This window comes from Sulfurospirillum barnesii SES-3, from assembly GCF_000265295.1.
GTDB classification, from domain to species: domain Bacteria; phylum Campylobacterota; class Campylobacteria; order Campylobacterales; family Sulfurospirillaceae; genus Sulfurospirillum; species Sulfurospirillum barnesii.
The window spans coordinates 1-922,746 of record NC_018002.1 but is presented as its reverse complement, the minus strand read 5'-3'; the positions used below and the strand labels follow the sequence as shown (position 1 = coordinate 922,746).

Genomic DNA, 922,746 nt, shown 5'->3' with positions numbered 1-922,746 from the left:
ACACCTATGCCAATGAGGTCACACAGGTGATTTTAAATATTCTTAAAAATGCGGAAGATGTTATTAAAGAGCGTTCTATTCAAAATCCACATATTTATATTACCATTAAGCAAGAGGATGCTTGGCAGTGTATTTATATTGAAGATAATGCTGGAGGCATGAGCCCTGAAGTCTTAGAGCATATGTTTGAACCTTATTTTTCTACTAAAAGTGAAAAAAATGGATCTGGCTTAGGGCTTTATATGTCAAAAATTATTATTGAAGAGCATTGCAAAGGTAAAATTCTTGCAAATAATGGTAGTATGGGAGCACAATTTATCATCAAACTTGATGGAGAGTCTCACCAATGAATCTCAATGAGCTCATTCAACGTACCGCATCTTTACACGTTTTGTATGTTGAAGATGACCTTGTGTTGCGGGAAAACACCGTTGCCCTTTTAAACGATCTTTTTGACCATATTGATGAGGCAAATAATGGCATTGATGCTCTGGAAAAATACAAAGCATCCCCAATGGCTTACGATATAGTCATCACAGATCTTAATATGCCCCATATGAACGGCATTGAGCTGATCAAGCAAATTAAACTTCTCAATTCAAAGCAAGTGATTATTATTGTCTCAGCCCATAATGAAACCGAGTATTTTTTAGAGAGTATTCGCAATAATGTGAATGGTTACATTTTAAAACCCATTGATTTTGACCAACTCATTGAAACACTTTTTACGGCAAGTACCCTCGTAGAAGAGCGTAAAAATGAGTCCTTGTGTCAAACACAGCTTAATCAAAAGCTCTTTAAACAACACAAAATTATGCAAGATTTTCTAACGATTGACCCCTTAACCCAGCTGCATAATGCCTCAGTCTTGTACGATTTTTTAGAGCAGTATGAGTCCCAACACCCGCTGACACTTATGCTTTATAATATCGATGATTTTAGTTTGATAAACCAAATGTATGGCAGTGCCTTTGCCGATGAAGTGCTCAAAAAAGTGGCTGAATATCTAAGCTATAACCTCTCCGAAGAAGCACACCTTTACCGTTACAACTCCGATGAATTTGTCATCGTCTTCAATCCAAGCCTGAACGACCCCAACGCATTTGCCATTCAAGTACAAGCCTTTTTCAGAGAAACACCTGTGTGTGAGAATGATGATGAAAGCCCTACTTACCTCACCCTCTCATGTGGCATTGCCACATCTACGCATGCATCTGTACTGCTTTCTAACGCAAGAACAGCATTAAGAGAAGCTCGTTTAAAAGGGCTCCCCAATCAAATCAGCATTTACAACACGGAAAATACATCCATTCAAAAATCACAATCAGACACGCTGTGGATTCAAAAATTACGCAGTGCGCTTGAAGCAGACCGTTTAATTCCATATTTTCAACCCATTGTGGATACCAAAACCCTCACCATTGAAAAGTACGAATGCCTCGCACGCATTGAAGATAAAGATGACATTATTCCCCCTGCTTATTTTTTAGAAGCCGCACGTCGTAGTGGACTGATGAGCAGTATCACCCGTATGATGATCCATAAAGTCTTTAAAACATTCTCAGGAACAAAGATTCATTTTTCTATCAACCTTACCAGTGAAGACCTGCTTTCAGATTCGTTTCTTGATTTTGTATTGGCAAAACAACATTATTTTAGTATTGACCCTGCGTGTGTGACGTTTGAAATTTTGGAAAATATTATTTTAAGCGATACCGATACCCATACGCTTGCAAACCTAAAGCGCATCAAAGAGATGGGGTACCATTTAGCGCTTGATGATTTTGGGAGTGATCGATCAAATCTCAACCGCCTACAAGCCTTAGGTATTGACCTTTTGAAAATTGATGGGCAATTTATTAAAGGCATTGCAAATAATTTTAAAAGCCAAAGCATTGTTGAGTCCATTACCGAAATGGCGCATAAAATGAACATCAAGGTTGTTGCGGAGTATGTATCAAGTGATGAGGAGCTTAAAATGGTTCAAAAACTAGGCATTGATTATGCGCAAGGCTACTTTCTTGGAATTCCTGAAAATCATCTCTTAAAGATGATTCATTCGTAATTTATAGCCCCTGTTTTTTAAATTGATAATGCTCTCATCATACCCCAATTTATCTCGTAAACGCTTCACCAAAGCTCGCAGTGTTGAGCTATTGACCTCCTCGCTCTTCCAGACTGCGTGACACAAATGTTCATTGCGGACAAATTGATTGACATGTTTGGCTAAGAGAGAGAGTAAAAGCTCTTCTTTTGCGGTTAACTCTTGCAAAACACCCTTTACATGTAACGTATGTTCTTGCCTATCAAAGACAACACCCTCGCTTAAAACAAGCCGATGATGAGAGCAATCATGATTGTGTTCTTTACGTAAAAGTGCGGTGACTTTAAAAAAAGTATTGATAAGATGTTGGCTATCAAAGGGTTTGGTTAAAAAACTAAAAATACCAAGCTCAATGCTTTTTAGAAAATAGTCCACCTCTTTATACGCAGAGATGACAAGCACCATTTGAGAAGGATTTTTTTTCTTGATTTTTTCAATAAATGCTAAACCGTTTTGTGCAGGCAATTCAATATCGCTGACCACAACATCAAAACGCTTTTTTTCATAATACGTATAAGCATTTTCTGCAGAGTCACACGAGATAATTTCATCGAAAAAATCACTCAAAAATGCCTCTAATTCTGTGCGCAAAGCACTGTCATCTTCAATGAGCAATAAACTTAAAGGCTGATGCATCTCTCATCCTTATTTTTATCTTCAAAAAGTATAGCAAATTCCTTGACAAATACTACACAAAAAGGTTAATCCCGCTTATAGGAATAGATGGTTATAATGGCGTTTTTATTTAACATTTTAAAGGTTTCATTCATGAGTAAACTCAAAACATACGACTACACCAAAGAGCAACTCTTAGCGTTTCAATATGCCATCATTAAAACCGAAAAAGGCGATATTGTCATTAAACTAAACCCTGAAGAGACACCCATTGCTGTAGCAAACTTTGCGACCCTTGCCAACGATAAATTCTACGATGGGCTTATTTTCCACCGTGTGATTAAAAATTTTATGGCACAAGGCGGATGTCCAAGCGGTAGAGGTACAGGAGGTCCTGGCTGGAATATTGCGTGCGAATGCCGTGGTCAAAAAAGTAAACACAAACGAGGAAGTCTCTCGATGGCACACGCAGGTCCCAACACAGGTGGAAGCCAATTTTTTATCTGCTTTGTAGACTGCCCTCACTTAGATGGCGTTCACACCGTTTTTGGTGCAATTGATAAAGAGGATAAAGAGAGCTTTAAAGTGCTTGACAGCATCACTCAAGACGATAAAATGCTCACCATCGAAATCAAAGACACACTCTAATCGTGCCTTACATGTAAAGCTTCCATGCTTTACATGTAAACCCTCTTTTACCCACTTCTGCTATAATTTCCTCTTTTGTTTCACGTTACTTTCACAAAGGATTTTTATGATGATTGCACGCATTAACACCCTTTTCCCCTTATGGGCACTGCTTTTTTCCATTCTGGCGTACAGTGTACCTGAGCACATTGTGCCGTACAAGGCCTATATCACCCCCTTGTTGGTCGCCATTATGTTTTTTATGGGTGTCACCTTACGTTTAGAAGATTTTGCACGTGTTTTGAAAAAACCAAAACCGATTATTTTAACCATACTCTTGCAATTTACCATCATGCCTCTTGCAGCTCTCTTGCTTTCCAAAGCCTTAGGGTTTTCAACAGAGCTACTCATTGGAATGGTACTCGTAGGAGCGGTATCAGGTGGTACGGCGTCCAATGTCATTACCTATTTAGCCAAAGGTGATGTAGCCCTTTCCATTACGATGACCATCACATCAACCTTGCTTTCTATTGTGGCAACACCTTTTTTAAGCCTTTTGTATGTGGGGCAGACGGTTCCTGTCCCAGCAAGCGATATGCTCATTAGCATTTTGCAACTGGTTTTAGCACCTGTGTTTGTAGGAGTGATTGTAAACTATTTTCTTCATCGCTTCATTAAACGCTATGAGCCCTATTTGGCGACACTTTCAATGCTAGCCATTGTCTTGATTATCGCCATTGTCGTTGCACTTAATCAAGGAAGAATTGCTAGTATTGGGCTCATGGTCATTGTGGGAATTATGTTACATAACCTTACAGGACTCTTTAGTGGCTATTGGATAGCACGCTTTATGGGATTTGAGCATAAAATTTGTAAAACCATTGCCATTGAAGTGGGGATGCAAAATTCAGGACTTGCGGTTGCTCTTGCTATGAAATATTTTACCCCTCTTAGTGCGTTACCTGGTGCAATTTTTAGTGTTTGGCACAATATTTCAGGGGCTCTGCTTGCGGGGTATTGGTCTCGCCAAAAATAGTTTTAAGCTCTAAATGCGTGTAGCGTTTTGCAGACGCTACACATTGGTAGAGAGTTTACCAACCACTTTTCCTAAGACTTTCACATCATCTGCTTGCATCACTTCAGGGGTATACGCTTCGTTGTCTGAAACCAAAGCAACCGTACCATTGGCATGCACGTGCAAACGTTTAATAAAAAGCCCCGCAGGGGTTGAAACCACATAAATGCCTGCTTTTCGAGCATTGGTATACTCTTTGTGAATAAAAACAACATCACCGCTAAAAAGGGTTGGTTCCATGGAATCGCCTAAAACATTAATCGCTTGAATATGCTTAATCATCCCAAGCCCACCTAGTTTTTGAACAATTTCTTCATCCAAGTACATCATTTCACCTTCTTCTTCCTCATTCAAAGCACCACCACCTGCTGAGGCGTAAATGTCTTTAAAATAATGCACCCTTGCAAATTTATCGGTCTGGGCTTGTAGGCTCTCAACAAATTGGTCAAATAAAAGCCAATTAATCGAAATTTTACGTTTCGCACAAAACTCTAAAATCTCTTTATAAGGAAGTTTTGCACGATTTTTCATGGTGGCCAAAGTGAGTTGATTGATGCCTAAGGCTTCAGCAACATCTTTATCAAACACTTTTCGCTCGCCCAGCTCTTCGGAGAGAATATCTTTAATTTTATGGAAGACACTTAAAATATCTGGCATTTTTTCTCCTAATATTTCATTTTGAAATAAAATTATAGCATAAATAATTTTTTTATTACAATATGGAAAATTTAAAACAGAGGTGCGCCATGAAAAGTTTAATTTGTACCCTAAGTGAAACGAAAAAAGCCTACGATGAATTCATGAGTCGTTTTGAGCAAAAAATGCTCATCATAAGCAATAAAATTTTCTAAGTTTATACGAGCAAAGAAGCGCTTTAGCGCTTCTTTTGTGTCGCCTTTTGAAAGTAAAACCAAATCAGTCCAAGAATTGAGAGAAGAATGAGGGGTGCCATAAACGTATTGTCCGAAAAATATGCGGCAATGCGCATTAAAAGCTCACCTGCTAAATAACTACCTAATCCTAAAATAAATGCCCATAAAAAAGCTGAAATGGTGTTGAGCGTATGAAATTTCACTTGTGAATATTTGGTTAATCCAATCGTAAGAGGCACCAGTGTTTTAAGCCCATAAATAAACTTTTGGAAAAAAATAATTTTATCACCATACTTTTTCATTAAAAGATGGCTCAGCGCTAATTTTCTGCGGTGCGCTTTGATGTAGGGCATAAATGCTTTTTTATTGTAGCGCCCCATGTAAAATAAAAAGGCACTTCCAATGACATTAGCAGTACCTGCAACGACAATAGAGGTACTCAAATCCATTTTTCCTGCGTAAGAGAGGACACCCGCTGCAATAATAGCAACCATGCCACCCCCAAACGAGTAGAAAAATAAAATAATATATCCATAGGTGATTAATGCGTTAAAAATATCTTCCACAACAATCCTTAATGAGTCAACTGCTGGATACTTTTTAGAAACTCTTCTATCGCATACGATGAAAGCAAGCCATCTGATTGTACAATCTGCTCTGGCATCACATTATTGCCATACAGTTCGATGTTTTTATCGTAATCATGATTCATCACGGAACCATCAAACGAAACACCCACAAACGCCCCTTGTGTTTTGGTGTACGTATACACTTCTGAAGAAAAATCAACTTCGCTTCCTCTTCCAATACTATCCCCCGCAGGTCCAGCTGCTACAGAAGCATCGACCCCTAGTGTCATTTTATTGTTGGCAAGTTTTTGGACGATGTCACGGCTTTTAAAGAGCATCAAAATATCTTTTTTCTCTACCCCAATTTGAAATCCAAGCCCTGCACCCCCTAATTTTACAAAAAATGGATGGCTCCATGAACCATCACTTTGACGCACCACCATAACCCCGTTGCCTGTTTTTCCCCCTAGAAAGAAACTAATCTCTATCGTAGCAGGAAAGATGGCAATCGCTTGTGTACTGGAGAGCACCCGTGGTGGGATGTTGACTTTAGAGTCACGTATCATATTTTTAAGCACATTGGAGGCATCCAATAATTGCTCTTCTGCTGAACCATAAAGGCCTGACAGCATCATCATACTTAATAAAAAACTCATTCCTATTTTTTTCATTTTCTTTCTCCTTCTTTACGATAAACGTTTATAGTTAAAAAATGCGCCTTCTTCACGCATTAACTGCTCGTGTGTTCCTGATTCTAAAATTTTACCTTTATCCAGCACATAAATATAATCCGCCTTTTTAATGGTACTTAACCTGTGGGCAATAATAATGGTCGTTTTACTTTCCAAATACGCTTCAAGGGCACCAAAAAGCTTTGCCTCTGTGTGAACATCTAAAGCGGATGTTGATTCATCTAAAACCACAATATTAGGATTTTGCAATACCATCCGTGCGATACTTAAGCGTTGCCTTTGCCCTCCTGAGAGTTTAAGACCATGCTTCCCAATCTGTGTATCTAGTCCGAAAGGAAGCTCTTCAATAAAGCTCTCTAACTGGGCAATGTGCAAGGCTTTTTGAACCAACGCCTTATCCGTTTTTTCATCAATCATCAAATTCTGGGCTAACGAGGCATTAAAAAGTTGAGGATTTTGCAAAACCAGAAAAACATGGTCTCGCACCACATCCAAACCAATCTCTTGTGTTGAAATCCCATCAATTAAAATATCACCCTGAGTAAGAGGATAAAGCCCTACCAATAAATGCGCCAATGTTGTCTTTCCACTGCCACTTGCACCAATAATGGCAATTTTAGCTCCCCGAGGGATTGACATATTAATGTCCTCTAAAATTTGCTTGCTATCATCATAGCTAAAACTAACGCCTTTTAGCTCAATAGCATTGGTCTTATTTTGCGCAAAAGGGTTCTTTACATGTAACCCTTTTTCTTCTGCTTTTAATGATAAAATTTCGTTAATTCTATCCAATGCTTTTTGCGCATTATGATACGAATATTGGATATTTAAAATATCTTGAATGGAGGGCATCATCACCCAAAGGTAGCCAAAAATTGCCAACATCGAACCAATACTCAAATCACTGTAGGCAACCACAAAAATACTCGCCGCTCTAAAAAGCTCAAAACCTGAGAGAAAAATCAAAAAAGAGAGTCGGTTTGCACCATCGCTTTTATAGCCAAAAATAATGGAACGCTCTTTAATACGCCGTGCACTCTCTTGTACCCTATCAAAAAAGAGTTTTTCTTTATTGGTCGCTCGAATTTGAACAAACATCTCCAGTGCTTCTAAGAGAGATTCTTGAAAAAGCTCAAACGCACTGTTTTGCTCTTTTTTAAGCTTTGCTACCTTTTTAGCCATTTTAGTCGTAAGAAGAATGACGATAGGATTTAAAATTAAAATAAAAAGTGCCAGTTGCCAATGAATCATCAAAAGCACCGCACCAACCCCTATGATACTTAATAAGGAAATAATTAAACGGCTAACAAAAACGCCTAGAAAATTATCAATCGTTTCAATATCCGTCACCATCAATGAAGCGACTTTACCCGAACCAAAAAACTCAAACTGATTCATAGCCACCTTGCTTAGATGTGCTAAAACATGCTCACGCATTTTAAAGGCAATGTTTTTAGAAACAATGGTAAAAAGTTTTGTTTGCATATAATTGAGTAAAAAGAAACAAACTCTTAAAGCAATGACGATGACCAATACAATCATAATATAAACATAAGCAGGGCTTGCTTGTCCAAAAAGTGCATCAATATGTGTGGTTAAAAAACCGCTCTGCTTTAGCAAGACTTCATCAACAAGCATTGGCATAAGCAAAGGGACAGGAGTGTGAATCATCACAGCAAAGAGTGCGATCATATTGGCAAGAATCAACTCTTTTTGATACTGTTTTATGGCATGAAAGAGGGTTTTAAAGGTGTAGTGTGTGTGCATTAAATTTCCATCAAAAAAGCAGTCATGTAGAGGGATAACCCTCTACATGTAAAAACAATTAGCGTGCAAAATCAATAGCACGAAGCTCTCGAATGACATTTACCTTGATTTCACCAGGATATTGTACTTTACTCTCAATCTCCTGAGCAATCTCTTTGGCAAGCAAGACGGCTTCATCATCATTGATAAGCTTAGCATTCGCAATCACGCGAATCTCTCGACCTGCATTAATGGCATACACTTGTTTAATACCTGGCTTGCTTTTCGCAATATCTTCAATATCTTGAACCCGTTTTAAAAAGCTCTCTAAAACCTCTCGACGAGCTCCTGGACGAGCAGCTGAGAGTGTATCAGCAGCACACACAGCAGCAGATTCAACAGAGGTTGGCTCTTCATGCCCATGGTGCGCATAAATAGCGTTAATAACCACATCATGTTCTTTGTATCGACGGCAAATTTCTGCCCCCAAATCAACGTGACTCCCCGCTGTTTCATGCGTCAAGGCTTTACCAATATCATGTAAAATACCTGCTCGTCTGGCTAAAAGGACATCGCCTCCTGTTTCAGCCGCAATAATGCCTGCAAGATGCGCCACTTCCAAAGAGTGTCCCAGTGCATTTTGACCATAACTGGCACGAAATTTTAGACGACCAATCAACTTCACAAGCTCTGGATGAACCTTAGTCAGCCCCAAATCAATAACGATATTCTCACCCTCTTCCATTAAACTATGGTCAAACTCATCTTTAACTTTCTCATAAATTCCCTCAATGCGTGCTGGCTGAATTCTTCCATCTTGCACCAAAAGCTCAATGACTTTGGTTGCAATCGCACGACGGTAAAGGTTAAAGCTACTTAAAATAATGGCATTTGGCGTATCGTCAATAATAATATCAACGCCCAAAAGCATCTCTAAGGTCTTAATGTTTCGACCCTCTTTCCCGATAATACGACCCTTAAGCTCATCATCTTTAATATTGACCACATTAATCAAACGCTCAGCAGCAAACTCACCTGCAAAACGAGTTGTCGCCTGTGCTAAAATGTAGTTAACACGGCGTTTAATATCCTGTTTGGCTTCTTCTTCTAAACGTCTTACCGTATGGGCAATTTCCGCACGTGATTGCTCTTCTACTTTGGCTAAAACAATCTCTTTGGCTTCATTTTGTGTTAAACCAGAAGAGCGTTCAAGCACTAAAAGCGCCTCGTCCACTTTTGCACGATACATCTCTTGCAGATTTCTACCCTCTTCAAATAAGGAATTAGCACTGTTTTGTATGGTTTGAATCTCTTCACGCTCTTTGGTGATTTTCTTCAACTCATCCTTATATCCACGCTCTTTTTTCTCAAGCTCAAGCATCTTCTCTGAATGCTCTTTTTTAAGAGCAATCGTCCTGTCTTCGTATTTACGCTTGGCTTCAAGCTCCGCTTCTTTAATTTTAATATTGCTGTTACTTAAGACCAACTCTGCTTCATGCTCAATGGCTTTGGCTTTGGCTTTGGCTTGTGCTATATGAATTTCATAGTTGGCAACTTCCATCTTTTTTGCGATAAAAAACCCCGCAACGCCGCTCACTACGGCGGCTCCTCCAACGGCTAATGACTCTAGAACCATTTTTCCCTCTTTTAATAATAGTTTTATTTGGGGTTAAATAAATATCTGCTCCAATATCGTGCGCTTCAGACAAATGAGTTGGTGTCATGCAAAACTCCTTTTGAACAAAGGCTACTGGAGGTTTTGGTTTGAGTGATGCAAAAAAACGATCATACATCCCTTTTCCAAAACCAATTCTCTTAAGTGCCCCATCAACCCCAATGACAGGCACTATGGCAAAATCAATTTTTGGTTTAACAGCCAAAGAGTTTTTAGGCTCTTTAATGTTAAATCTTTTTTTTTCTAAAGGCAATCTCCATTCTACCATCTTGAAACTAATACCTTCCATAAATGGAACATAGACCTTCAGTTTTTTACGTCTACATGTAGCGATAAGTCCGTTTGTAGAGACTTCTATAGGCAATGAAACATAGAGTAAAAGTGAGCGAACTTTTGTGTGACAAATCAAATCAAAAAGCATACGTTGCATCTTTTTATCACGTGCATAAGCAGGAGGAAGAGAGGCTAATTTTTCCCTAGCAAATGCCCGAAATTCTGATTTTGTTTCAAACTTAATTTTTTTCATTGTTGTCATTTTAAGCCTTCTTTGAATACAATCATACTTATTTTACTATAAAAAAGGATTATAATGAAGTTTTGGCTCACACTGTTTGTCTCATGCTCCATCCTCTTTTTTCAAGGATGTTCTTCCGACAAAAAAAGAAAAGATGAAGATAAAAATATGAGCTCACCTCAAACACTTAAACGTGAGAAAATAACACTTCAAGACGTTTATGGAAAGAGTATTCAAGCCAATCCCACAGAAAAAGGATTTACCTTTTCAGGTTTTGAAAATAAAGTTGTTTTAGTCAATTTTTTTACCACGTGGTGCCCACCATGCAAAGCTGAAATTCCACACCTCATTAATCTTCAAGAAAAATACAAAGAGCATTTTGTCATCATTAGTGTTCTTTTAGAAGAGAATAAATCCAATGAAGAAATTCAAAGTTTTATCAAATTTAATGCGATTAATTACATCATTACCAATGGTCCTGAAAACTTCGAATTTGCAAAAAATGTGGGTGGCGTTAAAAATATTCCTTTTATGTTTCTTTATGATAGAAATGGCAACTATTCGACGCATTATGTTGGTGCAATTCCTGAAGAGATGATTGATGCTGACATTAAAAAAGTGCTCTAATGTTTAGTTTTATTAAAAAAGGACTGGGTAAAACCTTAGGGGCTATTAAAGAGATTTTGCCTGAAAAGGTTGAAAAAATTGACAAAACCCTTTTAGAAGAGATTCTGATTGAATCAGATATTCCTTACGAATTGGTTGAGGAAATTATTTATTACTTGCCTCCCTCCCAAATGCTTGTGCGTTCTGATGTTAAACGTGTCCTTCAATCGTACTTTATGTATGAAAATGCGCCTATCCTTTCATCACAAAAACCATTTGTTGAGCTTATTATTGGTGTTAATGGAGCAGGAAAAACCACAACGATTGCCAAACTGGCACAGACCTATAAAAAAGAGCATCAAAGTGTCCTTTTAGGTGCTGCAGATACCTTTAGAGCAGCAGCGATTGAGCAACTAAAAAGCTGGGCTGAAAAAATTGATGTGGGTATCATTTATACCCAACAAGGGCATGATCCCTCTGCGGTTGCTTACGATACGATTAGTTCAGCTGTCGCTAAAAAAATTGACCATGTGATTATTGACACCGCAGGACGATTGCACAATCAAGTCAATCTCTCCAATGAATTGAAAAAAATTGTCCGCATTTGCGATAAAGCGCTCAGTGGAGCACCGCATCGTAAGATTCTTATCTTAGATGGCACACAAGGAAGCTCTGCGATTAATCAAGCCAAAGCCTTTCATGAAATGATAAACATTGATGGCATTATTATTACCAAACTGGATGGCACCGCGAAAGGTGGTTCACTTTTTGGCATTGCAAAAGCTTTACAACTGCCTATTTTGTATGTGGGTGTCGGTGAAGGACGCGATGATTTAATCGTTTTTAATGCTGATGATTATATTGATACCATACTAGATTCCATTTTTACCAACGTCAATGGCTAAAAAACAGATTTTATTTGAGTGTCAAGCCTGTGGACACCAAAGTGCTAAATGGCTTGGAAAATGCCCAAATTGTGGTGCATGGGATGAATATATAGAGCTTTCACAAAACCAAATTGAGGTTTTAAAAGAGATTAATTCTAAGCCCTCATCGACGCAGGGTAGCGCAATTCCTATTACGGAAGTGAGTTTTGAACAGATTGAGCGTTTCAGCTCAGGAGATACAGAATTAGACCTCGTTTTAGGTGGAGGTATTGTTCAAGGTAGCCTTACGCTGATTGGTGGAAGCCCAGGGGTAGGTAAATCAACCTTGCTTCTTAAGATTGCGGGTAATTTGGCTCGTGAGGGGAAAAAAGTTCTTTATGTAAGTGGCGAAGAGTCCTCTAGCCAAATCAAAATGCGTGCAAACCGTGTCGATAGCAATTATCCCAACCTTTATCTCCTCTCTGAAATCAGACTTGATACCATCTTTAAAGAGCTAGAAAAACATGCCTTTGAAGTCCTTATTATTGACTCTATTCAAACCATTTACAGTGAAAAAATTGCCTCAGCTCCTGGAAGTGTCTCACAGGTAAGAGAGATTACGTTTGAACTCATGCGTTTTGGTAAAGAAAAAAACATCGCTACCTTTATCATTGGGCACATTACCAAAGAAGGCTCTATTGCAGGGCCTCGCGTGCTTGAACACATGGTCGATACGGTGCTTTATTTTGAAGGAGACTCTTCAAGAGAACTTCGTCTGCTTCGTGGCTTTAAAAACCGTTTTGGAACTACCAGCGAAGTGGGCATTTTTGAAATGACAAAAGTAGGACTGGTAAGTGCAAAAGATATTTCTAAAAAGTTTTTTACCCGTGGCAAAGCACAAGCAGGCTCGGCTATTACGGTTTTAATGGAAGGAAGTCGTCCTATTGTGTTGGAAGTACAAGCATTGGTGAGTGATAGTGGCTATCCTAACCCAAAACGTAGTGCTACAGGATATGAACTCAACCGTCTTACCATGCTTTTAGCACTTCTTGAGCGAAAACTTGATCTTCCTTTTAACCAATACGATGTTTTTATCAACATTGCAGGAGGCATTAAAATTAGCGAAACATCGGCTGATTTAGCGATTATTGCTGCCATTATTAGCTCGTACCGAAATCGTCCTATTAGCAAAGATACGGTGTTTATTGGTGAAGTCTCTTTGATTGGGGATGTACGAGATATTTTCAATCTTGATTTACGCCTTAAAGAGGCAAAATCACAGCAGTTTGAAAAAGCCGTTGTTCCCTCACTGCCTCTTGAAACAATTCATGACTTAAAATGCTATGCTATTGATGAAGTCTCCAAATTAATTGAATGGATGTAAATTTTTCAACCAATTGAACGATATACACCCAAATAGACTATTTACATGTAAAAGGATAACAAATGGCTGGTAAAAAACCTGAAGAAAATGATGGAACAGTAGAAAAAAAACCAAAAGGGAATATGGTTCTTATCATTGTCATCGTTCTTTTGGTTGTTGTGTTGATTGGTGGTGGTGCTGCGGCATTTTTAATGCTCAGTGGTGGTCATGAAGAAGAAGTAACAACAGCTGCACCACAAACACAATCAACTTCTACCGAGAAAAAAAAGACACCCAAGCGTTCAACGGATCATTTGGTGATTGGTCCTATGTACCCTATGGCACAGTTTGTTGTGAATTTGCTTAGTGAAAGCGGTAACCGCTTTTTAAAAGTAGCCATTGATTTAGAACTCAGTGATGCAAAATTACAACCCGAAATTGACCATAAAAAATCTTTGATTCGTGATATTATCATTCGTACTTTTTCATCAAAAACCTTTGAAGAGATTAGCACCATAAAAGGTAAAGATAAACTCAAAGATGAAGTGCTCGATAAAATTAATGAAAACCTCTCCGATGGCTACATTAAAAATATCTATTTTACAGATTTTGTCGTTCAATGATTGGTGTTGATATTGTCAGCATTGAGCGTATTTCTAAACTCAAAGAGCGCTTTGGAGACAAGGCGCTTTTAAAATTTTTATCTCCACAAGAACTTACTTTAGTTAAAAGCGATGCCACGGCAGCTGGATTTTATGCAGCCAAAGAAGCCATTTCTAAAGCTTTAGGCATTGGCATTAGCGAAACGTGTGGATTTATGGATATACAGCTCTATAAAGATGCAAAGAATGCACCTTCGTTTACCCTTTCACGCCATTTAATTGAAACCTATGGCATTACAGATATGGCACTTTCTATCACGCACGATCATGGTTTTGCTATTGCTGTTGCAGTCATTGAAGGTCAAAAAAAAGCACAAAAACTTTGGCATTAATACCGACCTAATCTTAAAGTGTGCGTTACGCTTTTTCTTTTCGAAAACAGGCCATCTTAAAACGTTCGCCCATAAAGGAAGGATCTATCAGTGTTTTAATACGATTCATTTCTTGCTCATAGACCTTTGGCGATACCTTGTCGGCAAAAAGCTCTAAAAGTTCAATGAGTCCAAAATCAACCAAAGCTTTCATCTGTGTACTGTACGCACAAAGCCTCATACCAGAGCTTTCAAATGCTTGAAAAAGATGGCTAAAAGTGACATCATACGTTATATCGCTCTTTTGAAACAGGGCATCAAAAAGGAGTGGTTCTCGAAGTTTTTCCTCTACCAAATTGGTTAATCCAAAAAAAGGATAGGTTTGATGTTTGGCATAGACTCTCAGAGAAAAATCTCCTCTTGCTTCTTTATCCCCATAATCAAACGTGATAAATTCAAAACGCTCTGCGCTCTTTGCCATAGCCTTTGCAAAAGATTCATAACCTAAACAAAGCTCTCCTTTGCTCACACCATACGCTTCTGCTTTTTTACATGTAAACGAATCCATAGCGGCAAAAAACGCTTTTCCCTCTTCGATAAAAAGCATCTCATTTCCATAAATCACTTCACACGTAAACGCATCAAAAATCTCATTGGCAACAAAAAAAGCTTCTTTACATGTAAGCTCTTCTAAGTTCTTTACATGTAAAAGCTCTATTGCATCCCCAAACGCCTCTTCAAAATACTTTTTTTGCATGATTTGATTGGCAGAGAATGGCTCAACAATAACGAACGTCAATGTTTTGAGCCATTCAGGTTTGAGGGTATAGATAAACTGAATCATATCGGCTAACAAATACCCTTTATGCGCACCAATTTCAACCACATACGTCTTTGATGTTAAAAATCCCTCTTCAATGCTTGAAAGAAGACGTTTTGCAATGCTTCCACCAAAGAACATACTCGTACTCACAGCGGTGTAAAAATCGCCCTCTTTTCCGATGGTTCGCATATTGCTGTAGTAGCCCTCTTTTCCATAGAGCCACTCATGCATATAGTCACTAAATTTCAAAGCTTAGCCAAGCGTTTTACACGCACTTTCTAAACGCTTAAAGCCCTCATTCATCTCCTCTTTAGAGATAGTAAGTGGAGGAAGAAAACGGAGGGTATTGTTCCCTGCTTTTAAGACCAAAACACCATTTTCAAAAGCCTTTTTAACGATAGAAGCTAAAATATCCCCATTTGCACAACGAATTCCACGCATTAAGCCCAAGCCCTCAACGCTCTCAAATAACAAAGGAAACGCCTGTGCTAAAGCTTTGAGTTTAGCATCAAAATAAATGAGTGCTTCATCTAGCATACCACTTTGCTTGTACTCATCTAAAATCGTCAAAGCTTCAAGCCCTGCTCGGGTTGAGAGAAAATTACCTCCAAAGGTGCTGCCATGATCACCCGCTTCAAAAATATCTTTGTGTTTGGTGACTACCGCACCAATAGGCACACCGCCTGCTAAACCTTTGGCAAGGGTGATAATATCAGGCTCAATCTCATACAAAGAGGTGGCTAAAAACTCACCGCTTCTAAAAATACCTGTTTGCACTTCATCAATGATGAGTAAAATTTCTCTCTCTTTTAAAAAAGCAGCTAAGGCTTGAATTTCCGCTTTTGGAAATGCTTTTACACCACCCTCGCCTTGAACCAATTCTATCATCACCGCTACGGTTTCATCATCAATGCTGTGGTATAAATCAGCAATGGCTTTGGTATAGGAGAATCCTTCAGGATAAGGAGCAAAAGCACTTTGTTGAAACTTCTCTTGACCCGTAGCCTTTACCGTTGTAATGGTTCTTCCATGAAAAGAGTGCTCTAAGGTTAAGACTTTATAGCGTTTTTTAGCAAATTTTTTTTCACCGTATTTACGGGCTAATTTAATGGCTCCCTCATTGGCTTCAGCCCCTGAATTGCCAAAGAAAACAGCGACATCAAAACCTGTGAGTTCATTGATTTTTTTGGCGAGTTTGGCTTGTGGCTCAATCAAATAAATATTCGAGGTATGTATTAGATTTCGAGCTTGATCGCTAATTGCATCGGCCAATCGTTGATTGCCATGTCCCACACTCACCACACCAATACCACTGGTAAAATCAATATAATCCCTGCCCTTATCATCAAAAAGAGTGGCATTCACACCGTGTTTAAAATTGACATAATTACGTGCATACGTTTGCAACACATACTCTTTATCCATACATTCAAAATCCATTGATTACTCCTTCAAAAATGCAATTATAGCGAAAAAAGATTTACCCAATTTTAGGTAAATTCCACTGTTTATAGTAGGCCAAAAGCCTCAAGCCAACACCAAAAACAAAGACAGCCATCAAGGGCAAATAGCCACTCACATCCCATTGTGCAAACAAGTATAAAATAAGCCCTACCAACAGGGAAACCGTACCATAAAACTCACTGGTCAAAAGTAAAGGAACACGGTTAAGTAAAATATCGCGTACCACGCCTCCGCCCACAGCAGTAATGAGCGCTAACAAAATCACACCAAAAACGTTAAAGTCTGCTTGTAAGCCAATCAATGCTCCTGAGATAGAAAAAGAGACCAGACCCAAGGTGTCACTCACAATAAAATAGAACTTTTTTTCAATCTCATCTTTTTTGTGCAATTTTAAAACAATGCTAAAAAAGACAACCCCTAAAACCAATAAGGTTGGCATTAAATTGGTAAAGGTATACGGCGCTCTATCGGAGAGCATATCTCGCACCAAACCACCCCCAAGAGCTGTTAAAAATGAGGCAATAAAAACGCCAAGCAAATCAAGTTTTTCTTTGACTGCTACATAAAAACCACTGAGCGCAAATGCCAATGTGCCAATAATTTCAGCCACCATTAACTCAATCATTCCATTCCTTTTTTTGCATCTAAATAACGCTCCAAAATCACTTTTGCTGCAATAGAATCAATTCTACCATCTCGTTTTTGCGTAATAATGCCTTGCATCATCTCTTTGGCTTCATTGCTTGAGCCGTACTCATCTTGATAGACTATCTCACCCTCAAAGCTTAGTAAACTCACAAAGTGTTTAATACGCCGCTCCATCTCTTCACTGCTACTGCCACCTTTTGGAAGTCCTACAACCAAAAACTCGATGCTCCACTCTTTTAAAAAAGTATCCACATCACGTGCGGCTTGATCACGATTTTTACGTAAAATTGCTTCTTGAGGATTAACAATACCCTCCATCAAACATAAAGCCACACCTATACGCTTCAATCCGATATCAATACTGGCTATTTTTTTCATGCACACTCTTTACATGTAAAGATTAAAGCACGGATGTTAGCATCTTAAGGCTAAGCACCATAAGAAGGACTGCAAAGATTTTTTTGAGTTTTGAAACAGGTAAGCTGTGTGCCATTTTAGCACCTAAGGGCGCTATAAAATAACTCGGCATAGAAATCAGAATCACTGCGGGAAGATAAACAAACCCTAGCATCATGCTCTGCCCATTAGAAGCATGCAATACACCATTCACGATATACCCTAAGGTTCCTGCAATAGAGAGGGGGAATCCTATAGCAGCAGAAGTCGCAATGGCTTTTTTCACATCCACATTTTGCCAAATTAAATACGGTACGGTTAAAGAGCCACCCCCAATGGAGACCAATGCTGAAATCATCCCAATAAACGAGCCTGCACCAAACAAAGAAGCAGGTGTTGAAAGTTCACGGGTGGGTTTTGGTTTTTTATCGATTGCCATTTGAATGGAGACGTATGCCATGAAGAGTGCAAAGAAAATGGCTAAATGCGCAGATTTTAAGGAAGAGGCAAGAAAGGTTGCGAGAAAAGTTCCAATAATCACTCCTCCTGCCATATATTTTACGACACCCCACAATACCGCACCTTTTTTATGATGTGCTCTCATACTGGCAAAAGAGGTCACCACAATAGACGCCATAGAGGTTCCAAGTGCCATATGCACAACATGCTCAACAGGAATACCTTGCGCTAAAAAAATGGATGTAAGCACAGGCACCATAATGCCTCCACCACCAATGCCTAAAAGTCCTGCCATAAAGCCAACCACGCACCCTAAAACTAAAAAAGCAACGACCCATTCAAAACCCATTTTATACTCCTATGTGCATTTAATGCGACCATTATCAATGGTAATTTTTCCTAAACATTCGTACTCAAATACTTTGTTTGCAAACTTTTCTACAGCCTCATGGTATAAGGGTTGATTACTGCAATACGCTAAAAATTCATCGTTACATGTAAACGTGTTTAAACCCAATTTCATCACAAAAGCATCTATATCATACAGTGGTGTTGCTAAGCCTTTTGCAAGCAACATAGAGGTTCCCTCAGACTCGCCTAAACGATGCGGTAGCACGTAAATGGGTTTGTTCATTTTTAAAGCAAATTCTACACTGTGCATACTGCCACTTTTTGGATCGGCTTGCGTTACAATGAGCGCATCTCCAAGGGCGACTACTAACTCATTTCGTTTGGGAAAATTCCATTTAGTAGAGGGTTTTCCTGCTTCAAATTGGCTCAAAACCAATCCCTCATTTTCGATACTTTCAATCATTTTTGCATGCAAAGCAGGATAGCGAATGTCAAGCCCTGTACCTGCGACCATAATGGTATTACTAAAGCCAGCCCCTTGGTGTGCAATGGCATCTACCCCCTGTGCACCGCCACTGACAATGCATACCCCAGCGACAGAGAGTTTACGTGCTAAAAGCTGCGTAAACAGTTTTGTGTATGAGATGGGATGGCGTGTTCCAACTATCGAAATCTTAGGACGTTGCAATAAAGAAAGATTTCCCTTATAGTACAAGGCATCAGGATAGGCTTTCATGCTCTGTAATTCAGGAACAAGAAAGTCTACCTCCTTAATCATTATAGTTCTTTAAGATAGACCAATTCCACGCCCTCTAGCAGTGCTTTTGAGTCTCTTAATACCTCTAATGTATTTTTGTGTGGATGACCAATAGCAATGGCATAACCATTTTTTTTAGCTTTGGTAACGGCCTCTTTGAGCTGCGTTATGATGGCATGTTTTTCTAAAGAATTATCCAAAAAAACATCCCGAGAATATAAAAACATATCATACTTTTTTGTCACTTCAGGGGCTTTTGAATTACCAATGGTACGGCTATCAACGAAAACAAGTTCATGGGCTTTCATCACCTTAATCAAACGATCCATCGCCTGATAATCTGCTGTAAAGTACCCACCTGTATGATTATTATAATAAACAATATGCGGGAACCATGCCTTAATGCGCTTAATTCTTTGCTCAATCACTTCAAGAGAATCGGTGGTATTGAGGGTATCTTCCTCAGGCCTAGAATAATACTTCGCCTCTAAAGGAAGATGCACCATTGCAAAGGGAAACTCATGCGACAAGCGTACCGTTTCAGGATGACGTTTGGTAGGTGGGAAAAAAGCAGGTGTGACTTTATAGGGAATCTCTTTCATCATACGTACTTGCCATGGGAAAGAGACATCATCAATGATAATGGCTAGTTTAGGTATCGTTCCTGCTGGGTATTTTTTACGAATGACTTCGTTTGGTTTATACGTATGCCCACTCTCTTTAAGGCTCTCTTGATACTCATGTACCTCAGAGAGCTCACTCGTTTTAGAAGGATGCTCCTCAGGAACAAGAGCCGTGGTATTATGCTCTTCATAAACCCTAGGCTCAATAGGGAGTGTCACTTCTGGAAGAACTTCTGTTGGTACTTCCAAAGGAGCAACTGTTACATTGTTTTGTGCGACAGGAGGTAAAGAAGCTTGACGTTCTTTTTCATCTTCAAGCATTTTTTTCATCTTAGACATCAAAGCATCGGTAGATACAGTATTTTGCGCTTGTATTTGTTGTAGAGCTTTTGTATGGGTCGATGCATTATAGAAATACCAATAGCCACTTAATGCAACCACAAGTAAGGTAATAAATAGCATAAACCAAATACTATAGCGTTTAAGATGTGACACTTCTGTGTGTTTGTGTTGAGTTACGGTAGGTTTACTCTGTTTTTTCTTTGTTTTTTTGACCATAAATGCGTATCACTACTTTCCTAAAATCACTTCAACTTCAAGGAGTTCAAGATTTTGATTATTGTGTGAGGTAATCTTTACATCTTCAACTTTGGTATATTTTTTAATGACATTAATCAAATCATTGCGTAAATCATCCAAATAGGGTAACTTACAACTTGCTCTCTCATGAGAGAGCATAATGGTTAATCGATTTTTGGCCACATCTGCAGTGCTTTTTTTCTTTCCAAAAAAAGTATCAAAGAGGCTCATTTGAAGATTCCTTTCAGTGTAGAGAGAAAGCCTTTTTTTGACTTTATATCTAAAAATTCTACCTCTTCACCTAAAATACGACGAGCAATATTACGATACGCTTCTGCTGAGAGTGATTTCTCTTTTGTCACAATAGGCGTTCCTGTATTGGTAGAAGTGATAATATCTTCATCATCTGGCACAATACCAATGAGTGGAAGCGCTAAAATACTTAACACATCTTCAACACTGAGCATATTTCCTGCTTCAACCATCTCTGGTTTAATACGGTTAATAATAATGTGTTTTTCAACCTCTTGTCCATTTTTAGCACGCTCACTCTTCGCATCAATAATACCAATAACCCTATCGGCATCACGCACAGAACTCACATCAGGTGTTGAGACAATGAGGGCTCGGTCTGCTAAGAAAATAGAGTGCTCAAAACCACTTTCAATACCTGCTGGAGAATCTAACATAACAATATCAAAACTCTCTTTGAGCGTCTCAATTAAGGCTTTGACTTTCTCTTTATTTAAAATATCTTTATCTTTGGTTTGACTCGCAGGTAAAAAGTAGAGTGATTTGGATTTTTTGTCATTAATTAAGGCTTGCGCTAAATTACAACGCCCCTCCATCACATCAACCACATCGTATACAATACGATTTTCAAGACCTAAAATCATATCAAGATTTCTAAGCCCTATATCAAAATCAATAGCAACAACTTTTTGTCCTAAATTTGCAAGTCCAACAGCTAGGTTTGCAGTCGTCGTTGATTTTCCAACGCCACCTTTACCTGATGTGACCGTGATAACTATACCCATGTAACCTCTTTTATATTTCTACGATTTAATGACACGTATGACGACACGAAAGAAGCAAAGACTTCTTTCGTATGCCACGTTATAGATTTAGTTTTTATCTTTATTGATGATTTTTTTAGAGGTGATCCACGGCATCATTGCACGTAATTTTTCACCTGTTTTATTGAGTAAACTTCTCTCTGTTTTTGCACGCTCAGCATTCATACGAGTATAACCTGCTTTTCGCTCTAAAATAAAATCTTTTGCAAAACGACCATCTTGAATCTCAGCCAAAATCTCTTTCATCGCCGCTTTTGACTCCGCATTAATCACACGTTTTCCGCTCACATAATCACCGTACTCGGCTGTATTTGAGATAGAATAACGCATATCAGCAATACCGCCTTGGTACATCAAATCAACGATGAGTTTAAGCTCATGCAAACACTCAAAGTATGCCATTTCAGGCTCATAACCCGCTTCGACCAATGTTTGAAAACCAGCCTCTACCAGTGCTGTTGCACCACCACAAAGAACAGCTTGCTCACCAAAAAGATCGGTCTCAGTCTCGTCTTTGAAGGTTGTCTCGATAATACCTGTACGTCCACCACCAATAGCAGATGCATAGCTAAGGGCTAAGGCTTTTGCTTTACCTGTAGCGTCTTGATCAATTGCGATAAGATCAGGAATACCGCCACCGTTTACAAACTCACTTCTTACGGTGTGCCCTGGTGCTTTAGGAGCAACCATAATACAATCCACACCTTTTGGAGTAATAATTTGACCATAATGAATGTTAAAACCATGACCAAATGCAATGGCTTTTCCCTCAGTTAAGTTTGGCTTAATTTCAGCAGCAAATACATCGCCTTGCATCTCATCTGGCAATAAAATCATAATCACATCAGCGTATTTTGTTGCTTCAGCAACGCTCATTACTTTAAAGCCTTTTGCTTCTGCTTTTGCCCATGAACTACCATCTTTTCGAAGACCAACAACAACTTCAACACCACTGTCACGAAGATTTTCAGCGTGTGCGTGCCCTTGAGAACCAAAACCAATCATCGCTACTTTTTTTGAGCGAATAATGCTTATATCACAATCTTTGTCGTAGAAGACGGTTATTGCCATTTGTCAATCCTTACATGTAAATATGAAATAGCGCCATTGTACAAAAGAGTTACTTAAAAACGTTACATGTAAAAGTGTAAAGCAAACTATAAACCAACACGAGATAGAATAGAGCTAATAACAAATTAGTAGGAAAAAACCATGGATGAAAACATTTTAAAAAAAATTAAATCACTTCCGCCTCTTGATGACACGGTTTTAAAAATCCAACGTATTTGTGTCGATAAAAACAGCTCTTTAAATGATCTTGTCAAAGTGGTTGAAAGTGACCCAATGCTTACGGCTAATATTTTAAAATCTTCAAATTCTCCACTGTATGGCTTTAGCAGGGAAATTAAAAATATTGCACATGCTGTCTCCTTATTTGGAATGGCAACGGTCCGTGGCTTTGCGCTCTCAAGTGCTATTAAGCAAAATATTAAAATTAACCTAGATCCCTATAATATTGGTAACAACGACTTTTTAGAAATCAGTACCCTACAAAGTACCTTTATGTTTAAATGGTACTCTAAAGTCAACAAGTCCATGCTTGACATTCTCCAACCTGCAGCTTTCATGATGGAAGTAGGTAAAATTATTATTGCGCACGAACTGGCTGAACAAAATAAAGAGAGTGCTTTTAAACATGCTCTTATGCACATTAAAACACCTGAGGAACTCTCTGCTTTAGAGAAAGAGTCTGTAGGTTTTTCAAATGAAGAAGTAACCGCTAAAATTTTTGAACAATGGAACTTAGAGGGAGAGCTGGTTGAATCTATTAAATTTTCAAACGAACCATTCCTTGCAGATGAATCCATTCAACCCTATGCCGCTGCCCTTAATGTTGTCAAACAAAGCATTAATATTTTTGGGCATTTTCGAGAAGATTTTGTAGAAAAAGCCCTCATGCTTTTACACGAATACCACCTAGAACGAGAACCTTTTATAGAAACCATTGAGCAATTTGAGCAGTGAAGAATTTCCTTTTAAGCCTTAATGAGGGGATAGCAAAAGAAGATGTCCCTTCCGTTTTTTTACCCCATTTTAATGCCCTCTTAGCCCTAAAAGCCATCGTTTTAAAACATGCTCTTTACGTTTTTGAAGAGAACTATTTTGCAGGAAAGCTAGATGTCTCTTTTAGTGGTACGGGGTATCTTACGCCTCTTCTTTCAACTACAAGTAAAGATATTGTTGTGGAAGCTTCAGGACTGCATGGAGGTATGCGAGGTGATGTCGTTGTAGCCAAACGCATTCCCAATAAAAAAAGCCGTCGTGCCAAAGCTATTGTGGTCTACATTGCAAGCAGAGCGTTTGCGAAGAGTATTGTGTATACCAAAATGAGCAAAGGGAAAGTGGTTGGGTTAAATATCAAAAATGAATCCATTTTTGATATTACGGCTAGCCAAAAATCACTCAAACAACTTCCCTTAGGCACGGTGCTTAAAATTGACAATCTTAGCAACACCATTGAAGAGGTTTTAGGCACACTGGATGATGCACGTATCGATGAAAAAATCTCTCTAGCCCTCTTTGATAAAAAAGAGTTTTTTAGCAATGAAGCCGAAATAGAAGCAAAAAGTCATGGGGATTATGTTGACAAAAGTTACTACCCACAGCGTGTTGACTTAAGCCATCTTCCTTTTTGTACCATTGATCCTGTGGATGCCAAAGATTTTGACGATGCTATTTATTTTGATGTGGAAAACCACATTTTATATGTTGCTATTGCGGATGTTAGTGAATACGTTTATCCCATGGGGCACATTGATAAAGAAGCCGTTGAGAGAGGGTTTTCCATCTATTTTCCGCACAAATCCATTCCGATGCTGCCTCGTGCCTTAAGTGAAAATATCTGTTCGTTAAAACCTAATGTTGACCGTCTTGCGTATACCTTTAAAATCACTCTCGATCCGCTTACATGTAAACCTCTAAAAGAAGAGCTTTTTGAGAGCATTATTCACTCAGCCAAACGCTACACGTATGAAACCATTGATCTCTTTTTAAAAGGCAATATTGAAGAAGCTGATGCAGCGGATCATACCATTTTAGCCTACCTCTTACCCTTACATGCACTCACACAAAAGCTAAGAGATATTCGACTTGAAAATGCCTTTTCATTTCGCTCCTCAGAAGTCAGAATGCGTGTGGATGAAGCGCAAAATCTCCTTGCAACCACCATTGAAGAGGAGACTCCCTCGCACGGACTTATTGAAGATTGTATGCTTCTTGCCAATAAAGCAGCGGCTAAAAAACTCGGCTTTGGCATTTTTCGAACCCATGAAAGTCCCTCATTTGAACGCATGGAAGCTCTTTTAAACGATTTAGCACTGATTGGAATTCATGTGAAACTACGTGTGGATCTTCCTAAAATGATTCAAGAAATTCAACAAAAAGCAGATGCACTGAATCTTCGAGAAGAGGTCGATAAACTGATTATTAAAAGTCAAAAAAAAGCCATTTATGAACCTGAAAACAAAGGGCATTTTGGTTTGGGTTTTGACATGTATACTCATTTTACCTCTCCAATTCGTCGTTACAGTGACCTTACTTTGCACCGTCTTTTAAAAGCTAAGATGGCAAACGATGAGAAAAAACTGGCTTTTTTACTGAAAGATATTGATCCACTGTGCGAAAAAATAAGCCTATTGGAACGTGAAAGCGACAAGGTTGCGTGGGATTATATGGATCGTAAATTTGCCCGTTATATGGCGTTACATGTAGGCGATAATTTCAAAGCCATTGTGGTGGAAACGGAGCAAAATCCTATTGCAAAGCTTGATGATACACTAAAAGGTGCTCGTATCTTTTTACTGGATAGCGATGTGCATTTACTTCAACGCATTGAAGTAAAAATCGTTGAAAGCAACATTGCAACAGCACGTATTTATGCACGTGTTAGCAGGAGTTTAGATGTATAAACGAGAGTTTGAGGCAACGCTCAAAACAGGGAACACACCAAAATCTACCTTTTTATATGGTGCGTGTAGCTATCAAAACAACGCTCTTTGTGAACAACTTCTCTCTTTGCTTCAAGCAAACAATGATGAAAAAGTGATGATGTATTATGATGAGTATCATTTTTCCACCGCTAAAAATTTTCTCTCTCAGTCCTCTCTTTTTGGTGATCGAAATATTTTAATTATCAAAAGTGATAAAACTATTCCCGCAAAAGAACTCGAAACGCTGGTTGAGCTCTGTGCAAAAAATGACTCAAGCTATTTTATTTACCAATATTTTGGTGAAGATAAAAAAGCCACACCCCTCACAAAATGCTTTGATAAAAAAACACAAGCTGCCTTTGTTCGCCTTTTTAAGGCTGAATTTAATGAAGCCATGCAACTGTTACAAAATCATGCACGTTTGGTTGGTCTTAACATTGATCGCTATGCCCTTCAACATCTCTACATGATTCACATGGAAGAGCTCTCCTTGTGTATCAATGAGTGTGAGAAGCTCTTAGTGTTAAATAAAGAGATACACATTAAAGATATTGATGCACTGGTTTATGGCTTAGGTAATGTATCTATGGAACATTTTCTTACAAAACTGTTAGAAAAAAAAGATATTAAAGAGGAGTTTGAGCGTCTCATTGAAGGAGATGGGATGGAAGAAATTCGAATGATTAATGCCATTGAAGCCCATGTGGTTCAACTCTTTTTATTTCATGCCTACATTAAGTTGCATGGAAGTTTTGATGCCAAAGCTATTTTGGGCTACCCTCTTCCCCCACACATTGCGGCACAGCGTTCACAGCACTCTATTAAAATTGATGTGTACACCTACAAGCTTCTTTTAACCCTCTTAAGTGAAGCAGAATACCGTCTTAAAAAAACAAGCAACCTGGATAAAGCAAGTTATCTTCTTTCAACCTTAATAAAACTTCAAAGTTATTTATAGTATAATCCTGCCCTATTCTAAAAATCCTTACTCAAATACGAATCTATTTGGGTGAAATCCAGAAGGAGAAATTATGCGACATTATGAGTTGCTTGTTGTAGTAAAACCTACACTAACTGTAGAAGAACTACAAGCAAAACTAACCTATCTAAAAGAAATTTTAGAGAAAAATGGTGCAGTTATTACTGCGACATTAGAGATGGGAACACGTAAACTTGCGTATCAAATCGATAAATTTGAACGTGGCACTTACGTAGTATTCTACTTTACTGCCCCTACCGCTGCTATTGCTGAAGTTGAAAGACTTATCAGAATTACAGAAGAGTTTATCCGCTTTATGACGGTAAAATTTGAAAATCAAAAAGAACTTAGATTTTGGAACAAGCAAGTTGAAAAAATCACTAAAAAAAGTGATGCACCAGCCCCTGTTGTTGAAGCTAAAGAGATTGTAGAAGAAACTGTTAGCACTGAAGCCTAATTAAGGAGCCACTATGTTCAATAGAGTCGTTATGCTTGGCAACCTCACACGTGATTGTGAACTTCGGTATCTGCCTAATGGTGGTGCAGTTTGCACAACAGGTCTTGCAACCAATCGAAAGTTTAAAAAACAAGATGGTAGTCAAGGTGAAGAAGTCTGTTTTATAGATATTACGTTTTTTGGACGTACCGCAGAAATTGCCAATCAATACCTAAGCCGTGGTAAAAAAGTATTGGTTGAGGGTCGTTTAAAACTCGATCAATGGACAGACCAAAGTGGTGCAAAACGAAGCAAACACTCCATTACCGTAGAAACCCTTCAAATGATTGATTCACGTGGAGGACAAGAGAGTGGTGGTTCAGATATGGGTGGTAGCTATGGGGATACTTCATCGCCTGTAGGCTACAATCCAAATCAACAAAAATCAGCACCCTATCCAAAACAATCGGCTCCTGAATACAGTGGTCATGACATTCCAGACATCGATATTAACGATGATGAAATACCATTTTAGTGACAATTAGGCCTTGTCTAAGTGTTGTTATAAAAATAAGTAAAGGATAAAAAATGGCAGAGAAAAGAAAATTTGCACGTAAATACTGCAAATACTGTGAAGCAAAAGTAGAATACATTGACTATAAAGACGCAAAAATTTTGAGACACTCCCTTTCAGAGAGATACAAAATTATGCCACGTCGTTTGACAGGTAACTGCAAAAGACATCAAGAGATGGTAGAACTAGCAATCAAACGTGCACGTGCGACGGCAGTGATTCCTTACATCATTGACACACAAAAAGTTGTAGCGGTTCCTTTCGAGCAATTGCAACAATAGTCTTTACATGTAAAGCTAGATGGGTTACCATCTAGCTTCTCTCTTTTTATTTTACTAACGCAAACTCCAAAACTTCTTCAATTCTTGAAACAGGAATAATCGTCATCTTTTCTTTCACTTCATCAGGAATCTCATCCAAATCTTTCTCATAGTTTTTCTTTGGAATCAATGCTGTTTTAATTTTCGCTTTATACGCTGCAATGAGTTTCTCTTTCAATCCGCCAATAGGTAAAACTTTACCTGTTAAGGTAAGCTCACCCGTCATAGCCACGTCACTTTTAACTTTTTTATTGCAAAGAATTGATGCAATCGCCGTTGCCATGGTAATACCCGCACTAGGACCGTCTTTTGGCGTAGCACCCTCAGGTACGTGAATATGCAAATCATAGCGTCTGTAAACATCGCTTGGCTCTATTTTTCGAGCACTCTCTTCTTTATCAAGCCCTGTGGTAGGAATAATAGAAAGTGGCACATTGATTTTTTGATTATCAATCAAGACTTTAACAACGCTCAAAGCAATTTTGGCAGACTCTTTCATAACATCACCCAAAGAACCTGTAATTTGAATGCCCCCTTTACCTTGAATACGAATCGCTTCAACTTTGAGAACATCACCACCAACACTTGTCCATGCCAGTCCATTAACGATGCCCACACTGTTCTCTTTATCAACTTCATCAATCTCAAAAACCGTCTTTGGTAAGTACTCTTTAAGATTTGTATTGCTGATATTGAGCTTTTCTAAGGAGGTATCCATTAAGAGTTGTTTTGCTACTTTTCGTAAAATATCGGCAATCCTACGACGTAAATTTCGAACACCTGACTCTCTGGTATAGTTTGAAATAATCAATTGCAATGTCGGTTTCGAAATAGAAACTTCACTGTTTTTCAAACCGTGTTTTTTCAATTCTTGAGGAATCAAATATTTTTTTGCTATCTCATACTTCTCTTGTGGCGTATAGGAACTGACGAAAATAAACTCCATTCTATCTCGAAGCGGTGCAGGTATGGAGCCCACTTCATTTGCCGTTGCAATAAAAATAACCTTGCTCAAATCAATGTTGAAATTAAGATAATAATCTCTAAATTTGTTATTTTGCTCAGGGTCTAACACTTCTAAAAGTACCGCTGTTGGGTCACCTCTAAAACTACGAGCGACTTTATCGATTTCATCAAGTACGACCACAGGATTCATCTCTCCTGCTTCAATGATGCCTTGCACAATGCGTCCTGGCATGGCACCTATGTAGGTACGTCTATGCCCTCTTAATTCATTCACATCTTCTAAACCACCTAAGGCGATACGGACAAGCTTACGTTTCAAAGCTTTGGCAATAGAGTTTGCTAAAGAGGTTTTACCAACCCCTGGAGGGCCTGAAAAACACAAAATAGCCCCATTGGCAGCTTTTTCACCAATACCACGCTTATCTAAAAGTTCGCGCACCGCAAAATACTCTTCAATGCGCTCTTTGGGTTTTTCAAGTGAATAGTGATCTTTGTCTAGTTGGGATTTTACCTCTAAAACATCAAGGGCTTTTTTTGAGAGCTTACCGTAAGGAATCTCAATCACCCAATCCAAATAGCTCTGAATCAAATTAGCATCAGCAGAATCTGGGTGCATACGTGAGAGCTTATCGATTTGTTTTTTAATCTCTTTATAGGCATCTTCTTCCATATGATCTTTTTTTGCTTCAAGCTTTTTACGGTACTCTTCAATCTCTTCTTCTCGCTGGTTATCTGTTCCTAGCTCTTTTTGAATCTGTTTGAGTTGTTCTTTTAAAAAATACTCTTTATTCACCTTTTCAATTTGTGAATGTACTTTGGTTTTAATCTCTTTTTTAAGCCTACTTGATTCAATCTCTTCAATCACATAATCAATCAACTTTAATAAATGCGCTTCATCATTGGTTTCAGTAAACAAAGAAAATGCTTGCTCTTTTTTTAAGCGCATGCTGCTTGCAACAAGATCACAAATACGATGTACATCATTGTTCTCTTCAATGGTTTTAATTAAATCAGGAGGAAATTGCCCACCCAAAGAGCCTAAAAGCGTTACTTTTTCTCTCAGCACTGAAAGCGTTGCCTCAATTTTAATGGCATCGGCTGGTTGGGTACGAAGCACATCAACCTTTGCACGAAGAGGCGCTGTTGAGAGTTCTTTTAAAATCGTTCCTTTTTGCATACCTTGAAACAATATTTTTACCCGTCCATCGGGCAAATCAACTTTGCGCATGATAGAGCCAATGACACCTGCAGGATAGATGGCATTAAAATCACGTCTGTGCTCATCCCCTACTTTTGCGGTACAAACCATCACTAAAGAGTTATGATCTAATGCTTCATTGGCAGCTTTAATATTTTCTTCATCGGCTAAAAAAAGAGGGGAAATCATAAAAGGATATAAAAAAAGATTATCTTCCACAATAATAGGAATATCTGTAGGAAATGCCGTGTAATCACTTAATTTCATCTTTGTCTCCGTTATAGTATTATTTAATTATTTTACATGTAAGCGCATAAGAGCTAGGCTCTTATGCAAGGGTTAGATTTTATAGTAAAGAAGAAAATAAAATTGTATGCTTACTGCTTTTCAAACCATGAACGATACCAAGGTATGGTAGGCTCAACAATTTTTGCTTCTTTGACCGAAGAAGTATTCAGTTTTTCTTCATAAATTTTTGCCACTTCAGGCTTATCAATACGGGTATAAAGCGAATGAATATTTTCATTTAAAAAGTATTCACCCATTTGTAAGCGAACCAATATGCTCTGTGCTAAAGGCGCAAATTTTGAATTTGGATACCGTACTAAAAACTCTTTGGTTTGCGTAATTGTATCTAACAATAATTGCTGATTGCGATTGGGATTGGGAAATGCCTCGTAGTTTGCTTTAATTTTCATGTAGCGTACATGATCAGCATTTTCTTTATTGCCATAACGTCTTAAATATTCATCGAGGTAAAAATTTGCAAGAATATACTCTTCATCTTGGGAATGTGCATTGGCTAACATAAGCATGGCTTCAGGCAAAAGAGGTGATTCTACATGTTCACTCGCTAAAGAGGTATACATCGAATCTGCTTTTTCCAAATCTTGACTCTTAATTTCTTTGGCTATTTGCTCATACCAGTAGATCGCTGGCATATTAAACACTTCTTTGTCTTTAGAAGCACAACCACTCATAAACGCTACTAATGAGGTTGCAATAAGAACATTTGCTATCTTCATACCTGCTATCCTTTATGTTGAAAAGAAATATTGTATCTTCTTTTTTGTTATCTTAAAATTAAAGCGTTTCTTTTATCACTTTGCCCTATTTTTTCCCTCTGTTTTGAGACATTTAATTGACAACATGCTACAATGAAATGCAAATATTGTTTAAAGGAATTGCGTATGATTTTTTCTGTTAAAGCACCCATCCCAGGATTTGAAGCCATCCAAGAAGTTGAACTTGAGAAAATTGATGAATTTTTTCTTAAATTCATTTCAAAATCAGACACAACAACCTTTACCTTAATCAATCCATTGATGCTTCGCCCCTATGAATTTGAAATTCCTGAGTATTTTCGAACACTTTTAGAGATTAATGAAACGTCCAATGTGCTTATTCTTAACATCATGATTATTGCCACCCCTATTGAAACATCAACCATTAATTTTATCGCCCCACTGGTCTTTAATGTGGACAACAAAAGTGTCGCACAAGTCATCCTTGATGCCAACCAATACCCACACTTTGGGTTAATGGAAAGTATTTCACGCTATTTAAATAAGGCGTAAGCTTTTTAATTTTTACATGTAACGCTGTATTAAACATGCAAATTGAGGAATAAACAATGAAAAACTATTTAAGAATGCTCTTTTTCTTCACGATAGCTATCTTTGGCTACTCTTCATTGTATGGGGCAGACCCTTTGTGCCAAAATGTTTTTAGTAATGCTGTCTCTACCACCAGCGGCAATCTTAATGCTAATGGTTCAGCACTCTTGTACAACACTGAATACAATTTGAATAAACTCTCTGTTGGAACCATAACAGGTGTCACAAAGATATGCCAAGGGGGAACAGCTACATGTATAGCAACCAGTAGAGCTTCTACGATGACATTACCTTCCTCTCCTTCAGCTGGTAGTACATCACATTTAACCATAAATTCTGGTAACGTACAATCGTATAGTGCGGATACATCGGTTAGAAGCGCTAACATTAGTGGAACGTTAAATTTAAATGGTGAGATATATTTCAATGTTAAACGAAATAATGTTATGGGAGATTTTACATTAAATTCTACAGGTATTTTAAATATCAATGGAAATGTTACTATTTATGCACAAAATTTTATTTTTGATGGAATTATTAATATCAATTCAGGAAGCCTCACGGTTATTAGTAATGGTAATATAACTTTCAATGCGAATGCAAAAACCAATACCAACGGGGCAAATGATAAAATCGTTATTCTAGCATCAGGGACAGCTGCAATTAATTCTTCTGTAAATGCTATCATTTATACCTCTGGTAGTGCGACTATTAATGGAGCAGGTGTTATCCACGGTGCGATTACGTCTTCTTCAATTATGCTCAATGGCACAGTCTATTTTGATGCTTCGGCTATCAATTCAGCACTTATTCCAGGATGCGATAAAGCAACCCTTCATACGGGAGAAAGAGAATTTCTACTTCGCAATCCAATTACCACACGCAATATTAAAGGTAACATGAAAGTTATTGGAAACACGGTTTTGTGCGTGAAAAATAATAGCGGGCAATGTATTAATTACACAGGAAACTCAAGCAATGCTCAATTAAATCTACAATACATTGATGTTGATGGAATTCAACGTACCTTTAATAACTCTTCACAAGCCCAACTTAGCATTCCTACCTCAGCAACCATCAAATGGGCTGGGCTTTACACGCAAGGGTATTTAAAGTCTGTGACCAATACCAACACTATCAATACTATTTTACAAGAAGCAAGCTATATCACCCTTCCATCACTAGGGACTCTAGCATCTAAACCTGAGGTGATTGATATTTATCCAAATACTTCAGGATATACAACCTATGGGTATACCTATAATACCTATGCACCGATTTCAAGCTTAATAGGAAAAAAAGGCTCAGAAATTAATGGTTGGGTGACAGGCGCTAATATTAAAGCGTATGAAGGGGATGATGATAATTCATATTGGTGGTCTAGTGGTAGTGGTTTAGGTAATTTTGGCGCATGGGTTTTAGTGGTTGTCTATGAAGATACCAGTGAAACACTCAAAAATATCTCTGTTTTTGATGGGTATAAATACGTTGCAAAAGAAGATGGCCATAACAATGTCACCATTGTCCCCTCAGGCTTTTTAACCCCAACCAGCGGTGATGTGAAATCAACGATCTCCTTATTTGTAGGAGAAGGCGATAAAAATATTGATGGAGATCAGCTCTATGTCAATAATGTAGCTATTAATAACACCAATGCCTTTTATTCAACCATTAACGGATTTACTGCAAATCCTAGTTACAGTAATACTCAAGGCATTGACATTCAAAACCATAACATTGGAAAAGATGGCGATACCTCGCATCCACAAATTATTGGTAATGGAGCCACTAGCGCTTCCATTACCCTGACTTCCGATCAAGATACTTATTTTCCTAGTATGGTTGCGTTTACCACAGAACTCTATGAACCTCGGGTCTGTTATGCAGAAGCGTATTACAATGCCGATGGCAATGAAACCATTACCAAAGCCAATAAAGATGATGTGATTTTGGTTAAATCGTGGATAGCCAATATGAAAAAAGATGCCAGTGATGGTAACTTAGAAACAGCGCAAAAAGTTGAAATTACCGTAGAGCACGATAAAGAAAATCTTGAATACCAACGTGAATCTACAGCCATTAAAAATATAGGACAAACTCTCTACGAAGTAAAAACCGATGCGCCCCTAGATGATACAGCAACATACATTGCAGAGACCAACACGTCAACATGGCGTGTTGGTGTAGGTGCTAGTGGTACAGATGGTGGCTATCTACGCCCGAATACAGACAATGACCCCGAAAATAAAGTCTATATCTCCTATAAAACAAAATTACTGCAATCAGGCGATATTACGATTGCAAACATCTACAAAGTTTCTTATGAAAATTCAGGCATGGGGCTTCGCATTGGCGATGAATCCCCTGTCAATATTGGTATATGCAGTGACTTTAACACCTCTCTTGTCGTACAAGCCCCTCTGGGTATTTTTAATGCTGTCAATCAAAACTTCTCAGGTAGCACCAATTCTAAAGTGAGTACCAGCAGCGATAATGCACTTTACACACAAATAGCAGGGCAAAACTTTAATGTTTCTATCTTAGCCCTCGAATCTGACAAGACAACATTAAAAGCTTATACGGGTGATGTGAATGTAACGTTAATTACGACACCCCATTACCTTGCTTCAGAGACAGAAGAAGCAAAACAAATTAAATGCAATAATGCCACCTCTTTGACATCTCCACATACGGTCAGATTTGCCAATGAAGATAAAAAAATTGAAACCTTTAATTTTTCTACGGCATATCCATCGGTTGCATTTAAAATGGCATACACTGAAAACAATGCAACAAAGTATATCTGCTCTCGTGATAGCTTTGCCATTCGTCCTGCAACGTATTCATTAAGTACCAACAATAATCATCTTATTGGTGGCAAAGCGTATACCTTGACAGCCAAAGCGTTAAAGGCGGATTTAAATGTAACAACAAATTACAACCAAAGCATTACGACCACATCAACCGATAAAAATGCAACCATTGATTTAAATATCCCCACAGGATGCGCTCTTGATGCAAACAGTACACGCATGGTCCTCTCATTTATCAATGGCACGGCAACACATTCTACCTTTACCTACAATAATATTGGAGATGTTAATGTCACCATCGTAGACAATGAGTGGACAGCCATCGATCAAAACGACAATAAAGATTGTATAGAGAACAATGCGACAACCGTTCCAAATGGTTCAGGTAAAGTTGGATGTGTCATTAAAAATACCCAACCTTTCACCTTTAGCCCAAAAAAATTCACAAACGAATTAGCCTTACAAAATTTCAACACTACCTTTACCTATCTCTCTAATGATGGAAATATGAGTGCAAAACTTTTTCTAACAACCACTGCTCTCTTAGAAGACAATACAACAGCGAGCAACTACACAGCTGATTGTTTTGCGGAAGATATTAATTACACCATTCAGCTCAATGGTAGCACGCAAGATAAACGCAATCGTATTCGCTATTTTCAAAAAGACACCACAACGTCTAAATTAGAAAATAATGCTACGACAGCAAGGGCAACATTTAGCACAAGAGAAGGTAATTTTACCAATGGAATTGCATCAAACTTAGAGATGTTGTTTAATTTTGATAGAAATATTTCAAGCCCTGATGAGCCTTTTCGCGTAGCAAAAAATGATTTTAATATTACCAGTGTTGTCGATACTAACGGAACAAGTGGCTCTGACTTTAACCGAAGTACTGACCAAAACGCCACTTTTTACTATGGTCGGGTCTACTCAACTGATTATACTAAGAGCAGCCCAATTCCAACAACCATTCGTTATGAAGTCTATTGTACGCAAAATTGCGGAAATTTCAATTTAACACAACAAAGCCCAACGTCCATTCGTTGGTATCAAAATCCTTTACATGTAACGACAGATGGAAATGTTAGCATGTTTACGTCTGCTACAACAGGAACAAAAGCAACAAGCATTTCAAATTCAACAACCAGCACGATTACCAGTGGAAAAGACACAACACATCAACTGAGCAATAATAATGCCCCGTATACCGACCGTATCCAAATGCAACCCTCTTCTTGGCTTTTGCATAACCCTTATAACCCTAATGCCTCAAGCAATGATTTCATGGTTGAATTTATAAAAAGTGGCGATTGGGCAGGTTCAGGAAGTGTGGATAGAAATGCCTCGTCTCATAAAGAAGGTGCTGTTACAAACGATCAAAACATAACACGAAGCCACAGAAAGATGAACTGGTAAGTATGAAAAAAGCAATGGCTATGATAGAACTTGTTTTTGCTATTGTCATCATGGGCATTGCCGTGATGAGTTTACCACTGATTTTGACACAGGTTCAAAATAGCAATAGCTTTGCCTTACGTCAAGAAGTCATTTTATCTCTTAAAACAAAATTATCCTATATTATGGCGTACCCTTGGGATGAAAACACCTACGATAGTGAGTCCAATATGGAAAGGTTTTTAGACATTCCTAATTCCAATGTTACCGATGCTGATTTTAATAGAAGTGGCTTACGACGAAAGGGACATGTGCTAGCCGATGGAAGAAGACGCTTTAGGGATGATGTCAATGAATCTACCACTAAAATAGATTTTGGTACGGTTGGTATTCCTTTAGACATTGATGATTTTGATGGGATAACTCCCGAAACAAAAAATATAACGAACCTCGATGATTTTATTTTCAATGTCACGCTAGCTACACATGTCTTTTACATATCGGATCGTCCATCCAGTGGAAATTATGAAACCAATCAATCAATTGATTTTATATTTAATACCACTAATCCTTCGCAAAACAGAACCAATATTAAAATGATTAAAGTGAGTGCAACCGCCAATGGTCTAGAAAATCCCATCTCAATGTACGCTTTTTCCTCTAATATTGGACAAAGCAAGGTAGCGAAAAGAACATGGTAAGCAAAAAAGCCTTTACGATGATAGAATTGGTGATGGTCATTGTTATTTTAGGTATTGTAGCCAGTATAGGCTCTGATATTGTGCTCTCTTTGTACAATAATTACCTTCGCTCACGGACAATTAACACCTTAGAAAGTAAAACGGAAATTGTGTTAGAACAGATTGCAAAGCGCCTGCAGTATCGCATTAAAGATAGCACCATAGCTCGAAAAGCCGATGGAAGTTATAGAGCACTCGCAGGAAGCGATTCGACTTATTCGATTATAGAATGGATAAGCTATAGCAATGAAAGCCTTTTATCCAATCCTCCAGGATGGAGTGGATTTATAGACTTAAATGATGGCAATACAACACGACCAAATCTTAAAACACACGATAGCAATCTCTCCTTTGCATCCGAGACGATGAGTGCCTTAACCGATGGTGATATAAATTTAACGGTGGAGGGGAAAGAAGCGGCTCTTATTTTTAGAACTCCTTATAATGCTGAAAATTTTGGTTGGGGAAATGGTAATGTTAATACACTTGGCGTTGCCACTCTAAGAGTAACAAAGAACAACACTGATGATGACATACTAATCATTAATGCTACAGATGTTCCAAATGATATTTATGAACATTATGTTTTAGCCCATTCTGCTTATGCTATTGTTCCAGAAGGAAATATCACAGGAACCGATTTTAATTTAACACTTCATTATAACTATCAGCCATGGATAGCTGCTAGAAATAATTATGCGTTAGGAAGTACTGCAACACTTGCCGAACATGTAAGCCTCTTCCAATTTAAACAAGATGACACGCTCATTCGTTTAAAGCTCTGTATCCATGACAACAATGAAACAGGAACAGGTGATCGCATTGCTATTTGTAAAGAGAAGGTTGTGTACTAATGCGCAGAGGATTTTCACTTATTACTGCTATTGTTTTTATAGTACTTATTGCAACCTTAAGTGCTTTGGCACTCTCTTTTTCTTCTTTGAGTGTAAAGCAAACAAGTGACACGTATTTGAGAGAACAAGCCGAACTGTTAGTCCAAAGTGCTACTGAATACGCACTACTAGCGATTTCTGGACATGAAATTAATGCAAGCAATGGTTGTTTAAATACGATCAATGCACAATTTCCCAATGCAAATACCCCACTTTTTGATATTAATATCTCCATTTACTACCTAGGTATGGGGTTACCATTAACAAATGATCCAAACCCTTGCCAAAGATTCAGTGATACCGATATTGCGACTACGGATTCTAATGTCACCGTTATCATTGATACAATTGTTTCTACCGCAAACGACATCTCCACAGAGCCCATTCGGTTGCATCGTCGTACGATTCAAAAGCCTTAAATTTAGGCGTTACAAGCCTCTTTTGCTTTAAGGTTTCATTTGTTATACTTGTTCCATCAACCCCTAAATTAGGGGCAGGAAAAGGAGATAAGATGAACACGAGTATCGTAGGTAAACAATTTGATTTGACTGAGCCCATTAAGGCTTATATTGATGGAGCGATTAATGCTCTTGGCAAATACAATTTGGATATTATCTCTGTGCGAACGGTGGTCTCAGCAGATGAAAAAAATGGCAAAAAAGGCTTTAGTGTTGAATTTGCTATTAACATGGCGCATAAAAATACCGTTGTGATCCAACAAAAAGACAAAGATGTCTATGCTGCGGTTGATTTAGCGATTGAGAGAGCGAAAAAAGTCCTCCGTCGTCACCACGACAAACTTAACAGTCAGAAAAAAGTGGAAGAAACACTTGAAGTGGTTGAAAACAGTGAGGGAAGTGATGATGAAATCGTTCCAATGCGTCCTGATTACTTCAAACCCATGGAAGTGGAAGATGCTATGAATGAACTTAAAGAATCTGATAAACAATTTATCGTTTTCCATGACATGGAAGACAAATTTAGAGTCATGTATAAAAAAACAGACGGACGTTTTGGTCTCTATTAGGAACGTGTCGTGAGGGAACTTTATGTTCCCTCAACCCTGCTTTTTGCCTCTTTTAATATTGCTTCATCGCTGCTTATATCAAACCAGACCAATTTTTTACCACTTTGAATCACACCACCTACCACATCTCCGCCTTGACGATACTCCAAATCAAGCTCTGCAATTTCAAAACCATCCAATGTTTGAGAAAACTTCTCTAAACGCTCACTTTTGGCAAGATTCGTGTAAAGATAACAATAACCCTTCAGTCCATTACGGCTGACCCTTCCTCTGAGTTGATGCAAACTCGCAAGCCCTAGACGCTCAGCCCCCACAATCACAATCGTAGAAAGTCTTGGCAGTGAAATGCCCACCTCCACCACCGTGGTAGAAATCAGCAGATTGCCTTTTTCTTTGAAAGTATCTAAAATTGCCTCTTTGTTTTTATCTTTACCGTACGTGACATAAACACCCTCAAAATGCTTTTCCCAAAAACCACGTCCCTCTTCGATGGATTGGTAGTTGATGACCTCACTCTCCTCTACCAACGGGTAGACAATAATGCACTGATGCTTTTTTGCAATTTCATCTTGTATATGCCCAATCAGCGCTTTAAAATCCTGCTTAGCAATTACTGTTGTGGTAATGTCTTTTGGAAAAGGAAGCATTTTAATAAAGGAAAAATCAACCAATGACGATTGAATCATGCTGAGTGTCCTAGGAATCGGTGTGGCTGAGAACTGAATATAATGCGGATGCCATGCTTTTTTAGAGACCAATGTTGCAAGCAATGAGCGTTGTTTGGTGCCAAAACGGTGCTGTTCATCCACCATCACAAGTGCACATTGAGGAAGCTCTTTATACAACAAAGCATGAGTTCCAATCATAAAATCAAACGCCTCCAAATCTTCTTTAACATCTGTTTCTTGCGTCACTAAAATCGTCTTTACATGTAAAGGCAAAAATTTCTGCGCTTCTTCAAAAAGCTGACGTGCTAAAACCGTTGTAGGAGCCATAAGCACTGCTTTTTTAGGGTATGCCATCATCACAGAACTTAAAATCACCATGGTTTTTCCGCATCCAACATCGCCCATCACCACACGTTTTGTGGCATTTTCACCCAAAAAATCATGTTTAATTTCACCAATAACTTTTTGCTGGTCTTGGGTAAGAGAAAAAGGAAGCGAGGCGATAAAAGGCGTTTCATCACCATCAAGCTTCGCACACGAAGGAAAGCTCACTTTTTTGCGTGAGAGTTTTTTGAGGTAATTGTAAATCTCTGCAAATTTTAAACACTTTTGTATCTGAGGTGAATATCCCTCTTTTTCAAAGGAACTCACCTCTTTTGGAGTAGGAAAATGCAAGCTTAAAAGACTCTTCGCTTCGTTTACATGTAAGCCCTCGTTTAAGAGAGATTCAAGGCTTAGATGGCGTTTCATCAGCTCTAAAACGGTTTTATTTTGAAGCGGAGTTTTGTACTTTGGAATGAGTTGGTTAATCTGTGTAATATTGCGGGGTTGGAGCATCTGTAAACGCCCATTTTTATAGCTTATTTTTCCGCTTATATAAGCTTCAACACCTTGTTTAAAAAGCGCTTTTTGATAGGGTTTTGGCGCAAAAATCACCCCATCAAATTGCATATTCCATGCCTCGCAAAAAAGAAGCATCTGCAACACTTTGGGGCTTTGTTTGATGGAAAGTATCGTTACATGTAAGGTATTATTCTGCTCCAAAAGCGGCACAGAGGAAAGGTAGGTATTGTCATACGAATGGGGCAAAAGCAGCGCTAAATCAAGCAGGGTTTCAACCCCTAGCTTGTTTAAACGCTCCGCTTCTACCGTGTCACCTTCACTTTTTATCACGCTTTGTCACTATGGAAAAGCTAAGAGCGGTGATTTCGTCGTGTTTTTTAATAAATTGATTGAGTTCTTCAAGGCTTAGCGCTTCAATTTTCTCAAGCTGTTTTTTAGAATGTCCTAGCTCATACCCATTGTAATACTCAAAAAAGGCACGAGAGAGTCTTTGGGAGAGTGTTTCATTACGCAAAGGCTCGCTACCTAATAAAAAGCGTTTGGCTTGGGCTAACTCTTCAGCACTCACGCCCTCTTCCACGAAACGCTTAATTTCAGCGGCTACAATTTTTTTTGCTTCGTCTAAATTCTCATTTTTAGTTTGAAGATGCCCTGTAAAACTGCTGTGCGATTTTCCAATGGACGTTCTGCTGTAACTAGAATACGCCAGTCCCCTCTTCACACGAATCTCTTCCATCAAACGGCTTCCAAAACCGCTCTCTCCTAAAATAAAACTTGCCACTTTGGCTTTATACGCCTCAACATCGCCACTTTTCATATAAAAAGGTGCTCCAAAATAGATATAGGCTTGTTCGCTCTCTTTATCAATGATAAGCTCTTTTGCATTTTTATTGGCATCAAAATACGGTAGGTTTTTAACTTTTCCATGGCTCATGTCTAAAAGCAATGGCATCAAAAGTTTTTTTAACTCCTCAAGCTCAATATCGCCCCCTGCAACAATAATCAAGTTTTCCAAATTCAAACGCTCTTTGTAAAAATGCTCCACATCTTTGAGTTTTAAGGCTTTAATGCTTTTTGCATCACCGCTGTAAGCGTGTGCAAAAGGGGTGTTTTCAAAAATAAGCTTTTGAAGATTGAGGTTTGCGATGTAATCAAAATCGCTCTCTTTGCTTGAGAGCATTCCTAGGGTCAGACGCTTGATTTTTTCAAAACTCTCTTTTGAAAAATTGGGGCTTTTCATTAATTTATGCAGCATCTCAACACCATAAGAAAATTGCTCTTTTAAGGCTGAGACTTCAAAAACAAGCGTTTCAACACCCGCATGCGCTCCTAAGGAAATAGCTCGAAACTCCAACGCTTCTGCAAAAGCAGTTGCGCCCATCTCTTTGGTTCCCTCGCCCAACATGCCTGCTGTAAACTTTGCAATACCAGCGTTGCTGCCATCTTCCATACTGCCGGCATTTTTCACGACCAATTGTACTGAAACCAAAGGTAAGGAGCTCTCTTTTTCAAACACCACAGGGATATTCACACCCCTCACATTTATTTGACTTACTTCTTGTGCCACACCTACTCCTTGTAAAAAAATCATTATCACTAACCATAAATGTTTCATGCGAACCTCTCCAAAATGGTGTAGGCAGTATCTCTTTTGGCAGGAAGAGAACCTATATCCTTGATGAGCGTAATCATCTCCGCTTGATTCATTGAATTGGCTGCACCTGCAGCTTTTACCACATTTTCTTCCATCATCGTACTGCCCAAATCATTGGCACCAAACAGTAGGGCTAACTGCCCAATGTAACTGCCTTGTGTCACCCATGAACTTTGAATGTTTTTAAAGTTATCTAAGTACAAACGGCTCACCGCTAAAAGCCTTAAGTAGCGATTGGCGGATTGTTTTTTAATCTCAGGGTGCTCTTCTTTAAGCTTTGTAAAGGCACTTTGAAAACTCCACATAATAAACGCCCGAAAGCCCTCTGTCTCGTCTTGAAGAGTACGAATTTTTTCCCAATGCGCTACAATTTCTTCATCACTCTCCACGGTTCCAAACATCATGGTAGCGGTGGATTTCATCCCGATTTGATGTGCGGCTTTATGCACATCAAGCCATGCTTGACTGCTCAATTTTTTAGGCGCAATAATATCTCGCACCCTATCGCTTAGTATCTCAGCGCCTGCACCAGGAATGCTAAAGAGTCCTTTTTTTTGAAGGCGCACGAGAACTTCTTTATAACTGATTTTAGAAATTTTAGCAATGTAGTCAATCTCAATAGAAGAAAAGCCATGAATCGTAACCGTAGGATAATTGGTACTAATCCACGCCACCAAATCCTCATACCACTCAATTTTTAGCTTAGGATGCACTCCACCTTGAAATAAAATTTGCGTTCCACCAATCGCCAAAAGTTCTTCTATTTTCGCACCAATCTCTTCGTAAGAGAGCACATATGCCTCGTTTTCATCGTTTGCATGACGGTAAAAGGCACAAAATTTACAATCCACCCAACACACATTGGTGTAGTTAATGTTTCTATCCACCACAAACGTCGTAATGTTTTCAGGATGAAGTTCCATCTTACGCTCATACGCCATTTTCCCTAAAGTATTCAAATCCACCTCACGAATGAGATGCAATGCTTCTTCATTACTTATTCGTTTCATTTTCACCCTTTTTCCCCATTACTGCACCCATAAAACTACTTAGAGGAACCAGACTCAGCCCTGTAAAAAAGGCAATGGCGTCTAAAGCGTTATGGCGTATTAAAAAAAGAACCACTAAAAATAAAAAACCATACCCCATCATACGATAAAGCGAAAAGGCACTCTTATAGCTGCGTGCAAAATTTTTAAAACTTATCTTGATATTCGATGGGGCTTTTGTGTGCTCTTCTGGACTTTGTTCATCCTCTTCATCGTCCCTATCGTCATCTTCTTCGTGATACAAATGCTCAAACCTATCTTTTGGAATATCCCCTGTATCAAGAGAATTTTGAACCATTTTTTGATACGAATAAAAGGAGGCAAAAGTAATGATGAGCGAACACACAAAGGCTAATTGGCTATTGAGTAACCAATCTCCTCCCATAAAAAGGGAAAGCACGACAACCCCAACATCTCCTAAAAGATAAACACGTAAAAGCTTAAGGGCGGTTTGTTTCATCATTCTTTGTTTGCTTTTGGTATTTTTTATAACGCACATCCTCTTTTAATTCATCAAAAGATTGGACATTTTTTTTATACGCTTTGTAGATGTTTAAAATCGCACCACCCACACCCCAAAAAACGCCTAGCCAAAAGAGCCATTCATACCCAAACCAATCACGCATTAACCATCCTAAGCCAATCCCCATTAAAATGGCAACGACCATAGAAACACCTAAGGAGAGATTATCTGCTCCTTCGATTAATTTACCGTATTTTGGTTTTTCACTCATGCCATCTCTTTAAAGACTTTAGCAGCTGCTTCAAGGCATTCATCGATCATTTCATCGTCCATAGCATCACAAATAAAACCTGTCTCAAACTGTGAACATGCAAAGTAAAACCCTTCTTGAAGCATTCCTTGGTGAAAGGCTGCAAAGCGTTTGGTGTCAGATCTTAAGGCATCCTCAAAATTTTTCACAGGCGCATCATTAAAGAAAAAGCCAAACATCGAACCAATGGAGTCCACTTGAAGTGCAATGCCTGCTTTTTGGGCTTCTTCACTCAAACCCTTAACCAATCGTTTCGCTTTTTTCTCTAACCTTACGTATAACTCTTCATCCTCTAAAATTTGTTCTAAAGAAGCAAGCCCCGCTGCCATTGCGACAGGGTTTCCACTCAGCGTTCCTGCTTGATACACAGGACCATCAGGAGAGAGTTTATCCATAATTTCAACACGTCCACCAAAGGCACCCACAGGCATACCCCCACCAATCACCTTACCAAACGTGACCAAATCAGGAACGGTTTTATAGACCCCTTGTGCACCTTTTAAAGAAGCTCTAAAGCCACTCATGACTTCATCAAAAATCAAAAGCGCACCGTGTTCATCACACACGCTACGTAGTTCTTCCAAAAAGGCAGCGTCTGCTGGAACAAAACCCATATTTCCAGCAATAGGCTCAATGATGACACACGCAATATTGGAAGAACTTTCAAAACATTTTTTGACACTCTCAATATCATTGTATTTTGCAAGGAGAGTATGCTTGGTCACATCCGAGGGAACCCCTGGAGAACTTGGGTTTCCAAACGTCACCGCACCACTGCCTGCTTGAACCAGTAAAGAGTCACTATGCCCATGATAGCATCCCTCAAATTTTACAATATCATCTTTACATGTAAAGCCTCGCGCAAGACGAATCGCACTCATCACCGCTTCGGTTCCACTGCTAACAAAACGTACTTTATCGATGCATGCATACAAGCCACAAATGATACCTGCTAATTTCGTTTCAGATTTGGTAGGTGCACCAAAACTAAGACCCTTTTTAACCGCTTTAATCACTGCTTTTTCAATCACTTTGTTGGTATGCCCAAAGATAAGAGGTCCCCAACTTTGCACAAAATCCACATACGCATTGCCATCGACATCGACCAGATACGCACCTTTACCTTTTTTAATAAACAAAGGCGTTCCACCCACGCTTTTAAACGCACGGACAGGTGAATCAACGCCTCCTGGAATGACATTTCGTGCTTTTTCGTAGGCTTTTATACTTTTGTCATACTGCATTTTCTATCCTCAATTTTTTTGAAATTTTACTCAATGTTTCTAAATAAACTACTTTTTCACTTCACTAGAAACGTAATAATACAAGCTATCAATCTCTTGCCATGTTAAAAAATACGTTGGCATCACCTTGTGCTGTGTGGTTAGGGCATGAAAAAAACGCTCTTTGGAAAGGTTGGTGATAGTAGGGGCTTCGAGTCTTACTTTTTTATTTTTATGCATGTACTCAGCAATAATACTGCCCTCACCTTTTTCGCCATGACACTTGTTACATCCAATACCTCGTGGGTTAGAATAGAGCATTTTGGCATACTCCATTTTACTAATAAAATCTTCACCCAAAAGATGTGTCCAAGAGAGAAAAAAAAGCAAAGAGCCTATAAGAAGATACCTCATTGTAAATACGTTGACCTCATTGATAATATAAGAGCATTATGGTATCCAAAGAGAGCTAAAAATCTTTACATGTAAAAGATAAAAAACTAAAGTGTTAGCAATGCATACCCATAGGATTGTGTTTCAATGCTCTTTTCGGAAAGTTTTGTACGCAAGCGCTTCACCAATGAACGAATACCCGAAAGGCTTACCTCATCTCCTTCCCATACGTACTGCTCAATCGCATCTATTGTGACAAGTTTATTGGGAGTTTTGGCTAAAAGCCTCATAAAACGAGACTCTTTGGGTGTTAATTTCACAACATTTTTCTTTGCGTCATACAAAAGTTCCTCTTGTAATTCATAAGAAAATCCATCGGCTAATAACATAAGTTCCAAACCAGAACACAAAAGTTCTATTTTACGCTCCAATTCGTACATGTAAAAAGGTTTCTTTAAAAAATCATTGCACCCCATGCCGTACGCTTTTTGAATCGTTTCAAGTTCAATGTTTGCACTGATAATAATAGCAGGCGTCTTTTTCTCCCGTGAGCGTATCTCTTTGAGCAATTCTAGCCCATTCACATTGGGAACATTGATATCTAAAATAAAACAGTCATACCCATTGGCACTGTGAAACAAAGCCTCCTCACCCTCTTCAAACCAATCAATTTTATACCCTTTTTCTTCTAGCATCTCTTGAATAATCTCTGCCAAACTAACATTATCTTCTAAAAGTAATATCTTCACAAACATCCCTCCTCTTGTGAACGTGGAAGCATGATTAAAACCTGTGTTCCCTTTTCTAAAGGCTCAATGCTGATTTTTCCATGCATTTTATTCTCAATGATGAGCTTTGCCATATAAAGCCCAAAACCATCCCCTTTTTCTTTCGTGGTAAAAAAAGGTTTAAAGAGATTTTTTTCACTATCCAACGCAATGCCTATGCCATCATCTTCAATGCTCAGTCCTATAGCATCGTCTAATTCGTAGAGCATGATTTTAATCACACCTCGCTTTTCGTGCGTGCTTTTTCGAGCTTCTAAAATCGCATCTTTGGCATTATTGATAATGTTTAAGATGACCTGTTTAAATTCGTTGGGATAGCCAAAAAGAGTGTGTCCTTTATGCAACGCATTTTTATAGACAAGAGTAATAGTATTGTATTTCATCGAATAAGAAAGAATATCCAACACCTCTTTAAGCCCTTTATCAATGCAAAACAAACTGGGCTTGGTTGAGGGGCGAATAAAGTCTCTAAAGCCATCAATGGTATCACTCATATAAATTGTTTGCGTCATGATGACATCGTAAAAATTTTGAATCTCTTGATGCGTGAGTTTCCCTTTTTGGTCATAATAGTGCATTTTATGCGCAACAGCAGAAAGCTCAACAAGAGGCACTTTCCATTGATGAACAATAGCAGAGAGCATCTCTCCAATTTCTGCAAGTTTAGATTGCTGAATGATAAATTGCTTATTGATTTCAAGCTGTTTTTTCTCCGTCATATCTGTGATAATAGTAACAATGCCTCCGTTTTTTCCATCCTCATCCAAAAAGAGTTTGCTTTTAGCCATAAACACGTTTTCATTGCGCATAAACTCTATCTCACCCAATGCAAAAAGTGCTTCTTTCTTTGGCATATCACACAAAATCGTAAACACATCATCAATATTTCGCCCCACAATACGCTCGTACGACCAGCCTACCATATCGCAAAACGATTGATTGCACCCTTTAATCAAACCTTGCCTATCTATCCAAAAGATAGAACTTCGAATATTGTTCAAAAGAACCTGTTCACGGTAACTCTGCGCAATAAGCCTTTTTTCAATTTTATGGCGTTGATAAATGTTAAAAAGAGCAATCACTAAAAAAAAGAGAATAAAAGGAAACAGTACAAACGCATACTCGACCACTTTTCGATGCTTATCAAAAAAACTTTGAGGCAAATGAATCATGGTAGAGCCCTTTGGAAGTTTAGACAAAGGTATCTGGTATTTTTGCGCCACTTCATAATCAAACATCCACTCAGAGGGAACAACAATGGGTTTTGAAGTATCAATGACAGTGTGTTGTAAAATTTCCAAAGCCCTCTTTGCAGCATGACTTCCTTGCGTATACCCACGCAATAAATAGCCCCCAATCACCCCTTTTGAAAGGTGCGAATCACTCACCGAAAAAAGAGGCACAGGGGCAGATTTAAGTAAATCATTCACCTTATAATAAGGAATGTACCTGTCTAGGGCATCACGAAACAAACTACCAAATAAAATGGCACTCTTTTTAGGAAGTTTGTCTAAATCTTCTTTAATCTGTGAAATGTTGCCATCGCAATTAAAGGTTGTTTTGATACCTTTTTCTTCTAACGCTTTTGCTTCACGTTCATAAATGTGATTGACCAATAGCGATGCGCCACTTCTATCGTTAATAATATACAGATGCTCTAACTCAGGCAATAAAGAGAGAATAAAATCGATATTTCTTTTAATCTCTTTACTCTCTAAAATAAGACTAATCTCTGCATCTAAAATTTTTTGAATATCAAGACCAGGGTCTCGTTTATCAATACCACAAAAAACGAAGGGAGTGTTTTTAAATAAGGTCTCTTTATGTGTGAAAACAAAATTGACCGCATCGTTATCTGCAGCAATAATGACATCAAAGGTTTGATGTTTTAACTTCGTTGCAAAAAGTTCATACAAATGCTGCAAATACTCTTTGTCTTCATTTTTTTTTGTATCCATATATTCTGTGGTAAGTTCATAATTTTGATAGGGTTTAAAAACATCCTCAACCCCTTTGGATATATCATCGCTCCACATAAGCCCTTTGTTATAAGACTGGAGCAACAAAATATGCTTACTTGAAGCATGCAGAAAAAGAGATGTTCCAAAAATTAAGAGCAAAATCGCTCTAAAAATTAACACAATCCAACCTTTTTGAGTGCATTATAACCAAAATAATTCTCACACATTCCCTCTTTTTTTTGACACCTTTTTGACACCTTATTTTTATATTATTTTTTTCATATACTATTTTTACACAAGGAGAAACCATGCATTCAATCAGTCGGCGACAGTTTTTGCAATGGAGTAGTGCTCTAGGAGGAAGCGTAGCAACCGCCACCCTTCTTCCCTTACCTTCGATGGCAGAAAGTAAACCCTCCCTCCCTTCTAAAACCTATGACCATGTGAAATGGGCAGGATGTACCATTAATTGTGGGAGTAAATGTCCTGTGCGTGTTTTTGTTAAAAACGGAAAAATTGACCACATCGAATCGGACAATACAGGCGATGATGTCTATGGCTCGCACCAAATTAGAGCCTGTTTACGAGGGCGTTCTAACCGTTTTCGTGTCTACAACCCCAACCGCTTACTCTATCCTCTAAAGCGTGTTGGTAAAAGAGGTGAGGGAAAATTTGTTCGTATTTCATGGGATGAAGCGCTTGAGAGTATCGCTACAAAAATGAAAGAAATCAAAGAAAAATATGGCAATGAAGCCATCTTAATTCCTTATGCCACAGGAACGACAGGGGCGATTATGAACCGCTGTACGAGTGGTCCTTGGATGCGTCTTTTTTCGCAATTTGGAGGCTACCTCAATTACCACAACTCTTACTCCACAGGTCAAATTGCCAATGGTCTTAAACACTTTTACGGTACGCATGTGGGCAGTGATATTATGCAAATTGAACATGCCAAATTGGTCGTCATGTTTGGAAACAATCCTGTTGAAACCCGTATGAGTGGTGGTGGAACAGGCTATGCCTACAAAGTAGCACTCGAGAAAAGTGGGGCAAAAATTATTCACATTGACCCTAGGTACTCTGACAGTTTGGTTGGAGCCTGTGATCAGTGGATTCCGATTGTGCCAGGAACGGATGGGGCTTTGGTTGCGGCTATGGCGTATGTCATGATCAGCGAAAACCTACACGATGAAGCCTTTTTGAAAAAATACTGTATCGGATTTAGCGCTGACACACTTCCAGAAGGTGCGCCTAAAAACGGCTCGTATGAAGATTATGTGATGGGCAAAGGGGACGATGGCATTGCAAAAACGCCTGCATGGGCTGAAACTATTACCCAAATTCCTGCACAGACGATTATCGATTTAGCCAGAGAAATAGCCACCACAAAACCCTGCTACATTGCTCAAGGCTGGGGCGCACAACGTCACTCCAATGGCGAACAAGCCGCGCGTGCCATTGCCATGCTTGCCATTATGAGTGGAAACATTGGTATTGAGGGAACCAGTACAGGCGGAAGAGAACACTCTTCAGGATGGGTTGAGCCTGCGCATTTGCCGTTTAAAAATCCTATAAAAGACTCGGTTCCTTGCTTTTTGTGGACGGATGCTATTGTTCGAGGTAAAGAGATGAAAGATATTACCGATGGGATTCGCAACACCCAACAACTCAAACAAAATGTCAAATTCATCTTAAACACAGGAGGCAACTGTCTGTTAAATCAGCACAGTGATATTCATGCGACCTCTAAAATCTTAGAAGATGAGAGTTTATGCGAGTTTATCGTGGATGTCAATGTCACACGCACTTCAAGTAACAGCTTTGCAGACATCATCCTACCCGATGCCACACCGCTTGAACAAGAGGATTTTGTGCGCTCTAGTGCGGGCTACTCCAACGACATGCCTTACATCATCTATTCTCAAAAGGCGATTGAGCCTGTGGGTGAATGTATGAGTGTTTATGATATGTGTACCAAACTGGCGGAAAAACTAGGTGGAGAATCGTTCAAACAGAGCTTTACAGAAGGACGTACTCAAGTAGAATGGCTTGAGCATCTTTGGAATCTTAAATTTAAAGACAAAGAGAACATGCCAAGCTTTGCACAGATGAAAGAGATGGGACTGTATCGACTACCACAGGTCAAAAAATCGTTTATTGCTCATGAAAAATTTATTCAAAATCCAGAAGAGAATCCTCTTAAAACCCCTACAGGGAAAATTGAGATTTACAGCACCACGTTAGCTAAAATGGCACAAACATGGATTTTAAAAGAGGGTCAAAAAATTACGCCACTTCCTGAATTTACAGAAGCCAAAGAAGGACCGCTTGATCCGCTTCGCAAAACATACCCTCTTCAACTCTTTGGCTACCACTACAAAGGGAGAACCCACTCAAGTTTTTGGGAGAGTGCTGCCATTCGAGAAATCAATCCAAATGAGCTTTGGATGAATCCGATTGATGCGAAAGAAAGAGGCATTCAAACGGGGGATGATGTTTTGGTGTTTAATGGCTATGGAAAAATCTTACTCAAAGCCAAAGTGACTCCAAAAATCATGCCTCATGTTACCACTTGCCCACAGGGTGGATGGTATAAAAATAAAAATGGCATTGATGTGGGAGGATGCATTAACACCCTGACCAACCTAGAGCCAACAGCAATTGCTAAAGCCAATCCTCAACATTCTATCTTAGTTGAAATTGAAAAATACAGAGGGTAAAGGAGAAAAAATGGAAAAAAATAGACATTTTGGATTTTATCTGGATCAAACCCGTTGTGTTGGTTGTCGTACCTGTCAGCTGGCATGTAAAGATTATAAAGATACACCCATAGGTGTGAGTTATAGACGTGTTTTTGAGTATGAAGGAGGAAGTTGGACAAAGAAAAAAGGAGATTTTTTTGAACCCTTTAATGTTTTTGCCTACTTTAGCTCCATTTCTTGCAACCATTGTGATGACCCTGCGTGTACGAAAGTGTGTCCCACTGGGGCGATGCACAGAAGCGATTATGGCATTATCAGCGTGGATGAGAGTAAATGCATCGGCTGTAAATCGTGTGCGATGGCATGCCCGTATGGTGCGCCTCAGTTTAATGAACAAAGCGGTCACATGAACAAATGCAACGGCTGTATGGAGCGTTTGGATGAGGGCTTAAAGCCTATCTGTGTTGAAGCGTGTCCTTTTCGTGCCATTGAAGCGGGTGCTATCAGTGAACTGCGTGAGAAGCATGGGCATGAAGCAAGCATTGCACCTTTACCTCGTTATGAACTCACCCGTCCAAATTTGTGCATTAAACCTGAAAAAAATGCACGCCATTCAGGTAAAGGAGATGGCACCTTTCATCTTCCTCAAAACCATTCGGAGGTCAGCTATGACATTGTCTAATCTTATTGTAAGCGAATTACCGCTGGTTATTTTTACGGTGATGGCACAAGCAAGTGTTGGTTTTTCTCTCATATATGCGCTACATTACACCCAACACACCGCTTTAGAGCATGCCTACTTTAGCAAACTCTTTTTGGTCTTCATGGGACTGAGTGTTGTTGCCTCTTTGTTTCACCTAGGAGACCCGTTTCATGCGCCTTATATGATGGTACATCTTTTCCAAAGCACTACGATTGCATGGCTTCCTTTGGAAATTTTAGGCGTAGGAAGTGTGATGGCATTGGCATTTTTATACCTTTTAAAAAAGATACCCTCCCTCCTCTATGCGTTACCTTTTTTTGGTATCTTAACCCTTTTTGCGATGAGCGGTATCTATGGTTCTATGTCTAACACCCTTCCAACATGGGATTTTGGATTAACCTTTTTTCTTTTTGCCTCCTCGGCTCTTGTATTGGGAGGCGTTTGTTACCGTCTTTTTTGTGCCAATGATGCCCATAAAATCAATCAAGCCTTTTTTATAAGCCTCCTTGGATTTATCTTTTTTGCCATGAGCTTAGTGCTTTATACCATTCACATTGGCTCTGTGAGAATTGAGGGCATTGAAAATGTGTTTGAGATGATGCATGGATACTACGGCTTTTTTACAGGCGGAGGATTGCTTCTTATGGGTCTAGGATTAGCACTGATATTTTATAACGATAGTGTCAAAACACGCTTTACATGTAAAGGACAAATTGCCACTTCTTTTGCCCTATGTATGGTCGGTTTAGCCTTGACACGTATTGCTTTTTATGGGTTGATTACCAACCATCTTTTCTTAGGATAATCCCATGAAAGAGATAGAAGCGCTCAGCATGGCACTGCGTATTTTTGCACAGTTTTTAAGCGATGCTCCTAGCCAAACAACATGGCAATCCATGAAAGAGCAAGAAATTTTAAAGGAGTGGTTTATCCACTCCAACAGCGATTTACATCTTAAAGGCGTATCGCTTTGGCTTCAAGCGCACGAAAGAGAATCTTACGAAGCGGTTGCGTCTGATTTTACACGTTTGTTTTTGTGTGATGAAGTATCGCTCAAAGCGCCTCCGTATGCCTCTTTTTATTTAGACCAAAGCGGGGAAATGTACACGAGGGAGAGCGATACTGTTTTAGCGCTTTACAAACAGTTTTCATTTCATACGAAGCTATTGCAAACAGAACCAGCCGATCATGGTGCGATTGAACTTGAATTTTTAGCGCTTTTGGTGCAAAACTATGAGAGAGATGGTGCATTTGAGCCTGTGCTCAAAGCCTTTCTAAGCACACATGTCGCTCCTTGGATTTATGCGCATGCCCGTGACATTCAAAGCAATGCAAATAGCGCTTTTTATCAAGGGTTGGGGTGCTTATTGCCTGTGTGTATTGACGCTTTAATGCACACCTTTACACTGCAAGCAGAGCCTCGAAAAATCTACAAAACAGCCTCCTAAACCCTTTTACATGTAAAGATTTTCTTTACATGTAAAACCCTCTTGAAACTCCCCTACTAGGAAAGATTAATAGTAAAAAGATATAATTGCCAAAAATAACATTGTTTCTAAACAATATGAATTAAAGGATGTTTGAATGCAAATCCTTGATGGTAAAGCACTCTCAGATACAATCAAAATTGAACTCAAAAAACAAAGCGACGTCTTAGGATTAAGCGGTATCACCCCAGGTCTTGCGGTGATTTTAGTCGGTGATGACGCCGCAAGCCAAACCTATGTCAAAATGAAAGAAAAAGCATGTGATAGTGCGGGCATTTACTCCATTATTCACAAAATGCCCAGCACCATTTCGCAAGAAAAAATTTTAGAAACCATCACGATGATTAACACTAACCCAAACATTGATGGCGTTTTGGTGCAACTTCCCCTTCCAAAACACATTGATACCACAAAAATCATTGAGGCGATTGACCCTAAAAAAGATGTCGATGGCTTTCATCCTTTTAATGTGGGTCGTTTAGTCGCAGGACTGGATGGCTTTGTTCCTTGCACCCCTCTAGGAGTCATGCGTCTGCTTTCTCATTACACCATTGATGTCAAAGGTTTAGATGCGTGCGTGGTAGGTGCTAGTAACATTGTGGGAAAACCGATGATGAACTTGCTTTTAAATGCAGGTGCAACGGTCGATATTTGCCATATTTTTACCAAAGATTTAAAAGAACATACCAAAAAAGCTGACCTTGTTATCGTGGGCGTGGGTAAACAAAATCTTATCACCGAAGATATGGTCAAAGAAGGGGCGATTGTCATAGATATTGGCATTAACAAAACCGCTGAAGGACGTATTGTTGGGGATGTTGATTATGAAAATGTCGCACCTAAATGCACTTATATTACGCCTGTTCCAGGGGGTGTGGGACCTATGACCATTGCGATGCTGTTGGAAAACACCATCAAAGCCGCACACAATCGCTTAGTATAGGATACGCATGAAAAATTTACTGAACCGTTTTTATCACTTTTCCAATAGCTGGACAGGTACTATTATTATTGTTTTATTCGTCATTTTTTTTGTTGCTCAAGCTTTTGTGATTCCGAGTGGTTCGATGAAAAGAACCTTGCTCATTGGCGACCACCTTTTTGTTAAAAAATTCTCTTATGGCATTGCAACGCCACACCTTCCATGGCTTGAAATTCCCGTATTGCCTGATTTTAATGGCAATGGTCATCTTATAGAAGGGAACAGACCTAAACGTGGGGATATTGTGGTTTTTCGTTATCCAAAAGATGAAAAAGTACACTATGTTAAACGTTGCGTTGCCACTGAAAATGATGAAATTTTGTATCAAGAAAAAAACCTCTATATTCACTTTGCAGAAGGCAATGAGTACATTAAAGCCACGTATCCTGCTGAAAAGGTTGTGAGCATTGCTGGAAAATTGTGGGTTAACAACCCCTATATGGAACAATTCCATGGGATTGGGTACGATGAGAATGTAGCATTATTTGAACAAATGACCTTGCATCTTGGTGCCAATCAATTGGCGATGAAACCAGCCCTTGTAGATGAATTACCCCTTGTATCAGGTTTACCTTTCAATGCATTTTATACCAAAGTGGAAAAAGATCATTTTTTTATGATGGGTGATAATCGTGACCACTCCAATGACAGCCGTTTTTGGGGTAGTGTTCCCTACAGTCTTATTGTCGGAAAGCCATGGTTTATCTATTTTTCATGGGATGATGACTATAAAATAAGATGGAATCGTCTGGGGCGTTTTATTGATTCCATGCAACATGATGAGCGTTTTTTCTAATGAATACGCTTTCGCTCCTTGAAATAACCGCTACCATTTTAGCCTTAATGGTAGCCATTATTGGGCATGAAATTATGCACGGCTATGTTGCATACCGTTACGGCGACAACACCGCTCGTTCTCAAGGACGTCTGAGCATTAATCCTTTGGTTCACGTTGATTTAGTGGGCACCATCATTGTTCCTGCTGTGCTTTTTTTTAGCGGTGCCCCTTTTATGTTTGGATGGGCAAAACCTGTGCCTATTTTCATCCCTACTGTCATTCGAAACGGTGGCTATAAAGCAGCCATTCATGTCTCTTTAGCAGGCATTGCCTATAACTTCACCTTAGCCCTTGGAGCAGCCTTACTTCTTAATGTTTTTCAAGGTGAAATTAACGACTATTTTAGTTATTTTTTCCTCTATTTCTTGACACAAACACTTATCTACAATGTTGTTTTAGGTATTTTCAATCTCTACCCTATTCCACCACTGGATGGTTCACATGCCATCACCTATCTTGCTATGATTTTAAGATGGGATAGCGTGGTTCGTTTTTATGATTCTATTGAGCGTTATGGCATGGTTATTTTGATTCTTTTCATTGCGACACCCCTTTCAACATACTTTTTTATGCCAATTCGTTACGTGATTCGCTGGTTATATTAGACGGTGGCTAAAGAAGCCTCTTTTTTTGGAATTTATAATAATCCTTGTGCTATAATCTCCTATAATTCGCAACTTAAAGGACATTCTTGAAGTTTTTTATCGCAACGGATCATGCAGGATTTTCCATTAAATCTAATGTCATCGCAATGCTTGAACACTTAGGTCATGAAGTTATTGATTTAGGACCTTTCAGTAATGAAAGAGTCGATTACACCGATTTTGCACATAGGCTCTGTATCGAAGTGTTAAACCATGAAAAGACTCAAGGTATTCTTATTTGTGGCTCAGGCATTGGAATGAGTTTAGCAGCCAATAAGCACATAGGTATTCGAGCAACACTATGCCATGATGCCTATACCGCACAGATGGCACGGGCGCACAATGATGCCAATGTCCTTTGTTTTGGAGAGCGTATTGTTGGTCTTGGTGTGGTTGAGTCTATGTTAGAAGCATGGTGCAAAACCTCATTTGAGGGTGGTAGACATGCCCTACGTGTTTCGAAAATAGAGTTATAACTATGGCACTTGAATGGGTTTTAACAACGGTACTTTTTTCTGCGTGTGTCTATTTGCTTGTAATGGTTTTTTACTTTAAAACCTTGCTCCGCAAAGAGAAACGAAGCAATATTGTTGTCAAACAGACCCTGAGTGATGCTGAAATTGTCATCCGAAAATATCAAGTCCAATTGCAACGCTCTCTTGGTAATATTGATATACTCACCGATGAGCTTAAAAAAGTAAAAAATGATCTTAAATCGCTTCGTACACGCAACAGTCAATACCGTATGGAAGGCGATAAACTTCGCCAACATATTAAAGAGTTGGAAGGAAAGATTGAGGCATTGTTATAATGAGCATTGAGAGCCTTTCCTTTGGTGCTTTTACACTTTTACTTGCATTTTTTCTTCTTCTCAAAATTTTTATTTTTAAATCTTAAAGGCTAACCATGACACACTTAAATGAGACGGATAAAGCATACCTCCTCAATTCCATTCGAGACATTGAAGATTTTCCAAAACCTGGCATTATTTTTAAAGACATTACGACACTTTTAGGTGATGAAAAAGCCTTTAATTTTCTTCTGGATCACTTAAGTACACGTTATGAAAATCAAGAGATTGACTACATTGCAGGAATAGAAAGCCGTGGTTTTATTTTTGGAGCGGCTCTTGCTGCACGCCTTCGTAAGCGTTTTGTTCCCATTCGAAAACCAGGTAAACTTCCCTATACGACCATCAGTGAAAAATACTCACTGGAATATGGCGTAGATGAAGTTGCCATTCATATTGATGCTTTTTCAAGTTTGGGAACACATAAACCAAAGGTCTTACTCATTGATGACTTAATCGCAACAGGGGGTACAGCCACAGCAGCGGTAAAGCTTATCAATAAAGCGGGTGCACACTGTATTGAAGCATGTTTTATTATCAATCTTACCTTCCTCCAAGGGGATTTGGATATTAAAAAAACAACACCTGTTTATTCTGTCTTAGAGGTTTGATCATGTATATTCCTAAAGCTTCAAAATTTGACCCTGATCACAATGGACACTTTGGTATTTTTGGTGGGCGTTACGTTCCTGAAACGCTTATGCCTGTTTTATTAGAACTTGAAAGAGAGTACCAAAACCTTCGTTTTAATGAACACTTCTGGTCTGAAGTCGATGGATACCTCAAAGAGTATGTGGGTCGTCCCTCTTCTTTGTATTTTGCAAAAAATATTTCACAAGAGATTGGTGCAAAAGTCTATTTGAAACGTGAAGATTTAAACCATACAGGTGCCCACAAAATTAATAACACCATTGCACAAGGCTTAATCGCAAAAAAAATGGGTAAAAAGCGTGTTATTGCAGAAACAGGAGCAGGACAACATGGCGTTGCAACTGCTACCGTTGCAGCACTTTTAGGTCTTGAATGTGAAATTTTTATGGGTGAAAAAGATGTGGAGCGGCAAGAGCTCAATGTCTTTCGCATGAAACTTATGGGTGCTAAAGTGCATGCAGTTAAAAGTGGTAGTCGCACATTAAAAGATGCGATGAATGACGCTATTCGCTACTGGGTCACACACGCACGTGATACGTTTTATATTATTGGAACCGTTGCAGGACCGCATCCCTACCCCATGATGGTACGTGATTTTCAAGCGGTCATTGGCTATGAAGCCAAAGCACAAATTTTAGTCAAAGAAAAGCGTCTCCCTGATTATGTGATTGCGTGTATTGGTGGAGGCAGCAATGCCATGGGAATCTTCAACCACTTTCTAGGTGAAGAAGGGGTGAGATGTATTGGCATTGAGGCGGGAGGTCTTGGCATAGATACGGATAAGCATGGCTGTTCTCTGGCAAAAGGAAGCCCTGGTGTGCTTCACGGACAGATGAGCTATTTATTGCAAGATGACGAGGGGCAAGTTTTAGAAGCACACTCTATTTCTGCAGGGCTTGACTATCCTGGTATTGGGCCAGAACACGCTTACTTAAAAGAATTAGGTGCAGCAACCTATGACAATATTACCGATAAAGAAGCCTTAGATGCGTTTGTCTGGTTAAGTCGTAAAGAAGGCATTATTCCTGCATTTGAAAGTGCTCATGCTATTGCATATTTAAAGAAAATGGCAAAAGAAGAGATTAAAAACAAAATTATTATCGTCAATCTCTCAGGGCGTGGCGATAAAGATATGGTACAAGCAAAATCCCTTCTCGAAATAGGATAACACGCATGAAAGAGCTTTTTAATAAACACTCAGGAAAGTTTTTTGCCCTTTTTATGACACTTTTACTTTCAACTTTGGGTTATTTTCTCTATTTTGCACCTGTGCAAGGGTTGGAAAATAAATTTATCTATTTGATGAAAGAGCATGGTTATATTATTCTTTTTTTCTGGGGTATGCTTGAGGGAGAGATGGGGCTTGTGATGGCTGGTCTTTTAACTCATACAGGCGATATGAATCTTTTTATAGCAATTTTTGTCGCAGGCTTAGGTGGTTTTGCAGGAGATCAGGTCTATTTTTATATTGGTCGTTTTAATAAAGCATGGGTTCACAAAAAACTTCATGGACAACGCCGTAAACTTGCCCTTGCGCATCTTTTGCTGAAACGTCATGGTTGGCCTATTATTTTTCTTCAACGCTATTTGTATGGTCTTAGAACTGTGATTCCTATTTCAATAGGACTGACACGTTACAGTGGCAAAATGTTCGCCTTTATCAACCTTATGTCGGCATGGGTGTGGGCATCCATTACCATTATTCCTACATGGTATTTTGGAGAAGAAATTTTAATTGTTATTCATTGGGCAAAAGAGCATTGGTACCTTGCTCTACCCTTAGCCGCTATTATTGGAGGAGGTATCTCCTATTATTTTCATACCGTTACCGATAAAAAATTGAAGGAAAAACATGAAATTTGAAATTGTAAATCAACCCTTATATGAAACAAAAGCAGACATTAAAGTCGTGTTTGTCGTGAAAAAGAATGTCTCACATGCATGGATTAAAGACAAAGAAGATTTAGAGCTTTTAGGCTTTAAAGGGGAGAGTGAAGAGACACTTTTGATTCCAAACAGTCGTACCCTTTATGTGGGATGTGACTCTTTAGAGGGTGATGATATTCGTCTTGCTTCAGCAAAAGCATTGGATGCGCTTCAAAAAACAGCTTTTAAAACACTCAGCATTGGTACCTATTCAGAACAATGCCCTAAAATGAGCTTGATGGCGCTTATTGAGGGGTTTATACTTGGAAGCTACCGTTTTGAAACCTACAAAAGCAAAAAAGAGCCATCTTTGTGTGAAAAAGTCATCATCTGTTTGGATGATTATAGCAACACCAACCTCTCCATGCAAACAGCACAAGAAGCGCTAAAGATAGCAACTGCTATCGCAGAAGCAACCAATTTTGCCAAAGAAATTGTCAATACAACACCGCATGACATGACCCCCATTGCGCTTGCAGAGGTTGCCAAAACACTTAGTTCTCTTCCAAACGTTACATGTAAAGTAATGGATGAGCATTTTCTAAAAGAACAAGGCATGAATGCCTTTTTAGCCGTCAATCGTGCAAGTATCCATCCTCCACGCTTAATTCACCTAAGCTATATGCCAAAAGAGTCCAAAAAACGTCTTGTTTATGTAGGCAAAGGATTAACGTATGATAGTGGTGGACTTAGCCTAAAGCCTAGTGAACATATGGTGACCATGAAAGCAGATAAAAGCGGTGGTGCAGCGGTTATGGCTATTTTTAAAGCAGCCGCTACGCTGGAACTACCTTATGAAATTCATGCGATTGTAGGCGCGACTGAAAATATGATTGGAGGCGATGCCTACAAACCCGATGATGTTTTAGTGGCAAAAAATGGCAAAACCATAGAAGTACGTAACACCGATGCTGAGGGTCGCTTGGTCTTGGCGGATTGTTTATGCTATGCGCAAGAGCTCAAACCTGATTTACTCGTAGATATGGCAACGCTTACGGGTGCATGCGTGGTAGCCCTTGGTGAATACACCGCAGGCATCATGGGTCACAGCAGTGAACTAAAACACTCCATGCAAAAAGCAGCCAGTAAAAGCGGTGAGCTTAGCGGTACGCTTCCCTTTAACAAATACCTCAAAAAATTGCTTAAAAGCTCTGTGGCTGATATGTCAAATATTAGCTCTAGCCGTTATGGTGGGGCTATTACTGCAGGTCTCTTTTTAGATAATTTTATCGAAGAAGAGAACAAAGAGAAGTGGTTACATCTTGATATTGCAGGACCTGCGTATATCGAAAAAGCATGGGGCTATAATCAATGCGGTGCCAGTGGTGCTGGTGTTAGAATGAATGTGTATTGGATGCTTGAAGACAGCAAAGATGTAAAGTGAACTTTATGAAACCAAAGATTGTTTTGATTGGGGCTTCCACGGGAGGTCCTGGTCATTTAAAAAAAATTTTAGCCTCTATTCCTGCTTCCTTTCACGCAAGTATTATTATTGCGCAACATATGAACAGTATGTTTATTCCTAGTTTTATCAGCCAATTTCAAAATGAACTCCCTCTTGTCGTACACGGTGTTGATAAAAAGATGAGCCTTCATCCCTCAACAATTTACATTTGCCCACAAAATTGCCATCTCTTAAGAGGTGATTTAACCCCAAAAATCGAACCTATTCTTGAGGGAGAAACCCCGTACAATCCTAGCATTGATACCCTTTTCTCTTCTGCGCTTGAATGCCTAAGGGATTCGGAGATTATGGCAGTCTTGCTTACAGGAATTGGGCATGATGGTGCCAATGGACTGAGTGAATTGCAAAAACAAGGTGCACATTGTATTGCAGAGAGTGAAGAAAGTGCTATAGTGTACGGTATGCCAAAGCGTGCGGTTGAAATTAATTCACATATTACCGTTATGCCTTTACATCAAATTATTGATGCCATTAAACTATTTGGAGCGTCTTAAATGTGGTTTTGGAACAGAAAAAAAGAGCCTGACATATCGCTCACACAGAACAATCAACCGCCACAAGAGTTCAACCCTTTTGGGCTTCAAGATGTTTTACACTACATTAAACGAGAAATTGGTGTAGACCTTTTCTCTAAAAACAGTGTTATTGAAACCAAACTTAGACTTTTTTGTGAACGTAAAGAGATTTACAGTTTTAGAAAACTCTTTGAGGCATTGCAATACGACACAAAACTTCGACAAGAATTAATAGACTTAGTCACGGTGAATGAGACCTATTTTTATCGAGAAGAGTCACAACTCGAACTTGCTGTTGAATTTGCTATGAAGATTCCTAGTGTCAAAATCCTTTGTGCACCCTGCGCTACAGGTGAGGAAGTCTACTCATTAAGCATGATGCTACAAGAGAAAAAAATCGCACCACATTCTTTTAGCATTACAGGCATTGATATTAACTCTGAAGCCATTGAAAAAGCACAACGTGCACTCTTTTCTGAGCGTTCTTTACACAAATTAGATGCGCAGTTAAAAGAAAAATATTTTTTAAGAGAAGATCGCTTTTACAGCGCTAAAAAAGAGTACTTTACGTCTATCTCTTTTCGCAAGGTCAATATTTTTGAAGGTGATTTTCTCTCTTTAGGAAGCTTTGATATTATCTTCTCTCGCAACATGCTCATCTATTTTGATGATGCTTTTAGACTGAAAACCATCGAGCGTTTTGCTTCGTTGCTCAAACCTGAGGGAAAACTCTTTTTAGGGCATGCGGATATTATTCCTGAAAATCATTATTTTACAAAACACACCCATCACAGACTTTCGTACTATGTTAAAAATTCTTAAAGCAAGGTCATTGGTATGAATCCTTCCGTACTTATCCTTCCAGGGTATCAAAACTCTGATGAAAAACACTGGCAAAGCCATTGGGAAAAAGCACATCCTGATTTTTACCGTGTGATGCAAAAGGATTGGCAAGAGCCTAATGCTACAGAGTGGGCAGAAAATCTCGAAGCGACACTCAAACAGTGTCAATCTCCTGTGGTGCTTGTTGCGCACAGTTTGGCGTGTTTGGTGGTCGCACAGTGGGCAAGTCAAGCCCATACGCCCATCAAAGGCGCTTTACTCGTCGCCCCACCCAATCCACAAGAGCCTCTTTTTCCAAAATCTGCTCACGGTTTTGAAAAGACACCCCTAAACGCTTTTAATTTTCCATCCATCATTTTGGCCAGCACCAATGATCCTTATGCGACCTTTCCGTATGTTCAACGCCTAGCCAAAGCGTGGGGAAGTAAACTGGTTGATTTGGGAAAACGTGGCCATATCAACAGTGAGAGTGATTTGGGGATGTGGGATGAAGGGTATGATTATTTAGAGACGTTAATTCATATCAAATAAAGAGGCTTAAAGCCTCTTCTTAACAGCCACACCCTTGCCCACCTGTCTTTACCATTGCAATGGTATCTTCTTGATTAGGGACTAAACACAAAAATTCATAATCTTCATCGCCAATCACATGATAAGAGTGTGCAACACCCGCTGGAATAAAAAGAATGTCATCTTTTTGCGCAATAAAACTCTCATCGCCCATTCTCACTCTGGCTTTTCCTTTAAGGACATACTGCTCATGCTCTACCGTGTTGGTGTGAAACGGCATAAAGCCCTCTTTTTTAATGACAAATTTACGCATCGCAAAATGAGGAGCTGTTTGGGAAGAGATAAGCATTTGCATGCTCGCACCCTCACCTGCTTGAAGCGGTGTACTGGGGATTTCATGGAGTGATTGTTTCATTTTTTACCTTTACATGTAAGATTAACGAATCTGTGACTTTAATGCTTCTAACCTTGCAATTCTATCTTCCGTTGAAGGATGGGTAGAAAAAAGCGAAGCAAAAGAGATATTTTTCCCTGCAAAGGGGTTGATAATAAACATATGTGCACTCTGTGTCGTTGCCTCTTGCACCATACCTCGTTTGTTGTAGGTAGAGAGTTTTGAAAGAGCACTTTGTAACCATTCAGGATGGCGTGTCAAACGTGCGGCGCCCTCATCTGCCATGTACTCACGGTTTCGGCTAATCGCCATTTGAATCACCGCAGCCGCTAAAGGCAATACCAACGATAAAACCAACATTAAAATAGGATTGGGGCGATTGTCTCTACCGCCTCCAAACATAGCACCCCATTGAAGCATATTGGCAATCATGGCTATCGCACCTGCAATGGTTGCAGCAATCGTTCCGACTAAAATATCATAATGCCTCACATGGCTTAACTCATGTGCCAAAACTGCTTCCACCTCATTTTCATCCAAAAGTTGCAATAAACCCTCTGTCACAGCAACAGCGGCATTTTGAGGATTGCGCCCTGTGGCAAAAGCGTTGGGAGTGCCATCTGGGATAATATAAACCTTGGGCATAGGAATATTTGCTCTGTTGGCTAGCTTTTGAACAATTTCAAAGAGCCCCTTCGCTTCTCTTGGACTCACTTCCACAGCATGATAATGACGAAGCACAAGGGTATCGGAGTAAAAATAACTCACAAAATTCATCACCCCTGCCATCACAAGTGCTATAAGCATGCCTTGAGTCCCTCCCATAATACCACCAACCCAAACAAACAACAGTGTCATAAGCGTTAATAATACAATGGTTTTTACAACTTCCATCTTTCTTCCTTTATCAAAATAGTGGCTTTATTTTAGCAAAAATTGGTAAATGATTTTTTTACATGTAAAGGTGTTGTGCTATAATGCCCACACATTTTCAAAAGGACACTCCGTGCGTTTACCTCGTGGCTTTGGCAAAAAAGGCTACTTTTCATTATCCGCCATTCAAGCTTCCGTGAGTGAAGTCAAAACCCAACGCCAACACGCACGCCTCCTTCATACCACACGCCTTTTCTGCGGCGAAAATGAAAAAGAACTGCACGAAGATGACCCACCACCTCTTCTTCTTTCTCTTTTTTCAGCCCTTTTTCACTACCGCCCTCGTGTGTGTCGATGCAGTCGTTTGTTTGCAAAGCGCGCCCACTCAGCCATAAAACACGCCCAAAAACGCCGTAAATGTAACTGCTCTTGCCGCTATTTTAGCTTTCGTCGAACGGGTATTCATCCTCCACTTCTTTTATCTTCATAACACAAATACTAAATTCAAAAATAAAGATAATAAGGAATAAAAAGATGTTAAAAACCTATGTGACAGGCTTTCCACGTATTGGAGAGAAGCGTGAGTTAAAATTTGCTCTTGAAGCTTACTGGGCGGGGAAAAGTGACCTTAACGCACTCAAAGAAGTTGCTAAAGAGCTTCGAGCACGCCACTTTAGCTATCAAAAAGCGCACGGCATTGATGTGATTTCGTGCAATGATTTTAGTTACTATGATTTGATGTTAGATACCATCACCCTTTTAGGAGCTATTCCTGAGCGATTTGTGGGCATTGAAGATGCAACCACACGCTATTTTGCAATGGCAAGGGGCGATGAGAGTCGCTCTGCGATGGAGATGACCAAATGGTTTAACACAAACTACCACTACATTGTCCCAGAACTTCACGCACAGACCCGTTTTAGTGTCGATACCAGCAAAATTATCGAAGAGTTCAATGAAGCCAAAGCGCTGGGCATTACGCCAAAGATTAATCTTATTGGACCCATTACCTTTTTAGCGCTCTCTAAAACCATCGATAACACGGATGCCTTTGTGCTTTTTGATGCCCTTTTAGAAGCCTATGCAAGCGTACTTAAGAGCATTGAGCTGCTAGGAGAAGGCATTATTGTTCAGTTTGATGAGCCTTTGTTTGCCAAAAGCTTAGAGCCAAAATTTTACACGCTTCTTAAAATTGCGTATGAAAAACTAGGCAGGGTTTCACCCAACCTCAACATCGCTGTCGTGAGCTATTTTGATAAAGCCAATGAAGCCGTTGAGGTCTTAGGGAAGTGCCCTATTTGGGGAATTGGACTTGATTTTGTGTATGGAGAGGAAAACCTTGAAGCGCTTTTACATGTAAACGACAAAGTGCTCATTGCTGGACTCATTGATGGACGCAATGTCTGGAAAAACAATACCTCCAAATCCTACGCACTTTTGGAAAAAATCACCTCTGTGATTGGCGAAGAGAGGCTGATTTTAAGCACTTCATGCTCTCTACTTCATGTGCCCTATTCCACCACGTTTGAGCAAAAACTCCCTTTACATGTAAAAGAAAAGCTGAGCTTTGCACTTGAAAAATTAGCGGAGCTTCAAACGCTTCAAACACTCTGGGCAAGCAAAGAAAAACCAACGCAAAACGTAGCGTTAGAGAAGCCAACCATTCAAGCGCACACCAACCACTTTGCGAAGCGCTCACCCTATGGTATCCGTGCGCTTATTCAAGAAAAAGCACTCAACCTTCCGCTTTTTCCAACCACCACCATTGGCTCGTTCCCCCAAACCAAAGAGACACGAACGCTTCGTTTGGCTTATAAAAAAGGTGAAATGACTCAAGAATCCTATGAAAACGCTTTAAAAGAGCTCATTAAAGAATGTGTGGCGTTTCAAGAGAAGATAGGTCTTGATGTGTTGGTGCATGGCGAATTTGAGCGCAACGATATGGTCGAGTACTTTGGGGAACTCCTTGAGGGTTTTGCGTTTAGCGAAAACGGATGGGTTCAAAGCTATGGAAGCAGATGTGTCAAGCCTCCTCTTTTACACGGCAATGTCAAACGACGAAAGCCTTTAAGTGTCGAGTGGAGTGTCTATGCGCAAAGCTTGACCGATAAACCTATGAAAGGGATGCTCACAGGACCTGTGACCATTTTGAACTGGTCGTTTGTGCGGAATGATATTCCTAAAAGTGAGGTGGCGTACGAGGTTGCCAGTGCGATTGCTGAGGAAGTCGATGAGCTTCAGCGCCATGATATTAAAATCATTCAAGTCGATGAGGCGGCGTTTAAAGAGGGGTATCCTCTGCGCAATGAAAAAATCAAAGCGTACGAAAAATGGGCGGTGGAGAGCTTTAAAGCCTCGGTGTGCAGTGCGTGGGATCAGACGCAAATTCACACCCATATGTGTTACAGCAACTTCAATGACATCATTGAGACGATTGAGGCGATGGATGCTGATGTTATTACCATTGAGACATCACGCAGTGGCAATAAACTCTTAAAAGTCTTCCAAAAAGCCCACTACAAAGCGCAAATTGGACCAGGCGTGTATGACATTCATTCCCCTCGTGTGCCCAGCGTGGAGGAGATGAGCGAACAGATTAAGGCGTTTTTAGAGGTACTTCCTAAAGAGCAGTTGTGGATAAATCCTGATTGTGGACTTAAAACTAGAGGCTGGAGTGAAACCAAAGCCGCCCTTGCTAACATGATACAAGCGGTGAAACGCTTCCGATAGAGTGTTTTCACGAGGGGATTTTCCTCTCGTGATTTTTGGTTTTACATGTAAACCTACAATTTTCCAATATTCTGCAACTTCACATACATCATCGCACTCATCAACGCATCGTTTAAAGCGTCGTGTTTACCAAAAATGGGCAGTCCTAGCTCTTTCATCATCACATCAAAGCGCAGGTCGATGACCCCATCAGGGATGCGTTTGATTTTTTTGTCGTGATAGAGTCCTGAGAGTTCGATTTGGGGATTGGGTAGGTGAATGTTCAGCCACGGTTTAAGGTATTTGTTAATCATCGCAACGTCAAATTCGAGGTAGTACCCCACCAATGGGCGTGCGCCTATAAAGTGTAAAAACTGCGCAATCGCTTCACGAGGAGAGAGGGCATTTTGCAGGTCGATATTGCGAATTTGATGAATCTTAATGCTACACTCCCCGACTTCACACTGAGGTTTGAGAAAAAGCTCAAACTTCTCAGACATTAAGATGGTATTGCCTCTTACTTTCACCGCACCGATAGAGAGAATCTCATCTTTTTTAGGATTGAGTCCTGTGGTTTCGGTGTCAAAAACGACAACCTCATCCTCTGGTGCTTCATCAAATAAAAAGCGAAAACGCTCGTCGTTTAATTTTTGGGCGTTGCGTTTAGCAAAAAAAGAGGCAAACATTAGCTGACCATCGAGAGTTTAAAGTGGTGGGTGAGAAACTTTTTAAATTTATTGACAATTTTAAAGCTGTCTTTTAAAAGTTCCAACTCCAACTCATTGAGGTGCTCAAGGTTTACGTGATTGCCAAAGCCTCGTTGCAATTGCTCTTTGAGACGCAGGTTTAAAAAGGTATCGAGCGCTTCAATGAGTGCTCCTGAAAAGTCACTCTCCAACACGCCTATGTGTGCTAGCTTTTTGATGCGTCCAACGGTATCACCAACCTCAATTTTCTGCTCTAAGGCTAAACTGCGAATACCATGCACTATGGGGAAAATGCCCCCTTTTTTGACATCAATTTTATTCTCTTTGGCAATGAGATTGGCAAAAAAACCTATGGGTGTCTCAAACGCCAATACAGGCATTGCAAAGTGCGCCATAAAGGTTGTTTGCGCTTCAACATGCCTTAAAAGCTCCGCTTTAAGCTCACTAAGCATCGAAGCATCTCCCGCAATGGTGTGCGCATCAAAAAAGATGGCTACGTGCATCACATCTTCCATACTAGGCGCATCAAACCAGCGTTCTATCTCTTTATGATAAGCACTTTTGTGTTTGCACCAGTAGGGATTGGAGACCATAATGTTTCCCTCACACGGCGGATACCCAAAATCAATGAGTGTCTCACTCAAACGCTTCATATAAGGCTCATACAGACTCACATCCATCCCATTCTCAATAATCAAAGCATTGTCTTGGTCGGTTTTTAAGAGTTGCTCCTTACGCCCTTCACTGCCCATGACCACCAAACACGCCTTGGACGCCAAATGCTCAGGAAGGATCATGGAGTAGAGTTTTTCATACACTTTGGCATTGAGCTCCGAGATAAGCTTTGCGATATAATCGACCTTTGTTCCTTTTACATGTAACTTGGTAATAATATGTATAAAATCCCCACTCGCCTCTTTAAGCTCCTCAATGCTCCCTGCTTTTTTAATTTTCACTGCCACTAAATAGGAGTGGTTGGCAAAGTAGCTCAGCAAATCAAGCTGCTCTAAAATCCCTATAATCTTCCCATGCTCCATCACCACCAGACGTTTAATGGCATGTTTGGTAAAGCTAAGCAATGCGTTAAAGAGATAATCACTCGCCTCAATGCCAATGAGCGGATAAAGCGCAATCGCCCCAATGGAAGCGTGTTTATCATACCCGTTAAAGAGCACATGTTTGCGAATCACGCTATCGGTCACGATGCCATACCCCTCCTCTAAGCGCACCACAATGCAACTGCTCTTTTTCGCCTCCATTTCACGAAGCGCCTCCATGATGGAGCACTCCTTCTCCACAATGGTAGGCGTGTGCAAGTAACACTCCCGAACCAACGCCATCATAAAGCCTGAGAGCTCGGTGGTGTATTCTCGTTGTTTAGCGGAGTGTATTTTGTTGGCAAGATCTTGAATAAAGTAAGCTTTAAAGGCTTCATTGCTATCGAGTAATGCCAAAAAAGAGGCTTTGTCCAACTCGTAGCAAATGAGCTCTTCTAAGACTTTAAACTGCTTAGCACTCTGTCCATAAATGAGAGCATCGGCATCAAAACTGTTAGATTTGCTGTACACCTTTAAGAGTTCATCTTCGCTAAACTCTCCTACCTCGCCTTTGAGAATAATGTACAAAAAAGAAGCCGTTTTACTAGGCGAGATGAGAATTTCATCTTTTTTATAATAGGCAATATTCATCGCACGGGTGGCTTTACTCAGCTCATTTTTGCTTAAAAGCTCAAAAGGATAAATGGAGCGTACAAACGCCTCTAAATCGTGCATGCTCATGCGAAATCCTTTTTACATGTAAAGATGATTTATTGTAACGTGCAAAGAGGTAAAAGGATTTTACATGTAAAGATTTTTTAGATGCTTCTTAGTCAAATGTGGCATAATTGCACACAAAAAAAGGAATTCTTTTGCACCCAACCCTTGAGGCATTTTTAGCCAACATTACCGCACTTCACCAGTTAGAACCCAAAAACCTTCCCAATGACGTAGTAGATGTCATGGTACGTATGAGCCCAGAGGAGCTTTACAAAACCTGCACACAACTGTGCGTATTGTTGCACAACATTCCTAGCCATAACGCACCCATTACCCTGAGTGAAACGGAAATCTCCTCTTTAGCAGAAGCCTACCTTAAAGGTATTGTCCAACGCTTTTCAAAGCCCTAAAAGCGCTCTTGAACAAAAAGAGAGTACAATGTGCCCCACATTTTCTTTAAAGAAGTTTTATGAATCAATCCAAAACAGACCCTATTGGACTTTTGTTTTTACTGATTGCCATGCTTACCTGGGCAAGCTCTTTTATTGCGCTTAAAGCGGCTATTGGTCCTCTAGGGCCTATGAGCGTTGTTTTTGGTCGTATGGTCATTGCCAGTTTATGTTTTGTCTATTTTATCAAACAGTTCAGAGCACTCTCTTTTACACGCCATGACGTCAAATACCTCTTGCTACTCACCCTCTTTGAACCTTGCTTTTATTTCATTTTTGAAGCCAAAGCCTTGCAACTTACCACCGCATCGCAAGCGGGCATGATTACCTCCATGATGCCGTTAATGACTGCTATTGCGGCCAGTTTTGTACTGAAAGAACATTTGAGTAAACGTATTGTGATTGGTTCTGTTTTAGCCGTTGCAGGTGCCATTTGGCTAAGCCTTGGAGCGCAGAGCAGCCAAAGTGCTTCCAACCCACTTTTGGGCAATTTTTTAGAATTTTGTGCGATGGTGTGTGGGACATGGTATGCCATTTCCGTGCGCTACTTGAGTCAAAAATTCTCAGCCCTCTTTTTAACCGCTATTCAAGCCTTTGCTGGAGCCATTTTCTTCTTTCCCTTAGCCCTATGGGAATACTTTACCATGCCTATGAACTTAAATCTAGAAGTCTTTGCATGGATTTGCTACTTAGGTATTGTTGTAACCCTTGGAGGCTATGGCATGTTTAATTTAGCACTCAGTCGTATTGAAGCCTCAAAAGCTTCGGTCTTTGTCAATCTCATACCTGTTTTTACCGTTTTATTGGCGTACATTTTCTTAAACGAGCGCTTAAGTGAAACCGAAATGTTGGCATGTTTTGTTATTTTTGGAGGAATTATTATCTCTCAATTGCCCTCATTAAGCAAAAGAGGCAAAGCGGATTAATCCTTACATGTAAACTTACATGTAAGGATTAAAGATTATACAAATACGACACATGCCTCGGTTGCGCCGTGTGCACCAATCACCAAAGATTGTTCAATATCCGCCGTTTTAGAAGGTCCGCTGATAAAAAGCCCAAAAATATCTTTGCTTTCAAAATGGATTCGTTCATACGCTTCATGCATACTATGCACCACTTCACCCTTTGGAACAATAATCATCAACTTTTGAGCGATAAAATAAAGCGCACGGTGCCTTGCATCCGACTCCATAATCCACACCGCTCCATTTTCCGCCACCGCAAACTCCCCTTGAATAATCGCCAAATCTACATCTTTAAGCGTATGCGGATCATCCGTTGCGTTAAGCTCTTTTGTGCCATTGATTCCAGCAACGGTTGAGACAATCACAGGGGCATCTTTATAATGCTCCTCAATGTAGCCATTTACCGCACTTAACGCTTCCAAATGAACCGCATTGCCTCCCACACTAGCAAGCGTTGTTGCAAACTTTCCATCCAAATCTTCATACGTTGTATGAGGAATATTTACCTCTGGTAGCGTTGTGTTGTGCTCTATTTTTGCCTCTTTAATGGCTTTTAAAATTGCTTCACGTGAACTCATTTGATACCCTTTTTCGCTTTGTAAAGTTCTTTAAAACTGTTCTTAGGAAACGGCGGCAACTCTCTGGCTTTTCCCCATACATTAAACTTAGAATAGAGCAGCACCCGAGGCAAAATCGGAACCATTTTACGTGCCAGAAAACCCGCAAAATCCATCAGTTTTGGACGGCACATCAACCATGTGGCTATTTTTAAAGCATTGTATTTAACAGGGCTTAAATACCCAGCATCCACAACATCTTGACGCTTTAAATAGAGTTGTTGGTGCAAATCGACCTTCACAGGACAAACGTTCGTGCATGAGGCACACAAAGAGCAGGCAAACGGTAAGCTGTAGTATTTTTTCAAATCACGGCTGGGCGCTAATGTTGAGCCAATAGGTCCTGGAATGGTATACCCATAGCTATAACCTCCACTCCTTCGATAAATAGGACACGTATTTAAACATGCACCGCATCGAATGCATTGAAGTGATTTAATGTAGCGTTTATCAGCAAGAATTTTCGTTCGACCGTTATCCACAATCACCACATGCATTTCACCACCCTCAACCGCACCGTGGTAATGCGTGGTATAGGTTGTTACAGGTTGCCCTGTAGCGCTGCGTGCTAAAAGACGTGTAAAAATACTCAAATCTTCCAATCGAGGAATAATTTTTTCAATCCCCATACACGCAATATGCAGTTTAGGCAAACTAGCCCCCAAATCGGCATTGCCTTCATTGGTACACACCACAATGCCCCCTGTTTGCGCAATCGCAAAATTCACACCTGTCATAGAGGCATCCGCACCTACAAATTTTTCACGCAAATGCGCTCGTGCGGCACGGGTAAGATAGGTCGGATCGGCGTTGCCTTTTTCTGTCTTTAAAAACTTCTCAAACGTGGTACCCACATCCTCTTTTTTAAGATGGATAGCAGGTAAAACAATATGCGATGGGGGTTCTTTTCGCAATTGCACAATACGCTCCCCCAAATCCGTATCAACCACTTCAATGCCATGCTCTTCTAAGTAAGGATTTAGATGGCACTCCTCTGTCAGCATGGATTTACTTTTTACAATCATTTTAGCATTATGGGAGCGTAGCAAATCCAACACAATTTCATTATGTTCTTTCGCATCTTTTGCCCAATGCACACGAATTCCACGGGCTTGTGCATTTTTTTCAAACGCTTCTAAATAACTATCTAAATGACTTAATGTGTGGCTTTTAATGGCATCTGCAGTCGCACGAAGGGCTTCCCACTCTTCTAAACTTTTGGCTTGATTGTCACGTTTGAGGCGCACAAACCAAAGGGCTTTATCGTGCCATTTCATACGCTCTACGTTGCTTGCAAATTTTTCGGCAAGTTCTGGATGATTGATACTCATTGCACATCTCCTGCTAAAATTTGAACAATATGGATGGTTTTTAATGGCATTTTTTCTCGATCAATTAAGCCTTGCATGTGCATCAAACACGACAAATCAATGCCTGTAATATACTCACTGCCTGCATCCAAATGATCTTGCAAGCGTGCCCTTCCCATCGCCGCACTCATCGCCTCTTCACTCACGGCAAACGTACCACCAAAGCCACAGCACTCATCTTTACGGCTTAATTCCGTAAACGCAATACCCTCAACCTTGCTCAGAATCGCTTTGATTTTTGAGAATTCAGGCACATTTTGTTCACTCATGCTTGCCATACCAAGACCTCTGTGTGAATGGCAGGTATTGTGAATGCCCACTTTATATGGAAATTTTGCTTTCAGTGAAGTTGGCTTAATGACATCGTGTAAAAATTCGACAAGCTCATAGGTATGTGAACGCATTCGCTCAAACCCCTCGCGTCCTTCTAAAAACTGTGCATAGTTATGGCGCACCATACTCACACAACTTCCACTAGGAGCCACAATATAATCGTACTTTTTAAAAATAGTAAAAAAACGCTCCGCTAAGAGAGCAGCCTCTTTTGCGCATCCTGTATTGGCTTGCGCTTGACCACAACACGTCTGCTCTAGGGGATACTCTACATCCAAACCTAAATCTTCTAATACCTTAAGCGTTGCCATACAGGCTTCTGGGTAGAGTTCATTCATAAAACAGGGGATAAACAAGCCTATTTTCATGGGGACTTCCTTCATCTAATTTTTGATTTATCATAACAATTCATAGGCATAAATAGAGACTATTTGTTATGTGCCCAAGATATTTTTTAAAAAAATTTCAATAAGTAACACTCCACAAAACAATGCAATCATAATAGCTAAGAGGTGCGATTTTTTCATTCTTCAACCTTACTTAGACGTAAAAACTAACTTCACTGCTAACGCTGTAAAAACAGTACCCGCAAGATAATTAAGAATTCTTTCGCCATAGGGTGTTTTCGAAAACCATGCGCCTAGCTTTCCTGCCAAAAGAGATACCAGTGTAAAAACGCTGAGTGCACATAGCATAAACAGTGCCCCTAAACTAAAAATTTGAACCGTCACACTTCCTAATGCAGGATTGGTAAATTGAGGTAAAAAAGCAAGGAAAAAGATAGAAACTTTAGGGTTGGTAATGTTCATCAAAATACCCCGTCGATACAAGGCACTCAAGGCTAAAGGTGTTTTATCGAGGTTTAATTTACTTCTTGAAGCATCACGAAAAGCCATCCACGCAAGGTAGAGCAAATAGCCAGCTCCAAAGAGTTTTAAGAGCGTAAACGCCAGTTCAGAGCTTTGAAAAATAACAGCAACCCCAAGGGCAACAGCGGTTGTATGAAACACTAATCCACTGCACAATCCTAAAGCAATAACCATACCTGAACGACTCCCTTTACTCATGGATTGGGTAAGAACAAAAAGAATATCAGGACCAGGGGCTAAGGCTAAAAGTGTTGAAGCACCTATAAACATGAGTACGGTTTGTAACTCTAACATATGCGTTTTCCTTTTACATGTAAAGATGTAAAAGTGTAACCCAAAATGACTTAGATTAGCCGCCTAATTGCATAATACGTGCGGATAAATCAAGAATCTGCATCATCAGTGCGTTTTTTTCACCCTCATTTTCTGCTTTTGGAAGACGTGTTTGCAATACTTTCAAACGCTTTTTCAGACTATCGACTAAACTATCACTACTTTGCTGGGATGTGGAAGCTTTGAGTTTAGAGAGACTTGAGGGAGCTAAAGAGATGCCACCTTGTGCTTCGCTACTTCCTTGAAGCGTTGATTGGGTTTGCACTGAGATAGGAGGTGTGATCGAAAAATCCAAATGCGACATCCATCCTGTTTTGCCATCTTCAAAAAGCACCACACTGCTTTGTTTCAACTGAGCATTCAGTGTTTCATCGTTTTTATAGCTAAAAGAAGAATGAACACTGTTCAGTAAGAGCGCTCCTACCCTCGCCTCACTAAGACTGATGAGTTTATCTTCTAAGGCACTTTTTTGCCAGATTTTAAGCTTTGAAAAAATTTCATCGTTGGCATCTATCCAACCGTTACCATCATCATCGTAGGCGGATAAATCCAAAAAACCATTGCCACTTTGTGTTCCAAAAAGCTCACTTCCATCGTCAATGACACCATTTTCGTTACGATCCAACGCTAAAAATCCACTCCCTTGCGCTAAGGCAGAAATTTCATCGCTTATGCCATCACTGTTTAAGTCAAATTGAAACTTCTTCTCTTTATCCACCTCAACCAGACCACCCTTAAGATTAATCACCAAAGGATCAACCATTTGGGCAAGACTTTGACGTATCTCAACACGGTAGCTGTCATAGCGAGAAAGTTCAGTTTGCAATGAGAGCGCAATACTTTGCCCCTCTTGTGTTTTCACTAAACCTACCGCATTTAACGAGAGCTTTTCAGACTCACTCACTTGCGACAAACGGACAATTTCATCTTGATTAATACGTTCATGAACGAGGCTTGACGAGTCCGCCTGATACGTCTGTGTTAACAAAACACTCGATGATGCAATACGCATAGTACCCTCTTTTATGTCAATCTCTTTGAACATAAAATCGGATATTTTCTAAATCAATTTATCAAAACCTATTAAAAGTTTAAACCGCTCAATCACCATTGAAATCAACAAACACACTCCCAAAAGAACGAGAAAAATAAGAAGTGGGCTGTAAAAGCCATAAATAAAATCAGGGAAATAGTAGTAGTAAATAAAGGTATGAAATAAAAAGATATTAAAGGAGTGAACCCCTATAAACTCAAGCGCTTTTTTACCCCATGAAAAGAAAAGTGAAAATTTGGTTGTCCAGATAATCAGTAAAATCCCAAAAAATGTATCGGCACGCACGCTATCAAAAAGCCATCCATGTTGCCTATACCATGCCATGAAAAGGGTAGCTACTAAAAGTATGAAAAAGCCCACTACGCCTCTTTTTTGAAACCATTCAAATAGGATTACAAGGCCGTTTCTTTGAGAGAGAAACACCCCCACAGCAAAAGGAAAAATCCAATCGTTCACCAAAGGGATAGGAACAAAAAGAAGTGCAGCACAAAAAGCCAAAAACCACCACCCAAAACGAGCACTTAAAAAATTGACCAATGGGAAAATTGCGTAAAGCACAATAATGAGGCTCATAAACCACCATGTCGCATTGTAGCCATAACTCACCCACGTAAACATATGAAACCCTAACATCTGAATCATAAAACCCTCAAAAGAGTGTTCTCCGTACACACTCAATAACGTTCTACCCATAAACCATGCACCAAAGGGAACAAACAACAGTGCAATGAGCCAATAATTCATATAGAGCTTAAGAAGCCTTCGTTTATAAAAAACGCCTAACTCCATCCCTCTTTTTTTAATCGATTCTGCCAAACCATAGCCACTTAACACCACGTAAATACCCACACACACCTTAGCCAACAAAGCCGTTTGAAAAACAAGCCATCCACTCTCAGGTTTCTCATAAAAAAGATGATGCCACAAAATGAGCATCAGTGCCATGCCCTTACTGGCATTGGTAATAGAAATGTCAAATTTTTCTAACACGGTTATCGCCTTGTATCAAAATGTAAATAGACTATCTTACTCGAAAAAAGCTTATTATGCTACAATTTTGCCTTTATTAGGAGTGTTTTTTGCTAGAAAGTATGCAAACGTATGAGCCTTTAATGGATCAACAACTTGTCATTTCATTATTTCAACACATTCATCCTCTTTGGTTTTATGGAATAATAGCTATCACTTTTTTTCTTATCATTACAATTTCACTGTGGAACTTTATGTTACGACGCAAGGTTGAACGTGTCATAAAACTGAATCTTGAAAATCAAAAAATTATTCTTCAACACGCCAAACAAGCCGCACTTGGTACACTCATTGGTAATATTTCACACCAATGGAGGGAACCTCTTTCCAACCTAAGCAGCATTAATCTCATGATGATGGCATATTTGGAGCACAATCAAACCATTGATAAAGCATTGTGGTATGAAAAACTAAAAAGCGTTGAAAATACATTGGATTTTATGTCTCAAACCATGCAAAATTTTTTAGAGTTTTACAAACCCTCTTCACAGTATGATACCTTTAATGTCTCCCAATCCATTTACCAAACCCTTAGTATTATTGAGACCCATATTCTTGCGGATAATGTTCATATAGAGGTACAAGGGGATATGAACGTTGAAATTTATGGGATTAAAAATGAATTTATGCAAGTTTGGCTTAATATTATTAACAATGCTTTGCAAGCATTTCACCCTGAACGTGTAGAAAAACGTAAAATTATCATTACGTTATCTCAAGAAAAAATTACTTTTTGTGACAACGCTAGAGGAAAAATAGCAGAAAATGCTCTTACAAAAGGACTCGGGCTTTCTATGTGTCAAACCATTCTAGAAAAATACGCTCAAAAACTCTTAATTTGTAACACCAAAGAGGGCGTGTGTGTCACCATTTTACGAAAGACCTAAGCGATACCCTGCTTCATTGACGGTTTGAATAAACTGCTTTCCTACCTTTTTTCGAAAACGCATTACAAAATTTAGCAGAGCTTGTTCACTCACATCATCAAAATTCCAAAGCGTTTCATACATCATCGTTTTGCTTACCACACGGTTTTGATGCTCTATTAAAAGCTCAACAAACGCTGTTTCTTTCTTATTTAAATCTATTTTATAACCCTCATTGGTAAATAAAATACGATTGTGTTTATCAAAAGCATACCCATTTTTTAACACAAGATGATTACTCGCACTTAGGCTTATAGAGCAGCGATTAAGGGTCTCAATCAACTCTTTGTATTTGACAGGTTTGAGCAAATATGCCATTAAATTCAGGGGAATTGCTCGAAGTAAGAACTCTTCATTTTTGTTCCCACTTAAGACAATTATAGGTATGGTTGTATTGGTATGGCGCACGGTCTCTATAAAGCTTAGAGCATTTTCATGGTGCACCTTAATATCAGAAATAATAATATCTATTTTTTGTGTTTGCAGTGTATTGTAGGCGATTTCTAGGGTATTGCAATGAAATATTTTATGTACAAAAAGCTCTAAAAGTGCCATAAAATTTTGGGCGAATTCTTCGTTGTCTTCTAGGAAGAGAATGTGCTTTTCTTTGAGAGTGTATATCATTAATGTCCACTTTTTTTGGTTTGCATTATACGCACTTTTAACTTTAATGTAAGCTAATATATCTCATCTATATCTCATTTCAAAAAAAATGAGTGGGATTTGTCTGTGATAAATGCACCGTATAATGAAGCAAGTAAGTCAATATTTTAGCTAGGAGGATCAGTGTGATTACCTTTCTTTGTTCCCTTGTTATCCTTTTTTTAGGATACGCTATTTATGGTAAATTTGTTGAGAAAACATTTGGAATGGACCCTCATCGTCCCACACCTGCCATCACGCAAGCAGACGGTGTTGATTTTGTTCCCATGGCAACATGGAAAGTTTATCTTATCCAGTTTCTTAACATTGCAGGACTTGGACCTATTTTTGGACCGATTATGGGTGCTTTGTATGGACCAGCTGCTTTTTTATGGATTGTTTTAGGTGCCATTTTTGCAGGTGGCGTGCATGATTATATGTCAGGTATGATGTCTGTTCGCAATAAAGGTAAAAGTATTGCAGAATTAGCAGGTGATTATTTGGGTGAAAGTAGCCGTTATGCCATGCTATTTGTCAGTGTCGTGCTTCTTTTATTTGTAGGGGTTGTTTTCATTGTAGGGCCTGCTGCACTTTTAGCTAACCTTACCTTTCAAACAGGAGGTGAGGGTGTTTTTGCTGGCACAATGTTTGCCGATAAAACATTTTGGATTGTCTTAATTTTTGCCTACTACTTTGTTTCAACCATCTTTCCTGTCGATAAAATTATTGGACGTATTTACCCCTTCTTTGGTGGTGTTTTAATGTTTATGGCCTTTGGTGTCGCTGGAGCTATGATATACCATGGTCTTGCAATCCCTGAGATTACAGAAATGGGAAATTATAGCCATCCACAAGGCACGCCTATTTGGCCAGCACTCTTTTTTACCATTAGTTGTGGCGCACTCAGTGGTTTTCATGCAACCCAATCCCCTCTTATGGCACGTACCCTGAAAAATGAAAATCTTGGTCGTAAAGTTTTTTATGGGGCTATGATTTCTGAAGCAGTGATTGCTATGATTTGGGCAGCTGTTGGCATGGCATTTTTCCCCAATGGCATTGCAGGACTTAGTGATGTCCTTGCAAAGGGTGGACCAGGTCTGGTGGTCAATGAAGTTACCGTGGGTTATCTTGGTATCTTAGGTGGTTTACTAGCTATCTTAGGTGTTATTGTAGCTCCTATTACTTCAGGGGATACTGCATTTCGTGCCATTCGTTTAACCATTGCAGATCGTTTCAATATTTCTCAAGCAAAAATCACCAATCGTCTAACGATTTCTTTGCCTATTTTCATTGTTGCGTTTTTCATTACGCAAGTTGGATTTGCTGCCATTTGGAAATACTTCACCTTCTCCAATCAAATGCTCTCCGCTTTTGCGCTTTGGACAGCTACAGCGTATTTGATTAAACACGGAAGAAATTTTTGGATGACTGCCCTTCCAGGCACGTTTATTACAGCCAGTTTAGTTGGGTATTTGCTAACGGCGAAAGAGTTTCCTTTTGGCTTAAGTCATGATGTTGCCATAAACAGTGGATTAGTAACTGCAACGGTGATTATGATTTATCTGGTGCGCTTAGGCATTGTACAAAAACGTAAATTTGCCAATGCCGTATAAACCTTTACGCTACGAGGGTATCCTCGTAGCACACTTCTTTACATGTAAATATATTTCATGACCAGTTTTATTGCTTTTAAGAGTTCATTTGAGGGTAGCATTCGAAGTAAAGAACCCTTGAAGATTCAAGGAGAGATCAAAGGAGATATTTTTTGCGATACCTCTGTTTGGATTGAATCAAAAGGGTATGTCTTCGGAGAAATTCACGCAAAAGAGGTCATTGTTCAAGGAATCTGCGAGGGGAATATTTTTTGTGAAAACCTTATCATTAAAACCTATGGCTCTTTTAAAGGAAATGTAAAAAGCACATGGCTTAGCATGGAAACAAAGGCTCGCTTTGAGGGTCAACGTACTCTTTGCATGACCGAAGATAAAACATCCCAAAAGCAGCGAAAACCCATAGAGCCTTTTGATACAGAAACGGTTCTACTCTAAGCGTTGATACAATGCTTTGATGTTCTCTTCAATTGCATCTTCTTTATACACCGCACTAATCACAGAGTACATTGCCACATCATGGGCATGCAAATGGACAATATTTTCTTGATTAATCCCACCAATCGCGCAAATGGGTATTTTTAAATGGGCTTTGGCCTCTTTTAAAAGGCTGTGTTCTACAACAGTACTGTTGGGCTTTGTAGGCGATGCAAAAAAAGAACCAAAAGCAACATAATCCGCACCTAACGCTTCGTAATGTAACGCTCTTTGAACATCACCATAACACGAAACACCTATAATTTTATCACGTCCCAATAGCGCACGTGCTTCTTCATAACTCACATCATCCATGCCTACATGTAAACCATCCGCATTGATTTCATGGGCAATTTCCAACCTATCATTGACAATAAAAAGTGCTTCATAATAATCACACAGGGCTTGAAGCCTAATACACTGCTTTAAAGCCTCTTCATCGCTGGCATATTTATTGCGGTATTGAATCATACAAACACCGCTTTTTAAAACACGCTCCATTTGTTCCAAAAGAGTATCATCGGGTGTTAACGTAGCATCGGTGAGGACGTAAAGTCCTTTAAGAAGGGATTTGTCTAGCATGAACCTCTCGCTTTATTTTTGCAAAGATTGTACAGACTCAAAGCTTAAAACGCCCAAGCACAAAAGAGATGCTTGAGCGAAGTAAAGAGTGCGTTAAGACTTAAATTTACCGAGCTCATTGTTGAGATTTTCGGTCATGACATGTAAATGCTCAGAGGCTTGTGAGACATTATCAATGCTTCCCACATTCTCTTTAGAAATCACATTGATTTTTTCTATTTCATCGACAATGGTTTTAATCTTAGAAGCGGTGTCAATAAAGTCATTGACCGTATGGTGAGAATCATCAATGGTTTTATGAATAATATCAGCCACACTGTTCATACCATCTTGCAGTTCAATAGAGATAGAAGCTAGCGCATTCACCTCTTGTGCATTTGTGGTAATATCGGTATTGGCATCCATAATAGATTGCACCACCACATTAATGGTCGCATCAATCTCCACTAAGCTCTTTTGGGTTCGCTCAGCTAGTTTTCGTACTTCATCGGCTACCACCGCAAAACCACGTCCATGCTCTCCTGCTCGTGCGGCTTCAATGGCAGCATTTAGGGCTAGAAGATTGGTCTGATCGGCAATATCTCGAATAATGCCTAAAACATCTTTGACTTCATTAGCATTGTGGCTTACTGTATTAAGACGCTCTGCTAAGTTTTGCTCTTTAAGCGCAGTCGCTTGCATGGTATGTTCTAGGTGTTCCACTTTACTTTTAACATCAGAGATGTCTTTTTGGGTATCAGAGAGTGCTTGTTGAGAGGCTTTGGCTTTAAGCACAGAGGTTTCAATACTTTTTACCAAAGCAATGCCCTCTTCTTTGGTATGTTCTACAATACGAGATTCTGCATCCACGTTTCGTACCACTTCTGAAGCCGTACGAGAGAGCTCTTCTGAGATAGAAGCATTTTCATTACTGATGGTTTTTGATTTTTTAACAATCTCATGGAGTTTTTCAATAAACTTATTGATATTACGAGAGACTTGTGCAAACTCATCATTGGCTGTAGCTGAGAGTCTTTGTCTTAAATCTCCCTCTGAACTGGAAAGCTCTTCTACCACACTGTTAAGATTATCTAGGGGTTTGAGCAAGGTTTTAATCAAAATTACCATAATCCCTATGGAGAGAATGAGCATGATGATACCTACAATGATAAGCTCACTCATTTGTTTATTTAAAAAGGCATAAGCGACTTCTTCATCAAACGTAATGGCAGGAACCCATCCGCCTGTCTCTTTAGAGACTTTAAACGCAATAATTTTTACCTTACCATTTTTAGTATATTCCACTAAACCTGTATCTTTTCCTGCTAATTTTTGAGCAAGTTCTGCATTTACACTCTTAAGCTCTTTGCCTAAGAACTCTTTATTTGGATGGGCAATAAAAACCCCTTGTGTATCAAAAAGTGTTCCATAACCGCCATTAAAATTCACATCAGCAGTAGCCTTAATCAGTACATCCAATGCAATATCTAAAATGACACCCCCTAAAAACTTTCCTTCTTTCATAATGGGAGCCATAATGGAAACAATAAGTTTATTGGTCGTAGCATCTACATACGCATCAGTCACACCTACCTTTTGAGTGCTTTTAAGCGTTTTGTACCATCCACGTACCCGAGGATCATACCCTTTTGGCATAGCCGTTCCAGAACCTGTGTACGCAACACCATCTTCCAACCCAATGGTTGTATCAAAACCACCCAATGATTTGGTCGTCTCTTGTAAAATAGCAATCACGCTTGTTCTTTCCATGGTATGAACATCACTTAAATAACGCCCTGCACTTTCAACACCACTTTTTTTACCAGCTACCCACGCATCAATATAATCGGTTAATCCACGTGCTGCCATTTTAAGGCTCTCTTCTACTTGTATGACACTGTTCTTCTTGGTATCTACGTAACTAATAAAACTAAAAATAGTCAAACTTAAAAACATTAAAACCGAGATGGTCATAATCACCTTTGCCTTAAAAGACATATTAACTCCTTATCCTCATAATTTCTTACCCTAAGTATATCGACATAACGTTATAAATGTGTTGCATCAGATGAGCATTTTGTTACCACTTCGCAATAAAGTTTCATTAAAATAGTTTAACTATCTCACTGGAGTCTTTTATGCCTTTTTCGCTTCCTCTTCTTTTAAAACAACTGAGCATCAAACACCGTTTTTACTTAGGATTTTTTACTATTTTTATCGCATTCCTTATTATGGGAGTGATTTATATGCTGCATTACAGACACAATCAAAACTTTTTTGATACCCAAATTCACCAATCCAAAATACTCAATGAAAACCTGAAAAAAAACACCCTCGTCAACGCTCAAACCATCGAAGCTTTTTCCACACTGGAAACTCAAGCCAAAGGCATTTCAACCCTTTACAATGACCTCTCAACACTTAGAACCCTAAGAGATGAACTGACAACACTCAATTTTAAACCCTCCCAACAACGAAAAATGGAACGTATCATTCAAGAATTGGGGGCATGGCAAAATAGTAGCGCAGGAAAACATCCTTTTATTGCTCCTTATGCCATGCAATTTACCATTTTGACCCAACGGCTAAGCAGTGAGGCAAACGAAGATGTGGTACGTGATATTAATCTGGTTATTGAAGATATTACAGGTAAAATCATTGATGAAGCATTAAAAGTAAACGATAAAACACACACAAGTATGCGTGAATTAAAAGAGAATATAAGCTACTTAAACACCCATCTTGAACAAGATACACACACCCTTGAAAAGAGCCATCATGCGCTTGAAAACCTTCAGCAAACCAATGAAGAAGGAACCTTTTACCTCGCTCTTGCTTCTATCTTTTTTGTAGCAACCCTTTTGTTTCTGCTATATGCCATCCGCTTGATTGTTATGGAAACCCTGAACATGGGCGAACACTTTCAAAAACTTATTCATGACCCACGTTACATTGATTTTCGCCATAAAATCATTATTCCCCCTGCCAATAAAGATGAATTAGATGGTATTGCCCGTGTCATTGGTACGGTTTTTTTACATGTAGAACAAACCATTCTTCATATTCGTGATATTTCAAACCATTCACATACTTCTGCACAAAGTTTGCAACATACATCGCAAACACTGCTTAGCACGATTCACGAACAAGAAAGCAGTATTGAAAATATGACAACACCTATACAAACTCTTCAACATACCCTAAGCCAATCCGAAGGGGTGAGTGAGCAAACCAAAGAGACTTTGGAGCAAAACATACAGGTGATGGAGCATTTTATGCGTGATTTATCAAGCCTTCATGATGATGTGACACAAAGCCAAAATGAACAACATGCCATTCATACTGAAATGCAAAAACTAACACAGCATGTGGCACAAATGCAAACGGTTTTTAATTTGATTGATGAAATAGCTGATCAAACCAATCTTTTAGCTTTAAATGCTGCCATTGAAGCCGCACGTGCGGGAGAGCATGGACGAGGTTTTGCCGTAGTAGCGGATGAAGTGCGAAAGCTGGCTGAGCGAACCCACGAAAGTTTGGGAAATATTGATGTGATTGCAAAAGAGATTATTGAGGGAGTTGGGCACAACACCCAAAGATTAAACCACATGAGTGTACTTATGGTTGATACAGGTAAGCGTATGGCTTCCTTAGAGCAGATTGCTGTTCAGACACAAAAAGAAATTACGCACTCTCTTGGCACCGCCAATGAAGCCTTAAGTCTTTCACACACCGTATCACACAATGTTAATACACTTATTGCGCAAATGCAAGACACGCTAAAACTTAGTGTCACCAACAAAGATAAAGGTCAAATGGTCGCAAACGTTTCTGAAGAGCTTTTTGAAATCTCACACACCCTCAATAACCTGCTCTCAAAATTTTTACATGTAAAGCATTCTTAATTGCTAAGGGTAGCATCTCTTTGCCTTTTATAAGGCTTAGAGAGAAGTGAAGTGATAGACTCTTGAGCTTTGCCCAAGAGTCGTGTAAAAGTAGGAACTAAAACTTACCTTTTTCCTTAAGCTTTTTATACCACGCATTGTGAAGAAACTTAACTTCTTCTTCTTCGACATACCCTGTAATAATACTATGCACTGCCCCTTTAATGGCAAACATAGACATATAGACATGGGTAATAAAGAGGGCGACAACCGCAAAGCCCATCACATTATGCACAATAGCGGCAACTCTTAGAAGGTCTATTTGAGAAAGACCTGTGAGGTTATGCAACATCTCCATTTTAAAATCTAAGAAGAACATCATTGCCCCACTTAGAATCATGGTAATGCCACCAAGTATTGCCACCCAGTACCACATCTTTTGACCTGCGTTAAATTGGGTAGCATTAATCACTTGTTTCTCTTTAGAGAGGTATCCTCCTAAAATCATAAACCATTTGACATCTTCAAGGTTAAAGAGTGCCTCTTTCAGCCACATGAGTGCCATAGGAATGACCACAATCGCAAAGGGAATGGTAAAGATACCATGAAGGTTTTTTGCCATTCGAACGAGTGTTCCTCCACCAAAGAAATCACCAAAAACGATAATAAAGCCTGTTGGAACGAGTACCAAAAAGCTTACTGCTGCAATTTGGTGAACGGTTCGATGAAACAGGTTAAAGGCATAATGTTTTTTCTCACTGTGTGGGAAGACTTTAGGGCCTACCAGTTTATAGTGTAAGAAGAAGACACTTGGTACACCAATGAGGACAGCTAGAAATATCCATGCAAAGTATTTGCCTTGAAGCAAGGTAAAGAGTGCTCCTAATTTCAAGGTCTCTTCTTGTCCGTACCCTAGGATATTTTGTATGCGCATCTCACCCCAGATTTGGCTATCCGTAGCCATTGCCACGGATGCCAAAGCCAGAGTCGCAATGAACATATAAATGACTTTTTTCATTGCGAATCCTTTCATTGGTTTTTATACGCCTTATCCCATCCATAAGGTGCATTAGCCCCTTTACCTCGTGTTGCGACACGTGCTCTAAAGACATTCGCAACCGATTGGGCATCGCCTACAAGTAAGGCTTTGGTGGAACACATGGCTGCACACACAGGTACTTTGCCCTCTGCGATTCTATTTTGACCATAGAGATGTCGCTCTTTTTCAGAGTTAGTCTCTAAAGGACCACCTGCACACATGGTACATTTATCCATTGCCCCTTTAGCACCAAAGGCGCCATCACGAGGAAATTGTGGTGCACCAAATGGACATGCGTACAAGCAGTATCCACAGCCTATACATGTCTCTTTATCATGAAGAACGATTCCATCTTCTCGGATATAAAAACAATCCACTGGGCATACTTGCTCACATGGAGCGTCTGTACAGTGCATACATGCAATCGATGTACTCATTTCCTTACCAGGTATTCCTTCATTGATTGTGACAACTTTTCGTCTACTGATACCAACGGGTAGCTCATGTGCTTCCGCACATGCGACGCTACAGCCATCACACTCGATACATCTGCTCTCATCGCAGTAAAATTTCATTCTTGCGTATTCCATCATCCACCCCCTACGCTTTTTCTACGCGGCATAAGCCGCCTTTGGTTTCAGGAATCTGAGTAATGATGTCATAGCCATAGTTGGTAACGGTATTGACACTCTCTCCGCTTGCATACGGTTTTGTTCCCGCTGGGAAATTACCCGTTCTGTCTGTTCCTTGGAAATATCCTGCAAAGTGAAACGGCATAAAGACCATATCAGGTAACACTGTATATGAGTATTTTGCTTTCACTTTAATTTTTGTACCCTCAGGTGAATGTACCCACATCATTCCACCGTTTCGAATGCCATGTTTTAGCGCTAAATCAGGGTGAATGTCACAGAACATCTCAGGGGTTAAAGCTGCAATGTACTTAGAAGCACGGTTTTCGATACCCGCACCGTTCATCGTCACAAGTCGTCCTGTGACCATGTTGATTGGGAAATCTTTGGCATAATCTTGCGCACTTTGAACAGAGATATACTTCGTCATAACACGGAAGTGATTTGCTTTATCTGGATATGCTGGGTATTTTTGTGCCAAATCGGTTCGTGGTGAGTGCAATGGCTCTCTGTGCATTGGGATATGATCTGGGAAGTTCCAAACAATTGCTCTTGCTTTTGCATTTCCATACGGACAAACACCCGCTTCGAGGCACTTTTGAACCAAAATACCGCTGTTATCAACTTTCCAGTTTGCACCACATGCCGCTTTTTCTGCTTCAGTAAGCGTAATGCCAAGCACTTTTTCGATGTTCTCTTTGGTGATCTCAGGATACCCTGTCTCAATTTTTGAGCCTTTAGGGAAAGAGCCCTTTTCAGCTAAAAGGTTGACACCATCTTTTTCTAAACCAAAGTTATTTCTAAAGCCCATACCACCCTCAGCAACAGTAATGCTGGTATCGTAAAGGTTTGGAGAACCGCCGTGTGTTTTCGTCCAACAAGGCCATGGAAGTCCGTAGTATTCACCTTTCATTGGTCCCATACCCGCACCTGTAACTTCATCAAACATATGCCAGTTGTCGGTATGTTTTTTAACTCTCTCCGCTGTCCATCCCGTTAAACCGATGGTTTTGATGATACGTGCAATTTCATTGGTCGCATCTTCTGGCCATACAAACTCTTTTTTATTTGGAATCATCTCTAATTTGCCATCTTTGGTCTCTTGCATCAACATACCCTTGGTATATTGCTCATAAAAACCTAGACGCTTTGCAAGCTCAAACATAATGTCTTGATCGGCTTTGCTCTCATAAAGAGGCTCGACGACTTTATAACGCCATTGCGCACTTCTATTGGTTGCAACAACCAAACCACTGGTCTCAAACTGCGTTGCTGCTGGAAGAATGAAGACGTTGTCTTTTTTATCGGTTAAGATAGCCGCTTCGTTGACAAATGGATCGGCTAAAACAAGGAGATCTAAATTATCAAGACCTTCTTTGATTTTGGCCTGTTGCGCCACAGAGGTAATACCATTACCCATAACAACAAGGGCTTTTAAAGGGGTACCTGCATTTTCAATTTTTTCATCAGACTTAACATTTTGAACACCAGCCCACCAACGTGCCAGTGAAAAGCCATTTTTTTCCATCCATGAAGCATCTTTAAACTGAGAAACGAGGTAATCATACTCTACACCCCACTGTTTAGCGAAGTATTTCCAAGAGCCTGCTGCTAGACCATAGTAGCCTGGAAGTGAGTCTGCCAAACATCCCATATCGGTTGCACCTTGAACATTGTCGTGTCCACGAAGAATGTTGGTACCTCCACCTGCTTTTCCCATATTACCAAGAGCAAGTTGAAGAATTGGTGCCATACGAGTATTACTGGTTCCAATGCTATGTTGGGTTAGACCCATAGCCCAAATAAGAGTTCCTGGGCGATTTTTTGAATATAAGGTTGTAATTTGAATCAATTTTTCAGCAGGAACGCCTGTGACATCGGCAACCACTTCTGGTGTCCATTTTTTTGCCTCTTCACGAATTTTATCCATTCCAAAAACACGTGCATCAATATACTCTTTGTCATCCCAACCATTTTGGAAAATAATATTGAGCATACCATACATAAACGGAATATCAGTTCCTGGGCGAATTTGTGCAAAAATATCTGCTTTTGCTGCTGTTTTAGTAAAACGTGGATCAATAACAATAAGTTGAGAGTTATTTCTCTCTTTTGCTTTTAAAAAGTGTTGAAAACCAACAGGGTGGTTTACGGCAGGATTTGCGCCAAAAATAATAATTGCTTTAGACTTTTGAATATCTCCAAGAGAATTCGTCATAGCACCGTATCCAAATGTATTCGCTACACCAGCGACTGTGGAAGAGTGTCAGATTCTTGCTTGATGGTCTGTGTTATTAGTACCAAAAAAAGCTGCAAATTTTCTAAAGTAGTAGGCTTGCTCATTACTCATTTTCGCTGAACCTAAAAATTGAACAGCGTCTGCGCCATCTTTTTTCTTAAGGTCTGCTAGTTTGGTTGCAATGCGGTTAAGCGCATCGTCCCATGAAAGACGTTTCCATTGACCGTTCTCTTTGACCATTGGGTATTTAAGGCGTACTTCTGATCTGACCATATCGATCATATCAGCACCCTTACAGCAGTGTCCACCAAGGCTGATTGGGTGGTCTTGAGCAACTTCTTGACGAACCCATACACCGTTTTGAACTTCTGCAATTACACCACATCCCACAGAACATGACGTACAGATAGTTTTAACTTTTTTGCTTCCAGGAAATGGGTTTTTCACCTCTTCCTCTGTTGCGGCTCTCGTTACTTTTTCACTTGAAAAACCAGAAGTTGCGCCAAATACGCTAGCAACCGCTGCCATTTTAAGGAAAGAACGACGACCCACAGTCGTGCTTAGAGCACGGATGGTATCATTTTGCATGATGTGTGCCTCCTAGTTTATAGAGCAGATTTGTAATAATCTTCCCATGCTTGTGTTTTTGTGTAGGTAATCTCTTTCTTTTTCGATTTGCCTACAACAACGCCATTGGATCCCTTTGTAACGGATGAACTCGCTTGCAAGCTTGCAACGCCAACGGCAGTTACAGCACCTGCAAGAGCAGCTTTTTTAACAAAGCCACGTCTGCTTTCATTCATACAATGCTCCTTGTATAAATTAATCCCTTAAAACTTAAGAGATTGCCCCAAAAAAGAATTTTTTTTCGGGCAATCTCTTTGGATTGCCTTAGACTTCTACTGCTTTTTTGGCTTTATCTGCCTCTTTTTTAGCTTTGTTTTCAGCCCTACGTCTGGCTTCTGCCCCTGAGAGTATCTCTAAAGGTTGTGGTTTTTGAGTGCGTTCAACCTCTTTTAAAGGTGGTTTTGCTACTTCAAAATACATACGCTCAAATGCAATAAAAGCATTAAGAACAATGGCAACAGACTGATACATTTTTGCCATAGGATGCTCATACACTTTTACAATAAACTCATCAATGAACGGGTTGACAACCTCTGTAAAAAGACAATGCTGAAGCGTCTCGTACTCTTTTTGATCGTGCATAATTAATTCAATTAATTCATGCATAAACGTAAAAATAAATCCCACACTGTCTTCATTTTCTTTAAAATGTTTCTCATCACGTCTGATTTTTGTTTTGGCTAAAAAGTTTTTAACCTCTAATTGCTTCTTACCACTTTCAACACCCTCATCATAATACGAAGCCGTATTGCGCACCACTTTATAAGAAGGATTGTGAAAAAGATCATCGTATTCTTGAGTAAATGCCTCTTCGCCACCTTGGGCTAAAAAAAGTTGAATCTCCTTCAGTGCTTCGCCTGAATTCTCATCAATAGGATTTTGAGCCATGATGCTTAAGGCTTCTTCTAACCCCTTGTAACGCTCTGGACTGGTGGTGAAGACAAACATCTTACTCAAAAAACCATAGTAGAGTGAACGGGCTTTATTAACCGATTCTTTATTTATCATTGATTTATTCCTTAATTTCCTAAAGTCAATAAAAGTAGACCAAAAGAGTCCTATTTACCTTCTGAAAGACAAAAAGCTTGAAAACAAGGGATAAGCACGACTTTAGCGTGAAAGTATTGCCCCTTTTTTTATGCTTCTTTCTCTCGTTCAGTAAACAAACTTTTACCGATTTAGGAAAATGTACCATAGGTAAGCTTAGGTAAAAAATGTGTTTATAAAGTAATAAAAAAACTTAAATATAGCTTAAATATGCAAATTAAGCATATTGCTCAGAGGATAAAAGCAGATGGCGAAGTATACCTAATAATAGTTAAAATCACGTCCGATTAAGAAAAAATTCTTTACATGTAATCATTTTTGAATATGGTTCTCACTTAAGCATTCTCTAATTTGAGTTACTCTAATATATGAGCAATTGTTCATATGAACACTTATCTAAATAAGGGAGCTGTTATGGGTGATGAATTTTGCAGTTGTGACATTTTGCATGAAAACCTCATTGAAATTGTGAAGAAAAAAATGCCTCAAGAAGAGAAACTGTACGATTTGGCGGAACTTTTTAAGGTCTTTGGTGATACCACACGGGTTAAAATTATCTCCGCTCTTTTTGAAGCAGAACTCTGCGTGTGCGATATTGCCGAGCTTTTAGGCATGAGTCAATCTGCCATTTCGCATCAATTGCGTGTGCTTCGTCAAGCACGGCTTGTCAAACACCGCAAAGAGGGAAAAGTTGTTTTTTACTCTCTCGATGATGACCACATTAAAAGTATTTTTAATCAAGGACTAGAACATATATTAGAACCACGAGGATTTGACCATGCAGTTTTCTAAAGAACCCCAAAGTTGTGCCACAACACAGGAGAGTTGTTGTTCAAGATGCCAACCTATTGTTGCGGTACATCAGCACGATGCCCACGAGCATCACCATGACCACGGTGCTCACGAGCATGAGCATCATCACCACCATGAACACACCGATGAAAGCCTTAAAGAGATGCTAAGCTCATCACAATTTTATGCCTTTTGTGTGGGGGCTGTTTTATTTGTTTTTGCCCTTTTTATGGATGAGAGTCACCCATGGATGCTGGCAACTTACATCGCTAGTTTTCTTTTAGTCGGAGGTGAAATTCTCTACGCCGCACTTCGGAATCTTTTTAGAGGAAAACTCTTTGATGAAAACTTTTTAATGGGACTCGCCACGGTGGGTGCTTTTAGTATCGGCGAGTATCCTGAGGGTGTTTCGGTTATGCTTTTCTTCCGTATTGGTGAGTTTTTTCAAGATTTGGCAGTAGCCCGCTCACGCAAATCCATTACCAAACTGATGGATATTCGCCCTGATTTTGCCACCCTTTATACCGAAGATGGGGAGAAAAGAGTTGAGCCTAATGAGGTCACATTGGGAAGTCGTATTTTGATTAAACCAGGGGAAAAAATTCCTTTGGATGGGATCATTATAGAGGGGTTTTCTACACTCGACACCTCAGCCCTTACAGGAGAGTCTCTTCCCAAAGAGGTGAGCAAAAACGATGAAGTGCTCTCAGGAAGTATCAATAAAACAGGTCTTTTAAGAGTTGAGACGACCAAACTTTTTGCAGATTCTACGGTTTCCAAAATTCTTGATTTGGTACAAAATGCTAGCAGTAAAAAGGCTAAAACAGAGCAATTCATCACCCATTTTGCGAAATACTACACCCCCTTTGTTGTAATTTCAGCCGCATTGCTTGCTTTTGTCCCACCGCTTCTGATTGAAGGGGCTGTGTTTAGCGAGTGGTTTAGACGCTCTTTGGTCTTTTTGGTTGTCTCATGCCCTTGCGCATTAGTGGTTTCTATTCCTTTAAGCTTTTTTGGAGGCATTGGGGGTGCATCACGCAATGGTATTTTGGTCAAAGGTGGAAACTTTCTTGAAGCACTCAACGGGGTTGATACTGTAGTCTTTGATAAAACAGGAACGCTCACCAAAGGTATTTTTAGTGTCACACAGATTAAAGCGTATGCAGGGCATCGTGAAGAAGAGGTGCTTCGACTTGCAGCCCTTGCGGAGATGCACTCTAACCATCCCATCGCACTTTCCATTAAACGTGCGTACAATCAACCGCTTAATGCTCTCATCAACACCTACGAAGAGCTCGCAGGCTATGGGGTGAGAGCTGTGATTGAGGGTAAAAACGTCTTGGTCGGAAATGATAAACTTTTAAAAGAACAAGGTATTGCCCATGAGCAGGCAAACACATCGCACAACAGTGTGGTTTATGTTGCCTTAGAAGATCAGTTCATAGGGTATCTACTTATTGAGGATGCGCCCAAAGAGGAGAGTAAAGAGGCGATTTTAGCGCTTCATGCCCTTGGCATTAAAGAAATTATTATGCTCACAGGAGATACCAAAGAAACGGCACATGCTGTGGCAAACACACTGGGTATCGCACACGTAGAAGCGGAACTCTTACCGCATCAAAAAGTTGAAAAACTCGAAGAGATTATGGCGAGAAAAACAGGCAAAGGCAAAACCGTTTTTGTGGGTGATGGCATTAACGATGCCCCTGTTTTAGCACGTGCAGACATTGGCATTGCCATGGGAGGCGTTGGCTCAGATGCCGCCATTGAAGCGGCTGATGTGGTCATTATGACCGATGAAATCACCAAAGTGGCTACGGCTCTTAAAATTGCCAAAAAAACCCATGCCATTGTTTGGCAAAATATCATCTTTGCACTTGGGGTTAAAGGTGCAATCCTCATTATGGGTGCCTTTGGTGTTGCTACCATGTGGGAAGCGGTTTTTGGGGATGTGGGTGTTGCTTTGATTGCTGTTTTAAATGCTACACGGGTTCTCACCCACAAATAATGCTTGAAACGCTCTTAACTTGAAGAGCGTTTTTTCCTTACATGTAAAAACAAAATTCATTTTAGAGTACACTATACAAACTCTTTTACAAAGGATGCGTATGAATGTACAAACCGATGAAACCTTACAGATGCGTTACGACACTGAGACACAAACACTGGTCATTACGACACCAAAAGGCTTAAGCATTGCGCTAAATGATGCCACAGGAAGCATTACCCTAGAGCACTCTCCACACACCAAACTTACGTTAAACGATAAAGGGATTTGCTTGGAAGGAGACAGCATTGAGATTCACGCCATTGCAGAACTTTCCCTTAAAACCTCAGGTCTCATGCGCCTTAATGGTGCGATGATCACGCTTAATTAAGGAGCATGTATGCCACTTGCTGCACGCATAACGGATTTTCACACCTGCCCAATGGTCACACCCGCCATTCCGCCCGTACCTCACGTCGGAGGTCCTATCATTGGACCTGGTGTGGCTACGGTACTCATTGGCAAACTGCCTGCTGCAGTGGTAGGTGACCAGTGTGTTTGCGTAGGACCTCCTGATAGAATTATTCAAGGTTCGTCTACTGTTTTTATTGGAGGCAAACCCGCAGCACGCATGGGGGATGTAACCGAACATGGTGGGGTAATTGCCCTAGGATACCCAACGGTTCTCATTGGAGGGTAGCCACCTTTTTTTAGTTACATGTAAAGCATTAAATGCCTTAAATGCTTTACATGTAACGCTGATTAAAAAATAGGCAATAAAATGTCTATAGGCTCTCTTTGTCTGCTTAATTTTGTGCTAAACTGCTTTCATTACATTTGAGTAAAAGGGCAAAGGTACACAGCCATGGTCGAGTCTCACAGTCCCCTCTACGATGCTTTTAAAGGCATATTAAACACCATTGATCCCCAACGGGTTCAAGAGCTTCTCTCCTACATGAACACGGAGGCGATTAACTTCAATTTATTCAAAAACAACGCCTTTATTGAGCGTAAGTTTCCTTTTGACATTATTCCTCGGATTGTATCGCCTGAAGAGTTTTCCTATCTTGAAAAAGGGATTCAACAGCGTATTTGTGCTCTCAATCTTTTTCTCGAAGATATTTACGGAGCACAAAAGATTTTGAAAAATGGTGTGATTCCTAGCGAATTTGTCTTCTCCTCTAAGGCTTATTTGCCCGCTTTTGCCAACACACCTGTTTCGAAAAATATTCGTGTACACATCAGCGGTATTGATTTGGTTAAAAACAGCGTGGGTGATGGCTGGGTGGTGCTTGAGGATAATTTACGAGTGCCTAGTGGGGTGAGTTATCCGCTCTCTTTGCGTATGCTTACCCGTAAAGTCTTTCCTGAATTTTTTGAAAAACTTCCTATTCGCAGTGTGCACAATTATCCTAAAATGCTTGAAAAGGCAATGAGTTATGTCAACACAGGAGGCATTAACGTCATTTTAACCCCAGGTCGCTATAACTCGGCCTTTTATGAACATTCGTATCTTGCCAAAGAGAGCGGAGCGGTTCTGGCGAATGGGGAAGATTTGGTGGTGGAAAAAGATAAACTCTACCTCAAGACTTACAGTGGTAAAAAAGCCCGTGTGGGAGCGCTTTATCGAAGATTGGACGATGAAGCACTTGATCCTATTGAGTTTAATCCTGATTCGTTAATTGGCGTTCCTAACATTACACAAATCTACCGTATGGGCAATGTAGCACTCATGAACAGCATTGGAAATGGCATTGCTGATGATAAGGGTATTTACTACTTTGTTCCTGAGATGATTCGCTACTACCTCAAAGAAGAGCCCATTTTACAAAATGCCCCAACCTATTTGGCGTTTTTTGAGAAAGACCGCCAGTACATCTTACAAAATATGCGTAACCTTGTCATTAAAGATGTTGCAGAAGCAGGAGGCTATGGCGTTCTTTTTGGTTCATTATTGAGTAAACCTGAGCGAGAAAAACTTAAAGATGCAATTTGTGCAGAGCCTAGGCGTTTTATTGCTCAAGAGATTATTGAGTTTTATGACATTGAGTGTTTGGACGATACAGGGGCGTTTTCACCTCGCAAAGCAGATTTACGTATGTTTTCCATTTACGGTGAAGAGATTTTTGTTTGGCCAGGAGGGCTGACCCGTTTTGCGATGGATCCTTCAAGCTACATTGTCAATTCTTCACAAGGTGGTGGTTTTAAAGACACATGGGTCTTAAAGGAGAGCAGATGATTCTAATATCCCCACAAAGAGCGGAGTATCTTTATTGGATGGGGCGTTACATTCAACGAGCAGAGAGCATGACACGTCTTGTGATAAGCTTATTTGACAAAATTTTAGATGAAGATTTTGATGATGCAAAAAAGGTGTATTCAAATTTAGGCATCACCCTAACCTATGACTCCTCACAAGCATTTTTACGCCAAAGTGTTTTTGATGTGGAATACGCAAGTCTTTTGTCCGTTATTAGCGCAGCACGGGAGAATGCCATTTTGACACGCCCTAACCTCTCGCACCGTATGTTTAGCCGTATTAACGCACTCTATCTTGCTTACCAAAAAGCCAAAGAGGAACGTACGGTTTCACTCTATTGGTTAGAAAGCACCTTGCAAGAATTGGATGCCATTTGGGGAAATTTGGAACTCTCTTTAGTCGAATCCAAAGAGGTACCCTTAATTCAATTGGGTAAAGTCATTGAGCGAATGGATCTTAATATTCGTATTTACGATAGTATGGAAGCAGCGGTTTTAGACCTTGAAAAGCTCAATAGCATTGCGCATAAAATTCGTCCAAATTCCAAACCCATAGGGCTATCGTCCAGTCAAAAACAAAAACTATTACACAAAATAAATTCAGTTTATGGAACACTAGCTTATGTCACAGAGAGTTAATTTTTCTTATGCATTTTCCCTTCACTTCAAAGAAGCCATACGCAAACACGCCTTTTGTTTGCGTATGCTTCCTTTAAACAATGCCATGCAAACACTTTTGCAGTGGAAATTATTGATTAATGAGAATGAAGTGCCTTTTTATCGCACCAAAGATGGCTTTGGCAATGATGTGCTCTTTGGTACCATTGAAAAATCGCATCGCCAGTTTGAAGCAAAACTCAGTGGCAGTGTTGCGTTTCATGGAAGTTACCAATACACCGACAATGATAACGCATCTTTGTACCTTCACCCCACAACACTCACACCCTTTTCAAGCTTTTCTCGTGAGTATTTGGATGCCCTCATGCTTCCGCTCTCCGCACTCAGTCTGGCTAAAATGCTCAATCAAACCATTTTTCAGAACTTTGAGTATGAAGCAGGTATTTCAACGACCTCTTGTGATGCCAATGCGCTTCTTTTGCGTCATAAAGGGGTATGCCAAGACTTTAGCCATTTGTTAATAACGCTCTTACGCCTTAAGGGGATTCCTGCACGGTATGTGGCGGGATTTATTGATGGAGAGGGAGAGAGTCATGCGTGGGTTGAAGCGTTTATTGATGGGTATTGGAGAGGGTTTGATCCCACACATGGCATTATGCTTGAGCACCAATCTTACATCAAAATTGCGCACGGCAGAGACTTTATGGACTGCCGTTTAAACCGTGGTGTCTTTATAGGGAAAAGCCAACAATCTTTACATGTAAATGTCAGCGTTGGAAGGGATGAGCAATGATAGAAGAGTTTTTTAGCGTTAAACTTCCTGTGGATGAGAGCTTAAAACTAAGACGTAACCGTTTTCATCCTCATGATATTAACACCTCAACCAAACGTATTTCTATTATTACAGGAACACACGGCGATGAGCTTGAGGGTCAGTATGTGTGTTATTTGCTCACAAAGTGGCTAAGAGAAAATCCAGATAAAATCAAGGGCATTATCGATATTTATCCCTCAATGAATCCAATGGGAATTGATAGCATTAGCCGCAATTTTCCTTTTTATGATGTTGACCTCAACCGTACATTTCCAGGGCATACAGCAGATTTTTTACCTGCACAAGTTGCCAATGCCATTACCCAAAGTGTCAAAGGAAGTGACTTTGCTATTGATATTCATGCCAGCAATATTTTTTTAAAAGAGCTTCCACAAGTACGCATCAGTCGTTCCAATGCGGATACCCTCGTCCCCTTAGCAGAAAAGTTGGGCATTGAGTTTATTTGGGTACACGATGCAGTCACCGTTTTAGAATCAACCTTTTCACATACCCTCAACACCTTAGGGACAAAAACCCTTGTGGTGGAGATGGGCGTTGGTATGCGTATTAGTAAAACGTATGGGGAAAACCTTAGCCATGGCATTTTAAATCTAATGGCACATGCTGACATTATTGATCTACCTGAGCATCCCATACAAGCGTCTATCTCCAATCATCATTCACATGTTCATTTTATTAATGCCTCAGAAGCAGGGATTTTTATTCCTACCTTAGAGCATAATGTGCTGGTAAAAAAAGGTGAAATATTGGGTGAAATTATCGACCCTTTGGAGGGTGTGGTGAAAGAGCGTTTATTAAGCCCGTGCGATGGATTGTTATTTACGATTCGGGAGTATCCTGTGGTGTATGAGGGCTCCTTATTAGCACGTATTTTAGAAAATCATTTTGAGGAGAATGCATGAGAGAAGAGGTTTTATGTGAACTAACCTCCCTAAGCCGTGAGCCTTTGCGTATTAAAGGCTTTCGCTTTGGCACACCCCATGCAAAACCTTCGTGTGTCATCGTAGGTCCCTTAAGTGGCACGGCCATTGATCAACTGTGGGTTGCTTCACGCATGGTGCGTTTTTTACGTCAAAAAGAGCTTGAAAACCCTGCTTTTATTCAAGGAGAAATTCTCATTGTTCCTGCGGTAAATCCCTATTCTTTTAATATGGGAAAATCATTTTGGACACTTGATAATACCGATATTGACACGATGTTTCCTGGTTATGATAAAGGCGAAACCACACAAAGAATTGCCGCAAAACTCTTTGAGAAAATCAACCATTTTGATACAGCCATACTCCTAGAAGCCCGTAAAGACAGAAGCGAGTGTATTCCCTATGTTAAAGTGCTCACAACAGGTTATGAAAAGGTGGAAATGGCACGTGCTTTTGGGCTTGAATTTATTTATCATAAAGAGCCAACCCCTAGTGATACGGTCTCATTACCCTACAATTGGCAGATTTGGAATACGCAAGCTTTTTCCATTGTTTCAGGTAAAAAAGGTACCCTTCGCAAGTTAGAATCTGCTAAAGTCTTTGATGCGCTGATTCGTTTTTTAAGTCAAAAAGGGTTAATCAACTATAAAACATTTGAGGGTGCAACAGGCAATATTATTACCAATAAGAACATTCACGTCATTAAAAGCACTGCAGCAGGGCTTTTTGATGCCTTAGCCTCTATTGGTGATTATGTCATACATGGACAACCCATTGCTCGGGTTTATCATTCGTTGGATGGCTCTTTATTGCAAACCATTCTTGCGCCATCGGAGGGAGTTATTTCATGCAAATACGATTATCCGCTCATTTTCCAAAATGCGGTGGCATTTCGTATTATTAGTCTAAATTCCTAAACAAAAAGTTTACATGTAAACCTTCTAACCCTCAAGGGTTGCGAGTATCCGCAATCCCTCAGGCGTCAAAAAAGAGCGTAAACTCCCCTCAATACGCCTAATTCCCCCAGTAATGGCATAGGCGTCCATAGGCGCACCCATGCTCTCTAAAAAGGGATGCCAAAACTGTAAAAAGAGCAAAATGGTATCGCTTAAATGCTGTATCATATTGTCTAGGGGTAGATGCATCCACCCTTTGGTGTGAAAATCAAGCAACATCGTTTCAATGCGTTTTTTATAAGCAAGATTGTCTGTTTTGAACCGCTCTTTGAGTTTTTCATCACGTGAGAGTAAAAAAAGAAACTCCTTATAGAAAAAACGATACTCCCACGAAATAAGCGCAAATTGCTTGTGCTGTTCATTTAAGGAATGCAGCGTTTGGGGTATAAATGAGGTATCTGGGAAAAGCTTTTGATGCATCTGTTCATACAAAGCAAAAATAATCTCTTCACGGTTTTTATAGTGGTAGTGTAAATTACCAGGGCTTATGCCCATTGCTGAAGCGATATGATTGGTCGTGGCAGCTTGCGTGTTTGAGGTGTTGAACAACGCTAAAGCTGTTTCTAAAATACGTTCTTTTGTTGACATGTTTATTTCTCCGCAGGCATTGTAGCAAAAGGCTTGTTATTTTCATAAAAATGCACTCGCTTTGGTTTCCACCTCCTAAAAACGGTGTTAAGCATTCCTTTTGAGAGATTTTAAAAAAAAGACACCCTACTTCATAGGCAAGGAGTCGTGGCATCATCACACAACTCCTTAAAAAGAAGAAAGAAACCTCTTTCTTGATTATTGGCGTACACCTTGCACATCAATGATAAGTTTGACGGTTTCATCAACAACAACACCCCCTGCTTCAAGTGCTTTATTCCATGTTAATCCAAAATCTTGACGGTTAATTTTACCCTCTAACACAAAGGCTGTTCGCATCTTTCCTGCGGGGTCTTTCACCTCACCACCCATCTCTAAGCTCAAAACAACGGGCTTTGTCACTCCTTTGATACTCAAATCACCATAGACTTTAGTGCCTTCTTGTTTGGTAAATTTAAAGGTAATTTCAGGATGTTTTGTGACATCGAAAAAATCAGCAGAACGTAAGTGCTTATCTCTGTCTTGATTGTCTGTATCAATAGAACTTGCTTGAATCACCCCATCAATAGCGCTAAATGTGCCATTGGCAAAATCAAAAGTGCCTTTAAACGTGTTAAAGTTTCCACTGACATTGCTGATCATCATGTGTTTGACTTTAAACCCTACGGTTGAATGGGCTGTATCAACCGTGTAAAGAGCCGCTGAGGCAATGCTAGAGCTTAGTGCAAGCGCTGTAAACGCCTTAAGTACGAATGTAAATTTCATGGTATATCCTTTTTTAGTGTAATTGCACTAAAACTATAACAAGGACGTACTTAAGGCATTATTAGAGTAATTACTCTAATAATAAACCATAGAACACCTTAAGGTTGTGGGTACCTACACACACTATTTTTCAAAAATAGCATTGGTAATTTGTACCGTTGAAATCGCATTTTGTGGAGAGCCATCAATGAGCTTATCTGAATAGGTCAAATAAATGAGTGTGTTGCGTTTTGCATCGTAAAAGCGTACCACTTGAATATGCTTAAACAACAGTGAGGTTGACTCTTTAAACACACGCTCGCCATCTCTTTTTTTCGAGGCAACATCAGGAGGAAGGGTGATAACACCCGTTTGCCTACACGCAATCGAAGCATCCGATGTGTCTTCTGCAACCCCAAATGTTCCCTTGAGTCCTCCCGTTTTTGCACGTGAGAGATGGCACGAGACTCCTTCTATTTTTGGGTCATCAAACGCTTCAATAACAATTTTATGGTTCGCCCCAATGAGTTTAAACGCTGTATCAACAGAGCCAATTTCATCCCCCAGCACAGACGATGCCAAACCCATCACCACCAAACATATAAACCCTTTGTTTTTATGAAATGTCATCATTGTTCTCCCTTTTGATTAGCACATGGTGTAAAGAGTATTTTTAGTCAAATTTTACGCTAATGTCAAGAGGCAATAATCTAAACGCTAAAAAAGCTTTACATGTAAAACATTTCATTTTGATTGGGCTTTGTTTTGAGTACAATAAGCATAAACAAAGGAGTCTGCAATGAAGCGTTGTGGCTGGGTCAAACTCAGTGATAAAATCTATGTGGCATACCATGATGAAGAGTGGGGAAAACCCTTGCACAGTGAGCGTGCTTTGTTCGAGCTTTTCTGCCTAGAGACCCAAGCAGCAGGGCTTAGTTGGCTCACTGTTTTAAAAAAGCGTGAAGGGTATCGTAACGCTTTTGCACATTTTGTGCTTGAAAAAGTGGCACGTTTTGGAGAGATGGATGTAGCGCGCATCTTGGAGGAAGGCTTGGTGATCAAAAGTCGTCCCAAAATCGAAGCCATTATCTACAATGCAAGGCTTTTTGAAACCATCATCAAAGAGTTTGGCTCCATCGATAGCTACTTTTGGCGCTATGTTGAGGGGAAACCCATTGTCAATGCTATTGCGGATTATAAAACCGCCCCTTGCACCTCAAACATTTCCGATGCGATCACTAAAGATTTGAAAAAGCGAGGCTTTAAATTTGTCGGCTCAACCACCATCTACGCCTTTATGCAAGCGTGTGGCATGGTCAACGACCATGAAGATAGCTGTGGGTGCAAGTAGTAAGTGAAGTAGGGAATTTGGCGAACCCCTCAGCTATTAAATTCTACGGGTTCACTGTTTTCAATGAAAAAAGTTAAAAGTTTAGCCCCCTAAAATTTCTAAAATTTTTAAAAGACACCTATTATGAGCACATACTTCCACCAATGAGCGAAGAGAGTGACCATGAGTCCACTTTTTTAGAACATATTGAGAAAATTAAAGAGTGGATTTTGAGATGAAGTGAAGGGGGATATGTTTGAAATTGTACTACATTTGTGGTACAATTTTATAAAAAAGGAGATGCGATGAGAACAGGAACCAGTGTTCGTATTGATGAAGAGACAAAGATTATTGCTTCAGAAGTGTTAAAACAGTATGGTCTGAGCCTGAGTGAAGGCATCAACCTTTTTTGTAGGCAAGTTGCGATGACGTATTCGATTCCCTTTGAATTAAAAGTACCAACAGAACGCATGAAAAAAGCACTCAAAGAGCTAGAAAAAAGGGAAGGAAAATCCTTTGATTCCATCGAAGCACTCAAAGCTGATCTTGAGTCATGACATACGCTATCTTTCGTACCTCTTCTTTCAAAAAAGCCTACAAAAAGCTCGCTTCGCCTGAGCAAGAACTTGTTTTAATGATTGTTTTAAAACTTGCTAACGGTGAAAATTTGGATGAAAAATACAAAGATCATTTTCTAATAGGCAATTACAAAGGATGCAGGGAGTGTCACATTAAACCCGACTTACTGCTCATCTACAAAATCAATAACGATGAAGTGGAATTGGTTTTGGTAGAGGTTGGTAAGCATTCTAAATTGTTTAAATAAGAAGTTAAAAGTTTAGCCCCTAAAAAGAGGTGATGGGGTAAAATGGACAGGTATTTTTTAAACTATATCCATCATTTAGACTTCGAATAAAAAGAGACATACCTACAAGTACTCTTCACTTCACAGTTTAAACTTTAAAATGTTAATATTCACCCCATGAAAATAGATGAAAAAATACAAAAAACAATAGAAGAACTTAAAGAACAATACTTTGCAGATGACAGACCATGGGTGGTTACATACTCAGGAGGAAAAGATTCTACTACCGTCTTGCATCTAGTAATTAGTATGATCCAAATGCTTCATAATGAAGGCAAAGACCATAAACATGTTTATGTAGTATCATCTGATACAACAGTTGAAATGCCTATCATTGAGAACTATACAAATACACGACTTAATCAAATTAAAAAATTTGCAGATGAAACTGATTTAAAATTATCATGCCATAAATTAGAGCCAAAGATGGAAGAGTCTTTTTGGACTTTGATGTTAGGTCTTGGCTACCCTGCCCCTACAAGTTCATTTCGATGGTGTACTGAAAGATTGAAGATTAACCCCGCAACCGAATTTCTAAAAGGATTAGTCAATAAGCATCAGTCCATCCTTATGCTACTTGGTGTTAGAGCAGATGAATCTCAAGCAAGAGCAGCTTCGATAGAAGGAAGAGTGTTAAATCATAGAGGTCTATCTGTACATGACTCTATACCTAATGCTTATGTGCTATCTCCTATCAAATATTGGTCAAATGAAGAAGTATGGACATATCTAGGACAAAACCCTTTCCCATGGGGTGATCACTCCTATATGATGAGTTTATATGATAAAGGTAGTGGAGAAGGAGACTGCAATATTGCTCTAAACCCAGACTCGCCATCTTGCGGAAAAACACGATTTGGTTGTTGGGTTTGTACTGTAGTGGAAAAAGACCGCTCAATGGAAGGTATGTTGAGAAATGGTGAAGAGTGGATGTTACCACTTTGGGAGTATAGAGAAAAGCTGTACAACTATAGAAATGACCCTGAAAAAAGAGATACAAGAAGAAGAGACGGTTCAACTGGTGCTGGACCATTTTTGCCTGTAGTTCGTAGAGAACTTTTAGAAGATTTATTGCAAGTAGAGAAGCAAGTCAATATAAACTATCATTCAATGAAAAAAAACGCTATGGATTATAATCCACATGAAAAAATAGAACTTATTAAAGACGATGAAATTATGCTTATTCAAAAAAACTGGAATAAGGATGGCGACATATCCAATAATGCGTATCGAATAGCCCAAAAATTCACTCGCCTAAATGATCAAGCCATTACAACTGATTTGAGAGAAGAGCTAGAAACATTTGCAGAAGAAAATTTCAATATAGACCTATTTGAACGAATATATGAGATAGAAGCCTACAGAAAAAACATCTCTAATAGATATGCTATTGTCAATGATATTGAGAAAAAAGTTGTTGATTTTTATAAAGGTGAATTCCGTGAAACTAACTAATATTGTCATCAATAATCTCTTTTCATACAATGGAGTTAGCACTATTTCATTCGACAATATTACTTGCATCATTGGAACAAACGGTTTTGGAAAAACTTCAATTTTAAATTCTATTAAGCTGTGTTTAGGTCAGTCAGACATCGATGTAAAATCTATTTTAAATAATAATGCAACTGAAAAGAAATGTTCAGTTACCTTGAATTTTGATGAATTTAGCATCAAAAGAAGTTGGATTTTTGCGCCCAAACTTGAAGAATCCTTGAGTATTGTTTTCACAGATAGTAATAAGATTGAAGATATAGAAGCAGAGCATTTCATCAAAAATAAAATCCCTGATTTTTTAGTTGATTTTCTTTTTTACGATGGAGAAGTAGGCAATAATTTATTACTACTCTCAAATACAAAATTAAAAAATATATTTGATTTTATTTTTGATTTAGACTTATTAGTCAATACCCAAAAAGATTCTCTTGAAGTTGCAAAAAAACTTTTGGAAAAAAACAATGATGAAGAAAGTGCAAATCTCATTGACTTAGAAAATCAAAGATTAACTTTCTTAGAAACTATTTCTGTACAAAGAGAAGAGTTAAAAGAAAAAACAAAAGAAGTCAAAGCTCTAGCAATGAATCTTCAAAAGTTAAATACCCAAATAAAAAATAGAAATAAAAAGGTCAAACTCCTTCACGATGAATTAGAACTTTTGCAAGCAGACCTCGATAAAAAATCAAACAAACTAAAAGAGCTTATCCTCTGGCAAATGCCTCTTCTCTTAAATCAAAATTTGCTTAATAAAATGCAAAAACGAACTTCTAGTGCTTTAAAAATAGAAGATGAATCTCTTTTCGTCAATAAATTTTATAAATTTACCCAAGAGATCAACTCTCCTCTGGATGAAAATAAAGTATTAGAGTTATTTAAATCACTAATGATTAATGAGTCAAATCAAATAGACCTTACACTTTCTCCACGCGACTTTAAAAAACTTATTGAAAAGATGAAAGACCTAAGGCTCTCTATAAAACAACTTGAAGAAAAGATCAAGCTTGCACAAGATTCTGCTATGGAGCAAGAAATCATGCGCTCTTTAGTTGAAACACAAAAAGAGCAAGAAGAACGCTTAAACAATCTGGAAAAATCCTTGACTGAGTTAGAAGAAAGTATTGAACAAAACACGCTAGAAGCAAAAGAGATCAATCGAACACTTACACAAAGCTTTAAAGCCAATCAAGAAAAATATGCGTTTATCAAAGGTTATGAAGAGCTGCGGATTATCGCTCAAATAAGTACAAAAGTTTATAATCAAAAATTAGAAAAAAACCTTGTACTTTTCAATCAAAAGTTACAAGACAATACCACTAAATTTTTAAAACAATATGAGCATATCAAAGCAATATATATCGATAATTCTCATCGAATCATTATTAGCGATGGCAAAGAAATACTTAGTACAGAACTACTCTCAGCTGGGCAAAAGCAAGTCCTCAATTTTCTAATTATTAAAACTATTTTGGATTTCAAAGAGTTCACATCATTCATCATGATCGATACTCCTTTTGGAAGGCTTTCTAATAAAAACAAAGAGTTGCTTTTGCATACATGCTATTTGTCATTTGATACTCTCATCTTGCTACTTACAGACAGTGAATTTGATTTTGTCAAAACACAAAATCTTAAATACAAAACGTACCAAATAGAACGAGATACATTAGGCTCCAAGATAGAGGAAATAGCATGATAAGAACAACCCAAGATATAGAAAACTACATTTACCCTCTATCAAAGATGCTAAATCTAGAAAATGAACCTAAATGGGTCATTTTACGCTTTATGATCAATATATCTTTATCGCTCGAACAACCTTATGAAGAAGAAAAAATAGAAAGTTTTGATGGGAAAGAGTATCGACTAGAACAAATCACGGGTGAAGGGAAAGGAAGCGAAGACTTCACAAAACTTTTTTGGGATATGATAGAAGTATTTGATGACAAGACTATCACTTCAAAAAGACAGTTAGAAGAAAATCTCCAAAAACACATCATTAGGGGCTATCTCATCCTTAAAACTTCACTCAAGCACGATAGCAATATATTTGAGTTTTTAGGGCAAGATTTTTAAATGCTTGATTTTTGCACTATAATATTATAAAAGTTAACGGAGATTCCCAATGACAAAACAAGAAATTCTTTTAACTCTTTCCAAGCAAAGACCTTACCTTGAAAAAGAGTTTGAGGTAAGTAAAATTGGTCTTTTTGGTAGCTATGCAAAAGATAAACAAACGGATGAGAGTGATATAGATTTTTATGTAGAATTTAAAAGAAAAACTTTTGATAATCTTGCAGGGCTATGGGTCTATCTCGAAGAGCTGTATCATAAAAAAATAGACATCATCCACAGGCACAAAAACAACAACCCTGTCATCATCTCAAACATTCAAAAAGAGGTCATCTATGGATAAGGCAAATATCTCTGAACTTATCCATTTTATACTTCAAAGTATTCACCTTATAAAAGAAAGATTTGCACCCATCAACTCAAGTGATGACTTTTTGGCTAACAATGACGGGCTTATGAGACTTGACGCCATATCTATGAGGCTTCAGTCCATCGGCGAAGCTCTCAAAAATATAGACAAAAAAGAAAGAGATTTTTTACTTCAAGTGGCAGATAAAACCTACTGGAGCAAAATCATCAAAACACGAGAAATCCTCACCCACCATTACATAGACATAGATGCCGAAACCATCTATGACATCTGCAGTGAAAAACTTGATGAACTTGAAGATAACATTTTGAAGTTGCAAAGTAAACTTTAAGATTTTAATAGTCTTTTGCCTCTTTACTTTTTGTCAATATCTTTGAAAAAATCTTTATTAAAATTATCATTTATGATAACATGTTTTGCCAACTCAGTTAAAGTTTGACTTCTTTCTATAATCCTATTTTTACCCCAAGATAAATTATTTGTTTCAGTCAAAAAATCTATTTCCTTGTCCTTAATTACTATTTTTTTGTCTAAGTTATTTAAGATAACATCGCTATCATTTTTGTATCTTTCTTTAAAATTATTGTCATCAATATCTGCGTATTTGCTATCTTTATCTATTAATATATTGCCAATATAATTGGCATATTTATTACAATTATCCTCATCGATTTCATCATATTGAAATTCTGATGAATACTCTTGAGGCATGATTTGAAATAAGTTAAAATAATTAGGTAGTTTATTACCACCAACATGAAATTCTAATATGCTTAACAAGAGTCTTGTTAATGGTTTTTTTCTCCACAAATTGGTACTTGAAACGACTTCATCAAAAGTATCTTTTTTCTTTGAAATAAGCCCATTAATATAACTATTTGCGATTACTAAAGTATCTTGTATATCTTTACCTTTATTTATAATTTCATAACATAAATTAGGAATTACTACACTCAATTCTTTACTTTGTCCTGTTACCAAATAAACTAAGCCTAATTTAACTACTATCAATAGTATGTCATTTTTATAATTTAAATATTCATCATCAAATCGTTTATAAAATGACAAAACTATCAAATATCCCAATTTAAAATTCATTACGTTTAAATATTGAGCAATTGAATCATTTCGTTTAAGTTTTCCATATTCAGTTGCTATTTTTATTAGATGCTCTAATAATTCAATAGATTTAGTAAAATCACTTTGCTGGATTGATTTAAATTGTTTGAAAATTTTTCCATTGCTAGAATGTGTTTTTGTATCTTTTGCATCTCCAATAATGGTTAAATATTGCTCTAAAAAATCTCTTGGAAGAATTTTTGCTTTTGAACTATTAATATTAGTTACTGTTGTTAGAAATAGTTTCCATTTTTCAGTTAGTTGATTATATTCACTTTCAGTTGACGTTCTAAAAAAATAATTCTTTAATAAGTCTTGAGGTTCTAAAGCAATTCCGCTATCATTGAGTTTTTCAAAAATAAAAAAACCTGTCTCTATGGAAATAGTTTTTGTTACTACTAACCAAGTGCTATTTAAAAGTTGTAATGTAAAATCTGTTAATTCATTGTCGTCAAAGATTTCTATTTTCTCCTTGATGATAAAGACGAGATTGATTAACTTTTCTGAATCTTCATTATTTGTTATGATTTTTTTAAGGTCTATCTTATCTGTTATTTTTGTTTCAATTAAAAAATTTATTGTTTTTTGAAAATCTGTTGATAACGCATCTGAACGTTCTAAAATATATTTTTCTTCAACATTCATAGTGCTTAAATTTAAAGTTTTTATTTTTAATATTTTAGATATATCATTGATTAAATGTTCCGAAACATCTTTTTTATTTTCAAATTGTCTATCTTGAAACTTCAATAGTTGAACAATTGAGGCTAAAATTAAAACAATCGTAGTAAGCCTTTGTTGCCCATCAATGACTTCAAGTGATTTTTTACTTCTTTCATCACCTAAAATAGACTGTTGAGAAAGAACTACTCCACCAATAAAATAAGGTTTATATCCTTGTTCTGTTTTTTTATTCACTTGTTCAAAAATATCGTCAATTAATTTTTCAACTTGTTCTTGGTCCCAATCATATTTTCTTTGATAAGGTGGTATAAAATAATTCTTGCCCCTATCGTTTTCGTCAGTTTCATTTTTTAATAATTGTCGTATTGTATAAGTATCAGTTTTAAATGTTTCCATATAGCTTTCCTGTTTTAAAATTTATTTCAAATTTTTGATAATTTTTCATTACTTCTTTCAATGTTTCTTCAAAAGTTGTTTTCGTATAAGTAATGAGTATATTTTGATAGTCTTCCTCATCTTTAAACCATTTTGAATAAATTTTATATTTTTTATATTGTTCATCTTGTTTCACACTAGCAAAAATAAAAAAATATATCAAGGTTAAAATTCTTTTCGCATATTGGATGTCAGTTTTAAATAAAACTTCATATTCATTTAATATTTCATCAATTGATTTTTGAAATGTTTTATGATCACTAGATTTTTTTAGTTCTGATAGATACTCTTTAACATAAATATCTATATTTATTAAATTCTTTAATTCATCATACACTTCAAAGAAATCATCATGGTTTATTATAGTTTCTTCTAAGTCAACTGAAATTTGTTGTATTGATTTCTTTACATCTTGCATAATAGTAGTTTTTAACATATTGATTGTTTTAGCATTTCTATTAAACCAAGTATTTAGTTGCTGTATCTCAATTTGTTCACTTTGCCCTCTCATTTCTTTATGTTGTAATTGAAAAGACTCTAAAGCATTAGCAAATTCTTTTTTTTGTATAAATACACCATATACTAGCCATAAAAACAAAACAGGTGCAAAAAAACCAGCTAAATAATCTCCCCATACATTAATTTCAGTATCTGTTGTTGTTTTAGTTGAAGCGATGAAAAGAATAATCATAAACCATAGTATGGAAAAAAAGGATAACCAGTGGATTGCTTCAAACTTATAAGGGAGCTCTTTTTTTGTGTGTATTTCATAAAAAATCATACATAAAAAGACTAAGCACGAAAGACTGATAATGATTAAAATGGGTAATCCTATAATCATAATCTCTAACTTCACTTTATTTTTGGGTTAACATATTGATTAATATTACTAATGTATTTTTCAGTCTCTTTGATATGCTCTTCTGTAGCTAATCCAAGATAAATAAGTTTAATAAGTTCAGGTTTGGAGGTTTCCCAATTTTTTAAAGTCTTTGGGTCAATATTAATGCGTTCTGCTAGCTCTTTTTTAGTCATTTTTATATTTCCTATACAAAATACTTGACATAACGGAAATTATTTACTATAATTTTCAAAATAAAAGGAATATTTTCCATAAAATGATTTATATTGACATAATGGAAAAAGATGTCTACATCGAATATTCGAACAATGAGTTCGAATACTTATCTTTTACCAAAGCAAAGAAAATTATCTTAAAAAAACTACCTACAACTTTGCCTTATAACTGCGTAGATAAAGAAAAAAGCGTGGCTTTTCTAAACTCTCTTCTCAACAAATACAAAATTATAAATGACATACTAATATTAAAATAAATTCCTGTGTGGATTATTACAGAAAGAAGATTATAGTTTAATGAATGTTCTCGTATCGACTAAAGTATTTTGTGTTTGGGTTGATTAGAGATTTGTGAAGTTTGAGTGGTGTCAAGAGGGGGACTCGAACCCCCGACCTCCGGCTTATGAGACCAGCGCTCTAACCAGCTGAGCTACCTTGACATGGTTAAAAGAGGTTGGCATTATATAGTCACAAAACTTATACTTAGGTTAATTTTGGCTATTGTGCTTTTTTTTGTTACAAAACTAAAAAACATTGAGCATATAAGACTAAAGTTTAAGGCTTTTTTTCTTGACTTTTCTTGCATTTTCATGTAAAATTCTGTCACTCGAAACAAACGAGTGCTAAAATTTTAGTCAAAAGGACGAACATATGACTTTCAAACCACTTGGTAAACGTGTGCTTCTTGAAAGAATCGAAGAAGCGACAACAACAGCAACAGGTATTATCATCCCTGACAATGCCAAAGAAAAACCTCTTAGCGGTATTGTTAGAGCTATCAGTCCTAAAGTTGAAGAAAAGGGACTTGTTAAACTTGGCGATAAAGTTGTATTTGGCAAATATGCAGGTACTGAGCTAACACTAGATGGCAAAGTCTATCTTGTGATGAACCTTGATGACATTCTAGGTGTTTTATAATTTAATTTAAGCAAAATCAGGAGAAAAATATGGCAAAAGATATTCAGTTTTCAGACAACGCACGCAATGCCCTTTATGAGGGTGTTAAAAAACTAAACGACGCAGTAAAAGTAACCATGGGACCACGTGGTCGCAATGTGTTGATTCAAAAAAGCTTTGGCGCTCCTAGCATCACTAAAGACGGTGTTTCTGTGGCAAAAGAAGTTGAGCTTAAAGATACCGTTGAAAATATGGGTGCACAGCTTGTAAAAGAAGTGGCATCAAAAACAGCCGATCAAGCAGGTGATGGCACAACAACTGCAACCGTTTTAGCACATGCTATTTTTAAAGAAGGTCTTAGAAACATCACCGCAGGTGCAAATCCTATCGAAGTGAAACGTGGTATGGACAAAGCGGCTGAAGCGATTATCGCTGAGCTTAAAAGCATGGCAAAAGCGGTTAAAGATAAAAAAGAGATCGCACAAGTTGCCACCATTTCTGCCAACTCTGACACCGTCATTGGTGAGTTGATTGCTGAAGCGATGGAAAAAGTGGGCAAAGATGGCGTTATTACGGTTGAAGAAGCTAAGGGTATTCAAGATGAGTTAGACGTGGTTGAGGGTATGCAGTTTGACCGTGGTTACCTTTCTCCCTATTTTGTGACGAACCCTGAGAAAATGCAAACCATTTTAGAGCACCCATTTATTTTATTATTCGATAAAAAAATCTCTAACCTTAAAGATTTACTCCCCGTTCTTGAACAAGTTCAAAAAACAGGTAAACCATTGTTACTTATCGCTGAAGACATTGACGGTGAAGCGCTTGCAACTCTTGTTGTCAACAAACTAAGAGGTGTTTTAAACATCGCAGCGGTAAAAGCACCAGGTTTTGGCGATAGAAGAAAAGCGATGCTTGAAGACATTGCTATCATCAGTGGTGGTGAAGTCATCAGTGAAGAGCTAGGCCGTACACTAGAGAGCGCAACACTGGCTGATCTTGGTCAAGCAGCTCGCATCGTGATTGATAAAGACAACACAACCATCGTCAATGGCAATGGTGAAAAAGCAAGAATTGATGCACGTGTTGGACAAATCAAAGCGCAAATTGCTGAGACAAGCAGTGATTATGATAAAGAAAAACTTCAAGAGCGTTTAGCAAAACTCAGCGGTGGTGTTGCGGTCATTAAAGTGGGCGCTTCAACAGAAACTGAGATGAAAGAGAAAAAAGATAGAGTAGATGACGCACTCTCAGCAACCAAAGCAGCGGTTGAAGAAGGTATTGTTGTGGGTGGCGGTTCTGCATTCTTGCTTGCAAACGCAAAAATCAAACTAAACCTTAGTGGCGATGAAGCGATTGGTGCGGAAATCGTTACACGTGCTCTTAAAGCTCCATTGAAACAAATTGCCGAAAATGCAGGCTTTGATGCAGGTGTTGTCGCAAACAATGTTCTTACAAGCACTAAAGCAAACTATGGCTTTAACGCTTCAACAGGTGAGTATGTGGATATGTTTGAAGCGGGCATCGTTGATCCTGTTAAAGTTTCACGTATCGCACTTCAAAATGCGGTTTCAGTCGCAAGTCTCCTTTTAACAACAGAAGCGACTATCAGCAACGCAAAAGAGGACAAAGCTCCTGCAATGCCAGATATGAGTGGCATGGGCGGAATGGGAGGCATGGGCGGAATGATGTAATTCATTCCCTCCTGCTTTACATGTAAAGCCATTTCGGTGGCTTTACGCTTGCACACACCATGAAAAAAATCCTCCTATTTTTACTTATTGTTCGCACACTTTTTGCTCAAAACACACTGGTTGATGCCCTTTTAGATGGCAACTTAACCCATAAAATCAATGCAACCTATGATGAGGGCATAGAAGATGCAAATCCCTACTCTGCCTCACGTACCCAAACCATACTGTTTCACTACCAAAGTGCGCCCATGGGGGGCTTAAAACTGGAACTTGCTACGCAATCGTTTAACACACAAACCGCTTTTAGTAACAATGAAAACGCCATCTATTATACAAAAGCACTCTATGAGGGGTATGCTTCTTCTTTGAACTACAAACTCAGCGCCAATTACTATGCAGATACGTATAAAGAGACACAAAAAGAGAGTGAATTTTCGATGGTCAATGCCTTTGGAGCTAAGGCGGAAATTAACTATGAAAATTTTGGAAGTTATGTGGCGTACTCGAAGGTTTCAGATGGCAAACGAGATGCTAATGGAAATTTAGATAGCAAAGATATGCTTCTACCAACCTCCTCTGTTTTAAGCTCAAACAATTACGCACCAAACACACAAGCCTATGCGCTTGATATGAATTATGCTCTGCGAAAAGATGTGCGCTTAGGGTCTCGGTATGTTTTTGCCAATGACACCCAAAACACACTCTCTTACACAGGTATTTACAGCTCTTTTAAACTCAATGAAATTGCTAAAAATACCCATATCGACATTGCTTATGATAAAACCAATATAGACAAACAAGAGAATCAATTTAGCATTAATTTTATGAAAAAATTTTAAAATCCCAACTCTTCATCCACAAGAATAATGGTAGTTCGCCCCACTTCATCCCCTGTGATATAGCTAAACTTCTGACCAATATTGTCCATAGTGTACCGAGGAGGTTTTCCCATACTGATGGCAACATTGTTCATACGCTCAATATTTTTAGGACTTGCCACTTCACGAATGCGTTGAAAGCCCTCTTCAATGTTCTCAACCAGCTTATTTTTCCCTGCAATAATCAACACTTTTTTAGGACCAAAAATTTGTGCTGCGACACGATTTCCACTGCCATCGGCATTTACTAATTCACCTTTTTTGGTCAAGGCATTGGTACTGCAAATGTATAAATCAGCCAAAAGCCCTTGCCTTCTTCGTTCCACATTTTCTTCCATGCTAATGCCTGATTCGTATTGATTAAAAAGCGTGACATCTGTGCGTGAAGTAACATACGCATACAACCCAATTTCCTTCACGCTAGTAGAACCACCAAAACCAATGCGCATGTGCGGTTTAATAAAACTTATTGCCACACGAAGCGCCTCTTCTTTATTAGGAACACAAATTAACTCAAAACCGTGTTCTTGGTAGACCTTTTTTAACGCTTCCATCTCTTTCTCCTTTGTTTTTGCAAAATCATACTCTTATTTTTAAAAAGGTATAATTAGAGAAATCAATCATATACTTAAGAAGGAATAAAACCCTATGGGAAGAGCGTTTGAATACCGAAAAGCCGCTAAAATGAAGCGTTGGGGAAATATGTCCCGTGTATTTCCTAGACTTGGTCGTGCCATTATGATGGCAGCAAAAGAGGGAGGCGGAGACCCTGAGAGTAATGCAAAACTTCGTACTGCCATTCTCAACGCCAAAGCGGAAAATATGCCCAAAGACAATATCGATGCGGCAATTAAACGAGCGCTTGGTAAAGATGCCCAAACGCTTAGTGAAATTACGTATGAAGGCAAAGGACCGCACGGCTCACTCTTTTTTGTAGAGTGCGCTACGGATAACAACACCCGAACCGTTGCGAACATCAAAAGTGCGTTTAAAAAATCAGGTGCGGAGATGCTTAACAATGGCTCTTTGGATTTTATGTTCTCACGCAAAGCCGTCTTTGAATTTGCAAAAACTCCTGACATGGACATTGAAGCGCTTGAATTAGAGCTTATTGATGCAGGTCTTGAAGAGATTGAAGAAGAAGAAGGTGTGGTGCTGGTTTATGCAGACTACACTAACTTTGGAAGTTTGAGTGCGGCATTTGATAGCCTTGGCATTACCCTAACCAAAGCTACCTTAGAGCGCATTGCCAACACCCCACTCTCTTTTAGCGAAGAGCAAATGGTGGACATTGAAAAAGTCATCGAAAAAATTGAAGACGATGATGATGTACAAGCAGTCTACACCAACATTGCCTAATGCATTTGAGGGCTTTACATGTAAAGCCCTACTCCTTTAAATGATCGAAAAAATCCCGAATATCTACGTCTAAAACATTTGCAATTTTACACAGATGCTCAATATTGAATTTTTTACGCTGAATGCCTAGTTCTGCTTTGGCGTAAAATGCTGCGGATGAATGTCCAATAGCAAGCGCCATTTCTAACTGACTCTTTCCTCTTTTTTCCCTCAATAGCTTTACATTATGGCGTATTTGAGCATGTATTTCTTCCACATCGTATTGACACATAATCCTCTGCTCTTTCAAAAAAACCGCCCAAGAGAGGTGACTTTTTTGTGAGTTTACTTTGATAACACATTCGCTTCAATGTCCTATAGGACTTTGCAGTATTTTTTTTATTAACTTACAATGCTCAAAATATTAATTTTTTATTAATTGTTGTTCTTAAAAAATCACTGAAGTACAGAGGAAAACCGTTCTGATAAATAACATTTTAGCAAATTATTAGGTTTATTATTTTACTACATAGAACACTAGATTTAAGCAAAATATAATGGAATACGCTTGCAGTTTTAACGTCAACTTCCACATTATCCATTTTATTTAAAAATCCTTAAGACTATAGGTTTAAAATTTCAAAGGAGTTCATATGAGTCTATCCAAACAGTTGATGACAATGCTAGGCATTGCCATTTTAGGTATTTTTGCCATTTTTAGCATTGGTTTGAGTAAAATGGATAAGGTTTATGAAGAGACAAATACCTGCAATGTCGATTCATTACCGAGTATTTTGATTATAAACGAAATTATGGAAGAGTATTATTATCTTAGAGTATATGCTTTTGAGTTTTTATCGGCAAGCGATCAAAAAACAATGGATGAATCAACCGCAATGATCAAAGAGAAAAGAGACTCAATAGAGAAAAAAATTGCGTCCTATTATAACCATATCTCCAATGATAAAGACAAAGAACTCATCGATAAAGACAAAGAGATATTAAGGCAATACAATGCCCTCCTTGATCAATTTATGGAACTTTCCAAAGCCAATAAAAAAGAAGAAGCACAAACGCTTGCATTTGCAAAAAGACCTTTTTTAGCTACCGTAGGAGGTACCTTACGAGAACATATGGATTTTAATAAACAATTAGCTGAACACGAAGCACAAAAAGCAATGGAAGAAAAAAACACTGCAACCTATGAAATGATTGGCTTATCTCTGTTCGCTGCCTTTGCCATGATCATCATCGGTATCATGATTCGCAACAATATCATGCAAGGAGTCTCCTTAATTCGTGATAGCATCAGTGGTTTCGTGCAAAACAAAGAGCTTAAATTTAGAATCACGTATGGTAAAAACAATGAGATTCAAGAGATCGTCAATAGCTTTAATGCTTTAGTCGATACCTTAGAGGTCATCATTGATGATGTGAAGCGCTCTTCCAATGAAAACGCTTCGGTTTCCCATGAACTTTCTACCACCAGTATGCAAATCGGACGCAATGCGGAACACAGTACGATTATTGTCAATAACACCATTGAAGAGATTGTTACTATTAAGAAGTTTGTTCAAGAGACCGCTATTCTCTCCGAAGAGATGAAAAAGAGCATTGCACTCGCTGGTGATAAATTAGAATCGGCAAAAAAAGAGGTCATCATGCTTAAAGATGAAGTAGAACTTGCGAGTGAAGCTGAAACGGCTTTAGCTTCTCAATTAGAACAGATGAGCAAAGATGCAGAACAGGTTAAACAAATCTTGACTGTTATCTCTGATATTGCCGATCAAACGAACTTACTCGCCCTTAATGCCGCCATTGAAGCAGCCAGAGCAGGAGATCATGGACGTGGCTTTGCGGTTGTTGCCGATGAAGTGAGAAAGTTAGCAGAACGTACGCAAACCTCTTTAACCGAGATTAATGCGACCATTAATATCATTGTTCAATCCATCGTCAACTCATCCGATAAGATGACTAAAAATGCTCAAAACATTAAACGATTGGCTGGAGTTTCAACAACGGTAGAAGAGACCATCATCAGTACCACGTCGGTAATGGATGAGAGTGTAAAATCGGTGACAACTAGTGCGAATAACTCCAATCAAATCGCAAAAGATACCGATAAGATCGTCGATCTTGTCACCAACATCAATTCCATTACCTCTGAGAATGCCAGAAGTGTAGAGGAGATCGCAAGTGCCGCTGATCATCTCTCAAAGCTAGCAGAAAATCTCAATATGAAATTAGGGCAGTTTCAGTAAACGAAATAATCTTTACGTGTAAAGAAGGAAAACCTCTCTTTACATGTAAAGCTCTTCTTTTTTTATACTGCGTTTTCATCATGAATAATTTCTTTAAAAAACTCATAAATATCTACATCTAACACCTCCGCTATTTTACATAAGTGTTCTATATTAAACTTCTTATTTTGAATGCCCAATTCTGCCTTTGCATAAAAACCAGCAGAAGAATGCCCAATGGCTAACGCCATCTCAAGCTGACTCTTAGATTGTATTTCTCGCAAGCGTTTTATGTTATAGCGAATGCGTACATGTATCGTCTCGATGTCATAAATATACATTAAAACATACCCCCGTTCTCTTTTCATAATAAAAAATAAGACCATAACCTATTAGCATATAACGATAGATGCAAAACGTCAAAGTCCTCTGGGGCATTGACGTTTAAATTGCTTTCATGTATAATTCTTAGCTTTATTAGATTTTTATTAAAAAGGGCATACATGTTATCAACCATTCGGGCTAAACTTATTTTTCTGCTTCTCTTGTTTTTACTGACAACAGGAAGCCTCACCTTTTTACTTATTAGCAATACGTCCCATGCAAAAAAAGCTGCAATGACAATTGATACGATAGGCGAAATACGTTCACTCAGTGCTATGCTTGGTACTTACACAAGGGGTTATCAACTTTTTTATGATGTGAAAAGTTATGATGGCTATTTTAAAACACATGATCTTTTGCTCAATCGTATAAAGAGTTTAAAAAGCTATCTTAGCGATGAAAATCAAGTCTTGCTCTTGGAAAACATTACACAAGAAATTTTGAACTATAAAAAAGCCAATGAGGGTCGTTTTGTTATTATTAAAGAGCATACGTATACCATCCATCAGCCAGACTTTGTCTCAACACCCCATGGAAATACACTTAAAAAATTGAGTGATGAAGGGGCTACACACTATTTTAAACTTCAAGAAATGATTGATGATTTAACCAATAAAGTCGAAGAAACAGAGTTTGAAGCACTGGAAAGTGCAAAAACACTAGGCATTGTGAGTTCTGTTCTTTTAACGATTATTGTTAGTTTATTATTCTTTTTTATTATTCATAAAATTCAAAAATCCATTCAAAAAGCCTCTGATGGATGTAGTTACATAGCACAGCACAAAGATTTACACTACAAAATCAAAACCGATGATGAAGATGAAATCGCCCATATGATGAATATTTTCAATGCACTCTTAGACCAACTCTCACAAGCCATTCATGGTGCAAAACAAAGTGCCCATGAAAATGCCGCCGTTTCAGAAGAGTTGTCAAGCACCTCCTTGCATATTGGACGAAGCACTGAACAGTCTGCAAGAGAAATTGAAGAAACCACACAAGCCACAGAATCTGTGGTTGCTATTTTAGAACTCAGTGCACAAAGTTCTTCTACCTCAGGTACACTCATCGAATCTGTCTCAAACGAGCTTACCAATGCCTCCACAGAAGTGCTTTCAGTCTCGAGTGATCTTAAAAATGTGGTTGTGCAGCAAACAGAACTTTCGGCACGATTGGAGCATTTGGATCAAGATGTTCAACAAGTAAAACAAGTTCTATCAGTCATTGCTGACATTGCAGAACAGACCAATCTTTTAGCGCTCAATGCCGCCATAGAAGCCGCACGTGCGGGGGAACATGGACGAGGATTTGCTGTGGTTGCCGATGAAGTACGTAAACTTGCAGAACGCACACAAAAAAGCTTAATTGAGAGTAATGCAACCGTAGCAGTGATTGTCCAATCGGTCAGCACCGCTTCTGAAATTATGCGTCTGAGTGCCAAAGATATTGAGCATTTGGGTGATCGTGCACAAAACACCCAAACACTTATGCTTCAAACCGTTACAAACATGAGTAATGCTAAAGCAATTGTTATTAAAACTGCCAATGAAGCCAATTTAGGGCGTGAACAAGCGTTGAAGGTGATTGAGCGTATTCGAAGCATTAGCACCATTTCACACTCGAATGCTCGTAGCGTAGAAGAGATAGCAGGTGCAGCCGAACACCTTGCAAAGCTTTCTGAAAATTTAAGCCTTACCCTCTCACAATTCAAAACCACCTAAACAACTTTGGGAGCTTTACATGTAAAGCTCCTTTTTATTTCTGTGATGATGAAGCTAACTGTATACCAAGCCCTGCAAAGGTCAGCGCAAAACCACGTCGTAGCCATGTTTGTACACGATGTGATTCTATAACACTGTGGCGAAAGCCATGTGCCAAAAGACCGTAAATCACAAAAACAATAAATGTCATCAGCATAAATACGACACTCAAAACCACCATATCACCCAGTGGTGATGTTGTTTCAGGAGAGACAAATTGCGGTAAAAATGCCAAAAAGAAAATGGTCAATTTTGGATTGAGAATATTCAGCAAAAACGCCTTAATCGCCAAAGAGAGCGCACTCGAATGCGAAGAGATCGCCTGCGCTTCAAAACCACTTTTGTCCTTCCATGTCATGTACGCTAGATAGAACAGGTACAAAACACCCACAATTTTTAAGACTTCAAACGCCAGCGCACTCGTGTGCATAATGGCAGCAAGCCCAAAAACCGTTGCCAAAAGATGCGGCACAATCCCTGCGGTGCATCCAAGAGCGGCATACACACTGGCTTTTCGACCTTGCGCCAATCCTGTTGAGATGGTAAACAGCACACCCGTACCAGGAATCAGCACCACAATCAAAGAGGTAATCAGAAATTCAATGCTTATCATAACGGTAACTCCTGCTTAAAATGATTGGTTTAGTGTACCACAAGACCTATTTTCTTTACCTCAAAATCTTTACATGTAAAGATCTCAAAGCTTGCACATTTGGCGAAAGACGTTAAAAATCTCTTCCGCATTGACCTCAATGCCCTTTTCATCGCACAATTTTTGAACTTCCAAAGCAATTTGCGTTTGCATTTCTTTGGTCGTCTCAATGCCATAAAATTCCTTCAGTACATACGCCACGCCACTTTTACCCGACTGCGAATTAATGCGCACCACATCACGGTAATCCCGCTTAATGTCCTTTGGGTCGATCACGAGGTACGGCACGTGCCAATAGCCATCTAAGCTCACCTTCTGGTACTCCATACCCTTCTTTATAGCGTCTTGATGCGTCCCAGAAAAAGCTGTGTAGATCATAGAGCCCACATAAGGGTGACGGGGAGGAATACTGCTGTGCGTCAACGTGATGATCTCCTGCAAAATCGTATCGATGTTATAGATGTCTAACATCGGATCAATCCCTTGCGAATAGAGGTTAAACGCCATCGTAATCAAGTCAACATTGCCCGCTCTCTCACCATTCCCCATCAAAGTGCCCTCAACTCTTTGCGCCCCTGCTAACATTGCCATCTCCGCACTGGCTACGGCTGTGCCTCTGTCATTGTGTGGGTGAACGCTTAAAATAACGGCGTCACGTTCTAACATCTGTTTGCTCATCCACTCGATTCTATCGGCATAGATATTGGGCGTGCAGGCTTCTAAGGTGTTGGGCAAATTAATCACCATCGGCGCATTTTTACTTGGCATCCACTCGCTGATAACCGCATTTACCACATCACGTGCGAACGCCAACTCCGTTTGTGAAAAGCTCTCGGGTGAGTACTGAAACATCACATCGCCTTTAAATTTTGCCGCCTCTTCTTTGATGATGCGTGTACCCTCAACCGCTAAAGCAATAATCTCCACTTTACTTTTGTCAAACACAATTTTGCGCTGATTATCCGCCGTTGGATTGTAAAGGTGCATCGTTACTTTTTTAGCCCCGCTCATCGCTTGAAAGGTTCTTTTGATGTGTTTTTCGATGGAAGGCATCAAAACCGCAACCCTCACATCATCAGGGATTAAATTCTGCTCGATTAACATACGACAAAAGTCAAAATCCGTTTGCGAAGCACTCGGGTACGCAATCTCGATCTCTTTAAATCCCATCTCCACCAATTTTTGAAAATACGCCAATTTTTTGGTCGCATTCATCGGTTCAACAAGGGCTTGATTGCCATCCCTCAAGTCCGTGCTCACCCAAATAGGCGCTTGTGTGATAATGTTGCTTGCCCACTCACGGTGAGCTAAAGGTACCAACGGGTACGGTTTGTATTTTTTAAATGTTTGTGTAGTTTGCATAGAAATATCCTTGTTTTACAATAAAATTTTGCAAGAGCTCAAAGCACCAAGGGTGCGTGGGCACTCTGCCGAAGAGAACACAGTGTTAACGTAGTTTTTAAAGCTTTGCTTTAAAAGCGTGTTAAAGAACTCTAATAAAAAATTGTGCTAATTAGGTAGAGGTATCCTCAGGGCTAAAAAGCCAATTTAAACAATGAACAGTGAAAAATAAAAGGGGTTAAAAGTTATCGGAGCTTTTTTAGGAGGACGACGAGGAGTGATGCGTTAGAAAATTGCGCAATGCTCTGAGGTTGGTGTATGGTTTGATGGGTGATAAAAGTTTCCATCTTGTTCTCCTTTTGAAAAATTTGTAACGCAAAGTATAGCACAGGTTTTTCCCAATTGTAAAGGGTGGGCGCTTTACATGTAAAACGCCCTTGAAGGGTTACGCTTTGAAAAGCTGGTAGATAGCACTAAAGTCCTCATCGCCCTTTCCCATCATTTTCATTTTGGAGAAAAGCTCTTTAGTGACACTTGCGGTGTAAAGCGGACGATTTAAACTGTACGCCAAGTCTTGCAGACAATGCAAATCTTTAGTGATAGCCGCCGTGCTAAAATGCGGACTAAAGTCTTCATCGATGAGCTTTTGCGTTTTAGCCGCAAGCACGAGTGACTTTCCGCCCCCTGCTCCTAAAATCTCTAAAAGCTCTTTTTTATCAATCCCGCACGCTTCACCAAGAGCCGTACACTCCGCAATCGTCGCCATGAATGAGCCAAGGCATAGGTTATTGATAAGCTTCATCTTTGCCGCAAATCCAGCTTCTTTCAAATGAAAAATCGTGGAGGCAAACTTCTCTAATAGAGGCTTACATGTAAGAAAAACGCTCTGGCGTCCTGCACAAACAGCGGTGAGTTCGCCTTTGCTCGCAGGTACAACACTTCCAAGTACGGGTGATTCAAGGTAGTCACCGCCTTTGGCTTCCACCATGGTGTGAAACTCTATGACATCGGTGAAATGGTTGGTCGTAAGGTCGATGATGGTTTTACCTTTGAGGTTTGCACTTAAAAGCCCATTCTCCATCATTAAAACATTGCGTACGCCATCCGAGTCAAACAGACACATGAGCACTGTGTCGCACTTCTCCAAGAGCGCTTTGGGTGAGCTTTCACACACAAACCCTTTGGCTTCCGCTTTCGCCTTTGTTCGATTCCATACCAAAACCTCTTCACCCATGCTTGCTAAACGCTTTGCGATAGCTGTTCCTAAATTGCCTAATCCTATAAAACCGATTGCCATTCTTGACTCCTTTGCATTATTTTTTAGAATTATAGTCTAAATTAGACAAATTATCTTTAAATTCGTGTTATAATTTTGCCATGAAAAAAGTACTCAAACCCTACATCGCCTTGTGCGACGCCATAGCCAAACTCTTTTACCCCAATGTCGAAGTCGTCATGCACGATTTGGAAGCGAAAAAACTCATTCACATTGTCAATGCCTTCTCCAAACGCCGCGTCGGTGATGTGATGCTGAGTGAGCTCAAAGATTTCAACAGCATCAAAGAGAACTGGGTTGGACCGTATGATAAAACCAGCAGTGAGGGCAAACGCCTCAAAGCGGTGAGCATCATCGTGCGAGACGTGGAGGAAAAGCCCATTGGAATGATCTGCATCAACTACAACACAGAGCCCATCGAAACGCTCTTCGAGTCGCTCAAAGGCTTTTTACATGTAAACGACTCTGAGCCTAAACCTGCGGTACTTTTTTCACAAAGTTGGAGAGAACACACCGATGAGACGATAGAAAAATACTTAAGCGCTAAAAACATCGCCCTATCGGGTCTTTCAAGCGACGATAAAAAAGAGTTGGTCATTTTTTTAGAACGTGAAGGCATCTTCGCCATTCGCAATGTCGTAGGGTATATCTGCTCGGTTTTAAATGTCTCAAAGGCTACGATTTATAATTGGTTGAAGGTGGTGAGAGCTTAAAACGCAATTTTATACAATCCAAAAAATAGACTCTTTTTTATAATACTCCTTGAAAATCAATAGGAGTTCATCATGAAAACAGACACACAATTTTTTGAAGCATTTGAACACGGTACGCTTTTAGTAGAGGGGAAAAGTGTTCATCTAGGAAAACTTGACTGGTGGAATCACCCAAAATTTGAAGGTGTGGCATTAAAGCATCTTGTCACTTCTGCTCAAAGCGAAGGGGCGTTTAGCTTTCATCTAGTACGCATCGCTCCGCATAAAGCCATCCAAACGCATGTCCATGAAAATGAGTTAGAGACACATGAAGTCATCGGTGGCAGTGGGTACTGTATCAAAGAGGGTTCTACATTTTCTTATGCAACAGGAACCATGAGCATTTTTCCTAAAAAGACAGAACACTCCATCCATGCAGATGAAAAGGGTTTATATCTTTTAGCGAAGTTTTTTCCCGCTCTTTGCTAACGCATCCAAATCAAGACACGCTGCTTTATAAGACGAGGGAGAAATTTGAAAAAGTTTTTTAAAATGCCTTATAAAGTGGCTTTGGTCATAAAATCCTGCACTCAAACCCACATCGGTCATCGACGTACTGTTTTCTATCAAACCTTTCGCTTTTCGTACACGATTTTGAATGTGAAATTTATGCGGTGTCATCCCGACATTTTCATCAAACTTGCGTATAAAATGGTATTTGCTCAGAGCACTATACCGTGATAAATGTTCACCATCAATCTGAACTTCTGGGTACTCTTCTAAAAAGGTTTTAATTCTATCAAGCGTGCGGTGTTTTTCATGCATAGAATCACAATGCGCATACACCCCACGCAATATATCATCAAAAAGCGCACCATGGCTCTCTTCTAAGTATTCCATCTCCTCTAAAATACGTGCATACCGACCAACAATCACTTGTGCTTCAAGCAGTTCATAAGATTTTAAAAAATTCCTTTTTAGACTTAAGACTATCATATCATACACTTCTAAACTTTCTATTTCATGGACATCATAAGGATTGATGGTAAAAGACATATCTTTTTTATACACCTTTTTTTCACCATTAGAACAAAGAGAAAGTGCGCCATTTTGAACAATACCTATGGTATAACTGGAGATATGATTGTGTCTGGGATATGAAAAAATCGCCTCTTTTAAAACAATAAATTCTAAATCAGCATATGCCGTTTTACAATAATAGATCATTTAGCTTTCCTGACGCATAGTATGGAAAATATTTTCTAAAAACTGATAATACGTAGCATACCCTTGGGCATCATAATGTGCAGACAACGGATTCATAAAGCCATGTAAATACGCTGTTTTCAAACAGGTGATGTTCGCATGTTTTACAAGCTTTGTTATCACCTCATCTACGTCAAAGTGTTTTTCATATTGTGGAAATATCAGTGTGCACGGCACAAGCACGTTAGCATCTAAGCAATGACGAATCTGAGAGGAGTAAAACCCAAAAAAGTGTTTTATTTTGGCGTTTTCACATCCATCAAGCGCTTTCCAAAACGCCGATGCACCCATGCTAAAACCAATTATTACCACCTCTTCGTTTGAACATGCATCCAGAGCTTGCATGCACGCTTTGGCATAGCTTTCAAGTCCACACAATTGGTTAAATGACTTATAGGCTTGCTCTTCATCGTGAAAATTCATCTGCTTTGCATCGTAAGGATCAAGAATATGTATCACCTCACCCAAAGACTCAAAACGGTGCTTGAGTGTTTCTATGGCTTTTGTGTAACCAAAAATGTCGGTGGCTAAAAGAATGTGTGGCATCTTATTTCTTTGTTATATTTACATCCACTATAATTTTTCCATCCGTTGGAAATGTGATAATTTGGCTACCTTTATCATTTAAAAAAGCAATTTTGTTATTATCGTAAGCTATTAATACGCCTTTTGCTACTTCTTGATTATCTTTATTCAAAATTTGGATGCAAGTATTTGCTTGGCTATTTTCAGGTACGTAACAACCGTGTTCTCGATATTCATTTATCTTTTTAGCTGCCATTTTTTCACCTACTGACTGTGGTCCAACATACAGATATAATGCAAACATTAAAACCAAAGTTAGAACATATATAAACAATGTAAAAAGATAAACTCCCGCAAATGTCGTCGTCAATAATTGTATAAAAAATTGTATTTTTGTAGATGAAAAAAATTTTTCTAAAAATGGAAATTTTACCAATATAGATTTTTCATTTTTCGGGCGTAATGCAAGAAAAACCATTATCCCTATTACAAACGTTGCACTTATTATTATAGACAATAGATTACGCTTTAAAATCTCCATGAGAGCTGAAAATCCGTATAAAACAGCACCATATGAATAAAAATAAATATCTTGCGTGGATATAGGGAAGAAGTCACTACTCAATCCAAAACTGTACATATAGGTATCATAATAAGCTTTCCCCATAATATATGCAATGATTGTTAAGCCAAGCCCAACAATCGTTAAAATTGTTTGCAAAGAAGGCTTATTTTGATTTGATCTTGAGTTTAAGATTTTATTGTCTTTTATTTCTTTCTCTTCCATGCTTTTTACCCCAACTTCCATATCTTAAACCGTCGATTTTTAATGGTCGTAGCACACAGCCCATCAAACGCTTTATCAGCGTATTCTCTGGCTATGGCGACGTAGGAGAATTTTTCTAAGATGTCGATTTTACCGATAACATTTGCTTCCAAACCTAAGTCTTTGGTCAGCGTTCCTAAGATGTCACCAGCACGCATTTTGTGCTTTTTGCCTGCGTCAATGCAAAGCGTGATATAGAGGGCTTTTTTGGGTTTTGTTTGGGTTGGATTTAAGTCGCCAATGCTTTTACATGTAAAGGCAAAATTCGCCTCTGTAAGCTCTTCAAAAAAGCTCTCTTCTCGTGGTGTGACAAAACTTACTGCCATGCCTTCTTTGTCCATGCGTCCTGTTCGACCAATGCGATGGGTGTAGATTTCCATCGTTTGAGGGAGTTCGTAGTTGATGACCATCTCGACATCTTTGACGTCCAGCCCACGAGAGGCAAGGTCTGTAGCAACTAAGATTTGCGCACTTCCGTTGGCAAAAAGTAAGAGGTGTTCGTCACGGTCGATTTGCTCTAAATCGCCATGCAAAGAGAGTGCGTCAAAGCCTTCATCTAACAGATAGCCTTGAAGTTCCGCCACGCCTATTTTGGTTTTGCAAAAGATGATGACCGACTTGGCATCGCTTTGCAGTAAAACGCCTTTGAGTGCTTTTTCTTTTTCACTTGCCTCTACCTTATAGCAGACTTGTGTGATATTGGGTGACGTGTGCGCTTCTTCTTCGATGCTTACATGTAAAGCGTCATTTTGCACTTCCTTGCACATACGCTCAATCTCTTTGGGAAAAGTAGCGGAGAAGAGCAAGGTTTGACGCTTACTTGGCATTTTGGCGATAATCTTCTCGATGTCTTCGTAAAAGCCCATGTCAAGCATACGATCGGCTTCATCAAGAACGAGTGTTTTGATATGCGAAAAGTCAATGGTTTTTTCTTGCAAATGTTGCAAAATGCGCCCTGGAGTTCCTACTACGATGTGCGCACCATGCTCGAGGTTGATGCACTGAGGCACAAAACGAGTCCCGCCACAGAGCGTGACAATTTTAATATTATGGGTAAATTGCGCCAAACGTCGTAATTCATTGCTGACTTGTTCGGCAAGCTCTCGTGTGGGACACAGCACCACTGATTGGATGCGCATGGAGTTTACATGTAAGCTCAAAAGCAAAGGTAGTCCAAATGCAGCGGTCTTTCCACTGCCTGTTTTGGCTTGTGCAACAACGTCACGTCCCTCTAAAGCAAGAGGCAATGAGGCTTCTTGAATGGGTGTCATACGCTGATAGCCTAGACGTTCTAGTGTTTCTAACATGGATGGATGGTGAATCAGATGATTAAATGGGTGAGGTGTATGTGTTTTCATGGTGAAAATATATCACATTTTTTTATAAAAACCTTACATTCATTTGGTATAATCATTTCTTAAATCTACTTCATACATGAAAGAGTGCTATGCAACGTTATCCAAAATTTAAAAGTTCTATTGCGTCTCGCCTTTTTGGCGTTTTTGCGTCAAAAGAGTTCCCAACTTCTGTGCAAACCATTATTAACAAAAGTTATGTTTCCATGATGCGTGTGGATTTGGGTGAATTTGAAGAGGCAGACCACTACAAAAGTTTGAACAAACTTTTTACACGTCCCTTTAAAACCAAACGCCTTTTTAGTATGAATGAACAAACACTGATTTCTCCTTGCGATAGCCTTATCAGTGCGTATGGAAAAATTGAACATTCCCTTGCCCTTCAAATTAAAGGCTTTACCTACAGTGTTCGTGAACTTTTAGGTGATTATATTGCTAAAAAAGAGAAAGACCGCCTTGAGGGTGGTGATTTTGTAAACTTTTACCTCTCGCCTCGTGATTACCATCGTTACCACGTTCCTCTTGAAATGCGTGTGGCTAAGGCAGTGCATATTCCAGGTAAACTCTACCCTGTCAATTTTAAGTGGCTTCGAAAAATTGAAGGACTTTTTGTGGAAAATGAGCGTGTCGTTTTAGAGTGCTACACCAAAGAAAATCAACTTTTTTACATGGTTTTTGTAGGGGCATTAAATGTTGGTAAAATGGCATTTAACTTTGATAAAACCATCCAAACCAATGCCAAAGGAAACCTTCAACAGTGCTATAGCTATGACAATCTTTGGCTTAAAAAAGGTGAAGAGTTAGGCATGTTTGAGATGGGCTCAACCATCGTCATGCTCTTTGAAAAAGAATCCATTTCCCTTGAACTAGAAAGCGTTTCGCACGTTAAATTTGGACAAACATTAGGAGCATTACGTGGAAAGAGCACACATTGCAACACTGAGGCAATTGAGCAAGGAGATGCGTCTTTTATACATTGAGCATGATGAACATGCTAAAGAGAGTGCCACACACCTCTTTTCAAAATTTTTTGACCATGTAATAATGGCGCAAGATGGCAAGGAGGGACTCAGTCTTTACCTACGCCACCACAGCACCATTGACTTAATTATTACCACCTTAAATCTTCCGTTTATGCATGGTGTGGAGCTTATTGAGAAGATTCGCAAGCACAATCCAGATATAGCTATTATTGTCCTATCTGAATTGCATGAAGCGCACCATTTTCCTAAAACGGTTGATTGTGGGGTGGATGGCTACCTCTTTAAACCTTTAAGCCTTAGCCAATTTGGTGCGACTCTGGGAAAACTCCTTGAGAAAATGAGTCTAAAAAAAGAACACGCAAAAAAAAGCCTCTTGCTCCAACAATATGAAAACATCACCAACCTTAGTGCCATTATCTCCAAAAGTGACCCGCAAGGGCGCATCACCTATGTTAATGAGCAATTTTGCCGTATTTCTGGCTACAGCGAAGAAGAATTGCTTGGCAAAAATCATAATATTATTCGTCACCCTGATGTGCCTAAAAGCACCTTTGAAGAGTTGTGGCATACCATTAAAGAGGAGAAAAAAACATGGCAGGGCATTGTTAAAAATCGCAACAAGAATGGTGAAAGTTATTATGTGAAAACAACCATTCAGCCGATTTTAAATGCACACGGTGACATCGAAGAGTATATTTCCTTGCGCCATGATGTTACTGCGATTATGAGCGATAAAAAACAGCTCTTTGATTTTTTAGAAGCCAATAAACTCTCCGTCTTAATTCTGGTACAAATTGAAGATTATGCGATTTTGGAAAAATTTTACAACAAAAGCAGTGTGGAAAAAATAGAAAGCGCTTTTTACAAAGCCCTCTTATACCTTATGCCTTCCATGTGTGGCTTTCAAAAAGTCTATTTTTTGGAAAATGGGCTCTATGCTTTTGTGATAGATAGACGCACATGTCAAGCCACCAGAGAAGAACTGTATGAGACCCTAGAGCGCTTTCTTGCCAATGTCAAAGAGTATGTTGTTCGAATCGATGGCATTGAATATGACATCTCCGTGGTGTGCAGTTACACCTATGGGGTTTTTAAGATTTTTGAAGATGCTAAGATTGGTATTGACCATGCAATGGCTAGCAAAAAGCCCATTGTCTATGCCGATGGGCTCAATGACATCGAATACGACAATGCTCTGCGCAATATTGAAACGCTCTATATGATTAAAACGGCTATTGATAACCAAAAAATTATCTCCTATTTTCAGCCTATTATTAACAACCAAACCCAAGAAATCGAAAAATACGAATCGCTTGTGCGCCTCGTCAATGAAGAGGGAAAACTTCTCTCCCCTGCTTGTTTTTTAGATGTTGCCAAAAAAGGACGCTACTCCAATAAAATCACTAAAATTGTGCTCAACAACTCTTTTGAAGCACTGCATAAAGTTCCTAATGCTTCCATTTCTATTAATCTTTCCATGCAAGATATTGAGCAAGAGAGCATTCTTGAGCATATTCACTCCCTTTTGCAAATCTACAAAAAGCACGCTCCTCGGCTTATTTTTGAGATTTTAGAGAGTGAAAATATGAAAGATATAAACGCTATTAAACGCTTTATCCAGGATGTGAAAGCACAAGGGGTTAAAATTGCGATTGATGACTTTGGAACAGGCTATTCCAATTTTGAGCGCTTGCTCTTTTTTGAACCTGATATTTTAAAAATTGATGGTAGCTTAATCAAGAACATCCACACCAATGAAGTGAACCAGAATATTGTCGAAACAATCATTTTATTTGCCAAAAAACAAAAACTCTCAACCGTTGCGGAGTATGTCGAAAATGAAATTATCTACAAAATGGTACGTGATATGGGAATTGATTATTCGCAAGGGTATTATTTTGGAAAACCTAAACACTTATAGCATCTTGAGTTTACATGTAAAGGTTCCTCAGAAAATTCAGATATGTTAATATTTTTTTAAGAAATTACATTATGTAGAAATCTCCTTAAAAGTTTAAACTTCTAGGATACTTACCCTTTAAGGAGCGTTCAAAATGGAGATATTAAAGATTGCAGTCGCCCTACTCACCATAGTGGCAGTCGTCTATTTTTTAGTCAAAAAATACGACACAAAACTCGTACTTTTGGTTGCAGGTGTTTTTATGGCATGTTTTGCCCTAGCGCCGATGAAAGCGTTTGAATCCTTTTCAAAAGTGATGGTCTCAGGTGGGCTCATTCAAGCGATTTGTTCGGTTCTAGGTTTTGCCGCTGTGCTTAAAATGACAGGATGCGACAAACATTTAGTCGCCCTGCTTGGTAACGTCTTAAAACGTGCAGGCATTTTTCTGGTTCCAGTAGCAACCCTACTGACCTTTGCCATTAACATCGCCCTTCCCTCAGCAGCAGGCTGTGCGGCGGCAGTGGGTGCGATTTTTATTCCTTTATTGATTCACTCAGGCGTACGTCCTGCTATGGCTGCAGCTGCTGTGTTTAGTGGAACGTATGGTAGTATGCTAAGCCCAGGGCTTTCGCACAACCCTTTTGTGGCGGATTTGGCAAAAGTGACGGTATTGGATGTTATCAATACCCACAAATTTGCGACGATTAGCAGTATTGTTGTAGCATCCATTGCCATTGGACTCTTAGCCATTTATCTTAAAGAGCACAAAGGGTATGTTTCTGAAGATAAAGACTTCCACATTGATACCAGCTTCAAAATTAACCCTCTTTTTGCGCTTGTGAACATCATTCCATTGGCAATTTTGGTGGTTGGTTTTACAGGATGGGTGCCTATGCTTAAAATGGGTGTGCCTGAAGCGATGCTTATTGGTGCTTTTTTAGCGGTCATCATCACACGTACCAACCCCACAAAAGTTTCAGAAGGTTTCTTTAATGGTATGGGTGGAGCGTATGGACAAATCTTTGGTATTATCATCGCTGCTACTGTTTTTGTTTCAGGACTTCAAGCCTTAGGTGCGGTTGATGCTTTTATTTCCGTTTTAATTTCCAATCCTAGCATGGCATCCATTGGCGCAACCGTTGGACCTTTTTTACTGGCTGTGGTGACAGGTTCAGGCGATGCTGCAGCCTTTGCGTTTAACAAAGCCGTCACGCCATTTGCGGTGGAGTTTGGAACAACGATAGAGCGTATGGGCTCTTTAGCCGCCCTTAGTGGTGCTATTGGTCGCACGATGTCACCGCTTGCAGGCGCTGCCATTATTTGTGCGGGCTTTGCGAAAGTCTCTACCCTTGATATGGTTAAACGTACCGCTTTAGGTATGATTTTAGCTCTTACAACTGCCTATTTTATGCTCGCATTTTAAGGAGTAGTGATGATAAATGCAACACGTCTCAGTGAGGAGATAAAGACCATTAGCCGTTTTGGAGCCCTCCCTCAAGGAGGCATTACCCGTTTGGCTTTCTCCAAAGAGGAAGCCCACGCACGTGAGTATGTCAAAACACTCATGCAAGCCGTGGGTATGACTATTCGTGAAGATGCCATTGGCAATATTTTTGGGCGTATTGAGGGGGAACTTCCCCTGCCTGCCGTTGCCATTGGCTCTCACTTAGATAGCGTTCCTTTGGGTGGCTGTTTTGATGGCACGCTAGGGGTGATGTGCGGTCTTGAAGCCATTCGTGCCATTAAAGAGCAGAAAATTTCTCATAAACGTCCGTTTGAGCTCATTATTTTCTCCTGCGAAGAGTCTAGCCGTTTTAACATGGCAACCGTGGGAAGCAAAGTCATGGCAGGCAAACTCTCCACAGAGGCGCTTGAAAACCTGAAAGACAAAGAGGGAATCAGCCTTTATGAAGCAGCTAAGGAGTTTGGATGTGCGGTTGAGACGATGGACAATGCCACACTTCCTCCAGATACCTTTTATGCCTACTTAGAATTGCACATAGAACAAGGCCCTGTGTTGGAGAACAAAAATATTCCTGTGGGCATTGTCACAGGCATTGCTGCCCCCATTCGCTACGCCTTAACCCTGCAAGGCAGAGCTGACCACTCAGGGGCAACACCCATGAACATGCGCGCTGACGCACTTGCGTGTGCGGCGGAAATTATTTTACATGTAGAAAATGTTGCCAAAGAAAAAGCGGGTGAAACCACCGTAGCAACGGTAGGCTTTGCCAATGCAACTCCTGGTGTGCTGAATGTCATTCCAGGCAGTGTGAGTTTGGGTATTGATATTCGAGATATTGACCATGCAAATCTTGAAAAAGCAGCCTTATTGATTGAAAAAGGTATCGAAAAAATTACGCACGATAGGGGTCTGATTTATACCCTCAAAGTGCTCACCCATGACATACCTGTAAGCCTCGATAAAAAAATCATAGAAACCCTTGAAAATGAAGCAAAAAAACTTCACATTCCAACCCTAAAACTTCCAAGCGGAGCAGGACACGATGCGATGCATATGCCTTATGTTTCAACGCATACAGGGATGGTCTTTGTGCCGTGCAAAGAGGGCATTAGCCACAATATCGCTGAAGAAGTGAATATGGATGATGTTATGTACGCTACAGAAGTGATTACTAAAACCCTCATTACCTTAGCAAACGAAGGATAAAAAATGGATAGCATTGCACAAAGAGCAAAAAGTTTAGAAAAAGAACTGATAGAGACACGTCGATTTTTTCACCAACACCCTGAAACGGGCTGGTTTACCTTTTTTACCACCGTCAAAATTATTGAAAAACTCAAAAGTTATGGGTACACACTTAAGATGGGACGAGACATTATGGTGGCAGATGCAAGGCAAGGAGTAGGCTCAAAAGAAGCACTGGATGAAGCACTGCTTCGTGCCAAAAAACTGCTCTGTCCTGAAGAGTATGCTCTCTTAAATGTCATGGAAGATGGGCTCACAGGCGTGGTAGCAGAGCTTGACACAGGGCGTCCTGGCCCTTGCGTGGCATTTCGCTTTGACATTGATGCCGTGGATGTTACCGAGAGCAAAGATTTAGCCCACCGCCCGTTTAAAGAGGGATTTCGTGCGGACATTGATGGGATTGCGCATACATGTGGGCATGATGGGCACATTACCATCGGTTTAGGGCTCGCCAAACTCATTAGCGAACACAAAGAGGATTTTAAAGGAGTGTTTCGCTTTATTTTCCAAACGGCTGAGGAGGGAACCAGAGGTGCGGTTGCTATGGAAAAAGCGGGCATTTTAAAGGGAGTCGATTATCTTTTGGGCGCACACATAGGCTTTCAGTCTAAAAAAAGCGGAGGTCTTATTTGCGGAGTTAATAACTTCCTCGCCACTTCCAAATTTGATGTGACGTTTCATGGCACATCTGCCCATGCAGCAGGCGCACCGGAAGAGGGAGCAAACGCGCTTTTAGCTGCCGCAGAAGCCGCCCTTTTAATGCATGGCATTACCCGCCACAGTCAGGGTATTACCCGTGTGAATGTGGGCGTTTTAAGAGCAGGTGAAGGACGCAATGTCATTGCACCCAATGCCTTTATGGCGTGTGAAACCAGAGGCGTGACCACAGAACTCAATGCCTTTATGAAAGAAAAATGCATGAACATCCTAGAGGGAGTCTCAAAAATTCACTCAGTGGGTTACCGTGTAAAAGATGTCGGAGGAACCAGTGGTGGCGATAGTTCAGCGTTTATTACCGAACTTTATGAAAAAGTGGCTCTTGAATCACCGTTCATTGAAAAGGATGCCATCGTGAAAACCTGCGATTTTGGGGCATGCGAAGACTTTGCACATTTTATGCAAGCGGTACAAAATCAAGGGGGACAAAGCGGTTATATGATGATAGGTGCAAAACTTGAAGCAGGACACCATAACCAATGTTTTGACTTTGATGAGAGCTGTTTGGTGACAGGCGTTGATCTCTTTTTACGCTCAGCCTACATGCTTAGCGCCAAATAAACCATGCAGAGGCATTCTCCTCTGCATATCTTTACATGTAAAAAGAATTTACCTGCTTGATCGGGTTGTTTTTATGCAAAGATTCAACCCAGAGTCACTAAAATTGCGTTATATTGTTTATTATGTTCTTAAGGTTTTTGATGCGACATTACGCTTTTTTCTATGCTTTTTATCTCTTCTTATTTTTTAGTCATACTCTGATGGCGCAGGAGGAAAAACGTGTGCTCATTATTGACTCGTATCCTAAAAATTTTAAATGGAGCAATGATATTATCCTAGGCATCAAAGATGTTTTAGCAAAGTCTGACATGGATGCGGATGTTATCTATATGAGTGGGAAAGCAGCCAAAAGCAAAGAGGATTACACCACGCTTCGCAATCTTTTAGAGATCAAACTCAAACATACCCATTATGATTTGATTATTCCTGTGGACAAACATGCCTATACTTTTTTACTGCACCACTACTATGACTTTTTTGTGAACGAGCGTATTTTATTTTCCAGTATGGAGTTTTTTTCCTACGAAGATGCGCTCAAACAAGGACTTGCCAATAAAATTTCAGGGGTCATTAAAGAAAGAGCGATTGAGGATAATGTTAATATTATTTTAACCATGATCCCTTCCCTCAAAAAGCTCTATATTTTAAACGAAAAAAATCCAGAAGATAAAACCAATATTTCCATCAAAAACACCCTTGATGCCATGCGTTTAAACTGCGAGGTTGAGTACATTGGGGATTTGAGCCTGCAAGAGATGAGAGAGAAGTTTTCTATCTTTACGCCCGATGAAACCATTTTGTTTATCCCTTTTTACGGGGGCAATTACGACCAATTTTATAAAAATTATAAAATCGCTTATACGATTGATCTGTTTGAAATTCCTGTCTTTGCCACGGACTCTTTTTTTATCACCCGAGGTATTGTGGGTGGCAAGTCCATTTTAACCTACAAATTAGGAGAAACCACGGGCAATTTAGCACGAGACATTCTACGCAATCCCACCGCTTCCAATAAAATCATCACCGATAAAAACCACGAATACATTTTTAACCATGAAAAAATCAACAAATTCAAACTAGAGCCTTTTTTGCTCACACAATCTTTGCGTTTTGTCAACACGCCTGTGCGCTTTTTAGACAAACATAAAAAATATGTGGATGCCATTTTACTCATTTTACCCCTACTCATTTTGCTTATTTTAGCGCTGATTCACAACATTTACATGCGTATTAAAGATGAGAAAAAGTACCGTGAAAGTGAACTTCAAAAGAACAAACATCAACAATTCATCATCCAACAATCTAAACTGGCTGAAATTGGGGATATTTTTTCCTCCATTGCCCATCAGTGGAAAAATCCACTCGTTGAGATCACCGCTTTGGTGCAAAAACACGCCTTTAGTGTAGGCAGTGCCTTTGATGAAAAAAACGATAAATACATCCATGACATTATGGTACAAGTACGCTACATGACCGATACCATCAACAGTTTTCAAGCCTTTATTATGCCCTCCACGACCAAAACGGTTTTTGATGTCAATGAGGCGATTGAGACCATGATGGGCATTATTTCGCATACGATTAAATACAACTATATTGATGTTACCATCGATATTAGCCATGCAACCAATTTAAGCGTGCTGGGCTATAAAAATGAGTTTATGCAAACCCTGCTCAACATTGTCAATAACGCTAAAGAGCAAATTGTGCATCAAAGAGAGGCCAAAAAAATCAAACGAGGCTTAATTGCTATTGTGGTTTACAACCATGCGCACACTGTTATTATCGAAATCAGTGATAACGCAGGAGGCATACCTGAGGAAAAACTGCCTTATATTTTTGATGCGTACTACACCACTAAAGAGCATGGGCATGGTATTGGTCTTTATATGTCAAAAATTATTTTGGAAAATAAAATGAATGGAACCATCAAAGCAGACAATACCCCAATGGGGGCACGCTTTAGCATTACCTTAGGAAACGTGGTATGAAACTTTTACTCCTTGAAGACAATGCATCGCTGTGCGATGTGATTAGCGATGTACTCACCCAACACGGGTATGATGTGAGAGTCTTTAACGATGGGGAGAGGGCACTTGAAGAGATTAACAAAGGATACCACTGTTTTATCATCGACATCAACGTCCCTTCCCTTGATGGTATTAGCATTTTAGAGTCCATTCGTCTGTTCAATAAAGAAGTCCCTGTCATTATCATCAGCTCCAATCACGATTTGGAAAAGATTCAAACCTCCTATGAGATAGGCTGTAATGACTACTTGAAAAAACCTTTTTTTATTTACGAGCTGGTGCATAAAATTAAAAAACTGTGTCACGTTGAGAGTTCAACCATTGAATTATGGCAAGGATATATCTATGATTTTAAAAACCAACGCCTCTTCAATCCCCAAAAAGAGGAGATTTTTCTAGGTAGAAAAGAGTATCTTTTTTTAGATTTATTCATCAAAGACACCACCCGAACCGTTCCTTTTTTCGAGATTGATGAATACGTTTGGCAAGGGGAAGAGACCACTATTTTTAATATTCGAGCACTGGTGAAACGCTTACGCTCCAAACTGCCTGAGGGGGCTATTAAAACCATTAAAGAAGTGGGGTATCGTTTGGACGGATTAAAAGATTCGTGAGCTTTTTTCAACGCTCACAAATCTTTACATGTAACGCTTTATCATCTTAATGGTGAGCTCATCGAGCTTCGTTCCTCGCTCAAGAAGCTTTTCTATCAACACTTTTTTACGCTCTTCTGAGAGGTTTTGCCCTGCTTTCAGTTTGAACGAAATGGCAGATGGCATGAGTTTATACACACCAAGCGTTGAGAGCATTTTTTGATACATTGCATTTTTGGCATCAATCATATCGTAGCCACCCTCAGGTTGGAGCTTTTGCATCAGTGCATTGAGCGCTTCTGCTTTTTCATCCATGCAGGGTACCCATTCAATTTTACCCTCTAAAATAAGAGAAAGGAAAAATTGCGTAGCAGGACAGGCAGAACGTGTGTTACTAAAGTGAGAAGGGATGAGCGACAAAGGTTTAACAACGCTAAAGGAAGCGTTAGCATTGGCATGGATGAGCTCTACTTTTCGACCTTCATCCGCTCCGTGATAGTAAAGGGCTTCCTTGTGCCAGACAAAATTAAGAGGCACACCATAAGGCAGATTATCTACGCTCAAAGAGAGAATACCATACTCACACGATTGGAGTATCTCATCACGAAGCGTTTTCTCTTCACAACTAAATTCTAAACGTCGCATATTTTAACTCTCCATAAAACTGTAGTATCATGAGGGCAAAACAATACCATAAAAGTAAATTAAAAAAAAGTAACCCTTTCAATGAACCTTGTTTCTCTTTTCTTAAGGCTTTACATGTAAAGCCTTTTTTTAATTTCTCTGCAATGCAAACTTCCTATAATACGCCATAAAAAAATAATTAAAAGGAATGGCATTGATAACTAAAATAGATATGAATTCACCTGAATTTATGGCAGAATTAGAGAAAACAGAAGCATTTACCGACAAAGTGTGTGCACAATTTGGCTTTGCCTACACGCCTTTAGATGATGTTAAAGAGTCTATTCAGCAAGGATTAACCCGCAATAAACTCATTTATGGCAAACGCTACTGCCCCTGTTTTATGGTCATTGGCGCAACCAAAGAGGAACAAATCAAAGCAGGAAATCGTCTCTGCCCCTGTACCCCCGCACTCACAGAGGAGATTCCTAACGAAGGAAAATGCCACTGTACCATTTTTTGCACCCCTGAACATGCCAAAGAGCTTGCGCAAGAAGAAAATGTTGAAGAAGTCGCTCACACCCACGCACGAGGCTTAAGCCAAGAAGAGTGTGCGCTCTTAATGAAAAAAGAGCAACTCGATGGCGATGAACTCGAAGCGTTATTGGAAGCTAGGGGTCAAGGAAGTGTGAATTTTCTTCTGGTCGATACCAGAGAGTGGATGGAGTGGGTAGGAAACCGTATCAAAGGAACCGATGTGCTTATTCCAACAACAAGCTTTCACAACGCCCTCTCCCAATTGAATGGCAAAGAAGAAACACCGCTTATTTTGTACTGCTACAGTGGAAGCCGAAGTGCGTATTGCCAACGGATTTTAAAACACATGGGCTTTAAAACCGTCCTCAATCTTGAGTATGGCATTATGGCATTTTATGGAGAGTGTGAAAGCGGAGAGTAACTAGACTTCTTGCAAAACTCATTTTGCAAGAAGGAAAAGCACCAAAGGTGCGTGGGCATTCCGCCGAGGAAAACTCAGCGTTAGCGTAGCCTTTAGAGCTTTGCTTTAAAGGCGTGTTAAGAGTTCTGTAAGAACCCTAATAAAAAAGAGTGAAGCTACTTTGTCGCTTCACTCAAGGCTTCAATGCTGAGCTCTTTTTTATTGCCTTTGGCATCATAATCAAGCCCCTTGAGCACTTCGCCCTCTTTAAATTCAATGCTACGCATCAACTTTCCGCTAGGGCTGTAGAGCTTGGCAATGCCATTGGCTTTGTTTTTTGAAAAAGGGGTTTCTCCTTGCAAGGTACCTGAGGGGTAGTAGAACTTTGCAAGACCGTTGGCTTCGTCATTTTTAAAATAAATTTCCGTTTGAACCACACCCGATTCGTAATATTCTCTCTTTAAACCCTCAATTTTATCGTTTACAAAAGGGGTTTCGCTACGAAGGCGTCCTGATTCGTAAAAGGTTTTTCCCATGCCCTCTCGTAAACCATTTTTAAAAGGGGTTTGGCTTTTGACTTGTCCTGATTCGTAAAAAAATTGTCCCACACCATTGGCAGGTTTTTTGGTTTTTGACTCAAGCAATAGTCCATCTTCACGAACATCTAACTCTTCAACACTGTAATACCGCTCTGAGGCATAAAGCATGAGCGCCGAACACAAAAGGCTGAGTATCCATTTCATCACACGCACTCCAAAAAAAGTTTACATGTAAGCATTGTACATGTAAACTTCAAATATTCATTAAACGTTAAATCTAAAGTGCATTACATCGCCATCTTGAACGACGTATTCTTTGCCCTCTAAGCGCATTTTACCTGCTTCTTTTGAGCCTGCCTCACCTTTGTAAGCAATAAAATCATCATAGCCAATGACCTCTGCTCGAATAAAGCCTTTTTCAAAGTCGTTGTGAATCACAGAAGCGGCTTTTGGCGCTTTCCAACCTTTGACAATTGTCCATGCACGCACCTCTTTGATGCCTGCTGTAAAATAAGAAGCCAGTCCTAGTTTTTCAAACGCTAAGCGAATAATCTGTTTTAAGCCAGATTCTTCAATGCCAAGCTCCTTTAAAAACTCCTCCGCCTCTTCCTCTTCAAGGGCGACCATCTCTTCTTCCACTTTGGCGCACAAAACCACCACATCCGCACCGACCACTTTAGCATGCGCTTTGAGTGCTTTGACGTGTTCATTCTCTTCTAACAGTCCTGCTTCATCGACATTGGCACCGTAAATGATGGTTTTATTGGAGAGAAAACGTAGCTCTTTATCTAAAGCTTGAAAATTTTCATCGTCTTTTTTAGCAAAAGTGCTCACAGGCTTGATTTCATCTAAATGCGCACGTAGTTCTGTGGCAACTTCTGCTAGGGCTTGCGCACCCTTTTCAAGTTTAGCCTGACGTTTGAGGCGGTCTAGTTTTTTATCGAGTTGTTGCACGTCTGCAAAAATAAGCTCACTCTCGATAATTTCAATGTCACGAAGGGGATTAATGCTGTTTTCAACGTGAGTAATGTTTTCATCTTCAAAACAACGCACCATATGCAAAATGACTTCAACTTCACGGATGTTAGAGAGAAACTGATTGCCAAGACCCTCTCCTGCACTCGCACCCTTTACCAAACCTGCAATATCCACAAAATCAACCGTGGAGTGCTGAATACGCTCAGGATTGACAATTTTTGCAAGCTCGTCAAGTCTTGCATCTGGAACAGGAACAACTGCTTTATTTGGTTCAATCGTACAAAACGGATAATTCGCAGATTCTGCATTTTGCGCTTTGGTGAGCGCATTAAACGTGGTGGACTTTCCTACGTTTGGAAGCCCTACAATACCAACACCTAAACCCATAAATACCCTTTAATTTTTTAGGGGTATTGTACCGCTTATGCGCTTAATGTATCTTCTTTTATTCTTTATCCCTAAGTTTTCCTACTTGATATATAGCCTATATTCGGCTATAATTTCAAAAAAACAGGAGGCTTTTATGCAAGAAACTGAAGCCTTTAGGCTGTTAAATATCCCTAGAAGTACCCTTAAGGAGTGGAGTAAACCTCAACACGCAAAACATAAGCTGTACCTGCTGATCAAAAACACAGATACAAAACGTGCCCTTCAAGCCATAACGCAAAGCATTCCTGCTTCTCTTTTAACACGGCTCAATCGCAATATCAAAGAGGAAGAACAGTTCAAAAATGATGAAATCTTTAAACTCTTTTCTAAAAAAAGTTACGCCAAACTTACCATGAGGGAACGTGTTGCTTTTGCGAAAGTGGTACGAGAAGTAGATACCTACGAACTCCTCCAAGAGTTTTATGCTCATAAAATTACAACACAAAAAGCATTCTTGCACCTTTTTCATGGCTCACCCTTTGCAAAGCTTGATGCCTTTTCTTCATTTGAAGAGATATTAACACACGAGATAGCACATGTATGACTTTTCCAAACAAGCGCATATGTTAGGACTCACTCTTGATGCACTAAAATCCATTGGCATTGACAAAGAGGCTAGTTTGGGTGGTGGTACGGCACTGAGTGCCTATTATTGGGAGCATCGTTATTCAACGGATATTGATATATTTATCAACAATGCGAATACTTTGAATGACATACGTACCTATTTTGCATCGTTACATGTAAACTATGACATTCGATTTCCTGGGCATTATGTAGAAATCCATCTAAGCTCAACTGAAAAAATACAATTTTTTGAAACATCACCACGCACTAAAGCACCTTGTGTTTGCACAGAGTTGTGGGGATTTCAAAATATTTACATCGAAAGTGTAGAGGAAATTCTTGCTAAAAAGATACGTTTTAGAGGGGAAAAAGGCAATACCCGTGATATTTTTGATATAGCCCTAGGCATTTCTAAACACCCTTCCTTTATTGAAGAGGCTCTGAGGTGCGAAGCTTTTTCATACGACCATCTTGATGGTTTCAAAAAAGCACTCAAAAGTATTGTTTCATCAAAAGACTTGATGCAAATCTATGAAATGGAAATAGCCTTTATCAACCCTGCACCACTGTATCAAAATCTAGCATTCACTGCACCTAAAATGCTACTGGAAAAATTATCTTAAACAATCAAATGTTATTTCAGTCCTTATGCGCTTAATGTATCTTCTTTTTAAGGTCGCCTCGGTAGACAATATCTTCAATTTTGACGTTTTCATCATTCAAAACAGAAGGCACAGCATCGGCATTTTGGAGCTTTTCTCTCTCTAAGTCTAGTTCATCTTCACTGTATGCCATCATCATCGTGGCACTAATGACATGCGGTGTGGCTTCGATTTTTTTGAGTTTTTTCATCTCTTCATCGATGTTTTCACCCTCAATGGTGAGTACAATTTTTCCTGTATTTTCATCGCTAAAATGATAATCACAAAAGTCACTGGCATCAAAAAGTTCAATCAAGGCTTTTACATGTAAAGGTTTTGCTTGTACAACAATGCTGGATATATTCATGGGAGTCTCCAAATCATAATAAATTTATCATCGCTAGAACTGACTAGCTCTTTTTCTGAGGCAAAAAGAATGGTATTTAACGTACTTTTCTGCCCTTTTAGAGTGTGCGTTTTGCTTTTAGTCGCAAGGTTAAAAAGAACAATGTCATTTTCCTGATTAAACGCAAACGCTGCATACGTAAGAGAAGGAGAAATAGCTCCTGCATAAATTAAAAAGGGGGCATCAAAACGTATATGAGAAGCATCACTTAAGGTGTAAATCACCCCTCGTCTATCTTGTCCCGCACACAAAATTTTCTCTTGTTTAAAGTCTACCTTATAGACATTATCAACATTTGCGCCTTTAAGTACCTTAATCATTTTACCGCTATTAACATCATTAATGGTAATTTCACCCGATTCACCCGAACTCGCCACCATACTTCGACTCTCATTGAGTGCAAAATCACTAAAATGAGAAGGGTTGAGTTGCGTTTGATACAAAGCTTTATTTTTTGCACTATCCCATAAGATGAGCTCATTACTCAAAAGTGCCACTAAAATGCGATTTTTATCGACAAATTTTGCTTTGGCAATCATCATATTTGCCTTAGAATCAATCAACACTCGAGGCTTACCCTCTTCAACGACGTAAAGCTCTCTTGCGCCACTGCTCGCTTGTACTACTGCCAAATAGTGGTTTTCAAATTTATCGACTGAGAAAATCTTAGGAGCAACCTCATCGCCTGTAAAATCTTTTATTTTGGGAAAAAGAATTCTGTTTTGAAGCGAAGCATTTTTAAGGTGATACACATCAATACTCCCTGCACTCGTCCCTGCTAAAAGTTCATCCCCTTTAATCTCAATCTGGTAGACAATACCACTGGCTTCTATGGTGTAAAAGGGTGCAAGTTCTGCTCCAAAAAGGGCTCCTATAAAAAGAAAGAAAGCACCAAAATACTTCATGACTCCTCCTTTTGATACAAGTGTATTGCATTACTAGGACACAGCTTTGTGCACCTATCGCATCCATTGCACAGTGCCTCATTGATGTGTGGACGAAACAGCCCTAAAAACGAAATAGCTCTTACATCACATGCATCCAAACAACTCTGACACATATTATGGTGCCATGCCATACAGGCTAATATATCAATTTTAGCTTTTACATGTAAGCCCTCTGAATCCTTACATGTAAAAGAAGATGTTGCACGATGTTTTTCTGCGTCCTTCTTACCAAAAAGAGAGGTAAAGACCTCTCTTCTGCCACGCTCTTGCATGACTACTTCACGCCCTCATTAAGGGTATCAAGAAGGTTTGAGCGTGCCACACCCTCTTTGGAACGATACTCTGGTTCAAACTCATTTTTGACCAAAGGCTGATTGTTCGATTGCGGTGCATGGCATGCATTACAGTTATAACGAGCTTGACTCATCTCTGTTAAAACTTTTTGTGTACGCATATCAAAGAAATGCGATTTTGGAATCGGTGTAGCATTCACTGCTTCTGCCACTTCTGGAAGGTGACACCCTGTACACGCATTACTCTCTTTTGTCATATCCAACATACCCTCAACATCATGAGGAATCATTGGAGGAGCATTTTCAAAAGAGCGCTCAAATACTTTAGACTCACCTGCAGCGACACTTGAGTAGGCTGTTGATTCAGCTACTACTGTTTTTTCACTGTATAGGTCCACCTTTCTAAGCCCTAACTCTTCCTCTTTATACGATTGTGACACGGCACATCCTGAGGCAACTAAAATACCTAATAAAGAGGCTAATATTAATGTTTTTCTACTCATCATTCTTTTCTCCTACATTTGTGTTAATGTAATTTCTTACACCAAAAAAGAGCGCATGACTCTCACACACCTCAACACATCTGCCACAATTGGTACACTCTCCTGAGACAATCGTTCCACTGCTTTTTGAAACAATGCCCAATACATGCTTCTCAGGACATACTTCTTTACATTTCATACATGAAGTACATACGGTATGGTCGTGTTTAACACGTACCAAACTCAAGCGCCCAACCAGAGAGTAAAAGCCTCCCAAAGGACAGATATGCCCGCACCAGCCATGCTTTATGGCAAACAGATCAAATAAAAAGATACAAAGTAACGCTGCGCCACCCATGCCCATACCAAAAATAATACCACGATGAAGCATTCCTATGGGACTTACCAGCTCAAAAGCACTCACACCCATCACAAATGAGAGTATCAAGCTCAAGGCTAAGACATAGTAACGCACATTGCGACTGAGCCAAATTTTTCGTTCAACACTTTTATCGAGTAAGAAAAATTTTCGTGTCCAATTCGCAGCATCAGTAATAATATTCATAGGACAAACCCATGAGCAAAACGCACGTCCGCCAACAACCATATAAAAAAGCAAAATCACTAAAGCGCCTAAAAGAACATCAATGCCGACCAGCGCACCTGCTGCGAACATTTGAAGAATCGCAAACGGATCAGCCAAAGGCAGTGTTCCCATCACCAAAGAAGAGCTTAGATTTCCACTTAAGAACATAAAGCCATAAGCATTCGCTGCCACATAAAGGCTCAAAATGCTTAGTTGCACCACACGTCTTGCAAGCGTAAACCGATGCGTTCGAATCCATGTTTTCATTTGAACACCTCCTCGTCCGCATTGAGATAATCTTGAGCGCTTTTTTCACTGCGCTTTGTGCGTGTTGTTACATCTGAACTTTGTGTCTCTAAGCGTTTTTCATCTGAGGTATCCCAACCTTTAATGTAATGCCCTCCAATAGCCCCCTTAGCAATCTCTAAAGGCAACACATGAATCGCCGCTTTTTCTGTGACACAGGCATGTTCACAAAGACCACATCCTGTACACATGGTGCTGTTGACGATAGGAACCAAATACGCATGTTTTCCCGTACGCTCATTACGGCGATACTCTAAAACAATTGCACTATCCATCACAGGACAGGCTCTATAACACGCATCGCATTGAATTCCCCAAAAAGCAATACACGATTCAACATCCACCACAGCTAACCCCATACGAGCTTTGGTAATATCAAGCTCATTCACCCCTTCTATAACACGAGAAACACGACTCTTTTCAAGTGCTCCTGTGGGACACACAGGCACACAAGGAATATCCGTACACATATAACACGGAATGTTTCTGGGTGTAAAAAATGGCGTTCCTAAAGGTTTATTATCACCAGGTTTGGCAAGGCTAAGCGTATCGTAAGGACACGCTTCCACACATTGCCCACACTTAATACATAAACGTAAAAAATCCATCTCACCAACAGCTGCTGGTGGGCGAAGAATCAGTGGGGTTGCTTTTGCTTCAGCGATATACCCACTCCATACCATACCCCCCAGTGCAGAAAATCCAACGCTTTGTGCCATTAGTGTCAAGAACTTTCGTCTGGCTGTGATGTGTTGTGTTTCATGATTGCTCACAAACGCTCCTTTATATCACGCATTAATAACGTATCTATTAGGCTTTATAGAGCTTAACAGCACATTTTTTATAATCGGTCTGTTTTGAAATCGGGCACGTTGCATCAAGGCAGACTTTATTAATCATAACCTTCTCATCAAACCATGGAACAAACACCAATCCACGAGGCGTTCTATTACGTCCTCTGGTTTCAACACGGGCTTTACATGAACCTCGACGACTCTCTAACCAAATCATATCGCCTTGTTTAAACCCTTTTGCTTTTGCATCTTCTGGGTGCATGTAGCAAAGCGCTTCAGGAACGGCACGGTAAAGTTCAGGTACCCTCATGGTCATCGTACCACTATGCCAGTGCTCTAACACACGTCCTGTACATAGCCATGTATCGTACTCACGATCTGGCATTTCACATGGATCCATGTACGGTCTAAAGAAGATTTTTGCTTTATTTTTAAGTGAATAAGTCTCTTCTGTGGTTGGTTTTACTAAGTTACCTTTTTTAAGGGCTTTTGCAAAATCACCATAGAAAGCAAAATCACCATTGCCTGCTTTTGCAGCATACGGGTCGTATTTTGCATTAAAACGCCATTGGGTCTCTTTACCATCCACAACAGGCCATTTTAAACCTCTTACTTTATGATACGTATCAAAGTCTGCAAGGTCATGTCCATGTCCTAATCCAAACTGACGGTACTCTTCCCAAATCGATTTTTGAATAAAGAAGCCATAACCCGTCCACTCTTTGCCATCACTGCCCATGACTTTTCGAGCATCACCAAAGACTTCACTGTTATCGAACCCTTTACCAATGGCATCATCTGCTTTAAATTGTTTTGCAAATGGTGTGGCAAAAAGAACATCATACATGGTGTCAGTCTCTTTGTAGCCCATTGCTTTTGCCGCTTCAATGACGTTTGGTAACTTGCCACCTTTAATCGGTTGCTCACCCCACACGTCTTTAATCGTAAAGCGTTTTGAAAGTTCAACCCACTGCCATGTATCGCTCATCGCATCGCCAACAGGTAAGACTTGCTGTCTCCAGTGTTGTGTTCTTCGCTCGGCATTACCGTAAGAGCCCCATTTTTCATAAATCATTGCTGAGGGAAGAATAAGGTCAGATACTTTGGCAGAAATCCCAGGATACGCATCGGAACAAACAATAAAGTTATCGAGCTCTCGTGCTGCTTTAATCCAGTGATTGGCATTGGCAGTATCTTGGTAAGGATTACAGACGTTTACCCATGCAAATTTGATTTTTCCACTCTCAATTTGACGGTGAATGTTCATAATGTGTTGGTAACCCATTGGGTTGAGTGTGCCAGCAGGTAGCTTCCAAATTTTTTCACTCACTTCTCTATGTTTGGGAATGGAAACATCCATATCTGCGGGGAGTCGGTGTGTAAAGGTACCTACTTCACGTGCAGTTCCACATGCACTTGGCTGTCCTGTAAGAGAAAACGCTCCATCACCTGGTTTGGCTTGTTTGCCTAAAAGGAAGTGAACCATGTAGGACTGCTCATTAACCCATGTGCCTCTTTGGTGCTGGTTAAAGCCCATTGTCCAGAAACTAACGACTTTTCTATTTTTTTCAATATAAAGATTGGCAAGTTCTTGAAGTTTAACTTTGAAATCTTCTAGTTTTTCATCGGGATTACCTTTAGAAATCTTTGCGACATACTCCAGCGTATAAGGCTCTAAAGCTTTTTTGAAATCTTCAAAGCTAATTTCCCAATGTGCACCAGCTGCATCTGCTTTGTCCATTTTCATAACATCGCCTGCTTTGACACCTAAGTGTGCAAGACCTGGAGCTTCTTTTTCAGAAATGACTTTGGCATCTTCTTTTTTAATGACTTCAAGTTCTTTTGCAGAATAGCCTAATTTTTTAGCCTCAGCCTCGGTTCGCATACCATAACCAATGTTCGCAAAACCTGTTGTAAAAATGGTATTTTTCTTAACAAAATCCCAATCAATCGCTTCTGGATGATTGTAGACAATCTCACGAGCGATATAGTTCCAAATTGCCAAATCGGTACTTGGAGAGAAGATGATTTCAAGGTCCGCAAGGTCAGAACAGCGGTGGGTATAGGTTGAGAGGTTAACGATTTTGACACGATCAGGTGAGGTAAGTTTTCTATCACTCACACGTGACCATAAAATCGGGTGCATCTCTGCCATATTAGCGCCCCATGTAATGATAGTATCGGTAATTTCAATATCATCATAACACCCTGCTGGCTCATCAATACCAAAGGTTTGCATAAAGCCTGCAACCGCTGAAGCCATACAGTGACGTGCATTAGGATCAATTCCGTTGGCACGAAAACCAGCCTTCATCATCTTAGCAGCCGCATACCCTTCTTGAATGGTGTACTGACCTGAACCAAACACACCAATCGCCTCTGGCCCACCCACTTTAAGTGCTGCTTTGATGTGTTTTTCCATCTCATCAAACGCACGCTTCCATGAAACAGGTTTAAACTGACCTTTTTTGTCAAACTCACCTTTATCGTTCATACGAAGAAGGGGTTGTTTTAATCTGTCCGCACCGTACATAATTTTGGCGTTAAAATAGCCTTTGATACAGTTAAGTCCACGATTGACGGGAGCGGCTGGATCACCTTTGACAGCGACAATTTTACCCTCTTTGGTCGCCACCATAATACCACAACCGGTACCACAGAAACGGCACACAGATTTGTCCCATCGCCAATTAGCTTCCGCTTGCTCACCAGCAGCCTTAAGCTCAGCGGGTACACCAATACCCACCGCAGCCGCAGCACTAGCAGCGGCAGTTGTTTTTAGAAAGTCTCTTCTTGAAAGCGACATATCGATACCTCCTGATTTGAGTTACGAGGAGATTCTATCACTTAGCAAAAATCCAATCTATGACTTAAGTCAATAATTTAGTTTAGAAATTTTAATTTTTTAAGGATTTTTAGGTTACATGTAAAAGAGAGATGTAACGTTATGTGCAAGAATTCTATGGGGTTGTGGCAGATAAAAAAGTAGCCTTTCACTTTCTATATTTTCATTATAAACGCCTAAACATTAAACGACACAATGACCATTTAACACTTTTTTCTTCCGATTAAACGACACTATGTTCAAATAACGCCAAATATATTTTTAAATGTACATTGATATTAGAAAAATTTTAGTGCTTTTGACTATAAAACGGTGAAAAAAATCGCATTTTAAAGCATTTTAATTCAATAAACGAACATTTTTTATGTTCGTTTATCTAAGAATAACAGACTGATTGATATATAATGTTCGTTGAATAAATAGTTAAGTTTTATCTTAAGAGGAAACATGGAAAAAGAATATAGAAATAATGTGTCAGTAAAACCTGTTCTAATGTATCGAGAGGATATATTAGAATTGTGTGCACTAATTGAAATTCAGTCCAACGAAGAAAAAAATATAGAAATCGAATATAAAAACAATGAAGAAAGTATAAAAATAACTGATATTGAATCATTAAATTTGATTTCGGATATTCCTCCTACAGACTATATGAGCCTTAAAATTCTCGTATGGAAGGAACGGAATATTGTATCAGGTTTATCAGTAAGCTTTAACCACAATAATATAAGTTACCAATTACACTCAAAAAATGAGACATGGTTCTTAGGAACCAACTCAAAGTTAAGAAAATTCTTTAAAGCCAAAAGACCTTGGTATTCACCAATTCAAAGGTTTTCACTTTTTTTATCTCCTATTGCAGTAATTACTAGCTTTCAACATTCAATAGACTTGATAAAAAGTGATAAAAGGGGAGCGTTAGAAATTCTGTGTCAATCAGGTAGTATTTCAAAGACACAAGGATTGAACGATGGAATTTCAGATAGACACAGAGGCAATATTACAACAGATTCGTGAGGGTAAAGCCCTTGGTGGGAAAGATGGAGCACTGGCTCCATTGATTAAACAACTGACAGAAGCAGCGCTTCAAGCAGAGATAGAATCCCATCTCACACAGGATTTAGTAAAAAACCGTAAAAATGGCAGTAGCTCTAAAACAATGAAGAGTGAAGTAGGCAGTTTTGAACTGGATGTCCCACGAGATAGAGCAGGCACATTCGAGCCTCAAATTGTAAAGAAAAATCAGACCCATATGTCAGATCAAATAGAACAAAAGATACTCTCACTCTATGCCCTTGGCAACAGTTATAGCCAAATAGCAGATCATATAGAAGAGATTTATGGAGTGGGCTTCTCTAAAGCCACGATAAGTGCAGTAACCGATAAAATCCTACCCATGCTACAAGAATGGCGAGTTCGTCCCTTGGAAGAGCTCTATCCCTTTATATTTTTAGATGCCATTCACTATAAAGTCAAAGATGAAGGACGTTATATCTCTAAAGCCTTTTATACCGTACTAGGTGTTAGAACCGATGGTAAAAAAGAGATACTCGGTCTTTATTTAGGTGAAAGTGAAGGAGCAAAGTTCTGGTTACAAGTGCTCACAGATCTGCAAAACCGTGGAGTGAAAGATATATTGATTGCCTCAGTCGATGGACTTAAAGGATTTCCTGAAGCCATCACTTCAGTATTTCCCAATACAGAAGTTCAGCTGTGTATCGTCCATCAAATACGCAATTCCCTCAGGTTTATAGGCTCAATCAATCAAAAGCAATTTGCTAGTGAACTTAAAGCAGTCTATCAAGCATTTTCCAAAGAAGAAGCTGAAAATGAACTGGATAAACTGGAAGAAAAATGGGGTAAAAAATACCCTATTGTTTTTCAATCTTGGCGTAACAAATGGGAGAATCTCTCAGTGTACTTTCAGTATCCAGAAGATATTAGACGTGTTATTTATACCACCAATATTATTGAATCCGTTCATCGCCAATTTAGAACCCTCACAAAGACTAAAGGGGCTTTTCCAAATGATGATAGCTTACTCAAATTATTGTTTATGGGAATCAAAAATGCAGAAAAAAAATGGACAATGCCTATACGAAATTGGAGTCTAACCCTCTCACAACTCTCAATTTATTTTGAGGGCAGACTCAACAAGGCTTTAAATTTATGATACAATTTTAGGAGCTACTTGGTGCTGACACAGATTTTTGAACACTCCCGATAAAAGTATTGAAGGTATATTTTGGTTTGCTATGACTGTAACTCTTGTAGTTATATCAATCTTGATTTTTTTCCAAAAAATATTTCCATATGTCTGGATTAGTTTGTCTGGTAAAAATGATAGAACATTTTCATATGAAAAATGGACTTTTATTATTTCAGTAATAGCACTCGTTGTGGGAGTGTTCAAAAATCTGTGTCAGCACCAAGTAGTTCCTAAAATTGTATCATAAATTTAAAGCCTTGTTGAGTCTACCCTCGAAATAAATTGAGAGTTGTGAGAGGGTTAGACTCCAATTTCGTATAGGCATTGTCCATTTTTTTTCTGCATTTTTAATACCCATAAAAAGAAGTTTGAGTAAGCTATCATCATTTGGAAAAGCCCCTTTAGTCTTTGTCAATGTTCTAAACTGGCGATGAACGGATTCAATAATATTGGTGGTATAAATAACACGTCTAATATCTTCAGGGTACTGAAAATACAGTGAGAGGTTATCCCATTTGTTGCGCCATGATTGAAAAACAATAGGGTATTTTTTACCCCATTTTTCTTCCAGTTTATCCAGTTCATTTTCAGCTTCTTCTTTGGAAAATGCTTGATAGACTGCTTTAAGTTCACTAGCAAATTGCTTTTGATTGATTGAGCCTATAAACCTGAGGGAATTGCGTATTTGATGGACGATACACAGCTGAACTTCTGTATTGGGAAATACTGAGTTAATCGCTTCAGGAAATCCTTTAAGTCCATCGACTGAGGCAATCAATATATCTTTCACTCCACGGTTTTGCAGATCTGTGAGCACTTGTAACCAGAACTTTGCTCCTTCACTTTCACCTAAATAAAGACCTAATATCTCTTTTTTACCATCGGTTTTAACACCAAGCACGGTATAAAATGCTTTGGAAATATATTTGCCTTCATCTTTCACTTTATAGTGAATGGCATCTAAGAATATAAAGGGATACAGCTCTTCCAAGGGGCGAACGCGCCACTCTTGTAACATGGGTAGGATTTTATCGGTTACGGCGCTTATGGTGGCTTTAGAGAAGCCTACACCGTATATTTCTTCAATAAGGTCAACTATTTGGCTATAACTGTTGCCAAGGGCATAGAGTGAGAGTATCTTTTGCTCTATTTGATCCGACATATGGGTTTGATTTTTCTTCACGATTTGAGGCTCGAATCTACCAGTTCGATCTCTTGGAACATCGAGTTCGAAGTTACCTACTTCACTCTTCATTGTTTTAGAGCTAAATCCATTTTTACGATTCTTTTGCAAATCTTGGGTAAGGTGCGATTCTATCTCTGCTTGAAGTGCTGCTTCTGTTAGTTGTTTAATAAGAGGAGCCAGTGCTCCATCTTTCCCTCCAAGGGCTTTGCCCTCACGTATGTGCTGTAATATTGCCTCTGTGTCTATCTGAAATTCCATCGTTCAATCCTTGTGTATTTGAAATACTACCTGATTGACACAGAATTTCTAACGCTCCCCTCGTTGTGGCAATTGTAAGCGGTTTAGTTCTGCCAATATTTAAAACCTAACAAAACCTTGGAATTAATGGGGATGGTTTCCACCTTTCACCTCCCTTAAATCTTAAGAATTTTTTCATTTCAAGCTACCTTTTTTTATCTAGCTTTATGAACCTATTCATCTCAAATTTAGAAATTTAGGGGGGCAGAGCTAAACTTTTAACTTTTAACTTTTAACTTTTAACTTTTAACTTTTAACTTTTAACTTTTAACTTTTAACTTTTAACTTTTAACTTTTAACTTTTAGCCATTCGCCATTCGCCCTTTTAACCCTTGTACAATAATCATTTCAATATACGACTGACACCGAATATCTAGCTTATTGGCTTCTACTTTAACCTCTTCTTTCCCATCGACAAAGATACGCAGAGAGCTTGTTTTATCATAAAACAAAAATGAACGCCAAAGTATTACTTAAATTTAATAAATAATAAACATTAATTTATATAATATTTTATTTAATTTCGTATGATTTAAAAATACTAAAAGGAAATTAATGTTCTCAATTCACCAAAAAAAATGCCTTTTCTCCTGTGTTGCCGCATCCCTGCTCTGCTCTAATTTTGCCTCAGCGCAAACCCTTGAAGCGGTAAGCATTGAGGCTGAAAAACTCATCACCCCTACCAAACAAGCCAATGAAAGCGTTTATACAGGCAGTGAAGTCACCTCTAAAGGGATTGAGCTTCAAGGGGTGAAAGCGAGTACGAGTGTGTATGAAGCCATCAGTGTTTTACCTGGGGTCAATGTTGAAAATGTGGATAGCAGTGGACTGGCGGTAGAGCAAAGCAGTGTGCGTATGCGAGGGGTGAGAAGCTCTATGGGGGCTTTGAGTGTTGAGGGCATTCCTAACTATGGTGGCAACCCCATAGGCCCACGGGATTATCTGTATGATATGGAAAATATGGACTCTGTATCGGTGTACAAAGGTGGCGTTCCCTCTGATATTGGAGCGGGGGTTGGTTCTCGTGGAGGAGCCATTACCTTGCATCCTAAATGGGCGCAAAAAGAGTTTGGGTTTGAAGTAGCCCAAAGTCTAGGAAGTCATGACTATACCAAAAGTTACTTCAGGATGGACAGTGGCACGATCAATGAAAGTGGCACACGTTTTTCAGGCGCACTCTCCTATGCGCAAGCAGATAAATGGCGAGGGGAAGGAGAGTTAGGCCCTAGAATCAATGGCAATGTCTCGTTAGTTCAACCCTTAGGCGATAAGGCAACCCTAAAACTTTGGTACAACCACAACGACCAAGAACAGTACCTTTACCGACCTCTTAGTTACGCTCAAATTTCTGGTGGCAATTTAAGCCGTAACTATAAAAATGACTACAACAGCAATCTCACAGGTGTTCCTGCTCAGGATATTTACTACTACAAAAACAACAAAGGGAGCTATAAAAACGATGACCTTTTCGCTGTGATCAATTACGAGATTGATGATACCTTTGAGCTGATTTTTAAGCCCTACTATGCTCTTGAAGATAGCGTCATTTCACAAGGAGTTACCAGCGGTGGCGGGCGGATTCAAGAGCGTGTTCGTGACATTGAACGTTATGGCATGATTAGTGAAGTCGATGCAAAATTAGAGCACTTTAAAATGGCGTTGGGGTATCACTACGAAAGCTCTGCTATGGATATTTCTACCAAAAACTACACCACCGCAGGGGCGTATGCAGGTATGGGCGTTGTGGCGACCACGGGCGATACGTATATTCACAGTCCCTATGCGAAAATTTCAGGTGATGAGGGGGATTTTCATTGGCAAGCGGGCTTAAAGTATTTTCGTTTTGAGGATTCTAAATCACTGGGCTATCGCAGTGGAGCAGCCCCTGCGTATGATTTGATTCGTACACCTGATTTGGACAGGGAAGCTAAGAGTCATGCCCTTTGGCTTCCAACACTAGGTGTGTCATACGATGTGGATGCCTCATGGCAAGCCTATGCCAATTATGGCAAAAACTTTATTCGACCCTATTCCTACATGCCTCTTGTGAATTATTATCAGAACAATCGTGCGAAATTTCAAGCGATTGGCATGAATGCGCAAGATCTATTTGATGGGTATGGTATTGAAGAGTCTCACAATTTTGATGTGGGTGTGCGCTTTAAAGGCGAGATGCTAGAAATTGCACCGACACTTTTTTATGGTAAACATAAAAACCTTTTAACCACCATCATCAATCCCTTAGATGCAACGCTCAGTTACCAACAAAATGTGGGCAAAGCGACCAGCTATGGAATTGAGACGGAGATTAATTTTTTTATGAACGACAGCACCACTCTTTTTATCAACCCAACGTATACAGATTTTACGTATGATGAAGATATTATCGGGATGAAAACCAAAGGGAAACAGTTGGTCGATACCCCAAAATGGATGGCACGCAGTGGCATAATCTATAAAATAGGCAATTTTGAATTGGTGCCCATGGTTCGCTTTTTAGGTGAGCGCTATGGCAATGCCACCAACACCGAAAAGGTCGAAGAAGCATGGTTGGCGGATTTTAAAGCCATCTACACACAGAAAAATTTCTACGAAAAATCGACCCTGAAAGTTAGCCTTGAACTGGATAATATTTTTAATAAAGAGTACATCTCTGTGATTAATGCGAGTGATTATGAAACAGGTACAACCACTTACAGCCAAGGCGCTCCACGCTCTGTCATGCTCAGCGTTGGACTCAAATTTTAAGGGGTGAAAAAGATGGAAGAGATAAAACTCATTGTTGATTATGCTATTTTTGGTATTTTGGGGCTGATGAGCCTTTTAGCGCTTACCTATGCGCTTGAGCGATGGTTTTTTTATCGCCGTATCAATGTCACGACGTATACGGTGATGGAAATACTGGAAAATGACCTTACCAAAAACCTCACAGCACTCTCCATCATCAGCTCAAATGCTCCGTATATTGGGCTTTTAGGAACGGTTGTTGGCATTATGATCACCTTTTATGACATGGGACAAGCAGGCGAGATAGAGAGCAATGTGATTTTGATAGGACTCTCTTTGGCACTTAAAGCAACCGCTTTGGGGCTTGTTGTCGCCATCCCCTCTTTAATGGCGTATAGTGCGTGTTTACGTAAATGCGATGTCTTGATGGGGCATTGGAAAGCACATCAACATGCGGCTTAAGCGTCCTGAGGGGATGAATATTATCCCCTTCATTGATATTATGCTGGTTTTACTCACCATTGTGTTAAGTGTCTCAACCTTTATGGCACATCGCTCTTTGGTTTTGGATATTCCAAAAACCGATACCAACGAAGCGCTGACACAAAAGCGCTCGCATGAGGTGGTCATTGACGCACAGGGTCTGCTTTACTGGGATGAGAAACCTTTAGCGTTGGAAGCATTGTATGAAAACTTGAACACACTTTCAAAAGAAGATGAACTCATTTTAAAAGCCGATACCAAAGCTACTTTTGGTGTTTTCATCGAGGTGGTGGATGCGCTGAAACGCATCCATCATCCGCATATAAATATTGTGGTACAGAAAAAATAAGATGCGTTTTTGCTCCTTTTTTGCCCTCTCACTTTTTTTACATGTAAGCCTTTTTGCTCTTTTACATCAGATACACCTACCCACAAAAACCATGCAAAGCAAGCCACACTCACTGGCTTTGGATATTCAAACCATTCACATTGCCCCACCGCCTTCTTCGCCACAAGCAGTATCCCAAAAACCTCAAACCTCACCAACAACCATCGAGCCTAAAGTAGCTCCAAAACCTCGTACAAAACCTCAGCGTATCTTGCAACCTAGAACAACACAAACAGCCCCAAAACCAGCTCAAACGGACGTATCAACCCAACTTCTTAGCACAACACCAGAAGCGTTACATGTAAAGGCTGAAAAGAGTACGGAAGTTACGCTATACACCGCTATACAAGCAGCCATTGCCCACCACAAGCGCTACCCAAAACGGGCTCAACGTGAAGGAATGGAGGGTGAGATTATCGTCTCTTTTTTATGGTCACCATACGGTTTATCTGAGTTAAAAATTATTAAACCTTCTAAACATTCCCTTTTAAATGAATATATTTTTGAACTCATCACCACCGCTTCAAAAGAGTTTCCACCTAGCAATGCATCGGTAGAAATAGTGCTTCCAGTTAGATTTAATTTACTATAATAACCTAAGAATTAAGGAGAGATAAGATGACTATTTTACAAACATTAACAGAACATGCAAGAGCCTATGCTGTACAAAACAGTGTAAAAATTGATGATTTTGGGGTTAGTGCGACGATGATTTATGTAAGGGTTTCCAACGAAGAGCGAAAAGCTTTAGGTGTAACATTGGTTCCGCATGGAGAGGGAAACTTTGGGGCATTGCAAGGCACAAATATTGAAGATATTTTTGAATATTCAAAAGCATTTCATCCACTGCAACGAGCGTTTGCTTTAGCCCTCATCAATGCTCTTGGACAACACGCCATAGAGTCAAAAAAGGCGTTTGAATTTTGCGAAAATGGAACACGCTCCGTATTGGTCGAGAAAATTTTAGATTTCACAAAAGTGGGCGATGAAGTTGTGTTTGTGGGGAATTTAGCCCCTGTGGTTGCCAAACTCAAAGAGCATGGACGAAAGCCAATTGTTTTTTGTCGCCAAAAACAACACTATGCCGAAGCAATTTACAGCGATATTTTTGAGTACGAAGCGATACAAACCGCACCCATTGCTATCATCACGGGCGCAACACTGATTGGCTCAACGCTTGATGCACTCCTTGCATTAAGCCCAAAAGATTCTATTCGCATTTTGGCTGGTTTTTCAGCAGGAGCACACCCATCATGGTTTGAAAAAACAGGGATAACACACCTTACGTCCATGAAATTGAACAGTGGCTACAAAGAGGCTTTATTGAAAAACAATTGGGAAGAGGTTTTTTCATACCCCAGTTACTTTCATGCACTCAAGCCTTAGTCTTTTAAAAGGCTAAGGCTTTTGGATAAGGATGAGTTCCTTTTTTGGTTTTATACACCAATATCTTCATTCCAAAGTTGGGGATGCTTTTGGATAAATGCTTCCATCAGTTCACGACATTTTGGCTCGTTAAGTACGCTCACATCTACGCCTCGTGAGCGTACATACGCTTCAGGTCCGCAAAATGTTTGGTTTTCCCCAATCACTACTTTTGGTATGCCATAAAGCAAAATCGCACCACTGCACATATCACACGGTGATAAGGTAGAATACAAGGTTGCTCTTTGATAATCCACAGCACTCAAGCGTCCTGCATTTTCCAAACAGTCCATCTCCGCATGCAAGACCGCACTGCCTTTTTGAACCCTTTGGTTGTGCCCTCGCCCTACGATTTTCCCATCTATGACCAAAACAGAACCTATTGGTATTCCACCCTCATCCAAACCTTTTTGGGCTTCTTGCATGGCTGCTTCTAAAAATTTATCCATTTTTTCCACCTTTTATTGTTTCCATGGCGTTACATGTAAAGCACATCGTGCACAAAAACGTAACCTAACTGCTTTTACACACGCTTAGTTTTTCGCCAAGGGCATTCGAAAGAGAACTCAGTCGTGTAATTTTTTCTTCCATGCGTTGCATGGTTTCAAGATTGCTCTGTGCGTCCTTGTCCATATGGGACATTTTCTCAGAAGCAGAGGTACCATTTTTTTGAAGCGCACGATAACCTAGCTGTGCTTCATTCATCGCCTCAATGGCTTGACGCATCGCTTCGGATGCCTTTTCAATCAACACTTCTGAACTCTCAGAGGTTTGAGCAAGGGTGATAATGCCCTTTGAGGAAGCAATGGTTTTATCGGCAATATCGCCGATGGATTGAACAATAACCTCCGTGGTGGCTCGAATTTCTGTCAAACTTGATTGTGTTTTCTCCGCTAGCTTTCGCACCTCATCTGCGACCACCGCAAAGCCTCGTCCATTTTCACCCGCCCTTGCCGCTTCAATGGCGGCATTGAGGGCTAAAAGATTGGTCTGGTCGGCAATATCGCCAATAATGCCTAAAATAGAGCGAATTTGTGTTGCATCTTTTTCTAAAGCGTGAAGGTTTTGTGAAATGGCTTCTCCATTTGCCGCACTCTCCTTCGCATTTTCAGCAACACTATGAATACTCTCTTTGGTCATCTCCAGCTCTTCATCGGCTTTTTTCAATGAGGTGACAACCTCATGCGTGCTTTGAGACATTGTATTGAGTTGATTGCCAATGTCACCCATAAACGCAAGATTTTGTTGTACCAACGCTTTACTGTTCACCACTTTTACCATCACGGCATTGGCATCTTGCACGGTTTCGAAAGAGAGCGCAACATTTTCTTTTGAAACATCAACCGCTTGAAAAATAACCGTGCGAATGGTGCTAAGAAAGTTCTTTAACGCCTCAGATAAACGAGCAATTTCATCGTTTCCAATATGCTTAAACGCCGTTGTCAAATCAAGGGTTTGAGAAAGCGTTACAACTTGCAGGGTTAACGTACTTAAGCGCTCTGATATACGTGCTGAAATCCACCACGCAATTACACCCGCCACAAAAAACACCCCTAAAAAGATAAAAATACTTTGAAGCAAGAGCGCATTTAAGTCAGCCCTAATGGCATCGGTTTTTACATCAGCACCGACCATATAAAGTTTGCCTCCCACGGAGCGGTTTATCTGTACGTAAGAGCGAAAATTGCCATAGGCATCGGTCGTATCCTCGTAAAAGCGATTGTTTTCTTTAAATCCATTTTGAATGCCCTCACTGGCTTCATACTCTTTATAAAAAGGATCATAAGCGTTTTTTTTCAGCTCTTCAACACTGGCACTGCTCACAAGCGTATAGATTTTATTGCCCTCTTTGACCATCAGATAAATATATTCTACGCCATTTTCGTGCGCATATGCACTGAGTTGTTTAACAAGCGTTTCATGTTCTTTAGGCTCAAGAGGCTTTGTTGTGTCATACCTATCCACAAAATCATTGCCTAAATAGAGTGCGGCGGCTTGTGCAGCAACTTTGAGTTTTTCATTGACATGGGAAATGTAGAGATTTTTTTGTGCGGTATAGATAAAAACCATAAACAAAAAACTCGTAATACTCACGGTAAAAAGGGTGGCAGCCATGATTTTAGCACGCAAACTACTCTGAAACATTTTAAACCTTTCGTGATTTTTCACAGACGTCTTTTGAAAACAAGAAGCCTTAGTACCCAAATAAGGTATATAGTAATTATTTATTCATTAATTCTCACTAAAAAGAATGGCTAATGTACAGAGAAAAAGCGCTCAAATGCGTTACATGTAACGCTAAAATGCTTCTTGCACCAAAGCGAAACAGCATCTCTTGCCTTAAATTAATATAAAATATTTATCATCTATTTATTATAGATTTCCTATAACATACTTAGAAATTTATATTATTAGGGGGTATACTATGAATGTCTACGAATATGCCATGAAGGTTGAGAAAGATGGCGAGAAGTACTACCGAGATTTGGCGAGTAAGACCGATGATGTTGGCTTAAAATCCATCTTAACCATGCTTGCAGAAGAAGAAGTAAAGCACTACATTGTGTTTGATAAAATGAACAAAAAAGAAGCAATGCCAACCCAAGCCAGTGTTGATGTTTTCAAAAGTGCGAAAACCATTTTTGAAAAACTGCGTGAAGAAAATAAAGCCTGTACCTTTAGTGATGACCAAATTGATTTTTATAAAAGTGCCCTGCGCTCAGAAGAAAACAGTTATAAATTTTACGTTGAAAAAGCATCCATGCTTGAAGATGAAGAGCAAAAGGCTATTTTTATGCGTATTGCAGAAGAAGAGCGACAGCATATGGTACTTTTAGAAAACCTGATTGAATATATCTCCTTTCCTCAGCGTTGGTTGGAAAATGCGGAGTTTAATCAGATGGATGGTGGAAAAACCATTTTTGGACAAACCATTCATTAAAAAGTTCTTTACATGTAAAAGACTTTTTTTACATGTAAAGGCACTAAAGAACCCTTGTATTTAAAACTTTGGAGTATAATCCTCCTTTTATTTTGAGTGAGGATTTTCATGTTAAAAGGTATATTGACACTGTTAGTGTTTCAGTTTATCGGTGAGTGTTTGGTGAAGCTTTTTGAGTTCAAGATTCCTGGGGCGATTATCGGGATGATTTTACTGCTTCTTTTCTTAATGGTTAAAAAGAGCAGTTTTCATGCGCTTGATAACTCTGTTTTTTGGTTACTGCGTTATTTGCCTCTGTTTATTTTTCCCTCAGCGGTGGGCATTATGACCCAATTTGATACCCTACGAGATGAAGCATTTGCTATTACCTGTTCGTTGATTGTCTCAACATTTATTGCATTGGGGTTGAGTGCAAAACTCATGGATATACTCATTACTAAACACGAGCAACGCCATGAACACTGAAGCCCTCTTTCTTTATGTTTCATCTACCCCGTTAACGTGGCTGATTGTAACCATTGGCGCTTATAAGATAGGCATGTTTATCTATGAAAAAACAGGCAAACGTCCCCTTTTTCAGCCCATCATCATTGCCTTATTATTAATTTTACCTGTTTTGGTACACAGCGATATTCCCTATCAAACGTACTTTTCTTCCTTGAATTTTTTACACTTTTTTCTAGGACCTGCAACCGTAGCACTGGCCTTGCCTTTGTATAAAAATCTCAAACACATTCAAGCTTATTTTGTGCCGATACTCATCACGCTTGTGGCAGGAGGCGTTTTTGCGATTATCAGTGCTGTGTTTATTTTATGGGTATTGGGCGCTTCGCATACGACCATGCTTTCCATGAGCACCAAATCCATTACTGCACCTATTGGTATTATTATTGCACAAGATATTGGAGCGGTGGTTTCCCTCTCTATTGCCTTTATTACCTTTACAGGATTGCTCAGTGTTTTGTTTCGCAATAGTGCTTTTAAACTCTTTCGTATTAAAAGTGATGCAGCAAAAGGATTTGCTTTAGGACTTATTGCTCACGCATTAGGAACGTCTAGTGCGGTAGAAATCAGTGAGAAAGCGGCTGCTTTTGGTGCGCTTGCAATGGGATTTAGTGGGGTTTTAATGGCTATTTTACTCCCACTTGCTGTGCATTTTCTCTAAGAATGTTACATGTACGTGTATATTGAGAGCATCAATGAAAGAAGACCCTTACCACACTTCCTACCTCGGTAAGGGTTCCCAAGCCAAATCAGGAGAGTTTATGATGTTGTTTCGGAAGCTTGCGCCTCTAGTGTTATAAGCTGTGCTTGATACGATGCAAGAAGTGTTTGCTTACCCTGTACATCTTTCATACTTTCTTCATCACTACTGGATTGTGACGCTGCAATCTCTTTTTGAAGTGCGGCTATTTTTTTCTCTAACACTTCAATTTGTGCTTCTAATGTATTGCTACTGCTTGCAGTAGCAGATGTAGCGCCCGTGCCCCCACTTTGGCTACTTTGTGTCGTACTCTCTTCTGAAGTTGTTGCACTTGCAGCACTACTTAATGCTAAGGCTTGCGCTTCTTCTGAAATTTCAACACGATCAACAGGCATACTTGATGATGATACCTGCGTAGTCTCATCTTCTTTAGAATCAACCCCAGCAGACACATTGCCTTGCACTGTTTGTCCTAAAGAAACCTGTGTTTCATAGGATACTGAACCAATGGTATTCATCTCCATCTCCTTACAAAAATTGCCCCGTAGTTATATCGGATAAAATGCGAAAAACTAAACGTTACATCTGCTATAAAACACTCAAGAATATAACGCACGCTTTTAAATAAATACTAAGAAGCTTCTATTTTTACAACGCTAAAATTCATGCGAGTACTATTTTATAAACTTATAGTTCTCTTTTTTTCTCCTCATAAAGCTAATTCCGATATATTGCATATAAATACGATTTTTTCCTCTTTCTTTCCTTCTGTTTTATGGATAAGATACTAGGGTAAAATAATACATAATGCCTATATCCGTCATACCAAAGCGGGAAGGTTGCCATTAAGGAGTTAGCAATGAAAATATCAACCCGTATCTTGATAGCGCTTGTGCTATCGCTCTTACTTTTAGGAGGTTCTATTATAGGCATTGCTTATGCCAATACCAAAAAGAATGCTTCTATGTTCATCGAGGAATACCGAAAAAATTCTTATATGTTTTACGAAAAAGAGCTCAAACATCTTGTTGAAGTGGTCAACAGTTCCGCTCAGGCTTTTTACAAAGAGCTTAAAGCGCAAGGGTTTGGGGACGATGAAATACAAAAACGTCTGGTTGAAAAACTTGATGCCCTCAAGTTTGATGACCCCTCAGGCTATGTGATTGTCAACAGTGTTGAGGGCATTGCCATTTTGCAACCTGCCAATAAATCGTTGCATGGAAAAAATATTATTGATATTAAAGATAAAAATGGCAACTTATTTTTACAAAACATGATTGTCTCTGCTAAAAAAGGTGGTGGTATTGTTGCCTATGACTTCCCCAAAGTCAAAGATGGCCCAGCTCTTAGAAAGTTTGCCTATTCTTTAGAATTTAAACCCTACAATTGGGTTATCACCGTGGGTGTGTTTGTAGACAATGTAGAAGAAGAGGTTAAAAAACTAGAGATTCAAATTGCCGATGAATTGGCTTCAGAAATGCGCTCATTTTTCTTGATTTCTGCACTTTTAGTGCTTCTTAGCATCCTAGGTACTACCTTTATTATTCGTAAAAACATCTCGAATCCTTTAAATGAACTTGTGCTTAAAGCAGATGACCTCTCCAGTGGTGATGGCGATTTGACCCGTAGCCTTGCGATTGTTGGCAACGATGAGATTGCGCAAGCGAGTAAAAGTATCAACCGTTTTATTGAGAAGGTGCGCATCCTCATCAGTGAGGCCAAAAACCTCTCCCATGAAAACTCTTCTGTCTCCCATGAGCTCTCTTCAACCTCTCTAGGCGTTGGGCGTGCGGTGGAAACCTCCATGAAAATTGTGAGCACGACCACAGACAAAGCCAATACCCTTAAAGAAGTCATGAAATCAGGTACGAAAGAGGCAAAAGAAGGCAAAGAAGAACTCACCAAAGCCAACCACTTCTTAAAAGAAGCAAACAGCGCTATTTTGAACCTTACAAAAGATATTCAAACCAGTGTGGCAACTGAAATTGAACTCGCACATGCTATCCAACAACTAAGCTCCGATGCTTCTCAGGTGAAAGACATCTTAATCGTCATTGGGGACATTGCGGATCAAACCAATCTTTTAGCCCTCAATGCTGCCATTGAAGCCGCACGGGCGGGAGAACATGGTCGTGGATTTGCCGTGGTTGCAGATGAAGTACGAAAGTTAGCCGAGCGAACCCAAAAAAGTTTACAAGAGATTAATGCCACAATTAATGTGATTGTGCAAGCCATTGCAAATAGCAGTGATCAGATGACCGCTAACTCTAAAAAAGTCGAATCCCTTGCTAGTACGGCTAGCGAAGTTGAGTCAAAAATAAACAATATGTTTCACGTCATGAGCAATGCCGCCAATGTCTCTGATAAAACGGCAGAAAACTACCTTAAAACCAGTGATGATATTGAGCATATGATTAGCGATGTTTCGCAAATAAATGAGATCTCTTCCCAAAATGCCAGAAGTGTTCAAGAGATAGCCAGTGCGGCAGAACACCTCAGCCGTATGACTGAGACCCTCAACCTCAAACTCTCCGAGTTTAGAACCTAAAAAAGCCTTTACATGTAAAGAGAGCTGAGCCTCTCTTTACCCCTTTTATCAAAGCTTCTTTTGACGCTTTTTTTTCCATTGATGCTTCAAAAGACCATACACCGTAATCATAATCCAAAATACTTCAATTAAAAATGAGCCTAAATTAAAATGAAAAAAGAGCGAAATAATCAGTAAAATTGCACCTATTAGATTTAAATATTGAAATTTGAGTGAATCATTTTTCACACGGTCTGATTGCAGTAAAAAGTAAGCATACACAACCATCGCCATTCCCACAGTACCAATGGCATGATACATATCCATAAAAACCCCCTTCTCACATAAAAAAGGGGTATTTTAGCTTCTTTTATTCGTGTGTAGGCTTTACATGTAACATTAAATCTTTTTTTTCTCGTGTTGCGTTTGACTGTTTTCCACCATTGCATTGAGGCTTTTTTTGAGTTTTTGAAGCATTTTGTTGACATGAATGAGATTTTCAGCCGATTGAATGGCAATATCTTCGGTTGCGTTTACATTTTTATCGAAGGTTTTTTTCTCTTGCTCATCAATGCCCATCTCATCAATGGCATCTTCCACATCCAAAGCAATTTGCTGAAGCTGAGAAACCGCACTCTCTGCTTTTTTAAGGGCTTCTTCGCTCTCTTGCATGGCTTGATTCACCTTGTAAACAAACTGAGAAATGTGCGAGGATGCCTCTTTGAGCTCATCTTCGCTGTGGGAGGAGAGATTGACACTTTGTTTGGTAAGAACACTTAAATCGCTTTGCGCTAACTCTTTGGCTTTTTGAACAAAATGCTCTAAATGCTCGATAATTTCCCTGCTCATCACAAACGCATACAGCATAATAATCATTCCCACCAAAAGTGCAATGTACTGAAATTTTAAGAAGGTGTCATTTTTATGTTCGCTGTGGTCTGTATAGAGCCAAACCGCTTCATCCATGGCATTGAGAAGCTGAATATTTTTTTCATAAATAAATGCCAAATGTTTGTTAATCTGTGCCTCTTTGGCTAACAACTGTTCAAGAAAAACAGTGTACGCTTCCCAATAAGCATAATTCTCTTTGACAATGCTATACACCTCAGGGGCATTTTTCACCGCAGGGTCATCTAAAAAGCTTTGAATGGTTTTTTCATACAGTGCTTTAGCATCGGCATACACAAGCAAATCTTGCCCATTGGCAGTACTTAAGTAACGACTCACATAGAGTCCCATACGCTGAGAGAGCATGCGTTGGCGACCTGAGAGGTCAATGTGAATATTGCTTAAGTTGGCATGCACCATGCGTTGTACCACAGTATCGGAAAGAACCAGCAATTTCTCAATGCGTCCTGCTAACACATCCATATCAGGACGTACCGCTTCAATGTCACTTTTAAACCCCTCAACATGAAGACGAAACGGCTTCCAATACTCCATGACTTCTTCAAGTTTTGTTTTTATTTTCTCATTTTGAGGCGCATAAATCCCTGTGGCTTCATTGCCATAAAGTAAATCATTCAAGCTATTTTCAAACAAATTGACCGCAGTATTGAGCTCTCGAAAGTCATTGGAATGACGATGCGCAATAAAAAACGCCTCTTTGCTCATCTTTTGAGAAAGCATGCGCTGTTTACCCGCAATGTTAATAATATACGAATCTTTTTTGCTCATCTGATTCATCATCACCGTTAGAGAAATAATAAAAATGATAATAAAAGAGAGCAGACTCCCTGCTAAACGCATTTTCATGCTAATCGTGGTTGGTTTTATCATCGCTTATGCCTATTCATAAATGTCTTTGAGTTCTTGAATATTCAAAACCTCAACACTGTTTTTTTCAATCGCTATTGTACCATTACGGGTGAGTTTATTAAGAATGCGAGAAAGCGTTTCGGGTTGAATGTGTAGCATATAGGCGATTTCATGTTTTTTGAGTTTGTTAAACGTCTCAAGCTCATTGACCAACATATGCGCTACTTTAGCCGTACCATCAAACACCACATCCCGACTGATAATACACTGCATCTGCTGAATCATCAAAAAAGACTCTTCTAAAATCTTTTGCATCAAACGCTGATTAGAATAAATCATCTCCCGAAAAGGAGTACTTTTAATGTGCAAAACAAGACTGTCTTCCAAAAATTCTGCATTGGCATAACAACTGATAAAAAAGCTATCAATGAGTTTAGAGACATTAAAAATCAGTGAGTGTGAGTAAAGTTTATAAAGAAAAATCTCATTATCGAAGCGGTCTACCTTATAAAATTTGACCGATCCTGAAATAATATAAAAAATAGCATCTTTGCTGTCTTTCTCATAAAAGAGCACATCACCACCTTTATGGGAATGCACCGTACAAAAAGAGGCTATGGTTGCAATATCCTCTTTTTGCAACGATTGAAACAGTGGCAATGAAGCAATAAGATCTAAGTGCTCACGTGACATTGTTACGCCTTATCCACTAATGGCTAAACGTAGCGTTTTCAACAATCATCTTATAAAAATAGCCTGAGCCAAAATCTTTATCAATAGCGACAACACCTTTTGCCGTGACAATATCGCCTACCTTTGGAAGCTCTTTTGAGGTAAACACAATGCGCCCAACCTCACTCCCCTCACCTGTTCCATCTTGAATGTGAATCCAATTTCGCCCTATAATATTTTGTGAAGCTTTGACCACCTTGCCACGAATAGCAATCTCTTTGCCCGCTAGTGTTGGGCGTTTTTGCAAGGCCTCTTGAATGCTCAGTGTTCCTTTTTGCTGATAGGGAGATTGCTCAACCTTGTTTTGAATTAGCTCTACATTACCCTTGTTTGAAACATCGGTGCGGTGTTGCAGATTTGAGGCAAAGACCAGTTCATCAAAGCTGCGATTGAGTGCTTTACTTTTGAAGTTTTTTGCACGCATTTCCTCTTCAAAACGCACTTCCATCCCTTTGACAATCTCTATTCCCTCCACCGCAATCCAATACGTTTTTCCTGCTTCTTCAATCTCAAGGTACGTATACCCTCCGCCTTGAATCCCCTCTTTAATCACACCCTCGTGAATGATGCCTGCATGCAAGGCAACGCTACAGGCAAGGCTTGCACACAGCAGTTTAAATCGTCTCATGGTTGTTCCTTTTGTTGTTTGTTTTTATAAGAAAGTATCATCAATCCTAACATTACACCACCACACACATAGACCCAAGTGGGAATAGGCAGAGGATCACCTGTGGCGTACGAGTGCATCCCTGCTAGATAAAAATTAACCCCAAAATAGGTCATCAAAATAGCACTAAATCCCACAACACTCAAAATGGCAAACAGATACTCTGAGTAGAGCTTGCCCATAAGCCTTACATGTAAAATGATCGTATACACCAAAATGCTAATATACGCCCATGTCTCCTTAGGATCCCATCCCCAATAACGCCCCCACGACTCATTCGCCCAAATAGCGCCTAAAAAATTACCGATAACTAAAAGAGAAAGCCCTAAAATCAGGCAGATTTCATTGATTGCGGTGATGTTAGAAATCGCCATTTTAATGCGCTCTGAGGTTTTACATGTAAACAAAATCAAGGTAAAAACGCCCAGTGCACACGCAAGCGCAAAAAAACCATAACTCGCCGTAATAATTGAGACATGAAGGCTGAGCCAAAAAGATTTTAAAACAGGCACAAGATTGGTAATCTCAGGGTCAATGTTTCCCAAATGTGCCACAAACATAAAAATGCCTGCCATCAGCACAGAGCCAGCAAGGGCAAAAAGAGAGTGGCGCATAAAGAGCATACAAAACAACAAACACGACCATGCAATGTAAATCATCGACTCATAGGTATCGCTCATGGGAGCATGAGAGCTTACATACCACCGCAAAACCAATCCCAACGTGTGGAGGATAAAGAGTAAAAACACTCCATAAAACAGAGGTTTTGTTCGTTTACATGTAACAATCTGTGGCGCAAAAACCTGCCCAAATGCAACAAGCAATAAGAGACTACTCACCACAACATAGGCTAAGGTTAAACGCTCAAAAATCTTCATCTGATTGTAGAAAATCTCTACCTTTACATGCGTTTTTGAGGGCATAATCAAAGCACCATGCTTCTCTTGAAACGCCTCAAATGTTTTTACATGTAAAGAGGCTTTTTCATAGTTTCGCTCAAACAAAGCATTGGCAAAACGTACCGAAGCCTCTTGCACCTCTTTGAGTTCTTCACCCTTTTCTTTCATAATGAGCTGTTCAAACGCCACCCACGTATGGTTCTCATCACCTATCACAGGGAAGAGTTTAAACAACACCCCTTGATACATCATAAACGCAATGCTAAGCCTCTCATCGACTTTAATGACATCATTTTCAAAAGTGCCTCTTTGGCTGGGTTTTAGCGCTAAGGCTTTGTGCAACGCCTCTTCAAGTTTGTAGCGATGCCCCTCAAAAAAGTCCTCAAAACGAAGCAATTTTTGTGTGGGTGAAACACCAACAAACTCCCTAAGTTTTGGTGTTTTTGTTTGAATCATCGGCAAGGTTTTCCACAAACTAGGATGCGAGAGCATCCCTAAGGCAATTTGCGTCGGGTTCATGTCATACAACGTACTTTTACCGCTGAGTTTATAGAGCACTTCTTGGCTGAGCGTATCAAAAGGTTTCATACGTCCCATACGTGATTGCACAACCAGTTTTCCAAAATCCGCTGCCACTTCGACACTCTTAGTGCGATGCTCATCCAAATAGGTCTGAACATACTCGCTATGAGAAAAAAGCGGCGTGTGTGACATGAGCAAAAAAAGCAAGATAAAAGAGCTGTTTTTGAGCTGTTCTATGCGTTTTCTAAAGCGTGATTTTTTATCAAAAAGGTTGAGAATAAGCCCTAAAAAAAGCAGTGCGTAACCCACATACGTGACTTCCACCCCAGGGTCTTTGCTAAGAGAGAGAATGGTTCCTTTTTCATCAGGGTCATAAAAAGTTTGAAAAAATTTGTACCCTTTGTAGCTTAGCGTATGGTTCATGTAAATTTTCGCATCAAAACTTACATTGCCATCTATAATACGCACATCGCTGGTATACGAAGAGGGAGCTTTGCTTCCATAATAACGCTCTACTTCAAAATCTTTTAAATGCACAAAAAAAGGTAAGGTAATTTCTCTATTTTTATCACTCGAAAAAAAGGTGTTAACACTCGTGTTTTCACGAATTTTCATGACACCCTCTACCCCAAAATAACGGCTCAATCCTGAGCCAATCAAAATAAAAATAAACGCCCCATGAAAGAGAAAACGGCTTACATGTAACACCATTTTACTCGCATACATCACCCATGCCAAATGAAGTGCGGCCAAACACAACAGTGCTTCATACCACAGCGCATCATAGACATAAGACCTTGCAAACGCTGTGCCAAAATCGTTTTCTAAAAAGGTCGCAACCGCTGCACCTAGGGCTAAAGCGATGAGCAAAAACAGCATGGTTTTATACGAATGCAACATGTTAAGCAACACCATAAAATCCTTTATATAATACGAAAACAACCTATGGTCTACGTCACTTTAGTATAACATAAAGACGAAGGGGAAATGCATCCCCTTCCTGAAAGTCTTACTTTTTATTCCATGACGATTTGCCATCGTTAATGGTATCAGCATCTTTGTACATACTTGGGTGCAACCTACCTTTTGCAACCGCCTCTTGTTTCCACGCTTGTTCTAGCGTTTGTTTAAATTTCATTTTTTCAGCAGATAAGGCAGCCATATCGACTTTGACTAATTTTTGAGCCTTTGCTTTGGTATCAAAATCAGGTGCACTGTAATCCATCACACCGTGTTTTGCTAAAATCCTCACCAACAAAAGACGTGCACTTTGTGCGTCTTCATTGGCAGCGGATAATAAACGAAGGGTCTCTTCAGGTGCATGGAAGTAGTTACCGTGCGCTGCAATTGCCATGTCACCTTTAAACTGTCCATGACGAATGAGTCTACGCACTTCTTTTAGCTCCTCATCACTCGCACCCACTTCCATTGCTTTTCCTGTCTCAAGGTGGGCTTTTGCGATGTTGTCAAAGGCAATTTTGTTTAAGAACTCTTTGCGCTCGTATTTTTGATGCACGATGCCTCTTAACTTTGACTCACTCTCTCTGTGGCAGTTCATACATGTTCTGTCCATCTCATTGAGTGGGTTTTCAAGCACTTGATGATCAGAATACTTCACTGAACCCTCTTGTGTATACGGCATATGACAATCCGCACACGAGACACCTTTTTGACCATGAATACCTGTTTTCCAAAACTCATAATCAGGATGTTGCGCCTTTAGCATGGGTGTTTTTGAAATGTTATGCGTCCAATCAGAAAAACCAATTTCATCGTAATACTTAATCATGCCCTCGGTACCTGAATTTCCCTCTTTACCAATGCCATTTGCCCACGGATACGTTACCACCATTGCTGTTTTATCCACACCTTTGGCATCTTTCCATTCGGTTTTTTTGAAATAATACTCTACGTGGCATTGCGCACAGACCAAAGAGCGTTTTTCTTGATGGGTTGATTCTTCAAAAGGTTTAAGTCCTGCTGCAACTAAGGCACGATTGAGTTGTGGTACGGTTGCTTTAAGCTCTGCTGTTTTATCATCATGGCAGTTCGCACAACCAATGGAATTGACCACTTGAGAGCCATACTTTGCCCACTTACCTGTAAAATACTCCAACTCACCGTCTTCTTCAATCAGACGAGGCACATCAGGCGATTTACATGTCCAACACGCCGTTGGCAAAGGCCCTGTTTTTTCATCCACAGGAGCACCCGTTCGAAGACTATTGACATTGTCCTGCACCGCATAATAGTGCCCACGTGGAGAGTTATAATCTTTTGAAAACGCATACCCACCCCACGCAATGACTAAGGCTGGATCTTTTTCAAGCATATCTGTGAAACTATCGTACTCTTTTGTTTTTTTCCATGAGTCAAACTGACGGGGGTAATATTTTGCCCACTCTTCACTTTTGGCTTTATTGGCAATGCCCGCTTCACTGGGTGCTTTTGCAAGCTCCACACGCTGTTTTTCTCTTTCATTGATGTTACTCGCTAAAAGCGCCATCGCACCAATGGCTACCAATGAGCCAACCAATAACACTTTAAATTTATTCATTTTCTCTCCTTTTCTATATTCTTACACGTTTCAAAAGCAAAGCTCTTGAAACGACGCTAGCCGCTGAGGCGCTAAAGCTTGCCTCGTTGAGGCAGAGTTACTTCACTTCTTTAACGCCTAAGGCATTAGGTGTTGTGGTAAGACCTCTTACTTTTCCATGCGGTACACCCTTATGACACTCCCAACATCGTCTGCCCGTTGCAACACTTGGGTCATCATAGTGATGATTGACATCGGCGTTGCTCACCATTTGAGAGCTTAAACTTGCATGACACGCAATACAATTGTCCTGAACTCTTTGTGCACCATTGTCACTGATTTGAATCGCATTTTTGTACGTATTAAAGGTAAATGCCACACTGTGGTTGTACCCATCAATGGCTTTTGCGATGTACTTGTTTACCATGTTATCCCGTGGTAAGTGACAATCAATACAGGTGGCCCGCTCAGCATGCGAACTGTGTTGCCATGTCGCATACTGCGTGTTCATGACGTGACAGTTGATACACGCTTTTGGATCACTGGAGAGATACGACAGCGCTTTGGATGCGTTCACCATGTAGGCAAAAAAACCAATGGCGACCACAAACGCACACAATGCTGCGTATTTTAGGAAATTACTCTTTTTCACATTTCCTCCTTTATTCTTTTCGTTAACTTTTCATCTTTACATGTAAAAGCAACAACGCCCAACCCATTATCCTTTAGCTCATCCTCTTGTAAGACCAACAAACCTCCTCAACATTAATTTTAAATTAAATTAAAATATAAGACTAAGAATAGAGTGATTGTATAAAGAATAGAAGAAAAAAGCCTTGACTTATATCAAGCTTCTTAAGAAAAAATCAGATACCATTTTTCTCTTACTTTGTATCAAAGCGAAGATGCATTCAAAGGCACACATGATGGTAACTTGCAATCCTTTAGATATTTTGTCCAATAAAAAAGTCTTATGCGTTGAAGATGAAGCGATTATTTTGAGTAATATTATGGAGTCTTTAGAGCTTTTTTTTGGAAAAGTCGTAGGCGTCAAAGATGGACGTGAGGCACTGGATGAAGCATTGGGCAATCTCTACGATGTTTTGATGCTTGATATTTCCATTCCCTACATCGATGGATTGGATGTGGTTAAAAAAATTCGTCAGGTTAATAAAAAAATTCCTATTATCATCCTCTCTGCACACAGCGAACAAGAGTACCTTTGGCGTGCGGTGGAGCTTAAGATTACACGCTACCTTTGCAAACCTTACGATAAAAATAGCCTCATAAAAGCCCTTGAAGATGTTGCCCTAGAACTGGTAGAGCATCAACCCTGTGTGCAGATTATGCCCTCTTGTGTGTATGATTATTGCCGTAAAACCATTACCGCCAATGAGCAGATACTGCATCTTTCAAAAAGTGAGAGCCGTTTGCTGGAATATTTTCTCAAACGTCCCAATCAGACCATTACATACGAGCAACTTTTTGAGTACATGTGGGAGTTTGAACAACCAAGCAAAGAGGCTTTAAAATCTATTGTGAAAGAGTTACGTAAAAAAATCCACAGCGATTTTATTAAAAATCTGTACGGCGTAGGGTATTTGTGTGAAATTCAAATTTAAAATCGTTGTAGCACTGTTTGTTTTACTCTATACGATTATCACCCTTTTGTTTTTCAATTTCTATCGAGAGCTTGCCCTTAAAGATGCGAAACAAGAAGCTATAATTGTGCTAGATACCATGAATGCCATTCGAGATTATGTCTCCATTGTACAACGTCCTCTGATAGAAGAGCTCAAAGAAAAAAAGATGTTGGTGCACGATTTTTTTGACCCACGCTTGCTTTCATCGACCTACATTGCTCGCTCCATTTATGAGATTCAGCGGATGAAAAAGAACATCAACTATGACTACAAACTCATTGCCTATAATCCGCTTAATCCTGCTCATGAGGGCAATGATTTTGAACATGAGATTTTAGATGATTTTAAAGAGGGGCTTTACGATGAGTATGCGCATATTATTACAGAAAACAAAACACCCTATTTTTTTGTAGGACTTCCTATTCGCAACTCTCATCCCTCATGCCTAGAGTGTCATGTCGCAAACAGCGCACCCAAACGGATGGTAGAGCAGTACCATGTCATTCCTGATTTTGATTCTAAGGTGGGTGATGTGATTGCGATGATTACCTTTAAAATACCTGTTTTAAGCATCTTAACCTACCATGTCAAAGAGTTTATTGTGGGTGGTGCGGTGATGTTTATTGTTTTTGTCCTGTTTATTCTCTTTTTGTACAAAATTTATCAAGGGGAATTAAAGCTTCAAGAGAAGACCAAAATGCTCATGATGAGCCAAAACAGACTTGCTTCCATGGGAGAGATGATTGGCAATATTTCTCACCAATGGCGACAACCCTTAGCACAAGTAAGTGCCATCTTAATCAATCTTGAACTGCACAGTGAAAAAGACAAACTCACCAAAGAAAAGCTTTCACAAAAAATAGAAGAAGCCAATGAACAACTTCGTTTCATGTCCCATACCATTGATGATTTCAAAAACTTTTTTGCCCCTCAAAAAGCAAAACAAGCGTTTAGTGCACACGAGATTATCCATCAAGCAAAACGCTTGCTCAGTGCTTCTTTTGAAAAAGATGCCATAGAAGTGCACATTCACATTCAAGAAAACTTTACCATCCTAGGCTACGCCAATGAAATTGTCCAAGTGCTCTTAAATATTATGAACAACGCAAAAGAGGCATTTATAGCGAACAATACGGCTTTACGTCTTATCAAAATTGTCGCCTTTGTTGAAGAATCTACCCCAAAAATCACCATTGCCAATAATGCTGGATGTATTGATAATGCTCTTATAGAGACCATTTTTGACCCTTATGTGAGTACCAAAGAGTCTAGCAGTGGGTTAGGATTGTACATGAGTCAAATGATTGTTCAAAAAAATGGCGCACGTTTACATGTAAACAATCTGCAAGATGGCGTTATCTTTACAATTATTTTTAATCCAATAATTTAACATAAATTTAATACTTCCCCCTTTTCCCCCCTTTTTTAGTGTTACCATTTCCTTCGAAGCAAGCGCATGCGTGTGCTTTAGTTGCGTTATAACACTTCAAGAACTCCACGCTTAGAGGTTACAAACGCAATTTAGGTTGAATGTTTCAAAGGAGGGAACATGAGAAAATGGGACAAAGTGTTACTTGGTTTATTCATGTGCACAAGCTTTTGTGCCATCGGTGCGACGAGCGCTGGGGCTATGGAAGGCATGCAGATGAGTCAAGAGGCCAGAGAAGTCATTGCGCATCCTAAGGGGACAAAGGAAAGCAGAGGCGTTATCTCCTTGCAAGACTATATTGTTGAAGAGAAGGCGATGTATGACTGGCTCTTCAAAAACCATCCTATTTTTACCAAATACGGTGGCAAAACAGTGGGCAAACTGGTTGTCAACGATCGTGGTAAAGAGTGGCTTGAAGAGGGACATGGCTATGAGATGTCCAAAGCCTCTAAACGAAGTGATGGTGAGGGCTTTAGCTCTATGATGTATCGGGTTGCACGGGCTTCAACCTTGCAATATCCGAATAAATTTATAGGGCCTGAGAAGTGTGGCGAGTGTCACCCTGCGCAATATGAGACTTGGAGCAGGTCACGACACTCATCCACAATCCGTTTTCCAGGCGAACACCCTGAGGTGAATAATAAATTAAATGAGCCTGTCTTTGACAAAGACACCGCATCTATTTTACCTCAAGGTATTACACCTGATGTCATCTATTGTACTATAGGTCACATTAGAACTAAATTTGGCTTCTTTGATGCGTGGTTACTACGTGGAACGTACCATGTTGAAGGAGGTATGCTTAAAAATGGCACAGGTCAAATCGTAGCAGGTGGTAATCAATGGCAACGCACATGGGCGTATAATTTATCTCCTGAAGTGGCGAAGAAAATCAAAAAATGGGTACCTGACTTTCCTGTCACGCTTGAAGAGTATGGTGACAATGGTGGCTATGTAAGAGGTCTTGCTTCCTATGCGGCTAAGTACAAAAAATCGATGTCGTTTCAAGCCTCAACATCGTATTGTGAAGTCTGCCATCCGTGGAAGTTTGATTTTAAAAATCAAGGCGAATTTTTTGCAGCCTTAGGCAATGCCAAAGAGCTTCAAAAACACACCATTTCCAAAGGTATTTCATGCGAAGAGTGTCATGGTGCAGGTGGTCACTTAGAAGGAGGTTCTGGTCTTTTAATCTCCAATTGTGAACGCTGTCATCAACGCTTCTCCTACAGTCCTGATTTAGCCAGAAGTAACCCACTCAATGTCGGTAAACCTGATTTGGCATTTAGTTCAAAATTCAAATCAATGGGACCTGGATGTGGTACTGAGGGTGCACAAACTTATTTTTCAGCACACTATGATAAAGGAATGCGCTGTGCAACCTGCCATGATCCACACGATGTTACGGGTGATTTAACAGGCGAAAAAGATGTGAAAGGGATGAATTACAATCCTAATCAAGGCTATTTAAGTTCATTTTACAGCAAACCTAAACTGAAAAAACAGTGTGCGGATTGTCATAAAGAACAAGCCTATATTCATGCAAAATCAGACACACACAGCAAAAACAGTTGTGCAACCTGCCATATGCCATTCTTGATGAGTTGTGAAAACTTCTATGCTATCCAATTTCAAGATCAAGCAGGTTTTGATACCCAACGCCGTTCTCACATTTGGAAAATCGAAGTCGATCCAAAAATGAAAACAATGGTAGCTAGCGCTGCAGCAACAGGTCCTCGTGATACAAAAGATTGGCATTTTGAGCGCAACAAAGAGGGACGAAATTATGTTGACTTGATGTGGGCATGTGCACGTACCACCTGGGCAGATAAAGACCAAGCCGATGCCAAAGGGTGCCACAGTCCTGTTAACTCTGAACTCAAAGAGACCCTTCATTTCAAAGACCAAAAACAAGTCTATAACGAAGTCATGGGATGGCAAACACCTGTAAAAGATCAATTTACTCAGGTGAAAGTGGGCATTCAAGGGCTTTATTCTTTACTCGAAGTGAAAAAATTAGCGCCTTCGGATAAAGCACGGGTGTATGAGTTGATTGAAAAAGCCCAAGTAACTGTTGATTTAGTGGAGAAAGACGGTTCATGGGGTGTGCATGGTTTCAAATACACCAAACAACGCTTAGATGCTGCGGTTGAATATATTAACGAAGCCCAACGCATTATGAAGAAAAATCTCTAAAAACAAGGTGTCGCATAGGCGATGAACAGATTGGGCTAAGCACTTAGTTTAGCCCATGATTTTTATGGTAAAGGCATGATAATGTGTGGTAAAAAAATCTCTATTGGGTTATTTGTATCTCTTTGTTTTGTAGCACAGGGATTTGCAGTCGAACTCAAAACAAATGTACAAAAAGAGTCTTACAGTATAGGTGCATCTACAGGTGCTTATATTTCTAATCAACTTTTTGAGCAAAATGAATTTGGTATCAAAGCAGATATTGATGCACTGATTGATGGCTTTGTGGATGCCTTAAAGAAAAAGCAAAAACTCAGTGATGAAGAGATTATCACCCATCTTAACAATCGAGCAGAGGGTTTAAATAAAATCAGCCAAGAGAGATTTAGCCAACAACTCAATGCCAATTTAGATGCGGGCAAAAAATACCTTGCGAACAACGCTAAAAATAAGAAAGTCATCACCACCAAATCGGGTCTTCAATACGAAAAAATTGCCGAAGGTAAAGGGGTTAAACCCAAACCAGAGAGCATTGTGTTGATTCATTACAAAGGAAGCTTACTCGATGGAACACTCTTTGATAACACCTATGAGCGTAAACAACCTGCCCATCTTTCCATGATTAATGTGATTGATGGCTTGCAAGAGGGGTTAATGCTGATGAGTGAGGGCGAAAAAGCAAAAATAGTCATTCCCAGTGAACTGGCCTATGGCAACGCAGATGTGCAAGCCATTCCAGCAGGTTCCACGGTTATTTTTGAAGTAGAACTCATCAAAGTGTTAAAACCTGGTGAATTAAATAACAGTGCAAAAGCACTCAGTGAAGAGACAAAAAAAGAGATGTCAGAGACCAAACAACCGCTTAAAAAACTGTAGAAGTTCATAGTCACACAAAAAGGGGAGACGAGAATGGAACAAACCAATACACGAAGGAATTTTTTAAAATATTTAGGAGCAAGTTCTCTTGTTTTGGGTACTGTTGGGCACGGTAGTCAAACGCAAGAGGAAGAAAGTTCTCCTAAAAAACCACACTATGGCATGATATTTGATCAAAACAAATGTGTGGGATGTACAGAATGTGAGGTGGCGTGTCGTACCACCAATGCGGTTCCTAAAACGCAAGCAAGACTCTATGTTCAAAATAAGACAAACCCTGCTACACCCATGGAAAAACGCTACACCCGTGTTTCATGTCAACAATGTGTGGACGCACCTTGTGTCAACGTCTGTCCCACAAATGCCTGTTACAAGGATGAAAAAACGGGCATTGTCACCATGAATACAAAGGATTGTATTGCATGCAAATATTGCATTGTTGCCTGTCCGTATGATGTGCGTTTTATCAACCACGAAACCAAATCCGCAGAAAATTGCAATTTTTGCTTTAATACCAATTTTGCCAAAAATGAAGAACCCGCATGTGTACAAGCGTGTAAATATAAAGCCTTGGTCTTTGGTGATTTAAACGATGAGGCATCGTATATCAACCAGCTTTTACATGTAAAAGATGCGGTGCGTATGAAGCCCTCGTTTGGGACACAACCGAGCCTTCGCTACATTCCTATTGTTAAGACAGGAGTTTAATGATGAATGAATCCATAGAATTTAATGTAGGCTTTTCACACGGTGTAGAATGGGGCTGGCCTATTGGTGTGTATTTGCTACTGGCTGGTATTTCAGGAGGTGCGCTGATGATCGCTTTAGCGCTTCGATATTATAAAAATCAAACGCAAGAGACGCCTTTGTTAAAAGCTGCCTCACTTGTCTCCTTTGTCACCATTGCACTGGGAATGATTTTTCTAGTGGGTGATTTGGAAAAACCGCTTTACTTTTGGAAAATTCTCATCAACTACAATTTTACATCGGTGATGTCTATTGGTGTGTTGGCATTGTGTCTGTACATACCTCTCACCTTTTTAATTGTTGTGTTGGTGTTTGAGGCATGGATAAAAGAGCATTTAGGACACACACCCCTTTCAAAGCTCTTTTTTCTCTTTGCACTCTTGAGACCTTTGCGCCCATTGATTCATCTTTTGGCGTTTATTTTTGCGTTGGTGGTGTGTGCGTATACAGGCTTTCTTATCTCGGTTTTGGTGCGCTTTCCTCTCTTAAATACCGCCATTTTACCTGCGTTGTTTGTGATCTCAGGACTCTCTGCAGGAACAGCATTTTCAAGCATCATTGCGTCGTATTACTTTCAAGCAGAGCCACACCACGGTGATATGAAAACCCTTCACACCGTAGAATGGCCCGTTATGGCGATAGAAATGTTGTTGCTGTTTATGCTTTTTGTTTCATTGATCGTGGGCACAAACGTCGATAAACACGCAGCGGCTGCTTTTTTTGAGGGCGCATATCCTCCTTTGTTTTGGATCGGTGTTGTAGGTGTTGGATTTGGCGTGCCTTTGGTACTCAATTTTTTACTCGGAAAAACGGTGGCACATAGCCGTATAAGCTTTTATCTCAGTGGTATAGCAAGTGTTTTAGGTGTTTTATCGTTACGCCTATTTATTTTATATGCTGGACAGACGTTTAGCGCTTAAGGGGTTTTGATGCAGGGTTTAAGAGAGATGGTACGTCGTTTTTGTTCGTACACAATGGTGCTAATTTTACTGGCTATTTTGGGTATAGGTGGGGCAATTGCCACCTTTATTGAGAGCGCATACGATACGCAAACCGCTAAAATACTCATCTACGATGCAAGGTGGTATGAAGCGGTCATGGTGCTTTCAACCCTAAGCCTAATAGGATTAATCTATAAAACACGTATGTGGAAACGCATGGGCTCTTTTTTAATCCATCTCTCGTTTATTGTCATTCTTATAGGTGCTGGGCTTACCCGTTATTTTGGCTATGAGGGGATTATTCATATTCGAGAGGGGCAACATGAAAAGGAGATGATAACCGTCGTACCTTATCTACACATTCAAACCCACGAAACATCGTTTGAACACCCACTGGTTTTAGGGCAATTAGGAAAAAATGATTTTTCTTTTTTACATGTAATCCATGGAAAACCCTTGAATATCACCTATAAAGACTACCACTACAAAGGGAAGGGAGAACGTGCAAACCTAGAAGTGTATGTGACATATGGAAGCCAAATGCGCACCCTGCTTCTTAAAGGAGGTGCGGGATGGGTTGAAGAGCCCGTTATTGCCTCCTTTGAAGGCTTAGAGCTTGCTTTAACATGGGGCTCAAAAGTCATGGATTTGCCCTTTTCACTTGCACTTCGTGACTTTGAACTAAAACGCTATGCAGGCTCCATGAGTCCCTCTTCCTACAGCAGTGACATTGAGGTCTTAGACGCAAACCACAACACACTTTTTGCGTACCAAATTTTTATGAATCACCCTTTGCACTATGCAGGCTATACCTTTTTTCAATCTTCCTATGATTTGGATGAGCAAGGAACGGTGCTAGAAATCAACAAAGACCCTGGAAAATGGCCAACCTATGCAGGCTATTTTCTATTAACCCTAGGCTTTCTTAGCAATTTTTTCACACAAGGAAGCCGCTTTTTAAAATTAAGAGCCTATCTCAAAAATGTTCAACTTCTGTGGCTTTTACTCTGTTTTTCGTTATGTGGCATAGATGCCAAAGCCAATACGACCCTGTATTTAGAGCACTTAGCACACAACAGTGCGGTGCATGCTAAAGAAGACCTCAGTAGCCTCTTGATACAAGATATGCAAGGGCGCATCAAACCGTTTAGCACCGAAGCGCTGGATATTGTGCATAAGCTTACCTCTGAAAGCTCTTTATACCATCTAAGTGCAGAACAAATAATTTTAGGGATGAGCGCACAGCCTCAAATGTGGCAAGAGATTCCTTTGGTAAAACTCAATAACGCACACATTAAAGAACTGCTTAATCTTCCTCCTACGCAAACTTTTGTCTCGTTTTCTCAGGTTTTTGATGCCAATGGAGCGTATAAATTAGCGCATGCCATCAATGAAGCCAATCAAAAACCACAATCAAAGCGAGGAACGTTTGAAAATGACCTCATCAAATTTGATGAAAAACTCAATATTGCCTACCTTACCTTTAAGGGGGTATTGTTTAAATTTATTCCACTACCTAACGATAAAAATCATACATGGCTCACTCCCAATGATGCCTTGCAACATCCGCTCATCTCTGTAGAGATAAAAAATGCAATTAGCACCTATTTCTCAGGATTGCAAGAGGGCATTAATCGCAATGAATGGACAAAAGCCTCACAGGCACTTTACACACTTAAAAGCCACCAAAAACTCTATGCGCAAGAGGTTATTCCCTCTCAAGCACGCATTCAAGCAGAGCTCTTATACAACCGCTTAGCCCTCTTTCAAAAACTCATTGGGGTCTATTTTACGCTTGGTTTTGCCGCCTTTTTTCTTGCCTTGTTTTCTTTGTTTACCCAAAAACAGTTTAAGCACGTAGAGACCATTCTCATCGCTGCTTTTAGCCTAGGACTGCTTATGCATACCTTTGCTTTAGGGCTTCGCTGGTATGTTTCAGGGCATGCACCCTGGAGTGATTCGTATGAATCTATGGTTTATATTGGCTGGTCTGCTGCCTTTGCGGGGCTTGTTGTTTTTAGGCGTTCCATGCTCTCACTGTGTGCTGCTTCCATTTTTGCGGGCATTATGATGCTGGTCTCTCACATGAGCTTTGTCAACCCTCAAATGACCAATTTAGTCCCTGTCTTAAAATCGTATTGGCTGAGTATTCACGTCTCTGTGATTACAGCGAGTTATGGTTTTTTAGGCTTAGGAGCACTGCTTGGTCTTTTAAGCCTTATGCTGATGGCATGTAAAACAAAAAGCAATGAAAATGTTTTAAATGAGCAGATTCGAACCCTCTATGCCATCAATGAAATCAGCCTTATCATCGGACTTTCCATGCTTGCTATTGGAAACTTTTTTGGTGGTATTTGGGCGAATGAGTCATGGGGAAGGTATTGGGGATGGGATCCAAAAGAGACATGGTCGTATGTTTCTATTATTGTCTATGCCTTTATTTTGCATATGCGCTTTGTTCCCAAAATTTACTCCGTATTTTCGTTTTCCCTTGCCTCTGTTTTTGGATTTAGTTCCATTATTATGACCTATTTTGGTGTTAATTTTTACCTCACAGGCATGCACTCATACGCCGCAACAGGAGAGAGTCCGAGTATTCCTATGGGGGTTTATTATGCCATTGGCGTTCTTGTCGCACTCAGCCTTATTGCGTATAGAGGTCGCCGTGTACGAGCGATTTAATGCATTACATGTAAAAAAATAAAGGAGTTTCTATGAAAATATACCATCTTGCTCTCTGCTTGAGTCTGAGTCTTTTATCGGCGCATGCAGGCTTTATTAAAGAAGGGCTTGAAGCCAAAGAAAAGGGTGACCATCAAAAGTTGGTCGAGATTTACGATAAAGCGTGCAAAGAGGGAAAGGCTACAGGGTGTTACAACCTAGGCGTTGTCTATCAAGAAGGTACTGGCAATGTGGCTAAAGATCTCAACAAAGCACGTGAACTCTACGAAAAAGCGTGTGAGCAAAACTTTAGTTCTGCATGCTACAACCTAGGCTTAATGTACGTTGAGGGGCAAGGGGTTCAAAGCGATTTAGCCAAAGCGAAGAATTTGTATGAAAAAGCCTGCAATGACAATGATGATGTTGCGTGCAACAGTTTAGGGCTTTTGTATGCCAATGGCGCAGGTGTTAAGCAGGATTATCAAAAAGCCAGCGAGCTCTATCAAAAAGCGTGCCAAAGTGAAAACCTGTACGCATGTAACAATTTAGGCTTTTTGTATACCAACGGTAGAGGCGTCATGCAAGACGATAAAAAAGCCAGCGAGTTGTATCAAAAAGCGTGTGATGGCACGATTGGCGTTGCGTGCAATAACCTAGGATTATTGTATGCCACAGGAAAGGGAGTGCTTTTAGACTTTAACAAAGCCAGCGAGTTGTATCAAAAAGCATGTTCTGCTGGTTATACGCAAGGATGCAATGATTTAGCCATTTTATACGCTGAGGGTAAGGGCGTTAGCAAGGATGAGCAAAAAGCCTACGAACTTTTTGAGCAAAGTTGCAAACAAGGGCTTCAAGTAGGATGCGACAATGTGCGTATCTTAAAATCTCCTCATACTCATTAATTTACATGTAAAGGATAAACGATGTTCAAAAAAATTATTATGCTCTTTGCTCTGTGCATCAATCTAAGTTTTGCCGCAGAGATGTTCCAAACTGTTCCTGAGGATAAAGCCGTACTCATTCAAAGCGGCGATGCCAAACGCTACTGCCCCAACTGTGGTATGGATTTGGTCAAGTTTCAAAAAACAAGCCATGCACACAAAGACCACCAATACTGCTCCATTCACTGCTTGGTGGAAGATACCAAAGGGGTGTTTCCCAAAGATGCCAAAGTGATTGATACGCAAAATCTAGGCTTTATTGAGGCAAATAGCGCCTTTTATGTCGTAGGAAGTTCCAAACCAGGCACCATGACCATGAACAGCCAATACGCCTTTGCACATGAAGCCGATGCGAAAGCTTTTCAAGCAGAAAATGGCGGACAAATCATGCGCTTTGAAGAAGCCTATGCCATCGCTAAAGAAGATTTTGCAAAAGATCTTGCCATGCTGAAAAACAAACGAGAACAAACCGTTTATGGCATGGGTGAAAAACTCTATACCAACGGCTGTGAAAAGGTTGATGCGTCTGCTTTTTCAACCGTTGCCAATCTTAAAGTAGGACTCAAAAAAGTCTGCCGACTCGAATCAGAAGCCCAATACCAAATGGTTGCGCTGTATCTTTGGGATCATAAAGAAGTAACAACTAAGGTTGAGGATGAAAAAATCATCGTTCCAAAAGATGCCAAATGCCCCGTATGTGGCATGTTTGTTGCCAAATATCCCCAATGGGTAGCGCTGATTGAGACCCCTGAGAAAAATATCTATTTTGATGGGGTTAAAGATATGATGAAATACATTTTTTCACAAAAAAAGAACTTCGAAAATATCTATGTCAGTGATTATTACACGTTGAAGAAAATCAGTGCAGCCAAAGCCTTTTATGTCATTGGCTCAAACGTCTATGGACCAATGGGAACAGAGCTGATTCCTTTTGTAAGCGAAAGTGATGCCACTGCATTTATGAAAGATCATAGTGGAAAACGTATCTTGCGCTTTCAAGACATTAGTGAAAAAACACTCAAAAGCCTATGAAAACCTTACGTCTAGTAGCCCTTATCTTTGGGCTACTCTACAGCGCATTGTTCGTGCATTATGTGAGTTTTGATACACACACCAAAACCAAAGAGCTTGAAGCCCTTGCTTCACGTATGCGTCATGTTGAACTTTCACTCAGCTTCAAAGAGCCCGCTTACAAAGGATTTGTCTATGTTCCATAAAAACCTCATCCAATACGCCGTTATCTTACTTTTTAAAGACAAGGCAGATCATCTCTTTAGCTTTATTATTTTCACGTTTATTGTTACCTTACTTAGTGGTGTTCTTTTTATCAGTGATGCTATACAGAGTGATTTAAAAGAGGCCTCACTGTTTCAACCTGATATTGTCGTAGAAAACACCCTAGCAGGCAGAGCCTATAAACTAATGGAAGAAGACAAAGAAGCCATCGAATCGCTCACAGGTGTCACCGCAGTAGATGGTGTGGTTGATGGGTATTACTATTTTGCACAAGGGCGTGTTTGGTTTCATATTATCGGAGATTCTAGCCTCTCTTTAGGACAGATGCGTGTGGGCTCAGGTGTACAAAAAGCCATTCACGCATGGCATTACGATGATGTGTTTAATTTCTTTACCCTCAAAGGTAAAATCACCCTCAAAATTGAACAGATTGAATCCAAAGCAAGCGATATTCTCTGTAACGATGTTATGTACATGCACCCTGCAAATGCCAGAGCCGTTTTAGATTTAAATCTTCATGAATATTCCAAACTCTATGTAACGGTTCCAAACCCCAATGAAGTCGGTGAATTGGCACTCAAAATTGTTGAAACCCTGCCCAGTGTTAAAGCCACATCAAAAGAGGAGATGATGGCACATTACCAACACCTTTTTTATTATAAAGGAGGATTGTTTATGATTTTGTATCTTGTGTGTCTGGTCTCTTTTCTTATTTTGCTCAAAAACCAAATTAGCCTCGTGTATGGTGAAAAGAAAAAAGAGATAGCTATTTTGCGTAGTATTGGTTATGGTATTAAAGATATTATTGCGATTAAATTCATCCAAAACAGTGTGGTATCCCTAGGTGCTTTTTTATCGGGTGTGTTCATTGCTTATGCCTATGTCTTTGTCTTTCAAGCACCCCTACTTCGCTCTATTTTCTTAGGAACAGAGCTTGAACATAACGTAGAATTTACCCCTGTTATTGATATGCACATGCTCTTTTTACTCTTTCTCTTTAGTGTCATTCCCTTTTTGGCGTGTGTTATTCTTCCCTCATGGAAAATTGCCATTGCCGATATGAGTGAGGCGGTACGATGAAACAGATGATTCTCAAAAATGTCAACAAAATCTATAATGCCTCCAAAGAAAATGCCTTTTATGCGCTTAAACAAATAGATATGGAAATTGAAAAAGGTGAAATTGTGATTTTAAAAGGGGTGAGCGGAAGCGGAAAAAGTACCCTTTTATCCCTTATGGGAGGGCTTAGCAAGCCAAGTTCTGGCGATATTGTTGTGGAGGAGGAGAATATTGCCAAATTGCCTGATATTTTAAGTTCACACTATCGCCATGAAAAGGTTGGGTTTATTTTTCAATCCTTTAATCTCTTAAACGGTTTAACGGTTGAGCAAAATGTGATCGCCCCTTTGATGCTTAAGAAGCTTAGCCCTACACAGATGAATGAAAAAGTAAACTATGCCCTTGAAATCGCCAATATATCCCATAAAAAAAGCCAATGCGTTGCCAATTTAAGCGGTGGAGAAAAACAACGCTGTGCCATTGCCCGTGCCATGGTGATGAATCCTCCTATTATTTTAGCCGATGAACCAACCGCTAATTTAGACACACAAAACAGTCGTATGTTTATAGAGATTTTAGACACCTTTAAAGCAATGGGGAAAACCGTTGTGATTGCGACACACGATATTTTATTTGAAGAGGCACACTCCATTGATAGATACATTCACATGAAAGATGGAGAAATAATTGCATGAGTATCTTTTTATCCAATGAAATTCTTGTTTTCTTGCTCGTAGAGGTTGTGGTACTTCTTTTAATGATTCTTGCACAAAGCAATATTGTCCTTATTTTACGTCACTGGGACTTTGAGAGCAGTAGCGCTTTGCAATACCACCTAGAGAAGAAAAATTATCTGATTAACACCATCTTATACTTTAGTGTTGTGGTCAAAATCATCCTTTTTCTGTTTTTCATTTTATCCCTAAACTCTCTTGCAGGCGTTGTTCCAGGTGCGATGTGTTCCGCAGGAGTGGTAGGAGCAAATGCCTATGGCAATCGTTTATTGTTTTTAAAACTGATGCTTATTTTTGGGCTAGGGCTTTGGGTTCTTGTCAATACGCTTGATTTAAAAGCACCCAATTTTCCCTACTTAAAGTCCAAATATTGGCTTTTTAGCTTTTTATTTGCCATGCTTTGCGGTGAATTTATTTTAGAGATTGTCTACTTTAGCACTATTCCCCTAGATGTTCCTGTTTTTTGTTGCTCCGTGGTGTTTCAATCCCCCAAACTTCCCTTTGGATACACGCAAGAGTTTTTGGTGGTTTTATACTATGTGCTTCTTGGGGTCATTCTTACACTCAATGGGTTAAAACAAAAAACAGCAACACTCTTGTGCAATTTTTTATTTCTCTTTGTTGGATATTATGCGATTACCTACTTTTTTGGGCTCTATATTTACGAAATGCCAAATCACAAATGCCCTTATTGCATGCTCCAAAAAGAGTATTACTATGTGGGTTATTTTATTTGGGGATTTCTTTTTTTAGGCATTTTCTTTGGCATGATGCCCGCATTGATTGAACGGATTACCCACTGCAACGCAGACAAACTGTTAAAGTACTCTAGTTTCTTTTTGTTGCTCTCTGCTCTTCTTTGTAGCTTCTATTTTGTGCGTTATTACGCTCTTACAGGAGTACTCTTATGATAAAAACGTTCCTTGCTACTTTATTTTTAGGCGGAATTGGTTTATGTATGATTCTCTTTAGTGATGTTGAAGAATCACGCATCTTTGTCGTGCCGAACAATACCAAAAAAGAGCCCCTTGAAATTGTCCTCGAAAGATATTACTGCTCTCAAGACAAAGTGCCCATTTTAGAGCTGTTCAATACCGCACAAGCTATTAAGCCCAATGGGGACACTTACTTTTTTAATGACATTGGAAGCTTTTTTTTATGGGTTGAAAAACAAAACGATAAAAAAGCGTTAACACTGTGGGTTTATGCTACCGATACAGAGCGTTATGTGAGCGCACAAAGCGCATGGTATTCTCGTGTAGAAATAACACCCATGGGATACGGTTTTAGCCCTTATGAATTTCACATCTATGATACTTCTGATTACTATTTTGATGAGGTCTACACCTTTGCCATACGTGGAGAGACCCTATGGAATCCAATGGTACGCCATCTTTTGGTAGAGAATAAGCTCTAAACCTTTGACGTACCCTTGTGCGACTAAAAGCTATCGTTTAACGCAATAATAACAAAGGTTTGGTGGTTTTAAAAATCATCTTGGAAGTAAAACTTCCAAACAAAGCATCACGAATACGACTGTGACTAAAAGCACCCATGGCGATTAAGTCTATTTCATTTTTATCTTGATAGGAGAGTAAACTCTCTACCGCCTCGCCGCCTTGCAAAGAGATGGATTGAACCGTATGGATGTGAGGTTTGCTAAACAAAGCACACGCTTCACGAAGCAGTGCTAAAGAGGCTTCTCTGTTTTTACCCACATGAATCAGATGACGCTCCACTTCACCCAATAAAGGCTCTTGCGTGACTATCTCTAAGGCTTTTTTTGATGAGGGTGAGCCATCATAGGCGATTAAAATCTTTTTAGGTTCATGGAACGCTTCGTTCACCAATAAAATAGGCACATTTAACGTGCGAATCAACTCTTCCACTTGCGAACCAATGGAGTGCACATTGCCTTCATGGTCCCTGCCACGAAGCCCTAAAATCAACAGGCGAATCTCCTCTTTGTGTGGCTCTATCGTTTCGTAGAGTTCCCCGTGTTTTTGCACGATTTTAACCTCATGTGCTTCTTGTGTTAAAGCACGCTCTTTAAGATTTAAGAGCATTGTTTTACCCTTAATGATAGCTTTTTTACTCTCACCTTGCTCTTCATCAATTAAGCTCTCCAGCAAATCATCTCTGGCACCCAGTCCTATGTTGCCTGAAAGGTCGGTTTGAGCGCTTACATGTAAATGTTCCACCACGTTTAAGAGTTCCAGCGGAAGATGCAATGTTTTGGAAAAAAATGCCCCAAAATCACACACAGCTTCACTTAAAGCCGAACCATCCACACATGCCATAATTTTTTTAGCTCCTGACATCTTAGTGCCCTCCCATCATTTTTTCTATCTCTTCAGGTTTGTCGTGTATGCCAAAACGGTCAATAATCGTCTGGTTTGCCTCGTTTAAGCCTATCACTTCCACCTCTGCACCCTCACGTCGAAACTTGATGACCACTTTATCCAGAGCACTCACCCCTGTAATATCCCAAAAATGCGCCCTACTTAAATCAATCACGACCTTATCGACCACCTCTTTAAAATCAAAGGAATTAATAAAGCGTTCGGCGGAGTTAAAGAAAACTTGCCCCACCACTTTATAGGAGACCGCACTACTGCGCTCATCGCTCAAACGATCGACATACATAAAGTGGCTGATTTTGTTGGCAAAGAAGAGCGAGGCTAGAAGCACGCCTGTTAAAACGCCATAGGCTAAATTGTGCGTCCACACCACCACGACAACGGTGGAAAGCATGACGATGTTGGTGGAGAGTGGAAGCGTTTTTAAGCGTTTAATCGAACCCCAATCAAACGTTCCTATCGAGACCATAATCATAATCGCCACTAAGGCTGCCATAGGGATGAGGCTGAGCCACTGGCTTAAAAAGACCACCATGATGAGCAACATCACGCCCGCAAAGAGGGTGGAGAGTCTGCCTCGTCCGCCTGATTTGATGTTGATGACCGACTGCCCTATCATCGCACAGCCTGCCATCCCTCCAAAAAATCCAGCCACGATGTTCGCCACACCCTGCCCTTTACACTCACGGTTTTTATCGCTTTTGGTATCGGTGAGCTCATCAACAATGGTAGCCGTCATCAAAGATTCCAAAAGCCCGACCACAGCAAGGGCGGCAGCGTATGGGAAGATAATCTGTAAGGTTTCAAAACTAAGTGGAATATTGGGGATTAAAAACAGCGGAAGCGTATCAGGAAGGGTTCCCATATCGCCGATGGTGCGCACATCCCACCCTAGCATCAAACTTGCAAGGGTAATGACAACAATGGTAACTAAAGGTGAAGGAATAAGCTTACCCACCAAAGGCAAGAGTGGAAATCCGTAGATAATGCCAAGCCCTGCGACCACAAAGGCATAGGTGTGCCATGAAACATTACTCAGTTCAGGCAATTGCGCCATAAAAATCAAAATCGCCAACGCATTCACAAAACCTACCACGACCGAGCGAGAGACAAAACTCATGAGAGAACCCAATTTCAAATACCCAGCGCTTATTTGCAAAACGCCTGTTAAAACCGTAGCGGCAAGCAGATACTCTAGCCCGTGTTGCTTTACCAGTGTGACCATCAAAAGCGCCATAGCACCCGTGGCAGCTGAAATCATGCCAGAGCGACCGCCCACAAAGGCAATCACCACGGCAATACAAAACGAGGCATACAGCCCCACTTTAGGATCAACCCCTGCGATAATCGAAAAGGCAATCGCCTCGGGAATCAGTGCTAAGGCTACGACGACTCCTGAGAGCATATCGCCTTTGATATTGCCAAACCACTCTTTTTTTAATGTTAGTAACAAATGCATATCCTTATTTTTTATAATTTTTTAAATAAATGGAGCGGGTGACGGGGCTCGAACCCGCGACTTTCAGCTTGGGAAGCTAACACTCTACCACTGAGCTACACCCGCAAATGAAGTAATAAAAATGAAGGTGGCAATTATAGCATAATTTCTAAAGCACCCTTATTCACGATATGCAAGGCATGTTTCTCATCCATTTCAATCAAACCCGATGCTTTAAATTTGGAGAGTGTACGGGAGAGTGTCTCGGGTGTAAGGTTGAGCAAGGATGCAATCTGCGTGTTTTTAAGCGTATCAAACAGTTCAGAATTTTCTAAAATAAACTTTGCCACTTTTGCATCTGCCGTTAAAATCACCTCTTTTTGAATCACATCAATGAGGATTTTATGCTTTGCAATAAGGCTTTTAATAATCTCAAAAGAGATGTCAGGATTTTTAAAAAAATCTTTTTCTAAGGCTTTATAATCAATACGTAACACTTCACTCTGGCTCATAAACTCTGCTGTAGCAGGATAGGGAATGTTCTCAAAATTGGCAAGTTCTGCGACCAATCCTCCAGGGTAAAACTCATGAAGGAAAATCTGCTGTCCTTTATGATTGGTCTTATAGACTTTAAGCGTACCTTGAAGCAACACATAAAGATACACAGGTGCATCGCCCTCGTAAAAGAGAATCTCTTTGGCGTTGTACTTTTTGATGACTGAAATCTTCTTAAGCTTTTCAAACTGCGCATCGTTTAATTTTGAAAAAATCGCAATATTTTTAAGACGCTCCATACCAAAATCCTTCAAAAAGAGTTCTGCATGGTAGCGTATTGTTTTTAAGAAAGGCTTTACATGTAAAGCCTAATACACCCATCCCTTTCTCACTAAGTTGTCTGCTCTCTTATGTGCCATTTTCGTTTTGCATGGTGGCATTTATTTCTGTGTATCATTAAGTGTTGACACATCACACCTTTGTAGGTACGTGTTGCGCATGGGGTATTCTTTCTTATAATTTTTTATAAAAAATCATAATAAAAAAAAATGAAGAAAAAATGAAGAATGGGTAAAATTAAAAAATTGCCATTAAATGATGCATCATTGGTTGGGTCACACTCGATACATAGTCCGCTCTACCAAGGTTTTAATTTTTTAAAAATGTATTAACTGAGCTATAAGTGCTTCTTTTTTATCGTTAAAAGGGCTCTTTTTTTGAAAGAGAACACCCGCAACTTTGTAATAGTCCTTGTGAAAAAAAGCGCAATGCTCAGTCGCCAATCTCTCTCTGTACTCCTTTATTTTAGGCTCACTTGAGTAGACACCATAAGACATATTTATCATCAAAAAATCAGCGACACGGTACCCTAAAGAATGGGCATAGTTTATAAGCTCAATCGGATTTGAATACGATGCTATAAGCATCATCACATTTGGTATGTCTACATGTAAAATCTCTTTGCTTATCGTACACCCCTTTTCACCACCCCACAAATGAGGGAGTAACATATCGCTTGAGAGATAAGGAATATAAGGGGGATTTGCAATAACAACCTCGGCTTTAGGAAGTTTGGCATCAAAAAAAGATTGATTTTTGACTCTATATTTTTCACAAAAATGTATTTTTGTTATATTTTCTAGGAGCATCTCGTAAGCCTTTGCGCTGTATTCAAACCCATACACAAAACCATCAAAATGGCAACGGGTCATAGCCTCAATAACGGGCATCCCATCACCTGATCCAAACTCCACGATGGTCTTGAAATTGTAAGCGTTTTTGAACACCAACTCTTCTAAACACTTTTGATAAAAAAGGCTCTCTTCCGTACATTCAAAAACCTCATTCTCCATACGGTTGAAACTCCTTATTCTTTGCTATAAGCGTGGTGGCAAGCATATTGCTCATCACATTTAAAACCGTAAGCAAGGGGTCAATAATAGGATTCATTAAAAGCATTATCGCAATAGCTGTTTCTACAGGTAATCCCAAAGGAGTAAGGACAATGGCAATAGAGATAACCGTAATTGCTGCTGGTGTCCCAGCTGTTGCTATGCCTGCTAAAATCGAGCTGAAAATAACAAATGCAATTTGTGCAAAGCTCAGTTCCAATGCATATACTTGTGCTAAGTATATGCCCATAATCGAAAAAACCGTCATAGTTCCAAATCGCCCAAGGATAATACCAATAGGCACAATCAACGCTACCTTTTCTTCATCATAACGCATCTCTTTTGTCAGTGAATGAAGAATGGATGGTATCGTAGCTAAACCATTTGCCGTAACCAGTGCCACAAGTAAGGGTTCCCTTAAAGCTTTTAAGGTTTGAAGCGTTGTTAAATGCGAAGTCCGAAAATTAATAACCATAAAGCCCATAATAATCCCTACAAGGCAAATACCCAGAATCATCACCAAAAGCCCTGCTACTGCAAATAAAAAATCACTTCCTGTCGAACTAATACTTTTTGCCAATAATGAGCAAAGAGCAAAAGGCAAAAGGTACATCAAGCCCATAACAACTTTTGAAAATGCTTCAAATATAGAATCAAAAAAATCCACAGCAGTTTTGGCTTTTTGAACACCAATAACTCCCAGTGACAACCCTAGGATGATGGAAAATATAAGCACTTGAATACTATTTCCCTCGACCAGTGCTTCGAAAATATTCTTTGGGACGAGTTGAATAAAAAAATTCACCATATCCTGTGAAGTATCAGCAACACCTGTGCCATAAAGAGAAATCTCTTCATAGGTACTGTTTTGAAGTATCACGCTTGTGTTTGAGCTGTGTATCATAAGCTCACCAAGACCATCTTCAGTGGTATTTTTTATTTCGCCAGGGGTGAAAAGAAGTGTCACCAAAACACCACTTGTAGTTATCATCAAAAAACCAAAGCCAAATACCACAAGCATTTTTGATAAATACTTTGAAAAATCATCGGTGGACAAGAGTTTAAAAACACAAACTGTAATTGCAGATATTAAAATAGGAAAAACACACAGTTGCAAAATAGTAAGGTAAATTTCACCAACAGGAGCAATCAACAAAGAAATATCTTTACTTGCAATGCCTATCCAAATACCAAATAGCGTGCCAATGACAATAGCATAAGGAGTCCTCAAAAAAAGGAATATTTTTTTTCCTAAAGAAACACCGTTTTTCATGGAAGCTCTTTTCTGTATTTTTCTAACAAACTGTCTGGTGTCACTTTCTCTTTTCCTGCAAGATACAAATTGAGCCATTGGAGAAGGTGCATGTTTTGTTGATTGACCGCCATGGCAATGGGGTCTGCCTTATCTTTAACAATAATAGCTTTGCCTTTTAATGCTAAATTTGGCTGTTGTTGAATAAGTTTTTTTATCTCAACCTCATCATAATAAGCACAATCAGCTTCACCACGGATAACAGCATCAATCACCTCTTCCCATTCTACAAAAGTGACTATTTGTGCATGTGAAAAGGTATTTTTAACGTAAGTTTCATAAGCCGTGTCTCGTCTGGTTGCTATAATAATTTCAGAGCTGGCTAGCTTTTCTTTCCACTGGTTTTTATGTTGATTTTTTAATTTTGCCATGGACATACGGTTGAAAAAAATGCCGTGATTTAGAACCACATAAGGTGTGCTAAACATCACGTTTGTTGCACGCTGTAAAGTAGCACTCAATTCGGATATTGCCACATCAACCGTCCCCTCCACAACCATATTAACTAAGCCACTAAAGGTGGTTGCTTCTCTATTGAAAATGACCTTTACCCCAAGCTCTTTTCCTATCTCTAGCGCCATATCAATATCATAACCCGTCAGTTGCCCTTCTTTGTTTTTCATAAAAAAGGGATAAATATCTTGATAATACACTCCAACTTCTATGTAACCACTTTTGATAATCTCATGTAATCCTCTGGGCGCTTTGGCAAACATCGTTGTAACAAGAAACAGAAAAATTAAAAAAAACCTCATTCATAATACCCTTTTAACATGTAAATAAAAAACTACTCTAACACACTAAGCTAAAATAAGCGTCTTACTCTTTTGCATTTAATCTAAAGCCCGTAATTCGCACGGTTTAAGCTCTTGTATATCAATCTTAAAAGGTCTTGCACAACAAACACTCATTACCACACTCTCCACAATCAAGGTTTTATAGTACCATGTGTTATGATCAAAAAGAGCAAAATCTGGCATAACAACCACATCCGTAAAAGGTTCACGCAGTCCAGTTCCAGCTGCTTTAAAAACAGCTTCTTTCGTACACCACAGCCTTAAAAACTCCTCAGATGAACCCTTAATCTTATCCTTCTCTTCCCTTGATAAATAGTGGCTAAAATCATTAACATCAATGTGCCTTAATAACTCTGCATCAACACCTGTGGGCTGATTTTTACATGTACTTACCGCTACAGCTTTTGTTGTATGACTCAAGCTAAAAAAAGGCATTTTATCTATAAAAGGCTTTCCTGCATCCGTTTTTCTAATCTTAGCAATAATGTCTCTTTTTTTGCCCAATGCACATGCAAGTAAGAGCCTAACAGCTGCATGATTTATTTTTGATTCGTCCTTCCTAAAGTGGGTGCATCTTTTCCTGTTGCATTCAGGCATAAGAGACACCCACGGGTTAGCTTCGCCATACGCATCAAAAAGGCAATACCGTAGTAAGACAGTTTCAAGGTGCATGACTTAATCGGTTCTGCTTTTCTTCTCTCCTGATGCAAGGAGCAAGATAATCCCAAGAAGAGGTGTCAGCAAAAGTGATGCAAAAAAATAGCCCCAAAATCCCAACTTCTTGTTCAGACCAAATACCCCTATTGCAAGGCAAAGAAAAATATAAAGAAATAAGCTCATCGTTATTTCTTTGCAGAGGCTTCTTTTGCGACTGTTTTGCCTATATTAAACTCTTCTTTAAAATACTCTCTTACCGCACCAGGATCAAAACTTAAAAATGTTCCACCTGATTCAAAATGTTGGACAAACACTCTACCTACGGCATACGTTGAAGCACCAGCAACCATAGACATTCCAAGAGCGCCCACCGTTTGACCTACAAGTGGTATGCCCTTAAGAATACTAGCAATGGGCATTCCCAATCCAGCAGGAACAGCTCCACCGACAAGAGATCCTATCAGATTTTTTGCCATCTCTTTTTTGAATGTCACACCATAATATTGCGCCAATGTTGAGAGCATATCCACTTGAACACTTGTCACACCAATAAAATCTATGAGAGGAATAGGTACAAGCCCTACACCCATAGCACCGTACACATGACGCTTGACAATCTCGTCAGTTTTTTGTTTTCTCTCATCGAAACTTACCGTTTCAAAAACGGATCCTTCTACCACTTTTTCTTCTTTTACTTCTGTTGCCATCTTCGTCTCCTTTAAGAGTGTAATTGCTATTTATAGTAAGATAAATAGCAATTACTTTAATGTGTTTAAAATACTTCTTATAATCTCAATATTTTTTTCGAAGTATTCACCAAAAAGCATCTCCATGTGTTTTCCATCTCCTTGAAAGATTTCAAAATGCGTTGTAAGCTCACCCCATGCATCTTGTGAGATTTTCATTGGGGCATTGGCAGCACTTTTTTCAGCCTTTATAAGATAAATTGGAGCACTAATAAGATCTTGTTCACGTCTTGAATCAATGAATCTGTCGTAGTGTTCAATTCTTGCTAGAATCTCCTCTTTATCTAAGTCGCTTCCTTGTGTTTTTTCAAGAATGCTCAAATACTCCCTTGCTCCCCTTTGGTATGCTTCATCACTTTGTTCAAAAAGCTCAAGTCGTCGAAAGTTGTCCAAAAAGATAAGTGCTCTAATCCTTCTGCCTCTTTTTTCAAGAACCTTCGCTGTTTCATAGGCTAAATTGCCCCCCACAGAATACCCTAGTAAAATCAGTTCACCTTCTGGCTGAACGGACTCTGTCATATCTGCAAACAACTCTGGGGGATTCTTCGACTGAATATAATTCAAAGCATAAACCGCATAACCACTCAAAGCCGTTGCTACCCCAGCGTAAACATTTCCCATAACTGTCCCTGGTGGAAAACAGATAATCTTTCGTTCACCTTTTTGCCTCAAAACAAGGATATTATCCTCCTTTGTTGGCTTATTCTTTTGGTGAATTTTTTGCTCAAGGTATTGAGCCATAGTGGCAATTGTTTTATTTTCAAACAACTCCGAAAAAGAAAGACTTATGCCTAAGCTCTTTTCTAATTTTTCATGAATGGAAAGAGATGCAATCGAATCTCCACCTAAATCTTCGTAATCCTCATAAATATCAATTGTTTCATATCCAAGTTCACCCGCCCAGATAGTACCAATATCTATTTGCATGTGCGTAAATGATTCTGCACCTGTTAGTTCAACGCTCTTACTCATCTTCGTTTTTGCAGAAGCAACGAGTGAGCTTTTTAACACTGAGGCTTCTTCTAGTAAAGGTCTCAGTGGCGCATGACTTTTGCCAACAGCAACATATCCCCCCGCAGGAAGAATATCCAGTATCCTAGATGCTTCTTTTAAGTTTATAGCTTCATAATCATCCCCCTTGCTAGTAAGTCCAATTGCCATGCCAACTTCACTCCATCGTGGCCAACCCACGGAAAGAATTTTTTCAGGCATATCTTCTGCCAAAGAATCCATAAAAGCATTTGCAGCACAATAGCCTGCTTGACCAGGTGCCGATGTCAAGCCAGAAAGCGATGAGAAGAGCAGAAAAAAACCAGTATCTTGAAACATCTCAAGCACGTTAAGTGTTCCTCTGACCTTTGGTAACACTGTTCTTAAAAAAGCGTTTAAATCATTTTTGATAAAAAACCTCTCTGTAGCAGAACCTGCGGCATGAAAAATCCCATCAAAATGACCAAATTGTTCTTTAAGGCGTGCAAGATCACGCTCCAAAGAGACATCTCCTTTAAAAATTGTCACTGAACAATGGTTGTTTTTTACTTTTTGTATCTTTTCTATAATATCCGCAGATATGCCTTTTAACTCAGAGAGATAATTCCACTCATCTTGTGGTGCAAATCCACTACGGGACATCAAAACGAATGCACAATCAACTTTTTTAGACACATATTCTGCAGTAAAAAGACCTAATCCACCAAGTCCCCCTGTAATAAGATATTGACCACCGTTTTTTAACTCCAACCCTTGCCCTATACCACACTCTTCAATCTCCAACCTCTGGAGAGTCCCATTAGAAACCCTAAATCTAAATCCTTGAAAATGAAACACATCAAAAAGATTAATGCTCTCTTCATACGTTTCAACAAATCGGAATCTTGCACAAGGATGTTCAAATTCAAAGGTTCGACCCATCGCCGCCATAGCACCATGAAGCAAGTGTGTCCTCTCATCTGCTGAGATAATAAGCTCTATCTTACCTTCCATTTTTGAAAGAGAGCACAAAAAGTCAAAAAGAGTACGCAATGTTTTTTCAGGCTTGTTGAGAGTATTTACTTTGTATACAATGCGTACAGATGCTACTGAATAAATTTGCTTGAGTCTTTCTTGAAAGAGGGGCTTTTCAGCATCACTTTCCTCAAATACAAAAACATCTTCGAACACTTTTGGAGCAATCTTCCCTAAAGAATTCCATACTTTTTTGTGCAGATACCCCTCACTCGTAGAAAGTCTTAGCGTATAATCATCAATCACAACGCATGGTTCACCATTGTTATCCGTAATAACAATGCTCAAGACCACATACTTATCGCTCTTTTCTTTAAGTTTGGCAAAAGAGAGACATGCTGTACCCAAAGGCTTAAAAAACTCTATTCGACCAAACGATGCGGGGATACCATTTTTAGCCTCAGGATGAAAATTCAGTGCGGCATCTGCCATAGGCGGGTAAAATAAAAAGGCTCCTGAAAAGCTCCTATCATCCCTAGGAACTTGTAAAATAGAAGCTGCTGACTCACCCCTTTTGCCTGCATACTCAATGCAGTTCCATTTATCGCTTACAACAACACCACCCATTTGGTTTGCAAATCTCTCTTTTGAGAAATATTTTTCAGGGTATCTGTTTTCAATATCTGTTTCTTTGGATTTTAAAGGCAAAGATTTTCCCTTATGCATCCTCCACTGAGCACACACTTTCCAGCTACCCCCTATGTTCTGCATAAGCGAACACTCTTCAGCGTCTTGGGTCGTTGAGACATGAATAACCACCTCGGAGCTACCCTCTTTGGGTATCTCCAAAAAAGTAAGAAGCTTTAATGCTTCAATGCGATACTCCAAATGACCATAGTGCTTTTCTGCAGCATCAAAAATTTGATCTATAATCCCACTAGCAGGCATAACGCATTTATCACCAACGCTATGTTCACCCACCAGTGAATCTGATGTAAAAGAGATAAACGATCTAAAAACCGTAAAAACACCTGTTGTAACCCTATCCGTACCTGAAAGACTAAAACGTACCTCCTTTTGATGAGAAAACCATCTACGAGTAGCTTCAAAAGCATAGACAGGCAAGTGTAACTTTGATGTATAAGCATCTTTAAAAACACCATCAAACGATGGTTCTGCCCCTTTTACATACAGTGCGAGTGCGGACTCAAAATCACCTTGCTTCAAGGCGTTTTTCATTGCATGCCCTATTTCTTTGGCTTTTTCAACGCTCAGCGCACCTTCTTTAAGATTGCGCACATCCTTGACAATACTGTGTACCCCTTGAAAAACATCGCACGGCTCTTTAGTAGTAAGCTTTTGAAGTTTTTCTAAGAGTTCTTCAGATGTATTAAAAACAAAAGCCACACGCACTTCATAGTGCCCTCTTCCATGAAGAAGCGTTGCTGAAATATCAGCAGGATGATAAGCATTAAGCTTTGATTTTGCCCATTTTTGGATAAGCATATCAAGGGATATTTCTGTTTTTGCCGAAAGCGCAAAAATATAAGGGGGAAGCGGTCTGGGTAATTGTTTTTTTTGTGGTGCATTCTGAAGCACCATATGCACATTGGTTCCACTAAGCCCAAATGCACTAACGCCTGCTGTAATGATGGGACTTTGGAGTGGAACATTTACCCCTGTAGCGTAGACGGGTGAGCCATTAAAATCAACTGCTGGATGAGGCTCATTAAAGTGAACAGTCGCAGGATAGATTCTATTTTTAACAGAAAGAACGGCTTTAATAAACCCCACGATTCCTGCGGCATTATCCGTATGACCAACGTTTGATTTGACAGAGCCAACCGTACAAAATGCTTTTTTGTCAGTGTATCTTCTAAAGGCTGCATTCAATGCTTCTATCTCTATGGCGTCGCCTATTTTTGTTGCTGTTCCATGGGCTTCTATAAAATTAATTTCCTCAGGCTTTATCTGCGCATTGCGCCATGCTGACGTGATGAGTTCTGTTTGCGCCTTTGCATCAGGGGCTGTAATGTTTACAGAAAAACCATTATGATTCAATGATCCTGCTTTGATAACGGCATAAATGTCATCCCCATCGCTCAGTGCTCGCTCCAAAGATTTAAGGACAACAGCCGCCGCAGCTTCTCCGCCTCCCGTTCCGCTAGCCTCTTTATCGAATGCTCTTGTACGTCCATCTTTAGAGGCTATCTCTACGCCTGAATACGCAAAGGGTTTAAGAATGAGCTTTGAAGCAACAGCAAAAGCAGCCGAATATTCACCCGAAGCAACAGCACGATAAGCATAAAAAATAGCGGCAAGGGAAGAGGAACAAGCCGTGTCAACAACCGTTGCGCCACCTTTAAGATTCATAAAATGAGCAATTCTAGCGGCACTCATGGAAGGGGTTAAGAGTTCAAGAAGTGTGTTGACATCGCTCATGTCTTTAAGAGCATTCTCATACACAAAAAAGCTTCCCATGCCACCAGCAAACACAACGGTTTTTGTTCCACTAAGAGCATCACCCCCTAAGCCAGCATCTTCTGCCGCTTCAACAGCACACTGAAGCAGAATCTTCTCTTGTGGATCCATAAGCTCAGCTTTGTGCGGTGGAATTTTGAAAAATCTGTTGTCAAACCTATCGTGTTCTTCAATGTAAGCAAGCTCTGCAAATTCTTGAGAAGATGTCTCAGCAAACACTTCTGTGTCTTTCATCCTCTGCCATGAAGGTTTTTTAACAAATTCTCTTTGACGCAGCAGCGCATCAAAAAAATCTTCTGGCCCCACGATGTCTCCTACACGTATACCAATACCCACAACAGCCACATCTCCTTTTAAAGCTTCGCTTTTGATTTCAATATCTGGCTTTATGGCATTTTTAAGGTCAAGTTTTTTTTTCATGAGGCTGCCTGTATAATCATGATAAACGTCTCCATTATCTTAACAGCTTCATTGCTGTCTATTTTTTCAGAAAAATACCCCTCAACAAAACCGTTTTGCATCACAAAAACAATACCATTTTGAGCGACGTACTCCTCTGCTAAAATTTCACTATCACATAACACTAAGGGGATACATCCTTCTCGTGGTCGTATGCTTTTTGAATCCTCTAAATTGTCCGCACATCTTTTTATAAGCGCATCTATATCTTCAACCCCACGAAGATTGACACGGCAAAGATAGCAAATACCTTTTTTAATAACAGCACTCACCCCGTCTTCTATGCCATAAAGCTCGAACATAAGGTACATCGCATAAGCCGATGCCTGAGGAATACTCAACGTTACATGTAATGCCGATGAAAGCCTTGTATTGCCTTTTGCCTCACGACTAAGGGCATGAGAGGGGAGTGTGATTCCCTCTATCAAAGTATCTGTCATAGAATATACTTTAATGGCTTCGGCTTGAGCTTCAATACTGCTTTTGGAAAAAAGACCTGCTAGGGTAAAAACATCTGGATAGGCCTTATTCAGCCTACTGTAAAGTTGAACCAGCAAAACAGAATTTCCTCCAGCATCAAAGAATGTATCTTCCATGCCAAAACCAGAATGACCCAGAAGGTCGTGCCATAAGGATGCAATTTCGAGATGAAGTCCTTCGGGTTGAACTGGTTGTTTTTCGTTAAAGACAAGCTCTGCTAAGAGTGCCTTTTTATCTATTTTGCCACCTGCACTGAGTGGCATTTTATCTATTTTCTTAAAGACTGCAGGCAAGGCATAAGAAGGCACAAAGTAAGCGACATGTTTTTTAACCTCTTCTGGGTCTGCTGTTCCTGTGTAAAAGGCTGCCATCTCATCCAAAGTGCCTTGTTTGAAAACTGCAATACTAGCCAAGGCAACACCTGGTGCTAAAAGAATGCAATGTTCTATCTCCTCTGGCTCAATACGATACCCTCTTATTTTAAGCTGAGTATCTTTTCTCCCCGCAATTTCTATCTCGCCAAAACGGTTATAGCGACCTATATCGCCTGTTGCATAGACACGTTCATTCTCAAAATATGTAAACCGATTTTTTGTCTCGTTACTGTATCCTGCCCCCACACATGCCCCACCAAGATGGATTTCCCCATAAACACCTTCGCAACAAAGGTTCATATGCGTATCAAGCACATAAGCATTGCTGTTAAGGCAGGGGTGACCTATGGGGAGAATATGAGGGTATTCTCGTGTTGCCTCTATCTTTAGTCTCACAGACTCAACGGTGCATTCACTAGGACCATAACAATTGAAAACCTCTACGTTTGGATGGGCATGCATAAATCGTTTTATCACAGAAAACTGAACAGCTTCAGAGCCTATGAGCAGTTTTTTAACATAGGGTAATGGCGTTTCACAAAGCCCTACTTCCATAAGCATCAGTAAAAGAGAGGGCGATATATCCAGCAGATGAATCTGCTCTTTTTTAATGAACTCAAGAAGTAAAAAAGGGTCATACAGCGTTGTATCGTCTGGCATACAAAGGGTGTGTCCGCAAGAAAGGGCCGCACAAACTTGCTTAATCGAAACGTCAAAAGCACCTGAGACAGCACACAATTCACGTAAAGTTTTATCGCTTTGTTTGTAGATTTCTATATCGGTTGCAAAAACAAGGTTTTCTAGGTTTTCCCTTGTGATGAGCACTCCCTTTGGCTCCCCTGTTGTGCCAGAAGTAAAAATGCAATATGCCATCGTAGAAAAAGAATCTGGCACAAACGCCACAGGCGCTACATCATCGATCCTACGTGTGATATTTTGAATAACAAAGGGAACTTCCGTGGATGCATATACCCTTTTAATATGGGCAGTTTTTACAATTTTAGCAAACCTTTTTTCAGGCAGTTCAGCAGACATAAAAACATAACTTGCACCACTCATCATAATCCCAAGCATTCCTGCTACTAAGTTTTCATCCCTTTTACATGTAAGACCTACAAAATCACCTTTTTCGATACCAGCGCTTTGAATATCAGCAGCGATGGCAATGGCTTTTTGCGCAATATCTGCATAGCTAAACCGACCCAAAGGCGTTACCACTGCCTCTTTGTAAGGAAACTTCTGGGCTTGTTCAAGAAAACAGTGGATAAAGCTTTTTTGAGGAAGATTTCTGCGCAACCCTTTTGAAACCTGCGCTAAGAAGTTCGTTTCTTCAGGGGTTATACAACGTATATCCAAGAGCATAGTGCTGGGTTGACGCAGCGCATTTTTAAGATAATTTTCATAGTGCCGAGCAAAACGTAGGGCACTTTCTTTCGTAAATAAAGAGGTGTTGTACTCAATGTCAAGACGAATATTACCACCCATTTGACTGATAAAAAATGTCATATCAAAATGTGAATTAGAGCTCTCAAGCCCTCTTGCTTTAAGCGTAAAATCGTGTGCTTGCATTGTCTCTTCAACCGTATCTTGAAGCAAGAGCATAACATCAAAAAGAGGCTGATGGTCTGTTCTTCTAGCAAGTTCAAGTTCATTAACAAGCCTATCAAAGGGGTATAGTTGATGATCATGCCCTTCGGTGATGGCTGTTTTTGTTCTGGCTACTAGGGTTAAAAAGTTTTCTGTAGGACTAAAGGTTACCCTAAGTGGGAGCGTGTTTATGAAAATGCCACATGTTTTTTGAATATCAGGATGAATCCGCCCTGAGACAGGAGAACCAATTACAATATCTGTTGAGCTTGAATAGGTATGCAACACCCCATAAAGTGCTGCAAGAAAGAGTGTAAAAGGTGTTGTATCAAGGGTCGCTGCCTTATGCGAAATAGCATCCCAACGCAATTCAAAATCTCTGTGAATGGATGCACCTTTGAAACTAAGCATCGAACCTCGTGAAAAATCTATCGGCAATTCCAACTCAGGAGGCATATGCTTAAAGCGCTCAAGCCAATAAGCTCTATCCGACCTCGCAAGCTCTTGATACTCTTCACTCTCTAACCATGTGGCATAAGAGGCGTAAGAAACATTTGTTGGTGAAAGCTCGGGCACTTCTCTTTTTTTCACCGCTTCGTAGGCTTGAAGCAATTCGTTCATCAACACTTGAAGCGACCAACCGTCTGAAATGATGTGATGAATCACGAAGCTCAATGTTTTTTTGGTTCCATCAGTCAATATCTTCAACCTGAAAAGGGGCGCATCGTATAAATTGAAAGGTTCATCAATCTCATGCAAGAGTGCCTCAGTGAGGTTTTTGGTGACGATTTCTTGAACTTCAAACATGCACTCACTTTTGATGTGGCACACAGCCCTTTCTTCTTCATAATAGGTTCTTAAAATATCATGCCGTGAGAGAATAAGCTTAAGAGCACTGTTTAGCGCACCTACATCCACCTCTCCTTCAATGTCCATGAGAAGAGGCATATTATAAGCAGAAGAGCTACCTTGCATTGCGCAAAACACCCAAATACGTCTTTCCGATGGACTTAACGCTCTGGTATGTGGCAATGCAAGATTTGCGATTTTTTTCTCTTTATTGCCGCTCCTTTTGTCCAGAATAGAAGCAATACCCTTAAGCGTTGGGTCTGCAAAAAACTCCCTTAACCCAATGCGCACACCAAAGAGAGTGAACAGTTTGCTCATGACCTTAATCGCATGCAAAGAATGCCCACCTAAATCAAAAAAGTTTGTATCCGTTTCAAAGTGATCTATCTCAAGAATTTCTGACCACACACGAGAAACATTCTGCTCTGTTTCACTTAGCGGAAGTTGGAGCTCTTTTGTAGAAGAAGGTATTTTTTTAAATGCCCCTTTGAGTGCTTTTTTGTCTATTTTCCCACTAACATTAAGAGGAAATTCTTTTACATGTATAAAAAATGAGGGAATCATATAAGGAGGTAATTTTTCCAAAAGTGCCTTTTTAATATACGCAACATCAACTACATTTTTTGCAGTGTAATACGCTACAAGGCTTTTGCTTTCACCTTCGTCGTGAACATCAATGGATGTGGCATCTATAAAAGAAAGCCCCTCCATCACACGTGCTACCTCTTCTGGCTCAATGCGATAACCCCTAAGCTTAATCTGTGCATCTTTTCTTCCTAAAAACACAAGGTTACCATCAGCATTAATTTTCCCCATATCCCCCGTTAGATACATTTTCTGCCCCTCAAAAAAGAGGTCTTTTTGAAATGTTTGCTGCGTTAGTTCTGGATTATTAAGGTATCCCCTAGTAACACCTGCTCCTCCTACACATATCTGCCCCACAGAACCAAGCGGAAGGGGGTTGAGGTTATCATCCAAAATATAAATATGTGCATTATCAATTGCTTTTCCTATGGGAACAGCGCCCCCACAATAGTCTTTGGGGATTTCGTACCAACTTGCGCACACTGATATTTCTGTGGGTCCGTATGCGTTGATGACACGACAGAGGTTTTTGTAAAAAAGAACATCTTTTTCTATGGGTGATTCACCTGCGGTTATTAAGCTTTTAAGATAAAAAAATTCAGGGAACCCTAATGAACTCAGATAAGAAGGAGGCAATGTTGCTACTGTAACCTTTTCTTTGTTCATAAAATCTATAAACTCAGCAGGACTTAGAATTGTCTGCTTTGGCACGATCTTTAAGGATGCGCCACTAAGGAGCGCCATCCCAATCTCTGACAAGGAGGCATCAAATCCTAAAGAAGCAAATTGGAGAACATTGGCATGCTTACCACCCTCCCATTGACTTGCTTGTGACAACACCGTATTGACTATTCCTTGATGCGGTACAACAACCCCTTTAGGACGACCTGTTGTTCCAGAAGTGTATATGATATAAGCATCATCTTCAGCATTTAAACTCTCTATGGGTGCAAAAAAGCCTGAAACTAGAGTATCGGGTATATAGACGCAAACCTCTGCTTCAAGAGGAGCTGAACTGATAATTAGCTTTGCTGCACAATCATTTACCATGTAATTGATACGATCTTTAGGAAGGGACGTATCGGCTGGAACATACACACACCCCATTTTAAAAAGGGCAAGTATCACCACTGGCACAATGTGAGTACGCTCAAGAACACAAACAACCCTGTCACCTTTTTGTAGCCCAAAATCGTCTCTTAGTTTTTTGGCGATGCCTGAAGAGAAGCCATCTAATTCAACGTATGTAAGAGTAGTGTCTTTGTATTTTACGGCTTCTTTAGCGCCATACTGCATACATGTCTGTGCAAAGATTTCTTCAAATCGCTTTTTAGGAAAGTTAATTTTTTCTCCAAAAACCCCACACCTCACTCTTTCAGGCATAATTCTAAGCTCTTTAAGAGGCTTATCTTCCATCATTGCAACATCTAAAAAAAGGGTTTCAAACCCTCTAACCATCTGTTCTGCCTCTTCTGGAGGAATAACATACGGATTGTAATTAAAAAAAAGATTCACATCGCCATCGTCAAACTCATCTACTTCAACGGAAAAGGATTCTTCCCTCGCTTTTGTATCAAGTATTTGCATGCGCATAAGAGTTTTTCCAAACTTCTTATCATAGGAAAGTTTACGGTACACAAATGTTATATCAAAAATGTTACCATAAAACCCCTCTTTGCTACGGCAATCCTTTATTATCTGACCAAGAGGGTAACGCTGATGCCGATAACACTCCCTAAGTTCACGGCTTATACCAAGCGCTAGATCCATAAAACTCATACCCTCTTCCATTTTAATACGAAGGGGTATCATACCCATAAACATACCCGAAGTGTTTCTAAATTTTTTATTATTGCGATTAAGAATGGGCATGCCAATAACAATATCGTTGCGGTTTTTTGTTCTATACAAATACGTATAAAGAACGGCAAGAAGAAAATGAAAGGAGGTAAAACTATTTTCGCTACAAATCCTGAGCATATCGTTGTAACACAATCTGCTAAGTGTTAATGTCATTCTTTCCGTTTTTAATGCTTCTTGCTCACAAAGTCCATCTTTTGAACCTGAAAAAGAAATAGGTTCAGGTAGAGTCTTAAACTTCTCCATCCAAAATGCTGCATCTTTTAAAAAGGTTTCGGAATGGAGATATGCGTTGTCATCTTCAACAAAATCAACGTATCTGTGCCTTTCTTTTACTGGCAACTCTTGCTTATAAAACAAAGCTGTATAAATTTCAGATAAAGTTTCTGCAAAAAGAGCATGACCAAATGCGTCGTTCATAATATGATGCAGTTTGGTGTACCAAATATAAAGCTCTTCATTCACTTTGAGTAGCATATCTGCTGCAAGGGGGTATGCATTGATGGGTATGGGATGAGAAAAATCTTCAAGAATGAACTCAACACCTGCCCTGTATGAATCAACGGAAGTGGAAAAATCCTTAAAATATACCCCATATGGTTCATGTGGAGAGCTTTGTACAATTTTCCCATGCCTTGTCTCTATTTTGGAAAGAAATACATCGTGAAGGGTCAGTGTAATGGCATGGGCTTTTTTAAATATCTCAACATCAATCCGACCACTTAAGAGAGCAAAGCCACCCATAGTATATTTTGTGGTTTCACTATACAAAAGGGAGTCAATATATATAGCCTCTTGTGGTGATGAAAGTGCGTATATATTAAGCATCTGTTCCCCTCATTATCAATCATCTACATTGTAATCGGGCTCAAGAGAACGTACCATTACACCTTTGCCATTTTCAACTTTCATAAGGTAAAACGGTCTTTCACGAACCTCTCCTTTGGATGTAAAGCTATACGTCCCATTGACACCAACATGGTGCATGATGTATTTGAAGTAATAAACCAAATTCAGGGGATCTATGGACTTGGTACGTTCTATTGCTTCTGCCAACATTTTGATTGAATCGTATCCCGTTGCGGCATACACATCAGGTTCCATACCGTACTTCTTTTTAAAGGTGTTATAAAATTTAACATTATTAGAGTCATTAGAGTGTGGATCATAGTATGTGTAGAACATTGCTCCTTCCGCAGCTTTGGGAGCAATTTCCATCAGTGAATCTATAGATGTTGCGGCTGCAACAAAAGGGAGTGTTACACCCATATCTCTCATATCACTAAGGAATTTCCACGCCCATGGTTCATAACCAGCAACAAACACAACATCACAATTTTCACCTCTTAAGTCATAGATGATCTTATGAAACTTTTTATCCCATCTAAAATACGAATCTGAGCGGCATATTCTCATATCCATAAAATCCAAATAATTTTTAAAATTAAACGCAATGTCTTGCCCGTAGGAGTCTTCTTGCGTGATATGATAAACCATTTTATAACCCTCTTTACTCAGAGCCAAAACCATTTTCTTAGCAAGCATGTCTGTATTCATGCTTGTTCTCACAAAATAATTAAAGTTATGTTCTGAAAGAAAAGAACCAAGGGCTCCCGTATTGATATAAAACAGTTTTGCTCGCTCGTAACTAATGGATGTTTTGGCAACGGTATTGCTGTCATAATGTCCCATCACGGCGAACATATCAGGTGTTTCTACGAACTCTTTAGCAATTTTTATCGCTTTTTTCTGATCTGATGCGGTGTCTTTGTATACGATATTGAACTTTCTGCCGTGAATGCCTTTTTCATTAATTTCCTCAACCGCCAGCTCAATCCCCTCTTTGAAAAGATTGTTCGTTGTAGAAAAAGGCCATACGACACCAACCTTCAAATCTGTTACTAATCCATCTTTTAAGGTTTTTGTTCGTAATTCGCCAAAATGATAGGAGGTTTTGGGAATACTAAGGTATATCACAACACCGAACACGGTAATCACACTGAGAAAAAATTTCATCATATGAAACCTATTGACCCAAAATAAGAGGGAGCCCTTTTTCACCAGCCCCAATAACAACAACCTTAGCATTATTGGACGTAGCAAGCTCCCTTGTTGCAACAATCCCCTGCCAGTCAAGAATTTTTTGGTCTATACTTTTTTCAATAATGGTATTGTAACTAGAGATTCCCACAGCCTCTACTTTTTTACGTTCTGCCTCTTTTCCAGCCACATCAAGCCTAAATTCATACTCCTCAGAGAGTTGTTGTTGTGCTAATTTGGATTCAATAGCATCTGATATTTTTACGGGAAGACTTATTCGTTCTATTGGAACATAATCTAGATCAATAAAACGAGATTCGAGCCTTGTTTTGGAAAGGGCTGAAATCCTTGCCTGAATCAGTTTTTGCGCCGTATAAATATCTTCTGGTCGATTTTGTCCAATAACTGTTCTAATGACAGAACGTACCTCAGGAAAAATAATGGTTGAGGGGTAATCTGGTCCCACTCTTTGGTGCAACATAGGAAGCAGCGAATAATTAGGAAAATAGATAACAGCATATTCAATTTCTATCGTAAGACCATTGACGGTCAGTACGCGAATGGTATCGCTAATCTTTTGCTTTCTAATGCTATAAATATACATTTTATCAAAAGGCCAGATGATGTGTAGTCCTTCATCGTAGGTTTTTTCTACTACGGTACCACCACCAAATCGTCGCCACAAAACACCTTGTTCACCTGGTTTTATAGAAATGAACATCATCTCAAAATAAAAAACGAAAAGAGATGCTATGATAAATAGCAGTATCACAAAATAAGGCTTTTGTTCTTTTAAATATTTTTTTATTCTGCCACCTATTTTTTTTGGTTGCAGCACGTGTGTCTCTTCGTTCATATTTCACTCCGATTTGATCTTATCTCTGTGATTTTTCCATAATCCATTCCAAGCACCCTGTCAGCCTCACCAAAATACCTATCATCATGAGAAACAGCAATGACTGTTTTGCCTCTCTTTTTAAGCTCAGGTACCAAAGTATGGTAAAAATATTTTCTAAAATGGGGGTCCTGATCTGCCGCCCATTCATCAAACATATAAATTTCTTTATCTTCGAGGTACGTAACAATAAGAGCGAGCCTTTTTCGTTGGCCCGTAGAAAGATTTATATTTGTGAAGGCTCCATTTTTATAGTCGGTTTTGTGGTCTATTTCCATGAGTTTAAGCAGTTTGGTAACCTGTTCTGGGTCAGTTTTGCTGAGTCCATAAAGTTTTTTGAACAAATGAAATTCGGAGAAAATGACCGAAAAGAGTTCCCTATAGCTTTGAGAATTTTCTTTAGTAACAACTATATTATCCAACAAAATACGCCCCTTGTTGGGGAAATAGAGTGCTGTCATTAGCTTCATCAGCGTTGTTTTACCACTACCATTGCCACCAACAATAAAAAGTACTTCTCCTTTATTAATGCTAAAACTAAAAGGACCTGCAGAGAAAGAGTGTGCTCCATCAGGTGTATTGTAAGAAAATTCAACATTTTCAAACTGAATACTCCCAAATGCAGCCGCATCTTTAATCTCTTCATCCGCACAAATGTCGCTTCCTTGAACAAGTGTATCGATGCGCTCTTCTAGCGTATAGATATTATTGACCGAAAGACCAACTTGTGACAAAATAGGAATCTGCATCACTGTATTTGTGAGGGGACCAATAAGAAATAAAATGGCCGTTACAACCTTGACAATGTTCTCTTCAAAGTTGGAAGCAAGTACAGGCAAAATAAAAACAATTGTTCCAATCAAAATATAAAAAAATGTTTCAGAGAAAACATAATTGTTGGCATATTCAAGCATGACATTCGTTCGTGTCCGCCTTACACCCCCAGATTTTTGATAAAAATAGTCTCTGACATCTTTGCTTTTTTTGCGGTTCATCTTCAGCTCTTTAAAGCCATTGAGAACATCGGTAATAGTGCTAAAAAGCTCGTCTTCTTCTTGTGAAGATTCATGCAGATGCTGTTCTAGCACTTTTCTGTTTCGAAGATAGATAAAAGTGGCAAAAAGAATCATAGCCGCACTTATCAAAAATGCCTGAAAAGAGATAAATGAAATATAAAGTACGGTAAAAACGACCATAAATGCAGACTGTGCTGCCATGAAGATAGAACGCATATTCTGTGAAATGGAAGCGGTTTCTCTGCTTATTCGTGTGTATACATCAGAATCCCCAATTTCCTCAAGGGTTCTTAGATCGCACATCAAAATTTTGTCAACCAGACGGGTTCGTACTTTATCGACTGCTTCTTCTATAATCTCGCTTGAGTTATACATCAAATAACGTAGAGAGTATATAAAAAGGCCTATACACAAAGCAAAAATAAAAAAGTATTTTGTTTCAGGGTTTTTTAAAAACTCGGGCGTTATTGACGCATTTACAATAGCAAGAAGAAGCGCATTTGAAATGCCTGAGAGCACTATTATAACAATCAGTTTTTGATTAACACCTCTTGATTCTTTTTGAAGAAATTGAATCGAACTATTGTTGAAATAATTTTTCAAAATATTATATCTTTGCTTGTTCGGATTGGGCACTTTGTCCCTGTTCGAACTTTTCAGCTACTTCCATACCTCGTTCAAAGGACTCTTTATAATAGTTTCTTACTTTTTCAGGATCAAAGGTAAGGAAAGTTCCACCCGATTCATAGTGCTGAATAAATACTTTTCCTAAAGCATATCCGCTAGCTCCAGAAAATATAGACATTGACAAACCACTCAACACAGGACCTACAACAGGAACCATTTTTAAAAGGCTGCCTAAAGAACCTTTTGAAAGCTGGTTTGGGACAACGGAGCCTAAAAGTGCAGCAATAATAGACTTGCCCTTATGTTCTGAAAATTCCATATCATAGCACTTTGATATATCAGAGAGCATTTTAAGCTGAATACCAGTAACAGCTGCTAGATCAACAAACGGAACAGGAATAAGCCCTGCACCCATCGACCACCACATGTAGTTCTTAACAATTTTTAAAGCATGTTCTTCTCTGTCCACAAAAACCATCCTTCTAGGAATATTTCATATATTAAGCATTTCATTACAATGCAAACATACTAACCCAAATCCGTCCAGTTTCCCATAAAAACATCTTCTGAAGAAACTATACTATTTTATTTTCAAAAATCATAATGGAAAAAAATGAAGAAAAAATGAAGAGCACTTAAAATAAATAATTAATGGCATAAAATGAAAAGAGTTTTATGTTACCATTCCCCCATGAAAAATCTTGAAAATCTCTCCATTTTATACGTAGAAGATGAAGAAGGAACGAGAAACAACCTTCGTTACTATTTGGAAAATAGTTTCAAAAAAGTTTTCGTTGCGACCACAGGGGAAGAAGGACTCATGCTCTTCCAAAATGAACCTACAATTGATGTGGTTATGAGTGATATTCATATGCCAAAGATGGATGGGCTTGAGATGATTCGAAAAATCAAACAGATCAACCCAAACGTTGCCTGCTTGCTCACCACTGCCTATAATGATCAAGAATATTTGCTTGAAGCGATTGAATTGGGTGTGTTTAGTTATGTGCTTAAACCTGTTGATGTGACACTTTTGTTTGAAAAACTACGCCTTGCATGTGAGAGACTTTATGAGCAAAAACAGCTCTCTTTTTTATCTGCAAAAATGAGTGCTATCACATCGCTTGACATGGTTCATTTTTCCAAAGCCTTGGATGCGGCTTTAGATGAGTTAGCATCCAAAGATAAAAAAGTCACCCTTTGCAATCTATTTCATTATGATTTTAACACCAAAAAGATTTTAGCAGAAGAGCACTCCATTACATTAAGCAATCAAGAAATCGAACTGCTTGAATATCTCATCACCCACAAAAATGAGATTGTCCCTTATGCAACGCTCATGCACCATCTCTCCACCCAAAACCCCTCCTTGGAGCTTGTGCGCACCATCGTCAAATCCATCCGAAAAAAAACAACCAAAGGTATTATCATTAACCTCTCAGGTGTTGGTTATAAGATTGGTATGCATGTTTAAATCCAGACTCTTTTTAAAAGCCATGCTTGCTGTTTTGGGCATTATTATTCTCTACACTTTGGCGATTTATGTGTTTATTCTTCCAAAAATGCACCATGTCACACGAAAACTAGAAGAAAAAAATGCGCACGAAGTGCTCTCAAAAGTCGTGCTCCTTGCGCAAAATACCCATAGAGATGTGACGATGTATGAGGCGTTAGCACTCCAACAGCACAAAGACAAACTAACCAATGCGGTCAATATGGTCATCTCTCTTTTGCAAGCAAAACATGAAGCATCTTCCACGCAAAATCTCTCACAAGAAGCCATCCAAAACAATCAAAAAGAAGTCTTGCAACTCATTTCAAAACTACGCCATAGTGGGGATGGCTATTTTTACATTAGCACGTATAACAATGTCTTGGTCTCTCATCCTTACATGAACAGTATGGACATGAGTAACATGGGTGATATGAGAGGTAAGGCAATCATTCCAGACATTCACGCGATTATTGATGAATATGGAGAGGGCTTTTACAGGTATTTTTGGAAAAAAAATCCCGAAGATAGCATTGGGCATGAAAAGTTGGTTTTTATTAAAGATTTTTCTCCGTGGGAAATGGTGGTGATGTCAGGTGCGTATATCGATGATATTCAAGCAGAGATTGATAAACGAAAAGCAACGCTGATGCTTCAACTCAGCGAAATTGTCCAAAAAACACGCATCGGCAAAACAGGCTATCTTTTTCTTTTTGACGCAAACGGTACGATGCTGATTAATCCTAACAAAGAGATTGAAGGGCACACGTTTAAAACCATCAAAAATCCTGCTACGGGAAAATTAATCTTTGATGAGTTAATAGAAAAAGCCACCACGACAAAAGAACTGATTTATCAGTGGAACAAACCTGATGACCTTGAGCATTATAGTTACGATAAAATTGCATGGATAGAACAAATCCCTGAACTTGGCTGGTACGTTGTCTCGTCTGCGTATCTTGAAGAATTTGATACCGCTTCTAAAGAGATTAAGTATGTGACATCGCTTTTGGCATTAGCGCTTTTAGGCTTTTTTGGTCTGTATAGTTTTTTTGTTTTTAAAAATCTTCTCACCCCTGCCATCAATGTTTCCAAATATGCCGTTATGGGAGAAATGATAGCCACCATTGCGCACCAGTGGAAGCAACCTTTGAATGAATTAGGGCTTGTTTTGCAAAAATTTGAGTTTGCTTACCATAAAAATCTTCTGACACACGAATTGCTTGAAAAAGAGACGAAGGCTGCTCGTACGTTAATCGCAAAAATGGCGGATACGATTGATATTTTTAAAAACTTTTTTAGTCTAAAAAACAATACACACACGTTTGATGTCGTAACATCCATTGAACATATGATTCGCTTGATGGAAAAAACCCTCAAACTCGATGATATTGTAATGATCCATCAGATGCAAAGCACCCACACACTAGAGAGTTATCAAGGAGAGTTTGAACATGTTATTCTTAATATCTTGATGAACGCCAAAGATGTTCTAAACGATCAAAAAAATGGCGAAAAAATCATTCTTATTAAAACCCATCAAAGCGATAAAGCGTTTAGCATCACCATTCAAGATAACGGTGGTGGGGTGCCTGAGAAAATTATCCATCGTATTTTCAACCCACATTTTAGCACCAAAAAAGAGGGAGCTGGCATTGGGCTTTACATTGCAAAGCAGATTATTCATGAACATATTGGAGGGAAACTAACCGTCGAAAATCGATATTTTCACTTTGAACAAGAGGAATATTTTGGAGCGTGTTTTACCATCGTGTGTACCATTTAACATCTCTAAAAAACTACAAAACACGTTACATGTAAAACCATTATCCTGCGAATATCGTCTTTACAATACTTTTGAGCGCTAACGCAGAGAGCAATAATTTTAAGAGAAACATCAACGTTTTACTCTCTAGTTTATGCCTCAGTTTTGTTCCCGCATAAGAGCCTAAAACAGAGCCAATCATCATCACAAAAATCAGCCCCGCATAATCAAAAAAAACAAACCCAAAGTAGATAAATACCACGGATTTTAAGAGATGTGTTATGCTCATCAACAGTGCGGATGTGGCAACCACTTTATTGGCATCGTTAAAGTCTTTGAGTAATTTTGCAATTGCCAGTTGCCCTGTTGTTCCAACGACAACCGAGAGCCCTGTTTGCAAAAAGCCAATCAAATAATAGTTTTCATACTTCATTATCTTTGCATTAAACCATGGAGACCATAACGATACTAAAATATAAACACCTATCAATAAAGGAATAGAAGAGAGGGTTATTTGGTTTAGTAACAACGTAAAAACACTCACGCCAAGAAGAGAGCCTATAAAAAATTTAGGAACAACTTCTAGTTGAACATCCTTCCATCCAAAGTAAGTTCGTGAGACATTACTGGCGATTTGCGTCAAGCCATGCACAGGAATGAGTGCATTGGTAGGCAAGAAATGTGGCAAAATGGCGATTAACAGCAAACCTCCACCCACGCCAATCACCCCAGTAATGAGTGACGTGCAAAAACTAATCAGTCCAAACCACATCACTTCCATTCTTTATTCCTTTAGAGCGCACTTTTTTTATTGAAATTGTAAAAGCTTACTGTTTAATGTCTCCGCCAAACGGGACAGGTGGTCAGCAGCAGAGGCTATCTCCTCAACACTTCTTGCATTATGCGAAGTCAGGGTATTAATGTTGGCAACCCTATCAACAATTTTATCCGTATCGGTTGCTATTTTTTGAGAATGTTGCGTACTCTCACTCACCGCTACAATACTCTTTTGCATGACCTCAGACGTATCTACGATGGTACTTTCCACGGCATTAGAGACCACTAAAAGGTGCTGAATATTTTTGGCATTTTGACTCATTTGCGAAGAGGCATTCACGATGGACTGAACGATAACATTAATCGTCGCATTAATCTCTGTGAGTGATGTTTGGGTACGCTCCGCCAATTTTCGCACCTCATCAGCAACCACAGCAAAGCCTCTGCCATGCTCACCCGCACGTGCTGCTTCAATGGCAGCATTGAGTGCTAAAAGATTGGTTTGGTCTGCAATCTCAGAGATAACGGTTAAAATTTGTTTCACTTGTTCAGCATCCTGACTCATCTGCTCCAATTGTCCTGCTAAAGTAGTTTCTGCGAGCGTTGCCCTATCCACTTCGTGACGCAAAGCCATCATCTCCTCTTTGGCACAATTGAGCTTATAGCCAGCATCCCCAATCTCCTCTTTCATCGATTCAGAGAGTTTAGCTGTCTGCTGGACAAACCGTTTAACAGTTTCTATCTCAGAAATAGCCTCCTCAACAATTCGTGAACTCTGCTCTGCATTTTTGCCGATTTCCATACTTGTGGTACTGAGTTCATGGGAGACAGAGGCATTTTCATTGGATGCATGTTTAGCATCTGTAATCGTATGTTCTAAGGTGATAATCAAATCATTAAAACTCTCAACAATCTCTTTGATTTCATTGTTTTTTGCATAGTCAATTCTAAATTTTAGGTTTTTATCCTTGACAAAATGGCTAATACTATTGTGAATAAGATAAACGCCTTGCATAATATTTTTATAAATAAGATAACTGAGCATCGTAGTTAAAATGACAACCAAAAGAATAATGCCTATCATCTGCAAACGTGCATGGTATTTGGTCTCTTGCGCTAAAAGAGCATTATTTTCCGAAGCTGTTTTATTATACGTCATCTGCTCATCAATGGTATCGGTTAAATTACGTGACATCTTTCTATTTTTAAGCATAAAGTTTTTGGCTTCTGCTTTTTTATCTTCTCGTGAGAGTTGCAAGACTTTATCTGCCATTGCGATGTAAATGGCATAAAGTTGTTTCTCTTTTTCATAAATCTCTTTATCTTTATCATCGCTTGCAAAGAGTGCGTAGTTTTTTAAATTGGTTTCAAACTCTCTTCGGTAGGTAGCGTATCGCTCATCCAATACTTTTATCTCTTCTTTATTACTGACTTCCGTTCCTATATGTTCCCACAATAAAAGTCTGATACGATAAAACCCTCGTTGCATATCATCAAGCAGTAATACACTGGGCAGTGTTGTCTGTTGACACGATGTTGTGGTTGTATAAATCTGATCCATTTTCATAAGACTGATACCAAAGATAATGGAAGCGCCTAAAATTGCAGAGATGAGCATTACAAGCAGTTGTCTTGAGAGAGTCATGGGTGTCCTTTCACCATAAATATCAAAGGAGAAAGAGGTAACACACGGTTACCTCTTATCAAGCATTATCCTAATTTACTCGCATCAATCACGTTATGATCAAGACCCAATTTTTTAGCAGGAATGCCTAGTGCAAGTCCCACTAATTGAGAGAGGTGCAATACAGGTAAACGCACATTGGATTTGGCGATATCTTGCGCATCTTCTTGATAAATATCAAGTTGCATTTGACACAATGGGCACGGTGTTACCACACAGTGTGCTTCACTTTTAGCCGCACTGTTGACGATGCCACTGGTCATTTTCATCGCAGACTTCTCCGCAGGATAAACCGCATGAAAACCACAACAATTTAAACGCTTTTCAAAAGGAACAACCTGTGCGCCTAAGGCTTTGACCACTGTCTCAAAACTAGTTGGAGTGGTCGAACTCTCAAATCCCAAATCTTTTGCAGGTCTAATGCTATGGCAACCATAAAATACTGCGACTTTTAGGTTTGAGAGTGGCTTTTTCACTTTGCTTTTTAACTCTTCCACATTTTGCGCTAAGAGCCATAAAAGGCTTGTTACTTCGCTTGTTCCTTTGTATTGCATATTGCCCTGTGCCAAAAAGGTATTGATACGCTCTTTTTGACCACCATCTAACTCCGCTTTGGCACGACGCAACATCAATAAACAGGTACTGCATGTGGTGAGCACAGGCAAATTCATCTTTTCTGCCAACGCTAGGTTTCTCGCATTCGCTACTAAAGTTGCTAGAGGGTCAACTTTTTGTGCTTGTGAAGCACCACAACAACTCCATCCATTAATTTCTTTAAGCGTAATGCCCAGCGCTGGGGCTATCGCTTCAATCGACATTTTTGATTCAATCGCAGCTTGTGAAAGCACGCATCCAGGGAAAAAAGCAAATTCTTTTTGCATACCTTACTCCTTTGTTGCAGCTTTGGCTGCTTTAATCATTTTTACTAAATCTTTATGTCCTTCGATGGTATGTCCACCAAAGATTTCCAGCGGGTTCATTTTTCCAGCACGCATCAACGTAATAGCCATCCCTGTTCTTGCAACCGTGCTCACACCCTCGGTTCTGAGTGCCAAATAGATTTCATTTAAGCGACCAGAGCCTTCAACGAGGTCGGTATGAAACGCTTTAGCGTGTGCTGGTCCTAAACCACTGGTGAGTCCTTTTTTGATGGCAAGAACGGTTAAACCTGCAATATCATCGGCTGAGCTGATGTGTTTGGGGCAACGGCTAATACACTCTTGACAATGCACACAATTCCATAAACCATTGGCAACCGCAGGCTTTACATGAATCATCGGATCTTTAGAGCGTGAATCATTGGCAACTTTCCATGCTCTAGTGTAGACGAAAGGCTCCATGTAGTCACTTCTATCCGCAGAGAGTTTGTTACACTCAGAAGCACAGCTTCCACACAAGATACAATCCCACTGCTTCTCGATGCGGTCATACTCTTCTTGATTTTGACGACATCCCTCTTTTTCTGAAAATTCCGATTTTGCGACCAAACCTGGTTTAACTTTACGAAGATTCTCAATGGCTGGCTCCCAATCCACCGCTAAATCTGAAATGACCGTAAAATTTGCCAAAGGAGAGATTCTAAAAGTCTCCATATCTTTATACTCTTCAAACAACTCTGTCATTTTGGTATCACACGCAAGATAAGAGTGTCCATTGACACGCACAGAACACGCCCCACAAATCGCCATACGACACGATGCTGTAAAATTAAGGGTAATGTCTTGCGTTTGTTTAATTAAAAGCAAGACACCTAAAAGTGTTAAGGCCTCAATATCTTTTTTCTCTACGGTATAGGTTTGTTGATAATTTCTTTTGCCATCAAAGCGATCAATGATAAATTTCATTAGTATTTCCTCTCTTCAATTTTAAACTGACCCACCACAACATCTTTCCAAGCTAAGTGCATTTTACCGCTCTCATCCATTGTGACCATCGTGTGTTTTAAGAAATTGGCATCATCACGTTTTAAGTAATCCTCACGGTAATGAGACCCACGTGATTCCTTGCGCGCTGTCGCACCCATCAGTGCAGCACGAGAGGCAAGCAACAAGTTACCAAGCTCGATATACTCTGTATAGGCTGTGTTGAAAATTGGGTTGGCATTGGGGATACGAAGCGCTTCATAACGTGCTTGAAATTCAGCATGTTTATCCGCAAGTGCAAGCAATTTAGACTCGGTTCTAAAGATACCCATGTTATACCAGTTGGCAGCGCCCATCTCTTCACGAAGCGCATACATGTCGTTCACATTGCCTTTGCCTGAACCTGTAATCTCTTTAAAATGGCTAATCCATTTTAATGTTAAATCTTTGAGGCGTTTTCCAGACCCAAAATCTGCTTTACTTGCGTACTCTGCGGCATTAATACCTGCAATTTTTCCTGTGACATTGGTATCGCACAGTGAGTTACCACCCAAACGATTTGCACCATGAATAGAAACACATGAGGCTTCACCTGCGGCAAAAAGACCAGGCGCTGTTGTTGCCATCGTATCAATGCTGGTAACGTGAATACCACCCATAGAGTAGTGTGCCGTTGGACGGATAGGAATAGGCTGTTTCACAAGGTCTATATTTTCAAACAAGAGCCCGACATGGCGAATTTGTGGTAAGTTTCTCATGATTTTTTCTTCGCCAAGATGCGTTACATCAAGAAGAACATACGCTTCCATGTCATGCCCAAAACCACGTCCTTCACGAATCTCTGTTTCAATGGAGCGGGAGACAATGTCACGAGGAGCTAGTTCCATTTTGTTAGGCACATAACGTTTCATCAAACGCTCACCTTGATTGTTGAGCAAGATGCCACCCTCGCCACGTGCGGCTTCGGTAATAAGTGCTCCACCATGGCAAACACCTGTTGGGTGGAATTGAAGCATCTCAGGGTCTTTAAACGCTAAACCTGCACGCAAGACTGCTGCTGCACCATCGCCTGTTGCGATATACGGTGTTGAGGTACGATTCCAAAACACACGGGTATACCCGCCTGTGGCTAAAACGACCGATTTGGCACGCACAGGAGCAATATCACCTGTTCTAATATTGCGAAGCACCACACCCTCACAATTTCCATTCTCGATACTTAACTCGAGCATCTGATGTTCCATCAAAAACTTAACCCCGTTTTTAAGTGCATCGTCCAAACAGGTGTGTGTTAAAATCTGTCCTGTTTTATCTTTGGCGAAATTACAGCGAATTTTAGAAGCACCGCCTGCATAACGTCTATCCACTTGACCTTTTGCATTTCGAGAAAATGGCATACCTATATAATCCAGTTCATGAATTGCTTCACTGGCATACGTTGCAAATTTAAGAGCGCTATCTTGATCAACTAGATAATCTCCTCCTTTAACCGTATCTTTAGCGTGCAATTCAAATGAATCACCCTCACTAAAATCAATGACCCCGTTAATACCACCCTCTGCCATACTGGTTGCACTTCGTGTAGGCATCACCTTGCTCACGACCACAACACTTAGCTTTGGATTTTTCTTTCGTGCGGCAACCGCAGCTCGAAGACCCGCAGCCCCTGAGCCAATAATTAATACATCACAGGTTGGAATACCTGATGTATTGGTTGAAGGTGAAGAAGCCGCAAATGCTTTTTCAACGCCCGTTGTACTTGCAGCCAAAGCACCCATGGTAATACAGGCTGACTGCAGAAATTCCCTTCTGGTAAACTGCTCACTCATAAGATTTCCTCTCAATGGTTTTATAAATCTAAAATTATATTTTCAAGATACATTTTAAATTTAATGACAGCAAAATACTAATACACTTTTATTCATAAGTCAAAGTAGATTTTTGATATCTTCTCATAGGTTTTTCCTATAATAAAATATCTTCTAAAAATATGCTAATAAAGGGGTTTTAAATGAGTTTAAAGCAGATAGAATGTGTGGTCATGGTTGCAAAATTAAAAAGCTTTACCAAGGCGGCACATAAACTTAAAATGGCACAACCTTCTCTAAGCCAAAGCATTAATACCGTAGAAAAGCAGTTGGGTGTTCCCCTCTTTGATCGCACCACAACACCCATCAGTTTAACCCATGCTGGAGAAGTTTACCTGACAAAAGCCAATGCCATCATAGAACTTTACAATGATTTAAACATACAAATGCGGGATGTCACAGGCTTTGAAAATGGAAAATTACGGCTGGGATTTTCACAGACAGGGTATCATTTTATTCCCAATGCTCTCTCTTTGTTTTATAAAAAATTTCCCAATGCGGACATTAAAGTCTCTCAAGTCTTTTCCACACTCAAACTTGAAAAAATGCTCCTTGATGGAGACATTGACATTGCAACCCTTATTTTGCCTCTGAGTTCCACGGAGTTAAATTATAAAATCTTGAAGGAAGAGCAAGCACTTTTGGCATTGCCTATCACGCATCCTCTGGCGCAAAAAGCCAAAAAAAGAGCCAAAGGTTACCCACTGATTGCTCTGAGTGACCTCAAAAATGAGAAATTTATTTTGCCTAAAGAGAGCCAGCGAAGCAGACCTATTTACGATAAAATCTTTAAAAAAGCAGGTTTTGAGCCACACATTATGTGTGAAACAGAGACGTTTGATATTGCCAATTCCATTGTCGTTTCAGGCATTGGTGCGTGTTTTACCTTGCCTCAATTTATCAAAGAAGATAAAGCCGATAAACTCATGCTCTTTAACATTGATGAGCCACTACTTCAAAGAACAGCCGTCTTGGCCTATCGAAAAGATAAACGTCTCTCACGCATTGCAAATGAATTTTTATCCATGGCAAAAAGTCTCTAAGCCTTAGACTTTATGTTCATTACATTATCTCTTAATGTACCACATGATAAAATACAAACTATCAGAGTTTTACATCAAAGGTTTTAAGAACATGAGCGAGAGTAAAGATTTTTTACGTGTAAAAGTTGAAGAGGACTTAAAATCAGGCAAATATCAAACCATTGTAACGAGATTTCCTCCCGAGCCTAATGGCTTTCCACACATTGGACATGCTAAGTCTATTTGTATCAATTTTGGCATTGCACGTGATTATGAGGGGCATTGTAACCTCCGCATGGACGATACCAACCCTACCACCGAAGATACCAAATACGTTGAAGCGCTTAAAGATGCGGTGACATGGCTTGGGTTTAAGTGGGATGGTGAGGTTCGTTATGCGTCTGATTATTTTCCTAAGATTTACGACTACGCCGTACAACTGGTTAAAATGGGCAAAGCTTACGTCGATAGCCTAAACGAAGAAGAGATACGTGAGTACAGAGGCAGTGTCACAGAAGCGGGACGTAGAAGCGTTTATGCGAGTCGCAGCATTGAAGAGAACCTAGAGCTTTTGGAGCGCATGAGACAAGGCGAATTTAAAGACGGTGAGCATGTCTTACGTGCTAAAATTGATATGAGTGCGGCAAATATGAAGATGCGTGACCCACTTTTGTACCGCATTCGCCATGCCCACCATTTTAGAACGGGCGATACATGGTGCATCTACCCAATGTACGACTTTGCGCACTGTTTGTCCGACTACATTGAGGGCATTACCCACTCCATCTGTACGCTTGAATTTGAAAATAACCGTGATATTTACGACTGGGTTTTAGATGCACTGGAGCTCACTCCTCCTCGTCCGTATCAACACGAATTTGCACGCCTTGGCATCAACTACACGGTGATGAGCAAGCGCAAACTGCTAGAACTTGTTAAGGACAATTACGTAAACGGTTGGGATGACCCACGACTTCCAACGATTGCTGGCTACAAACGCAGAGGCTACACGCCTGAGTCTATCATCAACTTTTGTGATCAAATTGGCATCGCCAAAGCCAACTCGATGGTCGATGTCGCACAACTGGAATTTTGCATCCGAGATGATTTAAACCAAAAAGTGCCTCGTGTGATGTGTGTGTTAGACCCGCTTAAAGTCACCATTGAAAATTACGAGGGGGAAGAGGAGATAGAAGCCTCTTATTACCCACACGATGTTCCCAAAGAGGGTTCTCGTACACTCCCTTTTACCAAAGAGCTTTACATTGAACGAGACGATTTTATGGAACATCCAATGGAAGGTTACAATCGCTTTACGCCCACACAAGCCGTGCGCCTCAAACATGCTTACATTCTTACATGTAAAGAGATTATCAAAGATGAAAAAGGCGCTGTTATCGAGCTCAAAGCGACCTACCACCCCGATTCTAAAAGTGGGGCTGACACCAGTGGTATTAAAACCAAAAGTGCGATTCATTGGGTGAGTGCCAAACATGCTAAAGAAGTAGAAGTCAGACTCTATGAGCGTTTATACAGAGTTGATGCACCCGATGGGCTTGAAGATTTAAACCCAGATTCTTTACATGTAAACACCCATGCCTTGATTGAGCCTGCGGTGATTAGCGAAAAAATTGATGTTAGATTCCAATTTGAAAGGCAAGGGTATTTTTATGCTGACCCTATCGACTACACCGATGCCAAACCTGTCTTTAATAAAATTGTAGGGCTTAAAGATTCATGGGCTAAAAAAGCAGAAGCACCAAAGCACACTCCTAAAATAGAAGCTAAAAAAGCACATATTGAGGGTGATGTCGCTCCGATGAATGAAGATGAGTTAGCTCGTTTTGAGCGCTACACCAAAAGTGGACTTAACGCTGAAATCGCCAATACCTTAGCTCGTGATGAAAAACTCTCTGCATTTTATGACGCGACCCTTTTACATGTAAACAGTCCTGTAAGCAGTGCCAATATCGTTGCTAACGAAGTTGCCAGAGAGCTTAAAAAAGAGCTACCGCTTAGATTTACCGCTCAAGATGTGGCGGAACTGGTAAAGATGCTTGATGAAGGCGTCATCTCTTCTAAAATCGCCAAAGAAGTTTTTGAAGTGATGGTTCAAACAGGCGAAAAACCTCTTAGCATCGTTGAGAGCAAAGGACTTAAACAAATCAGCGACCCTGCTGTGATTGAGCCTCTTATTGATGACATCATGGCAAAGAACCCTGAAAATGTCGCCAAATACAAAGCGGGCAATACCAATCTTTTTGGCTTTTTTGTAGGACAAGTTTTAAAGCTAAGTGGTGGCAAAGCCAATCCGAGCATCGTGAATGAACTCATTTCAAAGAAGCTTAACCATGGTTAGATTTTCAGTTGCGCCTACCCATGATATTTTGGTGAGTGAGCTTCGCATCGCTCTTTTGAGTGCTCTTTATGCCCAGCAAAAAAACCTACCGTTGATTGTACGCATGGAAGATGGCAAACGAAGCGAGGAGATGGAGAGAAGAGAGGATGAACTTTTAGAAATTTTATCGCTTTTTGGTATCTCATATAGCCAACTCTACTACCAAAGCAATAATTTTAAGTACCATCTCCAATTTGCCTCCACGCTGTTGGATAGAAAAAAAGCCTTTATCTGTTTTTGCGCTGAAGATAAAGCTTCACCCTATGATGGAGCCTGTGAGCCTTTAAGTAATGAAGAGATTTTAAACAATCCTAGCCCTTTTGTGATTCGCATGAAACCCTCTTCCACAACGAGCGATAGCTTTACCATCATGCAAAGAGACAAATACCCAACTGCCATTTTTGCTAGGGCGTGTGATGATATGCTTCAAGGTGTCAGTACCCTCATTCGTGAAGAGTCACACAAGGAAGATGCCTCCAAAGAGAGTCTGGTAAGAGAAGCATTGGGCTACGAAGAAGCTTTAAACTATCTTTACGTTCCAAACCTTGAAAACGCTGAGAGATGGAGCGTGAAAGCACTTTTGGATGAAGGATTTATGCCAGAGGCGATTGCTCGGTATCTTTTAGCACTTGGTACAGAATGGCAACGTTGCGAAGAGCAAACCAACACGCCTGTGGCGTTTGAGAAAGAAGCACTGCGCCAAATGAACAGAGCGTGCATTCAAAATCTCAGTGATATGGAGCTTTCAAAACGCCTAGGCTATGCCTGTGAGAACATTGGAAAACTGGCAAAACTGTACACCAACACGCTAAATACCACTGCGGAGATAAAGGTCAAAATAGACGCTATTTTTTCGAAAAAAGAGCCTTTATGTGGGTTTGAAACGGAGAGTAAAACGCTTCAAAAACTCATTTTAGAAGCGCCTTATTTTGAAAGTTATGATGCTTTTGAAGCCTATTTGGCAGAAAAAAGTGCTTTAAAAGCTGAAGCATTTTTCACACCGCTTTACGTTTTATTTATGGGAGAAAAGAGTGGTTTAGCCCTTGCTCAAACCTACCCTTTTCTTAAAAATTATCTTAAGGAGATTGTTCGATGATTGTTTTAGCAACCCTGATTGAGGCATTTGCCACTATCTTACATACGTTAATTAATATATATATTTGGGTGGTGATTATTGCAGCACTGATTACCTTTGTACGACCTGATCCGTACAATCCCATTGTGCAGATTCTCTTTCGTTTAACCAACCCTGTTTATGCTTTTATTCGTAAATTCGTTCCAACGCTGATTGGTGGAGTCGATTTAGCCCCGTTAATTGTCATTTTAGTCCTTCAATTTGTTGACTTATTTGCGGTTAAACTCTTATTTGCCCTTGCCAATGCGCTGTAAATTTCTCATTGGCACGCTTTTTTGCCTTTTAGCCTTTAGCCCATTGTTTGCCAACGAAGGGGTGGATTTTTCATTTTTTAAAGACAAACCCCAATCCTTAGCAAAAGATTTTTACATGTACGAATACCTCCAAAAAGAGAGCACGACACCTGAGGAAGCCAAAGCGCTGTTTGGCATGGTTCACACCATGAATCTTCGTTTTTTCCATCTTTTTGCTAAAAAAATGGATAACCCTGAATTTAAAAAAATCTCACAGTGTATTGACCTTGATATTACCAGCCTCATGAAAGAAGATGATGCGTGTTTGAATATTGGTATTAACGCTGCAAAACTGACCTCTTTACCCAAAACACAGCTCAAACTCATTAAACCCCGTTTAACACACAACAAAGAACTTCAAAAACTCATTCCTATCATGGAGAGTGAGAACGTCTATGAAAGTGCGCTCAACAGTGACATAGAGACATTTTTAAACCTCTACAACGGTAGTATTACAGCCTATAAACTTGCCAATTTCAATCAGCACATCCTTCCAAAAGAGCATTTGGACAGACTTTCAAATCACCCACGCTTTAACCAATTGGTTTACAATACCGTTCAAAACGATAAACTAGACAAAGTCCAACAATCACTCTTACATGTAAATCCCTCGTTACATGTAAACGCTAAATCCCTTTTTTATTTGGGACTCAATGCCCTCAAATACCATGAGAAAAATAAAGCACTTGCCTTTTTTGAACACGCCATCGAAAGAGCAAAGAAGCAAGAAGAAAAAGACAAAGCCCTCTTTTGGCAATACCTTACAAGCTATAATGCCCAATACCTACAAAAACTTGCAAAAAGCAGTGATATTAACCTCTACTCTTTATTTGCTTTTGAAACACTGGGTGTGCCTTTAAAAAATATTCTTTCTCCTAAACTTGAGGGAACCCATCCTAGCTTTGATGTAAGTGACCCTTTTGCATGGGTCAAAGAGATGAATAAAGCCTCACGGATGAATCACGACGAGGTGGAAGCGTTTGCACAAAGCTTTAAATACGCCAATACCTTACCGCACTATTGTTACTTAATGGAGCGAGCGACACGCTACAGCAAACACTATTACCCTATTCCTTATCCTGAAGAAATCGCAGATTATTCCATTCATCGACAAGCACTTATGCTAGCGATTGCTCGTCAAGAGAGTCGTTTTTTACCCTCTGTCGTCTCAACCTCTTATGCGCTGGGGATGATGCAATTTATGCCTTTTGTCGCACGAGATATTGCACAAAAAGAGAAACTTGCCTCTTTTGATATTCGAGCTATGTTTCACCCGCATATTGCCTATCTTTTTGGGAATATTCATCTTAATTTTTTAGAACGAAACCTCATGCATCCCCTTTTTGTCGCTTACGCTTACAATGGAGGACTTGGTTTTACCAAACGCCACCTGCAAGCAGGCGCTTTTTCACAAGGAGCGTATGAGCCTTTTTGGAGTATGGAGACGATGATTAACGAAGAGAGCCGTGAATACGGTAAAAAAGTGCTGGCAAATTATGTCGTGTATCGCCATTTATTAGGCGATGATGTTTCGATTAATAATCTTTTCGAAATCCTACTGAAACCCTCTTTGAGTGATCGGTTTCGAAACTAAGTTCCATCTTGATGGTTGAGGTGTAAGGTGCTTCAACCAACACGTAATCCGTCCATGCGTTTGAAGAAGAAACAAGTGTGAGTAAGGGATTGTCTTTTTCCAGAGGTGTTACACGCACCTCTTCTGTTTTACCATTGACCTCAAAAGCACGGAGCGTTGTTTTTACAAAACTCTCTTCCCCTGTTGCTCGATACGTTCCTACGATAAATTGCTCATGATTTTGGGTAACAAGCGGATGATTTAAAGGGTTCAAATAAGTAATGGTTACAAATGTTCGAGAAGTTTTAGAGTGTATAATTTCAACTTTTTTGCTGTGTGTCATACCATAATCAAGCACTTTTTCACTTGCATTATCTGCCAATTTTGAAGCACATCCACTGATTAAAAACATCAAACACACGCCCATAATATACCGCATAAAAACTCCCCTATTTTTTAACATCAACTCTTTTAAACTCATCAAAAGCTAAATCTTTTTTTGTTATAATCTTTTGTATTTCTATGATAATAACATAAAAAGCAGGAAAAAATGAAATCCTTAGCCGTTGCCTTTACTGGACCCTCAGATAGCGGAAAAACGACCCTTATTCTTAAAGTTGCTAGCCTTTTAAAAGAGCATTATTCCCTTGCTATCATCAAAAATGACCCTAGCGATAAAGCACACTTTGATGTAGAGGGTAAAGACAGTTGGAGATTTTCACAAACAGGTGCTGAAGTGGTCGTAACATCGCCCACACGTACCACGCTCTTTTCAAAACGCCAAAAAAGTTTGGATGAGATTATTGACATGCTCGGTGATTTTGACTTTTTATTGGTCGAGGGACTTAAAAATCTTCCTCTGCCTCGTATTGCTATTTTTCGCAATAAACTCAATGAAGATTATTTTGAGTGTTCTGATGCAATTGCAGTGGATGAGAGTGTGTGTTTAAGTGATTATGTTATTCCTGAACACATTGCTATTTTAGACCTTAATAACCCTGAGCACGTGGTGGCTTGGATAGAAAAAAATGCTAAGAAAGTGAAATAAAATGACCGAAATTTATGAAGCGATAAAGCGTTCTGCCAAACGGATTAAAGAGGCAATTGAGTTTGATGATACAGGCTATTCTGAAAATATTAACGCCACAGGCGATACCCAACTGAAACTGGATATTAAAAGTGATCAAATCATTGAAGAAGAGTTTGCCAAAGTTGCCTCTATTAAAGAGATTATTAGCGAAGAAAAGGAAGAGAAAACACCTTTACATGTAGAGGGGATTTACGGTGTCGGATACGACCCACTCGATGGCTCAAGCCTGATTGATGTTAATCTTAGTGTTGGCTCAATCTTTGGTATTTACGAAGGTGGCTACGCAGGTGCTAACCTTAAGGCGGCTGTTTACGTGGTCTATGGCCCTCGTGTAGAATTGGTGATTGCAGAGCAAGATGTGAAAATGTACCGCATGAATAAAAGCGGTGAGTTTGTGTTTATTAAAACCATTGAACTCAAAGAAAAAGGCAAACTCAATGCGCCTGGTTCAACGCAAATGTGTTGGGAGCCTAAACATAAAGCCTTAATGGATGCGATTTTTGCCGATGGCTATCGTTTGCGCTACTCGGGAGGCATGGTACCTGATTTGCATCAGATTCTTTTAAAAGGTGGTGGACTCTTCTCTTATCCTGCAACTTCAGATGTGCCCAAAGGAAAGCTTCGCATGATTTTTGAAGTCTTCCCTTTTGCTTTTGTCTACGAAAAAGCAGGGGGAGAAGCCATTGATGGGCAAAGAAGAATTTTAGAGCTTAGCCCCTCACACCCTCACGATACCACACCCTGCTTTTTTGGCTCCAAAGCAGAGATAGAACGTGTTAAGAAGTGCTATGAATAATAACGCAAGCGATGTTTTTGAACAAAATCTGCAAGAAAAAAAAAGACTCTTGCAAGCATGTCAAACTGAAAAAGAGTTAACCTCGTGCAGTGAGTGTGAGAAAATGTTTGAGTGTGAAACCCGCAAAGCTTACGTCAAAGCTGTGTATGAAAGCATGGCAAAAGGTGAAGGTGGCGGTTTTGAGTTTTGACACCATCAATTAATAGAATTAATCAACAAGAATTAGGAAAAACAATGTCCCAAAAAGCCTATATTACTACCCCAATTTACTATGTTAACGATGTTCCGCATATCGGACATGCGTATACGACGATTATCGCTGACACGATGGCACGTTACTACCGCCTTAAAGGCTATGAAACATTTTTCTTAACAGGAACCGATGAACACGGTCAAAAAATCGAAGAAGCTGCAAAAATGCGAGGCAAAAGCCCACAAGCTTACGCCGATGAAATCAGCGGAAAGTTTCGTGCCCTTTGGGATGAGTTTGAGATTAGCTACGATAAGTTTATTCGTACCACAGACGCTGAACATAAAACAGGCGTGCAAAAAGCGTTTCAAGTCATGTTTGACAAAGGCGACATCTACAAAGGTGAGTACGAGGGGCACTACTGTGTCAGTTGCGAGACATTTTTTACGGACACTCAACTGGTTGATGAAGACAAATGCCCTGATTGTGGAAAATTAACACGCCTTGTGAAAGAAGAGAGCTACTTTTTCAAACTCTCAAAATATCAAGAAGACCTCATTAAATGGTACAACAGCGATGAAAAATGTGTCCTTCCTAAAGGCAAAAAAAACGAAGTGATTAGCTTTGTGAAACAAGGGCTTCGTGACCTCTCCATTACTCGTACCAGTTTTGATTGGGGTGTGAAACTCCCCTCTTCCATGAACGATGATAAACACGTCATGTACGTCTGGCTCGATGCTCTTTTAAACTACACTACCGCTTTAGGCTATGGAGGGGATGAGAAACATATGGAATTTTGGCCCGCAACCATGCACCTTGTGGGTAAAGATATTTTACGCTTTCATGCCATCTACTGGCCAGCCTTTTTGATGAGCCTTGGCTTAGCACTTCCTAAACACGTTGCGGCTCATGGTTGGTGGACGAGAAATGGTGAGAAAATGAGTAAAAGCAAGGGCAATGTGGTCAATCCAAAAGAGGTTGCTGATGCGTATGGGCTAGAAAACTTTAGATACTTTATGCTTAGAGAAGTTCCTTTTGGACAAGACGGTGACTTTAGCCAAAAAGCGCTGATGGATCGTATTAACTCTGATCTTGGCAATGAGCTGGGTAATCTTTTAAACCGTATCATTGGTATGAGTGGTAAATACAGCAATGGTGTCATTAACTCTAAAGATGTCACTACCTTTCATGAGAGTGAATTAAACGCAGTGGATGAGATTTTAAAAAATGTCGAAAATAACCTCTTAGAGCTTCAAACCAACCGCTACCTTGAAGAGCTTTGGAAAGCGCTTAGCATCGCCAATCAAGCCATTACGGTGCATGAGCCATGGGTCAAAATCAAAGAGGGAAAAACGGAGCAAGCCTTAGCCCTTGTGGCATTGGTGTCTAATATTTTAGCACGTGTGAGCATTCTCTTACACCCTATTATGCCTAAAACAACTTCGACCATTGCCAAAGCCCTTGGATTTGAAATCACGACAGCAAACTATGATAAATTGGTTGTGCGAAAAAGCTTTTTAGAGGAATTTACCATTGAAAAAGTGCCTCCTCTTTTTCCTCGTATTGAAGAAGAGCTTATGGCACACTCTGAACCTGCACCCACAGAAGTAGCCCCTGTAAAGAACTCCAAAAAAGAGGCAAAAATCGAGTCCATCATTACCATTGAGCAATTTTTTGAAACCTCACTTAAAATTGGAACCATTGTAGAAGCTAGTATTTTAGAAGGAAGTGATAGGCTTTTAAAACTCAGTGTTGATTTAGGGGAAGGAAAACTTCGTCAGATTGTCGCAGGAATTCGTGAATATTATAGCCCTGAAACACTAATGAATACACAAGTATGTGTCGTAGCCAACCTTAAACCTGCCACCATTAAAGGACTCCTCTCCGAGGGCATGTTATTGGCGGCAAAAGATAAAGAGGGGCTCTGCCTTATTCGTCCTGAGAGTCCACGTAAAAATGGCGCTTCTATTGGATGAAAATAGAGAACTTTGTACGCATCATTGATGGGAAGCTAAGCACCACGCCTCCCATTGATGCGTTTGGGAGTATCTGCTTTGAACCCTCTCGTGTTTTGCATGGTGATCTCTTTATTGACACCACTGCTTCACGAAAGATGATTCATCAAGCCCTTGAAAAAGGGGCTTATGCTGTAGTGAGTATTTTGCCTTTTATGAACGAAGATGAGGAGTGTGCATGGATAGAAGTCTCTACTATTGAACAGACACTTATTAAATTACTGCGTTATACCATTACCCAAAAATCGCTCAATTTGCTACTCCTCTCTCCCGTTCAAGAATCTTTACTGGAGATGATTCAAACGACACCCAAAGCAGTGAAACGCCTCAAAGGGGACCTTGTACACATTACAAAAACCATCTTGTTAGCAAAAGAAGAGGAGTCTTTTTTTCTTAGCAATGCATTATTAGTAGATAAAATAGCACCTGTTGCACAACGCCTTGAGACCCATTTACATGTAAAGCCTACCCTCGTATCAAAAGGTCTTTTTTTGAGCTCTTTTACCTACAAAGAGCGCTTTTATACGGAACAAAAAATTCCCTCTATATTTGTGGAAGCCTTTTTGTGCTTGCTCGACTTTTGTGATGAAAATGCCATTGCTTATACGCTTGAACACCTCAATTTTTGCGAACACTTTTATCCCCAATACATTAGCCAAAATTTTTCTAAAAAAGAGTTTGGCACAAGTGAAAAGGTTTTAATTTTTGAACCGACATTTGAACTCCTTCCCTCCCTCTTAAATGCGATTCAAAAAGCCCATCACAACCCTTCTGTAGCGCTTTGTTTACCTGAATCCTTGCACTATAATTTTCCTTTTGAGGGAGACAGACTCTGGTATAAAGAGCCCTCACTTCTTTTAAATGAATTAAAAACAAGACGCTTTACCTATGCATTGATTATTGGTGAGAGAGAACTTTTTGATTCTCTTTTATTTAAAAACACCACGACCCAGCTCAGTCTATTTTAAAAGGAGAAGAGATGCTAGTCATTGAAAATGAATCCAATATATCGTTACATGTAACGCTTTTACAACGTATTGTAGAAGACTTCACACAAAAAGAGGTTGAACTGATACTGATTGATAGTCACAGCATGCATGCACTTAATCGTGAACATAGAAGCGTGGATAAAACCACCGATGTGTTAAGCTTTCCTGTGGATGATTTCCCCCATGCACCACTTGGTTCCATTGTCATTAATTATGAGTTGGCGGCACAAAAAGCTAAAGAATTGGGACATTTGAGCGAAGAAGAAATTACCCTTTTGTTTATTCATGGTTTTTTACATCTTTTAGGCTATGACCACGAAAAAGACACAGGAGAGATGCGAGAAAAAGAAGCTTTTTTGATTGCACACTATCACCTGCCTCAAAGCCTCATTGTCCGTACCGAAGGGGTGTAAACGCTTTACATGTAAAGCTTATTTTTTACCCTCTTTAGCTTCAGGAATTGTAATGTAGCCCATCTCATACAACTTATCATAGATTTTAGCAGCAATTGGTCCACCTTCGCTTCCTCCATGCCCTCCGTGTTCGACTAAGACCGTAACAACATATTGAGGGTTATCATGCGGGGCATAGGTCGTAAGCCATGCGTGCGAGCGATGATAGTACTCCATATCTTCTTCACGCATTCGTTTTTTATCCGTTTGAGAAATTCCAACCACCTGTGCGGTTCCCGTTTTAGCGGCAATCTTAAATGGTGCGTTATGTTTAAGGTGATTGAGTGCCGTTCCACCAGGAACATTTGCAACTTCATACATACCATCACGTGTAACTTTTAAAAAACGTTTTTCCTCTGGTGTCACAATGTTGGGATCAGCAGGAAAGTCAATTTTAACATCATTGACTTTGTGTAAAAAATGCGGTGTCACTCCATTTCCTGTGGCTAAAAAAGCGGTGTATTTAGCAATTTGCATAGGGGTAACCAAAAAATACCCCTGCCCTATTGAGCTGATTAAGGTTTCACCTTGTGACCACCCTTTGCCAAAACGCTCTTTTTTCCATTCACGACTGGGCACAATACCGACAAACTCACGTGGTAAATCCACCCCCGTTTTTTGCCCAAAACCCACTTTTTTTAAAAAAGGCGCAATATTATCAATGCCCACTTTCAAACTGGTTTTATAAAAATAATCATCACAGCTTCGCTGAATGGCTTTAATGTAACTCACCATACCATGCCCATCTTTTTTCCAATCACGAAATAACCGACCACCAAGCTCCATAACACCTGTACTTTCAATGATTGTCTGCGGCGTAATAATACCAGTATTTAAAATTGCCATACCAACACCCATTTTAATGACAGAACCAGGAGGGTACAAACCGTTGACCAGCTTATTTGTAAAGGGATGTTTTAAATCATTAGCAAGGCGTGACCACTCCTCTTGAGAAATGCCTCCCACAAAGGTATTGAGGTCATACTCAGGAAAACTAGCTGCTGCTAAAATTTCACCGTTCTTTGCATTCATGACAATGACTGCCCCGCTGGGTTCATCAAAAACCGTCTCAAGATAGCGTTGTAGTTCAAGATCTAAGCTTAAGACTAAATCATTACTTTGGGGTAAGGTTTTACTCACCTCTTCAATCTCTTGATTCAGAGCAGTAACCTTTGTCTTTTTTTCTCCTTTAACCCCTTGTAAAACAGCATTGTAATACTTCTCAATACCTGTTTTTCCTGAAAATCCAACCAACTTTGCAATCTCATCTTCGGCGACATCTTGCGTATTTGATTTACCAACATAACCAATGATATGTGAGGCTAACGCACCATGCGGATAGTGCCGTTTGGAGGTAATTTTAATACTGGTATACTCTCTTTGCGCAATTTTGGCAAAATGAGGAATCATCTTGTCATACGGTACAAAATCAATAACATTCACATAATCATGGTTGTACGATGAATCCGCTTTTAAATAGGTCTTTGTTAGACTCTCTACACTGTATTCAGGCATTAAAGAGGAGAGAAAAGCAATTTCATTCTCAAGCAATTCACGCTTTGATTTTACGCTCATGCGAGGCGTAATACCAATGGCAAAACCCAGACGATTAATAGAAAGTGGATTTAAATTCCGATCCAAAATAACACCACGAAGTGGCGCCAATTCGTCCACCTTAATAGCATTTTGCTTGGCTATCTCTTCATAATAGGCATTTGATTTAATGCTAATGTAATAAACCCTAATCAACAAGGCGATACACACAAAAAAAACAATGCTTAAGACAATTTTGATTCTCACCGAACAATCCTAAAAAGCATAAACGAAAGAATTGAATCAACCGCTATATAGTAGAAATAATAGCTTGAAAAATACGGAAAGGTTTCATTATCCAAATACGCTAAAAACATATTCAGAAGATAATGTCCTAAATAGGCAATACTTACGTAGACAGCTAAAATACAATTATTACATGTAAAGGTTACTTGCACTTTATGCACAACAAACTGATACACAAACACAAATAAAATGACATAAGAAAAAAGATAAAACCCTTTGTTTACGTCATACAAAAACAAATAGGTAAATCCTAAAAGTAAAGGAATCGCATTTTTTTCACGATCGTGCGCATGAAGCAGCAAATAACAAAAAACAACCCCCACAAATGAGGGGATAAGCGGGTATAACGCAGAGAGACTATGCCCCAATAATAACCATAATGAGAGCCAAAAGAGTGTTAAATGGTTTTGATAAGTGCTATTTCGTCGCATACTGGAAAATGTTTACATTTAATACAATCAGCCCATATTTTATGAGGAGGCAGTTTTTCTTTTGGAATTTCACAAAAGCCTAAGGATTCAAAGAAAGCTCTTTGATAGGTCAGTGTAAAAGCAGTTTTTACCCCCAAGGATTCACCCTCTTTTAAAAGTGCGTGAATGATTCCTTTGCCAATGCCTTGACCACGGAATCCCTCTTTGACAACAAGGCTTCGAATCTCTGCTAAATCGTCTGCATGGAAATGTAAAGCTCCAAATCCAACAATAGCCTCTCCTTCTTTCGCAAGAATATAAGAGCGAATATTTGTTGCCATTTCATCGGAACTTCGAAAGAGAATAATACCCTTTTCCACTTCAGGTCTTACCACCTCTTGCATCGCAATAATATCACTGAGTTTTGCTTTGGTATATTCAATCATTTTCCACTCCAAAGAGCATTTCAAAAATGGCATGTAATGCCTTATCTATCCCTTTTTTATTACTGCTAGAGACCAATAACGCATCAGGATAATGTTTTTTAATCACACTCACATCACTTTGCTTGAGTTTATCGGATTTGGTAAAAATACGCAAAATTTTCTGATCAGGACGTATCAGTTTTTCCAAGTAAGCATGCACATCATGGTCACTTTCCAAAAAAGGATGGCGTGAATCAATCAAATGGACAAAAACACGAATCGAGACACGTTTTTCAATATAGCGTGTCAAATTCCTCTGCCACTCCTCTTTCATACTGCGTGAAACTCTCGCATATCCAAATCCTGGAAGATCGACAAATTGCACGTTAAATGTTTTATCTTCTTGTGTAAATAAAACATTAAAAAAGTTAATGAGTCTCGTTTTACCAGGAGTAGAAGAGCTCTTTGCTAAACCTTTTTTATTGGTAAACGCATTAATGATAGAGCTTTTCCCCACATTGCTACGCCCAATGAAAGCAACTTCACTAATGCCCTCAGGCGTTGTCTCTTCTAAAGAAGAAGCTGATTTTACAAAGAAGGCATCTTTAACCTTAATCACTCTTTTTTATCCTCAACTTTGAAGATAAATTTAACAGGCTCCCCGCCCTTACCATCAACACTATAATGCCCACTGTTTTGATCCACACGGACATAATCACCATACACTTTTTTATCGGTATCTATCTCATGTAAAAAGGCTTTTTTCTCTAAAATATAGAGGCTTTTTTGAGGTTCATAGGTCATCTTCTCTGCCTCACCATAATACTTTTTCTGATTCATGATTAAATTTGCTTTTGCATTGCCTATAGCGATATAACGAATGGGTTGTTTCTTATCGTCAAACTCAACAGTGATATGATTTGCTGTAATCTTATCACTCTCTTTGGTTACCTTAACATGCCCCTCAAAAATACTTACTTTTTTCTTTTCGTCTGCAAAAAATTTATCGGCAACAATTTCTACTTGCGCAGCACAAAGAAAACTTGCACACATCAGCCATATCACAACGCTTTGTTTCATCTATTTTTTCCCTACATTTTGAATAAAAGAGTGTATATTTGTGGCGCTTATTGTGCCCTCTTTCATCTGATAAACAAATGAATCTCCTAATGTTTTGCTCTGTTTTTGTATAAATACAAAGGGTTTCTGACTGCTTAATGTTTCACTCTTCAGGTTATAAAAAATATCCTCACCCTCTAAAGAGACTCCATCATCCCTGATATAGTGCGAATTGGTCTTAAAATGCATCACACTCTCTTTTAAAATACCCTCATCACTGCGTAAAAGACCTCTTAATCCCTCTTTTGTTTTATGCCCTGCATGGATGGTATACAGCTTATCAAAATCTTTATAGCGGGCAACACGTTGTGATTGAACAACGCTCTCAATACTTCCTTCTTTAATTTGATAATTTTGCGCATTAAAAAGCTCTATTTCAGGGATGAGTGTGCCATCTTGCGCAATCGTACGAATCGTATAAGGCTCTTTGAAAATTAAAAAGAGCATCAATGCCCCAAAAAGGAATGTTGTGTAAAGTAAAATTCTTACAGCCAAAGGTTTACGAATGCCTCACTTAATTTCTCTTTTTCAACCACACAATCAATCATTTCACGCACAGCACCTTTTCCGCCTGTACGAGTAAGCACCACATCAACCTCATTTTGAATGTGAGGAAGTGCATCCGCTGGAGCAAAAGAGAATTCCACTGCTCGCAAAAGAGCAAGGTCATTCAAATCATCCCCAATCGCAGCTACATTATCAAAACCAAGCCCTTCTTTTTCTAAAATAGATTCTAAAACTGCTTTTTTATCTTTGACATCTTGATACAAATAGGTAATACCCAACTCTTTCGCACGACGCTCCACCACACGTGAACTTCGCCCCGTGATAATTGCACTTTTACGACCTAATTTATGCCACGATACAATACCAAAACCATCTTTGACGTTAAATGTCTTAAACTCTTCACTGTCACTATTACCATAGGTGATACCACCATCGGTTAAACACCCATCCACATCAAACACTAAAAGTTCTATCACAACACACCCTTTGTGCTAGGGATGCCTGCGCGTTCATTTTTAATTAAAGAACGTCTTAATGCGACTGCAAATGCTTTAAATGTTGCTTCCAACACATGGTGTTTATTTCTCCCACGAAGGGCTACAATATGGGCAGTAATTCCAGCATTATGCATTAAAGCTCTAAAAAATTCTTCAGCCAATTCCACGTCAAACTCACCTACTTTGCCATCCATCTCAACTTCATAAACAAGGTACGGACGGTTACTCAAATCCAAAGCGCATTCCACAGCGGCTTCATCCATCACCACCACAGCATTGCCATAACGCTCAACACTTAGAATGGGATAAATAGCCTCACGCAACGCTTGCCCTAAGACAATGCCCACATCTTCGACGCTATGGTGAAAATCAATATGTGTATCGCCTTTACATGTAAGACTCAAATCAATCCATGCATGCTTCGCAAAAGCTTCTAGCATATGGTCAAAAAACCCTATCCCTGTCGCAATAGACGATTGACCCGTTCCTTCAAGATTTAAACTAACGCAAATGCTTGTCTCTTTAGTAACTCTTTCTATGCTGTGTACCATTTTTTCCTATTCCCTTACAATAAACGAGCCTTTAAAGAGCCCTTTTGCTATAAAATCAGAGGCTTCATCTTCACTCTCAAAACCTTTAAGCCATACACGGTATATTGGTTCATTTTCAAAAACACCCTCTTTAATAATAGCATTGTAGCGATTATTAACATTCATATTGCTTTGCGCAAAACGGGTTGCTCCCGCTTTATTTCTAAAGGCTCCAATTTGAATCAAATAGTCTGATTCAACAACGCTTTGTTTTGGTGCACCTACAGGCGAAACAACGCCTGAGAAGCCAATGACTTCTAAACCAACAGGACCTGTTCCTTGTGCCACTAAATCCAACCGTGTCGCTGCCATGTAAGAGAGGTCAATAATGCGTGTTCCCACAAAAGGACCTCTATCATTCACACGTACCACAACGCTTTGATTGCTTTTAAGATTGGTAACTTTAAGCATGGTATTCATTGGAAGCGTTTTGTGTGCAGCTGTCATATCGTGCATATTATAAATTTCACCATTAGACGTTTTTTTCCCATGAAAATCTTTTCCATACCAACTGGCAACACCACTAAAATAATCCCCTACACTGACCATCGTAGGCGTATAGGTTTTCCCATTAATCGTATAAGGACGCATCGTCGCTCGATGCATATTGGGTGAATCAATAATTTTCCCAGACTCACCGTATCCTGAAGTTTTATTATTCGAGGAGGGAAAATACGAAGATTTAGAAGAACATCCAACAAAAAAAAAGAGTGCTACACAGAAGCAACAAACGCTACTAATTCTTTGGAATAACAAGGCGCTCCCCCGCTTTCACCAATGCATTTTGCTTTTTATTTGCTTTTAACAACGTTGCAACAGACATATCGTATTTTTTTGCAACCGTTTGTAGTGTATCGCCCATTTTAACAACATAGACCCTTTCACGGCTTACATTTTCTGAGGCTGAAACAGGGGCTGCTTTTCCAAAGGGAACCACCAGTGTCGTATTGGGTTTAAGTGCTGCTTGTTTTAAATGATTTAACTCCATTAAAGCATTAGCACTCATGCCATAATGTTGCGCAATTTTATGTAAAGCATCGCCTTTTTTCGTTGTATAAATGGCATATTTTTCAGGCTCTTTAGTATGGTCGAAATTTTGGCTAAAAGCAACTTGGCGGTCCTGTGGAATGTAGATGTACGACTGTGAACCCATGGGAGGAGTGAAGGTATATTTTAAATGGGAATTGTATGCTTTTAGTTCTTTTGAACCAATACCAATGCTTTCAGAAACATCTTTGAGTGACGTTCCATTTTTAACATTCACTTTAATAAAAGTCGTATTATTGGCACGATTGAGTAAATACTCCGAGTCATTATCAAGCATAAAGCCTGTGCTATTTGAGATAACGCTCATCATCAAGATTTTACGAATATAAAGCCTGCTCTCTTTAGGTAAATATTTTTGATTTTCATCCAAAAGCACACTAATATCATCACTTCCAGCTTTGGCAATCGCCTTACTGACGGTTCCTTCTCCACAATTATATGCCAGTGCCGCTAAGTACCACTTGCCAAACATTGAATGCAATCGTTTTAGATAGGCAATGGCGGCTTCTGTTGATTTAATAGGATCTCTTCGTTCATCAATGTATGTATTTTCAACCAAACCATACCGCTTAGCCGTTGCTGGAATAAACTGCCAAATACCTGATGCCTTAGCAGAAGAAGAGGAGTAAGGATCAAAACTAGATTCAGTCATAGCAAGGTATAAAAATTCTGCTGGAACATCAGCTTCTTGCATCATTTTTTGCAAAACAGGAATAAATTTATCACCATTTTCTAAGGTTTTTAAAAAGTGTTTTGTTTTATAAATTTCAACATCTTCTTTCATAGAAATAAAAATGGAATCTTTTAAAAAGGTGTTGGGAAGGTCAAAATTTTTAAGAGCGATGAGTTGTTTTTCGTAGTTATTGTCCGTATTTAAAAACGCATGGAGACTCTGAAATAAGAAAAAAAGGGTTAGAATAACCTTAAACATGCCTCTCCTTTATCATTGGATTTAGCTTAGATTGTATCTAATTTTATCTTTTCTAAAGCTTTAAAGAGTTTCAAGGCATTTTTTGTGGTCATTGTGTGAACTTCTGTGACACTCATACCTAAAAGTTCCGCCATCTTTTGCGCAACCAATAAAGTATATTCAGGAACATTACGTTGCCCTCGATAAGGCATAGGTGTCAAATAAGGAGCATCCGTTTCTAAGACTATTTTATCCATAGGAATCAAAGGCAAAACCTCAACCAACTGCTTTGCATTTTTAAATGTCAATACACCACCAATACCAAAATAAAACCCTTTATTGGCCAAGTCAAGTAGGTGTTTAGAGGCATTATAACAATGAAGAACTCCTCCCACAACCGATGCCTCTTCTTCTAATAATATACGTTTGCTGTCTTCATTTGCATCTCTAATATGTACAATAAGAGGCTTTTTGAACATTTTTGCAAGCCTGATATGTTTGGCAAAAATTTCGTGTTGTTCTTTTTTCTCCAATGCTTTTTCTACAGTGTCTTCTGGTAAGCGATAATAATCCAATCCACACTCACCTACGGCAATACATTTTTCATCTTTTAAAAAATCTTTTAACCGCTCTTCGTTATATTCGTGATGATGATACGGATGTATGCCTGCTGCAAAAAAAATGTGTTCATACCGATGGGCTAATGCTTGTGCTTTTTCTAAATCATGAATGCTCGCCCCTGGAATAACAATACCACGAACCCCTTCTTTGTAAGCTGTTCCAATAACCTCGTCTACATCATTGTTAAAACATTCATCATCTAAATGGCAGTGCGTATCAATCACCATCATTACGCAACCTCTATCCTATTTTTTCCATTCTTTTTCGCTAAATAAAGCCCTCTATCCGCTTGATTAATCATCTCTTCCACACTTTCTAAATCACCAAACGTAACCCCAATAGAGACACTCACACCCAACGTATCACCCTCTTTTGTTTTAATTTGAATGGTGGAAATCACACTTTTGAGTTTAAGAAAAAATTCCAAGGCTTTCTTTTGCTCCATATTTTTGAGAACCAAACAAAATTCATCCCCACCAATACGGGCAAGGAAGTGGTCATGCACAAGATACTCTTTGAATTTTTTAGCAAGTTCAACAATCACCGTATCCCCAACACGATGCCCTAATGTGTCATTAATGTGTTTAAAATTATCCACATCAATAAGCCCTAACGCAAAAGGCTCATTGCGTTTTTTTGCCTCATTAAAATACTCATGCATCGCATCAAAAAAATAACGACGATTTGCCAGTCCACTTAAAAAGTCATTTTGTGCCATATCTTGAATTTTGGCAATATATTCCAATGAATCCAAAGAGTTGTTAATGCGACACGCAATCTCTTCTCTGGTAAAAGGTTTGTTAATAAAATCATTAGCCCCAATTTTTAAAAACTTTGCAGAAATAAGCTCTGTATTTGTTCCTGTCATTGCGATAATAGAAATCTCATTTTTACTGTACTTCTTTCGTACTTCTTTGGTTAGTTCAACACCATTAATCACAGGCATTTGGAAATCTGTTAAAATCAATTTAATATCAGGGTTATCTTCTAAAAAAACCAACGCTTCTTCTCCATGTGCTGCTACAATTACTTTAAACATTTGATGGTGCAAAAGTGATTTTATCTGAGAACGTGTTGCCATTGAATCATCAACTACCATAACTTTTATATCACGGTTTTTATGCAATCTCTCAATAAGAGTAAAAATGTAATTGACATCATCAATATTGCCTTTATAGACATAATCAATCACTTCTTTTTTCAAAATTGCCTCACGCACCTCTTTATCAATAGAGCCTGTAAGAACAATGGAGGGAATCTTATGTGATAAGACCATATCGACAACTTCACCATTAGGGGCATCGGGTAAATTTAAATCCAAAAGAGCTAAAAAATAATCATTGCTTTTTTCAATCAATGCCTCTGCTTCAGCATAAGTGTATGCAGCATCCACATCAAAAGCAAGGCTTGATTCCATCTTTTTAACGATAAGTTTTGAAAGCGCTTTATTGTCTTCAACAATTAAAATTTTCTCTTTTGCCATTACACCCTACCCTGCTGAAAGTTATATTAATAGGCGTAGATTGTAGCATAAGAAAGATTAGGATTTATAAAAAGAGGAAAGGTGGCTGTGAACGTATCACAACCACACTTTAAAATTTATTTTGCGATAAAAAGAGGATCTGTTGCACCTAAAACATACATACCAATGAGTCCTAAAATACCAGCAAAAAGGCAGTAATATGCTGTTGGAATAGCCGTTTTACGTAAGGTCTCACCCTCTTGTCCCAAAAGTCCAACGGTTGCAGATGCTGCAACAACGTTGTGGATAGCCACCATATTACCCGCAGCTGCACCTACGGCTTGAAGCGCAACCATCAACGCAGTAGAAACACCAATACCCTCAGCCACACCAAATTGGTATTGAGCCAACATCATATTAGAAACCGTATTACTTCCTGCGATAAACGCACCAATCGCACCTACAAATGGAGCAAAAACAGGATAGATGCTACCAACGGTTGTTGAAACGTATTGCGCCATAACAATGGGCATAGAAGCAAAACCTGCACCATTTACACCAGAGTTAATTAAAATACGAACCAATGGAACGGTAAAAATAAGCACGAAACCAGCACCCAAAAGCACTTTGGTTGACTCACCAATTGCTGCACTCATCTCTTTGGCTTTCATGCCATGTAGAAAATAGGTCAATAAAACAACAAAAACAATAATACCGCCAGGCAAATAAAGAGGCTCAATAGAACCACTAATTCCTTTTTCACCTAAAATATTTACAAACGCAACTTTAAAAGAGAGTAAGAATTTTTTGAGTTCAGGGCTCACACGGGTCAATACTAAAATACCCGCAACCATAACATACGGTAACCATGCTACCAAAAGTGACATTTTTTTTGTTTTTTCAGTTAATGTATCTAACCTAATTTCGATTTGACCAATCCAATGGGCTGGCCATTCACTTGCTGGTGGAAAATCCCAAGATTGCTTAGGCACTAAGAATCCACTTTTTGCACCCATAACAACAATAGGAAGCCCTACAAGTGCACCAATAATAGAAGGAAATTCAGGTCCAAGTATAATACCTGTCATCGCATAAGGGATTACAAAAGCCAAACCACCAAAAATAGCGAAGGGAACGGCAGCCAAGCCTTCAGACCATGAAGCGTTTTTTCCAAAAAAACGCGTAAGCATCATGACCATAAAAGAGGGGATTAAGACACCTACAATCGCATGTGTTATCGCAACATTTGTCACTACTGTTTGCAAATACACATCCCAACTAGAACCTACTTCACCTAAACGAGTTGTAATGCCTGCTTTATCAAGCCCACTATTGACACCAATAAGAATTGGCGTTCCAACAGCACCAAAAGTAACAGGTGTGCTTTGAACCATCATACCAAGCATTACCGCTGCTGCTGCAGGAAAACCTAGGGCTACCATCAAAGGAGCAGCAATCGCAGCAGGCGTTCCAAAACCAGACGCACCTTCGATAAAAGCACCAAACAACCAACAGACAATAATGAGTTGGATTCGTCTATCGGCACTAACACCGTTAAAACCGTTACGAATAACGGCTACGGCACCTGAATGCTTCAATGTATTTAAAAGCAAAATTGCTCCAAAAATAATCCACAATACCGCAATCGTAATCACCACGCCTTGCAATGTTGAAGCAAGAACTCTGTTAAAAGAAACCTCCCACACGAATAAAGCAATCAGTGCGGTCATAACATAAACAATTGGCATCGCTGTTTTTGCTTTCATACGTAACCCTACGAGAAGAATACCTGAGGCAATAATTGGCAGTGCTGCAAACAATGCTTGCATTCCTAAACCCATACAAAACTCCTTTTAAAGATTTGACTAAATGAGTATACATTTATTCTAATAAGAGTCTATGAGATTTATACGAAGAAAGGACGATAAAACCTAAAATAAATAAAAAATGTGTATATCTGTTACATCAAAAGAGAAGAAACAAAATTCTTCCCTTTGATATGTTACATATTGTTACTAACTAGCAATGATTTAGCAAAAGAGAGGGCTTCTTCGCTTACACTTTCACCGCTGACCATGCGTGCTAATTCACGAATTCGCTCCTCCGCTTTTAATGGATGAACATGGCTTACATGTAAAGCATCTTTACTCACTAAAAAGTGCTGGTCTGCACATGAAGAGAGTTGGGGTTGATGCGAAATAGCAAAAATTTGGTATGTTTGCGAGAGTGTTTTTAAAACATTAGCAACACTCATTGACTCTTTACCGCTTAAATTGGCATCAATTTCATCCAAAATTAAAACACCACCATCTGCCAGTAAAAAAGCATTGTGCGTTGCTAAAAAAGCCAAACGTACACGGTTATATTCACCCGAACTTATTTTTTTTAAATCCACTTTTCCTAGATTTACATGTAAGACATCATACCCAAGCTCTTGTACGCCACTCTTTGCCAGTTCAAGCGTAAGTGGAGGCATATACAGTTGTGAAAGGTAGTGATTTAAATGCTCTTCTAACAAACCTAAGTAAGCATGACGTACCTTTGAAATAGCCTCACTCTGTTTCTGCACCTCTGTGCTAAGAGTAGCGACTTTTTTCGCCAATTGCTCTTTTTCAAAGGCACTGTTTTCATAGCGTGCAAGTTCTTCTACTTTTTTTTGTCTTTGTGCCAATGCTTCTTCTATGGAACCGTAACGCTTTTTAAGTTGGGCAATTTTTTCAATGCGATCAAGCAGTGATTCCACATCAATCTCATCCAAAGCTTCAAATGTTTCATTTTGTTTTTCAAAAATAAGCCTTAGTTCATTCATGCACGCATCAAAAAAGCTTCCATCTACTTCCATTAAGGTCAGAACTTCATTCACACTGCTCTCACTCTTGAAAATTTCACCCGCTTTTTGCATAGCCTGTTCTATTTTCTCTTTTTTTGAGAGTGATTTTTTAAAACGCACCAACGCTTCATCTTCGCCAATTTTTGGAGCAATTTCATCAATTTTGGCAATTTCAAAACGTGCAAACTCTTTTAAGTCTTCTAGTTTTTTCTCTTCTTCTTCAATGCTTTCTAATGCCTCTTTAAACGTTGTATACTCTGAAAAAAGTGCGCTAAAGGCATACACTGCCTCCCTATGGTGTGGGTTTTTACTCGCACATACCCCATCAAGAAGCGTCAAAAGACGGCTGTTTTCAAACTCATTATTGTCTTTTACGGATAAATAATTGACACATGTGCGAGAAAGTTCTAACATCGTTTTTTTTGAAACCGTTTGTGCATTGATAAAATAGCGAGCATTTTTTGCTTTGAGCGCTTTAAAAATATTGGGGCTCTCTTCTTCGATACCAAACGCTTCTAAGCCTAATGTTTTATCAATCGTCGCTTCGAGTATATCTGCATGTACGTCACCATGCCCAAACAAAGACAAAAGTGCCTGCATTAAAACCGATTTTCCAGCCCCACTAGGTCCTGTAAAGACGACCAAACCCTTGTCAAATTCCATCTGACACGCTGCAAACGAAAGGTGATTTTTGATTAACAAACGCTCTATCACACATGCCCCCAATGCAATTTCTTTTTTAATACATCAAAATAGTCTCTATCCAAACTGTGAATTAACCGTGCGCCCTCTTTAGCACTGCGCACACACACTCGTTCAATCTCATTCATATTATACGTATCTTGACCATCGATAACAATCACGGTATCTCCATCGCTTTCAAAAGAAATCTCAAAATCGACAGGCAAAACAAGGGGTCTTTGAGAAAGAGAATGCGGACAAATGGGTGTTAAAATTAAAGCTTCTGTGAGTGGATAAACCACAGGGCCACCTGCTGAGAGATTGTAGGCCGTTGAGCCTGTTGGTGTTGAGACAATCAGCCCATCGCCATAATACGAATTAAACAATTTACCATCAACATACGCTTTAATCGTGCTCATATGGGATATTTTAGAACGCGATAAAACAATGTCATTAAAGGCAACTATCTTTTCTATTTTACCTTTTACATGTAAAGAAATTTCGAGCATCATTCGTATATCAATACGGTAATGACCTAAAAAAAGTTCCTCTATAAACTGTCTAATTTCATCGGTTTGAATATCGGTTAAAAATCCTAATTGTCCCGCATAAATACCAAGGACTGGCTTATGGTATGCAAAGCTTTTTCGACACAAAGCGATGAGGCTTCCATCCCCTCCAAGCGAGATAAGAAAATCACTCTCTTCGCACATTTGCTCAAAAGAAACACCCTTGTAACCTAACATCTGAGCACTCGTTTGCTCTATCAATAAAGCAACACCTTGCAACTGCAATGCTGACTTTATTTCCTCTACATAAGGCATCAGTGTTGTATCATTTGGCTTGCACACCAATCCTACGGTTTTAATCTGTGTTAAAAGATGAGTATGGTTCGTTATTTTCATGATTTGATTCTATCGTGTCTTTTATTAATCAACGATTATGCTATAATTCACGCTCATTATAAGCACCTTTCGTGCTTTTATCACAAGGGAGAACCACCATGAAATACCTCTTTCTTATAACACTTTCACTGATACTTTTTAGTGGGTGTGCCTATAAAAATGAACCGTTAATGCTTAAATCCTACCAATCCGAATACAAAGGGCCTTCATTGCGCAACAATAAGACCATCTATGTGCGTTTTGTCAAAGATTTACGTGTCAAAAAAAATGTTATTGGTTATGTTGATCAAAAAGGCGGCGATGCTATTTACTTCTTCAGCAATGAAAATTTTGCAGACAAGTACACAGAAGGTTTAGGTTATGCGCTTAATCTAGCGGGATTTAACACGGATGCGAGTAAAACAGAAGCCTCTTTAGTGGTTGAAATTTCCATTAGAGATATTGAATTAGTCTATAACGATAAAAATTTCGATGCAAATCTTAAAGGTGAAATTGAAATTGAAGTTGTTGCACGCAAAGGCGATGAAGTCATTACCCAAAACTTCCGTCAAAAAGGAAGTAAATGGATAGCACCTTCTTACAGTTCTAAAGATTTAGAACCGTTTTTATACTCACTTTTTTCAGACAGTATTGACCAAATTGTCACACGATTAACACGTATGTAATCTATTTAAGAGGCATCTTTGCCTCTTAAAACCCTAAGATACCTCTATCCCCACTCTTTTTAACATTGGTTTTATAAATAAACTAAAGAAAAGCTACGTTTAGCTATACTCATTCTTTAAAAAACGACAACCAAAGGGTTCATTTAGCCCTTACTTAGGAATAAGCATTGAGAAGTCATTATTGTACAGATTTAGATGTCGCTAACATTGGCGAAAGTGTAGAAGTGTGTGGGTGGGCAAACAGCCACAGGGATCATGGTGGGGTTATTTTTATTGACCTTCGTGACAAATCAGGCCTTGTACAACTGGTGTGCGACCCAGCGGATAGTACCAAAGCGCATGAGGTTGCTTCATCGGTAAGAGATGAGTTTGTATTAAAAGCCAAAGGTCGTGTGCGAGCTCGTGGTGAAGGGCTTGAAAACCCACGCCTTAAAACAGGTAAAATTGAAATTGTAGTCGATGAGCTGATTGTTGAAAATGCCAGCGAAACGGTTCCTTTTGTTATTGGCGATAACAATGTGGGTGAAGATGTCCGTCTAAAATACCGCTACCTAGACCTTCGTAACGCCAAAGCCTATGAAATCTTTAAACTTAGAAGTAAAGCTACTGTTGCGGTAAGAAACTCTTTGGATGCACAAGGCTTTTTAGAGGTTGAAACACCCATTTTGACCAAATCAACCCCAGAGGGTGCTCGTGATTATCTTGTTCCTAGCCGTGTGCATAATGGTGAGTTTTATGCCCTTCCCCAATCCCCTCAGCTTTTCAAACAACTTTTAATGTGTGCGGGTTTTGATCGTTATTTTCAAGTAGCAAAATGTTTTCGTGATGAAGACTTACGGGCTGATCGCCAACCTGAATTTACACAAATTGATATTGAGATGAGCTTTTGTGATCAAGAAGATGTCATGAAAGTCACCGAAAATCTTTTGCGTGATGTTTTTAAAGCATGTGGTCATGAGATAAGCATTCCTTTTAATCGTATTCGTTTTAAAGAAGCGATGGAAAAATATGGCTCAGATAAACCAGACCTTCGTTATGACCTTTCTATGATTGATGTGATGGACATTTTTGCGAACTGTAAAAATGAAATTTTTAGCAACATTGCTAAAGATACCAAGAAAAACCGCATTAAAGCGCTTAAAGTCCCTAATGGCGATAACATCTTCTCAAAACGTCAAATGCAAAGTTTTGAAGAGTATGTTCGTAAATTTGGCGCACAAGGCTTAGGCTATTTTCAAATGAAAGAAGATGGTCTCAAAGGTCCTTTAACCAAGTTCTTTGATGAAGCTGATTTGCAAAAAATTGTGGATGCAGCAGATTTACATGTAGGCGATGCTATTTTCTTTGGTGCAGGAGAGAAAAAGGTTGTTTTAGACTATATGGGACGCTTCCGTATCTTTTTAGCAGAACAGATGAACATTATTCCTAAGGATGTATTTGAATTTGTTTGGGTGGTTGATTTTGAGATGTTTGAAGTTGAAAATGGCAAAGTCAAAGCCCTTCACCATCCCTTTACCATGCCGCGCGACATCGACAACACCCCCATTGATGAGATGGAATCTATTGCCTATGACATCGTCTTAAACGGTGTGGAACTGGGTGGTGGAAGTATTAGGATTCATAAAAAAGAGATTCAACAAAAAGTCTTTAAACTCTTAGGCATTGAGGACGAAGAGGCGCACGAGAAATTCGAGTTTTTACTCGATGCTCTTAAATACGGTGCACCACCACACGGCGGTTTGGCAATTGGTTTAGATAGGCTTATGATGCTTATTACCAAAAGTGAAAGCATTCGTGATGTTATTGCTTTCCCTAAAACGCAAAAAGCACAATGCTTACTCACCCGTGCCCCAAGCGAAGTGGAGAATGACCAGCTTCGAGATTTAGGTATTAGACTTCGAGAAAAATCAAAATAAGGGAGAAACTCTATGAAAAAACTGTTTTTAATTATTGGTGCACCAGGAAGTGGTAAAACAACCGATGCAAGTTTAATTGCTGAAAAAAATAGCGATAGTATTGCGCATTACTCAACAGGTGAATTGCTTCGTGATGAAGTGGCAAGTGGTAGTGAGCTCGGTAAAACGATTGATTCGTTTGTCAGTGCTGGCAATCTTGTACCTTTGGATATTGTTATCAACACCATTGTAGGTGCTATTAAAAACAGTCCTAAAGATGTTATTCTCATTGATGGTTTTCCTCGCTCAGACGAGCAGATGAAGGCTTTAGATGCTATTCTTGCACATGAAACAACCGTTCAACTCGTTTCTGTTATTGAAGTTGAAGTCAGTGAACAAGTGGCATGTGATCGCGTTTTAGGACGGGCACGTGGAGCGGACGATAATGTTCAAGTCTTCAACAACCGCATGAAAGTCTACACAGAGCCTTTAGCAGACATTCAAGCTTTTTATGGAGCAAAAAATCTTCTTCATAAAATTAATGGCGAGCGTAGCATTGAAGAGATTGTCTCTGAGATGGAAGCTTTCGTTAAAGGTCATATTTAGATGCACAACTTCTACTCTGTTATCATTGGCACGGAACTGCTCAATGGTCGCAGAGTAGATAAACATTTTACTTTCATTAACCAAGAACTACGTGAGCGTGGACTTTTACATGTAGGAAACTTCATCATCGAAGATTCCCCTTTCTTAATTCAAAACTGTTTTAATATGATTTTACAAGACCCTAAAAGCGTGATGTTCTGTTTTGGAGGCATCGGCGCAACACCTGATGATTTGACACGAGCAATTGCCAGTGAAGTCTTTACGGGGCAGGAATTATCTTTACATGTAAAAGCAAAAGAGCTCATTGAATCTCAATTTGGGAAAGAGGCATATCCTCATCGTATTACTATGGCGATGCTCCCACCAGAGGCAGATCTCTTAACCAATGTTATTAACAATGTTCCTGGTTTTAGCCTTTTTAATCGCTTCTTTTTTACCCCAGGATTTCCCTCTATGGCATGGCCAATGGTACAAGACGCACTTACCAAACACTTTCCTTCTCAAGAAAAACTTCTCAGTGATTCTTTTATTGTAGAATCCCCAGAAAATGATTTAATAGAGATTATGCAGGCCCTTCCCCCAGAGCTTCATTTTTCATCTTTACCTCGTTTTGTGGGGGAAAAACGTCTCGTTGAAATTTATTTAGCGCATCCTAATAAAGCTATACTTAATCAATGGTCTTCCTTTTTCAAAAAAGAAGCCCTCGCAAAAGGTAAAATCATTAAGGATTGTTGCTAAAATATTGATCTAAACCATTGCTAATCCCATCAACAAGCATCTTTTGATATTGAGGGTTGTGCATATTGGTGGATTCTTCAGGATTGGTGATATAGCCAACTTCAATAAGAACAGAAGGCATGGTCGCACCCACAAGCACCCAAAAAGGAGCTTCTCTCACCCCTCCATCTTCCACAGCATAACGCTTTTTGACACTGTTGAGCATGTGCGATTGTATATCAATGGCTGCTTTATTAGAGAGAATAATTTTTTCTCGATTAAAGACATTTAAAAAAGTCTCTTTTGAGTAATAATTCATCTCTTCAATATCCGATTTATTTTCCAGTGCAGCCACATTTTTTGAGCGTTCAGAACGATCTGGAGAGAGAAAAAATGTCTCTAATCCTTTCATTGAAAGCTGTTTAGCTTCCGTGGGCGCAGCATTGGCATGGAGTGAGATAAACAAATCGGCATTTTTATCATTGGCAACTTTTGTTCTATCACGAAGGTTAATAAAAACATCTTTTTGGCGGGTATAAAAAACCTTATAACCACGACTTTTCAACTCTTTTCCCAATGCTAATGCTATCTCTAACATTAAATGCTTTTCCATCTTCTTTTTATAGCCAATTGCCCCTGGATCTTTTCCACCATGCCCCGCATCTATGACAATGGTTTTATTACGATTTAGCGAAGAAGAACTCTGCACTGTTTTCGAAACGACAGGCATACTCTCTTTTTCTGGAGGTAGAACATGACTTTTTTGTGATGTACTTTCTATTTGAGGTTTATTTTTACTTATATTTGGCTCTTTTTCTAAAGAGATAACTACCTTTGACTCTAGTGTACTCACATAGGTTTCAAAGGATTTTGGTGCATCTAAGACAATACGAAGGAGATCATTATTGTACTGACTGATGCGTATATGTTTTAATTTTTGAGGCGTTTGTATATTTAGGGGGGCATTTAAAATCACCGCAGGAATATCAATCACTTTTTTATAACTATCTGAACTTTTAAGCACAAAAATTTTAATACTTTGCTCAGAAATAGGGGAGCCAAAATGCAAAACAATTTCTTCATCATTACTCTCAATGCTTTGTAAAACATTTTTACCTTTATAACTTTTAGGAAGGTTTTGAGTTGATGCATTATTTGGTGAAGAAGAGAGTGCTTTCCCCTTGTTTGATGGTGTTGGGAAGGCTGATTTTTCAGATACACCATCACGTTTGTTTGTATCTGTATAGGTTTGACTTCGAGATGATGAGGCATTTTGTTTCTCTAACGTTGCTAATTCAGACGCATATTTAGAGCTATCATAATTTAATCGTTTTGAAGCTTCAATAAGAAGCGAGAGTGTCTCTTTTTTAAGAGCATCATCTCCATTCATAACCGATTGGATATACAAAGCTTTTAATCCATGAAAAATGCGCAACGCATCATCACGATTTGCTTGTTTTAACTGTACAGTGTATTGCTCTAATTGCTGCATGGGATTTGGCGCTCCAAAGAGCACCATCGTTGTCAGCAAAAAAAGAAAAAAGAGTCTAATGCGTTTCCCCATGAACCAACTTTGCCATAAGTTCTTTAACACTTATAATTTCATTTAGCTTATAGCCATTAGCCCCTGTAAAGAAAAGTCCTGTTTCAACCTTTCCCATATATGCATCACTCAAGCGATCTGCAATACAATACCCAACCGCTTTCGCTTCTTGTCCACGATGACAAGGGCTTACACAATTGCTAATACAGCGAATGGCAGGCCCTTCTCTTTTTTCAACCATATCTATTAAATTCGTTTTTACACCTCGGGCAGGATAGCCCACAGGAGATTTAAAGAGTTGAATGTCTTCTTTTTGCGCTTTAAGCAGTACTTCTTTAAAATTTTTATCTGCATCGCATTCATGCGTACCAATAAAACGTGTCCCCATTTGAACACCCCTAGCACCTAAGGCAAACATTTTTAAAATATCATTATGATCCCAAACGCCCCCTGCTGCAATCAAAGGAAAATCACCCCACGCTTTCATCTCTTCTAAGATAGGTTCAATCAGGTTTTCTAACTGATATTCTTCTTGAGAGCACTGTTCATACGTAAAACCTTGATGTCCTCCACTTAAAGGACCTTCTACAACAATGGCATCAGGTAAGCGATTATAGCGTTGAGTCCAACGCTTACAGATAATTTTTAAAGCCTTAGCAGACGAGACAATGGGTACAAGAGCAACATCTGGATAATTGGCTGTAAATTCAGGCATATTGGTTGGCAAACCAGCCCCTGTAATAATAACATCCACACCCGCTTCACATGAATCTTTAATCACTCTTTCATAATCGTTAATAGCGTATAAAATATTCATACCCAAAGGCTTTGAGCCACAAATTTTACGTGCATTTCTTACAATAGCATTCAAACCCTCTTTTGAATAAAAATTCTCTGTCTCAAAAGGACGTGTATTAATATTTTTTTTACTGTAGTGGCGCTCATCATAATAGCCCGTTCCAACAGAGCTGATGACACCAAGTCCACCTTCCAGACTGACCGTTCCAGCAAGTCTGTCCCAACTAATTCCTAGTCCCATACCACCTTGAACAATAGGGTGCTCAATAGTATATTTTCCGATTTTAAGAGCGTGTAATGACATTATTGCACCTTTAACTTAGCAAATTTACGTTTGCCTACTTGAAGAATATACTCACCACCATTAAGTTGTAGCTGTTCATCGTCCACTTTTTCTTGATTGAGTTTTACGCCACCTTGCTTAATATCACGTCTTGCTTGGGATGTAGACTCTTCTAATCCACAATCCACCAATGCCTTCGCAATCCAAACAGGTGCTTTACATGTAAAGCTTTCTAGCTCGTTAGGAATCTCATTGTGTGCATGCACGCGGTTAAACTCTGCTTGCGCATGAAGGGCTGCTTCTTTTCCATGATAACGCGCAACCATTTCCATAGCTATCATCTCTTTAGCATGTTTAGGATGAACCCTTCCCTCTTCAACATCTTTTTTAAGCATCGTAATTTCTTCTAAACTTTTGGCACTTAAAAGTTCATAATAACGCCACATTAAACTATCTGAAATGCTCAGCATTTTACCGAACATATCCGATGGTTCATCTGTTACCCCAATGTAGTTTCCCAAAGATTTGCTCATTTTATTGACGCCATCTAAGCCTTCTAGTAAAGGCATCATTATCACGGCTTGCTCTTTACCAATGCTATAGGCACGTTGTAAATGACGCCCCATTAAAAGGTTAAATTTTTGATCCGTTCCACCCATTTCAATGTCACATTTCATCGCAACACTATCATAACCTTGAAGTAAGGGATACAAAAATTCACTAATGGAAATAGGCATCTGTGATTTGTAGCGTTTTTCAAAATCTTCTCTCTCTAACATACGTGCAACATTAAAGGTGGTGGTTAGTTCAACCAGCCCTGCCGCGCCCAACGCTTCAATCCATGTTGAATTAAACATAACCACTGTTTTTTCTGGGTCTAGTATTTTAAATACTTGTTCTTTATAGGTTTCAGCATTCGCTAAAACAACCTCTCGTGTCAATTTTTTACGGGTTTCATTCTTCCCCGTAGGATCACCTATCATGCCTGTAAAATCACCAATTAAAAACTGAACAATGGCACCGTATTTTTGAAGCAATGCCATTTTTTGAAGCAAGACGGTATGTCCTAAATGTAAATCAGGTGCGGTTGGATCAAAACCTGCTTTAACTAAAAATGTTTGACCTTTTTCCAAATAATTTTTAACCAATGCCTCAATGCGTTCTTCATCAATAATCTCACTTATGCCTCGTTTAATTTCACTCAACGCATTTTTAAGTTTTATCTCCATGGGTCGTTCCATTTCCTTCTACAATTATTTATACGCATCATTAACTGAGACGAACTCAATCACACGATACTTTCCTTTTAGATTATCTCTTACAGCACTGATATTTTTATCGGGTAATTCAAGGATCATTTCAAAATAATCCGCATGTCCCTCATCTTCAGATTTTCCAAGTTCTATCGTCACAAGGTTAATCTGCATTTTAGCCAAATAAGCTAAAAATGAGGCTAAAGAGCCCTTTTTATTATCAAGGCTTATAATGAGTTTATAGCGATCAGGAGCTTCTCGTGTCCATTTAACAAAGACCATTGGTTCATCAGCTTCCATAAGTGATGCGGCACGTTCACACAATTTGTGATGCACAAAAATATCATTTCCCTTTTTAAATCCTACAATATCATCGCCTCTTTTTGGATGACAACAGTAGTCAAAATAGACATTTGCTATCGTGTGATTGGAATAGATAACGATATTTTCAAATTTTTGTTTTTTAATGCGATAACGATCCTTTTTTAACAAAGGAAAAAGCAAAGTATCTTGAAGTGCATATAGTTTTAAAGTATTGGCAATATCTTGTAAATAAATAGAGTCCGTCGCTACTTTAAAGATTTTTTTAATTGCATGTTCTTGTTCTACCCATGAAACAATTTTCGTTTCTGCCACGCTAAACACATGGGCTAAAATTTTAAGTGCTACTTTATGGTTAATCTCTTTAATCTTTTGACGACAATGAAATTGAATTGTTGTTTTTGCTTTGCCTGTTTTAACACTATTTACCCACGTACAGCGATATTTTGGCTCTTTTGAAGTAACAATACGCACAATATCACCATTTTTTAGCTCCGTTAAAAGGGGAACTTTTTGTTTGTTAATATACGCCTCATCAGCATAATTTCCAACCTCTGTATGTACTTCATACGCAAAATCCAGAACCGTTGCACCACGAGGAAGTGTAAAAATATCACCTTTAGGAGAGAACACTGCAATATCTTCACTGTAGAGATTGTCTTTGGCAATGGCATAAAAATCTTCAATATTGTCAATTTCTTCATTTTGTGTATTTAAATCATTAAGCCAATCTAATTTAGGATTTAAACCCCCTGATTTATATTTCCAGTGTGCAGCAACACCATATTCTGCCGTTTTATTCATATCATTGCTTCTAATTTGTGACTCAATAATCGATTTGTCATCAAAAACTGTTGTGTGAATCGTCTGATACCCATTTTCTTTAGGAATCGCAATATAATCTTTAAAACGTGAAATAAGAGGTCTAAAATGTTGATGCACAATACCCAAAGCTCGGTAACAATCAATAGGTGTTCGAACAATAATACGAATCGCTAAAAGATCCAGTACTTCTTCAATACTTACCCCTTTGCGTTGCATTTTCAGATAAATAGAATAGTAATGTTTTACACGCTTCTGGATGGTAAAATCCGTTTCAATAAAGCCCTCTTTAAGCATGTAATTTTTAATTTTAGAAATAAAGTGATTGAGGCGGAGTTGTAATTGCCGACCATGCTCTGTGATATACGTATCAATTTTATGATATTCGTTGGGCATCACATAGCGAAAACTCAAGTCTTCCAGAAGATTTTTAATCGATGAAATACCTAAACGATGGGCAATGGGTGCATACACCACCAATGTTTCTTCTGCAATACGCTTTTGTTTTACGGTATCAAGAGCAGCAAGGGTTAACATATTATGCAGTCTATCACATAATTTGACCACCAAAACACGAACATCCCGAATAGATGCAATAAGCATTTTTCGAAAAGTTAATGCCGAAGCAACCAATTTGTCATTCGAATAGGAGGGGATTAGTTCAACATCTCTGATTTCAACAATTTTGGTTAATCCATCCACCAAATGCCCTACTTCTTCACCAAAAAGAGCCCTTACTTCTTCAGCAGAACAAGAGGTATCTTCGACAACATCATGCAGTAATCCAGCAACAATCATCGATTCATCACCCCCTAAATAAGCCACAAAAACACATACCAAGAGGAGATGAACGACATATTCTTCACCACTTTTACGGTATTGACCTTGATGTTTTGTGATCGTAAAAGCAACAGCTTTTTCAATATTGGGGGTTGGTTTAATATATTTGTATAAGAGTTCAACCGCATCATCAGAGCGTTTACACTCTTTTACAATTTCAACTAACTCTTCCAAAGTGACGACTTAATTATCAGTAATAGAATCTAATCTAATTTTACCTTCTGCAATTTCCAACAATGCAATATCAGTAAATTTTTGCTTATTTTTATCCGCTTTTATAAGTGGCTCAGCCCCATTAGAGAGTTGGTCTGCTCTTTTAGAAACCATCATCACCAATCTGTAACGATCTTGTCCCACAAGTTCTAAAGCTCTTGCTGTAATTTCTTCTGTTCTTTGCATTTTTTATCCTTATTTATTTCTAACAATAGAGCAATTTTCTAAATTACCCTCAATAATTTTGAGTAAGTTACCTTTTTCAAACATGTTACAGACAACAATAGGCAAATTATTATCTTTTGCAAGTGCGATTGAGGTATCATCCATCACTTTAATATTATCATCCATGGCTCTTTCATAAGTTAACTCATGTAACTTTTGTGCATCTAAAAACTTATTAGGGTCTCTATCATACACACCATCTACTTTTGTCGCTTTGATAATCATATCAGCGCCAATTTCAATGGCACGAAGTGTAGCCGCTGTATCGGTTGTAAAGAAAGGATTACCTGTGCCTGCTGCAAATATAACAATCCTGCTCTTTTCTAAATGGCGCTGCGCACGTCTTACGATAAATGTTTCACAAATAGCTTCCATTTTAATTGCACTTTGAACACGCACTTCCATTCCTACATGTTCCAACGCTTCTTGCATCGCAATACTGTTAATAACGGTTGAGAGCATTCCCATATAATCACCGCTGGTACGCTTAATAATACCATCTTTCGCAGCACTCACCCCTCGAATGATATTTCCTCCACCAATCACAATCCCTACTTCGATTCCTTGAACCACTAAGGACTTAATTTCATCAGCAATAAATTTTAAAATAGACGTATCAATTCCAAATCCATTATTACCAGAGAGTGCTTCACCAGAGAACTTAACTAAAACTCTTTTTCTCTTCTGCATTGTATATAAACCTTTCATTTTAGGCATAGAAAACTTCTATATTTTACACAAAAAGACCTAAAAACTTACTTTGCAATCATCTCTAATGGATCAATGTGGAAGTTCTTCTGGGTGACTTCAAAGGTAAGGTCATTGTCAACACGACCAATAACATACCCTTTTTTAATTTTTTGTCCCACTTCAATGGTCGGGGCAATTTTTGAGAGATGGGCATAAATCGTATGAATTTCATCACTGTTTTCAATAATGACGACTTTTTGCATCGAAGCCGTATCTTTGGCAAACACCACTTTTCCACTTAAGACACTTTTAACAACAGCATCAGGAGTTCGAGACGATAAAACCACAGATTCATTAAAAATTTTAATGTTATAAATCGGATCAATATAATCACCAAATCGACGCTTCACACTGTAAGCCTCTAAAGGAGCAATGGTTTTTTCCCCTACATATTTTTTTACATTACTGTTTTGATACGATGAACCAATTTGTCGAATATTTGATTTTCCTGCAACACCTGCTTCGGGTGTTTTTTGTTTTTTCGCATTTTGTTCGGCTAAGCGTTTTGACTCTTCTTGCACTTTAATAATCTGTAACTTTTCAAGTGTTGCCCTAATCTCTTCACGCTCTTTTGCAATAGTATCGAGCTGTCTTTTATACTCTTCTTTTTTACGATTCAATGCAACAATAGAGCTCTCTTTCTTTTTTTCTAAAACAATCAGTTCATCTTTTTTATTTTTTGCACTTTGAATATCTGTATGAATGGTTTTAATTTCAGTGCTTTGTGAAAGAATTTGATCGTTAATCTGTTTGTACTCATTTCCAAGCTGTCCAAGTTCTTTACGCATAATAATATCCATCTTCTGCAAAACCTCATCCACCAAAACACCCTCTTCATTATCTGAGTATTCTCCATCGGAAATCAAATAAAATGAAAAATCTTCAGCAATAATTTTAATAAGTTTATGCTCCAAATCTTTCTTTTTTAAAGAGAGGACTTGTGTATCTTTCACCAAGCGCTCAAGGTACTCCTGCTTACGTGTTACACTCTCTTGTGATGCATCAATATTTTTGCTCAGAGATTCTATTTTTTCTTTGACTTTTTCAATATTTTTTTCTTCTTCAATAATATCACTAGCAATGTCTTGCAATTTGCCATGCAGTTGTTTTTCAGCTTCAAGCGTTGATTTGAGTGTTTTTGATTTTTCAGTAATTTTTAAATCAGTATTTGCACTTATACTCTGTGTGAGCATACAAAGACATGTCATCCAAAACCATCGTTTCATACACGGCCTATCTTTCGAGAAACAATCGTCACCGCAATAAAGGAGAAAAGAAGTGAAGCACCCAAAAGCGTACCTCCCTCACGGAAGAGATCAAAAGTAGGAATATCAATATCTAATTCTGCTGCAAACGCTTGAACAAGCGCTAATTTTGGAGCAATAACATACACAGCGCATACAGCAAGAGCGCTTATTAATGTATCGACCAATGTCATACGATACAGCATGGCACTTTTCATAAAAAAAGAGGCACCAAAAAGTGTCATAATGGACATCCTTCGATTATGCTCGTATGTCCAAATACGAATTTGTTTAAAAATCAGCAAAACGGCAACAAGTGCAATAAAACCTGCAAACACATATACCATGGATTGTAACAATAAAAACATTTTAAAGACTTTCTCATGTGTTTTTGCAAAAGTCTCAACACGAGTAATAGAGCTAATACTGGTCAATTTTTGCTTTATTCCCTCAAGACGTTTTTGGCTTGGCATCGTATCAAGTTTTAATGAATAAAATTTAGGAAGGGCTATTTGCAAAAGGCTTAAATTCTTAGAAGACATATCATTTTTAAGACGATCTAAGATTTTTTTGCTACTAATTTCACTGAGTGAATGCAACTCAGGAATCTCTTTTTTTAATGCTTCTTCATTCAATTCAGAAGAAGAAACCAAGACAATAGCATAGTCATTGACAATTTTAACCTCATACTCATAAACAATACTGTTCACCATTTTCGTAAACTGAAACGAAAAAAGTAAAATAAAAACAGAGATAATAATTGAAAAATGACTATTAATTGACTTCATGCAATACCCCACCCTCTAAAAAATAGTGCTTATAATCAATACCTAGGGTTGAGGGGATATTATGGGTCACCACCAATACGGTTGTACCTAAATGCTCTTTAGCACCTTTGAGTAAATTCCAAATCACTTCACTGGAGTAACTATCAAGATTTCCTGTAGGTTCATCGGCTAAAATCAAAATAGGATTGTGTGCAAGCGCTCGTGCCATTGCCACACGTTGTTGCTCTCCCCCGCTGAGTTCATAGGGGTATTTATTGACTTTATGGAGCAATTTAACATGTTTCAATAACTTATGCGCCTGCTTGATACAAACACTCTTAGAAAAACCGCCAATAATAAGAGGCAACATCACATTTTGTTCAACCGTCCATTCATCAATCAGTTTATAATCTTGAAAAACAACCCCTAAATAACGTCTTAACACATTGAGTTTTGAGCTATTAATCGTTTTAAAATCAACACCGCACACATTAAGTTCTCCCATTTTAGGGAAAAGCTCTCCATACAATGATTTAATAATAGTCGATTTACCGCTACCACTTTTGCCTGTAATAAAGACAAATTCTTGTGCTTTTATTTGCATACTCGCATCCGTAATAATAGGCTCATCTCGATCGTAACTTAAATTTAAGCCTTGGGCTCTAATGACATATTCCATCAAACCACTCTTTAATTAAGGTATGTGCTGCTAGGTTGCTTTTGGTTGCTAAAATGGCATTGGGTAAATAAGAAACTTTTCCTTCTTCAATACAAATATAACACTTTTCATTGCGCTCATTTGCACCAAAAGAGAGACGAATTAACCCACTCTTTGCATTGATTTCAAACAACTCTTCGAAGTGTACAAAAAAACCATCCCCCCGTAAAAGTTCTTCTTTAAAAGCGTGAGCGATTTTGGAAAAATCAACATTTTGTTCAAAATTCAGTGTACCTAAACGCTCAATCTCTTCTGAATGTATCTCATTGGTTAAAACAACATCGTAGATGTCTTTTTCCATTTTTAACCATCGATCTTCATACTTACTGGTAATTTCAAGTTCGGCATTTTTCTTTACATGTACCTCTGCTTTTGAGAGTTGCATCATCTGAGAGAAGGTGAACTCAAAATAAAGAGGACTGTCTGTTCGTAACTCCAATGTACCCTTTACATGTAAAACCCTCAAAGCCTCTTCAATAAACGAGGCTGAAAAAACACGACGGTGCGGTTTTTTATCCCAAGGGACGGGAAAATGTACAAAAATGCGACCCACACGGTTAGACGATAAAAACTCCATAAAGAGTCTCGCATCATAATCCACCACTAAAATATTTTCGATGCACTGAAGTTCACACTGCTTGAGTACCTGCTCAATGGAGGGCTTATGAATCTCAAGCCCAATAAATTGAATATGCGGGTTTTTTTTGGCTTGATGCAGTAAATGCCTCCCACTACCAAAGCCAATTTCAATCCATATTTCACGCTCTGGCTGAAACGAATGCGCAAAAAAACCAATCTCTTTAAGATACGCTGAGGGCTTTACATGTAAAAACTTTTTAGGCTCAATATTGGAAAAAATCTCTTTGGCGTTACTGGCATCCCTAAAATCAATCAAAACTTTCTGTAGAAAAGAGGCTTGTGTGGGGCGTGTTGCTTTATCGCCTTTGACTAAAAAACCACCCTCTTTTTTCGGATGAATACGAATCAAAATAGGCTCGCCTCCCATAGAAGCCATAATAAGAATATTGCCTCTTTGAGAGCGTGCCTCATATAAAAACGTCGTCTCCCCAAACGTAGAAGGGTAAGCTAAAGTATCAAAATGCTCGGTATGAAAATTTGGCATAAATGGCTGTTATTCCTTTGGTATGGTAATCATAACACTATCAGAGGGCTTAGAGGCGATCCCAAATTTATCAATTGCGATAATATTATACTTATACGTGACGCCCAAAAGTATATCCGTGTCTTGGAAATTGTTTTCAAAGATACCTGTAAAACTCTGTGTTTTGGTTTCACCCGCACTCTTAAACTCTTTTGTAATCGTGTATTTAATCGCGTTTTCATTGCTATTCCACGCCATAAAAACGGAACGACCATCGTATTTGGCAGCATGGACCAAAGGCGCACTCAAAATAGGACGGGTCATGCCCACCACAGGATTCTCAGGCTGTTTAGACTCTAATCCATCTTTATCGACAGCCACAACTTTGTAATAATACATTTTGCCATTGTCGTTGATTAAATCCTCAAACGCAGTACTGTTGGTTTTGCCATAAAAACTGTAAAAAAGGCTTGAAGTAGGCGATCGATAAATTTTATAATAGGCGAAATCAGCCTCACTAAATGCTTCCCATGTGAGAAGAATTTTTTTAGGTAAATCAGACGTAGCCTGAACCCCGACGATACCCCTAGGCGCAGCCTTAGTACGTGCTTCAACCACCTGAGAGGGTGCAGAGAGAACTCCATCGTGTGTTTTGACTTTTACACGGTAACGGTACACATAATCGTTCAAAAGCTCTTTATCAATAAATTCAGCGTTTAAACGCCCCTCAACCTTGCCTACCTCATCCCATGAGGTCGATTTATACTCATTACGCTCAATAATATACGTTGTTACATTCTCCAAAGCATGAGGCCTCCAAATCACTTTAGCTTGCGCAGGAAGCCCTGAAATAGCTGTAAAAAAGGAAACAGGTTCCACTACTCCCACGGTTGGTGTTTTTGCAACAGGCATCGTTGTTGTTGCACTGATGCTTAGGCTAGGAGCAGATTCATGCTTATCCGAAGCATACGTGCTCATTTGGTAACTGTACGTTGTATTGGGTGCTAGCTTTGTATCGACATAATGTGAAACATATTTGTCTTTAATCGTAGCGATTTTTTTCATTCGCCCACCCTCTAAACGGTATAAGTAGTACCCCTCAATCGTATTGCCATAAATGGGTGTCCATTCAAATCCAATTTCGTTACCACTCGCAAGTGTTCGTATGTTTTCCACCAAAGGTAATGAGGCATCAATAACAGGCTCTTTTGGTGTTTCAAGTGTTTTTGTGCACCCACTTATCATGAGCGCTAAAGCCATCAATAATCCTATCTGAAGTAATCGTTTCATGAATTGTTTCCTTATTGAAATGATGTGTTAAATAGGTATCAAAATCGTCCCATAAAGGAGCACGTATGTGTAACATTTCTCCGCTACGTGGATGTTTGAGATACAAAATGTAAGCATGTAACATAATACGGGAGATTTTATCATGATGGCTCTTAAAGCCGTATAAACTATCATAAAGAATGTGGCGTGAAAGCGCACCCAAATGTACCCGTATTTGATGGGTTCTTCCTGTGAAAAGTTTAGCAGAAATCAACTCTTTCTTCCCATCATGAGAAAGAGCCAATTTACAAAAAGCACTCTTAGCGCTCCTACCTTCTTTTTGAATTGCCATTTTTAAACGGTGGTTTAGGTTCCGTCCAATAGGCAAATCTACTACCACATTTTCTTTTAAGGGAACATCAATTAATGCGAGATAATACCGTCCCATACTTTTATCTTCTAACTGGGAGGCTAAAGCGACATGTGCCTCATTGGTTTTAGCAATCACTAATGCACCACTGGTCTCTTTATCAATACGATGCACAATCCCATGGCGCTCTTCACCACTAATGGTAGAAAGTGAAATACCCCGTTTTTTAAGCCAATCGACCAAGGTAGCTTCTTTCACGCTAGGAGCGCCATGCACCGTTAAAAAAGGAGGTTTATTGATAATGAGTAAATCCTCATCTTCATACAAAATAGGTACGTCAAAAGTGACATCGTAGGCACTTTTTGATTCATCTGCTTGGACAAATTCATACCGTACCACTTGTGATTCTTCAAGTTTTAGGCTACATTTATGGGTCAAAACACCATCCACATAAACGCCTACATTTTTAATTAATTTTTCCACTTGATTGCGTGGCAATTCAAGGGCTTCACTCATGGCGGCATCTAAGCGCTTTGAGACTTTACATGTAAACTCCATACAACCCACTTTCTCTATTTTTTGATATACTGCCCTTTTAAATTCCATTCTTCTTTTAAAATATATTGCTCGTAAAAACGAGGAATTTTCTAACTAAATCACGTAAGGGAGTGTTGTGTTTCAAATTGATAGACGAATCTTAACACATTTTGATTTTTTAATTCCTATACTGGTCATTCCTATCATCGCACTCTCTTATTATTTGATTTCAGAGGCAAACACAACCTTAGCGAATAAGCAAATTGTTTATTTTGCTGTTGGTTTTTGTGCTTTTGTCTTTTTTTTTATCATTCCCATTAAAAAAATTGAATGGCTGATTCCGCTTTTTTATTGGTTTACCATTATCCTCTTAATCAGCGTTGACATTTTTGGTATCTCCAAATTAGGGGCTAAACGATGGCTTGAAATCCCGTTTGTCCATTTTACGATTCAACCCTCTGAAATTTTCAAACCTGCTTTCATTCTCATGCTAGCCTACCTTATTAAACACAATCCTCCTGAACACAATGGTTATGGATGGAAGTCCTTTTTTAAACTGAGCTTTTACATTCTTTTGCCCTTTCTTTTGATTGCAAAAGAGCCCGATTTAGGAACAGCCCTTATTTTGCTCCTCTTAGGCTATGGGATTCTTTTTGTCATTGGGGTGAATAAAAAAATTTGGTTGACCCTTGCTCTTATTATAGGCATTAGCAGTCCCTTACTTTACAATAACCTCCATGAGTACCAAAAAAAGCGGATTTCTGATTTTCTCTCTGAAACACCTAGTTACCATGTAAGACAATCTATTATTGCGATTGGTTCAGGGGGACTTACAGGAAAAGACCGTAACGAAGCGACACAAACACACTACAAATTCCTACCCATTTCAACCAGCGATTTTATCTTTGCTTACACCGTTGAACGCTTAGGCTTTTGGGGTGCTTTAGGATTGATTAGCTGTTATGCACTTCTTATTGTGCATCTTATAACATTGACCTATAAGCTCAAACATGATTATTTTACACAAGTGATTACTACGGGTATCTCTTTAATGATTTTTTTCTATATGGGTGTTAATATTTCCATGACCATTGGGCTTGCACCAGTGGTAGGCGTTCCTCTGCCCTTTTACAGTTATGGCGGGAGTAGTTTTATCACTTTTTTTGCTCTTTTTGGTATTTTAGAGAATTTATTAGCCTTTCGCTTTGACCCAACCTATCGTTGCATTAAATATTCACTCTAAGTCCCTATTTTTCAGTCTTTTTTTATATTATTTTAACAATTAAAAGGGTAAAATTCCACTCTTTAAAATGGGTCCTTAGCTCAGTTGGTTAGAGCACCCCGCTCATAACGGGGTGGTCGAGTGTTCGAGCCACTCAGGACCCACCACCTTTCTTCAGAGTTATGATTTTATGGAACATAGAGGTATAAAAATGAAAAAAGCACTTTTGGGGTTAGGCCTTCTTGCTCACGTTACACTTTTTGCAGGTTTCCTTGATCACCTCATTGGAAAAGACCGTGTTTATTTAGAAGAAAATGGTTTTAAGTGCACAGAGTTTTCCTGTGTTACCAAAGATCATAATTATTTTAATATTAAATCTTTAGACAATGCAATTGATTTTGTTGAAGTTTACAGCACGGATAAAGACGAAGTTTATAAAATTGCCATCTACCTTTATCAAAATGATAAATTAAAGAACAAAGAGATGGATGAGGCTTTTTTTAAAGCCATCAGTAAACTGAATGAAAAAACAAAATTCACACATGAACTCTCAAAAATCAGTGATAAATTTGGTGATGAAGCCTTAATCACCATTACAGATAGTAAACGTGCAGCTACGTACGTCAACACCCTTAGGGATGTGTATACAGAAAGCATAAAACAGTATAACGAATCAGGTAGCCTACGCTAATTTTGGCTACCTTTTTTATATGGTTTTTAAGCTTTTTTTCTTCCTTTTAGTGCATACCTCTTTTTTAAAAGAATGTGATACAATACCTCTTCTTCGTTCATAAATAACATAAATTAATAAGAGAATATACGATGCAAGTGATTATCGCAGGTGCTGGAAAAGTGGGTTACAACGTTGCTAAACATTTAATGCATAATAACAGTGTTACCGTTATTGATCAAAATGAATATGCTATTTCAAATATTCAAGAAAATCTCGATGTTTTAGGTATTTGTGGCAATATTGAAAATCCACATACTTACTTTGGCATTGACCCAGAGATTGATCTTTTTATTGCTGTCACTGATTCGGATGAAGTCAATCTTCTCTCTTCCCTCATTATTGACAATATTGCAAACGTCAAACGTAAAATTATTCGCCTCAAAAATACCTTTTTTGCGAGTGATCAAGTCAAGGCGAAACTCAACATTCATGAGACCATTGTCCCCTCTGTGGAGGCAGCACAGCCTTTTAAGTATCTTGTTGATTTTTCACATGCCTATAATGCTAAAGCCTTTGCCTATACCAAAGCGCTTTTGGTTTCTGTTCGATTAAGGGAAGATTTTCAACCTCGTATGATTTCAACCTTTATTGGTGAGCTTAATGGTGAAGTTGCAGTAGCAGGGATGGAACGTAAAAAAGAGTTTTTTGTTCCAAAACCTGTTGAAACCATGCTCCCCAATGATTTAGTCTACTTTCTAGCCTTTCCTAATGCCATTGTCTCATTGCGTAGCCTCGTCTGTGAGATGACTGAGCCTATGACACCCATTAAAAACTGTGTCATTTTTGGAGCCGATTCTCTTGGCGTTGAAATTGCAAAAGTACTCCTTAAAAAAGGCATTGAAGTTCAAATTATGGATAAGAATATTGAACTGTGTCGTAAAGCCAATATTGAACTTAAAAACAAAGCAACCGTTTTAAAAACCACCTATGATGCTGATCATATTATCACAAAAAATCGTTTTGACACCGATATGTTTATTGCCGCAACCAAAAACGATGAATACAACATTACCAAATGCATTGAAGCCAAACAAAAAGGGATTAAAAAAATCATAGGTATTAATAATGATATTGCCTACTCTTCTTTAATGCGAAATCTTAACATTGAAGTGGTGCGTGGCGAAAAAATCAATGCTTACTATTCGATTTTAGAGCGTATTCATTCGAACAGTCTTTTTATGCAAAAAAAGTTTTGCGGAGGCGAAGGCTCTATCTTAATGCGAAAAATTGATGAAACATCGCCGCTTCTTGATAAAAAGCTTGTTTTACCTGAAAAAATTGATGACAAAGGTCATTTTGTAATTTTACGGGGTAATGACATTTATGAATACCGATTGCTCCCCTCTTATGAAAAAGATGATGTCATTGTTGCCTTTATTAAAGAGTCCGATTTTGAACCTGTTTCAAAATGGTTACAACAAAATTCCTAAACTAAAAGAGCGCCATGAGTCTTAAAAGTATTTTAAAATTTGTTTCGGCCGTTGGGTTGGTTGTTTTTTTCATTCTTCTTTTACCCCCAATTGTAGGTTTTTTTTACAATGAGGATGTTTTTGTCTATTTACTTGCTATGTTTTCTCTCTTCATCGTCAACCTTGCCATTTATCTGATTCTCAAAAACGATGAGATGCATTTAGGGATTAAAGAGAGCATTATCTCTGTCAATGTGATTTGGATTTTACTGGGAATTGGTGGGGCTATTCCTATGGTACTGTACACAAGCATTGATCCTGCAGGTGCATTTTTTGAGGCCATTAGTGGATTTACCACCACAGGGGCCAGTGCGTATAGGGATGTTGAGATCTTACCAAAGTCCATTCTTTTTCACAGAAGCCTTATGCATTGGATTGGGGGAATTGGGATTATCGTTTTAGGTGTTGGGCTTTTACCTTTGATTAATCCAAGTGGCTCGCTTAGCCTCTTTAAAGCAGAGTCCACAGGAATTTCCATGGATAAGATTACACCCAAAATCAAAGATACCGCCAATCGTATTTGGGCTGTGTATATTTTATTTACATTGCTTGATTTTGCGCTCTTAATGCTCTTTGGTATGAATTGGTTTGATGCGCTTAATCATGCATTTTCAACCATTTCTACAGGAGGATTTTCTACAAAGAACAGCTCCATTGGTGCTTTTAGTGATGGTGTCATTTGGACAACGACTTTTTTTATGATTATTTCAGGTATCAACTTCTTAGCACATATTCGTTTTTTTAAAGGGGATCGTCAGTGTTACAATACGGAAGAAACAAAATGGTATGTGGGTTTGATTATTCTTTTGTCGCTTATTTTAACGCTAATTCATACCCAAAGCAGTGATGACTCCTTTTATGATTCCCTTAAACACGCTTTTTTTACAGTGACCACCTTAGCCACAACGACTGGATTTGCTTCACTTGATTATGAAAAATGGGGACAATTTGCCTTAGTCATTGCCATACTTGCGATGATGATGAGTGCCAATACAGGCTCAACGTCAGGTGGTATTAAAATGATTCGCTACATTCTCTTCTTTAAAAACATTGCCCTAGAGATTAAGCGTACCATTCAACCTGATGTCATTACCTCTATTTTTGTCGATGGAAAGCAAATTAAAAGTTCTATTATTAACTCTATTTTTGGTTTTTTTGCACTGTTTATTCTCACCACATTCTTGCTGATGCTCTATTTGTATGCTAGAGGATTCGACTTTTTAACCTCTTTTAGTACAGCCCTTGCGATGGTGGGAAATATTGGTCCAGGACTCAATCTAACGGGCCCTTCTCAAAATTACGCATTCTTTTCATGGTACGATAAAATCATTCTATCCTTTGCCATGATTATTGGAAGACTCGAGTGTTACACCGTCTTTATTATGCTAGGAAGAAGCTTTTGGAAGAAGTTTTAAACCCTTCCAAATACTCTTTACATGTAAAGATCACAAAGGCTGTTTGTAAAGGGCTTTAAGGGCTTGTTCGATACCTTTTAATAAGGTATCAATCTCTTTAGTTGTATGGGTGTAATGAATAGAAATGCGAAGCCAACCTGGTTTTTCACTAAAACTCTGTCCATCTTCAAGTTCTAACAAATCATGTCCATACGGTCCTGCACAACTACACCCTGCTCTGGTCTGAATCCCAAAATGATCAGAGAGATACTGCGAAATAACATAAGGGTTGATACCATCGAAGTTGAGTGAAAAAATAGGCAGTTTATCCTGAGAATATTTACAATAAAGCTTTACACCTTTTATGGCTCGAATACGTGAACCAAAATATTTTTTAAGCATCTCTTCACGCTCATGAATCTTCTCAAGTCCAATTTCATTGCGAAGGTTGTACGCTAAAGAAGCTTTAATAAACTGTAAAATACCTGGTGTTCCCGCATCTTCAATCAGTTCAATATCTTCTAAAAAATTATGCGATACCCGTGAGACATACGCAACGGTACCTCCCCCTGCAAAGGTTGGTTGACTCTGTGTGCATAACGCTTTGCTCATTACCAACAGCCCACATGAACCTACACCACCTAAGAGTTTATGGGGCGATAAAAAAAGTGCATCATAATAATTACAATCAATGTTTACATACGGAGAAGCCGCTGCACAGTCTAATGAAACAATGCCTCCATAGTTTAACCAAGGTATACAATGCCTTATAATCACTCATGATTCCCGTTACATTCGAAGCCACTGAAAAAGAGGCAATAATTTCTCTGTTTTTATGCACCTCAAGTTGTGTTTGTAAAAACGTCAAATCAATCTTTTCCTCTTCATCCAAAGGAACCCGTATCAACTCACACAATCCTTCTCGAAAACTCAGCTCATTGGAGTGATGCTCATAGGGTCCCACAAAAACCACAGGTAAATTTTTAGGTTTACATGTAAAACGCTTGAGGCTTTGAGGAGGAATATAAATACCCATCAATTCTTGAAATTTTTTAATCGCCCCTGTGGCACCTGTTCCACAAGGAAAAAGATAAAATCGCTCATCAATGCCTAGCGCTTTTTTTAAATCTTCCCTAGCCTTAGCATAGTATGCACTGGTTTTTACAGCACTGGAGGAGACTTCAGAGTGTGTATTGGCATAGGTTTTTAAAATCTCTTGCATCTTTTTTTCAATGGGTTTATACGCTTGTCCTGAAGCAGTATAATCAAAATAGAGAATCCCCTTCTCTTTGATAATATGTTTACGTATCTCTTGCACGGCACTATCCAAAACTTTTTTGGCTATTATACTCTTCATAAACCTCAAAAAAGATGATGGGAATCAAAAATGATTGATGAAAATTTACTCAATAGCCTTAGTGCCAAAGAAAAAGAGCTTTTTAAACAAGGACTTGAAGATCTTATCAACCAAACCTATGTCATTGAAGATGAGTACAAAAAGCTGAACGAATCCTACACCGCCTTGCAAGATTTTATTCGTCAGATTATTGAAGTACAACCTAATGCCCTGTGGGTTTTAGATGAGCAAGGTGCTATTTTTTTACAAAATACAGAAGCAAAAAAGTTAGGTGCTATTTTGCTGGCATTGCCCCATCAAGAAATGGCAAAAGAAGTAGAGTTCGAAGGATGTTTTTACCTGCTAAAAAGTGTTAAACAAGGCGATAAACGCATTATTACTGCCACAGATATTACTGAGGGAAAACGCCAAGAACGCCTTGTTTCTATGGGACAAGTTGCGGCGCATCTCTCTCATGAAATCAGAAATCCTATAGGCTCTGTCTCGCTTTTAGCTTCCACGCTTTTAAAAAAGGTTGACCCTTCCATTAAACCTATTGTCACCGAAATAAAAAAAGCGATTTGGCGGGTGGAGCGTATTATTAAAGCAACGCTTCTTTTTACCAAAAATGTACAAATCAACCCCTCGATATTTTACATGGATCGTTTCATTAAAGAGTGTGAAGAGGCTATTTTACACTACTCATACACCAAAGAGATTCATTTTACCTATAACGTTCCTCATATCGAGATGAAAGGTGATTTTGAGCTTTTAAATTTGGTATTGCAAAATTTCATTTTTAATGCGATTGATGCGATTGAAGAGAGCGATAATGAAGAAGGGAATGTTAGCATTGCCTACGTCGAACATCCCCACAGTATTCTTTTACATGTAAAAGACGATGGTAAAGCGATTGAAAATAAAAATATTCTTTTTGAACCCTTTAAAACCACCAAAACTAAGGGAAATGGCTTAGGGCTTGCGCTTTCTTTACAGATTATCCAAGCCCATGGCGGAGAAATTTCTTTACTGGAAAATCCTAAAGGATTTGAAATTAAACTTCCCCGTTAGTGCTTTTAGGCAATAACCTCAACCCAATCTAGCTCTGCTAATTTCTCATCCAAACTGTCATCTACCCCTAAATGCGTTTCGATGAGAACATTTTGTAATTTTGAGGTAATAATCAAATGCAAGGCTCTTCGCCCTCTGTGCTCTTTAACCAACTGATAGAGCAGTTCTAAAGGTGTTGAATCTTCTCCAATGGCAATTTTAAGCACTTTAGGCTCAAGTGGCACTTCAATAACTTTGGTTTCAATCTTCTCTTTTTTAGCATCGTCTAATTCCATAATCTTCATAACACGCATCTTGGTATTTTGACCATCATTGGAGACATCTACCTTAAAACAAAGCGGTTTTTCTAAATCCATTTTAGAAAGGGCTTCTAGCTGTTTTTCAAATACGGTAAGTTCCATAGAACCATGAAAATCCATTAAGGAGATAATGCCAAATTTATTCCCTTTTTTGCTTATTTTCTCCGTAATACTCTCTACTTTTCCAATAAACAGCGCTTTTGAACCATCTTCAATTTGGTCTTTTTCACTGGAAAGTGTATAACTCATCTCATCAATTTGGGCTCTAAACGCATCTAAGGGGTGACCTGAAATATAAAAACCAATGGTCTCTTTTTCAAGTTCTAAAATTCTTTTACCATCAAATTCTGCAATGCTATCAATTGAAATATTAACAGTCGTCATCTCCGCACTATCGCCAAAAAGAGAATACTCGGCCATTTTTTTAGCCCGAGAGCACTCTCCACTGGCTTCAATAATATTATCTATACTCTCTAACAAAGAACGCCTCGTGTAACCAAAATCATCAAAACTGCCCGATTTAATGAGCGATTCTAAGACTTTTTTATTGACTTTTGAGCCATCAATGCGTGAGATAAAATCGCTCATATCGGCAAATGGCGCTTCCGCTCTGGCTTCTAAAATTTTGCTAATGGCTGCATTGCCAACACCTTTAATCGCCCCCATACCAAATAAAATGGCCTCGTCCCCATGAGCGTCTGTAATAGCACGAAATTCAATAAGAGAGTGTTGAATGGAAGGAGGTAAAAGTTTAATGCCTAAACGCTTCACCTCATCAATGTATTTAACAATTTTATCAGTGTTATCTTGCTCTGAGGTCAAAAGCGCTGCCATAAACTCTTGCGGATAGTAGCATTTCAAGTACGCCGTTTGAAAGGTAATGAGTGCGTAAGCGGCAGAGTGTGATTTATTAAAACCATAGCCCGCAAACTTCTCAATTAAACCAAAAAGCTCAATCGCATGCGCTCTATCTAAGCCTTGTTTGACCGCACCATCAGCAAACTCTTCGGCTTTTTGTTTCATATAGTCAATCTTTTTCTTACCCATCGCACGACGAATCAAGTCTGATTCACCCAAACTAAATCCACCAATGCTTTGAACAATTTGCATAACCTGTTCTTGGTAAACAATAACCCCATAGGTTGGCTCTAAAATGGGTTGCAAGGGTTTGGTAAACTCATCAAAAAAGTAGGTAACCTCTTTACGCCCGTGCTTTCTATCAATAAAATCATCCAACATGCCTGATTCCATCGGACCTGGACGATACAGTGCTAAAACCGCAATCAAGTCTTCAAAGGTATTGGGTTTTAAACGCTCATTAAGCGATTGCATACCGCTGGATTCTATCTGAAAGAGTCCAATGGTATCACCACTTTGGATGAGTTCATACACTTTAGGATCGTTCAAATCGAGTGCGTTAAAATCAATGATTTGGTTGTAGCGTGCTTTAATAAGTTTAAGTGCATTATCAATCACCGTAAGTGTCTTAAGTCCCAAAAAGTCGAACTTAATCAAATCCACATCTTCAAGATAGTTAAGCGAATACTGCGTCACCAGATGCTCTTCACCTGAGGGTTGATACAAAGGGGTTTTATGCCACAACTCCTCATCACTGATTACCACACCCGCCGCATGCATACCCGAATTGCGATTGAGTCCTTCAAGTGCAAGCGCAAATTTCCACACCCGCTGCATTCTAGGATCTCGCTCAATAAGTTCTCGAAGCTTTGGCTCTTTTTGATACGCCCCTGCTTTGTACCCCTCTTCGCCCTCAACACCCACACCATTTAAAGTAATGCCCAGTTCATCAGGAATGAGTTTTGCCATAGCATCGGCTTCTGCATAAGGAATGGCTAAAACACGGGCGACATCTCGAATAACACCTTTAGCCAAAAGCTTACCAAAGGTAATGACTTGTGCCACGTTATAACGCCCATATTTTTCCACCACATAATCAATAATCTCACCACGCCTACTTTGACAAAAGTCCACGTCAATATCGGGCATACTAATACGTTCAGGATTCAAAAACCGCTCAAAAAGTAAGTTATACGGCATTGGGTCTAAGTCGGTAATAAAAAGCGAATACGCCACCAAACTTCCAGCAGCTGAGCCTCTTCCTGGACCTACGGGCACACCTCTGCTTTTTGCCTCACGAATAAAGTCCCAAACGATAAGCATATAACCAGGAAATTTCATATTACAAATAACGCTAATCTCCCGCTCAAGCCTTGCTTTGTACTCTTCATGCTTACTCTCATCAACGTACTTTAAACGCTCTTTTAAACCCTCACGGCATTTGTGTGCAAAAAAGTCATCATCGCTTTCAAAGGTAAGTCCCTCACGAGCAGCATACTCTGTGGTAAATTTAAATTTTGGAGGCGTTGGATCGCCTAATTTAATCTCCAAATGACACTTCTCTACAATTTCTTGGGTATGTTCAAGCACTTCGGGAATATCTGCAAAAAGCGCTGCCATCTGCTCTGGGGATTTGACAAAAAACTCATGCACGGAGTGGCGCAGACGATTAGGGTCATCAAACTCTTTGTTCATTGCAATACACATAAACGCCTCGTGCGCTTCTGCATCATCAGGCTCTAAGTAGTGCGTATCGTTGGTTGCAATCACTTTAATGCCTGTCTCTTTGGCAATACGTAAAATGTCATCATCAATAAACATCTGATCATTAATACCATGGCGCATAATTTCCAAATAAAAATCATCCCCAAAAATTGCCTTGTACTCTAAAGCAACCTCTTTAGCCCTCTCATACCCTTTGGCTCCAAATTGAACATTTCGTTTGTTATTAAGATTGAGATGCCAATTGACCTCACCTTGTAAACATGCACTCGAACAAATAAGCCCCTCAGAATGCTCCCTTAAAAGTTGCTTACTGATACGTGGGTAGTAGTAAAACCCCTTAATGTAACTCATGGATGAGAGATACATTAAGTTTTTATAGCCAATCTCATTTTTGGCGAACAAGCAAACGTGGAAGCGCTGTTTGGTTGTTTTATCGCTAATATCGTCTTGATTGTGCAAATAGGCTTCTATGCCAATAATGGGTTTAATGCCTTCTTTTCGCATCGTCTTGTAAAAATCAAGGGCTCCAAACATATTCCCATGGTCAGTAATCGCCACGGATTTCACGCCTTGGGATTTGAGTTTTTTAGCTAATTTTCCAATCTTATTTGCGCCATCAAGTAAGGAGTATTCGGTATGTAAATGTAAATGGGTGTAGTGTAATTCGCTCATCATTTCTCGATATTGTTTTTGTTTTATTGTAACAAAAATGGACTTAATAGGCTTTGAGAGCTGAATGAGAAAGGTAAAGAACTCTTTACATGTAAAATAAGCATAGCATAAATTTATAAGATAAATTAATGTAGAATAGCAAACTCTAAGTATTTAGAATCTTCAAAGGAGAGAAGCGTATGAATTCATTGGCAAAAAAACTCTCAGGGATACAACTATTTATTATCTTTGTATCAATGGCATTGTTTATTTTTTACATTAGCAGTTACCTTAGTGGCTATATTTCAAACGAAACAGAGGCAAAAGTCACCGCTCGACTTGAAGCACTTGAAAAAACAGCACACATTTACAATACTTCACTCGAAGAGTCCAGTCTCAAGCTCTTTGCGGTTTTAAAATCACACTTTCCATCCATGCACCTAGATAGCACACAAAGTGCCAGTGTGAGCGGCATTGATACCCCTTTGATTCTTTCACAAGGAACAATTCTTAACAATCATTTTACGGAACTGGATGCCTTTACAAAACTAACAGGTGCTGTTGCAACTATTTTTGTGAAAAAAGGTGATGATTTTATTCGGGTTTCAACCTCTTTGAAAAAAGAAGACGGTAGCCGTGCGATAGGAACGTTTTTGGGAAAAGCAAGTCCTGCTTACGAGCCAATTATGAGCCAAAAACAATACGTGGGAAATGCCCGCTTATTTGGAAGAGATTATGTGACGGTTTATGAGCCTCTGATTGAAAAAGGGGCAGTAGTTGGTATTTTGTTTTTGGGCTATGACTTTACCGAGGGTTTAAAAACGCTTGAAAAAGAGATTCATGCCATGAAAATTGGAGAACACGGTTATTTTTATGCCATGAATACCAAAAGCCAAAATTACGATATCCACCCTACCCTAGATGGCAAAAAGATCAGTGCGGATTTGGATCAAAAAATGTTAGAGCAAAAAAATGGTTTATTTCATGTCTATGAGGGTTCAAAAGAGATCATTGCGAGTTTTCATTCCTTTGATAAATGGAATTGGGTTTTGGTCGCTAAAGCTTATCCTGATGATTTTAAAGAAGCCAATGACACCCTTCGCAACCGCCTGATTTTAGTGGCAATTTTTATGACCCTTTTTATGCTTTTAGTCATTTGGATCGCCATTCATAAAATCATCACTGCCCCATTAAATAATCTCATTGAAAAAGCACGAGAACTCTCCAGTGGGGATGGGGATCTCACACGAAAACTGATCAGTGTAGGCAATGATGAAATTGCACAAGCCAGTCAACAGATTAATCATTTTATTGAAAAAGTACGCCTTGTCATTGTTGATGCCAAATCTATTTCTACAGAGAACTCTTCTATCTCTCATGAGCTTTCAAGCACGTCTTTGGGTGTTGGCCAAGCCGTTGAAACTTCCGTTCGTATTGTCACCCAAGCAACCGAGCAAGGGGAAAAACTAAAAACCGATATGCACGAAAGTATGCGTGAAGCGCAAAAGAGCAAAGAGGGCTTAGTTGAGGCGAACCATTACCTCCAAGAAGCCAACACGACCATTTTAACACTCACCACTGAAATTCAAAATAGCGCCGCACTTGAAATAGAGTTAGCTGCTAAAATTCAGCAACTCTCCAACGATGCGGAGCAAGTGCAAAGTGTCTTAACCGTGATCAGTGAAATTGCAGACCAAACCAATCTTTTAGCACTCAATGCTGCGATTGAAGCGGCACGTGCGGGCGAACATGGTAGGGGATTTGCTGTTGTTGCCGATGAAGTACGAAAACTCGCTGAACGCACCCAAAGCAGCTTGGCACAAATTAATGCTACCATTAATGTCATTGTTCAATCCATTGTTGATAGCTCTGATCAAATGAGTAAAAACTCTAAGCGTATTGAAGCGCTTGCTAGTACCGCTGGCAATGTTGAAATCAAAATTAAAGATATGTTTACCATTATGGATAGAGCGACGCAAGATTCGGATTTAACCATTGAAAATTATCTTAAAACGGCTAAAGATATTGAAGCCATGATTAATGATGTCTCAAAAGTCAATGAGCTCTCTCGCCAAAATGCCCGCAGTGTTGAAGAAATAGCAGGTGCAGCAGAGCATCTTAGTAAAATGACAGAGAACCTTAACCTCAAACTTTTCGAATTTAGAACCTAAAAAAGAGGCTTTTACAGCCTCTTTTACCCCTTGGCTTTTTACATGTAAACACACCCTCTTTTTTGATAAAAAAAACTTGACCAAATTAAAAAAATATTCAATAAAGTCTCTAAAATGACTCATAGAATTGTTATAATATGCGCCGTAACTTGTTATGATTTTAAGGAAGAACAATGGAATATTACAGCTGGATATTAACCTTTCATGTGATGTCGTTTATGTCGTGGATGGCAATGCTTTTTTATTTACCACGGCTTTTTGTCTACCACGTAGAACATTCGCATAAAAGTGAGTTTGTTGAAGTGGTCAAAATTCAAGAGTATAAAATTTACAAATACATTGGTTTACCTGCATTTTGGGCGACTCTGCTTAGTGGGGCTGCCATGCTGATTATCAACCCTGTTTTATTAGAGACAGGAACATGGCTTCATGCTAAAATTGCCGTTGTAGCTCTTTTAACGGCGTACTCTTTTTCACTGGAATATTTTCGAGTTCAACTTGAAAAAGATGAATGTGAACGCAGTGGAAAATTTTTTAGAGCGTACAATGAAGTACCCACGATGCTCTCTATTCTCATTGTAGGATACGTGGTTGTCAAAACATTTTCCTTGCTTTTCACCTCGATTACCTTAGGTGTTTTTGCGTTTATTGTCTATATAATTATGCAACAAAAAGAGAAAAAAAACTAAAGACTCTGCCCCACACAAAAGCCTGAAGCCCAAGCAAAGTGGAGGTTAAAACCTCCACAATCCCCATCCACATCCAGCACTTCACCACAAAAATAGAGCTCTTTTATCTTCCGTGACATTAAATTTTTAGGCTCTATTTCGCTCATATCCACGCCACCTGCGCACACCTCAGCACTCTCAAAGCCTTTGGTTTCTTTTACATGTAAAGACAAAGCCTTCAGCGCAAATACAATCTTTTTTAACTCTTTCATGCTTAATTGCGACGCATCTTTTACATGTAAAAGCTTCTCTTTTTCAAGAATCATAAGGGCTAATTTTTTAGGAATGATGCCCTCTAGCCACAAAGAAAGGGACTTACCTTTAGCAAGACTGAGCCTTTTTTGCAGTAAACTTTGCAAGGCTTCTTTACTGAGTGTGGGCATTAAATCGAGTATGACATGCACCCTCTCTTGCTTTAAACACGCATAGGAGACATTGCGACTGATCTCTAAAATAGCAGAGCCTGAAAGCCCATATGCGGTGAAAAGAAGGTCACCTTGTACACTTTGTACTTTTTGATTTTCAATGTAAAGCTCCACACGTGCTTCCATTTTGACACCGCTTGCACGCTCTATAGAGGCTTCATCGCACACACATTGCACCAAAGAAGGATACGGCTCAACCAGACGATGCCCAAAACTTTGCGCAAAACCATACCCACTTCCTGAACTTCCAAGATTGGGCATCGCAAGACTGCCTGTTCCAATCACGCACGCATCAAAAAGGTAGCTTTGTTCTTTTACATGTAAACAAAACGCTCCTTGCTGGTGTGCAATGCTTTTCACTTCGCTCTCTAAAAAAATGTCTACCCCTAAGCTTCTGGCTTCATGCAAAAGTAAATCCACTACACTGGAAGCTTGATGGCTCATAGGATACAATTTCCCTGCTTCACCCTCTCTCATCTCAAGTCCCAATTTAGCAAAAAAAGATTTACATGTAACGGTGTCAAACCGTTTTAGCACCTCTTTGATAGTGGCAACAGACTCACCATGATAACGAGAAAGAGAGATATTAAGATTGGAGATATTGCACTTACCATTGCCTGTGGCTAAAATTTTGCGTCCCACTTTGCTGTTTTTCTCAAACAAAGAGACCTTATGCCCTTTGCGTGCTGCTTCGATGGCACACACAAGTCCTGAAGCACCCGCTCCTACAATCCCCACACGCTTCATATAAGCTTCATACCCTCTTCACTCACCGTAATCTTTTTCGCCTCAATCAGCGTGCTAAGAGCCCTTTTAAATGCTTTTCTACTCAGCCCTAACTGCGCTTGAATCTCTTCAGGCTCACTTTTGTAATGCAATTCACTTGCACCACCTTTTGCCTGTAAAAATTCCAACACCTTTTGAACATTCCACGCATCACTCTTCTCGCCCATGGGCTGTAGTTTTATATCAAGCTTTCCATCATCACGAAGGGTTTTAATAAACCCTTTTTTTTCATCCCCAACATCAATAGTCTCAAAAATTTCATTATGAAAAATCATCCCATCATAGAGATGATTGACAATCACTTTAAACCCCAAAGGTGTTCTCTCACGTACCAAAAGTTTTACTTCTTGATTTATTTTAAGTGATTTTAAATCTTTGCTTAACAGGTCATTGTATTTTTGTGAGCCAATAATACGCCCTGTCTCATCATCCAAACAGACACGCACCACCACCTTCATCCCCACGTAAAAAGGAAATTTTTGCAAGGCACGGGGTACCAATAAATCTTTAGGCAAGCCCCAATCTAAAAATGCTCCAAAAGGAGTCACATCCACCACCTCAAAACAGCCAAATTCCTCCAGCATCGCTTTAGGAAACACCGTACTTGCGACAATGCGATCTTCTGAATCAAAATAGACAAAAACATCTATCTCGTCACCCTCTTTCATAGCAAACGTAACGTATTGATTTGGCATGAGCACTTCATCGTTATCTTCACAAATAAGATAGACTCCATTGTCGGTATAACGGTTAATGCGTAAACGGTTTTTTTCACCGATGAGTAGGTACTGATTCATTTTTTTCCTGTTTTACATTTATTATGCATATCACTAAGTTCCATATTAAGGGCTTTGGTTGAAATCATCAGTTCCCAAAGCGAGATAAGCAAAGAAAGACACATCGCAATAAGACTCAGCCCAAAAATCTTTTTTCCTATCTCTAAATAGCCCATAAAAAGCTCTGCCATCGAAAGGGTACAGAGTAACAACGAGAGCACTCCAAAAAATTGCATCCATTTGGTCAGTTCCAAACGGTGTCTTAAATTACCAATTTGTTTGTACTCTTCGCAATTTTCACGCTCATTGGATTGACGGTGCAACATACGAATGAGTTGCGCTACGGCTAAAAAACGATTGGTGTATGCAAGCAAAAGGAGTGAAACCGCAGGGAATAAAAGTGCAGGTGTTGAAATTTCAATTTCCATAACAATCCTTCAAAAAATATGCCTTTATTGTACCCAACAACCCCTTTTTTTATGCTTCCTTTGTGTATAATAAAACCTTAAACCATGCTGTGTAAAGGTTAGAATGCTCGAAAATATCGCCAAATTGTTAAACTCGAAAGAGAAACTCCTCACCGAAATTTATTTTGATTTACAACTCTTTTTTGAAGAAAAATATGGCAAAAATACCATTGTCTTTATGGAAATTGGCTCATTCTTTGAAACCTATGAAGTCAACAATGAAACGCATCAAATCGGTAAAGCCAAAGAGGTTTCCGAACTTTTGAACATTCAGCTTACCCGTAAAAATAAAACAATTTTAGAAAACTCTCTGCAAAATCCGCTCCTTGCTGGTATCCCATCCGTCTCCTTAGATAGATACCTTAGCCGCTTAGTCCAAAGTAAAAAATACACCATTGTATTGGTGCGCCAAAAGGGTGAGCCGCCCCATGTCAAGCGTTATATCGCCAATATCATCAGCCCAGGAACCAATTTTGATTATGTCATGGAATCGAGTGAGAACTATTTGGTTTCACTTTTAATTGATTGCAACCATCAAATTTACTCCCTAGGGTACGCTGCCATCGATGTGAGCACGGGTAAGACCATCATCAATGAAGTCCATGGTACCAGAGAAGATAAAACCTACGCCTTAGATGAAATTTTCAACCTCTTACAAACCTATAAAACCAGTGAAATCGTCCTCACCTACAACGCTGAATCCATCGACAAAGAGTGGGTGCAAAACTACCTTGAAATCACGCAAAACACTTCGTTTAGTCTTAACAAAGAACGCCACAAAGTCACCTATCAAAACGAACTTTTTGGACGCATTTATGCGATTCGCTCCTTACTCTCACCCATTGAATACTTAGACATTGAGCGTTTTCCTTATGCCAGTGAGTCACTCGCCATTTTATGTAATTTTATCATTGAACACGATGCCAATATTATTGAGAAGATGAGCCGTCCCATCTTGCTTGGAAACAATCGCTATCTTTACATGGGCAATAACGCCCTCGAACAATTAGGAATTATCTCTCGTAACCCAATGGAGATGACCCTTTTAAATTTAATTGACCAAACGTCTACGGCTATGGGAAAACGACTTTTAAAAGAGCGTCTGCTTAACCCTATTTGTGATTTAAAAACACTCAATGAACGCTTTGATTTAAGCAGTAAATTGATGAGTGATTATAAAAAATTTGACATTGCTTTAAAACAGGTCTATGACCTAGAGCGCATTTTAAGGCGTATTGCTCTTAAAAAATTGCACCCTTTGGAACTTGCTTATCTGAGTAACTCCCTAGAGGCGATTTTGGGTATTTTAAAAGAGGCAGAACTTAAAAAAATGGCAATTCCAAAAAGCCTTTTTGATGAGAGCGAAGCCTTGTTTTTAATGCTTCAAAATACCTTTGTCCTTGATATTTGTGCAAAATTTCGAAAAGACCAAATTAATGAAAACCTCTTTCTAGCAGGTATCTATCCTCAGATTGATAAAATTGAACAAAGCAAGTGTGAACGCTTTAGCGCACTTCAAAGCATTGTTACCCACATAGAAGCACTGTTTGAAGAAAATAACCGCTCGATGATTAGCATTGAATGGCTCGAGAGTGAGGGGCACTACATTTTAATGAGCAAAAATCGTTTTGCCCTTATTGAAGAGAAGTTAATGCAAAGTTTTATGACCATTGGAGAAAAACACTACTTCTTTAAAGACTTTACTTTTAGGCATCTTAAAAACAGCGTTAAAATTTCTGCATCGCTGATTGAAGAAATTTCGCACGACATCACCCTTAGTAACGTCCAAATGGTAGCCCTTGTTAAACAGCGTTACGATGAGATGTTGGAGAAAATTGAGACCCACTTTGCGCTGACACTAGAGCACCTTATCTCCTTTGTAGGAACCCTTGATGTGGCACTCAGCAACGCAAAATGTGCGGTGCATTTTAACTACTCACGCCCTGAGCTTTTACCCATGGAAGAAAAAGAGCGCTTTATGGAAGCCATTGGACTGCGACACCCCTTGATTGAATCTCGAGAGGAAAATGGCATTTATATTCCTAATGATCTTTTTTTAGGAACATGTCCCAAAGAGATGCCCCATGACCATGTCACACTAGAGGCGTCACGTATCAATACGGTGCAAGGCATTTTACTCTATGGCATTAACTCTAGCGGTAAATCTTCTTTAATGAAGAGTCTAGGCATTGCTATTATTATGGCGCAATCAGGCTTTTTTGTACCCTGCGCAAGCCTTCGTTTTCACCTTTTCGATAAAATTTTTACCCGTATTATGAGTTCAGATAACCTCTACAAAGGGCTCTCTACTTTTACCGTAGAAATGTTAGAACTTAAAAATATTTTTAACCGCACCACGCCCTATTCTTTGGTGCTTGGTGATGAGATTAGCCATGGAACCGAAACGGAGTCTGCCCTTGCTATCGTTGCTAGCAGTATCAAAAAAATGAATAGCCTTGGCTCTTTGTTTGTTTTTGCAACCCATTTGCATCAACTGATTCAACTGCCTCTGATTACAGAACTAAAAGAGGTCATTGCGCTTCATTTAGGGGTGAGTTACGATGAAGAAAACGATAAACTTCTCTATAACCGTAAACTTGAATCGGGAAGTGGAAGCTCACTGTATGGACTCGAATTTGCAAAATCCTTGCATATGGACAGTGAATTTATCAAGATGGCGTATGACATTCGTAAAAATCTAGCAGGAGAGCTAGGCGATGTAGAGCTATTAAAACAAAAAAAACGCAGTAAATATAATAAAAATCTCTACCTCTGCAAATGCGCCTTGTGTGATGAGTATGTTGATGAAGTGCATCACATTCATGCACAAGAAAGAGCAGATGCACATGGGAATATTGAGCATTTTCACCAAAACCACCGTTATAATCTGATTCCTCTGTGCGCTAAACACCATAAAATGGTGCATGAAGGTAAAATCACGATCAGTGGTTTTGTAATGAGCAGTGAGGGTTTAAAACTCCATTACGAAGAGAAATAAAGGGTGAGCACACTCTTTACATGTAAACGATTTACTTCAATAGCAACTCTTTGGCTAATTGTTCACTCAGCTCTTTGCCACATAACTGCTCTACCAATGCTAAAGCAAAAAGCATGGCCGTACTTGGTCCTTGTGAAGTGGTAATATTTTCATCCCGCACCACCTTATCCGCATCTGTGTAGCCATCTTGTGCAATGTTTGAATGAAATCCAGGATAGCACGTATAACGCTTTTTCAAAACACCCGCTGTGTAAAGCGCATAAGGCGCTGCACAAATAGCAGCAATACCCTTCCCTTTGGCATCAAACGCTTTAAGTATGGCTTGGAGGGTTGCATCTTTTGCTAAATTGGTCGCACCAGGAAGTCCACCAGGTAAGGCTATCATGTCATAGGTAGTGGCGTCCAGTTCAGAAATAAGTGCGTCCGCTACAACCACAACACCGTGCGCACCTTTTACATGTAAAGACGTTAAGGCTGCCATGGTCACCTCAATCTTCGCACGTCGTAAAATATCCACAATACTCAATGCTTCAATTTCTTCAAAGCCCTCAGCAAAAGGAACCAACACTTTTTTGCTCATTGATAACTCCTTATAGGTAGATAAATGGTTGCAGAGAAGAGAAGAAAGACCATGGCCATGTTACACCACGATCTTTACATGTAAGACTATTTAACTTTTTCTAAGTATTCGCCACGAACAGTATCAACTTTAATCACATCGCCCTCAACCACGTGAAAAGGCACTTGAACCACCGCACCACTCTCAAGAGTTGCTGGTTTTTTACCACCTTGGGTATCCCCTTTAAAGTTAGGTGGGGTTTCAACAATTTTAAGTTGAACAAATTGTGGGGCTTCAACGCTGATGGGTTTACCGTTATGGTAAAGCATATCGACATTCATACCATCAATAATCCAATCTGCTGCTTCTCCGACTTGGTCATGGGTGAGTGCAATTTGTTCATACGTTGCACTGTCCATAAATTGTAAGAATTCGCCATCATCGTATAAAAATTGCATGATTTTATCTTCAAGCTGAGGTGTTTCACATTTATCCCCTGCATGAAAGGTTTTTTCAATGACTCTGCCATCGATAAATGACTTAATTTTACAACGCACAAACGCCGCACCTTTGCCAGGTTTAACGTGTTGGTACTCGGTGATTTTATACGGAATACCGTTAAATTCGATTTTTAACCCTTTTTTTAAGTCGCCCATTGAAATAGAGGCCATACATTCTCCTACGTTTTAGTTTTCGCCATTATAGCGAAAAAAAGAGCGACAACAAAACAGCATATTTTTATACAATATATTGTGTATTTAGAACAATTTAATGTTGTAAAATACTTAATTAATTAGTATTAAATCTTTTATTTTGTTTATAATATAATATAAACAGTGTAATTTATACTTTTTAATTTATGTTTAATACATTTTTAACTACAATCTTACGAATGAAAACCAACGATATTATTAATCTTTTGCACAATGCCATTGAAGCTGAAAATATGGGGAAAAAAATTTCTCAAAAAAAGATGGCAGAGACCTGTGGTATTTCCATGCGAACCTATCAAGAGTGGCGTCTTGGTAGCAGTGCTCCTATGGCAATTCCCGTGGTTTTTAATATGTTAGGCATGCTTAATGATGCAGATATTGTAAGGTTAGTGCGTAAAATTAATGATGGGCAAAAAGGGGCGGTATGACAAATCTATCCGTGAGTGAAAAGCTAGCACTTGAAGAGGTTTTTGAGTGTTTAAAAGAAGGAAATTGCCGAAAAATGGGGTTGAGTAAGAAACTATTTTCTCATCGTATTATGCGACTTTTAATGTTCGCACGTCGAAAGTTTTTACATGTAAAACGATAAAGGCTAGCGTTTTACATGTAAAGGTATTTTAAATTGCTTTTGTATTATCCATCAGTACAGGCACGACTATCAATGAGACAATCACCGCTGCAATGGTTCCAAAAATAAGGGCTACCCCCAACCCTCCAAAAATAGGGTCTGTCGCTAACAATGTACTGGCTAAAATAATCGCTGCTGCGGTAAGAAAAATAGGCTTTGAGCGTGTTGCACTCGCAAGCGCTATGGCACGTTTTTTCTCAATTCCCACTTTCATCATTGCCTCTGTAAAATCAATCAACAATAAAGAATTACGTGAACTAATGCCCATTAAAGCAATAAATCCAATCAGAGACGTTGCTGTTAAAAAGAAAGTCTCTTTGGAGAAGAGATCCATCAACCAATGCCCAAAAATAACCCCAATAATAGAGAGAAAACTTCCTAAAAGAACAATTCCCGCAATCGCAAAACTTTTATAATACACAACCATCAATAAGAAAATCAGCACCAACGCCGCAATAAAAGCACCACCTAAATCCCTAAACGTATCCATGCTCACTTTCATCTCACCATCAAAAACCAATTCAAAGACTTCCCCACTGCGTTTATCTTTTAGCTTTAAATCAAACAAATGTGTGTTTTGAATCTCGTAGAACTCACTGAGGCGCTCTTTAATGGTGCTTCGAACATCTAAGAGTGGGTAGACCTGAGACACCAAATCTGCCTCAGCGACAATGCTTACCATGGTTTGAAGGTTCTTTGACATAATGGTAGGGGTTGAAAAAACCTCATCAATGTGCACCACTTCACTTAGTGGCACCAACATACCTTGTGTATTTCGTAAACGAAACGATGTGAGTTTTGCATACAATGCCTCTTTGCTAAGCTGTGCTAAGCGCTTGGAATTTTCACTTAAAACTACAAAAATGGGGATTTGAGAAGGCGAATTTTCACTGTTTTTATAACTGACCTCCATACCCTCAAACGCCAAATAGAGCATTTTATGAATGTATTCTATACTCAATCCTGCCCTCAGAGCTTTTTCATGATCAATGCGCAAAGAGAGTTTGGGATAAATTTCATCAAACAAAACGTCCACATCCGCTAAATCACGATGTTGTGAGAGAATCTCTTTAATTTTTTCAGCCAAAGGAGTGAGCGATGTACTTTTTTCACCGTAAAGCTCAATTACAAGAGCTGCTTGTGTCGGAGGGCCGGCTGGTTGTTCTACCATTTTGATAGATGTTTTTTCCACCAATGGCTCACAGCTTTTTTGAATAATAGGACGCAAACGGTGCACCATAGCATAGGAGCGTTCATCTCTTTCGTGGGCATCACTTAGGTTGACTACAATTTCACTTACATGCTCACCGCTTTTAAAACCAGAGCCTTTCACCAACCCTGCGTAATCCAATGGAGAGCCCATCCCATTAAAGACTTCAATGTTTTGCACCTCTTGTTCCTTTTGCAAGAAAGCAACCACGCATTGATTGACCTGCTGTGTTTGAAAAACAGAACTACCTTTGGGTAAATCCACATAGATGGAGAAAGTATTGGTGCTTTTAGAGGGAAGCATTTTAGCAAGAACCGCATGGGTAGGAAACATCATCAAAGATGCACTAAATGCCAACACTGTTAGTAACAAAACCAATCGTTTTTTGCGTACATCCAGTAAAATGTCATGAATAAACTGCTCAAAGCGTTTCATCATGGTGCGCTCCTGAATGTTTTTTTGGCTTTTTAAGTAGTTTTAAAGCAAGGTATGGAGTAAAAATATAGGCAATTAAAAGTGAAGCGGTCATGGCAACAGGAACATTTAAAGGGATAGGTTTCATAAATTCTCCCATCATTTGCCCTACAAATGCCATAGGAACCATGGTTAAAATAATGGCTATGGTAGCCAAATTGGTAGGAGCTCCAATCTCATCGGTGGCTTCAATGAGTAACTCACCCATAGATGTATCTTTCGCAAATTTACTGTGTAAGTGACGGTGAATATTTTCAATAACAACAATCACATCATCGACCAAAAGCCCAAGGCTTAATAAAAATGCAAAAAGCGTAATACGATTAATCGTTTGACCGCTCATATACGCAATAAAAATAGTAATCGCTAAAATAGCAGGTACGGTTAACGTAACAATAAGCCCTTCTCTCCATCCCAAAATAAAAATCAACAAAAGCGCAATAATCACAATAGAAATCAGCAAGTGAAAGACCAATTCATTGACCGCTTCATTGGCTCTTTGTCCATAGTTTCGTGTTACACTATAAGCAATGCCTTCTTTAGAGAGTTCACTTTTGTACGCATCCAACCGAGCCAAAACATCCTCCGCAATCACCACGGCATTGGAGCCTTTTAGCTTTGAGATACATAAGGTGACTTGTTCTTGTAAAGGCGTAAACGAGCCATCGGCATTTTTATAACTAATATAAGCTTGTTTTAGGTTTTGAACATCATACCCTAAAGAGACATGTGCCACATCTTTTAAGTAAATCGCCGAACCACCTACGTGCGCTACAATGACATTTTCAATATCTTTTACATCTTCTAAGGCATTTTTGATGCCAAAAACAAGCAATTTTCCCTCTTTGCTATGATTTGTTATATCAGGAAGTTGGGTAGTAAGTGCATTTAAAGCTGTGCTTATCTGATCTAAACCCAAATGGTACCCTGAGAGCTTTAAGAGGTCAACCTCAATAGTAAACTGCTCCTTATGCTCCCCTTTTAGTTCTGTTTTCGCCAAATTTGGCATCGTACCTAAGCTATTACGAAAAGCTTCTATGCGTTTATACAATGCTACAGAATCTGTCGCATTGGCATCTTTGGCATAAAAGGCTATAGATAAAATAGGAATATCTATATCAATATCCAATGGACGCACTAAGGGTGTTGATGCCCCTTTTGGTAAATGATTCATATTTTGCATCACCTTGTCGTAAAGCTTTAAATTAGATGCCTCACGATTCTCTCCAATATAATACATTACATTGACAATCCCTACATTATCGCTGGCAATGCCATACACGTGCTCCACGCCTTTAATCTCTTTAATACGACGCTCCAATGGCTTCACGATCACCTGTTCAATTTCAGCGGCACTCGCACCTGGTAGACTTACCATAACCACACCACCACTAATTGAAATTTGGGGGTCTTCTTCGCGAGGCATCATCACAAGGGCTATCACCCCCAATGCAATTAAACTCACCCCTAAAATCATCGTAAGAGGATTGCGTAAAAAAAGACGTGCCAAATACCCTGCCAAATATTTTTCTTTATAACGTGACATCACAATCCACCTAAAGTAACGGTTGCATACATCCCAGGATATGCCGTTGCCTCGTTACATGTAAAACTACTTTTCAGTCTAAATGCATGGGTCATGGGGTTTGAAGTAGGAATAATCGCTTCAACCACACCCTCACTTTTACACCCAATGGATGCAATCCAAACAGAAGCTTTATCCCCAACTTTCACACTTCCAAGGTAGCTTTCTGGAATCTCTGCACTAATTTTAAGTGTGGAAATATCAGAAAGAATGAATGCAGGAACACCCGCCAATGCCATTTCTCCAGCGTGAATATTTTTTTGAATAATCACACTGTCATTGGGCGCTCTCACCTCCAAATAGTGGTATTGATTTTTTACTTCTAGGCGTTTTTGTTTGGCTGTTGCAATCTGTTTTTGAGCAATCTGCATCATGGTTTTTAGATTGTTGGTATTAAGTTGTAAATTTTCAACTTCAAATTGTGAGACCATATCTTTTTCTAACAAACGCTGGTGACGTTCTAAATTAAGTTTTGCATTGGAATATTGCATCTGATACATTTCATAAGAGAGTTCTGCTTGTGCAATGGCTAGATTGCTCTGTTCAATTGCACTATCAATCTCTTTAGCATCAATTTTATAAAGCAAATCACCTTTTTTGACGACATCACCCTCATTCACTCGAACTTCTTGAACATAGCCCATATAGCGACTGCTAATACTTTTCTCATTCTCTGAAATCACACGACCACTTAAGAGTAATTCACCAGCACTCAGCGAAACACTCAAAAGAAAGAGGAAAAAAATCTTTACATGTAAACCGTTCATCAATCTGTACTCCTAGCTATTTTTTCAAGTTCAAAGATCGTATCGTTATGTGCATTTTGTGCCTCTTTGAGTTTTAAAACCGCTTGCAAGGCTTCGGTTTGTTTGAGCATCACTTCATGAATCGAAAGAAGCTTTTGCTCATAACGTCCTGCATAATTTTCATAAATCATCTGTGCTAATTCAACCTCTTTTTTTAAACTCTTAATTTCATATACATAGGTGTGAAGTTTTGTTTGCAGTTGTTTTACATGTAAAAGCAGGCTTTTTTGTGACAAAATAAAAGCTTGTTGCGCTTTTAAATTGTGAACACGCGCTTTTTCAACATTGGCTTTATCCGCACCGCCATTAAAAAGATTCCATTTTATCTGTACGCCGACCGTATACGCATCGTTTTTTGAAAAATCATTCATCCAATGATTGTCCGCACTGCCATACTGTACAAACGCACCAATTTGCGGATAATAAGCACTCTCTTCTAAAGCAATGTTCATTTTTGATATTTCAAGATTTTGGGCTGCTTGTTTCACACGAATATTATCGTTTAAAATCGCCTCTTCATGAATCTCAAAAGACAATGTTTCAATCGTGGGTGTGATAATTTCACTGACCGTTTCATCCAACAAAAACGAGAGATAATGATAAAGCATTGCTTCGTTTGCTTTAGCACTCTCATAATGACGCCCAACTTCTGCTAGACGAGTTTCAATTTCTAAAAGGTCTACTTTTTTAGCATATCCCTCTTCTCGTAGTGCCGCTGCTTTTGTGTAAAGTTTTTGCATGGTTTTTTCAATGAAAGCCAAATCTGTGATGTAATCTTTTACAAGGGCAATGTCATAAAATGTTTTTTTGACTTCGTATTGTTTTTGTAAACTTGTCTCTTCTCGTGTGAGTGTACTTAAATGATGCAAGGCTTTGGTAATTTTTTTATAGTAACTGATTTTTCCGCCGCTATAAAGAGGTAGGCTATAGGTGAGTTGTGTGGAGAAGTGGTTGCGACTTGGTGGCTCGTTTAAATCACTTGGTTTGGCATCATAGTTTGGGTTACTCATATCAAGCTGTCGAAACCCAAAATCTGTAAAACGTGCTTCACGTGATTGTAGTTTATAACCAAAAATATTGAGTGCATCATTGCTACGTAACAAGTTATGACTTAAATCAAGAGAACCTAAAGAACTTGCAGTAGCTACTTCTGCTTCCAATGCACTGATATGCTCATCCCGCTTTGCAATATCAATCTCGTGGTTATTGCTTTTGAGCTTTTCAAGAGCATCATGAAGACTTAATGGTGAAGTGGCAAATGAAACCGTAACCACAAAACAGAGATAAACAAACATTTTCATGCAATACACTCCCTTTTTTATCTACGTCTTATTATCTTTATAGACAAGAAAAGAGATGGTATCACATTTTATTTATTGCTTTATTAATTAGAAAAAATTAAGATAACTATTTTAGAATTAAATAATTATCTATGAAAAAAATTTATTCTTTAGCTTAAAAAAGTAAAGAATGGTTTGAAATTGAATATAAATAAAAGGCAGTAACATGAGAAAATAAACCAATGAATTTTGGGTAAATACATTATTGGCAACCAAGCCCATATGCACAAAAAACATTCCAAAAACCATAAACGCAACCCCTGGACAAATCAATGCAAAACTGGTTGGCGAAAGAGTACTTGAATGAATAAAGGTCTCAAAATAGCCAATATTACGCATTACTTTATAACCAATGACACCAAAGATAAGTTGCAAGGAAAGTACAAAGCTGGTAAATGTAAACATCGATGCGTTTGCCATTTTTTGATCAAAATGATGGTCAAGCCCAAAACTAATGCGAATAAACGTAATGCCTAAAAGGGTTAAGATAGGTATCATAATCCATAAAGAAGGACTTGCTTCTTGTGCAATACCTTGTTGGAAAATATTTTGAAACCCAAAAATCATTTTAATGAGAAGCAATAAAAGCGCAATAGCGCTAAAAAAGATAGCACAAAAAATGCCAATGGCATTAATAACCAACGACTGACTCATAGCACCAGGCGCTGCAAATCCAACAGCCACCATAGCAAACGCAAAAATAGAAATCATTTGAGAGAGGTTATTGTTACTTGCAAAATCAAAATCACCTTTGACAATCAAACGGGTAAAATAAGCAATAAAAAATTTGAGAGCAAAGTAACCGCACAACGCAAACCCTATTAAAGCAAAAGGGAAAAGGTACTCAACCACACTCCACAAATGAGGAACAAACAAAGCCCCTAAAACAAAACACACATTAATAGTCATGGTAAAGGTTAAAGGTAATGTCATCAATGTAACTTCAGCATTAGATGTCACTAAACGCTGATACGCTTCGGTTTGTTTATAAAGTGTGTATTGTTTAATGTTCCACCATAAAAGTTTAAAGTGATAAAAGGCAAAAAATAGAATACCCAAAGCACTAGCACCGCTTACAAAAGAGAGCCAATCACCTTTCATAAGGGCTGGGTAAAAAAACTCAAAAGTGGTCATGGGAACCCCAACATGAGGCACCATGAACATTAAATAGATAAAAAAGGAGACAGAGAGTCCTCCAGCTCCTAGGGCCGATAAAAAACAGATGGGAGTGAATTTTTCTCTTAGCATTGTACTTTTTTCCTTTTCTTATAAAACAGCGTATTCAACCCAAACGCATGTTTCGAGCTTATTGAGTTCAGTGATAATTTTTTTATCAATATCCGTATCCACTAAGATAACCGCCATAGCAAATTGGTGTGCACCACGCCCCAATCTAAAATCAGCAATATTAATGCCCTCTTGTGCCAAGATAGAGGTGATTTTCGCAATAACCCCTGGGACATCGTTATTTTTAAAGATAATCATTTTGCCTTTAGGTTTAAAATCAAACTTGAAGCCGTTAATGCCCACGATGCGTTGCTCATCTTCACCAAAAACGGTTCCGCTAATACTAATAGCATCTTTATCGGTAACCAATACCAGTGTGACTTTGTTCTTATAACCACTCGTACTGCCTAAAACTTCAAATTTACTCTCAATCCCTTTTTCTTTGGCGACAAACTCTGCATTAACATAATTCACAGTCGTTTCGTTGGTCTCACTAAGTGCTCCTACCACACCAAAGGTTAAGAGTGATTTGCCAAATTCAGCAATATCTCCCTCAAGCTCAAGACGAATAGATTTAATGGCGGAACGATTAAGTTGCGCAGCTAAAAAGCCCATTTTTTGGACTAATTCTAAATAAGGTTTTAATGAAGCTGGCATATCTTCCGCTTTAATTGGCAAATTAAGCGCATTAGGATAACTAATGCCTCGTGCAGCACTAATAGCATTCTCCGCTGCTTGGATCGCAATTTTTTCTTGAGACTCTAAGGTATTTGCACCTAAATGGGGTGTCACACAAATATTTTCTAAATCAAGAAGTGGATGGTTTGTTGCGGGCTCTTTGGAAAATACATCAATACCTGCAAAAGCAATTTTTCCACTCTTAAGTCCTGCATGCAAGGCTTCTTCATTATACAAGCCACCCCTAGCACAGTTAATCAGACGCACGCCATCCTTCATCTTTGCAATCTCATCATGAGAGATCATGTTGAGTGTTTCTTTGTTTTTAGGAGTATGAATCGTAATAAAATCACATGCTAGAATATCATCAAAATTGGTGGTGTAGCTCATTCCAAGATCCGTGACTTTAGATGCAGGAATATACGGATCATAGGCTACAATTTCCATACCAAAAGATTTCGCACGAATCGCCACACGGCTTCCAATATTACCAAAACCAATCACACCTAAACGCTTCTCAGCAAGTTCAACGCCGTACCATTTTTCACGGTTCCAGATACGATCAATTTTAAGATGATTGTTAGCATTGGGAAAGCTTCGTGCACAGCCTAAAAGATGTGCCATCGTAAGTTCAACTGCAGCAATGGTATTGGCTGTTGGAACATTCATGGCAATAATACCACGTCTTGAACATCCCTCTTGATCAACATTGTCAACACCCACACCCGCTCTTACAATCGCTTTTAAATTACTGGCTGCATTTAAAAATTTCTCATCCACATCGGTAGAACTTCGTGTAATGGCAACATCACAGTCACCTATGATTTTTAATAATTCATCTTTGGGAAGCTTGACGGCATCAACAACGTCAATATCTTTTTCAGCACGTAAGATTTCAAAACCTTTTTCGTGGATTGCATCGCATACAATGATTTTTTTTGTTCTCATAACCAAACCTCAACAATTTTTGATTTTATATCATATTTTTCAAGCTCTAAAACAACGCCTTCTAACTTTTTAATACTTTTTTCTTCAACAAATATAATGGGGGCTTTATCTTCTTTAATCACCATGTAAGGCAAATGCAATGATGTTAATGTCTGAATAATGCAAAAGAGCGAGTAACGATCCGCTCGATCAATCACCAAGCGAAACGACTTCATTTTTCCATTTCCACCCAACTCTTTTGCCAAATCAATTTGCATAAAAAGCTCATTTACAGGAAAAATAAAATCCCGTGAATCTTTCTGTGCCATCTCTTTGATCCATACATTTGGGTTTGAAGGTGCATTGATCTGTGGTATTTTGGAAGATGTGTACTCAGGAATATCAAGGCTCATTTCGATGTCTTGATGCAGGAGTCGGGATAAAAACAATCCCACTCCTACAAAAAGTAATACAAAAAGTGTACCGAGTACTTTTCTTTGCATGGATTACTTCAATTGATCTTTTAAAATATCTCCAAGCGTCATTTTTTCTTCTTTATTGATCTCTTTAAGTGCTTCTCTTTCTTTGAGTTTAGAAAGACGTCTCACAGAGAGTCTGATACGATTTTTCTTATCATCAATAAAGGTAATAGCCGCTTCGATTTCATCGCCAATTTTAAGATCAGCCTCATTTACTTGACCCAAATCTTCTTTACGAATCAGTGCATCAACATTCTCTTCAAGCTCAACAAAAATACCAAATTCTTTAATGTCTCTGATTTTTCCATGAACAATATCACCATTCTCATGTGTTTTGGCATATTTTTGAATAGGGCTATCTTCTAACTCTTTTTTACTTAAAGAGACTTTCTCTGCTTCTTCATCAATTTTAACAATTTTTACTTCTACTTCATCGCCAACAGCAAAAAGTTCTTTGCATTTATTATTACGATCCCATGAAGCATCTTCATTGTGTAGAAGGCCTTCAATACCACCAATTTTAACAAATGCACCAAAAGCGGTAATCGTTGTAATCTCACCTTTGACAATATCACCTACTTTAAATTTCTTTCTAAATTCATCAAAAGGTTTCGCCAAAACATTTTTTAAAGAAACACGTAAACGTCTCTCTTTTGCATCAATTTCAATGACTTCAACATCAACCACTTGTCCCTCTTCGATGTAATCACGTGGGTGTTTGATGTTTTTATCCCATGAAATCTCAGAAATGTGTAAGAAGCCTTCAATATCATTACCCAAATCAACAAATGCACCGTATGGTTCGATGTTGCTGATAGTCACTTGAATAGAATCACCTGTTTCTAACTCATCTTTAATCTCATCCCAAGGATCTGGCATAGCCGCTTTAATAGAGAGTGATAAATGACGTTTATCTTTGTCATATTTAATGGCTTTAACAGGAATCACTTCACCTTCTTTGTAAAGAGTACCTGGATTGACGGGGCCTTTGTAACTGATTTCACTGTAATGTACTAAACCATCAATACCACCCACATCTACGAACATACCATAGGTTGTAATTTTTTTAATCGTTCCATCTACCACTTCATCACGGTCAATAAGTTCTTGAACAATCTCTTTGCGTTTTTTACGATCATCGTCTAAATATTTTTTACGAGAAATAATGATCGATTCTGTCGCTTCATCAATTTTAATAATTTTAACTTTCAAGGTTTTACCCATCAAGCTGTTCATATCTTTGACTGCTGCTTGTGAGCGTGGAAGGAAAAATTCAATGCCATCTTTGTTCTCAGCAATAAATCCACCCTTGTTTTTACCCGTAATCTTGACATCAAATGCCACATCTTCTTCTTCATTATACTCTGCAATAAAGGCTTTAATACGATCTTTACGAAGGGCCTTTTTGTGCGAAACCGCTGGTCTTTCGTTTCTGAAACCTGTAATAACTACAGGAATTACATCACCAACTTTACATGTAATGTTGCCATTCTCATCTGTTACTTCTGAAGCGTTTAAGCGTCCCTCAGACTTCTTACCCACATCTACTAAAATAACATCTTCTTTAATTGCAACGACCACACCATTGATGAGCGCATCTTTCTCAGAATCTTTGAAAGACTCTTCCAACATCGCCGCAAAATCCATCTCCTCATGTTCGTCCACGGCGTCAGTATGAACAGCTTTGTTCGCCTCTTTTACCATTGTATACCCTTTTTTGATTGATTTTTAACACATTTAGTTACATGTAAACATGCAAAAGTTGTCTATTATACTTTAATTTCACTTATTTTTTCAATAATTTTTTGAATAATCCAATCAGGTGTTGAAGCACCTGCGGTCACACCGCAAAGCATTTTTCCATTAAACCATGATGGGTCTAAATCTTTCTCGCTCTCAACTAAAAAACTATCAGGACAATACTCTTTACAAATGCTGTGCAATTGCTTCGTATTAGAAGAGTTCTTCCCACCAATCACAATGACCACATCGGCTTCTTTTGCTAGTTTGCGTGCGGCATCTTGATTTTCAAAGGTGGCATTACAAATGGTATTAAACACACGTACCTCTTTGTAATGGGTAATTAAATGGCTGGTGATTTCTAAAAATTCACTGACCTTACGGGTGGTTTGAGAAACCACTGCAATTTTACCTTTTTTAAAAACTATTTGTTCTAATTCATCAATACTTTGAACCACAAAAGCACCGTGGATTGCGTAGCTTTCAACCCCTTTAACTTCAGGATGATTGGCATCACCAAAAATAACAATTTCATAACCCTCTTGACTCATTTTTTCGCAAATTTCTTGCGGTTTAGTGACATAAGGGCAGGTCGCATTAATCACTTCAACGTTGCTATTAACCAATTTTTCCAAATCTTTCTTTGGAATACCGTGCGTTCGGATAATCGCTTTATCAACACCTTTTGCTTCAGAGATGTCATGCAAGGTTTTGACATTAAAATTTTCACGCAAACGATTAATCTCTTCGTTATTATGAATAAGAGGCCCAATGGTCGAAGCATTCTGGGTATTTTCAGCAATTTTAATGGCACGTTTTACGCCAAAGCAAAAGCCATAACTCTCTGCTAATTTAATTTGCACGGTGTTACATCTCCAATCTGAGATAAAAGCTCAATAAAATTTGGAAAGGAGGTATTAATACATTCAATGTCTTCAATTTCCATGGCTACTTTTGTACCAGCAATAGCAAAACTCATAGCAATTCTATGATCACCAAAACTATTAATGCTTGCACTGTGAAGTGCCCCACCACTGACTTCATAGCCATCTTCAAACTCTTCTACCGCAATACCGCATAAGCGAAGATTATTGACCACACTTGAAATTCTATCGCTCTCTTTTACCCGCAACTCGTGTGCATTTTTCACAAGGCTTTTACCCTTTGCGCAGGCAAATGCAATCGAAAGTGCTGGCAATTCGTCAATCAGCCATGCAATATTTTCGCTCACGTCCACACCATGCAACTCTTTGCCCGTAATAATAATATCACCCACACTCTCGTACACGTTCTCTTTTTCGATGAATTGAACCTCAGCACCCATGCGTTGAAGCACATTATAGGCCTCAATGCGTGTAGGATTTAAAAGCATATTGTGTAAGGTCACAGAACTTCCTGTGTTAATTGCAGCTGCAACGGCAAAGAAAAAGCCACTTGAAGGATCATTAGGAACTTTCATGTGCAAAGGATTTAGCGGTGCAGTTTGTGGGTGAATGCTTACATGTAAACCCTCAGAAACAATTTGAGCACCCATACCTCGAAGCATGCGCTCACTGTGGTCACGACTCAACTCTGGCTCACGAAACGTTGAGACACCATCGGCGTGAAGTGCGGCTAAAATGAGTGCACTTTTAACCTGTGCCGAAGCAATTTTACTCTCATAATGAAAGGCTTTAAGTTTTTCCCCTCGAATGCTAAGAGGCGCAAAATTACCATTGCTTCTGCCATCAATGAGTGCTCCAATACTTCTTAATGGGTCTGCCACTCGGCGCATAGGACGAGAACAGAGGTATTTATCGCCATACAATACAAAAAAACCCTTGCAGGTTGATAAAAAGCCCATTAGCAAGCGAATGGCTGTGCCTGAATTTCCACAATCCAAAATCAAAGGTGGCTCCACAATCTCATCTGGAGGGGTGATTATTAGCGTACCATCCTCTTTTTTTTCAATGTGCGCACCTAAAGATTCCACAATACTTAAAGTGCACAAGGTATCTTCTGCGGGTAAATAGTTTTCAATCACAGACGCTCTATCGCTTAAAAGCGAAAAAATAGCACAGCGATGTGAGATAGACTTATCACTCGCAATGCTTTGTGTTGTAAACGAAAAGTGACCTTTTGGCTTTACATGTAAGGTTTTCATCGAATGGTTATTCCAAATTTTTCATTGAGCTGTGTTTGTAAAGCCTCGATCATATCTGAAATTTCTTCTTCTTCAAACGTTTTTTCCATAGATTGAAATTGAAATCTGAGGGTTAAACTAACCTTTTCACCCAAACTCTCATGCACATAACGATCAATCACTAAGAACTTCACCAATGCCTTAGGTGCGATGGAAGCAATAAAAGTCTCTAGCGTAGCATATTGCATTTTTGCATCTACAAGAAGACTTAAATCACGTGATGAAGAAGGTAATTTCGAATACTCCTTGGCAATTTTACGACCATAGGAGAGCACATCAAAATCAAGTTCACACACATACGTACGTGATAAATCAAGCGCTTTTTCAACTTGCACATTGACCCGTGCCATATAGCCAGCTTCTACACCATCAATCATCACACGTGCTGCTTCATACGGGCTACACATACCATTGACTTTGTCCAAAGGCAAGAGGGTAAAATGACCTAAAATTGTTTGAATCTTAGAGGCAAACGTGAAAAAATCAATCTCACTAGGCTTTCCATGGTTTGCAATTTCAGCAATTCCATTCTCGCCACTAAACACAAATGCCATTTTTTTGTACTCATGACGTTTTGTATCAAATACACTGCCCACTTCAAACAAAGCCACACGTTTTTTCCCAAACTTAAGATTATTAGAAACAGCATTGAGAATATTTGGAAGTAAAGAGCTTCGCAAGGTATTCAGCTCACTCGTAATAGGATTTGCCACTTCAAGCGCATCGTCTAGTAATGGCAAATTAAATTTTTTGGCATTTTCGCTGTTGTCAAACACAAAATGCAGGGTTTCAAAAAATCCTGCTGCCACACAGCGGTGGCGGTACATCATCCTCTTTTTAAAATCAATATAGGGTTGGTTAATTTTGAGTTTTTCAGCAAAAACAAATGGCTTTGATGTAATATTATCAATACCTACAATACGCACAATCTCCTCGCAAATATCTTGAATATTTTGTACATCAGGGCGAAATTGTGGAATTTTTATATTCATAACGTCTTGTTCAAAAGCAAAATTAACACCAAAACCTAAATGTTTTAAAATTTTGATAATACGGCTTTTAGGAATTTCTTCCCCAATCATTGCATTTAAGTCACTTTGATGGGCATTGACAACCTGCTCTTCAAAATCGTGTACCATCTGTTGTGAATCTGCATAAAGCATAACAGCCGAGCGTTTCATAAGCATTTTCATAAAATAATGAAGACCAAAAGAGAGTTTAGGCTCACTGCCTCTTGAGGAGCGATACAAATGCTTATCTGCCCCTAGTTTCTTATTGGCACTGCGTGAAGCAATAATTTCAGGATGCGTATAATTAGCCTCAATAATAATGCGTTTATCTAAAGCACTGGCTTTACATTCACTCATCTGAGTCACGCCTGTAATAGCTACTTTGGAGCCATCGTACGCATAAATAGCATCTAACTCATGCTCATCTTTGGTAATAATAATTTTTGCTTTATCCTCTTTTTCACAAAAACACGCATGATTATACGCTCGTAGTAAAACACCTGTCACATAGGTTGCGTACTCTATTAATTTATTTAACAAACACGAAGATTCAATCTCTGCCATACCCAAACGCAATTCTACAAGCAATGGCACGGCAATTTCAGTGTTATCAAAAACTTTGTACATGTAAGAACCATTGAGTGTTTCACTGCCTTGCAAATGAAGCACACGACCTACACCTGGTTGATTCTCTTCTTCTTCTTTTTGCCCTAATGTTCTCACTTCCACATCAAAATAGACACTTAAATCACGGGCAACACCGTAAATACTTTGACAATCCCCTCGATTGGGTGTTAAGCCAATCTCAATCACATCATCATTGAGCACAGGATACTCACACAAGGGTTTACCTAAAATAAGCTCGCCAATGCTCTCATCCAAAATCATAATGCCATCATTGATTTTGGGGAGTCCTAGTTCCGTAGATGAACAAATCATACCGCACGATTCCACATCACGCAATTTGGCTTTTTTAATTTTCAGCCCACCAGGAAGTTCTGCACCCATAAGAGCAACTGCAACCAATTGCCCTGCGGCTACATTTTTTGCACCACACACAATTTGCTGAATATCTCCACCCACATCCACCTGACACACATTTAATTTATCTGCGTTAGGGTGTTTTTCACACGAAATAACCTTAGCAACAACAACATTGTGAGGTACACGTATTTTTTGAACGCCATCGACTTCTAATCCAATAGCATTCAAGGCAAGAGTAATGGTATCCGTCTCTATTGCCCCTATATCAATCCATTCATTTAACCACTGTTTTGTTACTATCATCTAAATTGCTCCAATAATCTCAAATCACCCTCAAACAATGAACGCAAATCTGGAATTTGATGTAAAAGCATCGCAAAGCGCTCTACACCTAATCCAAAAGCATAACCACTGACATCTTTATAGCCTACAGCTTTAAAGACATTCGAATCTACCACGCCACAGCCTAAGACTTCAAGCCAACCTGTGTGTGAACAGACACGACATCCCTCACCTTTACAGAAAATACAGCTAATATCGGCTTCTGCACTAGGCTCCGTAAATGGGAAAAAGCTAGGGCGAAAACGCACTTTAACATCGCCAAACATATATTTTAAAAAGTCTTCAAGAATAAATTTTAAATTGGCAAAGGAAACAACACCTGTTTTATCAACGACCAAACCTTCCACTTGGTGAAACATTGGTGTATGCGTAATATCAAAATCACGTCTAAAAACAGCCCCTGGGCAAATCATCCGAATAGGTGCACTTTGTTTAAGCATGGTTCTAATTTGTACAGGCGAGGTGTGCGTTCGAAGCAACATTGAATCTTTAAAATAAAAGGTATCTTGCATATCGCGCGCAGGATGGTACTTAGGTAAGTTAAGGGCTTCAAAATTATGAAAGTCATCTTCAACGAGAGGTCCTTCTTCGATGGAAAAGTTCATACTTACAAAATACTCTATGATTTTATCCATAGTGTCCATCACAGGATGCAAAGCACCTGCACTGCTCTCTTGGTTGAACAGCGTGACATCGACACTGCTTTTTTTCATCTCTTCTTCAACCATTTTCGATTCAAGAATACTTTTTTTATGGTTAAGCAGTTCTAAAAATTTTTCTTTATTACTATTTAGATTTTGTGCAAACTCTTTTTTGGCATCACCATCAAGCTTTTTAAGTTCTTCGAATTGTGCTGCAAAATGTCCTTTTTTGCCAAAAAGAGAGACTCGTATTTTGTCTAATTCATTAAGCGATTCGCATGAAACAATCGCATTTTCTATCTCTTTCAAACAGTAGCCTTTCATCACAGGGGTTTGTATTAGCATTCTCATTTTAGTGAAACTTTAATTATAAAAGGTTAAAATCCTCTGAAAAAGAGGAGAAGCCTATGAGCATCTTTCGTAAAATTGTAAGTGGCGAAATTCCATGCAATAAAGTCCTTGAAAATGACGATTTTTTAGCGTTTCATGACATCAATCCAAAAGCGCCGATTCATATTTTGATTATTCCTAAAAAAGAGTACACCTGCTTTCAAGAGGTTGATCCAAAAATCATGGTGGGACTCACAGAATTCACACACAAAGTTGCAAAACTTCTAGGATTGGATGAGAGTGGATACCGCTTAATTACCAACAACGGTAGCGATGGAGGGCAAGAGGTCATGCATCTGCATTTTCACCTCTTAGGTGGCGCTAAGCTTTCATGGAACCACTTAAGTGACAGTGATTCTCGCAAATTTTTGTAATACTTAAAGAAGAGGTCACACCTCTTCTTTTTACCCTTTTTTACGCTCGTTTATCCACGTTTCAAAGAGTTCAATCTGTTTACATGTAGCAGTGGTTGCTGTTCCCCCTTGCGAGACTCTTGCATTCATCGAATTGATTAAACTCAAAGAGTCTACCACATCATCACCAATACGTGCATCCACTTTTTGAAGCTCTTCCACACTGAGTTTGCTTAAATCTATTCCCAAACTCTCTGCGTGTGCGACAGCACGTCCTGTAATAAAATGCGCTTCACGAAAAGGAATATTGCATTTTTGAACCAAATAATCCGCCAAATCGGTTGCGCTTAAATGCCCCACTTCGCAAGCTTGACGCATACGTTCCTTATTAATACTCATCGTACGAATCGCTTCTTTGAGAATATTCAAAGAGATAAACACCGTCTCTACACTATCAAAAACACCCTCTTTGTCTTCTTGCATATCTTTGTTGTACGCTAAAGGAAGTCCTTTAAGAACGGTCAGCAATGAAATCAAATTGCCATTCACCCGTCCTGTTTTTCCACGTAAAAGTTCAGGTACATCAGGATTTTTCTTTTGAGGCATAATCGAACTACCTGTGGAGTACTCATCGCTTAAGGTAATGAATTTAAACTCATAACTTGACCACAAAATCAGCTCTTCTGCAAAACGAGAGACATGCATCATAATGGTTGAGATATTAAAAAGAATTTCCAAAGCAAAGTCTCTATCGCTTACGGTATCTAAGCAGTTCACACTCACACCATCAAAGCCTAAAAGCTTCGCGACATATTCACGGTCTATTTTGTGTGGCGTTCCAGCAAGCGCTGCACAGCCTAGAGGGAGAATGTTATTGCGATGGTATGAGCTTTCTAAACGCTCAATATCTCGTTTAAACATAGACACATAGGCTAAAAGATGAAAGGCAAAATTAATGGGTTGTGCATGCTGAAGGTGCGTCATGCCAGGCAAAAGCGTATGCGTATGCTCTTTTGAGATGTGCATCAACACGTCAATAAGCTCTTCTAAGACATGCACAATCACTAAGGTTTGCTTTTGAACATACAATCTAAAATCAAGAGCTACTTGGTCATTGCGACTACGTGCGGTATGCAGACGTTTTCCTGCTTCACCAATTAAAGCAATTAAACGTGTCTCAACCGCCATATGAATATCTTCTTGTGAAATGTGAAATTCAAATATGCCCTCTTCAATCTCTTGCTTAATCTGCATTAAACCTTGAGCAATCTGCTCAGCCTCTTCTTGTGTTAAAATATTTTGTTTTGCAAGCATGCTTGCATGGGCAATTGAACCTTTAATATCTTCTTCATACAACTTTTTATCAAAAGGCAATGAGGCATTAAATTCATCGAGTAATTGCGCACCACCTTTGGCAAACCTGCCCGACCATAGTTTTGACATTAAAACGTCTCCTTGGATAATAAACTTCTTGTGTTTTACAAGCATAGTACGCCTTCTTTCAAAGGCTTGGATTTTTTACATGTAAAGGCAAAAAACCTTTACATGTAAAGATAAAATTAGAGTTTTGGACCTGCGTGTGAAAAATCAGAATCTGCAGTAATGTATTTCTTGAAATTCTCAATAAACATACCCGCAAGCTCATCTCTGGTTGCATCGTAAAGGCTTTTATTTTCCCATGTATTTTTAGGATTTAAAAGCTCTGTGGGAACACCTGCAAGTGTTTTAGGAACTTGAATGTTAAAAACAGGAATAGCCTCGAAATCAGAATCGTTAATACTGCCATCTAAGATGGCATTAATACACGCACGTGTCGCTTTAATGCTCATACGCTTTCCAATGCCAAAACCACCGCCACTCCAGCCAGTGTTAACCAAATAGACATCCACCCCATGCTTATCAATCTTCTCACCCAATAATTTGGCATATACGGTTGGATGTAAAGGTAAAAATGCTTCACCAAAACATGCACTAAACGTTGCTACAGGCTCTGTGATACCACGTTCCGTTCCTGCAACTTTTGCCGTATAACCACTTAAGAAGTAGTACATTGCTTGCTCTTTGCTGAGTTTTGAGACAGGAGGTAAAACACCAAAAGCATCTGCGCTTAAAAAGATAATCTTTTTAGGATGCCCTGCTTGAAGAGATTTTTCATGATTTTCAATGTGATAAATAGGGTAGGAAACACGTGTATTCTCAGTTTTTGAGCTATCTGAATAATCAACGACATCGTTTTCATCAATGACCACATTTTCTAAGAGTGCATCTTTCTTAATGGCACCATAAATTTCAGGTTCACTGTTTGGGTCAAGATTAATACATTTAGCGTAACAGCCTCCTTCAAAATTAAAAATTCCCTCATCATCCCAACCATGTTCGTCATCACCAATCAATTTACGTTTTGGGTCTGTTGAAAGTGTGGTTTTACCCGTGCCTGAAAGTCCAAAGAAAAGTGCAGTATCCCCTTTTTCGCCCACATTGGCAGAACAATGCATGGAGAGTTTTCCCTCCAGTGGCAACCAATAGTTCATCATAGAGAAAATGCCTTTTTTCATCTCACCACCGTACCATGTACCACCAATAATAGCAATATTTTCTTCCACATTAAAAAGGACAAAAACATCCGAATGAAGCCCATGTTTTTTATAATCATCATCCACCACTTTACATGCATTGTAAAGTGTAAAATCAGGCTTAAACGTAGCTAATTCTTCTTCGTTTGGACGAATAAACATATTTTTTACAAAGTGTGCCTGCCATGCTACTTCTGTCACCACACGAATACTTTTACGACTTGCTAAACTTCCGCCACTGTAAGCATCTTGAATGTAAATATCTTTGTTGGAGAGTTGTTTTTTAACTTTGTCAAACAATTCATCAAAAACTTCTTTACTGATTTTTTGGTTAATTTTGCCCCATGAGATGTATTGATTAGAAGGTGCTTGGTCCACAAAATATTTATCTTTAGGACTTCTTCCTGTAAAAATACCTGTATCAACGCTAAAGGTACCATTACGAGTAACACGACCTTCATTGTTTTTTATCTCTTGTTCAAGTAACTCATCATAACCAATATTATAATGCACCTTACCAATGTTAGTTAAACCAAGCTTCTCAATTTCGTTAATCTTCGACATACCTTTTTACCCTTAAAACAGTTATTTAAAAATTGACAACAAAATACCTGCTGCAACTGCAGAACCAATAACACCCGCTACATTTGGACCCATTGCATGCATTAAAAGCATGTTGGTTGGATCTTCTTTCATACCTTCTTTATTCGAAACCCTTGCAGCCATAGGCACAGCACTAACGCCTGCGGAACCAATCAGTGGATTAATCTTTTGTGTGCTAAATTTATTCATAATTTTAGCCATAATAACACCACCAGCTGTTCCCATTGAAAATGCAACAAGTCCTAGAACAATAATACCAAGTGTTTCAGGCACTAAAAATTTTTCAGCTGCTAGTTTTGAACCAACAGAGAGTCCTAAAAAGATGGTAACAATATTAATCAATGAATTTTCCATAGTATCAGAAAGACGTTTTGCCATACCCGATTCTTTGACAAAATTACCAAACGTTAACGCACCTACCAATGGTGTTGCATCGGGTAATACCAAAATACAAATCACCATAACCGTTAATGGGAATACAATCTTTTCTAGTTTTGAAACTTCTCGCAACTGCTCCATCTTAATTTGTCGTTCTGCCTTTGTTGTGAGCGCTTTCATGATGGGAGGTTGAATAATCGGAACCAATGCCATATAGGAGTATGCAGCAACGGCAATAGCACCTAATAAATCAGGGGCTAATTTGGAAGCAACAAAAATAGAGGTTGGACCATCCGCTCCACCAATAATTCCAATGGCAGAAGCTTCCTTGAGTGAAAAATCTATAATGCCTGTGTATTGAGAAAGAGCAGCAGCACCCACAATCGTACCAAAAATACCAAATTGTGCAGCACCACCCAAAAGCGCAGTTTTTGGATTGGCTAACAATGGACCAAAATCGGTCATGGCGCCAACACCCATAAAAATAATAATAGGGAAGAGTCCTGTTGAAACACCCATATTAAATAAAATACCCAAGAAACCATCAGGTCCTGCAATATCGGCCAATGGAATATTTGCCAAAAAACCACCAAAAGCAATCGGAATCAATAATAAAGGCTCAAACCCCTTTGCGATGGCAAGATAAAACAAAACAAAACAAATGGCCATCATCATTAATCTACCAACGCTTTGATTAAAGGTTGATACAACTGTTCCATGAGAAAGAAGACCCTCTTGTGGATTTATAATCGCATTCAATCCTGTTGATTCATACAGTGAGCCAAAAAGTTCTGAAACACTTTTAGATTTATAGTCTTGATTTAGATTTGCCTTTGTCTCCTCACTCGCAGACAAGGAGGTTGTCATAAAACTTAAGCTCAAAAGCATGAGAAAATAAAGAATTATTTTTTTCATGGGCAACTCTTTACAAGACAACAAGGACTTGACCATTAACAATGGTATCACCTTGTTTCACTTTAACAGCGCTTACTACACCTGTATTAGGAGCGGTTACTTCTATCTCCATCTTCATGGCTTCAATGACGACAACGGCTTGACCCTCTGTGACTTTATCACCCACATTTACCAATACTTTAAAAATAGAACCTGGTAATCCTGCTTTGATTTCAACGCCTGAAGAAGCGGCGGCTGTTGAAGATGCAATCACACTGCCTTCTTCAACCCCCTCTTTGATGTCAATCTCATAACTTTCACCATTAACGATAATAGATGCACTGTTGTTATCTGATTTCACATGGTATTTTTGACCATTAACCGTTACTGTAAAATCAGATTGAGCAGAAGATGAGCTCTCCTCTTTTTTAGCAGAGACTTTTCTCACATTCACTTTTGCTTCGCCTTTTAAGAAAGCAATACCTTTTTCCTTACATGCTGCGGCAATTAAAAGATTTTCCTCACTGACTTCAAGGTTCTCTTTTTCTAAAATCTGTTTTACATGTAAAAGGGATTTTGTATCATCGGCATCGGCTAAATCGAGTGCATTTTTTGTTGTAGGTGCAAGTTTTAATTGTTCACTTGCCAAAGAAACAACTTCGGAATCAGGAGAAACAGGTGTTTTTCCAAAATAACCTAAGACCATTTTGCCATACCCTTCTGCAATTTTTTTCCATGGACCAAACATGACGTTATTGAATGCTTGTTGGAAATAAAATTGAGAGACAGGTGTTACGCTCGTTCCATAGCCACCTTTTTCAACCACTTCACGCATCGCTTTAATCACTTCAGGAAATTTATGCAAAATATTATTATCACGAAGCATTTGTGTATTGGCAGTGAGTGCACCACCAGGCATTGGAGAAAAAGGAATTAATGGAGAAACTTGCGTTGCTTCAGGTGGCATAAAATAATCTTTTAAACACTCTTGTAAGACATCTTCATATTTTAAGATTTTTTCAAGCTCTAACCCACCAAGGTCATAATTCTGACCTTTTACCGCATGAAGCATGGTTAAAATATCAGGTTGAGACGTACCACCACTCACAGGTGATGCCGCAAGATCAATACCATCCGCACCTGCTTCAAGCGCTGCTAAGTAACATGCGACACTAACCCCAGCTGTTTCATGCGTATGCAAGCGTAAATGCGTTCCTTCTGGTACAAGTTTACGTGCCATTTTAATAGTTTCATAAACTTTTTGAGGGCTAGACGTTCCACTGGCATCTTTAAAACAGATACTGTGATACACAATACCTGAATCTAAAATTTCTCTAAGAGTTTTTTCATAAAAAGCAACATCGTGTGCACCCACACATCCTGGAGGTAAATCCATCATGGTGACAACAATTTCGTGCTTAAGTCCATGATGCACAATACGTTCACCACTGTATTTTAAATTTTCAACATCATTCAGAGCATCAAAATTACGAATCGTTGTTGTGCTGTGTTTTTTAAACATTTTAGCGTGCAAATCAATTAATTCACGATTACCTGTATCAAGCATAACGGTATTTACGCCACGTGCAAGAGTTTGTAAATTTGCTTCAGGACCTGCAATTTCTCTAAATTTATCCATCATAACAAACGCATCTTCATTTAAATAGAAATAAAGACTTTGAAAACGTGCGCCCCCACCAAATTCAAAGTGGCTAATGCCTGCCTCACGTGCTGCTGCTACTGCTGGAAGAAAATCATCCATCAACACACGTCCACCAAAAACAGATTGAAATCCATCTCTAAACGTCGTATCCATCACATCGATGTATTTTTTAGCCATCTTATTCTGCCCTTTTATACTATTTTGATTGTTTGTATGATTGAAGAGAAGCAGCAATTGCTGCCACAACTGCTAAGTGACCTTGAGAGGATGATTCTAAAGAAGAATGACCCATCGTGATATTCTCCTTTTTTGCAGGAAAATACTTCATAATAATTTTAGCTTGTAGATTTAAAACCAGAACCAACAAAACCAAAAATGTAAATACCGTAGACATGCCCAAAACCAAGAATTTTAAGCTTTCTGCAATCAGATTAACTTCCATGGACGCAACCTTTTTTGTTTAAAATTAACTAAAAATTTAGTCAAAATTTTGGTATTTTATCATTTCTTTTATTAAATCAAACCTATAAAAATATGTCATAAAAGGAGGAAAAAAGGGGGAAGAATTACTTAAGCATTTAAGTATCTATACTACTTTTTAAATAAAAAAAATTCTTAAAGATTTAAGCTAGCCGATAAAAAAAATTTTGGGTTTTTAATGATAGCACCATGTTCAGCAATCGCTTCATCTGCCATATTATAACGTTCATTAAAAATAGAACGATGAAATTGCACTTCGTCATTGATAATTTCAAACACCATGGTTTCATACACAATTTTTTTTGAATCACCTTCAAAAAAAGAGTGGCGCACATGCATACTAATGGTTGAGACTAAAAACTCTCTGTTGTCAACTTTTAAAATATTTTTTAATTCTAATTCTCGCATGAAAGAGCCTTGAAAGTTTAATTCTTTGGAATACTAACATAAGTGAACATCAATCTAAATAAAAGAAGAAATAAAGAAAATTAGATGGTGCGGACGGGGGGATTTGAACCCCCACACACGTAGTGCGCTACCACCTCAAGGTAGTGTGTCTACCATTCCACCACGTCCGCATAGAAGAAAAGGGGACTTAATGCCCCTTCATTTTTTACTTTTTATTAACCAAGTAATGGGTTTTTGTAAAGAAGAATTAACGCAATAACAAGTGCATAAATAACTTGTGCTTCAATCATCGCAAGTGCAATAAACATTGTTGTTACAAGTTTACCACCAATGCCAGGATTTCTAGCTGTACCAGAAATTGTAGCAGATGCTGTGTTACCCATACCAATTGCCGCACCAAATGCAGCAAGACCTAAAACGATACCAACGGTAAGAACTGAATACGCTTTAATTGTTTCAGCTTCACCCGCAAATGCAAATGTTGCAAATGCAGCCATTAAAAAAAGAATCTTTTTCAAAGATTGCTCCTCATTTTATTTCAAAGTCTGTTCGGATAAAACCCCTACTTTCCACTTTGTAGGCGAGATTTTATCCAACAAATTGTTAAAAAGCCTTTAAATTAGCGCATCAACTCTAATTCAATTTTATTTCCTGCTTGTTTTAAAATTTTAACACGTACATTTTGCTCTAGTGTTAGATAATCACTCACCTTATCTACACGGTGATCTGCAATTTTGGAGACATGTAAAAGACCATCAATACCCCCTGGCAACTCAATAAAAGCACCAAAATCAACAATACGTTTGACAACACCATCAACCACTTCATCTTGAACAAAAGTTGGTACGGGTTTGGACTCTTTAAAGCCATGCTTTGTGTCACGATCACGGTCTCGTCCACCGCCACGTCCACCAAAAGAAGGTTTATTGGTAATATGAATTATATGCTCTTTTGCAGCATCAACTTTTTCTTTATTCTCCCCTGCAATTTTTACTTCACCTTTTTCACGATCCAAATCAATTGAAACTTCAAACTTCTCAATAATCTCTTTAATCGTTTTTCCAGCTTGACCGATAATATCTACAATTTTAGAAGGGTCAACACTAAAAAGCTCTAGTTTTGGAAGCACTGCATTATTGACAACAATCTCTTCACTTGCTTTTTCCATGATAGAAAGAATATGTTCTCTACCCTCTTTGGCTTGATAGAGCGCTTCTTTAAGTACATCACGAGATATTCCACCGAGCTTTATGTCCATTTGAAGTGCGGTAATACCATCTTTGGTTCCTGCAACTTTAAAATCCATATCACCATCATGGTCTTCAAGCCCCATAATATCACTTAAAACAGCGTGTTTATCTCCTTCAAAGACGAGTCCCATGGCAATACCCGCAACCAATTTTTCAACCTCTACCCCTGCTGCTTTCAATGCCAATGCACCACCACAAATGGTTGCCATTGAAGAAGAACCATTGGATTCTAAAATTTCTGAAACCAAACGGATGGTTTGCAAGCGATTCATGTCTAGAACGGGTTCTAAAGCACGTCGTGCAAGATTTCCATGCCCTAATTCTCTACGACCTGGTGCACGAAGTGGCGATGCTTCACCCACAGAAAACCCTGGGAAGTTATAGTTGACCATAAAAGTATCACTTGCAATACCTTTTTCAGTTAATAAATCGTACATTTGAGCATCTTTGTCATTCCCTAATGTCGTAATAACCAATGCTTGTGTTTGACCCCGTGTAAACAAGCATGAACCATGAGCCAGCGGTAAAAGATTGGTTTCAATGCTAATAGGCCTTACTTCATTGAGTTTTCTACCGTCTGCTCTTACCCCTTTTTCAATAATCATCTCACGGACTATTTTTTTCTTATACGCATGAATAACACTCTCTACAAGTGCTTTATCCCACGCTTCTAACACAGCAACATCATCTTTAAGAATATTGCTAACAATCTTATTTAACTCGCTAGCACGCTCACTTTTAGCCATCTGATTAATAGCATTATAAACATCTTCTTTATAAAATTCTTCGATATACGTGGCAATAGATTCGTTTACCAAATCTGCTTTGTAATCTAAAATGGCATCTTCTTTTTTAAGAGGCGCAAACGTAGCCTCGTAAGCACGGGTAGCCTCAGTGATCGCACTTTGCGCTTTATCAATCGCTAGTAAAATAGCATCTTCATCAAATTCATTAATTCCTTGCTTTAACATAACATTTTCAGCCAAAGTAGGATCAAGCATTGGGTCAATTGCCATAACAGGTAAACTCATAGATTCCATTGAAGCGATAGAGCGCATTTCTATCATTAAAAGCTCTTCTTTGGTTCCTGCTACATACAAATCAAGTGTACTCTGTTTTAACGCTGAATTAGCAGGATTGACAACATACTTTCCATCAATATATCCTATGCGAACACCTGCAACGGCTTTATTCACAGGAATATCCGAAAGATATAATGCTGCACTTGCCGTATTGAGTGCTGCAACTTGCAAATCAACTTCAGAATCACAACTTAAAACAAATACTGTAATTTGTGTAGGATACGCATACCCTTTAGGAAAAAGCGGTCGTAAACTTCTATCAATAACACGTGAAGTCAGCGTTTCAAAATCACTTGGTTTGGTCTCTCTTTTAATATACCCACCAGGAATCTTTCCAACCGCATAGCTTTTTTCAACATACTGAACGGTTAAAGGTACAAAATTCTCAGCTACTTGGTTATCATCACGTGAAACCGTTGCTAAAATAACCGTATTTTTTATTTTTAAAAGCGCAGCCCCTGCTGCTTGTTTTGCCACCTTCCCTAAATCGTAAATCTCTTCTTGATTGTTCACATTAATTTTATATTCCACTGCTTTAACTCCTTCGTTTTTAGCTCAATTTATTTATAACTTTTGCTCGCTCTCTTGTTTAAAGAATTCGTAATTCATACTCCCCATCGGATAGAGTGTAAACATCAACATAAGACCTTTTTTATTCGTAGAATCAGCTCCTGAACTGGTTTGTTTTGGATTGGTTACATCTCTATACACCAATGAATAATCCCAGCATTTTTTCATTTTCTTAATACCAAAGCTCCATGATTTAAAAATGTCCTCTTCTATATCATAATTAATGGTTGCAAAGAGGTCAACATTCTCAAAATAGTGTGTTTCCGCACTAAAGGTGACATAACTATAATCTTTATCTTCACTGTTTTTTTCATACGATTTATCGACATAAGTGTAACGCATCGTACTTGCATAGAGTGCATCTTTATAATTCAATGAAATTTGATTCCGTGAAAGATGGTGAAAGGTATGGGAATAATTAATAGTATTGCCTATATAAAAACGATCGGATAGGTAATACTTTATATCATTTTCTATATCACCGTATTTGTCCTCTCTATCGTAATAATAGGCTTGTTTAATGGCATGGCTTAGTTTTTTCTCACCTTCCATATCATAGAAAAACTGTCTAAATTTAAATGCTGTATTTTTTTCTTCAAATTCTAAAGGGATAAGGGGATTATCACTAGTAGGATCTACAGTGTAATCCCATGTTCCATTTTTCTTGTCATAACTAGGAACGGTGTGTTCTACTCCAATATGCATGGTGTGAAAAAAGTCATCAAATCCTCTTGAAAGATCTGTATAAGCAGAAATCGTATGATAGTTGTTAAAATATTGCCCCGAACTTCCATTGTCAGAATCATTGCCGTAGGAGACCTGTGTCATATAGACATTCTCAGAAATATTTACATGTAAATAATCTTCCAATACAGAGAAGTAAAGACTCACAGGTGTTCGAACTTCATTTTGAAAAGCTGTAATACCCTCTTGGCGGGTATAATTTTTTGCTTTATAATCTACCGAATAAAAAAGGTTATCTAATAAGAATGGATTTGAAAAATGGTGATAATGAAGTGTTGGTAGTTCTTGCAATGTTCCATCATTTGTACCTTTTACAGCTTTAGCATACGTATCAATATAATTTTTTGCATAAATTCCAAAATAATCTTCATCTTTTTTAATGTAATAATTCATACGAGAAGTCACTAATTTGGTTGAGGCACTTGAATCAGAATCAAGGGTGTTGTAATAGTCTATATCATTGAGATAATTTACATCTATCCATAATCCATCTTCAATACCACTGTATTTTGTACTCAGCAGTGCACTTCTATCGTACGCAACACGTAAGCCATAATGGGCATCGTTGCTTAATTTTTCTTCTTTTGCATACTTACTGTGTTCTTTAAAATAACCTGTGGTAATTTCACCTGAAGAGTAAGGCGAATCCACAAAACGATAGGTTGCATGAATTCCCTCACCACGTTCTGTTCGCATTTGTGGTCGAAACTCTAAATCCCAATTATCTTCAGGTGCAAAATAGATAGGCTGCATGTAATAAAAACCCTCAGATCCCCCCACACCAATTTCTGGAGGTAAGAGCCCTGTACGACGTTTTGTATCGGTTGAAAATGCAAAATAGGGTAAATAAAGAACGGGAACATCGCTGGCGTAAAAAACAGGATTATAGATATGCAACCATTTGCTCTCTTTATTAAATTCCCCTGAGGTAAAGGAGATCTTCCAATCAGGGTCTTGCGTATTACAGCTTGAGACGATGGATTTTTCCGTTATATAGGTGTCAGGATTTAAGATAGCATTTTCACATTTAATCCATACATTAGAACCCTCATCGAAAAAGAAAAGAGGATTTGCAATCCCTTTATCGGTGTTCAAGTTAAGCTTTGAATGACCACTTCTGGAGGCATATTCTAAGCCCTCAAGCATTGTAATATTGCCAAAAAGTTCCAAATCGCCACTCTCATAATCATAATAAGCTTCATCTGCCGTAATTAAATATTTTGGGCTATATAAAACCACATTACCTACGGCATGAACCAGTGTGCCATTTTTGGTGACGTTTTGCGCTAAGACTTCAACATCTTGCGCAGGTTCTTGTGCATACAAATTCCCCAAGCAGAGCATGAAAAGGATTAAAAATTTAATTCGCATTGACCACCAACGTATTTGCAACTTTATCATGCCATGTTTCTCTTTTTGGATTTAAAATAGCCCATACAAAACCTAAATAAAAAATAGACTCACTGATAATTCGAAACGATGCACGACTCAACGATAAGAAGAAGGTAGGCTTTTCTAAATCACTGGTTGAGATGACTCTAATTTTCATAGCAATACGCCCCAAAGTCGCTCCATACATCCAAATAAAAAATGTTTGATATGAAATTTTTAAAAGCACAACATACCCAAAAAGACCATTGATGATTCCTATCATCTCTTCGGTAGTTGTATTTTCAGGCATTTGGTCAAGGTAAATAAAGGCAAATAAAACTGAAATTAAAATCTCATCAATAGCATAGGCAAACCCACGCTTTGAGAGGGGTGCTAACGTGATATTTTCACGTTCAAACTTCTCAATCAGCTCTTCATTTGTCATGTTTAAGTGCCTGATATGCAATATCACTTCTAAATTGTTTTCCCACAAAATGCACTTGTCCACACAGCAAATAGGCTCTTTCTCTGGCTTCTTTAATACTATCACCCATTCCTACGCACAAAAGCACCCTGCCTCCTGTAGCATAAAGTTTCCCATCCTCAAGGCTGACACCCGCATAAGAAATATGCGTATTATCTAAACCTTCATGAATATTCTTATCGATAATAATCTCAGCAGGCTTTGAGTTTCCATAAGGATAATTCTCACTTGCCATCACTACAGCAATCGCATATTGAGTATAAAATTCAATGTTTAAATTTTTCAAGTCACCTGTAGCGGCTTTGTAAAAAAGCTCACTGGCTGGTGTTTTTAAAAGAGGCATTAAAATTTCACACTCAGGGTCACCAAAACGTACGTTATACTCTAAAACAATGGGTTCGTTTTTCACAATCATCAGACCAATAAATAAAACACCTTCAAAAGGGGCACCCTCTTGTTTCATCCCCATAAGCGTTGGCTTTACCACACGCTCTTCTACTTTTTTATACAGCACATCATCAATAAGTGGCGTTGGTGCGTATGCTCCCATGCCTCCAGTATTAGGTCCTATATCCTTATCTTTTAGACGTTTGTGATCTTGAGCAGCAGGAAGAATTTTATAATCTTCTCCATCACAGACCACAAACAATGAAAGTTCATACCCATCCAAAAACTCTTCAACAACCACGCCTAAACCTGCATCGCCAAAACTTTTACCACTGAGCATATCAGCGACTGCTTCTTTGGCTTCTTCTTTGCTTGTCGCAATAATCACACCTTTTCCTGCGCACAAACCATCAGCTTTGACCACAATAGGAAGTTCTAGCGTGTCGATAAACTGATTGGCTTTTTGAGCATCACTGGTTTCAATAAATTTTGCAGTTGGAATGGCATAGCGTGAGAGAAAATTTTTCATAAAAATTTTTGAACCCTCTAAACGTGCGGCTGCTTTTGAAGCACCAAAGATCACCAAACCTTTGGCTTTAAAAATATCAACAATACCCTCAACCAAAGCCGTTTCTGGACCTACAATGGTTAAGTCAATCTTATTTTCTTTTGCAAAATCTGCTAATGCTTCATAATCTTTACATGTAACATTGTGTCCTAGTTGTGGTGTAGCCCCATTTCCTGGCGCAAAAAAGAGTTCACTGACATTTGGGTCTTTTTTTAGGGCTAAGCCTATAGAATACTCTCTACCACCATTTCCAACAACCATTACTTTCATCAATGTTCTCTCCCAAAAAATCTTTACATGTAAAACCCAAGTGAGCGTTCCGAGATTGAAGCGGCCCTAATAAGCCAACTTCTGGGAATTGACCTTTTCTTTAGGCTGCAATCTCTCACTTTTTACCAAAGTTCAAACGAAACCACAGGCACACCAAAAATGTACGAAATTCCACGTATACTAATTGTTGGACCCTCATGAAAACGGTTATCGCGTCACCCAGGCATTTACATGACTAGTGTTCTTAAATTATAAATAAATTTAGCTTCTAAAGAGCTTTTGCCAATGCAACGCAATGCGCTATCGTTTGCACTTCGGCAATGATAGGTTTTACATGTAAGGGTAAAACCGCTGCTGTTTTTGTACCAATCACGATAGTACGATAACTCTCATCCCATGAAAAATTCTTTAAAAAGCAATGGACTGTTGAGGGAGATGTGAAGATAAGAATAGCATTTTTAGCAGGTGCATAAACAGGGGCATAGTGTCTACAGAGTGTTTCATACATAATTTCTTGAAAAATAGTGACACCTGCTGAGTGTAAAATTTCAAATAAAGGCGAAATAACCTCTTTGGCACGTGGGAAAAAAACACGTTTATCTTTCAATAAAGGAATCAGTTCGTGCGCAAAAAGATCACCATAGGAGTGTTTACATGTAAAGAGAAGATTGCCGCCGCAGGCACGTATGGCAGCAGCTGTTCCCTCCCCTATGGCATAACACGCTTTATCTTGCCAATATACGCCACACAGTTCAAGTGCTTTGACACTATTTTTGGAGGTAAAAATAATCGCATCAACCTCTTCAAGCCTAGGGGATGAGGAGGTAAAAACGATTTCAAATAGAGGCAAATGCTCTACCCCTTCATGCGATTGGTCGCTAAAGAGGTAGATAGGAGCAGATTTTATTCCCATTCGATTGTTGCAGGTGGCTTTGAAGAGATGTCATACACCACACGATTAATGCCACTTACTTCATTAATAATACGTCGACTAATGTTTTCTAAAATCGTATGAGGAATGTGCGCAAAGGTTGCAGTCATACCATCGGTTGCATCCACGATTCTCACACAAATCGTATTATCATACGTTCGGTTATCACCCATCACGCCGACACTTTTGACATTAAGAAGCACGGTAAAAGCTTGCCATGTTTTTTCATAATACCCTGTTGCTCTAAGCTCTTCAAGCATAATAACATCCGCAGCTCTTAGTAAAACTAAATCTTCTTTGGTTACTTCGCCCATAATACGAATCGCAAGACCAGGTCCTGGAAATGGATGGCGACTTAACATATCTTTGGGAAGACCCAGTTCTGCGCCTAAGATTCTAACCTCATCTTTAAAAATTTCACGCAATGGCTCAATGAGCTCAAAGCTCATCCAATCAGGAAGACCACCCACGTTATGGTGTGACTTAATGGTTTTAGAAGGGCCTTTGACCGAAACCGATTCAATAACATCGGTGTAGAGTGTTCCTTGCGCTAAGAACTGAATGCCATTATGTTTTTTCGCCTCTTCATCAAACACTTCAATAAATGTTTCACCAATAATTTTACGTTTTTTCTCAGGGTCACTCACCCCTGCCAAACGGCTTAAAAATTTCTCACTGGCATCGACCGTAATCAATGGAACATTACGGCTTTTAAACATCGCTTCCACTTGTTCTCTCTCATTGGCACGTAGGAGTCCATTGTCTACAAACACAGAGACGAGTTTATCGCCAATGGCTTCGGCTAAAAGCGTTGCAACAACCGAGCTATCAACACCTCCACTCACACCACACAACACTTTTTTATCACCCACTCTTTCTCTGATTTTTGCAATTTGCTCTTTAGCAAAGGAACCCATATTCCATGTACTTTCACAGCCACAAATATGCTTTGCAAAATTTTTCAGAAGCTTACTTCCTTGCTCAGAGTGATAGACTTCTGGGTGAAATTGAAACGCGTACATATTACGTTTTTCATCGGCAATGGCAGCATACGGAGAATTCTCACTAAAGCCAATTTTTTCAAAACCTGTAGGTAGCTTTTCTACTCTATCCCCATGGCTCATCCAAACAATTTGACCACATGTCGTGTCTTTAAAAATTTTATGATCACTCTCAAACTTAAGTTCTGCCTTACCATATTCTTGATGCGTTGCAGGGATAACACTTCCCCCAAAATGTTGGGTTAAAAGTTGCATCCCATAACAAATACCCAGCATTGGAAGACCTAGTTCATAGACTTTTTCATCAGGATGATACGAATCTTTTGCATACACCGAGGCTGGACCACCACTTAAAATAATTCCTTTAGGATTTCGTTTTTGAATATCTTCAATTTTTTCATTATAAGGGACGATTTCACAGTAAACACCGCTTTCACGAAGCTTACGTGCAATCAACTGAGTGTATTGTGAACCAAAATCTAAAACTAAAATAGGGACTTCTTTCATTTATTTCCTTTATTAATATAAACCGAGTATTTCAAACTGCACGTACCAAATGACCAATGAAAGCATATAGCCCACAAGCACGGTCCATGCGTATTTCATATGAGAACCAAAAGTATAAATTCCTCTTAGTTTTCCCATAACACCAACCCCTGCGGCGGAACCAAAGCTAATTAGACTGCCTCCAATTCCTGCGGTTAATGTGACTAAAAGCCATTGGTCTAATCCCATCGTAGGATTTGCTTTAAGCACGGCACTCATCACAGGTACATTATCGACAATAGCGGATAAGAAGCCAACACCAATATTAACAGCTATTGGTCCTGCGCTATCATACAATTTTACAGCTAAATCGAGGTACCCTAAAAAATGAAGCCCTCCCACCGCTGCTAAAATACCAAAAAAGAAAAGCAGAGTATCGTGCTCAATTTTACCAATCATTTTAAAGGTATTGAGCTCTTGCCCTCGTTTACGTTTTAAACGATAACTGTACAATTTCAACAAAGATAAACCAAAAAGCATTCCCCACATTGGAGGCAATTTAAAGAGTTGTTGGCATAAAACCGCTGACATAATGGTGACAATACCTAAGGCAATCACCATTTTCCCACCCATCAATATAGAGACTTTAGGCTCCGTTGAGGCATTGAAATGAGGTTTATCCGAAGGGACAAACAAAGATAAAAGCCATGCAGTGACAAGCCATCCAATAAATGAAGCAGGGAAAAGAGCAAAGAAGTCAAGAAAGTGTCCTTTACCAGACATCCATGCCATTAAAGTTGTAATATCACCAAAAGGGCTCCATGCACCCCCTGCATTGGCAGCAACCACAATGTTAATCGCCCCTGGAACCAAAAAGTTTTTATTCTCTTTTTCGATGGTAATTAAAACCGTTGATAAAATAAGCGCCGTTGTCAAGTTGTCTGCCACGGGGCTAATAAAGAAGGCTAAAATACCTGTTAGCCAAAACAGCTTTTTATAACTGTAGCCTTTGGATACCAAATTGTATTTGAGTTTGTCAAAGACTTGTCGTTCAATTAAAACCTCAATGTACGTCATTGCAACAAATAAGAAAAAGAAAATCTCTGCAATTTCAAAAATAAGATGATCCACACTGTGCGTTAATGCAGTTGGGTCAATACCATTGATAAAATTATAGATACCTATCAGAATAAAAATAAACGTACCCATAAACAAGGCGGGTTTAGCTTTATTGATATGATAATTTTCCTCCGTTGCCACCGCATAATAGCCGACAATAAAGACAATAAGACAGAGTATTCCAACCCATGTTGTTGTTAAATCTTCCCCACTGGATGCCCAAATGGTATTCATGAATGCTAGTAAAAGCAAGACAATTCGCATCTACATTTTCCTTTCTGATAAATAATGTGCACCTAAAGATTTTTTACGTCTTAGAGCACTGGTTATGATCTCTTTTGAAACCAACAATCTTAATGTGAGTAATCTTCCAATGGGCAATTTCAACATTGCCTCAACACGTTCGTATGCTTTTCCCAACCCCTCTTTATTTCGAAGTATACCCGCATAACACCACATCAAATCACGCAACTCATTTTTTAATGTCTTATCGTTCTCTTGCATTAATGCATGTTCTTCTTCACTAAATAAACAAACCTCTTTTGCATTATCTATGCTAATCTCCACCGCATGCGCAACACGTAAGGCAAAAACCAATCCCTCAAGCAACGAGTTACTGGCCAACCTATTTGCACCATGCACACCTGTGTGCGCACACTCTCCTATAGCATACAAATCTTTTACATGTAAAACTTCTGCGTGCAAATTTGTTTTAATACCCCCCATAGAATAGTGAAAGGCTGGAGAGATGGGTACTCTTTGTGCAGGGACATCATAACCCATATTTTGCATATTAAAATAGATACTTGGAAAACGCTCTTTAAAATGCTCGGGTGAAAAAGCGCTTAAATCTAAAAAAACATTTTTGCCTGTTTTTTGTTTATGCCCAAAGATTGCCCGACTGACCACATCACGAGGGGCAAGTTCTCCACGTTTGTCGTATTCAAAAACAAAACGCTTACCATCCTCATCCACAATCATGGCCCCCTCCCCTCGCAAAGACTCACTTAAGAGTTGCTTGCGAACACTTTTGCCTAGCACAAATACCGTAGGGTGAAACTGCATCATTTCCATATCATCCAGTTGAATACCATGACTTAAGCAAATGCCTTGCATATCCGCACTAATAGTACGTGCATTGGTATGGTATTCGTACAATGAGCCCACACCACCACTGGCAATGATTACTTTTTTAGCATACAAATTGAAAATTTTATCGTTGTGAAAAACACGGGCACCAAAACATTCACCTTCTTTGATTAAGAGGTCTGTCACTTGCGTGTTATAGAGAATGGGAAAAGGGAGTTGTTGCATTAAAAAGAGGTGAATATACCGACCCGTTGCATCCCCACCCGCATGCAAAATACGGTTCGTGCTGTGCGCTGCTTCTTTGGTATAGAGTAACTGACCTGAGGCATCTTTATCAAATTCAAATCCGCTATCAATCAGTTTTGAAATTGCACGAGGTCCCTCGGCACATAAAACATTCACCGCTTCTGCATTGCAATGCCCTGCGCCAGCTTCTAGGGTGTCCTTTACATGTAAGGCAATATCTGCATCATCTTTTGCAACCGCCACCCCACCTTGGGCATAAAATGTATTGCACTCCCATGCGTAATCTTTAGCAATCAAGAGAACATTTAAGGTTTTTGGTAAGGCTAATGCTGCACTCAATCCTGCAATACCTGTGCCAATAATCAGCACATCGTAAGAGGTTTTCATTTTAATAAGAAGATTTCTTAGAGGGTGTTGTTGTATTGCTATCTTTATAAACAGGAGGACCTTTGTACCCACATCCAAACAGAGCAAAACCCAAACATGCTATAATAATCACATGAAAGATTCTAAAAGTATAATTTCTCATCTCGTACAACAACCTTCTATGAAAAAATATGAGCAGGTGCGCTGTTATAACAGATTGCTCAGTGTGTTACCCAAAAGTTTCACAAGTATGATTCGTTTTGTGTACACCAAAAATGAAACACTTTTTTTTGTACTCAATCATCCCTGCGCCAAAATGGAGTTTAATTATAAACGTAATTTAATAAAGAGTCTATTAAAGGAAATAAACCACCATTTTCCTGAGTGTGCATGTTTACATGTAAGCGAGATTCAAGCCTTTGTCTCCAACCAAAAAAGTGAAGAAGAATCCCTTATTTTAGGTAGTTCATCAGAAATTTTTTACCCAGAACAAGCATCTGGAACGTTTGAGCCACACTGTGATGACCCCAAACTGCAAGCACTCTTTGAAGCGATTAAAGCTACCATCCAAACCAAAACGTCATGCTAACCAATACCCTCAAAAATGCCCCAGAAAATGCGGGGATTTATCAATTTTTTAATGCCTCAGGCATGCTTTTATATGTGGGAAAAGCTAAAAATATTAAAAACCGTGTGAAGAGCTACTTCCGTTTTTCAGGTGAGCTTAGAGCATCCCCTTTGCTTTCGTCTCGTATTGCAAAGATGATTAGCGAGGTGGAACGTGTTGAGTTTATTGTGGTTCAAAGCGAACACGATGCGTTAATTTTAGAAAACTCACTAATCAAACAACTCAAACCCAAATACAATATTTTACTACGTGACGATAAAACCTATCCTTATATTGCCATTAACCTTGCGGAGCCTTTCCCTCGCTTTGAAATCACACGCAAAATCATCAATGATAAAAACATCAAATACTTTGGCCCGCTTTCAGGTTCTGCCAAAGCACTCTTAGATGCACTTTATCTCACCTTTCCTTTGGTACAAAAAAAGGGGTGTTTAAAAGGGAAAAAAGCCTGTTTATTCTTTCAAATTGAACGTTGCCTTGCTCCCTGTGAAGGCAAAATCGACACTGCTTCGTATGCAAAAATTGTCCATCAAGCACTAGAAGTTTTGAATGACCAAAAAAAGCTTATTTCTCTTTTACATGTAAAGATGGAAGAGGCATCTTTAAAACTCAATTTTGAAGAAGCAGCCAAACTTCGAGATACCATGCGTGCCATCAAAGAATCTTTACATGTAACGCATGTGGAGCTTTTAAACTTGGAAGATTATGATGTTTTTGCAGTTGAAATGATGGAAAAAACAGCAGTCATCATGCGTCTATTTATTCGTCATGGAAAAATTGTCTCCACCTCACACTCGATGATGCATAATGCCTATGGGTTTGATAAAGAAGAGCTCTATCAGCGAGCTTTATTTGAGTTTTATAACCCTATGCATCAAACGTTTGCACAAAACATTTTACTGGCAGATTTTTTTAATGAAGCAGACGCAATGCGCTCCTTTTTAAGTGAAAAATTTGGTATGAAAATATCTATTAGTGTGCCAAAACGAGGTGAAAAAGAGCATTTGACTGCTTTAGCACGGGAAAATGCAAAAGCGATTTTAATGCAACAGCGTACAAAAAACAGTACCACACTTCTTGAGCAACTCCAATCCCTTTTTACCCTTCATTCTCTTCCAAAACGTATCGAAGTGTTTGACAATTCTCATTTAGGCGGGGTTGCTCCTGTGGGTGCGATGGTGGTTTGGGATGAGGGATTTAGCAAATCAAGCTACCGCCGTTATGCCTTGCATTATCGTGATGAGTACGCACAAATGAAAGAGATGTTAGAGCGCCGTATTGCAGATTTTTCCAAAGAGCCACCTCCTGATTTGTGGGTGCTAGATGGAGGAGAAACGTTACGAAAACTTGCAGAAACTCTGTTGGAAAAAGCGGGCGTGCATCTGGATGTTCTAGCCATTGCCAAAGAGAAAGTCGATGCTAAAGCACACCGTGCCAAAGGAAGCGCTCACGACCTTTTGTATGCCAAAGAGCAGTCGCTTGCCCTCCCCCCTCACGATAAGCGTTTACAATTTTTGCAAAGACTTAGAGATGAAGCCCACCGTTTTGCCATTCGTTACCATCAGAGTAAAAAACAGAGCAAAGATTTAGCCTTAACACTTCAGAGTATGGGAGGTATTGGAGACGCTAGCATTAAAAAACTTTTAAGTTACTTTGGGACATTTGAAGCCATTTATCAAGCCTCAGAAGAAGAGTTGATGCTTACATTGGGTAAAAAATTGGGCTCAAAACTCTTTACAAACCTAAAAAAATAGTTTGAAAAGAGTTGGCAAGCTTACGCTTTTTGCTTAGCTTTGGATTGAATCACGGTATGGATTTGATGATATAAAGAGGTAATTTCTTCTTTTTTTTCAATAAAACTGTTTTTATTTGCAATCAAGTATGCTGAGGATTCCAAAATCGTCTCTACCACTTTGAGCCCATTTTGTTTCATGGTACTTCCTGTTTCAACAATGTCCACAATCACATCAGACAGTCCTACAAGAGGAGCTAATTCAATGGAACCGTACAACTTAATAATCTCAACAGCCATGGCTTTTTTAGAAAAATATTTTTGTGCGATATGGGTCATTTTTGTCGCAACCTTAAGCTCAGGCGCACTGTAATCAATCTCTTTTCCCTCTTGAATGCCCACGCACACCTTACATTTACCAATGCCCAAATCCAATAAACGTAGTAAATCTTCATCTTTTTCTTCTAACACATCCAAACCAACGACACCAATATCCGCTGATTGATGCAATACATACGCAGGAACATCTTGATTTCGTACCAATAAAAAACGAAAACCATCGGCTTCTAAAATGAGTTTGCGATCATCAAAACGAAATGTGGTTCCAAAAATTTGTTCAAAAATCTCTAAGGTCTCTTCTGCAATTCTACCCTTTGGCAAGGCTACTGTTAACATCTCGTTCCTTTATTGTAAATGTGCATTTTTAATAACTTTCAGCATACCTCTGAAAATCAATGTTCTATCAAAAATAGAATGATTCAAAAATTTAGAAAAAAACTTTCCATCGCCACCTGTAAAAAAAATACGTTTATCTTTACATGTAACTTCTAAGAGCGTTACAATAGATTTTATAACCCCATACGAAATGGCATCGTGGGTTCTTTGAGGCAAAGCATCTAACGCAATACTAGGGTTAATACTTAAATTAAGACGGGGGGATATGGAAGCATAGGCTTTTTCATAAGCACTTAATCCAGGAAGAATAAATCCCCCTAAATGCATGCCCCCTGACATAATATCCACCGTAATGGCGCTACCCGCATCGACAATTAACCCGTCTTCAATGGTATAGCATGCGGCCATTCTATCCACACCCATCCCCTGATAAATGGTGTCAAACTCAAAATAAGGTTCCAAATCAATAAACTGCGCTTTATGCTCAAGTTTTTCCTTCAACGCATCATTCACACAAATATAATAGACTTTTTCTTGCGGTGTAAATGCATAAAATTCCTTATGAGAAAGTGTCCATACTTTTCCATCCTGATAAAAATCAGCATTAGAATTTCCAATATCACACAATGTCATTGTAAATAATCCACCCTTTTTCTTTAAGCAATGCTCCTGCTTTTGAGCATAATGGAGCTTTTAAAAGCAGATGCTTGTGCTTATAATTATGATTTACATGTAACGTCAAAGCAGCATAAAGATGAAGTAGTTCATCTGCATGTTGAGAGATAAATCGACTTTTTTGCTCGCATTGAAAGATGGCGTGATAGAACGATTTTCTATCAACACCGCTGAAAATAGCAAGCTTTTTACGGCTTTTTAAAACTTTTGGGGCTATGCTTTCCAGAGATGTAAAAACGACCTGCTTATGACATATGCGTTCTAACATCTCTTTCATGGCACCCAAAATCCAATTACTGTTTACGGTCTAATTTGAAAAAACGGTTTTTATAATAGAGTGTATCTTCAGTTGTAAAAAGATTGCTCTCAATGGCATCAGGAAGCTTATACACATTGGTCGATACTAAGTCAATATCGGTTGCAATGACGTAACCACCTTTTTCAATCATATAAATAAAATCTCCATGAATGGTTCCAGCAAACGTAGCAAACGTAAATTTACGATCTTTGAGCACTTTTAAATCCGCATCGGTTAGCATCACTTTGCCATCTTTTGTAAAGACAAAAATACGATTTTTAAGCACAATTACATCTCTCACTTCTGCTTCTAAAAAGTTAATCGATTTTGGGCTAATAGAGACCACTTTGCTTTTAGTGGCTGCGACCAAACGATCCCCCAAAACTTGAAGATAAATAATGTTGCCAAAAAACTTTTCATTGCTGACCACAACATCACGAATAGGCTTTCTGCTTTGCTCGTCCACAATCAACAATTTACCATCTAAAGTTGGGAAAATAATCAAATCCCCTAAAAAATAAGGTGCTGCAATACGAGAATCGAGGGCAAATACATTATCTTGCGTCAGATGCATTAACTCTTTTCCATCACTCATATCAACCAACAAAAGTTCATTAGAACCAAGTACCATCGCCAATAAATTACCCTTCAATGAAGCCGATGCCACAGCGGTTCCACACTCTTTTTTAAACAATACTTTTTGATGTGCATCCATAACCAACAATGCCCCACATTGTGAGCTTGCAATATAACGACCGTTGTTTTCACCTAGAAAAACATACTCTTTGGGCAAGGTAACCGATGAAAGTCCTTTTGAGGTAAGCACTTGTCCGTTTTCCAAAGTAGCGCCATCTCTGCCTGCGTCCATAATAGATGCTGGCAAGGAACCATCATAACTTAGCTTTCCCGAAACAGATTCAGGTTCAAAGTATTGGCGTTTTGTACCACAGCCACTGACAACCAACAATAAAGTCAAAAGTGAAAAAACAATCTTTGCGTATCTCATTATTTTAAGCCTTGATAGTGTTCTAAATTTTTTGCAATCTGTTTAAGGGGTGAATTTACATCAATTTGAGCAAATTTTAGCCTCGCCTCATCTACCTTATTCTCTTTTAATAACGCATATCCCTCATGTAAAAACACCATCCCAGAGAGTAAAGCACCCTGCGCTGTTGTATTCCCATCCATTTGGGAAAGCTGATATGTCGCAAGGTCTGACACAATGGCGTCTTCCTGAGAAAGTGCTACTTTTTTTAATGCTTCCACATCCCCTTTTTTTAATGCTTCTTCAAAAAGAAACATCATGTACAATTTTGGATTTTTGTCCTTGAGTGTTTCTAAAGCTGCAAGATTATTTGCATCCTTTAAAAATATGGCATAGGCTTCATTGGAAGCTTTGAGTTTCTGATCAATCATAATACTGTTAATACTATACCCACCTGCGCCTAAAACAATCAGTGCGAGTGCAGAAAAAATATAGTTTTTATTCTTCTTAAAGAAACGCTCCCCTTTAATCATTCCCTCAAGGAATTGCTCTTCGGTGCTAATTTCTTGCTTAACCACCTGAATATTTTCTTTAAGTCCCAAGCCCTATCCTTATGCAGTTTTTTTAAAATGTGACAAAGTTTATCACAAGAAATATAAAAAGATTATATGGCACGTTCTGATTGTTTCAGTATCCAACAAAAGAGAATTTGCTATAATCAAATTTTAAAAATATTTAAGGATGACAACGGTGAAAATTGATAATACATTACTGATAAAACTTGAAAAACTCTCCTCATTAAAAATTAGTGATGAAAAAAGAGAGGGTGTTATTCAGCAATTAAGTGAAATTGTCTCTTTTGTTGAAAACCTTAATGAACTTGATTTAAACGCTGAAGAGATAACCTTTACAACGCTCAGTGGAGGAACGCCGTTTCGAGACGATGAAGCACATGTCAATCCTAAAATCATCGAAACTATTTTAGCACATGCACCACACCATGAAAACGGTTTTTTTGTTGTTCCAAAAATTATTGAATAATTTATAACTATAACTTAAACAAGAAGGGACACCTATGGCTTCCATCAATATCAAAGCTCTGCTCAAAAATGTGGTGGCGTACAAAGCCTCTGATTTGCATCTGGTAAGCCGTAGTGAACCTCAAATTCGTATTGATGGGAAATTAGTACCTCTGGATATGGATAAACTAGATGGGAATACAATCGAAGAGATGTGTTATACCCTCATTAGTGATAAACAAAAAAAGAAGCTTGAAGAGGAAAAGGAGCTTGATTTTGCTATCATGTTTCCTGATATTGGTCGTTTTCGTGCGAACTACTATTACACTATTAACACAGAATTAGCAGCTGCTTTTAGAATTATTCCCATTGATATTCCATCCTTAGATGATCTCAATACTCCTGCGATTTTTAAAGATATTATTATGCGTGAAAAAGGGCTGATATTAGTCACTGGACCTACAGGAAGTGGAAAATCAACAACCCTAGCGGCTCTTCTGAATGAAATTAATCTGTATGAACATCGCCATATTATTACCATTGAAGACCCTGTTGAGTTTATTCATACCAATAAAAAAGCACTTTTTTCTCATCGTAATGTGGGAGAAGATACCAAAAGCTTTGCACGTGCGTTGAAATTTTCATTGAGAGAAGACCCTGATGTCATTCTTGTGGGTGAAATGCGCGATCAAGAAACCATTAGCACCGCAATTACAGCGGCAGAAACGGGTCACTTGGTCATGGGAACCTTACATACCAACTCTGCGGTACAAACCATTAATCGTATTGTTGATAGCTTTGAGGGTGCAGAACAAGTTCAGGTACGAACCATGCTTGCCACGTCATTGTACGCTGTCATTTCCCAAAGTTTGCTTCCTAAAATTGGCGGTGGCAGGGTTGCAGTACATGAGATTATGATTAACAATGCGCCCATTGCCAATCTTATTCGTGAAAATAAAATGCACCAAATTTATTCACAAATGCAACTCAACCAACAAAAAACAGGCATGATAACCCAAACACAATCCATGATGCGGTATTTAAGAGCCAATCTGATTAGTAAAGAAGATGCTATTCGCTATTCCACACAACCACAGGAACTTTTAAATAATATGGGTATATAAACAGAGTGTTTTACAAAGATTACAGCTTATGCACGTTATAATCTATCAAAAATTATCACATAATTAGGTAGCCATGAATCATAGCAATCATATTTCACAACTTGTTTTTCAAATTGCAGACGAGACATTTACAAAGCTTCACCTCTTAGAAATTCCACCTTATCCAAAATATTACCATGATATGTTCTTGGAAATTCTTGAACAAAATGGACACAGTGAGATTCTTGAACTCTCTAAAAAAAATGCTTACCTTTTTTCCACGGCACCCCAAGAAGAAACCGTCGGTGAGACATGCTTAGGCTTAGTCAAAAAAGGACTTGAGGAGTTTGTCAAAACCAACGATACGCTCAAATCTATCTCCGATGAAACGGCTATTAATATTGATGCTATCAAGAAAGATTATAACCGCATTGATACGGATCATGTGTTTGAAGCCTTTATGAACTTTCAAGGTAAAATTTTTCAAGAACTTCAAGCTGCTGATGAAACCATCTCCTCTCTTAAACTAGAAGTGGAGCGTTTGGAGCGAGAATCCAATATTGACCCTTTAACCAAAACACACAACCGAAGAGTTTTAATGAAAGATTTGGAAGAGGTACTCCAATCAGGAAAAGATAAAGAGCTTGATATGCATCTTGTCATGTTTGATGCAGATGATTTTAAACAGATTAACGACTCTTTTGGTCATATTGCAGGCGACAAAACACTGATTTTCCTCTCCAAGCTTATTCAAAACTCTTTAAGACGAGGAACCCGTATTTATCGCTATGGGGGTGAAGAGTTTGTGGTTATTTTGAATCGAACTTCCAAAGAAGAGGCGATACACATTGTTGAGCGCATTTTAAAAGAGACCAGTGATAGTAAGCTGTTATACAAAAACCATGATATTCACCTTACACTCAGCGCAGGTATTTGTTCCCATGTATCCAACATCAGTGCTGATGAGATATTAGAGAAAGCCGATACTGCACTCTATGAGGCAAAAAGAAATGGTAAAAATTGTTTTAGGAGTGCTTCGTAAATGACACCTGTTTCCATGTTCGATATTATTTCGTTGGCGTTAATCCTTATCTTAGGAATCAAGGGCATTCTTAATGGTTTTGTCAAAGAGGTCTTTGGACTTTTTGGCATTGTGGGTGGTATTTATTTTGCATCACGCTATGCAGCAGAAGCAGGAGAGCTCATTCATGCACATCTGTTTGCGTTTAGCAATAAAGCATCCTTATACCTTTTTGGTTTTATCGCTGTGCTTATTCTTTTTTGGGTTAGCGCACTTTTTTTAGGATACCTTGTTTCGCACATTATTAATCTAAGTGGTCTTGGGGCTATTGATAAATTAGCAGGTTTTGCGGTAGGAAGCATCAAAATCTTTCTTGTCTTTTCTGTCTTAGCTGTAGCTTTAAATAATATTGAATTTATCAAATCACGTATTGAACCTTATGTAACACAGAGTATGATGTTCCCACTCTTTTTGGAAGCGGGACAGACTATTGTCAAACTTGATGCGAATACCATGTTGGAGAGCATTCAAGCCAAAGAGAAAATAAATCCTTAAAAAGGGGCAATCATCATGAGTAAATTTGAAAACATCGAATACACTGCCTTACTCTCAACGTTTAAAGAGTTATTAAAACAAAACAAACTTAAGTTTACCAAACAACGTGAAGTGATTTTAAAAACACTGTACGAACAAAATGAGCATTTTACGCCTGAGGATCTTTATATTTATCTTAAGACGAAATACCCTGAACTGAATATTGGTATTGCAACGGTCTACCGCACACTCAATCTTTTGGAAGAGTCTCATATGGTCACGTCAATCTCTTTTGGTGTGGCAGGCAAAAAATTTGAGTTAGCCAATAAACCCCACCATGATCATATGATTTGTAAAAGTTGTGGGCTCATTATTGAGTTTCAAAATGAAAAAATTGAACAATTGCAAATGGACATTGCAAAAGTACATAATTTTCACATCACCAGTCATTTAATGCAATTACGTGGATTGTGTGAAAGATGTTCCAAAGAAAACAGCAACCATTAGGAAAAGAGGATACTATTTTGATATTTCAAGACCAATACCAACAGCAACGCATCGAAAAAGGAAAAGCGCTCCATGCATTAGGCCGCAATCCTTATCGACACAACATTACAAAAGATACCAGCACAAAAGAGTTTTTGGAGTGTTATGCGTATGTGATTGAGAGTGAATTAAAGCGTGATGAACATAAAAGCAATACCATTGTAGGTCGTATCAAATTTTTGCGCCATATGGGCAAAGCTGCTTTTGCAAAAATCGAAGACGAACACGGTGTTGTGCAAATCTATTTTAGCCGTGAATCCATTGGTGAAGCATGGTTTGATGAAGCAAAAAAACTGGTTGAAGTGGGTGATATTATCAGTGTAACAGGCTTTCCTTTTGTTACAAAAACGGGTGAACTCTCTTTACATGTAAAGGTCATGGAGGTCGCAACAAAATCTATTATTCCTCTGCCTGAAAAATTTCACGGATTGCAAGATAAAGAGCTTAGATACCGCAAACGCTATCTTGATATGATTATGAACGCAGATGTTCGCAAAACCTTTAAGATCAGAAGTAAAATTGTCAGTGAAATCCGCCACTTTTTTGAAGAGCGTGACTTTTTAGAAGTTGAAACCCCAATGATGCATCCTATTGCAGGGGGAGCTAATGCTAAACCTTTTGTCACCCATCATAATGCCTTAGGTATTGATCGTTACCTTAGAATTGCACCTGAGCTTTATCTCAAACGTCTTGTTGTTGGTGGTTTTGAAGCGGTTTTTGAAATCAACCGTAACTTTAGAAACGAAGGGATGGATCAAACCCATAACCCCGAATTTACGATGATTGAATTTTATTGGGCATACCACAACTATCATGATTTGATGCGTTTAACCGAAGAGATGTTTGATGTGCTCTTAAAAAAGCTCAAACTTCCACGTAAGCTTCCTTATGGCGAAATGGAGATTGATTTTTCAAAACCATTCCGCAAAATCGCTTTTAGAGCGGCCCTTAGTGAAATTGGAGGCATCCCCGATGAAATTTTAGAGGATTGCCAAAAAATTATTGCGTATATTCAAAGTCAAGGATTTAGCGTTGAATCTAAATTGACATTGGGTAAACTCTATGAAGAACTGTTTGATCTCTTTGTTGAAGAAAAACTCATTGATCCAACGTTTATTATTGATTATCCCATTGAAATTAGCCCATTGGCACGAAGAAGTGAAAGTAATCCTAATATTGCTGAGCGTTTTGAGCTCTTTATTGCAGGGCGAGAAATCGCCAATGGATTTAACGAACTTAATGATCCTATTGATCAATACGAACGATTTGCAAAACAGTTACAAGCCAAAAATGCAGGGGATGATGAAGCCCACGAAATGGATGAAGACTATGTTCACGCACTTGGTTATGGCTTACCGCCAACAGCGGGACAAGGTTTAGGCATTGATAGGCTTACGATGCTACTCACGAATGAAGCATCCATTAAAGATGTTATTCTTTTTCCAGCCATGAAGCCACTCAATGACACCGATGAACAAACACAAAAAGATGAGGAATCAAAATGAGTATTTTAAAAAACGTTGACCCTATTATTTATGATTTAACGCAAAAAGAGTTAGAGCGCCAATGCGATCACCTTGAGATGATTGCCAGTGAAAACTTTACTTACCCTGCTGTTATGGAAGCGATGGGTAGTGTGTTTACCAATAAATATGCTGAGGGATACCCTGCTAAACGCTACTACGGTGGATGTGAATTTGCTGATGCTGTTGAACAACTTGCCATTGATAGAGTATGCCAGCTTTTTGGATGTACTTATGCCAATGTGCAACCCAATTCAGGAAGCCAAGCTAATCAGGGCGTTTATCAAGCGCTGTTAAACCCTTTTGATAAAATTTTAGGAATGGATTTAAGCCATGGTGGTCACTTAACGCACGGTTCAAAAGTGAGCAGTTCTGGTAAAACCTACTCAAGCTTTTTTTATGGTGTTGAACTTGATGGTCGCATTAATTATGATAAAGTAAGAGAAATTGCACATATTGTAAAACCAAAAATGATTGTTTGTGGTGCAAGTGCTTATGCCAGAGAGCTTGATTTTGCAAAATTCAGAGAGATTGCCGATGAAGTAGGTGCGTATCTTTTTGCCGACATTGCACACATCGCAGGACTTGTTGCGGGTGGTGAACATCCAAGCCCTTTCCCTCATTGTCATGTGGTGGCTTCTACGACCCATAAAACACTTCGAGGTCCTCGTGGTGGTATTATTTTAACGAACGATGAAGAGATTGCTAAAAAAATCAATAGCGCTATTTTCCCAGGAATTCAAGGTGGTCCATTGGTGCATGTTATTGCTGCCAAAGCCGTTGGTTTTGCTGAGAACTTAAAGCCTGAATGGAAAGCTTATGCAAAACAAGTCCGTGCGAATGCAAAAGTGTTAGCCGATGTACTGATTCGCCGTGGCTATGACATCGTAAGTGGAGGTACAGACAATCACATGGTACTTGTTTCCTTCCTTAACAAAGAGTTTAGCGGTAAAGATGCCGATGCAGCCCTTAGTCGTGCAGGTATTACGGTGAATAAAAATACCGTTCCAGGTGAAACCAGAAGTCCTTTTGTCACCAGCGGTGTTCGTATCGGTTCTCCTGCACTCACAGCGCGCGGTATGAAAGAGAAAGAGTTTGAAATTATTGCCAATAAAATTGCAGATGTTTTAGATAATATTAACGATGAAGCGTTACATGTAACGATTAAAGAAGAGATGAAAGCATTGGCAAGTCACTTTATCATTTATGATAGACCAACCTACTAAGGGGATTTATGTATACGATTGATGTCTCTCTTATCAAAATGATTACCGATCATTATTGGATTAAACGTGACGCCATTGTCCAAAAAATTGATTTTGGTGGGAGAGTCTTTTTCGATAAATTTGAACGTATTAATCAACCGCTTAATAATAGCATTATCAAAGACCACCTCGATGGGAAAATCACGGTTGCTCACTCATTGATTAACCGTTTTGATAAAGTTGAAAATATCGTTTTTGACTACAACGGAAGAAATACCGAACGCTTTTGGCATAGGGCACAGCTTTTGCTTCGAGAAGAGGGATTCATTAACTTTACAGCTTTTAAAAGTAAAACGGAAGGGCATTTGCATTTGTATGTTCACAAAGGGCATACAACCATGCAAGAAGGGTGTCAAATTGCTAAAATGCTCTCAGCGAAGCTTTCACAAAAGCTTCCACGAGAGTGGAGAATGTTCCCGACGCAGGAACTTCCTCGGGAGTTTAATATTTTAGCTCTCCCTTATGATTTGTACCAAAAAGAGCGAGGGGCTTCTTGGTCAAAGCACATGTAAATGTGCTGTAAAACCTTGCCTCTTGCATGATTATCACTCCAAAGGAGAAACAATGGAAAACAGAAGTGAACTTAGCGATATAGTATTAGAAAAAGGGGATAACAAAACCCTAAAAGTGAAGCGTCTTTTAATTTTAGTGGCTTTTTTAATTTTGATTTTTTTAATCGCACTTGCAAGCATGAAAGTTGCCAATGATGATCAAGCAAAAGAGACATCAAAATTAGTTTTACCGCCAGAACCCACACAAGAGACGCAAATCCCAAAAGATGACCAACTCTTTAAGCAAGTTCCTATTATTGAAGAGAACCCTAAAAAAGAGAGTTTTGAAGATATGATCAAAACACTCAAAGAGAAAGAGGCTCAAAAACAAGAAGAGAGTAAAAGTGTTGCGCAAGAGCCTGTCACACAAACAAAAACAAGTCCAACACCCCCTGTTTCTAAAGTAAAAGAAGAGCCTAAAAAAGAGAGTGCTAAAACCCAAACAATGTTAAGAAGTACTGAAATAGACACACCTACAGCCCCTATGGGTGGAAGCAGTGTGGGTCCTGGTATTTACGTACAAGTTGGGGCCATCGCAAAAGCTCCTACGGCAAAACAATTAGCAGAGTACAGGGCCAAAGGGTTTGAATGCAAACCTTACTCAACCGTTGTCAATGGTAACCCCGTCGTTAAACTCTTAGTGGGGCCTTATGCCAATGCCGCTGAAGCAGAGAGCGCATTACGTACTATTCGCTCTAGCCTTAATTCAAATGCATTTATTTATCGGGTAAAATAAGGTGCTATACACTCGTACCATTTTATTTGATCAGCTGACCCCTATTACGCTTTTTGCAAAACTGCAAACTCTTTTTAATGGGGAGCTTTGTTTTTTGTTTGAGAGTGCCATCAATAACAACGATGGCAACTTTAGCTTTTTATTTATAGGGGCACGGGAGCGCATTGTCCATCACCATAATAAGAGCTTTCATACCGACGAACATGGGGTCTCTCATGCCTTAGGAGAGAGCCCTTTTTCCTACCTCAAAGAGCGTTATGCAACCCTTGATAAAACACTCTATCAAAACTATGCCAAAGAGCTTGGGATTGGTTTTGTTGATGGATTTATTGGGTATATTGGTTACGATGCAGTAAAACTCTTTGAACCTCGCTTAAAAAGCCATATGGATGCACTCAGTGATTCCTTAGATATTCCAGAAATTGATTTAATGCGCCCTAAACTTGTCTGCACGTTCTCGCACAAATCCAACACACTTATCTTAAGTACCTTTATCCCTGAGTTGGCTTCTCGCTTAGAAGAAATTGAGCAAACACTTAAAGAAGCACACACGCATATTCCTATCAAAACAGCGCATATTGAGACAAAAAAAGGGAGCTTTGCTTTTTCGAAAGAGCAGTTTTTTGAGATGGTAGACAAATCCAAAGAGATGATTCGAAGCGGTGATGTCTTCCAGATTTTAATGTCAAATCGCTTCACGCAATACGCACATATAGACCGTTTAAGTTTTTACCGAATCTTACGTCAAAAGAACCCTTCTCCGTATATGTTTTATCTCTCCTATCCAGAGTTTGCAATTATTGGAAGCTCTCCTGAGGTGATGGTCGGTCTTAAAGAGGGGCATATTTTATTACGACCGATTGCTGGCACACGTAAGCGTGGTTCAAGCTATGAAAAAGATAAAGCCTATGAGGCAGAGATGTTAAGCGACGAAAAAGAGCGTGCGGAGCATTTAATGCTGATTGATTTAGGGCGTAATGATTTAGGACGTGTCGCACATGTAGGCAGTGTCAACGTCAAAGAGATGATGCGCGTAGAGCGATATTCTCATGTGATGCATATGGTCAGCGATATTGAAGCCACTTTGGATGAAAAACACGATATGTTTGACCTTTTTGCTGCTACCTTTACCGCTGGAACCATGACAGGAACCCCTAAAATTCGTGCGATGGAACTCATTAGCGATTTTGAAGGCATTAAACGCAGTTTCTACAGTGGCGCAGCTGGTTATTTTGGCTTTGATGGCAATATGGACAGTTGTATTATGATTCGCACGGCCTATTTGGATCATGAAAAAATTATCTTTCAAGCAGGAGCTGGTATTGTAGCCGACAGTAAACCAGAGCTAGAATACCTTGAAGTCACCAATAAACTAGGTGCAATGACAAGCTCTTTAGATGATTTAAAGGCGTAATTGCGTGCTACTCTTTAGTATATTTGGCTACCCCGTCGCTCATTCCATCTCCCCTCGCCTTCACAATGCAGTCATGCAAGGATTAAACCTTGATGGCTGTTATATCAGAACGCCTATAGAAAATCCTAACGCATTGATGCAAACCTTTAAAACACTGCAACTCTCAGGTGCCAATGTGACGGTTCCACACAAAGAAGTAGCCTTTACGCAGTGCGATGAAGTGCGTGGCATTGCACAAAAAATTGGGGCAATCAATACTTTGGTACGTGAGGGAAGCCGTGTCATTGGTTACAATACCGATGCAGAGGGATTTTACGAAGCGATTAAATCTTTTGGCACGCTTCATAATGCACTGATTTTAGGTGCAGGTGGAACGGCTAAAGCAATTGCAATGATTTTAAAAACACATGGTATAGAGACCACCATTTTGAACCGTTCACGCCAAAGACTGGCTTTTTTTGAAGCAGAGGGCTTTACATGTAAAACACCAGAGGCGTTTGAGGGTGGTGCTTATACACTTATTATTAACACCACATCTGCTGGGCTTAAAGATGAGGAGTACCCTTGTGATGCTACGCTTTTAAAATCTCTTTTTCACCATGCAAAATTCGCTTTTGATGTCATTTACAATAAACCTACCCCTTTTTTATGCCTTGCAAAGGAGTGTAATCTTACATGTAAAGATGGTAAAGAGATGCTTTTATACCAAGGTGTTCTTGCTTTTAATCTTTTCTTTTCTAACCATTACGATTTAAAAACAATCGAATCTTTAATGCGTCCTGTTTTTGAACTCTAGGGTTTAAAACCTTAGAGAACTTTTGTTACATGTAAAGCTCTTTTTCTCTCTCTTTTCTTCTTTAAAGCTCTTTTTACTTATATCTATTCTATGATTTTCAAACACGCTTTGCCTTTCACTTAACATACAAAAACCATTAAGGATATACTATGAATCTCTCTGGCGCTTACCTTGACTTTCATCAAGAAATACTCACGTTTATTCCTGAAAAAAGAATCTTCACCGACCCACTGCATACCATAGCGTATGGAACAGATGCTTCCTTTTACAGGTTGGTTCCCAAAATTGTTATTTGGGTACAAAGTGCCGATGAAGTGAGTCGTATTTTAAAGCTTTCCTCTAAACTTTCGCTTCCTGTGGTCTTTCGTGCTGCTGGAACAAGTCTTTCAGGGCAAGCCATTACCGATTCTATTTTACTTGTGACCTCACGGGATTGGAAAGGGATTCGTGTCAATGACGATGTGAGCAGTGTTACCCTAGAGCCTTCTGTTGTAGGGGCAGATGCAAATATCTATTTGTTACCTTATGGCAAAAAGATAGGTCCAGATCCTGCAAGTATAGGCTCTGCAATGATTGGTGGAATTGCGGCGAATAATGCCAGTGGTATGTGCTGTGGCACGACGGATAACTCGTATAAAACGCTTCAAGCAATGAAAATTATTTTTCACGATGGAACAGAGCTTGATACAGCCTCCACTCAAAGTGTTGAGGCATTTAAACAAAGCCATGCAGACTTAATAAAACGCATTGATGCCTTAGCCAAACGCATCAAAGATGACCAAGCGCTTCACGATAAAATCGTACGTAAATTTAAAATCAAAAACACCTGCGGGTATGGCTTAAACTCTTTGGTGGATTTTGATGAGCCTATTGATATTATTTCACACTTGATGATTGGCAGTGAGGGCACATTAGGATTTATTAAAGAAATCACCTTTAAAACCGTACCAGAGTATAAAGACAAAGCCAGTGCTTTAATGATTTTTAAAAATGTTAAAGATGCCTGTGATGCCATTACGATTATGCGCACACAGTGCCGAACGCGTATGGAAAATGCTGAACTTGATGCGGCTGAAATGATGGACAGAGCCGCACTTAAAAGCGTAGAAGAGATAGAGGGAATGCCAGCCTTTCTAAAAACACTAAGCCCGACAGCCACAGCCGTTTTGGTAGAATCACGTGCCCCTAGCAATGAAATTTTAGATGCCAATATTGCGGTCATTTTAGAGAAAATCAAACATATTGAGCCCGAAATGCCACTGCATTTTACCAAAGATGTCTATGAGTACACCAAATACTGGAAAATCAGAAAAGGACTTTTTACCGCAGTAGGAGCGGCAAGGAAGAGTGGAACAACGTGTATTATTGAAGATGTGGCGTATCCTATCGAATCATTGGCAGATGGTACCTTAGAATTGCAAGAGCTTTTTAAAAAATACGGTTATGATGAAGCCATTATCTTTGGACATGCCTTAGATGGTAACTTGCACTTTGTCTTCAATCAAGCCTTTGATGATCCTTCCGAAATTAAGCGTTATGAGCGTTTTATGGATGAAGTGGCACAACAAGTGGCAACCAAATACCAAGGAAGCCTCAAAGCAGAACACGGTACGGGTCGCAATATGGCTCCTTTTGTCGAACTTGAATGGGGAAGTGATGCGTATGAGCTGATGAAAGAGATCAAGCAGATTTTTGACCCAAAAGGCTTGATTAATCCAGGTGTTATTATTAACGCAGACCCAAAAATTCACCTTAAAAATTTCAAATCCATGCCAATCACCGACCCTGTGATTGATAAATGTATCGAGTGTGGCTTTTGTGAACCTGTATGCCCCTCTAATTTCTTAACTCTGACACCTCGTCAACGCATCGTAGCAAATCGCCATATGAAAACCTTAGAAAATCAAAACGATACAAAAGGGTTTGAAGCGTTTAAAGCGCAGTATCAATACGATGGTGTTGAAACCTGTGCCACCTGTTCACTGTGTTCACTCTCGTGTCCTGTGGGCATTGATACAGGTGCCTTGACTAAAAAAATTCGTTACCAACAAATCACACCCTCGCAAGACAAACTCGCCACCATGATCGCCAACAATTATGGAACCATTTTGGGTGTGGGAAGTTTTGTTTTAAGCGCGGTAAAAGGGGTTAATGCCATTATTCCAAACAGTGTTATGAATGCGATGAGTGCAGGAGTGAGTGCTCTTAGTGGTAACAAACTCCCTCGTTGGAAAGCTAGTCTTCCAGGAGGTCACACCTTTAAAGACTCTCGAAAATTATTTGGAGCGGCTGAAAAAGTGGTCTATTTTTCTTCATGCTTAAACCGTACCATGGGTAATCCAAAACCAAAAAGCGGTGAGAGTGAATTGGATGATTTGGTGATTGGCATCCTAGAAAAAGCAGGCTTTGAAGTCATTTTTCCAGAATCGCTTAAGCCCTTATGTTGTGGAATGCCTTTTTCTAGTAAAGGCTACAAAACGCAAGGCAAGCAAAAGTCCAGTGAACTTGAAGCGGCATTGACTAAAGCGAGTGAAAATGGAAAATACCCAATTTTATGTGACATGAGTTCTTGTACGAAAACAATGATGGAGTATTTTAGCAGTGGGCTTAAAGTGTATGACCCTATCGAATTTATCCATGATATCTTAATGGATCGTTTACCCATTAAGCAGATTAATGAACCCATTGTTATTCATGCTATCTGTAGCACACGTAAAATGGGCTTAGTGGAAAAATTTGAAAACATTGCACGTCGTTGCAGTACCAAAGTGACCCTTCCAACAGAAGTGACATGTTGTGGTTTTGCGGGCGATCGAGGCTTTAACTACCCAGAACTGAACCATTCAGCACTTCGCCATCTCAAATCTTCTATCCCTAGAGATACCAAATTGGCATTTTCAACAGGAAAACCGTGCGAAATTGGCTTGAGTGAAGAGAGTGGATTGGATTATCGCTCGATTTTCTATCTTCTTGAGCGTTGTATGCACTAAAATTTCCTTTGCCTTATTTTAAAAAGCAGGTCAACACGCCTGCTTTTTAAATCTTTGTTCGAGCTTCAAGGGCTTTGGAGAGGGAGAGCATATCGACATTTTCAAGATGAACCCCTGTCGGAACACCCTGTGCAATTTTGGTAAATTGCAAGGCGTACATCTTTAGTTTATCTTCAATGTACATAATAAGCGCATCATTGGCCAAAGAGGGTGTGAGTGCAAAAATAAGCTCTTTTGCGCCCTCTTTAACAATCTTTTCGAGCTGTTCAAGGGTTGTCTCATCCAAATTGCACAGCACAAAATATTTCCCATCAAAGAGTTTATGTTCCTCTAAAATAAAAATATCTTTGGCACTTTCCACCACACATATTTTGGCACCATCGCGCCTCTCATCCAGACAAATATCGCATATTTCATGCTCACTAAGAGCACCACAGCGTTCACATTTACGAATACTTTTAATGGCACTTTCAATCGCATTGGAGAGTTTCATTGCAGAAAACGTATCGTTTAAAACCAAATGATACGCAAAACGAAGAGCAGATTTCCGACCTACCGTTGGAAGCTTTTCAAAGGCATCCACAAGCTTATTAAACTTTTCAAGTCCCCGCATCATACGCTCTTCCCTTTTGAAAAATCAAGACTAAATTCATGGTAGCCATCCACATAAGCGTAGCCTACTGCTAAGCCGTGTAGCGCCATAATATTTGAGACAATATAAAGCCCAAGCCCTAAACCACTGCCACACGCTTTTGAGCCTGAAACAAACGGTTCAAAATACTCTTCAATTGCCATCTGCAAAGGCTCACCTTGATTTGCAACAATGAGTTTTTCTCCCTCATTTTTTAAAATCACCTCTTTTTTCACACTGTGTTTTATGGCGTTATCCATTAAATTTTTAATTGCTAGTGCCATCAAATCAAAATCAACACTTATCGTAACATCAAAATCACCCACCATCTTTATCTGCTCATCTTGTTTTTTCTCATCCAGCATCAACAAATCAATGGCGTGTTCAAGGACGTGCAAAAGCGTATACTCCTTTACATGTAAATCATAATGCCGTGCACTTAATTGCTCAACTTTGGAAAATTCTGCAATTAAAAGATCCAACCGTGCAAATACATTAATTAACCTCTTCTTAGCCGTTGCATCCTCAAGCATTTCTGAGACAATACGCCCTTTACCAATAGGGGTTTTGAGTTCATGCATTAAGGTACGTAAAAAAAGCTGTCTGGAGTGAATGAGATCCCGTATTTTTTTGGCGGCTTTATCAAACTCATTGGCAACTTCACCAATTTCATCGCTAGAATTACTCTTGCACTCAATGTCCAAATCGCCCCCTGCAAATTTACGAATTTTACTGCTGAGGCTTTTAAGCGGTGATATGCTTTTGTAAATGGAAACGTACATGTAAACCAAAAGCGATAATGAGATGACAAAAACAACCCACAAACTCTCGTTAAAATTTTTATTTTCCTGACTCTCTAACAGCACACTGGATTCAAAATTATCAATAAAGAGATAATAACGGTCATTGTACACAATGGAAGAGAAGCGACTAATGGGAGAGAGTTTTTGAAAAATAACCACGCCCCGCTCAAGTACAGAATCTCGTAAATGCTTGCTGCTTACTTTTTTAAGCCCAAAATTATTGAAATACTCCTCAATATCTCCAGGCTGAACATTGTTTCGATACATCACCAAAAGGTAATTGACCGATTGGAGTTGGCGCTGTTTCATGTTTTCTAAATTGCGTTCGCCTTGATGCTCCAATAAAAGGGCAAAGAACATCACCAATAAAAAAAGAGAGAGTGCAAAAATAGCGCTGATTTTATTTAAAATAGAGTTTTTAATCATCCGACCAATTTATACCCAATGCCCCGAACGGAGTGAATATGCTCTGGATTTTTTGAATCGTCCCCTATTTTAGAACGCAAACGCCCTACAATCACATCCAAACTTTTTGAGCCTTTATCTTTCAGGGATTTGCAGTTATACACCAGCTGTTCACGTGAAATCGAAAATCCATTTTGACGAATCATGTAGGAGAGAATCTCATACTCTGCAGGTGTAAGATTTAAAACCTCTCCTTTAAAAGAGATTTCATGGCGTTTTTCATCGACAACAAACGCACTGCTGTTGTGGGCTTCTTCTATAGCTGAGCTTTTTTTGTAGCGACGAATTAAGCTTTGAATGCGTGCGTACATCTCTTTTGGATCATACGGTTTTGGAAGGTAATCATCCGCTCCAATTTGAAGCCCAATGACTTTATCGCTAATATCACTGCGTGCAGAGGAGATAATAATAGGAATATCATACTTTGCGACCACTTCTTTGCAGACTTCAAGCCCATCCATTCCAGGAAGGGTTAAATCTAAAATTAATAAATCATACTTTTTAATCCCCGCACTAAGCCCCAAATACGGATCCGCATAATTGGTGATTTTTATATTGTATTTTTCAAGATACTCGCTTAAAATCTCAGCAAACTCTTCATCATCTTCAATCATTAAGACGTTAATCATAGGCTATACCTTACAAGGTTTTTTATAATTATACTGAATTTGCATTATTTTTAAAGAAGAAGACCTCCGAAGAGGTCTTAAGAAGGGTTGAGAGGTTATTTTGCTGGAGGAGCCATTCTTTGCATAGCTCTTACAGGGCGCTCATTCATTACTTTTTTAAGCTCCAAGCGTTGCTCTTTGCTTAAAAGATTAAAGACTTTTTCCATGTGGTCTGCTTGAAGTGCCAGCATTTTTTCATGCATTTCATTGTGCATTTTTACAAATGCTTTTTTATCAAAGCTCTCCGCACTCATTAAATCTTGCATTTTATTCATCATTTTTGGATCGCGAAGTTTGGTCATCTCTAACTTCATTTCACTGCGTAAAATAGCCAATTTATGTGCTTGCTCATCGCTCAGATTTAATTGTTCTAGCATAGGCATACCCATCATCATGCCACCTTGTTTCATACCTCTTTCATGATTCATACCATTGCCTTGCATCGGCTGGCATCCTCCACCACCAAACGCAAATGCGCTTGTTGTTCCTAGTGCAACAAGGGTTGCAAGAGTTACAATTGACTTTTTCATTTTCTACTCCTTGAAAGTTGATAATGAAATAGTACAAGAGGGCTGTTAATGAGCTTTTAACGAAGTGTTAACCTACCTTAACAGATGAAATTTAATCTACTTTTTGCTAAAATAGCACTCTTCAAAAACTTACATGTAAAGAGATAATTGTGGATTTAGAATATTATGAAGTCTTAGAAATCAGCAGATCTGCCGACGCTGCTGAGATAAAAAAAGCGTACAGAAGATTGGCATTGCAATACCACCCCGATCGCAATCAAGGCGACAAAGAGGCGGAAGAGAAATTTAAGGCGATTAATGAGGCGTATCAAGTCTTAAGTGATGAACAAAAACGCTCAACGTATGATCGTTATGGTAAACAAGGACTTGACTCACAAGGCTTTAGTCACTTCTCTGATATGCGCTATGAAGACATTATGGGAGATTTAGGTTCCATTTTTGAGTCTGTCTTTGGCGGTGGCTTTGGGAGTGGTGGTTTTGGAGGTGGAAGCACAAAGCAAAACCGAAAATACAACCTAGACCTTGAAGCTGAAGTCACCCTTGCTTTTAATGAAGCCATTTTTGGGTGTAAAAAAGAGGTCAGCTTCTCGTACAAAAAACCTTGCGATACCTGCGATGGTACAGGAAGTAAAGACAAATCAAAAGGGGTGTGTAAAGAGTGTAATGGCAAAGGTCAAGTCTTTTACCGACAAGGATTTATGACTTTTTCACAAACCTGCCCTGCGTGTAATGGCAAAGGAAGCGTCGTTACCAACCCTTGTTCTGATTGTAAAGGCAAAGGCTTTAGTATGGTGGACGATAAGGTCACCATTGATATTCCTGAAGGCATTGACAACAACAACCGCATTCGGGTTGCGGGACGTGGCAATATAGATGAGCGAGGGGTACGAGGGGATTTGTACATTTTGGTCTTGGCAAAAGAAGATGAGCATTTTGTCCGACATAATGATGATATTTATATTGAAGTGCCTGTATTTTTTACACAAGTAGCCCTGGGAGAAACCATCAAAATTCCAACCATTCGTGGAGAAACAGAGCTTGAACTCCCTTTAGGAGCAAAAGATAAACAACAATTTATCTTCAAAAAAGAAGGTGTTAAGAATGTCCATACGCACCAGTTGGGCAGTATGATTGCGCAAATTTCGATTCGTTACCCTAAAAAACTGACCAAAGAACAAAGAGAGATGCTAGGCAAACTGCAAGAAGAGTTTGGGATTGAAAGCAAACATAAAGATGAAAAATATGAGAGCGTCTTTGACAAAATCAAAAGTTGGTTTGATTAAACATCTTGAGTACGAGGGCGAAACGCTCTCCTACTCCATTGTAACCAATAAGCGCCTCAAACACCTCTACATTCACATTGACCCTAAAAAAGGGGTTATCGTTAAAACACCCTACACCTCTCATGAATACCTAGAGCGCATCGTCCACCAAAAAGCTTCATGGATTTTTAAAAAATTTAAAGCACTGCAAGAGCGCACGTCTGTCCCACAACTCTTTGAGGATGAGGGTAAAGTGCTCTATTTGGGTGAAGCCATTGGCTTACATGTAAACCAAACACCTGAAGCTTTTTACAAAGAAAAAACCATTCCTTTGGTGAGGCGATTGGTGGAGGAGTGGAGTTTTATTATGGGTGTCAAACCCGCAAAAATCAGCTTTCGAAAAGCAAAGAAACGGTGGGGAAGTTGCAGCCATATCAATGAGCTAAGCTTCAACCTAAGCCTTGCACAACTTCCTCTTGAGTGCATCACTTACATTGTCATTCATGAACTCTCCCACATCACACACAAACACCACCAAAAAAGTTTTTGGAATTGCGTGGGTGAATTTATGCCTGAGTACAAAGCGTGCGAGCGAACACTTAAAGCCTTTTCTCCCTCTCTTTAGAAAAAGAGTATTCTAAACCCAATAGCCACCAATACGACCCCACCAAACACTTCTGCTTTTCCCTCAAGCCATGTGCCTGTGAGTCTTCCCACGTAAATACCACATATGCTGATGACACAGGTCGTAAGGCCTATTAGAAAACATGCCACAAATGGATTGAAATCCAAAAGGGTTAAGCTAAAGCCCGCTGCCATAGCGTCAATACTGGTGGCAATGGCTAATGTTAGCATCAGTTTATTGGTAATTTTCGTAATCCCCTCTTCAATGCCCTCATTCACACCCTCATAAATCATTTTTGCACCAATAAGCAACAACAACCCAAACGCAATATAATGCGCATACTCACTCACAAACCCAAGCAATCCATGCCCACCCAAATAACCAATTAAAGGCATAATGGCTTGAAAAATACCAAAAAACAGCCCTGCTTTTAACGCTAAGAGTTTATGCCCCTCTAAGCGTTTTGAACCAAGTCCGATGGAAACCGCAAAGGCATCCATACTGAGGGCAAAGGCTAACAACAACACTTCTATCATTTTAATTCTCCCCAATTCTTTCCTATAGCAATTGAAACGTGCAAAGGAACACGAAGGGTGTAAATGCCCTCCATAATTTTCTTTGCCTCAAGGGCAAATGCCTCAGCATGTTCTGCTTTTACTTCAAAAATAAGTTCATCGTGAATTTGAAGCAAGAGTTTTGCCTCATCATTCACTAAGGTGTTCACAATCTTATTCATACACAATTTAATCAAATCCGCCGCACTGCCTTGAAAGACGGTATTGACCGCTTCACGCAAATAGCCTGCGTATTGCATTGCATTGGCATGTTCAAAATCAAAAAAGCGTTTGCGCCCTAAGAGTGTCTGCACCCATCCCTCTTTTTTTGCCTCTTCCTCGATAGATGTTAAGTATTTTTTAATGGTAGGAAAGGTTGCAAAATAACTCTCAATATAGCTTTTTGCCTCTTTTGTTGATATACCTAAGGTCTCCGATAAACGCTTAGGTCCCATCCCATACAAAAGTCCAAAGTTAATACTCTTTGCAATGCCTCGCTTCTGTTTCGCCGCAGCTTCACCAAAAAGCTTCAGTGCCGTTTCTTGATGAATATCCTTACCTTCTCTAAAGGCATTAACCATTGCCTCATCGCCACTAAAATGCGCCAATAAACGCAGTTCAATTTGCGAATAATCAATACCAATGAGCGTGTAGCCCTCTTTGGCAACAAACCCCCCTCGCACTTCTCTCCCTAAGGCTGTTTTGACAGGAATATTTTGTAAATTAGGGTCTTTAGAAGAGAGCCTACCTGTGGCGGTTCCTGTTTGAATAAACGAGGTATGCACACGGCTTTTTGGTGATTCTTTCGAGAGTTTTAAAAGCGGTTCGATGTAGGTTGAACGCAATTTATAAAGCTCTCGATACTCTAAAATTTTAGCAATCACAGGATGCTTATCTAAGAGTTCTTGCAGGACATTTTCATCGGTACTGTAGCCTGTTTTTGTTTTTTTAATGGTAGGAAGTCCTAATTGCTCAAATAAAACATTGCCCAATTGCTGAGTGGAATTGAGATTAAAATGTGCCTCGCTTAAGGCAAAAATCTCTGTTTTTAAACTCTCTATCGCTCCATCGGTGCGCTTTAAAAGCGTTTCAAAATACGCCCCATCAATCTGGATGCCCTCTTTTTCCATTTTCATCAGCGTATGAATAAAAGGAAACTCCACCTCTTTAGCAATCTCAAACAAGCGAGGCTCTAGCATCTCATGAAGTTTGTGGTAAAGCTTGAGGGTCATCCATGCATCTTCACTGGCATACTCACACGCTTTTTCAATTTCTACATGGCTAAAGTTTTCACCCTTTGCCACCACATCTTTAAACTTCACCATCTCATAATTAAAAAAGCGTTTGGCTAAGGTGTCTAAGCCTACGTTACTCTCAGGGTTTAAAAGCCATGCCAAAAGCATGGTATCGCCATAGAGTGACACATTGCTCACACCAAAATTATTTTCAATAACCGCCAAATCAAACTTAAGATTTTGCCCAACAATTTTATGCGACAACAGCATCTCAAGCGCTTTTTTTGCATCCGCTAGGCTCACTTGCTCACCCACGCCCAAATAGTGATGCGCAATTGGTACATAATAGGCTTCTTTTTCATTAAATGCAAAAGAAAAGCCCACAATTTTAGCGTTATACGCATCTAGCGCATTGGTTTCGGTATCAAAGGCAACAATGCTTCCTTGCTCTATCTTCTCTATCACTCCTAATAACGCAGGTGCGGTATCGAGTAGAACAGCTTTGAAGCCCATGGACGTTTCCGCTTTTGGCTTTACATGTAAAGCACCATTTTTCACACGAGCAAGCATCTGACGTAGTTCATATTTTTCCAATTCATCGGCGATGTTTAAAAGCGGATTCTCACAGGGAAAATAAAACGATTCAAAGGTATCATCAATTCGTAAAGAGTTATCCAAACGTACCAATTGCTTACTTAAAAAGGCTTTCTCCTTCCCCTCTTCTAACATGCTTTTTACACGAGGATTTGCCACTTTTTCAAGATTTTCATAGATGTTTTCTACGGTTTCAAAATCATCCAAAAGCTTTTTAGCTCCTTTGGGTCCAATGCCTTTAACGCCTGGAATATTATCGGCAACATCCCCCACCAAAGAGAGGTATTCGTTGATTTTATTGGGATAAACACCAAATTTCTCAAAACATTTTTCACTGTCAATCTCTAATTTTTTCATAGGATCATAAATCACCACACGCCCATCATCAATGAGCTGATACAAATCTTTATCGTGGGTGACAATGCGCACCTTAATGTCATGGGCTTTGGCGAAACGTACCGCTGAAGCGATAATATCATCGGCTTCAAATCCCTCTTCTTGGTAACATTTAAAGCCCATCTTCTCAATCCATGAAATCGCCACGGGAAGCTGTTTTTTTAAATCTTCTGGTGCTTCAGGACGGTTGGCTTTGTAGCTAGGATCAAGATCATGGCGAAAGTTTTTACCCTTACTGTCTAGCGCAAAGAGCATATAATCGGTGTCGTGCTCATTTTTAATCGCATAAATAAAATTAGCAAAGCCTGTAAGCAAACCAGTGGGAAAGCCTTGCGCATTTCGAAGCTGTGGGAGGGCATAATAATTTCTAAAGAAGAAACCAAAGGTATCAATAATTGTCAATGTTTTCACAAAAACCCTTTACATGTAAAAAAATAATACGATTCTCTAAAGGAAGTTAGAGCAGGTTATGTATCATAAAATCTTTTAAGAAATTTTGAAAGATTATAACGAGGTTTCATTAAAAAGCGTATGAGAAGTCTCTTTTTCTAAGCTCATTTTTTCTAAGCAACACTTATTTTTGCGAGTAACCACGTCATTGCCAAAAGATCGGCACTGCCTCCTGGGGAGAGATTTTTTTCAATCATCTCAGTATCAAATGCCCTCAAACATTCTTCAAACTTTTCATGCTCCATGTTTACATGTAACAGTGCGGCTGCTTTTGTTTTAGTGTAGGCTAGTCCCTCCATGCCCCCTCGTGACCACAGTGTACTGTCATCTAAGCGTGACATCAACAGCAACAAGGTCTTTTGCAAAGCACGCTCTTCACCCTCTTCTTCCACAGAAGCTTTAAAAAAAGGCAATGCTATCTCAAAAACAATGGCAAAACCACTTTGTGCGATTTCTCGGATACCCCCACTCTTGGTTTCATAAAAAAAACGAGCACCCGCACTGTTGGGTGCGTTTACATGTACTAAATCATCCTCTACCAAATTGTGACACAGCACTTTCATCTGTGCGTTTAGGTTTTTACATGTAAGCCGTTCACCCTGCGCTTTTATACGCCCAATCGCACCGCACAAAACGGCAAGACAAAAGATCATTCCTTTGTGGGTATTGACCCCTTTTGTGGCTTCAAACATCGCTTTTTCACACGCAACACCAATGGCTCTTAGTCTTTGAAAACTCTGCTTTGCCTCTTCGTGTGCATACGCCTGAGCGGTTTGTAACCATTGCGCTACAAAGGGTGTGATGGCATGGATGCTTGCATAAAAGGTGTCAATGTTCATATCACGGTGTGCGCCACTGTTGGCTTTATCGACCAATCCAGGCTTGGGCGTTAGCTCCACTTCTTTTTGCATAGCACGTTCACACCACAGAGCAAGCGAGTGCTCAAACGCATGTTTTTCCACCATTGCTTTGATATGCGCCTGCAGCATTTCATACGGATGCCTTTGCGCTCTTGCACACACCTGTGCCTCTTCTTCGCAGAGAAAACACTGACGTTTTGAAAGACCCAATTCACTACGAGAAAGAATGCGCCCTGTTTTATCCAACACATCAATGTCCATCAAACGACCCAGAGGATGCGTGTTTTCTATCTCACAGGCTAAGGCTTTGAGCCTTTTGGCTTCCGCTTTACATGTAAACAAAGACTCCACCCCTGTTGGAGCAAAGCTACACTGACACACCAAAAGTTCAATGCCCTCCTTGTGAAGCCTTTCTAAAAGCACTTGTGTAGCGACATTGTGGAGTACAACCGCCTCATGCGAGAGCTTTATGAGGCTTGGTGTATTAATGCAAAGAGAAATCAGCGAAGCCAAAGGGTAGTCGCATAAAAGCTTTTTTTGCTTTAAGGCACGCTCCTCTTTGGCATGTAAAATCGCTTCAAGCGTGGTGGGTTGGTCTATCATTATGCCAATTGACGCACAACATCAATCACAGAGCCATCTCGATACCGAATCGCTGCAACCACTTTATCGGTGTATTGAATCTCTGTTGGCACACCGCACAATGCAATGGCACGCTCATACAATTCATGCATCTCAACCATGTTTAAACCCGCTTTTTTGAGGCGTGCTTTCAGCTCTACATTTTTAGGATTCACCGCTATGCCTTGATCGGTTACGACCACATCAACGGTTGAGCCAGGGGTGACAATGGTATTGACCCGTTTGGTAATCGTTGGAATACGCCCACGAGTAAGCGGTGCTACGATAATGGAGAGTTTGGCTTCTGCAGCAGTGTCACTGTGTCCACCTGAGGCACCTCTGAGCAAACCTTTAGAGCCTGTAATGACATTGACGTTAAAATCAAGATCAACCTCAAGCGCACTTAAGACAACAATATCCAACTGTTTAATCGCCGCACCTTTGGAACTTGGGTTGGCGTATTCGTTGGCACTAATTTCGATGTGGTTTTTATTTTCGCCCAAAGATTTTGCGGCAAATTCATCAAAACTTTGCACATCCAAAAGGGTTTTAATCAGCCCACGTTTAAGCATATACACCATCGTTCCCGTGATACCCCCCAGCCCAAAACTGGCATGTATCCCTTTTTCTTCCATCTTTTCACTTAAAAAAACCGTTGTGGCGAGTGAAGCGCCCCCTGAGCCTGTTTGGATGCTAAAACCCTCTTTAAACAGTCCTGAGTGCTCAATGATTTTCGCCGTGTGGCTGGCAAGGAGAAGCTCTTTAGGATTGCTTGTCATACGGGTTTCACCTGCACCAATTTTAGAAGGATCACCCACCTCATCAACCACAACCACTGCATCCACTTGGTCTTGATGAATACTTGCTGGAACATTAGGATAGGCTTCAAGGGATTCGGTTAATACCACCACATACGCTGCATACTGTGCGTCAATCATCGCATAGCCTAAAGAACCACATTTTGAACGACCCGAATAGCCATTGGCATTGCCAAAATTATCACACACGGGTACGCCTAAAAATGCCACATCAATGTTAAGCTCACCTGATTGAATCAAATGCACCCGCCCACCATGGGAGTGAATTTGCACAGGTTTTTCCATCAAGCCTTTGGAGATAGCCTCTCCTAATTTACTGCGAAGCCCAGAGGTATAAATTTGTGTGATGACCCCACTTTTAATATGCTCAATCAATGGGTCATTCACAGAAGCCAAAGAGCTAGACGCTAGCGTCAGGTCTTTAAAACCCATTTTGGCGATGATGTTCATCACAGTGTTAATCAGCAAATCACCACCACGAAACGCATGGTGAAACGAGATGGTCATCCCATCTTTTAACCCTGAACGTCTGATAGCCTCTTCAATGCTTTCACACACCTTCGCACTTCGCTCCTCCCCTTTGTTTTTCTCTTTACATGTAAACGCAGGGGCACTGATGGGTGTGAGGTCATTAAGTTTTACATGTTTTTCAAAATCTTTCATTGCTCTTCTCCTAAAACGCCCGATGCGCGTGCTAAATCCATAATCCACTCTGCTCTTAAAATAATAGGGGCATCCACCATTTTGCCATCCAATGAGATAACGCCTAAGCCACGCTCTTTAGCATCACGTGCGGCTTCTAAGACTTCAATCGCCCAATGAATATTTTTTTGCGTTGGAGCAAAGGCACTGTGAAGCCACGGAATTTGATTGGGGTTGATGAGCGACTTGCCATCAAAGCCTAAACCCTTAATCAATTCCACTTCGTGCATAAAACCCTCTTTGTCTTTCACATCTGAAAAGATAGAATCAAATGCTCCAATTTTAGCCGCACGTGCCGCAAGTAAGATTTGATTGCGGGCCGCCATGAGCTCATTGCCCTCTTTGGTGCGTTGGGTGTGCAAATCTCGTACAAAATCTTCCGCACCCAAAGCAATGCCCATCATCCGATCTGAACATCTGGCAATATCCACCGCATTGACCACACCCAGTGCACTTTCAATGGCAGCAAGAAGCATGGTTTTTTTCGTCGTACCTATGTGCTTCTCAATACGCTCAATTTCACGCTCCATGTCCAAAACATCTTGAACGCTATCGGTTTTTGGAAGCCTTACGATGTCCACACCTGCTCTAATAACTGCTTCAAGATCCAAAATTCCAAAAGGCGTATCTAAGGGATTGACACGCACGGCTGTCTCAATGTCTTTGTAGGTAAAATGTTGCAAGGCATGAAACACCATCATACGAGCAGAATCTTTTTCGCTCAGTGCCACAGAATCTTCTAAATCAAACATCACCGTATCAGGCTTATAAATAAATGCATTGCACACCATTCCCGTGTTAGACCCTGGGACAAAGAGCATACTCCTGCGTAATTTTTGCTTCATCATAACACACCCCAATCAGGCTTATCCTCGCCTAAGGCTCTTAAAATAGCCGTTTGAACACGTGCTTTTATCACGTACTCCAATGCTCCCTTATCCTGAATAATCAGTTTAACACCCTCTATTTTCATCTTCTTAAGCGTCTCTAGCACCAGCGCTCGAATCGCATCTCCGTAAATCTCCTCCACACTGCTCTCTAGCTCTATCTCAACGCCTTTGGTATCAACGGGAATCACACGGACAAATACGTCGCTTGATTCGAGCGTTCCTGCGTGGGCAGTCTCACATTTTTTGCTCATTTTGCTTCCTCTTTGGACATCATTTTTTCAATCAATGCATACGTTGTAGGAGGTACCAGCGGGATAATCTCTTCTAAGCGTTTTTCCTGCATTAATCGTCTGACTCTCGAAGCCGAAATTGGCTCACCACCATACTCAATACGCCCAAGCACCACCACCAAAATGGGTGGAAATTCACTCGGAGCTGCCAGTAATGTTTTCATCTGTTGGTTATACTCATTGGTCACGACACATAAAGGCTCTTCTCCCACATAACGGTGTGTAATGCCCAGTTGTGGGGCTAAATGATTTCTAAAAATATTTAAGTCCAACTCCGTATAAAGAGAGTCAATCTGACGTTTATCCTTAATAAAATAGGTCGGAAACGTCGCTTTAGAAATAATATAATCAGAACCCTCATGTATCGTGAGGTTTTCCAAATCTTCCAAGCCTTCACAAATAAGCTTGTAACGATCATGAAAGGTAAAAAAGGAAGCATCTTCCTTCACCACAAACAAATGTACCCAGTGCGACCTTTCACAGGCTTGCTCTACTAAATAGCGATGTCCTAACGTAAAAGGGTTGCAATTCATCACAATGCTTCCAACCACCTCACCTGTACGCTTATACTTTCGCAAGCGTTTCTTGTACAAATCAATGTTGTAGCTGTTTTCCATCAAAATCACTTGTTGGTGTGCTTGCTCAATGTATTTAAACCCACACGACTCAAAAACCTCCTCATACTCTGGTTTTGTAAATAAAAACAAATCATGCCGCCCCTCACGAAACGCCACTTTTAAAAGTTCACTCATCAAGCTTAAGGCTAAGCCCTCCCCTCGAATGGATTCATCAAGAGCAATGTTTTTCAGCACTTTACCACTCAGCCCTCCACACGCAACAATGCGATCATCCTCTTTGGCAATCACAAAAATCTCCACATCTTCTGCCATATCAAGCTTAACACTGCTTAAAAAATCCCTCACTTTTTGCCATTGCACCTGACGGGTACGTGGCACTTCAGAGAAGAGAAAACTCATCGCTTCTCTTTGGGTCGAAGGTAGGTAATAAAAATCGGCGCAACACTCATCACTAAAAACATTCTCACAATATGATGCAGCGCAACATAAGGCAAATTGGCACCAACAATAATTGCAATAAGATTCATCTCCGATTGCCCACCAGGAGAAAACGCTAATATAATGGAGATCAGTGGAAAATCAGTTAACCAAGAGACCCCAAAGACAAAAAGGGCTGAAAGTATCACTAAGATAGCAAAATAGCCCAGTGTTTGCACGAAAACTTTTGTAATTTCTTTACATGTAACGCCCACAAACACAAAACCTACGGTGCTTCCAAGGATGAGTTGAATGAGTTTAATCATCTCATTGGGTGGGCGAGAATCAACAATACCCAAACTGTAAACCATCGCCCCTAAAACCATAGGGCCTAGCATGGTACCCCCAGGAATTTTAAGCTTCAGTGCACCCCACCATCCCAAGAGAGCACAAACGATAAGAATGAGCATATCGTGCGGATCACTGTTTAAAAAAGGTTGGGTGATACTCACCGTGCCATCTAAGGAAATATGTGAAAGCGCTTGAATCATAAACGGCAAGGTAAAGACAATGCACAAAAGCCTTACCGATTGGGTCATCGTTACTTTATAGACATTCGCACCTGTGGCTTCTGCTAGCGTAACCATCTCCAAAAGTCCCCCTGGCATTGAACTAAAATAAGCACTCATCTTATCGAACTTCAACCACTTCCAATAATAGAGCATGCCACAAAAGGTAACAAGAAGTACAAAGGGGAAAATCAAAACAATACTGGAAAGATAATCACCCAAATAGTGAATCATCGTAGGATTAAACGCACTCCCAACGGTAATACCAAGTACAGCACGAGCAGGTGCGGAGAAAAGTTTGGGGGACTGGAGGGGAATTTTGGGAAAACGGCTGGCAATACCGATGGCAACAATGGAGCCTAAAAGCCATGGCAAGGGAGCTTTGAGTAAGGTGAAAAGCATGGCTCCACACAAGCCTATCAAAAGCGATGCCACAACAGGTAAAAAGCTTTTAAAGCATTGCATTGAACATCCATTAGTTATCTGTGTTTTTCACCTTTATGGTAGCTTTTTTTTCATTAAGAATAACTAAGATAATAATAGCTCAAAATGGGCTATTTATGGGCATTTTGTGCATAAAGTTCTAAGAAATTAAACCAAGCTTTTGTCACGAAAAAATCTCCACAGCTTTCTTTACATGTAAACCCATACACACGCATCCAAAACGCACATTAAAATTAAGAGAGGCTAAGCTAAAATCTTTCGCATGGTTTGACGCTTTTTTTATCCAATATCCTATCAGGAGTTTATGTCCTATGCAAAAATTGAAACACTCCCTCTTCTTGCACGAGGGATTACTTCTTAAATTAGTGGGCTTTTCAAGCCTGTTGGTCTTAGCCACACTGCTGACTTTTTCACTGTTGTTAGGGCATATTTTAAAAGAGCTTATGGAAGAACAAATTGGGCAACGTGCCCTTGCCATCTCTAAAACCATTTCATTGATGCCTGAGATCATCACATTGGTAGAAGAAAAAGACCCCCATGCCCGCTTAGCCACTCTCATTTTAGAATTACAAAAAAGCATTGATGCACGCTTTATTGTTATTGGTGATCACAATACCACCCGTCTTACCCATCCCACACCAGAGCTTATTGGAGAGAAAATGGTAGGCGATGACAATGAAAAAGCACTGCAACAAGGACTCTATTACACCTCCAAAGCCACGGGAAGTTTAGGGCCTTCGATTAGGGGAAAGTCACCTATCTTTGGGAAAAATGGTAACATTATTGGCGTTGTCTCTGTGGGATATTTGCAAGAGAGCGTGCGTGTGATTATTGCTCAACGTCATCAACAATTTCTCATTTACCTTTACGGAGCAATGTTTTTAACACTGTGTGTCACCTTTTTACTCTCACGCAAAATCAAACATTCTCTTTTGGGCTATGAACCAAAGGAAATTAGCCGTCTGTTTTTAGAAAAAGAGGCGATTTTAAATGCTGTAAAAGAGGCGATTATTGCCACCAATAAAAAAGGGGAGATTACCTTATGCAACAATGTGGCAAAAAACGACTTTCATTGGGACGAAAATACCAAATACCCTCCACAAGGTTTACAAAAATTTCTTCTTACATGTAAAGAGATGAAAGATGTTATTATTGATATTAATGGGGTGGATTATATTTGTAATCTCTCACCCATGAACCATAAAAATAAGACCATTGGCATGGTGGCTAGCTGTCGTAAAAAAGAGGAAATTGATGCCCTTGTTTGGGAACTTACTCGGGTAAAGCAGTATTCAGAACGTCTGAGAGAAAAAAAGCATGAATTTTCCAACTTACTCCATCTTATTTCAGGGCACATTCAAATTGGCGAATACGATAAAGCCATCGCCTTAATTGCAGAAGATCATCTTCCTGATGAAAAAATTATTGAGCCGTTTCAAAACCTTATTCACGACCCTGTGGTTGCTTCAATTTTTATTGGCAAATACTATTTTGCTTTTGATAAGGGTGTCAAAATTAACCTCGATGAAAACAGCTCCATAGAAGCGATGATTTCTCCTGCTATTTCCAAACATCTCTTAACCCTTTTAGGCAATATCATCAACAATGCTATTGATGCAGCAGCCCTTAGCGAAGCAAAAAAGGTCACTCTTTTTGCCACCGATATTGGCAACGACCTTATTTTTGAAGTCGAAGATTCGGGATTGGGTATCGATGAGCGTGTGTGTGAAAAAATCTTTGAAAAAGGCTTCTCCACCAAAGGGGAATTACACAGTGGCTATGGTCTTTATTTTGTCAAAAGTACCCTTGAACTCTTAGGCGGTTTTATCTCGTTTGGCAAAGGAAATTATGGTACTATTGTGAGTATTCATATCCCCAAAGGTAACCCATTATGATTAAAGTTTTGATTGCTGAGGATGATCCACGTATTGCGCTTTTACACCAAAATATGGTACAAAAAATAGCCAACTTTGAAGTCGTCGCCATTGCCAATACACTCAATGAACTCAAAGAGTACATGGATGTGATACACCCTGATCTTCTGCTATTAGATGTCTATTTTCCAGATGGCAATGGCATTGATTTTCTAGGCTGGATGCGAAGCAATGCCAACACAACCGATGTCATTCTCATCACCGCTGCCAAAGAGATGGCATCTTTGGAAAAATCCTTACGGTATGGTGTTTTTGATTATCTCATTAAGCCCATTATGTTTTACCGCTTTCAAACCTCTTTACAAAAATTTTACGACTACAAAGAAAAAGTGATTTCCAAAGAAGAGCTCTCTCAAAGCAAAGTCGATGCCTTTTTTAATAAAACCATGCAAAGTGAAAAACCTTTACATGTAGGATTGCCCAAAGGGGTGGATAGCATTACGTTGGAGAAAATTTTAAGTGCCTTACACCAAAGTTGCGCCTTTTGTTCTGCCAGTGAAATCGCAGAAATGTTGGGAATTAATCGCACAACGGCTCGAAGGTATTTGGAGTATTTGGTCGCATCGGCTAAAGTGGAAGTAGACTCTTTGTATGGCTCAGTAGGTCGTCCTGAGCGTAAATACAAGCTCAAGACGACAGAATAAAAGGCTATTTTTGTCCTAAAGCGTAGCGTTTTGCTACCATTTTAGAAAGCATAGGGACAAATAAAATAAAAAGGGTCAATCCCCAAAGAATGGCGTTAATGGTTCCTTGAAATAAAATTCCCGTTTCGCCACCGCTCATGGCAAAGGCACGTCGTAGGTTATCTTCCATAATTTGCCCTAAGACAAATCCTAAAATAACAGGTGCCATTGGGTAATGAAGTTTACGTAAAAAATAGCCCAAAACACCCAAGATGAGTGCAAGCAACAGTGCAAAGGTACTCATATTGACCGAATATACCCCCACAAACGCTAAAACAATCACTGAGGGAACCAATAACCAATAAGGCACTTGTAAAATCTTTGTAAAAAGACGCACCATGGGGAAGTTAATCACCAACAACATCACGTTACCAATGTACATCGAAGCAATCAATCCCCACACCAATAAAGGTTGTTCCACAAAAAGCATGGGACCTGGGTTGATGTTATAAAGCATTAAAGCGCCCAAAAGTACTGCGGTGGTTCCACTGCCTGGAACCCCTAAGGTTAACATTGGGATAAGTGCTCCACCTGCACATGCATTGTTAGCAGACTCAGGTGCAGCAAGACCTCGCATATCGCCTTTGCCAAAGGTGCCTTCTTTATCCGAAATTTTTTGCGCAATGGTGTAGGAAACCGCGCTGGCGATAGAAGCGCCTGTGCCAGGAAGTGTCCCGACCACAAAGCCAATCATCGCTGAGCGAACCATGGTCCATTTACAATAGAGCAACTCTTTTATAGTCACATAAATACGGGTAATTTTTGGCATCTCAAAATCTTCACTGCTGTGGTGTTCTAGCATCAGCATAATTTCACTCACCGCAAAGAAACCCACAATGACAATTAAGAATTCAAAGCCATCATACAACTCTGCCTCACCAAAGGTAAAGCGAAGAATACCCGTCGTAGAATCGACTCCAACAACCCCAACAATCAGCCCAATCACAACACCAATCAAACTTTTAGCAGGGTTACTGCCCATCAATGCCGTAATGGTTGCAAATGCAAAGACCATAAGCACAAAATACTCAGCAGGGCCAAAGAAAATAGCAACGCTTGCAAGCAGCGGTGCGAAAAAGGTTAACCCAACAATGGCAATCGTTCCACCAATAAAAGAGGCGACACCAGAAAGAGCAAGGGCTGGACCTGCCAATCCTTTTTGTGCCATAGGATAACCATCTAAGCAGGTAAAGACGGCACCAGCGTCTCCTGGGACATTGAGTAAAATACTTGAAATCCTTCCACCAAACTCTGCCCCATAATAAATGCCCGCAAGCATAATCAAGGAAGACTCAACAGGAAGTCCTAAGGTGTAGCAAATAGGCAATAAAATGGCTACACCATTAATCGGTCCAAGACCTGGGAGAGCACCAAAAAGTGTCCCTAGCATACATCCTAAAAAAACTAAAAAAAGATGAGTTGGGGTTAACACAACCGCAAATCCTGCTGCAAGGGATGATAAAACTTCCATCATGATTATGCTCCTAAAAGCTTCGCAAAAAGTACGCCAGAGGGAAGTGGCACTTCAAGCAAAACACTAAAAATAAGATAAACAACACCACTGACACCCACACTTGAAGCCAACGCCTGAGGGGTTGTACCTTTAAAAATCTTCGAAATACAAAACACCAAAAGTGCTGTAGCAAGTAAGAAGCCTAAAAAATCAAAACTGAATTGATAGAAGAACAATAGCACTACAATCAAAATGGTTTTAAGATTGGTTGTAAGGTTTGGAAAATGAACCTCTTTTGGTTTCGCAATCACAAATACGGATAAAATTGCTAAGACTATACCCAAAGCGATAGGAAAGGCTGTTGGACCTAGCGGGTCATACGAAAAAGGAACTTCCAAAGTAAGCCCCCCATACAGTACGTAGAGTCCTAAACACAGTAGGAACACACCAAAGAGTCTATCAATCATTTGATCAGTCCTGCTTCTTGTGTTAAGACTTTAAATTTTTTCTCTTCTTCTTGCATAAAGGTTTGGTACTCTTTACCTATTTTCGTAAACGGATAAAGACCTCTGAGTTCTCGCTCTTTTTCAAACTCAGGCGTTTTCACCAATGCTTGTATTTTTTCAACCCAGTAGTTGTACTGCTCATCACTGACATTGGGTCCAAGATAAAAGCCTCTCCAAATCGTCCAAACCGCGTCAAAGCCTTGCTCTTTAGCCGTAGGAATATCCGCCATTTGACCAGGAAGTCGCTCTTCAGAGAGAATGGCAAGGACTTTGTATTTGCCAGAAGAGAGTTGACCAGAAAACTCCGCAATATCCCCTGGGTAAATCTGAATGTGATTGCCTAAAAGTGCGGTCAAAGCTTCACCACCGCCTTCAAAGGCAACGTATTTCATATCTTTAGGATTAATGCCTGCAAGTTTTGCGATAATGGCTGCTTTAAACCAATCTTGAGAACCAATAGACCCACCAGAACCCAAGGCAAACCCTTTAGGATTGGCTTTAAGATCGGCTACCATTTCAGCAAGGGTGTTCCACTTCGCATCGGCACGAACAATAACCGCACCATAATCTGCACCCAAAGCCGCCAACCACTTGACCGAATCAACCGTGTACTTTGCGCCAAATTTACCTTGCGCTATGTTTAACGCCGATCCCGTACTCGCAGCAACGATCATTTCAGCATCATTACTTCGTTGACCAATGACATGGTTATACGCAACCGCACCCACACCACCAGGCATAAAGTTAACAATCATCGGTTTATCAATGATTTTGCTTGCTATCAAAGAGTTAGAAACGAGTCTACATGTAAGATCAAATCCTCCACCTGGTTTAGCAGGCGCTAAACAAACGGGTTTACTCACTTCAAACGCATTTAAAGCACTGCTAAGCGCAATGACAGCTGCGATATTTGTTACCAAATGTAACGATTTACGCATCTTGACTCCTTTTTGAGTTAATATGCGCACATCGTATCACGTTTTTTGGCATCTAATCAAGAAAAAACCAATTAGATGCTTTTTTAGTATTTTGGCTATTGTGTTCACAGGAAACACCGCTACATTTTGTTACACAAGAAGAGCAAAACTGTAACAAAAAAGGCTCACTTTAGCAAAAAAATGTGTATGACCACTCTTTAAGGCTATGAGGGAATCCCATCTTCAATACTCTCAGGATGATTTAGGGCATGTTTAAATTTTTTCATATCAATCTGTTTATCCCATGCCGCAACCACCACACACGCAACCGCATTTCCGCACAAGTTACCCACAGCACGCATTTCACTCATAAATTTATCAACCCCTAAAAGCACCGAAACGGTTGCCACAGGAATGGACCCACCCATAGCCGACAAAGTACCTGCTAGAACAATAAAACCTGAACCTGTCACGCCTACTGCCCCTTTGGAAGTGACCATAAGAATCAGAATAATGCTTAACTCTTCTGCTAAGGTGAGTGGAATATTAAACGCTTGTGAAATAAAAATAATCGAAAGTGAGAGGTAAATGTTCGTACAATCCAGATTAAACGAATACCCTGTTGGAATCACCAGTCCTGTTGTACCACGGCTTACACCTGCAGCCTCCAATCGTTTCATAAGAGGGGCGAGTGCTGACTCACTTGAAGAGGTAGCAAAAACGATAAGAACTTCTTTAGAAATAAAACGCATAAATTTAAAAATATTAATTTTAAAAATCGCCATAATGATGCCCAAAACACCAAAAATAAAAGCAAGAACTGAGACAAACATAACACCCAGTAAACTTGCCATGTTAATTAGCGAAGCCACACCAAATTTACCAATGAGAAACGCCATCGCACTAAAGCTAGCAATGGGGCTTAACCACATTAAAATCGTTAAAATTTTAAAGAAAAAGTTTTGTGTTTGCTCAAGCGGACGTAAAATCGCCTCTTTGTATTTTCCACCAAACGCAGAAATCAAAATAGCCAATGTGAGTGCCATCACTAAGACTTGTAACGTGTTGCCATTAATAAATGGCGTGATGGGGTCATGCGGAATCGCACTTTTTAAAATTGACCACGCCGAACCCACTTCTTGCGTATTTTGCGTAAATTTTGAGACACTCTCAGGATCCAGCGAATCTGCGGAGAGATTCATGCCATTGCCAGCACCTAACACATTTCCAAAAATAACACCAATGGCTAAGGCAAACGTACTCACCACTTCAAAATAGATAAAAGCCTTAAACCCAATCGTTCCAACTTCTTTTAAACTCTCCAGTCCCACAATACCTGAGATAATCGTTAAGAAAATAATCGGGCCTACCAACCATTTTAAAATTTGAATAAACCAATCAATTCCAGGTTTTGTCTGCACACCCAATTCTGGACTAACACTCCCTAAGACAATACCTGCAATAATGGCAACCACAACCCAAAACGCTAAACTCTTAAGCGTATAACTCTTCCAATCTCTTTTTTTCTTATGTGCCAAAACCCAATCCTTTTTATTCTGATAAAGGATGGATTATAATGAAAAGTTATGTCTAACTTATGTTCCTTTACATGTAAGGCATTTTATAGGTTTATTTAAGAAAACAACTGTTACCAAAAGGAACAAAAAGGGCTATTTTTTCTCACTTTCTAATTCTAAAGCTAAAAATTTGCCCGTATAACTGCCTGATTTTTCAGCACCAGAAGCCACTTCTAAGGGCGTTCCTATCGCTATTATACGACCACCATAGCTTCCACCCTCAGGTCCCATATCAATCAAATAATCAGCATTTTTGATGACATCCATATTATGCTCAATGACTAAAACCGAATTGCCCATATCTGTGAGATGATGTAACACTTTGACCAGTCTATCCACGTCAGCAAAGTGTAACCCTGTGGTTGGCTCATCTAAAACATAGAGTGTATTGCCCGTATCTTTTTTACTAAGCTCCTTAGCCAGCTTAATACGCTGTGCCTCACCGCCACTTAGTGTCACCGCATTTTGCCCCAATGTGATGTAGCCCAACCCGACATCAACTAAGGTTTGCACTTTTTGATGAATTTTAGGAATGGCTTTAAAAAATTCAAAGGCTTCATCTACGCTCATACTAAGCACATCTGAAATGGATTTGCCTTTGTATTTAATCTCCAGCGTTTGTGCGTTGTAACGGTGCCCTTTGCAGCTATCGCATTTCACCATAATGTCAGGCAAGAAGTGCATCTCTATTTTTATTTCGCCATCGCCTTGACACTTCTCACAGCGTCCACCCTTCACGTTAAATGAAAAGCGTCCAACACTGTATCCACGTATTTGCGCCTCTTTGGTTTTCGCAAACAGTGCTCGAATCTCATCCATCACACCTGTATACGTCGCAGGATTGGAGCGTGGGGTTCTTCCAATAGGACTTTGATCAAGATAAATGACTTTATCGAGTTGCTCAAGCCCGATGCACTCCACACCTGCTACTTTGTTCACCTTTTTAGCACGGTTGAGATACTCTTTTGCCACAGGAAGTAAAGTTTGCAAAATAAGTGAGCTCTTTCCGCTGCCACTCACACCCGTAATGGCTACTAAATTACCTAAGGGGATTTTAACATCAAGGTTTTGAATGTTGTTAATCGTGACATGATTGAGCTCAATCCAACGCTCTTGAGCCCTATTTTCTCGGTAATTAATAATCTTTGTGCCATTCAGATACTGTGCGGTCAGCGTACTGCTTTTTAAAAGCTCCTCTTTGTTTCCTTTAAAAACAATTTCCCCTCCAAACTTACCCGCCCCAGGTCCAATATCCACAATAAAATCAGCGCTTTGTATGGTCTCTTTGTCGTGTTCTACCACAATAACCGAGTTGCCTTTTTTTTGTAAATTTCGCAGGGTACGAATGAGTTTAAGCGTATCTCTCTCATGCAATCCAATGCTCGGCTCATCCAAAACATACATCACCCCTGTTAAGCCACTGCCAATTTGTGATGCAATGCGAATACGTTGCGCCTCACCACCGCTAATCGTTCTCGCATCCCGTCCTAGACTAATATAGCCAAGCCCCACATCAAATAAAAAGAAAAGGCGTTCACGTATCTCTTTTAAAATGGGCTCTGAAATCATCCTATGTTGGGCTTTCATATAGGCAAAATTCTCATCGTTTTTGAAAAATTCCAAACATTTATCAATAGGCATCTCTAAAATATCCGCAATGTTTTTCCCCGCCACTCTCACCGCTAAACTCTCCGCTTTTAAGCGGTATCCGCCACAGGTATCGCACACCTTTTCACTCATGTACTCGCCCAACTCTTTTTCATCTTTGAGCATGTCATAAGCGATTTTGATGACCCCTTCCCATTTGCGAGTGAGTTTATGTTTTTTCCAAAAGAAGGTCGCTTCTTCCACCCCGCCATGCAAAATAGCACGCTGTTGATGCTCTTCGAGTTCTTCATAAGGAATACGGGTATTAATACCAGCAGCCTCACAGTAGGCTTCTAAAAATTTGGCATAAAAACTTTTATTAAAACCATAAAAAATCTTGATGGCACCCTCTTGAATGCTCACATTTTCATTGATGATTTTCTTTAAATCAAGCGTATAGCGAATGCCCAAACCATCGCACACACCGCACGCCCCTTTGGGGGAGTTAAATGAAAAAGAGAGAGGCTCTAAGGGTTCAAAACTAATCTTACAATCAAAACATGCCAAATGTTCACTGTAATGAATGTGCGATGTTGGAAGCCCTACTTCTTCAGCGTTGGCAATATCAAGCTCCACCTCACCATAACTCTCCAAAAGCGCTTTTTCAATGTCTGTAGCAATACGCTCTTTGTTCTCTTCACGAATCACCACACGGTCAATAATGACTTTAATGGTATGCTTTTTCGTTTTTGAAAGCTCTATCTCCTCATCCAAACGCACCATCACGCCATCAATTTGCGCTCTGACATACCCTTTATGACGCAAAGCTTCTATCATATCAGCAAAACTGCCCTTCTTTTCACGCACCAAAGGCGCTAAAATGGAGAGTTTCGTCTCAGGGGGAAGTTTTAAAACCTGTTCAATAATATCTGCCACAGACATCTGTGAAATCTCTTTACCACACAAATGGCAGTGCTGTTTTCCCACCCGTGCAAACAATAAACGCATATAATCATAAATTTCTGTAATTGTCCCCACGGTTGAGCGAGGGTTTTTACTGGTCGTTTTTTGGTCAATGGCAATAGCAGGGGTGAGCCCTTCAATTTTCTCCACATCAGGCTTACCCACTCTGTCTAAAAACTGCCTTGCGTACGAGGAGAGCGATTCAATGTAACGGCGTTGTCCCTCCGCATAGAGGGTATCAAACGCTAAAGTACTCTTACCACTTCCACTCAGCCCCGTAAAAACGACCAGTTTATTTTTGGGAATTTCAAGGTTAATATTTTTAAGATTGTTCTCTTTTGCACCGTAAATTTTTATCATAGAATGTTCATCTCACTTAAAATTTTATTGAGGGTTAAAACCAACATAACGACGTATAAGATCAAAAGGGCTCTTTTTTGTACCTTCTTTTCAATACGATGGGATAATTTCACCCCAAAATAGACACCAATGAGTGAGCCAATACCCACGGCTACACCTACATTATAATCCACATGCCCATGGGTAGCAAGGCTAATAAAGCCAGAAATAGAGCCAAAAATAATAAAAAAGAGTGTGGTTCCCACAGCTTTTTTAATATCCCAATTTAAAAAACCAACCAACACAGGCGTTAGAAAGACAGCGCCTCCTGTTCCTGTACTAATCGCAATCGCACCAATCACAAAACCAACACCAAACAGCACGATTTTGGACTCATTAGGTTCACACTTAGGCATAAGCGGTGCGGTAAAAAATTTGTAAATAGAAAGTACTAACACAGAAGCAAAGAGGATTAACAACGATAAGGAGGATAAAGTATCGACAATAACACCACTAAGCCCCGCACCAAAAAGAGCGCCAAACCCTAAAAAAATACCACTATTGAGTTGTAATACGCCTGCTTTATAGTTATGGTAAGAGCCAAACATGGAGCTAAAAATCATCTGCATGACGGAGATACCAATCGCCGTTTTAATATCATAGCCAAAATAAATCAGGGTCGGAACTAAAATGGTACCGCCACCAATGCCAAAAAAGCCTGAGGAAAAACCTACCAAAAGACCAAAAAAAGCCAGTATTGTTAACATCATTTTCACTTTACTTTAAGATGTCTGATTCTACTTCAAGCGCTCTTAATAAATGGTTATCTTTACATGTAAAGGCTTTTTACATGTAAAGATTTAAAGTTTATTTGCGAGAGAGTTTATAACCGATGGCAAGGACTCCCAACCAAATCGGAATAAGATAAACTGAGGTGCTAATCCCCTCAATAAAAAGCATAATGCCCAAAATCATCACAAAAAACGCCAAACATAAAATGTTGCCAAAAGGAAACCAAAAGGCTTTAAATTTTGGCTCAATGTGCTTTTTCATCATAGCGTAGCGAAATTTAAGGTGCGCAAAACTAATCATAAACCAATTCACCACCAAAGCAGAAACCACGAGCGCCATTAAAAATTTAAAGGCATCTTGAGGCATAAAATAGTTGAGCACGACACACGTTCCTGTAATGAGCGCAGAGAAAAGTACCGCATTGACAGGCACACCTTTGGAGTTTAGTTTCATCAACTTTTTCGGCGCATTGCCTTGCATCGCCAAACCAAAAAGCATACGAGAGTTGGAGTAAACTCCGCTGTTATACACCGAAAGCGCTGCGGTTAAGACAATGGCATTAAGCACATGTGCAATAATATTTTGGTCAATCACTTTAAACACCATCACAAAAGGGGTGACATCTTTGGTCATGTTCATCCATGGCATTAAGGAGAGCAAAATCGCCAATGCTCCAATGTAAAAAATCAAAATACGATAAATCACTTGATTGGTCGCCATGGGAATGGTATGACTGGGATCATCCGTCTCAGCAGCTGCGATACCAATCAATTCTAAGCCACCAAAAGAGAACATAATGAACACCATCGCCATTAAAAAGCCTTGAAGCCCGTGTGGGAAAAAACCACCCTCAAGCGCCCAAAGATTGCTAATTTTCGCACTCTCTCCACCGTTTCCACTGATGAGTAAGTAACTTCCAAAAGCAATCATCGCAACAATCGCCACCACTTTAATAATAGAGAACCAAAACTCAAACTCGCCGTAAATGCGAACATTCACCAAATTGACAAGGTTGACCAACACAAAGAAAAATGCCGCTGAAACCCACACAGGAATCTGTGGCAACCAAAAATGGACAAAGGTACCAATGGCGGTGAGTTCTGCCATACCCACTAAAACATACAAAATCCAGTAGTTCCATCCTGAGGCAAAACCCGCAAACGGGTGCCAGTATTTGTTCGCAAAGTGACTAAATGAGCCAGCCACAGGCTCTTCAACAACCATTTCACCCAGTTGTCTCATAATCATAAACGCAATAAATCCACCCAGTGCATACCCTAAAAGTACCGCAGGACCTGTTAGTTGAACGGTGGTTGAAACTCCTAAAAAAAGACCCGTTCCAATCGCTCCACCTAAGGCAATTAATTGTACATGCCTATTTTGTAAGCCTCTTGAAAGCTTATGTTTGTGCATCACATTCCTTCATTCGTAAAAATCAAAGCATTATTGTATCTTTTTTCAAAAAAATCTTTACATGTAAAGCATCTAAAACACTGTGTAATCTACAATTTAAAAAAATTGGCTTATAATGCCTAGACGTATCTTCATTAAAGGGAAAACATGAAAGAAGCTGTGATTGAAGCAACACACCATTTTTGTGAGACGATTTTGTGTGAAATTCCTCAGAAAATTGAAACGTTGGGAGAGTACTTTTATGGCTCAGCCATTGCCTTACTCGAAAATGGATGTGAACACACGTGGTATCTCTTTTTTGAAAAAAAGGTCTTAGATGAAATTGCCTTTAACCTGCTTTTTGAAGAAAACCTGAGTGAAAATGATTTGGACGATTTACTCAAAGAAATTGCCAATCAAATCATCGGCTCTGCCAAAGTACTATTGGAAGAGAAATACCCTGAAAATACATACCACCTTAGTGTTCCTGAATTTATGGGCAATGTGTGCGCCCCTTTTCCTATCCCCCTAAGTGATAGACATCACTTTCAAGTTAAAGACAGCACCTTTATTATCGCCCGCTAATTCTTACATGTAAAGAATGTAAACGCTTTTTAAAGGATTACTTATTTTTTTAAGGACAACCCTTTTTCTTAAGTAAGCTCTTTGTGTAGTGTTGTATAATCTCTCTCAATTGTTTACCATTGTCTGTGGGGGTGCCGAACGTATGGCTGAGATAATACCCCAAGAAGTCCATTAATGTGGCTTCACGAACCTGATCTGGGTAATGCCAGCGTAGGAAATAAGGAGATAAACCATGAGTAAAGTACTCGACAACCTCGAAAAAATAGATGCTTCATACATTCAAAACTTCCCAAGCTCTAAGAAAATCTACATCCAAGGCTCCAGAGCCGACATCCAAGTCCCGATGCGTGAAATCACCCTCAGTCCAACCTCATTAAGAGATGGCACCTTTGAAGAAAACCCACCGCTTCATGTGTACGACACCTCAGGCGTTTACACCGATCCCAATGTCACCATTGACTTGCACCAAGGCTTAAAACCCATTCGTGCGAAATGGATCGAAGAGCGAGCCGACACCGAACAGTTGAGCGATTTTAGCTCTATCTATTTTCACAAACGTCACGACGACCAAGAACTAAACGCCCTACGCTTCCCCAATCTTAAAAAACCTCGCCGTGCACAAAAAGGTAAAAACATCACCCAAATGCACTATGCAAGAAAAGGCATCATCACCCCTGAGATGGAGTATGTTGCCATTCGTGAAAACTGCAACTTAGAAGTGGCACGTCAAAACAAACTCTTAGGCGCTCAACACAAAGGGGAACATTTTGGCGCGAATTTGCCTGAGGTTTACACCGCAGAATTTGTCCGTCAAGAGATCGCCGCAGGTCGAGCGGTACTACCTCTCAATGTCAACCACCCTGAAGCCGAACCGATGATCATCGGTCGAAACTTCATGGTCAAGATCAACGCCAACATTGGCAACTCCGCCACCACCTCCTCCATCGAAGAAGAGGTCGAGAAGATGCTATGGTCAACCCGTTGGGGTGGCGACACGGTTATGGACTTGTCCACAGGTAAAAACATCCACGAAACCAGAGAGTGGATACTCCGAAACTCCGCTGTGCCCATCGGAACCGTGCCGATTTACCAAGCCTTAGAAAAAGTTAATGGCATCGCCGAAGACCTTACATGGGAAGTTTATCGTGACACCCTCATCGAACAAGCCGAACAAGGCGTGGACTACTTCACCATTCACGCAGGCGTGCGTCTAGCATACGTGCCTATGACGGCTAAACGTTTGACGGGCATCGTCTCTCGTGGTGGAAGTATCATGGCAAAATGGTGTCTGCACCATCATAAAGAAAACTTCCTTTACACCCATTTTGAGGAGATCTGTGACATCATGAAAGCGTATGATGTCGCCTTTTCCTTGGGTGATGGCTTACGCCCAGGCTCCCTCTACGATGCCAACGATGAAGCGCAATTTGCCGAGTTAGAGACGCTAGGAGAACTTACCAAAATCGCATGGAAACACGATGTACAAGTGATGATCGAAGGACCGGGACACGTGCCGATGCAGAAAATCAAAGAGAACATGACCAAAGAGTTAGAGGACTGTTTTGAAGCACCCTTCTACACCCTTGGACCGCTCGTCACCGACGTCGCCCCAGGGTATGATCACATCACCTCCGCCATTGGTGCTGCGCAAATCGGCTGGTACGGCACAGCGATGCTCTGCTACGTCACCCCAAAAGAGCATTTAGGTCTGCCAAACCGTGAAGACGTCAAAGAAGGCATCATCGCCTACAAGATTGCCGCCCACGCCGCAGACCTTGCCAAAGGCTTCCCAGGAGCGCAAATCCGTGACAACGCCATGAGCAAAGCCCGTTTTGAGTTTAGATGGTACGACCAGTTCAACATCGGCTTCGACCCAGACCGAGCTCGTGAATACCACGACAAAACCCTACCCGTAGAGAGTGCCAAAATCGCACACTTCTGCTCCATGTGTGGCCCAAAATTTTGCTCGATGAAAATCTCGCAGGATGTCAGAGACTATGCTGAGAAAATCGGTGCGGAAAATGTGGAAGTCGCCCTAAAAAAAGGCATGGAAGAACAAGCTGAACACTTTAAAGAGAGTGGTGGACAGATTTACATGTAAAACGTTTTAGCCCTTGAAATTCAAGGGCTAAACTCTTCTCAGCCGAATAACAAATACTAGATATTTTCGGGATAACTATCCCACACAACTATATTAGTTAAAGATTTAATATTATAACCTGCTTTATTTAAAACCTCGTCTCCAACAAACATTGGTTTATACTCCATCCCTTTTGGAAGCTCAGAATAATGCCTAGTGACAAATTCAAATGGTATCCCTTCGTTTACAACAGTTTTATAAAAGTTCTTATCATTGATACTCTTATAGGTCATTAAAAATGTCATATCTAAAATTTCACCAGAATCTAAAGTTAACCAAATATGATGATTATGCGAAAATATTCCATTTGAATTAATTGATCTTTCAATATCAGTTAATTCAAATTTGTGATATGTTGTTTCTTCCATATCATTGTAAGTTAATTTAATATAACCAAGCGTTAAAAAACTTTTACAATTAAAGGCTTGTTCTATAATTGGCTTCATATAATTATGAAATGGTCCACAATTTCCTATTATTGCTCCTAACAAAGGAATGAATTCTGGTTGACCTTTGATTTTTTTCTTTTCTTTAAGCCAAAGCAATGTTGAAATGATCTTATTTGAAAAATCTCCTATATTCTGGGTAAAGTATCTTTTATTAGTTGGTTCATAATTATCTATGTTAACCCCTACTTTAATTGTATTTTCTATAGCATTTTGGAATTCAAAGTCATAATTATAAATCATTTACGTCCCTATACTCAATTATTTTTTATCAAGCTATATTATACAAAGAATTTATCAAAGTAATTAAAAAGGGGTTGACTAAACTTTTACTTTTACTTGTAAAGCTAAAACCCTCACACTTCCAACTTAATATCACCCTTCACATAGTTATGCACCAAGGCTTGAATGAGGTTTTGATACCCGATGCCTAGCTCTTTGGATTTTGCTTTGAGTACGGCTAGGTCACTGGCGGAAAAGCGAATAGTGGTTTGCCTTTTTTCGCTCAGTGATTTGGTACAGAAAATAGGGCTTGACTTTTAACTTTTGATGATTAACAATCTATTTTATGCATTAAAGTTTAGCTAAATTTGCCTAAAAATCTTTACATATAAAACGTTTCACTTCACTCCATGGTGCGGATTGTCGCCTGTTCGCTCGACCAGTTCGTCCATATTTTTTCCACCGATAAAATAGGCTTTGCCAAACCCGAAGGTTGCTTCGCCGTAGGTGACTTTAAATTCGTACAGATTAAAGTCCAACATTTTTTTCAGTGTACCAACCATTTTGGCATCAAATTTTTCAGCGAACAAACCCAGTACTTCTTCAAAGCGATCACTGCCTCGCTCAATTTTTTGGCTATCGCATTGCAATGACACACGCTTTCTGGCAAATACATTCTCCGTTTTACTCTCATCTTCCACAAAAAAGAGTGAGGCTTTAGGGTTTCTTTGAATGTTTTTGGCGTGGGTTGCGATGTCAGAGATGTAGACATAAAAACGATTTGCATCGTAAATATAAGGTGCGTAAGAGCTAAAGGGAAGCCCTTTTGCATCTAGGGTGCCGATGATGGTGGTTTGAATCGTAGCGATAAATTCTTTCATTTTTTCTCTTTTTCTTTGGATTGTAGCATGAAAGGTTAAACAGTTTAACCTCTCGTTTCCTGAAATAATCTATCAATAAAATTAATTTAAATTAAAATTAACACTTATTTAACACACCTGTTTGATAATACCATTTGGTTAAAAATTTTACTCAAAGGAGACTTCATGGATATAATAGGACAATTTCCATTGTTTTATTTTCCAGAATTTGGAAGTGCTTGGATGATGGGTGTCACGGGCACGATACACATCTTAGCTTCGCATACGTCAGTTGGAGCAGCGATGCTTTTTGCCTTCTTGGCACACAAAGCGTACACAGAAAATCGAAATGACTACTATCCGTATATGAAAAAATACGGTATGTTTTTGTTGATTTTTTCTTACGTCATAGGCTCTATCACAGGTCCTGGTATTTGGTACACCGCAACGGCGGCTAGCCCTAGAGGTATTAGTGCTCTGATTCACAACTTTGTATGGGTTTGGGCAACCGAGTGGGTCTTTTTTGTATATGAAGTCATCGGCGTTTTTGTGCTGGTCTACTTCATGAACAAAATAGACAAAAAAACACATCTTCAGCTTACCTACACCTTTGCCATTGCTTCGGTGGGAACCTTAGCACTTATCATTGGTATTATCAGTTTTATGATGTGGCCAGGCACACAAGCGTACTATACAACAGGCAGTGCAAGTGATGCTTTTTTTGGGATCAATACCTTCCCCCATATGTTCTTGCGTATTGGTTTTATGATTATGCTCTCAGGGGTGATTGGTTTGGTTATTTCCAGTGCCATGCGAAAAGAAAACGAAGCGCTCTCCAATGAACTCAGCCGCAAAATGGGCTATGTGAGTATCTTGGGTGGGTTTATTACCCTCTTTTTCTTTATCTGGTATATGGGAACACTCCCTGATAATGCGCATGCTGTTTTTGCATTTTCTAAAGATGAGATTATTCAAAATAGAATTATTTTGACCCTTCTTTTTATGGTGTATTTTGCAGTGGCTATTATCAAGCCGAAGTTTATTAACCCAGTACTTGCTAGTGCTATGATCGGTGTGATTCTTATCTCAGGATTGTGGTCGGGTGAGAAATTAAGAGAGTCTATGCGAAAACCCTATGTTGCGGGTCAGTACATCTACTCCAACCAAATCATCAGCCGTGATGTTCCTGGTAAACATATTAAAAGTGAACTTCCCATCATTGCGGAAAAAGGACTTTTACATGTAAACCCTTTTGTGCCACAACGTCTGAAAACACTCACGGATGAAAACAGACTTGAAGCAGGAGAACTCTTAGCCAAAATGGCGTGTTCAAACTGTCACTCGTTGGAAAAAACGGGGGTGTTTAGACCGTTAAAAGACAGACTCGTGGGTATGGATAAAGAGGGCGTTAAGGCTATTTTATACGCCATAGGCGAAGGTTCATTTTCTTATATGCCAACCCTCAAATTACCCGAAAACGAATACGATGCAATGGCAGAATACTTTGCATCGCTTAAATACTAAGGAGAAACAATGGACGCATCTGTATTATTAGCACTCAGAGACCCTGCAGGGGTTCCTTTTTACCCCATCGTTTTTCAAATACTCTATGTCTTAACATGGGCATTGCATGCAGCCTTTGTGCTTCTTGCTCTAGGTTCCATGGGGCTTTCGCTTTACGGCTCAGCCAAAGGACGTAGTGATAAACATTGGAGTATTTTAACACCGCATCTCATTCAAACAGGCAAAATCAGTATCTCGATTTTGATTGTTTTAGGGGTAGCTCCGCTTTTGTTTACGCAGGTTATTTATGATCCCAATTGGTACGTGACCAACACGCTTTCAGGCATGTGGGTCTTCATTTTCATTTATACGCTCATCGTGGGCTATAGTATGTATTATTGGTACTATTATGCCAACAGAGGTCAAAAATCGGGCAGTACACTTATTGGTTTTATCTCCTTTGGCATCTTGGTTTTTGCAGGCATCTTAATGCACAATTTTGCCGTTACTTCCATTATGCCTAATGCGTGGATGAACATGTACGCACCCAATGGTGTTGTCGATACCAGTGGTTGGACGTTTAACATCGATGTAATTCGTTTAGCCTTTATGGTGAGCTTAAGCATCCCTGTTGTAGGTATCTTTTTACAAAACTACAGCCGATTTTTATCCACACGAAAAGATTTTGAAGCCTCTTTTATTAGCTACACTGCCAAATTAGGCACCAATCTTGCCGTTATGGGACTGCTCATCAGTGCGGCATTGTTTGTGTTGTGGATGCTCCAAATTGGCTACCTTTTCCACCTCGTATCGCTTGCTACGGTTGTCGGTGTTTTGGTACTTTTGGTGATGGCAAAAATGAACAGCAACAGCTACTATACAACCTTGGTTTTGGTGGTCGTTGCTCTGCTTATCTCCACCATGAGAGAGGTGATTCGTTTTGATATTATGGGAAAATTGGGCTATAACATTTACGATTATCCTGTCAATCTTGAAATCCCAACCATTGTCATGTTCCTAGGTACCTTTTTAATTATGGGCTTTGTCGGCGTGGCATATTTACTTAGTATGGCATGGAAAGTGGGCAAAAATGAAGGTGTTTTTGATGGTTCCAAAGATGTGATGGTGAGCAGACTTGGAAAATCAACACTTTACATCATGATTACATGGATGGCAATTTATTTTGTCTGGGGCATTGGTATTTTATTTAACAATATCCTCTAAAAAAAGATGTACCAATGCATTCGTGCATGGTACATCACCCTTCTTTTTTCTCTTTACATGTAAAACAAAACATCCCTTTCAAGATGCCTGTGCTAGGATTCTGCCTACTGAACAATGAAGGATGATGAATGAAACTAATTTCGTGGAATGTCAATGGCATTCGTGCGGTTGCAAATAAAAATGGCTTTTCATGGGTCGATGAGATAAAACCTGATGTTTTGTGCTTACAAGAAATCAAAGCAGAAGCACCTCAAATCCCTGAACCTCTTTTCACACACCCTTTTACATGTAAACATATCAACTCTGCGAGCAAAAAAGGCTACTCTGGTACCATGAGCTTTTCCACACAAACCTTTGATACAACAGATACGGCATGGCATATCGACCACACCAAAGAGGGGCGCATTTTGGAGCATCATTTTGGAGATGTTGCCCTCTTTAATGTCTATTTTCCCAACGGTCAGCAAAGCGAAGAACGTCTTAGTCATAAAATGAAATTTTACAGTGACTTTTTAGCACATACCGAAGCCTTACGTCAAAAAGGAAAAGGAATTATTATTTGCGGTGATGTCAATACCGCACACCGTGAAATCGACCTTGCCAACCCAAAAGCCAATGAAAACACTTCAGGCTTTCTACCCATTGAGCGTGCATGGATGGATACCCTTTTAGAAAAAGGCTACCTTGATACCTTTAGAGAAGTGCACGGTGATGTGAAAGACGCCTACTCGTGGTGGTCCTATCGTTCAGGGGCTAGAGAGCGAAATGTGGGATGGAGAATTGACTACTTTTTTATTTCCAATGAACTTAAAAGCAAACTCAACGATGCCTTTATTTTAAATAAAATTCATGGTTCGGATCATTGCCCTGTGGGTATCGATATAATGCTTTAATCTTTACATGTAAAAAGGGTTAATAAACAATTTAAAGAAAATAAACTATAATAAGTCTTATTTAGCAAGGGTTGGAAGAGTTTTTGCTTTATTCAATCAACACATTTCAAAGGAAGCACATTGGACGCAGTCGATCAAGAATATGTCGAACGCAAACTTCTTTCAGGATTTGAAAATTTACTGGATATTAGTGTTGATTTCGTGGCAGAACTTGGCACCACCAATATTACCATTCAACGTCTTTTAAAACTCGAAAAAGGCTCTGTTATTGACCTTGAAAAGCCAGCAGGCGAGAGCGTTGAGCTCTACATCAACAATAAGATTTTTGGTAAAGGCGAAGTGATGGTGTACGAGAAAAACCTTGCCATTCGTATCAATGAAATTTTAGACTCAAAAACCGTTATTCAATACTTTAAAAAAGAGAATCGATGAGAATTTTCCTTGCTATCATCGCCCTATGCACATGGATCAGTGCTGCTAATTTACTCACCTACAATGTGTATGAGCGAACCGACAGAGTCGATGTTATGCTCTCTTTTGATGCCCCACATGAGGGAAGCATTACACAAAAAAGTGATGCAAATACGATTGTGCTTACGATTAATGATTTAAGCTACGATAAAATGATCGAAAAAAGTATTAATTCTTTGATTCTTCAAGATTTAACTATTGTTCCAGAGAAAAATAACACGCTTCAAATTCTGCTTAAAAGTGATAAAAAAATCAGCGTCATTGCCTCTAAAACAGTCGATGGTTTTGGACTTCGAATTCGTAGCAGTCTGATGCAAAATGCAACACAAGCTCAAAGTTCTGAAGCCACCTCATCTACCGCATCCTTACCAACGGATGCATCCACTTCAATGGATTTAATTGATTCACGTTATATCATTGTTATTACGATTCTTTTTATTTTAATTCTTCTTATGCTCTGGGTTAAACGACGTGTGAATCTTCAAAACAATCCAAAATCCGTTCATTCCAATCGTTCCTCTTGGCTTTTTAACCAAAAAACCGCCTCAACACACGAAGTAACCCTTTTGCACAAAAAACCTATTGATACGCAAAACAGTGTGGTACTCTTTGAATACGGTTCCATCAAATACCTTGTCATGACAGGAAGTTCAAACCTTTTGTTAGAAAAGTTTCAAAACGGAGAAGTCAAAGACGACACTGATTTTGAAAAAGTCTTTGAGGAAAATCGCCGTCGCTTAGATGAATATTTAAAACTACAAGACAACACCAAACAAAGCAGTTACAAGGAAAAAGCCTCGGCTGATTATGCTCCTTATGATGAAGCCCGTTAAACACCTATGACGATTGCTATTTCGATTTTGTCTATTTATGCCTTTATTTTTTTAGGCTTTATGGCAAAACGCATGCTCAAAGAGGAGATGAATGAGAAGGGCATGATTTTAATGTCCATCTATTTTCTACAACCCATGCTCTCGTTTTGGGGACTCTCAACCAAACCCATTGAACTTGAACTCTTACAAGCGCCCTTTTGGTATTTACTGATTTCATTTATTTGTGTGCTTTTAAGTTCAGCAATTGCGTATCTCTTTTTTAAAGACGATATTAAAGAAAAATCCATTGTGACGATTTGTGTTGTTTTAGGAAATACAGGCAATCTTGGTATTCCCTTAGGTATGGCTCTTTTTGGAGAAGCTTCCATTATCTATATGAGTATGATTAATATCACCAATGTTTTTGTTGTCTACACATTGGGAGTTTATTTTTACTCCAGAGGAAACTTTAGCATTAAACAATCCCTCCTTAATATTATCAAACTACCTGTCATTTGGTTTGCCTCTTTAGCCTTGATTATGAATGTGTGTGACATACAACTTCACCCTGCCATGAAAACACCTCTGCAAATGGGCGCATACTGTACTATGGTGATTCAATTGGTGATTTTTGGTATGTATTTGTACAACATTAAACTGCGTAGCATTAACTATAAATTGCTTTTACATGTAAGCCTGATTAAGTTTATCATGACACCATTGATTGCGGGATGGATTTTGTATGGTATCCTTGATTTGGAGCCTATGTTAGCCACACTGATTTTCATTGAACTTATTGTTCCACTTGCTGTAACCAATGTCAATTTAGCAGCATTGTATGAGTGTAAACCCCTTGATGTAACCGTGCTTGTCTTTTTTACCTCTTTAGTTTTTATACCTTTTTTTATTTTTGTAAGCAATTTACTGCAACACTTTCGTATTGTGAGCCTGATATGAGAGATAAGGAAGCAAGGGTTAAATACATCCGTGCACTGGAGCGCTTTTTAGGAAGCTGTGTTAATACCTTAAAAAATGAAAATTTTGAATATGCTTTGTTTGTGAAACGTGCGGAAAAAAGCCTAAAAACCTTGCAAAAAGTTGAAGCTGTAAATTTGGACTCACGCTACACCAATGCGCTTCAAAATTATGCTAATCTTGTTGCGCAGACGATTGCCAATGAACAAAAGGACCCTCAAGAAGTGCAAAAACGTCTTACCAAAGAAGCCAACCTGCTTGAGAAAGAGAAGTATCAAGGTAGCTATAAAAAAGAGAAACACAAAGCGCAAGGCTTTAATGATGGTTATTGAGCAAAAAAGCGCTCAATCGCTTCACGCATCTGCATTTTATCTTCAATGCGATTGATGGTATCTCTAAATTCTGAGGCTTCACGAAAACCTTTTGAATAGGTGTGAAGGTGCTTACGGAAAATAGAGACTCCTTTTTCACCATAAAAATTCACCATTGCATCGTAATGCTCTAGGACAATCTCTAAAATCTTTGTTTTTTCAACATGAATGCACTCATTTTTAAGCTGATAAAAAATCCATGGATTCCCCACGGCTCCTCGACCAATCATCAAACTCTTACAGCCTGTAATCTCTTTTACATGTAACGCTTTTTCATAACTGGTAATGTCACCATTGGCAATCACAGGAATACGAACGGCTTCTTTGGCTCGTGCAATCGCTTCATAATCTACCTCAGCCTTATACGCACCAGAGCGTGTTCGTCCGTGTATACTCATGAAATCAACACCCGCCCCCTCACAGGCTTTGGCTATTTCTTCAGGAATTTTTGTATTAAAACCCAAACGCACTTTTGCACTGGTGTAGCGCTTATTAGAATAGGTTTTAATCGTCTCAATGACTTTTTGCATATGCCCTAAATTGAGTAAAAGAGATGAGCCTGCTTCTTGTGCAACCATTTTAGGTACAGGACACCCACAATTCAAATCAATCCCGTCAATACCCTCAATTCCATTTAAAATAAGAACAGCTTGTTTAATTGATTCCAAATCAGACCCTGCTATTTGAACAATATAGGGCGTTTCAAGCGGAGATTTTGTCAGCATTTTGAGGGTTTTTTCTGAGCCATAGCGCAGGGCATTTGCACTAATCATTTCAGAAAAAGTAACATCTGCACCAAATTTTTTAACAACGGAACGAAAAGGAAGGTCTGTAAATCCAGCAAGAGGAGCAAGGGCTAAAATCCCTCGCTCAAAGTCTATTTCACGATTCATGCATTTAAAAAGGTATTAATATCAATGCTTTTGCCATTATCCCTTAAGAAAAGAAGGGTTCGAAACTTCACAAATTCCTCAGCATCCGCATTAAGTAAAATCTCTCTGATTTTATCAATCATTTGTACATCGTATAAAACATACAAATACGCATCGGCTGCTACAGAACCTTTGGAATTATAAAGCTTCTCAAACAGCGCAATTAAGGCATCAGGCGAGAATTTCACTTTTATTTTACGTGCCAATTCTACATAATCAGATCGTTCAGCATTCAGCTGTGTTAGCATCTCTTCAATGGATTTTATATCCATTTCAAAGCTATCATCAGAATCTAAATAACGCTCCAACATACGTCTAAAGGTTGGTTTGTCAATGGGAAAATTGTAACGCTTAATTTCATTAAAACTTGCAAAATCAAGAAGCGTTGCATAGGCTTTTTGACACAACTCATCTTTAAGCTCTTTGCAATTTTTCAACACTTCTATGGCATATTTTGGCTCAATTTTTAAACGATTGATGGTGTTTTGAATGACCAAAGGATTCTCTTTTGAGAGTTTATACTTTTTTAAATCTTCATAATTACCATTTTGTATACTGACCGCAAGAGCTGAAACACTTGCAATATCTTCTTCAAGAAAAGAAGAGGCAACGGAAGGGTCAAACTTCATTGCTTGTAGCATTTTCCCTGCAAATTTAAATCCCTCTGTTTTATACGAAACATTGACAATTTCACCTAAAATACGATTTTTTGCCGCTTCATGGAAAAGCTCACTGTCTTTTTTCCATGCACGTTTGTATAAAAAGTCTTTAAAATTATAAAACACCAAATGCCCCATAGAAGCAATCGCTAAAAAGAAAACAGGTAGCACAATCCAAAACGCTACTGGAAGAGTAAATGAAAGCCCAAAAAGCTCCAAAGCATAACTCTCTCCATTAAAACTATACACATACAGCCCAATGGCTAACATATAGATAAGTGATATTAGAAAATAGCGTTTCATTCCCATGTCTTAGTTCTCCTAGTGTGTCTTACTTGTTTTTTGCTGATTTCTCTATGATTTCTCGACATACAATACAATATCTTGCATGAGGTTTCACTTTAAGGCGTTGAAAACCAATATCTTCCTCACACATTTCGCAAATACCGTAACTGCCATTGCGAATTTTATTAAGTGCAAACTCAATTTCATTGAGTTCTCTGGTTTGTTGAGCACTAATCGCTTGCTCAATCATACGATCGGTACTCACAGAAGCATGATCTGCCTCATCGCCCACTTCACTGTCACTTAAATCTTCAATCTCTCGCATTGAATCTTCAATATTTTTCTTAATTTGAACTTTTCTTTCTTTAAGAATGTCCTCAAAATGCTTTAGCTCGTGCTCTCTCATCTATTTGTTTCCTTTACGAAAAATTGAAACCAATTATAAATAACTATTTGTGATAGGGATGGTTGTTTTTTATACACAATCCCCGATACACCTGCTCAAACAAAACCACCTTGGCAATTTTGTGCGCATATGTTAATCTACTTAAACTTATAATCTTTTGAGTTTTGCCTAAAAAAGCCTCTTCAAAGCCAAACGCACCTCCGATAAAAAAATTTATGTTCACATCATGATCAAAAAGTCTACTAAATGCCTCACTGTCTAATACGTCACCTTGTACATCAAGGGCTATGTTGTAGCCCTTTAAAAAAGGCTCATATGCTTTTGTGTATGAAGCTTTTGCTTCTTTAGCACCTATCATTTGTGCAGAAGCAATGTGTTTGTTAAAAATCTTTGTCTCTTCTACTTTTGCAAAACGAGAGATCATTTTCGTATACTCACTCGCCATCGCATCAATGGTCTTGTCACTACTTTTTTCAATCGTAAAAAAACCTATATTCATGCTTTAAGTTTTAGTTCAAACGTATCTTTATGGCAACATCCGCCTAAAAGTGTGAGTAAATTTGATAAAACATCTTTCATATCACTTCGTTTTACAATCATATCAATTAAACCATGCTCCAGCAAAAACTCTGCTTTTTGAAAACCTTCTGGTAAATCGGCACCAATGGTTTGCTTAATGACTCTTTGGCCTGCAAAACCAACCAACGCACCTGGTTCTGCCATAATAATATCGCCTAAAAAGGCAAAGGATGCACTGACCCCACCCATAGTTGGGTCTGTTAAAATAGAAATATACGGTAATTTTGCATCAGCAAGCTTGGTAAGCGCTGCGGATGTCTTAGACATTTGAAGCAAAGAAAATGTACTCTCTTGCATACGTGCCCCACCACTCGCACTGATAATAATTAAGCCCTCTTTATTGGCAATAGCACGGTTTATGGCACGGACAATCTTTTCGCCCTCAACCGAGCCTAAACTTCCACCCATAAAGGCAAAATCAAATACCACAAGCTGAACACTTACTCCGTTTATTTGGCATGAACCACATACAACAGAAGAATTTTTGCCTGTTTTTTCCTGTGCCTCTTCAATACGTTTTTTGTACGATTTTTTATCAACAAATTTAAGGGGGTCAATGGGAATGAGGTTCGTATCAAACTCAAGAAAACTTCCCTCATCGCATAATTGTTCGATACGTTGCTTTGCGGAAATGCGCATATGAAAACCGCATTTTGGGCAGACATTTAAACACTGTTCAATTTCTTTATAATACATCAAAGATTGGCATGAACCACACTTTACCCAATGGCTTGGGGCTTCGCTTGGAGTAGATTGCATTTTTCGAATGCTGCTGAAAATTTCTGCAAATCGCATAGGTTTTATCCTCGTTTGAAGCTAATCGCTTTTAAATAAGCCTATTATTTTATCCAAAGTTTCCTTATCTTTACTTACGAGAAAAATATCACCTTGATGAAATGTGTATAAACGCTCACACATAAACAAGCCTGCTTCCACATCATACGAGCGCATTTTTCCCACATAAAGAACAAACGCAACTTCATGCGCATAGGCTAAAGAAAGAGCAAACGCACCAGGAGAGCGGTACTTTATCTGTGCGTTGTGAAGTTTTTCATGCATTTGCAAAGAAGCATAAGAGCGTTCAAAAATACCCACTTTTGAAAAGCTATTTTTCTCTACATGTAAAAAGTTTTTTGAGCCAATTTTGCCTCGCCTTAAGCCTTTTTCATCTTTAATAAAAACATCGCCATTGGCTAAATTAGCGATCACCGCTTGGGTGCATTTTCCTGCTTCAAAATAGGCCACAGAGGTGCCATAATAGGGCAAATGAGAAAGCAGATTTTCACTCCCATCGATAGGATCAAGTACAATACGAGCAGAAGCAGTGGGACTTTTTATTACCCCACTCTCTTCTGAATGAATCTCTCCAAAAGGCAAAAGATACTTGATGAAAATCTTCTCCGCTACTAAATCAATCCCCACACTCACATCCCCTCCTGCTCCTACGTCAAAAGCAAGGTGATGTTCTTGGACTAGACCCTTTACATGTAAAAGCGTATACAGTTCCTCATTGGCACACAAACTGGCCTCTATAAAATTCATTATCCGAGCAATTTCTTAATGATGTGCATGGCAGCCTCTTTACCCTCTTTTGCTGCGGTAACCACAAGGTCGGAGCCTCGTTTGCAATCGCCTCCAGCATACACTCCTGATTTGCTTGTTTGGTACTCATGATTTACCATAATACAGCCTGATTTATTGACCTCAATTCCATTTTCCGCCAAAAAGCGTGGAATGGTTGGGGTAAAACCTAGGGCAAAAATAATCACATCCGCATCCACTCTAAAATCGCCACCTTTGACAATTTCAACGCACTGACGGCAACTTGCATCTTTTGCACCCAAAATCGTTTTGTGCATGTCAATACCAACCACGTGTCCTTCAGAATTCACTAAAATCTCTTTCGGTGTGACGTTGTAGACAAACTCTGCACCCTCTTCAATGGCGTTTTTAAACTCTTTTTTACTGCCTGGCATATTGTATTTGTCTCTTCGGTATAAACAGGTGACACTCTTTGCACCCTCACGAATAGATGTTCGTAAACAATCCATTGCCGTATCACCACCACCGATGACCACAACATTTTTACCTTTAACTTCAAACTTTTTATCGTAGGCTTCATTAAAAAGCTTTTTTTGAATAGAGCGTAAAAAATCAATGGCAAGAAAAACGCCCTCTGCATTTTCATTGGCAATATTGGCTTTTCGTGGACTCTCCGCACCAATGCCTAGAAAAATAGCATCATGACTGTGCGCCACCTCATCAAAGCTTAACCCTTTGCCTACATCTGTGTTTACATGTAAGCGCATGCCTGCTTCTTCGAGCCACTTCACACGACGTGCGACAACCTCTTTATCCAGCTTAAAGCCAGGAATTCCATAGGTTAAAAGCCCGCCTGCTCTGTTTTGCTTATCGTATAAACTGACTGCAATTCCCGCTCTTAACAAATATGTCGCACATGCAAGCCCAGCAGGTCCTGCGCCAATGATTGCCACTTTTTTCTTTGTGGTAATTCCAGGGAAAGAGGGTTTGAGTCCCTTTTTAAAACCTTCTTCAGAGATAAACGTCTCAATGGCTCCAATGGTAATCGCACCATAGCCATCATTGAGCGTACAATCCCCCTCACAGAGTCTATCTTGCGGACAAATACGCCCTGTAATCTCAGGATAAGGGTTGCTCTCATTGGAGAGATTAAATGCCAACTCTCGCTTCATACCACTGGTAGCCTTAAGCCAAAAAGGGATGTAATTGTGCAACGGGCATTTGCTATGACAAAACGGGTCACCGCATTGAATACAGCGCTCTGCTTGCTCTTTTGCATCTTCACGTCCCATTACTTCATAAATCTCTTTAAAATCTCTTACCCTATCACTGGTTGAGCGCTTACGGGGTTCAATTCTTTCTTCATTGATAAAATTTTGCATCTTAGTCTCCTTGCGCTGGATTAAGTGGTACTTTGGTCATATCTTTGGGGCGCACCATCCAAAAATCTCGCAGTACATCACGGAAATTCTCTAAAATATGCGTCGCTTTAAAACTCACGGTTTCATTGACATGGGTTCTAAGGAGGCGTTTTAAAAAGTGACGTGCTTCATCCATATCATCGGTATCAATACGTTCAGCGACCACGAGTTCTTGATTGAGTTTATCAATAAAATCACGATTTTCATCGTAAATAAATGCCACGCCACCCGTCATACCCGCACCAAAGTTTACACCCGTACTTCCTAAAATAGCAACGATGCCACCTGTCATGTATTCACAGGCATGATCACCCGTTCCCTCAACCACAGCCGTAGCGCCTGAATTTCGTACACAAAAACGCTCACCTACATTGCCTGCAACAAAAAGTTTTCCTCCCGTTGCGCCGTACAAACAGGTATTTCCCGCACACGAGTAGCCTCTACCTTGATATTTAGGTGCGATGACGATTTTACCACCGTTCATGCCTTTGCCTACATAATCATTGGCAGTTCCTTTGAGGTTAATACTCATACCATTGGCTAAAAAAGCACCCAAAGATTGACCCGCAACACCATTGAGTCTTAAAACAATGCTCTCATCTTTTAATCCTTTATTGCCATAATATTTTGCAATTTCGCCGCTAATCAAGGTTCCAAAACTTCGATGGGTATTGCAAATACTTTTGTGTAATACTATTTTTTCCTCAGGATTTTCAATAACTTTGTAAACCTCTTTTAAAATCTCTTTTTCAAATTCGTTTTTATCAAACGGATCATTGGTTTTTCCATTGTGAGTATTTGGACCTTCAAGGCGCATGAGCACGGAGGAGAAATCAAACTTTTTCGCAAAGCTATCATCGATTACATGTAAAAGCTCACTGCGTCCAATAATCTCTTCCATATGCGTATACCCTAGCTGTGCAAGAATTTCCCTTACATCTTCGGCTAAAAGCGTAAAGAAGTTCACTAGCTTATCCACCGTTCCTACAAAATGATCTCGAAGTTTCTCATCTTGCGTGGCAACACCCACAGAACAGCGATTGAGATGACAAACACGAAGGACTTTACATCCAATGATGGTCAAAGAAAGCGTTCCAAAGGCATAACTCTCTGCACCCAATAAAGCAGCCTTGATAACATCAAGTCCTGTTTTTAAACCTCCATCGGTTTGAAGATGCACGCTATCACGCAAATGGTTTGCTTTTAACGCATTGTGTGCTTCGCTAAGTCCTAATTCCCAAGGATTTCCTGCAAATTTAATCGACGTATGAGGTGCTGCACCTGTACCACCATCCCCTCCAGAGATAATAATTTTATCCGCATACGCTTTTGCCACACCCGCAGCAATCGTTCCAACACCTGCGGTCGAAACCAATTTAACCGTAATAATCGCATCAGGATTAATCTGCTTCATATCAAAAATAAGTTGTGCTAAATCTTCGATAGAGTAAATATCATGATGCGGTGGTGGTGAGATGAGCGTCACGCCAGGAACGGTATAGCGTAAAGAGGCAATTAAAGGTGTTACCTTATGCCCTGGCAATTGTCCGCCCTCACCTGGTTTTGCCCCTTGTGCTACTTTGATTTGAATCTCTGTGGCTGAACGTAAATACTCAGGAGTAACACCAAAACGACCCGATGCAATCTGCTTAATTTTAGAGTTTTTGTTGGTTTTAAGACGCTCTGGCGCTTCACCACCCTCACCTGAGTTACTCATACCGCCAATTTTATTCATTGCCTCGCCCAGCGCTTCATGTGCTTCTGGAGAGATAGAACCTAAACTCATGGCCGCAGTGGCAAAACGTTTAAAAATCGCCTCTTTGCTCTCTACTTTCTCCAATGAGATAGGTGCACGATCGGATTTAAGTTCAAAAAAGTCACGAATCATTTTAAAACCACGGTTATTGACCATTTTGGTAAATTCTGTAAAATCTTTTTTCTCCGCTGTGACAACGGCTTTATGAATGGCATGCACAATGTTTGGATGGTAATCATGAAACTCTTGCCCATCAATGTATTTATAAAAACCACCAATTTCAAGGGGAAAAAGTTTTTTGTTGATATTAAGCGCATATGCCTTTTGATGATTTGTATTCAAACGCTCCTCAATATCAGCGTATCCAAGACCAGGGATTAAACAAATAGCCCCATTAAAACACTCTTTAACGACTTCACTGGAAAGTCCTAGTACGTCAAATAAGGCAGAATTTCGATACGAAGCAATGGTGGCAATACCCATCTTAGACATAATTTTAAGTAAGCCTTGATTAAGAGCATGGCTTACATTTTTGAGTTTTGTTTTTGTATCGTAGGCATTGAGTTCACTCTTTTTGCATTCATCCAATACAGTTGCGTATAAAAGATAGGGATAAATTGCACTTGCACCAAATCCTACCATGGTAGCACACGAATGTGCATCCAAGGCTTCACCACTAATAGCCACAATTGAAACCAAAGAGCGTACACCCTCGTCCAACAAGACTTGATTAATCCGTCCAATCACCATGGTCATGGGCATTGGTTTTTGTTTTTCACTCATACCACGATCATCAAGAAAAACAACACGTACGCCCTCGTTTTTTACCGATTGCAAAATATCATACGCAAGATCTTCCAAGCTACCTTTTAGATTATCTTCAAAGAGTGTTGAGAAATAACGATTTTTATACTCTGTCTTATAACGAGGTTTGCTAGCATCGCCAAACGAATCAATAATCTCATACTTCTCTTGCATCAAAATAGGTGAAATCGTTTTAATACACAACGCATGCTCTTCATTTTCTTCCAAAATATTACGAATAATTCCAAAATTGGTATTTAAACTCATCACCACTTTTTCACGAATTGGATCAATAGGTGGATTGGTGACTTGCGCAAATTTTTGTTTAAAATAGTCACTAAAATTACGTTGTACGGTACTAAATGCAGCCATTGGAGTATCATCACCCATAGAGCCAACGCCCTCTTTACCATCTTTCATCATGGGTTCTAAAACCATGTCTTTCACTTCTTGTGTGACATTGAAATAGCGTTGTTCTATCTCTAAATTTTCACGCACATAATCCGTTGTTTTAGAAAAAGGAATATCCACAAACTCTTGAAGGTATACCAAACCTTTATTGAGCCATTCGGTATAGGTATTGGAACTTTTGATGTAGTCGTTAATATCATCATCTTTCATGATTTTGCCAAACTTAAGGTCTAAGCCTATCATCTGTCCACTTTGCAGACGACCACGTTCAATAATGTTATCTTCTTCAATATCTAAAACACCATACTCACTTGAAATTAAAATACGGTCATCTTTGGTAATAATATATTTAGCAGGACGCAAACCGTTTCTATCTAAAACACAGGCTATGTAACGTCCATCGGTGAGTGAAATTGCAGCAGGACCATCCCATGGCTCAAAATTAATACTAGAGTATTCATAAAAGGCTCGAAGCTCTGCATCCATATGCGGTGCATTTTGCCACGGTACTGGAATTAAAGAGCGAATGGCTTTAAAAAAATCAAAACCATTAATGAGCATAAACTCAAACATATTATCCAAACTTGCACTATCGCTTACATCATCACTGGTTAAGGGATAAAGTTTTTGTAGTTCTTCGGGTGTAAAAATAGCGCTTTTAATTGATTCACTTCTTACTTGTGTGTAAAAACGATTCGCTGAAATAGAGTTAATTTCTCCATTGTGTGCAAGGGTACGAAAGGGTTGTGCCAATTTCCACTTAGGCAGGGTATTGGTAGAAAAGCGTTGATGAAACAATGCAAAGGTTGCTTTAAACGCTTTGTCGCTCAAATCAGGAAAAAAGGTTTTAATGTACGTTGGCATCACCAAGCCTTTGTACGAAATCACTTTACTTGAAAATGAGGCAATGTAAAAATCAGAGGCATGTGCTAGCTTTTTCTCAACCATTTTACGGGTTAAATACAAAAGTGCTTCGAAGCGTTTGGTCGCAACCAATGAAGACGATGTCACAAATACTTGTACAATCTGTGGTAAAGAATCCAGTGCTAATTTTCCTAATGCTTTTGTTCTGACAGGCACGTCACGATACAAAAGAACTTTAAGGTCATTTTGCTCACAGGTCTCTTCAAAAATCTGTTTTTGTTCATCATTTTGTAAAAATATCATGGCAACAGCGAACTGTTTTGGAAGGTCAACTCCTAATTTTTTTGCTTCATTTTTCATAAATTCAACAGGCATGGAGAACAAAAGACCGCTTCCATCACCACTTTTACCATCCGCTGCTATCGCACCTCTATGCATCATGCGCTCCAATGCGGTAATTGCATCTTCAACATTTTCATGGGTGGGGACATTTTTTATGTTTGCGATTAGACCAAAACCGCAATTGTCTTTAAATCCTGTAATAAGATCCATTGAACAAGCCTTTTGTGGAATTTTCATCAAAATATGACAAATTTTTAAGTTAAAAGCCAAGGATGTTACACAAATTTAAATTAAAAAATAATTAAACAGTATTTTATGCCATTCTGTACATTTTCATACCTTAATAAATATTAATTGTCAATAAAATTTAAAATATTAATTAACTATATTAATTATTTATTTTAATATTATAAAAATATTCTAATGTTAAAATTCCCTATGCAAGGTTATATTATCAACATTACACGTGTTAAAGACGAAGATCTTATCGTGACACTGCTAACACCCAATAGCATCAAAACACTTTACCGATTTTACGGGGCAAGACACTCCACAATTCACTTAGGCTACAAAATCGATTTTGAAGTGCAGACCTCTTTAAAATCCTCCCTACCTCAGCTACGTTCCATCCTTCATCTAGCGACCCAATGGAATGCGCATCGTGAACGTATGCTGCTTTGGCAAGCTTTTGTGCGACTCTTTTATACGCATCTTAAAGATATTGCTACCTTAGAAAATTTCTATTTTGAATTGCTCGAATCTTGTACCGCTATTTGGCATAAACAAAATCCAAAACGTATCGCTATTGAAGCATACATTAAACTCTTAGATTATGAGGGAAGATTGCACGATGATTTTATCTGTTTTAATTGTGAAGAAGCTATTTTAAATGATTTAACACTCATTCGAGGTTTTTTACCTGCTCATAAAACCTGTGCATGGAACGAGACCTTTGAGCACTTACATGTAAAAAGATTATTTGAAGAAAAGAGTACCATAGCACTGAGCGATGACCACATCAATGTGCTATGGAAAATTTTACTAGAAGGATTTTAGTCTTGAGCCTTAGATTCAGAGATTTCTTCTAAATAACGCTCATCACAAAAACTTGAAACCTGTAAGCTCTCAAATGCTTTTTTAAGCGAAATAAAAAGCTCAGGATTCTCTTGCTCCATCTGTGTAAGCATCTCTTTGGTACGTGCACGCATCACGGGCATTTTAACATCAAAACGCATGGCAGGACACGCTTCATCGCCAATGGTTGGCATGTTATGTTCTTTTGCACAATCACGTAATTGACGCTCTCTTGCATGAATCAATGGACGAATTACTTCTAAACCATTCTGCGCTGTGTATTTTGGAGGCATGGAACGCAATGTTCCATTGTAGGAAAAGTTCATAAAAAAGCTCTCTACCGCATCGTCTAAATGGTGTGCGAGTGCTAATTTTGTATAGCCATGCTCCAACGCATAGGTATAAAGCGCTCCCCTTCGCATGCGTGAGAAAAAGCTACAAAATGAAGAATTTTCTCTAATTTTTTCCTGAGCCAAATCAAAAATTTTAGTATCCACAATTTCATGGTCTATTTCATGCTCAACACAGTGTTGATGAAGTGTGTGCAGTTCTTCTCCCATACCATAGGTAATCGTAACCGCTTTAAATTCAAAATCAAACGGAGCAACCCGTTGCATATGCTTTAAAATGTGCGCAAGGCTCAGAGAATCTTTACCACCACTAAGCCCCAAAAGAATCTTATCACCCTCATGAATGAGTTTATAGCGGGCATTCGTACGCCCAGCAATGCGCAAGAGACGTTTACTGATATTAAGCATTGGCCAATTCATCCAACATAGCAATAATAAATTGTGCACTCTCTTTAGCAGAGCTTACTAAAAATTCATCAAAACTAAAACCCGCATCCATATCTGCCGCATCACTAATCGCTCTAAAAACACAAAAAGGAATTTTGAGGGCATCACACACCACAGCAACCGATGCGCCTTCCATCTCCGTCGCATCTGCATTAAAGGTTTTGTAAATCCACTCCTTTTTAGTTCCATCACAAATGAATTGATCACCTGTAGCAATAATGCCCTCTTGCAAAGAGATATTTTGTGCATGGGCTACTTTATGTGCTAAAGCTCGAAGCGATGCATCGGTTTCTACATAAACAGAACCCTCGGGGACATAACCATGAGGATGCCCAAACGCCGTAATATCTAAATCATGTTGTGTTAAAGCCGTTGCGACTAAAACATCTCCTACATGTAAGTTCGGATTGAGCGCACCTGCCACACCTGAGAAGAGCAGTTGCTCTGCACCAAATTTTTCAATCAGCGTGGTTGCAGTTAAACTCGCATTGACTTTACCAATTTTACTATACGCAATCACTAACTCTAACCCTTTATACGTTGTCGTGTAGTAACGGTTTTTTGCAAACGCTATTGTTTCATAACTTCCAAAAAAATCTAAAAGGGGAGTAATCTCTTCGACCATCGCACCCATAATTGCTATTTTCATTTTTTTCCTTTAAAACAGTGCAAGCACTTCTTCTAAACTTTTCATATCAACAATGCTATGGGTTGGTTTTTGTGTGATTCTTTTATTTAACCCTTTAAGCACACTGCCACCAAATTCAATAAACATATCCACGGAGTCTTCTACATGTAAAATGGATTGTTTATATTTTACAGGAGAGACAAGTTGTTCTGAAAGTAAGTGTTTCGCTTCCGTCTTTGCCTGATAAGCACTTGCTGTTACATTTGAGATAATAGGTGCCACAAAAGCATCTTTCATCCACTGGTCTAAGTAAGTTTCTAAAGGTGCTTGTGCAGATATTAAAAGAGGACAATGACTGGCAACTGACATCGCTAATAAAACAGCTTTTTTTGCTCCTGAGTCTTTAAATACTGACTCCAACGAAGCCAAATCATCTTTATTGCCTGCAATGACAATTTGACCATCGCCATTATAGTTTGCTGCCCACACTTTTTTCCCAGACTCACGCTCTTTACATGTAATTGCTTCAACACTTTCATCATCAAGCCCTAAAAGTGCCATCATTCCAGCATTAATACCTTCACATGCTTGTTTCATCAGAAGTCCTCGTCGGTAGACCAATTCAACCGCATCTAGGTAATCCATAGCACCTGTGGCACTGAGTGCAGAAAATTCGCCTAAAGAGTGGCCTAAGAGCGCTATTGGAGCTACGGTTGAATGTTCTGTAAAAAGACGGTGTGCTATTAAGCTCACTAGTAAAATAGCAGGTTGCGTATATTGGGTTTGTTCCAAATTTTCATTTTCTTCAAACAGTAGATGTTTAAAATCAAATCCTACACGCTCACTTGCTGTTTCAATCATCTCTTTAGCAAGAGCACTATTATCATAAAAATCCTTTCCCATACCAACTTTTTGACTGCCTTGGCCAGGAAATATAAACACTGTATTACTCATTGATTAGCCTTTATCGTTTACATGTAAACACTATTTAAAATACCAAATATCTATTCTAGTCTATTGATAATCTATCTTTGTAGTCATTGATTTTTTTACGCAGGGTATTTCGGTTAAGTCCAAATTTTTCACTAATGGCAAGTTGTGAGCCAAATTTTCTATAACCACTTTTAATCATAGGAACATCAAAAAGGTATAAAAGGTCACGATAATCGTTTCTCCCACCAATTCTATGTAACAAAAAGTTCTCCATCATGGTTAAAATTTCTTCCTCACCAAATGAATTCATTAAATAAGCATTATAAACGGAGCGTCTTAATGAATAGCAATTCTTCGTTAAATCAGGAACGATAGATTCCAGTGAAAACGTCTCGCCTTCTGTATCATCAAACATTAAATACGCTTCATGTGCAAATTTCTCCATTAAAGCTAAAATATCTTCTTTACGCTCTCTTAAAGGAGGAATAACAATTTTCAAGCTAAAAAATTCATCTACGATGTTATCGTTTATGCTGATATGTGAGGTAGCAATTAAACGTGTCTTATAAACATCAAGAGCAATCTTGAGCTTTTTATAATTAGTAATTTTATGAAAATTTTTTACAATAAGTGTATCATTTGTTTCAATAAGTGCTAGCAAATCATTCATTGATGTTGCATCAACCACAGGTGCAGTAGAAATATGCCTAGCAAGTGTTAATTTACCAACACCACTTTCCCCTAAAATTAAAGCATTGATAGAAACTGTTTTTAGAAGATTGGCTGACTTAAGAGCCTCAATCGAGGCTCTTGACTTTGCTATATAATTAGTGTGATCCACAACATCCGCCACCATGAGAGTGACTTTCACCGCCGCAGCATCCACCTTCACCGTGGTCATGGTCATGCCCATGTCCACCACAACACTCGCTATCGTCATCATTTGTAGTGTGGCAACTGCCACCTGTTCCACATCCACAACCACCTTGGCTGCCTACATAACCATTAAGTAGTTCATCTGCTGTTGCATCACGAACTTCTACAATACTAATAGCAAACAACAAATCTTTACCTGCTAAAGGATGGTTAAAATCAATTTCAACGGTTTCATCATTGAAATTTTTAACACTTACTTGAACCGTCTCACCGTGTTCACCTTGACCATAAAGTGTCATTCCTACTTTAAGCTCTAGTCCTGCAAATTGTTCTTTTGGTAATGTTTGAACAGCATTATCGTCATACACACCATAGGCATCTGCAGCTGAGACGTGAATATCTGCATTATCGCCTGCTTTATACTCTTTAATTTTTTCTTCTAATCCTGGAATAATCTGACCTTTTCCAACAATAAAAGAGAGGGGTGTAGCATTTAAATTGCTATCTAAAATTTCACCATTATCAACACTTTTAAGTTCATAATGAATTGAAACAACTTTGTTATCAGAAATTAACATAACTTCTCCCTTAATTTATAGTGACTGGGATGATAGCATAATTTTAGTATAGAAGCTCTTACAAAAGAAGGAAAAGCGTAGACTTTAGACAAAAAAATGATTAAAAATTATAAAGATTATTTTACTTTTTTTGCTTCAGGGGATGTGGGGTAATTTTCTTTCAGTGCTTTATAAAAACCTTGCGCTTCTTTCGCTTTTCCAAGCTTTTCAAAAGAAGCCCCTGTGTGATAGAGAAGTGTTGGAATATAAGGTGCTTTATCAAACAAAGAGATACTGGTTTTATAATACTCAATTGCCATGGCATAGGATTTTTTACTGTATGCAATTTCACCTAAACTAAAATTGGCTTTTGCTGGTTTGTAGTTACGATTTAAGAGTTCTTTATACATTACTTCAGCATTCGCATACGCTTTAGTTTCAAAAAGATCATCTGCTTCTTTCATCAATGTTGCACTATCTTTCTGACTTAACTCTTTTGCAGAAACCGTTTTAGATGACGCTTCTTTTTCTGGTGTTGTGTTGGCAGCATCTGATGGGGTTGTAGCCGTTTGTTTTGATGATACCGTTTTCGAACCTTTTAACTCATTCGCTAATTGATCGAATTTTTCTTTTGAAACATAATTTTTATTAATAGAATCAATTAAAGTGCTCAATTCTGCTAGCACAATTTTAACTTTTTCTTGATTTTCAAGTTGAATTTTTCGGCTCTCTTCAACATAGCCTTTTAGCTTACCCATTTCATCTTCAAGTTCTCTAATACGAGCATCTTGCTTCGAAATTTTTGTCTCATAACTTTGAAGAACCGAACGAACACCTTCATACTGCTCAGAGCTGTTGCTTGAACTTGCTTCGGGTTCTGAATAACGAATTGATTTTGATGGAACAGGAACATTAGGGGTAGTTTGATAACTATTCACGTCTTGTGAAATAATTTCTTTGGAAGAGATAGAATTACTATCTATTGTACCATAAGCAGAAGGTTCAGCTGATAGCACTACTAATGGTAGTAGTGCTATCGAACATATAAAAAACTTTTTTTTCATCAAAGCAATTATGGAAGTACTTTAAATTCTGCTCTTCTGTTTTTTGCCCAAGCATCTTTATTGTGCTCGTTTACTGCAGGATTACTCTCGCCATAACTTACAACTGTAAGTCTATCAGCATTCATTCCTTTAGCAACTAAACCATCTTTAACACTTTTTGCTCTTTTAAGACCAAGTGCATAGTTGTATTCGTCAGTACCGAATTCATCACAGTTACCTTCAACTTTAATTGAAAAGCTTTTTGCTTCTGCTGAGTTGAATAATGCAGCATTTGCATCAATATTTGCTTGTTGATCTTTTCTAACATTGTATTTGTCAAAATCAAAATAGATTACTTTAGAATTAGCTTCTAAAGAAGCAATTAATTTTTGAAGTGCACTCATACCATCATCAACACTTGATTTTGCATCGGTTGTTGATTTAGTCATATCAACCTCTGGACTTTTTTGACTACAACCAGTCAATACTAAAACTGCTACCGCTAAACTTGTTAACGCTAATTTACCCATTATCATATCCTTTTTGGAAATTATATTTACAACTTTGGAATTATACCATTTTTTTTTAAAAAATTACCAATCAATTGACTGTAATTTACCAGTTTTTAACGTAAAGTGATACGTTTTGTTTGCATTTAAGCGAATAATACCCAAAGCACTTTGATTTCCATACTGTTTTATAAACATAATGGTATCAGGATCGTTCGCAAAACGAGGATAAAGATTCTCACCTGTTGCAGTAAGTTGACGTAAATAATCTGTTTTGGTTGAAATCAGATAAAGATTGAATGTGTTTCTTCCAAACTCACTTTCAGCCTCTCTGCTTGAATAGACAATATAGTTATCATAGGTTGAAATTGAATTTTTATTTTTACCATGATAAACCAATTTCTCAAAACTTTTATCATAAATACCTTGTGCAAAAATATCAGGATTGCCTAAACGATCTGATACAAAAGCGATACGTTGGTCATTATCAATAAAATTTCCATTAACATCAATACCATTGTATTCAGTAATTTTAGTAATTTTCTTACTTCTCAAGTCGTACATGTAAATATCAGGTTGATCTTTGGGTGCCATTGTAAGTAAAAGTTTCGTACCATCTTTTGATACATCCGAACAAACCAACATACCTGCACTTGAAATAATACTCCTACGAGCTCCCGTTTTTAAATCGTAAAAATAAATTGTTGGTTCAGCTCCATTATAAGAGGTATAATAAAATGAATTTTGCTCATTATTTGCCCATTTAGGAAATATATTCAGTCCACCCGTTACCATTATTTTTTGATAACTAAGCGTATAATCAGAAATGACAATCTCACTTTTTTTAGTACCAATATAACGAGCAAAAAGAACCGATTGTTCCATCCATTTAATAGAAGGTGCACCTATTTGGTCATTAACATCTACGATAATTTTATGGGCTAAAAAAGGGTGCCTTTGCTTGTCATTAAGAGAATAGATTTTCTCGAATGTACTCACGCCAGTCTTTGCATTAATTAATTTAACGCTCACAGACATTGTATTAAAATCTTGCGTTAAGTTGTAGCGTAAAATTAAATCAACCCTTTTTTCGGATAGGAAATTTTCAAGTGGGCCACCCTCATAACTGCTTTGCAAATACTCATCAAGCACTTGAAAATGACTACTTACACGTAAATCACCAACCAATAATTTAAAAAAGCTTTGTCTAAACAGGGCATCACTGGTTCTAGGGCTAGCATCTTGAATAGCAATCTTGGGTAGAACATCAATTTTTTTAACAATTTCTACGGTTGCATCATTAGCATATGAGAACAGTGTCAACAGTAAAAAACAGATTATTTTTTTTATCATGATTTACTCCTTAATATCTTTAAATTCAACAGGTAATTCAAAGCGCTCCCCTTTATCGTATTTTGGAAACTCTATACTTTCCATACTGTGAAGGAACTCTTTTAATTTAGTATTAAAATCGTTATTATACGACAATGAAATAATTTTATAGCTAAATACACCTTGGTTACTGACTTTAATGAGCACTTTAGCAACATTACCATTTTCTGTATCAACTGTTCTTTGCCAATGTTCTTCTAATATTTCTTGTACTTTACCAATAAAAGGATCGTATTCACCCGCTTTTTGCATATCTGTTAAATGTTTTTGTTCAGCAAAATTAAGAGAATTTGCAATTTTAGAAGCCACATTGTCGCTTTTCTCTTTTGTCTCTTCTTTATTCGGTTTAATACGTGTTGGCTGTGTTTGATCTTTTTTCTGTTCTTTTGCATCAGGTTTAAGCTTTGAAGTATTGATATCTTCAAATAAACCTCTTAATGATTGGCTTTTAACAGCCTCTTTGGGAGACGATGCAACTTTTTTTTCTTCACTTTTAGGTTTTTCTGAAGGTTTTTCAACAGGTTTGATGACTTCTTCTTTTTTTCTTTCATCTTTAGGTTTTTCTGAATCATTCTTCTTTCTCTCGACAAGAGCAATATTCATGGGATTTTTGTTGGATGTGTAATTTTTGATTGCTTTTTTTTCACTGCTGATCATATATCCAAAAAATATAAGAAGAAAAATATAAAGAAGGATGGACAATGTCCATCCTAAAGAGGCATATTTATTAACGTTTGACACGTTATTTATCCATTCGTTTCTAGTGATATATTGGTAAACCCTGCTTGTTTAATGCTCTTCAATACAAACATAACGTCTTTATATGAAAGACCCTCATCTGCTTTGATATATACAATACTTTTAAGGGGGTATTTACTTTTTTGCATCATAAAGCTATCAGGAAACTCAGAAAGCATAAAAGTATCATTTTTTAAATAAACTTTTCTCTCTTTTGTAATACGTATTTCAAGCTCAGGGAGTTTATTTACAACAGAAGACTTACTACCATCAGGTAATTTGATCACTTCTTCATAAACAAGGGCTGGTGTCGTTACCATCAAAATAGCAAGTAAAACCAACATAATATCAACTAAAGGTGTAATATTTAGCTCAGGAACTTCATCTAATTGACTGTGCATTAAGAAACTCTTTTTGCTTCGGTTGAAGAAAGTAAAATATCCACTTCTCTTTGCACGTAAACAATAACTTCATAAGCTTTACGTCTTAGAAAAAGATTAGCACTGTATGCGGGAATTGCAACAAAAATACCTGCTGCTGTGGCCACTAATGCTTCACTAATTGCAGGTGCGATTACACCTAAAGAAGCACTTCCTGATTGACCTAAACCACTAAAAGTTTCCAAAATTGAAACCACCGTGCCAAAAAGGCCAATAAAAGGAGCTGTTGAAGCAATAATGGAAAGCATCCATAAACCACTTGTAGCATTTTTTTCTGCGACGTTTTTACATACATTCAACAATTTTTCTGAGGTACCAGAAACACTAGAACATTTTCTTAAAATTGAATCATCTCGTACATTCTTTGCACCCATTAACATGGACTCTAAAGAATTTTTTTCAACAGAAAGCCAATGCGTTAAATAAAGATGCCTGCTAAATAATATTCCAAACGTAATAATAAAATAAACAGACAACCAAATCATAATAACCCACGTAAAAAAATTGCTTCTTGCGAAAAAATTAATTATTAATTCAAAGGACGACATACAATTAAAACTTTTTCAATTTTCTAATAGATTCTATTTTAGCGGTTGCCATTGCAATAGCAGCGTCAGAATCACAAATACTTTTTAAAAGTTCTGTAGCCGCTTCCAATGATTTTGCCACTTCACTTTCTGTTGTACCACCAATAGAAACAGCGCCATCTGCTAAGATGGTTACAGAATTTTCATCCACCTTTACATGTCCCCAATTAATAGCCACAACATCATGACTTCCATCAGCTAACTCAATATCGATGACACCAGCGCTTAAGAGTGCTACAAGAGAAGCGTGGTTTGGAAGAACTCCAAACTCACCTTCTTTTCCAGGAAGCGTAACACTTTTTACATTGTTGTCAAAAATTTGACCCAAAGGAGTCACAATTTCCAATTTACATGTATTCATTTTTTAACCTTATTGCTTCTTAGCTTTTTAATTTTGCAGCTTTCTCAATCACTTCTTCAATACTTCCTACCATATAAAAAGCAGCTTCTGGTAAATCATCGTATTTACCCTCTAAAATACCTTTAAAACCAGCAATGGATTCTTCAAGTGTCACGTATTTTCCAGGACTTCCAGTAAATACCTCTGCAACGAAGAATGGTTGAGAAAGGAATCTTTCAATTTTACGAGCACGATCAACCGTAACTTTGTCTTCTTCACTAAGCTCGTCCATACCAAGAATGGCAATAATATCTTGTAAATCTTTATACTTTTGAAGAACCGCTTGTACTCCACGAGAGACACTATAATGCTCAGCCCCTAAAATTTCTGGATTAAGCATACGTGAACTTGAGTCCAATGGATCCACCGCAGGATAAATACCTTTTTCTGCAATCGCACGGTTAAGGACGGTTGTTGCATCTAAGTGCGCAAATACCGTTGCAGGAGCAGGATCAGTTAAGTCATCCGCTGGTACGTAAACGGCTTGAACAGAGGTGATTGAACCTTTTTTAGTCGATGTAATTCTCTCTTGGAATTTGCCCATCTCACTCGCAAGTGTTGGTTGATAACCAACCGCTGAAGGAATACGTCCAAGAAGTGCAGACATCTCAGCACCCGATTGGGAGAAACGGAAAATATTATCAATAAACATTAAAACGTCAAGACCCATTTCATCACGGAAATATTCAGCCATTGTAAGACCTGTAAGGGCAATTCTATTTCTTGCCCCTGGAGGCTCACTCATTTGACCATAGCACAGTGCAACTTTGTCCAAAACATTAGAGTCTTTCATCTCATGGTAAAGGTCATTTCCCTCACGTGTTCGCTCACCAACACCCGCAAATACAGAGTATCCACTATGCTTAAACGCAACGTTATGGATAAGTTCCATAATAATAACAGTTTTACCAACACCTGCACCTCCGAAGAGTCCAACTTTACCACCTTTTGCATAAGGTGCAAGAAGATCAACAACTTTAATACCTGTCTCAAAAATTTCAGATTTAGTACTTTGCTCTTCAAACTTTGGCGGTTCTCTGTGAATCGACCATTTTGTTTTACCAGAAACAGGCTCACCTTGATCAATAACATCACCAATAACGTTAAAAATACGTCCTAAAACTTCTTCACCTACAGGGACTTGAATAGGATTTCCTAAAGCTTTAACTTCAATACCTCTTGTTAAACCTTCACTCATATCCATTGCAATTGTTCTTACACGATTGTCGCCTAAATGTGCTGCTACTTCAAGAATCAAACGTTGTTTCTTGCCTTCAACTTCATAATTTACTTCAATTGCTTCATTGATTTTAGGAAGGTAGCCATTAAAATCGACATCAACAACGGGTCCCATAATCTGGCTGATTAATCCATTCATTGAATATTCTCCTTTTATTTTTTGCAAAACAGTTTATTTCATAGATTCTACACCACTGATAATCTCAATGAGTTCAGTGGTAATAGACTCTTGTCTAGCTTTATTGTATGCCAATGTTAAAATACCAACACGCTCTTTGGCATTATTGGTGGCATTTTCCATAGCTTGCATTCTTGCACTATGCTCAGCGGCTAATGAATCAATTAGCGCATAATACATGTTGTATCCAAAATATTTTTGAAGTAAAGAATCTAAAATTTCCTCACCATTAGCTTCAGGTTCAAGCTCCATCAAAGAACTTGTTTCTTGTGATTCAACAGGTGATTGTACGGGAACTACATCCACAATCTTTAATTCTTGTGATATCATATTTTTATAGCCATTGTGAATTAAAATAACTTTATCGGTTTTACCTTCAATAAAATCATCAATTGCGGCTTTAATAATCTCTTGTGCTTTTTCATAACTTGGACTTGAACTGACTCCCGCATAAGAAGTTAAAAGCTCAACACCTTGAAAGTTAAAAAATGCAATTCCTTTTCTACCAACAGCACGTAATCGTACAGTAATCTTTTGTTCAGAATACTCAGCCAATAAATTTCTGACTGCTTTGATGGTCTGAACATTAAACCCACCGCATAAGCCTTTATCTGCGGTAACAAAAACTATATCAACAATACGAGGCGTTTGGTTGTTATCGAAAAAACGACTTTCAACCGCCCCATTTTTATATTGATTAATTTTATAAGCAATTTCAGAAAGTACCTCATTAATTTTAACGGCATACACACGTGATTGCTTTGCTGCCATTTCGGCTCGTTTTAACTTTGCAGTTGAAACAAGTTTCATAGCTCGTGTCGTTTTTTGAGTGTTTTGAACACTCTTGATTTTTCGTTTTATCTCTTTAAGGTTTGCCATAGCTTATCCTTACTTAACTGCAAAAGTCGCTTTAAACTCGCTCAATGCCTTATGTAATTGTTCTTCTAATTCTTTATCAATTGCTTTTTTAACGTTAAGTTGTTCAATAATACTTGGATATTTTGCAGCAACATAAGAGTTAAGTTCAAGTTCAAAACGACTCACTTCTTTAACATCAATACTGTCTAAATAGCCTTTCGCACCTGCAAAAATAATCAAAACTTGTTTTTCAATGGTAATAGGAGCATAAGGAGGTTGTTTTAAAAGCTCAACCATTCTTTGTCCACGCTCCAATTGTTTACGGCTTGATTCATCCAAATCACTTGCAAATTGTGCAAATGCTTGAAGTTCACGGTATTGTGCAAGGTCAAGTCTCATTGTACCGGCTACTTGCTTGGTTGCTTTGATTTGTGCCGCACCACCAACACGTGATACTGAAAGACCTACGTTAATCGCTGGACGGATACCTGAGTTAAAGAGATCTGATTCTAAGAAGATTTGACCATCGGTAATCGAGATAACGTTCGTTGGAATATACGCTGATACGTCACCCGCTTGTGTTTCAATAATTGGAAGTGCTGTTAGAGAACCTGCACCTAACTCATCATTAACTTTTGCTGCACGCTCAAGTAGTCTGGAGTGGAGATAAAAAACATCACCTGGATAGGCTTCACGACCTGGAGGACGTCTAAGAATCAATGACATCTCACGGTAAGCAACCGCATGTTTTGAAAGATCATCGTAAACGATCAAGGCATGTTTGCCACTGTCTCTAAAATACTCACCCATAGAAACACCCGCATACGGAGCCAAGAATTGCATCGCAGCAGAATCACTCGCACCTGCATTAACGATGATGGTATAATCCATTGCGCCGTGTTCTTCTAGTTTTTTAACCACTTGCGCAACCGTAGATTGCTTTTGACCAATGGCTACATAAATACATGTAACGTTTTGACCTTTTTGATTGATAATGGTATCAATTGCAATGGTTGTTTTACCTGTTTGTCTATCACCAATAATAAGCTCTCTTTGTCCTCTACCAATTGGAACAAGGGCATCAATCGCTTTAATACCTGTTTGAAGTGGTTCATGAACAGATTTTCTAGCCATAATACCGTGTGCTTTTTCTTCAACAAAACGAGTTTCAGTTGCGTTTATTGGACCTTTAGCATCAATAGGATCACCTAAAGAGTTAACAACACGACCTACAAGTGCTTCACCAACAGGAACACGTAAAAGTTTTCCCACTCGTTTAACAGATGAACCCTCTTTGATTTCATTACAACTACCAAGAACAACGATACCTACGCTTGATTCCTCAAGGTTAAGCGCCATTCCTCTCTCACCGTTTTCAAATTCAACCATTTCACCAGCCATAACGTTTTTCAAACCATAAACGTTTGCAACACCATCCGCTACTGAAATAACTTTCCCAGTCTCTTCAATGTCAACATTAAGTTCAAAATTTTCAATACGCTCTTTAATGATGGAACTGATTTCGTCAGCTTTCATTTTTGCTCCCACACATTACTCCTTAATCTTTCTTTATTATTATTTATCTTGATTTATTAGATTGCTTTTAAGATATGTTCACTCATCTGAGCTTTAAGTCGCTCAACCGAGAAACTTACTTCAACACCCAAATCATCAATTTCCACTTTAATACCAGGATAAGCATTAAGCACATTTTTCAATTGAATCTTTGCAGTAAATTTCTTACTAAAATTATCCTCTAACATTTTAATTTGAGCTTCGCTCATTGTAAAATTTGTTGAAATAGTACCTTCAAAAGTATTACTTTTTAATGCACGTTGGTATGCCAATTCTTTTACAATTAAAGGAACATATTTTAATCTATCATTTGAATTTAAAAATTTAATAAAATTTACAAATTTGCTATCTGTTGTTTTAAGTAACGATAACACAAATGTCTCTTTATCTAATTTGCTTATATTCGGTGAAAGAATAATAGTATTAAATTTTTCCACCTTATATGCTTGACTTAAATGCATTAATGCTTGATACACTTCCTCTAATTCATTATCATTACAGCCTTGAACCAGGGCGTTAACATATTTTTTTGCTAGGGCATGACTCATTAGGCAACCTTCTTGTTAATGATCTTAACAATTTCATTGTTATCTAAAGCAATAGAATCTTCTTTGAAAATCTCGTCTAATACTTCAGAAATAATCATTCTTTGCATTTTACGACGTTCAATAGAGATACGATCTTGAAATGCCTTTTCCAAATTTTCAACTTCTGCATCTGTTTCTTGTGAAATCTTTTCAGCAAGTAATAAAGCCTCTTTTTTTGCTGTTTCAACAAGGTTTTTTGCATTTACTTTTGCTTCTTCAACTTTAGCAAGGGCAATTTCTTTTCTACTATTTGACTCTTTAAGCTTCACTTGAATGGAATCTAACTTAGTAGCGATCTCATTTTTGCGACCTATATACCATTCTTTAAGAGTACCTGAGACATAATAATACAAAATAGAAGCAAAAATTAAAAAGTTAACCGCTCTTGGAAAAATATCCGTTTCTCCACTTCCTTCTCCACCACTTGCTAAAAGTGCAATAGGCGCTAACAAGAAGAGTAAAAAATAATTTATTTTCATTTCTCGCTCCCTAAATCGTGTTTAATTTAGCATGAATTCCCTCTTTAAAAAGAGGTATATTTGCCATTAAACTATTTTTAAATTCATTTTTTTCTGATTCCAGGGTATTGAAAAATACAACACTTTGGACTTCAAGATCATTTTTCTTTTGATCGATACGTTTTGAAGCTTTTTCATTCGCTTCATTAATTGCAACTTCACGAATTTTACTCGCTTCAAGTTTAGCTGCAGACAAAATTGTTTCTATTTCTTGATAATAGGCGACAACATCACTAGCATTTTTCCCTGCATTTTCTAAATCACGATTAATAGAATTATTTCTATTATCGATAAACTCCAAAAGAGGTTTATAAAGTGTTTTGTTAAGAACAATTAACAAAACTAAAAATACAGTTCCAGTCACCAGTAAGAGTGCTGGTATAATATCCAACATATTTCTTGCTCCTTTAGCTTAAGATCACACTTTGTTTTAAGATTTTTACTATCAATTAGGTCTGGTATAAAAAAATTTTGCGAATTTTACCATGTTAAAGGAAAATAGTTTATTAAAATTACAAAAATTATTTAAAACGTTCTAAAAAAGTATAGATTGCTTCACCATTTTTAAAATGTATTGTAATACTATTTGACTTTGGTTTAACATCGAAACCAAGCTCTTTTAGACGTGTAGAAACGGCATATAATTCATCGGGAATACGTATTGCGGTCTTTTCTTCTTTACCAATAGGTTTATCATTTCCTTTGAGATGTTTAACCAATGCTTCGGTTTCTCTAACACTCAGTTTTTGCCCTAAAATAGTATTGACAATTGTTGCTTCATCTTTGGCTTCAAGTCCTACTAAAACTTTTGCATGGCCTTGAGAAAGAGTTCCCTCCGCAAGATATTGTTTTGTCTGTTCACTTAAACTTAACAAACGAATAGTGTTGGTAATTTGGGTTCTACTTTTATGAATAATTTCCGAAAGACCATCTTGTGTAATTTGATACTCTTCAATAAGTTCTTTATAGGCTACGGCTAACTCAATTGGATTTAAATCTTCTCGCTGAATATTTTCAATGAGCGCTAATTCTCGTAGGTTTTTTGACTCAATGTCAGCGACAATCGCCTTAATTTTTGTAAAGCCTGCTAATTTACTTGCTCGAAGTCGTCTTTCACCTGCCAAGAGCATATAATTATCATCTTTTGCCACAACGATAATAGGCTGAAGGAGACCATGACGTTTAATAGATTCACTGAGTTCCTTAAGTGCAACTTCATTAAACGTAACACGTGGCTGATAGGGGTTGGGAGTCACACGATCAATATCAACCTCACGCACTAAATCTTTAGCTTGAGCGACATCTTGCTTATACGCTTCTTCTACGTCTTCAATAATAGCACTTAATCCTCGACCTAAAACTTTCTTTGTACTCATACTAACTCACTAAAATGGAATTGGCAAGATTTTGATATGCCTTTGAACCAGGAGATTCTACATCGTATAGGATGATAGGTTTTCCAAAACTAGGAGATTCTGCTAATTTAATATTGCGAGGAATGACTACATACGACGCACTCTCTTTATCTAAAAAGAGTTTGCTTTTAAAATGTTCTTTCAAATCTGCAAAAACTTGCTTTGAAAGATTATTCTGGGTGCTGTACATGGTTGGCAAAAATCCTTTAATCTCAAGGGTTGGATTAATCGTTTTTTTAATTAATTTCACCGTATTGAGAAGCTGGGCAAGTCCTTCTAATGCAAAAAACTCGCACTGGATAGGAATAATCACCGAATTGGCAGCGCTTAGCGCATTAATCGTAATGCTTCCGAGGGCTGGAGGAGAATCAATAATGATGTAATCGTACTGGTCTTTAATCTCTTCAATTTTTGTTTTTAAAATAAGCTCTCGACCTTTGGTGTTGTTATCATAAAACTCTTTTTCAACACCAACCAGTCCAATGTTTGATGGCGCTACATGTAAGGTTGAAAGGGATGTTTCTAGGATGACTTGAGAAAGCCGTTTTCTCCCAATGAGGACGTGATAAATGTTGTACTCATAATCGCTTCGATGAAACCCAAGTCCTGTGGTAGCATTCGCTTGAGGATCAATGTCGATCAATAAGACGCGCTTTTCAGCAACTGCTAAGGAGGCAGCCAAATTAATAGCAGTGGTTGTTTTACCAACACCGCCTTTTTGATTTGCTATCGCTATAATCTCGCTCATCGTAAACTGTACACCTTTTTATTTTCTAGCTCAATAGAGCCATCATCACACAATACCGCATCTTTTAAAGAGACCAATTTCCCATCTAAGTGGAAAGAAAAATTTCGATTTTCATCAAATTCTATCTTATAATTACTAAAAACTTTCTTCCACGATTTCTTTTGTCCCACTTCGCCAATAAAACGCTCGGCTAACTCTAAAGGAGCAATGCAAACATCCAAACATCCAAATTCTGGTGGAGCCATAGCAATATTTAGCCCAATTGAACCTACAATAGTGCTTCCAATTTTTGTGGTAATCATGCCACCAATTTTTTTCTCTTTCAAATAAAAATCATTAGGCCACTTCAGCCATACTTTCGAGCCATACGATGCTAAAACGTCTTTCATTAAGGAAGAAAAATAGATAGAAACAGAAGCTAAAGGTAAATCGTGAGGTAAATATTTTTCTTCAATACAGAATGAGAAAAAAAAATTACCTTCTTCGCCTATCCAACGATTACCTCTACTCCCAATCCCTTGTGTCTGGCGTTTAGTACCGATAGCATAAGGTGCATAAAGTGTACCCTCACGCAACGCAGTGATTAAATATTGATGCGTTGATGCAAGTGTTTCAAACCAGTGAATCACCACAGTTCAACCTTTTTCCGCGAATATAATCCCTCGCACTCATAGCACTTTTAGAGACGGGCTGGAGCGTTTTAAGTAGTAGTTTGCCTGTTTTACATGTAAGTATAATTCCCTCAGATGTTACCTCACTAATCAAACCAAACGTCTCATTGTTGGTGCTATCAATGTGCTTCATTTCTATCAACTTTAAACCTGATGCTAAAAAAATCCCAGGCCAAGGAGAAAGTGCTTTAAAACGCTTCACAATTTCAGAAGCATCTAAGGCAAAAGAGATGAGACCATCCTCTTTTTTTATTTTTTTACAATGGGTTGCATTCGCACTTTCTTGCTTGATTGGCAAAAGAGAAGAGAAGTTTTTCAGGGTTCTTAATGTCAATTGTGCTGCACAGTCCGATAAAGTATCAAATAAAAAAGATGCATTATGCTCTGGCTCAATTTTGAGATACGAAAATCCTAGCATTGCACCCGTGTCAAGCCCCTCTTCCATGAGTATGGAAGTTACTCCAGTATATACTTCGCCCGAAAGAAGAGCCGATTGAATAGGACTTGCTCCTCTGTACTTAGGAAGCAAAGAAGCATGAAGGTTGATACAAGGAGCAATATCGAGTATGTCTCGAGGTAAAATTTGCCCATAGGCAGCAACCACAATAAAATCGGGATGGTACGCAGAAATTTTCTCTTGCGCCTCTTTGGAACGCAGGGTTTTTGGCTGGAAAATCTCTACATGTAAACCCTGTTCTAAAAGCCATGCTTTGGTATGGGGCGGCGTTAAAAGTTGTTTTCGACCTACAGGTTTATCTTCTTGTGTCACTAAAAGCGTAACCTCAATCGAAGGTTCATTACACAACGCTTCTAAAATGGTTGTTGCATACGAAGGTGTTCCCATAAAAACAACACGCATTTTAATCCTTACATGTAAAAAGGGTTCCACCGTTATGAACACCTTCTAGCATATAACTTTTCACATCGCTCAAATCAAATCCACTGGCAATAAACATTGATTTTTGGTGCTCCAACAAAAATTGCGCTGCTTTGAGTTTGGTCACAATGCCACCCGTTGCAAAAGCAAAATGAGCTGATTTTTCCATTTCAAGTTCTGAGGGTTCAATTTCATGGACAATTTTTCGCATTTTTGCATCCTCATATTTATGGGGGTCTTTATCGTAGTAGCCATCAATATCGGAGAGTAAAATCAATAAATCTGCACCAAAATAGTACGCGACCCGAGAAGAGAGTTGGTCATTATCCCCAAAAACAAGCTCTTCCGTTGCCGTGGCATCGTTTTCATTAATAATCGGTAAGATGCCATTTTCCAACAAAGTATCAATTGTACATTTAGCATGATAACAGCGTTTACGTGAGTCAAAATCATCGGCTGTAAGAAGTAATTGCGCTCCACTTTTACCAAATCGTTCAAGTTTTTTATTGTAAGTTGCCATCAGTTGGGGTTGTCCCACAGCAGCAATCGCTTGACGGTTGTGGAGTAACTTTTTGTCCAACTTCAAAATGGAATACCCAGCAGCCACAGCACCCGAAGAGACCAAAATGACTTCGTACTTTTCCATGAGGGCTACTAAAAATTCAACTAAATTTAAAATGCGCTCTTTACATAAACGGTTTTGTTCACTTAAAACGTGTGTACCAACTTTAACAACGACTCTCTTCATCCCGAACCTTTCGAATAACATCAGATAATGCATATTTAATAGGATCCACATTGATCTTTGATACAGAGGAAAGTGGCATAACAAAGAAGGGTAAGTTGCCATCTCTTTCATACACATCTTGACAATACGAATGCAAATCCTCTCTGGCTTTATATTTTTGTGCCAAATCATTACGCTTTAAACCTAAAAGATTTAAAAAGAAATCTACTTTTTCATTAATCTCTTCAGGAGTAAGCGTATCACAACGGGTAAGTGCAATAGCATAATCTCGCTGTGATAATGAAGTAGAAAATTTTTGCAACTCTTTTTTTAATGTCTCATACTGTTCTTCAAGACTACGGTAGTTTGCTAAATCTATCATAAAAAGTAAAAATTTAGTACGCTCAATATGGCGTAAAAATTCAATACCCAACCCTTTTCCATCGCTTGCACCTTCAATGATTCCTGGGATATCGGCCATCACATACGAACGATAATCCTCCGTGACAACGACCCCTAATTTAGGTGTAAGTGTTGTAAACTCATAATTTGCAATTTCAGGCTCTGCATTGGAGACCACAGAAATTAGTGTTGATTTACCTACATTTGGAAATCCAACAAGTCCCACATCAGCAATTAATTTTAATTCCAAGCGAATAGTTTTACTAAGACCTGGTCGACCTGGTTGTGCAAATTCGGGGCGTTGATTGGTTGAACTTTTAAAGTGTGTGTTACCAAGCCCTCCAATGCCTCCTTCTAAAAAGAGTTTTTTATCACCCTCTTCTACAAGGTCAAGCAACACCTCATTGGTCTGTGCATCAATCACTTGTGTGCCAGGTGGAACAATAATCACTAAATGCTCGCCCGATTTACCATACATTTTACGTCCCATACCTTGCTCACCATTTTTGGCCTTGAGGTGTTGGTTATTTCGGAAATGAGATAGCGTATGGGTATTTTTATCGACTTGAAAATAAATATTTCCACCCTTTCCACCATCCCCACCATCAGGACCACCTTGAATCACATGTTTTTCTCTACGGAAAGAAACGCAACCAGGACCACCTTTTCCAGAGCTTAAAGTGAGTAGTACATTATCAATAAACATTGTAAAACCTTTTTTTTGTGTATAGAGTAATACCTTGAATCATTACATGTAAAAGCATAATCATTGAAAGTATTGAATTAGTTTAAGAGGAGAAAAGAAGAAGGAGTAAACTCCTCCTTCCATTATGAATTAGTTTGCGGGGATAACAGAAACTTTGTTTCGTGTTTTATCTTTACGTTGGAATTGTACAAAACCATCAACTAATGCGAAGATAGTGTGATCTACACCAATACCTACGTTACTTCCTACATGTACTTTTGTTCCACGTTGGCGAATAATAATATTGCCTGCGCGTACAAATTCACCACCGAATTTTTTAACACCCAGTCTACGTCCAGCTGAGTCTCTATTATTCTGGGTACTTCCTTGACCTTTCTTGTGAGCCATTGGTTACTCCTGATTTTTGTATCTTAAATGAGAGTTTAAAAACTCCACTACACGCTTAAAAAGCAAGCTTTTCAAGCTACGTTAGCCTCTATAGGGCACTAAAGCGAGCCAACAGCCGTTGGCAGAATTCTATTAGGTAGGTTAAGCTTTAATGCTTACAACTTTTACTCGAGTATATTGTCGTCTAAAACCACGTTTAACTTTTGAGTCTTTACGTCTACGTTTTTTGAAAGTAATAACTTTTTTGTCTTTGCCTTCAGTAACAACTTCAAGTTCTACTGTAGCACCATTGACGAATGGGGCACCCACTTTAAGTTCGCCGTTATTCACAGCTAAAACTTCCGTCACTACTATTTTCTCTTTTGGCTGAGCGTCAAGTTTATCGACATTTAAATAGTCGCCTTCTTGAACTTTATATTGCTTCCCGCCATTTTTAATAATTGCATACATGCGTATGTCCTTCTTGGGAGAGATTTTATTTAAGGTTTGGATTGTATCTAAAATTTCTTTAAGGAACTATTAAAGATATAAAATCTCTCCCTCTTTTTTAAAGAACCATATCCGTATAATATTCAATTTGGTCTTTTTTCAAAATACGAATAAAATTAGTGCTTCCCTCAACCCCTGATGGATGCCCTGCAGTGACAATATAGGTTTTTTCTTTATCAATCAAACCCTTTTCAATGCCTCTTTGAAGGGTTTGTCCAATCATCACATTTAAATTGCTTGTATCGATGTTCATAATAGGTTTAATGCCCCATGCAATGGTTAGAGATCGTGCGATTCTCTCATCATGTGTAACCGCATAAATATCAGCACGAATGCGATACCGTGCCAATTTTTTAGCGGATTTTCCTGAACTTGTGAGTGAAATCATCGCTTCAACACCCAAACGATCTGCTAACCTCGCTGTGGAAGAAGAGATAATATCGGTTTCATCTAAGAAAGGATAAACCTCAAATTTTCCATACGGATAGATGCTTTCTGTCTCCCTAATCGTTGCGGCCATAACTTCAACAACGTGAATAGGATTGACCCCAATGGCACTCTCTTCGGAGAGCATCACCGCATCCGTTCCATCAAGTACTGCGTTCGCAACATCGCTAATTTCAGCCCGTGTTGCCATCTCTTTTTCTGCCATGGAAAGCAACATTTGAGTTGCCGTAATAACAGGTTTTGAAGCAGCATTGGCTTTAGCAATAATTTTCTTTTGGATGCTTGGCACTTTATAGTAAGGAACTTCAATTCCTAAATCTCCACGAGCCACCATAATTCCATCACTCACTTCTAAAATTTCATCAATTTTCTCAACAGCATCAAACTTTTCAATTTTGGCAAAAATATGCGCACGGGATTTATGCTCTTTTAAAATATTTCTTACATGTAAAATGTCATTGGCATTTTGTACAAACGAAACAGCCACAAAATCAACCCCATTTTGCGCACCCCATAAAAGATCTGCTTCATCTTTAGGTGTAATTACTTCAATGTTAATCACCGTGTTAGGGAAATTTACCCCTTTATTTGAGGAAAGTTTACCGCTGTTTTCCACTTCTGTGACAATTTTCTTACCTGCTTCTATCACCCGTGCACGAATATTTCCATCGTAAAGATAAATATACTCACCCTCTTTAAGCATCGCTAGGATTTGAGGTTGATTGATGCAAAGTTCATACTCCCCCTCTTTGACTTTTTTTCCAACAATTTCCTCTTTACTAAAGTGGAGTTTATCTCCTGCTACGAGCATAAAATCTTCTTCTAATTTTCCCACACGAATCTTAGGACCACAAATATCTTGCAATACCCCCACTTTTTTGCCCACTTTTGCTTCGGCTTCTCTAATTTTTGCTAAAGTACTTGCATGGTATTCATGGCTTCCGTGGCTAAAATTGAGACGAAATACATTTACTCCTGCCTTAATTAAGCCCTCTAAAATTTCTACGCTATCACTTGCAGGACCAACGGTTGCTAAAATCTTTGTCTTTTTGTCCATATTTTTATCCTTCTTTTAAATTACTACATTCAATATTATCATTCTATGGTAACGAAATTATATCATAAGGCTTTATTATTCATGCTTGAAACAATGATGAAGTTTTATGCATCCAAATCTTTCTTTCAATAAATTTAAAAGCTTTCTGTGTTATCATCATAACTTATTATCCTAACAAATAAGATATTTGAAGCACAAGCATGACAAATACCATTCAGCATTCCATTTTAATTTTTCATTACAATGAAACGATTTTAGAAAATCGTAACACTGTTTTATGCAATACCATTGTAGGGCAGTATGCCTCTTTTAAAGAACGAGGTATTAAAGGGATTTTTATTTCTCTCAAAAATGCGCCTTATTCTCCTCTGGTCAAAGAAGATCCGCATTTGGGAAATCTTGTCAAACAACTCGAAAAAGTAAGCCATAAAATAGACATTCCTATTGCCATTGGGGACTACAAAAAAGATGTTTTTGCTTATCTCAAACACTTAAGTACAACAACCTCTCTTAAGCTCTTCCAAAACATACACATTGCACTTTTGTTTTTCAATCCTAGTACCGTAAAAAAAGAGTTAGATGTTTTAATTTATGATGAAGATAAAGAGAATGCAAATAAAATCACCCGTGAACTCTCAAAACTAGGTTATTCTATCGTACAAGCCAATGATGCAGAAGAGTTTCGTATCAAAGCATCGGCTAAAAAATACGATATGACCATTACCCACACGGTGATTAACCATGCGAAGGAGAATACATCTCAAACAGCAAGTTTAGGGCTCTCAAAACAATTAATTATCAATTTACCTGTTTTTATTGATACGGCTGTAAACTCACTGGTCACGATGACAGGACTGGAAGCTCAAAAAATCAAGCATGAAATCAGACCTTTTAATGAAAAAATTCCACCTCAAACCATTATTGCAGCGATGAAATTTAAAGGAGATATTAGCGGTATATTCTTTCTCATATTTCCAAAAGAGCTTGCGCTTATTGCACTTGAAGCAATGTTAGGAGAGGCTGTTTCGTCTGATGATACGGCGGGTATTGTTGATGGTGTGGCGGAATTTTGTAATATCATTACAGGAGCAGCGAAAGTTATCTTCTCCAACAAGAATCTTAAAGTTCTTTTTGAACTTCCTAAAACCTATCTCTCACTACAAGTAGCACTTTCTGATACCTTAGGTTCGAATGGTGTTTGGATTGATATGCAATTGGATGAAAAACCTTTTTACATGTTTATCACCAAATAATGCTTTACATGTAAAGAGGTTACACCATTAGAAAACGCATTGCAGACATTGAAGAGTGTGTAAAACCCAACCGCTTATAAAACGTTTGTGCGTTAATATTGTCTGTATCGGTAAGCAAAGTAATGCGTTTGCAATGTGAAGCTTTTGCATGGGTGATAGCAGCGGATAAAAGGAGACTTCCTCCTCCTTTATGTTGATAGGCTGGTTTTACAATCATATCTTCCAACCATGCGACTTTTCCACCCAGTGCTGTACTGATACTCCACAATAATGTTACCATTCCTACTATTTTCGCCTCAGATTTCAACACAAAAATAGTTCCCATCGAAGGCTCTTCTAAAATCATCTCTAGCCCTTTGCATTGAAGCTCAAGATTGGGTGTAAACTCGCTTTCTTGAGAAAAAAGAATTGCAAGTAAGGCTGATAAATCTTCTAATTCAGAGAGCTTAGCTTGTTCAACAAACCACATATTTCTTTTCCTTTTACATGTAAAGAGCCTATATTGTAACATAGGAACCTTTTTTGCTTGTTATATTTATTCATCACAAGGAGGTACGTATGACTGTTGATGAGAGTAAAATACGGGTTAACACGTTTTTGCAAGAAACGCTTAATACGATTGCCACTAAAAATAAAGAGGTAGGAAGTGCCTTTTCCTCTATTTTAGAGAGCGAAATCACCATTAAGCAAAAAAGTTCTTCAAATGACACCCCTATTGAAGAGCTAGCATCTTCTTCGCAAGATGAAGCAATCGAAGCATTCAAAGAGGCACTTAGAACCAAAGGTGCTCTTCAATTTTATCAAGATTACAATTTTGAGAAAATTGAAAAGATGATTGAAGAGAAAAAAGCAGAGCTTATGGATAAGTTAGGTCTTGGAGAAAATACACAGCCACCACTGGTGGGAGAAGAGCGAGCCAATGCGCTAGCACTTTTAGAGGATATGCTTGATGCGTACCGTAAACAGTTGCAAGAGAAGATGCAAGCCGAAGACGAGCTCAAACAACAAACCTCAACACTCACCACTTTTTTAAAAGATTTGGCTTAACGCTTTTGAAAAATTAAAAGGGTTTTATCAGGCTCATCCCCAAAAAGAATGATGGGTCTGGTTGAAACCAGTTTAAAGGATATGAGTTTTTTAAAAAAAGAGAGTGGGTGAAAATACTGAGTAATACTTCCCTCTTCCTTTCGGTATAGTTCATGCTCTTTTTCAAAAAGCACAATTTTTGTTAAGAGCTCTTTGTTAGCAAATGTTGCATCAACGCACAAAAACTGTGTACCATTGTCGTGGTACATAACACCCTCAGCAACCCCTTCAAAGCCATAAAGCGTATTAACATCACAAATAAAATAACCTCCTTTGGGTAAAACCAACGCCACATCATCTAAAAAAGCGTTTATCTCTAAAGGTGCAATATAATTGAGAACATCCGCAATGGCGACCACACACTCAAAACTCTCCGCTTCACATTCACAAAGCTCCTTAGTTGAAGCACGCACCCCTAACGCAAGCGCTCGCTCCACCATTTTAGTACTTCTGTCAATGCCTAATGCCTCAAATCCATTATCTTTGAGGTGCTTTAAAAACCTTCCATTGCCACACCCCACATCTAAAACACGCTTTACATGTAACGCATTTAAAATCTCTAAATAGTTTTGGTAAAGCATTTCATACTGAGCATCAAAGCCAATCAGTGATTCAATTTTTGCGTAGAGATCAAGAGGATTTATCATAAGACTTCTTTAAAAAAAGAGGCGTGCAAGCACGCCTTCTTAGGAGTTTTAATCAACGAGTTCTTGTTTGAACAATTCTTCGTTAAAGGTTTTTCCGAGGTATTCACATAAAATACGTACATCACGACGTGCATTGCCTAAACAACTGGTTGCCCCTGGACTTGGTGTCATATTAAAAACAATACCCGTACCTGGATTGATGCTGGCTTCTCCTAACATCAATTTTTTCTCCGTTTTATTAATCACTTGAGGTCTAACCCCTCCAAAGTGATGCGCATATTCAATGTCTTCTACTTGTAAAGAAGGAACGATTTTACGTGCATCTTTAACAAAGAGTTCTTTTCCATACTTTGGCACTTCAAAGAAAAAGTTTCTAAAAATATAGTTGCGAATATCGCTATCTTTCATCAAATCATAAAAGACTTTAGCCACTTTGGTATCAAACTGAAGCGTTTGCCAAAAATCAAGATACGTACCCCCTGTATAGCGCTCTAATTTTGGAAGCACCAAAGCCGTTGGTCCAAAACGGGTACATCCTTCTGCTAAAATATCAGGATCGCCATGCAAGGCTGCAAAAGGAAGTTTTGGATGTTGAACCATATAGACTTTACCATTCAGTAGCTTTTGCTTTGTCATATAAAAGCTTCCAGCCACGGGTAAACACGCCAAATCCATTCCATAACCCATTTCATGGGCAAGATAGAGTGAGTGTGCCCCTGCATTGACCACCACAAAATCAGCGGTAAATGTTTTATCTTTCGTCATAACCACATGCATATCGCCCAGTTTAGTAATACTTGTCACTTGAGAATTTAGAAAAACATCGGCAACTTTATCCTCAATTTTTTGTGCTTGTTCTACCAAACTTTCTGTCATTTGCCCAAAATCAACGGTGCTGTACTGTCCGCCCTCAACACCCACACCCACAATATTTTCAGGACGCTCTTTACCATACTGGTCAAAGACAAGTTTTGGCTCAATCTTAGAAAGTTTTTCTTTATCAAAGACTTCTAAATAAGGATAAAGCCCTTTAAAATCCTCATAACGCTTAAGCATATACTCTACTTCTGTATCACCTACTCCAATGGCCATTTTTTGATGTGGAAACAAAAATTTATCTTGATACCCGTATTGCAAACAATACTTCGAAACCATACCCGCCGTTTCTTTCACTTTAGATGCTTTCTCTAAGGTGTAATTGGTCTCTATGTCACCGCAGTGAATGGTTTGGGAATTGGAAGTTCCAGCAGAATTAAGTTTTGCTAAACGCTCATACTTCTCTACAAGCGCAATACGCTTAATATCTGTATATTTTGCAAGCTCATAAAACAGAGCTGCGCCTGAGATACCGCCGCCAATAACTAAGACATCATAATGATTTTTTGTCATGATAAAAAACTTCCTACTCTAAGATTTTAGGGTAACACATTTTATTCTAAAACATCCAACAAAAACTTTAAACTCATTTAACATTCATATGCTAGTTCATACACTTTAAGCGTGTAAAGCAATCGCTTCAATCTCGACCAAAGCGTTCTTAGGCAAAGTTTTTACTGCCACCGTACTGCGTGCAGGTTTATGCTCACCAAAAAAAGTTCCATAGACGGCATTAACACTTGCGAAATCGTCCATATTGGCTAAAAAAATAGTTGTTTTCACCACACGACTTAAACCGCTCTTTGCCTCTGTTAACACGGCGCTCAAATTTTCTAATACTTGCGTCGTCTGAGCAATAACATCGCCTTCTAAAAATGTTCCATCAGGACGCAGGGCAATTTGACCTGAGGTAAAAACCATCCCATTAGCGACAATCGCTTGAGAATAAGGTCCAATGGCGCAGGGCGCATTTGGGGTTGAGATAACATTCATTGTTCTTCCTTTGTAAAATTTTCTATCACATGGTTAAAAACGGCTTCAAGAGATTCTACTTCACTTAAGGGACAACACTCATTGGGGGCATGAATGGTGTCATTGACCACGCCACATTCAATCGTTGCTACACCAAATGCACCAAAAAAGCGTGCATCGCTTGTGCCACCTGCTGTGGAAAGTTTAGGCGAATGGTGCGTTACATGTAAGAGTGCTTTTTCAACCGCTTTAACAATCAAAGCGTCTTTACATGTAACAAAAGGATGTGCAGTTTGATTCAAACATAGCGTAAAATCAAGCCCGTTTAAAACCTCTTTCACATACGCATCAATCGCCTCAGCCGTCGTTTTGGTGGAGTTTCGTACATTAAACATAATTTTTAAATTTTGCGGGGTGACATTGCTCACTTCCATACCGCCTCTTATATCGGTGATAACCATCATTGAAGGTGCAAAAAATTCATCTCCTGCATCGAGTTGATGTCCTGCAAGTTTTGATAAAACGGGAGCTATTTGATGCACAGGGTTGATGGCTTTTTCAGGATAAGCCGCATGCCCCTGCTTCCCTCTTATCTCAATCACTCCATTAATGGAACCTCTTCGTCCTACTTTTATCGCATCGCCAAACACTTTCTCAGATGTTGGTTCCGCCACAATGGCATAATCAGGCAAAAATGAACGCTCTTTTAAAAGCTTAAGCACCTCTATCGTTCCATGCTTCGCATCACCCTCTTCATCACTCGTTAAAAGGGCTGAGAGTGTACCATTAAAGGTTTTTGTCTGTTTAAGCGCTTGTACAAAAGCACACACGCCACTTTTCATATCTTGCGCTCCTCTGGCATACACGACACCCTCTTTCACCACAGGCTCAAAAGGATCACTCTGCCAGCCTTGCCCTGGAGGAACCACATCAAGATGCCCCGCAAAGCAAAGATGTGGCCCTTCCCCAAAACGTTTGTATAAAAAAAGATTTTTCGTCTCTTCCACATTCACTTCAATCGCTTCAAAATCATTCAAATACTCTCGTATCAGCGAAAATGAGCCACCCTCTTCGGGTGTAATCGAAACACATCGTAAAAGTTTTAAAAAAAGTTCATCTGTTTTTATCATCATTTTTCCATTCTAAAGGAGTCTTGTTTAGAATCCATTCTCTTTTTAAGGTTATCTTTTTCTCTCAAGCTTTTTTAAAGTTTAATCAGCGTGGCACCAAATCCACCCATGTTAATTGGCGCATCGCCATACGAAACCAATGCAGGATAGCTACTTAAAAAGGTTCTCACCGCATAGGCAAGTTTGCCCGTCCCAATACCATGATAGACCAACACCTCATCAAACCCACTCATTAAGGCATCGCTTAAAAATTTATCAAGACGCTCTATCGCCTCATCCGCCCTTAGCCCATGCAAATCTAATATCATCGAAGCGCTGGGGGTCTCTTTGGAGATACTCACACCCGCACGTTGGGCTTTTGGCGGATTGCCACTGCGCTTCAGTTTAGAGAGAGGCACACGAAGGCTAATACCATCGCACTCAATCATCGCCTCTTCTTTTTTAATGCTCTTAATCACACCTTTTGAGCTTCCGTATTTAATTCTATCACCCACGACCAATGGTTCAGGCTTATGCTCTGGAATCACCTTTTTGGTCTCTTGATGGAGTTGATTGGCTTTATTTAAAAGACGATGAGACTCTTTGGTATCGGTACTTTTAATGGCTTTTTTGGCTTCACCAATGGCTTCTTGAAACTCTTTTGCCATCTTTGAGTACGCCAGTTCAAACTCATCTTTGACGCGCTCTTTTTCATCTTTTAACGAGAGTTTAAGTTTTTCAACCTCATGCAATTTTGTCTCTAATTCTTCAGAAGTTTGGCGCATTTTCAGCTCCAAATCAATGTTCTTTTGAATCAAATCGTTGAGCTTCTCTTTATCCTCACCGTACAACACCCTAGCCTCTGCCACGAGTGTTTGGGGAATCCCATACCGAAGAGCGGTTTCAAAGGCATAACTTTTCCCTATGGTTCCTTTTAAAAAACTGTACGTCGGACGTTCGGTTTTTTCATCGTAAATGGCGGCTAAAAGCTCTACCTCAGGGTGTGTCGCCAAAAGGGATGCTAGGCGTTTATGGTGCGTGGTAATGACGATTTTCATCTCTTTATCAATGAGTTTTTCAATCATCACTTTAAAAAGATTGGCCGCTTCATCGGCATCTGTTCCTAATTCGATTTCATCCACGCCCACAAGCGTTGCTTTTTTACCAAAGAGTTTGCTAAATTCGCTCATGCGCCCCGCAAAGGTTGAAATGTCATTTTTCACATTTTGAGGGTCATCTAAAATGGCAAAAACCTCTTTAAACGAACCAATGGTGGAGTGTTTCGCATCAATGCGCATAGGCAGGAGGTATTTACTTAAAATGGCAGCTGAAAGTATGGATTTTAAAAGCATGGTCTTTCCACCCGCATTCACACCTGTTATCATGAGTACTTGTTTACTAAAGTCAATGCTAATAGGCTTTGGATGCAAGAGGGCTGGATGGGCAAAATTTTCCAGTTTTAAGGCATTGCCTTTGGAAGGAAGCACAAAATCCATATCTTTTTCTCTGGCATAAGCGACTCTGGCATAGTAGGCATCAAAACGGTCAAACTCTTTGTTCGCAAAGCTCAAGAATTTTAACTGCTTGCTAAAAAGCGAAGAGATTTGTTTGGCATAGGTATAGACCAACTCCTCTTTTTTATCTAAAAGTTCACTTTCACGACTGACCAACTTTGAGAGTGCTTCTGGAACCACGTAAAAAAAGCCACTGCTACTGCGCCCAATGACATTGCCTTTTAAGACATGATTGAATCCACCACGCACTAAAAGCGCTTCTTGGTTGTTGATGTAATGTATCTGTTTATCGGCTAAATACAGGGCGATTTTCTCCGTAGAGATGAGACGTCTCAGCGTAGAGTTCATCTCCTCTTTAACCATCTTCAAGCTTTTAGCAATATGCGCAAACTGTTCATCCACACTCGCCTTAAGCTCACCTTTGTCATCAAAATAGTCACAAATTCGTTGAAGCTCTTCGGGAATTAAAATACGCTCCATCCACTCGCCCAAACTCTGCTCACGCAAAATGGATTTGAGGTAGAGGAAGTAAGCAATCATCTGCACAAAGGCAAAAATTTCGCTAAGCCTTAGCACACCCATTTTACTCAAATGCATCAGTGCCACATCTAAATTAGGCACTTCAGGCAAAGGCTTTAAGCGATCACGCATAAGAAGTTCATGAATCAGTTTATAGTGTAAATTAGCATCACCTTCCATAAACAGAGGTTTTTCACGGGCTAAAAAATGCTTGAATGAGCTCGCATAATCAACCAAATCAAGTTTTGAAAAAAGCTTTTCCATGCTTATTTGAGTTTACATGTAACGATGTCAATCACGACACCTTTGTCATTTGTATTGGTTTCATTGGGAATAAAACTCTGTGTTCCACTCACAAAAATAAAGCTTTCATTGCTAATTTCTTTATCTTTACAAAGCAAAGTTTTACCTTGTTTAAAGGCGTTTGCCATCTCTCTATTGTGGGCACTTTTTTTATCATTTTGCCACTCATACACACCACCACTGCCAATGGTTAAAACAATCAAAACCAACAGTATTTGTTTATTTCGTTTTGAAAGAGCCTCATTGTTAGCGTACCAAAGAGCACTGAGAAATAAAGCTATCCCAATAAAGAGTAAAAATTGCATCAGATAACTCCTCGAAGTTGATAGGTAATATCGCCCGCACCAAAACTAATCACCAATCCCTCATCAAACACACGCTGATTTGCTTCGTTTGGGCATACCTCTATACTATCATTTTTTCGGTAAATGCGAGGCGCAAAAAGTGGTTTATAGCGTGCAAACTCTGCTTCAAAATCAATAAATACCTCTTTTTCACCTGCTTTCCATACGGGTAAAATCACCAGCTCATCCACACCCTCAAAACAGGAGACAAAACTCTGCAAATTATCAATGGTGCGTGAGTATTTGTGTGGTTGCCAAATCGCCGTTACTTTTTTAAAGCCCATTAAATTAGCATAGATTTTCGCTGAATTGAGGGTCGCTTTAATCTCCGTTGGATGATGCCCATAATCATCAATCAGCGCAAAATTCTCCTCTTTGGCAATAATATCAAAACGCTTTTTAATGCCTTTGTAAAATTTTAGTTTTGTGCGCGCACTCTCTACATCCATCTCATGCAAGGCAGCCAAAATCGCCAATGACGCATTCAGCGCCATATGCGCTCCAATGCCCCATACCTCAAAACGCCCCAAATCTTTGAGTTCAAAAGAGGTATACGGCTCACCCTCATGCATCAGAGTTTGAATGTTTTTAATGTCCTTGCTAGGATAGAGTCTGGTCGCTTCTAGTTCGGTTAATGTACTCAAAAACTCATCTTCTGCGTTAATCACACGAATCTTCGCACTCTGCAAAAAATGGCGATACGCCCCATAAAAACGGTTCAAATCGTAGTTATAATACTCCATATGCTCAGGTTCAGCATTAGGCACAACCGCCACATAAGGATTTGAATTTAAAAAACTCTCATCGCTCTCATCGGCTTCAAAAATGACATTATTGCCCTCTTTGTAGTACATATTGGTGCCATACTGCTTACTCTCCGCCCCAATGACCAAAGAGCCCTCAATCAATGAGGCAAGCATCGCACTGGTAGTACTTTTTCCATGCGCTCCACAGACGGAAAAAACCCGTCTGTCTTTTAAAATAAACAAAAGTGCTTCACGGCGTGGCATAATGGCGATTCCTTTTTCACGAGCACGTACCAACTCCACATTATCAGGTTTAATGACCGCTGAGTAGACCACCAAATCTTGCTCATTAATACAATCCGCATCATGGGGAATACGCACAGGAATTCCTAGCTCTTCTAGCCCCGCTGTAATTTTAGTCGCTTTAATATCCGAGCCTGTAATCTCATAACCCTCTTGCTTTAAATACTTTGCCAAAGCAGAGAGCCCAATGCCCCCAATACCTACAAAATGAACTCTTCTTTTCAATGATTTTCCTTCATAAACGCTGCAATCTCTTTTAAAATTTTTTCGGTTTTTTCACTGTTTTCCACCAGCGCAATACGCACATATCCCTCACCCATGCCCTCACGTCCTACAAATCGCCCTGGTAAAACTTTGATATTTTTCGCTTCATAGAGTTTACATGTAAAGGCAATATCATCGCCCACTTCCAACCAAATGTAAAAGGTAGCATCCACTTTTGAAACACCCAAAATCTCCTGCGCTAAAGAGAGGTTTTTAGCGTACTCTTTGCGGGTGTGTTCCACATGTTCCATATCGCTCCATGCAAGGGCTGACGCCATTTGAATCGGCATAGGAATCCCCATACCCACATAGGTTCGATACTGCGCATACCCTTTTAAAATAGTTGCATCTCCTGCAATAAAACCTGAACGCAAACTAGGGGCTGAGCTTCGTTTAGAGATGGAGTTCACAACCAATACATTTTTAAAGCTGTGATTTCCTACATGTAAAGAGGCTTCTAGGAGCGATACAGGCTTTGTTTCAGCATAAATTTCACTGTAACACTCATCGTTTAAAAGCACAATATCATGTTTGAGTGCAAAGCGCACCCATTCGCCTAACTCTTCTAAAGAGAGGGTGGAAGTCGTTGGATTGTTCGGAAAATTTAAGATAATCAAATTCGCATTTTGAAGCTCAGGTATATTTATATCAGGCTTAAAGGCATTCTCTTTGGTAAGATTAAGATGAATGACGTTTGCACGACTCGCAATCGCTGAGCCTTCATAAATCTGATAAAAGGGATTGGTGTACGCCATCACAGGATTGGGTTTATCGAACAAAAAGTATTGTGGAAAATTAAACAACACTTCTCTGGTTCCAAACGTAGAAATAAGCTCACTGGCTTTTAGTTCCACACCAAAACGCTTTTTCACAAAACTGCGCTGTGCTTCATTGACACACACTTCGCCTAAGGATTTTGGGTATTTATTTAAAAGAGCGCTGTTTTGCTTCAAGGCTTCTTGTATAAAATCAGGCGTATCAAACTGCGGTTCACCAATGGTTAAAGAAACAGCTGGATACGCACTGTTTGGTGTTATATTTTTAAGTAATTCACTTAATTTTTCAAAGGGATAGGGTTGAAAATGCAATGGTTTTCCTTTTTACATGTAAAGATAATTAGGTGGTAGGCATACTGAATTTTTGGGTCATCAGTTCACCCTCATCATTAAAATAGAGGTAATAGAGCCTATCTTTTTTCACACTAAGCCCCGCAAGATAGCGTAAGGCTAGATTGGCTTGTAACGAGGCAATGTGCATAACAATAGGAGCCGCAATGCCTGCAGGCTTTTTGTCACTGACTTTAAACGCACCAAAACCACTCTTTTCAAAAAAACAGACGTGTCCATTAAAGGCTTCCACTGAACCATAAATCCACGGAGTATTCACACTTTTGGCATAGGCATCAATCAAAGAGCGTGTGGGTAAATTATCGGTGGCATCGATGATTAAATCAACGCTAATTTCTTTACATGTAAAGGCTTCCAAAGCTTCTACATGCGCAAAAACCTTCACGTAAGGGCAACGCTCTTCAATGCTTTGTTTCACCACTTCGGCTTTGTATTTGCCCTCATCACCGACTTTAAAAGCGATTTGACGGTGAATATTATGCACACTCACCGTATCAAAATCAACCAGATGAATCTCACCAATACCCGAACTGCCTAGCGCATAGGCTAAAGAACTTCCCAGTCCTCCACACCCAATAATCACAATCTTTTTATCGTGCAAAGAGGCTTGTATCTCTTCACCCCACAGCTGAATTTGCCTGTGAAAATACGCCATCATAACGCTTCTCGCTTGCTCACCTGTTTTTTCCAACCCCACAATTTTCGTGCATCGTTTAAACTTTCTTTTTCAATAGTTGCGACAAGCATCTCTTCTTTATCCCCTAAGGTAAGTTCAACCTCACCAAAAGGCGATACCAGACTACTTTGTCCGTAAAACTGCCATGTCTCTTCTTCTTTGTACGTGCCCACACGATTTGCTCGTAAAATGTAGACATTTCCTAGCATCGCACGCATTTTTAAAAGCTCTTCCCAACGTCTCATGGAATCAAACGTAGAAGATGTGGCACTCAGGACAACATCCACGTTTTTACGCATCACCTCAGTCCATACCGTATCAAAATGCAGTTCATACCCACTGACAATACCAAAGCGAATGCCTCGATGCAAGAAAATAGGCAAGGTATATTTTGAAATGGTATTGGCAAAAAACTTCTCTTCGTTCCAATGCTTATAATTAATCAAAAATTGTTGCTCAAAAAAGTGCACCGATTTGGGTGAAAAATGGGCATTGCATTTGTAACAAAAATCACCCTTGACATTGACAATAGGCGCAATAACATGCAAATCATACTCAGCACAGAGCTTTTTTAAAACTTCGATTTTATGGTTAGATTGCTCTTTAATCATCGAGATAGGCATACTCTCTAGCTCTTTAAAAAAGCTATTAAGTGCGTACTCACTCAGCAAGACCACTTCAACCTCTTTTTGTTTGCAAATACGAAAGTAATAATCCAACTTTGCTTCACTCATCGGCAGTGTGCTCAGTTGCAATGCGGCTATTTTCATGCCAATACTTCCTTCTCTTGCAATTTTGTATAGGTCAATTTTGCTTCTTCTAGCATTTGGGTCGCCTCTTTTAAAATCGCAATCCCCTCTTGGTATTTTTTCATACCCTCTTCTAAGGAGAGTTCAGGGTCTGAGAGATTTTCTAAAATGGTTTTTGCCTGTTCTAATTTTGTTTCAAAACTCTGTTTTTCTTCGTGCATGTTAAACCTTTGCTTCCAACGCTTTTTTAATATAAAAATCGAACTTATCGTACTCAACTAAAAAGGCATCGTGCCCATAATTGCTGTCAATGCAGACATAATCCACCTTCTCACCACGCCCCATATTTTCCATCGTTGTTTTAATCAATTCCATCTCTTCAGGCATAAAAAGACAATCACCTTTAAATGAAACCAGTGTGAGTTTTGCTTTAATATGTTGAATCGAATCTTCCAAAGAGTCGTAATTGCGCATCGCATCAAAAATATTCATGGCTTTAATAATATAGAGATAACTTAAAGGATCAAAGCGTTTGGCAAAACTGTACCCGTTGTACTCCATGTATTTTTCCACTTGAAAACGCCCAAAAAGCTCATACAAACCGTCCGTCTCAACGTAATTACGCCCAAATTTTTTGTTCATCGAATAGGGACTTAAAAAGCTAATGTGTCCTGCCATTCGTCCCATGGCAAAACTGTGCAAGCCCTCTTCTTCAAAATCTTCAGGATGATAATTGCCCTTTTTGAAACGAGGGTCATGCGAAATACCCTCCATAGCAATCTTATTCCATGCAATCGCCCAAGGCCCTGTCGCATACGTTGTCGCAAGAAGTATGGCTCGTTTTGTAAAATGAGGGTACTCAATGGACATACAAAGCCCTTGCATTCCACCCAGTGAACCCCCAATAATCGCATACGCCTCTTTAATACCCAAACGATCAAACAGATTCATCTGGGCTCTTACCATATCACTAATGGTTAACACAGGAAATTTTAAACGCAAGGGCTCTTTGGTTTTAGGATTAATACTCATGGGGCCCGTGGAGCCAAAACAACTCCCCAAAATATTGACACAGATCACACAAAACTTTGTCGTATCAATCACTTTTCCATCGCCAATCAAAGGATCCCACCATCCCGCTTTGGTCTCGCCCTCGTAGCGACCTGCCGCATGATGACTTCCTGTAAGTGCGTGAAAGACCACAATGACATTGCTTTTTGCTTCGTTCATTTCACCGTACATCTCATATATGAGTTCATACGTCTCTAAGATACGTCCACTCTCCAAATAAAGCGGTTCATCAAACTGAGCAATCGCTGTTTGTATTTTCACATAATTCCTTATCACTTTTTACCACGGTTTTTGGGCTTTGCCCAAAAACCTACACTTGATGCTGTGGCACTGAAGCTTGTCTCTTTCCAGACAAAATATTCTTTACATGTAAAACGTTTTAACTCGTTTAATTGACTCTGTAATTGGGTGCTTCGTGGGTAATAATAACATCATGCACATGACTCTCTTTAAGACCCGCACTCGTAATTTCAACAAATTCAGCTTTCTCTTGATAATCAAGAATATCACGTGCACCCACATAACCCATAGAAGAGCGAAGTCCACCCACCATTTGGAAAAGGACATCACGAATAGAGCCAGCGTGTGGTACACGGCCTTCAATACCCTCGGGGACTAGTTTATCCGCCGCCGTTCCCTCTTGGAAATAACGATCGCTGCTTCCTTTGGTCATCGCTCCAATGCTTCCCATACCACGATACGTTTTATACTGGCGCCCTTGATAGGTAATAAATTCACCAGGACTCTCATCCGTTCCTGCAAGTAAACTTCCCACCATAACGCTTTGAGCACCTGCTGCTAAGGCTTTGGCAAAATCACCTGAGTATTTAATGCCCCCATCCGCAATCACAGGAACACCATGTTTTTTACCCACTTCTGAACACTCTTCAATGGCAGAAATTTGTGGAACACCCACACCTGAGACAATCCGTGTCGTACAAATACTTCCAGGTCCAATACCCACTTTAATGCCATCAACCCCTGCTGCTACCAAAGCTTCTGCCGCTTCAGCTGTGGCGATATTGCCAGCAATAATATCAATATCAAGCTCTTTTTTCACCAATTTAACCGTATCAATAATTCCTTTGGAATGCCCATGTGCTGAGTCTAAAACCAACACATCCACGCCAGCTTCCACCAAAGCACGTGCACGTTCCAACTGACCTACACCAATAGCAGCTCCTACACGAAGTCTTCCAAAACTGTCTTTGTTCGCATGTGGATACTCTTGACGTTTTTTTAAATCTTTAATCGTAATCAAACCTGCTAGTTTATTGTTTTCATCCACTACAGGAAGTTTTTCAACTTTATTCGTTCTAAAAATGGCTTCTGCATCATCTAAAGTGGTTCCCTTTTTAACCGTAATTAACGGCATTTTAGTCATTAGTTCTTCCACATTTTTGCTGTAGTCATTTTCAAAACGAAGGTCACGGTTGGTTAAAATACCAATCAGTGTATCAGTGTCATCAATCACAGGAACACCTGAAATACGATACTCTGACATAATCGCTAAGGCATCACGAAGCGTTGCACTGGCTTTAATAGAAACAGGATCAATAATAATACCACTCTCACTCTTTTTGACCCGTCTGATTTCACGTACCTGAGATTCAATATCCATATTTTTATGAATAATGCCAATCCCTCCCAAACGTGCCATCATAATCGCTGCTCTATGCTCTGTGACCGTATCCATCGCTGCTGAAACCAAAGGAATATTAAGATGAATACGTTTGGTAAGTTGTGTTTTAATGTCAACTTCTTTGGGTAAAATTTCTGAATATTTTGGAACCAATAATACGTCTTCAAATGTCAATGCTCTTTTTCTAATTTTCATATGTTTCTCCTATAATCCTAATGCTCTCTCTAAGCTCAACGCCCCATCCAAAAGCGCTTGCTCGCCGTATGCTTGACCAACTAACTGAGCACCAACTGGCAACCCTTTACTATCAAAACCTAATGGCACTGAAATACCTGGAAGTCCTGCAAGGTTGAGTGAAATGGTATAAATATCACTCAAATACATCTCCAAAGGATCGGCTTTTGAACCAAACTCAAACGCACTAGTTGGCGTTACTGGCATCAAAATCAAATCCGCCTCTTTAAAAATGGCTTCGTATTGCGCTTTAATAAAATGGCGTGCTTTTTGTGCCTTAATGTAATAGGCATCGTAATACCCACTGCTTAAAACAAACGTCCCTAAAAGGATTCTTCTCTTAACCTCTTCACCAAACCCTAAGCTTCTGCTTTGAATAAACATCTCTTTAAGATTGTCATTGCTTCCACGGTTACCATAACGTACCCCATCGTAGCGGCTTAAATTCGCACTCGCTTCAGCGGTGGCGATAACATAATAGGTTGCAATGTCATATTTTGAGTTAATGAAATTACGATAAATAATTTTATGCCCCGCTTTTTCAAGCGCACGAATTCCTTCAACCATTTTTTCACGCACTTCAGGACTGGCTTCATTTAAATAATTTTCAATCACTGCAATGGTCATTTTACGATTAGGGTTGAGTTTATCTGCCACACTTTGATGTGCCATATTTGCACTGGTGGAGTCTTTGGGTTCATGCCCTGCGATAATGTCGTACAAAATCGCCGCATCTTCCACATTTTGCGTAATGGGTCCAATCTGATCTAAAGAGCTTGAATATGCTCCCAAACCGTAACGACTTACTTTGCCATAGGTAGGTTTGAGCCCCACACAACCGCAAAATGCCGCAGGTTGGCGAATACTGCCCCCCGTATCACTCCCTAATGCAGCAATGGCAATGCCACCTGCCACCGCTGCTGCACTTCCACCACTGCTTCCACCAGGCACACAGTTTGGATTGTGGGGATTGAGTGTTTTCCCGTAAAAGGAAGATTCAGTTGAACTTCCCATCGCAAATTCATCCATATTGGTTCGACCAAAAGGGGCTAAGCCATGGCGTAACATATTATCAATAACGGTTGCATTGTAAGGTGCAACATAGCCTTGAAGGATGTTAGAACCACTCGTCACTTCCCAACCATCCACTTGAATATTATCTTTAATGGCAATGGGGATACCTGTGCCATACTCGCTCAAAGGTTTACATGTAAGCTGTTCCACATACGCACCTAAGCTTTTTTTCGCTTCTATCTCTTGTTTTAAATCGCTTCTAAACGCTTCGATCTCTTCTTTAGGAAGTTTCAACGCCTCTTTTAAGGTTATCACTTCATATCCTTTAACTTCTTCGTTCTTTGATTGATCATATACACACACACGCCAATGACTACACAAATAACACCAACGGTTGCAAACACAATGTTAAGCTCTATAGGCGCACTGAGATTAGGCATTGAGTGCCTCATGACATCTATGGCAGAGCTCTTCTTCGCTTTTTGAGCGGTATTTCCAACAACGTGGGCATTTATGACCATTTATTTTCACTATAAATACCATGTCACCATTTTCAGAGCCAAAAGTTTCCCCCATATCCGTTCCTAAACTCTTTGCAAGACTTTGAGCTGTCCCATTTTCTTGAACCATACAAACTTGACTCGTTGTAAACCAATCTTCTAAATCTATTTCTGTTAGAATAGAATCTTGATATAGCTTGTCTGACATAATGACAAGGGCAAGTTCCAATGTAGATTTTATCTTTCCACCTTTTTTTAACCTATCTACTCGTTCAAAAAATTCTTCTCTTAACTTCATCATATGAGATTCATCAAAACGTGGAACTTTAATTTCGGGTAGCGGTGTGTAAACAAGGTCAAATACGCTCTCTTTTTTCAAAAGTGCAGGGGCGTACTCCATCATTTCATCAATCGTATAAGTAAGCGTGGGAGCCATCAGTGCCATGAGTTTCTCAGCGATGAGTGCCATCGCACTTTGTGCAGAGAGGCGAAGGGGGTCATTTTTAGCATTACAGTAAAGTCTGTCTTTTGAAATATCCAAATAAATTCCGCTAAGTTCCACGGCAATAAAATGATTGAGAAGCGCAAAGCCTTTAGAAAACTCATACTCTCTAAAATAAGCTTCAACTTCATCAAAAACACCTTTTGCATGCTTGAGTATCCATTTATCGAGTTCACCCATTTGCGCAATAGGCATAATGGTTTCAAGGTCATTGACATTTGCCAATAAAAATCGAAAGGTATTGCGGATTTTTCGGTATTGCTCGCTGATTTGCTTTAAAATATTATCGCTAATTTTCAAATCAGTGGTGTACTCACTCGTACCCACCCACAGACGTAAAATCTCAACGCCGTATTGTTTCGCAACATCTGAAGGTGCTACCACGTTGCCCTTTGATTTACTCATTTTCTCACCCTTCTCATCGACGGTGAAACCATGGGTCAAAATTTTAGCGTAAGGCGCAATGCCATTATTAGCGGTACTCACCAAAAGGGAGCTTTGGAACCACCCACGATGTTGGTCACTTCCCTCCAAATACATACTCGCAGGATATTCCCCTGCGTCATAATCGTTGGATTGCAAAACGGCTTTCCATGTGCTACCACTGTCAAACCACACGTCTAAAATATCCATCACTTTTTCAAGGTTCTCAGGATTATAACCGCTCTCTTCAACCAAAAGCTCTGCAATTTCTAAATCCCACCACGCATCCGCACCTTTTTCTTCAAAGATGTTGGCGATATGCTCAACTACTTTGGTGTCAAAGATTGGTTTACCTGTTGTTTTATCTCTAAAAAATGCAATAGGCACACCCCAGTCACGCTGACGAGAAATACACCAATCAGGTCTATTTTCAATCATCGAACCTAAACGATTAATGCCTGATTTTGGATAAAAACGAACCTTCCCCAGTTCATCCATCGCCATTTTACGAAGACTCTCACGACCATCCACCGCTTCATCCATCGCCACAAACCACTGCTTTGTTGCGCGATAAATGACGGGCTGATGCGTTCTCCAACAAAAAGGATAGGAGTGTGTGAATTTGGAGCATTTTAAAAGTCTATCGCCTAAAAGCTCTAAAATACGCTCATTGCATTTAAAGATATGCTCGCCCACAAAACTTTCAGGATTTGGAAGCAGTCCTAAACGAACAACGCTCTCATCGTAACAGCCTCTCTCATCGACGGGCATCACCACTTCAAGACCATAACGAAGCCCTACTTTGTAGTCATCATCACCATGCCCTGGTGCGGTATGAACACAACCGCTTCCGCCATCCATCGTAACATGATTGCCTAAAATCAACTGTGATGAGCGAGCATTAAGCGGATTGATGGCAAAGCTATTTTCAAGCACACTGGCTTTAAAGGTTTTAACGATTTCACCTTTCACAACGCCTTGCTCCAAAAGCTTTACATGTAAAGGCTCAGCCACGATATAACCATCACTGGTGAGTACATAGTTTTCATCGGGACTAAACGAAATTCCCACATTGGCAGGCAGCGTCCATGGCGTTGTCGTCCAGATAATCACCGAAGCATCCGAGCTAATATCTAATTTTGTTTTGGCTTCAGGGCTTAGTGCAAACGCCACAAAAATAGAGTAATCTTCTTTATCTTCGTACTCTACTTCCGCTTCAGCCAAGGCACTTCTAGCTGCCCACGACCAATACACAGGCTTACTTCTCTCAACCAAAAGTCCTTTGTCTGCAACCCCACACAATGCACGGTAAATATCCGCTTCAAACTTAAATTTCATTGTCATATACGGATTGTCCCAATCCCCAATAACCCCTAAAGCTTTAAATTCTTCACGCTGAATATCAATAAATTTACGGGCATGTTCACGGCACAGCTCACGAATTTTACTTTTAGGCAGTGCATCTTTTTTCTCTTTACCGAGGTTTTTTTCAACCTGTTGCTCAATCGGCAAACCATGACAATCCCACCCTGGAACGTAACGTACTTTTTCACCAAAAAAGTAATGCGTTTTAATAATGACATCTTTAAGAATTTTATTGAGGGCGTGACCAATGTGAATATGCCCATTGGCATAAGGAGGTCCATCGTGCAAAATAAATGTCTTAGAAGCATTTTGACGGTTGTGAAGCATTTTTGCATAAGCGCTCTCCTCTTTGGAAAACCACTTGGCATAACGTGCAGGCTCATTTTGGGGCAAATTTCCACGCATTGGAAAATCGGTCTGAGGAAGAAGCAGGGTCTCTTTATAGTCCATTAATAATCTCTCCTTGGAAGCTATACAGCTGTGAAAACGTCTACATGTAAGCATCTCTTAAAATGAGGCAAGTTTATCTAAAAACGATTTAAGAAGCACTTACGGTATAATGCGAAATACGACTTATCACGCAATGAAAGGTCTTCTTTATACAGAAAATAGATAAAGGTTGTTCTCATGAAAAGCTCTTTAATCGTAGTGGGGAAAGCACTGCGCTACAATACTTCATTTTTAAATTATATTCATACGACCGTGAGTAATCATCTTGATTTTCCTGACCAAACGGTTTACATTGATAAAAACGATAAAGAACTTTTTAGTATTGTAGAAGAAGCCATAGCACACTCTGAAGATACCTTGATTTTAACCACAGCTGAGAGCTTTAATTTAATTAACAAAGTTGTAGCAACACTGGGAGAAGAAGCTCTGGAGCTCAAAGAGGGGATGCTCATTCCTTCCAAAACAGTTCACATTGAAGAGAACAGTTACTTACTGGTACGTGAAAATAAGCGTATCAATGTCCTTAAGATTTGTGAAACACTAAAACTGCCTCGTATTCTTATTAACAACAAAAGTTCAGCACTTTTTTCCGTCATTAATATTGATGAAGACTCTTTAAAAATCTTTCTTGAGCCTCTTGCACAAAATTATGAAATTAAAATCACTCCAACCCTCTTGATTGATGGGTGGATTATTGTCGAAGCTATCTCCAGTAAATATGGCAACATTGAAAACTTTTTTAAAGCAGCCACATCACTTCTTCCACAAAAAATTATTAATCACCCAGATGTCATTGAACATATCATCCAAAGACTTCAAGAACAAAATAAAACACTCAGTATTGCAGAGAGTTGCACAGGCGGTCTTATTACAACAATGTTCACACAGCACGCAGGTGTTTCTGCGGTTTTTAAAGGAGGCCTTGTCACGTATGCAAACGAGATAAAAGAGTCATGGCTAGGAGTCAGTGGGGAAACATTGGAACATTTTGGGGCAGTCAGTGAATTGTGCGTGCGTGAAATGCTTGAGGGTGTTTTAAATGCTAGCCTCGCAGATTATGCTATTGCCACCAGTGGAATCGCAGGGCCAACAGGAGGAAGCCTTGAAAAACCAGTCGGTACGGTGTATGTGGGCGCACGGGATAAGGAGGGTAATGTAATGATCGAGAGACTTCTTTTAGAGGGTAATCGAGCCTATATACAAACCCAAAGTGCTTACCATGCTCTAAAGTTACTTTTACATGTAGGAGAAAGTATTTTTTTAAAAAGTGAAAAAAACTCTTGACAAATGAAATTTTTTTCTCTATAATTTCAGCCTCATTACGAGAAGAACGGTGTATGACTCGTTAGCTCAGCCGGTAGAGCATCTCCCTTTTAAGGAGGTGGTCGATGGTTCGAATCCATCACGGGTCACCACTCTTTTATTTGTGCGACCCCATCGTCTAGTGGTCCAGGATCCCGCCCTTTCACGGCGGTTACAGGGGTTCAAATCCCCTTGGGGTCGCCATTTATATTTCTTCTTTAGTGATTCCCTTTTGGTCGCTTAGCTCAGTTGGTAGAGCGCCACCCTTACAAGGTGGATGTCATAAGTTCGAGTCTTATAGCGACCACCATTTATGCGCGGCGGTAGTTCAGTTGGTTAGAATATCGGCCTGTCACGCCGGGGGTCGCGGGTTCGAGCCCCGTCCGCCGCGCCACGATTTACAATTTTCCCTCAGAATTTGTTTGTTTTGTTTAAAACTTTCTGAGCATGACTCGTTAGCTCAGTTGGTAGAGCATCTCCCTTTTAAGGAGGTGGTCGATGGTTCGAATCCATCACGGGTCACCATTGTCCTAAAAAAAATCACATGTGCGACCCCATCGTCTAGTGGTTAGGACACCGCCCTCTCAAGGCGGGAACGGGGGTTCAAGTCCCCCTGGGGTCGCCAGTTTACTTTCTAATTTTAAATCCTATTACTTCTTTGATGAATTCCTTCGCTCTCATAAATATCAATTTCGTGTTTATAGCTAGGATTCATTTTCTTCAGTTCTTCATTCATAAAAGCAATCATTTTAGCATCTGTATTTTTATGGCTTGCAATCAGTAAAATAAAATTCAAATAGATTTTTGCGCTTTTGGGTGAAAGTCCTTTTTCCTTAGGAGGGAAAGGACACTCCTTTGCTACCTTAAGAATGGCAGCACTCAATTCATTGCGTGTGGATGTTCGCTTGCTTGCAATGTCAACAAGCGCTTCAATGGTCATTTGTTGCGCTTTTTCTTCTTCTTGTTCTTGAACACTCTTTGTCTTTACAATCACTGTTTTTTGAAGATTCACCACGATCACAAAAAGCGAGATGAGCACAATGAGTATGACGGCAACGATGGTTACAATTAAATAATTTCCCTCCATGAACGATGCCTCTTCATTTTTGCTTATTATAGCACACTCAAAGAGGGAAATTTCCCTCTTTGCGCTTTCGTTAAAGTGTTTTTCCTATATCACGCTTTGAATATGAGAGTGCAATCACAAGGGCAACAACCCCAATCGTATAATAGACAAAGGAAGGAACAGGTACGGGATCTCCTGCTGCATAGGAGTGCATCCCTGAGAGATAAAAATTCACACCAAAATAGGTCATGATAATAGAGGCAAATGAGAGCGTCGAAGCAACGGCAAAGGTAAAAGGATTATTCCATTTGGGTACAAACCTAAAATGCACAATACCCGCATAAATAAGAATGGAAACCAATGCCCATGTCTCTTTTGGATCCCATCCCCAATAACGTCCCCACGACTCATTTGCCCAAACGCCTCCTAAAAAGTTACCTACAGTAAGTAAACTAAGACCCAAAATCATTGACATTTCATTGATGCGTGTTGCCTCTACAATGTTTCGCTCAAGCTCTTTGTTACGCTTTATATTATGCGTGCTTTGCATCGCAAAAAGAATAAGTGTGAAAAATCCTAGCAAAGCACATAACCCTAAAAATCCATAACTCGCTGTAATAACAGAAACATGAATGTTAAGCCAATAAGAGTTTAAAACAGGAACCAAATTGGTAATTTGTGGATCCATCCAGCTTAAATGCGCAACAAACAGTGTCACTCCCGCTAAAATAGACGTTAATGCCAAAGAAACAATGGATTGGCGTGAAAAGAAGATACCTGCTAAAACGATTGCCCATGCGATATAAATCATGGACTCATACCCATTACTCCATGGTGCATGCATTGCAATATACCAACGAAGCGCTAAACCACCTGAGTGGATTAAAAAGGCAATAGCATTAATAATAAGAACAATTCGTGTCATAAACCCTATACGTAGCGTGGAGTTAATCATTTTTGCAAAAATAAAACATAATAAGACCAATCCACTGAGTAAATACACAGGGGTTAAGCGCTCAAAGATTTGCGCATGATTGAAAAAAATCTCTGCTTTAATGCGTTTGGCATTGGGAATAATATCTGAGCCATACTGCTCTTGATACGCACTCAATTTCTCTACTGCCTTATTCGCCTCTTCCCAATTTCCACTCTGCAATCCTGTACTAATTGCTTCAAAATAGCCACCCACCAACGCTCTTACCTCATCGCCTTCTTGTTTTGAAAAACGCATAACAGCATCTTGAGGGGCAAACCAACGCTTTGAAACATCATTTTGTTTGGGGATCATTCTAAAAATTTCACCTGTATAGACCATGTAACAAATGTTCACACGCTCATCAACCTTTAACACATCCTTATCAAATTGATTTCTAAGGGCAGGTTTTTTGCGGTTCGCTTCTTCAGAATATTTGGTTAATTTATACCCATAATCTCCCTCTTTATTGAAAAAATCGTTAAAGGAGGCATATTTTTGAGTTTGAGCTATGCCCAAGATTTTTTTCAACTCAGGATGAAATACTTTTACGATAGGCAAACCTTGCCACTGTGCAGGGGAACTCATCATGCTTAGGGCGACTTGATTGGCACTGAGTCCCTCATAGCTTGAGTGCGTATACACTTTATTAATCATTTCCATTGAAATTGTATCAATGGGCTTAAATCTACCATCAGCGCCTTGAACCAAAACATGCCCAAATTTATCTGCATGGTGGGTATCGTAGCGTTTTAAAAAATTTACATTCTCCTCAGAAGTATCCGCATGTAACAAAGGGCTTTGAAACAGTGTTAAGCCACAGGCCAAAGCGATGAAGAGTGATTTTACTTTGACCATATCCTTTTGTACCATCGAAGCTAATTTTCTAAAACGGCTTTTGGTATTTAAAAGATTAAAAAAGAGCCCTAAACACAAAAGTATATAGCCAAAATAGGTTGGCAATTTTCCAGGGTCATTATTTACCGATAAAATCGTACCTCTCTCATCTTTGTCATATGAGCTTTGAAAAAATCGAAATCCTCGATAATCAAGCACATGATTCATATAAATTCGAAAGGGCATATGAATTCCTTTTTCCGTATCAACCACTTCAACTTCACTCGCATACGACATAGGTGACATAGAACCTGGGTAGCGCTCCAATTGAAATTCATTGAGTTTAATGTAAAAAGGAAGTGTAAAGAGTTTTGAGCCCCACTCTAACATAAAAGGCACCCCACCAATCATCTCTCTCACAGGCTCTCCTCTCGAACCTTTGCCTTGTCCAAATAAAGCAATTTCTTTGCTCTCACCTTGATACGTTACATCCACAATGACCGCTGATAATGCGGCATTTTTATTCATAGGTGTTTTATCAGCAACGGCTTTTTCTTTACCTTTAAGCCCAATATAACGTGGGGCAAAATTAACATGCCCAATGGTGTAAAGTTGTCCTGTCGTAAAATCGTGTTTTTTTCCACTTTCGTATTCACCTCGTTCGTTTTCTACCATTTTGAACCATGCAACACTTGAGGGTGCACTAAAATAAAACTTTCCGTCCTCAAGCATAAAGCGTACTTCTTCTTTTTTACTCTCTACAGGTTTTGCGTTAAAACTAAAAATATATTCATTGGTTTCATAGCGTTCTCCCTCTTTTAGGCTCACACTCAAACTCTCACCATACCCACTCAAAATCATAGAGATCATCGGAATACCCGATGCATCATCGACCACTTTTTTAGTCGCATAGGTAAAATAGTCTTTAAATTTTACCGTTGCCATCTCACCACCAACATCCATTGAAAAAGAAAAATGGTTACTTCCAATTTGAGAAATAAGTTTAGGATGACTGTATTGATACGTTTTATTATCTTTTAATGCTGTGGCGCTAATAAAAGAATCGCTTGAAGTAATCCTGTTTTCTTGCATTCCATTTCTTACATGTAAAGAACCCTCAAATCCAAAATAACGTGTGACACCTGAGCCAATGAGGATGAAAATAAAACTCAAGTGAAAAAGAAACGAAGGAAGTTTATCAAGCGTATACATCTTGTATCTTACGATGTTATAGACTAAAATAATTCCTAAAGCAATCTGAATAAACTCAAACCACCACGAAGTATAAATGAGAGCCCAGCTGGTCTCTACACCAAAATCATTCTCAATAAATGTTGCAAAACCACTAAAAAAACCAAACATAAATAAAAAAATAATAGCTGATTTAATTGAGAGGATGCGCTTTAGTACCAAATCCATAAAAAGCCCTTTGCAGAAAAATTGGATTATGTTAGCGTGTTAAAGTAAATAGTTTATAAATCATTAAAGTTAGCGTAAACCCCCTCAAAGAAGAGGTTTACATGTAAAAAGTTGTGGCTTATCCGCCGAGGTATTTTTTACGAATGGCATCATCACCAATCATATCAGAAGCAATACCACTCATGACTATTTTGCCATTTTCTAACACATAGGCTTTATCAGAGATTTTAAGTGCTGCAAAGGCATTTTGCTCCACCAAAAGAATGGTAATTCCCTCATTGCGTAAACGCTGAATAATTTCAAATACTTCACCAACAATTTTAGGCGCAAGTCCTAAACTGGGCTCATCCAGCATCAAAAGCTTTGGCTCACCCATCAAGGCACGTGAAATAGCTAACATTTGCTGTTCACCTCCACTCATAGTGCCTGCAAGCTGATAGCGCTTGTCCTTAATGCGTGGGAAAAGTTCATACATGGCATCTTTTAAATGCTCATAATTTTCATCGTTATTAAAAGCACCCATGCGAAGATTCTCTTCCACCGTAAGGTTAATAAAAATCTTTCGCCCCTCTGGAACCAAAGAGAGTCCATGTTGGACTAAGGTGTGGGTTTTGTGATTGCGTGTGTCATACCCTAAAAAATTAATATCACCTGTTTTTTTCACACTGTTTAGCAAGGCTTTGAGTGTTGAGCTTTTTCCTGCGCCATTCGAGCCAATTAAAGAGATAATTTCTCCCTCTTTAACCTCAAAATCAATACCCTTTACTGCTTCAATGAGTCCATAATAGACATGCAAATTTTTAACACTAATCATTATGAAAATCTCCTAAATACGCAGCAATCACTTCAGGGTTTAAAATCGCATCAGCGGGTTTGCCCTCAAAAATAGTCTTACCATAATCAAGCACAAGAACTTTATCGCACAGTTGATTGACAAATTTCATATCATGCTCAATCACCAAAACTGTCAAGTCAAAATCCACCCGTGCTTTTTTGATCAATTCACCTAACTCCTCTGTCTCAGAGGGGTTCATACCAGCAGCGGGTTCATCTAAAAGTAAAAGATCAGGGTTGGTTGCAAGAGCCCTTGCAATCTCTACTTTTCGTTGCTGTCCATAACTCAAATCCACCGCTTTCTCATGAACAAATTCACCCATTCCAAAATAGTCCAAAATCTCCATAGCCCGTGCTTTAATGCGTTTTTCTTCACCCATAAAACGAGGAAATCGTAAAATGGATTCTAAAAAACCATAGCGTGCTTGAAAATCAAAGCCAATTAAAACATTATCTAAAACACTCATACTCGAAAAAAGTCGTATGTTTTGAAACGTCCTTGCAATCCCTTTGCGCACAATAAGATGTGGCTTTAAGCCATTGAGACTCTCATTACGAAAAATAACTTCTCCAGAACTAGGTTCGTAATTGCCTGTGATGATATTAAACATGGTCGTTTTACCTGCACCATTAGGACCAATTAGCCCAAAAATCTCTTTAGGAGCTACACTAAAACTGGTCTCTTTAATGGCACTCACTCCGCCAAATTTTTTGGTGACATTGTCAATTTTTAAAATCATTTGACACCCTTTTTACGTAATTTAAAAAGGTCAGTTAATTCTCGTTTTCCCATAACACCCTCACGGGCAAACAGCATAATAAAAATAAGCACCAATGAGAAAATAACCATTCGCATACCTGGCATTGCTGTCGTTTCATAGCCAAAAAGATTCATTGGTTCATCCAAAAAGCGCATCCATTCACTGCCACCCATCACCAGAACAGTCCCAATAATTGCACCTGTTGTACTACCAAGACCCCCTAAAACAATAATAATTAAAAGTTGAAACGTAAAAAAGAAATCAAATAAATCAGGTGAAATACTTGTAAGTAATGCAGCTAAAAGTCCACCGCCCATGCCCTCAAAAAAAGCACTGGTACAAAAGGCTAAAGTTTTGGCTTTAAAAGTATTAACCCCCATAGCAATAGCAGCATCTTCATCATCACGTACCGCTTTCATGGCACGTCCAAATTTTGAGTTAACGATATTTAAAACGACAACCACCGCAACAATCGCCAATCCCCCTGTCCAATAAAGATTAGAAAATTCAGGAATATCATTAAGTCCTAAAGAACCATTGGTCACTTCAGGATGATTAATGGCTAAAATTTTAATAATAAAACCAAATCCAAGCGTAACAATTGCAAGGTAATCTCCTCGTACTCGAAATACAGGAAACGAGAGAATCAATGCCAAAAGAGCGGCGAATGTACCGCTTAAAACTAAGGCAACAAGAAAATTAGCATGCAAGGTCATCACAAAAGGGTAAGGATCAACAATCGCATACTGATAACTTTTATCTTCAGGCGAGATAAGTAAAAGAGCTGTCACATAAGCACCAATAGCGACAAAGCCGTTAGGCTCAAGTGAAAATTGCCCTGTAACACCGTTAATTAAGTTGTAACTCACTGCTAAAATAACAAAAATGGCAATGTTATTTAAAATCCTAATGCTGTATTCATCAAAATGGCTATTAGAAAACCAAATAAACCAAAGTGTGCTCAAAAACATCACGAGTTTGATTAAAAAATCTTTTTCTTGTATTTTCTGCATCTTAAAACCTACTCTTTTCAAAATCAATCCCTAAAATACCTGTAGGCTTAAAGAGCAAAATTAAGATGAGAAATATAAAAGCAAAGGCATCTTTATAACCTCCTAGCTCTGGGAAAAATGCAACCACAACTACTTCAGTAAATCCAATAATCAAACCACCAAGCACCGCACCTCCGACACTTCCAATACCACCCACAACCGCAGCAGCAAAGGCTTTAAGCCCTACAAGTACACCCATCATTGGTTCAACAGAAGGATAATTCACTGCCCAAAAAATACCACCCACAGCAGCGAGGGCTGAGCCCATTCCAAAAACAAGGGTAATCACACGATTGGCATCAATGCCCATAAGATTTACCGTTCCCACATCAAAGGCAAGTGCACGTATTGCCATACCGTATTTTGTTTTAAACAAAATCCATAAAATGATGCCAAGCAAAAACGCGGTTATAATCGGGACAAGAACCGCAGATATAGGCATCATTAAGCCAAAAAACTCCACCATTTCTTCAAGATACGCAGGAACAGGAAACGCACGAGGAACGCCTCCAAAAAAGACGTTAAAGGCATTCTCGAGAAAAAAACTCACACCAATAGCTGTAATTAAAAGGGATATTTTTGGAGCTTCTCTAAGAGGTCTGTACGCCACTCTATCACTTGCCATACCTAAAAGTGCCGCTCCTACGACAGCTAAAAGAACTGCTGCTACAAAGGGAAGTTCTAACACTTCCATACCAAAAAATCCTAAAAAAGCACCCACCATCATAATATCGCCATGCGCAAAGTTAATTAAGCGCAACACACCATACACCATAGTATACCCAATGGCTATCAGTGCATACATACTGCCAAGGCTAAAGCCATTGACCATTTGTTGCATAAACATTGTTAAATCCAAATAGATTCTCCTGAGAAATTTTAAAACAATACCCTAGAAAAAAGTGACTGTTGTAAAATTTCTCCCTTTACATGTAAAGGGAGAAAAACGCACTAAGGATTAACAGTAGATTTATACACCGCTTTTCCATTTGTAACGACTTTGATAACTGCAGAACGAGTAGAGTTACCTGTTGTATCAAGGTTGATTACACCTGAAACACCCTCAAAATTGACGGTTGATTTAATAGCATTGTTAATGCAAATGCTATCTTCTGGATTGGCACAACGGTTCATTGCATCCACCATGACGTTATACGCATCTGCACCTAAAGCAACAAACGAATTCACCTCTTGCTTTCCTGTTTTTTGCGCATACGCTGCAATAAAATCTTTTGATTTTTGTGTTGGAGGCGCACCGTAATCAAAGAAATCTGTAAACATGTGTCCCTCAACAGCATCTCCACCTAAGTCAATAAAAGTCTGATTGGCAACACCATCGGTTGAAAACATTGGCTTACTAAGACCAATTTGTTTTGCTTGACGTGCAATCATAGAAACTTCAGGATGGTACATTGGTAAGAAAAGAAAATCAGGATTGGCTGCTTTAATTTGAGAAACAACCGCTTTAAAATCTTTATCGCCTGAGCTTACCTTAATCTCTTTAACAATTTTACCGCCTGCTTTTTCAAACGATTCTTTAAACGCTTTAGCAAGTCCCAAAGAGTAAACTTGCGCTTGGTCAACCACGACAACCGCTGTTTTAAGATTTAAATCTTTAGCAGCATAGTTTGCAACCACCGCACCTTGAAACGAGTCTGTGAAACAAACACGGCTGGCAAAATTTTTATTTTCAGTGAGTTTATCATTGGTCGCAACAGGTGCAATGACAGGAATACTTTTCTTCTCAGCAATTGCCATCACTTGCGACGTATTGGTACTGGTAAGTGCCCCTAAAATTCCCACCACTTTGTCTGAGCTTATAAGACGTGTGGTCGCATTGGCGGTTTCAACTTTATCGCCTTTGTTATCCACTAAAATAAGTTTAACGGTATCACCATTTTTTAGCTTTGGTTGAAGTGAGTTTGCAAACTCAATGCCCTCATAGGTGGTTTGCCCATAAGCAGCCAGTGGTCCACTCATTGCCATAACAACACCCACATTAATCTCTTTTGCATAAGAAAACGTCGCCAAAACGGCAGCCGATGTAGCAAGTAACGCCAATTTCTTCATGTAAACTCCTTAGGATAGATAGCGAATATGGTACTAAAAAGTTACTTAAGATCGAATCTCATACGAAAGAGAAGATGTATAAAAAATGAGCAGGAAGAGAAAAACGTGTAAAAAAGAAACCCCGCCCAAAGGCGAGGTTGTTACGAAAGGGAGAATTAGAATTTGTAGTTAAGTTTTACCCACAATTCATCTGTACCACTTGCATCTTTACTGCCATCTTCATAAATAACAGTTGTGCTAAGGCCTTTAAGAGCACCTTCAAATGCATAGTCTGCTTCAACAGCCGCAAATGCAAATTTGTCTGCATTTGATGCAGCTGAGTCAATCTCATTGACTGTGTAGCTTACGCCAACATTTGCGTTTTTCATAATTGCATACGTTGCGCCAATTTTATACGCTTCAGTATCATTATTATAGCTGTTTGAATTAATTGGTGAAGCAGTATAAGCAAGGTCAGCACCATTTCCTAAACCAGAAACAACACCACCAAGACCATTGTCTTTGTCATTAACTTTTGAGTATGCTACATATGCACCAAATGCATCATAACCAATACTTGCTTTTACACCCCACAAGTTATTATTATCATCTGTTGTAAAATCACTATCAACATTGTTGTAGTAGTATTGTGCTGCTAAACCATAGGTAAATGCTCCTGCTTTGCCCTCATAATCAGCCTCTGCATATGCAACCTGAATAATATCGACCACATTAGCATACGCTGCTGTTAAAGTTAAGCCAGTAATTGATTTATTAATAACCGCTAATGTATAAGCACCATCATCTACTTCTACACCACTTGCAACATCTGAACCTGTTTTAAATGCACGTGTAAATTTAGGAGCATCATGGTCAGCACCAGCCGTTCTTGCTTGAAACTTTTGAACATAACCAGCAATCAATGTTGTATCAGGAAGGTCAGTGTTAATAACTGCAACACCTTCAAACGCTTCTTTAACAACACGAGAACCGCTACCACTTACAAGTGGAGTGCTTAAGAACATACGACCTGCCATTGCAGTGGTTTTACCCATTGTGTATGAAAGGTATGCTTCTGAGAGAACTGCACCTGGTCCATACATGCTACCTTGGTATCTTGCTTCACCATCATTGTCTGAAAATGGAGACGAACTACCTTGGAAAGTAAAGTTTGCACCAAACCATACAATGTATCTGTTTTATAATTTAACATAAGACCTGTTGTAAACATGTCTTCTCTGCTATCGCCATCATCACCACTAAAGTAATACGCTTTAATCTCGCCTTTTACTTTACCATTTTTAAATGCGTCTGCCAAAGTGTCCGCCGCAAAAGAACTGGATGCAAGTCCAGCAACCATCATAGCCGCCAAGCTAAGTTTAGCTAATTTCATATTTTCTCCTTAAAAATGTGTGTTACCGTTTGGTTACGAAGAGAAGTATACAAAAAAATTGACTAAAGTCAAATAAAGTAATGGTGAAAAAATAGTCTTCTATTAGGGTATTGACTTTAACATCTGTAAAAAGCGTAAAGTAAAGTCCTGTTTAATTTTCTAAAAACTATTTAAGAAGGCGTTGTAAAAGCAAATCTTCAAAATTTCTACTACTATCTGCTATCAGTACAACATAAACAGAAGTTTGTTCTATTTTAAAGACAATGCGCCATCGTTTATAAATAATTTCTCGATAATGGATGATACCTATGGAATGTAACTCTGGTACAACTCTTTTTCGTTCTGGAAAAACATACAACGCATCGCAAGCTTCTTTGATTTCTAAAAACATCTTTTTCGCAAGCGATACACTATCACGCTTTAGATACTCAATGATATATTCCAAATCACTTTGTGAACTCTGTGTCCAGTAGACATTATAGGTTTTCATGAAAAAGTTTTTCTTCAAGATTTTGAAACATATTCTCTTGTTCTATCACTTTATTTTCATTTATCTCATTTTCACTTTGAACAATTAATTTAAGAAGCGTGAGTGTATTTTGAGTATTTTCAAATGATTTTATATCTTGAATAACCACTTTAGCTTCACCATTTTGTGTAATATAAATAGCTCTTTGTGTCTCAGTGGCACTACTGACAACTTGAGCTGTATTTGATTTCAGATAGCTGATAGGTTTAATATCTTGACTTAAATGCATCATTTCCTCCTTTAACCTTAATAATGATGGTATTAAATAAAGACTTAATTTAGTATAAAAAAGCCAAAAGTGTAAAGTCAAGCCCTGACCCCTTTTTGGGTGGAAGAAAAAAGAGAGTGGCGAGTGCCACCCTCTTAAGATTTAAGAATCGTACAAATTAGAATTTGTAAGACGCTTTAAACCACATTTCGTCAGTATCAACAGTCTTTGTACCTGCTGTTTTACTATCAGCTTCTTGAACTTCATATTGCAATGAAGTTGTTAAACCTTTAAGTGCAGGAACAGCATAGGTTACACCTGCTGCATACGTTGTACGGTCTGTACCTTTAACTTTACTTGAATTACCTGTCTCAAGATCAAGTTTAGGTTGAGTTCCTTGTTCTGTCCATCCGTATTGTGCAACAGCGGTAAGACCTGCAACACCTACTTTTGAGAAATCATAGGTAACTTGGAAAAGGTAAGAATCTGTATTTGCCGCTGCAGTTGGAGTTGCTGCACCTGCAATCATAGTTGCGGTATAGGTTGTTGGACCATTACCTGCACCTAAGAGAACGTGGTCACTGCTGGTTGTTGCTGCTGCAAATGATGCACCAAAGCCTGCAAGACCGCTAAGAGATACACGACCTGAGAACATATGACCGCTTGCATTTAAGGCGTCTAAATCATCACGTGTGTGAGACCCTCTAAAGGTTGCATCAAATCCTAATTTAAAGCCACTCATAGGAAGTACATAGTTTGCCTCTGTGTAATAGACATCAACACCATCAGTATCATGTGCATTGTCAACAAATAGGTATTGACCTGTTAATGTTAGGTTGCTAATAGATTTATTAATAGCACCTGCAGTATAACCACCATCACGTGATGTATAATCAGTAGCTGATTTGCCAGTTAGGGCATTTTTTAAACCTGCGTAAACTGCTTTTTTATGAAAGCTTGGTGCATCACCTAAGCCATCACCAGAAACGGCACTTGTTCTACCTTGAAATTTACCTGCATAACCTGCAAATACAGTTGTTTGAGGAAGGTCTGTGTTCACAAGGACTGCACCCTCAAATGACTCTTTAAAGAAACGTGAACCAGAACCGTTTACCAATGGAGTAGAGATAAATTGGCGACCTACTTTAACATCGGTTTTTCCCAATTTGTATCCTAAGTATGCTTCAGAAAGCACTGCACCTGATGCGGCATTGGTTGTTCCAAAGTTTGCAGTATCTGCTTTACCATCTTTTGCTGTATTTTTACCTTCAGCATCGTTGTCGATAAATGGTGTAGCACTTCCTTGGAATGTTGCACCTGCATAGAAACCATACAAGCTGTCAGTGACAAAACCTAGGGTTAAACCAAAGTTTGCAATGTTTGCATTATTCTCTTTATCTTTTGCAGCATCAGTATTTTCAACTGTTTTGTCAAAATACCATGCTTTAATTTCACCTGATACTTTTCCGTTTTTGAATGCGTCAGCCAATGTATCTGCCGCAAAAGAGCTAGATGCAAGACCTGCAACTACCATAGCCGCCAAGCTAAGTTTAGCTAATTTCATATTGTCTCCTTGAATTTTTTGAAAGCGAACAAAGTCTATCACAAAAAAAAATAAATTACAATAAATTTTTAAAGAAAAAGCCTCTTTGAGGTCACTTTGTAACATCTTCTTTGGGGTCAGGGCTAAACTTTTAACTTTTTAGGACTTTTTTCTTTACATGTAAGGGATACTGAATGTGTTATAATGTAAACAAATCACTTTAAAGGAGGCACATTATGCGTCGTGAAGATATTTTGTCTTTTTTGCAAACCCATAAAGATGAATTTTATCAAAAATATTCTGTCACTAAAATTGGTTTATTTGGTAGTTATGCTAAAGGTACAACAACGAAAGAGAGTGATATTGACGTCATTGTACAATTAGATAAACCAAACCTCTTAACACTCTGTGCGATTCGTCAAGAATTACAAGAAACATTTAAAATACCCGTAGATGTCATTCGATTAAGAGATACGATGAATCCTTTTTTGAAAGAACAAATTACAAAAGAAGCCATTTATGTCTAATACTCTTTTAGTGCTAGAAACACTAAAACAAACGGCAAATGCAGCAGAAAAAATTTTGTACCGATTCTCAAAAATTCCGAGTTTGGATTATTTTCTTACAAGTGATGAAGGGTTAGAAAAACTTGATGCGTTTTGTATGCAACTCATTGCCATTGGTGAGAGTCTTAAACATATTGATAAACTCACACATCACTCTTTGCTTATAAACTATCCTGAGATTAACTGGAAAGCTATCAAGGGGATGAGAGATATTCTTACGCATCACTATTTTGATTTGGATGCTGAAGCCGTTTATGATGTTTGCCAAAATGACATCATCCCTCTTTTGGAGATACTTAATCGCATTATTGCTGATGTTACACACGAGGGCTAAGCGTTAACTTTTTAATGCTTTCTTGTTTACATGTAAGGGTACTATCGTCATTCAAAGCTTAGAGATAAAAGGTTTTATACACTTCTTATTTTCGTTTTTTGAAGAAATATGGTACGTAAGATTTCCTTGCATGTAACACGAAATGTATTTAAGATAATTACATTTGTGTCGTGCTTATGGTTTAAGCGTTTGTATACACTGCAGTAGTGTGTCTAATTCTAATTTTGTTAAATCCCAAACAATTTTTGCATCAACTCCAAAATATTCATGCACAATAAAATTTCTGAAGTCTTTGACCATTCTCCATGGATAGTCTGGTTTTTCTTCTTCTAATACATCAAGGAGTTGGGTAATAGCTTCACCAATAATGATATATTCTTTATGGTAGCACTATAAGTTTTTCTATCGTTACAAAAGAGTGTGAAATCAATATCGGCTGTATAGAGTTTAATGGCATTTGCGGATTCTATAATATCTTGTAAGTAGAGTTCATTGTCTCTTTTAGGCATATAAGATTTCTTTATCAATATATTTTTTTGCCATAGGTTTTAAAGCACTTTCAATACCCAAATCAATTTTCTTACGAAACGCATCCTCCAAAAAATATTTTAAACTAAAGAAACTTCTAAATTTGTTATTGCTTTCTATTTCCACTGCAATATCTATATCACTGTCTTCACGTTGCTCATCTCTTGCATAACTGCCAAATAAACCAATTTTTCTCACACCATATTTTTGTGCAAGTTCAATTTTGTGGGAAGCTAAAAAATCTAAAATATATGTTTTTGTCATCATTTAGAAGCCTTTTTCAAGGAATATGTGAGAATTATAGCACAAGAGGGCATCAAAAAAACACATGAGCCCAAAGAAGGCGAAGACACCTTCTTTGGGTTTACATGTAAAGATTATACGCCAAACATCAGCTGTGGTAACCACAAGGAGATGATAGGAATATACGTAATAAGAAGAAGCCCTACGAACAATACTGCCACCCAAGGAAGTGCCGCCACAACAACTTCTTTAAGGCTTAGCCCTGTCATACCCGCCGCTACGAAGAGGTTGAGTCCAACGGGTGGGGTTATCATACCAATTTCCATGTTGACAACCATAATAACACCAAAATGAATCGGATCAATTCCTAGGGCAATCACCAATGGCAATAAAAGAGGCACGGTAATCATAACAACCGAGCTAGGTTCCATAAACTGTCCCATTAAGAGCAACAAAATATTGACAATGACAAGGAACATAACAGGTCCAACATTCGCATCTATAATCATTTTTGTGATTTGTTGCGGAATGGTTTCATCGGTTAAGAAGTGTGCAAAGATCATCGCATTGGCAATAATAAAGAAAATCATCGCACTGGTGAGTGCGGATTCTAAGATAATAGGATAAACATCTTTAAGTTTTAAATCTTTATAGACAAACACGGAGACAAAAAAAGCATACACCGCACTGGCAGCTCCTGCTTCTGTTGGGGTAAAAAGACCACCGTAAATTCCACCAATAACCAAAACAATGAGCATAAGTGCCCAAAAAGCATCTTTAAATTTTTTCAAACGTACTTTAAAAGGAGCGGGCTCTTCTCGTTTAAACCCTAAACGAACTGCACCCACATAGGTAAGCGCCATAAGCATAAAGCCTAACAACAATCCTGGCACAACACCCGCCATAAACAGCTTTCCAATGGAAAGATCCGCCGTAACACCATAAACGATAAAAACAATCGAAGGTGGAATCAAAATGCCCAAACTTCCTGACGTTGCAATCGTACCAATGGCGTAGCCTCTAGGATAGCCCGCTTCTTTAATAGCGGAAAACATCACCGAGCCAATGGCAGCAACGGTTGCTGGTGAACTTCCACTCACAGCTGCAAAAATCATCGATGCAAAAATAGCTGAGATAGGAAGACCACCAGGAAGGTGTCCTACAATAGACTTTGCAAAATCAATAATACGATGCGCTGCTCCACCTTTTGAGAGAAAAGAGCCTGCTAAAATAAACATAGGAATCGCCATAAGCGTGTATTTATTAAGACCATCAAAAACATGAGAGGTAATGCCCATCAAATCCATATCGGTGAACAAATAAGCGGTTATAAGCGTACTTGAGCCCAAAGAGACGGAAACAGGAACGCCTAAAAACATCAATAAGAAGAGCAATCCAAATAGACTAAGCATTAACATCTTTAACTCCTCTTATCTCTAATGAATCTTTGATGGCTTCTAATTCATGGTTTACCACAACATTGTTTGCGTTCATTTCTGCGACTTCAAATATTTTTTCACCTGCACGAAAAGAAGCGCCAATAAAAGCAAAAGGAAGTACAAGATGGGGAATCCACATCGGAATACGAAGATCAATGCTCATTTCACCAAAATCTATCATCATCAAGGTAAGCTCATAGCCCAAATACGCCATTAAGCCCAAATACAAACAACTAAACAGATGGGCTCCCATTAAAATGACTTTTGCCATCATAGGAGGTAACTTTTCTAAAAGCATGGTGACGGAAATATGCACGCCTTTTTTGAAACCATACGCAGCACCAAAAAGGGCTGACCACATAAATAAATAGTTGGTAAGCTCACCTGCCCAGGTAAGACTCATCTCAAAAAAGTAGCGCAAAACTACGTTTGTAAACGCCAAAATAACACCCAAGGCGATACCAAAGACAGCAATATTTTTATTGATTGCCATAACCCCTAAATCGAGGATTGTAAAATACTTTCTCATCGTTTCTTCTTCTTCATTGTATTTTTACATGTAATGCTCTAAAGCCCTAAAAGACTCTTTGTTTAAACAAAGAGTCTTTGGCTCACCTGTTTATTTAACCGCTTGAACTTTTTTAATTAAGTCTTCACCAACCACTTTGTAAAACTGTGGATAAATTGCTTCCATCGCTTTTTGCCATGCCGCTTTTTGCTCTGGTGTTAGGGTATGTACTTTAAGATTGCCAGAAGCTTTAGCGTACTCATTGATTTTTGCGAGCATATCGTCATCATCACGTGCAGCCTCTTCTCGCTCAAATACGGTGGCTTCTTTCATCGCTTGAAGTACCATTGGTTTTAAATCGTTTGGAAATTTTTTCCAAAAGCTCTCACTCATAATGACTAAATAGCCTAAATAGCCGTGATTTGAAAGGGTTAAGTCTGTTTGAACTTCGTTAAACTTTTTGGTGTAGAAGTTTGAGAGAGGATTTTCTGCACCATCCACAACGCCTTGTTGAAGGGCTGAGTAGACTTCTGAAAATGGTAAAACTTGAGGATTTCCACCCACCGCTTTAAACTGTGCTTCAAGCACATGTGAACTCATAATTCTAAATTTTTGACCCGCTGCATCTTCAGGAAGAAGAATCGCTTTTTTATTTGAAGAGAGGTGTTTGAAACCTGCATCCCAATAGTCTAATGCCACAAAGCCCTTAGCGGTTACTTTATCTTTTAAAATTTGACCGACTTCTCCATCTAAGACTTTGTAAAGATGGTCTTTGTCTCTAAAAATAAACGGAAGGTCAAACAGTTGCATCTCAGGAACAAGGCTTGTAAACTTAGAAAAGCTAGGCATCGCAATATGTGCATTCCCCAGTTTAAGTGCTTTCATCTCTTCGCCATCACCGTAAAGTTGAGAGTTTGGAAATACAATGACTTCAACTTTACCGCCTGTAAGTTCGCCCACTCTTTTTGCAAAGAAATCAGCACCTTTTCCTTTTGGGGTATTTGGACTTACCACGTGTGTAAGCTTAATGGTATACTCCGCTGCGATTGCAGAAGAGACGAGAAGCGTTGCCGCTGCCATCACTTTAAGAAACTTTGTCATTTAAAACTCCTTACTCAATAATATTTTCACTTTCGATTATAGGTGATAATTATGTCAAAATTATGTATCTTTACATGTAAAGAGTAAATGACTCTTATTTAAACACTATAGAGTTTCTATTTGTAACATTTTAGATAAAAATTAAACTTTATTTAAAAAAAGTAGTTACAATTTGTAACCAATTCCCTGTATATTTTTCAAAACACCTTCGGGTAATTTCTTGCGTAAATTTTTAATCATTAAGCGAAGGGCATTAAGACTCATATACTCACCTTCCCATAATTTCTCTTCTATCTCTGCATAACTAATAATAGAATCCTTTTGCAAAAGCAATTCTATTAGCTTCGCCTCTTTTTTGGTTAACTCATACACATCTAAGCCATTTATAACACTTTTTTGTAAAAAATCGTAATGCCACTCAGGGGCTAATGCTTTAATATGTTCTTTTTCACTGGCTTGTAAAAATTTTTCCAGCGCATCAAAGAGTTTGGATTCGGTAATAGGTTTTACAATGTAGCGAAGCAATGAGAGTTCAATCGCCTCAAGCATAAAATCAACTTCCGTATACGCCGTAATCATAATAATATGTGCGTGTGCAGTATTTTGACGTATCTTTTTAGCCAGTTCAATGCCACTTAAATGGGGCATTTTTATATCGGTAATCACGAGATCAGGATGGTGCTCTTCAAAAAGAGCGTAGGCTTCTTCCCCATCATGAGCAAGGTACACTTCTTTAAAAAGTAGGCTGAGTAATTCATAAACGTTTTTTCGAACCCCTGCCTCATCCTCTGCATATAAAACTCTGTAATGCGCTAATTTTTTAAGCATTTTCTCATCCATTAGAACCCTTTACATTTAAAGAAAGAATGACTATCATTTGTCTCTTATTATTCGAGTTCTTGCAGAACTCTTGACACGCCTTTAAAGCAAAAGCTCTAAAGGCTACGTTAACACTGGGTAATCTTAGGCAGAAAGCCCACGCACCCTTGGTGCTTTTCCTTCTTGCAAAATGAGTTTTGCAAGAAGTTTATTATAGCAAGCTAATACGGAGTTTTTTTTGAAAATCATTAAAGAAAGTAATATCTCTCGTATCATTATTGTTAGTACTATTTTTATTATTAGTGCGCTAATGCTTTTTAATGGTTATTTTTTTATTAGTAAACAGTATGAAATTTTAGAAGTGCATATTGCAGATACAAAACGAACTTTTGTTGAAAATAAACAACAACTCCTCAAACGTGAAGTCGATGCCATTATAGAATTTATAGCGTTTAAGAAAAAAAGTATCCCTTTGTTGGATGCTCAAAAAGAAGAAGCACTCAAGCAAGAAGTTTATCGTTGGATACGTCATATTCGCTATGGTGATCAAGAACATAATTATATTTTTGTTTATCAAGTCATCGATATAGAAGGGGGGGGAGAAATTTGCAAAAATGCTCATCAATCCTAACCGTCCTGATCTTGAGGGTGAGTACATCTCTGATGCGTATACCGATGAAAATGGCAAAGCCTTTCGTAAAATCTTTTTGCAAGACATTCATGAAAAAGGCTCCTCCTTTGTTGAGTATCTCTATAAAAAACCAGAAAATGGTGAAATACGCCCAAAAATTTCTTACTTTAAGCTCTACAAAGAGTGGAATCTTATTATTGCAGCAGGTGCTTATGCGGATGATATAGATGCAGAAATAGCCCTTGCAAAGGCTGATTTTAAACAAAAAATGAACTTAGAAATCACCTCAGCGATTATCATCTTTTTACTCTTTGCACTCGTTGCTAATACCTTTGCTCTTATGCTAGGTAAACAAATAGAGCGGTTTTTAAATAATTATCATACACAAGTGAAGCAAAAGAAAGTAGAACTTGAAGCCCTAAATCGCACGCTAGAGAGCCGTGTGCGAGAAGAGATACAAAAAAGCAGAGAACACGAACAACTTCTGATTCAAAAAGCAAAATTTATTGCTTTGGGTGAGATGATTAGCAACATAGCACACCAATGGAGACAACCGCTCTCCGAACTCTCCGCCCTGCTTATGACACTCAAACTTAAATACGCCATGCACAAACTCGACCAAAAAGGGATGGAGACGAAATGCGCTGAGGCAGAGAATATTGTTGAGTATATGTCCCATACTATTGATGATTTTCGTAATTTTTTTATGCCCAATAAAGACCCAAAACTGTTTAGTATTAAAGAATCTGTAGAAGAAGTATTACGTATTATTGGTGTGTCAATTACCAATCAAAGTATTAAGATTGATGTTGATATACAAGAAGATGCTTCTATCTTAGGGTACAAGAACGAATATGAACAGGTCATTTTGAATCTGCTTTCCAATGCAAAAGATGCCATTATCTCTTCAGGGACACCTGATGGGAAAATTACTATTCGCCTGGAAAATAAACCGATGAGCATACTCTTAATTATTCAAGATAACGGTGGAGGCATTACCATTGAGCCTATTGAAAAAATCTTTGAACCTTACATAAGCACCAAAGAGCAAAATGAAGGAACAGGCATTGGGCTTTATATGGCGAAGTTGATTATTGAAAAAAGTATGAAAGGGAAGCTTGAAGCTCGAAATGAAAACGGTGGGGCTATTTTTACGGTGGAGTTAGAAAGAAATTCCAAAGAGGCGCTTGGCGGTTCGCCCCTTTGAGTTATACTTCAGAAGAAAATATGAAATTCGCTAAGAGAAGTATAGAAACTCAAAGTAAACGATCGGTTAACAATTAGTTGAGTTTAATTGTCTCTTCTTTTGGAACACTTAAAACCTGATGGGCTTTGTCTCTTTTTCCAGCTGATGCAGGCTCTGTTGTAGGTTTCTTTTTGGTGTATACAGGCGATGGAGTAATCTTTCCATTTTTAAAATACGCTGCTTTAATCACAAACATCTCGGAAACACGCATGCCATCAAACGAAGCATAGACTAAATCACCCTCGTTTGCCAACACAGATTTGTGGTTAAAATTCACACGAGGTAATTTACCATTGGTGGTTTCAATACCATCAATTTCATAATTCCATCCTTGCCCATCATTAGCATGTTTAAGGGAAATAATAACACCTTTAATGTAGTTTTTCCCAACCAATGGTGTAAGTTTTGAATCCGTACTTGCTTTTTCATTTGAAACATTTTTGGTGTTAATCTGAGGTGCAGGTGTTTTTGTTGCACATCCTTGCATGAATAAAAATAAAAATGCCACAAAAAAAGACGATATAACTTTTGTCAAACGAAATCCTTCTTTACTATTTTTGCGGATTATAGCAAAATTCTCATTTATTATGGTAGAATTGCGTTCCTTCGAATGGGGCTGACATGGCTTCGACAGGAGTAGTTTTAGCTTATGATTGCATGTCGCGAGTGAGGGTCTTGCGTTACACAACCTTCAAACAATAACTGCTAACAACAGTAACTATCGTCCCGCTTACGCTGTAGCGTAAGTTTAACAAATAGCGGACTGCTTCTCCCTTTGATTCTATCTAAGGAGGATTGGGAAGTATCATAGCCATGGTAGATATATTACATGAACGCCTTTACATGTAACGAAGTTAAAGGCTCGTTTTGCGTAGTTTTCTGATTGTTGTACGAAGCAAAATTAAACACTATCAACAATATCTAAGCATGTAGACGTCATAGGTGGCTATTTTTGGACTGGGGTTCAATCCCCCACAGCTCCACCATTCTTTCTTTATTTTTGTATAATGCTTTTAAATTCTTTTTAGGAGCATGGATGATTTGGTATATTTGGGCAATTTTGGGTGTGTTTGCCATTGTCTTTGAAATTGCCAGTCCTACGTTTTTTGCTACGTTTTTAGGCTTGGGCTTTTTTGGCTCAGCACTGCTTTCTTATTTCATAGAAGATTCTCTTGTTTTACAAATCATTGTGGCACTTTTAGGTATGTTTGTGGGTGCTATTGTCTTTAAAAAAAGACGTATTGCCGATGTTCCTAGCTCTAAAATTGGGCAATCAGATGAATTTATTGGGGTTAAAGGCAAAGTCATTGAAACCATTAGCCCTGAAAAAAATGGGCGGGTGCAGCTTGTGGTTCCCGTACTTGGAAGCAGCCAATGGGATGCCAAAACTGTTACCGATGTGACGTTAGACATTGGGACTTCCATTGAAATTATTGCCATTCATGGGCACTATTTAGACATTAAACCTATTTAAACGTATAAGGAGTTTTATATGAACCAACTCGACCTTAGTCTCTCATTTTTTGTTATTTTACTTTTAGCGGGAGCTTATTTGCTCTACCAAATGATTCGCATTGTGCCACAAGGTGAAGAGTGGGTGGTGGAACGACTGGGGAAATTTCATATCATTTTAAAACCAGGGCTTAATTTTTTAATTCCTATTTTAGATCAGGTGCAAGTCAAACTGAACACCAAAGAGCTGATTCAACAGATGAAAGCGCAAGAGGTCATTACCAAAGATAACGCTGTGGTGATTATTAGTGCGGTGGTCTTTTACAAAATCAGTGAGCCTGCTAAAGCGGTTTATTCCATTGATAATTTTGAATTAGCCGTGGCAAATATGGCAGCAACGACGCTTCGCTCCGTCATTGGAAATATGGAACTCGATGCCTCACTTTCAGGCAGAGAAGCCATTAAAGCCTCCGTCTCAGAGAAGATAAGTGACCACTTGGAACAGTGGGGCTTATCGCTTACAGCTGTTGAAGTTCAAGACATTCGCCCCAGCGATAATCTGCAAGAAGCGATGGAAAAACAAGCTGCCGCAGAGCGAGAGAAAAAAGCGCTCATTATGAAAGCAGAGGGTGAAAAACAAGCTGCTATTGCCAAAGCGGAGGGCTTAAAACAATCCATGATTTTAGAAGCGGAGGGAAAACTAGAAGCCTCACGCAAAGAAGCGCAGGCAAAAGTCGCCCTTGCCAATGGAGATAAAGAAGCGATGGAAGCCATTACCTCACAAATCAAAAATGGCGATGCGCCCAGTTACCTTTTAGCCCAACGCTACCTTGATAGTGTGCATGCCTTAGCCAACTCCGCAAACAGCAAAGTGGTCTTTATACCCTCCGATTTAAAACACTCACTAGAGGGCGTTGCGGGTAATCTTAGCACGCTTTTTTCAACATTAAAATAATCTTTACATGTAAAAGAGTCGCAAGGCTTTTTTACATGTAAACCCAAAACTTTTAAGGAACACTCTTTTTATGCACATTCTCTCCAAAAACGAATCGTTAGAAAATTCTATTGCCTCGATGCAATCCATTTTAGAAGAGCTCAACTTTGGGCTTCATTTTAAAGAAGAGAAGCATCCCCTCAACCACTGTTACTCTATCAATCTTGCATCCACCCATGTTCCCAATCATATCTATTCTAATGGCAAAGGCGCACTCTCACTTGCATCTAAAGCCAGCGCTTTGGGTGAATACATTGAGAGGCTTCAAACGAACAATTTTTTCATTGACTTTCATCTGCCCAAACGTGCTTATTTTCCTGATGAAAAGGTGTTTGAGTTTGGAGAAGATTATTTGAATGCTTCCTTGCGAGCACTCTACAATCCCCATGATGAGATGAGCGATGAGGACTTTGTTGATTTTAACAGCGACTATGAAGACAAAGTGGTTGCACTTCCTTTTATAAGCGAGTTTAGCAATGAGAAGGTCTACATTCCCATTAACATTTTAAGCAATCTTTATGTGAGTAACGGGCTTGCCAGTGGCAATACCCCTGCTGAAGCCAAAGTGCAAGCACTCAGTGAGATTTTTGAGCGCTATGTGAAGTTTGAGATTATTAAAAACGGCTACGCACTGCCCCTCTTCCCTGAGGAAATCATTGAGCAATTTCCAAAACTTCATGCGGATAGAGAAGCACTAAGACGTGCTGGATTTATCGTAGACGTTCTTGATGCCTCTTTGGGTGGGAAATTTCCTGTCACTGCCATTTCACTGATTAACCCAAAGAACAACACCCTTTTTGTCTCTTTTGGAGCGCATCCTATTTTAGAGGTGAGTTTAGAGAGAACGATGAGTGAGCTGATGCAAGGGCGAGGATTAGAAAATTTAGATACGTTTGAAATTCCCACCTTTGATATGAATCTGGTGAGCGATAGCTTCAATCTTGAAGCACATTTCATCGACTCTAACGGGAAAATGGGCTTTTCTTTTTTAGGTAAAACCAAAAGTTTCTCTTATAGCCCATGGGCGTATGAGGGGGAAGGCAGTGAGGCAGAATACGCCTTTTTATGCGCCATTGTTAAAGCGATGGGCAAAGAGATGTATCTTAGAGAATACACCTATTTGGATTTTTACTCCTGTCAAATGCTTGTCCCTAGCCTCTCGGAGGTTTATCCCATTGAAGATATGGTCTATCAAAACCGCAATGTGGGAAAATTTATTCGCAATGCCGTTCTCTCTTTTGAGAACTACGAGCCAGAAGAGCTGTTAGAGATGGTTGAGCCTTTGGAGGATTCTTTGAATATGGAAAAATATTTGGGGGTCATTTTTGAGCAAAACTTTCATATGTGTGACTTCAAAGCCCAACTCCACCTTCTTTTGGGAAATGAGGAAGAAGCGCTTGCGTATTTGGAGTTAAGCTCACATCCACTCAAAACACTTTTGTGTGAAATGCTCCAATTTCGCCTGCAAAAACTTAAGTGGTCTGAGTATGCTCCTGCATTTTATGCGCTTTTTGGAGAAAAAGAGGTTTTACATGTAAAGGCTATTTTAGATAAAAAAGCTTATTTTATCGATATTAGCTTACATGAGCACTACACAAATATGCTTGAAATGTACGATACCTTAGCGCACAAAAAAGCAAAAATAGTACGTTACATGTAACGCTATATCACGCTAAAAATCACAGATTTTACACTATAATTTCTCCATTAGTTTAAAGAGAGTTTTTAAATTAAAAACTTAAAAAAGGAGTGAGAATGCTTATCGTGATTTTGCTGGTAGCAATTGGCTTTATCGTGCTTTCAACAAGTAAATGGAAGTTACACCCTTTCCTTGCTTTGCTGATTGCAGCCTATGGCATTGCTTTTAGTGTGGGGATGAAATACGCAGAGATTGCAAAAACCATCACAACGGGTTTTGGTGGTATTTTGGCGTACATTGGTATTGTCATTGTGCTTGGAACCATCATTGGGGTGGTGCTTGAAAAAAGCGGTGCCGCCGTTCAAATGGCAAATGTTGTCTTAAAAGTGGTGGGTAAAAGGCGCCCTGTGCTTGCGATGTCCATCATTGGGTATATTGTCTCCATCCCTGTTTTTTGCGATAGTGGATTTGTCATTTTAAACGCACTCAAACGCTCCTTAGTTAAACAGCTTAAAGTCTCAGGTGTTGCGATGAGTGTGGCACTTGCCACAGGGCTTTTTGCCACACACACCCTCGTTCCACCCACCCCAGGCCCTATTGCTGCGGCAGGGAACCTCATGGTGGGAAATTTAGGCTTTGTCATTGTTGTTGGGCTTTTTATCTCGATGTTTACCATGCTAGCGGGTTATTTTTGGGCGATGAAACAAGGCAAACGCTATAGCAGTGGCGAAGACCTTGATGTGGATTTGGAAAAAGATGTTGATGTTATGGCAAAATACGGAGAACTTCCCAGTGCCTTCAAATCCTTTGCGCCTATTTTTATTCCTGTGCTTTTAATGGCGATGGAAAGCATTGTCAAACTCTCCTTTAAAGCCTCCAGCGATATGCTGTGGTACAAAGTGTTTGTTTTCTTAGGAAACCCTGCCAATGCGCTTTTTGTCGGTGTTTTGTTTGCTAGTTTATTGTTACCAAAATGGAATGAAGAGACACTTTCAGGCTGGGTGGGTGAGGGCATTAAAAGCTCAGGTGAAATTCTCATTATTACAGGTGCGGGTGGTGCTTTGGGTGCGGTGCTAAAAGCCAGTGGCATTGGTGATTATTTAGGAGCGAGCCTTCAAACCTTGAGTCTGGGTATATTTGTGCCTTTTATCATTGCAGCAGCGCTTAAAACCGCGCAAGGCTCATCTACCACAGCGCTGGTGGTGACCTCAACCATTATGTATCCACTTTTAGCAAGTCTGGGGCTTGATAGCGAGATGGGCAAAGTCTTAACTGTCATGGCGATTGGTGCGGGAGCACTTACCGTCAGTCACGCAAATGACAGCTTTTTCTGGGTCGTATCACGTTTCAGTCAGATGGATGTTCCAACGTCCTACAAAGCCTACACCATGGCAACGCTGGTTCAAGGCTTAGTTACCATTAGCATTGTGGCGATTATGTCAGTTATCTTTTTATAATAGAGTTCTTTCAGAACTCTAAACACGCCGTGAAAGCAAAGCTCTAACGGCTACGTTAACACTGGGTTTTCCTCGGCGGAATGCCCACGCACCTTTGGTGCTTTTCTTTCTTGCAAAATAAGTTTGTAAGAAATCTAATGTAAACGTTTTAACGCAAGCGCTTAGGCGCTTGCACCCTCTTTTTGTTCTCTTAATTTATCTTTTTTACTTTTGCGCTTCCCTTTAATCGGCGCACCACCCTTCTCTTTTTTGGGTGCTTCGCCTACGAGTTCAAACCCTTTTATTTGCTCTTTTACAACGCACATCCCACAACGCTTTTCAATTAACGCAAAGTGCGCTTTGTCTTCATGGTCAATAAACGAAATCGCCAAACCCTCTTTACCTGCACGTCCCGTTCGTCCGATGCGGTGGATGTAATCTTCCGTTGCACGCGGCAAATCAAAATTAATCACACAGCTCACCGCTTCAATATCAAGCCCACGTGAGGCAATATCTGTGGCAAATAAAACACGAATTTTGCGCTCTTTAAAGGACTTGAGCGTCCAAGCACGGTCTTCTTGAAGCAAATCACCATGAAAGGATTCGGCCAAAAAACCATGCTTGCGAAACTTCACCGCAATGTTATCCGCAGCCCTCTTGTTTGCCATAAAAACCAAAACCAATTCCCATTGATTTTCACGCAACAAGTGGCGCAATAGTGGCGCACGGTTTTCTTTATTGACTTCAATAGCCCGTTGCATGATGCGCTCAACCGTTGGTGCTTCCGCTTCGATGCTCACGTCCACCGCACGTTTTGTTATCTTAGCGGCAATGGTCTGCATTTTTTCAGGATAGGTGGCTGAGAAAAGAAGGTTTTGGCGTTGTTTTGGTAAGACCTCAAGGATGGCGTTTAGCTCTTGCTCAAAGCCCAAATCAAGCATTTTATCCGCTTCATCAAGCACAAAAAACTCCACATGAGAGAGATTAATCTGCTTTTTGCTCATAATATCCAAGAGTCGTCCTGAGGTTGCCACCACAATGTCGCACCCTTTTTGAATATCGTAGAGTTGCTCGCCAATCTTCTCCCCACCAATCACACTCACCACTTTTGGCTTTACATGTAAAAACGCTCCAAAGCTTTCAAACGCCTCAGCCACTTGCACACAAAGCTCACGGGTTGGCGTTAAAACCAGCACTTTTATCTTCGCTTTGCCCTCTTGTTTATCAGCATTCCATAGCTCCAATAAAGGCAGAACAAACGAAGCACTTTTTCCACTTCCCGTTTGCGCCCGTGCCAGAATGTCTTTTTTTTCTAACACAAGTGGAATGACTTTTTCTTGAATGGGTGTGGGGTGAGTAAATCCTACATGTAAAAGCGCTTCTTGAATGTGTGAGCAGAGTTTGAACGTGGAAAATGGCATGGTTTGGCATCCTTTTTTTCTTTGTGCCATTGTAGAATAATCTCTCTTTAGAGGAGGTTATCGTCTCGTTTTCGTGTCTTAAAATTTTATCAGTCCATATTGGCTATACTTTGCGATTAGATCACCCAAAGGCCTTTCATGTTATTTGGAAAAATAGACTACATCAATCTGCTCCCCTTTCATGTTTTTCTTAAAAAAGCTTCACTTCCAAGTGCTTTTAAACGCTCGTGCGAACACCACAAAGATGTTCCCTCCAACATTAATGCCAAACTGCGTACACGTAAAGTTCATGCTGCTGTTATCTCCAGCGTGGAGAGTACACGCAAAACACTGACCCCTTTAAATGTTGGTATTGTGGCAAAAAGGCATGTAAAAAGTGTTCTTGTGAAAAAAAATTCTCTGCCTAAAAAGGATCCCGCATCTGCTACATCGAATAAACTGGCAAATGTTTTGGGTATTGAGGGGGAAGTTTTTATTGGCGATAGAGCACTGAAGCTCTATTTAAACGAGCCTGAGGCGTATATTGATTTGGCGCAGGTGTGGACGCAGCGTTACCATCTGCCCTTTGTCTTTGCACGTTTTTGCGTCAATGAACACCAAAGTTTTTACAAAAGACTCGCTCATGCTATCGTACGCAAACCTATAAAAATTCCCCGCTATATATTGGAAACATACGCTAAAGAGCGAGGAATTAGCACACACGATATTCAAGAATACCTCAAAGTCATTAGCTACACCATTGGCAAAAAAGAGCAAAAAGCACTTTTTATGTTCCTAAAAAAAGTACGCATGCTTCAGCATAACGCATAGGCTACTTCTTTAAAGCGTTTGAAAAGTCATGCATCTCTTTTTCAAAGCGTTGAAATTTTTTGCTTAACGCCATTCTCATCGTGGCTTTTTCCTCAGGTTTTAAAAATGAATACTCAATGGTGTTGTAAACATACTGTTTAATGGTGGCGTAGCTCGGATGATAGGAGCTAGCAAGTAGGACATATTCTTGTGTTAAATTGCCCCTTGAAACACCTGAATCATCTGTGCAAATATCACAAGAGGTACGCCATATGCCGCATAAAGGGGATAGGGATGTTTCGCACCTTCAACACCTAAAATAAAGGCATTGCTTGTCAAATTTATCTCCACGGCTGCATGCTCTTTTAGGGCTTTTAAAAGCCAAAGAGCCTCTTTTTCATACACGATGCCTACCCCATTGCCCGATGCGATTTGCCTTTGCAATACTCTGTGCTTGCGTGATGTGAAACAAAAGCTCTTTGGGTTCCACCATACCAAGGGTAAGCTCACCTGCATGAAGGGCGCGTGGAACTTCAGGATACTGACGTGCAAGGTAGGCAAACATACGCATATGCAGGGTATAATCATTGATAGCTACGGTATTATTTTCAGGTGCTACGATGTTGACGCCCACCACCAATGCAGAGCGAAGCGCTGCTTGATAGCCAGAAAGCAAATCTGTGTAGACTTGAAGTGGGTCGAGTGTTCTTACCGCATAGGTTTGATAGCGCAATGTAAAATTCTCTGTATCGATACCTTGATGGCGGCGCTCTAACGTACCGATAAAATCACGTACACTGGCATCAAACGCTTGATGGCGTGCATAGGTCGCTGTGATGTGTTCCAAAAGGGTGTTGACTTCTTCTTGCGTGGTGGCGTTACGAAGAGCCTTGTTGAGATATTGCGCCTCTTGCGTACTAAAAAATGCCGTACTATTGACTCCCACACGTGAAAGCATTGTCTCGATGTAAGAGACATTTTCATTCAGTGCACGCTCTTTAATCATCTGCAATCCCACATCTACATACTGATCTGAAATAGGCGAAAAATAGCCAAAGGTGTTGAAAAAGTTGCTATCGGGCGGAAGTTGCTCATGGGTATGGTTTGAAAAATCTTTGTTAGACCAAAGCGTGAGTAGTTTACGGTACAAAGCATCGTTGGCGATAAGTTCATCAACGCTTATGCTTTTGCACGTTGTATCGCCTTTGGTTTTGACAATTTTGAAGCTACACGTATCAATCAACCACTCTTTATGCTTCACCCATTCAAGATAGGTTTCTACGTAAATGGAGCCTGAATAGTGATGATGCAAATCGCCCCCTTTGGGCATTTGTGTGAAAAAAAGATTGAGCAGTGCGACATTGGGTGTTTGTGCCTCAAATGCACGCTCATAAAGTACGGACGTTGCACGTTCATCATCGTTTTGGGAAAGCATTGGTGATGGCGTACACCCAACAAAAAAGACCACAAGAAGCACGAGAAAAAGAGGTTTGACATAACGCATGCTCATTCCTTACATGTAAAGAAGATTCCTTGGATGATTGAAGCATTATAACCAAATACGCAAGCTTATCAATGTAAAGAGAGATTGAGATACTATTTCATAAACAAAGGAATAAAGATGAAATTTGAACTAGAAGATGACTACATAGAACTCTTTAAACTACTCAAAACCACTGGAGTGGCTGAAAGTGGCGGACATGCCAAAATGCTCATCGAAGAAGGTGCAGTGAAGCGAAATGGCGAAATGGAAACGAGAAAAAGAGCTAAAATCATTGCGGGTGAGGTGGTCGAAGTGATGGATAATAGAATAGAAGTTGTTCTTAAGAGTTAAAAGTTTAACTCGCCTTTTACTTCTTGTTGTTATGTCTTTCAATGAAGATTTAATGACTTAAGAGTACAATGACTCATGAATGCTTTTTAGGAGTTTTCTATGTCGCATCACACACTCAAATCAGGCTACAAAGCGTTGGTCGAAAGACTGAACCGCTTCCCGCAAGGTGCCCCTCCGTCTCAAACGCTGTACCACATACTCGAACTGCTCTTCTCGCCTAAAGAAGCAGAGCTTGTTGCTCTTTTACCCATTGTGCCTTTTGGGGTAGACGAAGCCGCAAAACGGTGGAAAATGTCACGTTTAGAGGCTCAAAACATCCTCGATGAACTCTCAAGCAGAGCCATTCTTTTAGATATAGATAAACATGGCGAATCCATCTATGTGCTCCCACCTCCCATGGCAGGTTTTTTTGAGTTTTCCTTGATGCGCGTGGGTGGCAAGATAGACCAAAAAATACTCTCAGAACTTTTTCACCAATACCTGAATGTAGAAGAGGATTTTATCAAAGATTTATTTGCCAATGGACAAACCCAGCTAGGAAGAGCTTTTGTCAACGAGCAAGCCTTAAGTGAGGAAAATGTTTTACATGTACTCGATTTTGAACGGGCATCTCACATCATTGAGAGTTCGCAGTATATGGGTGTGGGAACGTGCTACTGTCGGCATAAAAAAATGCACTTAGGTGAGGCGTGTGATGCACCGCTTGAGATTTGCATGACCTTTGGTGCGAGTGCCCAGTCTCTCACCAAATACAACTACGCAAGGCGCATTGACAAAATAGAAGGTATGGAACTTTTGTACCAAGCCCAAGAACACAACCTTGTGCAGTTTGGCGAAAACGTCCAAAAGGGTGTAAACTTTATCTGTAATTGCTGTGGCTGTTGTTGTGAAGCGTTAATCGCTGCTCGAAAATTTGCTTTTCTAAATCCAGTCCATACGACTAACTTTTTACCTGTTATAGATGAGGAACAATGCACAGGATGTGGCAAATGCGTCGAGGTGTGCGGGGTTGAAGCGATGAGTATCACCTCCGCCAACAATCCCCATAAACCAAAGCAAAAAAAAGCCACCCTCAATTCCGATAGATGCTTAGGGTGTGGCGTGTGCGTCAATGTCTGCAAGACAAAAGCGCTCAGCCTAAAACAGCTCGGCAAAAGAATACTCACCCCAATCAATGGCGCACACAGAGCCGTCATGATGGCAATAGAGCGAGGGAAACTCCAAAATTTTATTTTCGACAATCAAGCACTCTGGTCACACCGTGTCATGGCAACTATCCTCGGTGTCATCTTAAAACTCCCTCCCCTACAACAAATCATGGCAAGTGAACAGATAAAATCACGCTACTTAGGAAAGCTTTTGGAGAAATACTAAGCTTTACATGCAAAGAGAGAGTATCGCATAAACAAAAAAACAGAGGTGAAATGTGAACCAGAAGACGCTCATTGAAAAGGGAGTGGTGAAGCGATTGAGGTTGAAAAATTAATACAATGGTATAATTCTATATTTACATGTAAAGGCAAATAAAGTGATTTTTTGGCTTCTTGTTTCTGTTTTTGTACTGGGAATTTTATTTAAAACACCTTGGATGAAAGGCAAAGTTGGCGAATTTACGGTCAATATTGCGACTTCTTTGCATCTCAATAAAGAAGAATATGTCAATATTAAAAATATCACTTTGCAATTAAATGATGGTTCAACCACACAGATAGACCATGTCATTGTCTCTCGTTATGGTGTTTTTGTAATTGAGACAAAAAACATGAAAGGGTGGATTTTTGGCGATGAGCACCAGAGCATGTGGACACAACAAATCTTCAAAGAAAAACACCGCTTTCAAAACCCTTTACGCCAAAACTATCGCCATACCAAAGCTTTAGAAGAGATATTGGCATTGCCCTCTGAAAGCATCATATCTATCGTTGTTTTCATCGGCGATTGCAAGTTTAAAACCGCTATGCCAAACAATGTTTTTATCAATGCAAAATACACGTCCTACATCGAATCTTTTCAAGAAGAAAAACTCTCCGCCTATCAATTTGATATGACGATAGAAACCCTAAACCAAAAACGTCTCAAACAAAGCTTTTCAACCGATAGAGAACATGTTGCTAACTTACAGGAACGACACAACGCAAAACCCACGCCAACACCATCAGCTAAAATATGTTTTCGATGTGGCAAAAAGATGGTTTTAAGGCAAAATAGACAAACGAGACAAGAATTTTACGGATGCAGTGGATACCCGAAGTGTCGGAATGTTATAAAAATCTAGCCTTTTTGGTTGTTTTTATCGTTATTTAGTCAGAAAACTTTAGATACAATATGAGGTAATAGAAATTTTAGAGCAATGCCTAAAAACATTGCGGGTATAGTTTCTCGCCACTTGTCTGAAAAAATAAAAATGAATAGTCAAGGAGCGAGTATGAAAGAAAAACAAACAAGTCTTCTAAAACAGATTCTCCCGTCTGCCTTAGGGTGGATTTCGCTAGCAGTTGCCATTTTTATAGATGGTTCATTTGTCCAAGAGTTTACTCTTGTAGCTGTGGCGAGGGTCTTGCCCTAAAATTTCTACATTCTATAAACAGATAGCCATACCTTTTTGGCAATATATTCAATGAGGGGTCATTTTGAACATACTCAATCAAACCATTAAAGATTATAAGTTTATTTCTTTCATAAATAAGGGTGGCTTTGGAGCTGTCTATAAAGCTCAAAAAGCTACTGATTTTTTTGCTATTAAAGTCTTCCATGAAGAGTATGTTTTACGTGAATATAAAAAACATGGTGAAAATAATAGACTTCAAAGAGAAATAGAAATTATGAAGTCTGTTTCTCATGAATATCTCGTTGAATATGTTGATGATTTTATTATTGAAGATGAAAGCGGAAAAAACTATTTTTTGGTTATGAAATTTATTGAAGGGCATAATCTTAGAGAAATTCTAAATCAAGAAGAGAAACTCAATGAAGAAAAGGCTTTAGAACTATTTAAACAAATATTAGAAGGGCTTGATTATCTTCACAATCATAAAGGCGAAGATGACGATACAGGAATTATTCACAGAGATTTAAAGCCTGAAAATATTATTATTCAGAATAACGGACAAATCAAAATAGTTGACTTTGGTATATCAAAAGTGATTGACTTTACTTCATTAACAAGCACAGGCGAAATATTTGGAACAGGTCCGTATATGTCGCCAGAACAAATCACTGATAGCAAGCATTTAGACAAGAGAAGTGACCTATATACTGCGGGTGTTATATTATATGAGATATTAACTGGATATTATCCTTATGATTTTCAATATTTTCCTGAACTAATTGAAAAGATAAAAAATGACCCAGCAATTCCACCAAGACGAAGAAATCTTAGCATAAGTAATCAAATTGAAAATGTGATTTTGAAATTATTAGAAAAAAATCCATACCAAAGATTTTTAACAATTGATGAAATTTTAAAAGCAGTAAACCCAATAAATACTCAAAGAGAGAAAGTTTATGATTTATCACCAAGATTTCTACTCAGGCTTTACAATGACAAAAGCGTATTAGAAAAATATACAAAGCATGATGAAAAATTTGGATATGTTGTCTTTCCTGCGAATTTAGAAAATAATCAACCTGGATTACGAAAAAATATACAAGATAATCCAAATATTAAAATTTTAGTTGATCCAGCAACTGTTCGACTCGCATATGATACTTACACGGATGTAAAAGGAGTACTTGAGCTTCCATATGCACCAAATGATTATAGTGTAATTACGCCAACTTATTTAGAAAGTTATAAAGCACAAAAAGAATATGTAAAAAAAGTCATTGATAAACAAATTGAACTTCAAGCAGACATTTTATTATCACCTTTTCACTACACAAATAATTCAACTATAAGCTATGGTCCTACCCGCAATCTAACAGCTGAATGGTTAGACCTCGATTGTAAACTGGCAAAGGAAAGTATTGACTACCGAAATAATTTTTATCCAAACAAAGAAATATACACTGGAATTTGTATCAAAGCCGATATTCTAAAAGATGATAAAGACAAAAAGTTTTTGTTAAACACATTTTCATCTTTTGAAAATGATGGTTTCCTTATTTATGCAGATACTATTGATACCAAAACTAATGAAGTTATTTTATATCACTATATAGATTTTTTAATTGAATTGCAAAAATGGACAAACAAGCCTGTTATTGCTGGTCGAATTAATACTGGTCTAGGATTAGGTTTATTGTCTTTAGGTTTATCTGGATTCACATCTGGAACAGCACGTTTTGAGAGTTTTTATGAGGATTTGTATAAAGAAAGTAGTAAAGCATTTAACATGTATACAAGATATTACTTTCCAGAATTATTGACAACAGTCTCAATCAATAGAAAGACACCTATAAAATTTGATGAAATTATTAAAAATATTGGTGCATGTGATTGTTACTATTGCAATAAAAAAGCCAATGCCGAAATTGTGAAAGACCAAAACGCTCATTTGCATTTTTTAGAAATAATACATACGGAAATTGCTCACCTTCAAAAAAATTCAATTAATACTAACATAATGAATTATATCAATAAAATTGATGTAGCAATAAGCCTCTATAGTGGATTAAAAAATGTCTTTAAAAGTGATGAATATTCTTTTCTGTATAGGTGGAAAAATGTTTTTACAAAAATAAAGGATAAACATTATGTTTAGATACGAAAAAGAGATGATTCCTATTTTAAAAGAACAATTGTCTTTTAGACATAAAAATAGCCATTTTGTTAATGAATTTAATTCGGGAAATGGTATAGCTGATCTTGTATATACCACACAATTAGAAGAAAAAAAAGAGCTTATTTTAGATTATGAGTTAATTTCTATTGTTATGAATTATCTAAATAGAAAAAATAAAATAATTGAAATAAAAGAGTTTTATAGCAATACGTTTCTCAGCAAAAAAAAAGCATTTGGCTTAATTCAATTTTTACTTGATGGCGGAAATCTAGAACAAATAAATGATGAAAATTTACTTGTAAAAGAAAAATATAGTGCTCCTGTTAAAGATATTATATCTATAGAAGCTAAACTTTATGATTGGAAAAATGGTTTTTATCAAGCTCTGAGATATAAACCTTACTCAAATAAAAGTTATTTAGCAATTAGCCAAGAGTTTGTACATCGAGTGGATAAAGAACTGTTAAAAGAGAACAATATTGGACTTATGTCGGTTTCACCTAATGAAGTTAATGTAATTATCAACCCTAAACTTGAAAAACCTTCTAATTTAATTGCACATATGTATTTAGCAGAAAAATTCTATATGCAAGTTTTTCATGAAAAAACTATCAATAAAACTAAAAATAAGCTACAAATTGCATAACCATAATTCAATTTTAGGGATCTAAGCTAAACTTTTAACTTTTCAGCATCCCAATTCAATCCATTAAGAAAAAATTTCAAAGATAACCATCTTTACATGTAAAGAAAATAACCAGAAGCCTCAAGGCACTAACGGATTAGCTTTTCTTCTTTAATGATATTTTTTGTATGATGCAACAGACTTACACGATGCGTAAAAAAGGAAATGATGATGAGCGTAAAAGATGTTGCTGGTTTTATGTTAAATGAAATAAAGAAAAATGGCTCTTTGCCTCAGGTGGGGCTTGCAGATGTCATCAAAGACAAATTTGGTAAAGAATTTGTTTTTGAAACGACACATAAAACGCTTACTATTGATAGAAAAGTTTTAAGAGAATTCAATAAAATAAAAGGCGATGACATCCTTTGGGACAAAGATAGATGTTGTTGGCATTAAACGCATCTGAAAAACTAAAATGAGAAAGCCTCTATCGAAGCTTTCTCCTCTTTACATGTAACGCTTACGCAGCTTTTTTAATCAACAAATTTTTCATATCTTCTTTTGCATCACCTGTTAAATGCAAGTTAAAATTCTCTTGTAAGAACGCAAAAATATCATCCGTGACAAATTGTGGTGGTTTGGGTCCTAGGTAGATGTCTTTGATGCCGATGCTAAAGAGTGACAACAAGATAAGGACGGCTTTTTGCTCCATCCAGCTTAGAACGATAGAGATAGGAAGGTCGTTGACTGGGGTATTGAGTGCTGCACTGATGGCTAGAGCGATGTGGATACCGCCGTTGCTGTCGTTGCATTGTCCTAAGTCTAGGTAACGAGGGATGCCTGTGTCTGCTACTGTTCCAAAGTCGATGTCGTTAAATCTAAATTTACCACAACTTGAAGTTAAGATAACGCAGTCATTGGGGAGTGAACTTGCTAACTCACGGTAGTATTCGCCACCACGACCTGGGGCATCACACCCTGCGATAACAAAGAACTGGCTGATTTTTCCTGCTTGGACGGCTTCTAAGATTTGAGGTGCTAGTCCTAAGATAGTTTTGTAATGATGACCCGTTACAAGCGTGTCCTCGCTGTCAAATCCTGTGATGTCTGGAAGTGCAAGTGTTTGAGCGATAACTTCACTAAAATCATTTCCGTGGATTTTTTTGCTTTCTTTAACGCCTACGATGTCATACGTGTACATACGGTCGATGTAGGTAGCACTTGATTTTGGTGGAACGATACAGTTGGTGTTCACGATGATAGTGCCAGCCCATTGCTCGAACAATGTGGATTGGTCAAACCATGCTTTACCGATGTTGCCTTTAAGGTGTGCAAATTTCTTAAGTTCTGGGTACGCATGAGCGGGTAGCATCTCTGAGTGGGTGTAGATATTGATGCCTTTTCCCTCCGTTTGTTTAAGAAGTTCAAGCAACATATCGAGGTTGTGACCGCTGACGAGTATTCCTTTACCCTCAGCCTTATTTTGAGAGATTTTTACTGGTGTTGGGATGCCTAGGTGAGACGTGTGTGCTTCACTTAGGATGTTCATCATCTCAATGCCTGCGGTTCCTACTTTCATCAGTTGTTTGATGTGGTCATCAAAGTTAAAGTTGACATTGGTGAGCGTAAAGTAAAGTGTTTCAGCGATGACATCATCGACTTTTTTCGTATCAGCGCCAAATTCGTTGGCATGACCACGATATGCGCTCAAACCTTTAAGACCATAAATCATAATATCTTGAAGCTTTGCTAGGTTGGCATCTTTGCCACACGTTCCCATATCTTGACCTTTAGCACCACAGCCGTTTATTGCACTCATCGAACATTGGTCACAAAACATACTTAAAGACATAATCACTCCTCATTAAAATATGCCAGCATCTTAGCAGGAGGGATGCTTGATGTCATTGATTGATCTCAATCAAGAGAGTGTGTAGATTTGAAATACACCTCTTTTTTTATAAAAAGTGCCTAAAAATGGTGCAAAACCTTATGTGATGGACTTTACTCAAGATTTTCATTGTTACATTTTTGTGACATATCATTAGTTTTTGCTTGTATCTACATTTAGCTAACAAATCTAATATATCTTTTATAACGCATCACTTATCATCACTTCAGTTTCAAAATATTATAAGGAGTGAGTATGAAATTTTCAAAGAAAATTCTTGGAAGTATTGCCTTAATCTGTGCATTGGCTGTGGCAGGAAATGCAGCAAGTGACAAAGTTACATGGAAGTTAGCGACTTCTTGGAATGCAGAATTTCCACCTTTTACAGACTCCGTTGCCAACATGGCTAAAATGGTCGAAGAGATGAGTGGGGGTGAGTTTCAAATTAAAGTAGATGCGGTCAATAAACATAAATCTGCTTTTGGTATCATGGATATGGTAAAGCTAGGTCAGTACGATATGGGTCATACTGCATCGTATTATTACAAAGGTAAAGACCCTGTATTACTTATGTTTACAACCATGCCTTTTGGTATGAACGCACTTGAGCAATACGCATGGTTCTATTTTGGTGGCGGTATGGATATTATGCAAAAATCCTACGAAAAACACGGCATGTATGCCTTCCCTGGTGGAAATACAGGGGTTCAAATGGGCGGATGGTTTAGAAAAGAGATTAACTCTCTAGACGACCTTAAAGGTCTTAAGATGCGTATTCCTGGCTTTGCAGGTGAAATTTTTGCCAAACTTGGCTGTTCAGTAACCAACATTGCCCCAGGTGAGCTTTACACTTCTTTGGAGCGTGGAACCATTGATGCACTTGAATGGGTAGGACCTGGTATGGATGTTTCTATGGGCTTTCACAAAATCGCACCTTATTATTATACAGGATGGCATGAACCAGCAACAGAGCTTCAATTTGTGGTAAATAAAGCTAAATTTGATAAACTATCAGATAAAAATAAGGCGATTCTTAAGACAGCAATGAAAACAGCGGCGTACGATATGTTAATTCAAAATTACGATATGAGTGCAACAGCATGGGATAAAATTAAGACTGAATATCCTAATATCAAAATCAAATCGTTTCCAAAACCTGTTATGGATGCGATGCGTCAAGCCAATGCAGATTTGATTGCTGAGCAATCAGCAAACAATCCAGAGTTCAAACGGATTAATGATTCACAACAAGCCTATATGAAAAAAGCACGTGCATGGACAAATATTGGTGAATTTGCATACATTAGAGACAATCAATAATTTTGAGACTGTTCACTTCCTTATCATGAGGAAGTGAACCTCCATGATATTAAAAGAGACCAGCAAGAAAATGGTTTTGTTTGCTGGTCTCTTTTAGTATTTAGGAAAAGGAGTAGCGTGTTAATTAAAGCAGAAAAAATCTTCGATACGATAGCTGATTACATAGGGTATCTCTGTTCGTTTCTGATGATAGCAATGATGTTAAATATCTTTTACGATGTTTTTATGCGGTATGTGTTCAAAAGTGGTTCCATTGCATTTCAAGAGTTAGAGTGGCATATTTTTTCCTTGATTATTCTTTTAGGGACATCGTATGCGCTTAAAGAAGATGCGCATGTGCGTGTTGACATCTTGTACACTAAATTTAGTGAAAAGAAAAAAGCATTGGTCAATATTGTAGGTGCTTTTTTATTTATCACGCCTATTGCTCTTTTGATAGCATTGGGGTCTGTTGGCTTTGTTATGGAAGCATTTAGCACCCATGAAATTAGTGGCGATCCAGGAGGGTTGACGCACCGATGGATTTTAAAAGCCTTTATTCCTTTCTCTTTTTGGTTGCTTATCTTTATTGCAACAGGGTTTGTTATTAAAAATATTAACCTTTATCGCAAAGCAACACTGGAGGAGAAAAAATGATTGGCATTGTTATGTTTTTTGTGGGAATGCTTATGCTACTCATTGGCTTTCCTGTTGCGTTTACCTTTGGTGCGGTTTCTGTTTTCTTTGGTCTCTTCTCAGGTATTTTTGAATCTTTAATGGACGGGGGAACCCTCATTGAGGGGTTTCAAGCAGGTGTCAATATGTTTGCTTTTATGCCTCACCGTATTTGGGCGATTATGAATAACACCATTTTAATGGCAGTTCCAATGTTTATTTTGATGGGCATTATCCTCCAAAAATCACGCTTAGCAGAGCGTCTTTTAGAAGCAATGGGCTTTTTATTTGGTGAAGTGCGTGGAGGCTTAGCGATTAGCACCGTTTTAGTGGGTGCTTTACTGGCCGCTTCTACAGGAGTTGTAGGTGCTAGCGTAGTTGCAATGGGTGTTATTTCTCTGCCTGTTATGCTCAAATACAACTATTCAAAATCATTGGCCTGTGGTACCATTTGCGCCTCAGGTACCCTAGGACAAATCATCCCTCCCTCGGTTGTTTTAATTATTTTAGGGGATGTCTTTCAGCAACCTGTGGGTGATTTATTTGAAGGTGCTTTTTGGCCAGGATTGACCTTGGTTGCAGTGTATATTTTGTACATTTTAATTGTTTCCTTTTTAAATAAAGATACAGCCCCTGCTATTCCAAAAAATGAATTTATAGACAACAAAATGCAGCAAATCATCAATGCGTTTAAAGCCATTTTGCCACCACTTATTCTTATTATTCTTGTTCTAGGCTCAATTTTTGAAGGCATTGCAACACCTACAGAATCCTCTGCAGTTGGATGTATTGGTGCGATGATTTTGGCATGGATGTACAAATCTTTCTCGTTTAAAATGATTCATGAAGCCTCTTTGGAAACGGTCAAAACAACCGCCATGGTGTTTGCCATTTTAATTGGAGCAACGGCATTCTCTATGGTTTTCTCTTACACAGGTGGTGATGAAATTGTTGAAGAGGTTATGCGAAGCCTTCCTGGTGAAAAATGGGGCTTTATCGTTGTTTCTATGATTGCGATTATGGCATTAGGATTTTTTATTGATTTTGTTGAGATTTCTTATATTATTGTACCGATTTTAGCGCCTATTGCTGAAGCAATTGGGATTAACCCCGTGTGGTATGCACTGCTCATTGCACTCAATCTGCAAACCTCTTTTCTAACGCCCCCGTTTGGGTTTAGTCTCTTTTATTTGCGTGGTGTTGCGCCCTCAAGTGTTAAGACAATAGATATTTACAAAGGTGTACTTCCTTTTATTCTTTTACAAGTTGGTGTGATGATTGTCTTTACCCTCTTCCCTGAAGTGTACGGCGTTTCTATGATGCTTAAATAATCTTGTATCTTTTGCAAGGGTAAACCCTTGCAAAAGTCTCTTAAAATGTCTCTTTGAACGTAACGGAGCTTACCGTAAAATTATCCAGCTGAATAATCGTCATATGCTCCTCTTTTTTAGGAAAATAGGCTACATCTTTTTTATCTTCCAAAAGCCCTATTGAATACGAATACTTCTTAAATTTTGGCATCATAAACAAACTCATCACCATACTAGGAACCGCCGTTGCATCCATAATATATATGGCATTGTTTTCAGCAAGATAGTTTGGATTTTTTTCTAAAAAACTTTTGATAGAAGAGCCTTGGGCTTGTGTAAAAGCAACAATAACCTGTTTGGTTTGGGCTGTTAGTAAAACCTTTTTTTCAAACTGATCCTTAATAGAAGGAAACTCAATCGCAGAGCCTTCTTTAAGCGTATTGGCAAAAAGAGCCAAAGGCAACACAAACAAAAATAAAGCGTAGAAATATTTCATGGAACATCCTTAATGATAATTAATGTTTTATTGTATCTTTTACAAGTAAATAAAACTTTAACACCATTACCCTAGAATAACGCCTCCAAAACGACGTTCAGCTTGTGCGTATTCTGAAACAATCGTCTCAAGTTCTCCCACAGAAAAGTCTGGCCAGAGTGTTTTACTAAAAAAGAGTTCCGCATAAGCAGCCTGCCAAAGTAAAAAGTTAGAGAGCCTACAATCGCCCCCTGTTCGAACCAACAAATCTACAGGAGGCATACCTGCAGTATCCAAATGTGATTCGAGTATTTCTTGCGTGATATTTCCCTTTACATGTAAAGATTTATTCACCGCTCGCACAATCTCATCACGAGCACCATAATTAATCGCCAATACCTGTGTAAGCCCTGTACAATGCGCTGTTTTCTCTTTAGCGTAGGCAATTTCATGTTGCAAGGTGCTTGAAAACTTGCTCATATCACCAATGACATCAAAACGAATATTGTTTTCTAAAAGCGTTGGAATTTCGCTATGAAGGTATTTTGAAAGCAACTTCATTAAGACACTCACTTCAGCTTTTGGACGGTTCCAATTTTCAGTACTAAAGGCGTAAAGCGTTAAATAATTTATGCCCATTTTAGAGACATATTTTGTAATTTCACGAACTTTTTTTGCCCCTTCTTTATGCCCAAAAGAGCGCTCTTTTTCTTGACGTTTTGCCCATCTACCATTGCCATCCATTATGATTGCCAAATGCACCAAATCATTCATGTATTTCACTTCTTTTATCCAATTTTTTCTGCGCCCATTTTATCTACTTTGACTTTAGCTTTACTTGACAAATCCGCCCACTTTGACTAAAATTACGCCATTACTACTTTTTTAGAATTCTCACAAAGTAGTCTCATAAAAAATCGAATCAAGCAACTCTATCTTTGGGAATTTCTGCCCTACCAGAGACTCTAGCTTCATGAACGATCAAACCAAATACAAAGAAGGCACAATGAGCGGAAACACTCCAACCTCAAACAACCAAACCTCTGCGCAAACAAAACCTGCCCATCATAACAAATCACGCACACATGTCCCCGTTGATGGTTATAAAATAGAAAACTTAAGAACAATCCCTTTAGAAAAACTCTTAGAGATTGCCACAGAACTTGGCATTGAAAATCCTAATGAACTTAAACGTCAAGATTTAATGTTTGAAATTTTAAAATCACAAGTCAATCAGGGTGGATTCATTCTTTTTACAGGTATTTTAGAAATTGCAGGTGAAGGTTATGGTTTTTTACGTGCCACAGATGCTAACTTTTCTGATAGTGCGAATGATGCGTATGTGAGCAGCACTCAAGTCAAAAAATTCGCCCTTCGAACGGGAGATATTGTCACAGGTCAAGTGCGCCCACCCAAAGATCAAGAGCGTTATTACGCCCTTTTAAAAATTGAAGCGATTAATTATCTTCCTCTTGCAGAAAGTAAAAAAAGACCTCTTTTTGAAAACCTAACACCACTTTATCCAACTGAAAAAATTAAACTTGAATACGACCCAATGAAAATTACAGGACGTGTGCTAGACCTCTTTACACCACTGGGTAAAGGTCAACGTGGGCTGATTGTAGCACCTCCACGAAGCGGTAAAACAGAACTCATGAAAGAGTTAGCACACGGCATTGCACGTAACCATCCTGAGTCTGAACTCATTGTTTTACTCGTTGATGAAAGACCTGAAGAGGTGACCGATATGCAACGCTGTGTTCAAGGCGAAGTGTATAGCTCCACCTTTGATATGCCAGCTTCCAACCATGTCCGTGTGGCAAACCTTGTCATTGAAAAAGCAAAACGCCGTGTGGAAATGGGCAAAGATGTGATTATTCTTTTAGATTCAATCACTCGTCTAGCTCGTGCGTACAATACCGTTACCCCATCCAGCGGTAAAGTGTTAAGTGGTGGTGTGGATGCCAATGCATTGCACAAACCAAAACGTTTTTTTGGTGCTGCTCGAAATATTGAAAATGGTGGAAGCTTAACCATTATCTCAACCGCACTGATTGAGACAGGCAGTCGAATGGATGAGGTTATTTTTGAAGAGTTTAAAGGTACGGGTAACAGCGAAATTGTCTTAGATAGAAACATTTCAGACCGTAGAATCTACCCAGCGGTCAATATTATGAAATCAGGAACGAGAAAAGAAGAGCTTCTTCTAAGCCCTGATACCCTACAAAAAGTATGGGCGCTTCGTAGTGCTATTAACCAAATGGAAGATATCGAAGCCTTGAAATTCTTGTATGCAAAAATGCTCAAAACGAAGGATAACGAAGAGTTACTCTCCATTATGAACGAATAAGAGAGGTGCAAACTTTGTTTTGCACTCCCTCTGACTAAAACACCAAAAGGTTATACTGTGCCACATCAAGTTCTTGCCCTCAAATACCGTCCCTCTTCCTTTGATACACTCATTGGTCAAGAAGCTATTACCCAAACACTCTCCTCCGCCCTTAACCAAAACAGGCTTTCTCATGCTTACCTCTTTTCAGGGCTTAGAGGAAGTGGTAAGACTTCTACCGCACGTATTTTTGCCAAAGCTTTGGTGTGCGAACAAGGGCCCAATGCCACACCGTGTGATGTGTGCGAGCATTGTTTAAGTGCCAATGAAAACCGTCATATAGATATTATTGAGATGGACGCCGCATCGAACCGTGGTATTGATGATATTCGTGAACTCATTGAAAGCACCAAATACAAACCCTCCTCTGCTCGCTTTAAAATTTTTATTATAGATGAAGTGCATATGCTCACCACACAAGCGTTTAATGCCCTTTTAAAAACCCTTGAAGAACCACCTAGTTATGTAAAATTTATTTTAGCAACGACAGACCCTTTAAAATTGCCTGCTACGATTTTATCCCGTACGCAACACTTTCGCTTTAAACAAATTAAACAAAGTGATGTGATTAATCATCTCTGCCACATCTTAAATTTAGAAAAAATTGAGTATGAAAAAGAAGCCCTTGAGATGTTAAGTCGAGCAGGAAATGGTTCACTGCGTGACACCTTAACGCTTTTGGATCAAGCCATTATTTACTCTAAAGGCTACATCACCCCTGAACACGTTGCAACCATGCTAGGACTGCTTGATCCCAATCAGCTAGAAATACTCTTTAATGCTATTTTAAATGGCAATAAAAGTGAGCTTTTACACCTCATTAAAGAGCTTGAGAGTTATGAATGCGAAGTGGTTATTGATGAATTAATTGCTTATTTAAAAACTGCTTTTTTTGAGCAGGATAGACGCTTTTCCACACTTTTGTATGAACGCTTTTTTAAAATTTTAAGCGAAGCAAAAAGTTTACTTTACATTAATGCCAACAATGGTTTTGTCCTCTCGTTGGTTCTCTTTAAAATGATAGAAGCGACACACATTAAAACCATTGAAGAGATGATAGATTCACTGGAAAATGAAAAATTTAGGCTTCCTGCCAAACCTCCTCATTTTGAAGAAAATGGTGAAACCTCTGAAGAGACACTACCTGAAGAATCATTGGAGCAAGAATCTTTACATGTAAACGATCAGGGGCAAAGCGCACCTATTCTTTTTGCACGCCTTTGTGAAAAACTTATGGATCGCAATGTTGAATTGGGTGAATGTTTTAAAACCCACATTCGTTTTGAAGATTTTAGCCATCAAACACTCACACTAAACTCGAGCGCAAAAGAGGAGAGTGGCAAAATCCTTAAAAATAATTCAGCCATTATTCGCCATTTTGTACAAGAAACTTTTGGTTTTGAAACAGTGATTCATATTACTAAAGTAGAAGAAGAGGTGCCGTTACGACCAGAACAAGACGCATTACAAAGTTCTTCTACCATGGAAAATATTGCATTTGAACAAACCCCTCAAAGTGAGAGTTGTGCCACAGGTGATTTATTAGCAAATCAAAAAGAGTACGATGCCACTGAGATTCTAAACACCCCTTTTATTCAAAGAGCCACAGAGCTTTTTGATCCTAAAAAAATTCAAATTCAACAAAAAGTATAATGCAATGGAAAAAATTCTTATCATGAATACAGGTGGAACTTTTAACAAACGCTACAATCCCCTCAAAGGTGAACTAGAAGTGCCTAAAGATGGTATGGCAGTTGAGTCTATTTTGCGCTATTGCCCCAATATGCAATATACACTTTGCAACCTCATTCACAAAGATAGCCTAGAGATGAACGAGGAGGATCGAGAAGAGCTTCTTAAAGCCATTGAAGCCTCTTCTTCTCATAAAATTTTAATCATTCATGGTACCGATACTATGGATGTCACTGCTTCTTTTCTAGCCTTACATGTAAAGAATAAAATCATTACCCTTACAGGAGCAATGGTGCCTTTTAGCATTGATACGGTTGAGGCTACTGCTAATGTTATGTTGGCACTAGGGGATTTACATGTAAGAGAAAACAATGGAGTTTATATCGCCATGCATGGTAGGGTTGCTGCGCATACACAACTCTATAAAAATAGAACCAAAGGTGTTTTTGAGCCCTCTTAAGCTCGTAATGCCTCTGTTTTTCGAAAAACAAAATGGCTCATCACAATGACATAATACGGGTAAATAATAACACCCAAAAAAGGGATGAAGGTGAGTGTGAAACACAGCAATGAAATCCCTCGCATCTCTCCTGCATGAAGACGTTTTAACGCTTGATACTCACTTGAAGTATTGAGCATCGATGAAACTTCCAAAACTAAGAGTTTATGAAATAAATAAAAAACGGGCAACAGTAGTACCATATTAAAGATGGGAATAAAGATTAAAGGTGTGAGAAGAATAAAAAGTACAGCCGTCACCAGTATACTCTTTAGCATTACCCCCACGTAGCCGACAAGACCAATCCCCTTGAGCACCACATGCGGATAATAGCGCTCCTGAATTTCACTAATAAAATAGCCTGAAAAGAACCCCACAATAATCGAATACACCATCAGAAAAAGATAATACACCACCATCGCAGAGGTTAGAAAAAAAAGCATCGAAATAAGGGTTTTTGTAATAAAAATTAAAGAGATAAAGCTAAAAAGCCAACTCTGCTCTAAACTTCCCTCAAACCCTTGTAAACTTTCACTCAACCAAAGCGATAACGCCCCCATACCCCCGAAAAAAAGCCAAATAAGCCCTACAAAGAACAAAAGTGTTAGCAAAAAAGATACAAGAGAAATCAATAAAACCCTAGGCGAAAACGTATCGCCCAGAGACACGATAAAAATATTGCTTTGTAGTTTCGTGTGCATCGTTATTGAATCGCTTGATCGTTAACGCTAATAACACCATTTTTCATAGCAAGATCATAAACAAAAAAATCACCCTCTGCACGTCCTAATGCAAACTCCTTTGCTGAGGCAAGGTTTAAGGCTTCCAGTGTTGCTCTGTCATCTTTATGCACTTTAACTTTCGAGCGTATATCTAAAAGCCCCACCAATGCCAAAGGGCTTTGTGTATCGCTGTAGCTATTTTTCGCAATTTCAATCACAGTATCCACACGAACATCGTTCAGTTTTACTAAAGTAGATTGAAATGCTTTCAATGCAATATCAAACTTTACCTTAACCCCATGATTAATCAGCGCAATCGTATCGCTAATCAACATTTTTTCTGATGGGGGAGTTGGATTGAGCACTAACGCATTGTAATCTTCTTGTAATTTGTGAGTCAGTTCCGCATTAAGACCTTCAACATCCAGTTTCAAAAAGAGTTTATCTAATTTAATATCATCACTACTACTTAAAACACCAATGCCTTCAAAAGCGTAATCTGCACTCATACGTAACTCTTTTTGCCGCTCTTCAATACTGCTTTGTGATTTCAAACCACCCAGTTCTACATGAAGAAGGCTCAACCCATCGTTCATAGCAAGAGCATAACTTCCAATTTTTAAATCCGCTTTATTATTAAACTCATCCTTGTAGGTAAATGTGTACATAAAGTCTTTGAGTTCACTTTTAGATAAAAAAGCTTCGCCTTTCATTGAAAAAAGCTGATGTCCTACACCTAACGATCCATGCACACGTTCTCCACGATGATTTAAACGTAACGTATGGTCCTTGGTATCCACATGAAGCGTTCCACCATCCACAATCATCTCTTCTTTAATATCTTTGAGTTGAAACTCTTTAAGGGCTTCATCGCTACCAAAAAGCATATCAGCACCAAAAACTCCACGGGCTAAAAGTGGCAAAACACGTACGCTAAGCTCTTTATCTTCCGCAAGACTTGCTTGAACGACGGTGGGAAGCTGGCTGAGTGTCATAGAGACTTTCACGTCGCTTGGAAGCAGATTGCTGTGTGTCATTTCGCCTTGAAATTTCAAACCATTTAATGCCTCATTGATTCCAGATTCACTCTCTTCTGTGAGTGTTTGTGCGATGAGTTTATACTGGGCATTTTTTTCCACCAACTGTGCTAATAAAAAATCACGTGCCTTTTTTGCATCAACCACTTCAAGGCTAAAGGTTCTTTGTGTTGTAAAATAACCGCTTTTGCTTAATTGTTCTGATTTAAAACCGTTATTGGCTAAAACCTTTGCTTTAGCATTGATGGTCGCATCCACTTTTTGTGAAACAACTAACGGCATTGCAAGCAATCCCGCAACCACAACTGATGCGATAATTCCGTATTTCATTTTTGACATTTTTTACCTTTGTTATTTGTACGCTATCACATAATAGGTATGTTTGTTTGGAACTTTTTCTAAGGTCACTTTATATTTCTCTGCCCATTTTGCAATGATAGCATTGACTTCGTCTATCAGTTCATCGCCGTGGGCTTCATTTTTAATTTTAAAATAATCTTTGTTGCTTGAAAGTGCCACAAAAGAGTGCAATGGCTTCAACGCATCATGCAAAGTAATCAAATGTTTTTCAATGTGTTCAAATCCAACGGTATTGGCAATAACGCGCTCAAGTTGCGCTATGGTATTCTCACTCACACTGTAGCCTAACTGTGTTAAAATCGCTTGTCTGTGCATGGTTTTTCCTTTACATGTAAAATAAAATTTAACGCTTTTGTGCAATAAGCACACCCTCGAGCATCTTTGAAATATCACCGTCTAAAATAGCATTCACCTGTGAATATGCAATGTTACTTCGATTGTCTTTGACTTGCTGATACGGAGCTAGGACGTAGGAGCGGATTTGATGTCCCCAACCAATCTCACTTTTTTCAACACCGTCTTTTTCTGCTTGTTGTTTTTCAAGCTCCAACTCGTACAAACGAGACTTCAACATTTTCATTGCTGAAGCTCTGTTTTTGTGCTGAGAGCGGTCATTTTGACACTGCACCACAATACCTGTTGGCATGTGCGTAATACGAATCGCACTGTCGGTTTTATTGACATGCTGTCCACCAGCGCCACCCGAACGGTACGTATCGACTTTTAAGTCACGATCTTCAATCACGATGTCAATATCATCGTCCACCTCAGGCGAAACCATCACCGAGCTAAACGAGGTGTGGCGTTTGGCATTGGCATCAAAAGGGCTGATACGCACCAAACGGTGAATACCGTTTTCCACTTTCATATACCCGTACGCATTTTCACCGCTGATGATGAAACTCACATCTTTAATCCCCGCTTCTTCACCTTCTTGATAATCAAGCACTTCTACTTTAAAGCCACAACGCTCTGCCCAACGCAAATACATACGGTACAAGATACTCGCCCAATCCTGACTCTCTGTCCCTCCAGCACCTGGATGAATGGAGACGATAGCGTTTTTAGTGTCATTTTCGCCACTGAGCATCATGGCGATTTCAAGGTTTGTAATGTGCTCTTCTAAATGCTCTGCATCTTTAAAAAGCTCTTCTGTCGTTGCTTCATCATTTTCAGCCTTTGCCATCTCGTACAAATCGACTGCATCCACCACAACATTCTTCGCTTTGGTGTAGCGATTAAGCAGTGAGTTAAGACCCGTTTTTTCTTTTTGCATCTCTGCTGCTTTTTTTGCATCATTCCAAAATTCAGGGTCTTGTTCTATCGTCTCAATTTCCTTCAAGCGCTCAGAAAGTTCTTCAGGCTTGATGATTTGAGCGATGTTATCCACTTTGGTTGTCAATTTTTTAAGTAACTCTGTGTATTCGTAACTGTCCAACGCTCTTCCTTTTGCTATAATACGCTTTTTAAAAATATTTATTTTACCCCAAATAAACTCTAAAGTGCCTAAAATGAAAATAGTAAAAACCATTCTCGAACTTCAAGATGCTAGAAAAGAACTTCACGGCTCCGTAGGTTTTGTGCCAACGATGGGCGCTTTACACAACGGACATTTAAGCCTGATTCAAAAATCCCTTGCCCAAAATGACCATACCATTGTCTCTGTTTTTGTCAACCCGACGCAATTTTTAGCAGGAGAAGATTTTGAAAAATATCCCAAACGCACCCAAGCTGATATAAAAATCTGTGAACTTGCGGGTGTGGATGTTTTATTTATGCCCACACAAGAGGTCATGTATTCAAAAATAGAGCCTACCCTTTTAGCGCCTGCTCCTAAAGCGTATAGTTTAGAAGGACTTGCACGTCCTGGTCATTTTGATGGTGTTTTACGGGTCGTCTTAAAACTCTTCAATCTCTCCAAACCAAGCCGTGCCTATTTTGGAAAAAAAGATGCCCAGCAACTCTATCTCATTCAAAACATGGTTCAAAGCCTCTTTTTGAACATTGAAATTATTCCTTGTGACATTGTACGAGAAGATGACGGATTAGCACTTTCCAGCCGCAATGTCTACTTGAGTGAACACGAACGCCAAGAAGCCCTTTTGCTCTCCAAATCACTCAAGGTTGCCTCTCGTGCAATCATGGCTAAAGAGAGAGATTGTGAGAGAATTAAAGCTGAAATGAGAACCTCCTTAAAACCTTTACATGTAGAATACGTGGAAATTTTAAATCGTGATTTTGATACAATACCCACTATTGAATTAGGCAACTGCATTATTTTAGTCTGCGCCAAAGTGGGTACAACCCGCCTCATTGATAATTTATGGATATAACAAAGGAAAAGCTTGAAAAAATTGCATTTAGTCTCACTGGGCTGTAATAAAAATCTTGTTGACAGTGAAGTGATGTTAGGAAAGTTACGTGCATATGAAATGTGCGATGATGCCTCACAAGCCGATGTTCTCATTGTCAACACCTGTGGATTTATAGGTCCTGCGAAAGAAGAGAGCCTCAACACCATTTTTTCACTGCATGAAGCACGTAAAAAAGGCTCTTTATTGGTCATGGCAGGCTGTTTAAGTGAGCGTTACAAAGAGGATTTGACCAAAGAGCTTAAAGAGGTTGACCTTTTTACGGGTGTGGGTGATTATGACAAAATTGATGAGATTATTGCTCTGCGTCAAAACCGCTTTACCCCTGCTACCTATTTGATGAACGAGGAAGAGCGTGTCATTACAGGTTCAAACGCACATGCCTATGTGAAACTCTCAGAAGGATGCAATCAAGCCTGTAGCTTTTGCGCTATTCCAGGCTTTAAAGGCAAGCTTCATTCACGAACCTTAGACTCCCTCGTCAAAGAGGTGAAAATACTGGTTTCAAAAGGCTTTTTTGACTTTAGCTTTATCTCTCAAGATAGTAGCTCATACCTAAGAGACATGGGCGAAAAAGAGGGGCTCATTGCGCTCATTGATGCGGTTGAAAAAATTGAGGGTGTGAAGAGTGCACGCATTTTATACCTCTACCCAACCACAACGTCCAATGCTTTGATTGAACGTATTATTGCCTCGCCACTTTTTCATAACTATTTTGATATGCCTATCCAACACATCAGCGACGCCATGCTCAAACGTATGAAACGAGGAGCAGGAAGAGAGCGCATCATCGAACAATTGGAGCTTATGCGTCAAGCACCCAATAGTTTTATTCGCACCAGTTTTATTGTCGGGCATCCAGGAGAGAGTGAGGCTGAGTTTGAAGAGCTTTTGGAATTTACGAAGCATTTTGATTTTGACCGTGTCAATATTTTTGCCTACTCCGATGAAGAAGATACCAGTGCATACGAGATGAGCGAAAAAATTGAAACCAAAATCATCAATAAGCGCATTAAAGCACTCGATAAAATAGTTCAAGCCAAAACAAAAAAAAGCTTTGAAAAAGAAGTTGGTAAAGAAGTCGTTCTCTTAATCGAAGGAGAGAGCAGTGAACACGAACTCTTTATGGGAGCAAGAGAACTTCTATGGGCACCTCAAATTGATGGGGAAATTTTAGTGAATGACTCGGATGTCGAGAATGTGCGCATTGGGACATGTTACAAAGCTACTATCACAGAGTGTGTAGGGGATAAACTCATTGCAACCATTACCGCTCTTGCATGAGGCAACCCTTAGCTCTCTTAAACGCACAAAAAATCTTTTAGCCTTCTCGGGTGGTGGAGACTCCACTGCCCTCTTTTTTTTATTACATGTAAATGCCATTTCTTTTGATATAGCCCATGTTAATTACCAAACACGCAAACAAAGTGATGCCGAAGAAGCGTATGCCAAAACGCTCGCCAATACTTATGGCAAAAGCTGTTTTAGCGTTACATGTAAACTTGAAAATGCCAATTTTGAACACCGCGCACGAGAAGAACGGTATGCTTTTTTTGAGTCGCTGATGCAAGAACACGGCTATGAAACACTTATCATGGCACACCATTTGGGTGATCGTTTGGAATGGTTGCTGATGCAACTGTGTAAGGGTGCTGGCGTGGTAGAAATGCTTGGAATGCAAGAGCGGGAAGAAAGAGAAGGCTATGCTATCGTGAGACCTCTTTTACATGTAAACAAGCCTGCGCTTAAAAACTACCTCGAAAAAGAAGCTATTGCCTATTTTGAAGATGAAAGCAATGCCTCACTGAGGCATCAACGCAACGCCTTTAGACACCATTTTGCCAACCCACTTTTGGAAAAGTACGAAAAAGGCATTCTTCAAAGTTTTCACTACCTTGCTGAAGATGCCAAACGTCTTGTGCCTCATCAAGCAAAACGCATTAAAGATCTGTTTATTCTTCCACAAGACAGTGACGATTTAATTAACATTCGGCAGATTGATAAAATCTTAAAAATCTTAGGTGTTTTAGCCTCAACACAACAACGCCGCGAAATTCTTCAAACACGTAACTGTGTTATCGCCCATCGTATTGCTGTTGTTTTTGATGAAACGCTCATTTATATTGCGCCGTATGTCAGACTGCCAATGATGAAGAAAGATAAAGAGGTGTATCGAAAAGCCAAAATACCTGCAAAAATCAGAGGCTATCTAGCTTTAGAAAAGATTGATGCTACGGCACTTTTGTCGCATTAATATCGTAAACTTTAATTTTAAAAACAGAGCTAATGGTGTTTTTATTTGCTTCAAGATGAATAGGAAAATCTGCTTGTACAATATTTTTATACTGATTTAATCCCTCTAAAAAATTATAAAAATTCGTAGGCGTTTTAAGAGTAGAGGTCACATTGAGTTCATACTCAACGAACTCTTTTTGATACTCTAATTTGCTCACCTCAACCAAAGAAACCTGTGTAAAAAACTCTTTTGCATAGGCAATAAATTCCTCAGGCGAAAAAGAGTGTTTGAAGGCTAAAACCACATGGGTATTTTCCATGGTCAGTTTATTCAGTTGTGCCTCTCTCTCCAAAAAAAGCGTCTCGACTCTATTTTTATGCACCAATACACGTTTATGTTCTGCTTGTAAAACACGGTGCTCTTTAATATGAGGAATGATTAATAGAAAAATAAAAGCAAAGGTTACAATCAAAAAAATCATTAAAAAAATCAATAATTTCATGATGTCAATTTTGTCCAAGCTTCTATCTAAATTATTCACGTAGACCTTCCTCGTTAATAATTTTATTGATGCTTACAAAATTGTACCATCCCTCTTTTGTCAAATAAAAGCTGGTTTGGCTGGTATGAAAAATTGACTTTAATGGGGTGGCTAAGAGAAAATTGAAAGTATCTTGTGTGGGAGAAACACCATAAATAATCAAGGCATTACGCTCCATTTCAACCTTTTTAAGGGTAATTTGATCAGGAACCAAATCAAAAAGATTTTTCATACTGTCTTTTAAGAGTGTATTGTTCGAAAAAATCTCTTCAGAAAGTGCTTTTTGACGCAGCACAGAACTGATTGCACTATCGTCTTCATCAATTTTCACTTCCAATCTCTCACGCTCATGGGTTAGACTGATAATCTCTTGCTTAAATGTTTGCATTTCAAAGACAATATAAAAATTAAATATCACCATAAAAAGGGACATTAAACTGATAAAAACAAGCCATAGTTTTGTAAAAAGTGATAGAAAAGGTTTGGGTCTAGGAGCAATAAAACTTTTCATCCAAAGACCTCTTGAATAGCAACGTCACATATTTTTTCATTCACATTTACTTTATGCACTTCAACACCCATCATCAATTCATCTTCTATTTGATGAATCAAATCAGAGCTAATTTCATAGCCATCAAAAATCACAATATCTTCAATAAATTGACTACGGTATAAAGGATTATGGTAATACTCTTCCAACGCAGATTTTAAATATTTATACACCAATAAATCACGACCATAAAGCTCCAAACTAATGTCTTCTTCTTTAATACCCGCTAAACCTTTATTGTGCCCAAAATTCTGGGTATCAACATCTGAAAAAGTCTCTGTATGGGGCATTGCATCAATATCTTCTAGTTCACTCAACTCACCGAACTCTTCAAATTCATTTGACTCAGCACTTTCTTCTTCTTGTTCTTCTTCTCTATTGAGTTTAGGTATCTCTACGTCTAAGGCAATTCCCTCTTCATCTTCTTCGTGTTCCCAGTCATCTACATTATCCCCGTGCGTAAAAGAAGTATCGCTTTGCGTTTTGAAAAAAGCTCCAAAATAGAGTTTTTGTGCCTCAAAAACACCTATAATAAAAAAATCTTGGCAATTTAAAAGATAACATGTAGGTTTCTTACGCAATTTTTCATTCATCATGAAATCGTTAAGAATTACAAAAGGTGAATAGATAAAATCTAAACCAATATCGGCAAAAAGATTCTTTGCCCATTTGATTTCGATGTAGGAAGCATACGCTGACCATTGATTAGAAAAATTGACATGATGAACACTTTTCATATCCACATGATGTTTTTCAAAATCTTCATTTCTAGCACCCTCAATCGCACCTTGTCCTAAACTATTGAGCAAAAGAGCAACATACACAAATTGATACTCATCTTGAAGGGCTACTAAATAGTCTTCAATGGCTTTATCCAGAGCTTCAAAAGGGGGTACTAGCGGAAATATTTTTGAAAAAGTTTTTTCAATCGTGTTATTTTTAAAGACTTTGCAATGCAACACGCACTCTGCTTCATGCAGTACAATAGAGACAAAAAGGTTTTGAAATTTTTTTTGGAAAAGTGTTCTTATGCCCATGCTTCTGACTCTTTGTTCACTGCACTACCCGTGTTAATTTGAATTTGAGGATATATTAGACTATTCTTGCTTAAGTTTCGTAAAATATAAAATAAAAGCCATATTAATTCCATGGATATTATACGTCTATTGGTTCTAAAAGTCTCTTTTGTATCAAAGCTTTTGCTTCATCCAAAGAAAGTTCATGCACATAAAAAGGGTCACTGTAATAAAAATCTAAGGTACAAAAAGGCTTTGGAATACAAAAACGATCCCAGCTTCTCATCTGCCATGACGAAGAGGGTTTGCAATGCATCGTAATAATAGGAACCTGTTTCATGCGAGCCAAAGCGGCCGCCCCATCGGCAACACTGTGCCTAGGACCACGTGGACCATCAGGCGTAATCCCAATATCACGCCCCATCTGAAGCGCTTTTAAAGCATAACGCAATGCCAAAATTCCTCCTTTAGAAGAACTCCCCCGAATCGTACCACCTCCAAATAAACGCATCAATTTTGCCACCAAATCACCATCAAAATGTTGACTCACGATGGTATCAATATGCACACGTTTAGAATACGACGTATAAGCCATCGCCGCCATTAAAAGTTCACCATGCCAAATAGCATAAATACTTGGCGTATGCGAACCATTAATACCAATATGAAATCTTTTTTTACATGTAAAGAAAAGTATTTTAACAAAGCAGTAAACCAATGGGGGGATACACCACACCAATACCTTACGTTTAAAGGATTTAGAGAACACGTTCGCCATACAAAGAGAGTCTCTTAGGATTCGTGATTTTTATGTTAATCGTTTGACCCAACAACTCCTCATCACCCTTGATTTGCACCAAGGCATTATTATCGGTTCGTCCTGCTAAAAAACCACTGTTGCGAAGTTCATCAATATAAACGGCATAAACCTTATCTCTTTTACGCTCAGAAATCTCATCTAAAATCTCATCTTGAAGACTTTGTAAGCGCTCCAAACGTTGTGCTGCAATCTCTACATCTACTTGATTGGTAAATTCTGCTGCTTTGGTAAGAGGACGAGGTGAATATTTAAATGCAAAAATTTGCTCAAATTTCACCTGACGAATGACATCCATCGTCTCTTCAAAATCAGCTTCACTCTCCCCTGGAAAACCAACGATAATATCCGTGCTAATCGAAACATCAGGAATCATCGCTCGAAGTTTTAAGGCTCTGTTTAGAAACCACTCTTTCGTGTAGCCCCGCTTCATTTGCGTTAAAATATGAGTGGAACCGCTTTGAAGTGGCATATGCATTGATTTGCATACTTTGGGATTGCTGGCAAATGTTTCAAGAAATTTATCATCCATATGCAAAGGATGCGGAGAAGTAAAACGAATCCGCTCTACCTCTTGAATCTCACTGACACGATTGAGTAAATCTGAAAAGTCCATTGTTTCATGGCTACTTGAACTAAAGCGTCTCCCATAGTTATTGACATTTTGACCGAGTAGAAAAATCTCTTTTGCACCCTTTTGAGCTGCTTTTTGTGCTTCTTTTACAATCAATTCAGAGGGAATTGAAATCTCATCACCTCTGGTATGAGGCACAATGCAGTAGGTGCATTGTTTATCACATCCAATAGAAATATTCACGTACGCTTTATAAAGATTATTACGATACTCTCCAAAAGCATAATCACTCTCGTCGTAGTCAATATCAACACTTAAAAATTTTTCCGTATTCACGGCTGTGGAAATTTTAGAGACGTTACGTGCGCCAATCACAAAATTTACATACGGCGCTCGCCTAAAAATCTCTTTGCCCAAATGACTTGCAGTACACCCACAAACGCCAATTTTTGCTCCCTCTTTTTTCTGAAGATTGTATTTGCCAATCTCAGAAAAAAGCTTACTGACAGGTTTTTCTCGTACACTACAGGTATTGACCAAAATAAGATCAGCCTCTTGCAGGTTACTTGTTATTACATAATTTTCTTTATCACCAAGTTCTGCAATAATGTGCTCCGAATCACGTACATTCATTGCACACCCTAAGGTTTCAATATAAAGCTTCTTTTCTTCTTTAATAGCCAAAATATCGCCTTATAAAATGTGTACTTCGTACATGTAATCACCCTCACCCAAACCGTACTTAATATCACGAAGGTAAACACTAAACCCTTTCGTTTCAAACAATTCGACTAAAGCAACAAGGTCTTTGTGAGAATTTTCTTTATCAAAATAGAAAATCTTCTGCCCCTCTTTTTCCATAATTTCAGTTATTTTCTCCAGCGTAATTGTCTTTGGTTTTCCATTGATTTCATTTCTTGCTAATTTAATTTCCATCGTGAACCTCTTTTCTATTCGAGAAAGTTATCGTATGTGTCAAAAATGCACAAAGATATATCGCGAAGTATACTTTTTTTTCAATAAATTCCTTATTAAGAGTGGAAAACAACGCTTCTTTAAAGAAAAAAGCAAGAAGATTTTGGCTATAATGATGCTCTTCACCTCGCAATCGTTCAAATTTCCATTTTATTTGATTTTTCATCATTGCGATTATCACACCATGATATAAAATATGTATCTTTATTAAGGAAACTTATGGAAAAAATTGTAGATATTATAGAATCTATTGCTCACGAAAAAGGGCTGGATATTAACGAAGTTCGCAACACCGTTACTCTAGCATTGGTAAAAACTGCTAAAAAAATTTATGGGGCAGAGTATGAATATGGCGCAGAAATTGACCCTGCCACGAAAGCACTTAAACTGTATCAAAAAGTCATTGTTGTAAGCCCTGAAGATGAGCGTTTGCTTGAAGGAAATGAAAATTTTATTGCCATTAAAGAAGCCAAAGAGGTAGACCCTGATGTTGAGCTTGGCGATGAACTGACCTATGAACTTCCTTTGGACAATCTAGGAAGAACCGCAGCAGCAACCCTCCAACGAGAGTTAGAGTACCATATTCAACGCTTATTGGAAAATAATATTTTTGATAAATACCAAAAATTGGTTGGCAAAACCGTCTTTGGAAGTGTTGTTAGAATTGATAACGATGAAAATACCTATATTGAAATTGATGAAATCAGAGCTGTATTGCCTCGTAAAAATCGTATTAAAGGTGAAAAATTTAAAGTTGGTAATGTCGTCAAATCTGTGATTCGTAAAGTCTTAATTGACAAATCACAAGGCATGTACGTAGAACTTTCACGCACTAGCCCAAAATTTTTAGAATCTCTTTTAGAGCTAGAAGTACCTGAAATTAAAGATGGTCTTATTAAGATTATGGGGAGTGCTCGTATTCCAGGGGATCGTGCTAAAATTTCTCTGATGTCATTGCACCCTAATGTTGATGCTGTTGGAGCAACCGTTGGAACCAAAGGCGTAAGAATTAATGCAGTGAGTAAAGAGTTACACAATGAAAATATTGACTGTATTGAGTTTTCCAGCATTCCTGAAATTTTTATTTCTCGTGCGCTCAGCCCTGCAATTATTTCTAATGTCAAAATTCAAAATGGTAAGGCATTGGTAACCCTTCCAAGTGACCAAAAGTCAAAAGCGATTGGCAAAAATGGGATTAACATCCGTCTGACCTCAATGCTTACAGGATTTGAGATTGAATTGATTGAATCGGGAAGTGCTTCGGCATCAACAGAAGCGTCTTCTGATGAACAATCTTCAGAGCGTGATCCTAACGCACTTAAAAACCTTTTTGGTGGTCTTTAATCTACCTTACATGTAAAGCAAAAAGCTTTACATGTAAACCCTTTTACTCTGTCTTATCTTTGACGTACGAAGCACCTTGATTGATCTTCTCTTTTGTCCATTCCGCACCATCTCGTGTATCTTTTTTAATGCCACCCCATGTAGCACATCCGCTAAAAAGTATCACACACATAATGGTTACTATATAATTCATACGGCTCTCCTTTTAAAATGTGGATTAAGTTTTGTTAACACCAAATCAGCAACTATATTACCGATCAAGGTTAAAAATGAAGAGATTATCAATATACCCATAATAACAGGATAATCTCGACTGAGTGCACTTTGATAAAATAAAAGTCCCATACCATTAATGGCAAAAATAGACTCTAAAATAACGCTTCCCCCAATAAGTCCTGGCAAAGAAAGCCCCAACATTGTAATAAGAGGCGGTGAGAGATTGGGAAGAATAAAGCGTATTAAAAGGTCTCTTCCCTCAATACCTCTGCTTTTTGCAAAAAAGATGTAGTCACTCTTTAAAATATTGAGTGTCAAACTTCTTACATACAATATCAAACTACCAAGGCCACCAAAGACCATCACAAAAATAGGCAACACTAAGTGCCACGCTGTATCTAGCATATAGCGCCAACCAACATAAGGCATTCCTTGAGAATGCAACCCAGAAATGGGAAAAATTTTCCACTCAACCGCAAAAAAAATGACCAACAACAAAGCAAGATAAAAAGAGGGCATCGCATAACTGATCAGGGCAAATTGTTTGAGTGTTTTATCATACAAGCTTGTTTGCCTCATCGCCGATTTTATACCCCAATAAAGCGCTAATACAAAGACACACACCATACTGATGATATTCATAAAAAGAGTAATAGGCAAGCGTGCTAAAATCTCATCCCGTACCAATTTTCCACTGGCAAAAGAGATACCAAAATCAAGGTGTAGGATTGCTTTAAACCAAGAGAAAAACTGCATCCATAAGGACTGATCCAGTCCATAAATAGCCTTGAGTTGCTCTAACGCTTCAGGGGTGATATTAGGATTTAATTCACCGCTGGCAAAAAAAGAGTTTGGAGCCAAATGAATCGCTCCAAAAGAAATCAGTGAAATCAGAGACAACATTAGCACTACATACGAAATTTTTTGTAGCACAAGCTTCATTGATTTCCTTATTTTTGCTTATCCCAAGCAAGAACGGTATGCCCCTCTTCATCTATCTCGTCCATACCCATACCCATAATATTGTACCCAGCATCCACATAATGAATTTCGCCACTTACCCCACTGGAGAGGTCGCTGAGCAAATACATACCACTGTTTCCAACTTCATCTGTTGTAACATTTTTACGAAGCGGAGCGTTGACTTCATTCCAATTTAAAATCATTCTAAAATCGCCTATACCACTTGCTGCTAAGGTTTTAATAGGCCCCGCACTAATCGCATTCACACGAATACCACGGCTTCCTAAATCAACCGCAAGATAGCGTACACACGACTCAAGTGCTGCTTTTGCTACACCCATTACATTGTAATGAGGAACATAACGAGGACCACCCAAATACGATAAGGTCAAGACAGAACCGTTATCGTTTAAAACAGGCAAACACGCACGTGTCAATGAAACCAGTGAATAAGCAGAGGTTCCAAGGGCAATGTCAAACGCCTCTTTTGTGGTATCAACAAACTTACCACTGAGTGCTTCTTTAGGAGCAAAGGCAACCGAATGAACGACAAAGTCAATCTTTCCAAAATCTTTTTCTAAAGAAGCAGTCAAGGCTTCCAAATGAGCTGGATTGTTAATATCAAGCTCATACACTTTATCGCAACCAAACTCCTCAGCAATAGGACGTACCCGTTTTTCTAACTGTTCATTTAAATACGTAAATGCCAATTCAGCACCTTGTTCCCTGCACGCCTTAGCAATACCATACGCAATCGATTTATTATTCGCAATTCCGACAATAAGCCCTTTTTTACCTTTCATAACCATTCCAAACGCTCCTCTTATTTTTTGACACTATCAGCAATGCGAATCATCTCGCAAAAGGCTTCTTCATTCCAACTTGCAGTCCCAACTAAAACGCCATCGCACGCCTTTACATGTAAAATAGATTCGATATTTTCTACTTTGACACTGCCCCCATATAACAGTGGTTTGGAAAGCTTTTCACGTAAGCGTTCTAAGACTTCTTTAATATCATCTAAATGTGCGCTCAGTCCTGTACCAATCGCCCAAACAGGCTCATACGCAATAATCAACTTCTCATAATGAACATCAATTCCCTCAAATTGCTCCCACAAATAGCTCATCACTGCATCAATGCCTTGCATGCGAACCTCAGCAGGTTCACCCACGCAGTAAATAATTTCTGCATCTCTGGCTTTTGCAAAATCATACTTTTGCGCAATCAACGCATGGGATTCTTTTAAAATATGACGACGTTCACTGTGCCCAATTAAAACGCTCTCAATCCCAAACTCTTCTAGCTGTTCAAAACCAATTTCTCCTGTAAAAGAGCCATTTTGCACAGGGTAAAAATTTTGCACACCGACTTTAAGATTTTTGACCTCATCAAAACGATTCAATGCGGTAAAAGGAGCAAAAATGCGAACTTCTTGCTCATTGTGTGTCTGCACAAGAAATGCCTGAACCGTTTTAATAAACACCTCTGCTGTGGCACGTGTGTAATTTGTTTTGAAATTTGAAGCAATCATCATGCTTATACATTCTCACTTTTTGCTAGGACTTTAACACCAGGAAGTTCTTTTCCTTCGATTAACTCTAAACTTGCTCCACCACCTGTAGAGATAAATGTCATCTCATCGGCATCCCCCGCACGTGCAACCACATCAGCGGTATCACCACCACCCACAACGGTTGTGGCATGCGCTTCTGCAATGACATGGGACATTTTAAAGCTTCCCTTAGAGAATTTTTCTAACTCAAACACACCCATTGGACCATTCCACAAAATGGTCTGGGCATCTGCTAGGGCTTCTCTAAAAAGACGAGAGGTTGCAGGTCCAATATCAAGCCCCATCCATCCTTTAGGAATCTCTTGAACAGTCACAAACTTAATGGTTGCATCTTGTGAGCAGGTTTGTGCCGCCACGACATCCACTGGCAAATAAATTTTAACGCCCAAACGCTTTGCTTCTTCCATCACACGATTGGCTTCATCAAGTAAATCATCTTCAACGATGGAATTTCCAATATCCAGCCCTTGCGCTTTTAAAAAGGTAAATGCCATACCCCCACCAATCACCAGTTTATCCACACGAGGCAATAAATTGACCAAAGCTTGAAGCTTACCACTCACTTTACTCCCACCCACAACGGCAACAAACGGACGTGTTGGGCGACGAAGTAAATTGCGTGAAAACTCTATCTCTTTCTGGAGCAAAAATCCAGCAGCCGATGTTTTTTCATTGAAATAGTGCGTAATCGCTTCAACCGATGCATGGGCTCTATGACACACACCAAACGCATCGTTAATGTACACATCCGCCATATCAGCTAACGCTTTAGCAAATGCTTCATCATTGCTCGTTTCGCCCTTATGAAAACGTAGATTTTCTAAGAGCAAAATTTCACCTGCTTGCAATGTGGCAGCCTTTTCTGTTGCATCTTTCCCAATAACATCAGAACTTAAAATCACCTCTTTATCCAAAAGACGTTTGAGTCGCATTTGAACAGGAGAGAGTGAATATTTTTCCTCCACAGCACCCTTAGGGCGACCTAAATGGCTTGCAAGAATAATAGAACAGCCATGGTCCAAACAGTAACGAATCGTAGGAATAGCGGAGCGTACACGTCTATCATCCGTAATATTAGTGAACTCATCTAAAGGGACATTAAAATCACAACGAATAAAAACTTTTTTTCCTGCAATATCAAGATCGCGAATCGAGCGAATCATGCCTTATCCTTTATTTGCTAATGTGCAATGCCATATCAACCAAACGGGTTGAATAGCCCCACTCATTGTCATACCATGCCATTACTTTAATCATATCACCACAAATCACTTGGGTTAAATCCACTGCAACAATGGAACTCCATGAAGTAGAGAGAAAATCTTGAGATACTCTTTGCTCAACATCCACTTCCAAAATACCTTTTAATGCGCCTTGTGCTTTTTCGCTCAAAATTGCATTGACCTCTTCTTTGGTGGTTGCTTTTTTTACTACGACATTTAAATCTACCATAGAAACATTCGGTGTTGGAACACGCACACTTTGACCGTGCAATCTGCCTTTTAAATGAGGCAAGACTAACCCAATCGCTTTGGCTGCACCTGTGGTCGTAGGAATCATATTAACCGCCGCCGCACGTGAACGACGTAAATCATTTTTACGGTGTTTTACATCTAAAATATTTTGATCATTGGTATAGGAGTGAACGGTTGTCATTAAGCCCTTGTCAATGCCAAACGCATCGTCTAAAATTTTTGCCACAGGTCCTAAACAGTTTGTGGTACAACTCGCATTTGAGATAATCGCTTGACCTGCGTATTTATCTTCATTTACCCCAATGACAAAAGTTGGAGTATCATCTTTTGCAGGTGCTGAGAGAATCACTTTTTTAATGCCATTATCAATAAAAACTTGTGTATCTTTTTGTGTTAAAAGTGCACCCGTACACTCCAAAACAACATCCACACCATAATCTGCAAAATTAAGCTCTTTTGGATCACGGGTAGAAAACATTTTAACTTTTGATTTTCCCATTTGCATATAATCATTCTCAAGCAACTCAACGTGCCCAGCGAAAACACCATGCACGCTGTCGTATTTAAGTAACTGTTTTGTGGTAGCACGATCTGCTGTATCGTTGACACATACCAACTCAACATCCTCTCTTGAATCAATAATTCTTGCAACGCATCTTCCAATGCGACCAAATCCATTTATAGCAATTTTGAGTGCCATAGGGTTTCCTTTTGATATAATAGTCGTTTTCATCCATTTGCTTTCACTAAAAAGCGAATCATTTTAGCAAAAATGATGTATAAAAAAGTTTAAAGTCCACGGAGACATCCATTGAACATTGCTATTTTTGGAGGTTCGTTCGACCCTCCGCATTCTGGGCATGAGTCCATCGTTACAAAAGCCCTTGAAGTCTTAGATATTGACAAATTATTAATTGTAACAACCTTTTTAAGCCCATTTAAAGATAGCTTTTGTGCCCCAGCCCCTTTGCGCCAAAGCTGGCTTGCAAAAATGTTTAAAGGCATGGAAAAAGTAGAAATTTTTTCCTATGAATGTGACCAAAAAAGGCAAGTTCCAACCATTGAAACCGTTTTACATGTAAAGAGTCTCTATCCAACAGCAAAGCTTTATCTCATTGTTGGTAGTGATTCGTATGCAAGCCTTCCTAAATGGAACCGTTATGAAGAGCTTTGTACACTTGTTGAATTTGTTGTCGCACCAAGAGGGGCATTTATACCGCCAAAAGACTTGAAAATTTTGCCAATTCATGTTAATATCAGCTCTTCAAAGCTACGCTCCTTTTTAGACAAACGCTTTATTCCAAAAGCCATCGAAAATGAAGTGATAGCCTTTTACACAAGGAATCCAATGGATAATAGAATTGAGAGAATTATCACGGCTTTAAGCGATAAAAAAGCAGAAGATATTCAAGTTTTTGATATGAGTGGCAAAGATTATTTTGTTAATACTGTTGTGATTGCAAGCACAATGGGTGAGCGACACGGGCTTTCACTCTTAGACCACCTTAAGACAGAACTTAAAGGTGCGGGTGAGAATTTCTTAAATGTAGACGCCGATGATAACTGGACGGTCATTGATATGGGAGACATGCTCATCCACCTTATGACACCACAATACCGCCAAAAATACAACTTAGAACTCTTCTTAAAAGAGAGAGAAGAAGAAATGAAAAAAATACGAGGCGTTGAGTAAATTCGTTTTAAAAAAACTCTTAGGCATTGCCTAAGAGTTTCCTCTTTACTTAGAGCTTAGCGTCAGGCTTTGGCGTTTTTGCAGTACTTTCAGGCAATTCTGGATAGACAATCGTAGGTTTTCTTCCTTTTAATGCCTTTAAGAAGGTTTCAATTTTTGCACTCTCTGCATCGCTAATACTAATACCAAGTTGTGTACTTCCCATCTCTTGAATGGCTTCTTTAAGTGTCCAAATGGCTCCATTGTGATAATACGGTGCTGTTTCGCTAATGTTTCGAAGCGTTGGGGTTTTAACCATACCATCTTTATCCCCTTGAAAGCCTCCTAAAGAAGCAAATTTATATTTTGCAGCAATTTGAAATGGTTGCATCGTGCCCCCTAAGGCAATACCGTTGTGACATGCAGCACATCCTTTATCCATAAAAACCTCTAAGCCCTCTTTTTCTGCTTTTGAAAGCGCATTCTCGTTCCCATTCATAAAATCATCAAAACGTGAGGGCGTAATAAGCGTTTTTTCAAATGTTGCGATCGTATCCGTAATTTTCTCGAAAGTAATTTTAACGCTATCACCGTAAGCAACTTTAAAAGCATTCACATATTCTGGAATAGAATTGATACGCTCTTCTACCAATTTTGGAGGTGCAGCCATCTCAGGACCTGCTTGAACGGGGCCTTGTGCTTGATCCGCTAAATGGGGACTTCTACCATCCCAAAATTGTGCTTTAAAGAAAACAGAGTTATAGACTGTTGGAGAGTTCAGGTGTGCTGGATTGGCTGTCCAACCATGTCCAATGGCTGCAGCAATGCCATCGACCCCACCCAAAGCTAAATTATGACAGGTATTACAGCTAATTAAGGAACTTTTTGACATTCTAGGGTCAAAGTAGAGTTTTTTGCCCAATTCTACCTTTGCATCTGTTATAGGATCTTTGGGGTCATCAATCAGTTTAAGAATCTCCAATTGACTCGTTGGAATGGCTTCAATGCCATTATCCTTTACCTTTTGAACCAAACTACTTGCACCAAAAACAACCGTTGCACTGAGTGCACAAAGACCAATAACCTTAGAAATTTGCATTTCTTCTCCTTTTTAAGATTGTAAGTCATTGTATGAATATTTATCTTAAATAGTAATTAATATTGTTTAGAATTAATTTTCATTTAGTTGTCTGTTACGTTTTGTTAATAGCATACTAAGCCATACTTTTATAAAATATTCTTTTACATGTAAAGGTTAATTTATGGAACGATTCAAAGATATTTTAAAAGCTAGCAATTTAAAATCAACCCATCAGCGTTTGGCTATTTTAGATTGCATTGAACGATTTGGGCATGTTGACATTGATACCCTTTACGAAAGTATTACACAAAAATACCCTACCATGTCTAAAGCCACCCTCTACCGCAACATTAATGATTTAATTTCTTTTCATATTTTAGAAGAAGTTAAGCTACCGCATCAAAAACAACAATACGAGATTAAGAAAGTTCCACACGTGCATCTTTTATGTTCACAATGTGGGAGTGTCGAAGATATATTTGTAGAAACAAAAGCTCTTTTAGAAACCATTTCTTCTCAAAGTGGATTTGAAATAAATAGTAGTTTTATCGTCATGAATGGCATTTGTAGACGATGTTCTGGTAAAAAATAAATACACATACACTAGATTACATCGTCTCTTTTCTTTATAGATATTCTTAAGCTCTCATTGCCTATACTCATGTTTCTCATAATTACATGTAAGGATTCTTTTGCCCTTCTTTAAAGCTGTGTTTATTCTTGGTCTCTTTAGTAGTTTACTCCTATCCGATTCACTCGATACGCTCCTAGAAGAGTATCAATCGACATCTGAAAACTCCTTGCAAACGGTCAATGAAAAAATTGGGCATGTCATCATTTATTCTCAAAAAGAAATTCGCCTTATGCAGTATCAAAAACTCAATGATATTTTAAAAGAATTACCCCTTTTTAACCTCAACACCAATCAATTTGGACTCACCAACTACTCTTTAACTGGTTCGAAGACAACCACCAGTGGCTTTTTCCGCTTTTTTATCAATGACCATGAAATTAGTTCAGGCTACGACCAATCCACTTCACTTTCTTGGGGTGATTTACCTTTAGATTTTGTCGACCACGTTGAAATTTATTATGGAGAGAGTTCTTTTTCCTTTGGCAATGAAACAGGAATCTATTTTGTTCGCATCTACACCAAATCCGCACGCAAAGAAGACGGCTCCGAACTGACAGGTTGGATTTCCTCTAAACAAGGCAATGCTCAAAGCATCACCCATTCACATATTTTTGAAAATGGCTGGTCTTATCTCTTCTTTGCCAATCAAGAAAAAATAAAAAAAACAAGCCATTACAACCATCAAAAACTCAATAGTAATGGCATAAAACACTATATTTACGCTGATGTAAGCAACGATACAGCCAAAATGAATTTAGCCTACACAGATGTTTCCAAAAACAACTACACAGGGCTTGCACTTGATGCTACGCCTAATGATGGGAAAAGCCTCTCAAAAGACTTTTTCTTCAACTACACACACTCTTTTCTTGAAGACCAATCCCTCAAAGCCAATTTTTCATTCGATATGAATGAGCGCAGTTATGAAGAAGTCAATGATCAAGGCATCAATATCACGCCCTTAATAGACCTTAGTATTCCAGGGAGTATTCCAAAAAACTTTCAAGAAGATTTACGGTTTATGAAAAGCAATGCGTATGTTTCAAAATCGTTTGAAAGTGATAAAAACGCCTTGATTCTAGCACTCAATGTGAAACATAAAACGTATGATGTTTTAAAAAGAAAAAGCACCAATTTCCTAAACCAAACAAATGAAATAGACCATTACAATAGCTTTAAACGAGAAACCATCTCTTCAGTGTTGCTTCAAGAGAGCTATCAGCTTAAAGAGGATTTCCTCATAGTTGCGAACGCAAAACTTGATTATTATGACCGCAATGCGTATCTCAAAGATAACGATGAAAAGCTTTTACGTATTGGTGCTATTTATACACCTACACCCCATTTTGGATTTAAAGCATTCTATACCCAAACAGCCCTAACACCTTCGTTTTATAACGTAGATTATGCAAAAAAGAACGCTGTCAATCTTAAATCTCAGCGCTACAATTTCTATACGCTTGAAGCGGTGTATACAGAGGGAAACTCAAAATTTGGTATTACCTTTGATCATGTAGAAATTGATGATTTTCTCTATCAAACGCCTATTGGTTTTGTTAATATAGACCATACCATAAAAACCGATGGGCTTATTTTTGATTATGAATACTCCTTCTCCAAACGAGACAAACTCCATCTGAACTACTACACATCCACACTAAGCGAACAAATCAATAATTCTACCAAAGGTGGATTTATCAAATTGATGGGCGGTTATCAAAAATTTGACTACTTTACTTCTCTTATTTATAGAAACGGTTATGATTATTTGGGACTTGATATTCCCGATAGTTTTGATGTCAGTTTAGGAGCAACGTATCATGTGACAAAAGATTTAAGTTACAGCCTTAAAGCTTCCAATATTTTAAACAAATCAACACAATCACTCTACTTTACCAATTTTGGAAGCAATGCTTTTACCCTAGATGATAACGATAGAAGCATCACTGTTTCATTTAAATGGGTCTTTTAATGAAAGCGCTTTACTTAAGTCTAATCATTGTGCATCTTTGCTATGCAGAACACTACACGTTTCTAGTCCAACCCTACAGTAAAGAAGTCGAGTTAGAAGCAAAAATTATTTATGAAATTGCTTCCGCCTCTTTAGAAGAGAACATTACACTCTTTATCCCCAATATCTCTAGCATGGAAGAGAAGGTCTATACAAACTATTTTACACTAACACAAGAGTGTGAAAAAGCCAATTTTATCTTTATCAATAAAGCCGAAGAGATGCCTCCTTGTCCTTCGACTAAAAAACGTCTCTTCTTTACCAATAATTACCGAAAACTGCTCTCCAACAAACATTTCTTTGGAGCACTTTTTTGGAATAAGAGTCGCCCCAATATTGTTTTTAGTCAAAAAAGACTTGAGGAAAAAGCTATTACGCTGCCTCAAAACTTTCACCAATTTATTGAGAGTTTCTAATGCGTCAAAATAGCTTTTACCTTTTCGCTCCTTTGGTGCTCATCGTATCTATTTTGCTTTCCATTTTCTTTGCCACAATACAACTTGAAAAGCGTATTGAGACAAAGATTTTTGAGATCTCTACATCAGATATTTTTTCAATCACGCATAACAACGCACGCACTATAGAAAACCTTTTAAAAGGGAATGCTAGCTATCCAGAAGCCTTAAAAAAATACCATTTTCTCCAAAAAAGAGTTGAAGAGCATTTAAATGTTTTAGTGACCCCACATGTCAAATATGCTTACCTTCTTTACCGAGATGAACGCGGCATTTTTCGTTTTTTAGGCGATGCTTCTTTTGAAGAAGAGAAGTCCTTTCTTGATCAAAAATTTGATGTAGAGGGACCTGAATGGCTGGAGATTTATACTACAAAAGAACCTCTTGTTATTCGCCATACCCTCTTGCAGCAACTCTCTATTAGCTATTTAATCCCCATCTTAAATCACGGTGAAGTAGAGCTAATTTTGGCGATTGATTTTTCTATCAATAAAATTCAAGAAATTAATCATATTATTCAAACCATTCAAAATGGTATTTTTGGAATCATGGGCGTTATTGCACTTGTCCTTATCTTTGTTATTATTCAAACCAAGCGGTTTAGTTCCATTAAAAAGAGTGCTTTTACAGACAAACTTACCAGTGTTTACAATCGCAACTACCTTCAAAAATATGAATCTCTCATCAACCTCAATGAATATGTTATAGCAGCGTTGGATATTGATTATTTTAAGAAAATAAACGACACTTATGGTCATGCTGTGGGAGATAAAGTTTTAACGCAAATTGGCCATACTCTTTTGCAAACCATTCGTAAGGACAATGACATTGTTATTCGTTATGGAGGAGAAGAATTTTTAATTTTGGCTAAAATTGATAAAAATGCCAATCATCTTATTGCCCTTAATGTCATTGAGCGTATTTTTAACGCCATTCAAAAGACTGCCTTTAGTATTTCCGAAGAAGCTTCTATACAGATTACTATTTCCGTGGGGGTCAATCTCTTCCCCCATCAAGCAAAAGACTTTCAAGAGGCGTTTAAATACGCAGATATAGCGCTCTACCATGCAAAACATAGTGGAAGAAACTGTATCAAACTTTACGATGAAACACTCAAGACCTAGCCTATGCTAACGCTTTTTTAATCGTTACATGTAACGATTAAAACCACCCTTGTATCTTGATGTTTTTTTCCAATTCGTCTTCCAAAACATCGTCCAACGCATGTAAAAAATCAAATCCACTTTTATCTTCGATTGTATCAATACTAACTAAAAAGGATTCAAGTGGCGTATTGGCTTTTGCATTTTGTGGGACAAGAAATGCTAAGGTTTTAATCGCTCCTCCCTTGTCAATCCCCACATAAATTTTATAAAAAGCATCTGGAATTTCAACAAAATAAGAGTGCTTTAGCCTCTTAGGGGAGGAATTAAAAAGAGGGCCTGTATAAACCCATAATGTTTCAAATTGTGGCGCAAACATCTCAAGCTCCATGGCTTCCAAACGTTGCCAAACTTTTTGGTTTAGAAGAGGTTTTTGAGGTGTGATGTTACTCATTAAAAAGGTCTCTTCTTGAGCATGCTTACCGTACTGCTGTGCTATTGCTCTATTAGGTGCCATATGCCCTCTATCGTACCCACTATTCGTATAATCTGAGGAATGAATGAGACCAAAGTTTCGCCAATCAGACGTGAAGCTCTCTGGGCGCTTTAAATGAGGTGTATTTTCTTTAGCAGGGTTTAATGCGTAAACAACCCACAAAGGGTTGCCTTTAAGATCCGAATAGCCAACCATATAGGCTTGATTGCGAAAAATGCGTGTAACGGTGGAAACTGTATGGTGTGTTGCTTGAGGGATGCCTTGAAAAGACATACGCTCTCGTGCAAAAAAAACTTCATACGTATACGAAAGCCCTCCTAGAAGGAGAGCAATTAAAAATAGTTTTGGATATTTGATAAAAAGGCTAAGAAGCGAAAAAAATGTCTGCGATTTTCTCACAAAAAAACTCTACATTCTCTCTTTTGCGCTGATGCCTATAAGTTGCATACCTACACGAAGCGATAAAGCGACCACAGCAAACAATTTTAACAATTTTGCTTCATCATCACTTCCAACCACACGGTTTTCATTGTAAAATTTATGCAATGAAGCGGCAAGATTTTTAAGGTATTCTGTTACTTTTTGAACCTGTCTTGAATGAAACGCATCTTCTAAAACTTCTGGCAATAAAAGCGCACTAAAGAGTAAGTTTTGAGCCTCTTCACTCATCCCTTCTAGGGTAACATTTTCTACATCAGCAATGCTTTTTCCTGCTTTTGCAAAAATTTGATTAATACGAGCATGGGCATAATTGATATAAAAAATAGGATTGTTACTATCTTCTTGTTTAAAAACATCCACATCAAATTCAAGATGTGTATCTGATTTTTTGCTTAAAAATACAAAACGTAAAGCATCACTTCCTACTTCGCTAACCACGTCGCTCATCAAAATAAAATTACCCGCACGCTTACTCATTTTATAAGGCTCACCACCTTTTAAAAGAGAAACCATTTGAGCAAGTAATACTTCTAGTTTTGATTCATCATAGCCTAAAAAATTAATCGCAGCCTTCACTCTTGTGATGTAGCCATGATGATCAGCACCCCAAATATTAATATACTTGTCATAATGTCGTTGAAATTTATTGTCGTGGTAAATAATATCGCCCGCTAAATAGGTAGGTCTACCATCTTCACGCACAACCACACGATCTTTTTCATCGCCTAGTTCTGTAGAGCGAATCCAAATTTTACCACCCTCTTCATAGGTTTTATCATGTTTTTGCAGTTTAGTAAAACTCTCATCCCATTTATCATACAACGATTTTTCACTGACAAACTGCTCGAAATAAATACCCACATCCGCTAGATTAGACTTAATAAGCTCCAACATCTTATCTTTGCCCCATGTAGAGAGCAACGTGATATTTGCTTCATCTTCAAAAACAGAGCTTCCCAGTTCAGCTTTAGCTACATGCGCTAAATCAACAATGTACTCACCACGATAAAACTCTTCTGGCCAATTTACATGTAAGCCTAAAATATTTTCACGGCCAGCAAGGTAGATAGAAAGACCTAATAAATCAACCTGATTTCCCGCATCGTTAACATAATACTCTGTGGTAATGTGATACCCTAAATGTTTTCCAATACGAGCAAGTGCATCCCCAATGACAGCACCTCTTGCATGTCCAATGTGTAAAGGACCTGTTGGATTGGCACTGACATACTCAAGCAAGATTGATTCATGATTTTCATCTTTTCCAAAAAGAGACTCATTTTGAATCGCCCACGTAGCATATTGGTCTAAAAAACGCTCACTGAGTTTAAAATTGATATAGCCTTTTATAGGGGTAACTTCTTGAAATACATCACCCGTTTGAAAAAGTGAACACATCTCCTCCGCAATGGCAATAGGAGATTTTTTTAACTCCTTTGCCAGTGAGAAAGCAATAGGCGTAGCGTAGTGGCCAAAGGAGAGATTCGCAGGTTTTTCTAAAACAAATTCTCTGTTTAACGTTTCTGAAATAGCACGAACAACCGATTTTTTCAATACGAAACCTTATACGGATTTTTTTTCATCAGATGAAATAGTTGTTGCTGTCGCTTCTGATTTTGTCTCTTTTGCTTCAACCTTTTCAACATTTTCAGTTGTTTCTTCATCTTCTTTCACTGCTTTTTTAAAGTTTTTAATCCCAGAACCTAACCCTTTAGCAAGCTCAGGAATCTTTTTTGCTCCAAAAAGCAACACAACAATCAATAAAATAATCAGCAATTGCTGAACACTTGGACCCATTTTCTCTCCTTTGATATTTTACATGTAACCTTTAAAGGCGCAAATTATAGCATTTTTTTATAAACTAAAATGAAGAAATCTATTCAATATTCGCCCATGAACTAATAAATTCACTGACATCCATTAAAGATATTTTTCGTCGTGATGCATATGCAATAGCTAACATATCGTGTAACGCCGTTTTAAAATCATCATTAATAAGTACAAAATCGTACTCATTCATACAGGTCATTTCAGAGACGGCATTTGCCAATCGTCTTTCTATCACCTCATGAGTGTCTGTTCCTCGTTTTAGCAACCGTTCTTGTAAACTTTTTTGATCAGAAGTCGTAACAAAAACAGAGGTAATTAATGAGGCAAATTTTTCTTGTGCAATTTTATGTCCTTGCACATCAATATCACACATCACTAACTTACCTTTTTGAAGCTCTTTTAAAATAGGCTTGAGTGATGTTCCGTAATAATTATCGTGTACTTTCGCCCACTCTAAAAAAAATCCTGCATCAATATCACGTTCAAATTCATCTTTTGAAACAAAGTGATAATTAACACCATCCACTTCTCCCTCTCTTGGCTCTCGAGTGGTACTAGAAATAGAAAAATAAGCATCTTCGATTTCCAATAAAACCTCTTTTATTAAAGAACTTTTACCAGAACCACTAGGCCCTGAAAGAACTAAAAGATTTCCTTTCACTTGGCCTCGTTTTCATCAAAAGAGATAGAAATATTAATACGCATTCCCTTTAACGCTTCTCTTAAAATATCGCTTTGCACAAGTCCTGAGATACTGCGTGAAATACTTTTTTCCATTTCACCACGTATCACTTCTATTTCCTCTTTTTTGGTCGTGCGTACGGGGGTTTGTTCTTGTTCCTCTACGGGTTCACCAAACGCTTTTTTAATAAGGTTTTCATCTAAATCATCCAATGAAGCAAGTTCACCTTCTTGCTCATCCAACGTATCTAAAAAAGATTCCTCCTCTTCTGTCTCTTCTTCATGAAATGCAACCTCTTCGGCGGCTACTTCCTCCCTCTCCTCTTCTTCAAAATCAAAAGGAGATGGATCAAGTGCTAAAGATAGATCATTCTCAAGTAAGCCTTCTAAAGCATTATCTTCACTATCTTCGTCTAAAGACTCAGGAAGTTTCCATTCCAAAGATTCCTCTTCTTCTGGTTTTTCATCCATGCTTTCTAAAAAGGCTTCATCCAATGTTTCTTCATCCAGCGCCGTACTTTCTTCCTTCTGAGATGCCTCTTCAGATAAATCATCTAAAATATCCAACGCCGATGGCTCTAGTTCTTCTTCATCGTTTTCATCTAAAAGCTGTTTAACTTCATTAATATCATCTTTATCTAAAACACAAGGAGGTACTTCATCCAAGAGTGTCTCTTCTTCTTCATTTTCCGCTTCAAAATCAACATCTTCAAAAGATTTTTCATCTACACAAGAAGTTTCTTTTAAAAAATCACCTTTTTCAAGTGCTTCATCCATTGCGATTGCTTCATCTAAGAGGTCGTCTTCAAATTTGACATTATCAAATTTCAAACTTTCGTCTGCTTCTAAGGTATCAATATCATCAATATCAAAACGCTTATTTTCTTCTTCTATTTCATCTACTGACGAGCTCTCTTCTTCTTTTTGACTGTTCAATACCTGCGCCACTTTTTCAAGTAAAACTAAAAAATCTGTTGGTAAAAAAGGTTTTTCCAAGGAAACATTCACAGAGTCTGGTTTTTGAGCACCCCTTTGGCAAATATAAAGGCAATAATCACATCCTATATTTTCCTTAAGTTCAGCCAAAGCTGTTTCATCATAAAGTTCATTATCCACTAAAATCACATCATAATCATGAAGAGGAACTAGCCCGTAGTCATCAAATTCATCTAACTCATGACCAGCCTTTTCAGCACTTAGTTTGATTAATCTTGAAACAGCGGGATTATTATTGAGTAGTAACAGGCGCATGCTCACTCCTGAATGAGAAATATTAGTTCTCATTGTAGTATAAAAAAATTTATGATTGCTTTAACGCATAAAAAGAAGTGTTAATTGATTGAGTGCTTCTTGAAACTCTCGCTTAAAAAGCAGCATAACAGATGTTAAGGTTACAATAATAACCACGAGCGAAACAGCAATTCTAATAGGAAATCCCACTACCAAAAGGTTAAATTGAGGCATGGTTTTCATGAGCATCCCAAAGACAACATCAAGGAGTAAAGAAAAAGCAACCACAGGGAAAGAGAGAATAAATCCATAAACAAACATTCCTGTTGTAGCCTTAAGCAAATACCCTACAATACTCATTTGTGGATAAAATGTTCCCAAAGGCAATAAAGACAAGGAATCTGCAATGAAAATGAGCATTTGATGGTGACCATTAAATGCTAAAACAACCATAAGTCCTATCAGTGAAAGTATTTGGGACAAAACAGGAATGGACGTACTGGTTTGGGGATCTACAACACTTGCCATTGTAAAACCCATGACAAAAGACATTTGCATTCCTGCCATTTGTAAAAGGGAGAGTGCAATGGTTAAAAAAAGCCCTGCGATTAAACCAATCAAAAGCTCAGAAACAATTGCAAGTGCTAAGTTCAGCAATGTAGGACTTACATGTAAAGCTGGCAAAAGAGGAAATAAAAAAACCACCATAAAAAAAGTAATGGAAGTTTTAATGCTTAAGGGAATGTTTGAATGGGAAAAAAAAGGGAAAAAAGCAAAAAGACCACTCAATCGTGCAAAGAGGAGAAAAAACATAACCACCTGATTTTCGCCAAAAAGCGCTACAAGCGACTCCATTATGCTTCCTCTTTTAATCCATCCACATGCAGATGCCTCATGTATGTACACTGTTTTGCCAATTGATGATTATGCGTTACCAATAAAAGCGTCGCATTTTCTTTTTCAACGTATTCAAAGAGTACATTCATTACCTCTTGTGCGGTCTTGTCATCTAAATTTCCAGTCGGTTCATCCGCAAAGATAATTTTAGGTTTTTTAGCCAATACCCTTGCAATGGAAACACGTTGCTGCTGTCCACCTGAGAGATCACCCACACGGTAATGCATAAATTCAGCAATTCCCAAACGCTCTAAGATACCTTGTTCAATGCTTTTATCGCTAATAACCGATGCAAGTTCAACATTTTCATTAGCAAAAAAACCTTTAAAAAGGTAGTGAGATTGAAAAATAATCCCCACATCATATCGCCTTAATTTTAAGCGCGTATCATCATTGCCTTCATATATATTATGGCCACACACAATAACTGTGCCTTGATTCGGAGATAAGAGGGTTGAACAAATATGTAAAAGCGTTGATTTACCACTGCCACTCACACCCAAAATTGCCATAGACTCTTTAGGAGCAAGTGTAAAATTAACATTTTCAAAGAGAAGATAATCAAATCGGTGAGAAATATTGTGTACCTGTAGTAAAGACATTAACGTCCCTCAAAAAGAAGCGGTGAAGAGAAACTCTCTTCACCAAAGTTTTATTTATTTAAGTTGCTCTGCCACTTCAGATGCGAAGTCACATGCTTTTTTCTCTAAGCCTTCACCCAGTTCAAAACGAACATAGCCTACAAGCTCGATTTTACCACCAAGCTCTTTCGCTTTTTCTTCAACCACTTGTGCAATGGTTTTTTTATCATCCATTACATAGAATTGGCTTAAAAGGGTGTATTGTTGATCCAGTTGTGTATTATCTGCAATAAAACGCTCTAACTGACCAGGAATAATTTTATCCCAGATTTGTTCAGGTTTGCCTTGTGCTTTAAGTTCCGCTTCCATCTCAGCTTTTGCATTTGCCAAAACTTCATCACTCAATTGTACACGAGAAACAAAAAGTGGCATACGTTTGAGAGGTTTTTTAAGACGTGCTAACTCTTCATTTTCTTTTTCAATATCCGCTTTAATACCAATGGTCTCTTTTTCAACGAAATCAGCATCAAGTTCGGTATAGCTTAAAAAACTAGGTTTCATAGCAGCAGCGTGCATACAAAGATTTCTAATAAATTCACTCGCAGCCATAGCTGTTTTTTCGCTGTCACAATTAGCTGCAATTAAAACGCCTACACGACCGTTTGAGTGAACGTATCCATTCACCACACCATTAGCACCTGCTTTTAATGTAGCAAAACGTCTCACAACTAAGTTTTCACCAATGGTTGCAACTTTAGTTGCAAAATACTCTTCAAACACGGTACCATTAATAGTTGTTTTCATCAATTCTTCTGTTGATTGAACATCCATCGCTTGGATATGTGCTGTTGTATCTTTTGTTAAGTTAATAAAGCCTTCATTTTTTGCAACAAAATCTGTTTCAGCATTGATCTCACTTACTGTTGCCACTTTAAAATCAGCATTTACACAAACGTCAACAAGACCTTCGCTTGCCAATCTGTCAGCTTTTTTAGCTGCTTTACCAAGACCTTTTTCTCTTAAAAGGTCTTTTGCCGCTTCAAAGTTACCCTCAGTATCGACAAGTGCTTTCTTACAATCCATCATGCCAGCCCCAGTGGACTCGCGTAATTCTTTTACTAAAGCAGCGGTAATTTCAGCCATTATTCGCCTTCCTCTGCTACAAAGTCATCTTCACTGACCACTTCACTGATAAGCTCTTTTTTCTCATCTTCACTAATGTCAGCTACTTCTTCAGTTGCAGGAGCATCTTTTGATCTGATTTCATAACCCTCAGTCATCGCTTCACACATCTCTTTACAGAAAAGTTGAATCGAACGGATTGCATCATCATTTCCTGGAATTGGAAGATCAACCACATCAGGATCACAGTTGGTATCAAGTGGTGCTACAACAGTAATTCCAAGACGTCTTGCTTCTTGAACCGCAATTTTTTCTTTTACGGTGTCAATCACAAAAATCATATCTGGAAGATTTTTCATATTACGGATACCGCCTAGATAATCCAAAAGTTTCTCTTTTTTTCTTCTAAGCATTAACGCTTCTTTTTTAGTCAGAAGGTCGATTTGTCCATCTTCTTCCATTTTCTCGATAATGTCAAGTTTACGGATTGATTGTCTGATGGTTTGGTAGTTAGTCAGCATTCCGCCTAACCATCTGTGGTTAACGTATGGCATACCGCATTTTTCTGCGTACTCTTTAATCGCTTGGCTTGCTTGTTTTTTTGTACCAACAAAAAGCATTGTTTTGCCCTCTGCTGCTGCATCTTTAACAACATTGTACGTGTATCTGAAATAACGTAGTGTTTTTTGTAAATCTACGATGTAGATGTTTTTTCTCTCACCGAAGATGAATTTTTTCATCTTTGGATTCCAGCGTCGTGTTTGGTGTCCGAAGTGTACACCACACTCCAATAGGTCTTTCATGGTTACCATGAAGTCTCTCCTTTGTTAAATTTTGGTTTAGCCTCCACACCCATCAACAGCGTAAACTGCAACCGTAAAGGATTGGTGTGTGTGAGATTTGGACGGTGATTATAGTTAAAAAAAGTTTAAATTCTGCTTGTTTTATTGAATAGGTACTTCTATGACTTAATTTACTTTGAACAAAAAAAATCTTATAATTGCGCAAATTTATCTACATCGGGGTAATAGTTTGCGTTTAATTTTAACTTTCTTATTCACTTTTTCATTGCTCTTCGCTGTTGAAAAGACTGCTTCTCAAAGCGAAGATTTTGATAAAGAATTTAATGATACTCACTCATCAACACTTTTTGACCCACTGAGCAATTATAATGAAATGATGACCAGTGTTAACGACTCTTTTTATGAGTACATCCTGAAACCAACGGCAGAGGGATATAGTATGGTGGTTCCACAAATGACACGCCGTGGTATTTCAAATTTCTTCGACAACCTTATGTTTCCAATTCGTTTTGTCAACAATCTGTTGCAATTAAAGTTTTTAAATGCACTTGAAGAATCAGAACGCTTTGTACTTAACTCCACAATGGGAATTTTAGGTTTTCGTGATGTTGCCAGTGAAGAGTTAAACATCAAAGCACATGATGAAGATTTTGGGCAAACTTTGGGATTTTATGGTATAGGCAGTGGTTTTCATATTGTCCTTCCATTACTAGGACCATCCAATGCTCGTGATGTAGTAGGACTTTCAGGTGACATGTGGCTTAATCCTATGAATTATATCGAGGCACGTCATGCCAATCTCTTTAAAAATCAAGAACACGCATTAGGGGCAACAGCACTTTATACCATTAACAAAACCTCTTTACATGTAAAAGAGTATGATCAGTTAAAAAAAGATGCCATTGAACTCTATCCGTTCTTGCGTAATTTGTATGAATCACGAAGGAATAAACTTATCCATGAATAAATTTTTAAAACAGTGTATTGCTATAAGCTTGTTTTGTCTTAGCTTTTCACACACGCTTTACGCAATTGAAGAGAGTAGAATTAGCTCCTTTATGCAGACCAATATTGATCGTGCTACAACCATTTTGAGAGATAAACAACTTCAAAAAAATGAAAAATCTGAAAAGATTTTTCTTATTTTTGATTCCATTTTTGATTATTCACTTATGGCACAACTCTCTTTGGGAAACAAACAATGGTCAAGCCTTGAGTCATTAAAACAAAATGAATTTAGCCAACTGTTTGAGCAAAAACTCAAAGTCTCCTACATGAATAAGCTAGACCTTTATACAGATGAAAAAATTGTGATTAAAAATTTAGAGAAAATTAAAGACACACGGATTCACCTGACAACGCACCTAATGAAAAACAGTGAGGTTTACGAGATTATTTATAAATTTTATAAAAATAAAAACGATGATTGGTTGATTTATGATGTTGATATTTTAGGAGTTAGTATTATTCAAACCTACCGTACACAATTTGCGGATATTCTTAACAAAGAGCCTTTTGAAAAACTCCTTGATAAACTTAAACAACCTGACGAAATAGCACCACAAAAGCAGTAAAGCAAAACGTTTACTGCTTTTGTCTATCTTTTATGCGTTAATTTTTTCTTTAATCATTTTTGCTTTTTGTCCAATAGTCGCAATTTTTTCTGAAGCACTTAAATGCTCATTCAATAAAACTTCGACAAAAGCACTTCCCACAATCACCCCATCCGCTCCACGAACACGCTCTTTAGCTGTTTTTTCATTCACACCAAAACCAACAAATAAAGGTGTTTGGCTGTGTGACTTGATCGTTTGAATGGTTTGGGTTAAATCTTCACTGGCGTGGGAGCCTGTAATGCCTGCATATGCAACCAAGTAAATAAACCCTTTAGCATCTTTCACAAGCTGAGCAATTCTCTCTTTACTATCGGTTGGAGCAACAAAACTTACCATAGAAAGCACATGCTTATTCATTAAAGAGCGGTAAGGTAATGCCTCTTCGTGTGGCAAATCGGGAATAATAAACCCTTTTACACCTAAATCAGTTGCTTTTTGTGCAAAAAAATCCACACCTTTGTGGTAAAAAGGATTGAAATACCCCATCCAATAAGTTTCAATTTGCGGTGCAACTGTTGCAGAAATTTCAAAAAGAGTCTCCATTTTAAAACCATTTTGCAAAGAGCATAAATTGGCACGTTCAATAATGGGACCATCTGCGACAGGATCTGAAAAAGGAATACCCAATTCTAATTTATCAACGCCCGCTTCTTTTAGAGTAGAAACCAAATCTAGGGAAAAATTTTTATCGGGAAATCCCGCTGTAATATAGGCAACTAATTGCTTCACGCTCTCTCCAACATATGAGGTACTTTAATAATAAGAGGATTTAAGACAGTAAAGAAGGGGGCATTTCCTTCGACATCTTTACGGTATTTTTCAAATTGATCGCTTACCAAAAGCAGCCAATCAATAAATGGCTCACTCGCAGGCCCTCTTAACATACGTGCTTCTTCCACAATATCTTCACACAAAGCTGCGAGTTTAATAATAGGATCAAGCCTAAGAAACGCTGCAGCAGATTTCATGTTGTGAAAAATACGAAATAAATCATCAATGTTTTCACCGTATCGGTTCTCTTTACTCAAGCCAATAATCAAAGGCTCCATGTTCTCACACATAATCGCATAGTGAGAAAGAAAATCCCCGACAATTTCGATGTCATAATCAACTTCTAATTGTTTCAGAATACCCATCTTGCATACCTCCGAAGTGGCTCATTGTACCATCTTTAATCTAAAATTTTCTTGTCTAAAAATTGGGTATAATCCTCCTTATGAAAACAATTACGTCCATTAAACAACACAAGGGAAAAACACCCCTTAGTGTCATTACAGCCTATGATGCTCTTTTTGCTTCATTATTCGATCAAAAGGTGGATATTATCCTTGTTGGCGATAGTCTCAATATGAGTTTTAACGCCAAACCCGATACGCTTTCTGCGAGTATGGAAGTGATGCTCTACCATACTAAAGCTGTATGTGCAGGAGCCAAAGAGACTTTCATTGTGTGCGACATGCCTTTTGGAACCTACACCGATGAAAAAAGTGCTCTTTTCAATGCTTCTTTGGTCTACAGCCAAACCAATGCCCATGCAGTAAAAATTGAAGGGGGTGTTGGTCGTGCGCACATCATTCAAACTCTGACACAAAACTCTATTGCTGTCATGGCACATATTGGTCTCATGCCACAATATGTACGTAGTGAAGGTGGGTATAAAGTTAGAGGACGCAGTGAGGAAGATATTTTAGCGCTCATTGAAGATGCTAAAGCGGTGGAAAAAGCGGGTGCATTTAGTGTTGTCATTGAAGGCGTTGTTGAAGAGGCTGCCAAACGCATCTCCGAAGCGATTTCCATTCCTACCATAGGCATTGGTGCAGGAAAATATACCGATGGACAAGTGCTCGTTTGGAGTGATATGCTAGGCTTTTTTCAAGCCTTTAAACCCAAATTTGTCAAACGCTATTTAGACGGGGCGACCCTTGTGCAAGATGCTGTGGATGCGTATGTCAAAGAGGTGCAAACACGTCAATTCCCCGACACCGAATACACCTACCAAAAGTGAGAAAATGGAACGCATTGTAGAAATTGAAAAAGTCTCTTTTGAGAGTGATTATGAAAAGAGCCTTCGCCCTACCTCTTTTGAGGACTATATTGGTCAAGAAAAAATTAAAAAAAACTTACAAGTCTTTATTCAAGCAGCGCAAAAACGTTCAGAATGTTTAGACCACATTCTCTTTTTTGGTCCTCCAGGTCTTGGTAAGACCACCTTAGCACATATTATCTCCAACGAAATGCGCTCCAATATTAAAATTACCGCAGCCCCTATGATTGAAAAAAGTGGTGATTTAGCAGCGATATTAACCAATCTTCAAGAAGGCGATATTCTCTTTATCGATGAGATTCACAGGCTATCTCCTGCGATTGAAGAGATACTTTATCCTGCCATGGAAGATTACCGTTTGGATATTATTATTGGCTCAGGACCTGCGGCGCAAACGATTAAAATTGATTTACCTCACTTTACGCTCATTGGGGCAACCACACGTGCGGGGATGATTAGCTCTCCGCTTCGGGATCGCTTTGGGATGCATTTTCGCTTGCAATTTTATACCAAAGAGGAACTCTCTTTAATTATTACCAAAGCATCGCATAAACTCGAGAAAATTTGTCTTCAAGACGCTGCCGTTGAGATGGCAAGACGCTCACGTGGCACCCCTCGTATTGCGCTTCGTTTGTTAAAACGTATTCGTGATTATGCAGATGTTGTGGATGAAGAACAGATTAATAAAGAGCGTGCGCAATATGGGCTCAATGAACTAGGTGTAAATGATTTGGGATTTGATGAGCTGGATTTAAAATATTTAGAATTACTGCTTCAAAGCAAAGGACGTCCTTTAGGTCTTAGCACCATTGCAGCAGCACTGAGTGAAGATGAGGGAACGATTGAGGATGTGATAGAGCCTTATTTGCTTGCGAATAACTATATTGAGCGAACCGCACGTGGACGAATTGCGAGTCCTAAAACGTATGAGTTGTTTCGTCTTACACCACCCACACTCCAAAGCACTCTTTTTGAGGATAATATATGAATGAACATCGCTTCTTTTTAACCGCTATATTTTTAGTGGTTTTGGTCTCCTTGCTAAAATTGTATCAGCCTTTTTTGATGATTATCGCTATTGCTTCCTTGCTTGCAATGGCAACGTATACCATTAATTTTAAACTTTATAAATTCACCAAAAACAGACATGTTGCGGCTATTCTTTCTACTTCACTGCTCTCATTACTCCTTTTTGGACCCTTAATTTATTCACTGACCTCCATTGGGTCTATTGTCAATAATTTTGATTTTGCGATGATTGAAAAGCTACAACACTACCTGAGAACCCTCGATTATCAACTACCTACTCCCCTTGCTTTTATGCAATCTTCTTTGGATGAGTTTATTAGTAGCCTCAATATCGCACAAATGTCAAGCACGGCACTCTCCTATTTAGGCTCTCTAGGCAAAAACAGTGCGGGATTTTTAAAAGATATGCTCTTGATTGTGGTCTTTTTCTTTTTTGCACTTTTAAATGGCAAAGATTTAATTGATTACATCAAAAGTGTCATGCCCCTTGGCGCACAAGAAGTGAACATGGTGTTTGCAGAAGTGACCAGTGTGATGAGCGTGGTGTTGTATTCTATTTTATTTAGCGCTATTTTTCAGGGGATGCTTTTCTCATTCATCGGTATGTATTTTGGGTACGATGGATTGTTATTGGGTATCTTTTACGGCTTTGCCTCTTTGATTCCTATCATTGGTGGAGCACTCATGTGGATTCCTTTGTGTGCCCTTGAAATCGCACACGGCAATACAGGCTCCGCCATTATTATTGCACTCTATTCGATTATCGTGATTTCCATTATTGCTGATACCTTTATCAAGCCTCTGATTATTAAATACATCAATGATAAAATGGTTAAAACACCCACCATGGTTAATGAGCTCTTGATTTTCTTTGCTATTTTTGCGGGTCTTTCCACATTTGGTTTTTGGGGAATGATCTTAGGTCCTGCTATTACGACCTTGTTTATTTCCCTGCTCAAACTCTATAAATTACTCAAGGAAAAGAGTTACATGTAAAGAGGTTTGCACGCAACAGCAAACCTTTGTATCTTTACATGTAAAAGAGAAAAAGAGCTTATAAAACCTCTTTTTGTAAAGCCATTATGGATGAAATAATCTCTTGATGATGCGCTTTTTTCTCTTCTAAAAATGCCACTTTTTCCTCTTTTAAACGGGTGAATTGACTCACCAAACGCTCATAATCTTTGCTTAAAAAGGTGTGTTTGGTGTTCATCATATTTTCTAGCTCATAAAGATGAAACGCTGTTCTAAGGCGCTCTTTAATTTCGTCTAATTTAGGCTGATACAAAGAAAATTTGGTGGGATTTTCTTCATACAATTTACGTGATTTTTCAATTTTATTTTCCAAAAATGCTACACACACTTCGGTTGCATTTTGATAGTTAAAACTCACCGCACTGGAGAGGTGGTTAAACTCAGAGCTAATTTTGGCATAGGAATTGGCTATCTCATCGCTAAAGGCTTTTAAAATCGTCTCATACGCTTTAGAGGCAAAACGACGCATATTGGCAAACTCAATGTCCGAGTGAATCTCTTCACTTTTTCGAATGACTTCATAAGGTGCCTGCCACGCCACAACACCCGCTTCAAATGAGCGATACACTTGCGCATTTTTTTCATTCACTTCGTTTTGAATATCTCCTAAAGTGCGCACATATTGCTTAAACATTTTGCCAATTAAATTCTCTTCATAAAAAAGGCTTTTGTAAATTAAATCCGAGTTAATTTTTGGTGCTTGGTATTCAAAAGGAAGGTAATTTACACTCTTTTTGAGCAAGCCTCCTTTTTGTACCTCATACCGTACCAATTTCTCGGTAGTAATTTGGTTAAAAATAGCATCGGCAATGGTATCAATAATCTGCTCAATACGCATAAACGCACTCTTTAAATCATGGGAAAATTTACTCTTAAGCTCCGTAAACAATCCCTTTGCTTCTGCTTCGAAACGAACAATCTCTTCTAAAAGCTCATCGTAAATGCTTAAAAAAAGTTCATGTTGGGCGATGAGTTTAGCGGTAATCTCTTGAATTTCCTTAGTGATGGCAAACTCTTTGGACTGGGTTGATTTGGGTTGAATTTCACTTCGAATAAACTCTAAAACTTTATCAATATTTGAATCTTCAAGAAGCTTCATATTGGCACTTAAATCACTTTGTACAATAGTCTCTACGGTCTGTTGATACGCTTTAAAATCATTCTCAATGGCTTTAAAGTCAAGCCTTTCAGAGCCCTCTTTGAGCTTTACATGTAAATCGCTTATAAACGTATCTAAGCACTCTTGCATCATCACTTTTTTATCATGGCTACGTGACTCTAACGCTTGACGTGCCGAGATAGGAATGACATCGCTAAAGAATTTTTGAAAAGCGCTTTTAACATAGTTGGTTGTCTCTTCCACTTGTTCTGGCGTAAATTTATCTTTTTGGTTTAAAACACACAGTGATTTGTTTTGGTACTTGCCTAAATACTCCTCTAAAACCTGAAGCTCGCTCATTTTTCCCGCATTGTCAATCAACGTTAACCAAATAATTCCATCAACCTCTTTAAGCACCTTCTCAGTCGTTTGCGTATCGCTGGCTGCTTGAGAGTTAAGACCTGGGGTATCCACAAAGACAACATCTTTTAAAATATTAAGAGGGGCATATAAGACCAAATACGCAATATCTTCCACCGAACCTCTTTGGTCGGTAAAGTGGGAAATATTGCTAATATCGTGGTATTCATCTCTGCCATCTTTGTAGCGTACACGAATTTTAAACGCTTCTCCATAGCGAATATAATTCACTTTAGAAGTCACGGGTGTAATGCCTGTAGGCAAAATACTCTTGGCGAGTAAAGCATTTAAAAAGGTCGATTTTCCACTGGAAAATTGCCCCGTAATGGCTACTTTCATTGGCTCTTCAGAGCGCATTTGAAGGCGATCTAACGCTTTTTTGAGCTGAATAGAGGGATACTGTTTTTCTTCTAAAAGAACATACTGTACCTTTTTGAGCGCACCCAAAAGTGTTGCATCAAAGGTAGGAACAGCTTTTAAAAAGTTCGCTTTATAGGAGTTAACAAAATTTTCTAAAAGACTCATTTGGACTCCTTTAATACATGTAAGTCATCTAAAACAATGCCTAAAACACGCTCTTTCTCTTTAATCTCAAGCATGCGTGCTTCACGGTTTTGCGTTGCATCTTTCATTTGACGCATGGCATTTTCAAGCAATGCCTCCTCGCCTAAAAAACGCTCTTCAATGGCAGAAGCTGGGGCTTGAATCAGTATTGAAAACGACTCTAAAAGCGTTTCATTAATCGTGCGTAATTTCTCGTGTATCATCGCTTTCATTCCAGAAAACTCTTCGTTAAACAGTGCATCTAGGCTCATATTAAGCGCACTCAGGTCGTTTTTGCCCTGTTTTTTAATGGCATCATTGACTCCTGCAATCACAACTGAGCTGTTTTTAAAGAGCAAAACAGAGCTCAAATGCTCTTCGCAAAAGGCTTTAGCATCAAAGGTGCGTTCACCTGCATCGCTCTTAAATTCACCGTATTTTGCATCCATATACTCCAAAGCACTTTGCATCTTTTTTTGAAACTCATAGCGATAATCCCGTACCAAATCGACCATGCCATCTTTCATCGCTGTTTCAATAATGGAAGCCACACGCTCCTCTTTGGGCAATTTTTTATGCTTACTCATTTCATAACTTACATCATCGCTAATACGACGTTTCAGGACGTTTTGCAGTGTACTTAAACGGTTGGATGCAAAGGTTTGTAAGGTGGTAAAGTAGTTACGCATCTCCTCTTTACTTTGAGCAACACTGCTTTTAATCTGCTCTAAAAAGTGCATCATTGCTTTTTTATCGTCTTGATGTTTGGCGTATGCTTGCTCAATCTCTTCGTTTGAGAGATTCAAGAGCTGAAACTCCTGCTCAAAACTTCGCAGGGATTCTTCAATAATGGATTCTATCTCTTTTTGATTGGAGGCAATAATCAGATTTGCTTTTTGACTGTTACTACCAAAGAGTACCTCTTCAAGGTAAGCCTCCACCAACGGTAAGCCTGTTTTTTGCATATCATAGCCTAAAGCTAAAGCCTCTTGCTCACGCCCTAATTTGTGCATCAGTGCCAATTTTCCAGCAATAGGAATAAAAACGATTTTAGCAATAATTTCATCGAGTTTTGCACCCTTGTTTTGCTCCCTCAAGCGTGCTTCAATGCTACGTTTGGTATAGGCAATGACTTCTTGTAACTCTTTTTCTTTAATGGCATCAATACGGGTAATCACGACTAACAATCGTGCAACATTGCGGTACAAAAGCGCATCAATAATAAAATCAACATCTTTTTGCGTTGCGGCTTGTGCGGCGTTCATTAAATGAATCATCAAATCACATTCACTTAAATACTCTAGCGTAATCTCTTCACGCTGAATCACGGGGTCATCTAAACCTGGGGTATCTACAATTTGAACCCCCTCTTGCACAAATTTCAGGTCGGTATAGAGTTCAACACTTTTGACCAAATTGCACTTTTTATCGGAGTGTTTTGCAGAGGTGTAAAGGGCTAAATCGTTCACACTGATGCGCTCACTTACCCCTTTTTCACTCACTAATGTATTAAATTTTTCTCCAAAATGCGCTTTGCTCTCTTTAACAAAGGCTTCAAGACTTTTGAGTGTTTGGGAGCCTTTTTCAATGTTTCCCCACTCTTTGGCATTCCAAAAATTAACGACAGCATAAGGCTCTTTGGCATATTTTATCACTGTTAAGTTGGCCGTTTCTGGCACCACCGATGTGCCTAAAAGCTCCTCACCTAAGAGAGCATTGAGCATGGTTGATTTGCCAGCATTCATCACGCCTGTAATACCAATGGAAAAACGCTGATTGGCTAAGCGTTCAGGAATGAGATTTAAACGCTCTTTTAAGCGTGGTATTTCAAGCGCTTGGGCTATATTTTCAATGGCTGTTGAGAGAGAATGCAAAGCCGTTTTATAGTAGTTTTCTTGTGTGCTTGAACGCTTTACATGTAACGATGCTATTTCAATTTTTTTCTCTTCAATAAGAGAAAGAACACCGCTAATGGAGCGCTCTACGTCATATGAGATAATCCCTTCTTTTTTGAGGTATTCTAATCGTTTGATAATTGCTTGATTGACACGAAGATTGCCTAAATTAATTAAATACAAAAGGAGTTGGATTTGTGCATGTTGAACTATCTCTTTGGTAAAAGAAGAGGTTTCAAAAAGCGTTTTTAAAAGAGATTTTGGTTCTTCAAGGCTTGCCATATTGGCAAAATTGTGTGGGCTAATGATACATAAAATCGCTGCACTATCGCAAAAATTATCAAAAGCAGTTGAAAGAGTTTGATCGAGTTTGGCTCTATTTTTCTCGTCAAAAACAACATTTTTATCTAACCTCTCACTCCAAACGAGCAAGAAAAAATCATTAATGATATGCATGGGATACTATCTTTAAAGTTTTGTTTTGACTTTATTGTGATACAAAAAAGTATGAAAAAAGTCCATTTATTTTATCAGTATTTCTTATAATAGAAACAAAAAAAGTAAGACTAAAAGATTAAAATAAGGGATAAGACAGGTGTCTTATCCCTTTTAATTTAGCGCAAAAACTTATTTGCGAAGTGCAACGAGTTTTCTTCTCATGTAAGCAATTTTTGTTTGAAGTGGTAAGTGTTTTGGGCAGTTATCTTCACATGCCACAAGACTCATACAACCAAAAACACCATCATCATCACCAACAAGCTCATAGAAGTCTTCATCGGTTCTTTCATCATGTGGATCCATTGCAAAACGAGCCACACGGTTCAAACCAACAGCACCAATAAAGTTTGGACGCATCAATTTTGTACCACACGCTGCGACACAAATACCGCACTCAATACAACGATCAAGCTCAAAGGTTTCATCCGCTAATTTTGGATCCATAGGCGCTTCAAGTTTAGAAATGTCTGGTTTGTGATTGGTATGAATCCAACTCTCAACACGTTTACTCATATCGTTCATCCAGTTACCTGTATCAACAGATAAGTCTTTAATGAGTTTAAATGCTGGCATAGGCATCAATTGAATGACACCGTCTTTAAAATCTTTTGTTAGGGTACGGCACGCCAATTTTGGTGTACCATTCACCATCATACCACAACTACCGCAGATACCTGCACGACATACGAAGTCAAATGAAAGGTCAGCGTCCATAGTCTCACGAATTTTCGTAAGCGCAATAAAAAGAGTCATACCATCGGTTTCTTCGACTTTATACTCTGCAAAATGCGCTTTTGAAAGCTTTGATTGTGGGTTATATTTCATAGCCCTGATGGTAATAGTTCTACTCATTTTGCATCTCCAAATCTCTCATTTTTAGCTTTATAATAGGGTTGAAGCTCAAATGGCATTAAGGCATGTTGAATTTCATGTCTGTCTTTGCCAGCAGCTTCCATCTCTTCACGAATTTTATCCACTTCTTCTTGGCGTTTGATGCTTATTTCATTCTCAATAATCATACCTTTAGCACCATAACCACGGAATGCTGGTGGAATTTCCATTTTCATAATATCAAGATCTTCATACTCAACCACAGGAAGGGTTTCGCCATCTTTCCATGAAGTTAATGTACGTTTTAACCAATTGATGTCATCACGTTTCAAGAAATCTTCTCGATAGTGAGCACCACGACTTTCTGTTCGCTCACGTGCACCCATAGCCACACATAACGCTAATTTAAGCATCATAGGAACACGGTACGCTTCTTCTAACTCTGGGTTAGCTGAACGTGTTTTTGACTTAATGGTAACATCGTGAGATTTTTTAAGAAGCTCTTCAAGTTCATTAACCGCTTCAGCCAAACCTTTGCCATCACGGAAAATTGCACATTTTTCCCACATAATGTCGCGCATTCTGTTTTTAATTTCAAAAATATTGTATTTACCTTTGTTGCCTAACAAGTGGTCAATAAAATCGCTTTGTTTTTTGAGCGCTTTTTCAATGGTTGCTGTATTAACATCCACTTCATTAGCCGCACAATATTCAGCAAAATAATCACCCACAATCATACCCGCAACGACAGTCTCACTCACTGAGTTACCACCAAGGCGGTTAAATCCGTGCATATCCCAACATGCTGCTTCACCTGCAGAAAAAAGTCCAGAAAGTGTTGGAGACTCTCCTGTTGCTTTGGTTCTGATACCACCCATTGAGTAGTGTTGCATAGGAAGAACCGGTGCCCAACCTTTTGGACCCTCATCCGCTGGATCAATACCATTAAAGATTTGACAAATTTCTTGGACATCTCTTAGGTTTCTCTCAATGTGCGCACGACCAAGGATAGAAATATCTAACCATAAGTGTTCACCGTATGCAGATTTAACGCCTTTACCTTTACGGATGTGTTCCATCATACGACGGCTTACAACGTCACGGCTAGCGAGTTCTTTTTTCTCTGGCTCATAATCTGGCATAAATCTATGACCATCAACGTCTCTTAAGATACCACCATCTCCACGACAACCCTCAGTTAATAAAATACCTGATGGAACGATTGGGGTTGGATGGAACTGTACCGCTTCCATGTTACCGAGTTTGGCAACACCAGTTTCTAGTGCAATTGCAGCACCGATACCATCACAAATAACCGCATTGGTGGTTTGTTTGTAAAGTCTTCCGTAACCTCCCGTTGCAATCAAGGTACCTTTAGCAACATACGCCCAAAGCTCACCTGTCACAAGGTCTCTTACGATAGCACCATAACAACGGTTGTTTTCGTGAATTAAAGCAATCGCTTCTTTTCTATCTTCAATGTTTACGCCGTGTTTTAGTGATTCATTTGCAACAGCAAACAACATGGTGTGGCCTGTAGCATCCGCTGTATAACAGGTTCTCCATTTTTTGGTACCACCAAAGTCACGTGAGTGAATCATACCGTGAACTTCTTCATCTTCAATAATGGTTGTTCTCTCAGCATTCATAATTGCTTCACGAGGACCTTTAGAAATTCTTGTCCAAGGCACGCCCCAACCAGCAAGTTCACGAATAGCTTTTGGTGCAACGGTTACGAACATACGTGCAACATCTTGATCACAGCCCCAGTCGCTACCTTTTACGGTATCGGCAAAGTGAACGTCTTCGTTGTCCCCTCGACTCATTTTTGAGTTACCAATACTTGCTTGCATACCACCTTGTGCCGCAGCAGAGTGTGATCTCTTGACTGGACAAAGACTTAAAACTGTTGTGCTAAGACCACGAGATTGCGTTGCAATCGCCGCTCTAAGACCTGCTAAACCACCACCGATTACCAGTGCATCACAATATTTTACGTTCATAATTTACGCCCTAACCTTCTGATCAATTCTTACTTCGACTTGCGCTGTTGGTTTAAATTTGTCAACATGACCATTGCTGTATTCATAACCAATTTTGACGTATGCCGCAAGTGTTAAAAGTCCTAGTGCTAAGAAAAATGTTGTTACAGCCCATTTAACTTTTTTAAGTTTTTTACGAGATTCTTTAACGTTCTCACCTTCAAACCAGCCCCACTTAACACAGAGACGGTACAAACCAATACCACCGTGAAATTCAACCGCTAAAAGAAGAAGAAGGTAAAATGGCCACATAACATCAGCGTACATTCTCTCAGATGAACCGTATGGTCCAATTTCATCTGCTTTAACTGCCATCATTAAAAGGTGAGCAGAACCTAAGAAGAACATTGCAAAACCTGTAAACGCTTGTGTAAACCACATCGTTGTATCATCGTGTTTCATCATGCCCATGTGTGTTTTGTAGGCTTGATACTGTCTGTATGTATTTGGTAATTTTCTCATACCAAGCATTGCATGTACAATAAAGACCGCAAATACAAATAAAACAATCCCAGAAACAATCCAAGGTTGTGGTTCAGCAAAGAACATACTACCTTCAAACATTTTTGTTATGGTGTTCATAAAATCTTTGCTGATCAAAATCGTTGAAACAAAGAACATATGTCCCCACATAAACAAACCTAAGAAGAGACCCGTCGCACTTTGAATATAATCAAGTTTGGCTGGAACTCTACTCTTTTTCCCCTCAACACTCGTACCTAAGAAACCTTCAAGTAGGTCATTCACATTTAATCCTTTTTGTGAAGTTTGGTAAACACCCATAAATGCATGCGTGTTACGCTTATGGGTAGCTATAGTATTCACACTATTTAGGTTCATTCAAGACGTAAACAGACGTTTTTTCGTTATGCTGAACACTTATTTAATGCTTAACAAACGAAATTATAATATACGAAAGGGGATTTAAAAGGGATTTTTTTATCCCTTTTTGCCTTGTTTGAGGATGAAAAAATAAAGCAGAAGTCCTGCAAATGCCATGAGAAGAGAGAGCGCTTGCCCTTTTGTCATCCATTCTCCATACACAAAACCAATTTGAAAATCAGGCTCTCTGTAAAACTCTGCAATAAAACGTCCCACAGAGTATAAAAAACCATAAAGCGCAATGAGTTCACCATCATATTTTTTATAATTTCTATAGAGATAAAGCACTATAAACACAACCAAACCTTCTAATACCGCTTCGTATAATTGAGAGGGATGACGAAGGACACCCTCCACATAAATTCCCCAAACAACCTCCGTGGGTCTGCCAATCAGTTCTTGATTGAGAAAATTGCCAATGCGCCCAAAGATATATCCCACTGGCACGCTAATAGCAACCACATCCAGCAGTTTCCAAACATTGATTTTATATTTAAGATTAAAGAGCCATGTTCCTAGAAAAAAGCCAACAATCGCACCATGATAGCTCATCCCACGAATGCCCACAAACGTGCCATCCATAAACGGGTTAAACATCTGCCACGGGTTTGAAAGGTAATAATCCACATGCGGGTCATAAAAAAGAATATACCCAATGCGTGCACCCAAAACGATGCCAATTTCTATCCAAATAAAATAACTCTCTAAAATTTGATTGCTAAAGCCTACATTTTCACGTTTTACGTACCATTTGGCAGTATAAAGCGCACCCAAAAGAGCTAACATATACATGATGCCATACCAATGCACCGCAAAGGCAGCTATTTTAAAAGCAACAGGGTCAAATTGGGAGTAGATGTGATTCCAAAAAAGCATTTCAATCCTTACATGTAATCGCCAATGCACAAGAACAACATGGCTATAAAGAAGGAGATAGTATCACATTTAGGATTAGAGTAGAATGAAGATGTAAGGAGAAAAACTCCTTACATGTAAGCTTATTTCACCTGAATTTTTTTGACTTCGGCTTTTTCAACTTTGAGTTTGGGAAGGACGACTTCAAGCACGCCATTTTCACTGCTGGCTTCAATATTTTCAACATCCACATTTTCAGGTAAGGCAAACGAGCGTTGGAATTTTCCGTAGCTACTTTCAATTTTGTAATAGTCGTTTTCTTTGCGCTCCTCTTTGAAACTTCGCTCCCCTGAGATAATAAGTTGATTTTCTTTGAGGTCAATGTGAATATCCTCTTTTTTCACCCCTGGAATGTCCACTTCAATGTGGTAGGCAAACTCACCCTCACGTGTACTGACACTGGGTTTAAACGCAGAGATGTCACCCTCCTCGCTTGGCGCACTTGGGTAATAATTAAAGAGCCTATTTTCAAGTTCTCGCAACTCTTTAAAGGGATTGTAACGTGTGACTAACATAATGGACTCCTTTGTTTTTTTGATGAAAGAAGTCTATTACATGTAAAAAAAATTATCTGCCACTTAAGTAGCAGAGTTACTCTAAAGGCAGATGTTCCAGCAGATTTTGCGAATCTTTGATATAAATCTCTTTACGCTTTATATCAATGAGTCCCTCTTTTTTGAGCGATTGGAGGTTGCGATTGAGCACTTTTCGCACCGTGCCTATGAGGTTGGCGAGTTCATCGTGCGAGAGGTTGTTGATGAGTTTTAGGGTTTGTTTGTCACCCTCTTTTTCAATGTTTTTCGCAATCAATTTAACCAACCGAGTCGTGGTATCGTACAAAGATAAATCACTCGCCAAATTCTCCATCTCTCGTAGCTGTTTTGCCACATAGGGAAAAAAGAGTTTGTTAAACGAGGGCTTCGTCTCTATCCACTCCCGAAACAGCTCAATGGGAAATACCAGCAGTTTCACATCATCTAACGCCATTGCCATATTTTCATGCATTTTTCCATCTAAAAGGCTTACCACATCGTACATATCGCCTTTGGATAAGAGATAGAGAATCTGCTCTTTGCCATTTTCAAAATTAATCTGAGAGATTTTCACACGTCCCTCCAAAAGGACAAAAAAATGCTCCAAACACTCCTCAGGGCGCATCAACACTTCGCCTTTTTTCACAAAACTCACCCGACCAAAACGGGCAATGTCTTCATGCAACTCTTGCTGAATCACCTCTAAAGCATACATCAAGCAACCTCCCCATCCACATACATCCACGCCTTGCCAAAGCGTTTAAAACGAGAATGCTCAACATGCACCCCCTCCCGTCCTTCTTGCACAAAGGACGCACGAAAAGAGACTTTGCCCACTTTATCGCTCATCCCACCCTGCCACGTCTCTAGCACGCTCAAACCTGTCCACGCTAAGCCTTTACATGTAAAAGCAATTTCTTCTTTGAGCTGTTTACTTCTCGTGCTTGGATGGGTCGTTTCGTACAAATAATCCACCAAAGAGAAAACAAACGCACTGTAACGAGAACGCATCAGCGCTTCGCAGGTTGGTGCATTTTTATTTCGATGGTAAGGCTCGCAACAAGTTTCATACGATTTTTGAGAGCCACAAGGGCAAAGATTTTTTAGCATTCAAACTCTTTACATGTAAATTAGCATGAATTATACAAATTTTTTGGTTTTCAACTGCTTCTATTCTTGGCTTCGGTACAATACTCGCTTATTTTTGTACTAGGTCTTTTTATGTTTTTACGCTTTCACACGTCACTGCACGCATGGCTTCCCATTATGGGGCTCACCATTTGCGCCTTTATTTTTAACACCACCGAATTTGCGCCCATTAGCTTACTCACCACCATTGCAACGGATTTTAACATCAGCGAAGCCAAAACAGGCATGATGATGACCATCTACGCATGGATCGTTGCCACCATTTCTCTGCCCTTAATGCTTCTTAGCAAAAATGTAGAGCGTAAAACGCTTTTGCTGAGTATTTTATTTTTTTTCATTCTCTCACATCTGCTCTCAGCCTTTGCATGGAGCTACACCATCTTAATGCTCTCTCGTGTTGGCATCGCCTTCTCACACGCAATTTTTTGGGCGATTACCGCTTCTTTGGTTTACCGTTTAGCCCCCAAAGGTCAAACCACCAAAGCGCTGAGTTTTCTTGCCACAGGAAGTGCTTTGGCAATTGTTTTGGGCTTACCACTGGGACGCATCATAGGTCAAGCATGGGGTTGGCGTTCTACCTTTGGTGTTATTGCACTGCTTGGTGTGGGGATGTTCTATTTTCTCTACAAAACCCTGCCCTCGCTGCCTAGCCAAAACGCTGGTTCACTCAAAAGTTTACCCATTCTCGTGAAACGCCCCGCCCTTATGGGAATGTATCTGCTCACCATTTTAGCCATTAGCGCTCATTTTACCGCCTACTCTTATATTGAGCCGTTTGTGATGAACATCGCTCATTTGGGAGAGCATTTTGCCACCGTAGTGCTTTTTGTTTTTGGTATTGCAGGACTTCTAGGAAGCATGCTCTTTGCACGCTTAAGGCACAAACACCCATTTGGCTTGGTTCTCTTTGCTCTTGGTGCGCTTATTGTTGCAGAACTGTTAATGCTCACCCTCTCTTTTCACACGATTCCCTTTAGCATTTTGTCGCTCTTTTGGGGGATGGCTATCTGTTTGATTAGTCTGATTTTACAAGTGAGTGTTTTAGAACTTGCTCCTGATGCCACCGATGTTGCGATGTCTTTGTATTCGGGTATTTATAACATTGGGATTGGCGGGGGAGCGTTCATGGGAGGTATCGTTACAACACACCTTGGTATGCGCTACGTTGGAGTGAGTGGGGCTTTATTTGGAATAATCGCCCTAAGCCTGGCGATTTGGATTTGGAAACGCTATTTAATCGTTTAAAACATCTTTTACATGTAAAGATTTTTACTTCTCAAAACGTGAATACAGAGCATTATACACTTTATTGTTTTCACGTTTTCCTATCACTAAAACGATAATAACCACTCTTTCATCAATCACTTCATAGGCTAATCTGTATCCTGCTGTTTTGAGTTTGATTTTGTAGACTGCATCAAATCCAACGAGTTTGTCTTTAGGAACTTTTGGGTTTTCCAGTCTCTCTTGCAGTTTCTTTTTAAACTGCTCTTTGATGGTTTCACCTAGATTTTTCCACTCTTTTAGCGCTTGTGGGTGAAATTCTAATTCATAGCGCATCAAGCGTTACTTTAATAGGTGTGTAAGCTTCGCTTTGTCTACTTATAACTTCTTTAGAGAGCATATAATCATCCAGCATCGCCATCAATTTTTCATAGGTTTTAGAAGGAACAAGGTAAGCACTTACCACATTATGATTGAGTATAGCAACAACTTCTTCGCCTGCATTTTCAAGAATTTGCGTGGGTGATTTTTTAAGCTCAGTAATGCTTGCTGTGTAGTTTGATAAAATAGGTTGCATAATAGATGCCTTTTTTAGTACTTTATTTGGTATTTATTATACTTGAGTGAAGGGGTTTTGTCAAATAATAGACTTACATGTAAGGCATAAACAAGCAATTTTTCTTGTGTTTATAACTTTTTTTTGCCCATTTTAACTGTGGTAAAATTTCATTATTAAAATATAAACAAAGGAAAAACATTATGACGGCAATTGAGGCAAAATACAATGAAATTATGGATTTCTTAGGAAAACAAAAAGCGGGCAGTGATATCTATCCAGAAGAGTTCGAGTTAGAATATGATGAGTTTAAAATTCTAATAGAAAAAATAGAAAATGATGGGCTTATTAAAAAAGGATCTTGGTATCTAACTGATAAATTATATACTTTTCGTGGTTTAACATTCGATGGGCGAAATTTTCTTCAAAATAACGATAAAAAGCAATATTCTAAAATCGAAAGAACAGAAGTAACCTACAATAACGTCTTAAATATTCATGGAAACAATTATGGAAATGCTGTTAATGGTAATGGCAATACTATTCAATCACCTTTAGACCAAAAGCTTCTTGAATTAATAGAAGCTATCAACAAATCTCACTTATCGGATAAAGAACAGATTATTTTGAAACTACAACATTCAGATAAAGTTGGTATTCAACAAACACTAGGGGAGCTTCTTACTCGTAGCTCTGAAGTAAGTTCTTTAGTATCAATGATAACAGGAGTATTGACTCTTTGCATATAAAATTTCATGGTTACATGTAACGCTTTTCAACTTTACATGTAACCGTTTGACTTATCCCTCTCTCAACGCCTTAGCAATGAGTTCTATCGGGTTTTTAAAGATAACATCCACCTTTTGACCGTGCATCGCATCACCCAGTTGCATGCGACAGGCACTGCACTCTGCACTCACGTATTCCGCACCCGTCTCTTTAATCATCGCGGCTTTTGGCAGACCTGCGGCTTTGGCGAAGCGGTATTTTTCGGTTTGCATGGTAACCCCTCCAAACCCACAACAGCGGTTGGGGTCACTCATCTCTTTGATGGTGTAGTTTTGTGAAATTAAATTGCGTGGTTCCCTCCAGACGCCTTGCATTTTGCGTGCGTGGCATGGATCGTGGTAGGTGACCACTTCACTTTTGCGTGCTTTACTGGCTAAGATTTCTGCTAAATTTGTTTTCTTCTCTAAATATTCGGTTGCCATAAAAATATGTGGAGCGATCGCTTTAGCACGTGATTGCCATTCAGGTTGGTCATGGAAGAAATGGACGTAGTCTGCTTTGATCATCGCACTACAGGTCGCCTCAGGAATGATGATGGCATCAAGTTCATCCTTAAACCCTTCGATGTATTCGATGTTAAACTTCGCTAAAAAATCCACACTGTCAAAATCACCCGTAAAGTATTGTGGTGCGCCACAGCATTTTTGTTGTTTTATGAGGTACGCATCGATTTGTAACTCTTTGAGAATTTCCAAAAGTGCCTTGCCAATGTCGGTGTACATGTAATTGGCTAAACAGCCGATAAAAATGCCCACTTTACCTTTGCCTCCGTTATGGATGACATCAGGATGGGAGTTTAGAAAGGTTTTTTTTGCAAGACTAGGAAACAGCCTGTCCATCTTAATGATAGGAAAATTTCGCAAATACATGGATTTTTGTTTTTCTACCATTTTAAACCCACAGGTTTGAAACATGTACCCAAAACGAGCCAGAACATCCATAATGTTACGATTTCGAAGCAAGAAGAACGCGAGTTTTTTATACCATGCTAAACCAAACTTTTTGCGAATATCATTGCGCACCTGTTCAATGACCATATCCACAGGCAAATCATTGGGGCAAACATCGGTACAATTGGTGCATAAAAAACAGCTCTCAAAGATGTTTTTAGCGTTTTTATCGAGCTCCAAATCCCCTCGCTGATACGCATTTAAAAGGTCTAAAAAACCTCTAGGAGATGTGACCTCATCACGATTGACTTCGTGAATCGTACACACAGGTATACACTTACCGCATTTCACACACGCATCACTGGTTACATTAAATTGAAACATGTTTTACACCGTTTTACTGAAGCGTCGTTTATCTTCAGGGATTTTTTGTAAATAAGCATCAAAAGGCATCACGATATTACGAATGAGAAGCGTTCCCGTAGGATTAACGAGAATCTTTTTACCCACCTTATCCACCACGACAAGCTCTTCGGCTTCAAAAGGTTTCAGGGCTTCGATAGCATCGGCAAAATACGTAAAAAAGTCAATGCCAAACGCTTGCTCAATGCCTTCAATGTTCAGTTTAAAATTGCTCATCATCTCCATGATGACTGCTTTTCGAAGCACATCATCCTCATTTAAAATCAGTCCCCGATGCACAGGCAATTTTCCCGCATCAATGGCCGCTTCATACGCATCCATCTCTTTAAAGTTTTGAACGTAATGCGCCACGCCCTCACCAATACTGGTTAACCCAATTCCAATCAAATCCGCCCCACCTTTGGTGGTATAGCCTTGGAAATTGCGGTGCAATTCCCCTTTTTCAATGGCAAGAAAAAGCTCATCATCGGGTTTTGCAAAGTGATCCATACCTATCATTTTGTAGCCATTGGCTTCTAAATAATCAATGCTATACCGCATAATGGCAAGTTTCACGCTTGGATGGGGGAGTGTCGTCTCATCGATTTTTCGCATCGACTTTTTCATCCACGGCACATGCGCGTAGTTAAAAACCGCCAAACGACTTGGGTCGAGTGAAACCGCCAAACGCAGGGTTTCTTGAAACGTCTCAAAGGTTTGAAAAGGAAGCCCGTAAATCAAATCCATATTAATCGACTTAATCCCTGAGCTTTTTGCCATTTTAACCGCATTTTGCGTGACATCGTAAGGTTGAATGCGGTGAATTGCCTTTTGCACCTCATCGTTAAAGTCTTGCACGCCATAACTGATGCGATTAAACCCATTACATGTAAGCACGTCTAACTGCTCTTTACTCAGGTATCGAGGGTCGATTTCACAGCTGATTTCCGCATCTTTTGCAAAGTTTTTAAAATGGCTTTTAATCGCCTTTAAAATACGCTCCAACTGCTCTTTGCTAAAAAATGTGGGTGTTCCTCCACCAAAATGCATCTGAATCACTTCACGCTCTGTATCGAGGTGCTGGCTTAAAAGCACTAATTCACGCTCTAAATAGTCAATGTAGCGCTCTTTTTTATCTTCCTTGCTGGTATAAACGACGTTACACCCGCAGAAATAACAGGCACTTCGGCAAAACGGAAGGTGAAAATAGAGTGAAAGGGGGCGAGAAGCGTCTTGGTGCGCCAAAACCTCCTCGTAACTTTTACATGTAAAGCTTTCATTAAACTCAGGTGCGGTTGGATAACTGGTATACCGAGGCCCTGCTTTGGAGTACTTGGCAAACTTTTCAAAATCAATCATGAATCTCCTTAACGCTCTATGGCGTTGATAATACTAGCACCCTCTGGTAAATAGAGATCCTTAAGGTCCAAAAAGAGGTTAGGATGCTCTTTTTTAATCTTTTTAATCAACGCATCAAAATCAACATCGCTTTTTTTACTCTTTTTCATCTCTTCCATCGCCACCGTCCAGACGTCGTGAAAATCAAGTGGCAAATGTTGCAAAATGCTCTTTTCAAGCTTGAGAAAAAGTGTCTCTTGCTCTGCTTTTTTAAAGTGTTCTATCATTTTGCTCAGCGTATCAATGGAAAGCATGGCGTGGAGCTTTTGATGTTCATCATACACTAGCCATGGCTCTTTTTGATTGTTCCATGAACCACTTTTAAGGCGTAAAAGCTTGCTGTTTTCATCCTCGTGGGAAACTATCTCTAAAACCGTTTGCTCTTTTTGCTTGTTGAGGCTTAAACCTTTAGAAATTTTCTCTATCATCTTAAACTCTTTTTTTCTCTTAAATTCCATTAATGCTCTCTGTGTTTATCAAGCCATACCATCACCGCTTTTTGGGCGTGTAGACGGTTTTCTGCTTCATCAAAAATCTCATCGGCATGGGCTTCAAAGACACTCTCACTCACTTCATAGTCACGGTACGCTGGCAGGCAGTGTAAAAACATTGCATCCTTTTGCGCTAAGCTCATCATCGCATCGTCCACCATATAGCCTTGAAAATCTGCCACACGTTTGGCTTTTTCAGCCTCTTGCCCCATTGAAACCCATGTATCAGTTGTGACAACACTTGCTCCAGAAATTGCCTCTTTGGGGTCATTGCCAATTTTAATGACCGCACCGCTTTGTTGTGCAAAAGAGTGTGCATTGGCTAAAATGGCGCTATCTACTTCATACCCTTTAGGCGTTGCGATGCGAAGCTCAAAGCCTAACTTTGAAGCCATCATGAGCCATGAATGCGTCATATTATTGCCATCACCTACATACGCTACGATAGGGTTTTTATCTTTGCCATACTCGACCATCGTCATATAATCCGCCATCAATTGTACAGGATGGTAGCTATCGCTCAAACCACTAATGACAGGTACACGTGAATACGCCGCAAACTCTTCAAGTGTACTTTGTGCGAAGGTTCGTATCATCACCATATCCACCATACGGCTAATCACACGTGCAGTGTCTTTCATGGGTTCGCCACGTCCTAGTTGCAAATCGTTCGAGGATAAAAAGAGCCCTTTGCCTCCAAGCTGATGAATCCCTACTTCAAAACTCACCCGTGTACGTGTTGAGCTTTTTTCAAAAATCATTCCTAGCGTTTGGTCTTTTAAATAAGGTTTGAGTTTACCTTTTTTCGTCTGTTTCTTAATTTTAATCGCAAGATCAATGATCTCTAAAATCTCTTCTTTGCTAAAATCTTTCAGGGTTAAAAAATGTCGCATTATTATTTCCTTTTTAAAATTTCTGCTACTTCTTTAGCGTGATAACTGATGATAATGTCAGCCCCCGCACGTTTAAACGCAATCATCGTCTCCATCATCACACGCTCATAATCAATGACACCCGCACGCCCAGCAGCTTTTAGCATGGCATATTCTCCACTCACATTGTACACACACAAAGGTAAGGAGGTGGCATTGCGTACATCACGGATGATGTCTAGGTATGCAAGGGCTGGCTTGACCATCAAGATGTCAGCCCCTTGCGCTTCATCTTCCACCGACTCATTAATAGCTTCTCTGCGATTGGCAGGATCCATTTGGTAGGTTTTTCTATCACCAAAAGAAGGGGCGGACTCTGCCACATCACGAAACGGTCCATAATAGGCACTGGCAAATTTGGTCGAATAACTCATAATCGGAAGGTTAATAAAACCTTCGCCATCGAGTGCTTCACGTAAGGCTTCTATCATGCCATCCATCATGCCAGAGGGGGCTATCATATCTACACCTGAGCGTGCATGAACGAGGGCTTGTTTGGCTAAAATTTCTAAGGTCGCATCGTTATTAACACTCTCATGTTCCACATCCAAAATGCCACAATGCCCATGGTCGGTAAATTCACAAAAACACAAATCAGTCACGACAAACATGTTTGGATACGCCTTTTTAACGGCTTTAATGGTACTAGCGATAATTCCATGCTCGCACAGTGCATCACTTCCCACACTGTCTTTAACCTCAGGAATTCCAAATAAAATAATTGAGTTAATTCCAAGTTCCTGCAAGCTTTTACACTCTTTTAAAATCTCATCAATGCTCATCTGAAAAACACCTGGCATCGAGCCAATCTCTTTTTTAATGCCCTCTCCGCTTCTCGCAAATAAGGGGTAAATAAAATCATCCATACTCAAGGTTGTCTCACGTACAAGTGAGCGAAGCGTTGCATTCATTCTCAGTCTTCTAAATCTTTTAAACATTCTTTTGCCTTATCTTGGTTAAAATTAGCGCTCGTTATAAAAAGTAGTGATTTTAGCATAACTGGATATAAAAGAAAATGAAAATAGAAATTTCAGAGGTTGCGAACCTCCCCTCACGTTTTGGCTCTTTTAAAATTCAATCGTTTAAGGAAGGGATTAAAGAGCATTTGGTCATTTTTAAAGAGCCTTTGGACGACGTTCCCCTCGTTCGCATTCACAGCGAATGCCTTACAGGCGATACCATTGGTAGCCTTAAATGCGATTGTAGAGATCAATTAGAGTATGCACTCAAAGCAATTGAAAAAGAGAGTGGCATGGTAATTTATTTACGTCAAGAAGGGCGTAATATTGGGCTTTTAAATAAGGTTAATGCTTATGCACTTCAGGATAAAGGCTTTGATACCATCGAAGCGAACCATCAATTAGGATTTAAAGCCGATGAGCGCACCTATGAAGTTGTAGAATTTATTTTGGCACATTTTGGGATTGCTAGAATTAAGCTTTTAACCAACAATCCTCTCAAACTTGATAGCCTTAAAGGGATTGAAATTGTTGAAAGAGTGCCTGTTATTATTGAAGCGAATCAATTTAATGAACACTATTTAAAAACAAAAAAAGAGCAAATGGGACATCTATTTTAATAAGGAGCCACTATGCTAAAAGAGTTTAAAAACTTCCTGATCAAAGGCAATGTCATTGATATGGCGGTGGGGTTTATTTTTGGTGCAGCCTTTGCAACGGTGGTCAAGTCCTTAGTCAGCAACATTATCATGCCACCCGTGGGTTTGTTGCTTGGCAATGTCGATTTCTCATCTTTGTTTATTGCATTGGATGGCAAAGAGTATGTCTCATTGGCAGATTTGGAAAAAGCAGGTGCTCCAGCTATTAAACTTGGTGTCTTTTTTAACGATGTTACCTCGTTTGTCATTTTAGGTTTTGTTATGTTTATGATGATTAAGGGGTATTCAAAAATCATGCCAAAAGAAGCACCTGCGCCTACAACCAAAGTGTGTGCTGAATGTGGTATGAACATACCCTTGATAGCAAAAAAATGCCCTCACTGTTTAAGTGAACAAGGCTAAAAATACCTTACATGTAAAAAAGAAATAAGGGAAAAAATTCCCTTATTTCATAAACTTATGCGTTTAAATTTTCGTTGACAAACTCCCAATTCACTAAATGTTTGAGAAAAATATCTATATAATCCGCACGTCTGTTTTGATATTCTAAATAATAAGCATGTTCCCACACATCAACGGTTAAAAGAGCTTTTTGCTGATGCACCATTGGTGTATCGGCGTTGCTGGTTTTCGTAATTTTCAGTTTTCCATTTTCCAACACCAACCATGCCCAACCGCTACCAAACTGGGTAAGTCCTGCATTTTTAAATGCTTCTGCAAAGGCATCATAACTACCAAAATCTTCAGTAATTTTAGAAGCAATAGCACCGCTTGGAACACCACCGCCATCTTTTTTCATACAGTTCCAATAAAAGGTATGGTTCCACACTTGTGCGGCATTGTTAAAAATACCTACTTTTTCAGGAACATTTGCAGAGGCGAAAATGATTGCTTCTAAAGCCTCCTCTGCCAAAGGGGTATTTTGAATCAAGTTATTGAGGTTGGTGACATAGGTTTGATGGTGCTTTCCATGATGAAAACCTAAAGTATTCGCACTAATATAAGGCTCTAAGGCATCGGCCTCGTAAGGAAGCTTGGGTAAAGTAATTGCCATAATTGTCTCCTTTGAATCAATTTAACTGTAAGAATAATTCTACTGCTTCTTGCATAAACAAATTGTAAATGAGCACTTTAATTGCCTATTAATCGCCCTTTGGATAGGATATATATAAATTTATTTAAAGGCTTCGTTTATGGCTTCGTTTACGCTTCCAATCTCCTTTTGGGAACACGCAGATACATTTGCAACCTTACTTTTGCGCTACAATCAAACACACAATATTTCAGGTGCAAAAACGAAAGAGGTGGTTTTAAAAAATGTAGAAGATAGTATTTATCCTTTGCAATTTTTACATGTAAGCGAAATGAAACGTGCGATTGATGTGGGGACGGGTGCTGGTTTTCCAGGCTTACTTTTAGCCCTTGCCTTACCACATGTTCATTTTAGCTTGTTTGAGCCTATTGCTAAAAAAAGTGCTTTTTTACACCTTGTAAAATCAACACTCTGTCTTAAAAATGTAGAAGTGTGTACCCATCGTGTGGAAAAAGTTGAGGGTTTTGAAGCTGATTTAATTAGCTCTCGAGCTGTCACCAACACAAAAATGTTAATAAACTTGTGTCATAATTTTATAACACCTAAAACAACCCTGCTTTTTTATAAAGGGGAAATGGTCGAAGAAGAGATTCAAGGGTTATCACACTGTAAGGTGTATCAAAAAGAGAAGCGCTATTATCTTATTATGGAGAATGTCGATGTTGTTTAAAATTGCTATTTTACTTGGAGTTCTTTTTTTAATTTATCTTTTTTTCTTTAAAAACAGACGTCAAGAGGATGTCAAAAAGAGTACCACACATACCAAAGTCTTAGAAGGAGAAACCATGGTAGAATGTCAAAAGTGTTCAACATTTGTCAGTCACAATGAGGCGATCATTAAAGATGGTCAGTTCTACTGCTCTAAAGAGTGTGCGAGGTTATCCTAATGTTACTGATTGGTCATGAAGCCATTGCTTTTAAACCTTTTTATCATATTCACGCATATGAAGACATTGCTAAAACCCCATCAAACAGTACTGTTCTTTTTGATTTTCATATAAACTTAGCACACACATGCGCACAGGAAAATATTCCATTTGCTTTACATGTAAAACAAATTAAAGAGCTTATGTTCGCCCATGCGCTCAATGCGTCCTACTTTGTTCTCACAAAAGATTTAGCGTTGCAAGCACAAAAAATTGCCGATGATTATTTATTTGATGGGAAAATCTTACTCTTAAGCAATGACGAAAATGATATTGAATTTGCAGCATTGCATGGTATTGATGGAATCTTGTTTGAAGCAGGAATTCAAGTTTGCAAATAAAACTGAACAAAACATTTTACTTCTTTTTAGCCTTTTTTATAGCTTTTTTGTACTGGGTCTTGGATGCTTTTGCTATATCACGTCTACATCAATCATCATGGATAGAAGAGCTTTTTTTTCAAACACCCCATAGCGTACCTTTACTCAAATGCCTTATTGCTGTAGTGCTTTTTTTAACAACCCTCGTCCCACTTTTCATAAAGCCAAAAGCCTCTAAAACATCCCTTTTAGAATTTGGTGCGCTTGAGAAACTCTCAACACTCTTATTCGCTTCTCTTGCTACAAAATTTAACATTTTAAAAACACAAGAGAGCTTTGAAAAACTTTTGCACCTTGAGGCAAGTATTGTTTTACTTTACACACAAGATCATATCAGCCTTTACAATGAAAATCTGTTTATTAAAACCTCTTTTCACTCAAAAGATATATTTCCTTTTCGAGCAAACACCTATGAAAAAAGTGATGTTGAAGCGATGGTAGTACGCTGTTTTACAGAAAAAACACCCCTCACTCAAGAGAAGATTTTTTTTAATGATACACCCATGAGCATTTTTCATTTTTTACTGCAAGAAGAGGAGACTAAAAAAACAATTGGTGCATTAATGCTTGTGAGCAAAGATGCTTCTTTTATACAAAGACATACCTCCCTCATTAAAAAATACCTTCCTATGCTTACCTTTGCACTGCTACTCTCTTTAAAAAAAGAGCAGTTAGAAAAACAATTAACGGATTACGCGGAGGAAAGCAAAAGTCGTGATGAACACCTTAACCTTTTAAACTATGAAAGCATCAATGAACATCTTTTTTATGAATTTAAACGTCATAAACGCTACAAAACAGAACTCACGTTGATGCTTCTTGAAATTAATATGTTTGAAAATTTGTCGAAAGTTTTTCCAGAAGAAGCCATTGTTACGCTTAAGAAAGAGTTTGTGCACGTCATTCATAAGTCGATTAGGGATGTGGATATTTTGGGAAAATGGTCTCACAATCGTTTTGCCATTGTGCTACCTAACAACACCTTTAAAGCAGGGGTAGGGCTTGCAAACAAGCTTCAAAAGATTATAGAAACAGCCAAATTTTTACCTATTGGTAAAATTTCGTGTAGTTATGGCATTACGTCACTCTCGCCCAAAGACACATTAGGAAGTTTTAAAGCACGAGCCGAAAACGCACTCACAAAGGCAAATCTCCATGGGGGAAATGCCATTGAAGTAAGCTTACAAAATAATGAATTAGATAACAATACGCTTTAGCGTGGATGAAAGTTTTGTAGGAATCTCGTAATTAATGGTTTTAAACTGTTTGGCAAGAGCATTGGCATTATCAAACATACATACATTTTGAGCATCACCCCCCAAACAAAAGCTATCCATTGACATTCGCCCTTTACTTAAACGCCCATCCGCCATCGCAACAGGTTCTAAGCCATTAAAGCGAAAAAAACCATCCCCATAGCCAATATCATACGTCGAGATAAGTTCATCTTCTGGTGCTTCATAGACACCTCCATACCCAACACGTTCGCCCTTTTTAAGCACACGACTGCTCAGCTTTTCCGCCCATAAGGCTAATACTGGTTTTAATTCAAGGGAAGTAAAAGAGGGATGAAGGGTACTATACCCATACATGGCAATACCAACACGTGCAAAGGCATCATCACCCAACGTCTGTGTACGAAGAAGCCCTGCTGAATTACAACAATGAAAGGAAATTTCTGGTAAATCATAAGCTTTGGCAAGGATTTTAATCCGTTTTTTAGCCCGCTCAAATAAAGTACGTTGCCAAAAAAATTCGGCATTTAATTCATCACTGCTTCTAAAATGGGTGAAAACCCCTTTAAGAGAGAGTTTTTTAGCCACAATCAATGCCATCGCTTTTTCAATCTCATCTTCTTTAATACCGTTACGGTGCATTCCCGTATCAAGACTTAAATGAATGCTCTCTCCCTCAACCAACGCCTCTAGCATCTCGTAAGAGTGCGCTGAAAAAGAGATGTTTTGAGGTAATTTTTGCGATGATACGGTATCGACCAGCACTAAGACTTCGTCAAAAAGATCGGCAATTACCATCGCTTCTTCGATATTTTTAACCGCTACTCTACGAAGACCATACGCAAAACAAAGTTCTGCCATCACTCGAAGCCCATGCCCATAAGCATTGTCTTTTAAGACGGCCATAACCTTCTGTTTTCCCCCTGCCTTTGCGCTTAATGTGTCAAGATTGTGAAATAAATGCGCTTTATTCAAGGTGATAAATGCCATCGCTAAGCCTTTGATGCCAATTGAGCGACCATAAAACCTCTTATTTTACGAGCTTGATAATCTAATTTATAAAAGTGTTCATACACACGTTTTGCATCCAATGTTGGTTCTTGCGAAAAATCAAAGGCAATTCCTTTGTCATCTTTGGGAATATGCGCATCCATGTATGTCAAAAAAGCATCTCGTGCTTCAATAAGTTTTTCCAACTCTTTTTCTATCATCTCTTTTTCATTCATAAAACATATTCCTTATTTTTCAGCCACAATCGACATTTTATTGCCAACGAGCTCAACATACAACTCTTTTCTTCCTTTAGAAGCAAAAGAGGGACTTTTATAGGTTTGGTCATATGCTATTTTAAAAAGTTTGCGATTATCCATCGTAGGATACGGAGCAATATTTAAATTTTCAAATACAATAGTCTTGGTCTCTTTACGTGAAAAAATCTGTTTTTTACTAACAGCAAATTGCGTTTTTCCTGAACCATCTGCTCTTTTAAAATCATTGGAATAGTAGTTCAAATAGGTAGTAATATCATTCACTTTCCATGCACGTTGCCATTTATAGACTTCACTTAAAAGCGTTGCAACCGTCTCTTTACTTAATTTTGGTACTTTACTTTCACCAATAATTGTCATGGTACTTTGGGCATTAATCTCACTGTCAAGAATCTTAATGGCATCATTATCCATAACAACACATCCCTTACTCAAATCATCTCTGTCTTTTCCATCTAAAGGCATACCATGAATCCAAATACCGCTGCCATTTTTTCCACGCAATACGTCAAAAAGATTTGGGTAAGAAAGCGAAAATGCCAAAGGACCATAAAAAGGATCTGTTGGTTTAAAGCGTTTGGTGATTTCATAAACACCCACAGGCGTTTTCAGATCCCCTCGCTTTACTTTATCCCCTTCTTTCCCCATAATAACATCGTGTGATTTAACCAACTCAAGACCATTATCATTACTGTTTTTATACACTTCACAATGCTTTTTATCTTTTTCGCACACAATCAAGGAGTCTAACGCTTCATAATAACCATATGCAATATCCATGCCTCGAATTTGTTTTAACCAAAACTCTTTAGAGATTAGCTCTTTTTCAGTGGGTACTTTTGTTTTTACCACAGCTACTTTTGGCTCTTTCGCAGGAACTTTGACTTCAATCGGCGTTTTAATTTCTTTTGATTTCACAGGTTCTTCTGACTCAAACTCTTTTTTTAAAAAATCCTCTACCGCATGAATGCCTTTGGTTTTATAAATACGATAAATATCCTCAGCAGTTGCCGCATACATTACTACCACACACGCAGATAAAAAAAGAAAATAGCGCATTCATCCCTCTTGATTAACAATTTTGAAGAAGCCATTGTAGTTAAAACTCACTTAGAAGATGTTTTGATATAAGTCACATTCGAGAAGAATGTATCAAAAATAAAAGTAAAAATTTCTAAAAGAGACATAAGGTCTGTTTTACTCTACTTTCGTTAATATCGACGTATTAACCTAAAATCACATTAAAAGACACCCTATGCCCCATGAACTCTTTTTAGCTTCGAGTATTGTTCTGTTTCTCACACTCTTGTTGCCCATTCTCTTTTTGCTGAGTAAAAAGTTAGGGCCTAATGAATCGACTCAAAAAACAAAAAACACTCCCTATGAAAGTGGTGTCACAACCCCTATTGGTTCGAGTGAAAGCCGCTTTAGTGCCAAGTTTTATCTTGTGGCTATTTTATTTGTCCTTTTTGATGTTGAAATCATCTTTATGTTTCCATGGGCGGTTAATGTGCGAGAGTTAGGTTACTTTGGTTTGTTTGAAATGTTTACTTTCGTAACACTTTTACTTTTAGGTCTTATTTATATTTACCGAATAGGGGCATTAAAATGGCAGTAGGGGCTGAGGCAATTTTTGGAAACAGCGTGATAACAACAAAACTGGATAATGCCATTAACTGGGCAAGAGAATCTTCCATGTGGCCGTATGTTTTTGGAACGGCGTGTTGTGCCATCGAGTTTATGAGTGTGGCAAGTAGCACGTATGATATTTCACGTTTTGGCGCTGAAGTGGTACGCTTTTCACCCAGACAAGCGGACTTACTCATTGTTGCAGGAACCATTAGCTACAAACAAGCGCCTATTTTAAAAAAGATTTACGACCAAATGACTGAGCCTAAATGGGTGATTAGCGCAGGAGCGTGTGCGTGCAGTGGGGGGTTTTACGATAACTATACGACGCTACAAGGTATTGATGCGATTATTCCTGTGGATGTTTACATCGCAGGATGTCCTCCACGCCCTGAAGCTTTTTTAGATGCGCTCCTTCAGATTCAAAAACTCCAATATGAAAATGAAAGCATCATCAAAGAGCGTACACAAAGAGCATTTAAAGGGCTTCTTGATGAAACACTTTAAAGAAGTTTTTGCCAACCAATACGCTCTTGATGCGCAGGGTGCTTACATCGTGGACAAAGAGCTCATTCAAAATGTTTTACATGTACTCAAACACGACGATGGTTACCATTTTTTAGTCGATATGACGGCGATTGATTATCTTACATGTAAAGAAAAAATGCCAGAGCGTTTTGCCATTGTCTATCTTTTGCGTGATAAGCATTTTAAAAACCTCATCACGATTAAAACCTTTATCGATACCTCTTTAGCAACACAAAGCATCACATCGTTATTCAAATCTGCCAACTGGGCGGAGCGAGAAATTTGGGATCAGTACGGTATTAGCTTTAAAAATCACCCCAATTTAAAACGTATTTTAAATCACAAAGAGTTTATCGGTCATCCTTTACGCAAAGATTATCCCATCACTAAAGGGCAGTTGTGCCACCGAAGTGATGATTTGATGGATGAGATGACACCTCGTTTAAAGAAAAAAGGACTGGATAAAGAAGAGGGTTTGATGTTTTTAAATCTAGGGCCTGCCCACCCTGCAAGTCATGGGACGATTCGTAACTTTGTCGCTTTAGATGGGGAAAGCATCGTGTGTGCGGTGAGTGAAATCGGCTATTTACACCGTGGTTTTGAAAAATCGTGCGAAAACCATACCTATAACCAAATTATTCCCTATACCGACCGTCTCAATTACTGTTCTGCGATTTTAAACAACATCGCTTTTGCGCATACGGTTGAGGGAATGTTGGGGGTGGATTTGCCGGAGCGTGCAAAATTTATCCGTGTCATGATCGGTGAACTCTCTCGCATCATCGACCATCTCGTTTGTTTAGCGGCTATTTTGGTGGATATGGGCGCATTGACCAATTATTGGTACCTTTACAACCCACGAGAAGTGGTCTACTCCTTGCTCTCCAAACTCACAGGAGCTCGCCTTACCAACTCGTATATGCGCATCGGTGGGATGAGTTATGATCTGTATGATGGGTTTGGGGAAGATTTAAAAGCCTGTATTAAAGCCATTGAAGAGGGCATGGGCGATACCCTTAGGCTGATTGAGCACAACCGTATTTTTCACGATAGAACACAAAATGTAGGTATTATCACCCAAGAAGAAGCCATTAACCGTGGTTTGAGTGGCCCTAATTTGCGGGCGTGTGGGGTGCCTTATGACGTGCGTGTGAGTGAGCCCTATTATCACTATGAAACCTTTGATTTTGATATGGCGTTAGGCAGTGTGGGCGATGTGTACGATAGAATGATGGTACGCTTTGAAGAGATTCGCCAAAGTATTCGTATCATCACTCAAGCCTACACCAGACTTCCAAATGGTGCTATTTGCGTCAAAGATGCTTCTATCTCGCTTCCATCCAAACAAGCGGTTTACTCCAACATTGAGGGCTTAATGAACCAGTTTAAGCTCATCTATGAAGGGGTTAAAGTCCCTGCTAAAGAGTACTACCGTGCCATTGAGGGCGGTAATGGCGAATTGGGATTTTTCATCATTAGCGATGGGAGTGGAACGCCTTATAAAGTCAAAGTCAGACCTCCTTGTTTTTATGCGATGGCGGCGTATCCGCACATTGTGGAGGGCGGCATGATAGCCGATGCCGTACTGAGCCTTGGAAGCCTTAATATCATCGCAGGAGAGTTAGACCGATGAGTTCTTTTGCTTTTTCCCAAGAAAATGAAACCAAATTTAGAGCTCTTTTAGAGCGTTACCCTGAAAAAAGTTCGCTCATGCTTCCCTCTCTTTGGATGGTGCAGTATCAAGAAGGATGGATTAGCCCTGAGGCGATGCAGTTTTTAGCTCAAAAATTAGAATGTTCTGCAATGGATGTCTACTCTGTTGCCTCTTTTTACACGATGTTTAACCTTGCCTCTGTGGGAAAATATCATATCCAACTGTGCAAAACACTCTCGTGTATGCTTCGAGGCGCACAAACCATGCAAGCGCATATCGAAAATCGTCTGGGAATTAAGCCAGGACAAACCACGAAAGATGGGAAATTTACCTTCTCTTTGGTCGAATGTCTAGGCTCGTGTGGCACGGCTCCATGCATGAGCTTGAATGATGATTATGTGGAAAATCTCACCCTTGAAAAGCTGGATGAACTTATCGATGGAAGTGCCTCATGATGGTCAAAATCGTCAGTAAAAATTTTGATATTCCACTCTCCCACACACTACGTGTTGCCCGTGAAAACGGACGCTACGGCTCGTTAGTGAAACTTTTTTCGATGAGCCCCGATGCGGTTACGAGTGAAGTGGAAAAAAGTGGGCTTCGTGGCAAAGGGGGTGGTGGGGCACATACGGGAGAAAAGTGGCGACTCATTCCAAGAGCTAGTGAAAAACCCGTCTATTTGGTTGTGAACGCCGATGAGAGTGAACCAGGAACTTTTAAAGACAGGCAAATTTTGGAGTTTGATCCGCATTTGCTTCTTGAGGGCATCATCTGTTCAAGTTACGCCATAGACGCACACCATGCTTACATCTATATTCGTGGTGAATATGTTTTTTGGGCACAAAGAGTCCAAGAAGCGATTGATGAAGCTTATGCGGCTGGCATTTTAGGAGAGCGCATTTTAGGGCATGACTATACGTTACATGTAACGCTTCACCGAGGTGCTGGTGCGTACATTTGCGGTGAGAAAACCGCTCTTTTAGAATCATTAGAGGGAAAACGTGGGCATCCACGTCTTAAGCCAAAAGGCAAAGAGCCTGAATGGTTTTTTGGTTGCCCCACGGTGGTAAACAATGTCGAAACCATCGCTTCTGTTCCTTTTATTATCGAACAAGGCTATGAAGCCTATCGCGCGTACGGAACGGCGGAGAGTCCTGGAACCATGCTTTTTGGCATCAGCGGACATGTGGAAAAACCAGGGGTGTATGAACTCCCCTATGGCACGTCGATGAAAGAGGTGATTTACTCCCTTTGCGGTGGTATTACAGGGGGCAAAAAACTTAAAGCGGTGATTCCAGGAGGCTCTTCTGTGCAAATCTTGCGAGCCGATGAGATTGAAGCTATAACGCTTGATTACGAAAGTCTCAAAGCGCATGGCTCATCGTTAGGAACAGGTGGTATGATCGTGATGGATGAAGAGGTGAGCATCCCTGAAGCGATGAAAAACCTCTTTGAGTTCTACCACCACGAATCGTGCGGTCAATGCACTCCGTGTCGAGAAGGAACAGGCTGGGTCGATAACATTTTAGAAAAAATCTTACAAGGCAAAGGAACACATCAAGACATTGAAACGTTGCTGGATGTCTGTGATATGCTCAATGGAAAAACCATTTGTGTTTTTGCGCCCTCGGTGGCGTTTATCGCGCAAAGCTATCTTAAAAAATTTCGTGAAGAGTTTGAAGCATTGCTCAAATAGCCTTTACATGTAAAGGCTATTTGATGAAAAGTGACATGTACGAAAGTCTTGCGGTATCGATAAGAAAATCAACCCCTGGAAAATAGGCGATAAACGTGTTACCAATACCACCCCAAATAACGGCAAGGGCAATAAATCCTATCGTAATGGGAGTAATCCCTCGAAGCGTTAGGACATTTTCATATTCAGACTCACACGCAGGGTAAAAATACATCAGCGCAATCAACTTGAAGTAGTAATAAATCGAAACAAACGTGGCACTCACGCCACACACCGCTAAAAGGGTGTAACCTGCTTCAATGGCTCCTGTGAAGATATAAAACTTGCCAACAAAGCCTATGGTGGTTGGAAGTCCTGCTAAAGAGAGCATAAAGATGCTGAGCATCGCCGCCATATACGGATGCACATGCGCAAAGCCTCGAAAATCTTCATACGTGACACGTTTTTGATCATCCGAGGTGATGTACGAAATGAGCCCAAACGCTCCCATGGCCGAGAGAAAATAGGCGACAAGATAATAAATAATCGAACTTGAAGCACTCTCCCCTAAAACCCCAATGGAGACAAAAGCAATGAGCAAATACCCCGTATGCACGATACTCGAAGCCGCCAACATTCGCTTTAAACTCTTCTGGATAATCGCCATCAAACTGCCATATAAGAGCGTTGCAATGATAATCACCACAAATAAACTATCCCACATATCCCGAATCGGGTCTAAATCTACTAACATTAAGCGTAAGATAAATCCAAAAATAGCCACTTTAAAGGTTGCTGCCATAAACGCCGTGACAGGAAGGGGTGAGCCATCATAGACATCAATCGTCCAATTGTGAAAAGGAAAGGCGGAGATTTTAAATAAAAACGTCACCAGTAAAAAGGTTCCGCCTATCACGACTAAGGAAACATCTCTTCCCATCATTGCATCAAGTGCTCTTCCCAAATCGCCCAAAACCGTTGTTCCAAGCCCTGCATAAATGAGTGCTGTGCCTAGCAAAAAGAAAATGCCTGAGAGTGAGCCTAAGACTAAGTATTGATAGCTTGCCTCTACCCGACGGTCATCGTTTTTTTGAAACCCTACCATCACATATAAGGACAAAGAAGCGATTTCAAGAGCGATAAAAGCGGTGATTAACTCATTGGCATGCACTAAAAGCATCATCCCAAACACCGAAAAAAGAAAGAGGGAAAAAAACTCTTTTTTGAAATGGCGTTTGGTTTGAAAATAGTGCGTTCCAACCAACGATGTCACGAGAGCGCCACTCAGTAAGATAGAATCAAAATAGACCGCATAACTATCATCAATAATCATCTTTGAAAAAATGTCTTCAAAAGGAAAACTGGTACGCAATTCGCCAAAATAGTAGACGTTGCTTCCCAGAGCCATTAAAATCACACTAAAACTCATCAGTGAAAAATGCTCCATCGAGAAATATTTGACAGGCGAGAGCACCATCAAAACAATAGCCCCCACACCAACAATAATCAAGGGCAAAAGATAACTCAGTTCTATAAGCATCCCTATCCTCCTACATGTAAAAGTTCGTTAAGATAGTAATGAATGGTAGGTTCTATCTTATAGAGGAAAAAATCAGGATAAACACCCATCGCAATAATCAAAAGTGAAAGCGGTAAAAGCCCCAAGATTTCTTTACCATCTAAATCCACCATGCGTGAGACATCGTTGTTTGAGCGCACCAAAATGGCTTTTTGAAACAACCATAACATATAACTTGCCGCCACCAAAACCGTTAATGCCGCAACAATGCCTAAGAGACTATTGAATTTAAAAATACCTAATATAATGAGCAGTTCTGCCACAAAACCATTCGTACCAGGGATTCCCACCGTACACAAAACCATAATCGCAAAAAAAACGGTAAAAAGCGGTGCTTTGTGTGCGATGCCTCCAAGCTGATCAAGAGAGCGAATACCCAAATTTCGCTCCATCACCCCCACGAGTAAAAAAAGCCCTCCCGTGGCAATCGCATGTGCGACGATAAGATACGCACTGCCCATCATGCCATGCACATTCAAAGAAAAGACACCTGCGGTGATAAAGCCTAAATGCGATGCCGAAGAGTAAGCAAGCATCTTTTTGATGGTATGTTGCGATAAGGCGGCAATACCAAAATAGATTAAGCCAAAAAGCCCAAGCCCTATCAAAAAGGGGGCTGCTAAAACAAAAATATCAGGAAAAATTGGCAGAACAAAACGCACTAGGGCATAAACACCCAGTTTTGCCATAATGGATGAGAGTAAAAAAACACCGCCCGTGGGAGAGTTTGAATAGGTTTCTAAAAGCCATGAATGAAACGGAAAAAGTGGAATTTTAATGGCAAAAGCGAGCATGAAGCCTAAAAAAAGCAATACTTTTTGCTCATACTGCAAGGTTGAGATGGTCGCAATATCGCTCATCTCAAAACTCCACATCGCAAACTCATAATAATACGCCACGCCCAAATACAAAATACTCACAAACATAAACAAAGAGCCCATGATGGTATAAATCGTCACCTTCAATGTTGAAAAAACACGATTGCCACTTCCAAAAAGACCAATAATCATAAAGACAGGCAATAACATCGCTTCCCAAAAAAAGTAGAACAAAATCAAATCCAGCGAAAAGAGTGTCCCACTAATACCCGATTGAATGAGTAACATACTAATCCAATAGCTTTTTGAGCGATTGTTTTTCCATAATAATAAGTAAGCACTGGGAATCAGTGTTGCGATTAACATCAAAACAATCAGCGAAAAACCATCCAACCCAAGGCTGTAATGAATCCCATAGCTTTTAATCCACGGATGGTATTCTCGAAACTGCATTCCCCCATGAGGGTCAAACTGCTGATAAATATAAAACGCCAAACAAAAAATCACCACCGAAACACTAAAGGCAATAGCTCGTGTCCACGCAGTATTTACAGGCAATAAAAGAAGAGAAAATGCCATAACCATTGGCAAAAATATAATGACCGAAAGAATTCCTACTTCCATCCTCTACCCCACAATCACAATCAAATAAAGCGCAATCGCACTGACACCCAACATCATAATTGATGCGTAAAAACGAACATTCGCATTTTGCACGACAGAGACCAAATACCCTATACGAATAAACCCACGTGAGAGCCCCATCACCACCGCATCCACAACATTGGTATCCATCCAAAAAGCACACTTTTGACTCAAGCGTAAAAGCGGACGTACAAAAAGAGCATCGTAAAGCTCATCAATATAAAATTTATGGTAAATCACTCCGCTTAGAAGAGGCTCGTGGCGCAAATCATAACGGCTAAATTTCACCGAAGCGATGGCGATGCCAAGAACCGATGCGGCAATGTTGATACCAATAAGTACCCACTCGGTTGTATGACTTACATGTAACGCACGTCTGCCCCACTCGCCAAGCCACACACCTATGCCATGAGAACCTCCCAAAAGCTCAGGAAGTCCTAAAAATCCAGCGCCAAGAGCACCTAAAGCAAGAATCACCAAAGGTGCTTTCATCACCCATGAGACATCATGTGCGTGCTTTACATGTAAAGCGTTTTTCCCCTCAAAAACAACAAAAAAGAGGCGAAACATATAGTACGCTGTAAGGATAGCGCTTAGCACACCTATCGCCCATAAGCCATAATGCCCACTGCCAAACGCCACCAATAAAATCTCATCTTTGCTAAAGAACCCTGAAAAAGGAGGAATACCGCTAATAGCAAGCGTTGCAATCAACATCGTACCGTACACCACTTTGGAAACCAGACGCATCTGTCCCATCTTAAAGATATTTTGTTCATGGTGCATCATGACAATCACCGCTCCTGCTCCCATAAATAAAAGCGCTTTAAAAAACGCATGGGTCAAGACATGAAACAACGCACTGCTATAAGCCCCCAATCCTGCGGCGATAAACATATAACCTAGCTGTGACATCGTCGAATACGCCAAAATCTTTTTAATATCGCTTTGTTTGGTAGCAATAAGTGCGGCAAACAGAGCACTAAACGCTCCGATGTAAGCGATAAACAGACCGATGTGTGGAATCATCTCATACAAAAAGGAAAAGCGTGTCACCATGTACACACCCGCTGTGACCATGGTTGCGGCGTGAATGAGTGCTGAAACAGGTGTGGGACCTGCCATCGCATCTGGAAGCCAAACGTAGAGCGGAATTTGCGCTGATTTTCCCATAGCACCCACAAAAAGAGCAAGCCCTGCTAGGGGTAAAACCCATGAAGGAACCCCTGCCATTTTCGCTTCAATCGAAGCATAATCAAACCCATAATCCCCACAGTAAAAATAAAGCAGCGCAAGACCTATTAAAAACCCCATATCCCCGACTCGGTTGACAAGAAAGGCTTTATTGCCCGCAACCACATTGGATGCCTCGCTAAAATAAAAACTAATGAGTAAGTACGAACAAAGCCCTACCCCTTCCCACCCAATAAACATAATAAGCGGCCCATCGGCTAAGACCAAAAGTAACATCGATGCTAAAAAAAGGTTGAAATAGCAAAAAAACTTTCCATACCCTTCGTCTTCTTTCATATACGCACTGGCATATAGATGAATCAACCCTCCCACGAACGTGATGAAAAGTACCATAAAAATAGAGAGCTTATCGCCTAAAAATCCCATATGAATGTCGTAGTTATCAATACTGAGCCACAGATAAGGACGGTATAAAAACACCTGCGATTCGTGCAACATCTGTATGAAAAAATAAATCCCTATCGCCAAACTTAAAAAAGGAGCACTCAGAGCTGGAACGCTAAACCACGCCCGTGAGAGTCGTTTACATGTAATGCTATACACATACGCCAAGCCTATAAATAATGAAGAGCACAACGGAATAAGCACAATCCACGCTAAAAGGAAATTCATACATACTCCTTTTGTGAAAGAGACCTAAAAATATCCGAATCAAGGGATTTTTTGCGCTTGTACAAGACCACAATTAACGATAAAAAAACCGCCGCTTCCGCTGCTGCGATGGCAATAATCAGCATCGCAATCACGTGTGAGCCCATAGAACCATGGTACTGTGCAAGTGCTATAAAAATAAGATTCACCGCATTGAGCATCAGCTCAATCGACATGTAAATCACAAAAATATTTTTACGACTCATCACCCCTAAAAGTCCGATGGAAAAAAGTATCATCGCCACCACAATGTAGGAAAAAAGTGACCCTGCTATCATACTTCCTCCTCCTTACGTCCCAATACCACCGCACCGATGAGCGCCACCAGCAACAAAACAGAAATAAGCTCAAAAGGCAACAACCACTTTTCAAAAAGCTCCATCCCAAGAGGCTGGATGTCGCCAAAGCCTTCCACTAAAACATTTTGTTGCGCCAAAGGGAGTTTGGAAAACGCCCGTAAAATCAAAAAATTCAAAGGAAGCAATGCCAAAGAGCCTAGAAAAAGAGTGATGTTTTTGTACGGCTCTTTGGGTAAATTAGCCTCTTTGACGTTTAAAAACATAATGATAAAAATAAGAAGCGTGATAATCGCCCCAGCATAAACAATAATTTGCACCATAAATAAAAAAGAGGCACTCAAAAGCGCAAACAATCCCGCAAGAGCGATGATGGTTAAAATAAGACTCAACGCTCCGTGCACGGGCTGATGAAACAACACCATGCCTAATGCTCCACCGATAGCAAACACTGAAAGAATGATAAAAATGACATCCATCATTCAGACTCCTTTTTGGGCTCATGGCTTAAAAGTTTCTCTTTGGTGAGCATAAAATCTTCTCGAGCCTTAGCCACAAAACTAAAAATCCCCGTATCCATACGAATCGCATCACACGGACACGCTTCAACACAGCCTCCACAAAAGACACACTCTAGTAAGTCGATGGTAAACACTTCAGGCATCTTTTCATCCACCCCATCGTCACGCTCTTTAGCTTCGATGAAAATACACTCCGCAGGACACGCTGTTGCGCACATAAAACACGCCACACAGCGAATACTCTCATCCTCTCGCTTGGTGAGGCGATGCACCCCTCGGTAACGGCTTGTGATGTCACGAGGTTGCTCTTCGGGGTAAGAAAACGTTTTCACCTTTGAGGTATCGCTTAGATTGGTTAAAAAGTGGCGCAAGGTCGTTTTCATGCCACCAAAAATCGCAGGAATGTAAAGTTTTTCTTTAAAACTATTTCCTTCACGTTTAACAATTTTAATGCCCATTTTACACCCCAAAAACCACAACAACCGTTGCGGTGATAAAAATATTGGCAATGGCTAAAGGCATAAGCACCTTCCATCCCAAATCTTGAAGTTGGTCATAGCGAAAACGAGGCAGCGTCCAACGTACCCACACAAAGACAAAATTCATAAGCAATAGCTTAAACGCAAACGTCGCAATTTGCACCACGGCGGTGGCAATGTTTGAACCCGTTTGACTCAAGCCAAAAAATAAAAGTGCTCCCAAAAAGAGCACAATAAGCGCATTCAAAAGTACAATACCTTTGAGCAAAACAGCACTCTCACGGTTACGAATATCCGCCTTTGCTTGAAAACGATTGTTGCGCAGCATCCAACGCACAAAGAAAAAGCTCACAAGAGGTAGCGCTATCATCAAAACCCCTAAAAAAAGCTCCATGTGCGTTTGAAGGGTTTGGGAATTAAGATAGGGTAGATGGTATCCGCCAAAAAAGAGGGTGACAATCAGCGCACTTGACGCACTCATCGCCACATATTCACCTACGAAGAAGAGCCCAAAGCGCATCGCACTGTATTCGGTGTGAAAACCACCTACGATTTCACTCTCTCCCTCTGCAATATCAAAAGGGGTACGATTCGCCTCCGCAAAGGCGGTAACAATAAAAATAAGCCCCGCAATGGGTTGTAAAACAATGCCCCACATCGGCACAATGCCTAAAAAAGTCTCTCCTTGAACATTGACGATTTTGACCAAATCAATTGAGCCATACGTTATCAAAACCGAAACCAAAGAAAGCCCCATCGCCGCTTCGTAACTGATAACTTGTGCAGCAGCGCGAACGGAGCCTAGAAGCGAATATTTATTGTTACTCGCCCACCCTCCTATCATGATGCCATACACACTAAGCCCTGCAAAGGCTAAAAACCATAAAACGCCCAAATCGATGGGCAAGCCTTGCATCCGAAACTGTTGTGTGCCAATCACGAGTGTGTCGGCAAAAGGCATGACCATAAAGGTTAAAAACGCCGAGGCAAACACAATGACGGGCGCTAGGGAGAAGAAAAAGCCTTGCTTGATGGATTTGGATTGGAAGTCTTCTTTGAAAACCAGTTTGAGCATATCCGCAAACGACTGAATGAGCCCTCCTAAACGAAATCCTTTGATATGACAGCGATTGGGACCTAAGCGGTCTTGAATGAGCCCTGCCACACGACGTTCCATCCAGACTAAAATAGGTGCGGCTCCGAGTGAAAAAAGAAGTGCTAAAATCACATTGATAATGACGACACTGAGCAAAACGCTGTTCATAATGCTATCTTTGGTGTCAGGTGAAGCGTATCAAACGTCATACCTTCAAAAGCACGTTCTTGGCATAAAAGTTCTTCCCACACCTCTTTACATGTAAAGATGCTATCGTTTAATAAAGTAGCTAAAATCGTTAATAAGGGTTGATGTTCAAGATGCAAAGCAATCGCACAGGCACTGTGTTGCACATAGCCATCGATGTTGATATAACTTCCAGCTCTGCTCATATGCGATGCCATTGGTAAAACAAGGTCTATTCCCTCACATGCACCCACATCGTACGCACTGACAATCACACTGGTTTGGTTTTTCAATCTTTGCGCAATCGCATGGCTGTCTTCTCGTCCTATCATGATGACCAACTCCACTTCATTCAAAGCTTTTTCAAAAAAGTTCAAAGAAGTATCGATGCCTAAAATATTAAAGGCTCTTGCATTTGCAGAACGATCTGAGCATTTTAAAAAATCATCCCCAAAATGCTCATCCCTGCGTTCAGCATCATACGCACTTAAAAAAAGGGTGTAGTATTTTGAGAGAGAAACACAGCGTGCCATCTCTTCTATACTTAAATCACCGCCTAGGAGAATCAGCGTTTTACCCAAATGGCGCTTTAAAAGACGAAGCAGTTTACTTTGAGCGTATTCATACTCACTTACTTTACCTCGGATTAAGGGGTGAAACCCTGTTTTTTCATTCTCTTTTGCATAGCTAAGCCGTCCTGCATCACACATAAAATAACCGTTAACTTTTTCATTCAAACGAGGGCGATAGCGGTAGATTTTTTCTGCCTTGTATTTTTCACAATGATGGTCTACATGTAAAGAACAACCTCTTGCACAATGGTTACAAATAGCCTCTTGCGAGCGTAAAAACCAAACACGCTTATGAAAGCGAAAATCTTTACTGGTCAAAGCTCCCACAGGGCATAAATCCACAACATTCATCGCATAAGGGCTGGAGAGTTTTGTGCCAGGAAAGGTGGTAATCACAGAATGGTCTGCTCTTTTTAGAACACCCAGTTCATGGGTTTTGGTAATTTTTTGGGTAAAACGAACACAGCGTGTGCATAAAACACAACGCTCTTGGTCTAAAACAACATTTGCTCCCAAATCAACACGCTTTTGCCCATGCGTTTTAGGCGTGGAAAGCCTACTCTCATACAAACCCACATCCATGTAGTAATTTTGTAACGAACACTCCCCTGCTTGGTCACAAATAGGACAATCAATAGGATGATTGATAAGTTCAAGCTCTAACATCGAACGCTTTACACGGTCGATACTTTCGCCCTTTGTGCGAACAATCATGCCATGTTTAATCGGTGTATCGCAAGCAATTTGCGGACGTTTTTGCCCTTCAATTTCCACCATACACATACGGCAATTTCCATCTTTCCCTAGACTGGGATGATAACAAAAATGGGGAATGTGAATTTTATTGGCGAGTAATTCTTCGATAAGAAGCGCACCCTCTTTAACTTCTAAAAGTCTTCCATCAACTGTAATATGTGCCATGAAATCGTATCACCTTTTGTGGCGTATTGTTTAGACTATCAATGTGCGTGGAGTTTTGATTTTATCCCGTACGAACTTTAAAAAAGCTGTCATTGTTATGCTAACATGGAAGCATCAGCCACCACGAAAAAGCCATTTTAAACACGTTTTCAATCATAGCATGTTAAACTGTAGAAATTATGTCACAAGGAAATGTGCACGTGCCAAAAAGTCGCTTCTGGAAACTTCTTATTGTTGAAATCATTGCGGTGATGTGTGTCGCTCTTTACTTTTTAGTCGACGCTCATGATGTCTATAAATGGTGGGTCGGAGATACCCGTTTTGTCAAAGCACCCTCATCTTGTAACTTGCACCAAAGCAGTTGCAGTGTCTCTTTAAAAAACAATACCCTTGTTGAATTTGACATCAATCCAAAGCCTATTCCACTGATGAAACCACTGCACTTTAGGGCTGTTATCAAAGATATTCATCTGCCCTATATTGAACTTACCCTCTTTGCCACCAATATGAATATGGGATTACATACCTTTAAACTTTATGCTAAAGAAGGAGGCGTATATGAAGGTGAGGGAATGTTGCCAACGTGTGTTGTGGGAAATATGATTTGGCAAGCTAACCTTATTATCAATACCCCTTCTGAAAGTTTAGGTGCCGTTTTTACCTTTCAAACGGACAAATAATTTTTTTTAATCTGTTACAAAATGTAATCTTATCAAGGCTCTTTTTTGATTCATTCTTAAGAATAAAATGAATATAAAAAATTGCGTTATACTAGCCATTTCATATTGTTACAAAGGAGTCATGGTGCCTATCACACAAAAAGGCGATGCCTTTACTTTCGATGAGAACTTCTTTATTGTCTCGAAGACAGACCTAAAGGGTCATATTACCTACGCAAATGAGCTTTTTATCAAAATTTCTGGCTACAGTGAGAAGGAACTACTCGGAGCTCCACATAACATTGTGCGCCATGCGGACATGCCAAAAGCCATTTTTAAATTGGTTTGGGACAAAGCCCAAGCAGGCGATGAAATTTTTGCTTACATCAAAAATCGAACAAAATCAGGACACTATTATTGGGTTCATGCCTATATTACACCCATTTTTGATACGAAAACGCATGCCATTATTGGGTATCACTCGGTAAGACGTGCTCCCAATCCAAAAGGCATTGCTGCCATTGAGCCTCTTTATCAAAAAATGCTCCAAGCAGAACAAACAGGCGGGATACAACACTCTTTAAGCTATCTTAACACCATGCTATCTGATTTAAAGGTTTCTTATGCGCAATTCATCTTCTCCCATGAATAGATCCTCACTCACCAAAGTCCAAAACGCCAATGTCATCTCTTTATTATTCTTCTTTTTGTCCTTTTGTTTAGAGACCTATTTTAATGGTTTTCACTGGCTTCAACTGCTCAATCTCAGTAACTTTGCACTGGGTTGGTTTATGTTTATTAATATCCATAAAGTACAACACACCATTCGCTCTCTCTCAAGCATCATTTATGACAGCTCTCATGGCTCTTTAAATGGACGCATTGTCAGTGTCAATGATGGGGGAGAACTCAAAGCTTTGTGCCTTAACATGAACATGCTTTTGGACAATTTTGAACTGGTGACCAAAGAGATTAAAGCAACGATTCTTGCCGCTTCCAAAGAGGATTTTAGTCGTAAAATTCTTCAAAAAGGAATGCACGGAGAGTTTAAAGAACAAGTCGAAATGGTCAATCAAGCTGTCCTTGCGATGAAGCAAACGCACGATTTTATTGCCCGAAATACCCTCAATGCTGAATTGGCGCAAATTGGAAGTAGCTCCAATGATTTTACTACGGTACAATCTAATTTAACCACCATTGTGGAACGTCTGAAAGAGATTGCCAACGATGGTGAAATTTATGCAGAAGAGACCAAAGGAAGCTATCAAAACCTACGTGAAACCATTAGTAAAATCACCTCTTTAATCGAATTTGTCAATCAAAATGAACAAAGTATTGGTGTTCTTGTGCAACGCACACGTGAAATTAGCGCCGTGGTCGATATGATAAATGATATTGCAGATAAGACCAATCTCTTAGCCCTCAATGCCGCCATTGAAGCAGCAAGAGCAGGTGAGCATGGGCGTGGATTTGCCGTCGTGGCAGATGAAGTGAGAAAACTGGCAGAAACCACGCAAAAAGCTACCGCTGAAATTGCCATTTCTATCAAAATGCTTCAACAAGAAACGGCAGGGCTTGAAAGCAATGCCAATTCGATGAAAAGCAATGCCGATGCATCCACCCAAACACTCGATAAGCTTAGCACAACATTCCATAGCCTCATTGAGCACTCCAACAGTACGGCCTCTAATATTAACACCATCCAAGAAACCGTTTTTATTACCCTTGCAAAGATGAATCATGCTATTTTCAAATCCAATGCCTACAGTGCGGTTTATGTGAACGACAAAGAGACAGAGTTTCAAGACCATAAACGCTGTAGCTTTGGAGAGTGGTACGAAAAAGATGGTGAAAAAATCTTTGGAAACACGCAAAGCTTTAAAACTATTTATGAAACCCATAAAAATTTCCATACCTGCATTCTTGAGATTATCAACCTTATACGTTCAACCTCGTCGAACCTTTTGGAGGAAAAAGAGCGTATTATTGAGGCATTTCATACAGTTGAGAAAGAGAGTAAAGTACTTTTTGTCTCCTTAGATACAATGATTGCAGAAAAAAGCGTAGGCTGATTACATGTAAACAAGCGTGTCTATAAGACTTCATAGACACGCTCATTTTAGATTAAAATATTAGAACTTATAATTTGCTCTAAAACGTAATTCGTTGCTGCTTCCTGTTGAAGCATCTTTGTCTTTGGTTTCGTATTGCACTTCAACACCAAACCCTTTAAGTGGACCATCAAAGGTGTAGTTCGCATAAAGATCAATCACATCATAATCGCTCTTAGCCGCTTTCATGTTAATATCAGAGTAGCGTGCACCAATTTTTGCGCCTTTAACCACTTCATAATTGGCATCAATCGCATACCCTTTACTTCCCGCTTTATACTCACCACTGTGAATCACGTTAGCGGTGTAAATTGGATCTGCTCCACCCACATCAGCACTCACGCTAGCATCGTTGTCATCATCCACCTCAGCATACGCCACATACATGTTAAACGCACCGATTCCAAAGCTGGCTTTTATACCATAAAAACTACCATCATCTTTGCCTGATTCATCATAATCTGTAATAAGGTACTGACCTGCTAGACCATAACGAAAATCATTCATCTTACCCGCATACGCAAGCTCTGCATAATACACATCCGCAACATCAACTACTTGTGCCCATTGACCTGTAATAGTAAGGCCTGGAATCGATTTGTTAATCGCAAGTAAGGTATACGCACCATCATCGTTAAATCTTTCAAATTCACCCACATCTGATTTTTTAGCTGTCGTATCAGGGGATGTTCTATTTTGCCATTTACTGATATATCCTGCAGCTAAGGTTGTATCTGGAAGATTTGTATTGGTGATTAATGCACCCTCAAAAGATTGGCGTATCATACGAGAACCACTGCCTGCGATAAGTGGCGTATTGATAAATTGGCGACCCACTTTTGCAGTTGTTTTATCAATGGTGTATTGAACATACATCTCAGAAAGGACTGCACCTGAGCCATACATATCATTATAAAACAATGCTTTAGCTTCATCATCAGCAAAGGGAGCATAATTGGATTGGAACGTTGCGCCCATTTTAAGACCATAAAATGAATCAGTCACATAATTTAAAATAACACCCATATTGATAATATTAGCATCACCTTTTTTTCTATCCCAAGCACCACCTGCAGCAGCAGGTACATCCGTATCTCTGTCAAAATACCACGCTCTTAATTCACCCGTTACTTTACCGTTTTTAAATGCATCCGCTAAGCTATCTGCTGCGAATGAATGGGAAGCAAGTCCTGCAACTACAATGGCCGCCAAGCTAAGTTTAGCTAGTTTCATCTCTTTTCTCCTGAAAGTTTGTTTTGAAGGCGAGGAGAGTTTAACAAAAAGCCTAAAAGTGTGGCAATAGATTTTCTAAGCTATTTATAAGAATAAACCCTGTTTGTAATTAAACCGTAATGCCTTTGTAATTCTTTCGCCCTCAAGGCACTTTTATTACATCTCTTGTAATTTTTTTGGAACTCTTTTCAACCATCATTCAAACCAAATTTAAAAACATGCATTGAAAAAAAGAGCTTTTTTAAAGAAGGAAAGCGTTATCATAAAATCAAAAAGAGCTTTCATGGATTCAACCTCACTTACCCATAAACCCATCCCCTTACTTTTACGTCAACTTGCCATTCCGTCAAGCCTTGGCATGCTTTTTAACACCCTGTATAACATTGTGGATACCTACTATGCAGGGCTTATCTCCACCGAAGCCCTTGCCGCACTCTCCGCTTCTTCGTTTCTCTTTTTTTTCATCATTGGAATGGCGTATGGTGGCACGAGTGCTTTAACGGCACTCATTGGACATGCGTACGGGAAACAGCACTTCTTTCTTGCAAGCATTATCGCTAAAAAAGGGGTTGCACTGGTGGTGAGCATGGGCATTTTTTTAGGGTTTTTTGGGTTTTGCTTTGCCTCGGAGCTGCTCACATGGATCGGTACGGAGGAGCGTTACCACGCATTAGCGCTTCATTACATTGAAGTCATTTTGTTGGGTACCTCTTTTTTCTTTACTAATTTTGCACTCAACAGTGTTTTGTTTGCCACAGGCGATACAAAAAGTTATCGCAACACCCTCATTTTTGGCTTTTTTGCCAATATTCTCTTAAACCCTCTTTTTATTTACGGTTGGGGATTTATTCCTGCAATGGGCATAGGTGGCATTGCCTTTGCCACGGTTTTAGTCCAAGTGATGAATGCTGGGTATCTGCTGTACAAAAGCCTCAAAACGGGGTTGATTGGATTTACATGTAAAGCTCATTTTTATCCCGATCGCCGCATTTATAAAACCTTTTTCACCCAAGCGACACCCCCAGGGCTCAATATGCTGATGATGTCCTTTGGCTCACTCATTGCGCTTCATTTTGTCACCTTGTATGGGTATCAAGCGGTGGCAGGTTATGGCATTGGGTATAGAGTGGAACAGTTGATGTTACTGCCCTCTCTTGGCATTAGCAGTGCAGTACTCAGTCTTGTCTCTAATAACATGGGTGCAGGCAAATTTGAGCGGGTACGTCAAACACTTTTGTACGCACTGGCGTATGGCTACACCCTCAGTTTCATTGGTATGGGCATTTTGTGGGTGGGTGGGAAATGGCTCGTTGCGCAGTTTGACACTAACGTAGAAGTGGTACAGTATGGCACAACCTATATTTATGTGATGCTTTTTCTTTTTTGCGCTTATGTAACCCACTTTTCATGTGTCGCAACGCTTCAAGGCATCAAGAAACCGCCTATGATTTTCTACATTGGATTCTTTCGCCAAATTTTAGCGCCTGTGATTACATACACGCTCATTGTAAACTACTTTGAGCTCTCCTTTATGTGGATGTGGGTCGGGCTTGGGTGCATTGTGTACAGCTCCGCTCTTTTCTTACTCTACTATACCTTTAAACACTTACCTCAGCGACCAATGGCTAAGGCATAAAGAATCATGCCATCACTCTTTAAAAATGCTGCAACCTCTTCGTCGTAATAAGCGCCTATGCCACTGCATCCAAATCCCAGATACTCGCTGATAAGATAAAGTCGATGCCCTATAATGCCCACTTTTTGCATCATTGCTTGGTAGTTTTGCTCATCATTCCCGACCAAAAAGAAGGTGACACCACTCTGCTCTCCTAAGGCTTGTTCCAAACAGAGGTAACCCGCTTTGCGTGCAAAATTGCCTGATTCCACGTAAACGCCCTCCTTCCAAACGCCTTGCCACATTCCCTCCACACGGTTGATGATCGCATAGAGTTGAACATCAACATCACAGTCCGAGGGAATTGGCTGCGTGATGAAACGCATCACCTCTAAAAACTCCTCTTTCAAAAGCGACTTTTGCGTAAACTCACGAATGGAGCGGCGTTTCCAAATGGCATGTTGTAAACGCTCTTTATCCAAATCAAACATGGGCATTGCTGTTTGGAGTTTTAGACAAAGCTCGCAGGTTTCCTCGTAGGCTTTTTCCACACGTTCATTGCTTTCAAACGTTCCCGTACCATCCACGTAGGGTAATTGCATGGATAATGCTTTACATGTAAGGTTTTTATCCTCGACTCCTACAATAGCAGATGAGAAAAAAAACTCCTCCATACCAAATCCAAAGTGTGCATTTAACGCTTTTTTCTCTATGTCATAAAGGATACGATAAGACTTGCCACTCAGTGTACACGAAGCTTCTAAGGTGCCTAGCATATGCCCTGTATCGTGCAAGCAGTAACGAAATGAGCGATCACGGTATTTCCATGAGGAACGGTAATAAAGTGCTGAAAAGAGAAAAATAAAACCACTCACCCTCTTTACATGTAAACAGTTTTCCACCCCTTCTTCTTCATCCAAAGGATGTAACAACACCAGAGCAGATTCCTGCGGGCTTAGATGGTAAATGCCATTTATAAAACCTTTTCTGTCTCGAATCTGCAGATAAATTTCAGTCGGGTACAAGGCTCCAGCACTGGGATTGGTACGCAGGGCATAGCTCACACCTGGATAGTTTTTTTGAGCCGTAAGGCCTCCAATCAGGTACAAAAAACGGTGTTCAGGATTTTTTTTATCGAGTGGTATACGCATATAGGTTTCAGGATAAATCTTAAACTGTTTAGGCTGATGGTCCCAATCCATATAATGTGATTTATCCCGTACAGAGTGATAGCTGTGCATTGTTTGGGTATGGTACGCTAACATGGTATCTCCTTTAAAGGCATGCTACTCTCTTGCGCATATAGTTCTCTTTACATGTAAAGGTTAATCCTACAAAAAAAGTACCCTTAAAAAAAATTTTGAGATAGTTTGCGTTACTTATTGCGTTATTAAAAAATCCAACACGAAACAAGGTATGGAAACAAAATGAAAACATTAACCCTTATTGGTAACAGTTTTGAAAGTTTTGAAAAGCAGTTTTGGTGTCCTCAGCGCGATTCGAACGCACGGCCTCAGAATTAGGAATTCTGTGCTCTATCCTGCTGAGCTATGAGGACATTGGTTGGATTTTGTGTGGCGGGATTATAACAAAAATAGACTTAGGAAATCTCAAAAGTAACGCATCAAAGTGTATCCGAAGAGACACTTTGATGGAAAGAATGCGTTAAAAGGCAGGAACAATGGCGCCTTTGTATTTCTCAGTGATAAATTTTTTAACTTCATTCGATTGAACCGCTTTAAGGAGTGCTTTTGTCTTATCGCTATTCTCATTTCCCGCTTTGACCACAAGGATGTTCGCATACGGAGAATTAGCAGACTCTAATGCAAGCGCATCGCTGCTAGGATTTAGACCCGCTGGAAGTGCGTAGTTTGTGTTAATAACCGCAAGGGTAAAGTCTTCAATCACACGAGGAAGCTGTGCTGCTTCAAGCTCTGTAAAGGTAAGATTTTTTGGATTTTCAACGATGTCGAGTTTTGTTTTAAGTTCTCCATCTTTAAGCTTAATCAGTCCTGCACTGGCTAAAACATCTAAGGCCCTACCACCATTACTTGGGTCATTCGGGATTGCAACGCTATCATTCTCTTTTAACTCTAAGAGCGATTTAATTTTTTTAGAATAAATACCAATAGGCTCAATGTGAATATTCCCAACACTGACTAGCTTTGTACCTTGATTTTTATTAAACTCAACAAGATAAGGTGTGTGTTGAAAGAAGTTTGCATCAATTTCGCCACTGTCTGTTACTTTGTTTGGAATCACATAATCATTAAATACTTTAATCTCAAGCGTGTACCCTTCTTTGGCTAAAAGAGGTTTTACGATTTCCAATATCTCAGAATGTGGTACTGGAGTAGCGCCTACAACAATTGTTTTGGCACTCTTATCTTCTTTTGCAACGGCTGCTTTTTCTTCACCTTTTTTATCGCTACTACAACCACTAAACACCAATAATGCACCTACTAAAATAACTCCTAAACCTTTATACATCTCTACTCCTTAAAAAAACTAAATGTATAGTAAATCACTTTATTTACTATACATTTTTGAAATCCTAACGTCATTCCTATTAAAAAGGACTGAATTGTCTACTTCTAAAAGCCTAATGCTTCACAATTTTATACAAAATATCACCAAAACTCTGAAAAATCTGTACTAACACAATCAAAATAAATACGGTCCAAAAAATGTAAATAGCATCAAACCTATAATAACCATAGTTCATGGCAACCGCACCTAGTCCTCCACCACCAACCGTTCCAGCCATAGCTGAAAAACCAATAATGATGATTAACGAGAGCGTAATGGCAGAAATAATGCTAGGAAATGCTTCGGGAAGAAGAACCCTAAAAATAATTTGAAATTTATTCGCTCCAAATGATTGTGCCGCTTCAACAACACTTCGATCCACCTCTTTAAAAGCACCTTCAATCATGCGAGCGATAAATGGGGCTGTTCCAATCGTAAGTGGCACAATCATCGCAAAAGTTCCCGTATGCTTTCCCACCAAAAATTTTGTCACAGGAAACAAGACGATGATGAGGATAATAAACGGAAAAGAGCGTAACATATTGATACTTACATCTAAAAATTTATAAGCATATGCATTGGGAGAAACGCCATTTTTATCTGTCATAATCAGTACAATTGCAAGTATAAATCCAATCAGTGTTGCTAAAAATGTGGAGATAAGACTCATTGTAAGGGTCTCAAAGAGCGCATCAATGAGCACATTTTTCATGAGTAAAGATTTTTCAAAAAAATCTGTAACCGCTTGTTGCATCTTAGAGTACCTCCCAAATAACTTCTGTTTTTTCATGCAAATAATCTGTTATTCTATGAGAGGTTTGCGCATCGATATTGATGACAAGTGAACCAACCACATGGTTGTTAAGCTTTTCAAGTTTTCCCCAAACGATATTAAAATTAACATTAAGCTCTCGTGCCATCTGTGTTACAATAGGCTGATAAGAGACCTCACTTGGAAAGAAAAGTCGTATATTGACACCTTCGCTTGGTAGTTCTTCATCCTCTCCTAAAAACCGCATCATTTTCTCATCAGGTCTTAAAAAAAGATCTTCAATCCGTCCCAATCCAATCACTTTCCCATCTTCTAAAAGCAGAGCACGGGATGCTACTTTTTTGACAACATCCATTTCATGGGTTACAATAATGATGGTAACGCCTAAGTTTTGATTAATCTCTTGAAGAAGCTCTAAAATGGATTGGGTTGTATTGGGATCAAGAGCAGAGGTCGCTTCATCACTCAGAAGAATTTTTGGCTTAAGGGTTAAGGCTCTAGCGATAGCAACACGCTGTTTTTGTCCACCACTCAGCTCTTTAGGATAGACATATTTTTTACTCTCAAGCCCCACAAGTTTTAAAAGCTCATCAACTCTTTGTTGAATTTCCTCTTTACGGTATCCCCAAACTCTCATTGGAAGTGCGATATTTTCATACACATTTTTTTGATTAAGTAATGAGAAGTTTTGAAAAATCATCCCGATATGACTTCTTAATTCATTCAGACCCTGTTCATTGAGTGTTTTTACCTCTTTGTCTAAAACGCTAAGTGTACCATCGCTAAAACGTTCCAGCCCGTTAATACAACGAAGCAGTGTTGATTTACCTGCCCCACTGTGACCAACAATGGCAAATATTTCTCCTGCATTTACATGTAAACTGATGTCGTCTAAAACTTTGTGATTGTTAAAAGATTTGCTGAGATGTTTTATCTCTATCACATTTTTGCCTTTGCTTAGTGTATTAAAAATTAAAACGCAAGATTATAGCGTCTTATCCTTGATACTTATAAATTTAAAAATACCATTTAAAATGTTGCTGTTTGAAGAAATTGAAATGAGCAGTACGCAGAAAAGAGATGTAAAGAGTCCAAAGACTCTTTACATGTAAAACATATTAGCCGTTACGTTTTTTGATAATTTCATCAGCAACGTTTCTAGGAACTTCATCATAATGATCAAATTCCATAGAATAACTAGCCCTTCCTTGTGTTTGAGAACGAAGATCTGTTGAGTAACCAAACATCTCAGCCAATGGGCAGAATGCGTTAACAATTTTGTTGCCGCTTCTATCATCCATAGAGTTAATTTGTCCACGACGACGGTTAAGATCGCCGATAACATCACCCATAAAGTCCTCAGGTGTTTCAACTTCTACTTTCATGATTGGCTCAAGAATAACAGGTTTTGCTTTACGACAACCCTCTTTAAAGCCCATAGAAGCAGCCAATTTAAACGCCATCTCAGAGGAGTCAACATCATGGTAACTACCATCATAAAGGGTAACTTTAACGTCTTCCACTTTATAACCAGCAAGAACACCCGCTTGAAGTGATTCTTTAATACCTTTATCAACCGCAGGGATAAACTCTTTTGGAATTGCTCCACCTTTGATGTCGTTGATAAACTCATAACCAGCACCTGCATCTTGAGGCTCGATTTTGAGGTAAACGTGACCGTATTGACCACGACCACCTGATTGTTTTGCGTATTTGTACTCTTGGTTAACGCTAGCACGGATTGTCTCACGGTAAGCAACTTGTGGTTGACCTACTTCCGCACTTACTTTAAACTCACGAAGCATACGATCAACAAGAATCTCTAAGTGAAGCTCACCCATACCAGAGATGATCGTTTGACCACTCTCTTCATCGGTCTCAACTCTAAAGCTTGGATCTTCTTGAGCGAGTTTTTGAAGTGCAATACCCATTTTCTCTTGATCCGCTTTGGTTTTAGGCTCAACCGCAACAGAGATAACTGGATCTGGGAATACCATTCTCTCTAAAATAACAGGATCTTTTTCACTTGCAAGGGTATCGCCAGTCAGTGTGTCTTTAAGACCTACAACCGCGCCGATTTCACCAGAGTGAAGCACTTTAATCTCTTCACGCTTGTTTGCATGCATTTTAAGAAGACGACCGATTCTCTCTTTTTTATCTTTGGTGGTATTGTAAGCATAACTTCCGCTCTCCAATGAACCACGATACACACGAACGAAAGTTAATTGACCAACAAATGGATCGGTCATAATTTTAAATGCAAGCGCTGCAAATTCACCCTCATCGGTTGAATCAACCACACACTCACGTCCATCTTCATACTCACCTTTGATTGCGTGTACTTCTGTAGGAGCTGGCATATAATCAACAACGGCATCTAACATTGGTTGAACGCCTTTGTTTTTAAATGATGTTCCACAAATCATAGGGATAAATGTCATTGCCAAACATCCCGCTTTAATACCTGCTTTAATCTCTTCTTTGCTTAATTCTTCGCCACCTAGGTATTTTTCCATTAATACATCACTGGTTTCAGAAACAGCTTCTACCATTTTTTCACGGTATTCTTTTGCTTTCTCAGCCAATTCTGCAGGAATTTCAACCACTTGATAGTTTGAGCCCATTGCAGCATCATCATCCCAAATCAGTGCTTTCATCTCAACAAGATCAACAACACCTTTAAAGGTATCTTCTGCACCAATAGGAATTTGAATGGGCACTGGATTTGCTTTAAGACGATTTTTAATTTGTGCTTCAACGTTATAGAAATCCGCACCCACACGGTCCATTTTATTGACATAAACCATTCGTGGAACTTGGTAACGATTCGCTTGTCTCCATACCGTTTCAGACTGAGGCTGGACACCACCAACCGCACAAAAAACTGCAACAGCGCCATCAAGAACACGCATAGAACGCTCAACTTCAATCGTGAAGTCAACGTGACCTGGAGTGTCGATAATATTAATTTGGTGGTCTTTCCATGTACATGTAGTTGCAGCAGAAGTAATGGTGATACCTCTTTCTTTTTCTTGTTCCATCCAATCCATGGTTGCAGCACCATCATGAACTTCACCAATTTTATGAGACATTCCAGTATAAAAAAGAATTCTTTCTGTTGTTGTGGTCTTACCGGCATCGATGTGCGCAGCAATACCGATATTACGTACCATGCTTATAGGGGTATTTCTTGCCATTGTCGTTTCCTTAAATGTAGTAGGGGTAAAAATTGAGAAAAGAGAGAGCGTGTTGTTTTAACGTAAACACGCTCATCATCATTCTACCAGCGATAGTGAGCAAACGCTTTGTTTGCTTCTGCCATTTTATAAGTATCTTCTTTTTTCTTGAACGTTGCGCCTCTACTGTTAGCCGCATCTAAAAGTTCATTTGCCAACCTCTCAACCATCGTTCTCTCACTTCGTTTACGTGAATAAGAAACTAACCATCTCAAAGCCAATGCTTGTTGTCTTGCAGGCCTAACTTCAACGGGAACTTGATATGTTGCACCGCCTACTCGTCTGCTTTTTACTTCCATAACAGGTTTTACATTATCCATGGCGGTATTAAAAATTTCAATACCTTTGAGTGTTCCACTTCTTTTTTCTGCTAATTCTAATGCACCATAAAATACTTTTGTGGCAACACTCTTTTTACCATCAAACATCAAAGCGTTGATAAACTTTGTAATAACTTTGTTATTGTAAATTGGATCTGGTAATACTTCTCTTACGGGAGCTTTTCTTCTTCTCATACTATTTCCTTCAAATTTTTAAAAATTTTACTCAAATGATGTCAAAACAAAGGACATCACCTGTAATTAAATTTATTTAGCTTTTGGTCTTTTTGTACCGTATTTACTTCTAGACACCGTTCTTTTTGCAACACCTGAAGTATCAAGCGCACCACGTACGATATGGTACTTAACACCTGGTAAATCTTTTACTCTACCGCCACGTACCAATACAATGGAGTGTTCTTGTAGGTTGTGTCCCTCGCCACCGATGTAGCTAATGACTTCAAAACCGCTGGTCAATTTGACTTTGGCAACTTTTCTCAAAGCAGAGTTTGGTTTTTTAGGAGTGGTTGTATACACTCTTGTACAAACGCCTCTTCTTTGAGGGCACTTATCAAGTGCAGGTGATTTTGATTTTTTAATCACCTTTTTTCTCTCATTTCTGACGAGTTGATTAATGGTTGGCACATTATTTCCTTTATTTTATAAAAAATAGGTGCTAATTTTATTTAAAAATAGCTTAAAAAAAGGTTAAGTTAAGGGAGCCTTAACTTAACCTCTACTTGGATTCAACTCGAGATTAAAGCTTTTGTTCTGATAAAGACCTGTTCCTACTGGAATCATACGTCCTAAAATAACATTTTCTTTCAAATCTTCAAGCATATCCATTTTACCAGCGATACTCGCTTCCGTTAGAACTTTGGTTGTCTCTTGGAACGATGCAGCTGAAATAACACTATCACTACCAACGGCAGCACGTGTTACACCTAAAAGTGTTGGCTCAGCAATAGCAGGCTCTCCACCCATTTTCATGACTGCTTCATTCTCTTCTCTAAAACGTCTACGGCTAATCAAATCACCCATAATAAATTTGGTATCGCCACTGTCAACAATTCTTACCTGTCTTAACATTTGAGAGACAATAACCTCAATGTGTTTATCGTTAATGGCAACACCTTGCCCACGATAGACTTGCTGAATTTCACAGATTAGGTAATAGTGGAGTGCTTTTTCACCCATAATCCGTAAAATATCATGACTTGAAATCACACCATCGGTAAGTCGCTCACCCGCATGGACAAACTCACCTGCTTGAACATGAATTTGTGTATTTTTATCGACTAAATATTCCACACTTGTACCATCTTTTGCTTCAATGATAATGCGCTCTTTTGAACGAAGTGGACGTCCAAAACGAATGGTTCCATCAATCTCAGCAATCACGGTTGCATTTTTAGGGCGACGTGCCTCAAAAAGTTCACTAATACGAGGAAGACCTCCTGTGATATCTTTCGATTTTGCAATCGCTTTTGGTGTTCTACCGATTAAATCTGCTAAACCAACAACGGCACCATTTTGAACGAAAATCGCTGTTTTTGGTTCTAACTGATATTTAATAATTTCACCCAGTTTATTTACAATCACAATGGTTGGTTTCATACCACTTGGCAAATATTCATTAATCACCAAACGACTCTGTCCCGTCATCTCATCAAATTGCTCTGTTGCACTAATACCTGGTTCAATATCTTCAAACGTAACAGTACCCGCATCTTCAGCAATAATAGGTGTTGAATACGGATCCCAATCAGCAATCGTAATTTGTTCATTATTGGACGGATAGGCCAACAATGTTTTGGTATCCACAACACTGTTATCGTTAATATCAATAATAGAATCACGAGGAATATAATGACGAATGGCTTCTCTGTCATCATCATCTGCGACAACAGCAAAAATACCTTTTTCTTTAACAATATGTCCCTTAACAATATCATGAATGCGGTCTAAATAATCGCCTCGAAGTTTATAATACTTCACAATACCTTTTGCATCTGCATGAATTTTTTGAATAATGGGTTCGCCATTTTTCACTTTAAGTTCACTTGCATAAGGAATACGACTTGGCACATTCCATCCCTCTTTAATGACCTCAACAATGCTTTCATTTGCTTCTACACTATCACCATTGTTATAAGGGATATAAAACTTGCCTTCAATTTTACCACTTACACCTGCAAGCTCATTTGGTTTTGCAAAATCACTTTTTCTAAGTGTATATTTTATGGTTTCGCTCTCACCTGTAATGGTTATAACTGTCTCTTCGTGCGCTGTATCAATCTCAATCACACCGTTAATGAGTGCTTTGATTTTAGGCTCAACCAATAATATCGCTGCATTTCTGCGATTTGCAACAATGTTTTTACCCTCTTTGGTTACATACGTTTTTACATTGTAATAACGAATAAAACCCTCTTTTTGTGCAATAACTTGGCGATCTTGAGATTCCGTTGATGCCGTACCACCGATGTGAAACGTTCGAAGGGTTAACTGAGTTCCTGGCTCACCAATAGATTGTGCTGAAATAATACCCACAGCTTCACCTGGACGAACAAGCGTTCCCTCGGCTAGGTTGGTACCATAACATTTTGAACAAACACCTTTTTTTGCTTTACATGTAATCGGTGTACGAATCACAACTGATTTGATGCTTGCATCTTTTAGTGCTTGTGCTTTTTTCTCATCAATCAATGTTCCCTCTGTGAAAAGAACTTCATTGGTAATCGTATCAATAACATCTTCAGCAAGAACACGACCCGTTGCTCGCTCATACAAGGATTCAACTAACTCGCCACTTTCACTGATTTCTGTAATCTCAACACCTTCGTGTGTACCACAATCATCCATGGTCACTTTAACGTTTTGTGCAACGTCAATCAATTTACGTGTCAAGTAACCCGCATTCGCTGTTTTAAGCGCAGTATCCGCCAAACCTTTACGTGCACCGTGCGTTGAAATAAAGTACTCAAGAACGTTTAGACCTTCACGGAAGTTTGAAATAATCGGTGTTTCAATAATACTTCCATCTGGTTTTGCCATAAGACCCCTCATACCTGCTAGCTGACGAATCTGTGCCGCAGAACCTCTCGCTCCAGAGTCTGCCATCATGTAAATGGAGTTAAAGCCGCCTTTGTGACTCTCGGTGAGTTTCATCATCTCAGAAGCCACATCATTGTTCGTATCCGTCCAAATATCAATAATTTTGTTATATCGCTCTTGCTCTGTTAAGAGACCCGAGCTGAACTGTTTTTGAATTTCACGTACTTTTTTCTTTGCTTCTTTGATCTTTTTCACTTTAGTATCAGGTACACGAATATCATCAATCGAGACAGAAATACCTGCTCTGGTTGCGTACCTAAACCCTAAATTCTTTAAATTATCCAAGAATCCTGCAGTGATACCAATGCCACCCTCTTTAAAAATATAATCAACCAAACCACCAATGTTTTTCTTTTTCAACACCCTGTTCCAAAACTCTTCTGGTACAAAATCTGGTAGAATTGATTTCAAGATAAGGCGACCTGCCGTCGTAAAGAGTACTCTATCCCCAACAATAGTTTTAATCTTTGCGTGAATATCTAAAAAACCAGAATCAATGGCAATATGAACTTGATCCACATTCGAAAAAATCTTATTAGAACCTTTTGCATCTTTTTTCTCTAAGGTTAAATAATAAAGACCCAAAACCATATCTTGTGTCGGAACGGTTACCGCTTTTCCAGAAGCTGGAAGCAAGATATTCATAGAACTTAGCATCAAAATCTTACACTCAGCAATGGCCTCTTGTGACAATGGGACGTGAACCGCCATCTGGTCACCGTCGAAGTCCGCATTAAATGCCGAACAAACAAGTGGATGCAAACGAATTGCTTTTCCATCGATCAAAACAGGATGAAACGCCTGAATAGAAAGTTTGTGAAGCGTTGGTGCACGGTTAAGCATCACAGGATGCCCTTTAACCACTTCTGCTAAACATTCCCACACTTCATTAGTCTTCATATCAATCATTTTTTTCGCTTGCTTGACCGTTGTTGCATACCCTTTTTCTTCAAGACGTGCTAACAAGTGTGGTTTGAACAATTCGAGTGCCATCTGTTTTGGAAGACCACATTGATCCATTCTCAAGTTTGGTCCAACAACGATTACCGAACGACCTGAAAAGTCTACCCTTTTACCAAGTAAGTTTTGACGGAAACGACCTTGCTTACCTTTGATAATTTCTGAGAGCGATTTTAAAGGACGCTTATTAGCGCCTTTAACTGCGTTGGCTCTACGTCCATTATCAAACAACGCATCAACCGCTTCTTGAAGCATACGTTTTTCGTTACGAATAATAATTTCAGGAGCATCAAGTTCCATCAAACGCTTCAAACGTGCATTTCTGTTAATTACACGACGGTATAAATCGTTCACGTCAGAGACTGCAAATTTTCCGCCATCTAATGCTACCAGTGGTCTTAAATCTGGTGGCAAGACAGGCAACATCGTAATCATCATCCATTCAGGTCTATTACCACTGTTCAGGAATGCTTCTGCTACCTTAAGACGTTTAACAATGGTTTTTTTCTTCGCTTCAGAACTTGTTTGATTAATCTCTTCTTTTAATTGACTTAAAATTTCCACTAAATCTAAACTTGCCAATAAATCACGAATAACTTCACCACCCATTTTAGCCACGAAGCCTGTATCACTAAAACGCTGCTCTAATGATTGATACTGTTCTTCATTTAAAACATCAAACACTGCAACTTTATTTTTATTTTCTGCATCATAAAAAGCATCACCTGCTTGTTCAACAATGTAAGCTTCGTAATAAAGTACCCTCTCAAGGTCTTTCATTTTGACACCCAACAATGTACCAATACGGCTTGGAAGTGAGTTAACATACCAAATATGTGCTACAGGTGTAACAAGTTCAATGTGGCCCATACGTGAACGTCGTACTTTAGTACTCGTGACTTCGACACCGCATTTTTCACATTTAATGCCCTTGTAGCGCATTTTTTTGTATTTTCCACACAAACACTCATAATCTCTTACAGGTCCAAAAATTTTCGCACAGAAAAGACCATCACGCTCAGGCTTTAGTGTTCGATAATTAATTGTTTCTGGCTTTTTAACCTCACCATAACTCCATGAGCGAATTTTTTCAGGACTTGCAAGTTTTAATTGAAATGCTTTAAAATCCCTAGGACGGCTCTCTTCGTGAATCTCAATTGGTTCTAGTCGTGTCATCTTCTTCCACCTCATCATAAATCTCAACATCTAAAGCCAAAGACTTCAACTCATTCGTTAAAACATAGAATGTTTCAGGAATTCCTGTTTGTGGTACATTTTCACCACGTGTTAGTGCTTTATAAGCTAGGATCCTGCCTTCAACGTCGTCTGATTTGACTGTTAACATTTCTCTTAGAGTATGTGCAGCGCCATACGCTTCTAATGCCCATACCTCCATCTCTCCAAATCGTTGACCACCAAAGAGTGCTTTTCCACCCACTGGCTGTTGTGTGACCAAAGAGTATGGTCCAGTACTTCGTGCATGCACTTTTTCATCAACTAAGTGGTGGAGTTTTAACATATACATGTAACCCACATTGACTTTTTCATGCATTTTTTGACCCGTCATACCATCGTATAAATGTGTTTTACCATCGGTATCTATTTTTGCCATCTCAAAAAGCTTGTCAAATTCTTCAATATTAACACCCTCAAAAATTGGACTTGCAAATTTAACACCTTTGCTCCAATCTCTAGCATAGATTAAAAGCTGTTCGTCATCAATCTTATCAATGAAATTTCTTGCATCCATAAGCTTCGCAACATCTGCAATACTAATCATTTTTTCACGTAATGCTTTAATCCAATCACCCTGTTTCTCTTTAAATATCTCTTCAATTTGGTTACCCAAACGTTTACCAACAAGACCTAAGTGAACCTCAAGAATTTGTCCGATATTCATACGACTTGGAACGCCCAGTGGATTGAGAACAATGTCAACAATCTCTCCATTAGCAAGGTAAGGCATATCCACTTCTCGAACGATATTAGAAACAATACCTTTATTTCCATGGCGTCCTGCCATTTTATCGCCCACTTTGAGTTTACGTTTGGTTGCGACATATACTTTGACAAGCTTTACCACACCACTTGGCAAAATATCATCTTTTTCAATGATATTAAGTTTTTCATCGTGTACTTCTTTGAGTTTTTTCTTCTCATTCTGGAAATACGCTTTAAGATCTTTATAATCATCTTGAACTTCATTCGAAAATGATTTGACAATTGAATTAATAGAGAAACGATTAACATTTTGAAGATCTTCAGCCTTAATAAAATCACCTTTTTTATAAGCAGTTTTATTAATTTCTTGATCTTCTTGCAATGGATTTTTAAGTAACAATGCATTAATGCGAAGCATCTCTTCTCTATCCAACATCAAGAGCTTATCATGATGTTCACGATCTAAAATCTCTTTTTCTTGCTCATAGGCTTGAACAGCACGTGGATCTTTGTCATATCCTTTTTTGGTAAAGATTTTCACATCAACAACAATACCCTCTAATGAAGGTGTTGCATACAATGATTTATTAACAACATGACTTGCTTTTTCACCAAAAATAGCACGTAGTAGCCTCTCTTCAGGGGTTGGCTTCACTTCACCTTTAGGCGATACCTTACCTACTAAAATCATCCCAGGTGAAACGTAAGTACCCACTTTGACAATACCGCTATCATCAAGATGCGCTAACTCTTCTTCTTTTACGTTTGGAATGTCTTTGGTAATCTCTTCCACACCATCTTTAAGTTCACGTGCTTCAACTTCTTTTTCATAAATATGCACGCTGGTAAAGGCATCTTCACGAATCATACGCTCAGAGATAACAATCGCATCTTCGTAGTTATAACCATTCCAAGGCATAAAAGCAACCATGGCATTCTTACCAATTGCAAGTTCACCTTGATCCATGCTTGGACCATCTGCAATCACACCACCTTTTTCAATAAAGTCACCTTTTCGTACAATAACTTTTTGAGTAAAGGTTGTATTTTGGTTAGTTCTAAGGTTTTTTTGGAGTGCATAATGGTCAATAAATGCACCATTTTCATCTTCCCCTAAAATATAAACATTTTTATTATCGACCTTTTCAACGACACCTGCACGTTTTGCTTTAATCGCTTCCCATGAATCGCGAGCCGCAATTTTCTCAACACCCGTTCCTACAATTGGAGCGTCTGATTTTACCAAAGGTACTGCTTGACGTTGCATGTTTGAGCCCATAAGAGCACGGTTCGCATCATCGTGTTCCAAGAATGGAATCAGTGAAGCTGCAACACCAGCAATCATCATAGATGAAAGGTCGATTAAGTCCACTTTTTCTTTTTCAATTAGAACTGTCTCACCATCAACCCTAACCTCAATCAAATCTTCAACAATCTCGTTGTTCTCATTGATTTTCGTACTGGCAGGAGCAATAACCAAGCCTTCTTCTTGCGTTGCTGTGATATAAATAATTTCATCGGTAATGGTTGCATTCTCAACTTTACGGTACGGTGCTTCTACAAAACCTAAATCATTTACTTTTGCATACATGGAAAGCGTATTGATCAAACCAATATTTTGACCCTCTGGAGTCTCAACAGGACAAATTCTTCCGTAGTGAGTTGGATGAACGTCACGGACTTCAAAGCCTGCACGCTCTTTCACCAAACCACCCTCACCAAGAGCTGAAAGTCTTCGTTTATGCGTAATTTCGCTCAGTGGATTGGTTTGATCCATAAATTGAGATAACTGTCCACTAGAGAAAAACTCTGAAACAGCTGATGTAATCATCTTAGAATTAATCAAATCATGAGGCATTAACTCTTCAACATTGCCGCTAAGCGCTGTAAATTTATCACGAATAGCTTTTTGCATTTTAATAAGACCTGAATGCAACTCATTTGCTAAGAGTTCACCAATGGCTCTAATTCTTCTATTACCTAAGTGATCTCTATCATCAATATGACCCTGTCCATTTTTGACTTTAATCAGATATTTAACCGTTTTAATAATATCTTCGCTGGTCATAATTGTCACATACTCAGGCACGCTAAGGCCTAGTTTGTGATTCATTTTCATACGACCAACTTTTGTTAAATCGTACCTTTCAGAATTAAAGAAAAGATCTTTGACAAACAGTTTTGCGGCTTCTTTAGTTACAGGCTCGCCTGGTCTCATAACTTTGTAAATACGAATCGCTGCTAAATCATTCTCGTCTTCAACATTTTCAGTTTGTCTCAAAAGTTTAAGTGTTTCAGTGTCTGCAATAAACGAGTTAATAATTGCATCATCCACTCCACTAGCAAGATCATTTGCAATTTCAATGGTTTCGCATTTTTGCTCAATAATTTTTGCCAATTTACCTTCATCAAGTTGTGTTAATGTATCGTAAAGTACTTCACCACTCTCTTGATCAATAATAGGAGAAGATAAAAAACGATTGACAAGAATCTCTATAGGATACTCAACAAACTTAATTCCATCTTCAATAAATTTTTCTGCTTTTTTACGTGCTAAACGCTTACCAGCAGCTAAAAGGAGGTTTCCATTTTCATCTTTAAGGTCAAAATCAACACGTCCCAAGAAATTATCCGCAGAAAATTCAATTAAAAATTTATTATCACGAATGAGAATATTAAGCACTGGGTAAAAAAGTTTTAAAATATCTTGTTTGCTGTAACCTAATGCTCTAAATAAAATCGTAATGGGCACTTTTCTACGTTTATTAATTCTAACAAATAGTGTGTCTTTCGCATCATACTCGAAATAGAGCCATGAACCACGATCAGGAATAATTTGTGCGTTATAAATCAGTTTATTGGTTACAGTGGGGCTCTCTTCTTCTTTAAAAATAACGCCAGGGCTTCTATGAAGTTGATTAACAACGACTCTTTCGACACCATTAATAACAAACGATGTTCTATCGGTCATTAACGGAATTTCACGAATAAAAATGGCTTGTTCTTTAATATCTTTTACACCCGTTTTTTCACCGGTTTTTTCATCTTTATCCCAAAGGATAAGACGAATGTTCATTTTTATACTTACAGAATATGTCAGTCCTCGCTCCATACATTCACGGACTGTGTATCTAGGTTTTCCAATTTCTGATCCAACATACTCTAAAGTAATGCGATTTTGTGGGTCATGAATAGGGAAAATTGCTTTAAAAACCTTTTCTACACCACTCTCATCATGGAGATTTTCAACATTTAAAAACTGTTCGTAACTCTTTTGTTGAAGTTGGAGTAGATTGGGTACATCAATTTTTTTAGGGACTTTGGAAAAATCAACTCTAAGGCGATTTCCAGATTTTAAGCTATTTAACATGAGTCTACCTCGTGTAGTTGTTTGAAAAGGGCAGTGGGTTCATCTATCGTAGATAGAATGTATAACGACTAATAATAATCCAAAGAAAGTTTGTAAAGAGAAGCCTAAGCTTCTCTTAGTAATCACATTACTTGATTTCAGCGACAGCGCCAGCTTCTTCAAGTTTCTTTTTAATTTCTTCTGCAACGTCTTTAGATACACCTTCTTTAAGTGTAGTAGGTGCACCTTCAACTGCATCTTTAGCCTCTTTAAGACCAAGACCAGTAATCTCTCTTACAACTTTAATAGCGTTGATTTTTTTCTCACCACCATCTTTAAGGATAACATCAAATTCAGTTTTTTCTTCAGCAGCCTCAACAGCAGCACCAGCACCTGCGCCTGCTACCATTACTGGAGCTGCAGATACACCGAATTTTTCTTCAAAATCTTTTACTAATGCGCTTAATTCAAGTACACTTAGACCTGAAATATACTCTAATACGTCTTCTTTTGAAATTGCCATTTCAAATCTCCTAATTTATTATTTTCATAAATGCCAAAAAATTCTTTGACACTGTTAGCCACTTGGGCACTAAAATTATCAGTAGCAATATTTGCTTTACATGTAAGCCTTAATAATCAGCTTATGCGGACTCTTGTTTTTTAGCACGTAGTGCATCAAGACCGATTGTAAAGTTAGTAATAGGTGCCATCCACGTTGATAGAAGCATTCCAATAAGCTCATTACGTGATGGCATTTTAGAAAGTGCTTCAACTTTAGCAGCGTCAACCACAATGCCACCAGCATATCCAGACTTAATAATAAAACTTGGATTTGTTTTGGCAAATGTTGCAACAACTTTAGTAACAGCTAACTGGTCATCTCCCCAAACAAAGATATTTGTATCTTTAAGTTCAAGTCCTTCAATACCAGCATTTTTCATAGCAATTGATGCCAAAGTATTTTTAATAACTTTAACTTTAATTGCGCCTGGTCTTGAGGTATTTCTCAAGCTCTCAATCGCTTTAGTGTTAAGACCTTTGTAGTCACATACAATTAAACCATCGCTTGCTTTAAATTCTGCAGTTAGCTCGTCAATAAATTGGGCTTTTTCTGTTCTTGTCAATTTTTCTCCTTTCCAACTGGTGATTTCAAGTAGAGGTGAGTTTCCTCACATTAAGCTTACGCCTCTACTCTCTCCAATCAAAGATTAACGATTTTAAATTTTATATTTATTTTAAATCAATGAGTTCTTGGTTCTCAAGATTCATTGATGGGCTCATTGTCAATGCCAATGTTCCACTTTTAATGTATTTGCCTTTTGAAGCAGCTGGTTTATGTTTATTAATTGCTTTGATAAAAGCTTCAAAGTTTTCTCTGATTTGCTCATCAGTAAAGCTGATTTTACCAATACCAGCATGGATATTTCCTTGTTTATCAACACGGAAATTTACTTGTCCACCTTTGTTATTCTCAACAGCTTTAGCAACATCCATAGTTACTGTACCTGTTTTTGGATTTGGCATGATACCTTTTGGTCCTAAAATACGACCAACTTTACCCACTAAACCCATCATATTAGGTGTTGCAATCAATACATCAAAATTGATACGACCTGCTTGAATCTCTTCAATCAAATCATCACTTCCAACAATATCTGCACCTGCAGCTCTTGCTTCATCCGCTTTTTCGTCTTTAGCAATAACAGCAACACGAACTGTTTTACCTGTACCTGCAGGAAGAACAACCGATCCTCTTACCATTTGGTCAGCATGACGTGGATCAACATTGAGTTTTAATGCAACTTCAATCGTCTCATCAAATTTAGCAGATGCTAAATTTTTGATGTTTCCCAATGCTTCACTCACTGAATATTTTTTTTCTTTATCAATTTTTTTCAAAAGTTCTTGAAAACGTTTATTTACTTTCTTTGCCATTCGTATCTCCGCATAATTTTGCTTCCGCCTTTAGTGACCCTGACGGTAAAGGGGTAGAATTAATCGACGACTGTAATACCAATACTTCGAGCAGATCCCGAAATAATTTTCGCTGCTTGCTCACGATCTGTGGTATTAAGATCAGCAATTTTTTTCTCAACAATCTCAAGAATTTGAGCTTTATTGAGTGTTCCAACTTTGTTTTTTAAAGGATTACTTGAACCACTTTTAATACCAGCTGCTTTTTTAATAAGATCCGTTGCAGGTGGTTGTTTTGTTACAAATGTAAAACTTTTATCAGCATAAACAGTAATAACAACAGGGATTCTAAAACCTGCCATCTCTTTTGTTCTTTCGTTAAATGCTTTACAAAATTCCATAATATTTACACCACGTTGACCAAGGGCTGGACCAACTGGAGGTGATGGGTTTGCTTTAGCAGCTTCAATCTGCAATTTAATTTCGCCAATGACTTTTTTTGCCATTTTTTTTCCTTTACGCTTAAACTATTTTTTCAACTTGAGAATAAAGAATCTCAACTGGGGTACTTCGACCAAAGATTGAAACATTGAGTGTGAGTTTGCCATGGACCATATCATACTCTTCAACTGAACCTGTAAAGTTTGCAAAAGGACCTTCTGTAATCCTAACGCTCTCTCCATTTTCAAAGAAGATTTTTGGTTTTGGCGCACCTTTTTTCTCAGCTTTTTCTAAAATCAGTGCAATATCTTTTTCACTCAAAGGCGTAGGTTTTTTGGATTCACCAATAAACCTTCCAACTTTTGGCAGTGATTGGATAAGATGCCACAATGCTGTATCTAAATCTAGCTTTGCAAATGCATAGCCAGGATAGAGGCTTCGTTCACTAATCTTTTTTTTACCATTCTTAACTTCAATGACATCTTCGGTTGGAACAACAATTTGCTCCAATTTTTCAGCGATACCATGATCGTTAACAAGGGTAACAATACCTTTTTTGACAGCTTGCTCACTACCAGCATAAGTTTGAATTGCATACCATTTATGTGCCATTTCTTCTCCTTAAACCAAAGAAGACAAAGAAAAAGACATAATGGCATCAATCAATGCTAAAAAGAGTGAAATCACGGTTACTACGACAAAAACAGAAATAAAAGCATTTCGAATCTGTTCTTTAATCGGAAAAATAACCTTCGATAATTCAGCTTTAGAATGATGATAATAAGCTCTTAATTTTTCCATTATATTACCTCGACTAGTGGCAGGGTAGGAGGGACTCGAACCCCCAACCTGCGGTTTTGGAGACCGACGCTCTACCGTTGGAGCTACTACCCTACAATAAAAGTTAAGTCAAAAATAGACTTAACTTTTTAATTTAACTTCTTTATGAACAGTATGTTTTTTAAGTCTTGCACAATACTTGCTAAGTTCAATTTTTTCAGTAACTGTTTTGCTGTTTTTTGTCGTTGTGTAGTTAATATCACCACACTCTGAACATTTTAATCCGATTTTAACGGTCATAGAAACTTCCTTAACTTAATTACATGTAAGGGGAAAACCCCTTACATATTAAACTTACTTGATGATTGTAGAAACAACACCCGCACCAACTGTTCTACCACCCTCACGGATTGCAAAACGAGTACCTTCTTCAAGAGCGATAGGTGCAATAAGTGTTACATTGATTTTTACGTTATCACCAGGCATAACCATTTCAGTACCTTCTGGCAATGTAATAGAACCTGTTACGTCTGTTGTACGTACATAAAACTGTGGTCTATAGTTGTTAAAGAATGGAGTGTGTCTACCACCCTCTTCTTTTGAAAGAACATAGATTTCAGCTTCAAATTGTGTATGAGGAGTGATTGATTTTGGTTTACAAAGAACCATACCACGCTCAACTTCTTCTTTTTTGATACCACGTAATAAGATACCGCAGTTATCACCAGCTTCACCACGCTCCATCTCTTTACGGAACATTTCAACGCCAGTTACTGTTGTTGTTTTAGTATCTTTTATACCTACGATTTCAATAGTCTCACCAATTTTTACAGCACCTCTGTCGATTTTACCTGTAACAACGGTACCACGACCTGAGATTGAAAATACGTCTTCAATTGGCATCAAGAAATCTTTATCTGTTTCACGAACTGGCTCTGGAATATACGCATCAACTGCTGCCATAAGAGCAAGAACTTTCTCACCCCATGCACCAACAGTACCTGCTTTTGCTTCTTCAAGTGCTTTAAGTGCAGAACCTGCAACGATTGGTGTGTCATCACCTGGGAAATCGTATGAGCTAAGAAGTTCACGAATTTCCATTTCAACGAGTTCTAGAAGTTCTTCATCATCAACCATATCTGCTTTGTTCATAAATACAACGATGTAAGGAACACCTACTTGACGAGAAAGAAGGATGTGCTCACGTGTTTGAGGCATAGGGCCATCTGCTGCAGAAACAACAAGAATAGCGCCATCCATTTGAGCAGCACCTGTAATCATGTTTTTAACATAATCGGCGTGACCTGGACAATCTACGTGTGCGTAGTGACGGTTTTCTGTTTCATATTCAATGTGTGAGGTTGCAATAGTAATACCACGCTCTCTCTCTTCAGGAGCGTTATCAATACCATCGTAATCTTTAAATTCACAAAGACCTTTAGTTGCAAGTACAGCAGAAATTGCAGCTGTAAGTGTAGTTTTACCATGATCAACGTGACCGATGGTTCCAATGTTAACGTGTGGCTTGGTTCTTGAGAACTTTTCTTTTGCCATTTTTTCCTCCGTAGTGAGTTTGTTTTTTAATACGCTTCAATTTGTCAAAGTTATTTAAAACTTTTTAAGTAATGGAGCTCATAGAGGGACTTGAACCCTCGACCTCTTCCTTACCAAGGAAGTGCTCTACCCCTGAGCCATATGAGCCGACGACATATGAGAGAACCGATATAGTATCTAAAAATAGTAACGATTTGATTGCATAAAATTTAGGGAGATTAAGACTACTGAACTTGTTCTGTAGCGAATAAAGCAGAAGAAATTCAACAGCTCCCAGTTTTACTTAAAAAATCGTTGGAGCGGGAGACGGGACTCGAACCCGCGACCCCCAGCTTGGAAGGCTAATGCTCTAGCCAACTGAGCTACTCCCGCAATGGTGGTGAGAGAAGGATTCGAACCTTCGAAGACATAGTCAGCAGATTTACAGTCTGCCCTCGTTGGCCACTTGAGTATCTCACCGTATTTTTACCATTTTTATTGCTGGTCAAACACTGTTTTTCACAAAACAAAATGGAGCTGGTGAACGGAATCGAACCGCCGACCTACTGCTTACAAGGCAGTTGCTCTACCATCTGAGCTACACCAGCATCCTGTGATTGTGAGGTGAAAGTATATCTCAAAATATTTTCAAAGTCAATACTTTTTTCTATAATTTTCAACAAATTGGGTAAAATTGCTTCCTAACTATATTGAAACCTAAAAAGGTCTAACATGAAAATTTTATTTTCACCCAGTGAAACAAAATCAAATACAATAACCTCAGGCCCTCTCTCGGATGAAAGTTTTATTTTTCCTCATTTATATGAAAAGCGCTTAGACATTTTAAACGCTTATCAAAGCTATATAGAAAAGTCCCCTCTTTTGCTACTTCAAAAACTTTTCGGATACAAGGATGAAGAAAAAACTCGTCTACATGCTACTATCAATCTTTTTACGTCGTTTACATGTAAAGCCATTGAGCGATATACGGGTGTGGCGTATCAGTATTTAGATTTTAAAACACTGGATGCCCCTTCGCAATCATTTCTTGAAAACAATGTCATGATTTTTTCTAATTTATTTGGTCCACTCTTAGGAAAAGATTTTATTCCTGAATATAAACTCAAGCAAGGTGAATCATTTAACGGATTAGACATTGAAACCTTTTACAAAAAAAACTTTACTGATGCCATAGATGCTTGGTGTGGTGATGAACTTATTCTTGACTTGCGGGCAGGTTTTTATGAAAAATTTTACACCCTCAAGCAGCCCTATATTACGATGAAGTTTCTTAAGAATGGAAAGAATGTCAGTCATTTTGCCAAAGCGTATAGAGGCACTGTTTTAAGGGATATTGCATACCACCGACCGTCCACTGAAAAAGAGTTCCAGAAGATTCCTTTTGCGGGTCTTAAACTTAAAGAAATACTCCTCTTCAAATACAAACAAGAGTATATTTTTGAGAGTATTGATTGATTGTCAAGAAATAAGATACAATAGCGCCAAATTTGCATAAAGGAAATGCTATGGATATTTTACAATGGATTGTTATTGGTGTTTTAGTTTATGTTATTTACCACCTCATCAATAAATACGAACGTCGTGTGAATGAACTAACACGTCTTATTGAACTTAACCGTGCTGAAATCAATACCAACAAGGAAAATATCAAGAAAAATGCTGAGGGCGTAAGTGCCAATAAAGAGAAACTTGAACTTAACCAAACAATGATTGAAAAACTTAAATAAGCTTTAGAGGGTGTATAAACGCACCCCCTAAAAGCACTTACTTTTTGATACCTCTTACTCCAAGATTACCATAGCGATGATAACTGTGTGAGATGCTTTGCTCATTAAAATAATGCAACAATTCTATACGCCCCTCCATTAAAGCTTTCATTCTTACAATGCATTTGGCTTTTTTTGCTGCTTCTTGATAGACAAAAGGTGAGATACGCTCTGCGTGTGAATAAAAAACCTTATCAACACCTTCAAATAATTGCGTAAACATCACTTCATCTTCTCGCTCTAGCGTATCTTCTTTACCTAAAACTCTTTCTTTGTTTTCATATAAAAAGGAGATAACCTCGCTCTTAGCATCTCTATCTATACTTACATGTAAAGAGACTTGAGCAATTTTAGCTGCCATAATACGGCTCATTACATCAAAAAGTGTATCCTTTGGTTCAATACGAATTGCTATTTTCTGTAAAGGAAGGTATTTAAAAATATTGTCTTCGCCTCTGACCTTAACAAAATCTTTCTCTTGCGTAAAAACGTCTTCATACTGCTCAAGGTAACTTCCCACAGCAAAATGTAATTTCTCAAAATCCTGTTGAAAATTTGCATACACTCCTTTGGAGCAACCATCACGCCACTGATGAATGCACTCTATAAAAAAATGCTTCCCTAGCTGCTTTATTTTTGGTTCACCAACCTCTTTAATATCCATAAATTGTGTAATGTAATTGTCAATACCCGCTTTTCTTCCTGTCCCTACAGCAGATTTACCCAGACCTCCAAAAGGCTGACGAAGAACAATAGCGCCTGTTGTTCCTCTGTTGACATAAAGATTTCCTGCTTTAAGATGTTTCTTCCAATATGCCACTTCTCGCTCATCTAAAGATTCTATCCCTGAAGTTAACCCATAGCCTGTTGCATTGACAATCTCTATGGCATGCGTAAGGTCACGTGCACACATCACTGAAAGTAGAGGTCCAAATAGCTCATTTTTATGGCAAAAGCTCCCCTCTTTTACACCCCACTTAATGCATGGCCTAAGCATGTACTCATTGTCTTCGGCATACGTTGGTGCCAATGCCCAGCTTTCACCCTCTTCAAGGTTTTCAAGTGCATGTTTTAATGCTCCTCCAATAGGATTAGCAAGGGTTGCTAGGCGATTGGTAAAATTCCATACAGAACCTACATGTAAACTTTTTGCCGCATCAATCAGCCCTGCTTTAAAACGAGGATCATGGTACACTTCCTCTTCTAAAATAAGCAAAGATGTTGCAGAACATTTTTGACCGCTGTTTGAAAAAGCAGAGTGTATGACATTTTTAATGGCTTGATCACGATCGCTCATAGCTGTTACAATGGTGGCATCCTTCCCACCTGTCTCTGCGCTTAAGAAAAGATTTGGACGGCTTTCTAACATTTTATACGCTGTCTCTTCGCCTCCTGTTAAAATAACAAAATCCACTTTCTCATTTTGAATAAGATATTCACCTGCCAAACTCCCAGCGCATGGCACAAATTGTAAGGTATTCTGGCTAATTCCTGCCTCCCAAAAACATTGACATAGTTCATACGCACACAGTGTTGCAGCACTAGCAGGTTTTAAAATCACGCAATTTCCTGCCGCCAAAGCAGCACTGATACCGCCCACAGGAATAGCAATGGGGAAGTTCCATGGAGGGACGATAACACCAACCCCCTTACCTTTACATGTAAGGTTTTTATAGGTATCAAAATAACGTGCACTGTAACCGTAAAATTCTAAAAAATCAATGGCTTCACTGACTTCTACATCGGTTTCACTAAAAACTTTTCCCACCTCAGCAGCAGCCACACCAATAAGATCAGCCCTCCTCTTGCGCATCTTATTCGCAACAGCACACAGAATTTTTTGACGCTCAGCCACACTAAGGCTTCTCCAACCATCTCTATCTTCTACTGCCACATCCACGGCATGCTGTAAATCTTCTTTACGTGCACGTGCAAAAGAGCCACATAAAACACCCTTTTTACGTTGAGATTTATCCATGACAGTTTCAATGTCTCGCTCACGAATGCACGTACCTCCTACAACAACAGGAACAATACTCAGCTCTTCACCTGCTTTTTTCATCCATTTTTCACGAATGCTTTTTGCCCACTCTTTATTTGGCGTTAGAATAAAATCCGTATCAGCTTCACCATGATATGTACCTGTATAATACGTGCCACCTTCATACCCATCCCACTGCTCGCTTAGTCTGTTTTGTATCCGTTTTGAGCCTATAAAAAGGTGCTCTATATTCTCAAAGGAAGCAATAAACTTTTCTTTCTGTGCTTCCCACTGGGGTGTTCCTACCTTTAGGCCAAAGGAGTAACGAATAAAATTCTCTGTACCCGTATTTTCATCCAATCTTCGTACCAAATACGCAATAGCATTGGTAAATTGCTCTTTTTTGGCGGTAGGTGCATACAAAATAACCTCACCGCTGAGCTCTTTAATGGCAAGTCGAGCAGATTCACTCATGCCCTCTAACATTTCCATGCTAAAGTAGTGGGTTGTACCATATTCACGAGCAAGTTCATAGCCATAAGCTAACTCAAAAAGATTGTGTGATGCCATACCTAAGTGCACATACGGTGCGTTTTCAGCACGAAGACCAAACTCACCCATCATTTTATAATTGCTATCGGTGTCAATTTTTCGTGTGTGCGTCACCAATGCCCAATGACGAAGCCCTGCTTCAGTCTCTTCCATTTCCATATTCGCACCCTTAACCAAACGCATTTTAATCGCAGAACCGCCATTTTCAACCCGTTTTTTAGCCCATGCTATAAGTTTTTGCTGCCAAAGATGCGAATCTGGTAAATAGGCTTGAAGCACAATACCTGCATAAAAATCTTGAAATTCTGGCAAATCCAATGTTTGCGTAAATGCACTAAATGTTAAGGCTAGGTCACGATACTCTTCCATGTCAAGATTGATAAATTTGTTCTCCTTTTTGCCTTGCGCATTGATATAGCTATACTTTTTAGCCTGTGCGTAAATAAGACGAAGCCGTGAGACGAGCTCTTTGACTGTTTCTTCGTAAGCCAAAGCATTAATTTGCGAAAAGAGTGTTGAAATTTTGATAGAAATATAGTCTACATTAGGATTTTCAAGCACTTTAAGATACTTTTCAATGCGTTCTTGTGCCTCCACTTCTCCTAAAACCACTTCTCCTATTAAATTAACATTCAGTCGTGTGCCTTCATTTTTACGCTGACGTAAATGTGCATTAAACGGTTCTTCTTCTCCTTTAAGTACCACTGTTTTTGTATCTTCTCGTATAGTATTCACAAACAATGGAATCGAAATTTGAGGCATATAAATCCCTGCATTCAGAAATAAAAAAACTAAAAAGCGTTCTGAACTTGTAAAAAAAGATGCCATCTTGTATTTGGAAAATAGATACGCAATCTGATTGGCAACACGTGTCGGGTTCTTGCTTCTAAAACTCTGATCCATAAGTTCAATGAGAAAAAGTTTATCTTGCGGATGGCTTAGCATTTTATTCATCTTGATGTGAAACGTACGATCAAAATCACTCACCAATTCACTCGCTCTGTTTTGCCATATTTGGGCTAAGAGTATTGCTCTTTGAATCACTTCCTTATTCACTTGCATCATCTCTCCTTTTGTAGTACAAAAAGTAGTACTAATTTTGTTATATAAAAATTGGGCAAAAAAAACCGCCTGCACAATGCAGACGGCTTTTACATGTAACCTTACTTTTTCTTGCCCAAATACGCCTCTTGTATCACCTCAGAACTTAAGAGCTCTTCACTGCTACCCGTGTGTGTAATCTTGCCTAACTCCAAAACATACCCTCGGTTTGCGAGCTTAAGTGCTGCTTTAGCATTTTGCTCTACCAAAAGAACCGTTACACCACTTTTGCTAATCTCTTTGATCGCTTTAAAAATAACTTTGACCAACACAGGAGCCAAACCAAGGCTTGGTTCATCTAAAATTAACAACTTTGGTTTGCTCATAATCGCACGACCAATCGCTAACATCTGCTGTTCACCACCACTAAGCGTTCCTGCTAGCTGTTTATTTCGTTCTTTCAAGCGTGGTAAAATTTCGTAAATCCACTCTAAGGTTTGAACATCATGCTTTTTAAGACTGTACGCTCCCATCATCAAATTCTCTTCAACACTAAGTGTCCCAAAAACACGGCGCCCCTCAGGAGAATGACTCATCCCCAATCCCACAATTTCATGTGCAGGCATATGGGTAATCTCTTGTTGATTGAAAAATATACTTCCTCTTGTTGCTTTTAAAAGCCCACTTAGTGTTCGAAGGGTTGTTGTTTTACCTGCACCATTCGCACCCAGTATGGTCACAACTTCACCTTTGTTTACATGTAAATCAATCCCTTTAATCGCTTCAATAGCATCATAATTTACATGTAAATCTTTCACTTCCAATAATTTTTCATTCATCTTCATCATCCTCATCACTGCCAATATACGCCTCAATCACGACAGGATCGTCTTGAACAAAGGAAGGTCGTCCTTCACTAATTTTTGCACCAAAGTTGATAACGCTGATGTATTCTGTTAGACTCATAACCATTTCCATATCGTGCTCAATCATCATAATGGTCACGCCCATTTCTTGAATCTTCCGAATCGTTTGAGTTAATGCCAATGTTTCGTTCTCATTTAACCCTGCAGCAGGTTCATCTAAGATGAGAAGTTCTGGCTCAGCGGCAAGCGCTCGTGCCATCTCAATACGCCGTTGAACGCCATAGGAGAGATCGCCTGCTGGAATTGTTGCAAACTCTGAGAGATGGAAAAAATCCATCAACTCACCCACTTTTTCCCAATTTGCTTTCTCATCTTTATAATACGCAGGAGTAGGAAGTACGCCGTTATACCAGCGTTGCTTAGACTTAATGTGACGGCCTGACATAATATTTTCAGCAACACTCATTTCAGAAAAAAGACGAATCGTTTGGAAGGTTCGTAAAATACCAAGTTCTGCAATTTTATACGGGCTAATGCCTTTAATGTCTTTACCTTTCCACAAAATTTGCCCAATTTCAGGTCGATAAATACCTGTAATGCAGTTAAACAGTGTTGTTTTTCCAGCACCGTTGGGTCCAATGATGCCATAAATCTGACCTTTTTTAATTTTCATTGAGAGGTCGTTAATCGCAACCAGCCCTTGAAAATATTTACTCACATGGCTGATTTCTAAAATATATTCACTCATTTGACCTCCGTTTTAAGAAAATCAGGAATGTTACCAAAACGAACAGGCCAAATTCCACGAGGACGAAGAATCATCGTTAAAATCATCGCAACACCAAATACCAAATACCGTGCTGTTTCAAACTCTCTAAAAACTTCAGATAAAACAAACATAATACACGTACCAATTAAAACCCCTGGCAAAGAAGCTGAACCCCCTACTAAAACAATGGTAAAAAACATAATGGATTGTGTAACATTAAATGCCTCAGGACTGACGGCTGAATACTGCACTGAAAACATACTTCCAGCAGCCCCAGCAATACCAGCACCCAAAATAAAAGCATAAAGTTTAAAATAACGCACATTAATTCCCATGCTTTGTGCGGCGATTTCATCTTTGTGAATGTAAAAAAGTGCACGCCCAAATTTACTCTTGTCTAAATTTCGTATGATCAACAACGTCAGTCCTAAAAGAATAAATGCCATATAGTACATATGCGTTTGTGCGCCAAAGTCAAAACCAAAAATTCTCACAACATCTATACCAAAAAGGCCATTGGGCCCCCCTGTTAAACCAAAAACATCATTTTCAAGCACTTGAATAAAAATAATATTAAAACCAATTGTAGCCACCAGTAAGTAGTCACCTCTAAGATGAATAATGGGAGCAATAATCATAAAAGCAACCGCCATTGGAATCAATACCGCAGGTACCCATGTCACTAATATGGGAAGCCCAAAATGGACATTGAAAATAGCCGTAGTATAAGCACCCAAGCCAAAAAATAGTGCATGTCCCATATGAAAAACCCCTGCCCGACCTAAAATAATATCTTGCGAAAGTGCGACCACAGCAAAAACCAAAAATGTGGTGCCTACGGCTAGCCATGCAGAATCTACAAAAATCGGATATACGCCCATGAAAACAAGAAGCACTATGGCTATTAAACTGGTTTTATTCATCATACTTTCTCCGCCACAGTTTCACCTAAAATACCTGTTGGTCTAAAAATAAGAATGGCAATTAAAAGCACAAAGGTAAATGTTTCCGCCCATTGTGTTGAGAGATAGCCTGTAATCATCGCATTAAAAAGACCTAAGAGTAAACCACCAAGCATTGCACCAGGAATATTGCCAATTCCCCCTATAATGGCTGCAACAAAGGCACTTAAACCATACATCCACCCCATATCAAAGGTAATGCCACGATAATACGTTCCAATAAACAGCCCTGCAACAGCGCCTAAACTTGAACCAATAATGAAGATAATCATAACAATACGATTCACATTAATGCCCATCAATTTTGCCGCATCTTGATCAATGGCAACCGCACGGATGGCCGTACCTAATTTCGTTTGATTAATAAAGAAGTAAAGCCCTACCATAAGGATTGCAGAAAGTCCTAAAATCATCACTTGCGTAAAGGTAATCACTATCTCGCCTATTTCCCAAATTGTTGAGGGGAAAAGTTCTGAGGGAAAGATTTTCATATTGGGGCCCCAAATAAGCATGACAGAGTTTTGAATAACCAACCCCGCACCAAGCGCTGAGACAACAGCACTGAGTCGAGGTGCTGTTCGTAAAGGTCTGTATGCGAGACGCTCAAGAAGCACACCTACAAAAGCAACAATAATGGCTGTTAAAACAAAAACACTAAGGATTGCGACGAACGACGTGACATGCTCACCAAAAATTTGAGCATACACATTCAATCCCACAAAAGCCGAAAAGGCAACGAGGTCTCCGTGGGCGAAGTTAATTAACCTCATCACCCCGTAGACCATCGTGTAACCTAAAGCGACCAATGCATAAAGACTTCCTATGGTCAAACCATTAACCATTTGTTGAAGAAAAATATCCATGGGCTTTACTCTTTTCCTTTAAAAATTATTGGTAAACGATCTTATAACTCTTATCCTCTTGCACTTCATAGGTCATATAACCTCCACCAATGCGCTCACCATCCTCTCTAAATGTTACAGGACCTGTGATACCTGGAAAATCTTTGAGCGTATGCATGGATGCTGCAATCACTTTTGTATCTTCAGACTTTGTCTGCTCCATAGTATGTAAAATAGCACGGAGTCCATCCACATTCATGAGCGACCAAATGGAAGCTGGCATCATATTATATTTTGCTTGATAATCCACAAGAAAAGTCTTAGCAATATCATATGGCAAGATATCGGGGGTTGGAACATTGATTAAATATGAACCCACAGCGCTCTTACCTGCAAGCTTCATATAATCAGGATTATCATTGGAATCGCCACCTACAAAATCTGCTTTGATGCCCAGTTGTATCTGTTGCGCACGGAGCAGTCCTCCGTCTGTGTAATACCCACTAAAGTAGATAACATCAGGATTCATTGATTTTATTTTTGTCAGTGTTGCTGTAAAATTTTGTGCGCCTGATTTTATTTTACCCTCATAGATAATCGTAGCATTTTTTGCTTTCAATGCATTAGATACTGCGCTTGCCAAATCCGTTGAGTAACTTGAATAATCAGAGAGAATAACAATTTTTTTGTATTGCTTACCCTCAACAAAATATTTTGCCGTATAATCAGCCTCTGCGCTGTTAGGAAAAGAATTTCTAAAAAATGTCCAGTATTTATGTGTAATTAATGAATCACTTGTACCATCGCTGGTTTGAAGTACACCTGCTCTAAAATAGGTGGTTTGTGCTGCTTCTGTTGCCCCTGACGTGTAAGAGCCAATCACAGCTTTAACCCCTTCATTGACCAATTTTTTAGCACAAATGGCTGCTTGCTGTGCCGTTCCTTGATCATCGCACGTAATCACTTCGATTTTCTTACCTAAAACGCCCCCTTTGGCATTGTATTGATCCACAACCAGTCTTACCCCGTTATCAATACTTTGACCTTCATTTGCGTATTGTCCTGTGATAGGAGCTTGTACGCCTATTTTAATCACATCCGCCGCAACACCCATGCTTACAAGTGCTGAACACACTGCCAAAGAAGCAGTTAATTTTGGAAATAATCTTCTCATTCTCACTCCTTATAATTTTTTAAAACCACAGCAAAATAGCGTTACATGTAAACGCTACTCTGCGATAATTTCATCATTCGGTTCAATGACATAACATCCTGCCATCCACTCTCCTACATGGTCGATAATTTGAATGGGTGTTGTGATAAATGTCGCCTTGAGTGAGGGAAAATGGCTGACAACTTCATCAAAACTTGCCACGATCTCAGGAATACGTTTGTCCAATTTTTTACGTGCCGTGGTCGAAATGTCTGTATAAAAAGCAAAAATGCCGTAATCCAAACTAGAATCATTTCTACTTTTTCGTTGAAGCATCTTACACAATCGCTCAATTTCATACGTATATTCTGCTTTGACATTACACACGCCATTCTTTAGCGTCATAATTACCCGAGAAATAGAGTCGTTGTGATTTTGATGCAGCGTGCGTTCATCGAGGGTAATGCTGAAAACATCTTGAGAGAGCGCATGTTTTTCCATAAAAGATTTAAATGCTTTTCGATTTGGCAAAGAACAGCGCAAAATATCTGAAACGGTTGCATCGATAAAAACTTCAGGAGCATTCTCAATTGCACTCAGTGCTTGAGCGACATGAATAGAAAGGATTTTTTGAGGACCACACGATAAGGAGAGTCTGTTATTCGTCCAAAACAGAAAATTTTTCTCAGCTTGAGTGATTCCCTCAAGCGTCGCACGAATAATACGCTCTTGTGTTGGAAAGTTAATCATAGTAATTTTCCTCAACCTCTTGGATAATGCCACTTTCCATTAAAATGTCTTCAATAAGTCTGTTTTTAGAAATATGGAGCGCATGGGAGAGTTTTGCAAGTGCTACATCTAATTTTGCATCAATTTTGATCGTCAACTGCGCAATTTCACGTTTTTTGGTTCTATTTTTTTCAATGACACGTTGAATACTATCTCTACCAAATTTTTGTTTTGCCATACCCTCAACCTTGGTAAATTTCAAGAATACTAAAAGTAGTACTTTTATTTTATTACGTCAATCTTAGTATATTTTTCGTAAATAACATCACATACGCATGATGAAATTTTAAACAAATAATCTGATTTACTTTAAATTAGTAGTTATGAAGAGCTATTTTAAGGCAATTTTTAGCCTTTTTTAACCTGAAAATAAATTTTTCATCAAGTTACCAAAGGTATCATTATACCGCCGTAGAGTATAATCACAAAAAATCATAAAGGATCACTATGGCAAAAATTGTTTTCATTACAGGCGCAACCTCAGGTTTTGGTGAAGCAACCGCCATCAAATTTGCGAAAGCAGGTTATAAAGTGATTGCCACGGGTCGAAGACAAGAGCGTTTGGATGCATTAAAAGCACAACTTCCTAAATGCGACATCGTGACACTCTGTTTTGATGTCAGTAAAAAAGAAGAGGTTTTTAATGCCGTTGCATCTTTGCCTGAAGCGTATCAAGCCATTGATATTTTAGTCAACAATGCTGGCTTGGCTCTGGGGCTTGAACATGCCAATGAAGCCAGTTTGGATGATTGGGAACGCATGATTGATACGAATATCAAAGGGCTTTTATATGTCACAAAAGCCGTACTCCCCATCATGGTCAAACGCAAAACGGGGTATATTTTTAATCTGGGTTCGACTGCTGGAAGTTGGCCTTATGAGGGTGGTAATGTTTATGGGGCGACCAAAGCCTTTGTCAAACAATTCTCACTCAATCTTAGAACGGATCTTAAAGGAACGCATGTACGTGTCACCAACATCGAGCCTGGTTTTTCACTGACAGAATTTTCAGATGTTCGTTTTAAAGGGGATACTCAAAAAGCAGCGTCTGTTTATAAAGACACGACTCCTTTGAGCAAAGAAGATATTGCCAACACCATTTTTAGCCTAGCCGAACTTCCTGAGCATGTCAATGTCAATCGTATTGAAATTATGCCAACAGTGCAAAGCTATGCGGGCTTAAGCGTAGAACGCAACAACTAAAATCTTTCATTACATGTAAGAAAATTCTCTTACATGTAATGCGTATTTTTGAGGAATCAATGAATCATACAGAACATAATAATAACCCCTTGCATGGGATTACGCTTGAGACAATACTTATTCAATTACATGCACATTACGGTTGGGAAACACTGGATGAAATGATGAAAGTAAACTGCTTTCACGAAAATCCTAGCATCAAATCGTGTTTAAAATTTTTTAGAAAAACCCCATGGGCACGAGAAAAAATCGAAAAACTTTACCTTAATTTTCTTAAAAACACTACAAAGTAACCTTAGATGACCTACGCAAACGCTTTTGGAATCACGACTGCTGGCATGATTTTGATGAGTTTTGAATCACCTCTGATTAAAATGACGCATGTCAGCGCTCAGATATTTACGTTTTATTTTGGTTTATGTATGTTTATCAGCATGAATATCACATTGCTCTTAAAATATAAACGTACGATATTTGCACTTTACAAAACTCAATTTCTACCTATTTTGGCAAGTGGTCTTTGTATTGCGCTGAGCAATCTTTTTTTTATTCTTGCCATTAAACATACCAGCGTAGCCAGTGCGGTGTTTATTTTAAGCACAGGACCACTGATTAGTGCTTTGATTGCCTTTGTCTTTTTCAAACAAAAAACACCCTTGCGTACGTTTATTGCCATTTTTTTTGTTTTTATTGGCTTAGGAATTATTCTCTTTCATGATGGTGCCCTAGGAAATATGAAAGGCAATCTTTACGCCTTTGGCTGTGTTTTTGCCTTTGTGTCCACACTCTCTATTTTGGAGAGAAACAAAGAAGCCAATCGATTAGCGTGTTTTGGAACAGGAGCACTTATGGTCTCTTGCTTTTCGTTTCTAACAACCTCTATTGTGGTACCTGATGCTTATTCTCTAACTCTTATTGTGGGGATGGGAGCTTTTTTAACGCCGCTTTCACGGGCACTCATAGGAATAGGTACAAAAATTTTATCTTCCGTGGAAATTGCACTTTTAACGATTATTGAACCTGTGCTTGCACCCTTTTGGGTTTGGCTTTTATTAGGAGAAGCACCGCATCTTAATACACTCTTTGGCGGTGCTATTATTGTCTTAACCTTGCTGATTCATTCGCTTAAAACGCATCAGGCATATCAAAAATCTTAATGATTTGAGGCGCTTAGTTGTCCATAAAGTACATTCAAATCGCCCAAAACCCATGCGTCGACTATCTTATCGTCTTCAAATTTAAAAAAGCAGGCACCTGAATAACGAATACGATTTCCCGTTGGCTCAAAACCAAACAATTTTCCTGTGTGTGAACCTGTATAGACCAGTCTAACAGCTGCTTTATCGCCCTCAACAACGACCTCTTCAATGACATGATACAAGTTTGAAAAAGCACCAAAAAGCATTTTGGCGTAATCGCAAAAACCGTTAATTCCCTCCACTTTCATACCCAAAGAACCTCTAAAATTAATGGTAGGGCTTAAAAAATGGTGTGCTTGGTCAAGCTTTTGCTCGTTCCAAACCACTTCATAATACTCTTCAATAATCTGACGTAGTTGTTTTGCCATTGGCTTTTTTCCCTTTTTCTGGTGCCTGTTTTGTGGTGGGCTTTGAAGCCTGTGCACTCACACCACTTTCAAACCAACTCTCACTTGCATCGTATTCAAACTCAAACACTTTATCAAAACCTTTTTGTTCTAATTCAGCATCAAGGTTTTGAGGTGTTAGCCCTTTTTTCTTGCAAATTTCAAGAATCTCTTCAATGTCTTCCTCAGGAATGCCACTATAACGCATCTCTAAAACTGCTTCATTGACCGTCATTATCTCTTTCTCATTCAAAAATAGCCCTACAAACGTAAGGGCATTTACCGTTTAAACCTTTGTTTAAACACCGCCCCGTAAACCCTTAAATCATGTAGCGAAATTATAATCATTTTTTTTCAAAAAATACCTAAAAATTACCTCAATTTATTCATAATACTCGCTATCTCTTTTATCGGTAACAAACATATGCCCTGGAGCATGGGTAATAGCAAAAGGAAGTTTCATCTGAGTAATCACATTTTGAGGGGTCACACCACACGGCCAAAAAAGTGGAATCTCATCCTCTTTAATCGCAATCGCATCGCCATAATCAGGATGCGTTATATCCTGAATCCCAATCATTTCGGGGTATCCAACGTGAATGGGTGAACCATGCATCCTAGGAAAATGGCTGGTCACCACACACGCATCAGCGACTTTTTCTTTTTTAATCGGGCGCATACTTACCACCATTTCACCGCTAAATCCTCCCACAGGCTTAAGGGCAACATTAGTGCGGTACATCGCCACATTTTTTTGTTCATCCACATGACGCAAAGCCATACCGTTTTCAATGAGTGCAGTCTCAAAAGAGAAGCTACATCCAATGAGAAAGAAGACCAAATCAGGCGTATAATAAGGCGTCATGTCCGTAACCGTCTCTACTAAAACCCCATCACGTAAAATATTGTACTTTGGAATTTCATTTAAAATATTTGCCTCTGGTGCTAAAATATTAGAATGATACCCCTCTTCTATCACTTCAAGCACAGGAATCGCTTTAGAATTTTCACGAGCAAACGCTTCAAAATCTTTGGCATACGCACGAGGAAGGGCTACCATATTCATCTGAATGTAACCAGGGCATTCACCCGCTGTGGGTCGTGTAAATTCCCCTTTGGCAATTTTGGCACGAAGCTCTTTTGGACACATTTTCATCCTTTTTTTTGGATACATTGTATCAAATTTTAGATACAATTTTTTAACGTCAACTTTTACATGTAAGGATTTTTATGCACGCATTTTATACAATCGAAGAGATTGTTTTACAACATTCTACACGCCACATGGACAAAATTCAAGCACTTTTTCCTTTTGAGCACACCCAAAAAGCGGTTGAGGCTTTTGTAAAACTTGAAAAAGGAGTGGTCTTCATCTATACAGGATTTTACGTTGCAGGTTATGCTGAAACCGATGGCCCCATTGGAGCGTACTTTTTAGCCAAAGCCTTTGAAAAAATTGGCTTTCGCCCCGTCATTGTGACGGATTCCTTTTGTGAAGACTATTTTCCTGAGATTGAAACCCTTTATATTCCGCTTCAAGGTTTACATGTAAACGAATATGAATCGCTTTTAAAGGAATACAAACCCGTCGCCCACTTCTCCATTGAGCGCTGCGGTCAAAATGCACAGGGCGATTACCTCAACGCCAGAGGTGTTTCGGTGAAAGAGTTTACCGCACCTGTAGATGAACTTTTCAAACTAGGCTCACAAACCGCTCCAAGCTTTGGTATCGGTGATGGGGGTAATGAAGTGGGCATGGGAAGTTTTGCCAAAGCCCTTGAAAATAAAGAGTATTTTAATGACTACTGTGTGATTTCGTGTGATTATCCCATGATTGCTTCGGTTTCTAACTGGGGCGGTTATGGCTTTATTGCTGAGCTTGAGCGGGTTTTACATGTAAGCCTTCTGCCCTCCTTTGAAGCGGTTGAGCAGTACCTAGCCTTCATCGTTTCTAAAGGCTCAGTCGATGGCATCAAACGAGAGTCCATGATGTCAGTGGATGGCAAAGAGTGGGAGATAGAGCCTGAAATTTTACACGCACTTAAAGATTACGCAACCAAAGGATAAGCTATGAAAGTGATCTGTTCACACTGTTTAGCAACCAATAACGTCCCAAAACTAGACGTGTACAAAAAAGCCAACTGCGGGAAGTGCAAAGCTTCCCTCCTCGACCCACATCCTATTGCGCTGAGTAGCGATACCCTAGAAGCAATACTAGAAAGTACCGATGTGCCTGTCATTGTCGATTTTTGGGCGCCATGGTGTGGACCATGCAAAATGTTCGCCCCTATTTTCGAGCAAGCCACACGTGCCTATCCCCTTCGTGTTCTCTTTGCCAAAGTCGACACCGAAGCCGAGCAATTTTTAGCCACCCGCTTTAAAATCCGCTCCATTCCTACGCTGATTGTCTTTAAAGAGGGTAAAGAAGTGGAACGTGTCAGTGGAGCAATGAACGATGAAGGTTTGGATGCTTTTGTGGAGAAGTTTTTGTAAGTTTTCTTTCATTTTGAAATATTTTTAATCACCTCTTTTGGGCTTTGGTATCATGCTTCCATCTAACCATTGAGGTGTGACATGATTTTAGGGAAATGTCCTTATTGTGGGGGAAATGTCCTTTCAAAAAAAATAACCGCCAGAGGGCAAAAAGTTCATCTTTACCATTGTGAACATGCCATGAAAGAGAAAGATATAAACGATGATTATGTTTTTAGTGCCACCTCAACGTGCCGTTTTCAAGTCTACTCCAATGTACTATTGCGCTGGAATAAACGGAGTTTGAGCGAGTTGGAGATGAAAAAATTGCTTCAAGAGGGACAAATTGTGGTGCGTTTGCATGGGAAAAAAGGAGGGAGTGAATACTTCAAACCTCTTATTCTCGATACGGAATATGGTATCTCTGTGCTGTGGGATACACAGCTCAGCTAATCTTTACATGTAAACAACTTAATGGGTCGAAAGGATAGGAGAGGGCATATCAATATAGTAACCTTGCGAATAATCAATCCCTAATTGCTTCACCATCGAAAGAACCGTACTAGAATGCACAAACTCTGCTACGGTTTTAATGCCCAGTTTTTTGGAAAAATCGACAATGGTTTCAACAACGATTTGAGCGTTTTTATCTCGATCAATCTCTTTGATTAAACTGCCATCTATTTTTATAAAATCGGGTTTGAGTTTAATCACATACGAAAAGTTTGAAAACCCACTTCCAAAATCATCTATGGCAACCTTCACGCCATAGCGTTTAATTTCATGAAAAAAATGTTTTACTTTATTAAAATCTTGCACTTTCTCAGATTCCAAAAGCTCAAATGTGACACGATGCCCCATTTTTGAGGTGCTTAATTTATGGATAATAAAATCGTACATCGCCTCATTAATAATATCTTCAAATGAAAGGTTGATGCTAAAATCAAACGGATGCTCTTTAAAAATTTCAAAACTTTTTTCAATCACTGTCATCGTAATTTTATCGTACACTTTAATCGTCTTGGCAATGGGAATAAAATGGTTGGGGTTGTGAATCATTCCTTTTTCATCTACCAAACGAGAAAGCGCTTCGTATTTGACAATTTCATTGGTTTGATTATCGATAATGGGCTGAAAATAAGGCACAATGCCAGAACACTCCACAATGGCTTTACGCACTTTGGTAGCGTATTTTAAATTGCGTTCGTACTCTTGTGTAAAATTCATACGGTCTTCATAAATCCAATATTTGAGTTGGTGTTTTTTAGCGTATTTGAGTGCCATATTGACTTTGGAAAAAATATCGTGATGAGATGTACTAGCACTGGAAGAGAGGGTACAATCAACATAAATTTCCGTTTGAGCATAGGCATATTTTAAGTGATTAAATGTTTTGGATAACTCTTCAAGGTACTCTTTTAAATAATAAAAATCCATTCTATTTTTGATTAAAATAGCAAATTCATCCCCTGCAATACGATAAACACTTGCGCCTTGCAAGGACTCTTTAAGGCTTTTTGCAAAGGATTCTAAAATAAAATCTCCCACAACAAAACCGTAAAAATCATTCAAAAGTTTAAAATTATCAATATTGGCAAGGACAAAGGTAAAATCATTCTCTTCTTCAAGGTCATGACGGAGTTTGTAGAGGTTGGGTAAACGAGTCAGAGGATCTGTGTAAAATTGATCGACAAGATTTTGTTGAACGAGTTCTAATTCTCTGGTCAGCAAATGAATTTTTTCAGACGCCGATAACTCTTTGTACGCATGCTCTTGCATCGTTTTCCCCTCGTTAAATCTTGAAAACCAAAGCCATTGTAGCAAAAGTTAAGTAAATTATAAAAATACCCTATAAAAGTAACTAATACCTATTGAAGTTTTTTGTGTTACAATTTTTTATCTCAATACAAAAGGAGACGACGATGGTTTTTCGTTACTCTTTTCTTGCACTAAGCGCCCTTTTTCTCGCACTTAATACTTATGGAGCAGGAAGAAACAATGAGGTAGAAGTACCTAGAACAGCGTATAAAGATCCATTTAAATACTATATTTTGTCTAACACAAAACAAGCAACCATTCAGCAAGTGACAATTAAACGCTTGAGTTATGACACCATTTTGTACATCAAAGTCGAAATTAACTGTGCCTCACGTATTCTTAGAGAAATGGGACATAACATCAACTCGGCTAAAGCTATTTCAACCAACGCACCAACACAATGGTATCAACCCACTATTGGAAGTGCGCAAGCCGACATCGTTACCTACATCTGTCGCTAAGAGAGTAACTGTTTTAAAAGTGGTTCCATCTCTTTATAGTCGTCTCGCTTGCTAAACGCTTCAAAGAGTTGTATTTTAAGAGCATAAACTTGAGCATCAAAAAAATTTGATGACCCCATAAAATCAAGCCCACTGATGCCTAAGGTGTTCATTGCTTGCCATACATCAGGGGAACTAAATGCATTGAGGGTCTCTTTAGCTATGAGATTACTCAGCCATGAATTATCCCCTTCATTGGCTTTAGTAGAGTCATAGTGGAGCAAAAAATCCTCAAAACTCCCCTCTTCACCTTTGATGGAATTATACATTCCATACCCAATGCCCGCATACGGGTCTATCTGAAACAGTCTACTATCCATAGCATACTCCTTTTACATGTAAAAGCAAAAAATATACCTTTTAGGCTTTACATGTAAAAACATTACAAATAGTTCATTAAGAGAAAATTAGATAAAATTCACGGATTTGGTTATCCACAAAACCAACCTCCCCATCTCATACTACAACAAAGAGGTACTTGCTCATGGTGTATCAGCACAAAGATTTGATTGGTTTAAGAGACCTCAGTAAAGAGGAAATTCTTTCGTTTATCGATTTAGCCAAAGAGTTTAAAGCACTCAACAACAGCGATGTCAAAAAATCCCCTTCTCTCCATGGAAAGACGGTTATTAACGCTTTTTATGAAAACTCCACACGTACACGTGTCTCTTTTGAAGTTGCTGCCAAACGCCTTGGCGCTGATGCTATCAATTTTTCATCTTCTCAAAGCAGTTCCAAAAAAGGTGAAACCTTAGTGGATACCATTCGCAATATGGAAGCGATGAAAACCGATATTTTTGTTTTGCGCCATCCAAACTCAGGTGCAGCGCATTTTGTGGCTCAAAACAGTGATGCTTCTATTGTCAATGCAGGCGATGGGCTCAATGAACACCCTACACAAGGCTTGCTGGATTTGTTTACCATTTTAGAGCACAAAGGGAGTTTTGAAAACTTAACAGTTGCCATTATTGGCGATATTCTTCACAGCAGAGTGGCACGCTCTGACATTTGGGCAATGCGAAAGCTAGGCATTAACGTCAAACTCTTTGGACCTCCGATGATGCTTCCTGTGCACATGGAAGTCTTTGACTGTCATGTGTGTTCTTCTATGGAAGAAGCAGTTGAGGGCAGCGATGTGATTATTATGCTTCGCATTCAACTCGAAAGACAAGATGGAAATCCATTCCCATCGGTTCGTGAATACTCCAAATTTTTTGGGCTTACTTCTACTCGTATGAAACTCGCCAATAAAAATGCCATCGTGCTTCACCCAGGACCGATTAACCGTGGGGTAGAGATGAACTCAGATGTTGTTGATAACAAGGATTACTCAGTGATTTTAAATCAGGTTGAAAACGGTGTTGCCATTCGTATGGCAGTCCTTCATACCCTTAACCTCTATAGAAAAAGTAGGAATGCGTAAATGAAAACTTTGATAAAAAACGGCATTATTGTCAACAGCGATGGTCAAATAAAAGCAAACGTGCTCATTGAAGATGAGATGATTGTAGATATTATTGCGCATGAAGTAGAAGCGGACAAGGTGATTGATGCGTGTGGAAATTACATTATGCCAGGGCTTATTGATATGCACGTGCATTTTAGAGACCCAGGGCAAGAGTACAAAGACGATGTCATATCAGGGAGTGAAACAGCCGTTGCAAGCGGTGTAACCACCTGCCTTCCTATGGCAAACACTTTTCCTATTAATGACAACAGTTCCATTACCCGTGCGATGATTCAAAAAGCCAAACAACGTGGTTTGATTGATTTGCTCCCCATAGGCGCAATTTCTCAAGGCTTGCATGGCGACCGCATCGTTGAAATGGGCGATATGATTGAAGCAGGAGCGGTAGCGTTTTCAGACGATGGACTGCCCGTATCAGATAGCAGTGTGATGCGAGATGCGCTAGAGTATTCTCGTGGATTTAACTCTTTTGTCATTAGCCACTCGGAGGATTGCTCACTGTGTCGTAAAGGTGTGATGCATGAGGGTGCGGTTTCGACGATTTTGGGGCTTAAAGGCATGGCATCGGAGAAAGAGGAGATTATGATTTCTCGGGATATGCTCTTAGCCAAACTGACCCAAGGGCACATCCATATCGCACATGTGAGTTCTGCGTGGTCGTTGAAGCTTATTGAACTGGCAAAACAACAGGGTATTAACATTACCTGCGAAGTAACACCGCACCACTTTAGCTTTTCCGATAAAAACCTTCTCTCCTACAACACGCATTTTAAAATGTCCCCACCGCTTCGTGGCGAAAATGACATTCAAGCGATTCGAGAAGCGCTTAAGAGCGGTTTAGTCGATGTGATTGCAACCGACCATGCGCCACACCATACCGATGACAAATTTGTCGAGTTTGACAACGCTCCTTTTGGCATTTTAGGACTTCAAACGCTTGTACCATTGACACTTAAATTGGTGAATGAAGGGGTGATTTCTCTTGAGCGTATGGTTGAACTCACTTCAGCCAATCCTGCAAAAATTTTGAACCTAAAAACCAAGGGGAAAATTGCTAAAGGGATGCTAGCGGATATTGCGATTATTGACCCCAATAAAGAGTATGTTTACGATGAAAGCATCAACAAATCCAAATCAAAAAATTCCCCACTCTTTGGGCAAACGCTCACAGGCGCTGCGGTAATGACACTTAAAAATGGTCGTGTAGTGTACGACTTTCCACACTGCTTATAATAGAGTTCTTGCAGAACTCTTAACACGCCTTTAAAGCAAAGCTCTAAAGGCTACGTTAACACTGGGTTTTCTTTGGCAGAAAGCCCGCGCACCCTTGGTGCTTTTCCTTCTTGCAAAACTCATTTTGCAAGAAGTCTAATCTTTACATGTAAAGATGCAAGAGGTGAATTCACATCACCTCTTGCGCCATTTTTTGCATGGTTTTTGCGCTTACATGTAAGGCTTCAAGCTCTCCTGGGAGCAGTTTATAGTTTAAAATCTTACTTGCACCTTTTTTCGTTACCACCACAGGAACATTCAAAACCACATCATGCAGTCCATACTCCCCATCCAAATAAACACCTAAAGGTAAAACGGAGTGCTCATCATTGGCAATGGCTCGAATAATGCGAAACACACTCGCAGCCGTGCTGTGGTTGGTGTTGCCTTTTTTGTAAAATATCTCAAAACCTGCATTGAGCACATCGTGATAAATCGCTTCACGATCAAGCAGAGGTAAGCTATTGAGCTCGCAAAACGTATCGACATCCAATCCACAAATGTTGCAAATGCTCCATGGAAGCGTGCTTCCTTTGCCATGTTCTCCCAAAACATAGCCGTTGATATTTTTAGGGTCAATCCCCACTTTTTTGCTCACTATCTTCATAAAACGTGCGGTGTCAACGAGTGTGCCTGAGCTAATCAAACGCTCCCTTGGGTAAAGCCCCTCTTTGTAGGCAATGTGTGTGAGAACATCCACAGGATTGGTCACCATGATAATAATCGCATGCGGTGCGTAGGTGTAAAGCTCATGCACAATTTCTCGTATTAACGTGGCATTTTCATGCAGAAGCTCATCTCGTGTTTGATTGCCCTTAAGTTGCGCCCCTGCGGTAATGACAATCACATCGCAGTGCGCACAATCCACATAATCCCCACTGTGCAAATGCGTGTTTCGTGCATAGGTAAACGACTCCACATACGAAAAATCCGCCACTTCTCCCATCGCTTTTTCTTTGTTGCGATTGACTAAGACAATCTCACTCATATTTCCCAGCGTTAAAAGATAATTGACCAACTCAACCCCAACACCGCCCACACCGATAATTCCTACACGCATCCACGTCCTTTAAATTTTCTGCGATAGTATAACACGCATTGGGGTGCGTTAATGTGTTAAAAAATAAGCGTATTTGTATTTTGAGTAGCACCAATAACGCTAAAATGATGCGTCATGAAATCGTGTGTATCAAAAGGTACTTCACTCCCATCAGGAAACAATCCCCACACCAAATCCCCCACGATGTTGTCCATTTTCAAACCGTACATCACCTTGATAGTGCCGTTGTTATTTTGGTACATTAGGATGTGTGTTTTATGATTCATCGTTTCTTTACTTTCGCTTCAAGCTGTTGTAACTCTTCAAGGTCTTGATTGTCTGCTTCGATAGCTTCGTATTTTTTTCGTTTTTCATCAAACGTTTCATAAACAGATTCAACCATTTTTTTCATCTGTTCATTACTAATGCTTCCATGCCCTTTGAGCACCTCTTTGTCATTGAACGCTATAATGCGGTCGATATTTTCTCTCCAAAACTCCATCGTTATATCTTGACGGTTTTTAGCTCTTAGTTCTGCTGTTTCTAAAAACACGATAACGAAACGATTGAGACTATCTAGCTCATCGACGCTTAGGTAATTTTTGGCGATGTATATATCAACTTTGCGAACTTTAGAACTTTGAAAACTTGTAAGTGCCATATTTGAACGTGTAGCATCCGCACGGCTTGCGATAATCTCAGCGGCTGTTTGTCCTGTAATAGCAAAGAGTAGTTTATTTTGAGCCTCAGCATAAAATAACTGTGTGGCTTTATCGCTGGCATCATAGTCGCTACTCAGTGCAAAAAGCTCTCGCACTTTTTGATAAAATCGTTTTTCAGATGCTCGTATATCTCTGATGCGTGCAAGTAATTCATCAAAATAATCAGGTTTACCATCAGGATTTTTAAGCCTCTCATCATCCATCACAAAACCTTTGACCATGTACTCGCTCAGGTTTTTGTTTGCCCATTGACGAAACTGTGTTCCTCGTTTGCTTCGCACTCTAAAACCAATGGCTAAAATCATCTCCAAAGCGTAGTGAGAAACAGAATAATTTTTTCCATCACTGGCAGTTGTCAAGTATTCCTTGACAACTGAATTTTGCGCCAGCTCTCCCTCTTCGAAAATATTTTGAATATGTAAACTTATATTTTGTTTTGAGGTCGCAAAAAGCTCCGCCAACTGCACTTGGCTAAGCCACGCCGTGCCGTCTTTGGCAAGAAGCGAAACGGAAGCTCTACCGTCTGCGGTGTTATAGATGATGATGTTATGTTCGCTCATTGTCACGTTCCTTTTTTTAACAACTACTTTACTCTTAATTGCTCCATTGCTTTGAAAAAATTTCAATATGAAATGCTTTACAACGCAATAATCACCACACCAAATTTCTTTGCGTCACCTTCACTTAAAGTGGGTTTACATGTAAAGGTGTTTATGAACCATGTGCTTCAAAATTAGCCTCTAAATTTAACCATTCATCAATTTAAAGTTGCCTGTCCCCCCTTCGGATTTGTACTTTTTCAGCCAAAGGGATTTTGGGCATTGGATGGCTTTTGTATAGAGGGATTTTGAGAGGATCATGTTAATTTACATTATTCAAAATTAAATTTCTTTCATACGCCAATAAGCTAGGCTCATTGTATAGTTTTTTAGTGCTTATTTCATTAAGGATATTATTTTCATCTATATCTTTAGAAATTTTTTGTTTGATTTTATTAATAGCAGAAGAAGGAATGCCATATTCTAATAGAATTGTTAGATTCTCATTAAGAAAATCATTTTCTAATATAGTGGCTAAACCTAAATAATTTCCAGGTTTTACACCATTTATTTCACAAACATACTTTTGTAGTTCATTTACAACTTGCAACCATTTCGGTGCTTTATATGTAATCCAGTGTTTATAAATTTGTAAACAGTCTAAAATTGCTTTTTCATGAATTTGTGCATCTGTTAATAATTTATATTCTTTTTGCCATGTCTGCTTTTGCTCTGTTCTATTCTTTTTATAATCTTCTATTGTATCTTCAATAAAATCTTTCATATTTTTGTGATTAAGATAATTAAGTATTTTATACGATAAGTGACCATATGTTTTTATTGACATTGACTCTTTAGGTTTTTTAAGTGTATCCCAACATAAAGAAAAAACATATTCTAACTTTGGATAAGTTGGTTTAGTCCAAAAAATCAATTCATACTTTGTATGGATATCTTTTTTTAATTGTTCGAGTATTCGCTTTTGCCCAAATACTGAAACTCTATTTTTTCTAATTATCTCTCTTTCTTTTTCATTTATACTTTGAATTTTTAGATATGTTTCTGATTCATGATTTAAAATGTCATTACTATCTAAATTGATCAATATTTCAGGTATTTTTTTAGGTTCATTTTGTTCAAAAAATGGCATATCAACAATAAATGTTTCTTCCAAAGGAGGTAAATAGAAATTATAAATTTTTCCTATCAAATGTTCCATCATCCTTCCCGCACGACCTTTGATATTCTTATAATCGAAATAATCTATTTTATGTGGGCCTTTTTTATTACTAAAAACGATAATATTTTTGGTATTTGTATTTACCCCTTCAATTATTGTAGAAGTACAAAATAAGAAATTAATTTTACTTTCATTGAAATATTCAATTATTGAACTTGTAATATGCTTTTGTAAAGCACCATCATGAATTCCAATTTTATACTTTAAGCACTCAATTAATGACCATTGATTATGCATATATAGTTCAAGCCATTGAATTATTGGCAAATCAATATTTTTTTGGAACTTTTGTTCAATCAAAAATTGTAAAAATCTATTTGATAATTCTCTGACCATTTTAGGAGAAGAACAATATATTAAATTTTGCTCCGATTTTAAAGAAAATAATAAATTAAATAAAGCTATTTCTTTTTCTTGTTTTACAATACCAATATAATCATCGTTCGTTTGCTGTTCAACTAATGAAAAATTCGTTGGATAGAATTTTTCATTATAATGCTCTTCAAAACCTTCTGATATGCCATCTATATTTGGCCCTAACATATAAAATTTAGCATTGTATTTATTATATAGCTCATAAAATGCAATATTTAATTTATCAAATCTTTCATCATCTCTTTTTTGACTCAATTTATAGAACTCATCTATTATGAAAAAATCTATATCCGTAAAATAATTATATTCAATTACTCTTTCTGCAGTTAATAAAAATATATTTCCTTTATCAAGATCAGGTTTTTGAGATGTTTTAATAACTATCTTATATTGATTTGAATACTTTCTTAATTTTTTTCTTGTCTCATCAAGCAATGCCAATGTAGGTTGAATAATTACAATATTTTTATATTTCTTACTTGCCACTATTTCTTCAATTAATAAGCTTTTCCCAAAACTGGTAGGCGCACTAACTATTAAATTTTTTTCACTGTTTAGCATATCATTAACAATTTTTTGCTCTTCATGAAAATAATAATTCAAATGATTTGATAAATGAAATTCTTTTCTTATTTGACCCGCAGTTTGAGTTAAAAATATTTTATCCTTAAATTTTTCCAAGTAAGGATAAAACCCCGCTGTTTCTAATATATCAGCCCATACCTCGTATGTTGAAATATGTATTTTCCCCCAATATTCTAGAACATAAATTATAATTTTTCTTCCAATATACTGTTCTGTTTCAGAAGCTAAATATCTCATACATACTTTTGACAACTCAAAGCATTCATCAAAACTAAGTTGTTTTTCATTTATGATTTTTTCAATATATTTTGACTCATTCAACTTGATAGTCCTTGTAAAGTATGTAATCTTCTATGAAGATTTTTAACTAATTCATTTTTGTTTTTAACAGGAAATAGAATTAATATAATATTGAGTTTCGTTTTGAGTGGATGCGAATTATTATCATCAAAATATTGTTTTAAAGTTCTCATTTCTTTTTCGTATTCTTTTAAAAAATCTTTTTGATTATATGTGTCGCTTGTATATACGCATAATAAAGGAATTGTAACTGAAGTAAGAATATCTTTTAGGCTAGTATTTTCATTCATTAAATTAAGCCAATATTTTTTTTCGGGTATATCATCATAGGGCTTTATTTTTTTAGATATGATGTTAAATTCATCATTTAGATAATCTTTTTTTAAATGTTCTAAAATATCATTAATTAATTCTTTTATTCCTGCTTTACCATCTGTATATAATTTAGACTCCCCAAGCCATAAAGATTGAGTTTCTGGTTCAATATGCACCGCGTCAAAGCCATGAACTGTAAAAGAGTAGGAATCTTTGAAATAAATTTTAGATAGTAATGGAATCGTATTATGAAAATCTCTTAATAACATATGCAAAATCAATTCTCCAAATTCACCTCTGCTTAGATATTTTTTGGTAGATTTAATAGAATCAATATCTTTTCCTTCTTCATAAAGCTGTCTTACCGTTTCAAAATCTTTAATCTTATAGATTGATTTAGCGGCATCACTTAATTTAGAAATAATTTGAGTATGACTTATCTTTGATGCCTCGTTAATTCCAAAGGCAAATTCTAAAAGAACTTCTTGTAAAATTTTGATTAAATCATTACATCTTACAAATTCATTACCACTATCATCGAAATCTGTTCCAATAAAATAAGTACATAAATCAACTTCAGAAATATGATTACATAACACCTTGTCCGAATTAAAAATAGTACTCATTAATTTTCTCCATTATTAAAGTTCCCCAACTCTCTCAAACATCTCTTTTATCTTCATCTCATGACTTATCAAAAATATCTGGCTGTACTGTTCTTTTATGGTATGAAACGCTTCTAATATTTCCATGCGTCGGTTTTCGTCTTGACTTCCGAAGACTTCATCGAAGGCTAAAAACCAAGCGCTATTTGCAGTGTTAAGTTTGCGCAGTGTTTTGGAGAAGACGATGCGAAGCATTAAGTTGATAAGGTCTAGTGTATGCTTTGTGAGTAGCGCAACTTTTATAAGGGTGAAGTGAGGGGAATAGGAACTATGAAAGAAATCGCCTAAATGCGTGTCCGAAAAATGAATCAACTTCACGGTGCTTCTTTGTGATTATTTCTTTCGATTATAGCCAATATTATTACAGCTTAGAAAAAATTTGTGATGAAAAGGAAAGGATGTGGGGAGATTGGAAAAAAAGAAACGCTCGAATGGGCAGTTCGAGCGTTGATATAAAATTTATAGATTGTTCACAAAAAGGAGGTTTTTGTCTTACAAGTGAAAGTATAGGGGATTAACTTAAATGATAAACTAACAGTTATTAAACAAATCATAAATCAATGTGAGAAAGAAAAATTTTTAAAGGGAAATTTAAAAAGAGTGGCTCCGAATGCTGGATTCGAACCAGCGACCAAGTGATTAACAGTCACCTACTCTACCGCTGAGCTAATTCGGAACACCTGAATGAGGTCGAAATTATAGTAAAAAAATATTTGATTGTCAAGAGATTTTATAAAAAAAAGCCCTAAAAGATAAATTGCTCATTTTTACATCATACCATTCAAGAAAAAGTCAGTCAAAAAAAGATACTATTATAACCTATACTAATAAGGAGTTATCATGAAAAGGCAACTTGCTCTATTAACACTTGCTGGGGCGTTAAGCGTTCCAATGTTTGCGGCTGAGTTTATCACGATTGGGACAGGTGGCGTTACAGGAACGTACTATCCAACAGGTGGTGCCATTTGTCAAATGGTCAATAAAAACAAAAAAAGCACAAACATTCGTTGTTCTGTTGAATCAACAGGTGGTTCCGTTTACAATGTAAATACCATTAAAGCGGGTGAACTCGATTTTGGTATTGCTCAAAGTGATACAGTCTATCAGGCATTTAAAGGCGAAGAGAAATTTAAAGATTCTCCTGTTCCTGAGCTTCGAAGTGCTATTGCCATTTATCCTGAACTCTTAGCATTGGTTGTTAGCAAAAAATCGGGTATTGAAAAGATTACGGATGTTAAAGGCAAAAAGATCAACATGGACTCTCCAGGTTCTGGTACAGCAATGACCGCAGATGTTGTGTTTAATGCGTTTGGTATTAAACGCTCTGATTTAGCGCTGACCAACGAGTTAAAATCAAGCGAAGGTCCAACCATGTTACAAGATAACCATATTGATGGTTACTTCTTTGTTGCAGGTCATCCAACAGCGAATATTAAAGATGCGGCTAATTCGCTTGACATTAACATTGTACCAATTGAGGGAACACAAATTGATGCATTGGTTGCAAAATACCCTTACTATGCAAAAGGCACTATATCTGGTTCTTTTTACAAAGGTGTACCTAATGACGTTCCAAGCATTGGTGTAAAAGCAGTATTGGTTACAAGTACAAAAGTAAAAGATGATGTCGTCTATCATGTGGTAAAAACCATTCTAGATAACTTTGATAAATTCAAAGAGCTTCATCCTGCATACAAAACCATCACCAAAGAGAGTCTCCTTGAGGGCTTAAGTGTACCACAACATCCAGGTGCAATTAAAGCATTTAAAGAGGCTGGACTCCTCTAATTTTTTTACATGTAAGGCTTGAAAGAGCCTTACATGAGTTTACTTACTCTATAAAGGTTACGCTATTGAAGACATTAACACAAAGATTGGATGACGAGAAGCTCATCAATGAATTTGAGGGACAAAGAGACTTTGAAAAAGGTAGTTGGCAATACTGGCTTATTTCAGTCATTGCTTTTTCATGGTCGCTCTACCAACTCTACATTGTTTTAGACCCAGGTAATAGTGCACACGTTAGGTCTATTCACCTTGCTTTTGCCATCATTCTTGCTTTTTTGATACACTCTATGTATAAAAGCGTTACGCTTAAATCAAAAATTACATGGTATGATTTTTTAATTGCCCTCGTAGGGGTTACCGTAGTTCTCTATCAGTGGTATGCTTATAGAGACTTAGCGATGCGTTCAGGTGCGTGGACACAGATAGATGTGATTGTAGGGGTTTTAACAATTCTCACTGTACTTGAAGCATCACGTAGAGTTATGGGGCTTCCTTTAATGATTGTTTCCATCATTTTTCTTGCGTATGACTATTTTGGGCCATATCTTCCTGATTTGATTGCCCATAAGGGTGCTAGTCTTAATAAAATTGTCGGTCAAATGGTCTTAACAACAGAGGGTATTTTTGGTGTGCCGCTAGGCGTTAGTGCTAGTTTTGTCTTTTTGTTTGTTCTCTTTGGTGCCTTGCTTGATAAGGCAGGGGCTGGTGAGTATTTTATAAAACTAGCGTACACTCTTTTGGGTCGTTTTGATGGTGGTCCTGCAAAAGCTGCGGTCGCTTCTTCTGGACTAATGGGTGTTATTTCAGGCTCTTCCATTGCCAATACGGTGACCACAGGAACCTTTACCATTCCCCTTATGAAACGTCTAGGCTTTAGCGCACACAAGGCAGCGGCGGTTGAGACAGCTTCTTCGGTTAATGGTCAATTGATGCCCCCTATTATGGGAGCGGCAGCGTTTATTATGGCAGAATTTTTGGGGCTTGATTATACGGACGTGGTGTATGCGGCATTTATTCCTGCGTTTACTTGTTATTTTGCTCTCTTTTATATTGTGCATTTAGAGGCTAAAAAGCAAGGGATTAAGGGAGAAGACCAAAGTGTTTTAGGACGTGCATTTCCCCTCTTTTTAAAAGGTTTACACTATTTTATTCCTATCTTCTTTTTGATGTATACACTGATTATTTTAAGACAATCCGCCCAAAGTGCTGCTTTTAGTGCCATTATGTTTTTAATGGTCATTATGGTGTTTCAAAAACCCTTTAAGGCATGGATGAATAAAGAGAAATTAACTTTATCTGTCTGTTTGGAAGGTTTTTCTGATATTGGTATCGGTATGGTTAATGGTGGCAAGAACATGGTTTCAATTGCCATTGCGACTTCTGTTGCGGGTATTATTGTGGGTTCTGTCACCCTTACGGGTATTGGGCTTATTTTATCTGAGGTGATTGAGCAGTTATCAGGTGGCTATATCTTAGCAATTTTATTTATGACAGCCATTGTTTCTTTGATTTTGGGTATGGGACTTCCAACCACGGCAAATTACATCGTTATGGCGTCACTCACTGCACCTATTATTGTTGAATTAGCGGGGAACAGCGGTATTATTGTTCCTTTGATTGCAGCGCATATGTTTGTTTTTTACTTTGGTATTTTAGCTGACGATACACCGCCTGTGGGTATGGCAGCGTACGCTGCTGCTGCGATTGCCAAGAGTGATCCTATTGTCACAGGTATTCAATCGTTTATTTATGATATTCGAACAGCGGTCTTGCCATTTATGTTCTTTTTCAATAATGAGCTTTTATTAATTTCTAGTGTCAATCCTGAAGATCCCAATGACCCTTCATCGTGGGTATGGATCAGCAATCCTATAGAAATTTTAGTGATTTTTACAGGAGCCGTTTTGGGTATGTTTGCCTTTACCTCTGTAACGCAAAGCTATGTCTTAATGAAGATTCACACGGTTGAGAGAATTTTACTGATTTTAGTTGTTCCCTGCATGATGCTTCCTAAAATCGTTGCAACCCATTTAGCGCTTCCATCGCATTATCTTGCCTATGCAATTGGATTAGCACTTTATGGTGTGGTTTATATGGGTCAACGCATTAAGTATAAAAAGAAACTCGCTCTTGCAGCTTAAGTAGTAGTGGGTTTTAAAACCCACTAACGTACTTTATAAAAATTAACCCCTGCAATATTCTTTACATGTAATACTTTTTTATCGACTAAATCTTTTAAAAAAATCAAACTCTCTTCATCAAAACAGAGCTGAATATCTTCAAAACTTTGAGGTCTTCGTTTGAGTAAGTCTAAGATTTCAACGTGTGTAAAATGGCGCTTTTGAGGAATATAATTTTTTTTATATGCAATACAAACATCTAAATTTTCTAAAAGGTTAGCAAGTTCAACCAATCGCTCAATGCTCACCCCTTGTACATCATAGGCAGGAGGTCTGTCAATGGTTCCAACATCAATACGGTTAGGTTGAATTTCACACAGTATCTTGTGCAATGCTTTAAACTCTTCCTCCGTGTCGTTAAGCCCTGCAACGACTAAAATTTCAATGACCAAATCACCTTCAAAGTGCGCCCTAAACTCTTTCATTCCCTCAATAATATCTTCTATGCAAATGCTCTTATGCGGTCTATCTAAGCGTTTAAAACAGTGTGAACTCACACAGTCTAAGGAGAGCTTAACGATGTCAAATTTTGAAAGTGTTTTTTGTATATGAGGGTTATGAATAGTAGCACCGTTGGAGAGAATGAGCAGTTTATGTTCTTTTTTTATTTTAATAATTTCATCGACTAAGGTATCTAAATATGGATAGAGCGTGGGTTCGCCATTGGCAGTTAAGGTGATAACATCAATGTGTTCATGCTTTTGTAATGCCTCTTTTAGAGCGTCTACAATTTCTTCAACCAAAGGTGCCTTTTGCGACTTGATAACTGTTTTAGCCCCTTTGAGCTCACAGTAGAGGCAATCAAAGTTGCACTGTTTTGTATCAGGACTTAAATCAATCCCTAACGATTGCCCAAAACGTCTGGAAGTAATGGGACCGAAAATCAAAGAACTCATGGAAAATCCTTACATGTAAAAAGAGGTTTGCCCTCAAAAAGAGGGCAAAAGGTTAGAGTTTAGTGCGAGTTTGAACTTGTTTTATAAAATATTTAGCGTGTTCTACAGGAATATCAGGCAGGATACCATGCCCTAAATTAAACACATGGCGCTCATTTTTCATCACCTCAATAATGTGTGAAATGCCTGCATCAATCGCCTCTTTACTGTAAAGACGTGTCGGTTCCATATTGCCTTGAAGCACATATTTATGCCCTAGTTTCTCTTTAGCCAACTCCATAGGTGTTGACCAATCCACACCAAAAACATCAAATTCACCATCAATTTTATCGAGGTATCCACTGATACCTTTAGGAAATAAAATGACAGGAACGTGCGGATATTTGCCTTTAAGATAAGCACTGATCTCTTTCATATACGACCAGCTAAATTCAAAATACGCACTCTCTTCAAGCGCTGCTGCCCATGAGTCAAAAATCATCACAACATTCGCACCACTTTGAATCTGGCGCTCCATATAGCCTTTTAATACTTCTGTTACTTTAGCCAACAAGGCATGCATAAAAGCAGGGTCAGAATAGATAAGCTTTTTAACCAATGCATACGTTTTAGTGCCTTGACCTTCAATCATATAGGTCGCCAGTGTCCAAGGAGCACCACAAAAACCAATGAGGGCTTTATCCGCAGCGAGTTTTCCACGAATACGTTTTATAGTCTCATAAACATACTCTAAACCATCAATTGCTTTTTGAACATCAAGTTTATCAAGATCAGTTTGATTTTTAATGGGATGTGAAAAAACAGGACCTTCCCCTTTTAAAAACTGAAGCTCCATACCCATCTCTAAAGGAACTACCAAAATATCGCTAAATAAAATGGCTGCATCCACGCCTAAAATATCAACAGGTTGAAGGGTTACTTCACAGGCTTTTTCAGGGTCTTTGCACAAACGTAAAAAGTCTCCTGCTTGCGCACGTACTTGCATATATTCAGGCAAATAACGCCCTGCTTGACGCATCATCCACACAGGTGTATAGGGCGTTTTTTTACCCAAACACGCATCAACAAAAATCATTAGTGTTTTCCACCTTTATGTAAAAAATAAAGCCCAAGTGAAAGGGTAGCAATCGAAATAGAAAAATAGAGCATCTCTAAAGCACCCTTATATTCTGTATGCAAAATACGTTGAAAAAAGCTCACAATCAATACCATCACAATTACTTTAGCAATTTTATCTTTTAGCTCATCCAAGGAGCTCACATAGAGTATTTTATCGCCACCGCTCCCTTTTGCCACATCAATATCAGAAACAAAAAGTTCGTAAATACCAAACCCAAAAATAAGTAAAACAACTGCAATGAGGTATAAATCAATGGCACCAATGATTTCAGCCACAATATCCGCATGAAAATTCTCAGGATGAACACCTTTGAAAAAGTAGGCATATGTTTCTAAAACAACATGATACAAATCTGCACTACCAATGAGAAAAAGTGCAAATGCTGACAAAATGCTAAAAATCACAGCTAAAAGGATAATAAGCCTGCTTGACCACAATCCTTTTTCAAAAAATTTCTCTATCATTACGCCTCTTCTAGTTTAATCCATTTTTGTGCAATTCTTACCGCATTAGTCGCTGCACCCACACGAATTTGATCGGCAACACACCATAAATGAAGCACGTTATCACGGTTAATGTCTTTGCGAATTCTTCCCACATACGTATCATTTGTATCGGTTGAAATAATTGGCATGGGGTACTCTTTTTTCGCTGGATTATCAATGACGATAACATTCTCAGCATTTTTAAGCGCTTCAATCGCTTTGTCTAAATTAACATCTTTTTCAAAATGAATGGTAATGGCTTCAGAGTGACTTCGCATAACAGGAACACGTACACATGTTGCGCTGATTTCCATCTTTTTGCCTAAGATTTTTTGAGTCTCATTGACCATTTTCATCTCTTCTTTGGTGTAAGCATTGTCCATGAAAACATCAATATGCGGAATAACATTGAGTGCAATTTGATGTGCAAAGGTTTTAGGCTCACACTGATCTAGTTTGAATGCAAAAAAATCTTGCATTTGATTGACCAATTCTTCCATACCACCTTTTCCTGCACCACTCACCGCTTGATAGGTCGCAACGTCCACACGTGTAATATTAAACAATTCATCCAAAGGTTTTAAAACTTGTACCATTTGAATGGTTGAGCAGTTTGGATTGGCGATAATACCTTTATTTTGCCATTGCTCAATATCATTTGGATTGCACTCAGGAACCACCAAAGGAACATCCGCATCCATTCTAAAATGGCTGGTATTATCAATGACTACAGCGCCTGCTTCGGCAGCATATGGAGCATAATGTGCTGAAATATCACCCCCTGCGCTAAAGAATGCAATTTCAACATCATTCTCTTCAAATGCCTTTTCAGTCAGCTCAAGCACTTTATAGGTTTTACCTTTTAGCTCAACGTCTAGACCAACACTTTTGCTACTTGCAAGTGGAACTAGCGTATTGATTGGAAAATCAACCTCTTCTAATACACGCACCAACTCTTCACCCACGGCACCCGTAGCTCCAACGATGGCTACATTGTACTTTTTCATTTCTCTTACCTTGTTTTTTTATCTGAGACTTTTTTAATAACCTAATAGTAGGGTATTAAGTTATCAAAAAAGTCTATTTTATTTTATTGGAAACTCTTTCTGCTCTCTAAAAAAAGATCTTCTTTGCTAATGGCCTGCGCATCACTTAAAATGACCGCTCGCTCAACCACCGAAATTAACTCTCGAATATTTCCTGGCCAACGATAACACATCAATGATTCAATGGCTTCTTCTGAAAAATAACGCTTTTGTAAGCCGTATTTTTGAATCACTCTCTCTAAAATCACGTCACAAATAGGTATAATTTCCTCTTTTCGTTCTCTAAGAGGTGGAATTTCGATAGGAATGGTGTTGAGCCTATAATATAAGTCCTCACGAAATCGTCCCTCTTGAATGCTTTTTTGAATATCGGCATTTGTAGCAGAGACAATGCGCACATCAATAGGAATCTCTTTTGTCCCACCTACACGTACCATCACACGCTCTTGAATAACCCTAAGAAGTTTTGCCTGTAAAATCATAGGCATTTCGCCAATTTCATCTAAAAAAAGTGTTCCACCATTTGCGACTTCGAAATACCCTTTTTTTTCACTTGTTGCATCCGTAAACGCACCTTTTTCATACCCAAAAAGCTCACTCTCTAAAAGGTTCTCGGGAATCGCTGCCATATTGAGTGCTACAAATGCATGCTTTGCTCGTGGAGAATTTTTGTGCACATAATTTGCAAACAGCTCTTTTCCTACACCGCTTTCACCCAACAGTAAAACACTCACATCTGTTTTAGCAGCTTTTCGAGCCATCAGTAATGCTTTATCAAGAGCAGGCGAAGTACCAATAAAATCGCTTGCATCCTCTTTAATGCCCTTGTTTTGGTCAATACTATCTTTAACTTTTGTTCTTATCTTATCGTGACGTTTGATTGCTTCAACGAGGGTTTCAATTTCAAAGGGTTTGGTTAAAAAATCTTTGACACCCAACCGTACCGACTCAATAGCTCGGCTTAAGGTTGCATTGCCAGTAATAACAATCACATCGTATTTACCATCAAGTTTTTTAATAAACTCAATGCCATCCATACCAGGCATATTAATATCTGTAACAATCAAATCTATACTATTATCAATTTTTTTAAGCGCATCAAGTGCACTTTTGTAGGTCGATATTTTAAATTCTTCATACTCACCTAGAGCGATTTCTAGGGATTTTCTCATATTAATATCGTCTTCTACAATGGCAACATGCATACGTGAATATTCCTACTAAAAAAGTTTTACCGAACGGTCTTTATGGTAGCAAATTCATCTTTAAAATCTACTGTGAATCGAACAGGCTCTATGACAAGCTCTACTCTATCACGTCCATGTTTCAAATACTGTTCACTTCGGGAATTAAGATGCGTTGATAGCGGATAAAAACATGGAAGAATTTCATCAAAATTCTTTTTTAAAAAATGCTCTTTGGGAAGATTTTGAGAGTTGGATAACTTTAGCGTACATAATACTTCAGCTTTCCCCTCATAAGGAACCATACTAGATGCAATATTTTTTTGCTCATACACCACAAGAGAATTTGCAGTGACTATTTTGTATGAAAACCAAAACAGTTCACTGCAAAAAAGAGCTTGTGAAAAAGCAATTAGTACGCAAAAAGTTCGTGCCACCTACGTGCGCTCATACTGATTTCCATACGTATGCTGTATAAACCATCTTTAAAAGTCGCATCTGTAATGGCAGCATCTTTAACCAAAGCATTAACAGAAGCTACAATACGAGAATCTTTTAATGCAGCATCTTTAACTGTCTCGCTTGAATTGATTTTCACACCATACAGTTTTTCACCAAGCTGTCGGTATCCATCCGTAATCGCCGCACGCTTAGCAAGGGCAATTGCTTGTGCTGGAGAAACTGTATTTTGGGGTGCAATTCCCTCTCCATAAACAACAAATGATTTTTCATTGCTAAAATCATACGCTGCTACTTTTGGATCTTTTGCGGGAGCTTCTTTGCTGGCACATCCTGTAATTAAAACAATAAAACCCAAGCTTGCCAAAAGCGCTATAAACCATCTCTTCATGCATACACCTTTACATAATTTTTTTATTTGAAGCAACTACTATTCCACTATTTCATCGCCACTTTCTGTTGTATTATCCGATAAAAGTGTTTCGTCTAAACCAGATTCAATCCCATCAAGGTTTTCATCACCTTCTTCTTCATTTTCTTCTTTTGGACAACGAGCAAGGCTTTGAACCACATCTTTACCTTCAACAGAAACCACTTTTACACCACTGGTATTACGTCCTGCTTTACGAATTGTCTCCATATCCACACGAATCATTTTACCACTACTGGTAAGCGCCATCAAATCTTTATCTTCATCCACAATAACAACACCTACTAAATCGGCTGTTTTTGGTGTGAGTTTCATCGCAATGACACCTTTGCCACCACGGTTTTGAAGTCGATACTCGTCTGCTGTGGTACGTTTACCAATACCTTTTTCAGTAACGGTGAGCAACTCTTCTTGATCATTGTAAATCACCGCAGCGCCCACAACACGATCGTTCTCTTCTTTAAAGCGAATACCTGTTACACCCCGTGCTGTTCTTCCAATTTCTCTTGCATCACCCACTTCAAACCTTATACACATACCCTTTTTGGTCACAATAAAGAGATACTTTGTATCATGCGTAACCACTTTAGCTGTGACTAATTCATCATCGTCATCCAAGGTAATCGCTCTCACACCCACAGAGCGAATATTTTTAAATTCACTTAAATTAGTACGCTTAATGACACCATTTTTTGTGAAGAATGCCAATGATTTGGTTTCATCAAAATCGGTTGTTGGAATAATTGCCATAATTTTTTCATCTGCTTGTAGCTGAACTAAATTCACAACCGCTTTCCCTTTTGCAGTACGACTACCTTCTGGAATTTTGTACACTTTAAGCCAGTAGAGCTGTCCACGATCTGTAACAAACATCAAGGTATCATGCGTATCAGAGACGAAGAAACTCTCTATAAAGTCATCATCATAGGTCGTAACGGCAATTTTTCCTTTACCCCCACGTTTTTGTTTTTCATATTGTTTGAGAGGAACTCGTTTAATGTACCCACGGTGTGTAATGGTTACAACCATTGGCTCATTTGCAATCAAATCTTCCACGTCAATATCATCATAATCATCCACAATTTCAGTAATACGTTTAGATTTAAATTTATCTTTAAGTTCAACAAGCTCTTCTTTAATCAGATTATTAAGAAGTTCTTCACTGCGTAATATATCGCTCAATCGTGCAATTTCAAGTAACAACTCAGCCAATTCATTCTCAATTTTATCTCTCTCAAGTCCTGTAAGACGTTGGAGTCTCATATCAAGAATTGCACCTGCTTGCACTTCACTTAGGTTAAAACGCTCAATCAAGCCATCTTTTGCGCTCTTCGTATCGGCACTGCCTTTAATGAGCGCAATAATCTCATCAATATTATCCAGAGCGATTTTTAAACCCTCTAAAATATGTGCTTTGGCTTTGGCCTTTTCAAGCTCAAAAATGGTACGGCGAATAATAACCGTTTTTCGGTGACGTAAAAAGAGTTTTAATAACTCAATTAAAGTAAAGATTTTCGGCTCTTTATTTTGAATCGCAAGTAAAATCACACCAAATGTGACTTCAAGATTGGTGGATTTATAGAGATTGTTTAAAACAATATCACTCATTGCTTCACGTTTGAGCTCAATAACCAAACGAATACCATCTCTATCACTTTCATCTCGAATTTCACTAATACCCTCTATCATCTTCTCTTTGACAAGTGCCACAATTTGCTCGATAAGACGTACTTTATTCACTTGATAAGGCAATTCATCAATCACAATAATGTCTTTATTGCCTTTTTTCTCAATATGCACTTTTGAGCGGATTCTAACCCGTCCACGTCCTGTACGATAGGCTTCAAGGATACCTTTTTTACCAAAGATAATACCACTGGTTGGGAAATCTGGCCCTTTAATAAATTCCATAATCTCTTCAAGCGTTGCATCTGGATTCTCAATTAAAAGTAAAAGTGCGTCTAAAAGCTCATCCAAACAATGCGGAGGAATATTGGTCGCCATACCAACCGCAATACCACTTGAGCCATTTAAAAGTAAGTTTGGAACACGGCTTGGAAGCACGTCAGGCTCCATCATACTGTCATCGTAGTTGGGAACAAAATCTACGGTATCTTTGTCTAAATCACGCAATAACTCCTCAGCAAGCACGGTCATACGAGCTTCGGTATAACGCATTGCAGCAGCACTATCGCCATCAATAGAACCAAAGTTACCCTGGCCATCCACCATAGGAATACGCATGGAAAAGGGTTGAGCCATACGAACAAGGGCATCATACACCGCTGTATCACCGTGTGGGTGGTACTTACCGATAACATCACCCACGATACGGGCTGATTTTTTATAGGGACTTCGTGAAGAAATGGCAAGGTCGTTCATTGCATACAAAATTCTTCGATGCACAGGTTTTAAACCATCCCGTGCGTCAGGAAGCGCACGCCCGATGATAACGCTCATCGAATAATCAAGATAACTGGTCTTTATCGATTCTTCGATATTAATTGTTTTAATATCTTGGTTGGTATTGAAAATATTGTCCATTCACTAACCTTATTATGTAGTATGCTCTATTTTAGCGCTCTTTTCCTTTCTTTTCAATAGGGGTCAGGGCTAAACTTTTAACTTTTTAAGATTTTACTTACGCCTGCAACGCTTAAATGAAGAAATCGAGAAATTTCACTTTTTGTATACCTATCTGCATAAGCATTTTTTATGGCAATGTTTCGTTCTGCTTTTTCCTTTACATGTAAAAAATACTCTGTCAATTCTTTTACATGTAAAGGTGTAATTTCACCCTCTACCTGCTTATATCGTGTGCGATGAAATGCCTCAATACGTTCCACTTCAGTTTCATTTAAAGGGATATTTAAAACCTCAAAAAGCTCCTGCGTATGGTATTCTCGTAACACAAAGCTATTTTCTAAAAACAAAGGTATTGCATCTTTAAAAATACTGTAGGTTGCACAATAAGGATAAGCACCAATTCTTTCACTCATTTTGGCTTTTACAGGATTATTTTCAATGTATTTAAAGAGTGTAAAAAGGTATTGCTCGTCTAAAACGAACCATGACTTAAAGCGGTCTTGCCACAAATGTCCTACACGGTTATGGCGTTTGTTAAAATAACTGGCATACTGAGCGCCCAGTTGGCGCATGCCTGATGAGAGATTTTCACGTTTATTTTCAAGAAGAATATGGTAGTGATTGTCCATCAAACAAAAGGAGTGAATGTTAAACTTAAACTCCTTAGCCACAGTTGCCATCAGTTCAATAAATTTTGCTTTGTCTTTTTCATCTTCGAAAATATTCCCTTTAGCAACGCCTCTGTTATAGATATGATGATACCCTAAACTTTCAATACGTAAACGTCGTGGCATAAAGACCCTCTTTTTTAGATAAAATTATACCACAGTACGTTAAAAAGTTAAAAGTTTAGCCCTGACCCCTATTAAGGAAATTTTGTGTTTGCTCATTTAAATGAAACGCTTCTTAAAGTTGTCGTGATTATTGCCATTCTTGTGATGTTTGTTATTCTTTACCTTACGGGTATTCTCTTTGTCCTCGATGCCACTTCGCACGCTTCTATTCTTTTACACAAGCTTGCCGCACTTCTGATTATTGGGCTTTTAGGTGTGCATGCTTGGTTGCGACGCTGTACGATTAAACGGCTTTTACAAGAGTCTTTTGCTATTCTTACCAACACACATATTCGCCATGAAGACAACATTGAGTTTCTCATTCATAACACTAAAAATCAATCGTTTCACGAGCTCTGCTTATGGTTTCAGTGGGATAGTGCTTGGCTTCAAGCAGAGCTTTTAAAAAACCATGTTCACATTCACCGTGTGGAAGATACGTTAAAAACCATTGCCAAAGCCAATCAAAAAGATATGTTTGAAATATTTTTATTGATGATGAAATTACATGTAGAAAAAAAGAATCCATCTCCCGTGTATCAAAGTTCTTGTTCGCGTCTGTAACATTGATTTATTCGTTCGCATCTACAATACGTGAACGGGTAATGAATTGATAGCCTTCGTCAATTTCTAATGAAAAAGAGTTTCCAAAGGCACTTTTTTCTTCTTTAACGTCTAAAATAAGTTGTGAATAACGAAAATATTCAAACTGTTCAGCATCAATAAAAAATTCGCATCCGCCCACTTCACCCATTTTCACGTTACGAGAGGGGACATGAAAATTTTTTTTTTCATAACACATGGGTGCCGTGCCATCGCAACATCCACCACTTTGGTTAAAAACAAGCTCCCCATACTCTTTTTTCAACATCTCAATAACCTTTAAGGCTTCAGGAGTAGCAACAACTCTTTGAAATGACATGATACTTCCTTTTAAGGTGGCACGGAGAAAAACTCCGTGCTTTTTTTGGTTTAAAAAAACCCTAACGGCTTAAGTGCATACGAAGTCAAAATATTTTTAGTATGACGATACGCATTTAACATCATCATATGCGTTTCTCGCCCAATACCTGATTTTTTATACCCACCAAAAGAGGCATGGGATGGATAGAGATGATAACAATTCACCCACACACGACCCGCCTCAATACCTCGTGACATACGGTGTACTTCATGCACATCCCTAGACCATACACCTGAGCCTAAACCATAAATCGTATCATTCGCAATAGAAAGGGTTTCTGCCTCATCTTTAAAGGTCGTCACACATAACACAGGTCCAAAAATTTCTTCTTGAAAAATGCGCATTTTATTATGACCTTTAAAAATAGTAGGCTTAATGTAATTACCCTTTGGAAAGGTTTTATTTTCATAGGCTTCACCGCCAATAAGGCACTGTGCACCCTCTTCTTTACCAATACGAATGTACTCTAAAATTTTCTCTTTTTGATTGAGTGAGGCTTGTGCTCCCATTTTTGTGGTTGAATCCAGAGGATTTTCTTGACTAATCGCTTTTACCCTCTCAAGTACACGTTGCATAAAAGGCTCATAAATAGACTCATGAATGAGCGCGCGTGATGGGCATGTGCATACTTCACCACTGTTAAACGCAAACAAAACAAGACCCTCAATGGCTTTGTCCAAAAAGTCATCATCGTGTGCCATAACAGAGGGGAAGAAAACATTGGGTGATTTTCCACCCAATTCCAGCGTGGATGGAATGATATTTTCCGTAGCATATTGCATAATAAGCTGACCCGTGGTTGTCTCACCTGTAAAGCCTACTTTTTTAATATCAGGATGCGTTGCGAGATGTTTTCCAATTTTTCCACCCGCACCGTTAATTACATTCAAAACACCTTTAGGGAGCACCTCTTGAATGGTCTCCATCAAAAGGAGAATCGAAAGAGGTGTTGCACTTGCGGGCTTAATAACCACACAATTGCCAGCAGCCAAAGCTGGAGCAATTTTCCATGCTGCCATAAGAAGTGGAAAGTTCCACGGAATAATTTGAGCGACAACGCCCAGTGGTTCATAAACCTCTTGCGAAATGGTATTTTCATCCAAATCCGCTACACTCCCTGCTTCACTGCGAATCACTGAGGCAAAATAGCGAAAATGATCTACCACCAAAGGTAAATCCGCTGCTAGGGTTTCACGAATGGCTTTACCGTTATCTAAGGTTTCGGAAATAGCTAGAAATTCTAAATTGGCTTCAATTTTATCGGCAATTTTATTGAGCAGTTCGCTACGCTGAAGAACCGAAAAATGCTTAAATGTCTCAAATGCCTTTTTACCTGCGGCTACTGCCAAATCAACATCCTGCGTGGAGGAACGTGGAATTTTCGTTAAAAGTTCACCATCGACAGGAGAGAGGTTATCAAAATACTCTCCCTTAAGGGGAGCTAGCCACTCTCCACCAATAAAATTCTCATACTGTGATTTATAGATTGGTTTAGCGTATACCATCAAAACAACCTTATGTAAGTAAATTCGGACAATTTTTATCCGTAAAAGACTTTATTCCATATGCCTTTAATATGCTAGATAAAAAGAGAGTTAATTCTGTTTTTTAGAAAAATTTAATTTTATTGCTTATTAGAGAGGTGATACTATATCTCTTTAGCATCAGCTAAAACCAAAGCAAAGAGTACATTCACCCCATGCCCTTTAAGTGTCTCATACGCCTCTTCTAAAGTACTTCCCGTGGTGACAATGTCATCTATCAAAATGGCATCTATTTTATCGTTACATGTAAAGATAAAATCACGTTTATTCGCTTGTCGGTAAGCTTTGCTTTTACCCGAATAACTCTCATGATTTTGTGCTCTTAAACTGCCATACAGTGGTGTTAAAAAAGGCTGGGTTGCTTTGGCTAAAATCGCACTGTGCGAGTAGCCGTGTCGTACATGGTCATCAATAGGAATGGCGTAAATGCCTTTAGGAAGTGAGAAGGTTTTTAAAAATTCAAAAAAAGTGTGCTTTCCTAATTGAGCGAAGATTTTCGCACCTACATAAGTGTGTTTGGTATGAAGCAGTGGTGCTATGTCGCTATAGCTATAAAACGAGTAGACTTTAAGCCCGTTCTCTAAAATTCTAAAAGCAGGCGTTGGGGCTAAAATTGTCTGTAAGCAATTTTTGCAAAGCAGTTGCCAACTTAGATTTGAACAAAGATGGCAACGCATTACATGTAATAATTAGTCGATTTTAAGAATGGTTAAAAAGGCTTCTTGCGGGAGCTGTACTTTACCGATGGATTTCATACGCTTCTTTCCCTCTTTTTGTTTTTCTAAGAGTTTGCGCTTCCTTGTAATATCGCCACCGTAGCATTTAGCAGTGACGTTTTTACCCATGGATTTAACGGTTTCACGTGCGATAACTTTGGTGCCAATGCTTGCTTGAATCGCCACTTCAAACAGTTGTCGTGGAACGATTTCTTTCATCGCTTTAACAAAATCACGACCTCTACTTTGCGCACTTACGCGTGGTACAATGATGGAAAGTGCGTCCACAGGCTCACCCGCAACGAGTAAATCAAGCTTCACCAAATCACCCACTTGATACCCAATAGGCTCATAATCAAAGCTTGCGTAGCCTTTGGAGACGGATTTGAGTTTGTCATAAAAGTCCATTACAATTTCATTGAGGGGAATCTCATACTCCAAAAGCACACGTTCAGGACTTAAGTAGTCCATCTTTTTTTGGATACCCCGTTTGTTATTCATCAAAATGATGATATTGCCCAAAAACTCTGTTGGTGTTAACACGGTGGCTTTCACATACGGTTCAGAAATCTCTTCAAACTCATTCACAGGAGGCAGCTGGCTTGGGTTTTGGATGTCTAGCACAGCTCCTTTGGTCGTTTTAACTTTATAGGTAACCGTTGGTGCTGTGGCAATTAAATCAAGGTCAAACTCTCGCTCCAAACGCTCTTTAATGACTTCCATATGCAAAAGTCCTAAAAATCCAACCCTAAAACCAAAACCTAAGGCAGCAGACGTTTCAGGCTCATACGAGATGCTAGAATCATTGAGTTTGAGCTTATCAAGTGCGTCTCGAAGTTCTTCAAATTTGTCGGTTTCAATGGGATAGAGCCCTGCAAAAACAAACTGTTTGACCTCTTTGAAGCCACCTACGGCTTCAGCGGTTTTGTTGCGATTGTCCGTAATCGTATCACCCACACGAACATCACCTACATTTTTAAGACCCAAAACGACGATACCCACTTCACCTGTTTTAATTTCTGTGGTTTTTTGCATAGCTAAAGGATGCGGGTACATAAGGTTTAAGACTTCATGCTTTTTGCCTGTACCCATAACATAGACTTCTTGCCCTTTTTTAATCGAACCATCGTAGACTCGAACCAACGCAAGTGCACCTAAATAATTATCAAACCAACTGTCGTAAATAAGCGCTTTGGTAGGGGCATCTTCATCACCTGTTGGAGCAGGGATTTTATCGACGAGGGTATCTAAAAGCTCTCTAATACCAATACCACTTTTGGCACTCACGCTGAGCGCCTCCGAACAATCAAGCCCAATGGTATGCTCAATCTCATCTTTCACACGCTCAGGATCAGCGGCTGGAAGGTCAATTTTGTTAAGAACAGGGATAATTTCTAAATTATTTTCAAGAGCAATGTAGACATTGGCAATGGTTTGCGCTTCCACACCCTGAGAGGCATCAACCACTAAAAGTGCGCCATCACTCGACGCTAAAGAGCGACTCACTTCATACGAAAAATCCACGTGACCTGGGGTGTCAATAAGGTTAAGAATATAAGGCTGCCCCTCTTTGACATACGTCAAACGTACACTTTGTGCTTTAATGGTGATACCACGCTCTTTTTCGATGTCCATGGTGTCCATCATCTGCGTGGTCATTTCACGCTCACTCACCGCCCCACACTCTTGAATCAGGCGATCCGCTAAGGTACTTTTACCATGGTCAATATGGGCAATAATTGAGAAGTTACGAATATGTTTTTGCATTAGATGAAGAGTCCATTCACGCTTTCATTGTGATACACACGGCGAATCACTTCTGCAAACACAGGAGCGACACTTAACACTTTAATTTTCTCACTGGTCTCTTTAAGAGGAATCGTATCGGTAACAACCAATTCATCCAACTCACCTTTTGCAATGCGCTCATACGCAGGTCCACTTAAGACTGCATGGGTACAACATGCCATGACACTGGTTGCCCCTTTTTTCTTTAAGACTTCCGCTGCTTTTACAATGGTGCCAGCAGTATCAATCATATCGTCCACTAAAATCACATCTTTGCCTGCTACATCACCGATGATATTCATTACTTCTGACTCGTTAGCTTTTTCACGACGCTTATCAACAATGACCATATCCACACCTAACAGTTTTGCAAAACTTCTAGCACGTGCTACGCCACCAATGTCTGGACTTGCGATAATAGGGTTTTTAAGATTTTTAGCTTTCACATAATCATTAAAAACGATAGAGCCATAGAGGTTATCGACAGGAATATCAAAAAAGCCTTGAATTTGACCTGCGTGCAAGTCAATTGTAACCACACGATCAATTCCCGCAGTTTGCATCATATTTGCAACGAGTTTGGCTGTAATAGGAACACGGGGGGCTGCTTTTCTATCTTGTCTTGCGTATCCAAAGTAAGGGACAACAGCGGTAATGCTGTTGGCGGAACTTCGTCTTAGGGCATCTGTTAAAATTAACAACTCCATCAAGTTAATATTAGCAGGTGCACACGTTGACTGAATAATAAACACATCTTTACCACGTACACTTTCACTCACTTGAACACTGATTTCTCCATCGCTAAAACGCTTAATTTCAGCTGCCGAAAGAGGCAAAGAAAGATGTTTAGCTACTCTTTTTGCAAACTCTGGATTTGCTGTTCCTGCAAAGACTTTATAGCCTCTCATAATCATATTTCCTTTAGATTGAATAATGCTCTATTTTAGCCAATAGGGACTTAAGGTAGCGTTAATACTTTTTTAATCCTAAAGTGCCATAATGCTATAAGAGTTCTTAGGAGGTTTCTCATGAACAGCTTGCGTCGCTTTATTTCCCTCTCGCTTTCCTTCTCATTTCTCATCATGTCGTATACGGGTATTGTTCTTTTTTTAGCACCCAAAGGACGTGTGGCAAACGCTACAAACTGGGAACTTTTTGGGTTAGATAAAACACAATTTTCCAATTTACATGTAAGTGTTATGGTACTTTTTTTAATAGGCATGCTTTTTCATATCTACCTCAATTGGAACGCACTTTTTAACTACTTAAAAAACAAAAGCAGAGAAGTTTCACTTCTTAACAAAGAGTTTCTTTTAGCCTTCGGTCTTAATCTTTTATTTGTCATAGGAACCCTTTTGTATTGGGGGCCGTTTGAGACCTTGTTTGATTTTCAAGACCAACTTAAATCTTCATGGGAAAAACCACAAATACCTTCCAATCCAAAGAGTGATACACATGAAGTAGGAAAACAAAAACTGAAACTTCAGCCTTAACCTCTCTCACAAAAGGAGTCAAAATGAGAAAAATTGGTATGTTATTAGCCCTTGTAGGTCTTTTATATGCGGTGGATACTAGCAGAGGTCCTGTGGCGTTTGAAGCTTATGACACAAACAAAGATGGCATCATTACACAAGAGGAATTTCAACGTGTTAAAAATGAGCGCATGAGTGCCAAAGCAGAATCCAATCTACCAATGCAAAATGCCATTAGCACCCCTGAATTTAGTGTTTTTGATACCAATAATGATGGAAGAATCACCAAAGAAGAGTATCAAAAAGGACAGTTAGATCGTATGCAAGACAGACGTGGTAAAGGCAGACAATAATCTTTACATGTAAAAAAGGCGAATTGATTTTCGCCTTTTTTACGCACGACTGGAGATAAAAATTCCTAAGACAATTAAAGCAAGTCCAAGGACTTTATAGAGTGTCACACTCTCTGAAAAAAGAAACACGGAAGAGACAAAAACAACCACAAACGTGAGTCCCATAAAGGGATACGCATAGCTTAGTTCAAACTTTGTCATCGCCGCCATCCAACACAATGATGCCACAAAAGCGGAGACAAATCCGCTCAAAATAAAGGGGTCTAAAAAGAGCTTCAATAAAAAAATCATTTTTTCAAGCGTTGCTTCAGGCAAATGCCCGTAATTTGGAATACGCCACTTAATAACCAACTGCCCATAAACGGTAAAAAAAATCGTTCCAAAAATGTATAAATGTGCCATTAACACTCGCTCCATTGCCTTAAAATCTCACACACGGCATCAATCTCTTCAAGGCTAATACCATAATACAAAGGCAAACGCACCAGTCGTTCGCTCTCTTTTGTGGTGTAACTATCTTCACCAAACATACGACCGTATTTCAATCCTGCAGGAGCACTATGCAAAGGCAGATAATGAAATACAGCGCCAATACTTGCCTCTTTAAAACGCCCTAAAAGTGCTGTTCTCTCCTCTAAATCCTTGACTTTAAAATAGAACATATGCGCATTATGAAGACATCCATCAGGAATGAATGCAAGCTCAATCACACCTTTTTTAGCCAAAGGCTCAAGCCTTTGTTTGTACGCTTTCCACGCCTCTAAACGATGATTTTGAATGACGTCTACTTTTTCAAGTTGACCCCAAAGATAAGCCGCTTGAAGCTCACTGGGCAGATAACTGCTTCCTATATCCATCCAACCGTATTTATCGACCATACCTCTAAAAAACTGGCTACGATTGGTACCTTTTTCACGAATAATCTCCGCCCTGTGTGCAAACTGCTCATCGTTTATCAGCAATAATCCACCCTCACCGCCACTGGTTACATTTTTTGTCTCGTGGAAACTAAATGCCCCCAAATGACCAATCGTCCCTAAAGGTTTCCCTTTGTAGGTTGCTTCAAAGCCTTGTGCAGCATCTTCAACCACAAAGAGATTGTGCCGTGAAGCAATTTCCATAATGACATCCATCTCACACCCAACCCCTGCATAATGCACAGGTACAATTGCCCTTGTTTTGGGGGTGATGGCCGCTTCAATCAAACGCTCATCCATATTCATTGTCTCTGGTCTAACGTCTACAAAAACAATTTTTGCTCCGCGAAGGGCAAAGGCATCGGCAGTACTCACAAAGGTGTAACTCGGCATTATCACCTCATCACCCTCTTTAATGTCTAAAAGCAGGGCTGCCATCTCAAGGGCATGGGTGCAAGAAGGTGTTAACAAAGTTTTATGACAATTGTAACGCTTCTCAAACCATGCTTGACACGCTTTACCAAACGCACCATCACCTGAGATTTTTAAACTGTTCATTGCTTCTAAAACGTATGCATCTTCATTGCCTGTTCGAGGCGGTTTATTAAAATGTATCATTCTTTACTCTTCAATAAATTTTATAGAGTTGTGAGAACTCTTGACACGCCTTTAGAGCTAAGCTCTAAAAGCTACGCTAACGCTGAGTTCTCTTCGGCAGAGTGCCCAGCGCACCTTTGGTGCTTTTTTATTAATGAAGCTGACTACTTTTAAGAAAATTTTTGGCATTTTCGCCCTCATTAAAAATCACATCAATCACACTCACCCCATGCTCAAAAGGAGGGAAAAGTTGGTGATACTCTTTATACCCACTATAATCCATCCACTCCACGCCAATACCCGCTGCTTCAAAAATAGACTCATCCAAATAATCCCGAGCTGCTGGACCACTAAGATACGTCGTCGCCCCCAACTCCTGACACAACGCTAACAATCTCTCACTTTTACCCTCTGCTAAAACAAACTCTCTGGAGTCTCGAATCTTCGTTTGAATGCCAAGCATCCCACACAACGCCTCAATAAAATAACGATTAATCTCACTTATATACGCCTGTGTCGCTCCTGCGTACAACGCTTCAAACTGCTCTTTATAGACTTTAAAATAAGGAGCTTTGGCATAACTTTGTGCAATGCTTTTCCAATGATTGACATGCCATTTGGCATCGGTAATCATTGTTTCATTGATTTTTTGATGCAAACTCTCTTGACGCACAGGAATGCTTAACCACTGTAAACCATTTTGGGTTTTAATTTTATTGCGGTTGCGCCAATCATTTTTGGTGTATTGCATATCATCGTACAACACAAACTCATCCACACTGCCAATAATGTCAAAATACCCCTTCCACGGGATATAATTAGACTGTAAAATTGCTACTTTTTTCATAAATTAATGGTCTCTTCAATAATATAAAGTGGTCGTCGTTTCACCTCATCGAAAATTTTGCCAATGTAGAGTCCAACAATTCCTATGATAGCAAACAGCAGTCCAAACATAAAGAACATGGAAACCATCAAGCTCGTCCATCCCTCTGTAGTCGTTCCATAAAAAAAATAACGAAGCACCAACCAACTCGCATACATCAAACTGCCTAAAGCAATGAAAAATCCCAATTGAATTGAAAGACGAAGCGGTTTATTGGAGTGTGAAACAATCGAGTCAATGGCCAATTTAAAAAGTTTTGAAAGGTTATAGGATGAACTTCCATAAGTCCTAGAGGCATGTTCTATGTCAATTTCAATTTTTTTAAAACCAACCATTTGAGCAAAAAGGAGAAAATCACGGCTGTGTTCACGGTAACGATTGATTGTTTGAACCACTTTTTGGGAATAAATACCAAAATTCGCAATGGAATTATCATGTTTGCTATCGGTGAAATATTCTAGCACTTTATTAAATGCTCGAGAGCCTAAACGTTTGAAAAAACTATCCTGCCGCTCTACACGCCTGCCAAAAACAATGTCATACCCATCACGTGCGGTGTTGTAAAGCTTGATAATTTCTTCAGGTCTGTCTTGCAAATCACAATCCATCACCACCACCCACTCTCCTTTGGCATGATCAAGACCTGCGGTGATAGCATAGTGCTGACCAAAGTTTCGAGAGAGATTAATCCCTTTGACCCGCTCATCCCGTGCACAGAGCATCACAATGCGCTCCCATGAACCTTGTGGACAGGCATCATTGACAAAAATAATTTCAAATTGATTGCTAATTTGAGAGAGTGATGCCACTAAACGCTCATACAACTCAAACAGAGACTCTTTACACCCATACACAGGAGAAACCACACTTATCTTGATAGACTCCAAGCAAAGACCTTTACATGTAAATTATGGAGCCGTTATTATACGCTTTTTCTTTGCTGGTTTTGCTGTTTTCTTTTCATAGAGTGGATTTTTCTCAAAAATAAAAATCGTGTATTTTCCATACTGAAACGAATCAATAAAATCAGGCATATTAGACGCTAATAGTCCTTCATGAAATAGCTTAATATTCTTTTCATCTGTTACAAAAAAGACCTTACCATCACTTGCATCTTTTTGATACCACCGATCATTGGATAACCAATGTTCGAGTTGTATTCCCTCTTTACTGATAACGATGGGACGAATATCCACCTCACTATCGCTAAAAACAGTGTAAATATGTGAATCCCAATAGGTGGCATATCCAAAATGAAGCCCACGGTTACGTAACTCTTCCACAAAAGCAATGCGTTCATCCACAATGCCTCGCCACTCTTTAGGTGAAACATACTGCCATGATGTAAGAAGAGCAAGTACAAAACTAAGCGATACAATCAACTTCATAAACAAAGAGAAAAAACGCCACATCATGACATTACAGATTAAAATCATCATTAAAAAAGGAGAGATGTAACGAATGTTATTGCGTGCTGCCCAAGCATGTTCATGCAAACCTGTTGTGGCGTAAAGCACAAAGATAAGCGCAAAACCAACATAAGAAAAAAAGACAAAAAAACGCTCTGTCGCACTCATTTGAAAAAAAGATTGCTTTACATGTAAAAGAGGAACGATTAAAACAAAAGGGTAGAGAAAAAATTTCATTAAAGCTAAGCCACCCTCTAGCGAAGCTGCACAAACATTTTCTCCCCATTCTGCCCCTATAAAATTATAGAGTCCCAAAAAAGCATGGGCAATATGAACAGGCAAGCGTTCAAGCGAAATGAGTGCAGCGTTGTTTGCCCCGCCTGAAACTTTTAAACCCTCTAACAGATTTTGATGTGCCATAATTCCAATAGCAATGACACCAATAGCAAAACAAATAATGATAATACGTTTGGTAGAACGCAGCCGTTTCAATGCTCCTTGAAATGTTTTTAAGGAGTCTTTTGCAAAATAGAGTGAAAGGGCTAAAGCGCCAAAAAAAGGAATAACATAATAAACAAAAAAGCGTACAGGATTGGCAAGTACGAGCAAATAGAGCAGTAGCATAAAAAAGACAAAAGCTTTCATTTGTGTCCATCGGCTTAAAACATGAGGACTCAGTTTTCGAAAAATAAACATAAAAGCAATCATAAATAAAAAGTACCATGTATAGGCTGCTTCGCCGTATAACTCTCGTAAATACATCGGAGAATATCCTACACATACAACGACACCACCCATCAAAGAAGCCGTACGTGAAAACATTAAAGAGCGTAAAAAAGCATAGATAAAAACTACCATAAAAAGCGTTACGAAAAAGACAGTAAAGGCATGTGCAAAATAGCCATTTTTGCCTAGATAAACCCAAGGTATCACTAAAAGTTGTTTATAAAATACCCATAAATCATTATTGACATACCACCAATGCGTTGGGAAAAAAGATCTGGCATGGACAATTTCTTCGGCTAAAATATTGGCAATTGCCGCATCAGAATTAAAATAGGCACGGTAGGTTTTAAAAATATAAAAGCTTACTTCATAAATAACGCAAGCAAGAAGGAAGAGTGCACCAAAGAGGGGCGCTGTTTTTTTGAAAAACTGCTTTTTTGAACGCACTTTTAATCTTTATTGGATAAAAATTCGATAGCACGTTTATAATAGTGACTCTGCTCCAAACCCTCTGCTTTTAGCTCATTGACATAAGAAATTAATCGCTCATCAATTTTTTCGACAATTTCGTCCATGTCATCGCTCAAAATGATTAACTCCACATCTTCTTGCGAAATGGCATGGTGCTCTACAAGGGTTGTCGCTATAAAATCATAAAGCTTTTCCCAATACGATTTTCCGTACAGAAAAATGCTAATTTTGGTTATTTTTTTTGTTTGGGTGAGTGTTAGGGCTTCAAAAAGCTCATCAAGTGTACCAAAGCCTCCTGGAAAAATAACATAGGCGAGAGAGTATTTTATGAGCATCACTTTACGAACAAAAAAGTAGTCAAAGGTTAAATCAATGGTTGTAAAATCATTGCCCGATTGCTCTTGAGGTAAATTAATATTGAGCCCAACCGATTCACATTTTCCTGAATCAAAACCACCTTTATTGGCGGCTTCCATAATGCCTTTTGAACCACCTGTTACAATGGCATACCCTTTATTCCCAAGCCTATTGGCAAGCGTATAAGCATCTTTATAGTAGTGATTGTTAGGATGAAATCTTGCACTTCCAAAGAAGGTCACAGAAGGTCCTAACTCTTGCAGTTCATCAAATCCCTTAACAAAATCAGACATAATGCGAAGCACGCTCCATTCGTTTGAGCGCTCAATATCTTTAATACATTTATGGTCTTTCATGCTACTTCTTTAGCGTAATTTTTCTAAACGTTCTCGCTTGGTTCCAATATCACCAATTTGTACACCAAAGTTACCATCTACAATGACGACTTCACCCATGGCAATGACTTTATCACCCACCAAAATTTCTAAAGGATCATTAGCCAACTGGTCTAATTCGATAACCGATCCTATATCCATACTCAATACATCTTTTAAAAGCATTTTTTTAGACCCAATGCGTACACGAATGGGCAATCTAACATCTTTGATTAATTCAATATTACTTATCTCTTCAGGGCTCATATTAGGGGCTACTTTTTTAGGTTCTATTGGGGCAGATTCTGGTACTACTTCTTTAGGAACAGATGCTTGAGGCATCTCTTCAACAAGAGGAATAAGCTCATGAGAAATAGCAAATGCAATCATATCGTGTGAGTTTTGAATGGCTAAATTATAAATAAAAAGCTTCTCATAGCCTTTAAAATCAATTTGACTGGTTGCTTCAATAAAATCAACACTTTCAATCTCAAACTCAAGTTTTGGCATATTCTTCTGACTGCCAAGTGAGCGTGAAAAGGAACTTAAAATATTGGAGATAATTTCTTTGGTTGCATCTAAATCCTCTGCATCCATCTCCTCTTTTTCAGTTCCGTCCCCACCTAACATCATATCGCCAATGGCTGTGGCAAGAGAAGCTGCTAACGTCACACGCATATGACCTTGCATATCTCCACCCACACGAATATCGAGCTTAGCAAGTGGTGGACTGAGTTTTAATTTGCTCTCACCATTTTCTTCTTTACTCAGTTCTACAGTAGGCGCAACTCCTGTTAAGCCTTCAATCGTCGAAATGACTTCTTGTCGCAATAATTGTACAAATGTATTCACACCTTACCCCTGCTGTGGTATATCAAACGATAAAATTTTAGATTTTCGAATTTGCTCTAGCTCTTCAAGTTCATCTTTAACTTCATCTTTGTCCGTTTTAACGAGACGCTCTATCTTGATTGATTTATGAAAACGGTGCAAACCAATCTCCGCTAAAAAAAGCTCTTTTTTATCAATCATAACAATGGCTTTATCATCAGCTGCTCGATCCAATCTGATAATATCCCCTTTTTTTAACTCCAAAAGTTGACCTACGCTTAAATCCGCTTGTCCAATAATGGCTTCATTAAAAACTTCTGCTCGTGAGATAAGGGTATTGAGCTCTTTATTACGGCTCTTTTTCGCACTGGTTTCCCCTAACATAATATCACGATTGGCAAGGCGGGAGAGAATGGGCTCTAGATAAATAACAGGATAACACAAATTAATCATCCCACTGGAATTGCCAATAATAATCTCCATCACCACCATGATAACAATCTCATTTTGAGAGACAATTTGCACAACATTTGGACTGGATTCTTTGGTTTCAATAGCAGGGTACATATCGGTAATGGGTGCCCATCCCTCTTTGAGCCGCTGCATAATAATACGTAAAATGGCATCGAGTAAATTAAGCTCAATATCGGTTAATTCTCGTGTTGACTCATAAGATTCGCCAAGACCCCCTAAGAGCCTATCTATCATTGGAAACGCAATGGAAGGATTGATTTCTATAATGCAGTTACCATCCAATGGCTTAATAGAAAAAACGTTAAAACTGGTAGGGCTAGGAAGTGACATCAAAAACTCACCATAGGTCATCTGATCTACTGAATGCAGTTGAATCTCAACGATACTTCGCATAATAGAAGAGATTTGAGAGGCTAAGTTACGTGCCATCTTATCGTGAATGCCTTTAACGGCACGCAACTGCTCTTTAGAGACACGGTTAGGACGTTTAAAATCATAGAGGATAACCTGTTTGCTCTCCGTATTATCTATTTCACTAGAGAGCGTATCGCCTTCTTCTTCAACCACTTCTAAAAGAGCATCTATCTCTTCTTGACTTAATATATCAGCCATGAGCTATTCCTAACTCTTCTTTGATTTTTGCTAACAATTTTTTATGAATTTGTGAGATTCTTGACTCACTAATCTCTAAAATATCGCTAATTTCTTTTAAATTCAGCTCTTCGAAGTAGTAGAGTTGAATAATCATCTGTTCACGCTCACTAAAGCTTGAAAGAATTCCTTGAACCATCTCCATGAGTTCATCTTTTTCCACTTTTTGTGCCGTATCTTCTTCGGAGAGAATGGTGATTTGTTCATTGAGTGACATCACAGAGACAATCATAGAGCTGTTTCTTGCTTCGGCTATTTTTTCAACATCTTCCTCTAAAAGCTTCGCCAAATAAGCATCATCAGGTTCACTCCCATGCTCACCCAAATAGGCTGTAATTTCATGATCAACCAACTTGATCAAACGCCTATTCGCTCTGCTCATCGTATCCAAAGAGCGCAAAAAATCAAGCATGGAACCATAGACACGTTTTTTGCCATAGCCCCAAAAAGAGTCATTTTGGTCTTTATCGTAACGACGGGATAGTTTAATCATCTCTTCTGTGCCAATGGAAATTAAATCATTCACATCCACAGAGGCAGGCAAACGCTCACGCAAACGATATGCCATCGCACGAACCGCTGGGAGGTACTGCAAGACCAACTCATCTTGCTCTTTTTTAAGATTTTGGCTATATGGGTTAGGCTGCTTTTTGACCATAGGATTCATTACTATCAGTTGAGCCTTTCATAAACTTTTCATATTGTTGGTTCATATGATCAAGACTTACTAAAAGATTATCCATGACTCGCTCTCTGCTCTCGAGCTCTTGAATAAAATAATCTCCAATATTTTCATGATCTTTTTTATTAAAAACAAACGGTGCAATTTTATCAAAATCAAAGAAACTAATAACCGCTACGTGAATGATAAGATAAAATACCAATGTTATCTCTAGGGTATAAAACAAAACCTCCTCAGGTTCTGAAAAATTAAGTATAGAAAACATTAAACCTATGAAAAACCCGCATGTTGTAAAAAAATAGATGAAATTATCTGATTTGACCATGTATTGCCTTTACAAAATGTATCTAAAATTGCTCAATAATACGCTTAAAGAAGCTACCAAACCCCTTTGATGTATCTGTTTTAAGCACTTTTCGTTCCAACTTATAGACTAAATTATTGACAATACGTTTCATATCAAGGGATGCTAAAGAATTTGGGGCGTCATTGGTAAAGAGTGTGCGTTGTTTAATACTTTTAGAAATGAGCTTATCTTCGGGTAATTTACCAATCAAATTTAGTTTGAGTCCATTGCCAATATTGGCTTCTGCAACTTTATTGATCTTGTCAAAAATAAGTTGCGCCTCTTTTTCATTTTTCGTCATATTTAAAAGCACATGAATATACGACTGTGTTTTACTGGTAATTTTAATCGTTGCATAGGCATCGGTAATCGCTGCAGGATCAGGCACCGTGACAACAACAACTTCATCGGCGGCCTCTAAAAAGAGTTGAATATGTTCTCCAATACCAGCACCTGTATCAATAATCATAAAATCAACATCATCCAACACTTTTGTCTCTTCTAAAAAGCGCTCATAGACAAACTGTTCAGAGTATTTTAAAATTTCATCACCACTCTCTCCAGGAATCAGCAGAAGATTTTTTTTGATAGGAACAATAATATCACTTAGAGAACAATCACCTTTTAAAACATGTAAAATATTTTTATCAATACGCACATTTAAGATAACATCTAAGTTAGCTAACCCAATATCCGCATCAAAAAGTGCCACTTTATAACCATTGTTGGAGAGTACATTGGCCATATTTGCACTTACCGTGCTTTTACCCACCCCACCTTTACCACTGGTAATGGCAATAAATTTTGTACGGCTGTGCGTTTTGGATGAAACAGAACCGACGAGTTCTTGAAGTTTATTTGCCTGTGTTTCCATCTTTACCTCTTTTTTTCTCAAAGCCATCTAAAATACACTCTACTAGAAAATCACTGGATGCTGGCACAAGATCATCAGGAACTTCTTGTCCAATGGAGAAATAACTCACAGGTTTATCCGTGTCATAAATCAAAGAAAAAATTGTTCCAAATACTTTTGTTTCATCAAACTTCGTAAAAATCAAGGTATCAATCTCTAAAAATGAGAAATTTTTATAAATTTCTTTTAAATCTTCGAGTTTGCATCCTGCGGAGAGGACTAAATTGACATCAATTTGCATCTGCGAATTTTGTAAAAATTTATTGAGTTTAACCAATTTTTCTTTATCGTACTGAGAACTTCCCATGGTATCAATTAAAATAATATCACAATGCCCTAATGAACTAAGCGCACTGTTAAAATCATTGGGGTCTACCACATCTTCAATGGGTAAACGCATCATTTTTGCATAAGCAAAAAGTTGTTCAACCGCACCGATACGATATGTATCAAGTGTAATGATGCCAACTTTTGAGCGTTTTTCTTGAATATAAGAGTAACGAGCCGCCAGTTTGGCAATCGTCGTCGTTTTTCCCACACCCGTGGGACCTACAAACATCATCACCCGTTTATTTCCCTTGGAAGCTTCTGATTCAACACGCACAGGAATCAGCTTACGCAGTAAAACTTGAAAATAACGCTTAATGGTTTCAGAGCTATTTTTCATACGTGAGGGCATATGTTCTAGGGTTAAATTCATAATATTTTCTAAATGATCTTTACCCATACCACTGGTTTTTGCCAATTTATAAATCTCAGAAAATTCTGAGGGAATGGCTAAATGGTTGCGATGGGGTGCTTTTTCTTCCCAAAACATCTCTTGAATGAGTTTAATTTTATCGGCAAGTTTATTGATTTCATTTTTTATGTCACCCAAATCTTCATTAGGGAGAGCTTTTTCAGTGGCTTTCGTACTCCCTGAAAAGCTTGAGTCACTGGTTGCTTGAGCAATTTGTGAAATTTGTTTGGCAGCTTCTGAGAGGCTAAAGAGAACATCTTCACCACTTTTTATCTGTTTAGGCTCTACTTTTTGTACACTCTGTGTGGGCATATCTTCAATGGCTACAACGACCTCATAGAGGGCAGAAGAGCTAATCGTCTTTTTGCGAATTTGCTTAGTACTAATCACCAGAGCATTTTCACCACACTCATTTTGCGCGCGCTTGAGTGCTTCTGCTGGAGTTTCACCACTAAACGTATGAAATTTCACCCTTCTATCCTTTAAAACGTTTTAATACTAAAAGCGGTACACGCACCGATAAACGCTCCTGCCATTTAGGGTGAGGAACGATGACATGTTTTTGATGACGCTTGTAATTATTGAAAAATATTATATCTAAATCAAGGGTTCTTGGACCATTTTCAAAAAGACGAATCCGTCTAAATTTATTCTCTACATGTAAAAGTATTTTTAGCAATGCATTTACATGTAAAGAGGTTCGTATCACCATCACTGCATTGTAAAAATCATTTTGGTTGGCATAACCAAAGGGTGGGTTTTGAAAAACAGATGAACTCTTTTGCACAAAGATTCGAGGATCGTCTTGTAGCAAACGGTATAACGCCACAAAACGTTTTTTAACATTCCCCTCATTACCACCTATTCCAATGAATGCCTCATAACGATAAGGTGCCACGGTTGTTTTACATGTAGGGAAAAAACGAATTTTCTCTAATTTCACCCCATAATCTCCGCACCATTGTTTCGTACAATAATCGTATCTTCAATGCGCACCCCAAACTGTTTGGGCAGATAAATACCAGGTTCGATGGTAAAGACCATATTTTCTTCAATCACCGTTTTAGAGCGTGCACTAATAATTGGTAATTCATGAATATCCAATCCAACGCCATGCCCTGTTGAGTGCACAAAATAGCTTCCAAATCCCGCTTTGTCAATCACCTCACGTGCTGCTTTGTCAATTTCATTGGTTTTTACTCCCACCCGCACCGCTTTAAGGGCAGCTTCTTGCGCACGCAAGACCGTGTCATAGACTTTTTGTTTGAGTGCATCGCTAAAGTGTTGCTCTTTTTCAAAACAAAGCCTCTCATTAAAACATGTGGTTCGTGTTCTATCAGAACAGTAACGCTCATACTTCACCCCTGCATCAAAAAGGATCAATTCGTCTTCTTGAAGCGTTTTACATGTAGGCAGTGCGTGTGGTTTTGCCGCATTTTCACCAAAGGCGACAATGGGCTCAAAACTAATCCCCAATGCTCCATGATGTTTTAAAATCGCTTCAGCTTCAAAAAAAGCCCTTTTTTCATCCATCCCCTTGCCGTGTTGCTTTAAAAATACTCCAAAATGCTCAAACGCTTCTTTTCCAAAGTGTGCTGCTTTTTTTAAAAGCTCAAGCTCACCCTTTGTTTTAATCATACGTTTTTGCTGCGAAAAATTGGGTCGTTTACAAAAGGTGATACGCAAGGTCTCAGAGAGTTTGGCATAGGCCTCAACGTCCCATTCAGCAGGATTGTAACAAAGCGATTTGATTCCACTTTTTCGAATTAAAAGGCGTGCGGTTTTGAGTAAATCGCCTCTAGCCCCCTCTAAAACCGTCGCATTTGCAATGGCTTCAGAAGCTTCTGTGGTATAGCGAGCATCTGTAATAAAAAAAGCTTCACTGCCGAGCTTTAAAAAAATAGCATGATCGCATGAAAAACCGCACTCATAATAGAGTGCGTTTTCATTTTGGAGAATGTAGTTGTTCACGTTAGGCTTGTGCTACTTGTTGTTGTGCGATTTGTGCTTTACGAAGCGCATCAAGTTCGCCTAGCATTTGCATCATGGAAATCATCGCAAGGTGGTAACCAAAAGGTCCAAAACCACTGATTTGACCTGTACATACCGCTGCGGTCATGCTTTTTTGACGGAACTCTTCACGTCGGTAAATATTGCTAATGTGCACCTCAATCGCTGGCAAAGCAACCGCACTAATGGCATCACGAATGGCAATAGAGCTATGTGTGTACGCCGCTGGATTGATAATAATACCATCGGCATCGCCCAAACACTCTTGAATTTTATCGACAATTTCACCCTCTAAATTGGATTGAAAGAACTCAATTTCAAAGTTATTTTGCTTTGCAACCGCTTCCATTTGAGAATGGATTTCCTCTAGTTTCATCGCACCATAAACATTTTGTTCACGATGACCGAGCATATTTAAATTTGGACCTTGAATCACAACAATTTTCATGGATTACCTTTTGTTAAAAATTTTGTTCTATTATAGCCACACTTACTTTACGATACAATTACACGAATGTATCGTCTAAACAAAGGAAAAATGTGACACTTATAACCGCCGATTTTATTCTTACATGTAATGAACATTTCGAAATCATTGAAGAGGGTGCGGTGCTGTTTGATGCACAGATTTTAGAGGTAGGAAAAGCCTCCATCCTCAAAGAAAAACACCCCACCGTAACATGCATCGAAACCCCAAAAAACAGTGTTCTTTTACCAGGACTCATTAACAGCCACGTGCATTTAGAATTTAGCGCAAACCAAAGTATGCTACATTATGGCGATTTTATACCATGGCTTCAATCGGTCATCGCCCACAGGGATGAGCTGAGCGCACTTGCAACCACAGAGCTCATTACATGTAAACTCACTGAAATGCTTAAAAGTGGTACAACCAGCCTTGGTGCGATTAGCAGTTTTGGCGCTGATTTGGAAGCGTGTGTCAACGCCCCTCAACGGGTGGTTTATTTTAATGAAGTGCTAGGCTCAGTCCCTAGTGCCGTCGATGTGATGTACAACGATTTTAGAGGGCGCTTGGAAGCGAGCAAGGAGTTTACATGTAAACACTTTATCCCTGCTATTTCAGTGCATTCGCCCTACTCCACCCATCCAATTTTGGCGAAAAAAGCTCTCAAATTAGCCGAAGATGAGGACTGTGTGGTCTCTACCCATTTTATGGAGTCTCAAGCAGAGCGCGCATGGATAGATGAGGGAAGTGGGGATTTTCAAACCTTTTTTACTGCCTTTAACCCTCACGCCAAACCAATGTGCACAAGCCTAGAATATCTTGCTCTTTTTGAAAACAATGCTACCTTGTTTACGCATGGTGTTCAAGCGAGTAAGGAAGAGTTAGAAACTATCTCCAAACAAAACGCAACCCTGACCCATTGCCCTGTTTCCAACCGACTCTTAGGCGTGGGGAAACTGGATGTAGAGCGTGTCGAAAATGAAAAGATTAAACTAACACTTGGAACCGATGGACTGAGTTCCAACATTTCCCTAAGCCTCTGGGATGAGATGCGCAGTGCGTTGATGATGCACACCAATATGGAACTGAATGCCTTAGCAAGAACCCTGCTTCAAAGCGTTACATGTAACGCCGCACATGCGTTAAAACTTCCCTGCGGTGCTTTAAAAGAGGGCTTAGCTTCGGATATGATTGTCGTAACCCTACCCCAATCATGTGAGCTTTCCACCCTGCCTTTACACCTTATTTTACACACCCACACAACCCATTTAACCTTTATTGACGGAAAACAACCATGCTAGAAACCCTTAAAAAACCTTTTCTTTGGATAGGTGCCATTTTTAACTACATCCAAAACCACTTTAAAGCGATGCTTTTTTTACTGCTTTTAGTACTGATTTTTGGCTCACAAGATGAGCTTAAAACGCCCAATCTTGCTATCATCAAGATTGAGGGAGAAATCTTAAATATTGAAGAGATTTTAGAAAACATCGAAAAAGTACAAAGCGATGAAAATATCAAAGGTGTGCTTTTACATGTAGACTCCCCAGGGGGTGCACTGGCTCCTTCTATTGAACTTTCCATGGCGGTCAAACGCCTTGCAGAGAAAAAACCTGTTGTGGCATACGCAGGTGGTAGTATGACCAGTGGCAGTTACTACGCTTCCATTTGGTCGAACTACATTATCGCCAACCCAGGGGCATTCATTGGCTCGATTGGGGTTTTGTTTCAAGCACCCAATGTGGCAGAGTTAGCAAAAAAACTGGGCATCTCTGAGCAGGTCTTAAGTGCAGGTGAATATAAACAAATGGGCACTTTTACTCGTGAATGGACACCCAAAGAGAGAGGGGCACTCAAGAGTTTAATTGACGATGCGTATGATTTGTTTGTCAAAGATGTTGCAACAGCACGAGGACTCAACCTTGCCAAACCCGATGAGTTTGCCAACGCACAAGTTTTTATCGCTAGTAAAGCGCTCAATGTCCATCTCATTGATGAGATTGGCTCTTTAGCAAGTGCCAAAACCAAAGTCGAAGAACTCGCCAATGTCACCCATCCTGTATGGCAAAAACCAGATGCGATGGATAAATGGATGAAAAAATTACAAAGCAGTGCGAAGCTTCCTCTTTTAAACACCATGGGTTACTTAAAATAATGAAAAAACCCTCCGCCTCCCTTGCCCTTTTGCAATACGTGTATGTGTTGCTCGGTACGGTTTCGATGGCGTTTGCCGTTGTCTGCTTCCTCTCCCCGAACAATATGGTCACGGGAGGAGGCATTGGCATTGCGCTCATTTTGCACTACCTCATTGACTCGCTCACCCTTGGAACACTTATCATTTTGGTGAGTATTCCCTTTATTGTTTTGGGCTTTATCTATTTTGGAAAACAGTACACCTTTAAAACCCTCCTTGCCATGCTTGGAACCTCCTTTTTTACAGACTTCTTTCGTGAATTTTTACGCCTAAAACCCATTACCGATGACATTCTTTTAGCGGCTATTTTTGGGGGTATGTTTATAGGACTGGGCGTGGGATTGGTCATCAAAGGGCGCTCCTCCACAGGAAGCACTTCCGTGGTGGGTGAAATCGTGGCGATGAAGAGTAAATTTAAAGCCTCCGAAGTGCTCTTTGCGATTGATATTAGCATTATGTTTGCGTTTATTCTCACGCACGGTGACATCAAAAAAGCGCTTTACAGTATGCTAGGTGTCTATGTGACCGCAAAGATGATTGATGTGATTTTAATAGGTCGTCCCCCTCGCAAAGTAGTGCAAATCGTCTCCAACAATGTTGAAACGTTGACCGAGCAGATTAGAGAGCGCATCGAAGAGCATGGAACAATTTTTACAGGTGTGGGGCTTCACCACCAAAAGCAAGTAAAAACGGTGATTTTGGTGACCGTAGAGAGTTCGAAAATCCAACTGCTAAAAGACATCATCCGAGAGTACGACCCTGAAGCGTTTCTCATTATCTCGGAAGCCTCGGAGTTTTTTGGAAGAGACTAAGTTCTCTTTATTGAAAGTGTTTTTTATGATTGACGGTATGGCGTCATATAGGTATGGTTTTTTATTTTTTAGGCTGTTTGACACTATAATGTATGTTGAATATATAGTTATGTTTACAAATGAACAAAAAGGAAAATTATGAGTACTGAAATACAAGCTGTATTAATGTTAATATTAGGTTGGCTTCTAGGACTACTATCTCCATCAATCATAAATTACATTCAAGACAAAAAGAAAGCAATAAAAATTAAAAAAAGTCTTTTGTCTGAAATGGAAGAATGTCAAATTATTATGGCAAATGTTGCATATTTAATTGAATCAAAATATGTTGCAATTAATCATAAGTTATTTGATGATTTAATTAACATTTATGAAAACTACAATGGAATAAATGATTACAATGATAAATTAGTAAGATTAAAAAAGTTGAAAAAAACACCAAAAGAAGAATTAGAGACAATAACAGAAATACAACTATATGAAAATATGGATAAATTTTTATCATTCAAAAAGTATGATTTACCATATTTAAGGTCAAAAATAAATGACATTTCTTTGCTCGATGAAAATGTACAAAGTAATTTACTTCAATTAAATTTTAAACTAAATTTATTTAATTCAGAAGTTGAAGAATCTAAATTTCACTATCAACTAACATTTAGTAGTGAAGTTTCTAATGAAAATCAAGAAATAAACAAACAAATTTTAAAAGAAAAACAACTTATTATTTTAGACCAGATAAAACAAATCATTACTTTGATAACAAAATTAAAAATAGATATAACTGCTTGTTAATACTATTAAAATATATTAGCCAGCGAAATAAACATAACAAATCAGAGGAGCCAATAAATTACCCTGTGGCTAATTTATTGGCTCATTTTAAACGTTATCCACTTACACCATCAACGACAATTTTACGATGTAAAATCCTCCAAAAATGAGCCATGCAAATAAAATTCCTGCCAGATACAGAGGCTTCATTCCCACATTTTTAAATTTTTGAACATGCGTCTCCATGCCTAGTGCGCTCATTGCCATGGTCAGTAAAAAGGTATCCAGAGCATTGATGTTTGCAACAATCTCCGATGGCACCCAATGCAAAGAGTTAAACCCTGCCACCCCAATAAAATAGAGCGCAAACCACGGAATCGCCACCGCTGTTTTTCCCCTGCTTTTGGTGCTTGTTTTGGCTAACCAAAGACCGAGTAAGATGAGAAAAGGAGCTATCATCATCACCCGTATCATCTTCACAATGACCGCACTTTGCGCCACCTCTTCGCTAATGGCATTACCCGCAGCCACGACATGAGCTACCTCATGCACTGTGCCTCCGATGTAAATGCCCATCATTTCAGGGGAGAGAGGTACTAATCCTAACTGATAGATAAACGGGTACAAAAACATCGCAATACTGCCAAAAAGCACCACCGTTGAAACCGCCACGGTGCTTTTATAGGCTTCACCTTTGACCACAGGCTCGGTTGCCAACACCGCCGCCGCCCCACAAATGGAACTGCCCACACTGGTTAAAATGGTCGTGTCTCTATCAAGTTTTAAAAGCTTGGTTCCTACAACATAGCCAATAAGAAAGGTTGAAGCCACCACACCAACACTCACCACAATGCCCATCATTCCCACATGGGCTATCTCTTGAAAACTCACCCGAAAACCATAGAGCACAATGCCTGCTCTTAAAAGCGTTTTGGTCGAAAAAAAGAGACCTGCTTCCCACTCTTTGGGGAGTTTATGACGCAAGGTATTGGCATAAAACATTCCTAGAAGAATCCCCACAATTAGAGGGCTCATACCCAAACGCTTCATCCATTCAAACTGGGCAATGTAGCTTGCACTCATGGCAAATAAAGCGACAAATAAAAGACCGCTTAGGGTATTGGAACGATTTGCTTTTTGAAACACCTTTAAAATCCTTAGCTTGTTTTCACCAGAGCTCTTACAGAACTCTTGACACGTCTTTAAAGCAAAGCTTTCAAGACTACGTTAACACTGAGTTTTCTTCGGCAGAATGCCCACGCACCTTTGGTGCTTTTTCTTCTTGCAAACTAAGTTTGGCAAGAATTTTGAATTATAAACCCTTTTTTACCATAAGTAAAATAAATTATATTTGTTATAATCATGAATATTTTTAATAAGAAGCCATCATGACACTCAAAGAATTGAGCCTTTTTTACCATCTCTGCGAAGAGACCCATCTGTGCAATCTCTCAAAAAAGCTAGGCATCACTCAGTCTGCCATCTCCCTTGCCATCCAATCTTTAGAGAAAAAAATAGGAGAGCCTCTGTTTGACCGCATCGGTAAAAAGTTAGTCTTAAGTGAAAAGGGAAGGCTTTTTTACGAAAAAACCTATCCGCACTTTGAAGCACTCAAAGAAGCCCAACTTTTTTTCTCCCACAACGCCCTTGCTGGAAACCTCAAAATCGCATCGAGTAAAACCATTGGTGAGTATCTTATGCCGAGCATTGTGTATGATTTTCGTCTCTCTCATCCTGATGTGGAGATTTGTAAAACCATTCAAAACTCAGCGTCCATTATTGCGATGGTGAAAAATGGAGAGATAGATATAGGGTTCATTGAATCCTCGTGTGAGGTTAAAGAGATACACAAAGAGGTGATTGCTTATGATGAGCTTATCGTGGTGAGTAGCGACAAAGCGCTTCACAATGCACGGTGCTACATTGATGAGCTCTTTGATAAAAAGTGGATTTTGCGGGAAAAAGGCTCAGGCACACGGGAGGTTTTTTTAGAAGCTTTAGGAGAAAGTGCCAAAGCGCTTCCCCTCTTTTTAGAATTTAGCGAATTTGAAGAGGCAAAAACCTTGTTGCTTCGTTATCAAAACGCCATCACCTGTCTCTCTCGTGTGGTGGTTGAAAAGGAGCTAAAACGAAACGAGCTGTTTGAGGTCAACCTAAAAAATATCAGCCTCAAACGCCCTTTTTACCTTATCTATCATAAAGACAAATACGCCAGTAAGCTCTTTAGCGAGTTTAAGCGTTTTGTGCTTGAAGCATCTTCCGATAGGCAATAATCTCATCAATACTCACTATAGGAAAATCGTGTTTTTGTGCAAAACTAAGAATTTCTTCTCCCACACTCATGGTTCCATCGGCGTTGGTCATTTCACACAACACGGCGTAGGGTGAAAGCCCTGCTAATTTCATTAAGTCCACGGACGCTTCGGTGTGACCCTCACGCTCTAAAACTCCATTTTCTCGTGCACGCAAAGGAAAAACATGCCCAGGGGAGACGATTTTTGCTTTGCCATCCGCATGAATGGCGGCTTGAATAGTGGTGACTCTGTCTTTCGCACTCACGCCTGTGCTAACACCCTCTTTGGCTTCGATGGTGACGGTAAAACCTGTTTGAAATTTGGACTCGTTGTGAGAGACCATCATGGGAAGCCCTAGTTCATCGACCTTTTGTGGCGGTAAACACAAACAGACAATGCCACTGCACTCACGAATAAGCAGTGCCATTTGCTCAGGGGTTAAAGACTCGGCATGAAAGATAATATCGGCTTCATTTTCACGATCATAACGATCCATGACAATGACACCTTTTTTGTTTTGAAGCGCTTTTAGAGCAAGCGAAACGGAGTGTTCTAACGAGAAATTCGCACACATTTGATTCATGGTAAACCCTTTGGTTTAGAGTAAACTTGAATCAGGGCATTTTTAAATATAGCACTGAACTTGTCACAAACAATGGCAATCATAGACTACATTCTCTCTCATCCGGACTTTAACCGTTGGTTTTGGAATCACACCAAATCTGCTGACCTTTTAGCTTTACATGTAAAGACAAAAGCGCTCGCGGACTCTCTTTATAAAAGATTACCGCCAGTAGGGAATCACACCCTGCCCTGAGAAATAAGTTTCGCCAAAATTATACATTTTATTTCTTAAAATTCTTTAAGCTATTTGCGAGACCTGAGAGAACAATCATTAAAAGCGCTACGCCATAAATTGGCAAAAAAGGCTCATCTAAAACGAGAATTAAAAAGAGTGCTGAGAGTATTGGGGTGATGAAAATAAAAGGTGCGACAAACGAAGCATCGCCATTTTGCAAGGCTTTTATCCAAAAAAGATAAGAAATACCATTGAGGAAAACGCCATTTATCCCAATAAACAGCCACTCTTTTGGTGTGGGTACAATAAACGATGAAAAAGTTTGCATCGAAATAAAGGCGTAAATAATTGCACTGAAAAAGTAAACACTCACAGCATTTGAAAGATTGACACGCACTTTTTTACTCAACACTGAAAAAAGGGCAAAGCTGAATGAACCTAATAAAACAATACCAATCACTGAGCTATTGCTCAGATCAACACGAGCAAATTCTCCTTTGCTAATCACCAAAACAACCCCTAAAAAACCTAAGATCAACGCAACTATTTTTCCTACACCTAATCGTTCACCTAAAAAAACTAACGATAACACCACAATAAAAATCGGCCACGTGTATTGCATCACTAACACTTCCAGACCATGTGCCTTTTGATAGCCCAAATAAAGCATTAAATAATAGAAAAAATCCAAAAAGCCAAGTAAAAACAAAACCAGATACATTTTTCCTGAATACGTGAATAATTCATGCGCCCTCTTTTGATAAAGCGCAATCACTAAAAGGGAAAAAAATGAAACGATGCTAGAGTAGAAAAGGTATTGGTGATGGTCAAGTCTGGACTGTGAGAGTTTAGCGAACAAAGGAATGAGTGACCACAAAATAATGCATAAACCTACATACATTATCCCTTGTAGTTTGCCAGATAAGACTCTCATTCATCTTCCTTAAATCCATTTTACTCTTGCCATTATAGTGATATAATACTTTCAAAAAAAAGAGTCCTCATGAATAACTTTATCCAAAACCTTCCCAAAGCAGAACTTCACCTTCACATTGAAGGCACGCTTGAGCCAGAGCTTATGTTTAAACTTGCCCATAAAAATGATGTTATTCTGCCTTACAAAACCATTCAAGAGGTACGAGATGCGTACAATTTTAGCTCCTTACAATCCTTTTTAGACCTCTATTATGCAGGGGCGAGTGTATTGATTGAAGAGAGTGATTTTTTTGAATTAACCTGGGCATATTTGCAAAAATGCAAAGAGCAAACTATTTTACATGTAGAGATTTTCTTTGACCCTCAAACACATACCAAACGAGGTATTGCGTTTGAAACAGTCCTCAAAGGCATTGTCAAAGCCTTGCAAAAGGGTAAAAAAGAACTGGGTATTAGCTCCTTTTTAATCATGTGCTTTTTACGCCACTTAAGCGAAGAAGAGGCCTTTAAAACCCTTCAAGAATCTTTAGCCTTTAAACATCACATTATAGGCGTTGGGCTTGATTCAAGTGAAGTGGGGCATCCGCCTTCTAAGTTTGAGAGGGTCTTTAAAATGGCACGACAAGAAGGCTATAAAGTAGTCGCACACGCTGGAGAAGAAGGCGATAATTCGTACATTTGGGAAGCGATAAAGCTTTTACATGTAAACAGAATCGATCATGGTATTCGTTGCGATGAAGATGCAACACTGGTCGATTTTTTAGTTCAAAAGCAAATTCCACTCACCGTGTGTCCCCTCTCAAATGTCAAACTCAAGGCTGTTTTAAACATGCCCAAACACAACATTCTTAGCCTGTTAAAACAAGGGGTTTTGGTGACGGTTAACTCTGATGATCCTGCGTATTTTGGAGGGTATTTAAATGAAAATTATGCGGCGCTAAAAGAGCATTTAAATGCCAGCAAAAAAGAGTTAACCACTCTGGCAAAAAACAGTTTTCAAGCCTCTTTTTTAAGTGAAAATGAAAAACAACACTACCTTAGCCTTTTTTGATAAACAAGACGGATAGGTTTACATGTAAAACCTATCCGTATAAAACTTATTGAACCAAACGCTTACCAGGAGAGTCTTGATACTCATCATCTGATTCGCTCGGATTTGCAATACGTTTTCCCAAAAGCGCCGCTGTTATTTGCAAGGCAACATCTTCGACGGCCATATCAATGACTTCATCGGTTGGAATATACTCACTTGCATCAAAGGTTTTAGAGCCTTTGCCTGTAAAGGTTCGAGCAAAGGTAGAAGTGCTATCACTTGCCCGTGTAATTTTAATACTAATTTTACATGTAGCATTAATGGCATAGCGTCGCTCTGTACCATCGGGTACTCGTCGAATACCCCCTAGTTGCATTCTGACAATATCCCCCGTTAAAACATAATCACCTGCACGTTTTGAGATGGCCTTTTTTGCCGCTTCTTCTGAGGTTTTAGCCTTGGCATACTCTGGATTTCGCATGCCTAGTTTTACCCCACCCTCGCTCAAAGCAGATTCAATAATGCCTGTTAATTTTTCAGAATCAAAACTCTTTTCAACAATAACCTTATCGGTGCTTGCATGAAATTCTCTCTCGTCTTTGGCTTTTAGATCATATTTGCCATCAAAACTCCCCTTCGATGAGGCACTCGCACTTCCACCACTGTAACCCTCACGGTACTGCGCATTGTGTGATACAGAACCTTTTTCATGCGCATAGCCTTTGAGTGAAGATTCGGCTCTGGAATACTCATCGTAAAACTCACGGCTAACTTGATAGGTATAGCGCAAGGGCATCACTACAACGCTTTTATCCAAAGGAATGACCTGAGCATGCAGTAAGCCTTGCATCACCAAAAAACCCACCAATACTTTTGAGATTAACACTTTCATATTACCACCCTAGGGAAGATTTTTTACTCACTTTACGAATCTCTTTTTCATCTGCCCACAAAATCTCACCGCTTTGAGGATCAACCAATTCTAAAGAGATATTGTAATAAACATCTTGAACATTGGCATTGGCTTTTTTAATAGAACGAACCGTACCTGTCACGATATAATCTGAATCTGTCATCGCTTTAAGCGTTTTTTTCTTCGTTGCTGTTTCGGTTAGATCACGCTCATCGTTGACTTGTGAGAGATTGCTTTTATCCGCTAAAAAGCGTACTGAGCCTGATTTTAAAAGTTTAATACGAATTTTATCGGTAATGGCTTTGGTATCAATATGCTCATAGGTCTGATTTTTAACATCTCGAAGTCTAATTTTAGGAGGTTGTTGTGCCTTCATAATGTAACGACTCTCTAAAAGAGATTGGGTCATCATCTCTGCTGTTGCTTGCAGATCAGTCGAGCCAAAGTCTGCTGTGACTGTCTCAACGGCTTTCGCATCGCCATATGCGACATTACTATCCCCATCAACCCTTCCAGCACCGCCTGTTGTGGCACATCCTGTAAATAAAAATGTCGCTACTGCAACGCTACCTATTATTTTTGACATTGAACCCATAATGTATACTCCTTATTTTTTAGTAGAAATAATTAATTTATAATCAACAATAGAAGGCATGGTTGCTGCTTCCATGATTTTCACTTTTTGATTGCCAATAACGCTCTTAGGTCTCCAACTGGTACTCTCTTTGAGCTGACCGTTTGCATCGTACCACTCTATTTGATAGACAAAATCACGTTTTTTGCCATCATCCGCATTCATAAACTCTACCATCACCTTCAAAAAACCATTTTCGCTAAAGAGTTTTATATCGCTCACCAAAACATCCATATCATCAACAAAATTGACTTTATCGACACTAAACGCTTGATTGCGCTCCATCACAGCCTCTCGTTGCATTTGCTGATTTTGATTGGCACATCCACTAAGGAGTAAAAGTGCTGACGCACTCAAAACTAACGATTTAAAATTCAACATGATCCACCTCCACATTTTGACTAGAAAGATACGAAACAAGAATTAAAGTGCCATGTTTTGTCTCTTGCGGAACATACACACGTATATCTTGTCCTCCTAATTTTACAACAACTGTATCGCCTTTTTTCGCTGAGACTTTTGATAAATACCCAGAATTAGGTAACATCTCCCAGTTGCGATAGCTCTTCTCCATTACACTGGAGGTAACGTCCATTAAAATAGACGCAGCCAAACCACCCAATAAGCCACCTTGATCGGATGCTTGTTTAGCGACAACCCCTTTACTGGTAGCACGTACCACTGATTTCATAATTTCCAATGGAAGCTCATCTTTGAGCGTTTTATACGCCATTTTATCCGTTTTAAGTAATCGAGGAGCTGCACTCTCACCCATCAAGGGTGAATAGATATTAACATAAGAAATATCATCTTTTGGATGCTTTAATGCAGGTAAATCAAGAACCGTATAATAATTTAAACTCGGTAAAGGAAAACGAATCTTATCAATACTTTGAACAGGGGCTTGTCCTGTAAAAGCAACAACATACACCTCAACCGTATCAGGGCTTGCTTTAAACGGCGCAAAAACAATGGAAGCTTCAGGAGAAAGCGCTAAAGCTCTTTTTTGGCTGATTTGTGAATACTGCATATCATTGGAAATACGACTTACCACCGCACTTAACGCATAAGAAAAGGCATCTTGATAGTTATTTGCCATCGCTTTCACATCAGGGTCTTGCAGCATTTCACCCATAGAATAGCCTGCTGGAATTTGCTCTGTATTAGGATTGCCCTGAACGTCTTTCTTTTTTTGTTGCGCTTCTGTAATTTTTTCCTCAGACTCTTTTAGCCAAAACTCTTGACGTTTTTCCATCTTACGCATTTCAACCGTTGCACCCTCAAAATTACCCATCATGGCATAGTTTAAACCATTGAGTGTGTGCATCAATGTTCGCTCATACCCTTTTCCATAATAGGTCTCAGCCCCTTTAGAGAAGAGCAATGAGCCCATGCTTGAGCCCACATTGCGCATACTTACCTCTGCTCTGGCTTCGTATTCATCCAAAATGGCTTCGGCTTTTTGAAAGGCTTGTGTTGATTTTTCATACTCTTTCGTGCTTTGGTATAAACGTGCTAAATTGAGCCAATACCACATTTCACTTTGCGCAGAAGTATCTTTTTCCATTGCTTGAATGGTTTGAGCAACCGTCTCTTTATGCTCAGCCCCCGTTTGTAACTGTTGCGTGGACACAGCTGGCACACACCCTGTTAAGAAGAAAAATGCAATCACACTACTCACACTCAATGCCCAAGAACGATTCATAGCAATCCTTTTTATGTTAATCTATTACTCATTTTCCTAATCATATGCAAAAGAAAGTTAAATTTTTATTATTATACTTTGAGCACCCGTTTTGTAAGAACGTGTGCTTTAAGGATCACGGAGGAGTTTTGGAGTTCAAACGCCTCTCCCTCTTCAAGACTTTCCAACGTAACTTTTTTACCCTCTTTTACCACCTGCGCATAGCACGCTTTAAGCTCACGGCTAGGCTCTTTTGAGGTTAGCGCAAGGGTGTAAGAAGAGAGGATTTGCTCTTTTTTAGCTAAATTTTGTCTGGTTTGAAAGGAAAGTTGCTCTAAAAGTAAATGTACCTGACGTGATTTTTCACGGTGTAAGAGTGCAATTTTATCGTTGTATTGGCGCTCTAAGATTGCCATTTCACTCTTCCACAAGGAAAGTTTTTCATCCATGGAGCGTTTGGCAAACAGGCGTTTGAGTTGTTCTACTTGCTCCTCTTTTGCATGAAGTATGCGCCCAAAAAGAAGGTTAAAATGTTCCATCATGCTATCAAGACGTTGAAGCATCTCTGCGCTATCAGGCAGTATCATCTCCATGGCAGCCGATGGGGTTGGCGCTCTCACATCGGCAACAAAATCACTGATCACATAGTCGATTTCATGACCCACCGCAGAGACCACAGGGGTTTTACATGTAAAGAGTGCGTCTGCAACCATTTCTTCATTAAATACCCACAAATCTTCCACACTTCCCCCACCCCTACTAAGAACAATCACATCCACGCCCAAAGCATCCGCACGGGCAATGTTGGAGGCAAGAGAAAACTTCGCACCTTCTCCTTGAACCAAAGTATCAATCAAAGTAATCTTGACCAATGGCCAGCGTTTTGTAGCCACCCTGAGCATGTCCTGTAAGGCAGCTCCTGTTCCTGAGGTGACAAGGGCTATGTGATTGACAAAGCGAGGTAACGCTTTTTTACGTGCTGCTTCAAAATAGCCTTTTGCCCCGAGTTTTGCTTTGAGCTGTTCATACGCAAGCGCTAATGCCCCACTGCCTGCTGGCTCCATGGAAGTACAATTGATCTGATACGTTCCACGGGGTGAGAAAACCGAAATAGCTCCATGTACCACAACGGCTAAACCCTCTTCAACTTGAAATTTTAGGCTCTTTGTATTGCCTTTAAACATCACACACGAAATGGAAGCATCCGCATCTTTAAGGGTAAAGTAGAGATGTCCTGAGCTATGGTAGGTGGGTCTTGAAACCTCCCCTTCAACACTTACATGTAAAAAGGTTGCCTCCATTAAAGACTTAATTTGTGTGTTTAAAGTAGAAACACTAAGGGTGTGGCTCATTAGCGTTTTTTAGCAATCACAAGGGTTGAAATATCCATGGAGAAACTTTTAGAAAATTCAATCTCAAATCCAGCCTCATCCAACTCTTTTTGAAGCATGGGTGCGGTTAAAAAACCCTCGATGGAGTTTGGAAGGTACTCATACGCTTCTTTATTTTTAGAGATGAATCCACCTAAAATAGGAAGAATTTTATTTAGATACATGTCTTTCAAGGCAAAGAAAAAGCCTTTTTTATCATCTTTGGTAAATTCCAAAATCACCACATAACCACCAGACTTGAGCACACGAGCAAATTCTCTAAACGCATCTTGACGCTTTACCACATTGCGAATACCATAACTAATGCTCACAACATCGGCAGACGCATTGTCCAAAGGAAGCGCTGTTGCCTCAGAAATCACAAACTCGAATTCTGGAAATTTTTGCTTACCCACATCGGTCATGCCAACGGATGGATCAACCCCTAAAATTTTTCCTATCTTTCGTCCTGCTTTTTTTGCCTGCTTCGCCCAATAGCCCATCATATCGCCCGTACCACACGCCACATCCACAATAAGCTCAATGGGTTTTTCATAGCGCTTAAAGGTCTCATCGCACGCTCTTTTACGCCATTGAATGTCAATGCCCATACTCAGCACTCGGTTAGCCGTGTCATAGGTTCCTGCAATATCATCGAACATTTGAACAATTTTTTGCTGTTTGTTTTCGTTTGTCTCCACCATAATCCCTTATACATCTAATTGTCTATTATTGTAGCGAATGAACATTTAATTTTTCGCTACGTAGCCAAAGGATTACTTCTTTTAAGAAAGGGCTTTTCTGAGCCTTTTTATGATGGCACGATTCTCTTTTTTCGGCTTTTTCTTAAGTAAAAAAAGCAAGGGTGTATCGCCTCTTTCTAAACAATAAAATCCGCTTTGTTCACGCAAGAAAAAGTCCATGTCCATACAAAAGGTTTGATACGCCTCTTGTTGTACGCATAGCAGTAATTGCTCTCTTTGCTTACTTAAAAAAGGCACACAAGCCTCTTTAAATCGTTGAAGCAAGCAAGCATCAAAAAAAGCTTCACCTAGGGCTAAAATTTCTTGTATTTCATTGGCTATGTGAAACAGTTTTTTAGGTGCTTTGGCATCATCGTCTAATAACAATGCTACGGTATGTTCTAGAAACTGCATCTGGCGATAGAGTAACACTCTTAAAACTTTTTGCGAACTCATTCCTCCCAAAAAAGAGAATTCAAACGGTGTTGCACCTAAGGTATCGCAGCGTTTAAAAACGTCTAAGAGAGAAAAATCATAACTGCACGGTAAACCAAAGAGGGCTAAAAAACGATTTTTATACTCTTTTTTATGGCTAACCTCTTCAAGAATATACGAAGTACATACACGTTCAAATAAAAGCAATGTCTCAGGCACGTCAAACCGAAGGCTTAACACACCCAGAGGTTCTTTTTTAGATACATCTGTTTCAAGGTAAAGCCCTAAGAAGAGTTTTAAATAGGAGGGGAAAGCAGTGGCAAAGGTGCGCACTGCTTCTTTAGGGTTTTGAATGAGATAGCGTTTTTTCAGCGGACTCTTTTTCACAAAAGTGCTTTTAAAACTGCTTTTCCATGACAGGAATGACCTGTTTTTTACGGCTTAAAATTTTATCGACCCACATTTCATGGTTGAGCAATTTTGTGTTAAATGCGTTTTCAATTTTACTCTCATCATCACTCACCACTAAAAATTGAGAGCCCTCCACCATAATGTCTGTCAATAAAAGTATCACGCTATGGCGATTGCCCTCTTCTTTATAGGCTTTCATGTCAGCAAAAAGTGCTTCTTTCATCGCATCAAAAACTTTGAGGTCTACTACTTCAAGCTGACCGATGCCAATTTTATTGCCACCCATCTCAAAATCTTTATAATCACGTAGCAAGAGGGAACGTGGGCTTGCACCTTTAACCGCGGATTTGACTAAAAACATCTCCATACCCAGCGCTTTAAAATTTTCCACGCCCGCAATTTGCGCCAACTCTTTCACCGCTTTGGTATCGTCTTTGGTGCATGTTGGGGATTTAAAGAGTACTGTGTCACTTAAAATGGCGAGCATCATCGCCCCTGCAATATCTTTTGGAATGCTAATTTTATAGTGGTCAAACATCTCTTTGACAATGGTATTGGTACAGCCAACAGGGCGAATCCAACACTCTAAAGGTGTCGTGGTGGTAATGTCACCGAGCTTATGATGATCCACAATGCCCAAAATGTTGGTCTCTTTGAGATTGTGTGGTGCTTGCGCTAAATCTGAATAATCGGTAATGTAAAGATTATCGCCTGAGAAATCATTTTTAAGCATCGGTGCTTCTAGTTTGAACGTACTTAAAATAAATTTCGTCTCAGGGCTTAATTCTCCTTGACGTGCAGGCGTACATGTTTCACCAAGCTGTGTTTTAAGATAGGAGAGAGAAATCGCCGATACAACAGAATCTGAATCGGGGTTAATGTGTCCACATGCGTAGGTTTGCATTACGGCTTCCTTTAAGTTTTTTCAAAATTATAGCCAATTATGCTAATTTTCACATGCTAAATTATGGCAATGCAAACCCTCTTTGTATTTTTATTTTCTCCAAATCTTTTACATGTAAAAGCGTATATGCTTAAAATTTACTATCACTTTTATCCAATAGATTTAATCTTAGTTTAAAATCTTTGGTTATGATGTTTCATATTTCTTTATGTTGGAGTGAGTATGCTAGGAAACAGTTTGACAAGGTTACGCCTTTTTAGTGCCATGGATGGTCTTTCCTTTTTGCTTTTAATTGGCATTGCAATGCCCCTAAAATACATAGCAGGAGACCCAACCTTTGTAAGGTATATCGGTATGACGCATGGTGTTTTATTTGTTTTATTTGTTGCTTCTTTGTTTCACGCTTCCGTGCGCTACCAATGGGCGTTAAAATTTTCCCTCTTCTGTTTTGCCTGTTCATTGATTCCTTTTGCTCCTTTTTGGCTCGATACGAAATTGAAACATCTAAGAAATGAAAAGAGTGCTGTTGTGTAAAAAATGTAAAATCATAACGTTTACATGTAAGGGTTAAAAGGTGAAATGTAAAGTCCTAGTGTTATGAAAAACGTTTCCCCCGTTTTTCCTTTTTTTCTCTGTTACCATTTATTTACATAAAAATTACACTGACCCTTTATAATACGCAAAGAGAAATTAAAAAAATTTCTTAAAAAATAGAATTAAAGAGGCATTGTAAGGAATATGCGAAGCAACTGTGAGATTCATCACCTTCGAAATATCACGTAAACGCATTATAATGCACGAAGCAAGAGTAAAAGAGGAAAAAGATTATGAGAGAGAGCCACGTCAAGATTGTTACCAATGCCACCAGCTATTTTATGCATCAGTACACCAAACACTATTTACATGTTAACAAACCCACAGACACCTTACCGCCCCCACCTGAAGATAAAGAGTATCTTTTATACATCCATATTCCCTTTTGTACCATGTTTTGCCCCTATTGTTCGTTCAATAAATTCACTTATACCAAAGAAGCAGCAGCGCATTATTTTAAACATCTGAGAAAAGAACTTTTACATGTAAAAGATTTAGGCTACCGTTTTAATTATTTGGTCTTGGGTGGAGGTACCCCTTTAATTGATGAGGATGAGCTGATTAAAACCATTGAATTGGTACGAACCCTCTTTAATATTCAACATGTCTCCTGTGAAACCGACCCTAATCATATCAAACCTAAAACCGTTCTTCGTTTGGATGGCTTGGTGGATCGTCTCTCTGTAGGTGTACAAACGTTTGACAATGCCCTGTTGCAAAAATTGGGGCGCTATGAAAAATTTGGCTCAGGCGAAGAAGTGTATGATAAAATTAGCGCAATGCTTGGTATTTTGCCCATTACCAGTGTGGATTTAATTTTTAATTTTCCTAACCAAAGCAATGAAACTCTTTTAAAAGATTTAGAATTACTTCAAAAACTCTCCCCAGAACAGAGCAGCTTCTACCCTCTAATGACCTCATCCATGGTGAAAAACAGTGTCAAAAAAACGCTAGGAACGTTCAGCCTTGCCAATGAATATACCTTCTTCAACCTCATCAAAGAGTCACTCAAAGAGAGCTATCCTTCCCGTCATGGTTGGTCATTTTCCAAAGAGAGTGAATCGATGATTGATGAGTATGTAATTGACAATGAAGAGTATGTGGGCGTGGGGTCTGGTTCGTTTAGTTTTTTAAATAACACGCTTTATCATAACGAATTCGCACTGGATAAATACGCAGAGTGTATTGCTCAAAGAAAAAGTGCGGTGGTTAAAGAGCGCACATTTGGACTTACTTCTCGTATGTATTACCGTTTGATGGTCGATCTTTTTAATGGCAAACTCTCAAAGAAAAAATTTGAAGCGATGTTTGGCGTAAGCGTAAACGATGCACTTAAAAAAGAGTTGATGGCACTTAAATTTGCCAAAGCCATTAAAGAAAATAAAGAGAATATTCTTACCACAGAATACGGTGATTACCTCTTTTTAGTGTTGATGAAAGAGTTTTACATGGGCATGGATAGAATTCGCAACGAAGCGAGAAAACACCTTAGCCTTTAAAGGAGGCTAAGGAGAGACTCTCTTTCCATGTTAAAACAAAAAAGCCAACATTTTCGCCATTAATATCCGTAATGGGTGTGTAAAGCACGTAATTATCCCCTTTTTTAATATACCCTGTGCCTTGAAGATTGACCTCTTTGATAAAATGAAGCCCATTAATGGATTGATTGACAATGGCATAGTTATCCAGCATCAGTGTTTCATCGTAGACTACGGCATTGGCAATAGCACAATACTCCTTCTTCATTAAGACATAAAACATCACACCATCTTTGTTAAAATAATTATTTAGTGCTTTAAAATCAACCACCGTTTCAAAGCTTCCTAGATACTCATTTTTATCCATCACAGGCACAATCGCACGTAAAAATATGCCGTGTCTTCCAATTTCAATCCCATCCATTGGTGTTCTTGTGGTTTTAATCTTCTCTAAGGTGTGGCGAAACGCACTTAAGTCATCATTGTGTTGGTTATCATAATCCCAAAGGCGCATAAAACTTTTAAAGGTTTTCGTATGCAAATGAAAACGTGCATTGTCAAAAACATTGGCAAGGGCTAATGTATTTTTAATCTCAATTAAATAGCCCAAACACGGCTCTTTTTTTTGCTCTTTCAAACAGGCAATGATGTAGGGGTTTTTGGCCAAAACCACGGAACTTGCCAAAGAGATGGTTGTGGTCTCTTTAATTTTATTGTGCAGGGTTAACAAAAGTGAATCCATCTGTTTTTTTAATGCCTCTTCCTCTTCATATGCCATAGATTTTTGGTACAAAAAAAGCAACACAAGTCCAAAAAACAGCATCACTGCTGCACTTAAAAAAAACTTTTTCTCTCTCATTTAAACCCTTTTTTTTCGTCTGTTTCAACAGAATCTAACAATTTCTTTTTATCTCTTTGAAAAATGTAGGTAAAGCGTGAACCTCTGTTTTCATACGATTCTATTTCAATATCAATGTCATTTTTATTGCAAATATTATGCACAATATTTAACCCCAAACCAAAACCGCCTTGCACGGAGTCTTCTCGCTCAAAACGCTGAAAGACTTTGTACAAATCTTTAATGCCCTGCCCATAATCTTGTACACTTAACACACAATGTGTTTCATCTTTTTGCACTAAAGAAATCTCTACTTTACCTTGATAAAAGGAGTATTTAATCGCATTAGAAAGTGTATTATCCAAAATGCGTTGCAACTCCACTTTGCTCATATAAATCATCATATTAGGCCCAATGCTGTGCGTTAAAACAATAGACTTTGATAGGGCAATATCTTCAAAAAAAGCAATACGTAAACTTAAGTATTCAGAAAGATTAATCGCCTCTTTGTTGTAGGTCACTTTTTTATGCTTAATATAATACTCCACATCTTCATACGTCATTTGCATCTGTTTGGTGGCTGCTTTAATGCGTTGAAGGTGCTTTGAGGGTGTTGCATAGTGAGAGAGCAATTCAACATTGATGTTAATAACACCCAAAGGCGTTTTAAGTTCATGCATCGAATCGTTAAAAAAATCATTCATATACTGTTGTGTTTTGCGGTAAGGATAAATGCTTGAATTGATAAAAATATGGCTCATTAAATAAATTAAAAAAAGCACTATAAAAAAAAGCATGGTACTTAAAAAAATAATACGTGCATAATTGAGTTGCAATTGCACTACCAAATAATAGAGCTTCTCATGCGCTCTTAGCTCTTTTTGATAGTATAAAAAAGGGTAAATAAAACGCACCCTAAAATTTAAATCGCTCAATGGCTCTTTAATATCATGGTAAAGCATGGTGTGTTTAGCATCGTAAATATTGATGCGAAAACGAACACTACGTGGAATTTCAAACGATTGGGATGCAAAAATGGCGTGTTCATGGGTTTCTATCCACTCAACTAATTCATGTGTGGCTTTGTATTTTTCCTCCATAATGCTACTTTGAATCGCAAAGTAACTGGGTACACAAAAAAGCCCCATAACAATGAGGGTATAAACAAAAACCAAACGTAGTGGATTATACGATAACATCAATTTTATACCCTAAGCCCCTAGAAGATTTAATAAAATGCTCATCACCCACTTTAAGTCTGATTTTACGAATGTACATGCGTATATCCGCATAGCTTATCTCTTTACCCTCCCACACATTTTCACGAATAAGTTCAATATCGCAAAAGGTGTTTTTTCGAGAAATCAAAAATCGCACCAAATCTTGCTCTTTTAAAGTAAAAGCAACAATGGTTTTGTCCTCTTTTTTAAGTTCTCCCGTTTCAAAGTTAAACACATACCCACACGCCAGCTTAAACTCACTTTGAGAACTGGTTTGATAATGCTTCTTAATCAGCTCTTTGACGCGAAGCTCTAACTCTTTAAGCTCAAAGGGTTTTTTGAGATAATCATTGCATCCAAGCTCATACCCAATAGCGATATTATCAATATCCACCAAAGAGGTGATGATGATAATAGGGGTACTAATATTCGCTTCTTTGATATATTTAATCAACTCATGACCATTGAGTTTTGGTACTTTAACATCGAGCAAAAAGAGATAATAGGTCTTTTGCATAATAGCATCTAAGGCACTTTCCCCGTCAAAAAAAGCATCTACTTCGTAGCCTAAAAGTTCCAAATACTCTTTGATACTTTCGTTGCAGTTATAATCATCTTCTAAGAGTAAAATTTTCATGTCTCATCCTAAATAAATTTGCCCTGCATAGACAATGTAATAACGTAAAATCAACACACCCACAATTACCACCATAGAGTTAATCACCACATAACTGATGCGGTATACATGACTCTTCAATGCAATCATGACCGTTAACAAAGGCAAACAAAGCCCTACGCCAATAACTCCAAACCAAAAAAGACCCGCCCAAAATCCAACACTCAGTGCATCTTTTGCCGCTTGTGCCGATTCTGCTCCTGCGTAAAACATTCCAATAAAAAGAAGCGCCAATAAAGGAAGCTCCGTTAAAATAACCCGTAAATCAAGGACTAAAAGGTACTTAATACTCTCTTCATTGATGGTGCTTTTAAAAAAAAGCAACCCTATTAAAATATTCACAGCAATCCCTAAAGAGATACTAGAGGTTACAAATAAAATAGGTAAAATGGGACTGTTCCACAAAGGAATCGCATACAAAGCAGAGAGTAAAAATCCCGTGTACGAACTGATACACAAGGCAGTAACAAATAAAAAATACTCAATCACTTTGGCATAAGAATGCAGTTCTTTGACACTTTGAATCAAAGAAACCAGAGGTGCAAAAAAAGTGTATTTCATCACACTTCGCTCAAAAACCAAGAGCATAAACACAAGAACAATGGGTGTGTAGAGCAATAAAAACAGCACACCCAAACTCATGACTGATGTGACATTATAGCGAATCAATAACCAATAAAAGGACAAAGGACGCCCCAAATCAACCACCAAAAGCAACAAGCCTAGCAAAATGGAAAGAGGGGCTACCACCGCACCCGATTTAATCATCGCATCCCAAATCGAAGAGTTGCTACGCTCATGACGGTTCCATTTCACCAAAAGAGCTACCATGATAGAACCTGAACTAAGCCCCGCTAAAAAAAGGTAAACCGCAATCGCCCATGACCAATGCACCATCCCATATTGCGCCACATTTCCCCATACAGAACTCATGACTTCGCCCCTTTACGTCTGGGAATACATGCGACTTTTGGTTTTGTTTTAAGATGTGCTTTAGGGAAAATGAGTGTTTCTTTTTGTGAGGTTTTACAGACCAAAGAATCGGTTTGACTCATATCTCCAAATATAAGTGCTTCGGTGGGACAAATGCTCACACATACAGGCAATAACGCTTTTGAAACCCTACTTTCATAACAAAAATCACACTTCTCAACCACATTTTTTAAAGGATTGATAAAACGAGCATGATACGGGCAGGCTAAAATACAATATTTACATGTAATGCATACCCGCTCATCAATATGCACCAAACCCTCTTTATCTTGAAAGGAAGCAAACGTAGGGCACACACTCACACACGGGGCATCTTCACACATCACACAGGCCATGCGTTCATAACTCATCCCTAAATGAGGAAAAACACCATGCAATTCCATGCGCACTTGAAGCCTAAAAAAGTCTTCGGGCACACCGTGTTCCACACGACAGGCTACACTGCACGCTTGACAGCCAATACAGGCATTTTCATCATAGAGCAATCGGTAGTGTTTTGGCATCATGTTTCCCTATGCTTTTGTAATTTTCACACCCACATTGGTGATCATCGCCCCGCACACAGGGGCACTCTGTAAAGAGAGCAATTTGGAAGGATTTAAGCCTTTACCATGGGTTCGCTTTAAAGCAGGAGCATCTCTTCCAAATCCCATGTAGGCAAAAAGCGTGTCAGGTCGAATCCCCTCGGTAATAAACGCCGTTGCCTTCTCTTTAGAAATGCCATTTTCCACGTAAAACCTATCCCCTGCTTTGAGTCCATGTGCTTTTGCTGTTTTGGGGTGCATCCACACAGGATTATCGGGCATAAGCTGATGTAAATAGGGAATATTATGGGTATGCCCATTGGTATGAATCGCACTTTTCCCGCTGATTAAGACATACGGATACCCTTGTGTGACATCCATATCTACCCCACGAGGCAGACCATACCCTTCAAAGATTTTCTCTATCGCTTCGGAGAAAATTTCTATTTTACCCGATGGCGTCTCAAGCGCATGAAAAAAATGGCTTAAACATCCACGTTGTGTTAAAAATACTTTGCTTTTAGGATAACGCTCTACAAAATTCTCCACATCCAATGGCTCTCGCATAAAAAGTTCAGGAATCCCAAATGTTGCGACACCTCTTTTGAGCAAGAGTGCTAAAAGCGCTTCATTTCCTTTGGCTTGATGCACACGAAGCTTTGCGATTGTCTCCCAGAAAGAAGGTGTCTGTAAAGCCATTTTTTGGGATAAATACTGCAAACATTCTAAAAGTGTTTTCGCACCATGCATAGCAGGAATCGCACGATTACGCATGGTATAAGAAGGTACTTTATCGCTTCGCTCACGAATACCCTCGTCCCTCTCCAAATACGTCGCTTCTGGAAGTACCACATCTGCCATCATAGCAGTATCACTCAAATAAATATCATTCACAACAATCAACTCTAACGCCTCCATCGCCTCTTTTGTTTTTTGAGGATGGGCTAGGGTAATTAAAGGATTGTGACGGGTTAAAAACCATCCTTTGATGGGGTAGGGATTTTGCGCTAAAATGGCTTCTGGAATAGCTTGCAATACCCCATGTTCTTTTGAAACAAAACGGTATTTTCCACCTTGTCCTGCACCCTCTAAACGCTCTTCGTGTGGAAATACTCTAGGATACGCTTCATCCAGCGTTGGAACCAAAGACTCTTTTGCTAAAGCATTGATGCGTTTTGCATCTTTGACAAAATAAATGCCACCTCTTCTTTCCACATTGCCCATTAAAATATTGGCAATGACAATGGCTCTGCTTCGTTGGTACTCCGCAGGAGAGGTTGTTGCTTTGTGCCCCCAATCAATAATGCACCGAGGTGCCGCTTGATACATTTCATCTGCGATGCGCTCTACCACGTGAGCACCAATACCTGTTAAACTCTCTTGCCACTGAGGGGTGCTCTCTTTGAGTGCTTTTGCCAATTGTTCAAATCCGAGGGTATACTCTTGCACAAAGTTTTTATCGTATTTTCCATCACGAATCCATACATGTAAAAGAGCAAGTACAAAGGCTAAATCGCTCCCTGCTTTAATGGGATACCACTCATTCGCCTTAGAGGCTATCAGTGAAAAACGAGGATCAAACACTACCAACTTTTTAGAGGGGTTGGAAGCAAACCGTGCCATTGCTTTGGTTAACGGAATATCCAAGCCCTCAAAAAGGTTATGCCCAAAATTGAGGATGTAGTGTGCATTTTCAAAGTCACGCTCCAGTGTCTCTCCAAAAGTATGCTCAAAAGCGGTATGAATGGCAATGGGACACGAACTCCAATGCGAAAAGACGTTGGGAGAGCCAAACGTATAGGCAAACGAGCGTAACATCGCATAAGACTCACCTGTTTTAGAAGAAAAAATAACGCTTTTAGCTCCATAGTTTTTTTTCAAATCCTTTAATTTCGTAGCAATATAATCAAGGGCTTCTTCCCACGTTGCCACACGCCACTTATTTTCACCCCTTTTTCCCACTCGAATCAGAGGTTGCGTAAGCCGTTGTTCATCATAAAGTTGTGAAATACCAGCAACGCCTCGCGCACACAAAGAGGTTCCCATGGCTTTGTCATACGCATTGCCTTGCAAAGAGACCACTTTACCATTAATCACACGAGCCTCCATCGCACAGCGACTGCTACACATTTCACACACCGAGCGAATAGAGGTATCTTCGCCTTTTAAAAAATTTGTACCCACAGCTCCCAAACTTCCAGGAATCAAGGCACTCACACTTGCGCATTTTAAAAAATTTCTTCGGGGTTCATTCATTAGCATTTACACACTCGCTTGATGAATCAGTGCACTAGGCTTACTAAACAAATAGCCTTGAGAAAAGTTTACATGTAACTCTTCCAGTATGGCTTGTACTTGCGGATTATCCACAAATTCTGCCACCACTTCATAGCCCATTTTATGTGCAAAAGAGACAATGGTTTGCGTCATCATACGGTTCACCTCATTGGTAGCAATGGCTTTAATAATAGAACCATCAATTTTAATAAAATCAACATCCAACTTAACCAAATAGGTAAAATTTGAGTACCCCGTACCAAAATCATCAATGGCAATACGACAGCCTAATTTTTTGACTTCGTGGATGAAATGGATAATTTCACTAAAATTTTCAATGCCCTCAGACTCCACAATTTCTAAAATCACCCGATGCCCACACTGATATTTTTTGATCGTTTCGTACAAGCACTCTTTTACCGATGATGAGAGAATATCGCCTTTGGTAAAATTAATCGAAAAATCCACATCAAAATCTTTCAAATACGCAAATGCTTTTTGAATCATGATTTTTGTAAGCTTCTCATAAAGCCGTGTCTTTTTTGCTTGTTCCAAAAAGAAATAAGGGCTTAAGTAGGTTCCATCTTCTTCCATTAGCCGCATCAATACTTCATATTTGGTAATTTTCTGCTGTGCATTATCGTAAATTCCTTGATAAAAAGGAACAATTCGATCGTGTTCTATCGCACGTTTTATCTTTTGGATAATTTGAAGATTATGGGTGGTTCTTTTTTTGAGAGCATGGTTGGTATTGTAAAACACAATGAGCTGATTTTCTCTTTTCGCCTCTTTGAGTGCAATATGCGCACACCGATACACTTTACTTCCAAGCTCTTGCGCCACACCTACATTTAAGCGTATTAAAACATCATAACCGTACAGCGTGAAAACTTTTTTTTCTAATTCATGCACAATTTTTTTTATGCGCTCTTTCATCAAAAGACTCTCTTCAAAATCATAATGACTCAGCAATACCGCAAATTCATCCCCATTGGTTCGAAAAACAACATCCAAATGTTCTTGAAAAGAGTGCATTAAGAACTGTGCAATATTTTTTAAAAGCGCATCGCCTACGTCATACCCTAAATAATCATTAATTTCTGAGAAGCCTACTACATTAAATAGAATTAAGAGTTGCTTTTTCTCATGTAAGCTCAAACGATAAAACAAGGCTTCACGGTTTCCAAAACCTGTCAGTTCATCTTTAAAATGTTTTTCAATGATTTGGTCTTTTAAAACCAATTCAGTAATACTAAAATGCGCACAAATATATTCTAAAATCTCCCCTTTTGCATCCAAAATAGGCATCACAGTATTTTGTAAGTAGTGCACGGCTCCTTTTTTATCAATGCCTCTGGTAATCCCTTTCCAAATCTTTTTCTGACGAATGGTATTCCATAAATTTTCATACACCACAAGATCCGCATCACTGGGTCTAAAAATGCGATGCGTTTGTCCAATAATTTCCTCATACGAATACCCTGACATTTCACGAAATGCCTCATTCACGTAGGTAATAACACCCTTACAATCCATTTTTGAAACAATACAACACGCATCCAAAACATTTTTATATTGGCTCAGAAAATTTGTATTGAGGTCTAATTCATGTTGGGTAACATTCACCAGATGGGTTAAGGATTTGAGTGTTGAACATACCACTTCGGGTTTACTAGTAGCCGTGTGTGAGACAATAAAATCAGACTCGCTTAGTCCTAACACTGTGGTGGTAAGATTTAAAAGCTGGTGGTGATGTGCGGTGTGAAAAAACTCACCGTAACTAAAAAACCCTGCGGTGGGGGCAATTTGCTCCAAAAGCTCACACTCATACGCTAAATGCTCTTGTAAAAAAACCTTTCGTGCACTGCACGAATAGATAAACAAAGCTTCAGTTGGTTTTTTATCAATAGCTTGCTGAAGGAGCAATGCTTTATGCATAATCTCCTCGATATTGCCAATAGCAAAACGCACCCTATCACCCTCGTGAAGATGCCCTGCATACAGTAAAGAACCATCAGGATTAACGCCAATCAAAGAGCGGTACACTTCCATGCCATCACAAATTTTCATAAAAGGAAATTCCATCGCACTAAAGGGAAGATTTTGAACGCTTTTCGCTCCTAAATAGTGCTGATAAATCGCTTGTACGGGTTGATGATCTATTTCATACACACTGTTATGATGGGCTTTGGTAATACACATTTCTTTGCCAATAGGAATCCATCCCAGTGAATACTTATGGTTTACATGTAAGGATTTTCCACTCAATCCCACCAGCACAATCCCTTGCGTGTAAATGTGATTTTCGCAAATAATAAACGCATCCGAAAATAAAAACTCATCTGAAGCATTCCCCCCAGCTATGGGAACATGCGAACATACGCTATTAAAGCCTTCTAAAAAATTTTCACTATTATCCTCTCCAAAAGGATACGCAAAAGAGATACACACTCGTGTCTCTTTCTCAATGAGTTTTTGTGCTGCTTTTTGCCCACTTTCAAAATCTGCCTTTGCAAAATAATAGGCTTTAGCACGACTCTTTTGAAGATGACAAAAACTAATCTGTATGGAAGAAGTATGAATGCACCCTGAGCTAATTTCTCCTGTGGTACTTGTACCAATAATCACACTGTTGCTAAGCTGTGATTTTAAACACTCTAAAAGGGGCTGAAGGATTTGATGATTTGTATTACCGCAAAAAAGTTGAATAAAAAGATGAGCATCGGGAGGAAACGTCTTTGTAAGAAATGCCTCTAAGGCTTCAAGGCTTTCATACCTGTAAGTGGTTAGTTTCACAATTACACCTTGTTCATAGATATTCAATGGCCTTTGACATTAGCATTTTATCACAATCTACTGGGAATGAACAAGTCTCTCAAAGCTCCCAAAAAAGGGAGCTTTGTATCGTACAATCATCCTACAAACGTTTGACCTGCGTAGAGAATGTAAAGTCTTAAAAAAACAACACCCACAAGTACCACCACAGAATTGAGCAAAATGTAACCGACACGGTACGCATGATGTTTTAAAGCCGTCACGGCAATTAAAAGTGGTGTAGCAATACCTATGCCAATGACACCTATCCAGAACACATACGCCCACACACCTGTGGTTAAGGCTTGAATAGCAACCAGTGTTTTATCGCCACCTTGAAAGTACATGCCTACAAAAAGTGCAAATAAAAGTAACAACTCCATAGGAACAACTCTTAAATCAAGCTCTAAAAGGTATTTGGCATTTTTTTGATTAACCTCTGATTTGAAAAAGAGAAGCCCAAACAAAATAGAAGCCGCAACCCCTGATGAAAGCCCAGAGGCTAGGAACAAAATCGGTAACAATGGTGTGTTAAAAAGCGGATAGCTGTACATGGCTGAGAGTAAAAAGCCTGTATAGATACCAATGATGACCGCAAACAAAAAGAGAGTTCTCTCCAACCATGCTGGATTGTCACCAATACCGTCAATGATGCCTTTAAACGGTTTTAAAAGTCCTGCAAAAGGACCTGTTTCAAACAACCACGGTTTAAATTTTATGGCTGCGTAAAGAAAACTCAGCGGTGTATAGATGAAAAGCCCTAAAACACCCAGTGTCATGACGGAACTAAAGTTATAATGAATCAATAATTTCCAAAAATGAAGGGGTCTTGTTAAATCAAAAATTAATAAAAACAGACCCAAACAAATGGTGAGTGGCGCTAAAAGCGCACCTGCTTTAATTAAACCATCCCATGGCGCTTTGTTATTGCCCTCCATCCATTTTACCATTAAAGAGGTCATAGCAGCTCCTGCTGAGAGTCCTGCTAGGAAAAGATAAACCGCAATAGGCCAATGCCATATAAGTGTTGAATATTGCTCTAAAGAGCCTGCAATGTGATTCATGATTTAATCCCTCCTTTATGGTTTGGTACAATAAACATTTTTGGCTTTGTTCCAAGTCGCTCTTTTTGTCGGTACGTCACACGTTCTGAAAGTACCGTATTGATTTTGCTCTTAGGATCATTTAAATCGCCAAAGACTAAAGCATCCGTAGGACATACTGTCACACACGCTGGCTCCTCGCCCCTGCTTAAGCGAGACTCATGACAGAACGTACATTTGTTGGGGGCTTTGGTTACTGGGTCTACGTAACGTGCTTGGTAGGGACATGCTGCCACACAGTACAAACATCCCACACACAAATCCACATCCACAAGGACGATGCCATCTTCATTTTTAAACGAAGCATGGGTTGGATAGACACTTACACAGGGTGTGTTTTCACAATGCACACACGATTGGCGGTGGTATTCATAGCCTAGGGTTCCATTAGGATACTCCTCAGGTTTAATCCATACTTGTAAACGATAGACCGATTCTGGTATTTGATTTTCAGACCGACACGCTACATTGCACGCTTGACAGCCGATGCAGAGATTGTTGTCGTGAATCATTGCATATTTTTTTGCCATTGTCTTATCCTCCCCTTACGCTTTTTTGACTTTAACGCCAGCGATATGTAAATTCATACCAGAATTTGGCGAAACCAATGGCGAATAAAGCGCATTGCTATTCACACCTTTTCCATACGCACGTTTTAACTCTTTACTCACATGCCCAAAACCAAAGTAAGCAAATACGGTATCTTCACGTACACCTTTGGTGATAAGTGCCTTGCCTTTTTGAGAGGAGTATTTATTATATACTTCAATTTTATCACCATCTTTAATGCCTAAACGCCCTGCTGTTTTGGGGTGAATCCACACCGCTGCATCATCTAAAAGGTTGTTTAACCAAAGGTTGTTTCCATTGTGTGAGTTACTTCTTACCGCTGATTTTCCATTGATAAAATAGAGCTCATCATTCTCTTTGTATTTGTGAGGCTCGTAGCTCAGCGCTCCTTTTTTGGAAACTTCTTCAAGTTTTGGGCTAAAGAGTTTAATTTTCTTTGGAAAATCAATGGTTCCCTCAGCATTGACATGCACTGCAGCGCTTGGGAATTTTTTTACAAACTCAGCCACGCTTTTTTTCTCTTGCAACATCAAAGGTACACCAAAACTCGCACTTCCATTTGCTTTTAATTTTGCGAGTAAATCAATATTATCTCCCACTTGTTGCAAACGATAATCTTCAATATCTTTGTACGGGAAGTACGCCCCTAAACCCATTTTTTCACCCAATTCTTTGGCGACTCTCCATGGCGGTCTGCTCTCCCCAATAGGCTCAACGACTTTTTGACGACCAACGCCATAGCTTGGGTTTTTACTTCCACTGGCGGTAAACTCTTCATCTCGCTCTAAATAAGTTGTATCTGGAAGCACGACATCGGCAAACCATGCTGTATCAGAGACTTGAATGTCATAAACCACAACTAAATCCATCGCTTTAAGTGCTTGAATGACATTTTCCATATTGGATTGTGTCATGACAGGATTGTTACGAGCGATAAACCAACCATGCAATTTATAGCCCACGCCTGGGAGTTCATTGAGCGCTGCATGTGGAACTAAGGTCACAATTCCAGCACCTTTACTGGCAAGGAAAAACTCACTGTCCTTTTCACCAATTCTATCTATTCTAGGAACATCTACTTTAGGATAAGCAGGTGTTTTTGGTTTTTTAAGTTTCGGTGCTTTAGGCTCGCCTTCACCAATAAATTGGTTGTAAAAATCAGCATTTTTACCTAAATAATAACCACCATCTCGCTCTACTGCACCCACAAGTGCATTTACCATCATCATTGCACGACGAAGTTCTAACTCTTGTGGTGTAAAGGTCACACGGTGACCGTAATCAAAAATCGCTTTTGGAGCTGCTTTGGCAAACTCTCTGGCTAAGCGTTTAATGGTATCGGCTGGAATATCACACTCCACTGCCATTTTTTCAGGAGTATAAGGCTCAATAGACGCTTTGAGTTCATCAAACCCTTCACAATACTTCTCAACAAATTTTTTATCGTAAAGATTCTCGTTAATTAACACATGCATAAATGCTAAAACAAACGGTAAATCATGCCCAGGTTTAATGGCATGCCACTCGCTCGATTTTGCTGCCATCGCTGAAAGCCTAGGCTCGAGGGTAACCACTTTAGCACCATGAGAGAGAGCGTCCATGTATTGACGTGCGTAAGAGATAACAATTCCCTCAAAAACATTGTGTCCCATATTGATAATGTATTTTGCTTTTGCAAAATCACGTCCGACACTGCTAGCACTGAAAACATCTTGCCCTGCCATACCATACGCTAAGGGACAGGTCGCTTCGTGACCAAAAAGGTTGTGTGAACCATAGGCTTGGGCTAAATGGTGAAACCATGTTTTCGTCCAACCGCTACGTGCGGTAAATGCCACCGTATGTGCACCGTGTTTTTGTTTAATCTCTTCAAGTTTTTTGGCAATGAAAGTGTATGCTTCGTCCCAACTGACCTCTTTCCACTTTCCTTCACCTCTCTCACCTACACGCATAATAGGCTTTACCAAACGCTGTGGGTCATAAAGTTGATTAAACCCTGCACTTCCTCTCGCACATACTTTTCCACCACGGCTTTTATCCTTTGGATTTCCTCGAATAAACATTCCTTTGCCATCTTCTACCCGTGCTTCAATGGTACAGGAACTCGTACACATTTCGCAAATGCTAGGGGTAAACTTTGTGTTGCCTTTGTACTGTTTTTTGATGTCATCCATGGCACCTAGGGTTCCAGGAATGCTCGAAAAACCTGCAACTGCAGCAGCTGTTGAAGAGAGCTTTAGAAAACTTCTTCGGCTAAGCATTTGAGTCATCTTTCATCCTTTTCATAAGATTTGATAGTGTTATCTTAGGAAAGCTATGTAAATTTTATGTAAATTTGAAAGACGAACTTTAATTTATATTTTTTTGTTTTATTTTAAACTAAAAGGCTTTTTGTGGGAATTGAGGTAGATTTGTGACGTAAAAACATATTAAAATTTTATGTTTTTACGTTTTACATGTAAAGAGTTTTTTCTGAAAGGTGTAGTTATGTTTTAATAAAAGTACTAATAGTTCAAAATAAGAGCCTGACACTTATCATTACAGGTAACAGATATAGTAGATTCTTAATATACTAGTTACCCTCATTCTTTAATCTGCAATGTGTTCTTGGTATTTCGTTAAACCAAAAATCTCAATTTTATTTTCATGGATGCGATACACAATCGTATACCCCTTGTGCACCAAATCACGAATAGATTCATCTTCAAAATAGATAGATTTTCGGCATTTCAAGGGATGAGAGACAAGCAAGCGAATTTGGGCTAGAAGTTCATTTTTAAATTTTAGAGCATTTTTTGGACTATCGTTTGCTATAAAACGAAGCTGACTCTCAAAGCGTTTAAGAAAACTCTCTTTAAATTCAATGTGCATATTCATCAAGCACCTTGTTCATGTGCGCTTCAAACTCTTCAAGCGATACCATCGTTGCCTTACCACTTTTAAGCTCTTCAAGCTCTTTTTCAAGGTAGGTTTTATCGTGCATAAACTGGCTATTTTTTTCAATTTTTACGTGATTGAAAAATCGTCCATCCAAAGACTGTAAAATACTCAAAAACTGAGTAGCATAGCCCTCTTTGACATCGATGACAATTTGCATTTTTGCTCCTTTAACTTCATAAAATTATTATACCAAACTTCGCTTTTGATGCTCGCTCTCTATCTTTTTATCGCTCCAAACCAGATACGGGTCACTATAAGGATGACTTACATGTAAAAACGTTGGCGTAACCAAAGGCGTGGCGATAACCCCTTTTATGTCATTTCCCACGCAGTGGACAATTTCAACCTCAAACCCTGCTAAGATGAGCGCATCGTGTACGGCTTGAAGAGAAGTAGACGCCACCAAAACGCCTGTGGGTTTGAGATGCATTTTTAAAAGCGTTAGAAACTCTAAACTGACCAACGAAGCATTATTGCTCTCCACAAACGGGTCAAGAAAAATCACATCAAACTGCTCTTCTAACTCCTGCACACCATAGCGTGCTTCCACGTTTTGAAAGTCTATCTTTACAAACGCTTCCTCATACGTCTTACATGTAAAAAGCGTTTCAAGCATCTTTACATGTAACGCTTCTGAAACGACCGTGGCACTTTGTTTTAGAAGCATTCTATCCTGTTCCATCGCCTTTACATGTAAAGAAAACGTGGAGCATTGTTGGGCAACACGCAACGCTTCAAGCGTGTTGTATCCCATTCCAAAACCAATATCCAAAAGGGCAACATCGCCTTGCAAAAGACGCTCTTTAAGATGAGAACCCTCGACAAAAAGTCTGCGTGCTTGCGTGTATGCTCCTGCTTTGGGATGATAATAATCTTTGTAGCAAACACTGTAAAACGTCGTACTTCCATCATTTAAGTGTACGGTGTGAGGTATTTCATACCGCAGGAGAGATTGACTCTCCACCAAATCACCTTGCCTAATGCCACGGTAGCGCATACTTTGAGCGACGTATTCACCAAAGTGCCCTTTTTCCATCTGCCACAGCGGAGCGATAAGCTCTTTTTGAGGCGTGTCCGTGGCAAGACGAATGATAGGAATATGCAAAGGAATGATGCGCAAAAGTGCCATCAAGGCTTCGGCGTATTCGTATTCACTCAAAACCTTAAACGCTTCTGCCTCGTACTCACGAGCCAACTGCGTACCAGCGATAACATGCAAATGATGAAATTTTATCCCATCAATGCCCGCTTCCACCAACCCTCTCACACTGGCTTCCCACATCAAAAAGTTCTCATTAGGAAAACCAATAATAAGATGCGCATACACCTTTAAACCCTTTACATGTAAACGCCTAATCGCTTCAAGCGAAGCGTGTGCACTATGCCCACGGTTGATGCGCTTTAAACTTGCATCGTGCAAACTCTGTACGCCAAGTTCCACCACCACATCCAAACGGCTGTTAAGTTCTGCTAAATACTCTAGTGTCGCATCACTCAAACAATCGGGTCGTGTGCCAATGTGCAACGCTTTAAAAGGGTAAAGACTCAAAAGCCTCTCGTACGCCTCTTTTTGTTTCAACAATGAGGCAAACGTGCCTGTATAGGCTTGAATGTAAAGCGCAAAGGAGGTGGCTTTGTAGCGTTTTTTAGCAAATAAAATCGCCTTTTCTATCTGCTCTTCCACACTCTTAGCATCGGCAATTTGGGCAGCACGAGCACCGTGTTCTGGGCAAAAACTGCATCCACCCGTGCCATCTTTTTCACGGTTAGGACAGCCAAAGTCTAAATTAACAGGGATACTATAAAGCGCTTCGCCATAACGGCACTTCATCGCTTCTTTGTGGCTAAGGTAGGAAAACATTATTTGGAAAAGAGTTTGCGTATTTTGGTTAAACCTAGCTGCATGCCACTAAAGCTCATCACCTTTGACATCTTTTTCCACATCGACTTTTCATAACAAGGATTGGGGCATTTACGACAACTGGGTTTATGCTCATGCGGACAATTTTTCAATCTTCCATAGGCATACACAAAAAGTGTTTCACACTCTTCACAAAGATGATAGGGAAGTTCGCATAAACACTTGTCTTGAAAACTAACCTCCAACACACCCTTTTTTTTGGGTACATCATGGTGCTTTTTATCGCAATTAAGTTGAATAAAGCGGTGTAATGTTTGACTATCGCTTTGCAGTTTCTCAGAAGTCATGTTTTACTCTTTTTTGATTTTATTATAGAGAAAAAGAGTAAAAACAACCTTTACATGTAAAGAGTACGGTGTCTGTTTTCCTTTGACACCGTACAGAAAATTTATACTCTATTTTGCAGGGATAATAATGCCTTTATAAGGACCAAATTTGTGTTGGTGACGGGTTTTACCATCATCATAAGGTCCAACATCGCTATCAGGTACTTTCACTTTCAAATCAGGAAAATCTTTTTCACGATTGGCTTTAACATCACGTGGTTTATCGTAATTGTTGATATACGCTGCAACATTATAGGCTTGTTCATCGGTCAAGATTCTGTTGTGATTGTCCGCACCTAAAGGCATATTTGCTACAATCCAATCCGCCGCACGAAGTACTCGGTACATACCCGCACCTGTGTTGTAGGTATCTTTTCCCCAAAGCGGAGGAAATTCATAGCCATTGGCTTTACCCTCTCGCTTCACGCCCTCACCGTTTTCGCCATGGCATGAGGCACAGTGCTCTTTATAAACCTGCTCCCCTTTAATAGGATCAGCCGCTTGACTCATGACCATTTTACGATTGACCTGAGGAAACTCAGCTCCCTCTACCGTTGCCCCCAAAGGAATGCCTTGCCCTAACCAATACATATAGGTCACAATCGCTCGCATCTCTTTACCATTTTCAGGCAAAGGCTTACCGTTCATACTGCGTCCCATACAGCCATTGACACGCTCTTCAATGCTTCCAATCGTTTCATCACGGTTTCGGTATTGCGGAAAATTGGCAAAGGTTGCCATAAACGGCGCTGACCATCGTTTGGTACCTGCTTCTTGATGGCACGAAGAACAGGCAAGATTGTTGCCTGCATAACGCATTTTTGGGTCTTCTACTTCTGGACCTATATATTTGTAGGTTTCATGCACCAATGCTTTTCCATAACGCACGGTATCACCAAAAAGGTTATTAGGAATCGTGCTCTCATCAGGAGCCTTCCAATCTTTAACCACCACAGGGGTAAATCCTTTATTGGCGCGCTGATTGAGCGTTGCTACATCCAGTGCTAAAAGTGTACTTGTGCCCACAAGCAACACTGCCATAGAAATAAGAGAAATATGTTTCATAAAATGCCTCCTTTAAATTATTCTCATGGCTTAATCATAAGCTTTCATCGTCACTTTTTCGTCAATTTTATACGGCTGCATTTAAGGTATAATTTGAAAGCAAGCCTCACAAAGGAGAACAAATTAAAACAGTTCGTATTTACGTACTTTTGCTTATTTTGTGTCTACTCTCAATGCTGACATTGGGAATTTTCATCTATAAAGTCAACCATAATCTCTACATTGAAGATGCAAAAAACAGTGTTGAGAGCGTTCTAGGACTTACCCAAGAGCTTTTGGAACATGAAAAGCAATTAGCCCTTAGTATTGCGCTTATTCTGAGTAATAACGAAACACTGAAACAAGGTTACCTTCAAAACAACCGTACACTCCTTTTTCAAACCCTCCAAAATGAACTTCCTAGAATTAAAAATTATTTGCATATGGATAACCTTGAAGTCCAATTACACTCCAAAGAAGGCAAAGCGCTGGTTCGAAGTTGGAACTTTCAAAGTTACGGTGATGAGCTACTCTCTTTTCGTAAAGGGATTAACCTCGTGCACGAGCATCAAACCCCTTTGGTTTCTATAGAACTTGGAAAACGCCTCAACATTAAAGCACTTGCCCCTGTTTTCGAACAGAGTGAACGCATTGGCTCTTTAGAAGTTATTCTTAATTTTAATACAATTGCCCGTAAACTGAGTGATAAAAAAATTCACTTTGTCATTTTAATGGATAAAAAATTTCTCGATATTGGAGAGTGAATGAAAGATAAAACATCTATTAACGAATTTATCCTTCTTAATGATGATTGTGCTTATTGTATTCCAACCCTTGAAACACTTATCAACAAACAAACGCTCGAAGAAGGATTTGCTCGCTCAAATACCACTCTTTTTGGCTTTACGCCTCTTTTTGATATTGAAAACAAACAGGTAGGTTACATTGGGGTCTGGTTTGATGAATCTTTACTAAAAGAGTCTCTTTTACTAAAAGCTTCACTGACCCCAACGCTTGAATCGTTACATGTAACCCGTTTACACCCAGAAATTCCAAAAAACCATGAGATAGAAATCCGATGAAAATTTTACTTCTTGAAGATGATTTTACCTATAAAGAGAGTATTCAAGACTCCCTAGAAGAGATGGGCTACAGCGTTGATGCATACGATGATGGTGAAAAAGCACTCGATGCTCTATTTGAAAAACACTACCATTTAGCGCTTTTGGATATTCGGGTTCCTGGCATGGATGGCTATGAGATTTTAAAAGAGATTCGCAAAGCGAAACTGGATGTGCCCATTATTTTTATCACGTCACTTACAGACATTAATAATCTCTCTTTAGGGTATGAGCTAGGCTGTAATGACTATTTGCGTAAGCCTTTTTCCCTCAAAGAATTACAGTACCGTGTCAACCAAACCCTTAAAAGTTACCATTTTCATACCAATCTTGATGTGATTCCTCTCTCCCATGGCTTTTCCTATCACAATCATGACCAAAGCCTCTGGTTCGATACGGTGCAAGTTCCTTTAAGTAATCATGAACGAAAACTTCTTTTTGTTCTTGTTAAAAATAGAGGATATTTTATCTCCGCTGAACTGATTCACGATGCGGTATGGGAAGGCAAAGAGATTGGGGAGAATGATATTCGGATGCTGATTAAAAAACTAAGAGATAAAACCGATAAAGATTTTATTATAACTGCTAAAGGCATAGGATATAAAATTGAAAAATGAGACAAAAAGTGTTTTTGCATTTGCAATGATTTTAACTTTTTCAACCCTCCTTCTTGTCTCTTTTCCACTGCTAAATTACCTCTCTGTTTCCTTACGTCTCAATCAACTCACACAAGAAAATCAACTCAAAGCCTATGCCAAAGAGCTTGAGGTAACAATTCAAAATATTATGCCTGTGCAAAAGACCTTTTTGTTTCCTCGCTCTATTCTCTATAAAGTTGCGCTTTTAGATGCAAACAATCATATTATTTTTTCACTGATTAACGAAGCTATTCCACCTATTAATGACGCCTTTGTACGCAGTGGAAAAAGCCTTTTTTACCGCCATACCTTACCCCCTAATGTTTTACATGTAAAGCATTTAATTATTCAAAAAGAGATAAGCCATTCAAAAGTTTTTTTTGACAGTTTGATTGTCATTGGGGTGGTGATTATTGGAATGTTTTTGCTTACATTTTTACTGCTAAAACTACTTTTGAAACCTTACATTGAGACTTCATCACGCATGAATCACTTTTTTACCGATGTCATGCACGAGCTAAAAACACCTCTGGGTATTATGCAACTCAACCTTGAAGGATTGGTGAAAAAGTACAAAGATAAACGCCTCAATCGCTCATTAGCAGCACTCTCTACCCTCTCTACACTGTACGATGATTTGGAGTACCTCATTAAATACAAAACCATTACTTACACCAAAGAGAATCTGCCTATCTCCGACTTTTTAGAAGAGCGTATCGCATATTTTGAGGCACTTAGCTCCGCTAAAGAGATTTGTATACTCTCAGCCATTGAGCCTCAGCACATGCTTTACATTAATCGTATTGAATTTCAGCGTATTGTTGATAACACCATTACCAATGCTATTAAATACTCTCCTGCCAAAACAACACTTTTTATTGCTTTGTTTCAAAATGTTCAAGGAGTTTATTTTTCTGTTAGAGATGAGGGTATGGGCATTAAAGAGATTGATAAAATTTTTGAACGCCACTACAGGGGAGATATTTACAAAGGTGGATTTGGAATAGGTCTTAGTATTGTTAAAAGTATTTGTGATAAGTATAAAATCGAGATTGAAGTAAAATCAGAAGAAAAAAAAGGAACGGAGTTTATTTATAAATTGAAGTAAAAAAAAGGAGGAGAAATTCTCCTCCTAAAGTCTTATAGACCTGTTACGTTCTCAGCTTGAGGACCTTTTGGACCTTCGCCTAGTTCATAAGTCACTTTTTGACCTTCTGCTAAAGAAACACGGCCGTAACCTGTTCTGTTCACTTGACGAAAGTGTACGAATACATCTTTTCCGCCATCATTTGGTTGGATAAAACCAAAACCTTTTTCATTGTTAAACCATTTAACGGTTCCCTCTAATAAAGCCATTCTATGCTCCTGTTATAAGATCGAAAAGTAGAAAATTGAGTATTTTTGGAGTATTTAGGATGCTAACTAAAGGTCACGTATCACAAAACTACCAAAGATGAACTCGAACCTCATCTTTCTAGGTAAATAGTTTATCTTATTTTTAAAAATAAAGCAAATATAAATTTGGATTCATTTATACTGAGGAGATGGAAACCTTAAAAAATACACTTTTTGAAGCTATAGAACTCTTTTTGAGGGTGGTTGAGAACAACCAATTTGTTGAAGGTCATGAAGTTTTGGAAGACGAATGGAAGCGACTTAAAACGCTACCTGAACACGAAAATGAGGCGAAAATCTTAAAAGGCCTTATTAATGCTTCCACAGCCCTTGCCCTTGCCTCTAAAGGTAAAAAAGAGGGTGCAATGCGTGTGTGGCAAACCTATGAAAAATACGCCCCCTTAATCATGAGCACGCAAACGGAGCACACACCTTCCTACAAAGAGGCACAACGCCTTTTACAGCGTAAATATACCCTTTACATGTAAAAGGTAGAGACGATTAAATAAGACGATAATATCCACAAAATGAAATTTAAAATCTTTTTGTATAAAACTTCATCAATACGATCTTGCAGGCGACTTCCTATAAAAAATCCAACCATGGCTATAAAAATCAATGGAAGAATCATACTAAAGTTTTCAAAATTTAAATTACCATGGTACCCAAAGATAAGTACTTGCAACATTTTATTGGTGATAAAACAAAAGCTCATCACGCCAATAGCACGTTTTTTCTCTAACTTTAGCTCTAAAATCAAAATAATTAAAACAGGAATCATAATATTGGCAATGCCACCCACAAATCCACTTAAAAATCCAATCAGCATGGTCATCAGTTGTGGATGCTTCGCCACACTGTGTGTAAGAGAAATATGCAACCTCTCTTTATTTAAATAGAGCAAAATAACACCTGCTAAGAACAATTTATAATACGCATTGTCATAAAGTACCAGTAAGTTTGTTCCTACAATACTCCCCACAATAACGCTCGCAATTAATAACCGATACGCTCCCCAGATTTCTCCAAATGAGTTATCTCTCTTAAGGCTTAAAAAATTAACCGCAATGGTGGGGAAAAGTGTAAAAAGAACCGCTTTTTTTAGGTCTAAAAAAAGTGCAAAAAGCGGTGTTGCCATCATAGGAAAACCAAATCCTAATGTTCCATGAACAATCCCTGCAAACAAAACAATCAGTGCTTCATACCAAAAAAAATCATTACCAAACACGTTGATACCAACTCATCGTATCTTCACCAACCGCTTGAGAGAAAACTTTTTTAAGCCCTTTTGGTAAAGCTATTGCTTCGCCTTCTTTTTCATGAGTCGATTGAAAAATTAAATACCACTCTACTTTATCTTCCATTGCTTTAAGCATGCCTGCTCCACCTTCAATCATCACCATCGAATAGCTCTTGATGCTTTCTAGCGTTGAATCTACAAAAACTTTACGATTAGGAATATGAAAAAGAGGGATACTTTTATCAAATTGAGGGCTATGTGAATAAATTAAAATATCAGGCGCTTTGCCTTCACACAAGCGTGCATCAAGCGTTGGGCGGTCTACCCTTACAGTATTGCCACCTATCACCATCAAATCACAACAATCCCTCAGACGATGTACCATCGTGCGAGAATCAAGCGAAGTAATCATCCCACCTGTCGCAACATTGTTAGCACTCAAAGCCAATTTAAAAAAAATGAAAGGCTCTTGTTTTTCTTTACATGTAAAAGGAGTTAAAAGAGTATCACACGCCTCTTTAAGGCATCCAAAGCTGACATTAACACCTCTGCTTTGCAAATATACTCCACCCCCCTTGGCATTTGCACTCTCATCAAAAGAGCCAATGACTACACGTTTAATGCCTAAAGCTTCGATTAAAGAGGAACACGGAGGAGTTTTTCCAAAATGGTTACATGGTTCAAGCGTTACATGTAAAGAAAGATTTAAAAAGAGGTCTTGATGATTTTCTTTTAAAAAAAGATGCAGCGCCATTGAATCACTCAGTGCTTCAATGCGTTTATCGTGGGTTAACGCAAGATACGCTTCTTTAAGCGCTAAAACCTCAGCATGTGGCAATCCTGCCTTATGGTGTGCGCCAATGCCTAAAATCTCTCCAGCATCATTACTCACAACTGCGCCCACTGCAGGATTAGGAAACGTCAGCACCTGATACGGCCACGCCGCATCCAATGCTTTTTGCATCAACGATGCACCAAATGGCATTACCATTCAAAATAAGTACGGGCTTTTTCAATCTCTTCAAGTGCAATCTCTTTTAACTCTTTTTCAATACGCACCTGAAGAGTATTGTTTTCAAAGCTTTCTAAAATACCAATAAATTTCTCTTTATTTTTAAGCTTAATCTTCACTTTTTCACCCACAGAAGCACTAAAATGCTCAGGTTTAAGAAGCTTTCGCTCAATACCAGGAGAGCTTACTTCAAAAAGATATTCACCCTCCAATGGAGGCTCAACGTCAAAAATAGGTGATAAAATACGACTGACTTCCGCACATTTATCTAAATTAATTCCCTCTTTAGAAGTAATGTAAATACGAAAAATTTTTTTATCAAATTCGCTAGCGACTTCTGTATCATAAAGGCTCACACCACAGCTCTCTACAATTTTAATAAGTTGTTCTGTATCAATCATCGCTTTTTTTCCCTTTTTCTAACTCTTCTGCTACTTTGGCAAACAATGCATCCATCTTATTTTGACGCTCTAAGCTATCATCAAAGCGGAAACGAAAATGAGGACATCTAAACCATCCCTCAACTTGCATGCAATGTGTTTGAATATGACGTTGCACACGGTCTAAATGTGAAAGAATATAACGTTTTTCCGCTTCATCATAGACAGAACCATCCAAATAGACAATTGCATCGTATTTTCCACGGCTACACTCCACATCAATGACACAAACCCCCCGAAGCATCTCATCTTCAAGGGTGCTTATCGCTTCTGGGATGAGCTCTTTTAAAACACTCTGTGTACGTTGGATTTTAATACTTTTATCCATCATAGTTTTGCTTTTTCTTCAACCTCTTTAAAGCTCTCGATATAATCGCCCACTTTAATATCCGTGTAGCCCTCAATGCCTACACCACATTCATACCCTTTACCTACTTCTTTTACATCGTCTTTGAAACGTTTTAAAGAAGAGACACTGCCTTCATAAATAATCACACCATCACGAATAACCCTGATTTTCACACCACGGTTAATCGTACCATCGGTTACGATACATCCAGCAATATGTCCTAGTTTTGGCACGGCAAACACTTCTCTAACCATTGCTTGACCAATATTTTCTTCACGAATAACAGGTGCCATCAATCCTGTAACAATATTGGTTACATCATCAATCAAATCATAAATAATATTGTACGTTTTAATTTCAACGCCTGAGCTTTTTGCTCTCTCTTTGACCGTACCAGTTGGGCGAACATGGAAACCTAAGATAATACAATCTGAACTAGCACTAGCAAGTGCCACATCACTTTCTGTAATACCACCAATACCTGCACTTACGATATTAACTTTAGTTTCAGCATTTCTAATTTTTTTCAAACTGCCTTTAATCGCCTCTAAGCTTCCTTGAACATCCGCTTTAATAATAACTGGTAACGTTTTTAAAGCGCCCTCAGCAATCATATCGCTAAGCTCATCAAGACTCACTTTAGTAGATTTAGAAAGCTCTTTTTGGCGTAAATATTCTGCTTTTTTCTTAGCATATTCACGTGCAATTTTATCGGTTTTAACGCTAATGAGTGTCTCACCAGCACCTGGAACTTCACTGAGTCCCAAAACAACAACAGGCTCACCTGGTTTTGCTTCTTTCACAGCAAGACCTCTATCATTAAGCAATGCTTTTACTTTACCAAAAGCAATACCTGCTACAACAATATCACCCACTCTCATCGTACCATCTTCTATTACCACTGTTGCTACAGGACCTCTTCCTTTTTCAAGAGAGCTCTCAATAACCGTTGCTTTAACCTCTCGGCTAGGGTCTGCTTGAAGTTCGAGTAAATCCGCTTGCAATAAAATCGTCTCTAATAAATCTTCGATACCCATACCTGTTTTAGCAGATACTGGCACAAACTCATGCTCTCCACCCCAATCAATTGGCGTAATACCAAGCTCAGCAAGCTGAGCTTTTACCAAATCAGGATTGGCAGATTCTTTATCCATTTTATTGACCGCAATGATAATAGGAACGCCCGCTGCCTTAGCATGCTCAACCGCCTCTTTGGTTTGAGGTTTTACACCATCATCTGCAGCCACAACCACAATAACAATATCCGTAACTTTCGCTCCACGAGAACGCATCTCCGTAAAAGCCTCATGACCTGGAGTATCGATAAAAGTAATATTGCGACCATTTTTTTCAACCATATAAGCACCTACGTGTTGGGTAATACCACCCGCTTCACCCGCAGCCACTTTTGCACTACGAATGTAATCAAGTAATGACGTTTTACCATGATCAACGTGTCCCATGATCGTAATTACAGGGGCACGCTCTACCAAGTTTTGCTCACCTGCTTCGCCCTCTTCATCATAAGCTTTAACGTAATCAAATGCTTCTTGATCATTGACGGTGGTAACATTCACCCCAAATGTGTCTGCTAAAATTTCAATCGAATCTTTATCAAGAAAGTCATTTTTTGTAAACATAACACCTAAAGAGAAAAGTTCCTTAATCACTTCACCCACAGGTTTATTCATTTTTTCAGCAAATTCATACACACGAATTTCTTCAGGAATTTCAATAGCACTAATAGCTTCTGCTTCTTGTGTCATGACAGTACGTCGTCTTTTTTTACGTCCAACTCTTTGAATACCTTGCATAACAAAATTTGTTTTTTTCGTTGTTCTAATTTGACTAGGATCAATCTGCTTTTTCTTTTTGACTTCTTCTGTGACCTTAAGTCCCTCATTTAAATCAGGCAAAACAATCATATCTTCTTCATCTGAATCAATATGTGTATTGGTCATTTCAATATTTAAAGCAATATCTAGTTTCTCTGCGTTGGTCTTTTTCTCAGCAGGTAATTTTTTAACTTTTTTCTTCTTTTTTTGTAAATCACTGTTTGATGGAGTAGAGAAAATAGAGTCAAAACTACGAGACTTCTCTTGTTCTTGAGAACCGTAGGACAGATGCGTCTCTTTTTTCTCTTCAATCAGTTGTTCTTCTTTTTCTGGTCTTTTCTTTTTAACAATAACCAAACCTCTACGTTTTCGTACATTGGTAGGATCATTCTTATCTTCGCTGATCTCTTCTGCATCACCTTGCAACATTTCATCATCTTTTTGTTCGACTGATAAAGATAAAGGCTCAGTATTGAGTACCTCAGATTCTTTTTCTTTCAGCGTCTTTGTCTTAGTAGGTGTTATTTTTTCAACCTTTGGTTCTTCAACAATGGATGGTTTTTCTACAACCTCTGCTTTTTTAACTTCAACACTCTTAAGTGGAGATATAGGCTTGGGGGTATTTGGGCTCTCACCTGTTAAAACATAGTTCATTAATTTTTCAGCATCTTCTGTATTGATAGAACTGGAAGGTGCTTTGACATCAAGCCCCATATCTATTGCCTTTTCAATAATATCTTTACTTTTCATGCCTAGTTCTTTTGCTATTTCGGTTATGCGAACCTTATCCATTCGTAGCTGTCTCCTTAAAAGTTTTACCAAAATCCATCATTGCTTTGTGATTTGTTTTGCATTTATTGTTGAGTATCTTCACAACTTTCTTTTCATTGTTTGTCATACATGCCTTGCAGATATAAAAGCTTCTTCCTGATTTAGAAAAAGGTACGAGTTCGCCGTTGATGATTTGCAATCGTTGTAAACTTTCTTGTAAAGCTCTTTGTCTACAAATAATGCACATTCGTATTGGTTGACTCATTTTTGCGCCTGATTATATCAAAATTTAGCTGTTTTTCAGCTTTTTACAATTTGAAATCCATCATTATCTAACTCGAAGATTTCAACCCTAAACATTTCAAAGCTCTTTTGAAGAGCTTCCTTAACTTTTTGTGCTTCTTCTGCTTTTACTAAATTAAAAAAAGAAGAGCCACTCCCTGAAAGCGTACTCATTAAAGCCCCATGTTTTAAAGCTATTTCACGCACGTCAAACAACTCTCTCATCTGTTTCATCCGACGATGCTCGTGCATACAATCTTTTGAAGCAGCTCTTAAATACTCCCAATTTTCACTAAAAAACGCTGCGCTGAGTAAAGAAGCGCGAGAGAGGTTGTACACCACATTTTTCATCATATACGACTTTGGCAAAAGTGTTCTTGAGTGTGCTGTTGACATAGGACGATCGGGGATCACCATAACAACTTTTAATGAAGTACCTAGCTCTTTTTTTAATGTTTTCACTTTTCCATGTTCAACAATAGAGCTTGTAAACCCTCCATAAACAGCAGGTGCAATATTATCAGGATGTGTTTCGTAAATAAGGGCTTTATTCAAAATAATTTCTCTACTTGCCTTAACTCCTGCCATTTCATATGCACTCGCAATGGCTCCTACAATAACTGCGGAACTGCTTCCCATTCCTCTTGAAAAAGGAATCTTATTGTGAAACTCAAAACGGAACAAATCTTTCTTCCCTACGAGTTCCTGATAGACATCATAAAAAATGGAGACAAAAATATTATTTTTTTTCAGTTTAACATTCTCTTCACCTTCTCCTTTTACCGAAATGCTTTGGTAAGTAGAAGGCTTAATAGAAACTTCATTGTAAAGTGCAATGGCTAGACCTAAACAATCAAAACCTGGTCCTAAATTTGCACTGGTCGCTGGTATTTTTATTTTCAAACACGACTCCTAAACTGCTGGTAACATATAAAGTGGTTCATTATCATGATTAAAATAAGATTCTTCTAATACCTCTGGTAATGAAAAGTTTTGAGCATATTCATGAGCAAAACGCTCTGTACTAATAACACCCTCTTTTTTAACAAAATAAAGATTACGCATTGCTCGTATTGGATTCCCTTCATTGAAAAGAAAACCATCACAGGCTAAGAGAGGAATCTGTAATGTCAAACTTAAAGTTTTTAAAAAAATATAGGTGATTTTAATGGCCATAAAACTTCCTGGCCCTCTGGCAAAAAAGAGCCTAGCAGGTTGATACTCTTTGAGTATATCCCTAAAAAGCAAGGGCAAAGCCTCACTGGTTTGCTCTGTCGTTTGAAATGTTTTAATCCGTTGATTATTTTCATAAATGCCTACATGTAAAGGCGAGGTAAGTGTAATAACAACAATATCAACAGCCGTTTTTATGCGTAAACCCTTTCAAACTCAACTGCTTTTTCCGCACTCAAGGTTTTAATTTCATAATTGCTTGGATCTCTTAAAATCGCTTTTGTAAGCTCATGATTTAGATTGTGACTTCCCGCATGTGATGTATAATCACCTAAAAAAGGAGCTCCGAGCAAGGAGAGATCCCCAATTGCATCCAAAATTTTATGCCTAACAAATTCGTTACTAAATCGTAAACCCTCAGGATTTAAAATCTTTGTCTCATCCATCACAACAGCATTATCCAAAGAACCACCAAGGGCTAAGCCACGAGAACGCAGCATTTGTACATCTTTTAAAAAACCAAATGTACGGGCTTTTGCTATCTCTTCAATAAAATTACGTTTACTAAACTCAAAACTGTATTCTTGCTTTCCAATAGAAGGATGGTTAAAATCAATCATAAAATTATAGGTCGGTTTACTACTGGGTGAAACCCGCACAAATTTTGTACCCTCACTCACTTCTATCTCTTTTTTAATGACTAACAATCGTTTTGTTGCCTCTAATTTTCGAATTCCAGCTTCATCAAGCATCATACAAAAACTTGCACTACTGCCATCCATAACAGGAACTTCCGCACCATCTACAACAATACGTATATTATCAATTCCATAGGCATATACCGCAGAGAGTAAGTGTTCAATAGTAGAGATATAATGGCTAGCATTTCCAATCACCGTTGCCATTTGTGTATTGACAACATTTTGCGGTAATGCTTGAACCGACAAGCCGACATCACTTCGATAAAAAACAATGCCACTGTTTGCTTCTAGGGGTTCAAGGCGTATTTTAATCGGCTCTCCCTTATGCAATCCTATCCCAATACCACTGACTGCTTTGGCTAATGTGGTCTGTTTCACACAATTTCCTTTATTTCAATTACATGATCGCGCATTACGATTTTTTGAAGTACGTTTGGTTTTAAGACGTCTCTATCGATAATTTCGCCATTAAAAATTAAATGCCCTCTAGGACTAATGCCATTTAGGACAATATATTCACCATCACACTGGACTAATCCGTCTATAATACCATAAATACTCACACTCTCTTCGCAAAAAACTTTTGCACCACTATTAACCCTACCAAAAATAACCATAGGTAAAGTTTCAATAATTTCCTCACCCGAACGAATGGGCCGATCAAAAAGCCTTAGTTTTTCAACTGTTTTTGTTTCAACAAACTTCTCTTTAGACGGAGATTCTTCACAATAGGGCTCTTCTAAAAGAGGGGTCTCTTTTTTAATCCCACCCAAACGAATATGACAATGATTAATCTCTTTATAACACACACCACTTTGATCTAAGACAAAAGCAATATTTTTTGTTATTTTGCCTTCAACAAGCAAAAGGAATTCCTTTAAAAGAAGACTATTTTTTCTAAAATAGTCTAAAAAAATTGCTTCATCATCAATTTCAATGTGAAAGACACGTACATTTTTTTGTGCTACTTTCATCTGTCAATCATCTTCTTTGCAGCATCAATAATACTAAAAATACTCTCTTTAAGCCACACCTCATCCATCCACTCTTCAGGCCTTACATCAATTCCTTGAACATACATTCCAAAATGTAAATGATCTCCTAAAGCAAGCCCTGAAACCCCTGTTTTAGCAATAACATCGCCTGCTCTAACCAAATCGCCCTCTTTAACCATATAACTGGAACAATGGCCATACAAAGAGTAAACCCCAAGCCCGTGTGAAATAATAATGTTATTTCCATAAATACCGTTTTCACGGGCAAACACAACCAAACCATCATTGGATGTCTGCATTGAAGCTTGTGCGTTACTTGCAAAATCAAGCCCTAAGTGAAACGATTCACTAATAGGTTGTTTATTGTATTCATAAAAGCGATGATCCCCAAAACTTGCAACCACTTGTCCATTTCTTAAAGGATAAAAAGGTTTCAGATAGAAGCTTTTGGTCAGCTCGATTGGCGTATTAGACGTTACTTTTAAGATAGCCTCTTCATTTCCCTTACGCATCTCTTCATTGACATATTTAAACTTTTCTAATGCAGATAGAGAGGACTGTGCTGGAGCCATTTCTGCAATAAGGTCTGTGATTTTTCCTTCTAAAAAACGATCATTTAATGCAATGGTTGATGTTTTATATTTTTTATCTTGGAGAAAATAAGCAATATGAGAACGACTCACATTGCCTGCTCTATCTGTAGCAACAACAGAAGCAGTAAAATTTTCAACAGTAGTTGGCCATGCTACAAAAGAAATATAATACCCCTCTTTATAAAAAGGTGTTGGATAGAATTTTTTTCCAAAATTGGTTTCAATATATAACGATTTCATAGCTTCATCATACGCTCTAAATACAACCGTTGCGACGCCACCTTTAGTAATTTTATACGAATTGTTGAGGATAGTTACTTCTGGGCGTTTTGTATCGACTTTAATAACAGCCTTTGCCTCTACGCTATTGCCTGAGAAAAAGTTCCATTTACTCTTATCAATAGCTTTAATACTCAATTCAAACACTTTTTGATTTGGGTTAAGCCCTACTTTTGGAAATGTTAAGTTTAAATCCACACTTTGCTGTGTCTCTTTGAATGTTTTTGTTTCTAAAATAGCATGCTTTTCACCATCAAAAAGTGAAGCCTCTACAAAGCGAAGACCACTTTCATCCGTTATGTGAATTTTCAAGGGTTCCTTTAAATTCCACTCAATCTCTTTTTCTAATGCAATATTAGGAACATCCCTTTCAAAAGCATTTGAACTTAAAATATATACTACTCCGCTTATGAAAATAAAAAAAATAAGCCCTAAAAGTAACCCAGCAACGGAAGATTTTCCTTCTCTTTTCATAATGTTTTAATCCTTTTTATTTGTTCTACAATCTCATCTCTAAGCATGTATGGATCGCATGGTGCTACCTCAAAACCAGCAGCTGTTTTATGACCACCGCCTTGATACGCCAATGCAATCTGTGCAACGTTAAGCTCTTTGCTACGTAATGAAATTTTATATCCACCCTCTTTTTCTTCTAAAATCATGATGGCTATTGTCACATGGGCAATACTTCGAAGCATGTTGACAATATTTTTCGTATCGTAACGTGTTGCCCCTGTGGCTTCAAGCGATGCTTTATCAAAAATAATCGTAGCAATCGTTCCGTTTTCATGTAAATCAAAATGATTCAACATATAGCCATACAAACGTATTTTAGAAAGAGGCTCTCGTCGTTTAACCTTAGAAGCAATTTCTTTAGGATTGGCTCCACACTTTACCAATTGCGAAACGATTGAAAAGGTTAATGCATCCATATCACCGTATAAGAAAAAACCTGTATCATCGGCAATCGCTGTGTAAAGAGATGTTGCGCACGCTTCACTCATTTCAATACCATTAGCCTTTAACAGCTCATAAACCACCATACCTGCACTGCTAAAATGATCCACCACCACATTTACTGTACCAAAATAGTGATTGGTAAGATGATGGTCAATGTTCACAATATCATAATCCCCTTGGGGAATTTTGAGTCTGTTCAATGTTGAACAATCGCAACTAATGACCAAATCAAATGCCTTTGGCAAGGTATGCTTCACTTTTGTAAAATTAGGTAAAAAATCGTAACAAAGAGGTAGCTCTTTTGTGTGATTATACAGTGTCACTTTTTTACCTGCACGACTTAATGCATCATACAAGGCAAGTGCACTTCCCAATGTATCGCCATCAGGATGCACATGTGAGACAATAACACTATGCTTTGCTTCAAGCATACGTTTCCACGCCTGTTGATACATGTGAACTCCACCTTATTAAAAAAGCAGATTATACTTAATTTTTCCTGAAAAGTTATTGAGATGGGTTAGCGCATTTTGTTAGAACTTTTATACACAAAGGCTAAAACTTCTGCAACAGCCTTATAAAGATTTTCTGGAATAATGTCTCCAATCGCACATTTTTTATAAAGTTCACGTGCTAGGGGAGGATTTTCAACAATTTGAATATTATAATTCATGGCAATTTCTTTAATACGAAGAGCAACTAAATCCGTTCCTTTTGCAATCACTTTCGGGGCGGCTTCTTTGTCTTGATGGTAACGAATAGCCACAGCATAATGGGTAGGATTGGTAATGACCACATCGGCCTGCGGAATTTCTTGCATCATGCGTTTACGGGTCATTTGCATCTGAATTTGACGGATCTTGGCCTTAATTTTTGGATCACCTTCCATTTGCTTGTATTCGTCTTTAACTTCTTGTTTGCTCATACGTAAGTCTTTAAAATAGTTGTAACGTACAAAAAGTAAATCCGCTAAGGCAAGAACTAAAAATATGATTAAAATCACAGCGGCAAGAATAATCATTTTTTCTTTTAGCCATGCCAACTGGTCATACAAAGGAAAATAGATAACGGTTGGAAGCTCCTTGGTAAATTCCCACAAAAAAACATACGCAACGCCCATAACAACACTGACTTTTAAAAGTGTTTTAACTGTTTCAACCAACTTTTTTAACGAAAACAGATTTTTAAATCCTTTAATAGGATCTAATTTACCAAAATTTGGCATCAGAGGCTTTGTTGTAAATAAAAATCCTGTTTGCATAACATTGGCTAACACGCCTGCAATAGCAACGGCTAAGGCTAGAGGAATAACCATAAAAATAATTTCTCTAAATGAAATCATTGAAATTTGGAAGGTAACTTCTTTCGTGATTTCTATTCCAATTAAAGATTGGTAATAGTGGTAAAGGAAAATAGTCCGTGCCTTTATCCATGGCAGAAGTGCTAGAAAAGCACCCAAGGCTACAACCAATGTTACAAAGGCGCTGGTATCTTGACTTTTGGGGACGTTTCCTTCTTTTCTGGCATCTTCTATCTTTTTGGAGGTGGCTTCTTCGGTCTTTTCTTGATCATCAGCCACGGTAGAATATCCTCATCTTAAGCAACGGTTTTATGCGTAATTTTCATTGAAAAATCAAGCCATGTAGCATGATGAATCAAACTCCCACTGCTAATAGCATCTACTCCTGTTTGTGCGTATTGAATAATGTTATCTTTGGTTATATTTCCACTGGCTTCTAAAAGGACGTGAGGAAAATCACTGTTTTTATACGCAACAACGGCTGCTATCGCTTCATGAGACATATTATCGCACATCACAATATCTGCCCCACACTGCATCGCAAACTTCGCAAAATCAACATCTTCACACTCAATTTCAATCTTACATGTAAAGGGAATTTTTTCTCTGGCTTCTTGAATAAAACTTTTCAGATCATTAATCGTTTGTAAATGTGTATCTTTAAGCATTAAACAATCATCTAAGCCCATTCGATGATTATTACCACCCCCACAACGAATGGCATATTTTTCAAAAATACGCAAATGGGGTCTGGTTTTACGGGTATCTAGAAGTTTGAGGCTATACCCTTGTAGCACTTTTTTATACTGCGCTACATTACTTGCAATCCCACTGGCATGTTGCATCAAATTAAGAATGGTTCGTTCACAACGCAAAATCGTTTTAGATTTTCCCTCAATGCGGGCTACAAGATCACCTTTTTGCAAAGTATCCCCATCTTTAAAATAAAATGTAATATCCAATTTATTCATTTTACACAAAGCTTTTACATAGGGTTTTCCTGCAAAAATCCCCACATCTTTGCATATAATATTGGCACTAGCAAAACTATTTTTACCTACTAAATTAAATAAATCACCCCTGCCAATATCTTCTTCAAGTGCTTTTTTTACAAATGTCTTAATCATACTTCGAACATCCTATTGAGTGCTTTATGTGCCCATTTTCGTGTCTCTTCAGAGATACTTATCTCATTTTCGAATCGCCCCTCTTTAATACTTAAAAGCACATGATATACATCTTCAAGCGTTGTTTCGTTCATTGTTGGGCATTCTGGCTTTGTTGAAGAGAGCACATATGTATTTTCCTTACGCAGGCGTTTGACCATATTGTATTCTGTGCCAACGGCTACTTTTTGCTCCTGTGGGAGTTTTGTAACATATTCAATAATTTGACTGGTTGAGCCTACAAAATCGGAGGCATCGCATACTTCAACTTTACATTCTGGATGCGTTGCAATGAGAATATCAGGATACTTCGCACGGTAAAAGGCAATATCTTCCACATCAAAGAGTTGATGCACGGAGCAAAAACCATTATAACAAATAATATCAGCCTCTTTTGGATCAGAGCCATCCCCGATAATACACGATTTTAAACCCATTTCTTTAGCAATATTTTGACCCAAACAGCGATCAGGAACAAATAAAATTTTCTTGCCACTGTTTAAGGCTTTGGTAATAATTTTCTTCGCATTGGAACTGGTACAGACATAGCCACCCATTTTACCTACTTCTGCTTTGACTTCTGCAGAGGAATTAATATACGTCACTGGAACCATAGCCTCTTTGGAAATTCCTGCTTTTTCAAGAAGCTGAATGTTTTGATGGTAATACTCCACATCGATCATCCTAGCCATTGCACAACAGGCAATTTTAGGCATCAACACACGTTTTTGGGGTGCTAGAATCTTCACACTTTGTCCCATAAAACCCACCCCACAAAAAATCAAATACGGGTTGGCATCTTTGGCTGCCCATTGTGCAAGCTGTAAAGAATCGCCTGCATAATCCGCCAACTCAAAAACCTCATCTTTTTGATAAAAATGTGCCACAATGCTTACATGTAATTCATCTTTGAGTTTTAAAATTTCTTCTTTTAAAGCTTTATCATTCACCCTAAAATCCTTTTGTTATATCAAAAAATACATTATAACGTTAAAGAAATAATAACAAAATTATTGCTATACTGAACGCATTTTAATCAAGGATAGAGTGTGGATTTTCTTTTTAATATCAATGTGCAGTTTTATATTTTAAGCTACCTTGTGGGTGGCATTCCTTTTGGGTTAGTGTTTGCTAAGCTTTTTACAGGCAAAGACATCCGAGAGGCTGGAAGTGGCAGCATCGGTGCAACCAACGTCCTACGTGTCTTAAAAGAGACCAATCCAGCATTAGCAAAAAAATTGGCTATTTTAACGGTTATTTTAGATGCACTGAAAGGTATTGTTATTCTTTTAATTGCAAAAATAATTGGCTTAGATATTTCCACCCTTTGGGCAATTGCTGTTTTTTCAGTCTTAGGTCATTGCTATAGTCCCTATTTAAAATTTGAAGGCGGTAAAGGTGTTGCCACAGGAGCGGGTGTCTTACTGGTCATGCTTCCCATTGAGACGCTTATTGCTTTTCTTACGTGGTTTGTTGTAGGTAAAGTCTTAAAAATCTCTTCTCTTTCATCCTTGCTTGCGTTAATAGCACTTATTGCTTCTTCCTATGTTATGCATCATGATTTAGAGGGAATTCAAACCCATGCACCTTTATGGATGATTGCATTTATCATCGTGTATAAACACATACCTAACATTGTTCGCCTTTTTCAAGGTAAAGAGTCCAAAGTCATTTAATGCATATTCACATTCAAGATTTAAGTTTTGAGACGATTGTTGGTATTCTTGAAGAAGAACGCCACACGCCTCAAAAAGTTGTTTTACATGTAAAGATTGATTATACATATACGGAAAATAATTTTATTGATTATGCTAAAGTTGCCTCTTTCTTAGAATCTACGATGCAAGAGATGGCCTACTTTTTACTTGAAGATGCCTTAAATGATTTAATGCAAAAATTAAAAATTCTATACCCTCAAATGGATAAAATCAAACTCAAAATTTTAAAACCATCCATTTTACCAAATGCGATAGTTGGGGTTTCACAAAGCCTTTGCTTCAAAAAAAATTAAAATTTGATTAAAAAAACTTTAAATCTAGCTAAAATTGTGGTATAATCCCGTTTAAATTTTAGCAACTAAGGAATTTATAATGCGAATTTTAATCGTTGAAGACGAAGTAACCCTTAACAAAACCATTGCAGAAGGTTTGCAAGAGTTTGGGTATCAAACCGATAGCTCTGAAAACTATAAAGATGCTGAATACTATATTGGTATTCGCAATTATGACCTCGTTTTAACCGACTGGATGTTACCAGATGGCGATGGTGTTGATTTAATCAACCTCATTAAACAAAAATCTCCACGTACTGCTGCAGTAATTATCTCTGCAAAAGATGACAAAGAGAGTGAAATCAAAGCGCTTAAAGCTGGTGCAGATGATTACATTCGTAAACCGTTTGATTTTGATATTTTAGTTGCTCGCATTGAAGCACGCCTACGTTTTGGTGGTACCAATGTCATTAAAATTGACGATTTAACTATCGATCCAGATGAAGAAAAAATCACCTATAAAGGTCAAGAAATTGAGCTTAAAGGTAAACCGTTTGAAGTCTTAACGCACCTTGCACGCCACAGTGACCAAATCGTCTCTAAAGAACAGCTTTTAGATGCTATTTGGGAAGAGCCAGAACTTGTTACCCCAAATGTTATTGAAGTTGCTATTAACCAAATTCGTCAAAAAATGGATAAACCATTAGAAATCTCAACCATTGAGACTGTAAGACGAAGAGGTTACCGATTTTGCTTTCCCAAAAAAGTATAAGAGATAGTTTTATTTTACAATTGGTGTCTGCTTCGGCGACACTGATTGTAATTTTCTCCGTTATCCTCTACAATTACATCAAAATTTCTATTTTTGAAGATATTACGCAAGAGCTGACAAAACAAGCTCAGATTATAGCTTCAGCTCGCACGAGTTCTGTTGAGCATATGGGTATTAACATTTTCAACCCTTCTCTTAGCTCCATTAATAATCCATCTGAAATTCAAGTCACCATTGCGATTCGAGTCAATCAAGGCAATACCATCTCTTTTGAGCACAGCGAAAGAAACAAACAAAAATTCCTGAGTATTTATTATCCTTTGGAAAAACGTCCGCATCACTTTGTTTCCATCACTAAAAATATTTCTAATACCGATATTTTACTGGACAAAATTTTTACTAATGTTCTTATTATTAACTTAACAGCTATTTTTTTAATTCTTTTTTACGCACTATTTCTCTCACGTATGCTAGTACTTCCTATTCGTTCACTCACCAATAAGCTTGCTAGTATGAATGAAAACTTTTTGCAAATCATTGATACACAAAAACTTCCTGATGAATTCCAACCACTGGGTGCAAGTATTAATAAATTGGTTGAACGTATACAAATCTTTGTCAACTCTCAAAAAGAACTTTTCATTGGTGCTGCACATGAACTTAAAACACCTCTAGCCGTTATGAAAACAAAGAATGAAGTTGCCCTTATAAAACTTCGTGACACTGAAAAGTATATTGAAACGCTTAAAAGTAATAACCAAACGATTAATGATATGAACAAGATGATTGGCAATATCCTCGAAATTGGGCGCCAAGAAGGAGCACAATTTGAAAAGCCTATTGAAATTGATTTGGTTAAATTTCTAAGGGAACAAATTAATAACTACACGATTTTAGCCAAAATGGAAGAAAAAGAGATTGTCGCACGAATCGCACCTAAGTATTATAAAGTTATCACTCAACCTACCTTATTGGTACATATTTTACAAAATTTTGTTCAAAATGCTATTAAATTTACACCTAAACATGGCAAAATCACCATTCAAGCGCATTTAAATGATGAGGGACTTTTTATTTATATTATGGATGAGGGAACAGGAATTGATGAAAGTAAAGACCTCTTTGCGCCCTTTAAACGCTATGGAAATCAAACGGGTGCTGGGCTTGGACTTTTCCTTGCCAAAAATGCCGCTGATGCCCTTGGAGCAAAAATAACCCTCAAAAATAGAGAAGATGCACAAGGTACCATTGCCACCCTCTTCCTACCGTCTCGAAAACACTCTCTTTAAATTTCGTTAAAGTATTTTTAGTGTATAAACTCGTCAATAAATTTGACTTTAATAAAGGAAAACAAGTATGTCTTTAATGATTACGGAAGAATGTATTGCGTGCGATGCCTGTCGTGATGAATGCCCTAATGGTGCAATAGAAGAATCTGATCCTATTTATATTATTGATCCAGACATTTGCACAGAATGTGTAGGACACTATGATGAGCCTGCGTGTATTTCAGTCTGTCCTGTTGAATGTATTATCCCTGATCCTGATAATATAGAAAGCGTTGAAGAACTTAAACTCAAATACGAACAACTCAACAGTGACAATTAATGTCCAAACGTACGGCTATTATTGATATAGGCTCCAACTCAGCACGAATGGCAATCTTTGAAAAAAGTAGCCGTTTTGCTTTTCATTTAATTAACGAAACAAAAGGTCGAGTACGAATTGGGGAGGGAGCTTATAACTTCGGTGGTGTCTTGCAAGAACCTGCCCTTAAGAGAGCTTTTAATACCTTAGAAGAATTTAATGCAATTTTGAAAAGCTATGCGTGTACTAAAGTGATTTGTATTGCGACATCAGCCCTGAGAGATGCTCCTAATGCATCTGTTCTTTTAAACAAAATTCGCAACGAACTTAATATCAATATTAAAATTATTGACGGTAAAACCGAGGCATATTATGGTGCTGTAGGAGCTCTGAATTACCTTAAAGAAATTCAAGAAGCGGTTACCATTGATATTGGTGGTGGCTCAACAGAACTTGCAAAAATTGAAAACGGCAAAATTGTAGATACCATTTCTTTAAATATTGGAACCGTTCGGCTTAAAGAGCTTTTCTTTGATAAAAAGAAATCTATTGAACACGTCTACGCTTTCATTTCAGAAATTATTGAAACTATTCCTGAACACTTTACATGTAAAACAATGATAGGCATTGGCGGAACCCTGCGTTCACTCTCAAAAATTATTATGGAAAAAATGGATTATCCCCTGACAACAGTTCATGGCTTTGAATATACCCTTTCAGAGCATATGGCATTGATTCATAATATTGTTAATGCTGATGTTCTGAATCTAAAAACATTGGGTGTGCGTAAAGACCGTTATGACACCATGAGAGAAGGGTGTGCAATTTTTGAAGCTATTGCTCAAAAATTTAAAGCAACTTCAATCATCACCAGTGGAGCAGGAATTCGTGAGGGTGCTTATCTATGTGATCTCTTGCGTTCTCATCATCATAAATTTCCATCCAATTTTAAATTAAGCCTAAAAAGCCTAAAAGATAGATTTTCTTTTACAGAAAAAAGTAACCTATCCATGAAGCGTCTAGCAGGTGAACTTTTTGAGACCTTAACCCCATTGCATGGCATATCAAGTTCGTATACCTATGAGCTAGGTATGGCGTGTGAATTGTATAATATTGGTATAAACTTAGGCTTCTATCAAAATCAACTGCACAGCTTCTATTTTGTATTAAATAATCTTAATTATGGTTTTTCACATCAACAGAAGATACTGATTGCTATGTTAATAAAATACCAAACTAACAAACTTCCTACAGAAGAAGATATGCTCACCTATAAAACACTTTTGCCAGATTTAAGAACCTTACATTGGCTTAGTTTTTTGCTTTCATTAACCAAAACACTTTGTAATGACCTCTCACAAGGCAAAATAAGCCTTAGTTATCAAAATCATACCCTTACCATAGAAACAGAAAAAAAGCTTTTTCTTGCACGCGAACAAATTAAACAACTTCTAAAACCTGCTTCTTTTGCCATTATTATCAAATAAACCGAAAAAATTTTAGTGAGGAAAACGAAGAAGAGAAGCTCTTCTTCGTTTTAAAAAAGCAGTGCTTAAAACTTTTGTCCAATAGTAAATTCAAACGATGCTTTATCATCGCCACTTTTATCCATAACAGGTTGTGCAAAGATAAGACCAATAGGTCCTAATGGAGAGATCCATTCCAGTGCAACACCCGTACCACCACGTTTGATGTTAAGGTTATCTTCACCAATCATACCGTAATCAAAGAAAAGTGCACCACGCATCTTAAGACGTTCAACCAACGGAAAACTAAGCTCTACCGTATTGATAAACATCGTATTACCACCAACTAACACATCTGTTCCTGGAATTTTTGGAGAAAGAGAGTTTGATTCATACCCACGGACCGTTCGAACACCTCCCATGTAATATTTTTCACCAAACGAATATTTTTCATCAGAATCTTTAATGGCAAGGTATTTAAATTGTGACTTATAACGGAAAATCAAATCGTAATCAATTAAGTCTTGTAAACCATAATAGTAGGCAAATTTATTAACACTGCTTGCAAACTTTTCATCACCACCAAAACCTGCAAGCTCCAGTGTACTGCTTGCCGAAATACCCTTGCGTGGTAAATAATAATCATCCGTGTTGTTAAAAGAGATACCTGGAACAAAAGAACTTTTAATGGTTGTTTCATCGGTCCACAATTCACCTTTATACGGTGTTAATTCGCTATCAAGATTTGATAGTTTGTTTTGCTCAATAATATAGCCTAGCGAAACACCCCAATGCCGTGCGATTTTACGACCCAACACCACGCTAATACCGTATCGTTTCTCATCGTAGTAGTCATAATCATTGTCTGCAGCATAAATTCTACCACTTAAACTATAGACTGAATCAAACAAACGAGGATTTGAAAGTGAGATGCCTCCATTTAACTCGCTATCACTTCGCTCAATATCAATACCTGCTCTTAGCCCTGATCCAAAAATATTACCATCAGAGAAGTTAGCACTCAAAAGAAGTCCATCGGAAGAGCCATAACCAATACCACCACCAATAGAGCCTGTGGATGCTTCTTTAACATTGATCACTAAATCCATAGAGTTCTTACTTAAGCGCTCCTCTTTAATCTCAACATCTTCAAAATAACCTGTTCTCTTTAAAGCACTTTTCGTATCTGCCACATCGGTTCTGCTGTATAACTCACCGTCTGCCAAATAGACTTCACGTCTTACAACTCGATCAATTGTGCGACTATTTCCTGCGATACGTACACTATTGATATAAACTTTTTCGCCAGGAATGACACGATAGGTTATATGAGCAAGATGTGTGGTTTTATCATTTTTAACATCAGGAACGACTTTTACAAACGCATAGCCCAAATCAGCGACTTTTGTTTCAATCAATGCCATATCTTTACGCAGCTTTGCTATATTAAAGACCTTGCCATTTTGTAAGAACATCTCTTTAATCGTTTCTTGTGAATCAATGAATCCCTCAGGGATTTCAATGGCAATTTCACCCACTTTGTACTGTTCACCCTCATTAACACTGTAAACCAAATCAGCCGTATAACTATCAAAATAAGTTTTTAAGAAGGGTTGGCTGACTTCACAATCAAGATACCCTTTTTGCATATAAGTATCTTTAATACGTGCAGAGTCATGTTCCAAATCATTCACTCTGAGCTTGCCATCATTAAAGCCCCACATCCATGGAAGCCACTCTTCAGATTTATTGGCAATATTGGGCTCAACATCATCATAATCCAAGGCTTTTGTTCCACACAAAGCAACCTTTTTAATCACAATATTTTCACCACGATTAATCACAAAATCAAGTGATGTAGAAAGCTTTTCATTCAAAGGATTCGTTTTAATTTCAACAACCGTATCAAAATAACCTTTGTCTTCATAAAATTTTACAATTTTTTCTTTAGCAAGTTCAGCTCTTTCAGGATCGTATACTTCCCCTTTTTTAACACCTACAATTTTGTTCATATCCTCAACATCGTTTTCACTGACACCTGTAAAATCAACTTTTGCAATAACAGGTTTTTCTTTCACGTGAACGACCAAATTACCCTCGCCCACCTCTTCAACCCACACATCCTCAAAATAATTTTGTTTATAAAGCGTTTTAATGGCTTTATTGATTTTTTCCATATCAACAGAATCACCTGCTTTTATGTCGATCATTTCTGAAGCCATTTCAGGAGAGAGACGAATGAGGCCATCAAACTGAAGACTTTTTAACGGTACTGCATACAAAGATGTTGCAACAATGAGAGACAGAGCAGTTATTTTTTTCATGCGATTTAGCCCTATGTTAGAATAGATTTTTTAGATATTTTAAAATATAATACCATCTCTAGAATTAAGTGCCCATTAAAGGTATTAATAGTTTTTAGTAGCCTATTACGAGATAAAAAAGGAACGATATGATTGTGGGAATTGTTGGATTAGGATTAATGGGTGGCTCTTTAGGATTAGCACTTCAACATACCAAGTTGGTTTCAAAAGTTGTTGGCTTTGATCACAACCTTAGTCATTGTGAAGAGGCGTTACGATTGACTCTTGTGCACGAAATTGTATCGTTTGCTGAAATGAAAACATGCGATGTTATTTTTTTGGCTATCCCTGTTGGAGGAATTATTAAAGCATTGCAAGAGCTCCAAGATGTATCAGCGCATACAACGATTATTGATTTAGGAAGTACAAAAGCTGAAATTGTGGCATGTGTTCCTGAAAAAATCCGATACAATTTTATTGCAACGCATCCCATGACTGGAACAGAAAAATTTGGGCCAAGTGCCGCCATTCAAAATCTTTACCATGATAAAGTAGTTGTTTTGTGTGATACAGATCATAGCGGTGATTTGCATAAGAACAGAGCCATTCAGATTTTTTCACATATTGGAATGAAAATTGTTTTTATGGATCCTACCTCCCACGATGCACATGCTGCATTTATCTCCCACCTTCCCCATGTCCTAAGCTATGCTCTTGCCAATAGCGTTATGGGACAAGAAGATCCTAAAAGTATTTTACTGCTTGCTGCAGGTGGTTTTAAAGATATGAGTAGGATTGCAAAAAGTTCACCACAAATGTGGTCGGACATTTTTAGACAAAACAGAGATAATGTATTAAAATCAATTGAAATATTTGAGCGAGAATTGCATAAATCAAGGAAAATGATAGAAGAAGAAGATTGGGAAGGTCTTGAAGCGTGGATGAGCAAAGCCACGACCTTGCATAAAATCCTCTAAAAAAGCGTTACATGTAAAGCTTTTTTAGAGTTACATGTAACGCTTACTGACCACCAAAACGTACAAGAGCACTGGCCCAGGTAAACCCGCCACCAAAGGTATCTAAGAGCATCAGATCACCTTTCTTGATACGTCCTTCTTCATACGCATCATTGATGGCCATTGGAATAGAAGCTGCTGAAGTATTGCCATATTTTGCAACCGTTAAAACGGTTTTTTCGATAGGGAAATTTAGTTTTGCACGTACTGCTTCAATGATTCTAAAATTGGCTTGATGCGGGATAAAATGATCGACTTGTGAAGCATCAATGTTATTTTTTTCTAAAATATCAATCACATCATTGGTCAAAGTTTTCACAGCCACTTTGTACACTTCATTGCCTTGCATTTTGATGTAATTAAGTTTATTATCCAGTGTCTCTTGGGAACATGGATATTTGGAACCACAGCCTGGAGTGATGAGAAGATCGCCATAACGACCATCGGCTGAGGCATGAATATCTAAAATAGCTTCGTTTTTATTTTCAGTCGCACCAATAATCGCCGCTCCTGCACCATCGCCAAAAAGAATACACGTACCCCTATCGGTATAGTCAATCATGCTACTGATTTTTTCAGCACCGATAAGCAAAATATTTTTTTTCATTCCAGATTCAATAAAGGCTTTTGCCATGGAGAGCATATAAACAAACCCACTACATGCAGCACTGATGTCAAAAGCCATGACATTGTTAATGTCTAACTTTCCAGCAATCACACATGCGGTTGATGGCATACACAAATAATCAGGAGAAAGTGTCGCACAAATAATTAAATCTATCTCTTCTTTTGCAATGCCAGCACGTTCAATGGCCTTTAAAGCTGCTTGTACACCTAAATCACTGGTAGCTTCTTCTGCTGATGCAATACGTCTTTCTTTAATACCTGTACGTTTTTCTATCCACTCATCACTGGTTTCTACCATCTCTTCAAGATGAAAATTACTTAAAATACGAGAAGGAGCATAGGCTCCAATTGATTTTAAAGATGCGTACACATATATCCTTTATAACTCTAGTTGTGCAAGTTTAGATTCAATATCAGCATTAATATTTGAACTTGAAAAATTAATGGCTTGAAAAATTGCATTTTTTACTGCTTTAGCATTGCTTTTGCCATGCCCAATAATAGCACAGCCATTAATACCAATCAGTGGAGCTCCACCGTATTCAGCATAATCAACTTGCTTTTTAAGCACCGTAAAAACTTTTCGCATTAAAACAGCACCTGCAATGGCTAGGGGTGAGCGCCTGACATTTTGTTTGATAATTTTTGTGATAGATTCTGCTACACCTTCACTTGTTTTAAGCAAAATATTACCTACAAAACCATCACAAACAATAACATCAACTGAGCCATCAAAAATATTATTACCCTCAACATTACCTACAAAACTTTTAAGTTGTTTGAGGAAGCCAAAAGCCTCTTTGGTAATTTCATTCCCTTTGCTCTCTTCTTCACCGTTTGAGAGAAGTCCTACTTTAGGATTACCTACTTTTAAAATATCTTTCACGTATGCTTCGCCCATAACTGCAAACTGCGCTAAATGCTCTGCTTTACAATCTACATTAGCACCCACATCTAAAACAAGGCTTACTTTTCCATGAACTGCTGTAGGCATAATCGTAGCAATAGCAGGACGTAAAACACCTTTGAGTCTTCCAATACGAAGGGTTGCTAAACTCATCGTAGCACCACTATGTCCCATAGAGACAACAGCATCGGCTACTTTATCTTTTACTAAATCAACAGCTTTATAGATAGATGTTTCTTTACGTTTGAGCGCATTGGTTGCAGCTTCATGCATATCTAAAATATCGGTTGATTCAATAAAAGAGATTCTGTCTAAAAACTCTGAAGGAATAAGAGGTTTAAGAACTGTAACATCCCCAACAAGAATCGCTTTAAAAGAACGTTCTTTTAACGCATGGAGCGTTCCCTCGACAATTGGAGCGGGACCAAAGTCTCCGCCCATTGCATCAATTGCTATGCTTAGCATATTAATTTTTATATTCGCCTGTTGTTTTGTTCACTCTGTGAGGCATCTTCCATGTTCCATCACTATCTTTTACAGGCATTGGAAGGGTCACTTTGTAGTGAGTTCTTCTTTTTGCAGCTCTTGTTTTGCTGACACGTCTCTTAGGTACTGCCATTTTATTCTCCTTATAGTTGTTCGCATTGTCCACAATAGTGGTAGTCGCTTTTGAAAGCTTCAATTTCACTTTGAAGTAGGGTATCCACTTCAATAAAGCTATCAAAAAACTCTATAACATTTAAAAGTTCTTCACCTTCTTTGTCTTCATAAAGACCATCACTGGCAAAAACTTCAACATTTTCATTCACGGTTAATACAAAACTTTCACCACATCGATCACAAGTGTGTAGAAGTGTTCCTTCGATGACACCCTTGCATTTGACCAATATTTTGCCTGTTTTTACAGCTTCACCAGAAAATTTAATTTCATCCAAAGATGTTTCAAAATGAATTCCACTGCTAGGAATTTTTTTGAATTCAATCTGCATTGGAATTAGTTAATCTCTCTTCGTGCAAAAAAGAAATCAATTTCGATTTTTGCATTTTCTAAACTATCACTACCATGAACAGCATTTGCATCAATACTATCAGCAAAATCTGCTCTAATGGTACCTTTTGCAGCCTCTCTTGGATTGGTTGCACCCATAAGATCACGGTTTTTCAAAACAGCATTTTCGCCTTCAAGTACCATAACCACAACAGGTCCGCTAATCATAAATTTAACCAAATCACCAAAAAATGGTCTGCTTGCATGGACAGCGTAAAAAGCTTCTGCATCTGCTTGGCTTAATTGTACTTTTTTCATTGCGGCAATTCTTAAGCCATTTGACTCAAATCTATCAACAATTTTACCAATAACATTTTTTGCTACAGCATCTGGTTTAATAATGGATAATGTGCTTTCCACAATCCTCTCCTATATATAGTTGAATTTCATAACTTTGCAGGGAATTAGAACGGGGGAGTATAGCAGAATTTTTTTTTAATATCAATTAAACACTAACATTTAATAAAAAAATAAAGAGGGTTACCCCTCTTTATCGTTCTTATTCAGCACAAGGGGTTGTGCCTTTTCTCATGTCTGCACCAATATCATCGCGGCTTGGTTGACCAGCATATGGAGCATCCCATACAATACAACCCTCTGTTGGACAGGCTTCTGCACACGCTGGTGCATCATGATGACCTACACACTCAACACATTTATCTGCATATACATAATAAATGTCTGCACCTGTTGGGTTATCACTATCATCCACAATTGCTTCAACAGGACACTCATCGATACAGGCGCCACATGCGATACAAATATCTGTAATTTTTACTGCCATAATTTCTCCTTAACTTGATGTTTTTTACTAACTAAAAACTATATCTAAACAAAATTAAAATTGATATTAAACCTAAATTACTAGTTTAAAACTACAAAGTGGCTTAATTTAACCAAAAATACTGGCACCGCTACCCTGCTTCAAGATATCTTTACTAAAACGTTTTCAGAGTAATATTACATCAAATTCATAGCATGAAAATAGCTACAAAGCTTTTTTTAAGCTCTTTGAGCCTTTACATGTAGAATATTTTATATATAATTTTTTAATATTCATAATTAACTTAAATATACCTTTATATACTACTATTAATCCTATTTAATAAAAATAGTTTTTATTATTTTTATATATAATTTCTTCGTCAATAAAATTTATTATTAAGGATATTCTATGTTAGTAACTAATAAAGCTCCAGATTTCACAGCAACTGCTGTTTTAGGTGATAATCAGATTGTTGATACCTTCAACCTTTATGAAAACATCGGTACAAAAGGTGCCGTTTTATTCTTTTATCCACTAGACTTTACATTTGTTTGTCCGTCAGAAATTATTGCATTTGATAAAAGACTTGAGGAATTTACCAGCCGTGGTATTAATGTCATCGCTGTTTCTGTTGATTCACAATTTTCACACTTTGCTTGGAAAAATACACCTGTCAATCAAGGCGGTATCGGACAAGTCAGGTTCCCTATGGTTGCAGATATTACAAAACAAATTTCTCGTGATTATGATGTTCTATTCAAAGAAGGTGTTGCGCTTCGTGGCTCATTTTTAATTGATAAAGATGGTACTGTAAGACATGCTGTTATTAATGATTTACCGCTGGGAAGAAACATTGATGAAATGATACGCATGATTGATACGATGCTTTTTACCAATGAATACGGTGAAGTATGCCCTGCGGGTTGGAGAAAAGGGGATGAAGGCATGAAAGCAAGCACCGATGGTGTTGCAGAATATCTTGCAAACAACTCTGATAAACTCTAAAGAGTCCCCTCAAAGAAGTTTAGACTTCTTTGAGGGATAAAGCAGATTTATTTTGGGCACAATGAACACGATTTTACTGTCGCAATAATGTCCATTCTTTCAATTTTTACATGTTGATTTGATTCTAAGCACATCTGGTATTGGTACATACTCTCATCACAATCAACGTCTTCAATTGAACCACATTGCTGGCAAATTAAATGAATATGTGGCTTTGAATAAACATCATAACGCATTTTTCCATCAGCAACATTTACTTCTATAACAACACCTTTTTCTTTTAGTGTTGAAATATTTTTATAGACTGTGGCTAAAGACATGGACGGATTCTCTTTTTTTAATGCCTCATACAAATCATCCATTGTTGGATGGGTTTTTCGTCCCAACTCTTTTAAAACGGAAATTCGTTGAGGTGTTGCCTTTAACTCTTTATCTTTTAAAAGTTGAATAACGTCATACATAGTAATACACCTCCTTTACAAAAATTTTCTATAGTATTCCATACTATAGATGAATTTAAATAAAAAAAAATTAATTAGTATTTTTTATTTACTAAGAAATACTTTTAAAATAGAGGAACTTATTTGTCGTGCCGTAATACCTAATCTCTCTTCAACCAAATGTGTCGCTCCATGCCTGATAAACATATCATCATATTCAAAACTTTTTATCTTTACATGTAAAGTATATTTTTCTTTAAATGCACTCAGTAAAGAAGCCACGCCACCAATTTTAGCACTCTCACTAATAACGTACCATTGTGTGTATTGCTTGGAGAGCTCTAGTAAAAGATTCTCATCCAAAGGTTTTGCAAATCTTAAATCTACAATACCCACATCAACACCTACATCTTGCATCATCTGGGATACTGCGCATGCCTTACCCACGCCGTTGCCATATCCAATCAAAAGGACTGTACTATTCCCCTCTTTCAGCACTTCTGCTTTACCACAAACAAAAGGCAATGACGGCACATCGCTACACGGTAAAAATGAGCCTCTAGGATAGCGAATTGCTAATGGTCCTTGGTGTGTGTACGCATAGCGAATCGCTTCGTGCATACTCAATTCATCACGTGGTGCCATAAGTGTCATATTCGGAATAGCACTTAAGTAAGCAATATCAAAAGCACCTTGGTGTGTTTCGCCATCTTCTCCAACAATGCCTGCTCTATCAATCGCAAACACGACATTCAAATTCATAATACAGGCATCATGAATTACCTGATCATAGGCACGTTGTAAAAAGGTAGAGTAAATGCTAATATAAGGCTTAAAGCCCTCTTTTGCCATTGCACACATCGATGTTACTGCATGTTGTTCAGCAATAGCAACATCCCAAAAACGCTCTGGATAGGCTTGAATGAGAGGCGAAAGTCCTGTACCACTTGGCATAGCAGCGGTTACACCAACCACATCATTGTGATCTTTTGCCAATGCCATTAATGCTTCTGAATACATCGTCGTAGCGTTTTTACTTGCACCTTGCTTTAAAGCCTCTCCACTATTCACATCAAAAGGTCCAACGCCATGCCACTTTTCATAATATCCCTCAGCCATTTCATACCCTTTACCTTTAAGGGTTTGGGTATGAATAATAACGGGTTTTTTAAGGCTACGTGCTGATTGCATGGCACGAATTAAACTCTCTATATCATGGCCATCAATGGGACCAATATAATCAATTCCTAACTCTTCAAATAAAATACCTGGAGTAATCAGCTTAAAACTCTCTTCAAATTTCTTTGCCATATACGTTGCACTCTCGGGTAAATATTGTAAAATTTGCTCTGTTGTTTTTTTGATTTTTTGGTAAAAAGTACCTGCCATAGCACTGGATAAAAATTTACTAATCGCACCAATCGGTTTGGAAATACTCATTTTATTATCGTTTAAAATGATGACAACGGGGTATCTGCGATCACCTAGTTCATTAAGCGCTTCATACACCATTCCAGCACTGAGTGAGCCATCGCCAATTAATGCAACAGGCAGACGTTTTGTTTGTTCATTCTTTAATGCAATAGCCTTCGCTGCACCCACAGCCAATGAAATCGACGTCGAACTATGACCTGCTACAAAATAATCATACATTGATTCATCAGGTCTGGTGTAACCGCTAATACCATCAAGTTCTCTTAATGTATCAAAGCGCTCCCAACGATCAGTGAGAAGTTTATGCGTATAGGCTTGATGACTGACGTCAAAAATAAAAGGGTCTTTTTTAACGTCAAAAACATAATGCATGGCAACTATCAATTCTACGGCACCAATATTGCTACTTAAATGCCCACCATTATGACTCACCGTCTGAATAATTTTTTCTCTAATCTGCTCACAATACGACTCTAGTTCTTCAATAGAATATTCTTTTAATTCTTTCATGAGATCCAATTCTTCTTAATTTTCATGTAATAAATATTTTACTTTATCTAAGCGCATTGCCACATTCCCATCAAGATTTCCAACATCGCTAAAAATAACAATGCCCCCTTGCGCCACGGCATCATCTGAAATTACTTTAATTTTTTCCTCATTAGCATACACCTCTTTGAGTGCCTCAAAATCTTTTGGATTAACTCTAAGTTCAATTTTAATCGCATCTTTAACCTCTTGCAGAAGAGCCTTCGAAAGTGCTACAGCCACCTGAGAACTTGAAAAAGCAATCTCTTTTTTAATCACCTCTTTAGCAATTTCAAAGGCACTCACACTCATTTCACTCTCAACTTTGCCTAATCTCTCATCAAAACTTTTGTAGAGTGTATCCAAATGCGTAATGGATTTTAAATAACGAGATTTTACTTCAGAAAGAGACGTTTCACTCTCCTCTTTAGCTTTTTGATAGCCTTGTGTATACGCATTTTCACGCTCTCTCTCCACAGCTTCTGTTAAGCGCTTTGAAAAATCTTCTTCTTGCTTTTCAATTTGAATTTGAAGTTTTATGACACTGGATGTCAGCTCATCTGTTTTTTTAAGTAACTCTTCAATAAATTGATTTTGCTTTCCTTCTTCAATGCGTGTGATGGAAACCACTTCATCACTCAGAGGCGATGATGTTTCAATCTCTTTACTATACGTATCTTCTTTTACATGTAAAGGTATAGGAGCATCCGAAACAGAGCCTAAGACTTTAAAATTATAGCGCTGTATCGAGTGTTCTTCCACCCGTTCTTTGCCAATAATATTTTCCATCATTTTAGTTTATCATCTCTTCGGCTTCGCCAATTTGAAGTACACCTTGCTCTGCTAGTTTTTGCACTTCTTCAACAATTTTTCGCTGTGACTCTTCAACATCTTTGACACGCACAGCACCTAAAAAGTTCATCTCCTCAACAAAAGCCTCTTGTGCACGTTGAGACATATTATCGAAAAACTTTTGTTGTAATTCAGGCACAGCACCCTTAAGGGCGACCATCAAGTCTTTTTTATCGGCAACTTTCAGAATTTCACGCACAGAATTACCATCAAGTTTCATAATATCTTCAAAGGTAAACATCATATCTTTAATCACTGAAGCTAATTTTTCATCAGCTTGTTCGATGTAAGCAATGGTTGTTTTAGAAGCTTTTTGACCAAGACGGTTCAGAATTTCAGCAACCGCACGAGGACCACCTACCTCAACTTTATACGATGTTAGTGATTCTAATTTATTTTCCAATACGGCTGAGACACGTTTGACTACTGAAGGGGAAATCTCACCTAGATTTGCCATTCTAATGGTCACTTCACTGCGTATTTGATCTGGAAAATAAGAAAGTGTCTCAGCTGCACTGGTTGGATCCATATGAGCTAAAATAAGCGCAACCGTTTGCGGATGCTCATTAATAATAAAATCACCCAATTGTTGCGGTTTAATTTGAGAAAGATAACCAAAGCTTTGAGAATTTTCCATGGATTTGGAGAGTTTATCTAAAATCTTTTGTGCGCCCTCTGCACCAAAGGTTCGGTATAAAATCTCTTTTGCATATTCCAAACCACCGCTTCTAATATACTGATTGGATTGTAAAATAACATAAAATTCTTCCAGTACAGCATTGGCAACAGATTTATCAATATTTTTAGCGGTTGCAATGTGCTTAGAAATATCCGTAACGACATCAATTTCCATGTGTGAAAAAAGATTTGCCGTAGCATCTTCTCCAAGCTGTATTAACAAAATAGCCGCTTTTTCAGCCATTGTTAGTTCATTGTAAAGGGTTTTTTGCTCTTCAGTTAGTTTCATTATCCAAAATCCCTCGTATTGTTTCTAATTTCATATTCACCTTCATTGCGAATCATTGATTGAATAATACCTGCAAAATCTTCACCTTTTTCATCGGCGATATGCTTAAGCTTTTCAAGCAATACATCGTACTTAAGTGCGTCTTCATTAAAATCTTGACCAATACCTAATTGATCTTCTACCTTTTTACGAGCTTCTTTAAATTTTTCTAACGTATCTTCTACGCTTTCATCGTCTACTTTAACAGGTTCGAGTTCGTCTTCAAAATCATCCAATTTTGTTTCAACCATTTTCTGACTAAATGGAAGAATAACTTTTTTATAGAAAATAAATAATAAAACCGCTACAACTATGTATTTTAAGATAGGAGACAATGCCATAGCATAGGTAAAAATCTTCTCTGTTGTACTTTTAGCAGGAAGCCTTGTTCCATCACTGGAGAGTGGTTTAAATTCTAAGTTACTCACCGTAACCTCATCACCCCTTGCAAGATTATAACCAACTGTTTGCCTTACTACATCACGAATAGCATCCATTTGCTCTTTGCTTAAAGGGAAATACTCTAGTTCATTCTTTTTATTTCCATCCGCATCTACGCCATATTTATACGTTCCATCCACAACAACGGCAGCGGTTAAACGTTTGATTTTGGCAAATTCATCTTTGGAATTGACTACTTTTTTAGAAATTTCATAATTGGTTGTCGTGGAGCTTTTTTGATAAGTTTCACTTTTTTTGTTGCTCTCTAAACCTTGCACAGGACCAATGTTACTAATCGCACCTGGAACCCCGCCAACATCTTGTGGTTCTTTTCCTTCACGTTTTTCCTCGACACTCTGCTCACTTCTTGGAACGGAATTAGGATCATAAATCTCACTGACAGAATTTTGTTGTGAAAAATCAAAATCAACCGTGACTTTAGCGTTCACTTTATCAACACCGCCAATCACAGGAGCTAAGACTTGAATAATTTTTTGCTCAATATTATGCTCAAACTCTTTTTTATAGCGCATTTGACTCTTAACCAACTCGCCTTGAAAAAGGTTACTCTCTTCATCTCCCAAAGGCTCACCATCTTGATTGACAATAGAAACATTTTCTGCGGGTAAGTTAGAAATAGACGCTGCGACTAAATTTCGAATGCCTACAATTTGCTTAATAGAAAGGCTCATCCCTGATCGAATATTAAGTACAATAGACGCTGTTGCAGGAGCTTGCTTTTGTGCAAAGACTGTCTCTTTAGGAATAGCAATATGCACGCTTGCATTGGCAATAGGCCCCAAACTTTCAATGGTGCGAGCCAACTCACCCTCAAGGGCTGCTCTTACATACTTAATTTTCTGTTCAAAATCCGTTGCACCAAATTCGGTTTTATCAAAAATTTCAAAACCAACTTTACTGTTTTTAGGAATACCAAGAGCAGCAATGGCAATACGCTGTTTATGCACCATATCATTAGGGACGGCAATGGTTCCCTCATCAATAATTTTGTAAGGAACTTTCTCCTTATCAAGCTGTTGCACAATCAATGCAGCATCACCTGCAGATGTTTTTTCAAATAAAACCGAGTATCCATTCATAGAAGAGGTACTGGTGTTTTTGTACAGCATGAGAAACACAAGAAAACCAATTAAAACAATGATAGATACAGCCGATACAATTCTTTGACGTAGAGTCAGGTTTTGAATCAGCGTTGCGATTTGATTTAAAAGTGTTCTAAGATCCATTTAATATTCTCTTACATGTAAAGTGTTTTAAAGCATTCAAAAAAGCGACTATTTTGCTCAGGAGTTCCAATGGTTACACGAATAGCATTCATCCCGTATGAACCTAAATTTCTAACGATTATACCCTTTTCCATTAATTTTTGAGCAATTTCTCCAGAGTTTTTACGTGCATCAAATTCTAAAACAATAAAATTGGTATAACTCTCAATAATACGAAAACCCAATGCTTTTGCAAACGCTTCGTATGCCTTCATCTGTTCAAAATTTTCTCGCACAGAAGCATCCACAAAATCTTGATCTCTTAAAGCAACAATCGCTGCTTTTAATGTCAAATTTGTAATATTAAAAGGAGCACGAAGTTTTAATAAAGCTTTAATAATTTCAGGCTGAGCAATACCATACCCACAACGCATTCCTCCCAATCCATACGCTTTTGAAAACGTCCCTGTGTAAATTGTATTAGGGTATTTTGCGATTATATCAGATGGCTCAATTTTCTTTGCAGCATCTTTAAAACGAGCATACTCTTGGTAGGCTCCATCAATAATCACAAGGGTTTCTGGATGAATTTCATCTAAAAAAGCATACACATCTTTTGTATCCACACACTCACCTAAAGGATTGTTGGGAAGACAAAGCACAACAATAGAAATATCACTATTGGCTTTATAGAGTTCTAGCATCTCTTTTAAATTATGCTGTGCAGAAGGTGTTTTCAGAACTTTTGCCCCTGTTTGAAGGGTGTAAATTTCATACATGGCAAAGGTAACGCCTGCTATTAGTACTTTCGTATTTGCATTGGCTTTGGCATGAATAGCAAATTCGATGACTTGATCGCTTCCTGAGCCAATAATAATATTTTTATCACTCACATTGTATTTATGAGCAAGCGCTTCTTTGAGTTCATACATACTGTCATCAGGATATAAATTCATTTTTGTAGCTTCTTCTCTGACCGCTTCAATAACTTTTTGGCTACATCCTCGTGGGTTTTCATTACTTGCAAGCTTAATGACATCTTTGGCTTCAATGCCATACTCTCTTACAACTAACTCTATAGGTTTTCCCGCTTCATAGGTTTTTAAATTATCTAAAACGCTGTTAAATTGCATTCCTCATCCTCCACAAATATAGCTTCCAAGCCATTTAATATCGTATCTGTCTTTGTTCTCTTCAATCACTTTTTGAACATTTTCATCATCAATGTGCCCCTCAAAATCCATATAAAAAATGGATTGAAACCCTTTTTCTTTGGTTGGTCGCGACTCTATTTTAGTGAGATTTACTTTTTGGTCTTGAAAGGTTTGTAAAAACTCTACAAGTCCTCCTGGTTTGTCATCGGTTTTTGCCAAAATAGAGGTTTTATTGTGAATCCCTTTTTTGTTCTTGAAATCACTCAAAATTAAAAAGCGTGTTTGATTTGCCATATTGTCTTCAATTTTTTCAAACAAAACAGGAAGATTGGATAATTTTGCAGCGATATGCGAACAAATAGCAGCAGAATCATGTTCAACACTTGCTTTTTGCGCTGCTTCTGCTGTTGATTTTGTGGGAATAAATTCCACACCCAAAAGCCTGTGTTCTTCTAAAAATTTACGACACTGATTGTAGCCTTGCGGATGCGAATAGATACGTTTAATTTTTTTAATATCTTCACAAACGGTTGCAAACGAGTGGTGAATATCCATATAAAGCTCTGCGACAATTTTTGAGCTAAACTTGCCTAAACAATCCAGCGTTGTTCCCACCGCCCCTGCGGTATTGTTTTCAACAGGAACCACACCATACTTAGCTTCACCGTTTTCAAGGACATGAAAAACCGCTTCAATAGAGCTCACTTCAATGTAGCTACCCATAGCTCCAAAACGGCTTTCTGCTGCTTGATGGGTATAACTTCCCTCTGGTCCCATAAAAGCAATTTTTTCTGGAAACTCAAGATTTCGGCTTACCGCAAAAACTTCTAAAAAAATCGCATCAATGGCTTTCTCATTTAAAGCACCTTTGTTCAGTGACTTTAAACGATCCAAAATCTCTTTTTCCCGCTCAGGTCGATAAATTGCAGTCCCACTGGTTTGCTTTGCCTTACCAATCTCTTTGACCAACTCCATACGCTCATTTAAAAGTTTTAAAATGTCATTATCAATGGCATCAATTTTTTTGCGATACGTTTCTATCGTTTGCATTCTTCACCTTTAATATGCCCAATATTGGGAACAATCGCATCTAAGGAACTCTTTACATGTAAGACTTCTGCCTCACTTTGGCATTTACCGCTGAGCACTAAAATCGTTTTCATCCCCAAGGCTTTTGCACCTACTAAATCCCCAATAGCATCATCGCTAATAATCGTAATCTCATCAAAATTTTTCACATCAGCTTGCATTTGTAAACGCTTTAACGCTTCGCTGTAAAACAGTGTACTAGGTTTTCCTACCACACTATACTCCGCACCTGTGGCATACGAAAGCATTTCTAAAATTGCGCCAACACCTGGATAGCGACGTTTATCTTTTGCGTAAATGCTTGTGGCATGCATTCCTACGATTTTAGCGCCGCCTAAAACCAATTCTATCATGCTTGCATAATCATTCGCATCAAAATCCTTTTTACTCGCAATGACGATGGCTTCAGGATTTTGTGCGTTTTGTTCATACCCTAATGTCTCCATCACATCCAAAAACTCTTGTGCACCAAAGCTACGAATGGCTTTTACATGTAAGACTTTTTCTAACGTCATAAAGGGATCAAGATAATTATTTTTTGGAATAGCAAAACCCAAATTGCATAAAAATTGATGAAACTCCACACTAGGAATTTTTGTGTTATTGGTAATCACCACATAAGGTATTTTGGAAGCATTTAAAGACTCAATAAAAGCAATAGCTCCCTCAATCGGCTCTTTATTCACATCATCAATGAGCGTTCCTTGTACATCAATTAAATAACTCATAGACACGCTTTCTCCAACGCAATGACATCCTCAAATGTTTCACGTCTGCGAATTAAACGATCTTCTCCGTTTTGGAGAGCAACTTCTGCCACACGTGAACGGGTATTGTAATTGCTACTCATGGTAAATCCATACGCACCTGCACTTTTCACCACCAAAAGATCATCGTGTTCCAAAGCAGGAAGTTCAATGTTTTTCGCAAAAAAATCACCACTCTCACACACAGGACCTACCACATCACACACACTTTTTTCAGCACCCTCTTTTCCCTCAGCTTCAATCGCATGGTAGGCTTGGTAAAGGCTTGGTCGAATCAAATCGTTCATAGCACCATCCACGATCACAAAACGCTTAAAACCATTATGTTTTTCATACAAAACTTTCGTGAGAAAATAGCCACAATCACCCACCAAATAACGCCCAGGTTCACACACAAGCGTAACATCCAATCCACCTAACGCACTAAAAATAGACTGAGCGTATTCATACAGAGCAATGGTCTCTTCTTCTTTATACTGAATACCAATGCCACCACCGACATCAAAAAATTTAATATCAATCTTCAGTGCTTTTAAATTGCGAAGCAAGTTAGCTAAAACCTCGGCGGCTTCTTTAAAAGGATTTACCTCTGTAATTTGACTGCCAATATGAAAATGAATGCCCACAGGATCAAGTGAAAGGCTATTTTTCGCATGAATATACATACGCTTTGCACTTTCAATATCCACGCCAAATTTGTTTTCATGCAATCCTGTGGAAATATAAGGATGCGTTTTAGGGTCAATATTGGGATTTACCCGAATACTAATACGTGCAACAACACCCAATTTTTCAGCAATTATTTCCACCCGCTTCATCTCTTCTTCGCTCTCAAGATTGAGCATTAAAATATCATTACGAAGTGCTTCTTCAATCTCATCGTCCCTTTTACCCACACCACTAAAAATAATTTTATACTTAGGAATACCCGCAAATAAAGCTCGTTTCACTTCACCAATGGAGACACAATCACATCCTGCACCTAAGTGTGCCATATGGTGTAGAACCGAAAGGTTGGAATTGGCTTTAACCGCAAAACAAATCAATGATTTGCGTGCTTTGAAAACTTCTTTGAGTGCGCTAAATTTTTGGGTAATCGTATCGAAATTGTAAACATACAAAGGGGTACCATATTTTTGTGCTAAAGCAGAGAATTTCGTCATTTTAAACCTTATGAGAGATAACAATAATTCTTTTATTCTATCAAAAAGTTAAGCAAAAAATAATTAAAAGGGATTTATGTGCGTTTAGCGTAAAAATAAAGTGCGACAAAGCCCAATAAAAGAATCGGTGCTAGAATCGCAATTTCTGAAAGTAATACCCCATTAATTGCCAAACGACTAAGCAAAAAGAGTCCACTCCAAATAAGCAATGTTATAAAAGCAAAAACAGAAGCCACCCATGCAGTATTATAATAACGTCCCATGAGAGGTGCTTTGTAAAATAAAATAACAATTAAAAAAGGAGCAAAAAAGGGAAAAAAGATTTGATAAAAAAGGGTTGCTTTAATTTTTGTTGTATTCACTCCTTGTACGGTAAAGAAGCGCAATGCATCGATACCATCACGAATTGAAAGTGAAAAATCACTTTGGTAGACATTGTCCATAATTTTTGGTTTAAAATTTTCCATTGCGCTTAAACTCTCACGTTTCTCTTTGGAAAACCCTTTATCATCTAAGGAGCTAATATAAGGCTTGTTGATAATATCAACCTCTCTTAGCAACCATGCGTTATTGATGAACGAAGCCGTTTTTGCACGAATAATACGGTTGACATCAACATCATTCACCTCAAAGATGCTTACATCATAAGCAATTTGTTTCAAGGGGTCTAATTTTTTAAAATAGATATATTGATTGTTGTGTTTTAAAAACAAATCTTCAGAACTGGTTGAGATACGATTGTATTTTTTAAGGTTTGAGCCATATTCGTGTGCATAGGCAAATTCTGTAAAATTGAGCGATACATAGAGGATACTCAGTGCTAAAGCAGAAAAAAACAAAGGACGAGCCAACGCTTTTTTGCTAATGCTTGAAGCATACATACAAATAATTTCATTGGTTTTCAGCATCGTAAAATACGTAACAATCATTCCAAAAACGATGGAAAGGGGTAAGACATAATTAATAGCATTCATGGCTTGAAAAAGCGCGTATAGCAATTGAAGGTTTGCTGAGTCAGGTATATTTTTATAATTGCTTAAAAGATCAACGCCTACATAAAAGAGATCCAAACCCAAGAAAATAACGAAGACGTTTTTGAGATAATGCATGATGATATATTTCTCAAAAAGTTTCATACCTTATCTCCATCACACCATGTTTGTTTAAGGGAATATTGTAGCGAAACTTCTTTTAAATCCTCACGTAACAATTCCTGAATGCTTTTCTTTACATGTAAAAGTAATTCAGGTAAAAATTCTCTTTGGCACATTGAAAAATCAGAAAGAACGTATTTAGCCACATCACTTTTGTGCAGTGGTTTTCCAATACCAATACGAACCCGTATATACTCAGCTCCTATATGTGCATCAATCGAGCGAAGCCCATTGTGTCCACCATGACCTCCACCTATCTTATAACGTACCGTTCCAAAAGGTAGATCTAAATCATCATGAATCACAATAATCTGATCGGGTTTAAAGTAATCACTCACAGAGCGAACACTTTCTCCAGAAAGATTCATATAGGTTGTGGGTTTTAGAAGTAGCATTGATGGGGCTTTAAAAAGCTCCCCTTTAAAAGAGGTTTTGGTAATTTTTTCTGCAAGAGGATGGTCATCGAGAAAAGCATCGATGACCATAAATCCAACATTATGTCGGTTGTTTTTGTATTGAAAATCAGGGTTTCCTAATCCAACAATCAGTGTCATTAAGCGTTACTTCGCTTTAATAACTCCCGCTACAGATACACGTGTCTCATCCATAATTTTTACATTGGCTGGAACCGCAATATCACGTACAAGAATGGTTTCACCCACATCAAGTTCACTCACATCAACGGTAAAATCATTTGGTAGGTTTTCGGCTGTACATTTAACCGCTAAACGTTTTTTAGACTGAATTAAAACACCTTTATTTTTTGTACCTTTTGGAATACCGACCGTTTTTACAGGAACTAAATATTTACTAACAACACCTGGAAGCGCAATACGTAAATCTACATGTAAAAGATTGCTGTTTACTGGGTCTCTTTGGTAATCTTGGATTACAACACTGTACTCTTTACCAGCCACTTTAACTGGGAAAATAAGCGTCTCTTTACTCTTTGCTGCCTTGATGAATTCGTTTGCTTTAAATGCAGCATTGATGTTTTCTTCACCCTTACCGTAAATATTAGCAATTAGATATCCATCTCTACGAAGTGCTTTAGTAGCCTTTTTTTCGATACTATCTCTAATGATGCCTTCTAACATGGTCTTCCTTTATAAAAATTAAGGGGCTAATTTTACTGAAACAAACCTAAAAACTGTATAAATATAACTATTTTTTGAGAGCAATAATATCTTGGTCAACCATTTCCACTTCATTTTGAAGAGAATGCGTATCATTTTTTCGTTTTTCTTTTTGCATTTTATCAGCATCGTAAAAATCAAGTGCCATCGCAATGTCATTACGACTTGAGGAGGAGCGAATGGCTTCTTCTCTTGAAATTTTCCCCTCGGTATAAAGCCCCAACAAGGCTTGGTCAAAGGTTTGCGTTTTATAAACTTCTTTTCCCTCTTTAAGGGCATCAGGAATCTCTAATTCACGCCCTTCTAAAATTAATGCTTCAATGCGTGCATTTTTAACCAATATTTCAACCGCAGCCGTGCGCCCTTTATCAACTGTTTTCACAAGTCTTTGTGCCACAATACCCTGCAAAACAGATGAAAGTGACATTTTAATACGATTTTGCTCACTGCCTGGGAACATGCCAATAATTCTCCCGATGGTCTCTTTAGCATCCAATGTGTGCAGGGTTGAGAGGACTAGATGCCCTGTCTCTGCAGCATGAATTGCTGTCTCAATGGTCTCTAAATCGCGCATTTCCCCCACTAAAATCACATCAGGATCTTCTCGAAGTGCTGCACGCAGAGCATCTGAAAACGAGATAGCATCAGGACCAATGGCACGTTGATTGACCACACATGAAGCATCTTTGTAAATAAATTCAACAGGGTCTTCAATGGTAATAATGTGTTTCTTTTGTGTTTGATTAATACGATTAATCATGGAAGCAAGCGTTGTTGTTTTACCTGAACCTGTAGGGCCTGTGACCAAGACTAAGCCTCGTGAAAGATCACACAAGGTGTTGATAACTGAAGGTAAATGCAAAGACTCTACTGTGGGCAAAACCATTGGAATGGTTCGAAAAACAGCCGAAACGCCATCAACTTGAAAAAACATATTGACACGAAAGCGATAGGCATCATTCAATTTAAAGGTAAAATCAATGTTTTTTTTCTCTACCAATTCAGGAAAACGACTGCGTAAAAGCTCTTTGGCTAAAGTTAAGCCCTCTTGATAGCTTAAGGCTTCATTTGAAAAGGGAACAATTTCACCGTTAATTCGTCCTCGAATCGTCGTACCTGTTTTAACATGTAAATCGCTTCCCTCACTTTCAACCAATTGACTCAAATAGACTTTGAGCCGTTTTGTCATCTCAAAGGTAAGTTCACTAACATTGACACTTTCTGCCATTGTGTTTATCCTTGCTATTTGAGTTCGTTTAAAATCTCCACAAAGGCTTCCTTAAAAGCACGCAATCCCTCATCCATTAACGTATCACTTACTTCATCTAAGTAAATTTCATTTGCAGCTAGTGCATTAAAAAAGTTCTCAATCATCTCAGAAGTATACTCGATAGCCTTACATTCTTTCGACGCTACAAAGGCATGAATGGTATCAAGAGGAGCCGTATTGATGGTATTTTCAACCAAAAGTTCTCGAATATAATAATCTTCTCTAAACCGATCACCTTTAACACCTGTACTTGCAAATAATGCCCTTACATTTTCAAGACCATACGCCTTAATACACTCATAACAACGTAAAGCGTTCATAATGCCTACACGCCCCATTGGAAAATCAATCTTAGAAAGCATGTCGTCCAACTTTCGATCAAAACGGCTTACAAAAATACTAATCACTGCTTTAGGAAGCGACTCTACCCCTTTTTCTTTTAAAAGCAGATTGGCACGTGAAAAGGCATCCAAACAATTTTGTGTTTGTTGCTTTGAGAAAACAAGGGTCGCATTCACATGAATACCCTCACTGAGCAATGCTTCCATAGCAACAAACCCTGCTTCAGTCGCAGGAACTTTAATCATCACATTGGGATAAGCAATTGCCTTAAAAAGACGTTTACCCTCCTCAATGGTTGCCTTGGCATCATCGCATAAAAAAGGATCCACTTCAATGCTAATAAACCCATCATTTCCACTTTCATAAGCACTTAAAAGTTTACCAGCAGCACATTGAATATCTTGAATAGCCAATGTTTCATAAATTTCTTTAGCAGGTCTACCCTCAAGAAGTGTTTTTGCCTCTTTATACGCTGGTGAGCCTAAAAAAGCACTCTTAAAAATAGAAGGATTACTTGTCGCCGCATTGACAATATTTTTTTCAACTAAGCTAGAAAATTCATTCTCTAAAAAACTTCTCTCAACAAAATCACACCATAACGAAAATTTTAATTCATTGTTGTACATTCTAAAACTCTTTTCTAAATAAATTCAAGTAAATTGCGCATATCTTTCTCATCAATCACAATATTGGCCGCACTTTTTAAAATAGGCTTTGCGCAAAATGCCACTTTTTTATGGGCGTGTTCAAACATTGAAAGATCATTAGCACCATCTCCCACCGCCACTGTATTTTCTTCGTTTACATGTAAAAGATTTTGCACCCTTTTTAACATGTCACCTTTGGAAAAACCAAACATCATATCACCACCAACCAGACCACTCAAATGGCCATCTCTTACATGTAAAATATTCGCAAAGTCCGCATCAAAGCCTAAAATCGCTTTAGCGGGTGTTGTCCCCATACGAAATCCTCCGCTAAAAACAATGACCGTATAGCCTTTTGCTTTGAGCCCAGCAATCGCCTCACGTGCACCATTCATTAAAGGCAAATGCGCACAAATCTCTTCTGCTTTACGTGCATTCATCCCTTTTAAAAGCCCTACACGTGTGGTTAAACTCTCAAAAAAATCCAGCTCTCCACGCATCGCTGCTTCGGTAATAGCGCAGACCTCTTTTTCTACCCCATGCTCTTTTGCTAAAAAATCTATCGTTTCACCATCCATGAGGGTTGAATCAAAATCAAACACACACAATTTCATTTCCATGACTCCCTTATTACAAATAAAGGATTTATTATATCACGCTAAACCTTAGGTAATATTCCAAGGAAATTTTCGGTTATAATACACCAAAGTTTAATTACATGGGAAAAAAATGCTAGAACCTTTTATTGAAAAATTAAAATATGAGAGCTTTTTAAGCCTTGAAACAACCCCTATTCACGAACCAACCTTTGAGCCTATGATTGAAAAAATTGCTCACTTTGGATTGGATAAACACGTCGATGGCTTTAGCACCACCGATAACCCCTTAGCACGGCTTAAATACAATGCTCTTTTTGGCGCACTCAAACTTCAAAACCGTTTTAACAAACCTGTCATTGCAACCATGAGTATGCGTGATCGCAATAAACTTGCTCTTCAATCAGACCTCCTAGGAGCTAATGAAAATGATCTTCGTGCCATTTTGTGCCTTACTGGTGATCCTTCAAGTGCAAGTGACCAACCATCCCTTAAAGGCGTTTTTGAGGGAAACAGCACACTCTTGATGGATATTATTCAATGCTTTAATGCGGGGATGGATTACTCAGGCAAACCTTTTAAAACACAACCGCACCCCATCTACCCTTTTGCCGTCTGTAACGCCCATAGCAATACACCACGCCACTTGATGAAAAAAATTGCTACTAAAATTAGCCATGGAGCTGTGGGGATTATTTCACAACCTGTCTACAGTGTAGACAATGCTTCAATGCTTCTTGAACTGCTCAAAGAGGCTAAAAAAGAGCTTGGTAAAGAAGACAATGAAGCACAAATGATTTTAGGATTTTTCCCTATTGTAAAACTACGCACTGCGCAATTTCTCTCAGCTCACGTCCCAGGGGTGAATGTGCCCAATTTTTGGATGGAGAAACTAGCTCGTGCTAAGAAAATCAGTGAAGAAGAAGAGAAAAAAGTAGGTTTTGAACTTTCGCTTCAAACCTTTCATGCGTTAAAAAAAGTTCACCCAAAAATTCATATGATGAGCGCCAATAACTTTGAATTGGTAGCAGATCTGCTAAAAGCCTAAGCGTTACATGTAAAAGAGCTAAACCTCTAGGCTTAGCTCTTCACGGGATTAAAAATCTCGTTTTAACAGGGCTTCTACTTTAAGAATCGTTAAGATATTCTCTTCTCGCATACCAATACCATAAACCATCCCTTTTTCTGCATGAATAGTCTCAGGTGGTGGTCCAATACGACTGCTTTTGATACGAATTGCCTCTGTGAGTCTATCTATCACAAAACCAGCGGTATTATCATGCCCTTTCATAACAATATAGCGGGTATCTTCTGTGGCTTTAACGGAATCCATTTTAAACTTACGACGCAAATCAATCAAAGGAATAACGCTTCCTCGAAGATTAAAAACGCCCAGAATATAATCAGGAACACTTGGAACTCTAGTATATTCAATGGGTTTAATAATCTCTTGAATACTCAAAATGGGCACGGCGTACTCTTCTTGACCAATAATAAATCCAACGAGCTGAACAACATCATCCTCTTTTTTAAGAGGCTCTTCAATCTGCTTTTGCTGTTTTTGGATAATTTGATTTAATTTATCACTCATCGCACTACCGCCTATAATTTAATATTTTTACGAACAACACTCTCGAGGTATTCTGGAGAGTATGGTTTGGTGATGTATTCGCTCATGCCTGATTCAACACCTCTTAATCTATCCGATTTTGAGGTACGAGATGTGACTGCAATTAATGGAAGGTTTTTGTATTTTGAATACTTTCGAATCTCCATAGCCAACGTATAACCATCCATGCGTGGCATCTCAATATCAATCAACACCGCATCAATACTGTGTTCCGATGATTTAATCATGTTAAGCGCTTCTTGTCCATTGCTTGCTTCTATGGTTTTCACCCCTATAGGTTCCATCGATTTTTTCATAATATTTCGATCCATAGCGCTATCGTCCACGACCAATACCACATAATCACTTGGTACTGTTTTTGCCTTCACAACGGTTTCAGCACTGGCACGAATGTCAACATTGATGCCTTTTGCAAGATTCATCAGTGCTGCCACATCCACAATGAGTGTCACACGACCATCCCCTCGAATGGTAGCCCCTGCAATACCCTCAATACCCTGTAAATAATCGCCCAAAGATTTAATAACAATCTCTTCTTGACCCACAAGCATATCAACCACAACACCCAGTTTTGACTCCGCAAGTCCTATAACAACAACATAGGTATGCTCGCCTCCCTCATACACCTGTTTGACTCCAAAAATATCAGAAAGTCGCACAAGAGATAAAACTTCATCTCGAAGTCGTAAAACATTTTTACCCTCAATGGTATAAATCTCATCCAGTGGAATGCGAACCGTCTCTAAAACGGAAGCTAAAGGAATCGCATAATACTCTTCTTGAGCACCGACCAATAAAGCTTGAATAATAGCAAGGGTTAGTGGAATTTTTAAACGAATGACCGTTCCATGACCTAACTCACTGTCAACATCAATAATACCATTGAGCTTTTCAATGTTGGTCTTAACCACATCCATGCCCACACCACGACCTGAAACATTAGTGACGACTTTTGCCGTTGAAAGGGATGGTTTAAAGATAAGCGCATAGGCCTCTTTGTCACTCATACCATCGGCTTCTCGCTCGGTAATCATTCCTTTTTCAATTGCTTTTGAACGCAATAAATCAGCATCTAAGCCTTTACCATCATCGGTGATCTCAATGACAATATTATTGCCCTCATTGTATGCTTTGAGCTGAATGAGTCCTGTCTCAGGTTTTCCTTTTGCACGTCTGGTTGCAATATCTTCAATACCATGGTCGCATGAGTTACGAATAATATGAACCAAAGGATCGCCAATCTCTTCCACAATAGACTTATCAAGCTCTGTCTCTTCACCTGAGATTTCAAGCTCAATTTGTTTACCTAGTTCTCGAGAAAGGTCACGTACCATTCTTGGAAATTTATTAAACACTTTGGCAATAGGCAACATTCTGGTTTTCATAACCGCAATTTGTAAATCTGTCGTTACCAAAGAAATAGAAGAAACAACTTGGTTAAGCTCTTCTAAGAATTTTTCACCCTCATAACGCTCTTCAACGTCGTCATAAATTTTAAGCAATCGGTTTTTACCTAAAACAAGCTCACCAATTAAATTCATTAAGTGATCAAGTCGTTTTACCTCAACACGAATGGTCTGCTCCATCGAACTAGAAGCATCTTTTTTTGCTGGGGCAGTATTCTCCGCATTAGCAGCTCTTTTGACAGGTTCAACAACCCTAGGTGCCTCTTTTTCCTCATCTGCATCCTCATCCACAACCACGGATGAACTACGTGGAACAACTGGTGATGGAGCTTGCGTGTTTTGCTTACGTTGACGATCTTCTTCCTTACGCATCTTGAGTAATCGTTCAATTTCGTCTTCAACTTCTTTATCGCTCAATTTTGAATAATCCACATTGTCTTCATTCATTGGCGTCTCTACAGGGTCCATTTCAACAGGCGCAGATGTACTAGATGTCGCTATCTGTTCTTCTTCATGTGTGGCTTCTCCATTAGAGATAATATCTAAGCGACGGCAAATATCGGTAATATCAATACCAATAGAAGTGTCATTGCCATTATCACGAATCGCATGAAGCAAGCTTTTCATTAAATCAATTGACTCTAGCACCACATCCATCACACCGTGTGTTAATTTTACCTCACCATGGCGTGCTTTATTTAAAACATCCTCCATGTGATGTGTCAGACCTGTTAGGACATCAAAATTTAAAAATGATGATGACCCTTTAATCGTATGCGCCACCCTAAAAATGCTGTTGAGCAGTTCCAAATCATCAGGATTGGACTCTAGCTCTACCAAATTTTGATCAAGTTGTTCAATAAGTTCGAACGCTTCAACCAAAAAATCTTCTAAAATTTCTTGAATATCTTCCATCGTTCTACCCCTATTGTGCTGTTTTCACGTGTGCTTTGATGACTTTTGAGACTTCTGTGTAAAAAATTCCCGCATCAAATTTTGTTAAATAGGCCTCACCGCCCGCCTCTTTGCCTCTAATTTCACTAAAATGGTCGCTAATAGATGAGTTAAAAACAATAGGAATATTTTTAAACCGAGGATCTTCTTTAACATTGGCTGCAAAATGAAATCCATCCATTTGTGGCATTTCCACATCGCTGATAATAATTTTAACCACATCGGTTAAACGATCACTGTAGGTTTTATAAAGCTCATTGAGTCTCTCCAAACCTTCCATGCCGTCTTTTGCCTCGACCACACGCATACCCATTTTTCTGAGGGCATCGCTGACGAGTTTTCGAGCGGTCATACTGTCATCCAAAATCAGAGCTGTACCATCAATTTTTTGAATTTGATCATCTGCAACATCAATTTTTGGCTGGTAAATACCTAAGGATTGAACTACATTTTCAAGGTCTAAAATAAGCAATACCTCATCGTTTTCAATCCGTGTCACACCCGTGATTTGACTCTTATCCAGTGAGCCCATACCTGCGACAAAGGAGGCTGGTTCTATATCTTTCCAACTAATACGACGAATGCGCTTGGCTTCATGCACCACAAAACCAATCAAAATATCGCTAAATTCGGTAATAATAATACGTGGTTTAATGGAACCATCATCAGGTTCTTTAATGTTCATCCACTTGGCAAGATTGACCACAGGAATAACAATACCACGCAAATCAAAAATTCCCTCAATATAATCAGGAACACCTGGAAGTTCTGTAAGATTAGGGATTTTGATGATTTCACGTACTTTAGCTACGTTAACACCATAAATTCCCTCATACACACCATTTTCTTCCTTTTTAAAAATACGGAAGTCCACCAACTCCATCTCATTGGAGCCTACTTTTAAAATACTTTCTTTCGCCATTTCTGCCCCTTATGTGCTTGGACATGACCTAAATTGCATTGGTGCAAATTCTGTCTCTGAGGAAGATTGTACACTAAAGTAGCTTTGATTGCACGCAAAAGATGAAAAATTTATGTAATGAACGCCAGATACCATAAATGCGTGATTCTGATGGTAATGACCTTCTGCGATTACCTCTGCTTTAGGGTATAAAAAGAGCTTGCGTTGTATCAGCGTTGTAAAATCGCAGATGTGTTTGCATAAATTCTTTTTGGATTGAGATTGTTCAATTGCTTTTGAGATGGCGCCTTGGCTTAACATATCACACCCATTTAAAAAGCTCAAAATGAAAGGGTTTCGTATGAGTTTTGTGTAGAAACGATTGAATCTATCACCGTATTTATCGCCGTGCAATAAAAGGCAGGTTTTTCCACTGGGAAGCTTACATGTAAGGGGTTGTTCTTCAATGGAAATGACCTTTACATGTAAAAAAAGTTGAGCCAAACGAAAGTCATGATTTCCCTCAAAATAATAGACCTCACACACCTGCGCAATCTCTTCAATAAGAGCAATATAGTGCTCATATTTTTTTACCCCATACACCACATCGCCCACAAGCAAATCAAACATATCACCCATTAAGAAGAGTTGGGATGGAGGATTTTTCTTTACATGTAAAAGGTATTCTAAGAAAAAGGAGCGCTCAGAACTATCATGCGCATCGGCGATAAAGTGCGCTCCTTCGTGAATTAAAAGATTAGGGGACATACGCAATAATGGGAATTCCAGCACTCTCTTCAAACCCACACATTAAGTTGGCATTGACCACTGCTTGAGAGGAAGCACCTCTAAGAAGGTTATCAATGGCGGAAGAGACAAAAAGCGATGTGCCTTTTTGTGTGACAAAAATATCGCAAAAATTGGTTCCTGCTACTGATTTAATATCCACAGGATTTCCCCTGACTCGCACAAAACGGGCCTCTTGATAAAAAGACTCAAGCAGGGCTTTTGCATCAAGCACCTCTGTGGTTTGCAAATAAGCGCTCACCAACATTCCTCGACTCACGGGTAAAAGATGCGGGATAAAATTGACTTCATATGCATGCCCACTTACCTGCGCAATTTTCTCAGCAATCTCTGGTTCATGGCGGTGTTTTAAAGGGTTGTAGGCAAAAATATTTTCATTAATGGTGACAAAGTGTGATGTTTGAGAAAGTTTTTTACCTGCACCTGAAACCCCACTTTTCGCATCAATAAAAATAGGTGCTTCTTTTTTTAAGTAAGGAAGAAACGGTAAAACTGCCAACAACGAAGCGGTTGGATAACACCCAGGATTAGCAATTAAACGAGCCTGTTTAATTTTTGCAGTGTGAATTTCAGGCAACCCATACACTGCCTCGCTTAGGTGCTCTTTATCCAAATGTTCGCAGTAGTGTTTCTCATACGCTTCAAGCTCCAAACGATAATCCGCTGAGAGGTCAACCACCTTTACATGTAAATCCAAAAGCTCTTTTGCAAATCCCATAGCAGCTTGATGAGGAAGGGCTAAAAATGCTAAATCCGCATGTTGTGCCACCTCTTTGGCATCGGCTTTTACAACCTCTTGTTCAAACACACCTGCTAAACTAGGATGCAATGCACTGGCTTTCACCCCACCCTCAGTGGTTGCAATATACGTAATCTCAAAATGCGGATGGGAAATAAGCATCTTAATCAGCTCTAAGCCCGTATACCCACTCGCCCCAATAATGGCTACTCTCATTTGAACTTCACCTCAAAGTCTATTTCACAATACGTAATGTTTAAAATGGCATACTCTTGCGTTCCTACAGGCAATTTAATCACAACTTCTTCATCCACGCAACGACCCATCAACTGTTTTGAAAGTGGCGAATGGTATGAGATAAGCCCCAAATCAGGATTGCTCTCGGTACTTCCCACGATACTGTACGTTACCTCTTCATTGGTTTCCAAATTCTCTAACGTAATGGTTGAGCCAAAACGCACTTTATCGTGTTCGTAACTGCTCGGATCAATGACTTGAGAGCGTGAGACAAAATCACTCAGCTCCGCAATACGTGCATCAATAAATGCCAATTTCTCTTTGGCAGCATGGTATTCAGCATTCTCTTTTAAATCACCATGACTTCGTGCAATATCAAGCTCTATAACAGTCTCTGGACGCTGTCTTTTTTTTAAATCATTTAACTCTTCGGTTAATTTTTTATACCCATATTCGGTCATTGGCTCTTTCGTTGCGTTCATTGTTTCACTCCTTTATTCTTCGTGTATTATGCCTTAATAATGCTTATCATTGCCTCTGTGGAACCTTGCTTTAACATGCCCCGAAGCTCCTTGGCTTGTGTTAAAAAGGCTTCTTTATTGACACTTTTATAGGCATGCAATAAGCCCTCAACACTGACATCTTCTTGCAAAAGTTCTTGATGCAAAGAGGGTTTCTTGGCAAAATCAAATAAAATATTTGCCAAACCCACGTGCGTGAGTTTTACGAAATGCTTTGCAATCCAATAATCAATCGCTTTAGCCTTGTACGCCAACACAAATGGAACGCCTACAAGGGCCGCTTCAAGTGTGGCTGTGCCTGAACAGATAAAGGCAAATTCACTCTTTGCAAAGGCTTCATAGGTATTGCGACAAATTTTAAAATCATGAATATCCCCATAAATTTCTGCAATCTCTCGATAATCAAAATGGGGAGGAATCACTAAAATTTTCTCTTTTCCTACTAATTTACTGGCCAACGCTTTATAAATAGGAAAAAGCGTTTTGATTTCACTTTTACGACTTCCTGGCAAAAATGCAATCACGCCACTTGTGTCACATTGCAATTTAAAAAGCGGTATTTCATCCAATAAAGGATTGCCCACATAGGTTGATTTGGTGTAAAACTGATCTTCAAAAGGAAAAATGGAGGCTAGTACATCACAATAGCGCTCCATTGCTTTAATGCGACTGGGCTTCCACGCCCACACTTTTGGCAAAATATAATAAATAATTGGCACATTGGGATTAATCGTCTTAATCGCTTTGGCTAAAGGCAAATTAAATGCGGGTGAATCGATTAAAATAACTTTATCCACGAAAAAACTCATGCGTGCCATAATTTTAATGGCTTTTTTTGCTTTACGAATCTTGGGCAATGCGTCTAAAAACCCCATAATTGAAAATGCCTTGCTTGGCATCACAGGTTTTCCAAAGCGCTCATCAAATACTCCGTAAATTTCACAGCTATCCAGCGCATTTAAAATTGGTTCTAAGTGCAAATTTGCCGATGGCTCAAGTGCGGAAATCAATAATTTCAAATTAATGCCTTTTATCTTCTTTATCACGAAGTCTATACAAAACTCTCTTAAAACTATAAGTCTGTTACGTTATAATACCTCAAAAAGTAGGTTCTATGAAACGCATTTTAATCACCAACGATGATGGCTTTGAAAGTGCGGGGCTTCACGCTTTAGCACGTGCACTTCGTCCTTTAGGGCATGTCACCATTGTCGCACCCAGCTCTGAGAAATCGGCGTGTGGGCACTCCCTCACCCTCACCCGTCCGCTTCGTTTCATCTCCCTTGAAGATGACTTTTTTAAACTGGACGATGGCACACCCACGGATTGTATTTACCTCTCTATTAACGCTCTTTTTGAAGGTGATAGTAAACCTGATTTGGTGGTGAGTGGCATCAATAAAGGCTCAAACTTAGGAGAGGACATCACCTACAGTGGAACAGCAAGTGCTGCGATGGAAGCGGCATTGCATGGGGTTCCTGCCATTGCAATATCGCAAGTTTATGTGGGAGGTCCTCAAAATATTGAGCTGAGTCATGGGTACGATTTGGCGGAGCAAACCGTGTATGATTTGGCTAAAAAGATTTTGGAAGGCACCTACCCTTTAGGTGAACGTCGCTTTTTAAATGTCAATATTCCCCCTCTAAGCCCCAACGAATGTAAAGGCTACAAAATCACCCGTGCGGGGCACCGCATGTATGGCAATGACGCGCATCTGCACCGCAACCCACGAGGTGAGGAGTATTATTGGCTGGGTGTACACACGCTTGAATGGATTAAAAGTGAAAACAATGACTGTGATCTCAGTGCCATTGAAGAGGGATACATCTCTATTACGCCTGTAAAACTCGACATGACCGCTCACGATGAACTAGAAAATTTAAAGCGATGGATTCAAAATGGATGATCGCTTTACCAGAGTGCGCCGTGTTTTAGGAGAGGATTTTGAGAAACTCCAAAATGCTCACGTTTTACTTTTGGGTGTGGGAGGGGTAGGAAGTGTCTGTTTGGACGCACTCTTTCGCACAGGCATTGGGTGCATTACTATTGTGGATGATGATGTCTATGACATCACGAACCAAAACCGCCAATTGGGTTCTGAAGCGGTGGGCGAAGTGAAGGTCACACACCTTGCCTCCTTGTATCCCAATGTCAGACCCATTCACGTCCTTATCACCCCTGCGTGGGTCGAAGCGTTTGATTTTTCACCCTACGATGTGGTCATTGATGCCATTGATGATATGCCAGCCAAAGTTGCTATTGCACATCAAACAAGCGAAAAACTCTTAAGTTCTAGCGGCAGTGCCAAAAAACTTGACCCCACTCGCATCCGCACCGCTTCTATCTGGAAAACCCACGGCGATGCGTTGGCGAAAAAAATGCGTTATGAGCTGAAAAAGAGCGGTTTTAAGGGAGATTTTCTCACCGTATATTCGGATGAAGAGCCTACATGTAAAGAGTTAGGAAGCCTCATGTGCGTCACAGGCGCTTTTGGTTTCACACTGGCATCGTTGGCGATTCGGAAGATTATGGGGAGAATGTAGGCTTTACATGTAAAGATAGCGAGGCTATTTTAAACTGAAAATAACCCTTTTCATAAGAAGATATTTTGTCGGGAGTGTTCAAAAAAAGCTTACATGTAAAGTGGGGTTTGAATGTTTGATGGTGGTCATATTGTTGCCTGTCCCTATTTATTTGTCCCTATCTTTTCTTTGCGCTTTATTCATCTTTAATGCCCATTATTTTATTTAGTCTATTTTCTAATTCTATAGCTTTATACTTATGTTGTAAAAACTCTAAATTTAACTTTGTTCTAATACTTTCTTGAGTTACACCTATATCAATATTTAATTTCCCTTTTCTAACATCCTTGTTATTATTGCAATAATAAGCTTGATAAAATTCAAATTCACATCTTTCATGTTCCATGCATTTCTTTTTAATGATCTCTATTATTTCGCATTTTTTTTCTAGAGGAGTTTTAATACCAAAAATCAAACCTTTTAAACTATTAAAATCATATTTTAGTTTTCTATAGTTTTCTTCAATATCATAGTTTTGTAATCTATGCCAAGTTATTCTGTACTCATTTTCATAGCTCCAGTCTTTAGTTTTTATTAATTTGTTATTTTCTAATTTACTCCAGAATACATCACGCCATTTTTCTTGATTATTGATCACTTCATCAAATAAATTACTCTTATTTTTATTTTCATCCATATACCATGAGTTTACAGTTGGTTCAGTCGATAATCCAAATGATTCAAAAAAATTTATCTCTTCAAAATTGCCATCATAATTTACCTTTTGAAACCTCATAGATTGTTTTGTTTGTGTATTTCCTGATAAAACATTCAAAAAGTTTAAACTGTTATTTTCATCAGCTTCAAATATTAAACAAACTCCGCTATGATTTTCTCCATAATTTCCCCAAACAGATGAGTTATGATAGTCTTCTAAAAAACTTGCAACATAAATTTTTGGATATGCAAGTTTTTGTAAAGCTTCTAAATAATGTGTATGAAAATTCATTATAAAATATTTATTAGGGGTGTTTTGGTCTATTTTTGAGACACAAGATAACTCAAGCATTAACTTGTCATACCAAGATTTATTATTTTGATGAATTATATTTACTTTTTCAACACCATACTCATTTTGTAATTCCTCAAGAGCATCTATAGCTTTAATCATCTCTTGTATTTTATTTTTATCAATTTCTATAAATTGTTCTCTTTTAGGCATGAGTCCTTTAGCTTCATAAACTTTTTGAATAATCTCCAATAAATCATAATTAAAAGTATATAGATAATTAAGAAATTCATTTTTTGTAATTGCGGTAGTTCTTTTAGAAATTTTATCTATTAAATCTCCATATAAGTCAAAGAATATTTTAGGAATATCTTGAAGCTCAATATATGTACTTGATTGCCTAACATCATAAAGATTATGAAAAATAGGAATAATATCGTTAGAAAAAATAAATTTTTCTCCAATGATCTTATAATAAAGCATAAAAACGCTATTGAGACAATAGATGTAGTGTTCAAAAAAATTTCTCCATACAATTTCATCCCCATCAAAAACAAAATCCATAAAGCCTTCCATTGGATCATTTAGTTTTTCAGGAGTTTGAAAAAATATCTCTTGATTTTCTAACTCTTTATACTTTCCTAGTAAACTGTTTAAATTTCTAATTCTATAAAATATCTTTTTCATTTTATTTCCTCAGCATTGCTTCATATATCTTAAAAAATATTTAAAGTTTTCTTTATCATTTTTAGAGGTACAAACTTATCCGATCAGTTTTTTTTCTTATCAGAGTTTATCATATTATGGACTACTCCTTTGTACACCCAATGCCCATAGAAAACTTTGGCTCTTTGGTTTTTATCTCATTTTATCTTTACATGTAAAAGTTACTCGTACATAAGAGAAAGTCCAACACCCACATCTAAAACCTCGCTTGTTTTGGATAATTTGATTTTATACTCTAAACTGGTGCAATGGCAAGGATGCATCGTTTTTATCTGCTGTTCATGAAAATACTTTAAGGTTCCCTCTGCTTGAATTGCACTGGGATGAAGCAAATGAAAACCGCCAATAATATCAACAATTCTCTCATCCTTACACACTTTTTTTGCATATTCAATAATATTGCAAATGCCTGAATGCGAACACCCCGTGATGATAACAAGTCCTTGGGCTGATTGATAAACCAATGCAGAATCATCCTTAACATAATCATCTTTCATTGCATCTGCCGTTTCGTACTGCCCCATTGGTTCAAGATTTTCAAAAGCGTTCGTTCTTTCAATTTCTCCTAGAAAAACTAACTTAGGTGTTATCCACAAGGGTTTGCTACTCCATTGTGTCTTAAAATATTTGCTAACATTTTTTTGATCCAGCATTGAACCAATACACTGACCGCTCTCTTCTTTGTGCAAAAAAGCCTCTGGATGTGCAATAAGCGTCGGATGAGAGTATGGGATATTTTCAGCTTTTGCCTCAGCGTAAAATGTAGCCAAAGAGATTAACCCGCCTGTATGGTCATTATGCCCATGAGAAATAACCACATAGTCAATATCTTTGAGGGATTCATTCATTTTTTGCGCATTTTTGATAAAAATATCTGAGTACCCAACATCAAATAAGACTTTGGTATCGCCCTCGCTAATGAGATACGAAACCGCAGGTTCTGCCAAAAAATAACGATCAATAATCGTATTGTTATCCACTAACACTTTTAATTCCATGGTATGTTTTCCTTTGTATAGCTATTTATTCTAAATTCTTATTTACCTCGAAACAGCGTTTGACACATCAATAGTGTTTATAAGTTCATCAACGATGCTTTGGCACAAGCAATGCGTTTTGCAATATCTTCTCCCTCTTTATCCATAAAATCAATTTGAATTTTATACACCAAATCCGCTCCCTCAAAAAAGCTAAACACCACATACCCTGCATAAAGTTTGGCTTCTTTGGTTTTTTTTCCAGGGTCTAGGGGGTCGTTTTCATATATCAGTACATGTAAACGAAGCGAGTCTTTGGAGGGTGTTTCTCCAAACTCTCTTATTAAGATATTTCGGACTTCGTTAAGGTCTAAACGCTCAAAAAGCTTTGAGGGAGCATAGTGCGATTTTTGTGTCTCAAGGTCTACGACAAGCCCTTGTGTACGGATGGCTTCTTGAAAGGCATGTATTTTTTCTTTGAAGTAAACACGTTCAAACACCACCGTTTCTTTTTGGCATTCAAGGCGTAAAGAGCGACAACTGATTTTTGTAACCTGCGTGTAGATGGCATAAACTATGAACACCAAAATGGCAAATCCGAGCACAAGCAAGAGCTTTTTTAACATCTCAAAACCCCTTTATTTTAAACATATGTTTGAAAAAAATTATACCTTCATAGTGCACATATGTCAATAATAACTCTTGACATTATGCACATATGTGTATTATAATGGCTTTAATTTATTGAAAGGTGAAACCAAATGGCACGCAATCCAAAAGCAAGAGCGGTGAGTCACCCTCCTTTATTTACGACCTTTAAGCCTGCAGGTGTCGCAGCCACCAAACTAGCAACCATTACCCTAGAACTGGATGAGTACGAAGCGATTCGTTTGGCGGATTATGAAGGCTTAGAACACGAAGAGGCAGCTGAGATGATGGGTATTTCTCGCTCAACCTTCACCAGACTGATAGAGCGAGCTCGCAAAAAAATGGCGTTGATGCTTGTTGAAGGCTCTAAGGTGGTGATTGATGGAGGAAGTGTGCATTTTAAAGAAAATGTTTACCAATGCAAGGCATGCAACCACCGTTTTAGAGCACGTATCCATGAAGAAGAGAAAGAGTGCCCTCTGTGTCATTCAAGTGAACTGATAGATTTTGCTAAAGGGTTTGGGCATGGATCGTGTTGTCATCACACAGAAGAGGAGGGAGCATGAAAATAGCCATAGCCAGCGGTAAAGGTGGAACGGGTAAAACGACCCTCTCCACCAATTTAGCCACCTATTTAGGAGAAACCCAGCGTGTTGTTTTAGTTGATTTGGACGTGGAAGAGCCAAATTCAAATCTTTTTTTAAATGGAGAGCTTCTACGCAAGGAAGACAAAATGAAGATGATTCCACGCTGGGATAGCACTTCATGCACCTTGTGTGCGGAGTGTGTTCAAAATTGTAATTTTAACGCTTTGCTTTTCATTGCCAATGAAATTTTAGTCTTCCAAAATCTCTGCCACAGTTGTTACGCCTGTTCAGAGCTTTGTCCGACAGGTTCACTGCCGATGGAGCCTATAAAAATGGGCGAACTCAGCCATTTTCTAGCGGGGGATATAGAGTTTGTGGAAGGGCGTTTAAACATTGGGGAAGAGCAGGCCGTCTCGTTGATTGCGCAAACAAAAAAATACGTTGATCAACATTTTGATGATGAGGCTATCAAGATTTTTGATTCACCTCCAGGGACATCATGCCCCGTGATTGAGGCGATTAAAGATGCGGATTTTGTTATTTTAGTGACAGAGCCTACCCCTTTTGGTTTGCATGATTTAACGCTTGCGGTGGAAACGACACGCATTTTAAAGAAAAAGTTTGGCGTGGTGATTAACCGTTATGGTATGGGAAATGACGAGGTTGAGGCTTACTGCCAAAGCGAAAACATCCCAATTTTAGGGAAAATCCCTCATCTTATGGAAGCGGCAAAGCTCTATTCGGAGGGAAAACTCATCTATAAAGAAAGTCCATCCTTTAAAGATGAAATTCAAAACATTGCTTTACATGTAAAGAACTTCTCACAAGGAGTGGAACAATGAAAGAGATAGTGGTTATTTCAGGCAAAGGGGGTACGGGAAAAACCTCCATCACCGCAGCCCTTGCTAGTTTAGCTAAAGAGTCGTGCGTGGTGGTGGATTGCGATGTGGATGCAGCGGATATGCACTTGTTACTTCAGCCAGACTTTGCTCATAAAGAGGATTTTTACAGCGGTCTTTTAGCCCACATCGATGAAGAAGCGTGTCGCAATTGTGGTCGCTGTGCCGATGTGTGTCGTTTTGATGCGATACGCTTTGAAAAAGGGCGTTATGTCATTGATGAACTCTCGTGTGAAGGGTGTGGGTACTGTGAAAAAGTGTGTCGTCCAAAGGCGATTTCGATGAACGAGCGTTTGGCAGGTGCTTGGTTTCACTCCTCTACAAAATACGGAAGCGATATGATTCACGCAAAGCTTGGCATTGGAGCGGAGAATTCAGGTAAATTGGTCGCCAAGGTCAAAAAAGAGGGAAAAGCGATTGCACTGGAGAAAAACAAAGCTTTAATGATTGTCGATGGCTCACCTGGCATTGGCTGTCCTGTGGTCTCTTCTTTAAGTGGGGCAAACTTTGTACTGTTGGTCACAGAGCCAACCCTCTCAGGATTGCACGATTTAAAACGGGTTTATGAAGTGGTGAAAAAGTTTCGCATTAAAGCAGGATGTATCATCAATAAAGCCGACCTAAACCCTAAAGTGTGTGAGGAAATTGAAGCCTTTTTAAGGGAAGAATCCATTTTACATGTAAAAAATATCCCTTACACTAAAGCCTTCACACAAGCGATGGTTGAAGCCAAAACCATTAGTGAATACAGCGATGTGCCTTTAAAAAAGTTACTTGAAGAAAGTTTTGAAACCATAAAAAACACATTAGGAGTATAAAATGAAACTAGCCTTTACAACGGTTGATCCTGCATGGGAATCAATGATGGAAGCACGCTTTGGACGTACCTATTATGTCCTTATTTTTGATGAGCAAAGTGGGCAAATCACCATTCACGACAACCGTGAAATTGTCAATCAAGAACATGGAGCGGGTCCTAAAATGGCAAAACTCATGGCAGATTTGGGGGTGGATGTCATCATTACAGGCAATGGTCCAGGAGAAAATGCCCGTGCAGTGTTAGCACAAATGAATACGGTTATCTACGTGGGCGCAGGAGAGATGAGTGTGGCTGAAGCGTATAAAGCGTATCAAGAGGGTGCACTGGAAAAGTTTTAGTTTAAAAGCGTTAAAATAACTATTTCAAAAAATAAATAAAAGGTTAAGTTATGATTATTGTATTTCCTACAACAAAAGATGAGGGCTTAGGTGCCAAACGTGGTGCGCATTTTGGTAAAGCAAATTATTATACGGTGATCACTGTTGAAGATAGTGTTGTAAAAGATGTAGCGATTCATAAAAACCCAGGGCATGTGACAGGGGCATGTTCAGATGCGGTCAATAACATTCAATCCCTAGGAGCGGATGTTTTAATTGTTGGTGGTATTGGTGGGGAACCTTTGAAAAAGTTTTTAGCCATTGGTATTGACGTCTATTTTGATGATAAAAATGAAATTTTAGAAGACTCTTTGCGTGCATTTTTAGCAGGAAATGTTGCAAAAATCAATCCAAACCATACGTGCAGTCATAAATAAACATCTTAGGCTACGTTTTGGCGTGGCCTTCTTAGTTATCGAAGCCTCTTCAATCTCACAGTGCCTACTCTAAAAATAGATGAAGGTTTCGCCTCAAAAAAATCCTTACATGTAAAGATAATCACATCGGCTTTTTCTTTGGCATACACTTCATCAAAGCCCTTTCCACTAGGGTTTGACGAAGTCGAATAACTCCATTTTAATTTTCGTAGAAACTGCAAATGTGCTTCATCTTTGACCACACGAATCGCTAGTCCACACGGATAAGCAAAGGTTGTTTTTTGGGCTCTGCGGACACGGTTTTTATGGCGTTTTGGAACTCTGGTAAAATGACGAAGGGTGGTGAGTGAATCCACACTCATCAAAAACGATTTACCGCTTGGGCGGTTTTTCGTCTTGATAAGTGCTTCAGCATTTTGAGAGAGGAACCCTGCTGTTGTCTCTGTTTGGGCGAGATAAACAAGCTTGGGGTTCATGGTTTTAATTTAGATAGTCTTGTAACGCACGTGGCTCAAGTGCGCTTTTGTCTTGGATGTACTCTATCGCAGTGGCTGCAGCTGCGGCTGCGGCAACGGTGGTAAAGTAAGGAATCTTAAAGCGCAACACGGCTTGGCGAATTTTCTTCGCATCGTCTTTGCTTGATTTATTATCACTCGTGTTAATCACCAAAGCAATGTCACCATTTTTGAGTTTATCTTCGATGTTTGGTCTGCCTTCAGAGATTTTATAGACAAACTCTGCGTTCACACCTGCTTCTTGAAGTGCTTTGTGCGTGCCACCTGTTGCGATAACTTTAAAGCCCAAAGCCTCAAATTTTGTACCGATTTCTTTGGCAAAGGATTTGTCGATGTCTACTAACGAGATAAAGACGGAACCGCTTTTGGGAAGCACGTTTGCAGAAGCAATTTGGCTTTTTGCAAACGAAGCTGGGAAGTTGCGGCTAATGCCCATAACCTCACCCGTTGATTTCATCTCAGGTCCTAAGATAAGGTCTGCGCCTTGAAGTTTATTGAACGGGAATACCGCTTCTTTCACCGCAACGTGGTCGAATTTCTTCGGTTTTAAGATGCCATTACCTTCACGTACCACGTCAAATTTATCGTAAAAAGCAAGCGCTTCTCTGAGATTTCCTTGGTACATGACACGTGTCGCCACTTTTGCCATCGGAATGCCTGTTGCTTTACTCACAAATGGCACTGTACGACTCGCACGAGGATTGACTTCGATCATGTAAACATCGTCTTGATAGATGGCGTATTGAATGTTCATCAAACCAACAACGCCTAGGTTAAGGGCGATTCGTTTGGTTTGAGACTCAATTTTGGTAAGAATCTCATCACTCAAAGAGATAGAAGGCAAAGAACATGCGCTATCGCCACTGTGAATACCTGCTTCTTCAATGTGTTGCATAATGCCACCGATGTACACCTCTTTACCATCACAAATCGCATCGACATCCACTTCAATGGCACGATCAAGGAATTGATCGATAAGAACAGGTGAATTGTGGCTTACGCTGACTGCTTCGTTCATATACGTACGAAGTTCGCTCTCATTGTAAACGATACGCATCGCCCTTCCACCCAGAACATAACTTGGACGTACCAAAACAGGATAGCCGATCTCTTTAGCTTTTTCTATCGCCTCTTCTTCGCTCGTTGCGGTGGCATTGTTGGGTTGTTTGATGTTGTTTTCGGTAATAAATTGTGAGAATTTCTCTCTATCTTCTGCCATGTCGATCACACGTGCTGTGGTACCGATAATTTTCGCACCCATCACGGTGAGTTTCTTTGCTAATTTAAGCGGTGTTTGACCACCAAAATGCACGATAACGCCATCGGGGTTCTCTTTTTCTACCACGCTTCTGACGTGTTCAAAATCAATTGGTTCAAAGTAAAGAATATCGCTGGTATCATAATCGGTCGAAACGGTTTCAGGGTTACAGTTGTACATAATGGTTTTAACGCCCAAATCACCCAGCGCATATGCCGCATGGACACAACAGTAGTCAAACTCGATGCCTTGACCAATACGGTTAGGTCCACCGCCGATAATCATGACTTTTTTCTGTGTCTCTTTTTCGTTTACATGTAAAGGCAGTTTGGTCACATTGGTCGTGGAGTAAAGGTACGGGGTGAGGGCTTTAAACTCTGCTGCACATGTATCGACTTCATTGTACTCAAAGTCAATGTTCAGTTTGTTACGTGCAAAATAGATGTCATTGGTCGTGAGCTCTAAATTGTCCTCTTTGTTGATCAGTTTGGCGATCATCTTATCAGAGAAGCCCATCGTTTTGGCTTGACGTAAGAGTTTTTCATCGTTAAGAATGAACATATCAATCTTTTTCTCAAAATCAATAATCTCTTTGATTTGATTTAAAAACCATGGATCAATTTTACTTAAGTTGAAGACATCTTCCACGCTATAACCTCGACGGAACGCTTCACCGACATAGAGTGCTCTATCGGCATTGGGTCTTCTGATCTCATTTTTGAGTTTATCTTCATCCACTTTCATACTCTCAAAACCGCTAAGGTTCGTCTCAAGGGAACAGAGCGCTTTTTGGAAAGACTCTTTAAACGTTCGACCAATCGCCATCACTTCACCCACGCTCTTCATCGAAGTGGTCAGTGTAGAATCCGCTAATGGGAATTTTTCAAAGGTAAAACGAGGAATTTTAGTCACGATGTAGTCAATAACAGGCTCAAAACTTGCCGCCGTTCCTGTGATGTCATTTTTAATCTCATCGAGTGTAAAACCAACCGCTAAAAGTGTTGCTACTTTGGCGATAGGATACCCCGTCGCTTTAGAAGCAAGTGCAGAGCTACGGCTTACACGTGGGTTCATCTCGATAACCGTCATACGACCCGTTTCAGGGCAGATAGAAAATTGTACGTTACTTCCCCCCGTATCCACACCAATTTCACGAAGAATCGCAAATGAGGCATTGCGCATACGTTGGTACTCTTTATCGGTCAAGGTAAGCGCTGGTGCAATGGTAATGGAATCTCCCGTATGAACACCCATGGGGTCAAAGTTTTCGATAGAGCAGACGATGATGCAGTTATCGGCACGATCACGAATCACTTCCATCTCATACTCTTTCCAACCAAGCAGTGACTCTTCGATCAAAATCTCATTAATCGGACTCGCATCCAGTCCTGCCATCGCAAGTTCTTTGAATTCATCAATGTTATATGCCACACCACTTCCCCCACCTGCTAGCGTATAGGATGCACGAATGATGAGAGGAAAGCCAATTTTCTCCGCTGCGGCATACGCATCTTCCATGTTATACGCATAAGCGCTAATCGGTAAATCCATCCCAATTTTGATCATCGCCTCTTTAAAGGCTTGTCTGTCTTCACCTTTTTTAATCGCTTCTGGGTTCGCACCTAAAAAGATAACATTCGTGAGCATACCTTGTTCGTGCATCGTCATCGCAACATTAAGTGCGGTTTGTCCACCCATCGTTGGAAGTACGGCGTCCACACTCTCTTTTTCAATAATGCGTGCGATCACTTCAGGCGTAATTGGTTCAATATACGTACGGTCTGCAAATTCAGGATCGGTCATAATGGTCGCTGGATTGGAGTTTACCAATACGACTCGGTATCCAAGCTCTTTAAGCGTTTTGGCTGCTTGTGTTCCTGAATAGTCAAATTCACATGCCTGTCCGATAACAATAGGACCTGATCCGATTAATAATATGGTTTTAATATCTTGACGTTTTGGCATCTCTTTCCTTTAATCTACATGTAATATTCAAGCCAATATCCAAAGAGACTGGATTCAATATTAATTTTGCTTAATCACATGCATATACGATGGTACATGCGGTGTGACATAGGGGGTTATCACAACGGTTTTTGAAGACTCTTCTTCAATGACTTTAGAAACCACACCCACTTTAATTCCCTCAAAAAAGATTCCATCTAATCCACTGGTTATAACCTCATCACCAATTTGAGGTTGTAGCCACTGAGAAAGATATTTCACTAAGACTTCTTTACGATTTCCTTGCATAATGCCTTGCATTTTACTCTCGCCCACATACACTGCAAAAATTGATTTTGGATCGCTTAACAATAAAGCTTGAGGATGCCCATCACTTGCTACCACAATACCTGTGGCATATCCCTCTTGCAAAAGCCCATATATTTTACTTTGATTAAAATCATTAAAACGAAGCCACACTTTGCCATAATCATTGAGGTTTGAATACCCAATAGTTTCAACCAATTCTACGTTTGGATAATATCTAGCAATATTATGCTCTTTTAAAAGATCGTTTAATTTACTTGCAAATGCAATAGATAAAACAGCTGATTTTTGTAAAGTTTGATTTTCTGCTCTCAAACGCTTAATTTCTTCTGTTTGGCTAATATGCTCATCAATTTTTTGAGTCACTGTATTTTTAATATCTAAATATGTTTCTAAGATTTTATTGTTTATTCCGCCAATAAAATGTCGTGCTTCTGTGCCGTATCGAAACGATACGACCACAAAAGCCACACACACTAAAATAATCTTAATTTTATTCATTCGATAATTGTTGTAATAAATCAATCTCTTCGAGTGCTTTACCTGTTCCTTTAGCAACGGCTAGAAGTGGCTCATCTGCAACAAAAACAGGTAATTTAACAATGTCTGAGAGATACTTATCAAATCCACGGATAAGTGCACCGCCACCTGTTAAAACAACACCATTTTCAACAATATCCCCTGCTAAATCAGGAGGCATCACTTCAAGCACATCTTTGAGTGCATCGGCAATCTCTTTCAGTGGTTCTTTAATCGCATCTCTTACATCTTCACTGGTAAGCTCAATACGGCTTAATAATCCACTCACTTGATCTCGTCCTTTAACCATCATGGAAAGAGGTTCTTCAATTGGAATGGCTGTACCAATAGCTATTTTAATCTCTTCGCCTGTTCGCTCACCAATAAGAAGGTTGTATTTTTTCTTCACATAATCTACAATCGCCATATCAATCTTATCGCCTGCAACACGAATGGATTTACTAATCACCAAACCACCTAAGGAGACGACACCAATTTCAGTTGTGCCACCACCAATATCGACCACCAAACTACCTTGGGGTTCACGAATCGGAAGCCCCGCACCAATCGCTGCAGCCATAGGCTCTTCAATTAAAAAAACTTCACGAGCCCCTGCGCTCATCGCAGACTCACGTACCGCTTTACGCTCCACTTGTGTCAGACCATAGGGAACACAGATGATAATACGAGGACGTAAAAAACTTTTTCTACGGTGTGCTTTTTCAATGAAGTAACGAATCATCTTTTCCGTCATATCAAAATCAGCAATCACGCCATCACGCATCGGACGAATCGCTTCAATGTCGCCTGGTGTTTTTCCCACCATATTTTTTGCTTCTTTTCCTACAGCTAGAATATTTTGCTTACCATAACGATTGCGTTGTACTGCGACAACGGAAGGCTCATTGATAATAATACCTTTCCCCTTGACCAACACTAAGGTGTTGGCAGTTCCAAGGTCGATACTCATATCGCTTGAAAAAAATCCTATCACTTTGTCTAAAATCATCTCATCTATCCTTTTTTACGTTTACGCGCTTTTTTTGTCTTTTTTAATATAAAGAGGCTTTTCACCTTTTTGGACAGCATCTTTGGTAACCACCACTTCATACCCCTCTAATTCAGGAAGTTCATACATCACATCAACCATCATCTCTTCCATAATGCTTCGAAGCCCACGTGCACCTGTTTTACGTTTAATAGCAAGTTCAGCTACAGCCTCCAGCGCTTCTTTTTCAAAGGTAAGTTCTACCGTGTCAATCGCAAAGAGTTTCTGATACTGTTTATAAATAGCATTTTTAGGTTCTGTTAAAATGCGTACCATATCTTCTTTCGTAATAGAGGAGAGTTTTGCACTTACATGTAAGCGTCCAATGAGCTCTGGAATCAGACCATAATGCACTAAATCATCAGGTTCTACCAAATCAAAAAGTCCTTCATCTTGGCTCTTTGTACGTTTTTCTTGCTCAAATCCTAAAACATTTTTCCCGATACGTCGCTTTACAATTTCTTCCAAACCATCAAACGCACCTGCACAAACAAATAAAATGTTAGTGGTATCGATTTGAATAAAATCTTGATTTGGGTGTTTACGTCCACCTTTGGGTGGAATATTAACAACACTACCCTCAATGATTTTTAAGAGTGCTTGCTGAACACCTTCCCCTGAAACATCACGGGTAATCGAGCGGTTTTCACTCATACGTGCAATTTTGTCAATCTCATCGATAAAAACAATGCCTTGCTCTGCTTTTTTAATATCTCCGTTGGCGCATTGTAAAAGCTTTGTCAAAATATTTTCAACATCTTCACCCACATACCCCGCTTCTGTCAAGCTGGTCGCATCTGAAATGGCAATAGGCACATCTAAAAAGCGAGCTAAGGTCTGTGCCATTAGCGTTTTGCCACTTCCTGTTGGTCCAATGAGTAAGATGTTTGATTTTGATATTTCTGTATCATCCGCAACACTACTTTGTTTAAAAATACGTTTATAATGATTATACACACCCACGGAAAAAATCTTTTTGGCTTGATCTTGCCCAATGACAAAATCATCCAATACTTTTTTTAACTCTTTGGGAGCAAGTACGGTTGGGTTAAAAGACTCACCTTGTGGTTGCTGTGAAGCTGAAGACTCTGGAATTTCACCAAAAAAAATCTTGTACGCAGAAATCACACAATGCTCACAAATAAATACATCATCTCCCGCAATCAAACGGGTGTCATTACTCTCTTTGGTTCCACAAAAACTACATTCTCTACTCAACATTATTTTTCCTCTCAAATGGAATCCCACGGGTTGAATCCACAATAAAACGACACATCTGTATCACTTTGTCATTGCCTTCACTCTCTAAAAGTGTAGAAGCAACTTCTTGAAGCGGTTTGCCTGCTTCAAATAATTTTCGATACGCTCCACGCAAAGCATCAATATCGGGGCGTTCAAAGTGACGACGTAAACCATTAAGATTTAAACCTCTTAAAATAGCACGATTGCCCTCTGCTAAACAAAACGGTGGAATATCTTGTGAAAGTGCGGAGGCTCCTGCGATCATGGCAAAATCTCCAATTTTTACAAACTGGTGTACAGGTGTCATCCCCCCGATTACAGCATAACTTCCCAACTCCACATGTCCTGCAAGGGTTGCAGCATTGGCTAAAATACAGTGATTTCCGATGTGTACATCATGACCAACATGTACATACCCCATAAATAAATTGTGATTTCCAATCACAGTTTGACTGCCACCACCCAGTGTGCCTGGATTAAACAGTGTAAATTCACGTATTTTATTATAATCACCAATAATCAGTTCAACCTCTTCACCCGCATATTTTAAATCTTGAGGAATGGACCCCAAAACAGCGTGTGAAAAAATTTCATTATATTTTCCAATCGTCGTGTTGCCATAAATATGCGACCCCTGAGCGATTTTTGTTCCCTCACCTATTTTTGCATTTTTGGAGATAAAACAAAAGGCACCCACCTCAACATTGGCTTCAAGCAATGCTCCCTCTTCCACAATAGCGCTTGGGTGAATTTTTGGCATCTTATTTATCCACAATCATAGCTTTAAGTTCAGCCTCTGCGACCAACTTATCATCGACATACGCTTTTGCATCTAGCACCCAAATGTTACCTCTGTGTTTTAACACACTCAGTTGATACACCAATTTATCTCCTGGACGTACGGGATTTCTAAATTTTGCATGATCAATGCTCATAAAGTAGACCACTTTTTCTTTTGTGCCCTCTTGCATCTCTTCATCCATGCTTTTAAACGCCAACACGCCACCTGCTTGTGCCATTCCCTCAATAATCATAACGCCTGGGTAAATAGGATGATCAGGAAAGTGCCCTTGAAAAATTTGTTCACCAATGGTAACATTTTTATACGCCTCTATAGAATGACCTGAATGCAAGGCAGTTACCCTATCTATAAGTAAAAAAGGGAAGCGGTGTGGAAGTATTTTTTGAATCTCTACAACATCAATTAACATCTTTAAAACCTTCTAACAAAATTCTAATATTTTATCTAATTAATACTAAATTTTCTCTAATGTCAGGGTAAGTCTTACTTTGAATAAAGAGTTCATAGCTCTTTATTTCAATCGTATCAAGCACCACAAGTGGGCTTAAAGAAGCGCATTCAAAGCTCTTAAAAGCATTTCGAACACGTAATTCTACCGCAACACTCGGAGGATTTTGTAACATCTCTTTCACACATTTATAGCCTGTATTTGCCTTTTGATTAAACATCTGTAATGAAATAAAACGGGCTTCTTCTTTTGCTAAATAACCAACACCCTGTGCGATAAATTCAACGTGTGTTTTCACATGTTCTTTTTTACATGTAGAATAAAAAAGAACATAACTTGGCATGACCTCTGCATCCTTTTTCACCCACGCACGTAATAATCGATAATTTAAAAATTTTTCACGTACCAATTTAAACGGGACTTTTTGTGCTTCCAATGCTCTTACTTTTTCATAGAGTTCAATACGCTCTTCAATGGAAGAGGGAAGTGTTTGTGGTCGTAAAGGGAAACTCAGTTCATCCGCCAAACGATCTTGCTGCTCTCTTTGTACACGCAAGGCAAAAAGACACCCACAATAATCTTGATGGTAGAGCATACTCTCTTTGGCTAGAGCAAACTGTTCTTGAGTACCGCCTTTTTTTCTAAAATCAGGTGCAAGACTTTCAAGCCCATATTTTTGTGCAATAGAAGCTAACGCTTCTTCTAACTGTGCAAGGGATTTTTTAGGGCTTGTTAGTAATGTGGTTGTTATTATTTTCTCCCCTAATTCTAAGGCTTTTTGTGCTGTTGCTTCTAACCTGTTATCAAAACAAATGGCACATCGTTTGCCTTTTTCAGGTTCGTTTTCAAACCCACGTACCGCCTCCAACCATCCTGTATAGTTGTATTCACCGACATGTAAAATAATTCCTAAGTGTTCACAACTTCGTTGCACATCTAAAAGCCGTAGTTGGTATTCACTAAAAGGATGAATATTGGGGTCATAAAAAAAAGCTTCTAATCTCTCAGAAGGATACGCTTGTGCTAATTTTTGTAAAAAAAAGTGGCTATCAACAGAACAACAAATGTGTACGAGCATAATCTTAATCTTTCATGAGGTATTTTGTAAGTGAGTATACCACAGCGCTCTTTTACAAAAAGTTTATCACATTTTGTAGTATAATAATTTAACATTGCAAGGAGAATTCGCCATGAAAAAACCTTTTAAATTCCTACTCTTTTGGCTCATTTCACTTTCACTGTTTTACACGTTAAGTGGTTTTATTATCATTCCATGGTGGATAAAAAATCAACTTCCTTTGCTTTTAAAAGAGAAAACAAGCCTCCCAATAGAGATTGAAAAAGTACATTTCAACCCTTTCACCTTTGAATTACATGTAAACAATCTCATTCTAAAAGACTCTAGCAACACCAGTGTAAGTCGCATTGAGAACCTCTATCTCAATTATGAGCCACTCTTTTTGTTTAAAAAACAATTTTACATTCAAACGATTCTGCTGGATAAACCCTTCCTTGATCTTAGTATAGATCACAATGGCACACTTAATCTTTTAAGCCTGTTGACACAACCCTCCGCAAAAGAGCCATATTCAAAAACCAATCTTTTAATGCCTCTTATCATTGAACATATTGAATTTCAAAATGCCCGTATTGATTTTACGGATGCACGCCATGAAAAACCTTTTCACGTGAGCTTTTCGCCCATCAATTATGTCATCAACACTCTGAGTTTTTACAAAGATGATTTAAGCATTCATGCACTCAAAATCGCCTTAGAAAATGAAGAAAAAATCTCTCTTGCTAGCAGTCTTTCTATTGAGCCTTTAAGGCTTCATGGGGAACTGTTGGTTCATGATTTAGCACTAAAATCTTTTTGGCACTATCTGCTTCCAACGCGTGCTCATTTGAGTGAGGGAACACTGAGTGTACGTCTTCCTTTTTTAATTGATTTAAGCAAAGATGAGCCTCTTTTTTTTATTGAAAAAGCACATGTTGATTTAAAAAATATTCTTTTTTTAGATCAAGGTAAAAAAATAGTTTCCCTCCCATCGCTTAGAGTAGAAGGCATTGACGCAGAACTTCACACATCCTCTTTACGCATTGAAAAACTCATCGCAGATGCCCCTTTTATAGAAACCCATCTTGATCATACGTATACACCAACCCTACTCACACTTTTTAATCCAACGCTTCCACAAAGCACCTCAGACAAACCATCCAATGCGCCTAAACCTGCATGGAAATTTTCACTCAAGTCGTGTACGCTTCATCAAGCATCTCTGATTATTCTTGATGAGAATGTTAAAAGTAAGCCCATCTCTTTTTCATCACTTAATCTTCATATTGCTAATATTACACATCAAAGCGATCATCCCATCTCCTACGAACTCACAACAACGCTGGATAAAAATGCCTCTATTGCTCTGAAAGGCTCTTATGTTCCCTTAACGCACCAAAGCACTTTGGATTTGGAAGCCAAAGCCCTTCCTTTAGATACAGCCCAGCCCTATCTTACTCCTTTTACAACACTCACTTTACATGAGGGATTGCTTTCGTTGCGAGGTAAAGTAGATGTTCTATTGCGTGAAAAACCTCGTGTACTCTTTAAAGGTGATTTAGAACTTTCAAAATTCACGCTTTTAGATCATTATGAGCAAATTCTTCTCTATTTAGAGCATTTTCGTATGGATGCGATTGATTATGTTTATGCTCCTGTTTCTTCATTACATGTAAAAAAAATTTTAGTACGCAAACCGTATGTAAATCTGGATATTAAAAAAGATCAAAGTACCAATTTTTCACACCTTATAGTATTGCCTAAAAATACCTCGCACGCTCAAAAAGAACCTATGCACATTGTGATAGAAAATATGGCGATGAACCAAGGCAGTGCGCATTTTAAAGATGCATCTTTACCTATCCCTTTTGCAACTTATGTTAGCAATCTTAATGGAACCGTATCCACACTCAATACAAAAACAACCAAACCATCCGTCCTTGCATTAGAAGGGAAAGTTGACAAATACGGTTATGCAAAAATAGACGGCTCCGTGCTGCCCTTTGATTTTAAAAACCGAGCAACCTTGAAAATAATTTTCAAAAATCTCGACATGAAATCCTTCACACCGTATTCAGGAAAATTTGTCGGTTATGCGATTCAAGAAGGAAAGCTCTCTATGGATCTCTCCTATAAAATTAGAAAAGGATTAATGCAAGGGGATAATCAAATTAACCTTGACGCTTTAACCCTCGGTGAAAAAATAGAAAGTAAAGATGCTATTGATCTTCCTTTAGGACTTGCCATTGCACTTTTAAAAGATTCACAAGGACATATTGAGCTTAATCTGCCCATTAGTGGAGATATGAATAGTCCTGAATTTAGCTATTCAAGTATTGTTTGGCGTGCTGTTGGAAATTTAATGGGAAGTATTGTGACATCGCCATTCACCCTTTTAGGCTCTATCTTAGGCATTGAGACAGAAAACCTAACCCATATTGATTTTTTAGCAGGAAAATCTGCACTGATACCCTCAGAAGAAGAGAAGATGGAAAACTACCAACAAATTTTAGAAAAAAAACCTGAACTTAAATTACACATTACCCCAAGTTTTGATCTCTTTGCTGATACCAAAGCCCTTCAAGAAAACCATGTCAAAGTGCAACTTGAAGCGTTAATGGCGAAAAACAATCCATTGGCAAAAAATTACAGTAAAGCGATTCAGACACTTTTTATTCAAGCCCATTCCAAAGAGCTTTATGAAGAGCTTACGCAAAGTTACACTGAACAAAAGCTTGATAGAGGCACGATTAACGAGTATCTTCTGAAAAAAATTTCTGAAACCGTACCTATTAGCCCTGAAGCCTTGAGCGTTCTTGCGCATCAACGAGCCGATGCTATTATTCAAAATCTTATAATAAAACATAAAATAGCACCTGAACGCCTTTTAAAACAAGACATTAAAAAGAGTGATGCCTTGCGTGAAAAATGGGTAGGATGCCCTATTTCTTTAGGCAATTAAGCTAAAGATTCTAAAGCCCTTTTAACCTCATTTGCATGTTCTTTTACTTTGACATTGGTCCATATTTTTGCAATTTTTCCTTCTGGGCTAATTAAAAATGTTGAACGCACAATGCCCATATACTCTTTCCCATAATTCTTTTTCATCTGCCATACACCATAACTTTTTGCAACCTCTTTGCTTTCATCGCTTAATAGTGTAATCTCCAAATTGTGTTTGGTAATAAAATTTTGATGTGATTTTGGGCTATTAGGGCTCACCCCTAAAATAACCGCATTTAAAGCTTCAAAAGCAGGGAGAGCCTTGGTAAAATCACACGCTTCACTCGTACATCCAGGGGTATTGTCTTTGGGATAAAAATAAAGGATAACCCATTTTCCTTCCAAATCTCGAAGTGAAATTTCAACATTGTCTTGATTGGGAAGACTAAAAGAGGGAGCTTGTTCGTGAATATTTAACATTCTATTTTCCTTATTTATATGTTTACATGTAAACCTCAATCATGAAGTTATGTCACGAAATTATAACGCATTTTCAGACTAAAACTATCTTTAATTAAAATTTAGCTACCATAGTATCCTTTTAGAAATCGACTTGTAAGAAGGTAGAAAAATGGATAAAGCAAGCTACATTTGGATGGACGGCAAACTGGTTGCATGGGATGATGCAAACGTACATATTTTAACCCATACACTTCATTATGGTAATGGTGTTTTTGAGGGAACACGTGCGTATATGACCAAAGATGGTTTGGCAATTTTCAAGCTCACAGAGCACACCAAACGCTTATTAAACTCTGCAAAAATAACCCGTATTAAAGCAACCTATTCACTTGAAGAGCTCGAAAATGCACATATTGAACTTTTAAGAGCCAATCATTTTACCTCCAATGTCTATATTAGACCTCTTATCTATTTAGGTTATGGCATTATGGGGCTTAATCATGTTCATGCACCTGTAAAGACAGCTATTGCAGCCTGGCAATGGGGCAGCTACTTAGGCGATGAGGGATTAGAAAATGGTATTCGTGTCAAAATTTCTTCTTTTACTCGTAATCCTGTCAAATCCGTTATGGGAAAAGCAAAAGCTGCAGCAAACTACTTAAACTCTCAAATGGCAAAATACGAAGCCATCGAAGCAGGTTACGAAGAAGCCCTCCTTTTAGATGATGAGGGATTTATTGCTGAGGGCAGTGGCGAGTGTTTTTTTATTGTCCGAAATGGAGTCTTAATCACGCCTCCAAACGATACCTCACTAGAAAGTATTACTCAAGCAACGGTGCTTGATTTGGCACGTGAAGCGGGTATTCCTATTGAACGTAGACGCATCACTCGTGATGAAGCCTACATTGCTGATGAAGCCTTTTTTACAGGAACAGCAGCAGAGGTAACACCTATTAAAGACATTGATAATTACATCATTGGTGATGGAAAACGAGGGACTATAACAAAACAGTTGCAAGATGCGTATTTTGATGTAGTCTATGGACGTAATCCAAGCTACAAACATCTCTTAACGTATATCTAAATTTCTGCCTCGAAAGAGGCCAGCTTTAGCGCCATAGCGGCCAACGTAGGTTTTTTAGCTTTGCTAAAAAACTGTATTTAAAATTGAACTAAAGGAATACTATGCCAGCAGATTTGAATGATTATTTTAAAAAGAAAAACGGTGGAGGAGGCTTTGGTGGTGGCGGTGACAATGATAACCGTACGCCCTTTAATGTTGAACCTCCTGATTTTATGAAAAACCTCGGGAAAAAAGCAGGTTTTTTCTATGTTTTAATTGCTATTGTGGTTCTTTTTGTTGTTGCAAAACCATTTGTCATTATTAATTCAGGTGAGATGGGTATTAAAGCAACTGCGGGTAAATTTCAATCAACACCAATGGAGCCAGGTTTTCATCTTTTTATTCCCTTTATTCAGCAAGTGTTTATTGTGGATACAAAAGTACGTATTATGAACTACTCTTCCAGCGAAGATTTAGGTGAAGTGATTCAAAGAGGTTCAGGTATTAAACGAAATGCTGCTATTTCAGTACTTGATGCAAGAGGTCTACCTGTTTCTATTGAACTAACTGTTCAATACAAACTTGAGCCAACCACAGCGCCTCAAACCATTGCTACATGGGGTATGTCATGGGAAGATAAAATTATCAACCCTGTTGTTCGAGATGTTACCAGAAGTGTTATTGGTAAGTTTAATGCAGAAGAACTCCCCCAAAAGCGTAATGAAATTGCTATTAATATCGAAGAAGGAATCCGTAAAGCCATCGACGCACAGCCAGGTCAACCTGTTGAACTTTTAACAGTACAGCTTCGCGAAATCGTCCTTCCTGTTAAAATTAAAGAGCAAATTGAACGTGTTCAAGTTGCTAAACAAGAAGTAGAACGAACACGTTATGAAGTTGAAATTGCTAATCAACAAGCCCTAAAACGTGCTGCTGAAGCAGAGGGTCAAGCTAAAGCAAGAGAAATTAATGCTCAAGGTCAAGCCAATGCTATTAAAATCGAAGCGGACGCAGATGCTTATGCCAACAAAAAAATTAGCGACAGTATCTCTACACAGCTTTTAAATCTTCGTCAAATAGAAGTTCAAGGCAAGTTTAATGAGGCACTTCGTGAAAATAAAGATGCTAAGATTTTCTTAACACCTGGAGGTTCCGTACCAAATATCTGGGTCGATACCAAAGACAGTCAAAAAGCAGTTAGTATTGCAAAATGAGTCTCGAATTATTAAACACCCTTAATTGGGAAAAAACACCCCTACTTCCTGTCATCGCACAGGAAGTAGGCAGTGGTAATGTTTTAATGCTTGCGTACATGAACGAAGAAGCACTTACATTAACCCTTAAAACTGGCCTTGCACATTATTACTCCAGAAGCCGCCAAGCTCTTTGGAAAAAAGGTGAAACAAGCGGTCATTTTCAATACATTAAAGAAGTCTATCTTGACTGTGACAGCGATACACTTTTACTTAAAGTAGAACAAATAGGCGTTGCATGCCATACGGGACGAAGTTCATGTTTTTTTAACCGTATTGATACACAAGAAGCCCCTAAAGAAGAAGCAAAAGAGATTGCAGCGTATTCTATTACTGATAAAATTTATCATATTATTCAAGAGCGAAAACATGCAAATCCAAAGACCTCTTATGTTGCGTCTTTACTCCATAAAGGCGAAAATACTATTTTGAAAAAAGTTGTTGAAGAAGCAGGAGAATTTTGTTTTGCTTACAAAGATGCTAACAAAGATGAAATGGTTTATGAAGCAGCTGATTTAATGTTTCATACCCTAGTGGCATTAGGTGCTAAAGATATTCATCCCTCTTTAATTTCTAAAGAACTTGAAAGACGCTTTGGTCTTGGTGGCATTGAAGAGAAGAATAGCCGCAATGAACATTGACGCTTTTAAACTCTCACTCATAACCTACTTCCAAAATCTTGCTTTCTATGATTATTTGGCGTATGCATGGTTATTGATTACATTTTTAATACTGATTTTTTTGGCGACATTACTCGCCAAAAAATCTTCTTCACTTTCTTTAATTATTATTATCTTTGCTTTACTTCTCTTATGTATTACACCTTTTTTTATTCATAAAAAGCTCAATGAAACTTTACGTAAAACCCATACAGAAATCACTTCAATTCAAAAATTAAACTTTTCATCTTCATTTATCCTAGAAACAACAATTTACAATCAATCTACTAATACGTTCAATGTATGCTTTTTAAGTACTTCCGTATTTAAGGCTAACGAGGCGACTGGTTTTAAAGCGTATCTTCTTTCATTAAAACCTCTTGCAAGTCAATCAATGATTTTAAGAGAAACAATACCTAAAGGTGAATCACTACATTATCAAATTGTTTTTGATGATTTCCATTACACTGGTGATTTTAATGCTACACTGAGGGCTGAATGCTACTAAAGGAGAAACCATGACCTATATGACTTCCCTGCATTGGGTTGCTCTTATTCTTACGATTTTACTTTTTTCATTCATACTTTGGCTTACGATGCGTTACAATGAAAAGCAATCTCTTTTAGCGCCTATTCTAGCCAATATCTTGATTACTTTTCTTTTGACCGCACTCATTTTTTATGCACTTGATAAATACACGAAAGTTGCCCGTCTTGAAAATATTGTTCAAAAAAAAGTTTTAATTAATGAATCTTTTTCTATTTCTGGACAAATTAGAAATACTGGTAAATTTACAATTGGTACATGTACGTTGGAAGTAAAAATTTTCAATGCCTCTTTAGAACGCATAGGGACAGATTCTGCTATTTTCGTTCCAAAATCTGCTTTTCAAAATTTCTTTAAACGCGATGCAACTCTTGTCATTGAGACAAAAAAGAAATTTGTGATTGCTGAAAATTTGGCTAAAGGGGAAATACGAAATTTCACTGTGTTTATGCCTTATCCCCCCTCTTACGAAAAGCCCTATACACGTTATGATCTGTCTTGTTATTAAGTTTCTAAGCTTGCTTGTAGATGGGGAATTTAGACGATATTCCCCATTAAATAGTCAAAGAGATTATATTATTTAATAAAATAATTTCCATCAAAACTCACCAAAGAATAATTCATGTCATTCCCAATACTCTCTTTAAGCGCATCCACACTTAAAAAAGCAAGGGAATCTGCTTCAATATATTCTCTGACTTCTTCGACACTCTTATTGGCACTAATAAGTTCTTTATAGCTAGGTGTATCAATACCATAAAGACAAGGATGTTCAATCGTTGGAGCAGCAATACGCATATGCACTTCAGCAGCACCTGCTCGTTTGAGCAGTTTGACAATCTGTCTTGATGTGGTACCTCGAACAATACTATCATCAATAACTACAATCTTTTTACCCTCTAAGATTTTATGAATAGGAGAGAGTTTTAGTTTTACTTTCAAATCACGCACTGCTTGCGTTGGCTCAATAAAGGTTCTTCCTACATAATGATTTCTCACGATTGCCATTTCAAAAGGAATACCACTGGCTTGCGCATAACCTAGAGCAGCACTTACACCACTATCAGGAACAGGCACAACAAAATCTGCTTCAACAGGTGCTAATTCTGCAAGCTTCATTCCCATTTTTTTACGGGTTGCATAAACATTTTTACCCTCAATCACACTATCAGGTCTTGCAAAATAGATAAATTCAAAAGCACAAATATGTGGATCAGGCTCAAAGAGTTGTATACTCTCAAACTCTGTTTCACCTTGATGAAAAATGATCATTTCGCCAGGTCTAACATCTCTAACAAATTCCGCATCCACTAAATCAAGTGCACACGTTTCACTTGCAACAATAAAACCACCCTCTTTCAATCGACCAATAGAAAGAGGTCTAACACCATAACGATCACGCACAGCAAACATTTTTGTACGGCTTTGAATCAAAAGACAATACGCTCCTTTGATTACATGTAAAGCTTCAATGATACGATCTTGAAGTTTTCCTTGTTGGCTTCGAGCAATCAGATGAATAATGTTTTCTGTATCCATAGATGATTGAAAAATGGCACCTTGTTCAATAAGTTTACTTCTTACTTCATGCTTATTAATTAAATTACCATTATGAACAACGGAAATATCACCTAATTTATAACTTGCAGCAACAGGCTGAGCATCCCTCACAGAATCACTTCCTGCTGTTGAATAGCGATTATGACCAATCGCCATGTCACCATTTAAAAAAGAGAGTTTTTCTTCGTTAAAGACTTCTGTTACCAAGCCATTATCTTTAATCGTACGAATTTTTTTACCATTACTAGCACTAATTCCTGTTGCTTCTTGCCCACGATGCTGCATCGCAAACAGAGCATAATAAGCTATTTTAGAAGCATGTTTTACATCAAATACACCAACAATCGCACACATCGTTTATATCACCTTTTTTTAAAGACCTAAGCAATCACTAATTGTATAGAGACCATTAGGTTGATTAATGATCCACTTTGCGGCTTTAATAGCCCCTTTTGCAAAGGTATCACGACTGGTTGCGGTGTGATTCATCTCAATAAATTCACCATCATTGTAAAATCCTACGGTATGTCGCCCTACAATGTCACCTCCACGAAGTGCCATAATAGCAATTTCATCTTTACTACGCTCACCAATTAATCCGTTTCTTCCACTCACGCGAACATCATCTAAATGAAGACCTCGACCACGTGCAGCATGTTCACCCAATGTTAATGCAGTGCCGCTAGGTGCATCTTTTTTAAAGCGGTGATGCTGCTCGACAATTTCAATATCAAAATCACTCAAACTTTTTGATGCAAGCTCAACCAAACGGTTTAAAACCGCTACACCTAAAGACATATTCGTAGCATACAAAATGGGCATATTACTTGCTGCTTCTTTCAAAAGATTATGTTGGTGTTCGTTAAGCCCTGTTGTACCAATGACTAAAGGTGTTGGATTTTTGAGTACATTTTCAAGTAAAACTTCTGTTCCCATTGCTATGGTAAAATCAATAACAACTGTACTTTTCTCTAAAAGTTCACTGACTGAATCGGTTAAAATTGCTTCTTTTGGAGGGGTGAAATTAAAATCTTCCAAGGCATGCAAAACATAAGGTCTTGCTTCTTTATCTTTCATTAGATTTTCAATTAATAACCGACCCACTCTACCTGTTGAGCCATGAATTCCAACATTTATCATCTTTACCGTATCCTTATTAATGATTCACGTATTCGAGTGCTTGAATACCTGCTGTTGCACCATCTCCTGCTGCACATACCACTTGTTTGGAAGCTTTAATACGAACATCTCCCGCAGCAAATAATCCTTTTACTGATGTGTGCATATTCAAATCAACGACTACATTCCCATTTGCATCCATATCGCATAAAAAGGTACCATCATCTTGCTTTAAAATCGCATTATTGACATTCATTCCAACAAAAACAAACACGCCAGGAACCGCAATATCACGTTCTTTCCCTTCCGAATCAACAACAATAATGCCATTTAAACCCATTTTATCACCATACGCTTTTTTCACGGTCACATTTAAAACAAGCTCAATTTTTGGGTTATTTTTGACTTTTTCGATAGTACTAGGGCTTGCACGGAAAGTGTCTCTTCTGTGCACTAAATAAACTTTTGAGCAAATATGTGAAAGATAAAGAGCTTCTTCAAGAGCCGTATCACCACCACCTAGGGCAACCACTTCTTTATTTTTATAAAAAAAACCATCGCATGTTGCACACGTACTGATGCCCTTACCGAAGAATTCTGATTCACCTTCAAAATTGGCACGTTTGGGAGTACTTCCTGTAGCAATAATAACACTTTTTGCTTCTTCACTTTTACCGCCTGCAAGTGCGATATGAAAGCTACCATCCGCATTTTTTGAAATTCGTGTCACCTCATCCATAGCATGCTTTAAACCAAATCGCATACATTGCTCTGACCATGGTGCCATAAAATCTAAACCACTTAAAATTTCTGCACTTCCTGGGTAATTCTCAATTTCACTGCTACTTGTGATTTGCCCACCAGGGAGCCCTTTTTCAAACATAACAACATTTTTTAAACCACCACGTGTTGCATAAAGTCCTGCGCTAAGACCTGCGGGGCCTCCCCCAATAATTGCTAAATCCAACATTATATTTCCTTATTTTGGGTGATAATCCCTAGAGTTACTCTAAAAAACGATATGTTATTTAAACTAAGTTTCATAGGAGGTAGTGTATCCAAAGGAGCGCTTAGGCTCCCTTGTTACATGTAATTAAAGAAGTGAATTAACTTTATCTGCTAAAACTTGTTTGGACGATGCACCAATCATTTGGTCAACCAACTCACCATTTTTAAAGAAAAGAATTGTTGGAATAGATCTGATACCATACTTAATTGCAACATCTTGCTCTTCATCTGTATTGACTTTACAAATTTTTGCTTTATCATCAAAATCATTAGCCAACTCTTCGATAACAGGAGCGATCATACGACATGGTCCACACCAAGGTGCCCAAAAGTCTACTAAGGCTACACCCTCAGCTACGGTACTATCAAAATTTGATGCATTTAACTCTATATATTTTCCCATTTTTTTCCCCTAAAACGTTATTTTATTGATACTCAATTATACTCACTCTAACTTTAAAATTACCATAGCATACAAAGTTATTTTTTTAGTAACTAATATTTTTTATTATTTCAATTTTTTCGTTTGTTATTAAAATAGCATCCATTTGATAGTCATATCTGGTCTTATGTGTTAACAAATAGTAATGAATTGTTTTAATGATTTTTTGCATTTTTGCTGGAGTAATTCTAACAATAGGGTCATATCTTTTTGAATATTTAACTTCGCAAAAATGAAGGGTGCTTTCTTTTAATGCAATAACATCTATTTCACCAAATTTTGAATAAAAATTGCGCTCAAGAATAGCATACCCTTCATCCTCAAGATAAGCACAGGCTCTCTCTTCTGCCTCTTTGCCTATCTTTACACTCATTTATTCCTCAATACGTATCATGACTGGCTTATGCTCAATAAATTCTAACTCACTCAATTCATGCAAAGCATTTTGAATGTCATGCTCTTTACACGTGTGTGTTGAAAAGAGTAATACAGCACACTCCTCTCTTTTTCCATCTTGTTTTTGTAAAAAACTTCGAATTGAAATAGAATGCTTCCCTAAAATTTCTGAAATTTTAGATAATACACCTATTTTATCTATGACAGTTGCACGAATGTAGTATTGGGTGCAAATATTATTTTTTGGCATCAATGTTAAACCACTTTTTTCTAATGGCTTTATAAATCCTAACATTGGAGAATTTTTTTGGTGACGTGCAATATCAATCAAGTCTGATACAACGGCACTTGCAGTTGCACTTCCTCCAGCACCTGGTCCATAATACATGGTCTCACCGACCCTATCACCAATCACACTAATGCCATTCATTACTCCATCCACTTTTGCAATCATCTGTTTCATAGGAACCAGTGCAGGATGAACACGAAGTTCTACTTCGTTACCACTTTTTTTGGCAATGGTCAGAAGTTTAATGTTATACCCAAACTCTTTGGCAAAATAAATATCTTCACTGTTAATATATTCAATGCCTTCAATTAAAATTTCTTCAGGTTTGACATCAATGCCATAGGCAATGCTTGCCAAAATTAACAATTTATGTGCAGCATCAAAGCCACCCACATCAAAGGTTGGATCAGCTTCTGCATACCCTAAGGCTTGTGCTTCTTTGAGGACATCGGTGAATTCTGCCTTTTCATTCATCATTTTGGTCAGAATAAAATTACATGTACCGTTCATAATTCCTTTAATGGCTTCAATATGATTGGCACTAAGACCTTCACGAAGTGCTTTAATAATTGGAATTCCGCCCGCAACACTTGCCTCGTAACCAATAGGAGTAGAGCCTGCTAAATCGCGTAATTCATAACGATGATATGCGAGTAATGCCTTATTGGCAGTTACCACTGCTTTTTTATTTTTAAGCGCTCGTGTTACAATTTGGTACGCCTCATCCACGCCACCCATTAACTCAATAACAATGTCAATCTCTGGATTTTCTAGGACATCATCCACATTTGAGCTTAGAGGAATAGAAACATCTCTTTTTTTACGGGTATCCCGTACAATCCCCATAATTGGAACAATTTTTTTGCCACTGCGTGCGGTAATAATATCTTCATTCTCTTGTAAAATTTTAACCACATGACTTCCAACGGTTCCAACCCCAATAATTCCAACTTTAATCATTCGTTTTAACCTTCTAAACTCTTTAGATACTTCTTCACATTGCGTGCTGCTTGACGGATTCTATTTTCATTTTCAATCAAAGCGATTCGTACGTAGGCATCACCTGATTCACCAAAACCAATACCAGGGCTGACCGCAATTTTTGCCTCTTTTAAGAGCTGTTTTGCAAATTCCATACTGCCTAAATGTTCTGCTACTTTAGGGATTTTTGCCCATACAAACATGGTTGATTGGGGCTTTTGCATTTCCCAACCTGCATTATTAAAGCTTTCGACTAAAACATCTCGACGTTTACGGTATTTTTCTCTTATTTCATCGACACACTCTTGAGGGCCATCGAGTGCTACAGTAGAGGCTACTTGAATGGGTGTAAACATTCCATAATCAAACCATGATTTAATTTTTTGTAATGCACCAACCAGTTTTTTATTTCCTACAACAAACCCCACACGCCAACCTGCCATGTTATAACTTTTAGAAAGAGTGTAACACTCAACCGCAACATCTTTAGCACCCTCTACTTGAAAAATAGAAGGTGTTTCATAACCATCAAACGAGAGATCTGCGTAGGCTATATCACTGATGATATAAAAACGCTCTTCTTTAGCGTAAGCAACCAATTCTTCATAAAATGAAACATCGGTTGTCACACAGGTTGGATTATGAGGAAAATTGACCACAACAAATTTAGGTTTTGGAGCAGACTCACGAAACACTTTTTTCAGCTTAATAAAAAACTGCTCTTTATCCAACTCATAGTGCTCATTATAATCTAAACTAAATTTATGAACATTGCCCCCCGCAATCATAAAAGCATAGGCATGAATGGGGTATGCTGGATCTGGCACAACAGCAACATCGCCTGGATTCATAATCGCTTGTGCTAAATGCACAAAACCCTCTTTGCTTCCAAGAGTTGCTACTGCTTCGGTATTGGGATCAAGCGTAACACCATATTTTCTAGCATACCAGTTACAAATTGCTAAGCGTAATTTAAAAATACCTTTACTGACAGAATAACCGTGTGTTCCATCTTTTTGAGCCGATTCAACCAATTTATCAATAATATGCTGTGGGGTTCTTCCATCTGGATTTCCCATAGAAAAATCAATAATATCATCCCCTGCATGGCGGGCAGATAATTTTAATTCGTTAATTTGTGCAAACACATACCCAGGCAATCTATCAATGGTATTAAAGCGAATCTCATCAAACATTTTTTATTCCTTTTATTCTTTTACATGTAAAGATAATCCATGCTTAATATTATCAAGCATCACCGTATCACTGATTTTAAGATAGACAGCCCCTTGCGGTACTTTTAATTTTAAGGTTCGTGTTGACTCATCTGCTTTCACATGACTCAAGAGGTTTAGATTTTCATCAAAAAACAGAACATTTGGGAACCAACGGTCTGCGGCATTAGCACTTAGCGTAATCTCCTGAGCATGTTTAATATCGATCCAATACGGATTTAAAGGTTTCCCAAGAGGTGTTGTAATGCCACTTTCTATTTTTTTAGCACTTAAGTAAGCATTATCTGAATTAATATCATAAAACCAGTAGTGGTTTTCGTTTTTAACAATATTGGTAATCGTACACCCTCTGGCTTCTAAGATATTTGAAAAAACTTCTGGATCAAGAATGTGCTCTGTTTGAAGGTAAATTTCCCATACAAAACCACCACTATCGCGTAACGCATTATTTGTTAAAAAATAGTTATATCCCATTAACTCCAAAGATTCATTAATAATTTTTAAAAAAATAAAAGGGTCTTGCTTGGTACGAAAAGCTAAGCGTAAATTGACAGGTTTGTCGTAGAGTAATTGCATCAAACCATTTTTCTTTAAAACAGAGATCACTTTAATGCTGTTTACGTCTCCATTAGGATTTAAAAATTGCGCATTTTGTGCAAACAGTACGTTAATTAAATTTTTCTGCGCTTCATATTTAGCTGTTCCCATAAAACTTCTTATTTTTTCATGAAGGTCTGCTGCCCCCAAAAATGAGAGGCTAAGTGTTAAAATTAAAAAAAGCTTTTTCACCAATTTTTACCTCGATTTAACTCTACAAATTTTTCTTCTGAAATTTTTTTAATCGTACCATTTTCAACTAAAAAACGTGTCGAGCCTTGCTCACTAAAGTCTTCAACGGTATCATCGTATGAAAGTTTAAAAAAGCCATGCCCTGTCTTAATAATTTGTCGTTGATTCAAATCAATGGTAATGTTCAAATCATTTGAACTCTCTTTTCGAACATTATTCTCCAAATTAACAATTCCCACCCACATACGTCTTCTGGGTTGTAAAAGTGCGGTTTGCACACTTTGCTTATTTTCAATTGTTGTATTGGATTCTATTTGCGCAGAAGACGTTTCTATCACTGTTGTATTGAATTCTTCTGTACGTGTTAAATTTTCATCAATACTTACAACCACTGCTTGAATTGATGCATTGGTGCTATTGGTCTCTATCACACGTTCTTCAACTTTAACCCCTAAAGAATTTGTCGCTTCTTTGATTGCAGATGTATTTTGATAAGCACTACTTGGAGTTTGCGGTAATTCAGTTTTAACCTTGTCTAAAAGACTAGGAATCGCTCTGTCTACCTCGAAAATAGAACCAACAAAAAAGATACTGGCAATAAAGACAACCAATAAAAAGAACCATGCTAGCTTTTTAGAACCTCTATCGCTTCTTGCGCAAATAAAAATTCCTTCATTTTGAGACTCTTCTTCCTTATCCTGTTCTGCCCAATAATCATGATAGCCTTCAAGCCATTCTGTAAAATCTATGGCATATTCACGTGAGAGAATTTTTACAAAACCTAAGGTATTGATTTTATTCAGCTTGTCGTATTGTGCATTAAGGATATACTCTAACTGTTTTACTTCAATATGTGTCTTAGAGGAAACCTCTTTTAGACCTACCTTCTCCAACATTTTGACATCGTTATCCATTAGCGATCCTCTCACAAAGTACTGCTGCTGCAGCACTTACATTTAAAGAGTCAAATGCTCTTGCCATTTTAATAGACACAACCGTATCCAATTTCTCTTTTACTTTAGGCGATAGCCCTTTGCCCTCACTGCCCATAATCAAAACACATTTAGGGGCAAATGAAACCTCTCGCACATCTACACCACCCATATCCGCACCATACAACATAAAACCCATTTGTTTAAGTTCATTGAGCATATCTTTTGTGGAGGGACACAAGGCAATAGGTAATTCAAATGCTGCGGCACTACTGGTACGTAAAATGGCTTCTAAATTACATGTTTTCATACCACTTAAAATTAATCCGTCTGCGCCAAAAGCATAAGCACTACGAACAATTGCACCAATATTTCCCACATCGGTTACTTCATCTAAAACTACCAAAAAAGAACCTTGTTTCATTTCGCTAAAAGGCGTGAGTTCAAGGTCTTTAATTTGAGCAATAAATCCTTGATGATTTCCACCATGACAGAGTGCTTGCGCTTTTCGTTCATCAATCGTGCAAATATTCTCCGTTACACGAGCAATTTGTGAAAAAAGCTTAGGGTCACACTTTTTGGGTAAAAATACCGTCTCAATCCTTGAAGGATAGTGCTTTAACAGATGTAAAAAGAGTTGTTTTCCATAGATTATCATGGTAATTATTGTATCCAAAATGGCTTAAAATAATACGAGTCGTAGAAAAAAAGAGACGGTTTTAGGCATTTACATGTAACAAAAAAGTAAGATTAGTTTTGAAGCTTTGTATACCACTCTTTAACACTCAAACCTGTTAGTTTAGAAAGAAGCTTGGCTTTTTGTTTGGGAGGAATTTCTAAATCTAAAAGGTCTTCTTTTGTTATGGCTTCACCACCCTCCTGAGCTTCAGGATTAATAACCACCACCCATTCACCTTTAAGATTAGCGGTTTTAAAAGCTTCTTTTACGGCTAAAGGGGTACCAAAAAACCGTTTTTCATGCATCTTGGTTGCTTCTTTGATTGCAAAAATTGAGCGTTGGGGTGCAAACTGAACCAACTCTTCTATTAATTTTTCAATACGGTGAGGGGATTCATACACAATCACCGCATAAGGTGCGTTCAATGCCTTAAAAAGCTCATTTTGTCTCTCGATCCCTTTATGCGATAAAAAACCATAAAATAAGAATTGATGGATTTGGATGCCACTGCTCACATAGGCTAAAAGTGCGGCATTGGCGCCAGGTAAAACCTCATACGCAAGGGTGTTTTCTTGACAAAAACGAACCAATGCACTTCCTGGATCACTCACACAAGGCATACCTGCATCACTTAAATAGCCTACAGTTTCGTTAAAAATAGTTTTATCAATGGTTGATAAGAGATACGTTTCATTATGAGAGTGCATGGAGATAAACTGTTTAATGTGAAATTCAATGCCATGGCGTTGTGAAAGTAAAGAGAGTAATTTTTTAGTAATGCGTGTGTCTTCGCAAAAAAGCGTTTGACACTCCGCTAGAACTTTTAAGCTTCTAACGGAAATGTCATCTAAGTTTCCTATGGGAGTAGGAATGAAGTAAACCAAGGGTTTTACAGGAGCTTATTTAAGGTTATATTTTTTCTTAAATTTCTCAACACGGCCAGCAGCATCTACAATCTTCTCACTGCCCGTAAAGAAGGGATGACATGAACTGCAAATATCAATTCTTAACTCTGCTTTATTTGACATAGTCTCAAAACTATTGCCACACGCGCAGGTTACAACACACGGTACATATTCAGGATGAATATCTTTTTTCATACTATTTTTCCTTAATTATTCATAAAAATAAAATCTATTATTTGGCGTTCTGCCAAAGGGTGCAAATTATAGCACAAAAGATTCATTATTTCAAGTCATGCCAATATTTTGGAGGCAACCGCCACAACAGCCGTTTCGCTTCTCAAAATAGTTTTACATGTAAGACCTACAATGGGCTGATTTTTAAGCAATGCTCTCTCTTTTTCACTAAACCCACCCTCAGGTCCTACAATCATAGAAGAAATTGCCTCCGTTTTTTCCAATACATTTTGTGAAAAATCTAAAACATAGCTGTGAGGATACTGGATCAGATAACTTTGTAGGCTTGAAAAGAGTTCTATTTCCATTAAATGACTACGGCCACACTGCTGAGAAGAGTTAATCAAAATACGTTTCATACGTTCAAAATCAAGCGTATGATTTTTTTGTGAAAATTCACCATACACAAAGTTCATTTTATGCACGCCCAATTCATTCAGCATGGGAAGTGTTTTTTCAACAATTTTTGGATCAACCACGCACCACCCAATGTGAATATTTTTTAAAGCAACACAGGGCAACTCTGAAAAAGAGACCAACTCAAGCCATGCCTCTTTTTTACCAATATCTCTTATCGTATAAGCATACAATAGGCTATCTTCAAGATTGCGCCAATACACTAAAGCATCCTTTGCCACACGACGTACCTTAAAAAGATGTTCATACGCCCTGACATCAACGCTTAATTGCTTTTCTCCTGCTTTGGGATGATAAACAAACTGCATCTTAATGCACCGTATAAAAGAAGATGCTTGTCGCAAGCAAAGCGAGCAAAGCAAGGGCATATTTTTTACTAGCAAATTGTTTATAGGCTTTTTGAGAAGATTCGGTGCGTTCTATTTTTTTATACATGCGACGCCCTTTGATACCAAAAGCAATCATACCACCCCAGACGATAATCATAACGCCTAGTGAGACTGAAAAATGAAACTGCTGCACCGCCATTACAATGATACCCGTAAAAAAAATAGCTGAAAGTATGATGTAGTACTGAGGCGCTAAAAGCTCTAAGCGTTTGGAGAGTTTTACAAAGGTTCTATCACTGTTGAGTAAATAAAGATTAATGCCAATAAGCAACCCTAAAAGAACAATAAAAACAAGGTGCAATTGGATTGAGAGGCGTATAAGTTCATCCATATAAAAAAATCCTTCCAAAAATGATTCAAAAGTCTACCATTCTTAGTATAATATTGCCCATAAATTCAAAGGTTATTTTTATGCCCATTTCCTATCATGAAGCACTCTGTTTGATTCACACCCGTGTTCAGCCTTTACATGTAAAACAAACGCTTCCTCTTCTTAAGGCGTTGCATCGTATTTCTAGCCGTGATATATGTGCAAAAATGGCACTTCCAACATACCCTATGAGCCTTAAAGAAGGGTATGGTATTGCCTTTGCATCCAACACCACATGCTATCGCCTTCTTACCCCTCCTTATCCCAACCCTATTCCTGTAGGTTTTGGTGTAAAAATGTGTACGGGGGAGTCAGTTCCGCAGGGGATTAATACCATTATTCCCGAGGAAGAAGTGTTAAATCAAACAGACGATACGATTCACATCGGTTTACATGCAAACCCTTTTACACACATAAAAAAAGAGGGGGAAGACAGTGAAAAAGGAGACATTTTACTGGCAAAAGGGGAGAGACTCAGTGCCCAAAAAATAACCGCATTAGCCTCACAAGGCATTCAAACGCTTTGTGTTTTTAAAAAACCTACGGTAAGCATTTTAAGTATTGGGGCTCAATTGGTTCGTGGAGAAATTTATAACTCCAATGCCATCAGTATTGCGGCACGTATTATGGAACTGGGCGGTAAAGTCGTTGATTGTATCGTGTGTGATGACAATGAAGAGGCTATTTTATTGAACCTTTCTACGCTCGCTGAAACATCAGATTTTGTGATAACCACAGGGGCAATGAGTTGTGAGGACAGTATGTGTCGTCTTTTGGAAAAAAGAACCTTACCTCCTCTTTTTCATCATGTTCGCCTCGCCCCTGCAAAACCCAGTGCGCTTAGTCTGCTTCATTCAAAACCTATTTTACATCTACCTGGCCTACCCCTTAGTTGTATGCTTGGCTTTGAAATGTTAGGTGTTCCACTACTAAGGCACCTTCAAATGCACCTACCTTTTTTGCCTTCTTTTATTTCGTGTATCAATCAAAAACGCATTACATGTAAAGAAGATTGTGTGAGTGCTATTCCTGGGCGCAGTGATGGAAGTCATTTTATAAGTGCACCCCACTACGAGGCAGGAAGACTCACGATTTTAAGTCAATGCAATGGCTATATCTTGAGTGAAAATCGAGCGATTATCGAAGAAGGAGAAGAGGTTTCCTTCTTCTGTTTTACTTATCCGCCTGTCTCATAAAAAGCGCGACTAGAGACCTCATTTTGGTCATCACTGCTCCATTTATTCTTTTCAGGTTTATTACGAAGAACCTCTTTTAAAATCTCAGCAGCACCCGCAACATCCCCTTTGTGAACCGCATCTTTAATGCTCATTGCCTCATCAAAATATAAACAGGGAATCAGCATGCCCTCTGCTGTAAGACGTATGCGATTGCAATCTTCGCAAAAATCATGTTTGTGTGGGTCGATGATACCAAAAATATACCCATCTTCCATCTCAAAAAGATGTGCAGGACTCGGTCCTTGCCTGCCAATAGCTTTGAAAGCATATTTTTGAGCAATGAGTGCTTGTACCTCATCACCACTTAAGCCTTTGAGTTGCTCTTTAGCATGCACATTTTCCATGTATTCAATAAAACGAATAGACATACCACGTGCTTTTGCATACTCCAATACCTCTAACACCTCATCGGCATTAATACCTTGAATAGGTACCATATTAATTTTCACCTTAAGCCCTACACGAAGTGCTTCATCAATACCTGCTTGCACCTTATGCAAAACATCTTTTTGTGCCATTTTTGCTGCCACATCAGCTTTGAGGCTATCCAGTGAAATATTAACCCTTTTAAGCCCTGCATCTTTTAGTTTTTGGGCTGCTTCTTTGAGTAAAAAACCATTGCTCGTGAGTGCCAAATCTAAACCACTTTTATGCGTATTAATCATGGCAATAAATTTATCCAAATCGGTTCGTAAAAGTGGCTCTCCCCCTGTGATGCGTATTTTAGTAATACCCTCATCAATCGCCACTTTTACAAATAAAAACAACTCTTCAAAGCTGAGTAAATTCTCTTTTGGAACCCATGAAAAGGGTTTTTCTGGCATACAATATTGGCATCTAAAATTACACCGTTCTGTCACTGAAATTCGTAAATAGCTTACATTTCTTCCAAATCCATCAATCAGCATGAGATTCCTCGTTTTATTTATTCATCTGCTTTCACGCTTGCAAAACTCATGGGGGATATTATACATAAATCTAACATTGATGCAAGGTGTGTATTTTAAATCGTCATAACTTCGAAGCTCTTTCTAAAAGAATCTGAGATACACTTCTTCTGCTTTGAAAATCTTTCTCAAGGAGCTTAAGATATGAATCATAAGCCTATTCCTACTAACAAAGAACATGCTGTGAGCGCGGATGCTTTTTTGGTTTCTAAAACAGATACGCATGGAAAAATTACGTACTGTAATGAGCCTTTTTTAAAGATTGTAGGTGGCAGTGAGCAAGAAATTTTGGGTAAACCGCATAATATTATTCGTCATCCACAGATGCCTCGTGTGATTTTCAAACTTTTATGGGATAAAATTAAAAACAAAGAAGAAATTTTTGCCTATGTAAAAAATTTGAGTTTTGATGGTGGATATTACTGGGTGTATGCCAATGTGACAGCCTCCACGGATGCTAAAGGAAATGTCATAGGATATTATTCTATAAGGCGAAAAGCCAATGCAAAAGCTTTGGAGATTATAGAACCTCTTTATGCCACATTGTTAGAACGTGAAAAGAAAGGAGGCATTGAAGCCTCTTTGGAGCATTTAACGACGCTATTACACGAAAAAGGAATGAGTTATGAAGAATTTTCTAACATGTTACAACGCCTATAAACTACCTTTTTTAGCCATTAGTAGTGTACTGCTTTTAGGAACATACCTCTTTAATCTTGAAGGAGTACTTGCCCCCTCCACACTACTTTTTGGTGTGGTAGCAGGTTCTTTTTTTGGCAGTCGAAAAACCATGCAATGCGATGTTGAATTGTATGAAAAAATACTCACTACCGTCAATGAAGCATCTCGTGGTAATTTAGAGCCACGCATTGTAAATATTGACGCAAATCAGCCCATGGCAAAAATTGCACTTGGCATTAATGATCTTTTAGATCAAATGGAAGCCTTGATGCGTGAAACCAAAACATCTATTGAGTCTGCAAGTCAAGGTAAAATCTATCGTAATATTTTCAACGAAGGATTTCGTGGTCTTTTCGCACTTAATGCTCGTTACCTCTCTGAGGGTGTTAAAGGTATTGTGGAAGGAGAAAAAGGCAAAGCCAAAGGAAGACTCTCTTCTGCGATTTCAGATTTAGGCAATGGCAATAATGGTGTCTTAAGCATTCAAACAGACCTCTCCAATAGCATTACCTCTATGTCCAATATTACAAACATCGCAAACACAACCGCTCAAAAATCAGACGATAGCCTTGAAACGCTCAGTGAGCTTTCTTTGGGTATTAAAGAGTTATTAGAGCTTTTAAACAGCACCAATGAGGCTATCAATTCACTCAGTCTTCGTACCTCGGAAATCTCTTCTGTGGTCAATTTAATTAAAGATATTGCCGATCAAACCAATCTTTTAGCACTGAATGCAGCCATTGAAGCAGCCCGTGCGGGTGAACATGGACGTGGGTTTGCTGTGGTTGCTGATGAAGTGCGAAAACTAGCAGAGCGTACGCAAAAAGCCACGCAAGAGATTGCCATGACGATTCAAACCTTACAACAAGAGACCAATGGTATTCACGCCAACTCTGATCGTATTAGTACCATTGCCAATCACAGTGGGGAGAGTGTGATTCATTTTGAAGAAGCTTTACGTGCATTTAATCAAGATGCCAACGCAACAGCAGATACATCCTTTAGGCTTGAGAATAAACTCTTTACAATCTTGGCGAAAATAGATCACATTGTCTACAAAACCAATGCATACTCTGCTGTTTTAAATGAACAAAGTGATGAAACATTCAGTAATCACCATGAATGCAGACTTGGGAAGTGGTATGATAGTCCTCTAACACAAGAGCGTTTTAGCCTTGCAAAATCCTTTCCGTTACTTGAAACATCACACAAGGCAGTGCATGCTTACGTTCATGAAAATATGAAACAGCTTAAAGAGGGGTATACGCCTGAGTCACTCTCATTTTTTATTCAAAACTTTAAACGTATGGAAGAAGCAAGTGACATGCTCTTTAAACTCTTAGATACTATGATTGAAGAGACAGCATCGCTTTCTCGTACCCATAAATAACACAGTGTAACGGGTTTACATGTAAACCCGTTATTTTAAATTTGCCAACTTTAATACCAAATCTACTTCTCCAATACCAATCCGCAAATCTTTTGCGATTTCGGCTTCACTTTTTCCTCGTGCATAATGCGCAATAATCAGTTTTTCATTCGAGCTAGAGGGTGAAGATGAGACAAAACTCATCTCTTTGGTGCGACTCTCAATTCTGTCAATCCGTGTACTTTGTTCATCCTTAAAATCTTGAATAATATTTTCAATCTCTTTAAGTGCGCCAATAACAGGAAGAACATTTTTATGAATCTCCTCTTTTAAGGTGAACATGATCTTCTTTTCAATCTCTTTAGGATCAAGCGTTGGCTCTTTTTCAATGGAGCGCAATTCGTTGAGCGCCTTGTTTAAGACATGGTTTTGATAATTAAGCTCTTCAATGCTTTTTTCATAAACCAAAAGTTTTTTATTGACCTCCACATCACGAATATAAACCATTAAAAAAACAATGATAACCAGCGCTGCTAACCCCACCAATCCCAAAAGTTCAATACTCACGTTCACTCCCTTTTCTTTGGCGAATCATCGCACGTTCACATGCCATCATATAGGCACTCCAGTCGTTTTCATCGTCTTCATGCATCATCGTAATTTTTCCAATCCGCCCATCAATGGCTTCAAAAAAAAGAGGGATGTGACGTTGTGGAAAAGTTGGCATCGCAATGCGTGCATAATAGCATTGTTTTGCAGATAAAACATCTGCTGCAAATTGAATATACCCATGCCCAATCGCGTTCAAACTATTACTATGCGCAAGCGTTAGGAGTAGAGCGCTCTTAGATGTTATGGTATGCGTAAGTTTATCTACTTTTCGGTGTAACTCAATCAGAAGGTTTAAAAGCACGGGGTCACTCTCTTCAGAGGCTTTACGGATTTTAGGAGACTTTAACCACACTCCAAGTGGGTCATCATTTATTTGCATCAGAGTATAATACTCTTGTATAAAAGAGTTCTCATCGGCAATACCTTCTTCATAAGCAATACTTAACACCGTAGGAACAAAACGAATGCCCTCCATATTACATCCTATCTAAAAAAATAAGTACAAAAAAGATAATCCCCAAATAACCATTGAGCGTAAAAAAAGCACGGTCAATCTTTGAAAAATCTTTTGCCACAATGCGGTGTTCAAAAAAGAGAACAATAGCTGAAACAAAAACGCCTACGTAGGCAAAAAATCCCAACTCTGCCGTGATCACAAAAAGTAACCAAAAAAGAATTGTTTGGGCGTGAAACAGTTTAGAGATAAAAAAGGTTGCTTCTGCTCCAAAACGAGACGGAATGGAGAAAAGTCCATTGGCTTTATCGTACTCCATATCTTGTAAAGAGTAGAGTAAATCAAACCCCGCCACCCAATACATCACGCCAATACAAAGCAGTACCGACCACAGAGGAATCGATTCTAGAACCGCAACAACACCTGCAATGGGCGCTAGTCCTAAAGAGAGCCCTAAAACCAAATGCGCATACGGAGAAAAGCGTTTAAAAAGCGAATACCCACCTAAAATCAGCAGAATTGGCACACTCAAATAAAAAGCAAGGTCGTTAATCAAATACGCCACACCTACAAACACCGCTGCATTCATGCCAATAAAAAACAGTAAATTTGAAGCCCCTATACGCCCATCAACGCTAGGGCGATTGGCCGTTCGTGGGTTGTGTTTGTCAATCTCCCTATCCGCATAGCGATTAAATGCCATGGCAAAATTGCGTGCACTCACGGCGGCTAAAAGCCCTAAAAAAAGAAGTTTAAAACCAAACCACATTGTCCCATTTTGCGCTTTTGAAGAGACAATCATTGCGATAAAAATAAAAGGAAGCGCAAAAACGGAGTGTTTAAAAACGATTAAATCGCCAATATCTTTAAGCTTTTGCCAAAATTGTTGCAATACAAACCTTTACATGTAAGATGGACTGATTTTACAACAAAACCCTTTAAAAGTGTTATAATTGCCCCACTAAACCGCATAAAACAAAGAGAAGACCATTGAAAACCATCGCTATTTTAGGTCCCACCGCTTCGGGAAAAACTGCTCTTGCTATTGAACTTGCACGTACCCATGGCGCACATATTTTATCGCTTGATTCTTTGAGTATTTACAAAGAGATTGACATCGCCTCCGCCAAACCTAGCCTCGAAGAGCGAGGGGGCATTGTCCATTTTGGAATGGATGTGCTTTTGCCTTCTGAGCATTTTGATGTCACCATGTTTTTTGAATGTTACCGTGAAGCCAAAGAGGCATGCAAGAGAGATAAAAAAGATTTAATCATTGTAGGCGGCACAGGATTTTACCTTAAAGCGATGATGGAAGGCTTTAGTTTAAAACCTCAAATACCTTTACATGTAAAAGAAGAAATTGAGGCTAAATTACATCATTTAGAGGCTTCGTATGCGCTGATTGAAACGCACGATCCTGCTTATGCCACAAAAATTGCACGAAACGATAGCTATCGCATTGAAAAATGGCTGGAAATTTTTTTATCCGCACACGAGATTCCCTCAGATTACCTTGCGAAAACCAAACAGCCTCCTCTCATTCAAGAGCTTGAACTTTTTGAAATTGAAACGCCTAAAGAAGTATTGGCTCAAAAAATTACTTTACGCACACAAATGATGCTTAAAATGGGGTTGATTGATGAAGTTTTTTCTCTGGAAAAACGCTACACTCGAACACCTCAGTGCATGAGGGCCATTGGGATTAAAGAGGTATTGGATTACTTTGATGGAAAATACACACTCACACAGCTGGAAGAACGCATTAGCTTAAATACCTTGCACTTAGCCAAACGCCAACGCACGTTTAATGCCTCACAATTTGAGGCACATCCCAAAGGTAATGTTGATGCACTCAAGCCTTTAATTGAAGCCTCATTACATGTAAAATAGTTTTACATGTAATGATCAAAAGAGTTTTAAATTTTCCTCACAAATTTTCTTCCACGAACTGCTCTCATTGTTCTCAACGCACTCTTTAAAATAGCCTTTTGCTTTTTCACTCTCTTTTAGTTTAAGACTCAATTCTCCCGCATGGTAAAAAAGGCGGATTTTATCATCGTTTTTAAGTGCTAGGCTCATCAATGATTCGGCAAGTACTAACGCCTCTTTTTCACGACCCAATCGTTTCAATGCTTCGATATAACTAAATTCTATGCGAGGGCTCAGGGCTGAAATATTAAATTTCTTTTGTATATCTCTAATTGTTTGCGCATACGTCACAAGCAATAAATCATTTTTTGTCTCACTGGCAATACTCACAATAGCATCATAAATATCTAAATTATTGGCTTCATCAGGGTATAAAATCTTAATACTCTCTGCTAAAGAAATTGCCCCATCATTGTTTTTCAGTTTCACCAATGCAAAGAAAAGTGTGCGTATGGTTTCTAAACCAATTTTTTCTCTCAGGGAAAAAGAGAGGGTTTTTAAATCCTCTTTAAAATCAACCACTTCTTGGTATTTTCCCATTTTATAAAGGGCATGCACCTCTTTTTGCGCCCATTTGTAACGGCTTGCTAAGGTGCTATCGTTTAAATGCGCATGGCTAATTTCTTCTGCTCTGTCAAATCGAGAAACTGCCATAAAGCACTCAAAAAGAGATTCATCGTATTGTGCATCGCTAAATTGAAGTTTGTATCTCTCAATTAAACGCACACTCTCTTGGCATTGCTTCTTGTTTAAGTAATCTAAACTTTGTGCTTTTGCGGCTTCATAAATCAACTCCGCACCCTTAAGAGGAAATCGATCAGGAATCTTTTCAAGAGCATCTTCTAATGCTAAAACGTTTGCATACGCTTTTTGTTTGAATAAAAGATTTGCTTTTTCAAGTAAAGCTCTTTGTCCTATCTCATTGTCTGTGTATTTTTCAATTAACTTATCGTAATAATTTGCTAATGTTGTCTCATTGTTTTCTTTCAGTTCAAAAAAGAGTGCATCTAAACTCTCTGTCACTTCTTGAACATAATCACCTGTATTTTTATACTCATCCAAATACTCTTGATAGCGTTTGTGTGCTTTTTCAACCTCATTTGCCTTAGCGTGCCAATCCCCACTCTCTTTCAGTAAGAGTTCCCTATTTTCTAATTTTTTAGCACCCTCATCCAAAAGAACGTCGCTGACACTTGCTGCTAAATCATACAACTTATGTTCATACAATCTACGTGCTAATTTATAACTTGCTTCTTTATCCTTAAGAAGAAAAGCGGCATTGGCATTGAGCACTTTAAAGAGATACTCTTTTGCCTCTTGCATTTTTCCTGCATCCATTTGGTGGTCACTTAAGCGAATCGCTGCTTCTGAGGCAATATCCAAATCTTGCGCACTGTAAAGCACATCCAAATAGAGCTTCAGAGCTTTGTCTTTCTCTTTTTTAAGAAACAGATTATCCGCAAACAGTAAAATAGCTCGTTTGGTAAAAAGACTGTGAGGGTGTTCATCCACTAAAATATCAATCACATAATTCGCATCCGACTTTGAACCCATTTTCAAATATGATTTCCCCATCAAATACAGAACTTCAGGTAAATTTTCATCGCTGGTAAACTCTTTGCTCCATCGTTTCGCCATGGAAGCAATATCATTTTCATTAAAGACCAATTCAGGGCTTTCATCACCGCGTGCACTTAAAAGCTTATCCATAGAGCGCATTTGAAAAAGTTCTAATTCACTACGAAAAATAGAGTTTGGATAAAGCCCTAAAACACGTTGAACATCTTTAATAACACTCTCATAATACCCATCATTATAGGCTTTCTTAATCTCCAAATACAAACCGATGTCTTTACTTCTGGCGTACGATATAGGCGCCCCATTTAAATCAAGGGCTCCAATATAAGGACGTTGATACTTTGGAAATTCCACAGGAAAGTCTAAACCATTGTGCACAGTCTCTTTTTCAAACAACTCTTTTTCTTGCAATAAAAGTGTCCAATGGGTATAAAGAGGTGTAGGAGGTTTTGCTAAGATTTCAGAGCTATTATACAAACGGTCTTCTATGGGTATCAGTTGTGAACCCACCTTAGGCTCAATCATAATATAAAACACACCCTCTTTTTCATAAAAATCAAGCTGTGCATACTTCATTTTTTTAGATTCAATCCGTTTGGTAATAGGTCGCTTAATTTGACAAATATAATGTTTTTTATCTTTTTCAAGGGTGAGTGTTTGACAAGCAAAAGGCTCTGCATCCATAATATGCAAAATAGCATACTCTGTATTGTTCTCTTTGCCACTGTTTAAAATAAGCTCTAAGGCAAACAGTTGTACCGATAATAAAAGAAGGGTAAGTAGAAATTTCATGCCTGCATTATAGCAAAATAAGGGGATTTTCACCCCTTATTTAAAACCCGCTGGCACTCACATATTTGGTTAATATTGCAAGAAGTGGTTCCACAAAAACAATGGCAAACACAGTAACCATCACAGAAACTCCTACAATCACTTTGAGTGGGGTTGAAGCATTGGTCGCATAAAGACGTGCATCGCTCATGACAGGTTCTTTTAAAAACATATAAACGGCTAACTTCATATAATAATAAACAGCAATAGCACTATTAAGCGCAATAATCACCGCAAGATAAATGTATTCGCTGTTAATGGCAGCACTGATCAAATAAAGTTTCCCCCAAAAGACAGAAAAAGGTGGCATACCTGCAAGCGCAAACATAAAAATACCCATAATCGTTGCAGTTGCTGGCATAATTTTAATAAGTCCTGAAAACTTTGTAAAAGGGTGCTGATAACGCTCATCCCAAAGATTCTTACGGTGTCTTACAATCCAAAGCATCGTAAATGCTCCTAAATTTGTAAACATAAAGAGCGTCCAATACAAAAAGAGAGCGGTATTTGATTGTGTGGTTCCAATTAAAATGGCCGCCATCATAAAACCTGCATGTGAAATGGAACTAAATGCTAACATACGTTTAACATCTTCTTGCACAAGAGCCGTAATATTTGCTAATGTCATTGTGATAACAACAGCGGCATATAAAATATTCTCCAACCACACAACTCCTGAATACACCAGCATTTCAAACAAACGCATAGCAACCACAAATCCTGCAATTTTTGGCACAACCGACATATACCCTGCAAGAGGTGCGGAACTTCCCTCATACACATCAGGTGTCCATGTGTGTGATGGCACCAATGAAAGTTTAAACCCAAGGGCTCCCAACATAAAAATAGAACCCGCTAAAATTCCCACTAAAGGCTCAAAATTACGTGCTTGAAGAGCCTGTTCCATTTGATGTATTTCGACACTACCCGTCATTGCATAAAAAATAAGTGCAGAAAGGGCATAAAAACCAGCGGCGAGTGCACCCATCGTAAAATATTTGATGGCTGCTTCAAAGGCTTTGGCACGATTGTGCATAGCAATGAGTGTATAAAGGGCAAGACTAGAAGTCTCTAACCCAATAAAAATTAAAATAAGATTGTCGCTTACAACCATACATTGAAAGCCCACAATCATAAACATAAAAAGAGCATAAAACTCCGCCATCTCAAACTCTCTAAAATGACGGTGACTTAAAGAAAGAGGGAGGAAAAGAGCCGATGCGGCTAAAATAATCACCTGCGCAATGATGGCAATTCCATCCACCAACAAAACATCAAAAAAACCACGTGTTGGTCCACTATAGCCTATGACAGCCCCTAAATCAAGAATAATAAACAACACCGTAATCATCGTTAAGAAACTACGATTTAAGCCTTTCACCGCTAAGTCAACACAAATAAGTGCCAACGCCCCTAGTGTTAAAATCGCCATGGGAAGAAGTGCTGGCAAATTTAAACTTGCCACATCAATAGAAATAGGCTCTAACATTAGTGTGTCCCCCCTAGTGTGTTGGCATTTATAATAACTGCTTTTGTGGAAGGCTCAATGGCTTTTTCTTCCATTAAAACAAGCATTTTTTGAACACTCATATCAATCGTTGAAAGCAGTGGCTTAGGATAAACACCTAAGAGAACCACCAAAAATACTAAAGGAATCAATGCGGTTAACTCTTTGGTATTTAAATCTTTGAGTGTTTTGTTTTCTTCATGTACCACCTGTCCAAAAAACGATTTTTTATACAGTACCAGCATATACACGGCACCTAAAATAATTCCTGTACCAGCCAAAAGGGTTAAAACCCAACTTATACGATAAAATCCAACCAAAGATAAAAACTCTCCAACAAACCCTATAGTCAAAGGAAGCCCAACAGAGGCCATCAGCATAATCCCATAAATCGTTGCAAAGTTTGGCATAACCTGTGCCAAACCTCCAAAATCTCTCATCATTTTAGTATGACGGCGATCGTAAATAACTCCCACCAGCATAAAGAGTGCTCCACTCACAATACCATGACTGAGCATCAAAAAAATAGAGCCTGTAATGCCTTCTGCATTCATTGCAAAGGTCCCTAAAATAACAATACCCATATGTGAGATGGAACTATAGGCAATGACTTGCTTCATATCTTCTTGCGCATAAGCAATCATGGCTGCATAAACAACCATAATGACACAAATAATAGCAACAGGAATAAGAAAGTAGACACTCGCATCAGGAAAGAGAGGTAAAGAAAAACGCACAAAGCCATAACTTCCCATTTTTAAAAGCACTGCCGCTAAAATAATGGAGCCAATTGTTGGGGCTTGACCGTGTGCATACGGAAGCCATGTATGAAAAGGAAACATAGGAACCTTAATGGCAAAGCCCAAAAAGAAAGCCCCAAATAACCATAATTGTGCTTTAAATGGTATTTGCAACAAATACCAATCAGGCAATGCAAAACTCCAAATACCTGTCGTTTCATAGTATAAAAATGCCATGTATAAAATACCTATGAGCATCAATACAGAGCCTGCAAAGGTATAGAGAAAAAACTTCACCGCGGCATACATACGTTTTTCGCCACCCCAACCACCAATAATATAAAGCATAGGAACCAATGAAAGTTCCCAAAAGGCATAAAACCAAATCACATCTAAAATTAAAAATACACCTATCATTGTCATCTCTAAAAAAAGAACGGAGAGAATTAAGTTCTTCACATCCTTTTCAATGCTTAGAGCAATCAGTGCAATCATAGTAATAAATGTTGATAAAATAACTAAAAATAAAGAGATACCATCCACTCCCAAATAATAGCTCATGCCATAGCTAGGGATAAAAGCATAATACTCCACAAATTGATACCCTGCATTAGAACTATCAAAGCCCATCCACAAAATAATCGATAAGGCAAACTCAATGACACTGACACTAATGCCATACGCCCTGATGCTCTCCTTAGCCACCAAAAAGCCTAAAAGTCCCGCCATCGCTGGGAAAAATACTAAAAGTGTTAAAATATGTTCCATTCTCTATCTCCTAAGCCATTGGTCTGTAAAAAAGTGCTAATAAGAGCAGAACAACCATACCCACAACCATCCAACGAAGCATGTCAGAGAGATTACCACTTTGCATTTTACGACTCTTTTCACCCGTCTTATAAATCGTTCTAGCAATTGCATCTACGGTAAAATCAACCACTTTCATATCAATTTTTTGCCATACAAACTGTGATAAAAGCGTAAAAGGTCTCATAATATAAAGCTCATAGAGTTTTGGAATATAGTATTGATTGCTTAAGAGTCTATACACAAATCCCTCTTCCCACTTTTTAGAAAAACCACCCCGTCGGTATTTATAAACAGCAAACGCAATACCTCCTAGGGCAATCCCTAAGGTTGAGGCAATTAAAATCATTTCAGTTCCATGTGCAATATGAATCTCATAGGATTTCAAAAGGCGTGTGGTAAACCCTTCAAAGGTATGCTCAAACCATCCTGCGATTACTGCTAAAAGCCCCAAAGGAAGCAAAGCATAAATTACAAAAGGTTGCGCCTCATGTGGATGTAAGCCGTATTTGGTGTACTCTTTTTCACCAAAGAAAACAAGCATCACCAAACGAAAACTGTAAAATGCCGTTAAGCCTGCTCCTATAAAAAGAGCAAACCATAAAAAGTACGCACCCTCGTTAAACGCCACTTCTAAAATTTTATCTTTTGAAAAGAATCCAGCCAAAGGATAAATACCAGCCAATGCCACAGAAGCCACACTCATTAAAATAGCAGTAGCTTTCATCGAACCGTAGAGTCCACCCATTTTTTTAATGTTCAACTCATCGTGCATTGCATGCATGACATTACCTGCCCCTAAAAAGAGTAAGGATTTAAAGAACGCATGGGTCATCAAGTGAAACAGAGCAATCCAATAAGCCCCTAAACCAGCGGCCACAAACATGTATCCTAGTTGAGAAAGGGTTGAGTAGGCAATAATACGTTTTAAATCATTATTAACCAGCGCCATGGAAGCTGCAAAAAGAGCCACAAACGCACCCAAAGAAGCTATAGCAAAGCCAACATCTGGAATCATGCTGTAAAGCTCCCCACAACGAATGACCAAATAAACACCCGCAGTAACCATCGTTGCTGCATGAATCAATGCTGAAACAGGGGTAGGGCCTTCCATCGCATCAGCAAGCCATGTGTGCAGTGGGAACTGAGCCGATTTGCCCATTGCACCAATGAACAAAAACATACCAATGCTCGCAACTAAAACACTGTCTAACTCTTCAAGTGTTGCAAACACATCTTCATACTGCAAGGAACCTACATTCCAATAGATTAAGAAAATACCCATAAGCATCCCTAAATCGGCAATGCGGTTCATGATAAAGGCTTCATTTGCTGCCCACGAAGCGGAGTGTTTGTGGTACCAAAAACCAATGAGAAGCCATGAACAAAGTCCCACACCTTCCCATCCAATAAAAAGCCCTACAAAGTTATCGCTCATGACCAAAATCATCATGGAAAAAACAAAGGCAGAGAGGTATGAGAAGAAGCGATTAAAGCTCTTATCGTGATCCATATACCCAATGGAATAAATATGAACAACGGTTGAAACCAAGGTTACAGTCACCATCATAATGACCGAAACTTCATCCACAACAAATCCAAAAGGAATATACAAATTACCCGCAACAATCCAGTCCATCATGTTTACATGTAAAGCGCCATGCGTATTCACGTCAATCAGTAAAACAAAGGATGAAACCATTGAAATTGCAATCAAAATGGATGCAATAACACCTGTAAAAAGCATCTTAGGGCGTGAAGCAAAGAGCGCTACAAAGAGTGAACTGACCAACGGAGCAAAAAGCGCTGTATAAAGGTATTTTTCCATGCTTTATCCCTTCATCATTTGTAGGCTATTTAAATCAACAGAGCCATTGCGTTTGTACCATAAAATAAGCAGTCCTAAACCCACAGCAACTTCACTGGCGGCTACGGCAATAATAAAAAAAGCAAACAGCTGCCCCGTAAAATCTCCATAATAATGAGAAACCGCAACAAAGCCAATATTAACGGCATTAAGCAAAATTTCTGTGGAGAAAAAAAGCATTAAAAGGTTTGTTCGACGCATGACGCCTACAAGCCCAATTGCAAATAAAAGCGCTGTTAAAACAAGGTAATGGGTTAAGGTAATCATCTGCCCTCCTTTGCATCTTCAAGGTCATCTTCTTCAATCGCTAAATGCTCATCCATTCGTTTACTCGCTAAGACAATACCTGAAATCATGGCAACTAAAAGCATAATAGCAGCCAATTCAAAAGGAACTAAATATTTTGTAAACAAAACACGACCTATCATTTGGACATTGCCTACATTTTCGATAGCAGGGTAAGCAGCTTCAATACTCTCTGACACCAAAGGCATACACAAAATAGTGACAACTAAAATGGCACTGAGTATAGAAAGCGTATACGCAATTTTTTTGGAGCGCATCTTCTCACTCACATCACGCGTGGTATCGAAAAACATCATACCAAAAGCGTACAGTGCCATAATTGCCCCCGAATAGACCACAATCTGCACCACCCCTAAAAACTCTGCGTCTAAAATAAAAAAGAACCCCGATATAAAAATCATACCTCCAGCGAGAGCACTCATCGCATACAAAGCGTTTTTGCTCATCACGACAATGCTAAACATGCTTAGGGTTAAGACAGAAAAAATATAAAATGCTACTGTTTCATACATGGCAACCTCAATACGCTAATGGTGTTTGTTTAACGTTTTCATCGGCATTATCACTTAATGCTCCAAACCCTGAAAACTCTTTTTGCTCTTTGGCTCTAAAGGTATCAAGAGGCGTTAACATATCCTCTTTTAGTCCAAAATGAGCACGCTGTTCACTGGCATTTTCATACTCAATCCCATGCACAATAGCAAGTTCTGGGCACACTTCCGCACAATAGCCACAAAAGATACAACGTCCAAAGTTGATACTATACTCGCTCACCTCTTTGCGACTCTTTTCATCAATGCGTGTCTCCATACGAATACACTGAGCAATACAAATCTTCTCACACAACCCACACCCAATACAACGCTCATTCCCACTTTCAAATAAACGAAGCAATTTATGAATCGCACGATACCGTGGACCCATTTGCATTTTTTCACTGGGGTATTTGAGGGTGTGAATATCAAAACGAATCATCTCACGAAGTACGACCCATAGCCCTACAAAAAGTTCCCCTTTTAGGGTTCTCTTTACCACTCTTTGAAAGGCTTCCCAACCATTTTCAGCCTTTTCCTCACCGTCAAAAAAGATATAATCCCCGCTACAATCGCGTTTTTTAAAATCATTGAGTGTCATCAAAGCCTCCTAAATCAGCACAAAGCCCGTGATCAAAATATTGACCACAGAGAGTGGCATCATGACTTTCCAACAGACCCACATCAGTTGGTCAGGTCTTACATGTGGCCATGCAGCCCTCACCCATAAAAATAAAAATATCCAAAAAGAGACTTTTAAAAGCATCATCACAGCACCTGGGATAAACCATAAAGGATTATATCCGCCCATAAAAATGAGGCTTACAAGCACTGCAATCGTAATCATATTGGCATACTCACCAATAAAAAAGAGTCCCCAACGCATGCCTGAATACTCCGTCGCATACCCAGCAACCACTTCGGCTTCAAACTCAACCGTATCAAAAGGCGCACGATTGGTCTCCATAAAACCTGCAATAGCAAATAAGACAAACGCTAAAGGTTGTTGCCAAATCAACCAACTACCAATTCCCCCTGTTTGATAATCGTTAATATCAATTAAAGAGAGAGAACCTATCACCATAATGGGGGCTAGAACCGAAAGCCCTGTAACCACTTCAAAGGAGAGCATCTGTACCACCGCACGAGCCGCTCCTAAAAGTGACCATTTATTGGCACTGCTCATACCTGCTAACAACGGTCCATAAATCCCGACCGATGCAACACCCATCACGTAAAGAAGTGCTACGTTGATGTCGGAGATAATAGGATGAATGGTGTAGCCAAAAAGGGTAAACTCAGGAAAATAGGGCACGGCTGCCATTGCTACAAAGGCACTGGTTGCCGCGATAACAGGGGCTATCATAAAAATAGGTTTAATGGCATTTTGAGGAATAATATCTTCTTTGGTAAAAAGTTTAATTCCATCGGCTGCGAGTTGTAATAAACCATAAGGTCCCACGTGCATCGGTCCTAGACGTCGTTGCATAAACGCCAAAACCTTACGCTCAATAAAGGTTGCAAAACCCGCCATCGCTGCAACCACAGCGACAACAATCACCGCTTTAACCACGGTTTCAACAATCACTGCTGTTTCAAACATGCGCAACTCCTTTAATCGTTACACTCGCAAAGCGATACCCCTCTTTAAAAAACGGTGTGACATCGATTTTGGTATCAAAATCAGGCAAATAAGGAATTATGCCCCCTATCATTGGCTCTTCTTTAAGTGCAATAACCAACTTCGCTCCCGCTTCATTTTCAAGGGTAACCATATCACCACTTTTAAGATTTTTAGCCTCTAAGAAATCTTTGGAGACATACAAAGCACCCGCTTCATTAAGCTGATGGGCTTTGTTGGTAAAAGGGCTAAACTGATGCACAGGATTGGCAAGATAGACCATATCTGTCTCTTTACATGTAAAGCTTGCCAAAGGCTCAACCTCATCGTTACATGTAAGGCTTTGCTCCTCTAAAAGATAGCCTCGATTTTCCCTGCCATCGTTTTCGTATTGGTTAGGCAGATCATCAAATTTTTGAGCTTTAAACCCTTTTTCAGTGGGTAAAGCAGGCGTATAATCAATCGTCCACTCCGCTTCTAAGCCCACTGCATTGGCAATGTCATTGAGACAATAGCCTTTAAAAGGAAGGGCGGCGTTGGTCGGAACGACTCGTTTATTCATGGAGGTAAAGGTGCCCTCTTGCTGATTTAAAGCAGGCATCGCCAAATCCCCTTTGCCCAAAGCACTCAAAGTTACATCGCCTTTAGTGTTATAGCCTAGGACGTAGTTACCTTTTTCTTCATCCAAATCACAAATGAGCGCAACGCCTAAGGTGTTGGTGCGTGAAGGAATCATGACTAGGTTAAAGGGCGTAAAACGCTCAATCAATCCTAAAAGTTGAGCAATGTTTTGCGCTCTTGGATGGGCATAAACATCTTCGCCCACGATAAGGCTAAAGCTATCTTTTTTATCAAGCAGTTTCGTAATTTTCTCTACTACATCCGCTTCAGCACCCATGAGGGAAACCAAAGCATTGGTATCAATTTCTATCTCTTTCTCGACCACTTTGGTGACACTTTTAGTGACCTCTTTTTCTTCACCGCTCTCTTCATCTTTCACCATCTCTTTCACATCTTCTTTAATGCTCTCTTCGATGGTTTTTTTCTCAATCGTATGAAACGTGGCTAAGTAATCTATCAGTGCTTTTGGCATTGCCTCTTTGTCACCAAAAAGGTCTAAAAGAAAGTAAGCAATGGCTTCTTCTGCCCCCACTTTATGTGTAATGGAAAGAAGATTTTTCGAATACGCTGAAACCACAGGGTCTGCAATAGGATGAAAGTAAAGCCCTGCTCCTTTGTTCATGCCTAAGGCATTGTTCATGGCGTAGCCTGCATTGGGACTATCCGTTTTTATGGCACCTCCAAAACTCACCACAAAATTGCTGGAGCGAATACTCTCTAAATCACCACTGTAAAGGCTTTTACCTGAGGTGCTGGCATAATGTTTGAGAAATGTTTGGTATCGTTTTGCCTCAGGATTAATGAGTTTATAGCCATATTTTTCTTTAAGCTTTTGTAAAATAAGCGCTTCTTCGTTGGTAATGTAACTCTCAAACGCAAGGGTATCCACCTTGGTTTTTAAGCTCTCCACCACCCTTTCAAAGGCTTTTTCATCTTTACATGTAACCTCATTTTGGAAGTCAAATCCATAGCGTGCCGCTGCATGAAGCGGTGCGTAGTTGTGCTCACTGCTCACACGGTAAATTTTTGGCTCTGGATTGCTGATGCTGGTCTGTTTAACATCGTAAAAAATAAGAGAACAGTCACTGCTGTGAGGATTGGAAGCGGGAATTTTTTTAAGTTCCCACGCATTGGAGCTGTACTGAAAATCACTCCCCACCAGCGCACCCACAGGACAGACCGCCGTACACTCCCCACACTGCGTACAATCCAAACTCTCCGCCCCACTGGCAATGCCAATAATGGACTTTTGAAGTTTATTCCACATGGCGTAGGCATCTTTTTCGGTCTTATCTTTCCACGTTTTATCCAACTCTGCCCCACCACGAGGTACGGTTTTAAGCGCAGACTCGCCAATCATATCTTTACAGACCGTCACACAGCGCTCACAGACAATACACAAAGAGGCATCGTAATGAATACGCCCCCACTGTTTGGTCGGACGGTGTGTGTCTGCGATGCAGTGGTGTTGAGAATCCACTCCCATGTGCAAGGTGTAATTTTGAAGCTCACACTCGCCACTTTGGTCGCACACGCCACACTCCAAAGGATGGTTCACATCGTAAATTTCCATAATGGCACGGCGCTCTTTTTCAATCTCTTCGCTTTTGGTGATGACATTCATCCCCTCTTTGGCTCTAGCATTACAGCTGTACGCCCGCTTACCATCAATATCCACCAAACACAAACGACACGCTAAAGTAGGTGAACAATTGGTCACATAACACAGTGCAGGGATAAAAATATTATTTCTGCGTGCAACGCTTAAAACGTATTCGCCCTCTTTGGCACCACACGCTTTTCCATCAATCGTTATCGTAATATCGTTCATGACAGCCTCACTTCACTATTTTGACAACACGGTAGGGATACTCCCCATTGGCTTTTGCACAGGGCATTAAAGCAATCACACCTTTTAGACGCTCATCATGTACAAAGGTACGAGAATGTGCCTCTTCATTAAAGAGAATACGAATGTTTTCATCTTCTTTCACTTTAGCAGCCATTTGAAATTGTGTTGAACCAATAAGCCACGCTTCTTCATTTTCATCGTTCAGTGGGCATTCATACACCACAACCCCATCAAAACTTTTAATATCTGCTATCTCTTCTAAAGCACCTTTATCCTCTACAAGAACAATGTCTTCAGGTTGTGCCCCGACTACATACAATTTAGCTTTGCCATAAGTAGCTATAAGCCCTGCAAGATGCGCAATATTTGAAGATCTTGCATGGCGCATGACATCGTCACCTAAAACCAAAAGTACCCTAGAGGCACCTTGGTACAATGCATCAATCTCTTCAATTTCCTCTTCACCGACGTTACTTTCAGCACTCAAATATCCCTCATCAAGGGCCTCAAAATAGGCTTCTAACGCAGCAGGAATCTTTACATGTAAAAGAAAACTTTTCGCTAAAAGTGCCAAAACACCCTCTTCGGAACCTACCTCATAACGGCTAAAAAACGTCGCTTTTTCAACCAATGCCTTATCTTCCATACTAAATAAATAAACCACCGCTGCATCACTCGTGCTCAAACACTCCAAAAGTGCTTTATCATGACGTGAGGGAAATGTTCCTATGCAAACAATCACATCAAAATCGTTACATGTAAAGGCAAATGTCTCTTTGCTGGTTTGATTTAAGGCGTGTATAAATTGCTTCTTTTCCATTAGGCTACTTCACTTTTTACTTTTTTGACCACAATCGTCCAATCGGTTTCGTTAAACTTGAGAGAGTTCATCAGCGTCCAACCTGCTTCTTTGATCACATCAGCACTTTTTTGAACAGGGGAAAAATCGCCTATTTCAAACATAAAAATAGAAACCTCACCCAAAGCGCTCTCATCAATAATCTCAAGCATACGTCCGTAAAAATCATCCCCTAAATGACGTAAATCATAGCGTTGCATGCCCTCTCCTTATCTGTCAATTTCGCCAAAGACGATGTTTGCATTTCCAATAATCGCCACCACGTCCGCCAAATACTCACCTACCAACAACTCTTGTAAAAACGCTGTGTGAAAAAAGCTAGGGGTTCTCAGTTTCAAACGGTACGGATAAGGATCACCCTGAGAGTTAATGTAAAAGCCTAACTCACCTTTAGGCGACTCCGTTGCCACATAAACTTCACCCACAGGTGGGCGCATTCCTTGTGTCACTAAAACAAAATGCTGCATCAAGGCATAATTTTGCGTCATAATCTGCTCTTTAGGTGCGCTAATATACGAAGGCGCATGTGCCATAATCTCAGGTGCTGTTCCCTCGTACATTGGAATGAGTTGTTTTAAAATGCGAATGCTCTGTTTCATCTCTTCCATATGCAATTTATAGCGTCCATAACTATCACACGTGGTACTCACAGGCACATCAAACTCCACCTCATCGTAGAGTTCATACGGCTCTTCTTTACGAATATCCCATGCAATGCCACTGCCTCTTAGCATCGGTCCTGAACAGCCCCAACTTTGCGCTTGCTCAGGTGTAACCACACCCACCCCTTCCAAACGCATTTTCCAAATACGGTTCTCATCCAAAAGCGCTTCATAATCGGCAATATCATACGGTAAGCAGTTAATGTAGCGGTTGAGACTTTCAAGCCATCCTTTGGGTAAGTCCAAAGGCACGCCCCCAATACGAACCGAAGAGTGTGTCAGTCTTGCCCCACAATAATCCTCAATCAAATCCAGCGCATACTCTCTTTCTCGAAACGTGTACAAAAAGATGGTCATAGCCCCTACGTCTAAGGCATGGGTGGCTAACCAAAAAAGGTGCGAAGTAATGCGGTTAAGCTCCAGTAAAAGCATACGAATCACTTTTGCCCGTCTAGGCACTTCCAGTCCTATGAGCTTCTCAACCGCTAAGGCAAATCCGTAGTTGTTGGAACTCGCCGCAATATAATCCATCCTATCGGTGGTCGGCAAAAACTCATTGTAAATCATATTTTCAGCCATCTTTTCCATACCACGATGCAAATAGCCAATATCAGGCGTGGCTTTGCTCACCTTTTCACCATCAAGCTCCAAAATAAGGCGTAACTGCCCGTGGGAGCTTGGGTGTTGCGGTCCAAAGTTGACAATCATATGGTTATCTTCACGCTCAAAAGCGATGTTCTCAAAAAAAGGTTTTAGGCGATTCACTTTTTGCATGATTAGGGTCTCTCTTTCACGATTTTCGCATCTTCTTTTTTCAGTTTTTTCACAATAAACACCCCACCCTCTTCTTGATAATCGGTTTGTGTTTTTTCTTGGCTTGGTTTGGCACCAAAAGGCACTTCATGGTGAATATGCGCAAAACGATAGGTGTCATCCACATCAATGCGTGCACTGTCTCGCTCTTCAGGTCCAATAATTTCACGGTACTCTTTGCCAAAAATTTTATCAATCTCATACCACTGCGCCACTTCATCACCCTGTAAAGGATAGGTTTTGCGAAGCGGATGGTCATACCAATCATCAGGCATCAAGAGTCGCTTCATATACGGATGTCCGCTAATAATCACACCAAACATATCGTACATTTCACGTTCCGCCCAATTGGCACTTTTATAAATGCTACTCACACTTTTAAGTGTCTCTTTCTCTTGAATAAAACATTTCACACGCACACGTTTACGCTTTGAAGTCGAGAGCAGTTGGTAAAAAATTTCAAATTCACCGCTTTTGGCTAACCAATCAATGGCACTGTGTTCACTTAAGAAATTGTAGGAAAGTTTATCCCTTAAAAATTCTAAGACTTTGACATTATCTTTTGCGCTGATATAAATGACAAGCTGACCTCGTTGAATGTACGCTTCTTTAATAAAAAAGGAAGTCTCCAAATCTTTCACATCTTTGGCAAAAACAGCATCACTCTCAATGTCTTCTTTAGGAATTTCAGGTGCTACAAAATAGCGGTCGTTGTAGTAGGATTTTTTTTGTACGTTTTTTTTATCGCTGTAAACTCTCATCATACCAACCTTTTAGGCGCAAGTTTACGAGAGGCTTTCTCGGTTCTAATTTTCTTTTGAAGTAGCATAAGCGCATACTGAAGGGTTTCAGGACGAGGGGCACACCCTGGAAGATAAATATCCACAGGCACAATTCTATCCGCCCCTTGAACAGTAGCGTAGGTATTAAACATGCCACCTGTATTGGCACAACTGCCCATGCTAATCACCCATTTTGGATCAGGCATCTGGTCGTACAAACGGCGCATAAAGGGGGCATGTTTCTTGGTCAGCGTTCCTGCAATGACAATCACATCGGCCTGCCTAGGGCTGGCTCTAAAAATCGTTCCAAAACGGTCAAAGTCATAACGGCTCGCACCCGTTGCCATCATCTCAATTGCACAACAGGCAAGCCCATACGTGAGAGGCCAAAGGGAGTTACTACGTCCCCATTGTACCAACTTATCAACGGTGGTCAAAGCAACAGGAAGCCCTGCTTCTTGGAGGTAATTTATCTTATGCTGTGCCATTCAAGCGCTCCTTTTCTCCATGCGTAGGCAAATCCTATACTTAAAATAAGAACAAACAAAATCATTTCAATAAACCCAAACATTCCAAGTACCCTAAAATTTACTGCCCATGGAAACATAAAAATAATCTCCACATCAAACAAAATAAATAATACCGCAAACAAATAGAAGTGTGCGGAAATTTTATTGGGCTGTTTGGTCACTTCTGGTCCACACTCGTAAATGGTGAGTTTAAGCTTCTCCGTATCCAAACGTGCCATTTTGCGGCTTACAGTACGAGCTAAAATAGTAATCCCATAAAAGACCACTGCCCCAAAGATAAGGAGAAAAAACGCTCCAAAATAAGGATGGGCAAAATCCATGTGCGACAAAGGTGTCATGCGGAAAATCCTTTATTTTTTTTACAACAAATCCATCTGAATACTCTTTACATGTAAAAGTATTCAAAAAGGCTTGTGTGCCTTTATTTCATAAAACCTACTGATTTGGCATCGCCAAAAGCTCCTTTTGTCTCACGATCAATAGAGAGTTTAAAATCTTCAAACGTAAAAAGTGGCTCTTCTTTAGTAGCAACTTTCAAAGCGGTATTTTTAAGTACCACCTTAATCTGACCTCCTGTTAAAGGATAAAAAGCCAATTTTTCAATATCTAAAGAGGGTTCATAGCGTGCATTTTCGGGTAAAAGTTTTTTCCATAATTCGATTCGCTGATTAAAATCAGGCTTTTCAAAGGCAATCTTATAATCAAAACGTCTGGAAAAGGCAGGGTCAATCGTCTCTAAAAGGTTTGTGGTTGCAATAAGTAGTCCATCAAAACGCTCAATCTGCTCTAAAAAGATATTCTGCATTTGATTGTGCATTTTATCCGCACTTGCTCCACTCTCGGTTGAACGTGCGCTTAAGAACTGATCGGCTTCATTGAGCAATAAAAGAGGTTCGCTTTTGGTCTTTTTGCATAGTTCTTTATACGTGTCAAAAATATTGCGAACATTTTTTTCACTTTCCCCAACGTATTTGGAGAGAATTTTCGAGCAGTCAAAACTAAGGACTCGTTTTTTCATCGACTTGGCTAAAGAAAGAGCCGTCATGGTTTTACCAGTACCTGGAGGTCCATAGAGAATAATCTTCGCATCGATGCCGCTACGTCTTTCTTTAATGCCCCATTCTCTGAGTAATTTCACCACATTTTTATCAATCTGTTTGAGTAGATTATCGAGCACTTCTTTGGTTTTAGGGTGCAAAATAACATCTTCTAGGGTTGTTTTAGGGTCAATCAATTCGAAAAGCTCTTGCTCGCCAATGAGCATGTCAAGTTTTATTTTTTTATTTTTCTTCTCTTTATTGGGATGCATAATTTTTTGTAAAATCTCTTCAGCAATGAAAAAACTACGTGTCACACCTCCAAAGGTGCTCAGCATCTCATCGTAATCAATAATGAGATTTTCAATGAGTTTTGAGCCCTCTTCAAGTAAAGAACGGTTTTTAATTTTCTCATAATCATCAATACTAATCAAATTAATGAGGGTGTTCATATCACGTAGACTCTCAAATTCACCTGCATACTCCTCTTTAAGAAGTGCTAGAAAAATAAGCTGTTCTTTGGGACTCAGTTCATTTTCTTTAAAAATACTCTCCACGACAATTTCATTTTGTGTGACTTTAATACGCTCACTAATACGACTCTCTAAAAGTTCAAGTTTATTTTTAATACGTCCTAAACTAGGTGAGTTCTCTGTTGCATTGTGTTTGGTTTGACTTAATTTTTGATAGAGCTCAATACGAAAGAATTGATCTTTAAGATACTCTAAATGATCTGCATAAGGTGTCACATCGGGTAACACTACTTCGAGTGTTCCCTCTTCAAGAAGTTTTAAAAAAGCAGAACTGAGTGTGACACTGCTGTTTAAAAGTTCCAAATGCGATACATCTATAATACGTGAATTTAAAAAACTGTTTTGAACAATCCATCCTTGTTCAATCAACTCTTTAACAAGAACAAGTTGGTGTAAATGCGCATAATTTTTGTTGCCAAAAAGTTTAATGAGTATCTCTGAAACATCTAAATCCACTGAGCCTTGCACGTACTCTTTGGTCATAATTTGTAATAATTTTGCTTCTTCAAGGGAACATTTCAGTTGCCCATAAATGTGACATTTTTGAACATCCTTGCATTCTAAAAAATCTACCAAATACTTCAATACTTACCCTTTTAATCCAAAAATTATCTTCGCATATACTTTTGGGCTTATATGATGACAAGATGATAATAAAATAACCCTTTGGTTATAAAGTTAATCTCTATTTTTTACGTAAAAGCCCATCTGCTTGTATATTCTCTTTTAAAACACGCTTTAATACTTTACCTGTCGCATTTTTAGGAAGTTCCTCGACAAAATAGATATGTTTGGGTAATTTGAAATTTGCTAAATGATGTTTCAAATAGGCGCGAAGTTCCATTTCCCTGAGTTTTGCATCTTCTTTAGGCTGAATAAAAGCTAAGACTTCCTCATCTTTCGTCTGTTCATCTTTAAGTCCAATCACTGCTACAGCATCCACACCTTCGTATTTATAAATGACCTCTTCAATTTCTCTAGGGTAAATATTAATGCCTTTAGAGATAATCAAATCTTTTTTACGATCCACAATATACAAAAACCCTTCATGATCTTTTTTACCCAAATCACCTGTGAGTAACCAACCATTACTAATCGTTTCATCGGTAGCATCAGGATGATTCAGATAGCCTTGCATCACACAATCGCCCTTCACCATAATTTCACCTACCTCACCTGTGGCAACTTCCATGCGCTCTTCATCCACTATCTTAATCTCATAGCCAGGAAGAGGCAGTCCAACCGAGAGTGGTTTTTGATGATGCAAACGATTGACACAAACCGCAGGAGAACATTCACTTAATCCATACCCCTCTAGCAATTTAGCTTTTTTAAATTTGGCACTAAAATCATTCAGCGCTTGTTCACTCAGTGGTGCACTTCCTGAAATAAAAAGTCGTACCTTATTAAACCACATAAAATACCACGGAATTTTTGCTTTTAAAAGGGCATTGTAAAGTGTAGGAACCCCTAAAAAAATCGTTACCTGTTTGAGGAGAGTTTGTTTAAGAACATTAGCAAACGGAAAAACAGAGCGCACAATGACAACGCTTGAACAGGTAAACATTGGTAAAAGCACCATAATGGAGAGTGTAAAGCTATGAAACATCGGTAAAAAAACAATAAATCTATCTTTACATGTAACCTGAAAAGAGTCCGCACCCCCAATGGCATTTGAGAAGAGATTGCGGTAACTTAGCATCGCACCCTTTGGTTTACCTGTTGTACCAGAAGTATAAACAATACAGGCAGTATCATCGAGTTTTGCTGTACAGGCTTCTTTATCCATAAGCGTTGTGGCTAAAATCCTCTCAAAATTTCCCTCGTTTTCTTCCAAAGGTGCTTCCACCCAAATAATACGTTCAATCTTCGTACTCTCTCTCAACGCTTTTGTCTCTTTTTCAAAGGCATAAGAGCTTAAAAGCATTTTTGCATCACAATCGTTTAAAATATACTCAAACTCTTCTTGTTTTAAAAAAGTGTTAAGAGGAACTGCCACTGCACCCACTTTTGTAATGGCAAAAAGAGCCACCACAAACGCTTCACAGTTGCCCACAATCATGGCGACTTTATCGCCTTTTTGAATATTGCTCTGCTTTAAAAAGTGCGCAAACGCATCAATCGCCTCTTTGAGTTTAGCGTAACTTAGTTTTCTATCATCCATAAACAGGGCGGTTTTACGAGGTGCATTCTTGGCATTCGCACACATCACCTCATAAAAATTTTGATAGGGATAATGCAGCATGATTAAAACTTATACTTGAGGGATGCTGTAACCAGATGCGCAGCAGAGTCCGTAAATTTGCCATTCACTCCTGCTAAATTGGTAGTTGTACTTCTCTTCTCTTTTTCATCATACAAATACGCTAAGCCCACTTTTAAACTTTGAGAAACTTTATACTCAAATCCTACTGAGTAGAGTTTTGCATCTGAATCTGGAAGTTCAAACCCTAGCGTACTGGTTGGAACAGGCGTTTTATCAATTGCAAAACCTGCCATGAGTTTGAGTGCATCGCTGTATTGGTGACTTAAGCCGATGCGATAGGCATTGACATCTTTCCAGTTTTTAGCCCTTGAGCCCCCTAAATTTTGTTCTGCTGTTGGATTTTCAAAGTCAAAATCTAACTCTTTATAGCTTGACCAATAGGTACGCTCAAACACAAATTCAAGGGTTGTTTTATCCATTGTATATGCTGCTGCTAAGGCTAAAGAGGCAGGCAAAGGAATCTTTGTTTTAACATCCCCACTAGAAGGAGCACCAAGCCATGTTGTTGTTGCATCGCCATCCACGGTCAGATTAACTTTCGAGCGATACGTCGCAGACAAGGTTAAATCTTCAATAGGTTTGTAACTAAGGGCTAGGTTATAACCAAAATCAATGGAATCTGCTTCCATATCATTTGTATAAACTCCAGCACGTTGGTACTTAATCACACCCGTTGTATACACTCCTCGTAAACCAAAACCTAAGGCTAACTGGTCATTGACTTTGTAACTTGCTGTTGGATTAATCTCAATGACTTTTAGGGTAAACTCCTCAGAACTTCGCATCTGATAGCTCTCATCCCAACGCTTTGAAAGCCCAGCGGGTGCTACAATGGAAAGTCCATAACGCCAATTGCCCACCATGGGTGAGACATAGTGTAAATTAGGAAGTAAAAAGTTTTCCTCTTTGGAATCACCATTTTGTGCACTATTCCCGCTATCGGTGTAATCTACTTTGGGTAGATTAATATAGGTTAAAGAGGTTTCAATATACCCACCCTCAGCCATAAATGCCATATTGGCAGGGTTGTAATAACTCGCATCCGCACCATTGGCACTGGCGACGTATGCCGCACTAAGGGCGACAGAATTTAAAGATTGCTCAGGAATTCTATACCCTGAAGCTAAAAGTGTGGCTGCGCTCAGACTTAGTAACGTAGCGACCTTTACGGTTTGTTTCATACATGTTCCTTCAAAATTTAGTGAATGAGGCTATAAAGAAGTTTAATCTCTTCAGCCCATAAAGACTCATCTATTGTTTCAAGTATCAAGGGAATATCATCCATACGTGTATCGTTCATAATAAACGAAAATGGCTCAAGACCTAACTTGCCCTTCCCTAAAGAGTCGTGTCTGTCCACACGGGAAGCCAAATCTGGCTTTGAATCGTTTAGGTGCATTCCTTTAAGATATTTAAAGCCCACGATTGTACCAAATTTGTTCATCGTTTGCTCATAGGTTTCTGGGGTTCGAATGTCATATCCTGAGGTAAAAAGGTGGCACGTGTCAATGCAAACCCCCACACGTTCCTTATCAATAGCATTTTCCATCAAATAGGCAAGGTGTTCCATTTTGTAACCTAAATTGCTTCCTTGTCCTGCAGTATTCTCAACCACCAAACACACACCTTCACTTTTTCGTAACACCTCATTCATCGAAGCGCTAATCAGTTCCAAACAGGCTTCTTCGCTGATGTGCTTTAGGTGACTTCCTGGATGAAAATTGAGCTTATCAAGCCCTAACGCCTCACAGCGTTTCACCTCATCTAAAAAAGCATTCAAAGATTTTTCACGTGCTTCTACTTCAGGATGCCCTAAATTAATGAGATAACTATCGTGAGGCAAAACATGTTTGGGTAAAATCTCTGCTTTCTCTAATTCCGCCTTAAAGCGGTCAATATCTTCTTTTGAGAGAGATTTTCCCTCCCACTGACGCTGATTTTTCGTAAAAAGAGCAAAGGCTTTTGCTCCAATTTTTGCTGCATTCATGGGGGCATTAAAAACCCCTCCACTGGCACTTACATGTGCGCCAACATATTTCATTGTGTATTCCTTTTAGGGGAGTGGTTTTATTCGAATAAGAATGTTATTTTTCGTATCTCTAAAACTGAGTGTTTTGTTTTCAACTTTATATATAATGTGACTGCTATCAAGCAGAAGTTCTTGCTCAAAACCTTGCGAGGTTGAACGTAAAAATTGACCATCATAAATTGGCTTTTGAGCCATAATATCTTGCATCAATTCTGCATAGTGTTCTGTTTCAAAAAAACGCTTGTTAAAGGCTAAACGCTCTAAACATTTTCCCTCCATGCAAATGTAATTTCCCATAATTTCTAAATGAAATAAAATATTTCCTGCTGAGAAAATTTGTACACTATCGTAGTTGTTTCCATGGTTAATAAAACCTGTATCAGACAAAGCAATTTGCTTATTTTTAATCGTGATAATATAGGCGTTGGATTGGGTGATCTCTTTTTTCAGAGCACAGCCACTGAGCCAAAAAAGAAGTATGCTAAGGCTTACATGTAAAAACCATTTCATGATTGACACCCTTTGCATATGCCTTTTAAAACAATACTTTTTACCTCACCCTCAACCTTACCTAAATCCACCTCCATACACTGAATCTTATGGCAATGTTCACAAATAAAATGTGCGTGTGTGTTTCTGGAGAGTTCAAAATACCATTTTCTATCATCGCTTTCAAACTTATGCACCATCCCTGCTTCCTCAAACATGGCAATATTGCGGTAAAACGTGGCTTTATCCATACATACATCCATTTTTTCTTTTATTTGCTCATAACTCATTGGATGATGTGCCGCTGTAAGTACCTCAAAAATTGAAGCACGTGCTGTGGTAAACTTAATACCATGTTTTTCAAAAAGGGTTTTTATTTCTTCCATCATCGTGTATCTTCTTTGTAAATTTAAACCTTATGGTAGCTAAAAAATAATTAAGTCACAACTAAGTTGCATTAGATTAAGATTCGACACATTTTATGCAACTTAGTCGCAAAGGAGACATTTATGAAACGATTGTTGTTACTCTTAACCCTGCTTTTAAGCACCCTTGTTTATGCTAAACCTACGGTGACCGTAAGCATTTTACCCCAGAAATATTTTGTGGATCAAATTGCCAAAGATCTTTTACATGTAAACGTTATGGTAAGCCCAGGGGCTAGCCCACACACGTATGAGCCTAAACCTTCTCAAATGAAAGAGTTAGCCAACTCCGATGCGTATTTTAGCATTGGTGATGGTTTTGAAAAAGTATGGCTTCCGAAATTTAAAAGTACGCACCCAAAATTAGTCATGGTTGATACGATTAAAGGCATTGAAAAAATTGCGATGGCTGAACATCATCATGAAGAAGAAAAAGGGCATAAAGGCGAGAAACACAGTCATGCCCATGAACATGGTACGCTGGATCCGCACGTTTGGCTCGATCCTATTCTTGTTAAAATGCAAGCCAACACTATTTATGAGGCCTTGCTTCAACTTTACCCTGAACATAAAAGTGCCTTTACGCACAATTATGATGCATTTGTTGCATCACTCGATACACTCGATGCCACTATTCAAAGCAAACTCTCAAACGTGAGTAATCGAAAATTTATTATTTTTCATCCTTCATTTGGTTACTTTGCAAAACGCTATAATTTAGAGCAAATTGCCATTGAAGTCAGTGGAAAAGAGCCAAAGCCTAAAGAGTTAGCAGCGATTATTGAAGAAGCAAAAGAAGAGGATGCTAAAGTGGTTTTTGTTTCTCCTCAGTTTTCACAAAAAAGTGCACAAACCATTGCAACACAAATTAATGGCAAAATTTTAACCATTAACCCACTCGCATACGAATGGGCAGACAATATGCTCAATGTTGCTACTATTTTTCAATCAGAACTAAAATGATATAATCGTTTTATGCAAAACGACATTTCAATCAATCACCTTTTTTTTAATTACGATGGCGCAACCGTACTGGAGGATATTAACCTCCAGTACAACCGTACCGAATTTTTAGCCATTATTGGTCCTAATGGTGGAGGTAAAAGTACCCTACTCAAACTGATAATAGGGCTCTTAGAACCTAGTCTAGGCGAAATCCTACTCTTTGGGAAAAAGCCTTTACATGTAAGCCATGAAATTGCCTATGTCCCACAAGACACCATTGCCAATAAAGACTTCCCCATTAAAGTGTTAGATGTTGTTTTAATGGGCAGACTCTCAAAATCCAAATTTTTTGCGCCTTACTCCAAAGAAGATTACACTATTGCTTATGAAATGTTAGAAAAAGTAGGAATGAAAGGGTTTGAAAACCAAAAGATTAATACCCTCTCAGGGGGACAGCGTCAACGTGTTTTTATTGCACGCGCTTTAGCCTGTGATGCCAAAATCATCTTTCTGGATGAGCCTACCGCTAGTATTGATACAGCAGGACAAATGAGTATGTTCCAACTGCTTAAAACACTCAATGAAAATGTGGGTATCGTTATTATTAGCCATGACATCAATGTCGCACTTCATTATGCAAGCAAAGTAGCGCATGTGAACAAAATACTCTATCTTCATGATCTATGCGATACGCAGGCCACAGAAACATTAAAAAAGACAAACTCTCATTTTTGTCCCATTGAACTGATTCATTCAAGACAATGCCATCATACGCACAAAGAGCTCTTATGCTAGAACTGTTTTCATTTGATTTTATGCAAAACGCTTTGTTTGCTTCTGTGTTAGTCAGTGTTATTTGTGGTGTTATTGGAACACTCATTGTCATTAATCGTATGGTTTTTATTGCAGGAGGGATCGCCCATGGCTCGTACGGTGGCATCGGGCTTGCTCTTTATTTTGGGATTGCCCCTATGCTTGGTGCTTCCTTATTTGCTCTTTTTCTAGGTTTAATTATCGCTTATATCACCCATCAAAATGCCACACGTCTTGACTCCTTAATAGGAGTAATTTGGGCATTTGGTATGGCATTGGGTATTATTATGACTGACCTTACCCCTGGCTACAATGTGGATTTAATGAGTTATCTTTTTGGGGCTATTTTATCCGTTTCAACACAAGATTTATACGGCATGAGTGGCGTGTTAGTTTTAGTGTTATCCTTTGTTTTGTTATTTTATAAACAGCTTCTTGCAATGAGTTTTGATGCACAATTTGCAAAACTAAGAGGTGTCAATGTAACAGCCCTTTATATTGCATTGGTACTGATGACTGCTTTGGGAGTCGTCATTATTATTCGAGCTGTTGGACTTATCTTAGTAATTGCGCTGCTTACCATTCCCCCTTATATTGCAGAAAAACTAACCAACTCCATGGGAAGTATGATGTTTATGTCTGTACTTTTATCAACATTTTTTTGCATCACAGGGCTGATCGTCTCATCGGTGTTTAACTTAAGTGCTGGCGCCTGTATTATCAGTGTTGGTACCCTAAGCTTTTTTCTTCAGTTTCTCTATTTAAAAATGAAGACATGCTAGGGTATTTGATTTTGTGCACGATAACGCTCACGAAAATAAACACCTAGTTCAGCAATAAGCATGCCACTTAGAATTAAACATGCCCCACCCACTTGGGAAAGACTTAAAACTTCGTTGGCAAACCAGTACCCAAATAAGCCCGCACTAACAGGTTCCATTGTAAAAATAATGGCTGTTTTAGCCGCTGTTGTAAAACGTTGAACAGCTGTTTGTACCCAAAAAGCAAAAATAGTTGCAAACAAAACGGTGATAATAATGGAATGCACTAGCAAGCTATCAACACGAGGAGGCATGAGTGTTCCCTCTAAAAACAATCCCCCTAAGCATGAACCAAAAGCTACGGTTACAAATTGAATACACACCAATAAATAGACATTGTATTTGGTCGAATAATACCCTGTAAAAACAATATGCATGGCAAACATAATCGCACAAATAAAGGCATATCCTTCACCCAATCCAAAACCAATCTCACTATTAAGTGTTAAAAAATAAAGACCAACAGATGCAATCATTGCTCCCAATAAAGAAAAAATAGATGCTTTGTGTTTAAAAACAAGATAAGCAATAAAAGGAACCACTATCACATTAAGCCCTGTAATAAATCCAACCGTTGAAGAGTACGTATAGGTAAGTGCAAATGTCTGAAACGCATACCCAAAAAACATAAACAACCCTAATAAGCCCCCTGCGACGCAAACATCTTTTGTTAAGTGTTTTAGCTGCCTAAAAGAGATAAGCCCCATTAAAATGGCAGCCACTAAAAAGCGCCAAAATAAAAAAGTATACACAGGTGTCTCATTGACCGCTGCTTGTACAATAAAAAACGTACTTCCCCATGCAATTGCTACTAAAAGAAGCAAAAAATCTGCCCCAAACTCTTTAAATTTTTGATGGATCACAATACCTTGCCCTCTGCTTTAAAATCTAAGGTACGCATTGTAACACAACGCACACTAAAAGCCTCCATACACATGACTCAAATTTAACCATCAAATCACATCTAAATACCATTTTCAAAGCCATATTGAGTGCAAAAAAGAATTTTCTCGTGTTTCTTACTACACGCTTGTTTAGCTCCTGTGATGAATTATTGAGCACAAACCTTTATCTTAATTTTATATACTACTGCTACAATTATGACTTGTTCTAAAACGTCCCCGTGTTACGTTATGAAAGTATTACAGAAAGGTTTGAATGGATCAAGCAATTGTATCGATGGAGAATGTTGATAAATATTATGGCGATTTTCATGTGCTTCAAAATATCAATTTTTCCGTAAAAGAGGGGGAGATTGTTGTCATCTGTGGCCCTAGTGGAAGTGGAAAATCAACCCTGATTCGCTGTATTAATAAATTAGAAGAAATTGATAGTGGTGACATTATTGTTGATGGGTATGATTTATACGATAAAAAAACAAATATTAATAGTGTTCGAGCAGAAACAGGTATGGTGTTTCAACACTTCAACCTTTTCCCTCACCTTACCATTTTGGAAAATATCACTATTGCTCAACGTAAAGTGAAAAAGATTAGTAAACATGATGCCAATGAGCTCTCTTTAAAGCTTTTGGAACGTGTTGGCTTAGTGCATAAGGCAGAGGGATACCCAAATGAACTGAGTGGTGGTCAAAAACAGCGTGTTGCTATTGCACGAACCCTTGCCATGCAGCCGAAAATTATTTTATTTGATGAACCAACCAGTGCGCTTGATCCTGAGATGATCGGTGGGGTTTTGGATGTTATGAGAGAACTTGCTCATGAAAACTACACTATCATTTGTGTTACACATGAGATGGGCTTTGCAAAAGAGGTGAGTAACCGCATTGTGTTTATGGATGAGGGAAAAATTATTGAAGAGGGAACACCTGAAGAATTTTTCACGAACCCAAAAACACAGCGTGCTCAAAAATTTTTACAAGAGATATTAACACACTAAAAATCTTCAAAGGAGAATTCGCAATGAAAAAACTTTTAGCAGCATTCCTTGTAATGCTTGGTCTTAATGCTATGGCAGATGATATTAATCTCTGGCAAAAATCAACCCTCAACAGTATTGTACAAAAAGGGGTTTTAACTGTTGGCTTAGAGCCTGGCTACATGCCTTTTGAGATGAAAGATAAACAAGGTAACATCATTGGTTTCGATGTAGATATAGCCAATGAAATGGCAAAAGCGATGGGTGTAAAACTTCAACTTGTGCCTACTGCTTGGGATGGTATTATTGCAGGTCTTTTAACAGGAAAATATGACATTATCATTTCTGGTATGACCATCACACAAGAGAGAAACCTCAAAATTAACTTTGCAAACCCTTATATTACCGTGGGACAAACAATTTTGGCAAACAAAAAACATGCAGGAAAAAAATGGAGTGATTTAGACAAACCAGAATACACCATTGTCACTAAAATTGGTGTCACAGGTGAAATTGCAACACGAAAAATGTTTAAAAAAGCAAAAATCAGAACCTTTGAAACCGAAGCAGATGCAGCACAAGAAGTACTTAATGGAAATGCCGATGGAATGGTCTATGATAAACCTTACAATGCTATCTTCTTTGCTGAAAAAGGTGCTGATAAATTAGCACATCTTAGTGATGAATTGACCTATGAGCCTTTAGGTTTTGCTATTCGTAAAGGTGATCCAGATTTTCTTAACTGGCTTGACAACTTCTTGAATCAAACCAAAAATGATGGTACGTATAAAAAAATCTATGACAGATGGTTTACTGAAACCGCTTGGCAAAAAAAGGTAATGTAAACAGTGGCAAAAGAGAAACAACACTTTTTACACAATAAAACACTCGGTCACATTGTGGCCGTTTCGTTTTATATTATTCTAGGCTACATGCTCTTTATGGCAGCTTCTAAGATGAATTACATTTGGAAATGGAGTGGTGTCCCTAAATATTTTGTATATGAAAAAATAGAGACCCTAACAGCACCACTTGATGGGAAAATACGTATTCATGGCTCTCATGTTATTGTTGAGGGGTATGATAACAGTAAAGAGGTTGAAATAGAAAAAGGCTATACCCTCAGTGTAAATGAGGGGGATAGTGTGTATGAAAATGACACCCTAGCACATAAAACTTCTACGCAGTTAGGACCTTTGTTGGAGGGCTTAATTGTGACCCTTGAGATTTCAGGAGTCGCTGCAATTTTAGCATTTTCGATAGGTTCACTTCTTGCGTTTATGCGTATTTCAAGCTACCAATTTTTAAAAGATATTGCAACCATTTACATTGCCGTTATAAGAGGTACTCCTCTTTTAGTACAAATTTTTATTTTTTATTTTATTATTGCTACGATTTTTGAGATTGAACGCTTTTTTGCAGGTGCCATTTCTCTGGGTCTCTTCTTTGGTGCCTATATTGCAGAAGTTTTGCGTGGTGCTATACAATCAATTGATAAAGGTCAATACGAAGCAGCTAAATCATTGGGGATGAACTACCCTCAAACCATGCTTTATATTATTATGCCTCAAGCACTCAAACGTGCTTTACCTACACTTGTGGGGGAGATGATTGCTTTGGTGAAGGATTCGTCACTTGTTTCTGTTATTTCTATTACAGATTTGACAAAAGTCGGTCGTGAAATAGTCGCCAATACCTTTTCACCTTTTGAGACATGGTTGATTATTGCAGCAGTTTATTTTGGAATTACGTTTTTGCTCACCGTCTTAGGACATAAAATTGAAAATAGGATGAAAAAACAAGGAGGCATGTAAGTCCTTCTTACACGCCTCAAAGCATATATTCTTGAAGCTCTTTTTTTAGTTCTTCAAGAATTTCTTCTTCTCTTTTTGTGATATAGTGCGAGATTTTTTGGCGCATAAAACTATCAGGAAAAATACGCATACAGTAACGATACGATGTATTGTACTCAATAATATTAATCACTTCACCCTCAACTTCAATTTTTCTATCTTGACTTAGTTCATTCAATTCAAATTCTATTTTAACCTTAGCGCCAATAAAGATACCATGATTTTCATTGCTTACAATGCCTAAGCCATTCATCGATATATCGTATAAACGTCCACTCGTTTGGGCATTGTGATGATGCATATACACCGTTGCAAGAATATCAGGATGAACACGAATGGACTCACGCTGAAGCGCTGGCATCGCCATAAGGTAGGTAAAGTTCGTCAGTTTAACCGTATTGCTTTTAAAATTATAAGAGACAACATCGGCTTTGATATGTTTCGTAAAATAGGCATTTTTAACAATAAAAGCATTATTGTCTAATTTAATCGCAATTGCTTGAAGCTCACCTTCACTGGTAAATGTCACACTTTCATGATCAATGCTTACAATGCGTGCCTCAGAGCTAATAGGCACCCCTTTGTAAAGGTTTAAAAACACTACTTTCTCACCTGCTTCTTTCATGGTTTGAAACGTTTCGAGAATAGAATTTGTATGCGAGAAAAGAACATCACCGCTTTGACCAAAATGGATAAAAGAGGGAGCTTGGCTCGTGGTTTTTTCACATATCTCATGAAAACGATACACGCATGCACATAAAACATCCAAATACGCAACACTCTGGCGTTCTTTACAAAACACTCTGTACTTTTCCATAAAATAGAGCATACTGCGAGTTAATACACATGTAAGTTTTAAACGGTCTTTTTGCATAACAGAAAGCAAGGTTTGTTTAAGTTTTTTAATCTTTTCATCAGATTCAAACACCGTTGCATAAGTTGTTTTTGCAATGGCACTTATCTCTTCTTCATCTATACTATTATCGTATTCTTTAGCTACCAAGACGAAATACGCTCTAAAATCAGACTCAAACTCTTCTAAAAAGAGTGCCGAATGGAGCAAAAAATGCTCTTTTTCTTGTTGAAAAATAGCTTCTGTTTCCATTGTACCCATCCATGACAATTTTTGTTCATTATATCATGTTTTGCGAAGGAGATATGTAATATCTAAAATCACTTCTGTACCTACTCCTTTTTGAGAATTAATACGCATATGAATTTTACATTCATCACAATATGCCTTGACCAAACTCAAACCTATACCATGTCCTTCTTTGGTCATATCCGCTTGATAATAGCGATCAAACACCAAAAAAAGCTCTGACTCGCTCATCCCAATCCCATGATCTTTTATGCACAGTAAACTCCCCTCTAATGAAAGAGAAATGGGTCGTTTATTAACATTGTATTTGAGTGCGTTATGCAGAAGATTTGAGAGAACTTTAATAAGACCATGTTTATCTGCAAAAAGCTTTACATGTAAAACAGAACTTTGAATCTCTACACCATTGGCGATCTCTTTTTGTTTTTCAATTACTTTTTCGACAAGTTCATCAAGAAAAAAATATTCCCTCACATCGGTTTGTATCTCTTTCTTGATAAAATAATCAACCTCTTTATAGAGTTCATAAAGGTCTTGACTGGCAAGTTCAATGCGCATAAGGCGTTTTAATTTTTTACTCTCTTGTTCATCGGCTTGTAGCATTTGAAGGTTGGCTTTAATGACAGAGAGTGGGATATTAAGCTCATGCAGTGTATCTTTTAATAAAATGTCTAAAAAATGATTGGTTTTAAAAAGAGCTGCTAGCGTATAAGAAACTAGGATATATCCCACACATAATGCCATAACAGCAAACCAAAAAAGTACTAACCACGAACTACCTACCCATTCCCATAAAAAAATACATAGCAATGTAAAACACCACAATACAACACTAAAAATAACCATTGTTCGAATGAAAAAAATCTTATCACTACTTCTCAAATCGGTATCCAATGCCTCGAATATTAACAATAGCCTCTTTACCAAAAATCTTTTTTAAATTATTAATATAAACGCGAATAGACCCTTCATTAATCTCTTCGCTGCTGCTCCAAAGGTGTTGATGGATCATCTCCTTGGTCACAACATGCCCTCTATCTTTCACCAGTAAATAAAGCAATTCAAAATCTTTTAAATTTAAATCCAGTTCTGTTGTCCCTTTAAAAAGGCGTTTGCGTGCAAGGTTGAGTTTGTAGTCATTGTCAATGATAAGCCAATCATCTACGATACCTTTTGTACGAGCCAAAATAGCCTTAATCCGTAAAAGTAATTCATGTAAATCAAAAGGTTTTTTAATATAATCATCGCCACCTGCAAGAAAGCCTTTTGCAACACTCTCTTGGTCGTTTAAAGAGGTAATGAAAATAGCAGGTGTGCGATCACCCGAGTGGCGTAAGGCTTGTAAAAATTCAAACCCACTCATGTCAGGAACTTTAACATCCACTAAATACAAATCAAAGGTATTTTGAAAACACGCTTCTAGCGCTTCTTTCCCACTTTTAACCAGGGTACATGCATACGCATATTCGGATAAAAAATCTTCGAGTGTTTGAAGTAAAAGAGTATTGTCTTCTAAAATAAGTAGCTTATAAGACACGCTAGGACTCCTGTAAAATGGTTCATTGTGTAGAAAAAAAGCACTTTAGTATTCTCCCCTATAAATACTTCCAAGAAGCTAACATACCCACACATTATACTTATTAGCCTGATAAAAGTTTTACATGTAAGGAAGTGACTTATCAAAATCTTCGTATTTAAGCCTTGATTGAGTAAAATCAATCTACATTACCCACGTCTTTTGAATGCAAAGAAGCATGGCGTATCAGTGTTAATTTACTATTAAATACATCAGGGGTGAATCATGCAATACCGTTATATTGGAAAAAGTGGCTTACGTGTCACGCCCATTTGTATGGGAACAATGAGTTTTGGCAGTTGGAGTGATAAAAAAGAATCGTTCAAGATTTTAGATACAGCTTATGAGCGAGGTATTAATTTTTACGATACAGCAGAATTGTATCCTGTCCCTCCACGAAAAGAGTATGCAGGATTAACGGAAGAAATTTTAGGGGAATGGTTGCAAACAAAGCCTAGAGAGAGCATCATTTTAGCCAGTAAAGTAGCAGGGGCTGCAAACGGTTGGTTTGTCCCACCCATTCGTCATGGCTACACAGCGATTGATCGTTTTCATATCCAAAGAGCCGTTGAGGGAAGTTTAAAACGTCTTAAAACAGACTATATCGACTTGTATCAAATCCACTGGCCCGATGAAATTATCCCTAAAGAAGTATCTATGCGTGCCTTAGATGAGCTGGTTCAAAGCGGAAAAGTACGCTATATTGGAACATCTAATGACACCGCTTATGGGCTTAGCAAATCCAACACCATCGCACAGTATGAAAAACTCTCTCGTTTTGAGTCCATCCAAAACAATTTTTCCTTGCTCAACCCACGCTTTTTAGATGAACTCTCCACCCTATGCCGTAAAGAAGATGTCTCACTGCTTCCTTATTCTCCGATTGCAGGGGGTGTTTTAAGCGGTAAATACAATCAAGCGTTTATTGACCCAAAAACACGTTTTGGTGAATACATGAAAATTGATGAGCCTCGCCAAAGAGCAATGAGCCAACGCTTTGTCAATGAAAAAACCCTTTTAGCGACCTCAAAATACATAGAAATCGCCAACCAACACGGGATGAGTCCTGTCACACTTGCTGTTGCATGGAGTATGCACTTTGATTTTGTCGCCTCCACGATCATCGGTGCACGCTATGCCCATCAACTTGAAGAGAGCTTTAAAGCACTGGAGACTACCCTTAGCGCTGAGATACTGCGTGAAATTGAAACCATCCAAAAAGAGATTTTGTACCCCATGGGATGAGTCATTACATGTAAAAAGATAGCGGTTAACGTTTGCATTGTTAGCCGCTGTTTTACCCTATTGAAAAGGCACTTCTCCCAACTTTTTATCCGCAATGCGAACATCCTCCCCACTCACTAAAATCGCTTGGGTATTTGAAATGGGACATAACTTCAAATCAAACTGATACTCAGCGATAATTTTTTCCACACTTTTTTTAAACGGAAAATTGGTGTGGTGTGGTAAAGGGTAAAAATCCACACTCTTAAGTGCTGTATAGTCTAAGGATTCTATCTGTTTAAAGTCATCCATGGCTTTGGCATACGTTATATCTGGCGAGACGATCATCGCGCCAGCAGACTCACCGATGTATAGTTTCCCTGCTTTAATATGCTCAACAATGAGCCGATCTGCTCCTGTTTGTCTTAAGGCTTGCAGTAAAAAAAACGTATTGCCTCCTGTAATATAAATACTATCATTTGCCTTGAGTTTGCGTGTAATTTCTTCAGGGCTTAATGCCGTTAACTCTACTTCATCGACGATCATTCCTAGTTTTTGAAGTGCTTTTTTCCCTGCTTGAACATAAAATGTGACACTTTCTGGGATACTTGCCGTGGGGATAAAACTGACGGTTTTCCCCTCCAATGATTCTTCCATAAAATGAGGCAAAAGTTCTGCAACATCTTTGAAAGACGAGGACAAAAACATTTTTTTCATTTCAACTCCTTCTTTCTTAATCTTCAATTCTGCAAATAGCGCTCCAAAAGCTCTACGGAATAAGGACTACAAAATAGCATAAATTTTACGGATTGTTGAAAAATATTTCATCATGTAATAAAAAGAAATCGAGGAATTTACATGTAAAACGTTTTTATTGCGCACCAATCCTACTTCAGCATTTCAAATCCAAATATCATGAGCAAAATTAAAACAGAAAAAATGCGCAGTATCCATTACATGTAAACTTTTTTTACAGAGATTTAGAAGGAATAATGTTACAAGAAAGAGAAAAATCCAGAGTGATTAGGGCTAATCACTCTGTCTGTTTTCTTAGATAGCGTCTTCGTTTTCTTCACCTGTTCGAATGCGAATAACACGCTCAACATTACTTACAAAAATCTTTCCATCACCTATTTTTCCTGTTTTTGCAGCATCCGTAATGGTAGCAATCACTTTATCTACCACTTCATCAGCAACCACAATATCCAGTTTAATCTTAGGGAGAAAATCGACCACATATTCGGCCCCTCGGTAAAGTTCTGAATGCCCTTGTTGACGACCATACCCTTTGACTTCGTGGACTGTCATACCCGTTATTTCAACACTTGAGAGGGCATCTTTCACATCTTCAAGTTTAAAGGGTTTAATAATGGCTTCAATTTTTTTCATTGTTTTCTCCTGATTTTATCGCTTTGCTAAAAATTATTTTATCTTAAATTATTTTAAATACGCTTTGAGAATCAGCTGTGGCTCAAGCGGTTTATCGCGTCCATCGGTAGCAACATTTTCAAGTTTATGCACCACATCCATTCCCTCAACGACTTCACCAAAAATAGTGTGTCTGCCATTTAAATGCGGTGTAGGGACTGTTGTTATGAAAAATTGACTGCGGTTGCTATTGCGCCCCGCATTTGCCATGGCAAGCATGCCTGCTTTATTGAACATCACGAAGGGCTTAAATTCATCCTCAAATGCTCCGCCAAAAATAGAGTCTCCGCCACGTCCTGTCCCTGTTGGATCACCACTTTGAATCATGAAGTTTTTAATCACACGGTGAAAAGAGACCCCATTGTAATACCCTTTTTTCACCAACCCCTCAAAATTTTCACATGCCTTTGGTGCAATTTCTGGCTTTAATGCTAAAACAATCGTACCTTGTGTTGTTTCAAACACCACTTGCGCTGCACACAACGCACTCCACACACCCAACACGCACAAGGCTAACACCTTTTTCATACCCTTAATCTCCTACTAATTTTGTATTGCGAAAGCGATACATTTTATTTTTTACTTTCTCTAAGATTCCCACTTTGATAAGCTGCTGAAACATATGCACCACAGTGGGTTTACTCACGCCAATATTATCAATTATATCCTGATAGGAACCATTAAAAACTTTATCTTCATCCAAATGATTGATGATGTATTTTAAAATTTCTATCTTTTTACCGCCAATGAGTGCGGCAAGCCCTTCAATAATAAAGGAGCAACCTTGAATTTCTTTACTCTGTAATTTAGGGAGCATGGCACTGTAAAGAGCGCTGATTAAATCTTTCATATTGATAGGCTTCATGATAAACCCATCTACTTTCAGTGTAATTGCTTCCAATAAATACTCTGTCTCCGTAAATGCGGTTGTAATAATTGCAGGGATGGTTCGATGGTATTCGAGTTTTAATTTTTTAAGCATCTCAATGCCATTCATAGTGGGCATTAAAATATCAGTGATAATAACATCGACATCTTTTTGCAATGCAAGACTGAGCCCCTCTTCTCCATTGCTTGCACAATACACCTCTTTTACAAAATCTTTTAAAATCATATACGTTTGATCTCGTACCGATTTTTCATCCTCTACATACAATACAACACAATCTTTTAAACCATTAAAATCCATCTACGCCTCCTCCTCTTTCTCGACAATTGGCATCACAATTGTCATAATCATACACTTTTCGTAAAACTTTCCATTGCTAAAGGTGTAAGAGCTATTGCTAGCACCAATGCTCCCTGTCATCTGTTTTTCAATAATCTGCTTTGACATATAAAGCCCAATACCCGTTCCTGTTGATTTATGTTTCGTTGTAAAATAGGGCTCAAAAATTCTATCTTGAACCTCCTCGCTCATCCCTCCTGCATTATCAATCACCCAAATCACACCCGTATTTGCCTCTTTTGAAATCACGATTTCTATGTATTTTTCCTCGCTATCACGTTCCTCAAAAGCATCTTTGGCATTGGAGAGCAAATTCATCATTACTTGAGAAAACTCATTAGGATAGCCTTGTACAATCGAATCGTTTTTACATGTAATCAATATTTTAATTCCTGCCTTTGCATAATAGGCTTTAATTAACTTAACACTGTAGGTAACCGTCTCTTTTAAACTAAAAGGCTCTTCACTTTGATTGGGTTTAAAAAAATTACGAAAATCATCAATGGTATTTGACATGAGTGTTCCCAGTGCCATCCCCTCATTTACCTGCTTCTCGATAAAAGCATCACTAAGCTCTATGCCTGCCATTCGCTTCATTTGAAAGCTTTGAAGAATGAGCACCATTGCACTTAATGGCTGTCGCCACTGATGCGCAATATTTCCTATCATTTCACCCATGGAAGCAAGCCTTGATTGACGAAACATAATTTGGTCTTTTTGCCGACTCTGTTCCACTTCATAGCGCACTTTTTCTTTTAAGTCATCATTGAGTTTTTGCAGTTCTTTCGTCTTTTCATCAATCACATTGGCAAGTTTGCTATGCAAAAGCCGAATATTGCGCAACAACAAAAGAGCCAATAAACCCGCAACAAGCGTCGTGCCAACAGTGGCTAGAACAATCCATTCAAACGTATTGTCATAAACAATTTCTGTCTGTAAAAATCCCTCTTTGGCATTTTTCAAATTTTGATTGATAAGCCCTGTTAAATCAATATTAATCGAATAAACACTGGGATAAAGCTCATTTTGCAAAATTTCAATCGCTTTAAAAGGTTGATTCGAATCAAAATAACGAAACATTTTTAGTAAAATGCCATCTATTGTATGAATTTTCTGTTCAATTTTAAACATAAACCCATGCTCTTCCATACGCCAATACTCTTGCGTCTTTGGTTTTAAAACGCCCCATGAACGTGCTAACTTAACTAACCAATCACTTTCGTCAATTTCTAAACTTTTTTTATACTCTTGAAGCTCAATTTGAATTAGTTCTTGCGCAAGCAAAATAATCACTTGTCCCTCAGATGCGCTGATTAAACCCTTTTCTATATCACGAATGGTATCAAGTACATTCACCGTATAAATATCTTTTAAGTTCTCTAAACGAATTGTAGGAAGCATGCGTTTGGTGTATAAAATATCAAAATTATTTTTAATACGATTGATACTCATATGCGCAAAACTACCAATAAAGAGCATTCCTGTGAGCATAATAAAAAAAAGTAGGGTCGTTTTAGTCGCAATCGTGGTTTCATTAATGCGATGCATTAAATCACGTAAAAGATTACTTTTCACGACTGTTTCCTACCGAGTAAAAGTCCTCTTCAACGTATTCACTTAAATGCACATTGTGTAAGCATTTACAACGCTCATCTCTATTTTTAGGAAGACTATTTTCATCTAAACTCTTAGAAAAAGCTCCTAATGCATCAATAAAATCTTCTTTGCTAAAGGATCTACCAATGCTTTTGAAAACTTCGCTAATCATACGTGCAGCAAAGTAACCTTCAAGTGAAACATGGCTTAGGTCTTCTTGAGGATAATATTTATGCATCAATGCACGGTAATCTTCTACTTCTTGTACTTCAGATGTCCAAGGAGATGGGACGACTTGTGCGAACACTATTCCCTCACCTTCTCCTTTAAGAAGCTCAATCAGTGGTTTTGGTTCCACAAAAGAAGAGAGACCAAATTTGACCTCTTTACGAATTTTCTCACTTTTTCGAGCACGTTTTATAAATTCTGCCACGGCGTGGGTTGAGCCTGCCATTAAAATAACTTCGGGATTACTCTGTTCAATTTCGTACAGTGCGTTTCCTACCGAAAGCGTATTGCGTCGATAGCTCCCCTCACCTACCAAAATAAGATTGTGTTTTGCAAGGGCGCTTTTTGCTCCAGTAAGAGCTGCCATCCCATAACCATCGTTTTGATAAAAAATAGCAAAACGTTTGTGGTTAAAAACACTGGTGTAATACTGCACTAATTTTTCAATTTCATCTAAATCACTGGCTCGCGCATTTAACACAATAGGGTTAACAGGTTTGCGTAGAAATTCTGCACCCGAATACGCCCCAACAAAAGGAATACGTTCTTTAATTGCAATAGGGAACATCACTTCCGCAGAAGGCGTTCCAATAATGCCAAAAAAAGCAAAAACTTTCTCTTGTTTTATAAAAGCATGTGCATTTTCTATGGCTAATTTTGGCTCATACCGATCGTCTTTAGCAATAATTTCAATCTTACGACCGTGTATTCCACCTTCTTCATTTAGATTTTTTAAATAAATCTCACTGCCCAATAAAAATTGATTACCAACGCTGTTCAAGCCTCCACTAAAAGGCCCACTCATGCCTAGACGAATCACATCGCCCTCAAATTTTTTATGGGATACAACGTAACCAAGCAATACCAAAGCGAAGATGAAAAAAAGGATACTGGCAATATAACGCATTGTTACTGTCGCTTTCTTGTGAGTTTAGCGTTATAATAGCCATATTTTTTTATAAAATGACTTAATTAGTAAAAAAATATTTACTTAAAAGAGAAAAAAGTGAATAAAATGATGATTTGTAAAATTTGTGACTCACACATGAGAAGCATTGAAGACAGGGCTTTAAAAAAAGTTTTTTATATCTGTCCTCATTGCGATGCTATTTGGCTTGATCCACACTACCAACTCTGCCTAGAAAAAGAACATGCTTTGTATGATAATCATAACAATAGTCTCGAAAATGAAGGATATGTGACTATGTTTGAAAATTTTTTGAATTTTTTTTGGGATGAACTTACATGTAAAAAAGAATCGCTTGACTTTGGCTCAGGGCCTAGCCCTGTTTTAAGTTATCTTCTCCAAAGAAGAGAGGTCAATGTGGATTGTTATGATAAATTTTACCAACCTCAAAAATGCTATGAAGGAAAAGAGTATGATTTTATTACGTCTACAGAAGTTTTTGAGCACTTAGACAATCCGCTAGAAACTTTATCTCTCTTGAGCCAGCATCTTAAACCCAATGGTATTATTGCCTTAATGACACTCTTTCACAGCAACGATGAAGCGCATTTTTTACAATGGTGGTACCGAAGAGACCCAACACATATTCTTTTTTACACGCCTAAAACCATGGAATTATTGGCAAAAAAATGTGGCTTAATCTCTCTTAAAACGGATGGAAAACGCATTGTTATTTTAAAAAAAGTAGCGCACTAAGCGCTACTTTTGGGTAAAGGTGCAGAAATTATCGGTAGTAACGATCTCGATCATAGCTATGATAATAAGAGCGATCTCTCTCATACCTTGGAGACTCATAACGATGACGAGGTGTATTGTCAATAATAATCACTCTTTCTCGTACATAAGGCTCTGTATAAACCACTCTAGGACGAGGTTCTTCCACATAATGGGTTGTTGTATAATTTCTCTGTGGTGTTCCACCAAAAAGATTTCCAGCACCTTCAATTAAAGAGGGTAACAAGAGAACCGCTCCTGCACCAATAAGAGCACCTCTTTCTCTATCGCCCATTGCATGGGCACTTGTCATACCACTTACCAGCAATCCTACACAGAGTAAAACGGTTTTTAAGATTTTCATCTGGAACTCCTTAATAATAATGTGAGCATTTTAATGTAAAATTGTGAATCAGTCGTGAATTTTTTGCACCCATTTCCAATAAAATGCAAAAAAGATAAAACCTGCACCTAAAAGAGAGGTAATAATAGACAAAGGCATACCCCACTCAAAGAAAGCACCAATAGCAAAAGAAACCAATGTACTGACTCCCATAAAAACCATATCATTATACGCAATGACTCTGCCATAAAATGCTTCATCGGTTTCATACTGCAAGAGGGTATAGGTGTACGACCATAAGGTTGTGGTAAAAAGCCCGCACAATAAAATTCCTATAAAACTCAGATAAAAGTTATACTGAAAGAGTGCCCAAATCATAATACTAACCCCTTGTGCCACAAAAATGTAAAAAAGGCTTCTTGAATTAATATAACGACTTAAAAAAAACTGCCCCAATACCAAAGAGAGTGCTCGTGTGGCATTGATAAAACCAATAACTAAGGGGACAGAAAGGAGGTGTTTGTATTGATAATCTGCCAAAAGAGCAATCAGCGCATCGTATGCACTAAGTCCTACACTGGCATGCAATAAAATAAGATGTATAATTTTTGGATGTTCCCTTAAATAAACAAAACCACCCACAATCATCTCTTTTACATGTAAAGCATATTTGTTCTCTAAAGAAGGAATCTCAAGTCCTAAAAGCAAATAAAATCCAATTCCATAAAGAACCATATCGGCCATAAATGCACTGGTCGTTCCAAAGTAATGAATGTAAAATCCTCCCACTGCCATTCCAAAGGCATAAGAAATCGACCAAATAATTGAGTGAATTTCATTGGCGAGTTTCAATTCATTATTATTTAAAAGTTTTGGCAACAGTGACATTTCGGTTTGAAAATAAATACTCCCTGTACCCATACGTACAAAAATAAGCCCCAATAAAATCCACAGCGCATCTAAAGAGTGAATAAACATGAGCCAAAAAACAGTTACAATCTCAATAGCCGTAAGAAAAAGCATAAAGCGTTTGGTATTGACCTTGTCAATAATCGCTCCACTAAAAGGAGCTAAAAGCATTGAGGGCAAAAACGTAAATGCAGCTGCTGTGCTCAGTGCCCACACAGGCGCTCCCAACTCAATTAAAAGTGTAAAAATAGCCATATGACTAAACCATGCGCCAAAATAACAAATAAGCTGTATTAAACTCAAGCGTCTAAGCGTTGCATGGGAGTGAAGTAATGTAACATACTGCTTCATTTCTTCTCCTTTAGAATTTGCCTGCCATTGTAGCGCTTTTTATTTTTCATGAATAATTTTTTTATGCTAGAATAGCCATCTTAAGCCAAAAACTACCACAAAAAGGTGAAAAAAGATGAAGATTTCAACACGAATTCTCGTATTACTTGTATTGTCATTATTGCTTTTATCCATAAGCATCATTAGTGTCTCCTATAGTAACACCAATGAGAATGCAAACTCTTTTATTGCTGATTATGAAAAAAGTTCTTATTCGTTTTATGAAAATGAGCTAAAAACTATCATGGAAATCGTTCACCAAACTGCACACGCTATCTATAAAGACCAAAAAGCTAAAGGTTTCAGTGATGATGAAATTAAAAAAGCCATTTTATCAAAACTAGATGTCTTACAATTTTTTGATGATAAAAGCGGCTATATCTTTGTGTATGACTATGCGGGTACAAATATTTTAACAGCAACCAATCGGGCACTTCAAGGTCAAAATCTTATAGGTCTCAAAGACAGTAACGGCGTTTTTTTGATTAAAGAGTTGATTGATGTCGCCAAAAAAGGTGGTGGTTTAGTCAAATACCATTTTCCAAAAGTAAAAGAGGGAAAACCTTTACCAAAATTCTCTTATGCCGTCTCTTTTGAACCCTTTAATTGGATGATTGGGACAGGTATTTATGTCGATACGGTTGAGATGGAAGTGGGAAAACTTCAAACACAAATCCAACACAGCACCGCTTCGCAAATAAAATCGTTTCTAAGCATTTCCATTGTGCTTCTTTTGCTCAGTTTGGGTGTGACGTTGTATATGATCACCCGTACAATTTCTAAACCTCTCAATGAACTTATTATGCGTGCAGATAATCTTTCCAGTGGGGATGGAGATTTAACTCGAACATTAGAAGTCATTGGAAATGATGAAATTGCGCTTGCCAGTAAAAGCATTAATCGCTTTATTGAAAAGGTACGCATTCTTATCAGTGAGGCAAAAAATCTTTCCAATGAAAACTCTTCTATTTCTCATGAACTCTCTTCAACCTCTCTTGAAGTAGGACGTTCTGTAGAAACATCCATGCAAATTGTTGGAAACACAACCACACGAGCACAAACCCTCAAACAAAAGATGAGCACAGGCATTACTGAGGCAAAGGCAGGAAAAGAAGAGTTACTCAAAGCCAATCAATTCCTTAAAGAAGCCAACACGGCCATTTTAGAACTGACTCGTGAAATTCAAACCAGTGCGGCTACAGAAATTGAGCTTGCCCATAAAATTCAACAGTTAAGCTCAGATGCTTCACAGGTCAAAGATATTTTAGTTGTTATTGGTGATATTGCCGATCAAACCAACCTTTTAGCTTTGAATGCTGCCATTGAAGCAGCACGTGCAGGTGAGCATGGTCGGGGCTTTGCTGTTGTCGCCGATGAAGTACGAAAACTAGCAGAGCGAACACAAAAAAGCCTTCAAGAAATCAATGCTACGATTAACGTTATTGTTCAAGCCATTATGGATAGTTCAGAGCAGATGAGTTCTAATTCTAAGAAGGTTGAATCTTTAGCCACAACAGCCACAGGGGTTGAAAATAAAATTGGCAATATGTTTAATGTGATGAATAATGCCACAAAGGTCTCCGATAAAACCGCTGAAAATTATCTCAACACTGGGGCGGACATTGAATTAATGATCAATGATGTAGCTCAGATTAACGATATTTCTGCGCAGAATGCTAGAAGTGTTGAAGAAATAGCAGGTGCGGCTGAGCACTTAAGCAAAATGACCGAAATGCTCAATCTCAAGCTCTCTGAATTTAGAACCTAACTCTTTACATGTAAAAGAAGGGGGAGACACACTTATTTCCCCTTTTTCAGGACGTAAATAAAACCCCTTCGCTTAAAGCATTCAATCCACTACATCCCAAAAGTACAATTCTATCCTGAAGTATTTTTTTACTATCAAATTTTTTTTATGATAGAATGTTACAAACTCACAAAGCTAATAAAAAAGGAGCAATCGTATGAAAATATCAACACGAATGATACTCTTACTCATTCTGTCATTGATACTCTTAGGAACAAGTGTTATTGTTATTTCCTATAGCAACACAAAAAACAATGCCACAATGTTTCTTCAAGAGTATGAAACAAGTGCATTTTCATTTCATGAGAATGAGCTAAAAACCATTATGGAGATGATGCAACAAACCGCACACGCTATCTATAAAGACCAAAAAGCGAAAGGTGCAAGCGATGATGAAATTAAAAAAGCCATTTTATCAAAACTGGATGTACTACGTTTTTTTAATGATAAAAGTGGCTATATCTTTGTGTACGACCCTGATGGCACTAATGTTCTTTTACCAACCAACAAATCCCTAGAAGGTAAAAATCTCAGTGGGCTTAAAGACACGAACGGTGTCTTTTTTGTTAAGGAAATGTTAGAGATTGCAAAAAAAGGGGGAGGTCTTGTAAAATACTACTTTCCAAAAGTCAAAGATGGCGAACCCTTTTTAAAATATGCGTATGCTATCCCTTTTGAGCCCTTTAATTGGATGCTAGGTACAGGCATTTATGTCGATAATGTTCAAAAAGAAGTCCAAAAGCTACAAACAAACATAGATAAGAACACCGCTTCGCAAATAAAATCGTTTCTAAGCATTTCCATTGTGCTCCTTTTGCTCAGTTTGGGTGTGACGTTGTATATGATCACCCGTACGATTTCTAAACCTCTCAATGAACTTATTATGCGTGCGGATAATCTTTCCAGTGGAGATGGAGATTTAACTCGAACATTAGAAGTCATTGGAAATGATGAAATTGCGCTTGCCAGTAAAAGCATTAATCGCTTTATTGAAAAGGTACGCATTCTTATCAGTGAGGCAAAAAATCTTTCCAATGAAAACTCTTCTATTTCTCATGAACTCTCTTCAACCTCTCTTGAAGTAGGACGTTCTGTAGAAACATCCATGCAAATTGTTGGAAACACAACCACACGAGCACAAACCCTCAAACAAGAGATGAGCACAGGCATTACTGAGGCAAAGGCAGGAAAAGAAGAGTTACTCAAAGCCAATCAATTCCTTAAAGAAGCCAACACGGCCATTTTAGAACTGACTCGTGAAATTCAAACCAGTGCGGCTACAGAAATTGAGCTTGCCCATAAAATTCAACAGTTAAGCTCAGATGCTTCACAGGTCAAAGATATTTTAGTTGTTATTGGTGATATTGCCGATCAAACCAACCTTTTAGCTTTGAATGCTGCCATTGAAGCAGCACGTGCAGGTGAGCATGGTCGGGGCTTTGCTGTTGTCGCCGATGAAGTACGAAAACTAGCAGAGCGAACACAAAAAAGCCTTCAAGAAATCAATGCTACGATTAACGTTATTGTTCAAGCCATTATGGATAGTTCAGAGCAGATGAGTTCTAATTCTAAGAAGGTTGAATCTTTAGCCACAACAGCCACAGGGGTTGAAAATAAAATTGGCAATATGTTTAATGTGATGAATAATGCCACAAAGGTCTCCGATAAAACCGCTGAAAATTATCTCAACACTGGGGCGGACATTGAATTAATGATCAATGATGTAGCTCAGATTAACGATATTTCTGCGCAGAATGCTAGAAGTGTTGAAGAAATAGCAGGTGCGGCTGAGCACTTAAGCAAAATGACCGAAATGCTCAATCTCAAGCTCTCTGAATTTAGAACCTAACTCTTTACATGTAAAAGCGGATTTGACCTTACATCAAATCCGCTTTATTCTTAGGGTTGAACTTCACTCTTTTTAGGATAGATAAAAATAGTCTTTCTCTCTACAGTAATTTTCTCTTTATCCTCTAACGCAAAGGCTTTAACGATAACTGGAAGATTCTCATTTTCTTCCTTAAAAACCTTGGCTGGTGCAGAAATAATGACAATTTTTTTGATTTTCTCTCCTGCTTTTAATAAAAATGGCTCTGTTGGCTTTTCAATTTTTAACTCAGGATGCGAAAGCTCAAAATAATAAGAGTGGTCTTTTGCTTCAGTATTTTGAAATAAGAAGGTATAAACATTTTCAACGCTTTGATTGTTTGAACTCATTTTATAGAGTTGACTGGTTCTGTTAATATTTAAAAGCATATACTCTTTTTTGCTTCCCATAACAAAAAGTCCAACCAAAACCAAACTCAAAGCAACCATGTATGCAATGGTTCTAAAACGTAAATAGTTTGTTTTTTTGTTTTTTTCAACTTCAATCGAACTGGTCCATGTAATCAAAGACGTTTTACCCAGTTTAGCCATAATTGGCGTACATGCATCCGCACACTCAAGACAGTTAATACACTCCAATTGCATACCTTTTCGAATATCAATATGCGTAGGACACACCCTTACACAGGCTTCACACCCTGTACAATCATCACTCTCAAGTGGTGGTTTATTGCTGAGCTTTGTCCCTTGTGCATTGTAAATTTGCCCACCGCGTTTTTCATTGTAAATGGTTTGAATTGTATGTTCATCAAAAAGGGCAGACTGAATACGAGAATAAGGGCAAATGTAGACACAAAAATTCTCTTTTAGTGCCACCACATCATAAATTAAAAAGGCAGTAATCCCTAAAAGAAATCCATATAACACTGTGTGTTCAAGTGGATCTTGCACATAGGCAAAAAAATCTTCAGGGGGAATGAAATACCATAAAAAATTCGAAGCCGCAATGAGTGCTAACATACCCCAAATCAAAATAGCAAGAATCCGTTTTAAGACAGAGTTTTCTTTAGGTTCTTGCTGTTTGTTCTGAATACTTTTTCGAATACCCAATAATTTTGTTTGAATAAAATCACGAAAGATAACCCTAAAAATGGTTTGAGGACAGGACCATCCACACCAAACTCGCCCACCCAATGTTGTGACAAAGAAAATGGTTAAAAAAAAGAACATCAAAACAAACGGCATCAAATAAAGCTCTTGCATATCAAAGGTGGTAAACAAAAGGTGGAGTTGCTTTCTATCAAAACTCAATAGAAAAAAATGATTCCCATCTATGGTAATAAATGGCAAAGTAAGGGCAATAAGCGTGATAATACCAAAGACAATATAGCGTTTTTGCCTATACAAGGTCGTAGTGACAGATTGATTCATATGAATTCCTTTAATCAGATAGTATTTGACTGAGTGAACACTCTTTTTCATGTGTGTGTTTAGGCATAAAGAGTTTTTCATTATGCGTTTTTAAGAGAGAAACCTTGGCTTTGACAAGTTCTTTTAAGCCCCGTGAATTGACATAATCTTTGAGTGATGTTCGACTAACATGCAATGTTTTTGCAATTTGCGTAATAGGCTCTTTGGCTTCAAGCAATTCAATAATTAAAGAGCGGTGAACATCAAATTTTGATTTTGAAATGCGCCCTTTTGGACGTCCATTTTTTTTCTCTTTCATATCATTTTGTTGAAATTCTTGATGTCTAAGTAAAAGTTCAAGCAAAGCCACTGGTTCACTTTTAACGTGAATGCACGCATTAATATCTGCAATATGAACGGAAATAGAACGCTTGAGTAAACATTCAAAAATCTTAATAAGCTCCATCGTATTTTCTGAAAATGTATGCAAATCAAAAATAATCAAATGATCATTTTCATTTAAAGAGCGTAAAAACCCTCGAAATTCTCTTCTCTCTTCTAGGCTAAAACTAAACTCAGAATTTTCAATTTCTGTGGAATCAACACTCATACTATGATGGTGGGCATATTTTAAAATCTGTTTTTGTTGTGTCGTAACAGGCGTTATTCTGTTTTGATTTTTTAAAAGCGCAATATTCATAAAATTGTCACCTTTTTGTCATTTTTATGTAAGTATACAAATATTGACGTATGAAGTCAATATAAAATATATTTTTATCGTCAAAATATACATTTTACACTATTTTAAGCTTACATGTAAAAGCTCTTTGATACAATGCCACTTCAAATTCATCAGAAAGGTGGTGGATAGAGTATGCCAGGAATTAAATTACATCCTAACGAATCGTTTGACGAAGCGTATAGAAAGTTTAAAAAACAAGTTGATCGTAACCTAGTTGTAACTGAAGTGCGTGCAAGACGTTTCTATGAAACAGCAACCGAAAAACGCAAAAAAGATAAAATTAGCGCTCGCAAAAAACAGTTGAAAAAACTTTATATGCTTCGCCGTTACGAGTCAAGACTCTAACACACACGGCCAAGAAGTTAGCTTCTTGGCTCTCTTTATTTCCCTTATTTTCACTCTCTCAAAATAAACTAATCAAAGCTATGATAACATTAAGAACAAATAGATCTCTTTTGTTAGCATAAAGGTTACACAATGGATAAAAAACTCACGGTTATAGAAGCGGCAAAACTTTTGGGTGTTAGTAAAGAGGCAATTTACAATCGTTTACGACGAGGTTCTTTGCAAAGTGTCGTTGAAGATGGGGTGAAGTATATTGTGTTAACAAAAACTTCTCTCAAAGAGAGTGCTCCTCTGCGCAGAAATGATACCAGCGCTGAGCACAATGCCTATATTGAGCTTCTTAAAACACAACTAGAAGAGATGAAGCATAAAAACGAAAAATTAGAAGCCGATAAAGAGCGACTCATTGCCGATAAAGAGAGAATGCTCATTGAATCAAAAGAGAAAATTGAAATGATTTATAAAGAGCGGGATGAGCAACTCAAGGCCATACTCTCTTTGGCAAATCGACAAATTACACAAACAGAAACTCCTGTGCCACCCTCTTCCTTTCAAAACACACCTATACCAACACCCCCTGTGGTACATCCCTTTGAAGAAGCAGATGTTTTAGAAGAAGAGGAAATATATCAAGAAACCAGTGTTTGTTTTGAAACCTATAGTGACTGGAGAGATTTGAGAAGCTATTTAAAAGAAAAAGGCTTTTCAAAAAAAGAGAAACAACACATTAGTGATACTCTTAGTAAAAAAGCATCCCAATTAAATAATGTTATGGACAAAAATGGTACGTTATTTATTAAGAAAGGTAAAAAACTCAAAGAGATATTAGGAGATTCATAAAATGAAGTATATTCGTAAAATTTCAGATTATATGATTGCAGGTGGTATTGGTGTAATGGTTATTGCTTCCATGCAAGGGTGTGAGCAAAAAGAAGATAAAAATGTCTTAGCCGAAGCTGCACAAACACAAGGTGCCTTGGTCATTGTTGATGAAATAGCCCCAGGAGAGTATAAAATTGCTGAGGAGTACCCTAGCTCTACTACCCGTGTCATTGTACGAAGTAAAGATGGGAGTGAGCGTATTTTATCACAAACAGAAATTGATGCGTTAGTTAAAGAAGAAGCGGCTAAAATTGATAACAACACCTCAGCGTTGACCAACCCTGAGCTAAGCTCAGGACATATGGGTCTAGGAGGTATTTTACTCTCAAGCATTGCAGGTGCGATGATTGGAAGTTGGATTGGTAATAAACTTTTTAATAACCAAAACTACCAAAATCAAAGAGCTGCCAATTATAAAAGCCCTCAAGCGTATAGCAGAAGCACAAGCAGTTTTAACAAACCGATGTCAAGCTCAACTACAAGCAGTGCGACTAAAAATAGTGGCTTTTTTGGCTCCAAATCAGGAAGCACCACCTCATCCTCAGCAACCACATCAAGCGTACCTAAAAGTTCAGGAGGGTGATCATGTTACATGTAGAAAAAATTAAGCCATTAACCAAAGAATTTTTAGAATCTATTGGCTTTTATTGGCACACGGACAACGATAACACATCCTACGTTGCCGATGAGTTAGTTTTGGTTAGCAACGAAGAGGTAGAAGCCTATTATGAAGCAGCGAATGAACTTTATGATATGTTTGCGCAGGCAGGTCAATATGTCATTGATAACAATCTCTTTCATGAGCTTAATATCCCGTTTAATTTGGTTGAATTGATTAAAAATTCATGGGAAAATGATGTGCATTGGCATTTGTATGGGCGGTTTGATTTTGCAGGAGGCATTGATGGTAAGCCAATTAAACTGATGGAGTTTAATGCCGATACACCAACGTCTTTGTATGAAACAGCCATTATTCAATGGGCGATGCTTAAAGCCAATGGCATGGATGAAGCCAAACAGTTTAACACTGTTTTTGAAGCTTTAAAAGAGAATTTTAAACGTCTGGTGGTCTTAGGTGGTGATACAGAAGATTTTTCACACTACTATGAGGGATGGAAGATTTTATTCTCCTCTATTCGTGGGAATATTGAAGATGAGAATACCACGCGTTTGCTTCAAAGTGCCGCCAATGAAGCGGGTTTTCACACCGATTTTGCCTATGTGGATGAAGTAGGATTTAATCAAGAGGGCGTGTTTAAGGGCGATGAAAATTTTGAGTATTGGTTTAAACTCATTCCTTGGGAAAATATTGCCATTGAAGAGGGTGATTTAGCACTTTTATTGGATGAGATAGTACGTGAACAAAAAGCCATCATCCTCAACCCTGCCTATACCCTACTCTTTCAAAGCAAAGCCTTTATGAAAGTGTTATGGGATATGTTTCCAAACCATCCCTTGTTGTTAGAAACCTCGTTTGAACCTCTAAAAGGTCAAAAACAAGTTGAAAAAAGAGCGTTTGGAAGGGAAGGGGCTAACACGGTTATTTATGAGCGTGATATGTCTGTTATCGAACAAACCGAAGGTGAATACGGTAATTTTAAGCCTATTTATCAAGCTTATGTAGAACTTCCAAAAGACAGTGAGGGTCGCTCCTATCAAGCAGGCGTCTTCTTTGCGTATGAGGGATGTGGCTTAGGGTTTAGGCGAGGTGGGCTTATCATGGAAAATTTCTCAAAATTTGTGGCACATCGCATCAAGGATTAAGACATGAAAATCGTTTGTTTAGATGCAAAAACATTGGGTGATGATGCGGATTTAAGTCTTTTTAAACAATTTGGAACCTTTGAGGCTTTTGATACAACAGCACTTCATGAAAGAATTGAGCATATTGGGGATGCCAAAATTGTTTTAAGCAATAAGGTGTTAATCGACAAAGAAGTGATGGATGCGTGCCCTAATTTAGGCTTAATTTGCATTACCGCAACAGGCATGAACAATGTTGATTTAGCGTATGCCAACCATAAAGGCATTGTGGTTAAGAATGTGGCAGGGTATTCTAGTGCATCTGTAGCACAAACGACGTTTATGTTAGTGCTAAATCTTTTAGGAAAAGCGGCCTATTATGATGCCTATGTACAATCAGGTGCATGGGTCAATAGCTCTATTTTTACCCATTTGCAAGAACCTTTTTGTGAAATCAAAAAGAAGCGTTGGGGGATTATTGGACTGGGAAATATTGGCAAAGAGGTGGCTAAAATTGCTACGGCTTTTGGCGCTGAAGTGGTTTATTATTCCACCAGCGGAGCGAATAAAGATACTGCGTATCAGCAAATTTCCCTAAGAGACATGCTGCAAACGTGTGATATTGTCACTATCCATGCGCCCTTAAATGAAAAAACACAGTATCTTATTGCCAAAGAACAATTGCTTTTGATGAAAAAAGGTGCGATTCTTGTGAATGTTGGACGTGGAGGCATTGTACATGAAGCTGATGTAGCAAATATTCTTGATGAAAAAGAGCTTTTTGTAGGGCTTGATGTCCTAGAAAAAGAGCCGATGCAAGCAAATCATCCACTCTTACATGTAAAGCACAAAGAGCGCTTAATACTCACCCCGCATATTGCATGGGCGAGTGTGGAGGCAAGGCGTGAGCTCATTCGTTTGGTGGGTGAAAATATCAAAGATTTTTTAAGACAATAAGGAGAGAGTATGGCAAAAGAGCATAGTTTTGACATTAGTGCAGAGATTGATAAGCAAAAGTTTAAAGATGCGTACGAGCAAGCTAAAAAAGTCATTACCAATCGTTGGGATTTTAAAGGCATTGCGTGTGAGTTTGACCACAATGAAAAAGCGAAAACGGTTACCTTGGTGACCACAACAGATACAAAAGCAGATGCAATGGTTGATGCATTGGTCTCTGAGGCAATTAAGCGAGGTATTTCAGGTAAGGCACTTAAAGAGCTTAAACGTGAACCAGCAGGTGGTTCAAAAGTAAAAGTAACGGTGAGTATTGTTGATGCGATTTCCAGCGATGATGCCAAAAAAATTGTCAAAGAGATTAAAGAGCTTAAACTTAAAGTTCAAGCCTCTATTCGTGGTGATGTGGTTAGGGTTGAGGGTAAGAGCATTGATGATTTGCAAGAGGCGATTGCTGCGATTCGTGGGTGTGAATTTGACTTTCCTGTCAACTTTACAAATCTTAAATAAACATGGAACATCTTCCCCCTCGTATTGAGCTTGTTCCTAAAATTCACGGATTTTGGTGCAAGGTACTTCAAGTGACGTTATACGGGCTCTTAACCCTCACACCTTTTGGTGTTGGGGCGTGGGTGGGATATGCTTATAATCTATGGATAGGCATTGCGTTTTTTCTCTTTTTTACCCTCGTAAGCGGAGTGGTGAGTTCTAAAATGCGCATTGCTTCCATTCCCTTTGAACAACAAGAAATGAACTACTCGACTATGGCCATTGTCAAATGGTACGTGGCAAAAAATATCTGTCTACACTAGAGGCAAAGCATGAGAAATCAACCTAAATACCATTTTTTAAAAAATACAAGCTATGCGCTCAAAGGATTAAGAGATATTATCACCCATGAGACATCGTTTCGTTTAGAACTTATCCTTGTGCTTATCCTAAGCCCTTTGATCTACTTTGTGCCACTGGAGCTTAGTTATCAACTCTTAATGTTTATTGCCTTGATGGGGATGCCCATTGCTGAGGCAATGAACAGTGCCATTGAGCGGGTGACCGATTTGGTGACGCTTGAATACCATGAAATGGCAGGACGAGCAAAGGATGTGGGCAGTGCAGTTGTGTTTTTAAGTATTGTCGTGTTTGTTGTGGTGTGGTTTTTTTGCCTCTTTAAAGCTTACATGTAAAACTATTGGAGACGCTCAAAAACGTTGTAGCGTTTCCAATACTCATCAATCGCTTGGGTGAGTTCTTCTTCTTTCAAGGTACTTTTCTTCTTGACCCCAAAGCGCTGAATCAGCCCATCTTGCAAAATAGACGTTTCTGCTTTTGGGGCTTTGAGGTAGGCAATCATCGTTTTTTTAACCTCAGCTTCTGAGCTGTATTTTAAAAGATAACGGTAGAAAAATTTATCGATTTTCACCGCCAAATCTTCATGACAAGGAATGCAGTTACGTTCATAGACACTGGGCTTTGCCCATACAAGCGTGCCAATACAAAGAAGGAAAAAGGTTTTTCTTACCATGAAATCCTCACACATGTACCTTCATTGGGTTTGGAATCAATCTTTACATGTAATCCATACTCTTTGGCAATGGATGCCACAATATTAAGCCCTATACCAAACCCTCCTACACTTTTATCAAAACGGCTGTAACGCTCAAACACTTGAGACAGTTTGCCCTCCTCTATCCCTCTACCGCTGTCACGAATTTCAATACCTTCTTGATCAAGACGAATAAAAATATGCCCCTTAATGGTGTTATATTTAATGGCATTACTAAGAACATTATCAATCAATTTTGCTATTTTTTTGGGGTCAATGTTAAGAAGAACACCCTCTTGAAGCGTCATTGTAAGTGTAATTTTTTTAGATTCAAGCAAAAGAGAGAAGTATTCAATACGCTCTTCAATAAGACTTTTAAGTTCCACAGGTTGATCAAAATTTTGAAGCGTATGGGAAAGTACCAAATAGGTCAAGTCATCGTAAAGATTGGAGATGGTTTTGGACGCAATGTTCATGCGTTTAATCTTTTGTGCCAAAGGTGCGTCAAGGCTTTCCAGCTCTATCATCTCAATGTTTGAGAGAATGGCATTAATAGGAGTGTTTAATTCGTGTGTAGTGTCTTTAATAAACCCATCTAAGAGTGCAATAGTCTCTCGCATAGGACGTAAGAGTAAATTCAATAAAACATAGCCAATCAGCCCTAGAACCGTAAAAATGAGCAACCCATACAGCAAAAGTTTACGGTAGAGTTTGTGATTCCATCCCTGTGGCTCTGGAACTTCAAGAGCAATATAACGAGCCCCCAAATAGTACGATTCTAACTCCTTAATAAAATAAATATGCCTATTTTTCAAGTAAATATCTTCATACAAATTAACATTTTTGGCCCTCATGGTTGAGAAAATCTGTTTTAGAGAACTGTCGTAAATAGCAGAATTAAAACGCTCATCTCTCGGGTAGGTTTGTTCTTTGTCAAAGTTTACATGTAACGATTTTAGCCTTAGGATTTGCTCATTGGTAAGATTGGAAAGGCTTTCTCGTTCATTTTGAAGCATCAAATCACGCTCAAACCCATAATATAAAAATGCCACAAATGCTAAAATAAGCAAGGTTAAAAAGGCATAGAGCCCCAAAAAAGACCACAATGTCTTTTTTTCACTAGAGCGTAAATTTATATCCCAATTTTTTAATGCTAACAATGTGTTCTTTCCCTATCAGTTTTCGAAGATTTTTAATGTACGTACGCAACGCTTCATCACTGCCTTGTTCTTCATACGTCCACACGTGCGACATGAGTGTCTCATGGCTGATAATTTCATTTTTCTTTTGCAAAAAAAGTTTAAGCAATTTTGCCTCTTTGTTTTGCAATTGTATCGGATGATTGTCACTAAAAAGCTGATGCGTTTGCAAATCATATGTCATGGTTTCATGAATCACAATGTGCGTTGTCTGTGGGTGAAAAAACTCTCTTCTCAAAAGACTTTCAATGCGAAAAAGAAGCTCTTTCAGTGCGAAAGGCTTGCGCAAATAATCATCACATCCACTCGCATACCCATGTTCTAAATCTTCAATGGCATTAAGCGAAGTTAAAAAAATTGCAGGTGTGGTATCGCCCTCATTGCGACGTTTTTTGAGAAGTTCAAACCCATTGAGCACAGGCACGTTGACATCAAGTAACAAAAGATCAAACGCACCTTCGTACATTTTCTCTTCAGCCTCTTCCCCATCATAAACAGGGAGTACTTCATAGCCTTTGGATTCTAAAAATTCACACACCGTTTCACTTAAATTGGTGTCATCTTCTAACAATAAAAGTCTATTTTTCACCACTGTCTCTTTTTTGTTTTTGGCTCTCATAGAGTGCTTTTTGCTCTTCACTCATTTGAGCTTCACGACGTTGCAACTCTTTAAAAAAACGCTCTTCTTTATGCGGTTCCACATACCCTATAAGTGCAATAAGCTCTTCTGTGCTCATTTCGCTAAAATCGGCTTTTGCAAAAAGCACCCCTAGGAAGAGAAGTAAAATAAAAAGCGCTTTTTGCATTCTTATTTGCGAACCTCATTTAGCCATGTGGCAAGATGGCTAATCACCTCAGCAGTAGCAAGGTTAAACGCTTCCACTGTCCCTGCAGCACCGTTGGTGTTGGTAACCTCTTTTTTAGAAGAGAGGCGCACACTGCCTAAGACCTCACCGCTTTTAAGCTCCACAAGATGTACACGAAGACTCACATAAACATGTGACTTTCCATTTTCATCAAATACTTCTTCAAAGTTTTGTAGTACCGATTCAAGGACAAGATTATTGGATGCCATTGACGTCCCAGAGATGACCGATTCAAAATGGTTTTGATCTTGCAAGGCTTCGGTGATGAGGTGTTGAAGTTTTAAACTAGGCGTCTCACTCCATGTTCCATATTTGTAGGGCAAGATAGCTCCGCCCTTTTTGTATTGAATCGCTCTGGAATTAAGCCCACTAGGAGTGTCTATGCGTGCAATTTTGAGGACATCTTTATTGTGGCTACGATAACGCTCCAATTTTACCATAGGCTCTAAAGAGTAATTATACGGTTTAACCGTGGTCTCTTTCAGGCTACATCCACTTAAAAGCAAAAGAGCACAGACACTTAAGAGTTCTTTTTTCATCATCTATCCTTTAAATTTATTCATTCGGGGCTGGCGGGGTTGTTTCTGATTTAAAGAGTAAATCACTGGGGCTATCTTTAAGATTGCCCACCAAATCTCTGGTTTCACGCAACACGAATTCTAATTCTTTTAGAGTATTTTGAAGGGGTAAGAGATTTTCTTTCACCAATATATCCAAATCAAATGCACCTTTTTCCATTTTCTCATTGAGTCCGCCCATCACACTCTTAACACTTTTGGAAGCCTCTCGTACATTATTCATCGTGTCAATACCTGTATTATCGATGGCGGAGGTAAAGGAGTAAGACATCGCCTTAATGCCACGGGCTGCTTCAATAGACTCTTTGAGAAGGGTGTTAATTTCGTGATTATGTGTTTCAATGTTTGCCATCGTCTTACTCGTAGATTCAGCGATTTTTGCACTGTTTTCTAAAATGCGTTCAAAGTTCTTGAGGTTTTTATCACTCATAATCTCTTCAGCTCTTTCAAAAATCTTCTCGGCTTTCAAACTCACAGAGGTAATGGTCTTATCGATGCGTGAAAAGGTAGAGGGGCGTGAGTAAATAATGCCGTATTCGTCTTTATTGGAACCTGTTTTAAGATCTTTAGAGTCGTTTGTGCTACCTTGAAGCTGAATAAAACTAAGACCCGTAATGCCTTGCGCTTCAATAATGGCATAAGTACTCTCTTTAATCGGCGCGCTTTCTTGCACACGAATAATCACCAAAACCTCTTCAGCATTTTTAGGATTAATGGCAATATCTCGTACTTCTCCAATTTGCACGCCATGCAATTTGACAGGTGCTTTTTCATTCAGCCCTGAGACAGACTCTTTGGTCGCCACATGATAAAATTTAAAATTTCCCTCTTCTGAATAACGCCCTAGCCACACAATAGAAATAACACTTCCTATGAGCAGAAGAAAGACAAATGCACCTACAATACTATAACTTAAGCGATTTTCCATGACAGCCTCAACTTAGAAAATTTTTCAACGTTTCATCACTGGTTTGTTTTAATAATGCCATTGTACCCTCAAACTTGACCTTTTGATCCCCTAAAATAATAAAACGATCCAAGACCTGCGCAATAGTCTCTTTGTCGTGTGTTACCATCACAACACTAATGCCTAAGGTATCACGCAAGGTCTGAATCAATGCATCAAAGGCACGGGCACTTTGCGGATCAAGCCCCGAGGTTGGCTCATCCAAAAAAAGGAGTTTTGGATCTAGGGCAAGGGCTCTTGCCAATGCGGCTCTTTTTTTCATACCACCGCTGAGCTCCGAGGGGTACATCGTGGCAACTTTTGAGGGAAGCCCTACCATAGAGAGTTTCATCAGTGCAGACTTCTCAATAAGCCATGCAGGTAGGTTGGTGTACTCTTTCATTGCGATGCTGACATTTTCTAAGATTGTCAACGAGGTAAACAGTGCACCAAATTGAAACAGTACACCCCATTGTTTGCGCAAATCTTGCGCCATTTGTTGGGACACATTTGCCACATCACACCCTAAAACGTGCATCGACCCACCATGAACTTTTTGAAGCAATATCATCTCTCTTAATAGCGTGGTTTTGCCACTTCCACTTCCGCCTAAAAGCCCAAAAATCTCCCCTTTAGCAATCGAAAAACTGACACCATCGTGAATGGTATGCTTTCCAAAACGTGTTATGATACCTTTAGCTTCAATAACATTATTTTGTTTCATAATTTAAGCTCCGTTAAAATAACAGAGATAATGGCATCCATCGCAATGACCCAAAAAATAGCATTTACAACACTAATCGTCGTGTATTTTCCAACACTCTCTGTGTTACTATCAATTTGAAATCCCCTAAAACACCCAATAGTAGCAATAATACACCCAAAAATAGGCGCTTTTATCAAACCAATCATCAGATGCTTTAACGCAACCGTCTCTTGAATACGGTCTATAAACTCTACAAAACTCACATCCAAACGTGTTGAAGCAATGACCATACCCCCAAAAATGGAGACAACATCGGCAAAAAAGACTAACAAAGGAAGCGAAATAATGAGCGCGAACAAACGAGGAAGTACCAAAAAATTCCATGGAGAAAAGCCCATAGAACTCATCGCATCAATTTCATCGGTGAGTTTCATCACCCCAATTTGCGCCGTGTACGAAGAGGCACTTCGTCCCGCTACCACAATGGCAGTAAGCAAGGGAGCAAGTTCTCGCACCGCTGAAATCGTAATCATCTCGACAATAAAAATATTTGCTCCAAACTTTTCAAGCTGTGCTGCCCCCTGATAGGCAATGACAATGCCAATTAAAAAGGATGTCAATAAAATAATAGGAATCGCCCCTGCACCACTTTGTTCAATATGATACAGTGTCGCTTTAAGGCGAATATTGGCAGGTTTCAAGAAAAGTGCACTTATTGCATGAGAAAGCTCTCCTGTAAAAGAGAAAAAAGAGGCAAGTGTTTTATACCCTGCTACCATTTCTTTCCCCACATTTTCTAAAAAAGTAAATAAGGCTAGCTCTTTTTTTTGAGGGGGGATTTCATGAGGATAATGCTCCTTGCAGACATTTAACAGTTCTTCAAAAGAGGGGTTTGTCCCTTCAATACGAACCACACAATGCTTTTTTTCGAGTTCTTGAATCCGATACAACAACAGCAAAATACCATGCGTATCAAACGTCTCAATACGGCTTGCATTAAAAATATACGTGGACTGAGGGTTACATGTAAGGGTTGCAAATGCCTTCTCAAGCACCACAACTGACTCTTTAACCCAATGCCCACCCAAAGCAATATGAAACCCCTCAGAGCTTTGCGAGACAAGAAGCGGAGGCTGTTTTTTCATCGCGTGCAACCTGTTTTTGTTTATTATAACATAAGGCGAATAAGGGCGAAATTTTGTGGTTTTACTGGAAGAAAAAGCGTTACATGTAAAGCTTTTTCTTCCATTTTTAATGCCCTCTTCCTAAAAGTTCGGAAGCTTCCATTACCACCATAAACGCTTCATCATCCACGCTTTGAATGAGTTCTTTAAGTCTAGGGATACGGCTGTTTTCGACGACTAAAAATATCATACGTTTTTCTTCGTGTTCAAAAATGCCACTGCCTTGCACGATGGTGCCATACGGTCCTAAATGATGCACAATGGTCTCGCACAATGCCTCGATTTGGCTTGAGACAATGTGCACCACTTTTTTGGAAGGTCCCCTCGTGAGGAACATATCAATGCTTTTAGCGGAGATGTAGATACTCACCAAACTCCACAGTGCTAAATCCACATTTTTAGAGATAAGCGCAATGGCGATCACTATGAGCATATCAATAACAAGCATCACCGTTGAGGCTTTGATGCTTGTTTTTGAGGCGACAATTTTGGCGATGATGGTCGAGCCACCCGCAGAAGCATGTGCGCTTAAGATAAATCCCAGCCCAATGCCCACAGAAATACCACCAAAAATAGAAGCTAAAATCACATCGTGGCTAAGAGGTAGCACGTTCATCCACGCACGCATGCCATCAATACACACGGAGGTAAACCCAATGGCAACAATACTTCGAACGGTAAAATGCTTGCCAAAAAACTTCGTTCCTAAAAGAAGTAGCGGTGCGTTAATCGCCATCATCATCACACCGACTGGGTAGTGAAAAATGTAGTGCATGAGAAGCGCCATACCGCTCGTGCCTCCTGTAACAAGGGCATTTGGGATAAAAAGTGCCACAACACCGTACGCTAAAAATAAAGAACCCACCCCAATAAAACCATAATTTTTAAATTCCGTAGAAAGATGCACGCTAAGCCTTACATGTAAAATAGTTGTGTGGATTGTAGCACATAATTTTTGATGTTTTTCGTGCTTTGTGTGTGATTTTTAGCTTTTACATGTAAAAAATGTGACTCAGGGTAAGTTTTTGGTAAAATGGGTTCAGTGAAGCCGTGTAAAGGAAAGCGTGAATGGATAGAAACCGTAGGATTGTGAATTATTCGCTAATAGCCTTGGCTGGAAGCGGTGTTTATTTTAGCGTAGAGACCATGTTTAAATCTTTAGAACCACCTAAAAAAGCCCGTTTGGATGCAGCGACGTTTATTGACACAACCACCCTCCCCCTTAATGAAATTTCCTTTTTCACATGGCAAAAAAAGCCCCTTTTTATTCTCAAAAAAGATGCCTCTTTGGCGTTAGATGCAAAGCGTGATATTCACATTGGTGACTATTTTTACACGGTGATGATAGGCATTTGTACGCATCTAGGCTGTGTCCCAAAGTATGAAAGCAAAGAAAAAAAGTTTATTTGTCCCTGCCACAACGGACAATTTGACCAAAATGGCATTGCCCTTTCAGGTCCCGTGAGTAAACCCCTCGTCATTCCTCCTTTTAAAATAGAGGGTGAAATGCTCATTGTGGGTGAAGTGGGCGAAGCCTATTTGAGCCTGATGGAAAGGGCGCACGCATGAATGTAAAACTGAGCAATTTCAACATCCTCCTCTACACAGGTACCATTATGGTGCTCTTGTGCCTTTTGCTTTTGGTTTCAGGCATTTTTTTGGCAATGCACTACATCCCTGATGCCGCTCAAGCGTTTGAGAGTGTGCACACAACCATTATGCACGACGTAGCGTACGGTTGGTTGTGGCGAAGCATGCATGCGGTGGGTTCAACCCTTTTCTTTTTACTGCTCTACATTCATCTTTTGGGCATGCTCTATTTTGGATTTTACAAACACGGTAAAACGAAGTATTGGTACAACGGCATGGTGCTCTACTTTTGCTGTATGGTGATTGGTTTTACAGGGTACGTGCTTCCAATGGGGCAAATGAGCTACTGGGCGGCACAGGTGATTACCAGTTTGTTGGAGTATATCCCAGGGGCTGGGGAAGATATTATGCTCTGGGTGCGAGGCGATTTTAGCGTGAGTGGCATTACGCTTCTTCGTTTTTACACGCTGCATATTGTGGTTATGCCGTTACTCATTGTCATAATGGTTTTGGTACACGTCGACTTTATGAAATGGTACGCAACCACCAAACTTTCATGGAATCGAAAAGGGTTACATGTAAGCAAAGAGGAGCGTTTTAGCAAACATGCCCTCCCCCCAAAAGAGTCAAAACCCTTTTTCTCCAATGCCGTTTTAAAACCGCTTTTGGCGTGCACACTCTTTTTGGCATTCTTTTTTTATTGTGTCTTTTTTCAAAGCTCCATTGCCTTTGACGCTCTAAACCTCACCCCTGCCAATCCCTCCGATACCCCAGCACATATCTATCCTGAGTGGTATTTTTTGTGGATGCTGCAACTGCTGAAAAGTTTTTTCTTTGACATCGGATTTATCAAAGGCTCTTACATTGGTATGGCTTCGTTGGTGGTGGTGAATGCAGGACTACTCTTTATGCCACTTTTAGATAAAAACCCAAGGCGTATTCCAGCACACCAACGCCCCTACTTTTCGGTGTGGTTCTGGGCATTGGTGCTCTCTTTGGTTGCACTGAGTATTTTGGGCAAACTTCCCACGACAGAGCTGACGTTGTGGTTGGGATTTGTTTTTTCAACCCTGATGATGGTACTTTTTATTGTTTTACCGTTTTTATCTCAAAAGGAAACCCATGCCAAATCTTAAAATTTTTATGCTCATTCTCTTTTTCATGAGTATGTTGTATGTCGGCTTAGAGGTCTTGCCTCACCACTACCCTAGCACAAAGGCCAAACACGTTGAGCTAAGTCATAGTGAGCATAAAAAAGAGGGGGTACAGGCAGTGGAACCCAAAGAGCAACTAAAGCGAGATACCATGGGTTATAGCATTGTGAGTTATTTTTTGGTGCTCTCTTTGTTGCTGTACACTAAAATTATTTTGCAACGCAACCACTCTAAAGAGCTCTAAAACCATCTTTACATGTAAGGATTATTTTTTCTCTTTTCCATCCAAAATCACATCCATAATCATCGCTAAAACACCCAGTGTAATGAGTGTAAATGCCCATGAAAAACTTTTGGTGATGACATACCCCACAATTAAAATGGCTAAAGCAGTCGGTACTTCGTTATAGGCTCGAAAGAATTTTCCACTTTTGGTACAGGTGCCATTGGCAAGCTCTAGGCGGTACTTTTCAAGGGAAAAAGAGTAGAGTGCAAGAATGATTAAAACAGCAAATTTAGCGTAAATCCATCCACCGCTTGAGAGTAGTTGCGTATCGAGTGCAATCATTAAAAGACCACTCGCAAGGGTTGCCCAAAAGGCAGGAAGCCCAATGTAGGTGTAGATTTTGTACTCTTGAATTTTCACCACTTCCACAAAGCCTTTTTTTTCAGCATATTCAACATGGTAAACAAAAAGACGAGGCAAATAGAAAAGCATTGCCATCCACGAAAGAAATGCCATCACATGGAAGGCTAAAACCCATTTGTAGTAGTCCAAAGGCTATCCTTTTTAGATTCGTAAACCCATTATAACACCCAAAAACTTTGCCTACAATGGCACCGCTTCAAAATACCACGAAGGCGAGACAATCTCCTCTTGTGCGGCAATGAGTAAAATCTCCCGTGAAGAGGCAAGTTCCGTTTTTTTAAGCAATCCATAGACCGATGAGGTCGCATTGCACAGAGCCGTTTTGATACAACGTGTTCGTAAATAGTGCACAAAGAAGAGCGCGGTAATGGTATCGCCCGTTCCATTTAAAACAATATCCAGTTTTGGCGTGCGAATTCTAAACAATTGACCTTGTTCAGAAACCACCAAATCTAAGGCATCGTGTGGGGTATCCTCCAAATGCACTGAAGTGACGAGCACAATGTGAGGACCTTTGGCGTGCAAGCTTTCTATCGCATGTTTCAGCGCTTCTTTGGTGTGAATGCTCTGCTGGGTGAGGTATTCAAGCTCAAAGTGGTTTGGAGTCATAATATCTGCTACGCTACACGCATGTTCTGCCATAAATTCAGGGATACCTTGGCGTACAAAAATGCCACGTCCTACATCGCCAATGACAGGGTCACAACAATACAGCGCTTTGGGATTTTCTTTTTTGACTCTCTCCACTGCTCCTAAAATGGCATACCCCAAATCGGGTGAGCCCATGTAACCAGAGACCACGCCATCACAGGTGTGCAGTATCTCTCGTTGCGCTAAACCCTCTAAGAGTTCATCGACAAAAAAGCCGTCAAATACTCTCCCTTTCCACGAACCATAGCCTGTGTGGTTGGAAAACTGTACGGTATGCAGTGGCCACACTTCAACCCCTAAGCGTTGCATGGGAAAAACTGCCGCGGCATTGCCGACATGACCAAATACAACATGCGATTGAATCGATAAAATATTCATTGTGTGAGCCTTGAAAAAAATAAGGCTTATTGTAACAAAAAAATAAATAATTTTAGGAAATTTAAAAAAAGAGGGGCTGTAGAATAAAAACCTTAGGATTATTATCCTAAGGTTTTTCTATTTAAAGCGCTGCTTTTGCTTGTTTTACAACAGTTGCAAAGGATTCAGGGTCATTCATCGCCATATCTGCAAGAATTTTTCTGTCTAAATCAATATTAGCTTTGTTTAGGGCATTGATGAAGCGTGAGTAGCTAATGTCGTTCAGTCTACATGCTGCATTGATACGTGTGATCCAAAGTCTTCTAAAATCTCTTTTCTTTTGTCTTCGATCACGAAATGCGTAAACTAAACTTCTTTCTAATTGCTCTTTCGCTTTTCTAAAGTGTTTTCTTCTTCCACTAAAGAAGCCTCTTGCCATCTTTAAAATTTTCTTGTGACGTCTTCTTCTGACGATACCTGTTTTTACTCTTGCCATGGTGTCTCCTTGACCAAATAAATCAATGTCGGTGTCCCGTCTCGGGAACTTACCCTCATTAAGAGGGGAACATTACATGTAGGGTGAATGACTCTTGTCAAAAACTCTTTTGAATTTATGCTTTACAAAGCATTAATTTAACGGACTTCTCATCGCGTGCATCAACAGTTTTAGCGACTTTCAAACCACGCATTCTTTTCGTTGGTTTTTTAGTAAGAATATGACTTCTAAAGGCTGCGCCTCTTTTAATCTTATTCTTTGCGCATCTAAAACGCTTGGCTGCACCGCGTACCGTTTTCATTTTCGGCATGCTTACTCCTTGTGATTATTCTAAAATCTAAATGGAAAAATATCCCCTCTAGCATTAGAAAACGGCTATAATAGCTCAATTTTCCTTAGAGGGGATTAAAATGAAGAAAATGCAAATTTTCTAGGCTTACTTTTTAGGAGTGACCAGCATATTAATGTATCGACCTTCAAGTTTTGGTGTTTTCTCACGTTCCGCAATATCTTCAAGCATTGGCCACAAACTCTCCAATACATGCTCTCCTGCTTCTGGATTTGCCATCTCTCGACCACGCAAAAAGACTCTAAAACGCACATGTTTTCCTTCTAAAAGAAACTCACGTGCATGTTTTATTTTATAATTGACATCGTTTGAAGCAATTTTGACAGAAAGCTTAATCTCTTTAATTTCGATTATTTTCTGGTTTTTTCGTGCTTCTTTGAGCTTTTTTTCTTGCTGATACTTGAACTTTCCATAGTTCATGATTTTACATACAGGAGGTTTTGCATCAGGCGCAATGAGCACCAAATCCAAACCTAGCTCATCTGCTTTCGCAAGAGCCTCATTTCTGGTGATAATACCATATTGGGTACCATCATCTCCCATACACCTTACTTCTACTGCTCTGATCTCTTCGTTCAGTAGGACTTCTTTGTCTTTACTCAAAAGTGTACCTCACTAAGCTTCTCCTTTAAGATTTTGATTAATTCAACTTTACCCAAATTATACTGTGTTCTTTCTCTTCTGTCACGTACTGCTACTGTTTCATTCTGAACTTCAGCATCCCCAACAACCAAAATCATAGGAACTCTCATGGTTTCAGCGTTACGAATACGTTTATTTAAACTCTCATTTTTTGATGAAACTTCAACATCAATCTCTTCTGCCATTAAGGCATTTGCTAATGATTTTGCATACGCAAGATGTGCATCTGAAATAGGGACAATCACTACCTGCGTTGGTGCAATAAAAAATGGAAACTCGCCAGAAGTATGCTCAATCAAAATACCAATAAATCGTTCAAAAGAACCTAAAATGGCACGGTGTAACATCACAGGTCGTGCATGTTCGTTATTGGCATCCACATAAGAAATGTCAAAACGTTCTGGTAAATTAAAATCGACTTGAATCGTTCCGCACTGCCATTTACGTTTTAACGCATCCGTAATTTTAATATCAATTTTCGGACCATAAAACGCTCCACCACCTTCATCAATGCCATACTTAATGCCATTTTCATCCAATGCATTTTTTAAGCCCTCAGTTGCAGCTACCCAGTACGCTTCATCACCAATTGATTTTTCAGGTCGTGTCGAGATTTCCATCTCATATTTAAATCCAAAAGCACTCATGATAGAATCGACAAAACTTAAAATTTCTATAACATTTTCTTTGATTTGCTCTGGAGTACAAAAAATATGCGCATCATCTTGGGTAAATTCTCGAACCCTAAAAAGACCATGCAACACGCCACTCTTTTCATGACGATGCACGACACCGTATTCGAAAAATTTGAGCGGTAAATCACGATAGCTTCGGACTTCGCTTTGAAATACTTTGATATGTCCCAAACAATTCATTGGTTTGATGCCATATTCTGCTTCATCAATCACGGTAAAATACATGTTTTCGCCGTAATTTTGATAGTGACCACTTATTTTCCATGCATCTGATTTTAAAAGTTCAGGGCCACGTACAGGCTGATACCCACGTTTGCGGTGTGCAGAAAATAATAATTTTTCTAGCTTAGAGCGTAACTTGCCACCTTGTGGTAACCAAATGGGAAGTCCTGCACCCACTTCTTCATCAAACGTAAATAGTTTCAGTTCATTACCAATTTTTCGATGATCTCTTTTTTTAGCCTCTTCAATCATGGTGACATAATCTTTTAGACTCTCTTTATCTGCAAACGCAATGCCATAAATACGTGTAAGCATCTCACGTTTTTCATCGCCACCCAAATACGCACCTGCAACTTTTGTTAATTTAAAGAAACGAAGGTATTTAGTATTGGGCACATGAGGACCACGGCAAAGATCTTCAAAATCACCTTGTTTATAAATAGACACTTCACCATCAGGAATGCGTAACATGACCTCTTGTTTTAAGTCATCATTCGCAAAATGCTTAAGAGCCTCTGCTTTTGTTGTATATATTTTTTCAATGGGAAGCTTTGCATTCGCAAGTTCTGCCATCTTTTTTTCAATCTCTTTTAAATCAGCATCACCAATTTTTTCAGTGACACGGAAGTCATAGTAAAAACCATCTTCAATCACAGGTCCAACAAAAAACTGAGCATCTTTGTAGAGCGCTTTAATCGCTTGAGCCATTAAATGAGCACAGGAGTGACGGATCACTTCAAGAGCGTCTTTTGAGTTTTCAAACAAGATTTTGTCTTCGTAGGTCTTAGAGGAAGCTAATGCAGTTTGTGTATCAACGAGAGAGGCGCCATCTTTATAGGCGATAATATCATGTATCATAATAAGTCCTTTACTTGTATGAACTCCCACACCAACGGGAGAACAAAAAATGGTGGCCACGAGAGGATTCGAACCTCCGACCACTACCATGTCAAGGTAGTGCTCTACCAACTGAGCTACGCGACCATTTCCATTATAGTCCTATTAAAAGCCTTTCTAGCAAGGAGAAGCCACTTAAAATAGAGCGGTATAATACTGAATTAATCCTTAAACCCTCTTGAGTCAATCCTATCCGCTGATTCATCCTCTGTTCATATTCATTACTTACAATCACGACTTTAGCACAATGAATAAGGACGTGTATGCATTTTATTAAAGAACTTTTTAAAACCTATTTTTTATTTCTAGTTCTCCTTTGCATGGGAAGATTTTTGCTTTATCTCTCTTATAATGATAGGCTTCACGATATATCATTGGGGCACTCTTTACTCACTTTTATATATGGTGTGCGTATGGATACAATGGTGCTGTCTCTCCTTCTTGTCGTACCAACCCTCCTCTTAGCACTTCTGCCTGATTCTGTTGCTATAAAAATAACAAAATTTATCAAGTTCTATCTCTTGTTCTGGTTTATTATTCTCATCTTTATTGAAAATGCAACCTTTCCCTTTTTTGCACAATATGATGTGAGACCTAATTATCTTTTTGTCCAATACCTTGATTCTCCTAAAGAAATCATTTCCCTTTTATGGAAAGATTATGCGAAAGAGTTACTTTTCTCATTGGTCATGATGGTCATCTATGGCGTATGGTTTATGAAATCACGTTTTATCTCCATTGAGAATACATTAAAAACACCCTATATACACCGATTATTACTCTTATTACCTCTTTTATTGCTCTTATTTATTGGGATTCGTTCATCGTTTGGACACCGCCCTGCTAATATTTCTGATGCCCTCTATAGCACCAATAGAATCATTAATGAAATTACAAAAAATTCACTTTATTCTATAGGTTATGCGTATTACAGCAATCAAAAGAATAGTCATGAGATGATAAAAGAGTATGGAAAAATAAATCTTGATGACGCTTATGCCTTAACATCACAGCTTTTAGATATAAACGTCAATGATACTAAAAGACCTTTTTATCGTAGTATTAAAAGTAATTTCAAGCGTGAAAACCCAAAAAATTTAGTCATTTTTATTCAAGAAAGCATGGGCGCACAATTTGTGCGTTTTAGTGGAGGTGAACCAAATCTCACCCCCAACATGAATCAGCTCGGAGAAGAAAATATCGCATTTTCCAATCTTTATTCCAATGGGACACGAAGTATTCGAGGATTAGCAGCATTAAGTTCAGGCTTTTTACCAATCCCTGGAGAGGGTGTCCTAAAAAGAAGTAAATCTCAAAATGATTTCTTTACAATCGCTACGTTGTTAAAACCCTATGGTTACAAATCAAGCTTTATTTATGGCGGTGAAGCACGTTTTGATAACATGCGAAGCTGGTATTTGGGAAATGGATTTGATGAAGTCATTGAGGAAAAAGATTTTAAAAATCCTTCATTTAGGAGCACATGGGGCGTCAGTGATGAGGATTTGGTGATAAAAGCAAATGAAAAATTTAAAACATACGCACGAAACAATGAAAAATTTGTCTCTGTTATGTTTAGCCAATCTAACCATGCCCCTTTTGAACTCCCCGAGGGCAAAATAGAATTTGAGCCCAATGAACCTAAACAAAGTGAGCGAAATGCCATTAAATATGCTGATTATGCGATTGGGAAATTTTTTGAACTTGCAAAAAAAGAGGCGTATTATAAAGATACCGTCTTTGTAGTGGTTGCAGACCATAATGTTCGTGTTTATGGGGATGATATCGTTCCTGTAAAAACATTTCAAATACCTGCTATTATTGTTGCAGAGGGTATAAAACCGCTTAACTACCATGGGCTTTCAAGTCAACCTGATGTCTTAGCCACAGCCCTTGATCTTGTGGGTTTGGATTTCAATTATCCTATTTTAGGGCACACTATTTTTAACCCTATTAAACCGCAAATAGCTTTGATGAATTTTAATGATGTTTATGCGCTTCGAAAAGAAGATGAAATTGCAGTTATTGGTCCAAACATGAAAATGCAAACATTCAAATACGAAAATTTCAAACTGATACCCAAAGAACCTAATCCCCTTTTGGAAAAGACAACACTGGGTGTTATTCACGTATTACACGATTTGTATGAAAAAAGATTATACCGCTAAATAGTCAATCAATGGCTATTTAGCGACTTTAGACTCTTTCCATGAGTGCCATAAAATCATTACGACCCCTAAATCAATCATAACATCTGCAAAATTAAACACGGCAAACTCAAAACCATAATGCCAAAAGAAATAATCCACAACACCCCCGTGAATAAAACGGTCATAAATATTACTAAGTGCTGCACCTGCAATAAGTCCAATGGAAAGTGCAAATTTGGCTACTATCTCTTTTTGAAATAAAAGATACATACCTAGCCCCCCCATTAAAAGAAGTTGAATGTACTTCAAATACTCATCTAAAAAAGAGAACATTGAAAAAGCAACCCCTTTGTTGTACGTCAAAATCAAAGAGAAAAAATCACCTTGCCAACGAAAACCCTCTAAGAAAATAGTTTTAATAAACTGGTCAATCACAAAAATAGTACAAAGCGATATACAAATCTTAAGCCCTGTTCTATTCATTTAAAGCACTTTTGAAAAATTTCACGCTTTTTTCCATAGCCTCTTCCAATAACAATTCATTTTGTCCCTCCAATAAAATACGCAATAAATTTTCCGTACCAGAATAGCGAATCAGTACACGAATTTTTTTTGTTTCCAATTCTGCAACCAAGGCTTCATAGCCTTTAAGCTCTGTAAGTGGAATTTTATTATTCACTTTAATATTTTCTTGAAGCTGAGGGTAAAGTTCAAAAGGATTGAATAATTCACTCACACGTTTCTTTTCTGTGAGTATACAGTGCATCACAGCGAGTGCAGCAACTAACGCATCCCCTGTTTTAGCAAAATCAGAGAGAATAATATGCCCACTTTGCTCACCACCAAAATTGATTTTTTCCTTATATAGGCACTCAAGAACATTTTTATCGCCCACATCACAACGGTAGGTTTTAATCCCTGTTTTTGCCAAATAATCTTCTAACGCTTGATTGCTCATAACCGTAACACACACACCTTTGTTAGCTAACCTATTTTGGCTTTGCAAGAACGTTGCAATTTTGCCTAACAACTTATCTCCATGGACGGGATTACCATTTTCATCTACTATCACCAATCTATCAGCATCGCCATCAAAGGCAAATCCTACATCAGCACGTAAACGTCTTACCTCTTCACCTAGCTCTTCAGGATGCAATGCCCCACAATTTAAATTGATATTGCTACCATTGGGTTCATTGTTAATAATAATGACGTCCGCACCCAATTCGCTAAAAATAGTTGGGGCTACCTTGTAGGCTGCTCCATTTGCCGTATCCAATACAATACGTACACCTTTGAGTGTCAGTGTTTTAGGAAAAGAGTTTTTAATCTGAACAATATACCGACCAATCACATCATCCACTCTTTTAGAACGGCCAATATCAAACTCCATTTTTTGATTTTTTTCAATCAATTCATCATCAAAATAGATTTTTTCAATCTCAGCTTCCTCTTTTTCGCCCAATTTATTGCCAAAGCTGTCAAAAAATTTAATACCATTGTCAAAATAAGGGTTATGCGATGCACTAATCATAATGCCCGCATCGCATCGCATATCTTCGGTCAAAAATGCAATGGCAGGTGTTGGCATAGGTCCAATTTGCCTGACATCATATCCCACGGCTGTGAGTCCTGAGACAATAGCATTTTCTATCATATAACCACTGCGTCTGGTATCTTTTCCTACTAAAATTTTATTGGTAATAGAGTTCTTGCGAAAATAAATGCCTGCTGCCATTGCCAATCGCATGGCCATAAAAGCACTCAGTTTTTTGCCTGCTTTGCCTCGTACCCCATCGGTTCCAAAAAGTTTCATGTCTTTTCCTGTTCTCTTTACATGTAAAGATAATTTAGCCAAATTGTAACAAAACTTTTTTAATCTTTACATGTAAACGGTATAATAGCCTCATAGTATCTTACAGCAGTGAGGAAAACAATGAATTTAGATAAAGTGATTTCAGGTTTTTTTATTATTTTAGCGATGACGCTTAATTTTGGTTTTTTTTACGGTGATTTAACCGATTTAGAAGTACACAGTAAATATGAACTTTTTGCTGCCCTTGTTGTGAACATCATTGCAACAACACTTAAAATTGGTGATAAAACACAATTAGGCTCTGTACTTTTAGCCAGCAGTTTCGTTGCTGATATTCAACTGATCGCAGCAGCATCCATTTGGACAATTGCAAGCTATGCTTATGCCATCGATAAAGAAATTTCATCGGTGATTATTAGTCTTAGCGGTGGTGCTTTGCTTGCGAATATTACGAGTGTATTGCTCTATATTGGTGACACACTCAAATCGAAACGCTAAAGAGTTTGCGTGAAAAATAGCTCGCTATGGCTTATTTTGCAAAGGATGCGCGCTCCTTTTTTGGTTATTATTCTTACATACACTATTTCCATTATTGGTCTTTTACTGATTAAAGGTGTTGATAACGAGGGAAATCCCTATCAATTAACTATTTTTGATGCGTTTTATTTTATAAGCTATACTGCAACAACCATAGGATTTGGTGAAACGCCTTTTACATTCACGTATCCTCAGCGTATGTGGGTTTCTATTGCTATTTTTATAACCGTGACTGGATGGTTTTACAGTCTAGGCTCTTTGGTGGCATTGCTACAAGACAAACTCTTTTTAGAAGAATTTTCTCGTGCAAAATTTAGACGCAATATCGCTTATCTGAAAGAGCGGTATATTATCATTTTAGGATACAACTCCATCACCAGTGAAATCATCAAAAAAGCAAATGAGTCTGGCTTACGCTCCGTAGTCATCGAGAAAGAAGAAGAAAAACGTAACCATCTTTTATTAGAAAATTTTACACCCCCCTGTGTATTGTTTAAATGCGGATGTTCATAACCCCGATGCCTTAGAAATGGCAGGTATAAAATCTCCTTATTGTAAGGCGATCGTAAGTCTTTTCGAAAACGATGCACTCAATCTTCGTATCGCACTCACCTCAAAAGTTCTCAATCCAAATATCACCATGGCAATTAAATCAACCACCAAAAACCAAACCGAAAATCTGATGGATATTGGTGTTCAAATTATTGAAAATCCCTTTGATATTATTGCAGAACATATGCATATGGCAATAAATAACCCCAACACACTTAAAGTGGTAAGATGGATCTATGGCCTATGTAACCTCTATGACCCACCCCTGCATCTCCCTCATGGTAAATACATCGTTTGTGGATACGGTCGTATGGGCAAAAGTATTTATGAAGTACTAAAACACAATAATTTTGAAATTTCCTTTGCTGAAATCAATCCAAAAATGAAAGAACAGTTCACCTTTCAAAATCAGCCAAAAGTCTTAATCGGTGATGGCGACGACAAAGAGATGCTTAAAGCCCTAGGTATTGATACCTGTGTTGCCATTATTGCTGGAACCAATGATGATACCACCAACCTTTCTATCCTAGCAACAGCAAAAAAACTCAACCCTCATATTGTCACAATTGCAAGAGAAAATGAACTGGAAGATTTTTCTATTTTTGAAAGCTCAAATATTGATACCATTTTTATTCCTGCAAAAGTGCTGATCAATAAAACCATTAATGCCATTTTAAATCCTGCCTTGGATATTTTTATTAAAAATATCCATGCACTCGATGAAATCCACGTTACAACTCTTATAAAACAGTTACTGGCTATTGATCTTCACCCAAAACTCTTTACCCTTAAAATTGACTCTCAACAAGCGTTCATATTAAGTAAGCATTGTTCCACATTAAATCTACCGCTCTCTCTTTTAAGAACCTCATTGAAAGATAGAAATTTCACAAACAACCTTATTCCATTAATGCGTATTCGGCATAAAGAGATTGAGTTACTGCCTGATTGGAATACGAACTTGGAACAAAACGACATTTATTTATTTGCGGGGGATGACAATGCTCATGAGCATTTAGAATACCTTGCAAATAACATTTATGAATTTTATTTTGCGTATTATGGAGAAGAAAAAAGTTTTTTACGCCAATGGTTTTCAAAAGAAAAGCATTAAGCCCTCTTTTTAAAAAAGTTTATTTTAAAATGCCCTTAAAATAAGTTAGATTTAATATTTATTTTTATATAATCTACGCCTAAATTTAAATAATGAAAGGCTTATCTATGGCAAACCATAAGTCAGCAGAAAAGCGTATTAGACAAACTAAAAAACGCACAGAAAGAAATAGATTTTATAAAACTAGAATCAAAAATCTTACAAAAGCTGTTAAAGAAGCTGTTGAGGCAGGCGACCAAGTAGCGGCTACTCTTGCGTTAAAAAATGTCAATAAAAGTTTCCACTCTTACTCAACAAAGGGTATTTTACCTAAAAATACTGCTGCACGCCGTGTAAGTAGATTGGCACAACTTGTTAATACACTAGGTACTGTTGCTGCATAATTTGCGGCAACATCCTCCTTTTTAGTCTCCTTTTATGTTAAAAGAAAAACTTCTCCCATTTTTAGATCGTTACAATGAATTGACATCACTGCTTAGTGATCCTAATATTACCAACGATATTAAAAAAATGACAGCGCTTTCTAAAGAACAGTCCAATTTAGAAGCCATTAAAGATAAAACACTTGAATATCTCTCTACATTAGAACAAATTGAAGAAAATAAACTTCTCTTAGATGATGAAGAGTTAGGTGAACTTGCAAAAGAAGAGCTTAAAACGCTTGAACCACACAAAGAAACACTCGAAGAAGAGATAAAACTGCTTCTCTTACCGACAGACCCCAACGATGATCGCAATATCTTTTTAGAAATTCGTGCGGGCACAGGTGGTGATGAAGCAGCTATCTTTGCAGCGGATCTTTTTAAATCCTATTTACGTTATGCAGAAAACCGTGGATGGAAAGTTGAGGTTGTCTCTTTAAGCGAAGGTGTTTTAAATGGGTACAAAGAGGTTATTGCTTTAATTAAAGGGCAGGGGGCTTTTTCACGCCTGAAATATGAAGGTGGTGTTCACCGTGTACAACGTGTTCCTTTAACAGAATCGCAAGGCAGAGTACATACCTCAGCCGTTACGGTTGCTGTTATGCCAGAAGTCGATGATGTTGAAATTGACATTGCAGAAAAAGATTTAAAAATTGATGTAATGCGCTCTTCTGGAAACGGTGGACAATCGGTCAATACCACCGATAGTGCTGTACGTATTACCCACTTACCTTCAGGTATTGTTGTTGTGAATCAAGATGGAAAATCACAGCATAAAAATAAAGATGCCGCAATGAAAATTCTCAAAGCAAAACTCTACGATATGCAAATGCAAGAACGTAATGCCAAAGAGAGTGAAGCACGAAAACAACAAGTGGGCTCAGGGGATAGAAGTGCTCGTATTCGTACCTATAATTATCCACAAAATCGGATGACAGATCATAGGGTAGGGTTAACACTGTACCGTTTGGATGCGATTATGGAAGGTGGACTTTATGATGAGCTCATTGATCCGATTATTGCACACTATCAAGCAGAACTCATGAAAGAAGCAAACCTTTAATTTATGTATCGTAAAGAAGAAGATTGTTTTGAATAATCATCTCTTTTAGCATTTTAATATACTCTTCTTTCCGTTCAGAATAATTAATCATCGTTGAAGCGGCTTCCATTCCACCAAATTTTTTATCACTCTCACGTGCTTTGTAGCGTTTTTCTCTAAAAAGGCTATATGCTTCATTGGTATTAAGATTCAACATATACGAATTGACTGATTTTTGAAGCGTTCCAAAGATACGAATCATATGTGTTTTACCAATGGCCCTATTTTGTGGCATTAATCCCACACCCGAATAGGTCCAGTGACCAAAAAGGTTATTGGCTTCTCGTGCAAACCTACTCTTCCCCCATCCACTTTCAAGTGCGGCTTGAGCAAGGGCTAAAGAAGTAGGGATAACATCAATACGCTTATAATACTCATCTCTATCAAATAAATTTTCAACACCGTATTTATTTCTAAGCGAAATCAAATACCCCACATTTTTATAATTTAGTCCACGAAATGCATCAGGCATTGCTTTGGCAAAAAAGTCTCGTATAAACTCTCGATCTTTACGAATATCATCATTGCCTTTATCTACCAAACTTTTCATTTGGCGAATAAATTCCTCTTTTTGTTGTGTGCTGTCTTCTATTTGATAATATTCTGTAGAAAAACCTCCTGCGTATATATGGCTTGCACAAAATACACAAGAGGCGATAAGTAATGTAGAGAAGAACCTCACGAAGTTAGTGTTCCCACACCGTTTCAAAGACCTTCTGCACCGCTCCTTTAAAGAAAAGTGTTTGATCTTCTATGCGCATAAAAAGCTCTTCGCCACTCCTTGGATATACCTTCGCATTTTGCCCCACACGCTTTTGTCGATACGCACTGTAAAAACATGCTGCCATACCTGTGCCGCAGGCTAAGGTTTCATCCTCAACACCCCGTTCATACGTTCTTACATGTAAAGCATTTTCTTCGAGCATGGCGTAATTGACATTTGCATTGTATTTGTAACGCATTTGACGTGCAATCATTTTATCAAACAAAGCAACATCCTCCACAAAGGTGACCAAATGAGGCACACCTGTATCACAAAAATGCCAGGTTAGCCCATTTTCTTCAAAGGATTCACTTAGCACCTTAGGTGTGGTCAATTCTGTCTCCACAACACTTCCTATGACTTCGGATTGAATGACGCCTGCTCCTGTTAAAAAACGCATCTGTTTTGGTGCTAATCCTTGCGTATAGGCGTAATGCGCACAGGCTCTTGTGCCATTTCCACACATGGAAGCAACAGAGCCATCACTGTTATAAAATTGCCATTTAAAATCGTATTCGCCCTGTGGAAGCAATACAATGAGACCATCTGCACCCACACCTTTTTGCCTGTGGCATAACTCTTGAGCGAGTTTGCTTCTATCTAACTCATAAAAAGTGTGAAAAATGACAAAGTCGTTTCCACTGGCATTATATTTTGCAATTTGCATATCTTCCCCGTACATAGTGTATAAATTTTTCAATCTCGCTCTGTAAAAATGCTCTGTCAAACGAGTTATTAATGAGAAAATCGGCTAAGATTTTCTTCTCTTCAATGCTAATTTGTGCATCGATACGTTTTTGAGCCTCTTCTTTAGTAAAATTTTCCCTCTGCATTAAACGCTTGCGTTGTACTTCAACGGGCGCATACACCACCACCACCAATTTACAATCATACCCCTCACTCTCATAATAGAGCGGAATGTCAATGATGTAAGGCTTCCCTTTTTGCTCAAGCACTTCAGAGCGCTTTAAAATCTCTTCACGAATGAGAGGGCGCATTAAGGCATTTAGCTTCTCTCGCTCGTTTTTATCGTTAAAAATAATCGCACCCAATGCTTTTCTATCGATAGTTTCATCAACAATGACACCCTCGCCAAAAAGTTCTCTTACCTCGTTTACATGTAAAGGTAAAATCTCTTTTGAAATAGTGTCCGCATCAATTACATCAAAACCATGATTTTGCAACAATGTCGAGACGGTACTTTTACCCGTTCCAATACTGCCCGTAAGGACAATTGCGTGTTCATATGCCATAGTAATCAGACTGCCTTACGTTGTATTTTATAACGATTTTAACATACTTTTGTTAAAATCTATTAAACAATCCCTCTAAAGGCTTATGCATGAGTACAGTCAGCTACAAAGACGCTGGTGTCGATATAGACGCAGGAAACCAATTTGTCGAAAATATTAAACCCCTTGTAAAATCTACCTTTGATAAAAATGTCATTGGAGGCATTGGTTCATTTGCAGGTGCGTATGAGCTACCAGAGGGGTATAAAAAACCTGTCATTTTAGGCGCAACCGATGGTGTTGGCACAAAACTTAAACTGGCGATTGATTCAGGTATTTACGATACCGTTGGTATTGATTTGGTGGCAATGTGCGCCAATGATTTGATTTGTAACTTTGGAACACCGCTTTTCTTTTTGGATTATTATGCGATGAGCAAACTTGAGATTGACGCTTCTGTGAATATCGTTAAAGGTATCGCTGAGGGCTGTATTCAAGCAGAATGTTCATTGATTGGTGGCGAAACTGCTGAAATGCCAGGCATGTACCACGGTAAAGATTTTGATCTTGCGGGTTTTGCTGTTGGTATTGCTGAGAAGGATGAAATGAACCGTCTTCCCCACGTCAAAGCAGGTGATGTTCTCATAGCACTTCCAAGTTCAGGTGTCCATTCCAATGGTTTTTCACTGGTACGTAAAATCTTTTTTGATAAATTAGGCTACACCTTCGAAACCGAATTTAACGGGAAACCCCTCATCGAAACCCTTTTAACACCCACACGCATCTACGTGAAGCTGTTTAAAGCGCTTAAAGAGAACATTAACGCTTTAGCGCACATTACAGGTGGTGGTATTGTCGAAAACTTACCTCGTGTCTTACCTGAGGGCTTACAAGCACGTGTCTACAAATCTAAAATCAAAACTCTTCCAATTTTTGATTTTATGAGCCAATACGTTGAAGAGAGTGAAATGCACCGTACGTTTAACATGGGTGTGGGCATGATTTTAGTGGTAAGTCCTGAAAATGTGGATGCCATCTTACAAAATAGCGATGGCTATGTCATCGGTGAACTTGCAGAGGGTGAGCGCAGCGCCATTATGCTCTAATGAGTAGCCTCTACATTCTCTCAAAACTCTTTACATATCTGGTGTTACCACCAGGTATGTTTATTCTTCTTTTCTTTTTCGCCTCCATTTATGCACGACGTTTTCGTCTTTTCTTTTGTGCAAATGCCATTTTATTTTATCTTTTGAGTAATATATACGTTGCCGATTGGCTCTTGCGCCCCCTAGAAGAGCCCTTTAATCAAGCACTCCTAGAAATGCCAGTCGATGCAGTGATTGTCTTAGGAGGAGGGCATACACAAGGTGTTGCCAATTTACCCCTTAGCAGTGATGCCTACAAACGAATGATGTGGGGGTTAATGGTCGCAAAATCCCATCACATTCCCCTTTTGTTTAGCGGGGGAGGGATGTATAAAGCGTATTTAGAAAGCGATGCGTTTTTACAGAGCCTTAAAGAGCTTAAAACCTATCTTGAAATTCCCACACCTAGCTCTAAAAACCTTGCAAGCAAAGAGTTTTCTTTACATGTAGAGGACAAAAGTCTTGATACCTACCAAAATGCACAGTTTAGTAAAATGGCGTTTGAAAAAGCAGGAGTGAATAAACCAACCATTTACCTTGTTACCTCAGCATACCATATGAGACGTGCTACAAAGCTTTATGAGTATTTTGGCTTTAACGTCATCCCCGCAGCGACCAATTTTAAAATCAATCATCGAGCAAAAGACGGTTGGGATTACCTTCCTAGCGCACATGCTTTGCATAAAAGTTACATTGCTTTGCACGAATATGCAGGGCTTTTGAGTCTACAACTGCGGGGGATTTAATCTTTACATGTAAAGATTATTGGCGTTTATCGTTGGTAATTTTATAGATAAAACTAAAGACTTCCGCTACGGCTTTATAGAGCATGGGCGGAATCTCTTTGTTGATTTCAATCTTGGAGAGAAGCTCAACCAAATCAGCATCTTTTTTGATAAAAATATCATGTTCACGTGCAAGCTTAATGATATTATTTGCCACTTCTCCCTTACCCGAAGCGACAACTTTTGGTGCCCCTTGTTTTTCTTTGTCGTATTTAAGCGCAACCGCTTTTTGTGTTTTAGGGGCTATGTTACTCATATGCTAATATTAATCCCAAATTCAAGTGTATCGCCTTGAAAGTAGTCATTTTTGACTCGTTCAACATCTTTATATTCTAACATTTTGACACTCCCTGTGATTAATCCTACCTCATTGAAAGCTCTTTTTAAAAGTGAAAGATTTTCCGTTAGCTTATCACTAAACTCCTTTTTCTGTGTGGCAATTGTGACGTCAATGTATTTTTCATTAGAGAGGACTAACATCATATTTAACTTGCCATACACCTCTAAATCCAAATCAATTTGACAATGGAATTGTTCATCATTGCTCTTTTTCATCATCATGGAGCCACCTTTAAGCCCATCCCAACTAAAGGGAATATACAAGTGCGTTGAACTACTCACATAAGAGACTAACTGATGATACTCAATTTGGGCAAGCAAGCGATTGGTAATCTCAAGGGCTTCTTTATTTTGCCCTGAGAGTGAAAGTGAGTGATTGAGTTTGGTAAGCACCCCCTTCATATCGCTTAGCAATTCCACATCAGTAGGATCCAAAGAGAGTTTTTGAGCCATGGCTTTTCCCACAAAAAGTTCAGGTTTAATAAATTCATGAATTTTTTGTTCTAAAACCTTGCTTTTATCGACAAAATCAGCTTGCTTAATATTCGTAGGCTCAAGCAATTCAATCTGCGCTTTAATGCGATTTGCAACCATTTTAAGAGCCTCTTCGACTGTTTCAGGAGGCTTGGTTGGTGAGGAATAGATTTGAGAAGTCCTTGCTTGGGCTATAGCTTCCGTGGCTTGCGTAATCGCCTCTGGTGTGGCTTGGACTAAAGCGTCTTTGTTTAAGGTCATTGGTGGCTCAAGAGAGCCTTTTAAAAGGGACTCTTTCGCTAAAAGCTGGTCGATATGAGGTTGCAGTTCTTTTAGCTGTAATGCAGGCAACTGCTCTTTCAATAATTCTAAAATCACTTTGACTTGCGTACTAAAATGCTGCTCTACTTGCATTGAAGGTGGATAATTTTCTACTTTTGAATTGATTAAATCCATCTGTTTGATGGCATATTCTATTTTTTGAACATTGGCATATGCCTCTTTAAATAGACCCACAGGAGAAGATGCAAGTTCTTGCTTCACGCTGCTCCTAAACAGCTCAAGTAAACGCTTTAACCCTTCTTGTGCCTCTTTTGTCGAGAAAGATGAGGCTGAACTTAATTGCTCCAATGTTGTGGTTATGTCTCTAAGGCTTGTGGGATTAATATGGGTCTCTTTGAGATGGGTTTGCACTTGTGTAAAAAGCTCTTTTGCTGATACTAAAACTCCCTTTTGTGTCACCTCTTGCGCCAATTTAGACTCAAAAAATATGCCTGAATGCTGGACTTGCTGTTGTATTGTTTTAGCATCAGCTGTTTGAATGTTTTTGGAAAATATCTCTAAAAGTGCAAGTGGCTTTGTTGTGGCTGCATCTGCTTTAATTAAAGAAGGAAGATTTTTAATATCCTCAGCAAAATTTCCCATATTTTTAAACAAAGGATGGCTTTTGAGTATTTCAAAAATAGCACTTTTAGATTTTACTTCGCTAACAGCAACACCTAACAATGTACTCATCACCTCACCTGCACTACTGGGTGCGCTTTTTGTTTGCGTATTTGATGGTGAAAATGGAAGTTCAGAGGCATGTTCTTGAAGAACTTTAGTTATACCCTCTTTGGTTGCCTTTTTAGGATCAAGTGTTTGAATCTGATTGGCGAGCAAAGAAGCCGTGCTAATGTCCATGAATAGTGCCTTATTTGTGTGTTGATGTCTTGTTTTTGTTTTTAATTTTTTCCAACCATTCTGCCATGGTTTTCTCAAACCCTATCGACACATTATCATAAAAATGAAGGGGTTTCTCCAAATACTCTTGCTCAACCCAACCGCCAAAATCATGCGGATAGAGATAGCCTTTAGGGGAGGGGCTTTTAAGATGCTCAGGGACATTGAATGCTTTTTCATTTTTCACATACGCTAACGCATTGTTAATGGCGTTATACGCACTGTTAGATTTAGGACAGCAGGCAAGATATATGAGACACTGAGAAAGTATAATACGTGCTTCGGGATAACCTATCTTACTCACGCTTAAAAGTGTACTGCTAGCAAGATTAAGCGCATTTGGATTGGCATTGCCAATATCTTCACTGGCTAAAACAACCAAACGTCTGGCTATAAAATCAGGACTCTCTCCCCCGTCAATCAAACGTGCAAGATAGTAAAGTGCTGCATTCACATCACTTCCACGTACACTTTTAATCATCGCACTGATTAAATTATAATGTGTATTATCAGAGCTCACCCCATCTTTTAAGGCACTTGGTCGCAAGGCTTTGAGTGTTTCTAACGTTACATGTAAATCCACTTTAAGTGCAAACTCAAGTAAATTCAACAAAGACCTACTGTCTCCAGCACTTGAACTTATCAGGTAAGAATGGGCATCATCATCTATCATAAAGTCAATTTTATCATGGACCCGACTAAGAATTGCCTCCATATCCGCTCTTTCAAGTGGATAAAACTCAAAAAGCATCATCCGTGAACGAATGCCAGAGCTTAGAACAAAATAGGGATTTTCGGTGGATGCACCAATCACAATCGCTTCATGATTCTCCATAGGCAATAACAAGACTTCTTGCTGTGTTTTTGAAAGGCGATGAATTTCATCGATAAATAGCAGTGGTTTCTGAAGCGCTCCTCTATGTTGAGCCAAAATTTTACGAATTTCATCAACCTTAATGCTGGTTGCATCTAACTCATAAAAGGGCAGTTGCAAAGCCTGCGCTACAATACGAGCCAATGTCGTTTTACCAACTCCTGCAGGTCCAAAGAAGAGTGAATGGCTCATGGAGCCTGATTTAAGGAGCTTTCGAAAAGGACTGCTTTCACCACTTAAATGCGCTTGACCTGAAAGCTCTTCAATCGTCTTTGGGCGAAAGAAGAGGGCAAAATTATTGATCATTGCCTTGTTCTTTCTTCAAATACTCTAAATAATCACGCAAAGCTGCGTACTCACTTCCCGTAAAAAAACGATGTTTCCCAGGCTTTAACATTCCTAAATCAATTTTCCCATAACTTACTCGCTTAAGATCCATCACTTCTACATCAAAATAACCAAAGAAGCGTCTAAGTTCTCTGTTTTGCCCCTCATTAATTACGACTTTAATGGTCGAAAAGGTTGGTGCATTTTTGATAATACGGTACCCCACAAAAGGAGCAAAATCCATTGAATAAATTTCACTTTTCGCATGCCCACCTTTACGGGCATCTGCTACAGAAAGCCCTTCTTGCATTGCTTTTTCCATTGCAGGAGTTACTTGACCATTAATTTTGACATAGTAAACTCGCTCTAAATCACTATGCATTAATGCTGAAACAACCGAAGGGGAATCACACAATAACAATAACCCCTCACTAGCAAAATCCAATCGTCCCACACTCAAGTAGTGCGCAAATTTTGAAGGAAGTGTATCGTAAATCGTTTTACGACCACGGTCATCCTTTTTACTCACTAACTCACCTTTTTGTTTGTGATAAACAATGACCGAATAGCCATGCTTTTCAAACAATGCCTTGCCACCCAGCTCAATCTTATTTTTAAAACTCACCTGAATAGCTAGGTCTTGCACAACGTTGCCATCAACTTTCACATGACCTGCTTTGATGAGCTCATCCGCCTCACGCCTTGAATAGTGCGTGTTATGCGAAATCATTTTATTTAATCTCATTAATTCCATCTATTTTATTCCTGCTTCCACTAAATGGTGGATATGTAATACCCCTTTAAGTACGCCATCACTGTTTGTAATGGCTAAAAGTTGTATTTTGTGTTTTTCAATAAACGCTAATGCATCACTGGCTAATAACGTCTCATCCGCTAATGTCTTTGGGGTTTTGGTTGCGTATTCATACGCATGCTTCTCCATACTAAAATCATCACGCATTAAAGCCCTGCGTAAATCACCATCACTTAAAATCGCACTTAGCCGATTTTGCTCATCGATAATCAAAACATTTCCTAGACGTCCCTCACTCATCTTTACAATGGCATCTTTAAGTTTTGTTTCTTGACGTACAAGAGGTAAGCCCTCTTTGAGCATCAAATCAGAAATTTTAATAAAGAGTCTTTTTCCTAAACTCCCGCCAGGATGAAACGAAGCAAAATCCTCTTTTTGAAAATTTTTCTTCTTCATTAAGCAAACAGCTAACGCATCTCCAAGAGCTAATGTGAGTGTTGTTGAACAAGTGGGTGCTGCATCAAGAGGGCACGCTTCCTTCGTTACATGTAAAGGGATAAAAATATCACTGTAATGCCCCAATGAAGACTCTTTCGTGCGTGCCATACCAATGAGAGGGATATTAAAACGCTTCACATGCGGTAAAATTTTAATGAGCTCTTCACTCTCTCCACTGTAACTAATCGCTAACACGGCATCTTCTTTCCCAATCATACCCAAATCGCCATGCAGTGCTTCGGTTGGATGCAAAAAGAAACTGCTCGTCCCTGTGCTAGCAAGGGTTGCTGCAATCTTTGCTCCGATGAGACCACTCTTCCCTACACCTGTAATAATTAACTTCCCTTTTAGGTTAGCAATAAGATGTGTTGCTTCATTTATCTCATCTCCGATGTACGTTGCAGCGTTTAAAAGCTCTTGCGCTTCTAACGCCAAAACCTCTTTTGCAATTGCTTTAAAATCTTCCATCTCCAGCCTTATTACATCATGAAAATTGTGGGTACAATCGTTGGATATTTTTTCATTTGGCGATAAATATGCTTACGAACAACTTGACGTAACTCATTTTCCAATGCACGTGAGTTCTCTAATAATTCAGCTTTTGCATTGACAATAAATTGATCAATGACCCCTTCCATTTCAACAGAAAACGCTTTGTCTTCACTATCAGAGACAAGCCCATAACTAATGATTTTTGGTTTTGCGATAAGTTTATGCTCACTTTTATCTAACTGAATTACTAACATAACCAAACCTGAATCTGCAAGTTTTTGGCGGTCAATAACGACATCATCTGCAATTTGTTGATTGATTTGATTATCAATAAACACTTTACCTGTTTTAATTGTTTTGATTTTTTTCATGTATTTTGAACATAACTCTACTTGATCGCCATCGCTCATCAAATAGATATTTCGCTCAGGAATTCCACATTGCATTGCAGTCTCTTTATGCTTTGTGATGTGATTATATTCACCATGTACTGGAAGGAAAAATTTAGGCTTAGTTAGTCGTAAAATAAGCTTTTGTTCCTCTTGTGCCGCATGACCGCTGACGTGAATTTCACTAAAATCTTGGTACGCCACATTGGCACCACTTTTAAGTAAAAAGTTTAACACTTTTGAAACACTGCCTTCATTCCCAGGAATGGCTTTGGCTGAGATAATAATCTGATCCGTTGGCTTAATTTTGACATGACGATGCTCATCGGTTGCCATTCTATAAAGCGCACTCATCGTCTCACCTTGACTTCCCGTTGTGACAATCAAAACATCTTTATCAGGATGTTTATTCACTTCATGTGGATCAATAAAGATACTTTTATCGAGTTTAATATACCCTAAATCAATCGCTGTAAAAAGGTTACGCTCCATTGAACGCCCAATAACACTTACTTTTCTTCCGTATTTTAATCCATAATCAATCGCTTGGTACACCCTATGAATGTTCGATGAGAATGTAGACATAATTACACGGCCTTTTGCTTTGGAAAAAATAGAATCAAACGTCTTTCCAACGGTACTTTCTGAACGTGTAATCCCCTCTTTATACGAGTTGGTACTGTCACTCATTAAACATAAAACACCTTTTTCACCATAATCTGAAAAACGATTTAGATCGGTTACGTATCCATCAATAGGGGTATGATCTATCTTAAAATCGCCTGTATGTATAATCGTGCCAGCTTCTGTGGTAATTGCAAGAGAAGATGCATCAATGATAGAGTGGGTAATATGAATCCATTCTATTTCAAATTCACCAATCTTGTAAATTTTACGTTTTTCAACAGGTCTAAAATACTTTTTATGATTTTTTAATCCATGCTCATCAAACTTATTGGAAATCATCCCTAAAGGAAGAGGTGTCGCATAGAGTGGAAACTGCATCTCTTTAAATAAATACGGAATGGCTCCAATATGATCTTCATGGGCATGTGAAATAATAATTCCAGCAATTTTTTTCTTAATTTGTCTCAAATAGCTAAAATCTGGTACCAAAATATCAACACCATGCATATCTTCACTAGGAAAACTCATACCCACATCAAGCACAATGGCAGAATTTTCTGTTTCAAAAACACAGATATTTCCACCAATTTCTCCCAAACCACCTAAAGGTGTAATTTTTATTTTTCCTTTAGAATTTTGCTCAACTAAAGGAGCTTTATTGAGACGTTCTTTGTGCATCTTTTGATTGGCTTCAATGGCTTTTTTCATATCCCGTTGCCAGACTTCATTCCCTTCAATAGAAGCAGTAGGTGCTTTATTATTGCTTTTACGTCTTCGATTATTGCGTGGTTTTTTAGAAGGCTGTTCACCTGTTGCTTCAGCATTGCTGTGTTGAGGATTTTGACTCACTTCTTTGTTTGCGTTAGACTGTGATGGGTGTTGTGGTTTTGAATGCTTTTGTGCATTCTCTTTGTTTTGGACTTCGTTACTGTTTTGTTGTTGCGTTACTTCGTTTTCTTGCATCATTCAACCTTAATGTTTTAAATAGTAGATGATGAGACAAGACGCCAAGTTCATGAGGACGAATCGTTAATGGAAGATTTTGTTCGTGTATTAACTCTTCAACACACGTTCTATCAAACTCGGATGATATATTTTTCAACCAAGTTTTTCTAGGGCTTTGAAAGGAACATCGCAAATACTTTTTAAATTTTTGTAATTGCTCATTATCTTCAAAAATACCAGAAAATTTTCCATTAACAAACTCTGTTTGTTTGTCAATTTTGAGAATAGACGACACCACTTTAGGTTGTGGCTCAAACGATTCTGGAGATACATCAAAAAGTATGGTAGCCGTCCCAATACTTTGTGCCAAAATCGCCAAAGAGGTAAACTCTTTTGTTTTTGGAAGTGCGGCAAATTTTTCTGCCACTTCTTTTTGAACCATTACAATCATCGATTTGCAATTTTGGTCTTCCAAAGCTTCCAAAATAATAGTTGTAGCAATGTAATAGGGTAAATTAGCAACCAAATCATAAGGCTCATCACTGAGCGTTCCTGTTTCGAATTGCTTTAAAACATCGGTTTGCACCAATGTCAGTTGCCCTTCTGCTATCTTCGTCGTATATTTTTTTCTCAAATAAACGCATAAGTCCTCATCGACTTCGTAAGCTGTTACAGGTTTTACCTTTAACAGCGCTTGCGTCAAATCACCTAATCCAGGCCCAATTTCAATCAGTTTTCTGTTATTCTGGGGCATCGATTGGATGATTTTACTTACAACACTCGTATCTTTTAAAAAATTTTGGCCAAATTTTTTCTTTGCTTCTATCAATTTGCACCCTATATTTTCTAAATTTAAGTCATTATACTCAATCATTACTTATAAAATCGTTAGTTTGTTATTTATTCATGATTTTCAGAAGTTTTTTTTAATTCTTTGGCTATCATTTTTATTCATTATTCCCTAAAAAAAGAGAGTTTCATGGAGCATTTTGCTAAGCGTATTATCCCTTGTTTGGATGTTAAAAATGGTCGCGTTGTTAAAGGTGTTAATTTTGTAGGTCTTAAAGATGCGGGTGATCCTGTTGAAATAGCCAAACGCTATAACGATGAGGGTGCTGATGAACTTACTTTTTTAGACATTACTGCAAGCCATGAAGGTCGGGGAACGATTGTTGAAATTGTTAAGAATGTGGCACGTGAAGTTTTTATTCCTCTTACTGTAGGAGGAGGTATTCGAACACTCGATGATATTTACAGTCTTTTACATGTAGGCTGTGATAAAGTGAGCATTAATTCTCCCGCCATTGCCAATCCTCATTTTATAGACGAATCATCCAAACGCTTTGGTTCTCAATGTATTGTGGTTGCGATTGATGCAAAACGTACGGGTGATTCATGGCATGTTTTTGTGAATGGTGGGCGCATTGACACAGGGTTGGATGCACTTGCGTGGGCAAAAGAGGCTCAGGAGCGAGGAGCAGGAGAAATTCTTTTAACCTCCATGGATTGCGATGGTGCCAAAAATGGTTATGATATTGCACTCACATCACAGATGAGTGCAATGCTTGATATTCCTGTGATTGCCAGTGGTGGAGCAGGAAGTATGGAGCACATTAAAGAAGCATTTTTAAATGGTGCTGATGCAGCGCTTGCTGCATCTATTTTCCATTTTAAGGAGATTGATATTATGGACTTAAAACACTACCTCCAAAATGAGGGAATTGCGGTGCGATTATGATTATATGTGCAGGAAAAAACGAAACATTTGACTTTGCAAAGCAAATTGGTGTGGGGCTCATTGAAAGCGCTATGAACCTTACTCGCTATATCTTGGAGGAAAAACCTGCTTTTCTCTTTTTTGTAGGAACGGCTGGTAGTTATGGTAATTATCGTCCATTTGATATTGTTGTGAGCCATAGTGCAAGCAATATTGAATTAGGCTTCTTGCAAGGAGCATGTTATACCCCACTAGAGACTCGTGTAGAATCTCATACGCATCATGTTTCACGTGGAACAAATCATCCGTCGGTTCATGTTAATTCAAGCAATTATATTACCACAGACGAATCGTTAGCAAAAAAAATGTTGGAGAATAAACACGATATTGAGAATATGGAATTTTTCTCTATTTTAAGTATTGCAAACCATTTCAATATACCATGTTCAGGTTTGTTTGTAATTACAAATTATTGTAATAAAAATGCTCACAATGATTTTCTCAAAAATCATGCAAAAGCAAAAGAGCTTATTACTTTACATGTAGAAAAAAATATGAAAATTTGAGGGATTATGGACAAACAAAATATATTTGATTTATCAAAAGAAGAGTTATCTGAAGTCATTAAACCAGCTTTTAGAGCAAAACAAATTTACCAATGGCTCTATCAAAAATACGTCACCTCTTTTGAGGAGATGAAAAATTTACCTAAAGAGCTTAAAGATCAACTTCAAGCAAACTACTATCTTGATCCACTCACTATTGTAAAAGTAGAAGAGAGCAGGGATGGAAGTAAGAAGTATCTCTTTGCACTCAAAGATGGCAATACCGTCGAATCAGTTCTTCTCCCCATGAAGCAAGAGCAAAGCGATGAAGAGGGAAAGTTAATTCATCATACCCGATATACCATCTGTATCTCTTCTCAAGTAGGCTGTAAAATAGGCTGTGCGTTTTGTCTCACTGGCAAAAGTGGTTTTAAACGCAACCTAAGTGCTGGAGAGATAACAACACAAGTTTTGATGATTAAAAGAGACAACGCTATAGCAGAGAATAGACGTGTAAATATTGTCTATATGGGCATGGGCGAACCACTGGATAATTTAACGAACGTGAGTAAAGCCGTGCGTATGTTTAATGATCTTGATGGTCTTTCTATATCCCCTCGTAGACAGACTATTTCTACCAGTGGGCTTAGTTCACAAATAGAAAAATTAGGGAAAATGGATTTAGGTGTTTTACTTGCCATTTCGCTACATGCCGTTGATGATGTGCTAAGAGAAAAACTGATGCCTATCAATAAGGCGTATAACATTGAGTCTATTATTAATGCCGTAAAAGCATTCCCCATAGACGCACGTAAACGGGTCATGTTTGAGTATTTAGTCATGAAAGGACTCAATGATGACCAAAGGAGTGCAAAGAAGCTGGTGAAGCTCCTGCATGGCATAAAAGCGAAAGTGAATTTGATTTATTTTAACCCGCATTCTGGCAGTGAATTTGGACGTCCTTTAGAGAAAGATATGATAGCCTTTCAACAGTATCTTGTCGACCATGGTGTTTTGTGTACCATTCGTCAATCAAAAGGCTTAGACATCAGCGCCGCATGCGGTCAGCTTAAAGATAAGGAGCAGAAAAATGACCCTGCTTGATTGGTTTCAAATTGGATTTTTAATTATCGTTGTGATTGTAGGAGTAGGGGGACTCATCTCCGTTCTTTTTAAAAAAGAGAAATAAAAAGAGCTTTACATGTAAAGCTCTTTGAGATTTATTGCGCTATCCACTCTTGAGAAAGAAGTTCTTTTTTATCAACAAAAATTTTACCTACAAAAATATCACCCTTAACATAACTCCCCACACCTTTAGGCGTACCGCTCATCACGATATCATGGTCTTCTAGCGTTGAAAAAGTGTTTATCTCTTTAATAATGGCTAATGGCTTGTATATCATCAGCTCAACACCACCTTCTTGAACTAACACACCATTAATCCACAACTGTAACGAAAGTTTATCGATATCCTCTTCTTTGATACTTACAAACGAACTCATAACAGCGGCACCGTTAAAAGCTTTGGCACGCTCCCACGGTAAGCCTTTTGCTTTGAGCTCACTTTGAAGTTCTCTGTGAGTTAAATCAAGCCCAAAACCAACAGCACTTATTTTTCTTTGCTTGATTAAAAATGAGATTTCTCCTTCATAATGAAGCGGTGTTTGTTTGCCTGTTATAAGCTCTGCACTGATTGCCGTGTTAGGTTTCATAAAGATAACCATAGATGTAGGAATCTCATTTTTTAACTCTTTGATATGCTCGACATAATTTCGTCCCACACACACGACTTTACTGGGAATTACACACTTACCATCTACCGTAACTGTTTTCATTTTTAGCCTTTCATCAATTTATAAAATTCTGTTTGAGCGTCAAAGTAAGATTCTATATTATAGGAGATCCCTTTGTACTCAAATGATAAACTTTGTGCATGTAAAAGAAGACGTGAACTTTTAGTAATTTCATATTGTTCTGTTGCACACATCGTACCATCTAAAAAACGTTCAGCATCTTCTTCATTGATACCATAAATTGGATCACCAATAATGTGATGTTTCACGTGGAACAAATGTGCACGAATTTGATGTTGTCTTCCCGTGTAAGGAATTGCTCTAACAAAGGTAACATCTTTATCTTCAAAATAGTGCAAAGGAATAATCTTTGTTTGAGAAGGTTTACCACGCTCATCCACATGAACTTTTAAACGAATCTGACTTGTTTCAACATCCCGTTTTAATTTTTCATCAATAAACACTTCAGAGGCAATACACCCTTTTACCAATGCTAAATAACTCTTTTGTACATTTCGTGTGGCAAAAAGTCTCTTAAGTTCAATTTCTGATTGTTTGTGTTTTCCTACTAAAACAAGTCCACTTGTGCTTTTATCAATACGGTGAGCAGCATTAGCATCTTTACCATAAAGCGATTTTATCTCATCATTGAGTGTATAACCATCGCTTCGCTTTCTCGGATGAATCATGACCCCACTTGGTTTGTCAAAAACAGCAAAATCATCCGTTTCAAAAACGGGCTTTAAGCCTTTTGAATCTCCTTCAAAAACCACCACACTGATATTTCCAGAAATAAGAGTTGATTTACGCAAAAGCTGTACATCTTCTACAAAGACACGCCGTTTGTCAATAATTTTTTGTGCTTCACCCATACTCACGCCAAAGGTGTCCATAATGAAACGAAAGGCAGGTGTTGGTTTTTCAAGAAGATATTTTTTCAAAGTATACGCCAAAATTCAACCCTTTTTTAGTCCGAAATTGTTAGAATTCATCATCACATAAAACACGATTTAATGGATAACTTCCTCGTATTTTATCACAGAAAAATCACAAACAGGTAAGGATGAAAAATGGTAGAGCGCTACGCTAGAGAAGAGATGAAACGGCATTGGACAATTGAAGCAAAATACGATGCATGGCTTAAAGTAGAAAAGGCAGCCACCAAAGCATGGAATAAACTAGGTCTTATTCCTGATAGTGATTGTGAAAAAATTATCAAAAATGCTCAGTTTAATATTGAGAGAATTGATGAAATTGAAAAAGTAACCCGCCATGATGTCATTGCATTTTTAACCAGCGTAGCGGATAGTTTAGGAGAAGAGAGCAGATGGGTGCATTATGGAATGACCAGTTCAGATTGTATTGACACTGCCGTTGCTCTTCAAATGCGTGATTCTTTACATGTAATTATTGACGATGTCAAAATTTTGATGGAATCTTTGAAAAAAAGAGCCATGGAACACAAAATGACCTTAATGGTTGGACGAAGCCATGGTATTCATGGAGAACCTATTACGTTTGGTTTAGTCCTTGCAATCTGGTATGAAGAGATTAAACGAAGCCTAACTAACCTTGAAAATGTTATGGAAGTCATTTCAGTGGGACAAATTAGTGGAGCAATGGGTAACATGGCACACTCTCCCATTGAACTTGAAGAGTTGGTATGTGAAGAATTAGGGCTTAAACCAGCACCCGTTTCCAATCAAGTCATTCAACGAGACCGCTATGCTGCTTTAATGAATGCACTCGCTCTTTTAGCATCAAGTTGTGAAAAAATTGCTGTTACGGTTCGTCATTACCAACGCACAGAGGTGTATGAGTGCGAAGAATTTTTTGAACAAGGTCAAAAAGGAAGCTCTGCAATGCCTCACAAACGCAATCCCGTGCTCAGTGAGAATATCACAGGGCTTTGCCGTATGATTCGCTCTTATGCCATTCCTGCGATGGAAAACGTGGCATTATGGCACGAGAGAGACATCAGCCATAGCTCCGTTGAGCGTTTTATCTTACCTGATGGATTTATTACGACTGACTTTATGCTCAACAGGCTCAACAGTGTTATCTCAAAATTGGTGGTTTACCCAGAGAACATGATGAAAAACCTCAACCTTACAGGCGGTCTTGTCTTTTCACAACGCATCTTACTTGAGCTTCCACTCAAAGGTGTTTCTCGTGAAGATGCTTACAAAATTGTTCAAAGAAATGCCATGAAAGTCTGGGCAGATTTACAACAAGGTAAAGCAGCACTTAATGAAAACAAAGAGAGTTTATACCTTCAAAATCTTCTCAGTGATGAAGATTTAAGGGCAAAGCTCAGCGAAGAAGCTATTAGAGAGTGCTTTGATTATACGTACTACACTAAAAATGTGGATAGAATCTTTAAAAGGGTCTTTACAAAATGCTAACCGTCTTAAAGCGAAATGGTCGCATAGAACCACTTGACATTTCAAAAATTCAAAAATACACCAGTTCTGCTATTCAAGGGTTGGACAACGTCAGCCAAAGCGAACTCGAGGTCGATGCGAAAATCCAATTTCGAGATAAAATTACCACCGAAGAGATTCAAAAAACATTGATCAAAACAGCGGTTGATAAAATAGATATTGACCGTCCCAATTGGACATTTGTTGCCGCACGGCTTTTCTTATATGACTTGTACCATAAGGTCAATGGCTTTACAGGTTATGGGAGTTTTCAAGACTATTTTGAGCGATGTGAAAAAGAGGGACGTATTGCCTTAGGCCTTAAGGAAAAGTATAATTTAAAAGAGCTTGAAACCTATATTAAACCTGAGCGAGATCTTCAATTTAATTACCTTGGCATTAAAACACTTCATGATCGTTATTTGATTAAAGATAAACACAGCCAGCCTATTGAGTTACCTCAGCACATGTTTATGGCAATTGCAATGTTCCTAGCGCAAAATGAACTGAATTGTGGGGATTGGGCCAAGAAGTTTTACGATGTCATTAGTAAATTTGAAGTAATGCTTGCAACACCTACACTTTCCAACGCACGAACTACCCGCCATCAACTGAGCTCTTGCTACATCGGAAGCACACCTGATAACATCGAAGGGATTTTTGACTCCTACAAAGAGATGTCACTTTTGAGTAAATTTGGTGGAGGCATTGGCTGGGATTGGAACTTGGTTCGCTCCATGGGAGGAATGATAGACGGGCATAAAAATGCCGCAGGTGGCGTGATTCCTTTTCTTAAAATTACCAATGATATTGCTGTTGCAGTTGATCAGCTAGGGACAAGAAAAGGTGCCATTGCGGTTTATTTAGAGCCTTGGCATATGGATATTTCCGACTTTTTGGATTTGAAGAAAAATTCAGGTGAAGAAAGACGTAGAGCCCATGAGCTCTTTCCTGCATTGTGGATTAATGATCTGTTTATGAAGCGTGTGGAAGAAAATGCCATGTGGACACTCTTTGACCCTGCTCAAACAGGCGATTTATGTGAAGTTCATGGTAAAGAGTTTGAAAGACGCTACCTTGCATATGAACAAAATGAGACAATTGCAAAAGAACATGTCTTAGCAAAAGAGCTATGGAAAAAAATTCTTACCAGCTATTTTGAAAGTGGAAGCCCTTTTCTTTGTTTTAAAGACAGTGCCAATAAAGTAAACCCAAATGATCATACAGGGATTATTCGTAGCTCAAATTTATGTACAGAAATTTTTCAAAACACAGAGCCTAATCATTATAAAATTAAAATTGTTTTTAACGATCAAAGTTTTATAACCTATGAAGAGAGTGATTTGGTTAAAGTTGATAGTGGCATTATCAAAGAAGCAAAAAAAGTAACTGCCCTTGATAGTATTGATGGAAAAGATATTTTTATTGTCGAAAAAGAGATGATAGAAGGAAAAACAGCCGTATGTAATCTCGCCAGTGTCAATCTCTCAAAAATCAATACCAAAGAGGATATTGAACGCACCGTTCCTGTTGCGATTCGAATGCTTGATAATGTCATTGATTTAAATTTTTATCCACATGCAAAAGTCAAACACACCAACCTCAAATCACGTGCGATTGGGCTAGGGGTTATGGGCGAAGCACAAATGCTAGCAGAACAAGGCATTGAATGGGGAAGCAATGAGCATTTTAGTAAAATTGATGAAGTGATGGAAGCAATTAGCTACAACGCCATTTTAGCTTCATCTAACCTCTCGATTGAAAAAGGTGCATACCCAGAATTTTCTGGTTCAAAATGGAGTAGAGGCATTTTCCCCATTGATTCGGCCAATGAAGAGGCTAAAAAATTGGTGGATAGAGGAGGTCTTTTTGGCTACCTTTATGACTGGGAGAGCCTAAGGGAAAAAGTAAAACATAATGGTATGCGTAATGGTTATTTAATGGCGATTGCGCCAACAAGTTCCATCTCTATCTTGGTGGGAACCACCCAAACAATAGAGCCTGTGTATAAACGTAAATGGTTTGAAGAAAACCTCTCAGGTATGATTCCAGTGGTTGCTCCTAATTTAAATCCAAATACATGGAACTTTTATACCCCTGCGTATGAACTAGACCAAAGAATTTTGGTCAAAGCAGGTGCTATTCGTCAAAAATGGGTGGATCAAGGACAAAGTCTTAATATTTTTATTACTCTGGATAAAGCTAGTGGTAAATACCTTAATGACATCTATATGCTTGCTTGGAAACTGGGGATTAAATCGACCTATTATTTACGTTCACAATCTCCTGAAAATAAACTAGAAGTCGCCGATCGCAGCATTGAATGTGAGGGGTGTCAGTAATAAAAGAGTGGTATGACTTTTCGTACACACGATTGAGTCATACCACGTTACATGTAAAGGATAATTGTGAAAACGATAGGACTTATTGGTGGAATGAGTTGGGAGTCAACACTTAGCTATTATACGCTCCTTAATGAAGGTGTTAAAGCAAACTTAGGTGGGCTTCACAGTGCAAAAGTTATACTCTATTCTGTTGATTTTGCTCCTATTGCAGCCTTTCAAAAAGAAGGAAGATGGGAAGAGGCTGCGCATATTCTTCAAGAAGCAGCCCTCTCTTTAGAGCGAGCAGGTGCGGATTTTATACTTTTATGCACCAATACCATGCATAAAATTCTTCCGCTCATCACGCCACATATTTCAATACCTTTTTTACATATTGCCGAAGCAACAGCAGAGGCTCTCAAAGAAAAGGGTGCACACAAAGCCATTCTCTTGGGAACAAAATTCACCCTTCAAGAGAGATTTTATACCGATATTTTGCACCAACATAACATTGATGTTGTCATTCCTGATGAACAATCTATCCAGAATATTAATCGTATTATCTTTGATGAACTGTGTGTAGGAAAAATCAAAACAGATTCACAAAAACTTTTTTTAACCCTAATAAATACCCTAAAAAAAGATGATAAAAGTATTGATTCCGTTATATTAGGATGCACAGAAATTGGTCTTTTACTTGATCAAAAAATGACAGATTTACCCTTATTTGATACAACCCTTTTACATGTAAACGCTGCATTAAAGTATGCGCTAAAAACAACATAAAATTAGTATTTAAATTAATATAATAGTTTTAGAATTTTCTCTACAAAATTGAGTCAAATTACTATATTTTAGGTATTGTAAACATTAATAAATAAACATAAAAATCCCCTAATTTTGGGGTGTGACAAAGTTGTTTCACCTTAATCATTAAGTTTCTTTAAATTTTACTCGCACTATAATCAATCTTACTTTTAAATCTAGGATAATTATGCTAACCAAAGTACTTAAACGCGATGGCACAACTGAAGAATTTGAACCCTACAAAATTGAAGATGCGATTAAAAAAGCGTTCAAAAGTGAAGGGGTGATGTACGATGAGAGTATCTTTCAAGAGATTCTAAAACGTATTGAAAAAAAACGTGTCGCAGCAGTTGAAGATTTTCAAGATATGATTGAACAAGAGCTTTATAAAGCACGTTATTTTGATGTGATGCGCTCATTTATGCTTTACCGTCACACACACAAAATGCAACGTGAACATATTTTAGGGCTCAGTGAAGATACGACCTATATTAATTCCACACAAACCATTGAAGAGTATATTGGTAAGAGTGACTGGAGGATTAAAGCGAACTCCAATACAGGCTACTCCAATGCGGGGCTTGTCAATAACACCGCTGGAAAAGTTATCGCCAACTACTGGCTTGATAAAATTTATTCCAAAGAAGAGGGTTTAGCGCATCGAAACGGTGACTACCACATTCATGATTTGGACTGTCTCACAGCGTATTGCGCAGGGTGGAGCTTACGAGTCCTTTTAGATGAAGGATTTAATGGTGTCCGTGGGAGAGTTGAGAGTCGTCCGCCACAACACTTCCGTGAAGCATTAGGTCAAATGGCAAATTTTTTGGGCATTTTACAAAGCGAATGGGCAGGCGCACAAGCGTTTAGCTCGTTTGATACCTACTTAGCTCCTTATGCGTTTAAAGACAAAATTTCCTACAAAGAGATTAAAAAAGCCATTCGCAGCTTTATTTACAACCTTAACGTTCCAGCACGTTGGGGACAAAGCCCTTTTACCAATATCACAATTGATTGGACAGTCCCAACCGATTTGGCAGATCAAATTCCAACATCTAGCCAACGCCATCTTTTCAAAGAGATTGACGATGCAGAACTGCTTGAAGAGGCTAAAAATCGTGGGGTTACCTCGCTTGAAGCCATGACCTATAAACATTTCCAAAAAGAGATGAATCTTATTAATAAAGCTTACTATGAAGTAATGACAGAAGGTGATAAAACAGGACAACCTTTCACTTTTCCTATCCCTACCGTCAATATTACCGAAGATTTTGATTGGGATGGAGAAAATACCGAACTTCTCTTTGAAAACACTGCCAAAATCGGCTCATCCTATTTTCAAAATTTTATTGGAAGCCAATATGTCAGAGATACTGAGGGGAAATTGGTTGAAAATCCAAAAGCCTACAAACCAGGGCATGTAAGAAGCATGTGTTGTCGTTTGCAGCTCGATTTAAGAGAGCTTTTAAAACGTGGTGGAGGTCTTTTTGGAAGTGCAGAGATGACAGGGAGTATTGGTGTTGTCACACTCAATATGGCACGTCTTGGATACCTGCACAAAGGGAATAAAAAAGAGTTGATGGAGCGTTTTGAGTACTTGCTCGATTTAGCCAAATCAACTCTAGAAAAAAAACGCGTCTTTGTACAAGAGATGTATAACCGTGGGCTCTATCCTTATACCGCACGCTATTTACCAGGATTTAATAGCCATTTTTCTACCATAGGAGTCAATGGTATCAATGAGATGATTCGCAATTTCACCGATGATAAACACACAATTGCTGATGAATATGGAATGGAATTTGCTCACGAAATCTTAGAATTTGTACGTAATAAAATGGTGGCGTATCAAGAAGCAACAGGCAACCTTTATAACCTTGAAGCTACACCAGCGGAGGGAACAACGTACCGCTTTGCGAAAGAAGATAAAAAGCGATACCCTGAAATTATTCAAGCAGGTACAGGCAGAAATGTGTACTACACAAACTCCTCTCAGTTGCCTGCAAATTTTACCGATGATCCTTTTGAAGCCTTAGATTTACAAGACGATTTGCAGTGTTCGTATACTGGCGGTACCGTATTGCATCTTTATATGAAAGAGCGTATTAGCTCATCTGAAGCATGCAAAAAGTTGGTGAAAAATGTGATTACGAACTACCGTATGCCATACCTTACTATCACACCTGTTTTTTCTGTGTGTGAAAAACATGGCTACATTAGTGGAGAACATGAATTTTGCCCAAAATGTGACGAAGAGTTACTTGAACAATTCAAAAAAGGAGAAGTATCATGAGCCAAACTGAGATTTTAGAGCATTTAAAAGATAGACGTACCAAATGCATTGTTTATACCCGTGTTATGGGCTACCACAGACCCGTAGAGAGTTTTAATGTAGGCAAAACGGGCGAGCACAAAGAGCGTATTCAATTTGTTGAAAAATGTGCTTGCAAATAAGCCAATTCACAGCATTACCAAATTTACGACGCTGGATTATCAAGGTCATCTAGCGTCTATTTTTTGGTTTACTAAATGCAATATGGCATGTCCTTATTGCTACAATCCACAGATCGTAAGAGGAAAAGGTGAGATAAGCCTTGAATCAGCCCTTGAATTTCTTAAAAATCGTAAAGGTCGGCTTGAGGCTGTTGTTCTAAGTGGAGGGGAGTGTACTTTGTTCCCTCATCTTGAAAGCTTTTGTGAAGCCGTTAAAGCGTTAGACTACAAAATCAAAATTGATACCAATGGTACACATCCTCATGTACTGAAACGATTAATTGAAAAAAAGCTTGTTGATTACATTGCGCTGGATTACAAAGCACCCAAAGAGTACTACAGCACTTTAACACACCATGCCCATTTTGAAGACTTTGAAGAGAGCCTCAACTACCTAATTCACAGCCAATTTCCTTTTGAAGTACGTACCACATTGCACAGTGATTTTCTAACACCCAAACACCTCAATGCTATCATTAATGATTTACATGTAAAGGGGTATTGCGGTATTTACTACCTTCAAAATTATTTACATGTAAGCCAAACCCTCGGTGAAACAAAAGAGCAACAAAATAAGTTTAAAATCAGTGAATTATCCTCCATTATCCCCATAGAATTAAGAAATTTTTGATACAATAATTGCTTACAGCTCAAACCACCAAAGCTCTTGTAACGCTGCTTATAAACTTTGTTGGTAACGTCAATTTTACAATAAAAATGATACAAGGAATCCTCGTGGATCGCAAAAAAATCTATAATCCAAGCTCATGTGAAAGCCTAAATGATCGCAAAATTTTTGGTGGAAATCCTCATGGTATTTTAAATTTTACCAAAGCAAAATACACATGGGCACTCAAACTCTGGGATATGATGGAGGGTAACACATGGTTTCCCAAAGAGGTTGACACCACAAAAGATGTTATTGATTACAACAAAAATCTCACCGATGCTGAAAAACGCATGTATGATCTTGTGTGGTCACAACTTATTAGCATGGATAGCTTCCAAACCAACAACTTAGCCGATAACATCAACCCCTATATCACAGCACCTGAAATTAACGCATGCCTCTCACGCCAAGCTTATGAAGAGGCGAATCACTCAAAATCATACGCCGTAATGGTTGAGGCGATTTGTGACAACACCGATTTAATTTATGAAATGGAAAAACACGACGAGGTATTGCGCCGTAAAAATGATTATATTTCAAGTGTGTATGAAGAATTAGCAGGAGATGTGACCGAAGAGAAGCTTGTGCTTGCCATGTTTGCCAATCAAATCTTAGAAGGTATCTACTTTTACTCTGGATTTACCGCTATTTACGCCCTTGCACGCACAGGTAGAATGCTCGGAAGTGCCCAAATGATTCGTTTTATCCAACGAGATGAAATTACGCACTTGTTACTCTTCCAAAATATGATTAACAGTACGAAAAAAGAGCGTCCTGAGCTTTTCACGGATGACTTAAAAGAAAAAGTGTATGAAATGTTTCAAAAAGCGGGTGATTTAGAGATTGAGTGGGGAAAATACATCACACAAAACCAAATTATGGGTTTTACCGATGATATTATCGAAACCTATATTCATTACCTTGTTGATGATCGCTTGAGTGCTGTAGGTTTTGATAAACTTTACAATGCCAGTCATCCTATCAAGTGGGTCGATGATTTCTCAAAATTCAATGACCAAAAAACAAACTTTTTTGAGGGCAATGTCTCTAACTACAGTAAAGGAAGCCTCTCGTTTGATGACTTCTAATCCTATGCTCTGCGCCCTACAATTTGCTTATGAGAAGCACTCGTTTGATGAGAATTTTCAAACCCTAAAGCATCTTGTGGCGCAAACACCTCATAAGAGTATTGTCTTAGCCCCTGAATTGTGTTTAAGCGCTTACCCTTATGAGAGAATGGAAGAAGCAGCTCAGTTTTCAGAGCGCACCCTTCCAGAGCTAGCAAAACTTTCTACATGTAAAACACTGGCACTAACATTAATTGAAAAAACACAACTTGGATACCTCAATAACTTCAAACTCTTTCATGATGGAAAGCTTATTTACACACAAGCCAAAACAAAATTATTTCCACTTGGAAAAGAAGAGCACCATTTTAGGGCAGGAGTTCCTGATAACATTGGTATCGTTGAACTTAATGGAATAAAAATTGCTGTGCTTATTTGCTTTGAGCTTCGCTTTACAAACCTTTGGGAACAGATCAAAGGAGCAGACCTTATTCTTATCCCTGCGTATTGGGGGAAAGAGCGTAAGATGCATTTTGAAGTGCTTACAAGAGCACTTGCCATTGCCAATCAAGCCTTCGTCTTATGTGCCAACAGTGCAGACGAAACGATGGCAAAGAGCAGTGCCATCATCTCTGCGTTTGGTCATGTCACAAGCGATGATGCACAAAGCCTGATAATGTATCCTTTTGATAGATTTGAAATCAAAAAGATGCGACGATACCTTGATGTAGGAATAAACCATAATGTCTCAATCGACTCACTTTAGAGAAAAAATTAACTTCCAAAAACATAAACGCATGGCCGATGAAATTGCCAAAATCATTCCTCTCTCTTCAAGCGTCTATGATGCTTTTTGCCAAAGTGAACGAGAACTTTTTGTTCCACAAGGAATGGGTCTGCATGCTTATAAACTCGATGCACTTCCCCTTGCTGCCAACCAATGGATTAGCTCACCGCTGACCGTAGCGAAGATGACAGAAGCGCTTACATGTAAAGGGGCGGACAGTGTCTTGGAAATTGGATGTGGAAGTGGGTATCAAGCGCTTATTTTAAGTAAACTTATTCGCCGTGTTTTTACCATTGAGCGTATTGATAGACTGCTACAAGAAGCCAAAGAGCGTTTTAAAACATTAGGAATCACCAACATTCACACACGATTTGACGATGGTCAAAATGGATGGAGAGAATTTGCACCCTATGATCGTATCTTATTTTCAGCCTCAACACCCCATGTACCCCAAAAGCTCTTCGAACAGCTTAAAATTGGGGGCATTTTAGTCGCACCCATTGAAAAAGAGGAGCAGCAAATTATCACACGATTCCTTAAAACCGAAGAAGGCATTATTCAAGAAAATCTAGATACCTGTCTTTTTGTTCCTGTCAAAGAAGGAAGAGAGTATTAAGAAGCCTCAGTGCTTCTTAATAATTTGCTTAATCATGAGCTGAGGCGTCACCAAACCCCGATAATCATTGCGTGAGAGCGTAAATAAAATATCAATCTTATCTCCTTGCCTTGCTTTGACATCGTAATTAAAAAAGAGCGCTTCAAGCGCATTGGTTCCCTCTTGTAAAATAAGCTTTAAATGCTGACCCTCTTTACCAATAAAACGGTCCACTTTGACGCTAATATTACGCAGTAAAAAGCTCGGTTTTGGATTTTTTTGCCCGTAAGGTTCTTGTTGTTCTAAAATCTCTAAAAGTTCAAAGTCTATTTGATCCGCACTGATTTCACCAAGCAGGTCATTATCTGCTTCCAATTCTTCTTGACTCAAAATACGCGCTGCTTCAACCAATTTTTCTTTAAAATGGGGCAAATGATGCACTTCAATAGAAACACCCGCAGCCCCTTTGTGTCCACCATAGCCAATTAAAAATTTCTCTTGTGCACGGATTAGCTCCAAAATATTTACCCCACCAACACCTCTTGCACTTCCCTTAGCCTTCTCATCTTTGATGGAAAAAACAATGGCAGGTTTTTTAAAGCGCTTAGAAAGTCTGGAGGCGACAATACCCACAATGCCCTCATGCCACTCTTCACCCCAAACAACAATAATATTTTCATTCTCATTGACATAGGGTAATGTTGCCTCAAACAAGAGACGTTCTTCTTCTTTTCGTGCTTCATTGAGGGAAACAATATAATCAAGTCGCTTGAGCGCTTCCTCAACATTACTCGCTTTAATAAACGCATACGAGAACATAGCATCTTCCATGCGTCCTGAACTGTTAATTAAAGGGGCTATTAAAAAAGATATATCATCGCTCTCAAAGGTACGCTTACCGTAATACTGTCGAATGGCTTCAAAAGCAGGACGTTTAGAACGATTTAGTTCTAAAATCCCTTTTTTAACCATCACCCGATTCATACCTAGAAGTTCCATCATGTCCGCCATAATGGCAATACACAATAGGTCTAAAAAACTTGAGAGATCATACTCAATGCCCATCTCTTCCTTGAGGGCTGCAACCAAATACCATGCCACTTGTGCCCCGCAAATTTCACAATGGGGAAACGAACAATCTTCTTGTTTGGGATTGACGATGGCATACGCCTCAGGTAAAACCTCAGGAACATTATGATGGTCTGTAATAATAAGATCAATGCCTTGTTCTTTACAAATACGTGCTGCTTCAACGGCAGAAATACCATTATCCACCGTAATGATAACCTGCACATCTAGTTTTGCTACAATCTCTGGATTTAACCCATAACCATCGGTAAAACGATTGGGAATGATTAAGGTGTAATCAACCCCTACGTCATCAAAAAACTGGCTTAAAATGACCGAAGAGATAACGCCATCCACATCATAATCTCCCACAATAGCAATGCGCTCATGCTCACGTATTGCCCTAACAATACGTTTGGAGGCTTTATGAATGTCTTTAAGCGAGGAGGGTTTTGGAATCTCATTTAAACGGGTACATTCGTCGTGTTTAAACCTACTTTGAAGAATCCGTTTTATCTCCTCTTTTGTGAGCAAACTACCCATTTTGGCGTTGTGTCAACGCCGCTCTAGCAAAGGCTAAAATGGTCTTATTTGGATTGGTTAAACGGGATGTAAATTCAGGATGAAACTGTACACCTAAAAACCATGGATGCCCTTTAAGCTCTACTGCTTCAATGAGCCCATCGCTCTCACCACTGACAATGAGACCCGCTTTTTCAAAGGCTTCACGATAGGCAGGGTTGGCTTCATAGCGGTGACGGTGACGCTCACGAATCATCGTCTCTCCCTCATAAACATCTCTGAGTAAAGAACCTGCTTTTGTTTCACACGCATAACCACCTAAACGCATCGTACCACCCAATGGACTTTGAAATGTTCGAAGTTGTTTTTGACCACTCGCATCCATAAAAGAATCAATCAAATAGATAATAGGATTTTTACATGTAGCATCAAATTCAGCCGAATTGGCATCTTCGATGCGTAAGACATTGCGTGCAAACTCAATCATCGCAAGCTGCATACCCAAACAAATGCCAAGGTAAGGAATATTATGTTCTCTGGCATAACGAATCGCTTGCATTTTTCCCACGACACCACGCTCACCAAAGCCACCCGCAACTAAAATACCATCCACATCGGAGAGAATATCTTCACACCCTTTATCTTCAACGACTTCGGAATCTACCCAGCGAATTTTCACTTTTGCATTGAGATGTGCCCCTGCATGAATCAAAGACTCCGTGAGCGATTTATAAGACTCTTTAAGGTCAATGTATTTACCCACAAAAGCAATTAACAACTCATCACGAGGCGCAATCACACGTTTGACCAATACATCCCAATCATCCATATGTGGTGTTAAAACACCCAAATCAAGTGCTTCTGAAATAGGGGCTAAAATATTTTCTTTTAAAAAATTAAGCGGTACTTGATAAATAGTGGTCGCATCCAAACACTCAATAACACAATTACGCTCCACACCACACGAAAAAGCAAGTTTATTGCGTAATTCTTTAGGAAGAGGGTACTCAGAGCGGCAAATAAGAATATCAGGAGTCACACCGATACGGCGAAGTTCTTGTACAGAGTGTTGCGTTGGTTTGGTTTTAAGTTCACCTGCTGCTTTGATAAAAGGCACAAGTGTGAGATGAATGTTCATCGCTCTGCGTTTTCCAAGTTCACTCTTAAGCGAACGAATCGCTTCTAAGAAAGGCAAACCTTCTATATCGCCAACAGTTCCACCAATTTCCACGATTAAAATATCTTTGCCTCTGCCTGCCTCTTTAATTCGGTTAGCAATCTCATCGACAATATGAGGAATCACCTGAATGGTTTTACCCAAATAATCCCCACGTCTCTCTTTCTCAATGACAGAAGAGTAAACACGTCCTGTGGTAAAGTTATTGGCTTGTGTTAAATTTTCGTCTAAAAAACGCTCATAATGCCCTAAATCAAGATCCGTCTCAGCACCATCATCGGTCACAAAAACTTCTCCATGCTCTAAAGGGCTCATCGTACCAGGGTCAACGTTAATGTAAGGGTCTGCTTTGAGGATGCTGACTTTAAAGCCAACATTTTTTAAAAGTGTAGAAATACTAGCAGCTGCGATACCTTTACCAAGGGAGCTTAAAACACCCCCTGTGACAAATATATATTTCGTTTCTTGATTGGACATAATCTTTCCGCCTGTCTATTATTTTTTTGGAAAGATTATATCTCAACTAAGATAATAAAGGGTTTATCTGCTTAGTTGGTTTTGCTGTGAAAGTAGTTAGTCGCTTCAACAAATCCTTCAATAGAACCACAGTCAAATCGTCTTCCATTGAATTTATACGCAATGACTTTGCCTTGTTTGGCAAGTTCCAAAAGAGCATCGGTAATTTGGATTTCTCCACCTTTGCCTGGCTTTGTGTTTTCAATCACTTCAAAAATATCAGGGGTTAAAATATAACGTCCAATAATTGCTAAATTGGTGGGTGCATCTTTTGGGTCTGGTTTTTCCACCATGTTAGAGACACGAAGCACAGATTCATTGCCATCGACAATTTTGCCATCAATCACACCGTATTTATTGGTCTCTTCTTTAGGCACTTCTTCAATGGCGACCACGCAACAACGGTATTTTTCATACACTTCAACCATCTGTTTTAAGACAGGATCATCCTCATTATTGTCACACAAATCATCTGCCAAAATAACGGCAAATGGTTCATCGCCAATCAGTGTTTTACCCGTTAAAATCGCATGTCCTAATCCTTTCATCTCCACTTGTCTTGTGTAACTAAAGGTACAATTATCAATCAAATTTCTAATTTCAGTGAGGTAACTCTCTTTGGAGGTTCCTTTAATTTGATGCTCAAGCTCATAGCTCACGTCAAAATGGTCTTCAATGGCTCTTTTACCACGACCTGTTACAATAGCCATCGTGTCAATACCTGCACTCACAGCTTCTTCCACACCGTATTGAATAAGAGGTTTAGTTAAAACAGGCAACATCTCTTTTGGCATTGCTTTGGTTGCGGGAAGAAAACGTGTTCCATAGCCTGCTGCTGGGAAGAGGCATTTTTTAACGGATTTTAGATTATTAATTTTGCTGTATTTTGAGGCACTTGACACTCGATTCTCCTAAAAATTTTATGTGAAATTTTAGCCTAATTTTTCGCTTTTTTCTATGCGTGTAAAAAATACGCATTTTTTGCTTTAAAAGAGGGTCTAGTTTTGTCATTTCATACCATTATCATACGAAATTTGATACGCTGAAAATTCCTAAACTACTTTTACATGTAAAGGTTTCACACCATGATACACGCCTACTTTGTAAAGCTCATTATCTTTTTTAGTCTTCTTTTTTTAGGGCTGATTGCTCTTTCATATTTTATTTCCAACACTACAATCATCGCACTTCTAGGTTTTCTAGTTCTTTTAAGCGCTTTTGGGAGTGTTTATTTTTTACTGTTCAAACCTTTGCAGAATGCTTTTAAAGCCATTGAAAACCTAGAAGTCCGTGAAAAAAGTGAACGTGAAGCAAGCAAACAAACCTTTTTACATGTAAGTCAAAATTACCCTTTTATCGCTGCTTTATTTCAAAAAATTTACAACCTCATCGGCATTCTCACCCACTTAAGCGAAAACTACTCCCAAAGTGCAGGTAAAAACTCCATTGCGACCGCACAGCTGATGTTTTCCATCGATGCCATGTCAAAAAAACTGGAAGAAAAAGCTCAAGGCATCTCAGAAATCTCAGCCTCAGCGCAAAATATTTTTGAACACGTTAATCGTGTCAGTACTAATTCACAAGAGGCTTCAAATTTTGCGAAACTCTCCATGAGCGAGAGCAAAAAAAGCATTGAAGAGCTTAATGAAATCATCCAAAAGATGGGCAATATTAATACCCAAACCGCCGATGCCTCTTCAAAAGTGAATGATTTACGTGAAAAATCTATCACGATTCAAAATGTCACCACCGTCATTGATGATATTGCTGATCAAACCAATCTGTTAGCCCTCAACGCCGCCATTGAAGCCGCACGTGCAGGGGAGCATGGGCGAGGCTTTGCTGTTGTTGCCGATGAGGTGAGAAGTTTGGCAGAGCGTACGTCCAAATCCACAGGCGAAGTCACCATCATTGTCAAACAGATTCAACAAGACACCAACGATGTTTTTTCAAGCATTGAAGCCTTACGAAATGAGGTCAATCATGCCAGTGAAAAAGTGCAACACGTCGGTGATGAAATCAAACTGTTTATCACCAACGCCGAGAAAATTGAAGAACAAATCTCCGCCATCGCTCAAAGTTCGGACTACAACTCTGAGCAACTCTTAACCATTCGAGATGCCATTGGCAAAATCAGTGAACAACTCGAATCTGGCACCAAAGAGATGAAAGAGATATCGGGGCAAACCAAAGCCATCATCACGGGGGCAGAAGCGGCACATGAGAGCTTGAGTGCCTTTGCGATGGATGAGTACCATGAAAAAATGTACACACTGTGTTTGTGGGCAAAAAAGAGTATTGAAGCGATTTTTGAAAGTGCTATTGAAAGTGGTAAACTAAGTGTTGATGATATTTTCGATACCAACTTTAAACCCATCGCTAACACCAATCCACAAAAATACACTACACGCTACGATGCGTTTACTGACCAAACATTTCCTGAAATTGTCGATAAAATTGTCAAAGAGCACACCAATACCTATTATTCGGTTGCACAACATAAATCTGGCTATATCTCGACTCATAACGCACGTGCAGCGCTTACGGGAGATTATCAAAAAGACCTCTTTGGTAACCGTTCAAAACGTATTTTCACCGACCAAGGTGTACGAGGGGCAAACCATGAAAAACGTGTACTGCTTCAAACGTATCGTAGAGAAGATGGAAATGTTATGCACGATATTTCGATGCCTATTTATGTCAAAGGGCGTCATTGGGGTGGGTATCGTATTGGGTATAAACCAAATCCTAATAGCTAGAGATACCCATTATGGCTCTTGTGTCGGTGCCTCTTTGTTGAGAAACTGACGCATTCTACGCTCCATTCGTTTTTCAAATGCCTCATTCGAAGGACTCTCTTGTGAAGAAAATTTCACTTTTCCATACAAAACGCACCCTTTATGCCCAGGATCGCACTCTTGTTTGATGATATGACAAAGCCCATCTCTATCGTGCGGACAGCTCCAACCGCCTTGATTCATCTCTTCTCCTGTTTACATGTAATGCTTCACTAACACACTCACACCACCTACAATAAACTGCACAGCAATAGCCCCTACAATCAGCCCCATTAAACGACTCACAATTTTCTGCCCCGTGATACCCAAATATTTACGAATATAAATACTGTTTTTAAAGGCGAGATAGACACTTAATGCCACAATCAAATAGGCTAACACTAACGCACTTAAAGAGAGCATTTCTAAATGTTCTCCCCGCAAAATAATAATCGTTGCAAACACACCTGGTCCAAACGTAATGGGAATGCCCAAAGGAATAATAGAAAATTCATCATTTTTAATTGCCTCTTGGCGTTCTTCTTCCGTTTGATTTTTAGACTCCATAGAGCCTTGCACCATTTTAATCGCCGTTAAAAGCAAAATAATACCACCCATCACTTTAAGCGAATCAATTTCAATGCCAAAAAGATTGAGTAAAAAATTTCCACTCAATAAGACAACAAAAAAAGCGACGATAATAGTCATCGTCGCTTTGGCTGCAATCTTATTAATATGCTCTTTGGTGGTATTTTGAGGCAGAAGGGAGAGCATAATTGCACTCACCCCCAAAGGATCAACAATAGCAATAATAGTGATCGTGTATTGAAGCAGGAGATTAAAAAAATCGACCATCATTCGCCCGTCTTTAACACAGCCCCATGACTTGCATTACTCACAAGTTGACGGTACTGTTTTAACCAACTTCCCTCGATCTTTTTGACGTGTGGTTTAAACACCGCTTTACGTTTTGCAAGTTCATCCTCATCAATGAGTGCTTCAATGGTATAGGCATCCACATCAATCTGAATGGTGTCACCATCCTTAAGCAAACCTATCAGTCCACCCTCAGCCGCCTCAGGACTCACATGCCCAATACTTAACCCTCTGGTAGCACCACTAAAACGACCATCAGTAATGAGGGCAACATCTGCACCTAAACCCATTCCCATAATTAAACTTGTAGGCGTTAACATCTCTTGCATACCTGGACCTCCACGAGGTCCCTCATAGCGAATCACAACCACATCCCCTTTGTGCACTTTTCCACCAATAATGCCAGAAATAGCCTCTTGTTGCGAATCAAAACAGACCGCTTTACCAATAAAATGACGAGAACCTGTGATTCCTGCTGTCTTAATCACACATCCCTCTAAGGCTAAATTACCAAATAAAATAGCAAGTCCCCCCACTTTAGAATAGGGGTTATCGAGGGTATGAATAATCGTGGTATCTTTAATTTCTGCATGCGCAATGCGTTCACCCATGCTCTCGCCCGTTACCGTTAAATTATCCAAATGCAAAATACCATTCTCACGACGGCTCACCTCTTTCATTACCGCACTCACACCGCCAGCTCGGTTAATGTCTTCCATATGCACGGTTGAAAGGGATGGAGAAATTTTTGCAATATGTGAAATATTTTTGCTGATTTCGTTAATATCTTTAATGTTAAAGTTCACCCCAGCTTCTTTTGCAATGGCTAACATATGTAACACCGTGTTAGAACTTCCACCCATTGCCATATCGATTGCAAAGGCATTACGTACGGCTTTTTCATTTAAAATGTTACGAATGTTAAATCGCTCATCTAAGGCAATTTCACACACACGTTTTGCTGCCGCACGGATAAGCACTTCACGCTCAGGCGTTAAGGCAGGAATTGTTCCATTGCCAGGTAATGCTATACCCATCGCCTCCATGAGTGTATTCATACTATTAGCCGTAAACATCCCCGAACATGAACCACCACTTGGACAGGCATTGCACTCAATGTCACTGAGTTCTGCTTCGCTCATCTCACCCGCTTCAAATTTTCCAACAGCCTCAAATGCTGTGGCTAAATCAATAGGACTGCCCCCTTTGGTGTACCCTTTTTTCATCGGTCCACCGCTCACAAAAACCGTAGGAACATTGACACGCAATGCACCCATAATCATACCTGGAACAATTTTATCGCAGTTTGGAATACAAATCATCGCATCAAGCTTGTGTGCGTTCATCATCGTTTCAATTGAATTGGCAATAATCTCACGACTGGGAAGTGAATAAAGCATGCCATCATGCCCCATTGCAATGCCATCATCTACCCCAATGGTGTTAAATTCAAAGGGAACACAGCCATTTTTGCGAATCTCGTCTTTAATAATCACTCCGTATTCATGTAAAAAAAAGTGTCCAGGAATAATATCAATATAGGAATTGGCAACCCCAATAAATGGCTTACTAAAATCTTCATCCTTCAACCCCGTTGCTCGAAACAAACTTCGATGAGGCGCTCTGTTATACCCTTTTTTTACCTGATCACTACGCATCATTTTATCCTTAAAAATTTTTCAAAAGTATAGCAAAACGACCCTAAAAAACATTACATGTAAAAGAATTTCTCAAAATAGCTTTACATTTTAAAAAAAAATTGATATACTCTCATCTCTTTTTTAGATGCGGGAATAGCTCAGTGGTAGAGCACGACCTTGCCAAGGTCGGGGTCGCGAGTTCGAACCTCGTTTCCCGCTCCATACGTTATAAAAAAGAAAAGCGTCGCCCGGATGGCGAAATTGGTAGACGCAAGGGACTTAAAATCCCTCGGGAGTTTTTCCTGTGCCGGTTCAAATCCGGCTCCGGGCACCACCACTTTATATGGATTCGGCGGCGATATAGCCAAGCGGTAAGGCATGGGCCTGCAAAGCCTTGATCCCCGGTTCAAATCCGGGTGTCGCCTCCACCTTAAAATTTTACAATCACTACTTTATCTGTCGGGAGATGGCAGAGCGGCTTAATGCGGCGGTCTTGAAAACCGTTGAGGGTAATACCTCCGGGGGTTCAAATCCCTCTCTCCCGGCCACTCCTTTAAAAATAATCACTTTAATTATCTCTTTTTTTAAAAAGTATCTTTAGGATCTTCATCGTTCATAATTTCCACTTTAATGGACTTAAATGCAGCAGTCATCGTAAAGACATCGCTTTTATCGCCAAAGAGGCGATTAATGCCTGATTTTCCATGATGAAAAGTACAAAACAGTGTTTTGGGTTTTATTTTATCGGTAAATTTAATGCTAATGGGTGCGCTTTGTCCAAAAGCAGTTTTTAGCATCACCCGATCACTCGTAAAATCTTTTGCGTCATCTTCATGCACAAGTAAAATGGTCTCATCATAGCGTTTGTTGAGTTTTTCACAGCGACTGGTCTGCGAAGCGTTATTGTACTGAGATAGGGTTCTGCCTGTGGTGAGATAATACCCTCTTAAGCGCTTCTCTAGTAACTCTTCTACCATCCCTCTTAGTTCATATTGATGGTAATGAAACTCTCCATAACCATCTTCCGTTCTAAAGTCTAGCTGATGTAAAATAGGCGTATCCTCCGTGTGAACGGGCCATTGAAGCCCACGAATGCGGTGACGCTCGAGTCTGTTATAGCTAGCACCTGAAAAACGTCGGTACGCTACTTCTCGCACCTCATCCCAAATTTGCTTAGAATCTTCGTAAGCATATGCGGCACCCATTTTGTTTGCCACCAGCTTAATCACTTCCCAATCATCAGGCAAATCCGATGTAACAAGCGGTTGAGAAAGGTGAAGTCGGCGCATGGCATTCACATACACGCCCGTTTTTTCATAGGCTGATTTTACTCCAATGACAATATCCGCACGTTTGGCAATATCGGTCATAAAAAGTTCTTGCACCATTAAGAACTCTACCTTATCGAGTGCATGATTCATTTTATTGCTATTAGGGTGAACATGGGTCAAATCTTCACCCATATTCATCACCGCTTTGATACGTCCCTCTAACATTTCATCCACCAATTGAGGGGTCATTAAGCCTATCTCTTTTGGCACTTGATAATCAGGCTCATAGTAAGGAAGCATGCCCATATCACAGGCACCTTGAACATTATTTTGTCCACGAAGGGGCATAAGCCCAGCACCTTGTTTTCCCACATTACCTGTCATCAAGGCTAAATGGGTAATCGCCATAACTGCATACGAGCCATCAATGTGTTCGGTAACACCCAAACCCCAAAAAATCATCGACTTTTTCAGAGCATACTCACGGGCAACTTTAGGAATAAGCTTACTTAAGCTTTCATACCCCTCAAGCTTCTCAAAATAGCTAGGATTCGCATACGGATCATTTAGAATTTTTGCTTTAAAATCCTCAAATCCTTTGGTTCTATCTGCTAAAAAGTGCTCATTGTACAGCTCTTCGGTGATGATGACATACGCCATCATATTTAAAACGAGTAAATTGGCTTCATGCGGAATAATCCCTTTGTATTTAGCAAAGCGGTGCAGGGTAATTTCTCGCACATCAAATACAGCTAGATTATCATGTTTACCCGCCACATCCACAATACGATTGGCAATAATAGGATGGGCTTCGGTGGTGTTTGAACCAAACACGATCATAAATTCGGCATTGTAGATGTCATTATACGGATTGGTTGCCGCCCCCTCACCAATGGTCGTTCGCATCCCTTTAAGGCTTGGTGCATGGCAAATGCGTGCACAGTTGTCTACGTGTGGAGAGCCTAGCGTTTGGCGGGTGAATTTTTGAAGCAAATACGAACTCTCACACGAGGTTCGAGCTCCTCCAATGGAGCAGATACTTTTTGCCCCATAATTTTCTTGAATCTCTTGAAGTTTCATGCTTGCCGCTGTGGTGGCAGCATCGAGCGTGGTTTCAACCCATGTAGAGTCCAATTCTTTTACATGTAACGCAATGGCTTCATAAATTTTAGGGTTATCTTCTAAAAACCGTTTGCGTATACGAGGTACTCTTAAGCGGTCATGCGCATCTAAAAACGCATACCCGTATTTGCCCTTTACACATAAATTGCCTTGCGACACAACTCCCTCAGGATGCGCTGAAATATCAACGATTTTATTCTCTTTCACACTCGCACTAATATCACATCCAACCCCACAATAGGTACACACGCTATCAATCACATCCACATGTTCCATTTATTCACCCTTTGTATAGTAAAAATCTCCATGCACAGACTCATTTTTCATTTTTTTAATGGCACTGGCTTTAAGGGCTTCATAACGGGCTTCGTCGATTTTAAGCTCACTCATCAGAGCGTTTTTATCGCTTTTTGTGGCTTCTGCATTTAAAATAGCACACTCTTTTTTCGTGAGTCTTTTTTTCAAAATCAGCCCTAACTCGGCATCGGTTTTTGTGATCGTTCGCTTATCACCCATCACCATTAAAATGATTTTTCGAGCTTCCAATTCTTCTAATTTCATACTAACCTCTTTAAGTAATTATGCGTATTATAGCCTAACGAAACTTTTGCTATACTCCATTTAGAAGAGTTCTTAATCGAACACTCCACACGTTTTCAAAGCAAAGCTTCGAAAACTACGTTAACACTGAGTTTTCTTTGGCAGAAAGCCCGCGCACCTTTGGTGCTTTATTTATTGGTTAATTTTTAAAGGCTCAACATGATTATTTACATTCACGGATTTGGCTCAAGCGGAGAGGCGAGTAAGGCGAAATTGCTTCGTGCGTATTGCCAAGAGAATAAGATTCGTTTTATTGCACCCTCACTGCCTACCATTCCCGATTTGGCGATTAAAACACTCAGTGAGCTTATCGAGTCGTATCAAGACAGCGAGCCTGTTTATCTTATTGGTGCGTCACTGGGTGGCTACTATGCGCTTTATTTAGGTGATAAGTACGCGCTTAAAACCGTGCTGATTAACCCAGCCATCAATGCGCCTGAGACGCTAGAGAGAGCCATTGGGCATGGTGTCAACTACTACGATAACTCCAGCTACGAATGGAATGAATCGCATCTTGAGATGCTAGAGAGCTATGAAATCGAAGAGCCCAATGTGGAAAATATTTTACTTTTGTTGCAAAAAGGCGATGAGGTCTTAGACTACGAAGAAGCCCTTGATGTTTTAGAAGGAGCAAAGCTCATCTTAGAAGAGGGTGGCACCCACGGTTTTGAGGGACTTGAGCGCCACTTTGAGAGTATTAAACGCTTTTTGGGCGTCGCTTTAACACTCTAATATTATTAAGCATCTTCACCGCAAAGAGTGTCAGAATCGTTCCTAAAATAATAAACACATCAAGCTTTTCACCTAGAAAAATAGCACTTAAAATGATGGCTGAAAAAGGAACCAAAAAGACAAAGGAGCTCACCTCTGCCGCACCCAATTTTTCAATGCCCAAAAAGTAGATGGTATTGGTAAACGTAGAAGCGGCGATGGAGATGAGCGCCATATTGAGCCAAAAAATGCCATCAAACGTCTCAAAGGCAATTGCTTGCACATCCACAAAAAAGAGCCAATCCAAAGCCACCGTGATAATGTACATGTAAAAGGTAAAAACAATGGGCGAAATCTTGGTTGATTTGGAACTAATAATGGTCAGAATCGCCCATAAAATCGCTGCAAGTAAAAAGTAAAGATTGTGAATCACAAAGATACGTGTACTATCGAAACTCCAAATATGCATCATTGTAAGTACCCCAATCGCTCCGATGAAGAGAGCTATGGCATCTTTTTTACTCACTTTTTTACTGCCTAAAAGCGCTAAAAAAACAAAGGTTAAAATAGGAATGAGTGTCGTCACCATCGCACCACCCAGGGAGGCTGTGCCAAACTTTGTTCCCAAATAGTAGTATTTGTTATAAAAAATGAGCGTGATGGAGACGAGGGTGACCAAGCCCAAACTTTTAAGGTCGATTTTAAAGGAGTGCTTTAACCAGATGATAATGGGAACCATCGTAAGTGCGGTAATGCCAAAACGCATCAAAATCATCTCATACGCACTGATATAGCTTCCCAAAACTTTCACATTCACCCATGAACCACCCCATGCTATCATGCCAAAAAAGAGTAAAACATAAAAAATATTTTTGTTGTTCATAAGGACTCCTTGAAGCGAAAGTGTACTCTTTTTTGACTCAAGGGTATAGAATAAAATTGCTTTTTTGAAGGAGCGTTTTGGGCGAATAGCCATAAATCTTACGAAACGAGCGGATAAAATGGGACTGGTCGCTAAAGCCTGCTTGAAGTCCCGCAAGCGAAAGTGATTCACCTTTAAGTATCAGTGTTTTTGCTTTATACGTACGTTCTGCCATAATGTATTGGTGCGGACTCAAGCCTATATGATTTTTAAAAAGCCTTAAAAAATGGTACTTGCTCATCTTTGCAACATAAGAGAGATCATCAAGAGAAATATCACCATCCAAGTGAGCATGGATATAGTCTACCACCATAGAAAAGCTCTTTTTATCTTTACATGTAAAAAGAGAAGGCAGAGATTTTTGAGTGTAATGCGCTATAAGATAACTCAGTGCATCAATAAGTTTTGACTCAATCAGTAAAGGCTCTTCGTGCTGATATACACTGCGAAAGAAAAGAACCAATCTTTGATACAGCTCATCATCTTGAATAATATGCTTTTCAAACATTGGTATTTTCGTCTCACCATACATCTGCTCATAAAGATTGGTTAAAAGCGCAACGCTAGGATAAAAGTTCGTGTACTGCCATGCGTGAGAATCGCCACAATGCACTTCACCAGGATTAATAATGCGTGTAGAATACGAATAGGCTAAAGAAGCCTTGTGCGCACGAATAGACTTAAACATGCCATCATGCGTAAGTCCAATCGTATACGTATCATGAAAATGGTTGCTAAACTGCCCATTTGAGTTTGTAATGTTCTCAAAAATAGTATCACGTAAAAGAGAAGCTTTCATGGAATCAGTCTAACACAACTGTACATGTAAAAATAGTACAAAATTGCGCTTTTAATAGCGTGTAAATTTGACTGCGTGTGCGTGTGCTGCTATCCCACTCCAACGATTGTAAGAGACGCCAACTTTTTCATACCGTACGAAAATAAGCGCATCGGCTCCTTTTTTCAAGCCTTCTTCTTTGAGTTTGGCTTCAGCTTCTTCTTTGGTGGGTTCTTTGCCCCATGGATTAAGTTTAGTGAGACTTACTTCTATTTCACCTAAACTGGTGTACGGACGGTCTGTGATGTCAAGCTCGTACATTAACAAAGGATTGGCAGGCGCTATTTTCATCTCTTTCACCACTGCTACTGTTGGCTCAGGTGCTTTTTGACTCCAAAATGTGTAATTAAAGCTCATACTACACCCTGAAAAAAGGGTAGCGAAAAGTATTAAAATGCTGAAATGTTTCATTCAAAACTCCTTTAAAAGAAAGGCAAAGTGTACCATTTTTAGCATTACATGTAAAACTTTGTTCTATAATAATCCTACCAAAGGAGTTACCATGAAAGAGATTATTCTCACCATTGCCAAACAAGCGATTTACGATGGGTTAAATTATACGTCAACCTTAGATAAAGAGTCTCTTCTTGAGCGTTTTCCTCAACTCTCTAATCCCAAAGCCACCTTTGTCACACTGAGCTTGTACGGAGAACTTCGAGGGTGTATTGGCTCACTGATTGCGCATCGCTCGTTGCTAGATGACATCATTTATAATGCCAAAGCAGCAGCCTTTGATGACGCACGCTTTCATCCTTTAAACTCAGAAGAGTTTTTACATGTAAAGATAGAAGTTTCGCTCTTAAGTACCCCAGAAATTATTGAATACAGTACTATTGATGATTTAAAGTCGAAAATCATCATAGGTGAAGATGGGATTATCTTAGAAAAAAATGGGAAAAAAGCCACATTTTTACCCAAAGTTTGGGAAGAACTTCCTAGCTTTGAACACTTTTTTTCACATTTATGTCAAAAAGCTGGGCTGGATGCTTTGTGCCTAGAAAAGCATCCGAATATTTGGCGTTACAAGGTTGAAAAGGTCGAGTAATGGACTATTTTAAAACAGAGGGCTCACGTCTGGTTTGCTTACTGTGTGCACACTACTGTCGCTTGAAGGAGGGGCAGTGTGGCATATGCGGTGTCAATAAACGTGTGGGCATGCACATTGAAAATCTCGTATACGCACATCCTGTCGTTTTACATGTAGACCCTGTGGAGAAAAAACCGCTTTATCATTTTTTGCCCGACACCAGAGCACTCTCTCTAGGAACAATTGGCTGTAACTTTGTGTGCCCTTTTTGCCAAAACTGGCGCATTTCACAAGAAAAAAACCTTCATACAAAAGAGTATGTAGCCCCTATGAACGTTGTCGAGATGGCACTTAAATACGACTGTGCGTCTATTGCCTATACCTACAATGAACCCACTATTTTTTATCCTTATGCCCACGATATAGCGCTTTTAGCACACAAAAGCGGTATTAAAAATATTTTTGTAAGCAACGGATTTGCATCGCACGAAGTTATGGATGATATGGTAGGCATCATGGATTCGGTCAATATTGATTTAAAATCTTTTAACCACGACTACTACAAGAAAGTCTTAGGCGGCAATCTTGAAACCGTTTTAGAAAACCTCAAGTACTTCAAGCGCAATGACATTTGGTTGGAAATCACCACGCTTATCGTTCCTACCAAAAACGACTCCGACGAAGAGCTGGGCGCTATTGCTTCCTTTATTGCAAAGGAATTAGGCAACGAAACACCATGGCATATCAGCGCCTTTCACCCTGATTATCATGAGCAAGGACTTCCCTCAACCTCCATCGAAACACTAAAACGTGCCGAAGCTATCGGTTATAAAGCAGGACTCAAACACATCTACCTCGGTAATGTCGGACGTGAGAATCCAACACGGTGCGCTACATGTAATGCTGTTTTGATAGAACGAAGAGGGTTTGAGGTGATGGAAAACCATCTCGTAGAGGGGCACTGTCCTACTTGCAACACCAAACTCGCAGGAGTCTTTGATGCATAAATACCGAAAAGCCTCGGTTGCTGGCATGTTTTACCCTGATAATTGCAGCGAACTGAAACACTACATTAGCCATTTTGATAAAGCAACTCCCACATTCACACAGGATCTCTTCCCTCGTGCGCTCATTGTTCCGCATGCTGGCTACATTTACAGTGGATACACTGCGAATCTTGCGTATGCCTATACAGCTTCAAGGCGCTGTGATATTGAACGAGTGGTTGTTATTGGCCCAAGCCATCGTGTTTACATAGCGGGCGCTTCCATCGCCTTTTTTGATGCATACCATACGCCCTGCGGTGACATCACCATAGACCTAAGTTATGCGCATGCGCTTCAAAAAAAATTTGCCTTTTTAGACTTTCACCCCAATGCGCACGAAGAGCACTCCACTGAAGTACAAATGCCCTTCATTCATCACTACTTTAAAAAGGCAAACGTCGTTGAAATCGTCTATGGAGATATTACCTATGGGGAGCTCTCTTCTTTAATTAACGAGGTGCTTAAGGATGACAAAACACTCATTGTCATCAGTACAGACCTGAGTCACTTTCATACCGAAGAAGAAGCCAATAGACGTGATACGTTCTGCATCAACGCTATCAACACCTTAGACCTTCATGCGCTTGAAAACTGTGAAGCCTGCGGAAAGCTAGGCGTTAAAGCATTGGTACACAGTGCACGTCTGCACGCATTTAAGCCTTATTTTTTAGATTACCGTACCAGCTATGCACGCAGTGGCGATGCCAGTCGTGTCGTAGGTTATACCTCCTTTGTACTGGGATGCGCCACATAAAAGTGTTAATACCAAAGCACATAAAGTTATTAAGTCTTCCATCTACCTTGTGTGGTTAATTTTTTTCCTTATTGGCCTATGTTATACTCCAACATCTTGTCTCAAAGGTTGTTTATGCACGTTAAAAAAGATTATTTTCATAAAAAATCTCATCAGTATGAAAAGGAAGCTTCACGCACCAATAATGTCAAGAATATTGGTGAAGCGATTTTGGAGAGGCTCCCCTTTGATAAAACACAAACACACGTGATGGATTTTGGCTCAGGTACAGGGCTTTTGACAGAGCAAATAGCTCCCTTTGTTCGCAAAATTACAACGGTTGATATTTCTGCGTCCATGAATCAAGTCCTCCGTAGTAAACAAGAAAAACTAGCATGTGAACTTGCGATGCTAGAACTGGACTTGGTCAATACAGAGCTTGAAGAGCGTTTTGATGGCATTGTCTCCTCTATGACCATTCATCATGTGGAAGATGTACAAGCCCTTTTTCATAAATTTCATCGCCTCTTAAACAACAAAGGAATGATTGCCTTAGCTGACTTAGATAAAGAAGATGGTAGTTTTCACACGGAAGACACAGGCGTTTTTCATTTTGGATTTGACCAAAGCGAATTTGCAAGTCTTGCACACAAAGCGGGGTTTGAAAATGTCAGCATTGAAATTGTGAATGTGGTGAAGAAACCTTATGGAGAGTATCCTGTTTTCTTATTAACAGCACAAAAACCTTAGAAAACACTTTTTATTTAGCATCGTTAAATTCGTACTCTATGCGGTGTTCATCCAAGCAGTACATCGCCGCCTCAATACTTTCTCCCTCGATGTAAACTGCCATGCCACAGTCGCTGGAAAATTCTCTGGGTGTGGGGACTAATGCGACCTTGTATGCTTCCATCTCTTTTAAAAGTTCATGGGCATACAGCGCACTTGAGGTAGTAAACAGCAAAAAATAACCTCTCACAGCCCCATCTCCCGTATCGCCCAAATAACGCTTTCTATCTCTTCATCGGTGGTGAAAAAAGAGGGTGAAAAGCGAATGGTTCCACCCTGTGGCAAGGTGCCGATGCTTTTGTGCGTCGCAGGGGAGCAGTGCAGACCCACTCTGGTTAAAATGCCATACTGGTTATTGAGTGTTTGGGCGACACGTGAAAGGCTCTCATTTTTAGGATACCACGACAAAACGCCTGTGGTGGCATATGCTTCATACACATCGCATACAACCACAGAATCTAAAGCTTTCAGTGCCTCTTTAAGCTGTGTTCTATGGCGTATCTCATGGGCATACATCGCCTCATACCCTATACTTTCTCTCCATTTCAGTGCGCCCAAAAGTCCCGCAATGGCTGGCATATTGGGTGTGCCACTCTCATACTTATCAGGGAAAAGTTCAGGCTGTATCTCCTCTTCACTTCTACTGCCTGTGCCTCCTTGCATAAAACTCTCTAACGCATCCATGCGTGAAGAGAGCGAGAAAAAACCAAGTCCCATGGGAGCATAAAGTCCTTTGTGCGCCGAAGCACAGAGCATATCAATGCCCTCTTTCTCCATATCTATTTCCACCAAACCCGCACTTTGCGAAGCATCTACCAGCAGATACGCCCCTGATTCCTTCGCTAATGTAGCAAAAAAATCCAAAGGCATCAGAGCGCCCGTAACATTGTTTCCATGCACACAGGCAATGAGCTTCACCCCATGCGATAAGGCTTTGGCGGTTTTGGTATCGAGTTTACATGTAACATCTGAGGGAATGAAGCGAAGTTTAATGCCTCTGGTTTTCTCCAACATACGAAGAGGGCGCATCAAGGCATTGTGTTCCAAAGAGGTGGTTAAGACCACGTCTCCCTCTTTTAAGAGTCCGTACAAACAGGTGTTGATTGCCATGGTTGCATTCATGGTAAAAAAAGTGCGCAAAAAATCCTTCTGCCCAATAAGCTTTGAGAGCGCTTTACGACACTGAAACATAATCGTTGCTGATTCGATGGACAGTGTGTGCGCACTACGCCCTGGATTAGCACCCGAGTGGGTCATAAAAGAAACCAAAGCCTCCGTCACATCAGGAGGCTTTGGAAACGTAGTAGCGGCATTATCGAGGTAAATCATTGAGCGTTTAATGTAAACTCTGTCGTACCATCATCCAATGTTTTGACATCCACGCTGTAGTTAGTATTGTGTGCAAAACGGGTAATGTTCTCCGTTGCGGTACCACAATCGGCTAAAACCTTGAGGCTCTTAACGCCTCTATCCATGGCTTGTTTGACTTCTAATACAGGCGAAGGGCATGAGAGCCCTCGTACATCAATGGTTTGCATAACTTATCTCCTCTCTTTGGCAAAAACGCCTAAAACGATACAAAAAATCAATCCCGCAAAAACCATAAACGGCGCATTCGCACCAATACCAGCAGGTGAACTCGCTAGGGCAAAATTGTGTGCAACACCCGCACCCACTAAAAGACCCATCACAAAAACGCCCGCATCGCTGTCACCCTCACCACTTAAAACCAGCTGACGACCAGGACAACCTCCCACCAAAGTCAGTGCTAAACCTGAGAGTACCATACCCAAAAAGTTCCACAAGGCATCGTTGTGTGCGATAGGCTGTTTTTCAAATCCCGCATGAAACTGACCCAAAAGCATGTTGGTAATGAACGCTAAGAGGACAAACGCTAGCAAGCCTTGTAAAATATGCGTCTCTTTAAGAAGCACGGTATCACGAACAGCTGCGATGGTACAAAAACGGCTTTTTTGAAAGACAAATCCCAAAAGAAGTCCCGCACCCAGTGAAAGAAGTAAAGGAGCGTACATTGAGCCTGGCCCTTTGGTAGAGAATTTCACAGGAGTCGCTTCACCATACATGCCCCACAGCAATAGTGCAAAAAGCACCACACCAAAAAGAGGCATGATGTAACCTACGAGAGGATGAGCTGGGCGGTTACGTCCAAGAGAGAAGCCTTTTTTGAAAAAGTAGATACCTATTAAAATGCCTACAATTAGCCCCGCAAGTCCAGCAAGTGCTGTCCAATCCCCTGCAGAGAGACGTAAAAACATACGCCACGGACACCCCAAAAAGACCAAAGCACCTATCATCGCAAAAACACCTAAGAAAAAACGAGCTAAGGGCGCAGAACCTGCACGAGGCTTAAACTCTTTAAACAAAAAGGAGGAGACAAATGCCCCCAAAATAAGCCCGATAATTTCAGGACGAATGTACTGCACAATCGCCGCACTGTGAAAGCCAAGGGCACCTGAAATATCACGCAAGAAGCACGCCGCACACATACCCATATTGCCAGGATTGCCAAATTTTGCCAATAAGGGTGCTACAACACCAAAAATGACACCAGCCACGATAGGCCAATACGCCAATTTTCTAACCATACTAAAAACCTTAAAAATGTGAATTTTACATTGAAGTAAGCGTGTTTGCTAAACCTTAGCACTTTATTAATGAAGATTATTAAATACCAAATCATATACTATTTTTACTAAATGAAACTTGAATACATGCCAAATAAACGCACGGTCTTAAAGACTCAAACACCCTTACATGTAACGATGTTTGAGATTCTTTTAAGCTGTTAAAGAGGGAAAATAGCGTTCTTGCAAACGCTTTTGTGCCTGATACAAATAGAGGCTTCGTGTCATGCTAAAAAGAATAAACGCTAACCATAAGCCGTGATTGTCAAAATAGGGAATAAAAAGAAAATAAGCGCCTAAAAAGACCACCAATGCCGCAACCATCGAATCACGAATAGGATGGGTAAAGGTTGCGCCTGTAAAAATACCATAGTAGACAAGCCCAATACCAATGGTAAAAGGGAAAAGAATGAGCCACGCCATATAGTCCATGCACAAGCGCTTTACCGTTTCTATATCGGTGAAAAGCCCGACAATTGGCTCAGGAATCAAGGCTAAAAGCAGGGCTAAAAGCACGCTCAATCCTGCTATCATCACGTTGGAGATATGAAAGGTTTCTTTAAACTGTGACACATTTTTTGCCCCAATGGCTCGCCCTGCAAAAATACTCGAAGCATTGGATAAACCATCAAATAGATAACAGATGATGTATTGGATTTGAAATAAAATGGCATTTGCCGCTAAAATATCAACCCCAAAACGATTGCCTCGTGCCACAAACATATTGGTCATGACCAATAAACAGACGGTGCGAATCATCAAATCCGCATTAACCCCCATGATTTTTTTAAGCTCTGCTTTATTGAGGATCTCCGCTTTGAAGAGCAAAAGGCGTTTGAAAGAGAGGTGTGTCAAAATAATCCATCCTCCAAGCACAAACCCGTAACTCTGAGCGATCAAGGTTGCGTACGCCACACCTTTGACGCCCATATCGAAATAAAACACAAAGAGAATATCCAAGACAATATTGATAACATTGGTTGAAATTTGTAAAATCATCGTCTCTTTAATAAGCTTTCGCCCCATAATCCAGCCTAAATTCACATACCCCAACAGCACAAACGGTGCACCCCAAATCAGCACATCAAAATAGTCGTTTGCACTTTGCAATACCCTTTCATCTGGTGCATATAAGGAAAAAGCACCCTCAATAATGGGGCGTTGTAAAAGCATAAAAACAGCGCTGATGCACACCGCAATCACAGCAGGTCGAAAATAAGCAAAATGCGCCTCTTTTTCACTGCCACTGCCCAAAGACTGTGACGAAAAGCCTGAAGTTCCCACACGTAAAAACCCAAACAACCAATACATCGTGTTAAAAATAACCGTACCAATGGCAACGCCACCCACATACGAGGCATCGCCCAAACGCCCAATCACCGCCGTATCCACCGCACCTAAAAGTGGCTGGGTCACGGTTGAGAGGACAAAGGGAATCGCAATCGTTAAATACTCTTTATAATTCACATCAAACCCTTAACAAAAATCAGGAATTTCAAGCGCTTCTACCGCCTTTAAGAGTGAAACCGAATAGGGATGGGAAATATGCTTTAAATCTTCCATTTTCTCCACACTCTCCACACATTCGCCCTCTTTAAAAAAGATGACCCTATCGCACAAATAAGTCACACACATCACATCATGCGTGATGAAAAGATAAGAGAGGTTGTGTTTTTCTTTCAAATTTTTAAGCAATTCTAAAATTTGCAATTGCACGGAAACATCCAAAGAGCTCACCGCTTCATCGAGTAAAATAAATTTTGGTTTAGTAGCAATTGCACGGGCAATGCAGACTCTTTGAAGCTGACCGCCACTTAGCTCATGCGCATACCGCTCACTAAACGCTTCAGAAAGCCCCACTTCTTCAAGCAAAGAGAGTATATAAGCACGTTTTTCGTTCTTACATGTAATGCTCTCACCCAGGGCTTCCCCAATGACATCTGTCACACGAAAGCGAGGGTTTACCGAGCTGGTGTAATCTTGAAAAACGACACTTATCTCTTTTTCATAGGCTTTTTTTGAGGTTTTACCATTGAAAGAGATGGTGCCTGCATCAGCGGTTTCAATGCCTAAAATAATCTTGCCCAGTGTGCTTTTGCCACTGCCAGACTCACCAATGAGCCCAACGCATTCACCTTGTTTTACCGCTAAAGAGACCCCTTTTAAAACCGCTTTGTGACTCTTTTTAAAAAGCCCATGAGACTCTTTGTACCCTTTGACAATGCCCTCAACCACTAACATACACACTCCTGTACACATCCTCTAAATGCCTCAATGAGCTTTAAACGTGTGGAGATAAGCTCTTTGGTAGGGGCTTCTTTGGGATTAAAAATAATCTCTTTTGCCACACCTCTCTCCACAATACTGCCTTGATGCATGACCATCATTTTATCGGATATTTGACTGAGAATACTTAAATCATGCGAAATAAAAATCATCGCCGTGTGAAACAGCTCTCTTACTTTTTTAAGCTCATTAATCACTTCCACTTGATTAATCACATCAATCGCCGTGGTAGGCTCATCGGCAATAATGACAGAGGGATTCAGTGCAATGCACAAAGCAATCATAATGCGTTGCAACATTCCACCGCTGAGCTGATGGGGATATTTTTTCAAAATCGCTTCACCCTCATGCAAATTCATCTTTTCAAACGCCTCTAAAATCAGTGCTAAAAGGCTCTTGTTATCCTTTACATGTAAATGCGTAGAGAGTGTTTCTAGGAGTTGATTTTCGATGCTAAAGAGTGGATTAAACGCCGTCATAGGATTTTGAATAATCATACACATCTCTTTTCCTCGTAGAAGCGATTTCTCTTTCGCGGACATTTTTAAAATATCTCTGCCATTAAAAAAAACTTCACCTTGAACCTCAAAACGCTCATCCAACAATCCCATCACCGCTTTACATGTAATGCTTTTTCCACTACCAGATTCTCCTAAAATGCCTAAGCATTCATTGGCATGAAGCGAAAAATTGACCTCTTTGACCAGCGGAAAGCCTCCTGATTTACTACGGGCATACACACTCAGGTTTTTAACGTCAATGATCATTTCATACTTCCTTTAGGCGCTAACATATCACGCAAAGAATCGCCCAAAATGTTAAAACTAGCCACCACCACCAAAATGGCAACCCCTGGGGCTATCATTTGTGAGGGGTTAGACATCAACACATTTTTGGCTTCATTCAGCATCGCACCCCATTCTGGAAACGGTGGCTGAATGCCAAGGCCTAAAAAGGAGAGCATGGAGATATTAATAATCACCCAGCCCATATCCAAGGTTGCCAAAACAATAATTTCAGAGGAGATATTGGGAAGAAGATGACGAGAGATAATAAAACGATCACTCTTACCAATGGTTTTGGCGTAAAGCACATAATTTTTATAGTTATACCCTGCCACCATACCTCGTATCATCCTCGCATACCATGTCCATTTAATGACAATATTGGCGATGATGATATTTTCCATCCCCACACCCAAAACACCCACAATGGCTAAAATCATCACTTGACTAGGGAAAGAGAGCATGACATCGCAAAAACGCATAATCATCTCATCGACCACGCCTTTGTAATACCCAGAGATAACACCAATAAAAACCCCGATACTTATGGTACACACCATCGTTAAGACCGCTAAAAAGACGGTATTGCGAATCCCAAAAATAAGACGTGCATAGATACAACGCCCTAAATGATCGGTTCCAAACGGGTATTCCCATGACATCCCTGCAAACTTAAAAGCAATGTTTTGCTCCAAAGGGTCATGTAAACTAAACACAGGCGCAAAAATGCCCATAATCATCACGGTACACAAAATAGCAAGCGCTAAAAGTCCTAACTTATCCTCCACAAATCGTCTCATCGCTTACATACTCCGTCGCTGTTTTGGGTCTAAATAGGTCTGAAGAATGTCAATAAAGAGATTGCAAAAGACAAACAAAAGCCCCATCATTAAAATATAGGCTTGAATAATCGGATAATCACGGTTAAAAATAGCCGTAATACACAGCCTTCCAATGCCAGGAATCGCAAAAATATTTTCAATCACAAAGGTACCTGCAATGAGTTGTACAAAACTCATCCCAAGCGCATTCATCGTCGATTGCAAGGAGTTGGTAAAAAGATGTTTCAGCACAATGACCACCTCACTAATGCCTCGAACCCTCGCATAAAAGAGGTAATTCTCTTGCATGTTTTCAAGCATGGAGTTACGAATGAGACGAATGTACGTTGAAACATAGGTCATGGAAAGCGTGATGGCAGGTAAAATATAGTGCGCAAAACTGGTCGCTCCACTGGTGGGCAAGAGATTAAAATAAATCGCAAACACCCACATCAAAATCAACCCTAACCAATAATTAGGAATAGCGGTAAATAAAAACATAAAGACCCGCACGGCTTTGTCTATTTTAGAGTCTTTAAACACCGCACTTAAAATACCAATGGGGAAACTCACCACAATCACAATGACAAAGGAGAAAAATGCCAATTTAAGCGTGGCAGGCAGACTGCGCATAATCTCATCAAACACCAAACGGTTATGGTGAATGTACGAGCTTCCAAAATCCAAACGCAAACAGTCATACAACCAATTCACATAACGCACTAAAAAAGGATCATTCAAACCTAAACTCTCTCGCATCGCAGCCACGGCTTCATGGGTAGGAATAATTTCATTGACACGCAGTGCCACTTCTGCAGGATCAGAGGGAATAAAACTGATAAGAACAAATGCGATAAACGAGATGGCTAGCATCATGGGGAGGGTGAACAACAGGCGCTTTAATACATAATTTCTCATTCACTTCCTTGCTTTACATGTAAAGAGATGTGCACGCTGTGGCGCACATCTCTTTTGTCTATTTATTGAATACTCATTTTCTCAAAAGGGACTTCGTATTTGGAGACATCAAAACCTACATTGTGTACTTTTTGATTGAAAATCGCTCGGTTTCGCTCATACGTCAATGGCAAATAGACCGCTTCATCGTGCAAACGTGTTAAAACAAAACGGTAGTGTTCTTGACGTTTGGTCTCATCGGTACTCTCAAGCGCATGCAAAATTGTATCGTCAATCAAGGCTTTATCATGAAGTCCTTGTTGTGCCACATAATCTCCATACACCACTTTTCGCATACCCGCTAAAAAGGATTGTGGATCATAAGGCATACCCCATGAGATGTTAAAGACCATCTGAAACGTTCCCGCTTTCATACGGTCACGATTGGCTTGTTCTTCTTCACCGACGATGTTCAGGTTCATCCCAATTTTCGCAAACTCACCTTGTAAAAACTCTGCAATGGTTTTATCCGTGACATTGTTACTGTTGTAATTAAGCGTAATAGCAAGCTCACGACCCTCTTTTTGACGGTATTTTTTACCCTCAACTTTCATCCATCCAGAAGCTTCCAAAAGGGATTCTGCTTTGGCTTTATCAAAAGCGTAAGGCGTTAAACCAATGTTAGAGTAGGGCGTGTTTTTAGAGAGCAACAACTCTGCTGGACTTTCAATGCCTGCAAAAATCGCTTTAGAAATCGTCTCTTTATCGGTGGCGTGCTGAATCGCTTGACGTACATTGAGATCACCCGTGATGGCATCGGTGGTATTGAGCAAAATCATACGGGTGGAAAGAGGCTCAGACATAGCGCCACTAAAGCCTTTGAGGTTTGCAAATTTGTTGTAAGACGCTGAATCAACCATATTGACCCCAAAAATAAGGTCAATCTCACCTTTTTCAAGCGCCATCAAACGAGTTTGATTGTCAGGAATGACTTTCACCACTACTTTTTGAAGTTCTGGCTTTTTACCCCAATAATTTGGATTGACTTCAAACACCGCATACTCATCTTTTCGGTTCTCTTTTAGCATATAACGCCCTGTTCCACTAAGAGCACTCACACCATCTTTGGTTGTACCGTTGATAAATGCCTTTGGAGAGATAAAACGAAACGGACGAATCACACCAAGTTCTACCAAAAGTGGGTAATACGGAGCGTCAAGTTTTAGGGTAAGTTCGTATTCGCCAGTAGCTTGTACCGCTTCTTCACCTTTTTGATTGATGGCGTCCATAAGACGGACAGACTCTAACCATCCGTGGCGTTTAATGTTGCTTAAAATCGCATCGAAATTGGCTTTGGCAGCTTTGGCATTAAACTTTTCACCATCAAAAAATGAGACATCTTCACGCAATTTAAACACATAGGTTTTTCCATCTTCTGAAATCTTCCACTCCGTCGCTAACCACGGCTCAATTTTACCGTCATTGGCAATGTGTACCAACGATTCAAACAACATATTTTGTGCGTACAATTCACCAGCGTATAGATGCGGATTCAAATCCCTTATATCTCTAAAGTTAGCAAATACCACGGTTTGTTCACTCTTTTTTGGAGCCTCCGCTTGAGTATTTTCTTGTTTTGGAGCTACAAAATAGACCCCTAAACCCACGGCTAAAACAATCAAAAGCACTAAACCAATTTTCTTCATAAAAACCCTTTGTCACGAAATATTTTTTGATAACAAAAATCAAATAGTATCATAACATAAAAACGATTATCAAGTCAAACGTAATATTTTTATTTAATAAAAAAATAAAATAAAAAGAAAAATTAAGCCCTTGTCGTGTAGTATTCTGATTTTTATTATCAATTTATAGGAGAATATATGAAATTTTCACGTTTAAGTTTAGTAGCAATGGCGGCACTTGCTACGCTTTCAAGTAACGCTTTTGCGGCAGATAGCCTTGCTGATGCGTTTAAAAACGGTAAAGTAGCAGGAGAAATTCGTGCATACTATTTTAGTAGGGATATACCCAATGACCACAAAGGGCATGAAGATATTTTTGCCACAGGTTTGATGCTCAATTACGTCACCGATAGCTTTATGGGATTTAGAGCAGGTGCTACTTTCCAATCAAGCGCAACCCCGTTTGCAGACGATGATGGCAAAGCGATGTTTACACGAGATATGTGGGCGCAAGGGGCACAACTCTCTGAAGCCTATCTTGCATACACGTTAGGTAAAACCGATGTGAAAGTGGGACGTATGTATATGGGAACGCCACTGATTGCAGGGAGTGGTTCACGCCTGATTCGTGAATCGTTTGAGGGTGCTTTAATTACCAACAAAGATATTCCTGACACAACCTTAGGCGCTGTGTACATCAACAAGTTTCAAGCACGTACCAACCGAGATGGTGACATTGGTGAGTTTGATAGTTACTTTGATGGTATGTACTCTCTTTATGCCATTAACAAATCCATTGCAGGCTTAACCCTCACAGGTGCATGGGCAAAAATTAATGATTATGTTGCCACACGCCATTCAGACCTTGATATTTACAATGCAGAAGTCGTGTATGCCAATAAAATGGGCGCATTTGGGTACAACCTCTCAGGTCAATACTGGTTTAACCACCATAGTTCCGTTGCGGCAGGACAAGACGATACTATTGATGGTTATGGTTTAAAAGCTGGGGCAAGTTATGCAGATATAAGCGCTTATGTTGCGTATTCAAAAATTTCAGATGACAACACTCCTGCAGGACAATTAGTGCATGGTGCGGGCAATGGAAGCGACCTTATTTACACCAATTCTATCATTGGCTCTTACAACTACACCCCTGATATGAAAGCCTATGCAGGTGGTTTGGACTATAAAATAACGCCTGCTTCTACGATTGGAACGGTTTATACCTATACCAATACTAAAAATGAAGAGGTCTCTTACACAGGGTTCTACGCCTCGTATACCTTTAGTGGTGAACTCAAAGGCTTAAGTGTTTCAGCGCAATACGAAACCATAGGCAAAGATGGTGATGGCGATCAATTCCGCTTTAGAGGCTCTTACAAATTTTAATCTTCTAGCGTGCACCATAACACACGGTGCACGCTTCTTTTCAATGCTTTTTTTATAGTATATTTTCTGCGATGTAGCTTTTTTGTTATGAACCCATGGCAAAATAGATTATAAATTTATCATCTCAGAGGAAAACATATGAAACATTTAGCTGTTTTTTCAAGTGTTGCTTTGTTGGCACTTAGTGTGTATGCCAATGAAGCAAAAACGCAGAATGTCACTGTACAAGTGGGTGTAAGACCGTATTATCTTGTGGACGATATGGACGAGGGGAAACTCAAGGAGTCTTTAAAACAGTGCAAAGTGACCTCGTTTAAACCCTCAGACTTCTCCATCGGTCATCGAGGGGCAAGTATGCAGTTTCCCGAACACACGAAAGAATCCTACCTAGCAGCAGCTCGTATGGGGGCTGGTATCATCGAGTGCGATGTGACCTTTACCAAAGACTTGCAACTTGTGTGCCGACACTCTCAGTGCGACTTGCACACCACCACCAACATCTTAGACACGCCATTAGCCGCAAAATGTTCGGAGCCTTTTAGCCCAGCTGATGCGAGCACAGGCAAAAAAGCAAGCGCAAAATGTTGTACCAGCGACATTACCTTAGCCGAGTTTAGAACCCTCAAAGGCAAGATGGACGCTGAAAATGAAAAAGCAACCAATCTCAAAGAGTACATGAATGCAACGCCAAGCTGGAGAACCGACCGTTACGCTTCTACGGGCACACTGATGACCCATGCGGAGAGCATTGAGCTGTTTAAAAGTTTGGGTGTTAAAATGACGCCTGAGCTTAAAGCACCAAGTGTCACCATGCCGTTTAATGGAACCTACACCCAAGAGCAATACGCCCAACAGATGATAGAAGAGTACAAAAAAGCAGGCGTGAAACCAAGCTTAGTCTTTGCCCAATCCTTTGAATACGCCGACATTCTCTACTGGATCAAGAAAAACCCCGAATTTGGCAAACAAGCGGTCTTTTTAGATGAAACGTTTGACCTCAAAGATAACTATGCTAAAGACATTGCGGAGTTAGATGGTTTTGTGAAAGACGGCGTCAAAATCGTAGCACCACCGCTTTTTGCATTGGTCAGCGTCGATGCCAATAAAAACCTCGTTCCTTCCCCGTACGCTAAAGCGCTGAAGCAAAAAGGACTCAAAATCATCACATGGTCACTTGAGCGCTCAGGGTTACTTAAAGACGGTGGCGGCTGGTACTACCAGAGCATCAAAGATGTCACCAACAACGACGGCGACACCTACACCCTTTTGGATGTTCTAGCCAAAGATGTCGGCGTCATAGGCGTCTTCTCCGACTGGCCAGCCACAACAACCTACTACGCCAACTGCAAAGGTTTGGTGAAATAAAGCATCTTCCTTTGGGTGGTTTGCGCCACCCAAAGGGCTTTACATGTAAAGATAATGATGATGTTAAAAATGCGTAAGAATTGCTATTTTTGAAGATTCAATCTTGCATGTGCTGTGTTGTAAGCGTCCATATTGTTGCGTTCACCTACACAGATAATGCTGACGATTTTTGCCACGCCTTTTTCCACTTGAAGGATAATTCGGTATGTGGCATTAGCAATATAGGTTTTGCGACAACCTCTTAGATCTCGACCGCCTTTATTTTCTAGGGGTTGGGAGTATTGAAAGGGATTTGTTTTGTATTTGTCAAAATACGCTAACGCTTCCACCAACACCTCTTTGGGCAAAAGCAACAAATCATCTTCTACCTCTTCAAGGGTTTCGATACTATACATCTAACCCTCTTTTGCGCAAACGCCCCATCATCTCTTCCAGCGGTACGGTTTTAAGCTCTTTTCCCTCAGGCATACGCTCTTCGATGATGTGTAAAATCTCCATATCTTCCACATAGTCCGCAATGGCTTTCATCCGCTCGTATTCTGCTATGGGCAAGATAACGGCTTCGGGCTTATTGTGGCGAACGATGGCGAGTTTTTCGACACTTCGAGATACTACTTTGTCTATAAAACCACCCAGCGATTTGGCTAACTCCGTGGCTCCTACCATCTCTTGTTGTGTGTATGCTACCATTTTATTTTCTCCTATGCGTATTTAAATCCGTGTTATTACACGTATTATAACATAGAAGTTCAAATAATCATGTCCATAAAAAGCTTTACATGTAAAGATAATTATGCGATAGGAACATAAATCTCCGTACGCAAATTCTCAGGCTTCGTGCGCCTAGGATCACGGTTGAGGTACTTCTCAAACAAAGGTGCATCACGAAGTCCAATACCCTCAGCAACCACCCAATCCATAATCTGAGCATAGGTCGCTTTTAGATTTTCATACGCCCCTTTATGTAAAAACACGGCGCATTTTCCACCCTCAAGCACCTTTTTAAAGACTTCACTTTTGAGCTCAATGCTCTCGTCCTCGCAGGTGATGCACGCATCGTAACGCAGTAAATTTTGCTCAACTAAGCTAGGGTTATCGTGCCCGATGCCAAAGTGCATCGTCTCTTTGCCCATAATATTTTTACGAAACTTCATTCTCTGCTCATACGCAAACGCCATCAAGACATTCCACGCCTCACACGAAGAGGTTTCGTACGCTCCTGTTTTTCGCACATAAAAAACGCTCAAAGGTTTAAACTCGACAATGGTAGGTTTTAACATCACAACTCCTTTTTTCGCTTTGAGCATCGTCGCATACGCACGTGGACTCATGCCAAAACGGTTTTTAAACGCTTTAGAAAAAGAGGCGTTGGTTTCAAATCCACACGAGAGCGCTACATTGGTGATTTTGGGTTCAGTTTTGAGCTTCCACGCCGAATAAACCAACCGCACCCGAGCGATAAAATCACCAATATTTTCTCCCGTAACAGCTTTGAAAATGCGATGAAAATGGTACTTCGAAAACCCAGCTACCTTGGCTAACTCTTCAAGGCTAAGCTCCTTGTCGGCGTTTTGCTCGATGTAAAAAACAACTTTATACACCAACCGAACATAATCCTCACGAGTACTCGCTTTCATCGCACCTCTTTTGCTTTTCGCTTTGGGTATTGTAGAAAAATCGGGGAGATAAAACTACTCCGATATTGCTAAGTTTGTTTAACTGAATTTAAATGATTAAATAAATCTTTAGTTAATTTTGACAAAGGATGCTTATTAAAATCTGCTTCGTCGGCATAATTTCTGAAAAAGCTTTTGTACCATTTTCTCTGTTCAGATTCATCTGCCTTTAAAGTACTAGAAAGCTCATTCAAATATTTTTCAGGATGACTAAAAACATCAAAATAAATATCGTTGATATAGTGTAAATGTACTTCGTTATAAAGGTTTTCAAGATGCAATATTTCAGAATTATTGAGCTTTGTCTTTACTGTAACATTCCGCTTATTTATATCTTGTGCATCTTGGTTAAACTCAAAAAGAAAATCTATTTTATTGTCAATTTCATAAGGACTTTTGCAATTATTAAATGTATCGACATTACTTTTAATTTTGTTACAAAAACTACAAGATGGCAATAAATTTGAAATACTAAGAGATAAAAAAGGATACATTGATTTTGGAAAAAAGTGTTCAATATCTGGAGATTGTGTTTCATTGTCACAACCGATTTTAGTCTTTTTATAAATTGGATTAATAAAATTACGGTTACAGTAAGGGCACACATTAATATCTTCAAACATCTCAAAAAATGATTTTTTTATAGAGTGATTACTTAGTTCTTTTTTATATAAATCTTCAAATATTTCTTGAAATTTTTTATAATCATTAGATTTTGGATGATTTGTTTCATCACAATAAAGATGTATCAATAAAGACCCATTATCGCGTAGCTGCTTAATAAAAAATCTTATTTGTGATATATCTCCAACAAGAATAAGATAGAGTGATTTTTTCAATTTTTGCAATTCTCGTTTAAATGATTCGGATAGTTGTTGCTGCGGTTGCAACAGCTCATCAATTTTTAATTCTATGGCATTTTTAAATTTGAAAACGGAGAGATTTTTTGAATTTAGCTCTTTTTCAAATTTACATAGCGCCTTATCATAATTGTAAGTTCTATTTGCCTCAAGAGTTTCAATTTTTTTTTCAATTTGTGCTTTAAGACTTAAAACTTTTTGAGTTTTACTTTCCGTAAAAATTCTTCTTTTTGCAGAATTATCAACCTTAATCATTTTGATTTTCTTGTGCAAGTTTTAAGGCTTCTTCTAAAAGTTTTACATCATGTTTTGCAAGTTTATAAGCTAAATTTTCATCCAAGCTACCGATTTTATCCAACAGCTGTAGTAACTCATATCGAATGATTTTTTCCCCTACAGACTCTACCAAAAGAACTAAATTAGGTTTGTCTTGTTCAATTTTCTTTTTTATTTCAAAACAGTTAATTTCAACTTTCTCTTTTATATTATATTTTTTTCGATAAAGTTCGGTAAACTCATCAAATTCATCTGGACGACTTTCTTTTTTACATAACTCATAAAGCCTAACAATTTTAACTATTTCTTCTATTTTCTCTTTGGCAAAATTTCCCCAAAAGGACTCCATAAAGAAACTGTCTTGAAGCAATTCATAAATATTCGCTCCAAAAGTGGGTTTTAAGTCTGGCTTAGGCATAGCATTTTCATCTAAAGCCAATAATTCATGGTGCGTAACATCTGATAAAATAAATGGCGAATGTGTGACAAAGATAAAGTTTAATTGTCTTAATTTGTTTCGGATATAAGCATTTTCTTTTAAATTATGATACAAGTCATTAATAAAATCTTTTTGCATTTCAGGGTGAAAATAAAGCTCTATTTCATCTAAAACAATATTGATATTTTCAAAATTTTCACTTGAAGCAAGATTTGTAAGATGGTAAGTAATAGCTGTGAGAACAAATATCTTTTGTTTCTCTCCTGAACTCAATCCATCGAATTTTTGACCATTATCAAAAATAATCTCTTGTGTATAAATAGATGGGGGCAAAAATTCAAGAATTCCTAACTCTTGATTTGTCGCTTGAATTCTCAAAACCTCATCTGATAATTTCTTTAAATCTATAGTTTGATCTCTCCTTCTAAATTTTTGATTATAAAATTTTAAAAAATAAATTGCACGTTTAATTTTAAATGCTTTATGGCTAATATCTTTTACAACAAACTCAAAAATTTCTTCTATATTGTGCAATCCTAATTTATTTTTAAATTGTTTATAGTATGTATAATTTTTTATCATACTTAATAATTTATTGTAAATATACATCAACGTTAAAAACTCTATTGAAAACTCTTGATATATTTTTTTTGCTTCTTCGTAAAGTGAAATATTACGAAAAGGCAAAGAATAAACTTTTTTACGTTTTTTAAATTTTTTTAAAATATCTTCTGAAAAGTCTTCTAGTAGAAGATCAAATTTTTTATTGATTTGTTGACGCAATTCACGCATAACAAATACAGTTGGCTCTTTGTATTTATCCATTTTTTCATAATTAAGCCTTAGAGATAAACTTTTTGCTTTAAGTTTTTTTGTTAATAGTCTGTCATGCGTGTCTGGTTCCATCACTAATAAATCAGCTAATAGCCTATCTTGCGTTAAGCTCATTTGGCTATTGATGTCAATATTGCCATCTTTTCTATAGGGTTCTAAAACAATGGGTGTTTTATATCCATCGTTTTTGTGAAAAAGGCGAAATAACCAATTACCAAAATAATTTTCATTGAGTGAATGCAGAGAATAATTTAGATGTATCGTATAATAAAGGTTATCTATTGAAAACTGCGTTGAAACATCTTTTTTCTTTCCATACGTAACAATGTCTTTTGCAATATCAACTTGTTGGTATTGCTCAATCAGTATATTTTTATTTTCTACTGTGACTTTATAGAGATTGTCCGTCATAAAAAACAACTCCACATGTAAACCATCTTCTATTAATTTAGGAGCAATTTGATCATTGGTTATTTCTTCTTTTTCTAATGCGATATATAGATTATTAATTGCCATAAAAGCAAGTTCAACAAGCGTACTTTTACCTGAACCATTTTTACCAACAATGACATTAATATTAATTTTTAAATTATCTGTACCTGTAATTTGTTTGATTTCAAACAAATTTAAATCATTTTTTTTGATATAAATAATTGTTTCTTGATTAGGCGAAAATTGAAATTTATCGCTAAAGATATATAGATTTTTATTCAGTCTTTTATAGTACTTATCCCAACAATTATTCAAAACTCTCAAAGCGATAAGTTGAAATTTTATATCTTCCTTTGCCTCTTGAACATATCCAGACTCAACGTAATTTTCCTCAATATATTCATTATTTTCGTTTATTGACTCATTTTTTTGATTTAGAACTGTAAAAAGAGATTTGTTGGATTGCTTATCTAAAAACTCCTTTTGTTGATACGCATATTCAATTAATAATCTAAAGATATTTTGGTTGTTTGTGAATTCTGTAATTTTCAAAAGTAAATTATTGTATGTTTGATAATCTTTAGGTATGGGGAAGTTATATTTTTTGAGCAAAGCAATGGTATTCTTATCAAGTGAAAGATATTTATCTGAATCAACCCAAAATAAAAATTCTGTTAAAAGTGTAAATCCGATACCAAACCAGTTAACCGATGTTTCAAATCCGCTTTGAATACTATTGCTATTATTTAATAAAACAGCATCAAAAAACTTCCAAATTTCATTTTGTGTTTTTTTGTCTCTATTGGAGACAGCATAAATAATAGCTATATGTGGAACAGAAAAGCGATTATCCTGTAACGCTTCTTTTGCATTGATTTTAATCTCTAAAATATCAAAATAAAATTGTAGTCTTTCCCATTTTTTATCCATAGTCGTTGAACTATTGTTAAACGAAGCAAACACATGAAAAGGATCTAAACTTTTTTCTGTTATATTGTTTGACCAATTGAATAATCTATGAAACTCAAACTCTTTAGTCAAACATAAATCATAAAAAAGTTCACCAACATATTTTTCTTTATCATTTTTGTACTTTTGATAAAAATCATGTAAACCTTTGGCTAATTCACCATACAATTCATACCACATGTATTGGTTATCATCTACACCCATCAACTTATGCCTTTATGAAAAAATGTAATACAAAAACAATAAATTTGATTATACTATCTCTTCCCCTCAATATGCGCTATCAACTCCTCAATCACATCACTATAATCCTGCGCATTTCCACTCGCCTTAGCCGCCAAGATAGCGCCTTCAATGGTTGAAGTCGTAAAAAGAGCCAGTTTCGTCGTATCGCAGGGTTTCATTTCTCCCACCTCAATCGCTTTGTCGAAAATAGCTTTGATATTTGCTCGAAATGCGCCGTAAATGGACTTCATCAAGGTGTTGAACTCCTCGTCGATGTTGGACATCTCTTGGACGACGTTGGCGATGGGGCAGCCTCGTTTGAAGTCTCGCACGGAGGTGTCTTTTAGTTGGGTGTAAAACGCTTCTAACAAGCCACTGGTGTAGGTTTCGACGTAGCTGTATTTTTCCAGATTTTTTTTGAGTATGGTTTCTTCTATCGCAGCAAGTGCCATCTCTTTTTTATTGGCAAAGAAGTGGTACATGGAACCTTTGTGCACGCCTGCTTTGGCTAGGATGTCGGCAAGCGATGCACCTTGATAGCCGTGTGAAAAGACCTCGTCAAATGTTGCTCTTATAAGCTTTTCTCGTGTAGTTTCCATTTTTTTCCTCAATTTATTGATTCAATTATAACATAATTTTGCACCTCTTGACTAAACGGTCAATTTTGGTTAAACTTCTGCTTGACCAAACAGTCAAGGAGGTTTTATGAAACGAGCCCTTATCGTTGTGGATGTTCAAAATGAGTATTTTGAAGGTGGGGCATTGCCCATTAGCTATCCGCCGAACAGTTTTGAGAATATCAAAACCGCCATTGCTGAAGCACAAAAAGTGGGTGAAATGATCGTTTTTGTGCAACACACGAGTCTCAAAGAAAATGCAGGTGCATTTGCGAGAGGAAGTCATCTGTGGGAATTTCACGATGCGATCAAAGCTATAAAGCCTGATCTTTATATCGAAAAAAACCATGCGAGCTCTTTTGTGGGAACGGACTTGAACTACAGGCTTAGAGCTCTTGGTATTGACACGGTTTCCATCATCGGATACATGACCCAAAACTGTTGTGATGCCACTGCACGCGATGCTTCACAGCTTGGCTATACTGTTGAATTTCTCAGCGATGCCAATGGCACACTGGATTTTGAGAACAATGCAGGAAGCGTGAGTGCGGAAGCGTTACACCGAGCCTTTTTAGTCGCGCAGGCGTTTGGATTTAGTCGCGTTTTAACGCTAAACGAATGGATACCATTACTTAAAAAGGATTAATGTATGAAAATCGTTTTTTTAGATGCCCAAACGATGGGAAAAGATATTGACCTAAGCCTCTTTAAATCGTTTGGGGAGTTTCGCACTTACGAGACCACGTCACCCGAAGAGTGTGTTGCGCATATCGCAGATGCAAACATCGTTTTAACCAATAAAGTACTCATTGATGCCGCGACGATGGATGCGTGCCCACAGCTTCAGCTCATTTGCGTCACAGCAACGGGAACGAACAATGTTGACTTGGTGCATGCAAGCCAAAAGGGCATCGTGGTGAAAAACGTGGCAGGCTACTCCACAGCTTCTGTGGCGCAAACGACGATCATGCTAGCCCTTAGTCTCATCGGTCGTTGCGGTTATTACGACGATTTTGTTAAAAAAGGTGGGTGGGTTGAAGCGCCAACCTTTACGCATATCGAGCGTCCTTTTTGGGAACTTAAAGGCAAACGATGGGGGATTATCGGACTTGGGACGATTGGTAAAGAGGTGGCGAAGATTGCGACGGCATTTGGATCGGAGGTCGTTTATTTTTCCACCAGTGGCGCCAACAATGATGCGCTCTTTCAACGACTTAGCTTGGAAGAGATGCTTCAAACCTGCTCGGTTATCAGCATTCACGCACCGCTCAATGCCCAAACCAAAGGGCTTATAGACATGAACGCACTTACCCTAATGCAAGAGGGTTCCGTGCTTGTCAATGTCGGACGCGGCGGCATCATCGATGAAGTCGCCCTTGCAAAGATCATCGACGGAAAAGAGCTCTATGTGGGACTTGATGTGCTAGAAACTGAGCCGATGCAAAAAGATCATCCACTTTTACATGTAAAGCATCCAGAGCGTCTCCTTATGACGCCGCATATCGCATGGTCAAGCGTTGAAGCACGTACGGCTCTTATGAACTTGGTTGCCCAAAACATTCAAAACTTTCTAAATCACTAAGGAGATACTATGCCATTAATCAATACCGTCAAACCCGAAAACGCCACAGGTGAGCTCGCTGAGCTTTATGGAAAAATAGAAGCCATGCGTGGACGTGTGAGTAACTCAGCACAAATCTTTAGCGCAAGCCCAGAGCTCATCAAACAGCAAATGGCATTTATCGAATACTACATGGTCAAACAAAAAGCCCTCTCGATGCCGCTTTTAGCAAGCATTCGTATGTTGATTTCTGATAAAAATAGCTGTAGCTATTGTGTCGATTTTAACGCCTCAATCCTCATCAATATGCTAGGTTGGAGTCCCAAAGATGTTGAAGCCATACGTGCCAATCCCAATGATGCTAAGCTAGATACCAAAGAAAAAGCGATGCTTCTTTTTGTCCTCAAAGCCGTACGCACCCCACACGATGTCAATGCATCAGATATTCAAGCCCTGCGTGAGCTTGGTTATAACGATGGAGAGATTTTAGATGCAACCAATCACGGTGCACGTATGAGCGCCATTGACATCATCTTTGATACCTTTAAAATCGAAAAAGATTTCTAATCGCTTTTACATGTAAGCTTAAAAACAAATGCGATATAATAAGTCAACTTTTTTAAGGCTTACATGTAATGATTCACAACGAAATTTTTTATCTTTTTGCCATCATCTCCGTTGGCTACATCTTAGGCAATATTAAAATCAGAGGCTTCTCGCTTGATGTGACAGCGATGCTGATCGTAGCGCTCATTGCAGGGCATTATGGTATGGTTATTTCAGATGCGTTTCAATACTTTGGCTTGGCAATTTTTATCTATGCGGTCGGGCTTCAATCGGGTCCTGGTTTTTTTGACACGATTAAAAATGAAGGGCTTAAACTCAACCTCATTGCTGTTGTGCTTTTGCTGTTAATTTTTGGGATTATTTTTACGTGTGGGTATATCTTTGAAATGCCTCGCACCATTACCGATGGTATTTTTGCAGGAGCTTTAACTTCCGTTCCAGCACTAGCCGCCGCACTTGAAATTAAACACACCGCAACCACCTCGGTTATGTTTGGTTTGGTCTATCCTTTTGGCATTGTGGTGACAGTATTATTGATGCGTCTTTTGCCTGTACTCTTTCGTGTCGATTTGCAAAAAGAAGTTGAAGCGTATGAAGCGGCACAAAAGACCCGTTTTCCCGATATTTACACCCGAAATTTTCGCATTACCAATGAAAATTTCAAAACCAGTGAAATCAAAAAATCTAAAATAGAAAGTATGACGGCTACGGTCATTGAACGTATGAGTCTTGATGGCAAGGTAGAACACGATGATGAAGATGTTATTTTACGCTTTGGCGATGTCATTCGTGTGGCAGGAACCGAGGAGCAACTGGCAAATCTCAGCATTGTTCTAGGGCAAGAGATTGGCGAGGAACACGTCTTTAAAGACGACATGAGTGTTCTTAGATTGCTGACCACAAACAAAGAAATTGTCGGCAAAAAAATTGGTATGATTAAAGAGCTTAAGTCTTTACGTACGGTTATTACCAAAGTGCGACGTGCGGGTATTGACATTCCCTCTTATCCCAATTTAACCTTGCGCCTTGGCGATAAACTCTATGTGGTAGCTCCTGAAATTTACGTTGAGAAAGTGACTAAATTTATTGGTAATGACCTTTTAAAATACCCAGCGGCGGATTTTTTACCTATCTCTTTGGGGGTTGTTTTGGGTATTTTGCTTGGTAGCATTCCTTTTTACATTCCAGGAGTGGGAGCCATTAAACTCAGCTTTGTGGGGGGTATTTTGATTACGGCGTTGGTACTGGGACGTTTGGGACGTGTTGGACCTATCGTCTGGAACCTTTCACCACACTCCACAACCCTGTTAAAAACATTGGGACAGCTCATTTTTATCGCCACACTTGGCACCAATGCGGGAAAATACCTACTCGAATCCCTGCACAATAACGGCTTTTTACCCATCGCCATCGCCCTTGGTGCACTTATTATCTCATTGGGCCTTGTTGCCTTTACATGTAAAGTTGTGTTGAAAATGAATTTTATCGATATTTTGGGTGTTCTCTCGGGAGCTATGACCTCGACACCTTCTTTAACCATGGCAAACAATATGACCAAAACCGATTACCCTTCTATTGCTTACGCAGCGGTTTATCCACTAGGCTTAGTCTTAGTCATTGTTCTTGCACAATTAGGTATGAAGATTATGTAAATGCAGATGCAAATCCTCACGCACAATCATTGGCTGAACAACTATGTGTTAAACAAAGAGTTCAGTCTTCTTGCTGGGATTTCATCCAACGCTTATCGTTACTGGAAAGGTGTGGAAGCGGCAAAATTTGATGACGCACGGGTGGTTTTCTTACGCAAAGAGAGCATCTTACCTCGTTACAAAACACTTATCAAAGAGTGCACCGACCTCACGGGTATGGTGCAGTCTCAAGCCTTTTGCAAATACACAGGTCTTGCGCCCTCGCATCTTATTGAACACAACAACTCCTGTATCTACAAAGCTTTAGAAATCATTGATGTGTGTGATGTCAAATTTGTCAATCTTAAAAAATTTTACGATGACTTAAACCTAAGCTATAACTACCACATCTACATCGAAAAATGCAAATACTTCGGACCCTCACCCTTTGAAAAAAAAATTCAACTTAGTAATGGTATTTGCGTAGGCTATTACTAAACTTCTTTGCTATAATCACGCATTATTTTAGCAAGGAGAATCCCATGTTTGGTGGAAAACGTATCGCAACACTAGAGCGTGAAAATGAAGCTCTCAAAATAACCCTTCTTGATAAAGAAAAAGAGCTCCAATCCCTACGCAATGAACAAAAAACACTGCAAAGTGTTCAAGAAATAAAAACAGACGTTACCAAAGAAGCCTTACTCTCGCTTTTGCTTGCAAGTTATGAAGATGGTATGAACTTTTTACAAAATACCGTTGAAGAGAGTTTGGGCATGCTAAATGAAATCAATACCCTCAATAACGCCTCAGCGCAAGGAGGACAAACAATTGAAAAACAAACAAGTGATATTGTCCGCTCACTTGAAAACGTACAAGCGTTAACCCAAAAGTTTACCCACGATGTTGAACACCTCTCAAGCAGTGTTTCAGCCATTTCTGACATCATCAACCTTATCAAAGACATCTCGGATCAAACCAATCTCTTAGCACTTAATGCGGCGATTGAAGCAGCTCGTGCGGGAGAGCATGGACGAGGGTTTGCCGTCGTTGCCGATGAGGTTCGAAAACTAGCAGAACGCACCCAAAAAGCAACGCTTGAAGTTGAGACAAATATTAGTATTTTAAAGCAAAATACAAGCTCCATGGCAGATACTAGCGAAACGTTTCAAAAAGAGTCACAAAGCTCTATGCAAACACTCAATGCCTTCTCACAGGAAATTCATAGCATGCTCTCAAATTCAACAAGCATCACCAATAAATGCGACAATGTCACCAGTGAAATTTCTATTAGCAATGGGAAAATTGACCATATTTTACTCAAACTTAAAGGCTACAATGCCGTATTATCCCATAAACAAGCCGATATTTTGGGACATACTGCATGCCGTTTTGGAAAATGGTTTGGTACCATCAATCAACGCTTGAATACACAAATTGCCAATGAAGTAAATGAGCACCATATGAAAGTCCACGATGGGCTCAAAAAAGCAATTGAGATTTTTGCAACAGGGGGCAATGAACAAGAGGGGATTCAAACCTTTAAATCTGTAGAAAATGCAAGTAAAATAGGCTTTGAGAAACTTATTGAGGGTTTTAAAGCGATTCGCAAATCCTAAAAAGAGATTAATAGCGTTACATGTAACGCTATTAATCCTCAAATAAGCACAAAATCGTTATACTTCCACTCTTCAATTATAGAGAGGTGTCCGAGCGGTTGAAGGAGCACGCCTGGAACGCGTGTGTGGGGCAACTCACCGAGGGTTCGAATCCCTTCCTCTCTGCCATATATTATTCTTATTGCATCTCACTCTTTAATTTTCCATACTTATCACACGCTATAGAAAGTCCTTGTTCACATGCTTTTTGGTAGAGTAAAAGTGCTTTATTTAAATCTTTTGGAGCACCTTGTCCGTTACGGTACATCACCCCTAAATTATAGCAACTCTTTTCATACCCCTCGTTGCAGGTTTTTTGGAACAACTCAAACGCTCTTGCGTAATTTTGCTGAACGCCATTTCCTTTATAGTACATCAAAGCCGTGTTATAACATCCTCTCGTGTGCCCATTTTCGCAGGTTTTATAAAAAAGGGTAAAGGCTTTAATGGTATCTTTTTGAACACCCTCACCGCTCTCGTACATCATACCTAAGTTATAACACGCATCGCTAAAATCACCCTCGCACGCTTTAGTTAAAAGTTCAACGGCTTTTACATCGTTTTTATACACCCCCATGCCTGCATCGTACATATTGGCAAGGTTATAACACGCTTCTGCATTTCCAGTGGCACACGAAGACTCAAACAATTCCACTGCCATGCCGTACTCTTGCCGTTCGTATGCTGCCAAACCTTGCAACAAATCGTTGGCGTACACAAAGGATGCACTTAAAAAACAGATCAAAAAACAGACTCTTTTTCGCATAATATCTCCTTTATTTATACGTTCCTTCATAGATCACTTCATCAAACAACAACTCTTCTAAAAGCTCTGGAAAGAGGCGCATGGTCATAAAGAGTGCAACATTATTGGCAATAGACAAAGGGGTATATGCTTTAGAGATTGCCTCTTCTAGGTAGGATTGGTCTTCCTTGCTGTAACGTCTTATCGAGTAGATAAAATCTTTCACAAGTTGTTTTGAGGAGGCATCTTGAAAACTTTGCTGATAGTTTACATGTAAAGAGGATAGATTCCAAATGGATGAAGAAAATATTTCTTGAACACTCTGATTGTCAATAAATTCCCCAAAAGCTTTTTTCACATCAAAATCAATCATCAACGAGGGTTTAGTATCGCCAATAAAATAGATATATTCCCGCTGAATAGCCCCTTTGTAGTTGTTTTTCTCTTGAAAACGATGCCGAATAAAAAGTACTCTTTTCCCAATGCGTTTGGAAACATTTTCACTGCTTTTCATTTTTTGCCATGCTAATTCTTGATACGACTGTGGAGGATGTTTACTTTTAAAAAGAGCTTCTTTGATAGCATTTTGATACACCCCTTCAACCGTTGATGCTGATACGGCAGTGCCATCATTGTGTGTTGAACGATTTTCGCATCCTAAAAAGATTGCTAAGACAAATACGCTACTTATTAGGTACTTCATGTGACACTCCTTTGAGTGTATTATACACCTATGAAGCTATAAAATCTTTACATGTAAAGCAGTGCCATAAACCTCTTCTTGAAATGATAGCTTTGTCGTGCTATACTAAATAAAATTGAATGCCAAAGAGTTTTTATGATCAATCTTCAAAAAGTCCAAATGCTCCCTGCTCGTGAGCAAGTCGCTTCCATGTTACGCTCATCCATTCTCTCAGGAGGCATTGCCCCAGGTCAGTCCATTACCCTTGATAGCATCGGTGAACAAGTAGGCATGTCACGCACACCCGTACGTGAGGCGTTTCATATTTTAGCCTCTGAGGGGCTTTTAGAACTTCGTCAAAATCGTTGTGCGATTGTCAAAGGCATCTCGGTTGATGCGATCAAAGACCATTATGAGATGCGCATTTTGCTTGAGACGGAAGCACTAAGGCGAGCATGTGAGCGTATGAACGATGAGACACTCAAAACCATTAAAAAAGTCAATGAACAAGGCCGATACGCAAAAGAAAAAGGTGATACCCACGCTTACAATCTTGCCAATCAAGCCTTTCATATGAGCATTTGGGAAGCTGCAAAGAGCGAAAAACTCAAATCCTTTCTCTCTTTACTTTGGAATGGTTTGTCGATGAATCGTCTGGTTACGGCACAAGAGTATGCGGCGATTTCTCTTAGCGACCATGAAAAAATTATAGAACAATTGGAAAAAAAAGAGTATGAGAGAGCATGTGAGACCATGCGTCAGCATATTATTTATAGCATGAACAGCACCCTAGAAAATTATAAAACACATTGAAAAGGCACGGTTGTGCCTCCTCTTTTAACTCTTTGCAATCATAGAAACAATTGCTTTGGCTGTCTCTTCTAAGGCAATTTCTTTCTTTTCATGAAAGCCTATTTTATTGCTCTCAAACAGATTGTTTCCCTGCGTATCAATAGAGATAATCAAAGGTCCAAACTCTTTAACTTTGAGAATCCAAAAGGCTTCTGGCATACCAAATTCTGGCCACTCTTTACCCTCTATTTTTTCAACTTGTTCGGCTGCTACCACACCACAACCTCCAGGAAAAACCGCATGAACGGCTATGCTCTCTTGGCAACCTTCCGCCGTCTTTGCTCCCATACCCCCTTTACCAATCACCAGTTTCACACCCGTTTTGGCTAAAAACTCTTTCTCGTAACGCTCCATTCGCATACTCGTGGTAGGTCCTATGGAGACCATCTCCCACCCACTCTCAACATCTTTGACAATGGGTCCTGCATGAAAAATAGCCATTTTTTCTAATGGAAGCTCTGGCATAATACCCTCAACAATGACCCTTCGATGACCCTCATCACGACACGTTACCAGTGTACCGCTTAGATACACAATATCTCCCACGTTGAGTGATTTGATCGCTTCATCAGAAATTGGGGTTGTCAATACTTTTTTCATAAACTCACTCCTTTGTGAGAGATAATTTCGTAGTTTAGATGCTCATCAAAACGAATGACCCCATGGCGATTTGCCCAACACCCAACCGTGACACCTACCCCTAAAACCGAAGGATGGTGCGCCATACCTTCAACATGAACTGCCATCACACTCTTTTTACCTGAAATCCCCTGAGGTCCTAAACCAATGGCATTAAGACCCTCTTCAATTTTTTTCTCCATTTCAGCTGCTTTTGGATGCGGATGCGATGTCCCAACAGGCCGAAGCATCGCTTTTTTAGAGAGCAGAGCAGCGGAGTTTGAACAGGTACCAATGCCCACACCCACCACCAAAGGAGGACAGGCATTAATCCCCCAATCCACAATCGTATCAAAAACAAATTTCATCGCACCCTCATACCCTGCCAAAGGAGGTAAGACGATACTTCGACCAGGAAGAGAACAGCCACCACCCGCTTGATAGACTTCTATTTCAATATTTGAGCTATCATCCACGATTTCCCATTCAATAAACGGAACCTCTGTCCCCACATTGGTACCTGTATTTTTTTCATCAAATACCTCTACCGCATTGAGACGAAGCGGTGCGCTTTTTGTTGCCATGATGGTTGCCTCTCGTAAAATACCACGAAGCTCTCCCAAAAGAGGAAACTTTGCACCTGAGCGCACAAAAAACTGAATTACCCCTGTGTCTTGACAGGTAGGGCGATTGAGAGTAAGTGCCTTTTGCATATTTTCAAACATAACGTCGTAAATGGCTTTTGCTAAGGGCGTTTTCTCTTCCGCACGAAGCTCTGTTAGTTTTGCCATAACATCATCGGGCAATTTTTTAGAAACTAAATCCACAAATTTTCCTATGACATCAACCATTTGTGTGGTTTGTCCAAACGTCGCCATCTTTTCTCCTTTAAAATCTGTGATAAAGTATATAATATATTTTATAAAATTAATCATCTTGTCAAAAATAAAGTTCTCAAAAAAACTTTGGTAATAAAAAATTATTTAATTCATTTTATTTACATCGAATTTACCTTAATTGCCTATAATTTCATTTATCCTTTATTGATGAGAAATATATGTCCCATACACTAACCGAACGCCAAATTATTTTAACATTGGCTTCACTTTCTGCCATTACTCCTTTAGCAATTGATATGTACCTTCCTGCATTTCCTGCCATTGCGCTTGACCTTCGAAGTGCTATTCCTCAGGTTGAAATTAGCCTTAGCCTTTTCTTTTTTGGAATGGCGATGGGACAACTTTTTGGAGGGCCTATTTCTGATGCTTATGGTAGGCGCCCAATGATTCTTATAGGCTTAAGCGTATTTGCTCTGAGTAGTTTTATGCTCTCTATCACCAACAGTATTGAGATGTTTTGGGTACTACGTGCCATCCAATCTTTTGGTGGAGGTGTTGCAACGGTTAATGTTTCTGCTATTGTACGTGATCGATTTGAGGGAAAAGAGAGTGCACGTATTTTTTCAATGATTTCTATGATTATGCTGATGGCACCACTTCTAGCCCCTTCATTGGGTTCATTTATTTTAAAATTTTTTGAGTGGGAAGCTATTTTTATTGGACTTGGATGTTACACCCTTTTTACCTTAGGTATTTACTTATTTCGCTTTCCTTCCATTAAAAAAGAGCGCACTAAAATTACGCCTCTTCAAAACTATAAAACCGTTTTGAGTCATAAATTGGCCATGGTTTTTATTGTTTCACAAATTTTATGTACCTCAGGAATGTACACCTTTATCACCTCGTCTTCATTTATTTATATGGAACATTTTCATCTTGAAGCCACCTCTTTTTCTCTCATTTTTGCGCTTAATGTAACGTTAATGATGTTTTTTGGACGACTTAATGCTTCTATTGTCAAAACAAAAGAACCTTTATCCTTGCTTCGTTTTGGAATGATTGTACAAGCACTTTTAGGTATTTTGCTCTTTACTGCTCAAAATGCCTCCATTTATGTTGTAGCCCCTCTTATTGGACTTTACATTGGCATTTTAGGCTTTATTTTTTCCAACTCCATTGCATTAACCTTAGAATTTTTTTCCGACAATTAGTGCTTCTGCCAATGCGATTATTGGCGTTTTGCAATACAGTGTGGGAGCATTAATGGGTTTTGTTGCGAGCAGTTTTCACGATGGCACACTCTTTCCTATTGTAGGAGTGATGATGGTAGTAAGTCTTTGTGGCGTACTTTTACTTTTTCTAGGAAGCAGAGGGTATATTCCCCATCATGGAAGGGTAACGTAAAATTTTTACGCTACCCTTTAGTTTATTGACTGACTTTTTTAGCCTCTTCAATCCATCCATCAAATATTTTTTGATGTGCTTTTATCCACGCTTTTGCATGATTTTCAATTGCCTTTTCACTTTTTTCACCTTGATTAATCAACATGTTTTGAGCACTAATGTCGTTTATATCAAGTTTTGCTATTTCAAAAAGTTTAGCCGCAGTTGGATTGTATTTGACCACATCCCCATTAGCAACAATTTTCATGGCATTCACATTAAATCCGTAATTTTGACCATTGGCTAATGCAGTATCTTTCGTAATAGGATGCGCAGAGTGTGTAACCTGAAGCCATACGGTGTCTTTATTTGGCACTAAAATCCCACTCACCCAGTACGGTGTCCACGTGTAGTATAAAATAGGCTTTCCTTCTTTATAGCGTGTCATGGTTTCTGCCATAATGGCTGAATACTCCCCTTGATTGTGGGTAATGTTTCCTCTAAGACCAAAGGCATCCAGTTGATGCTCAATCACTTTTTCACATCCCCAACCAGGATTACATCCCGCCAAATCGGCTTTACCATCGCCATTGCTGTCAAACAGTTTTGCAATTTTGGGGTCTTTTAAATCATTGATGTATTTTATATTGTATTTTTGTGCTGTCTTTTTATCAATTAAATACCCTTGTGCACACCCTTCTACAAAAACACCTTTACGGTACATCGTCTTCTCACCACCCACTTTTTCAAACATTGCATCATGAAGTGGTGTCCAGTTGACTGCGGTAAAATAAATATCTTTAGAAGACTTATTTTGTGCGATGGTTTGATAAGCAACAGCATACGCTACTTCATCAATAGGCATCACGTCATACCCTAACGCTTTTAAAGCTTCGTTGATAATAACCGTTTGAAAACGCTCCTCAGCGATAGAGCTTTGCATAGGATGCACTTTAATTCCTTTTCCAGGAAGTTCATTGGCAAAACTACTGCCGCCCAATGCCACAAAACACATTGCTCCTATGAGTATCTGTTTAAACTTTTGGTTCATAATTTCTCCTTTGTTTTAAGATAGAATACACCAGCCCAATAGGACCCTTTTCAAACCAATGAAGGTGGGAATGCACATTTTTTTCACCCAAAGATTGTGTGATGCGATCCAAAACCACTGCTAAAAGGACAATGCCCACACCTCCTACAACGGCTAAGCCCATATCAAGCCTTCCAATGCCTCGAAGCACCATCTGACCTAAGCCACCTACTGCTATCATCGAAGCAATCACCACCATAGAAATGGAGAGCATCAACGCTTGATTAATCCCTGCCATAATGGTGGGCATTGCCACAGGAAGTTGTACTTTAAGAAGCATTTGCCAAGGGGTGGCTCCAAAGCTTTGTGACACTTCAATTAAATCTTTAGGTACCTGTCTGATTCCTAAGTTGGTAAGACGAATTAATGGAGGTAAAGCAAAGATAATGGTCACCACAACACCAGGAACATTTCCAATTCCAAAAAGCATCACCACAGGAACCAAATAGACAAAAGCAGGTGTGGTTTGCATGGCATCTAAAATAGGACGCATCACCAAAGCAAAACCCTCATTACGAGACATCCAAATACCTAAGGGAATTCCCATAATCAAACAAAAAAATAAAGAAGTAAAAACCAGTGATAGGGTCACCATTGTCTCACTCCATGCTCCAATTAACCCAATGATTGCCAGTGAAATAAAACTTCCCAGTGCAATTTTTCGCCCTGCCAACTGCCATGCAAGTAATGTAAAACAAATCAGAAAAATGGAAGCAGGAATGCTCTGAAAAAAGTTTTCAATGCTACTAAGAACGGTATCAATAGGCATGCGAATCATTTGAAAAAATTCACGACAATGTTCCACAACCCACGCCACACCCAATTCAACATAGCGCTCAAGTGGAATTATCGTCTCATCAAAGGGATTGAGCCAATCAAAATGATTTTGTTCTACTATCTCTTGTGAATGCTCAAGCCAACTTTGCTCTTTTGCCACCACTTCAGCACTTCCCCATGGATTTGATGTCTTATTCATGTTCATCCTCCCATTGATAATCGAGTGCCTTTAAAAGGCTCGCCTTCGAAATAGCCCCTAAATATTTTTGATTTTCATCAACCACAGGCACAGAGTAGGGCGTATTTGCAACAATCCCTACAATATCATTTAAACATGCATCCGCTTCTATGACGGGCGTCTCTTTTAAAAATGCTACATCAATGCTGTCACGTTTGGGTTTTTCTCGAAGGCTATCAACCGAGACAATACCTAAAAAACGTTTTTTTCTATCGACGATGTAACCAAAATTTCGATCATGCTCTCTTAAAATTTGCAGTGCCATCAGTGTGCCTTGCCCATCTTTTTGAATGATAGTTACTTGTTGCGTACTGGCAATATCTTTGGCACTAATAATACCTCCAACGTTTACGCCTTTAAAAAAAGAACGCACGTAATCATTGGCTGGATTTTTTAAAATTTCATCTGAACTGCCAATTTGAACAACCTCTCCCCCTTGCATAATAGCAATACGATCGCCTAATTTCATCGCCTCATCCAAATCATGGGAGATAAAAACAATGGTGCGTTCTTGCTCACTTTGTAATTTTAAAAGTTCATCTTGCATTTCAGAGCGAATAAGTGGGTCTAAGGCTGAAAATGCCTCATCCATCAGTAAAATATCAGGGTTATTGGCAAGGGCTCGTGCCAAGCCCACACGCTGTTGCATACCACCACTAAGTGCGTCAGGATAGACATTTACATAATCTAAAAGTCCTACTTGCAACAGGGCTTCTTTGGCTTTTTCATGGCGCTCTGTTTTGCTTATACCGCCAAGTTCCAAACCAAAAGCAACATTGTCAAGAACAGATAAATGTGGAAGAAGTGCAAAAGACTGAAACACCATGCTCATCTTTTTGCGCCTAACCTCACGCAAAGAAGATGACTTCATCGTAGTAATATCTTCGCCATCAATTAAAATGGCACCACCAGAGGGCTCAATCAAACGATTGATAAGCCTTACTAAAGTAGACTTTCCAGAACCAGAAAGCCCCATAATGACGAAAATTTCGCCTTTGTAGATTTGAAATGTTGCATCGCAAACGCCTACACTTTGAGCTGTATGCCTAAAAATTTCCTCTTTTTGCATTCCCTTTTTTAAAAGTGAGAGTGCTTTTTTAGGTGAATTTCCAAAAATTTTATACACATTTTTTAGCTCAATTTTGACCTCTTTCATTGTTACTCCTAAGGTAAAATTAAGTTAATAGAGATTTTTCTCTCTTTTTCACCTTAACAAAAAATACTTATATGAAACTTAAAATTTTGGAAATTCTTAAAATTGTCTTAAGTTTAAATAAACACAAAAAGCGTGTGAGGTACTGTAGGGCGGTAGTTTAGAAAGTTTTAAGGCATAAAAGAAAAAAAATAGTTTTTTGAGTAAAAAAGTAACATAAAAGGTTATTTTTTTAAATTTAATAGCTTTAGGATTTTTTTATCGACTGTGGAAAGGGCTAATTTTTCTATCTCCTTACATGTAAAATAGTTTTTTATTTTGACATGTAAAAAGGGTTTAAAGACTTCTAATTCTAATTTAAAATGGCTGTACGTGTGCATTACCTTGCCTAAAAAAATTCCCTCTGGCACTTCGTCCACTTGCATAAATCCCCAAAGACCATGCAAAAGCTTTTCTTGGCGCTGAATTAGCCCTAATTTCCCCTCATGCTCACACACCAAAGCAAAACGTTTTTTGGTAAGAACTTTGGCTTTTTTGATGGGCTTTGGATAATTTTCAGGGGCACTTTTACCTTTACATGTAAAGCTCAAAGGACACGCATTACAGTGGGGATTTTTAGGCGTGCAAAGAATCGCACCAATGTCCATCATTGCTTGGTTATGCGCATAAGGGTGTTTTACATGTAAGAGTTCCCATGCCCTTTCCCAAAGCACTTTTTCATTCTTTACGCTTATTGCAAAATAACGACACAAAACCCGCTTCACATTAGCATCTAAAATGGGGAGTGGCTCATGGTATGCAAAGGCGCAAATGGCGTGTGCCGTACTTTTTCCAATGCCCTTAAGTCCGCCTAACTCTTCAGGACTACGAGGCAAAATACCTTTACATGTAATGGCGGTATGGTGCAGATTTTTAGCCCTTGTGTAATACCCCAAACCCTCCCACATCTTCAAAACATCATCCAAAGGAGCTTCCGCCACACTTTGAAGGGTGGGAAAACGCTCTAAAAAGGGAAAGTAAAAACGCTCCAACACCGTTTTAACTTGCGTTTGTTGCAGCATGATTTCACTGAGGTAAATTTTGTAGGCATCGCTGGTTTGTCGCCACGGTAAATCATGACGACCATTTTCTTGATACCACTGAAAAATTGCCTCTTTTACCTTCAAGCCAAACACCACTCAATCGGTTTTTTACCTTTAGAAACAAGGTATTCGTTGCTTTTTGAAAACGGTTTTGAGCCAAAAAAACCACGGTACGAAGAGAGCGGTGAGGGGTGAGGTGCTTTTAAAATGAGATGTTTTTTACCATCAATAAGGCTGGCTTTTGCACCTGCTGGACTTCCCCAAAGAATAAAAACCAGATGCTCTTTTTGAGCGCTTAAAAGCTTAATCACCGTGTCGGTAAAATTTTCCCAGCCTTGATTGCGGTGTGAATTGGCCTCACTTGCACGCACGGTTAAAACGGTATTGAGTAAAAAAACACCTTGTTTTGCCCATGCGCTTAGCGTACCATTTTTGGGAATGGCACACCCCAAATCATCCCGTAACTCTTTAAAAATATTTTGCAACGAGGGTGGATGAGGTACCCCTTCTTGCACCGAAAATGAAAGCCCATGTGCTTGCCCTGCACCATGATAGGGGTCTTGCCCTAAAATAACCACTTCAACGTTTTCAAAAGGAGTATGATTAAACGCTGCAAAGATATTCGCCCCGCTGGGATAAATTGTATGTGATTTTTTTTCTTCCACTAAAAAAGTTTTCAGCGTTTCAAAATAGGGTTTTTGAAACTCTTCCAACAGAACTTTTTTCCAACTCTCTTCAATTTTTGGGTCTATCATAAACATCCTCTATTTTCTTTAAGCATTTTTGGGTAAAATACGCTTCGCCTTCTTCTAGACCTGTGCAATGTCTTTTAAGAGCATCGCTTCAGGGTGGGAACACAGCAGAGCACTTTTATTAGGTGTGTGCCGCAGTCATCTGGAAGAGGGTTTTTACAAAAACTATTTTTACACGCTTCTTTAGCAAAGCCAAAAAAGCTACGTTGCACTAGGCACTGAAGCTAGCCTCATACGAGGCAGAACTTACTCTATACTCCAAAATATTCTTCTAACTCCAACGCTAATTTGTAAAAATCAGCTTTTCCCATTTGCCCTTTTTCTTTGAGCTTCTTTAAAATATGTTCTTTGCCTTGAATGAGCTCTTTAGACTTCACCCCATGCGAAATAGAAAGGGTCGCTTCAATAAATGCTGCTAAATTATCGCAATTTTTCAAGGCTTTTCCATCAATGGCATTAAATTTATCTTCATTGTAGGCGCTTACATCTTCCACGACCACAATTTCATGCTCATTAATGCGGTTTAAAAACTCATTTTTTTGATTATCCCCGTAAAGTCCAAGCAGGTACTTAAACTCTTTAACAAGCCCCTCAGGAAGGTATGGCAATATCTCTTCTTCAATCATCTTAATTTCAAATTCACTGATAATATCATCCAACCCACTCACCGAATACTTAACAGGGGAGATGATGTCACGTGTGAGTGCTTCAGGAAAGTCGTGAAAAAGAGCGCAAAAGAAGTTATTGACCAATCGCCCATCACACGCTTTGGAAAAAAGAGAGTAAAAATAACCTAAAATGGCGACAATCAGCATGTGCCCAAGCACGGAAGTCTCAGGAATACGAGGCGTTTGCGCCCAACGCTTTTGAAAACGAAGTCGTCCGCTCAAATCAATAATTTTAGAGATTTTTTTATTCATCGCCATTTTACGAACACTAATCAGCTCGTAATAATCTTCAATCTCTTCTTCCACCGCTTCTTTCACACGGTCAATGTTGCTTAAAAACTGACTCGTTTGATAGACAATAGAAAACTCCCAACGTGTTGCCATGTACGAAGCCGCTTTGAGGATAAAACGCTCTTTTTTATACATAGAACTATCGTTAATATAAGCCTCAAAACGCTTGCAAAAAGCGCCCTCTTCAATTTCACTGAGTGAATCATAGAGTTGTGAAAGCACCCACGAATTAATCTCTTTCTCTTTTTTTTGAAGCGCTTTTCGAAACACATCGGGGCGAATGTCCGTCACCACCACACGGCGTAAAAATTCAAAAATGCCTGCTTCAATTAAGGAGCGCATATTGACACTGCCCTCAGGCTCCATTCTAGCAATAAAATAAGCGATGATGAACTTGTGTGCTTGTTTATCAAGCTCCACCAACTCCACCATGCGTGGATAATCATTCCAACGCTGAATGGAAGCAGCTCCAAAGAACTGCTCAATAAGTTTTGGGTTTAACATGACGTTTCGTTTCGAACCAATTTTGAATCAATCTCAATCACCGTATGCACGTTGCCTCGTGGGTTAAAATCTGCTACCACTTTGAGCCATTTTGGTTTGAGTTTAGAATCCAAAAGGTCATAAATTTCATTGGCTGAATTTTCATGGCTGATGTTGCGATTCATAAAACTGTTGATGTAGAGTTTGATGGCTTTAAGCTCTACAACGAGTTCATTAGGAATATAATCAATATAAATTGTCGCAAAATCAGGATAGCCACTGCGTGGACATAAACAACAAAACTCAGGCAATATAAGCTTAATCACATAATTTTTTTTATGCTGGTTGGGCCAAATTTCCAAATCTTTTTCAACATCAAACTCTTTAATAATTTGTTCACCGTATTTCATCACTCAATTCCTTTATACTTTTTGGTTTTGAGATACAAAAGCCTTGAATAAAATCAGGCTCACAGGCTTGAATAAGTGCCAATGTACTCTCTTTGTCCACGAATTTTACCATACTTTGCACCTGAAGCGTTTTGGCAAGGTCAATGTAAGATTTTAAAAGTTTTTGATACTTCACATCTTCAATTTTTTTGGTAAATTCAATGTCAAATTTAATCAAATCAATGGGTAAACATTTGAGGTATTCAAAGCCACAGTTATTGCCTCCAAAATTTCCCAATGCTATTTTAAACCCCATTTCTTTATAGCTCTCAATAATTTCTTTAAAGCGATGCATCTGTTCATAACTTTTTTCTTCAACAATTTCAAGAATAAAAGAGTGAGGGTCAAGGTTTTTTTCTTTAAATAACGAGACAAGGTGGTGTTTAAATTTACTATTTCGAAGTGTTACGGGTGAAATTTCGATGCTAATAAACAATTTTTGTTGAAGCAAAGGCTTAATTTTTTCTGCTAAGGCTGTAAAAATCATTTTATCTAAGGCTCTTTCTAAGCCCATACGATTAATTATTGGTTGAATGTGTTGTTTTGTAAACAGTCCGTGTGCATCGGTATAAATACGTGTTAAAACCTCCACAAGGGCTATTTTTTGCTCTTTTACATGTAAAGAGGGTTGATACTTAAATAAAATACCATCGTTTAAAAAAGCACTGTTCAGGCTCTTTTTAAAGGTATTTAATTGAATATCTGGAAGGGCCTTTTCATTTGTTTGTGATTTATCTATCAACATAAAAAGTCGCTCTATCGTGTGAGAGGGATTGGTATCATAATGCGCTTCAAGTGATGAAAAAGAGAGAATGACTTCAATGTTGTGTAAGCCTTTTGTTTGAATACGTTTTGTAAAAATGGTTAAAAGATGGTTTAGTTCTTCCAAAGAGGCATCTAAAATGAGTAAAAATGTATTGTGGTTGTAACGACCTATGGGTGTGTTTTTAAAATGGTGTTCTTCCAAAAAAAGTGCTAACTCTTTCATGAGCTCTTGTAAAACGCTATTGCCGTTTATAATTCCATAACGTTCATTAATATCTTCCAAATTGTTTACATGTAAAAGAATAATCATGCTTTTTTTATTTTTTACTTTTTTTATTTTTGAGAGAATTTCATTACATGTAAATGTTTTTGTCACAGAATCAATCAGGCTTGTTTGAAAGCTATGATAAATGAGATAAACCGTGTAATAGACATAAATAGGAATAAATATAATGAGTAAAAATAGATTTAAAGATGTGTCAGGGAAAAGTGAAAACGCATAAAAAAAAATAGCGATGAGAAGCAAAAGAGGAAAAGCGATTTTAAGAGCAATAACAAATCGATTTTCTCTCTCTTTTTTCTCAGAATAGAGCATTAAACGTCCAAGTGTTTTACATCTTTGGCGTGGTCTTGAATGTATTGACGGCGAGGTTCTACTTCATCGCCCATAAAGAGGGTAAAGGTGTCACTAGCAGCCTGCGCATCATCCACTTTAACTTGCAACAATCGTCTGTTTTCAGGATTCATCGTGGTTTCCCAAAGCTGTTCAGGGTTCATCTCACCCAAACCTTTGTAACGTTGAATATACGCACCTTTTTTAGCACTTTTTTCAATTTCATCCAACACAATCACAGGATCACGTCCGTCAAAAACGTCAAAATCTCTCTCTTGTATTTTTGTGTAAATATAACGTGCTTCTTCATAGAGTGGATTGGTATAAAATGTTTCATCTAAAAGAAGTTCTTCTAAACCATCATTGGTTTGAATAAACAGATGAATACTCTCATCATTAATATAATGGTTTAAAATATTATAACCCATTTTTTTAACAAAACCCTCAATCTCTGCAAATAATTTATCAGAAGGTAGCGCAATTAAATCAGGATTTTCAATCAAATAGCGAATCACTTCAATCATTGAAAAGCGTTTTTCAAGCTCTTTTAAAATGCCACGATACGCAGAAATGATTTTAAAGAAATCAACCAAATCATTCGTCCCAACCCCTGCAATATCAATACTATCCATACCTGATTCAATTAAAAAAGTGTTCATTTCTGTATCATCTTTAAGATAAATCTCTTTTTTACCTTTTTTATAACGGTAAAGTGGTGGTTGTGCTAAATAAACATATCCATTGTCCACAATAGGGCGTAAGAAGCGGAATAAAAAGGTTAAAAGAAGGGTTTGAATATGGCTACCATCAACGTCCGCATCGGTCATGATGATAAGTTTATGGTAACGAAGTTTTTCTTCATTAAACTCATCTCCAATGCCGCATCCAAGTGCTGTGATCATGTTTTTAATTTCGTCTGATTTTAGAATCTTATCTAAACGGCTTTTTTCAACATTGAGAATTTTACCTTTGAGTGGCAAAATCGCTTGAAAAACCCTATCACGTCCTTGTTTAGCAGAACCGCCCGCACTATCGCCCTCTACAAGATAGAGTTCACAAATAGATGGGTCTTTACTTTGACAATCAGCAAGTTTTCCAGGAAGCGTTCCAATGCTCATGGCATCTTTACGTCTGGTTAAATCTCTTGCATTTTTAGCAGCTTCTCTACCACGTGCTGCAGCAAGAGCTTTGTTCATAATAGCTTTAGCTTCAATGGGGTTTTCTTCAAAGTATTTAACCAGTTGTTCATACACCAATTTTTGAACGATTGGTTTTACATAAGAACTACCCAATTTTCCTTTGGTTTGACCCTCAAATTGAGGTTCAGGCACTTTAACTGAGACAATGGCAATTAACCCCTCACGGACATCATCGCCTGTAATTTTAACATCCTTTTCACGTACCCCTGCATTTAAAGATACATAACTGGTAATAGCACGAGTTAAACCCGCACGAAAGCCACTCTCATGGGTTCCACCATCAATGGTTTTGATGTTATTGACAAACGAATAAAAAATTTCACTGTAGGTTGAGTTATACATCATGGCAACATCAACTTCCACATCTTCAACACTGGCTGTGTAATGAACCGCTTCAGCTACTTTTTCTTTTTTATTAAGGTCTAATACAAACTGTTTAATACCACCCTCAAAGTGGTACACTTCAGCCCTACCATCTCTTTGATCTTTAAGCTCAATGGTTATTTTTGGATTAAGATAAGCTAATTCACGAAAACGTGTCGCTAAAATTTCAAATTGAAAGTCAGTGGTTTCAAAGATGCTACCATCTGGCCAAAATTCAATGGTTGTTCCTGTGCGATTGGTTGTTTTAACCACATCCAGAGGCGTTTGAGGGATACCACACGCAAACTCTTGACGATGTTCATTTCCCTCTCGTTTAATGGTTGCAACGAGTTTTGAAGAAAGTGCGTTTACAACCGAAACACCTACACCGTGCAAACCACCTGAAACTTTATAGGTATCTTTATCAAACTTTCCACCTGCATGAAGTACGGTTAAAACAACCGTAGCTGCTGACATATTTTCACCCTCATGCCAACCCACAGGAATACCTCGCCCGTTATCTGTGACAATACATGAGCCCTCACGAGTGAGTTCTACTTTTATTAAATCACAATACCCTGCCATTGATTCATCAATGGAGTTATCAACCACTTCGTAAATTAAGTGATGTAAACCATTAATATTGGTATCACCAATATACATACCTGGTCGTTTTCTAACTGCTTCAAGGCCTTTTAAAACTTTAATATTGTCCGCACCGTAATTGCTCATAATTTCTCCGCTTTTTGTTTTTATATCATAATAGGCATAATAATAGTCATAAAATTTTCACTCTCTAGGGTGAAAGGCAAACCACTGTCATTAAAACCTAAGGTAAAGTTGCTGTTTTCAATATTAGATAAAAAATCTAAAATATAACGACTATTAACCGCTAAGTAAATATCTTCATTAAGCTGTGTATTAAAATCTATCTCTGTTTTTGCTTCAATGTTATCATCATTTAAACTTTCAAAAATTATTTTTTCTGGTTTAAAGGTGATTTTTATCTCAGGAGAGATAATGGCGATTTGTTTGATAGATTCAATCATAGATTCACGTGCAAGTAAAATTTTGTAATTTTTGTTTTTTGGAATAATACGGTTGTAATCAGGAAATTTTCCATTAATAAGTTTTGTGTAAAACGTAAAATGGCTGGATTGTGCAAGTAGTGTATTTTCATCGTAGAAAATTTCAATATCATCAAAAAAGAGTTTTTGAATTTCACTGATTGCTTTTTTAGGAATAATAAATGAAAAATTATTTTCTATCTCTTGTTGAATACTAACGATTGCTAAACGTTTTGTATCCGTTGCTACAAGATGAATGGCATTATCTTTAATATCAATGAGTGAACCATTAAGTTCAAACTTTGGATTATTGCTATCAATGGCTGGAGCAATTTTTTTAATAGAGCGAACCAATGTTGTACTGTTAATGTTAAATTTTGGCTTAGCTTCAATGCTTGGAAAAAGTGGAAAATCACTAGGATTTAACATAGGAAGTTTAAATTTAGAACTGTTTTGTTTAATGTAAAGATATTCATTGATGGTTTCTAAAATAATCTCATCATCTTTTAAACTTTTGATAATATCTAAAAGTTTTTTACCATTAGCAGTTGCATCTCCAAAAGAGGCGATTTTAACCTCAGGTGTATGGTAGGTAAGACCTATCTCATAATCCGTTGCTTTAAGTACAAAATGTTGATCTTCTGTGGCTAGAAAAACATGCGATGTTATTTGACTTAAATCTTTTTTTTCAAGATAAGGTTGAATGTTTAATAACATGGTTTCTAAAACACTTTTTTTTATCGAAACTTTCATGGAGTCTCCTTTTTGTTATTTAATTAAAAATAGTTGAAGTAGTAGCTTGAGTTGAAATTGTGAAAACATCAACATTATAGCTAAAACTAGGGGGAACTCGTGTGAAAAAAAGGCAAGGGTTTTTTCACATCTCGTCACATTTTTTATCAAAACTTTTTATTTTTCTTTGGTTAAAATTTTATTTTTTAGATCTTCTACTTTGAGTTTAAAGCTTTCATTGGTTTCAATAAGTTCATTAATTTTTTTAATATTATGCGATACAGCGGTATGATCTTTCATACCAAAATAAGATGCTAAAGAAGGCATGGAATTGGGTGTGAGTGTTCGAGCCAAATAAATACCAATGCGCCTTGCTTCAACAATATTTTTACTGCGCTTGGTGGATTTAATTTCACTGGGTTTTATATTTAAATCTTTGGCAATGATTTGAATAATATCTTCAAGGCTTATATTTTCTCTTCGCTCCTTAATTTGTTCACGCATAACATTTTTAGCAAAATCTAAGGTGATTTCTTGACGCATAAGTAAGGCATAGGCATTGAGGTTAATAATAGCACTTTCAATTTCTCGAATATTATCACCCATATTTGAAGCAATATAATTTACAATATCACTGTTTAAATTAATACCATCAAGTTCACACTTCTTTTTAATAATGGCTATTTTTGTCTCTAACTCAGGTAAACCTACATCTGCAATCAATCCCCACTCAAAACGGCTCTTAAGACGCTCTTCTAAGCCGTTAATCATTTTAGGCGGTTTATCAGAGGTAAGAACAATTTGTTTACCCGCAGAATGAAGCTCATTAAAGGTGTGAAAAAACTCTTCTTGTGTTTGAATTTTATTGGATAAAAATTGAGTATCATCAATGAGTAAAACATCACAGCTTCGGTATTTTTCTCGAAATCTTTCCATGGATTGATTGCGTAGATTGTAGGTAAAATCGTTCATAAATTGCTCAATGGTGGCATAAATAACAATTTTGCCTTTGCTTTGGACATGATTGCCAATGGCATGAATGAGGTGTGTTTTTCCAAGCCCTGTAGGTCCATAAATAAACACAGGGTTGTACATAACCCCTGGTTTTTCAGCCACCGATTTTGCAGCGGTATAGGCATACTGGTTTGAGCTTCCCACAACAAAGCTATTAAACGTATAGGAAGGATTTAAAATGGTGTTTTTTGTGCTTTTAATGGATTCAAGGATTTCAGTAGAAACATTTGTTTTAGATTTTGTACTTTTGAGATGTTCTTTTAAAATAATTTTTACTTCTGGTTTTTTACCTGTTTTGAGTTCAAAGAGATGCGCCATTTTATCGGCATATTTTGTTTTTACCCAATTGGCAATTAAAATATTAGGGGCAATAAAAATCATTTGGTCAGAATTAGAAGTCTTTTCGTTGAATTTGAGTTGTTTAATATAGCGATCATATTCTAAAGAAGAGATCTCTTCTTTTAAAAGTTCTATGACAGTATCAGCTAACAAACAGACTCCTTAAAAAAGTTTCACCCTGTGAATAACCTGTGAATAAGTT

At 38.8% G+C, this 922,746-nt stretch carries 926 protein-coding genes, 23 tRNA genes, 2 other RNA genes, 2 pseudogenes and 1 riboswitch (1 of these 954 only partly in view); of the genes and pseudogenes, 345 read left to right on the top strand and 608 right to left on the bottom strand.

The annotated features are described in order from the left end of the window. Both SULBA_RS04720 and SULBA_RS04715 read left to right on the top strand, forming a co-directional pair. On the top strand, window positions 1-350 hold the 3' end of the coding sequence (locus SULBA_RS04720) for a sensor histidine kinase (protein ID WP_014769130.1). Its footprint begins 868 nt before the window's first position; only the last 350 of its 1,218 coding nucleotides appear in the window; its start codon lies off the left edge, out of view; it ends in the stop codon at window positions 348-350. Continuing rightward, complete coding sequence (locus tag SULBA_RS04715) at window positions 347-2,065, top strand: EAL domain-containing response regulator (protein WP_014769129.1); 1,719 nt, start codon at window positions 347-349, stop codon at window positions 2,063-2,065. The genes SULBA_RS04720 and SULBA_RS04715 overlap by 4 nt, the downstream gene beginning before the upstream one ends. Here the strand turns inward: SULBA_RS04715 and SULBA_RS04710 are convergent. Further along, window positions 2,045-2,740: a response regulator transcription factor gene (locus SULBA_RS04710; protein ID WP_014769128.1), complete on the bottom strand. Its 696-nt coding sequence runs from the start codon at window positions 2,738-2,740 to the stop codon at window positions 2,045-2,047. The genes SULBA_RS04715 and SULBA_RS04710 overlap by 21 nt on opposite strands. 132 nt (window positions 2,741-2,872) lie before the next feature. Between SULBA_RS04710 and SULBA_RS04705 the strand changes: the two genes are divergently transcribed. Both SULBA_RS04705 and SULBA_RS04700 read left to right on the top strand, forming a co-directional pair. Then, a complete protein-coding gene (locus SULBA_RS04705) occupies window positions 2,873-3,367 on the top strand; it encodes a peptidylprolyl isomerase (protein ID WP_014769127.1) in 495 nt (164 codons plus the stop codon). A 106-nt stretch (window positions 3,368-3,473) separates the two neighbouring features. Further along, entirely contained in the window at window positions 3,474-4,382 is a 909-nt protein-coding gene (locus tag SULBA_RS04700; protein WP_014769126.1) for a bile acid:sodium symporter family protein, read from the top strand. 36 nt (window positions 4,383-4,418) lie between these two features. Here SULBA_RS04700 and SULBA_RS04695 read toward each other — a convergent pair whose 3' ends face one another. From SULBA_RS04695 to SULBA_RS04670, 6 genes are all read right to left on the bottom strand, one after another. Continuing rightward, the gene (locus tag SULBA_RS04695) at window positions 4,419-5,078 is read right to left on the bottom strand and encodes a LexA family transcriptional regulator (protein ID WP_014769125.1); all 660 of its coding nucleotides are present in this window, start codon (window positions 5,076-5,078) and stop codon (window positions 4,419-4,421) included. A gap of 217 nt (window positions 5,079-5,295) precedes the next feature. After that, complete coding sequence (locus SULBA_RS04690) at window positions 5,296-5,859, bottom strand: DedA family protein (RefSeq protein ID WP_014769123.1); 564 nt, start codon at window positions 5,857-5,859, stop codon at window positions 5,296-5,298. Between the two features lie 8 nt (window positions 5,860-5,867). After that, window positions 5,868-6,533: a lipid-binding SYLF domain-containing protein gene (locus tag SULBA_RS04685; protein ID WP_014769122.1), complete on the bottom strand. Its 666-nt coding sequence runs from the start codon at window positions 6,531-6,533 to the stop codon at window positions 5,868-5,870. A gap of 15 nt (window positions 6,534-6,548) precedes the next feature. Next, a complete protein-coding gene (locus tag SULBA_RS04680) occupies window positions 6,549-8,321 on the bottom strand; it encodes an ABC transporter ATP-binding protein (protein WP_014769121.1) in 1,773 nt (590 codons plus the stop codon). 58 nt (window positions 8,322-8,379) lie between these two features. Beyond that, a complete protein-coding gene (gene rny / locus SULBA_RS04675) occupies window positions 8,380-9,936 on the bottom strand; it encodes a ribonuclease Y (RefSeq protein ID WP_041671809.1) in 1,557 nt (518 codons plus the stop codon). Beyond that, window positions 9,842-10,510, bottom strand: a complete 669-nt coding sequence (locus SULBA_RS04670; RefSeq protein WP_014769119.1) for a 5-formyltetrahydrofolate cyclo-ligase — start codon at window positions 10,508-10,510, stop codon at window positions 9,842-9,844. The genes rny and SULBA_RS04670 overlap by 95 nt, the downstream gene beginning before the upstream one ends. Window positions 10,511-10,564: 54 nt before the next feature. On the opposite strand from SULBA_RS04670, the gene SULBA_RS04665 reads away from it, so the two are divergent. The 5 genes from SULBA_RS04665 (at window position 10,565) to acpS (ending at window position 14,318) form a co-directional block, all read left to right on the top strand. After that, window positions 10,565-11,116 (top strand): TlpA family protein disulfide reductase, encoded by a 552-nt coding sequence (locus tag SULBA_RS04665; protein WP_014769118.1) that lies wholly within the window; start codon window positions 10,565-10,567, stop codon window positions 11,114-11,116. Further along, a complete protein-coding gene (gene ftsY / locus SULBA_RS04660; RefSeq protein ID WP_014769117.1) occupies window positions 11,116-12,000 on the top strand; it encodes a signal recognition particle-docking protein FtsY in 885 nt (294 codons plus the stop codon). The genes SULBA_RS04665 and ftsY overlap by 1 nt, the downstream gene beginning before the upstream one ends. Continuing rightward, a complete protein-coding gene (radA, locus tag SULBA_RS04655; RefSeq protein WP_014769116.1) occupies window positions 11,993-13,345 on the top strand; it encodes a DNA repair protein RadA in 1,353 nt (450 codons plus the stop codon). Before ftsY ends, radA begins: the two co-directional genes overlap by 8 nt. 62 nt (window positions 13,346-13,407) lie before the next feature. Continuing rightward, the gene (gene fliL / locus SULBA_RS04650; protein WP_014769115.1) at window positions 13,408-13,947 is read left to right on the top strand and encodes a flagellar basal body-associated protein FliL; all 540 of its coding nucleotides are present in this window, start codon (window positions 13,408-13,410) and stop codon (window positions 13,945-13,947) included. Continuing rightward, window positions 13,944-14,318 carry a holo-ACP synthase gene (acpS, locus tag SULBA_RS04645; RefSeq protein ID WP_014769114.1) on the top strand — a complete coding sequence of 125 codons (375 nt, stop codon included), beginning with the start codon at window positions 13,944-13,946 and terminating at the stop codon, window positions 14,316-14,318. The genes fliL and acpS overlap by 4 nt, the downstream gene beginning before the upstream one ends. A 25-nt stretch (window positions 14,319-14,343) precedes the next feature. Here acpS and SULBA_RS04640 read toward each other — a convergent pair whose 3' ends face one another. The 10 genes from SULBA_RS04640 to ilvC form a co-directional block, all read right to left on the bottom strand. Continuing rightward, window positions 14,344-15,369, bottom strand: coding sequence for an SAM-dependent methyltransferase (locus SULBA_RS04640; RefSeq protein WP_041671808.1), 1,026 nt, complete (start codon window positions 15,367-15,369; stop codon window positions 14,344-14,346). A 3-nt stretch (window positions 15,370-15,372) separates the two neighbouring features. Further along, entirely contained in the window at window positions 15,373-16,560 is a 1,188-nt protein-coding gene (locus SULBA_RS04635; protein ID WP_014769112.1) for an aspartate aminotransferase family protein, read from the bottom strand. A gap of 40 nt (window positions 16,561-16,600) precedes the next feature. Then, window positions 16,601-17,209 carry a trimeric intracellular cation channel family protein gene (locus tag SULBA_RS04630; protein WP_014769111.1) on the bottom strand — a complete coding sequence of 203 codons (609 nt, stop codon included), beginning with the start codon at window positions 17,207-17,209 and terminating at the stop codon, window positions 16,601-16,603. Beyond that, window positions 17,206-17,610 (bottom strand): Holliday junction resolvase RuvX, encoded by a 405-nt coding sequence (gene ruvX / locus SULBA_RS04625; RefSeq protein WP_014769110.1) that lies wholly within the window; start codon window positions 17,608-17,610, stop codon window positions 17,206-17,208. The genes SULBA_RS04630 and ruvX overlap by 4 nt, the downstream gene beginning before the upstream one ends. A gap of 22 nt (window positions 17,611-17,632) precedes the next feature. Then, window positions 17,633-18,436 carry a sulfite exporter TauE/SafE family protein gene (locus SULBA_RS04620; RefSeq protein WP_014769109.1) on the bottom strand — a complete coding sequence of 268 codons (804 nt, stop codon included), beginning with the start codon at window positions 18,434-18,436 and terminating at the stop codon, window positions 17,633-17,635. Between the two features lie 9 nt (window positions 18,437-18,445). Further along, window positions 18,446-19,216 carry a DNA-processing protein DprA gene (locus tag SULBA_RS04615; protein ID WP_014769108.1) on the bottom strand — a complete coding sequence of 257 codons (771 nt, stop codon included), beginning with the start codon at window positions 19,214-19,216 and terminating at the stop codon, window positions 18,446-18,448. Next, window positions 19,216-20,376: a divergent polysaccharide deacetylase family protein gene (locus tag SULBA_RS04610; RefSeq protein ID WP_014769107.1), complete on the bottom strand. Its 1,161-nt coding sequence runs from the start codon at window positions 20,374-20,376 to the stop codon at window positions 19,216-19,218. Before SULBA_RS04610 ends, SULBA_RS04615 begins: the two co-directional genes overlap by 1 nt. Before the next feature lie 12 nt (window positions 20,377-20,388). Continuing rightward, window positions 20,389-20,628: a cell division topological specificity factor MinE gene (gene minE, locus SULBA_RS04605; RefSeq protein ID WP_014769106.1), complete on the bottom strand. Its 240-nt coding sequence runs from the start codon at window positions 20,626-20,628 to the stop codon at window positions 20,389-20,391. Continuing rightward, entirely contained in the window at window positions 20,625-21,434 is an 810-nt protein-coding gene (gene minD / locus SULBA_RS04600; protein ID WP_014769105.1) for a septum site-determining protein MinD, read from the bottom strand. Before minD ends, minE begins: the two co-directional genes overlap by 4 nt. Before the next feature lie 87 nt (window positions 21,435-21,521). Then, on the bottom strand, window positions 21,522-22,544 hold the full coding sequence (gene ilvC, locus SULBA_RS04595; RefSeq protein WP_014769104.1) for a ketol-acid reductoisomerase: 1,023 nt from the start codon (window positions 22,542-22,544) through the stop codon (window positions 21,522-21,524). A 141-nt stretch (window positions 22,545-22,685) separates the two neighbouring features. Here ilvC and SULBA_RS04590 point away from each other — a divergent pair, with 141 nt between their 5' ends. The 6 genes from SULBA_RS04590 to rpsR all read left to right on the top strand — a co-directional run bounded on the left by SULBA_RS04590 (window position 22,686) and on the right by rpsR (window position 27,732). Beyond that, window positions 22,686-23,498 (top strand): HDOD domain-containing protein, encoded by an 813-nt coding sequence (locus tag SULBA_RS04590; RefSeq protein WP_014769103.1) that lies wholly within the window; start codon window positions 22,686-22,688, stop codon window positions 23,496-23,498. Continuing rightward, window positions 23,495-25,441 carry an RNB domain-containing ribonuclease gene (locus SULBA_RS04585; RefSeq protein ID WP_014769102.1) on the top strand — a complete coding sequence of 649 codons (1,947 nt, stop codon included), beginning with the start codon at window positions 23,495-23,497 and terminating at the stop codon, window positions 25,439-25,441. Before SULBA_RS04590 ends, SULBA_RS04585 begins: the two co-directional genes overlap by 4 nt. After that, entirely contained in the window at window positions 25,434-26,420 is a 987-nt protein-coding gene (holA, locus tag SULBA_RS04580; protein ID WP_014769101.1) for a DNA polymerase III subunit delta, read from the top strand. Before SULBA_RS04585 ends, holA begins: the two co-directional genes overlap by 8 nt. A gap of 73 nt (window positions 26,421-26,493) precedes the next feature. Next, the gene (gene rpsF, locus SULBA_RS04575; RefSeq protein ID WP_014769100.1) at window positions 26,494-26,898 is read left to right on the top strand and encodes a 30S ribosomal protein S6; all 405 of its coding nucleotides are present in this window, start codon (window positions 26,494-26,496) and stop codon (window positions 26,896-26,898) included. Between the two features lie 13 nt (window positions 26,899-26,911). Beyond that, the gene (locus SULBA_RS04570; protein ID WP_014769099.1) at window positions 26,912-27,412 is read left to right on the top strand and encodes a single-stranded DNA-binding protein; all 501 of its coding nucleotides are present in this window, start codon (window positions 26,912-26,914) and stop codon (window positions 27,410-27,412) included. Between the two features lie 53 nt (window positions 27,413-27,465). Then, window positions 27,466-27,732: a 30S ribosomal protein S18 gene (rpsR, locus tag SULBA_RS04565; RefSeq protein WP_012856656.1), complete on the top strand. Its 267-nt coding sequence runs from the start codon at window positions 27,466-27,468 to the stop codon at window positions 27,730-27,732. Between the two features lie 46 nt (window positions 27,733-27,778). On the opposite strand, the gene lon is transcribed toward rpsR, so the two are convergent. Beyond that, window positions 27,779-30,202: an endopeptidase La gene (gene lon / locus SULBA_RS04560; protein WP_014769098.1), complete on the bottom strand. Its 2,424-nt coding sequence runs from the start codon at window positions 30,200-30,202 to the stop codon at window positions 27,779-27,781. Window positions 30,203-30,312: 110 nt separating this feature from the next. Further along, window positions 30,313-30,960 carry an outer membrane protein assembly factor BamD gene (locus tag SULBA_RS04555; RefSeq protein ID WP_014769097.1) on the bottom strand — a complete coding sequence of 216 codons (648 nt, stop codon included), beginning with the start codon at window positions 30,958-30,960 and terminating at the stop codon, window positions 30,313-30,315. Window positions 30,961-31,125: 165 nt separating this feature from the next. On the opposite strand from SULBA_RS04555, the gene fliW reads away from it, so the two are divergent. The 6 genes from fliW to hpf all read left to right on the top strand — a co-directional run bounded on the left by fliW (window position 31,126) and on the right by hpf (window position 38,422). Continuing rightward, entirely contained in the window at window positions 31,126-31,512 is a 387-nt protein-coding gene (fliW, locus tag SULBA_RS04550; RefSeq protein ID WP_014769096.1) for a flagellar assembly protein FliW, read from the top strand. 56 nt (window positions 31,513-31,568) lie between these two features. Continuing rightward, on the top strand, window positions 31,569-35,783 hold the full coding sequence (locus SULBA_RS04545) for a hypothetical protein (protein WP_014769095.1): 4,215 nt from the start codon (window positions 31,569-31,571) through the stop codon (window positions 35,781-35,783). Window positions 35,784-35,785: 2 nt separating this feature from the next. Continuing rightward, window positions 35,786-36,463, top strand: coding sequence for a hypothetical protein (locus SULBA_RS04540; protein ID WP_014769094.1), 678 nt, complete (start codon window positions 35,786-35,788; stop codon window positions 36,461-36,463). After that, on the top strand, window positions 36,457-37,356 hold the full coding sequence (locus SULBA_RS04535) for a type II secretion system protein (RefSeq protein ID WP_014769093.1): 900 nt from the start codon (window positions 36,457-36,459) through the stop codon (window positions 37,354-37,356). The genes SULBA_RS04540 and SULBA_RS04535 overlap by 7 nt, the downstream gene beginning before the upstream one ends. After that, complete coding sequence (locus SULBA_RS04530; protein WP_014769092.1) at window positions 37,356-37,814, top strand: type II secretion system protein; 459 nt, start codon at window positions 37,356-37,358, stop codon at window positions 37,812-37,814. The genes SULBA_RS04535 and SULBA_RS04530 overlap by 1 nt, the downstream gene beginning before the upstream one ends. 92 nt (window positions 37,815-37,906) lie before the next feature. Next, the gene (gene hpf / locus SULBA_RS04525) at window positions 37,907-38,422 is read left to right on the top strand and encodes a ribosome hibernation-promoting factor, HPF/YfiA family (protein ID WP_014769091.1); all 516 of its coding nucleotides are present in this window, start codon (window positions 37,907-37,909) and stop codon (window positions 38,420-38,422) included. Window positions 38,423-38,442: 20 nt separating this feature from the next. On the opposite strand, the gene recG is transcribed toward hpf, so the two are convergent. From recG to SULBA_RS04480, 9 genes are all read right to left on the bottom strand, one after another. Continuing rightward, a complete protein-coding gene (recG, locus tag SULBA_RS04520; protein ID WP_014769090.1) occupies window positions 38,443-40,263 on the bottom strand; it encodes an ATP-dependent DNA helicase RecG in 1,821 nt (606 codons plus the stop codon). Continuing rightward, window positions 40,250-41,500 carry a M16 family metallopeptidase gene (locus SULBA_RS04515; RefSeq protein WP_245391441.1) on the bottom strand — a complete coding sequence of 417 codons (1,251 nt, stop codon included), beginning with the start codon at window positions 41,498-41,500 and terminating at the stop codon, window positions 40,250-40,252. Before SULBA_RS04515 ends, recG begins: the two co-directional genes overlap by 14 nt. A 44-nt stretch (window positions 41,501-41,544) precedes the next feature. Beyond that, window positions 41,545-42,597: a dehypoxanthine futalosine cyclase gene (locus SULBA_RS04510; RefSeq protein ID WP_014769088.1), complete on the bottom strand. Its 1,053-nt coding sequence runs from the start codon at window positions 42,595-42,597 to the stop codon at window positions 41,545-41,547. Beyond that, window positions 42,581-43,099 (bottom strand): hypothetical protein, encoded by a 519-nt coding sequence (locus SULBA_RS04505; RefSeq protein ID WP_014769087.1) that lies wholly within the window; start codon window positions 43,097-43,099, stop codon window positions 42,581-42,583. The genes SULBA_RS04510 and SULBA_RS04505 overlap by 17 nt, the downstream gene beginning before the upstream one ends. Continuing rightward, entirely contained in the window at window positions 43,077-43,370 is a 294-nt protein-coding gene (locus SULBA_RS04500; RefSeq protein WP_014769086.1) for an AtpZ/AtpI family protein, read from the bottom strand. The genes SULBA_RS04505 and SULBA_RS04500 overlap by 23 nt, the downstream gene beginning before the upstream one ends. Further along, a complete protein-coding gene (gene hemL, locus SULBA_RS04495) occupies window positions 43,367-44,653 on the bottom strand; it encodes a glutamate-1-semialdehyde 2,1-aminomutase (RefSeq protein ID WP_014769085.1) in 1,287 nt (428 codons plus the stop codon). Before hemL ends, SULBA_RS04500 begins: the two co-directional genes overlap by 4 nt. Before the next feature lie 48 nt (window positions 44,654-44,701). Beyond that, window positions 44,702-45,046 carry a c-type cytochrome gene (locus SULBA_RS04490; protein WP_014769084.1) on the bottom strand — a complete coding sequence of 115 codons (345 nt, stop codon included), beginning with the start codon at window positions 45,044-45,046 and terminating at the stop codon, window positions 44,702-44,704. A gap of 86 nt (window positions 45,047-45,132) precedes the next feature. Continuing rightward, the gene (locus SULBA_RS04485; RefSeq protein ID WP_425353000.1) at window positions 45,133-45,780 is read right to left on the bottom strand and encodes a response regulator transcription factor; all 648 of its coding nucleotides are present in this window, start codon (window positions 45,778-45,780) and stop codon (window positions 45,133-45,135) included. Continuing rightward, entirely contained in the window at window positions 45,771-47,954 is a 2,184-nt protein-coding gene (locus tag SULBA_RS04480) for a sensor histidine kinase (protein ID WP_014769082.1), read from the bottom strand. The genes SULBA_RS04485 and SULBA_RS04480 overlap by 10 nt, the downstream gene beginning before the upstream one ends. A gap of 128 nt (window positions 47,955-48,082) precedes the next feature. Here SULBA_RS04480 and SULBA_RS04475 point away from each other — a divergent pair, with 128 nt between their 5' ends. The 16 genes from SULBA_RS04475 (at window position 48,083) to SULBA_RS04400 (ending at window position 61,911) form a co-directional block, all read left to right on the top strand. Then, entirely contained in the window at window positions 48,083-50,494 is a 2,412-nt protein-coding gene (locus SULBA_RS04475) for a DMSO/selenate family reductase complex A subunit (RefSeq protein WP_014769081.1), read from the top strand. Between the two features lie 10 nt (window positions 50,495-50,504). After that, a complete protein-coding gene (locus SULBA_RS04470; protein ID WP_014769080.1) occupies window positions 50,505-51,158 on the top strand; it encodes a DMSO/selenate family reductase complex B subunit in 654 nt (217 codons plus the stop codon). Then, window positions 51,103-51,984: a DmsC/YnfH family molybdoenzyme membrane anchor subunit gene (locus SULBA_RS04465; protein WP_172634070.1), complete on the top strand. Its 882-nt coding sequence runs from the start codon at window positions 51,103-51,105 to the stop codon at window positions 51,982-51,984. The genes SULBA_RS04470 and SULBA_RS04465 overlap by 56 nt, the downstream gene beginning before the upstream one ends. Window positions 51,985-51,988: 4 nt before the next feature. Further along, window positions 51,989-52,627 carry a TorD/DmsD family molecular chaperone gene (locus SULBA_RS04460; RefSeq protein WP_014769078.1) on the top strand — a complete coding sequence of 213 codons (639 nt, stop codon included), beginning with the start codon at window positions 51,989-51,991 and terminating at the stop codon, window positions 52,625-52,627. Between the two features lie 136 nt (window positions 52,628-52,763). Further along, on the top strand, window positions 52,764-53,609 hold the full coding sequence (folD, locus tag SULBA_RS04455) for a bifunctional methylenetetrahydrofolate dehydrogenase/methenyltetrahydrofolate cyclohydrolase FolD (protein WP_014769077.1): 846 nt from the start codon (window positions 52,764-52,766) through the stop codon (window positions 53,607-53,609). A 7-nt stretch (window positions 53,610-53,616) separates the two neighbouring features. Beyond that, window positions 53,617-54,444 (top strand): signal peptidase I, encoded by an 828-nt coding sequence (lepB, locus tag SULBA_RS04450; protein WP_014769076.1) that lies wholly within the window; start codon window positions 53,617-53,619, stop codon window positions 54,442-54,444. After that, window positions 54,444-55,091: a site-2 protease family protein gene (locus SULBA_RS04445; protein ID WP_014769075.1), complete on the top strand. Its 648-nt coding sequence runs from the start codon at window positions 54,444-54,446 to the stop codon at window positions 55,089-55,091. Before lepB ends, SULBA_RS04445 begins: the two co-directional genes overlap by 1 nt. 86 nt (window positions 55,092-55,177) lie before the next feature. Continuing rightward, window positions 55,178-55,606 (top strand): ribose 5-phosphate isomerase B, encoded by a 429-nt coding sequence (gene rpiB, locus SULBA_RS04440; protein ID WP_014769074.1) that lies wholly within the window; start codon window positions 55,178-55,180, stop codon window positions 55,604-55,606. Window positions 55,607-55,608: 2 nt separating this feature from the next. Further along, window positions 55,609-55,941, top strand: coding sequence for a membrane protein (locus tag SULBA_RS04435; protein ID WP_014769073.1), 333 nt, complete (start codon window positions 55,609-55,611; stop codon window positions 55,939-55,941). A gap of 95 nt (window positions 55,942-56,036) precedes the next feature. Continuing rightward, window positions 56,037-56,591, top strand: coding sequence for an adenine phosphoribosyltransferase (locus tag SULBA_RS04430; protein WP_014769072.1), 555 nt, complete (start codon window positions 56,037-56,039; stop codon window positions 56,589-56,591). Between the two features lie 2 nt (window positions 56,592-56,593). Beyond that, window positions 56,594-57,799 (top strand): tryptophan synthase subunit beta, encoded by a 1,206-nt coding sequence (trpB, locus tag SULBA_RS04425; RefSeq protein WP_014769071.1) that lies wholly within the window; start codon window positions 56,594-56,596, stop codon window positions 57,797-57,799. Between the two features lie 5 nt (window positions 57,800-57,804). Beyond that, a complete protein-coding gene (locus tag SULBA_RS04420) occupies window positions 57,805-58,494 on the top strand; it encodes a DedA family protein (RefSeq protein ID WP_014769070.1) in 690 nt (229 codons plus the stop codon). Further along, window positions 58,484-59,941, top strand: a complete 1,458-nt coding sequence (locus SULBA_RS04415; protein ID WP_014769069.1) for a leucyl aminopeptidase — start codon at window positions 58,484-58,486, stop codon at window positions 59,939-59,941. The genes SULBA_RS04420 and SULBA_RS04415 overlap by 11 nt, the downstream gene beginning before the upstream one ends. A 5-nt stretch (window positions 59,942-59,946) precedes the next feature. Continuing rightward, the gene (locus SULBA_RS04410) at window positions 59,947-60,516 is read left to right on the top strand and encodes a CheB methylesterase domain-containing protein (protein ID WP_041671807.1); all 570 of its coding nucleotides are present in this window, start codon (window positions 59,947-59,949) and stop codon (window positions 60,514-60,516) included. Continuing rightward, window positions 60,517-61,359 carry a CheR family methyltransferase gene (locus tag SULBA_RS04405; protein ID WP_014769067.1) on the top strand — a complete coding sequence of 281 codons (843 nt, stop codon included), beginning with the start codon at window positions 60,517-60,519 and terminating at the stop codon, window positions 61,357-61,359. A 15-nt stretch (window positions 61,360-61,374) separates the two neighbouring features. After that, the gene (locus SULBA_RS04400) at window positions 61,375-61,911 is read left to right on the top strand and encodes an RBBP9/YdeN family alpha/beta hydrolase (RefSeq protein ID WP_014769066.1); all 537 of its coding nucleotides are present in this window, start codon (window positions 61,375-61,377) and stop codon (window positions 61,909-61,911) included. Window positions 61,912-61,930: 19 nt separating this feature from the next. On the opposite strand, the gene SULBA_RS04395 is transcribed toward SULBA_RS04400, so the two are convergent. Next, entirely contained in the window at window positions 61,931-62,305 is a 375-nt protein-coding gene (locus SULBA_RS04395; protein WP_014769065.1) for a cupin domain-containing protein, read from the bottom strand. A 21-nt stretch (window positions 62,306-62,326) separates the two neighbouring features. Then, a complete protein-coding gene (htpX, locus tag SULBA_RS04390; RefSeq protein ID WP_014769064.1) occupies window positions 62,327-63,178 on the bottom strand; it encodes a zinc metalloprotease HtpX in 852 nt (283 codons plus the stop codon). A 112-nt stretch (window positions 63,179-63,290) separates the two neighbouring features. Between htpX and SULBA_RS04385 the strand changes: the two genes are divergently transcribed. After that, window positions 63,291-63,647: a hypothetical protein gene (locus SULBA_RS04385; RefSeq protein ID WP_014769063.1), complete on the top strand. Its 357-nt coding sequence runs from the start codon at window positions 63,291-63,293 to the stop codon at window positions 63,645-63,647. A gap of 44 nt (window positions 63,648-63,691) precedes the next feature. Further along, on the top strand, window positions 63,692-65,887 hold the full coding sequence (gene metE, locus SULBA_RS04380; RefSeq protein ID WP_014769062.1) for a 5-methyltetrahydropteroyltriglutamate--homocysteine S-methyltransferase: 2,196 nt from the start codon (window positions 63,692-63,694) through the stop codon (window positions 65,885-65,887). A 53-nt stretch (window positions 65,888-65,940) separates the two neighbouring features. Here the strand turns inward: metE and SULBA_RS04375 are convergent, their stop codons facing one another. Then, window positions 65,941-66,552 (bottom strand): 3'-5' exonuclease, encoded by a 612-nt coding sequence (locus SULBA_RS04375; protein ID WP_014769061.1) that lies wholly within the window; start codon window positions 66,550-66,552, stop codon window positions 65,941-65,943. After that, window positions 66,552-68,351 (bottom strand): DUF294 nucleotidyltransferase-like domain-containing protein, encoded by a 1,800-nt coding sequence (locus SULBA_RS04370; RefSeq protein ID WP_014769060.1) that lies wholly within the window; start codon window positions 68,349-68,351, stop codon window positions 66,552-66,554. The genes SULBA_RS04375 and SULBA_RS04370 overlap by 1 nt, the downstream gene beginning before the upstream one ends. A gap of 131 nt (window positions 68,352-68,482) precedes the next feature. Here SULBA_RS04370 and SULBA_RS04365 point away from each other — a divergent pair, with 131 nt between their 5' ends. Further along, window positions 68,483-68,740: a hypothetical protein gene (locus SULBA_RS04365; protein ID WP_014769059.1), complete on the top strand. Its 258-nt coding sequence runs from the start codon at window positions 68,483-68,485 to the stop codon at window positions 68,738-68,740. Between the two features lie 59 nt (window positions 68,741-68,799). Beyond that, on the top strand, window positions 68,800-69,705 hold the full coding sequence (locus SULBA_RS04360; protein ID WP_014769058.1) for a DMT family transporter: 906 nt from the start codon (window positions 68,800-68,802) through the stop codon (window positions 69,703-69,705). 35 nt (window positions 69,706-69,740) lie between these two features. On the opposite strand, the gene SULBA_RS04355 is transcribed toward SULBA_RS04360, so the two are convergent. The 6 genes from SULBA_RS04355 to SULBA_RS04330 form a co-directional block, all read right to left on the bottom strand. After that, window positions 69,741-70,325 carry a LutC/YkgG family protein gene (locus SULBA_RS04355; RefSeq protein ID WP_014769057.1) on the bottom strand — a complete coding sequence of 195 codons (585 nt, stop codon included), beginning with the start codon at window positions 70,323-70,325 and terminating at the stop codon, window positions 69,741-69,743. Beyond that, window positions 70,322-71,695 carry a lactate utilization protein B gene (locus tag SULBA_RS04350; RefSeq protein WP_014769056.1) on the bottom strand — a complete coding sequence of 458 codons (1,374 nt, stop codon included), beginning with the start codon at window positions 71,693-71,695 and terminating at the stop codon, window positions 70,322-70,324. The genes SULBA_RS04355 and SULBA_RS04350 overlap by 4 nt, the downstream gene beginning before the upstream one ends. Then, entirely contained in the window at window positions 71,692-72,435 is a 744-nt protein-coding gene (locus SULBA_RS04345) for a (Fe-S)-binding protein (protein ID WP_014769055.1), read from the bottom strand. The genes SULBA_RS04350 and SULBA_RS04345 overlap by 4 nt, the downstream gene beginning before the upstream one ends. A gap of 168 nt (window positions 72,436-72,603) precedes the next feature. Further along, on the bottom strand, window positions 72,604-73,230 hold the full coding sequence (locus SULBA_RS04340; protein WP_014769053.1) for a LysE family translocator: 627 nt from the start codon (window positions 73,228-73,230) through the stop codon (window positions 72,604-72,606). A 55-nt stretch (window positions 73,231-73,285) separates the two neighbouring features. Then, entirely contained in the window at window positions 73,286-74,281 is a 996-nt protein-coding gene (locus tag SULBA_RS04335) for a hypothetical protein (RefSeq protein ID WP_014769052.1), read from the bottom strand. Window positions 74,282-74,329: 48 nt separating this feature from the next. Next, complete coding sequence (locus SULBA_RS04330) at window positions 74,330-75,313, bottom strand: acyltransferase family protein (RefSeq protein WP_014769051.1); 984 nt, start codon at window positions 75,311-75,313, stop codon at window positions 74,330-74,332. A gap of 89 nt (window positions 75,314-75,402) precedes the next feature. On the opposite strand from SULBA_RS04330, the gene SULBA_RS04325 reads away from it, so the two are divergent. Next, a complete protein-coding gene (locus tag SULBA_RS04325) occupies window positions 75,403-76,239 on the top strand; it encodes a sensor histidine kinase (RefSeq protein ID WP_014769050.1) in 837 nt (278 codons plus the stop codon). On the opposite strand, the gene SULBA_RS04320 is transcribed toward SULBA_RS04325, so the two are convergent. Continuing rightward, the gene (locus SULBA_RS04320; protein ID WP_014769049.1) at window positions 76,225-76,902 is read right to left on the bottom strand and encodes a response regulator transcription factor; all 678 of its coding nucleotides are present in this window, start codon (window positions 76,900-76,902) and stop codon (window positions 76,225-76,227) included. The two genes, SULBA_RS04325 and SULBA_RS04320, sit on opposite strands and share 15 nt — an antisense overlap. 164 nt (window positions 76,903-77,066) lie before the next feature. On the opposite strand from SULBA_RS04320, the gene SULBA_RS04315 reads away from it, so the two are divergent. After that, complete coding sequence (locus SULBA_RS04315; protein WP_014769048.1) at window positions 77,067-78,533, top strand: carbon starvation CstA family protein; 1,467 nt, start codon at window positions 77,067-77,069, stop codon at window positions 78,531-78,533. Between the two features lie 57 nt (window positions 78,534-78,590). After that, entirely contained in the window at window positions 78,591-78,968 is a 378-nt protein-coding gene (locus SULBA_RS04310; protein WP_014769047.1) for a bactofilin family protein, read from the top strand. Here SULBA_RS04310 and thiE read toward each other — a convergent pair. Together thiE and SULBA_RS04300 are read right to left on the bottom strand one after the other, a co-directional pair. Beyond that, window positions 78,960-79,589 (bottom strand): thiamine phosphate synthase, encoded by a 630-nt coding sequence (gene thiE / locus SULBA_RS04305; RefSeq protein WP_014769046.1) that lies wholly within the window; start codon window positions 79,587-79,589, stop codon window positions 78,960-78,962. The two genes, SULBA_RS04310 and thiE, sit on opposite strands and share 9 nt — an antisense overlap. Window positions 79,590-79,682: 93 nt before the next feature. Further along, on the bottom strand, window positions 79,683-81,566 hold the full coding sequence (locus SULBA_RS04300; RefSeq protein WP_014769045.1) for a methyl-accepting chemotaxis protein: 1,884 nt from the start codon (window positions 81,564-81,566) through the stop codon (window positions 79,683-79,685). Between the two features lie 140 nt (window positions 81,567-81,706). On the opposite strand from SULBA_RS04300, the gene SULBA_RS04295 reads away from it, so the two are divergent. Further along, window positions 81,707-83,473: a methyl-accepting chemotaxis protein gene (locus tag SULBA_RS04295; protein ID WP_014769044.1), complete on the top strand. Its 1,767-nt coding sequence runs from the start codon at window positions 81,707-81,709 to the stop codon at window positions 83,471-83,473. Between the two features lie 97 nt (window positions 83,474-83,570). On the opposite strand, the gene SULBA_RS04290 is transcribed toward SULBA_RS04295, so the two are convergent. The 5 genes from SULBA_RS04290 to SULBA_RS04265 all read right to left on the bottom strand — a co-directional run bounded on the left by SULBA_RS04290 (window position 83,571) and on the right by SULBA_RS04265 (window position 88,997). Then, window positions 83,571-84,470: a formate dehydrogenase subunit gamma gene (locus SULBA_RS04290; protein WP_014769043.1), complete on the bottom strand. Its 900-nt coding sequence runs from the start codon at window positions 84,468-84,470 to the stop codon at window positions 83,571-83,573. An 11-nt stretch (window positions 84,471-84,481) separates the two neighbouring features. Then, on the bottom strand, window positions 84,482-85,084 hold the full coding sequence (gene fdh3B, locus SULBA_RS04285) for a formate dehydrogenase FDH3 subunit beta (RefSeq protein WP_172634069.1): 603 nt from the start codon (window positions 85,082-85,084) through the stop codon (window positions 84,482-84,484). Window positions 85,085-85,091: 7 nt separating this feature from the next. Further along, window positions 85,092-87,950 (bottom strand): formate dehydrogenase subunit alpha, encoded by a 2,859-nt coding sequence (locus SULBA_RS04280; protein ID WP_245391440.1) that lies wholly within the window; start codon window positions 87,948-87,950, stop codon window positions 85,092-85,094. Between the two features lie 17 nt (window positions 87,951-87,967). Then, window positions 87,968-88,165 (bottom strand): twin-arginine translocation signal domain-containing protein, encoded by a 198-nt coding sequence (locus SULBA_RS04270; RefSeq protein WP_014769039.1) that lies wholly within the window; start codon window positions 88,163-88,165, stop codon window positions 87,968-87,970. 88 nt (window positions 88,166-88,253) lie between these two features. Continuing rightward, window positions 88,254-88,997, bottom strand: a complete 744-nt coding sequence (locus SULBA_RS04265; RefSeq protein WP_014769038.1) for a TorD/DmsD family molecular chaperone — start codon at window positions 88,995-88,997, stop codon at window positions 88,254-88,256. Between the two features lie 453 nt (window positions 88,998-89,450). On the opposite strand from SULBA_RS04265, the gene SULBA_RS04260 reads away from it, so the two are divergent. The 9 genes from SULBA_RS04260 (at window position 89,451) to SULBA_RS04220 (ending at window position 97,364) form a co-directional block, all read left to right on the top strand. Next, entirely contained in the window at window positions 89,451-89,828 is a 378-nt protein-coding gene (locus SULBA_RS04260; RefSeq protein ID WP_014769037.1) for an ArsR/SmtB family transcription factor, read from the top strand. Continuing rightward, a complete protein-coding gene (locus SULBA_RS04255) occupies window positions 89,815-91,836 on the top strand; it encodes a heavy metal translocating P-type ATPase (RefSeq protein WP_014769036.1) in 2,022 nt (673 codons plus the stop codon). The genes SULBA_RS04260 and SULBA_RS04255 overlap by 14 nt, the downstream gene beginning before the upstream one ends. Before the next feature lie 100 nt (window positions 91,837-91,936). Next, a complete protein-coding gene (locus tag SULBA_RS04250; RefSeq protein WP_041671806.1) occupies window positions 91,937-92,206 on the top strand; it encodes a hypothetical protein in 270 nt (89 codons plus the stop codon). Between the two features lie 9 nt (window positions 92,207-92,215). Further along, window positions 92,216-92,515 carry a PAAR domain-containing protein gene (locus SULBA_RS04245; RefSeq protein ID WP_014769035.1) on the top strand — a complete coding sequence of 100 codons (300 nt, stop codon included), beginning with the start codon at window positions 92,216-92,218 and terminating at the stop codon, window positions 92,513-92,515. 165 nt (window positions 92,516-92,680) lie between these two features. Further along, window positions 92,681-94,054, top strand: coding sequence for a circularly permuted type 2 ATP-grasp protein (locus SULBA_RS04240; protein ID WP_014769034.1), 1,374 nt, complete (start codon window positions 92,681-92,683; stop codon window positions 94,052-94,054). Next, window positions 94,051-94,713, top strand: a complete 663-nt coding sequence (locus SULBA_RS04235) for an alpha-E domain-containing protein (RefSeq protein ID WP_014769033.1) — start codon at window positions 94,051-94,053, stop codon at window positions 94,711-94,713. Before SULBA_RS04240 ends, SULBA_RS04235 begins: the two co-directional genes overlap by 4 nt. After that, window positions 94,697-95,485, top strand: coding sequence for a transglutaminase-like domain-containing protein (locus SULBA_RS12715; protein ID WP_014769032.1), 789 nt, complete (start codon window positions 94,697-94,699; stop codon window positions 95,483-95,485). Before SULBA_RS04235 ends, SULBA_RS12715 begins: the two co-directional genes overlap by 17 nt. After that, window positions 95,482-96,429: a M14 family metallopeptidase gene (locus tag SULBA_RS04225; RefSeq protein ID WP_014769031.1), complete on the top strand. Its 948-nt coding sequence runs from the start codon at window positions 95,482-95,484 to the stop codon at window positions 96,427-96,429. The genes SULBA_RS12715 and SULBA_RS04225 overlap by 4 nt, the downstream gene beginning before the upstream one ends. Next, window positions 96,426-97,364 (top strand): M14 family metallopeptidase, encoded by a 939-nt coding sequence (locus SULBA_RS04220; protein ID WP_014769030.1) that lies wholly within the window; start codon window positions 96,426-96,428, stop codon window positions 97,362-97,364. Before SULBA_RS04225 ends, SULBA_RS04220 begins: the two co-directional genes overlap by 4 nt. A 24-nt stretch (window positions 97,365-97,388) precedes the next feature. On the opposite strand, the gene SULBA_RS04215 is transcribed toward SULBA_RS04220, so the two are convergent. The 3 genes from SULBA_RS04215 to SULBA_RS04205 form a co-directional block, all read right to left on the bottom strand. Next, complete coding sequence (locus SULBA_RS04215) at window positions 97,389-97,991, bottom strand: TetR/AcrR family transcriptional regulator (protein ID WP_014769029.1); 603 nt, start codon at window positions 97,989-97,991, stop codon at window positions 97,389-97,391. A gap of 198 nt (window positions 97,992-98,189) precedes the next feature. Next, window positions 98,190-98,756, bottom strand: coding sequence for a YceI family protein (locus tag SULBA_RS04210; protein WP_014769028.1), 567 nt, complete (start codon window positions 98,754-98,756; stop codon window positions 98,190-98,192). Window positions 98,757-98,879: 123 nt separating this feature from the next. Beyond that, entirely contained in the window at window positions 98,880-99,368 is a 489-nt protein-coding gene (locus tag SULBA_RS04205) for a CreA family protein (RefSeq protein ID WP_216593428.1), read from the bottom strand. A gap of 166 nt (window positions 99,369-99,534) precedes the next feature. On the opposite strand from SULBA_RS04205, the gene SULBA_RS04200 reads away from it, so the two are divergent. The 8 genes from SULBA_RS04200 (at window position 99,535) to SULBA_RS04165 (ending at window position 105,198) form a co-directional block, all read left to right on the top strand. Beyond that, window positions 99,535-100,086 carry a DNA-3-methyladenine glycosylase I gene (locus SULBA_RS04200; protein ID WP_014769026.1) on the top strand — a complete coding sequence of 184 codons (552 nt, stop codon included), beginning with the start codon at window positions 99,535-99,537 and terminating at the stop codon, window positions 100,084-100,086. A gap of 284 nt (window positions 100,087-100,370) precedes the next feature. Continuing rightward, window positions 100,371-100,622 (top strand): type II toxin-antitoxin system RelB/DinJ family antitoxin, encoded by a 252-nt coding sequence (locus SULBA_RS04195; RefSeq protein ID WP_014769025.1) that lies wholly within the window; start codon window positions 100,371-100,373, stop codon window positions 100,620-100,622. Further along, window positions 100,619-100,891: a type II toxin-antitoxin system YafQ family toxin gene (locus tag SULBA_RS04190; protein ID WP_014769024.1), complete on the top strand. Its 273-nt coding sequence runs from the start codon at window positions 100,619-100,621 to the stop codon at window positions 100,889-100,891. The genes SULBA_RS04195 and SULBA_RS04190 overlap by 4 nt, the downstream gene beginning before the upstream one ends. A gap of 156 nt (window positions 100,892-101,047) precedes the next feature. Beyond that, a complete protein-coding gene (gene dndC, locus SULBA_RS04185; RefSeq protein ID WP_014769023.1) occupies window positions 101,048-102,385 on the top strand; it encodes a DNA phosphorothioation system sulfurtransferase DndC in 1,338 nt (445 codons plus the stop codon). Beyond that, complete coding sequence (locus tag SULBA_RS04180; RefSeq protein WP_014769022.1) at window positions 102,372-104,120, top strand: AAA family ATPase; 1,749 nt, start codon at window positions 102,372-102,374, stop codon at window positions 104,118-104,120. The genes dndC and SULBA_RS04180 overlap by 14 nt, the downstream gene beginning before the upstream one ends. Further along, window positions 104,117-104,500, top strand: a complete 384-nt coding sequence (locus SULBA_RS04175; protein ID WP_014769021.1) for a DndE family protein — start codon at window positions 104,117-104,119, stop codon at window positions 104,498-104,500. Before SULBA_RS04180 ends, SULBA_RS04175 begins: the two co-directional genes overlap by 4 nt. A gap of 49 nt (window positions 104,501-104,549) precedes the next feature. Continuing rightward, on the top strand, window positions 104,550-104,840 hold the full coding sequence (locus SULBA_RS04170; RefSeq protein WP_014769020.1) for a nucleotidyltransferase family protein: 291 nt from the start codon (window positions 104,550-104,552) through the stop codon (window positions 104,838-104,840). Further along, window positions 104,833-105,198, top strand: a complete 366-nt coding sequence (locus tag SULBA_RS04165) for a HepT-like ribonuclease domain-containing protein (protein WP_014769019.1) — start codon at window positions 104,833-104,835, stop codon at window positions 105,196-105,198. Before SULBA_RS04170 ends, SULBA_RS04165 begins: the two co-directional genes overlap by 8 nt. A 23-nt stretch (window positions 105,199-105,221) precedes the next feature. Here SULBA_RS04165 and SULBA_RS04160 read toward each other — a convergent pair whose 3' ends face one another. The 4 genes from SULBA_RS04160 to SULBA_RS04140 all read right to left on the bottom strand — a co-directional run bounded on the left by SULBA_RS04160 (window position 105,222) and on the right by SULBA_RS04140 (window position 108,622). Beyond that, window positions 105,222-107,066, bottom strand: coding sequence for a DUF262 domain-containing protein (locus tag SULBA_RS04160; protein ID WP_014769018.1), 1,845 nt, complete (start codon window positions 107,064-107,066; stop codon window positions 105,222-105,224). Continuing rightward, the gene (locus SULBA_RS04155) at window positions 107,053-107,946 is read right to left on the bottom strand and encodes a hypothetical protein (RefSeq protein ID WP_041671803.1); all 894 of its coding nucleotides are present in this window, start codon (window positions 107,944-107,946) and stop codon (window positions 107,053-107,055) included. The genes SULBA_RS04160 and SULBA_RS04155 overlap by 14 nt, the downstream gene beginning before the upstream one ends. Before the next feature lie 11 nt (window positions 107,947-107,957). Continuing rightward, window positions 107,958-108,140, bottom strand: a complete 183-nt coding sequence (locus SULBA_RS04150) for a hypothetical protein (protein ID WP_014769016.1) — start codon at window positions 108,138-108,140, stop codon at window positions 107,958-107,960. 405 nt (window positions 108,141-108,545) lie between these two features. Next, window positions 108,546-108,622 (bottom strand) — tRNA-Met (locus SULBA_RS04140). Between the two features lie 211 nt (window positions 108,623-108,833). On the opposite strand from SULBA_RS04140, the gene groES reads away from it, so the two are divergent. The 3 genes from groES to SULBA_RS04125 are packed head-to-tail and all read left to right on the top strand — an operon-like array spanning window position 108,834 to window position 111,609. Then, the gene (gene groES / locus SULBA_RS04135) at window positions 108,834-109,100 is read left to right on the top strand and encodes a co-chaperone GroES (protein WP_014769015.1); all 267 of its coding nucleotides are present in this window, start codon (window positions 108,834-108,836) and stop codon (window positions 109,098-109,100) included. Window positions 109,101-109,129: 29 nt separating this feature from the next. After that, window positions 109,130-110,770, top strand: coding sequence for a chaperonin GroEL (gene groL, locus SULBA_RS04130; protein ID WP_014769014.1), 1,641 nt, complete (start codon window positions 109,130-109,132; stop codon window positions 110,768-110,770). Window positions 110,771-110,829: 59 nt separating this feature from the next. After that, entirely contained in the window at window positions 110,830-111,609 is a 780-nt protein-coding gene (locus SULBA_RS04125; protein WP_014769013.1) for a hypothetical protein, read from the top strand. Here the strand turns inward: SULBA_RS04125 and SULBA_RS04120 are convergent. After that, the gene (locus SULBA_RS04120; protein ID WP_014769012.1) at window positions 111,606-112,202 is read right to left on the bottom strand and encodes a lactate utilization protein; all 597 of its coding nucleotides are present in this window, start codon (window positions 112,200-112,202) and stop codon (window positions 111,606-111,608) included. The genes SULBA_RS04125 and SULBA_RS04120 overlap by 4 nt on opposite strands. A 94-nt stretch (window positions 112,203-112,296) precedes the next feature. Between SULBA_RS04120 and SULBA_RS04115 the strand changes: the two genes are divergently transcribed. After that, the gene (locus tag SULBA_RS04115) at window positions 112,297-113,007 is read left to right on the top strand and encodes a YebC/PmpR family DNA-binding transcriptional regulator (RefSeq protein ID WP_014769011.1); all 711 of its coding nucleotides are present in this window, start codon (window positions 112,297-112,299) and stop codon (window positions 113,005-113,007) included. 28 nt (window positions 113,008-113,035) lie between these two features. Here SULBA_RS04115 and SULBA_RS04110 read toward each other — a convergent pair whose 3' ends face one another. After that, complete coding sequence (locus SULBA_RS04110) at window positions 113,036-113,278, bottom strand: helix-turn-helix domain-containing protein (RefSeq protein ID WP_050985273.1); 243 nt, start codon at window positions 113,276-113,278, stop codon at window positions 113,036-113,038. A gap of 361 nt (window positions 113,279-113,639) precedes the next feature. On the opposite strand from SULBA_RS04110, the gene SULBA_RS04105 reads away from it, so the two are divergent. Beyond that, complete coding sequence (locus tag SULBA_RS04105; protein ID WP_014769009.1) at window positions 113,640-115,247, top strand: methyl-accepting chemotaxis protein; 1,608 nt, start codon at window positions 113,640-113,642, stop codon at window positions 115,245-115,247. Between the two features lie 62 nt (window positions 115,248-115,309). Here SULBA_RS04105 and SULBA_RS04100 read toward each other — a convergent pair whose 3' ends face one another. After that, window positions 115,310-115,594 carry a helix-turn-helix domain-containing protein gene (locus SULBA_RS04100; protein ID WP_156790512.1) on the bottom strand — a complete coding sequence of 95 codons (285 nt, stop codon included), beginning with the start codon at window positions 115,592-115,594 and terminating at the stop codon, window positions 115,310-115,312. 135 nt (window positions 115,595-115,729) lie between these two features. On the opposite strand from SULBA_RS04100, the gene SULBA_RS04095 reads away from it, so the two are divergent. After that, the gene (locus SULBA_RS04095) at window positions 115,730-117,331 is read left to right on the top strand and encodes a methyl-accepting chemotaxis protein (RefSeq protein ID WP_014769007.1); all 1,602 of its coding nucleotides are present in this window, start codon (window positions 115,730-115,732) and stop codon (window positions 117,329-117,331) included. 34 nt (window positions 117,332-117,365) lie between these two features. On the opposite strand, the gene SULBA_RS04090 is transcribed toward SULBA_RS04095, so the two are convergent. From SULBA_RS04090 to SULBA_RS04080, 3 genes are all read right to left on the bottom strand, one after another. Further along, window positions 117,366-117,983 (bottom strand): LysE family translocator, encoded by a 618-nt coding sequence (locus tag SULBA_RS04090; RefSeq protein WP_014769006.1) that lies wholly within the window; start codon window positions 117,981-117,983, stop codon window positions 117,366-117,368. Between the two features lie 84 nt (window positions 117,984-118,067). Continuing rightward, window positions 118,068-119,384, bottom strand: a complete 1,317-nt coding sequence (locus SULBA_RS04085; protein ID WP_014769005.1) for a 2-isopropylmalate synthase — start codon at window positions 119,382-119,384, stop codon at window positions 118,068-118,070. A gap of 424 nt (window positions 119,385-119,808) precedes the next feature. Next, on the bottom strand, window positions 119,809-120,660 hold the full coding sequence (locus SULBA_RS04080; RefSeq protein ID WP_014769004.1) for an NAD(P)-dependent oxidoreductase: 852 nt from the start codon (window positions 120,658-120,660) through the stop codon (window positions 119,809-119,811). A gap of 80 nt (window positions 120,661-120,740) precedes the next feature. Here SULBA_RS04080 and SULBA_RS04075 point away from each other — a divergent pair, with 80 nt between their 5' ends. Next, the gene (locus tag SULBA_RS04075; protein WP_014769003.1) at window positions 120,741-121,352 is read left to right on the top strand and encodes a helix-turn-helix transcriptional regulator; all 612 of its coding nucleotides are present in this window, start codon (window positions 120,741-120,743) and stop codon (window positions 121,350-121,352) included. Window positions 121,353-121,424: 72 nt separating this feature from the next. Beyond that, the gene (locus SULBA_RS04070; protein WP_014769002.1) at window positions 121,425-121,820 is read left to right on the top strand and encodes a cupin domain-containing protein; all 396 of its coding nucleotides are present in this window, start codon (window positions 121,425-121,427) and stop codon (window positions 121,818-121,820) included. Here SULBA_RS04070 and SULBA_RS12710 read toward each other — a convergent pair. From SULBA_RS12710 to dbpA, 4 genes are read right to left on the bottom strand one after another with little or no spacing between them, the layout of a single operon-like run. Further along, complete coding sequence (locus SULBA_RS12710; RefSeq protein ID WP_014769001.1) at window positions 121,791-122,558, bottom strand: helix-turn-helix domain-containing protein; 768 nt, start codon at window positions 122,556-122,558, stop codon at window positions 121,791-121,793. The genes SULBA_RS04070 and SULBA_RS12710 overlap by 30 nt on opposite strands. Further along, window positions 122,559-123,143, bottom strand: a complete 585-nt coding sequence (locus tag SULBA_RS04060) for a dienelactone hydrolase family protein (protein WP_014769000.1) — start codon at window positions 123,141-123,143, stop codon at window positions 122,559-122,561. A 1-nt stretch (window position 123,144) separates the two neighbouring features. Then, the gene (locus tag SULBA_RS04055) at window positions 123,145-123,930 is read right to left on the bottom strand and encodes a hypothetical protein (RefSeq protein ID WP_014768999.1); all 786 of its coding nucleotides are present in this window, start codon (window positions 123,928-123,930) and stop codon (window positions 123,145-123,147) included. After that, window positions 123,915-125,306 (bottom strand): ATP-dependent RNA helicase DbpA, encoded by a 1,392-nt coding sequence (gene dbpA, locus SULBA_RS04050; protein ID WP_014768998.1) that lies wholly within the window; start codon window positions 125,304-125,306, stop codon window positions 123,915-123,917. Before dbpA ends, SULBA_RS04055 begins: the two co-directional genes overlap by 16 nt. An 89-nt stretch (window positions 125,307-125,395) precedes the next feature. On the opposite strand from dbpA, the gene SULBA_RS04045 reads away from it, so the two are divergent. The 7 genes from SULBA_RS04045 (at window position 125,396) to SULBA_RS04015 (ending at window position 134,818) form a co-directional block, all read left to right on the top strand. Then, window positions 125,396-126,283 carry a phosphatidylserine decarboxylase gene (locus SULBA_RS04045; RefSeq protein WP_014768997.1) on the top strand — a complete coding sequence of 296 codons (888 nt, stop codon included), beginning with the start codon at window positions 125,396-125,398 and terminating at the stop codon, window positions 126,281-126,283. Further along, window positions 126,219-128,207: an EAL domain-containing protein gene (locus SULBA_RS04040; protein WP_245391439.1), complete on the top strand. Its 1,989-nt coding sequence runs from the start codon at window positions 126,219-126,221 to the stop codon at window positions 128,205-128,207. Before SULBA_RS04045 ends, SULBA_RS04040 begins: the two co-directional genes overlap by 65 nt. Window positions 128,208-128,340: 133 nt before the next feature. Next, window positions 128,341-129,609 (top strand): C4-dicarboxylate transporter DcuC, encoded by a 1,269-nt coding sequence (gene dcuC / locus SULBA_RS04035; protein ID WP_014768995.1) that lies wholly within the window; start codon window positions 128,341-128,343, stop codon window positions 129,607-129,609. Window positions 129,610-129,618: 9 nt separating this feature from the next. After that, window positions 129,619-130,857 carry a M20 family metallo-hydrolase gene (locus tag SULBA_RS04030; RefSeq protein ID WP_014768994.1) on the top strand — a complete coding sequence of 413 codons (1,239 nt, stop codon included), beginning with the start codon at window positions 129,619-129,621 and terminating at the stop codon, window positions 130,855-130,857. A 3-nt stretch (window positions 130,858-130,860) separates the two neighbouring features. Then, window positions 130,861-132,174, top strand: coding sequence for an amidohydrolase (locus SULBA_RS04025; RefSeq protein WP_014768993.1), 1,314 nt, complete (start codon window positions 130,861-130,863; stop codon window positions 132,172-132,174). Window positions 132,175-132,314: 140 nt separating this feature from the next. Then, a complete protein-coding gene (locus tag SULBA_RS04020) occupies window positions 132,315-134,165 on the top strand; it encodes a sensor histidine kinase (protein WP_014768992.1) in 1,851 nt (616 codons plus the stop codon). Next, window positions 134,162-134,818 (top strand): response regulator transcription factor, encoded by a 657-nt coding sequence (locus SULBA_RS04015; RefSeq protein ID WP_014768991.1) that lies wholly within the window; start codon window positions 134,162-134,164, stop codon window positions 134,816-134,818. The genes SULBA_RS04020 and SULBA_RS04015 overlap by 4 nt, the downstream gene beginning before the upstream one ends. 24 nt (window positions 134,819-134,842) lie before the next feature. Here the strand turns inward: SULBA_RS04015 and SULBA_RS04010 are convergent, their stop codons facing one another. Then, entirely contained in the window at window positions 134,843-135,442 is a 600-nt protein-coding gene (locus tag SULBA_RS04010) for a pyridoxamine 5'-phosphate oxidase family protein (RefSeq protein ID WP_014768990.1), read from the bottom strand. 193 nt (window positions 135,443-135,635) lie between these two features. On the opposite strand from SULBA_RS04010, the gene SULBA_RS04005 reads away from it, so the two are divergent. Next, window positions 135,636-136,379, top strand: a complete 744-nt coding sequence (locus tag SULBA_RS04005; RefSeq protein ID WP_014768989.1) for a ferredoxin-thioredoxin reductase catalytic domain-containing protein — start codon at window positions 135,636-135,638, stop codon at window positions 136,377-136,379. Window positions 136,380-136,534: 155 nt separating this feature from the next. On the opposite strand, the gene SULBA_RS04000 is transcribed toward SULBA_RS04005, so the two are convergent. Both SULBA_RS04000 and ychF read right to left on the bottom strand, forming a co-directional pair. Then, window positions 136,535-137,101, bottom strand: coding sequence for a toxin-antitoxin system YwqK family antitoxin (locus SULBA_RS04000; protein ID WP_014768988.1), 567 nt, complete (start codon window positions 137,099-137,101; stop codon window positions 136,535-136,537). A 60-nt stretch (window positions 137,102-137,161) separates the two neighbouring features. Then, complete coding sequence (ychF, locus tag SULBA_RS03995) at window positions 137,162-138,262, bottom strand: redox-regulated ATPase YchF (RefSeq protein WP_014768987.1); 1,101 nt, start codon at window positions 138,260-138,262, stop codon at window positions 137,162-137,164. Window positions 138,263-138,398: 136 nt separating this feature from the next. On the opposite strand from ychF, the gene SULBA_RS03990 reads away from it, so the two are divergent. After that, window positions 138,399-138,848 (top strand): hypothetical protein, encoded by a 450-nt coding sequence (locus SULBA_RS03990; protein WP_014768986.1) that lies wholly within the window; start codon window positions 138,399-138,401, stop codon window positions 138,846-138,848. After that, a complete protein-coding gene (locus SULBA_RS03985; protein WP_014768985.1) occupies window positions 138,841-139,494 on the top strand; it encodes a nucleotidyl transferase AbiEii/AbiGii toxin family protein in 654 nt (217 codons plus the stop codon). The genes SULBA_RS03990 and SULBA_RS03985 overlap by 8 nt, the downstream gene beginning before the upstream one ends. A 31-nt stretch (window positions 139,495-139,525) precedes the next feature. Here SULBA_RS03985 and SULBA_RS03980 read toward each other — a convergent pair whose 3' ends face one another. The 7 genes from SULBA_RS03980 to napA are packed head-to-tail and all read right to left on the bottom strand — an operon-like array spanning window position 139,526 to window position 146,132. Then, complete coding sequence (locus SULBA_RS03980) at window positions 139,526-139,879, bottom strand: chaperone NapD (protein WP_014768984.1); 354 nt, start codon at window positions 139,877-139,879, stop codon at window positions 139,526-139,528. Next, window positions 139,876-140,823 carry a WD40 repeat domain-containing protein gene (locus tag SULBA_RS03975; RefSeq protein WP_014768983.1) on the bottom strand — a complete coding sequence of 316 codons (948 nt, stop codon included), beginning with the start codon at window positions 140,821-140,823 and terminating at the stop codon, window positions 139,876-139,878. The genes SULBA_RS03980 and SULBA_RS03975 overlap by 4 nt, the downstream gene beginning before the upstream one ends. Then, window positions 140,820-141,137, bottom strand: a complete 318-nt coding sequence (locus SULBA_RS03970; protein WP_050985272.1) for a 4Fe-4S binding protein — start codon at window positions 141,135-141,137, stop codon at window positions 140,820-140,822. Before SULBA_RS03970 ends, SULBA_RS03975 begins: the two co-directional genes overlap by 4 nt. Window positions 141,138-141,139: 2 nt before the next feature. After that, window positions 141,140-141,664: a nitrate reductase cytochrome c-type subunit gene (locus SULBA_RS03965; RefSeq protein ID WP_014768982.1), complete on the bottom strand. Its 525-nt coding sequence runs from the start codon at window positions 141,662-141,664 to the stop codon at window positions 141,140-141,142. Then, window positions 141,654-142,493: a quinol dehydrogenase ferredoxin subunit NapH gene (gene napH, locus SULBA_RS03960; protein WP_014768981.1), complete on the bottom strand. Its 840-nt coding sequence runs from the start codon at window positions 142,491-142,493 to the stop codon at window positions 141,654-141,656. The genes SULBA_RS03965 and napH overlap by 11 nt, the downstream gene beginning before the upstream one ends. Further along, the gene (gene napG, locus SULBA_RS03955; protein ID WP_014768980.1) at window positions 142,490-143,305 is read right to left on the bottom strand and encodes a ferredoxin-type protein NapG; all 816 of its coding nucleotides are present in this window, start codon (window positions 143,303-143,305) and stop codon (window positions 142,490-142,492) included. Before napG ends, napH begins: the two co-directional genes overlap by 4 nt. A 37-nt stretch (window positions 143,306-143,342) precedes the next feature. After that, window positions 143,343-146,132, bottom strand: coding sequence for a nitrate reductase catalytic subunit NapA (gene napA, locus SULBA_RS03950; RefSeq protein WP_014768979.1), 2,790 nt, complete (start codon window positions 146,130-146,132; stop codon window positions 143,343-143,345). Between the two features lie 486 nt (window positions 146,133-146,618). Here napA and SULBA_RS03945 point away from each other — a divergent pair, with 486 nt between their 5' ends. Beyond that, window positions 146,619-147,188 carry a hypothetical protein gene (locus SULBA_RS03945; protein ID WP_014768978.1) on the top strand — a complete coding sequence of 190 codons (570 nt, stop codon included), beginning with the start codon at window positions 146,619-146,621 and terminating at the stop codon, window positions 147,186-147,188. After that, window positions 147,142-148,344, top strand: coding sequence for an IS256 family transposase (locus SULBA_RS03940; RefSeq protein WP_014768977.1), 1,203 nt, complete (start codon window positions 147,142-147,144; stop codon window positions 148,342-148,344). The genes SULBA_RS03945 and SULBA_RS03940 overlap by 47 nt, the downstream gene beginning before the upstream one ends. Window positions 148,345-148,621: 277 nt before the next feature. Here the strand turns inward: SULBA_RS03940 and SULBA_RS03930 are convergent, their stop codons facing one another. Further along, entirely contained in the window at window positions 148,622-149,824 is a 1,203-nt protein-coding gene (locus tag SULBA_RS03930; protein WP_014768976.1) for an IS256 family transposase, read from the bottom strand. Window positions 149,825-150,165: 341 nt separating this feature from the next. Beyond that, window positions 150,166-150,315 (bottom strand): hypothetical protein, encoded by a 150-nt coding sequence (locus tag SULBA_RS12920; protein ID WP_156790511.1) that lies wholly within the window; start codon window positions 150,313-150,315, stop codon window positions 150,166-150,168. A 103-nt stretch (window positions 150,316-150,418) separates the two neighbouring features. On the opposite strand from SULBA_RS12920, the gene SULBA_RS03925 reads away from it, so the two are divergent. The 5 genes from SULBA_RS03925 to SULBA_RS03905 are packed head-to-tail and all read left to right on the top strand — an operon-like array spanning window position 150,419 to window position 154,847. Then, window positions 150,419-152,611, top strand: coding sequence for a TonB-dependent receptor (locus SULBA_RS03925; protein ID WP_014768975.1), 2,193 nt, complete (start codon window positions 150,419-150,421; stop codon window positions 152,609-152,611). 12 nt (window positions 152,612-152,623) lie between these two features. Next, window positions 152,624-153,052 (top strand): TonB-system energizer ExbB, encoded by a 429-nt coding sequence (gene exbB / locus SULBA_RS03920; RefSeq protein ID WP_014768974.1) that lies wholly within the window; start codon window positions 152,624-152,626, stop codon window positions 153,050-153,052. A gap of 13 nt (window positions 153,053-153,065) precedes the next feature. Continuing rightward, window positions 153,066-153,422 (top strand): ExbD/TolR family protein, encoded by a 357-nt coding sequence (locus SULBA_RS03915; protein ID WP_172634068.1) that lies wholly within the window; start codon window positions 153,066-153,068, stop codon window positions 153,420-153,422. 1 nt (window position 153,423) lies between these two features. Then, the gene (locus tag SULBA_RS03910) at window positions 153,424-154,053 is read left to right on the top strand and encodes an energy transducer TonB (protein WP_014768972.1); all 630 of its coding nucleotides are present in this window, start codon (window positions 153,424-153,426) and stop codon (window positions 154,051-154,053) included. Window positions 154,054-154,079: 26 nt separating this feature from the next. Beyond that, window positions 154,080-154,847: a Rossmann-like domain-containing protein gene (locus SULBA_RS03905; RefSeq protein WP_014768971.1), complete on the top strand. Its 768-nt coding sequence runs from the start codon at window positions 154,080-154,082 to the stop codon at window positions 154,845-154,847. A 50-nt stretch (window positions 154,848-154,897) separates the two neighbouring features. Here SULBA_RS03905 and SULBA_RS03900 read toward each other — a convergent pair whose 3' ends face one another. Continuing rightward, entirely contained in the window at window positions 154,898-155,335 is a 438-nt protein-coding gene (locus tag SULBA_RS03900; RefSeq protein WP_014768970.1) for a nucleoside deaminase, read from the bottom strand. 64 nt (window positions 155,336-155,399) lie between these two features. Beyond that, window positions 155,400-157,031 carry a methyl-accepting chemotaxis protein gene (locus tag SULBA_RS03895; RefSeq protein WP_014768969.1) on the bottom strand — a complete coding sequence of 544 codons (1,632 nt, stop codon included), beginning with the start codon at window positions 157,029-157,031 and terminating at the stop codon, window positions 155,400-155,402. Window positions 157,032-157,311: 280 nt separating this feature from the next. Between SULBA_RS03895 and SULBA_RS03890 the strand changes: the two genes are divergently transcribed. The 3 genes from SULBA_RS03890 (at window position 157,312) to SULBA_RS03880 (ending at window position 158,992) form a co-directional block, all read left to right on the top strand. Then, window positions 157,312-157,827, top strand: a complete 516-nt coding sequence (locus SULBA_RS03890) for a ferritin family protein (RefSeq protein WP_014768968.1) — start codon at window positions 157,312-157,314, stop codon at window positions 157,825-157,827. A 108-nt stretch (window positions 157,828-157,935) separates the two neighbouring features. Further along, window positions 157,936-158,292 carry a CidA/LrgA family protein gene (locus tag SULBA_RS03885; RefSeq protein WP_014768967.1) on the top strand — a complete coding sequence of 119 codons (357 nt, stop codon included), beginning with the start codon at window positions 157,936-157,938 and terminating at the stop codon, window positions 158,290-158,292. Continuing rightward, window positions 158,282-158,992, top strand: a complete 711-nt coding sequence (locus SULBA_RS03880) for an LrgB family protein (protein ID WP_014768966.1) — start codon at window positions 158,282-158,284, stop codon at window positions 158,990-158,992. The genes SULBA_RS03885 and SULBA_RS03880 overlap by 11 nt, the downstream gene beginning before the upstream one ends. A gap of 98 nt (window positions 158,993-159,090) precedes the next feature. On the opposite strand, the gene SULBA_RS03875 is transcribed toward SULBA_RS03880, so the two are convergent. Next, entirely contained in the window at window positions 159,091-159,549 is a 459-nt protein-coding gene (locus SULBA_RS03875) for an ABC transporter C-terminal domain-containing protein (RefSeq protein ID WP_014768965.1), read from the bottom strand. A gap of 341 nt (window positions 159,550-159,890) precedes the next feature. On the opposite strand from SULBA_RS03875, the gene SULBA_RS03870 reads away from it, so the two are divergent. Next, window positions 159,891-161,579, top strand: a complete 1,689-nt coding sequence (locus tag SULBA_RS03870) for a methyl-accepting chemotaxis protein (protein ID WP_014768964.1) — start codon at window positions 159,891-159,893, stop codon at window positions 161,577-161,579. 48 nt (window positions 161,580-161,627) lie between these two features. Here SULBA_RS03870 and SULBA_RS03865 read toward each other — a convergent pair whose 3' ends face one another. The 7 genes from SULBA_RS03865 to nrfH all read right to left on the bottom strand — a co-directional run bounded on the left by SULBA_RS03865 (window position 161,628) and on the right by nrfH (window position 169,324). Further along, window positions 161,628-161,885, bottom strand: a complete 258-nt coding sequence (locus tag SULBA_RS03865) for a CBU_0592 family membrane protein (protein WP_014768963.1) — start codon at window positions 161,883-161,885, stop codon at window positions 161,628-161,630. Window positions 161,886-161,957: 72 nt separating this feature from the next. After that, on the bottom strand, window positions 161,958-163,337 hold the full coding sequence (locus SULBA_RS03860) for a type IV pili methyl-accepting chemotaxis transducer N-terminal domain-containing protein (protein WP_014768962.1): 1,380 nt from the start codon (window positions 163,335-163,337) through the stop codon (window positions 161,958-161,960). A 9-nt stretch (window positions 163,338-163,346) separates the two neighbouring features. Further along, the gene (locus SULBA_RS03855; protein ID WP_014768961.1) at window positions 163,347-164,009 is read right to left on the bottom strand and encodes a Crp/Fnr family transcriptional regulator; all 663 of its coding nucleotides are present in this window, start codon (window positions 164,007-164,009) and stop codon (window positions 163,347-163,349) included. 16 nt (window positions 164,010-164,025) lie between these two features. Next, complete coding sequence (locus SULBA_RS03850; protein ID WP_014768960.1) at window positions 164,026-164,676, bottom strand: hypothetical protein; 651 nt, start codon at window positions 164,674-164,676, stop codon at window positions 164,026-164,028. Next, window positions 164,673-167,051, bottom strand: coding sequence for a cytochrome c biogenesis protein CcsA (locus tag SULBA_RS03845; RefSeq protein ID WP_041671795.1), 2,379 nt, complete (start codon window positions 167,049-167,051; stop codon window positions 164,673-164,675). The genes SULBA_RS03850 and SULBA_RS03845 overlap by 4 nt, the downstream gene beginning before the upstream one ends. A 94-nt stretch (window positions 167,052-167,145) precedes the next feature. Beyond that, window positions 167,146-168,693, bottom strand: a complete 1,548-nt coding sequence (nrfA, locus tag SULBA_RS03840; protein ID WP_014768958.1) for an ammonia-forming cytochrome c nitrite reductase — start codon at window positions 168,691-168,693, stop codon at window positions 167,146-167,148. Window positions 168,694-168,790: 97 nt separating this feature from the next. Beyond that, window positions 168,791-169,324, bottom strand: a complete 534-nt coding sequence (gene nrfH, locus SULBA_RS03835) for a cytochrome c nitrite reductase small subunit (RefSeq protein ID WP_014768957.1) — start codon at window positions 169,322-169,324, stop codon at window positions 168,791-168,793. A gap of 274 nt (window positions 169,325-169,598) precedes the next feature. Between nrfH and SULBA_RS03830 the strand changes: the two genes are divergently transcribed. The 14 genes from SULBA_RS03830 to SULBA_RS03765 all read left to right on the top strand — a co-directional run bounded on the left by SULBA_RS03830 (window position 169,599) and on the right by SULBA_RS03765 (window position 184,546). Continuing rightward, complete coding sequence (locus SULBA_RS03830; protein WP_041671907.1) at window positions 169,599-170,294, top strand: response regulator transcription factor; 696 nt, start codon at window positions 169,599-169,601, stop codon at window positions 170,292-170,294. Continuing rightward, on the top strand, window positions 170,278-171,705 hold the full coding sequence (locus tag SULBA_RS03825; RefSeq protein ID WP_014768955.1) for an ATP-binding protein: 1,428 nt from the start codon (window positions 170,278-170,280) through the stop codon (window positions 171,703-171,705). Before SULBA_RS03830 ends, SULBA_RS03825 begins: the two co-directional genes overlap by 17 nt. 159 nt (window positions 171,706-171,864) lie before the next feature. After that, window positions 171,865-173,937, top strand: coding sequence for a cytochrome c (locus tag SULBA_RS03820; protein WP_014768954.1), 2,073 nt, complete (start codon window positions 171,865-171,867; stop codon window positions 173,935-173,937). A gap of 81 nt (window positions 173,938-174,018) precedes the next feature. Beyond that, the gene (locus SULBA_RS03815) at window positions 174,019-174,810 is read left to right on the top strand and encodes an FKBP-type peptidyl-prolyl cis-trans isomerase (protein WP_014768953.1); all 792 of its coding nucleotides are present in this window, start codon (window positions 174,019-174,021) and stop codon (window positions 174,808-174,810) included. A 33-nt stretch (window positions 174,811-174,843) separates the two neighbouring features. Beyond that, the gene (locus SULBA_RS03810) at window positions 174,844-175,518 is read left to right on the top strand and encodes a 4Fe-4S dicluster domain-containing protein (protein ID WP_014768952.1); all 675 of its coding nucleotides are present in this window, start codon (window positions 174,844-174,846) and stop codon (window positions 175,516-175,518) included. A 2-nt stretch (window positions 175,519-175,520) separates the two neighbouring features. Further along, a complete protein-coding gene (gene nrfD / locus SULBA_RS03805) occupies window positions 175,521-176,477 on the top strand; it encodes an NrfD/PsrC family molybdoenzyme membrane anchor subunit (protein WP_041671906.1) in 957 nt (318 codons plus the stop codon). Window positions 176,478-176,486: 9 nt separating this feature from the next. Further along, on the top strand, window positions 176,487-179,180 hold the full coding sequence (locus SULBA_RS03800) for a cytochrome c biogenesis protein CcsA (protein ID WP_014768950.1): 2,694 nt from the start codon (window positions 176,487-176,489) through the stop codon (window positions 179,178-179,180). Between the two features lie 32 nt (window positions 179,181-179,212). Further along, entirely contained in the window at window positions 179,213-180,061 is an 849-nt protein-coding gene (locus SULBA_RS03795) for a tetratricopeptide repeat protein (RefSeq protein WP_014768949.1), read from the top strand. 21 nt (window positions 180,062-180,082) lie between these two features. Further along, window positions 180,083-181,132, top strand: a complete 1,050-nt coding sequence (locus SULBA_RS03790) for a nitrous oxide reductase accessory protein NosL (RefSeq protein WP_014768948.1) — start codon at window positions 180,083-180,085, stop codon at window positions 181,130-181,132. Continuing rightward, entirely contained in the window at window positions 181,129-181,317 is a 189-nt protein-coding gene (locus SULBA_RS03785; RefSeq protein ID WP_014768947.1) for a hypothetical protein, read from the top strand. Before SULBA_RS03790 ends, SULBA_RS03785 begins: the two co-directional genes overlap by 4 nt. After that, the gene (locus tag SULBA_RS03780; RefSeq protein ID WP_014768946.1) at window positions 181,307-182,416 is read left to right on the top strand and encodes an ABC transporter permease; all 1,110 of its coding nucleotides are present in this window, start codon (window positions 181,307-181,309) and stop codon (window positions 182,414-182,416) included. The genes SULBA_RS03785 and SULBA_RS03780 overlap by 11 nt, the downstream gene beginning before the upstream one ends. Continuing rightward, window positions 182,413-183,090: an ABC transporter ATP-binding protein gene (locus tag SULBA_RS03775; RefSeq protein ID WP_014768945.1), complete on the top strand. Its 678-nt coding sequence runs from the start codon at window positions 182,413-182,415 to the stop codon at window positions 183,088-183,090. Before SULBA_RS03780 ends, SULBA_RS03775 begins: the two co-directional genes overlap by 4 nt. Further along, window positions 183,087-184,040 carry a hypothetical protein gene (locus SULBA_RS03770; protein WP_014768944.1) on the top strand — a complete coding sequence of 318 codons (954 nt, stop codon included), beginning with the start codon at window positions 183,087-183,089 and terminating at the stop codon, window positions 184,038-184,040. The genes SULBA_RS03775 and SULBA_RS03770 overlap by 4 nt, the downstream gene beginning before the upstream one ends. Beyond that, on the top strand, window positions 184,037-184,546 hold the full coding sequence (locus tag SULBA_RS03765) for a hypothetical protein (RefSeq protein WP_014768943.1): 510 nt from the start codon (window positions 184,037-184,039) through the stop codon (window positions 184,544-184,546). Before SULBA_RS03770 ends, SULBA_RS03765 begins: the two co-directional genes overlap by 4 nt. Before the next feature lie 37 nt (window positions 184,547-184,583). Here SULBA_RS03765 and SULBA_RS03760 read toward each other — a convergent pair whose 3' ends face one another. The 15 genes from SULBA_RS03760 to SULBA_RS03690 all read right to left on the bottom strand — a co-directional run bounded on the left by SULBA_RS03760 (window position 184,584) and on the right by SULBA_RS03690 (window position 208,000). Beyond that, entirely contained in the window at window positions 184,584-185,450 is an 867-nt protein-coding gene (locus tag SULBA_RS03760) for a universal stress protein (protein WP_014768942.1), read from the bottom strand. A gap of 1 nt (window position 185,451) precedes the next feature. Then, a complete protein-coding gene (locus SULBA_RS03755; RefSeq protein ID WP_014768941.1) occupies window positions 185,452-186,942 on the bottom strand; it encodes a SulP family inorganic anion transporter in 1,491 nt (496 codons plus the stop codon). Window positions 186,943-186,978: 36 nt separating this feature from the next. After that, window positions 186,979-187,053: transfer RNA gene (locus SULBA_RS03750), tRNA-Gly, on the bottom strand. A 29-nt stretch (window positions 187,054-187,082) separates the two neighbouring features. Continuing rightward, window positions 187,083-187,721, bottom strand: coding sequence for a Crp/Fnr family transcriptional regulator (locus SULBA_RS03745; protein ID WP_014768940.1), 639 nt, complete (start codon window positions 187,719-187,721; stop codon window positions 187,083-187,085). Window positions 187,722-188,078: 357 nt separating this feature from the next. Continuing rightward, complete coding sequence (locus tag SULBA_RS03740) at window positions 188,079-188,774, bottom strand: class I SAM-dependent methyltransferase (protein ID WP_014768939.1); 696 nt, start codon at window positions 188,772-188,774, stop codon at window positions 188,079-188,081. Continuing rightward, window positions 188,764-190,086, bottom strand: a complete 1,323-nt coding sequence (locus SULBA_RS03735) for a dicarboxylate/amino acid:cation symporter (RefSeq protein WP_014768938.1) — start codon at window positions 190,084-190,086, stop codon at window positions 188,764-188,766. The genes SULBA_RS03740 and SULBA_RS03735 overlap by 11 nt, the downstream gene beginning before the upstream one ends. Further along, window positions 190,083-190,880, bottom strand: coding sequence for a substrate-binding periplasmic protein (locus tag SULBA_RS03730; protein ID WP_014768937.1), 798 nt, complete (start codon window positions 190,878-190,880; stop codon window positions 190,083-190,085). The genes SULBA_RS03735 and SULBA_RS03730 overlap by 4 nt, the downstream gene beginning before the upstream one ends. 78 nt (window positions 190,881-190,958) lie before the next feature. Further along, complete coding sequence (locus tag SULBA_RS03725; protein ID WP_172634067.1) at window positions 190,959-191,426, bottom strand: 4'-phosphopantetheinyl transferase family protein; 468 nt, start codon at window positions 191,424-191,426, stop codon at window positions 190,959-190,961. Window positions 191,427-191,764: 338 nt separating this feature from the next. After that, entirely contained in the window at window positions 191,765-192,286 is a 522-nt protein-coding gene (locus SULBA_RS03720; RefSeq protein ID WP_014768935.1) for a YcjF family protein, read from the bottom strand. Between the two features lie 51 nt (window positions 192,287-192,337). After that, entirely contained in the window at window positions 192,338-197,170 is a 4,833-nt protein-coding gene (locus SULBA_RS03715) for a beta-ketoacyl synthase N-terminal-like domain-containing protein (protein ID WP_014768934.1), read from the bottom strand. Continuing rightward, the gene (locus SULBA_RS03710) at window positions 197,167-203,772 is read right to left on the bottom strand and encodes a non-ribosomal peptide synthetase (RefSeq protein ID WP_014768933.1); all 6,606 of its coding nucleotides are present in this window, start codon (window positions 203,770-203,772) and stop codon (window positions 197,167-197,169) included. Before SULBA_RS03710 ends, SULBA_RS03715 begins: the two co-directional genes overlap by 4 nt. A gap of 15 nt (window positions 203,773-203,787) precedes the next feature. Then, window positions 203,788-204,963 (bottom strand): ABC transporter substrate-binding protein, encoded by a 1,176-nt coding sequence (locus tag SULBA_RS03705; protein WP_014768932.1) that lies wholly within the window; start codon window positions 204,961-204,963, stop codon window positions 203,788-203,790. 7 nt (window positions 204,964-204,970) lie between these two features. Then, entirely contained in the window at window positions 204,971-205,840 is an 870-nt protein-coding gene (locus tag SULBA_RS03700) for a prohibitin family protein (protein WP_014768931.1), read from the bottom strand. Further along, complete coding sequence (locus tag SULBA_RS03695; RefSeq protein WP_156790509.1) at window positions 205,837-207,498, bottom strand: cyclic peptide export ABC transporter; 1,662 nt, start codon at window positions 207,496-207,498, stop codon at window positions 205,837-205,839. Before SULBA_RS03695 ends, SULBA_RS03700 begins: the two co-directional genes overlap by 4 nt. A gap of 4 nt (window positions 207,499-207,502) precedes the next feature. After that, window positions 207,503-208,000, bottom strand: a complete 498-nt coding sequence (locus SULBA_RS03690) for a YcjF family protein (RefSeq protein WP_041671789.1) — start codon at window positions 207,998-208,000, stop codon at window positions 207,503-207,505. Between the two features lie 183 nt (window positions 208,001-208,183). Here SULBA_RS03690 and SULBA_RS03685 point away from each other — a divergent pair, with 183 nt between their 5' ends. Continuing rightward, entirely contained in the window at window positions 208,184-208,996 is an 813-nt protein-coding gene (locus SULBA_RS03685; RefSeq protein ID WP_083834381.1) for a response regulator, read from the top strand. Further along, entirely contained in the window at window positions 208,989-210,800 is a 1,812-nt protein-coding gene (locus SULBA_RS03680; protein WP_014768927.1) for a sensor histidine kinase, read from the top strand. The genes SULBA_RS03685 and SULBA_RS03680 overlap by 8 nt, the downstream gene beginning before the upstream one ends. A 40-nt stretch (window positions 210,801-210,840) precedes the next feature. Here SULBA_RS03680 and SULBA_RS03675 read toward each other — a convergent pair whose 3' ends face one another. The 5 genes from SULBA_RS03675 to sdhA all read right to left on the bottom strand — a co-directional run bounded on the left by SULBA_RS03675 (window position 210,841) and on the right by sdhA (window position 216,931). Further along, window positions 210,841-211,560, bottom strand: coding sequence for a sulfite exporter TauE/SafE family protein (locus SULBA_RS03675; protein WP_014768926.1), 720 nt, complete (start codon window positions 211,558-211,560; stop codon window positions 210,841-210,843). A gap of 27 nt (window positions 211,561-211,587) precedes the next feature. After that, entirely contained in the window at window positions 211,588-213,201 is a 1,614-nt protein-coding gene (locus tag SULBA_RS13245) for a methyl-accepting chemotaxis protein (protein ID WP_014768925.1), read from the bottom strand. Window positions 213,202-213,266: 65 nt separating this feature from the next. After that, entirely contained in the window at window positions 213,267-214,121 is an 855-nt protein-coding gene (gene sdhE, locus SULBA_RS03665) for an 8-methylmenaquinol:fumarate reductase membrane anchor subunit (RefSeq protein WP_014768924.1), read from the bottom strand. Between the two features lie 3 nt (window positions 214,122-214,124). Further along, window positions 214,125-215,084 (bottom strand): 8-methylmenaquinol:fumarate reductase iron-sulfur subunit, encoded by a 960-nt coding sequence (sdhB, locus tag SULBA_RS03660; RefSeq protein WP_014768923.1) that lies wholly within the window; start codon window positions 215,082-215,084, stop codon window positions 214,125-214,127. Continuing rightward, window positions 215,084-216,931, bottom strand: a complete 1,848-nt coding sequence (gene sdhA, locus SULBA_RS03655; RefSeq protein WP_014768922.1) for an 8-methylmenaquinol:fumarate reductase flavoprotein subunit — start codon at window positions 216,929-216,931, stop codon at window positions 215,084-215,086. Before sdhA ends, sdhB begins: the two co-directional genes overlap by 1 nt. A gap of 182 nt (window positions 216,932-217,113) precedes the next feature. On the opposite strand from sdhA, the gene SULBA_RS03650 reads away from it, so the two are divergent. From SULBA_RS03650 to SULBA_RS03630, 5 genes are all read left to right on the top strand, one after another. Further along, the gene (locus SULBA_RS03650) at window positions 217,114-218,013 is read left to right on the top strand and encodes a LysR family transcriptional regulator (RefSeq protein ID WP_014768921.1); all 900 of its coding nucleotides are present in this window, start codon (window positions 217,114-217,116) and stop codon (window positions 218,011-218,013) included. A gap of 91 nt (window positions 218,014-218,104) precedes the next feature. Continuing rightward, on the top strand, window positions 218,105-220,351 hold the full coding sequence (locus SULBA_RS03645; protein WP_014768920.1) for a glutamine--tRNA ligase/YqeY domain fusion protein: 2,247 nt from the start codon (window positions 218,105-218,107) through the stop codon (window positions 220,349-220,351). Next, window positions 220,344-221,486, top strand: coding sequence for a glutamate--tRNA ligase family protein (locus SULBA_RS03640; RefSeq protein WP_156790508.1), 1,143 nt, complete (start codon window positions 220,344-220,346; stop codon window positions 221,484-221,486). Before SULBA_RS03645 ends, SULBA_RS03640 begins: the two co-directional genes overlap by 8 nt. Further along, window positions 221,483-221,779, top strand: a complete 297-nt coding sequence (locus SULBA_RS03635) for a YggT family protein (protein WP_014768918.1) — start codon at window positions 221,483-221,485, stop codon at window positions 221,777-221,779. Before SULBA_RS03640 ends, SULBA_RS03635 begins: the two co-directional genes overlap by 4 nt. Then, window positions 221,769-223,412, top strand: coding sequence for a lytic transglycosylase domain-containing protein (locus tag SULBA_RS03630; protein WP_014768917.1), 1,644 nt, complete (start codon window positions 221,769-221,771; stop codon window positions 223,410-223,412). The genes SULBA_RS03635 and SULBA_RS03630 overlap by 11 nt, the downstream gene beginning before the upstream one ends. On the opposite strand, the gene SULBA_RS03625 is transcribed toward SULBA_RS03630, so the two are convergent. Next, entirely contained in the window at window positions 223,354-223,830 is a 477-nt protein-coding gene (locus SULBA_RS03625; protein ID WP_014768916.1) for a hypothetical protein, read from the bottom strand. The genes SULBA_RS03630 and SULBA_RS03625 overlap by 59 nt on opposite strands. A 111-nt stretch (window positions 223,831-223,941) precedes the next feature. Here SULBA_RS03625 and mobB point away from each other — a divergent pair, with 111 nt between their 5' ends. From mobB to ybeY, 6 genes are read left to right on the top strand one after another with little or no spacing between them, the layout of a single operon-like run. After that, entirely contained in the window at window positions 223,942-224,439 is a 498-nt protein-coding gene (mobB, locus tag SULBA_RS03620; protein ID WP_014768915.1) for a molybdopterin-guanine dinucleotide biosynthesis protein B, read from the top strand. 1 nt (window position 224,440) lies between these two features. Beyond that, window positions 224,441-225,277: a class 1 fructose-bisphosphatase gene (locus SULBA_RS03615; protein WP_014768914.1), complete on the top strand. Its 837-nt coding sequence runs from the start codon at window positions 224,441-224,443 to the stop codon at window positions 225,275-225,277. After that, window positions 225,270-225,467, top strand: a complete 198-nt coding sequence (locus SULBA_RS03610) for a hypothetical protein (RefSeq protein WP_014768913.1) — start codon at window positions 225,270-225,272, stop codon at window positions 225,465-225,467. The genes SULBA_RS03615 and SULBA_RS03610 overlap by 8 nt, the downstream gene beginning before the upstream one ends. Before the next feature lie 44 nt (window positions 225,468-225,511). Then, complete coding sequence (gene metG / locus SULBA_RS03605) at window positions 225,512-227,443, top strand: methionine--tRNA ligase (protein WP_014768912.1); 1,932 nt, start codon at window positions 225,512-225,514, stop codon at window positions 227,441-227,443. Continuing rightward, the gene (locus SULBA_RS03600) at window positions 227,440-228,450 is read left to right on the top strand and encodes a hypothetical protein (protein ID WP_014768911.1); all 1,011 of its coding nucleotides are present in this window, start codon (window positions 227,440-227,442) and stop codon (window positions 228,448-228,450) included. Before metG ends, SULBA_RS03600 begins: the two co-directional genes overlap by 4 nt. Window positions 228,451-228,461: 11 nt before the next feature. Continuing rightward, a complete protein-coding gene (gene ybeY / locus SULBA_RS03595; RefSeq protein ID WP_014768910.1) occupies window positions 228,462-228,884 on the top strand; it encodes an rRNA maturation RNase YbeY in 423 nt (140 codons plus the stop codon). Window positions 228,885-228,902: 18 nt separating this feature from the next. On the opposite strand, the gene mrdA is transcribed toward ybeY, so the two are convergent. The 15 genes from mrdA to SULBA_RS03520 form a co-directional block, all read right to left on the bottom strand. Further along, the gene (gene mrdA, locus SULBA_RS03590; protein WP_014768909.1) at window positions 228,903-230,723 is read right to left on the bottom strand and encodes a penicillin-binding protein 2; all 1,821 of its coding nucleotides are present in this window, start codon (window positions 230,721-230,723) and stop codon (window positions 228,903-228,905) included. Further along, window positions 230,720-231,193: a hypothetical protein gene (locus tag SULBA_RS03585; RefSeq protein WP_014768908.1), complete on the bottom strand. Its 474-nt coding sequence runs from the start codon at window positions 231,191-231,193 to the stop codon at window positions 230,720-230,722. The genes mrdA and SULBA_RS03585 overlap by 4 nt, the downstream gene beginning before the upstream one ends. Next, window positions 231,160-231,618 (bottom strand): N-acetyltransferase, encoded by a 459-nt coding sequence (locus SULBA_RS03580; RefSeq protein WP_014768907.1) that lies wholly within the window; start codon window positions 231,616-231,618, stop codon window positions 231,160-231,162. Before SULBA_RS03580 ends, SULBA_RS03585 begins: the two co-directional genes overlap by 34 nt. Continuing rightward, window positions 231,611-232,216, bottom strand: coding sequence for a ribosome biogenesis GTP-binding protein YihA/YsxC (gene yihA, locus SULBA_RS03575; protein ID WP_014768906.1), 606 nt, complete (start codon window positions 232,214-232,216; stop codon window positions 231,611-231,613). The genes SULBA_RS03580 and yihA overlap by 8 nt, the downstream gene beginning before the upstream one ends. Continuing rightward, entirely contained in the window at window positions 232,213-232,677 is a 465-nt protein-coding gene (lptA, locus tag SULBA_RS03570) for a lipopolysaccharide transport periplasmic protein LptA (RefSeq protein WP_014768905.1), read from the bottom strand. The genes yihA and lptA overlap by 4 nt, the downstream gene beginning before the upstream one ends. Further along, window positions 232,678-233,211: a hypothetical protein gene (locus SULBA_RS03565; protein ID WP_014768904.1), complete on the bottom strand. Its 534-nt coding sequence runs from the start codon at window positions 233,209-233,211 to the stop codon at window positions 232,678-232,680. Next, the gene (locus SULBA_RS03560; RefSeq protein WP_014768903.1) at window positions 233,202-233,699 is read right to left on the bottom strand and encodes a KdsC family phosphatase; all 498 of its coding nucleotides are present in this window, start codon (window positions 233,697-233,699) and stop codon (window positions 233,202-233,204) included. Before SULBA_RS03560 ends, SULBA_RS03565 begins: the two co-directional genes overlap by 10 nt. Continuing rightward, a complete protein-coding gene (hisB, locus tag SULBA_RS03555) occupies window positions 233,696-234,271 on the bottom strand; it encodes an imidazoleglycerol-phosphate dehydratase HisB (RefSeq protein WP_014768902.1) in 576 nt (191 codons plus the stop codon). Before hisB ends, SULBA_RS03560 begins: the two co-directional genes overlap by 4 nt. A gap of 6 nt (window positions 234,272-234,277) precedes the next feature. Beyond that, window positions 234,278-235,066, bottom strand: a complete 789-nt coding sequence (locus tag SULBA_RS03550) for a septal ring lytic transglycosylase RlpA family protein (protein ID WP_014768901.1) — start codon at window positions 235,064-235,066, stop codon at window positions 234,278-234,280. After that, on the bottom strand, window positions 235,047-236,288 hold the full coding sequence (locus tag SULBA_RS03545; RefSeq protein ID WP_014768900.1) for a lytic transglycosylase domain-containing protein: 1,242 nt from the start codon (window positions 236,286-236,288) through the stop codon (window positions 235,047-235,049). The genes SULBA_RS03550 and SULBA_RS03545 overlap by 20 nt, the downstream gene beginning before the upstream one ends. Window positions 236,289-236,314: 26 nt before the next feature. Next, the gene (locus SULBA_RS03540; protein ID WP_041671901.1) at window positions 236,315-237,115 is read right to left on the bottom strand and encodes a TatD family hydrolase; all 801 of its coding nucleotides are present in this window, start codon (window positions 237,113-237,115) and stop codon (window positions 236,315-236,317) included. 2 nt (window positions 237,116-237,117) lie between these two features. Then, a complete protein-coding gene (locus SULBA_RS03535) occupies window positions 237,118-238,371 on the bottom strand; it encodes a GGDEF domain-containing response regulator (protein ID WP_014768898.1) in 1,254 nt (417 codons plus the stop codon). Window positions 238,372-238,487: 116 nt separating this feature from the next. Continuing rightward, window positions 238,488-240,191: an L-lactate permease gene (locus tag SULBA_RS03530; protein ID WP_014768897.1), complete on the bottom strand. Its 1,704-nt coding sequence runs from the start codon at window positions 240,189-240,191 to the stop codon at window positions 238,488-238,490. 161 nt (window positions 240,192-240,352) lie between these two features. Beyond that, window positions 240,353-241,894 (bottom strand): AAA family ATPase, encoded by a 1,542-nt coding sequence (locus SULBA_RS03525; RefSeq protein ID WP_014768896.1) that lies wholly within the window; start codon window positions 241,892-241,894, stop codon window positions 240,353-240,355. Further along, complete coding sequence (locus tag SULBA_RS03520; RefSeq protein WP_014768895.1) at window positions 241,891-242,766, bottom strand: NAD(+) kinase; 876 nt, start codon at window positions 242,764-242,766, stop codon at window positions 241,891-241,893. The genes SULBA_RS03525 and SULBA_RS03520 overlap by 4 nt, the downstream gene beginning before the upstream one ends. Window positions 242,767-242,864: 98 nt before the next feature. On the opposite strand from SULBA_RS03520, the gene SULBA_RS03515 reads away from it, so the two are divergent. From SULBA_RS03515 to SULBA_RS03500, 4 genes are all read left to right on the top strand, one after another. After that, window positions 242,865-243,431, top strand: coding sequence for a YajG family lipoprotein (locus tag SULBA_RS03515; protein WP_014768894.1), 567 nt, complete (start codon window positions 242,865-242,867; stop codon window positions 243,429-243,431). Window positions 243,432-243,598: 167 nt separating this feature from the next. Next, the gene (aspS, locus tag SULBA_RS03510; protein WP_014768893.1) at window positions 243,599-245,347 is read left to right on the top strand and encodes an aspartate--tRNA ligase; all 1,749 of its coding nucleotides are present in this window, start codon (window positions 243,599-243,601) and stop codon (window positions 245,345-245,347) included. Between the two features lie 12 nt (window positions 245,348-245,359). Continuing rightward, window positions 245,360-245,932 (top strand): adenylate kinase, encoded by a 573-nt coding sequence (locus SULBA_RS03505; RefSeq protein ID WP_014768892.1) that lies wholly within the window; start codon window positions 245,360-245,362, stop codon window positions 245,930-245,932. Then, on the top strand, window positions 245,933-246,670 hold the full coding sequence (locus SULBA_RS03500; protein WP_014768891.1) for a competence/damage-inducible protein A: 738 nt from the start codon (window positions 245,933-245,935) through the stop codon (window positions 246,668-246,670). On the opposite strand, the gene SULBA_RS03495 is transcribed toward SULBA_RS03500, so the two are convergent. The 12 genes from SULBA_RS03495 to SULBA_RS03440 all read right to left on the bottom strand — a co-directional run bounded on the left by SULBA_RS03495 (window position 246,654) and on the right by SULBA_RS03440 (window position 259,725). Then, the gene (locus SULBA_RS03495; RefSeq protein ID WP_014768890.1) at window positions 246,654-248,213 is read right to left on the bottom strand and encodes an N-acetylmuramoyl-L-alanine amidase; all 1,560 of its coding nucleotides are present in this window, start codon (window positions 248,211-248,213) and stop codon (window positions 246,654-246,656) included. The two genes, SULBA_RS03500 and SULBA_RS03495, sit on opposite strands and share 17 nt — an antisense overlap. After that, window positions 248,197-249,294, bottom strand: a complete 1,098-nt coding sequence (locus tag SULBA_RS03490; protein ID WP_014768889.1) for a nitronate monooxygenase — start codon at window positions 249,292-249,294, stop codon at window positions 248,197-248,199. Before SULBA_RS03490 ends, SULBA_RS03495 begins: the two co-directional genes overlap by 17 nt. Continuing rightward, window positions 249,294-250,502, bottom strand: a complete 1,209-nt coding sequence (gene tyrS / locus SULBA_RS03485; protein WP_014768888.1) for a tyrosine--tRNA ligase — start codon at window positions 250,500-250,502, stop codon at window positions 249,294-249,296. The genes SULBA_RS03490 and tyrS overlap by 1 nt, the downstream gene beginning before the upstream one ends. Window positions 250,503-250,526: 24 nt before the next feature. Continuing rightward, window positions 250,527-252,683: a RelA/SpoT family protein gene (locus tag SULBA_RS03480; protein WP_014768887.1), complete on the bottom strand. Its 2,157-nt coding sequence runs from the start codon at window positions 252,681-252,683 to the stop codon at window positions 250,527-250,529. A 9-nt stretch (window positions 252,684-252,692) separates the two neighbouring features. Next, window positions 252,693-252,908 (bottom strand): DNA-directed RNA polymerase subunit omega, encoded by a 216-nt coding sequence (locus SULBA_RS03475; protein ID WP_014768886.1) that lies wholly within the window; start codon window positions 252,906-252,908, stop codon window positions 252,693-252,695. Between the two features lie 9 nt (window positions 252,909-252,917). After that, a complete protein-coding gene (gene pyrH / locus SULBA_RS03470) occupies window positions 252,918-253,637 on the bottom strand; it encodes a UMP kinase (protein WP_041671787.1) in 720 nt (239 codons plus the stop codon). 65 nt (window positions 253,638-253,702) lie between these two features. Beyond that, window positions 253,703-254,923 carry a murein hydrolase activator EnvC family protein gene (locus SULBA_RS03465; RefSeq protein ID WP_014768884.1) on the bottom strand — a complete coding sequence of 407 codons (1,221 nt, stop codon included), beginning with the start codon at window positions 254,921-254,923 and terminating at the stop codon, window positions 253,703-253,705. Beyond that, complete coding sequence (locus tag SULBA_RS03460; protein WP_014768883.1) at window positions 254,920-255,729, bottom strand: FtsX-like permease family protein; 810 nt, start codon at window positions 255,727-255,729, stop codon at window positions 254,920-254,922. The genes SULBA_RS03465 and SULBA_RS03460 overlap by 4 nt, the downstream gene beginning before the upstream one ends. Then, complete coding sequence (locus tag SULBA_RS03455; RefSeq protein ID WP_014768882.1) at window positions 255,716-256,387, bottom strand: cell division ATP-binding protein FtsE; 672 nt, start codon at window positions 256,385-256,387, stop codon at window positions 255,716-255,718. The genes SULBA_RS03460 and SULBA_RS03455 overlap by 14 nt, the downstream gene beginning before the upstream one ends. Next, window positions 256,371-257,549 carry a tRNA (guanosine(46)-N7)-methyltransferase TrmB gene (gene trmB / locus SULBA_RS03450; RefSeq protein ID WP_014768881.1) on the bottom strand — a complete coding sequence of 393 codons (1,179 nt, stop codon included), beginning with the start codon at window positions 257,547-257,549 and terminating at the stop codon, window positions 256,371-256,373. The genes SULBA_RS03455 and trmB overlap by 17 nt, the downstream gene beginning before the upstream one ends. A gap of 9 nt (window positions 257,550-257,558) precedes the next feature. Then, on the bottom strand, window positions 257,559-258,818 hold the full coding sequence (locus tag SULBA_RS03445; protein ID WP_245391438.1) for a fibronectin type III domain-containing protein: 1,260 nt from the start codon (window positions 258,816-258,818) through the stop codon (window positions 257,559-257,561). Then, window positions 258,745-259,725: an RluA family pseudouridine synthase gene (locus SULBA_RS03440; protein WP_014768879.1), complete on the bottom strand. Its 981-nt coding sequence runs from the start codon at window positions 259,723-259,725 to the stop codon at window positions 258,745-258,747. The genes SULBA_RS03445 and SULBA_RS03440 overlap by 74 nt, the downstream gene beginning before the upstream one ends. A gap of 115 nt (window positions 259,726-259,840) precedes the next feature. Here SULBA_RS03440 and SULBA_RS03435 point away from each other — a divergent pair, with 115 nt between their 5' ends. The 5 genes from SULBA_RS03435 to SULBA_RS03415 all read left to right on the top strand — a co-directional run bounded on the left by SULBA_RS03435 (window position 259,841) and on the right by SULBA_RS03415 (window position 264,543). Then, window positions 259,841-260,947, top strand: coding sequence for an FtsW/RodA/SpoVE family cell cycle protein (locus SULBA_RS03435; protein WP_014768878.1), 1,107 nt, complete (start codon window positions 259,841-259,843; stop codon window positions 260,945-260,947). A 69-nt stretch (window positions 260,948-261,016) separates the two neighbouring features. Next, window positions 261,017-261,093, top strand: a tRNA-Ile gene (locus tag SULBA_RS03430). A 44-nt stretch (window positions 261,094-261,137) separates the two neighbouring features. Continuing rightward, a complete protein-coding gene (locus SULBA_RS03425) occupies window positions 261,138-261,617 on the top strand; it encodes a hypothetical protein (RefSeq protein WP_014768877.1) in 480 nt (159 codons plus the stop codon). A 131-nt stretch (window positions 261,618-261,748) separates the two neighbouring features. After that, window positions 261,749-263,089, top strand: a complete 1,341-nt coding sequence (locus tag SULBA_RS03420) for an NAD-binding protein (protein ID WP_014768876.1) — start codon at window positions 261,749-261,751, stop codon at window positions 263,087-263,089. Between the two features lie 14 nt (window positions 263,090-263,103). Next, on the top strand, window positions 263,104-264,543 hold the full coding sequence (locus tag SULBA_RS03415) for a TrkH family potassium uptake protein (RefSeq protein ID WP_014768875.1): 1,440 nt from the start codon (window positions 263,104-263,106) through the stop codon (window positions 264,541-264,543). 30 nt (window positions 264,544-264,573) lie between these two features. Here the strand turns inward: SULBA_RS03415 and SULBA_RS03410 are convergent. Then, window positions 264,574-265,879 (bottom strand): annotated as a pseudogene (locus SULBA_RS03410) (aminotransferase class V-fold PLP-dependent enzyme). A gap of 30 nt (window positions 265,880-265,909) precedes the next feature. Here SULBA_RS03410 and SULBA_RS03405 point away from each other — a divergent pair. Continuing rightward, on the top strand, window positions 265,910-266,929 hold the full coding sequence (locus tag SULBA_RS03405; protein ID WP_014768874.1) for a sensor histidine kinase: 1,020 nt from the start codon (window positions 265,910-265,912) through the stop codon (window positions 266,927-266,929). A gap of 5 nt (window positions 266,930-266,934) precedes the next feature. On the opposite strand, the gene dnaE is transcribed toward SULBA_RS03405, so the two are convergent. Beyond that, window positions 266,935-270,483 (bottom strand): DNA polymerase III subunit alpha, encoded by a 3,549-nt coding sequence (gene dnaE / locus SULBA_RS03400; protein WP_014768873.1) that lies wholly within the window; start codon window positions 270,481-270,483, stop codon window positions 266,935-266,937. A gap of 179 nt (window positions 270,484-270,662) precedes the next feature. Here dnaE and SULBA_RS03395 point away from each other — a divergent pair, with 179 nt between their 5' ends. Both SULBA_RS03395 and hemJ read left to right on the top strand, forming a co-directional pair. Continuing rightward, the gene (locus SULBA_RS03395; RefSeq protein ID WP_014768872.1) at window positions 270,663-272,633 is read left to right on the top strand and encodes a methyl-accepting chemotaxis protein; all 1,971 of its coding nucleotides are present in this window, start codon (window positions 270,663-270,665) and stop codon (window positions 272,631-272,633) included. 173 nt (window positions 272,634-272,806) lie between these two features. Continuing rightward, entirely contained in the window at window positions 272,807-273,322 is a 516-nt protein-coding gene (hemJ, locus tag SULBA_RS03390) for a protoporphyrinogen oxidase HemJ (protein WP_014768871.1), read from the top strand. Here hemJ and SULBA_RS03385 read toward each other — a convergent pair. From SULBA_RS03385 to SULBA_RS03375, 3 genes are read right to left on the bottom strand one after another with little or no spacing between them, the layout of a single operon-like run. Further along, window positions 273,319-274,533 (bottom strand): BaiN/RdsA family NAD(P)/FAD-dependent oxidoreductase, encoded by a 1,215-nt coding sequence (locus tag SULBA_RS03385; RefSeq protein WP_014768870.1) that lies wholly within the window; start codon window positions 274,531-274,533, stop codon window positions 273,319-273,321. The genes hemJ and SULBA_RS03385 overlap by 4 nt on opposite strands. Beyond that, window positions 274,530-275,369, bottom strand: a complete 840-nt coding sequence (locus tag SULBA_RS03380; RefSeq protein ID WP_014768869.1) for a CvfB family protein — start codon at window positions 275,367-275,369, stop codon at window positions 274,530-274,532. Before SULBA_RS03380 ends, SULBA_RS03385 begins: the two co-directional genes overlap by 4 nt. Continuing rightward, window positions 275,366-275,776, bottom strand: coding sequence for a DUF2721 domain-containing protein (locus tag SULBA_RS03375; RefSeq protein WP_014768868.1), 411 nt, complete (start codon window positions 275,774-275,776; stop codon window positions 275,366-275,368). Before SULBA_RS03375 ends, SULBA_RS03380 begins: the two co-directional genes overlap by 4 nt. 103 nt (window positions 275,777-275,879) lie before the next feature. Here SULBA_RS03375 and SULBA_RS03370 point away from each other — a divergent pair, with 103 nt between their 5' ends. Next, window positions 275,880-278,813, top strand: a complete 2,934-nt coding sequence (locus tag SULBA_RS03370; RefSeq protein WP_014768867.1) for a MutS-related protein — start codon at window positions 275,880-275,882, stop codon at window positions 278,811-278,813. 31 nt (window positions 278,814-278,844) lie between these two features. Here the strand turns inward: SULBA_RS03370 and SULBA_RS03365 are convergent, their stop codons facing one another. Together SULBA_RS03365 and efp are read right to left on the bottom strand one after the other, a co-directional pair. Then, a complete protein-coding gene (locus tag SULBA_RS03365) occupies window positions 278,845-279,393 on the bottom strand; it encodes a DJ-1 family glyoxalase III (RefSeq protein WP_014768866.1) in 549 nt (182 codons plus the stop codon). 86 nt (window positions 279,394-279,479) lie between these two features. Next, the gene (gene efp, locus SULBA_RS03360; RefSeq protein ID WP_014768865.1) at window positions 279,480-280,043 is read right to left on the bottom strand and encodes an elongation factor P; all 564 of its coding nucleotides are present in this window, start codon (window positions 280,041-280,043) and stop codon (window positions 279,480-279,482) included. Window positions 280,044-280,264: 221 nt separating this feature from the next. Between efp and SULBA_RS03355 the strand changes: the two genes are divergently transcribed. Both SULBA_RS03355 and SULBA_RS12915 read left to right on the top strand, forming a co-directional pair. Next, window positions 280,265-280,513 carry a hypothetical protein gene (locus tag SULBA_RS03355; RefSeq protein WP_014768864.1) on the top strand — a complete coding sequence of 83 codons (249 nt, stop codon included), beginning with the start codon at window positions 280,265-280,267 and terminating at the stop codon, window positions 280,511-280,513. Next, window positions 280,510-280,674: a hypothetical protein gene (locus SULBA_RS12915; protein WP_014768863.1), complete on the top strand. Its 165-nt coding sequence runs from the start codon at window positions 280,510-280,512 to the stop codon at window positions 280,672-280,674. Before SULBA_RS03355 ends, SULBA_RS12915 begins: the two co-directional genes overlap by 4 nt. A gap of 28 nt (window positions 280,675-280,702) precedes the next feature. On the opposite strand, the gene SULBA_RS13240 is transcribed toward SULBA_RS12915, so the two are convergent. The 12 genes from SULBA_RS13240 to pheS all read right to left on the bottom strand — a co-directional run bounded on the left by SULBA_RS13240 (window position 280,703) and on the right by pheS (window position 296,662). Continuing rightward, window positions 280,703-282,361: an efflux RND transporter permease subunit gene (locus SULBA_RS13240; protein ID WP_014768862.1), complete on the bottom strand. Its 1,659-nt coding sequence runs from the start codon at window positions 282,359-282,361 to the stop codon at window positions 280,703-280,705. Beyond that, complete coding sequence (locus SULBA_RS13235; RefSeq protein ID WP_014768861.1) at window positions 282,345-283,943, bottom strand: efflux RND transporter permease subunit; 1,599 nt, start codon at window positions 283,941-283,943, stop codon at window positions 282,345-282,347. The genes SULBA_RS13240 and SULBA_RS13235 overlap by 17 nt, the downstream gene beginning before the upstream one ends. After that, the gene (locus SULBA_RS03340; protein WP_014768860.1) at window positions 283,943-284,749 is read right to left on the bottom strand and encodes an efflux RND transporter periplasmic adaptor subunit; all 807 of its coding nucleotides are present in this window, start codon (window positions 284,747-284,749) and stop codon (window positions 283,943-283,945) included. The genes SULBA_RS13235 and SULBA_RS03340 overlap by 1 nt, the downstream gene beginning before the upstream one ends. Further along, window positions 284,749-286,089, bottom strand: coding sequence for a TolC family protein (locus tag SULBA_RS03335; RefSeq protein ID WP_014768859.1), 1,341 nt, complete (start codon window positions 286,087-286,089; stop codon window positions 284,749-284,751). The genes SULBA_RS03340 and SULBA_RS03335 overlap by 1 nt, the downstream gene beginning before the upstream one ends. Before the next feature lie 129 nt (window positions 286,090-286,218). Further along, the gene (locus tag SULBA_RS03330; protein WP_014768858.1) at window positions 286,219-287,376 is read right to left on the bottom strand and encodes a TsoY family (seleno)protein; all 1,158 of its coding nucleotides are present in this window, start codon (window positions 287,374-287,376) and stop codon (window positions 286,219-286,221) included. A gap of 18 nt (window positions 287,377-287,394) precedes the next feature. Then, window positions 287,395-288,981 carry a phosphoglycerate dehydrogenase gene (gene serA, locus SULBA_RS03325; RefSeq protein WP_014768857.1) on the bottom strand — a complete coding sequence of 529 codons (1,587 nt, stop codon included), beginning with the start codon at window positions 288,979-288,981 and terminating at the stop codon, window positions 287,395-287,397. Then, window positions 288,978-289,415, bottom strand: a complete 438-nt coding sequence (locus SULBA_RS03320) for a hypothetical protein (protein WP_245391455.1) — start codon at window positions 289,413-289,415, stop codon at window positions 288,978-288,980. Before SULBA_RS03320 ends, serA begins: the two co-directional genes overlap by 4 nt. 51 nt (window positions 289,416-289,466) lie before the next feature. Further along, entirely contained in the window at window positions 289,467-291,143 is a 1,677-nt protein-coding gene (locus tag SULBA_RS03315; protein WP_014768855.1) for a 30S ribosomal protein S1, read from the bottom strand. A gap of 65 nt (window positions 291,144-291,208) precedes the next feature. Beyond that, window positions 291,209-292,042, bottom strand: coding sequence for a 4-hydroxy-3-methylbut-2-enyl diphosphate reductase (locus SULBA_RS03310; RefSeq protein WP_014768854.1), 834 nt, complete (start codon window positions 292,040-292,042; stop codon window positions 291,209-291,211). Next, window positions 292,027-293,322, bottom strand: a complete 1,296-nt coding sequence (gene aroA / locus SULBA_RS03305; RefSeq protein ID WP_014768853.1) for a 3-phosphoshikimate 1-carboxyvinyltransferase — start codon at window positions 293,320-293,322, stop codon at window positions 292,027-292,029. Before aroA ends, SULBA_RS03310 begins: the two co-directional genes overlap by 16 nt. Continuing rightward, window positions 293,319-295,658 (bottom strand): phenylalanine--tRNA ligase subunit beta, encoded by a 2,340-nt coding sequence (gene pheT, locus SULBA_RS03300; RefSeq protein WP_014768852.1) that lies wholly within the window; start codon window positions 295,656-295,658, stop codon window positions 293,319-293,321. The genes aroA and pheT overlap by 4 nt, the downstream gene beginning before the upstream one ends. Beyond that, a complete protein-coding gene (gene pheS, locus SULBA_RS03295; RefSeq protein ID WP_245391454.1) occupies window positions 295,655-296,662 on the bottom strand; it encodes a phenylalanine--tRNA ligase subunit alpha in 1,008 nt (335 codons plus the stop codon). Before pheS ends, pheT begins: the two co-directional genes overlap by 4 nt. A gap of 83 nt (window positions 296,663-296,745) precedes the next feature. Between pheS and SULBA_RS03290 the strand changes: the two genes are divergently transcribed. Next, complete coding sequence (locus SULBA_RS03290; RefSeq protein WP_014768850.1) at window positions 296,746-297,102, top strand: histidine triad nucleotide-binding protein; 357 nt, start codon at window positions 296,746-296,748, stop codon at window positions 297,100-297,102. A gap of 30 nt (window positions 297,103-297,132) precedes the next feature. Here the strand turns inward: SULBA_RS03290 and argH are convergent, their stop codons facing one another. The 16 genes from argH to nadB all read right to left on the bottom strand — a co-directional run bounded on the left by argH (window position 297,133) and on the right by nadB (window position 316,065). Then, entirely contained in the window at window positions 297,133-298,524 is a 1,392-nt protein-coding gene (gene argH, locus SULBA_RS03285) for an argininosuccinate lyase (RefSeq protein WP_014768849.1), read from the bottom strand. A 116-nt stretch (window positions 298,525-298,640) separates the two neighbouring features. Further along, complete coding sequence (gene pckA / locus SULBA_RS03280; RefSeq protein ID WP_014768848.1) at window positions 298,641-300,218, bottom strand: phosphoenolpyruvate carboxykinase (ATP); 1,578 nt, start codon at window positions 300,216-300,218, stop codon at window positions 298,641-298,643. Between the two features lie 21 nt (window positions 300,219-300,239). Further along, entirely contained in the window at window positions 300,240-301,550 is a 1,311-nt protein-coding gene (locus SULBA_RS03275) for a sodium ion-translocating decarboxylase subunit beta (RefSeq protein ID WP_014768847.1), read from the bottom strand. A 10-nt stretch (window positions 301,551-301,560) separates the two neighbouring features. Then, on the bottom strand, window positions 301,561-303,369 hold the full coding sequence (locus tag SULBA_RS03270; protein ID WP_014768846.1) for a biotin/lipoyl-containing protein: 1,809 nt from the start codon (window positions 303,367-303,369) through the stop codon (window positions 301,561-301,563). A 19-nt stretch (window positions 303,370-303,388) separates the two neighbouring features. Beyond that, window positions 303,389-303,634 (bottom strand): OadG family transporter subunit, encoded by a 246-nt coding sequence (locus SULBA_RS03265; RefSeq protein ID WP_014768845.1) that lies wholly within the window; start codon window positions 303,632-303,634, stop codon window positions 303,389-303,391. Between the two features lie 173 nt (window positions 303,635-303,807). After that, window positions 303,808-304,080 (bottom strand): hypothetical protein, encoded by a 273-nt coding sequence (locus tag SULBA_RS03260; RefSeq protein WP_014768844.1) that lies wholly within the window; start codon window positions 304,078-304,080, stop codon window positions 303,808-303,810. Between the two features lie 85 nt (window positions 304,081-304,165). Then, window positions 304,166-304,250, bottom strand: a tRNA-Leu gene (locus tag SULBA_RS03255). A 45-nt stretch (window positions 304,251-304,295) separates the two neighbouring features. Further along, window positions 304,296-304,598, bottom strand: a complete 303-nt coding sequence (locus SULBA_RS03250; protein WP_014768843.1) for a F0F1 ATP synthase subunit C — start codon at window positions 304,596-304,598, stop codon at window positions 304,296-304,298. Between the two features lie 101 nt (window positions 304,599-304,699). Then, on the bottom strand, window positions 304,700-306,943 hold the full coding sequence (locus SULBA_RS03245; RefSeq protein WP_014768842.1) for a polyribonucleotide nucleotidyltransferase: 2,244 nt from the start codon (window positions 306,941-306,943) through the stop codon (window positions 304,700-304,702). A 33-nt stretch (window positions 306,944-306,976) separates the two neighbouring features. Further along, window positions 306,977-309,097 (bottom strand): LPS-assembly protein LptD, encoded by a 2,121-nt coding sequence (locus SULBA_RS03240; protein WP_041671782.1) that lies wholly within the window; start codon window positions 309,095-309,097, stop codon window positions 306,977-306,979. Next, window positions 309,087-309,542: an RDD family protein gene (locus tag SULBA_RS03235; RefSeq protein ID WP_014768840.1), complete on the bottom strand. Its 456-nt coding sequence runs from the start codon at window positions 309,540-309,542 to the stop codon at window positions 309,087-309,089. Before SULBA_RS03235 ends, SULBA_RS03240 begins: the two co-directional genes overlap by 11 nt. Further along, the gene (gene purD, locus SULBA_RS03230; RefSeq protein WP_014768839.1) at window positions 309,532-310,806 is read right to left on the bottom strand and encodes a phosphoribosylamine--glycine ligase; all 1,275 of its coding nucleotides are present in this window, start codon (window positions 310,804-310,806) and stop codon (window positions 309,532-309,534) included. Before purD ends, SULBA_RS03235 begins: the two co-directional genes overlap by 11 nt. Window positions 310,807-311,074: 268 nt before the next feature. After that, on the bottom strand, window positions 311,075-311,656 hold the full coding sequence (locus SULBA_RS03225; RefSeq protein ID WP_245391437.1) for a uroporphyrinogen-III synthase: 582 nt from the start codon (window positions 311,654-311,656) through the stop codon (window positions 311,075-311,077). A 53-nt stretch (window positions 311,657-311,709) separates the two neighbouring features. Continuing rightward, the gene (gene guaA, locus SULBA_RS03220) at window positions 311,710-313,245 is read right to left on the bottom strand and encodes a glutamine-hydrolyzing GMP synthase (RefSeq protein ID WP_014768837.1); all 1,536 of its coding nucleotides are present in this window, start codon (window positions 313,243-313,245) and stop codon (window positions 311,710-311,712) included. A gap of 12 nt (window positions 313,246-313,257) precedes the next feature. Next, window positions 313,258-314,607, bottom strand: a complete 1,350-nt coding sequence (nhaD, locus tag SULBA_RS03215; protein ID WP_014768836.1) for a sodium:proton antiporter NhaD — start codon at window positions 314,605-314,607, stop codon at window positions 313,258-313,260. Beyond that, window positions 314,608-316,065, bottom strand: coding sequence for an L-aspartate oxidase (gene nadB, locus SULBA_RS03210; RefSeq protein ID WP_014768835.1), 1,458 nt, complete (start codon window positions 316,063-316,065; stop codon window positions 314,608-314,610). Window positions 316,066-316,294: 229 nt separating this feature from the next. Between nadB and SULBA_RS03205 the strand changes: the two genes are divergently transcribed. Both SULBA_RS03205 and uvrC read left to right on the top strand, forming a co-directional pair. Beyond that, window positions 316,295-316,633, top strand: coding sequence for a hypothetical protein (locus SULBA_RS03205; RefSeq protein ID WP_245391436.1), 339 nt, complete (start codon window positions 316,295-316,297; stop codon window positions 316,631-316,633). After that, window positions 316,627-318,426: an excinuclease ABC subunit UvrC gene (uvrC, locus tag SULBA_RS03200; RefSeq protein ID WP_014768833.1), complete on the top strand. Its 1,800-nt coding sequence runs from the start codon at window positions 316,627-316,629 to the stop codon at window positions 318,424-318,426. Before SULBA_RS03205 ends, uvrC begins: the two co-directional genes overlap by 7 nt. A 20-nt stretch (window positions 318,427-318,446) precedes the next feature. Here the strand turns inward: uvrC and hisG are convergent, their stop codons facing one another. Genes hisG through SULBA_RS03175 form a run of 5 tightly spaced genes read right to left on the bottom strand, consistent with a single transcriptional unit; the run spans window position 318,447 to window position 321,639 of the window. After that, on the bottom strand, window positions 318,447-319,079 hold the full coding sequence (hisG, locus tag SULBA_RS03195) for an ATP phosphoribosyltransferase (protein ID WP_014768832.1): 633 nt from the start codon (window positions 319,077-319,079) through the stop codon (window positions 318,447-318,449). Between the two features lie 9 nt (window positions 319,080-319,088). Then, window positions 319,089-319,712, bottom strand: a complete 624-nt coding sequence (locus SULBA_RS03190) for a type III pantothenate kinase (RefSeq protein ID WP_014768831.1) — start codon at window positions 319,710-319,712, stop codon at window positions 319,089-319,091. Then, window positions 319,699-320,022: a hypothetical protein gene (locus SULBA_RS03185; protein ID WP_245391435.1), complete on the bottom strand. Its 324-nt coding sequence runs from the start codon at window positions 320,020-320,022 to the stop codon at window positions 319,699-319,701. Before SULBA_RS03185 ends, SULBA_RS03190 begins: the two co-directional genes overlap by 14 nt. A gap of 25 nt (window positions 320,023-320,047) precedes the next feature. Further along, window positions 320,048-321,058, bottom strand: coding sequence for a PQQ-binding-like beta-propeller repeat protein (locus SULBA_RS03180; protein WP_014768829.1), 1,011 nt, complete (start codon window positions 321,056-321,058; stop codon window positions 320,048-320,050). Further along, on the bottom strand, window positions 321,058-321,639 hold the full coding sequence (locus tag SULBA_RS03175; RefSeq protein WP_014768828.1) for a hypothetical protein: 582 nt from the start codon (window positions 321,637-321,639) through the stop codon (window positions 321,058-321,060). Before SULBA_RS03175 ends, SULBA_RS03180 begins: the two co-directional genes overlap by 1 nt. A gap of 148 nt (window positions 321,640-321,787) precedes the next feature. Here SULBA_RS03175 and gatC point away from each other — a divergent pair, with 148 nt between their 5' ends. The 12 genes from gatC (at window position 321,788) to SULBA_RS03115 (ending at window position 334,535) form a co-directional block, all read left to right on the top strand. Beyond that, the gene (gene gatC / locus SULBA_RS03170) at window positions 321,788-322,078 is read left to right on the top strand and encodes an Asp-tRNA(Asn)/Glu-tRNA(Gln) amidotransferase subunit GatC (RefSeq protein ID WP_014768827.1); all 291 of its coding nucleotides are present in this window, start codon (window positions 321,788-321,790) and stop codon (window positions 322,076-322,078) included. A 34-nt stretch (window positions 322,079-322,112) separates the two neighbouring features. Further along, window positions 322,113-323,180, top strand: coding sequence for a type IV pilus twitching motility protein PilT (locus tag SULBA_RS03165; protein ID WP_014768826.1), 1,068 nt, complete (start codon window positions 322,113-322,115; stop codon window positions 323,178-323,180). 73 nt (window positions 323,181-323,253) lie between these two features. Continuing rightward, on the top strand, window positions 323,254-324,201 hold the full coding sequence (locus SULBA_RS03160; RefSeq protein WP_014768825.1) for a GGDEF domain-containing protein: 948 nt from the start codon (window positions 323,254-323,256) through the stop codon (window positions 324,199-324,201). Further along, window positions 324,202-324,735 carry a CvpA family protein gene (locus SULBA_RS03155; RefSeq protein ID WP_014768824.1) on the top strand — a complete coding sequence of 178 codons (534 nt, stop codon included), beginning with the start codon at window positions 324,202-324,204 and terminating at the stop codon, window positions 324,733-324,735. It abuts the gene before it with no gap. A gap of 15 nt (window positions 324,736-324,750) precedes the next feature. After that, entirely contained in the window at window positions 324,751-325,221 is a 471-nt protein-coding gene (locus tag SULBA_RS03150) for a Fur family transcriptional regulator (protein WP_014768823.1), read from the top strand. 20 nt (window positions 325,222-325,241) lie between these two features. Continuing rightward, window positions 325,242-326,765, top strand: a complete 1,524-nt coding sequence (gene lysS, locus SULBA_RS03145; protein ID WP_172634079.1) for a lysine--tRNA ligase — start codon at window positions 325,242-325,244, stop codon at window positions 326,763-326,765. Further along, window positions 326,762-328,009: a serine hydroxymethyltransferase gene (locus SULBA_RS03140; RefSeq protein WP_014768821.1), complete on the top strand. Its 1,248-nt coding sequence runs from the start codon at window positions 326,762-326,764 to the stop codon at window positions 328,007-328,009. The genes lysS and SULBA_RS03140 overlap by 4 nt, the downstream gene beginning before the upstream one ends. 8 nt (window positions 328,010-328,017) lie before the next feature. Further along, the gene (locus SULBA_RS03135) at window positions 328,018-328,560 is read left to right on the top strand and encodes a DUF1882 domain-containing protein (protein WP_014768820.1); all 543 of its coding nucleotides are present in this window, start codon (window positions 328,018-328,020) and stop codon (window positions 328,558-328,560) included. 52 nt (window positions 328,561-328,612) lie between these two features. After that, window positions 328,613-329,335: an SPOR domain-containing protein gene (locus tag SULBA_RS03130; protein ID WP_014768819.1), complete on the top strand. Its 723-nt coding sequence runs from the start codon at window positions 328,613-328,615 to the stop codon at window positions 329,333-329,335. Between the two features lies 1 nt (window position 329,336). Further along, window positions 329,337-330,749: an anthranilate synthase component I family protein gene (locus tag SULBA_RS03125; protein WP_014768818.1), complete on the top strand. Its 1,413-nt coding sequence runs from the start codon at window positions 329,337-329,339 to the stop codon at window positions 330,747-330,749. A gap of 4 nt (window positions 330,750-330,753) precedes the next feature. Continuing rightward, on the top strand, window positions 330,754-331,545 hold the full coding sequence (locus SULBA_RS03120) for a shikimate dehydrogenase (RefSeq protein ID WP_014768817.1): 792 nt from the start codon (window positions 330,754-330,756) through the stop codon (window positions 331,543-331,545). A gap of 149 nt (window positions 331,546-331,694) precedes the next feature. Next, complete coding sequence (locus SULBA_RS03115; protein ID WP_014768816.1) at window positions 331,695-334,535, top strand: FAD-binding and (Fe-S)-binding domain-containing protein; 2,841 nt, start codon at window positions 331,695-331,697, stop codon at window positions 334,533-334,535. Between the two features lie 46 nt (window positions 334,536-334,581). Here SULBA_RS03115 and recR read toward each other — a convergent pair whose 3' ends face one another. The 4 genes from recR to SULBA_RS03095 all read right to left on the bottom strand — a co-directional run bounded on the left by recR (window position 334,582) and on the right by SULBA_RS03095 (window position 337,632). Then, entirely contained in the window at window positions 334,582-335,151 is a 570-nt protein-coding gene (recR, locus tag SULBA_RS03110) for a recombination mediator RecR (RefSeq protein WP_041671778.1), read from the bottom strand. Next, window positions 335,148-336,395, bottom strand: a complete 1,248-nt coding sequence (locus tag SULBA_RS03105) for an ArsS family sensor histidine kinase (protein ID WP_014768814.1) — start codon at window positions 336,393-336,395, stop codon at window positions 335,148-335,150. Before SULBA_RS03105 ends, recR begins: the two co-directional genes overlap by 4 nt. Further along, entirely contained in the window at window positions 336,392-337,063 is a 672-nt protein-coding gene (locus tag SULBA_RS03100) for a response regulator transcription factor (protein WP_014768813.1), read from the bottom strand. Before SULBA_RS03100 ends, SULBA_RS03105 begins: the two co-directional genes overlap by 4 nt. Before the next feature lie 95 nt (window positions 337,064-337,158). Next, window positions 337,159-337,632 (bottom strand): Spy/CpxP family protein refolding chaperone, encoded by a 474-nt coding sequence (locus SULBA_RS03095; protein ID WP_014768812.1) that lies wholly within the window; start codon window positions 337,630-337,632, stop codon window positions 337,159-337,161. 149 nt (window positions 337,633-337,781) lie between these two features. On the opposite strand from SULBA_RS03095, the gene dnaJ reads away from it, so the two are divergent. Both dnaJ and SULBA_RS03085 read left to right on the top strand, forming a co-directional pair. Further along, window positions 337,782-338,915: a molecular chaperone DnaJ gene (gene dnaJ, locus SULBA_RS03090; RefSeq protein ID WP_014768811.1), complete on the top strand. Its 1,134-nt coding sequence runs from the start codon at window positions 337,782-337,784 to the stop codon at window positions 338,913-338,915. Further along, window positions 338,875-339,519, top strand: coding sequence for a M48 family metallopeptidase (locus SULBA_RS03085; RefSeq protein ID WP_014768810.1), 645 nt, complete (start codon window positions 338,875-338,877; stop codon window positions 339,517-339,519). The genes dnaJ and SULBA_RS03085 overlap by 41 nt, the downstream gene beginning before the upstream one ends. Here SULBA_RS03085 and SULBA_RS03080 read toward each other — a convergent pair. From SULBA_RS03080 to SULBA_RS03045, 8 genes are all read right to left on the bottom strand, one after another. Further along, window positions 339,516-340,055 (bottom strand): manganese efflux pump MntP, encoded by a 540-nt coding sequence (locus SULBA_RS03080; protein WP_014768809.1) that lies wholly within the window; start codon window positions 340,053-340,055, stop codon window positions 339,516-339,518. The two genes, SULBA_RS03085 and SULBA_RS03080, sit on opposite strands and share 4 nt — an antisense overlap. Continuing rightward, a complete protein-coding gene (gene polA / locus SULBA_RS03075) occupies window positions 340,052-342,709 on the bottom strand; it encodes a DNA polymerase I (RefSeq protein WP_014768808.1) in 2,658 nt (885 codons plus the stop codon). The genes SULBA_RS03080 and polA overlap by 4 nt, the downstream gene beginning before the upstream one ends. 152 nt (window positions 342,710-342,861) lie before the next feature. Then, window positions 342,862-344,211 carry a triphosphoribosyl-dephospho-CoA synthase CitG gene (citG, locus tag SULBA_RS03070; RefSeq protein WP_014768807.1) on the bottom strand — a complete coding sequence of 450 codons (1,350 nt, stop codon included), beginning with the start codon at window positions 344,209-344,211 and terminating at the stop codon, window positions 342,862-342,864. Beyond that, window positions 344,211-345,710 carry a citrate lyase subunit alpha gene (gene citF / locus SULBA_RS03065; protein WP_014768806.1) on the bottom strand — a complete coding sequence of 500 codons (1,500 nt, stop codon included), beginning with the start codon at window positions 345,708-345,710 and terminating at the stop codon, window positions 344,211-344,213. The genes citG and citF overlap by 1 nt, the downstream gene beginning before the upstream one ends. Beyond that, a complete protein-coding gene (locus SULBA_RS03060; protein WP_014768805.1) occupies window positions 345,707-346,597 on the bottom strand; it encodes an aldolase/citrate lyase family protein in 891 nt (296 codons plus the stop codon). Before SULBA_RS03060 ends, citF begins: the two co-directional genes overlap by 4 nt. After that, on the bottom strand, window positions 346,594-346,890 hold the full coding sequence (gene citD, locus SULBA_RS03055; protein WP_014768804.1) for a citrate lyase acyl carrier protein: 297 nt from the start codon (window positions 346,888-346,890) through the stop codon (window positions 346,594-346,596). Before citD ends, SULBA_RS03060 begins: the two co-directional genes overlap by 4 nt. Further along, window positions 346,887-347,906 (bottom strand): [citrate (pro-3S)-lyase] ligase, encoded by a 1,020-nt coding sequence (gene citC, locus SULBA_RS03050; RefSeq protein ID WP_014768803.1) that lies wholly within the window; start codon window positions 347,904-347,906, stop codon window positions 346,887-346,889. Before citC ends, citD begins: the two co-directional genes overlap by 4 nt. Next, window positions 347,903-348,958, bottom strand: coding sequence for an AbrB family transcriptional regulator (locus tag SULBA_RS03045; protein WP_014768802.1), 1,056 nt, complete (start codon window positions 348,956-348,958; stop codon window positions 347,903-347,905). The genes citC and SULBA_RS03045 overlap by 4 nt, the downstream gene beginning before the upstream one ends. Before the next feature lie 290 nt (window positions 348,959-349,248). Here SULBA_RS03045 and SULBA_RS03040 point away from each other — a divergent pair, with 290 nt between their 5' ends. Both SULBA_RS03040 and SULBA_RS03035 read left to right on the top strand, forming a co-directional pair. After that, entirely contained in the window at window positions 349,249-350,832 is a 1,584-nt protein-coding gene (locus SULBA_RS03040) for an ATP-binding protein (RefSeq protein ID WP_014768801.1), read from the top strand. Beyond that, window positions 350,829-351,515 (top strand): response regulator, encoded by a 687-nt coding sequence (locus tag SULBA_RS03035; protein WP_014768800.1) that lies wholly within the window; start codon window positions 350,829-350,831, stop codon window positions 351,513-351,515. Before SULBA_RS03040 ends, SULBA_RS03035 begins: the two co-directional genes overlap by 4 nt. Window positions 351,516-351,519: 4 nt before the next feature. Here the strand turns inward: SULBA_RS03035 and SULBA_RS03030 are convergent, their stop codons facing one another. From SULBA_RS03030 to SULBA_RS03000, 7 genes are all read right to left on the bottom strand, one after another. Then, window positions 351,520-353,025, bottom strand: a complete 1,506-nt coding sequence (locus SULBA_RS03030) for a tripartite tricarboxylate transporter permease (protein ID WP_041671899.1) — start codon at window positions 353,023-353,025, stop codon at window positions 351,520-351,522. 5 nt (window positions 353,026-353,030) lie between these two features. Continuing rightward, window positions 353,031-353,474 carry a tripartite tricarboxylate transporter TctB family protein gene (locus tag SULBA_RS03025; protein WP_014768798.1) on the bottom strand — a complete coding sequence of 148 codons (444 nt, stop codon included), beginning with the start codon at window positions 353,472-353,474 and terminating at the stop codon, window positions 353,031-353,033. Continuing rightward, window positions 353,471-354,451: a Bug family tripartite tricarboxylate transporter substrate binding protein gene (locus SULBA_RS03020; RefSeq protein ID WP_014768797.1), complete on the bottom strand. Its 981-nt coding sequence runs from the start codon at window positions 354,449-354,451 to the stop codon at window positions 353,471-353,473. Before SULBA_RS03020 ends, SULBA_RS03025 begins: the two co-directional genes overlap by 4 nt. Before the next feature lie 203 nt (window positions 354,452-354,654). Beyond that, on the bottom strand, window positions 354,655-355,968 hold the full coding sequence (locus tag SULBA_RS03015; RefSeq protein ID WP_014768796.1) for a cation:dicarboxylate symporter family transporter: 1,314 nt from the start codon (window positions 355,966-355,968) through the stop codon (window positions 354,655-354,657). A gap of 132 nt (window positions 355,969-356,100) precedes the next feature. Beyond that, window positions 356,101-358,917: an excinuclease ABC subunit UvrA gene (gene uvrA / locus SULBA_RS03010; RefSeq protein WP_014768795.1), complete on the bottom strand. Its 2,817-nt coding sequence runs from the start codon at window positions 358,915-358,917 to the stop codon at window positions 356,101-356,103. Further along, window positions 358,914-359,666, bottom strand: a complete 753-nt coding sequence (locus tag SULBA_RS03005) for a sulfite exporter TauE/SafE family protein (RefSeq protein WP_041671774.1) — start codon at window positions 359,664-359,666, stop codon at window positions 358,914-358,916. Before SULBA_RS03005 ends, uvrA begins: the two co-directional genes overlap by 4 nt. A 97-nt stretch (window positions 359,667-359,763) precedes the next feature. Then, window positions 359,764-361,101 carry an amino acid permease gene (locus tag SULBA_RS03000; RefSeq protein ID WP_014768793.1) on the bottom strand — a complete coding sequence of 446 codons (1,338 nt, stop codon included), beginning with the start codon at window positions 361,099-361,101 and terminating at the stop codon, window positions 359,764-359,766. A gap of 147 nt (window positions 361,102-361,248) precedes the next feature. Here SULBA_RS03000 and SULBA_RS02995 point away from each other — a divergent pair, with 147 nt between their 5' ends. Continuing rightward, window positions 361,249-361,665 (top strand): chemotaxis protein CheX, encoded by a 417-nt coding sequence (locus tag SULBA_RS02995; RefSeq protein WP_014768792.1) that lies wholly within the window; start codon window positions 361,249-361,251, stop codon window positions 361,663-361,665. Window positions 361,666-361,897: 232 nt separating this feature from the next. Then, a complete protein-coding gene (gene thiC, locus SULBA_RS02990) occupies window positions 361,898-363,766 on the top strand; it encodes a phosphomethylpyrimidine synthase ThiC (protein WP_014768791.1) in 1,869 nt (622 codons plus the stop codon). 56 nt (window positions 363,767-363,822) lie between these two features. Here thiC and SULBA_RS02985 read toward each other — a convergent pair whose 3' ends face one another. Beyond that, window positions 363,823-364,494, bottom strand: a complete 672-nt coding sequence (locus tag SULBA_RS02985) for a hypothetical protein (protein WP_014768790.1) — start codon at window positions 364,492-364,494, stop codon at window positions 363,823-363,825. A gap of 377 nt (window positions 364,495-364,871) precedes the next feature. After that, a complete protein-coding gene (locus tag SULBA_RS02980) occupies window positions 364,872-365,354 on the bottom strand; it encodes a HugZ family pyridoxamine 5'-phosphate oxidase (RefSeq protein ID WP_014768789.1) in 483 nt (160 codons plus the stop codon). A gap of 165 nt (window positions 365,355-365,519) precedes the next feature. Here SULBA_RS02980 and SULBA_RS02975 point away from each other — a divergent pair, with 165 nt between their 5' ends. The 7 genes from SULBA_RS02975 to SULBA_RS02945 all read left to right on the top strand — a co-directional run bounded on the left by SULBA_RS02975 (window position 365,520) and on the right by SULBA_RS02945 (window position 371,543). Continuing rightward, complete coding sequence (locus tag SULBA_RS02975; protein WP_014768788.1) at window positions 365,520-366,857, top strand: c-type cytochrome; 1,338 nt, start codon at window positions 365,520-365,522, stop codon at window positions 366,855-366,857. A gap of 9 nt (window positions 366,858-366,866) precedes the next feature. Then, entirely contained in the window at window positions 366,867-368,060 is a 1,194-nt protein-coding gene (locus SULBA_RS02970; RefSeq protein ID WP_014768787.1) for a hypothetical protein, read from the top strand. Window positions 368,061-368,188: 128 nt separating this feature from the next. Beyond that, window positions 368,189-368,953, top strand: coding sequence for an exodeoxyribonuclease III (locus SULBA_RS02965; protein WP_014768786.1), 765 nt, complete (start codon window positions 368,189-368,191; stop codon window positions 368,951-368,953). A gap of 120 nt (window positions 368,954-369,073) precedes the next feature. Then, entirely contained in the window at window positions 369,074-369,385 is a 312-nt protein-coding gene (gene fliN / locus SULBA_RS02960) for a flagellar motor switch protein FliN (RefSeq protein ID WP_014768785.1), read from the top strand. Further along, entirely contained in the window at window positions 369,382-370,257 is an 876-nt protein-coding gene (locus SULBA_RS02955; protein WP_014768784.1) for a hypothetical protein, read from the top strand. Before fliN ends, SULBA_RS02955 begins: the two co-directional genes overlap by 4 nt. Before the next feature lie 6 nt (window positions 370,258-370,263). After that, window positions 370,264-371,193, top strand: a complete 930-nt coding sequence (locus SULBA_RS02950) for an AEC family transporter (protein ID WP_014768783.1) — start codon at window positions 370,264-370,266, stop codon at window positions 371,191-371,193. Beyond that, window positions 371,190-371,543, top strand: a complete 354-nt coding sequence (locus tag SULBA_RS02945) for a hypothetical protein (protein WP_014768782.1) — start codon at window positions 371,190-371,192, stop codon at window positions 371,541-371,543. The genes SULBA_RS02950 and SULBA_RS02945 overlap by 4 nt, the downstream gene beginning before the upstream one ends. Here the strand turns inward: SULBA_RS02945 and SULBA_RS02940 are convergent. Genes SULBA_RS02940 through gltB form a run of 8 tightly spaced genes read right to left on the bottom strand, consistent with a single transcriptional unit; the run spans window position 371,537 to window position 381,793 of the window. Then, on the bottom strand, window positions 371,537-372,475 hold the full coding sequence (locus SULBA_RS02940; protein ID WP_014768781.1) for a tRNA dihydrouridine synthase: 939 nt from the start codon (window positions 372,473-372,475) through the stop codon (window positions 371,537-371,539). The genes SULBA_RS02945 and SULBA_RS02940 overlap by 7 nt on opposite strands. Beyond that, the gene (locus SULBA_RS02935) at window positions 372,472-373,482 is read right to left on the bottom strand and encodes a hypothetical protein (RefSeq protein ID WP_014768780.1); all 1,011 of its coding nucleotides are present in this window, start codon (window positions 373,480-373,482) and stop codon (window positions 372,472-372,474) included. The genes SULBA_RS02940 and SULBA_RS02935 overlap by 4 nt, the downstream gene beginning before the upstream one ends. Window positions 373,483-373,504: 22 nt before the next feature. Further along, window positions 373,505-373,864, bottom strand: a complete 360-nt coding sequence (dksA, locus tag SULBA_RS02930; protein ID WP_014768779.1) for an RNA polymerase-binding protein DksA — start codon at window positions 373,862-373,864, stop codon at window positions 373,505-373,507. A 43-nt stretch (window positions 373,865-373,907) separates the two neighbouring features. Further along, window positions 373,908-374,363, bottom strand: coding sequence for a 23S rRNA (pseudouridine(1915)-N(3))-methyltransferase RlmH (locus SULBA_RS02925; protein WP_014768778.1), 456 nt, complete (start codon window positions 374,361-374,363; stop codon window positions 373,908-373,910). After that, on the bottom strand, window positions 374,360-375,238 hold the full coding sequence (gene accD, locus SULBA_RS02920; RefSeq protein ID WP_014768777.1) for an acetyl-CoA carboxylase, carboxyltransferase subunit beta: 879 nt from the start codon (window positions 375,236-375,238) through the stop codon (window positions 374,360-374,362). The genes SULBA_RS02925 and accD overlap by 4 nt, the downstream gene beginning before the upstream one ends. A 21-nt stretch (window positions 375,239-375,259) precedes the next feature. Beyond that, window positions 375,260-375,985: an inositol monophosphatase family protein gene (locus SULBA_RS02915; RefSeq protein WP_014768776.1), complete on the bottom strand. Its 726-nt coding sequence runs from the start codon at window positions 375,983-375,985 to the stop codon at window positions 375,260-375,262. After that, window positions 375,985-377,367, bottom strand: coding sequence for a glutamate synthase subunit beta (locus SULBA_RS02910; RefSeq protein WP_014768775.1), 1,383 nt, complete (start codon window positions 377,365-377,367; stop codon window positions 375,985-375,987). Before SULBA_RS02910 ends, SULBA_RS02915 begins: the two co-directional genes overlap by 1 nt. 1 nt (window position 377,368) lies before the next feature. After that, a complete protein-coding gene (gene gltB, locus SULBA_RS02905; RefSeq protein ID WP_014768774.1) occupies window positions 377,369-381,793 on the bottom strand; it encodes a glutamate synthase large subunit in 4,425 nt (1,474 codons plus the stop codon). A 228-nt stretch (window positions 381,794-382,021) separates the two neighbouring features. On the opposite strand from gltB, the gene recO reads away from it, so the two are divergent. After that, on the top strand, window positions 382,022-382,639 hold the full coding sequence (gene recO, locus SULBA_RS02900) for a recombination protein RecO (RefSeq protein ID WP_041671897.1): 618 nt from the start codon (window positions 382,022-382,024) through the stop codon (window positions 382,637-382,639). On the opposite strand, the gene SULBA_RS02895 is transcribed toward recO, so the two are convergent. The 27 genes from SULBA_RS02895 to pyk all read right to left on the bottom strand — a co-directional run bounded on the left by SULBA_RS02895 (window position 382,636) and on the right by pyk (window position 404,438). Further along, window positions 382,636-383,415: a PP-loop family protein gene (locus tag SULBA_RS02895; protein ID WP_014768772.1), complete on the bottom strand. Its 780-nt coding sequence runs from the start codon at window positions 383,413-383,415 to the stop codon at window positions 382,636-382,638. The genes recO and SULBA_RS02895 overlap by 4 nt on opposite strands. Further along, window positions 383,408-384,103, bottom strand: a complete 696-nt coding sequence (locus tag SULBA_RS02890; protein ID WP_014768771.1) for a 5'-methylthioadenosine/adenosylhomocysteine nucleosidase — start codon at window positions 384,101-384,103, stop codon at window positions 383,408-383,410. Before SULBA_RS02890 ends, SULBA_RS02895 begins: the two co-directional genes overlap by 8 nt. A 9-nt stretch (window positions 384,104-384,112) precedes the next feature. Beyond that, window positions 384,113-385,036 (bottom strand): ACP S-malonyltransferase, encoded by a 924-nt coding sequence (gene fabD / locus SULBA_RS02885; protein ID WP_014768770.1) that lies wholly within the window; start codon window positions 385,034-385,036, stop codon window positions 384,113-384,115. A 55-nt stretch (window positions 385,037-385,091) separates the two neighbouring features. Continuing rightward, on the bottom strand, window positions 385,092-385,871 hold the full coding sequence (locus tag SULBA_RS02880; protein WP_245391453.1) for a Fis family transcriptional regulator: 780 nt from the start codon (window positions 385,869-385,871) through the stop codon (window positions 385,092-385,094). Beyond that, complete coding sequence (locus tag SULBA_RS02875; protein ID WP_014768768.1) at window positions 385,843-386,469, bottom strand: FKBP-type peptidyl-prolyl cis-trans isomerase; 627 nt, start codon at window positions 386,467-386,469, stop codon at window positions 385,843-385,845. Before SULBA_RS02875 ends, SULBA_RS02880 begins: the two co-directional genes overlap by 29 nt. A gap of 116 nt (window positions 386,470-386,585) precedes the next feature. After that, window positions 386,586-387,464 carry a tetratricopeptide repeat protein gene (locus SULBA_RS02870; protein WP_245391433.1) on the bottom strand — a complete coding sequence of 293 codons (879 nt, stop codon included), beginning with the start codon at window positions 387,462-387,464 and terminating at the stop codon, window positions 386,586-386,588. Window positions 387,465-387,520: 56 nt separating this feature from the next. Beyond that, on the bottom strand, window positions 387,521-388,021 hold the full coding sequence (locus SULBA_RS02865) for an OmpA family protein (RefSeq protein WP_014768766.1): 501 nt from the start codon (window positions 388,019-388,021) through the stop codon (window positions 387,521-387,523). Between the two features lie 63 nt (window positions 388,022-388,084). After that, window positions 388,085-389,353, bottom strand: coding sequence for a Tol-Pal system protein TolB (tolB, locus tag SULBA_RS02860; RefSeq protein ID WP_014768765.1), 1,269 nt, complete (start codon window positions 389,351-389,353; stop codon window positions 388,085-388,087). 3 nt (window positions 389,354-389,356) lie between these two features. Next, a complete protein-coding gene (locus SULBA_RS02855; protein WP_156790506.1) occupies window positions 389,357-390,133 on the bottom strand; it encodes a TonB C-terminal domain-containing protein in 777 nt (258 codons plus the stop codon). A gap of 5 nt (window positions 390,134-390,138) precedes the next feature. After that, window positions 390,139-390,531, bottom strand: coding sequence for an ExbD/TolR family protein (locus SULBA_RS02850; protein WP_014768763.1), 393 nt, complete (start codon window positions 390,529-390,531; stop codon window positions 390,139-390,141). Then, window positions 390,531-391,118 carry a MotA/TolQ/ExbB proton channel family protein gene (locus SULBA_RS02845; protein WP_014768762.1) on the bottom strand — a complete coding sequence of 196 codons (588 nt, stop codon included), beginning with the start codon at window positions 391,116-391,118 and terminating at the stop codon, window positions 390,531-390,533. Before SULBA_RS02845 ends, SULBA_RS02850 begins: the two co-directional genes overlap by 1 nt. A 4-nt stretch (window positions 391,119-391,122) precedes the next feature. Beyond that, entirely contained in the window at window positions 391,123-391,518 is a 396-nt protein-coding gene (gene atpC / locus SULBA_RS02840) for an ATP synthase F1 subunit epsilon (protein ID WP_014768761.1), read from the bottom strand. Window positions 391,519-391,537: 19 nt separating this feature from the next. Continuing rightward, window positions 391,538-392,935: a F0F1 ATP synthase subunit beta gene (atpD, locus tag SULBA_RS02835; protein WP_014768760.1), complete on the bottom strand. Its 1,398-nt coding sequence runs from the start codon at window positions 392,933-392,935 to the stop codon at window positions 391,538-391,540. A gap of 33 nt (window positions 392,936-392,968) precedes the next feature. Further along, a complete protein-coding gene (gene atpG, locus SULBA_RS02830; RefSeq protein WP_014768759.1) occupies window positions 392,969-393,853 on the bottom strand; it encodes an ATP synthase F1 subunit gamma in 885 nt (294 codons plus the stop codon). Between the two features lie 9 nt (window positions 393,854-393,862). Next, complete coding sequence (atpA, locus tag SULBA_RS02825) at window positions 393,863-395,368, bottom strand: F0F1 ATP synthase subunit alpha (protein ID WP_014768758.1); 1,506 nt, start codon at window positions 395,366-395,368, stop codon at window positions 393,863-393,865. 56 nt (window positions 395,369-395,424) lie between these two features. Further along, a complete protein-coding gene (locus SULBA_RS02820; RefSeq protein ID WP_014768757.1) occupies window positions 395,425-395,955 on the bottom strand; it encodes a F0F1 ATP synthase subunit delta in 531 nt (176 codons plus the stop codon). Further along, the gene (locus SULBA_RS02815) at window positions 395,955-396,473 is read right to left on the bottom strand and encodes a F0F1 ATP synthase subunit B (RefSeq protein WP_014768756.1); all 519 of its coding nucleotides are present in this window, start codon (window positions 396,471-396,473) and stop codon (window positions 395,955-395,957) included. Before SULBA_RS02815 ends, SULBA_RS02820 begins: the two co-directional genes overlap by 1 nt. Before the next feature lie 10 nt (window positions 396,474-396,483). Beyond that, complete coding sequence (locus tag SULBA_RS02810; RefSeq protein WP_014768755.1) at window positions 396,484-396,906, bottom strand: F0F1 ATP synthase subunit B family protein; 423 nt, start codon at window positions 396,904-396,906, stop codon at window positions 396,484-396,486. A gap of 127 nt (window positions 396,907-397,033) precedes the next feature. Beyond that, entirely contained in the window at window positions 397,034-397,888 is an 855-nt protein-coding gene (locus SULBA_RS02805; RefSeq protein WP_014768754.1) for a ParB/RepB/Spo0J family partition protein, read from the bottom strand. A 1-nt stretch (window position 397,889) separates the two neighbouring features. After that, entirely contained in the window at window positions 397,890-398,675 is a 786-nt protein-coding gene (locus tag SULBA_RS02800; RefSeq protein ID WP_014768753.1) for a ParA family protein, read from the bottom strand. After that, on the bottom strand, window positions 398,672-399,307 hold the full coding sequence (locus tag SULBA_RS02795; RefSeq protein WP_041671770.1) for a biotin--[acetyl-CoA-carboxylase] ligase: 636 nt from the start codon (window positions 399,305-399,307) through the stop codon (window positions 398,672-398,674). Before SULBA_RS02795 ends, SULBA_RS02800 begins: the two co-directional genes overlap by 4 nt. After that, on the bottom strand, window positions 399,288-400,205 hold the full coding sequence (gene fmt, locus SULBA_RS02790; protein WP_014768751.1) for a methionyl-tRNA formyltransferase: 918 nt from the start codon (window positions 400,203-400,205) through the stop codon (window positions 399,288-399,290). The genes SULBA_RS02795 and fmt overlap by 20 nt, the downstream gene beginning before the upstream one ends. 1 nt (window position 400,206) lies before the next feature. After that, window positions 400,207-400,971, bottom strand: coding sequence for a glutamate 5-kinase (gene proB / locus SULBA_RS02785; RefSeq protein ID WP_014768750.1), 765 nt, complete (start codon window positions 400,969-400,971; stop codon window positions 400,207-400,209). Next, window positions 400,952-402,058 (bottom strand): GTPase ObgE, encoded by a 1,107-nt coding sequence (obgE, locus tag SULBA_RS02780; RefSeq protein WP_014768749.1) that lies wholly within the window; start codon window positions 402,056-402,058, stop codon window positions 400,952-400,954. The genes proB and obgE overlap by 20 nt, the downstream gene beginning before the upstream one ends. A 129-nt stretch (window positions 402,059-402,187) precedes the next feature. After that, window positions 402,188-402,445 (bottom strand): 50S ribosomal protein L27, encoded by a 258-nt coding sequence (gene rpmA, locus SULBA_RS02775; protein WP_014768748.1) that lies wholly within the window; start codon window positions 402,443-402,445, stop codon window positions 402,188-402,190. A gap of 141 nt (window positions 402,446-402,586) precedes the next feature. Beyond that, window positions 402,587-402,895 carry a 50S ribosomal protein L21 gene (gene rplU / locus SULBA_RS02770; protein WP_014768747.1) on the bottom strand — a complete coding sequence of 103 codons (309 nt, stop codon included), beginning with the start codon at window positions 402,893-402,895 and terminating at the stop codon, window positions 402,587-402,589. 97 nt (window positions 402,896-402,992) lie between these two features. Continuing rightward, entirely contained in the window at window positions 402,993-404,438 is a 1,446-nt protein-coding gene (gene pyk / locus SULBA_RS02765; RefSeq protein WP_014768746.1) for a pyruvate kinase, read from the bottom strand. Window positions 404,439-404,638: 200 nt separating this feature from the next. Here pyk and SULBA_RS02760 point away from each other — a divergent pair, with 200 nt between their 5' ends. Continuing rightward, on the top strand, window positions 404,639-405,691 hold the full coding sequence (locus SULBA_RS02760; RefSeq protein WP_014768745.1) for a chemotaxis protein CheX: 1,053 nt from the start codon (window positions 404,639-404,641) through the stop codon (window positions 405,689-405,691). Between the two features lie 19 nt (window positions 405,692-405,710). On the opposite strand, the gene SULBA_RS02755 is transcribed toward SULBA_RS02760, so the two are convergent. Next, on the bottom strand, window positions 405,711-406,160 hold the full coding sequence (locus SULBA_RS02755) for a GNAT family N-acetyltransferase (protein WP_014768744.1): 450 nt from the start codon (window positions 406,158-406,160) through the stop codon (window positions 405,711-405,713). Window positions 406,161-406,249: 89 nt separating this feature from the next. Between SULBA_RS02755 and SULBA_RS02750 the strand changes: the two genes are divergently transcribed. Then, window positions 406,250-406,738 carry a hypothetical protein gene (locus SULBA_RS02750; protein ID WP_014768743.1) on the top strand — a complete coding sequence of 163 codons (489 nt, stop codon included), beginning with the start codon at window positions 406,250-406,252 and terminating at the stop codon, window positions 406,736-406,738. On the opposite strand, the gene SULBA_RS02745 is transcribed toward SULBA_RS02750, so the two are convergent. The 16 genes from SULBA_RS02745 to ileS all read right to left on the bottom strand — a co-directional run bounded on the left by SULBA_RS02745 (window position 406,735) and on the right by ileS (window position 424,127). Next, window positions 406,735-407,424, bottom strand: a complete 690-nt coding sequence (locus SULBA_RS02745; protein ID WP_014768742.1) for a class I SAM-dependent DNA methyltransferase — start codon at window positions 407,422-407,424, stop codon at window positions 406,735-406,737. The two genes, SULBA_RS02750 and SULBA_RS02745, sit on opposite strands and share 4 nt — an antisense overlap. A 48-nt stretch (window positions 407,425-407,472) precedes the next feature. Continuing rightward, a complete protein-coding gene (locus SULBA_RS02740) occupies window positions 407,473-408,813 on the bottom strand; it encodes an FAD-dependent oxidoreductase (protein ID WP_014768741.1) in 1,341 nt (446 codons plus the stop codon). A gap of 105 nt (window positions 408,814-408,918) precedes the next feature. Then, window positions 408,919-409,293, bottom strand: coding sequence for a RidA family protein (locus SULBA_RS02735; protein WP_014768740.1), 375 nt, complete (start codon window positions 409,291-409,293; stop codon window positions 408,919-408,921). Next, a complete protein-coding gene (gene dapE, locus SULBA_RS02730; RefSeq protein ID WP_014768739.1) occupies window positions 409,290-410,402 on the bottom strand; it encodes a succinyl-diaminopimelate desuccinylase in 1,113 nt (370 codons plus the stop codon). Before dapE ends, SULBA_RS02735 begins: the two co-directional genes overlap by 4 nt. 74 nt (window positions 410,403-410,476) lie before the next feature. Further along, window positions 410,477-412,678: an endonuclease MutS2 gene (locus tag SULBA_RS02725; RefSeq protein ID WP_014768738.1), complete on the bottom strand. Its 2,202-nt coding sequence runs from the start codon at window positions 412,676-412,678 to the stop codon at window positions 410,477-410,479. Between the two features lie 2 nt (window positions 412,679-412,680). Then, window positions 412,681-413,022 (bottom strand): hypothetical protein, encoded by a 342-nt coding sequence (locus tag SULBA_RS02720; RefSeq protein ID WP_014768737.1) that lies wholly within the window; start codon window positions 413,020-413,022, stop codon window positions 412,681-412,683. Beyond that, on the bottom strand, window positions 413,022-414,335 hold the full coding sequence (gene murC, locus SULBA_RS02715) for a UDP-N-acetylmuramate--L-alanine ligase (protein ID WP_014768736.1): 1,314 nt from the start codon (window positions 414,333-414,335) through the stop codon (window positions 413,022-413,024). Before murC ends, SULBA_RS02720 begins: the two co-directional genes overlap by 1 nt. After that, window positions 414,332-415,462 carry a succinyldiaminopimelate transaminase gene (locus SULBA_RS02710; protein ID WP_014768735.1) on the bottom strand — a complete coding sequence of 377 codons (1,131 nt, stop codon included), beginning with the start codon at window positions 415,460-415,462 and terminating at the stop codon, window positions 414,332-414,334. The genes murC and SULBA_RS02710 overlap by 4 nt, the downstream gene beginning before the upstream one ends. Window positions 415,463-415,490: 28 nt before the next feature. Further along, entirely contained in the window at window positions 415,491-416,159 is a 669-nt protein-coding gene (locus SULBA_RS02705) for a HesA/MoeB/ThiF family protein (RefSeq protein WP_014768734.1), read from the bottom strand. Beyond that, window positions 416,156-416,947, bottom strand: a complete 792-nt coding sequence (locus SULBA_RS02700) for a carbon-nitrogen hydrolase family protein (RefSeq protein ID WP_014768733.1) — start codon at window positions 416,945-416,947, stop codon at window positions 416,156-416,158. Before SULBA_RS02700 ends, SULBA_RS02705 begins: the two co-directional genes overlap by 4 nt. After that, complete coding sequence (gene xseB, locus SULBA_RS02695; RefSeq protein WP_014768732.1) at window positions 416,944-417,147, bottom strand: exodeoxyribonuclease VII small subunit; 204 nt, start codon at window positions 417,145-417,147, stop codon at window positions 416,944-416,946. The genes SULBA_RS02700 and xseB overlap by 4 nt, the downstream gene beginning before the upstream one ends. 1 nt (window position 417,148) lies before the next feature. Next, the gene (gene metX, locus SULBA_RS02690) at window positions 417,149-418,258 is read right to left on the bottom strand and encodes a homoserine O-acetyltransferase MetX (protein ID WP_014768731.1); all 1,110 of its coding nucleotides are present in this window, start codon (window positions 418,256-418,258) and stop codon (window positions 417,149-417,151) included. Between the two features lie 127 nt (window positions 418,259-418,385). After that, on the bottom strand, window positions 418,386-419,834 hold the full coding sequence (gene guaB, locus SULBA_RS02685) for an IMP dehydrogenase (protein ID WP_014768730.1): 1,449 nt from the start codon (window positions 419,832-419,834) through the stop codon (window positions 418,386-418,388). Window positions 419,835-419,843: 9 nt separating this feature from the next. Beyond that, entirely contained in the window at window positions 419,844-421,202 is a 1,359-nt protein-coding gene (gatA, locus tag SULBA_RS02680) for an Asp-tRNA(Asn)/Glu-tRNA(Gln) amidotransferase subunit GatA (protein WP_014768729.1), read from the bottom strand. Next, the gene (locus SULBA_RS13230) at window positions 421,199-421,327 is read right to left on the bottom strand and encodes a hypothetical protein (protein WP_014768728.1); all 129 of its coding nucleotides are present in this window, start codon (window positions 421,325-421,327) and stop codon (window positions 421,199-421,201) included. Before SULBA_RS13230 ends, gatA begins: the two co-directional genes overlap by 4 nt. After that, a complete protein-coding gene (ileS, locus tag SULBA_RS02675) occupies window positions 421,320-424,127 on the bottom strand; it encodes an isoleucine--tRNA ligase (RefSeq protein ID WP_014768727.1) in 2,808 nt (935 codons plus the stop codon). The genes SULBA_RS13230 and ileS overlap by 8 nt, the downstream gene beginning before the upstream one ends. Before the next feature lie 177 nt (window positions 424,128-424,304). On the opposite strand from ileS, the gene SULBA_RS02670 reads away from it, so the two are divergent. From SULBA_RS02670 to SULBA_RS02640, 7 genes are all read left to right on the top strand, one after another. Continuing rightward, window positions 424,305-425,411 carry a CinA family protein gene (locus SULBA_RS02670; RefSeq protein WP_014768726.1) on the top strand — a complete coding sequence of 369 codons (1,107 nt, stop codon included), beginning with the start codon at window positions 424,305-424,307 and terminating at the stop codon, window positions 425,409-425,411. A gap of 55 nt (window positions 425,412-425,466) precedes the next feature. Beyond that, a tRNA-Lys gene (locus SULBA_RS02665) sits at window positions 425,467-425,542 on the top strand. A gap of 15 nt (window positions 425,543-425,557) precedes the next feature. Further along, window positions 425,558-425,633, top strand: a tRNA-Glu gene (locus SULBA_RS02660). A gap of 30 nt (window positions 425,634-425,663) precedes the next feature. Beyond that, window positions 425,664-425,739, top strand: a tRNA-Val gene (locus SULBA_RS02655). Between the two features lie 7 nt (window positions 425,740-425,746). Continuing rightward, a tRNA-Asp gene (locus SULBA_RS02650) sits at window positions 425,747-425,823 on the top strand. Window positions 425,824-425,878: 55 nt separating this feature from the next. After that, window positions 425,879-425,954: transfer RNA gene (locus SULBA_RS02645), tRNA-Lys, on the top strand. A gap of 25 nt (window positions 425,955-425,979) precedes the next feature. Continuing rightward, window positions 425,980-426,054, top strand: a tRNA-Glu gene (locus tag SULBA_RS02640). A 15-nt stretch (window positions 426,055-426,069) separates the two neighbouring features. Here the strand turns inward: SULBA_RS02640 and SULBA_RS02635 are convergent. The 12 genes from SULBA_RS02635 to SULBA_RS02585 all read right to left on the bottom strand — a co-directional run bounded on the left by SULBA_RS02635 (window position 426,070) and on the right by SULBA_RS02585 (window position 438,219). Then, entirely contained in the window at window positions 426,070-426,516 is a 447-nt protein-coding gene (locus tag SULBA_RS02635) for a hypothetical protein (protein ID WP_014768725.1), read from the bottom strand. 70 nt (window positions 426,517-426,586) lie between these two features. After that, window positions 426,587-429,724: a cytochrome c biogenesis protein gene (locus SULBA_RS02630; RefSeq protein ID WP_014768724.1), complete on the bottom strand. Its 3,138-nt coding sequence runs from the start codon at window positions 429,722-429,724 to the stop codon at window positions 426,587-426,589. A gap of 118 nt (window positions 429,725-429,842) precedes the next feature. Then, window positions 429,843-430,538, bottom strand: coding sequence for an ABC transporter ATP-binding protein (locus tag SULBA_RS02625; protein ID WP_014768723.1), 696 nt, complete (start codon window positions 430,536-430,538; stop codon window positions 429,843-429,845). After that, complete coding sequence (locus tag SULBA_RS02620) at window positions 430,531-431,298, bottom strand: ABC transporter ATP-binding protein (RefSeq protein ID WP_014768722.1); 768 nt, start codon at window positions 431,296-431,298, stop codon at window positions 430,531-430,533. Before SULBA_RS02620 ends, SULBA_RS02625 begins: the two co-directional genes overlap by 8 nt. Beyond that, complete coding sequence (locus tag SULBA_RS02615) at window positions 431,295-432,332, bottom strand: branched-chain amino acid ABC transporter permease (protein WP_014768721.1); 1,038 nt, start codon at window positions 432,330-432,332, stop codon at window positions 431,295-431,297. Before SULBA_RS02615 ends, SULBA_RS02620 begins: the two co-directional genes overlap by 4 nt. A 1-nt stretch (window position 432,333) precedes the next feature. After that, the gene (locus tag SULBA_RS02610) at window positions 432,334-433,230 is read right to left on the bottom strand and encodes a branched-chain amino acid ABC transporter permease (protein ID WP_245391432.1); all 897 of its coding nucleotides are present in this window, start codon (window positions 433,228-433,230) and stop codon (window positions 432,334-432,336) included. 92 nt (window positions 433,231-433,322) lie between these two features. Continuing rightward, entirely contained in the window at window positions 433,323-434,441 is a 1,119-nt protein-coding gene (locus SULBA_RS02605; protein ID WP_014768719.1) for an ABC transporter substrate-binding protein, read from the bottom strand. A 155-nt stretch (window positions 434,442-434,596) separates the two neighbouring features. Further along, complete coding sequence (locus tag SULBA_RS02600) at window positions 434,597-435,475, bottom strand: OprD family outer membrane porin (RefSeq protein WP_172634066.1); 879 nt, start codon at window positions 435,473-435,475, stop codon at window positions 434,597-434,599. Continuing rightward, complete coding sequence (locus SULBA_RS13010) at window positions 435,436-435,813, bottom strand: hypothetical protein (RefSeq protein WP_050985270.1); 378 nt, start codon at window positions 435,811-435,813, stop codon at window positions 435,436-435,438. The genes SULBA_RS02600 and SULBA_RS13010 overlap by 40 nt, the downstream gene beginning before the upstream one ends. 166 nt (window positions 435,814-435,979) lie before the next feature. Next, window positions 435,980-436,303, bottom strand: a complete 324-nt coding sequence (locus SULBA_RS02595; RefSeq protein WP_014768718.1) for a type II toxin-antitoxin system RelE/ParE family toxin — start codon at window positions 436,301-436,303, stop codon at window positions 435,980-435,982. Beyond that, window positions 436,290-436,571: a type II toxin-antitoxin system Phd/YefM family antitoxin gene (locus SULBA_RS02590; protein ID WP_014768717.1), complete on the bottom strand. Its 282-nt coding sequence runs from the start codon at window positions 436,569-436,571 to the stop codon at window positions 436,290-436,292. The genes SULBA_RS02595 and SULBA_RS02590 overlap by 14 nt, the downstream gene beginning before the upstream one ends. Before the next feature lie 157 nt (window positions 436,572-436,728). Beyond that, window positions 436,729-438,219: an OprD family outer membrane porin gene (locus tag SULBA_RS02585; protein ID WP_245391431.1), complete on the bottom strand. Its 1,491-nt coding sequence runs from the start codon at window positions 438,217-438,219 to the stop codon at window positions 436,729-436,731. Between the two features lie 110 nt (window positions 438,220-438,329). On the opposite strand from SULBA_RS02585, the gene SULBA_RS02580 reads away from it, so the two are divergent. Both SULBA_RS02580 and SULBA_RS02575 read left to right on the top strand, forming a co-directional pair. Next, window positions 438,330-438,620 carry a nucleotidyltransferase family protein gene (locus tag SULBA_RS02580; RefSeq protein ID WP_014768715.1) on the top strand — a complete coding sequence of 97 codons (291 nt, stop codon included), beginning with the start codon at window positions 438,330-438,332 and terminating at the stop codon, window positions 438,618-438,620. Further along, a complete protein-coding gene (locus SULBA_RS02575; protein WP_014768714.1) occupies window positions 438,613-438,993 on the top strand; it encodes a HepT-like ribonuclease domain-containing protein in 381 nt (126 codons plus the stop codon). The genes SULBA_RS02580 and SULBA_RS02575 overlap by 8 nt, the downstream gene beginning before the upstream one ends. A 174-nt stretch (window positions 438,994-439,167) precedes the next feature. On the opposite strand, the gene SULBA_RS13285 is transcribed toward SULBA_RS02575, so the two are convergent. The 7 genes from SULBA_RS13285 to SULBA_RS02545 all read right to left on the bottom strand — a co-directional run bounded on the left by SULBA_RS13285 (window position 439,168) and on the right by SULBA_RS02545 (window position 443,652). Beyond that, window positions 439,168-439,347 carry a HepT-like ribonuclease domain-containing protein gene (locus tag SULBA_RS13285; RefSeq protein ID WP_425353010.1) on the bottom strand — a complete coding sequence of 60 codons (180 nt, stop codon included), beginning with the start codon at window positions 439,345-439,347 and terminating at the stop codon, window positions 439,168-439,170. After that, on the bottom strand, window positions 439,323-439,502 hold the full coding sequence (locus SULBA_RS12700; protein WP_050985269.1) for a HepT-like ribonuclease domain-containing protein: 180 nt from the start codon (window positions 439,500-439,502) through the stop codon (window positions 439,323-439,325). Before SULBA_RS12700 ends, SULBA_RS13285 begins: the two co-directional genes overlap by 25 nt. Continuing rightward, window positions 439,495-439,788, bottom strand: coding sequence for a nucleotidyltransferase family protein (locus SULBA_RS02565; protein ID WP_014768713.1), 294 nt, complete (start codon window positions 439,786-439,788; stop codon window positions 439,495-439,497). The genes SULBA_RS12700 and SULBA_RS02565 overlap by 8 nt, the downstream gene beginning before the upstream one ends. Before the next feature lie 110 nt (window positions 439,789-439,898). Next, window positions 439,899-441,182, bottom strand: a complete 1,284-nt coding sequence (locus SULBA_RS02560; RefSeq protein WP_014768712.1) for a TRAP transporter large permease — start codon at window positions 441,180-441,182, stop codon at window positions 439,899-439,901. Continuing rightward, window positions 441,169-441,732 carry a TRAP transporter small permease gene (locus SULBA_RS02555; RefSeq protein ID WP_014768711.1) on the bottom strand — a complete coding sequence of 188 codons (564 nt, stop codon included), beginning with the start codon at window positions 441,730-441,732 and terminating at the stop codon, window positions 441,169-441,171. Before SULBA_RS02555 ends, SULBA_RS02560 begins: the two co-directional genes overlap by 14 nt. 90 nt (window positions 441,733-441,822) lie before the next feature. After that, window positions 441,823-442,812, bottom strand: coding sequence for a TRAP transporter substrate-binding protein (locus tag SULBA_RS02550; RefSeq protein ID WP_014768710.1), 990 nt, complete (start codon window positions 442,810-442,812; stop codon window positions 441,823-441,825). Window positions 442,813-442,977: 165 nt separating this feature from the next. After that, complete coding sequence (locus SULBA_RS02545) at window positions 442,978-443,652, bottom strand: response regulator transcription factor (RefSeq protein WP_014768709.1); 675 nt, start codon at window positions 443,650-443,652, stop codon at window positions 442,978-442,980. A 217-nt stretch (window positions 443,653-443,869) separates the two neighbouring features. Here SULBA_RS02545 and SULBA_RS12695 point away from each other — a divergent pair, with 217 nt between their 5' ends. Both SULBA_RS12695 and SULBA_RS02540 read left to right on the top strand, forming a co-directional pair. Further along, window positions 443,870-444,262 (top strand): hypothetical protein, encoded by a 393-nt coding sequence (locus SULBA_RS12695; protein WP_014768708.1) that lies wholly within the window; start codon window positions 443,870-443,872, stop codon window positions 444,260-444,262. Next, window positions 444,246-445,469, top strand: a complete 1,224-nt coding sequence (locus tag SULBA_RS02540; protein ID WP_014768707.1) for an ATP-binding protein — start codon at window positions 444,246-444,248, stop codon at window positions 445,467-445,469. Before SULBA_RS12695 ends, SULBA_RS02540 begins: the two co-directional genes overlap by 17 nt. Window positions 445,470-445,542: 73 nt before the next feature. Here SULBA_RS02540 and SULBA_RS02535 read toward each other — a convergent pair whose 3' ends face one another. Continuing rightward, window positions 445,543-446,043: a hypothetical protein gene (locus SULBA_RS02535; protein ID WP_014768706.1), complete on the bottom strand. Its 501-nt coding sequence runs from the start codon at window positions 446,041-446,043 to the stop codon at window positions 445,543-445,545. 77 nt (window positions 446,044-446,120) lie between these two features. Between SULBA_RS02535 and ssrA the strand changes: the two genes are divergently transcribed. From ssrA to SULBA_RS02515, 5 genes are all read left to right on the top strand, one after another. Next, window positions 446,121-446,494, top strand: a transfer-messenger RNA (tmRNA) gene (ssrA, locus tag SULBA_RS12845). A 50-nt stretch (window positions 446,495-446,544) separates the two neighbouring features. Next, window positions 446,545-446,982 carry an NfeD family protein gene (locus SULBA_RS02530; RefSeq protein WP_014768705.1) on the top strand — a complete coding sequence of 146 codons (438 nt, stop codon included), beginning with the start codon at window positions 446,545-446,547 and terminating at the stop codon, window positions 446,980-446,982. Between the two features lie 18 nt (window positions 446,983-447,000). Then, window positions 447,001-447,915 (top strand): SPFH domain-containing protein, encoded by a 915-nt coding sequence (locus SULBA_RS02525; protein ID WP_014768704.1) that lies wholly within the window; start codon window positions 447,001-447,003, stop codon window positions 447,913-447,915. A 70-nt stretch (window positions 447,916-447,985) separates the two neighbouring features. Then, a complete protein-coding gene (locus SULBA_RS02520; RefSeq protein ID WP_014768703.1) occupies window positions 447,986-449,614 on the top strand; it encodes a YcaO-like family protein in 1,629 nt (542 codons plus the stop codon). Window positions 449,615-449,709: 95 nt separating this feature from the next. Further along, the gene (locus tag SULBA_RS02515; protein ID WP_014768702.1) at window positions 449,710-451,050 is read left to right on the top strand and encodes a GntP family permease; all 1,341 of its coding nucleotides are present in this window, start codon (window positions 449,710-449,712) and stop codon (window positions 451,048-451,050) included. 161 nt (window positions 451,051-451,211) lie between these two features. Here the strand turns inward: SULBA_RS02515 and SULBA_RS02510 are convergent, their stop codons facing one another. Continuing rightward, a complete protein-coding gene (locus SULBA_RS02510; protein WP_014768701.1) occupies window positions 451,212-452,450 on the bottom strand; it encodes a DEAD/DEAH box helicase in 1,239 nt (412 codons plus the stop codon). Window positions 452,451-452,588: 138 nt separating this feature from the next. Between SULBA_RS02510 and SULBA_RS02505 the strand changes: the two genes are divergently transcribed. After that, entirely contained in the window at window positions 452,589-453,260 is a 672-nt protein-coding gene (locus SULBA_RS02505) for an MqnA/MqnD/SBP family protein (protein ID WP_014768700.1), read from the top strand. Window positions 453,261-453,452: 192 nt separating this feature from the next. Here SULBA_RS02505 and SULBA_RS13070 read toward each other — a convergent pair whose 3' ends face one another. Together SULBA_RS13070 and SULBA_RS02500 are read right to left on the bottom strand one after the other, a co-directional pair. Further along, on the bottom strand, window positions 453,453-453,644 hold the full coding sequence (locus tag SULBA_RS13070) for a hypothetical protein (RefSeq protein ID WP_216593427.1): 192 nt from the start codon (window positions 453,642-453,644) through the stop codon (window positions 453,453-453,455). Beyond that, complete coding sequence (locus SULBA_RS02500; protein ID WP_216593426.1) at window positions 453,637-454,743, bottom strand: hypothetical protein; 1,107 nt, start codon at window positions 454,741-454,743, stop codon at window positions 453,637-453,639. Before SULBA_RS02500 ends, SULBA_RS13070 begins: the two co-directional genes overlap by 8 nt. A gap of 117 nt (window positions 454,744-454,860) precedes the next feature. Here SULBA_RS02500 and SULBA_RS02495 point away from each other — a divergent pair, with 117 nt between their 5' ends. From SULBA_RS02495 to SULBA_RS02470, 7 genes are all read left to right on the top strand, one after another. Then, complete coding sequence (locus SULBA_RS02495) at window positions 454,861-455,073, top strand: RNA-binding S4 domain-containing protein (protein ID WP_014768699.1); 213 nt, start codon at window positions 454,861-454,863, stop codon at window positions 455,071-455,073. Window positions 455,074-455,172: 99 nt separating this feature from the next. Then, window positions 455,173-456,447, top strand: a complete 1,275-nt coding sequence (locus SULBA_RS02490) for a 4Fe-4S dicluster domain-containing protein (protein WP_014768698.1) — start codon at window positions 455,173-455,175, stop codon at window positions 456,445-456,447. A gap of 154 nt (window positions 456,448-456,601) precedes the next feature. Continuing rightward, entirely contained in the window at window positions 456,602-457,348 is a 747-nt protein-coding gene (locus tag SULBA_RS02485; RefSeq protein WP_014768697.1) for an NERD domain-containing protein, read from the top strand. 150 nt (window positions 457,349-457,498) lie between these two features. Next, window positions 457,499-457,639 carry a hypothetical protein gene (locus tag SULBA_RS12910; RefSeq protein ID WP_014768696.1) on the top strand — a complete coding sequence of 47 codons (141 nt, stop codon included), beginning with the start codon at window positions 457,499-457,501 and terminating at the stop codon, window positions 457,637-457,639. Window positions 457,640-457,703: 64 nt separating this feature from the next. Beyond that, window positions 457,704-459,776: a serine/threonine-protein kinase gene (locus SULBA_RS02480; RefSeq protein ID WP_014768695.1), complete on the top strand. Its 2,073-nt coding sequence runs from the start codon at window positions 457,704-457,706 to the stop codon at window positions 459,774-459,776. Then, window positions 459,769-460,443: a hypothetical protein gene (locus tag SULBA_RS02475; protein ID WP_014768694.1), complete on the top strand. Its 675-nt coding sequence runs from the start codon at window positions 459,769-459,771 to the stop codon at window positions 460,441-460,443. The genes SULBA_RS02480 and SULBA_RS02475 overlap by 8 nt, the downstream gene beginning before the upstream one ends. Before the next feature lie 210 nt (window positions 460,444-460,653). Beyond that, window positions 460,654-460,878 carry a DUF6953 family protein gene (locus tag SULBA_RS02470; RefSeq protein WP_014768693.1) on the top strand — a complete coding sequence of 75 codons (225 nt, stop codon included), beginning with the start codon at window positions 460,654-460,656 and terminating at the stop codon, window positions 460,876-460,878. 64 nt (window positions 460,879-460,942) lie between these two features. Here SULBA_RS02470 and hcp read toward each other — a convergent pair whose 3' ends face one another. Further along, window positions 460,943-462,274, bottom strand: coding sequence for a hydroxylamine reductase (hcp, locus tag SULBA_RS02465; RefSeq protein WP_014768692.1), 1,332 nt, complete (start codon window positions 462,272-462,274; stop codon window positions 460,943-460,945). 294 nt (window positions 462,275-462,568) lie between these two features. Here hcp and SULBA_RS02460 point away from each other — a divergent pair, with 294 nt between their 5' ends. The 3 genes from SULBA_RS02460 (at window position 462,569) to SULBA_RS02450 (ending at window position 465,618) form a co-directional block, all read left to right on the top strand. Then, on the top strand, window positions 462,569-463,633 hold the full coding sequence (locus SULBA_RS02460) for a TRAP transporter substrate-binding protein (protein ID WP_014768691.1): 1,065 nt from the start codon (window positions 462,569-462,571) through the stop codon (window positions 463,631-463,633). A 117-nt stretch (window positions 463,634-463,750) separates the two neighbouring features. Continuing rightward, window positions 463,751-464,269, top strand: a complete 519-nt coding sequence (locus SULBA_RS02455; protein WP_014768690.1) for a TRAP transporter small permease subunit — start codon at window positions 463,751-463,753, stop codon at window positions 464,267-464,269. Next, window positions 464,266-465,618, top strand: coding sequence for a TRAP transporter large permease (locus SULBA_RS02450; RefSeq protein WP_014768689.1), 1,353 nt, complete (start codon window positions 464,266-464,268; stop codon window positions 465,616-465,618). The genes SULBA_RS02455 and SULBA_RS02450 overlap by 4 nt, the downstream gene beginning before the upstream one ends. A 40-nt stretch (window positions 465,619-465,658) precedes the next feature. On the opposite strand, the gene SULBA_RS02445 is transcribed toward SULBA_RS02450, so the two are convergent. Together SULBA_RS02445 and SULBA_RS02440 are read right to left on the bottom strand one after the other, a co-directional pair. Further along, window positions 465,659-466,093: a hypothetical protein gene (locus SULBA_RS02445; protein ID WP_014768688.1), complete on the bottom strand. Its 435-nt coding sequence runs from the start codon at window positions 466,091-466,093 to the stop codon at window positions 465,659-465,661. A gap of 66 nt (window positions 466,094-466,159) precedes the next feature. Next, window positions 466,160-466,846, bottom strand: coding sequence for a di-trans,poly-cis-decaprenylcistransferase (locus SULBA_RS02440; RefSeq protein WP_014768687.1), 687 nt, complete (start codon window positions 466,844-466,846; stop codon window positions 466,160-466,162). 232 nt (window positions 466,847-467,078) lie between these two features. On the opposite strand from SULBA_RS02440, the gene rho reads away from it, so the two are divergent. Genes rho through SULBA_RS02425 form a run of 3 tightly spaced genes read left to right on the top strand, consistent with a single transcriptional unit; the run spans window position 467,079 to window position 470,613 of the window. Further along, window positions 467,079-468,422 carry a transcription termination factor Rho gene (gene rho / locus SULBA_RS02435; protein WP_041671766.1) on the top strand — a complete coding sequence of 448 codons (1,344 nt, stop codon included), beginning with the start codon at window positions 467,079-467,081 and terminating at the stop codon, window positions 468,420-468,422. 57 nt (window positions 468,423-468,479) lie between these two features. Continuing rightward, window positions 468,480-470,114 (top strand): DNA polymerase III subunit gamma/tau, encoded by a 1,635-nt coding sequence (locus tag SULBA_RS02430; protein ID WP_014768685.1) that lies wholly within the window; start codon window positions 468,480-468,482, stop codon window positions 470,112-470,114. Between the two features lie 4 nt (window positions 470,115-470,118). After that, the gene (locus tag SULBA_RS02425; RefSeq protein WP_014768684.1) at window positions 470,119-470,613 is read left to right on the top strand and encodes an asparaginase domain-containing protein; all 495 of its coding nucleotides are present in this window, start codon (window positions 470,119-470,121) and stop codon (window positions 470,611-470,613) included. On the opposite strand, the gene SULBA_RS02420 is transcribed toward SULBA_RS02425, so the two are convergent. Genes SULBA_RS02420 through prfB form a run of 4 tightly spaced genes read right to left on the bottom strand, consistent with a single transcriptional unit; the run spans window position 470,610 to window position 474,209 of the window. Next, entirely contained in the window at window positions 470,610-471,353 is a 744-nt protein-coding gene (locus SULBA_RS02420; protein WP_014768683.1) for an EI24 domain-containing protein, read from the bottom strand. The two genes, SULBA_RS02425 and SULBA_RS02420, sit on opposite strands and share 4 nt — an antisense overlap. A 2-nt stretch (window positions 471,354-471,355) precedes the next feature. Further along, window positions 471,356-472,750: a YdgA family protein gene (locus SULBA_RS02415; RefSeq protein WP_014768682.1), complete on the bottom strand. Its 1,395-nt coding sequence runs from the start codon at window positions 472,748-472,750 to the stop codon at window positions 471,356-471,358. 12 nt (window positions 472,751-472,762) lie between these two features. Next, on the bottom strand, window positions 472,763-473,086 hold the full coding sequence (locus SULBA_RS02410) for a hypothetical protein (RefSeq protein WP_014768681.1): 324 nt from the start codon (window positions 473,084-473,086) through the stop codon (window positions 472,763-472,765). 28 nt (window positions 473,087-473,114) lie between these two features. Beyond that, window positions 473,115-474,209, bottom strand: a complete 1,095-nt coding sequence (gene prfB / locus SULBA_RS02405) for a peptide chain release factor 2 (protein ID WP_014768680.1) — start codon at window positions 474,207-474,209, stop codon at window positions 473,115-473,117. Between the two features lie 73 nt (window positions 474,210-474,282). Here prfB and panC point away from each other — a divergent pair, with 73 nt between their 5' ends. Genes panC through tilS form a run of 3 tightly spaced genes read left to right on the top strand, consistent with a single transcriptional unit; the run spans window position 474,283 to window position 477,397 of the window. Beyond that, window positions 474,283-475,104 (top strand): pantoate--beta-alanine ligase, encoded by an 822-nt coding sequence (gene panC, locus SULBA_RS02400; RefSeq protein WP_014768679.1) that lies wholly within the window; start codon window positions 474,283-474,285, stop codon window positions 475,102-475,104. Between the two features lie 12 nt (window positions 475,105-475,116). After that, window positions 475,117-476,427 carry a 30S ribosomal protein S12 methylthiotransferase RimO gene (gene rimO / locus SULBA_RS02395; RefSeq protein WP_014768678.1) on the top strand — a complete coding sequence of 437 codons (1,311 nt, stop codon included), beginning with the start codon at window positions 475,117-475,119 and terminating at the stop codon, window positions 476,425-476,427. Then, window positions 476,402-477,397 (top strand): tRNA lysidine(34) synthetase TilS, encoded by a 996-nt coding sequence (gene tilS / locus SULBA_RS02390; protein WP_014768677.1) that lies wholly within the window; start codon window positions 476,402-476,404, stop codon window positions 477,395-477,397. The genes rimO and tilS overlap by 26 nt, the downstream gene beginning before the upstream one ends. On the opposite strand, the gene SULBA_RS02385 is transcribed toward tilS, so the two are convergent. From SULBA_RS02385 to SULBA_RS02360, 6 genes are all read right to left on the bottom strand, one after another. Beyond that, complete coding sequence (locus SULBA_RS02385; RefSeq protein ID WP_014768676.1) at window positions 477,375-477,920, bottom strand: hypothetical protein; 546 nt, start codon at window positions 477,918-477,920, stop codon at window positions 477,375-477,377. The genes tilS and SULBA_RS02385 overlap by 23 nt on opposite strands. Next, a complete protein-coding gene (locus SULBA_RS02380) occupies window positions 477,913-478,431 on the bottom strand; it encodes a hypothetical protein (protein ID WP_014768675.1) in 519 nt (172 codons plus the stop codon). Before SULBA_RS02380 ends, SULBA_RS02385 begins: the two co-directional genes overlap by 8 nt. Beyond that, the gene (locus SULBA_RS02375) at window positions 478,428-479,507 is read right to left on the bottom strand and encodes a hypothetical protein (protein ID WP_014768674.1); all 1,080 of its coding nucleotides are present in this window, start codon (window positions 479,505-479,507) and stop codon (window positions 478,428-478,430) included. Before SULBA_RS02375 ends, SULBA_RS02380 begins: the two co-directional genes overlap by 4 nt. Window positions 479,508-479,625: 118 nt before the next feature. Continuing rightward, a complete protein-coding gene (locus SULBA_RS02370) occupies window positions 479,626-480,222 on the bottom strand; it encodes a lysophospholipid acyltransferase family protein (protein WP_245391430.1) in 597 nt (198 codons plus the stop codon). Window positions 480,223-480,244: 22 nt separating this feature from the next. Beyond that, window positions 480,245-481,561 (bottom strand): tRNA (N6-isopentenyl adenosine(37)-C2)-methylthiotransferase MiaB, encoded by a 1,317-nt coding sequence (miaB, locus tag SULBA_RS02365; RefSeq protein ID WP_014768672.1) that lies wholly within the window; start codon window positions 481,559-481,561, stop codon window positions 480,245-480,247. A 9-nt stretch (window positions 481,562-481,570) separates the two neighbouring features. Continuing rightward, window positions 481,571-481,813 (bottom strand): HP0268 family nuclease, encoded by a 243-nt coding sequence (locus SULBA_RS02360; protein WP_014768671.1) that lies wholly within the window; start codon window positions 481,811-481,813, stop codon window positions 481,571-481,573. A 258-nt stretch (window positions 481,814-482,071) separates the two neighbouring features. Here SULBA_RS02360 and nusA point away from each other — a divergent pair, with 258 nt between their 5' ends. After that, on the top strand, window positions 482,072-483,196 hold the full coding sequence (gene nusA, locus SULBA_RS02350) for a transcription termination factor NusA (RefSeq protein WP_014768670.1): 1,125 nt from the start codon (window positions 482,072-482,074) through the stop codon (window positions 483,194-483,196). Window positions 483,197-483,239: 43 nt separating this feature from the next. On the opposite strand, the gene SULBA_RS13005 is transcribed toward nusA, so the two are convergent. Genes SULBA_RS13005 through gap form a run of 6 tightly spaced genes read right to left on the bottom strand, consistent with a single transcriptional unit; the run spans window position 483,240 to window position 488,126 of the window. Next, entirely contained in the window at window positions 483,240-483,389 is a 150-nt protein-coding gene (locus tag SULBA_RS13005; protein WP_014768669.1) for a hypothetical protein, read from the bottom strand. Beyond that, window positions 483,386-484,354: an ABC transporter permease gene (locus SULBA_RS02345; RefSeq protein ID WP_014768668.1), complete on the bottom strand. Its 969-nt coding sequence runs from the start codon at window positions 484,352-484,354 to the stop codon at window positions 483,386-483,388. The genes SULBA_RS13005 and SULBA_RS02345 overlap by 4 nt, the downstream gene beginning before the upstream one ends. A gap of 8 nt (window positions 484,355-484,362) precedes the next feature. After that, window positions 484,363-485,184, bottom strand: a complete 822-nt coding sequence (gene fabI / locus SULBA_RS02340) for an enoyl-ACP reductase FabI (protein ID WP_014768667.1) — start codon at window positions 485,182-485,184, stop codon at window positions 484,363-484,365. Between the two features lie 14 nt (window positions 485,185-485,198). Then, window positions 485,199-485,912, bottom strand: coding sequence for a triose-phosphate isomerase (locus tag SULBA_RS02335; RefSeq protein WP_014768666.1), 714 nt, complete (start codon window positions 485,910-485,912; stop codon window positions 485,199-485,201). Window positions 485,913-485,914: 2 nt separating this feature from the next. Next, window positions 485,915-487,114 (bottom strand): phosphoglycerate kinase, encoded by a 1,200-nt coding sequence (locus SULBA_RS02330; protein ID WP_014768665.1) that lies wholly within the window; start codon window positions 487,112-487,114, stop codon window positions 485,915-485,917. A gap of 10 nt (window positions 487,115-487,124) precedes the next feature. Beyond that, on the bottom strand, window positions 487,125-488,126 hold the full coding sequence (gap, locus tag SULBA_RS02325) for a type I glyceraldehyde-3-phosphate dehydrogenase (RefSeq protein WP_014768664.1): 1,002 nt from the start codon (window positions 488,124-488,126) through the stop codon (window positions 487,125-487,127). 111 nt (window positions 488,127-488,237) lie between these two features. Between gap and nadD the strand changes: the two genes are divergently transcribed. After that, the gene (nadD, locus tag SULBA_RS02320) at window positions 488,238-489,119 is read left to right on the top strand and encodes a nicotinate (nicotinamide) nucleotide adenylyltransferase (RefSeq protein WP_014768663.1); all 882 of its coding nucleotides are present in this window, start codon (window positions 488,238-488,240) and stop codon (window positions 489,117-489,119) included. A 49-nt stretch (window positions 489,120-489,168) separates the two neighbouring features. On the opposite strand, the gene SULBA_RS02315 is transcribed toward nadD, so the two are convergent. After that, window positions 489,169-490,197: a cytochrome-c peroxidase gene (locus SULBA_RS02315; protein WP_014768662.1), complete on the bottom strand. Its 1,029-nt coding sequence runs from the start codon at window positions 490,195-490,197 to the stop codon at window positions 489,169-489,171. 163 nt (window positions 490,198-490,360) lie between these two features. On the opposite strand from SULBA_RS02315, the gene SULBA_RS02310 reads away from it, so the two are divergent. The 4 genes from SULBA_RS02310 to SULBA_RS02295 all read left to right on the top strand — a co-directional run bounded on the left by SULBA_RS02310 (window position 490,361) and on the right by SULBA_RS02295 (window position 494,403). After that, entirely contained in the window at window positions 490,361-490,771 is a 411-nt protein-coding gene (locus SULBA_RS02310; RefSeq protein WP_014768661.1) for a Fur family transcriptional regulator, read from the top strand. A 100-nt stretch (window positions 490,772-490,871) separates the two neighbouring features. Continuing rightward, window positions 490,872-492,785, top strand: a complete 1,914-nt coding sequence (locus SULBA_RS02305) for a TonB-dependent receptor plug domain-containing protein (protein WP_014768660.1) — start codon at window positions 490,872-490,874, stop codon at window positions 492,783-492,785. Further along, on the top strand, window positions 492,785-493,240 hold the full coding sequence (locus SULBA_RS02300; RefSeq protein ID WP_014768659.1) for a hypothetical protein: 456 nt from the start codon (window positions 492,785-492,787) through the stop codon (window positions 493,238-493,240). Before SULBA_RS02305 ends, SULBA_RS02300 begins: the two co-directional genes overlap by 1 nt. After that, window positions 493,240-494,403, top strand: a complete 1,164-nt coding sequence (locus SULBA_RS02295; protein WP_014768658.1) for a GGDEF domain-containing protein — start codon at window positions 493,240-493,242, stop codon at window positions 494,401-494,403. Before SULBA_RS02300 ends, SULBA_RS02295 begins: the two co-directional genes overlap by 1 nt. Window positions 494,404-494,440: 37 nt before the next feature. Here SULBA_RS02295 and SULBA_RS02290 read toward each other — a convergent pair whose 3' ends face one another. From SULBA_RS02290 to rpsB, 9 genes are all read right to left on the bottom strand, one after another. Then, a complete protein-coding gene (locus SULBA_RS02290; RefSeq protein ID WP_014768657.1) occupies window positions 494,441-495,277 on the bottom strand; it encodes a DNA/RNA non-specific endonuclease in 837 nt (278 codons plus the stop codon). A gap of 9 nt (window positions 495,278-495,286) precedes the next feature. Further along, window positions 495,287-496,873, bottom strand: coding sequence for an arginine--tRNA ligase (gene argS / locus SULBA_RS02285; protein WP_014768656.1), 1,587 nt, complete (start codon window positions 496,871-496,873; stop codon window positions 495,287-495,289). A 9-nt stretch (window positions 496,874-496,882) separates the two neighbouring features. Next, complete coding sequence (locus SULBA_RS02280) at window positions 496,883-497,116, bottom strand: twin-arginine translocase TatA/TatE family subunit (RefSeq protein ID WP_014768655.1); 234 nt, start codon at window positions 497,114-497,116, stop codon at window positions 496,883-496,885. Window positions 497,117-497,195: 79 nt separating this feature from the next. Further along, window positions 497,196-497,810 (bottom strand): guanylate kinase, encoded by a 615-nt coding sequence (gmk, locus tag SULBA_RS02275; RefSeq protein ID WP_014768654.1) that lies wholly within the window; start codon window positions 497,808-497,810, stop codon window positions 497,196-497,198. Continuing rightward, complete coding sequence (locus SULBA_RS02270) at window positions 497,807-499,081, bottom strand: hypothetical protein (RefSeq protein ID WP_014768653.1); 1,275 nt, start codon at window positions 499,079-499,081, stop codon at window positions 497,807-497,809. Before SULBA_RS02270 ends, gmk begins: the two co-directional genes overlap by 4 nt. 60 nt (window positions 499,082-499,141) lie before the next feature. Continuing rightward, on the bottom strand, window positions 499,142-499,915 hold the full coding sequence (gene fliR, locus SULBA_RS02265) for a flagellar biosynthetic protein FliR (RefSeq protein ID WP_014768652.1): 774 nt from the start codon (window positions 499,913-499,915) through the stop codon (window positions 499,142-499,144). Further along, on the bottom strand, window positions 499,915-500,559 hold the full coding sequence (locus SULBA_RS02260; RefSeq protein ID WP_014768651.1) for an ABC transporter ATP-binding protein: 645 nt from the start codon (window positions 500,557-500,559) through the stop codon (window positions 499,915-499,917). Before SULBA_RS02260 ends, fliR begins: the two co-directional genes overlap by 1 nt. Before the next feature lie 54 nt (window positions 500,560-500,613). Then, on the bottom strand, window positions 500,614-501,681 hold the full coding sequence (gene tsf, locus SULBA_RS02255) for a translation elongation factor Ts (protein ID WP_014768650.1): 1,068 nt from the start codon (window positions 501,679-501,681) through the stop codon (window positions 500,614-500,616). Beyond that, the gene (gene rpsB / locus SULBA_RS02250) at window positions 501,681-502,472 is read right to left on the bottom strand and encodes a 30S ribosomal protein S2 (RefSeq protein ID WP_014768649.1); all 792 of its coding nucleotides are present in this window, start codon (window positions 502,470-502,472) and stop codon (window positions 501,681-501,683) included. The genes tsf and rpsB overlap by 1 nt, the downstream gene beginning before the upstream one ends. A 220-nt stretch (window positions 502,473-502,692) precedes the next feature. On the opposite strand from rpsB, the gene SULBA_RS02245 reads away from it, so the two are divergent. Together SULBA_RS02245 and SULBA_RS02240 are read left to right on the top strand one after the other, a co-directional pair. After that, window positions 502,693-503,430: an MlaA family lipoprotein gene (locus SULBA_RS02245; RefSeq protein ID WP_014768648.1), complete on the top strand. Its 738-nt coding sequence runs from the start codon at window positions 502,693-502,695 to the stop codon at window positions 503,428-503,430. Then, window positions 503,423-504,037, top strand: coding sequence for a Tgt2/MlaC family protein (locus SULBA_RS02240; protein WP_014768647.1), 615 nt, complete (start codon window positions 503,423-503,425; stop codon window positions 504,035-504,037). Before SULBA_RS02245 ends, SULBA_RS02240 begins: the two co-directional genes overlap by 8 nt. 30 nt (window positions 504,038-504,067) lie before the next feature. Here the strand turns inward: SULBA_RS02240 and trpA are convergent, their stop codons facing one another. Both trpA and SULBA_RS02230 read right to left on the bottom strand, forming a co-directional pair. Further along, window positions 504,068-504,808, bottom strand: a complete 741-nt coding sequence (trpA, locus tag SULBA_RS02235) for a tryptophan synthase subunit alpha (RefSeq protein ID WP_014768646.1) — start codon at window positions 504,806-504,808, stop codon at window positions 504,068-504,070. Continuing rightward, entirely contained in the window at window positions 504,805-505,215 is a 411-nt protein-coding gene (locus SULBA_RS02230; protein ID WP_014768645.1) for an Hpt domain-containing protein, read from the bottom strand. The genes trpA and SULBA_RS02230 overlap by 4 nt, the downstream gene beginning before the upstream one ends. A gap of 80 nt (window positions 505,216-505,295) precedes the next feature. On the opposite strand from SULBA_RS02230, the gene panB reads away from it, so the two are divergent. Genes panB through SULBA_RS02215 form a run of 3 tightly spaced genes read left to right on the top strand, consistent with a single transcriptional unit; the run spans window position 505,296 to window position 508,148 of the window. Further along, on the top strand, window positions 505,296-506,084 hold the full coding sequence (gene panB, locus SULBA_RS02225; protein WP_014768644.1) for a 3-methyl-2-oxobutanoate hydroxymethyltransferase: 789 nt from the start codon (window positions 505,296-505,298) through the stop codon (window positions 506,082-506,084). Window positions 506,085-506,088: 4 nt separating this feature from the next. Continuing rightward, window positions 506,089-507,111 carry a Holliday junction branch migration DNA helicase RuvB gene (gene ruvB / locus SULBA_RS02220; protein ID WP_041671760.1) on the top strand — a complete coding sequence of 341 codons (1,023 nt, stop codon included), beginning with the start codon at window positions 506,089-506,091 and terminating at the stop codon, window positions 507,109-507,111. Beyond that, the gene (locus SULBA_RS02215; RefSeq protein ID WP_014768642.1) at window positions 507,108-508,148 is read left to right on the top strand and encodes an AI-2E family transporter; all 1,041 of its coding nucleotides are present in this window, start codon (window positions 507,108-507,110) and stop codon (window positions 508,146-508,148) included. Before ruvB ends, SULBA_RS02215 begins: the two co-directional genes overlap by 4 nt. Window positions 508,149-508,206: 58 nt before the next feature. Here the strand turns inward: SULBA_RS02215 and SULBA_RS02210 are convergent, their stop codons facing one another. From SULBA_RS02210 to SULBA_RS02170, 9 genes are all read right to left on the bottom strand, one after another. Then, the gene (locus SULBA_RS02210) at window positions 508,207-510,231 is read right to left on the bottom strand and encodes a dynamin family protein (protein WP_014768641.1); all 2,025 of its coding nucleotides are present in this window, start codon (window positions 510,229-510,231) and stop codon (window positions 508,207-508,209) included. Further along, window positions 510,228-512,600 (bottom strand): dynamin family protein, encoded by a 2,373-nt coding sequence (locus SULBA_RS02205; protein WP_014768640.1) that lies wholly within the window; start codon window positions 512,598-512,600, stop codon window positions 510,228-510,230. Before SULBA_RS02205 ends, SULBA_RS02210 begins: the two co-directional genes overlap by 4 nt. A 171-nt stretch (window positions 512,601-512,771) precedes the next feature. Continuing rightward, on the bottom strand, window positions 512,772-513,494 hold the full coding sequence (locus SULBA_RS02200; protein WP_014768639.1) for a fumarate reductase iron-sulfur subunit: 723 nt from the start codon (window positions 513,492-513,494) through the stop codon (window positions 512,772-512,774). Then, complete coding sequence (locus SULBA_RS02195) at window positions 513,491-515,476, bottom strand: fumarate reductase flavoprotein subunit (protein WP_014768638.1); 1,986 nt, start codon at window positions 515,474-515,476, stop codon at window positions 513,491-513,493. Before SULBA_RS02195 ends, SULBA_RS02200 begins: the two co-directional genes overlap by 4 nt. Before the next feature lie 3 nt (window positions 515,477-515,479). Then, on the bottom strand, window positions 515,480-516,298 hold the full coding sequence (locus SULBA_RS02190; protein WP_425353009.1) for a fumarate reductase cytochrome b subunit: 819 nt from the start codon (window positions 516,296-516,298) through the stop codon (window positions 515,480-515,482). A 156-nt stretch (window positions 516,299-516,454) separates the two neighbouring features. After that, window positions 516,455-517,273 carry a prolipoprotein diacylglyceryl transferase gene (gene lgt, locus SULBA_RS02185; protein ID WP_014768636.1) on the bottom strand — a complete coding sequence of 273 codons (819 nt, stop codon included), beginning with the start codon at window positions 517,271-517,273 and terminating at the stop codon, window positions 516,455-516,457. A gap of 122 nt (window positions 517,274-517,395) precedes the next feature. Next, window positions 517,396-517,827, bottom strand: a complete 432-nt coding sequence (locus tag SULBA_RS02180) for an Hsp20/alpha crystallin family protein (protein WP_014768635.1) — start codon at window positions 517,825-517,827, stop codon at window positions 517,396-517,398. 76 nt (window positions 517,828-517,903) lie between these two features. Further along, entirely contained in the window at window positions 517,904-518,560 is a 657-nt protein-coding gene (locus SULBA_RS02175; RefSeq protein ID WP_014768634.1) for a Crp/Fnr family transcriptional regulator, read from the bottom strand. After that, window positions 518,560-518,955, bottom strand: a complete 396-nt coding sequence (locus tag SULBA_RS02170) for a YchJ family protein (protein WP_014768633.1) — start codon at window positions 518,953-518,955, stop codon at window positions 518,560-518,562. The genes SULBA_RS02175 and SULBA_RS02170 overlap by 1 nt, the downstream gene beginning before the upstream one ends. 111 nt (window positions 518,956-519,066) lie before the next feature. Between SULBA_RS02170 and SULBA_RS02165 the strand changes: the two genes are divergently transcribed. Further along, complete coding sequence (locus SULBA_RS02165) at window positions 519,067-520,239, top strand: sugar transporter (RefSeq protein ID WP_014768632.1); 1,173 nt, start codon at window positions 519,067-519,069, stop codon at window positions 520,237-520,239. Between the two features lie 24 nt (window positions 520,240-520,263). Here the strand turns inward: SULBA_RS02165 and SULBA_RS02160 are convergent, their stop codons facing one another. Both SULBA_RS02160 and SULBA_RS02155 read right to left on the bottom strand, forming a co-directional pair. Further along, on the bottom strand, window positions 520,264-520,554 hold the full coding sequence (locus tag SULBA_RS02160) for a type II toxin-antitoxin system RelE family toxin (RefSeq protein WP_014768631.1): 291 nt from the start codon (window positions 520,552-520,554) through the stop codon (window positions 520,264-520,266). Continuing rightward, window positions 520,544-520,795 (bottom strand): type II toxin-antitoxin system Phd/YefM family antitoxin, encoded by a 252-nt coding sequence (locus SULBA_RS02155; protein WP_014768630.1) that lies wholly within the window; start codon window positions 520,793-520,795, stop codon window positions 520,544-520,546. Before SULBA_RS02155 ends, SULBA_RS02160 begins: the two co-directional genes overlap by 11 nt. Before the next feature lie 182 nt (window positions 520,796-520,977). Between SULBA_RS02155 and SULBA_RS02150 the strand changes: the two genes are divergently transcribed. Then, entirely contained in the window at window positions 520,978-521,523 is a 546-nt protein-coding gene (locus tag SULBA_RS02150; RefSeq protein WP_014768629.1) for a hypothetical protein, read from the top strand. A gap of 51 nt (window positions 521,524-521,574) precedes the next feature. On the opposite strand, the gene SULBA_RS02145 is transcribed toward SULBA_RS02150, so the two are convergent. From SULBA_RS02145 to hemB, 5 genes are read right to left on the bottom strand one after another with little or no spacing between them, the layout of a single operon-like run. After that, window positions 521,575-522,837, bottom strand: coding sequence for a (Fe-S)-binding protein (locus SULBA_RS02145; protein ID WP_014768628.1), 1,263 nt, complete (start codon window positions 522,835-522,837; stop codon window positions 521,575-521,577). Window positions 522,838-522,840: 3 nt separating this feature from the next. After that, window positions 522,841-524,214, bottom strand: coding sequence for an oxygen-independent coproporphyrinogen III oxidase (gene hemN / locus SULBA_RS02140; RefSeq protein WP_014768627.1), 1,374 nt, complete (start codon window positions 524,212-524,214; stop codon window positions 522,841-522,843). Window positions 524,215-524,222: 8 nt separating this feature from the next. Continuing rightward, window positions 524,223-524,681 (bottom strand): DUF2603 domain-containing protein, encoded by a 459-nt coding sequence (locus SULBA_RS02135; RefSeq protein ID WP_245391429.1) that lies wholly within the window; start codon window positions 524,679-524,681, stop codon window positions 524,223-524,225. Between the two features lie 29 nt (window positions 524,682-524,710). Next, complete coding sequence (gene argF, locus SULBA_RS02130) at window positions 524,711-525,637, bottom strand: ornithine carbamoyltransferase (protein ID WP_014768625.1); 927 nt, start codon at window positions 525,635-525,637, stop codon at window positions 524,711-524,713. A gap of 2 nt (window positions 525,638-525,639) precedes the next feature. Continuing rightward, a complete protein-coding gene (hemB, locus tag SULBA_RS02125) occupies window positions 525,640-526,614 on the bottom strand; it encodes a porphobilinogen synthase (protein ID WP_014768624.1) in 975 nt (324 codons plus the stop codon). Window positions 526,615-526,691: 77 nt separating this feature from the next. Between hemB and ribA the strand changes: the two genes are divergently transcribed. Both ribA and mscL read left to right on the top strand, forming a co-directional pair. After that, entirely contained in the window at window positions 526,692-527,255 is a 564-nt protein-coding gene (ribA, locus tag SULBA_RS02120) for a GTP cyclohydrolase II (protein ID WP_014768623.1), read from the top strand. Between the two features lie 12 nt (window positions 527,256-527,267). Continuing rightward, the gene (mscL, locus tag SULBA_RS02115) at window positions 527,268-527,696 is read left to right on the top strand and encodes a large conductance mechanosensitive channel protein MscL (protein ID WP_014768622.1); all 429 of its coding nucleotides are present in this window, start codon (window positions 527,268-527,270) and stop codon (window positions 527,694-527,696) included. Window positions 527,697-527,751: 55 nt separating this feature from the next. Here the strand turns inward: mscL and SULBA_RS02110 are convergent, their stop codons facing one another. Then, window positions 527,752-528,348, bottom strand: coding sequence for a superoxide dismutase (locus tag SULBA_RS02110; RefSeq protein ID WP_014768621.1), 597 nt, complete (start codon window positions 528,346-528,348; stop codon window positions 527,752-527,754). A 139-nt stretch (window positions 528,349-528,487) separates the two neighbouring features. Between SULBA_RS02110 and rsmG the strand changes: the two genes are divergently transcribed. Genes rsmG through SULBA_RS02090 form a run of 4 tightly spaced genes read left to right on the top strand, consistent with a single transcriptional unit; the run spans window position 528,488 to window position 530,910 of the window. Then, a complete protein-coding gene (gene rsmG / locus SULBA_RS02105) occupies window positions 528,488-529,057 on the top strand; it encodes a 16S rRNA (guanine(527)-N(7))-methyltransferase RsmG (protein WP_014768620.1) in 570 nt (189 codons plus the stop codon). Further along, window positions 529,047-529,274, top strand: a complete 228-nt coding sequence (locus tag SULBA_RS02100; RefSeq protein ID WP_014768619.1) for a PP0621 family protein — start codon at window positions 529,047-529,049, stop codon at window positions 529,272-529,274. The genes rsmG and SULBA_RS02100 overlap by 11 nt, the downstream gene beginning before the upstream one ends. Continuing rightward, entirely contained in the window at window positions 529,274-529,654 is a 381-nt protein-coding gene (locus tag SULBA_RS02095) for a hypothetical protein (protein WP_014768618.1), read from the top strand. The genes SULBA_RS02100 and SULBA_RS02095 overlap by 1 nt, the downstream gene beginning before the upstream one ends. Then, window positions 529,645-530,910 carry a GGDEF domain-containing protein gene (locus SULBA_RS02090; RefSeq protein ID WP_014768617.1) on the top strand — a complete coding sequence of 422 codons (1,266 nt, stop codon included), beginning with the start codon at window positions 529,645-529,647 and terminating at the stop codon, window positions 530,908-530,910. The genes SULBA_RS02095 and SULBA_RS02090 overlap by 10 nt, the downstream gene beginning before the upstream one ends. On the opposite strand, the gene SULBA_RS02085 is transcribed toward SULBA_RS02090, so the two are convergent. From SULBA_RS02085 to SULBA_RS02075, 3 genes are read right to left on the bottom strand one after another with little or no spacing between them, the layout of a single operon-like run. Beyond that, the gene (locus SULBA_RS02085) at window positions 530,890-531,918 is read right to left on the bottom strand and encodes an alanine racemase (RefSeq protein WP_014768616.1); all 1,029 of its coding nucleotides are present in this window, start codon (window positions 531,916-531,918) and stop codon (window positions 530,890-530,892) included. The genes SULBA_RS02090 and SULBA_RS02085 overlap by 21 nt on opposite strands. Window positions 531,919-531,920: 2 nt before the next feature. Then, window positions 531,921-532,154, bottom strand: coding sequence for a hypothetical protein (locus tag SULBA_RS02080; RefSeq protein WP_014768615.1), 234 nt, complete (start codon window positions 532,152-532,154; stop codon window positions 531,921-531,923). Between the two features lie 12 nt (window positions 532,155-532,166). Beyond that, entirely contained in the window at window positions 532,167-533,255 is a 1,089-nt protein-coding gene (locus tag SULBA_RS02075; RefSeq protein ID WP_014768614.1) for a L,D-transpeptidase family protein, read from the bottom strand. 196 nt (window positions 533,256-533,451) lie between these two features. Here SULBA_RS02075 and SULBA_RS02070 point away from each other — a divergent pair, with 196 nt between their 5' ends. From SULBA_RS02070 to nuoF, 5 genes are read left to right on the top strand one after another with little or no spacing between them, the layout of a single operon-like run. Next, complete coding sequence (locus tag SULBA_RS02070) at window positions 533,452-533,814, top strand: NADH-quinone oxidoreductase subunit A (protein WP_014768613.1); 363 nt, start codon at window positions 533,452-533,454, stop codon at window positions 533,812-533,814. Beyond that, on the top strand, window positions 533,805-534,332 hold the full coding sequence (locus SULBA_RS02065) for an NADH-quinone oxidoreductase subunit B (RefSeq protein ID WP_014768612.1): 528 nt from the start codon (window positions 533,805-533,807) through the stop codon (window positions 534,330-534,332). Before SULBA_RS02070 ends, SULBA_RS02065 begins: the two co-directional genes overlap by 10 nt. After that, window positions 534,319-535,986, top strand: coding sequence for an NADH-quinone oxidoreductase subunit D (locus tag SULBA_RS02060; RefSeq protein ID WP_014768611.1), 1,668 nt, complete (start codon window positions 534,319-534,321; stop codon window positions 535,984-535,986). The genes SULBA_RS02065 and SULBA_RS02060 overlap by 14 nt, the downstream gene beginning before the upstream one ends. Continuing rightward, window positions 535,983-536,462 (top strand): NADH-quinone oxidoreductase subunit NuoE, encoded by a 480-nt coding sequence (nuoE, locus tag SULBA_RS02055; protein WP_014768610.1) that lies wholly within the window; start codon window positions 535,983-535,985, stop codon window positions 536,460-536,462. Before SULBA_RS02060 ends, nuoE begins: the two co-directional genes overlap by 4 nt. Continuing rightward, on the top strand, window positions 536,459-537,703 hold the full coding sequence (nuoF, locus tag SULBA_RS02050) for an NADH-quinone oxidoreductase subunit NuoF (protein WP_014768609.1): 1,245 nt from the start codon (window positions 536,459-536,461) through the stop codon (window positions 537,701-537,703). The genes nuoE and nuoF overlap by 4 nt, the downstream gene beginning before the upstream one ends. Before the next feature lie 16 nt (window positions 537,704-537,719). On the opposite strand, the gene SULBA_RS02045 is transcribed toward nuoF, so the two are convergent. Genes SULBA_RS02045 through SULBA_RS02010 form a run of 8 tightly spaced genes read right to left on the bottom strand, consistent with a single transcriptional unit; the run spans window position 537,720 to window position 546,700 of the window. After that, window positions 537,720-539,222, bottom strand: coding sequence for an NADH-quinone oxidoreductase subunit N (locus tag SULBA_RS02045; RefSeq protein ID WP_014768608.1), 1,503 nt, complete (start codon window positions 539,220-539,222; stop codon window positions 537,720-537,722). 2 nt (window positions 539,223-539,224) lie between these two features. Beyond that, a complete protein-coding gene (locus tag SULBA_RS02040; RefSeq protein ID WP_014768607.1) occupies window positions 539,225-540,703 on the bottom strand; it encodes a complex I subunit 4 family protein in 1,479 nt (492 codons plus the stop codon). Window positions 540,704-540,706: 3 nt separating this feature from the next. Then, on the bottom strand, window positions 540,707-542,590 hold the full coding sequence (gene nuoL, locus SULBA_RS02035) for an NADH-quinone oxidoreductase subunit L (protein WP_014768606.1): 1,884 nt from the start codon (window positions 542,588-542,590) through the stop codon (window positions 540,707-540,709). Continuing rightward, a complete protein-coding gene (nuoK, locus tag SULBA_RS02030) occupies window positions 542,587-542,907 on the bottom strand; it encodes an NADH-quinone oxidoreductase subunit NuoK (protein ID WP_014768605.1) in 321 nt (106 codons plus the stop codon). Before nuoK (SULBA_RS02030) ends, nuoL (SULBA_RS02035) begins: the two co-directional genes overlap by 4 nt. Continuing rightward, the gene (locus SULBA_RS02025; protein ID WP_014768604.1) at window positions 542,904-543,407 is read right to left on the bottom strand and encodes an NADH-quinone oxidoreductase subunit J family protein; all 504 of its coding nucleotides are present in this window, start codon (window positions 543,405-543,407) and stop codon (window positions 542,904-542,906) included. The genes nuoK (SULBA_RS02030) and SULBA_RS02025 overlap by 4 nt, the downstream gene beginning before the upstream one ends. Next, window positions 543,404-543,904, bottom strand: coding sequence for a NuoI/complex I 23 kDa subunit family protein (locus SULBA_RS02020; protein WP_014768603.1), 501 nt, complete (start codon window positions 543,902-543,904; stop codon window positions 543,404-543,406). The genes SULBA_RS02025 and SULBA_RS02020 overlap by 4 nt, the downstream gene beginning before the upstream one ends. Before the next feature lies 1 nt (window position 543,905). Beyond that, the gene (locus SULBA_RS02015; RefSeq protein WP_014768602.1) at window positions 543,906-545,189 is read right to left on the bottom strand and encodes a complex I subunit 1/NuoH family protein; all 1,284 of its coding nucleotides are present in this window, start codon (window positions 545,187-545,189) and stop codon (window positions 543,906-543,908) included. After that, entirely contained in the window at window positions 545,186-546,700 is a 1,515-nt protein-coding gene (locus tag SULBA_RS02010) for an NADH-quinone oxidoreductase subunit G (protein WP_014768601.1), read from the bottom strand. Before SULBA_RS02010 ends, SULBA_RS02015 begins: the two co-directional genes overlap by 4 nt. A 200-nt stretch (window positions 546,701-546,900) precedes the next feature. On the opposite strand from SULBA_RS02010, the gene SULBA_RS02005 reads away from it, so the two are divergent. The 4 genes and pseudogenes from SULBA_RS02005 to SULBA_RS13275 all read left to right on the top strand — a co-directional run bounded on the left by SULBA_RS02005 (window position 546,901) and on the right by SULBA_RS13275 (window position 549,431). Beyond that, the gene (locus tag SULBA_RS02005; RefSeq protein ID WP_014768600.1) at window positions 546,901-547,380 is read left to right on the top strand and encodes a hypothetical protein; all 480 of its coding nucleotides are present in this window, start codon (window positions 546,901-546,903) and stop codon (window positions 547,378-547,380) included. Window positions 547,381-547,504: 124 nt separating this feature from the next. Further along, complete coding sequence (locus SULBA_RS02000; RefSeq protein WP_014768599.1) at window positions 547,505-548,011, top strand: PAS domain-containing protein; 507 nt, start codon at window positions 547,505-547,507, stop codon at window positions 548,009-548,011. A 712-nt stretch (window positions 548,012-548,723) separates the two neighbouring features. After that, window positions 548,724-549,014, top strand: a pseudogene (locus SULBA_RS13280) (methyl-accepting chemotaxis protein); the annotation flags it as partial. Between the two features lie 78 nt (window positions 549,015-549,092). Then, the gene (locus SULBA_RS13275; protein WP_425353008.1) at window positions 549,093-549,431 is read left to right on the top strand and encodes a CZB domain-containing protein; all 339 of its coding nucleotides are present in this window, start codon (window positions 549,093-549,095) and stop codon (window positions 549,429-549,431) included. Between the two features lie 60 nt (window positions 549,432-549,491). On the opposite strand, the gene SULBA_RS01990 is transcribed toward SULBA_RS13275, so the two are convergent. Next, entirely contained in the window at window positions 549,492-550,703 is a 1,212-nt protein-coding gene (locus SULBA_RS01990; RefSeq protein WP_014768597.1) for an OprD family outer membrane porin, read from the bottom strand. A gap of 283 nt (window positions 550,704-550,986) precedes the next feature. Here SULBA_RS01990 and SULBA_RS01985 point away from each other — a divergent pair, with 283 nt between their 5' ends. Next, window positions 550,987-552,339, top strand: coding sequence for an MATE family efflux transporter (locus SULBA_RS01985; RefSeq protein WP_014768596.1), 1,353 nt, complete (start codon window positions 550,987-550,989; stop codon window positions 552,337-552,339). On the opposite strand, the gene SULBA_RS01980 is transcribed toward SULBA_RS01985, so the two are convergent. The 23 genes from SULBA_RS01980 to SULBA_RS01870 all read right to left on the bottom strand — a co-directional run bounded on the left by SULBA_RS01980 (window position 552,315) and on the right by SULBA_RS01870 (window position 573,821). Continuing rightward, a complete protein-coding gene (locus SULBA_RS01980) occupies window positions 552,315-553,583 on the bottom strand; it encodes a nitroreductase family protein (protein WP_014768595.1) in 1,269 nt (422 codons plus the stop codon). The two genes, SULBA_RS01985 and SULBA_RS01980, sit on opposite strands and share 25 nt — an antisense overlap. Window positions 553,584-553,799: 216 nt before the next feature. Further along, window positions 553,800-553,876, bottom strand: a tRNA-Arg gene (locus SULBA_RS01975). A 107-nt stretch (window positions 553,877-553,983) separates the two neighbouring features. Then, entirely contained in the window at window positions 553,984-554,808 is an 825-nt protein-coding gene (locus SULBA_RS01970; RefSeq protein WP_014768594.1) for a MetQ/NlpA family ABC transporter substrate-binding protein, read from the bottom strand. Window positions 554,809-554,920: 112 nt separating this feature from the next. Beyond that, a complete protein-coding gene (locus tag SULBA_RS01965) occupies window positions 554,921-555,601 on the bottom strand; it encodes a methionine ABC transporter permease (protein ID WP_014768593.1) in 681 nt (226 codons plus the stop codon). A 1-nt stretch (window position 555,602) separates the two neighbouring features. Then, window positions 555,603-556,562 carry a methionine ABC transporter ATP-binding protein gene (locus tag SULBA_RS01960; protein WP_014768592.1) on the bottom strand — a complete coding sequence of 320 codons (960 nt, stop codon included), beginning with the start codon at window positions 556,560-556,562 and terminating at the stop codon, window positions 555,603-555,605. 175 nt (window positions 556,563-556,737) lie between these two features. Next, complete coding sequence (gene fusA / locus SULBA_RS01955) at window positions 556,738-558,816, bottom strand: elongation factor G (protein ID WP_014768591.1); 2,079 nt, start codon at window positions 558,814-558,816, stop codon at window positions 556,738-556,740. Window positions 558,817-558,899: 83 nt separating this feature from the next. Further along, the gene (gene rpsG / locus SULBA_RS01950) at window positions 558,900-559,370 is read right to left on the bottom strand and encodes a 30S ribosomal protein S7 (RefSeq protein ID WP_014768590.1); all 471 of its coding nucleotides are present in this window, start codon (window positions 559,368-559,370) and stop codon (window positions 558,900-558,902) included. Window positions 559,371-559,442: 72 nt separating this feature from the next. After that, window positions 559,443-559,820: a 30S ribosomal protein S12 gene (gene rpsL, locus SULBA_RS01945; protein WP_012856158.1), complete on the bottom strand. Its 378-nt coding sequence runs from the start codon at window positions 559,818-559,820 to the stop codon at window positions 559,443-559,445. A gap of 84 nt (window positions 559,821-559,904) precedes the next feature. Beyond that, window positions 559,905-564,428 (bottom strand): DNA-directed RNA polymerase subunit beta', encoded by a 4,524-nt coding sequence (gene rpoC, locus SULBA_RS01940; RefSeq protein ID WP_014768589.1) that lies wholly within the window; start codon window positions 564,426-564,428, stop codon window positions 559,905-559,907. Further along, window positions 564,406-568,563, bottom strand: a complete 4,158-nt coding sequence (gene rpoB / locus SULBA_RS01935; protein ID WP_014768588.1) for a DNA-directed RNA polymerase subunit beta — start codon at window positions 568,561-568,563, stop codon at window positions 564,406-564,408. Before rpoB ends, rpoC begins: the two co-directional genes overlap by 23 nt. Before the next feature lie 127 nt (window positions 568,564-568,690). Beyond that, window positions 568,691-569,065 (bottom strand): 50S ribosomal protein L7/L12, encoded by a 375-nt coding sequence (rplL, locus tag SULBA_RS01930; RefSeq protein ID WP_014768587.1) that lies wholly within the window; start codon window positions 569,063-569,065, stop codon window positions 568,691-568,693. Window positions 569,066-569,186: 121 nt separating this feature from the next. Next, window positions 569,187-569,669 carry a 50S ribosomal protein L10 gene (gene rplJ / locus SULBA_RS01925; protein ID WP_014768586.1) on the bottom strand — a complete coding sequence of 161 codons (483 nt, stop codon included), beginning with the start codon at window positions 569,667-569,669 and terminating at the stop codon, window positions 569,187-569,189. Between the two features lie 106 nt (window positions 569,670-569,775). Then, window positions 569,776-570,480 (bottom strand): 50S ribosomal protein L1, encoded by a 705-nt coding sequence (rplA, locus tag SULBA_RS01920; RefSeq protein WP_014768585.1) that lies wholly within the window; start codon window positions 570,478-570,480, stop codon window positions 569,776-569,778. 59 nt (window positions 570,481-570,539) lie between these two features. Next, window positions 570,540-570,965 carry a 50S ribosomal protein L11 gene (gene rplK / locus SULBA_RS01915; protein WP_014768584.1) on the bottom strand — a complete coding sequence of 142 codons (426 nt, stop codon included), beginning with the start codon at window positions 570,963-570,965 and terminating at the stop codon, window positions 570,540-570,542. Window positions 570,966-570,981: 16 nt separating this feature from the next. Next, window positions 570,982-571,512, bottom strand: coding sequence for a transcription termination/antitermination protein NusG (gene nusG / locus SULBA_RS01910; protein ID WP_014768583.1), 531 nt, complete (start codon window positions 571,510-571,512; stop codon window positions 570,982-570,984). Window positions 571,513-571,521: 9 nt separating this feature from the next. After that, window positions 571,522-571,701: a preprotein translocase subunit SecE gene (gene secE / locus SULBA_RS01905; protein ID WP_014768582.1), complete on the bottom strand. Its 180-nt coding sequence runs from the start codon at window positions 571,699-571,701 to the stop codon at window positions 571,522-571,524. A gap of 17 nt (window positions 571,702-571,718) precedes the next feature. Continuing rightward, window positions 571,719-571,794, bottom strand: a tRNA-Trp gene (locus SULBA_RS01900). A gap of 27 nt (window positions 571,795-571,821) precedes the next feature. After that, on the bottom strand, window positions 571,822-571,980 hold the full coding sequence (gene rpmG, locus SULBA_RS01895) for a 50S ribosomal protein L33 (RefSeq protein WP_014768581.1): 159 nt from the start codon (window positions 571,978-571,980) through the stop codon (window positions 571,822-571,824). 54 nt (window positions 571,981-572,034) lie between these two features. After that, window positions 572,035-573,234 carry an elongation factor Tu gene (gene tuf, locus SULBA_RS01890; RefSeq protein WP_014768580.1) on the bottom strand — a complete coding sequence of 400 codons (1,200 nt, stop codon included), beginning with the start codon at window positions 573,232-573,234 and terminating at the stop codon, window positions 572,035-572,037. A 72-nt stretch (window positions 573,235-573,306) separates the two neighbouring features. Then, window positions 573,307-573,381, bottom strand: a tRNA-Thr gene (locus tag SULBA_RS01885). 148 nt (window positions 573,382-573,529) lie between these two features. Beyond that, a tRNA-Gly gene (locus tag SULBA_RS01880) sits at window positions 573,530-573,606 on the bottom strand. Window positions 573,607-573,608: 2 nt separating this feature from the next. Then, window positions 573,609-573,693: transfer RNA gene (locus SULBA_RS01875), tRNA-Tyr, on the bottom strand. A gap of 52 nt (window positions 573,694-573,745) precedes the next feature. After that, a tRNA-Thr gene (locus SULBA_RS01870) sits at window positions 573,746-573,821 on the bottom strand. 124 nt (window positions 573,822-573,945) lie between these two features. Here SULBA_RS01870 and SULBA_RS01865 point away from each other — a divergent pair. Further along, window positions 573,946-574,689, top strand: a complete 744-nt coding sequence (locus SULBA_RS01865; RefSeq protein ID WP_014768579.1) for a YaaA family protein — start codon at window positions 573,946-573,948, stop codon at window positions 574,687-574,689. 50 nt (window positions 574,690-574,739) lie between these two features. Next, on the top strand, window positions 574,740-574,961 hold the full coding sequence (locus tag SULBA_RS01860) for a hypothetical protein (RefSeq protein ID WP_014768578.1): 222 nt from the start codon (window positions 574,740-574,742) through the stop codon (window positions 574,959-574,961). A 37-nt stretch (window positions 574,962-574,998) separates the two neighbouring features. Here the strand turns inward: SULBA_RS01860 and SULBA_RS01855 are convergent, their stop codons facing one another. The 8 genes from SULBA_RS01855 to SULBA_RS01820 all read right to left on the bottom strand — a co-directional run bounded on the left by SULBA_RS01855 (window position 574,999) and on the right by SULBA_RS01820 (window position 584,133). Further along, complete coding sequence (locus SULBA_RS01855) at window positions 574,999-578,595, bottom strand: proline dehydrogenase family protein (RefSeq protein ID WP_014768577.1); 3,597 nt, start codon at window positions 578,593-578,595, stop codon at window positions 574,999-575,001. A gap of 101 nt (window positions 578,596-578,696) precedes the next feature. Continuing rightward, entirely contained in the window at window positions 578,697-579,413 is a 717-nt protein-coding gene (locus SULBA_RS01850) for an ABC transporter ATP-binding protein (protein WP_014768576.1), read from the bottom strand. Then, window positions 579,406-580,188 (bottom strand): ABC transporter ATP-binding protein, encoded by a 783-nt coding sequence (locus SULBA_RS01845; RefSeq protein WP_014768575.1) that lies wholly within the window; start codon window positions 580,186-580,188, stop codon window positions 579,406-579,408. The genes SULBA_RS01850 and SULBA_RS01845 overlap by 8 nt, the downstream gene beginning before the upstream one ends. Then, a complete protein-coding gene (locus SULBA_RS01840; protein ID WP_014768574.1) occupies window positions 580,185-581,135 on the bottom strand; it encodes a branched-chain amino acid ABC transporter permease in 951 nt (316 codons plus the stop codon). The genes SULBA_RS01845 and SULBA_RS01840 overlap by 4 nt, the downstream gene beginning before the upstream one ends. Next, window positions 581,132-582,034 carry a branched-chain amino acid ABC transporter permease gene (locus tag SULBA_RS01835; protein ID WP_014768573.1) on the bottom strand — a complete coding sequence of 301 codons (903 nt, stop codon included), beginning with the start codon at window positions 582,032-582,034 and terminating at the stop codon, window positions 581,132-581,134. Before SULBA_RS01835 ends, SULBA_RS01840 begins: the two co-directional genes overlap by 4 nt. A gap of 25 nt (window positions 582,035-582,059) precedes the next feature. Next, complete coding sequence (locus tag SULBA_RS01830; RefSeq protein ID WP_014768572.1) at window positions 582,060-583,187, bottom strand: branched-chain amino acid ABC transporter substrate-binding protein; 1,128 nt, start codon at window positions 583,185-583,187, stop codon at window positions 582,060-582,062. 54 nt (window positions 583,188-583,241) lie between these two features. Continuing rightward, a complete protein-coding gene (locus tag SULBA_RS01825) occupies window positions 583,242-583,916 on the bottom strand; it encodes a hypothetical protein (RefSeq protein WP_014768571.1) in 675 nt (224 codons plus the stop codon). Next, window positions 583,909-584,133: a hypothetical protein gene (locus SULBA_RS01820; protein WP_014768570.1), complete on the bottom strand. Its 225-nt coding sequence runs from the start codon at window positions 584,131-584,133 to the stop codon at window positions 583,909-583,911. Before SULBA_RS01820 ends, SULBA_RS01825 begins: the two co-directional genes overlap by 8 nt. A 269-nt stretch (window positions 584,134-584,402) precedes the next feature. Between SULBA_RS01820 and SULBA_RS01815 the strand changes: the two genes are divergently transcribed. The 3 genes from SULBA_RS01815 to SULBA_RS01805 are packed head-to-tail and all read left to right on the top strand — an operon-like array spanning window position 584,403 to window position 586,315. Beyond that, window positions 584,403-585,158 (top strand): SDR family oxidoreductase, encoded by a 756-nt coding sequence (locus SULBA_RS01815; protein WP_014768569.1) that lies wholly within the window; start codon window positions 584,403-584,405, stop codon window positions 585,156-585,158. A 59-nt stretch (window positions 585,159-585,217) separates the two neighbouring features. Next, window positions 585,218-585,451, top strand: a complete 234-nt coding sequence (locus SULBA_RS01810; protein ID WP_014768568.1) for a VF530 family protein — start codon at window positions 585,218-585,220, stop codon at window positions 585,449-585,451. A 6-nt stretch (window positions 585,452-585,457) separates the two neighbouring features. Beyond that, window positions 585,458-586,315, top strand: coding sequence for a DMT family transporter (locus SULBA_RS01805; protein ID WP_014768567.1), 858 nt, complete (start codon window positions 585,458-585,460; stop codon window positions 586,313-586,315). Here the strand turns inward: SULBA_RS01805 and SULBA_RS01800 are convergent. The 3 genes from SULBA_RS01800 to SULBA_RS01790 all read right to left on the bottom strand — a co-directional run bounded on the left by SULBA_RS01800 (window position 586,312) and on the right by SULBA_RS01790 (window position 587,893). Beyond that, entirely contained in the window at window positions 586,312-586,725 is a 414-nt protein-coding gene (locus SULBA_RS01800; RefSeq protein WP_014768566.1) for an ester cyclase, read from the bottom strand. The genes SULBA_RS01805 and SULBA_RS01800 overlap by 4 nt on opposite strands. Further along, window positions 586,697-586,996 (bottom strand): hypothetical protein, encoded by a 300-nt coding sequence (locus tag SULBA_RS01795; RefSeq protein ID WP_245391428.1) that lies wholly within the window; start codon window positions 586,994-586,996, stop codon window positions 586,697-586,699. The genes SULBA_RS01800 and SULBA_RS01795 overlap by 29 nt, the downstream gene beginning before the upstream one ends. 129 nt (window positions 586,997-587,125) lie before the next feature. Further along, entirely contained in the window at window positions 587,126-587,893 is a 768-nt protein-coding gene (locus tag SULBA_RS01790; protein WP_014768564.1) for a putative hydro-lyase, read from the bottom strand. Window positions 587,894-587,973: 80 nt separating this feature from the next. Here SULBA_RS01790 and SULBA_RS01785 point away from each other — a divergent pair, with 80 nt between their 5' ends. The 3 genes from SULBA_RS01785 to SULBA_RS01775 all read left to right on the top strand — a co-directional run bounded on the left by SULBA_RS01785 (window position 587,974) and on the right by SULBA_RS01775 (window position 589,668). Further along, window positions 587,974-588,810, top strand: coding sequence for a DUF4392 domain-containing protein (locus SULBA_RS01785; protein WP_014768563.1), 837 nt, complete (start codon window positions 587,974-587,976; stop codon window positions 588,808-588,810). A 3-nt stretch (window positions 588,811-588,813) separates the two neighbouring features. Further along, on the top strand, window positions 588,814-589,236 hold the full coding sequence (gene trxC, locus SULBA_RS01780; protein ID WP_014768562.1) for a thioredoxin TrxC: 423 nt from the start codon (window positions 588,814-588,816) through the stop codon (window positions 589,234-589,236). 81 nt (window positions 589,237-589,317) lie between these two features. After that, entirely contained in the window at window positions 589,318-589,668 is a 351-nt protein-coding gene (locus tag SULBA_RS01775; protein WP_014768561.1) for a hypothetical protein, read from the top strand. 18 nt (window positions 589,669-589,686) lie between these two features. On the opposite strand, the gene SULBA_RS01770 is transcribed toward SULBA_RS01775, so the two are convergent. Beyond that, a complete protein-coding gene (locus SULBA_RS01770) occupies window positions 589,687-590,994 on the bottom strand; it encodes an EAL domain-containing protein (RefSeq protein WP_014768560.1) in 1,308 nt (435 codons plus the stop codon). Window positions 590,995-591,137: 143 nt separating this feature from the next. On the opposite strand from SULBA_RS01770, the gene SULBA_RS01765 reads away from it, so the two are divergent. Beyond that, a complete protein-coding gene (locus SULBA_RS01765) occupies window positions 591,138-591,494 on the top strand; it encodes a hypothetical protein (RefSeq protein ID WP_014768559.1) in 357 nt (118 codons plus the stop codon). On the opposite strand, the gene SULBA_RS01760 is transcribed toward SULBA_RS01765, so the two are convergent. After that, window positions 591,491-591,853 (bottom strand): hypothetical protein, encoded by a 363-nt coding sequence (locus SULBA_RS01760; protein WP_014768558.1) that lies wholly within the window; start codon window positions 591,851-591,853, stop codon window positions 591,491-591,493. The genes SULBA_RS01765 and SULBA_RS01760 overlap by 4 nt on opposite strands. A gap of 164 nt (window positions 591,854-592,017) precedes the next feature. Between SULBA_RS01760 and SULBA_RS01755 the strand changes: the two genes are divergently transcribed. Both SULBA_RS01755 and SULBA_RS01750 read left to right on the top strand, forming a co-directional pair. Next, window positions 592,018-592,956 (top strand): aspartate carbamoyltransferase catalytic subunit, encoded by a 939-nt coding sequence (locus tag SULBA_RS01755; protein ID WP_014768557.1) that lies wholly within the window; start codon window positions 592,018-592,020, stop codon window positions 592,954-592,956. Beyond that, window positions 592,957-594,234, top strand: coding sequence for a dihydroorotase (locus SULBA_RS01750; protein ID WP_014768556.1), 1,278 nt, complete (start codon window positions 592,957-592,959; stop codon window positions 594,232-594,234). A 169-nt stretch (window positions 594,235-594,403) separates the two neighbouring features. Here the strand turns inward: SULBA_RS01750 and SULBA_RS01745 are convergent, their stop codons facing one another. From SULBA_RS01745 to SULBA_RS01715, 7 genes are all read right to left on the bottom strand, one after another. After that, window positions 594,404-595,333, bottom strand: coding sequence for a lactate/malate family dehydrogenase (locus SULBA_RS01745; protein WP_014768555.1), 930 nt, complete (start codon window positions 595,331-595,333; stop codon window positions 594,404-594,406). A 56-nt stretch (window positions 595,334-595,389) separates the two neighbouring features. Beyond that, complete coding sequence (locus SULBA_RS01740) at window positions 595,390-595,599, bottom strand: hypothetical protein (RefSeq protein ID WP_014768554.1); 210 nt, start codon at window positions 595,597-595,599, stop codon at window positions 595,390-595,392. Then, window positions 595,596-596,594, bottom strand: a complete 999-nt coding sequence (locus SULBA_RS01735) for a virulence RhuM family protein (RefSeq protein WP_014768553.1) — start codon at window positions 596,592-596,594, stop codon at window positions 595,596-595,598. The genes SULBA_RS01740 and SULBA_RS01735 overlap by 4 nt, the downstream gene beginning before the upstream one ends. A 301-nt stretch (window positions 596,595-596,895) precedes the next feature. Beyond that, window positions 596,896-599,094, bottom strand: coding sequence for a DEAD/DEAH box helicase (locus SULBA_RS01730; RefSeq protein WP_014768552.1), 2,199 nt, complete (start codon window positions 599,092-599,094; stop codon window positions 596,896-596,898). Continuing rightward, a complete protein-coding gene (locus tag SULBA_RS01725) occupies window positions 599,091-600,014 on the bottom strand; it encodes a HamA C-terminal domain-containing protein (RefSeq protein WP_014768551.1) in 924 nt (307 codons plus the stop codon). The genes SULBA_RS01730 and SULBA_RS01725 overlap by 4 nt, the downstream gene beginning before the upstream one ends. Before the next feature lie 15 nt (window positions 600,015-600,029). Beyond that, window positions 600,030-600,371 carry a P-loop NTPase family protein gene (locus SULBA_RS01720; protein ID WP_041671753.1) on the bottom strand — a complete coding sequence of 114 codons (342 nt, stop codon included), beginning with the start codon at window positions 600,369-600,371 and terminating at the stop codon, window positions 600,030-600,032. 283 nt (window positions 600,372-600,654) lie between these two features. Next, window positions 600,655-600,729, bottom strand: a tRNA-Asn gene (locus tag SULBA_RS01715). 164 nt (window positions 600,730-600,893) lie between these two features. Between SULBA_RS01715 and SULBA_RS01710 the strand changes: the two genes are divergently transcribed. Both SULBA_RS01710 and SULBA_RS01705 read left to right on the top strand, forming a co-directional pair. After that, window positions 600,894-601,841, top strand: a complete 948-nt coding sequence (locus tag SULBA_RS01710) for a TAXI family TRAP transporter solute-binding subunit (RefSeq protein ID WP_014768550.1) — start codon at window positions 600,894-600,896, stop codon at window positions 601,839-601,841. Window positions 601,842-601,906: 65 nt separating this feature from the next. Then, the gene (locus tag SULBA_RS01705) at window positions 601,907-603,982 is read left to right on the top strand and encodes a TRAP transporter permease (RefSeq protein ID WP_014768549.1); all 2,076 of its coding nucleotides are present in this window, start codon (window positions 601,907-601,909) and stop codon (window positions 603,980-603,982) included. Window positions 603,983-604,005: 23 nt separating this feature from the next. Here the strand turns inward: SULBA_RS01705 and SULBA_RS01700 are convergent, their stop codons facing one another. The 9 genes from SULBA_RS01700 to SULBA_RS01660 all read right to left on the bottom strand — a co-directional run bounded on the left by SULBA_RS01700 (window position 604,006) and on the right by SULBA_RS01660 (window position 613,021). After that, window positions 604,006-604,917, bottom strand: coding sequence for a radical SAM protein (locus SULBA_RS01700; protein WP_014768548.1), 912 nt, complete (start codon window positions 604,915-604,917; stop codon window positions 604,006-604,008). Between the two features lie 52 nt (window positions 604,918-604,969). Continuing rightward, window positions 604,970-605,992: a uroporphyrinogen decarboxylase gene (gene hemE, locus SULBA_RS01695; protein WP_014768547.1), complete on the bottom strand. Its 1,023-nt coding sequence runs from the start codon at window positions 605,990-605,992 to the stop codon at window positions 604,970-604,972. Further along, the gene (locus SULBA_RS01690) at window positions 605,992-606,501 is read right to left on the bottom strand and encodes a YqhA family protein (RefSeq protein WP_014768546.1); all 510 of its coding nucleotides are present in this window, start codon (window positions 606,499-606,501) and stop codon (window positions 605,992-605,994) included. Before SULBA_RS01690 ends, hemE begins: the two co-directional genes overlap by 1 nt. Then, window positions 606,501-607,529, bottom strand: coding sequence for an aspartate-semialdehyde dehydrogenase (locus tag SULBA_RS01685; RefSeq protein WP_014768545.1), 1,029 nt, complete (start codon window positions 607,527-607,529; stop codon window positions 606,501-606,503). Before SULBA_RS01685 ends, SULBA_RS01690 begins: the two co-directional genes overlap by 1 nt. Before the next feature lie 83 nt (window positions 607,530-607,612). Then, on the bottom strand, window positions 607,613-608,773 hold the full coding sequence (locus SULBA_RS01680) for a sigma-54-dependent transcriptional regulator (RefSeq protein WP_014768544.1): 1,161 nt from the start codon (window positions 608,771-608,773) through the stop codon (window positions 607,613-607,615). A gap of 26 nt (window positions 608,774-608,799) precedes the next feature. Beyond that, entirely contained in the window at window positions 608,800-609,189 is a 390-nt protein-coding gene (locus tag SULBA_RS01675; RefSeq protein ID WP_014768543.1) for a hypothetical protein, read from the bottom strand. Further along, the gene (locus tag SULBA_RS01670; protein ID WP_014768542.1) at window positions 609,165-609,602 is read right to left on the bottom strand and encodes an LPP20 family lipoprotein; all 438 of its coding nucleotides are present in this window, start codon (window positions 609,600-609,602) and stop codon (window positions 609,165-609,167) included. The genes SULBA_RS01675 and SULBA_RS01670 overlap by 25 nt, the downstream gene beginning before the upstream one ends. 39 nt (window positions 609,603-609,641) lie before the next feature. Beyond that, a complete protein-coding gene (gene gyrA, locus SULBA_RS01665) occupies window positions 609,642-612,185 on the bottom strand; it encodes a DNA gyrase subunit A (protein WP_014768541.1) in 2,544 nt (847 codons plus the stop codon). Window positions 612,186-612,262: 77 nt separating this feature from the next. Beyond that, on the bottom strand, window positions 612,263-613,021 hold the full coding sequence (locus SULBA_RS01660) for a transposase (protein WP_014768540.1): 759 nt from the start codon (window positions 613,019-613,021) through the stop codon (window positions 612,263-612,265). Window positions 613,022-613,105: 84 nt separating this feature from the next. Here SULBA_RS01660 and SULBA_RS01655 point away from each other — a divergent pair, with 84 nt between their 5' ends. Beyond that, window positions 613,106-613,624: a hypothetical protein gene (locus tag SULBA_RS01655; RefSeq protein WP_014768539.1), complete on the top strand. Its 519-nt coding sequence runs from the start codon at window positions 613,106-613,108 to the stop codon at window positions 613,622-613,624. Between the two features lie 7 nt (window positions 613,625-613,631). Here SULBA_RS01655 and SULBA_RS01650 read toward each other — a convergent pair whose 3' ends face one another. The 5 genes from SULBA_RS01650 to SULBA_RS01630 form a co-directional block, all read right to left on the bottom strand. Next, window positions 613,632-613,982 carry a DUF779 domain-containing protein gene (locus SULBA_RS01650; protein WP_014768538.1) on the bottom strand — a complete coding sequence of 117 codons (351 nt, stop codon included), beginning with the start codon at window positions 613,980-613,982 and terminating at the stop codon, window positions 613,632-613,634. A gap of 50 nt (window positions 613,983-614,032) precedes the next feature. After that, entirely contained in the window at window positions 614,033-615,529 is a 1,497-nt protein-coding gene (locus SULBA_RS01645) for an aldehyde dehydrogenase family protein (protein WP_014768537.1), read from the bottom strand. Between the two features lie 143 nt (window positions 615,530-615,672). Then, on the bottom strand, window positions 615,673-616,245 hold the full coding sequence (locus SULBA_RS01640) for a ComF family protein (protein WP_014768536.1): 573 nt from the start codon (window positions 616,243-616,245) through the stop codon (window positions 615,673-615,675). Window positions 616,246-616,257: 12 nt separating this feature from the next. Next, the gene (gene lepA, locus SULBA_RS01635) at window positions 616,258-618,051 is read right to left on the bottom strand and encodes a translation elongation factor 4 (RefSeq protein ID WP_014768535.1); all 1,794 of its coding nucleotides are present in this window, start codon (window positions 618,049-618,051) and stop codon (window positions 616,258-616,260) included. Continuing rightward, a complete protein-coding gene (locus SULBA_RS01630) occupies window positions 618,051-618,980 on the bottom strand; it encodes a ribose-phosphate pyrophosphokinase (RefSeq protein ID WP_014768534.1) in 930 nt (309 codons plus the stop codon). The genes lepA and SULBA_RS01630 overlap by 1 nt, the downstream gene beginning before the upstream one ends. Before the next feature lie 120 nt (window positions 618,981-619,100). Between SULBA_RS01630 and SULBA_RS01625 the strand changes: the two genes are divergently transcribed. After that, window positions 619,101-619,565: a DUF4405 domain-containing protein gene (locus tag SULBA_RS01625; protein WP_014768533.1), complete on the top strand. Its 465-nt coding sequence runs from the start codon at window positions 619,101-619,103 to the stop codon at window positions 619,563-619,565. Between the two features lie 23 nt (window positions 619,566-619,588). Beyond that, window positions 619,589-619,897, top strand: coding sequence for an EF-hand domain-containing protein (locus SULBA_RS01620; RefSeq protein WP_014768532.1), 309 nt, complete (start codon window positions 619,589-619,591; stop codon window positions 619,895-619,897). Between the two features lie 39 nt (window positions 619,898-619,936). Here the strand turns inward: SULBA_RS01620 and SULBA_RS01615 are convergent, their stop codons facing one another. From SULBA_RS01615 to aroQ, 15 genes are all read right to left on the bottom strand, one after another. Further along, window positions 619,937-620,299: an EamA family transporter gene (locus SULBA_RS01615; protein ID WP_014768531.1), complete on the bottom strand. Its 363-nt coding sequence runs from the start codon at window positions 620,297-620,299 to the stop codon at window positions 619,937-619,939. After that, the gene (rffA, locus tag SULBA_RS01610; RefSeq protein WP_014768530.1) at window positions 620,299-621,432 is read right to left on the bottom strand and encodes a dTDP-4-amino-4,6-dideoxygalactose transaminase; all 1,134 of its coding nucleotides are present in this window, start codon (window positions 621,430-621,432) and stop codon (window positions 620,299-620,301) included. The genes SULBA_RS01615 and rffA overlap by 1 nt, the downstream gene beginning before the upstream one ends. 130 nt (window positions 621,433-621,562) lie before the next feature. Continuing rightward, on the bottom strand, window positions 621,563-622,258 hold the full coding sequence (locus tag SULBA_RS01605; protein WP_014768529.1) for a WbqC family protein: 696 nt from the start codon (window positions 622,256-622,258) through the stop codon (window positions 621,563-621,565). Next, window positions 622,255-623,184, bottom strand: coding sequence for a glycosyltransferase family 2 protein (locus SULBA_RS01600; protein WP_014768528.1), 930 nt, complete (start codon window positions 623,182-623,184; stop codon window positions 622,255-622,257). The genes SULBA_RS01605 and SULBA_RS01600 overlap by 4 nt, the downstream gene beginning before the upstream one ends. A 21-nt stretch (window positions 623,185-623,205) precedes the next feature. Continuing rightward, window positions 623,206-624,879: a hypothetical protein gene (locus SULBA_RS01595; RefSeq protein ID WP_014768527.1), complete on the bottom strand. Its 1,674-nt coding sequence runs from the start codon at window positions 624,877-624,879 to the stop codon at window positions 623,206-623,208. Between the two features lie 2 nt (window positions 624,880-624,881). After that, a complete protein-coding gene (locus tag SULBA_RS01590; RefSeq protein WP_014768526.1) occupies window positions 624,882-625,616 on the bottom strand; it encodes an LOG family protein in 735 nt (244 codons plus the stop codon). Between the two features lie 9 nt (window positions 625,617-625,625). Then, window positions 625,626-626,486 (bottom strand): flagellar motor switch protein FliY, encoded by an 861-nt coding sequence (gene fliY / locus SULBA_RS01585; RefSeq protein ID WP_014768525.1) that lies wholly within the window; start codon window positions 626,484-626,486, stop codon window positions 625,626-625,628. Window positions 626,487-626,489: 3 nt separating this feature from the next. Next, window positions 626,490-627,551, bottom strand: coding sequence for a flagellar motor switch protein FliM (gene fliM, locus SULBA_RS01580; RefSeq protein ID WP_014768524.1), 1,062 nt, complete (start codon window positions 627,549-627,551; stop codon window positions 626,490-626,492). Further along, window positions 627,544-628,248, bottom strand: coding sequence for an RNA polymerase sigma factor FliA (locus tag SULBA_RS01575; RefSeq protein ID WP_172634078.1), 705 nt, complete (start codon window positions 628,246-628,248; stop codon window positions 627,544-627,546). The genes fliM and SULBA_RS01575 overlap by 8 nt, the downstream gene beginning before the upstream one ends. Then, complete coding sequence (locus SULBA_RS01570) at window positions 628,229-628,537, bottom strand: hypothetical protein (protein WP_245391427.1); 309 nt, start codon at window positions 628,535-628,537, stop codon at window positions 628,229-628,231. The genes SULBA_RS01575 and SULBA_RS01570 overlap by 20 nt, the downstream gene beginning before the upstream one ends. Before the next feature lie 82 nt (window positions 628,538-628,619). Beyond that, complete coding sequence (locus SULBA_RS01565; protein ID WP_014768521.1) at window positions 628,620-629,492, bottom strand: MinD/ParA family protein; 873 nt, start codon at window positions 629,490-629,492, stop codon at window positions 628,620-628,622. After that, window positions 629,473-630,741 (bottom strand): flagellar biosynthesis GTPase FlhF, encoded by a 1,269-nt coding sequence (flhF, locus tag SULBA_RS01560; protein ID WP_014768520.1) that lies wholly within the window; start codon window positions 630,739-630,741, stop codon window positions 629,473-629,475. The genes SULBA_RS01565 and flhF overlap by 20 nt, the downstream gene beginning before the upstream one ends. Window positions 630,742-630,745: 4 nt before the next feature. Further along, entirely contained in the window at window positions 630,746-631,213 is a 468-nt protein-coding gene (gene folK / locus SULBA_RS01555; protein WP_014768519.1) for a 2-amino-4-hydroxy-6-hydroxymethyldihydropteridine diphosphokinase, read from the bottom strand. Beyond that, entirely contained in the window at window positions 631,210-632,241 is a 1,032-nt protein-coding gene (locus tag SULBA_RS01550) for a M24 family metallopeptidase (RefSeq protein WP_014768518.1), read from the bottom strand. The genes folK and SULBA_RS01550 overlap by 4 nt, the downstream gene beginning before the upstream one ends. Before the next feature lies 1 nt (window position 632,242). Continuing rightward, window positions 632,243-632,728 carry a type II 3-dehydroquinate dehydratase gene (aroQ, locus tag SULBA_RS01545; protein WP_014768517.1) on the bottom strand — a complete coding sequence of 162 codons (486 nt, stop codon included), beginning with the start codon at window positions 632,726-632,728 and terminating at the stop codon, window positions 632,243-632,245. Between the two features lie 92 nt (window positions 632,729-632,820). On the opposite strand from aroQ, the gene mqnF reads away from it, so the two are divergent. The 4 genes from mqnF to SULBA_RS01525 all read left to right on the top strand — a co-directional run bounded on the left by mqnF (window position 632,821) and on the right by SULBA_RS01525 (window position 636,547). Then, entirely contained in the window at window positions 632,821-634,047 is a 1,227-nt protein-coding gene (mqnF, locus tag SULBA_RS01540; RefSeq protein WP_014768516.1) for an aminofutalosine deaminase family hydrolase, read from the top strand. Beyond that, window positions 634,041-634,901 carry a signal peptide peptidase SppA gene (gene sppA, locus SULBA_RS01535; protein ID WP_014768515.1) on the top strand — a complete coding sequence of 287 codons (861 nt, stop codon included), beginning with the start codon at window positions 634,041-634,043 and terminating at the stop codon, window positions 634,899-634,901. The genes mqnF and sppA overlap by 7 nt, the downstream gene beginning before the upstream one ends. Further along, window positions 634,835-635,752, top strand: a complete 918-nt coding sequence (locus tag SULBA_RS01530) for a YitT family protein (RefSeq protein WP_245391426.1) — start codon at window positions 634,835-634,837, stop codon at window positions 635,750-635,752. Before sppA ends, SULBA_RS01530 begins: the two co-directional genes overlap by 67 nt. Window positions 635,753-635,890: 138 nt before the next feature. Further along, entirely contained in the window at window positions 635,891-636,547 is a 657-nt protein-coding gene (locus tag SULBA_RS01525; RefSeq protein ID WP_014768513.1) for a hypothetical protein, read from the top strand. A gap of 102 nt (window positions 636,548-636,649) precedes the next feature. Here SULBA_RS01525 and SULBA_RS01520 read toward each other — a convergent pair whose 3' ends face one another. Further along, window positions 636,650-637,672, bottom strand: coding sequence for a YeiH family protein (locus SULBA_RS01520; RefSeq protein WP_014768512.1), 1,023 nt, complete (start codon window positions 637,670-637,672; stop codon window positions 636,650-636,652). Window positions 637,673-637,914: 242 nt separating this feature from the next. On the opposite strand from SULBA_RS01520, the gene SULBA_RS01515 reads away from it, so the two are divergent. Then, the gene (locus SULBA_RS01515; RefSeq protein ID WP_014768511.1) at window positions 637,915-638,799 is read left to right on the top strand and encodes a LysR substrate-binding domain-containing protein; all 885 of its coding nucleotides are present in this window, start codon (window positions 637,915-637,917) and stop codon (window positions 638,797-638,799) included. On the opposite strand, the gene ribB is transcribed toward SULBA_RS01515, so the two are convergent. Beyond that, window positions 638,759-639,403, bottom strand: coding sequence for a 3,4-dihydroxy-2-butanone-4-phosphate synthase (gene ribB, locus SULBA_RS01510; protein WP_014768510.1), 645 nt, complete (start codon window positions 639,401-639,403; stop codon window positions 638,759-638,761). The genes SULBA_RS01515 and ribB overlap by 41 nt on opposite strands. Before the next feature lie 86 nt (window positions 639,404-639,489). Further along, window positions 639,490-639,645, bottom strand: a riboswitch (FMN riboswitch). 20 nt (window positions 639,646-639,665) lie between these two features. Then, on the bottom strand, window positions 639,666-640,553 hold the full coding sequence (locus SULBA_RS01505; RefSeq protein ID WP_014768509.1) for a DMT family transporter: 888 nt from the start codon (window positions 640,551-640,553) through the stop codon (window positions 639,666-639,668). Between the two features lie 69 nt (window positions 640,554-640,622). Between SULBA_RS01505 and SULBA_RS01500 the strand changes: the two genes are divergently transcribed. Further along, on the top strand, window positions 640,623-641,606 hold the full coding sequence (locus tag SULBA_RS01500; RefSeq protein WP_014768508.1) for an adenosine deaminase: 984 nt from the start codon (window positions 640,623-640,625) through the stop codon (window positions 641,604-641,606). Between the two features lie 46 nt (window positions 641,607-641,652). On the opposite strand, the gene SULBA_RS01495 is transcribed toward SULBA_RS01500, so the two are convergent. The 8 genes from SULBA_RS01495 to SULBA_RS01460 form a co-directional block, all read right to left on the bottom strand. Beyond that, entirely contained in the window at window positions 641,653-642,480 is an 828-nt protein-coding gene (locus SULBA_RS01495) for a hypothetical protein (protein ID WP_014768507.1), read from the bottom strand. Window position 642,481: 1 nt separating this feature from the next. Then, window positions 642,482-643,096, bottom strand: a complete 615-nt coding sequence (locus SULBA_RS01490) for a penicillin-binding protein activator LpoB (protein ID WP_014768506.1) — start codon at window positions 643,094-643,096, stop codon at window positions 642,482-642,484. A gap of 12 nt (window positions 643,097-643,108) precedes the next feature. Next, window positions 643,109-643,516, bottom strand: coding sequence for a DUF1425 domain-containing protein (locus SULBA_RS01485; RefSeq protein ID WP_014768505.1), 408 nt, complete (start codon window positions 643,514-643,516; stop codon window positions 643,109-643,111). Beyond that, complete coding sequence (locus SULBA_RS01480) at window positions 643,503-644,840, bottom strand: COG3014 family protein (RefSeq protein WP_014768504.1); 1,338 nt, start codon at window positions 644,838-644,840, stop codon at window positions 643,503-643,505. The genes SULBA_RS01485 and SULBA_RS01480 overlap by 14 nt, the downstream gene beginning before the upstream one ends. Before the next feature lie 71 nt (window positions 644,841-644,911). Next, complete coding sequence (gene xseA / locus SULBA_RS01475) at window positions 644,912-646,171, bottom strand: exodeoxyribonuclease VII large subunit (RefSeq protein WP_014768503.1); 1,260 nt, start codon at window positions 646,169-646,171, stop codon at window positions 644,912-644,914. After that, the gene (ubiE, locus tag SULBA_RS01470) at window positions 646,171-646,893 is read right to left on the bottom strand and encodes a bifunctional demethylmenaquinone methyltransferase/2-methoxy-6-polyprenyl-1,4-benzoquinol methylase UbiE (protein WP_041671749.1); all 723 of its coding nucleotides are present in this window, start codon (window positions 646,891-646,893) and stop codon (window positions 646,171-646,173) included. The genes xseA and ubiE overlap by 1 nt, the downstream gene beginning before the upstream one ends. Before the next feature lie 81 nt (window positions 646,894-646,974). After that, window positions 646,975-647,754 carry a hypothetical protein gene (locus SULBA_RS01465; protein ID WP_014768501.1) on the bottom strand — a complete coding sequence of 260 codons (780 nt, stop codon included), beginning with the start codon at window positions 647,752-647,754 and terminating at the stop codon, window positions 646,975-646,977. A 10-nt stretch (window positions 647,755-647,764) separates the two neighbouring features. After that, complete coding sequence (locus tag SULBA_RS01460; protein WP_014768500.1) at window positions 647,765-648,682, bottom strand: manganese-dependent inorganic pyrophosphatase; 918 nt, start codon at window positions 648,680-648,682, stop codon at window positions 647,765-647,767. Window positions 648,683-648,904: 222 nt separating this feature from the next. On the opposite strand from SULBA_RS01460, the gene SULBA_RS01455 reads away from it, so the two are divergent. Both SULBA_RS01455 and SULBA_RS01450 read left to right on the top strand, forming a co-directional pair. Continuing rightward, on the top strand, window positions 648,905-649,216 hold the full coding sequence (locus tag SULBA_RS01455) for a DUF3817 domain-containing protein (RefSeq protein WP_014768499.1): 312 nt from the start codon (window positions 648,905-648,907) through the stop codon (window positions 649,214-649,216). Between the two features lie 293 nt (window positions 649,217-649,509). Then, window positions 649,510-650,775, top strand: coding sequence for a coproporphyrinogen III oxidase family protein (locus SULBA_RS01450; protein ID WP_014768498.1), 1,266 nt, complete (start codon window positions 649,510-649,512; stop codon window positions 650,773-650,775). On the opposite strand, the gene SULBA_RS01445 is transcribed toward SULBA_RS01450, so the two are convergent. The 15 genes from SULBA_RS01445 to SULBA_RS01375 form a co-directional block, all read right to left on the bottom strand. Next, on the bottom strand, window positions 650,765-651,613 hold the full coding sequence (locus SULBA_RS01445; RefSeq protein WP_014768497.1) for a cache domain-containing protein: 849 nt from the start codon (window positions 651,611-651,613) through the stop codon (window positions 650,765-650,767). The genes SULBA_RS01450 and SULBA_RS01445 overlap by 11 nt on opposite strands. Further along, complete coding sequence (locus SULBA_RS01440) at window positions 651,610-652,791, bottom strand: sensor histidine kinase (RefSeq protein WP_014768496.1); 1,182 nt, start codon at window positions 652,789-652,791, stop codon at window positions 651,610-651,612. The genes SULBA_RS01445 and SULBA_RS01440 overlap by 4 nt, the downstream gene beginning before the upstream one ends. Further along, entirely contained in the window at window positions 652,778-653,449 is a 672-nt protein-coding gene (locus tag SULBA_RS01435) for a response regulator transcription factor (protein ID WP_014768495.1), read from the bottom strand. The genes SULBA_RS01440 and SULBA_RS01435 overlap by 14 nt, the downstream gene beginning before the upstream one ends. A 3-nt stretch (window positions 653,450-653,452) precedes the next feature. Then, on the bottom strand, window positions 653,453-654,421 hold the full coding sequence (nrfD, locus tag SULBA_RS01430) for an NrfD/PsrC family molybdoenzyme membrane anchor subunit (RefSeq protein WP_014768494.1): 969 nt from the start codon (window positions 654,419-654,421) through the stop codon (window positions 653,453-653,455). Next, window positions 654,418-654,984 carry a 4Fe-4S dicluster domain-containing protein gene (locus SULBA_RS01425; RefSeq protein ID WP_041671747.1) on the bottom strand — a complete coding sequence of 189 codons (567 nt, stop codon included), beginning with the start codon at window positions 654,982-654,984 and terminating at the stop codon, window positions 654,418-654,420. Before SULBA_RS01425 ends, nrfD (SULBA_RS01430) begins: the two co-directional genes overlap by 4 nt. 9 nt (window positions 654,985-654,993) lie before the next feature. Further along, the gene (phsA, locus tag SULBA_RS01420; protein ID WP_041671882.1) at window positions 654,994-657,261 is read right to left on the bottom strand and encodes a thiosulfate reductase PhsA; all 2,268 of its coding nucleotides are present in this window, start codon (window positions 657,259-657,261) and stop codon (window positions 654,994-654,996) included. 6 nt (window positions 657,262-657,267) lie between these two features. After that, window positions 657,268-660,078, bottom strand: a complete 2,811-nt coding sequence (locus SULBA_RS01415) for an EAL domain-containing protein (RefSeq protein ID WP_014768491.1) — start codon at window positions 660,076-660,078, stop codon at window positions 657,268-657,270. A gap of 116 nt (window positions 660,079-660,194) precedes the next feature. Further along, entirely contained in the window at window positions 660,195-661,160 is a 966-nt protein-coding gene (gene nrfD, locus SULBA_RS01410; protein WP_014768490.1) for an NrfD/PsrC family molybdoenzyme membrane anchor subunit, read from the bottom strand. Then, window positions 661,157-661,729: a 4Fe-4S dicluster domain-containing protein gene (locus SULBA_RS01405; RefSeq protein WP_014768489.1), complete on the bottom strand. Its 573-nt coding sequence runs from the start codon at window positions 661,727-661,729 to the stop codon at window positions 661,157-661,159. Before SULBA_RS01405 ends, nrfD (SULBA_RS01410) begins: the two co-directional genes overlap by 4 nt. Before the next feature lie 15 nt (window positions 661,730-661,744). Beyond that, on the bottom strand, window positions 661,745-664,039 hold the full coding sequence (phsA, locus tag SULBA_RS01400; RefSeq protein WP_014768488.1) for a thiosulfate reductase PhsA: 2,295 nt from the start codon (window positions 664,037-664,039) through the stop codon (window positions 661,745-661,747). A gap of 319 nt (window positions 664,040-664,358) precedes the next feature. Continuing rightward, on the bottom strand, window positions 664,359-664,646 hold the full coding sequence (locus tag SULBA_RS01395) for a type II toxin-antitoxin system RelE/ParE family toxin (RefSeq protein WP_014768487.1): 288 nt from the start codon (window positions 664,644-664,646) through the stop codon (window positions 664,359-664,361). Next, window positions 664,630-664,866 carry a hypothetical protein gene (locus SULBA_RS01390; protein ID WP_014768486.1) on the bottom strand — a complete coding sequence of 79 codons (237 nt, stop codon included), beginning with the start codon at window positions 664,864-664,866 and terminating at the stop codon, window positions 664,630-664,632. The genes SULBA_RS01395 and SULBA_RS01390 overlap by 17 nt, the downstream gene beginning before the upstream one ends. A gap of 27 nt (window positions 664,867-664,893) precedes the next feature. Then, the gene (mnmL, locus tag SULBA_RS01385; protein ID WP_014768485.1) at window positions 664,894-666,570 is read right to left on the bottom strand and encodes a tRNA modification radical SAM protein MnmL/YtqA; all 1,677 of its coding nucleotides are present in this window, start codon (window positions 666,568-666,570) and stop codon (window positions 664,894-664,896) included. Further along, complete coding sequence (locus tag SULBA_RS01380) at window positions 666,570-666,917, bottom strand: nitrous oxide-stimulated promoter family protein (protein ID WP_014768484.1); 348 nt, start codon at window positions 666,915-666,917, stop codon at window positions 666,570-666,572. The genes mnmL and SULBA_RS01380 overlap by 1 nt, the downstream gene beginning before the upstream one ends. A gap of 108 nt (window positions 666,918-667,025) precedes the next feature. Further along, entirely contained in the window at window positions 667,026-668,021 is a 996-nt protein-coding gene (locus SULBA_RS01375; RefSeq protein ID WP_014768483.1) for a c-type cytochrome, read from the bottom strand. Between the two features lie 182 nt (window positions 668,022-668,203). Here SULBA_RS01375 and SULBA_RS01370 point away from each other — a divergent pair, with 182 nt between their 5' ends. Genes SULBA_RS01370 through SULBA_RS01355 form a run of 4 tightly spaced genes read left to right on the top strand, consistent with a single transcriptional unit; the run spans window position 668,204 to window position 670,867 of the window. Then, window positions 668,204-668,764 (top strand): cache domain-containing protein, encoded by a 561-nt coding sequence (locus SULBA_RS01370; protein ID WP_172634064.1) that lies wholly within the window; start codon window positions 668,204-668,206, stop codon window positions 668,762-668,764. Further along, a complete protein-coding gene (locus SULBA_RS01365) occupies window positions 668,765-669,082 on the top strand; it encodes a hypothetical protein (protein ID WP_041671744.1) in 318 nt (105 codons plus the stop codon). Next, window positions 669,079-669,738, top strand: coding sequence for a response regulator transcription factor (locus SULBA_RS01360; RefSeq protein WP_014768482.1), 660 nt, complete (start codon window positions 669,079-669,081; stop codon window positions 669,736-669,738). Before SULBA_RS01365 ends, SULBA_RS01360 begins: the two co-directional genes overlap by 4 nt. Continuing rightward, window positions 669,728-670,867, top strand: a complete 1,140-nt coding sequence (locus SULBA_RS01355) for a sensor histidine kinase (protein ID WP_014768481.1) — start codon at window positions 669,728-669,730, stop codon at window positions 670,865-670,867. The genes SULBA_RS01360 and SULBA_RS01355 overlap by 11 nt, the downstream gene beginning before the upstream one ends. Window positions 670,868-670,899: 32 nt before the next feature. Here SULBA_RS01355 and SULBA_RS01350 read toward each other — a convergent pair whose 3' ends face one another. After that, the gene (locus SULBA_RS01350; RefSeq protein WP_012856058.1) at window positions 670,900-671,115 is read right to left on the bottom strand and encodes a cold-shock protein; all 216 of its coding nucleotides are present in this window, start codon (window positions 671,113-671,115) and stop codon (window positions 670,900-670,902) included. Between the two features lie 188 nt (window positions 671,116-671,303). Between SULBA_RS01350 and SULBA_RS01345 the strand changes: the two genes are divergently transcribed. Continuing rightward, window positions 671,304-671,642: a DUF309 domain-containing protein gene (locus tag SULBA_RS01345; RefSeq protein WP_014768480.1), complete on the top strand. Its 339-nt coding sequence runs from the start codon at window positions 671,304-671,306 to the stop codon at window positions 671,640-671,642. Here the strand turns inward: SULBA_RS01345 and SULBA_RS01340 are convergent. The 14 genes from SULBA_RS01340 to nadA form a co-directional block, all read right to left on the bottom strand. After that, window positions 671,633-672,382, bottom strand: a complete 750-nt coding sequence (locus SULBA_RS01340) for a sulfite exporter TauE/SafE family protein (protein ID WP_014768479.1) — start codon at window positions 672,380-672,382, stop codon at window positions 671,633-671,635. The genes SULBA_RS01345 and SULBA_RS01340 overlap by 10 nt on opposite strands. After that, window positions 672,372-673,379: a bifunctional diaminohydroxyphosphoribosylaminopyrimidine deaminase/5-amino-6-(5-phosphoribosylamino)uracil reductase RibD gene (gene ribD / locus SULBA_RS01335; protein ID WP_014768478.1), complete on the bottom strand. Its 1,008-nt coding sequence runs from the start codon at window positions 673,377-673,379 to the stop codon at window positions 672,372-672,374. Before ribD ends, SULBA_RS01340 begins: the two co-directional genes overlap by 11 nt. Continuing rightward, complete coding sequence (locus SULBA_RS01330) at window positions 673,379-673,807, bottom strand: LSm family protein (RefSeq protein WP_014768477.1); 429 nt, start codon at window positions 673,805-673,807, stop codon at window positions 673,379-673,381. Before SULBA_RS01330 ends, ribD begins: the two co-directional genes overlap by 1 nt. After that, complete coding sequence (rbfA, locus tag SULBA_RS01325) at window positions 673,800-674,177, bottom strand: 30S ribosome-binding factor RbfA (protein ID WP_014768476.1); 378 nt, start codon at window positions 674,175-674,177, stop codon at window positions 673,800-673,802. Before rbfA ends, SULBA_RS01330 begins: the two co-directional genes overlap by 8 nt. Next, window positions 674,174-676,822, bottom strand: a complete 2,649-nt coding sequence (gene infB / locus SULBA_RS01320) for a translation initiation factor IF-2 (RefSeq protein ID WP_014768475.1) — start codon at window positions 676,820-676,822, stop codon at window positions 674,174-674,176. Before infB ends, rbfA begins: the two co-directional genes overlap by 4 nt. A 279-nt stretch (window positions 676,823-677,101) precedes the next feature. Further along, window positions 677,102-677,986 (bottom strand): homoserine kinase, encoded by an 885-nt coding sequence (thrB, locus tag SULBA_RS01310; RefSeq protein ID WP_014768473.1) that lies wholly within the window; start codon window positions 677,984-677,986, stop codon window positions 677,102-677,104. A 9-nt stretch (window positions 677,987-677,995) separates the two neighbouring features. Next, the gene (locus SULBA_RS13125; RefSeq protein ID WP_245391424.1) at window positions 677,996-678,259 is read right to left on the bottom strand and encodes a hypothetical protein; all 264 of its coding nucleotides are present in this window, start codon (window positions 678,257-678,259) and stop codon (window positions 677,996-677,998) included. A gap of 191 nt (window positions 678,260-678,450) precedes the next feature. Continuing rightward, window positions 678,451-679,335, bottom strand: a complete 885-nt coding sequence (gene lpxC, locus SULBA_RS01300; RefSeq protein WP_014768471.1) for a UDP-3-O-acyl-N-acetylglucosamine deacetylase — start codon at window positions 679,333-679,335, stop codon at window positions 678,451-678,453. Then, window positions 679,332-679,931: a septum site-determining protein MinC gene (locus SULBA_RS01295; RefSeq protein ID WP_014768470.1), complete on the bottom strand. Its 600-nt coding sequence runs from the start codon at window positions 679,929-679,931 to the stop codon at window positions 679,332-679,334. Before SULBA_RS01295 ends, lpxC begins: the two co-directional genes overlap by 4 nt. Next, complete coding sequence (pgp6, locus tag SULBA_RS01290; RefSeq protein WP_014768469.1) at window positions 679,928-681,298, bottom strand: peptidoglycan metallopeptidase Pgp6; 1,371 nt, start codon at window positions 681,296-681,298, stop codon at window positions 679,928-679,930. The genes SULBA_RS01295 and pgp6 overlap by 4 nt, the downstream gene beginning before the upstream one ends. After that, a complete protein-coding gene (locus tag SULBA_RS01285; protein ID WP_014768468.1) occupies window positions 681,295-682,239 on the bottom strand; it encodes a DHH family phosphoesterase in 945 nt (314 codons plus the stop codon). The genes pgp6 and SULBA_RS01285 overlap by 4 nt, the downstream gene beginning before the upstream one ends. Before the next feature lie 65 nt (window positions 682,240-682,304). After that, window positions 682,305-683,363, bottom strand: a complete 1,059-nt coding sequence (gene flhB / locus SULBA_RS01280) for a flagellar biosynthesis protein FlhB (RefSeq protein ID WP_014768467.1) — start codon at window positions 683,361-683,363, stop codon at window positions 682,305-682,307. Between the two features lie 17 nt (window positions 683,364-683,380). After that, on the bottom strand, window positions 683,381-684,211 hold the full coding sequence (gene nadC, locus SULBA_RS01275; protein ID WP_014768466.1) for a carboxylating nicotinate-nucleotide diphosphorylase: 831 nt from the start codon (window positions 684,209-684,211) through the stop codon (window positions 683,381-683,383). Continuing rightward, window positions 684,208-685,200, bottom strand: coding sequence for a quinolinate synthase NadA (gene nadA / locus SULBA_RS01270; protein ID WP_014768465.1), 993 nt, complete (start codon window positions 685,198-685,200; stop codon window positions 684,208-684,210). The genes nadC and nadA overlap by 4 nt, the downstream gene beginning before the upstream one ends. A gap of 99 nt (window positions 685,201-685,299) precedes the next feature. Between nadA and plsY the strand changes: the two genes are divergently transcribed. From plsY to SULBA_RS01240, 6 genes are all read left to right on the top strand, one after another. Next, entirely contained in the window at window positions 685,300-685,926 is a 627-nt protein-coding gene (gene plsY / locus SULBA_RS01265) for a glycerol-3-phosphate 1-O-acyltransferase PlsY (protein ID WP_014768464.1), read from the top strand. Continuing rightward, on the top strand, window positions 685,926-686,261 hold the full coding sequence (locus SULBA_RS01260; protein WP_014768463.1) for a dihydroneopterin aldolase: 336 nt from the start codon (window positions 685,926-685,928) through the stop codon (window positions 686,259-686,261). Before plsY ends, SULBA_RS01260 begins: the two co-directional genes overlap by 1 nt. A gap of 79 nt (window positions 686,262-686,340) precedes the next feature. Next, window positions 686,341-687,012, top strand: coding sequence for a homeostatic response regulator transcription factor HsrA (gene hsrA / locus SULBA_RS01255; protein WP_012856039.1), 672 nt, complete (start codon window positions 686,341-686,343; stop codon window positions 687,010-687,012). After that, a complete protein-coding gene (locus SULBA_RS01250) occupies window positions 686,991-688,301 on the top strand; it encodes a sensor histidine kinase (RefSeq protein WP_014768462.1) in 1,311 nt (436 codons plus the stop codon). The genes hsrA and SULBA_RS01250 overlap by 22 nt, the downstream gene beginning before the upstream one ends. 67 nt (window positions 688,302-688,368) lie before the next feature. Continuing rightward, the gene (locus SULBA_RS01245; protein ID WP_014768461.1) at window positions 688,369-688,620 is read left to right on the top strand and encodes a YfhL family 4Fe-4S dicluster ferredoxin; all 252 of its coding nucleotides are present in this window, start codon (window positions 688,369-688,371) and stop codon (window positions 688,618-688,620) included. Continuing rightward, window positions 688,620-690,086: a Ppx/GppA phosphatase family protein gene (locus SULBA_RS01240; RefSeq protein ID WP_014768460.1), complete on the top strand. Its 1,467-nt coding sequence runs from the start codon at window positions 688,620-688,622 to the stop codon at window positions 690,084-690,086. The genes SULBA_RS01245 and SULBA_RS01240 overlap by 1 nt, the downstream gene beginning before the upstream one ends. A 65-nt stretch (window positions 690,087-690,151) precedes the next feature. Here the strand turns inward: SULBA_RS01240 and bamA are convergent, their stop codons facing one another. Continuing rightward, window positions 690,152-692,389, bottom strand: coding sequence for an outer membrane protein assembly factor BamA (gene bamA, locus SULBA_RS01235; protein WP_014768459.1), 2,238 nt, complete (start codon window positions 692,387-692,389; stop codon window positions 690,152-690,154). Between the two features lie 128 nt (window positions 692,390-692,517). Here bamA and SULBA_RS01230 point away from each other — a divergent pair, with 128 nt between their 5' ends. Further along, complete coding sequence (locus SULBA_RS01230) at window positions 692,518-693,345, top strand: prephenate dehydrogenase (protein ID WP_014768458.1); 828 nt, start codon at window positions 692,518-692,520, stop codon at window positions 693,343-693,345. A 43-nt stretch (window positions 693,346-693,388) separates the two neighbouring features. Here the strand turns inward: SULBA_RS01230 and SULBA_RS01225 are convergent, their stop codons facing one another. The 6 genes from SULBA_RS01225 to SULBA_RS01200 all read right to left on the bottom strand — a co-directional run bounded on the left by SULBA_RS01225 (window position 693,389) and on the right by SULBA_RS01200 (window position 696,750). Beyond that, window positions 693,389-694,381 (bottom strand): beta-ketoacyl-ACP synthase III, encoded by a 993-nt coding sequence (locus SULBA_RS01225; protein ID WP_014768457.1) that lies wholly within the window; start codon window positions 694,379-694,381, stop codon window positions 693,389-693,391. Window positions 694,382-694,390: 9 nt separating this feature from the next. Continuing rightward, window positions 694,391-695,383, bottom strand: coding sequence for a phosphate acyltransferase PlsX (gene plsX, locus SULBA_RS01220; RefSeq protein WP_014768456.1), 993 nt, complete (start codon window positions 695,381-695,383; stop codon window positions 694,391-694,393). 1 nt (window position 695,384) lies between these two features. Continuing rightward, complete coding sequence (gene rpmF, locus SULBA_RS01215; protein WP_012856031.1) at window positions 695,385-695,537, bottom strand: 50S ribosomal protein L32; 153 nt, start codon at window positions 695,535-695,537, stop codon at window positions 695,385-695,387. 10 nt (window positions 695,538-695,547) lie between these two features. Beyond that, window positions 695,548-695,907: a DUF177 domain-containing protein gene (locus tag SULBA_RS01210; protein WP_014768455.1), complete on the bottom strand. Its 360-nt coding sequence runs from the start codon at window positions 695,905-695,907 to the stop codon at window positions 695,548-695,550. A 5-nt stretch (window positions 695,908-695,912) separates the two neighbouring features. Further along, window positions 695,913-696,326, bottom strand: a complete 414-nt coding sequence (gene ndk / locus SULBA_RS01205; RefSeq protein WP_014768454.1) for a nucleoside-diphosphate kinase — start codon at window positions 696,324-696,326, stop codon at window positions 695,913-695,915. 139 nt (window positions 696,327-696,465) lie between these two features. Then, window positions 696,466-696,750 carry a DUF362 domain-containing protein gene (locus SULBA_RS01200; protein WP_014768453.1) on the bottom strand — a complete coding sequence of 95 codons (285 nt, stop codon included), beginning with the start codon at window positions 696,748-696,750 and terminating at the stop codon, window positions 696,466-696,468. Between the two features lie 390 nt (window positions 696,751-697,140). On the opposite strand from SULBA_RS01200, the gene SULBA_RS01195 reads away from it, so the two are divergent. After that, complete coding sequence (locus tag SULBA_RS01195) at window positions 697,141-697,737, top strand: peroxiredoxin (protein WP_014768452.1); 597 nt, start codon at window positions 697,141-697,143, stop codon at window positions 697,735-697,737. 47 nt (window positions 697,738-697,784) lie between these two features. Here SULBA_RS01195 and SULBA_RS01190 read toward each other — a convergent pair whose 3' ends face one another. From SULBA_RS01190 to serB, 15 genes are all read right to left on the bottom strand, one after another. After that, entirely contained in the window at window positions 697,785-698,198 is a 414-nt protein-coding gene (locus tag SULBA_RS01190; RefSeq protein ID WP_014768451.1) for a Fur family transcriptional regulator, read from the bottom strand. Window positions 698,199-698,282: 84 nt separating this feature from the next. Beyond that, on the bottom strand, window positions 698,283-700,121 hold the full coding sequence (dxs, locus tag SULBA_RS01185) for a 1-deoxy-D-xylulose-5-phosphate synthase (protein ID WP_014768450.1): 1,839 nt from the start codon (window positions 700,119-700,121) through the stop codon (window positions 698,283-698,285). A 15-nt stretch (window positions 700,122-700,136) separates the two neighbouring features. After that, entirely contained in the window at window positions 700,137-700,931 is a 795-nt protein-coding gene (gene fliH, locus SULBA_RS01180; RefSeq protein WP_014768449.1) for a flagellar assembly protein FliH, read from the bottom strand. 1 nt (window position 700,932) lies between these two features. Next, a complete protein-coding gene (fliG, locus tag SULBA_RS01175) occupies window positions 700,933-701,961 on the bottom strand; it encodes a flagellar motor switch protein FliG (protein ID WP_041671742.1) in 1,029 nt (342 codons plus the stop codon). Further along, complete coding sequence (gene fliF / locus SULBA_RS01170; protein ID WP_014768447.1) at window positions 701,958-703,685, bottom strand: flagellar basal-body MS-ring/collar protein FliF; 1,728 nt, start codon at window positions 703,683-703,685, stop codon at window positions 701,958-701,960. The genes fliG and fliF overlap by 4 nt, the downstream gene beginning before the upstream one ends. A gap of 11 nt (window positions 703,686-703,696) precedes the next feature. Further along, entirely contained in the window at window positions 703,697-704,797 is a 1,101-nt protein-coding gene (gene hisC, locus SULBA_RS01165; RefSeq protein ID WP_014768446.1) for a histidinol-phosphate transaminase, read from the bottom strand. Between the two features lie 3 nt (window positions 704,798-704,800). Continuing rightward, window positions 704,801-705,868, bottom strand: coding sequence for a prephenate dehydratase (gene pheA, locus SULBA_RS01160; RefSeq protein WP_014768445.1), 1,068 nt, complete (start codon window positions 705,866-705,868; stop codon window positions 704,801-704,803). Next, the gene (locus tag SULBA_RS01155) at window positions 705,856-706,635 is read right to left on the bottom strand and encodes an HAD-IIA family hydrolase (RefSeq protein ID WP_014768444.1); all 780 of its coding nucleotides are present in this window, start codon (window positions 706,633-706,635) and stop codon (window positions 705,856-705,858) included. The genes pheA and SULBA_RS01155 overlap by 13 nt, the downstream gene beginning before the upstream one ends. Then, window positions 706,632-707,837 (bottom strand): diaminopimelate decarboxylase, encoded by a 1,206-nt coding sequence (gene lysA / locus SULBA_RS01150; RefSeq protein WP_014768443.1) that lies wholly within the window; start codon window positions 707,835-707,837, stop codon window positions 706,632-706,634. Before lysA ends, SULBA_RS01155 begins: the two co-directional genes overlap by 4 nt. A gap of 74 nt (window positions 707,838-707,911) precedes the next feature. Then, window positions 707,912-708,973 (bottom strand): LptF/LptG family permease, encoded by a 1,062-nt coding sequence (locus SULBA_RS01145; RefSeq protein WP_014768442.1) that lies wholly within the window; start codon window positions 708,971-708,973, stop codon window positions 707,912-707,914. Next, window positions 708,970-709,545, bottom strand: a complete 576-nt coding sequence (gene pth, locus SULBA_RS01140) for an aminoacyl-tRNA hydrolase (protein ID WP_014768441.1) — start codon at window positions 709,543-709,545, stop codon at window positions 708,970-708,972. Before pth ends, SULBA_RS01145 begins: the two co-directional genes overlap by 4 nt. A gap of 6 nt (window positions 709,546-709,551) precedes the next feature. Further along, window positions 709,552-710,088 carry a 50S ribosomal protein L25/general stress protein Ctc gene (locus SULBA_RS01135; protein WP_014768440.1) on the bottom strand — a complete coding sequence of 179 codons (537 nt, stop codon included), beginning with the start codon at window positions 710,086-710,088 and terminating at the stop codon, window positions 709,552-709,554. 67 nt (window positions 710,089-710,155) lie between these two features. Further along, the gene (locus SULBA_RS01130; RefSeq protein WP_014768439.1) at window positions 710,156-711,355 is read right to left on the bottom strand and encodes a type IV pilus twitching motility protein PilT; all 1,200 of its coding nucleotides are present in this window, start codon (window positions 711,353-711,355) and stop codon (window positions 710,156-710,158) included. 14 nt (window positions 711,356-711,369) lie between these two features. Then, window positions 711,370-712,365, bottom strand: coding sequence for a transaldolase (locus SULBA_RS01125; protein WP_014768438.1), 996 nt, complete (start codon window positions 712,363-712,365; stop codon window positions 711,370-711,372). A gap of 14 nt (window positions 712,366-712,379) precedes the next feature. Next, window positions 712,380-713,000, bottom strand: a complete 621-nt coding sequence (gene serB, locus SULBA_RS01120; protein WP_014768437.1) for a phosphoserine phosphatase SerB — start codon at window positions 712,998-713,000, stop codon at window positions 712,380-712,382. Between the two features lie 115 nt (window positions 713,001-713,115). Here serB and SULBA_RS01115 point away from each other — a divergent pair, with 115 nt between their 5' ends. Continuing rightward, on the top strand, window positions 713,116-714,030 hold the full coding sequence (locus SULBA_RS01115) for a methylenetetrahydrofolate reductase (protein ID WP_014768436.1): 915 nt from the start codon (window positions 713,116-713,118) through the stop codon (window positions 714,028-714,030). 48 nt (window positions 714,031-714,078) lie between these two features. On the opposite strand, the gene SULBA_RS01110 is transcribed toward SULBA_RS01115, so the two are convergent. Genes SULBA_RS01110 through lpxB form a run of 7 tightly spaced genes read right to left on the bottom strand, consistent with a single transcriptional unit; the run spans window position 714,079 to window position 721,196 of the window. After that, entirely contained in the window at window positions 714,079-714,573 is a 495-nt protein-coding gene (locus SULBA_RS01110) for a chemotaxis protein CheW (protein ID WP_014768435.1), read from the bottom strand. Window positions 714,574-714,584: 11 nt separating this feature from the next. Next, on the bottom strand, window positions 714,585-716,933 hold the full coding sequence (locus SULBA_RS01105) for a hybrid sensor histidine kinase/response regulator (protein ID WP_014768434.1): 2,349 nt from the start codon (window positions 716,931-716,933) through the stop codon (window positions 714,585-714,587). Window positions 716,934-716,943: 10 nt separating this feature from the next. Next, the gene (locus SULBA_RS01100) at window positions 716,944-717,894 is read right to left on the bottom strand and encodes a chemotaxis protein (RefSeq protein ID WP_014768433.1); all 951 of its coding nucleotides are present in this window, start codon (window positions 717,892-717,894) and stop codon (window positions 716,944-716,946) included. A gap of 9 nt (window positions 717,895-717,903) precedes the next feature. Further along, window positions 717,904-718,665, bottom strand: coding sequence for a UDP-2,3-diacylglucosamine diphosphatase (locus SULBA_RS01095; RefSeq protein ID WP_245391423.1), 762 nt, complete (start codon window positions 718,663-718,665; stop codon window positions 717,904-717,906). Further along, on the bottom strand, window positions 718,631-719,635 hold the full coding sequence (gene argC / locus SULBA_RS01090) for an N-acetyl-gamma-glutamyl-phosphate reductase (RefSeq protein ID WP_014768431.1): 1,005 nt from the start codon (window positions 719,633-719,635) through the stop codon (window positions 718,631-718,633). The genes SULBA_RS01095 and argC overlap by 35 nt, the downstream gene beginning before the upstream one ends. Continuing rightward, window positions 719,632-720,138 (bottom strand): transcription elongation factor GreA, encoded by a 507-nt coding sequence (gene greA, locus SULBA_RS01085; protein ID WP_014768430.1) that lies wholly within the window; start codon window positions 720,136-720,138, stop codon window positions 719,632-719,634. The genes argC and greA overlap by 4 nt, the downstream gene beginning before the upstream one ends. Before the next feature lie 26 nt (window positions 720,139-720,164). After that, entirely contained in the window at window positions 720,165-721,196 is a 1,032-nt protein-coding gene (gene lpxB / locus SULBA_RS01080; protein ID WP_014768429.1) for a lipid-A-disaccharide synthase, read from the bottom strand. A 95-nt stretch (window positions 721,197-721,291) separates the two neighbouring features. On the opposite strand from lpxB, the gene surE reads away from it, so the two are divergent. Then, a complete protein-coding gene (gene surE / locus SULBA_RS01075; protein ID WP_014768428.1) occupies window positions 721,292-722,083 on the top strand; it encodes a 5'/3'-nucleotidase SurE in 792 nt (263 codons plus the stop codon). After that, window positions 722,076-722,720 carry a tRNA threonylcarbamoyladenosine dehydratase gene (locus SULBA_RS01070; protein ID WP_014768427.1) on the top strand — a complete coding sequence of 215 codons (645 nt, stop codon included), beginning with the start codon at window positions 722,076-722,078 and terminating at the stop codon, window positions 722,718-722,720. Before surE ends, SULBA_RS01070 begins: the two co-directional genes overlap by 8 nt. 175 nt (window positions 722,721-722,895) lie before the next feature. Here SULBA_RS01070 and SULBA_RS12690 read toward each other — a convergent pair whose 3' ends face one another. The 3 genes from SULBA_RS12690 to SULBA_RS01055 all read right to left on the bottom strand — a co-directional run bounded on the left by SULBA_RS12690 (window position 722,896) and on the right by SULBA_RS01055 (window position 726,037). After that, the gene (locus SULBA_RS12690) at window positions 722,896-724,395 is read right to left on the bottom strand and encodes a DUF2971 domain-containing protein (protein ID WP_014768426.1); all 1,500 of its coding nucleotides are present in this window, start codon (window positions 724,393-724,395) and stop codon (window positions 722,896-722,898) included. A gap of 200 nt (window positions 724,396-724,595) precedes the next feature. Further along, window positions 724,596-725,432: an MBL fold metallo-hydrolase gene (locus SULBA_RS01060; protein WP_014768425.1), complete on the bottom strand. Its 837-nt coding sequence runs from the start codon at window positions 725,430-725,432 to the stop codon at window positions 724,596-724,598. 77 nt (window positions 725,433-725,509) lie between these two features. Beyond that, window positions 725,510-726,037, bottom strand: coding sequence for a hypothetical protein (locus SULBA_RS01055; protein WP_014768424.1), 528 nt, complete (start codon window positions 726,035-726,037; stop codon window positions 725,510-725,512). Window positions 726,038-726,172: 135 nt separating this feature from the next. Here SULBA_RS01055 and SULBA_RS01050 point away from each other — a divergent pair, with 135 nt between their 5' ends. Genes SULBA_RS01050 through SULBA_RS01030 form a run of 5 tightly spaced genes read left to right on the top strand, consistent with a single transcriptional unit; the run spans window position 726,173 to window position 729,119 of the window. Continuing rightward, window positions 726,173-726,625: a DUF134 domain-containing protein gene (locus tag SULBA_RS01050; RefSeq protein ID WP_014768423.1), complete on the top strand. Its 453-nt coding sequence runs from the start codon at window positions 726,173-726,175 to the stop codon at window positions 726,623-726,625. After that, window positions 726,622-727,488: an ATP-binding protein gene (locus tag SULBA_RS01045; RefSeq protein ID WP_014768422.1), complete on the top strand. Its 867-nt coding sequence runs from the start codon at window positions 726,622-726,624 to the stop codon at window positions 727,486-727,488. The genes SULBA_RS01050 and SULBA_RS01045 overlap by 4 nt, the downstream gene beginning before the upstream one ends. Next, window positions 727,485-728,363, top strand: coding sequence for an ATP-binding protein (locus SULBA_RS01040; RefSeq protein WP_014768421.1), 879 nt, complete (start codon window positions 727,485-727,487; stop codon window positions 728,361-728,363). The genes SULBA_RS01045 and SULBA_RS01040 overlap by 4 nt, the downstream gene beginning before the upstream one ends. Window position 728,364: 1 nt before the next feature. Continuing rightward, window positions 728,365-728,703 (top strand): NifB/NifX family molybdenum-iron cluster-binding protein, encoded by a 339-nt coding sequence (locus SULBA_RS01035; RefSeq protein WP_014768420.1) that lies wholly within the window; start codon window positions 728,365-728,367, stop codon window positions 728,701-728,703. A gap of 50 nt (window positions 728,704-728,753) precedes the next feature. After that, window positions 728,754-729,119 carry a NifB/NifX family molybdenum-iron cluster-binding protein gene (locus tag SULBA_RS01030; protein ID WP_014768419.1) on the top strand — a complete coding sequence of 122 codons (366 nt, stop codon included), beginning with the start codon at window positions 728,754-728,756 and terminating at the stop codon, window positions 729,117-729,119. Window positions 729,120-729,154: 35 nt separating this feature from the next. Here SULBA_RS01030 and SULBA_RS01025 read toward each other — a convergent pair whose 3' ends face one another. The 8 genes from SULBA_RS01025 to SULBA_RS00990 are packed head-to-tail and all read right to left on the bottom strand — an operon-like array spanning window position 729,155 to window position 738,300. Then, entirely contained in the window at window positions 729,155-729,595 is a 441-nt protein-coding gene (locus tag SULBA_RS01025; protein ID WP_014768418.1) for a hypothetical protein, read from the bottom strand. 4 nt (window positions 729,596-729,599) lie between these two features. Further along, window positions 729,600-732,857 carry a carbamoyl-phosphate synthase large subunit gene (carB, locus tag SULBA_RS01020; RefSeq protein WP_014768417.1) on the bottom strand — a complete coding sequence of 1,086 codons (3,258 nt, stop codon included), beginning with the start codon at window positions 732,855-732,857 and terminating at the stop codon, window positions 729,600-729,602. A 60-nt stretch (window positions 732,858-732,917) separates the two neighbouring features. Further along, a complete protein-coding gene (gene mreC, locus SULBA_RS01015) occupies window positions 732,918-733,664 on the bottom strand; it encodes a rod shape-determining protein MreC (RefSeq protein WP_014768416.1) in 747 nt (248 codons plus the stop codon). Beyond that, window positions 733,657-734,691, bottom strand: coding sequence for a rod shape-determining protein (locus SULBA_RS01010; protein WP_014768415.1), 1,035 nt, complete (start codon window positions 734,689-734,691; stop codon window positions 733,657-733,659). Before SULBA_RS01010 ends, mreC begins: the two co-directional genes overlap by 8 nt. 21 nt (window positions 734,692-734,712) lie before the next feature. Further along, window positions 734,713-735,951, bottom strand: coding sequence for an ATP-dependent Clp protease ATP-binding subunit ClpX (gene clpX, locus SULBA_RS01005; protein ID WP_014768414.1), 1,239 nt, complete (start codon window positions 735,949-735,951; stop codon window positions 734,713-734,715). Next, on the bottom strand, window positions 735,941-736,732 hold the full coding sequence (gene lpxA, locus SULBA_RS01000) for an acyl-ACP--UDP-N-acetylglucosamine O-acyltransferase (protein WP_014768413.1): 792 nt from the start codon (window positions 736,730-736,732) through the stop codon (window positions 735,941-735,943). Before lpxA ends, clpX begins: the two co-directional genes overlap by 11 nt. Before the next feature lies 1 nt (window position 736,733). Next, the gene (gene fabZ / locus SULBA_RS00995) at window positions 736,734-737,183 is read right to left on the bottom strand and encodes a 3-hydroxyacyl-ACP dehydratase FabZ (protein WP_014768412.1); all 450 of its coding nucleotides are present in this window, start codon (window positions 737,181-737,183) and stop codon (window positions 736,734-736,736) included. A gap of 31 nt (window positions 737,184-737,214) precedes the next feature. Beyond that, complete coding sequence (locus SULBA_RS00990) at window positions 737,215-738,300, bottom strand: epoxyqueuosine reductase QueH (protein WP_014768411.1); 1,086 nt, start codon at window positions 738,298-738,300, stop codon at window positions 737,215-737,217. Window positions 738,301-738,412: 112 nt separating this feature from the next. Here SULBA_RS00990 and SULBA_RS00985 point away from each other — a divergent pair, with 112 nt between their 5' ends. After that, the gene (locus SULBA_RS00985) at window positions 738,413-741,241 is read left to right on the top strand and encodes a DUF748 domain-containing protein (RefSeq protein ID WP_014768410.1); all 2,829 of its coding nucleotides are present in this window, start codon (window positions 738,413-738,415) and stop codon (window positions 741,239-741,241) included. On the opposite strand, the gene bcp is transcribed toward SULBA_RS00985, so the two are convergent. After that, entirely contained in the window at window positions 741,238-741,702 is a 465-nt protein-coding gene (bcp, locus tag SULBA_RS00980) for a thioredoxin-dependent thiol peroxidase (protein ID WP_014768409.1), read from the bottom strand. The two genes, SULBA_RS00985 and bcp, sit on opposite strands and share 4 nt — an antisense overlap. Before the next feature lie 151 nt (window positions 741,703-741,853). On the opposite strand from bcp, the gene SULBA_RS00975 reads away from it, so the two are divergent. From SULBA_RS00975 to SULBA_RS00955, 5 genes are all read left to right on the top strand, one after another. Beyond that, window positions 741,854-742,768, top strand: coding sequence for a branched-chain amino acid transaminase (locus SULBA_RS00975; protein WP_014768408.1), 915 nt, complete (start codon window positions 741,854-741,856; stop codon window positions 742,766-742,768). A 101-nt stretch (window positions 742,769-742,869) separates the two neighbouring features. Then, the gene (locus tag SULBA_RS00970; protein WP_014768407.1) at window positions 742,870-743,961 is read left to right on the top strand and encodes a prohibitin family protein; all 1,092 of its coding nucleotides are present in this window, start codon (window positions 742,870-742,872) and stop codon (window positions 743,959-743,961) included. Further along, the gene (gene hisIE, locus SULBA_RS00965) at window positions 743,958-744,641 is read left to right on the top strand and encodes a bifunctional phosphoribosyl-AMP cyclohydrolase/phosphoribosyl-ATP diphosphatase HisIE (RefSeq protein ID WP_014768406.1); all 684 of its coding nucleotides are present in this window, start codon (window positions 743,958-743,960) and stop codon (window positions 744,639-744,641) included. Before SULBA_RS00970 ends, hisIE begins: the two co-directional genes overlap by 4 nt. Further along, window positions 744,583-745,167 (top strand): DUF2393 family protein, encoded by a 585-nt coding sequence (locus tag SULBA_RS00960; protein ID WP_245391422.1) that lies wholly within the window; start codon window positions 744,583-744,585, stop codon window positions 745,165-745,167. Before hisIE ends, SULBA_RS00960 begins: the two co-directional genes overlap by 59 nt. A 10-nt stretch (window positions 745,168-745,177) precedes the next feature. Then, the gene (locus SULBA_RS00955; protein WP_014768404.1) at window positions 745,178-745,714 is read left to right on the top strand and encodes a DUF2393 domain-containing protein; all 537 of its coding nucleotides are present in this window, start codon (window positions 745,178-745,180) and stop codon (window positions 745,712-745,714) included. Between the two features lie 68 nt (window positions 745,715-745,782). Here the strand turns inward: SULBA_RS00955 and purF are convergent, their stop codons facing one another. The 14 genes from purF to SULBA_RS00885 form a co-directional block, all read right to left on the bottom strand. After that, window positions 745,783-747,120: an amidophosphoribosyltransferase gene (gene purF / locus SULBA_RS00950; RefSeq protein WP_014768403.1), complete on the bottom strand. Its 1,338-nt coding sequence runs from the start codon at window positions 747,118-747,120 to the stop codon at window positions 745,783-745,785. 18 nt (window positions 747,121-747,138) lie between these two features. Continuing rightward, window positions 747,139-747,906, bottom strand: a complete 768-nt coding sequence (gene dapB / locus SULBA_RS00945; protein WP_014768402.1) for a 4-hydroxy-tetrahydrodipicolinate reductase — start codon at window positions 747,904-747,906, stop codon at window positions 747,139-747,141. A gap of 16 nt (window positions 747,907-747,922) precedes the next feature. Then, on the bottom strand, window positions 747,923-748,855 hold the full coding sequence (gene trxB / locus SULBA_RS00940) for a thioredoxin-disulfide reductase (RefSeq protein WP_014768401.1): 933 nt from the start codon (window positions 748,853-748,855) through the stop codon (window positions 747,923-747,925). 123 nt (window positions 748,856-748,978) lie between these two features. Next, complete coding sequence (gene trxA, locus SULBA_RS00935) at window positions 748,979-749,296, bottom strand: thioredoxin (RefSeq protein WP_014768400.1); 318 nt, start codon at window positions 749,294-749,296, stop codon at window positions 748,979-748,981. Between the two features lie 85 nt (window positions 749,297-749,381). Beyond that, window positions 749,382-749,708, bottom strand: a complete 327-nt coding sequence (locus SULBA_RS00930) for a YraN family protein (protein WP_014768399.1) — start codon at window positions 749,706-749,708, stop codon at window positions 749,382-749,384. Continuing rightward, entirely contained in the window at window positions 749,709-750,980 is a 1,272-nt protein-coding gene (locus SULBA_RS00925; RefSeq protein WP_014768398.1) for a homoserine dehydrogenase, read from the bottom strand. It abuts the gene before it with no gap. Window positions 750,981-750,985: 5 nt separating this feature from the next. Continuing rightward, entirely contained in the window at window positions 750,986-752,197 is a 1,212-nt protein-coding gene (locus SULBA_RS00920) for an LL-diaminopimelate aminotransferase (RefSeq protein ID WP_014768397.1), read from the bottom strand. A gap of 12 nt (window positions 752,198-752,209) precedes the next feature. Then, entirely contained in the window at window positions 752,210-753,025 is an 816-nt protein-coding gene (locus SULBA_RS00915) for a hypothetical protein (protein ID WP_014768396.1), read from the bottom strand. After that, a complete protein-coding gene (locus SULBA_RS00910; RefSeq protein WP_014768395.1) occupies window positions 753,022-753,939 on the bottom strand; it encodes a hypothetical protein in 918 nt (305 codons plus the stop codon). The genes SULBA_RS00915 and SULBA_RS00910 overlap by 4 nt, the downstream gene beginning before the upstream one ends. Then, window positions 753,932-754,615 (bottom strand): 23S rRNA (guanosine(2251)-2'-O)-methyltransferase RlmB, encoded by a 684-nt coding sequence (gene rlmB / locus SULBA_RS00905; protein WP_014768394.1) that lies wholly within the window; start codon window positions 754,613-754,615, stop codon window positions 753,932-753,934. The genes SULBA_RS00910 and rlmB overlap by 8 nt, the downstream gene beginning before the upstream one ends. A 92-nt stretch (window positions 754,616-754,707) precedes the next feature. After that, on the bottom strand, window positions 754,708-755,520 hold the full coding sequence (gene rsmI / locus SULBA_RS00900) for a 16S rRNA (cytidine(1402)-2'-O)-methyltransferase (protein ID WP_014768393.1): 813 nt from the start codon (window positions 755,518-755,520) through the stop codon (window positions 754,708-754,710). 15 nt (window positions 755,521-755,535) lie between these two features. Continuing rightward, the gene (gene rpmE / locus SULBA_RS00895; RefSeq protein WP_012855967.1) at window positions 755,536-755,736 is read right to left on the bottom strand and encodes a 50S ribosomal protein L31; all 201 of its coding nucleotides are present in this window, start codon (window positions 755,734-755,736) and stop codon (window positions 755,536-755,538) included. 95 nt (window positions 755,737-755,831) lie between these two features. After that, window positions 755,832-756,500: a 16S rRNA (uracil(1498)-N(3))-methyltransferase gene (locus tag SULBA_RS00890; protein WP_014768392.1), complete on the bottom strand. Its 669-nt coding sequence runs from the start codon at window positions 756,498-756,500 to the stop codon at window positions 755,832-755,834. Window position 756,501: 1 nt separating this feature from the next. Then, entirely contained in the window at window positions 756,502-756,912 is a 411-nt protein-coding gene (locus SULBA_RS00885; protein WP_014768391.1) for a hypothetical protein, read from the bottom strand. An 80-nt stretch (window positions 756,913-756,992) separates the two neighbouring features. On the opposite strand from SULBA_RS00885, the gene SULBA_RS00880 reads away from it, so the two are divergent. Next, the gene (locus tag SULBA_RS00880; protein ID WP_014768390.1) at window positions 756,993-758,147 is read left to right on the top strand and encodes a molybdopterin molybdotransferase MoeA; all 1,155 of its coding nucleotides are present in this window, start codon (window positions 756,993-756,995) and stop codon (window positions 758,145-758,147) included. Here SULBA_RS00880 and moaA read toward each other — a convergent pair. Beyond that, window positions 758,129-759,097 carry a GTP 3',8-cyclase MoaA gene (gene moaA, locus SULBA_RS00875; RefSeq protein WP_014768389.1) on the bottom strand — a complete coding sequence of 323 codons (969 nt, stop codon included), beginning with the start codon at window positions 759,095-759,097 and terminating at the stop codon, window positions 758,129-758,131. The two genes, SULBA_RS00880 and moaA, sit on opposite strands and share 19 nt — an antisense overlap. 183 nt (window positions 759,098-759,280) lie before the next feature. Here moaA and SULBA_RS00870 point away from each other — a divergent pair, with 183 nt between their 5' ends. Continuing rightward, window positions 759,281-759,796 carry a PAS domain-containing protein gene (locus SULBA_RS00870; protein WP_014768388.1) on the top strand — a complete coding sequence of 172 codons (516 nt, stop codon included), beginning with the start codon at window positions 759,281-759,283 and terminating at the stop codon, window positions 759,794-759,796. Then, a complete protein-coding gene (locus SULBA_RS13225; RefSeq protein WP_014768387.1) occupies window positions 759,762-761,207 on the top strand; it encodes a methyl-accepting chemotaxis protein in 1,446 nt (481 codons plus the stop codon). Before SULBA_RS00870 ends, SULBA_RS13225 begins: the two co-directional genes overlap by 35 nt. A gap of 30 nt (window positions 761,208-761,237) precedes the next feature. On the opposite strand, the gene SULBA_RS00860 is transcribed toward SULBA_RS13225, so the two are convergent. From SULBA_RS00860 to mqnP, 3 genes are read right to left on the bottom strand one after another with little or no spacing between them, the layout of a single operon-like run. Then, entirely contained in the window at window positions 761,238-761,753 is a 516-nt protein-coding gene (locus SULBA_RS00860) for a DUF6115 domain-containing protein (RefSeq protein ID WP_014768386.1), read from the bottom strand. Further along, window positions 761,743-762,273, bottom strand: coding sequence for a hypothetical protein (locus SULBA_RS00855; RefSeq protein ID WP_014768385.1), 531 nt, complete (start codon window positions 762,271-762,273; stop codon window positions 761,743-761,745). Before SULBA_RS00855 ends, SULBA_RS00860 begins: the two co-directional genes overlap by 11 nt. Window position 762,274: 1 nt before the next feature. After that, on the bottom strand, window positions 762,275-763,144 hold the full coding sequence (gene mqnP, locus SULBA_RS00850) for a menaquinone biosynthesis prenyltransferase MqnP (protein ID WP_014768384.1): 870 nt from the start codon (window positions 763,142-763,144) through the stop codon (window positions 762,275-762,277). Window positions 763,145-763,242: 98 nt separating this feature from the next. Here mqnP and miaA point away from each other — a divergent pair, with 98 nt between their 5' ends. Next, window positions 763,243-764,142: a tRNA (adenosine(37)-N6)-dimethylallyltransferase MiaA gene (miaA, locus tag SULBA_RS00845; protein ID WP_014768383.1), complete on the top strand. Its 900-nt coding sequence runs from the start codon at window positions 763,243-763,245 to the stop codon at window positions 764,140-764,142. A gap of 15 nt (window positions 764,143-764,157) precedes the next feature. Here the strand turns inward: miaA and SULBA_RS00840 are convergent, their stop codons facing one another. The 21 genes from SULBA_RS00840 to SULBA_RS00740 all read right to left on the bottom strand — a co-directional run bounded on the left by SULBA_RS00840 (window position 764,158) and on the right by SULBA_RS00740 (window position 786,833). Beyond that, complete coding sequence (locus SULBA_RS00840; RefSeq protein WP_014768382.1) at window positions 764,158-766,551, bottom strand: tetratricopeptide repeat protein; 2,394 nt, start codon at window positions 766,549-766,551, stop codon at window positions 764,158-764,160. A gap of 40 nt (window positions 766,552-766,591) precedes the next feature. Continuing rightward, window positions 766,592-768,079, bottom strand: coding sequence for an NADH-quinone oxidoreductase subunit NuoN (gene nuoN, locus SULBA_RS00835; protein WP_014768381.1), 1,488 nt, complete (start codon window positions 768,077-768,079; stop codon window positions 766,592-766,594). Beyond that, window positions 768,079-769,605 (bottom strand): NADH-quinone oxidoreductase subunit M, encoded by a 1,527-nt coding sequence (locus SULBA_RS00830; protein WP_014768380.1) that lies wholly within the window; start codon window positions 769,603-769,605, stop codon window positions 768,079-768,081. The genes nuoN and SULBA_RS00830 overlap by 1 nt, the downstream gene beginning before the upstream one ends. A gap of 10 nt (window positions 769,606-769,615) precedes the next feature. Continuing rightward, on the bottom strand, window positions 769,616-771,472 hold the full coding sequence (nuoL, locus tag SULBA_RS00825; RefSeq protein ID WP_014768379.1) for an NADH-quinone oxidoreductase subunit L: 1,857 nt from the start codon (window positions 771,470-771,472) through the stop codon (window positions 769,616-769,618). A gap of 3 nt (window positions 771,473-771,475) precedes the next feature. Beyond that, window positions 771,476-771,778, bottom strand: coding sequence for an NADH-quinone oxidoreductase subunit NuoK (gene nuoK, locus SULBA_RS00820; RefSeq protein WP_014768378.1), 303 nt, complete (start codon window positions 771,776-771,778; stop codon window positions 771,476-771,478). Continuing rightward, a complete protein-coding gene (locus SULBA_RS00815; protein WP_014768377.1) occupies window positions 771,775-772,329 on the bottom strand; it encodes an NADH-quinone oxidoreductase subunit J in 555 nt (184 codons plus the stop codon). The genes nuoK (SULBA_RS00820) and SULBA_RS00815 overlap by 4 nt, the downstream gene beginning before the upstream one ends. Window positions 772,330-772,336: 7 nt before the next feature. Beyond that, entirely contained in the window at window positions 772,337-772,951 is a 615-nt protein-coding gene (nuoI, locus tag SULBA_RS00810; RefSeq protein ID WP_014768376.1) for an NADH-quinone oxidoreductase subunit NuoI, read from the bottom strand. A 9-nt stretch (window positions 772,952-772,960) separates the two neighbouring features. Continuing rightward, entirely contained in the window at window positions 772,961-773,953 is a 993-nt protein-coding gene (nuoH, locus tag SULBA_RS00805) for an NADH-quinone oxidoreductase subunit NuoH (RefSeq protein WP_014768375.1), read from the bottom strand. Then, window positions 773,946-776,423: an NADH-quinone oxidoreductase subunit G gene (locus SULBA_RS00800; RefSeq protein ID WP_014768374.1), complete on the bottom strand. Its 2,478-nt coding sequence runs from the start codon at window positions 776,421-776,423 to the stop codon at window positions 773,946-773,948. The genes nuoH and SULBA_RS00800 overlap by 8 nt, the downstream gene beginning before the upstream one ends. Window positions 776,424-776,430: 7 nt before the next feature. After that, a complete protein-coding gene (locus SULBA_RS00795) occupies window positions 776,431-777,264 on the bottom strand; it encodes a hypothetical protein (protein ID WP_014768373.1) in 834 nt (277 codons plus the stop codon). Continuing rightward, a complete protein-coding gene (locus SULBA_RS00790) occupies window positions 777,264-777,503 on the bottom strand; it encodes an NADH-ubiquinone oxidoreductase subunit E family protein (RefSeq protein ID WP_014768372.1) in 240 nt (79 codons plus the stop codon). The genes SULBA_RS00795 and SULBA_RS00790 overlap by 1 nt, the downstream gene beginning before the upstream one ends. 9 nt (window positions 777,504-777,512) lie before the next feature. Then, window positions 777,513-778,739 (bottom strand): NADH dehydrogenase (quinone) subunit D, encoded by a 1,227-nt coding sequence (nuoD, locus tag SULBA_RS00785; protein WP_014768371.1) that lies wholly within the window; start codon window positions 778,737-778,739, stop codon window positions 777,513-777,515. A gap of 2 nt (window positions 778,740-778,741) precedes the next feature. Further along, on the bottom strand, window positions 778,742-779,542 hold the full coding sequence (locus SULBA_RS00780) for an NADH-quinone oxidoreductase subunit C (RefSeq protein WP_014768370.1): 801 nt from the start codon (window positions 779,540-779,542) through the stop codon (window positions 778,742-778,744). Beyond that, window positions 779,539-780,048: a NuoB/complex I 20 kDa subunit family protein gene (locus tag SULBA_RS00775; protein ID WP_012855943.1), complete on the bottom strand. Its 510-nt coding sequence runs from the start codon at window positions 780,046-780,048 to the stop codon at window positions 779,539-779,541. Before SULBA_RS00775 ends, SULBA_RS00780 begins: the two co-directional genes overlap by 4 nt. Further along, window positions 780,030-780,428: an NAD(P)H-quinone oxidoreductase subunit 3 gene (locus SULBA_RS00770; RefSeq protein ID WP_014768369.1), complete on the bottom strand. Its 399-nt coding sequence runs from the start codon at window positions 780,426-780,428 to the stop codon at window positions 780,030-780,032. The genes SULBA_RS00775 and SULBA_RS00770 overlap by 19 nt, the downstream gene beginning before the upstream one ends. 83 nt (window positions 780,429-780,511) lie before the next feature. Further along, window positions 780,512-782,245 carry an AAA family ATPase gene (locus SULBA_RS00765; protein WP_014768368.1) on the bottom strand — a complete coding sequence of 578 codons (1,734 nt, stop codon included), beginning with the start codon at window positions 782,243-782,245 and terminating at the stop codon, window positions 780,512-780,514. Window positions 782,246-782,345: 100 nt separating this feature from the next. Then, complete coding sequence (locus SULBA_RS00760; protein ID WP_014768367.1) at window positions 782,346-783,905, bottom strand: fatty acid--CoA ligase; 1,560 nt, start codon at window positions 783,903-783,905, stop codon at window positions 782,346-782,348. Between the two features lie 2 nt (window positions 783,906-783,907). Beyond that, the gene (locus SULBA_RS00755) at window positions 783,908-785,107 is read right to left on the bottom strand and encodes an OmpP1/FadL family transporter (protein WP_014768366.1); all 1,200 of its coding nucleotides are present in this window, start codon (window positions 785,105-785,107) and stop codon (window positions 783,908-783,910) included. A gap of 17 nt (window positions 785,108-785,124) precedes the next feature. After that, the gene (gene nfo / locus SULBA_RS00750; RefSeq protein ID WP_014768365.1) at window positions 785,125-785,967 is read right to left on the bottom strand and encodes a deoxyribonuclease IV; all 843 of its coding nucleotides are present in this window, start codon (window positions 785,965-785,967) and stop codon (window positions 785,125-785,127) included. A 12-nt stretch (window positions 785,968-785,979) separates the two neighbouring features. Further along, window positions 785,980-786,465 (bottom strand): hypothetical protein, encoded by a 486-nt coding sequence (locus SULBA_RS00745; protein WP_014768364.1) that lies wholly within the window; start codon window positions 786,463-786,465, stop codon window positions 785,980-785,982. Beyond that, window positions 786,462-786,833 (bottom strand): Fur family transcriptional regulator, encoded by a 372-nt coding sequence (locus SULBA_RS00740; protein WP_014768363.1) that lies wholly within the window; start codon window positions 786,831-786,833, stop codon window positions 786,462-786,464. Before SULBA_RS00740 ends, SULBA_RS00745 begins: the two co-directional genes overlap by 4 nt. Before the next feature lie 120 nt (window positions 786,834-786,953). Between SULBA_RS00740 and SULBA_RS00735 the strand changes: the two genes are divergently transcribed. From SULBA_RS00735 to SULBA_RS00725, 3 genes are read left to right on the top strand one after another with little or no spacing between them, the layout of a single operon-like run. Further along, window positions 786,954-787,832, top strand: coding sequence for a metal ABC transporter solute-binding protein, Zn/Mn family (locus tag SULBA_RS00735; RefSeq protein WP_014768362.1), 879 nt, complete (start codon window positions 786,954-786,956; stop codon window positions 787,830-787,832). 12 nt (window positions 787,833-787,844) lie between these two features. Beyond that, a complete protein-coding gene (locus tag SULBA_RS00730) occupies window positions 787,845-788,609 on the top strand; it encodes a metal ABC transporter ATP-binding protein (protein ID WP_014768361.1) in 765 nt (254 codons plus the stop codon). Then, entirely contained in the window at window positions 788,603-789,409 is an 807-nt protein-coding gene (locus SULBA_RS00725) for a metal ABC transporter permease (RefSeq protein ID WP_014768360.1), read from the top strand. Before SULBA_RS00730 ends, SULBA_RS00725 begins: the two co-directional genes overlap by 7 nt. Here the strand turns inward: SULBA_RS00725 and SULBA_RS00720 are convergent. After that, window positions 789,406-790,311, bottom strand: a complete 906-nt coding sequence (locus SULBA_RS00720; protein WP_014768359.1) for a DMT family transporter — start codon at window positions 790,309-790,311, stop codon at window positions 789,406-789,408. The genes SULBA_RS00725 and SULBA_RS00720 overlap by 4 nt on opposite strands. A gap of 295 nt (window positions 790,312-790,606) precedes the next feature. On the opposite strand from SULBA_RS00720, the gene SULBA_RS00715 reads away from it, so the two are divergent. The 3 genes from SULBA_RS00715 to SULBA_RS00705 are packed head-to-tail and all read left to right on the top strand — an operon-like array spanning window position 790,607 to window position 793,140. Further along, window positions 790,607-791,347: an amino acid ABC transporter ATP-binding protein gene (locus SULBA_RS00715; protein ID WP_014768358.1), complete on the top strand. Its 741-nt coding sequence runs from the start codon at window positions 790,607-790,609 to the stop codon at window positions 791,345-791,347. A gap of 23 nt (window positions 791,348-791,370) precedes the next feature. Then, window positions 791,371-792,171, top strand: coding sequence for a transporter substrate-binding domain-containing protein (locus SULBA_RS00710; protein ID WP_014768357.1), 801 nt, complete (start codon window positions 791,371-791,373; stop codon window positions 792,169-792,171). A gap of 3 nt (window positions 792,172-792,174) precedes the next feature. After that, window positions 792,175-793,140 (top strand): amino acid ABC transporter permease, encoded by a 966-nt coding sequence (locus tag SULBA_RS00705; RefSeq protein WP_014768356.1) that lies wholly within the window; start codon window positions 792,175-792,177, stop codon window positions 793,138-793,140. Window positions 793,141-793,156: 16 nt separating this feature from the next. Here SULBA_RS00705 and SULBA_RS00700 read toward each other — a convergent pair whose 3' ends face one another. The 3 genes from SULBA_RS00700 to SULBA_RS00690 are packed head-to-tail and all read right to left on the bottom strand — an operon-like array spanning window position 793,157 to window position 795,818. Then, window positions 793,157-794,284: a PilZ domain-containing protein gene (locus SULBA_RS00700; RefSeq protein WP_014768355.1), complete on the bottom strand. Its 1,128-nt coding sequence runs from the start codon at window positions 794,282-794,284 to the stop codon at window positions 793,157-793,159. 33 nt (window positions 794,285-794,317) lie between these two features. Beyond that, on the bottom strand, window positions 794,318-795,193 hold the full coding sequence (locus SULBA_RS00695; protein WP_014768354.1) for a sensor histidine kinase: 876 nt from the start codon (window positions 795,191-795,193) through the stop codon (window positions 794,318-794,320). Then, on the bottom strand, window positions 795,153-795,818 hold the full coding sequence (locus SULBA_RS00690; RefSeq protein ID WP_014768353.1) for a response regulator transcription factor: 666 nt from the start codon (window positions 795,816-795,818) through the stop codon (window positions 795,153-795,155). The genes SULBA_RS00695 and SULBA_RS00690 overlap by 41 nt, the downstream gene beginning before the upstream one ends. A 264-nt stretch (window positions 795,819-796,082) precedes the next feature. On the opposite strand from SULBA_RS00690, the gene SULBA_RS00685 reads away from it, so the two are divergent. Next, window positions 796,083-797,102, top strand: a complete 1,020-nt coding sequence (locus tag SULBA_RS00685; protein ID WP_014768352.1) for an aldo/keto reductase — start codon at window positions 796,083-796,085, stop codon at window positions 797,100-797,102. 57 nt (window positions 797,103-797,159) lie between these two features. Here the strand turns inward: SULBA_RS00685 and SULBA_RS00680 are convergent, their stop codons facing one another. The 6 genes from SULBA_RS00680 to SULBA_RS00655 form a co-directional block, all read right to left on the bottom strand. After that, entirely contained in the window at window positions 797,160-797,798 is a 639-nt protein-coding gene (locus SULBA_RS00680; protein ID WP_014768351.1) for a Type 1 glutamine amidotransferase-like domain-containing protein, read from the bottom strand. Window positions 797,799-798,131: 333 nt separating this feature from the next. Then, entirely contained in the window at window positions 798,132-798,470 is a 339-nt protein-coding gene (locus SULBA_RS00675; RefSeq protein ID WP_014768350.1) for a P-II family nitrogen regulator, read from the bottom strand. A gap of 48 nt (window positions 798,471-798,518) precedes the next feature. Then, the gene (locus tag SULBA_RS00670) at window positions 798,519-799,037 is read right to left on the bottom strand and encodes a peptidylprolyl isomerase (RefSeq protein WP_014768349.1); all 519 of its coding nucleotides are present in this window, start codon (window positions 799,035-799,037) and stop codon (window positions 798,519-798,521) included. 4 nt (window positions 799,038-799,041) lie between these two features. After that, window positions 799,042-799,698, bottom strand: coding sequence for a response regulator (locus SULBA_RS00665; RefSeq protein WP_014768348.1), 657 nt, complete (start codon window positions 799,696-799,698; stop codon window positions 799,042-799,044). Next, window positions 799,699-801,312, bottom strand: a complete 1,614-nt coding sequence (locus SULBA_RS00660; protein ID WP_014768347.1) for a sensor histidine kinase — start codon at window positions 801,310-801,312, stop codon at window positions 799,699-799,701. Beyond that, window positions 801,302-802,468 carry an ABC transporter substrate-binding protein gene (locus SULBA_RS00655; protein WP_014768346.1) on the bottom strand — a complete coding sequence of 389 codons (1,167 nt, stop codon included), beginning with the start codon at window positions 802,466-802,468 and terminating at the stop codon, window positions 801,302-801,304. Before SULBA_RS00655 ends, SULBA_RS00660 begins: the two co-directional genes overlap by 11 nt. A gap of 108 nt (window positions 802,469-802,576) precedes the next feature. Between SULBA_RS00655 and SULBA_RS00650 the strand changes: the two genes are divergently transcribed. Beyond that, window positions 802,577-803,224 (top strand): class I SAM-dependent methyltransferase, encoded by a 648-nt coding sequence (locus SULBA_RS00650; protein WP_245391421.1) that lies wholly within the window; start codon window positions 802,577-802,579, stop codon window positions 803,222-803,224. Window positions 803,225-803,252: 28 nt separating this feature from the next. Here the strand turns inward: SULBA_RS00650 and SULBA_RS00645 are convergent, their stop codons facing one another. Further along, window positions 803,253-803,606: a hypothetical protein gene (locus tag SULBA_RS00645; RefSeq protein ID WP_014768344.1), complete on the bottom strand. Its 354-nt coding sequence runs from the start codon at window positions 803,604-803,606 to the stop codon at window positions 803,253-803,255. 48 nt (window positions 803,607-803,654) lie between these two features. Next, window positions 803,655-804,845, bottom strand: a complete 1,191-nt coding sequence (locus SULBA_RS00640; RefSeq protein ID WP_014768343.1) for an MFS transporter — start codon at window positions 804,843-804,845, stop codon at window positions 803,655-803,657. Between the two features lie 115 nt (window positions 804,846-804,960). On the opposite strand from SULBA_RS00640, the gene SULBA_RS00635 reads away from it, so the two are divergent. Together SULBA_RS00635 and SULBA_RS00630 are read left to right on the top strand one after the other, a co-directional pair. After that, window positions 804,961-806,652, top strand: a complete 1,692-nt coding sequence (locus SULBA_RS00635; RefSeq protein ID WP_014768342.1) for a methyl-accepting chemotaxis protein — start codon at window positions 804,961-804,963, stop codon at window positions 806,650-806,652. A gap of 196 nt (window positions 806,653-806,848) precedes the next feature. After that, window positions 806,849-808,540: a methyl-accepting chemotaxis protein gene (locus SULBA_RS00630; RefSeq protein ID WP_014768341.1), complete on the top strand. Its 1,692-nt coding sequence runs from the start codon at window positions 806,849-806,851 to the stop codon at window positions 808,538-808,540. Window positions 808,541-808,590: 50 nt separating this feature from the next. On the opposite strand, the gene ccoG is transcribed toward SULBA_RS00630, so the two are convergent. Continuing rightward, window positions 808,591-809,949, bottom strand: coding sequence for a cytochrome c oxidase accessory protein CcoG (gene ccoG, locus SULBA_RS00625; protein ID WP_014768340.1), 1,359 nt, complete (start codon window positions 809,947-809,949; stop codon window positions 808,591-808,593). A 10-nt stretch (window positions 809,950-809,959) separates the two neighbouring features. Next, on the bottom strand, window positions 809,960-810,628 hold the full coding sequence (locus SULBA_RS00620) for a recombinase family protein (RefSeq protein ID WP_014768339.1): 669 nt from the start codon (window positions 810,626-810,628) through the stop codon (window positions 809,960-809,962). A gap of 174 nt (window positions 810,629-810,802) precedes the next feature. Between SULBA_RS00620 and rpsU the strand changes: the two genes are divergently transcribed. The 8 genes from rpsU (at window position 810,803) to SULBA_RS00580 (ending at window position 815,778) form a co-directional block, all read left to right on the top strand. Next, window positions 810,803-811,015, top strand: a complete 213-nt coding sequence (rpsU, locus tag SULBA_RS00615) for a 30S ribosomal protein S21 (protein ID WP_012855891.1) — start codon at window positions 810,803-810,805, stop codon at window positions 811,013-811,015. Window positions 811,016-811,147: 132 nt separating this feature from the next. Continuing rightward, window positions 811,148-811,855, top strand: coding sequence for an integrase (locus SULBA_RS00610; RefSeq protein ID WP_014768338.1), 708 nt, complete (start codon window positions 811,148-811,150; stop codon window positions 811,853-811,855). A 1-nt stretch (window position 811,856) separates the two neighbouring features. After that, a complete protein-coding gene (locus SULBA_RS00605; protein ID WP_014768337.1) occupies window positions 811,857-812,480 on the top strand; it encodes a UPF0323 family lipoprotein in 624 nt (207 codons plus the stop codon). Window positions 812,481-812,482: 2 nt separating this feature from the next. Beyond that, on the top strand, window positions 812,483-813,661 hold the full coding sequence (locus tag SULBA_RS00600; RefSeq protein ID WP_014768336.1) for a glutathionylspermidine synthase family protein: 1,179 nt from the start codon (window positions 812,483-812,485) through the stop codon (window positions 813,659-813,661). A gap of 3 nt (window positions 813,662-813,664) precedes the next feature. Next, window positions 813,665-814,597: a D-2-hydroxyacid dehydrogenase gene (locus tag SULBA_RS00595; RefSeq protein WP_014768335.1), complete on the top strand. Its 933-nt coding sequence runs from the start codon at window positions 813,665-813,667 to the stop codon at window positions 814,595-814,597. A gap of 9 nt (window positions 814,598-814,606) precedes the next feature. Then, a complete protein-coding gene (locus tag SULBA_RS00590) occupies window positions 814,607-815,104 on the top strand; it encodes a YajQ family cyclic di-GMP-binding protein (protein WP_014768334.1) in 498 nt (165 codons plus the stop codon). A 2-nt stretch (window positions 815,105-815,106) separates the two neighbouring features. Beyond that, the gene (locus SULBA_RS00585; RefSeq protein ID WP_014768333.1) at window positions 815,107-815,406 is read left to right on the top strand and encodes a hypothetical protein; all 300 of its coding nucleotides are present in this window, start codon (window positions 815,107-815,109) and stop codon (window positions 815,404-815,406) included. Window positions 815,407-815,415: 9 nt separating this feature from the next. After that, window positions 815,416-815,778 (top strand): diacylglycerol kinase, encoded by a 363-nt coding sequence (locus SULBA_RS00580; protein ID WP_014768332.1) that lies wholly within the window; start codon window positions 815,416-815,418, stop codon window positions 815,776-815,778. 2 nt (window positions 815,779-815,780) lie between these two features. On the opposite strand, the gene SULBA_RS00575 is transcribed toward SULBA_RS00580, so the two are convergent. From SULBA_RS00575 to SULBA_RS00535, 9 genes are all read right to left on the bottom strand, one after another. Further along, window positions 815,781-816,116 (bottom strand): hypothetical protein, encoded by a 336-nt coding sequence (locus SULBA_RS00575; protein ID WP_014768331.1) that lies wholly within the window; start codon window positions 816,114-816,116, stop codon window positions 815,781-815,783. After that, window positions 816,110-817,297, bottom strand: coding sequence for a sensor histidine kinase (locus SULBA_RS00570; protein WP_014768330.1), 1,188 nt, complete (start codon window positions 817,295-817,297; stop codon window positions 816,110-816,112). Before SULBA_RS00570 ends, SULBA_RS00575 begins: the two co-directional genes overlap by 7 nt. Next, a complete protein-coding gene (locus SULBA_RS00565) occupies window positions 817,257-817,925 on the bottom strand; it encodes a response regulator transcription factor (RefSeq protein ID WP_041671737.1) in 669 nt (222 codons plus the stop codon). Before SULBA_RS00565 ends, SULBA_RS00570 begins: the two co-directional genes overlap by 41 nt. Further along, window positions 817,915-818,142: a DUF1104 domain-containing protein gene (locus SULBA_RS00560; protein WP_014768328.1), complete on the bottom strand. Its 228-nt coding sequence runs from the start codon at window positions 818,140-818,142 to the stop codon at window positions 817,915-817,917. Before SULBA_RS00560 ends, SULBA_RS00565 begins: the two co-directional genes overlap by 11 nt. A 2-nt stretch (window positions 818,143-818,144) precedes the next feature. Continuing rightward, window positions 818,145-818,741, bottom strand: a complete 597-nt coding sequence (locus SULBA_RS00555) for an ABC-type transport auxiliary lipoprotein family protein (RefSeq protein WP_014768327.1) — start codon at window positions 818,739-818,741, stop codon at window positions 818,145-818,147. Window positions 818,742-818,757: 16 nt separating this feature from the next. After that, a complete protein-coding gene (locus tag SULBA_RS00550; protein ID WP_014768326.1) occupies window positions 818,758-819,708 on the bottom strand; it encodes an MlaD family protein in 951 nt (316 codons plus the stop codon). 7 nt (window positions 819,709-819,715) lie between these two features. Next, on the bottom strand, window positions 819,716-820,450 hold the full coding sequence (locus SULBA_RS00545; RefSeq protein WP_014768325.1) for an ABC transporter ATP-binding protein: 735 nt from the start codon (window positions 820,448-820,450) through the stop codon (window positions 819,716-819,718). Next, window positions 820,447-821,577 (bottom strand): MlaE family ABC transporter permease, encoded by a 1,131-nt coding sequence (locus tag SULBA_RS00540; protein WP_014768324.1) that lies wholly within the window; start codon window positions 821,575-821,577, stop codon window positions 820,447-820,449. The genes SULBA_RS00545 and SULBA_RS00540 overlap by 4 nt, the downstream gene beginning before the upstream one ends. Window positions 821,578-821,683: 106 nt before the next feature. Beyond that, a complete protein-coding gene (locus SULBA_RS00535; RefSeq protein WP_014768323.1) occupies window positions 821,684-822,523 on the bottom strand; it encodes a YitT family protein in 840 nt (279 codons plus the stop codon). A gap of 161 nt (window positions 822,524-822,684) precedes the next feature. Between SULBA_RS00535 and SULBA_RS00530 the strand changes: the two genes are divergently transcribed. From SULBA_RS00530 to SULBA_RS00520, 3 genes are read left to right on the top strand one after another with little or no spacing between them, the layout of a single operon-like run. Then, window positions 822,685-823,185: a QcrA and Rieske domain-containing protein gene (locus tag SULBA_RS00530; protein ID WP_014768322.1), complete on the top strand. Its 501-nt coding sequence runs from the start codon at window positions 822,685-822,687 to the stop codon at window positions 823,183-823,185. Then, window positions 823,182-824,342, top strand: a complete 1,161-nt coding sequence (locus SULBA_RS00525; protein ID WP_014768321.1) for a cytochrome b — start codon at window positions 823,182-823,184, stop codon at window positions 824,340-824,342. Before SULBA_RS00530 ends, SULBA_RS00525 begins: the two co-directional genes overlap by 4 nt. Then, complete coding sequence (locus tag SULBA_RS00520; protein ID WP_014768320.1) at window positions 824,329-824,604, top strand: hypothetical protein; 276 nt, start codon at window positions 824,329-824,331, stop codon at window positions 824,602-824,604. Before SULBA_RS00525 ends, SULBA_RS00520 begins: the two co-directional genes overlap by 14 nt. A 21-nt stretch (window positions 824,605-824,625) precedes the next feature. On the opposite strand, the gene SULBA_RS00515 is transcribed toward SULBA_RS00520, so the two are convergent. From SULBA_RS00515 to SULBA_RS00485, 7 genes are all read right to left on the bottom strand, one after another. Then, on the bottom strand, window positions 824,626-825,138 hold the full coding sequence (locus SULBA_RS00515; protein WP_014768319.1) for a CopD family protein: 513 nt from the start codon (window positions 825,136-825,138) through the stop codon (window positions 824,626-824,628). Between the two features lie 51 nt (window positions 825,139-825,189). Continuing rightward, complete coding sequence (gene pdxY / locus SULBA_RS00510; protein ID WP_014768318.1) at window positions 825,190-826,038, bottom strand: pyridoxal kinase PdxY; 849 nt, start codon at window positions 826,036-826,038, stop codon at window positions 825,190-825,192. A 121-nt stretch (window positions 826,039-826,159) separates the two neighbouring features. Next, the gene (rplT, locus tag SULBA_RS00505; protein WP_014768317.1) at window positions 826,160-826,513 is read right to left on the bottom strand and encodes a 50S ribosomal protein L20; all 354 of its coding nucleotides are present in this window, start codon (window positions 826,511-826,513) and stop codon (window positions 826,160-826,162) included. Window positions 826,514-826,628: 115 nt separating this feature from the next. Then, window positions 826,629-826,823: a 50S ribosomal protein L35 gene (gene rpmI / locus SULBA_RS00500; protein ID WP_014768316.1), complete on the bottom strand. Its 195-nt coding sequence runs from the start codon at window positions 826,821-826,823 to the stop codon at window positions 826,629-826,631. A 126-nt stretch (window positions 826,824-826,949) separates the two neighbouring features. Continuing rightward, window positions 826,950-827,465 carry a translation initiation factor IF-3 gene (gene infC, locus SULBA_RS00495; RefSeq protein WP_014768315.1) on the bottom strand — a complete coding sequence of 172 codons (516 nt, stop codon included), beginning with the start codon at window positions 827,463-827,465 and terminating at the stop codon, window positions 826,950-826,952. After that, complete coding sequence (gene thrS, locus SULBA_RS00490) at window positions 827,462-829,279, bottom strand: threonine--tRNA ligase (RefSeq protein WP_014768314.1); 1,818 nt, start codon at window positions 829,277-829,279, stop codon at window positions 827,462-827,464. Before thrS ends, infC begins: the two co-directional genes overlap by 4 nt. A 50-nt stretch (window positions 829,280-829,329) precedes the next feature. Then, window positions 829,330-829,405, bottom strand: a tRNA-Val gene (locus SULBA_RS00485). Between the two features lie 176 nt (window positions 829,406-829,581). Between SULBA_RS00485 and SULBA_RS00480 the strand changes: the two genes are divergently transcribed. Continuing rightward, complete coding sequence (locus SULBA_RS00480) at window positions 829,582-831,486, top strand: LTA synthase family protein (protein WP_014768313.1); 1,905 nt, start codon at window positions 829,582-829,584, stop codon at window positions 831,484-831,486. Between the two features lie 15 nt (window positions 831,487-831,501). On the opposite strand, the gene lspA is transcribed toward SULBA_RS00480, so the two are convergent. Then, complete coding sequence (gene lspA / locus SULBA_RS00475) at window positions 831,502-831,951, bottom strand: signal peptidase II (RefSeq protein ID WP_014768312.1); 450 nt, start codon at window positions 831,949-831,951, stop codon at window positions 831,502-831,504. Then, the gene (glmM, locus tag SULBA_RS00470; RefSeq protein WP_014768311.1) at window positions 831,944-833,284 is read right to left on the bottom strand and encodes a phosphoglucosamine mutase; all 1,341 of its coding nucleotides are present in this window, start codon (window positions 833,282-833,284) and stop codon (window positions 831,944-831,946) included. The genes lspA and glmM overlap by 8 nt, the downstream gene beginning before the upstream one ends. A gap of 120 nt (window positions 833,285-833,404) precedes the next feature. On the opposite strand from glmM, the gene SULBA_RS00465 reads away from it, so the two are divergent. The 5 genes from SULBA_RS00465 (at window position 833,405) to prfA (ending at window position 836,972) form a co-directional block, all read left to right on the top strand. Next, window positions 833,405-833,782 (top strand): DUF6394 family protein, encoded by a 378-nt coding sequence (locus SULBA_RS00465; RefSeq protein WP_014768310.1) that lies wholly within the window; start codon window positions 833,405-833,407, stop codon window positions 833,780-833,782. A gap of 9 nt (window positions 833,783-833,791) precedes the next feature. After that, window positions 833,792-834,334 carry an ion channel gene (locus SULBA_RS13110; protein ID WP_050985266.1) on the top strand — a complete coding sequence of 181 codons (543 nt, stop codon included), beginning with the start codon at window positions 833,792-833,794 and terminating at the stop codon, window positions 834,332-834,334. Between the two features lie 16 nt (window positions 834,335-834,350). Next, entirely contained in the window at window positions 834,351-835,487 is a 1,137-nt protein-coding gene (locus SULBA_RS00460) for an NAD-binding protein (RefSeq protein WP_245391420.1), read from the top strand. A 107-nt stretch (window positions 835,488-835,594) separates the two neighbouring features. Continuing rightward, on the top strand, window positions 835,595-835,870 hold the full coding sequence (gene rpsT, locus SULBA_RS00455; RefSeq protein ID WP_014768309.1) for a 30S ribosomal protein S20: 276 nt from the start codon (window positions 835,595-835,597) through the stop codon (window positions 835,868-835,870). A gap of 34 nt (window positions 835,871-835,904) precedes the next feature. Then, window positions 835,905-836,972 (top strand): peptide chain release factor 1, encoded by a 1,068-nt coding sequence (gene prfA, locus SULBA_RS00450; RefSeq protein ID WP_014768308.1) that lies wholly within the window; start codon window positions 835,905-835,907, stop codon window positions 836,970-836,972. A 1-nt stretch (window position 836,973) separates the two neighbouring features. On the opposite strand, the gene SULBA_RS00445 is transcribed toward prfA, so the two are convergent. The 3 genes from SULBA_RS00445 to coaE form a co-directional block, all read right to left on the bottom strand. Further along, window positions 836,974-837,561 carry a glucosaminidase domain-containing protein gene (locus SULBA_RS00445; protein ID WP_245391419.1) on the bottom strand — a complete coding sequence of 196 codons (588 nt, stop codon included), beginning with the start codon at window positions 837,559-837,561 and terminating at the stop codon, window positions 836,974-836,976. A 136-nt stretch (window positions 837,562-837,697) separates the two neighbouring features. Then, window positions 837,698-838,441, bottom strand: coding sequence for a diaminopimelate epimerase (gene dapF, locus SULBA_RS00440; protein WP_041671734.1), 744 nt, complete (start codon window positions 838,439-838,441; stop codon window positions 837,698-837,700). Continuing rightward, the gene (gene coaE, locus SULBA_RS00435; RefSeq protein ID WP_014768305.1) at window positions 838,422-839,027 is read right to left on the bottom strand and encodes a dephospho-CoA kinase; all 606 of its coding nucleotides are present in this window, start codon (window positions 839,025-839,027) and stop codon (window positions 838,422-838,424) included. The genes dapF and coaE overlap by 20 nt, the downstream gene beginning before the upstream one ends. Window positions 839,028-839,116: 89 nt before the next feature. Here coaE and purM point away from each other — a divergent pair, with 89 nt between their 5' ends. Together purM and SULBA_RS00425 are read left to right on the top strand one after the other, a co-directional pair. Beyond that, on the top strand, window positions 839,117-840,112 hold the full coding sequence (purM, locus tag SULBA_RS00430; RefSeq protein WP_014768304.1) for a phosphoribosylformylglycinamidine cyclo-ligase: 996 nt from the start codon (window positions 839,117-839,119) through the stop codon (window positions 840,110-840,112). Continuing rightward, complete coding sequence (locus SULBA_RS00425) at window positions 840,112-840,897, top strand: YdcF family protein (RefSeq protein ID WP_014768303.1); 786 nt, start codon at window positions 840,112-840,114, stop codon at window positions 840,895-840,897. The genes purM and SULBA_RS00425 overlap by 1 nt, the downstream gene beginning before the upstream one ends. A 16-nt stretch (window positions 840,898-840,913) precedes the next feature. Here SULBA_RS00425 and SULBA_RS00420 read toward each other — a convergent pair whose 3' ends face one another. Genes SULBA_RS00420 through rsmA form a run of 7 tightly spaced genes read right to left on the bottom strand, consistent with a single transcriptional unit; the run spans window position 840,914 to window position 848,750 of the window. After that, the gene (locus tag SULBA_RS00420; RefSeq protein ID WP_014768302.1) at window positions 840,914-841,192 is read right to left on the bottom strand and encodes a FlhB-like flagellar biosynthesis protein; all 279 of its coding nucleotides are present in this window, start codon (window positions 841,190-841,192) and stop codon (window positions 840,914-840,916) included. Beyond that, entirely contained in the window at window positions 841,189-842,931 is a 1,743-nt protein-coding gene (locus tag SULBA_RS00415; protein WP_014768301.1) for a flagellar hook-length control protein FliK, read from the bottom strand. Before SULBA_RS00415 ends, SULBA_RS00420 begins: the two co-directional genes overlap by 4 nt. A 10-nt stretch (window positions 842,932-842,941) precedes the next feature. Next, window positions 842,942-844,150 (bottom strand): replication-associated recombination protein A, encoded by a 1,209-nt coding sequence (locus SULBA_RS00410; RefSeq protein ID WP_014768300.1) that lies wholly within the window; start codon window positions 844,148-844,150, stop codon window positions 842,942-842,944. Then, window positions 844,140-844,916, bottom strand: coding sequence for a pseudouridine synthase (locus tag SULBA_RS00405; RefSeq protein ID WP_245391450.1), 777 nt, complete (start codon window positions 844,914-844,916; stop codon window positions 844,140-844,142). Before SULBA_RS00405 ends, SULBA_RS00410 begins: the two co-directional genes overlap by 11 nt. 9 nt (window positions 844,917-844,925) lie before the next feature. Beyond that, on the bottom strand, window positions 844,926-845,891 hold the full coding sequence (locus SULBA_RS00400; RefSeq protein WP_014768298.1) for a KpsF/GutQ family sugar-phosphate isomerase: 966 nt from the start codon (window positions 845,889-845,891) through the stop codon (window positions 844,926-844,928). An 11-nt stretch (window positions 845,892-845,902) separates the two neighbouring features. Next, window positions 845,903-847,894, bottom strand: coding sequence for a ribonuclease J (locus SULBA_RS00395; protein WP_014768297.1), 1,992 nt, complete (start codon window positions 847,892-847,894; stop codon window positions 845,903-845,905). Then, the gene (gene rsmA / locus SULBA_RS00390) at window positions 847,857-848,750 is read right to left on the bottom strand and encodes a 16S rRNA (adenine(1518)-N(6)/adenine(1519)-N(6))-dimethyltransferase RsmA (protein ID WP_014768296.1); all 894 of its coding nucleotides are present in this window, start codon (window positions 848,748-848,750) and stop codon (window positions 847,857-847,859) included. The genes SULBA_RS00395 and rsmA overlap by 38 nt, the downstream gene beginning before the upstream one ends. Before the next feature lie 105 nt (window positions 848,751-848,855). On the opposite strand from rsmA, the gene hisF reads away from it, so the two are divergent. The 3 genes from hisF to rlmN are packed head-to-tail and all read left to right on the top strand — an operon-like array spanning window position 848,856 to window position 851,242. Beyond that, window positions 848,856-849,614 carry an imidazole glycerol phosphate synthase subunit HisF gene (gene hisF / locus SULBA_RS00385; protein ID WP_014768295.1) on the top strand — a complete coding sequence of 253 codons (759 nt, stop codon included), beginning with the start codon at window positions 848,856-848,858 and terminating at the stop codon, window positions 849,612-849,614. Then, a complete protein-coding gene (locus SULBA_RS00380; RefSeq protein WP_014768294.1) occupies window positions 849,611-850,159 on the top strand; it encodes a phosphorylase family protein in 549 nt (182 codons plus the stop codon). The genes hisF and SULBA_RS00380 overlap by 4 nt, the downstream gene beginning before the upstream one ends. Before the next feature lie 6 nt (window positions 850,160-850,165). Then, entirely contained in the window at window positions 850,166-851,242 is a 1,077-nt protein-coding gene (gene rlmN, locus SULBA_RS00375; protein ID WP_014768293.1) for a dual-specificity RNA methyltransferase RlmN, read from the top strand. Between the two features lie 116 nt (window positions 851,243-851,358). Here rlmN and SULBA_RS00370 read toward each other — a convergent pair whose 3' ends face one another. Next, the gene (locus SULBA_RS00370; protein WP_014768291.1) at window positions 851,359-851,973 is read right to left on the bottom strand and encodes a fumarylacetoacetate hydrolase family protein; all 615 of its coding nucleotides are present in this window, start codon (window positions 851,971-851,973) and stop codon (window positions 851,359-851,361) included. Between the two features lie 2 nt (window positions 851,974-851,975). Beyond that, window positions 851,976-852,884, bottom strand: a complete 909-nt coding sequence (locus SULBA_RS00365) for an RluA family pseudouridine synthase (protein ID WP_014768290.1) — start codon at window positions 852,882-852,884, stop codon at window positions 851,976-851,978. 117 nt (window positions 852,885-853,001) lie between these two features. Between SULBA_RS00365 and purB the strand changes: the two genes are divergently transcribed. From purB to SULBA_RS00320, 9 genes are all read left to right on the top strand, one after another. Continuing rightward, on the top strand, window positions 853,002-854,336 hold the full coding sequence (gene purB, locus SULBA_RS00360; protein ID WP_014768289.1) for an adenylosuccinate lyase: 1,335 nt from the start codon (window positions 853,002-853,004) through the stop codon (window positions 854,334-854,336). Beyond that, complete coding sequence (locus tag SULBA_RS00355; protein ID WP_014768288.1) at window positions 854,330-856,696, top strand: ribonucleoside-diphosphate reductase subunit alpha; 2,367 nt, start codon at window positions 854,330-854,332, stop codon at window positions 856,694-856,696. The genes purB and SULBA_RS00355 overlap by 7 nt, the downstream gene beginning before the upstream one ends. Before the next feature lie 66 nt (window positions 856,697-856,762). Further along, on the top strand, window positions 856,763-857,464 hold the full coding sequence (locus SULBA_RS00350) for an aspartate/glutamate racemase family protein (RefSeq protein ID WP_014768287.1): 702 nt from the start codon (window positions 856,763-856,765) through the stop codon (window positions 857,462-857,464). Window positions 857,465-857,672: 208 nt separating this feature from the next. After that, a complete protein-coding gene (locus SULBA_RS00345; RefSeq protein WP_014768286.1) occupies window positions 857,673-859,778 on the top strand; it encodes a ribonucleoside triphosphate reductase in 2,106 nt (701 codons plus the stop codon). Then, complete coding sequence (nrdD, locus tag SULBA_RS13220) at window positions 859,775-859,939, top strand: anaerobic ribonucleoside-triphosphate reductase (protein ID WP_014768285.1); 165 nt, start codon at window positions 859,775-859,777, stop codon at window positions 859,937-859,939. Before SULBA_RS00345 ends, nrdD begins: the two co-directional genes overlap by 4 nt. Then, the gene (locus SULBA_RS00335; protein ID WP_014768284.1) at window positions 859,914-860,609 is read left to right on the top strand and encodes an anaerobic ribonucleoside-triphosphate reductase activating protein; all 696 of its coding nucleotides are present in this window, start codon (window positions 859,914-859,916) and stop codon (window positions 860,607-860,609) included. The genes nrdD and SULBA_RS00335 overlap by 26 nt, the downstream gene beginning before the upstream one ends. 104 nt (window positions 860,610-860,713) lie before the next feature. After that, the gene (locus SULBA_RS00330; RefSeq protein ID WP_014768283.1) at window positions 860,714-861,736 is read left to right on the top strand and encodes a ribonucleotide-diphosphate reductase subunit beta; all 1,023 of its coding nucleotides are present in this window, start codon (window positions 860,714-860,716) and stop codon (window positions 861,734-861,736) included. Then, window positions 861,726-862,481: a carbon-nitrogen hydrolase family protein gene (locus SULBA_RS00325; protein ID WP_041671732.1), complete on the top strand. Its 756-nt coding sequence runs from the start codon at window positions 861,726-861,728 to the stop codon at window positions 862,479-862,481. Before SULBA_RS00330 ends, SULBA_RS00325 begins: the two co-directional genes overlap by 11 nt. Next, complete coding sequence (locus tag SULBA_RS00320; RefSeq protein WP_014768281.1) at window positions 862,459-863,118, top strand: protein-L-isoaspartate(D-aspartate) O-methyltransferase; 660 nt, start codon at window positions 862,459-862,461, stop codon at window positions 863,116-863,118. Before SULBA_RS00325 ends, SULBA_RS00320 begins: the two co-directional genes overlap by 23 nt. Window positions 863,119-863,124: 6 nt before the next feature. Here the strand turns inward: SULBA_RS00320 and recJ are convergent, their stop codons facing one another. From recJ to galU, 3 genes are all read right to left on the bottom strand, one after another. Continuing rightward, window positions 863,125-864,708, bottom strand: coding sequence for a single-stranded-DNA-specific exonuclease RecJ (gene recJ / locus SULBA_RS00315; RefSeq protein ID WP_014768280.1), 1,584 nt, complete (start codon window positions 864,706-864,708; stop codon window positions 863,125-863,127). Beyond that, on the bottom strand, window positions 864,701-866,341 hold the full coding sequence (locus tag SULBA_RS00310) for a CTP synthase (protein ID WP_014768279.1): 1,641 nt from the start codon (window positions 866,339-866,341) through the stop codon (window positions 864,701-864,703). The genes recJ and SULBA_RS00310 overlap by 8 nt, the downstream gene beginning before the upstream one ends. A gap of 71 nt (window positions 866,342-866,412) precedes the next feature. Beyond that, entirely contained in the window at window positions 866,413-867,282 is an 870-nt protein-coding gene (gene galU / locus SULBA_RS00305) for a UTP--glucose-1-phosphate uridylyltransferase GalU (RefSeq protein ID WP_014768278.1), read from the bottom strand. 183 nt (window positions 867,283-867,465) lie between these two features. On the opposite strand from galU, the gene SULBA_RS00300 reads away from it, so the two are divergent. Further along, window positions 867,466-869,139 (top strand): methyl-accepting chemotaxis protein, encoded by a 1,674-nt coding sequence (locus tag SULBA_RS00300; RefSeq protein WP_014768277.1) that lies wholly within the window; start codon window positions 867,466-867,468, stop codon window positions 869,137-869,139. A gap of 9 nt (window positions 869,140-869,148) precedes the next feature. Here SULBA_RS00300 and SULBA_RS00295 read toward each other — a convergent pair whose 3' ends face one another. The 3 genes from SULBA_RS00295 to ilvD are packed head-to-tail and all read right to left on the bottom strand — an operon-like array spanning window position 869,149 to window position 871,691. Beyond that, the gene (locus SULBA_RS00295; protein WP_014768276.1) at window positions 869,149-869,361 is read right to left on the bottom strand and encodes a hypothetical protein; all 213 of its coding nucleotides are present in this window, start codon (window positions 869,359-869,361) and stop codon (window positions 869,149-869,151) included. Between the two features lie 12 nt (window positions 869,362-869,373). Then, entirely contained in the window at window positions 869,374-870,015 is a 642-nt protein-coding gene (locus tag SULBA_RS00290; protein ID WP_014768275.1) for a MarC family protein, read from the bottom strand. Beyond that, window positions 870,012-871,691, bottom strand: coding sequence for a dihydroxy-acid dehydratase (gene ilvD / locus SULBA_RS00285; RefSeq protein WP_014768274.1), 1,680 nt, complete (start codon window positions 871,689-871,691; stop codon window positions 870,012-870,014). The genes SULBA_RS00290 and ilvD overlap by 4 nt, the downstream gene beginning before the upstream one ends. A 129-nt stretch (window positions 871,692-871,820) precedes the next feature. On the opposite strand from ilvD, the gene SULBA_RS00280 reads away from it, so the two are divergent. The 4 genes from SULBA_RS00280 (at window position 871,821) to SULBA_RS00265 (ending at window position 872,221) form a co-directional block, all read left to right on the top strand. Continuing rightward, window positions 871,821-871,895: transfer RNA gene (locus SULBA_RS00280), tRNA-Gly, on the top strand. A gap of 24 nt (window positions 871,896-871,919) precedes the next feature. Next, window positions 871,920-872,007 (top strand) — tRNA-Leu (locus SULBA_RS00275). Window positions 872,008-872,027: 20 nt separating this feature from the next. After that, window positions 872,028-872,101: transfer RNA gene (locus SULBA_RS00270), tRNA-Cys, on the top strand. A gap of 32 nt (window positions 872,102-872,133) precedes the next feature. Further along, a tRNA-Ser gene (locus SULBA_RS00265) sits at window positions 872,134-872,221 on the top strand. A gap of 36 nt (window positions 872,222-872,257) precedes the next feature. On the opposite strand, the gene SULBA_RS00260 is transcribed toward SULBA_RS00265, so the two are convergent. Together SULBA_RS00260 and SULBA_RS00255 are read right to left on the bottom strand one after the other, a co-directional pair. After that, entirely contained in the window at window positions 872,258-874,342 is a 2,085-nt protein-coding gene (locus SULBA_RS00260) for a molybdopterin oxidoreductase family protein (RefSeq protein ID WP_014768273.1), read from the bottom strand. Beyond that, window positions 874,343-874,627, bottom strand: a complete 285-nt coding sequence (locus tag SULBA_RS00255) for a hypothetical protein (protein ID WP_014768272.1) — start codon at window positions 874,625-874,627, stop codon at window positions 874,343-874,345. 198 nt (window positions 874,628-874,825) lie between these two features. Here SULBA_RS00255 and SULBA_RS00250 point away from each other — a divergent pair, with 198 nt between their 5' ends. Further along, window positions 874,826-875,398 (top strand): YqiA/YcfP family alpha/beta fold hydrolase, encoded by a 573-nt coding sequence (locus SULBA_RS00250; RefSeq protein ID WP_014768271.1) that lies wholly within the window; start codon window positions 874,826-874,828, stop codon window positions 875,396-875,398. Here the strand turns inward: SULBA_RS00250 and SULBA_RS00245 are convergent. From SULBA_RS00245 to SULBA_RS00235, 3 genes are read right to left on the bottom strand one after another with little or no spacing between them, the layout of a single operon-like run. Continuing rightward, on the bottom strand, window positions 875,364-876,260 hold the full coding sequence (locus tag SULBA_RS00245) for a DMT family transporter (protein WP_014768270.1): 897 nt from the start codon (window positions 876,258-876,260) through the stop codon (window positions 875,364-875,366). The two genes, SULBA_RS00250 and SULBA_RS00245, sit on opposite strands and share 35 nt — an antisense overlap. Before the next feature lie 37 nt (window positions 876,261-876,297). Continuing rightward, window positions 876,298-877,098: an AraC family transcriptional regulator gene (locus tag SULBA_RS00240; RefSeq protein ID WP_014768269.1), complete on the bottom strand. Its 801-nt coding sequence runs from the start codon at window positions 877,096-877,098 to the stop codon at window positions 876,298-876,300. A 51-nt stretch (window positions 877,099-877,149) separates the two neighbouring features. Continuing rightward, window positions 877,150-877,548 (bottom strand): hypothetical protein, encoded by a 399-nt coding sequence (locus SULBA_RS00235; protein ID WP_014768268.1) that lies wholly within the window; start codon window positions 877,546-877,548, stop codon window positions 877,150-877,152. Between the two features lie 91 nt (window positions 877,549-877,639). Here SULBA_RS00235 and amrA point away from each other — a divergent pair, with 91 nt between their 5' ends. The 4 genes from amrA to SULBA_RS00215 all read left to right on the top strand — a co-directional run bounded on the left by amrA (window position 877,640) and on the right by SULBA_RS00215 (window position 880,693). Continuing rightward, a complete protein-coding gene (gene amrA, locus SULBA_RS00230; RefSeq protein ID WP_014768267.1) occupies window positions 877,640-878,182 on the top strand; it encodes an AmmeMemoRadiSam system protein A in 543 nt (180 codons plus the stop codon). Continuing rightward, the gene (gene amrS, locus SULBA_RS00225) at window positions 878,182-879,171 is read left to right on the top strand and encodes an AmmeMemoRadiSam system radical SAM enzyme (RefSeq protein WP_014768266.1); all 990 of its coding nucleotides are present in this window, start codon (window positions 878,182-878,184) and stop codon (window positions 879,169-879,171) included. Before amrA ends, amrS begins: the two co-directional genes overlap by 1 nt. Further along, complete coding sequence (gene amrB, locus SULBA_RS00220; protein WP_014768265.1) at window positions 879,164-879,964, top strand: AmmeMemoRadiSam system protein B; 801 nt, start codon at window positions 879,164-879,166, stop codon at window positions 879,962-879,964. Before amrS ends, amrB begins: the two co-directional genes overlap by 8 nt. Window positions 879,965-880,078: 114 nt before the next feature. After that, the gene (locus tag SULBA_RS00215) at window positions 880,079-880,693 is read left to right on the top strand and encodes a class I SAM-dependent DNA methyltransferase (protein WP_014768264.1); all 615 of its coding nucleotides are present in this window, start codon (window positions 880,079-880,081) and stop codon (window positions 880,691-880,693) included. Window positions 880,694-880,703: 10 nt separating this feature from the next. Here SULBA_RS00215 and SULBA_RS00210 read toward each other — a convergent pair whose 3' ends face one another. The 10 genes from SULBA_RS00210 to nikA all read right to left on the bottom strand — a co-directional run bounded on the left by SULBA_RS00210 (window position 880,704) and on the right by nikA (window position 889,872). Next, on the bottom strand, window positions 880,704-880,907 hold the full coding sequence (locus tag SULBA_RS00210; RefSeq protein WP_245391418.1) for a putative Se/S carrier protein: 204 nt from the start codon (window positions 880,905-880,907) through the stop codon (window positions 880,704-880,706). Between the two features lie 11 nt (window positions 880,908-880,918). Then, entirely contained in the window at window positions 880,919-882,061 is a 1,143-nt protein-coding gene (locus SULBA_RS00205; RefSeq protein WP_014768262.1) for an aminotransferase class V-fold PLP-dependent enzyme, read from the bottom strand. Beyond that, window positions 882,058-882,270 (bottom strand): sulfurtransferase TusA family protein, encoded by a 213-nt coding sequence (locus SULBA_RS00200; protein ID WP_014768261.1) that lies wholly within the window; start codon window positions 882,268-882,270, stop codon window positions 882,058-882,060. Before SULBA_RS00200 ends, SULBA_RS00205 begins: the two co-directional genes overlap by 4 nt. Before the next feature lie 3 nt (window positions 882,271-882,273). After that, window positions 882,274-883,338 carry a YedE family putative selenium transporter gene (gene yedE, locus SULBA_RS00195; RefSeq protein WP_014768260.1) on the bottom strand — a complete coding sequence of 355 codons (1,065 nt, stop codon included), beginning with the start codon at window positions 883,336-883,338 and terminating at the stop codon, window positions 882,274-882,276. A 192-nt stretch (window positions 883,339-883,530) separates the two neighbouring features. After that, window positions 883,531-884,844: an MATE family efflux transporter gene (locus SULBA_RS00190; RefSeq protein WP_014768259.1), complete on the bottom strand. Its 1,314-nt coding sequence runs from the start codon at window positions 884,842-884,844 to the stop codon at window positions 883,531-883,533. Window positions 884,845-884,853: 9 nt separating this feature from the next. Next, window positions 884,854-885,618 carry an ABC transporter ATP-binding protein gene (locus SULBA_RS00185; RefSeq protein WP_014768258.1) on the bottom strand — a complete coding sequence of 255 codons (765 nt, stop codon included), beginning with the start codon at window positions 885,616-885,618 and terminating at the stop codon, window positions 884,854-884,856. Continuing rightward, a complete protein-coding gene (locus SULBA_RS00180; RefSeq protein WP_014768257.1) occupies window positions 885,612-886,430 on the bottom strand; it encodes an ABC transporter ATP-binding protein in 819 nt (272 codons plus the stop codon). The genes SULBA_RS00185 and SULBA_RS00180 overlap by 7 nt, the downstream gene beginning before the upstream one ends. Next, on the bottom strand, window positions 886,427-887,248 hold the full coding sequence (opp1C, locus tag SULBA_RS00175; RefSeq protein ID WP_014768256.1) for a nickel/cobalt ABC transporter permease: 822 nt from the start codon (window positions 887,246-887,248) through the stop codon (window positions 886,427-886,429). The genes SULBA_RS00180 and opp1C overlap by 4 nt, the downstream gene beginning before the upstream one ends. Window positions 887,249-887,251: 3 nt before the next feature. Further along, window positions 887,252-888,187, bottom strand: a complete 936-nt coding sequence (gene nikB / locus SULBA_RS00170; RefSeq protein WP_014768255.1) for a nickel ABC transporter permease subunit NikB — start codon at window positions 888,185-888,187, stop codon at window positions 887,252-887,254. Between the two features lie 62 nt (window positions 888,188-888,249). Then, the gene (gene nikA, locus SULBA_RS00165) at window positions 888,250-889,872 is read right to left on the bottom strand and encodes a nickel ABC transporter substrate-binding protein (RefSeq protein WP_014768254.1); all 1,623 of its coding nucleotides are present in this window, start codon (window positions 889,870-889,872) and stop codon (window positions 888,250-888,252) included. Window positions 889,873-890,049: 177 nt separating this feature from the next. Here nikA and SULBA_RS00160 point away from each other — a divergent pair, with 177 nt between their 5' ends. Both SULBA_RS00160 and SULBA_RS00155 read left to right on the top strand, forming a co-directional pair. Then, entirely contained in the window at window positions 890,050-891,243 is a 1,194-nt protein-coding gene (locus SULBA_RS00160; RefSeq protein WP_014768253.1) for an OprD family outer membrane porin, read from the top strand. 138 nt (window positions 891,244-891,381) lie between these two features. After that, window positions 891,382-892,608 (top strand): glycerophosphodiester phosphodiesterase family protein, encoded by a 1,227-nt coding sequence (locus SULBA_RS00155; RefSeq protein ID WP_014768252.1) that lies wholly within the window; start codon window positions 891,382-891,384, stop codon window positions 892,606-892,608. Between the two features lie 83 nt (window positions 892,609-892,691). Here SULBA_RS00155 and SULBA_RS00150 read toward each other — a convergent pair whose 3' ends face one another. The 6 genes from SULBA_RS00150 to SULBA_RS00125 form a co-directional block, all read right to left on the bottom strand. Continuing rightward, the gene (locus SULBA_RS00150) at window positions 892,692-893,003 is read right to left on the bottom strand and encodes a type II toxin-antitoxin system RelE family toxin (protein ID WP_014768251.1); all 312 of its coding nucleotides are present in this window, start codon (window positions 893,001-893,003) and stop codon (window positions 892,692-892,694) included. Then, window positions 892,996-893,298: a type II toxin-antitoxin system Phd/YefM family antitoxin gene (locus SULBA_RS00145; RefSeq protein ID WP_014768250.1), complete on the bottom strand. Its 303-nt coding sequence runs from the start codon at window positions 893,296-893,298 to the stop codon at window positions 892,996-892,998. Before SULBA_RS00145 ends, SULBA_RS00150 begins: the two co-directional genes overlap by 8 nt. Before the next feature lie 101 nt (window positions 893,299-893,399). Next, window positions 893,400-894,245 (bottom strand): AraC family transcriptional regulator, encoded by an 846-nt coding sequence (locus tag SULBA_RS00140; RefSeq protein WP_014768249.1) that lies wholly within the window; start codon window positions 894,243-894,245, stop codon window positions 893,400-893,402. 68 nt (window positions 894,246-894,313) lie between these two features. Beyond that, window positions 894,314-895,399: an HNH endonuclease family protein gene (locus SULBA_RS00135; RefSeq protein WP_014768248.1), complete on the bottom strand. Its 1,086-nt coding sequence runs from the start codon at window positions 895,397-895,399 to the stop codon at window positions 894,314-894,316. Then, complete coding sequence (locus SULBA_RS00130) at window positions 895,392-898,298, bottom strand: AAA family ATPase (protein ID WP_014768247.1); 2,907 nt, start codon at window positions 898,296-898,298, stop codon at window positions 895,392-895,394. The genes SULBA_RS00135 and SULBA_RS00130 overlap by 8 nt, the downstream gene beginning before the upstream one ends. Before the next feature lie 53 nt (window positions 898,299-898,351). Beyond that, window positions 898,352-898,918, bottom strand: a complete 567-nt coding sequence (locus tag SULBA_RS00125) for a TetR/AcrR family transcriptional regulator (protein WP_014768246.1) — start codon at window positions 898,916-898,918, stop codon at window positions 898,352-898,354. A gap of 106 nt (window positions 898,919-899,024) precedes the next feature. Between SULBA_RS00125 and SULBA_RS00120 the strand changes: the two genes are divergently transcribed. The 7 genes from SULBA_RS00120 to SULBA_RS00090 all read left to right on the top strand — a co-directional run bounded on the left by SULBA_RS00120 (window position 899,025) and on the right by SULBA_RS00090 (window position 904,479). Then, window positions 899,025-899,582, top strand: coding sequence for a cysteine hydrolase family protein (locus SULBA_RS00120; protein ID WP_014768245.1), 558 nt, complete (start codon window positions 899,025-899,027; stop codon window positions 899,580-899,582). Between the two features lie 3 nt (window positions 899,583-899,585). Then, complete coding sequence (locus SULBA_RS00115) at window positions 899,586-900,518, top strand: D-2-hydroxyacid dehydrogenase (protein WP_014768244.1); 933 nt, start codon at window positions 899,586-899,588, stop codon at window positions 900,516-900,518. 9 nt (window positions 900,519-900,527) lie between these two features. Further along, a complete protein-coding gene (locus SULBA_RS00110; RefSeq protein WP_014768243.1) occupies window positions 900,528-901,064 on the top strand; it encodes a carboxymuconolactone decarboxylase family protein in 537 nt (178 codons plus the stop codon). 68 nt (window positions 901,065-901,132) lie between these two features. Beyond that, window positions 901,133-902,716, top strand: coding sequence for an aspartate:alanine exchanger family transporter (locus SULBA_RS00105; protein ID WP_014768242.1), 1,584 nt, complete (start codon window positions 901,133-901,135; stop codon window positions 902,714-902,716). Further along, complete coding sequence (cheQ, locus tag SULBA_RS00100) at window positions 902,717-903,193, top strand: cheVAW transcriptional regulator CheQ (RefSeq protein WP_014768241.1); 477 nt, start codon at window positions 902,717-902,719, stop codon at window positions 903,191-903,193. Window positions 903,194-903,237: 44 nt separating this feature from the next. Then, the gene (locus tag SULBA_RS13215; RefSeq protein ID WP_014768240.1) at window positions 903,238-904,311 is read left to right on the top strand and encodes a methyl-accepting chemotaxis protein; all 1,074 of its coding nucleotides are present in this window, start codon (window positions 903,238-903,240) and stop codon (window positions 904,309-904,311) included. Between the two features lie 80 nt (window positions 904,312-904,391). After that, window positions 904,392-904,479, top strand: a tRNA-Ser gene (locus tag SULBA_RS00090). A 10-nt stretch (window positions 904,480-904,489) separates the two neighbouring features. Here the strand turns inward: SULBA_RS00090 and SULBA_RS00085 are convergent. Beyond that, window positions 904,490-905,116, bottom strand: coding sequence for a tetratricopeptide repeat protein (locus SULBA_RS00085; RefSeq protein WP_014768239.1), 627 nt, complete (start codon window positions 905,114-905,116; stop codon window positions 904,490-904,492). Window positions 905,117-905,126: 10 nt separating this feature from the next. Then, the gene (locus SULBA_RS00080; RefSeq protein WP_014768238.1) at window positions 905,127-905,798 is read right to left on the bottom strand and encodes a hypothetical protein; all 672 of its coding nucleotides are present in this window, start codon (window positions 905,796-905,798) and stop codon (window positions 905,127-905,129) included. A gap of 135 nt (window positions 905,799-905,933) precedes the next feature. Here SULBA_RS00080 and SULBA_RS00075 point away from each other — a divergent pair, with 135 nt between their 5' ends. Next, the gene (locus SULBA_RS00075; protein WP_014768237.1) at window positions 905,934-906,590 is read left to right on the top strand and encodes a GntR family transcriptional regulator; all 657 of its coding nucleotides are present in this window, start codon (window positions 905,934-905,936) and stop codon (window positions 906,588-906,590) included. A 24-nt stretch (window positions 906,591-906,614) separates the two neighbouring features. Here SULBA_RS00075 and ttdB read toward each other — a convergent pair whose 3' ends face one another. Together ttdB and ttdA are read right to left on the bottom strand one after the other, a co-directional pair. Further along, entirely contained in the window at window positions 906,615-907,229 is a 615-nt protein-coding gene (ttdB, locus tag SULBA_RS00070) for a L(+)-tartrate dehydratase subunit beta (protein WP_014768236.1), read from the bottom strand. Further along, complete coding sequence (gene ttdA / locus SULBA_RS00065) at window positions 907,226-908,125, bottom strand: L(+)-tartrate dehydratase subunit alpha (RefSeq protein ID WP_014768235.1); 900 nt, start codon at window positions 908,123-908,125, stop codon at window positions 907,226-907,228. The genes ttdB and ttdA overlap by 4 nt, the downstream gene beginning before the upstream one ends. A gap of 179 nt (window positions 908,126-908,304) precedes the next feature. Here ttdA and SULBA_RS00060 point away from each other — a divergent pair, with 179 nt between their 5' ends. Both SULBA_RS00060 and SULBA_RS12900 read left to right on the top strand, forming a co-directional pair. After that, a complete protein-coding gene (locus SULBA_RS00060; protein WP_041671726.1) occupies window positions 908,305-909,297 on the top strand; it encodes a multidrug effflux MFS transporter in 993 nt (330 codons plus the stop codon). A gap of 52 nt (window positions 909,298-909,349) precedes the next feature. Continuing rightward, on the top strand, window positions 909,350-909,490 hold the full coding sequence (locus tag SULBA_RS12900; protein ID WP_156790502.1) for a hypothetical protein: 141 nt from the start codon (window positions 909,350-909,352) through the stop codon (window positions 909,488-909,490). Between the two features lie 22 nt (window positions 909,491-909,512). On the opposite strand, the gene proX is transcribed toward SULBA_RS12900, so the two are convergent. From proX to SULBA_RS00035, 5 genes are all read right to left on the bottom strand, one after another. Next, on the bottom strand, window positions 909,513-910,520 hold the full coding sequence (gene proX / locus SULBA_RS00055; protein WP_014768234.1) for a glycine betaine/L-proline ABC transporter substrate-binding protein ProX: 1,008 nt from the start codon (window positions 910,518-910,520) through the stop codon (window positions 909,513-909,515). After that, complete coding sequence (gene proW, locus SULBA_RS00050; RefSeq protein WP_014768233.1) at window positions 910,504-911,535, bottom strand: glycine betaine/L-proline ABC transporter permease ProW; 1,032 nt, start codon at window positions 911,533-911,535, stop codon at window positions 910,504-910,506. The genes proX and proW overlap by 17 nt, the downstream gene beginning before the upstream one ends. Continuing rightward, window positions 911,528-912,730, bottom strand: coding sequence for a glycine betaine/L-proline ABC transporter ATP-binding protein ProV (proV, locus tag SULBA_RS00045; RefSeq protein WP_014768232.1), 1,203 nt, complete (start codon window positions 912,728-912,730; stop codon window positions 911,528-911,530). The genes proW and proV overlap by 8 nt, the downstream gene beginning before the upstream one ends. Before the next feature lie 221 nt (window positions 912,731-912,951). Continuing rightward, entirely contained in the window at window positions 912,952-913,902 is a 951-nt protein-coding gene (mutY, locus tag SULBA_RS00040; protein WP_425353007.1) for an A/G-specific adenine glycosylase, read from the bottom strand. Then, window positions 913,890-914,564: a uracil-DNA glycosylase gene (locus tag SULBA_RS00035; RefSeq protein WP_014768230.1), complete on the bottom strand. Its 675-nt coding sequence runs from the start codon at window positions 914,562-914,564 to the stop codon at window positions 913,890-913,892. The genes mutY and SULBA_RS00035 overlap by 13 nt, the downstream gene beginning before the upstream one ends. Before the next feature lie 51 nt (window positions 914,565-914,615). Here SULBA_RS00035 and ffs point away from each other — a divergent pair. After that, an RNA gene (gene ffs / locus SULBA_RS12835) (signal recognition particle sRNA small type) lies at window positions 914,616-914,713 on the top strand. A 99-nt stretch (window positions 914,714-914,812) separates the two neighbouring features. On the opposite strand, the gene SULBA_RS00030 is transcribed toward ffs, so the two are convergent. From SULBA_RS00030 to dnaA, 6 genes are all read right to left on the bottom strand, one after another. Continuing rightward, window positions 914,813-916,024: an HD domain-containing protein gene (locus SULBA_RS00030; RefSeq protein WP_014768229.1), complete on the bottom strand. Its 1,212-nt coding sequence runs from the start codon at window positions 916,022-916,024 to the stop codon at window positions 914,813-914,815. After that, window positions 916,018-916,413, bottom strand: a complete 396-nt coding sequence (gene queF, locus SULBA_RS00025; RefSeq protein WP_014768228.1) for a preQ(1) synthase — start codon at window positions 916,411-916,413, stop codon at window positions 916,018-916,020. Before queF ends, SULBA_RS00030 begins: the two co-directional genes overlap by 7 nt. After that, entirely contained in the window at window positions 916,400-917,812 is a 1,413-nt protein-coding gene (locus SULBA_RS00020; RefSeq protein ID WP_014768227.1) for an EAL domain-containing protein, read from the bottom strand. Before SULBA_RS00020 ends, queF begins: the two co-directional genes overlap by 14 nt. Further along, window positions 917,812-920,124: a DNA topoisomerase (ATP-hydrolyzing) subunit B gene (gene gyrB, locus SULBA_RS00015; protein WP_014768226.1), complete on the bottom strand. Its 2,313-nt coding sequence runs from the start codon at window positions 920,122-920,124 to the stop codon at window positions 917,812-917,814. Before gyrB ends, SULBA_RS00020 begins: the two co-directional genes overlap by 1 nt. Window positions 920,125-920,144: 20 nt before the next feature. Beyond that, window positions 920,145-921,212, bottom strand: a complete 1,068-nt coding sequence (gene dnaN, locus SULBA_RS00010) for a DNA polymerase III subunit beta (protein ID WP_014768225.1) — start codon at window positions 921,210-921,212, stop codon at window positions 920,145-920,147. A 156-nt stretch (window positions 921,213-921,368) separates the two neighbouring features. Further along, on the bottom strand, window positions 921,369-922,697 hold the full coding sequence (gene dnaA / locus SULBA_RS00005) for a chromosomal replication initiator protein DnaA (protein ID WP_014768224.1): 1,329 nt from the start codon (window positions 922,695-922,697) through the stop codon (window positions 921,369-921,371). Window positions 922,698-922,746: the final 49 nt, after the last annotated feature.

What these genes read in the sequence shown, in the direction of transcription:
- SULBA_RS03685 (WP_083834381.1), top strand. Translation starts at nt 208,184, where the DNA reads ATGAAAAGAGTTTTATGTTACCATTCCCCCATGAAAAATCTTGAAAAT.
- SULBA_RS03465 (WP_014768884.1), bottom strand. Translation starts at nt 254,923, where the DNA reads ATGAAACGATGGTTTTGGATGACATGTCTTTGTATGCTCACACAGAGT.
- thiC (WP_014768791.1), top strand. Translation starts at nt 361,898, where the DNA reads ATGAGTAAAGTACTCGACAACCTCGAAAAAATAGATGCTTCATACATT.
- SULBA_RS03330 (WP_014768858.1), bottom strand. Translation starts at nt 287,376, where the DNA reads ATGCTAAGAGAAAAATTCACTCCCATCTGTTTTTTATCGGCCCTAGGA.
- SULBA_RS03540 (WP_041671901.1), bottom strand. Translation starts at nt 237,115, where the DNA reads ATGGTGATTGATACGCACTGCCATTTAGATGATGAATGTTTTAACAAT.
- SULBA_RS00745 (WP_014768364.1), bottom strand. Translation starts at nt 786,465, where the DNA reads ATGAAATGGTTTTTACATGTAAGCCTTAGCATACTTCTTTTTTGGCTC.
- SULBA_RS03705 (WP_014768932.1), bottom strand. Translation starts at nt 204,963, where the DNA reads ATGATGAAATTTTTTCTCAGTGTGATTACCGTGTTCGGTGTTGTGATA.
- SULBA_RS01455 (WP_014768499.1), top strand. Translation starts at nt 648,905, where the DNA reads ATGCTAGGAAACAGTTTGACAAGGTTACGCCTTTTTAGTGCCATGGAT.
- holA (WP_014769101.1), top strand. Translation starts at nt 25,434, where the DNA reads ATGTATAAACGAGAGTTTGAGGCAACGCTCAAAACAGGGAACACACCA.
- SULBA_RS03985 (WP_014768985.1), top strand. Translation starts at nt 138,841, where the DNA reads ATGTATGACTTTTCCAAACAAGCGCATATGTTAGGACTCACTCTTGAT.
- SULBA_RS02925 (WP_014768778.1), bottom strand. Translation starts at nt 374,363, where the DNA reads ATGAATATAGGTTTTTTTACGATTGAAAAAAGTAGTGACAAGACCATT.
- rpsB (WP_014768649.1), bottom strand. Translation starts at nt 502,472, where the DNA reads ATGGTAACCATGAAAGACCTATTGGAGTGTGGTGTACACTTCGGACAC.
- SULBA_RS00150 (WP_014768251.1), bottom strand. Translation starts at nt 893,003, where the DNA reads ATGTATAGTATCGAAACCCTTGAAGAGGTAGAAGATGATTTGTTGCTT.
- SULBA_RS03160 (WP_014768825.1), top strand. Translation starts at nt 323,254, where the DNA reads ATGAATCATAGCAATCATATTTCACAACTTGTTTTTCAAATTGCAGAC.
- nrfD (WP_014768494.1), bottom strand. Translation starts at nt 654,421, where the DNA reads ATGAGTTCTGTATGGGGAAATGTGGCGCAATATGGGATGGTGCATTGG.
- SULBA_RS02550 (WP_014768710.1), bottom strand. Translation starts at nt 442,812, where the DNA reads ATGACAAAGTTTCTTAAAGTGATGGCAGCGGCAACGCTTCTCGTCTCT.
- rpoC (WP_014768589.1), bottom strand. Translation starts at nt 564,428, where the DNA reads ATGACACGACTAGAACCAATTGAGATTCACGAAGAGAGCCGTCCTAGG.
- SULBA_RS02415 (WP_014768682.1), bottom strand. Translation starts at nt 472,750, where the DNA reads ATGTCAAAAATGAAATACGGAATTATCGCATCAGTTGTGGTTGCGGGA.
- purB (WP_014768289.1), top strand. Translation starts at nt 853,002, where the DNA reads ATGGTAGAGCGCTACGCTAGAGAAGAGATGAAACGGCATTGGACAATT.
- fmt (WP_014768751.1), bottom strand. Translation starts at nt 400,205, where the DNA reads ATGCGTGTTGTTTTTATGGGAACACCTTCGTATGCAACAACCATTTTA.
- SULBA_RS02705 (WP_014768734.1), bottom strand. Translation starts at nt 416,159, where the DNA reads ATGATGGCGTATTTTCACAGGCAAATTCAGCTGTGGGGTGAAGAGATA.
- SULBA_RS03800 (WP_014768950.1), top strand. Translation starts at nt 176,487, where the DNA reads ATGCAGGGTTTAAGAGAGATGGTACGTCGTTTTTGTTCGTACACAATG.
- SULBA_RS13230 (WP_014768728.1), bottom strand. Translation starts at nt 421,327, where the DNA reads ATGCCTAATCTCAGTGCGCCTATAGAGCTTAACATTGTGTTTGCAACC.
- proV (WP_014768232.1), bottom strand. Translation starts at nt 912,730, where the DNA reads ATGAAAGAGGTCAAAATTGAGCTAAAAAATGTGTATAAAATTTTTGGA.
- dndC (WP_014769023.1), top strand. Translation starts at nt 101,048, where the DNA reads ATGAAAATAGATGAAAAAATACAAAAAACAATAGAAGAACTTAAAGAA.
- hisC (WP_014768446.1), bottom strand. Translation starts at nt 704,797, where the DNA reads ATGCAATTTAACAGCGTTTTAGATAATTTAAAAACCTATGAAGCGGGA.
- SULBA_RS13235 (WP_014768861.1), bottom strand. Translation starts at nt 283,943, where the DNA reads ATGTCACGTTATAAAGAAAAATATTTGGCAGGGTATTTGGCACGTCTT.
- SULBA_RS00255 (WP_014768272.1), bottom strand. Translation starts at nt 874,627, where the DNA reads ATGAAATTAGAAGAATTGGAAGCTCGAAAAATCATTTTAATGGTGATG.
- sdhB (WP_014768923.1), bottom strand. Translation starts at nt 215,084, where the DNA reads ATGAAATTTATCATTGATCGCTTTGATGGCAAAAGAAATTATCAACAA.
- SULBA_RS02375 (WP_014768674.1), bottom strand. Translation starts at nt 479,507, where the DNA reads ATGGGCATAAGAACACTTTTCCAAAAAAAATTTCAAAACCTTTTTGTC.
- fliH (WP_014768449.1), bottom strand. Translation starts at nt 700,931, where the DNA reads ATGATGGAAAATATTATTGGCAAAGAACGGGTGGAAGAACACTCGATA.
- SULBA_RS00345 (WP_014768286.1), top strand. Translation starts at nt 857,673, where the DNA reads ATGCTAACCAAAGTACTTAAACGCGATGGCACAACTGAAGAATTTGAA.
- panB (WP_014768644.1), top strand. Translation starts at nt 505,296, where the DNA reads ATGAAAACAATTACGTCCATTAAACAACACAAGGGAAAAACACCCCTT.
- SULBA_RS01110 (WP_014768435.1), bottom strand. Translation starts at nt 714,573, where the DNA reads ATGAGTGATAAATTAAATCAAATTATCCAAAAACAGCAAAAGCAGATT.
- SULBA_RS00160 (WP_014768253.1), top strand. Translation starts at nt 890,050, where the DNA reads ATGAAATTTTCACGTTTAAGTTTAGTAGCAATGGCGGCACTTGCTACG.
- SULBA_RS02080 (WP_014768615.1), bottom strand. Translation starts at nt 532,154, where the DNA reads ATGAATGAAAAAGAGATGATAGAAAAAGAGTTGGAAAAACTTATTGAA.
- SULBA_RS00910 (WP_014768395.1), bottom strand. Translation starts at nt 753,939, where the DNA reads ATGGATAACGATGTCAAAATGTTGGAGAAGGTAGGTCTAAAAGAGGTT.
- pyrH (WP_041671787.1), bottom strand. Translation starts at nt 253,637, where the DNA reads ATGCAGAAGAGAAAAAGAGTTTTAGTTAAGTTCTCTGGTGAAGCACTC.
- SULBA_RS13010 (WP_050985270.1), bottom strand. Translation starts at nt 435,813, where the DNA reads ATGAAATTAGCTAAACTTAGCTTGGCGGCTATGATGGTTGCTGGACTT.
- SULBA_RS03790 (WP_014768948.1), top strand. Translation starts at nt 180,083, where the DNA reads ATGTTCAAAAAAATTATTATGCTCTTTGCTCTGTGCATCAATCTAAGT.
- SULBA_RS00725 (WP_014768360.1), top strand. Translation starts at nt 788,603, where the DNA reads ATGCTAGAACTGTTTTCATTTGATTTTATGCAAAACGCTTTGTTTGCT.
- mnmL (WP_014768485.1), bottom strand. Translation starts at nt 666,570, where the DNA reads ATGTTTTCCTACCTTAGCCACAAAGAAGCGATGAAGTGCCGTTATGGC.
- atpA (WP_014768758.1), bottom strand. Translation starts at nt 395,368, where the DNA reads ATGAAAGCTGACGAAATCAGTTCCATCATTAAAGAGCGTATTGAAAAT.
- SULBA_RS04570 (WP_014769099.1), top strand. Translation starts at nt 26,912, where the DNA reads ATGTTCAATAGAGTCGTTATGCTTGGCAACCTCACACGTGATTGTGAA.
- metG (WP_014768912.1), top strand. Translation starts at nt 225,512, where the DNA reads ATGTCCCAAAAAGCCTATATTACTACCCCAATTTACTATGTTAACGAT.
- SULBA_RS03490 (WP_014768889.1), bottom strand. Translation starts at nt 249,294, where the DNA reads ATGTCATTACACGCTCTTAAAATCGGAAAATATACTATTGAGCACCCT.
- lepB (WP_014769076.1), top strand. Translation starts at nt 53,617, where the DNA reads ATGAAAAATTTACTGAACCGTTTTTATCACTTTTCCAATAGCTGGACA.
- rplT (WP_014768317.1), bottom strand. Translation starts at nt 826,513, where the DNA reads ATGGCAAGAGTAAAAACAGGTATCGTCAGAAGAAGACGTCACAAGAAA.
- SULBA_RS02540 (WP_014768707.1), top strand. Translation starts at nt 444,246, where the DNA reads ATGCTCATCAATCCTAACCGTCCTGATCTTGAGGGTGAGTACATCTCT.
- SULBA_RS02520 (WP_014768703.1), top strand. Translation starts at nt 447,986, where the DNA reads ATGCACATTCTCTCCAAAAACGAATCGTTAGAAAATTCTATTGCCTCG.
- nrfD (WP_041671906.1), top strand. Translation starts at nt 175,521, where the DNA reads ATGAATGAATCCATAGAATTTAATGTAGGCTTTTCACACGGTGTAGAA.
- SULBA_RS02330 (WP_014768665.1), bottom strand. Translation starts at nt 487,114, where the DNA reads ATGATTCGCTCGATTCGCGATCTTGATATTGCAGGAAAAAAAGTTTTT.
- SULBA_RS01860 (WP_014768578.1), top strand. Translation starts at nt 574,740, where the DNA reads ATGGATATTTTACAATGGATTGTTATTGGTGTTTTAGTTTATGTTATT.
- SULBA_RS02615 (WP_014768721.1), bottom strand. Translation starts at nt 432,332, where the DNA reads ATGCAGAAAATACAAGAAAAAGATTTTTTAATCAAACTCGTGATGTTT.
- SULBA_RS01790 (WP_014768564.1), bottom strand. Translation starts at nt 587,893, where the DNA reads ATGTGTCCAAAAGAGCTTCGTGCCAAAATTGCCAAAGGGGAATTTACA.
- SULBA_RS01190 (WP_014768451.1), bottom strand. Translation starts at nt 698,198, where the DNA reads ATGTATGACGTTATTCAACTTTTAAAAGATAAAGAGTTAAAGGCAACA.
- metE (WP_014769062.1), top strand. Translation starts at nt 63,692, where the DNA reads ATGTTAAAAACCTATGTGACAGGCTTTCCACGTATTGGAGAGAAGCGT.
- SULBA_RS03770 (WP_014768944.1), top strand. Translation starts at nt 183,087, where the DNA reads ATGAGTATCTTTTTATCCAATGAAATTCTTGTTTTCTTGCTCGTAGAG.
- SULBA_RS04195 (WP_014769025.1), top strand. Translation starts at nt 100,371, where the DNA reads ATGAGAACAGGAACCAGTGTTCGTATTGATGAAGAGACAAAGATTATT.
- SULBA_RS00760 (WP_014768367.1), bottom strand. Translation starts at nt 783,905, where the DNA reads ATGCTGCATTATCCCTATCAAAATTTTTATGAGGTGATGTGTGCGAAT.
- SULBA_RS01440 (WP_014768496.1), bottom strand. Translation starts at nt 652,791, where the DNA reads ATGTTATCGTATAATCCACTACGTTTGGTTTTTGTTTATACCCTCATT.
- SULBA_RS04110 (WP_050985273.1), bottom strand. Translation starts at nt 113,278, where the DNA reads ATGTGTCAATACGATGTGGAAGAAATACATGCTCAAATACGCCATAAT.
- SULBA_RS03870 (WP_014768964.1), top strand. Translation starts at nt 159,891, where the DNA reads ATGAAAATATCAACCCGTATCTTGATAGCGCTTGTGCTATCGCTCTTA.
- SULBA_RS00710 (WP_014768357.1), top strand. Translation starts at nt 791,371, where the DNA reads ATGAAAAAACTTTTAGCAGCATTCCTTGTAATGCTTGGTCTTAATGCT.
- SULBA_RS01990 (WP_014768597.1), bottom strand. Translation starts at nt 550,703, where the DNA reads ATGAAACTAGCTAAACTTAGCTTGGCGGCCATTGTAGTTGCAGGACTT.
- SULBA_RS04085 (WP_014769005.1), bottom strand. Translation starts at nt 119,384, where the DNA reads ATGCAAACTACACAAACATTTAAAAAATACAAACCGTACCCGTTGGTA.
- SULBA_RS00355 (WP_014768288.1), top strand. Translation starts at nt 854,330, where the DNA reads ATGCTAACCGTCTTAAAGCGAAATGGTCGCATAGAACCACTTGACATT.
- tolB (WP_014768765.1), bottom strand. Translation starts at nt 389,353, where the DNA reads ATGATAAAAAAAATAATCTGTTTTTTACTGTTGACACTGTTCTCATAT.
- infB (WP_014768475.1), bottom strand. Translation starts at nt 676,822, where the DNA reads ATGGATAAGGTTCGCATAACCGAAATAGCAAAAGAACTAGGCATGAAA.
- SULBA_RS02165 (WP_014768632.1), top strand. Translation starts at nt 519,067, where the DNA reads ATGTTTTTACGCTTTCACACGTCACTGCACGCATGGCTTCCCATTATG.
- fliL (WP_014769115.1), top strand. Translation starts at nt 13,408, where the DNA reads ATGGCTGGTAAAAAACCTGAAGAAAATGATGGAACAGTAGAAAAAAAA.
- SULBA_RS02880 (WP_245391453.1), bottom strand. Translation starts at nt 385,871, where the DNA reads ATGGTGGCGGATGTTGTGGATCACACTAATTATATAGCAAAGTCAAGA.
- rpsU (WP_012855891.1), top strand. Translation starts at nt 810,803, where the DNA reads ATGCCAGGAATTAAATTACATCCTAACGAATCGTTTGACGAAGCGTAT.
- SULBA_RS00955 (WP_014768404.1), top strand. Translation starts at nt 745,178, where the DNA reads ATGACCTATATGACTTCCCTGCATTGGGTTGCTCTTATTCTTACGATT.
- nuoF (WP_014768609.1), top strand. Translation starts at nt 536,459, where the DNA reads ATGATGGTCAAAATCGTCAGTAAAAATTTTGATATTCCACTCTCCCAC.
- htpX (WP_014769064.1), bottom strand. Translation starts at nt 63,178, where the DNA reads ATGGAAGTTGTAAAAACCATTGTATTATTAACGCTTATGACACTGTTG.
- SULBA_RS01155 (WP_014768444.1), bottom strand. Translation starts at nt 706,635, where the DNA reads ATGAGTTATTTAATTGATGTACAAGGAACGCTCATTGATGATGTGAAT.
- SULBA_RS02565 (WP_014768713.1), bottom strand. Translation starts at nt 439,788, where the DNA reads ATGATGACAAAAACATATATTTTAGATTTTTTAGCTTCCCACAAAATT.
- SULBA_RS02445 (WP_014768688.1), bottom strand. Translation starts at nt 466,093, where the DNA reads ATGAAATATTTCTACGCTTTATTTTTGTTTGTGTTGCCTTTGGCTCTT.
- ruvB (WP_041671760.1), top strand. Translation starts at nt 506,089, where the DNA reads ATGGAACGCATTGTAGAAATTGAAAAAGTCTCTTTTGAGAGTGATTAT.
- SULBA_RS02495 (WP_014768699.1), top strand. Translation starts at nt 454,861, where the DNA reads ATGAAATTTGAACTAGAAGATGACTACATAGAACTCTTTAAACTACTC.
- napA (WP_014768979.1), bottom strand. Translation starts at nt 146,132, where the DNA reads ATGTCGCTTTCAAGAAGAGACTTTCTAAAAACAACTGCCGCTGCTAGT.
- SULBA_RS00240 (WP_014768269.1), bottom strand. Translation starts at nt 877,098, where the DNA reads ATGAAAGCTTCTCTTTTACGTGATACTATTTTTGAGAACATTACAAAC.
- pheS (WP_245391454.1), bottom strand. Translation starts at nt 296,662, where the DNA reads ATGAAAGGCTACTGTTTGAAAGAGATAGAAAATGCGATTGTTTCATGC.
- SULBA_RS01855 (WP_014768577.1), bottom strand. Translation starts at nt 578,595, where the DNA reads ATGCAAGTGAATAAGGAAGTGATTCAAAGAGCAATACTCTTAGCCCAA.
- SULBA_RS00870 (WP_014768388.1), top strand. Translation starts at nt 759,281, where the DNA reads ATGAATCATAAGCCTATTCCTACTAACAAAGAACATGCTGTGAGCGCG.
- SULBA_RS03645 (WP_014768920.1), top strand. Translation starts at nt 218,105, where the DNA reads ATGAGCGAGAGTAAAGATTTTTTACGTGTAAAAGTTGAAGAGGACTTA.
- SULBA_RS03855 (WP_014768961.1), bottom strand. Translation starts at nt 164,009, where the DNA reads ATGTCACGTGAGCACTTAGATCTTATTGCTTCATTGCCACTGTTTCAA.
- SULBA_RS01030 (WP_014768419.1), top strand. Translation starts at nt 728,754, where the DNA reads ATGATTATTGTATTTCCTACAACAAAAGATGAGGGCTTAGGTGCCAAA.
- SULBA_RS01445 (WP_014768497.1), bottom strand. Translation starts at nt 651,613, where the DNA reads ATGAGAGAGAAAAAGTTTTTTTTAAGTGCAGCAGTGATGCTGTTTTTT.
- SULBA_RS01810 (WP_014768568.1), top strand. Translation starts at nt 585,218, where the DNA reads ATGAATCATACAGAACATAATAATAACCCCTTGCATGGGATTACGCTT.
- SULBA_RS01680 (WP_014768544.1), bottom strand. Translation starts at nt 608,773, where the DNA reads ATGCATGTTGCCATTGTAGAAGACGATATTAATATGAGAAAATCCCTA.
- moaA (WP_014768389.1), bottom strand. Translation starts at nt 759,097, where the DNA reads ATGCTGATTGATGGATTTGGAAGAAATGTAAGCTATTTACGAATTTCA.
- SULBA_RS00115 (WP_014768244.1), top strand. Translation starts at nt 899,586, where the DNA reads ATGAAAATCGTTTTTTTAGATGCCCAAACGATGGGAAAAGATATTGAC.
- SULBA_RS02560 (WP_014768712.1), bottom strand. Translation starts at nt 441,182, where the DNA reads ATGTTAATGCTTAGTCTATTTGGATTGCTCTTCTTATTGATGTTTTTA.
- lpxA (WP_014768413.1), bottom strand. Translation starts at nt 736,732, where the DNA reads ATGCCAAAAATTCACCCAAGCGCTATTGTGGAAGAGGGAGCATTGCTT.
- SULBA_RS03040 (WP_014768801.1), top strand. Translation starts at nt 349,249, where the DNA reads ATGCAAAAATTGAAACACTCCCTCTTCTTGCACGAGGGATTACTTCTT.
- rsmG (WP_014768620.1), top strand. Translation starts at nt 528,488, where the DNA reads ATGGCTTCGTTTACGCTTCCAATCTCCTTTTGGGAACACGCAGATACA.
- thrS (WP_014768314.1), bottom strand. Translation starts at nt 829,279, where the DNA reads ATGATACATGATATTATCGCCTATAAAGATGGCGCCTCTCTCGTTGAT.
- SULBA_RS03495 (WP_014768890.1), bottom strand. Translation starts at nt 248,213, where the DNA reads ATGGGGAAACGCATTAGACTCTTTTTTCTTTTTTTGCTGACAACGATG.
- SULBA_RS02180 (WP_014768635.1), bottom strand. Translation starts at nt 517,827, where the DNA reads ATGTTAGTCACACGTTACAATCCCTTTAAAGAGTTGCGAGAACTTGAA.
- SULBA_RS02910 (WP_014768775.1), bottom strand. Translation starts at nt 377,367, where the DNA reads ATGCAAAATTTTATCAATGAAGAAAGAATTGAACCCCGTAAGCGCTCA.
- napH (WP_014768981.1), bottom strand. Translation starts at nt 142,493, where the DNA reads ATGAAAACATGGATTCGAACGCATCGGTTTACGCTTGCAAGACGTGTG.
- SULBA_RS02530 (WP_014768705.1), top strand. Translation starts at nt 446,545, where the DNA reads ATGATTTGGTATATTTGGGCAATTTTGGGTGTGTTTGCCATTGTCTTT.
- SULBA_RS03730 (WP_014768937.1), bottom strand. Translation starts at nt 190,880, where the DNA reads ATGAGGTTTTTTTTAATTTTTCTGTTTCTTGTTACAACGATGTTTGCC.
- SULBA_RS03080 (WP_014768809.1), bottom strand. Translation starts at nt 340,055, where the DNA reads ATGATAGAAGTGTTGTTGTTAGCCTTTGCCCTCAGTATGGATGCCTTT.
- dksA (WP_014768779.1), bottom strand. Translation starts at nt 373,864, where the DNA reads ATGAGAGAGCACGAGCTAAAGCATTTTGAGGACATTCTTAAAGAAAGA.
- SULBA_RS04705 (WP_014769127.1), top strand. Translation starts at nt 2,873, where the DNA reads ATGAGTAAACTCAAAACATACGACTACACCAAAGAGCAACTCTTAGCG.
- SULBA_RS03005 (WP_041671774.1), bottom strand. Translation starts at nt 359,666, where the DNA reads ATGATGTTAACAATACTGGCTTTTTTTGGTCTTTTGGTAGGTTTTTCC.
- SULBA_RS01645 (WP_014768537.1), bottom strand. Translation starts at nt 615,529, where the DNA reads ATGGTATACGCTAAACCAATCTATAAATCACAGTATGAGAATTTTATT.
- rpsR (WP_012856656.1), top strand. Translation starts at nt 27,466, where the DNA reads ATGGCAGAGAAAAGAAAATTTGCACGTAAATACTGCAAATACTGTGAA.
- SULBA_RS03760 (WP_014768942.1), bottom strand. Translation starts at nt 185,450, where the DNA reads ATGTCAGGAGCTAAAAAAATTATGGCATGTGTGGATGGTTCGGCTTTA.
- SULBA_RS01195 (WP_014768452.1), top strand. Translation starts at nt 697,141, where the DNA reads ATGTTAGTAACTAATAAAGCTCCAGATTTCACAGCAACTGCTGTTTTA.
- groL (WP_014769014.1), top strand. Translation starts at nt 109,130, where the DNA reads ATGGCAAAAGATATTCAGTTTTCAGACAACGCACGCAATGCCCTTTAT.
- rlmB (WP_014768394.1), bottom strand. Translation starts at nt 754,615, where the DNA reads ATGATAATCTATGGAAAACAACTCTTTTTACATCTGTTAAAGCACTAT.
- SULBA_RS03940 (WP_014768977.1), top strand. Translation starts at nt 147,142, where the DNA reads ATGGAATTTCAGATAGACACAGAGGCAATATTACAACAGATTCGTGAG.
- SULBA_RS04240 (WP_014769034.1), top strand. Translation starts at nt 92,681, where the DNA reads ATGGTCGAGTCTCACAGTCCCCTCTACGATGCTTTTAAAGGCATATTA.
- SULBA_RS04320 (WP_014769049.1), bottom strand. Translation starts at nt 76,902, where the DNA reads ATGATATACACTCTCAAAGAAAAGCACATTCTCTTCCTAGAAGACAAC.
- ubiE (WP_041671749.1), bottom strand. Translation starts at nt 646,893, where the DNA reads ATGGTGGAGACAAACGAAAACAAACAGCAAAAAATTGTTCAAATGTTC.
- SULBA_RS01105 (WP_014768434.1), bottom strand. Translation starts at nt 716,933, where the DNA reads ATGGAAGATATTCAAGAAATTTTAGAAGATTTTTTGGTTGAAGCGTTC.
- ybeY (WP_014768910.1), top strand. Translation starts at nt 228,462, where the DNA reads ATGCTAGTCATTGAAAATGAATCCAATATATCGTTACATGTAACGCTT.
- SULBA_RS03475 (WP_014768886.1), bottom strand. Translation starts at nt 252,908, where the DNA reads ATGCAAAGAACAGAAGAAATTACAGCAAGAGCTTTAGAACTTGTGGGA.
- SULBA_RS03115 (WP_014768816.1), top strand. Translation starts at nt 331,695, where the DNA reads ATGAATCTCTCTGGCGCTTACCTTGACTTTCATCAAGAAATACTCACG.
- ribD (WP_014768478.1), bottom strand. Translation starts at nt 673,379, where the DNA reads ATGCCATTTGGTGCATCGTTGATGCAAAAAGCATTGGATGCGGCGTGG.
- panC (WP_014768679.1), top strand. Translation starts at nt 474,283, where the DNA reads ATGAAAATAGTAAAAACCATTCTCGAACTTCAAGATGCTAGAAAAGAA.
- SULBA_RS04020 (WP_014768992.1), top strand. Translation starts at nt 132,315, where the DNA reads ATGCGACATTACGCTTTTTTCTATGCTTTTTATCTCTTCTTATTTTTT.
- SULBA_RS01660 (WP_014768540.1), bottom strand. Translation starts at nt 613,021, where the DNA reads ATGCCACGACGTTTACGTATTGAAAGTTTAGGGTATCATCATATCTAT.
- hsrA (WP_012856039.1), top strand. Translation starts at nt 686,341, where the DNA reads ATGCGAATTTTAATCGTTGAAGACGAAGTAACCCTTAACAAAACCATT.
- SULBA_RS03020 (WP_014768797.1), bottom strand. Translation starts at nt 354,451, where the DNA reads ATGCGTAAATCGTTACATTTGGTAACAAATATCGCAGCTGTCATTGCG.
- fabD (WP_014768770.1), bottom strand. Translation starts at nt 385,036, where the DNA reads ATGAGTAATACAGTGTTTATATTTCCTGGCCAAGGCAGTCAAAAAGTT.
- SULBA_RS03700 (WP_014768931.1), bottom strand. Translation starts at nt 205,840, where the DNA reads ATGAACGAAGAGACACACGTGCTGCAACCAAAAAAAATAGGTGGCAGA.
- SULBA_RS00650 (WP_245391421.1), top strand. Translation starts at nt 802,577, where the DNA reads ATGATGATTTGTAAAATTTGTGACTCACACATGAGAAGCATTGAAGAC.
- SULBA_RS00205 (WP_014768262.1), bottom strand. Translation starts at nt 882,061, where the DNA reads ATGATTTACCTCGATAATGCCGCTACTACGTTTCCAAAGCCTCCTGAT.
- SULBA_RS00885 (WP_014768391.1), bottom strand. Translation starts at nt 756,912, where the DNA reads ATGGATGAACTTATACGCCTCTCAATCCAATTGCACCTTGTTTTTATT.
- amrB (WP_014768265.1), top strand. Translation starts at nt 879,164, where the DNA reads ATGCATAAATACCGAAAAGCCTCGGTTGCTGGCATGTTTTACCCTGAT.
- SULBA_RS00920 (WP_014768397.1), bottom strand. Translation starts at nt 752,197, where the DNA reads ATGTTTGATGAGATTCGCTTTAATACCATTGATAGATTGCCTGGGTAT.
- SULBA_RS03740 (WP_014768939.1), bottom strand. Translation starts at nt 188,774, where the DNA reads ATGGAGAATGAGGTTTTTGAATGTACGGAAGAGAGCCTTTTTTATCAA.
- hcp (WP_014768692.1), bottom strand. Translation starts at nt 462,274, where the DNA reads ATGTCTTTAAGTATGTTTTGTGACCAATGTTCGATGAGTGCAATAAAC.
- SULBA_RS04635 (WP_014769112.1), bottom strand. Translation starts at nt 16,560, where the DNA reads ATGGATTTTGAATGTATGGATAAAGAGTATGTGTTGCAAACGTATGCA.
- SULBA_RS00520 (WP_014768320.1), top strand. Translation starts at nt 824,329, where the DNA reads ATGCCAAATCTTAAAATTTTTATGCTCATTCTCTTTTTCATGAGTATG.
- SULBA_RS01330 (WP_014768477.1), bottom strand. Translation starts at nt 673,807, where the DNA reads ATGATTGATACAGAACAACTTATTAAAATTGTAGAGAGCTGTGGTGTG.
- SULBA_RS01045 (WP_014768422.1), top strand. Translation starts at nt 726,622, where the DNA reads ATGAAAATAGCCATAGCCAGCGGTAAAGGTGGAACGGGTAAAACGACC.
- prfA (WP_014768308.1), top strand. Translation starts at nt 835,905, where the DNA reads ATGTTAAAAGAAAAACTTCTCCCATTTTTAGATCGTTACAATGAATTG.
- SULBA_RS02580 (WP_014768715.1), top strand. Translation starts at nt 438,330, where the DNA reads ATGCGTCGTGAAGATATTTTGTCTTTTTTGCAAACCCATAAAGATGAA.
- SULBA_RS04070 (WP_014769002.1), top strand. Translation starts at nt 121,425, where the DNA reads ATGAAAACAGACACACAATTTTTTGAAGCATTTGAACACGGTACGCTT.
- SULBA_RS02280 (WP_014768655.1), bottom strand. Translation starts at nt 497,116, where the DNA reads ATGGGTCCAAGTGTTCAGCAATTGCTGATTATTTTATTGATTGTTGTG.
- SULBA_RS00990 (WP_014768411.1), bottom strand. Translation starts at nt 738,300, where the DNA reads ATGCTCGTACACATTTGTTGTTCTGTTGATAGCCACTTTTTTTTACAA.
- SULBA_RS01495 (WP_014768507.1), bottom strand. Translation starts at nt 642,480, where the DNA reads ATGAAAGTGTTAATCTCAAAAGTATTGGTGGGTTTTTTGGTGATGCAA.
- SULBA_RS04715 (WP_014769129.1), top strand. Translation starts at nt 347, where the DNA reads ATGAATCTCAATGAGCTCATTCAACGTACCGCATCTTTACACGTTTTG.
- ychF (WP_014768987.1), bottom strand. Translation starts at nt 138,262, where the DNA reads ATGGGTTTAGGTGTTGGTATTGTAGGGCTTCCAAACGTAGGAAAGTCC.
- SULBA_RS04430 (WP_014769072.1), top strand. Translation starts at nt 56,037, where the DNA reads ATGACACACTTAAATGAGACGGATAAAGCATACCTCCTCAATTCCATT.
- nusG (WP_014768583.1), bottom strand. Translation starts at nt 571,512, where the DNA reads ATGGCACATAAATGGTATGCAATTCAAACTTATGCTGGTAGTGAGCAA.
- SULBA_RS01570 (WP_245391427.1), bottom strand. Translation starts at nt 628,537, where the DNA reads ATGTTTTCTATACTTAATTTTTCAGAACCTGAGGAGGTTTTGTTTTAT.
- SULBA_RS02205 (WP_014768640.1), bottom strand. Translation starts at nt 512,600, where the DNA reads ATGCATATCATTAATGATTTTTTCTTGCTCGTTTGGAGTGAGAGGTTA.
- lgt (WP_014768636.1), bottom strand. Translation starts at nt 517,273, where the DNA reads ATGCTTTTTTGGAATCACATCTACTCCCAATTTGACCCTGTTGCTTTT.
- SULBA_RS04615 (WP_014769108.1), bottom strand. Translation starts at nt 19,216, where the DNA reads ATGATTAAGGAGGTAGACTTTCTTGTTCCTGAATTACAGAGCATGAAA.
- SULBA_RS04165 (WP_014769019.1), top strand. Translation starts at nt 104,833, where the DNA reads ATGGATAAGGCAAATATCTCTGAACTTATCCATTTTATACTTCAAAGT.
- SULBA_RS01060 (WP_014768425.1), bottom strand. Translation starts at nt 725,432, where the DNA reads ATGGAATTAAAAGTGTTAGTGGATAACAATACGATTATTGATCGTTAT.
- SULBA_RS01690 (WP_014768546.1), bottom strand. Translation starts at nt 606,501, where the DNA reads ATGATAGAGAAATTTTTTGAAAAAGGATTGTGGTCAAGCAGGCTTATT.
- SULBA_RS01505 (WP_014768509.1), bottom strand. Translation starts at nt 640,553, where the DNA reads ATGAGAGTCTTATCTGGCAAACTACAAGGGATAATGTATGTAGGTTTA.
- SULBA_RS00235 (WP_014768268.1), bottom strand. Translation starts at nt 877,548, where the DNA reads ATGAAACATTTCAGCATTTTAATACTTTTCGCTACCCTTTTTTCAGGG.
- tyrS (WP_014768888.1), bottom strand. Translation starts at nt 250,502, where the DNA reads ATGGAGATAAAACTTAAAAATGCGTTGAGTGAAATTAAACGAGGCATA.
- serB (WP_014768437.1), bottom strand. Translation starts at nt 713,000, where the DNA reads ATGAAATTGTGTGTGTTTGATTTTGATTCAACCCTCATGGATGGTGAA.
- SULBA_RS03025 (WP_014768798.1), bottom strand. Translation starts at nt 353,474, where the DNA reads ATGATTGATAGACTCTTTGGTGTGTTCCTACTGTGTTTAGGACTCTAC.
- SULBA_RS00395 (WP_014768297.1), bottom strand. Translation starts at nt 847,894, where the DNA reads ATGCAAGAAAACGAAGTAACGCAACAACAAAACAGTAACGAAGTCCAA.
- SULBA_RS00600 (WP_014768336.1), top strand. Translation starts at nt 812,483, where the DNA reads ATGTTACATGTAGAAAAAATTAAGCCATTAACCAAAGAATTTTTAGAA.
- rffA (WP_014768530.1), bottom strand. Translation starts at nt 621,432, where the DNA reads ATGATACATTTTAATAAACCGCCTCGAACAGGCAATGAAGATGCATAC.
- SULBA_RS00020 (WP_014768227.1), bottom strand. Translation starts at nt 917,812, where the DNA reads ATGCTCTATTCTGAGAAAAAAGAGAGAGAAAATCGATTTGTTATTGCT.
- lptA (WP_014768905.1), bottom strand. Translation starts at nt 232,677, where the DNA reads ATGAAACAAAGCGTTGTGATATGGCTGATGTGTGCAAGTTTTCTTTGT.
- SULBA_RS01435 (WP_014768495.1), bottom strand. Translation starts at nt 653,449, where the DNA reads ATGAAAATTTTACTCTTAGAAGATGATTATAACTGCAACGAAAGTATC.
- SULBA_RS04105 (WP_014769009.1), top strand. Translation starts at nt 113,640, where the DNA reads ATGAGTCTATCCAAACAGTTGATGACAATGCTAGGCATTGCCATTTTA.
- SULBA_RS04245 (WP_014769035.1), top strand. Translation starts at nt 92,216, where the DNA reads ATGCCACTTGCTGCACGCATAACGGATTTTCACACCTGCCCAATGGTC.
- SULBA_RS02980 (WP_014768789.1), bottom strand. Translation starts at nt 365,354, where the DNA reads ATGAAAGAATTTATCGCTACGATTCAAACCACCATCATCGGCACCCTA.
- SULBA_RS03650 (WP_014768921.1), top strand. Translation starts at nt 217,114, where the DNA reads ATGAGTTTAAAGCAGATAGAATGTGTGGTCATGGTTGCAAAATTAAAA.
- SULBA_RS04500 (WP_014769086.1), bottom strand. Translation starts at nt 43,370, where the DNA reads ATGAGTGAAAAACCAAAATACGGTAAATTAATCGAAGGAGCAGATAAT.
- purM (WP_014768304.1), top strand. Translation starts at nt 839,117, where the DNA reads ATGAGTACAGTCAGCTACAAAGACGCTGGTGTCGATATAGACGCAGGA.
- pth (WP_014768441.1), bottom strand. Translation starts at nt 709,545, where the DNA reads ATGACACTGATTGTTGGATTAGGAAACCCTGATTTTCAATACAAAAAC.
- SULBA_RS03625 (WP_014768916.1), bottom strand. Translation starts at nt 223,830, where the DNA reads ATGCGGTATATTATGGGCGTGTGTTTGATGTTTTTAATCAGTGGATGT.
- SULBA_RS01800 (WP_014768566.1), bottom strand. Translation starts at nt 586,725, where the DNA reads ATGGCAAAACAACTACGTCAGATTATTGAAGAGTATTATGAAGTGGTT.
- SULBA_RS00795 (WP_014768373.1), bottom strand. Translation starts at nt 777,264, where the DNA reads ATGGAAAAGAAGCAATTTATACACGCCTTAAATCAAACCAGCAAAGAG.
- SULBA_RS03635 (WP_014768918.1), top strand. Translation starts at nt 221,483, where the DNA reads ATGATTGTTTTAGCAACCCTGATTGAGGCATTTGCCACTATCTTACAT.
- dbpA (WP_014768998.1), bottom strand. Translation starts at nt 125,306, where the DNA reads ATGAAAACACATACACCTCACCCATTTAATCATCTGATTCACCATCCA.
- hemL (WP_014769085.1), bottom strand. Translation starts at nt 44,653, where the DNA reads ATGCAGTATGACAAAAGTATAAAAGCCTACGAAAAAGCACGAAATGTC.
- SULBA_RS04460 (WP_014769078.1), top strand. Translation starts at nt 51,989, where the DNA reads ATGAAAGAGATAGAAGCGCTCAGCATGGCACTGCGTATTTTTGCACAG.
- SULBA_RS04215 (WP_014769029.1), bottom strand. Translation starts at nt 97,991, where the DNA reads ATGTCAACAAAAGAACGTATTTTAGAAACAGCTTTAGCGTTGTTCAAC.
- dnaE (WP_014768873.1), bottom strand. Translation starts at nt 270,483, where the DNA reads ATGAGCGAATTACACTACACCCATTTACATTTACATACCGAATACTCC.
- SULBA_RS04080 (WP_014769004.1), bottom strand. Translation starts at nt 120,660, where the DNA reads ATGGCAATCGGTTTTATAGGATTAGGCAATTTAGGAACAGCTATCGCA.
- SULBA_RS00675 (WP_014768350.1), bottom strand. Translation starts at nt 798,470, where the DNA reads ATGAAAAAAATTGAAGCCATTATTAAACCCTTTAAACTTGAAGATGTG.
- citD (WP_014768804.1), bottom strand. Translation starts at nt 346,890, where the DNA reads ATGAGCAAAAAATGTGAGACTGCCCACGCAGGAACGCTCGAATCAAGC.
- SULBA_RS02025 (WP_014768604.1), bottom strand. Translation starts at nt 543,407, where the DNA reads ATGATGGATGTCATTTTTATCATTCTTTCAGTGTTTGCTATCGGTGGA.
- SULBA_RS04510 (WP_014769088.1), bottom strand. Translation starts at nt 42,597, where the DNA reads ATGAAACGAATAAGTAATGAAGAAGCATTGCATCTCATTCGTGAGGTG.
- SULBA_RS04045 (WP_014768997.1), top strand. Translation starts at nt 125,396, where the DNA reads ATGCAACGTTATCCAAAATTTAAAAGTTCTATTGCGTCTCGCCTTTTT.
- SULBA_RS04010 (WP_014768990.1), bottom strand. Translation starts at nt 135,442, where the DNA reads ATGCGACGTTTAGAATTTAGTTGTGAAGAGAAAACGCTTCGTGATGAG.
- SULBA_RS00110 (WP_014768243.1), top strand. Translation starts at nt 900,528, where the DNA reads ATGCCATTAATCAATACCGTCAAACCCGAAAACGCCACAGGTGAGCTC.
- SULBA_RS04290 (WP_014769043.1), bottom strand. Translation starts at nt 84,470, where the DNA reads ATGAAAAAAGTCATTTATATGTTCATTGCGACTCTGGCTTTGGCATCC.
- SULBA_RS00465 (WP_014768310.1), top strand. Translation starts at nt 833,405, where the DNA reads ATGAATTTAGATAAAGTGATTTCAGGTTTTTTTATTATTTTAGCGATG.
- SULBA_RS04255 (WP_014769036.1), top strand. Translation starts at nt 89,815, where the DNA reads ATGCAGTTTTCTAAAGAACCCCAAAGTTGTGCCACAACACAGGAGAGT.
- SULBA_RS02895 (WP_014768772.1), bottom strand. Translation starts at nt 383,415, where the DNA reads ATGCTTAATATCAGTAAACGTCTCTTGCGCATTGCTGGGCGTACGAAT.
- SULBA_RS00180 (WP_014768257.1), bottom strand. Translation starts at nt 886,430, where the DNA reads ATGATCATTGACGTTAAAAACCTGAGTGTGTATGCCCGTAGTAAATCA.
- SULBA_RS01650 (WP_014768538.1), bottom strand. Translation starts at nt 613,982, where the DNA reads ATGTCATTTCAAAGAGTTGTTGCTACTCCTGAAGCCTTAAAGGTTATT.
- SULBA_RS01770 (WP_014768560.1), bottom strand. Translation starts at nt 590,994, where the DNA reads ATGCAAGAGCATGCGTACAAAGAGTTATCGGCGTCTGAAAAAATTCAT.
- SULBA_RS04710 (WP_014769128.1), bottom strand. Translation starts at nt 2,740, where the DNA reads ATGCATCAGCCTTTAAGTTTATTGCTCATTGAAGATGACAGTGCTTTG.
- SULBA_RS03240 (WP_041671782.1), bottom strand. Translation starts at nt 309,097, where the DNA reads ATGCGAATTAAATTTTTAATCCTTTTCATGCTCTGCTTGGGGAATTTG.
- SULBA_RS02620 (WP_014768722.1), bottom strand. Translation starts at nt 431,298, where the DNA reads ATGATTTTAAAAATTGACAATGTCACCAAAAAATTTGGCGGAGTGAGT.
- nusA (WP_014768670.1), top strand. Translation starts at nt 482,072, where the DNA reads ATGGAAAAAATTGTAGATATTATAGAATCTATTGCTCACGAAAAAGGG.
- rpmE (WP_012855967.1), bottom strand. Translation starts at nt 755,736, where the DNA reads ATGAAAAAAGATATTCATCCTGAATATGTACCGTGTGTTGTAACCTGC.
- dapE (WP_014768739.1), bottom strand. Translation starts at nt 410,402, where the DNA reads ATGATAAAAACAGATGAACTTTTTTTAAAACTTTTACGATGTGTTTCG.
- clpX (WP_014768414.1), bottom strand. Translation starts at nt 735,951, where the DNA reads ATGTTGAGTAGAGAATGTAGTTTTTGTGGAACCAAAGAGAGTAATGAC.
- rny (WP_041671809.1), bottom strand. Translation starts at nt 9,936, where the DNA reads ATGGTTCTAGAGTCATTAGCCGTTGGAGGAGCCGCCGTAGTGAGCGGC.
- SULBA_RS00530 (WP_014768322.1), top strand. Translation starts at nt 822,685, where the DNA reads ATGGATAGAAACCGTAGGATTGTGAATTATTCGCTAATAGCCTTGGCT.
- cheQ (WP_014768241.1), top strand. Translation starts at nt 902,717, where the DNA reads ATGCAGATGCAAATCCTCACGCACAATCATTGGCTGAACAACTATGTG.
- SULBA_RS02170 (WP_014768633.1), bottom strand. Translation starts at nt 518,955, where the DNA reads ATGCTAAAAAATCTTTGCCCTTGTGGCTCTCAAAAATCGTATGAAACT.
- guaB (WP_014768730.1), bottom strand. Translation starts at nt 419,834, where the DNA reads ATGAAAATTAGAAAAAGAGCATTGACATTTGAAGACGTATTATTGGTT.
- SULBA_RS02630 (WP_014768724.1), bottom strand. Translation starts at nt 429,724, where the DNA reads ATGGATTTGGTACTAAAGCGCATCCTCTCAATTAAATCAGCTATTATT.
- SULBA_RS00555 (WP_014768327.1), bottom strand. Translation starts at nt 818,741, where the DNA reads ATGAAAAAAGAACTCTTAAGTGTCTGTGCTCTTTTGCTTTTAAGTGGA.
- SULBA_RS01835 (WP_014768573.1), bottom strand. Translation starts at nt 582,034, where the DNA reads ATGGATATTTTTCTTCAACAAATGGTTAATGGTTTGACCATAGGAAGT.
- SULBA_RS03085 (WP_014768810.1), top strand. Translation starts at nt 338,875, where the DNA reads ATGAGAGCGTCTTTGACAAAATCAAAAGTTGGTTTGATTAAACATCTT.
- SULBA_RS00325 (WP_041671732.1), top strand. Translation starts at nt 861,726, where the DNA reads ATGACTTCTAATCCTATGCTCTGCGCCCTACAATTTGCTTATGAGAAG.
- SULBA_RS01620 (WP_014768532.1), top strand. Translation starts at nt 619,589, where the DNA reads ATGAGAAAAATTGGTATGTTATTAGCCCTTGTAGGTCTTTTATATGCG.
- SULBA_RS03815 (WP_014768953.1), top strand. Translation starts at nt 174,019, where the DNA reads ATGTGTGGTAAAAAAATCTCTATTGGGTTATTTGTATCTCTTTGTTTT.
- SULBA_RS12910 (WP_014768696.1), top strand. Translation starts at nt 457,499, where the DNA reads ATGAAAGAAAAACAAACAAGTCTTCTAAAACAGATTCTCCCGTCTGCC.
- SULBA_RS01050 (WP_014768423.1), top strand. Translation starts at nt 726,173, where the DNA reads ATGGCACGCAATCCAAAAGCAAGAGCGGTGAGTCACCCTCCTTTATTT.
- SULBA_RS02965 (WP_014768786.1), top strand. Translation starts at nt 368,189, where the DNA reads ATGAAACTAATTTCGTGGAATGTCAATGGCATTCGTGCGGTTGCAAAT.
- rpoB (WP_014768588.1), bottom strand. Translation starts at nt 568,563, where the DNA reads ATGTTAAATAGCTTAAAATCTGGAAATCGCCTTAGAGTTGATTTTTCC.
- SULBA_RS02525 (WP_014768704.1), top strand. Translation starts at nt 447,001, where the DNA reads ATGAACCAACTCGACCTTAGTCTCTCATTTTTTGTTATTTTACTTTTA.
- SULBA_RS04415 (WP_014769069.1), top strand. Translation starts at nt 58,484, where the DNA reads ATGAAATTTGAAATTGTAAATCAACCCTTATATGAAACAAAAGCAGAC.
- nuoN (WP_014768381.1), bottom strand. Translation starts at nt 768,079, where the DNA reads ATGTTAGAGCCTATTTCTATTGATGTGGCAAGTTTAAATTTGCCAGCA.
- glmM (WP_014768311.1), bottom strand. Translation starts at nt 833,284, where the DNA reads ATGAAACTTTTTGGAACCGATGGGGTACGAGGCAAAGCAGGCAAAAAA.
- SULBA_RS04620 (WP_014769109.1), bottom strand. Translation starts at nt 18,436, where the DNA reads ATGGGTTTTGAATGGGTCGTTGCTTTTTTAGTTTTAGGGTGCGTGGTT.
- yedE (WP_014768260.1), bottom strand. Translation starts at nt 883,338, where the DNA reads ATGGTTAGAAAATTGGCGTATTGGCCTATCGTGGCTGGTGTCATTTTT.
- ribA (WP_014768623.1), top strand. Translation starts at nt 526,692, where the DNA reads ATGAAAATAGAAATTTCAGAGGTTGCGAACCTCCCCTCACGTTTTGGC.
- hemJ (WP_014768871.1), top strand. Translation starts at nt 272,807, where the DNA reads ATGGAATATTACAGCTGGATATTAACCTTTCATGTGATGTCGTTTATG.
- SULBA_RS02735 (WP_014768740.1), bottom strand. Translation starts at nt 409,293, where the DNA reads ATGAATGTTATCTCAACCCCAAATGCGCCCTGCGCCATTGGACCTTAT.
- uvrA (WP_014768795.1), bottom strand. Translation starts at nt 358,917, where the DNA reads ATGATAAAAATTTACGGTGCAAAAGAGAACAATCTTAAAAATATTAAC.
- SULBA_RS00155 (WP_014768252.1), top strand. Translation starts at nt 891,382, where the DNA reads ATGAAACATTTAGCTGTTTTTTCAAGTGTTGCTTTGTTGGCACTTAGT.
- SULBA_RS00840 (WP_014768382.1), bottom strand. Translation starts at nt 766,551, where the DNA reads ATGAAATTTCTACTTACCCTTCTTTTATTATCGGTACAACTGTTTGCC.
- SULBA_RS00125 (WP_014768246.1), bottom strand. Translation starts at nt 898,918, where the DNA reads ATGGAAACTACACGAGAAAAGCTTATAAGAGCAACATTTGACGAGGTC.
- lysA (WP_014768443.1), bottom strand. Translation starts at nt 707,837, where the DNA reads ATGACGAAATTCTCTGCTTTAGCACAAAAATATGGTACCCCTTTGTAT.
- SULBA_RS12710 (WP_014769001.1), bottom strand. Translation starts at nt 122,558, where the DNA reads ATGATCTATTATTGTAAAACGGCATATGCTGATTTAGAATTTATTGTT.
- SULBA_RS03130 (WP_014768819.1), top strand. Translation starts at nt 328,613, where the DNA reads ATGGAAAACAGAAGTGAACTTAGCGATATAGTATTAGAAAAAGGGGAT.
- hemN (WP_014768627.1), bottom strand. Translation starts at nt 524,214, where the DNA reads ATGATTGATTTTGAAAAGTTTGCCAAGTACTCCAAAGCAGGGCCTCGG.
- surE (WP_014768428.1), top strand. Translation starts at nt 721,292, where the DNA reads ATGAAACGCATTTTAATCACCAACGATGATGGCTTTGAAAGTGCGGGG.
- nrfD (WP_014768490.1), bottom strand. Translation starts at nt 661,160, where the DNA reads ATGAATCACATTGCAGGCTCTTTAGAGCAATATTCAACACTTATATGG.
- greA (WP_014768430.1), bottom strand. Translation starts at nt 720,138, where the DNA reads ATGAACGCAACGAAAGAGCCAATGACCGAATATGGGTATAAAAAATTA.
- guaA (WP_014768837.1), bottom strand. Translation starts at nt 313,245, where the DNA reads ATGAAAGAAGTCCCTATTTTAGTTTTAGATTTTGGTTCACAATACACT.
- SULBA_RS04235 (WP_014769033.1), top strand. Translation starts at nt 94,051, where the DNA reads ATGATTCTAATATCCCCACAAAGAGCGGAGTATCTTTATTGGATGGGG.
- SULBA_RS00930 (WP_014768399.1), bottom strand. Translation starts at nt 749,708, where the DNA reads ATGAGTGTAAAGATAGGCAAAGAGGCAGAAGAGAGAGCCTGTGCTTAT.
- SULBA_RS03275 (WP_014768847.1), bottom strand. Translation starts at nt 301,550, where the DNA reads ATGAAAAAAATAATTCTTTATTTTCTCATGCTTTTGAGCTTAAGTTTT.
- aroA (WP_014768853.1), bottom strand. Translation starts at nt 293,322, where the DNA reads ATGAAAACCTTACATGTAAAGCCAAAAGGTCACTTTTCGTTTACAACA.
- SULBA_RS04410 (WP_041671807.1), top strand. Translation starts at nt 59,947, where the DNA reads ATGAAACCAAAGATTGTTTTGATTGGGGCTTCCACGGGAGGTCCTGGT.
- SULBA_RS03455 (WP_014768882.1), bottom strand. Translation starts at nt 256,387, where the DNA reads ATGGAATATGTCATTAGAGCCCAAGGCTTAAATTTAAGTTACGATCGA.
- nuoK (WP_014768378.1), bottom strand. Translation starts at nt 771,778, where the DNA reads ATGATTACCTTAACCCATTACCTTGTTTTAACAGCGCTTTTATTTGCA.
- SULBA_RS03155 (WP_014768824.1), top strand. Translation starts at nt 324,202, where the DNA reads ATGACACCTGTTTCCATGTTCGATATTATTTCGTTGGCGTTAATCCTT.
- SULBA_RS01850 (WP_014768576.1), bottom strand. Translation starts at nt 579,413, where the DNA reads ATGAATGAAAAATTATTGGAAGTGAAAGATTTACATGTAAATTATGAT.
- SULBA_RS00640 (WP_014768343.1), bottom strand. Translation starts at nt 804,845, where the DNA reads ATGAAGCAGTATGTTACATTACTTCACTCCCATGCAACGCTTAGACGC.
- SULBA_RS02135 (WP_245391429.1), bottom strand. Translation starts at nt 524,681, where the DNA reads ATGATAGAGAAAATTTCTAAAGGTTTAAGCCTCAACAAGCAAAAAGAG.
- SULBA_RS00215 (WP_014768264.1), top strand. Translation starts at nt 880,079, where the DNA reads ATGCACGTTAAAAAAGATTATTTTCATAAAAAATCTCATCAGTATGAA.
- hemB (WP_014768624.1), bottom strand. Translation starts at nt 526,614, where the DNA reads ATGTTTAAAAGATTTAGAAGACTGAGAATGAATGCAACGCTTCGCTCA.
- lepA (WP_014768535.1), bottom strand. Translation starts at nt 618,051, where the DNA reads ATGCAAAAACATATTCGTAACTTCTCAATTATTGCCCATATTGACCAT.
- SULBA_RS00620 (WP_014768339.1), bottom strand. Translation starts at nt 810,628, where the DNA reads ATGAATATTGCGCTTTTAAAAAATCAAAACAGAATAACGCCTGTTACG.
- SULBA_RS01590 (WP_014768526.1), bottom strand. Translation starts at nt 625,616, where the DNA reads ATGAAAGACCATAAATGTATTAAAGATATTGAGCGCTCAAACGAATGG.
- SULBA_RS02160 (WP_014768631.1), bottom strand. Translation starts at nt 520,554, where the DNA reads ATGCGCTATGAATTAGAATTTCACCCACAAGCGCTAAAAGAGTGGAAA.
- SULBA_RS04120 (WP_014769012.1), bottom strand. Translation starts at nt 112,202, where the DNA reads ATGGAAGCGTTAAAAAAGGTCTACCAAGAACACGGTTTTGAGTTAATT.
- SULBA_RS13215 (WP_014768240.1), top strand. Translation starts at nt 903,238, where the DNA reads ATGTTTGGTGGAAAACGTATCGCAACACTAGAGCGTGAAAATGAAGCT.
- SULBA_RS12690 (WP_014768426.1), bottom strand. Translation starts at nt 724,395, where the DNA reads ATGAAAAAGATATTTTATAGAATTAGAAATTTAAACAGTTTACTAGGA.
- SULBA_RS03710 (WP_014768933.1), bottom strand. Translation starts at nt 203,772, where the DNA reads ATGCTTAATATATACGCACTTTCATCACCACAAGAGGCTATATATATT.
- SULBA_RS00420 (WP_014768302.1), bottom strand. Translation starts at nt 841,192, where the DNA reads ATGAGTAACATAGCCCCTAAAACACAAAAAGCGGTTGCGCTTAAATAC.
- purD (WP_014768839.1), bottom strand. Translation starts at nt 310,806, where the DNA reads ATGAAAGTAATGGTTGTTGGAAATGGTGGTAGAGAGTATTCTATAGGC.
- SULBA_RS03425 (WP_014768877.1), top strand. Translation starts at nt 261,138, where the DNA reads ATGAAAAAAGCACTTTTGGGGTTAGGCCTTCTTGCTCACGTTACACTT.
- SULBA_RS03095 (WP_014768812.1), bottom strand. Translation starts at nt 337,632, where the DNA reads ATGAAAAAGTCAATTGTAACTCTTGCAACCCTTGTTGCACTAGGAACA.
- coaE (WP_014768305.1), bottom strand. Translation starts at nt 839,027, where the DNA reads ATGGCATATGAACACGCAATTGTCCTTACGGGCAGTATTGGAACGGGT.
- xseB (WP_014768732.1), bottom strand. Translation starts at nt 417,147, where the DNA reads ATGCACGAAGAAAAACAGAGTTTTGAAACAAAATTAGAACAGGCAAAA.
- SULBA_RS00575 (WP_014768331.1), bottom strand. Translation starts at nt 816,116, where the DNA reads ATGGTAAGAAAAACCTTTTTCCTTCTTTGTATTGGCACGCTTGTATGG.
- SULBA_RS00300 (WP_014768277.1), top strand. Translation starts at nt 867,466, where the DNA reads ATGATACACGCCTACTTTGTAAAGCTCATTATCTTTTTTAGTCTTCTT.
- SULBA_RS00140 (WP_014768249.1), bottom strand. Translation starts at nt 894,245, where the DNA reads ATGAAAGCGAGTACTCGTGAGGATTATGTTCGGTTGGTGTATAAAGTT.
- SULBA_RS04265 (WP_014769038.1), bottom strand. Translation starts at nt 88,997, where the DNA reads ATGATAAATAAAGAATCGGTTAATAAAGCCCGTTCACTCTACTATGGT.
- SULBA_RS00775 (WP_012855943.1), bottom strand. Translation starts at nt 780,048, where the DNA reads ATGGCACAGCATAAGATAAATTACCTCCAAGAAGCAGGGCTTCCTGTT.
- phsA (WP_041671882.1), bottom strand. Translation starts at nt 657,261, where the DNA reads ATGAATGAACCCCGAAGAAATTTTTTAAAATGCGCAAGTGTGAGTGCC.
- SULBA_RS00415 (WP_014768301.1), bottom strand. Translation starts at nt 842,931, where the DNA reads ATGGACATTAGCACGGCTTCTTTGCTCGCCAATCAGATTCAAACACTT.
- nikA (WP_014768254.1), bottom strand. Translation starts at nt 889,872, where the DNA reads ATGAAGAAAATTGGTTTAGTGCTTTTGATTGTTTTAGCCGTGGGTTTA.
- SULBA_RS03900 (WP_014768970.1), bottom strand. Translation starts at nt 155,335, where the DNA reads ATGGATAAATTTTTAGAAGCAGCCATGCAAGAAGCCCAAAAAGGTTTG.
- SULBA_RS03610 (WP_014768913.1), top strand. Translation starts at nt 225,270, where the DNA reads ATGAATAATAACGCAAGCGATGTTTTTGAACAAAATCTGCAAGAAAAA.
- purF (WP_014768403.1), bottom strand. Translation starts at nt 747,120, where the DNA reads ATGTGTGCGATTGTTGGTGTATTTGATGTAAAACATGCTTCTAAAATA.
- SULBA_RS03745 (WP_014768940.1), bottom strand. Translation starts at nt 187,721, where the DNA reads ATGGAGCGTCTTAAAAATATTGCGATTTTTTCAAAATTAAACGATGCG.
- SULBA_RS03135 (WP_014768820.1), top strand. Translation starts at nt 328,018, where the DNA reads ATGTATACGATTGATGTCTCTCTTATCAAAATGATTACCGATCATTAT.
- SULBA_RS01485 (WP_014768505.1), bottom strand. Translation starts at nt 643,516, where the DNA reads ATGTTGAATTTTAAATCGTTAGTTTTGAGTGCGTCAGCACTTTTACTC.
- SULBA_RS04545 (WP_014769095.1), top strand. Translation starts at nt 31,569, where the DNA reads ATGAAAAACTATTTAAGAATGCTCTTTTTCTTCACGATAGCTATCTTT.
- SULBA_RS02935 (WP_014768780.1), bottom strand. Translation starts at nt 373,482, where the DNA reads ATGGGAATGAAACGCTATTTTCTAATATCACTTATCTATATGTTAGCC.
- SULBA_RS02875 (WP_014768768.1), bottom strand. Translation starts at nt 386,469, where the DNA reads ATGTTAATTTCTGATAACAAAGTTGTTTCAATTCATTATGAACTTAAA.
- SULBA_RS02625 (WP_014768723.1), bottom strand. Translation starts at nt 430,538, where the DNA reads ATGATTAGTGTTAAAAATTTGCATGTCTATTATGGACTCATTGAAGCA.
- SULBA_RS03545 (WP_014768900.1), bottom strand. Translation starts at nt 236,288, where the DNA reads ATGTTTAAGGTTATTCTAACCCTTTTTTTCTTATTTCAGAGTCTCCAT.
- SULBA_RS01295 (WP_014768470.1), bottom strand. Translation starts at nt 679,931, where the DNA reads ATGAAAGTAGCACAAAAAAATGTACGTGTCTTTCACATTGAAATTGAT.
- SULBA_RS03335 (WP_014768859.1), bottom strand. Translation starts at nt 286,089, where the DNA reads ATGAAAATGTTTGTTTATCTCTGTTTTGTGGTTACGGTTTCATTTGCC.
- SULBA_RS04310 (WP_014769047.1), top strand. Translation starts at nt 78,591, where the DNA reads ATGACCAGTTTTATTGCTTTTAAGAGTTCATTTGAGGGTAGCATTCGA.
- SULBA_RS04095 (WP_014769007.1), top strand. Translation starts at nt 115,730, where the DNA reads ATGTTATCAACCATTCGGGCTAAACTTATTTTTCTGCTTCTCTTGTTT.
- SULBA_RS02600 (WP_172634066.1), bottom strand. Translation starts at nt 435,475, where the DNA reads ATGGGTAAAACCACTGCAATGGCAGGTCGTATGTTCTTAAGCACTCCA.
- SULBA_RS03945 (WP_014768978.1), top strand. Translation starts at nt 146,619, where the DNA reads ATGGAAAAAGAATATAGAAATAATGTGTCAGTAAAACCTGTTCTAATG.
- SULBA_RS02515 (WP_014768702.1), top strand. Translation starts at nt 449,710, where the DNA reads ATGCTTATCGTGATTTTGCTGGTAGCAATTGGCTTTATCGTGCTTTCA.
- SULBA_RS01130 (WP_014768439.1), bottom strand. Translation starts at nt 711,355, where the DNA reads ATGGCAGAAAGTGTCAATGTTAGTGAACTTACCTTTGAGATGACAAAA.
- fliR (WP_014768652.1), bottom strand. Translation starts at nt 499,915, where the DNA reads ATGGAGTCGCTTGTAGCGCTTTTTGGCGAAAATCAGGTGGTTATGTTT.
- SULBA_RS02040 (WP_014768607.1), bottom strand. Translation starts at nt 540,703, where the DNA reads ATGGAAGTAGGAATTCTTTCGGTCATTATATTTTTGCCAATGGTTATG.
- efp (WP_014768865.1), bottom strand. Translation starts at nt 280,043, where the DNA reads ATGGCCTCTATTTCAATGGGCGACTTAAAAAAAGGGTTAAAAATCGAA.
- SULBA_RS02985 (WP_014768790.1), bottom strand. Translation starts at nt 364,494, where the DNA reads ATGATTTATAATTATGACTTTGAATTCCAAAATGCTATAGAAAATACA.
- SULBA_RS03845 (WP_041671795.1), bottom strand. Translation starts at nt 167,051, where the DNA reads ATGGTGTTGCTTAACATGTTGCATTCGTATAAAACCATGCTGTTTTTG.
- SULBA_RS03675 (WP_014768926.1), bottom strand. Translation starts at nt 211,560, where the DNA reads ATGGAAGTGATGTGGTTTGGACTGATTAGTTTTTGCACGTCACTCATT.
- hisIE (WP_014768406.1), top strand. Translation starts at nt 743,958, where the DNA reads ATGAGTCTCGAATTATTAAACACCCTTAATTGGGAAAAAACACCCCTA.
- minE (WP_014769106.1), bottom strand. Translation starts at nt 20,628, where the DNA reads ATGAGCCTCTTTGATACTTTTTTTGGAAAGAAAAAAAGCACTGCAGAT.
- SULBA_RS01245 (WP_014768461.1), top strand. Translation starts at nt 688,369, where the DNA reads ATGTCTTTAATGATTACGGAAGAATGTATTGCGTGCGATGCCTGTCGT.
- sppA (WP_014768515.1), top strand. Translation starts at nt 634,041, where the DNA reads ATGCTAGAAACCCTTAAAAAACCTTTTCTTTGGATAGGTGCCATTTTT.
- SULBA_RS02260 (WP_014768651.1), bottom strand. Translation starts at nt 500,559, where the DNA reads ATGTCTTTACTACAGGTACACAATATTTCTCACCGATTTGATTATCTT.
- SULBA_RS03260 (WP_014768844.1), bottom strand. Translation starts at nt 304,080, where the DNA reads ATGCGAGAATTAGAATTAAAAAATATTTTAAAAGTTGACAACAGAGAG.
- SULBA_RS03910 (WP_014768972.1), top strand. Translation starts at nt 153,424, where the DNA reads ATGCGTTTTTGCTCCTTTTTTGCCCTCTCACTTTTTTTACATGTAAGC.
- pheT (WP_014768852.1), bottom strand. Translation starts at nt 295,658, where the DNA reads ATGATAGTAACAAAACAGTGGTTAAATGAATGGATTGATATAGGGGCA.
- SULBA_RS00320 (WP_014768281.1), top strand. Translation starts at nt 862,459, where the DNA reads ATGTCTCAATCGACTCACTTTAGAGAAAAAATTAACTTCCAAAAACAT.
- SULBA_RS02155 (WP_014768630.1), bottom strand. Translation starts at nt 520,795, where the DNA reads ATGCAACCTATTTTATCAAACTACACAGCAAGCATTACTGAGCTTAAA.
- ttdB (WP_014768236.1), bottom strand. Translation starts at nt 907,229, where the DNA reads ATGAAAAAAGTATTGACAACCCCAATTTCTGATGAAGCGATCAAATCA.
- SULBA_RS03140 (WP_014768821.1), top strand. Translation starts at nt 326,762, where the DNA reads ATGAGTATTTTAAAAAACGTTGACCCTATTATTTATGATTTAACGCAA.
- SULBA_RS02335 (WP_014768666.1), bottom strand. Translation starts at nt 485,912, where the DNA reads ATGATGATTGCTTCAAATTTCAAAACAAATTACACACGTGCCACAGCA.
- SULBA_RS02845 (WP_014768762.1), bottom strand. Translation starts at nt 391,118, where the DNA reads ATGTCGTCCTTTGAATTAATAATTAATTTTTTCGCAAGAAGCAATTTT.
- SULBA_RS02740 (WP_014768741.1), bottom strand. Translation starts at nt 408,813, where the DNA reads ATGACAAAAAATCATTATGATGTCTTAGTTATTGGCGGCGGTATCTCA.
- rplA (WP_014768585.1), bottom strand. Translation starts at nt 570,480, where the DNA reads ATGGCAAAGAAAGTAAATAAACGTTTTCAAGAACTTTTGAAAAAAATT.
- SULBA_RS03735 (WP_014768938.1), bottom strand. Translation starts at nt 190,086, where the DNA reads ATGAAAAACGGTGTTTCTTTAGGAAAAAAAATATTCCTTTTTTTGAGG.
- SULBA_RS01820 (WP_014768570.1), bottom strand. Translation starts at nt 584,133, where the DNA reads ATGGCAAAACAAAAATTTGGTAGAGATAGTATTCAACGTGTCATTGAA.
- SULBA_RS00605 (WP_014768337.1), top strand. Translation starts at nt 811,857, where the DNA reads ATGAAGTATATTCGTAAAATTTCAGATTATATGATTGCAGGTGGTATT.
- SULBA_RS02800 (WP_014768753.1), bottom strand. Translation starts at nt 398,675, where the DNA reads ATGAGCGAGATTATAGCGATAGCAAATCAAAAAGGCGGTGTTGGTAAA.
- pyk (WP_014768746.1), bottom strand. Translation starts at nt 404,438, where the DNA reads ATGGACAAAAAGACAAAGATTTTAGCAACCGTTGGTCCTGCAAGTGAT.
- SULBA_RS01805 (WP_014768567.1), top strand. Translation starts at nt 585,458, where the DNA reads ATGACCTACGCAAACGCTTTTGGAATCACGACTGCTGGCATGATTTTG.
- SULBA_RS00260 (WP_014768273.1), bottom strand. Translation starts at nt 874,342, where the DNA reads ATGGAACATGTGGATGTGATTGATAGCGTGTGTACCTATTGTGGGGTT.
- citC (WP_014768803.1), bottom strand. Translation starts at nt 347,906, where the DNA reads ATGAGTTTTCTCTTCTCTGAAGTGCCACGTACCCGTCAGGTGCAATGG.
- SULBA_RS00975 (WP_014768408.1), top strand. Translation starts at nt 741,854, where the DNA reads ATGGATAAAGCAAGCTACATTTGGATGGACGGCAAACTGGTTGCATGG.
- dapB (WP_014768402.1), bottom strand. Translation starts at nt 747,906, where the DNA reads ATGATAAATGTTGGAATTCATGGCTCAACAGGTAGAGTGGGTCGGTTA.
- SULBA_RS01360 (WP_014768482.1), top strand. Translation starts at nt 669,079, where the DNA reads ATGAAAATTTTACTTCTTGAAGATGATTTTACCTATAAAGAGAGTATT.
- trxA (WP_014768400.1), bottom strand. Translation starts at nt 749,296, where the DNA reads ATGGGAAAATATATAGAGTTAAATGCATCAAATTTTGATAGTACCGTA.
- SULBA_RS04370 (WP_014769060.1), bottom strand. Translation starts at nt 68,351, where the DNA reads ATGAGCATGCACGATTTAGAGGCGTTTGTACGCTCCATTTATCCTTTT.
- SULBA_RS03105 (WP_014768814.1), bottom strand. Translation starts at nt 336,395, where the DNA reads ATGATTAAAAACTCTATTTTAAATAAAATCAGCGCTATTTTTGCACTC.
- SULBA_RS00730 (WP_014768361.1), top strand. Translation starts at nt 787,845, where the DNA reads ATGCAAAACGACATTTCAATCAATCACCTTTTTTTTAATTACGATGGC.
- fabI (WP_014768667.1), bottom strand. Translation starts at nt 485,184, where the DNA reads ATGGTTATGAAAGGTAAAAAAGGGCTTATTGTCGGAATTGCGAATAAT.
- SULBA_RS04465 (WP_172634070.1), top strand. Translation starts at nt 51,103, where the DNA reads ATGGCACCTTTCATCTTCCTCAAAACCATTCGGAGGTCAGCTATGACA.
- SULBA_RS03060 (WP_014768805.1), bottom strand. Translation starts at nt 346,597, where the DNA reads ATGATGAAGCAAAAATTACGCAGGAGTATGCTCTTTGTCCCAGGGTCT.
- argF (WP_014768625.1), bottom strand. Translation starts at nt 525,637, where the DNA reads ATGCGACATTTTTTAACCCTGAAAGATTTTAGCAAAGAAGAGATTTTA.
- SULBA_RS01010 (WP_014768415.1), bottom strand. Translation starts at nt 734,691, where the DNA reads ATGATTTTAGACAAAGTGATAGGATTTTTTTCAAGCGATATGAGTATC.
- SULBA_RS04555 (WP_014769097.1), bottom strand. Translation starts at nt 30,960, where the DNA reads ATGAAGATAGCAAATGTTCTTATTGCAACCTCATTAGTAGCGTTTATG.
- SULBA_RS01530 (WP_245391426.1), top strand. Translation starts at nt 634,835, where the DNA reads ATGGATGAAAAAATTACAAAGCAGTGCGAAGCTTCCTCTTTTAAACAC.
- SULBA_RS03365 (WP_014768866.1), bottom strand. Translation starts at nt 279,393, where the DNA reads ATGAGCAAAAAAGTGTTGGTTCCTTTTGCTGAGGGCTTTGAAGAAATT.
- SULBA_RS02060 (WP_014768611.1), top strand. Translation starts at nt 534,319, where the DNA reads ATGAAACACTTTAAAGAAGTTTTTGCCAACCAATACGCTCTTGATGCG.
- SULBA_RS02745 (WP_014768742.1), bottom strand. Translation starts at nt 407,424, where the DNA reads ATGATAAATCCTCTTGATCTCTACGCAAAAATTGAATCACTGATTGGC.
- SULBA_RS04270 (WP_014769039.1), bottom strand. Translation starts at nt 88,165, where the DNA reads ATGAATGAAAGCAGACGTGGCTTTGTTAAAAAAGCTGCTCTTGCAGGT.
- SULBA_RS02075 (WP_014768614.1), bottom strand. Translation starts at nt 533,255, where the DNA reads ATGCGCTATTTTCTTTTTTTATCTGCGTGTGTGGTAGTAATGTATGCG.
- SULBA_RS02270 (WP_014768653.1), bottom strand. Translation starts at nt 499,081, where the DNA reads ATGCGCCTGTTACTACTCAATAATAATCCCGCTGTTTCAAGATTAATC.
- SULBA_RS03850 (WP_014768960.1), bottom strand. Translation starts at nt 164,676, where the DNA reads ATGAGACGATTTAAACTGCTGTGTGCAAGCCTTGCCTGTAGCGTTGCC.
- argH (WP_014768849.1), bottom strand. Translation starts at nt 298,524, where the DNA reads ATGTCAAAACTATGGTCGGGCAGGTTTGCCAAAGGTGGTGCGCAATTA.
- SULBA_RS00295 (WP_014768276.1), bottom strand. Translation starts at nt 869,361, where the DNA reads ATGAATCAAGGCGGTTGGAGCTGTCCGCACGATAGAGATGGGCTTTGT.
- SULBA_RS02085 (WP_014768616.1), bottom strand. Translation starts at nt 531,918, where the DNA reads ATGGCATTTATCACCTTGAATAAAGCGCATTTATTTCACAATCTTGAC.
- SULBA_RS04115 (WP_014769011.1), top strand. Translation starts at nt 112,297, where the DNA reads ATGGGAAGAGCGTTTGAATACCGAAAAGCCGCTAAAATGAAGCGTTGG.
- SULBA_RS03185 (WP_245391435.1), bottom strand. Translation starts at nt 320,022, where the DNA reads ATGTTAGAACGCATATGTCATAAGCAGGTCGTTTTTACATCTCTGGAA.
- SULBA_RS04160 (WP_014769018.1), bottom strand. Translation starts at nt 107,066, where the DNA reads ATGGAAACATTTAAAACTGATACTTATACAATACGACAATTATTAAAA.
- SULBA_RS00770 (WP_014768369.1), bottom strand. Translation starts at nt 780,428, where the DNA reads ATGACACCTTTGTCGCACATGGATTTTGCCCATCCTTATTTTGGAGCG.
- rpsG (WP_014768590.1), bottom strand. Translation starts at nt 559,370, where the DNA reads ATGAGAAGAAGAAAAGCTCCCGTAAGAGAAGTATTACCAGATCCAATT.
- SULBA_RS01230 (WP_014768458.1), top strand. Translation starts at nt 692,518, where the DNA reads ATGATTGTGGGAATTGTTGGATTAGGATTAATGGGTGGCTCTTTAGGA.
- sdhE (WP_014768924.1), bottom strand. Translation starts at nt 214,121, where the DNA reads ATGCAAAAAGAATTTGCTTTTTTCCCTGGATGCGTGCTTTCACAAGCT.
- SULBA_RS03820 (WP_014768954.1), top strand. Translation starts at nt 171,865, where the DNA reads ATGAGAAAATGGGACAAAGTGTTACTTGGTTTATTCATGTGCACAAGC.
- SULBA_RS04680 (WP_014769121.1), bottom strand. Translation starts at nt 8,321, where the DNA reads ATGCACACACACTACACCTTTAAAACCCTCTTTCATGCCATAAAACAG.
- SULBA_RS00800 (WP_014768374.1), bottom strand. Translation starts at nt 776,423, where the DNA reads ATGAACGATATTACGATAACGATTGATGGAAAAGCGTGTGGTGCCAAA.
- SULBA_RS02150 (WP_014768629.1), top strand. Translation starts at nt 520,978, where the DNA reads ATGACGGCAATTGAGGCAAAATACAATGAAATTATGGATTTCTTAGGA.
- SULBA_RS04485 (WP_425353000.1), bottom strand. Translation starts at nt 45,780, where the DNA reads ATGTTTGTGAAGATATTACTTTTAGAAGATAATGTTAGTTTGGCAGAG.
- SULBA_RS04025 (WP_014768993.1), top strand. Translation starts at nt 130,861, where the DNA reads ATGGATAGCATTGCACAAAGAGCAAAAAGTTTAGAAAAAGAACTGATA.
- SULBA_RS03395 (WP_014768872.1), top strand. Translation starts at nt 270,663, where the DNA reads ATGAATTCATTGGCAAAAAAACTCTCAGGGATACAACTATTTATTATC.
- trxB (WP_014768401.1), bottom strand. Translation starts at nt 748,855, where the DNA reads ATGTTGGATTTAGCAATTATTGGGGGAGGCCCCGCAGGTCTTAGCGCA.
- SULBA_RS03980 (WP_014768984.1), bottom strand. Translation starts at nt 139,879, where the DNA reads ATGAATATATCCAGCATTGTTGTACAAGCAAAACCTTTACATGTAAAA.
- nuoK (WP_014768605.1), bottom strand. Translation starts at nt 542,907, where the DNA reads ATGATAGCAGGGTCACTTTTTTCCTACATTGTGGTGGCGATGATACTT.
- rho (WP_041671766.1), top strand. Translation starts at nt 467,079, where the DNA reads ATGAGCGGAAACACTCCAACCTCAAACAACCAAACCTCTGCGCAAACA.
- SULBA_RS02010 (WP_014768601.1), bottom strand. Translation starts at nt 546,700, where the DNA reads ATGGCACATATTACAGTTGATGGAAGACTTTTAGAAGTTAAAGAGGGT.
- SULBA_RS04345 (WP_014769055.1), bottom strand. Translation starts at nt 72,435, where the DNA reads ATGAAAATAGGCTTGTTTATCCCCTGTTTTATGAATGAACTCTACCCA.
- pgp6 (WP_014768469.1), bottom strand. Translation starts at nt 681,298, where the DNA reads ATGAAAAGAGAAGGAAAATCTTCCGTTGCTGGGTTACTTTTAGGGCTT.
- SULBA_RS02295 (WP_014768658.1), top strand. Translation starts at nt 493,240, where the DNA reads ATGCGTCAAAATAGCTTTTACCTTTTCGCTCCTTTGGTGCTCATCGTA.
- SULBA_RS00525 (WP_014768321.1), top strand. Translation starts at nt 823,182, where the DNA reads ATGAATGTAAAACTGAGCAATTTCAACATCCTCCTCTACACAGGTACC.
- trpB (WP_014769071.1), top strand. Translation starts at nt 56,594, where the DNA reads ATGTATATTCCTAAAGCTTCAAAATTTGACCCTGATCACAATGGACAC.
- SULBA_RS03930 (WP_014768976.1), bottom strand. Translation starts at nt 149,824, where the DNA reads ATGGAATTTCAGATAGACACAGAGGCAATATTACAGCACATACGTGAG.
- ruvX (WP_014769110.1), bottom strand. Translation starts at nt 17,610, where the DNA reads ATGAAAAAAATAGCCAGTATTGATATCGGATTGAAGCGTATAGGTGTG.
- SULBA_RS04360 (WP_014769058.1), top strand. Translation starts at nt 68,800, where the DNA reads ATGAATCAATCCAAAACAGACCCTATTGGACTTTTGTTTTTACTGATT.
- SULBA_RS03880 (WP_014768966.1), top strand. Translation starts at nt 158,282, where the DNA reads ATGAACACTGAAGCCCTCTTTCTTTATGTTTCATCTACCCCGTTAACG.
- SULBA_RS02760 (WP_014768745.1), top strand. Translation starts at nt 404,639, where the DNA reads ATGACAAATACCATTCAGCATTCCATTTTAATTTTTCATTACAATGAA.
- SULBA_RS04670 (WP_014769119.1), bottom strand. Translation starts at nt 10,510, where the DNA reads ATGACAACAATGAAAAAAATTAAGTTTGAAACAAAATCAGAATTTCGG.
- SULBA_RS03235 (WP_014768840.1), bottom strand. Translation starts at nt 309,542, where the DNA reads ATGACAAATGAAGAGCTGATTGAGAAGTTTGAACGTGAAAATATCACG.
- recR (WP_041671778.1), bottom strand. Translation starts at nt 335,151, where the DNA reads ATGATGCGGGGACTTGAAAAGTTTAATAAGCTTGTGGATGCCTTTGAA.
- proB (WP_014768750.1), bottom strand. Translation starts at nt 400,971, where the DNA reads ATGAAGAGAGTCGTTGTTAAAGTTGGTACACACGTTTTAAGTGAACAA.
- fabZ (WP_014768412.1), bottom strand. Translation starts at nt 737,183, where the DNA reads ATGTTAATTGATGTTGTAGAGATTCAAAAAATACTTCCACACCGCTTC.
- gyrA (WP_014768541.1), bottom strand. Translation starts at nt 612,185, where the DNA reads ATGGACAATATTTTCAATACCAACCAAGATATTAAAACAATTAATATC.
- SULBA_RS03830 (WP_041671907.1), top strand. Translation starts at nt 169,599, where the DNA reads ATGGTAACTTGCAATCCTTTAGATATTTTGTCCAATAAAAAAGTCTTA.
- nuoL (WP_014768379.1), bottom strand. Translation starts at nt 771,472, where the DNA reads ATGGAAAAATACCTTTATACAGCGCTTTTTGCTCCGTTGGTCAGTTCA.
- SULBA_RS01825 (WP_014768571.1), bottom strand. Translation starts at nt 583,916, where the DNA reads ATGATTAACTTTCCAACACAAGAGCGTATTATTCGTGCGACGCTTGAG.
- plsX (WP_014768456.1), bottom strand. Translation starts at nt 695,383, where the DNA reads ATGCTAAGCATAGCAATTGATGCAATGGGCGGAGACTTTGGTCCCGCT.
- folD (WP_014769077.1), top strand. Translation starts at nt 52,764, where the DNA reads ATGCAAATCCTTGATGGTAAAGCACTCTCAGATACAATCAAAATTGAA.
- SULBA_RS02420 (WP_014768683.1), bottom strand. Translation starts at nt 471,353, where the DNA reads ATGCACACGAAACTACAAAGCAATATTTTTATCGTGTCTCTGGGCGAT.
- ftsY (WP_014769117.1), top strand. Translation starts at nt 11,116, where the DNA reads ATGTTTAGTTTTATTAAAAAAGGACTGGGTAAAACCTTAGGGGCTATT.
- SULBA_RS00145 (WP_014768250.1), bottom strand. Translation starts at nt 893,298, where the DNA reads ATGGTAGCATACACACAACAAGAGATGGTAGGAGCCACGGAGTTAGCC.
- SULBA_RS03150 (WP_014768823.1), top strand. Translation starts at nt 324,751, where the DNA reads ATGAGTAAATTTGAAAACATCGAATACACTGCCTTACTCTCAACGTTT.
- SULBA_RS13240 (WP_014768862.1), bottom strand. Translation starts at nt 282,361, where the DNA reads ATGATGAAACGCTTTGAGCAGTTTATTCATGACATTTTACTGGATGTA.
- SULBA_RS01395 (WP_014768487.1), bottom strand. Translation starts at nt 664,646, where the DNA reads ATGAATATGCACATTGAATTTAAAGAGAGTTTTCTTAAACGCTTTGAG.
- SULBA_RS02500 (WP_216593426.1), bottom strand. Translation starts at nt 454,743, where the DNA reads ATGCGTTATGTCAAACCTCTTTTTCTCGTGCTTCTTGTGGTCTTTTTT.
- SULBA_RS02955 (WP_014768784.1), top strand. Translation starts at nt 369,382, where the DNA reads ATGAGAATTTTCCTTGCTATCATCGCCCTATGCACATGGATCAGTGCT.
- SULBA_RS01605 (WP_014768529.1), bottom strand. Translation starts at nt 622,258, where the DNA reads ATGAAAAAAGTAGCAATTTTACAGTCTAATTATATCCCGTGGAAGGGG.
- SULBA_RS00645 (WP_014768344.1), bottom strand. Translation starts at nt 803,606, where the DNA reads ATGAAAATCTTAAAAACCGTTTTACTCTGTGTAGGATTGCTGGTAAGT.
- SULBA_RS00790 (WP_014768372.1), bottom strand. Translation starts at nt 777,503, where the DNA reads ATGCAACGCTATGATTTACGTCATTTAGGGGATGATTTTTACGGACGT.
- SULBA_RS03615 (WP_014768914.1), top strand. Translation starts at nt 224,441, where the DNA reads ATGACCGAAATTTATGAAGCGATAAAGCGTTCTGCCAAACGGATTAAA.
- pckA (WP_014768848.1), bottom strand. Translation starts at nt 300,218, where the DNA reads ATGTCGAAGATTAACGAAATTGAGAAGCTTGGTTTAACTAACATTGGT.
- fliM (WP_014768524.1), bottom strand. Translation starts at nt 627,551, where the DNA reads ATGGCTGATATATTAAGTCAAGAAGAGATAGATGCTCTTTTAGAAGTG.
- SULBA_RS03290 (WP_014768850.1), top strand. Translation starts at nt 296,746, where the DNA reads ATGAGCATCTTTCGTAAAATTGTAAGTGGCGAAATTCCATGCAATAAA.
- SULBA_RS01785 (WP_014768563.1), top strand. Translation starts at nt 587,974, where the DNA reads ATGCACGCATTTTATACAATCGAAGAGATTGTTTTACAACATTCTACA.
- SULBA_RS03890 (WP_014768968.1), top strand. Translation starts at nt 157,312, where the DNA reads ATGAATGTCTACGAATATGCCATGAAGGTTGAGAAAGATGGCGAGAAG.
- SULBA_RS01135 (WP_014768440.1), bottom strand. Translation starts at nt 710,088, where the DNA reads ATGTTAGAAGGCATCATTAGAGATAGTATCGAAAAAAAGGCTACTAAA.
- SULBA_RS01735 (WP_014768553.1), bottom strand. Translation starts at nt 596,594, where the DNA reads ATGAGCGAACATAACATCATCATCTATAACACCGCAGACGGTAGAGCT.
- SULBA_RS04350 (WP_014769056.1), bottom strand. Translation starts at nt 71,695, where the DNA reads ATGAGTATCAATCATCCAGAACTTGCCGAAAAATTTGCAAGCAACGTA.
- SULBA_RS04505 (WP_014769087.1), bottom strand. Translation starts at nt 43,099, where the DNA reads ATGATGAAACAAACCGCCCTTAAGCTTTTACGTGTTTATCTTTTAGGA.
- SULBA_RS02440 (WP_014768687.1), bottom strand. Translation starts at nt 466,846, where the DNA reads ATGAATGATTTGGTGCATTTGGCAATCATAATGGATGGCAATGGTAGA.
- SULBA_RS00735 (WP_014768362.1), top strand. Translation starts at nt 786,954, where the DNA reads ATGAAACGATTGTTGTTACTCTTAACCCTGCTTTTAAGCACCCTTGTT.
- queF (WP_014768228.1), bottom strand. Translation starts at nt 916,413, where the DNA reads ATGAAATACGGTGAACAAATTATTAAAGAGTTTGATGTTGAAAAAGAT.
- SULBA_RS02045 (WP_014768608.1), bottom strand. Translation starts at nt 539,222, where the DNA reads ATGCTTATAGAACTGAGTTATCTTTTGCCCTTGATTATTGTTGGTGTG.
- SULBA_RS04060 (WP_014769000.1), bottom strand. Translation starts at nt 123,143, where the DNA reads ATGCCACACATTCTTTTAGCCACCGACATTTTTGGTTACACAAAAGCC.
- SULBA_RS01490 (WP_014768506.1), bottom strand. Translation starts at nt 643,096, where the DNA reads ATGGGTTCAATGTCAAAAATAATAGGTAGCGTTGCAGTAGCGACATTT.
- SULBA_RS01100 (WP_014768433.1), bottom strand. Translation starts at nt 717,894, where the DNA reads ATGGCGAAAGAAAGTATTTTAAAAGTAGGCTCCAATGAGATGGAGTTG.
- SULBA_RS02210 (WP_014768641.1), bottom strand. Translation starts at nt 510,231, where the DNA reads ATGAGTCTTTTAGAAAATTTTGTTAACTCCTATAAAGCGAACTTTTTA.
- SULBA_RS04700 (WP_014769126.1), top strand. Translation starts at nt 3,474, where the DNA reads ATGATGATTGCACGCATTAACACCCTTTTCCCCTTATGGGCACTGCTT.
- SULBA_RS03030 (WP_041671899.1), bottom strand. Translation starts at nt 353,025, where the DNA reads ATGGAAGTTTTATCATCCCTTGCAGCAGGATTTGCGGTTGTGTTAACC.
- SULBA_RS00425 (WP_014768303.1), top strand. Translation starts at nt 840,112, where the DNA reads ATGAGTAGCCTCTACATTCTCTCAAAACTCTTTACATATCTGGTGTTA.
- SULBA_RS13125 (WP_245391424.1), bottom strand. Translation starts at nt 678,259, where the DNA reads ATGGCCATTAAAATCACCTATATTTTTTTAAAAACTTTAAGTTTGACA.
- SULBA_RS02995 (WP_014768792.1), top strand. Translation starts at nt 361,249, where the DNA reads ATGAAAGAAGCTGTGATTGAAGCAACACACCATTTTTGTGAGACGATT.
- SULBA_RS03780 (WP_014768946.1), top strand. Translation starts at nt 181,307, where the DNA reads ATGTTCCATAAAAACCTCATCCAATACGCCGTTATCTTACTTTTTAAA.
- lon (WP_014769098.1), bottom strand. Translation starts at nt 30,202, where the DNA reads ATGAAATTAAGTGATTACACGGCATTTCCTACAGATATTCCTATTATT.
- SULBA_RS01765 (WP_014768559.1), top strand. Translation starts at nt 591,138, where the DNA reads ATGGTTTTTCGTTACTCTTTTCTTGCACTAAGCGCCCTTTTTCTCGCA.
- ilvC (WP_014769104.1), bottom strand. Translation starts at nt 22,544, where the DNA reads ATGGCAATAACCGTCTTCTACGACAAAGATTGTGATATAAGCATTATT.
- SULBA_RS04335 (WP_014769052.1), bottom strand. Translation starts at nt 74,281, where the DNA reads ATGCGTATTGCATCATCGAGTGTTTTGTTAACACAGACGTATCAGGCG.
- SULBA_RS00580 (WP_014768332.1), top strand. Translation starts at nt 815,416, where the DNA reads ATGAGAAATCAACCTAAATACCATTTTTTAAAAAATACAAGCTATGCG.
- SULBA_RS01670 (WP_014768542.1), bottom strand. Translation starts at nt 609,602, where the DNA reads ATGAAGAGATGGTTTATAGCGCTTTTGGCAAGCTTGGGTTTTATTGTT.
- SULBA_RS02810 (WP_014768755.1), bottom strand. Translation starts at nt 396,906, where the DNA reads ATGTTGGATATTATACCAGCACTCTTACTGGTGACTGGAACTGTATTT.
- SULBA_RS03640 (WP_156790508.1), top strand. Translation starts at nt 220,344, where the DNA reads ATGGTTAGATTTTCAGTTGCGCCTACCCATGATATTTTGGTGAGTGAG.
- nikB (WP_014768255.1), bottom strand. Translation starts at nt 888,187, where the DNA reads ATGAGAAATTATGTATTAAAGCGCCTGTTGTTCACCCTCCCCATGATG.
- SULBA_RS00080 (WP_014768238.1), bottom strand. Translation starts at nt 905,798, where the DNA reads ATGAAGTACCTAATAAGTAGCGTATTTGTCTTAGCAATCTTTTTAGGA.
- SULBA_RS03600 (WP_014768911.1), top strand. Translation starts at nt 227,440, where the DNA reads ATGAAAATAGAGAACTTTGTACGCATCATTGATGGGAAGCTAAGCACC.
- ttdA (WP_014768235.1), bottom strand. Translation starts at nt 908,125, where the DNA reads ATGGCGACGTTTGGACAAACCACACAAATGGTTGATGTCATAGGAAAA.
- SULBA_RS04295 (WP_014769044.1), top strand. Translation starts at nt 81,707, where the DNA reads ATGCCTTTTTCGCTTCCTCTTCTTTTAAAACAACTGAGCATCAAACAC.
- SULBA_RS01070 (WP_014768427.1), top strand. Translation starts at nt 722,076, where the DNA reads ATGGATGATCGCTTTACCAGAGTGCGCCGTGTTTTAGGAGAGGATTTT.
- SULBA_RS04610 (WP_014769107.1), bottom strand. Translation starts at nt 20,376, where the DNA reads ATGGTCAAAAAAACAAAGAAAAAACAGAGTAAACCTACCGTAACTCAA.
- SULBA_RS01200 (WP_014768453.1), bottom strand. Translation starts at nt 696,750, where the DNA reads ATGGCAGTAAAAATTACAGATATTTGTATCGCATGTGGCGCCTGTATC.
- nuoE (WP_014768610.1), top strand. Translation starts at nt 535,983, where the DNA reads ATGAGTTCTTTTGCTTTTTCCCAAGAAAATGAAACCAAATTTAGAGCT.
- SULBA_RS00185 (WP_014768258.1), bottom strand. Translation starts at nt 885,618, where the DNA reads ATGTTAGTGGTTGAGGGCATTGTCAAAGGGTACAAAGAGTCTCATGGG.
- SULBA_RS02915 (WP_014768776.1), bottom strand. Translation starts at nt 375,985, where the DNA reads ATGAATTTTATAGAGGCCAGTTTGTGTGCCAATGAGGAACTGTATACG.
- SULBA_RS03270 (WP_014768846.1), bottom strand. Translation starts at nt 303,369, where the DNA reads ATGGCTAAAAAATACATCGATGTGATGGATACGACGTTTAGAGATGGA.
- SULBA_RS00595 (WP_014768335.1), top strand. Translation starts at nt 813,665, where the DNA reads ATGAAAATCGTTTGTTTAGATGCAAAAACATTGGGTGATGATGCGGAT.
- SULBA_RS01700 (WP_014768548.1), bottom strand. Translation starts at nt 604,917, where the DNA reads ATGAGTTCTTTGATTTTCGGTCCCATTACTTCCAGACGTTTTGGGCAA.
- SULBA_RS03500 (WP_014768891.1), top strand. Translation starts at nt 245,933, where the DNA reads ATGCACAACTTCTACTCTGTTATCATTGGCACGGAACTGCTCAATGGT.
- lspA (WP_014768312.1), bottom strand. Translation starts at nt 831,951, where the DNA reads ATGAATAGAACAGGGCTTAAGATTTGTATATCGCTTTGTACTATTTTT.
- SULBA_RS01615 (WP_014768531.1), bottom strand. Translation starts at nt 620,299, where the DNA reads ATGGCACATTTATACATTTTTGGAACGATTTTTTTTACCGTTTATGGG.
- SULBA_RS03375 (WP_014768868.1), bottom strand. Translation starts at nt 275,776, where the DNA reads ATGGAAATTGAAATTTCAACACCTGCACTTTTATTCCCTGCGGTTTCA.
- SULBA_RS04475 (WP_014769081.1), top strand. Translation starts at nt 48,083, where the DNA reads ATGCATTCAATCAGTCGGCGACAGTTTTTGCAATGGAGTAGTGCTCTA.
- ilvD (WP_014768274.1), bottom strand. Translation starts at nt 871,691, where the DNA reads ATGCGTAGTGATCAGGTAAAAAAAGGGTATAACAGAGCGCCTCATCGA.
- SULBA_RS02590 (WP_014768717.1), bottom strand. Translation starts at nt 436,571, where the DNA reads ATGCATTTAAGTCAAGATATTAAACCTATCAGCTATCTGAAATCAAAT.
- SULBA_RS00655 (WP_014768346.1), bottom strand. Translation starts at nt 802,468, where the DNA reads ATGCGTTATATTGCCAGTATCCTTTTTTTCATCTTCGCTTTGGTATTG.
- SULBA_RS03970 (WP_050985272.1), bottom strand. Translation starts at nt 141,137, where the DNA reads ATGCAAGAGCGTGGCAGAAGAGAGGTCTTTACCTCTCTTTTTGGTAAG.
- SULBA_RS03530 (WP_014768897.1), bottom strand. Translation starts at nt 240,191, where the DNA reads ATGGGTTTAGGAATGCAAGCATTGTTTGCAGCACTGCCAATTATTGCC.
- SULBA_RS00550 (WP_014768326.1), bottom strand. Translation starts at nt 819,708, where the DNA reads ATGGAAAATCGCTTAAGTTATAGTATTGTAGGTGCATTTGTCTTTCTT.
- SULBA_RS01755 (WP_014768557.1), top strand. Translation starts at nt 592,018, where the DNA reads ATGGTGTATCAGCACAAAGATTTGATTGGTTTAAGAGACCTCAGTAAA.
- SULBA_RS02215 (WP_014768642.1), top strand. Translation starts at nt 507,108, where the DNA reads ATGAATGAACATCGCTTCTTTTTAACCGCTATATTTTTAGTGGTTTTG.
- SULBA_RS00200 (WP_014768261.1), bottom strand. Translation starts at nt 882,270, where the DNA reads ATGCAAACCATTGATGTACGAGGGCTCTCATGCCCTTCGCCTGTATTA.
- SULBA_RS00700 (WP_014768355.1), bottom strand. Translation starts at nt 794,284, where the DNA reads ATGGAAACAGAAGCTATTTTTCAACAAGAAAAAGAGCATTTTTTGCTC.
- SULBA_RS01460 (WP_014768500.1), bottom strand. Translation starts at nt 648,682, where the DNA reads ATGCAAACCTACGCATGTGGACACATTAACCCCGATTCAGATTCTGTT.
- gyrB (WP_014768226.1), bottom strand. Translation starts at nt 920,124, where the DNA reads ATGAGCAATTACGGTGCGGACAATATTAAAGTTTTAAAAGGCCTTGAA.
- SULBA_RS03720 (WP_014768935.1), bottom strand. Translation starts at nt 192,286, where the DNA reads ATGGCAACAGAAGTAAAAGAAGAAAAAGTGGTAGAAGGATCCGTTTTT.
- SULBA_RS04695 (WP_014769125.1), bottom strand. Translation starts at nt 5,078, where the DNA reads ATGCCAGATATTTTAAGTGTCTTCCATAAAATTAAAGATATTCTCTCC.
- SULBA_RS02240 (WP_014768647.1), top strand. Translation starts at nt 503,423, where the DNA reads ATGAATAAATTTTTAAAACAGTGTATTGCTATAAGCTTGTTTTGTCTT.
- SULBA_RS01710 (WP_014768550.1), top strand. Translation starts at nt 600,894, where the DNA reads ATGAAAAGGCAACTTGCTCTATTAACACTTGCTGGGGCGTTAAGCGTT.
- SULBA_RS02360 (WP_014768671.1), bottom strand. Translation starts at nt 481,813, where the DNA reads ATGGAAATTAAATTAGCAAGAAATGAAATCAATGGAAAACCAAAGACA.
- amrA (WP_014768267.1), top strand. Translation starts at nt 877,640, where the DNA reads ATGAAAGAGATTATTCTCACCATTGCCAAACAAGCGATTTACGATGGG.
- SULBA_RS02110 (WP_014768621.1), bottom strand. Translation starts at nt 528,348, where the DNA reads ATGGCAATTACTTTACCCAAGCTTCCTTACGAGGCCGATGCCTTAGAG.
- SULBA_RS03785 (WP_014768947.1), top strand. Translation starts at nt 181,129, where the DNA reads ATGAAAACCTTACGTCTAGTAGCCCTTATCTTTGGGCTACTCTACAGC.
- SULBA_RS03885 (WP_014768967.1), top strand. Translation starts at nt 157,936, where the DNA reads ATGTTAAAAGGTATATTGACACTGTTAGTGTTTCAGTTTATCGGTGAG.
- SULBA_RS02750 (WP_014768743.1), top strand. Translation starts at nt 406,250, where the DNA reads ATGACTGTTGATGAGAGTAAAATACGGGTTAACACGTTTTTGCAAGAA.
- SULBA_RS00130 (WP_014768247.1), bottom strand. Translation starts at nt 898,298, where the DNA reads ATGGGTGTAGATGATAACCAATACATGTGGTATGAATTGTATGGTGAA.
- SULBA_RS13245 (WP_014768925.1), bottom strand. Translation starts at nt 213,201, where the DNA reads ATGACTCTCTCAAGACAACTGCTTGTAATGCTCATCTCTGCAATTTTA.
- SULBA_RS04220 (WP_014769030.1), top strand. Translation starts at nt 96,426, where the DNA reads ATGAGAGAAGAGGTTTTATGTGAACTAACCTCCCTAAGCCGTGAGCCT.
- fdh3B (WP_172634069.1), bottom strand. Translation starts at nt 85,084, where the DNA reads ATGATGGAATACGCAAGAATGAAATTTTACTGCGATGAGAGCAGATGT.
- SULBA_RS00970 (WP_014768407.1), top strand. Translation starts at nt 742,870, where the DNA reads ATGCCAGCAGATTTGAATGATTATTTTAAAAAGAAAAACGGTGGAGGA.
- SULBA_RS00400 (WP_014768298.1), bottom strand. Translation starts at nt 845,891, where the DNA reads ATGGAAGATTTTAAAGCAATTGCAAAAGAGGTTTTGGCGTTAGAAGCG.
- SULBA_RS00035 (WP_014768230.1), bottom strand. Translation starts at nt 914,564, where the DNA reads ATGATAGACCCAAAAATTGAAGAGAGTTGGAAAAAAGTTCTGTTGGAA.
- rplL (WP_014768587.1), bottom strand. Translation starts at nt 569,065, where the DNA reads ATGGCAATTTCAAAAGAAGACGTATTAGAGTATATTTCAGGTCTAAGT.
- SULBA_RS02890 (WP_014768771.1), bottom strand. Translation starts at nt 384,103, where the DNA reads ATGAAAATAGCAATTATGGGTGCGATGGTCGAAGAGATTACTCCCCTT.
- hisB (WP_014768902.1), bottom strand. Translation starts at nt 234,271, where the DNA reads ATGGTACACAGCATAGAAAGAGTTACTAAAGAGACAAGCATTTGCGTT.
- SULBA_RS01450 (WP_014768498.1), top strand. Translation starts at nt 649,510, where the DNA reads ATGAGAGAGAGCCACGTCAAGATTGTTACCAATGCCACCAGCTATTTT.
- sdhA (WP_014768922.1), bottom strand. Translation starts at nt 216,931, where the DNA reads ATGAGTGAGCAGTTTACCAGAAGGGAATTTCTGCAGTCAGCCTGTATT.
- SULBA_RS02190 (WP_425353009.1), bottom strand. Translation starts at nt 516,298, where the DNA reads ATGGGTGTTTACCAAACTTCACAAAAAGGATTAAATGTGAATGACCTA.
- SULBA_RS02200 (WP_014768639.1), bottom strand. Translation starts at nt 513,494, where the DNA reads ATGAGTAGAACTATTACCATCAGGGCTATGAAATATAACCCACAATCA.
- SULBA_RS03905 (WP_014768971.1), top strand. Translation starts at nt 154,080, where the DNA reads ATGACTATTTTACAAACATTAACAGAACATGCAAGAGCCTATGCTGTA.
- SULBA_RS02865 (WP_014768766.1), bottom strand. Translation starts at nt 388,021, where the DNA reads ATGGGTAAATTAGCGTTAACAAGTTTAGCGGTAGCAGTTTTAGTATTG.
- SULBA_RS00310 (WP_014768279.1), bottom strand. Translation starts at nt 866,341, where the DNA reads ATGTCCAATCAAGAAACGAAATATATATTTGTCACAGGGGGTGTTTTA.
- SULBA_RS03315 (WP_014768855.1), bottom strand. Translation starts at nt 291,143, where the DNA reads ATGGTAAAAGAGGCGAACAAAGCTGTTCATACTGACGCCGTGGACGAA.
- SULBA_RS00405 (WP_245391450.1), bottom strand. Translation starts at nt 844,916, where the DNA reads ATGAGATTAAATAAAATGATTTCGCATAACACGCACTATTCAAGGCGT.
- SULBA_RS01125 (WP_014768438.1), bottom strand. Translation starts at nt 712,365, where the DNA reads ATGTACAACAATGAATTAAAATTTTCGTTATGGTGTGATTTTGTTGAG.
- SULBA_RS04400 (WP_014769066.1), top strand. Translation starts at nt 61,375, where the DNA reads ATGAATCCTTCCGTACTTATCCTTCCAGGGTATCAAAACTCTGATGAA.
- citG (WP_014768807.1), bottom strand. Translation starts at nt 344,211, where the DNA reads ATGATAGACCAACCCACCACGCTTGAAGCGATTTTACATGCCAAAGAG.
- SULBA_RS02605 (WP_014768719.1), bottom strand. Translation starts at nt 434,441, where the DNA reads ATGAAGAAATTGGCGTTACTTGCTACATCGGCTGCCGTTTTGGCGACG.
- trxC (WP_014768562.1), top strand. Translation starts at nt 588,814, where the DNA reads ATGAAAGTGATCTGTTCACACTGTTTAGCAACCAATAACGTCCCAAAA.
- SULBA_RS00925 (WP_014768398.1), bottom strand. Translation starts at nt 750,980, where the DNA reads ATGATTAAAGTTGGAATTATTGGGGTTGGAACCGTTGGAAGTCATGTG.
- nrfA (WP_014768958.1), bottom strand. Translation starts at nt 168,693, where the DNA reads ATGAATAAATTTAAAGTGTTATTGGTTGGCTCATTGGTAGCCATTGGT.
- SULBA_RS04590 (WP_014769103.1), top strand. Translation starts at nt 22,686, where the DNA reads ATGGATGAAAACATTTTAAAAAAAATTAAATCACTTCCGCCTCTTGAT.
- SULBA_RS03265 (WP_014768845.1), bottom strand. Translation starts at nt 303,634, where the DNA reads ATGGAAGTTAATCTGATTGCAGAAAGCTTAAAATTCTTGGTTTTGGGC.
- SULBA_RS00670 (WP_014768349.1), bottom strand. Translation starts at nt 799,037, where the DNA reads ATGAAAAAGGTGTTAGCCTTGTGCGTGTTGGGTGTGTGGAGTGCGTTG.
- SULBA_RS03535 (WP_014768898.1), bottom strand. Translation starts at nt 238,371, where the DNA reads ATGGCAAAAGAGAAAATTTTAATTGTTGAAGACAATAAAGCGCTTTCA.
- SULBA_RS01980 (WP_014768595.1), bottom strand. Translation starts at nt 553,583, where the DNA reads ATGTTAGCGTACCATACCCAAACAATGCACAGCTATCACTCTGTACGG.
- SULBA_RS00560 (WP_014768328.1), bottom strand. Translation starts at nt 818,142, where the DNA reads ATGCAAAAAGCGCTTTTTATTTTACTTCTCTTCCTAGGGGTGCTTTTT.
- SULBA_RS00635 (WP_014768342.1), top strand. Translation starts at nt 804,961, where the DNA reads ATGAAGATTTCAACACGAATTCTCGTATTACTTGTATTGTCATTATTG.
- SULBA_RS12715 (WP_014769032.1), top strand. Translation starts at nt 94,697, where the DNA reads ATGTCACAGAGAGTTAATTTTTCTTATGCATTTTCCCTTCACTTCAAA.
- SULBA_RS02310 (WP_014768661.1), top strand. Translation starts at nt 490,361, where the DNA reads ATGGAACGATTCAAAGATATTTTAAAAGCTAGCAATTTAAAATCAACC.
- recO (WP_041671897.1), top strand. Translation starts at nt 382,022, where the DNA reads ATGCAAGGTTATATTATCAACATTACACGTGTTAAAGACGAAGATCTT.
- SULBA_RS03380 (WP_014768869.1), bottom strand. Translation starts at nt 275,369, where the DNA reads ATGAATCAGTACCTACTCATCGGTGAAAAAAACCGTTTACGCATTAAC.
- SULBA_RS01425 (WP_041671747.1), bottom strand. Translation starts at nt 654,984, where the DNA reads ATGCCAAAACACTACCGATTGCTCTATGATGAAAATGCCTGTATTGGC.
- SULBA_RS00445 (WP_245391419.1), bottom strand. Translation starts at nt 837,561, where the DNA reads ATGAAAAGTTTGGTAGATAAAGGCAATGATGATATTCGTAAAGATCGA.
- SULBA_RS03865 (WP_014768963.1), bottom strand. Translation starts at nt 161,885, where the DNA reads ATGGATATGTATCATGCCATTGGTACTGTGGGAATGGCGATGGTTGTG.
- SULBA_RS00460 (WP_245391420.1), top strand. Translation starts at nt 834,351, where the DNA reads ATGGCAGGTATAAAATCTCCTTATTGTAAGGCGATCGTAAGTCTTTTC.
- SULBA_RS01375 (WP_014768483.1), bottom strand. Translation starts at nt 668,021, where the DNA reads ATGAAACATATTTCTCTTATTTCTATGGCAGTGTTGCTTGTGGGCACA.
- SULBA_RS03690 (WP_041671789.1), bottom strand. Translation starts at nt 208,000, where the DNA reads ATGGTTTTTGTGGACAGAGAAGAACATGCTTTAAAAATTGTTAAGAAC.
- SULBA_RS03765 (WP_014768943.1), top strand. Translation starts at nt 184,037, where the DNA reads ATGATAAAAACGTTCCTTGCTACTTTATTTTTAGGCGGAATTGGTTTA.
- SULBA_RS01055 (WP_014768424.1), bottom strand. Translation starts at nt 726,037, where the DNA reads ATGTTAAAAAAGCTCTTGCTTGTGCTCGGATTTGCCATTTTGGTGTTC.
- SULBA_RS00250 (WP_014768271.1), top strand. Translation starts at nt 874,826, where the DNA reads ATGATTATTTACATTCACGGATTTGGCTCAAGCGGAGAGGCGAGTAAG.
- nhaD (WP_014768836.1), bottom strand. Translation starts at nt 314,607, where the DNA reads ATGCGAATTGTCTTGCTTTTACTAGCATTCATGAATACCATTTGGGCA.
- hemE (WP_014768547.1), bottom strand. Translation starts at nt 605,992, where the DNA reads ATGATTTTTGTTGATGCGTGTTTGGGTAAAAAAACGCCCTATACACCT.
- SULBA_RS01115 (WP_014768436.1), top strand. Translation starts at nt 713,116, where the DNA reads ATGCTAGAACCTTTTATTGAAAAATTAAAATATGAGAGCTTTTTAAGC.
- tuf (WP_014768580.1), bottom strand. Translation starts at nt 573,234, where the DNA reads ATGGCAAAAGAAAAGTTCTCAAGAACCAAGCCACACGTTAACATTGGA.
- SULBA_RS02805 (WP_014768754.1), bottom strand. Translation starts at nt 397,888, where the DNA reads ATGAGTACAAAGAAAGTTTTAGGTCGAGGATTAAGTGCTATTATTGAA.
- gltB (WP_014768774.1), bottom strand. Translation starts at nt 381,793, where the DNA reads ATGGATCTTATTACAGGATTTAAAGACAATTGCGGTTTTGGTCTAATC.
- rlmN (WP_014768293.1), top strand. Translation starts at nt 850,166, where the DNA reads ATGGACAAACAAAATATATTTGATTTATCAAAAGAAGAGTTATCTGAA.
- proW (WP_014768233.1), bottom strand. Translation starts at nt 911,535, where the DNA reads ATGAATAAGACATCAAATCCATGGGGAAGTGCTGAAGTGGTGGCAAAA.
- amrS (WP_014768266.1), top strand. Translation starts at nt 878,182, where the DNA reads ATGGACTATTTTAAAACAGAGGGCTCACGTCTGGTTTGCTTACTGTGT.
- tsf (WP_014768650.1), bottom strand. Translation starts at nt 501,681, where the DNA reads ATGGCTGAAATTACCGCTGCTTTAGTAAAAGAATTACGCGAGTCCACT.
- atpD (WP_014768760.1), bottom strand. Translation starts at nt 392,935, where the DNA reads ATGAATGGATTAATCAGCCAGATTATGGGACCCGTTGTTGATGTCGAT.
- SULBA_RS02505 (WP_014768700.1), top strand. Translation starts at nt 452,589, where the DNA reads ATGTTATTTGGAAAAATAGACTACATCAATCTGCTCCCCTTTCATGTT.
- SULBA_RS13275 (WP_425353008.1), top strand. Translation starts at nt 549,093, where the DNA reads ATGAATCATGCTATTTTCAAATCCAATGCCTACAGTGCGGTTTATGTG.
- SULBA_RS13005 (WP_014768669.1), bottom strand. Translation starts at nt 483,389, where the DNA reads ATGAATTATATAGTAACCATTATGTGTGTGATACTTTTTAGCGGATGT.
- SULBA_RS02100 (WP_014768619.1), top strand. Translation starts at nt 529,047, where the DNA reads ATGTTGTTTAAAATTGCTATTTTACTTGGAGTTCTTTTTTTAATTTAT.
- SULBA_RS00880 (WP_014768390.1), top strand. Translation starts at nt 756,993, where the DNA reads ATGCCCATTTCCTATCATGAAGCACTCTGTTTGATTCACACCCGTGTT.
- nadC (WP_014768466.1), bottom strand. Translation starts at nt 684,211, where the DNA reads ATGATTAAGACATTTGTAAAAAAAGCACTTGAAGAAGATATTGGCAGG.
- SULBA_RS04175 (WP_014769021.1), top strand. Translation starts at nt 104,117, where the DNA reads ATGATAAGAACAACCCAAGATATAGAAAACTACATTTACCCTCTATCA.
- SULBA_RS00830 (WP_014768380.1), bottom strand. Translation starts at nt 769,605, where the DNA reads ATGGAACATATTTTAACACTTTTAGTATTTTTCCCAGCGATGGCGGGA.
- SULBA_RS01750 (WP_014768556.1), top strand. Translation starts at nt 592,957, where the DNA reads ATGAAAACTTTGATAAAAAACGGCATTATTGTCAACAGCGATGGTCAA.
- SULBA_RS04155 (WP_041671803.1), bottom strand. Translation starts at nt 107,946, where the DNA reads ATGATTATAGGATTACCCATTTTAATCATTATCAGTCTTTCGTGCTTA.
- rsmA (WP_014768296.1), bottom strand. Translation starts at nt 848,750, where the DNA reads ATGATTGAGTATAATGACTTAAATTTAGAAAATATAGGGTGCAAATTG.
- dapF (WP_041671734.1), bottom strand. Translation starts at nt 838,441, where the DNA reads ATGCAAATTGCAAAATATAATGCCAGTGGAAACGACTTTGTCATTTTT.
- SULBA_RS02425 (WP_014768684.1), top strand. Translation starts at nt 470,119, where the DNA reads ATGGAAAAAATTCTTATCATGAATACAGGTGGAACTTTTAACAAACGC.
- SULBA_RS03680 (WP_014768927.1), top strand. Translation starts at nt 208,989, where the DNA reads ATGTTTAAATCCAGACTCTTTTTAAAAGCCATGCTTGCTGTTTTGGGC.
- SULBA_RS03205 (WP_245391436.1), top strand. Translation starts at nt 316,295, where the DNA reads ATGATTCGTTTTGTGTACACCAAAAATGAAACACTTTTTTTTGTACTC.
- SULBA_RS02175 (WP_014768634.1), bottom strand. Translation starts at nt 518,560, where the DNA reads ATGTATGCTTTAGAGGTGATTCAGCAAGAGTTGCATGAAGACATTGCC.
- rpsT (WP_014768309.1), top strand. Translation starts at nt 835,595, where the DNA reads ATGGCAAACCATAAGTCAGCAGAAAAGCGTATTAGACAAACTAAAAAA.
- SULBA_RS01025 (WP_014768418.1), bottom strand. Translation starts at nt 729,595, where the DNA reads ATGAACCCCAAGCTTGTTTATCTCGCCCAAACAGAGACAACAGCAGGG.
- mobB (WP_014768915.1), top strand. Translation starts at nt 223,942, where the DNA reads ATGAAATCCTTAGCCGTTGCCTTTACTGGACCCTCAGATAGCGGAAAA.
- SULBA_RS00120 (WP_014768245.1), top strand. Translation starts at nt 899,025, where the DNA reads ATGAAACGAGCCCTTATCGTTGTGGATGTTCAAAATGAGTATTTTGAA.
- thiE (WP_014769046.1), bottom strand. Translation starts at nt 79,589, where the DNA reads ATGCTAGACAAATCCCTTCTTAAAGGACTTTACGTCCTCACCGATGCT.
- SULBA_RS02940 (WP_014768781.1), bottom strand. Translation starts at nt 372,475, where the DNA reads ATGAATCGTGAAATAGACTTTGAGCGAGGGATTTTAGCCCTTGCTCCT.
- SULBA_RS03860 (WP_014768962.1), bottom strand. Translation starts at nt 163,337, where the DNA reads ATGATAAAACCAACCACGATTAGCATGAAAATGCGTTTAGCAGGGAGT.
- SULBA_RS04405 (WP_014769067.1), top strand. Translation starts at nt 60,517, where the DNA reads ATGTGGTTTTGGAACAGAAAAAAAGAGCCTGACATATCGCTCACACAG.
- atpC (WP_014768761.1), bottom strand. Translation starts at nt 391,518, where the DNA reads ATGAATACATGTAAATTGGAAATTGTGACTCCTTTGGGTCAAATTTTT.
- SULBA_RS01830 (WP_014768572.1), bottom strand. Translation starts at nt 583,187, where the DNA reads ATGAGAAGATTATTTCCAAAATTAACTGCTTCTTTGGCAGTGTGTTCA.
- SULBA_RS04470 (WP_014769080.1), top strand. Translation starts at nt 50,505, where the DNA reads ATGGAAAAAAATAGACATTTTGGATTTTATCTGGATCAAACCCGTTGT.
- SULBA_RS03875 (WP_014768965.1), bottom strand. Translation starts at nt 159,549, where the DNA reads ATGAATACCATTGGTTCAGTATCCTATGAAACACAGGTTTCTTTAGGA.
- proX (WP_014768234.1), bottom strand. Translation starts at nt 910,520, where the DNA reads ATGAACCAAAAGTTTAAACAGATACTCATAGGAGCAATGTGTTTTGTG.
- atpG (WP_014768759.1), bottom strand. Translation starts at nt 393,853, where the DNA reads ATGGCAAACCTTAAAGAGATAAAACGAAAAATCAAGAGTGTTCAAAAC.
- SULBA_RS00380 (WP_014768294.1), top strand. Translation starts at nt 849,611, where the DNA reads ATGATTATATGTGCAGGAAAAAACGAAACATTTGACTTTGCAAAGCAA.
- SULBA_RS01845 (WP_014768575.1), bottom strand. Translation starts at nt 580,188, where the DNA reads ATGAGTGAATATATTTTAGAAATCAGCCATGTGAGTAAATATTTTCAA.
- SULBA_RS01405 (WP_014768489.1), bottom strand. Translation starts at nt 661,729, where the DNA reads ATGGCAAAAAAATATGCAATGATTCACGACAACAATCTCTGCATCGGC.
- SULBA_RS03775 (WP_014768945.1), top strand. Translation starts at nt 182,413, where the DNA reads ATGAAACAGATGATTCTCAAAAATGTCAACAAAATCTATAATGCCTCC.
- SULBA_RS02720 (WP_014768737.1), bottom strand. Translation starts at nt 413,022, where the DNA reads ATGCAATTTTTACTCTTTATTGGGATAGCTTTATTTCTCAGTGCTCTT.
- nfo (WP_014768365.1), bottom strand. Translation starts at nt 785,967, where the DNA reads ATGAAATATGTTGGCGCACATGTAAGTGCCAGTGGAGGGGTTTTTAAT.
- SULBA_RS03385 (WP_014768870.1), bottom strand. Translation starts at nt 274,533, where the DNA reads ATGAAGCGTGTGGGGATTGTAGGAGCGGGTGCTTCAGGACTTGTGTGT.
- SULBA_RS02970 (WP_014768787.1), top strand. Translation starts at nt 366,867, where the DNA reads ATGGACGCATCTGTATTATTAGCACTCAGAGACCCTGCAGGGGTTCCT.
- SULBA_RS04205 (WP_216593428.1), bottom strand. Translation starts at nt 99,368, where the DNA reads ATGATGACATTTCATAAAAACAAAGGGTTTATATGTTTGGTGGTGATG.
- SULBA_RS01865 (WP_014768579.1), top strand. Translation starts at nt 573,946, where the DNA reads ATGAAAATTTTATTTTCACCCAGTGAAACAAAATCAAATACAATAACC.
- SULBA_RS04530 (WP_014769092.1), top strand. Translation starts at nt 37,356, where the DNA reads ATGCGCAGAGGATTTTCACTTATTACTGCTATTGTTTTTATAGTACTT.
- SULBA_RS00855 (WP_014768385.1), bottom strand. Translation starts at nt 762,273, where the DNA reads ATGGAGGGCATTCGTTTTGTTCCTACGGTGTTAAGTATTGCTTATGAA.
- SULBA_RS03415 (WP_014768875.1), top strand. Translation starts at nt 263,104, where the DNA reads ATGAGTCTTAAAAGTATTTTAAAATTTGTTTCGGCCGTTGGGTTGGTT.
- rpmF (WP_012856031.1), bottom strand. Translation starts at nt 695,537, where the DNA reads ATGGCAGTACCTAAGAGACGTGTCAGCAAAACAAGAGCTGCAAAAAGA.
- SULBA_RS02145 (WP_014768628.1), bottom strand. Translation starts at nt 522,837, where the DNA reads ATGTTTCAATTTAATGTAACCAGTGATGCGTGTGTGAAATGCGGTAAG.
- phsA (WP_014768488.1), bottom strand. Translation starts at nt 664,039, where the DNA reads ATGACTCAAATGCTTAGCCGAAGAAGTTTTCTAAAGCTCTCTTCAACA.
- SULBA_RS03795 (WP_014768949.1), top strand. Translation starts at nt 179,213, where the DNA reads ATGAAAATATACCATCTTGCTCTCTGCTTGAGTCTGAGTCTTTTATCG.
- radA (WP_014769116.1), top strand. Translation starts at nt 11,993, where the DNA reads ATGGCTAAAAAACAGATTTTATTTGAGTGTCAAGCCTGTGGACACCAA.
- SULBA_RS04420 (WP_014769070.1), top strand. Translation starts at nt 57,805, where the DNA reads ATGAAAGAGCTTTTTAATAAACACTCAGGAAAGTTTTTTGCCCTTTTT.
- aroQ (WP_014768517.1), bottom strand. Translation starts at nt 632,728, where the DNA reads ATGAAAATTGTTGTGATTCAAGGTCCAAATTTAAATATGCTCGGTCAT.
- SULBA_RS04000 (WP_014768988.1), bottom strand. Translation starts at nt 137,101, where the DNA reads ATGAAATGGATACTCAGCCTTTTGTGTTCGGCGCTCATGCTTTATGCC.
- SULBA_RS01775 (WP_014768561.1), top strand. Translation starts at nt 589,318, where the DNA reads ATGATTTTAGGGAAATGTCCTTATTGTGGGGGAAATGTCCTTTCAAAA.
- SULBA_RS02345 (WP_014768668.1), bottom strand. Translation starts at nt 484,354, where the DNA reads ATGAAGCTTGTGCTACAAAAAATTTCGTATGTAGTGCTAATGTTGTCT.
- SULBA_RS00290 (WP_014768275.1), bottom strand. Translation starts at nt 870,015, where the DNA reads ATGATGGTCGATTTTTTTAATCTCCTGCTTCAATACACGATCACTATT.
- SULBA_RS02555 (WP_014768711.1), bottom strand. Translation starts at nt 441,732, where the DNA reads ATGAGAAAGTATTTTACAATCCTCGATTTAGGGGTTATGGCAATCAAT.
- SULBA_RS04435 (WP_014769073.1), top strand. Translation starts at nt 55,609, where the DNA reads ATGGCACTTGAATGGGTTTTAACAACGGTACTTTTTTCTGCGTGTGTC.
- SULBA_RS02475 (WP_014768694.1), top strand. Translation starts at nt 459,769, where the DNA reads ATGTTTAGATACGAAAAAGAGATGATTCCTATTTTAAAAGAACAATTG.
- SULBA_RS02510 (WP_014768701.1), bottom strand. Translation starts at nt 452,450, where the DNA reads ATGCCATTTTCCACGTTCAAACTCTGCTCACACATTCAAGAAGCGCTT.
- SULBA_RS02575 (WP_014768714.1), top strand. Translation starts at nt 438,613, where the DNA reads ATGTCTAATACTCTTTTAGTGCTAGAAACACTAAAACAAACGGCAAAT.
- SULBA_RS01745 (WP_014768555.1), bottom strand. Translation starts at nt 595,333, where the DNA reads ATGCGTGTAGGAATTATCGGTGTGGGCGGTGTTGGGGTTGAGTTGGTC.
- SULBA_RS04490 (WP_014769084.1), bottom strand. Translation starts at nt 45,046, where the DNA reads ATGAGGTATCTTCTTATAGGCTCTTTGCTTTTTTTTCTCTCTTGGACA.
- SULBA_RS03990 (WP_014768986.1), top strand. Translation starts at nt 138,399, where the DNA reads ATGCAAGAAACTGAAGCCTTTAGGCTGTTAAATATCCCTAGAAGTACC.
- SULBA_RS04125 (WP_014769013.1), top strand. Translation starts at nt 110,830, where the DNA reads ATGAAAAAAATCCTCCTATTTTTACTTATTGTTCGCACACTTTTTGCT.
- mreC (WP_014768416.1), bottom strand. Translation starts at nt 733,664, where the DNA reads ATGAATAAAATTAAGATTATTTTAGTGTGTGTGGCTTTTGTGGTCGTA.
- nuoH (WP_014768375.1), bottom strand. Translation starts at nt 773,953, where the DNA reads ATGTTTGAAACAGCAGTGATTGTTGAAACCGTGGTTAAAGCGGTGATT.
- SULBA_RS02815 (WP_014768756.1), bottom strand. Translation starts at nt 396,473, where the DNA reads ATGAAAATAAATTATTTTTTACTCTTCTTGTTAGCGCCTATTGCACTT.
- SULBA_RS03915 (WP_172634068.1), top strand. Translation starts at nt 153,066, where the DNA reads ATGAATATTATCCCCTTCATTGATATTATGCTGGTTTTACTCACCATT.
- SULBA_RS01575 (WP_172634078.1), bottom strand. Translation starts at nt 628,248, where the DNA reads ATGGTCAAAAAGCAGCCTAACCCATATAGCCAAAATCTTAAAAAAGAG.
- SULBA_RS02945 (WP_014768782.1), top strand. Translation starts at nt 371,190, where the DNA reads ATGAGAGATAAGGAAGCAAGGGTTAAATACATCCGTGCACTGGAGCGC.
- SULBA_RS01285 (WP_014768468.1), bottom strand. Translation starts at nt 682,239, where the DNA reads ATGTATCAACAGGCGTGGAAACGTATGCTTGAAGCAAAGCATAGTGTT.
- rplK (WP_014768584.1), bottom strand. Translation starts at nt 570,965, where the DNA reads ATGGCAAAAAAAGTCATTGGCGAAATTAAATTGCAGATTGAAGCTGCT.
- acpS (WP_014769114.1), top strand. Translation starts at nt 13,944, where the DNA reads ATGATTGGTGTTGATATTGTCAGCATTGAGCGTATTTCTAAACTCAAA.
- SULBA_RS03355 (WP_014768864.1), top strand. Translation starts at nt 280,265, where the DNA reads ATGAAAACCAACGATATTATTAATCTTTTGCACAATGCCATTGAAGCT.
- SULBA_RS04535 (WP_014769093.1), top strand. Translation starts at nt 36,457, where the DNA reads ATGGTAAGCAAAAAAGCCTTTACGATGATAGAATTGGTGATGGTCATT.
- SULBA_RS00715 (WP_014768358.1), top strand. Translation starts at nt 790,607, where the DNA reads ATGGATCAAGCAATTGTATCGATGGAGAATGTTGATAAATATTATGGC.
- SULBA_RS03100 (WP_014768813.1), bottom strand. Translation starts at nt 337,063, where the DNA reads ATGATTAACGTCTTAATGATTGAAGATGATGAAGAGTTTGCTGAGATT.
- SULBA_RS04540 (WP_014769094.1), top strand. Translation starts at nt 35,786, where the DNA reads ATGAAAAAAGCAATGGCTATGATAGAACTTGTTTTTGCTATTGTCATC.
- SULBA_RS03045 (WP_014768802.1), bottom strand. Translation starts at nt 348,958, where the DNA reads ATGCAATGCTTTAAAAGCTTTTTACCTGTTGTGGCATCGCTTTTGATA.
- fliW (WP_014769096.1), top strand. Translation starts at nt 31,126, where the DNA reads ATGATTTTTTCTGTTAAAGCACCCATCCCAGGATTTGAAGCCATCCAA.
- SULBA_RS03515 (WP_014768894.1), top strand. Translation starts at nt 242,865, where the DNA reads ATGAAATACCTCTTTCTTATAACACTTTCACTGATACTTTTTAGTGGG.
- rplU (WP_014768747.1), bottom strand. Translation starts at nt 402,895, where the DNA reads ATGTATGCAATTATTAAAAATGGCGGGAAGCAATATAAAGTTCAAGAA.
- SULBA_RS01965 (WP_014768593.1), bottom strand. Translation starts at nt 555,601, where the DNA reads ATGCAACAAGCGGTTACAGATTTTTTTGAAAAATCTTTACTCATGAAA.
- SULBA_RS02015 (WP_014768602.1), bottom strand. Translation starts at nt 545,189, where the DNA reads ATGAACAGCGTTTTGCTCAGTGTCGTCATTATCAATGTGATTTTAGCA.
- SULBA_RS00545 (WP_014768325.1), bottom strand. Translation starts at nt 820,450, where the DNA reads ATGAAACAAAATAATGTTATTGAAGCTAAAGGTATCATAACACGTTTT.
- SULBA_RS01565 (WP_014768521.1), bottom strand. Translation starts at nt 629,492, where the DNA reads ATGGAAACACAGGCAAATAAACTTCAAGAACTCGTCGGTTCTGTTTCA.
- SULBA_RS12915 (WP_014768863.1), top strand. Translation starts at nt 280,510, where the DNA reads ATGACAAATCTATCCGTGAGTGAAAAGCTAGCACTTGAAGAGGTTTTT.
- SULBA_RS04100 (WP_156790512.1), bottom strand. Translation starts at nt 115,594, where the DNA reads ATGAAAAGAGAACGGGGGTATGTTTTAATGTATATTTATGACATCGAG.
- SULBA_RS03440 (WP_014768879.1), bottom strand. Translation starts at nt 259,725, where the DNA reads ATGGAGTTTACATGTAAAGTCTCAAAGCGCTTAGATGCCGCCATGAGT.
- SULBA_RS02410 (WP_014768681.1), bottom strand. Translation starts at nt 473,086, where the DNA reads ATGCACAGACAAGCGATTTTAACACAGTTAGGCTACAGTGTGAGTGAG.
- SULBA_RS03445 (WP_245391438.1), bottom strand. Translation starts at nt 258,818, where the DNA reads ATGAAACGATTACTTCAGATAGGATTATTGATGGCTTTAGCGCTCATG.
- hpf (WP_014769091.1), top strand. Translation starts at nt 37,907, where the DNA reads ATGAACACGAGTATCGTAGGTAAACAATTTGATTTGACTGAGCCCATT.
- SULBA_RS01040 (WP_014768421.1), top strand. Translation starts at nt 727,485, where the DNA reads ATGAAAGAGATAGTGGTTATTTCAGGCAAAGGGGGTACGGGAAAAACC.
- SULBA_RS01760 (WP_014768558.1), bottom strand. Translation starts at nt 591,853, where the DNA reads ATGGATAGTAGACTGTTTCAGATAGACCCGTATGCGGGCATTGGGTAT.
- hisG (WP_014768832.1), bottom strand. Translation starts at nt 319,079, where the DNA reads ATGTTAACAGTAGCCTTGCCAAAGGGTAGAATTGCAGAAGAGACCTTA.
- SULBA_RS04200 (WP_014769026.1), top strand. Translation starts at nt 99,535, where the DNA reads ATGAAGCGTTGTGGCTGGGTCAAACTCAGTGATAAAATCTATGTGGCA.
- SULBA_RS03505 (WP_014768892.1), top strand. Translation starts at nt 245,360, where the DNA reads ATGAAAAAACTGTTTTTAATTATTGGTGCACCAGGAAGTGGTAAAACA.
- SULBA_RS12900 (WP_156790502.1), top strand. Translation starts at nt 909,350, where the DNA reads ATGGGTTTTGTTGCGAGCAGTTTTCACGATGGCACACTCTTTCCTATT.
- SULBA_RS04355 (WP_014769057.1), bottom strand. Translation starts at nt 70,325, where the DNA reads ATGAGTTCACGTGAAGCAATTTTAAAAGCCATTAAAGAGGCAAAAATA.
- SULBA_RS02490 (WP_014768698.1), top strand. Translation starts at nt 455,173, where the DNA reads ATGTCGCATCACACACTCAAATCAGGCTACAAAGCGTTGGTCGAAAGA.
- SULBA_RS00030 (WP_014768229.1), bottom strand. Translation starts at nt 916,024, where the DNA reads ATGTTAAACCCAAAACTTATTGAGCAGTTCTTTGGAGCTGCTTCCATT.
- SULBA_RS00480 (WP_014768313.1), top strand. Translation starts at nt 829,582, where the DNA reads ATGCATTTTATTAAAGAACTTTTTAAAACCTATTTTTTATTTCTAGTT.
- SULBA_RS00585 (WP_014768333.1), top strand. Translation starts at nt 815,107, where the DNA reads ATGGAACATCTTCCCCCTCGTATTGAGCTTGTTCCTAAAATTCACGGA.
- SULBA_RS03165 (WP_014768826.1), top strand. Translation starts at nt 322,113, where the DNA reads ATGGCTTCCATCAATATCAAAGCTCTGCTCAAAAATGTGGTGGCGTAC.
- SULBA_RS02755 (WP_014768744.1), bottom strand. Translation starts at nt 406,160, where the DNA reads ATGTGGTTTGTTGAACAAGCTAAGCTCTCTGAATTAGAAGATTTATCA.
- SULBA_RS01970 (WP_014768594.1), bottom strand. Translation starts at nt 554,808, where the DNA reads ATGTATAAAGGTTTAGGAGTTATTTTAGTAGGTGCATTATTGGTGTTT.
- recJ (WP_014768280.1), bottom strand. Translation starts at nt 864,708, where the DNA reads ATGGGTAGTTTGCTCACAAAAGAGGAGATAAAACGGATTCTTCAAAGT.
- SULBA_RS01630 (WP_014768534.1), bottom strand. Translation starts at nt 618,980, where the DNA reads ATGAGAGGCTATAAAGTCTTTGCAGGAACAGCAAATCCAGAGTTTGCA.
- SULBA_RS00740 (WP_014768363.1), bottom strand. Translation starts at nt 786,833, where the DNA reads ATGATGGAAGAAATAAAAACCCTTTTTGAAAAACATGGTATTAAGTTT.
- SULBA_RS03925 (WP_014768975.1), top strand. Translation starts at nt 150,419, where the DNA reads ATGTTCTCAATTCACCAAAAAAAATGCCTTTTCTCCTGTGTTGCCGCA.
- hisF (WP_014768295.1), top strand. Translation starts at nt 848,856, where the DNA reads ATGGAGCATTTTGCTAAGCGTATTATCCCTTGTTTGGATGTTAAAAAT.
- SULBA_RS03715 (WP_014768934.1), bottom strand. Translation starts at nt 197,170, where the DNA reads ATGAAAAAAAAACTTGACCTTAAAAATGCCATAAAGCCAGATATTGAA.
- nuoD (WP_014768371.1), bottom strand. Translation starts at nt 778,739, where the DNA reads ATGCAAAAAGTGAATCGCCTAAAACCTTTTTTTGAGAACATCGCTTTT.
- nuoI (WP_014768376.1), bottom strand. Translation starts at nt 772,951, where the DNA reads ATGACACTCAATGATTTTAAAAAACGCGATTGTAGCGGGGATTATATC.
- serA (WP_014768857.1), bottom strand. Translation starts at nt 288,981, where the DNA reads ATGAGAACAAAAAAAATCATTGTATGCGATGCAATCCACGAAAAAGGT.
- fusA (WP_014768591.1), bottom strand. Translation starts at nt 558,816, where the DNA reads ATGGCAAGAAATACCCCTATAAGCATGGTACGTAATATCGGTATTGCT.
- SULBA_RS03340 (WP_014768860.1), bottom strand. Translation starts at nt 284,749, where the DNA reads ATGAACGGTTTACATGTAAAGATTTTTTTCCTCTTTCTTTTGAGTGTT.
- SULBA_RS02380 (WP_014768675.1), bottom strand. Translation starts at nt 478,431, where the DNA reads ATGAAAAGTTTTATTGCTCCTAGACCCAAACCTTTTCTATCACTTTTT.
- rbfA (WP_014768476.1), bottom strand. Translation starts at nt 674,177, where the DNA reads ATGATGGATAAAAGTATTAAAATCCAACGTACACAGAGTGTTTTAAAA.
- accD (WP_014768777.1), bottom strand. Translation starts at nt 375,238, where the DNA reads ATGCGATTTGCAGAAATTTTCAGCAGCATTCGAAAAATGCAATCTACT.
- SULBA_RS00630 (WP_014768341.1), top strand. Translation starts at nt 806,849, where the DNA reads ATGAAAATATCAACACGAATGATACTCTTACTCATTCTGTCATTGATA.
- SULBA_RS01515 (WP_014768511.1), top strand. Translation starts at nt 637,915, where the DNA reads ATGACACTCAAAGAATTGAGCCTTTTTTACCATCTCTGCGAAGAGACC.
- SULBA_RS00780 (WP_014768370.1), bottom strand. Translation starts at nt 779,542, where the DNA reads ATGATGAGAGTTTACAGCGATAAAAAAAACGTACAAAAAAAATCCTAC.
- dnaN (WP_014768225.1), bottom strand. Translation starts at nt 921,212, where the DNA reads ATGAAAGTTTCGATAAAAAAAAGTGTTTTAGAAACCATGTTATTAAAC.
- SULBA_RS01525 (WP_014768513.1), top strand. Translation starts at nt 635,891, where the DNA reads ATGAGTACTGAAATACAAGCTGTATTAATGTTAATATTAGGTTGGCTT.
- SULBA_RS03460 (WP_014768883.1), bottom strand. Translation starts at nt 255,729, where the DNA reads ATGAAGTCAATTAATAGTCATTTTTCAATTATTATCTCTGTTTTTATT.
- opp1C (WP_014768256.1), bottom strand. Translation starts at nt 887,248, where the DNA reads ATGAGACGATTTGTGGAGGATAAGTTAGGACTTTTAGCGCTTGCTATT.
- rpmI (WP_014768316.1), bottom strand. Translation starts at nt 826,823, where the DNA reads ATGCCGAAAATGAAAACGGTACGCGGTGCAGCCAAGCGTTTTAGATGC.
- SULBA_RS01390 (WP_014768486.1), bottom strand. Translation starts at nt 664,866, where the DNA reads ATGCAAATTGTCATCGATGTCAAAGAGGGCTATGCTACTCAGTTTTTG.
- SULBA_RS04090 (WP_014769006.1), bottom strand. Translation starts at nt 117,983, where the DNA reads ATGATAAGCATTGAATTTCTGATTACCTCTTTGATTGTGGTGCTGATT.
- SULBA_RS03405 (WP_014768874.1), top strand. Translation starts at nt 265,910, where the DNA reads ATGATTGATGAAAATTTACTCAATAGCCTTAGTGCCAAAGAAAAAGAG.
- SULBA_RS04015 (WP_014768991.1), top strand. Translation starts at nt 134,162, where the DNA reads ATGAAACTTTTACTCCTTGAAGACAATGCATCGCTGTGCGATGTGATT.
- SULBA_RS03975 (WP_014768983.1), bottom strand. Translation starts at nt 140,823, where the DNA reads ATGAAGTATTTTGGTGCTTTCTTTCTTTTTATAGGAGCCCTTTTTGGA.
- SULBA_RS00135 (WP_014768248.1), bottom strand. Translation starts at nt 895,399, where the DNA reads ATGATTAAGGTTGATAATTCTGCAAAAAGAAGAATTTTTACGGAAAGT.
- SULBA_RS00075 (WP_014768237.1), top strand. Translation starts at nt 905,934, where the DNA reads ATGATCAATCTTCAAAAAGTCCAAATGCTCCCTGCTCGTGAGCAAGTC.
- SULBA_RS02065 (WP_014768612.1), top strand. Translation starts at nt 533,805, where the DNA reads ATGGCAGTAGGGGCTGAGGCAATTTTTGGAAACAGCGTGATAACAACA.
- carB (WP_014768417.1), bottom strand. Translation starts at nt 732,857, where the DNA reads ATGCCAAAACGTCAAGATATTAAAACCATATTATTAATCGGATCAGGT.
- SULBA_RS00985 (WP_014768410.1), top strand. Translation starts at nt 738,413, where the DNA reads ATGAAAAAACCTTTTAAATTCCTACTCTTTTGGCTCATTTCACTTTCA.
- SULBA_RS03965 (WP_014768982.1), bottom strand. Translation starts at nt 141,664, where the DNA reads ATGATGAGTAGAAAAACATTAATATTAGCCTCTTTATTAGGTATTTTA.
- SULBA_RS04375 (WP_014769061.1), bottom strand. Translation starts at nt 66,552, where the DNA reads ATGTTTGCCTCTTTTTTTGCTAAACGCAACGCCCAAAAATTAAACGAC.
- ileS (WP_014768727.1), bottom strand. Translation starts at nt 424,127, where the DNA reads ATGGACTATAAAGAGACCCTGCTTCTTCCTCAGACCGATTTTCCAATG.
- ccoG (WP_014768340.1), bottom strand. Translation starts at nt 809,949, where the DNA reads ATGAATCAATCTGTCACTACGACCTTGTATAGGCAAAAACGCTATATT.
- obgE (WP_014768749.1), bottom strand. Translation starts at nt 402,058, where the DNA reads ATGTTTATTGATAATGTACTACTCACTTTAAGCTCTGGAAAAGGTGGT.
- SULBA_RS00060 (WP_041671726.1), top strand. Translation starts at nt 908,305, where the DNA reads ATGTCCCATACACTAACCGAACGCCAAATTATTTTAACATTGGCTTCA.
- SULBA_RS02450 (WP_014768689.1), top strand. Translation starts at nt 464,266, where the DNA reads ATGATTGGCATTGTTATGTTTTTTGTGGGAATGCTTATGCTACTCATT.
- SULBA_RS00245 (WP_014768270.1), bottom strand. Translation starts at nt 876,260, where the DNA reads ATGAACAACAAAAATATTTTTTATGTTTTACTCTTTTTTGGCATGATA.
- rpmA (WP_014768748.1), bottom strand. Translation starts at nt 402,445, where the DNA reads ATGGCTCACAAGAAAGGTCAAGGAAGTACCCAGAATAATAGAGACTCA.
- SULBA_RS12700 (WP_050985269.1), bottom strand. Translation starts at nt 439,502, where the DNA reads ATGCCTAAAAGAGACAATGAACTCTACTTACAAGATATTATAGAATCC.
- SULBA_RS03035 (WP_014768800.1), top strand. Translation starts at nt 350,829, where the DNA reads ATGATTAAAGTTTTGATTGCTGAGGATGATCCACGTATTGCGCTTTTA.
- SULBA_RS04170 (WP_014769020.1), top strand. Translation starts at nt 104,550, where the DNA reads ATGACAAAACAAGAAATTCTTTTAACTCTTTCCAAGCAAAGACCTTAC.
- SULBA_RS02020 (WP_014768603.1), bottom strand. Translation starts at nt 543,904, where the DNA reads ATGGGCATTAAAATTGTTAAACGTGAAGGAAATAGTTTTAAAGAAAAA.
- SULBA_RS02975 (WP_014768788.1), top strand. Translation starts at nt 365,520, where the DNA reads ATGGATATAATAGGACAATTTCCATTGTTTTATTTTCCAGAATTTGGA.
- SULBA_RS02950 (WP_014768783.1), top strand. Translation starts at nt 370,264, where the DNA reads ATGACGATTGCTATTTCGATTTTGTCTATTTATGCCTTTATTTTTTTA.
- SULBA_RS03585 (WP_014768908.1), bottom strand. Translation starts at nt 231,193, where the DNA reads ATGCGACGAAATAGCACTTATCAAAACCATTTAACACTCTTTTGGCTC.
- SULBA_RS01350 (WP_012856058.1), bottom strand. Translation starts at nt 671,115, where the DNA reads ATGGCTTTATTAGAGGGAACCGTTAAATGGTTTAACAATGAAAAAGGT.
- SULBA_RS04445 (WP_014769075.1), top strand. Translation starts at nt 54,444, where the DNA reads ATGAATACGCTTTCGCTCCTTGAAATAACCGCTACCATTTTAGCCTTA.
- SULBA_RS00815 (WP_014768377.1), bottom strand. Translation starts at nt 772,329, where the DNA reads ATGTATGAAACAGTAGCATTTTATATTTTTTCTGTCTTAACCCTAAGC.
- SULBA_RS02850 (WP_014768763.1), bottom strand. Translation starts at nt 390,531, where the DNA reads ATGCACAGTCAATTAGATGAAGTTCCTGAGCTAAATATTACACCTTTA.
- SULBA_RS00540 (WP_014768324.1), bottom strand. Translation starts at nt 821,577, where the DNA reads ATGAAAAAACAGCCTCCGCTTCTTGTCTCGCAAAGCTCTGAGGGGTTT.
- SULBA_RS02230 (WP_014768645.1), bottom strand. Translation starts at nt 505,215, where the DNA reads ATGGGTATTCTGAAACAATTAGAAGTTGATTATGACATCGAAATTGTC.
- SULBA_RS01380 (WP_014768484.1), bottom strand. Translation starts at nt 666,917, where the DNA reads ATGACTTCTGAGAAACTGCAAAGCGATAGTCAAACATTACACCGCTTT.
- minD (WP_014769105.1), bottom strand. Translation starts at nt 21,434, where the DNA reads ATGGGTATAGTTATCACGGTCACATCAGGTAAAGGTGGCGTTGGAAAA.
- SULBA_RS00610 (WP_014768338.1), top strand. Translation starts at nt 811,148, where the DNA reads ATGGATAAAAAACTCACGGTTATAGAAGCGGCAAAACTTTTGGGTGTT.
- SULBA_RS01035 (WP_014768420.1), top strand. Translation starts at nt 728,365, where the DNA reads ATGAAACTAGCCTTTACAACGGTTGATCCTGCATGGGAATCAATGATG.
- SULBA_RS02635 (WP_014768725.1), bottom strand. Translation starts at nt 426,516, where the DNA reads ATGGAGGGAAATTATTTAATTGTAACCATCGTTGCCGTCATACTCATT.
- SULBA_RS02595 (WP_014768718.1), bottom strand. Translation starts at nt 436,303, where the DNA reads ATGAAAACCTATAATGTCTACTGGACACAGAGTTCACAAAGTGATTTG.
- gap (WP_014768664.1), bottom strand. Translation starts at nt 488,126, where the DNA reads ATGGCACTCAAAATTGCTATAAATGGATTTGGTCGCATTGGAAGATGC.
- SULBA_RS01740 (WP_014768554.1), bottom strand. Translation starts at nt 595,599, where the DNA reads ATGAATCATAAAACACACATCCTAATGTACCAAAATAACAACGGCACT.
- SULBA_RS04260 (WP_014769037.1), top strand. Translation starts at nt 89,451, where the DNA reads ATGGGTGATGAATTTTGCAGTTGTGACATTTTGCATGAAAACCTCATT.
- SULBA_RS01345 (WP_014768480.1), top strand. Translation starts at nt 671,304, where the DNA reads ATGGAAACCTTAAAAAATACACTTTTTGAAGCTATAGAACTCTTTTTG.
- SULBA_RS04075 (WP_014769003.1), top strand. Translation starts at nt 120,741, where the DNA reads ATGAAAAAAGTACTCAAACCCTACATCGCCTTGTGCGACGCCATAGCC.
- SULBA_RS00410 (WP_014768300.1), bottom strand. Translation starts at nt 844,150, where the DNA reads ATGATCAATAATTTTGCCCTCTTCTTTCGCCCAAAGACGATTGAAGAG.
- SULBA_RS02670 (WP_014768726.1), top strand. Translation starts at nt 424,305, where the DNA reads ATGAAAAGCTCTTTAATCGTAGTGGGGAAAGCACTGCGCTACAATACT.
- SULBA_RS04300 (WP_014769045.1), bottom strand. Translation starts at nt 81,566, where the DNA reads ATGTCTTTTAAGGCAAAGGTGATTATGACCATCTCGGTTTTAATGTTT.
- SULBA_RS03000 (WP_014768793.1), bottom strand. Translation starts at nt 361,101, where the DNA reads ATGCACAAACATAAGCTTTCAAGAGGCTTACAAAATAGGCATGTACAA.
- nuoL (WP_014768606.1), bottom strand. Translation starts at nt 542,590, where the DNA reads ATGAATTTCCTTTTAGCGTGGATTGTGCTTATTCCGTTGTGCTCTTCA.
- SULBA_RS00085 (WP_014768239.1), bottom strand. Translation starts at nt 905,116, where the DNA reads ATGCGAAAAAGAGTCTGTTTTTTGATCTGTTTTTTAAGTGCATCCTTT.
- SULBA_RS00680 (WP_014768351.1), bottom strand. Translation starts at nt 797,798, where the DNA reads ATGAAAAAAATGTTTTTGTCCTCGTCTTTCAAAGATGTTGCAGAACTT.
- SULBA_RS02315 (WP_014768662.1), bottom strand. Translation starts at nt 490,197, where the DNA reads ATGCAAATTTCTAAGGTTATTGGTCTTTGTGCACTCAGTGCAACGGTT.
- SULBA_RS00370 (WP_014768291.1), bottom strand. Translation starts at nt 851,973, where the DNA reads ATGAAAACAGTTACGGTAGATGGTAAGTGTGTAATTCCCAGTAAAGTC.
- SULBA_RS03180 (WP_014768829.1), bottom strand. Translation starts at nt 321,058, where the DNA reads ATGAGATACGCAAAGATTGTTTTTTCACTTTTGACTTTATTGTTGGTT.
- bcp (WP_014768409.1), bottom strand. Translation starts at nt 741,702, where the DNA reads ATGTTAAATATTCACGAACAAGCTCCCTCTTTTAGTCTTCCCAATCAA.
- exbB (WP_014768974.1), top strand. Translation starts at nt 152,624, where the DNA reads ATGGAAGAGATAAAACTCATTGTTGATTATGCTATTTTTGGTATTTTG.
- SULBA_RS00685 (WP_014768352.1), top strand. Translation starts at nt 796,083, where the DNA reads ATGCAATACCGTTATATTGGAAAAAGTGGCTTACGTGTCACGCCCATT.
- nrdD (WP_014768285.1), top strand. Translation starts at nt 859,775, where the DNA reads ATGAGCCAAACTGAGATTTTAGAGCATTTAAAAGATAGACGTACCAAA.
- SULBA_RS03370 (WP_014768867.1), top strand. Translation starts at nt 275,880, where the DNA reads ATGCTCGAAAATATCGCCAAATTGTTAAACTCGAAAGAGAAACTCCTC.
- SULBA_RS03810 (WP_014768952.1), top strand. Translation starts at nt 174,844, where the DNA reads ATGGAACAAACCAATACACGAAGGAATTTTTTAAAATATTTAGGAGCA.
- SULBA_RS02070 (WP_014768613.1), top strand. Translation starts at nt 533,452, where the DNA reads ATGCCCCATGAACTCTTTTTAGCTTCGAGTATTGTTCTGTTTCTCACA.
- fliF (WP_014768447.1), bottom strand. Translation starts at nt 703,685, where the DNA reads ATGGATCTTAGAACACTTTTAAATCAAATCGCAACGCTGATTCAAAAC.
- citF (WP_014768806.1), bottom strand. Translation starts at nt 345,710, where the DNA reads ATGAAAGATTTTGAAAAACATGTAAAACTTAATGACCTCACACCCATC.
- SULBA_RS01500 (WP_014768508.1), top strand. Translation starts at nt 640,623, where the DNA reads ATGAATAACTTTATCCAAAACCTTCCCAAAGCAGAACTTCACCTTCAC.
- SULBA_RS02545 (WP_014768709.1), bottom strand. Translation starts at nt 443,652, where the DNA reads ATGGATGAGAAAATGCTTAAAAAATTAGCGCATTACAGAGTTTTATAT.
- SULBA_RS02700 (WP_014768733.1), bottom strand. Translation starts at nt 416,947, where the DNA reads ATGAAAATAGCCGCATTGCAACTGAGCACACTGCCGATGAGTGAAGCA.
- SULBA_RS01240 (WP_014768460.1), top strand. Translation starts at nt 688,620, where the DNA reads ATGTCCAAACGTACGGCTATTATTGATATAGGCTCCAACTCAGCACGA.
- SULBA_RS04685 (WP_014769122.1), bottom strand. Translation starts at nt 6,533, where the DNA reads ATGAAAAAAATAGGAATGAGTTTTTTATTAAGTATGATGATGCTGTCA.
- SULBA_RS13225 (WP_014768387.1), top strand. Translation starts at nt 759,762, where the DNA reads ATGAAGAATTTTCTAACATGTTACAACGCCTATAAACTACCTTTTTTA.
- SULBA_RS04225 (WP_014769031.1), top strand. Translation starts at nt 95,482, where the DNA reads ATGATAGAAGAGTTTTTTAGCGTTAAACTTCCTGTGGATGAGAGCTTA.
- pheA (WP_014768445.1), bottom strand. Translation starts at nt 705,868, where the DNA reads ATGCAAACGATAGAAACGTATCGCAAAAAAATTGATGCCATTGATAAT.
- SULBA_RS02585 (WP_245391431.1), bottom strand. Translation starts at nt 438,219, where the DNA reads ATGTTACAAAGTGACCTCAAAGAGGCTTTTTCTTTAAAAATTTATTGT.
- SULBA_RS01365 (WP_041671744.1), top strand. Translation starts at nt 668,765, where the DNA reads ATGAAAGATAAAACATCTATTAACGAATTTATCCTTCTTAATGATGAT.
- rpmG (WP_014768581.1), bottom strand. Translation starts at nt 571,980, where the DNA reads ATGACCGTTAAAATCGGATTAAAATGTTCAGAGTGTGGTGATATTAAC.
- SULBA_RS02470 (WP_014768693.1), top strand. Translation starts at nt 460,654, where the DNA reads ATGAGCGTAAAAGATGTTGCTGGTTTTATGTTAAATGAAATAAAGAAA.
- SULBA_RS01625 (WP_014768533.1), top strand. Translation starts at nt 619,101, where the DNA reads ATGAACAGCTTGCGTCGCTTTATTTCCCTCTCGCTTTCCTTCTCATTT.
- SULBA_RS01480 (WP_014768504.1), bottom strand. Translation starts at nt 644,840, where the DNA reads ATGAATCGTTCTTGGGCATTGAGTGTGAGTAGTGTGATTGCATTTTTC.
- SULBA_RS00590 (WP_014768334.1), top strand. Translation starts at nt 814,607, where the DNA reads ATGGCAAAAGAGCATAGTTTTGACATTAGTGCAGAGATTGATAAGCAA.
- SULBA_RS02195 (WP_014768638.1), bottom strand. Translation starts at nt 515,476, where the DNA reads ATGAACGTAAAATATTGTGATGCACTGGTAATCGGTGGTGGTTTAGCA.
- SULBA_RS04055 (WP_014768999.1), bottom strand. Translation starts at nt 123,930, where the DNA reads ATGGAAGTTGGGGTAAAAAGCATGGAAGAGAAAGAAATAAAAGACAAT.
- groES (WP_014769015.1), top strand. Translation starts at nt 108,834, where the DNA reads ATGACTTTCAAACCACTTGGTAAACGTGTGCTTCTTGAAAGAATCGAA.
- SULBA_RS03520 (WP_014768895.1), bottom strand. Translation starts at nt 242,766, where the DNA reads ATGAAAATAACGAACCATACTCATCTTTTAACACAGATTAAAACCGTA.
- SULBA_RS03630 (WP_014768917.1), top strand. Translation starts at nt 221,769, where the DNA reads ATGCGCTGTAAATTTCTCATTGGCACGCTTTTTTGCCTTTTAGCCTTT.
- rpsF (WP_014769100.1), top strand. Translation starts at nt 26,494, where the DNA reads ATGCGACATTATGAGTTGCTTGTTGTAGTAAAACCTACACTAACTGTA.
- SULBA_RS00755 (WP_014768366.1), bottom strand. Translation starts at nt 785,107, where the DNA reads ATGAAACAAACCGTAAAGGTCGCTACGTTACTAAGTCTGAGCGCAGCC.
- mscL (WP_014768622.1), top strand. Translation starts at nt 527,268, where the DNA reads ATGCTAAAAGAGTTTAAAAACTTCCTGATCAAAGGCAATGTCATTGAT.
- SULBA_RS01640 (WP_014768536.1), bottom strand. Translation starts at nt 616,245, where the DNA reads ATGCGTTGCCATCTTTGTTCAAATCTAAGTTGGCAACTGCTTTGCAAA.
- dcuC (WP_014768995.1), top strand. Translation starts at nt 128,341, where the DNA reads ATGGAGATATTAAAGATTGCAGTCGCCCTACTCACCATAGTGGCAGTC.
- trmB (WP_014768881.1), bottom strand. Translation starts at nt 257,549, where the DNA reads ATGCCAAATTTTCATACCGAGCATTTTGATACTTTAGCTTACCCTTCT.
- SULBA_RS04395 (WP_014769065.1), bottom strand. Translation starts at nt 62,305, where the DNA reads ATGAAACAATCACTCCATGAAATCCCCAGTACACCGCTTCAAGCAGGT.
- SULBA_RS01210 (WP_014768455.1), bottom strand. Translation starts at nt 695,907, where the DNA reads ATGCAGATTGAATTCAAAAAAATTCCTAGCAGTGGAATTCATTTTGAA.
- SULBA_RS04665 (WP_014769118.1), top strand. Translation starts at nt 10,565, where the DNA reads ATGAAGTTTTGGCTCACACTGTTTGTCTCATGCTCCATCCTCTTTTTT.
- SULBA_RS03895 (WP_014768969.1), bottom strand. Translation starts at nt 157,031, where the DNA reads ATGTTTCAGAGTAGTTTGCGTGCTAAAATCATGGCTGCCACCCTTTTT.
- SULBA_RS02095 (WP_014768618.1), top strand. Translation starts at nt 529,274, where the DNA reads ATGTTACTGATTGGTCATGAAGCCATTGCTTTTAAACCTTTTTATCAT.
- uvrC (WP_014768833.1), top strand. Translation starts at nt 316,627, where the DNA reads ATGCTAACCAATACCCTCAAAAATGCCCCAGAAAATGCGGGGATTTAT.
- SULBA_RS01840 (WP_014768574.1), bottom strand. Translation starts at nt 581,135, where the DNA reads ATGATGAATAAAACCAGTTTAATAGCCATAGTGCTTCTTGTTTTCATG.
- SULBA_RS04250 (WP_041671806.1), top strand. Translation starts at nt 91,937, where the DNA reads ATGAATGTACAAACCGATGAAACCTTACAGATGCGTTACGACACTGAG.
- SULBA_RS02725 (WP_014768738.1), bottom strand. Translation starts at nt 412,678, where the DNA reads ATGGAAAAGCTTTTTTCAAAACTTGATTTGGTTGATTATGCGAGCTCA.
- SULBA_RS02300 (WP_014768659.1), top strand. Translation starts at nt 492,785, where the DNA reads ATGAAAGCGCTTTACTTAAGTCTAATCATTGTGCATCTTTGCTATGCA.
- SULBA_RS00105 (WP_014768242.1), top strand. Translation starts at nt 901,133, where the DNA reads ATGATTCACAACGAAATTTTTTATCTTTTTGCCATCATCTCCGTTGGC.
- SULBA_RS04630 (WP_014769111.1), bottom strand. Translation starts at nt 17,209, where the DNA reads ATGATTGAGTTAATGGTGGCTGAAATTATTGGCACATTGGCATTTGCG.
- pdxY (WP_014768318.1), bottom strand. Translation starts at nt 826,038, where the DNA reads ATGAATATTTTATCGATTCAATCGCATGTTGTATTTGGTCATGTCGGC.
- SULBA_RS04150 (WP_014769016.1), bottom strand. Translation starts at nt 108,140, where the DNA reads ATGACTAAAAAAGAGCTAGCAGAACGCATTAATATTGACCCAAAGACT.
- SULBA_RS01260 (WP_014768463.1), top strand. Translation starts at nt 685,926, where the DNA reads ATGCATATTCACATTCAAGATTTAAGTTTTGAGACGATTGTTGGTATT.
- SULBA_RS01815 (WP_014768569.1), top strand. Translation starts at nt 584,403, where the DNA reads ATGGCAAAAATTGTTTTCATTACAGGCGCAACCTCAGGTTTTGGTGAA.
- SULBA_RS02820 (WP_014768757.1), bottom strand. Translation starts at nt 395,955, where the DNA reads ATGAGTCATGCCCTAGCAAAAAAATATGTTAACGCCCTGGTTCAAGGC.
- SULBA_RS04210 (WP_014769028.1), bottom strand. Translation starts at nt 98,756, where the DNA reads ATGAAATTTACATTCGTACTTAAGGCGTTTACAGCGCTTGCACTAAGC.
- SULBA_RS03190 (WP_014768831.1), bottom strand. Translation starts at nt 319,712, where the DNA reads ATGACATTGTGTGATATTGGAAATTCTAATGCTGATTTTTATCAGGAT.
- argC (WP_014768431.1), bottom strand. Translation starts at nt 719,635, where the DNA reads ATGAGAGTAGCCATTATTGGGGCGAGTGGGTATACGGGCTTAGAGCTG.
- dxs (WP_014768450.1), bottom strand. Translation starts at nt 700,121, where the DNA reads ATGAAAGAATTAAAAGAATATTCTATTGAAGAACTAGAGTCGTATTGT.
- SULBA_RS00665 (WP_014768348.1), bottom strand. Translation starts at nt 799,698, where the DNA reads ATGGATTTTAATGGTTTAAAAGATTGTGTTGTATTGTATGTAGAGGAT.
- SULBA_RS04340 (WP_014769053.1), bottom strand. Translation starts at nt 73,230, where the DNA reads ATGTTAGAGTTACAAACCGTACTCATGTTTATAGGTGCTTCAACACTT.
- SULBA_RS02460 (WP_014768691.1), top strand. Translation starts at nt 462,569, where the DNA reads ATGAAATTTTCAAAGAAAATTCTTGGAAGTATTGCCTTAATCTGTGCA.
- SULBA_RS04030 (WP_014768994.1), top strand. Translation starts at nt 129,619, where the DNA reads ATGATAAATGCAACACGTCTCAGTGAGGAGATAAAGACCATTAGCCGT.
- SULBA_RS01985 (WP_014768596.1), top strand. Translation starts at nt 550,987, where the DNA reads ATGGATTCAACCTCACTTACCCATAAACCCATCCCCTTACTTTTACGT.
- SULBA_RS01685 (WP_014768545.1), bottom strand. Translation starts at nt 607,529, where the DNA reads ATGAAAAAGTACAATGTAGCCATCGTTGGAGCTACGGGTGCCGTGGGT.
- SULBA_RS00890 (WP_014768392.1), bottom strand. Translation starts at nt 756,500, where the DNA reads ATGCAGTTTGTTTATCATCCCAAAGCAGGAGAAAAGCAATTAAGCGTT.
- SULBA_RS04190 (WP_014769024.1), top strand. Translation starts at nt 100,619, where the DNA reads ATGACATACGCTATCTTTCGTACCTCTTCTTTCAAAAAAGCCTACAAA.
- SULBA_RS01145 (WP_014768442.1), bottom strand. Translation starts at nt 708,973, where the DNA reads ATGAAACTTTTTGAGAAATATATCATCATGCATTATCTCAAAAACGTC.
- secE (WP_014768582.1), bottom strand. Translation starts at nt 571,701, where the DNA reads ATGGAAAAATTAAGAGCTTATTATCATCATTCTAAAGCTGAATTATCG.
- SULBA_RS01725 (WP_014768551.1), bottom strand. Translation starts at nt 600,014, where the DNA reads ATGAGTACTATTTTTAATTCGGACAAGGTGTTATGTAATCATATTTCT.
- nadB (WP_014768835.1), bottom strand. Translation starts at nt 316,065, where the DNA reads ATGAAAACCTCTTACGATGTGCTGATTATTGGCACAGGTATTGCAGGA.
- bamA (WP_014768459.1), bottom strand. Translation starts at nt 692,389, where the DNA reads ATGAAAAAAATAACTGCTCTGTCTCTCATTGTTGCAACATCTTTGTAT.
- SULBA_RS03420 (WP_014768876.1), top strand. Translation starts at nt 261,749, where the DNA reads ATGCAAGTGATTATCGCAGGTGCTGGAAAAGTGGGTTACAACGTTGCT.
- xseA (WP_014768503.1), bottom strand. Translation starts at nt 646,171, where the DNA reads ATGAGCCACACCCTTAGTGTTTCTACTTTAAACACACAAATTAAGTCT.
- ribB (WP_014768510.1), bottom strand. Translation starts at nt 639,403, where the DNA reads ATGAATCAAATGTGTGCGAATTTCTCGTTAGAACACTCCGTTTCGCTT.
- SULBA_RS03580 (WP_014768907.1), bottom strand. Translation starts at nt 231,618, where the DNA reads ATGATTGAATATACCAAAGCAAAACTCAGTGATATTATTGCGATGCAA.